At 54.5% G+C, this 922746-nt stretch carries 777 protein-coding genes, 13 tRNA genes, 7 rRNA genes, 1 other RNA gene, 5 pseudogenes and 7 riboswitches (2 of these 810 running past the window's edge); of the genes and pseudogenes, 434 read left to right on the forward strand and 369 right to left on the reverse strand.

Features of this window, described 5'->3' with window-relative positions; translation table 11 throughout:
- A protein-coding gene (locus HMPREF0733_RS03285; protein WP_013397961.1) for a polysaccharide pyruvyl transferase family protein crosses the window boundary here: on the forward strand, positions 1 to 837 show its 3' portion. It extends 702 nt beyond the left edge of the window; only the last 837 of its 1539 coding nucleotides appear in the window; its start codon lies off the left edge, out of view; the stop codon is at positions 835 to 837.
- A 149-nt stretch (positions 838 to 986) separates the two neighbouring features.
- On the forward strand, positions 987 to 2249 hold the full coding sequence (locus HMPREF0733_RS03290) for an FUSC family protein (RefSeq protein WP_013397962.1): 1263 nt from the start codon (positions 987 to 989) through the stop codon (positions 2247 to 2249).
- A 167-nt stretch (positions 2250 to 2416) separates the two neighbouring features.
- On the opposite strand, the gene HMPREF0733_RS03295 is transcribed toward HMPREF0733_RS03290, so the two are convergent.
- Complete coding sequence (locus tag HMPREF0733_RS03295) at positions 2417 to 3061, reverse strand: TetR/AcrR family transcriptional regulator (protein ID WP_013397963.1); 645 nt, start codon at positions 3059 to 3061, stop codon at positions 2417 to 2419.
- A 70-nt stretch (positions 3062 to 3131) separates the two neighbouring features.
- On the opposite strand from HMPREF0733_RS03295, the gene HMPREF0733_RS03300 reads away from it, so the two are divergent.
- Positions 3132 to 4529, forward strand: a complete 1398-nt coding sequence (locus HMPREF0733_RS03300; RefSeq protein WP_013397964.1) for a DHA2 family efflux MFS transporter permease subunit — start codon at positions 3132 to 3134, stop codon at positions 4527 to 4529.
- A 106-nt stretch (positions 4530 to 4635) separates the two neighbouring features.
- Here the strand turns inward: HMPREF0733_RS03300 and radA are convergent, their stop codons facing one another.
- Positions 4636 to 6063, reverse strand: coding sequence for a DNA repair protein RadA (gene radA, locus HMPREF0733_RS03305; protein WP_013397965.1), 1428 nt, complete (start codon positions 6061 to 6063; stop codon positions 4636 to 4638).
- A gap of 125 nt (positions 6064 to 6188) precedes the next feature.
- Between radA and disA the strand changes: the two genes are divergently transcribed.
- Positions 6189 to 7253, forward strand: a complete 1065-nt coding sequence (gene disA, locus HMPREF0733_RS03310; protein WP_004005745.1) for a DNA integrity scanning diadenylate cyclase DisA — start codon at positions 6189 to 6191, stop codon at positions 7251 to 7253.
- 143 nt (positions 7254 to 7396) lie between these two features.
- Here disA and HMPREF0733_RS03315 read toward each other — a convergent pair whose 3' ends face one another.
- Positions 7397 to 8176: a hypothetical protein gene (locus tag HMPREF0733_RS03315; protein ID WP_013397966.1), complete on the reverse strand. Its 780-nt coding sequence runs from the start codon at positions 8174 to 8176 to the stop codon at positions 7397 to 7399.
- A 134-nt stretch (positions 8177 to 8310) separates the two neighbouring features.
- Here HMPREF0733_RS03315 and HMPREF0733_RS03320 point away from each other — a divergent pair, with 134 nt between their 5' ends.
- Together HMPREF0733_RS03320 and HMPREF0733_RS03325 are read left to right on the forward strand one after the other, a co-directional pair.
- Positions 8311 to 9246 (forward strand): HhH-GPD family protein, encoded by a 936-nt coding sequence (locus tag HMPREF0733_RS03320; protein WP_013397967.1) that lies wholly within the window; start codon positions 8311 to 8313, stop codon positions 9244 to 9246.
- A 128-nt stretch (positions 9247 to 9374) separates the two neighbouring features.
- Complete coding sequence (locus HMPREF0733_RS03325) at positions 9375 to 10142, forward strand: SDR family oxidoreductase (RefSeq protein WP_004005748.1); 768 nt, start codon at positions 9375 to 9377, stop codon at positions 10140 to 10142.
- 76 nt (positions 10143 to 10218) lie between these two features.
- On the opposite strand, the gene HMPREF0733_RS03330 is transcribed toward HMPREF0733_RS03325, so the two are convergent.
- The 13 genes from HMPREF0733_RS03330 to folP all read right to left on the reverse strand — a co-directional run bounded on the left by HMPREF0733_RS03330 (position 10219) and on the right by folP (position 23452).
- Entirely contained in the window at positions 10219 to 10725 is a 507-nt protein-coding gene (locus tag HMPREF0733_RS03330; RefSeq protein ID WP_013397969.1) for a MarR family winged helix-turn-helix transcriptional regulator, read from the reverse strand.
- A gap of 222 nt (positions 10726 to 10947) precedes the next feature.
- Positions 10948 to 13500 (reverse strand): ATP-dependent Clp protease ATP-binding subunit, encoded by a 2553-nt coding sequence (locus tag HMPREF0733_RS03335; RefSeq protein WP_013397971.1) that lies wholly within the window; start codon positions 13498 to 13500, stop codon positions 10948 to 10950.
- 547 nt (positions 13501 to 14047) lie between these two features.
- A complete protein-coding gene (locus tag HMPREF0733_RS03340) occupies positions 14048 to 14407 on the reverse strand; it encodes a histone-like nucleoid-structuring protein Lsr2 (protein WP_004005751.1) in 360 nt (119 codons plus the stop codon).
- 173 nt (positions 14408 to 14580) lie between these two features.
- A complete protein-coding gene (locus tag HMPREF0733_RS03345; RefSeq protein WP_004005752.1) occupies positions 14581 to 14796 on the reverse strand; it encodes a hypothetical protein in 216 nt (71 codons plus the stop codon).
- 148 nt (positions 14797 to 14944) lie between these two features.
- Positions 14945 to 16477 (reverse strand): lysine--tRNA ligase, encoded by a 1533-nt coding sequence (lysS, locus tag HMPREF0733_RS03350; protein WP_238382396.1) that lies wholly within the window; start codon positions 16475 to 16477, stop codon positions 14945 to 14947.
- Positions 16478 to 16572: 95 nt separating this feature from the next.
- The gene (gene panC / locus HMPREF0733_RS03355) at positions 16573 to 17520 is read right to left on the reverse strand and encodes a pantoate--beta-alanine ligase (RefSeq protein WP_013397973.1); all 948 of its coding nucleotides are present in this window, start codon (positions 17518 to 17520) and stop codon (positions 16573 to 16575) included.
- Positions 17517 to 18473 carry a Rossmann-like and DUF2520 domain-containing protein gene (locus HMPREF0733_RS03360; protein ID WP_041321877.1) on the reverse strand — a complete coding sequence of 319 codons (957 nt, stop codon included), beginning with the start codon at positions 18471 to 18473 and terminating at the stop codon, positions 17517 to 17519. The genes panC and HMPREF0733_RS03360 overlap by 4 nt, the downstream gene beginning before the upstream one ends.
- Before the next feature lie 89 nt (positions 18474 to 18562).
- Positions 18563 to 20275 carry a PH domain-containing protein gene (locus tag HMPREF0733_RS03365; protein WP_013397975.1) on the reverse strand — a complete coding sequence of 571 codons (1713 nt, stop codon included), beginning with the start codon at positions 20273 to 20275 and terminating at the stop codon, positions 18563 to 18565.
- Positions 20275 to 20850 carry a PH domain-containing protein gene (locus HMPREF0733_RS03370; RefSeq protein WP_013397976.1) on the reverse strand — a complete coding sequence of 192 codons (576 nt, stop codon included), beginning with the start codon at positions 20848 to 20850 and terminating at the stop codon, positions 20275 to 20277. The genes HMPREF0733_RS03365 and HMPREF0733_RS03370 overlap by 1 nt, the downstream gene beginning before the upstream one ends.
- Before the next feature lie 9 nt (positions 20851 to 20859).
- Positions 20860 to 21393, reverse strand: coding sequence for a DUF3180 domain-containing protein (locus HMPREF0733_RS03375; protein ID WP_013397977.1), 534 nt, complete (start codon positions 21391 to 21393; stop codon positions 20860 to 20862).
- The gene (gene folK / locus HMPREF0733_RS03380; protein WP_013397978.1) at positions 21390 to 21992 is read right to left on the reverse strand and encodes a 2-amino-4-hydroxy-6-hydroxymethyldihydropteridine diphosphokinase; all 603 of its coding nucleotides are present in this window, start codon (positions 21990 to 21992) and stop codon (positions 21390 to 21392) included. Before folK ends, HMPREF0733_RS03375 begins: the two co-directional genes overlap by 4 nt.
- 37 nt (positions 21993 to 22029) lie before the next feature.
- Positions 22030 to 22464 carry a dihydroneopterin aldolase gene (gene folB / locus HMPREF0733_RS03385; RefSeq protein WP_037231372.1) on the reverse strand — a complete coding sequence of 145 codons (435 nt, stop codon included), beginning with the start codon at positions 22462 to 22464 and terminating at the stop codon, positions 22030 to 22032.
- A gap of 37 nt (positions 22465 to 22501) precedes the next feature.
- The gene (folP, locus tag HMPREF0733_RS03390; RefSeq protein WP_013397980.1) at positions 22502 to 23452 is read right to left on the reverse strand and encodes a dihydropteroate synthase; all 951 of its coding nucleotides are present in this window, start codon (positions 23450 to 23452) and stop codon (positions 22502 to 22504) included.
- 259 nt (positions 23453 to 23711) lie between these two features.
- Between folP and HMPREF0733_RS03395 the strand changes: the two genes are divergently transcribed.
- Positions 23712 to 23915 (forward strand): hypothetical protein, encoded by a 204-nt coding sequence (locus HMPREF0733_RS03395; RefSeq protein ID WP_013397981.1) that lies wholly within the window; start codon positions 23712 to 23714, stop codon positions 23913 to 23915.
- Between the two features lie 38 nt (positions 23916 to 23953).
- Positions 23954 to 24550, forward strand: a complete 597-nt coding sequence (locus HMPREF0733_RS03400) for a GNAT family N-acetyltransferase (protein WP_013397982.1) — start codon at positions 23954 to 23956, stop codon at positions 24548 to 24550.
- 82 nt (positions 24551 to 24632) lie between these two features.
- Here the strand turns inward: HMPREF0733_RS03400 and folE are convergent, their stop codons facing one another.
- The 10 genes from folE to ppa all read right to left on the reverse strand — a co-directional run bounded on the left by folE (position 24633) and on the right by ppa (position 34714).
- A complete protein-coding gene (gene folE / locus HMPREF0733_RS03405) occupies positions 24633 to 25220 on the reverse strand; it encodes a GTP cyclohydrolase I FolE (RefSeq protein WP_041321610.1) in 588 nt (195 codons plus the stop codon).
- Positions 25207 to 27504, reverse strand: a complete 2298-nt coding sequence (gene ftsH, locus HMPREF0733_RS03410) for an ATP-dependent zinc metalloprotease FtsH (RefSeq protein ID WP_013397984.1) — start codon at positions 27502 to 27504, stop codon at positions 25207 to 25209. Before ftsH ends, folE begins: the two co-directional genes overlap by 14 nt.
- Positions 27505 to 27685: 181 nt before the next feature.
- The gene (locus tag HMPREF0733_RS03415; protein ID WP_013397985.1) at positions 27686 to 27892 is read right to left on the reverse strand and encodes a type II toxin-antitoxin system HicB family antitoxin; all 207 of its coding nucleotides are present in this window, start codon (positions 27890 to 27892) and stop codon (positions 27686 to 27688) included.
- Positions 27893 to 28069: 177 nt separating this feature from the next.
- The gene (hpt, locus tag HMPREF0733_RS03420; protein WP_004005768.1) at positions 28070 to 28621 is read right to left on the reverse strand and encodes a hypoxanthine phosphoribosyltransferase; all 552 of its coding nucleotides are present in this window, start codon (positions 28619 to 28621) and stop codon (positions 28070 to 28072) included.
- Between the two features lie 177 nt (positions 28622 to 28798).
- Positions 28799 to 29035, reverse strand: a complete 237-nt coding sequence (locus HMPREF0733_RS03425) for a hypothetical protein (RefSeq protein WP_013397986.1) — start codon at positions 29033 to 29035, stop codon at positions 28799 to 28801.
- 141 nt (positions 29036 to 29176) lie between these two features.
- Complete coding sequence (tilS, locus tag HMPREF0733_RS03430) at positions 29177 to 30373, reverse strand: tRNA lysidine(34) synthetase TilS (protein ID WP_013397987.1); 1197 nt, start codon at positions 30371 to 30373, stop codon at positions 29177 to 29179.
- Between the two features lie 363 nt (positions 30374 to 30736).
- Entirely contained in the window at positions 30737 to 31864 is a 1128-nt protein-coding gene (locus tag HMPREF0733_RS03435) for a zinc-dependent metalloprotease (RefSeq protein ID WP_013397988.1), read from the reverse strand.
- A gap of 161 nt (positions 31865 to 32025) precedes the next feature.
- The gene (locus HMPREF0733_RS03440) at positions 32026 to 32658 is read right to left on the reverse strand and encodes a hypothetical protein (RefSeq protein ID WP_049775424.1); all 633 of its coding nucleotides are present in this window, start codon (positions 32656 to 32658) and stop codon (positions 32026 to 32028) included.
- Between the two features lie 41 nt (positions 32659 to 32699).
- Positions 32700 to 33416 (reverse strand): hypothetical protein, encoded by a 717-nt coding sequence (locus HMPREF0733_RS11365; RefSeq protein WP_244864825.1) that lies wholly within the window; start codon positions 33414 to 33416, stop codon positions 32700 to 32702.
- 812 nt (positions 33417 to 34228) lie between these two features.
- The gene (gene ppa, locus HMPREF0733_RS03450) at positions 34229 to 34714 is read right to left on the reverse strand and encodes an inorganic diphosphatase (protein WP_004005776.1); all 486 of its coding nucleotides are present in this window, start codon (positions 34712 to 34714) and stop codon (positions 34229 to 34231) included.
- A gap of 185 nt (positions 34715 to 34899) precedes the next feature.
- Between ppa and dacB the strand changes: the two genes are divergently transcribed.
- The 3 genes from dacB to HMPREF0733_RS03465 all read left to right on the forward strand — a co-directional run bounded on the left by dacB (position 34900) and on the right by HMPREF0733_RS03465 (position 40235).
- Complete coding sequence (dacB, locus tag HMPREF0733_RS03455) at positions 34900 to 36582, forward strand: D-alanyl-D-alanine carboxypeptidase/D-alanyl-D-alanine endopeptidase (RefSeq protein WP_013397991.1); 1683 nt, start codon at positions 34900 to 34902, stop codon at positions 36580 to 36582.
- A gap of 133 nt (positions 36583 to 36715) precedes the next feature.
- Complete coding sequence (locus HMPREF0733_RS03460; protein ID WP_013397992.1) at positions 36716 to 39439, forward strand: DEAD/DEAH box helicase; 2724 nt, start codon at positions 36716 to 36718, stop codon at positions 39437 to 39439.
- A 178-nt stretch (positions 39440 to 39617) separates the two neighbouring features.
- Positions 39618 to 40235 (forward strand): hypothetical protein, encoded by a 618-nt coding sequence (locus tag HMPREF0733_RS03465; protein ID WP_041321882.1) that lies wholly within the window; start codon positions 39618 to 39620, stop codon positions 40233 to 40235.
- 72 nt (positions 40236 to 40307) lie between these two features.
- Here the strand turns inward: HMPREF0733_RS03465 and HMPREF0733_RS03470 are convergent, their stop codons facing one another.
- From HMPREF0733_RS03470 to HMPREF0733_RS03480, 3 genes are all read right to left on the reverse strand, one after another.
- Positions 40308 to 40532 carry a hypothetical protein gene (locus HMPREF0733_RS03470; protein ID WP_013397994.1) on the reverse strand — a complete coding sequence of 75 codons (225 nt, stop codon included), beginning with the start codon at positions 40530 to 40532 and terminating at the stop codon, positions 40308 to 40310.
- A gap of 31 nt (positions 40533 to 40563) precedes the next feature.
- Positions 40564 to 41130, reverse strand: a complete 567-nt coding sequence (locus tag HMPREF0733_RS03475; RefSeq protein ID WP_141744400.1) for a hypothetical protein — start codon at positions 41128 to 41130, stop codon at positions 40564 to 40566.
- Positions 41131 to 41246: 116 nt separating this feature from the next.
- A complete protein-coding gene (locus HMPREF0733_RS03480) occupies positions 41247 to 41645 on the reverse strand; it encodes a thiol-disulfide oxidoreductase DCC family protein (protein WP_013397996.1) in 399 nt (132 codons plus the stop codon).
- A 147-nt stretch (positions 41646 to 41792) separates the two neighbouring features.
- Here HMPREF0733_RS03480 and HMPREF0733_RS03485 point away from each other — a divergent pair, with 147 nt between their 5' ends.
- Positions 41793 to 42509, forward strand: coding sequence for a metal-dependent transcriptional regulator (locus tag HMPREF0733_RS03485; RefSeq protein WP_013397997.1), 717 nt, complete (start codon positions 41793 to 41795; stop codon positions 42507 to 42509).
- 120 nt (positions 42510 to 42629) lie between these two features.
- On the opposite strand, the gene HMPREF0733_RS03490 is transcribed toward HMPREF0733_RS03485, so the two are convergent.
- The 13 genes from HMPREF0733_RS03490 to HMPREF0733_RS03545 all read right to left on the reverse strand — a co-directional run bounded on the left by HMPREF0733_RS03490 (position 42630) and on the right by HMPREF0733_RS03545 (position 55692).
- Positions 42630 to 43499, reverse strand: coding sequence for a metal ABC transporter permease (locus tag HMPREF0733_RS03490; protein ID WP_013397998.1), 870 nt, complete (start codon positions 43497 to 43499; stop codon positions 42630 to 42632).
- A gap of 1 nt (position 43500) precedes the next feature.
- Positions 43501 to 44277 (reverse strand): metal ABC transporter ATP-binding protein, encoded by a 777-nt coding sequence (locus HMPREF0733_RS03495; protein WP_013397999.1) that lies wholly within the window; start codon positions 44275 to 44277, stop codon positions 43501 to 43503.
- 131 nt (positions 44278 to 44408) lie between these two features.
- Positions 44409 to 45305 carry a metal ABC transporter substrate-binding protein gene (locus tag HMPREF0733_RS03500; RefSeq protein WP_041321883.1) on the reverse strand — a complete coding sequence of 299 codons (897 nt, stop codon included), beginning with the start codon at positions 45303 to 45305 and terminating at the stop codon, positions 44409 to 44411.
- A gap of 410 nt (positions 45306 to 45715) precedes the next feature.
- On the reverse strand, positions 45716 to 45922 hold the full coding sequence (locus HMPREF0733_RS03505; protein WP_004005790.1) for a hypothetical protein: 207 nt from the start codon (positions 45920 to 45922) through the stop codon (positions 45716 to 45718).
- The gene (locus HMPREF0733_RS03510; RefSeq protein WP_013398001.1) at positions 45922 to 46341 is read right to left on the reverse strand and encodes a hypothetical protein; all 420 of its coding nucleotides are present in this window, start codon (positions 46339 to 46341) and stop codon (positions 45922 to 45924) included. The genes HMPREF0733_RS03505 and HMPREF0733_RS03510 overlap by 1 nt, the downstream gene beginning before the upstream one ends.
- 137 nt (positions 46342 to 46478) lie before the next feature.
- Complete coding sequence (locus HMPREF0733_RS03515; RefSeq protein WP_013398002.1) at positions 46479 to 47354, reverse strand: alpha/beta fold hydrolase; 876 nt, start codon at positions 47352 to 47354, stop codon at positions 46479 to 46481.
- A gap of 29 nt (positions 47355 to 47383) precedes the next feature.
- The gene (locus HMPREF0733_RS03520; RefSeq protein ID WP_037236646.1) at positions 47384 to 48187 is read right to left on the reverse strand and encodes an exodeoxyribonuclease III; all 804 of its coding nucleotides are present in this window, start codon (positions 48185 to 48187) and stop codon (positions 47384 to 47386) included.
- Positions 48188 to 48474: 287 nt separating this feature from the next.
- Positions 48475 to 49461, reverse strand: a complete 987-nt coding sequence (locus tag HMPREF0733_RS03525) for a bile acid:sodium symporter family protein (protein WP_013398004.1) — start codon at positions 49459 to 49461, stop codon at positions 48475 to 48477.
- 98 nt (positions 49462 to 49559) lie between these two features.
- A complete protein-coding gene (locus HMPREF0733_RS03530) occupies positions 49560 to 51167 on the reverse strand; it encodes a M48 family metallopeptidase (RefSeq protein ID WP_013398005.1) in 1608 nt (535 codons plus the stop codon).
- A gap of 311 nt (positions 51168 to 51478) precedes the next feature.
- Positions 51479 to 51661, reverse strand: coding sequence for a transposase (locus HMPREF0733_RS10915; protein ID WP_013398006.1), 183 nt, complete (start codon positions 51659 to 51661; stop codon positions 51479 to 51481).
- 164 nt (positions 51662 to 51825) lie between these two features.
- On the reverse strand, positions 51826 to 52062 hold the full coding sequence (locus tag HMPREF0733_RS03535; RefSeq protein ID WP_013398007.1) for a hypothetical protein: 237 nt from the start codon (positions 52060 to 52062) through the stop codon (positions 51826 to 51828).
- A 1267-nt stretch (positions 52063 to 53329) separates the two neighbouring features.
- Positions 53330 to 54463 carry an acetate/propionate family kinase gene (locus HMPREF0733_RS03540; RefSeq protein ID WP_041321884.1) on the reverse strand — a complete coding sequence of 378 codons (1134 nt, stop codon included), beginning with the start codon at positions 54461 to 54463 and terminating at the stop codon, positions 53330 to 53332.
- A 137-nt stretch (positions 54464 to 54600) separates the two neighbouring features.
- Positions 54601 to 55692 carry a diacylglycerol/lipid kinase family protein gene (locus HMPREF0733_RS03545; protein WP_013398010.1) on the reverse strand — a complete coding sequence of 364 codons (1092 nt, stop codon included), beginning with the start codon at positions 55690 to 55692 and terminating at the stop codon, positions 54601 to 54603.
- A 190-nt stretch (positions 55693 to 55882) separates the two neighbouring features.
- Between HMPREF0733_RS03545 and HMPREF0733_RS10920 the strand changes: the two genes are divergently transcribed.
- Entirely contained in the window at positions 55883 to 56011 is a 129-nt protein-coding gene (locus HMPREF0733_RS10920; RefSeq protein WP_013398012.1) for a hypothetical protein, read from the forward strand.
- A gap of 157 nt (positions 56012 to 56168) precedes the next feature.
- On the opposite strand, the gene HMPREF0733_RS03550 is transcribed toward HMPREF0733_RS10920, so the two are convergent.
- Together HMPREF0733_RS03550 and HMPREF0733_RS03555 are read right to left on the reverse strand one after the other, a co-directional pair.
- Positions 56169 to 56951 carry an ABC transporter permease gene (locus tag HMPREF0733_RS03550; RefSeq protein WP_013398013.1) on the reverse strand — a complete coding sequence of 261 codons (783 nt, stop codon included), beginning with the start codon at positions 56949 to 56951 and terminating at the stop codon, positions 56169 to 56171.
- On the reverse strand, positions 56941 to 57882 hold the full coding sequence (locus tag HMPREF0733_RS03555) for an ABC transporter ATP-binding protein (RefSeq protein ID WP_013398014.1): 942 nt from the start codon (positions 57880 to 57882) through the stop codon (positions 56941 to 56943). Before HMPREF0733_RS03555 ends, HMPREF0733_RS03550 begins: the two co-directional genes overlap by 11 nt.
- Positions 57883 to 58643: 761 nt before the next feature.
- Between HMPREF0733_RS03555 and HMPREF0733_RS10930 the strand changes: the two genes are divergently transcribed.
- On the forward strand, positions 58644 to 58772 hold the full coding sequence (locus tag HMPREF0733_RS10930; protein WP_013398016.1) for a hypothetical protein: 129 nt from the start codon (positions 58644 to 58646) through the stop codon (positions 58770 to 58772).
- Between the two features lie 416 nt (positions 58773 to 59188).
- On the opposite strand, the gene serS is transcribed toward HMPREF0733_RS10930, so the two are convergent.
- Both serS and pheA read right to left on the reverse strand, forming a co-directional pair.
- On the reverse strand, positions 59189 to 60493 hold the full coding sequence (gene serS / locus HMPREF0733_RS03560) for a serine--tRNA ligase (protein WP_013398017.1): 1305 nt from the start codon (positions 60491 to 60493) through the stop codon (positions 59189 to 59191).
- A 115-nt stretch (positions 60494 to 60608) separates the two neighbouring features.
- Positions 60609 to 61574, reverse strand: a complete 966-nt coding sequence (gene pheA, locus HMPREF0733_RS03565) for a prephenate dehydratase (protein ID WP_041321885.1) — start codon at positions 61572 to 61574, stop codon at positions 60609 to 60611.
- Between the two features lie 140 nt (positions 61575 to 61714).
- Between pheA and HMPREF0733_RS03570 the strand changes: the two genes are divergently transcribed.
- Positions 61715 to 62644: a hypothetical protein gene (locus HMPREF0733_RS03570; RefSeq protein ID WP_013398019.1), complete on the forward strand. Its 930-nt coding sequence runs from the start codon at positions 61715 to 61717 to the stop codon at positions 62642 to 62644.
- A gap of 137 nt (positions 62645 to 62781) precedes the next feature.
- Here the strand turns inward: HMPREF0733_RS03570 and HMPREF0733_RS03575 are convergent, their stop codons facing one another.
- Together HMPREF0733_RS03575 and HMPREF0733_RS03580 are read right to left on the reverse strand one after the other, a co-directional pair.
- The gene (locus HMPREF0733_RS03575; protein WP_013398020.1) at positions 62782 to 63645 is read right to left on the reverse strand and encodes a spermidine synthase; all 864 of its coding nucleotides are present in this window, start codon (positions 63643 to 63645) and stop codon (positions 62782 to 62784) included.
- A 274-nt stretch (positions 63646 to 63919) separates the two neighbouring features.
- On the reverse strand, positions 63920 to 64240 hold the full coding sequence (locus HMPREF0733_RS03580) for a thiamine-binding protein (protein ID WP_013398021.1): 321 nt from the start codon (positions 64238 to 64240) through the stop codon (positions 63920 to 63922).
- Between the two features lie 396 nt (positions 64241 to 64636).
- Between HMPREF0733_RS03580 and pta the strand changes: the two genes are divergently transcribed.
- Positions 64637 to 66730 (forward strand): phosphate acetyltransferase, encoded by a 2094-nt coding sequence (pta, locus tag HMPREF0733_RS03585; protein WP_004005808.1) that lies wholly within the window; start codon positions 64637 to 64639, stop codon positions 66728 to 66730.
- Between the two features lie 104 nt (positions 66731 to 66834).
- Here the strand turns inward: pta and HMPREF0733_RS03590 are convergent, their stop codons facing one another.
- Positions 66835 to 67188 carry a HepT-like ribonuclease domain-containing protein gene (locus tag HMPREF0733_RS03590; RefSeq protein WP_013398022.1) on the reverse strand — a complete coding sequence of 118 codons (354 nt, stop codon included), beginning with the start codon at positions 67186 to 67188 and terminating at the stop codon, positions 66835 to 66837.
- Positions 67185 to 67487: a nucleotidyltransferase family protein gene (locus HMPREF0733_RS03595; protein ID WP_013398023.1), complete on the reverse strand. Its 303-nt coding sequence runs from the start codon at positions 67485 to 67487 to the stop codon at positions 67185 to 67187. Before HMPREF0733_RS03595 ends, HMPREF0733_RS03590 begins: the two co-directional genes overlap by 4 nt.
- Positions 67488 to 67555: 68 nt before the next feature.
- On the opposite strand from HMPREF0733_RS03595, the gene HMPREF0733_RS03600 reads away from it, so the two are divergent.
- From HMPREF0733_RS03600 to HMPREF0733_RS03630, 7 genes are all read left to right on the forward strand, one after another.
- Positions 67556 to 67879, forward strand: coding sequence for a metal-sensitive transcriptional regulator (locus HMPREF0733_RS03600; protein WP_013398024.1), 324 nt, complete (start codon positions 67556 to 67558; stop codon positions 67877 to 67879).
- A gap of 57 nt (positions 67880 to 67936) precedes the next feature.
- Positions 67937 to 68152: a heavy-metal-associated domain-containing protein gene (locus HMPREF0733_RS03605; RefSeq protein ID WP_004005811.1), complete on the forward strand. Its 216-nt coding sequence runs from the start codon at positions 67937 to 67939 to the stop codon at positions 68150 to 68152.
- Positions 68153 to 68154: 2 nt separating this feature from the next.
- The gene (locus tag HMPREF0733_RS03610) at positions 68155 to 68592 is read left to right on the forward strand and encodes a hypothetical protein (RefSeq protein ID WP_013398025.1); all 438 of its coding nucleotides are present in this window, start codon (positions 68155 to 68157) and stop codon (positions 68590 to 68592) included.
- Between the two features lie 74 nt (positions 68593 to 68666).
- On the forward strand, positions 68667 to 71066 hold the full coding sequence (locus HMPREF0733_RS03615) for a heavy metal translocating P-type ATPase (protein ID WP_013398026.1): 2400 nt from the start codon (positions 68667 to 68669) through the stop codon (positions 71064 to 71066).
- A gap of 171 nt (positions 71067 to 71237) precedes the next feature.
- Positions 71238 to 71930 carry an O-methyltransferase gene (locus HMPREF0733_RS03620; protein WP_013398027.1) on the forward strand — a complete coding sequence of 231 codons (693 nt, stop codon included), beginning with the start codon at positions 71238 to 71240 and terminating at the stop codon, positions 71928 to 71930.
- A gap of 72 nt (positions 71931 to 72002) precedes the next feature.
- Positions 72003 to 72431 carry a DUF2703 domain-containing protein gene (locus tag HMPREF0733_RS03625; RefSeq protein ID WP_013398028.1) on the forward strand — a complete coding sequence of 143 codons (429 nt, stop codon included), beginning with the start codon at positions 72003 to 72005 and terminating at the stop codon, positions 72429 to 72431.
- Positions 72432 to 72563: 132 nt separating this feature from the next.
- On the forward strand, positions 72564 to 73223 hold the full coding sequence (locus HMPREF0733_RS03630; protein WP_013398029.1) for an NAD(P)H-dependent oxidoreductase: 660 nt from the start codon (positions 72564 to 72566) through the stop codon (positions 73221 to 73223).
- 283 nt (positions 73224 to 73506) lie between these two features.
- On the opposite strand, the gene HMPREF0733_RS03635 is transcribed toward HMPREF0733_RS03630, so the two are convergent.
- Positions 73507 to 73767 carry a hypothetical protein gene (locus HMPREF0733_RS03635; protein ID WP_013398030.1) on the reverse strand — a complete coding sequence of 87 codons (261 nt, stop codon included), beginning with the start codon at positions 73765 to 73767 and terminating at the stop codon, positions 73507 to 73509.
- Positions 73768 to 73961: 194 nt separating this feature from the next.
- On the opposite strand from HMPREF0733_RS03635, the gene HMPREF0733_RS03640 reads away from it, so the two are divergent.
- The 4 genes from HMPREF0733_RS03640 (at position 73962) to HMPREF0733_RS03655 (ending at position 76051) form a co-directional block, all read left to right on the forward strand.
- The gene (locus HMPREF0733_RS03640; protein WP_013398032.1) at positions 73962 to 74690 is read left to right on the forward strand and encodes a nitroreductase family protein; all 729 of its coding nucleotides are present in this window, start codon (positions 73962 to 73964) and stop codon (positions 74688 to 74690) included.
- Between the two features lie 32 nt (positions 74691 to 74722).
- Positions 74723 to 75295: a DJ-1/PfpI family protein gene (locus HMPREF0733_RS03645; protein WP_013398033.1), complete on the forward strand. Its 573-nt coding sequence runs from the start codon at positions 74723 to 74725 to the stop codon at positions 75293 to 75295.
- A 54-nt stretch (positions 75296 to 75349) separates the two neighbouring features.
- Positions 75350 to 75499: a hypothetical protein gene (locus HMPREF0733_RS03650; protein ID WP_013398034.1), complete on the forward strand. Its 150-nt coding sequence runs from the start codon at positions 75350 to 75352 to the stop codon at positions 75497 to 75499.
- A gap of 117 nt (positions 75500 to 75616) precedes the next feature.
- Positions 75617 to 76051, forward strand: a complete 435-nt coding sequence (locus HMPREF0733_RS03655; protein ID WP_013398035.1) for a hypothetical protein — start codon at positions 75617 to 75619, stop codon at positions 76049 to 76051.
- A 198-nt stretch (positions 76052 to 76249) separates the two neighbouring features.
- On the opposite strand, the gene HMPREF0733_RS03660 is transcribed toward HMPREF0733_RS03655, so the two are convergent.
- Positions 76250 to 76588, reverse strand: a complete 339-nt coding sequence (locus HMPREF0733_RS03660; RefSeq protein ID WP_041321618.1) for a hypothetical protein — start codon at positions 76586 to 76588, stop codon at positions 76250 to 76252.
- Between the two features lie 749 nt (positions 76589 to 77337).
- On the opposite strand from HMPREF0733_RS03660, the gene HMPREF0733_RS03665 reads away from it, so the two are divergent.
- The 9 genes from HMPREF0733_RS03665 to HMPREF0733_RS03705 all read left to right on the forward strand — a co-directional run bounded on the left by HMPREF0733_RS03665 (position 77338) and on the right by HMPREF0733_RS03705 (position 81773).
- Positions 77338 to 77595 carry a GlsB/YeaQ/YmgE family stress response membrane protein gene (locus HMPREF0733_RS03665; protein WP_041321620.1) on the forward strand — a complete coding sequence of 86 codons (258 nt, stop codon included), beginning with the start codon at positions 77338 to 77340 and terminating at the stop codon, positions 77593 to 77595.
- 367 nt (positions 77596 to 77962) lie between these two features.
- Positions 77963 to 78445, forward strand: a complete 483-nt coding sequence (locus HMPREF0733_RS03670; protein ID WP_004005822.1) for an Asp23/Gls24 family envelope stress response protein — start codon at positions 77963 to 77965, stop codon at positions 78443 to 78445.
- Between the two features lie 28 nt (positions 78446 to 78473).
- Positions 78474 to 78650, forward strand: a complete 177-nt coding sequence (locus tag HMPREF0733_RS11235) for a hypothetical protein (RefSeq protein WP_004005823.1) — start codon at positions 78474 to 78476, stop codon at positions 78648 to 78650.
- Positions 78650 to 79069, forward strand: coding sequence for an Asp23/Gls24 family envelope stress response protein (locus tag HMPREF0733_RS03680; RefSeq protein WP_041321622.1), 420 nt, complete (start codon positions 78650 to 78652; stop codon positions 79067 to 79069). The genes HMPREF0733_RS11235 and HMPREF0733_RS03680 overlap by 1 nt, the downstream gene beginning before the upstream one ends.
- Positions 79066 to 79614 carry a DUF6286 domain-containing protein gene (locus HMPREF0733_RS03685; RefSeq protein WP_013398039.1) on the forward strand — a complete coding sequence of 183 codons (549 nt, stop codon included), beginning with the start codon at positions 79066 to 79068 and terminating at the stop codon, positions 79612 to 79614. The genes HMPREF0733_RS03680 and HMPREF0733_RS03685 overlap by 4 nt, the downstream gene beginning before the upstream one ends.
- 13 nt (positions 79615 to 79627) lie before the next feature.
- A complete protein-coding gene (locus HMPREF0733_RS03690) occupies positions 79628 to 80278 on the forward strand; it encodes a hypothetical protein (RefSeq protein WP_013398040.1) in 651 nt (216 codons plus the stop codon).
- Complete coding sequence (locus tag HMPREF0733_RS03695; protein WP_013398041.1) at positions 80268 to 80915, forward strand: RNA polymerase sigma factor; 648 nt, start codon at positions 80268 to 80270, stop codon at positions 80913 to 80915. Before HMPREF0733_RS03690 ends, HMPREF0733_RS03695 begins: the two co-directional genes overlap by 11 nt.
- Complete coding sequence (locus HMPREF0733_RS03700) at positions 80912 to 81448, forward strand: Asp23/Gls24 family envelope stress response protein (protein ID WP_013398042.1); 537 nt, start codon at positions 80912 to 80914, stop codon at positions 81446 to 81448. Before HMPREF0733_RS03695 ends, HMPREF0733_RS03700 begins: the two co-directional genes overlap by 4 nt.
- Positions 81438 to 81773, forward strand: a complete 336-nt coding sequence (locus HMPREF0733_RS03705; protein ID WP_013398043.1) for a hypothetical protein — start codon at positions 81438 to 81440, stop codon at positions 81771 to 81773. Before HMPREF0733_RS03700 ends, HMPREF0733_RS03705 begins: the two co-directional genes overlap by 11 nt.
- Positions 81774 to 81949: 176 nt before the next feature.
- On the opposite strand, the gene HMPREF0733_RS03710 is transcribed toward HMPREF0733_RS03705, so the two are convergent.
- From HMPREF0733_RS03710 to HMPREF0733_RS03720, 3 genes are all read right to left on the reverse strand, one after another.
- Entirely contained in the window at positions 81950 to 83452 is a 1503-nt protein-coding gene (locus HMPREF0733_RS03710) for an MATE family efflux transporter (RefSeq protein WP_013398044.1), read from the reverse strand.
- Positions 83453 to 83643: 191 nt separating this feature from the next.
- On the reverse strand, positions 83644 to 84033 hold the full coding sequence (locus tag HMPREF0733_RS03715) for an RNA-binding S4 domain-containing protein (protein ID WP_006888382.1): 390 nt from the start codon (positions 84031 to 84033) through the stop codon (positions 83644 to 83646).
- A gap of 83 nt (positions 84034 to 84116) precedes the next feature.
- Positions 84117 to 85322, reverse strand: coding sequence for an ABC transporter permease (locus HMPREF0733_RS03720; protein WP_013398046.1), 1206 nt, complete (start codon positions 85320 to 85322; stop codon positions 84117 to 84119).
- Positions 85323 to 85490: 168 nt separating this feature from the next.
- Here HMPREF0733_RS03720 and HMPREF0733_RS03725 point away from each other — a divergent pair, with 168 nt between their 5' ends.
- Entirely contained in the window at positions 85491 to 86087 is a 597-nt protein-coding gene (locus tag HMPREF0733_RS03725; protein WP_013398047.1) for a TetR/AcrR family transcriptional regulator, read from the forward strand.
- Between the two features lie 124 nt (positions 86088 to 86211).
- Here HMPREF0733_RS03725 and HMPREF0733_RS03730 read toward each other — a convergent pair whose 3' ends face one another.
- The 3 genes from HMPREF0733_RS03730 to HMPREF0733_RS03740 form a co-directional block, all read right to left on the reverse strand.
- The gene (locus HMPREF0733_RS03730) at positions 86212 to 86961 is read right to left on the reverse strand and encodes a DUF6891 domain-containing protein (protein ID WP_013398048.1); all 750 of its coding nucleotides are present in this window, start codon (positions 86959 to 86961) and stop codon (positions 86212 to 86214) included.
- A 180-nt stretch (positions 86962 to 87141) separates the two neighbouring features.
- Complete coding sequence (locus tag HMPREF0733_RS03735; protein ID WP_013398049.1) at positions 87142 to 88803, reverse strand: glycerophosphodiester phosphodiesterase; 1662 nt, start codon at positions 88801 to 88803, stop codon at positions 87142 to 87144.
- A 401-nt stretch (positions 88804 to 89204) separates the two neighbouring features.
- Complete coding sequence (locus tag HMPREF0733_RS03740; protein WP_041321625.1) at positions 89205 to 89717, reverse strand: PTS sugar transporter subunit IIA; 513 nt, start codon at positions 89715 to 89717, stop codon at positions 89205 to 89207.
- 349 nt (positions 89718 to 90066) lie between these two features.
- Between HMPREF0733_RS03740 and HMPREF0733_RS03745 the strand changes: the two genes are divergently transcribed.
- The gene (locus tag HMPREF0733_RS03745) at positions 90067 to 90669 is read left to right on the forward strand and encodes an arsenic metallochaperone ArsD family protein (protein ID WP_013398052.1); all 603 of its coding nucleotides are present in this window, start codon (positions 90067 to 90069) and stop codon (positions 90667 to 90669) included.
- Between the two features lie 111 nt (positions 90670 to 90780).
- Here the strand turns inward: HMPREF0733_RS03745 and HMPREF0733_RS03750 are convergent, their stop codons facing one another.
- The 4 genes from HMPREF0733_RS03750 to fbaA form a co-directional block, all read right to left on the reverse strand.
- Positions 90781 to 91437: a hypothetical protein gene (locus HMPREF0733_RS03750; RefSeq protein WP_244864829.1), complete on the reverse strand. Its 657-nt coding sequence runs from the start codon at positions 91435 to 91437 to the stop codon at positions 90781 to 90783.
- Positions 91438 to 91473: 36 nt separating this feature from the next.
- A complete protein-coding gene (locus tag HMPREF0733_RS03755; RefSeq protein ID WP_041321627.1) occupies positions 91474 to 92280 on the reverse strand; it encodes a hypothetical protein in 807 nt (268 codons plus the stop codon).
- Between the two features lie 274 nt (positions 92281 to 92554).
- A complete protein-coding gene (locus HMPREF0733_RS03760; protein ID WP_013398056.1) occupies positions 92555 to 93304 on the reverse strand; it encodes a hypothetical protein in 750 nt (249 codons plus the stop codon).
- A 174-nt stretch (positions 93305 to 93478) separates the two neighbouring features.
- Positions 93479 to 94504 (reverse strand): class II fructose-bisphosphate aldolase, encoded by a 1026-nt coding sequence (gene fbaA, locus HMPREF0733_RS03765; RefSeq protein ID WP_041321628.1) that lies wholly within the window; start codon positions 94502 to 94504, stop codon positions 93479 to 93481.
- Positions 94505 to 94711: 207 nt separating this feature from the next.
- Between fbaA and HMPREF0733_RS03770 the strand changes: the two genes are divergently transcribed.
- The 3 genes from HMPREF0733_RS03770 to HMPREF0733_RS03780 all read left to right on the forward strand — a co-directional run bounded on the left by HMPREF0733_RS03770 (position 94712) and on the right by HMPREF0733_RS03780 (position 98190).
- The gene (locus HMPREF0733_RS03770) at positions 94712 to 95017 is read left to right on the forward strand and encodes a hypothetical protein (RefSeq protein ID WP_013398058.1); all 306 of its coding nucleotides are present in this window, start codon (positions 94712 to 94714) and stop codon (positions 95015 to 95017) included.
- A 372-nt stretch (positions 95018 to 95389) separates the two neighbouring features.
- Positions 95390 to 96973, forward strand: a complete 1584-nt coding sequence (locus tag HMPREF0733_RS03775; protein WP_013398060.1) for an amino acid permease — start codon at positions 95390 to 95392, stop codon at positions 96971 to 96973.
- A gap of 176 nt (positions 96974 to 97149) precedes the next feature.
- Entirely contained in the window at positions 97150 to 98190 is a 1041-nt protein-coding gene (locus tag HMPREF0733_RS03780; protein ID WP_013398061.1) for an ornithine cyclodeaminase, read from the forward strand.
- A 106-nt stretch (positions 98191 to 98296) separates the two neighbouring features.
- Here the strand turns inward: HMPREF0733_RS03780 and HMPREF0733_RS03785 are convergent, their stop codons facing one another.
- The 6 genes from HMPREF0733_RS03785 to HMPREF0733_RS03810 all read right to left on the reverse strand — a co-directional run bounded on the left by HMPREF0733_RS03785 (position 98297) and on the right by HMPREF0733_RS03810 (position 103609).
- Positions 98297 to 99037 (reverse strand): TrmH family RNA methyltransferase, encoded by a 741-nt coding sequence (locus HMPREF0733_RS03785; protein WP_013398062.1) that lies wholly within the window; start codon positions 99035 to 99037, stop codon positions 98297 to 98299.
- Between the two features lie 123 nt (positions 99038 to 99160).
- Positions 99161 to 99742, reverse strand: a complete 582-nt coding sequence (gene pyrE, locus HMPREF0733_RS03790; RefSeq protein ID WP_013398063.1) for an orotate phosphoribosyltransferase — start codon at positions 99740 to 99742, stop codon at positions 99161 to 99163.
- Between the two features lie 161 nt (positions 99743 to 99903).
- Entirely contained in the window at positions 99904 to 100614 is a 711-nt protein-coding gene (locus tag HMPREF0733_RS03795) for a hypothetical protein (RefSeq protein ID WP_013398064.1), read from the reverse strand.
- Between the two features lie 197 nt (positions 100615 to 100811).
- Positions 100812 to 101603, reverse strand: coding sequence for an HAD-IIB family hydrolase (locus tag HMPREF0733_RS03800; RefSeq protein WP_013398065.1), 792 nt, complete (start codon positions 101601 to 101603; stop codon positions 100812 to 100814).
- Positions 101600 to 103099: an anthranilate synthase component I family protein gene (locus HMPREF0733_RS03805; protein WP_013398066.1), complete on the reverse strand. Its 1500-nt coding sequence runs from the start codon at positions 103097 to 103099 to the stop codon at positions 101600 to 101602. Before HMPREF0733_RS03805 ends, HMPREF0733_RS03800 begins: the two co-directional genes overlap by 4 nt.
- A 177-nt stretch (positions 103100 to 103276) precedes the next feature.
- Positions 103277 to 103609: a rhodanese-like domain-containing protein gene (locus HMPREF0733_RS03810; protein WP_013398067.1), complete on the reverse strand. Its 333-nt coding sequence runs from the start codon at positions 103607 to 103609 to the stop codon at positions 103277 to 103279.
- 244 nt (positions 103610 to 103853) lie between these two features.
- On the opposite strand from HMPREF0733_RS03810, the gene HMPREF0733_RS03815 reads away from it, so the two are divergent.
- A complete protein-coding gene (locus HMPREF0733_RS03815) occupies positions 103854 to 105308 on the forward strand; it encodes a peptide MFS transporter (protein ID WP_013398068.1) in 1455 nt (484 codons plus the stop codon).
- A gap of 143 nt (positions 105309 to 105451) precedes the next feature.
- Here HMPREF0733_RS03815 and HMPREF0733_RS03820 read toward each other — a convergent pair whose 3' ends face one another.
- Positions 105452 to 106648, reverse strand: coding sequence for a Fic family protein (locus HMPREF0733_RS03820; protein ID WP_041321629.1), 1197 nt, complete (start codon positions 106646 to 106648; stop codon positions 105452 to 105454).
- A 579-nt stretch (positions 106649 to 107227) separates the two neighbouring features.
- On the opposite strand from HMPREF0733_RS03820, the gene HMPREF0733_RS03830 reads away from it, so the two are divergent.
- The 3 genes from HMPREF0733_RS03830 to HMPREF0733_RS03840 all read left to right on the forward strand — a co-directional run bounded on the left by HMPREF0733_RS03830 (position 107228) and on the right by HMPREF0733_RS03840 (position 110357).
- A complete protein-coding gene (locus HMPREF0733_RS03830; protein ID WP_041321630.1) occupies positions 107228 to 107752 on the forward strand; it encodes a DUF4242 domain-containing protein in 525 nt (174 codons plus the stop codon).
- A 35-nt stretch (positions 107753 to 107787) separates the two neighbouring features.
- Positions 107788 to 108870 carry an acyl-CoA dehydrogenase family protein gene (locus tag HMPREF0733_RS03835; RefSeq protein ID WP_013398072.1) on the forward strand — a complete coding sequence of 361 codons (1083 nt, stop codon included), beginning with the start codon at positions 107788 to 107790 and terminating at the stop codon, positions 108868 to 108870.
- A 152-nt stretch (positions 108871 to 109022) separates the two neighbouring features.
- Positions 109023 to 110357, forward strand: a complete 1335-nt coding sequence (locus HMPREF0733_RS03840) for a uracil-xanthine permease family protein (RefSeq protein ID WP_013398073.1) — start codon at positions 109023 to 109025, stop codon at positions 110355 to 110357.
- Between the two features lie 113 nt (positions 110358 to 110470).
- On the opposite strand, the gene HMPREF0733_RS03845 is transcribed toward HMPREF0733_RS03840, so the two are convergent.
- Positions 110471 to 110926, reverse strand: a complete 456-nt coding sequence (locus HMPREF0733_RS03845; protein ID WP_013398074.1) for an RES family NAD+ phosphorylase — start codon at positions 110924 to 110926, stop codon at positions 110471 to 110473.
- A 194-nt stretch (positions 110927 to 111120) separates the two neighbouring features.
- Positions 111121 to 111663 (reverse strand): hypothetical protein, encoded by a 543-nt coding sequence (locus tag HMPREF0733_RS03850; RefSeq protein ID WP_013398075.1) that lies wholly within the window; start codon positions 111661 to 111663, stop codon positions 111121 to 111123.
- Positions 111664 to 111767: 104 nt separating this feature from the next.
- On the opposite strand from HMPREF0733_RS03850, the gene HMPREF0733_RS03855 reads away from it, so the two are divergent.
- Complete coding sequence (locus HMPREF0733_RS03855; RefSeq protein ID WP_013398076.1) at positions 111768 to 111962, forward strand: hypothetical protein; 195 nt, start codon at positions 111768 to 111770, stop codon at positions 111960 to 111962.
- A 77-nt stretch (positions 111963 to 112039) separates the two neighbouring features.
- Here HMPREF0733_RS03855 and HMPREF0733_RS03860 read toward each other — a convergent pair whose 3' ends face one another.
- The 4 genes from HMPREF0733_RS03860 to HMPREF0733_RS03875 all read right to left on the reverse strand — a co-directional run bounded on the left by HMPREF0733_RS03860 (position 112040) and on the right by HMPREF0733_RS03875 (position 114962).
- The gene (locus HMPREF0733_RS03860) at positions 112040 to 112354 is read right to left on the reverse strand and encodes a helix-turn-helix domain-containing protein (protein WP_013398077.1); all 315 of its coding nucleotides are present in this window, start codon (positions 112352 to 112354) and stop codon (positions 112040 to 112042) included.
- Between the two features lie 213 nt (positions 112355 to 112567).
- On the reverse strand, positions 112568 to 113401 hold the full coding sequence (locus HMPREF0733_RS03865; protein ID WP_013398078.1) for an HAD-IIB family hydrolase: 834 nt from the start codon (positions 113399 to 113401) through the stop codon (positions 112568 to 112570).
- 14 nt (positions 113402 to 113415) lie between these two features.
- On the reverse strand, positions 113416 to 113994 hold the full coding sequence (locus HMPREF0733_RS03870) for a YbhB/YbcL family Raf kinase inhibitor-like protein (RefSeq protein ID WP_013398079.1): 579 nt from the start codon (positions 113992 to 113994) through the stop codon (positions 113416 to 113418).
- A 32-nt stretch (positions 113995 to 114026) separates the two neighbouring features.
- On the reverse strand, positions 114027 to 114962 hold the full coding sequence (locus tag HMPREF0733_RS03875; RefSeq protein ID WP_013398080.1) for a carbohydrate kinase family protein: 936 nt from the start codon (positions 114960 to 114962) through the stop codon (positions 114027 to 114029).
- 290 nt (positions 114963 to 115252) lie between these two features.
- On the opposite strand from HMPREF0733_RS03875, the gene HMPREF0733_RS03880 reads away from it, so the two are divergent.
- Positions 115253 to 116695 (forward strand): glyceraldehyde-3-phosphate dehydrogenase, encoded by a 1443-nt coding sequence (locus tag HMPREF0733_RS03880; RefSeq protein ID WP_013398081.1) that lies wholly within the window; start codon positions 115253 to 115255, stop codon positions 116693 to 116695.
- A gap of 162 nt (positions 116696 to 116857) precedes the next feature.
- Here HMPREF0733_RS03880 and HMPREF0733_RS03885 read toward each other — a convergent pair whose 3' ends face one another.
- The 9 genes from HMPREF0733_RS03885 to HMPREF0733_RS03925 form a co-directional block, all read right to left on the reverse strand.
- On the reverse strand, positions 116858 to 117646 hold the full coding sequence (locus HMPREF0733_RS03885; RefSeq protein ID WP_041321887.1) for a carboxymuconolactone decarboxylase family protein: 789 nt from the start codon (positions 117644 to 117646) through the stop codon (positions 116858 to 116860).
- A 126-nt stretch (positions 117647 to 117772) separates the two neighbouring features.
- The gene (locus HMPREF0733_RS03890; RefSeq protein WP_013398083.1) at positions 117773 to 118357 is read right to left on the reverse strand and encodes an NAD(P)H-dependent oxidoreductase; all 585 of its coding nucleotides are present in this window, start codon (positions 118355 to 118357) and stop codon (positions 117773 to 117775) included.
- 222 nt (positions 118358 to 118579) lie between these two features.
- Positions 118580 to 119797, reverse strand: a complete 1218-nt coding sequence (locus tag HMPREF0733_RS03895) for a putative glycoside hydrolase (protein WP_013398084.1) — start codon at positions 119795 to 119797, stop codon at positions 118580 to 118582.
- Positions 119794 to 121482, reverse strand: a complete 1689-nt coding sequence (gene pelF / locus HMPREF0733_RS03900) for a GT4 family glycosyltransferase PelF (RefSeq protein ID WP_013398085.1) — start codon at positions 121480 to 121482, stop codon at positions 119794 to 119796. Before pelF ends, HMPREF0733_RS03895 begins: the two co-directional genes overlap by 4 nt.
- 32 nt (positions 121483 to 121514) lie before the next feature.
- The gene (locus tag HMPREF0733_RS03905) at positions 121515 to 122873 is read right to left on the reverse strand and encodes a hypothetical protein (protein WP_244864831.1); all 1359 of its coding nucleotides are present in this window, start codon (positions 122871 to 122873) and stop codon (positions 121515 to 121517) included.
- Positions 122874 to 123377: 504 nt separating this feature from the next.
- Positions 123378 to 128255: an NAD-glutamate dehydrogenase gene (locus tag HMPREF0733_RS03910; RefSeq protein WP_244864833.1), complete on the reverse strand. Its 4878-nt coding sequence runs from the start codon at positions 128253 to 128255 to the stop codon at positions 123378 to 123380.
- 432 nt (positions 128256 to 128687) lie between these two features.
- Positions 128688 to 129668: a quinone oxidoreductase family protein gene (locus HMPREF0733_RS03915; RefSeq protein WP_013398089.1), complete on the reverse strand. Its 981-nt coding sequence runs from the start codon at positions 129666 to 129668 to the stop codon at positions 128688 to 128690.
- Between the two features lie 243 nt (positions 129669 to 129911).
- Entirely contained in the window at positions 129912 to 130313 is a 402-nt protein-coding gene (locus HMPREF0733_RS03920) for an ImmA/IrrE family metallo-endopeptidase (RefSeq protein WP_013398090.1), read from the reverse strand.
- Positions 130306 to 130812: a helix-turn-helix domain-containing protein gene (locus tag HMPREF0733_RS03925; protein WP_013398091.1), complete on the reverse strand. Its 507-nt coding sequence runs from the start codon at positions 130810 to 130812 to the stop codon at positions 130306 to 130308. Before HMPREF0733_RS03925 ends, HMPREF0733_RS03920 begins: the two co-directional genes overlap by 8 nt.
- 226 nt (positions 130813 to 131038) lie before the next feature.
- On the opposite strand from HMPREF0733_RS03925, the gene HMPREF0733_RS03930 reads away from it, so the two are divergent.
- The 5 genes from HMPREF0733_RS03930 (at position 131039) to HMPREF0733_RS03950 (ending at position 136174) form a co-directional block, all read left to right on the forward strand.
- Entirely contained in the window at positions 131039 to 131290 is a 252-nt protein-coding gene (locus tag HMPREF0733_RS03930; protein WP_013398092.1) for a hypothetical protein, read from the forward strand.
- 257 nt (positions 131291 to 131547) lie between these two features.
- A complete protein-coding gene (locus tag HMPREF0733_RS03935) occupies positions 131548 to 132534 on the forward strand; it encodes a glycosyltransferase family 2 protein (RefSeq protein WP_013398093.1) in 987 nt (328 codons plus the stop codon).
- Positions 132535 to 132560: 26 nt separating this feature from the next.
- Positions 132561 to 133544, forward strand: coding sequence for a glycosyltransferase family 2 protein (locus HMPREF0733_RS03940; protein WP_013398094.1), 984 nt, complete (start codon positions 132561 to 132563; stop codon positions 133542 to 133544).
- 68 nt (positions 133545 to 133612) lie between these two features.
- Positions 133613 to 134707: an acyltransferase gene (locus tag HMPREF0733_RS03945; protein WP_013398095.1), complete on the forward strand. Its 1095-nt coding sequence runs from the start codon at positions 133613 to 133615 to the stop codon at positions 134705 to 134707.
- A gap of 237 nt (positions 134708 to 134944) precedes the next feature.
- Positions 134945 to 136174 carry an acyltransferase family protein gene (locus HMPREF0733_RS03950; RefSeq protein WP_244864835.1) on the forward strand — a complete coding sequence of 410 codons (1230 nt, stop codon included), beginning with the start codon at positions 134945 to 134947 and terminating at the stop codon, positions 136172 to 136174.
- 46 nt (positions 136175 to 136220) lie between these two features.
- On the opposite strand, the gene HMPREF0733_RS03955 is transcribed toward HMPREF0733_RS03950, so the two are convergent.
- The 5 genes from HMPREF0733_RS03955 to HMPREF0733_RS03975 form a co-directional block, all read right to left on the reverse strand.
- A complete protein-coding gene (locus HMPREF0733_RS03955) occupies positions 136221 to 137630 on the reverse strand; it encodes a hypothetical protein (protein ID WP_013398097.1) in 1410 nt (469 codons plus the stop codon).
- Between the two features lie 6 nt (positions 137631 to 137636).
- Entirely contained in the window at positions 137637 to 138512 is an 876-nt protein-coding gene (locus HMPREF0733_RS03960; RefSeq protein WP_004005879.1) for a glycosyltransferase family 2 protein, read from the reverse strand.
- Positions 138502 to 138921: a DUF2304 domain-containing protein gene (locus HMPREF0733_RS03965; RefSeq protein ID WP_004005880.1), complete on the reverse strand. Its 420-nt coding sequence runs from the start codon at positions 138919 to 138921 to the stop codon at positions 138502 to 138504. Before HMPREF0733_RS03965 ends, HMPREF0733_RS03960 begins: the two co-directional genes overlap by 11 nt.
- The gene (locus HMPREF0733_RS03970; RefSeq protein WP_013398098.1) at positions 138911 to 139657 is read right to left on the reverse strand and encodes a glycosyltransferase family 2 protein; all 747 of its coding nucleotides are present in this window, start codon (positions 139655 to 139657) and stop codon (positions 138911 to 138913) included. Before HMPREF0733_RS03970 ends, HMPREF0733_RS03965 begins: the two co-directional genes overlap by 11 nt.
- A 148-nt stretch (positions 139658 to 139805) precedes the next feature.
- The gene (locus tag HMPREF0733_RS03975) at positions 139806 to 141716 is read right to left on the reverse strand and encodes a DUF6541 family protein (protein WP_244864836.1); all 1911 of its coding nucleotides are present in this window, start codon (positions 141714 to 141716) and stop codon (positions 139806 to 139808) included.
- A 493-nt stretch (positions 141717 to 142209) separates the two neighbouring features.
- Here HMPREF0733_RS03975 and HMPREF0733_RS03980 point away from each other — a divergent pair, with 493 nt between their 5' ends.
- A complete protein-coding gene (locus tag HMPREF0733_RS03980; RefSeq protein WP_004005883.1) occupies positions 142210 to 142734 on the forward strand; it encodes a flavin reductase family protein in 525 nt (174 codons plus the stop codon).
- A gap of 208 nt (positions 142735 to 142942) precedes the next feature.
- Positions 142943 to 144217: an acetylornithine deacetylase gene (argE, locus tag HMPREF0733_RS03985; protein ID WP_115333526.1), complete on the forward strand. Its 1275-nt coding sequence runs from the start codon at positions 142943 to 142945 to the stop codon at positions 144215 to 144217.
- Positions 144218 to 144294: 77 nt separating this feature from the next.
- On the opposite strand, the gene HMPREF0733_RS03990 is transcribed toward argE, so the two are convergent.
- Both HMPREF0733_RS03990 and HMPREF0733_RS03995 read right to left on the reverse strand, forming a co-directional pair.
- Positions 144295 to 145527: an MFS transporter gene (locus HMPREF0733_RS03990; RefSeq protein WP_244864837.1), complete on the reverse strand. Its 1233-nt coding sequence runs from the start codon at positions 145525 to 145527 to the stop codon at positions 144295 to 144297.
- A gap of 180 nt (positions 145528 to 145707) precedes the next feature.
- On the reverse strand, positions 145708 to 145962 hold the full coding sequence (locus tag HMPREF0733_RS03995) for a hexameric tyrosine-coordinated heme protein (RefSeq protein WP_172884782.1): 255 nt from the start codon (positions 145960 to 145962) through the stop codon (positions 145708 to 145710).
- 350 nt (positions 145963 to 146312) lie between these two features.
- Between HMPREF0733_RS03995 and HMPREF0733_RS04000 the strand changes: the two genes are divergently transcribed.
- Complete coding sequence (locus HMPREF0733_RS04000; RefSeq protein WP_013398103.1) at positions 146313 to 147281, forward strand: MIP/aquaporin family protein; 969 nt, start codon at positions 146313 to 146315, stop codon at positions 147279 to 147281.
- A 155-nt stretch (positions 147282 to 147436) separates the two neighbouring features.
- Here the strand turns inward: HMPREF0733_RS04000 and HMPREF0733_RS04005 are convergent, their stop codons facing one another.
- The 5 genes from HMPREF0733_RS04005 to HMPREF0733_RS04025 form a co-directional block, all read right to left on the reverse strand.
- A complete protein-coding gene (locus HMPREF0733_RS04005; RefSeq protein ID WP_244864838.1) occupies positions 147437 to 148060 on the reverse strand; it encodes a VanZ family protein in 624 nt (207 codons plus the stop codon).
- A gap of 390 nt (positions 148061 to 148450) precedes the next feature.
- Positions 148451 to 149221, reverse strand: coding sequence for an SDR family NAD(P)-dependent oxidoreductase (locus HMPREF0733_RS04010; RefSeq protein ID WP_041321633.1), 771 nt, complete (start codon positions 149219 to 149221; stop codon positions 148451 to 148453).
- A gap of 143 nt (positions 149222 to 149364) precedes the next feature.
- Positions 149365 to 149889 carry a histidine phosphatase family protein gene (locus HMPREF0733_RS04015; RefSeq protein ID WP_013398105.1) on the reverse strand — a complete coding sequence of 175 codons (525 nt, stop codon included), beginning with the start codon at positions 149887 to 149889 and terminating at the stop codon, positions 149365 to 149367.
- A 15-nt stretch (positions 149890 to 149904) separates the two neighbouring features.
- A complete protein-coding gene (locus HMPREF0733_RS04020; RefSeq protein ID WP_013398106.1) occupies positions 149905 to 150801 on the reverse strand; it encodes an AvrD family protein in 897 nt (298 codons plus the stop codon).
- Positions 150802 to 150921: 120 nt separating this feature from the next.
- Complete coding sequence (locus tag HMPREF0733_RS04025; protein WP_041321635.1) at positions 150922 to 152376, reverse strand: FAD-dependent monooxygenase; 1455 nt, start codon at positions 152374 to 152376, stop codon at positions 150922 to 150924.
- Positions 152377 to 152711: 335 nt separating this feature from the next.
- Here HMPREF0733_RS04025 and HMPREF0733_RS10730 point away from each other — a divergent pair, with 335 nt between their 5' ends.
- Positions 152712 to 153425 (forward strand): thioesterase II family protein, encoded by a 714-nt coding sequence (locus tag HMPREF0733_RS10730; protein ID WP_168160884.1) that lies wholly within the window; start codon positions 152712 to 152714, stop codon positions 153423 to 153425.
- A 20-nt stretch (positions 153426 to 153445) separates the two neighbouring features.
- Here HMPREF0733_RS10730 and HMPREF0733_RS04035 read toward each other — a convergent pair whose 3' ends face one another.
- The 17 genes from HMPREF0733_RS04035 to HMPREF0733_RS04115 form a co-directional block, all read right to left on the reverse strand.
- Positions 153446 to 154069, reverse strand: coding sequence for a 4'-phosphopantetheinyl transferase family protein (locus HMPREF0733_RS04035; RefSeq protein WP_013398109.1), 624 nt, complete (start codon positions 154067 to 154069; stop codon positions 153446 to 153448).
- A gap of 150 nt (positions 154070 to 154219) precedes the next feature.
- On the reverse strand, positions 154220 to 157150 hold the full coding sequence (locus tag HMPREF0733_RS04040; RefSeq protein ID WP_080556860.1) for a type I polyketide synthase: 2931 nt from the start codon (positions 157148 to 157150) through the stop codon (positions 154220 to 154222).
- A complete protein-coding gene (locus tag HMPREF0733_RS04045) occupies positions 157143 to 157406 on the reverse strand; it encodes an acyl carrier protein (protein WP_013398111.1) in 264 nt (87 codons plus the stop codon). The genes HMPREF0733_RS04040 and HMPREF0733_RS04045 overlap by 8 nt, the downstream gene beginning before the upstream one ends.
- Before the next feature lie 9 nt (positions 157407 to 157415).
- Entirely contained in the window at positions 157416 to 159128 is a 1713-nt protein-coding gene (locus tag HMPREF0733_RS04050) for an acyl-CoA dehydrogenase family protein (RefSeq protein ID WP_013398112.1), read from the reverse strand.
- An 11-nt stretch (positions 159129 to 159139) separates the two neighbouring features.
- Positions 159140 to 160855, reverse strand: coding sequence for an acyl-CoA dehydrogenase family protein (locus HMPREF0733_RS04055; RefSeq protein WP_013398113.1), 1716 nt, complete (start codon positions 160853 to 160855; stop codon positions 159140 to 159142).
- Entirely contained in the window at positions 160852 to 162576 is a 1725-nt protein-coding gene (locus tag HMPREF0733_RS04060; protein ID WP_013398114.1) for a fatty acyl-AMP ligase, read from the reverse strand. The genes HMPREF0733_RS04055 and HMPREF0733_RS04060 overlap by 4 nt, the downstream gene beginning before the upstream one ends.
- 1137 nt (positions 162577 to 163713) lie before the next feature.
- Positions 163714 to 164163 carry a fluoride efflux transporter FluC gene (locus HMPREF0733_RS04065; protein ID WP_013398115.1) on the reverse strand — a complete coding sequence of 150 codons (450 nt, stop codon included), beginning with the start codon at positions 164161 to 164163 and terminating at the stop codon, positions 163714 to 163716.
- A complete protein-coding gene (locus HMPREF0733_RS10735) occupies positions 164151 to 164714 on the reverse strand; it encodes a fluoride efflux transporter FluC (RefSeq protein ID WP_013398116.1) in 564 nt (187 codons plus the stop codon). Before HMPREF0733_RS10735 ends, HMPREF0733_RS04065 begins: the two co-directional genes overlap by 13 nt.
- 129 nt (positions 164715 to 164843) lie before the next feature.
- The gene (locus HMPREF0733_RS11370) at positions 164844 to 166139 is read right to left on the reverse strand and encodes an MMPL family transporter (RefSeq protein ID WP_244864839.1); all 1296 of its coding nucleotides are present in this window, start codon (positions 166137 to 166139) and stop codon (positions 164844 to 164846) included.
- On the reverse strand, positions 166024 to 167520 hold the full coding sequence (locus HMPREF0733_RS11375; protein WP_013398118.1) for an MMPL family transporter: 1497 nt from the start codon (positions 167518 to 167520) through the stop codon (positions 166024 to 166026). The genes HMPREF0733_RS11370 and HMPREF0733_RS11375 overlap by 116 nt, the downstream gene beginning before the upstream one ends.
- On the reverse strand, positions 167513 to 168214 hold the full coding sequence (locus HMPREF0733_RS04085) for a TetR/AcrR family transcriptional regulator (protein WP_013398119.1): 702 nt from the start codon (positions 168212 to 168214) through the stop codon (positions 167513 to 167515). The genes HMPREF0733_RS11375 and HMPREF0733_RS04085 overlap by 8 nt, the downstream gene beginning before the upstream one ends.
- 128 nt (positions 168215 to 168342) lie before the next feature.
- Complete coding sequence (locus tag HMPREF0733_RS04090) at positions 168343 to 169908, reverse strand: sensor histidine kinase (protein ID WP_013398120.1); 1566 nt, start codon at positions 169906 to 169908, stop codon at positions 168343 to 168345.
- An 85-nt stretch (positions 169909 to 169993) separates the two neighbouring features.
- Positions 169994 to 170737, reverse strand: a complete 744-nt coding sequence (locus HMPREF0733_RS04095; RefSeq protein WP_004005894.1) for a response regulator transcription factor — start codon at positions 170735 to 170737, stop codon at positions 169994 to 169996.
- Between the two features lie 183 nt (positions 170738 to 170920).
- On the reverse strand, positions 170921 to 171784 hold the full coding sequence (locus tag HMPREF0733_RS04100) for a hypothetical protein (RefSeq protein WP_013398122.1): 864 nt from the start codon (positions 171782 to 171784) through the stop codon (positions 170921 to 170923).
- A 350-nt stretch (positions 171785 to 172134) separates the two neighbouring features.
- Positions 172135 to 173604 (reverse strand): hypothetical protein, encoded by a 1470-nt coding sequence (locus tag HMPREF0733_RS04105; RefSeq protein WP_013398123.1) that lies wholly within the window; start codon positions 173602 to 173604, stop codon positions 172135 to 172137.
- Positions 173605 to 173615: 11 nt separating this feature from the next.
- Complete coding sequence (locus HMPREF0733_RS04110; RefSeq protein ID WP_041321639.1) at positions 173616 to 175007, reverse strand: hypothetical protein; 1392 nt, start codon at positions 175005 to 175007, stop codon at positions 173616 to 173618.
- 252 nt (positions 175008 to 175259) lie between these two features.
- The gene (locus HMPREF0733_RS04115) at positions 175260 to 176033 is read right to left on the reverse strand and encodes a hypothetical protein (RefSeq protein ID WP_013398125.1); all 774 of its coding nucleotides are present in this window, start codon (positions 176031 to 176033) and stop codon (positions 175260 to 175262) included.
- Between the two features lie 251 nt (positions 176034 to 176284).
- Between HMPREF0733_RS04115 and HMPREF0733_RS04120 the strand changes: the two genes are divergently transcribed.
- From HMPREF0733_RS04120 to HMPREF0733_RS04145, 6 genes are all read left to right on the forward strand, one after another.
- Positions 176285 to 177139 (forward strand): PRD domain-containing protein, encoded by an 855-nt coding sequence (locus HMPREF0733_RS04120; protein ID WP_013398126.1) that lies wholly within the window; start codon positions 176285 to 176287, stop codon positions 177137 to 177139.
- A 440-nt stretch (positions 177140 to 177579) separates the two neighbouring features.
- On the forward strand, positions 177580 to 178569 hold the full coding sequence (locus HMPREF0733_RS04125; protein ID WP_013398127.1) for a mannose/fructose/sorbose PTS transporter subunit IIA: 990 nt from the start codon (positions 177580 to 177582) through the stop codon (positions 178567 to 178569).
- Positions 178566 to 179438, forward strand: a complete 873-nt coding sequence (locus tag HMPREF0733_RS04130; protein WP_013398128.1) for a PTS mannose/fructose/sorbose transporter subunit IIC — start codon at positions 178566 to 178568, stop codon at positions 179436 to 179438. Before HMPREF0733_RS04125 ends, HMPREF0733_RS04130 begins: the two co-directional genes overlap by 4 nt.
- 9 nt (positions 179439 to 179447) lie before the next feature.
- Entirely contained in the window at positions 179448 to 180311 is an 864-nt protein-coding gene (locus HMPREF0733_RS04135; protein ID WP_013398129.1) for a PTS system mannose/fructose/sorbose family transporter subunit IID, read from the forward strand.
- Between the two features lie 104 nt (positions 180312 to 180415).
- Positions 180416 to 181183: an HAD family hydrolase gene (locus HMPREF0733_RS04140; RefSeq protein ID WP_013398130.1), complete on the forward strand. Its 768-nt coding sequence runs from the start codon at positions 180416 to 180418 to the stop codon at positions 181181 to 181183.
- Between the two features lie 70 nt (positions 181184 to 181253).
- A complete protein-coding gene (locus HMPREF0733_RS04145) occupies positions 181254 to 181682 on the forward strand; it encodes a hypothetical protein (protein WP_013398131.1) in 429 nt (142 codons plus the stop codon).
- A 295-nt stretch (positions 181683 to 181977) separates the two neighbouring features.
- Here HMPREF0733_RS04145 and HMPREF0733_RS04150 read toward each other — a convergent pair whose 3' ends face one another.
- The 4 genes from HMPREF0733_RS04150 to HMPREF0733_RS04165 form a co-directional block, all read right to left on the reverse strand.
- Positions 181978 to 182346 (reverse strand): hypothetical protein, encoded by a 369-nt coding sequence (locus tag HMPREF0733_RS04150; protein ID WP_013398132.1) that lies wholly within the window; start codon positions 182344 to 182346, stop codon positions 181978 to 181980.
- Between the two features lie 9 nt (positions 182347 to 182355).
- Entirely contained in the window at positions 182356 to 182787 is a 432-nt protein-coding gene (locus HMPREF0733_RS04155) for a hypothetical protein (protein ID WP_013398133.1), read from the reverse strand.
- A 172-nt stretch (positions 182788 to 182959) separates the two neighbouring features.
- Entirely contained in the window at positions 182960 to 184702 is a 1743-nt protein-coding gene (locus tag HMPREF0733_RS04160) for a cation:proton antiporter (protein ID WP_013398134.1), read from the reverse strand.
- 253 nt (positions 184703 to 184955) lie between these two features.
- Positions 184956 to 185846 carry a hypothetical protein gene (locus HMPREF0733_RS04165; protein ID WP_013398135.1) on the reverse strand — a complete coding sequence of 297 codons (891 nt, stop codon included), beginning with the start codon at positions 185844 to 185846 and terminating at the stop codon, positions 184956 to 184958.
- 160 nt (positions 185847 to 186006) lie between these two features.
- Here HMPREF0733_RS04165 and HMPREF0733_RS11485 point away from each other — a divergent pair, with 160 nt between their 5' ends.
- From HMPREF0733_RS11485 to HMPREF0733_RS04190, 5 genes are all read left to right on the forward strand, one after another.
- Entirely contained in the window at positions 186007 to 186501 is a 495-nt protein-coding gene (locus tag HMPREF0733_RS11485; protein WP_013398136.1) for a TetR/AcrR family transcriptional regulator, read from the forward strand.
- 220 nt (positions 186502 to 186721) lie between these two features.
- Complete coding sequence (locus tag HMPREF0733_RS04175) at positions 186722 to 188113, forward strand: galactokinase (RefSeq protein ID WP_013398137.1); 1392 nt, start codon at positions 186722 to 186724, stop codon at positions 188111 to 188113.
- A gap of 101 nt (positions 188114 to 188214) precedes the next feature.
- Positions 188215 to 188379: a hypothetical protein gene (locus tag HMPREF0733_RS04180; RefSeq protein ID WP_013398138.1), complete on the forward strand. Its 165-nt coding sequence runs from the start codon at positions 188215 to 188217 to the stop codon at positions 188377 to 188379.
- Positions 188380 to 188610: 231 nt separating this feature from the next.
- A complete protein-coding gene (locus HMPREF0733_RS04185) occupies positions 188611 to 188916 on the forward strand; it encodes a glutaredoxin domain-containing protein (protein ID WP_013398139.1) in 306 nt (101 codons plus the stop codon).
- A 19-nt stretch (positions 188917 to 188935) separates the two neighbouring features.
- The gene (locus HMPREF0733_RS04190; RefSeq protein WP_013398140.1) at positions 188936 to 189754 is read left to right on the forward strand and encodes a shikimate 5-dehydrogenase; all 819 of its coding nucleotides are present in this window, start codon (positions 188936 to 188938) and stop codon (positions 189752 to 189754) included.
- A gap of 362 nt (positions 189755 to 190116) precedes the next feature.
- Here HMPREF0733_RS04190 and HMPREF0733_RS04195 read toward each other — a convergent pair whose 3' ends face one another.
- Together HMPREF0733_RS04195 and HMPREF0733_RS04200 are read right to left on the reverse strand one after the other, a co-directional pair.
- Positions 190117 to 190902: a rhomboid family intramembrane serine protease gene (locus HMPREF0733_RS04195; RefSeq protein ID WP_013398142.1), complete on the reverse strand. Its 786-nt coding sequence runs from the start codon at positions 190900 to 190902 to the stop codon at positions 190117 to 190119.
- A 128-nt stretch (positions 190903 to 191030) separates the two neighbouring features.
- Positions 191031 to 191558 carry a peptidylprolyl isomerase gene (locus tag HMPREF0733_RS04200; RefSeq protein ID WP_004005916.1) on the reverse strand — a complete coding sequence of 176 codons (528 nt, stop codon included), beginning with the start codon at positions 191556 to 191558 and terminating at the stop codon, positions 191031 to 191033.
- Positions 191559 to 191776: 218 nt separating this feature from the next.
- On the opposite strand from HMPREF0733_RS04200, the gene HMPREF0733_RS04205 reads away from it, so the two are divergent.
- Positions 191777 to 192118 (forward strand): hypothetical protein, encoded by a 342-nt coding sequence (locus tag HMPREF0733_RS04205; protein ID WP_013398143.1) that lies wholly within the window; start codon positions 191777 to 191779, stop codon positions 192116 to 192118.
- Between the two features lie 857 nt (positions 192119 to 192975).
- Here HMPREF0733_RS04205 and rrf (HMPREF0733_RS04215) read toward each other — a convergent pair.
- The 17 genes from rrf (HMPREF0733_RS04215) to dnaA all read right to left on the reverse strand — a co-directional run bounded on the left by rrf (HMPREF0733_RS04215) (position 192976) and on the right by dnaA (position 208602).
- Positions 192976 to 193092 (reverse strand): 5S ribosomal RNA (gene rrf / locus HMPREF0733_RS04215).
- Between the two features lie 3 nt (positions 193093 to 193095).
- Positions 193096 to 193168, reverse strand: a tRNA-Ala gene (locus HMPREF0733_RS04220).
- A gap of 83 nt (positions 193169 to 193251) precedes the next feature.
- Complete coding sequence (locus HMPREF0733_RS04225) at positions 193252 to 194295, reverse strand: hypothetical protein (RefSeq protein ID WP_004005919.1); 1044 nt, start codon at positions 194293 to 194295, stop codon at positions 193252 to 193254.
- A gap of 217 nt (positions 194296 to 194512) precedes the next feature.
- Positions 194513 to 194998, reverse strand: coding sequence for a DUF3349 domain-containing protein (locus tag HMPREF0733_RS04230; RefSeq protein ID WP_004005920.1), 486 nt, complete (start codon positions 194996 to 194998; stop codon positions 194513 to 194515).
- 47 nt (positions 194999 to 195045) lie between these two features.
- Positions 195046 to 195348 (reverse strand): hypothetical protein, encoded by a 303-nt coding sequence (locus tag HMPREF0733_RS04235; RefSeq protein WP_004005921.1) that lies wholly within the window; start codon positions 195346 to 195348, stop codon positions 195046 to 195048.
- Positions 195348 to 196613 (reverse strand): inorganic phosphate transporter, encoded by a 1266-nt coding sequence (locus tag HMPREF0733_RS04240; protein WP_013398145.1) that lies wholly within the window; start codon positions 196611 to 196613, stop codon positions 195348 to 195350. The genes HMPREF0733_RS04235 and HMPREF0733_RS04240 overlap by 1 nt, the downstream gene beginning before the upstream one ends.
- A gap of 412 nt (positions 196614 to 197025) precedes the next feature.
- Positions 197026 to 197142 (reverse strand): 5S ribosomal RNA (rrf, locus tag HMPREF0733_RS04245).
- A gap of 3 nt (positions 197143 to 197145) precedes the next feature.
- A tRNA-Ala gene (locus HMPREF0733_RS04250) sits at positions 197146 to 197218 on the reverse strand.
- Positions 197219 to 197245: 27 nt separating this feature from the next.
- The gene (locus HMPREF0733_RS11130; RefSeq protein WP_115333524.1) at positions 197246 to 197359 is read right to left on the reverse strand and encodes a DUF2648 domain-containing protein; all 114 of its coding nucleotides are present in this window, start codon (positions 197357 to 197359) and stop codon (positions 197246 to 197248) included.
- A gap of 22 nt (positions 197360 to 197381) precedes the next feature.
- A tRNA-Ile gene (locus HMPREF0733_RS04255) sits at positions 197382 to 197455 on the reverse strand.
- 195 nt (positions 197456 to 197650) lie between these two features.
- Positions 197651 to 198232 carry a DUF3566 domain-containing protein gene (locus HMPREF0733_RS04260; protein WP_013398146.1) on the reverse strand — a complete coding sequence of 194 codons (582 nt, stop codon included), beginning with the start codon at positions 198230 to 198232 and terminating at the stop codon, positions 197651 to 197653.
- The gene (gyrA, locus tag HMPREF0733_RS04265; RefSeq protein ID WP_013398147.1) at positions 198232 to 200871 is read right to left on the reverse strand and encodes a DNA gyrase subunit A; all 2640 of its coding nucleotides are present in this window, start codon (positions 200869 to 200871) and stop codon (positions 198232 to 198234) included. Before gyrA ends, HMPREF0733_RS04260 begins: the two co-directional genes overlap by 1 nt.
- Before the next feature lie 78 nt (positions 200872 to 200949).
- The gene (gyrB, locus tag HMPREF0733_RS04270; RefSeq protein ID WP_218564872.1) at positions 200950 to 203010 is read right to left on the reverse strand and encodes a DNA topoisomerase (ATP-hydrolyzing) subunit B; all 2061 of its coding nucleotides are present in this window, start codon (positions 203008 to 203010) and stop codon (positions 200950 to 200952) included.
- 247 nt (positions 203011 to 203257) lie between these two features.
- Positions 203258 to 203923 carry a DciA family protein gene (locus tag HMPREF0733_RS04275; RefSeq protein WP_013398149.1) on the reverse strand — a complete coding sequence of 222 codons (666 nt, stop codon included), beginning with the start codon at positions 203921 to 203923 and terminating at the stop codon, positions 203258 to 203260.
- Positions 203920 to 205131 (reverse strand): DNA replication/repair protein RecF, encoded by a 1212-nt coding sequence (gene recF, locus HMPREF0733_RS04280; RefSeq protein WP_013398150.1) that lies wholly within the window; start codon positions 205129 to 205131, stop codon positions 203920 to 203922. The genes HMPREF0733_RS04275 and recF overlap by 4 nt, the downstream gene beginning before the upstream one ends.
- A 66-nt stretch (positions 205132 to 205197) precedes the next feature.
- Positions 205198 to 206325 (reverse strand): DNA polymerase III subunit beta, encoded by a 1128-nt coding sequence (dnaN, locus tag HMPREF0733_RS04285; RefSeq protein WP_013398151.1) that lies wholly within the window; start codon positions 206323 to 206325, stop codon positions 205198 to 205200.
- 615 nt (positions 206326 to 206940) lie between these two features.
- On the reverse strand, positions 206941 to 208602 hold the full coding sequence (gene dnaA, locus HMPREF0733_RS04290; protein WP_013398152.1) for a chromosomal replication initiator protein DnaA: 1662 nt from the start codon (positions 208600 to 208602) through the stop codon (positions 206941 to 206943).
- Positions 208603 to 209046: 444 nt separating this feature from the next.
- On the opposite strand from dnaA, the gene rpmH reads away from it, so the two are divergent.
- The 8 genes from rpmH to HMPREF0733_RS04330 all read left to right on the forward strand — a co-directional run bounded on the left by rpmH (position 209047) and on the right by HMPREF0733_RS04330 (position 215405).
- Positions 209047 to 209184 (forward strand): 50S ribosomal protein L34, encoded by a 138-nt coding sequence (gene rpmH, locus HMPREF0733_RS04295; protein WP_004005930.1) that lies wholly within the window; start codon positions 209047 to 209049, stop codon positions 209182 to 209184.
- A gap of 85 nt (positions 209185 to 209269) precedes the next feature.
- Entirely contained in the window at positions 209270 to 209653 is a 384-nt protein-coding gene (rnpA, locus tag HMPREF0733_RS04300) for a ribonuclease P protein component (protein WP_244864881.1), read from the forward strand.
- Complete coding sequence (gene yidD, locus HMPREF0733_RS04305) at positions 209634 to 210080, forward strand: membrane protein insertion efficiency factor YidD (RefSeq protein ID WP_013398155.1); 447 nt, start codon at positions 209634 to 209636, stop codon at positions 210078 to 210080. The genes rnpA and yidD overlap by 20 nt, the downstream gene beginning before the upstream one ends.
- A 54-nt stretch (positions 210081 to 210134) precedes the next feature.
- Positions 210135 to 211163 (forward strand): membrane protein insertase YidC, encoded by a 1029-nt coding sequence (gene yidC, locus HMPREF0733_RS04310; protein ID WP_013398156.1) that lies wholly within the window; start codon positions 210135 to 210137, stop codon positions 211161 to 211163.
- A gap of 29 nt (positions 211164 to 211192) precedes the next feature.
- The gene (locus HMPREF0733_RS04315; protein ID WP_013398157.1) at positions 211193 to 211747 is read left to right on the forward strand and encodes a Jag family protein; all 555 of its coding nucleotides are present in this window, start codon (positions 211193 to 211195) and stop codon (positions 211745 to 211747) included.
- Positions 211748 to 212380 (forward strand): 16S rRNA (guanine(527)-N(7))-methyltransferase RsmG, encoded by a 633-nt coding sequence (gene rsmG / locus HMPREF0733_RS04320; RefSeq protein ID WP_013398158.1) that lies wholly within the window; start codon positions 211748 to 211750, stop codon positions 212378 to 212380.
- Between the two features lie 505 nt (positions 212381 to 212885).
- Positions 212886 to 213722, forward strand: coding sequence for a ParA family protein (locus HMPREF0733_RS04325; protein ID WP_004005936.1), 837 nt, complete (start codon positions 212886 to 212888; stop codon positions 213720 to 213722).
- 210 nt (positions 213723 to 213932) lie between these two features.
- Entirely contained in the window at positions 213933 to 215405 is a 1473-nt protein-coding gene (locus HMPREF0733_RS04330; RefSeq protein WP_013398159.1) for a ParB/RepB/Spo0J family partition protein, read from the forward strand.
- Between the two features lie 598 nt (positions 215406 to 216003).
- On the opposite strand, the gene trxA is transcribed toward HMPREF0733_RS04330, so the two are convergent.
- The 5 genes from trxA to HMPREF0733_RS04355 form a co-directional block, all read right to left on the reverse strand.
- Positions 216004 to 216330, reverse strand: a complete 327-nt coding sequence (trxA, locus tag HMPREF0733_RS04335; RefSeq protein ID WP_004005938.1) for a thioredoxin — start codon at positions 216328 to 216330, stop codon at positions 216004 to 216006.
- A 15-nt stretch (positions 216331 to 216345) separates the two neighbouring features.
- A complete protein-coding gene (gene trxB, locus HMPREF0733_RS04340) occupies positions 216346 to 217389 on the reverse strand; it encodes a thioredoxin-disulfide reductase (protein WP_013398160.1) in 1044 nt (347 codons plus the stop codon).
- A 256-nt stretch (positions 217390 to 217645) separates the two neighbouring features.
- Complete coding sequence (locus HMPREF0733_RS04345; protein ID WP_013398161.1) at positions 217646 to 218881, reverse strand: hypothetical protein; 1236 nt, start codon at positions 218879 to 218881, stop codon at positions 217646 to 217648.
- Between the two features lie 90 nt (positions 218882 to 218971).
- On the reverse strand, positions 218972 to 220657 hold the full coding sequence (gene murJ, locus HMPREF0733_RS04350) for a murein biosynthesis integral membrane protein MurJ (RefSeq protein WP_013398162.1): 1686 nt from the start codon (positions 220655 to 220657) through the stop codon (positions 218972 to 218974).
- Between the two features lie 21 nt (positions 220658 to 220678).
- Positions 220679 to 221179: an NUDIX hydrolase gene (locus tag HMPREF0733_RS04355; protein ID WP_004005942.1), complete on the reverse strand. Its 501-nt coding sequence runs from the start codon at positions 221177 to 221179 to the stop codon at positions 220679 to 220681.
- Between the two features lie 102 nt (positions 221180 to 221281).
- Between HMPREF0733_RS04355 and HMPREF0733_RS04360 the strand changes: the two genes are divergently transcribed.
- The 7 genes from HMPREF0733_RS04360 (at position 221282) to rplI (ending at position 225886) form a co-directional block, all read left to right on the forward strand.
- Positions 221282 to 222706, forward strand: coding sequence for a CCA tRNA nucleotidyltransferase (locus HMPREF0733_RS04360; protein WP_013398163.1), 1425 nt, complete (start codon positions 221282 to 221284; stop codon positions 222704 to 222706).
- Between the two features lie 161 nt (positions 222707 to 222867).
- Positions 222868 to 223236: a TM2 domain-containing protein gene (locus HMPREF0733_RS04365; RefSeq protein ID WP_115333523.1), complete on the forward strand. Its 369-nt coding sequence runs from the start codon at positions 222868 to 222870 to the stop codon at positions 223234 to 223236.
- Between the two features lie 222 nt (positions 223237 to 223458).
- Positions 223459 to 223821, forward strand: coding sequence for a TM2 domain-containing protein (locus HMPREF0733_RS04370; protein WP_013398165.1), 363 nt, complete (start codon positions 223459 to 223461; stop codon positions 223819 to 223821).
- Between the two features lie 224 nt (positions 223822 to 224045).
- On the forward strand, positions 224046 to 224348 hold the full coding sequence (rpsF, locus tag HMPREF0733_RS04375; RefSeq protein WP_004005946.1) for a 30S ribosomal protein S6: 303 nt from the start codon (positions 224046 to 224048) through the stop codon (positions 224346 to 224348).
- A gap of 86 nt (positions 224349 to 224434) precedes the next feature.
- Positions 224435 to 225085 carry a single-stranded DNA-binding protein gene (locus HMPREF0733_RS04380; protein WP_004005947.1) on the forward strand — a complete coding sequence of 217 codons (651 nt, stop codon included), beginning with the start codon at positions 224435 to 224437 and terminating at the stop codon, positions 225083 to 225085.
- An 88-nt stretch (positions 225086 to 225173) separates the two neighbouring features.
- Complete coding sequence (gene rpsR / locus HMPREF0733_RS04385) at positions 225174 to 225410, forward strand: 30S ribosomal protein S18 (protein ID WP_004005948.1); 237 nt, start codon at positions 225174 to 225176, stop codon at positions 225408 to 225410.
- A gap of 23 nt (positions 225411 to 225433) precedes the next feature.
- On the forward strand, positions 225434 to 225886 hold the full coding sequence (gene rplI, locus HMPREF0733_RS04390; protein WP_004005949.1) for a 50S ribosomal protein L9: 453 nt from the start codon (positions 225434 to 225436) through the stop codon (positions 225884 to 225886).
- Positions 225887 to 226025: 139 nt separating this feature from the next.
- Here rplI and HMPREF0733_RS04395 read toward each other — a convergent pair whose 3' ends face one another.
- Entirely contained in the window at positions 226026 to 227018 is a 993-nt protein-coding gene (locus HMPREF0733_RS04395) for an alpha/beta fold hydrolase (protein WP_013398168.1), read from the reverse strand.
- A gap of 326 nt (positions 227019 to 227344) precedes the next feature.
- Here HMPREF0733_RS04395 and HMPREF0733_RS04400 point away from each other — a divergent pair, with 326 nt between their 5' ends.
- The 13 genes from HMPREF0733_RS04400 to HMPREF0733_RS11280 all read left to right on the forward strand — a co-directional run bounded on the left by HMPREF0733_RS04400 (position 227345) and on the right by HMPREF0733_RS11280 (position 242829).
- Positions 227345 to 228385, forward strand: coding sequence for an ABC transporter ATP-binding protein (locus HMPREF0733_RS04400; protein WP_013398169.1), 1041 nt, complete (start codon positions 227345 to 227347; stop codon positions 228383 to 228385).
- Positions 228386 to 229273, forward strand: coding sequence for an ABC transporter permease subunit (locus HMPREF0733_RS04405; protein ID WP_013398170.1), 888 nt, complete (start codon positions 228386 to 228388; stop codon positions 229271 to 229273).
- A gap of 119 nt (positions 229274 to 229392) precedes the next feature.
- A complete protein-coding gene (locus HMPREF0733_RS04410; RefSeq protein ID WP_013398171.1) occupies positions 229393 to 229710 on the forward strand; it encodes a hypothetical protein in 318 nt (105 codons plus the stop codon).
- A 713-nt stretch (positions 229711 to 230423) separates the two neighbouring features.
- Entirely contained in the window at positions 230424 to 231224 is an 801-nt protein-coding gene (locus tag HMPREF0733_RS04415; RefSeq protein WP_013398172.1) for a class I SAM-dependent methyltransferase, read from the forward strand.
- Between the two features lie 141 nt (positions 231225 to 231365).
- A complete protein-coding gene (locus HMPREF0733_RS04420; RefSeq protein WP_041321647.1) occupies positions 231366 to 232571 on the forward strand; it encodes a nucleotide disphospho-sugar-binding domain-containing protein in 1206 nt (401 codons plus the stop codon).
- A 43-nt stretch (positions 232572 to 232614) separates the two neighbouring features.
- Positions 232615 to 233259 (forward strand): NAD(P)H-binding protein, encoded by a 645-nt coding sequence (locus HMPREF0733_RS04425; RefSeq protein WP_013398174.1) that lies wholly within the window; start codon positions 232615 to 232617, stop codon positions 233257 to 233259.
- Entirely contained in the window at positions 233193 to 233477 is a 285-nt protein-coding gene (locus HMPREF0733_RS11385; protein WP_013398175.1) for a hypothetical protein, read from the forward strand. The genes HMPREF0733_RS04425 and HMPREF0733_RS11385 overlap by 67 nt, the downstream gene beginning before the upstream one ends.
- A 111-nt stretch (positions 233478 to 233588) precedes the next feature.
- Positions 233589 to 234947, forward strand: a complete 1359-nt coding sequence (gene dnaB, locus HMPREF0733_RS04430) for a replicative DNA helicase (protein ID WP_013398176.1) — start codon at positions 233589 to 233591, stop codon at positions 234945 to 234947.
- 855 nt (positions 234948 to 235802) lie between these two features.
- Positions 235803 to 237329: ribosomal RNA gene (locus HMPREF0733_RS04435) — 16S ribosomal RNA — on the forward strand.
- A gap of 341 nt (positions 237330 to 237670) precedes the next feature.
- A 23S ribosomal RNA gene (locus tag HMPREF0733_RS04440) occupies positions 237671 to 240772 on the forward strand.
- A gap of 284 nt (positions 240773 to 241056) precedes the next feature.
- The gene (locus HMPREF0733_RS04445; protein WP_013398178.1) at positions 241057 to 241494 is read left to right on the forward strand and encodes a putative immunity protein; all 438 of its coding nucleotides are present in this window, start codon (positions 241057 to 241059) and stop codon (positions 241492 to 241494) included.
- A 186-nt stretch (positions 241495 to 241680) separates the two neighbouring features.
- Positions 241681 to 242241, forward strand: a complete 561-nt coding sequence (locus HMPREF0733_RS04450; RefSeq protein WP_013398179.1) for a hypothetical protein — start codon at positions 241681 to 241683, stop codon at positions 242239 to 242241.
- A gap of 219 nt (positions 242242 to 242460) precedes the next feature.
- A complete protein-coding gene (locus tag HMPREF0733_RS11280) occupies positions 242461 to 242829 on the forward strand; it encodes a hypothetical protein (protein ID WP_174258203.1) in 369 nt (122 codons plus the stop codon).
- Between the two features lie 19 nt (positions 242830 to 242848).
- On the opposite strand, the gene HMPREF0733_RS04460 is transcribed toward HMPREF0733_RS11280, so the two are convergent.
- A complete protein-coding gene (locus HMPREF0733_RS04460; RefSeq protein WP_013398181.1) occupies positions 242849 to 243169 on the reverse strand; it encodes a hypothetical protein in 321 nt (106 codons plus the stop codon).
- Between the two features lie 189 nt (positions 243170 to 243358).
- Between HMPREF0733_RS04460 and HMPREF0733_RS04465 the strand changes: the two genes are divergently transcribed.
- On the forward strand, positions 243359 to 244276 hold the full coding sequence (locus HMPREF0733_RS04465; protein WP_013398182.1) for a LysR family transcriptional regulator ArgP: 918 nt from the start codon (positions 243359 to 243361) through the stop codon (positions 244274 to 244276).
- Positions 244273 to 245352, forward strand: coding sequence for a hypothetical protein (locus tag HMPREF0733_RS04470; RefSeq protein ID WP_013398183.1), 1080 nt, complete (start codon positions 244273 to 244275; stop codon positions 245350 to 245352). The genes HMPREF0733_RS04465 and HMPREF0733_RS04470 overlap by 4 nt, the downstream gene beginning before the upstream one ends.
- Positions 245353 to 245427: 75 nt before the next feature.
- Here HMPREF0733_RS04470 and HMPREF0733_RS04475 read toward each other — a convergent pair whose 3' ends face one another.
- Complete coding sequence (locus tag HMPREF0733_RS04475) at positions 245428 to 245637, reverse strand: hypothetical protein (protein ID WP_004006311.1); 210 nt, start codon at positions 245635 to 245637, stop codon at positions 245428 to 245430.
- Between the two features lie 9 nt (positions 245638 to 245646).
- The gene (locus HMPREF0733_RS04480) at positions 245647 to 245988 is read right to left on the reverse strand and encodes a cell division protein CrgA (RefSeq protein WP_013398184.1); all 342 of its coding nucleotides are present in this window, start codon (positions 245986 to 245988) and stop codon (positions 245647 to 245649) included.
- A gap of 157 nt (positions 245989 to 246145) precedes the next feature.
- Here HMPREF0733_RS04480 and HMPREF0733_RS04485 point away from each other — a divergent pair, with 157 nt between their 5' ends.
- The 3 genes from HMPREF0733_RS04485 to HMPREF0733_RS04495 are packed head-to-tail and all read left to right on the forward strand — an operon-like array spanning position 246146 to position 247732.
- Entirely contained in the window at positions 246146 to 246898 is a 753-nt protein-coding gene (locus HMPREF0733_RS04485; RefSeq protein ID WP_013398185.1) for a class E sortase, read from the forward strand.
- 16 nt (positions 246899 to 246914) lie between these two features.
- Positions 246915 to 247076 carry a hypothetical protein gene (locus tag HMPREF0733_RS11240; RefSeq protein ID WP_004006314.1) on the forward strand — a complete coding sequence of 54 codons (162 nt, stop codon included), beginning with the start codon at positions 246915 to 246917 and terminating at the stop codon, positions 247074 to 247076.
- Positions 247077 to 247099: 23 nt separating this feature from the next.
- On the forward strand, positions 247100 to 247732 hold the full coding sequence (locus HMPREF0733_RS04495) for an aminodeoxychorismate/anthranilate synthase component II (RefSeq protein ID WP_013398186.1): 633 nt from the start codon (positions 247100 to 247102) through the stop codon (positions 247730 to 247732).
- A gap of 158 nt (positions 247733 to 247890) precedes the next feature.
- Here HMPREF0733_RS04495 and pknB read toward each other — a convergent pair whose 3' ends face one another.
- The 14 genes from pknB to HMPREF0733_RS04565 all read right to left on the reverse strand — a co-directional run bounded on the left by pknB (position 247891) and on the right by HMPREF0733_RS04565 (position 267042).
- Positions 247891 to 250068 (reverse strand): Stk1 family PASTA domain-containing Ser/Thr kinase, encoded by a 2178-nt coding sequence (pknB, locus tag HMPREF0733_RS04500; protein ID WP_013398187.1) that lies wholly within the window; start codon positions 250066 to 250068, stop codon positions 247891 to 247893.
- Between the two features lie 48 nt (positions 250069 to 250116).
- The gene (locus HMPREF0733_RS04505; protein WP_013398188.1) at positions 250117 to 251841 is read right to left on the reverse strand and encodes a protein kinase domain-containing protein; all 1725 of its coding nucleotides are present in this window, start codon (positions 251839 to 251841) and stop codon (positions 250117 to 250119) included.
- Positions 251838 to 253277 (reverse strand): peptidoglycan D,D-transpeptidase FtsI family protein, encoded by a 1440-nt coding sequence (locus tag HMPREF0733_RS04510; RefSeq protein ID WP_004006318.1) that lies wholly within the window; start codon positions 253275 to 253277, stop codon positions 251838 to 251840. Before HMPREF0733_RS04510 ends, HMPREF0733_RS04505 begins: the two co-directional genes overlap by 4 nt.
- A complete protein-coding gene (locus HMPREF0733_RS04515) occupies positions 253270 to 254742 on the reverse strand; it encodes an FtsW/RodA/SpoVE family cell cycle protein (RefSeq protein ID WP_013398189.1) in 1473 nt (490 codons plus the stop codon). The genes HMPREF0733_RS04510 and HMPREF0733_RS04515 overlap by 8 nt, the downstream gene beginning before the upstream one ends.
- Positions 254726 to 256312 (reverse strand): PP2C family protein-serine/threonine phosphatase, encoded by a 1587-nt coding sequence (locus HMPREF0733_RS04520; protein WP_004006320.1) that lies wholly within the window; start codon positions 256310 to 256312, stop codon positions 254726 to 254728. Before HMPREF0733_RS04520 ends, HMPREF0733_RS04515 begins: the two co-directional genes overlap by 17 nt.
- 3 nt (positions 256313 to 256315) lie before the next feature.
- A complete protein-coding gene (locus tag HMPREF0733_RS04525) occupies positions 256316 to 256792 on the reverse strand; it encodes an FHA domain-containing protein FhaB/FipA (protein ID WP_004006321.1) in 477 nt (158 codons plus the stop codon).
- Positions 256792 to 257703, reverse strand: coding sequence for an FhaA domain-containing protein (locus tag HMPREF0733_RS04530; protein ID WP_013398190.1), 912 nt, complete (start codon positions 257701 to 257703; stop codon positions 256792 to 256794). The genes HMPREF0733_RS04525 and HMPREF0733_RS04530 overlap by 1 nt, the downstream gene beginning before the upstream one ends.
- A gap of 253 nt (positions 257704 to 257956) precedes the next feature.
- Positions 257957 to 258043 (reverse strand) — tRNA-Leu (locus tag HMPREF0733_RS04535).
- A 121-nt stretch (positions 258044 to 258164) separates the two neighbouring features.
- Complete coding sequence (locus HMPREF0733_RS04540; RefSeq protein ID WP_013398191.1) at positions 258165 to 258515, reverse strand: PLD nuclease N-terminal domain-containing protein; 351 nt, start codon at positions 258513 to 258515, stop codon at positions 258165 to 258167.
- A gap of 48 nt (positions 258516 to 258563) precedes the next feature.
- Entirely contained in the window at positions 258564 to 260117 is a 1554-nt protein-coding gene (locus HMPREF0733_RS04545; RefSeq protein ID WP_013398192.1) for an alanine/glycine:cation symporter family protein, read from the reverse strand.
- Positions 260118 to 260458: 341 nt separating this feature from the next.
- Positions 260459 to 263761, reverse strand: coding sequence for a bifunctional lysylphosphatidylglycerol synthetase/lysine--tRNA ligase LysX (lysX, locus tag HMPREF0733_RS04550; RefSeq protein ID WP_244864840.1), 3303 nt, complete (start codon positions 263759 to 263761; stop codon positions 260459 to 260461).
- Between the two features lie 396 nt (positions 263762 to 264157).
- Positions 264158 to 265513: a Na+/H+ antiporter NhaA gene (gene nhaA, locus HMPREF0733_RS04555; protein WP_013398194.1), complete on the reverse strand. Its 1356-nt coding sequence runs from the start codon at positions 265511 to 265513 to the stop codon at positions 264158 to 264160.
- A 238-nt stretch (positions 265514 to 265751) separates the two neighbouring features.
- Positions 265752 to 266276 carry a ferritin gene (locus HMPREF0733_RS04560; RefSeq protein ID WP_013398195.1) on the reverse strand — a complete coding sequence of 175 codons (525 nt, stop codon included), beginning with the start codon at positions 266274 to 266276 and terminating at the stop codon, positions 265752 to 265754.
- A 223-nt stretch (positions 266277 to 266499) separates the two neighbouring features.
- Positions 266500 to 267042, reverse strand: a complete 543-nt coding sequence (locus HMPREF0733_RS04565; protein WP_004006328.1) for a MarR family winged helix-turn-helix transcriptional regulator — start codon at positions 267040 to 267042, stop codon at positions 266500 to 266502.
- A 1682-nt stretch (positions 267043 to 268724) separates the two neighbouring features.
- Between HMPREF0733_RS04565 and HMPREF0733_RS04570 the strand changes: the two genes are divergently transcribed.
- A complete protein-coding gene (locus tag HMPREF0733_RS04570) occupies positions 268725 to 269354 on the forward strand; it encodes a superoxide dismutase (protein WP_006886979.1) in 630 nt (209 codons plus the stop codon).
- 121 nt (positions 269355 to 269475) lie between these two features.
- On the opposite strand, the gene HMPREF0733_RS04575 is transcribed toward HMPREF0733_RS04570, so the two are convergent.
- Together HMPREF0733_RS04575 and HMPREF0733_RS04580 are read right to left on the reverse strand one after the other, a co-directional pair.
- Entirely contained in the window at positions 269476 to 270930 is a 1455-nt protein-coding gene (locus HMPREF0733_RS04575) for an RNA-binding domain-containing protein (protein ID WP_244864841.1), read from the reverse strand.
- 316 nt (positions 270931 to 271246) lie between these two features.
- Positions 271247 to 272104, reverse strand: a complete 858-nt coding sequence (locus HMPREF0733_RS04580; protein ID WP_013398199.1) for a bifunctional transcriptional activator/DNA repair enzyme AdaA — start codon at positions 272102 to 272104, stop codon at positions 271247 to 271249.
- A 193-nt stretch (positions 272105 to 272297) separates the two neighbouring features.
- On the opposite strand from HMPREF0733_RS04580, the gene HMPREF0733_RS04585 reads away from it, so the two are divergent.
- The gene (locus HMPREF0733_RS04585; RefSeq protein WP_013398200.1) at positions 272298 to 275144 is read left to right on the forward strand and encodes a class I SAM-dependent DNA methyltransferase; all 2847 of its coding nucleotides are present in this window, start codon (positions 272298 to 272300) and stop codon (positions 275142 to 275144) included.
- Between the two features lie 147 nt (positions 275145 to 275291).
- Here the strand turns inward: HMPREF0733_RS04585 and HMPREF0733_RS04590 are convergent, their stop codons facing one another.
- The 8 genes from HMPREF0733_RS04590 to HMPREF0733_RS04625 all read right to left on the reverse strand — a co-directional run bounded on the left by HMPREF0733_RS04590 (position 275292) and on the right by HMPREF0733_RS04625 (position 284708).
- The gene (locus HMPREF0733_RS04590) at positions 275292 to 277031 is read right to left on the reverse strand and encodes an ABC transporter ATP-binding protein (RefSeq protein ID WP_013398201.1); all 1740 of its coding nucleotides are present in this window, start codon (positions 277029 to 277031) and stop codon (positions 275292 to 275294) included.
- Positions 277025 to 278884: an ABC transporter ATP-binding protein gene (locus HMPREF0733_RS04595; RefSeq protein WP_041321651.1), complete on the reverse strand. Its 1860-nt coding sequence runs from the start codon at positions 278882 to 278884 to the stop codon at positions 277025 to 277027. Before HMPREF0733_RS04595 ends, HMPREF0733_RS04590 begins: the two co-directional genes overlap by 7 nt.
- Entirely contained in the window at positions 278878 to 280656 is a 1779-nt protein-coding gene (locus HMPREF0733_RS04600; protein WP_013398203.1) for an ABC-F family ATP-binding cassette domain-containing protein, read from the reverse strand. The genes HMPREF0733_RS04595 and HMPREF0733_RS04600 overlap by 7 nt, the downstream gene beginning before the upstream one ends.
- A 310-nt stretch (positions 280657 to 280966) precedes the next feature.
- On the reverse strand, positions 280967 to 281569 hold the full coding sequence (locus tag HMPREF0733_RS04605; protein ID WP_244864843.1) for a class I SAM-dependent methyltransferase: 603 nt from the start codon (positions 281567 to 281569) through the stop codon (positions 280967 to 280969).
- A 238-nt stretch (positions 281570 to 281807) separates the two neighbouring features.
- Entirely contained in the window at positions 281808 to 282287 is a 480-nt protein-coding gene (locus HMPREF0733_RS04610) for a hypothetical protein (RefSeq protein ID WP_013398205.1), read from the reverse strand.
- Positions 282288 to 282386: 99 nt separating this feature from the next.
- A complete protein-coding gene (locus HMPREF0733_RS04615; protein WP_244864845.1) occupies positions 282387 to 282959 on the reverse strand; it encodes an MmpS family transport accessory protein in 573 nt (190 codons plus the stop codon).
- A gap of 492 nt (positions 282960 to 283451) precedes the next feature.
- On the reverse strand, positions 283452 to 284255 hold the full coding sequence (locus HMPREF0733_RS04620) for an NUDIX hydrolase (RefSeq protein WP_004006338.1): 804 nt from the start codon (positions 284253 to 284255) through the stop codon (positions 283452 to 283454).
- A 129-nt stretch (positions 284256 to 284384) separates the two neighbouring features.
- The gene (locus HMPREF0733_RS04625) at positions 284385 to 284708 is read right to left on the reverse strand and encodes a putative quinol monooxygenase (RefSeq protein ID WP_013398207.1); all 324 of its coding nucleotides are present in this window, start codon (positions 284706 to 284708) and stop codon (positions 284385 to 284387) included.
- 186 nt (positions 284709 to 284894) lie between these two features.
- Between HMPREF0733_RS04625 and HMPREF0733_RS04630 the strand changes: the two genes are divergently transcribed.
- Positions 284895 to 285380, forward strand: coding sequence for an SRPBCC family protein (locus tag HMPREF0733_RS04630; RefSeq protein ID WP_013398208.1), 486 nt, complete (start codon positions 284895 to 284897; stop codon positions 285378 to 285380).
- Between the two features lie 120 nt (positions 285381 to 285500).
- Here HMPREF0733_RS04630 and HMPREF0733_RS04635 read toward each other — a convergent pair whose 3' ends face one another.
- On the reverse strand, positions 285501 to 286091 hold the full coding sequence (locus HMPREF0733_RS04635) for a TetR/AcrR family transcriptional regulator (protein WP_041321906.1): 591 nt from the start codon (positions 286089 to 286091) through the stop codon (positions 285501 to 285503).
- A 193-nt stretch (positions 286092 to 286284) separates the two neighbouring features.
- Between HMPREF0733_RS04635 and HMPREF0733_RS04640 the strand changes: the two genes are divergently transcribed.
- From HMPREF0733_RS04640 to HMPREF0733_RS04710, 15 genes are all read left to right on the forward strand, one after another.
- Complete coding sequence (locus HMPREF0733_RS04640) at positions 286285 to 287850, forward strand: MFS transporter (protein WP_049775456.1); 1566 nt, start codon at positions 286285 to 286287, stop codon at positions 287848 to 287850.
- 319 nt (positions 287851 to 288169) lie between these two features.
- Complete coding sequence (locus HMPREF0733_RS04645) at positions 288170 to 289564, forward strand: CoA-disulfide reductase (protein ID WP_244864847.1); 1395 nt, start codon at positions 288170 to 288172, stop codon at positions 289562 to 289564.
- Between the two features lie 170 nt (positions 289565 to 289734).
- A complete protein-coding gene (locus HMPREF0733_RS04650; RefSeq protein WP_013398212.1) occupies positions 289735 to 290424 on the forward strand; it encodes a hypothetical protein in 690 nt (229 codons plus the stop codon).
- On the forward strand, positions 290421 to 291179 hold the full coding sequence (locus HMPREF0733_RS04655; protein WP_013398213.1) for a uracil phosphoribosyltransferase: 759 nt from the start codon (positions 290421 to 290423) through the stop codon (positions 291177 to 291179). The genes HMPREF0733_RS04650 and HMPREF0733_RS04655 overlap by 4 nt, the downstream gene beginning before the upstream one ends.
- Positions 291180 to 291340: 161 nt before the next feature.
- Entirely contained in the window at positions 291341 to 291853 is a 513-nt protein-coding gene (locus HMPREF0733_RS04660) for an LURP-one-related/scramblase family protein (protein ID WP_013398214.1), read from the forward strand.
- 625 nt (positions 291854 to 292478) lie between these two features.
- Entirely contained in the window at positions 292479 to 293003 is a 525-nt protein-coding gene (locus HMPREF0733_RS04665; RefSeq protein WP_013398216.1) for a peptidoglycan-binding domain-containing protein, read from the forward strand.
- Positions 293004 to 293089: 86 nt separating this feature from the next.
- Positions 293090 to 293644: a hypothetical protein gene (locus HMPREF0733_RS04670; protein ID WP_041321653.1), complete on the forward strand. Its 555-nt coding sequence runs from the start codon at positions 293090 to 293092 to the stop codon at positions 293642 to 293644.
- A 132-nt stretch (positions 293645 to 293776) separates the two neighbouring features.
- Positions 293777 to 294283, forward strand: coding sequence for a peptidoglycan-binding domain-containing protein (locus HMPREF0733_RS04675; RefSeq protein WP_041321654.1), 507 nt, complete (start codon positions 293777 to 293779; stop codon positions 294281 to 294283).
- Between the two features lie 82 nt (positions 294284 to 294365).
- Positions 294366 to 294899 (forward strand): hypothetical protein, encoded by a 534-nt coding sequence (locus tag HMPREF0733_RS04680; RefSeq protein WP_041321908.1) that lies wholly within the window; start codon positions 294366 to 294368, stop codon positions 294897 to 294899.
- A 63-nt stretch (positions 294900 to 294962) separates the two neighbouring features.
- On the forward strand, positions 294963 to 295319 hold the full coding sequence (locus HMPREF0733_RS04685; RefSeq protein WP_041321655.1) for a hypothetical protein: 357 nt from the start codon (positions 294963 to 294965) through the stop codon (positions 295317 to 295319).
- 110 nt (positions 295320 to 295429) lie between these two features.
- Positions 295430 to 295900: a lysozyme family protein gene (locus tag HMPREF0733_RS04690; RefSeq protein ID WP_013398221.1), complete on the forward strand. Its 471-nt coding sequence runs from the start codon at positions 295430 to 295432 to the stop codon at positions 295898 to 295900.
- Positions 295901 to 295971: 71 nt separating this feature from the next.
- Positions 295972 to 296487, forward strand: coding sequence for a hypothetical protein (locus tag HMPREF0733_RS04695; RefSeq protein WP_013398222.1), 516 nt, complete (start codon positions 295972 to 295974; stop codon positions 296485 to 296487).
- Positions 296488 to 296590: 103 nt separating this feature from the next.
- Positions 296591 to 297115, forward strand: a complete 525-nt coding sequence (locus HMPREF0733_RS04700) for a hypothetical protein (RefSeq protein WP_013398223.1) — start codon at positions 296591 to 296593, stop codon at positions 297113 to 297115.
- Between the two features lie 105 nt (positions 297116 to 297220).
- Positions 297221 to 297601: a hypothetical protein gene (locus HMPREF0733_RS04705; RefSeq protein WP_013398224.1), complete on the forward strand. Its 381-nt coding sequence runs from the start codon at positions 297221 to 297223 to the stop codon at positions 297599 to 297601.
- A 289-nt stretch (positions 297602 to 297890) separates the two neighbouring features.
- On the forward strand, positions 297891 to 298472 hold the full coding sequence (locus HMPREF0733_RS04710; RefSeq protein WP_013398225.1) for a hypothetical protein: 582 nt from the start codon (positions 297891 to 297893) through the stop codon (positions 298470 to 298472).
- Between the two features lie 210 nt (positions 298473 to 298682).
- Here HMPREF0733_RS04710 and HMPREF0733_RS04715 read toward each other — a convergent pair whose 3' ends face one another.
- From HMPREF0733_RS04715 to HMPREF0733_RS04725, 3 genes are all read right to left on the reverse strand, one after another.
- Positions 298683 to 299747: a zinc-dependent alcohol dehydrogenase family protein gene (locus tag HMPREF0733_RS04715; RefSeq protein ID WP_004006357.1), complete on the reverse strand. Its 1065-nt coding sequence runs from the start codon at positions 299745 to 299747 to the stop codon at positions 298683 to 298685.
- A 576-nt stretch (positions 299748 to 300323) separates the two neighbouring features.
- Positions 300324 to 301895: a SulP family inorganic anion transporter gene (locus HMPREF0733_RS04720; RefSeq protein WP_013398228.1), complete on the reverse strand. Its 1572-nt coding sequence runs from the start codon at positions 301893 to 301895 to the stop codon at positions 300324 to 300326.
- A gap of 117 nt (positions 301896 to 302012) precedes the next feature.
- Positions 302013 to 302687, reverse strand: a complete 675-nt coding sequence (locus HMPREF0733_RS04725) for a carbonic anhydrase (RefSeq protein ID WP_013398229.1) — start codon at positions 302685 to 302687, stop codon at positions 302013 to 302015.
- A 511-nt stretch (positions 302688 to 303198) separates the two neighbouring features.
- Here HMPREF0733_RS04725 and HMPREF0733_RS04730 point away from each other — a divergent pair.
- Entirely contained in the window at positions 303199 to 303876 is a 678-nt protein-coding gene (locus tag HMPREF0733_RS04730) for a hypothetical protein (RefSeq protein ID WP_115333521.1), read from the forward strand.
- A 39-nt stretch (positions 303877 to 303915) separates the two neighbouring features.
- Here HMPREF0733_RS04730 and HMPREF0733_RS04735 read toward each other — a convergent pair whose 3' ends face one another.
- The 5 genes from HMPREF0733_RS04735 to HMPREF0733_RS04755 form a co-directional block, all read right to left on the reverse strand.
- Positions 303916 to 304788, reverse strand: coding sequence for an anchored repeat-type ABC transporter permease subunit (locus tag HMPREF0733_RS04735; RefSeq protein ID WP_004006360.1), 873 nt, complete (start codon positions 304786 to 304788; stop codon positions 303916 to 303918).
- Positions 304785 to 305705, reverse strand: coding sequence for an anchored repeat-type ABC transporter ATP-binding subunit (locus HMPREF0733_RS04740; RefSeq protein ID WP_013398231.1), 921 nt, complete (start codon positions 305703 to 305705; stop codon positions 304785 to 304787). Before HMPREF0733_RS04740 ends, HMPREF0733_RS04735 begins: the two co-directional genes overlap by 4 nt.
- The gene (locus HMPREF0733_RS04745) at positions 305698 to 306741 is read right to left on the reverse strand and encodes a choice-of-anchor M domain-containing protein (protein WP_013398232.1); all 1044 of its coding nucleotides are present in this window, start codon (positions 306739 to 306741) and stop codon (positions 305698 to 305700) included. Before HMPREF0733_RS04745 ends, HMPREF0733_RS04740 begins: the two co-directional genes overlap by 8 nt.
- 65 nt (positions 306742 to 306806) lie before the next feature.
- Positions 306807 to 308483 (reverse strand): anchored repeat ABC transporter, substrate-binding protein, encoded by a 1677-nt coding sequence (locus HMPREF0733_RS04750; RefSeq protein ID WP_013398234.1) that lies wholly within the window; start codon positions 308481 to 308483, stop codon positions 306807 to 306809.
- On the reverse strand, positions 308473 to 310740 hold the full coding sequence (locus HMPREF0733_RS04755; RefSeq protein ID WP_013398235.1) for a TIGR03773 family transporter-associated surface protein: 2268 nt from the start codon (positions 310738 to 310740) through the stop codon (positions 308473 to 308475). Before HMPREF0733_RS04755 ends, HMPREF0733_RS04750 begins: the two co-directional genes overlap by 11 nt.
- A 145-nt stretch (positions 310741 to 310885) precedes the next feature.
- Between HMPREF0733_RS04755 and HMPREF0733_RS04760 the strand changes: the two genes are divergently transcribed.
- From HMPREF0733_RS04760 to HMPREF0733_RS04780, 5 genes are all read left to right on the forward strand, one after another.
- Positions 310886 to 313774, forward strand: a complete 2889-nt coding sequence (locus tag HMPREF0733_RS04760) for a choice-of-anchor M domain-containing protein (RefSeq protein ID WP_244864849.1) — start codon at positions 310886 to 310888, stop codon at positions 313772 to 313774.
- A gap of 251 nt (positions 313775 to 314025) precedes the next feature.
- Positions 314026 to 315978: a serine/threonine-protein kinase gene (locus HMPREF0733_RS04765; RefSeq protein ID WP_013398237.1), complete on the forward strand. Its 1953-nt coding sequence runs from the start codon at positions 314026 to 314028 to the stop codon at positions 315976 to 315978.
- Between the two features lie 170 nt (positions 315979 to 316148).
- Entirely contained in the window at positions 316149 to 319328 is a 3180-nt protein-coding gene (locus HMPREF0733_RS04770) for a bifunctional endo-1,4-beta-xylanase xylA precursor (RefSeq protein WP_013398238.1), read from the forward strand.
- 1 nt (position 319329) lies between these two features.
- Positions 319330 to 320685: an ABC transporter substrate-binding protein gene (locus HMPREF0733_RS04775; protein WP_013398239.1), complete on the forward strand. Its 1356-nt coding sequence runs from the start codon at positions 319330 to 319332 to the stop codon at positions 320683 to 320685.
- A gap of 79 nt (positions 320686 to 320764) precedes the next feature.
- Positions 320765 to 325096, forward strand: a complete 4332-nt coding sequence (locus HMPREF0733_RS04780; protein ID WP_013398240.1) for an FtsK/SpoIIIE domain-containing protein — start codon at positions 320765 to 320767, stop codon at positions 325094 to 325096.
- A gap of 79 nt (positions 325097 to 325175) precedes the next feature.
- Here the strand turns inward: HMPREF0733_RS04780 and HMPREF0733_RS04785 are convergent, their stop codons facing one another.
- From HMPREF0733_RS04785 to HMPREF0733_RS04835, 11 genes are all read right to left on the reverse strand, one after another.
- Complete coding sequence (locus tag HMPREF0733_RS04785) at positions 325176 to 325847, reverse strand: hypothetical protein (protein WP_041321656.1); 672 nt, start codon at positions 325845 to 325847, stop codon at positions 325176 to 325178.
- A 134-nt stretch (positions 325848 to 325981) separates the two neighbouring features.
- Positions 325982 to 333445 carry a DUF6531 domain-containing protein gene (locus tag HMPREF0733_RS04790; protein WP_244864851.1) on the reverse strand — a complete coding sequence of 2488 codons (7464 nt, stop codon included), beginning with the start codon at positions 333443 to 333445 and terminating at the stop codon, positions 325982 to 325984.
- 211 nt (positions 333446 to 333656) lie between these two features.
- A complete protein-coding gene (locus HMPREF0733_RS04795; protein ID WP_004006372.1) occupies positions 333657 to 333941 on the reverse strand; it encodes a hypothetical protein in 285 nt (94 codons plus the stop codon).
- 564 nt (positions 333942 to 334505) lie between these two features.
- Positions 334506 to 334973 (reverse strand): hypothetical protein, encoded by a 468-nt coding sequence (locus HMPREF0733_RS11140; RefSeq protein ID WP_013398243.1) that lies wholly within the window; start codon positions 334971 to 334973, stop codon positions 334506 to 334508.
- 287 nt (positions 334974 to 335260) lie between these two features.
- On the reverse strand, positions 335261 to 335515 hold the full coding sequence (locus tag HMPREF0733_RS04805; protein WP_013398244.1) for a hypothetical protein: 255 nt from the start codon (positions 335513 to 335515) through the stop codon (positions 335261 to 335263).
- A gap of 174 nt (positions 335516 to 335689) precedes the next feature.
- Positions 335690 to 336373 (reverse strand): hypothetical protein, encoded by a 684-nt coding sequence (locus HMPREF0733_RS04810; RefSeq protein WP_013398245.1) that lies wholly within the window; start codon positions 336371 to 336373, stop codon positions 335690 to 335692.
- Positions 336374 to 336500: 127 nt separating this feature from the next.
- On the reverse strand, positions 336501 to 336788 hold the full coding sequence (locus HMPREF0733_RS11390) for a hypothetical protein (protein ID WP_244864853.1): 288 nt from the start codon (positions 336786 to 336788) through the stop codon (positions 336501 to 336503).
- A 368-nt stretch (positions 336789 to 337156) separates the two neighbouring features.
- Positions 337157 to 337468 (reverse strand): hypothetical protein, encoded by a 312-nt coding sequence (locus tag HMPREF0733_RS04820; protein ID WP_244864854.1) that lies wholly within the window; start codon positions 337466 to 337468, stop codon positions 337157 to 337159.
- Between the two features lie 208 nt (positions 337469 to 337676).
- On the reverse strand, positions 337677 to 337949 hold the full coding sequence (locus tag HMPREF0733_RS04825) for a hypothetical protein (RefSeq protein WP_013398248.1): 273 nt from the start codon (positions 337947 to 337949) through the stop codon (positions 337677 to 337679).
- Positions 337950 to 338067: 118 nt separating this feature from the next.
- Complete coding sequence (locus HMPREF0733_RS11395; RefSeq protein WP_244864855.1) at positions 338068 to 338223, reverse strand: hypothetical protein; 156 nt, start codon at positions 338221 to 338223, stop codon at positions 338068 to 338070.
- A gap of 372 nt (positions 338224 to 338595) precedes the next feature.
- Positions 338596 to 338868, reverse strand: coding sequence for a hypothetical protein (locus HMPREF0733_RS04835; RefSeq protein ID WP_115333518.1), 273 nt, complete (start codon positions 338866 to 338868; stop codon positions 338596 to 338598).
- Between the two features lie 407 nt (positions 338869 to 339275).
- On the opposite strand from HMPREF0733_RS04835, the gene HMPREF0733_RS04840 reads away from it, so the two are divergent.
- The 3 genes from HMPREF0733_RS04840 to HMPREF0733_RS04850 all read left to right on the forward strand — a co-directional run bounded on the left by HMPREF0733_RS04840 (position 339276) and on the right by HMPREF0733_RS04850 (position 346364).
- Positions 339276 to 339560: a hypothetical protein gene (locus HMPREF0733_RS04840; protein WP_004006372.1), complete on the forward strand. Its 285-nt coding sequence runs from the start codon at positions 339276 to 339278 to the stop codon at positions 339558 to 339560.
- A 210-nt stretch (positions 339561 to 339770) separates the two neighbouring features.
- The gene (locus tag HMPREF0733_RS04845) at positions 339771 to 345944 is read left to right on the forward strand and encodes a DUF6531 domain-containing protein (RefSeq protein WP_013398251.1); all 6174 of its coding nucleotides are present in this window, start codon (positions 339771 to 339773) and stop codon (positions 345942 to 345944) included.
- Positions 345945 to 345962: 18 nt separating this feature from the next.
- A complete protein-coding gene (locus HMPREF0733_RS04850) occupies positions 345963 to 346364 on the forward strand; it encodes a hypothetical protein (protein ID WP_013398252.1) in 402 nt (133 codons plus the stop codon).
- Between the two features lie 98 nt (positions 346365 to 346462).
- Here HMPREF0733_RS04850 and HMPREF0733_RS11535 read toward each other — a convergent pair whose 3' ends face one another.
- Positions 346463 to 346753 carry a transposase family protein gene (locus HMPREF0733_RS11535; RefSeq protein WP_169310257.1) on the reverse strand — a complete coding sequence of 97 codons (291 nt, stop codon included), beginning with the start codon at positions 346751 to 346753 and terminating at the stop codon, positions 346463 to 346465.
- Between the two features lie 959 nt (positions 346754 to 347712).
- On the opposite strand from HMPREF0733_RS11535, the gene HMPREF0733_RS11490 reads away from it, so the two are divergent.
- The 5 genes from HMPREF0733_RS11490 to HMPREF0733_RS04885 all read left to right on the forward strand — a co-directional run bounded on the left by HMPREF0733_RS11490 (position 347713) and on the right by HMPREF0733_RS04885 (position 350435).
- Positions 347713 to 347838, forward strand: coding sequence for a hypothetical protein (locus HMPREF0733_RS11490; RefSeq protein ID WP_013398255.1), 126 nt, complete (start codon positions 347713 to 347715; stop codon positions 347836 to 347838).
- Positions 347839 to 348206: 368 nt separating this feature from the next.
- Positions 348207 to 348494: a hypothetical protein gene (locus tag HMPREF0733_RS11400; RefSeq protein ID WP_244864853.1), complete on the forward strand. Its 288-nt coding sequence runs from the start codon at positions 348207 to 348209 to the stop codon at positions 348492 to 348494.
- A gap of 36 nt (positions 348495 to 348530) precedes the next feature.
- Complete coding sequence (locus HMPREF0733_RS04875) at positions 348531 to 348785, forward strand: hypothetical protein (RefSeq protein ID WP_013398256.1); 255 nt, start codon at positions 348531 to 348533, stop codon at positions 348783 to 348785.
- A gap of 420 nt (positions 348786 to 349205) precedes the next feature.
- A complete protein-coding gene (locus HMPREF0733_RS11405; protein ID WP_244864856.1) occupies positions 349206 to 349595 on the forward strand; it encodes a hypothetical protein in 390 nt (129 codons plus the stop codon).
- Between the two features lie 129 nt (positions 349596 to 349724).
- Positions 349725 to 350435, forward strand: a complete 711-nt coding sequence (locus tag HMPREF0733_RS04885; RefSeq protein WP_013398258.1) for a DUF6318 family protein — start codon at positions 349725 to 349727, stop codon at positions 350433 to 350435.
- Between the two features lie 165 nt (positions 350436 to 350600).
- On the opposite strand, the gene adhP is transcribed toward HMPREF0733_RS04885, so the two are convergent.
- A complete protein-coding gene (gene adhP / locus HMPREF0733_RS04890; RefSeq protein ID WP_013398259.1) occupies positions 350601 to 351629 on the reverse strand; it encodes an alcohol dehydrogenase AdhP in 1029 nt (342 codons plus the stop codon).
- A gap of 382 nt (positions 351630 to 352011) precedes the next feature.
- Here adhP and HMPREF0733_RS04895 point away from each other — a divergent pair, with 382 nt between their 5' ends.
- The 3 genes from HMPREF0733_RS04895 to HMPREF0733_RS04905 all read left to right on the forward strand — a co-directional run bounded on the left by HMPREF0733_RS04895 (position 352012) and on the right by HMPREF0733_RS04905 (position 354589).
- Positions 352012 to 352776 (forward strand): DUF6318 family protein, encoded by a 765-nt coding sequence (locus HMPREF0733_RS04895; protein WP_244864858.1) that lies wholly within the window; start codon positions 352012 to 352014, stop codon positions 352774 to 352776.
- Positions 352777 to 352871: 95 nt separating this feature from the next.
- Positions 352872 to 353573 (forward strand): DUF6318 family protein, encoded by a 702-nt coding sequence (locus HMPREF0733_RS04900; protein ID WP_041321659.1) that lies wholly within the window; start codon positions 352872 to 352874, stop codon positions 353571 to 353573.
- 293 nt (positions 353574 to 353866) lie between these two features.
- On the forward strand, positions 353867 to 354589 hold the full coding sequence (locus HMPREF0733_RS04905; protein WP_013398262.1) for a DUF6318 family protein: 723 nt from the start codon (positions 353867 to 353869) through the stop codon (positions 354587 to 354589).
- A gap of 212 nt (positions 354590 to 354801) precedes the next feature.
- Here the strand turns inward: HMPREF0733_RS04905 and HMPREF0733_RS04910 are convergent, their stop codons facing one another.
- The 7 genes from HMPREF0733_RS04910 to HMPREF0733_RS04940 all read right to left on the reverse strand — a co-directional run bounded on the left by HMPREF0733_RS04910 (position 354802) and on the right by HMPREF0733_RS04940 (position 360320).
- Positions 354802 to 355383 carry a TerD family protein gene (locus HMPREF0733_RS04910; protein WP_013398263.1) on the reverse strand — a complete coding sequence of 194 codons (582 nt, stop codon included), beginning with the start codon at positions 355381 to 355383 and terminating at the stop codon, positions 354802 to 354804.
- A gap of 131 nt (positions 355384 to 355514) precedes the next feature.
- Complete coding sequence (locus tag HMPREF0733_RS04915; protein WP_013398264.1) at positions 355515 to 356612, reverse strand: DUF475 domain-containing protein; 1098 nt, start codon at positions 356610 to 356612, stop codon at positions 355515 to 355517.
- Positions 356613 to 356655: 43 nt separating this feature from the next.
- Positions 356656 to 357234, reverse strand: coding sequence for a TerD family protein (locus HMPREF0733_RS04920; RefSeq protein ID WP_004006392.1), 579 nt, complete (start codon positions 357232 to 357234; stop codon positions 356656 to 356658).
- A 13-nt stretch (positions 357235 to 357247) separates the two neighbouring features.
- Positions 357248 to 358030 (reverse strand): hypothetical protein, encoded by a 783-nt coding sequence (locus tag HMPREF0733_RS04925; protein WP_013398265.1) that lies wholly within the window; start codon positions 358028 to 358030, stop codon positions 357248 to 357250.
- The gene (locus tag HMPREF0733_RS04930; protein WP_013398266.1) at positions 358027 to 358557 is read right to left on the reverse strand and encodes a TerD family protein; all 531 of its coding nucleotides are present in this window, start codon (positions 358555 to 358557) and stop codon (positions 358027 to 358029) included. The genes HMPREF0733_RS04925 and HMPREF0733_RS04930 overlap by 4 nt, the downstream gene beginning before the upstream one ends.
- Entirely contained in the window at positions 358558 to 359073 is a 516-nt protein-coding gene (locus tag HMPREF0733_RS04935) for a hypothetical protein (RefSeq protein ID WP_013398267.1), read from the reverse strand.
- 8 nt (positions 359074 to 359081) lie between these two features.
- Positions 359082 to 360320, reverse strand: a complete 1239-nt coding sequence (locus HMPREF0733_RS04940; protein WP_013398268.1) for a toxic anion resistance protein — start codon at positions 360318 to 360320, stop codon at positions 359082 to 359084.
- 359 nt (positions 360321 to 360679) lie between these two features.
- On the opposite strand from HMPREF0733_RS04940, the gene HMPREF0733_RS04945 reads away from it, so the two are divergent.
- From HMPREF0733_RS04945 to HMPREF0733_RS04990, 10 genes are all read left to right on the forward strand, one after another.
- Entirely contained in the window at positions 360680 to 361333 is a 654-nt protein-coding gene (locus HMPREF0733_RS04945; RefSeq protein ID WP_244864860.1) for a DUF6318 family protein, read from the forward strand.
- A 195-nt stretch (positions 361334 to 361528) separates the two neighbouring features.
- Positions 361529 to 362281, forward strand: a complete 753-nt coding sequence (locus tag HMPREF0733_RS04950; protein WP_013398270.1) for a DUF6318 family protein — start codon at positions 361529 to 361531, stop codon at positions 362279 to 362281.
- A 53-nt stretch (positions 362282 to 362334) separates the two neighbouring features.
- The gene (locus HMPREF0733_RS04955; protein ID WP_041321660.1) at positions 362335 to 363021 is read left to right on the forward strand and encodes a DUF6318 family protein; all 687 of its coding nucleotides are present in this window, start codon (positions 362335 to 362337) and stop codon (positions 363019 to 363021) included.
- A gap of 124 nt (positions 363022 to 363145) precedes the next feature.
- Positions 363146 to 363946, forward strand: coding sequence for a DUF6318 family protein (locus HMPREF0733_RS04960; protein WP_013398272.1), 801 nt, complete (start codon positions 363146 to 363148; stop codon positions 363944 to 363946).
- Between the two features lie 226 nt (positions 363947 to 364172).
- The gene (locus tag HMPREF0733_RS04965) at positions 364173 to 364940 is read left to right on the forward strand and encodes a DUF6318 family protein (protein WP_049775430.1); all 768 of its coding nucleotides are present in this window, start codon (positions 364173 to 364175) and stop codon (positions 364938 to 364940) included.
- A gap of 225 nt (positions 364941 to 365165) precedes the next feature.
- Positions 365166 to 365885, forward strand: coding sequence for a DUF6318 family protein (locus HMPREF0733_RS04970; RefSeq protein WP_013398274.1), 720 nt, complete (start codon positions 365166 to 365168; stop codon positions 365883 to 365885).
- A gap of 38 nt (positions 365886 to 365923) precedes the next feature.
- Complete coding sequence (locus HMPREF0733_RS04975; protein WP_013398275.1) at positions 365924 to 366646, forward strand: DUF6318 family protein; 723 nt, start codon at positions 365924 to 365926, stop codon at positions 366644 to 366646.
- 244 nt (positions 366647 to 366890) lie between these two features.
- Positions 366891 to 367583, forward strand: a complete 693-nt coding sequence (locus HMPREF0733_RS04980) for a DUF6318 family protein (protein ID WP_013398276.1) — start codon at positions 366891 to 366893, stop codon at positions 367581 to 367583.
- 80 nt (positions 367584 to 367663) lie between these two features.
- Complete coding sequence (locus HMPREF0733_RS04985) at positions 367664 to 368362, forward strand: DUF6318 family protein (protein WP_013398277.1); 699 nt, start codon at positions 367664 to 367666, stop codon at positions 368360 to 368362.
- 29 nt (positions 368363 to 368391) lie between these two features.
- On the forward strand, positions 368392 to 369606 hold the full coding sequence (locus tag HMPREF0733_RS04990; RefSeq protein WP_244864862.1) for an MFS transporter: 1215 nt from the start codon (positions 368392 to 368394) through the stop codon (positions 369604 to 369606).
- A 79-nt stretch (positions 369607 to 369685) separates the two neighbouring features.
- Here HMPREF0733_RS04990 and HMPREF0733_RS04995 read toward each other — a convergent pair whose 3' ends face one another.
- The 3 genes from HMPREF0733_RS04995 to HMPREF0733_RS05005 form a co-directional block, all read right to left on the reverse strand.
- Positions 369686 to 371677, reverse strand: a complete 1992-nt coding sequence (locus tag HMPREF0733_RS04995) for a M13 family metallopeptidase (RefSeq protein WP_013398279.1) — start codon at positions 371675 to 371677, stop codon at positions 369686 to 369688.
- Positions 371678 to 371936: 259 nt separating this feature from the next.
- A complete protein-coding gene (gene metE, locus HMPREF0733_RS05000; protein ID WP_013398280.1) occupies positions 371937 to 374258 on the reverse strand; it encodes a 5-methyltetrahydropteroyltriglutamate--homocysteine S-methyltransferase in 2322 nt (773 codons plus the stop codon).
- 42 nt (positions 374259 to 374300) lie between these two features.
- The gene (locus tag HMPREF0733_RS05005) at positions 374301 to 375212 is read right to left on the reverse strand and encodes a methylenetetrahydrofolate reductase (protein WP_041321661.1); all 912 of its coding nucleotides are present in this window, start codon (positions 375210 to 375212) and stop codon (positions 374301 to 374303) included.
- A gap of 77 nt (positions 375213 to 375289) precedes the next feature.
- A riboswitch (SAM riboswitch) is annotated at positions 375290 to 375398 on the reverse strand.
- Between the two features lie 467 nt (positions 375399 to 375865).
- On the opposite strand from HMPREF0733_RS05005, the gene HMPREF0733_RS05010 reads away from it, so the two are divergent.
- Entirely contained in the window at positions 375866 to 376867 is a 1002-nt protein-coding gene (locus HMPREF0733_RS05010) for an aldo/keto reductase (protein ID WP_013398283.1), read from the forward strand.
- A gap of 120 nt (positions 376868 to 376987) precedes the next feature.
- Entirely contained in the window at positions 376988 to 378469 is a 1482-nt protein-coding gene (locus tag HMPREF0733_RS05015) for a sugar porter family MFS transporter (RefSeq protein WP_013398284.1), read from the forward strand.
- Positions 378470 to 378534: 65 nt separating this feature from the next.
- Here the strand turns inward: HMPREF0733_RS05015 and HMPREF0733_RS05020 are convergent, their stop codons facing one another.
- Both HMPREF0733_RS05020 and HMPREF0733_RS05025 read right to left on the reverse strand, forming a co-directional pair.
- Positions 378535 to 378690 carry a hypothetical protein gene (locus HMPREF0733_RS05020; protein WP_013398285.1) on the reverse strand — a complete coding sequence of 52 codons (156 nt, stop codon included), beginning with the start codon at positions 378688 to 378690 and terminating at the stop codon, positions 378535 to 378537.
- Between the two features lie 130 nt (positions 378691 to 378820).
- Positions 378821 to 378985 carry a hypothetical protein gene (locus tag HMPREF0733_RS05025; protein ID WP_013398286.1) on the reverse strand — a complete coding sequence of 55 codons (165 nt, stop codon included), beginning with the start codon at positions 378983 to 378985 and terminating at the stop codon, positions 378821 to 378823.
- A 330-nt stretch (positions 378986 to 379315) separates the two neighbouring features.
- Between HMPREF0733_RS05025 and HMPREF0733_RS05030 the strand changes: the two genes are divergently transcribed.
- From HMPREF0733_RS05030 to HMPREF0733_RS05070, 14 genes are all read left to right on the forward strand, one after another.
- Entirely contained in the window at positions 379316 to 380512 is a 1197-nt protein-coding gene (locus HMPREF0733_RS05030) for a cytochrome P450 (protein WP_041321662.1), read from the forward strand.
- A gap of 916 nt (positions 380513 to 381428) precedes the next feature.
- Positions 381429 to 381590, forward strand: coding sequence for a cypemycin family RiPP (locus tag HMPREF0733_RS11540; RefSeq protein WP_013398288.1), 162 nt, complete (start codon positions 381429 to 381431; stop codon positions 381588 to 381590).
- A 225-nt stretch (positions 381591 to 381815) separates the two neighbouring features.
- Complete coding sequence (locus HMPREF0733_RS05035) at positions 381816 to 382445, forward strand: hypothetical protein (protein ID WP_141744384.1); 630 nt, start codon at positions 381816 to 381818, stop codon at positions 382443 to 382445.
- The gene (locus tag HMPREF0733_RS05040) at positions 382438 to 383358 is read left to right on the forward strand and encodes an alpha/beta hydrolase (RefSeq protein ID WP_013398290.1); all 921 of its coding nucleotides are present in this window, start codon (positions 382438 to 382440) and stop codon (positions 383356 to 383358) included. Before HMPREF0733_RS05035 ends, HMPREF0733_RS05040 begins: the two co-directional genes overlap by 8 nt.
- Complete coding sequence (locus HMPREF0733_RS11150) at positions 383348 to 383887, forward strand: hypothetical protein (protein ID WP_141744383.1); 540 nt, start codon at positions 383348 to 383350, stop codon at positions 383885 to 383887. Before HMPREF0733_RS05040 ends, HMPREF0733_RS11150 begins: the two co-directional genes overlap by 11 nt.
- Entirely contained in the window at positions 383887 to 384459 is a 573-nt protein-coding gene (locus HMPREF0733_RS10945) for a flavoprotein (RefSeq protein WP_013398291.1), read from the forward strand. Before HMPREF0733_RS11150 ends, HMPREF0733_RS10945 begins: the two co-directional genes overlap by 1 nt.
- A gap of 1270 nt (positions 384460 to 385729) precedes the next feature.
- Positions 385730 to 387139, forward strand: coding sequence for a phytoene desaturase family protein (locus HMPREF0733_RS05045; protein WP_013398292.1), 1410 nt, complete (start codon positions 385730 to 385732; stop codon positions 387137 to 387139).
- Positions 387140 to 388143: 1004 nt separating this feature from the next.
- A complete protein-coding gene (locus HMPREF0733_RS11495) occupies positions 388144 to 388269 on the forward strand; it encodes a hypothetical protein (RefSeq protein ID WP_256388022.1) in 126 nt (41 codons plus the stop codon).
- 56 nt (positions 388270 to 388325) lie between these two features.
- Entirely contained in the window at positions 388326 to 388481 is a 156-nt protein-coding gene (locus HMPREF0733_RS11545) for a plantaricin C family lantibiotic (protein ID WP_080556864.1), read from the forward strand.
- A gap of 353 nt (positions 388482 to 388834) precedes the next feature.
- On the forward strand, positions 388835 to 391618 hold the full coding sequence (gene lanM, locus HMPREF0733_RS05050) for a type 2 lanthipeptide synthetase LanM (protein WP_244864864.1): 2784 nt from the start codon (positions 388835 to 388837) through the stop codon (positions 391616 to 391618).
- Positions 391619 to 391629: 11 nt separating this feature from the next.
- Positions 391630 to 393795: a peptidase domain-containing ABC transporter gene (locus HMPREF0733_RS05055; protein ID WP_013398295.1), complete on the forward strand. Its 2166-nt coding sequence runs from the start codon at positions 391630 to 391632 to the stop codon at positions 393793 to 393795.
- 1004 nt (positions 393796 to 394799) lie between these two features.
- The gene (locus HMPREF0733_RS05060) at positions 394800 to 395000 is read left to right on the forward strand and encodes a hypothetical protein (RefSeq protein WP_013398297.1); all 201 of its coding nucleotides are present in this window, start codon (positions 394800 to 394802) and stop codon (positions 394998 to 395000) included.
- A 41-nt stretch (positions 395001 to 395041) separates the two neighbouring features.
- The gene (lanM, locus tag HMPREF0733_RS05065) at positions 395042 to 398083 is read left to right on the forward strand and encodes a type 2 lanthipeptide synthetase LanM (RefSeq protein ID WP_041321664.1); all 3042 of its coding nucleotides are present in this window, start codon (positions 395042 to 395044) and stop codon (positions 398081 to 398083) included.
- A 1-nt stretch (position 398084) separates the two neighbouring features.
- A complete protein-coding gene (locus tag HMPREF0733_RS05070) occupies positions 398085 to 400298 on the forward strand; it encodes a peptidase domain-containing ABC transporter (RefSeq protein ID WP_013398299.1) in 2214 nt (737 codons plus the stop codon).
- 97 nt (positions 400299 to 400395) lie between these two features.
- On the opposite strand, the gene HMPREF0733_RS05075 is transcribed toward HMPREF0733_RS05070, so the two are convergent.
- Both HMPREF0733_RS05075 and HMPREF0733_RS05080 read right to left on the reverse strand, forming a co-directional pair.
- Positions 400396 to 400905 carry an LURP-one-related/scramblase family protein gene (locus HMPREF0733_RS05075; protein WP_013398300.1) on the reverse strand — a complete coding sequence of 170 codons (510 nt, stop codon included), beginning with the start codon at positions 400903 to 400905 and terminating at the stop codon, positions 400396 to 400398.
- Positions 400906 to 400929: 24 nt separating this feature from the next.
- On the reverse strand, positions 400930 to 401172 hold the full coding sequence (locus HMPREF0733_RS05080) for a hypothetical protein (RefSeq protein ID WP_041321665.1): 243 nt from the start codon (positions 401170 to 401172) through the stop codon (positions 400930 to 400932).
- 274 nt (positions 401173 to 401446) lie between these two features.
- Between HMPREF0733_RS05080 and HMPREF0733_RS05085 the strand changes: the two genes are divergently transcribed.
- Complete coding sequence (locus tag HMPREF0733_RS05085; protein ID WP_244864866.1) at positions 401447 to 402676, forward strand: hypothetical protein; 1230 nt, start codon at positions 401447 to 401449, stop codon at positions 402674 to 402676.
- 135 nt (positions 402677 to 402811) lie between these two features.
- On the forward strand, positions 402812 to 403162 hold the full coding sequence (locus HMPREF0733_RS05090; RefSeq protein ID WP_041321918.1) for a VOC family protein: 351 nt from the start codon (positions 402812 to 402814) through the stop codon (positions 403160 to 403162).
- 74 nt (positions 403163 to 403236) lie between these two features.
- Here HMPREF0733_RS05090 and HMPREF0733_RS05095 read toward each other — a convergent pair whose 3' ends face one another.
- From HMPREF0733_RS05095 to HMPREF0733_RS11500, 3 genes are all read right to left on the reverse strand, one after another.
- Complete coding sequence (locus HMPREF0733_RS05095) at positions 403237 to 403977, reverse strand: lytic transglycosylase domain-containing protein (protein WP_013398304.1); 741 nt, start codon at positions 403975 to 403977, stop codon at positions 403237 to 403239.
- A gap of 146 nt (positions 403978 to 404123) precedes the next feature.
- On the reverse strand, positions 404124 to 404867 hold the full coding sequence (locus tag HMPREF0733_RS05100) for a hypothetical protein (RefSeq protein ID WP_013398305.1): 744 nt from the start codon (positions 404865 to 404867) through the stop codon (positions 404124 to 404126).
- Between the two features lie 198 nt (positions 404868 to 405065).
- Complete coding sequence (locus HMPREF0733_RS11500; protein ID WP_013398306.1) at positions 405066 to 405194, reverse strand: cupredoxin domain-containing protein; 129 nt, start codon at positions 405192 to 405194, stop codon at positions 405066 to 405068.
- A gap of 384 nt (positions 405195 to 405578) precedes the next feature.
- Between HMPREF0733_RS11500 and HMPREF0733_RS11505 the strand changes: the two genes are divergently transcribed.
- A complete protein-coding gene (locus tag HMPREF0733_RS11505; RefSeq protein ID WP_013398307.1) occupies positions 405579 to 405701 on the forward strand; it encodes a hypothetical protein in 123 nt (40 codons plus the stop codon).
- 321 nt (positions 405702 to 406022) lie between these two features.
- Here HMPREF0733_RS11505 and HMPREF0733_RS05105 read toward each other — a convergent pair whose 3' ends face one another.
- The 3 genes from HMPREF0733_RS05105 to HMPREF0733_RS11155 form a co-directional block, all read right to left on the reverse strand.
- Positions 406023 to 408074, reverse strand: a complete 2052-nt coding sequence (locus HMPREF0733_RS05105; RefSeq protein ID WP_244864867.1) for a peptidase domain-containing ABC transporter — start codon at positions 408072 to 408074, stop codon at positions 406023 to 406025.
- A 56-nt stretch (positions 408075 to 408130) separates the two neighbouring features.
- On the reverse strand, positions 408131 to 411034 hold the full coding sequence (gene lanM, locus HMPREF0733_RS05110) for a type 2 lanthipeptide synthetase LanM (RefSeq protein WP_041321666.1): 2904 nt from the start codon (positions 411032 to 411034) through the stop codon (positions 408131 to 408133).
- 88 nt (positions 411035 to 411122) lie between these two features.
- Complete coding sequence (locus tag HMPREF0733_RS11155) at positions 411123 to 411281, reverse strand: hypothetical protein (RefSeq protein ID WP_013398310.1); 159 nt, start codon at positions 411279 to 411281, stop codon at positions 411123 to 411125.
- A 607-nt stretch (positions 411282 to 411888) separates the two neighbouring features.
- Between HMPREF0733_RS11155 and HMPREF0733_RS05115 the strand changes: the two genes are divergently transcribed.
- Both HMPREF0733_RS05115 and HMPREF0733_RS05120 read left to right on the forward strand, forming a co-directional pair.
- Entirely contained in the window at positions 411889 to 412647 is a 759-nt protein-coding gene (locus HMPREF0733_RS05115; RefSeq protein ID WP_013398312.1) for an ABC transporter ATP-binding protein, read from the forward strand.
- Positions 412648 to 412683: 36 nt separating this feature from the next.
- Positions 412684 to 415443 carry an ABC transporter permease gene (locus HMPREF0733_RS05120; RefSeq protein ID WP_080556865.1) on the forward strand — a complete coding sequence of 920 codons (2760 nt, stop codon included), beginning with the start codon at positions 412684 to 412686 and terminating at the stop codon, positions 415441 to 415443.
- Between the two features lie 134 nt (positions 415444 to 415577).
- On the opposite strand, the gene HMPREF0733_RS05125 is transcribed toward HMPREF0733_RS05120, so the two are convergent.
- Positions 415578 to 418532 (reverse strand): multicopper oxidase domain-containing protein, encoded by a 2955-nt coding sequence (locus tag HMPREF0733_RS05125; protein WP_013398314.1) that lies wholly within the window; start codon positions 418530 to 418532, stop codon positions 415578 to 415580.
- Between the two features lie 133 nt (positions 418533 to 418665).
- Here HMPREF0733_RS05125 and HMPREF0733_RS05130 point away from each other — a divergent pair, with 133 nt between their 5' ends.
- Both HMPREF0733_RS05130 and HMPREF0733_RS05135 read left to right on the forward strand, forming a co-directional pair.
- The gene (locus HMPREF0733_RS05130) at positions 418666 to 419298 is read left to right on the forward strand and encodes a hypothetical protein (RefSeq protein WP_013398315.1); all 633 of its coding nucleotides are present in this window, start codon (positions 418666 to 418668) and stop codon (positions 419296 to 419298) included.
- Between the two features lie 258 nt (positions 419299 to 419556).
- Positions 419557 to 420867, forward strand: a complete 1311-nt coding sequence (locus HMPREF0733_RS05135; RefSeq protein WP_013398316.1) for a glycosyltransferase 87 family protein — start codon at positions 419557 to 419559, stop codon at positions 420865 to 420867.
- Positions 420868 to 420957: 90 nt separating this feature from the next.
- Here the strand turns inward: HMPREF0733_RS05135 and HMPREF0733_RS05140 are convergent, their stop codons facing one another.
- The gene (locus HMPREF0733_RS05140) at positions 420958 to 424347 is read right to left on the reverse strand and encodes a hypothetical protein (RefSeq protein WP_013398317.1); all 3390 of its coding nucleotides are present in this window, start codon (positions 424345 to 424347) and stop codon (positions 420958 to 420960) included.
- 217 nt (positions 424348 to 424564) lie between these two features.
- Between HMPREF0733_RS05140 and HMPREF0733_RS05145 the strand changes: the two genes are divergently transcribed.
- Both HMPREF0733_RS05145 and HMPREF0733_RS05150 read left to right on the forward strand, forming a co-directional pair.
- Entirely contained in the window at positions 424565 to 427018 is a 2454-nt protein-coding gene (locus HMPREF0733_RS05145; RefSeq protein WP_244864871.1) for a CPBP family glutamic-type intramembrane protease, read from the forward strand.
- A 9-nt stretch (positions 427019 to 427027) separates the two neighbouring features.
- Positions 427028 to 428341, forward strand: coding sequence for a M18 family aminopeptidase (locus tag HMPREF0733_RS05150; protein WP_013398319.1), 1314 nt, complete (start codon positions 427028 to 427030; stop codon positions 428339 to 428341).
- Positions 428342 to 428468: 127 nt separating this feature from the next.
- Here the strand turns inward: HMPREF0733_RS05150 and HMPREF0733_RS05155 are convergent, their stop codons facing one another.
- Positions 428469 to 429227 (reverse strand): ABC transporter permease, encoded by a 759-nt coding sequence (locus HMPREF0733_RS05155; RefSeq protein WP_013398320.1) that lies wholly within the window; start codon positions 429225 to 429227, stop codon positions 428469 to 428471.
- Positions 429220 to 430245, reverse strand: coding sequence for an ABC transporter ATP-binding protein (locus tag HMPREF0733_RS05160; RefSeq protein WP_013398321.1), 1026 nt, complete (start codon positions 430243 to 430245; stop codon positions 429220 to 429222). Before HMPREF0733_RS05160 ends, HMPREF0733_RS05155 begins: the two co-directional genes overlap by 8 nt.
- 253 nt (positions 430246 to 430498) lie before the next feature.
- Between HMPREF0733_RS05160 and HMPREF0733_RS05165 the strand changes: the two genes are divergently transcribed.
- From HMPREF0733_RS05165 to HMPREF0733_RS05180, 5 genes are all read left to right on the forward strand, one after another.
- The gene (locus HMPREF0733_RS05165; protein ID WP_041321667.1) at positions 430499 to 431818 is read left to right on the forward strand and encodes a sensor histidine kinase; all 1320 of its coding nucleotides are present in this window, start codon (positions 430499 to 430501) and stop codon (positions 431816 to 431818) included.
- A gap of 2 nt (positions 431819 to 431820) precedes the next feature.
- Entirely contained in the window at positions 431821 to 432447 is a 627-nt protein-coding gene (locus HMPREF0733_RS05170) for a response regulator transcription factor (RefSeq protein WP_013398323.1), read from the forward strand.
- Positions 432448 to 432616: 169 nt separating this feature from the next.
- Positions 432617 to 434284 carry an ATP-binding cassette domain-containing protein gene (locus tag HMPREF0733_RS05175; protein WP_013398324.1) on the forward strand — a complete coding sequence of 556 codons (1668 nt, stop codon included), beginning with the start codon at positions 432617 to 432619 and terminating at the stop codon, positions 434282 to 434284.
- 150 nt (positions 434285 to 434434) lie between these two features.
- Positions 434435 to 434563: a hypothetical protein gene (locus HMPREF0733_RS10955; RefSeq protein ID WP_013398325.1), complete on the forward strand. Its 129-nt coding sequence runs from the start codon at positions 434435 to 434437 to the stop codon at positions 434561 to 434563.
- A 372-nt stretch (positions 434564 to 434935) separates the two neighbouring features.
- Positions 434936 to 436111, forward strand: coding sequence for an ATP-binding protein (locus HMPREF0733_RS05180; protein WP_013398326.1), 1176 nt, complete (start codon positions 434936 to 434938; stop codon positions 436109 to 436111).
- A gap of 175 nt (positions 436112 to 436286) precedes the next feature.
- On the opposite strand, the gene pdxT is transcribed toward HMPREF0733_RS05180, so the two are convergent.
- Positions 436287 to 436913: a pyridoxal 5'-phosphate synthase glutaminase subunit PdxT gene (gene pdxT / locus HMPREF0733_RS05185; RefSeq protein WP_041321668.1), complete on the reverse strand. Its 627-nt coding sequence runs from the start codon at positions 436911 to 436913 to the stop codon at positions 436287 to 436289.
- Positions 436914 to 437130: 217 nt separating this feature from the next.
- A complete protein-coding gene (gene pdxS / locus HMPREF0733_RS05190) occupies positions 437131 to 438042 on the reverse strand; it encodes a pyridoxal 5'-phosphate synthase lyase subunit PdxS (RefSeq protein ID WP_004006448.1) in 912 nt (303 codons plus the stop codon).
- A 369-nt stretch (positions 438043 to 438411) separates the two neighbouring features.
- Here pdxS and HMPREF0733_RS05195 point away from each other — a divergent pair, with 369 nt between their 5' ends.
- From HMPREF0733_RS05195 to HMPREF0733_RS05205, 3 genes are all read left to right on the forward strand, one after another.
- Positions 438412 to 440052, forward strand: coding sequence for a Na+/H+ antiporter (locus HMPREF0733_RS05195; RefSeq protein ID WP_013398328.1), 1641 nt, complete (start codon positions 438412 to 438414; stop codon positions 440050 to 440052).
- Between the two features lie 121 nt (positions 440053 to 440173).
- Positions 440174 to 440776 carry a hypothetical protein gene (locus HMPREF0733_RS05200; protein ID WP_244864872.1) on the forward strand — a complete coding sequence of 201 codons (603 nt, stop codon included), beginning with the start codon at positions 440174 to 440176 and terminating at the stop codon, positions 440774 to 440776.
- Between the two features lie 77 nt (positions 440777 to 440853).
- Complete coding sequence (locus HMPREF0733_RS05205) at positions 440854 to 441258, forward strand: hypothetical protein (RefSeq protein ID WP_013398330.1); 405 nt, start codon at positions 440854 to 440856, stop codon at positions 441256 to 441258.
- 172 nt (positions 441259 to 441430) lie between these two features.
- Here HMPREF0733_RS05205 and HMPREF0733_RS05210 read toward each other — a convergent pair whose 3' ends face one another.
- Positions 441431 to 442312, reverse strand: coding sequence for an EamA family transporter (locus HMPREF0733_RS05210; RefSeq protein WP_013398331.1), 882 nt, complete (start codon positions 442310 to 442312; stop codon positions 441431 to 441433).
- Positions 442313 to 442415: 103 nt separating this feature from the next.
- Between HMPREF0733_RS05210 and HMPREF0733_RS05215 the strand changes: the two genes are divergently transcribed.
- The 6 genes from HMPREF0733_RS05215 (at position 442416) to HMPREF0733_RS05245 (ending at position 449431) form a co-directional block, all read left to right on the forward strand.
- Positions 442416 to 442943 (forward strand): MarR family winged helix-turn-helix transcriptional regulator, encoded by a 528-nt coding sequence (locus HMPREF0733_RS05215; RefSeq protein WP_013398332.1) that lies wholly within the window; start codon positions 442416 to 442418, stop codon positions 442941 to 442943.
- Positions 442944 to 443080: 137 nt separating this feature from the next.
- Positions 443081 to 443497, forward strand: a complete 417-nt coding sequence (locus tag HMPREF0733_RS05220) for an SRPBCC family protein (protein ID WP_013398333.1) — start codon at positions 443081 to 443083, stop codon at positions 443495 to 443497.
- A complete protein-coding gene (locus tag HMPREF0733_RS05225) occupies positions 443494 to 443928 on the forward strand; it encodes a MarR family winged helix-turn-helix transcriptional regulator (RefSeq protein WP_013398334.1) in 435 nt (144 codons plus the stop codon). Before HMPREF0733_RS05220 ends, HMPREF0733_RS05225 begins: the two co-directional genes overlap by 4 nt.
- 679 nt (positions 443929 to 444607) lie before the next feature.
- Complete coding sequence (locus HMPREF0733_RS05230) at positions 444608 to 445228, forward strand: FMN-dependent NADH-azoreductase (RefSeq protein ID WP_013398336.1); 621 nt, start codon at positions 444608 to 444610, stop codon at positions 445226 to 445228.
- Between the two features lie 653 nt (positions 445229 to 445881).
- Positions 445882 to 447483, forward strand: a complete 1602-nt coding sequence (locus tag HMPREF0733_RS05240) for an MATE family efflux transporter (RefSeq protein WP_013398339.1) — start codon at positions 445882 to 445884, stop codon at positions 447481 to 447483.
- A 487-nt stretch (positions 447484 to 447970) separates the two neighbouring features.
- On the forward strand, positions 447971 to 449431 hold the full coding sequence (locus HMPREF0733_RS05245; protein ID WP_013398341.1) for an MATE family efflux transporter: 1461 nt from the start codon (positions 447971 to 447973) through the stop codon (positions 449429 to 449431).
- Positions 449432 to 449476: 45 nt separating this feature from the next.
- Here the strand turns inward: HMPREF0733_RS05245 and nadE are convergent, their stop codons facing one another.
- A complete protein-coding gene (gene nadE, locus HMPREF0733_RS05250) occupies positions 449477 to 450307 on the reverse strand; it encodes an ammonia-dependent NAD(+) synthetase (RefSeq protein ID WP_013398342.1) in 831 nt (276 codons plus the stop codon).
- A gap of 250 nt (positions 450308 to 450557) precedes the next feature.
- Between nadE and HMPREF0733_RS05255 the strand changes: the two genes are divergently transcribed.
- Positions 450558 to 451028, forward strand: coding sequence for a DUF4870 domain-containing protein (locus HMPREF0733_RS05255; protein WP_013398343.1), 471 nt, complete (start codon positions 450558 to 450560; stop codon positions 451026 to 451028).
- A gap of 338 nt (positions 451029 to 451366) precedes the next feature.
- Here the strand turns inward: HMPREF0733_RS05255 and HMPREF0733_RS05260 are convergent, their stop codons facing one another.
- Together HMPREF0733_RS05260 and HMPREF0733_RS05265 are read right to left on the reverse strand one after the other, a co-directional pair.
- Positions 451367 to 454978, reverse strand: a complete 3612-nt coding sequence (locus HMPREF0733_RS05260; protein WP_013398345.1) for a S8 family peptidase — start codon at positions 454976 to 454978, stop codon at positions 451367 to 451369.
- A 158-nt stretch (positions 454979 to 455136) separates the two neighbouring features.
- Positions 455137 to 459078, reverse strand: coding sequence for a S8 family serine peptidase (locus HMPREF0733_RS05265; RefSeq protein WP_013398346.1), 3942 nt, complete (start codon positions 459076 to 459078; stop codon positions 455137 to 455139).
- Positions 459079 to 459505: 427 nt separating this feature from the next.
- Here HMPREF0733_RS05265 and HMPREF0733_RS05270 point away from each other — a divergent pair, with 427 nt between their 5' ends.
- The 7 genes from HMPREF0733_RS05270 (at position 459506) to HMPREF0733_RS05300 (ending at position 467492) form a co-directional block, all read left to right on the forward strand.
- Positions 459506 to 460039: a DUF4870 domain-containing protein gene (locus HMPREF0733_RS05270; protein WP_041321922.1), complete on the forward strand. Its 534-nt coding sequence runs from the start codon at positions 459506 to 459508 to the stop codon at positions 460037 to 460039.
- Positions 460040 to 460163: 124 nt separating this feature from the next.
- On the forward strand, positions 460164 to 460721 hold the full coding sequence (locus tag HMPREF0733_RS05275; RefSeq protein ID WP_013398348.1) for a DUF4870 domain-containing protein: 558 nt from the start codon (positions 460164 to 460166) through the stop codon (positions 460719 to 460721).
- Between the two features lie 56 nt (positions 460722 to 460777).
- Positions 460778 to 461266, forward strand: a complete 489-nt coding sequence (locus HMPREF0733_RS05280) for a DUF4870 domain-containing protein (protein ID WP_013398349.1) — start codon at positions 460778 to 460780, stop codon at positions 461264 to 461266.
- Between the two features lie 290 nt (positions 461267 to 461556).
- Entirely contained in the window at positions 461557 to 462843 is a 1287-nt protein-coding gene (locus tag HMPREF0733_RS05285; protein WP_013398350.1) for an adenylosuccinate synthase, read from the forward strand.
- A 111-nt stretch (positions 462844 to 462954) separates the two neighbouring features.
- Positions 462955 to 463446, forward strand: coding sequence for a DUF2087 domain-containing protein (locus tag HMPREF0733_RS05290; protein ID WP_013398351.1), 492 nt, complete (start codon positions 462955 to 462957; stop codon positions 463444 to 463446).
- 110 nt (positions 463447 to 463556) lie between these two features.
- Positions 463557 to 464591 (forward strand): magnesium and cobalt transport protein CorA, encoded by a 1035-nt coding sequence (locus tag HMPREF0733_RS05295; RefSeq protein WP_013398352.1) that lies wholly within the window; start codon positions 463557 to 463559, stop codon positions 464589 to 464591.
- 261 nt (positions 464592 to 464852) lie between these two features.
- On the forward strand, positions 464853 to 467492 hold the full coding sequence (locus tag HMPREF0733_RS05300) for an HtaA domain-containing protein (protein WP_013398353.1): 2640 nt from the start codon (positions 464853 to 464855) through the stop codon (positions 467490 to 467492).
- Between the two features lie 71 nt (positions 467493 to 467563).
- On the opposite strand, the gene HMPREF0733_RS05305 is transcribed toward HMPREF0733_RS05300, so the two are convergent.
- From HMPREF0733_RS05305 to HMPREF0733_RS05315, 3 genes are all read right to left on the reverse strand, one after another.
- Positions 467564 to 468226 carry a hypothetical protein gene (locus HMPREF0733_RS05305; RefSeq protein WP_013398354.1) on the reverse strand — a complete coding sequence of 221 codons (663 nt, stop codon included), beginning with the start codon at positions 468224 to 468226 and terminating at the stop codon, positions 467564 to 467566.
- Positions 468227 to 468597: 371 nt separating this feature from the next.
- The gene (locus HMPREF0733_RS05310) at positions 468598 to 469680 is read right to left on the reverse strand and encodes a FecCD family ABC transporter permease (protein ID WP_013398355.1); all 1083 of its coding nucleotides are present in this window, start codon (positions 469678 to 469680) and stop codon (positions 468598 to 468600) included.
- On the reverse strand, positions 469677 to 470882 hold the full coding sequence (locus tag HMPREF0733_RS05315; RefSeq protein ID WP_080556866.1) for a FecCD family ABC transporter permease: 1206 nt from the start codon (positions 470880 to 470882) through the stop codon (positions 469677 to 469679). Before HMPREF0733_RS05315 ends, HMPREF0733_RS05310 begins: the two co-directional genes overlap by 4 nt.
- 177 nt (positions 470883 to 471059) lie before the next feature.
- On the opposite strand from HMPREF0733_RS05315, the gene HMPREF0733_RS05325 reads away from it, so the two are divergent.
- The 6 genes from HMPREF0733_RS05325 (at position 471060) to HMPREF0733_RS05350 (ending at position 477108) form a co-directional block, all read left to right on the forward strand.
- Positions 471060 to 472115 carry an ABC transporter substrate-binding protein gene (locus tag HMPREF0733_RS05325; RefSeq protein WP_049775432.1) on the forward strand — a complete coding sequence of 352 codons (1056 nt, stop codon included), beginning with the start codon at positions 471060 to 471062 and terminating at the stop codon, positions 472113 to 472115.
- 194 nt (positions 472116 to 472309) lie between these two features.
- Positions 472310 to 473146, forward strand: coding sequence for a YwqG family protein (locus HMPREF0733_RS05330; protein ID WP_013398359.1), 837 nt, complete (start codon positions 472310 to 472312; stop codon positions 473144 to 473146).
- Positions 473147 to 473373: 227 nt separating this feature from the next.
- Positions 473374 to 474264 (forward strand): YwqG family protein, encoded by an 891-nt coding sequence (locus HMPREF0733_RS05335; RefSeq protein ID WP_013398360.1) that lies wholly within the window; start codon positions 473374 to 473376, stop codon positions 474262 to 474264.
- 187 nt (positions 474265 to 474451) lie between these two features.
- Positions 474452 to 475930 carry an O-acetylhomoserine aminocarboxypropyltransferase/cysteine synthase family protein gene (locus tag HMPREF0733_RS05340; protein WP_013398361.1) on the forward strand — a complete coding sequence of 493 codons (1479 nt, stop codon included), beginning with the start codon at positions 474452 to 474454 and terminating at the stop codon, positions 475928 to 475930.
- On the forward strand, positions 475930 to 476433 hold the full coding sequence (locus tag HMPREF0733_RS05345; RefSeq protein ID WP_013398362.1) for a CoA-binding protein: 504 nt from the start codon (positions 475930 to 475932) through the stop codon (positions 476431 to 476433). Before HMPREF0733_RS05340 ends, HMPREF0733_RS05345 begins: the two co-directional genes overlap by 1 nt.
- A gap of 240 nt (positions 476434 to 476673) precedes the next feature.
- Positions 476674 to 477108 (forward strand): SRPBCC domain-containing protein, encoded by a 435-nt coding sequence (locus HMPREF0733_RS05350; protein ID WP_013398364.1) that lies wholly within the window; start codon positions 476674 to 476676, stop codon positions 477106 to 477108.
- Positions 477109 to 477372: 264 nt separating this feature from the next.
- Here the strand turns inward: HMPREF0733_RS05350 and HMPREF0733_RS05355 are convergent, their stop codons facing one another.
- On the reverse strand, positions 477373 to 478173 hold the full coding sequence (locus HMPREF0733_RS05355; protein ID WP_004006482.1) for a trimeric intracellular cation channel family protein: 801 nt from the start codon (positions 478171 to 478173) through the stop codon (positions 477373 to 477375).
- A 187-nt stretch (positions 478174 to 478360) separates the two neighbouring features.
- Between HMPREF0733_RS05355 and HMPREF0733_RS05360 the strand changes: the two genes are divergently transcribed.
- The gene (locus HMPREF0733_RS05360) at positions 478361 to 478978 is read left to right on the forward strand and encodes a hypothetical protein (RefSeq protein ID WP_013398365.1); all 618 of its coding nucleotides are present in this window, start codon (positions 478361 to 478363) and stop codon (positions 478976 to 478978) included.
- A 278-nt stretch (positions 478979 to 479256) separates the two neighbouring features.
- Positions 479257 to 480492 carry a multidrug effflux MFS transporter gene (locus HMPREF0733_RS05365; RefSeq protein ID WP_013398366.1) on the forward strand — a complete coding sequence of 412 codons (1236 nt, stop codon included), beginning with the start codon at positions 479257 to 479259 and terminating at the stop codon, positions 480490 to 480492.
- A 41-nt stretch (positions 480493 to 480533) separates the two neighbouring features.
- On the opposite strand, the gene HMPREF0733_RS11160 is transcribed toward HMPREF0733_RS05365, so the two are convergent.
- The 4 genes from HMPREF0733_RS11160 to HMPREF0733_RS05380 all read right to left on the reverse strand — a co-directional run bounded on the left by HMPREF0733_RS11160 (position 480534) and on the right by HMPREF0733_RS05380 (position 482398).
- Positions 480534 to 480683, reverse strand: coding sequence for a hypothetical protein (locus HMPREF0733_RS11160; protein ID WP_013398367.1), 150 nt, complete (start codon positions 480681 to 480683; stop codon positions 480534 to 480536).
- Positions 480684 to 480723: 40 nt separating this feature from the next.
- Complete coding sequence (locus HMPREF0733_RS05370) at positions 480724 to 481167, reverse strand: GNAT family N-acetyltransferase (protein WP_013398368.1); 444 nt, start codon at positions 481165 to 481167, stop codon at positions 480724 to 480726.
- 119 nt (positions 481168 to 481286) lie between these two features.
- Positions 481287 to 481817: an alkylhydroperoxidase, AhpD family gene (ahpD, locus tag HMPREF0733_RS05375; RefSeq protein WP_013398369.1), complete on the reverse strand. Its 531-nt coding sequence runs from the start codon at positions 481815 to 481817 to the stop codon at positions 481287 to 481289.
- On the reverse strand, positions 481817 to 482398 hold the full coding sequence (locus HMPREF0733_RS05380) for a peroxiredoxin (RefSeq protein WP_004006488.1): 582 nt from the start codon (positions 482396 to 482398) through the stop codon (positions 481817 to 481819). The genes ahpD and HMPREF0733_RS05380 overlap by 1 nt, the downstream gene beginning before the upstream one ends.
- Positions 482399 to 482642: 244 nt before the next feature.
- Here HMPREF0733_RS05380 and HMPREF0733_RS05385 point away from each other — a divergent pair, with 244 nt between their 5' ends.
- A complete protein-coding gene (locus tag HMPREF0733_RS05385; protein WP_013398371.1) occupies positions 482643 to 483227 on the forward strand; it encodes a GNAT family N-acetyltransferase in 585 nt (194 codons plus the stop codon).
- A 117-nt stretch (positions 483228 to 483344) separates the two neighbouring features.
- On the opposite strand, the gene HMPREF0733_RS05390 is transcribed toward HMPREF0733_RS05385, so the two are convergent.
- The 3 genes from HMPREF0733_RS05390 to HMPREF0733_RS05400 form a co-directional block, all read right to left on the reverse strand.
- Positions 483345 to 484682: a glycosyltransferase 87 family protein gene (locus tag HMPREF0733_RS05390; protein WP_013398372.1), complete on the reverse strand. Its 1338-nt coding sequence runs from the start codon at positions 484680 to 484682 to the stop codon at positions 483345 to 483347.
- A 183-nt stretch (positions 484683 to 484865) separates the two neighbouring features.
- Positions 484866 to 485183 (reverse strand): acylphosphatase, encoded by a 318-nt coding sequence (locus HMPREF0733_RS05395; RefSeq protein ID WP_041321926.1) that lies wholly within the window; start codon positions 485181 to 485183, stop codon positions 484866 to 484868.
- 290 nt (positions 485184 to 485473) lie between these two features.
- Positions 485474 to 486166, reverse strand: a complete 693-nt coding sequence (locus HMPREF0733_RS05400; RefSeq protein WP_041321670.1) for an SDR family oxidoreductase — start codon at positions 486164 to 486166, stop codon at positions 485474 to 485476.
- 236 nt (positions 486167 to 486402) lie between these two features.
- Here HMPREF0733_RS05400 and HMPREF0733_RS05405 point away from each other — a divergent pair, with 236 nt between their 5' ends.
- Positions 486403 to 488154: an MFS transporter gene (locus HMPREF0733_RS05405; RefSeq protein ID WP_013398375.1), complete on the forward strand. Its 1752-nt coding sequence runs from the start codon at positions 486403 to 486405 to the stop codon at positions 488152 to 488154.
- Between the two features lie 176 nt (positions 488155 to 488330).
- Here the strand turns inward: HMPREF0733_RS05405 and HMPREF0733_RS05410 are convergent, their stop codons facing one another.
- Positions 488331 to 490475, reverse strand: a complete 2145-nt coding sequence (locus tag HMPREF0733_RS05410) for an AMP-binding protein (protein WP_041321929.1) — start codon at positions 490473 to 490475, stop codon at positions 488331 to 488333.
- Positions 490476 to 490480: 5 nt separating this feature from the next.
- Positions 490481 to 490597: riboswitch (SAM riboswitch) on the reverse strand.
- Between the two features lie 285 nt (positions 490598 to 490882).
- Positions 490883 to 491986: a hypothetical protein gene (locus tag HMPREF0733_RS05415; RefSeq protein ID WP_013398378.1), complete on the reverse strand. Its 1104-nt coding sequence runs from the start codon at positions 491984 to 491986 to the stop codon at positions 490883 to 490885.
- A gap of 584 nt (positions 491987 to 492570) precedes the next feature.
- Between HMPREF0733_RS05415 and HMPREF0733_RS05420 the strand changes: the two genes are divergently transcribed.
- On the forward strand, positions 492571 to 493764 hold the full coding sequence (locus HMPREF0733_RS05420; RefSeq protein ID WP_013398379.1) for a C4-dicarboxylate ABC transporter substrate-binding protein: 1194 nt from the start codon (positions 492571 to 492573) through the stop codon (positions 493762 to 493764).
- A 334-nt stretch (positions 493765 to 494098) separates the two neighbouring features.
- Positions 494099 to 495316 carry a zinc-dependent metalloprotease family protein gene (locus HMPREF0733_RS05425; protein ID WP_013398381.1) on the forward strand — a complete coding sequence of 406 codons (1218 nt, stop codon included), beginning with the start codon at positions 494099 to 494101 and terminating at the stop codon, positions 495314 to 495316.
- Positions 495317 to 495438: 122 nt separating this feature from the next.
- Here the strand turns inward: HMPREF0733_RS05425 and HMPREF0733_RS05430 are convergent, their stop codons facing one another.
- The 3 genes from HMPREF0733_RS05430 to HMPREF0733_RS05440 form a co-directional block, all read right to left on the reverse strand.
- On the reverse strand, positions 495439 to 496392 hold the full coding sequence (locus HMPREF0733_RS05430; RefSeq protein ID WP_013398382.1) for an ABC transporter permease: 954 nt from the start codon (positions 496390 to 496392) through the stop codon (positions 495439 to 495441).
- The gene (locus tag HMPREF0733_RS05435; RefSeq protein ID WP_041321671.1) at positions 496392 to 497444 is read right to left on the reverse strand and encodes an aliphatic sulfonate ABC transporter substrate-binding protein; all 1053 of its coding nucleotides are present in this window, start codon (positions 497442 to 497444) and stop codon (positions 496392 to 496394) included. Before HMPREF0733_RS05435 ends, HMPREF0733_RS05430 begins: the two co-directional genes overlap by 1 nt.
- Before the next feature lie 177 nt (positions 497445 to 497621).
- A complete protein-coding gene (locus tag HMPREF0733_RS05440) occupies positions 497622 to 498434 on the reverse strand; it encodes an ABC transporter ATP-binding protein (RefSeq protein WP_013398384.1) in 813 nt (270 codons plus the stop codon).
- Positions 498435 to 498438: 4 nt separating this feature from the next.
- A riboswitch (SAM riboswitch) is annotated at positions 498439 to 498522 on the reverse strand.
- A 167-nt stretch (positions 498523 to 498689) separates the two neighbouring features.
- Positions 498690 to 498799, forward strand: a riboswitch (SAM riboswitch).
- A 103-nt stretch (positions 498800 to 498902) separates the two neighbouring features.
- On the opposite strand from HMPREF0733_RS05440, the gene HMPREF0733_RS05445 reads away from it, so the two are divergent.
- The 4 genes from HMPREF0733_RS05445 to HMPREF0733_RS05460 all read left to right on the forward strand — a co-directional run bounded on the left by HMPREF0733_RS05445 (position 498903) and on the right by HMPREF0733_RS05460 (position 502230).
- Positions 498903 to 500330, forward strand: coding sequence for an LLM class flavin-dependent oxidoreductase (locus HMPREF0733_RS05445; RefSeq protein ID WP_013398385.1), 1428 nt, complete (start codon positions 498903 to 498905; stop codon positions 500328 to 500330).
- A gap of 129 nt (positions 500331 to 500459) precedes the next feature.
- Positions 500460 to 500897 carry a YchJ family protein gene (locus HMPREF0733_RS05450; protein WP_013398386.1) on the forward strand — a complete coding sequence of 146 codons (438 nt, stop codon included), beginning with the start codon at positions 500460 to 500462 and terminating at the stop codon, positions 500895 to 500897.
- Positions 500898 to 500917: 20 nt separating this feature from the next.
- A complete protein-coding gene (locus HMPREF0733_RS05455) occupies positions 500918 to 501595 on the forward strand; it encodes a hypothetical protein (RefSeq protein ID WP_013398387.1) in 678 nt (225 codons plus the stop codon).
- A 113-nt stretch (positions 501596 to 501708) separates the two neighbouring features.
- Positions 501709 to 502230 carry a hypothetical protein gene (locus HMPREF0733_RS05460; RefSeq protein ID WP_013398388.1) on the forward strand — a complete coding sequence of 174 codons (522 nt, stop codon included), beginning with the start codon at positions 501709 to 501711 and terminating at the stop codon, positions 502228 to 502230.
- Positions 502231 to 502546: 316 nt separating this feature from the next.
- Here HMPREF0733_RS05460 and HMPREF0733_RS05465 read toward each other — a convergent pair whose 3' ends face one another.
- On the reverse strand, positions 502547 to 504016 hold the full coding sequence (locus HMPREF0733_RS05465) for an NCS2 family permease (RefSeq protein WP_004006503.1): 1470 nt from the start codon (positions 504014 to 504016) through the stop codon (positions 502547 to 502549).
- Positions 504017 to 504299: 283 nt separating this feature from the next.
- Positions 504300 to 505763, reverse strand: coding sequence for an NCS2 family permease (locus tag HMPREF0733_RS05470; RefSeq protein ID WP_013398389.1), 1464 nt, complete (start codon positions 505761 to 505763; stop codon positions 504300 to 504302).
- A 322-nt stretch (positions 505764 to 506085) separates the two neighbouring features.
- On the opposite strand from HMPREF0733_RS05470, the gene HMPREF0733_RS05475 reads away from it, so the two are divergent.
- The 6 genes from HMPREF0733_RS05475 to HMPREF0733_RS05500 all read left to right on the forward strand — a co-directional run bounded on the left by HMPREF0733_RS05475 (position 506086) and on the right by HMPREF0733_RS05500 (position 509844).
- The gene (locus HMPREF0733_RS05475) at positions 506086 to 506421 is read left to right on the forward strand and encodes a DUF2218 domain-containing protein (protein ID WP_102035337.1); all 336 of its coding nucleotides are present in this window, start codon (positions 506086 to 506088) and stop codon (positions 506419 to 506421) included.
- 306 nt (positions 506422 to 506727) lie between these two features.
- On the forward strand, positions 506728 to 507327 hold the full coding sequence (locus HMPREF0733_RS05480; protein ID WP_013398390.1) for a YagU family protein: 600 nt from the start codon (positions 506728 to 506730) through the stop codon (positions 507325 to 507327).
- A 343-nt stretch (positions 507328 to 507670) separates the two neighbouring features.
- Positions 507671 to 509074 carry an FAD-dependent oxidoreductase gene (locus HMPREF0733_RS05485; protein WP_013398392.1) on the forward strand — a complete coding sequence of 468 codons (1404 nt, stop codon included), beginning with the start codon at positions 507671 to 507673 and terminating at the stop codon, positions 509072 to 509074.
- 410 nt (positions 509075 to 509484) lie between these two features.
- Positions 509485 to 509557: transfer RNA gene (locus tag HMPREF0733_RS05490), tRNA-Glu, on the forward strand.
- Between the two features lie 67 nt (positions 509558 to 509624).
- A tRNA-Asp gene (locus HMPREF0733_RS05495) sits at positions 509625 to 509698 on the forward strand.
- A gap of 73 nt (positions 509699 to 509771) precedes the next feature.
- Positions 509772 to 509844, forward strand: a tRNA-Phe gene (locus HMPREF0733_RS05500).
- A 231-nt stretch (positions 509845 to 510075) separates the two neighbouring features.
- On the opposite strand, the pseudogene HMPREF0733_RS05505 reads toward HMPREF0733_RS05500, so the two are convergent.
- A pseudogene (locus HMPREF0733_RS05505) lies at positions 510076 to 510728 on the reverse strand (transposase); the annotation flags it as partial.
- Positions 510729 to 511309: 581 nt separating this feature from the next.
- Between HMPREF0733_RS05505 and HMPREF0733_RS11290 the strand changes: the two are divergent.
- From HMPREF0733_RS11290 to HMPREF0733_RS05545, 7 genes are all read left to right on the forward strand, one after another.
- Entirely contained in the window at positions 511310 to 512875 is a 1566-nt protein-coding gene (locus HMPREF0733_RS11290; RefSeq protein ID WP_218564871.1) for a hypothetical protein, read from the forward strand.
- Between the two features lie 8 nt (positions 512876 to 512883).
- A complete protein-coding gene (locus HMPREF0733_RS05520; RefSeq protein ID WP_004190956.1) occupies positions 512884 to 513375 on the forward strand; it encodes an Imm6 family immunity protein in 492 nt (163 codons plus the stop codon).
- A 14-nt stretch (positions 513376 to 513389) separates the two neighbouring features.
- Positions 513390 to 513848 (forward strand): hypothetical protein, encoded by a 459-nt coding sequence (locus tag HMPREF0733_RS05525; protein WP_223314003.1) that lies wholly within the window; start codon positions 513390 to 513392, stop codon positions 513846 to 513848.
- Positions 513849 to 513908: 60 nt separating this feature from the next.
- Positions 513909 to 514595, forward strand: coding sequence for a hypothetical protein (locus tag HMPREF0733_RS05530; protein WP_013398398.1), 687 nt, complete (start codon positions 513909 to 513911; stop codon positions 514593 to 514595).
- 404 nt (positions 514596 to 514999) lie between these two features.
- Positions 515000 to 515659, forward strand: a complete 660-nt coding sequence (locus tag HMPREF0733_RS05535) for a hypothetical protein (RefSeq protein ID WP_013398399.1) — start codon at positions 515000 to 515002, stop codon at positions 515657 to 515659.
- On the forward strand, positions 515652 to 516092 hold the full coding sequence (locus tag HMPREF0733_RS05540; RefSeq protein ID WP_041321673.1) for an NADAR family protein: 441 nt from the start codon (positions 515652 to 515654) through the stop codon (positions 516090 to 516092). The genes HMPREF0733_RS05535 and HMPREF0733_RS05540 overlap by 8 nt, the downstream gene beginning before the upstream one ends.
- Positions 516092 to 516562 carry a hypothetical protein gene (locus HMPREF0733_RS05545; protein ID WP_013398401.1) on the forward strand — a complete coding sequence of 157 codons (471 nt, stop codon included), beginning with the start codon at positions 516092 to 516094 and terminating at the stop codon, positions 516560 to 516562. Before HMPREF0733_RS05540 ends, HMPREF0733_RS05545 begins: the two co-directional genes overlap by 1 nt.
- A gap of 118 nt (positions 516563 to 516680) precedes the next feature.
- Here the strand turns inward: HMPREF0733_RS05545 and HMPREF0733_RS05550 are convergent.
- Positions 516681 to 517403 (reverse strand): annotated as a pseudogene (locus HMPREF0733_RS05550) (ISL3 family transposase); the annotation flags it as partial.
- Between the two features lie 269 nt (positions 517404 to 517672).
- Between HMPREF0733_RS05550 and HMPREF0733_RS05555 the strand changes: the two are divergent.
- Together HMPREF0733_RS05555 and HMPREF0733_RS11550 are read left to right on the forward strand one after the other, a co-directional pair.
- The gene (locus HMPREF0733_RS05555; protein WP_013398007.1) at positions 517673 to 517909 is read left to right on the forward strand and encodes a hypothetical protein; all 237 of its coding nucleotides are present in this window, start codon (positions 517673 to 517675) and stop codon (positions 517907 to 517909) included.
- Positions 517910 to 518232: 323 nt separating this feature from the next.
- Entirely contained in the window at positions 518233 to 518529 is a 297-nt protein-coding gene (locus HMPREF0733_RS11550; RefSeq protein ID WP_080556867.1) for a transposase family protein, read from the forward strand.
- A 198-nt stretch (positions 518530 to 518727) separates the two neighbouring features.
- On the opposite strand, the gene HMPREF0733_RS11255 is transcribed toward HMPREF0733_RS11550, so the two are convergent.
- Positions 518728 to 518898: a hypothetical protein gene (locus HMPREF0733_RS11255; RefSeq protein ID WP_169310258.1), complete on the reverse strand. Its 171-nt coding sequence runs from the start codon at positions 518896 to 518898 to the stop codon at positions 518728 to 518730.
- A 93-nt stretch (positions 518899 to 518991) separates the two neighbouring features.
- On the opposite strand from HMPREF0733_RS11255, the gene HMPREF0733_RS05560 reads away from it, so the two are divergent.
- The 4 genes from HMPREF0733_RS05560 (at position 518992) to HMPREF0733_RS05575 (ending at position 522338) form a co-directional block, all read left to right on the forward strand.
- Entirely contained in the window at positions 518992 to 519897 is a 906-nt protein-coding gene (locus tag HMPREF0733_RS05560) for an ABC transporter ATP-binding protein (protein WP_013398404.1), read from the forward strand.
- Position 519898: 1 nt separating this feature from the next.
- Entirely contained in the window at positions 519899 to 520591 is a 693-nt protein-coding gene (locus HMPREF0733_RS05565) for an ABC transporter permease (RefSeq protein ID WP_013398405.1), read from the forward strand.
- A complete protein-coding gene (locus HMPREF0733_RS05570; protein ID WP_013398406.1) occupies positions 520588 to 521334 on the forward strand; it encodes an ABC transporter permease in 747 nt (248 codons plus the stop codon). Before HMPREF0733_RS05565 ends, HMPREF0733_RS05570 begins: the two co-directional genes overlap by 4 nt.
- An 83-nt stretch (positions 521335 to 521417) precedes the next feature.
- Positions 521418 to 522338 carry an ABC transporter substrate-binding protein gene (locus HMPREF0733_RS05575; protein WP_179943731.1) on the forward strand — a complete coding sequence of 307 codons (921 nt, stop codon included), beginning with the start codon at positions 521418 to 521420 and terminating at the stop codon, positions 522336 to 522338.
- Positions 522339 to 522388: 50 nt separating this feature from the next.
- On the opposite strand, the gene HMPREF0733_RS05580 is transcribed toward HMPREF0733_RS05575, so the two are convergent.
- Positions 522389 to 522910, reverse strand: a complete 522-nt coding sequence (locus tag HMPREF0733_RS05580) for a hypothetical protein (protein ID WP_013398408.1) — start codon at positions 522908 to 522910, stop codon at positions 522389 to 522391.
- A 165-nt stretch (positions 522911 to 523075) separates the two neighbouring features.
- Positions 523076 to 524938 carry an alpha,alpha-phosphotrehalase gene (locus tag HMPREF0733_RS05585; RefSeq protein WP_013398409.1) on the reverse strand — a complete coding sequence of 621 codons (1863 nt, stop codon included), beginning with the start codon at positions 524936 to 524938 and terminating at the stop codon, positions 523076 to 523078.
- A gap of 378 nt (positions 524939 to 525316) precedes the next feature.
- Between HMPREF0733_RS05585 and ilvD the strand changes: the two genes are divergently transcribed.
- Complete coding sequence (ilvD, locus tag HMPREF0733_RS05590) at positions 525317 to 527161, forward strand: dihydroxy-acid dehydratase (protein WP_013398410.1); 1845 nt, start codon at positions 525317 to 525319, stop codon at positions 527159 to 527161.
- 110 nt (positions 527162 to 527271) lie between these two features.
- On the opposite strand, the gene HMPREF0733_RS05595 is transcribed toward ilvD, so the two are convergent.
- Positions 527272 to 527568: a putative quinol monooxygenase gene (locus HMPREF0733_RS05595; RefSeq protein ID WP_013398411.1), complete on the reverse strand. Its 297-nt coding sequence runs from the start codon at positions 527566 to 527568 to the stop codon at positions 527272 to 527274.
- A 270-nt stretch (positions 527569 to 527838) separates the two neighbouring features.
- Here HMPREF0733_RS05595 and HMPREF0733_RS05600 point away from each other — a divergent pair, with 270 nt between their 5' ends.
- Positions 527839 to 529035 (forward strand): RNase H family protein, encoded by a 1197-nt coding sequence (locus HMPREF0733_RS05600; protein WP_041321674.1) that lies wholly within the window; start codon positions 527839 to 527841, stop codon positions 529033 to 529035.
- Between the two features lie 256 nt (positions 529036 to 529291).
- On the opposite strand, the gene cls is transcribed toward HMPREF0733_RS05600, so the two are convergent.
- Positions 529292 to 530770, reverse strand: a complete 1479-nt coding sequence (gene cls, locus HMPREF0733_RS05605; RefSeq protein ID WP_013398413.1) for a cardiolipin synthase — start codon at positions 530768 to 530770, stop codon at positions 529292 to 529294.
- 67 nt (positions 530771 to 530837) lie between these two features.
- Between cls and HMPREF0733_RS05610 the strand changes: the two genes are divergently transcribed.
- The 9 genes from HMPREF0733_RS05610 to HMPREF0733_RS05650 all read left to right on the forward strand — a co-directional run bounded on the left by HMPREF0733_RS05610 (position 530838) and on the right by HMPREF0733_RS05650 (position 545272).
- Positions 530838 to 531551 (forward strand): TetR/AcrR family transcriptional regulator, encoded by a 714-nt coding sequence (locus HMPREF0733_RS05610; protein WP_013398414.1) that lies wholly within the window; start codon positions 530838 to 530840, stop codon positions 531549 to 531551.
- Positions 531552 to 531553: 2 nt separating this feature from the next.
- Positions 531554 to 533320, forward strand: coding sequence for an MDR family MFS transporter (locus HMPREF0733_RS05615; protein WP_013398415.1), 1767 nt, complete (start codon positions 531554 to 531556; stop codon positions 533318 to 533320).
- 138 nt (positions 533321 to 533458) lie between these two features.
- Complete coding sequence (locus tag HMPREF0733_RS05620; RefSeq protein ID WP_013398416.1) at positions 533459 to 534412, forward strand: phosphoglycerate dehydrogenase; 954 nt, start codon at positions 533459 to 533461, stop codon at positions 534410 to 534412.
- A 526-nt stretch (positions 534413 to 534938) separates the two neighbouring features.
- Positions 534939 to 535934 (forward strand): ABC transporter permease, encoded by a 996-nt coding sequence (locus HMPREF0733_RS05625; RefSeq protein WP_013398417.1) that lies wholly within the window; start codon positions 534939 to 534941, stop codon positions 535932 to 535934.
- Positions 535931 to 537004, forward strand: a complete 1074-nt coding sequence (locus HMPREF0733_RS05630; RefSeq protein ID WP_013398418.1) for an ABC transporter permease — start codon at positions 535931 to 535933, stop codon at positions 537002 to 537004. Before HMPREF0733_RS05625 ends, HMPREF0733_RS05630 begins: the two co-directional genes overlap by 4 nt.
- A 5-nt stretch (positions 537005 to 537009) precedes the next feature.
- Positions 537010 to 539124: an ABC transporter ATP-binding protein gene (locus HMPREF0733_RS05635; RefSeq protein WP_013398419.1), complete on the forward strand. Its 2115-nt coding sequence runs from the start codon at positions 537010 to 537012 to the stop codon at positions 539122 to 539124.
- 241 nt (positions 539125 to 539365) lie between these two features.
- Positions 539366 to 541081: an ABC transporter family substrate-binding protein gene (locus HMPREF0733_RS05640; protein WP_041321675.1), complete on the forward strand. Its 1716-nt coding sequence runs from the start codon at positions 539366 to 539368 to the stop codon at positions 541079 to 541081.
- Between the two features lie 383 nt (positions 541082 to 541464).
- Entirely contained in the window at positions 541465 to 543183 is a 1719-nt protein-coding gene (locus HMPREF0733_RS05645) for an ABC transporter family substrate-binding protein (RefSeq protein ID WP_013398421.1), read from the forward strand.
- A 370-nt stretch (positions 543184 to 543553) separates the two neighbouring features.
- Positions 543554 to 545272 carry an ABC transporter family substrate-binding protein gene (locus tag HMPREF0733_RS05650; protein ID WP_013398422.1) on the forward strand — a complete coding sequence of 573 codons (1719 nt, stop codon included), beginning with the start codon at positions 543554 to 543556 and terminating at the stop codon, positions 545270 to 545272.
- Positions 545273 to 545361: 89 nt separating this feature from the next.
- On the opposite strand, the gene HMPREF0733_RS05655 is transcribed toward HMPREF0733_RS05650, so the two are convergent.
- Positions 545362 to 546468, reverse strand: coding sequence for a hypothetical protein (locus HMPREF0733_RS05655; RefSeq protein ID WP_013398423.1), 1107 nt, complete (start codon positions 546466 to 546468; stop codon positions 545362 to 545364).
- A 251-nt stretch (positions 546469 to 546719) separates the two neighbouring features.
- Here HMPREF0733_RS05655 and HMPREF0733_RS11165 point away from each other — a divergent pair, with 251 nt between their 5' ends.
- Positions 546720 to 546968 carry a hypothetical protein gene (locus tag HMPREF0733_RS11165; RefSeq protein WP_013398424.1) on the forward strand — a complete coding sequence of 83 codons (249 nt, stop codon included), beginning with the start codon at positions 546720 to 546722 and terminating at the stop codon, positions 546966 to 546968.
- Positions 546969 to 547284: 316 nt separating this feature from the next.
- The gene (locus tag HMPREF0733_RS05660) at positions 547285 to 548991 is read left to right on the forward strand and encodes an ABC transporter family substrate-binding protein (RefSeq protein WP_013398425.1); all 1707 of its coding nucleotides are present in this window, start codon (positions 547285 to 547287) and stop codon (positions 548989 to 548991) included.
- Positions 548992 to 549099: 108 nt separating this feature from the next.
- On the opposite strand, the gene HMPREF0733_RS05665 is transcribed toward HMPREF0733_RS05660, so the two are convergent.
- From HMPREF0733_RS05665 to HMPREF0733_RS11510, 6 genes are all read right to left on the reverse strand, one after another.
- On the reverse strand, positions 549100 to 551175 hold the full coding sequence (locus HMPREF0733_RS05665; RefSeq protein WP_041321676.1) for a glucose PTS transporter subunit IIA: 2076 nt from the start codon (positions 551173 to 551175) through the stop codon (positions 549100 to 549102).
- A 465-nt stretch (positions 551176 to 551640) separates the two neighbouring features.
- Positions 551641 to 554202, reverse strand: coding sequence for an HAD-IC family P-type ATPase (locus tag HMPREF0733_RS05670; RefSeq protein WP_013398427.1), 2562 nt, complete (start codon positions 554200 to 554202; stop codon positions 551641 to 551643).
- A 246-nt stretch (positions 554203 to 554448) separates the two neighbouring features.
- Positions 554449 to 555210 (reverse strand): heme ABC transporter ATP-binding protein, encoded by a 762-nt coding sequence (locus HMPREF0733_RS05675; RefSeq protein WP_013398428.1) that lies wholly within the window; start codon positions 555208 to 555210, stop codon positions 554449 to 554451.
- Positions 555210 to 556295, reverse strand: a complete 1086-nt coding sequence (locus tag HMPREF0733_RS05680; protein ID WP_013398429.1) for a FecCD family ABC transporter permease — start codon at positions 556293 to 556295, stop codon at positions 555210 to 555212. The genes HMPREF0733_RS05675 and HMPREF0733_RS05680 overlap by 1 nt, the downstream gene beginning before the upstream one ends.
- Before the next feature lie 12 nt (positions 556296 to 556307).
- Positions 556308 to 557492, reverse strand: coding sequence for a heme/hemin ABC transporter substrate-binding protein (locus tag HMPREF0733_RS05685; protein WP_013398430.1), 1185 nt, complete (start codon positions 557490 to 557492; stop codon positions 556308 to 556310).
- 200 nt (positions 557493 to 557692) lie between these two features.
- A complete protein-coding gene (locus HMPREF0733_RS11510; protein ID WP_041321677.1) occupies positions 557693 to 560305 on the reverse strand; it encodes an HtaA domain-containing protein in 2613 nt (870 codons plus the stop codon).
- 203 nt (positions 560306 to 560508) lie between these two features.
- Here HMPREF0733_RS11510 and HMPREF0733_RS05695 point away from each other — a divergent pair, with 203 nt between their 5' ends.
- Entirely contained in the window at positions 560509 to 561216 is a 708-nt protein-coding gene (locus tag HMPREF0733_RS05695; protein ID WP_013398432.1) for a biliverdin-producing heme oxygenase, read from the forward strand.
- 288 nt (positions 561217 to 561504) lie between these two features.
- Here the strand turns inward: HMPREF0733_RS05695 and HMPREF0733_RS05700 are convergent, their stop codons facing one another.
- From HMPREF0733_RS05700 to ffs, 9 genes are all read right to left on the reverse strand, one after another.
- Positions 561505 to 562830: a glycosyltransferase 87 family protein gene (locus HMPREF0733_RS05700; RefSeq protein WP_244864652.1), complete on the reverse strand. Its 1326-nt coding sequence runs from the start codon at positions 562828 to 562830 to the stop codon at positions 561505 to 561507.
- 228 nt (positions 562831 to 563058) lie between these two features.
- Positions 563059 to 565377, reverse strand: a complete 2319-nt coding sequence (gene purL / locus HMPREF0733_RS05705) for a phosphoribosylformylglycinamidine synthase subunit PurL (protein ID WP_013398435.1) — start codon at positions 565375 to 565377, stop codon at positions 563059 to 563061.
- Between the two features lie 29 nt (positions 565378 to 565406).
- Positions 565407 to 566219, reverse strand: coding sequence for a phosphoribosylformylglycinamidine synthase subunit PurQ (purQ, locus tag HMPREF0733_RS05710; RefSeq protein ID WP_013398436.1), 813 nt, complete (start codon positions 566217 to 566219; stop codon positions 565407 to 565409).
- A gap of 4 nt (positions 566220 to 566223) precedes the next feature.
- Positions 566224 to 566475 (reverse strand): phosphoribosylformylglycinamidine synthase subunit PurS, encoded by a 252-nt coding sequence (gene purS, locus HMPREF0733_RS05715; RefSeq protein WP_004006543.1) that lies wholly within the window; start codon positions 566473 to 566475, stop codon positions 566224 to 566226.
- A 1013-nt stretch (positions 566476 to 567488) separates the two neighbouring features.
- The gene (locus HMPREF0733_RS05720) at positions 567489 to 568442 is read right to left on the reverse strand and encodes a hypothetical protein (protein ID WP_013398437.1); all 954 of its coding nucleotides are present in this window, start codon (positions 568440 to 568442) and stop codon (positions 567489 to 567491) included.
- Positions 568443 to 568451: 9 nt separating this feature from the next.
- Complete coding sequence (locus HMPREF0733_RS05725) at positions 568452 to 569747, reverse strand: aspartate kinase (RefSeq protein WP_013398438.1); 1296 nt, start codon at positions 569745 to 569747, stop codon at positions 568452 to 568454.
- Positions 569748 to 569938: 191 nt separating this feature from the next.
- Positions 569939 to 571078 carry a recombination mediator RecR gene (recR, locus tag HMPREF0733_RS11515; RefSeq protein WP_013398439.1) on the reverse strand — a complete coding sequence of 380 codons (1140 nt, stop codon included), beginning with the start codon at positions 571076 to 571078 and terminating at the stop codon, positions 569939 to 569941.
- A 42-nt stretch (positions 571079 to 571120) separates the two neighbouring features.
- Positions 571121 to 573994: a DNA polymerase III subunit gamma and tau gene (locus HMPREF0733_RS05735; RefSeq protein ID WP_013398440.1), complete on the reverse strand. Its 2874-nt coding sequence runs from the start codon at positions 573992 to 573994 to the stop codon at positions 571121 to 571123.
- Between the two features lie 563 nt (positions 573995 to 574557).
- An RNA gene (gene ffs / locus HMPREF0733_RS10675) (signal recognition particle sRNA small type) lies at positions 574558 to 574654 on the reverse strand.
- A 150-nt stretch (positions 574655 to 574804) separates the two neighbouring features.
- On the opposite strand from ffs, the gene HMPREF0733_RS05740 reads away from it, so the two are divergent.
- Together HMPREF0733_RS05740 and HMPREF0733_RS05745 are read left to right on the forward strand one after the other, a co-directional pair.
- Positions 574805 to 574889: transfer RNA gene (locus HMPREF0733_RS05740), tRNA-Ser, on the forward strand.
- Between the two features lie 136 nt (positions 574890 to 575025).
- Positions 575026 to 575334, forward strand: a complete 309-nt coding sequence (locus HMPREF0733_RS05745; protein WP_004006550.1) for a type II toxin-antitoxin system VapB family antitoxin — start codon at positions 575026 to 575028, stop codon at positions 575332 to 575334.
- Positions 575335 to 575456: 122 nt separating this feature from the next.
- On the opposite strand, the gene HMPREF0733_RS05750 is transcribed toward HMPREF0733_RS05745, so the two are convergent.
- Positions 575457 to 576143 carry a TetR/AcrR family transcriptional regulator gene (locus tag HMPREF0733_RS05750; RefSeq protein WP_013398441.1) on the reverse strand — a complete coding sequence of 229 codons (687 nt, stop codon included), beginning with the start codon at positions 576141 to 576143 and terminating at the stop codon, positions 575457 to 575459.
- 141 nt (positions 576144 to 576284) lie between these two features.
- Positions 576285 to 577178 carry an alpha/beta hydrolase gene (locus tag HMPREF0733_RS05755; RefSeq protein WP_013398442.1) on the reverse strand — a complete coding sequence of 298 codons (894 nt, stop codon included), beginning with the start codon at positions 577176 to 577178 and terminating at the stop codon, positions 576285 to 576287.
- 199 nt (positions 577179 to 577377) lie between these two features.
- Between HMPREF0733_RS05755 and HMPREF0733_RS05760 the strand changes: the two genes are divergently transcribed.
- The 8 genes from HMPREF0733_RS05760 (at position 577378) to HMPREF0733_RS05795 (ending at position 587314) form a co-directional block, all read left to right on the forward strand.
- Positions 577378 to 578103: a queuosine precursor transporter gene (locus HMPREF0733_RS05760; protein ID WP_013398444.1), complete on the forward strand. Its 726-nt coding sequence runs from the start codon at positions 577378 to 577380 to the stop codon at positions 578101 to 578103.
- 366 nt (positions 578104 to 578469) lie between these two features.
- Positions 578470 to 579924 (forward strand): amino acid permease, encoded by a 1455-nt coding sequence (locus HMPREF0733_RS05765; protein ID WP_041321678.1) that lies wholly within the window; start codon positions 578470 to 578472, stop codon positions 579922 to 579924.
- 177 nt (positions 579925 to 580101) lie between these two features.
- Positions 580102 to 581646: an amino acid permease gene (locus HMPREF0733_RS05770; RefSeq protein ID WP_013398446.1), complete on the forward strand. Its 1545-nt coding sequence runs from the start codon at positions 580102 to 580104 to the stop codon at positions 581644 to 581646.
- 495 nt (positions 581647 to 582141) lie between these two features.
- Positions 582142 to 582642, forward strand: coding sequence for an acyl-CoA thioesterase (locus HMPREF0733_RS05775; protein WP_013398447.1), 501 nt, complete (start codon positions 582142 to 582144; stop codon positions 582640 to 582642).
- Positions 582643 to 582901: 259 nt separating this feature from the next.
- Positions 582902 to 584095 carry an MFS transporter gene (locus HMPREF0733_RS05780; protein ID WP_013398448.1) on the forward strand — a complete coding sequence of 398 codons (1194 nt, stop codon included), beginning with the start codon at positions 582902 to 582904 and terminating at the stop codon, positions 584093 to 584095.
- Positions 584096 to 584268: 173 nt separating this feature from the next.
- The gene (locus HMPREF0733_RS05785; protein WP_244864653.1) at positions 584269 to 585066 is read left to right on the forward strand and encodes a DUF6318 family protein; all 798 of its coding nucleotides are present in this window, start codon (positions 584269 to 584271) and stop codon (positions 585064 to 585066) included.
- 414 nt (positions 585067 to 585480) lie between these two features.
- Positions 585481 to 586317 carry a hypothetical protein gene (locus HMPREF0733_RS05790; RefSeq protein ID WP_013398451.1) on the forward strand — a complete coding sequence of 279 codons (837 nt, stop codon included), beginning with the start codon at positions 585481 to 585483 and terminating at the stop codon, positions 586315 to 586317.
- A gap of 286 nt (positions 586318 to 586603) precedes the next feature.
- Positions 586604 to 587314 (forward strand): hypothetical protein, encoded by a 711-nt coding sequence (locus HMPREF0733_RS05795; protein ID WP_013398452.1) that lies wholly within the window; start codon positions 586604 to 586606, stop codon positions 587312 to 587314.
- A 147-nt stretch (positions 587315 to 587461) separates the two neighbouring features.
- On the opposite strand, the gene HMPREF0733_RS05800 is transcribed toward HMPREF0733_RS05795, so the two are convergent.
- From HMPREF0733_RS05800 to HMPREF0733_RS05815, 4 genes are all read right to left on the reverse strand, one after another.
- A complete protein-coding gene (locus tag HMPREF0733_RS05800; RefSeq protein ID WP_013398453.1) occupies positions 587462 to 587962 on the reverse strand; it encodes an SRPBCC family protein in 501 nt (166 codons plus the stop codon).
- Positions 587963 to 587987: 25 nt separating this feature from the next.
- Positions 587988 to 589289 carry a tRNA guanosine(34) transglycosylase Tgt gene (gene tgt / locus HMPREF0733_RS05805; RefSeq protein ID WP_013398454.1) on the reverse strand — a complete coding sequence of 434 codons (1302 nt, stop codon included), beginning with the start codon at positions 589287 to 589289 and terminating at the stop codon, positions 587988 to 587990.
- Between the two features lie 186 nt (positions 589290 to 589475).
- The gene (locus HMPREF0733_RS05810; RefSeq protein ID WP_013398455.1) at positions 589476 to 590738 is read right to left on the reverse strand and encodes a glycoside hydrolase family 76 protein; all 1263 of its coding nucleotides are present in this window, start codon (positions 590736 to 590738) and stop codon (positions 589476 to 589478) included.
- A 73-nt stretch (positions 590739 to 590811) separates the two neighbouring features.
- A complete protein-coding gene (locus HMPREF0733_RS05815; protein ID WP_013398456.1) occupies positions 590812 to 591909 on the reverse strand; it encodes a pseudouridine synthase in 1098 nt (365 codons plus the stop codon).
- 367 nt (positions 591910 to 592276) lie between these two features.
- Between HMPREF0733_RS05815 and HMPREF0733_RS05820 the strand changes: the two genes are divergently transcribed.
- Positions 592277 to 592903 (forward strand): TetR/AcrR family transcriptional regulator, encoded by a 627-nt coding sequence (locus HMPREF0733_RS05820; protein WP_004006565.1) that lies wholly within the window; start codon positions 592277 to 592279, stop codon positions 592901 to 592903.
- A 155-nt stretch (positions 592904 to 593058) separates the two neighbouring features.
- Here the strand turns inward: HMPREF0733_RS05820 and HMPREF0733_RS05825 are convergent, their stop codons facing one another.
- A complete protein-coding gene (locus tag HMPREF0733_RS05825; RefSeq protein ID WP_013398457.1) occupies positions 593059 to 593997 on the reverse strand; it encodes a Dyp-type peroxidase in 939 nt (312 codons plus the stop codon).
- A 187-nt stretch (positions 593998 to 594184) separates the two neighbouring features.
- Positions 594185 to 599791, reverse strand: coding sequence for an Lhr family helicase (locus HMPREF0733_RS05830; protein WP_041321679.1), 5607 nt, complete (start codon positions 599789 to 599791; stop codon positions 594185 to 594187).
- Between the two features lie 190 nt (positions 599792 to 599981).
- Here HMPREF0733_RS05830 and HMPREF0733_RS05835 point away from each other — a divergent pair, with 190 nt between their 5' ends.
- From HMPREF0733_RS05835 to HMPREF0733_RS05845, 3 genes are all read left to right on the forward strand, one after another.
- Positions 599982 to 600566: a malonic semialdehyde reductase gene (locus tag HMPREF0733_RS05835; protein ID WP_013398459.1), complete on the forward strand. Its 585-nt coding sequence runs from the start codon at positions 599982 to 599984 to the stop codon at positions 600564 to 600566.
- Between the two features lie 321 nt (positions 600567 to 600887).
- Entirely contained in the window at positions 600888 to 601472 is a 585-nt protein-coding gene (locus HMPREF0733_RS05840) for a malonic semialdehyde reductase (protein WP_013398460.1), read from the forward strand.
- 183 nt (positions 601473 to 601655) lie between these two features.
- Positions 601656 to 602312, forward strand: a complete 657-nt coding sequence (locus HMPREF0733_RS05845) for a malonic semialdehyde reductase (RefSeq protein ID WP_244864654.1) — start codon at positions 601656 to 601658, stop codon at positions 602310 to 602312.
- A gap of 291 nt (positions 602313 to 602603) precedes the next feature.
- Here HMPREF0733_RS05845 and HMPREF0733_RS05850 read toward each other — a convergent pair whose 3' ends face one another.
- The 6 genes from HMPREF0733_RS05850 to HMPREF0733_RS05875 form a co-directional block, all read right to left on the reverse strand.
- Positions 602604 to 603485 (reverse strand): DUF4232 domain-containing protein, encoded by an 882-nt coding sequence (locus HMPREF0733_RS05850; protein WP_013398462.1) that lies wholly within the window; start codon positions 603483 to 603485, stop codon positions 602604 to 602606.
- Position 603486: 1 nt separating this feature from the next.
- Complete coding sequence (locus HMPREF0733_RS05855; RefSeq protein WP_004006570.1) at positions 603487 to 603807, reverse strand: 2Fe-2S iron-sulfur cluster-binding protein; 321 nt, start codon at positions 603805 to 603807, stop codon at positions 603487 to 603489.
- Positions 603808 to 604024: 217 nt separating this feature from the next.
- Positions 604025 to 605209 (reverse strand): hypothetical protein, encoded by a 1185-nt coding sequence (locus HMPREF0733_RS05860; RefSeq protein WP_013398463.1) that lies wholly within the window; start codon positions 605207 to 605209, stop codon positions 604025 to 604027.
- Positions 605210 to 605230: 21 nt separating this feature from the next.
- A complete protein-coding gene (locus HMPREF0733_RS05865) occupies positions 605231 to 605806 on the reverse strand; it encodes a hypothetical protein (RefSeq protein WP_013398464.1) in 576 nt (191 codons plus the stop codon).
- Positions 605807 to 605875: 69 nt separating this feature from the next.
- Entirely contained in the window at positions 605876 to 606565 is a 690-nt protein-coding gene (locus tag HMPREF0733_RS05870) for a hypothetical protein (protein ID WP_013398465.1), read from the reverse strand.
- Between the two features lie 507 nt (positions 606566 to 607072).
- Positions 607073 to 607145: transfer RNA gene (locus tag HMPREF0733_RS05875), tRNA-Arg, on the reverse strand.
- Positions 607146 to 607626: 481 nt separating this feature from the next.
- On the opposite strand from HMPREF0733_RS05875, the gene HMPREF0733_RS05880 reads away from it, so the two are divergent.
- The 3 genes from HMPREF0733_RS05880 to HMPREF0733_RS05890 all read left to right on the forward strand — a co-directional run bounded on the left by HMPREF0733_RS05880 (position 607627) and on the right by HMPREF0733_RS05890 (position 612023).
- The gene (locus tag HMPREF0733_RS05880) at positions 607627 to 609477 is read left to right on the forward strand and encodes a phosphoenolpyruvate carboxykinase (GTP) (RefSeq protein WP_013398467.1); all 1851 of its coding nucleotides are present in this window, start codon (positions 607627 to 607629) and stop codon (positions 609475 to 609477) included.
- A gap of 360 nt (positions 609478 to 609837) precedes the next feature.
- Positions 609838 to 610350: an RrF2 family transcriptional regulator gene (locus HMPREF0733_RS05885; protein WP_004006574.1), complete on the forward strand. Its 513-nt coding sequence runs from the start codon at positions 609838 to 609840 to the stop codon at positions 610348 to 610350.
- Between the two features lie 503 nt (positions 610351 to 610853).
- On the forward strand, positions 610854 to 612023 hold the full coding sequence (locus HMPREF0733_RS05890) for an FAD-binding oxidoreductase (RefSeq protein WP_013398468.1): 1170 nt from the start codon (positions 610854 to 610856) through the stop codon (positions 612021 to 612023).
- A 624-nt stretch (positions 612024 to 612647) separates the two neighbouring features.
- On the opposite strand, the gene HMPREF0733_RS05895 is transcribed toward HMPREF0733_RS05890, so the two are convergent.
- On the reverse strand, positions 612648 to 614051 hold the full coding sequence (locus tag HMPREF0733_RS05895; protein ID WP_013398469.1) for a phosphomannomutase/phosphoglucomutase: 1404 nt from the start codon (positions 614049 to 614051) through the stop codon (positions 612648 to 612650).
- A 150-nt stretch (positions 614052 to 614201) separates the two neighbouring features.
- On the opposite strand from HMPREF0733_RS05895, the gene manA reads away from it, so the two are divergent.
- From manA to HMPREF0733_RS05925, 6 genes are all read left to right on the forward strand, one after another.
- Positions 614202 to 615383 carry a mannose-6-phosphate isomerase, class I gene (manA, locus tag HMPREF0733_RS05900; protein WP_013398470.1) on the forward strand — a complete coding sequence of 394 codons (1182 nt, stop codon included), beginning with the start codon at positions 614202 to 614204 and terminating at the stop codon, positions 615381 to 615383.
- An 82-nt stretch (positions 615384 to 615465) separates the two neighbouring features.
- Entirely contained in the window at positions 615466 to 615756 is a 291-nt protein-coding gene (locus tag HMPREF0733_RS05905) for a nucleotidyltransferase family protein (RefSeq protein ID WP_013398471.1), read from the forward strand.
- Positions 615756 to 616091, forward strand: coding sequence for a HepT-like ribonuclease domain-containing protein (locus HMPREF0733_RS05910; protein WP_013398472.1), 336 nt, complete (start codon positions 615756 to 615758; stop codon positions 616089 to 616091). Before HMPREF0733_RS05905 ends, HMPREF0733_RS05910 begins: the two co-directional genes overlap by 1 nt.
- Positions 616092 to 616261: 170 nt before the next feature.
- Positions 616262 to 618721 (forward strand): RNA ligase, encoded by a 2460-nt coding sequence (locus HMPREF0733_RS05915; protein WP_013398473.1) that lies wholly within the window; start codon positions 616262 to 616264, stop codon positions 618719 to 618721.
- A 152-nt stretch (positions 618722 to 618873) separates the two neighbouring features.
- Positions 618874 to 619143 carry an ACT domain-containing protein gene (locus HMPREF0733_RS05920; RefSeq protein WP_004006581.1) on the forward strand — a complete coding sequence of 90 codons (270 nt, stop codon included), beginning with the start codon at positions 618874 to 618876 and terminating at the stop codon, positions 619141 to 619143.
- A 17-nt stretch (positions 619144 to 619160) separates the two neighbouring features.
- Positions 619161 to 620516 carry a PFL family protein gene (locus HMPREF0733_RS05925; protein WP_013398474.1) on the forward strand — a complete coding sequence of 452 codons (1356 nt, stop codon included), beginning with the start codon at positions 619161 to 619163 and terminating at the stop codon, positions 620514 to 620516.
- A gap of 120 nt (positions 620517 to 620636) precedes the next feature.
- Here the strand turns inward: HMPREF0733_RS05925 and HMPREF0733_RS05930 are convergent, their stop codons facing one another.
- Both HMPREF0733_RS05930 and tmk read right to left on the reverse strand, forming a co-directional pair.
- Positions 620637 to 621776, reverse strand: coding sequence for a DNA polymerase III subunit delta' (locus tag HMPREF0733_RS05930; protein ID WP_013398475.1), 1140 nt, complete (start codon positions 621774 to 621776; stop codon positions 620637 to 620639).
- Positions 621773 to 622534 carry a dTMP kinase gene (gene tmk / locus HMPREF0733_RS05935; RefSeq protein ID WP_244864655.1) on the reverse strand — a complete coding sequence of 254 codons (762 nt, stop codon included), beginning with the start codon at positions 622532 to 622534 and terminating at the stop codon, positions 621773 to 621775. The genes HMPREF0733_RS05930 and tmk overlap by 4 nt, the downstream gene beginning before the upstream one ends.
- Before the next feature lie 132 nt (positions 622535 to 622666).
- Between tmk and HMPREF0733_RS05940 the strand changes: the two genes are divergently transcribed.
- The 5 genes from HMPREF0733_RS05940 to HMPREF0733_RS05960 all read left to right on the forward strand — a co-directional run bounded on the left by HMPREF0733_RS05940 (position 622667) and on the right by HMPREF0733_RS05960 (position 627193).
- Positions 622667 to 623860: a trans-sulfuration enzyme family protein gene (locus HMPREF0733_RS05940; protein WP_041321681.1), complete on the forward strand. Its 1194-nt coding sequence runs from the start codon at positions 622667 to 622669 to the stop codon at positions 623858 to 623860.
- Between the two features lie 7 nt (positions 623861 to 623867).
- A complete protein-coding gene (locus tag HMPREF0733_RS05945; protein ID WP_004006586.1) occupies positions 623868 to 624203 on the forward strand; it encodes a DUF2516 family protein in 336 nt (111 codons plus the stop codon).
- A gap of 196 nt (positions 624204 to 624399) precedes the next feature.
- Positions 624400 to 625137: a phosphoglyceromutase gene (locus HMPREF0733_RS05950; RefSeq protein WP_004006587.1), complete on the forward strand. Its 738-nt coding sequence runs from the start codon at positions 624400 to 624402 to the stop codon at positions 625135 to 625137.
- A gap of 170 nt (positions 625138 to 625307) precedes the next feature.
- The gene (locus HMPREF0733_RS05955; RefSeq protein WP_013398479.1) at positions 625308 to 626465 is read left to right on the forward strand and encodes a sensor histidine kinase; all 1158 of its coding nucleotides are present in this window, start codon (positions 625308 to 625310) and stop codon (positions 626463 to 626465) included.
- Positions 626466 to 626506: 41 nt separating this feature from the next.
- The gene (locus HMPREF0733_RS05960) at positions 626507 to 627193 is read left to right on the forward strand and encodes a response regulator transcription factor (protein WP_004006589.1); all 687 of its coding nucleotides are present in this window, start codon (positions 626507 to 626509) and stop codon (positions 627191 to 627193) included.
- Positions 627194 to 627283: 90 nt separating this feature from the next.
- Here the strand turns inward: HMPREF0733_RS05960 and HMPREF0733_RS05965 are convergent, their stop codons facing one another.
- Entirely contained in the window at positions 627284 to 627988 is a 705-nt protein-coding gene (locus tag HMPREF0733_RS05965; RefSeq protein WP_013398480.1) for a hypothetical protein, read from the reverse strand.
- Positions 627989 to 628274: 286 nt separating this feature from the next.
- Here HMPREF0733_RS05965 and ispD point away from each other — a divergent pair, with 286 nt between their 5' ends.
- The 10 genes from ispD (at position 628275) to HMPREF0733_RS06015 (ending at position 643198) form a co-directional block, all read left to right on the forward strand.
- A complete protein-coding gene (gene ispD, locus HMPREF0733_RS05970) occupies positions 628275 to 629045 on the forward strand; it encodes a 2-C-methyl-D-erythritol 4-phosphate cytidylyltransferase (RefSeq protein WP_013398481.1) in 771 nt (256 codons plus the stop codon).
- 34 nt (positions 629046 to 629079) lie between these two features.
- On the forward strand, positions 629080 to 629604 hold the full coding sequence (gene ispF, locus HMPREF0733_RS05975; RefSeq protein ID WP_013398482.1) for a 2-C-methyl-D-erythritol 2,4-cyclodiphosphate synthase: 525 nt from the start codon (positions 629080 to 629082) through the stop codon (positions 629602 to 629604).
- 79 nt (positions 629605 to 629683) lie between these two features.
- A complete protein-coding gene (gene cysS / locus HMPREF0733_RS05980; RefSeq protein WP_041321682.1) occupies positions 629684 to 631114 on the forward strand; it encodes a cysteine--tRNA ligase in 1431 nt (476 codons plus the stop codon).
- A 61-nt stretch (positions 631115 to 631175) separates the two neighbouring features.
- Positions 631176 to 632162: a 23S rRNA (guanosine(2251)-2'-O)-methyltransferase RlmB gene (gene rlmB / locus HMPREF0733_RS05985; protein WP_013398484.1), complete on the forward strand. Its 987-nt coding sequence runs from the start codon at positions 631176 to 631178 to the stop codon at positions 632160 to 632162.
- 676 nt (positions 632163 to 632838) lie between these two features.
- Positions 632839 to 634365: ribosomal RNA gene (locus HMPREF0733_RS05990) — 16S ribosomal RNA — on the forward strand.
- A gap of 343 nt (positions 634366 to 634708) precedes the next feature.
- Positions 634709 to 637810, forward strand: a 23S ribosomal RNA gene (locus HMPREF0733_RS05995).
- 93 nt (positions 637811 to 637903) lie between these two features.
- Positions 637904 to 638022, forward strand: a 5S ribosomal RNA gene (rrf, locus tag HMPREF0733_RS06000).
- A 1583-nt stretch (positions 638023 to 639605) separates the two neighbouring features.
- Positions 639606 to 640499, forward strand: a complete 894-nt coding sequence (locus tag HMPREF0733_RS06005) for a DsbA family protein (RefSeq protein WP_013398485.1) — start codon at positions 639606 to 639608, stop codon at positions 640497 to 640499.
- A 322-nt stretch (positions 640500 to 640821) separates the two neighbouring features.
- Positions 640822 to 640898 (forward strand) — tRNA-Thr (locus HMPREF0733_RS06010).
- A gap of 143 nt (positions 640899 to 641041) precedes the next feature.
- On the forward strand, positions 641042 to 643198 hold the full coding sequence (locus HMPREF0733_RS06015; RefSeq protein ID WP_041321961.1) for an acyltransferase family protein: 2157 nt from the start codon (positions 641042 to 641044) through the stop codon (positions 643196 to 643198).
- Here the strand turns inward: HMPREF0733_RS06015 and HMPREF0733_RS11520 are convergent.
- Positions 643195 to 643326, reverse strand: coding sequence for a hypothetical protein (locus HMPREF0733_RS11520; RefSeq protein WP_013398487.1), 132 nt, complete (start codon positions 643324 to 643326; stop codon positions 643195 to 643197). The two genes, HMPREF0733_RS06015 and HMPREF0733_RS11520, sit on opposite strands and share 4 nt — an antisense overlap.
- Positions 643327 to 643394: 68 nt before the next feature.
- On the opposite strand from HMPREF0733_RS11520, the gene HMPREF0733_RS06020 reads away from it, so the two are divergent.
- The 17 genes from HMPREF0733_RS06020 to HMPREF0733_RS06110 all read left to right on the forward strand — a co-directional run bounded on the left by HMPREF0733_RS06020 (position 643395) and on the right by HMPREF0733_RS06110 (position 659701).
- Positions 643395 to 644231 carry an ABC transporter ATP-binding protein gene (locus HMPREF0733_RS06020; protein ID WP_013398488.1) on the forward strand — a complete coding sequence of 279 codons (837 nt, stop codon included), beginning with the start codon at positions 643395 to 643397 and terminating at the stop codon, positions 644229 to 644231.
- A 194-nt stretch (positions 644232 to 644425) separates the two neighbouring features.
- The gene (locus HMPREF0733_RS06025; protein ID WP_013398489.1) at positions 644426 to 645256 is read left to right on the forward strand and encodes an SGNH/GDSL hydrolase family protein; all 831 of its coding nucleotides are present in this window, start codon (positions 644426 to 644428) and stop codon (positions 645254 to 645256) included.
- Between the two features lie 535 nt (positions 645257 to 645791).
- Positions 645792 to 646028 carry a 50S ribosomal protein L28 gene (gene rpmB / locus HMPREF0733_RS06030; RefSeq protein WP_004005966.1) on the forward strand — a complete coding sequence of 79 codons (237 nt, stop codon included), beginning with the start codon at positions 645792 to 645794 and terminating at the stop codon, positions 646026 to 646028.
- A 3-nt stretch (positions 646029 to 646031) separates the two neighbouring features.
- Positions 646032 to 646202, forward strand: coding sequence for a 50S ribosomal protein L33 (rpmG, locus tag HMPREF0733_RS06035; protein ID WP_004005967.1), 171 nt, complete (start codon positions 646032 to 646034; stop codon positions 646200 to 646202).
- 2 nt (positions 646203 to 646204) lie between these two features.
- Entirely contained in the window at positions 646205 to 646510 is a 306-nt protein-coding gene (gene rpsN, locus HMPREF0733_RS06040; RefSeq protein WP_004005968.1) for a 30S ribosomal protein S14, read from the forward strand.
- A 95-nt stretch (positions 646511 to 646605) separates the two neighbouring features.
- A complete protein-coding gene (locus HMPREF0733_RS06045; RefSeq protein WP_004005969.1) occupies positions 646606 to 646926 on the forward strand; it encodes an HU family DNA-binding protein in 321 nt (106 codons plus the stop codon).
- A gap of 328 nt (positions 646927 to 647254) precedes the next feature.
- Positions 647255 to 647935, forward strand: coding sequence for a hypothetical protein (locus HMPREF0733_RS06050; protein ID WP_147285887.1), 681 nt, complete (start codon positions 647255 to 647257; stop codon positions 647933 to 647935).
- Between the two features lie 648 nt (positions 647936 to 648583).
- The gene (locus HMPREF0733_RS10740) at positions 648584 to 649426 is read left to right on the forward strand and encodes a hypothetical protein (protein WP_115333513.1); all 843 of its coding nucleotides are present in this window, start codon (positions 648584 to 648586) and stop codon (positions 649424 to 649426) included.
- A gap of 39 nt (positions 649427 to 649465) precedes the next feature.
- Positions 649466 to 649978, forward strand: a complete 513-nt coding sequence (locus HMPREF0733_RS06070) for a hypothetical protein (protein ID WP_041321685.1) — start codon at positions 649466 to 649468, stop codon at positions 649976 to 649978.
- 350 nt (positions 649979 to 650328) lie between these two features.
- The gene (locus tag HMPREF0733_RS06075) at positions 650329 to 650970 is read left to right on the forward strand and encodes a hypothetical protein (RefSeq protein ID WP_013398495.1); all 642 of its coding nucleotides are present in this window, start codon (positions 650329 to 650331) and stop codon (positions 650968 to 650970) included.
- 463 nt (positions 650971 to 651433) lie between these two features.
- A complete protein-coding gene (locus HMPREF0733_RS06080; RefSeq protein WP_013398496.1) occupies positions 651434 to 652312 on the forward strand; it encodes a hypothetical protein in 879 nt (292 codons plus the stop codon).
- A gap of 304 nt (positions 652313 to 652616) precedes the next feature.
- On the forward strand, positions 652617 to 653105 hold the full coding sequence (locus tag HMPREF0733_RS10745; protein WP_013398497.1) for a hypothetical protein: 489 nt from the start codon (positions 652617 to 652619) through the stop codon (positions 653103 to 653105).
- A 249-nt stretch (positions 653106 to 653354) separates the two neighbouring features.
- Complete coding sequence (locus HMPREF0733_RS06090; protein WP_013398498.1) at positions 653355 to 654134, forward strand: hypothetical protein; 780 nt, start codon at positions 653355 to 653357, stop codon at positions 654132 to 654134.
- 132 nt (positions 654135 to 654266) lie between these two features.
- Entirely contained in the window at positions 654267 to 654833 is a 567-nt protein-coding gene (locus HMPREF0733_RS06095; RefSeq protein ID WP_041321967.1) for a copper resistance CopC family protein, read from the forward strand.
- Between the two features lie 203 nt (positions 654834 to 655036).
- Positions 655037 to 655840, forward strand: coding sequence for a copper chaperone PCu(A)C (locus tag HMPREF0733_RS06100; RefSeq protein WP_013398500.1), 804 nt, complete (start codon positions 655037 to 655039; stop codon positions 655838 to 655840).
- A gap of 170 nt (positions 655841 to 656010) precedes the next feature.
- Positions 656011 to 657468, forward strand: a complete 1458-nt coding sequence (locus HMPREF0733_RS06105; RefSeq protein WP_013398501.1) for a Dyp-type peroxidase — start codon at positions 656011 to 656013, stop codon at positions 657466 to 657468.
- Positions 657469 to 657532: 64 nt separating this feature from the next.
- Positions 657533 to 659701 carry a bifunctional copper resistance protein CopD/cytochrome c oxidase assembly protein gene (locus HMPREF0733_RS06110; protein ID WP_013398502.1) on the forward strand — a complete coding sequence of 723 codons (2169 nt, stop codon included), beginning with the start codon at positions 657533 to 657535 and terminating at the stop codon, positions 659699 to 659701.
- 227 nt (positions 659702 to 659928) lie between these two features.
- On the opposite strand, the gene HMPREF0733_RS06115 is transcribed toward HMPREF0733_RS06110, so the two are convergent.
- Positions 659929 to 660612 carry a TetR/AcrR family transcriptional regulator gene (locus HMPREF0733_RS06115; RefSeq protein ID WP_004005982.1) on the reverse strand — a complete coding sequence of 228 codons (684 nt, stop codon included), beginning with the start codon at positions 660610 to 660612 and terminating at the stop codon, positions 659929 to 659931.
- Positions 660613 to 661023: 411 nt separating this feature from the next.
- Here HMPREF0733_RS06115 and HMPREF0733_RS06120 point away from each other — a divergent pair, with 411 nt between their 5' ends.
- Both HMPREF0733_RS06120 and HMPREF0733_RS06125 read left to right on the forward strand, forming a co-directional pair.
- The gene (locus tag HMPREF0733_RS06120) at positions 661024 to 662262 is read left to right on the forward strand and encodes an alpha-hydroxy acid oxidase (protein WP_013398503.1); all 1239 of its coding nucleotides are present in this window, start codon (positions 661024 to 661026) and stop codon (positions 662260 to 662262) included.
- Between the two features lie 293 nt (positions 662263 to 662555).
- The gene (locus HMPREF0733_RS06125; protein WP_013398504.1) at positions 662556 to 664559 is read left to right on the forward strand and encodes an NHL domain-containing thioredoxin family protein; all 2004 of its coding nucleotides are present in this window, start codon (positions 662556 to 662558) and stop codon (positions 664557 to 664559) included.
- A gap of 16 nt (positions 664560 to 664575) precedes the next feature.
- Here the strand turns inward: HMPREF0733_RS06125 and HMPREF0733_RS06130 are convergent, their stop codons facing one another.
- Positions 664576 to 665556 (reverse strand): zinc ribbon domain-containing protein, encoded by a 981-nt coding sequence (locus HMPREF0733_RS06130; protein WP_013398505.1) that lies wholly within the window; start codon positions 665554 to 665556, stop codon positions 664576 to 664578.
- 132 nt (positions 665557 to 665688) lie between these two features.
- On the opposite strand from HMPREF0733_RS06130, the gene HMPREF0733_RS06135 reads away from it, so the two are divergent.
- Positions 665689 to 666390: a hypothetical protein gene (locus HMPREF0733_RS06135; RefSeq protein WP_013398506.1), complete on the forward strand. Its 702-nt coding sequence runs from the start codon at positions 665689 to 665691 to the stop codon at positions 666388 to 666390.
- 123 nt (positions 666391 to 666513) lie between these two features.
- Here HMPREF0733_RS06135 and HMPREF0733_RS06140 read toward each other — a convergent pair whose 3' ends face one another.
- Positions 666514 to 667164 (reverse strand): class I SAM-dependent methyltransferase, encoded by a 651-nt coding sequence (locus HMPREF0733_RS06140; RefSeq protein WP_013398507.1) that lies wholly within the window; start codon positions 667162 to 667164, stop codon positions 666514 to 666516.
- Positions 667165 to 667286: 122 nt separating this feature from the next.
- A complete protein-coding gene (locus tag HMPREF0733_RS06145; protein ID WP_013398508.1) occupies positions 667287 to 668357 on the reverse strand; it encodes a TlpA family protein disulfide reductase in 1071 nt (356 codons plus the stop codon).
- A gap of 260 nt (positions 668358 to 668617) precedes the next feature.
- Here HMPREF0733_RS06145 and HMPREF0733_RS06150 point away from each other — a divergent pair, with 260 nt between their 5' ends.
- The gene (locus HMPREF0733_RS06150; protein ID WP_004005989.1) at positions 668618 to 669247 is read left to right on the forward strand and encodes a DUF4097 family beta strand repeat-containing protein; all 630 of its coding nucleotides are present in this window, start codon (positions 668618 to 668620) and stop codon (positions 669245 to 669247) included.
- 137 nt (positions 669248 to 669384) lie between these two features.
- On the opposite strand, the gene HMPREF0733_RS06155 is transcribed toward HMPREF0733_RS06150, so the two are convergent.
- A complete protein-coding gene (locus tag HMPREF0733_RS06155) occupies positions 669385 to 670587 on the reverse strand; it encodes an MFS transporter (protein WP_013398509.1) in 1203 nt (400 codons plus the stop codon).
- A 174-nt stretch (positions 670588 to 670761) separates the two neighbouring features.
- Between HMPREF0733_RS06155 and HMPREF0733_RS06160 the strand changes: the two genes are divergently transcribed.
- The gene (locus tag HMPREF0733_RS06160) at positions 670762 to 671370 is read left to right on the forward strand and encodes a TetR/AcrR family transcriptional regulator (protein ID WP_013398510.1); all 609 of its coding nucleotides are present in this window, start codon (positions 670762 to 670764) and stop codon (positions 671368 to 671370) included.
- A 128-nt stretch (positions 671371 to 671498) separates the two neighbouring features.
- Here HMPREF0733_RS06160 and HMPREF0733_RS06165 read toward each other — a convergent pair whose 3' ends face one another.
- Entirely contained in the window at positions 671499 to 671987 is a 489-nt protein-coding gene (locus HMPREF0733_RS06165) for a chemotaxis protein CheA (protein ID WP_013398511.1), read from the reverse strand.
- Between the two features lie 320 nt (positions 671988 to 672307).
- Between HMPREF0733_RS06165 and HMPREF0733_RS06170 the strand changes: the two genes are divergently transcribed.
- Positions 672308 to 673327 carry a zinc-dependent alcohol dehydrogenase gene (locus tag HMPREF0733_RS06170; RefSeq protein ID WP_013398512.1) on the forward strand — a complete coding sequence of 340 codons (1020 nt, stop codon included), beginning with the start codon at positions 672308 to 672310 and terminating at the stop codon, positions 673325 to 673327.
- Between the two features lie 130 nt (positions 673328 to 673457).
- Here the strand turns inward: HMPREF0733_RS06170 and HMPREF0733_RS06175 are convergent, their stop codons facing one another.
- The 7 genes from HMPREF0733_RS06175 to HMPREF0733_RS06205 form a co-directional block, all read right to left on the reverse strand.
- Entirely contained in the window at positions 673458 to 673943 is a 486-nt protein-coding gene (locus HMPREF0733_RS06175; protein WP_013398513.1) for a hypothetical protein, read from the reverse strand.
- A 221-nt stretch (positions 673944 to 674164) separates the two neighbouring features.
- Positions 674165 to 675220 carry a ThiF family adenylyltransferase gene (locus HMPREF0733_RS06180; RefSeq protein WP_013398514.1) on the reverse strand — a complete coding sequence of 352 codons (1056 nt, stop codon included), beginning with the start codon at positions 675218 to 675220 and terminating at the stop codon, positions 674165 to 674167.
- Positions 675211 to 675966 (reverse strand): thiazole synthase, encoded by a 756-nt coding sequence (locus HMPREF0733_RS06185; RefSeq protein WP_013398515.1) that lies wholly within the window; start codon positions 675964 to 675966, stop codon positions 675211 to 675213. Before HMPREF0733_RS06185 ends, HMPREF0733_RS06180 begins: the two co-directional genes overlap by 10 nt.
- Before the next feature lie 5 nt (positions 675967 to 675971).
- Entirely contained in the window at positions 675972 to 676169 is a 198-nt protein-coding gene (thiS, locus tag HMPREF0733_RS06190; RefSeq protein WP_006888800.1) for a sulfur carrier protein ThiS, read from the reverse strand.
- Between the two features lie 58 nt (positions 676170 to 676227).
- Positions 676228 to 677283 (reverse strand): glycine oxidase ThiO, encoded by a 1056-nt coding sequence (gene thiO / locus HMPREF0733_RS06195; RefSeq protein ID WP_013398516.1) that lies wholly within the window; start codon positions 677281 to 677283, stop codon positions 676228 to 676230.
- 2 nt (positions 677284 to 677285) lie between these two features.
- Positions 677286 to 677900, reverse strand: a complete 615-nt coding sequence (locus HMPREF0733_RS06200) for a thiamine phosphate synthase (RefSeq protein ID WP_013398517.1) — start codon at positions 677898 to 677900, stop codon at positions 677286 to 677288.
- 403 nt (positions 677901 to 678303) lie between these two features.
- A tRNA-Gly gene (locus HMPREF0733_RS06205) sits at positions 678304 to 678377 on the reverse strand.
- A 141-nt stretch (positions 678378 to 678518) separates the two neighbouring features.
- Between HMPREF0733_RS06205 and dcd the strand changes: the two genes are divergently transcribed.
- Positions 678519 to 679115, forward strand: coding sequence for a dCTP deaminase (gene dcd / locus HMPREF0733_RS06210; RefSeq protein ID WP_004005998.1), 597 nt, complete (start codon positions 678519 to 678521; stop codon positions 679113 to 679115).
- Positions 679116 to 679148: 33 nt separating this feature from the next.
- Positions 679149 to 680378 (forward strand): hypothetical protein, encoded by a 1230-nt coding sequence (locus tag HMPREF0733_RS06215; RefSeq protein ID WP_244864658.1) that lies wholly within the window; start codon positions 679149 to 679151, stop codon positions 680376 to 680378.
- 85 nt (positions 680379 to 680463) lie between these two features.
- Here HMPREF0733_RS06215 and HMPREF0733_RS06220 read toward each other — a convergent pair whose 3' ends face one another.
- Together HMPREF0733_RS06220 and HMPREF0733_RS06225 are read right to left on the reverse strand one after the other, a co-directional pair.
- Positions 680464 to 681858 (reverse strand): MFS transporter, encoded by a 1395-nt coding sequence (locus HMPREF0733_RS06220; protein ID WP_013398519.1) that lies wholly within the window; start codon positions 681856 to 681858, stop codon positions 680464 to 680466.
- A 225-nt stretch (positions 681859 to 682083) separates the two neighbouring features.
- Positions 682084 to 682317 carry a DUF4235 domain-containing protein gene (locus HMPREF0733_RS06225; RefSeq protein ID WP_004006001.1) on the reverse strand — a complete coding sequence of 78 codons (234 nt, stop codon included), beginning with the start codon at positions 682315 to 682317 and terminating at the stop codon, positions 682084 to 682086.
- 299 nt (positions 682318 to 682616) lie between these two features.
- Positions 682617 to 682719, forward strand: a riboswitch (TPP riboswitch).
- Positions 682720 to 682775: 56 nt separating this feature from the next.
- Between HMPREF0733_RS06225 and HMPREF0733_RS06230 the strand changes: the two genes are divergently transcribed.
- The 3 genes from HMPREF0733_RS06230 (at position 682776) to HMPREF0733_RS06240 (ending at position 685927) form a co-directional block, all read left to right on the forward strand.
- Positions 682776 to 683375, forward strand: a complete 600-nt coding sequence (locus HMPREF0733_RS06230) for an ECF transporter S component (protein WP_041321689.1) — start codon at positions 682776 to 682778, stop codon at positions 683373 to 683375.
- 89 nt (positions 683376 to 683464) lie between these two features.
- Entirely contained in the window at positions 683465 to 685123 is a 1659-nt protein-coding gene (locus HMPREF0733_RS06235; protein WP_013398522.1) for an ABC transporter ATP-binding protein, read from the forward strand.
- Positions 685124 to 685126: 3 nt separating this feature from the next.
- Entirely contained in the window at positions 685127 to 685927 is an 801-nt protein-coding gene (locus HMPREF0733_RS06240) for an energy-coupling factor transporter transmembrane component T family protein (protein WP_013398523.1), read from the forward strand.
- A gap of 90 nt (positions 685928 to 686017) precedes the next feature.
- On the opposite strand, the gene HMPREF0733_RS06245 is transcribed toward HMPREF0733_RS06240, so the two are convergent.
- The 8 genes from HMPREF0733_RS06245 to HMPREF0733_RS11425 form a co-directional block, all read right to left on the reverse strand.
- Positions 686018 to 686917 (reverse strand): aminotransferase class IV, encoded by a 900-nt coding sequence (locus tag HMPREF0733_RS06245; protein ID WP_041321690.1) that lies wholly within the window; start codon positions 686915 to 686917, stop codon positions 686018 to 686020.
- Positions 686918 to 686934: 17 nt separating this feature from the next.
- Complete coding sequence (locus HMPREF0733_RS06250; protein ID WP_013398525.1) at positions 686935 to 687360, reverse strand: hypothetical protein; 426 nt, start codon at positions 687358 to 687360, stop codon at positions 686935 to 686937.
- 162 nt (positions 687361 to 687522) lie between these two features.
- Positions 687523 to 688794: a multidrug effflux MFS transporter gene (locus HMPREF0733_RS06255; RefSeq protein ID WP_013398526.1), complete on the reverse strand. Its 1272-nt coding sequence runs from the start codon at positions 688792 to 688794 to the stop codon at positions 687523 to 687525.
- Positions 688795 to 689051: 257 nt separating this feature from the next.
- Entirely contained in the window at positions 689052 to 689699 is a 648-nt protein-coding gene (locus HMPREF0733_RS06260) for a nucleoside/nucleotide kinase family protein (protein ID WP_013398527.1), read from the reverse strand.
- Between the two features lie 3 nt (positions 689700 to 689702).
- Positions 689703 to 690182 (reverse strand): low molecular weight protein-tyrosine-phosphatase, encoded by a 480-nt coding sequence (locus HMPREF0733_RS06265; RefSeq protein WP_238382403.1) that lies wholly within the window; start codon positions 690180 to 690182, stop codon positions 689703 to 689705.
- A 165-nt stretch (positions 690183 to 690347) separates the two neighbouring features.
- Positions 690348 to 690878 carry a DUF2247 family protein gene (locus HMPREF0733_RS06270; RefSeq protein ID WP_013398529.1) on the reverse strand — a complete coding sequence of 177 codons (531 nt, stop codon included), beginning with the start codon at positions 690876 to 690878 and terminating at the stop codon, positions 690348 to 690350.
- Positions 690879 to 691007: 129 nt separating this feature from the next.
- Entirely contained in the window at positions 691008 to 693086 is a 2079-nt protein-coding gene (locus HMPREF0733_RS10750) for a pentapeptide repeat-containing protein (RefSeq protein WP_013398530.1), read from the reverse strand.
- A 20-nt stretch (positions 693087 to 693106) separates the two neighbouring features.
- The gene (locus tag HMPREF0733_RS11425; RefSeq protein ID WP_244864660.1) at positions 693107 to 695314 is read right to left on the reverse strand and encodes a pentapeptide repeat-containing protein; all 2208 of its coding nucleotides are present in this window, start codon (positions 695312 to 695314) and stop codon (positions 693107 to 693109) included.
- 446 nt (positions 695315 to 695760) lie between these two features.
- Between HMPREF0733_RS11425 and dnaK the strand changes: the two genes are divergently transcribed.
- The 4 genes from dnaK (at position 695761) to HMPREF0733_RS06300 (ending at position 699884) form a co-directional block, all read left to right on the forward strand.
- Positions 695761 to 697611, forward strand: coding sequence for a molecular chaperone DnaK (gene dnaK, locus HMPREF0733_RS06285; RefSeq protein WP_004006017.1), 1851 nt, complete (start codon positions 695761 to 695763; stop codon positions 697609 to 697611).
- A gap of 2 nt (positions 697612 to 697613) precedes the next feature.
- Entirely contained in the window at positions 697614 to 698186 is a 573-nt protein-coding gene (locus tag HMPREF0733_RS06290) for a nucleotide exchange factor GrpE (protein WP_013398532.1), read from the forward strand.
- A 198-nt stretch (positions 698187 to 698384) separates the two neighbouring features.
- On the forward strand, positions 698385 to 699425 hold the full coding sequence (locus tag HMPREF0733_RS06295; RefSeq protein WP_013398533.1) for a DnaJ domain-containing protein: 1041 nt from the start codon (positions 698385 to 698387) through the stop codon (positions 699423 to 699425).
- Between the two features lie 3 nt (positions 699426 to 699428).
- On the forward strand, positions 699429 to 699884 hold the full coding sequence (locus tag HMPREF0733_RS06300) for a heat shock protein transcriptional repressor HspR (RefSeq protein WP_004006020.1): 456 nt from the start codon (positions 699429 to 699431) through the stop codon (positions 699882 to 699884).
- A 161-nt stretch (positions 699885 to 700045) separates the two neighbouring features.
- Here HMPREF0733_RS06300 and trmB read toward each other — a convergent pair whose 3' ends face one another.
- Both trmB and HMPREF0733_RS06310 read right to left on the reverse strand, forming a co-directional pair.
- A complete protein-coding gene (gene trmB, locus HMPREF0733_RS06305; protein ID WP_049775460.1) occupies positions 700046 to 700864 on the reverse strand; it encodes a tRNA (guanosine(46)-N7)-methyltransferase TrmB in 819 nt (272 codons plus the stop codon).
- Positions 700865 to 701005: 141 nt separating this feature from the next.
- A complete protein-coding gene (locus HMPREF0733_RS06310; protein WP_013398535.1) occupies positions 701006 to 701410 on the reverse strand; it encodes a hypothetical protein in 405 nt (134 codons plus the stop codon).
- A gap of 405 nt (positions 701411 to 701815) precedes the next feature.
- Between HMPREF0733_RS06310 and HMPREF0733_RS06315 the strand changes: the two genes are divergently transcribed.
- Together HMPREF0733_RS06315 and HMPREF0733_RS06320 are read left to right on the forward strand one after the other, a co-directional pair.
- A complete protein-coding gene (locus tag HMPREF0733_RS06315) occupies positions 701816 to 703279 on the forward strand; it encodes an amino acid permease (protein WP_041321692.1) in 1464 nt (487 codons plus the stop codon).
- 504 nt (positions 703280 to 703783) lie between these two features.
- A complete protein-coding gene (locus HMPREF0733_RS06320) occupies positions 703784 to 705256 on the forward strand; it encodes an amino acid permease (RefSeq protein ID WP_004006024.1) in 1473 nt (490 codons plus the stop codon).
- Between the two features lie 145 nt (positions 705257 to 705401).
- Here HMPREF0733_RS06320 and HMPREF0733_RS06325 read toward each other — a convergent pair whose 3' ends face one another.
- Together HMPREF0733_RS06325 and HMPREF0733_RS06330 are read right to left on the reverse strand one after the other, a co-directional pair.
- Entirely contained in the window at positions 705402 to 706592 is a 1191-nt protein-coding gene (locus HMPREF0733_RS06325) for a TY-Chap domain-containing protein (RefSeq protein ID WP_013398537.1), read from the reverse strand.
- Between the two features lie 8 nt (positions 706593 to 706600).
- Positions 706601 to 706795, reverse strand: coding sequence for a hypothetical protein (locus HMPREF0733_RS06330; RefSeq protein ID WP_013398538.1), 195 nt, complete (start codon positions 706793 to 706795; stop codon positions 706601 to 706603).
- A 253-nt stretch (positions 706796 to 707048) separates the two neighbouring features.
- Here HMPREF0733_RS06330 and HMPREF0733_RS06335 point away from each other — a divergent pair, with 253 nt between their 5' ends.
- Positions 707049 to 709484, forward strand: a complete 2436-nt coding sequence (locus tag HMPREF0733_RS06335) for a Tex family protein (protein WP_013398539.1) — start codon at positions 707049 to 707051, stop codon at positions 709482 to 709484.
- Positions 709485 to 709756: 272 nt separating this feature from the next.
- Here the strand turns inward: HMPREF0733_RS06335 and HMPREF0733_RS06340 are convergent, their stop codons facing one another.
- From HMPREF0733_RS06340 to HMPREF0733_RS06360, 5 genes are all read right to left on the reverse strand, one after another.
- A complete protein-coding gene (locus tag HMPREF0733_RS06340) occupies positions 709757 to 710584 on the reverse strand; it encodes an aldo/keto reductase (protein ID WP_013398540.1) in 828 nt (275 codons plus the stop codon).
- 196 nt (positions 710585 to 710780) lie between these two features.
- A complete protein-coding gene (locus HMPREF0733_RS06345) occupies positions 710781 to 714740 on the reverse strand; it encodes a DEAD/DEAH box helicase (protein ID WP_013398541.1) in 3960 nt (1319 codons plus the stop codon).
- A 44-nt stretch (positions 714741 to 714784) separates the two neighbouring features.
- Positions 714785 to 715072, reverse strand: coding sequence for a hypothetical protein (locus tag HMPREF0733_RS06350; protein ID WP_013398542.1), 288 nt, complete (start codon positions 715070 to 715072; stop codon positions 714785 to 714787).
- Positions 715073 to 715095: 23 nt separating this feature from the next.
- Entirely contained in the window at positions 715096 to 715422 is a 327-nt protein-coding gene (locus HMPREF0733_RS06355) for a hypothetical protein (protein ID WP_013398543.1), read from the reverse strand.
- A gap of 22 nt (positions 715423 to 715444) precedes the next feature.
- Positions 715445 to 715774 carry a hypothetical protein gene (locus HMPREF0733_RS06360; RefSeq protein ID WP_041321694.1) on the reverse strand — a complete coding sequence of 110 codons (330 nt, stop codon included), beginning with the start codon at positions 715772 to 715774 and terminating at the stop codon, positions 715445 to 715447.
- A 264-nt stretch (positions 715775 to 716038) separates the two neighbouring features.
- A riboswitch (SAM riboswitch) is annotated at positions 716039 to 716167 on the forward strand.
- Between HMPREF0733_RS06360 and HMPREF0733_RS06365 the strand changes: the two genes are divergently transcribed.
- From HMPREF0733_RS06365 to HMPREF0733_RS06375, 3 genes are all read left to right on the forward strand, one after another.
- Complete coding sequence (locus tag HMPREF0733_RS06365) at positions 716146 to 716424, forward strand: nuclease PIN (RefSeq protein WP_238382392.1); 279 nt, start codon at positions 716146 to 716148, stop codon at positions 716422 to 716424. It overlaps the preceding riboswitch by 22 nt.
- 4 nt (positions 716425 to 716428) lie before the next feature.
- Positions 716429 to 716863 carry a PIN domain-containing protein gene (locus HMPREF0733_RS06370; RefSeq protein ID WP_013398546.1) on the forward strand — a complete coding sequence of 145 codons (435 nt, stop codon included), beginning with the start codon at positions 716429 to 716431 and terminating at the stop codon, positions 716861 to 716863.
- A 251-nt stretch (positions 716864 to 717114) separates the two neighbouring features.
- Positions 717115 to 719229: a cell division protein PerM gene (locus HMPREF0733_RS06375; RefSeq protein ID WP_013398547.1), complete on the forward strand. Its 2115-nt coding sequence runs from the start codon at positions 717115 to 717117 to the stop codon at positions 719227 to 719229.
- A 134-nt stretch (positions 719230 to 719363) separates the two neighbouring features.
- Here the strand turns inward: HMPREF0733_RS06375 and HMPREF0733_RS06380 are convergent, their stop codons facing one another.
- Positions 719364 to 719846, reverse strand: a complete 483-nt coding sequence (locus HMPREF0733_RS06380) for a hypothetical protein (RefSeq protein ID WP_244864661.1) — start codon at positions 719844 to 719846, stop codon at positions 719364 to 719366.
- 198 nt (positions 719847 to 720044) lie between these two features.
- Between HMPREF0733_RS06380 and purN the strand changes: the two genes are divergently transcribed.
- The 5 genes from purN to HMPREF0733_RS06405 all read left to right on the forward strand — a co-directional run bounded on the left by purN (position 720045) and on the right by HMPREF0733_RS06405 (position 725545).
- Positions 720045 to 720608, forward strand: coding sequence for a phosphoribosylglycinamide formyltransferase (gene purN, locus HMPREF0733_RS06385; protein ID WP_013398549.1), 564 nt, complete (start codon positions 720045 to 720047; stop codon positions 720606 to 720608).
- Between the two features lie 110 nt (positions 720609 to 720718).
- On the forward strand, positions 720719 to 722323 hold the full coding sequence (gene purH, locus HMPREF0733_RS06390) for a bifunctional phosphoribosylaminoimidazolecarboxamide formyltransferase/IMP cyclohydrolase (protein WP_013398550.1): 1605 nt from the start codon (positions 720719 to 720721) through the stop codon (positions 722321 to 722323).
- Positions 722324 to 722470: 147 nt separating this feature from the next.
- A complete protein-coding gene (locus tag HMPREF0733_RS06395) occupies positions 722471 to 723040 on the forward strand; it encodes a TetR/AcrR family transcriptional regulator (RefSeq protein ID WP_013398551.1) in 570 nt (189 codons plus the stop codon).
- Between the two features lie 230 nt (positions 723041 to 723270).
- Positions 723271 to 724551, forward strand: coding sequence for a serine hydroxymethyltransferase (gene glyA / locus HMPREF0733_RS06400; protein ID WP_041321696.1), 1281 nt, complete (start codon positions 723271 to 723273; stop codon positions 724549 to 724551).
- 109 nt (positions 724552 to 724660) lie between these two features.
- Positions 724661 to 725545: a bifunctional methylenetetrahydrofolate dehydrogenase/methenyltetrahydrofolate cyclohydrolase gene (locus tag HMPREF0733_RS06405; protein ID WP_013398553.1), complete on the forward strand. Its 885-nt coding sequence runs from the start codon at positions 724661 to 724663 to the stop codon at positions 725543 to 725545.
- Positions 725546 to 725705: 160 nt separating this feature from the next.
- Here the strand turns inward: HMPREF0733_RS06405 and HMPREF0733_RS06410 are convergent, their stop codons facing one another.
- A complete protein-coding gene (locus HMPREF0733_RS06410; protein WP_238382446.1) occupies positions 725706 to 726542 on the reverse strand; it encodes a GntR family transcriptional regulator in 837 nt (278 codons plus the stop codon).
- An 82-nt stretch (positions 726543 to 726624) separates the two neighbouring features.
- Here HMPREF0733_RS06410 and HMPREF0733_RS06415 point away from each other — a divergent pair, with 82 nt between their 5' ends.
- From HMPREF0733_RS06415 to HMPREF0733_RS06430, 4 genes are all read left to right on the forward strand, one after another.
- Positions 726625 to 727083 (forward strand): hypothetical protein, encoded by a 459-nt coding sequence (locus HMPREF0733_RS06415; protein ID WP_013398555.1) that lies wholly within the window; start codon positions 726625 to 726627, stop codon positions 727081 to 727083.
- Positions 727080 to 727928, forward strand: a complete 849-nt coding sequence (locus tag HMPREF0733_RS06420; protein ID WP_013398556.1) for an exodeoxyribonuclease III — start codon at positions 727080 to 727082, stop codon at positions 727926 to 727928. Before HMPREF0733_RS06415 ends, HMPREF0733_RS06420 begins: the two co-directional genes overlap by 4 nt.
- Positions 727929 to 728008: 80 nt before the next feature.
- Complete coding sequence (trpS, locus tag HMPREF0733_RS06425) at positions 728009 to 729073, forward strand: tryptophan--tRNA ligase (protein ID WP_013398557.1); 1065 nt, start codon at positions 728009 to 728011, stop codon at positions 729071 to 729073.
- A 17-nt stretch (positions 729074 to 729090) separates the two neighbouring features.
- Positions 729091 to 729675, forward strand: a complete 585-nt coding sequence (locus HMPREF0733_RS06430; RefSeq protein WP_013398558.1) for a 2'-5' RNA ligase family protein — start codon at positions 729091 to 729093, stop codon at positions 729673 to 729675.
- An 87-nt stretch (positions 729676 to 729762) separates the two neighbouring features.
- Here the strand turns inward: HMPREF0733_RS06430 and HMPREF0733_RS06435 are convergent, their stop codons facing one another.
- Both HMPREF0733_RS06435 and HMPREF0733_RS06440 read right to left on the reverse strand, forming a co-directional pair.
- The gene (locus tag HMPREF0733_RS06435; RefSeq protein WP_244864662.1) at positions 729763 to 731079 is read right to left on the reverse strand and encodes a hypothetical protein; all 1317 of its coding nucleotides are present in this window, start codon (positions 731077 to 731079) and stop codon (positions 729763 to 729765) included.
- A gap of 185 nt (positions 731080 to 731264) precedes the next feature.
- Positions 731265 to 732374: a mannose-1-phosphate guanylyltransferase gene (locus HMPREF0733_RS06440; protein WP_013398560.1), complete on the reverse strand. Its 1110-nt coding sequence runs from the start codon at positions 732372 to 732374 to the stop codon at positions 731265 to 731267.
- A 333-nt stretch (positions 732375 to 732707) separates the two neighbouring features.
- Between HMPREF0733_RS06440 and sdhC the strand changes: the two genes are divergently transcribed.
- The 14 genes and pseudogenes from sdhC (at position 732708) to HMPREF0733_RS06510 (ending at position 751792) form a co-directional block, all read left to right on the forward strand.
- Positions 732708 to 733166: a succinate dehydrogenase, cytochrome b556 subunit gene (gene sdhC / locus HMPREF0733_RS06445; protein WP_037231971.1), complete on the forward strand. Its 459-nt coding sequence runs from the start codon at positions 732708 to 732710 to the stop codon at positions 733164 to 733166.
- A gap of 3 nt (positions 733167 to 733169) precedes the next feature.
- A complete protein-coding gene (locus HMPREF0733_RS06450) occupies positions 733170 to 733655 on the forward strand; it encodes a succinate dehydrogenase hydrophobic membrane anchor subunit (RefSeq protein ID WP_013398562.1) in 486 nt (161 codons plus the stop codon).
- Positions 733656 to 733697: 42 nt separating this feature from the next.
- A complete protein-coding gene (gene sdhA / locus HMPREF0733_RS06455; RefSeq protein WP_013398563.1) occupies positions 733698 to 735461 on the forward strand; it encodes a succinate dehydrogenase flavoprotein subunit in 1764 nt (587 codons plus the stop codon).
- A 1-nt stretch (position 735462) separates the two neighbouring features.
- Positions 735463 to 736251 (forward strand): succinate dehydrogenase iron-sulfur subunit, encoded by a 789-nt coding sequence (locus HMPREF0733_RS06460; protein WP_013398564.1) that lies wholly within the window; start codon positions 735463 to 735465, stop codon positions 736249 to 736251.
- 284 nt (positions 736252 to 736535) lie between these two features.
- A complete protein-coding gene (locus tag HMPREF0733_RS06465) occupies positions 736536 to 737786 on the forward strand; it encodes an amidohydrolase (protein WP_041321697.1) in 1251 nt (416 codons plus the stop codon).
- 313 nt (positions 737787 to 738099) lie between these two features.
- The gene (locus HMPREF0733_RS06470) at positions 738100 to 741675 is read left to right on the forward strand and encodes a hypothetical protein (RefSeq protein ID WP_013398567.1); all 3576 of its coding nucleotides are present in this window, start codon (positions 738100 to 738102) and stop codon (positions 741673 to 741675) included.
- A gap of 13 nt (positions 741676 to 741688) precedes the next feature.
- Entirely contained in the window at positions 741689 to 742393 is a 705-nt protein-coding gene (locus tag HMPREF0733_RS06475) for a nucleoside triphosphate pyrophosphohydrolase (RefSeq protein WP_013398568.1), read from the forward strand.
- A 462-nt stretch (positions 742394 to 742855) separates the two neighbouring features.
- Entirely contained in the window at positions 742856 to 744139 is a 1284-nt protein-coding gene (eno, locus tag HMPREF0733_RS06480; protein ID WP_004006066.1) for a phosphopyruvate hydratase, read from the forward strand.
- 325 nt (positions 744140 to 744464) lie between these two features.
- A complete protein-coding gene (locus tag HMPREF0733_RS10995) occupies positions 744465 to 745391 on the forward strand; it encodes an FtsB family cell division protein (protein WP_244864663.1) in 927 nt (308 codons plus the stop codon).
- Between the two features lie 72 nt (positions 745392 to 745463).
- A pseudogene (locus HMPREF0733_RS06490) lies at positions 745464 to 746052 on the forward strand (DUF501 domain-containing protein).
- 141 nt (positions 746053 to 746193) lie between these two features.
- Entirely contained in the window at positions 746194 to 747150 is a 957-nt protein-coding gene (locus HMPREF0733_RS06495; RefSeq protein WP_013398572.1) for a Ppx/GppA phosphatase family protein, read from the forward strand.
- Positions 747151 to 747190: 40 nt separating this feature from the next.
- On the forward strand, positions 747191 to 749812 hold the full coding sequence (locus tag HMPREF0733_RS06500; RefSeq protein ID WP_013398573.1) for a S8 family serine peptidase: 2622 nt from the start codon (positions 747191 to 747193) through the stop codon (positions 749810 to 749812).
- Between the two features lie 453 nt (positions 749813 to 750265).
- Positions 750266 to 751648, forward strand: a complete 1383-nt coding sequence (locus tag HMPREF0733_RS06505) for an NAD(P)/FAD-dependent oxidoreductase (protein ID WP_013398574.1) — start codon at positions 750266 to 750268, stop codon at positions 751646 to 751648.
- A gap of 70 nt (positions 751649 to 751718) precedes the next feature.
- Positions 751719 to 751792 (forward strand) — tRNA-Leu (locus HMPREF0733_RS06510).
- A gap of 219 nt (positions 751793 to 752011) precedes the next feature.
- Here the strand turns inward: HMPREF0733_RS06510 and HMPREF0733_RS06515 are convergent.
- Both HMPREF0733_RS06515 and HMPREF0733_RS06520 read right to left on the reverse strand, forming a co-directional pair.
- Entirely contained in the window at positions 752012 to 752434 is a 423-nt protein-coding gene (locus HMPREF0733_RS06515; RefSeq protein WP_013398575.1) for a DoxX family protein, read from the reverse strand.
- A 233-nt stretch (positions 752435 to 752667) separates the two neighbouring features.
- Positions 752668 to 753870 (reverse strand): GmrSD restriction endonuclease domain-containing protein, encoded by a 1203-nt coding sequence (locus tag HMPREF0733_RS06520; RefSeq protein WP_013398576.1) that lies wholly within the window; start codon positions 753868 to 753870, stop codon positions 752668 to 752670.
- A gap of 227 nt (positions 753871 to 754097) precedes the next feature.
- On the opposite strand from HMPREF0733_RS06520, the gene HMPREF0733_RS06525 reads away from it, so the two are divergent.
- Positions 754098 to 755000: a Cof-type HAD-IIB family hydrolase gene (locus HMPREF0733_RS06525; protein WP_013398577.1), complete on the forward strand. Its 903-nt coding sequence runs from the start codon at positions 754098 to 754100 to the stop codon at positions 754998 to 755000.
- A gap of 22 nt (positions 755001 to 755022) precedes the next feature.
- Here HMPREF0733_RS06525 and HMPREF0733_RS06530 read toward each other — a convergent pair whose 3' ends face one another.
- Positions 755023 to 755631 carry a TetR/AcrR family transcriptional regulator gene (locus HMPREF0733_RS06530; protein ID WP_013398578.1) on the reverse strand — a complete coding sequence of 203 codons (609 nt, stop codon included), beginning with the start codon at positions 755629 to 755631 and terminating at the stop codon, positions 755023 to 755025.
- 101 nt (positions 755632 to 755732) lie between these two features.
- On the opposite strand from HMPREF0733_RS06530, the gene HMPREF0733_RS06535 reads away from it, so the two are divergent.
- From HMPREF0733_RS06535 to ilvA, 4 genes are all read left to right on the forward strand, one after another.
- Positions 755733 to 756950: an MFS transporter gene (locus tag HMPREF0733_RS06535; RefSeq protein WP_115333583.1), complete on the forward strand. Its 1218-nt coding sequence runs from the start codon at positions 755733 to 755735 to the stop codon at positions 756948 to 756950.
- A 192-nt stretch (positions 756951 to 757142) separates the two neighbouring features.
- Positions 757143 to 758105 carry a Bax inhibitor-1/YccA family protein gene (locus HMPREF0733_RS06540; protein WP_004006077.1) on the forward strand — a complete coding sequence of 321 codons (963 nt, stop codon included), beginning with the start codon at positions 757143 to 757145 and terminating at the stop codon, positions 758103 to 758105.
- A 148-nt stretch (positions 758106 to 758253) separates the two neighbouring features.
- Positions 758254 to 759600, forward strand: a complete 1347-nt coding sequence (locus HMPREF0733_RS06545; protein ID WP_013398581.1) for an AI-2E family transporter — start codon at positions 758254 to 758256, stop codon at positions 759598 to 759600.
- A 128-nt stretch (positions 759601 to 759728) separates the two neighbouring features.
- Entirely contained in the window at positions 759729 to 760982 is a 1254-nt protein-coding gene (gene ilvA, locus HMPREF0733_RS06550) for a threonine ammonia-lyase (RefSeq protein ID WP_013398582.1), read from the forward strand.
- An 84-nt stretch (positions 760983 to 761066) separates the two neighbouring features.
- Here ilvA and greA read toward each other — a convergent pair whose 3' ends face one another.
- Positions 761067 to 761564 carry a transcription elongation factor GreA gene (gene greA / locus HMPREF0733_RS06555; protein WP_004006080.1) on the reverse strand — a complete coding sequence of 166 codons (498 nt, stop codon included), beginning with the start codon at positions 761562 to 761564 and terminating at the stop codon, positions 761067 to 761069.
- 169 nt (positions 761565 to 761733) lie between these two features.
- The gene (locus HMPREF0733_RS06560) at positions 761734 to 762195 is read right to left on the reverse strand and encodes a DUF4307 domain-containing protein (RefSeq protein WP_013398583.1); all 462 of its coding nucleotides are present in this window, start codon (positions 762193 to 762195) and stop codon (positions 761734 to 761736) included.
- Positions 762196 to 762392: 197 nt separating this feature from the next.
- Between HMPREF0733_RS06560 and mca the strand changes: the two genes are divergently transcribed.
- The 6 genes from mca (at position 762393) to HMPREF0733_RS10760 (ending at position 768324) form a co-directional block, all read left to right on the forward strand.
- Entirely contained in the window at positions 762393 to 763355 is a 963-nt protein-coding gene (gene mca, locus HMPREF0733_RS06565; protein ID WP_013398584.1) for a mycothiol conjugate amidase Mca, read from the forward strand.
- A gap of 216 nt (positions 763356 to 763571) precedes the next feature.
- On the forward strand, positions 763572 to 763883 hold the full coding sequence (locus HMPREF0733_RS06570) for a hypothetical protein (RefSeq protein WP_244864667.1): 312 nt from the start codon (positions 763572 to 763574) through the stop codon (positions 763881 to 763883).
- On the forward strand, positions 763870 to 764688 hold the full coding sequence (gene uppS / locus HMPREF0733_RS06575; protein ID WP_013398586.1) for a polyprenyl diphosphate synthase: 819 nt from the start codon (positions 763870 to 763872) through the stop codon (positions 764686 to 764688). Before HMPREF0733_RS06570 ends, uppS begins: the two co-directional genes overlap by 14 nt.
- Positions 764689 to 764694: 6 nt before the next feature.
- Positions 764695 to 765228 carry a prepilin peptidase gene (locus tag HMPREF0733_RS06580; protein WP_013398587.1) on the forward strand — a complete coding sequence of 178 codons (534 nt, stop codon included), beginning with the start codon at positions 764695 to 764697 and terminating at the stop codon, positions 765226 to 765228.
- A 41-nt stretch (positions 765229 to 765269) separates the two neighbouring features.
- Positions 765270 to 765791, forward strand: coding sequence for an NUDIX hydrolase (locus tag HMPREF0733_RS06585; protein ID WP_013398588.1), 522 nt, complete (start codon positions 765270 to 765272; stop codon positions 765789 to 765791).
- A 553-nt stretch (positions 765792 to 766344) separates the two neighbouring features.
- Positions 766345 to 768324 (forward strand): S-layer homology domain-containing protein, encoded by a 1980-nt coding sequence (locus HMPREF0733_RS10760; RefSeq protein ID WP_013398589.1) that lies wholly within the window; start codon positions 766345 to 766347, stop codon positions 768322 to 768324.
- 147 nt (positions 768325 to 768471) lie between these two features.
- Here the strand turns inward: HMPREF0733_RS10760 and HMPREF0733_RS06595 are convergent, their stop codons facing one another.
- From HMPREF0733_RS06595 to HMPREF0733_RS06605, 3 genes are all read right to left on the reverse strand, one after another.
- Entirely contained in the window at positions 768472 to 769878 is a 1407-nt protein-coding gene (locus HMPREF0733_RS06595) for a class II fumarate hydratase (protein WP_013398590.1), read from the reverse strand.
- A 231-nt stretch (positions 769879 to 770109) separates the two neighbouring features.
- The gene (locus HMPREF0733_RS06600; RefSeq protein WP_013398591.1) at positions 770110 to 770748 is read right to left on the reverse strand and encodes a carbonic anhydrase; all 639 of its coding nucleotides are present in this window, start codon (positions 770746 to 770748) and stop codon (positions 770110 to 770112) included.
- 75 nt (positions 770749 to 770823) lie between these two features.
- A complete protein-coding gene (locus HMPREF0733_RS06605; RefSeq protein ID WP_013398592.1) occupies positions 770824 to 771552 on the reverse strand; it encodes a DUF4245 domain-containing protein in 729 nt (242 codons plus the stop codon).
- A gap of 206 nt (positions 771553 to 771758) precedes the next feature.
- Here HMPREF0733_RS06605 and glpX point away from each other — a divergent pair, with 206 nt between their 5' ends.
- Entirely contained in the window at positions 771759 to 772751 is a 993-nt protein-coding gene (gene glpX, locus HMPREF0733_RS06610) for a class II fructose-bisphosphatase (RefSeq protein WP_004006091.1), read from the forward strand.
- 105 nt (positions 772752 to 772856) lie between these two features.
- On the opposite strand, the gene HMPREF0733_RS06615 is transcribed toward glpX, so the two are convergent.
- From HMPREF0733_RS06615 to HMPREF0733_RS06625, 3 genes are all read right to left on the reverse strand, one after another.
- Positions 772857 to 773879, reverse strand: a complete 1023-nt coding sequence (locus HMPREF0733_RS06615) for a lipid II:glycine glycyltransferase FemX (protein ID WP_013398593.1) — start codon at positions 773877 to 773879, stop codon at positions 772857 to 772859.
- Between the two features lie 121 nt (positions 773880 to 774000).
- On the reverse strand, positions 774001 to 774645 hold the full coding sequence (gene purE / locus HMPREF0733_RS06620) for a 5-(carboxyamino)imidazole ribonucleotide mutase (protein ID WP_013398594.1): 645 nt from the start codon (positions 774643 to 774645) through the stop codon (positions 774001 to 774003).
- 59 nt (positions 774646 to 774704) lie between these two features.
- Positions 774705 to 775895 (reverse strand): 5-(carboxyamino)imidazole ribonucleotide synthase, encoded by a 1191-nt coding sequence (locus HMPREF0733_RS06625; protein ID WP_013398595.1) that lies wholly within the window; start codon positions 775893 to 775895, stop codon positions 774705 to 774707.
- Between the two features lie 198 nt (positions 775896 to 776093).
- Between HMPREF0733_RS06625 and HMPREF0733_RS06630 the strand changes: the two genes are divergently transcribed.
- Complete coding sequence (locus tag HMPREF0733_RS06630; protein ID WP_041321997.1) at positions 776094 to 776729, forward strand: GtrA family protein; 636 nt, start codon at positions 776094 to 776096, stop codon at positions 776727 to 776729.
- A gap of 91 nt (positions 776730 to 776820) precedes the next feature.
- On the opposite strand, the gene HMPREF0733_RS06635 is transcribed toward HMPREF0733_RS06630, so the two are convergent.
- Entirely contained in the window at positions 776821 to 777630 is an 810-nt protein-coding gene (locus tag HMPREF0733_RS06635; protein ID WP_013398597.1) for a TIGR03089 family protein, read from the reverse strand.
- Between the two features lie 657 nt (positions 777631 to 778287).
- Between HMPREF0733_RS06635 and HMPREF0733_RS11430 the strand changes: the two genes are divergently transcribed.
- The 3 genes from HMPREF0733_RS11430 (at position 778288) to HMPREF0733_RS06645 (ending at position 780510) form a co-directional block, all read left to right on the forward strand.
- Complete coding sequence (locus HMPREF0733_RS11430) at positions 778288 to 778773, forward strand: WhiB family transcriptional regulator (protein WP_013398598.1); 486 nt, start codon at positions 778288 to 778290, stop codon at positions 778771 to 778773.
- A gap of 26 nt (positions 778774 to 778799) precedes the next feature.
- Positions 778800 to 779018, forward strand: coding sequence for a DUF3499 family protein (locus tag HMPREF0733_RS11000; RefSeq protein ID WP_080513867.1), 219 nt, complete (start codon positions 778800 to 778802; stop codon positions 779016 to 779018).
- Positions 779019 to 779136: 118 nt separating this feature from the next.
- Positions 779137 to 780510, forward strand: coding sequence for a TIGR01906 family membrane protein (locus HMPREF0733_RS06645; RefSeq protein WP_013398600.1), 1374 nt, complete (start codon positions 779137 to 779139; stop codon positions 780508 to 780510).
- A gap of 137 nt (positions 780511 to 780647) precedes the next feature.
- Here HMPREF0733_RS06645 and HMPREF0733_RS06650 read toward each other — a convergent pair whose 3' ends face one another.
- Entirely contained in the window at positions 780648 to 782252 is a 1605-nt protein-coding gene (locus tag HMPREF0733_RS06650) for a dolichyl-phosphate-mannose--protein mannosyltransferase (RefSeq protein WP_013398601.1), read from the reverse strand.
- Positions 782253 to 782491: 239 nt separating this feature from the next.
- Here HMPREF0733_RS06650 and rsmI point away from each other — a divergent pair, with 239 nt between their 5' ends.
- From rsmI to HMPREF0733_RS06680, 6 genes are all read left to right on the forward strand, one after another.
- A complete protein-coding gene (gene rsmI / locus HMPREF0733_RS06655) occupies positions 782492 to 783364 on the forward strand; it encodes a 16S rRNA (cytidine(1402)-2'-O)-methyltransferase (protein WP_041321999.1) in 873 nt (290 codons plus the stop codon).
- A 32-nt stretch (positions 783365 to 783396) separates the two neighbouring features.
- Positions 783397 to 784503 carry a TatD family hydrolase gene (locus tag HMPREF0733_RS06660; protein ID WP_013398603.1) on the forward strand — a complete coding sequence of 369 codons (1107 nt, stop codon included), beginning with the start codon at positions 783397 to 783399 and terminating at the stop codon, positions 784501 to 784503.
- 233 nt (positions 784504 to 784736) lie between these two features.
- Positions 784737 to 785639 (forward strand): capsular polysaccharide synthesis protein, encoded by a 903-nt coding sequence (locus HMPREF0733_RS06665; protein WP_041321698.1) that lies wholly within the window; start codon positions 784737 to 784739, stop codon positions 785637 to 785639.
- Positions 785640 to 785670: 31 nt separating this feature from the next.
- Positions 785671 to 786495, forward strand: a complete 825-nt coding sequence (locus HMPREF0733_RS06670; RefSeq protein WP_013398605.1) for a glycosyltransferase family 25 protein — start codon at positions 785671 to 785673, stop codon at positions 786493 to 786495.
- A gap of 76 nt (positions 786496 to 786571) precedes the next feature.
- Positions 786572 to 787447: a 16S rRNA (adenine(1518)-N(6)/adenine(1519)-N(6))-dimethyltransferase RsmA gene (gene rsmA / locus HMPREF0733_RS06675; protein ID WP_041322000.1), complete on the forward strand. Its 876-nt coding sequence runs from the start codon at positions 786572 to 786574 to the stop codon at positions 787445 to 787447.
- A gap of 28 nt (positions 787448 to 787475) precedes the next feature.
- Entirely contained in the window at positions 787476 to 788480 is a 1005-nt protein-coding gene (locus HMPREF0733_RS06680) for a GHMP family kinase ATP-binding protein (protein WP_041321699.1), read from the forward strand.
- Between the two features lie 18 nt (positions 788481 to 788498).
- Here HMPREF0733_RS06680 and HMPREF0733_RS06685 read toward each other — a convergent pair whose 3' ends face one another.
- Together HMPREF0733_RS06685 and HMPREF0733_RS10770 are read right to left on the reverse strand one after the other, a co-directional pair.
- Complete coding sequence (locus tag HMPREF0733_RS06685) at positions 788499 to 789458, reverse strand: glycosyltransferase family 2 protein (RefSeq protein WP_013398608.1); 960 nt, start codon at positions 789456 to 789458, stop codon at positions 788499 to 788501.
- The gene (locus tag HMPREF0733_RS10770) at positions 789455 to 789985 is read right to left on the reverse strand and encodes an acyltransferase (RefSeq protein ID WP_013398609.1); all 531 of its coding nucleotides are present in this window, start codon (positions 789983 to 789985) and stop codon (positions 789455 to 789457) included. The genes HMPREF0733_RS06685 and HMPREF0733_RS10770 overlap by 4 nt, the downstream gene beginning before the upstream one ends.
- A gap of 395 nt (positions 789986 to 790380) precedes the next feature.
- Here HMPREF0733_RS10770 and HMPREF0733_RS06695 point away from each other — a divergent pair, with 395 nt between their 5' ends.
- Positions 790381 to 791409: a glycosyltransferase gene (locus tag HMPREF0733_RS06695; protein ID WP_013398610.1), complete on the forward strand. Its 1029-nt coding sequence runs from the start codon at positions 790381 to 790383 to the stop codon at positions 791407 to 791409.
- Between the two features lie 77 nt (positions 791410 to 791486).
- Here the strand turns inward: HMPREF0733_RS06695 and HMPREF0733_RS06700 are convergent, their stop codons facing one another.
- Positions 791487 to 793355, reverse strand: coding sequence for an ABC-F family ATP-binding cassette domain-containing protein (locus HMPREF0733_RS06700; RefSeq protein WP_041321700.1), 1869 nt, complete (start codon positions 793353 to 793355; stop codon positions 791487 to 791489).
- A gap of 238 nt (positions 793356 to 793593) precedes the next feature.
- Between HMPREF0733_RS06700 and HMPREF0733_RS06705 the strand changes: the two genes are divergently transcribed.
- The 3 genes from HMPREF0733_RS06705 to HMPREF0733_RS06715 all read left to right on the forward strand — a co-directional run bounded on the left by HMPREF0733_RS06705 (position 793594) and on the right by HMPREF0733_RS06715 (position 796191).
- A tRNA-Gln gene (locus HMPREF0733_RS06705) sits at positions 793594 to 793664 on the forward strand.
- Positions 793665 to 793722: 58 nt separating this feature from the next.
- On the forward strand, positions 793723 to 795165 hold the full coding sequence (gene glmU / locus HMPREF0733_RS06710) for a bifunctional UDP-N-acetylglucosamine diphosphorylase/glucosamine-1-phosphate N-acetyltransferase GlmU (RefSeq protein WP_013398612.1): 1443 nt from the start codon (positions 793723 to 793725) through the stop codon (positions 795163 to 795165).
- Positions 795166 to 795204: 39 nt separating this feature from the next.
- The gene (locus HMPREF0733_RS06715) at positions 795205 to 796191 is read left to right on the forward strand and encodes a ribose-phosphate diphosphokinase (protein ID WP_013398613.1); all 987 of its coding nucleotides are present in this window, start codon (positions 795205 to 795207) and stop codon (positions 796189 to 796191) included.
- Positions 796192 to 796345: 154 nt separating this feature from the next.
- On the opposite strand, the gene HMPREF0733_RS10775 is transcribed toward HMPREF0733_RS06715, so the two are convergent.
- Positions 796346 to 799090 carry an arsenate reductase/protein-tyrosine-phosphatase family protein gene (locus HMPREF0733_RS10775; protein WP_013398614.1) on the reverse strand — a complete coding sequence of 915 codons (2745 nt, stop codon included), beginning with the start codon at positions 799088 to 799090 and terminating at the stop codon, positions 796346 to 796348.
- 343 nt (positions 799091 to 799433) lie between these two features.
- Between HMPREF0733_RS10775 and HMPREF0733_RS06725 the strand changes: the two genes are divergently transcribed.
- The 3 genes from HMPREF0733_RS06725 to HMPREF0733_RS06735 are packed head-to-tail and all read left to right on the forward strand — an operon-like array spanning position 799434 to position 803380.
- Positions 799434 to 800432, forward strand: coding sequence for a glycosyltransferase family 2 protein (locus tag HMPREF0733_RS06725; protein ID WP_013398615.1), 999 nt, complete (start codon positions 799434 to 799436; stop codon positions 800430 to 800432).
- Complete coding sequence (locus tag HMPREF0733_RS06730) at positions 800429 to 801556, forward strand: acyltransferase family protein (protein ID WP_013398616.1); 1128 nt, start codon at positions 800429 to 800431, stop codon at positions 801554 to 801556. Before HMPREF0733_RS06725 ends, HMPREF0733_RS06730 begins: the two co-directional genes overlap by 4 nt.
- Before the next feature lie 6 nt (positions 801557 to 801562).
- The gene (locus HMPREF0733_RS06735) at positions 801563 to 803380 is read left to right on the forward strand and encodes an ABC transporter ATP-binding protein (protein WP_013398617.1); all 1818 of its coding nucleotides are present in this window, start codon (positions 801563 to 801565) and stop codon (positions 803378 to 803380) included.
- 87 nt (positions 803381 to 803467) lie between these two features.
- Here the strand turns inward: HMPREF0733_RS06735 and HMPREF0733_RS06740 are convergent, their stop codons facing one another.
- Both HMPREF0733_RS06740 and HMPREF0733_RS06745 read right to left on the reverse strand, forming a co-directional pair.
- A complete protein-coding gene (locus tag HMPREF0733_RS06740; RefSeq protein ID WP_013398618.1) occupies positions 803468 to 804547 on the reverse strand; it encodes a glycosyltransferase family 2 protein in 1080 nt (359 codons plus the stop codon).
- Positions 804548 to 804604: 57 nt separating this feature from the next.
- Entirely contained in the window at positions 804605 to 805585 is a 981-nt protein-coding gene (locus tag HMPREF0733_RS06745; RefSeq protein ID WP_041321703.1) for an alpha-1,2-fucosyltransferase, read from the reverse strand.
- 236 nt (positions 805586 to 805821) lie between these two features.
- Here HMPREF0733_RS06745 and HMPREF0733_RS06750 point away from each other — a divergent pair, with 236 nt between their 5' ends.
- The 11 genes from HMPREF0733_RS06750 to HMPREF0733_RS06800 all read left to right on the forward strand — a co-directional run bounded on the left by HMPREF0733_RS06750 (position 805822) and on the right by HMPREF0733_RS06800 (position 818878).
- On the forward strand, positions 805822 to 806745 hold the full coding sequence (locus tag HMPREF0733_RS06750; protein WP_041321705.1) for a glycosyltransferase family 2 protein: 924 nt from the start codon (positions 805822 to 805824) through the stop codon (positions 806743 to 806745).
- A 76-nt stretch (positions 806746 to 806821) separates the two neighbouring features.
- Positions 806822 to 807820: a CgeB family protein gene (locus tag HMPREF0733_RS06755; RefSeq protein ID WP_013398621.1), complete on the forward strand. Its 999-nt coding sequence runs from the start codon at positions 806822 to 806824 to the stop codon at positions 807818 to 807820.
- Positions 807811 to 808899, forward strand: coding sequence for a hypothetical protein (locus HMPREF0733_RS06760; RefSeq protein WP_013398622.1), 1089 nt, complete (start codon positions 807811 to 807813; stop codon positions 808897 to 808899). Before HMPREF0733_RS06755 ends, HMPREF0733_RS06760 begins: the two co-directional genes overlap by 10 nt.
- On the forward strand, positions 808899 to 809639 hold the full coding sequence (locus HMPREF0733_RS06765) for an acylneuraminate cytidylyltransferase family protein (protein WP_013398623.1): 741 nt from the start codon (positions 808899 to 808901) through the stop codon (positions 809637 to 809639). The genes HMPREF0733_RS06760 and HMPREF0733_RS06765 overlap by 1 nt, the downstream gene beginning before the upstream one ends.
- Positions 809640 to 809710: 71 nt before the next feature.
- Positions 809711 to 811954 carry an N-acetylneuraminate synthase family protein gene (locus HMPREF0733_RS06770; protein ID WP_013398624.1) on the forward strand — a complete coding sequence of 748 codons (2244 nt, stop codon included), beginning with the start codon at positions 809711 to 809713 and terminating at the stop codon, positions 811952 to 811954.
- Positions 811955 to 811963: 9 nt separating this feature from the next.
- On the forward strand, positions 811964 to 813055 hold the full coding sequence (locus tag HMPREF0733_RS06775) for an acyltransferase family protein (protein WP_013398625.1): 1092 nt from the start codon (positions 811964 to 811966) through the stop codon (positions 813053 to 813055).
- Positions 813052 to 814185, forward strand: coding sequence for a glycosyltransferase (locus HMPREF0733_RS06780; RefSeq protein ID WP_013398626.1), 1134 nt, complete (start codon positions 813052 to 813054; stop codon positions 814183 to 814185). The genes HMPREF0733_RS06775 and HMPREF0733_RS06780 overlap by 4 nt, the downstream gene beginning before the upstream one ends.
- Positions 814182 to 815507, forward strand: coding sequence for an O-antigen ligase family protein (locus tag HMPREF0733_RS06785; protein WP_013398627.1), 1326 nt, complete (start codon positions 814182 to 814184; stop codon positions 815505 to 815507). The genes HMPREF0733_RS06780 and HMPREF0733_RS06785 overlap by 4 nt, the downstream gene beginning before the upstream one ends.
- Before the next feature lie 78 nt (positions 815508 to 815585).
- Positions 815586 to 816629 (forward strand): glycosyltransferase family 4 protein, encoded by a 1044-nt coding sequence (locus HMPREF0733_RS06790; RefSeq protein ID WP_013398628.1) that lies wholly within the window; start codon positions 815586 to 815588, stop codon positions 816627 to 816629.
- 63 nt (positions 816630 to 816692) lie between these two features.
- Positions 816693 to 817631, forward strand: a complete 939-nt coding sequence (locus HMPREF0733_RS06795) for a glycosyltransferase family 2 protein (protein ID WP_013398629.1) — start codon at positions 816693 to 816695, stop codon at positions 817629 to 817631.
- Positions 817631 to 818878 (forward strand): glycosyltransferase, encoded by a 1248-nt coding sequence (locus HMPREF0733_RS06800; RefSeq protein ID WP_013398630.1) that lies wholly within the window; start codon positions 817631 to 817633, stop codon positions 818876 to 818878. Before HMPREF0733_RS06795 ends, HMPREF0733_RS06800 begins: the two co-directional genes overlap by 1 nt.
- Positions 818879 to 818963: 85 nt before the next feature.
- Here HMPREF0733_RS06800 and HMPREF0733_RS06805 read toward each other — a convergent pair whose 3' ends face one another.
- From HMPREF0733_RS06805 to rfbA, 4 genes are all read right to left on the reverse strand, one after another.
- The gene (locus HMPREF0733_RS06805) at positions 818964 to 819266 is read right to left on the reverse strand and encodes a PqqD family protein (protein ID WP_013398631.1); all 303 of its coding nucleotides are present in this window, start codon (positions 819264 to 819266) and stop codon (positions 818964 to 818966) included.
- Positions 819266 to 820108 (reverse strand): nucleotidyltransferase family protein, encoded by an 843-nt coding sequence (locus HMPREF0733_RS06810; protein ID WP_041321707.1) that lies wholly within the window; start codon positions 820106 to 820108, stop codon positions 819266 to 819268. The genes HMPREF0733_RS06805 and HMPREF0733_RS06810 overlap by 1 nt, the downstream gene beginning before the upstream one ends.
- A gap of 101 nt (positions 820109 to 820209) precedes the next feature.
- Positions 820210 to 821718: a tyrosine-protein kinase domain-containing protein gene (locus tag HMPREF0733_RS06815; RefSeq protein WP_013398633.1), complete on the reverse strand. Its 1509-nt coding sequence runs from the start codon at positions 821716 to 821718 to the stop codon at positions 820210 to 820212.
- A 68-nt stretch (positions 821719 to 821786) separates the two neighbouring features.
- On the reverse strand, positions 821787 to 822647 hold the full coding sequence (rfbA, locus tag HMPREF0733_RS06820; RefSeq protein WP_013398634.1) for a glucose-1-phosphate thymidylyltransferase RfbA: 861 nt from the start codon (positions 822645 to 822647) through the stop codon (positions 821787 to 821789).
- Positions 822648 to 822720: 73 nt separating this feature from the next.
- Between rfbA and rfbB the strand changes: the two genes are divergently transcribed.
- The 4 genes from rfbB to HMPREF0733_RS11555 are packed head-to-tail and all read left to right on the forward strand — an operon-like array spanning position 822721 to position 827492.
- Entirely contained in the window at positions 822721 to 823719 is a 999-nt protein-coding gene (rfbB, locus tag HMPREF0733_RS06825) for a dTDP-glucose 4,6-dehydratase (RefSeq protein WP_013398635.1), read from the forward strand.
- On the forward strand, positions 823720 to 825156 hold the full coding sequence (rfbD, locus tag HMPREF0733_RS06830) for a dTDP-4-dehydrorhamnose reductase (protein WP_013398636.1): 1437 nt from the start codon (positions 823720 to 823722) through the stop codon (positions 825154 to 825156). It abuts the gene before it with no gap.
- A complete protein-coding gene (locus tag HMPREF0733_RS06835) occupies positions 825146 to 827302 on the forward strand; it encodes a Tat (twin-arginine translocation) pathway signal sequence (RefSeq protein ID WP_013398637.1) in 2157 nt (718 codons plus the stop codon). The genes rfbD and HMPREF0733_RS06835 overlap by 11 nt, the downstream gene beginning before the upstream one ends.
- Before the next feature lie 40 nt (positions 827303 to 827342).
- On the forward strand, positions 827343 to 827492 hold the full coding sequence (locus HMPREF0733_RS11555) for a hypothetical protein (protein ID WP_420865355.1): 150 nt from the start codon (positions 827343 to 827345) through the stop codon (positions 827490 to 827492).
- 228 nt (positions 827493 to 827720) lie between these two features.
- Here HMPREF0733_RS11555 and HMPREF0733_RS06840 read toward each other — a convergent pair whose 3' ends face one another.
- Complete coding sequence (locus HMPREF0733_RS06840) at positions 827721 to 829196, reverse strand: aldehyde dehydrogenase family protein (protein WP_013398638.1); 1476 nt, start codon at positions 829194 to 829196, stop codon at positions 827721 to 827723.
- A 487-nt stretch (positions 829197 to 829683) separates the two neighbouring features.
- Here HMPREF0733_RS06840 and HMPREF0733_RS06845 point away from each other — a divergent pair, with 487 nt between their 5' ends.
- The 26 genes and pseudogenes from HMPREF0733_RS06845 (at position 829684) to HMPREF0733_RS06950 (ending at position 854968) form a co-directional block, all read left to right on the forward strand.
- Positions 829684 to 829968, forward strand: coding sequence for a 50S ribosomal protein L25 (locus HMPREF0733_RS06845; RefSeq protein WP_041321708.1), 285 nt, complete (start codon positions 829684 to 829686; stop codon positions 829966 to 829968).
- 287 nt (positions 829969 to 830255) lie between these two features.
- Positions 830256 to 830840 carry an aminoacyl-tRNA hydrolase gene (gene pth, locus HMPREF0733_RS06850; protein WP_013398642.1) on the forward strand — a complete coding sequence of 195 codons (585 nt, stop codon included), beginning with the start codon at positions 830256 to 830258 and terminating at the stop codon, positions 830838 to 830840.
- 300 nt (positions 830841 to 831140) lie between these two features.
- Complete coding sequence (locus tag HMPREF0733_RS06855; RefSeq protein WP_013398643.1) at positions 831141 to 832439, forward strand: aminotransferase class V-fold PLP-dependent enzyme; 1299 nt, start codon at positions 831141 to 831143, stop codon at positions 832437 to 832439.
- Positions 832440 to 832476: 37 nt separating this feature from the next.
- Positions 832477 to 832944, forward strand: coding sequence for a Fe-S cluster assembly sulfur transfer protein SufU (gene sufU, locus HMPREF0733_RS06860; RefSeq protein WP_013398644.1), 468 nt, complete (start codon positions 832477 to 832479; stop codon positions 832942 to 832944).
- A 930-nt stretch (positions 832945 to 833874) separates the two neighbouring features.
- Complete coding sequence (locus HMPREF0733_RS06865; protein WP_169310260.1) at positions 833875 to 840702, forward strand: DUF6531 domain-containing protein; 6828 nt, start codon at positions 833875 to 833877, stop codon at positions 840700 to 840702.
- Positions 840703 to 840737: 35 nt separating this feature from the next.
- The gene (locus HMPREF0733_RS06870; protein WP_013398646.1) at positions 840738 to 841403 is read left to right on the forward strand and encodes a hypothetical protein; all 666 of its coding nucleotides are present in this window, start codon (positions 840738 to 840740) and stop codon (positions 841401 to 841403) included.
- 43 nt (positions 841404 to 841446) lie between these two features.
- Positions 841447 to 842115, forward strand: a complete 669-nt coding sequence (locus tag HMPREF0733_RS06875) for a hypothetical protein (protein WP_013398647.1) — start codon at positions 841447 to 841449, stop codon at positions 842113 to 842115.
- A 43-nt stretch (positions 842116 to 842158) separates the two neighbouring features.
- A pseudogene (locus tag HMPREF0733_RS06880) lies at positions 842159 to 842808 on the forward strand (hypothetical protein).
- A gap of 650 nt (positions 842809 to 843458) precedes the next feature.
- Positions 843459 to 844121 (forward strand): hypothetical protein, encoded by a 663-nt coding sequence (locus HMPREF0733_RS06885; protein ID WP_013398650.1) that lies wholly within the window; start codon positions 843459 to 843461, stop codon positions 844119 to 844121.
- A gap of 40 nt (positions 844122 to 844161) precedes the next feature.
- Positions 844162 to 844811: pseudogene (locus HMPREF0733_RS06890) on the forward strand (hypothetical protein).
- A gap of 190 nt (positions 844812 to 845001) precedes the next feature.
- Positions 845002 to 845577: a hypothetical protein gene (locus tag HMPREF0733_RS06895; protein WP_013398653.1), complete on the forward strand. Its 576-nt coding sequence runs from the start codon at positions 845002 to 845004 to the stop codon at positions 845575 to 845577.
- A 138-nt stretch (positions 845578 to 845715) separates the two neighbouring features.
- Positions 845716 to 846036 (forward strand): hypothetical protein, encoded by a 321-nt coding sequence (locus tag HMPREF0733_RS11435; protein ID WP_013398654.1) that lies wholly within the window; start codon positions 845716 to 845718, stop codon positions 846034 to 846036.
- Positions 846037 to 846073: 37 nt separating this feature from the next.
- Positions 846074 to 846364: a hypothetical protein gene (locus HMPREF0733_RS11440; protein ID WP_013398655.1), complete on the forward strand. Its 291-nt coding sequence runs from the start codon at positions 846074 to 846076 to the stop codon at positions 846362 to 846364.
- 54 nt (positions 846365 to 846418) lie between these two features.
- The gene (locus HMPREF0733_RS06905; RefSeq protein ID WP_013397664.1) at positions 846419 to 847027 is read left to right on the forward strand and encodes a hypothetical protein; all 609 of its coding nucleotides are present in this window, start codon (positions 846419 to 846421) and stop codon (positions 847025 to 847027) included.
- 211 nt (positions 847028 to 847238) lie between these two features.
- The gene (locus HMPREF0733_RS11015) at positions 847239 to 847454 is read left to right on the forward strand and encodes a ribonuclease domain-containing protein (protein WP_080556855.1); all 216 of its coding nucleotides are present in this window, start codon (positions 847239 to 847241) and stop codon (positions 847452 to 847454) included.
- 18 nt (positions 847455 to 847472) lie between these two features.
- Entirely contained in the window at positions 847473 to 848147 is a 675-nt protein-coding gene (locus HMPREF0733_RS06910) for a hypothetical protein (RefSeq protein ID WP_013397665.1), read from the forward strand.
- Between the two features lie 105 nt (positions 848148 to 848252).
- A complete protein-coding gene (locus HMPREF0733_RS06915; RefSeq protein WP_013398656.1) occupies positions 848253 to 848951 on the forward strand; it encodes a hypothetical protein in 699 nt (232 codons plus the stop codon).
- A gap of 5 nt (positions 848952 to 848956) precedes the next feature.
- Positions 848957 to 849265 carry a hypothetical protein gene (locus HMPREF0733_RS06920; RefSeq protein WP_013397668.1) on the forward strand — a complete coding sequence of 103 codons (309 nt, stop codon included), beginning with the start codon at positions 848957 to 848959 and terminating at the stop codon, positions 849263 to 849265.
- A gap of 200 nt (positions 849266 to 849465) precedes the next feature.
- Positions 849466 to 850221: a hypothetical protein gene (locus HMPREF0733_RS06925; protein ID WP_013398657.1), complete on the forward strand. Its 756-nt coding sequence runs from the start codon at positions 849466 to 849468 to the stop codon at positions 850219 to 850221.
- Positions 850222 to 850347: 126 nt separating this feature from the next.
- Positions 850348 to 850521: a hypothetical protein gene (locus HMPREF0733_RS11445; RefSeq protein ID WP_013398658.1), complete on the forward strand. Its 174-nt coding sequence runs from the start codon at positions 850348 to 850350 to the stop codon at positions 850519 to 850521.
- An 83-nt stretch (positions 850522 to 850604) separates the two neighbouring features.
- The gene (locus HMPREF0733_RS11450; RefSeq protein WP_013398659.1) at positions 850605 to 850841 is read left to right on the forward strand and encodes a hypothetical protein; all 237 of its coding nucleotides are present in this window, start codon (positions 850605 to 850607) and stop codon (positions 850839 to 850841) included.
- 158 nt (positions 850842 to 850999) lie between these two features.
- Complete coding sequence (locus tag HMPREF0733_RS11260; RefSeq protein WP_004006156.1) at positions 851000 to 851167, forward strand: hypothetical protein; 168 nt, start codon at positions 851000 to 851002, stop codon at positions 851165 to 851167.
- Between the two features lie 23 nt (positions 851168 to 851190).
- On the forward strand, positions 851191 to 852507 hold the full coding sequence (locus HMPREF0733_RS06935; RefSeq protein ID WP_013398661.1) for a hypothetical protein: 1317 nt from the start codon (positions 851191 to 851193) through the stop codon (positions 852505 to 852507).
- 106 nt (positions 852508 to 852613) lie between these two features.
- A complete protein-coding gene (locus HMPREF0733_RS06940; protein ID WP_013398662.1) occupies positions 852614 to 852943 on the forward strand; it encodes a hypothetical protein in 330 nt (109 codons plus the stop codon).
- A gap of 36 nt (positions 852944 to 852979) precedes the next feature.
- Positions 852980 to 854218: a hypothetical protein gene (locus HMPREF0733_RS06945; protein ID WP_013398663.1), complete on the forward strand. Its 1239-nt coding sequence runs from the start codon at positions 852980 to 852982 to the stop codon at positions 854216 to 854218.
- Between the two features lie 210 nt (positions 854219 to 854428).
- A complete protein-coding gene (locus HMPREF0733_RS06950) occupies positions 854429 to 854968 on the forward strand; it encodes an FAD synthase family protein (RefSeq protein ID WP_013398664.1) in 540 nt (179 codons plus the stop codon).
- A gap of 122 nt (positions 854969 to 855090) precedes the next feature.
- Here HMPREF0733_RS06950 and HMPREF0733_RS06955 read toward each other — a convergent pair whose 3' ends face one another.
- The 9 genes from HMPREF0733_RS06955 to HMPREF0733_RS07000 form a co-directional block, all read right to left on the reverse strand.
- Positions 855091 to 855594, reverse strand: a complete 504-nt coding sequence (locus tag HMPREF0733_RS06955; RefSeq protein WP_004006161.1) for a DUF2505 domain-containing protein — start codon at positions 855592 to 855594, stop codon at positions 855091 to 855093.
- Positions 855595 to 855831: 237 nt separating this feature from the next.
- On the reverse strand, positions 855832 to 856542 hold the full coding sequence (locus HMPREF0733_RS06960; RefSeq protein ID WP_013398666.1) for a glycosyltransferase: 711 nt from the start codon (positions 856540 to 856542) through the stop codon (positions 855832 to 855834).
- A 276-nt stretch (positions 856543 to 856818) separates the two neighbouring features.
- The gene (gene pssD, locus HMPREF0733_RS06965; protein WP_013398667.1) at positions 856819 to 857292 is read right to left on the reverse strand and encodes a PssD/Cps14F family polysaccharide biosynthesis glycosyltransferase; all 474 of its coding nucleotides are present in this window, start codon (positions 857290 to 857292) and stop codon (positions 856819 to 856821) included.
- 3 nt (positions 857293 to 857295) lie between these two features.
- Positions 857296 to 860934, reverse strand: coding sequence for an oligosaccharide flippase family protein (locus tag HMPREF0733_RS10780; protein ID WP_049775439.1), 3639 nt, complete (start codon positions 860932 to 860934; stop codon positions 857296 to 857298).
- Positions 860934 to 862247: an O-antigen ligase family protein gene (locus HMPREF0733_RS06980; RefSeq protein WP_013398669.1), complete on the reverse strand. Its 1314-nt coding sequence runs from the start codon at positions 862245 to 862247 to the stop codon at positions 860934 to 860936. Before HMPREF0733_RS06980 ends, HMPREF0733_RS10780 begins: the two co-directional genes overlap by 1 nt.
- Complete coding sequence (locus HMPREF0733_RS06985) at positions 862247 to 863179, reverse strand: glycosyltransferase family 2 protein (RefSeq protein ID WP_013398670.1); 933 nt, start codon at positions 863177 to 863179, stop codon at positions 862247 to 862249. The genes HMPREF0733_RS06980 and HMPREF0733_RS06985 overlap by 1 nt, the downstream gene beginning before the upstream one ends.
- 2 nt (positions 863180 to 863181) lie before the next feature.
- Positions 863182 to 863976, reverse strand: a complete 795-nt coding sequence (locus HMPREF0733_RS06990) for a CDP-alcohol phosphatidyltransferase family protein (protein WP_013398671.1) — start codon at positions 863974 to 863976, stop codon at positions 863182 to 863184.
- A gap of 300 nt (positions 863977 to 864276) precedes the next feature.
- Positions 864277 to 867942, reverse strand: coding sequence for a fibrinogen-like YCDxxxxGGGW domain-containing protein (locus tag HMPREF0733_RS06995; protein WP_013398672.1), 3666 nt, complete (start codon positions 867940 to 867942; stop codon positions 864277 to 864279).
- 117 nt (positions 867943 to 868059) lie between these two features.
- Positions 868060 to 868830, reverse strand: a complete 771-nt coding sequence (locus HMPREF0733_RS07000; RefSeq protein WP_049775440.1) for a hypothetical protein — start codon at positions 868828 to 868830, stop codon at positions 868060 to 868062.
- A gap of 927 nt (positions 868831 to 869757) precedes the next feature.
- Here HMPREF0733_RS07000 and mfd point away from each other — a divergent pair.
- Positions 869758 to 873447, forward strand: a complete 3690-nt coding sequence (gene mfd / locus HMPREF0733_RS07005) for a transcription-repair coupling factor (RefSeq protein WP_013398674.1) — start codon at positions 869758 to 869760, stop codon at positions 873445 to 873447.
- Positions 873444 to 873725: a hypothetical protein gene (locus HMPREF0733_RS07010; protein WP_013398675.1), complete on the forward strand. Its 282-nt coding sequence runs from the start codon at positions 873444 to 873446 to the stop codon at positions 873723 to 873725. Before mfd ends, HMPREF0733_RS07010 begins: the two co-directional genes overlap by 4 nt.
- 94 nt (positions 873726 to 873819) lie before the next feature.
- Here the strand turns inward: HMPREF0733_RS07010 and HMPREF0733_RS07015 are convergent, their stop codons facing one another.
- Positions 873820 to 874068: a hypothetical protein gene (locus HMPREF0733_RS07015; RefSeq protein ID WP_013398676.1), complete on the reverse strand. Its 249-nt coding sequence runs from the start codon at positions 874066 to 874068 to the stop codon at positions 873820 to 873822.
- A 352-nt stretch (positions 874069 to 874420) separates the two neighbouring features.
- Between HMPREF0733_RS07015 and HMPREF0733_RS07020 the strand changes: the two genes are divergently transcribed.
- Positions 874421 to 875830 carry an NAD(P)H-quinone dehydrogenase gene (locus HMPREF0733_RS07020; RefSeq protein WP_013398677.1) on the forward strand — a complete coding sequence of 470 codons (1410 nt, stop codon included), beginning with the start codon at positions 874421 to 874423 and terminating at the stop codon, positions 875828 to 875830.
- 80 nt (positions 875831 to 875910) lie between these two features.
- On the opposite strand, the gene HMPREF0733_RS07025 is transcribed toward HMPREF0733_RS07020, so the two are convergent.
- The 4 genes from HMPREF0733_RS07025 to HMPREF0733_RS07040 form a co-directional block, all read right to left on the reverse strand.
- Positions 875911 to 877311: an MFS transporter gene (locus tag HMPREF0733_RS07025; protein ID WP_013398678.1), complete on the reverse strand. Its 1401-nt coding sequence runs from the start codon at positions 877309 to 877311 to the stop codon at positions 875911 to 875913.
- Between the two features lie 240 nt (positions 877312 to 877551).
- Entirely contained in the window at positions 877552 to 879375 is a 1824-nt protein-coding gene (locus HMPREF0733_RS07030) for an acetyl/propionyl/methylcrotonyl-CoA carboxylase subunit alpha (protein ID WP_013398679.1), read from the reverse strand.
- A gap of 129 nt (positions 879376 to 879504) precedes the next feature.
- Entirely contained in the window at positions 879505 to 880239 is a 735-nt protein-coding gene (locus HMPREF0733_RS07035) for a Maf family protein (RefSeq protein WP_013398680.1), read from the reverse strand.
- A 102-nt stretch (positions 880240 to 880341) separates the two neighbouring features.
- The gene (locus HMPREF0733_RS07040; RefSeq protein ID WP_013398681.1) at positions 880342 to 881766 is read right to left on the reverse strand and encodes a dicarboxylate/amino acid:cation symporter; all 1425 of its coding nucleotides are present in this window, start codon (positions 881764 to 881766) and stop codon (positions 880342 to 880344) included.
- A gap of 220 nt (positions 881767 to 881986) precedes the next feature.
- Here HMPREF0733_RS07040 and HMPREF0733_RS07045 point away from each other — a divergent pair, with 220 nt between their 5' ends.
- Together HMPREF0733_RS07045 and HMPREF0733_RS07050 are read left to right on the forward strand one after the other, a co-directional pair.
- On the forward strand, positions 881987 to 882754 hold the full coding sequence (locus tag HMPREF0733_RS07045; protein ID WP_013398682.1) for a hypothetical protein: 768 nt from the start codon (positions 881987 to 881989) through the stop codon (positions 882752 to 882754).
- A 153-nt stretch (positions 882755 to 882907) separates the two neighbouring features.
- The gene (locus HMPREF0733_RS07050; RefSeq protein WP_013398683.1) at positions 882908 to 884161 is read left to right on the forward strand and encodes a glutathionylspermidine synthase family protein; all 1254 of its coding nucleotides are present in this window, start codon (positions 882908 to 882910) and stop codon (positions 884159 to 884161) included.
- A 142-nt stretch (positions 884162 to 884303) separates the two neighbouring features.
- On the opposite strand, the gene HMPREF0733_RS07055 is transcribed toward HMPREF0733_RS07050, so the two are convergent.
- The 6 genes from HMPREF0733_RS07055 to HMPREF0733_RS07080 form a co-directional block, all read right to left on the reverse strand.
- The gene (locus HMPREF0733_RS07055) at positions 884304 to 886055 is read right to left on the reverse strand and encodes a DUF885 domain-containing protein (RefSeq protein WP_041321711.1); all 1752 of its coding nucleotides are present in this window, start codon (positions 886053 to 886055) and stop codon (positions 884304 to 884306) included.
- 159 nt (positions 886056 to 886214) lie between these two features.
- The gene (locus tag HMPREF0733_RS07060; RefSeq protein ID WP_115333579.1) at positions 886215 to 888644 is read right to left on the reverse strand and encodes a restriction endonuclease; all 2430 of its coding nucleotides are present in this window, start codon (positions 888642 to 888644) and stop codon (positions 886215 to 886217) included.
- Positions 888645 to 888807: 163 nt separating this feature from the next.
- Positions 888808 to 889851: a restriction endonuclease gene (locus tag HMPREF0733_RS07065; protein WP_013398686.1), complete on the reverse strand. Its 1044-nt coding sequence runs from the start codon at positions 889849 to 889851 to the stop codon at positions 888808 to 888810.
- Positions 889852 to 890016: 165 nt separating this feature from the next.
- A complete protein-coding gene (locus HMPREF0733_RS07070; protein ID WP_013398687.1) occupies positions 890017 to 890400 on the reverse strand; it encodes an acyl-CoA carboxylase subunit epsilon in 384 nt (127 codons plus the stop codon).
- A 95-nt stretch (positions 890401 to 890495) separates the two neighbouring features.
- Positions 890496 to 892094 carry an acyl-CoA carboxylase subunit beta gene (locus HMPREF0733_RS07075; RefSeq protein WP_041321712.1) on the reverse strand — a complete coding sequence of 533 codons (1599 nt, stop codon included), beginning with the start codon at positions 892092 to 892094 and terminating at the stop codon, positions 890496 to 890498.
- Between the two features lie 262 nt (positions 892095 to 892356).
- On the reverse strand, positions 892357 to 892641 hold the full coding sequence (locus tag HMPREF0733_RS07080; protein WP_004006185.1) for a YciI family protein: 285 nt from the start codon (positions 892639 to 892641) through the stop codon (positions 892357 to 892359).
- Positions 892642 to 892799: 158 nt separating this feature from the next.
- On the opposite strand from HMPREF0733_RS07080, the gene HMPREF0733_RS07085 reads away from it, so the two are divergent.
- From HMPREF0733_RS07085 to HMPREF0733_RS07130, 10 genes are all read left to right on the forward strand, one after another.
- Entirely contained in the window at positions 892800 to 893786 is a 987-nt protein-coding gene (locus HMPREF0733_RS07085) for a biotin--[acetyl-CoA-carboxylase] ligase (RefSeq protein ID WP_041321713.1), read from the forward strand.
- A gap of 2 nt (positions 893787 to 893788) precedes the next feature.
- Positions 893789 to 894280 (forward strand): PH domain-containing protein, encoded by a 492-nt coding sequence (locus tag HMPREF0733_RS07090; RefSeq protein WP_013398691.1) that lies wholly within the window; start codon positions 893789 to 893791, stop codon positions 894278 to 894280.
- A 165-nt stretch (positions 894281 to 894445) separates the two neighbouring features.
- Complete coding sequence (locus HMPREF0733_RS07095) at positions 894446 to 895615, forward strand: adenylate/guanylate cyclase domain-containing protein (RefSeq protein ID WP_013398692.1); 1170 nt, start codon at positions 894446 to 894448, stop codon at positions 895613 to 895615.
- Positions 895600 to 896520 carry a PP2C family protein-serine/threonine phosphatase gene (locus HMPREF0733_RS07100; RefSeq protein ID WP_013398693.1) on the forward strand — a complete coding sequence of 307 codons (921 nt, stop codon included), beginning with the start codon at positions 895600 to 895602 and terminating at the stop codon, positions 896518 to 896520. The genes HMPREF0733_RS07095 and HMPREF0733_RS07100 overlap by 16 nt, the downstream gene beginning before the upstream one ends.
- 129 nt (positions 896521 to 896649) lie before the next feature.
- A complete protein-coding gene (ligA, locus tag HMPREF0733_RS07105; protein WP_244864886.1) occupies positions 896650 to 898800 on the forward strand; it encodes an NAD-dependent DNA ligase LigA in 2151 nt (716 codons plus the stop codon).
- 807 nt (positions 898801 to 899607) lie between these two features.
- The gene (locus HMPREF0733_RS07110) at positions 899608 to 900303 is read left to right on the forward strand and encodes a transglycosylase family protein (protein ID WP_172461385.1); all 696 of its coding nucleotides are present in this window, start codon (positions 899608 to 899610) and stop codon (positions 900301 to 900303) included.
- A gap of 259 nt (positions 900304 to 900562) precedes the next feature.
- On the forward strand, positions 900563 to 900859 hold the full coding sequence (gene gatC, locus HMPREF0733_RS07115; protein ID WP_004006192.1) for an Asp-tRNA(Asn)/Glu-tRNA(Gln) amidotransferase subunit GatC: 297 nt from the start codon (positions 900563 to 900565) through the stop codon (positions 900857 to 900859).
- 9 nt (positions 900860 to 900868) lie between these two features.
- Entirely contained in the window at positions 900869 to 902464 is a 1596-nt protein-coding gene (gene gatA / locus HMPREF0733_RS07120) for an Asp-tRNA(Asn)/Glu-tRNA(Gln) amidotransferase subunit GatA (RefSeq protein WP_013398695.1), read from the forward strand.
- On the forward strand, positions 902464 to 903969 hold the full coding sequence (gene gatB / locus HMPREF0733_RS07125) for an Asp-tRNA(Asn)/Glu-tRNA(Gln) amidotransferase subunit GatB (protein ID WP_013398696.1): 1506 nt from the start codon (positions 902464 to 902466) through the stop codon (positions 903967 to 903969). Before gatA ends, gatB begins: the two co-directional genes overlap by 1 nt.
- A 240-nt stretch (positions 903970 to 904209) precedes the next feature.
- Positions 904210 to 905844, forward strand: a complete 1635-nt coding sequence (locus HMPREF0733_RS07130) for an ATP-binding cassette domain-containing protein (RefSeq protein WP_244864673.1) — start codon at positions 904210 to 904212, stop codon at positions 905842 to 905844.
- 226 nt (positions 905845 to 906070) lie between these two features.
- Here HMPREF0733_RS07130 and HMPREF0733_RS07135 read toward each other — a convergent pair whose 3' ends face one another.
- Entirely contained in the window at positions 906071 to 908272 is a 2202-nt protein-coding gene (locus HMPREF0733_RS07135) for a S9 family peptidase (protein ID WP_013398698.1), read from the reverse strand.
- A gap of 279 nt (positions 908273 to 908551) precedes the next feature.
- Here HMPREF0733_RS07135 and HMPREF0733_RS07140 point away from each other — a divergent pair, with 279 nt between their 5' ends.
- The 3 genes from HMPREF0733_RS07140 (at position 908552) to HMPREF0733_RS07150 (ending at position 911103) form a co-directional block, all read left to right on the forward strand.
- Positions 908552 to 909448: an Abi family protein gene (locus HMPREF0733_RS07140; RefSeq protein WP_080556870.1), complete on the forward strand. Its 897-nt coding sequence runs from the start codon at positions 908552 to 908554 to the stop codon at positions 909446 to 909448.
- A 351-nt stretch (positions 909449 to 909799) separates the two neighbouring features.
- Complete coding sequence (locus HMPREF0733_RS07145) at positions 909800 to 910546, forward strand: SDR family NAD(P)-dependent oxidoreductase (RefSeq protein ID WP_041321715.1); 747 nt, start codon at positions 909800 to 909802, stop codon at positions 910544 to 910546.
- Between the two features lie 128 nt (positions 910547 to 910674).
- On the forward strand, positions 910675 to 911103 hold the full coding sequence (locus HMPREF0733_RS07150; RefSeq protein ID WP_041321717.1) for a hypothetical protein: 429 nt from the start codon (positions 910675 to 910677) through the stop codon (positions 911101 to 911103).
- A 135-nt stretch (positions 911104 to 911238) separates the two neighbouring features.
- On the opposite strand, the gene HMPREF0733_RS07155 is transcribed toward HMPREF0733_RS07150, so the two are convergent.
- The 5 genes from HMPREF0733_RS07155 to HMPREF0733_RS07175 all read right to left on the reverse strand — a co-directional run bounded on the left by HMPREF0733_RS07155 (position 911239) and on the right by HMPREF0733_RS07175 (position 914742).
- Complete coding sequence (locus tag HMPREF0733_RS07155; protein WP_013398702.1) at positions 911239 to 911709, reverse strand: SRPBCC domain-containing protein; 471 nt, start codon at positions 911707 to 911709, stop codon at positions 911239 to 911241.
- On the reverse strand, positions 911706 to 912026 hold the full coding sequence (locus HMPREF0733_RS07160) for an ArsR/SmtB family transcription factor (RefSeq protein WP_013398703.1): 321 nt from the start codon (positions 912024 to 912026) through the stop codon (positions 911706 to 911708). Before HMPREF0733_RS07160 ends, HMPREF0733_RS07155 begins: the two co-directional genes overlap by 4 nt.
- A 143-nt stretch (positions 912027 to 912169) precedes the next feature.
- On the reverse strand, positions 912170 to 912964 hold the full coding sequence (locus tag HMPREF0733_RS07165) for a hypothetical protein (RefSeq protein ID WP_013398704.1): 795 nt from the start codon (positions 912962 to 912964) through the stop codon (positions 912170 to 912172).
- A 9-nt stretch (positions 912965 to 912973) separates the two neighbouring features.
- Positions 912974 to 913744 (reverse strand): hypothetical protein, encoded by a 771-nt coding sequence (locus HMPREF0733_RS07170; protein WP_013398705.1) that lies wholly within the window; start codon positions 913742 to 913744, stop codon positions 912974 to 912976.
- Positions 913741 to 914742 carry an ABC transporter ATP-binding protein gene (locus tag HMPREF0733_RS07175; protein WP_013398706.1) on the reverse strand — a complete coding sequence of 334 codons (1002 nt, stop codon included), beginning with the start codon at positions 914740 to 914742 and terminating at the stop codon, positions 913741 to 913743. The genes HMPREF0733_RS07170 and HMPREF0733_RS07175 overlap by 4 nt, the downstream gene beginning before the upstream one ends.
- A 580-nt stretch (positions 914743 to 915322) precedes the next feature.
- Positions 915323 to 915436: riboswitch (SAM riboswitch) on the forward strand.
- A 109-nt stretch (positions 915437 to 915545) separates the two neighbouring features.
- Between HMPREF0733_RS07175 and HMPREF0733_RS07180 the strand changes: the two genes are divergently transcribed.
- Both HMPREF0733_RS07180 and metX read left to right on the forward strand, forming a co-directional pair.
- Positions 915546 to 916892, forward strand: a complete 1347-nt coding sequence (locus tag HMPREF0733_RS07180) for a bifunctional o-acetylhomoserine/o-acetylserine sulfhydrylase (protein ID WP_013398707.1) — start codon at positions 915546 to 915548, stop codon at positions 916890 to 916892.
- 95 nt (positions 916893 to 916987) lie between these two features.
- A complete protein-coding gene (gene metX / locus HMPREF0733_RS07185; RefSeq protein WP_013398708.1) occupies positions 916988 to 918271 on the forward strand; it encodes a homoserine O-acetyltransferase MetX in 1284 nt (427 codons plus the stop codon).
- Between the two features lie 124 nt (positions 918272 to 918395).
- On the opposite strand, the gene HMPREF0733_RS07190 is transcribed toward metX, so the two are convergent.
- Positions 918396 to 919211 (reverse strand): MerR family transcriptional regulator, encoded by an 816-nt coding sequence (locus HMPREF0733_RS07190; RefSeq protein WP_013398709.1) that lies wholly within the window; start codon positions 919209 to 919211, stop codon positions 918396 to 918398.
- A gap of 95 nt (positions 919212 to 919306) precedes the next feature.
- Between HMPREF0733_RS07190 and HMPREF0733_RS07195 the strand changes: the two genes are divergently transcribed.
- The gene (locus tag HMPREF0733_RS07195) at positions 919307 to 920071 is read left to right on the forward strand and encodes an alpha/beta hydrolase (protein ID WP_013398710.1); all 765 of its coding nucleotides are present in this window, start codon (positions 919307 to 919309) and stop codon (positions 920069 to 920071) included.
- A gap of 100 nt (positions 920072 to 920171) precedes the next feature.
- Here HMPREF0733_RS07195 and HMPREF0733_RS07200 read toward each other — a convergent pair whose 3' ends face one another.
- The gene (locus tag HMPREF0733_RS07200) at positions 920172 to 920414 is read right to left on the reverse strand and encodes an RNA-binding S4 domain-containing protein (protein ID WP_013398711.1); all 243 of its coding nucleotides are present in this window, start codon (positions 920412 to 920414) and stop codon (positions 920172 to 920174) included.
- A gap of 213 nt (positions 920415 to 920627) precedes the next feature.
- Here HMPREF0733_RS07200 and HMPREF0733_RS07205 point away from each other — a divergent pair, with 213 nt between their 5' ends.
- Together HMPREF0733_RS07205 and HMPREF0733_RS07210 are read left to right on the forward strand one after the other, a co-directional pair.
- Complete coding sequence (locus HMPREF0733_RS07205; RefSeq protein WP_013398712.1) at positions 920628 to 922007, forward strand: glycine--tRNA ligase; 1380 nt, start codon at positions 920628 to 920630, stop codon at positions 922005 to 922007.
- 80 nt (positions 922008 to 922087) lie between these two features.
- Positions 922088 to 922746 carry the 5' portion of a GNAT family N-acetyltransferase gene (locus HMPREF0733_RS07210; RefSeq protein WP_013398713.1) on the forward strand. The gene runs 406 nt beyond the window's last position, so only the first 659 of its 1065 coding nucleotides appear in the window; it begins with the start codon at positions 922088 to 922090; the stop codon falls past the right edge of the window.

Below are 922746 nucleotides of genomic sequence, written 5' to 3' on the forward strand. Positions count from 1 at the left end.
ACGGTGCACGAGGTTTCGGGGAACAAAATACATGAACTAGCCGCTTTATTAGACAAGATTTACTCCGAGTATGGGCTGGCGGCGGTCTTCCTGGGGCATATGGGCGACCCGGCGTCGGAGGGCGGGCGCACCGGTGACTATAAGGCGCATGAACTGGTTGCCGCATCCATGACATCCCCTGCGACGGTGATACCGATTCTGCACGCGGATGCGACGGTGCGCATCCATCAGGGTGCCGCGTTGAATATTACCGACCGTTACCATCCCGCGGTTTTTAGCCTTAGTGCCGGTATTCCAGCGGTTGCGCTGGTGCCCGATGCGTTTACTGAGATGCGGATTTGCGGGGTTATGGGGCATTACGGGATGCAGAATTTTATGACTCCGCTTCATATGCTCGGCACCGACATTCCCGAGAAGCTCATTGCGTCTGCGCTCTCGCTCAGCAGGGGGCAACGCCAAGAGCTGCGGGCGCGGCATGAGGTGGTGACCGCGCTGCTTCACGCGTGGCGGAAGTATCTTGCGGCCTCTGTGCGCGGGGAGAAGCAGGCGCATATGCCGGAGAGTATTTCTGCAGCTGCGGCGATTCCCGCCTTAGAGCCGTCCCTAGAGGCGATTAACAATGCGGTGCGCGAGCTTTTGCTGAAGACTTCCCTGGCCGAGGGTACCGAGTGGGCGCTTTCAGATCGCATGCACTCGTGGGAGGCGCATATGCGGGGTGAGTTTGAGCGTGCCGAGGATGAGCTGCAGGCGTTGAAGCGTTCGCGGATGGTGCGGGCGGCGCATCGTACCAGTCGGCAGGTGCAGGCGATGCGGCATATCGGTAGCCGGTTCCGGTAGCCTTACCGCCCCTAACCTCTTTTAAAAAAGAGCCTTGCCAAACATCAGAGATCCCGCTTTGTTTCGAATGAGGAGCCTTTTGATGCATATCATCCAAGGGCGCAAAAGACCCGCGGCGGCACAATTTCAGGGCGGGTAGACTAGACACTATGGCACACGCATCCATGAAGGAACAATTCTTAAACTATGTCCGCGCCGGGGCTCACCGCGTTCGGGCGGGATTTTTTCAGTCTATTCAGATCACGATCGCCTCGATGGGGGCGTATCTTTTTGCGGAGCGGGTGCTGGGGCATGAGGAACCTATTTTCGCGGCGGTCGCGGCGCTGGTGTCACTCGGATACGTGAGCGGCTCTACCCATTCGCGGCGCATCCTAGAGGTTTCGTTCGGGGTGAGCCTGGGTATTCTGATTGGCGATCTGTTTTTGCAGATGCTCGGGCGCGGCATCTGGCAGGCCACACTTGCCCTGTTTATTTCGGTACTTCTGGCCAGGTTCTTGGATAACGGCATTATTTTTACGATTCAGCTCAGTTTTCAGGCCTGCCTGGTGATTCTGCTGCCGCCGACCTCGGATCTGCCGTTTACCCGCAGCCTTGACGGCGTGATCGGTGGTGTTGCGGCGTTTCTCATGATGTTTTTGATGCCTAAAGATCCGCGAAATGGGTCACGTCAGCGTGCCGAGGCTCTTATGAGCGCTTTCTCGGATGTCTTCTTTCTGGCTGCGAAGGCGATTCGCCGGTACAACTACGATCAGGCGTATCAGAGCCTGCAGGATTCGCGTAAACTTCAGCCACTGTATGAGGCGAGTAAGAACGATTTGGTGACGGCGCGCGGTATGGCGCAGCTTTCGTGGGCGGGCAAGAAGACTCGAATCGAACTTGATCGACTGGCGCAGACTCTCGGGGCTATCGATTTGGCGATTCGTAATACCCGCGTGTTTAACCGGCGCATGGCATCCACGATTGCGCATGTGCAGCTGCGCCCGAAAGCTCTTGAAACGCTTTCGGCGGCGCTCGAAGAACTGGCGCTTGCCACCCAGAGTACGGGACTGGGCATGTATTCCAGTACCGAGCATGAGCGTGAACACTATATGGAAGTTGCCCGCGAGCGCCTGATTTCTCTCGCCGAGACCCTGGAGCCGAAGCATCTGGGGGTAGAGACCTTCGAGGGCGAGTCGTTGGTGCTTATGCTGAGGCTTATAACCGTGGATATGTTAGAGGCTACTGGTATGGATCATGAGGATGCAGTCGCCACGCTGGTACCGCTGGGCGAGGCCGTGACGGAGCATGCGCCGCGTACCTCCGAGATTCCGATTGTGCAGGCTGATGTTGCGGGGGCTCAGGAAGAGGATTTGCGCACCCGCACCGTTAATATCATGCTGCGCGATGAAGACCTCGAAGAGGAGCTGGGGTAGGTCTTTCCTGTTCGTATCGTGTGGCTGATGGTGTGCACCTAATCCCTGTGGAATCCGCCCGTAAGACCCTACCGTAGGACCCGTGAGCAGATAGTATTTCGGCGAGCAGATAACGAATTGCTATCTGCTCGCCGAAATACTATCTGCTCACGCATATGAGACACGTTTTATGATGATGTGCGTCCCCGTGCCGCAGGAGGCAGCGGTTCATACCCGGAAATTAGATCCGCTACGATGTGGGCTTCATCCGCAAAGGTACAGGACAGCAGTTCTTCCACGTCCGGGTCGGTATCTATGACGTCTGTGAGTCGCATGCCCAAAATCGCGTTAATGAGCATGCCCCTGGCTAGAATCTTCTCGGTTTTCTGTGCCGTAAGCCCCAGTTCATGATGCAGAACCCGGTAGATACGCGCGAACTCTTCGCGGGCAAGTTTTCCGAAGCGTTCATGATGCCCCATCGTGAAGAGATGCATCATAGTCAACAGAATGCCCCGGTCAGCGACAAGTTCCACATAGGCGTGCCCAAGATGCCTGGGCAGGGTTGTGAGGTCATCGTTGTCTCGCGCCGCGGCCCGAAAAACCTCAATAGTCTTATCGACCGAACGGGTTGCGGCTTCTACGAAGAGACTCTCTTTTGAGCCAAAGGTGCGCACAATATACGCTTGGCTAACCCCGGCTTCCTTGGCGATGGCATCCGTGGTAGTTCCGGCGTAGCCGCGCTCACCGAAGACGATGCTGGCGGCGCTTAGCATCTGTTCACGACGCTCGGCAGCAGGGAGCCGTTTGGGGGTGGAGGATTCTTGATCAACCATATTGACATGTTATCACCTGATAACTTACGTTTAAGTAATCAGTTGATTACAATTCATATCGGAGCTCCACATGGACCAAACTTCACAACGCCGTCCCGCGTGGCTGGTTATTCTGGCACTTTCTTTCCCTATGTTCATGGCTTCCCTCGATAATCTCGTGGTGACCAATGCACTTCCCGTGATCGGGGCAGATCTGCACGCATCTATTGAGCAGCTCACCTGGACGGTAAACGCTTACACGCTGACCTTTGCGTCTTGCATTCTCATGTCTTCGGCGCTGGCCGACCGATTTGGGCGCCGTCGTATTTTCCTGAGCGGGATCTTTATTTTTACCGCAGCATCCGCATGGTGCGGGGTCAGTAGCGATATCAACACCCTCATTATCGCCCGCGCTATCCAAGGGTTTGGCGCATCCGCTATCGTACCCCTCTCGTTGGCGCTTATTAGCACATCCGTTCCCGAGAGGATGCGCGCCGCCGCCATTGGTATCTGGGGCGGAGTCTCGGGGCTAGGTATCGCCGTCGGCCCCCTCATCGGCGGCGCCGTAGTTGAAGGCATGAACTGGCACTCCATCTTCTGGCTCAACGTACCTATCAGCGTCATCTGCATGGCACTCATTTGGTACACCATTGACGAGTCATACGGTCGCCCCCAGCCACTCGATTTTCTCGGTCTTATTCTGGCGGGCGTGGGTCTTTTCGGTTTAACCTACAGCATTGTGCGCGGGAATGATGCCGGATGGACAAGCGCAGAGGTCCTGACCGGTCTTATCGGGGGCGTTGCTCTTATAGCAATCTTCATCTGGTGGGAATCACGCGCCGCCGCGCCTCTGCTTCCGCTGCGCCTCTTCAGGAACCGTAGTTTCAGTGCAGCGAACGTGGTTGGTGTCATCTTCTGCTTCGGTATTTTCGGTGTTATCTTCCTGCTGATTCAGTTCTTGCAGGTAGTTCAAGGAGCAAGTCCGCTCGAAGCCGGACTGATGACCATGCCGTGGACTCTCGCGCCTCTTGTTATCTCGCCCATCACCGGTATCTTTACCCCCAAAATCGGTACACGCCCTATTATCGTGACAGGTCTTATCCTCACAGGTCTTGGGCTTTTCTGGGTTGGCACCTTGCTCAACCCCGATACCCCCTACATACAGCTTGTAGCGCCGTTCTTGGTGTCCGGCATCGGTAATGGCATCGTTTTCGCTCCCTTGGCAACGGCAACTCTGCAGGGTATGGCCGCTGAGGATCAGGCGACCGCCTCAGGGACAAACGCCACTGCGCGTCAGATCGGGGTGGCTCTCGGGGTTGCAACGCTCACAGCGATCTTCACCTCGCTTGGCGGTACCCTCACCCCCTCGGGGTTCTCAGATGCCGCTACCCCGACCACTTTTGTCGGCGCGGCGGCTCTAGTGGCGGCGGTTATTGCCGGGCTCTTCCTCCCCAAACATGTACGTACGGAGGAGAAAGTGCAAAGCTAACCTCCTAGCCTGCGCGAGCAGATAGTATTTCGGCGAGCAGATAGCATTCCGTTATCTGCTCGCCGAAATACTATCTGCTCACGGTTTACGTCACGATGTGCGGCAGTTATTTATCCTGCGGGAAGAGCAGGTTCAGCGCCTCGCCTAAGGTGGCGACCTCGCGCACGGTCACCCCATCGGGCACCTGCCCCACACCCGTTGGGGATGCGGGCACCAGCACATGCGTGAACCCCAGCCTGCCGACCTCGGCGATACGCTGGCGAATACCCGGCACGGCACGCACCTCCCCCGCCAGACCGACCTCGCCAAACACCGCGAGTTTACGCGGCAGCGGCTTATTCTGCGCGGCCGATGCCAGCGCCATCACACACGCCAAATCGGCGGCAGGCTCAGAGATTTTGGCACCTCCCACCGTGGAAACATAGCAGTCGAGCTTGCCCACGTTCAGCCCGGCACGGCGCTGCAAAACCGCCAAAAGCATCTGGATGCGCGCCGAATCCAACCCCGCCACCGTGCGCCTCGGCGCGGGTGCCACCGCTTGATCCAAGAGCGCCTGGACTTCGGCCAAAAGCGGGCGGCGCCCCTCCATCGTCACGGTCACGCAGGTTCCCGCCACCGGATGCGGTGTGCGCGAAACGAACATGCCGGACGGGTCGAGCACGGGCGCGATCCCGTCCTCGTGCATATCGAAGCAGCCGACCTCATCGGTGGGCCCGTATCGGTTTTTGATAGCGCGCAGCATGCGAATATTGGAGTGTTTATCGCCCTCGAACTGGCACACCACATCGACCAGGTGTTCCAGCAGGCGGGGCCCGGCGATCGTGCCTTCCTTGGTCACATGCCCCACCAGCAGGGTACACATGTTGCGCGCTTTCGCGGCGGCAATCAGTGATGCGGCAACCTCGCGTACCTGCGTAACACCTCCGGCGCTGCCCTCAACATCCGCGGAAGCAAGGGTCTGCACCGAGTCGATCACCAGCATCGCCGGGTCTACCTGCTCAATATGCGCCAGCGCGGTCCCCAGGTCGGTTTCGCTCGTCAAGTACAGGGTATCGGCGACGGCGTGGATGCGGTCCGCACGCAGCTTAACCTGCGCGGCGGATTCCTCACCGGTCACATACAGCACGTCGCGGGTTTTCGCGCGGGCACGCTCAGCGGCGGGGGTTCGCGGGGTGTAGCCGCGCGCGAAGGTGGCGGCAACATCCAGCAGCAGGGTAGATTTGCCCACACCGGGTTCGCCAGCCATCAGAATCACGGCACCGGGCACCAGTCCCCCACCGAGCACCCGGTCGAATTCGGGGTTTCCGGTGCTCATATAGGCGGCGACGGTCGAGTCTACCTCGCCGATCACCTGCGCCGGTTTCTGCACGCTGGATGCGGCACGGGTGCGCGCCACGGTACCCCCGGCGGCTTCCTCGACAGAGCCCCAGGTTTGGCATTCACCGCATCGGCCCACCCATTTGGCAGTGGTCCAGCCGCATTCGGTACAGCGGTAGGCGGGGGTTCCTTTAGTGGTTTTTGTGCGTGCAGCCATGGTTTTTATTGTACGGGCGGCCCTGACGTTTTAAACACCTAGGTCGTCAAAAGCCGAAGAAGAGAATATCGGGGCGGGGTACGCAAAAAGGCGGTGACACAGGCTAAAACGATACAATATATTCCGTGCAGACAGATTACAGTGAACTCCTCCTGAAGACCATTGCGCAGATCGCCCCCGGCACCGAGCTGCGTGAAGGGTTAGAACGCATCCTCCGCGGGCGCACAGGCGCACTCATCGTGCTCGGTTCAGACCGTACCGTCACGGGACTCTCCTCCGGTGGGTTCACCATCGACACCGAATTTTCTGCCACCCGCCTGCGTGAGCTCGCCAAAATGGACGGCGCGATCATCTGTGACCGCGACGCCACCCGCCTGCTCATGGCGGCGGTACAGCTCATGCCGGATGCAACCATCGACACCAACGAATCCGGAACCCGCCACCGCACCGCCGAACGCATGGCAATCCAGACGGGTTTCCCGGTAATCTCGGTTAGCGCATCCATGTCCGTCATTTCGGTGTATGTGGACGGCACCCGGTACACGGTCGAAGACACCCAATACCTGATGGCGCGCGCCAACCAGGCAATCCAGACCCTTGAAAGCTATAAGAAGCGCCTCAACAAGGTGCTTTCCACGCTGTCCGCACTCGAAATCGAATCACACGTTACGCTCAGCGATGTCGCTATCACTCTGCAGCGCATGGAGATGGTGCGGCGCATTATCTCTGAAGTCAGTCACTATGTGCTTGAACTCGGTGTGAACGGTCGCCTGGTGGCGCTTCAGCTCGAAGAGCTCCGCAGCCCCGATATGGCGGGTATCGACGTTATTCTGCATGACTATCTGCCGCGGCCCACCGCGCAAAGCATCTCCATAGCAACTCGGGCTCTGCGCGACCTTACCGACATGGATATTGTGGACCTCACTATGATCGCCCAGGCCGCAGGGTTCGGCGATTACGAGCTCGACACTCCCCTGCAGCCGCGCGGCTACCGCCTGCTTGACGGCATCGCCACTATTCCGAACACAATTGCCGAACGCCTCGTTGAACGGTTCGGCACTTTGCAGGCGCTCATGGCCGCATCCCTGGAAGATCTGCGTGATGTTGATGGTATAGGCGAGCATCGTGCCCGCACCGTGCGCGAATCGCTCTCCCGTATGGCGGAAAGCAGCCTCGAAAAATACCTCTAACATTAGCCGGGTACGGTCCGAAGAACACCAGCTACCCAATAGAAAGAGCCTTTATTTCAATAAAGCATTAAAACCCTCTTTATTGAAATAAAGGCTCTTTTTATACGTCTTTTATATATTCCCACAGGGAAATACCGTGGGCGCTATTTCAACAGGAAGTTCACTCGCTGCGAGGTCACCCCATTCACGGTAGCCGTCACCCAGTATGTACCCTTCGCCGTATTCTTCAGCGCATTACATCCGGAGGTATTGAGCTTACGATCCCACGCAACATCGCTGGCGGCTTCCTTACCCGCAGGAATCTCGGTCCTCTTCGTAGGAGTGGGTGTGCACTTCGCAGACGAATACACCTGGGTGTCGCCCGATGTAATGTTGATCTCCACGCCCTCGGCAACCTTCTCGCCGCCAATAAAGCAGGGCTTACCCGAAGAATTCGTGTACACCACGTGGAACGACGGCATTTCACCGGGCGCATACTGCTTCTTTGAAGGCTCGACCGTCACCTTCAGATCCTTGGCATTGCACAGAGCCACGGCTGGCGTTGCGGATGCGCTCGCCGATCCAGACGGAGTTGCACTGTCGGATACTGCGGGAGTCCCAGAAACGGACGGGGTTGCCGATGCATTCGGGCTGCCGGATGCTGAACCGCTCACCGACCCCGAAGGCGCAACCGTAGAAGGTGTGGGGCGCGCGCTGAAATTCTGGAAAGGTTCGCCGGTGGCTGTCGCCTCTGCGGCGGCATCGTCTTGAGGCCCCTTATTAATCTGGTTCACTAGGGTGGTAATACCAACAATGCCAACCAGCAAAACAAGAATAAGCACTACCACGGCAACGATACGACGGCGGCGGTATACTTCGGGGGGTAATTCGGGACCAAGTTCAGACATACCGTTAAGAATAACGGTTTTTTGGGTGTCGTGCATGCAAAACCATATATATAAGCTACATGGAATAGATAAAAATACGTTGCCTGTATATTGTGGGTCAATTGGCACCCGATACCCAATATCACCTACTCTAGAAACAGTAATACATTACAACGCAAGCAATTATTGCCATGTTCAATTTAAAAAACTCACACGAACTACACCACCGCATAAATACTTGGTACCAGCACCATGCCCGCGACCTGCCCTGGCGCCGCGCCGACTGCACGGCCTGGGGTGTGATGGTGAGCGAATTCATGCTGCAGCAGACCCCCGTGAACCGCGTGCTTCCCGTTTGGGAAGAGTGGATGCGCCGCTGGCCCACGCCCGCATCCCTCGCAGCCGAAGACAGTGCGGAGGCAGTGCGCGCCTGGGGTCGTCTGGGCTACCCGCGCCGCGCCCAACGCCTGCACGGTGCGGCTGTCGCTATTACGAAGCATCATGACGGCGAGGTTCCGGCGGATTATGACGAACTTCTTGAGCTTCCCGGCGTGGGGGCATACACCGCGGCAGCGATTACGGTCTTCGCCTTCGGCAGACGCGCCACCGTTATCGACACCAATATTCGTCGGGTGCACGCCCGCGCCGTCATGGGCAAGGCGCTGCCCCATAAGCATTTGAACGTCGCCGAAACGACCCTTGCCGAAGAGCTGATGCCGCAGAATACTGCCGTCTCCTGCGTGTGGAACGCCTCTGTTATGGAGCTGGGCGCGCTCGTGTGCGTCGCCAAGAATCCACGCTGCGAGCAGTGCCCCCTTGAGGATATCTGCGCGTGGGTGAAGGCGGGAAAGCCACAGGCCGAGTATACGCCTACGGGGCAGAGCTGGCACGGCACCGACCGGCAGTTGCGCGGTGCCATGATGGCGGTTCTGCGCGCCGCGCACGCACCGGTGCCGCGGGAACTTCTAACGGACTTCTCCACCGATATTACTGTTCCCGATGCCCTGAAGGTTCCGGTGCAGGATTTACGCAAACTCGACTCATCCCAAGAACAAATCGACCGATGCTACAGCGGGCTTCTCAAAGATAAACTCGCGAAAGAGCGTAAGGACAGAGTTTCGCTCTAGATTCTGACCTTTTATGCACTATTCCCCAACTCACGATAAACCTCGAAAAAATATTGTTTTCACCTGAAATCTTTGGAAAAATGGAGAAAACATGCTGGAAAGCTCATTTCTTCGTGAAGGAGGACTCCATGAAAATAGCGGTCATAGGGGCAACCGGCACCATCGGCTCGAAAATTGCCGCCGAACTGGAAAAACGCGGTCACGAGGTAGTGCCGATCAGCCGCTCACACGGGGTAGATGTTTCATCGCTCGCAGATTTAAGCGCGGCGCTGACCGGAGTGGATGTTGTGATCGATGCGATTAACAACATGATCATGAGCAGCAAAAAGGCGCAGACAGCCTTTATCAGCACCTCCAGCAATATCGCGCAGGCGGCGGCTGATAACGATGTGAAGCGCATCGTCTGCGTCTCGATCGCCGGAGTAGAAAACCCGGCGGTTAGCCGCGGATACGGTTACTATGCGGGCAAGGCGGCACAGGAGAAAACCTATCAGGATTCCGCCGTAGACACCGTTATTATTCGTTCGACGCAGTGGTTTGAACTTCTTGACCCCATTGTTCAGCAGGTTACGGTGGGGCCCGTCTCGGTGCTGCCGACCATGAAAATGGCGCCTATTCCCGCAGATGCGGCAGCACAGCTGGTATGCGATGTTGCCGACGGCTCCGAGAAGGTACCGGGTACGGGCATCGTCTCGATTCGCGGCGAAGAAGAAGGAACAACGGCGGAGTTCGTGAAGCGCCTTCTCACAGCACGCGGCGAGGTCGGCGGCAAAACGCCGAAAGTGGTGCGGCAGCTGCCGTATTTCGGTTCCGCTATTGCCAAGGGCGGGTTGATTCCCGATCCCGCAGATCACACCGTCTCCACTACGCTTGAGGAGTGGCTGGCAAGCCTGTAGAGGTTTCGATACTGCGCGAACCGATGCGGTCTTCGTATGCACGAAGACCGCATCATCGCGTTAAGCGCTCGTATGCCTATGCGCCCTTATGCTCAAGAAAACCGATAAGCCTGTCGAGCAGGTCTTGCAGCTGTTCACGTTCCTGTGAGGTGAATTCGGCGCTCATGGCACGCTCGACGGCGCGAACCTTCTCGTCGGCCTGAACAACCAGCTCTTCGCCCGCATCGGTGAGGGTCACGATATTCACGCGGCTGTGAATTTCGGAGGGCACACGGGTAATCAGGCTTTTCGCATCCAGACGGGCAAGAATAGTGGCCATCGTCTGCGGGGTTACCGCTGCGGCACGCGCCAATTGCGCCGCAGACTGCCCGGGCACATAGTAGAGCGAAGTCATGGCTGCATATTGTGCGACGCTCAGATCATACTCGCGCAGAACCTTAGATTTGACCGCCATCATCGCCTGCTCGGCGCGTTTAATCGACGACCCTATGCGCGACCGGGTTTCGGCAAGATAGGCTTCTTGCCCCTGTCCCGGCTGCGGAGGGTTTACAGACTGCTGTGATTTTTCCGATGATGCGGGCATGTACTAAGCATACTATCCCCCAGCGCCGTCTCGCTTTGTTATTCACCGACATACACACTTATCAGAAGCGCAGTGATATTGCCGGGGGTACAGCAATAATTATTCAGAAGCGCGGCAAAAACACCCTGAACAACTAAGGCTTGTCCCCGAATCCTTCGCGTGAGGATTCGGGGACAAGCCTTAATTAGTGCCTTCCGCAGGATCGCCTACAGGGGAAAGCCGCTAGTCAGATGCCCCTCCGGTAATCTGCTCGGCTTCTTCCACGGCAGACTCCGCCATCTTATTGACAGTCTCCAGGGGTAAATCCCGCATCTGCTGCGAGGAGAAGACGAACTTCGCATCGTCGCCTTCACCCTCGACACCCACGGTAATCTTCTCGCCGGGCTTGATTTCGCCGAAGAGGATCTTCTCGGAGAGAGCATCCTCAATATTACGCTGCATTTCGCGGCGCAGCGGGCGGGCGCCCATCGCCGGGTCGTAACCCTTCGAGGCCATGAGAACCTTTGCGGCATCCGTAAGCTCGATCGACATTTCCTGATCTGCCAAGCGCTTTGCCAACCGGCCCACAAAGAGATCCACGATCTGCAGAATCTCGTTCTCGGAGAGCTGCGGGAACACGATAATATCGTCCACGCGGTTCAGGAACTCGGGGCGGAAGTGCTCCTTGAGGTTCTCCATCACGCGGGCCTGCATGCGCTCGTAATCGGCATCGCCGTGATCCATCGCCTGAAAGCCCACGGGAACGCGACGGTTCACATCGCGCGAGCCGAGGTTCGTGGTCATAATGATCACGGTGTTCTTGAAGTCCACCACGCGACCCTGTGAGTCGGTCAGGCGGCCGTCTTCAAGAATCTGCAGCAGCGAGTTGAAGAGATCGGTGTGAGCCTTCTCGACCTCATCGAAGAGCACCACCGAGAACGGCTTGCGGCGCACCTTCTCGGTCAGCTGACCGCCCTCGTCGTAACCCACGTACCCGGGAGGCGCACCGAAGAGTCGAGACACAGTGTGCTTCTCCTGGTATTCGGACATATCCAGGGTAATCAGGGCGTCTTCATCGCCGAAGAGGAATTCCGCCAAAGCTTTCGCAAGCTCGGTCTTACCAACACCGGTTGGACCAGCGAAGATAAACGAGCCACCGGGGCGGCGCGGATCCTTCAGACCGGCACGGGTGCGGCGAATCGCACGGGAGAGAGCCTTGATAGCGTTGTCTTGACCGATCACGCGCTTGTGCAGCTCGTCCTCCATCTTGATCAGACGCGAGGACTCTTCCTCGGTGATCTTGTACACCGGAACACCCGTTGAGGATGCGAGCACCTCAGAGATAACCTCGGGGGTCACCTCGCCGAAAGCATCGCCGTTTTCGCGCCAAGCCTTCTCAGCCTCGGCCTTTTCGGCGAGTACCTTTTGCTCTTGATCGCGCAGCGCGGCGGCCTTCTCGTAATCCTGGCCCTTGATAGCGTCTTCCTTCTGCGTGCGCAGCTTCGACGCCTTCTCGTCAAGAATCTTAATCTCGGGCGGGGCGGTCATCCGCTTGATGCGCAGGCGAGCGCCCGCCTCATCAATCAGGTCAACGGCCTTATCCGGCAAGAATCGGTCGGAAATATAGCGTGCCGCCAAGTTCACGGCAGCCTCGATCGACTCGTCGGTAATGGTTACGCGGTGGTGAGCCTCGTACTTATCACGCACACCCTTAAGAATCTGCACGGCGAGCTCTTGAGAAGGCTCGTCCACCTGAATTGGCTGGAAGCGGCGTTCCAGTGCGGCGTCCTTCTCAATGTGCTTGCGATACTCGTCCAAGGTGGTGGCACCGATGGTCTGCAACTCGCCGCGAGCCAGCATCGGCTTCAGGATGGAGGCGGCGTCGATAGCGCCCTCTGCGGCACCGGCACCGACGAGAGTGTGAATCTCGTCAATGAACAGGATAATGTCGCCGCGGGTGCGAATCTCCTTGAGCACCTTCTTGAGGCGTTCCTCAAAGTCACCGCGGTACCGAGAGCCCGCGACCAAGGATCCCAAATCCAGGGTGTACAGGTGCTTATCTTTGAGAGTTTCGGGAACATCGCCGTGTACGATGGCCTGCGCCAAGCCCTCAACAACGGCGGTTTTACCGACACCGGGTTCGCCGATAAGCACGGGGTTGTTCTTGGTGCGGCGTGAGAGAACCTGCATTACGCGTTCCATCTCGTGGTGACGACCAATCACCGGGTCAAGCTGACCTTCGCGTGCGGCGGCGGTGAGGTTACGCCCGAACTGATCGAGAATTGTCGAGCCCGCCGGGGTGCCCTCACGGGAGTTGCCTGCGCCCACACCGGCGGTTTCCTTATTCTCGTTGTTGCCGGGGTATCCGGAAATAAGATCCATCACGGCCTGGCGAACCTCGGCGCCCTGCACGCCTACTTTGGAGAGAACCTGGTTTGCCACGCCCTCGGAGGCGCGCACCATGCCCAGCAGGATATGTTCGGTGCCGATATAACCGTGGTTAAGCTGAATGGCCTCACGCATGGAAAGTTCGAGGACCTTCTTGGCGCGCGGGGTGAAGGGAATGTGACCGCTTGGCGCCTGGGGGCTGGGGCCCACAATGCTCTGCACCTGTTCGCGCACGGCATTCAGGGTAACCCCGAGGGACTCAAGAGCACGGGCACCGATGCCCTCGCCCTCGTGAATCAGCCCGAGCAGCAGATGCTCGGTGCCGATGTAATTGTGGTTGAGCATGCGTGCTTCTTCTTGGGCAAGCACCACAACGCGCCGAGCTCGGTCGGTAAAGCGTTCAAACATTGCGCACTCCTTGGAAATTTTGCTTGATACTAGATTACGTGGAAAAGCGCGGCTACGGTGCACTGTTCGCCATCAAGAGAACGTCTGTGTCGCTATTTTTCGAGGAGCCTTTTACCGAGCCAAAACCAGGATGCGCATCGGGCGTTTCTCGACGGTCATAAACATTTTCATGAAACTTTTATCGGGCTCTATCAGAAGACCTAATATCGCTTTAGCTTATAGCAATACTAATGTACCTCCGCGCCCTTTACTAAAACGTTATAATTCTGCTTCGGTATTTAGATTCTTAGGAGACATTCTTGAGGATTGCTCTCATAAGATAACGGGGATTCCATAAACACCAAGAAAAGGCCCGGGGCGATACCCGCCACGTGATTACCTAAATACATATCACGGGGCTAATAAAAAAGCCGGAAGATGATAGCTCTTCTCATGAAGGACTTTTTCTAAAACCTCGTTATACAGAAGGCGGGATAACACTTGATGTGTCATCCCGCCGTCGGCAGATGAAATACCATCACAGAATTAGCGATGGTATCAATACTATTTACTTACCTTCTGCCTTCATAGCTGCGTAGTAAGCATCCTGAATTTCCTGATGGATGCGGCCGCGGTCAGAAACTTCGTGACCGTTTTCGCGTGCCCACTTACGAATTGCAGCAGTTTCAGGGTTACGCTTCACCGGAGCGGAAGAGCCACGACCACCGCGGGAACCGCGCTGGGAGGCGCCTACCTGAACGCGACGACCCTTAGATGCGAACGGACGAATTGCGTCACGAAGACGAGCGGCATTAGCACTGGATAGGTCAATCTCGTAATGAGCTCCGTCGAGGCCGAATCGTACAGTCTCTTCTGCGGGACCACCATCGAGGTCGTCCTCAAGAATAATGCGCACCTTCTGTGCCATAGGGGTTTTCTCCTTAGTTTGGTTTATTGCTCCAACTATGAGTTTTTACACTGCACGTTGTCACACTCTCTAATTTATCTCCTTCATAATAACAGAAATAAATGACTAATGACTACCAACATAGAGAATTCTAAGGAATGACACAGAATAGTGTTGTCATTTAACGGTTATATTTATTGACGCTCCGTTTTATTACCCGTTTTATCAGTACCAAAAGGATTTACCGTTCCTTGTGAACCCTTTACCTTCTCGTACCACTGTTGAGCGTCTTTTTCGACATCACGCTGTGCTGAACGTTCGGCGCGATCTGCCCGGTTAATCCAACGCAAAATGAAATATAACGCAATCCCGGCAAAAATAGGAGGCAGCAGCGCAATCAAAATCTCCATGAAAATCCCTCACAACCTTTCGTGCTGATGACAGCATACCCGATAGCGCAAAATGCCGCCCGATAACGCATACACGTTACGAACGGCATCTACGGTTTAACGCGGTTTGCAGACCTTTACGAAAGAAAAGCCTTGATCAAGCCCGAAATTACGACTCCGGTTTCATCAGCGGGAACAAAATAGTTTCACGAATACCTGGCTGACGCACCACGGTTCCAGGGCGTTCAGGGTCCTGTTCACCCGCCAAAAGCATAATCAGACGGTCAACGCCCAGCCCGAGACCGCCCATCGGCGGTGCACCGTGCTCTAGGGCGCGTAAGAAGTCCTCATCAAGTTCCATCGCCTCGTCATCGCCCGCAGCGGCCTTATGGGACTGCTCAGTCAAACGCTCGCGCTGAATCACAGGGTCGATCAGCTCAGAGAACGCGGTACCGCGCTCCATACCGCCAATAATCAGATCCCACGCCTCAATCGTGCGGGAACCATCGCGGTTTGGCCGCGCCAGAGGCTGGGCGCTTGGCGGGTAGTTATATACAAAGGTCGGGTTCAGCAGAGTTGGCTCCACGATTTCGCCGAAAAGCTCAATCACAAGTTTCTCAGCATCCCAGGCGGGATCCACCTCAACCTCATGCTTGGCAGCGATCTCGCGCAGCGTCTCAGCGGGGGTGTCCGGGGTTATTTCAACGCCCACGGCCTCAGACAGTCCGGGGTAGACGCTCAGCCACGCCCACTCACCGCCCAGGTCGATCGTGCCGTCCTCAGTCTCAATCGCGGTAACCCCGAGCTCCTGTGCGCACGCAACAATAATCTCCTGCATGCGCTCGGCCATCACATACTGATCGGCGTAGGCTTCGTAGCATTCCAGGGTTGTAAATTCGGGGCTGTGCGTCGAATCCACGCCCTCGTTGCGGAATACGCGACCAATTTCGTAGACGCGCTCAATGCCGCCCACCACGGCACGCTTAAGCGGAAGTTCGGTGGCGATGCGCATCGTCATAGGCTGGTCGAAGGCATTCAGATGAGTGCGGAACGGGCGAGCCGTCGCGCCGCCGTGCACCAGCTGCAGCACCGGGGTTTCCAGCTCAATATAGCCGTGATCTTCCAGCACGCGGCGCACAGTGCGGGTAATCAGAGCGCGCTTTTTCACCAGGTCACGCGCCTCAGGGCGAACCATCAAGTCCAGGTAGCGACGGCGCACCCGAGTTTCCTCGTTCAAATCCTTGTGCAGCACAGGCATGGGGCGAATCGACTTCGCGGCCATCCTCCACTCACGCACCATAATCGACAGTTCGCCGCGGCGAGAGACCACCACGCGGCCGGTCACATACACGTGATCGCCCAAATCCACCAGGGATTTCCAGTCGGCAAGCGACTGTTCACCAACCTCATTGAGCGAGAGCATCGCCTGAATGCGGTCGCCATTCGTACCCGCTTGCAGGGATGCAAAGCAGAGTTTACCGGTATTGCGCACGAACACAACACGGCCCGGCACATGCACCACATGGTCGGTTTCATCCCCGGCGGTGAGCTCGCCGGACTCTAATTTCGGGTCGTATTGAGCGCGAATATCGGCGATATGATCCGGTTCGATGCGCTTACCTTCGGCATCCAGAAGCCCAACGGGATACGCTTCACCCGCGGTCTCCAGGAACTTAGCGCGCTTCTCCAAGCGAATCTTCATCTGCTCGGACATATCTGCAATGGCCGGTGTGGCGCTCTGCTCGTTGCTCAAAAGATACCTATCTCGTGTTTTAGGAGGTCAAATGTGACGGTTTGCTACAGCAAATCCATGTTGTCGATCAAGCGTGTGGAACCCACATATGCCGCAACTAGTGCGAGCACCCGCTCGGAATCAGCGGTCGGCGGCTGGAAATTGCTCGGATCCACAAGCTCCAGGTAGTCCAGGCGCACACCCTCGGTTGAGTTAATACGTGCCCGTGCACTCTCTAGATCAATGCTCTCAAACCCGCGGTTCAGCGAGTTTTCGCGCATCAATGCAAGGGTTCGGGAAATCACCAGCGCAGCCTCGCGTTCCTGTTCGCTGAGGAATTCGTTCCGTGATGAGAGAGCCAAGCCGTCGTCGTCACGCACAATAGCGATAGGACGCAGGGTAATGTCGTGGTTGAAGTCGTGAATCATGCGCTGCACGAGCAAAACCTGCTGGGCATCCTTCTGCCCAAAGTAAGCGTTCACCTCGTGCGAGCCCGCGGCGGGGCGCACAATATTGAAGAGCTTGTTCACGACGGTGAGCACGCCGTCGAAGTGGCCGGGGCGGGTGATTCCCTCAAATTTGTTGCCCAGTTCGCCGCTGGAAATGCGAATAAGCGGCTCGCCTTCGGGATACATTTCATCCACGGAGGGCGCGAAGATAATATCAACGCCCGCATCGGCGGCGACCTGCGCATCCGTTTCCAGGGCGCGCGGGTATTTGTCATAGTCTTCGTTGGGGCCGAATTGAAGCGGGTTAACAAAGATCGACGCCACCACAACATCGTTCTGTTCACTTGCGCGGCGCAAAAGCGTGGCGTGCCCTGCATGCAGAGCACCCATCGTAGGTACGTACCCGAGCGTAGCGCTGCGGTACTGCACCTCGCCTTCCTGTTCGGCGGCTTCGGCACGGGCGCGCTCATTCAGCCGTTCCTGGGCGGCAGCAAGCGCCTCCGCAATAGCGGAGCGAAGCTCGGTAATAGTCGTGACGATGCGGGGCATCGAGGTCTCAGTCATGACGAGAACTCCTTATCGTCAGGCATCGCACCGGATTGACGCGTGCCCGTGGTGTGGGTTCGCAGGGTAGATTCAATCCGAGCCTTCTGGTCGTCGTTTAATAAGTTTCTATTATGCGCCCTAGATGCGGTTGCGCGCACCATGGCGGCATATGAGTCAGCGATATCCTGTGTATTTTCGTGGTCGGTGTACTCTATCAGCGCATTAAGATGCGCATCCAGGGTACCTGCATCGCCGCGTGCCACGGGACCGGTCAGCGCGCCTTCGCCACTCGCAAGCGCGTTATCGACGGTCGCACGAACCAGCGGACCGAGGTAACGCGCCGGGTCTTCAATACCGATACTAGCAAGCATCTGCTGGGACTGTCCCAAAAGTGTGACGAGATGGTTCGAGGCATGCGCCAGTGCGGCGTGATAAAGCGCACGATCGGCTTCGGCAACGTGGACGGGCTCACCGCCCATTTCAACGACGAGCGCCTGAGCTATAGGGATAAAAGGCGCAGGCCCGGTCACGGCAAAGCTCGTACCGGTGAGTCGTTGTAAATCCAGGGACAAACCGGTGAAAGTCATGGCGGGGTGAATCGCCAAGCCGATAGCGCCCAATGTGGTTGCGGGAGCGAAAATATCGGTGCCGTGCCGCCCGGAGGTGTGCACAAGCAACTGCCCACTGGTTAAGGACCCGGAAGATGCCAAATACTCGATCAGACCAGCCAATTCATCGTCGGGGACAGCCAACAGCAGCAGCTCGCTGCGTTCGGCAATCTGTTCCACCTCAAGGAGCGGTACGCCGGGTAAGAGCACATCCGCCCGTTCTTGAGAAGCTTCAGAAACCGCATGCACGCCCACCAGGGAATGCCCGGCAGCGCGCAGGGCGGCACCGAGCACAGCGCCGACTTTACCGGCGCTGATAACGCCGATGCCGAGGCGTGCGGGTTTCAGATGATTCGTGGTCACACCCTTAAGTATATTAGGTACCGCAAAATCCGCGTGTTTTTCAGCGTTCACCAGGTGCGTCGAAGATCATGGCAGGCTTGAGCAAGGAATTATGCCGAAGGCGATGTGTAATAAGGCCGGGTGCCGTCAGTACGGGCGATGATCTCGGCGGCAATGCGTTCGGCATCGTGAACCTCTAGGTTCTGGACGGCGGGTTTAACCGGTCCCGGAACGCTGCCTAAACTTATGCACGCGGTTTTGAGGATGCGATTGAGCGGCCCCTGCGACCACTGCACCGCGAGCACCTGCCGCTCGGGGACTACCGAGAGGAACCGCAGCAGGCAGCCGCCACGCAGCAAGAGAAGATCCCGGGTGGGGGCGTGTCCCGAATGGTGCAGGTCGGCCTCAGCTTCCACTCGTTCGGTATTCACCCGCGCGAAGCCGTCACGCCGGAAGGTGAGCGGGTTAAGCCAGCGTGTCCGGTGCGGTGCCTTCACTACGCCTAACTCACTGCTGTCGGCGGGGTTGTACCTTGATGATTCCATAACCGCCTGCACGGTTTCGAGGCTGTGCGGTGACGCACTCGGCAGCAGCAGGTGAAGAAGCCGCTGCATTTCGCGGGCGGTGCCCACGGGCAGGGCGGTGTTGCGGGTAAATAAGTCGTCAGATGAGCCCTCTGTATTTACCGCCACGCCCGCAATATTGACCACCACCCGGTACCACCCGAAGGGCTTCCACAGCAGGGGCTGCTCAATCTTGAGGGCTTGAATACGCTGCGGGAACAGGGTTTGCGTATGCGTTCCCGTGAATCCGTAGGTGATGCGCAGGCTGTCGCCGCGCGCATCCGAAGTATTCTGGCGGATGCGCTCTACCGTGAAATTTGCGCCCTGATCGAAGCTGCTCCACAGCTGCCAGAGAAAACCGAGAATTGGAATCAGGGACGGAAAAATAAACTGCGATATCTGCCCCAGGTCCTTTTGGGGGTTCACCAGCCACCCCACGATCGTACCGCCCACCCAGATAATCGCTACCGGGAGTGCCCACAACAATGCGCTGAGCACGATCGCGGCAAGAACCCGCAGATTGGGGACTTTGAAGAGCAACCGTTCCGGCTTGTGGCCTTCCTCTGCCTGCTGCTCTCCTGCGAGGGTCACTTCGTGATCCTTCTCAGGCGGAACACTCACAGAACCAGCGGATTCTGGCGTATTGGCGGCACGCAGGGTACTCACCCGCTGCAGCAGGCGTTCCTGCAAATCCTGCGCCTTCGCATGCGAGAGGTATTTGATATGCAGGGCTTCTTCGGCGCCGTCCGCAGCCTCAAGCCGAAGCTCGGACAGCCCCAAAATACGGGCGACGAGTGGGCGTGAAATATCGACGCTTTGCACGCTTTCCAGGCGAATCTGCCGCTGTTTCTTGAAAAAAATTCCGCTGTGGCGGTATACCGAATGCGCGCTCACGCTGTAGCGGGTAAACGCCCACGAAAGAACACTTCCGCCAAAAATAAGGACCGCCGCAGCACCGTAGCCATACAGCATTACCGGGTTATGTCCAACGTGGTTCAGCAGATATTCGGGCAGCTGCCGAAGAATATTCCAGTAATCATTCTCGGCATTATTGTTGAAGGAATTCTTAATATAATCCCACGCGAGATAAATAATAAACGCGACGAAAACCCATATGTTCATGATGAACGTGCGCACATCGGTACGCCACCACGTGAGGGTCTCCGCAGCTTCACTCGGGGTTATCTGATGTTCAAGAGTGTTAGAGGACTCGACAGACCGCACTCCCTGGTTATTCGAGTTTTGGGGTTCCTGTGTCATTACAGCGCCGCCATGCGTTCATCGGCGCGGCGTATCAAAAGCTCGCGCAGCTGCTGCCCACGTTCAGCGGGAATACCGTACAGCGTCACCTTAGAAGCGGTCACCCCAGCGGTGCGGATCGTCAGACGCACCAGGTGATGAGCACGTTCCAAAGGACCGGAATCTACATCTACATACTGAATGCGTCCATACGGAATGGACGTCACATGCCGAAACAGCACACCCTGGCGCGCCATCAGATGGTTAGGGCGCAGACTATAACCCAGCGCTCGGGTGCGGCGCGGCAGCAGCGCCATCCACCAGATACCCCACACCACCAGGACAGCGGCGATCGCCCCGGTAAGCACGGGCAGCCACGTGGTTTTGGGCAGGACGCCGGAGGAACGCATCATCTCAAACATCACGGTCAGCGCCGCAAAAACGCCTACCAACGTGGCGAAAAACCCTACGACCTGTATCAGCCGAATCTTGGTATACGAAGGATGCGCGCGCACCCACTCACCCTCGGTCGCGGTCACCGAGCTCTCACCCTCGTGCAAGAAAGAAGCATCCTCAGCATGTGAAAGTTGTGACATACCTACCCTCTATCGACGATCGCTCGTGCGGGAATATCCGTCAGCGGCGAGCTTACCCGAATTCGAGCCGCCCGACGACGAATTACCGTCCGGGTCATCCGGCGGAATACGGCATAGATGCTGCGCCCACAGCCCGCCTGCCAGCAGCAGCACGGCACCGATCAGATTCACCACAGTAGACCAGAAAAACCCAGGAATACCGCGAGCGCTCGCCAACGCCACATCGTAGACGATAAGCCCGAGCATCCAGCCCGCCAGCAGCGCCCCGGTCAAAATTGCACCCTGCGCACACGCCAAAGTACGCGCAGCCATGAGAGAGTTCATGGATTTCGCTTTGCGCCGAGTCTCAACATTGCGAAAACGCGCCACCTGAAACGCAAACCAGAGCGTAATACCCGCTATTACCACGCAGATCAGTGCCACCACAGGCGACATTGCGAGTTCACCGCCGCCTGCGTTTACCACCAGGTTATTCAGGATCGTTGCAGCAACAAGCCCCAGCGCCACGGCACACGCAATAACGGATATTCGGATGGGCTTCATACGCCCTCGCTTTCAGCACCACTATCAAATAGGTTCTTGGGCAAATTCATGTCTCGCATAAATCGTACCGCGTTAACCCCTGCGCGTTCATCGGCTGCGCGTACCCTGCGAGCTAAATCGGCGACGAGATGCCGCGTCTGTTCGCCCGTAGCGGCATCACGAGACGGTATTACCGCCTGCGGGTTTGCCTGTTTCCACGGAACCAGTACGAAAGCACGCTCATGCGCACGCGGATGCGGCAGCGTCAGAACCGGGTCGTCGCTGACGAGGTCGTCATAGGTAATAACGTCAATATCGAGAGTGCGCGGGCCCCATCGCACAAGCCGCACCCGGTGATGATGCGCCTCCACCTGCTGGCACAGCGCTAACAGCGCGTAGGGGTCAAGGCTCGTGCGCACTTCAAGGACGGCGTTGATATAGTCCGGCTGGTCGGCTGGGCCGCCTACTGGTTCCGTCACGTACAGCCCGGAGGCGCGCACTAGCCGCACTGCACCCCCGCTAAGATGCACGAGGTCGGCGGCGGCCTGCTCTAGGGTGGTTTCGCTCTCGCCTAGGTTTGACCCCAGGGCCAGCACCGCCGTATGCGCTAACGCGTCCATGCCGGGCGCGGGGTGCGATTGGTTCGCGTTCGGCACATTACCCACGCGCGCATGCACCCTTTCCGCCCTGAATCTGCGTGCCTTCACGCTCCCGGAATACGGTCACTGCCACGTTCCCGAAGGTCACCTCAATCGGGGCCTTCGGTTTATTGACGGTCACCTCAAGCGCATGCACATACGCGCATTCGTCCAGAATGTTCTGGGCGATCCGCACGGCAAGAGTCTCGATCAAATCGAGGGACTCCCCCACAATATGCGTGCGGATAATCTCGGCAACTTCCGCATAGTTCGTGGTTTGGGCGAGGTCGTCGGTCGCAGCAGCCTGCGTGAAGTCGGTGTATAAAACCGTATCTACCACGAAGGGCTGACCTTCACGTTTCTCAAAATCAAGCGCTCCGTGAAAACCCACGGCGGCAACACCGGTCAGGGTAATGCGGTCGCAGGAGGCGTAGGCGTGCGCTGGGTTCGGCATGGTGTTCCTTAGCTGATGTGAATACTGGTACATAATTTTAGGTCTGTTTGGTGCGGGTAATAGTGCGTAAAGTATTCGCTACGGTCACGGCATCCACCGTGGGGGGCACATTGTGCACGCGGACCCCCCACACTCCCTGGGCCGCCACGAGCGCAGAGAGAGCGGCGGATGCGGCATCACGGTCTTCGGGGGCGCGTGCTGGCGGCATTTGGTCGGGCACGGCGTTCGCGCTCGCGGCGGGATTCTGGGTTTTGGTGCGCGCCGCATCCGCAGCTTTCAGCGCATTCGCCAGAAAACGCTTACGCGAACCGGCGATTAGTACCCGATGCCCCAGCGTGTGCAGCTGCCCAAGGGCGGCGAGCAGCTCCCAATCCTGCATGCCGCCCTTCGCAAACCCCAGCCCGGGGTCAAGGATAATGTTCTCGGCATGAACCCCGGCGGCAACCAGGCGATCACGCAGGGCGGCGAGCTCGTCCAGCACCTCGGCGACGGTGCCGCTCGGGTAGGCGGCGAGCGCATCCATCGTGGTTGAGGTACCGCGCGCGTGCATCAAAATATAGGGTACGCCCAGCTCGGCTACGGTCTGTATCATCTCATCGCTCACGCTCATGCCCGAAACGTCGTTAATGATGTGCGCCCCGGCGGCTACGGCGGCGCGGGCGGTCGCTGCGTTCATGGTGTCTACGCTGATGGTGATACCGGTTTCGGCAAGCCCCTCGATCACGGGCAGAATGCGCCGAAGTTCCTCATCAACACTGATGCGAACCGCACCGGGCCGGGTGGATTCGCCGCCCACATCAATAATGTCTGCACCCTGCGCGATCATGCGCTGCGCGTGGGCGAGAGCGTCGTTCGCGGTGTAGTGTTCGCCGCCGTCGCTGAAGGAATCGGGGGTGACGTTCAGGATTCCCATCACCAGGGTTCGCTCTGCGGCTGCGGCGTCGCAGGGCAGATGTGTGGGGGGCTGCGGGCTCATCATTGCGTGCATGATTTAATCCTAACGGATGCGCGCTTAACCCATTCGTGCCGTGAGCAGGTGGTTTCTGGTACGAGCAGGTCGGAAAATCCTACCTTGTCGGCGAAAAACAACCTTCTCGCAACCGGGTTTAATATTGCATGGTTTATGCGCATTTTTTCATGCAGGGCGTAGCGGGGGTATGCTGGATTTATGACTATAGAGTTCTGTACGGCTACGGTGCCGGGCGGAATGTAACGCATCGTAGAGACTGACGGTTTTGGAGGTTCAGATGAATCTGAAAGTTGGCGCCTGGATTCTTGGCTTTATCGCTCTTGCAGCGTTTATCACGGTTGTTCTGGCGAATGGACTTACCGCCGTGCGCTGGGTCGCGTTCGGTGTCGCAACCTGCGCAGGGTTCCTCTCCCTGGGTATGGTCGTAACCCTAGCCCTCGGCTGGGATGACCCCACGGGAACGAAAACCGAATCTCACTAGTTTGATCTCGTGCAGAGGCGTTCCGCTAGGATTAAACCATGCCGGATGCCCTCACGATTCGACCCGCCACCCCCAACGATGCGCAGTCAATAGCGCGCATCCGTGTTCAGGGGTGGCGGTTTGCATATCAGGGCTTAATATCTCAGGACTACCTCGATTCGCTCAGCGTCGCCGAAGACACCGAGCGGATGCGCGGGTACCTCAGCCAGTTTCCCCGGAACTCGCCACCCAGCAGGTCAGCGTCCGTGCAGGGTTCGGGCGACGGTGAAAAACGGTCGTTTATGCTCGCTGCACGCGGCGATGCGGTGCTGGGGTTCTGCGGTTTCAGCGCCGTACCCGACAAGGCTTACCGCCCCGAAAGGGCTGTTCCGGCCGGGACGATGGTCGGGAGACTCCACTCACTCTATATAGACCCGGATTCTCTCGGGCAGAGTATTGGGCACACCCTCATGAACCATGCGCTCAGCACTTTTGCCGCATGGGGATGTGAGCACGCGACTCTCTGGGTTTTGGAGGGAAATTCCCGCGCCATCAGCTTCTACGAACGGCAAGGCTGGCGGTGTACGGGCGCTACAAAGGTAGACCAGTCCTTTGGACCGTGTCTGGTTGAGCACGAAATGACGGTGCAGCTTTAACGCGAGCAGGTGGTTTTCGACCGAAAAGATAGGATTTTCCTACCTGCTCGGGTCAAAAACCACCTGCTCGCGGAATAAGAAGCTAGTGCTTCGAGAAAATTAGGCTCATCGCCTCGGCACGAGTTGCCGCATTCTTGAGCTGCCCGCGCACCGCACTCGTGACGGTTTTTGCGCCGGGTTTGCGCACACCGCGCATCGACATGCACATATGCTCGGCCTCAATCACAACGATTGCGCCGCGCGGATTCAGGTGCTCCTCCAGCGCCTCCACCACCTGCGTAGTCAGCCGCTCCTGCACCTGGGGGCGGCGCGCATACACCTCAAGCACCCGCGCCAGCTTGCTCAGCCCCGTCACCTTGCCGTCAGCCCCGGGAATATACCCAACATGCGCCACCCCGTGGAAAGGCACCAGGTGATGCTCGCACGTGGAATAGAACGGGATATCCTTCACCAGCACCATCTCGGAATGGGCAATATCGAAGGTCGTGCCCAGCACATCGGCCGGATCAGCGTGCAGACCCGAGAAAAACTCCTCGTAGGCGCGAGCCACTCTCGCCGGGGTGTTCTGTAAACCATCACGGTCAGGGTCTTCACCGATTGCCAACAGGATTTCCCGCACCGCCGCCTCAATGCGCGGCTTATCTACCCCCGAGCCGTTATCCTCGCTCATCCGACCCTCCATAGGGGTTCTGGTTCGGGTTGTTATATGGGTACGGGTTCTGCTGCTGCTCATTCTGCTGACCCGGATACTGCTGCTCAGGATACTGACCGGGGAACTGCCGCTGCTCAGGATATTGCTGTGGAGGCATCGCCACGGTCGGGTCGGTATCCTCAATATCCTGCGTGCCCGGATGCGGCATCTGCTGAGGCTGACCGCCCTGACCGGGCAGGTTCTGGCCCGGCGCCGTGTGCTCGGGCGCAGTCGGCATAGATGCAGTCGTAGGAGCCTTCATCGCCACGGTCGGATCGGAATCGCCCTCCAGACCATTCTTCTCTGCAGCAAGTTCGCTCGGGGCCTTCACCGGCGGAATGTCGGTGCGTTCGCGGCCTTCCTTGGAGTACCAGTGCTCGCGTTCGGGGCGCTTACGAACATCCTTGAAGATCTCAGCGATCTCGTTCTCCAGCAGAGTCTCTTTCTCCAGCAGGGCGAACGCCAAGCGGTCAAGCACATCGCGGTTCTCCACGAGAATCTGGAAAGCCTCATCATGAGCTTCTTCCAGAAGTTTACGCACCTCGATATCGATCTTGTAGGCGGTCTTGTCAGAGTAGTTACGTGCCGCCGAAGGATCGCCGCCCATGAACGGTTCGGTGTCGTCGCTGCCAAGCTTCACCGAACCCAGCAGGGCGCTCATACCGTAGTCGGCTACCATTTTGCGCGCGGTATCGCTCGCCTTCTGAATATCGTTCGCGGCACCCGTAGAGGGATCGTGGAACACGATTTCCTCAGCCGCGCGGCCGCCCATCGCATAGGCCATCTGGTCCAGCAGCTCGTGGCGCGTGGTCGAGTACTTATCGTCCTGCGGCATTACCATCGTGTAACCCAGTGCACGGCCACGCGGCAGAATCGTAATCTTGGTAACCGGCGCGGAGTTGCGCAGGGCGGCAGCCACGAGAGCGTGACCGCCCTCATGGTACGCGGTTACCTTCCGCTCATGCTCACTCATGATGCGCGAAGCACGCTGCGGGCCCGCCATTACACGGTCGATAGCCTCATCGATAGCGCGGTCATCAATCACGTTGCCGTTATCGCGGGCGGTCAGCAGGGCTGCCTCGTTCATCACGTTCGCCAGGTCTGCACCCGTGAAACCGGGGGTACGCTTAGCGACCTGCCCCAAATCGACGCGACGGTCGATCGGCTTACCGGCGGCGTGCACCTCAAGGATGCGCTGGCGACCCTTCATATCGGGCGCATCCACACCGATCTGGCGGTCGAAACGACCCGGACGCAGCAGGGCGGGGTCGAGCACATCCGGGCGGTTGGTTGCAGCAATCACGATCACGTTGGAGTTGCCGTCGAAGCCGTCCATTTCGACAAGCAGCTGGTTAAGGGTCTGCTCGCGCTCGTCGTTACCGCCGCCCATACCGACGCCGCGGCGACGACCGACCGCATCGATCTCGTCCACGAAGACGATCGCGGCGGGGTTAGACTTTGCTTCCTTGAACAGATCACGCACGCGGGATGCGCCCACACCCACGAACATCTCAACAAAGTCAGAACCGGAAATCGAGTAGAAAGGCGCGCCAGCCTCGCCAGCAACAGCTTTCGCAAGCAGGGTCTTACCGGTACCGGGAGGGCCGTACAGCAGCACGCCCTTAGGAATCTTAGCGCCTAGTCGGGTGAACTTTTCGGGCTCTGCAAGGAACTCGCGCACCTCTTCAAGCTCAGCCAGTGCCTCATCAACACCGGCGACATCGGAGAAACGCACGGTCGGGTTGTCTTTGTTGAACTTCTTCGCGCGCGACTTCGCGAAGCTCATGACCGAGGAGTTACCGCCCATGCGGCCCATAAGCAGCCAGAAGATTGCACCAAAAAGAAGCACCGGCAGCAACAGAGAGATCAGGGATCCCAAGAAGCTGTTTTCCACCGGCTGATCGGTGTAGCTCTCCAGCTGGGCACCGTTCATGGCCCGCACGACTTCTTCGGCACGCGGCTGCACATAGTAGAACTTCACGGAGGAACCGTAGTTGTTGCTGCCCTGCTTATAGTCTTCCTTCAGCTGCAGCTCAACACGCTGGTCGCCATCATAGATTTTCGCGCTCTTCACCTGGTGGTCGTTGAGCAGCTGCAAACCAACGTTGGTATCTACCTGGCGTGCGCCCTGCGCAAAAAGCGAGCTCAGCGAGAACGCCACGACAACAATTGCAATAACGATAGCCCACAGCCAGCGACCATTGATCAGCCTGCCTAAAAAGTTATCGGGGCCGTTCGGCGAGTTATTGGATTTTTGCGCCAATGCTTAATTCCTTACGTTTACGACGGCTACACGCCGGGTACGCGCCGCAGCGTGCCGGAGCACTCCGTGACGATAGAAAGATGCAACTTTAAATGTACCCTAACCCCGCCGGATTACGCCTGCATCGGCGGCATTTCACCTCAAGGCTAAAAGGAATCAGTGCGGGTGTGCAGAGGTATGTCTAAGCGGTCGATCCCCAACTCTGTTCCCTGCATACTTCCAAAAAGGTTTGCAGGCTTGCTGTGCCTTCCCGGTGCAGGTCAGCAACGTTATCTGCATAAAAATCTGCGCCACCATTCAAACCAATGAATTCGCCACGTAGCATCTCTGTTTCCGGTTCGTATTGAATGACAGCCTTATGGCCATCAATAATCATCACATTATTCATAGATTTCACTCTGCAGCTCGTCAAGGGAAGCCTTTACCCCTGGCTGCGGATTGGCTAGGGATAGCGCACGGTTTCGAGAAGCTCTGTGTGCAGGCATAAGTGTGCCCGCGCATCCTGATAAAAATTCTGGATGCGTGGGCACCAAAATCTTGCGCGCACGCTGCGCACAACCGAGTTTTAGGAGTATACGTGCGGGTGCAGAGTCGCCACGCAGTCGAGGTTGCGGTACTTCTCAGCGAAATCGAGCCCGTAACCCACCACGAACTCAGGTTCGATATCCCAGCCCACGTATTTGACCTGAACGTCGGTCTTGACGACCTTCGGCTTACGCAGCAGGGTGCATATTTCCACAGATTCCGCGCCGCGCGATTTGAGGTTCTGCTGCAGCCACGCAAGAGTCAGCCCGGAATCAATAATGTCTTCAACGATCAACACATTACGACCGGTCAGATCGGTATCAAGGTCCTTGAGAATACGAACCACACCCGAGGATTTCGTGCCGGATCCGTACGAAGAAACCGCCATCCAGTCCATCGTGTAATGCCCCTTGAGCGCGCGGGACAGGTCTGCCATCACCATAATGGCGCCCTTGAGAACCCCCACGAGGAGCACGTCTTTGCCTTCGTAATCTTCGTCGATGCGCGCCGCCAGCTCGGCAACTTTCGCATTAATCTCTTCCTTGGTGAAGAGTACGTTCTTCAGATCGTCCTGCACGTCTTGAGCCTGCACGGATTCTTCTTTCTCGCCGGGGCGTCTTCACGCCGAACCCGCCCGAACGTTCCGCCGGGTCGGGTATATTTTCTTGGTCCGTTTTAAGTATGACTTAAATTCTGATGCGCGGCTTACGTTTCACGGGTGTCTGCTGAGATGCTGTGGAAGAATGACCCCGAAAACACGAATAAACCGCTACCACGCCGCCTTCGCAGTCTGCTCGGCTAAGTAGGTTGCGGTTTTCAGATCAAGATTCAGCTCTGTGCGGCGCAGCTCGCGAATCAGCTGAACCTCATCTTTCGCAGGGTCAAGACCCGCCTTATCCGCTACGGAACGAGCCCAATCGATGGCGGCTTCCATCGGTTCGTCTTCCTTCGCGAAGAGAACGGAAAGTTCCGCCCTCGGGTTCTTATCGCTGCCAAAAAGTCCCATGCTTTTTCCTTCCGTATACCACCGAATCCTTGTGATATATCGAGACTCAAGGGTTTTCAGTACCTTGCTATCTTAACACGGCACTATAGCCACTTTGAGAGATGCAACACAATAACTGGCTTATGAAGTCGAAGGCTTCTCTTACCGCTGGGAAATAAGTACCAGCGCATCCACGCGGGTGCCGGTGCGGGGGTCTTGTACCCTACGGCGGCGGTAGGCACTCACATGCCCGGGCAGCTGTACCGGCCCGGCGGTGGCGTACTCGGCAACAAACTCATCAAGCGCCTGCAGCCGCTCAAAACCGGGGTTCTCGCCCTGCGCGGCGCGGGTCGCCAGGGCGAGCACGCGCATCCGAAGGGCAGGGTGCAGCGCTGCCGTTTCTGCGCGGTTCAGGGCAATAACTGTGGGAGTAGGTTTCTCTAGCGCGACTTCCGTGGAGTGGTCGCCGGGCACCGCATCAGCCTCGGGAATGTCCGGCAGATGAACCCCGGCGGGCAGCTTCAGGCGGGTGTACTCGGCGGTGGCGAGCGCATCCAAATATTCGGCATCAGGCCCGGCGACTGCGGCGGTTCGCGCCAGAGAGAGTGCCACATCCCCGCCAAGATGCTCTTGCAGGAACGGTAGGATGGTGTGCCGAATGCGCGCGCGCATGAGCGTCTGATCGGTGTTGGTGGGGTCGTTCCAGGGGGTGGCACCTTCGGCTTCGCAGATATTCAGCATGTCGGCGCGGCGCAGCGCGAGGAAGGGTCGCAGGTAGGTGACTCCGTTTTCGATGCGCGCGGGCGGCATTCCGGCGAGGGAGCGTGTGCCCGAGCCGCGCCCAAGCCCCAGGAGCACGGTTTCCGCCTGGTCGTCAAGGGTGTGACCCAGCAGAACAGCCCGTGCGCCGGTATTATGCACCGCACATTCAAAGGCGCTGTAACGGGCGGTTCGCGCCGCCATTTCGGGGCCCATGCTGCCCTGCGGAACCTGCACGCACTCCGTGCGCACGGGGTATAGCCCCAGATTCGTGAGGGTTTCTGCGGTGGACGCGGCAACCTCAGCGGAATCGGCTTGCAATCCGTGATCGACCACGACGGCGCCCACACGCACATCGGAACGACGCGCAAAATGCGCGGCAATGCAGGCGAGCGCGAGCGAATCTGGCCCGCCGCTGCACGCAACCAGCACGAGGGGCTTCTCGGTTTCTGCGCCCTGCTGCGATACGACCGATTCTCGCCGCGCACGCCCGGTTCCCTTGATGGTGCCTTCACCCAGCAGGTTCGTCAGCGCGCGCGCCAGTTCCCGGCGAGCCGTCCCTACCGCCGGATGCAGCCGCCCCTGCCGTCCATGTTGCATGTGTTGTCCTTCTCTGTTGTATATGCCGCTGTGACAAAATCTATTCACAAATTCCTTTGAGCCCCGTGGCAGACGCAGCAACGAATTACGCATTATCAAGCACGCCGGTATATTGAGATATCGCGCGGTTTTGTCACATAAAGTGTCACGTAAAAGGGTTTTACATGACAAAATGTCATGTAAATCTAGAGTTTTGTCACGTAATTTTGTCATATAAACACAAGACTCACAGCGATTAGTCCCGCTTTATACCGGGGATTTACGGGCATATATACCATATAAACACCCCCGTGTTTCGTGACATTTTATGTGACAAAAAATTGTCACGAAACACGCGGTTTTGTCATATAACCCGTTCTGGGATTACGCGGTATTCTCTTCGTCCCTACCACCAGCCACGGCCACCTTGGCGTCCTCGTCCAGCACTCGCTTGATCCAGGCATCCGGGTTGTGAATCTCCCGCTCGGTCGGCAGGTTCTCGGGTCGAGCCCAAACGACGTTGAAGCGTTCCATGCCGACCGCATCCACAACATGCTGCACGAACTTCTGCCCATCGCGGTACTGGGCCATCTTTTTGTTCATGCCCAGCAGACGGTAAATGAGCTTCGTGAGGAACTTCTGGGTTGAGCTGCGGCGGTTGAACCTGCGGCGAATCGTCTTGACGGTCGGCACAATCTGGGCGTCCACGGCATCCATCACCACGTTTGCGTGCCCCTCAAGCAGGCTCATAATAGCTGTCAGCTCGCTCGCAATTTTGCGTGCATTTGCGGTAGCTTCTTTCACAGGATGCGCCCGCCCCTCCCCGGGTTCTTCGGCGCGGGCCTGGGCTGCGGCACGGAAAGCATCTTTGAGGTCGAAGGTGCTGGCGGCGCTATCACCCAGCTCCGTAATCTTGGCGAGAAAATAGTCGCGCAGCCAGGGCGCGGCGGCAAACTGCACCCGATGCGTCTGCTCATGCAGGCACACCCACAGGCGAAAATCTTCGGGTTCAACGTTGAGTTCACGCTCGACGGAGACCACGTTCGGGGCGAGCAGCATCAGACGCCCACCCGGCTGCCCGTACCCGGCCAGCGCCGCATAGGGTTCATATTGCCCAAGCACTTTGGTGGAGAGGAACGAGAGCACGGCACCGACCTCGAAGGCCAACCCTTCTTTGAGTTTGTCCAGGTCAGCATGCGGTTTTTTCTGCTGGATCTTCTCGAATGCGGGCTTGACGAAGGGCACGAGCATGATAGAGAACGCCTGCGCGTTCGCCTTCGCCCAGGTACTCCGATCAACCACCAAAACCTCGGAGTCGCGCAGGTCTTGTGCCGCATCAAGCCCGGTAATGCGGTGCACATGGTCTACGGATTCTTCCGCCGCTTTGCGCAAGGATGCGACCACGCCAGCCATCTCCTGGGGCTTCATGCGCGGCCCGGCGGGCGCCAGGCTGCCCACGATTTTGGCGATGCGCTCAACATTTAGCAGGTTCTGTGTGTTGTTCTCGCTCATATGCACAGTGTATCGAACTGTGCTGAGGTGAAGCCTCATACTCAGGGGGTAAAAGTGGGAGCGGTTTCTTTATTTGGGAGCACTTAAGGTGCTCCCAAATAAAGAAACCACTCCCGGAACACACAGATACACAAGCGGGAGCGGTGCAAGAAATAAGCGAGCTAGGAACGCCTCTCGTTATGATCAAGGGGCATACGGTAGCGATTATCCGGCAGGAACAGATCCTTGACCGCAGGGTCATCAACCTCAGCATTCTTCTGCATCGTCTCAGCACGCTCCTGCGCAGCCTCACCAAACATCTCACGAGTCATCTGCTTAGTCTGCTCAATCTTGCTACGCACCTCTGTCCGAGTGAAACGAGGCTTCCAGGGCTTAAACCATGCCGCGTAGGCCAGATAGAAAACTAAGGCACAGACCCCCACCACGACTGCTCGCCCTATATCTTGAGTTACTGCCAGTGCCACAACCAAGTACACCGGTGGAGGCACTAAGATTTCGTATGCAGCAAACAGCTTCCCTCCTGGAGAGGGGTGCTGTGCACGCACCACCAACGGACGCTGCGCCAATGCGAGTACTAGCGGAAAGATAAGGTAAGAAATCAGTACGGTCTTAGTCGCCTGATACAAAGAGAGGGACAGGGCAGAAAGCCCCAAGGCGGAGACAACAGCCCCAGCACCAAGAATCAGCAGAAATACGCAAAATACTTCGAGCAGACGCCATATAAAACTACCCATCAACGCAGCGCTCAGCGTTACATACTCTGGGTGATCCGGCGTATACTGACTGCTCTTCATATACGTATCCCTTCCCGCATTCTCAACGTTTTGGAGTATTTTCACCGCGTATACGGAAGCGCTCCTCGTTTTTCATAATCGAGGGGCATACGGTAGCGATTACCCGGCAGAAATAGGTTCTTAATAGCTGGGTTATCAACATCAGCGTACTTCTGCATAATCTCAGCACGCTCCTGCATCATCCCGGCGTACTCCTGCGCGATATCGCTCACCAGTTCACGGGTCATCCGTTTAGTCTCTTGAATTTTGTGACGCACTTGGGTACGGGTTAAACCAGGCTTCCAGGGCTTAAGCCATGCCGCGTAGGCCAGATAGAAAACTAAGGCACAGGAACCTACTGTTGCCGCCTTGCCTACCTCCTGAAACATCCCTAGTGTTACCACCAGATACACCAGCGGCGGCACGAAGATATCGTATGCAGCGAATAGCAGCCCTCCCGGAGAGGGATGCTGTGCACGCACCACCAACGGACGCTGCACCAATACGAGTACTAGCGGAAAGATGAGGTAGGAATTCCACACGATGCCAGCGATCTGCAGCCGCGGAAGAGACAGCGCAGAAAGCTTTGAAGCTGGCCCAACGACCCGAGCACAGAGAATCACCAGAAAGACACAGACCGCTTCTAAAAAACCACTGAAGTAACCACCCTTCAGTGCACTCGTCAGCGCTACATACTCTGGATGATCCGGCGTATACTGACGCTCCTTCGTGCGCCCTCCACACAACATAGAGACGCTGCCCCAGACGAGCGATGCCATATAAAGTTGCGAAGATAGCCTCTGGAAGACAGGCTGAGGTAACTCCTTCAAGGGTGAGTATTGCTTCCCAGGGATTTGCGGCGCCTTCACCGACCTCATTGACAAGGTCCTCTGACGGATAGCGTTCCCCAGACCAGACGCGCTATTCCAAAGCCGTTTCGTTTTTCGGCTCCGCCCCATGGCTTTACTATATTCCGTTATTGTGTCGGTCAGAGCTGACACGCGCGTTCGCAGGGCGACAACGGGCTTAGTTTTACCGGTAGTGCCGTGCGACGTATTACTTACATTTTTGATATCAAGAACCTTGCGCATTACGTTCGGGGCAGTAGCCCGCGCAGCAACATCAGCACCCGCGCAAATCACAGAAACCCCTGCTGTGGCAGTTAAACGAATGGCATTTCGACAATCACATACCAAGCCTTTCATTTATACTCCTCACCACGACATATCCATTTCAAGGACGTCATATGCTGCAAATTTCCTGGTGCACAACAAACTCTTAATTAAGAAATACGTAATGCTATATCGCGTACAGATACCCAGATTATGGGCTAATTATCCGTCTCTGTATGTATAGAAGATTTAATGAACAGCGTATTATTTCCCACACTATACGTTCACGCATCGCAGTGCAACGACAATAAAATTAATTTTTAATAAAGCTCCTCGGGAAAACTGCGGCTCCATAATAGCAACCGCGAGAACCACTCTCGCCCCTAATACAAACGGGAGCGGTTTCTTCATGCGGGAGCAAATAAAGTGCTCCCGCATAAAGAAACCGCTCCCGATATTAACAGGAACGCGAGTAAGACCTAGTGGCCTTCAGCAGCGAAGCGGTCAATCGCCTCCTGAACCATCTTCTCTGCCGCAGCGATGTCGTCCCAGCCTTCGCCCTTCACCCATTTGCCGGGTTCCAGATCCTTGTAACGCTCGAAGAAGTGCTGAATCTCAGCCTTGAGCTGCTCGGGCACGTCCGCCAGCGACTTGATGTGATCGTAGCGCTTATCGGTGGGCACGCACAGTACCTTCGCATCGCCACCAGCCTCGTCAGTCATGTTAAATACAGCAACCGGGCGAGCCTCCACGATCACACCGGGAACAATATCAACGTCTAGAACCAGCATGGCATCCAGCGGATCGCCGTCCTCGCCGAGTGTGTTCTCAAAGTAGCCGTATGCGGTGGGGTACTGCATTGAGGTGAACAGCACGCGATCTAGATACAGACGACCGGTTTCGTGGTCTATCTCGTACTTCACCCGGGAGCCGCGGGGGATTTCAATCGTGACGTCGAGTTCCATGGGAACCTCTTTCTATGAATGTAAGCCTCTGCACCGCGCATCAAGGCGGCGAACAACTCCCCCATTGTACCCCCTGAACGCGTGCACGACACCCATTCAATGCCACAAAAATCGTGCTTTCGAATACGTTGCCGCGAACATCATCACGCTATCTCCAGGCGAGCTGGTAGCCTGTAGTCCTCGCGATGCGCGTAACCGGCTCGGTATTTCGCGGCGGAATTCGTTATGCTCTTAAGATGCGTTCACCCCAACCGATAAACACCCCGTTCACTCGCCGCGCCCTGCTCGGTGCAGCACCCGCGCTATTCCTTGCCGCATGCTCAAACCCAAGCGGCGGACAGTCGCAGAGCGGCACCGCATCCGTAACCCCGTCGGTCACACCCACGCCGAGCCCCACTCCGGTACTGAATACTCAGCAGCTTCAAGACCTGAAAATCCAGCTTGATAAGCTCTTTCAGGAGCGCCCCTACCCCGCCCATTCCATGCTTGTGACCGCCCTCGACGGCACACGTGAGCTCTATGCGGATGCCCCGGATACCCCGCGCCTGCCTGCCTCAAATATGAAGATTCTGACCTATTTTGCGCTCGTGCAGACCGCGCCGGAACGCACTTTCACAACCTCGGTGGTGCAGGGTAAAAATGGGCTGTTTCTGGTGGCAGGCGGCGACACTCTGCTCGTGGAAGGAGCCACGGAACCGGCCACCGCGGATTCGCCGACGATGCGCGCCGGGCTGAGCACGCTCGCTGCGGATACCGTACAGCAGATGAACGAACGCAAGGTCGCGCACGGCACCTTCCCCGTCTACCTCGACACCACGATTTACACGGGTTCCGCGACAAACCCCGGCTGGGAGCCCGGCGACCTCGAATCCGGGCAGATCACCCCGATTAACCCGATCGCGCTGGCCTCGCACACCGTGCCCGGGCAGTCCACCCCCGACAAACCGGCACGCCCGCAAGACGCCGGAATCGCCGCCCTAGAAGCGTTCGTGAAGGTGCTCAATAAGGCGAGTGAAGAGCATGCAGAGGTCAAAGCAGGGTACGTATTTACGGTTGCCGACCGCCGCCCCCGTGAGGCCGATGCTGAGCAGATCGCTCAGGTTCAGTCGGCATCCGCGCTCGATCAGGCCTTTGTGATGATGTTAGAGTCCGATAATGTGCTCGCCGAGGTGCTGGGGCGCAATATGGCGATCGCCGCGGGGCGTGAGGGCAGCGCATCCGAGGCGCAGAAACTTGTGCGCGAGAAACTGCAGGAGGCGAAGATTTCGGTTACCGGGTTGGTGCAGGCGGATGTGAGCGGTATGTCCCTGCAGAACCGGGTGACGGCACGCACCCTGGCGCAGACCTTGGGGGCGTTAGCGGCGCATCCGAAGCATGACGAGCTTGAGCGCAGATTCCCGGTTGCGGGTGTTTCGGGTACGCTCAAGGATCGTTTTAGCGGGGAAGCGAATAAGTATGCGCGCGGGCATGTGGCGGCAAAAACCGGCACGCTGTTCACAGCCATTTCGTTATCGGGGTATGCGACCCGCCCAGACGGCACACGCCTGATTTTCGTGAGTCTGCTCAACGATGTCGGCGGTGCGGAAGCTCTGCCCGGCGCGAAGGATACGGTCGATAGCGCCGCTGCGATCGTGGCGGTACGTACCGAACCTCCCGCGAACCCCACGGGAACACCCGCACCTTCGGGCTCGCAGGTACCGGGCTCATCCTCGGCTCCCGATGCTACAGATTCGGGTTCCGCCCCGAATTCCTCGCAGGCCCCGGATGGTTCGTCTTCCGCTTCGCCCGCCGGTGGCAGCGCGCCGCAGGAGGATGCGCCCTCCCAGGCAGTGGGTCAAAATCCAGCCGAGGTTCCCAGCTCGCAGTAGAGCACGAATATGCAAAGTATTGTATATTTATCTGAATGCCGGGTACGTACGCGGGTATACGGCAGCCGCGCATCGCGAGCGCCCCTGCGGTTATCCGTGCATATTTACTCACCCCGTTCCAAAGGATAGTTTCGTGTCTTCACCCTCTGCCGCATCCGCACCCGGCGATCTGCCGAGAGTCGCCGTCGCGGAGCTTTTGCGTGTTCACCGCTGCGAGACGGCGCTCTACGCCGATTTTTCGCGGCATACGGCAGGCACCCGGGAGGACGAATACGACACCACCGCGAACGAGCTCTCTCATGTTGTGCATAGTGATAGCGGCGCACCCCAGCTAATCCCAGAAGTCGTGGCGCTGCTGGAGGCGGCACAGGCTTCATGTGGTACGGGGAATTCGGCGGCTGCCGAGGTGGAAGTACGCACCGCGCAGGGTATGGAACGCTACCCGCTCGCGCGGCTGATCCCGGTGTTGGAAACCCTCACGGAACGCTACGAATTTTTGCGCGCATCGTGGCGGGAGGGTGTGGCACTCGCCGATATTCCCGGCCTGCTGAGCTGCGGTGACTGCCCGGCGTGCGCGGCACGCGCGGAGGCCGAAGTCGGCGCATCCGAAACGCTTGACGAACCCGAGCTCGTCCCTCATAGCAGCGATGATTCAGACGAAGAATCCTGGGAGGATTCCAGCGATTCCCCGGCGGAATCGACGTTTGAGGGCATTCCCGCGAAGGCACAGCATCCGTACCGGGTGCGTCCTGCCGCCCCTGCCGACGATGATGAAGAATACGCTCAGCTTGAGCGCCTGCGGGAACGCCTTGCCGAGCTTGAAAAGCAAAACCAGAAAAATCGGGGTCTATCTTCCGAAAATACCCGGTTGGCAATGCTCCTCTCCGGAGTCGATTTCTACCGCCGTGAAAAGGCGCCGTTCTGGCGGGATCATCTGCGCCGCCTGCACGAACCCTACGAGAATTGGGCTAATACGCGCAATTGTGTGATTTTCGAAAGTGTTGAGACCGCAACCGATTGGGAGCGCGTGCGCGGGGCGAAAATGCGTACTCTGCGTGCGGTCGCCACCTTGGCGGATTCGCACACTCTCAAGGCCGACGATACCGGGCATTATCTGCTTTATAGTGCCGACGATGCGCCCGCGAAGGCATACGAAAGCATCGATTCCCAGGTGGAGGCGTTTCGCGCGACCAACCCGCAGGCTCGCGTACCAGATACACTGCATAGACTCGGTTTTTTCGGGGCGAAAATTATGTCTCTCGAACCGTATGAGGAACCGGGCGAACCCGCAGAGGACGCTACTTTGGCGACAGGCGGCGGGCAGCGTGTTGTGATGGTAGTTGCCGAGCGCATCCGCGTGAACGATGAAGAACATGCGGCTTTCCCGCTGGGGCTCACCCCGGGCGCACCCGTGACAACGAAGCAGCTAGAGGCGTCGCTTGTGCGCGTAGCGGTCGAGGCTGAAGACTCGATCCCCAACGTTGCCGCGACCGGGACGCTTGACCTTATCGAACGCCGCCCGCCGCGGCTCAAAACCCGCGAGAGCCTGCCCCAAGAGACGGAGTTTTCTCACGCCGAGCTGCCCACTGTTGAGGCGGTACTCGCGGCGGTTCGTGACCTTGACCGTTCCTATGTGGCGGTTCAAGGTCCGCCCGGGTCAGGTAAGACCTTCTTGGGGTCGCAGGTGATCGCCAGGTTGGTTGCGGCGGGCGCAAAAGTGGGCGTGGTGGCGCAGTCTCACGCCGTCGTAGAGAATATGCTGACCGCGTGCCTGGAACGTAACCTGTTTCCCGCAGACCGGGTGATGCGCGCCAAGGGCAAATCTCAGCTCCCCGATTACCCCTGGGTTGAGGTCAGTGATAAAGATCTGACCGCTTTATTAGACAAATCCAGTGGTCTTAGTAGCGAAAAATCCGGCACCGGAACTTCGCCCGGCGTTCTTTTTGGCGGGACCGCCTGGGATTTTGCGAACCCGAACCGGATTCCTGAGGGCTCGCTCGACCTACTCGTTATTGACGAAGCCGGGCAGTTCTCGCTCGCCAACACCCTGGCGGTTGGAAGGGCCGCACGGAACCTACTTCTGCTGGGTGATCCCCAGCAGCTGCCGCAGGTGGCGGTGGGTGAGCATCCGTACCCGCTGGATACCTCGGCGCTGGGTTGGCTGTCCGGCGGGCAATCGGTACTGCCCGCTGCATTCGGTTATTTTCTGCAAGTCACCTGGCGTATGCATCCGCAGCTGTGCGCGCCGGTTTCCACACTATCCTACGGCGGGAAGCTGCACTCGGCAGCGGCGGCGAGCGAGCGCATCCTCAAAGTTCCTGAGCGTGAAGAATCCGTTCTGCCCGCCGATCCCGGGCTGTATATGTACGGCGTTCACCACGAGCACTGCACCGTACGTTCCGAAGTAGAAGCGGCAGCCGTCGCGCGCCTAGCGTGCGAGTTCGTGGGTGCTTCCTGGACTCCCGGGGCGAATCAGCCCGCACGCGAGCTCACCGGCGAGGATATTGTGGTGGTCGCCGCCTATAACGCGCAGGTCGATACCATTGCGGAGCATCTGCGCCGCGCCGGGCTTCTGGATGCGGACGGTCACGGCGTGCGCGTGGGAACCGTTGATAAGTTTCAGGGTCAGCAGGCACCGGTGACGATCGTGTCAATGGCGTCCTCAAATGCCGGAGTGTCGGGGCGAGGCGCAGAATTTCTGCTCTCCCCTAACCGCCTGAACGTGGCGCTCTCACGCGGGCAGTGGTGTTCCGTACTGGTCGCATCCGACAGCCTGCACCGGTTCGTGCCGCAGAGCATCCCCGAACTCTTGGCGTTGGGCGGATACCTGGGTTTGGTACGCTCCGCCGCCCCCTGAGGCGCACCCACATTCGAGGGCTGACAAGGCATATTAGACAGTTTTATGCGGCGCGCCCGGTCATCGGCGCCAAATCCGGCGCGATTGTGAGAAACGGCATCGCCCGGGTGTGCTTGCCCATGGCAACCCGTGCCGCGAAACCCTATCAAAACCCGAGGTGCTCAGGCATAATGGAGGGGTGTTCGTGTTAACCTTCATCCAACGTTCCCCACAGGTTTCATTGCCTGCGCTTCTCGACAAGCTCTCCAAGCTCAACCCCCGAGTTGAATTCGCACAAACCTATCCAGACGAAATTCAGGGTGCTTTCGAGAGTTCCGCAGACGCCCTGCAGGCGGCCCTGTATGCTTCGCGCGAGCAGGGATTCTGGGTTGGCATCGGAGTTGGCGAGCTGCGCATTCCCCGATTCGCCGGGGCACTGGGAACGGTCAGCACGAACGATTGCACCGGCGACGCCCTCGAATTCTCGCGGCTTGCCGTGGAGGCGGCACGCACCGGCGCCCCCGCCCGCGGTATTGCGGTATCGGCACACGATCGCGCGGTCGCAGACATGGCTTCGGGGCTCACACGCCTGCTGTATCGGGTATGTTCCGACCGTACCGAGGCCGAATGGCGCGTGGTCGATCTGCTGGTTCCCGGGGTCCGCGGGCAGCAGCGGGCAGTCGCGCAGGCGCTCGGCATTACCACCCAAGCAGTCAGCCGCACGCTCATGCGCTCACTCTGGCACGAAGAACAGGCGGCACGCCCGGCGGTACTCGACCTGCTCAACCGGTTGGATTCTGCCAGCCCGACAAAATAAAACGATGAGGTCATCCAGATTATCTGGATGACCTCACTAAGTTATGCAGGTATAAACCTCAATATTGATAATCTACCGATTAAAAATATTACGAATCGGATTCACCACCACTGTCCACCAAGGCTGTGGAGAATCTTGAAACTTGCTTTGCTGACGTTCTTTGACCTGCTGAGAAATGCTTCGCCGTAGCTCACCAACTTCGGTATCTACGACCTTCTTATAATCAGAACGTAAACGTGCAGGTTTTCCGTTGCGCATAACGGAGTTATATAGTCCTTCAGCAGTGTGAGTACTCATAGCACGTTCCCTTCCCTCACCATTAGTTATCTCAGTTTACCGTGTTCGGCTCACTGTTGGAAGTAGCCTCATCGTTCTCATCAGATACCTCATTTTGTTCAGTATCCTCTGAAATATCAGTACTTTCTTCAATTAAAGCCTGAAGTCTAACAGCTAATTCTTTATCCTCATCCGAAAGAAGAGTTGGAGGAAGTTTTGCATACCGCTCAACCAGCATTAATGCATACACAAACTGATAAGGTGTTACATCCTCACCTAAATGATCTGCTGCCCACTGCATTTGATCCCGGAAATCTGCGCTAGCAGCTTCCTTAGCCCGTGTTGTATTTGTCTTCAAAGCTACCGTCACAGTTGCGATGGCAGCGATTAGAGCAGCCCAACCAGCTGTATTTCTCAGAATGTTTCCCCATCCCTCCCAGTCAGGAGCAGTCACCCACTTAAAAATGCTCTGGCATGCCTCAAAAGGTGAAATAAACCCGAAAATAACGGCAAGGATCCACCAGGCAAATGTAATCATGCCAAGAGCAACAATTCCTACAAAAAGAATGGCGCAGCCAGTTGCAACTTTGGATGGTCTAGAATTATCAAATTCTGCCACAGGTCCCCCCGTCTCATCAGAAACAAACAGTACTTACACTATCAAGAGAACCTGGAAGTAATAGCTGCGTATAGCTTCTTAAAATATGACGAGAACGCTGCGAATATGTTCTGCAATCAGGTCGGTTTTACCGCGCACGAAGAGGTGCACCCCAAGCGAGAGGTAAGGCGAGAAATCTCCGCCCGATGCCCCGCCACCAACCGGTACGCTCGGTGCGCGACGGGGCGCATCGGCGGGTTCAACAAGAGAACCCCAGCGGCACGCAGGAACTTGCCGCGCAGCGTCGCATCCGAGAACGTGCGCAGGGTCAGGGCGATCGCATCCGAACCGTAGATGATCTGCCCAGAATCGTTAATGAACGGCAAGGCGTGGGCGAAACGGCGCGCATCCACGCGGTACTGCACAAGATTTTCGGGCGTTCCAGGCAAGATACGCGCACCCGGCCCGAGGCGACGCAGCAGATTCGCGCTCGCGGTGCAGAAACCGCAGTCGGGGTCGTACAGAAGAACGCTCATGACCCCATCCTAACCGAGTACCCATCCACCCGCGAGCAGATAGTATTTCGAAGAGCAGATAGCAATTCGTTATCTTTTCGTCGAAATACTATCTGCTCGCGGTAAGAAAAGGCACACCCGAACCCGAACTTCGGTAAACTTATCCTTATGCCCTTGTCAGAACTATCTGTGAGCACCCAGAACTACCTCAAAGCCATCTGGTCACTTGAAGAGTGGACGGAAGCTCCCGCGACAGCATCCGCCCTAGCCGAACGCATGGGGCTGCGGGTTTCTTCGGTCTCAGACGGGCTTAAACGACTTGCGGCGGCCGATCTGATCGACCATCAGCGCTACGGCGCCATCGAACTCACCCCGCTGGGGCGTACCTATGCGGTCGCCATGATTCGCCGCCACCGCCTGATCGAAACTTTCCTGGTGGAAACTCTGGGTTACACCTGGGACCGCGTGCATGACGAAGCCGAGGTGCTCGAACATGCGGTATCGGATTTCATGATTGAGCGTATTGACGCGATTCTGGACCATCCTACGCGCGATCCGCACGGCGATCCTATTCCGGATGCGTCCGGGCGTATCTCATTCCCGCAGACCGTTCCGCTCACCCAGTGCGAGCCCGGCGAGCGCGTGATTTTGGAGCGGATCAACGATTCCGACCCGAAGCTGCTGCGCTATCTGCAGGATCACGGTTTTGTTCCCGGCGCGCGTTTACTTCTTGAAGAGGGCGCCCCCTTTTCGGAGGCGGTTAACGTGCGGGTTCTCGCGCACGCCAATAATTCCGATGCTCCTGCCGCTCAAAACCCGAATTCGAGCGCTATACCCTTAGGAACCGCCGCGGCGGCTGGGCTTTTCGTCTCTCGCTCATCATAGCTTTGCCTCGGTAATTTTGCCTCGAGGCTCGGATACCTTATACGCATCGTGGGCGGCTTGCGCCCGGTGAGAGCCTAGCCGCCGGGTGAACTCATGATCCCGTGAGAATCTGCCGCAAACCTAGGCTTCTACCGGTTCTGCCGGGCGGCGTGCCGCGCGTATCCGCCCCAGAATTCCGTAGCGCGGGGCGAATATATACACGGCCAAGAAAATAATGCCTTGGGTAACGACCACGGCACCGCCGGGGGAAATATCCAGGTGGTAGCTACTATAAAGCCCCACGAGTGTACCCAGCGTTGAGACCCCGACCGAGACCGCGAGCATTGGCGTGAAACGGTCGGTGAGCAGACGCGCGGTCGATCCAGGAATCACAAGCATGGCGACTACGAGCACAACTCCCACGATCTGCAGCGCCACCACGCTCGTGAGCGCCAGCATCACCAGAAGCAGCGCACCAAGAACCCTGGGGCGCAGCCCGATAGCGTGCGCGAACCCGCGGTCGAAGGCGTACAGAATAAAATCGCGGCGTTTAATCAGCAGGACACCCGCCACGATGACGGCGAGAATAGCTACCTGCCAGACATCGGGCCAGGATACGCCCAGCACGTTCCCGAAAAGAATATGGTTCAGGTCGGTGCTTGAGGGCGTCACCGAAACCAGTACGAGCCCGAGCGCGAAAAGAGTTGTGAAGACAATGCCGATAGCGGCGTCCTCGCGCACGCGCCCGCTGCGCTGTACCGCGCCGATCAGGGTGACGGCCACGAGTGCAGCGATCACCGCCCCCACGGCAAAGGGGATGCCCGCAATATAGGCGAGCACTACGCCGGGCAGTACCGCGTGCGAGATCGCATCGCCCATGAGCGACCAGCCGAGCATCACGAGCCAGCAGGAAAGCAGCGCGCAGACCACGGCGGCGATCACGGTAACAACCATGGCGCGCGTCATGAAGGGAAGGGTGAACGGTTCCACCAGGTAATCCAGAATGCTCATGCTATTCTCCCTTCTCACGCCGGGTCTGCTCGTCGGATGCGCCGCTATCGGCGCCCGCCTGAACCTGCATGCCGAACGCCTGCACCAAATTTTCAGGGGCTAACACCGCCTGCGGGGTGTCGTGCATCAAAATCGTTTGACGTAGCAACAGCGCATCGTCGGCAAAAGCGCGTAAGGATGCCAAATCATGGGTTGAAACCAGAACGGTGGAACCCTCGCTGCGCATCTGCTTCAACACCTGAATGAGCATGGATTCTGACCTTTTATCCACTCCGGCGAAGGGCTCATCAAGTAATAGAAGCCGTGCACCCTGCGCTATCGCCCGCGCCACGAATGCCCGCTTGCGCTGTCCGCCCGAAAGTGCCCCGATTTGACGATGCGCAAGCTCGGTCAGCTCCACGCGCTCTAGGGCGTGCTCGACCGCCTGCTTATCGGTGGCACGCAGCCGACGGGTGATGCCCAGCCCGCGGTACCGCCCCATCGCCACGACCTCACGCACCGAGACGGGAAAGCTCCAATCTATTTCCTCGCTCTGCGGCACATAACTGACAATGCCGTTTTTACGCGCAAGGTATGGTTCTTTGCCCGCGATCTCCACGGTTCCGGTATGCGCGGGAATAACACCCATAATGGCTTTGAAGAGGGTCGATTTTCCCGAACCGTTCATGCCGATCAGCCCGCAGATACTCCCGGTACCAAGCTCGAAAGTAGTCTCATACAGGGCGCGCACGGTTCCATAATGGACGCCCAAGTTTTCGACTCTCAGCAGTGTTTCCATAGGTTTTATACCCGACAAATTTCGTTCTCGTACTTCTTCTGAGCCCCGCTCGTCGTCCGTGACGGGGGGGGGCGTCCTCACTACACACCGGCGGGGCGCGGTATGCGGCAGCCTACTCCCCCGCCGACCGGCTAAGATTGCTTACCCGTCAGCCCCGCAACAATGGTGCGCGCATCGTGACGAATCATATCAAGATAGGTAGGGACTGGACCATTCGCCTCAGAGAGGGAATCTACATAAAGCACGCCGCCGAATTTGGCACCGGTCGCATCCACGACCTGGCGCATGGGGTCATCCGAGACGGTAGACTCACAGAATACGGCGGGCACCTGGTTCTCGCGCACAAAATCAATGGTCGAGCTTAGCTGCGAGGGGGTTGCCTGCTGTTCAGAGTTCACCGCCCAAATGTATTTTTCCTTGAGACTGGCATCCGCCGCCAAGTACGAGAAAGCACCTTCGCAGGTTACGAGCGCCCGCTGATTCTCGGGCAGAACGCTAACATCGCGCACCAGCTCATCCTGAACCTGCTGCAGCTGTTTCTTATAGTTTTCCCCATTGGTGCGGTAATCATCGGCATGGGCGGGGTCAAGCTTACTGAATTCGCGCACCATATTATCCACGTAAATCTGCACGTTCTTGGGGCTCATCCACGAATGCGGGTTGGGTTTGCCTGCATAAGCGTCCTCGGCAATATTGATCGGCTGTACCCCCTCGCTCACGGTGGCGTGCGGGGCGTTAGAATCCTGCACAAACTTGGTAAACCAGCTTTCCAGGTTCAGCCCGTTGTCGAGCACCAAATCAGCATCATGCGCCTTCTTAATATCGCTGGGAGTAGGTTCATACTCGTGAATCTCGGTGCCGGGCTTGGTCAGCGATTCGACATTCAGGTGATCACCCGCAACGTTTTTAGCGATGTCCGCCAGCACGGTGAAGGTGGTGAGCACAGTCTTCTTTTCGTCTTGCTTCCCCGCCGAAGTGCAGGCGCTGAGCAGAAGCACAAGGATACTGGCCAGAGCTATCCCCAGCATGAGAAAACGGCGCGGATGTGCGGTACTTACAGTGTTAGCGTTCGCACCGTGACGGTGCGCAGTGAATACGGTTGTCATGATTTCGCTTTCTTATGCTGCGGATGCATTACCCTGCTGACCTGTAGGAATCGCCTCCGACTCATTGAGGCTTCGTACCTAGGTGTCGATCATCCTCGATAAACCGGTGCGAAACAGGATAATTTAACAATAGTTCGCCATGCCGAACTTTTCAACTGAGGTTACACGTGTTTAATCACACGCCCCGGCGAACCTTAGCTGAAGTATGGGGATTCAGGCTATGATTTAGCGAGCCAAGATGCGAGGTTACTGCCTGAATCTAGTGTATAAAAATACCCGCACGATGCGCCCTTGAGCGGGCAATCGTGCGGGTCTACGTGTTCGGGATTCCGCTAAATATGGAATTTCTGGTAGAACCAGCGGCGTATTGGGTTCATCGCCTGAATGCGCTCTAACTCGGCAATACGAGCCTTCATACCTGCAATGGCTTCTTTGGCTTCATTAATCGTGTGCTGCTTCTTATCCAGGTAATCCTGGTGCTCCTCGGGAGTAAACGACTTAACGTCGCGGCGCTCACCACGATAAAAAACGGTCGTCATTATTCCTCCCCTTCTTCTTGAACGTCCAGTGTATTCTCATTATCCAGATGAGTTACCCTGTTTTCAAGGTGCGCAGGGGTTTCAGCTCTGGACGGCTCTTCATTTCCTTGCTCTAATCTCAAAAATTCTTCAGCAACTACAGTGGCTATTTTGAGGTCATCAATTTCAAGCTCCGAGTCGCTGTAGTATTTCAAAATAACTTGCTGTGCCAGTGTGCGTTCAAGTTCCTTATCACTATCCACATGCTCAACTGCCCATTGAATACGGTCGCGAAAATGGGTGCGCACCGCCTCCCGAGCACGTGCCTGGTTGGTTCTATAGGCAACCCTAATCGTAAAATATGCGGCACACACCGCGAGTAATCCTGAGGTATTACGGGCTACATCGCCCAGCACACCCCACGTTTCAGGACTTATCATTGTCACTCCCTAAACATCATTGCCTTCACCATAGCAGGGAGCGGTCGATGCATGTCGGCCTCTTCGTCACGGCCTCACAGGGGCATACGGTTCGCCCGTCAAAAAGTCTCGGTGCAGAATCGGGGGGTGGGTACGGATTACCCCGCCAGTTCTTCCCGTAGGGCGTTCGCCACAAATTTGGGCTGATCCAGCTGGCTGAATGCGTAGCTTTCCGGCACGGGAACCACGCGCGCATCTGGCATGCGGGAGGCTAAACGACGTGCATTCTTGATCGGGAACAGCCTCGTGGTATCGGCCCACAAAAACAGGGTTGGATGCTCAAACCGCTCCAAATCCCGCGCGGACTGCACCGTATATTTCGTAGAAATACCCTTCAGCACTTTCGCCAAATCGCGGCGGACTCCGGCATCTTTCAGCGGCGCAATAATGCTACTCCACTCGGCGGCGTCAAGCTCGCGTTTCACTAGCCACCCGAAGGCAATCGGCAGGCGGCGCACCCACTCCAGATGCAGGGCTGCTCGGAGTGCCTGCATGGTTCCCGGAATGTACGCCACATACTGTAGGTAGCGTAACGGCAGGGGCAAGAAGTTCTTCTCGGTATCGCACGAGAGCAGCACCAGGCGCTTGAGTCCTGCGGGTTCCTGCACCGCCGCCAGCTGAGAAACTACCCCGCCGGTATCGCTGCCAATGAGGGTAAACCCGTGTGGGCATAGCTGTTCTGCCGCTTCGTTCACGGCCTGCGCCAGCGCGGCAACGGTGAGGGCTGCATCTTCTCGGGCGGGAATAGTGTGACTCCCCAAGGGAATATCGAGGGTTATGCACCGAAAATCTTGGGAGAGGTTCTGCACCACTTCGCCCCAGACATCTGAATTCGTCAACAGCCCATGCACAAACAGCAGGGTCTTACCGCCTGCGGCTTCACGGGGACCACCGTATTCACGCCAGCGAAGCTGACCGATTCGGGTTTCTACGATGCCCGTCGCCACTGGTTCAGGGGTAAGGTTCCGACTCATACTGTCTCCTCACATCACATGTTTAGCCTCTAGTCAGCAAGCTCAATTACCACGGGGGTATGGTCGCTCGCGCCGTCCCCTTCGCGCTCTTCCCTATCGATCCAGGCGTTTTCCACACGGGCGGCGAGCGCCGGGGAGCACAGCTGAAAGTCGATGCGCATCCCCTCATTCTTCGAGAACCGCCCAGCCTGGTAGTCCCAGTAGGTGTATTCGCCCTGAGTGTAAGGGCGCACCGGATCGACGAGCCCTTCATCATTGAGCAGGGCATAGAACGCCTCGCGTTCGGGGGCTGACACATGTGTGAGGTCGTTCTCCCGGAAAAAGTCGATATCCCACACGTCGGTATCTTCGGGTGCCACATTCCAGTCGCCGACGAGCGCAAACTGTGCGGCGGGGTCGGCGTGCAGCCAGCCGTTGACGTTGGTGCGCAGCTGGCGCATCCACTCCATTTTGTATGCCATGTGCGGGTCGGTGAGTCCACGCCCGTTCGGCACGTATAGGCTCCAGATGCGCACGCCGTTGCAGGTGGCACCGATGGCTCGCGCCTCAATTTCGGCGGGGTCGCCAGGTTTTCCGAAGGCGGGCTGATTCGGGAAGGTGCGTTCGACGCTGTCGAGCCCCACGCGGGATGCGATTGCTACCCCATTCCACTGGTTCAGCCCGTAATGTGCCACCTCGTACCCCAGGAATTCAAAGAGCTCAAAGGGGAAGGTTTCGTCCTTGGTTTTGGTTTCCTGTAGGGCGAGCACATCGACCTCGGTTTTATCGAGCCAGTCCTCAATGCGGTCGGCGCGGGCGCGAATGGAGTTCACGTTCCAGGTAGCAATCTTCATGTACTCCAGCTTACCGTGTGCGCCCTGCCAGGCAACGGTGAAAGTGTCGCCGGTAAATGACTCGGATCTGACGAGCCGCGCACCGCCCTTCCGAAGCGGGAGCGGAGAGCACTCTTTACACAGCATATTGGAAGAAACGGCCATTTCTTCCAATATGCCCCTGTGCAAAGGCCTGTAAATGGAAAAATCCGCTACTTTTTCCATTTACCTCAAATACGCATAACCTAAGGAACGCAGCTTCTTAAAGTATCGACTCTTTCCCCGAACGAGTAACCGGGGGCAGATTCTTATGGCTGTTCTACGCTCGCCTTCCCCACCACATCCAAGGCGGCGTAGCGGGCGGAGAGCCACGTGCACATCATGAGCTGCACCTGGTGGAATACCATGAGCGGCAGCATCAGCAGCCCGAGCGAACCCGACCCGAAAATAATGATCGCCATGGGAAGGCCCGCCGCCAGCGACTTTTTCGACCCGCAGAACTGAATTGTGATGCGGTCCGCCCTGTTGAACTTCAGCCGCGCCGCCAGCCAGTCGGTCAGCCACAGCATCAGAGCCACCATCAGAATTGTCACCACAATCAGCAACACGATCTGCCACCAGGCAACGCGAGTCCAAATCCCCTGCACCACGGAGGCCGAAAACGCCGAGTACACAATCATCATGACCGAGAACTTATCGAGCCATTTCGTGGTGGGTTTCTTCGCAAACTCGCCCACCCAACGGCGCGTGAGCTGCCCCAGCACGAACGGCAAAAACAGCTGAATCGCAATGTCGAGAAAGACGCTGCCCGAAATTTCAATGTGGTCGCTGTGCATTAGGAGCATCGCCAACAGCGGGGTAGCCACCACCCCCACAATGCTTGACAGCGATGCGCTCACAATAGCGCCCGCCACGTTGCCGCCCGCGATAGAGGTAAACGCAATGGACGCCTGAACGGTAGAGGGCACGAGCGTGAGGAAAAGAATCCCCAGGTACAACCCGTCGCCGAGCACAAACCTTAGGGGGAAAAGCGCCAGCCCAAAGAGCGGAAAAATCACGAAAGTACAGGTCAGGATGAGGGCGTGCAGCCGCCAGTGTTTAAGCCCTGCGATCGCTTCGGATGTGGAAAGGCGCGCACCATAGAGGTAGAACAGAAGCGCAACCGCGAACTTGGTGCCGGTGCTAAACCAGTCGGCGAAGGTACCGCGGGCCGGGATGAGGATCGCAAAAATGACCGCGCAGATGAGCATGACAATCAGCGCGTCGGGTCGTTTTTTCGTGAGTTTGGAGAGCACGTTCTTAATTAAAACGCGAGAAGCGGATTTTTGCCGAAAAGGTGAGAAAATACAACCTTTTCGGTAAAAATCCGCTTCTCGCGGGTTAAGGTCAGAGGCTAGTCAGAGGTGTCATTCCCCTGCTGGTCCTGCTGTTCAGACCGTTTTTGCTCGGGATGCTGGTCATCAGCGGGTTTTATCGGTTGGTTCAGTGCCACGCCAGGTTCCGTTGCGTCCTTAGGAGGCTCGGTGTGCCCCTGCTGCTCAGGCTGCGGGGGTTGAGGCTGTCCCTGATTCGCTTGATCGGGTGCGGGCTGGTCAGCTTCAAATTGCCCCGAACCGGACTGCCACGGCGGCGGCTGGTTCGGCATCGGCTGCCCGTATCCCGGCTGACCGGGCGCTGGCTGCATCGGATAACCGTACCCTGGCACATATCCCGGCACACCCTGGCTGGCGGCATACTGTTCCCAACGGGCGGCGTAGGCGGCACGGGCCGCGCGAGCCTGCGCATCCTCCCATCCTGCGAAGAGCGTTCCCTGAATCTTGGGTGCACCCTGCGGAGCCGGATATGTCTTAACGGTGTTAAGGTTGTAATCCTCCCACGCCGGCTTCTGCTCGTCCATGAACCCGGTTGCCTGAATCGGGTCAGGCCACTGAGCTGGCGGTTCTTGCGAAGGTATCAGGGAAGGAGGCGCACTCGGCGGGTTAAACTGCGGCCGCCAGAACAGACGCCCCGGTTCGTGTCGGTTGCGCAGTGCATGGGCGCGCCACGTCAGTACCGGGTGGGTAGAGATAAGGTTGATAAGCCAAATCGCGAAGCCCTGGTCGTTCACGGCACGGTCGGCAAATTCATCGAAATTCACCTGCTGATTCAGGTATTTACCGGCTGTGAGAACCTTGATCGCGCCGGGTCCGCCTTCGGGGCAGTATCGGTACCCAAAGTTATCGGCGGTGTATTCCTGTGCGCGTGAAAGAGCCTGCCCCACCACGGGAATCCGCATGAAGGTTTGCGTGAAGAGAAGGCGGAAATACCCCACGTGACCGGCAGCGATATGCCCGACCTCATGCCCAATAATAAAGCGAAGCGCCTGAGGGTCACGGCTCTGACCGCCGACCTCGAAAAGGTCAGAGTTGATGGCAATAAACCGACGGAAACCGTGCCCGGATGCGAAGGCGTTCAGCACACCATTACCGCTCACCACATAGGCATCGGGAACACGGCGCAAACCCGCCGCATAGGCGGCCTCGGCAACCATGGCATAAGCCTCAGGAAACTGCGTCGGCGAAATACGAATGCCGCGCACGCGCTGCTGTGCGTAGAAGAGGGCACGGGCGATCAGGATAACCAGGGGTGCCAGGATCAGTAGCGTAATCGCTTGTTCCGCATAGTCGTTAAAGACGCGCTCCGCGTAGCTCATCGTCGAGTATCGAGACGATGACGTCCATTCCAGGTCGTTATATCGGTCACGGCTTACGATCGTCTCAATAAAGAAGATGAGCAGCCCCAAGTACACGGCAAGGGTTACCGCATAGGCCGCCACCAACCAGGGAATCTCGCCGGGGTGGCGCAGGGCGTTGAGCATCTTATGGGGTATTAACGATTGGTATCCCCAAAATTTCGGTTGGGGAAGCGGGCTCTGCGGGGTCTGCCGCTTATCCTCGGGCAGCCACCCCTGGCTCACGTCATTCGGCAGTGGAGGTTCAGCACCGGGCGTATGCTGACTCATGCGGTCTCCAAATCTCTCTAAGTACGTACTAGTTCAACTCTACCGCGTATGCCCTTTGATGCGGTGAATACACGCATACTAAATCCGGGAGCGGAAATTTGCAGCGGGAGCGTGTTCCCCGCTCCCGCTGCAACTTATCACTCCCGGAATCCTCTGTGGTGTTTCTCAAGGGGAATCCAAGCAACTATTTCGTGAGGGTTATTCATTTGGGTGGTTTTGTATCCAGAAAAACAGTGCCCGCACCACCGAGAACACTCTCCGGTACGAGGTGAGGAATCTGCGGAAGATACTAGGATACTAGAGAGTACCCGTCAACACTTGAAGTGTGCGATCACGCGTTCGATGACGACCCGATGGTGATTGATGTGCCGGTTCAGGTGTTTCTCGTCTTCGGTGAGTTCTCCACCGGGTAGTTTCTTCACCGGGGTGATCAGGTCTAGTCCTTGGTAGCCCTTATCGGCCAGAGTATCGTGCGGGTCTAAGAATCTGTCCAATCCGTACCACCGGTACGCAAACGTGTCGTGGTGTGCCCCGGGTACGGGGTCGGTTTTGGTATTTCACCATCATACGTGGACAAGAGGTGAGGGTCCGTTGTTTTTCTGTGTGGTGAAGAGTGGTTAGGCGGTTGGAGTGTTACACCCCTAATGAATAACCCTCCTTAATCCTCCTTTGACCTATTGGCGTTACGTATAGTCTCGTGCGCTCGTGAGCTATCGGAGTTTTTATTGAAGAGAGCCCAGATAAGCGAAATGAGGCCGATTACTGCGAATACGAGACCGACTTTCGCGGGGTCTACTACACCCCATGAAATATTCTGCATGGTTAGCCAGGCTACTCCGCCTACGAGAATTGAGATGATGCTCCAGAAAATTTCTTTCGATTTTTCGGTTTTCATGATGCCTACCTTCCTTATGAAAAAGCTTTCATTCTTAAATATAAATATAGGGGTAAGGAAAACATTTGTATATTGTCCGTTTGTAGGAACGTCTACATCCGAACGGAGGAGCTGACCATTCCTATCTCAGAGATAACCTCTTCAGCTAGGGGCTGAATTGCGTTTTGCCGTTCAACCACGTTTGCTGTAGTGGGCAGGTCTCCCCGTAGTGGATGTGAACTAGCATGCCCAGCAACCCACCACTTTTTGAATCCGTTAGCTCGTTTGGTCTGGGAGTCGACTGGAATCTTTTGATCACTACCCTTAACACCGATTGGGCAGGTGAACGGAAGTCCTGGATTTCCGACGAAGGCTCCGTGTATGTCCCTCCCCTAGAATTTACACCTCGTATTCCTTACACAAAATCCTGATAATGTTTTCGCTATAAATAATTTACATACTTTAGGCGAATAAAATATATTTATTGCTGCACCTAGCAAGTATTTACCTTTCCACTATTTTTATCATAAAGAAAAAGGATGCCGCCATGAAAAATCATGACGGCATCCAAACTATACACATAAAACACCCTATACACATGTGTACAGTTCTAGCACGGATTTAGAAGGCACCAATCCCTATAAGATACCTTCGTGTGCAACGAGTCCCTTCAGAGAACCTGAAGGCTTACAGAAAGCTCAAACCCCTGTTATTCCGCGGAATTATACTCATGAAACGTACAAGGTTTCATGGGAGGAACATACCGCGAGGGTTTTTCACACCGGAGGCCGCGAACATACATGCCCAAAGTCCTGCGACCCCAATTTTCTGCACCTCGTTGTATATGTCATCTAAGTGAGTGATAGATGTGATATACCTGTGCCAGTTTTGATACAAAGAATGCCAGCATTTCCCCACACAACCACGAATAGAGAATGCACACTATTCTTTGTATCTATTAGTTCATCTGCACAAAGCATTCTGAACCAAAACAACTATAGCAAATTTTATGCCGTTAAGTAATTTAAATAATTACTAAAATAATGTGTCAAATATTATTTAGATATAAAGTTCAACATTCCCTCGCCTTACGCTTATTCTTGATGCCCTGACCCTAGAGTTTTTGTCACCCAAAGCCGCGTATACGCTTTCGTGCCAGCCTTGTGCCCGGCGCTCTGCCGCCCATGCTAGAAAGGCTCTTGAACGCGAATAAAGCACAGAAAATCTCGCTTATTCACGATCAAGAGCCTTTAGCAGCATCCCCGAAGGGAAGAAGTAGAAGATACTGCTACGCGACGAGCTCCTCGGTAGCCTCAGCGATCGCTTTCTCCTCGTTGGTGGGGATGACGAACACGGCGATGCTCGAATCCTCGGTCGAGATCAAGCGCGGTTCGGGGGAACGCTTCATGTTCTCTTCCTCGTTGTAGCGAATGCCCAACGGCGCCAGGCGGTCCAGCACCAGTTTGCGGAAGTCGCCGGAATTTTCGCCAATACCCGCGGTGAAAATAAGCGCCTGCGCGCCACCAACCACCAGGTTGTAGCCGCCGATGTACTTCATCAGGCGGTATGCGGTCATGTCCAGAGCCAACTGTGCGCGTTCGTCGCCCGACTGCGCAGACTCCACCACCTTACGCATATCGTTGGAACCCGCCAGCGCCAGCAAACCAGATTCCTTGTTGAGAATGGTATCCAGGCGTTCCGCATCGATCTCGGGGTCGCGGGTGAGAATCGTGGTCAGCGCAGAGGGGTCAATATCGCCCGAACGGGTACCCATCACCAGACCAGCCAGCGGGGTATAGCCCATCGACGTATCCACGGACTTTCCACCCTTCACAGCGGTCACGGATGCACCATTGCCCAGGTGCGCCACCACACCGTTAAATTCGTCGCGGGCAATACCGAGCATATCTGCGGCAACATGAGAGACGTATTCATGGCTGGTACCGTGGAAGCCGTAGCGGCGAATACTGTACTTATCAGCCAGGTCATAAGGAATAGCGTAACGCCAAGCATGCTCGGGCATGGTCGAGTGGAACGCGGTATCGAACACGGCAACCTGCGGCAGGTCTGGCCACGTGTGGAAAGCAGCACGCATACCCTTTACGTGCGCGGGGTTGTGCAGAGGCGCAAGCGGTGAGAGCGCATCGATCTCGTCGATAACCTGCTCGTTGAGCAGCACGGGGTGGGTAAACTTCTCGGCTCCCTGCACCACGCGGTGGCCGATAGCCTGCAGCTGACGGCCGTGCAGCACGCCTTCGAGTTTCTCAGCCATCATGTGCAGAGCGACTTCGTGGTCGGGAACGTCAGTGCCGATATTTTCGATGAGCCCTGAGGTAATCATTTGCTCGGATTCAGGCGCAGAGGTGTCGCGCACCTGGTATTTGAGGGATGAGGAACCCGCGTTCACAACGAGGATAAGCATGAACTTCTCTTCTTTCTTGAAACAAACTTTCATCTCATTCTCGCACTAAAAAGGTGTTTAAAGCGAGATAACCGGTGAAGACACCACATCAAAGAAGGTTAAGCCACATAAACACGGCGCTCGGGCGGGTCGAGGTTCTAGGTTGTCAGCGCATCCGGGTGCACATTCACGCTGAGGGCACTCGGCACGATGCGCGCCTGCAGCCTGATCGCCGAGGGTACTAAATCGCCGTCGACTTCAATAGGCTGTGCGCCCGAAAGCATGTCCAGTGAGACCCGATGTCCCACATAATGGCGCATGACCGGCAGAGAGATACGCGATGAACCGGGCAGGGCGCGGCGAACCACTTTGGCAGCCAGCTGCCCCCATTCCAGGACGGTACGCGGCGATATGATGATCACTTCGAGGTTGCCGTCATTAACCTCGGTAATATCGGTCAGCTGCAGTCCGCCCTGCAGCCGCCCGCAATTGGCGATGAGTACCGAACGCGCACGTGCTTCGAAAGGTTCATCGTCGTCGAGCTGTATTCTGACCTTGTGGGAGTGCCCGAAGATATGGTTCAGCCCGCTGTGCACATAGGCTAACCAGCCGATACGCGCTTTAAGGTCTTCATTGGCGTCGTTCATGACGAGCGCATCGAATCCTGCGCCGCTCATCACGTAGAACATGTGGTTGGTAACGTCACCTTCCGCTGATTCGGCGCTCATGTCGATAGCATCGACCATCTGGCGTGTTCCGTTGAGCGCAATGTTAATGCAGGCGGCTATGTCGGTGATAGGTAGGCGCAGGTTGCGTGCCAGCAGGTTGCCTGTCCCTAACGGAATAATACCGAGCGTGACGTCTTTGCCCCGACTCCTGGCTTCTTGAATGGCGGCGGCGACCGCGCGCACGGTTCCGTCCCCGCCGACCGCGAGCAGGGTATCTACGCCCCGGTCGATCAGATCGCGAGCAGCCTGGGTGCCGGGTTCGTCGATACGAGTGGTACTCGCGAGGGCCGGTTTCCAACCGTTGGCAACCACGGTACGTTCCAGAATATTAACTACCGCGTGGGTGCTCGACTTGCTGGGGTTATACACAATACCGATGTGCCGCTCTTGAGCGACGGGCAGGGTACTCCAGATTCCGAGGGGCGTAACGATGCGCTGCGCATGCTTGCGAACACGCCGAGCAACCGCCGTGAGAGTCGCTGCCGCGGCGGATGCACCAACAAGGTTCCGAAAAAGGGACATATCTTTAGAGTACCGGGTGCAGCGATATTGGGTTCGCCAACACTGACGAAAAGCGCAGGTTTTAGAGAATCACCCAAATATTTGTTGGGTAAAGGTAATACTGCCCTCTTCCCGGGGTACGCCACGGCTTAACCATAATGCAGAAATCCCCGTGCGTTGACTCCTGAGGCAGGAAGGCGGTGGGAAGTTCATGACGTTCTTCGAACTCACGGAAACAGCCCAAGCGATCCTGGTAAGTCTTATCCTTACCGATGGATCAGCTCAGGCTGTTTCATACACCGTTGATGCGCTTAAGGTTATCATTCGTAACCTGAAGTAACATCACCCCACGGAGGGAACCTAGTCGTGACTGCGTCTAGGTTCCCTCACTTTCGTGAGGATCCTCAACTGTGTTTACCATAATGCAGTTACTGATATGCTAGCACACCGTATTTTCGTCGTTTGTGGGTTCCCCTGCACGATTGAGAGGTCAGAGGCTAGACCCTGTGCGTATCCTTACTCAAGCACCAAGCCGCACCCGCCACAAAAATCACCAGCCACGCCACCAGGTTCACCAAAGCCCAAGGATCCCATTCCACCCCCACAGGCAAACGAGCCAAAACACCTAACCCGTACGACGGCAACCAATGCACAATATCCTGAAGCGCCTGAGGAAAATGGGACAACGGAAGAAACAACCCACCAAATACAGAGAACACAGAGATAATAAGATTAATAAGCGTTTGCGCACTATCAGCAGACATAAAATAGCCCACAAAAATACCAAACGCAGCAAAAGCAGAACTGCCAGCAATAATAATGAGTGACGACTGCGCCGCCTGCCACGCATCCAAAGGCATACCCGTCACAAGCCCCAGAACCATCATCACCACAACAGCGATAGCCCCCAGCAACATAGACGAGAGCACCTTCGTAATAACGTACCCCAAAGGCCGAAACGGCGTCAGCGCAAGAGCACGCGACCACCCCTGGACACGCTCAATCGGAATAGCAGCACCGACAGCCGAACTAGAAACAATAGCAGCATAGGCACTGATCCCGATCATATAGTAGGTCCCGGTATTCACCGACCCTTCCAAGCTGTCCCGCTGCGGATAAGCGATCATAAAGAAGAACATAACAGGAAGCAAAATAGCCAGGAGAAAGATCCGCAAGTTACGGAACTTCCTGCGCAACTCCAGCAGAACAACAGTGCTATTAATCCACACAGGACGCACTTGAGGAAGACTCGCCGCCTGGGCACTAGTGTTATTTGGCATTCTTGTGCTCTCCTTCGGAATCGGTCTCGGTCAGTAACACAAACGCATCATCTAAGGAAGACGATGCGATCTCCAGGTTCTTAGCGAACCCATCAGCAAGCAGATGCGAAGCAACAGCGTCCGCATCAGCAGCAGAGATTTCCAAGCGAATACCGTGCAACGATACTGCACTCACACCGTCAAGAGCACGAAGCTCCGCAAGACGCTCCTCAATTTGCTCAGACGTCCACGCATCATTGACCGTCGCACGCAAAGTAGAACCCCGCGCATACGACCTGATCTCAGCAGGAGTCCCATCCGCTACCACATGCCCCTGATTAATGACCACCACACGATCAGCAAACTCATCAACCTCAGCCAAATAATGAGTCGCAAACAAAACAGCACGCTGATGATCCCCCGACTGAGTCACCGACGCCCAAAAATCACGGCGACCCTGCACATCCATACCAGCCGTGGGCTCATCAAGAATCAAAAAATCCGGATCAGTCAACAACGCAATAGCAAAACGAAGACGCTGCTTCTGCCCACCAGAACATTTCTGCACAAGCGTCTTAGCATTACCCTCAAGCCCGGCCTGAGCCAGAACAGCAGAAACATTCTTAAGCTTGCCGTACAAAGACGCCATATATTGCACGGTTTCTTTAACCGTCAAATCAGGAAGTAAACCACCATCCTGCTGCACGGCAGCAACATGCCCTGCTTTAACAGCATGCTGCGGAGTCGTTCCAAAAACCTCAACCGACCCAGCATACGGTTTAGTCAAACCCAAAATAATATCAACCGCAGTACTTTTCCCCGCACCATTCGGCCCTAAAAGAGCAACAATCTCACCAGGATTAACCGTCAGATCAAGACCATGCAAAACAGTAGTACTACCAAACTTCTGAACAACATCACGCATCACCACCGGAGGCGAAGAATACATCATCAGCAGTTCCTTTCAAGAGCTATAAAGGCTGAATACATCTGTGTCATCACATATGAATACACACAAAGGTAGTTACACCCATAAAAGAATAGTTTTATTACTTTTACTGCTGAAGAGGTGAATGAACAGAAATAGAAATAATGTGTAGAAGTCTCAGATGCGTACTTAAACACATATCAACAATACACCCAATATCATTCCATATGAACCCTGTTAAGTGAATGTGTAGACCGTGTTTTCGAGCTTCTGCTTATATTTGTTAGGTAAAGTTAATACTGCCCTCTTCCCGGGGTACGCACGCGCCACGCATATCAAAGTGAAATCCCTGCGCGTTGATTCTTGGGGCAGAGAGGTGGTGTGGTTAGGATGTCTTTCTATGAATTCATAGAAACGACCCAGGCAATCCTCGTGAGCTTCATCCTCACGGACGGATCATCCTGGGTCGTGTCAGCCATCTATGATTACGTCAAGAACCTACTGGAAATCTTGAAGTAATCCCCACCTGGGGCTCGGAAGTTCTCGCTTCTGAGCCCCTTCTTCGTGTGCGAAAAGATGACTTTGCATATCAAAGTAATATCATCATGCTATCACACCACCATAGCTGTTTTATCAGCCTCTTACACCCACCGATTTAGGCGAAATCCACCACATACTTTTTAGGTAAAGTTAATACTGCCCTCTTCCCGGGGTGCGCCGCAGCACATCCATTTCAGTAAATCCCTGCGGTCGACTCTTGGGGCAGAGGGGAGGTGAGTAGAGCCATGATGTTCTTTGAACTCATGGAAACAGCCCAAGCAATCCTGGTAAGTCTCATCCTTACCGATGGATCAGCTCAGGCTGTTTTGCATGCTCTTGATGCTCTCAAGGTTGTTATCCGCAACCTGAAGTAGTATCAACTCGCAAGGAGAGGTTCGGTCGTTGCAAGCCGCCGAGCCTCTCCGCTACATACATAAAGTATGTAGCTTTCCATTTCAGTAATATCTTCATGCTAGCACACCGTACTTCCGCCGTTGGCGGGGTTTCCCATGCGGTGAAGCGGCAGGCTTAGCGACTCGGCGAAGCACCCGTTTTACACCGCAGGAATAACCTCAGCACCGCCCATGATGGATGAGGGAACTGGGTGCGAGCGCGCGAGCACTTAAGAAGTTTCCGAATCAGGCGAGGTAACGAGCCTGGTGCCTCAGGAATACGTACCGAGCCGCCCGAATGCTGAGGGGACGGAGGGCCGCACCTTCCGAGCGCGCGAGGGAACCAAGGTGCGCCCGGAGTGGAGACCCACTCCAACACCCCTCAAACTATCTCAAATCTACGACGCGACCGGAATAACCTCAGCACCGCCCATATACGGGCGCAGTGCTTCAGGGATACGCACCGAACCGTCGGGCTGCTGGTGTGTCTCCAGAATCGCCACAACCCAACGGGTAGTCGCCAAGGTGCCGTTGAGGGTTGCGACCGCGCGGGTGCGGCCCTTGCGTACATTGCCCACATCGTCCACGGTGTCTGCGGTGCGTTCGCGTATGTTCAGGCGGCGTGCCTGGTAGGTGGTGCAGTTCGAGGTCGAGGTCAGCTCGCGGTAGGTGCCCTGGGTGGGAACCCATGCCTCACAGTCGAATTTGCGTGCGGCAGAGGTGCCCAGGTCCCCTGCGGCGGTATCAATCACGCGATACGCAAGGCCGCATTTTTGCAGCATTTCTTCTTCGAGGGCGCGCATCTGCTCGTGTATTTCTTCCGCCTGTTCCACCTGGCAGTAGACGAACATTTCGGCCTTGTTGAACTGGTGCACGCGAATGATACCGCGGGTGTCTTTACCTGCGGCACCGGCTTCGCGGCGATAGCAGGATGACCATCCCAGGTATTTTTTGGGTCCGTCGCTAAGGTCGAGTATTTCGTCCATATGGTAGCCCGCAAGCGCCACCTCCGAGGTGCCGACCAGGTACAGGTCATCACGTTCGAGGCGGTATATTTCGTCGTCGTGCTTGACGTTGAACCCGGTTCCGTTCATAATTTCGGGGCGCACGAGGGTGGGGGTTGTCATCATGGTGAAGCCGTTGGCTGTTGCCAGATCGAGCGCCATCCACATGAGCGCCTGCTCCAGGCGGGCAACCTGCCCTTTGAGGAAGTAAAAGCGCGAGCCGGAGACCTTGGCGCCACGTGCCATATCGATGCCGCCGATGAGTTCGCCTATTTCCAGGTGGTCGCGCGGTTCAAAACCTTCTGCGGCGAAATCGCGGGGGGTGCCGACTTCTTTGAGCACCACAAAGTCGTCTTCGCCGCCGGTGGGTACGCCGTCGATAATCAGGTTTTCGATGGAGCTTAGCAGCTCTTCATATTCGGCGGTTTTCGCCTCAGATGCCGCTTTCGCATTTGCCACGTGGGCGGCGAGTTCTTTCGCCTGCGCTACGAGAGCGGGTTTCTCTTCCTTGGGTGCCTTCGCCACCTGTTTACCGAAGGCGTTCTGTTCGGCGCGCAGGTTCTCGTAGGTGCCGATCGAGGCGCGGCGTGCGGCATCCGCCTCAAGAATACGGTCTACGTGGGCTTCGTCTTTGCCGCGTGCTCGCTGGGAGGCGCGGAAAATCTCGGGGTTTTCGCGGAGGAGGTTAATATCAATCACATATCAATAGTACCCAGTCGCCCCCAGCCGTAAAAAGAGCCTTTATGCGAATAAAGCGGGATTCCCAACGCTTTATTCGCATAAAGGCTCTTTTTATACGGTCGCGGGGGGCGGTTTAGCGTTTCAGATGCGCCGGTCGCCCACCCGGGAAGAGCGATTCCACCCATGCGTGGGCAGCATCGAACGAATTCTCGGAGTGGATGCGCGGCGCAACGGTGGGCTGCCGGTCGGCACGCGGGTACGATCCCAGGTATTTAATGCCGGGTGCTATGCGGTGCAGGCCACGCAGGGCGTCGCGCATTCGAGCCTCATAAATATGCCCGTCTGCGTCCACACTGAACATATAGGATCCCATTTGCCTGCCGGTGGGGCGCGATTCGATGCGTGAGAGGTTAACGCCGCGCGAAGCAAACTGTTCGAGCAGTTCCAGGAGCGCACCCGAACGGTTTTCGGGAGTGCCCTCTCGATTTTCGGGCAGAGGGATCGTGAGCGTCGTCTTATCGGCGCCGGTAGGCTCTGGAATATCCGCGGTACTGCTGATAAGCACAAACCGGGTGACGGCGTTTTTGTTATCGCCGATGTCCTCGGCAAGCACATGCAGGTCGGGGTGAGTTGCCAAAAGCGCGGGCGAACAAATCGCGGCATCATAAGCACAGGAAGGATCAAGCAAACCCACGGCTGCTGCCGCGGTGGAGGAACCGGGCAGGTACTCGGCGGTGGGGATAGTCTCATCTACCCATTGCCGCACCTGGGCCCAGGCATGCGAGTGGGTTGAAACGGTTTTAATATCTTCCAAAGCGAGCGGACGCGCCGCGACCAGCACGAACCTGATAGGTACCAAAACTTCGCGGATAATGCGCATTCCCTCGGAAGCCGCGATCGCATCAAGAGTGGCGCTCACCCCGCCTTCGACCGAGTTCTCAATGGGCACCATAGCTGCATCCACATCGCCACTGCGAAGACGTTCGAGCGCGTTAGGCACGCTGGTGGCGGGAATGCGTTCGGCACCGACCACGCCGGGCACGGAAAGCAGGGCGGATTCGGTGAAAGTGCCTGAGGGTCCAAGGTAGGTGTATCGCATGGGTTCAATCTTAGCGCGAGGTGGGTTCGGCACCGCCACAAGCTCGCAGGATGAGACGTTATTTAACACAAGGTTGAGCTCTATGACGCATATCGTCTTCGTGCGCTGAGTGGTGTTCATGTCGTGCCATACTTGAGGATATGTCACCCAACTTCACGCTTCTTGATCAGCTTTATACCCAGGAAAGGCTGCTTAATTCCGGGTATACCCGCACCACGATGCGGCGTAAACTACGCACAAAAGAGCTGATCAGCGTGCTTCAAGGGGTGTATATTGCCGCATCGGTCTGGGATTCTTTTACGCCTTCTCTTCAGGTTTTGGCGCGCCACACCGCGCTGGCGCTGCGTGACTCTACCTGCGTGTTTTGCCTATCTTCGGCGGCGTTTTTGTACGGTCTGCCTCTTCTGCATGTGCCGCAGAATTTGCATGTGCTCGCCGGATATTCGGTGCGAGGGGCGGCATCGGACGGCGTTCTGGAGCATACAAGCAATGAAGCCTCAGTACAGGTGACGGTCTTACGCCCGAATTTTCGGGTTACTGAGCTCTCGCAGACCCTCCTGGATTGTGCCCGCACACTTCCCGTTCTTGAAGGATGCGCTCTCGTTGATGCCGCGCTGCACCGCCGAATGCTTGCACCCGAAGAGATTTTGCCGCGTTTGCAGGCGAGCCAAAATTCGGCGGCCACCCATATTGCCACGCATGCGGATGCGCGCAGCAGCTCACTTCTGGAAAGCGTTGCGCGTCTGCAGCTGGTTGAGATGGGTCTTCCCGCGCCCGTGCATCGGCTGGATTTTGAGGCATATCTGTTGAGAGCTTCGGATGCACATGCCCCGAACCGAGCCTCGGACTATGTGGGTGTGTACCGCATGTTACGCACCCGGCAGGCGAGTTTCGTGTGGCTCGAACAGCGGGTGGGTCTTGCAATGGTGGCTTCCGACGCCGTGCTTCCTCACGCGGATGCACCCACCCCCGAAGGTTGGCATATGGTTCAGGTTCGGTGGGAAGATTTTTATCCTTCGTCGCGAGTGCTTCGTGAGAAACTGCACCCCTATTTTCCACAACTTAGGTAAGTGCTTTTTGGGCACATAAAATATATTCCGATATAGGAATATAAGGTATTTGACTAGTATAAATAAAAATTTATGCCGATATATGCCATATTCCCGATCAGGCATATAGCAGGTGCTAGGGGCTAAGTAAACACGGTTTATGCACCCTTCCGGGCGAAGGCCCGAACCTTCTCAGTATCCCAATACTGGGCAGGTACTCCCCCACCCATGAGGACACGAGAAATAGACGCCGCCTCGGCGCTTCCAAGCTGCGGAAGCGGAACATGTGAACCCGCCAGAATAATATTTCCGCGCCGCCTTCCTTTGAGCATTGCGGAATCGGCCACAATACTCACGTATTCAAATACCTCAAGCAAGGCGGCGGCTTCGGCGCGGGCGGCATTAAGCGTGCGGTCATCGCCGCAGTTGAGAATATACAGCCCACCGGGCCCCAGAGAGTTATCAACCGTCCGCACGAAATCCACACCCGTAAGTTCCGCCGGAGTTTTATCTACCGCGAATACATCGCGAATAACCACATCGCGCGATGCCGGTGCAAACGAACGAGTGACGGTGCCTGCATCACCCACCCGAATTTTTACGCGCGGCGACTTAGGAATATCAAACCAGTCACGCACATGTTCGGCCAGCTTGGCATCAAGCTCCACAACGGTATTGCGTGAATTTGGGTATACGTCCGCGCAATAGCGCGCTAGAGAACACGCCCCGCCGCCTAGATGGGTGATACGCAGTTTTTCGGGATTAAGATGAGTCTGAATATGCGAGTCGAGAACCGCAACAATCCAGCGCATGTACTCAAAATCGAGCATGCGCGGCTGCCCCACTATTACATGCGACGACTGCACACCGTTGATGAGCAGAAGCCAACCATCAGAGTGGTAACCATCGGGCACAAGCTCAGCCTCACCGGTCGAAATGGGGTACACACCGGCAACCGCACCTGTTTTGTTCGGATGCTCGGCGCGGCGCGAGGCAGCGCTGCGGTTTTTCTTTTTCGCCATGCACATAAGCCTACGCTAGGTTCGGGCAGCAGGCAGGAATTCGAGTCCTAAACTATGAACCTGCCTGTCGCTGCCCGAGCTACCGGGTCAGCCGTATATGCCGCATCTGGAATACAGTTGAGTGTTCCTGCGGCGCAAGCATTTCAACGGCTAGGAGTACCTTCACAAGGACTGTAAGCACCGCCCGTTACGCACGCATAGAGCATCGCCACGATAGCCGTTAATTCTATATGCCGCATACAACATATAGCCTTGTCAAGCCAGTATTCCGAGCTTATTTACCAGATTCCATCTGATCTATAGCCGCATTGAGACGCTGCACCTTACCCTCAATTTCGCCATGATCGTGACCGGGGCGAATATCGGCCTTGACCACCAGTGAGACGCGCGGGGCACGTTTCGTCACCGCCTCGGTAGCGCGTTTAATAACATCCATGCACTCGTCCCAGTCGCCTTCAATCGTGGTGAACATGGGTCCGGTTTGATGCGGCAGACCGGAAGAACGAACGATAGATACGGCCTCGGCAACCGCATCGTGAACAGAACCGTCGGCGGAACCCCCGCCCGTAGGAGCTACAGAAAATGCAAACAACATATTTCAATCGTAGGTTCTCACACGAAAAATCTACAGAGGGCCGATACGCGCCCCGGGGACTTTCGCTGAAAGTACAAGAATTTTGCATGAAAGCGACGTTTGATAGGGCGAGATATTTGATTGTGTGTTTAGTGCATGAAAACATGCTTTTCGCCACAAAATATTTCTCAAACCCCACCTAAAACCATATTAACTGCGAAAATACGCACCAAAAACACACCATGATGCAGTCTTCAATCCCCCTTGCACCGCGACAAAAGGTTTGCCCGACTCTCAACCCCGATAAGATAGAAAGGACAAGACAAACTCGACGAGAGTCGCCGCATCCGGCGCATCCAACGTACGTACCGGATTGTTAGCGCGCCCCCGCCGAACGTTCAACGCCAAAGGAGCACTATGACCACCGGCATTTATCTCTCGGCGATGACCCAGGACTCAGGCAAATCCCTGATCGCCTTGGGCCTCGCAGATTCCCTTGTGAAGCGCGCCGATCGAGTAGGCTTTTTCCGCCCCATTTTCAAGGGCGAAACTGCCAGCGATGACCCCATGATCCGCCTGATGAAAGAGCACTTTAACCTCTCTGACGAGCAGGTGGGCGGCGCAGTATCGCTCACCGAGGCACTAGAGTTCATTGCGGAGGGCAACACCGAAGAAATTTCGGCCCGCGCGGTTTCCGCCTATGAAGAAATTGCCGCCCACAGCGATGTTGTGATCGTGGACGGCATATACCTGACCGCCCAGAACGCACTCGCCGTCGAGTTCGATCTCAACGCCCAGGTATCCCGCGATTTAGGTCTGCCCGTGATCGCTATCGTGGGTGCGAACGAGGCATCCCTCGAAGAGGCAACCAACGCCGTAGAGGTTGCACGTTCCGAACTTAAGGCAGCCAAGGTCGATCTGTTCTCGATTATCGTCAACCGTGCCGACCCCGAGCTGCGGGAGAGCATTGAGAAGAACGTTAAGCTGGGCGAGCATAAGTTCCCCGTCTACGTTCTGCCCGAAATCGCAGACTTGGGTAAGCCTACCATCGCGGAGGTCGTCTCCGCCCTCAAACTCGACGGTTCGCACCTGTCGCAGGAAGATCTTGGCCGTGACATTAACGAGATCAAGATTGCCGCAATGACCGTCTCAAACTTCCTCAACCAGTTTGCCGACGGCGACTTCGTGATCGTTCCCGGCGACCGCGCCGATGTTGTGGCCGCGACCCTCGCATCCGCGCTTTCGCCCACGTTCCCGGCACCTTCGGGCATGCTGCTCACAGGCGGACTCAACAACCTGCCCGGCAATAACACCGCTGTGGGCAGCCTGCTTGAAAGCGCGCCTTTCCCAGTACTATCGACCGACCGTGACACCTTTAAGTCGGCGCGCGCTGTTTCCCGCGTGCACGGCAGCGTGATTAACGGCCAGGCCCGCAAGCTTGCGAGCGCATTCGGCGGCTGGGATGAATACGTGAACCAGGAAGAGCTGCTTTCACGCCTTGAGCTTGAGCGCCCGGCTTCGATGACCCCGCTGCGATTCCTGCACAACCTGATTGAGACCGCTCGTGCGAACCGCCGTTCCGTGGTTCTGCCTGAGGGCTATGATGTGCGTATTCTGCGTGCAGCCGAGATGATTGCACGCCGCGATTTCTGTGACCTGATTCTGCTGGGCAACCCGGATAAGATTTCGGAAATCTGCCAGGCTGAGGGTATTAACTTGCCTGCCTCGATTCGTATTATCGACATTGCGAATAACGAATACAGTGAGGATTTTGCGGCGACTTATGCTGAGCTGCGCGCGCACAAGGGCATGACTATTGAGGGCGCGCGTGAACGCATGAGCGATCCCTCGTATTTCGGTACGATGCTGGTTTACAAGGGTCTTGCGGATGGCATGGTCTCGGGCGCTATCAACACGACCGCGAACACGATTCGCCCCTCGCTGGAGTTCATTAAGACCCGCCCGGGCACCAAGATTGTGTCTTCGGTGTTCCTGATGCTCATGGAAGACCGCGTGCTGGTGTACGGCGACTGTGCCGTGAACCCGAACCCGAATGCTGAGCAGCTGGCGGATATTGCGAAGGCTTCCGCCGAGACTGCGCGCCAGTTCGGGGTTGATCCGAAGGTGGCTATGCTGTCGTACTCGACCGGTACCTCCGGTTCCGGTGCGGATGTGGATGTGGTGCGCGAGGCCACCGAGATTGTGCGCGCCTCTAACCCGGATTTCGCGGTGGAGGGTCCGATTCAGTACGACGCGGCCTCGAACATGTCGATTGCTTCAACCAAGATGCCCGACAGCCAGGTGGCGGGTCAGGCGACCGTGTTCATCTTCCCCGACCTGAACACCGGCAACAACACCTACAAGGCTGTGCAGCAGTCTTCGGGTGCACCCGCCGTTGGCCCCGTGCTGCAGGGTCTGCGCAAGCCCGTGAACGACCTTTCACGCGGTACCACCGTTGAGGACATCATCAACACGGTGGCGATCACCGCTATCCAGGCGCAGGGGATGTAAGCCGCGGTTAAACACCACGAACGCTTCAGCAAAAACCAGATAAAACCCCGGAGTGCAGCAGTGTTTCTGCGCCCCGGGGTTTTTCTGTTTCAGCCTACGACGGGTTACAGGTCGGGAAGAGATGATGCCTGCAAAGTCTCCAACTCTTGCATCACACCTGATAGGTGCTGTGAAGCTATGCGCCACACAATATTGAGGTCGATATCGCCGTAACCATGAGAGATAACATTACGCAATCCGATCAGGCGGTGCCAGCTCTCACTATGGTGAGCCTGGTAATAATCAGGAAACTGCTGACGAATTTTAGACAGATTCTCGCCCATTTCCTGCAGCCGCATACAAATAGCATCTTGTATAAGCTCTGATTCAAAAAATGCTTCTGCAGACTCTGGGGTGTAACGCTGCACGCGTCTGCCTGCATCAAGCGCCATGATGATGTAAGGGTCTGGAACTTTCACAACGGCAGCTCCGTCAAGTCGGGTTCGATGTAAGGGCGAAAAACAGGCTTAATAGAGGTCAGTACGTCGACCGGGTACCCTGTAATCTGCTCAAGCTCCTCAGATAACCGCAACAATACGCCGTAATCTGGGGAGTCTTTCATCTCTATCAAAAAATCAAGATCACTGGCGGGGGTAAGCTCGCCGCGTGCCGCGCTACCGAATAGGTGTGCTTTAACCACCCCATACTTCCGCAGGGTATTGAGCACCGTTTGCTCGTGCGGAAGCGTATAGACCGATTGAGGGTGTGGTGCACGCATAAAGCCAATATATCAAATCACTTTCACCACCTCTTGATATATACCCCCCTAGGGTATACACTGGATCTATGACAAACCGTGATTCCTCAGCACAGCCACACGGGTACACCCCAAACAAGGAGGCGCATTTGAAGCGCCTGCGCCGCATCGAAGGGCAAGTGCGCGGTATCGCCCGCATGGTCGAGGAAGACAAGTACTGTATTGATGTGCTTACTCAGGTCGCGGCGGTTTCCAAAGCGCTTCACGCAGTCTCACTCAACCTGCTCGAAGAACATATGGGGCATTGCGTCACCAACGCCGCAATTGAATCCGAACGTACAGGTGATGCGACAATAGTTGATGAGAAAATAAAAGAGGCAACCGCCGCCATATCCCGCATGATGCGCAGCTGACATGCGGGCGGCGCATCCACAAGTTTTGTAATTCCAAAAATTCTGGAAGGAAACATCATGGCAATCACCACCGTCAAAGCAACCGGCCTCACCTGCAACCACTGCGCCATGAGCGTGAGTGAAGAAGTCGGCGAAGTTCCGGGCGTCACCGGCGTGAACGTAGACGTGGTCAAAGACGGCGTTTCGACCGTCACCATCGAGCACGAAGGCACCCTCAATACGCAAGCCGTAGCGGACGCCATCGTCGAAGCTGGCTTCACTCCCGCCGTCTAATCATGGCGTATTCTCCGCAGTACCAGGCAATGGCGGTCGGGGCAGTGCGCGCACTCGTAGGCACCGAGAACATTCACCTGACCGAGGCGATTTCCCGCGTGGCACGGCAGATGGGGCTCGACTCCGATCTGCTGGATGCGTGGGTGCGCGACTCCACCCCCTACACGGCGCGCGAGGATCAGCGCGGGCTGAAGCGACGGGGCGCATCGCGAATATATTCCTCACAGGATCATGCGGCGAATACCCCCGCAGACGGCACCGGCGATAATCTGCATCCCGGTGTGCACGGCACCGCATACGACGCCCTCGCTCAACGCCGCACATTCAGGCGTGCTGCCCTCACGCGGGTTCGCGGGGTGAACGATCGAGGCTCGAAACTAACCGGGCAGCGACCGCGCAGCAACCGTGCCGATGGACTGCCGGACGAAGGCGAAGTATAGATCAGGGCGGACTGCAGCAGGCAAAGCCCGAAGACAGCACAGCATCGTGAGCATTGAGAACCGAGGCGAAGAACATGGGTAACTCAACTCAAACAGCATCCACCACAGCTGAGAACGACCATTCTCTTTTCGATTCCTCGGCTAATGGCGGGCAGACGCGCATTATCCACCTGGATGTTCAGGGCATGACGTGCGCATCCTGCGTGGGTCGCGTGGAACGTAAACTCCGCAAAATTCCGGGGGTTGATCCCGCCGTGAACCTGCCGCTGGAGTCTGCGCGCGTGATCGTTCCCGCCGATATTACCGATGAGCAGATCATTGAAACGGTCAATAACGCCGGGTATACGGCATCGCTCAAAACCGAGGTTCGCGATGCAGAGTCCGAAGAGACGACCAACGCGCGCAGTGGGGGCTTGGGGTGGCGCATCGTTGTGGCGTTATTGCTGGGTGTGCCGATTTTCTTGATTTCGATGTTCCCCACGTTCCAGTTCCCGCACTGGGGCTGGGTGCTTGCGCTTATCACGCTGCCGGTTGCGGTCTATAGCGCCGAGCCGTTTCACCGCGCCGCTCTCACGAACGCACGCCACTTCAGCAGCACGATGGACACGCTGGTTTCTCTCGGGGTGATTGTCGCCTACCTGTATTCACTCGCACAGCTGTTCATGAACCCCGGGCTGACCGAGCATGTTCACCCCATGCAGGGGGGCATTCTCGGCATGTTCTTGAGCGGTAACCATGCGCCACTGTATTTTGATTCGGCGTCGATGGTGACTTTATTCCTGCTGATCGGGCGGGCAGTTGAGCACCGTACACGAACCCGCTCTTCCGAGGCTCTGCGCACCCTGCTGAGCCTGGGAGCACGCACCGCGACCCTGCTTCGCACCGACAAGCGGGGAACCACGCGCGAGGTGCAGATTCCGGTCGAGGATCTGTTGCCGGGAGACGAATTCTTGGTGCGCCCGGGTGAAAAAATCGCTACCGACGGCACGGTTATTGCAGGGTCTTCCGCCGTGGATGCCTCCCTGCTGACCGGCGAATCGGTGCCTGTCGAGGTTTCGGTGGGCGATGCGGTCACCGGCGCAACCCTGAACACCTCCGGGTCGCTGACGGTGCGCGCCACCCGCGTGGGCTCTGAGACGACGCTCGCAAAAATGGGTGAGCTGGTTGCCGCCGCCCAGGAAACGAAGGCACCCATCGCGCGCCTTGCCGACCGTGTTTCTGCGATTTTCGTGCCAACAATTCTGGTGATTTCACTCCTGACTCTCATCGGGTGGCTGGCTGTATCGCACGATGTGCCGCGTGCGTTCAACGCGGCGGTTTCGGTGCTGGTGATCGCCTGTCCGTGCGCACTCGGTCTGGCTACCCCCACGGCGCTGCTGGCGGGCACCGGGCGCGGCTCGCAGCTGGGCATACTGATTCGCAACGCGCAGGTGCTGGAAACTACGTATGCGGTGAACCGCATCGTGCTGGATAAAACCGGGACCGTCACCGAAGGTACAATGCGCGTGGCACGCTTTGGAACCTTCGACGATTTCACCGAAGTCACAGACGACAACGCCTCTTCAAAGAGCGAACGTTCTGTATCTATTCTGAGCGATGCCGCAGCCGTGGAGGCACTGAGCGAGCATCCAATAGCCCATGCTATTGCGCGTTTTGCGACAGAAAATTATGGAGCATTTCTCGGTACCGTTGAGAACTTTGAGGGCGTGCCCGGAGGCGTGCGCGGCGAGCTCGTGCGCACTCGGGGCGAGGGGGAGTCCCGCCGCCTGGTGCTGGTGGGCACCCCCGAATACCTGCTGCAGGCGGGCGTTCCCCTCACTGAGAAGCAGCATCAGATGCTTGAGCAAACGCGTTCGGAAGGGCTGACCACCGTGGCTGTGGCTCGCGCGATCGGCACAAAGGACCCCTTGCCTGTCGGGCTCATCGCACTGGCAGACTCCCCCAAACCCGAGTCGGCGCAGGCTATCGCCGAGCTTCACGAACTGGGCTTAGAACCCACGCTGCTGACTGGTGACGCCCCCGAAGTTGCCCAGGCTATCGCATCCAGCGTGGGGATTAATCCTGAAAACGTCTTTGCGGGGGTCACGCCCGAACGTAAATCTGAGGTTATCGCGAAGCTTCAAGATGAAGGCTACCGGGTGGCGATGGTTGGCGACGGCGTGAACGATGCGCCTGCCCTGGCCCGCGCAGACCTGGGCATGGCGATGGGCTCGGGTACGGATGTTGCGGTGCAGGCTTCGGATATTGTGCTGATGCGCTCGGATATGCGCGCGATCCCCACGTCGCTGCGGCTTTCGCGGGCGACTTTGCACACCATCAAGTCGAATCTGTTCTGGGCGTTCGCATACAACACTATCGCGGTGCCGGTCGCAGCGGCAGGGTTGCTGAACCCGATGATTGCGGGCGCGGCCATGGCGTTCAGTTCGGTGTTTGTGGTGCTCAATTCGATGCGCCTCACCCGATTTGAGCGTTAGCCCGGTTTGGGACGGGGGGCTTCGTCTTTTGTGCGTCTTTGCGCAAATCCCTTGTACTCCCCTGCTGACGCTGGCATGATAAGAGGAATCATATGACCGCACTATTTTCAGGGGTATGACTCTGAAATTTGTGGTGCAGGTAATACGTGCCGAAGCATCCGGGAGATTCACATGCCCAAATTAACCCCGCAAATGTTCACATTCCTCAACGACCCACCGGTCGAAGACACACTCTATGACCTCTACGACGCCACGCTCAAGCAGGGCAAGCGCATGTTCATACATTTTCTGCCGAAAATCCACCAGATTTTAGGCAGGGGGATTGATTGGGAGACCGAGAACGAAGATTTTTATACCGATAAATACATCCCCATAACCCCGCAGCAGGGAGAGTTTCTGTATATGCAGGCGCTGGCGAGCGGCGCGCGGAATATCGTTGAGTTTGGTACGTCCTACGGCATCTCGACGCTGTATCTTGCCGCCGCCGCAAAACGCAATGGCGGGCGCGTAATCACCTGCGAATATGTGCCTCATAAGGCTGAGGCCGCGCGGAAAAATTTTGAGCGGGCGGGGCTTGCGGACTATATCGAGCTGCGCGAAGGCGATGCGCTGAAGACCCTGCAAGACCTGGATTTCAGCCCCGATTTTGTACTTCTCGACGGGTGGCCTGACCTGGTGCTTCCCGTCTTTCAGCTGTTGGAGCCGCATCTTGCCGACCGCGCCGTGATTGCCGTAGACGATGTTGAAGGATTTGGTCCGTCTATGGAAGATTACCTCGACTATGTGCGCACCCCCGCCAACGGATACGTCTCAGTAACCATGCACCCGAGCAAAGCCCTGGAATACACCGTAAAAGTGGCGTAAACACTGGCGTGCCCACGCCCCATCTCATCACAACCAAATAGATTATAGTTTCAAAAGGAAAGGTAGTCCCTGATGAAAACTTTACCTATTATCTGGCAGCACCTTGTCAATGCCGAAAAACAAACCTGCTCACGGTGCGGTACAACAGGTGAGGAGCTGCGCAAGGCTTTACAGGTATTGGAAGCTGAGCTCTTGCCTCAGGGTATTCAGCCTCATCTGGAAATCCGTACAATGAGTGAAGAAGAATTCTTGACTCATCCTGAGGAATCCAATCGTATCTGGATTATGGGTGTACCCCTGGAAGATCTAGTGGGTGGGATACAGGGAAGCAGCACCTGCGACGATGTGTGCCACGGTGAACAGTGCCGAACCGTCGAGTCCCAGGGGAAAACATATGATGCAGTTCCAGCCTCTCTGATTGTGCAGGCCGCTCACCGGGCTCTTTCACTCGAAAAACCAGCTGAAGATCGGCGGCAGTTTGTCCAAACGATATGTTGTTAGCCGTAGGAGCACATCTAAAGCACGCTTTGGGCAACGCAGTCAATCACGCTGTGCGAAAAAACCGGCGGGAGGCGCATCCCTGCTCGATATACTAAATTCCGTCATAGAAACCCAGCACAGAAAAGGAAAACCATGATTCTCACTCGTGAACAAGCAATTGAAATTTTCAAGCGTCGCGTTTCTACCCGCTCCTACGACCCCGCCCGTACAATCAGCGACAAAGACTTTAACACAATCCTTGAGTTCGGCCGCCTCTCCCCCAGCTCGGTTGGTTCCGAGCCGTGGAAATTTCTGGTGATACAGAATAAAGAGCTACGTGAGAAGCTCAAGCCTATCGCCTGGGGTATGGCAAACACGCTCGATGACGCCAGCCATGTGGTGATTATTGTGGCGAAGAAGAACGCCCGCTATGATTCCGATTTCCTGCTGCAAGCGCTAGCGAAGCGCAATCTTCCCGAAGACCAGATGCAGATGGCGCTGGATATGTACAAAAACTTCCAGGTGCACGATATGAAGATCGCCGACGACGAGCGTGCCCTTTTCGAGTGGACTAGGAAGAACACTTATATTGCGCTAGGGAATATGCTCACGGGCGCAGCAATGCTCGGCATCGATTCCTGCCCCGTTGAAGGCATGGACTACGATGCGGTCACCCAGCTCCTCACCGAGGAAGGGCTTCTCGACCCTGAGGATTACGGCGTATCCGTTGCCGCAACCTTCGGCTACCGCTCGCGCGAGATCGACCCGAAGCCACGCAAGCCGCTTGATGAGCTCGTTGTGTGGGCCAAGTAGTCTGCTCTCCCTGAGTTCCCGCGCGGGACTCTTATCTGGGGGTCGGGTTCAGGTACTTAGCAGCCTGCCCGGTCCCCTAATTTACCCGGTTTCTGCACTCACTGGGCGTACCTATGCGCTGGCGCTTCACTAGTGGAATGAGTCGGTGCTACGTTCCGTGTCGCTGGTGCGTGAACACGGATTTTCCCCACTAACCCCGCTCCTGGGACATTTCGATGCGCACACGGTCACCGAAAACTGGTTCACCGGGTAGCTTCCCGCCCGGTCTCTTCGTACCGGCCAGCTATTCTTTGCGGTGTTCCCGGTATTTATCGTGTGCCGTGCGACCAAGTTTCTTTCCGGTTTTTGTGGCGATTTTGCGTTCCGCTTTATGGGCGGCGCGTTGGGAGGTATCGCCCGAATCCCGCATAATACCCTTGAGAATAACGGCACCGATAGCCACGAACGCGATAACAACAACTGCAAGCACAACGGGGAGTATCCAGCCGGGCGCATCAGCCTGTTCGTTGAGGGTATCGTGGGCGAGAATGTTCAGAAGTATCACGGAGCCTCCTCGTTCTTATACTGCGCCTGCTTCTTTCCACTATAAAACCTGTGCTCACAAGGCGCTTTATACGGCATCGCGTTCGCTTAAATATCCAAAATTATGCGTGAATTCCGCACCCGTAAACGATAGTCTTAAAGGTGAGGGTTAGTTTTATATGCCTTCGGAACGCCGCTGTGGAAAGGAGTCGCATAATGTCCCTGCTAGATTTGCTGAACCGCCGCCGTTCGGTGCGCCATTACGACGAAAACCAGCCCATTGATGCCGATGTTGTCAAAGAGTGTTTGCGGGCGGCTCAGCTGGCGCCCACAAGTTCGAATATGCAGCTGTACGAGCTCTACCACGTAACTGATCCCGCCACCCTGAATAAACTCGCCGCAGCGTGCATGCACCAACAGGCCGCCAAGACCGCGCAGCAGATGGTGGTGTTCGTAACCCGCCAGGATTTGTACCGCCGCCGTGCGAAAGCCGCACTGGAATTTGAACGCGGCAATGTTGAGCGTAACAGCCCGGCTGAGAAGCAGAAAGACCGCATCAAGAATTGGGAAATGTACTACACCAAGGCTATGCCGCTCCTGTACGCGCGCTGCTTTGGTCTGCTGGGCGCATCCCGCGCAGCAATGGCGAATTGTGCGGGTTTGTTCGTTCCGATGATGCGTGAGGTTTCGGAGCACGATTATCGCGTGGTTGTGCACAAGAGCTGCGGCCTGGTGGCGCAGACGTTTATGCTCGCGATGACCGAGGCGGGGTACGATACCTGCCCGATGGAAGGCTTCGACAGTCACCGCGTGAAGAAACTCCTCAACCTGCCGCGCAATGTCGAGATTAACATGGTGGTTGCCTGCGGTATTCGCAAACCCGGCCACGGCATCTGGGGCGAGCGCTTCCGCCTGCCCTTCGACGAGGTTTACCGTAGGGTTTAGAGACAAGTGAGCTGAGGTTACAAGGAGTTCCCATGAAAACACTTGCTGTCGTCATTCTGGATAAATTCGCCGACTGGGAACCTGCCCTGCTTGCCGCCGGGCTGCAGAGCATCATCGGCGGGTACACAGTGCGGTGGGCGTCCGTCAATCGAGAAGTGAAAACCTCTATGGGCGGGTTGCGTGTGGAACCCGATATGACAATTCCCGAGATTCCCTCAACTGCGGATGCGGTCATCGTCATCGGCGCGGAGGGCTCATGGCGCGCCCTGCCCGCCGAAGATTCCCAGAAGCTCGCCTCAATTCTGCGTAGTTTCAAGGATGCGGGCAAACCGGTCGGCGGTATCTGCGACGGCGCATATTTCTTGGCTTCTGCTGGCCTGCTCGACGGGCGCAGGCACACGGCTAACAGCTTTGAGGACATCAAGGATTTGCCCGCCTACACGAACCCGCATCAGTACGTAAACACCACGCGCGAGGCGGTGCGCGATAAGAACCTGGTGACCGCCAGCGGGCTGGGATTCGTTGATTTCACCTTTGAGATGCTGCATGCTCTCGGTGATATTCCTGACGCCGCCATTGAGCAGTTTAACCAGATGCTGCGATAACTGCCGGGTTCATCTCAACTAGTATATTCACTCCATACAGAATACGGAGGGCGCATGAAACATTCACACGATTCCGCCCCTGACGACTGGTCTTGGCTTGATGAGTTGGGGGAGCTGGACCCGAGTTTTATTGAGGCGATCCAGCAGCTACATGCCGCTCCAATCTACTATCAGATCCCGGAACGAGCACACGGTGACATATAGCGGTTCCGATTATTTGCACATCCTTCATTCAGTAAATAATGCGCCTTTGGGTATATTACGTATGTTTCGAGGGTACTTTATAAGGATTTTCATTATCCCTCATGAAAGGTGAAGAATATGGATTTTCAGTTTGAGGTCCCGCCCCAGCTGGAGCTCGGACAGCCTATCGGTTACTACCACGAGCGATTCAATAAAGACCTTTACGATTCATCATTTCATGGAAGTGAGCGTTTCATGGGTCGCGTTACTCTGGGCAACGCCGAACGCCTGGTAGATCTTGGGTTGGCTGAGGGGAAGGTTGTTCTGTTCTCCCTGCAGATCCTGGATGGTGACACCCTCAACGGCGTGAGTCTGGGGCTTTCACCGCATGAATTTCACGAAAAAATGCGCATAGAGGGCCATGACAGTTCTATATTTTCCGAGCGCCTGATTTTCTTCGAGGATTTCCTCACCCTCGGATGCGAAGGTAAAAACATCGAATTTATCGAATGGTGGGATCGCGGATATTGGGATGACTATTCTTTCCTCGAAGAAGCATATCCGAATACATAATCTTCAGAATTATAAAATATTTAAACTGTGTCGGCATGAACCGCCATAAAATGATCGGTATATATCATCAAGAAAATATTTTTACATTAAATCCTAGAGTCAAAAAACATTCTAAAATTTAAAATAATTCAGCATCAGTGCGGCCTGCGGCAGATACAATAATTTGCCGCAGACCGCATCTGGATATCAATCTTGCCGCTATCCTCGCGGGGAAGCAGTAATAGCCGGATGATATTCCTCGCCAGCGACCGCCACCTGCGTATGGTTTGATACCAGGTGTTTTGTCACCGTTTCGTTCCCGCACGCCGTTACGGTTTCATACCGGGGCTCCTGGTAGTTAATGGGAGTGTAAAACACATAGATAACACTGTGGCACCACCAGCTAGACCCCGGCCCGTGGACCGTGGCATCAATCTCAGTTCGCGGCGGAACGAGACTTGACGTGCTGGATGCAGCATTCGCCGGAATAGCGGCACCGGCCGCAAGAACCGCGCCTGCAACCCCGGCCACCAGGGTTCGTTTGAATGACTTTTTCATAGCGTATCGCCTCATTTCTTTCTTAATCCTGACAGTTTTGAGTATTTTTTATCCACGATTCATTAAGGTATGTGCACCACCTCCTCGCATTTAATAATGCAGAAAACCTTAAAAAATAGATATGTAAGATACTTCCTCATGATCACTTATCCGTGAATTCATGAGGTATTTTTAATGTAATTCCAGAACATTCGTCAAAACAACCTTTTTTAGATTTTTGTCAGCCTACTCTCATTCAATTCTGAGGAATTTCCCCGGATTTATTAATAAAACCCCTTCACTCCCATAATGTATTTAAAAATTTACAACAGCATTCACGAATTTATTATTAAAGCGGATGCTCAAGAATAAGATTTTTTATTTATGTACTACACCGGTCAAGTCCATACCGACCAAAAGCCCATCTGCCAGCGCCCCACCCTCCCTGCCCCACGGCACCAGGAGGCAAGAAGCAGAACAGAAGGACGTAAGAGCACCCTTCACACTAAAGGTGATGTAAAACACTTATAGAACGCGTGAGGATCTGCGCACTCATGGCGTCTTCATATCAGCGCCGTAGGCTTGAGAGACGACGGCAGGCGATAACAGCCCCGTCGAATCACGCAATATGTGACAGGAAAGGCAGCTGAAATCCCGGCTGCTTCTGAACTTTCAGGCAGAACCTCACCGATCTGCGCTTTTAAGACCCCATATCATCACCGTTCAGGCGCGCACGCGCTATGGCGGATACTCACAAAGGAAGAACCATTATGCTTGGACTCATCGGAATGATCATTGCCGGCGCTATCATCGGCGCTCTGGCACGCCTCATCATGCGAGGTCACCAGAACATCTCGGCACTGTGGACCGTTATCTTGGGTGCTGTTGGCGCATTCGTTGGCGGAGGGATCGCGAGCTTCTTCGGCGTTGCAGATACTGCTGGTATCGACTGGATTCGCTGGATCCTCTCCATTATCGCCGCTATTGTAGCAATCTCCATATACCTAAGCGTAACCAAAAAGAACTAATAGCCTATATTCTCGCGTCGCTTCAGCATCGCAGGAACAAAGCCAAGCGGGGTATGCAGAAACTATTCCCAGCTTCCGCATAGCCCGCTTTGGCGTATATGAGGACTACCCGCACGATAGGCAGCTGAGCCGAGCAAACATGGGCAACAGTCGTTTTTGTACACGCTCATCAAAGCAAAGTGTTATATATCACCATTTTGATTCGTGAGGAATTCAGCGCCTCAAGCGTCTTTATAGTAGCGTCACCATCGACCGCAAGGACGGACAAAGGGCGTGGGTAGCGCCTGAACTCCCCAGCCGTCGATGCGTGCCGCACATATCAAACATCATAATCCGCGCAGCGGAAAACACATGAAATGAGGCTCCCATGAGCGATAACTCCATTCCCCAAACCGGTCAGCAGCGCGAGCGCGAAAACAACAAGGAAACCCAGCAGGATAAGACTCCTCGCGGTCCCCTACAGACTTCGCACGGTGTAACCACCATTGAAGAGAACGTTGTTGCCAAAATCGCTGGCATGGCAACCCGCGAAGTTCCCGGTGTGTACGATATGGGCAATGCCGTACGCCGTGCCTTCAGCGCCGTGACCGACCGCATCCCCAACGCCCAGACCAATGTTGCTGGCGGTATTAGCGTCCAGAAGGGCGAGACCCAGGCAGCCGTAGATGTTACCGTCGTGGTCGAATATGGAGTCTCCATTGTGGAAGTAGCCAATGCTATCCGCCGCAACATTATCGAGCAGATTGAGGGGACCACGGGGCTGGAGGTAGTAGAGGTCAATATCGACGTCACCGATGTTCATCTGCCCGACGACGATTCCACTTCCGCTGACTCTGCCGATCTCAAGTAATTCAACGCCCCCGATCTGAGGATCTTTTATGAAGACAACACACCTGGCCCTTTTGGTGGGCCTATTCCTGGGAACAATTCTTGCTTTCGGTTCCTTCGCCGACTTCATCCTGGTGGCACTGTGCGGCCTGGTTGGAACGGTGGTGGGTCTTTACCTGGAGGGCCGGGTCGATGTCCAAAGCATCCTTAATCGATGGAGGAAGTAATGACGGAGACCAATACACAGCCCGCTGCTGTCAGTGTCGAGGACTCTCAGACAGAGAGCCCCTGGCAGGAGCAGCGCGGCGTCACCGTCATTCCCGCCCAGGTTGTTGCGCAGATCGCGGCTCAAGCTGCCTACGAGAGCGCAAATGTGGGCTCGAACGCTGGGGGGCTGCTCGGGATCGGGGCACGTCGAAATTTCCATTCACGCCCCGAGGCAAAGTGTGATCTCTACGGTCAGGTTGCTGTCCTTCACTTAGATCTCGGCCTTACCTTCCCTACAGCACTGGTTTCAACTCTTCAACAGGTGCGTGAGCATGTGAGCCAGCGCGTCGAGTATTTCACTGGGCTGAGGGTTGAGAAGATCAACATTGAGATCTCCTGGCTCAATCCGAACAACCAGGTAAGGAGGGCTCTGCGATGAAAGCTCCCGTACAAAATCTCATCCGGCGCCCATCGCGGAGTTTGCCCGTCATTATCCTGGCGTTACTATTCCTCATCGTAGGAGGGCTGGGAATCTGGGCGCTGGGAAACCGTCTCCTGAACGGAGCGTGGCCGAATGGAACATCCTCAGCAGTCAGCGGGCTCGGCTCCACGATTATAGGGTCGCCAGCGGTACTCGCGGCAGCCTGCTTTGTGATCGTATGCAGTCTGTTCATGATTCTCCTGGCTCTGTGGCCGGGAGCTCCTGAACGCACTGAAGTTCTTGCAGATAACATACCCGGTCAGACAGCTATTTCACGCCGTGACCTAGCAAGGCTGGTACAAGCCCATGTCGAGCGGGTCGATGGTGTTCACAGCGCTAGGGTTCGAGTCCGTCGAACGCGCGTGAATGTGACCGTGTTCAGCGTTCTGGATGACCTCGAACCTGTGCGTCAGGCCGCACAGAAGGCAGCTGAACAGGCTATACAGACCTTGAAACCCGTCGGAACCGCACACAGCCGAGTGCGTATCCAGCACACGAGCTGAAAGAGAGAAAACCATGCGTTCGGTATCTGGAATTCTCAATAGGATAGTCCTTGCGGTAAGCGGTTTGCTCATCGCGGTGATAGCCCTTTGGCTTATAGCTTCCGGCATGGGTGTGGGTCAGTCATGGCCCGCCCTTAACTCGGTTCTCGCCAAAGCTGATACCCGGGTCGATACCTGGGTCGGACCCCAGGCACACTGGCTGTTGCCAGCCGCCGTTATTGGGTCGGTTCTTCTTCTCGCGATTGGCTTAGTCCTGCTCATTAAGCAGGTGCCCCGTAAAGCTGCCGCATCCCCCTTACGTCTGACAGGCTCCGATGGCACACTTCTGGCCACACTCAGCCCCGATGTCATATCCCAAGCGCTTTCTGAGCGAGCCGAAGACGTTCCTGGGGTTCAGCGGTGCTCAGTATGGGTCACTGGTTCACCCAGCAACCTGTGGGTGCAGGCAACCGTCACCGTAGCAGAGAACAGCGAGGTTGCATGGACCGTGAGCGAGCTCAGGAACCGACTTGACCACGACGTTAGTTCCTCTCTGGGAAAGCATGCTCGCCAGATCGACGTACTGCTGCGCCTAGAACAAGCCAGCAAACCCCAGAGTGCAGCCCACACTGTGGCAGGACAACACTCATTAGAGAGCGGCGGTTCTGATAACCATGACCGATGAACAGCGCAGCAATGCAGGGCAGTCCACCGGTCCGCCCACCGAGCATGTGCCTCATCCGAACGCTGCGTCTCAGGGCAAAGACAGGTACCTGGTGCTGCGAGCTCAGGACGGTGACATTGACGCCTTCGGAAAGCTCGTCGAACGTTATCAGGGACGCCTGTTTCGCACTGCCTACATGATCGTGCGTAACCGCCACGACAGTGAGGACATCGTCCAAGAGACCCTTGTCCAGGCGTGGCGGAGTCTTCATCTGCTTCGGGATCCTGATGCCTTCCGGGGTTGGCTCATGCGCATCTGCACTAATAAGGCCACCAGCACTATTCGTCAACTTCAGCGCCGAGCCACTGACCCTTACGATTCAGAGGGTCTTGAGAGCGCGAGCGTCCTCCCTAACACGACGTCGACAGCGACCGACGATCCGGCACAGTCCAGTGAGGTCAACGCCCAGATAGAAGCATTAGCCAAGCTGTTGGCATCCGCTCCTGAAGAGCTGCGTATCGTCTGGGTGCTTCGAGAGGTTGATGACATGTCCTACGAGGAGATATCCCAAACCCTGAACCTAACCGAATCCACAGTCCGGGGGAGGCTGGCACGCGCCCGTTCCCTCGTCATGCGCCATATGAAGGAGTGGGAATGAGTTCCACCACCCGCATCCCACACGCAGAACCGCGGCACACCAAGTCAGCTCAGTCTTATGAGCTTGACGAAGCCTCCACACGGGAGTACCTGCGTCTAATCGCTTCACTCCACAAAACCTGGGACACATTGGAAGCACAGTCGAGCACATCGGTGATGCCTCAGCGCCATATGATGGATGCGGTACTCGCCGAAACGCGCCACGGTGCCCAGGTAGAGATGCCGCCGACCGACTTAGGTCCATATAGTATGTCCGAATTCTCCCTACGCGCCCTAGTGCGACGCAGTGTAGACTCCGTACCCGGAGCTCGCGCACTCAAGTCTTCCTTCAAACATGCCCCAGCCCCCGAAGGTCAGCGAGAGCTGGGGATACCGGATACGATCTTCTGCCGTATCTCTGCGCACGTTACAACCAGTAGCCTCCCCCAACTTGCTCAACAGGTTCGTGATGCTGTGCGCCAGGCGTGTTTTGAGAACCTAGAATTATCCCCAACCGTCAATATCCACATTGAGGATCTGCACGATGACGATTAACCTCTCAGCAGCCGAATTGACTCATGTAGTCACGGCCGTTCCCGGTGTGCGCGGCATTGAACCGGGGATCGGATCCACGCTGAAAGCCATCGGCAACCGTATGAGCGGCGATCCTGCGACCGCCCGATTCGGGATCATCATCGAGTCGGGCGCGCAGAAAGTCATTATCGAGATTGGAATCGACGACTCTCGTACGGTCAAAGAAATTGTCCGTGATGTTCAAGAGGCGGTTCTGCGCTCACTGTCGCAAGCAAGTCGAGAGGGCGGCGCTTCGGGGTCAGGTTCCAAGCCTCAGGTGAGGGTGCGAATACAGTCCCTTCTCTGAACACTGCGTATCGCATAACCGTCCCTGTTTCAGGGAACACATACCGCTAAGGGTATAGTCCGTTCGCCATAGATGCCGTGGGGGGCACCAGTCGATGCCTCAACGCTATGCGTAAGCTAAAAGACCGTGAAATCACTTGTCCTCAGCACCTGAATTCTGCGTAAACCCCGGAAAAATTACGCTTTAATCCACACGTCCGAGGCGGCGCGGCGGCCGAAGATAAACGCCCGCACGCCCTGGTACCACAGGATGTACGCCGCCCACAGCCCCAGGTACCCCACCGTGGCACTCAGCAGACCACCGGAAACCGCCCAGTGAATCCCGAAAATAACGGGCGCATAAACAACCAGCATCACAAATGAGCCAATTGCCAGGTATTTCACGTCCTGAGCACCCATGAGGATACCATCAAGAACGAATACATATGCGGCTATCGGCTGCCCCACGCCAATCACGAGGGTAGCCCACGCGAAGAGGGTGGCGACGGGCGCATCCTGCGTGAAAATCCAGTTCCCGAAGAAACCGATCACGGGCGCAACAACGCCGGTAACGACCCCGTACACCAGGCTCATACGCACCAGGCGATTCTTGAGTTCACGCACTTTCGCACGCCCGGATTCAGCCGTCAGGTCGCGTTCCCCAAGTTCCTTGCCCAGCAGTGCCTGCGCCGCAATTGCAAGAGAATCCAGGGCGAAGAGCAACAGGTTGAACACGCTCATACCCAGTTGATATGCCGCCGTCTGCTCGTCACCCAGGCGAGCCACCACAAATACGGTAGACAGCAGCGCTAGGCGCATCGAGAGGGTGCGCAGCATCAGCCAGGAGCCGAGGGATAGCACGCCGCGCATCCCCGCAATATCGGGACGCCACGTCACGCCCTGCGGGCGCATCTTAAGATGAATAAATATACCGAGTGCGAGCGCCATGCCCCACTGCGTGAGCGATGTGCCCGTCGCCGAACCGGCCACGCCCCAGCCGACCGGGTATATCAGCACCCAGTTCAGCGCCACATTCACCACGGTGCCCACACCCGCAACTTTGAGCGGGGTCACGGTATCTTGCAGCCCGCGCAGGGTGCCCATGAGCGCCAGAATCATCATCATGGGCGGAATGCCCCACAGCGAATGGTGCAGGTAGTCGCGCGCATAGCCGATGGTTGCGTCGTTCGCGCCCATGCCGCGCAGCGCAGGGTCGGCAAAGATATAACCCACACCCATAATGAGCAGACCGAGTCCAAGCGCAACCCACACGCCGTCCACGCCGATGCGGTAGGCGTGCGCCAGCCGATGCGCCCCGAACGCGCGCGCAACCGCCGGGGTCACCGAGTATGCGAGGAAGTTCATGAGCCCCACCACGGTTGTGATGAGGGTTGCCGCAATGCTCATGCCCGCCAGGGTTTCGGTGCCCAGCTGCCCCACGAGTGCGGAATCGGCGAGCACGAACAGCGGCTCGGCAATCAGTGCGCCGAAGGCGGGTACGGCGAGCGCCAGAATACGCCTGTTGAGCGATTTTTCGGGTTGGGTTTTCCCAGAGTCCGCGCCGCCTTCCCCCAGGTGAAGGGGGATGCTGCCGGTGCGCGGGGTCGCATCCAGCAGGTTTTGGGGTTCGTGCGTGCTGGCGGTGCCGTCGGATGTGTTCGCGGCGCCTGATGTGTTGGGTTCTGAGGCCTTGTTGCTCATAGGTACAGCCTACTCCCGCAAAGATGGCACGTCAGCGATGTGTTTATCTGTCTCACGCTATGACCGCTTCTTATTCCGCGAGCAGGTGGTTTTTGGTTTGAGCAGGTAGGAAAAACTCACCTGTTCGGCAAAATCCTACCTGCTCGCGGTTCTTAACGACGATCGCGGGGTGAGAGAAAGCGGAACTGGGTTTAGCCTTTTCGCCCCCGCAGCTCGTCTAGGGCACGGCGTTCTTTCTTGGTGGGTCGCCCGGTGCCGCGTTCACGTTTGGCGACTGGCGGCATCGACAGGTGCGCGGGGCGCGGCCCCGAGAGGTCTTCGTAACAGGTGACGGCGATCGGCGCGCCCACCCGTTTGGTGATGAGTTTTTCGACCTTAAACACCCGCTCCCAGCCGGGGTAGCGCACCCGCACAATGTCGCCTCGTTTGAGTTTTTGTGAGGGTTTTGCGGATGCATCGTTCACGCGCACGTGCCCGCCTTTGCATTCGTCGGCTGCGAGTGCGCGGGTTTTGAAGATGCGCACCGACCACAGCCAGACGTCGATGCGGGCGCTGGTGATCTCTTCGCTCATACTTCCCATTCTAGGAATCTCCCCCATGCGACGCGAGCAGATAGTATTTTGAAAATACTATCTGCTCGCGGATCTACTCGCAGGCGGTGTCGCTATGTGTTTGCCGTTTTCCAGGGAATCTCAACGTTGTCCGGCACATCTGCGTTCGCCTCGGTTTTCGCGCCAACGCTCGCGGTATCATCCTCTGCGCTCATGTGAGTTGCTCGGCGTTCTTTCCACGCCCAGCCGATCGCCCCGGCGAGAAGGCCAAACCCTGCCCAGCCCAACAGCACAGCCCATTGCAGGGAGTTTGAAGCATTCGGAAAATAGGCGATATTCCGCAGCAACGTGTTGGATGCACCCGGCACCATCAGCTGCCCGAAGGCACCCCAGGGTGCGGGGATGAACTGCCACGGCATGTTTGCCCCGGAGAGCGGGTTGCCGATGAACATGGAGATCACGGCGCCAAGACCGATACCGACGGCGTCTGCAAACAGCGCGGACATTCCGATCATGAAGGAGGCCGTCGCGAAAACGGTCATGCCGAAGGTCGCCCAAAGTGCCCCGAAATCGCCGGGAACAAACCCGAACCAGGTTCCTAGAATAAGGGTCATGAAGAGTCCGCCAAGAATCCCGTAGAGTCCTGCAGTCGCGAAGCGTCGCACGGTTCCTTTGACAAGAGAGATACTGAGAACCCCGCCGATTATGCCGCCCATAACAAGCGGGAATGCGGCAACCGCCAGACCCATACCGTTGGGGTCACCGTCGCCGAGTGGTACGACTGCGGTGGTTTTGACCTGCGCCTGCTGCAGTTTTTCCTGCTCGGTTTTCAGCTGTTCGAGCTGCTGGGTGGCGATAGCGCCCTGCTGCCCGCCCGCCTGGGCGGCCTGCTGCAGTGCCTGAGTTTTAGCTGCGGTAGCTTGCTGCTGTACCTGAGCGTTCATCTGCTGGGCTACGCCAGTGAGCATCTGGTTTGCGGATGCGTTTGCGGCGGGCGCGGTCATGACCTCGGGCGCCGCACCTTCGGTGAAGACGATCGCGCCGTAGGTTTCACGTTCTTTGATCTGCCGTTCGGCGTCTTCGCGCGAGGATGCCTGTTTGAACTCGAAGGTTTCGATTCCTCGCTCTTTGAGTCCTTGCTCGAATTGGCTGACGGCTGCTTCCGGTCCCGCGATGGAGACGGGTAGGTTCGTCTCCATGGCTTTAGTGGGCCACGTGAAGGCGAGAATCACGATGCTGACGATGACGGATGCCAGCGTGGCGATGGCGATAACTTTACGCCAGGATGAGGGCGTAATCGCCTCCGGTGTGCGTGCCATGAAACTCTCCAAACAAAATAGATGTTTTGTTTATTAACACCTAAGACTCTACTCTGCATAAAGACCAGACGCAAACACAATAATCATTTTGTTTATAATTTCACAACAGAGAATAAACATTCTATTTTTATCTAGCGCAAACTCCTCGGAAAGGTATAGTCTTAAGGCATGCCACGTCTGACCGAAGCCACTAAACAGGCACGTCGACGCCAAATTATCGACGCCGCCTTCACGTGTTTTACCGCCAAGGGGTACACCCATACCTCCATGACGGACATCATCAGAGAATCCGGACTTTCCTCGGGTTCCATTTACTCGCACTTCAGCGGCAAAGGCGACATTCTTTACGCCACTGTTCAACAGCGTATCGATATGATCGCCGCAGCTTACGGGGAACTCAAAGACCCCTCCCCACGCGACATTATGCGCATGATCTTCGCCACCTCAACCGTCGAAGCGAACTTCACCTCGATGCTGCGCATCCGTCTGGAATCGTTTACCGTTCCCGAGGTGCAAGAATCCACCAACACGCTTTTTACCACTCTGCACGATATCGTTGCCCAATCGCTCATCCCCTGGGGCCAGCGGTATCTTGAGGCAGAGAATAAACGCAAACCTTCTGCCGACGAACTTCAAGCCTTCGTCAGCGACACAGCGGATGCGCTCATCCTCACTTTCCAGGGGTTCATGGTGCGCTCAACCCTGTCCCCCTCGACCGACCGTGAGCACCTTTTCCAGATTGCGCTGAGCCTGCTGCCCGAATAACCTCCCCGCGAGCACCGGTAAGAAAATACAAAAAGCTAGAGGGGCGCATCCCGTATAACATACAGGATGCGCCCCTCAACTCACGCGCGACTCCTCCGGCGGACCGCACGCACGGTTTTATAGCTTACGGAATCTCGTAGACCTCAACGTTATCGAGGCGCGGGCGGGTATCGTAGCTACCGTTCCAGGTCACCTTAATGCCGTAGCGTTCCAGCGTCGGAATCACGGTATCAAGCATCAACGCGAGTGATAGTTCCTCATGTTTGCGGGTGACGGCCGCGCGCTGCTCATCACTGAGTTTCTTCCACGCCTCTTCATCAGAGGGGTACGCCTCAAACGAGCCGAAGCCAATGTAGGTGCTCCCGCTTTCCGCCAGATTCTCGGCATCCTGCTGGTGATAGTAGATATAGCCCTTCCATCGGTCAGAGCCCTCACGCTCATCCCAGATTTCGGCGCTGGCGCAGGTTCCGCAGCACGAAAATTTACCGCGCGCAAGCACGCCGTGCGCCTCCAAATCAGCGAAAGCCGCAGCCAAGTTGCCAGAATCACCCGTAACACCCAAACGCTCGGCGAGCGCACGGCGCTCCCTCACGACTTTCTGCGCGTATTGTTCAATATCGTGGTAGAAGTCGCCTTTGACCTGCGATTCGCCTAGAAATTCTTCTAGGCAGTCGTTGAGGTAATCCGCATATTCGCTGGCGTCCTCGCCGGTGAGGAGCAGGAGCATGATTGCATCTTCAAAGTCTTCTCGTGCTTCTTCGGGCAGTTCCCAGGACGTGGGAACGGGTGGAGTGAGTTGCCATTTAAACCATGCGTCCCGAGCTTCGGGGCTCACAGTCGTTACAGCTTTTTTATCGGTGAATGAAGTTGTCATGCCCCTAGAGTAGCACCTAGATCAGCATCGCCTTAACCCCGCCCGAATTGCTACGGTAACCTGTACCTGACGTCAAACAGTTTTTGTGCACTGCCCAACTTCTTCTTGGCGAACCCGCGGCGGCTTATCCACACAATTTTCTCGGGTGGATAAGCCGCCCTGGCAGCCTGGTTCAAAGGCTTATGCCCATGACTCACGGGCAAGTGCGCGGGTGAGCACGAGCGGACCGCCGGTTGCATTGCCGTGATAGCGGCCGAAATGCACGTAGGGACCGCGGTAGGCGGCATCATGAATCTGCGCGGAATACTGGCCGTTAATCACAAAGTAGAAGTACTTGCCCTTCACCACAATTTTGCCTTCGATACTCTCGTTGGGCTTGATAGGCTTTTTCAAGTTCATGGTGTGCAGAACCTTACCTTCGCGAGACGCACCCGGCCCGCCGTCAAGACGAATCAGCTGTGCAAGATCGCCCGTCCGGTATTTGCCGTGCTCGTCCCGAACCTTCGCGCCGGGGCGAAGAGCGAGCACATAGCAGCCGTCCTCGGATGCACCCCGGAACTTCCCGGCGATACCGAGCGGACCGTCGTGGCTGCGACCGAACGCCATGTACCCGTAATTCCAGGTGGTTGTGGGCAGTTTCTTATCCCAGTGCATAGCGAATTCGAGGGTGTACTGTTCCCTGTCAGTGGCAGCAGCGAGCGGCCCCAACAGCAAGGATTCGTCGTAATTCTGTTGGTGCATGATTGCCCCGCGGGTGAAGTCGGGGTAATCCTGGGCGTTGGTGATGCTGGAGGGCAGCATGCCGTGCTCCCGACGGCCGCTTTCAACGTTGATCGTGGCCTGTTTTTTCCACCCGCACACCCAGGACGGGTCGGGGCTCATAAACCCGCGCACGCCCAGGCTCTTGTAGTGTTCGTAGGTGCTTCGGCGGTGCACCTCCCAAACAATCACGGGCTTGCCGAAGCCGACAATGGCACGCACCTTATCATCCGCCATGGAACCGTACCCGGGGCCGCGCACGGATTCAAAGTAGGGCACGCCGAGCGCATCCACGTTGTTGGATCCCGCCAGCTGACGGATTCCTTCAAGGCTGTCGTTGGCGTCGAAGTAGCACCAGGTCTGGCAGCCCGCGGCTTTCGCTTGGGCCAGATACTTTGAGTTGGGGTTGAAACCGCCGTGGCCGTCGCGGTACATCTTGATCACCACACGATGCGCCAGCCCGCGTTCTTTGATAGCTTTCAACAGATGGCCCTGTGCGCGCCAGTCTTTCGCTTCGATGAAGAGGGGAAGGCGCTTGCCGGTGGGGGCGTTGTTAATCGCATCCACGGCCTCTTCAAAGGTGGGAATCTGCTCCAGCGGTGTACCTTCACCGAGGGTCTTGCGCATATTGACGTAAACGCCGCGCAGTTTTTGCAGGGTAAGATCACGTACTTTGCGATTAAGTCCAGTAACGCGCATCAGCGATTCATCATGAATGCAAACGGGAATATTATCAGCCGTGGTTCGTAAAGAAATTTCGATAGCATCGGCATTTCTTGCAGTTTGAGTATATGCGTATGCGGTGTGTTCGGGATTAATATCGCCCGAACCACGATGTGCTACAAAGAATTCTTTTTGTCTAAGAAAGGTCCAGGCCGCATGTTCCGGGTCAAATTCAATATCTTCGTCGAGGATAGGCTGCTGTTCATCATTGACAGGCTGTTCCTTCTCGCCGGGAAGACTTCCTTGAATTCTCGCCTCTGCTGCGGATGCGCCCACCACGGGCATCATAGCGGCGGCAGCGCCAAGCGTGGTGGCGCCAAGAACGGTACGTCGGTTGAGTTTCTGCGAAGAAAGGCTCATGGGTATGAACTCCCAAATACTATATGTTGCTGAGTGAATGAATAGGCGGACACATCAAAAAATATTTTCTTGACGCGTCACATAAATAGCATAACTATTTTTTACCTGTAAATCACTTTTGCTTGAGCGAGAAAATTTATCTTTGTCAAGTATTTTCCCACGCCTATTTCTTCGAGACAATATCTTTTGCCCGTTAAAAAGTTTTTGTTAAAAAATATGGTTCCACCGAAAATCGGTGAAACCATATGAGAAAGCCTCTTTCGTAAGGTCTGTGCGTCGGCACCTGCGGCACAAGACCTCACATAAAGCGAGGCTGTGTAAAGCCAAAGCATCGTGCCAGACAGAGCGAGAAAACCAGCACCTTCCGCCCTGTCGAAGCATCACAAGGCTCTACGCGTCTTCTACTTCTTGGTCGCTTCCGCCACGTGATCGCCCGCGTTGACGGTGCGGCGTTCTTCGGAGTCCTTCACAATATTGAACTTGGGGGTGTTAGTAACCATCACCATCGTCTCCTTGGAGGGAATACGATCCTTAATAGCCTCCCAATCAACCTCAATAATGGGAGCACCCGCCTCAACCTTATCGCCCACCTTAGCGTGCGAGGTAAAGCCTTCGCCATTGAGATCTACAGTATCGATACCGATATGCACCAGCACCTCGCCGCCGTTATCGGTGCGCAGCATAAAGGCATGCATGGTGTCTTGGATCAAGGCGATCGTACCTGCCGCAGGGGCAACGATCATATTCGATGTAGGGTTAACGGCGTAGCCATCCCCCATGACACCCTGCGAAAATACGGGGTCAGAAACTTCAGACAGCGGAAGGTACTCCCCCGTCACCGGTGCCACATAAATATCAGCGGTTGCGGTCGATTCCGTCGGTGCCGCTGCTTTTTTCTTCCCGAAACCAAACATAAGATCTCCTTTGATGTAGTAAACACCCGAAAGATGTCGTTTGTGTAACGACACAGGCAAATACATGTATTTGCCCTTTAGAATACCGTACTCGTCAGGTTTTTGTTACTGTGTCCACCATAGGTCGAGGGATTTTGAAAAAATATTCCCAGCCTGCATAATATGCCGAATTTCCAGAGTATATTTCATGATGCAGTCGCTCAATCAGGCGGCAGACACAGCACTAGAGCTCCGGAGGATTTCGCTGATCGCTCAGTATTTTTGTAAGCCCTCCCTGCATCGGGTAAACACGAGTACACTTAGAGCATATTGAAGGCTTGAACCCCTAACAACGAGAAAGTGTTCCCGCATGAGTGAGCATACCGAAGAACTAACCGGCACCATCCTTGAGGTTTTCATTCCGGGTCCGGGCGAGAACCCTGAGGACCCTAACGATATGGAACGAACCCTCTTTTTGGGCGCTGCGCAGGAAGCACTCGATTCGGGGGTCGATATTGAGGTTTACTCAACCGATAGTTACCCTTCAGCATTCGAAGAATGCGAACCCGTCGCCGAGCAGATTGCGATGAGCGGTGCCGACGTTCTACCGATTATGCTCGTCAACGGCGAGGTCAAAGTTTCGTTTATGTACCCGACCGCCGAGCAGATTACGCGCTTCTCTAAGGCGCACAAGATCAAAAAGCCGAAGGCGAATGCGGCTGCAGCGGCATGCGGTCCGAGCGGTTCCTCCGGCTTCACTCCCATTCCCGATTTGGCACCCGGTGCTCTGCGCGAACCCGCCGGTTTCGCGGCTACCCTCGCCGGTAAAAAGCCCCAGGTGGTAGGTGGTCCCGATATTGGTAACCGCGTGAACCTCATGGGCGGCGACACCGGTGACGGCATTCCCTCTGAGGGTTCAGTCGCCACCAAATCCGGCGGATGCGGATGTGGTGGCTGCGGGTGCGGCGGCTAAAGCGCGCATCCCTGCACGAGTAGTTCCCTCCCCGAATGTTTATATGCGAGTGCCCCGGACTTCTTGATAAAGAGTCTGGGGCACTCATATGTTTTCACAGCTGGCTACCGGCTACATTAAAGACTCCGCTCCCTGAGTCCAAACCGTTTTGTTCTTCCGGCGGCGAGAATATTCACGAACCGTCACGAAGATAAAGAATATGCACAGGGCTACATCTATGAAATCTAGAGCCCAACTGAGGTACCCCAAGCCATAGGTGTACTGAAGGGAGCCACCCGCAAAGACGATGCTGAACAGTTGAATGAGCGATGCTGCCTCTACACCTTGAAGGAACAAACCAATAATATTGATGCCCAGAATAAATCCCAGCGATTTAGACCTGAGATAGAAGGTACCGGCGAGTATCTGAAGCCCGTAATATACCGGATATGCACACGCCAATGCTATGCGCTGAAAATCTTCTGCATCCCAATAGTCGAATCCATGCTTAACGGTAAGCTCCACATAGTCATATAGACCCCACACGGACATTCCCAGGCTCACTATCATGAATGCGATACGCACCCCATACAGCCAACGGAACGGAAATTTGGGGTCTGCCGTCGTCACGGCTATGGACGCCTCCGTTTGGTTCGCAGCTCCCGGGTGCGCATACTGCCCCGGTACCGTCGAAGCCCGTTCGTCGGAAGGCTGCGACGCCGCCCAAGGTTTTACCGCATCCTGCGGATTCTGTTCGGCAAAGTTTTCTCTCGATGATTGCTCGCTCATAAATTCAAAACTATCACGCATATCGTTCACATCTCGCTATTTTTCTGCCTCTTCGTCACTGAGACTGTTGTTTGAACTTTCCTTACTATCGAGGTCTGCGATATTTAGGGGCCGGGCAGCAGGTTTAGTTTTTGCCGTCCCTGAACCCATCATTTTCACGAAAACAATGCTCACCCCAAGGTCAAAAAGAACCATTAGACACCCAAAGGGGTTATCGTATGCGACGGTAATCATGGTCATCACGAAAGAGAATACAAGACCATAGTTATTCACCTTTTTAACCCAGGGATAGTCTTTGCGCCGTATAAATTTTGCGCAGGCGCGGGTCTGTACGGCCGTAATATATACTGCATAAGGAATCATCAGAAACCCAAGAATTGCTATATGGGATAATGGCCGTTCAACCGATAACAGATTTACAGAAGTTTCTTCGCGATATGAAGTTGAATACCGCGCCATAGAGTTTATCCACGAATAAGCTATAACTACTATCGGAATATACGCCAGAGCTATACGAAGAACATAGAATATCTTGAGATTCTCAAGCCCTAGGGGTTTTGCCGCAGAGACTTCCACTGAATCGTGCGCCTTCTCTAGCGATTTTACGGGACTTCCTGAACTTGTGGGATTTTCCGGCTTTTCGGCATCATTTTCCGGCTCTCCACTAGGGCGGATCACGAGTTCCTCATCCCCCAGCTGGCCGTAAAGTGCCGTATACGCAGGAAGTTCATTATCTGCCGAGGCGCTATCGACCATACCCGACCAAGGAACCTTACGGCTGCTTTGAGCGGCAGGCGCATCGCGAGCAGAATTATGGGGCGAAAAGTCATGGTCAGTACTCATATTTTCACCCTAGGATTACACCCTGGATATTCTATGAAAACCCCCTGAACATTCTCAATGAATATACTCCTTACATATTTCCTCATACTAAAAAGGCTCTTTACGTCAATAAAGCATTGGAAAAACCGCTCCAATGACATAAGCAGATGCGGCAGCTAAAGCGCGCATTTCCACACGGGTAGCGTTCGTTCCCGAATGTTTATATGAGAGCGCCCCGGACCCCTTGAAAAAGTCCGGGGCACTCATGTATTTCACAACTTGAAGAGTATCGAGACTACATTAAGGGCTGCTCCGGCGGGTTCTGAGGCTGTGCATGCTGAGATTGTGCGGTTTGTGCTTGTGCTGGCACATCAGGGGTTTGCGGCACATAAGTATGTGGAGCCGCCGCGTAAACAGGCTGAGTCTGAGTCGTCTTCATTTTCTGGCGGCGAGAATATTCGCGAATCACAATGATGATAAAGAATATACACAGAACCAGATTAATAATGTACAGTCCCCAGTCTAAGTACGTTGAAGCTTTGGCATATTCAAAGAAAATATCTAAGCGCAGAAGATTCTCAATCAGTTTAGGCAGCGAGGGCAACTGGACGATTAAACCTAGGATATTCACGCCCAGAATATAGCCAAGCCCTTTGGACCGTAGGTATAGTATTGCCGCGATAATCTGCATGATTTCGTAGACCGGATATCCAATAACCTGGGGTGCTTCGATAATTTCTGCGAGGGCGAGCGACACATAACCATCAAGAATCGTGGTAACAAGTTTGTAGAGAATCCGCACGCTGAGCCATAAACTCACCGCCGTGACCACGATGCGCACCCCATACAGCCAACGGAACGGGAATTTAGGGTATGCCGTCGTCACGGCTATGGGCGCTTCCGTTGGGTTCGCGGCACCCAGGTATGCATCCTGCCCCGGTACCGTCGAAGCCTGATCGTCGGAAGGCTGCGACGCCGTCCCAGGTTTTACCGCATCCTGCGGATTCTGTTCGACAAAGTTTTCTCTCGATGATTGCTCACTCATAAATTTAAAACTACCATGTACACCGTTCACGACGGCGACTATTTTCGCCGGATTCGCCCGGCAGACCTCTCACACACATACTAAAAAGGCTCTTTATTCCAATAAAGCGGTGGAAAACCCGCTTTATTGGAATAAAGAGCCTTCTGATGCCGGGGCAAACCGGCTAAGCATTACCTACTTGTTCAGCGAGGTGCCTGCCGAGCCGAGCTGCTGGCAAGCCTCAACCACGCGAGCTGCCATGCCCTCTTCAGCCTTAGCGCCCCACACGCGGGGGTCGTATGCCTTCTTGTTGCCGACCTCGCCGTCAACCTTGAGCACGCCGTCGTAGTTGGTGAACATGTGACCGGCGACCGGGCGGGTGAAGGCGTACTGGGTATCGGTATCAATGTTCATCTTGATCACACCGTAGGAAACCGCATCCGCGATCTCCTGAGCGGTCGAACCGGAACCACCGTGGAACACCAGCGAGAACGGCTTCTCCTTACCGTACTTAGCGCCGATCTCGTCCTGAATCTGCTTGAGCAGTTCGGGGCGCAGGTGCACGTTACCGGGCTTGTACACACCGTGCACGTTACCGAAGGTCAGCGCCGCAATGTAGCGGCCCTTCTCGCCCAGACCCAGAGCCTCAACGGTCTTCACCGCGTCATCAACGGTGGTGTACAGGGAGTCGTCAATAGCGCCTTCAACGCCGTCTTCCTCGCCGCCGACGGCACCAATCTCAACCTCAAGCACAATCTTTGCCTTGTTGGTGCGCTCCAGAAGCTCAGCCGCAATCTTGAGGTTCTCATCTAGATCAATAGCGGAACCATCCCACATATGAGAGTTAAAGATGGGGTCTTCGCCGCGCGCCACAGCCTTTTCAGACTCGGCGAGCAGGGGAAGAACAAAGCCATCCAGCTTGTCCTTGGGGCAGTGGTCAGTGTGCAGCGCGATGTTCACGTCGTACTGTTTGGCGATCTCACGAGCGTATGCCGCGAATGCCAGGGAACCAGCGACCATATCCTTCTTCGATGCTCCCGACCAGTACGCTGCGCCACCAGTGGATGCCTGAACAATACCGTCAGAACCAGCCTCAGCGAAACCGCGAAGAGCGGCGTTGAGGGTCTGCGAGGAGGTGACGTTTACTGCCGGGTAGGCGAAGCCTTTTGCTTTCGCATTCTCCAGCATCTCTGCGTAGACTTCGGGGGTTGCAATAGCCATGCTGACTCCTTGACTAGGGTGCGGGAAAACGTAAATTCCCGTGGTTTTGTTGGCGCGTCTGAACGCCATCTACAGAGACTATTTTACCAAGGGGGTTAGGGTTTTCTGTAGACTGAAAGCGCCGGTTTTTCGGCTTATTTCGGGCTTTGATGAGGCATTTTAGCCCGTATTTGAGAGTCATTGTCATCATAATGAGGGGAACGCCGAATGGGTGAAAATAACCCTAAGAATGCACGGCTGGCACGCCTGCAAGAACGCCGCGCAGCGATTCAAGCCCGCATGGATGCGCACGTCATTGGAGGCGGCCCCGTCGCCAAATCCCTCGCCCTCATTGAACGGATGCGCGCCGAAGGTGCCACCGATCTTGAGATCGACACCACCCTCGCCAAGAAGAAGCTCCCCTCCGTCATCGAGGTGGGGCGCAAATCCGCGCTTCACGTACCCGGCTGGTGGCTGCTGACCCGCCGCAAGAAGCGCCTCGACCGAAAGATTCACGCACTAGGCGGCAGCTAAACCCACGACAAGCGAGCGCCGTCTCCTCGCATCCTGTACACCCTACCTGTATAAATACACACATATTTTTCTGTGAGCCAGGGATAATTTTATGTTCCCTGCTATAGCAAGGAATAAACTGTATTTATTAAATTTCAATAACAATTTTCGGAATATTCCCGGCATCACAGTAGTACGTGCATTATGCATTGACGCGCATATTATCGGGGTGTGCTCCCCGTAACATTCTTATACTTGGTCTGCTATAGTCTTAAAAAACTCCATGCGGCTTCCGGAATTTACTATATATCCGCGTGGAACAACACCGTATTGTGGCGCTCTGAGAAGGTACACCATCGTTCCCACTGGGCGCTGCAGGTCATAAGGAAAAATATGAGTCTCGATTCACCTAAAAAACCTATGACGCGACCAGACCACGAAGACGCCTTCGCTCATGAGCAGGAAGGTCTGCACAAGGGGCTAGGCGCTCGACAACTTCAAATGATTGCGATCGGTTCCGCTATCGGTACCGGTCTATTCTTGGGGACAGGCGGGCGCCTCGAAAAGGCCGGCCCCATGCTTGCGATCATTTTCGCCGTCTGCGGGTTCTTCGGCTACCTGATCCTGCGCGCACTGGGCGAGCTGATCCTGCACCGCCCCTCCTCTGGCTCGTTCGTCTCATACACCCGCGAATTCTACGGCGAAAAGGCGGCGTTCGTCTCCGGCTGGCTGTACTGGCTCAACTGGGCTATGACGGCGGTGGCGGATGCGACCGCAATTGCTATCTACATCTCCTGGTTTGGGCGATATAACCAATTCTTTGCCGACCTACCGCAATGGCTCACCGCCTTCATTGTGGTGATTGTGACCGTGTCCCTGAACCTGGTCTCGGTTAAGCTCTTCGGCGAGCTGGAGTTCTGGTTTGCACTCATCAAGATTCTGGCACTGCTGACCTTCATGGCGGTTGGTATTTGGTACCTCATCTTCGGACAGCCCATCAACGGCGTGCAACCCGGTATTCCGCTGATTATGTCGCATGAAGGGCTCTTCCCGCAGGGTGTTCTTCCGGCGTTAATTGTTGTGCAGGGCGTTGTGTTCGCATACGCCGGTATCGAACTGGTGGGCACCACCTCCGGCGAAACAAAGGACGTCAAGAAGATTATTCCGCGCGCTATCAACGCTGTGGTGTGGCGCATTGCCATCTTCTACGTGGGCGCCGTAGTGCTGCTGTGCCTGCTCATGCCGTACACCGTCTACAGCGATGACGAGTCGCCCTTCGTGACCTTCTTCGACAATATTGGCGTGACCGCAAGTGCCCCAATCATGCAGCTGGTCGTGATTACCGCCGCCGCATCGTCGCTGAACGCGGGCCTGTATTCGACCGGTCGCATTCTGCACTCAATGGGTGTTGCCGGGTCTGCGCCGAAGTTCGCAACTAAGGTTTCTAAGTCCGGCGTTCCGGTGGCGGGTATTCTGTTGACCGGCGTGGTGGGGCTTTTCGGTGTGGTTCTGAATTTCATTGTTCCCGAACAGGCGTTTGAGGTCGTGCTCAATATTGCGGCCTTCGGTACGATGGCATCCTGGGTTGCTATTTCGCTCTCGCATCAGAAGTTCCTCAAGCTGGCCAAGGAAGGAAAGTACACACGCCCCGAGTACCGTGCCCCCGGCGGGCGCTTTGCCGACTGGTCGGTTCTGACCTTCATGGCTATTGTTATTGTGCTGATGGCACTCGACTACCCCGTGGGCACATGGACTCTCATCTCGCTTCTTTTCGTGATTCCGCTGCTCATTATTGGTTGGTTTGTGGTACGCGATCGAGTGAATGAGGTTGCGCGTGTTCGTGAGGGCTTCACGGGCGCTGTTCCGGTGATTGCGGCTCCTCCGATGGCGCGTAAGCTCTCGAATGAGGGCGTTTACAAGAATTACTTCACGGAACTTGCCGAACACGACGATGATTCGGATGAGGATCGGAAGTAGCTTTTTACACACATTATTTTCCGGATATTGCACACACTACGCTGACATAATGTCATGCATATTGTCAGCGTATTCCGGGGAATATTATATACATCACAGTAATAATCTATACATTTGACCGCTGATATACTGGTCCAGTATTTCATGTCAGCCTCTCACGACTAAGGAGATTTATCGTGACCGACCACAGGGTTGAATTTGTTGATGTTGCATCCATGGCACAGTGGATTCAGCGTGACGGCGTTGGGAATATTATTGCCGGTATGGTGAATTTCTTGGAAGAAGATTTCAAGAAATGGCAGAGCTTCGATAAGATTCCGCGCGTAGCATCCCACACCCCCTTCGGCGTGATTGAGTTAATGCCCACCTCAGATAACATCACCTATTCCTTCAAGTACGTGAACGGGCATCCCTCGAACCCTGCACGTGGATACCAGACCGTGACCGCGTTCGGTCTGCTGGCTGATGTGGATAACGGCTACCCCGTCTTCCTCGCGGAGATGACCCTGCTGACCGCCCTTCGTACCGCCGCTGTTTCTGCCATGGTGGCTAAGCATCTGGCACGCAAGGACTCGCGGAAGATAGCGATGATCGGCGCCGGTTCGCAGTCCGAGTTCCAAGCCCTTGGGATGCGCGCCGTCCTCGGCATCGAAGACCTTGCGGTGTACGATGTTGATCCCGCCGCTATCGAGAAGTTCCGCCGTAATCTGGAGCCGCTGGGGTTCAGGATTCATGCCGCATCCAGCGTGGACGAGGCCGTTGCAGACGCCGATATTATTACCACCTGCACCGCCGATAAACAGCAGGCAAAGGTGCTTCTAAATTCGCAGGTGAAACCCGGCGTGCATCTGAATGCTATTGGAGGCGACTGCCCCGGCAAAACCGAGCTGGAGAGCGAGATTTTAGATCGTTCGACCGTGTTCGTGGAGTTCCCGCCGCAGACCCGCATCGAGGGTGAAATTCAGCAGAAGGATCCGGATTTCCCCGTGGTGGAGTTCTGGAAGGTTCTGACCGGCGAGGAGCCCGGGCGTACCTCGGATGAACAGATTACTCTCTTCGATTCGGTGGGCTTTGCGATCGCCGACTTCTCGGGTCTGCGCTATGCACGCGAGGCAACCCGGGGCACCGATCTGCAGCAGTTCATTGACCTGGTGGCAAACCCGGACGATCCGAAGGATCTTTTCTCGCTCGTGAACGTGAACGTTCCGGTGGGCTAGGGGTTCACTCCCCTACACAACACCGCGAGCAGGTGGTTTTTGATCCGAGCAGGTAGGATTTTCCTACCTTTTCGGCAAAATCCTACCTGCTCGCGGTGTATTTGCTTTAAGGCTTCTGCCCGAAAACGTGGCGGCGCACCCAGGCGTGCATCGCGATCCCAGCGGCGGTTGCCGCATTCATCGACCGGGTTGAGCCGAATTGTTCGATCGAGAGCGTATCGCGCGCGGCGGCGTGAATTTCCTCCGACAACCCTGGGCCTTCCTGTCCAAAGACCAGCACACAGTTCTTCGGCAGATCATAGGTTTCAAGCGGCACAGAATCCGGAAAAATATCGATACCGATAATGTCCAGCCCCTCGCCCTGCGCCCACGCCACAAAATCCTCAATCGTGGGATGATGCCGCACATGCTGATACCGGTCGGTCACCATCGCACCGCGTCGGTTCCAGCGTTTCTTACCAATAATATGCACTTCTTTCGCCAAAAAGGCGTTCGCGGTGCGCACCACGGTACCGATATTCAGATCGTGCTGCCAGTTCTCGATCGCGACGTGAAAATCATGGCGGCGCGTGTCAAGGTCGGCGATAATCGCCTCCATGCTCCAGTAACGGTACTTATCCACCACATTGCGGCGGTCGCCTTCACGCAGAAGCTGTTCATCCCAATGCTCGCCCTCAGGCCACTCGCCCTCCCAGGGGCCGACGCCAACCTCAAACCGGGGCGTTCCGAAAGCCTCGCTTTCGGGGTACTCCTGCGGTGTATTCTGCGGCTCTGCAGGCTCGTTCACGCGGGAATCCTGCCCGTAATCTGAGGGGTCAAGGGGTGTCTGATGGCTTGGGGAACTCATGGTTTCTTTCTGATGGCGCGTACATATAGTGCCGGATGCGCGGCGAAGGAGTCTGGGGTGGGCGGTGCGGCAATGCCCGCACGCCGCTAACTACCGGCACGCGCGGGCATCTATGAAGCTCCCTTAGTCGAGCCCTAAATCATCCTTGGAGTAGGCGTAGAAGCAGGGGACCCCGGCAACCTCTTCGATATGTTCTTTCGCCCCGGTTGCACGGTCTACAATGACGGCGACGGCGACGACCTCGGCGCCCGCTGTGCGCAGCGCATCCACTGCGGTTAAAGCGGACCCGCCGGTGGTGGAAGTATCTTCAACGGCGACCACGCGGCGACCCTCAACGCTGGGCCCCTCAACCTGGCGACCCATGCCGTAGGACTTTTGTGCCTTACGCACCACAAACGAATCGATAGCGCGGTCCTGATCGCCCGCCGCGCGCATAATTGCGGAACCAACGGGGTCGGCACCCATCGTTAGACCACCGGCGGCCTCGAACTCGATACCGTTGCGGTCGAGCAGATCGAGCATCACCTGACCGACCAAACGCGACGCTTCGTGATGCAGGGTGATACGGCGCAAGTCGACGTAGTAGTCGGCTTCTTTCCCGGAGGCAAGAGTCACTTTACCGCGCACCACGGCAAGCTCGGAGATGAGCTGGCGCAAACGTTCGCGGGCTTCTTCGATGGGCAGGGTTTCGGAAAGTTTAGTCATATTTCAAGTTTAGCGGGTTACCCCGGGCACGGGCTGGCGGTGGGTGTCCAGGGCTATGCCTTAGGTGCCTTAGGGGTGCGTCCCGGCTCTCTGCCGCGTAAAAAAGGCTCTTTATTCACATAAAGAGCCTTTTTAGCACCTACTGCCCCTAAATATGCAGGTTAGTTCTGGTACGGCGCCTGGGGTTGAACGGGCTGCGCCTGTACGACTGTGGGCTGGGCCATCGGATTCTGTGCCAGACGGTACGCCTTGGAGTCACGCATAAACCTGTTGGTCCCGGGCAGCCACAAGAAAACAATCAGGGCAACGTTAGCAATAAACAACACCACGTAGATCACAATGAGCGTGGAAAGGGAAGACGTAAAACCGGGCGCGAGCGATGACCTCTCTTCATTCATGCCGCTCAAAGCCGCCGATGTGATAAACGTGTGCAAAACAATACCGGCAAGAGCCAAAACAGCGATAACGGTCATGACGATACGCGACCAGTTGTATCCTCGGTAGATGAAAACACCGAACAGGATGTACAGAATAATGCTGAGGAACAGCGGAAGAGAAATAAAGGACACAAACGATTCTAGAGTATTGTAGTTTCTGAGTGACTGCCCGCCATTCATCGCAGCCACAGTCTGCAGAGAGCTCATGGCAGACCTCATGGTACCGAACTCAACGAGGCGTAAGAGCGCGCACGCCAGACTGACTATAAAAGCGGTCATAGCCAACGCCGTAATTTTGGGGCGAGTGGCTGGTATTGAAGCTGCAGAGGCGTAAGCTGTCGGTGCGGGCTGCATCATAGGCTGCTGAGAAGAAGTTTGCTGAACAGACGGGGAATTCTGCGGTTTTTCTTGACCGGACGTAATGTTCTCACTCATCGGTGATGCTCCTTCAAATATTGTGTGCGGAAAGCTGGTTTTGTGAAACCACCTCTAGAGCATAGCCGAAATTAGGATGGAATAGGGGTATTCTGCGATGGTTCGTCGGATTTCAGATGCACCAAACATGCCGCATCAAAAGAGCCTTGATAGTGAATAAAGCGTTAAAAACTGCTTGATATAAATAAAGAGCCTTTTTACAAGGCGGACGAGGAAGCGAGGGCGCGAATGGCGGCGGCGACCGCATCCGGATGCGGGTCCACCGTCAGATCTGCGAGCGGCAGCAAGGATTCATGCGAGCCCACCGCGACCGCATACCGAGCACCTTCAAGCAGCCCTGCATCGTTCACATCGTTGCCAAACGCGATATAAGGATCGGGTTTTTCGCCCGAACGCGCGCCAAGCGCCTGCGGAAGAGCCGAAACTTTATGCACTCCCCTGGGTGCCAAGTCAATACTCGTGGTGGCATCCTGGTGCTTAGTCACATGCAGGTTTAGGCTCGCAATAGTCTCTTCAAGCTCGGCGTAAAGATGCGGATTATTGATGTCAAGCAGAATTATTTTGACAGGATTCTCCAGGTCTTTCAAAGAAAATAGGCGGTCTGTTCCCTCGGGGTTTAGCCGCTCCACGAGCACATGCGCATCGGGCAAATCAAAGGCGTAAGAGTCCAGGGAATCCGCAATATAGTGCAGTCCATGACGTTCGATAAGGTCCCGAATTTTCGCATAACTATGCGCATCTAGGTGTTCCCGCGCCCGCAGCTGCCCGTCCCGGTACAGCAGCGAACCGTTCGCGCCGATCAGCGCCAACCCGCTATGCGTGCGCACATCCTCAGAGAGCATGGGCAGAATATCGCGCACCGGTCGGGCGGAGGCAAAAACTATGCGGTGTCCCGCCCGCAGCAGCGCATAGATTTCACGCTCAATGGCGGGCTCAATTACCATGCCGTTAAAGCTGGTGGTGCCGTCAATATCGAAGACAAAATTCATAATATTCCTGGGCTTTCCCGGTCGGTCGCGGCGACGCTCTGCTTACTCACACCCTTTTCAACGATGTGCCCCACACTCGGTGGAAGCGCCGCACGTAGTTTCGTCAGCATTTCTTCGTACTCGGCGTTCGGGTCTGAATCGGCGACAATCGCGCCGCCGGCGGCGAGGGTTATAAGCCCATTATCGTGCGCAACCAAGGTGCGTATGACAATAGAGAGATTGGCGCCGCCATCCGCCGAGAAAAATCCGAGAGCACCCGAGTATACGCCGCGGGGGCGCGCCTCTAGATCCTCAATAATATTCATTGTTGAGGGCTTGGGTGCGCCGGTCATAGATCCGCCAGGGAAGCACGCCGCACTGGCATGCACCGCGGAAATTTCGGGTTTAAGACGCGCAGTGACGGTAGAAACAAGCTGATGCACCGTTGCATAACTTTCCACGCTCATGAGTACAGGAACCTGCACGCTCGCGGGGTCACTCACCGTCGAGAGGTCGTTGCGCAAAAGATCGACGATCATCAGGTTCTCGGCACGGGTTTTCGCATCGTGTTGCAGCCAGTGAGCCGCAGCGGCGTCATCCTGAGGATTCGCACCGCGCGGGCATGTCCCTTTAATCGGCTTCGTTTCGGCGTTTCCGTGTGTATCAACCATCAGAAAACGCTCGGGAGACGAAGAAAGCACAGAGAAATCGCCGCACCGCAAATAGGCGGCATAGGGCGCGGGATTGTGCTTACGCTGAGTGCGGTACAGCTCAAAAAGCTGATCGGGCGTGAGAGGATGTTCTACCCGCGCGGTACTTTCGGCGCTCAGGCACACCTCATAACTATTCCCCTCGTAAATATGCCATTGTGCGCGCTCAATATCTGCGCAATAGCTTTCGCAATCCGGGGCTTCAAAAAGCAGATGCTCCACGTGCTGACTCAATGGTTTATCGCCGTCATGTGCGTTATCACCCGGTATCTCACGCCAAGAATCCCGCGCCAATTCGCGCAAACGCGGCTCAATTTTCTCAAGCCAGGGTTCATCGCCAAGCAGCCACGCGCGGCGAGTTTCATGTTCATAGACCAGGTACCGCACGGCGGGCATCCAGAGAGAATCCGGGGTTTGTGCCGTGTGCCGGGGTGTGTATCCGATGCGCCCGGGGTGCAGGGCGGCGCGCGCCTCATACCCGAAATAACCCACGTAACCACCGCGCAAACCTTCGGGCAGCTCGGCAATGTCATCGGGTTCAGGCATACTGGCAAGCGCAGTATCGAGGGCATCCCAAGGAGTCGTGTTTGTTGCCTCACGTGCGTTTTCGATGCGCAGCACAGCCGCCCAATGCGGGACGACGCCCACATACGAGACGCGAGACATAGGCGATTCTTCTCGTGCGGAATCAAGCCAATAGGCGTACCGAGCACCCGCAGCGATCACGGGGTATGCAGCCTCGGGCATGATCTCAAAGTCGAGGGCGCGCACGTGCAGCGTTGGGTATTGATTGGGCTGAAGAATCACGTTTCCTATTGTAGAGTGCGTTGCCGTCGGTCTTGAGCGGCGTGGCTTCGACCCGAATACAAAGGATGCGGCACCAGCAGCCATTTCGGGGGCTGGAGTGCCGCATCTTTATATGTCGTTTTGGCTATATACACTATTCAAAATGGATATATTCCAAATTTTTAGGGTATAGCGTCATTAGTGAACGACGGCAGGTTCCTGCCCGTTTTCGCTTTCCATGGGCAGCTTTGCGGTGAACCAAGCACTTGTTCCGCCAGCAATATTTTTCGCCTGGTATCCGTTCTGGCGCAGGTATTCAGCCGCACGGTTTGAACGCCCGCCGCCGTGGCAGATCACATAGAATTCTTCATCTTTGCTGGGTAGTTCTGAAAGTCGCTCGGTCAGCGTTCCTAGGGTGATGTGCTGGGCACCAGCAACGTGGCCGGCTTCCCATTCGTAGTCTTCGCGCACATCAATAATCTTGGCACCGGCAGGAACATCGGCAGGGGTTACCTGGGGTACGTTATTCATGGATTCTCCTCTGTAGTCTCGTGAGATACATTATCAACTCTACAAAATTTTGAGGTCATAAGGCACGCGCGCGTGCACGCAATACACCCCAGCCCCACCATTAGACATGAGATTTCATGCAGAGTAAATACGGAATTTATGCCTAATTTCTGCACAAACATCTGTATACATATGCATTTTACAGGTATACACTGAGGAAATATAACCTAGAACACTTCCGGTTTGTGTATTCTTGGGAGGCTTTATGGTAGCCACGCAACCAGCGGCGCAGAAGCCGCGAACATTTTTTGGGCATCCAAAGATGCTCGCCAATCTTTTCACCGTGGAAATGTGGGAACGGTTCTCATTCTATGGGATGCAAGCTCTTGCCCTCTATTACCTGTACTACGCTATTGAAGACGGCGGATTAGGGATCCCCAAAGAAGCAGCCACCGGCGCTATGGGAGCGTATGGTGCAACCGTTTACCTCATGGCGATCCTCGGCGGTATTTTGGGCGACCGCGTCCTAGGCCCCGAACGCACCCTCTTTTATTCCGCTATCGGTATTATGGCGGGGCACATTGTCCTTGCGGTCATGCCCGGCGCAGCTGGCGTGATCACCGGTCTGCTTCTGGTCGCGATCGGTTCAGGGTGTCTCAAAAGCAGCGCATCGGTTCTGGTCGGTTCGCTCTACAGCAAAGACGACTCCAAACGCGAAGCGGGGTTCACGCTTTTCTATATCGGCATCAACATCGGCGCGCTTTTAGGTCCGGCGCTAACCGGCTGGGGATGGGGTTGGCTAGGCTTCCATTTCGGCTTCGGAATCGCGGCTATCGGCATGGCGGCCGGGCTTATTCAGTATGTGCTCACTCGCAAGAACCTGCCCGAGTCGGTGCACGAGGTAACCGTTCCTTTCACCCCACGCCAGAACGGTATTTTAGCCGGTGTTCTGGCAGGGATAGCTCTCATAACATTTCTGCTGGTGATGATGGGCTGGATGACTACAGGCAACCTCGCCACGTGGGTGGTAAGTGCCGTCGGCATCGGGGCCATAGCTCTCTTTATTCAGTTGCTCACCGCCAAGAACGTAACCAACACCGAACGCTCGCGGGTGTGGGCGTTTATTCCCCTCTGGATTGCCAACGCTATTTTCTGGGCGCTCTACCAGCAGCAGTTCACGGTCATTCCCATCTATTCTGATGAGCGACTCGACTGGCATATTCTGGGCATGGATCTTCCTCCGACCCTCGTCAATTCCCTTGCCCCTATTTTCGTGATTCTTCTGGGGGCGGGGTTCGCCGCCATGTGGACGAAATTGGGCGATCGGCAGCCGCGCACAACCACCAAGTTCTCACTCGCGCTCGTGATTATCGGCCCGGCATACTGGGTTTTCCTCACGCAGGTGGGTGTCTCTCGCGTGGCGGTCTACTGGATGGTTATCATCATGTTTATCTTCACTGTTGCCGAGCTTACGATTTCGCCCACGGGCATGGCGCTGACCACCAGGCTCGCACCCGAAGCGTATAAGGTGAACATGATGGCGCTTTACTGGACCTCGCTGGCGATGGGTACCGCATTCGCGGGTTGGTGCGCACAGTTCTACAGCCAAGACACTGAGGCTTCCTACTTTATGTGGGTGGGTGCCGTCTCGGTTATTGCTGGTATCGTCCTCTTCCTCTGCCGTGCGCCCATCCAGAAACTTATGCGCGATGTGAAGTAGTATTCCGTTTTAGGCATATATAGCGGTGGGTGCATCTTCAACACTTGAAGATGCACCCACCGATTTTAATTTCTGTGGTTTGACTTGGGTATATGCCGCCTACGTTATATTCCAGGAAGGGTATAGAGCCTCTCACAACATGATTATTCAGCCTGGATGCGCCGCCCAGCACGCGCCGCAAATGCGTCAAGCGCATCGTTAAGGTGAGGAACCGTCCATACGCGCTGACCTGCAACAAAGGTTTTCTCACGGCGTATCACACCCGCTTTCTCAAGGGTTGCGATGATGCGATATATCGTTGCCGGTGCCACAGACGTATTCTGCTCCACCATCTGTACCGTAAAAGCCGGTTCGGTGCAGCAAAAATCGGCGACCGCCTTCAAAGCGGATGTTGTTCGACGTGCTGTTCCCAGAATTTTATCGCGCAATCCGGAGATGTCCTCTGCCAAGATACGAGCGTTCTTGACGGCAGCATTTGAAGCTTGAATAAAGCACCGGATCATAGGCTCTATATCTCCAGCGCGGTATGCGGTAAGCGCCGCAATATAGTCTGCGACGTCATGCAGAAGCCCCGAAGAAATTGGCAGCACAACATGTTCGGTGACTCCACGTGCCATGAGCAAAGCCGAAATAAGCGCCCGACCGGTACGCCCATTCCCATCAGTAAAAGGGTGAATAGTCTCAAATTGTGCATGAGCGATGGCAGCCTGCACCAGCGGGTCAAGATCACGACGCGCCATAAATTCAACGAGGTCATTCATGGCGGCGGGTACTAGCTTCCAGTGCGGTGCTACATAATCTGCTGTTACAGGCGACTGCCCGCCAACCCACACCCACTGTTGGCGGAACTTCCCGGCGTCATCTAGGGTGCCAGCTGTCAGTTCATGGTGCATATGCACGATAGATTCAATGGTCAGGCTCTCTGCCACCCCTAAAGCTGCCTGCATGGCGCGAACATTGCGTGCCACCAACTCGGCATTATGCCCCACAGTGGAACCGGAAGCGCCCACCACCGCCAACGATAACCTACGTGCTGAAACCGTCAGGTTTTCAATCTGCGAACTTGATGCCGATTCACCCCGCAAAAGCACCGCCGCAAATGGCACGCCACCTAACGCCGCATGCTGCTCGTCGAAGCGAGTAATCGTGCGCGTGCAATCCTGCACCAGAGTATGTAGCTGCGGGGAAAGCTGAGGTGCTTGCTCGGCGATGCGCGGTGTAACGGCACTTTTAAACTCGCCAGTGTTCCGCTGACGAGCACGACGGGATGCGAGTGGGTCACGATGCTGCCACAGAGGCTGCTGTTCCCAATCGAGAGAAGCCCATGAGATGGCTGGCATACCCCACGCTCCTTTCTGCTGCATGATAGGGAATGCCCTAAAAAATGAGAGGGTACAGGCAGTTAATGAGAATTTGGAGCTCTATTTTCTCATTAAGAATACTATTGAGAAAATAGAGTTCTCATTTCTCGCTAGGGTAAGCTACTGCACGCTATTCAGCCAGCAGGGGCATGAGGGCAGAATAAGCCCCTCGTCAGCAGATCTGACAAAACACGTATTTTCACTAGTCAGATAGTAAATAGAGGCATTCTGCGCTACCAAAAGTCAGCCAGTTACGCTACCAAAAGTCAGGTGTTTACGCTACCAAAAGTCAGGTTTTGCTCGCTGCGCGTCATCTCCTGTGACTTCTGAAACCCACCTCGAACATTAGACGCCGTATAAATATTCCCGTCACCGCTGTAACATGACGTTTTGTGTCTCCGCATTACTTCATGTGACGGGTGAAGGGTTCTTAAATCTTCGTTTTAGGACTCATAGCGAAAAACATTATGCGCCGCGCCCGCGACCGGTTTAGGGTATATGCCAGACCCGCCGTACAGGCAGGTAAAAGACAACGTCCTATCTAAGGAGAAAACAGACATGGCACTGTACCTGATCGAGCTGACCCCAGCAACCGCATCCAAGGACGAGGCAACCGCGCTCATCGAAACCGTTTCCAGCTCCCTGAGCGAAGGCGCGGAGCTCATCGAAACCCAGGTTTCCGCCGATCACAAGCTGATCTTCGCCATCATTGAGTCAGAAAACACCGCGTTCGCACCCGCCCTCACTGCGGCTATTGGCGAGCGCGCATCCGTGGTTGGCCCCGACGAGGTTCGCCTAGTGGGCGCAGAACTCGACGACATCAAGAAGCTCAAGAAAGATGCAGACTACTTGGTCGAGTGGGATATTCCCGCCGAAATCACGATGGAGCAGTACCTGACTCGCAAGAAGGCGAACGCACCCAAGTATGCCGAGGTGCCCGAGGTTTCCTTCCTGCGCACCTACGTGCGCGAGGATACCGCCAAGTGCCTGTGCTTCTATGACGCACCCGATGAGGATGCGGTACTTCGCGCCCGCAAAGCCGTGAGCACCCCCATCGACCGCCTCTTCAAGCTACACGCATAAGCACACCTGCACATTGCATATAGGAGCTCTCTACCATGTCTGAATTCACTCTTGAACCCCTTGAGGATTATCCTCAGCGCGAGCGAGTGCTTGCGCTTGCCGCCGAACACGCAGATGCCGTCGATGCCGGTGAGCGTTCCCCGTTTGAGAATCTGCGCGAGATTGCGAAGGATGGTCTGCTGACTCTGGGGCGCACCGGGTCTTTGCTTCCGCAGGTTTCGGTTGCTTTTGACCTTGCTTCGCAGGATGCGACAACCGGGTTCTCGCTGTGGGCTCATCGTTCTACGATTGCGTTCTTTGATGCGGTGAACCGTGAGCTGCCCGAGGGCTTGGCTGAGGCCACGACGAGCGGTACAAGCGCGATGGCGGCGGCATATAAGGAGGCTTCGGGGCTTGCGCCGATCAAGGTTTTGGGCACTTTGGTAGAGGGCGGTGTGAAGCTCAACGGCACGGTGTCGTGGGCTTCTAACCTGTACCCGGGCGGCGTGATTGTGCTGCCGGTAGCAGTGCAGAATGCGCAGGAGGGGCATCCGAACCGGTATATTGTGACGGTTCGCCAGGATGTTCCGGGGGTGAAGGTTGTATATCACCGTAACCTGCTGGCGCTCAACGGAACCGAGTCTGGCACGATCATTTTTGAGGATGTTTTTGTGCCGACCGAGGATATTTTGACCGATAATTTTGAGGGTTTCCTCAACGATGTGACCGCGCCGTTCTTGCTGGTGCAGTCCGCGTTCTGCTTGGGTCTTTCCGCCGGTGCGCTGGTGGAGGCTTCGAAGCATCTTGAGGCTTCGCAGGGTATTTTCAGTTCTGAGTTCCCGCTGATTGTGGGCGAGTACGAGAGCTTGCGCGATGAGCTGGTGCGTTTGGCGCGTGAGCCGCAGCGTGCCGAGCGTCGCGATTTGTTGAGCCTGCGTCTGGGTGTTTCGCATCTGGCGACGATTGCTACGCATTTTGAACTGCAGGTTGTTGGAGGCGCCGGTTACGTTGCTTCCTCGCCGACTGCGCGGCGTTTGCGTGAGGCTTCGTTCCTGCCGGTGCAGTCGCCGACTGAAGGGCATCTGCGTTTCGAGCTCTCAAAGTACGACCACTTAGAGGATTTGCAGGCGGCACTGTAGCGGTCCCCCTGTTAAATAGGCTCTTGGTGTGAATAAAGCGGTGAAAATCCGTTTATTCACACCAAGAGCCTTTTTACAATGCGCGTGCAGGAGCCAACAGGTGTAGAATTACTGGGAATTTTGTCCTCACTTTCACCTGGAGATCGCATCCCATGAGCACACAGAAATCCGGTTTTGGCTGGCGTCTGCACGGCGACGGCAGAAGCATTAAACCCGGCTCGGTCGTGGCGCCGAGCGAACGCCTCGCCTGGCCTATTACGATCGGCATCGGCGCCCAGCATGTGGTGGCGATGTTCGGCGCAACTTTCCTGGTGCCGCTGCTGACCGGGTTCCCGCCCGCAACCACACTGTTCTTCTCGGGCCTGGGCACAGTTTTGTTCCTGCTCATCACACGCGGGCGTGTGCCTTCTTATCTGGGCTCTTCCTTTGCGTTTATCGCACCTCTGGCGGCGGCGACAAACCAGCACGGTCCGGCGGGTGCGCTCGGCGGCATCGTCATGGCGGGTCTGTCGCTCTTCCTGGTGGGCGTTATTGTGCAGTTTGCGGGCACCGGCTGGCTGACGAAACTCATGCCGCCCGTGGTAACCGGCGCGATCGTGGCACTTATCGGCTTTAACTTGGCACCGAGTGCGAAAGCGAACTTCATGAAGGCGCCCATCACCGCGCTCGTAACCCTTATCTCGATTATCCTGATTTCGGTGCTGTTCAAGGGTATTATTGGCCGCCTCTCGATTCTGTTGGGCGTGATCATCGGGTATGTGACTGCGGTTGTGCGCGGCGAGGTAGACTTCTCGAACATCGAAAAGACCGTGCAGCAGCAGGGCATTATCGGTCTGCCGCATTTTCAGAACCCCGAGTTCCACTGGGAGCTTGCCGGGCTGTTTATCCCCGTAATTCTGGTGCTGGTTGCCGAGAACATTGGGCACGTGAAGTCGGTGGCGCTCATGACGGGCGAGAACCTGGATGAGTACTCGGGTCGCGCGCTCATGGCAGACGGTTTAGCGACCACAGTCGCCGGTTTTGGCGGCGGTTCCGGTACGACCACCTACGCCGAGAATATCGGTGTTATGGCGGCAACCAAGGTGTATTCGACGGCGGCATACTGGGTGGCCGCGATTTTCGCGATCGCTCTCTCGCTTTTCCCGGCGTTCGGCGCGGCGATTGCGACCGTCCCGGCGGGTGTTCTTGGAGGTGCCGCAACCGTGCTGTACGGCATGATCGGGATGCTCGGCGTGCGCATTTGGAGCGAGAACCGCGTGGATTTCTCAAACCAGATTAACCTGACGACCGCCGCTGTGGCGCTGATTGTGGGCATCGCGGATTACACCTGGGAGTTCTCGGGCTTGTCGTTCGCGGGTATTGCACTCGGCACGGCGGCGACCTTGATTGTGTTCCACCTGATGACGTTCATCGCCAAACGTACGAAAGCGGCGGGCGACCCGCTGGAACCCTTCACTGACAGGGACCACGACGAGCTGGGGCACTAGACCGGCAAAAGTTTCCTTCCGAGGACGCCAAAATGCCTTGGTGCACATAACACGCTATGTGCGCCAAGGCATTTTTAGATGTCATATGAGTATGAAGATACAGCCCGTACTCATTACTCGAATTCGAACTCTTCCTCTTCAACACTCACGATCTCAGGGAAGAAGGGTATAGCGCGCGCTACGCTGAGTGCTGTCTCTTCGCCGCCAATGCTGCCAAACTCCCGGTTTTCGCCGCTAGTTCCAAAAAGGTATAGAGCACTTCCACTGCTGAACCTCGAACGTGCAATAATCCCCTCTAACCCTGCTTCCCGAACCGCTTCTGCCCACTGTTGAGTAACAGAATAGCCCTCAGCGTGAAACAACGCAGAAGAAATATCCCCGGGCGCAAAGCCACCAAATGCTTGACGAAAATCAGCAACCTTAAATACGCGTGGGAGCTGAACACGAGCCACATAAACGCCGTCGAACCTGTTCATGGGAAGCGCTATAAGACCAATAAGTCGAGGACCTAAGCGTTCTCGAAGTGCAGCCTCAGGAGTACTTGCAAGATTAAGCGTCCCGTTGGGCATATTAAGATCGAATCTGCCCCGTTTGGGAGAAAAATATCGACAATCTCGTTTAGTATCGCCTACATATTTTTGATACGACCGGTACCATGTGCCAGGTTCTTCACCCCCGTACCCTACTGAAATTGCAGGAATCCCAGAGAGATCTAAGGGGCGGTTCGGTGGGAGTAGGGTTGATTCATGACGTTCTGTTGGCATCAGTAGTTTGCCCTCCGGTCAGCAGCATCCTGAACTGCACATGCCAGCACAAATTTGAAGTTCTCTTCGGAATCCTTCATGTACTCAGCTGCGGGGCGGCCATCAAAGAAATTCGACGGCATAGCGAGCCAAAAAGCAACTTCCCACTCAGTCAGTTTTCCGTCTAATAGGGTTTTAATAACCTGCCGAACCTGCGGATCCACTGCCCCGTCTTTGAACTGAAAAACCGGATATCCGTTACGTCCCGCCTTGTTTTTGAGGCGCAGAATATTGTTCTTGCGCACCCTATCGTTGAGGGCCTGCAGACTGATGCCGCCAAGGTATTCGCGGGTGCTGCGGCTATCCTTCACCTTGCCAATATACTTCCCAGATCCCCGCGCGCCCTTGCGCACCTCAACCGTATGCGAGAGCGCGTTCGAGAGCTCCTGCATAGACTCGGCAGTGGGAGTGATTTCACCCCGATCGATCTGTTCACGGATGCGCCGCTCAGTATCGTGTAGAACACCTGTGATGAACTCTTCGGTCGCTAAACTCTTAGGCATGATGCACTCCTTCCCTTGTACACACCACCCTATCAGCTTTATATGGCTTTATAAAGCTGATAGGTGCAAGAATTCTTGCACTCGGCAATGTTAGAGTGGGAAAGATGAAGACGAAATCGAACTACCTCATGGTCTTTCTGATTATCACCTTCGGTGTGGACGTGCTAGATCGGCACATGAAAATCGAATATATAACGGTTCCAATAATCCTCATCATCATGCTGATCGTTTTTGTTCAAATTATTTACTATTCCTTCTTTAAAAGGAATGATGCGGAAGATAATCAGCAGAACCGCTAATGCGACGAGTCAGTCTTGACTCTAGATAAATACGCAACAGCACTATAAATTCAGTTAATCAGCTGCTTCACCCATAGTTACCAGCCCATTTCACTTTTGGGGATGCGCACCGATTTGGGGAGTTTTTCGCTGGCGCGCAGGCGGCCGACATCCGTGAGGTACGGGTCGGTGGCGGTGACGACCGCATCCAGCATGCCGAGCACCCGCAGCACACGAAAAAGTACGTCGGTACGCACCGATTCGCCCTGCTCAATGCGCCGCAGGGTCACGGTCGTAATGTCTGCACGTTCCGCAACCATCTGGGCGGTCAGACCCATCAGTTTGCGTTGGATGCGCAGCTGCTCACCTATCGTCCGCGCGGCTCGGCGCACTTTGGTGGGAATATACACCATAATCTTTATACCCTCATATAGAAAGAACTATTTCTAGTATAAGCGATAATAGAAAGAATTACTTCTATATAGACGACCGTTTTATGCCCAGTACGTACTTTCGACGGCTCCCTCATCCAAAAAATACGCCTCTCATCCAAAAATTTTTAGATGAGAGGCAAAAATTTAGATGAAGATTTGGGTGAGGCTGCACGGTACGCAGCCGCGCGGAGTCTACATCGCTCGGTACTGTGCCTCGCCGCGACCCTGAAGCATCGCCTCGATCACCTGCGCCACGCCGTCTTCCCCAAAGGGCGGGCAGGTGCGCCCTACCTTCTTAATCAGCGCAGGCTCGCCGGATGCCATCGCATACCCACGACCCGCCCAGCACAGCATCTCAGCATCGTTCGGCATATCGCCGAAGGCCATCACCTCGTGCGCCTCAATACCGTGTCTTGCGGCAAATTGGGCGAGAGTGCGCCCCTTATTCACGGTCTTCGAACCCATCTCGATCAGCGGCTCGCCCACAACCCCGCGCGTGACCGACACCAGCTCACCCACGGTCTGCGCCACACGCACATGCAGAATATCGGGGTCCATACCGGGCACCCGAACCAGGTATTTAATGATCGGAGTATCACCAAGCGCCACGAATGCCTCCGCCATAGAGGATTCAACCACGCGAGCGCCCTCAAGCACGTCTCCCCCGTCGTGCGGCCCCTGAATGTAGACGGTATCCACGGTTTCGAGGGTGTAGGTGACCTCGGGGAATATCGGCTCAAGCCGAGTGTGGGCACGCTCGATCACGGCGGGTTCGGCACCGTTAACCGTCTCTACTTCGTTGGCGCCCAGATGATACACCACGGCGCCGTTCGAGCAAATGGCGTAAGAGTCAAAATCGGTTTGTTCCCGCAGCGGGGTAAGCCAACGGCTCGGGCGCCCGGTTACGAACACGATGTCGATGCCCGCCGCACGCGCCGCCTCTAGGGCGTGCAGAGTGCGAGGGCGAAAACGAAAATCAGGCCCGATGAGCGTGCCGTCCAGATCGCTGGCGATGAGCTTAATCATGCGAGAATAAGCGCCTACTCCGCCGGTTCTGCGTAGGTGACGGTCAAAAAAGTGCGCGCGATGCCGTGGAAGAAGAGGTTGAAGTTCACGACGGCAGGTGAGGTATTCTCGTCTACCTCAAGTTCGGGTACGTCCACGGCAGTCACGCAGAATATGTAACGGTGCGGCCCATGCCCCGCTGGGGGTACAGCACCCACGAATCCGGGGGTTCCGGCGTCGTTGCGATGCGCTATCGCCCCGGCGGGAAGCGCCGCGCCGCCCTGGCCGCCGACGATAGCGCCCGCGTTGGTCTCAAGCGCGGTAACCGATGCGGGGATGTTTGATACGGTCCAGTGCCAGAAGCCGCTGGGGGTGGGCGCATCCGGGTCGTAGCAGGTGACAACGAAGGATTTGGTCTCTTCGGGGAATCCCGACCAGCTCAGCTGCGGAGACTGATCCTGCCCGCCGGGCACGCCGAAGAGCGCCGAGAGCATGGCGGTGGGCGCGGTGGCACCGTTTTCAATGTCGGTGGAGGTCAGGTTGAAGAGCGGCAGGTCGGGCAGCCCGGCGTAGGGTTCACGCGGCAGGGGTGCGGTGCCGAGGTTGTTAGTCACGGTAGTCCTCCTCGTTTGGTCGGGTGGCTGACTTAGCCGTTGAGCACGGCGTTAAGTTCTTCGCGGGTGGGCGGGTTCGCTCCGGAACGCGAGACGGTAATTCCCGCCGCCGTTGCGGAGAATCGTAGCAGATTTTGAATATCTTCGCGGGTGAGTGCGGCAAGTTTGCTGCGTGCTTGGGCACCGCTGATACCTCTGTCGAGGAGTGCGGCGATCAGCGCCGCCATGAGCGAATCGCCCGCGCCTACGGTATCTGCAACCTCTACGCGATAGGCTGGTTCTTCAATTCCATTGGTGTAGGCACGGGTGTAGGCGATCGGCCCGCCTTCACCGCGGGTTATCACCATCAGCTCTACGCCGAGGTCGAGCCAGGCATGCGCGGTTTCTGCAAGGGAACGGTCAGGATATAGCCACGTCAGATCTTCGTCGCTTGCTTTCACCACCGAGGCGAGCGCAGCAAATTTTTCTGCCCAGCTCTGGGCGAGGGCACGGTCGCTAATAATGGTGGGGCGGCAGTTTGGGTCGTAGCTGATAAGTGCGCTTTCACGTGCCGCCGTGAGTGCTTGAGCGACCACGTGGGCGCCCGGTTCGAGCATCGCCCCGATAGAGCCGGTGTGCAGCGCTTCGCAGCTGGGGGCTAAGGCCAGAATGTCGTCGGCGTAGCTGTCGAGGCTCCAGTCGATATCGAATTCGTAGCGTGCCGCGCCGTCTTCCCCGATATACGCCTGCGCGGTTGAGGTTCGTGCGGCGCGCGGTTCGAAGGGTACCTGCACTTTGGATGCGCTCAGGTGCGCGGCGATGCTGGCGCCGTGTTCGTCGGTTCCGTAGTGGCCGATAAACCGGGTCTTGTGCCCTAGCCGCGCGGCGCCGACGGCGACGTTGAGGGGAGATCCGCCGGGGTAGGCGTGCATGGGGGCGTCGTTGCTGTGGACGACATCTACGAGTGCTTCACCGATGACAGTTAACATGTCTCAATTCTACTCAAGGTTGCCGCGCGACGGGTGTGTTTCTGTGTGTTATTCCCGTTGTTTTCGCTTCTTGTGTGAGGGGTTGTGTGGGCTTTATTGGCTTCGGGCGTAGCGCATCGTGCAAAGCGTGCTAGATTTCACAGATTCGGCGGCGTGAGGGAATAAAACCGTTCGCCACAGCGGTTAGACTTAAAGCAGAGTCGGTTGCGTGCGACCCGATGAATTGGGCATGCGCATCGGCGCGAACAACAAATTCCGACGAAGACGTCCATTGAGGAAGAAGGTCAAGAGTGACGACTCCCGAAAACACTCACGAGCAGTGGATTGCCCGCGAAACCCAGGCCGAAGAGATGATTCCCCTCATCGGTAAGCTAAACCGCGAGAACGGTGTAGTTCTTAATATTCACGGTCGCAGCCTGGTCAATAAGTCCGTTATTCAGCTGTTGCGCCTGCATGATGGTGCCGCGAAGGTTGATGGAACCCCGCTGAACCCCGAGCATACGCTAGAGCTGGTTCAGGCACTTTTTGACCTTAACCTTGGTCCCTGCTCGATCAACATTGCGGCTCTGCATCGCCAGCATGTTGATGCGGGTTCCCCCGACTTCTCCATGTGGCTGCCCGAGCAGGTTGGTGCATCGGTTGGCAAGAAGGGCGAGACCGTCAAGCAGCAGGATGTGGTGCTCTACGGTTTCGGGCGCATTGGTCGTCTGTTGGCGCGTATTCTGCTGGAGCGTTCCTCATCGCTGGGTGCAAACCTGCGCCTGCGTGCGGTGGTGGTGCGTAAGAACACCGAGAACGATCTTGAGAAGCGGGCTTCTTTGTTGGCACGCGATTCGGTGCACGGTCCGTTCAAGGGCACTATTAAGGTAGATGCTGAGAACGACACCATTATTGCTAACGGTCTGCCGGTGCGTTTCATCTACTCGTCAGATCCGACCACTGTGGATTACACCGAGTACGGTATTGAGGATGCGCTTCTGGTCGATAACACCGGTCGCTGGCGCGATGTTCCGGGGCTGACCCAGCACCTTGAGCGCCCCGGTATTTCCCGCGTTCTGCTGACCGCTCCCGGTAAGGGCGATATGAAAAATATTGTCTTCGGCGTGAACGATAGCATCATTACCGACGACGATAAGATTCTTTCGGCGGCATCCTGCACGACCAACGCGATTACCCCCGCGCTGAAGGTTCTTGATGATGTGTACGGTGTGGAACGCGGTCACGTGGAGACCGTGCACGCTTTCACGAATGATCAGAACCTGATCGATAACTTCCACAAGGGTGATCGTCGCGGCCGTTCGGCAGTGCTGAACATGGTGATTACCGAAACCGGCGCGGCGCGTGCCGTTTCTAAGGCACTCCCCCAGTTGGAGGGCAAGCTGACCGGTAACGCTATTCGCGTTCCCACCCCGGATGTTTCGATGGCTATTCTGAACGTGAAGCTGGCTAAGCCCGCCGGTTCTAAGGATGAACTGAACGAGGTCTTCCGTCAGGTTGCCCTCAACGGTGAACTTCGCCGTCAGATTGGTTACTCCGATTCGCATGAGGCCGTCTCCACCGACTTTGTGGGTTCGCGCAACGCGGGTGTGGTGGATGCGCTTGCCACCGTCGTCAGCGACGACTCGGCAATCCTGTACGTCTGGTACGACAACGAGTTCGGTTACTCCTGCCAGGTGGTGCGCGTGTTGGAACGTATGGCTGGCGAAGAGGCACCTTCATACCCCACAAAATAAAGTTTGAGTAGTATATATAGCCGAACAGCTATATAACTTGATAAGAATATACGGGTGGTTCCCTGACATATTTTCAGGGAATCACCCGTATATTTTTATGTACTGCCCTGCAAACAGAGCCGCCTTTAAAATCTTGGTTTCACCACTTCGTGCGCATCGTAATTATGCCTTATTCTCTGCTAATACTTTCCGCAAACTGGCGATAGCATTTAGGGCGGCGGGGAATCCTGCATAGACCGCTATCTGAATCATCAGCTCCACAAGTTCCTCTTGAGTGCCGCCTACGTTCAAGAAGCCGTTGATATGAACATGCAGCTGAGGCACGCACGTTCCTAAAGCGCTGCACGCAGATACAGAGACCAGTTCACGCTCCCATAGGCTCAGCCCGGGCCGAGAATAAACATCGCCAAATGAGTACTCGACAATGTAGCGGCCTAAATCCGGCGCAATATCCTGAAGCGATTCAACCACAGCTTCCCCGCCAGCCCCATCTACACGCTCAAGATACGAAGAGCCTACCTCGAAACGCTTGGCGGGCTCGGTACTATGCGTATCTAAGTTCACGTCAATACCGCGTTCGGTGAAAACCTTACGGGCAACAGAGACAGCATTTAATGCAGCAGGGAAACCAGCGTATATGGTCACATGGATAAAAGTCTCGATAATCTGCTCAGGAGAACAGCCCACATTGAGGGCACCATTAATGTGGAATTCCAGCTGCGGAGCTGCATTCCCAAGTGCGGCCAAAGCAGATATGGTAATGAGCTGGCGAGACTGATCGGATAAACCTTCCCGATCAAAAACATCCGCATACCCAAACTCCACGACGAACCGTTCTAAATCAGGCGAAAAAGAAGCTAAGCTATCAAGAATAGATCCGTGAGGGTTCTGCTCTACCCGAGCAAGTACCTCTTTCCCACGCAGATAACGTTCATTGTTCTCAGCAGCCATAATCTTAACTACCTTCCTGGTGATGACATGATGCGATGGAGAAATCTGCATCCGATTCTATGCGGTCAGCTTTCACGTGAGGCCGTCTCCTCAGGCATGCTTATGAGGGTATGCAGGTTTAAGCCCTTACGCCCGACCGAAGACCTCGTTGAGGTGGGCAGTATAGTCGGCGATATACTGTTCGACCTGTGGATTTTTAATCACATCATTGCAAATAAAGGTGGGTAATTGGGTAGTTCCCAAGAACTCATTAGCTTTATGAAAGTGCATGTAGAGGGCATCTACCCCGACTCCCTCGAAGAAGTCGCCCTCCCGGATAAAAGCTTCGCGAGGCGCGTTCCACGTCAGCGACAGCATATGCCGCCGCCCCTGAAGAAGACCGCCCGTGCCGTATCCTTCAGTGGGGTTGGCACTGCTGCGGCCATCATTAGCGTACAGGGTGCCCGCGCCGGTGGTAAACACCTCGTCCATATATTTTTTCACGGTCCACGGCTCATGCATCCACCAACCGGGCATCTGCCAGATGACCGCATCCATCCACTGGAATTTTTCTACTTCCTGGTGAATATCGTACCCGTCGTCAATCACAGTTTCTCGCACATGATGACCGAGCGCCGATAACGTATCACGGGCGGTTTGATGCAGGGTGTGGTTCAGGCGACCCGCCGAGTGGCCGAATGCTTTACCGCCGTCGATCAAAAGAATATTCACTGTAATTCACTCCTTAAACTCAGCACCACGAGAATAGTTGGTCGTATTCCAACCGCTTGTTCCACAGTACAGGGATGCTGCGCTGTGAATCAGCCCGTTTCTTGACATGAAACGGACTTCATTCCGGTCTGTTGCCACTACCCTTAACAGATAGGCGGTATTCCCACCCCGGGCAGGGTACAGAATACCGCCGTATATACGCTATAGCAAGAGACCTTAAAATTACCGCTTACGGTAAATAACCCCGCGGTGGCCTTCTAGGGTGAGGGTGGCGGGTGCCGCGTTGTTTTGCGCATCTACGAGCCCCTGATCCTGCGGCACGCGCACCATCGTGGTGCGGTCGCTCGTATTCAGAGCCGCCCAGCCGTGCGTGAAAGCACGGGTCTGCACGCTGTCCTGAGCCTCAATCTCACCGGATGCAGCCCCCAAGTCAAAGGACAGCTCGGGCGCGTTCGGAGTACCGTCATAGGCATCGTGCTGAGTTGCGTTGATACCGGTAAAGCGACCGCCTCCAAAAACCCAGAACCCAGCCAGACCATACAGCAGATTCTCATCCGTGCCGCTAATCGGCGATGTCGAGTACCCGTGCGGGGTGCGCAAAATCGTGACCTTAGGAAGGGACTGCTGGGTATTCACAGCGCCGTAGGCATCGCCCGAGCGGTCCTGCACCGCATTCAGCGTTACCAAGCCTTCGGCGCCGCGCCCAATATGGTTTCCCTGCATGGTGGCGTAGGCGCCGCTGAGGAATTCTTGTGCGCCCCAGCCGAGCCACACTTCCTCGAACCCGCCGCCGTAGGCACTGTGGCTTTCCCATTTGCCCCAGCGCAGGCGCGATTCGGCAATATTAGGCACCAGGATTTTGCCGATCTTATTCAGCTCAATACCGGCGAAGGAGATCAAGAAATCGAGATGCTGCCGAATCGTGGTGATGCTTTCAACGCCCTGAATCGGCAGGTTTAGTCCGTAATAATCATTCTCTACGTCGTTATCAGCCATCACGCCGTCAAAGGGCGAGTTACGCAGTTCTTCCACCACGGAGTGCACCCACTGCCAGCGGTAGTCGGCACTCCACACCGCCATCTGGTAGTGCTGCCAGTACCCCGACCACTCAATCAGAGAGCCGTCTAGGCGGCGGGCGAACAAATCCTTACCGGTTGTGTTCAGAAGATCCTGCGCATATTTATAAGAGACACCCGAAGAGTAAATGGGGCCTGGTTCATAGGCGCGACTGGAAGAAAGGCACTTATAGGCGAGCACCACCATATTAGGTGACTGCTCTTTGAGGTAGCGTGCCGCATCCAGCTCCCAGGGCTGCAGAATAGCTACCGCGTAGTTCTGCGCCGCAAAGGCCAGCTGCTCTTCCGATATAGGGTCGCCGCCGTATCGAATCCAGGCACCAAATTTTCCCGGAGTGCCGGCTCGTAGAGAATTATCGCTCATTCTTCAATCTGCTCCGTAACTCGCTGAGGTATTTTACCTAGCTTACGGTATATCTGGTCATAACGGTCCATAACCAGGCGAAGTTGGAAGAACTTTACAACTCGGTTGTAAGCGTTAACACAGTACCGCTCATAGATGCTGGGTTCCTCCATCATGGTGCGAAGCGCCTGCGTGAAGCCTTCAACATCGCCCGGAATGGTTAGAATACCGCAGTTACCTATTTCACTGCCATCCGAGGTGACCAGCACATCATCGATCAGCTGCGACATACCGCCCACGTCGGTACTCACCAGCGGAATGGATGCTGCCATCGCTTCCAGCGCCACAATGGGCTGACCTTCGTTGTAGCTGGGCATGAGCAGAACATCGAAGCGGTCCAGCATTTCGCGCACCTTCACGGTGCCGTGGAAGGTAATGAAGTCGCCCATATTGAGCTCTTCGATCGTGCGCACGCACAGCTCATAGTATTCGGGCATGTGGTTCTTCGGCCCGAGCACATCCAGGTGGAAGTTGTCGAGCCCGGCATCACGCAGCAGCGCAAGCGACTTCACAAGGTCTGTGAGCCCCTTAATGGGCACCACACGCGCAATAAACACGAAACGCCACATGTGACCGCGCCCCTCCGCCAGGATGCGCGCCCGAGCAGTCTGGCGCCCCACATACGCCGGGTACACGCTCTCGATAAGCATACCGTTCGGCAGCACGACCGCGCGGTCTTCTTCACCCTCGTTGTACTGGTCGATGGGCGCACCAATACCGCGTGCCTCTTCAATCGCCTTGGGGTACAGATAGGTCACCATATCGGCGCTGGGGTAGCAGAAACGTCCCATTTCCAGGAACCAGACGCACCACGCAGTCTCTTCGAGCGTGACGGGACCCAGCTCGGGTTTATCGCGCGGCTCCTTCAGGAAGGCGTAATCCGTGGTGACGGGCTTGGCCATATTGCGTTCCAGCTTGGTATTGATAGTATCGCGCACATACAGGTTGTGTTCGGTCAACAGGAAGCTGGTGCCGTAATCGCGCGCACCCGCAGCGCCCAAAAGTGAGGCGTAGCCGGTGGTATGGGCGTGGTACACGCGGGCATAGGGCAGGCGCTCATGCAGCAGGGCGTACACGATAGAGACGAAGTTACGGATCTCCCAGAAGAGTTCGCCGAACGGAATCTGCGCGAGGAAGCCCCAGTTACCGACTGCCTCCATAAACTCGCGGGTGCCGGTGAGAGCGAAGAGTGAGTAGGTGCGGGTGCGGGGGTTAATTCCTTCATCGTAGAACGACCAGAGCGGGTTTACATCGCCGTGAATAAGAGCATCGAAAGCGCTCATAAGTCTCGCCACCAGTTTCTTGCGTTGGCGACGATTCATCTTGAGGTTTTTCGGATTACATTCTTGGGCGAATTCTTCCTTATGCTCCTCTAGGCTCAGGTAGATCACCTTCACCCATTTGACGTTTTCGGGCATACCGTACAGGTCTTTAAGTTCCTGTTTACTATCCCAGGAAATATGAATAATTCCGAAGCTGATGCTCGGGTTTTCCACGATAATATCGTGAACCACTGCGGAAACCCCGCCCTTAAGGTAGGGGTAGGTCGATTCCATCACCAGCGCAACATCGACCTCAGGATAATCAGGGTCGGGTGTTCGGGGTCCCGGCGCGGGCAATTGCAGCGGGGCATAGTGGTTACGCATTGCGGTGTTTATCAATGTATATGACCTCTCATCTACCAGGCTAGGGCACGACGCCAGAAGAGTGAGTATTCGGGATTAGCCCAGGCACGACGGTAGAGTATCCACGTGACGAGGGCGAGAATTGCTTCGCCGATAATGATGGGCAGATAACCGCCATCGTTCGGGATGATTGAAAAGGCGACAGTGACGATCAGCAGGTGTACCGCACCGATAATGTGCACAGTCTTAAACATGGTCATGTATTCCAGCTGATAGATGAAGAGCGCCATAGCCAGGAACAACCATGCCACCGTCAGTCCCGCATAGGCGAGCGGGAAGGTGTTCGGTACGAAGATATACATCAGAATGCCCGTAATGACCGAGCAGATAACTGAGACAATCAACGTGTTGCGCACGGAGGCGTGAGAAATACGCACTACAGCGTGCGCCTCCGGCTCAATTTCATTGAAGGGAAGTTTATTGAAGAGGGTCCACAGACGCTGAATAGAGCCGTTCACGCGGTTAGACTCAACCACGAAGAAGTAGTTGTAGGCGATCACGCAGGGAACCAGGCTCATGTAGATGGCGATAACGTCGATCTTGCCGTTCGTCACCAAGAAGAGCACGTATTTATCAGCCCAGAGGATAGAACCGGTCAGCAGGCCGCGAATGACATCGCGGTAGGCGGCGCCTAGGGGAAGGCGGCTGAAATGGAACAACTGCTTAATTTCACGCCCGATACCGCTGAACAGAATGGCCGACCCCACCAGCGGCGGCAGGAACCACACGGTCGGCAAAGTCAGCAGAACAATCGTGTAGCCTACCCATGCAAAGAACCATAGCGGACGGTTTTTTGCCACGTTCGGCACAATAAGAAGCTGCGCATACGCAACGTTCAGCATACTCAAAAAGAGGAAGGATACCAGCGCCACCATATCCCAGTGCAGTACGAGCACCACGGGAATAGCGAAAAGGAACGCGATGGGCAGGCCCACCAGATAGAGGTAGCCCCAGTGGCGGCTAAACGCCCTCAGCTCGCTAATATGCTGATATTTCGGGTCGGTATCGAGAGTAGCAAGAAGTTCTTGCGCCTCTTTGGATTTGTGATCCCGTTTGAGAATCGCCGCTTCTTCCTGAACCTCGCGGCGCGCATCCTCAACTTTCAGATGTTCGGATTCGAGGGCGCGGTAAATAGGCATGCATACCGCCTGGCTTAACCAGGGAACCACGATGGATGCCGCCAGAATAATCTGGATAAGCGGCACCGACCCCACATAGTTCTTGCTGAGAATGGGGGTTACGAACGGGAATGCGACTGTTAGGAGTGCAACGGGAGATACATAGAGAAGAAAATTGTAGAGGAGTCTCCAGCTCCAGCGGTTTTTCGGGATGTCTGCATGGTGGGAAGACAAGACGGGAACTTCTTTCAGCGCTATTCTCACCTAATGCCTATATGTATATTGCCCCTGTACCTGTGGTTTAAGGGCAGGGATGGGCTACGCGCAGGAAAAACTGCGCTGAACGACTAGGTGATCGGTTTTCGGGATTTCAACCCCTTGTATTGTATACGTGTAAACTATTTTTGACACGCAGCCCGCAACTGGGATTTATGCCACATATTCCCCGCTTTTTAAGGCAGGGGAAGCCGCATACGTGCATCACAAGGTTTCACTACTACTTGAGTATAGCGGTACCGAACCAAGTTTGCGGGGTTTACCGTCAGATGTGCACAAAAATATCTCACGCGTCATGCGCTGAAATACTTAAAAATCCCTGATAAATAGCGGAATATCGGCTAAAAAATATTCTTCATTTTAATCAGCGTCACACCGCGACACGACGACAAAAAGCTGTTCCCTGCCCCACCCACACACGGGCGGAGAGGGAACAGCTTTTGTTATATCTTAAGAAGAGCTTTAGGATGCGCTCGACAGGGTACGCAGCGCCACCGAGATCACGGCTAGGCGCGGGTGCGATGCGCTGTCGGGCTCGGCATTGCGGACCTCATCAAAGATGCGGTCGATATTGCCCACACGGGTCGGGTGGTTCTTAATCCAGGAATCCAACGCCTGCAAAGCCCCCTCGGGGTTGCTTGGCGCGTGTCCTGCGTCCTCCTCAGCCACCGACGTTGCAAGCTCTGCGGCGGTCTCGTAGAGGCTGCCGCGCAGGGCCTGACGTGAGAGGGTCTCCCAACGGTCGTTACGGGGCAGCTCGCTAATGAGGCCGAGCAGCTCATCAACCTTGAAGCGGTCGTAGGTTGCGAAGTAAATCGGTGCCAGCTCAACCGCCTTGAAGTCGTTATCGCGGGCAGAGCGAATAACATCCAAGAGAGCGTAACCCTCGAAGCCGCGAATCCAGATAACAATGAGTTCTTCGGGAAGACCCCAAGCCTCGCCGGCATCGCGCTTGGAGCGAACTCGTGCACGGGAAACATCCGAGAGGTACGCGGGCAGGTTGTTGCGAAGCTCCACCACATCGCCAAAGCGTTCCAGCAGGGAGCTGATCGGATTGCCCGCAACCACACCGCGCTCGGCGATAAACCAACGCACCACACGGTCAAGAACGCGCTGATCATCATGCAGCACGGTGTTCCACGCATCCAGGGAAGTATGTGCGGGCAATTCGCGGTGCAGTTTCGCGGCTTTACCCAGCTCGAAGAGCTCGCGGGCGATGATGAAGGCGCGGGCGACCGCATCCACTCCAACGCTGGTTTCTTCGACCGCGCGGTAAGCGAAGGTAATACCGCCCAGGTTTACCATCTCGTTGGCAACGCGGGTGCAGATAATCTCTTTGCGCAGCGGATGCGAATCCAGGTACTCGCCGAAACGCTCCACCAGAGGCGCCGGGAAGTATTCGCGCAGCAGGCCCTCCAAATAGGGGTCGTCCGCGAAGTCGGTCTCTTCCAGGGCGTGTGTAAGGTAAATCTTCACGTAGGCGGCCAGCACGGAAAGCTCGGGGCGGGTCAGCATCTCGCCGGTGGTGTCAAACCGTGCCTGCAGTTCCTTATCCGTGGGCAGGAACTCGACGGTACGGTTCAGACCGGCGTGCTTTTCGAGGTCACGCATCAGGCGCTTATAGACGTCAATGCCCAACGTGCCGTAGTTGAATTCGCCCTGCAGCAGAACGTTCTGCTCAACGTTGGTTTCAAGCACCTTGGCGCCGACTTCGTCCCGCAGGGATTCGATGAACGATGCGCGCTCATCCGGGGCAAGCTCACCGCGTGCCACCAGACGATCCACCAGAATCTTGATGTTCACCTCGCGGTCACTGGTTTCCACACCTGCGGAGTTGTCGATGGCGTCGGTATTGATGATGACTCCGTTGCGTGCAGCCTCCACGCGGCCCAGCTGGGTGAAGCCAAGGTTGCCACCCTCGCCCACGATCTTGGCGCGCAGCTCGTTGCCGTTCACGCGCAGGGCGTCGTTTGCCTTATCGCCCACCTGCGCGTTGGTTTCGGTGGATGCCTTCACGTAGGTGCCGATACCACCGTTGTAGAGCAGATCAACCGGAGCCCTCAGGATCGCAGAAAGCAGCTCGGAGGGTGCCAGCTCGGTAACATCGTCCTCAAGACCCAGCACCTCGCGCACCTGCGGGGTGATCTCAATGGACTTCAAACCGCGCGAATACACGCCGCCGCCCTCAGAAATCAGCTCGCGGTTGTAATCCTGCCACGAAGAACGCGGCAGCTTGTACAGGCGCACGCGCTCCTCGAAAGAGACGGCGGGGTCCGGGTTCGGATCCAGGAAAATATCGCGATGATCGAAGGCGGCGACCAGGCGGGTTTTCTCAGAGCGCATCAGACCGTTGCCGAAGACATCGCCGGACATATCACCAATACCCACAGCGGTGAATTCTTCGCTCTGGCAGTCGTGGCCGAGCTCGGCAAAGTGACGTTTGACGGACTCCCACGCGCCACGGGCGGTAATGCCCATCGCCTTGTGGTCGTAGCCAACCGAGCCGCCGGATGCGAACGCATCGCCCAGCCAGAACCCATACTCGGCGCTAATAGCGTTTGCGGTATCCGAGAATGCGGCAGTCCCCTTATCGGCGGCAACCACCAGGTAGTAGTCGTCACCGTCGCGGGCGATCACGCCCTCGGGGCGGACTACGGTCTCGGTGCCGTCGGTGGCAACGGAGAGGTTATCGGTCACATCCAGCAGGGAGCGGATAAAGATCTTGTAGGATTCGCGACCCTCGGTAATCCAGGCGTCGCGGTCCACAGCGGGATCGGGCAGCTGCTTGGGGTAGAAACCGCCCTTGGCGCCGGTTGGAATAATAACGGCGTTCTTGACCATCTGCGCCTTGACCAGGCCCAACACCTCGGTGCGGAAGTCGTCGCGACGGTCTGACCAGCGCAGACCGCCACGCGCCACATTGCCGAAGCGCAGGTGCACGCCCTCCACGCGCGGGGAGTACACGAAAATCTCGAACTTGGGGTGCGGCAGAGGCGCAAAATCGATCTGCTCGGGCGCAATCTTGAACGCAAGCGCTTCTCGACCCAAGTATGCGTTGGTGCGCAGAATAGCCTTGAGAATTTTCAGGAGCGAGCGCAGGTAGCGATCGGCGTCCAGGGTTGGAATCTTGTTGAGTTCTTCGCGAATCTGCTCCAGGATTTCTTCGCGTTGAGCTTCGCGCTGCTCATCGGTGAGCCCGTTGTTCGGGTCGAAGCTGGTGTGGAAGAACTGGACGTAGAGCTTTGCGATCTGCGGGTACGCCATCAACGTATTTGACATGAACGACGGCGTGTAGCCTAGGCCCAGCTGAATCAGGTAGTGGTTGAAGGCGCGGAATAAGCGGACTTCTTTCCAGGTGAGCCCGTGGGCCAGAATAAGCCGGTCCAGGGTGTCGGAGTCGCGCTCTCCCAGCAGGTAGGCGTTGAGTGCATCCTCGTAGAGCGTTGCAACAGCGTGCGGGTCTACACCTTCGGGGAACTGCACACCAAAGTCGTACAGGTATCCGTAGTCCTGCCCATCTTCGGGCGCGAACTCGTAGGGCCTTTGGTCAACGACGACCAGTCCCATATTCTGCATCACCGGGAGCAGCTCGGTGAGGGTATGCGGTGCTGACAGGTAGGTCTTCAGACGGGTGGTAGCTAAGTCGCCGGTCTCAACTTTGATAGCGGCGGGCCTCTGGGTATCGCCCGAGAGAGATTCAAAAATCACAATATCCTCGATCGCGTTTTCTACTTCGTAGTCGGCGCGGTAGGTTGCTGGCGCGGCTTCCGCCCAGGCGGAGGCGAGCCGGCGTCCCTCTGCACCGGGTTTCCAGCCCTCAAGCGCGGCGGCGGTAGCCTCTCCCCAGGAGCGGGTAGCGGCTTGCAGGCGCTTCTCAAGGGCGCTTACATCAACATCCGGCACGACGTTCGGGTCGGCGAGCCGGATGCGGAAAAACACACGCGCCAACGACGATGCCGAGAGGTAAATCTGGTAGTCGATGGCGGTTAAATCAAATTCTTCGCGGAATACCTGCTGGATGCGGGTGCGCACAGAGGTGTTGTACCGATCGCGTGGCAGATACACCACCGCAGAGATAAACCGTGCGAACTGGTCGGGGCGCAAGAAGAGACGGGTCTTGCGCCGTTCCTCCAGACCCATGATGCCGCGGAAAGTTTCAGTGAGCGTATTCACCGTGGCGTGCATGAGTTCAAGGCGCGGGTAGTCTTCGATGAAGCCGATGAGCATCTTATCGGAGTAAGAGCCGGGGTGGAATCCAAGGCGACGGCGCACCATGGCGATACGTTCGCGAATGAGCGGGGTTTCTATGGCTGGCAGAGAGTATGCCTGGCGGGTAAACAGCCCCAGAATCACGTATTCGCCGACCACGCGCCCGCTCGCGTTGAAGCGGCGCACCCCAATGTAGTCGAGGTAGTCGGTGCTCTGAATGGTGGAGCGGGTGTTCGCCTTCGTAATGTAGAGTGGGCGCGGCCTGAGCGCGCGAGCGAGGGTATCGTTTTCCAGCCGGATGCGGTGCTGCCCTTCGGTGGACCGCAGGATACCCAACGCCGAGTGAGGGCGGTCTGCCAGTTCGAGAACCCCTGAAGAGCCATCGAGCAGGCGCTCTTTGATACCCATGAAAAGGAAGTTACCGCGGGCGAGCCAGCGCAAAAAGTCCTGTGCGATTTCGATGCGTGAGGAAGGTTCGTTACCGCCGGGATGCGCGGTGAAAGATTCTTCGCCTTCGCCGAGGGTTATGCCGCGCAGCGCATCCAGGGATTCGGCGATAGTGTTCACGCGCTCGGCCATGGCTTCGGCATCGGTTTCGCAGGCTTTAATATCGTCGAGGATTTTAAGTGCGGTAACGCGCAGGCGTTCGCTGTCTTCGTCGTTGAGCTTGCGGGTGAGGCGAATCGCGATCCAAGACTCGATCATGGGATGCGCCGTGAGCTTGCCGTCCTTCGCTGAGAGCACAGGCAGCCCGTAGGTTGCGGTATCGCCGCTGGCGAGGTTACTGGCGCGACCAGCGCCGCGTGCCGAGAGAAGTTTTCCGTTGGGGTCGCGATCCACGATGAAGATGGGGTGGAAGAGCGAGTAGACGCCGCCGAAGTCTGAGGCGATTTCAGCGGTGAGGGAACTGACGAGGTACCCCATATCGTCGGTGACGACGAGCAGCGTGGTGGAGTATTCGTCGTTATGCACGGTAACCGCAGGGGTATTGGGTTCGCGCGTCTCAGCGAGCGCACGGTGCGCTCGCGCTAACTCTTCTAGTTCTTCCGTTGAGAAGACTTCTCGGTCTTCAACGGGGCTGTTCTGGTAATACTGTTCAATCCACGCATCATCGCCAGACCAGCGTTTCATAGCGTTGTCATTCACTGACAAGGTATGCCTCCGAAGTTTGTATCACTTCTCTGTGACGTTCTGTCTGTGTTTTATACGGCGTTGTGTGTAATCTCTTCCTAGCTTATACCCTGTACACCGGTGCAGGCTTCCATTTTAGGGAAATCCGGCAGGAAAATATTTTTATTGCGGAGATAAATCACATATGCTTCCGCTCTGAGCAATATTTGAGGCTTTTCGTGTTGTTTTTGAGGCATTAAACCCGTATTCGTGGCATTTGTATACATTCCGGTGCCTGTCGTGTTTTTAGCCGGAAAGCTGCATGCGTTGAGGGGCTTTATTCCGAGCACGTGGCATGAACACAGTTCCGGGAGCGATGGTTTGCCTTGGGCATTCATCCTTCAAAGCCTTAACCATCGCCCCCGGAATTTTTATCTATCTTCCCGTTTGGGCTTATTCCCCGTATGGTTCGTGCTTGAAAACGAACTTTCCGATGGTTTTACCGGCGCGAAGCCGCCCTAAAGCCTGGGCGCCGTCGCGAATATCGACTTCCTCCTGAATTGGCACCGTCACCTCGCCGGATGCAACCAACGCCAAAGCGCGGCGCAGATAGGCAGTAGAAATATCGGGGTAGGCATTGGAGAGCAGCCCGATGTTGAAGCCCATCATGCTGATACCGTCGAACCAGAAGGTATTGGTGCCCACCGTCTGATCCCCGTCTTGAGCGGCGTTGCCCACCACGATCAGCCGCCCCTCGAAACGCAGAAGTTTAAGGAGTTCGGGGCGGTTGCGTCCAGAAACCGGGTCGATAATCACGTCGAATTGCCGCCCGCTCTTATCCGCAAGTTCATCGCGCAGCCACACCTCGTCGTAGCCGAGGTCAAGGGCGAGTCGGCGTTTTTCTTCGGTACTGACAATGCCGACCACCTTTCCGGCGCCCATAAGCTTGGCGACCTGCCCGAATTGCGTACCCAGACCACCCATAGCAGCCTGCACCAGCACGTGTTCGCCGGGCTGCAGACGCGCGGTGCGTTCGAGCGCCGCAAGGGCTGTAGGGGTATTAGCAGGAACGACCGCCGCCAATGCCGGGTTCATGCCTGCAGGCAGGGGTGCCACAAGGTTTGCCTGCGCCAGGCAGATTTGGCCGAAGCCGCCTCCTGCACCCAGCAGGGTCAGCGGAGCCGCAACCTTGTCTCCCACACGCAGGCCGGTTACTCCTTCACCGAGGGCGTGGATGCGCCCCGCGGCTTCGATACCTGGTGCCCAGGGAAGCGGAAGCTCTGCCATGCCTTCAGCGAGAAGCGCATCGACATACCCGACTCCCGCGTATTCTGCACGAATGGTAACCTGCCCGGGGCCTGGGGTGGGTTCGGGCACGTCCTGGTACTGCAGCCCGTCGATGCCGGTGTACTGCGTGATGTTGAGGGCTTTCATGAGATTATCCTTTCTATAGCAGACACCTTAATAGTAACAGCTATCTGTTATAGAAGATACAGAAACGCATCTCTCACACAAAGAATGGGTGCTGGCAGCAATACACTCGCCCGTAAAACGGGAGCATTTTCTTCATGCGGGAGCGGCTTAAGTGCTCCCAGATGAAGAAAATGCTCCCGAAATTTCTGCACCCCGAATACCCAAAATAGCGCTGCTTCTAGCGACAGCGAGCCCTCGCTAAAACTACGCCTGCGCCACGGTAAGCGGATGCGCATCCAGGTAAATCACCAAAAGCTCCTCGGTTACGTCAAGCTCATAGGCAAGCGCGGGCAGGTTATCCGGGTAGAAGGCGGCGGCGCGGCGCAGATCCCCCGGGTCGATCAGATTTTCTGCGGCGAGCAGGTCGCAGCTGCGTTCGCGGCGGGCGCTATAGGATGCATCCCAAGCATCGTGCTCGTCTCCGCGCACGGCATGCACGAGTTCGTGGGCGAGCACGGAGCGTTCTTGCCGGGTGCGCATTCCTTCGCGCAGGGTAATGGTGCGGCTGGCATGGTCGTAGCGACCGAGCATTCCGTGCCCGGGCGTTCCCCAGACTATATCGACCCCGAGCGCGTGTGCGTGAGTGTAGGGATCGTAGCTAGGCACCAAAGAATCCCTCCTCGCTGTCATAGATTTCGCCGCGCTTTGCGGCCAGGGCGTAGTCCTCTGCCGTGTATTTGCGATCCCCTTCGCCGGATGCACCGCTCGCGGCACCCGCGACTGCTCGCCCAGCTTGTGCGGGTGCGGCAGCAGGCACCTCCACGGGGGTGGCAGGGGGTACCGTGGCACGCATCGGCTGTTCCCGGGTTTGCACCGCCGTCATGCGGCGCAGCACCTCGCCCATTAAGTCTTCGTTGGAAACATCGCGAATAGACCCGCCCACCCGCAGGGATTTAGCGCGAGCGGTGGTGATAAGCCCGCTTTCGACCATGAGGTCGAGCAGGTCAAGCCCGAAGCGGTCGGCTATCTTAACGAGGGTTTCTACATCCATTACTCCAGCGCCCGAGAATCGCCGCTGAATAGCGTTAGGGTTCATGCCGAGTTCGGCGGCGAGCGCCCGCTGGGAGAGTCCTGTCTTGTATTTGATGTAGTCACCGATAGCCATGCCACCAGTCTAGCAGACTGATTTATTTTTCGGGTCATAAATATTACAAAATCATTCATTATGCCCGAAATTCCAGGGTTTTAATCGTGTTTTGCATTAATAATTCAATCAAAACGCATGACTTTCTCTTTCGTTTCGGGTATGCTGTCACAAGGTCCCACAGCATACCCCTCTAGATAGAACCTGCCGCCCGCCGCCGCATCTCAACCAGCAGAAAGGACGAACTATGACACGCACACAAAAACCGCGCCAGCAAAAACGACGAGCAGTTCAGCGGTTCAATTGGTTTAAGCATCTCAACGCGATCATTCCTGCGGTAGCCACTCTTCTGCAGGTGTACGGCCTGCTCAGCCAAGAGCAGGCGAGCGCCTGGGCTGCGCTGGCGCTAACCATCATCAGGTTGTGGTTAAACTGGTGCACAGAACGAACCTCGCACGCAGCTGAGAGCACCTCACATTCCGCGTCACAACGCAGGTAATACGTGCTCCCTCCAAAACCGGCAAAAAACGCCCCGGCATTCTGCCTCTGCTAGAGAAGATTGCACACCAGGAAGGCATCTAAAATCTATCCGAGATTTTAGACCATGAGCTTTCTCAAGATATAAGTTCCCGCAGATTCCCCGCGCCTATAGGGAGCCTGCGGGAGCTTTATCCGTCTTAAACATGCTTCCGATAGGTAAACTCTTATACTCGCGGTAGCATGAGTAGCAGACTACCCTACAAAGACGGAGATCCTATGCGTACCCCTCGTACCAGCATCATCATGCCGGTCTACAACACCGCCAACACCGTCATCAACGCCATACAATCCGTCCGAAACCAAACAGACCCCAACTTTGAACTGCTCATCATGATCGACGGATCCCCCGATGACTCCGCCGACATCATCACCGCATACCACAAGAAAAACCCCGACACCCGCATCCATATCTTCAACAACCCCGAAAATAAAGGCGTCTCCGCCGTACGCAACCAAGGACTCGACGCAGCCCGCGGCGACTGGATCACCTTCATCGACTCAGACGACGAATACCACCCCGAATTCCTCGAAAAACTTCACGAGGCGGCGCGCACTCACGATGCCGACATCGCCGTATGCGGGCATACCATCAGACACAGCGACGGTACCGAAGTGCACCGGGCAAAAGTTACCCCCGGAGTGCACGAAGGCGAAGATATTGCCATTGAGTTTTTGGAAGACCGCTACACCGGGTTCATGTGCGATAAAATCTTCCGTGCCCAACTATTTGATGGGGTGCGGTTCGCCGAAGACATTCATCGCGCAGAAGATGCCCTCGTCGTCTTTGCCTGCTGCATGAAGGCGAAGCGCCTGGTCGGCATCACCGATCACCTCTACACCTACAGGATGGAACAGGGCGGGCTGACCTGGGGGCGCATCACACCCGTTGAAGAGAGTATTCGCCACACTGACTATATGCGCCGCGTTGCCGGAGATTTACTGAAAACCCCGCGAGGCAAAAACGCTTTTGCCGCATCTACAAGCGTCACCTTTCTCAATAATGCGCAGCAGGCTCTTCTTGCCGGCGGTTCGGATGCATCCGGCGTTATCTCCGCATGCCGAAAACAGCTTTCGTGGGGTCAGGTTTTTGCGACTCTGCGTTCACGCCCACTCATGGGTGCTGCGGGTGCTCTCTTGAAGCTCTCGCCAAAGCTATACCGGGTGCTTTACGGCGCTTATGTCAAACGTAACTACGGCCTTTAACCCTATATCGATCCAGGAAAAATTTTATGCGTACCCCTCGTACCAGCATCATCATGCCGGTCTACAACACCGCCAACACCGTCATCAACGCCATACAATCCGTCCGAAACCAAACAGACCCCAACTTTGAACTCCTCATCATGATCGACGGATCCCCCGATGACTCCGCCGACATCATCACCGCATACCACAAGAAAAACCCCGACACCCGCATCCACATCTTCAACAACCCCGAAAACAAAGGCCTCTCTGCTATGCGTAATCAGGGGCTCGAACATGCACGAGGTGACTGGGTAGTTTTCCCCGATTCCGATGATGCCCTCGAACCTACCTTTTTGGAACGGCTACATCAGCAGGCTGAGCTTACCGGGGCAGACGTGGTGAATTGTGCTCATAACATGGTAGATACGCGGGGGCACAAGACTAAACGCCTCAAGGGTACACCGGGTATACGCACCGGTGAACAAGCAGCTTACGAGCTTCTGCAAGATGAACTTTCCCCCTACGCTTGGGATAAAATCATTCGCCGTTCTCTTTTCAACGATGTTCGTTACCCCGATATTGAGCGCGCCGAAGATGAATGCGCTCTCCTCAAGTGCTACTTGGCGGCACAGAGCGTATCAGTAATAGACGATCCTCTCTACAACTACTCCGTAACTCCAGACAGTCTGACATGGAGTCGCATTACCCCGGTAGAAGAAACACATCGCCTCATCGCATATTTTGAGGAAGCTCTCGGAGAGCACCGCAGCAAACCCGATGCGCAAAAAGCCCTAACCGTCGCGCGAGTTCTTGCGTTTCTTAACAACGCCCAGCAAGCATTAGTGGTCGGCGGTGACAGTGCGCGAGAGACACTACGTGAATGCCGCAAAGGTTTCACCTATACGCAAGCGCTCACAACACTTCGCACCAATCGAGTTTTTGGAGCAGCGGGAGTACTTCTTAAAACTTCCCCAAAACTCTACCGTGTTTTATACGGAATATATATAAAACGTACTTATAAAATGTAGAATATGAATTTTGGTACTGTCACGTATCTATAAGCATAAACAGCAGTCATAAAACACAAAGGGTTGGTATGGTAGGCTCCACACGCGATAATTCCCTTCACCTTAAGGGAACAAAATCCTCAAAGCAGCGCCGTGTGTACCTTGACCTCATCAATTCGGTGGCAATCATGTGGGTGGTACTCCTGCATGTGCGTTTTATTACCCCGGATAATCCTTCATCTTCGGCGTGGTGGGTTGAAAATATCCTATCTGGCTTCGGGGTTGCGGCAGTTCCTCTATTCTTTATGGCGACTGGCATTAATCTCTTGGATTTTACTCGCCGCGAGTCTATAGGAACGTTCTATCGCAAGCGTTTTACCAAAATTCTGATTCCCATGATCTTATGGGCGCAGGTCTATCTTTTCGTTCATATGTGGACGGGTTCTACTCCGTTTCCCGGAGTTCACGAAATTCTGCGAACATTAGTAGCCCCCAGCAGCGAGGCAGCCACCTTCTGGTATCTTGAGGCCTTAGTCGGCGTCTATCTAGTGCTTCCGATTTTCTCTTACGCCATACGTGGTGCTCAGACGGAACAAACTACCACGGCACGCACCGGATTCTTCTGGCTTATGGCGGCACTCGGACTTGTCTTACCGATTATCACCCAGGCAATCCACCTGATCTACCCTCACGTCCTACCCGAGTTTGTTGCACCCATCACCGGGTATCTTGGGTTCTGTCTTCTTGGGTATGCACTTGCCAATACCGAATTTTCTCGTGCGTGGCGCATCGCTATTTATCTGTTGGGCATCGTGGGATTAGGAGGATTTATCTTCGGCAGTGCTTATTTAATTGAGCATCGCCCAACATTCGTGCCTCTGGCACACGGATACCTTGCAGTTCCAGCAATTTTATGGGCAAGCGCGGTCTTGGTGTTCTGCAAGTATTCACGCATCGGCCAAGCATCGCCCACGGTGCAGAATATTCTAAAACGCCTTGCGGCTCTCACGTTCGGGGTTTATCTGGTACATCTTCTTATCATCCAAATTCTACAGGCGGTAAACTTCTCGCTGACTAAAGTGCAGTGGGAAGTTCCCTATGCACTCTTCGTGTGGGCTTTATCCGCCGCGATTGTGTGGATGCTGCGGCTCATTCCTCCGGTACGCCGCTGGATTCTGCCCTAATAAGTTTTACTCCGAGAAATCGTTGAGGGGTTTACCCACAGTATATTGACGCAACGCTGCGAAATTTGTGGAAGCATAAACTCGCCCTCAATATATAAGTGAGCTCACCGAGAAAGACTGTTAAATTTCTACCGTTAAATAATCTCATCTAAATCACACTGTTCAGGTAGAATTTAGATAGTTTGTGTCACTCACTGATGGTCACTGTAGATCATCTAATAACTCAGGAGCAACCGCGTGCTGCATAACAATATACAGAGATACCCTACGCTTTATGAAGGGGTATTTGAGCGTGCCAATTCACTCAATTTTTTAAGACTTATTCTCGCTTCTTGTGTGATTTTCTCCCATACACCCTACCTTGTCATGGGCGCCAAAGTAGACGAGCACCCTATTGTGCACAACTTTTATGTATTTGGTGACTACGCGGTTAATGCATTTTTCTGCATTTCAGGTTTTCTGATTGCGCATAGCGCCTACCGCAGCGGGGCAGGTTCTTATCTTGTGAAACGTGTGCTCCGTATTTTTCCCGGTTATTGGGTTTCTATTCTTTTTGTGGTTGCCCTTGGCGGCCCGATCTCGGTCATAACGGGGCACGCCGCAACGGGGTGGGACTGGGCAGATGCTCTTCACTACATTCGCAGCAATTACGATCTGATGGCGCTTCAGTATCCGCTCTTTGGCGGGCCCATTGACGTTCCTCTGGAATTTCCTTCATGGAATGGGTCTGTCTGGAGCCTAGAATATGAATTCTTCTGCTACCTCCTATTACTTCCGCTTTTTTACCTGCCCTTGATTCGCAAGAATCTGAAAATCTTTATTCCGCTGGCATACCTCATAAGCCTGAGCTACTACCTGTGTAACCAATATCTGGGGTACGACTTTATGAGCCAAGCCTTCGGGCTTCACCCGCGCGACCTCAACGCTTCGGCACGTATGTACCCGCTTTTCTTTGCGGGTTCCCTACTTTACCTATTCAGCCGCAAAATCAGGGTTTACCCGGTGCTGTCGGCTCTGTGCGTTGCAGCCGGGGTGTATTTCACATGGTTGGCGCCGTATGCGGATGTTTTGCAGTGGACCCAGCTTATTCTCGCTTACGGAATCATTGGTTTAGGATGTTCCATCAACGTTTCTTGGGCGCGCACCAATGACATTTCCTATGGCGTATATGTGTATGCGTGGCCAGTACAACAAATCCTGGTGATGCTCGGGTCGGTATCCCTGGGCTTAGCGGCCAATATTTTCTTGGATCTGATACTCACCTTCGGTATTGCCTGGCTTTCCTGGATGTTTATCGAAAAACCCGCGATGAACCTGGCACGGCATCCCATCGTGACGGGCAGCAAACGCAGGGAACCATCCCCACCACCCACGCACAGTACATCAGATACGCCCGCATCACAGGCGGATGAGCCCGCAGCGGCTCAGATACCGCGTCCTCTGGGGCATCCCATACAGTTCTCATAAAAGCATCAAGGGGCGGCTTATCGTAGCCGCCCCTTTTCTATACGTATTAGTGGGTTTCACCTCGTGAGGTATTCTCAACCAGCATCTCCCGTAAAGCCTCGCCCTCACTGAGCGCCTGCGTGGAACGGGCGTGAATCCTCATCGCCGCCAGATGCACCACGAACCCGCAGATAGGGCCCGCATAGAGCGCAACTAGGGCTCGCCCCACCACCGGAAGAGGAGTTAAAAACGCTACCGCGATAACTACCACAGCGGCGGTTGCCCACCCCGTTACATACGCACGATGGCGCCCAATCGCCAACACCATATTCCCCGACAGGGAAATTAACGCCAGCACGGCGGAGGCAAAAACCAATACCGCCATGACTGTACCGGTGATAACTTCGGCATAAGCATCATTCTGATTAGCTTCCGGCGGGTAAATCAGCCTAAAAAGCATAGGAGCTACCAGGTATGCGGCACCGGCGCCGAACGCCCCGAGCCCCAGCACCGCTACAGCAGGTTTTAGAAAAGCCGCTAACGGGCGATGCTGCTGCTTCAAGAACGCCGAAACAGCCACCCCCTGAAACGCCTGCAGGGGAATCATAATCGGCGAGCGCGTAATAGAAATCGCCAAAAAGAGCGCACCCATAACGAGTTTGGTGTGTTCACTCTGGTTCGGCTCGCTGCCGTCCAAAATATTGGGAAAGCCCATCATAATCACAGCAGCGGATGCCGAGGACAGGAACGACCAGATCAGGTTCATGCTGAGCTGTTTGACCTCAATATCGGCGCGTGCCGCCCAGGCTTTGCGCCCGCCGGGAAGAAAGAGGGCAAGAAGTATCCACAACGCCATAGGGGTTACGGTGGCGACTTCCAGACCCGTGAGCGTGGGAACCGCGAATGCTGCGGCGATCATCAGCACGAGACGACCCGCCGATTCTAGGGCGCCGATCCCGGCGAAGAGATACCAGCTGTCGCGCCCAGCACTGGCACCGCTCATGGTTGCCTGCAATGCGTAAAAGGCTACACCTGCGGCAATGGATCCTACCGCCCACGGGGTATTTGTAGGAATTTGATCGTGCGCCCACAGCGGGGAGGTGAGCACCACGAGAAGCCCCGCTAACAGACCGAAAGCACCGGCAACATATACCACGCGCACCCGGTATACGCCGTCACGCCGTGCTGCGCCAACCGCGCGGGTTACTTCCGGCTGAATGCCCGTAATAATACCGGTTACCGCGAAGAGCGCACCCCAGAACAGCAGAAACTCTTTCATCTGGATACCGCCGAGCGCATGATTAGCGATAACGGTAGTGCCTAAAGTCGCCAGCGCCGTCAACACCGAGGACGCTAAAAGCGCCATCGATTGATACCGGCTGATAGTCCCGCCGGCTGTGCCCTGCTGATCCGTATTCTCGGGGGTTATGTTCTCTGGGGCGGGGTCATCCTGGGGTGTGTTCTTCGCGCCAGCCATAGGACCTTACTTCACCACATGAACGGCAAGGTTCTTCACACCCTGCCATTTCTTCGCCAGGGCCGCCTTCGGAAGCAGCGTCAGCGCGTGAGCACGGGATGAGAAGCGGATGCGCGCCACCCGCGCTGCCTTCTTCCACCCGAGCTCGTCCATCTCGGCGGCCATCGTCTTGTAGTAGCCGCGTTCCTCTTCAAAGCGGGTGCCTTCCAGGGCACGCCATGACGAGTCGGAACCACCGTGACGCCGGTACATGAAGGCTACCTGCGGATCGTAGTAGAGGGCGCCGCCGCGCATCGTAATATCGAGGATAAGCGCCATATCTTGGATAACGTTAAGGCCTTCACGGAATCCGGTATCGACAATAGCCTCAGCACGCCAACCGAGCGAGGGGAAATAGAACCAGGCACCGCGCAGCAGAGAGACCGCGAGCTCTTCACCCTGAAGAACCGCCTCTGCCGCAGGACGGTAGTGTTCTTTCGTGCGCTCCACAAGGGTATTAGACAGCGCATTATTTTCGTCAATAACCACCACACCGGGCTGGAAAATACTGGCTTCTGGGTGGGCGGCGGCGGAATCTACCAGCCACTGCACATAGTTGGGGAGCATCACGTCATCCGCACCCATAACGGTTACAAGGTCGTTCTCTACAAAGGTCAGACACTTACGGTAGTTGGCGTTCGCGCCCAGGTTCGTTTCATTGCGCATATAAGTGATGCGCTCATCGTTCAGCGAGGCAAACCAGCCGGGAATAGACTCGTCCGGGTAGCCGTCATCCACTACAATCAGGCGCCAGTCGGGGTTGGTCTGCCGCACGATAGAAAGCACAGCCTGTTTCATCATTGAAACATCGCCGTAGTAGGGGAAGAGGATATCAACGGTCATCGTGTTCAGCTCCAGAGGTTGAGTCTTGGGGGTCTTGATCGGGATCTTGCGGGGTGCGATGCGCTGGCGCACCACCGGGCTGCTCGTGAAGCGCCCGCAAGATAGCCACTTCTTCGGCAAGGATGCGCGTCTTCTCCGAAAGCCTGGAGACCTCTAAGGTGAGGTGCAGGCATACGGACATCAACAGCACTATAGAGAGCAGGAAGAGCAGGTTAACCGGCAGCGTTAAACCCACAAATTCGGTAATACCGTCCAGCAGTCCGGGGAATATTCCCAGCACAATAATGGCGGCACCGACACCCAGCCACAGGGCCGCGTATTTTTCTTTCATCTTCAGGTTGCGCACCTGAATAATAACGAGCGTACAAATACACAGCGCAACGATAAGGAAGAATATACTAGCGCTCATGCTGATCCTTCCTATCAGTCTTTTTACGGTTCATCGAAATCCAGTAGGCAAAGAGTGAACGAACAAGATAAACCGCCGATTTCACCGGACCGGAGGAAGGTGTTCCGCCTTGACGCTCGCGCATTCTCACGGGGGTCTGCTTCACACGCAGACCCTGTCGAATAGCCATAGCGGTAACGTCGATGGTATCGCCTAAATACTCGGCGGGCAGGAATTTACAGTAGAACTTGATACCTCTGCGGTTGGCGATTTTGAAGCCGCTCGTCACATCGGTGAAAGGAGTTTTCGCGGCGCGGGTGAAAAGGTGTGAAAGCAGGCTCATCGCCCATTTTCGAGGGCCAGATACGTTGTATTCGCCCGAGCCCGCAAATCGGGAGCCAATAACAATATCCCAGTCCTGCGCGTGCGCAATCAAATCTGGAATGCACATAGGATCATGCTGACCGTCGGAATCCACCTGCATCGCATAATCGTAGTCAGCTCGGCGAGCATATTTATACCCGGTGCGCATTGCCGCTCCTACCCCCATGTTGTAGGGCAGATCGATCACAAAAGCACCGGCTCTGCGCGCGATTTCTGAGGTATGATCCGTGGAGCCGTCATTCACCACAACCAGATCTACCTCGGGAACCCTCTGTAAGAGCTCAGTGATGGTGTTACCGATAACCTCTTCCTCATTCCACGCAGGCATAATGACGAGTGTGCGCGGCATCGGCTGCGAACTCTCTGAACTCATGCGTAGGGGATTCCTCTCGGTGATACTGGAATACACGTGTTATGACTGTACTCAGTCTATCAGTCAGAACCATACGCTTTTTACCACTTATTGAGATTCTTACCCACACGCATGAGTTACCTTCAAGCACAAACCCTTATGAAGATGCTCAGGAGTCGCATGCAGAGATACGATATAGCCCCATCTCACCTGATGTATACACAGGAGTAAGAACACCATTTTCAACGGCATCAGACATACCATCGTAAAGATTCTGAGCATCTGGACCGAAATTGAGCGGGTTCTTGAAGTGGACGTACCAGTGCACGTTATTTTCATTAACCACTTTGCAGACTTCAGGATCAGTTTTAGCATCTTTCAGGTGCTTATAGATTGGGCGATACTTTTCGTCTGTCTTGAAATCGAAGTGGTATCCCGTCAAGTTACGATGCACCAGCGAATATATGTATGGGCTGCCATCCCACGGGTTATTAGCAATAATATCCCCTTGAGGCACGTAGTCTGGAATATGCTCAATAACGTTCATTTCATCAGAGGACACTATGACTGACGAAGGCTCTATCCGGTATTCCTTTGATACCGCAAGTGTGGCGTCATGTACCGCCTGAGTGCGTGAAGTAAAACCTGCCGCTACCAACACAATCACGGCGCTCGCAACAAGTAATACCTGCGTATAACGTGTATCGTTCACACGGGGCAAACGAGCCAAAACAAATTTAAGTACACTCTGAACAATAGCACCAAGGCCTATACCTGAAAGGATGACACCGGGAAGGACTACAAGAGTCGCCAACCGGAAGTGATCGGTATACCACGGGCTAACCATGAGCATACGGAATGGACCTCGTTCAACGCTTGCAGAAATTACCCATAAATACCCTACAAGTATCCAACTTGTGATAATCCATAAATTCCTGCGTTTATAGATAAGATATCCTGCCCCCCAGAGGGTCAAAAACGCCATAATGTAGCTAGGCTCAAACTTATCGCCTAACTGGTTTGCATTCTCCAGTCCAAAGAATAAGAACTGATAAACTGCCTCACCCTCAGACATCACGGAAGTCCAGGTATTACTAGCGAACTCACCGGGGCGAATCATATACCAAACTGCTACACAGGTAGCTAAAGCTGCAAGTATTATTCCGCCTGCAATAGCTGTTTGTCGGGATTTGCGGTAGGTACGCACAACCTTTCCAATCATGGCAAGCAAGAAAGGAACCACGAACACAGCAACACTCACAAGAGCGTTTGGATGCGCCAAAGCACAACCTATCAAACCTAAGAGTAGTGTAGGAATTAAAGTCCAGAGCTTCTGATACCGACCTTTAACAACAGCGCGCACGGTCAAAATTATGAGGGCAATTGCAGCAGGCATAACCGCATACCCAATAAGGTTTGGGTAAAGAACTCCCCAGCGCAGCAACAATCCAGGATACGCGAAAAAACCACACGTAACAGCCGGAATTGCTAATGCCTGAAGCTGCGATACCTTCGGAATGCTTAAAGCAAGTGCGATAAAAGAAAAGCTCCAGATAAACCCAACCGTAACCAAGATAGTCACAATAGTTGCTGTTGGAATACTTACCCCACAGGTGCTGTACACCAGGTATACAAGATCATGCCACCCAGCTGGGTAGAAAACAGGAGAATGATGAGTATCGGCTAAAGCACCAAGCGTCAGACTTGAAGCATCGCCATGATCCTCAATCCATTGAATAGCATTAAGATGGAATGAGTTGTCAAGGCTCTGGGAAAATGCCTCCGGGCCATACACCATATCTCGGGTAGTGTGTGACAACAGAGCTCCGCCTACTATAGCTCCTGCTAAGGGCCAGCCTAAAGATACACCTTTGAGGGAGAAGGGTTGCGGAACTTCTAATCGCTTTCCAAGTAAATAATATGCTCCCCATAAGATGCCCACCAGAACAACCATAAAGACGAGGAGAGGGATTACACCCCAATGTATACCAACTTTGCCCGTCACAATTGCGGCAAGGCTAATCACCGCTATAGAAAGAAGCGGAGCAAATCCAACGCGAAAACGTTGAGGTACTTTCAAAGCCCAACCCACCGCGTAGCCAGGCACAAATACGCAGGCAACAGCGAATAGTGTTGCCGGGATTAGACTAAACCAAGTCATATATTCTTCCCCATCGGTGTATTTCGGTGATATTTGATGCTTTTTATATAGCTCCAGCTTCTGCCATTCGCATCTTTCTCAATTCTAGTGGTAATACTGCTCAGAACAATTTCTTCCGGCGTATCTATCGGGCGAATCACACAATTTTAGGCTTCTGCAGGCTGTTTTGGCGGAACGAGACGGGGTATTAAAGCGCTTGAGCGCACAACCGGCGTGTTACGAATGAAAAGATTTAGGCACAGGAACCTGCCAAAATCCCAGGTTTTATTACGTAATGTTGCTTGGTGCCCGTCATAAAAGCCCTGTCAGAGAAATATTGAGCAATAAACGTGTGCTGGGGGCGGCGGCGTTTTACTCTAAAGATAGTTTGCCCCACATTCACTGGCGATGCAGCATGAGAAAGGTCTTAACTATGGCTGAGCCTCTAGAATCAGAAACATCAGAGCTTTTCAAGCAAGCATTCGGACATCATCCTGCCGGAGTTGCCGTTATTACCGCCACCGATGATGCTGGCGAACCTGCGGGTTTTACCGCATCCTCACTCACCTCGGTCGCCGCCGAACCCGCGATTGTAGCGTTCTCGCTCAAGGCAGACAGCGGATCTGCCGGTAAGATCGCGGCCGCTCCCTCATTCCTCATCCACATGCTCGACGCCGAGAATGTGCAGCTCGCCAAGAATTTTGCCACCCACGGCTACCCCCGTTTTGCGGATAAGTCTTCATGGGAGTTCCTCTCCAGCGGCGAGCCGCTCGTGCACGGGGTGCGGCGCGTGCTGCGTGCCACCCCGCTCAGCCGTGTAGAGGCTGGCCCCGCTCTCGTATTCACCGCCAGGGTTGAGGAGTTTATTCGTCACGATTTGGGCGGCACTCCCCTGGTTTATCATTCGCGTTCTTTCCATGCGCTTGGCAAGCATTCCAACGTAGACTACGCCATCTAGCCCGCCGCCGACCGCATCATATGGCTGCATTAAGGCTTTTGGGAGTGAATTAAAGCGCTAGAAAACCCGCTTTAATTCACTCCCAAGAGCCTTTTTACTATGCATGAAAGCCAATTCACAGGTCCATAGAGGCGACAGACGCGCTAAGGTATTAAGAGAACGTAAGCCACATAACCCCACACAGAGCCACAGCATCGAAGGAGAATCCGTGAGCACCGAGGACCCCGCCCAGAGCGCAGCGCACGCCGGCGGCACAACATCAGACATCCCCGTAGAGCCTCAGTCCTTGGAGTGGATGCGCCGCTTAGTTGCCATTCCCAGCATCTCGGGCACCTCGAATCTGGGCGTTATCGAGCTTATTGAGGCGGAATTCGCGCGCTACGGGTACACCGGTCAGCGCACCTATAACGCAGATCAGACCCGCGCGAACCTGTGGGTTACCGTGCCCGCAGCTGATGGCTCAACCGAGGGCGGCATCGTGATTTCCGGCCACACCGATGTGGTTCCGGTCGAAGGGCAAACTTGGGATTCCGATCCGTTCACGCTGCGGGTTGAGGGTTCGCGCGCCTACGGGCGTGGCGTATGCGATATGAAAGGCTTTCTGGGTGTGGCACTGTGGCTTTTGCCGCAGGTCGCGCGGGCGCAGCTGAGGGTTCCGCTGCATTTCGCGTTCTCCTACGACGAGGAAATCGGGTGCGTGGGTGCCCCCACCATGCTTGAAGATGTTGTGAACCGCAATATCAGACCTCAGTTCGCGATCGTGGGTGAGCCGTCAAGTATGCGCGTAATTTCTGCGCATAAGGGGGCGCATCGTGGTCGCGTGGAGATCACCGGCACGGCGAAGCACGCATCGTTGGCGCCGCACGGCGTGAGCGCGGTCAATGCCGCTGGCGAGTTCATTACTTTCTTCTCTCGTCTTGCCGACACGTGGCAGTCTGAGGGGCCTTTTGACGATGCATTCATGGTTCCCTATGCGACCGGCGGCGTGAATTTTGTGCGCGGCGGGCTGCAATACAATATTGTGGCCGAATACGCTGAGCTTGAGTACGATCTGCGCACGCTCCCCTCAATGACCACCGAGTCTGTGGTGGAGTTGATTGAGGATGAGCTTTTCGACAAGATCCTGCCGAATCTGAAGGCGCGTGCTCAGAAGGCAGAGGAGCTTTCCGGCGCACATTCGGGGGTTTTGCAGGAGCGTGTTCAGATCAAACATGAGCTTCTTGCCGCCGTGCCCGGTCTGGGAACGGCAGACGACGCCCCCATCATAGCCCTCATGAACGAGCTTTTGGGCACGAACGAGGCGCCCGAAAAGGTCACCTACGGTACGGAGGCGGGGCAATTCCAGCGCGCGGATATTGAGAGCGTGGTATGCGGCCCCGGCGATATCGCCCAAGCGCACTCCGCCAATGAATGGATTGAGCTGGAACAGGTTCGCGAATGCGAGCGCTTCTTTGAGGCAATTCTGAGGTGGGCCTCGCAGTAGAGCCCCCTCCTTTCCCGCTTTTCTACCTGGCGAGTTATTGTGCATTTCGCGGGTTATTTCGCCGCATGCGCAATAGCCTACGAAACGTGGGCTTCCGACATGTCAGCATCCTCATCTGCTTCCAAATAACGGTTAGCAATTGGAATCCAGGTGAGGGTTAGTGCCAGCAACACCCCGCCGATCGCCAGCACGGTGAGGCGCGTGCTCGTTTCCGCACCCAGACCTACGAGCGGGTTCACCACAATACCCACGAGGCTCCCGACAGAGCTTGCCACGTTCAGCACTGTGGCGCGGCGATGTGCAGGAATCAGTTTATTGGTTACAGCAGAGGTGATCGGCCCGCGCGCGTGAATACCCACCACCACGAGTAAGAACCCCGATACCACGGCAAGGACATGCGGCACCGCCATCAGGCAGAAGCCCGCGGCACCATACCCCATGGCCAGCAGAAGCGCGGTTTTGCGCCCTACCCGCTTCTCGATACGCCCCGCCGCATAGTTATACCCTGCCGCAAGAAGCTGACCGGCACCAGCAATCACGCCCCATGTTGCAATAGGCACATCTTGCGCGGCAAAAAGCGGCTGGTTCAGCGTGTACACCGCGTTGAAAAGTGCAAAGGATGCACTCGAACCTACCGCAACGTATAGCAGAAGCGGTGAGGTAAAAAGTAGTTTCACACCTATTTTTAGCGAAACCCACGAAGTTTCAGGGTGTTTATCGTGAGTTTTCGGATTCTGCTGCGGCAAAAACGCCACACAAACTGCCGCAACTACAGCCATTGCCGCCGATAACAGAGCAGGCAGTGAAATATCGACGGACCCCAACGCAGAACCCACCACGGAACCTGTTACCCCCGCGGTGAGCATCAGGGCACTAAGATGCCCCCACGCGCCAACCGCTTTCGCATCAGCATCATCACCAAGGGAATCATAAATATAGGCGTCTTGCACCCCCGTAAGCATGGCAATGCTCAGCCCACTCATCACAAACGAAAGAGCATAAATGGAGAAATTTGTGCCAGCTGCAAAAAGAATCTCAGCAATCGCGTTGAACACAAAACCGGCACATACAAGTCTCCGGCGGTCGAAACGGTCGCCAATAATCCCGGCAGGAATTTCAGCCACCAAAATACTAGCGACCAAAACACTTTCCAGCATGAAAATATCGGTAAGCGATAACCCACGGCTTTCCAAGAAGAACGCGCTGACCGGCACATAGAAATCAAATCCGGCGGCAATCATGGCGAGCGCCATGGGTATTAGGGATTTGCTCGACCAGACGATCCGACGTGCGGTATATGTGGTGCTCACCTGTTTCTCCTGATTTTTATAGCTAGTCAGGACGCGAATATGGAAGAGGGTTCCATGTGCCGTGCATCCTTATTTTCTATTCTCTAGCATCCCGCATAAAAAGTGCCTTTGTGTGAATAAAGCGTTAAAACCCGCTTTATTCACACAAAGGCACTTTTTATCGGTAAATCCAGGTGAGGGTTAGCGCCAGTAATTGTTGGCTGCCGCGATGGTCTGGAACTCGATGGCTACCACCTGCGCCGCAGCTGTCAGCGAGTCCGGGTCTACCGCGTATTCCGGGCGCCCCGCTTTGAGAGCATCCGGGTTAGGCTGAATCTGGTGGATGGTATGCCGCGCGATAAGCATCGCCAACTGCCGCCCTTCTTCGGGGGTTTCGGTGATGAGAGTACCGCCGGGAATGCCCTGTAGTTCTTCTGCCGGAAGTCGCTGACTCATGGTAAATACTCCAATCTGCATATACTCCTTCAACGCCACCGTAATGAACTGCCCCGGGCGCCCTCAAGCAAGTTTCCCCTGATGCTCGGGTTAAGCCACCCCTTATAACCAGCGCCGCATCGGCAAGCATATCCGCATCAACATCCGTGCCGCTTAAACACGCGTGATTCGCCTCCAAACCCTGGACTGTCACACGTGATGTACGCCCCACTTTTCCACATAAACCCACGAATACCGCTTATGTCTTTGGGTTACTTTATCCCAAAGTATTGCTATTTCGAGCTTCATCACGTCTTATAGAAACACATATAAAACCAAATATTCCAACATAAACACAAGCGGAGGGTTCCGTGCACACCATCAGCCCCTACCTCGCCGAATTCCTAGGTACACTCATCATGTGCACTATCGGATGCGGCGCCATCGCCACCGTCGAGCTGCGACGCTCCAAAGGGCACGGCGATAACTTCTTCACTATCGCCTTCGGCTGGGGTTTTGCCGTAGCCTTCGGTGTCTACGCCTCACACCCGTATTCCGGCGGGCATCTGAACCCCGCGGTCTCGGTAGGGTTGGCGGCTTTTGGCGAATTTGATTGGGCTAAGGTTCCCGGGTATGTGATCGCCCAGCTTCTTGGAGCCATGGCAGGCGCAGGGCTGGTGTACCTGAACTACCTGCCGCATTGGAAGGCCACCGCCGATCAGAAAATTAAGCTCGGCGTGTTCTCCACAGTTCCCGCCATTCACAACTACTTCACGAACGCGCTCTCTGAAATTATTGGCACGTTCATGCTCGTCTTCTCGGCGCTGTACACCGGCGTGAACTTCAAGCCCACGATTACCACCGGCGGTGTGGAACTCTCCCTGAACCTCAACGATGTGCTCAAACCCCTCGCCTTCGGCTTCATGGTGGCTGTGCTCGTGGTCGGGCTAGGCGGGCAGACCGGTTACGCCCTAAACCCAGCGCGCGATCTGGGGCCGCGCATTATGCACGCTCTGCTGCCCATTCACAATAAAGGAGCCTCACGCTGGTTCTATTCGTGGGTTCCCGTCTTTGCCCCGCTTGTGGGCGGTTTTATGGGAGGAGCATTCTTCAAACTCTATTACGAGAGTGAGTTCACTCTCTGGGTTGTCATCTCGTCGGCATGCGCCATCGCGCTTTTAGGGTTCGCGTATTGGGCAAATAGCCACCTGTACCGCGCACCCAGCGCCGAGGTGATTCCACAAGGCGAAGACACCCAGGCGACGGCGGCGAGGGCTGCGGCGACCTACACCGCGACCGGTTCCATCCCGATTATCGAGAAGCGAACCTATCAGCAGTAGGCTCAGACTAAGTTCGGGAGCGAAAAGTTGCAGCGGGAACGTGTCCTTCTGACTCGTTACCTCGTCAGCTTCGGAACGTTATTAGGTGCCTCGCACGCTCGGAATAACGTCCCTCAGCGACTGCAACTTTTCACTCCCAGATTCTCGATGTACCCTTACCCGATATGATCCGGCAGGTGGCGGTAGCGCATCCGACGGCGGATCCGACGCCACACAAGCACAAGGAGCGCACCGATCAGGGCGCCGACGGTGTTGTTGATAATATCGTCCACGTCGAAAGTGCGGTATGCGCAGGGCACCAAGCCCCAGTTGCCGCTCAGCTGGCTCAGTTCGATGAAGAGAGACAGCCCGAAACCTGCCAAGGCTGAGGCACGCAGACCCCAGCGCAGGCATCCGGCGGTAAACAGCCCTATAGGAATAAACAGGCCGATGTTAAAGAAGAGTTGGGCGAATGCCCGCGAGGTCGCGCCGCCGGTTCCCGGGGTTTGCAGCATCTGGAATGCTTGAATCCAGCTCCAGCCAGCATAGAGGCGTGGATAGTATAGCTCTGAGTGGCATTTTCCATCATCCACCCCGATGGGGGTGAGGGTCAGAACCAAAACCACCGCCAAGAATAGTGAAAATATGCCGGTGATGATATAGTGCCGGGCTGTCAGCGACGATCCCGCGCGGCGAGCGCGCGTTCTCATCAGAAGAAAACCGAGGGCAAAAAGAGCGAGGGTAGCGCAGATGATTTCAAGACTAACCGTCCCCATCTGCTCCGATAGTAGTTTCCTCATCCACATTCCTCGTCAATAATGTACAGCGTCTATAGGCAAGCCGTGAGTGGTAAAAACTCGCCTACCACCAGTGTAAAGCTATTGGGGCAACATCCAAGAACCGGAGCTTCACACGCCGCCGAATGCGCCCCTCACCTGTGCTGCACCCCACACTATTCAGTGCTCTCGTAAGCACATTAATTGTCTATCCTCTTCAAAGGTAAATCCCGTCACTCTTAGAACTGTTTAGTTCCAGAAGTAAATTAGCATCCTAATTTATAAAACCATAAACCTCTATAGTGAGTTTTATTCTAAAGTATTTTATCAACATGTATCGGGGGTACTTCACACTCGTTATGTGTGAAGTACCCCCGATACGTACAGCAGAGACGACTCTGCCCCAATTTCGCGCTAGCGACGGAAAATCCTTTCAACAGCTTCTAACATAATACGTGTGGGAATTACTCGTGTAACAACTCGTGCTACAAAAGCATTTTGTAGCCCATCCACAAAACTGGGCTTATTAGTCTTAAGGGCGCGCATCGTGTTATCAAGAACCTGTTTTGTGGATCGCAACTTGCCGACCTTACCGACGACAATACCGCCGTCAGGGCTCTCAAAAAATGAAGTATCTGTGGACCCGGGGCACACAGCAAGTACTCGGATACCATCATTTTTTGTTTCACGCCAGAGTGCCTCTGTGAAAGATAGTACAAAAGATTTCGTAGCACCATAGACTGCCATATGTGGCATAGGTTGAAAAGCAGCAGTTGAAGAAATATTGATAATAGTTCCATGGTGCCGTTCACGCATCGTCGATAGGTACCGTGCCGTGATCCCTACAACCGCTAAACAGTTCAAACGTACTTCTTTTTCCAAACGTTCAGGATCGTCATCCGCAACATCACATTGGGTACCAAATCCAGCGTTATTCACAAGTACATCAATTTCTAGGCCCGCCCTAGTAGTCTCATTCCACAAGCGTTCGGCAGCATCGAACTCAGAAAGATCAAGCGGGATGGTAGTTACCTCAATTTCGTGTTTGGTACGCATCTCATCCGCAAGAGCGTTGAGCTTATCTTTATTACGCGCCACCAGAACAAGATCATGCTTCTGAGCAGCATAACGACGAGTAAATTCCTCGCCAATACCTGAGGATGCACCAGTTATAAGAGTAGCCATAACTTTTCCCTTCCATAGTTTTTTGAACAATCTTAGACTGTACCGCATCTACAGCATGTCAGAATATAGGAATTACCTAAGAGTGAAATATACTACGACACTAGAGTTTTTTTATTTGCAGAGTTATAACCAAAGTAAACTTACTACTTCTCAAATTCATAAAATTCTGCGGTTCCTACAGACTGGTGAGACTTGTTGCTTACAGCCGCTGCTGCTTGCGTCCATGCACCATGCACCACAACAATGGAAGGTTCACCTTGCTGGTGGAGTTGTGCCAAGAAGCTCTTGGTACGAGGCATCATATCAGCGATAGATTCCCCTCCTTCCGGAGGCCGATAAGTAGCGGAAAATGGATCTACACCAGCTTGACGCACTAGATCCATGGCTTCATTTTGAGTCAAACCTTCATATTTTCCCAGGTTGCGTTCAGTAAGCCGTTCATCAACATGCACAGGAATATTAAGGATGCTCTCGATCAGTTCAGCAGTCTGCTGGGCACGAACTAACGGCGAAGTATAGATCCGTGCATATACCCCTTGCGGTATTTTTTTTGCAGACTCTATCACGGCGTCTTTCCCCTCAGAATCTAATGGAGGGTTACTTACGCCCTGCAAACGTTGCTCTCGGTTCAAATGCGTTTGGCCGTGACGGAAAAAAAGGATTTTCATGGTACTCCTTTGAGATTATTGATGCGGGAGAACATGCGCTATGGAATACTCGCAATCAACGTTGCATCCACTACCATGCCCGTTATAGATACTGAGTTTCTCCTCTTTCACAGGAAGTAACAGATGCTCGTCAGAGACCACATCCGCCTTCAAAAAAGAATCTTCCCCTAAACTTTCGCTGACCCAACCTTCATACTTACGCATCCAAAGTGTATTGCTCTTTTCTCTTGGGATTCCGTCTAACATTGCCATGAGAACCTGTCCAATCTGAGAACAAGCAATAATATTCGCAACAAGGAGTGATTCTCCTGGCAGAGAATTAATAGGTTCAGCTATTTCAACGGTGGCAGTAGCACGCCCCGCAGCTGGATCTATAACCACATCAGTAAGCCCAATCTTAGGCGTCGCTTCGGATATTATTGCCGCAGAGTTGGCGTGATTTTCACCGGCTTCAACTCGATAGTCGGCTATTGTGTACATGTTGCCAATCTGCACTCTAGCTTGGATTGCACGATCTTCGATCGCCAGCTCGCCAGAGACTGGCATATTGTTAAGATCCTCATCGGGTGCGGATCCCGCACGAACCATGACATGCGTAATGTTGATTATTTCTAGTTCAGAGCAGAAACCAGCTTGAAACGCCTCATCATAAAATTTTCTCCCAAGCTGAGCTAGCATGAGAACAGCATCAATAGTGCTCAAATGAGGTATACGTTGCTTACCCCGTCTTTCTCCCCAGGAAGTCACATAATGTACGCTTGCCTTACCAGAGATACCCCATGAGCCATCCCACCTTGGAGTAAATTGAACAGATATATCCTGCTGAGCGGTGCGATAAATCGCACCGAAAAAACGAGATGAAGATTCTCCAAGAACCTCGTCAATCGTTGCCGCCGTAGTTATATTCGTCATAACGGTATCTTTCTACTCTGGGAACCAAATCTAACTGACTGCATTTTCCAAGTAGACAGTTGAAGACAGAAAATAAATTGTGGCTTACTATGCTATAACAACGCAGATACAGCCTATTTTCTATCGCTTCCATCCCAGTTCAGTGAATGTATCAGCAGACAAATTACAAGGATCAAGACGAAGCTGGAGATGTTGATCTGGACGGACTATAAAGGCCTCACGGCCCTGCCCTATAATGCTGGTAAAACGCGGCTCTAAAGCAGTATCTGCAAGGTCAATAATCTGGAAGTAAGCGGGAGCAACTGAGCGAATGCGAGCTACTTCTTGACGCCATTGTTCAGCGGAATAAACAGCACCCGGTGTCAAAAGAACCGATGGAGCCGCAGGATCATATCCATCTCGATAACGCAAAACTGACTCGGGCAGCGGGGGAATACGAATACCATCTTCCCCATAGCAAACATCAAGCTGAGCCATCTGTCGTGGAGAGGGCATACCCATACCAGGAGCTTCCGCTTGAGCATTTTCATCGACTTGCGCTGTCTGAGCACGTGTCCAAGCAAGAACACCATCCACATGAGAGCGACGCTCTTTGTCATACTCGTCGAGGGAACTTTGATCAAGGTGTCCCAAAAGGATATGAGCTAAACGCCATCCCAAGGCGACAGCATCCTGGAACCCTGTATTCATACCCTGGCCCGATGCTGGAGTACTCAGATGTGCGGCATCACCCGCTAAGAGGACTCGTCCAGACCTATACGTAGAAGCTTGTTTCACAGATGCCTGAAATTGCGCTGCATACCGAACACGGTTAACTTGACCTGATATATTCATTTCTTCAAGCAAATCTTGTAGTGTTTCGGTCACAGAATCTACACTCTCAGGTGTAAATGCGCTAGTCGCAAACCGGAAAAGATCCGGACCAATGGGAGCTATCGCCAACCTCCCTCGCATCCCGAAATAATAGCCTGCCTCATTCGCCGGTAACCCACTCGCATAAGCGTCAACAAGAGTGAAAATAACTGGGACAACTTCACCGTTGAACGAGATATTAGACTTCTCACGAACCGTAGATGAGCTTCCGTCAGTGCCTATTACCCACGCAAATTGACGCTGATCGAGCGTACCATCTGAACGCCGAAGTGTTACCTCAACCGCATGATCTTTTTGTTCGAGATCAACAAGTTCTGTTCCTCGATCGACAAAAACACCAGACTGTCGCAGATGTTGTTCAATAGCCGTCTCCGTTACTGGTTGCGGCATAGTGAGAGCAAAAGGATACGGAGTGTCCACAAGGTCTGAGAAATTATATGATGCAATAACCTGGCCATCACGATGAAATTTACCCGCTTGCACCTGGCGTGCCTGTCTCGCCAAAATGTCAGTCAGACCAAGACGAGCAAGAAGTTCGAGAGAACGCGGCCAAATAACATTAGCTTTACTATGCCGAGTATATTTTTCTCGCCGATCAATGATCGTGGCTGTCACACCAGCTCTCGCCAGCTCGCTTGCTACCACAAGTCCTACTGGACCTGCTCCCACAATTAGTACATCAAAATTTTCTACGTCTTTCACATTGGCTCCTTTTAAGTATAGCAAGGGTCAAAATTTCATTAAAAAATTCTAGAAATTAATGAACACTCATTATTCTAGAATTTTTATTTATGTCATGTCAAGCATTTTTCAATAAAAATCAAAACCAAAAATAAGATATATATCACACTTGATTATGCGGCAAGTAACCAACACGTAGGTGCATAAACACTGCTAGTATTTTTATAGAGCTCATTTGACTCAACAAAACAGTCAAAAAAGTGAAAAATTAAATTTAACTAAACTATAAATCATAAATTAATTTGCAAGGTTGACTATCAAAGTAAATTGATGCACTAAGTATTGGGAGGGTCGCAGTGAATAACGTGAGAAGTAATCTAATTTGCTTGCACCACGCTGGCGGAAGTGGATCTACTTTTAATACATGGAAGCACATTGGGGAAATAAATGGTGTTAATGTTATAACTCCTTCAATGCCGGGAAGGGCAGAACTATACAAGGAAAAAATTATAAGATCTCCTAAAGAAGCAATTCAATGGATTTTGGAAGAAGTCTGGGGGAAAGTTAACGGAGATTTTCATCTTTTTGGCCACAGCCTTGGGGGGCAACTCGCTTTTCATGCTGTTTCCGCAGCGGTAGAATATGGCCTACCTCTCCCTACAACGGTTCACATTTCCGCTGCTCGACCGGGAATTAAGAATACTCACCGGCCAATAGATGCCCAAGCAGTTACAGATGAGGAAGCACTTCATCTCCTAAGTACTCTCGGAGGTGCTACCGAAAAACAACTTGCAAACCCCCTGTGGCTACAAAGAGCTCTCCCCTTATTGCGAGATGATCTCACGCTGAGCCGACGATTAACCGCCTGCCAGGGAAAGTATTTCCCCGGTCACTTGAACCTGTACGGTGGGACCGAGGATACCTTTGTACCTGTAGAGCTCCTTCGAGGTTGGGGTGAGATAGCAGACTCTATTCATTTAAAAACATATGATGGTGGGCATTTCTATCTGCATGAGACTCCTACAGCAGCCGAAGATATCATACGTACCATCACTCATACCAAGCCTTAAATTAGGCTTTGACAGAATACTTATCTACGCTCCGGAACAGTCCAACATAACCTATACATGTCTTGAGTTGAGTAAACTAATTCACGGATCCCAAGGCTATTGAGACAGTACTTATCGCGTATAAACTCACGAAAATCGGTGGCTAGACCCGTGCCCATGACTTTACTCATAGCTTCCTTCGCAAGCCACATATCGAGTAATTCATGACGTCGTGCCTCACCATGGAGCAATTCCACTGTCCTCTGCTCTGTCATCGAATAGCATCGCTGAACGATCCCATACCCTTCGAGATCCCGATTTTGAAGCTCTACATCAACCCCAATTGGACCTATACGACTTGCTGCCGCAACCATAAGTCCGGGGGTATGTGCAACGCTCACCCAAATATCTTTCGAGTTCAGTATCTCAGGTCGTTTATTAGGGCGAGATGGTGCAAGTTTCGCATCCTCAGCACCAATCTGGTTGAGAACTTCGTATAGAACTTGACGAGAGATAACGAATTGATGCTTGGCTTTTTCTGAGATAATCCCTAAATACCGTTCTCTATCTTCACAAAGCACACGATGTTCCACCCAGCTGGCAGGATCCTTCGCCTCATCTTCACACGCAACCACAATTTCTTCGGAAACATGCAGGATTTTCAACAGGTCTCACCACTTTCGGCAGCACACACAAGAAACCTCTTCCAGCCCTACGTTCATATCGTGTTTCGCCTTCTCAATGACCTTTTCAAGGGGTAAACCGGTTGACACGGGTATGCATTTTCCCATGCCAACCGATATTTTTCTTCCCCTCTATCTCGTCATGCTTGCTCTAAGTTCACCGTGATGTTCCCGAAGCAAATATGTAACGAGGTCTTGCGGAGTCTGTGCTTGGTCAACCAACAATCGAATATCGATCTCAATTCCAAATTCCGAATCTGCCATAGACACAAGCTGAACTACCATAATAGAGTCAAAGAAAAGATCCTCAGCGAGCCGGGAAGTTAGATGCACTTTTTCCGGAGGGTGACCGCTAATTTTAGCCACATTGGTGAGTATCCACTCTTTAAGGAAAGCAGGTTCTTGGCTCAAATCATCGTCTGAGATCTCAGAAAGTGTATCCGATGAGATCCCATGAGATGCTGTTATTCCTTCTTTCCCTTGCCGCTGGCCCACATACGAAGCAGTACGCCAATAATGCTTCGAGGTGTCAAAGACGTATCCGGGAACCTCGACTGAAGTTCTCTCATCGCTCCAGCCGACTTCTCCTGTCTCAACCATGACACGAGCCAAGACGCGGTATAAGTCATCAGCTCCCGCACTTTCCCGTCCAAGGGTAAGTACTGGAGTATCGCTCAAACGACCTGTACGGATCGAACTTGCCAAAACAGGACGGGGCGTAATTTCTACGATGAGATCCGATACTGGTGCTACCTCGGGGAGCTTATAGAACTGTACCGGTTCACGCAGATGACATATCCAGTAGGCAGCATCAAGACGGTCGTCAGCATCAAGAAAGCGTCCAAGACGAGACGAATAGAAAGGAACCTTGGGCGTTACCGAATCAAATTCTAAATCATCAATAGATTCCGCAAAATCTTGAAGAACGGGATCAACGTGCGAGGAGTGAAAAGCGCGCGTGCTATCAAGCTCAACGCTATGAATACCCGCTTCTTTCAGCCGTGCGGACAGCGCACGTAAAGATTCCCTCGGGCCCGAAAGAACACAGCGATCTTTACGATTACGAACAGCTAATTCAACATCTGGGAACTCCATCAGGTATTCTGAAGGATCACCCATAGCAACAGCGAGCATACCGCCATGTGAACTCATAGCGGCACATGCCTCTCCTCGTGCACGTACTAGGGATCCTGCAGTTTTGAGGTCCATGACCCCTGCGATAACTGCAGCTGAAATTTCGCCAAGACTATGTCCCGCAACCCAGGTAGGTTGGTGTCCCATATCTTTTAAAGCAAAGGACATCGCAAGCTCATGGGCAACAACCGCCGCTTGGGCATATAGAGGCTCATGAGTCCACGCATCGTCGTTTCCTTGCATAAGGTCTCGAAGACCCGGCAAGATATGACCACATATTTCGTCAAGACGAGCTGCGTAGGTAGGTGATGTCTCAGCAAGATGCTTTGTCATACCTGCGTACTCTGTTCCCTGCCCGGCGAAAACCCATCCAGATCTAAACTGCCCACGGTCCATTCTCTTCGAGGACCAGGCCACGGCTGGCGAGGTTTCCCCCTGTGCCACATTCGATAGCGCATCAATAAGTGAGGACCGTTCTTCTGCAACCACCGAAACTCGGTGAGCTCCCATCGACTGGGTGCGCCGTAATGATGCACAAACATCACGTATTGATGATGACGTTTCTTGAAGATAGTCAGTGATATGTGCTGCATTCCGGCGTAACGATTCATCATCCGGAGCACCGAGCAGGATGACAAGTGGTTCGTTTGTCTCATCATGATGCGGAGGCTTTGGCGCTGCCTCAAGAACCACATGTGCGTTAGCACCTCCCAGCCCAAAGCTACTTACACCAATACGCGGCTGTTGGTCTGTAAGAGGGGTAGGTTCTTTAAGAAGTTGGATCTGCTTATCGTGTAAGCGCAGTGCAGGATTTTCTTTCGTAGCATGGCGGCTAGGTGGCAGAATATTTTTTTCAAGACTCAGAACCGCCTTAGCAACTCCTGCAAGTCCTGCTGCGCCTTCAACATGCCCAATATTCCCCTTGACAGAACCAATATATAAGGGAGTATCGCGTTTGCCGGAAAATACATCTCCTAGAGCATTCGCTTCGATCATGTCGCCAAGAATTGTACCTGTTCCATGACATTCCACCGCAGAAATTGATTTCGCAGAAATTCCACCATCTTCAAGGGCTCGAGTTATTACCTGAGATTGAGCTTGACGGTTAGGAGATGTTAGACCATTACTGCGCCCATCATGGTCTACTGCACTACCTCGGATGATAGCGCGCATACGAGGTAATGCCTTTTTGCTACCATCGACCGGACACGGACGTAAATACGCAGCGACTACTGCCTCACCACGCACAATGCCGTTTGCTTCGCGGCTAAAGGGTTTACATTCACCATCAGCAGCCCCAATCCCTGCAATAGCGTAGAATCTGTGCATCGCCGGAGTCATAATAACGTTTACACCCACAACGATGGCTTCGTCACAGTCTCCTGCTTGAATCGCGCGGCGAGCACTGTGCAGCGCAAGCAGAGATGACGAACATGCAGAATCTACAGCCATACTAGGGCCAGTCACCCCAAGTACATAGGAAATTCGGTTGGCAATCATGCAGTATCCGTTGCCAGTACCAAGTTGGGGGGTCATACTACTAGGATCTGTAAGGGTAATCTGTCCCCACTCATTACCCATGACTCCTACGTAAACTCCAACCCTGCGACCAGCGAGAGTGTGTGGGTCTACCCCCGCATCCTCTACAGCTCTCCACGCTACCTCTAGCGAGATTCTCTGCTGAGGATCCATGGCTTCTGCCTCAGCAGGGCTGATTCCAAAGAAACTTGCATCGAAACAACTTGGATCTTTCATCAGTCCTGCTCTGTCTCGTGGAGTTTCAGAATCGATAGGTTCCCATCGCTGATCATCAACAGCTCGTATTGCAGAAGATCCGCCGAGAAGGCTCTGCCACAGCTCATCTAGAGAATCCGCACCAGGAAATCGTCCATCAAGGCCGGCTATTGCGATATCAACCGTTTTAGTCATGGTTTAACCTCTGAACTAGTTCTTCTGCGAGTGCTTCAATGGTTGGATGATCCCATGCGATAGTTGGATCTACCTCAAGTTGGAACGAATCCTCAATCTCACCGCAGAGGGCAAGTGCGTACACTGAATCGAGTCCTAGCTCAGCCAGAGGGCGAGTGGTGGAAATGTCCTCTTTCGGCCTATTACCATATGTGGCAACACGGTCGATAAGCCAAATTTCCACATCTTTTTGGGTGTACTGTGTCGAGTTTGTCATGATAGCTCCTTATGTGAGAGTAGTGTGTTCTTGCGGGAAAATGGGTTCGTTGCTCAACCGCATTGAGCGATGCTGTTCGAAATTCTTGATGAGGCGTTCGACAGCCGACTCCCGTATAGCTGCTGGGGGTTCTGGGGCACCAAGTCCAAGACGGTATGCGAGGCGTCTAATGCATAGTTCGAACCATACGAGGGATGCTGGCTCCTCGCGTGCTTCTGAGGTAGCCCACTGGCCGATGACAGCGCCTGTTGCCATGAGTAGGGTGGCTTCTCGCGCCATCTCGAATATGTCATTATTTGCTGTGACACTGAACGAGGTCAATGGTTGTTCTGTAATCTCACTACGCAGCTCGTTCCAGCGTTTCTCAAGAGAGGTGAGAACTTCTGCACAGTCGGGAGTTACACGAGCGATAGTTTCCTTAGTTGCTGAGTCAGATAACCAGGGTGTAAGGGGATCAGGTCCCCCCAGGCTGAGGCGCAACGTTTTGAAGTCAAGATCTCCACAGGCATTATCGTCAAAGAGGTCTCGATTCGTATCTGGAATTTTCCCTCGTGCCCAGCGTGGCAGTGCACCCAAAACAGCAAGAATGCATGATGTACCGCCTGCGTGTCCTATAGGAAGGACTCTCAGGTCCCGCACGAATTTCTCAATGATTCCATAGGGGGAGACTCGTCCGTAAAAGGTTGATCCGAAAAGTACAGACAAGGCAGAGAGCCCATCCTCTAAAACATCCGGAACTAATGCCTTGCATGCGGCAGACAAAAGACCGGATGCATTAGGGTCAACGTGCAGGGATCGCACAGCGGCATTTGCGAAAATATCTGCAATAACTAAATCTGCAAATGCAGATGCTATGAGGTCACGTGCATGTGGGAGGTCAAGGACTCGACCACCGTAGAGTTTACGATCGGAAGCATACTCAACCGCAAAGTATAAGGAGGCATCAAGTGTTCCCACAGCAAAAGCAGGTAAAACAGCGCGCGTCACCTGAAACGCTCGTAATGCGGTTTCAACAGCTTCACCACGGCGACCAATAATCGCTTCTTCTTTGACGTTCATGCCGTCTAAATGGATGCCATTCAAAAGTACTGTTCGCATGCCTGAAGTAGTATACCGATTTTGGAAGGTACCATTCTTATCTAGGTCATGCCGCTCTGTGAGAACGAGGGTATGAGAGCGAGCTCCGTCCAATTCGCTTGAGCGTGCCATAAATAGCACCTGCTCTGCACGCTCAATATTGTTAATAACTTCCTTACTGCCAACTAGCTGACTACCTACGTTATCACTAGTTTCAAGCCTAAATTCGTTATGTAAAAAGTCATTACCATGTGCAAGCTCATGGAATCCAATAGCAATCCGTCCCTTATTAAGAAGGGTTTTTGCAACCTTAGCTTTTTGCTCTGGAGAACCAGCAGTCCACACATTTACACCTGACATAAGGGATGTGAGGCCAAAGCTGAGGGCCAGGCTAGGGTCGCGACGGAACACAGGCATAAGCCGCTCAACTAACTCTCGGGTTGATCCCCAGCGTCCACCAAGAGAACGGGGCACAAACTCATCGTTTGCTCCCCAACTCATCAGTATCTCTTCTCCTTCTGGGTTGGGGTGCCCAGCGTTATCAAAGTTTAGAACGGTTTCATAGGAGAATGTTCCAGGTTGAGTAGGATTTCCTAGCACATGTTCCAAATTAAGAAGTCTGTTATCTGTAGATCGTGATGTCATGGAGTAACCTCCTAAGCATTGATGTGTGGTGTAAAAGCCGATATACAATATCCGGGAGAAAGCTGTCGCCATTGATCAAGAAGGCGATACGCGGATTCTCTTTCTCGCTTCGTCTTATTCCGATGCTTCCGAGGTAACGATGCACGTTGAGGATTGAGCATTTTAATGAGTCTTCTCAGGGCCATTGAGGCTATTCCTGGATCAGACCATAGGTTCTCGCTCTCGCAAGTAGCTACTTTTTCTAAAACTGCTGAAGCCGCCAAAAGCACGGTGAATTCATGTGCTAGACGGAATCCTTCTGGCTCAGGGTTTCGAACAGGACGCATTGCTTTTGCTTCTTCAGCTAGGGCTTCAGCTCGTTTAACTAAGATGACTGCCATGTCTCGCCCTGTCCCGTCTAAGGCGTCAGAAGCACGATTCGCGCTATCTGTGAGGGACGAGAACATCGTGGCTCCGCCTGTGGTCATTAACATAAGACGCTGATAATTAAGTGGAGTATTATTCTCAGCAGAGATCAAAGATTCAGGCGTTGCTTCGGGTAAAGGTGCCTTGTATCGTACAGCTCGTGGTAGCTGTTGCACAATGGAATGCAGGTTTACTACCGAATTACCATCAAAAATTGAGACGACTCGGTTGTCTCGTACGGTTTTCTGGACATGCCCAAGTTGCCCATCGGCTAGGACAGCACGAGCACCAATAAACCGAGTAATGCGCACCATAATATCGTCCACAATATGCGGAACGAGATACTTCACAGAGGGACTTATCACTGAGGCTTCAGACGGATTGAGTTGAAGATGACGCGCACCCATGACCGACATAAGTTCAGCGATCGCTAGGTCCACTGCGACATCGGCCAGCTGATCTTGGGCAGCGGGCAGATCTAGTAATATATGGCCCATAGTATTACGACCAGCTGCAAATTCAAGCGCCGCAGATAATCCTGAATCTGCCGCACCCAGCGAGAGAGCAGTGCAAAGAGGCCGTGTGACCTGTAAACATCTGAGCACGATCTCAAGACCGTCTCCCGGTGCTCCAATAAGTCTGCCTTGAGGTATCTTAGTATCGCGCAGGGTAATACCGCTGATGTCTGCACCTCTTATCCCATGTGTCTGGATTTTTGGAAGATACTCCCATGTCCCTTGAGCTTCTTCTTTATCCATGTAGAAAAGTGACAGAGAACGAGGCCCTGGTTCGTCACCAGTTCGCGCCAGAATCGTCAAAGCGCGACCCCGTGTAGCATTATTAATCATCCACTTCTCACCGTTCAGCGCCCATCCGCCGTCTGATGTTTTACGTGCCATCACGGATGTTGAGAGCAGATCGCTACCATGCCCACGTTCCGTCAATCCCCACGAGATACTTTCGCCTGCTAATGTATGCTCGGCGACTCTCGCGGCTGTCTCATCAGATGCCGAATCCCATGAGCAGACCGCTCCCAGAAAGGTCTTTCCGTGTCCTATAGCTGCTGTAAGATCTCGCCGAGCGACCGCTCGTACAGCCATCATTACGTCTGCAAAATCATCGGTTTTTCCGCCACGCGAAGTGGGTACATAACCCTTCTGAAGCCCTGCGGCAACAACTGCCTGAAATTCTTCATGCGGAAACAGGGATTCCTGGTCTAGAGCTACGCTACGGACAAATGAGATAGGAGCATCTACATCACGAGGGTTTCCCAAGGCATCTTCAATCTCACATGCAAAGCTTTGCTGTCGCTTTGTACTCATTTTTCTCCTCTATCTCCTGCTGCCATGGATTCGCGTACTTTCCCGCGCTGAACCTTGCCTGAACTTGTTTTGGGCAGAGACCCACGGCGACCAAATTTGATAGTTACGTTGCCAACGCCAAAACGATCCCGTAATACTTGGGCAAGTTCTTGGCGTAAAGGCTCTGTGTTCTCTCGCAGTTTTTCTGGAGTTAACTCGATAACAATTCCTATACCATCATCCAGTTCAAAAGCTGCAGCGGTACCAGATGCTCCTGAGCCGATAGCGTCTAAGGCACTTTGTTCTACGTCCTGTGGGAAGATATTGCGGCCACGCAGAATAATGACTTCCTTCGCACGACCCGTAACAAATAACCTGTCATCGATAAATGTCCCAAGATCACCTGTCCGCAGATAGTCTGCATCTATACCATCAATCCGTGCAGCGAAATCCTGTGTTGTACGCTCCCTGCCACGGTATCCTCGTGATACCCAAGGCCCTCGAACCAGAATTTCACCGACGGTACCCTCCGCAACTTCCTCCCCTGTATCGGAAGAAACTATACGCACATCCGCCTGTGAAGCAGGAACCCCGCAGGAAACAAGCGTAGTAGCATCATGCCCTGCTTCAGCAGGTCTAACCTGGCCTTCTGAAAGTTGATCGCGGTCTGCTTTAAGTATTCGCGGGTATCCATCAGGCTCGTCCCCTGTAATAAGGAGAGTAGTTTCTGCCATACCGTATGCAGGTCGGAATGATGCAAATCTGAAACCCAGCGGTGAAGCCAATTCATCAAAAACACACATTGATTCCCACCGTACGGGCTCAGATCCTGTAATAGCGATTTTTAACGAAGAGAGATCTAACCCCTTAACCTGTGCCGGATGTGTAAGCCGCGGGACAAAAGCATAAGCAAAGTCTGGTCCTACAGTCATCGTCGCACGACGTTCAGAAATCATCTTGAGCCAGAGATAAGGACGCCTGAGAAACTGTGCGGGTGAGGTGAAAACAAGAGAGCACCCCACAGTCAGGGGGTGGAGAAACATGCCGATGAGCCCCATATCATGATAATGAGGCAGCCACCCAACAGCTACATCTGATACATCTGCTTTAGTTATTTCGAGTATTGAAGCTTGATTTTCAAGGAGATTCCGTTGTGTAATCTCAACACCTTTTGGATTTCCAGTAGACCCTGAAGTGTATTGCAGAATTACAAGGTCATCTGGTTCCGTGTTGGGCATACGCCATGTATCTGCCGAAATTTTAGATATCGTATTGGGCTCAGGAAGACACCAAGCCACATTATCAACATTAGCCATTAAGCAGGTTTCCCATCCAGGTTTATCACAGAGAATAAATCCTCCTGGAGACTCTTCCAAAATGAGCTGCAGACGCCGTGCAGAGTGCTCATCATCGGCTACAACAAGCGGAATAGGCGCAATTGCTAAACCTGCATGCAGTGCTCCCAAAACTGCGCGAATAAAATTTATGCCTGGGCTAAAAGCTAATACTACCGTAGTGCCTGGACGATAGCCTTTTTCAGTTATCCAAACTGCGATGCGGCGAGCATCTTCTGATAGTTCTGCATAGTTCCACCGAATCTGTTCTGTTGGACCGTTCCAAAACTCTATCCAACTTTCGGTAGCTTGCTGATCAAGCTTTGCAAGAATATGCTGAGTGAACGTTCTAGAGGAGTAAATTTGGTTCTTCACATTGTCCTCAACGGGTAGGGTTAAAACACCCACGGTGTCCCCCTTTTGGTTATCGGCGTTATAAGATCGTAATCATCTGATACCAGAGGCTTGCAGCATGTACACAATTCAAAAATTGCGATTCACGCCCCGGGTGCGATGTACATACTAAGGAGGATACGGTTGGGGACGATTCTTAAACGCCCATACAAGGGAATTCTTTATCACAGAGTGTCCACTACTGGGTTGCGTAAATTTACGCAGGCGTAGGCTTTTCGCATCACAAATATGATCTAGTCTCTTATGGAAACAGGAAGAATGATTTTCAAAGTACGATATATATACGGCACATCTGTAGTATGGGACAAAATTTTCAAGCGGAACCCTTCTGCCACTATCACCGAAAAATGTTACCAACAAAATTAAATATCTACATGTAAACTTTTTATATGTAAAATTAATATCCGCTTCAGATCTAGAAACGTAAAAATAGAAATATATGAACACTGAAAAATCAATGTTCGATTTTATATTCAACTCACCTACCATAGAAGCATGGGGCTCCGAAAGCAAAATATTTCTAATATAACCTCTCACAGAAACCTCCTTGCACGCACTTAAAACTCAAACTTTGTAGACATTTATATAGAAAACCTCCATATATAAATGTTGCTTGAATCACTGATGGTTATTTTCAATACAAACTCTAGATCTCAATTAAGAGCATACCTTAAATAACTCACGAAGCAAGGGAACTTTAATATCCTGCAGTAAATTTTTTACACCAAGAGGATCCATAAAATATAACTAGTATCATCAAGCTTCAAAGATGTCTAGGGTATACATAGAACAAGTTTCTATAATAAAGAAAATAAATATTTTAAATATTTTATACGTAAAATTTATATTTTACCAAAATTGAACAATATGCAGGATAGGTATACTGAGCAAAATAGAGGATTATACATAAAGAAAGAGTTAGCTATTTATCTGGGGTATCTTTCTCATTAAAATAGCTCATGCACCACAGTATGTATCAGTTACTCTACTGGTTGACCTCTACCTATTTGTTTAGTGAGTTACTAAACCAAGAGTTTCTATGAGGTGGAACTTCTTCAGATATCTGGAGTCAGCCTGCACAGGAGTTTATAGCATGCTAAGTAGAAAGATTCTACTCAAAATTCTGATTCTCTAGAAGAAAATATCGATAGGGATGATGGGTGCTACGTCGTCCCCCAGCAGCAAAACGAAGCAGAGCGTGCCCGCGAGCGCCGCGAGAACTGCCCCGATAACCTGCACGAGCCAGAGCATCAGGAATTTGGCCCGTTTGCCTTCGCGGCGTGCCGTAAGCGCTTCGACCATCGCGGTGGAGAAGGTGGTGAACCCGCCGAGCAGGCCGGTGGTGACGGCGGTGCACCAGAAGATAACGGATCCAGAGGCACCGTAGTGAATATCGAGCGCGTTCGGGTTGGCGACCGGCATAATCAACAGTCCGTAGAGAAATGACCCCACCAGGTTAATCACGAATACGGGGCTGATGATGGAGCGCTCGGTGCGCAGACGAGGCGACATTTTGACGTCGAGAAAATACCTGGTCATTGCCCCTAAACCGCCGAGCAGAAAGACCGTTAGCGAGAACACGATGAGTCCTCCCGAGCGCTGGCATGGCGTGCCTCCCAGCGGGCGGCAATTTTTCCGCCCATGAAAAGACCCAACCCTGCGGCCGCTAAACCGCCGATAAAGAGCACGGCAAGACTGAGCAGAACGTACCACCCGTGCACCGTGTAATTAATAAATACCGCCTGCGAGGTAACCGCCGCGATGGACGAGTAGGTGGTGTATCCACCCATCATGCCAGCACCGAATAAGAAACGGAACGGGCGCACCGCATCCTCACCGTGTATGCGGGCGTGCGATGCCCACAGGGCAGTCAGAAGCCCCAGGGTGAAGGATCCGATCAGGTTCGCAGCAAGCACCCCGCCGGGTGTGTGGATGCGACAGAAGGCACCTATGCCTCCTCCTAAGAAAACCAGCAACGGCGCGGGTATGCGGTTCAAGTATGCGGCGAGCGTTCGTCTTTCTGCCATCGTGCGGTGCGCCCCTTCGATGCGCTCGGGGTGAGAACTCGTGTTCTCGCGGCGATCCCCTACTTTCACCTTAGACCACGGAAGTACAAAGACGTTAATGGGCACGTTTATGTAGCCTACCGCTCATCACCTAAAAAGCGCGAGCAGGTCTTTTTTTGCTCCGACAAGGTAGGATTTTCCTACCTGCTCGGCACAATACGACCTGCTCGCGCGGTATGCGGTATCAGCTAGCGGTTATTCAGTTTTCTTCTTCGCCCAGGGAGTCTCAATGTTTGATGCATCGATATCACTAGTTAAATCAGCAATACCGCTGGTTTTAGTCGAGTCTTTATGCTCCAGCTCTTCCAGAAGGGTTGCGCCTTCCACATCCATATTCGGAACGAGCTTATCGAGCCACTTCGGCATCCACCATGCCTTCTCTCCCAATAGAGACATAATCGCTGGTGTTATAGTCATGCGAACCACGAAGGCATCAACCAGCACACCGAAGGCAAGACCGAAGCCGATGGGGCGAATCATTGAAGATTCGGCGAAGATAAACCCGCCGAACACCGAGATCATGATGATCATCGCGGCAACCACCACACGTACCGCATGGTTGTACCCAGCGACGACGGCGGTCTTCGCGTCTTTACCGTGCACATATGCTTCACGCATGCCGGAGACCAGGAACACCTGGTAGTCCATCGCCAGGCCGAAGAGGATACCGATCATCAGGGTGGGCAGGAACGCCAGGATCGGGCCGGGATCGTGCACCCCGAAGAGAGACCCCATGAAGCCCATCTGGTAAACCGCAACCACGGCACCGAAGCTTGCCAGAATCGAGAAGAGGAACCCGATCGAAGCAACCAGCGGCACCAGAATCGAACGGAACACGAGAATCAGCACGATAAACGAAAGGCCCATGACGACTGCCAAATACAGCGGCAATTTTTGCGCCAGTGTATTGGAGATATCGATGTTGCCGCCAGTCAGTCCGGTCACGCCCAGACGCACATCGGTGCCCTGCACATTGACGTCCACCTGGCGCAGCTGCTCAACCAAGTTCACGGTTTCAACCGAGCTCGGCCCATGTTTGGGGATCACTTGGAATATCTGCAGGGTGTGATCATCAGTTTGCCCCATAGGAACTGCTGTCTTTACATTTTCAGGATCTTTCGCCTGAATTGCACGAGCAATATCAACCTGTGCCTGTTCAACCTGAGCATCTGTCATCCCAGCAGGAGTATGTGCCACTGCAACCACAGGACCACTCAGACCTTCACCAAATTTATCCTTAACAATCTGGTATGCCTGATACTCAGTGCTCTCAACCGGAGAACTTTCTGCTGAGGGAAGACCCATGCGCATCTGACCCATGGGAATAGCGATAGCCCCCAGTGCCGCCACACAGAGCAGAATGGTAACCACAGGTTTAGCGAGCACGATGCGCAGCCAACCGTGTGGAGTAGCCTCGCGCTTTTCCTTCTCGGCGTGATGTGCGGTGATCTTCTCGGGAGTATTGACGGATGCCCATGCCTTCTTCGACATGACCTTGCGACCGATCAGCGAGAGCATAGCGGGGGGTTAAGGTCACCGAAATCAACACGGCCACGAATACGCACAGTGCCGCAGCGTCGCCCATGTACCCTAGGAAGGGGATGCCGGTGACATTCAGAGCGAGCAGGGCGATAATCACGGTTGCGCCCGCAAATACCACCGCGTTACCGCTGGTGCCGTTAGCAATCGCAATAGATTTCCGCAGCGGCATGCCGTCCATCAGGTTAGACCGGTGCCTGTTGAGGATAAACAGCGAGTAGTCGATGCCCACCGCAAGACCAAGCATCATGCCCAGCATATAGGTGGTTGAGCTCATATCGACTAGGGTGGAGAATGAAAGGGTTCCCAGAATACCTATAATTACGCCCACCAGCGCCATGATGATAGGTAGCCCGGCGGCAATAAGAGTACCGAGCATAACGATAAGCGTAATGAGTGCCACTGCAATACCGATGATCTCACCAATACCCATACCAACATCGGGAGATTCAGCAATGCGTTGGTCAAAGTTAACGACAAGCCCCTTTAAATCCGCAGCACGGACCTTTTCCATCAGTTTATCTTTTTCAGCCTGGGGAATCTCCGAATTTTGCATTTTAAAGAAGACTCCGGCGGCTGCGGTAGACCCATCTTCAGAAACCATACGAGCGCCGCTCATTAAATCAAGGAGCGCAGACTTACGAGCAAATTCTTCTTGCTGATTAGGAAGGTTCTTTTCAGCTTCTGCTAGCTCAGAGGCTTTACCATCCAGCTCTTTTTGAGTTTCGTTTATCTGGGTCCGCTGCGCATCCAGCTGTCCCTGTTGTGAGCCCAGCTGCTCACGCATTGATTCCAAAGCGCCAGATGCTTGAGCTTGTTCACGTGCTTCATCGAGTTGTTTTTGTGCTCCTTCAAGTTGCGCCTTACCATCATCCAGTTGCTTCTGGCCGTCTTCAAGCTGTTTCTTACCGTCGGCAATTTGTTGTGGTGCTGCCTCCAGTTGAGGCTTACTCTCTTCAAGCTGTTTCTTACCATCAGCTATCTGCTGTTCAGTAGCAAAAGGATCAAGAACACCGTCAACAGCTGAAATATCTCCTTTAAGACTATTCAGCTCATCTACAAATGCCTGTTTCTGTTCCTCAGTAATAGCTGAACCATCACCAGTTTTAACGATAATCTGCCCGGTGCCACGGTTAGCATCAGGGAATCGCTGAGCAAGCTCGTCGGTAAGACGCTGGGTTTCGGTTCCGGGCATCGTAAGGGTGGTCTTCAGCTGCCCGTGGAATGCGCTATAGCTACCGGCAACACCGGCAATAACAAGCACCCAGATAGCAATAACCGCCCACGCCCTGCGTGCGGCAAAGCTACCTATGGAATATAGCCACTTAGCCACTATGGTTCTCCTCAAATGTCTCTGTATCGGTTGAGTAATGGTGTGCGTATTTGCCGTCGATTAGCTCTTCGACATAGTCAAGACAGTGTTTTATGTTTTTCCGCATTTTTTCGGCATTTTCGGGCGGCTGTGGGTTACCTTCGGCGTCGTAGAAGGAGGCCGCGATTCCCTCGCAGATGGCAGAGGCAATGAGGTTCCCGAAGATTGCGATGCGCATCCGCGGTATGTCCTGTCTCTCCTGCCACAGCTTGTCAATGACCATCTCAATGGAGTTCAAATAGGAGGTTGAGCTGTACTCATTGAACTTATTATCGAGAGCGTAGTCGTGAAGGGCGAACAGCAGCCGAGCGTGGGGTTCTACGTGCTCGGCAAGGCGTTCGGTGGTGAATGCGGCACGCACACCGTTGAGCATATCCCGCTCGGGATGCGCTCCTCTGGGGGTGCAAAAGTCGGGGATGACCTCAAAAATACGGCGCAGATACTCGTTCAGGCGTTCAACGACGACGGCTTCAACCGAGGAAAAATGGTTGAAGATGGTACGCCTGGATACACTGGATTCTTTGGCGAGCGCATCCGCCGTGAGTGCCTTAAGACCGCCTGCGAGCACAAGTTTTTCTGCCGCATCCATAATGGCGATGCGGTTCTCGGCTTTACGCACGGAGCGTTTATCTACAATCTTTTGGGCAATACACACAGTTATTACACTAAGTGCAATATTGCACCAAGTGCAACTATTTTTTGTGTGAACTCAGACATATTTCTGCACTCAGTGCATATTGTTTGAAAAGTCTCTGCTCGCCAGAAAGCCCCAAATCAAGCGGTCTATGAGACCGAAACCCCCTGCCGGATAAGCGGAAGACGTACCGAAAATTCGGTTCGTCCGGGGCGACTTCGCACAGAAATCAGCCCGCCGTGTACCTGCACGATCGCCTGCACGATTGCCAACCCAAGGCCAGTCGTCCCGTCAGAACCCGAACGCGCCTTGTCTGCCCGCGCGAACCGGTCAAAAATCTTGGGCGCAAACTCTGGGTCAATTCCGGGACCATTATCCACAATGGTCATAAGCGCTTCACGCCGATCCGCAGATACCCGCAGCCCGGCAATAACGGTCGTACCTTCATCCGTATGTTTGCGCGCATTAGAGAGCAGATTCAAAATAACCTGCTGAATCTGCGAGCGATCCGCGATCATCTCAACCGGTTCATCCGGCACATCCATGCGCCAGATATGGTCGCGTGCCGCCGCCTGCATATCCGAAACGCTCTCGACAAGCAGCTCGGTTAGGTCGATGTTCTCAAACTTCGGTTCACGCCCTTCATCCAGGCGCGCCAGCAACAGCAGGTCTTCCACAAGACGCGACATTCGTTCGGTCTGCGAATCGATGCGTGCAAGCGAGGACTGCCCGCCGTCGGCGAGAGGCTCCGTCCACCGCAGCATATCGGAATAGCCCTTAATGGCAGCCAGCGGGGTGCGCAGCTCATGGGATGCATCCGCAATGAAGGCACGTATCTGCTTTTCGGTACGTTCACGCACGTCAAGAGCCGAACTCACGTTATCAAGAAGCTGATTGAGCGCATACCCCACAGACCCCACTTCAGTGCGGGGGTTCGCATCCTTGGGGGTCACACGCACTTCGGGAGCAATAGTGTCAGATTCCAGATTGAGGCGCGCCACCTCAGTCGCCACACCGGAGACACGCTCTAAGGGCTTCATCGTTCTGCGAATTACGAACGAACCCAAAAAGCCGGTACCGATCATCACGGCAACCGACCCAATACCCATTGTGATAGAGAGCATGGTAAGGGTCTGATACATTGCCCCCAGCGGCACACCGGTGATAAGCGCGTCTGAAGAAGGCCCTGGTGAGGAAACCTTCACCATGTATTTACCAACGTCAAGGTCCACTTCGGTAAGCTGGCTATCTTGATTTGCAGTGCCTCGAAGAGCATTCAGAGTCGCGCGGTCTTTGTCACTGAGCTCCTTGATACTGCCGTCGGCACTCAAATACCCCGAGAATTTATATTCACCCTGTCGATCGACGCAAAGATTAATGGTTCCGGCACCCTGGCCCGGCGTATAAAGAGGGTTTTTCGGATTAGATTTATCGAGGCATTCAAAACCATGACCACTGGGAGAATTATTGGGATTGGCAGCGCGATTCGCAGTTTCTTTGAGGGTACTGCCAATTTGCGCCCGCAGAGAGTTCTGCAGTGTGGCATAGGTTGAGACACTGGTAATAAAACAGGCAATTCCTAGAGCCGAAACAAGAATAAGAATAAGCCGCCTGCGCAGATGCGGCATTGGGCGTATGGCGGTTTTATCCCGTTTTTTTCGACTACCCTGTGGGGGCTGTGTCTCGGGAACACTGGGAGCTTCCACAATGGTCACAGACTTCACCCCTTCCAGGATATATTACTAAATCGGAATATAAGAATATATACACCTTGACTAGGTGTTTTACATAATCAGAGGCTTAAACTGCCGGTCGAATTACATAGCCAGCACCGCGTACCGTATGGATCATAGGTTCACGACCCACATCAATTTTCTTCCGTAGATACGAAATATAAAGTTCCACAATATTCGCCTGACCACCAAAATCGTAATTCCAGACATTATCCAAAATCTGGCTTTTAGAGACCACGCGCTTCGCATTTTCCATCAGATACCGCAGCAGGTCGAATTGGGTTGCCGTGAGAGCGATAGGTTCACCTCCACGGGTAACTTCGCGGGTATCTTGGTTGAGCACCAAATCCCCCACAACGAGTTCAGCATCGTCAATAGCGGCAACACCCGAACGCTGCACCAGTCGGTGCAGACGAATCATAACCTCTTCCATCGAAAACGGCTTGGTCACATAGTCGTCGGCACCGGCGGCAAGTCCTTCGATGCGGTTATCCACCGAATCTTTCGCGGTCAAGAAAAGGCAAGGCACTTCGGGATAAAACTTCCGGATGCGGTCCAACAGTTCCAGGCCGTCGAAACCGGGCATCATAATATCAAGCACCAGCACATCGGGGCGCCAATCGCGGGCAATAGCTAAGGCTGCGGGTCCATCACCAGCCGACTGCACCTCCCACCCGATCATCTTCAGGCCCATGCTGACGAGTTCTTTGAGCATCTCCTCATCATCGACCACTAGGGCACGAATGGGGCTGCCGTCTGGATGTTCGAGGGTCGGCAGGTTTTTAGCGATTTCGGTTGCTTTGCTGCTCATAGTGTTAAGGGTAGCGGTATTTAAACGCCTGTGTAGGTTTAGCGGCTGCTTTTCGAGCAGAACATAAAATATACATGCCCCGCACACAGCCTGCACACAGTATTCCTAACCCGCCAGTACAAGGATGCCCACAAAAGTGGGTGACGCGCGTTAATCCACGTCACCCACATTATGAGGAATTATTTAGAGGCGAATACCGCTTGGTACTACTGTACGAGCCTGAAGCGGCACAACACCGCCGCCGCCGGGAGAGCCATATCCGTTAACACGGGATGGCGTGGCTGTTTGGGCATCCGAGAAGTCTTCATCCCGAATCTCTCCTCGATCAGTGATCTCGGTGAGTATTTCTTTATCCCGGTCGCCCACCCGTATCTCTTGGGGAAATATTTCAATCCATGAGCCGTTAGAGCAGGTCATGACTTTTACTTCCCGGTCTTTAATATACCGATAGGTGCCGTCCGCGTTAACGTATGTTTCTTGTCGGGTTCCATACCCGTAATTAGCTTCGGTGATTTCCTGCCAGGAACCGTCAGCATGCAGTTCTGCGCTGTGACTCTTTGTTTTCATGGTCCAGGTTCCATCAGCTTTGACTTCCCCATGTTCATCGCCGCGCTTATCGTAGATCCATGACCCATCGGATTCGTTGACAGTGGTCCATTTCTTATCTTTGCTGTCCACAGATTCGGTGGATCTGGGGCGGGGCTTACCTGCTTTGTTATCGTCAGTCAGTGCTATCTCTTTTTCGCTGATACTCTTTTTCTTGAGTGCTTCAAGGTCTGGGTTTTTGCCGGATTCGTGGCTCGGGCAGGTGATTGGAAACTTAACGTCCCGCATAAAATCAAGACCCCGTGCCTTTTCCGGGTGCTCCAAAAGTTCAGATACTTCAATCTGCTGCCCAGCAGACGAGGTGTTCGAGCCGGAGGATGATGCCGCAGCATGCGAGCTTTGGGGTGAGGAATTATTGAATGAAGATGCGGTTCCTGATGAACACGCACCCAGGGCAAAAACCAGAGCAGTGCCCAAAGAAAATAGAGAAAGTCTACGCATTAAAAGTCCTTATCGGTGACTATGAGGGAAGTTACAGAATTAAATATACCCCGCCTCAGGTCTTCGCCACCGAAGACACGCTTCTGCCGGTCATAGGAACCAAACGCAGGTACCCTTCTACGAACACCTTCTAGCGCCCATTATTTAACAGCCCGCAAACCATTATTTAACCCAATACCCATTTTTACCCTTATATTCCAGGGAATTTTTTGAAGGGTGCAGAATCATTATTTAACTCTCAGGCAAATATTATTTAACTCCGAGCCCTTGATGATGTGCGCAAAAGGGTGGCGCATCCAGCCATACAATCTGGATGCGCCACCCTCTACCTTCTTCACAAACATTTTCCGTTAAGACACAGCCTGCTGACCGGGCTGCAGAGGCTGACGCGGGGTCAACGGAATGACCCCTCCCCCGCCGGGACCATCACCTCCACCAATCAGTAAATCTGGTTGAGGAGGAACGTAAATATACCGTTCTTTATCTACCGAAGATACCTCGCTCTTACGTGATGACGATTCCCGATATACTTTGCCGTCCGGAGTGCTGTATACAGTTTCATAGGCGTTTTGAGTACGCCAGGTGCCATCAGATTTTACTTCTTCTGTTCGGTCCCGGTCTTTTCTCTGCCAACTTCCGTCAGGGTTTACGTGAATAATATCTTCCCCGTCGCTGCGTGTATTATTTTTGATTTCCCATGAACCGTCAGCATACAACACAGTAGTTTTATCATAATTACCGGAGTTATCAGAATCTTTCTGCGTCCACGTGCCGTCTGCTGCAACATGTATTGTCGTGTCACCATCGCGCGATTCCCAGCTCCACGAACCATCCGGATTGACCTTAGCCATACCGAAGAAGGGGTCTTTTTCTGAACGTGGTCGGGGTTTGCCCGCTTTGTTCTCATCCGTCAGGAGTATGCCCTCAAGTTCGGCGGTAGCATGCTTATACTCATCGGTTCCAGGAACAGCCTCTTTAACAGGCATTCCCAAAGGCAGAGCCGTACGCGGTTTCAGGGGAATAACACCATTTTGAGGAATATATAACCCCATATCGTACATACTATTCATGTATTCCCTAGGAGTTATAACCCCACTCTGCGCCCCATGTGTGATAGATTTTTCCTCCCCGGTTTCTGTATTCTTTTCCACGGCTGTACCGTCAGGGTTTCCTGTGATGACCTTATCCGAGTATCCGCTAGACTTCCACGTGCCATCGGCATGTGCCTCAACATTGTCTGGGGAAGATGAATCGCTCTTACGCTCGACACTCCACGTGCCGTCAGCATTAACGCGAGTTTTTGTCTGTGAAGAAGAAACTTTTTCAATCCTCTCCCAAGATCCATCTGCGTTAATCGTCATTTCGTGATATATGTCAGACCCCGTTCCACGCTTTACATGGAATGTACCATCGACATTAACTACAACTGATAATTTATCCTGGCCGCTGCCTTCTTCAACAGTCCACGAACCGTCGTCCTTGAGTTTTACATTCTTTCCTAACGAGCTCTGAGACTTCTGTTCAGCGCGCGGGCGGGGTTTACCAGCCTTATTATCGTCAGTAAGCCCCACAATCTGTTTCTCATGACTCTGTTCTTCATTCTTCTGTTTCTCCTCTGTTGGGTTCGTCGTGGGGGAAGCGGAAGAAGACTCGGGTGAGGCAGAAGATGATGCAGAGGAAGATATAGAGGAGACAGGGGAAGATCCCTCAGATTTACTCGGCTGAGCTCGTTCCACAGTCATACAGGCGCTGAGCGCGAGCATGAGGGCGCATCCAGTGGAAAGAGGAACGACGATGCGGGTGAACTTAGTGTTTTTCATCGAAAATTTCCTTAAGACACAGCTTGCTGACCGGGTTGAAGAGGTTTACGCGGTTTCAACGGAATAACGCCTCCGCCGCCGGGGCCGTCCTCTAAATAGGAGAGGCTCGGTTCATGGGGAACTTGAATATGGCTTACTTCATGTCCTCCCGAAGGGAGCTCGGTCTTTCGACCCGAACTCTCCCGAAAGACTTTACCGTCTGAGGTGCTGTACTTGGTGTCGTACTCAGTTTGGGTGCGCCACGTCCCGTCAGCTTTTACCTCTACCGTTCGGAAGGAATCCTTTGAAGTCCAACTACCATCGGGGTTCACGTGAACAAAGTTTTCTCCATCGCCCATTTTTATTTTAGATTCCCAGGAACCATCCGCGAACAACTGCGAACTTCCTTCACGGCCAGTTTCTGCGGAGTCCTTCTGATCCCACGTACCGTCTTCAGAAACACGTATGGCTGAACCTTTACTCAGCCAAGTCCATGCCCCATTCGGGCTGACGATAGCATCATCATCGATTTTCCTCTCTGAACGTGGTCGGGGTTTGCCCGCTTTGTTCTCATCCGTCAGGAGTATGCCCTCAAGTTCGGCGGTAGCATGCTTATACTCATCGGTTCCAGGAACAGCCTCTTTAACAGGCATTCCCAAGGGCAGAGACTTACGAGGCTTGAGCGGAATAACACCGTTTTCAGGGACGATCTCATCAAGTTTATAGGTATCGGCGATCGAGCCTTCATCATGATCTTTCGGGGTTGTGACCATCTTCCACTCTAGCGGCGTAAGAGGTTTCTCCTCCCCCAACTTCGTGTTCTTTTTGATTGCCGTACCGTCAGGTTTTCCCGTTATAACCGCGTTCGCCCTTTCGGTAGATTCCCAGCTGCCGTCGGAACGCATCTCAGCTTTTTCTGGGGATTCCTCACTCCCATATTTTTTCTCGATGGTCCACGTGCCGTCAGCATTAACGTGAGTTTTTTGTTCACTGGAAGAACCTTTTTCGATTTTCTCCCAGGACCCATCGGCGTTGAGGGTAAATTCTTCCGTAGAATCTTCCGAATTTTTATTCTTCACCTGGAATGTGCCATCGGCGTTAACCGAAACCGATTCCGTGCGTCCATTGTTATCTTCTTCGACAGTCCACGAACCGTCGTCCTTGAGCTTTACCTTCTTCGTTGAATCCAAAGGCTTCTGATCAGAGCGCGGGCGCGATGTACCGGCCTTATTATCGTCAGTAAGCCCCACGATCTGTTTCTCATGCGACGTTGCAGAAGCTGAAGAGGATGCGCCGGAACCGCCATGAGTAGAATCTTCCGAACCGATTCCTTGTACAGAGGTCGAGCAAGCACTGAGTGCCAGCATGAGGGCGCATCCGGCAGATAGGGGACCAAATACTCGAGTGTGATTATCATTCTTCATCGGAAGTTTCCTTACGGCTATGTAGTCTATGCGGTGTTTAAAAATACCTTTGCCCTCAGTCTATGGTTCTTGAACAGACCCGATACCGCTAACACCCCACGCTTTCTTCCAACACTCAGCGAATATAGAGTACGTTCCCATATTTCTTCCAGCAAAGCTCCAGGCAGAAGGGTGTTTTAGACACAAAAAAGGTGGCGCATCCAACCATACAATCTGGATGCGCCACCATAATCTACAGAGAGAAGTTCGGGGTTACTGAGCCTTCTCCCCTGGTTTAAGCGGGGTACGCGGTTTGAGAGGAACAACGCTATTGCCGCCTACGCCGCCTTCAGCATATGCAATCGGGTTTACAGGAACCGTCGTAGGGGTAAGCTCTTTCCCAACTTCGCGTTTCTCTTGGCCTGGTTTCTCTTGGTAGACCTTGCCGTCGGCAGTTCCGTAAAGGGTAGAGTACGAATCTACGCTGCGCCACGTTCCATCGGCCTTAACCTCCATGCCCCTAGCACCTTTAGTCAGATCCGTATCGCCGCTCTCGCGTACTCGAATCCAGCTGCCATCGGGGTTTACGTGAACTCGCTCGTTCCGTTGTGCGTCAAAACTTTCCCAGGTGCCGTCGGCATTCAGATTAGCTTTATCACCTTTATTATTAGTCCACTCCCAGGTGCCGTCGGCTTTGGTGGTCATGGTATAGCTCTCGCTCTTATACTCCCATGAACCGTCCTCATGCACTGTCGCTCCAGGGTAGGGGTCTCCGTATGTCGAGGTCGGCCGCGGCTTACCGGCCTTATTATCATCGGTCAAAGCTTTTGAGGTAGCGCTCGAACTTGCCGAAGCCGAGGCACTGGTGCTGCTGGAAGCTGACGCACTAGGCGATGCGGTTTCCGAGGCAGACGCGCTCGCACTCGACGAGCTGGCGGCGGAAGACGAAGGTGCCACACTGCTCACCGAGGAGGAGCAGGCGCTCAATGCGAGCACCGCCACAAGAGCGGCGGAAAGCGGCATCGCTAGACGACGAGGGTTATGCATAGAAGTCTCTTTCAACAGTGATTATTGCACGGTGTTTATAGCACCGACTTATTCATTCTATCGGCATCTCTCCATAAAATGCAGAATATATCCTTCATGTTTTAGAAAGACTGCAATCGTATTTTATGTTTATCGAGGTAAAAGGCGGCAAGCCTAGAGCGCATAGATTCGCTTTCTCACGGTAAATGGCGCGAGGGGGCTGTAAAATCTTGAGAAAGCATTCGATACCGCCCACACGGAAGGAGGGATGCATGCGCATCAGCCGCATCTATAACAATAATGTCGCCCTCACCCGTGATTCCTACGGGCAAGAGGCGGTAGTTATCGGGCGCGGACTTGCTTTTGGCAAACGCAAGGGCGATCTGGTCGATCCGAGTAAGGTCGAGCAGACGTTCATTCCCGAGCACGATATTTCCGCCGAACGGCTCAGTTGGTCACTCTCCGAGATCCCCCCGGAAATTCTTGCCATTGCCTCCGAACTTGAAACGAAGGTTCGCAATACCCCCGATATTAAAATCGCGAACTCCTTCATCATTCCTTTCGCAGACCACCTGCACTATGCTGTTGCGCGCGCTCGCGAAGGACTGCAGGTTGATTATCCTCTCGCACCAGAGGTAACCCTGCTGTATCCGCGTGAAGTTGAGTTCGGGCGCCAGGCACTTGATTTGGTACATGAGCGTTTGCATCTCACCCTAGATCCGCAGGAAGCCATTCCTTTGGCGTTACATCTCGTCAATGCCCAGTTTGCGACGGCCGATATGTCGCGGGCTTTCCGCATGACTGAGGTTTTTGCTCAGGTTTTTGATGTTATCGGAGCGACATATGGCAAGCCGATAGACACAAATTCCATGTCGGCGGCGCGGTTTATTACCCATCTGCGTTATCTCTTCGTACGTGCCGATCGAGAGAGCAATAAACAACAACGGCATATTACTCAGCCCGGTGTTTTGGCGGCACTTCGGACGGATGCGCCCCAAGCCTTCGCATGCGCGCAAAAGGTTCTTCTCCTATTAGAGATGCAGCTCAATCAGCCGTTACGCCAGGATGAGCTCACATATTTGACGATTCATATTGACCGTCTCGCCCAAGAGATGTGGGGTTCTTAGAATTTAAAATCATCACCTCTGCACAATAAAAAGTCTCTTGATCGTAAATAACGCAGAATTTTTAATGTTTTATTCACAATCACAAGAATTTTTAGTCAGAATGCATCTTACCCCCGACAAGCCCTTCCAAAACTCAATATATTCCTATATTGGAATATAAGAATATACGCTATTAATGCATCAAAATACAGCATATAACAGCTTTTTACCCCTGTCCGACTGATGACCTTTCACACTCTCCACCCTCTAGATCATGCCCTTAAGAACGACATAGTTTAGGTCACATATACTATATTTATGTGCCGAGAGGTTCTCATGTAGAAGTATTTTTTCCTATATTTTTCTCTATATTTAGAACCGCTACCGACCGTGATATTCTCAAAGGGTTTAGACCCTTAATACGGAAACAACACACATTCTGTAGTAACGAGAGGACCATCATGGTCACTATCATCGTGGCGGCACACGGGGAGTCAGCACCCGCGCTCTTAAAGACCGCCAGCATGATCCTCGGAAACCTCGATAACGTGTATCCGGTGACATTTCTTCCCGGGCAGGGTCCGGAAGATTTGATCGAAGAGTACACGCGCATCGTTGCGGAAACAGGATCCGAAGAAACCCTTATTCTCGTCGACCTCTTCGGCGGCAGTCCCTACAATGCGGGTGCTCGATTCGCGGCAGAACACGAAAATATTGATGTTGTTGCAGGCGTCAACGTGCCGATGCTCATCGAAGTTATCAGCGGCGCCGGTCGCAAAAATGCAACCCTCAAGAGCCTAGTTGCCAAAGCCCATAAGGCGGGCGTGAAGGGTATTCGCTCCTTCCAAGAAGCCAACCAACCGGTACAGGAAGAAAAGCCTTCTCAAGAGGCAAAACCCGCCGAAACACCGGCGGCACCGGAAATACCCGCAGAACAGCAGGTTGAAGGCGGGCATATGGATGCTATTTTCACGCGCATCGACTCCCGCCTTATTCACGGGCAGGTCGCGGGCACCTGGGTTCCTTATGTGGCACCGCAAACCTTTATTGCCGCATCGGATGCAGCCGCCCACGACAACCTCCGCAAGACCCTGCTGCTGCAGGTGGCGCCCGCCGGAGTCAAAACTAATGTGCTCGATATTGCTAAAGCGGGGCGCGTGTACAACAACCCCAAGTACACCGGCATGAAAACCATGTTTGTACTCGAATCCCCGGTCGATGTGGTGCGTCTAATAGACGAAGGCGTCGAAATTCCAGAGGTCAATGTTGGCGGAGTAACCTACAAAACCGGTATGACGCAGCTTTCTGAGGCAGTTTACGCATCTGAGGAAGACCTCGAAGCGTACCGTGAACTTCTCAAACGCGGCGTCAAGCTGTACGTACAGCAGCTTCCCAACCACAACCCCGTCGATCTGGCAAAAATTTTGAAAGAGAAAGGCCTCGACTCATGAGTCCCCTCGCATTTATTCTCGTCATTGTGGTGGCGTTCATTGCGGGTGTCGCATCCGTGGTGGACGAACGCCAGTTCCACCGCCCCCTGGTGGCATGTACCCTCATGGGTTTCGCCCTCGGCGACCCCACCACTGGCATTATCTTGGGCGGTATGCTCGAACTCATTGCCCTCGGGTGGATGAACGTCGGCGCGGCGATGGCACCCGATGCGGCGCTCGCATCATGTATCGCAACGGTCGTCGTTATTCATGGTCACCTTGATAAAGCGCAGGGTATCGCCGTTGCTATTCCGATTGCCGCAGCCGGGCAGGTGCTCACCATTTTCGTGCGAACTATTACCGTCTTCTTCCAGCATCAAGCCGACCGGTTCGCCCAAACGGCGAATTTCCGGGGTATTGAGCTCATGCATATCAGCGGCATGGTTCTGCAAGGTTTGCGTGTGGCTGTCCCAACCGCCGTGGTTGCCCTTATTAACTCCGAAACCCTGCAGAACTGGCTACAGGCTATTCCCGCTGAAGTAACGAACGGCCTGCGCATCGCTGGCGGCATGATTACGGTGGTCGGTTTCGCCATGGTCATTAACATGATGAAGTCCCGCGCCCTCATGCCGTTCTTCTTCCTCGGATTCATCGCGGCAGCCGCTATTCCGGCGTCCCAGGAAATCACGCTCAGCGGCGGCAACCATGATGCTATCGGCAACCTCGCCGCAACCCTGGCAGATCCCGCGCAGCTGAACCTAGTCGCGATCGGTATTGTCGGGGCGTGCCTGGGACTGCTGTACACCCAGCTGAATCCAATCTTCCATAAGAGTGAGGCGGCACCGACAGCCACACGCCCAGCCGACGACCTCGACAACGAGCTTGAGTAGGAGCGAATCATGATTGAGAACACTCAAGAAAAAGTAACCGCAGAGGTTCCCGACCTCACCAAGCGCGACAAGATTGATACCTACATCCGCTCCACCTTCCTGCTCGGCTCCTTCAACTTCGAGCGTATGCAAGCCATTGGTTTTGCGGTGTCGATGATCCCCGCGATTAAACGTTTCTACACCAAGAAGGAAGATCAGGCGGAAGCACTCACCCGTCACCTGGAGTTCTTCAACACCCAACCCTGGGTCGCATCCTCCATTATGGGTGTGACTGCCGCTATGGAGCGCGAAAAGGCAGCCGGTAAAGAAGGTATTGACGATGCCGCCATCACCAACGTGAAGGTTGGTCTGATGGGTCCGCTCGCAGGCGTGGGCGACCCGATTTACTGGGGTACTGCGCGCATCGTGCTGGCGGCGGTAGGTGCATCCTTCGCTATTGCGGGCAATATTCTGGGACCGCTGATTTTCTTCTTCGGCATGACCGCGATTCGGTGGGCCACCCGCTGGTACGGCTTCAAATATGGGTACGAAAAAGGTACCCAAATCGTGGGAGATGCGGGCGGCAACACCCTGCAGAAGATCACGCAGGGCGCCTCGGTGATGGGCCTGTTCGTGATGGGGTCGCTCGTGTACCGGTGGACGACCATCAACATTCCGCTCAAGCTCACGGAATACGAACAAAACGGTAAGAACGTTGAGGTCACCGTGCAGTCGATGATGGATCAGCTGCTGCCCGGGCTCGCCGCACTGGCCCTGTGTTTCCTGTGCATGTGGCTTCTGCGCAAGAGGGTTAACGCCATTTGGATTATTTTCGGTCTCTTTGCCGTGGGTATTGCAGGTTCCTACCTCGGGTTCCTGTCACTTCCCTCCTAGGTCTGAGCGACCGTTTGATAACCCTGCGGGATGCGCGCTCCGGTAGACTGGTACCGGGCACGCATCCCGTGATTTTTAGCCACCACACAGACCTGAGGAATCCCATGAAAAAACTGATGGCATTCGACTTGGATGGAACTCTGCTTTTTGACCGGACCATCGACCCCGCGAATGTACAGGCTATTCACCGCTGGCAGCAGGCCGGGAACCTTGCGGTGTGTGCGACGGGGAAAAGTATTTTTGCCACGAAACTTGCCCTCGATAAAACCGGCGTAATCTTCGATTACAACGTGCTGTACACCGGCGCGGTTGTGACCGACGCCGAGTACAACATCCTCCACGCGCAAACTCTGCCGGTGTCGGTGGTGCGCGCCTGCTATGAGCGGTTCAAAGAAGAGCCGGGAGTCGCGCTTTTTGCCACGACTTTAACCCATGACTATCGTCTGGCGGATAATGTGGGGTCTTCGACTAATATTCTGCCCGAGTTCCTGCCACTGGCAGAGTCCGAGATTGATACCCAAGATTATGTGGGTGTGCCCCTATGGATTCCCGAGGATGATGCTCGCGAGCGCGCCTACCGCTGGATTCTTGAGGAGTTCGGTGATTCAGGGGATTGTCACAAGAACCAGGATTTTCTGGATATTGTGCCCCCGCGGTGCACAAAGGCGACCGGGCTGGCGTGGCTTGTGGAGTATCTGAAACCGGTTGAGTATGAAACCTACACGATTGGGGATTCCTGGAACGATGTACCCATGCATGAGTGGGCGGATCATGCGGCGTCGTTCAGCTATTCCCCGGATGATGTGAAGGCGCGCACCGAGGTTTCGGTGGATCATGCGTGGGAGTTTATTGACTCTTCGTTGGGTGCATAGATTCTACGTTTCACGTGAAACTTTTTGCGAAAACAACGTCTATAGATTGTTAAAACGGGGTAGATAGCGAATGTCTTCAACAAATAAAGAGCGCAATCCCGAGAGTTTTGGCGATGCTTTTCGGCAGGCCGCCCGTGAGTCTTTGGTGAAGAACCAGCGGGAGCGTTCCAGCGATATTGTTTCTATTGCCCCGATTCAACTGGCGCTCGCCGCGTTGGCTATAGGTATTTACGCTCTGTGGAATAGTTGGTTGTGCCTGATCCCGCTGGGAGTGGTGCTGGTGCTCATGTGGGTGCGTTACACCATGCAGCGGCAGATTTCCCGCGATTTTGTGCAGCTGGATGCGGCGCGCACGGCCTGGCACAAAACCCGCGATAAGCAGTATTTAGAGTTTATGGCGGAAAATGCCGGGCACATCCTGAGGGAGAATAAGGCGCTGACCAAGGATGCGCGCAAGCGTGTGCAGGAGTACGCCGACTACGCCTCATCTCGGCTTTAATTCGCTGCCCCACTCCCCCGCACGCCGCTTTCGATGGAAGTATAAACTCGCAGTTCTACCTGGTATGTGCGCCTCAGTGTGTAGTTCTATGGTGAGATATAAGGGTGGGCGGACTATCAAAGTCCGCCCACTGTTATATTCTTATTTCGGAATATATGCATGCTGACCTGGCAATATTCCATTATTGACATGAGAAAAATGTAGGGGAGATTCAGTACAACAGTGCACCGAATCTCCCCTTGTTATCAGGTTTTCCGTGAGGGCGAATATACGCCACGCTTATTTTCTGAGGGTCTTATGTTCTTTTCACAGAAGCAGCATCTTTTACTATGTTCTGAGCAACCTCTGGAGCATCAGGAAGATCCTCCGGCAGAGGTTCCGCATCCATATCCACAGCCGGTTCAGCAACTTCTTCATCAAGACGCTGCACCACCGGTTCGCCGATCTCTAGTCCTGATTCATCGGGACGTTTGAGCTGAGCGCCAAGATGCGTCAGTTGATCGCGGTTAACCAAGACAACTAACACCAAAGCGTTCAGGAAAAGACCGACAATAAAGAAAATCCAGCCGATCAGCATAAACCTTCCTCCACTGAGCACAGCACCTACTATCAGCAGTGCCGCCGAGCATAGATATGCGGGTGAGAGAAGGAATTTTGTGTTCATAGCAGACCTTTAGCGAACGTTTGAGCGTGGGTGAGAGCCTCGTGAACCGTTGGGTTTTGAGGGAAGAACTCCAAGTTTACCGGTGTCAGACTCGCGGGTCGAAGACTGCGCGGCTTCATCCGATGCGGAGTTTTCTTCTTCACCATCATAAGCCCCGTCATCACCCTCAGGACTGTCATGACGCTCCGCATTTTTATCGCGCATAGCGCCCACAAGATTATTTTCCATCTCACTTAAGCTTGTCACTAAAGCGGGTGTAGGCTCTCCTTGAGCCTTGGAAATAGTGACCATATGTGCAAGAACGTTCAATCCCAGCGCGGCAAGAACTAGAATCCATCCGAGCCACAGCAGCCATGTCTGTGAGAGGCTAATCAGCAAGGCACCGACCACGATAAGAAGTAGGGAGGTGAGATAGGCGGGCGAAAGTTTTTTAGAATTCATGGGTTTTCACAGCTTTTCAATTATGAAGAAACGCATAAAATATTCGTACACATTATGCGTTTGAACGGCGTAAAATTCCTCTTAATCCAATTTTAGATGATATGAGGTCTCAAAGCATTTCATACCGTGAATTTCCTTAATTTTCCCAGGTTCACGGTGTGAAAATCATAGCTTAACGTTGTTCATCAAATATGGCATTAGAAACATATGGCGAAGAAGGGGCATCCTTCACGATGGGAATAGTCGAAGTTCCTAGATGACTGCGGAGCATGTTATACCTTTCAAGAGCTACGCTTCCGGCGGGCAACGAAGGCAGAATAAAGTTATTATTCGTGCGCACATTCTCAGCCTGGACCAGAATGTCCAGCTTACGAATTACTCGGGAAACATCGTGGGAATCGTAACGATCCTGAGCTGAAATTACCGCACGCTGTGCCGCCATCAGCGCCGCATCACGCAGACGAATATAGTCACTTCGCTTATCTTTGAGCTTTTCGATATGGGGCTTATATTCCTCGGGCAGGCTCTCGATAATCTCATCGCGGCGAGTAATAGCGGTGTACATATCCTTCACGCGGGCGTAAGTCTCTGGATCAACCGTTGCCTTTGCTTCTTCCTGCAGGGCTTCCAAAGCCGCATTCTGAGCCAGTTTGAGCAGTTCGGGAACGGCGGTATCTTCCTCATGGTTCACCTGCACCTTCAGGATCCTCACCACGAACGGCAGGGTCAGCCCGGGCACCACGAGGGTAAAGAACAGAATCGAAATCATCATCACGATAGCGTCTTCGCGCACCTGTTCCATACCGTCGATCATGGGAATAGAGAGCGCAAGAATCAGGGTCACTAGGCCGCGCATACCCGACCAGGTCATCACGATAACCTCGGCGAAGGATTCGGGAGCACCTTCATGCACCGGGCGGGCAGCTTTACCAATCAGCCAGACGATTGTGAACCACACAAGACGAATTATCATCGCGACCACAGCAATAACGGCGCCATCGACAAAGAGACCGGCAATACGCTCTGAGTTGGCTTTATAGATAATTTCGCTCGCCTGCAGACCGATCAACCCGAAAGCAATACCGGTCATGAGCAATTCAATAATCTGCCAGAAAGATGAGGTCGTTAGACGATCCTCAGCTTCTAAGGCCACCAAATACTTAGTGCTAGTGAATTGAATTGCGGCGATCACCACGGCAATAACGCCGGATGCGTGAATATTTTCTGCCACCAGGTAGGCAGCGAAGGGAATCACAAGAGTTACGGCATTTCTCGTCACCACATCGTGTGCGCGCAGACGCACATAACCACCGATCCAGCCAAACGCAAAACCGATAATAACCGCCAGAACCGATCCTAAGGCGAAGTCCCTCATAACTTCGAGTGGTTCAATGGCGTGGTGTTCCTCCATCGAATGAATAGCAGCATGAAAGAGCACAATCGATATAGCATCGTTGAAACTACCCTCAGTCTGAAGCGTGCCAATCAGACGTCGTGGAATACCGACCGGCTCGGCAACGGCCTCAACAGCAACGGGGTCAGGGGGTGAAACCGCGGCACCAAGTGCCAGAGCGACAGCGACCGTCATTCCGGGAACCCACCACAGGGCAACACCGGCAACGGCAAGCGCAGATGCCGTGGTGAGCAGCACCGAATAAAGGAGAACGGACTTCCATCGGCGCCGGAGTGTACCCCAAGAGAACTTCACACCGATAGCCCACAGCAGCGGCGGCAGGAAGATCGGCAGAATAATATCGCTGTCGATTTCAATATGAGGTCGATCGGGTGGTAGCAGCAGCGCTCCAACACCCAGGATGGTCATCATCACAGGCCAGGGAAGATTAAGGCGATCACCAACGCTCACCATAATGACTGTTGCAAGTAGAATCAGAACTATAACGGATAAGTAGAGCATTGTCTCTCGTATCAACCCCTTGTATTTTTAGATACACTCATACTCAACTTTACCGGAGAGTCACAGGTAACAGCCCGTCTCGCAGGAGAGTTCGGGTAATGTTCACCTACAAGACGAATAACCGTAAGGTAATACTATTCCAATTTTGGAATATATCGCTTTTTACCCCACAAACACAGGGAACCCCTTCACCAAAATCAACCTCTGCGATATTGGTGAAGGGGCAATTATGTTCCGTGAGGGAAGCTAGATACTATGCCGACCCACAGCCGCCGGAACCGCATCCGCACCCACCAGAAGCGGCGGGTTTCGGAGTCTCAACTGGCTGAGCGGAGTTGTGCCCGCCGCAGCATCCGCCTTCGGAATGCGCGTGCTGTTCTGTCGAGACGGAATCGGAACCGCATCCGCCCGAGCCACAGCCGCAGCCGCCCGAGGATGCGGCAGGCTCGCTTTCGTGTCCGCCGCAGCATCCGCCGCCATCAACGGAACCGCAGGCTGAGCCGCGTGCCTCACGGTGACCCATCAAATCAACGCCGAGCTCCGAAAGATACGCCAAGTACCCGGCGAGCGCATCGCGACTGCCCGAACCGGCGATCACAATCCCGCCGTGGCGGAGTGCCTTAAGGGTTTCATTCACGAGAGGCCAACGCTCAATATCATCGGTAATGGTAATAGCACTCACAATATGCATAGCCAGAGATGCCAGCGAACGCAGCGACTCTTCGTAGCCTTCGGGAAGGTGAATAACCTTATCGGGGGCAGCAAGCCGCAAGACAGAGAGGATGCGCATCAGCGTCATCGGAACCGCCTGCTGAGGTAGTTTTACGGTAATGCCGGTAGATTTCCCGGCTCCTAAAGCCACCATCCGGTCAGCGAGTTCATGAGAATCAATATCTTGGCTTATATCTAAAATTTCATAAGAATCAATAGAAATTGAACGTGTACCTAATGCTTCAGCTAATTCCTCATCTTCAGTATGAATTGCTATTACATTGCGAAATTCTTGGCGGCGAAGTGCGGATGCTGCTTCAATAAGCGCAAAATCTTGACCGTCTTCAGTGCTCAGAAGCGACTGCGCTTCATCGCGGGTCAGCGCCTCTCCCCCGCTAATGCGTGCCACAAGTTCGGAATATGCGTTACTCATACCATTTATTAAACACCTACGTAAGCCTCAATTTTTACAGTTATGCCACTAGCAATTTCTATAGTTTTCTACATAAATACAATTACTTCTTCATACTCTTTACGAGAATTTATAGGTGTTTTTCATGACAGCAGAGAGATTTCACCCGTAAAATAGACGTGTGGTACTTTCTCAAGCAAAAATTTTAGACACAGCATTTGATCTTCTGGTAACCAATGGTTTAGCGGATTTGTCGATGCGCCGTTTGGCAGCTGAACTTCAAGTTGCTCCCGGCGCCCTCTATTACCATGTCAAGAATAAACAGCACCTTTTGGTGCTTCTTGCGAACTATATCTTGGATAAGAAAGCTCCAAAGGAGCTTCTTATGCCCGCGGATTCTAAGGATCCAGAGGCAGTGAAAGAGTCCTTGATCGTGCGCGGACAGGTTCTTTTCGAGACTATTTATTCCATTCCAGAATTTCCTGAAGTTATTCGCCTAGCATTGGCAACTAATCCTGAGCGGCTCAAGCCCGTGGCGGCCATTGCCTATGACGCTCAAAATATGGGGTTTGAGCCTGGGGAGGCGCCGCGCCCGCATGCTCATTCACCTTGCCTTGAGCCTGGTGGAAGAGGCACAGGCTATTCCTGTATTGACTTCGCTGACTGCGGAAGCTGAAGAGAATCCCCTGCAGGAAATTCCTAAGCCGGTGTGTGAAGCATATACGGCTGATATTTCCACCGCGATTGATGGGCTCATGCTCTCCAAATAATTCCCGCATACAGATGCATATGCATCAGCCGGGGCTGCTGCCGTTGTGCAGTCGTGCCCCGGTACGCAGGCGTGCAGATGGTATGTTGAAGAGTACCGTTTTATCGCATTGCCTGAATGGAGTTCTATGACGACCACCGCAATCCCGCAGTGGGCTTCTCTGCCCGAACATCAGGATGAAATTCAGCGGGTACGCCAAGCGTTTCGACAGACCTATGGTAAAGAGCCTGATGGGGTGTGGTCCGCTCCCGGTCGTTTGAACCTCTTGGGTGAATACATCGACTTTCTGGGTGGTTCGTGCATGCCTATGCCGCTACCCTACCGTACCTACATTGCGGGGTCGCTGCGTCGGGACGGGGTGCTGCGCGCATCCTCTCTGCAGATGCCCGGAGACGAACGCACGATCGTGATTCGGGATATTCAACCCGGGCATATTAAGGGCTGGTTCACCTATGTTGCCGGTGTTGCGTGGGCGATGAATCATGAGGGTGGCCGCGATATTATGCTTCCCGGTCAGTTCGGGGCTGATTTGCTCATTAACTCGCGGGTTCCCGTGGGAGGGGGGCTTTCTTCGTCCGCCGCTTTAGAATGCTCCACAGCACTGGCGCTTCTTGACCTTTCCTGCCCGCTGCGCCCCGGTTGCCCGGATACCGATGCGGTTCCTTCCGACCGCTCCCCCGATAACGATGCACTCCGGGCTCGCTTAGCGCAGGTGTGCATCACCGCAGAGAACAAGGTTGCGGGTGCCCATACCGGCGGACTCGATCAGACGGCGTCACTGCGGTCGAAGTCAGGCCAGGCCTTGGTCGTCGATTTTCGTGATTTTTCGATAGACCCTATTCATCTGAACCTGCAGAAGCACGGGCTAAGTTTTCTTGTTGTTGATACGAATACCCCGCACGCGCTGGCGCATAATGGTTTTGCCGCCCGGCGTGCCGCCTCTGAATCGTGTGCGAAAGCTCTTGGTCTCACTTTTCTGCGTGATGCTCTCCCCGAAGATCTTGCGTGTGCACACCACGATGAGCGCGAGGCTAAAGAATGGCGTTTGGAACTGGTAGATTCTTCGGTTAATCGTTCTCTGACAGCGTTGGAGGAACGTGAGGGTCCGGCAACTTTCCCACGCGGCTGGGTCCGCCATGCGTTTCACGATATGACGCTGGTGGGGCGCGCCAGCTACCTGCTCAAACATGCGGATGAACTGGGGTATCGGGCTTTTGAAGAAGCCGGGCGCATCTTTACCGAGTCCTTTATTTCAATGCGCGATGAGCTTCGCGTCTCCCGCCCGGAGATCGACGCTGCGGTTGAAGCCTGCCTGGCACACGGGGCCCTAGGGGCGCGCATCGTTGGAGGCGGTTTCGGCGGCGCCGTGATGGCTCTTGTTAAAACATCCCGACTTGAGGAAACAGCTCAGGTGATCGCCCAAGCATACGCCGAACACGGGTACGCCGAGCCTCGTTTTCTGCCGATGGTTGCCGGTTTTCCTGCGGATTGTGATTGGCTCTCGGAGAACTTTAGATAAATTTCACCCTAACTCATGTCATGATATTTTGAGGGTTGTTTATACTCTGTACAACCTCTACACTGTGTTTCAACCAGTCACCCAAAATAAAGGAGAGTCTTATGGGTTTCGATCCGAAGAACATCGTCGAGCAGGGCATCGACAAGGCAAAGAACCTCGTTAACGACAAGGCAGGTAAGGACGTCGTCAACGACGAGCACACCTCGAAGGCTGAAGAGGTCGTCAATGAGAACGTCCAGAAGATTACCGATAAGTTCGGTAAGTAAGACTCTAGTCTTCAAGAATTCCCCGCACCATGAAAATGAATGCGGGGAATTTTTCTGTATTCGAAGGCCTTTACCAGCAGATTCATGATTCTTTCGCCTATGCTGGAATTATTGTCTCAAACGCTCTGTTTTTGTAGTGTTAGACAGCCCGCATGCAGCCTGTTGCTTTACCTCGATGGGTCACAGTAACCGCGGCGGGCTCCCTATTGTGTTATACCTTTGGAGATCAAAATGCTCGAACGTCAACAAGCAACCCAAGAAGACGCACGCAAAGTTCAGGAAGACGGCGGAGTCGTCATCTATTGGCGCCCTGGATGCCCCTTCTGCGAGCGCCTCGATTCGTCGTTAGGCGATCTGGGCAATCATGCAACCTGGGTCAATATTTGGGAGGATCCTCAGGCGGAGGCCCATGTGAAGAGCCTCAACGACGGCAACGCGGTTGTTCCCACGCTCGATACCGGCGATATGCATTTCGTGGTGGCTGACCGACAAACCCGCGAAAAAGCCGCAACTCTCATTCGCAACACTCTTTCCTAAACCACCGAAGGACTCCCCTATGCCGCGTCCACCGCTGAACCGTGATACGACCCTTTGCATTTCCCTGTCTGGACGACCGTCAAACCACGGCATCAAGTTCCACAATTATCTGTATGAGAAACACGGCCTTGATTACCTGTATAAGGCGATGACAACCACGGATATTGAGGGTGCTATCGCGGGTGTGCGCGCCCTGGGTATTCGCGGGTGCTCCGTTTCTATGCCCTTCAAACAGGCGGTTATTCCGCTCATGGACGAGGTCGATCATTCGGCGCAGGTCATTGGGGCGGTCAATACTATCGTCAATACGGACGGGCACCTGCACGCCTACAATACCGACGTGATTGCGGTAGCTTCCTTGCTGAAATCGCATGCTGTTGATCCTAATCTGCCGTTTCTTCTGCGCGGTTCGGGCGGCATGGCGGCGGCCGTTGCGGGTGCCTTCTACGATGCTGGATTCCGGGCGGGCACTATTATCGCTCGCAATGAGGATGCAGGCACGGCGCTCGCACACCGGTACGGGTATGCGTGGGTGCCTGAACCCGGCGATCTTACCGCTCCAGTGATTGTGAATGTTACCCCGATCGGTATGTCTGGCGGTGCCGAGAGCGAGCAGCTGGCATATCCGCAACCCACGATTGAGGCGGCGTCGGTGGTATTCGATGTTGTGGCGGTGCCTGTGGAAACCCCGCTGATTCGTGCTGCTCGCGCTGCTGGTCGTGAGGTTATCACGGGCGGCGAGGTGATTGCTCTGCAGGCGGCTGAACAATTCCGGCTGTATACGGGCGTCACGCTTAGCCCCGATGACATTGCTCAGGCTGAAGCGCAGGCGAACTAGTCCGTACAAGCGTTCCTCTGGGTGCAGTTCGTTGATCGAACTGCACCCGTTTTTTGTAATTACACATCCTGGGTTTTAAGTTTTCCACAGGTGGGGATAAACATGGGGAAAACCTTACATGCCTGTAATTTCGAGATGATAAAGCCTTCTATCCACAGGTACTTACGGGGTACTAACAAATGTGAAATTACATCACTGTAGTTATTCACAGTGTGGAAAACCCATGTGGATAATCAAAAAATACAGGTGTTTTTCTGTGTTTTAAAGCAATCGGTGGACCACCGTATCCCACCCAGTCCCCACGGGGAAACTTGGGATGCTGCGGCCCACCGAAAATTAGTTATCCACAGGTTTTTCGAGCGTTACCTTCGGATACTTCGTGTTCGCTGAATAATCTGAGGCGCTAAAAGCACCGCCGTAGCAAGAGCACCGATCACAAAACCACCCGCGTGAGCCTGCCAGGAAATCCCGGGAACGAGGAAGCCAAAGGCAACGTTCACAGCGATCATAATCATGAGGGCCCGTATATTATCCCGTTCGCGCAGAACCACCATAATCACCAGGTAGGCACCGATCAGCCCGAAAATACCGCCGGATGCGCCCACAACCTCCGCAGTTGGATCGTCCAGAAGAAGTACGCCGAAAGAACCGCCTACGATGGAGAGCAGGTATACGAGCAGGTACCGCCACCATCCCATCATCTGTTCAAGGGCAATACCAAAGATATAGAGGGAGAGCATATTCATCACAATATGTGAGTAATCGTTCTGTGAGTGTAAGAAACCACTGGTCAGCACACGATAGTACTCCCCCGTGAATTCGGTGTAATCCCATTTCAGGGCAAACATGGAATACACCCAATACTGCGGGATGATGAGCTGAAGCAGATATACCACTACGTTAATCCCGATCAGGGTGTAAGTTACGTAGGGAACGAACCTGCGCGGTGCGCGCGCCTGATATTGGCGTCCATATAGCTCTCGGTAGCAGTCAGGACAGATCATCCCGACATCCAGATTAATTTGGCATTCCCCGCAGGCGGGACGCATGCACCGTTTACACCGTGCATAGCTCACACGGTCGGAATGCCGCGGGCAGGTGGGCTCCGTCTGAGAGCTATTTTGCTGTGGATTAGATGAGTAGTCCACGTTTTTCCTTTCATACGCTCTTACTCAGTCCCTCGGTTCCCGTGGGCCGACCTATGGATACGCGAAGAACGCAGATACGGTGAAGGACCCGTCCCGGTTGCCCAGGCGGGTCCTTTCCCAACACGAAATTAGAGTTTCTTAATGTCGATTGAAGAGATCACAACGTCCTTTACCGGGCGATCCTGTGCACCGGTTTCAACGCTTTCAATAGCGTCTACAACCTTCTTTGAAGCTTCGTCGGCAACCTCACCGAAGATGGTGTGGCGACCGTTCAGCCAAGGAGTCTCTGCCGTGGTAATGAAGAACTGCGAGCCGTTGGTGCCGGGGCCTGCGTTCGCCATTGCGAGCAGGTAGGGCTTAGAGAAAGAAAGCTCGGGGTGAATCTCGTCCTTGAACTGGTAGCCGGGACCGCCAATACCCATGCCGAGAGGGTCACCGCCTTGAATCATGAAGTCCTTGATAATACGGTGGAACACCACATCTTTGTAGAGCGGAGTGTTCATAACCTCGCCGCTGCGGGGGTGCTTCCACTCTTTAGAACCGTCTGCCAGACCGATAAAGTTCTCAACGGTCAGCGGTGCATGGTTGCCAAAGAGATCAACGACGATATCACCGTAGTTGGTGTGAATAGTTGCTTGAGCTGTTGCATTAGTCATAGGTCTATTTTGTCATGTTGTCTCTATGATGCGCTAGAAGCCGCGCTATCACGGCGTCACGTTAAATTTAGCCTGCTGAGAAAACACGGGCGGTTTATCAGTATTTTTAGCTGAGGTGAGGGTTTCAACAAGCATTTTTCAGGGTAATTCCTTATGCTGAGAGGTGAACATTTACCCGCGTACGTGAGGTATTGCGGTATGACTAATGGAGGTTCACGATGTTCTGCAAAAAGCGCAAGGCTCGTAAAGCCGCGAAGAATTCGGCTGTCGTCGCCGCTATGGCCATGGCAGAGAAGGCCGATGACCTGAATATCCCCGGGCACGCAGATATGTTTGCTGAGAAGCTCACCGGCAAGAAAAAAGCCATGAAGAAGGCTCGCAAAACCGCCTCGAAAACCGCACGCAAGGCTCATAAAGAGCTGGCACGCATCGAGCGCAACGGCGGTAAGCGCCCCCGTAAGGGTCTAGCTCTGGTGGGTCTGGTTCTTGCGCTGGGGATTGGAGGCGTTGCCGCCTACAACGCGGCCCGCCCGGTTGAAGACCCCTGGAAGAGCGCCTAGTTACCCCTCTCCCCCATATCCGAAAAGCCATTTTCTTGATTCCCTTGTTCTACAGGGTGGATCGCGGAAGATGGCTTTTCTGTTTTTAAGGTTCCTCTACTGAGGTCATATAAGTCTGATGCCAGTACCAACGTGCAAACACGTAGTTCACTGTGTACGCCCACTGGGTTCTAGAAGCTTCAAGATGGCAATCGAGACAAAGAGAGCCGATACCAACCAAAGGAGATCTCCCCAGCCGAAAGGTCGAAAGAATGCGACGCCAAAGCCCGTGATCATCGCGGATGCTGCCGCTAAGATTACCGAAGTAATCAGCGGAACACGGCGCGGCAGAAAGAAGTGGGCAGTCCATAATAGGGCCATCAGGAAGAAAATGGCAGATAGTCCTCGCCACCACGGTTCCAACTTGGCGATCCCGGTATCGTCCGAGGTGACAACTGCGGCTACCCAGCCGATGATAAAACCAGTGCCACAACGGTCACGGCCATAAGACCTGAAGCCACGCGGGAAATGTCGTTATCCTTTTTCATCATATCGGTCATCAAGGTGCTCCCATCGCCCAGGCAGAGCTTCTATCCCACTGTTTATACCTATCACGGTTAGATCACAAAGGGCGGCGCCAAAAGCATCATTGGACGGATATTGGCTGAATATTCAGCGCCGCAGCAGATAGAGCCTGCTGAATTATCTGGTGAAGAAGACTATTTCGACAAGGATAAGTCATATGCACAGCAGAAGGCTAGTAGGTTCGGTATTGTGCAGACACGCATTCTGACCATTAGCCCGTTGTATATGCAGCAAGCAGGCAGATATAGCAAAGAGGCCTCAGACATAACGTCTGAGACCTCTTCAGAAAACTAGTCCGGCGACAACCTACTCTCCCACACCCATCAAAGTGCAGTACCATCAGCGCAAAGAGGCTTAGCTACTGGGTTCGGAATGGAACCAGGCGTTTCCCTCTCACTATAATCACCGAAACGTGGAGGCGAGGGGACTCGAACCCCTAACCCTCTGCTTGCAAAGCAGATGCGCTACCAATTGCGCCACGCCCCCGCGGTGCTCTACTACTATAAACTACTTTTTATAACGTAAGCAAATCCAGCAGAGCGTTTCTTATGAGAAGTACATCACAAGATTTACAGACCCCTAAAAATTGTTTCCTTCACACGAATGTGCATTTCTTTGAGCCCCTCCAGCGTGACCCTCTGTTCACGCATATACGTTTGAGCCACATCGACGAGGTCTTCGGGATTTCCATCAATAACAATAATCAGACTGTCCTTCTCCCCCGACTTACGGCTGCTGCTTTTTCCTGAGGTATCGTCTATCCAGCGTGCCGTGAAGCTCTTCAAGTTATTGAATTCCTGGGTCTCCATAGCATCCTGAAGCGCCATAGTTATCAGATTCAAACGCTCGGCACCCAAAACCTGAATTGAAATATCCGCGGTAGCACCCGAAGGAACCTGAAGTTTATTGCGCTGCACGGTATATTGCACTCGCATTCCCTGCGAGAACTGCGCGTTTTGCAGGGTTCGCAGATTTTCCTTGATCTTGTTCCATGCGCCCTTCGTGAGGCTTGCATCGACGTCAAGGGTATTCGAATCGTTGTCTTTTTGAATGCTCAACGCATCAACAGCATAGCGAGGTACTGAAACCCCTAGAATTGTTCCCCACTCAGCTTCGGATATTCCTTGTGGGGCAGGAATGGTCATAGCTGCTTCATTATCCGAGGGTTCAAGAGTAATGGACTCGGGGTGTCCATATTCCCACAAGGCCGAAAGAGCACGTGCGGTACCGGCAGAATCTTGTCGCCCACGACTCGTTATCGAGATACGCCCAATAAGTTCAAGATTATCCTCAGAGTTATCGTCCTTGTTCCGACCCTGAATCGTAAATTCTTCGACCTTGAGATAGGTTCCGTCAATATTCTCTCGAATATCGCGCTCCCATTTTTCAAGCTGTTTCCTCCGCGAAACAGTCGCCGCCGCCTCATCGCCTAATATTCCAGCACGGGCAAATTGGGGCATCATCGCAACAACGTCGGCAGCCACGATGCATCCCGCCGTCAGCAAAAGCGAGCGCCTGCTCAGAGAATTCACGCGCTGAGGAACATATTTCTTCCATCCGCTAGACTGAGCATCTTTGTGTGCAACATCGTTATTTTCCGCGTTCTGCGACATTACGATATTCCTTTCACCGGTGAGTGAGATTCTACGTTTTTATCTCTACTCCCAGAATACCCAATACCGTCGCAGAAGAACTCATCAGGACTGTCTCATCCGCTTCACATCACATGAGATTACGTTCAGGCAGATTAGTACGCGCGCCATAAACACTTAAAGCTGTGGGGCAAGAATTACTGCAATTCTTGCCCCACAGCTTTGTCTTCGGATTATCCTAGGCAGATTCAGCTTTTTGAGTTTCTTCTTCATGCTGCCCGGCATTGTTTTGTTCAAGTGCCTCGTTCTGGAGTGTCACATCGGCTGCCGCAAGTTCGGCAATACGGATTTCCCCGGTAGTGGGGTCATCATAGGTGACATATTCAGGATGCCCCTCGATCTCAGTACCGTCATTTACGTGAGTCTCCGATATTAAGAAACCGTGTGCACCTAAAATTTTGGCGACTCGGTCAATATCTTGAGGGGTTGGCGTATGGTCTACCACACGACGAATGTATTCGTTAATGCGTTGGTCACTTACATACGCCTCGCCGCGAGCGGCACGCGACTGCATAAGACGACGCACAACTTCTTGAAGCTGTTCATCAGTCAAACGCATTTTCAAAATTGCCATAACCGCTGCACGGTCTTGAACAGGAACGTCCTTCGGGTAACCGACACTGAGCCAGTCAACAACACGCGAGATGATGTTTTTATCCGGCATCGGATACCTCCTCTATACGTTCATCATATCTATCTTCAAGCATGTATTTAGTGACCTCCACCGGTCACACCAAAGATATTCCACCCAAAAGTATGGAAGATGAAATCTTTGGCGACCCACAGAATGCCAATAAACACAATTCCTATGATGATAGCAAATACAACGCTCGCGGCAATCTTTGAACCGCGACTAGGAGGCTGAATCTCGATGAGTTTACCGTCTGCCGTGTACTCGGTATCCCCCGCCAGCAAGCGCATTCCAAAGGCATAGAGTGCTGGCAAACCGGCACCTAAGAAAAGCCCAGCAAGAACAACAGGGACGATTTTTTCAAACAATTCGAAAAGAGACATTATGCACCCGCCTTTTCACGTGCCGGAGAGGGTAATTCAGTAATGTCTTGATCGTCGCTTCGACGACTCTCAAGAGTTTCGTCCTGAGTCTTCTCAGTCTCCCCATTCTTGCTGTCGTTCCAGTCGGCGGTTACGTTCGATGCATCCACAGCATCCTTCTGGGAATGGCGCCACATCCAGATACTAAAGGCCAGCAGGATCAAGAAGACAACCAATTCACCCACGTAATGAGTGTTCGTCAGGTTATTCAGTCCCGTACCAATCAGCCACGTAATAGCACCGATAGCGGCAGCGGCGGGAAGAGTAATAACCCAGGCGATCACCATACGCCCGGCAACACCCCAGCGTACTTCTGCGCCTTTACGACCCAAACCGGTACCCAGAATTGAGCCGGTAGCAACATGGGTGGTCGAAAGTGCCATGCCAAAGTGCGAAGAGGTCAGAATAATTGCTGCGGAGGCTCCGTCGGCGGCTACGCCCTGCGGGGTATCAACTTCCACAATGCCCTTGCCTAGGGTGCGGATAATGCGCCAGCCACCCAGGTAGGTACCCAAAGCAATGGCTATGGCACAGGATGCTTTGACCCAGAACGGGATAGCATCGTCGTCTTTTACGGTACCGGAAGCAACTAGGGCTAGGAAGATCACGCCCATAGTTTTCTGCGCATCGTTGGTGCCGTGCGCCAAGGACATAAGGGATGCGGTGCCCACCTGACCCCAACGGAATCCGTTGGTCTTCTTATCATCAGATACCGGCGAGGCGACGCGGTATACCAGCCATGTACCCACCGTAGAAACAAGAGCCGCTACAACCGGGGACATCACGGCGGGAATTACGATCTTGGAAACAACGCCTTCCCACTGCACACCATTGAGCCCCATAGCGGCAAGCGCGGAACCGATCAAACCACCAAAAAGAGCGTGGGAAGAACTGGAGGGAAGCCCAAAAAGCCAGGTCAGCACATTCCAGAGAATACCGCCTACAAGGCCGGTAAAGACGATCAACATGAGATCGGCGCCGTTGGTACTGATATCAATCCTGTCAAGGTTTACCAGCCCTTTACCGACGGTTTTAGCAACCTCAACGGATAGAAAGGCACCCACTAGGTTCAGCGATGCTGACAACGCCACCACTGTCTTAGGCTTAAGCGCACCGGTAGCGATGGAGGTCGCCATCGCGTTTCCGGTATCGTGAAAGCCGTTTGTGAAGTCGAAGGCCAGTGCCGTCAACACCACAATCACGAGGATGATAAGTTCAGTAGTCACATTTTGATTATGGAATGTCTCGCGTAAAATCTAAAGTATTCTTCCCCGAAACGAAATAACACTTAAAACAACATAAACCAACACAATGCCTGTGGGCTACAATGCCTCATCTTAACCTAAAAACCCGATAAATAAAGGATATACGGATAATAAATCCACCATATATCACGAGCCTTTTCCATGGTTTTCTGTGGTTTATAGCGTTTCCTAAGATTCTCCCCAACAGCAGGTCTCCTCATGTATAACACGTGTTCATCTACTGTTCATGTAGATGCGAGGATTTATGACGCAGCGCGATTATAAGGTTTGTAGTTCCATCTAGGAACACTACATATTTGAGAGAATTTAGCGGAATTTTGGTAATAAAACGAAGGACCCCGAGTTGCATACTCGGGGTCCTTTTCTAAAACTAGTCCGGCGACAACCTACTCTCCCACACCCATCAAAGTGCAGTACCATCAGCGCAAAGAGGCTTAGCTACTGGGTTCGGAATGGAACCAGGCGTTTCCCTCTCACTATAATCACCGAAACGTGGAGGCGAGGGGACTCGAACCCCTAACCCTCTGCTTGCAAAGCAGATGCGCTACCAATTGCGCCACGCCCCCGCATTAGCGGAAAATCGCTATGAAGTTCTAAATGGAATCTGTAGATTCCTGCCAGGCCTGACGGACCTGCTGCGACTGAACCTTTTTGAAGCCCAGAAATGCCACGATCGAGACAGCCGCAAGAACAAAGAGCTTTTTCATAGCAACCTTTCGTCATGGAGAGTGGGCGTACCAAGACTTGAACTTGGGACCTCTTCGTTATCAGCGAAGCGCTCTAACCGCCTGAGCTATACGCCCTCCCATTCCGGCGGAATTCTCCGCAAGAACGAAATATAACTATACAGATGTTTTACCCTGTTGCCAAATCTCTTAGATGTGCATTACAACACAGACAGAAGCCCCATAAAACCAGAAAACCGGGGGAGTATCACTCCGATACTCACCCCGGTCGATAACGCACAAAGACGGCGGTTTTAGATACTCAGGACTATCTTATGATTCGTCGCTGAGGGTCAGCGTAATACCACCCACGAGCTTAGCGGCCAAGTTATACAAAATTGCGCCGATCATACTCAAAAGCGTGAAGATAACGGTGTTAATGACCGACAGAATAGTCGTTGCCAAAGCCACCTGACCGATATTGACCATCTGGGTAATATCAATATTGGTGTTACCGGTACCCATGGAGGTTAAGATCTGGTTCACGCCAGTAAAAGCACCCGAGGCCTGCAAGAAAAGCCAGAGGATTACCGAAGCCACAATGGTCACAATGCCCAGAGCCATAGAGAGCAGGAAGACCATCTTCGCAACCGACCAGGTATCAATTCGCTGAACCACCAGACGAGCGCGGCGAATACGCGAACGCGGAACCGGGCGGATAGACTGGCGTCGTTGTCCCTTATTCTTAGGACGCGCGCCGTTGGCAGGACGCTTCGCAGAACGCTGCTGTGATGAACCACCAGGCTTAGATGCGTTATTTTGCCGGTTAGAAGCATTCGTACCGCCCGCAGGGGATCCCTGTGCTGCGGGTGCCGTTTGTTTTCCTGGAGCCGACCCCTGTGGGTTTGCGCTCATTAGTTACCTCCGTCTACATCGGTGGATGCGGTGGTTGGCGTATTTTCTTGCGTATCCACCACCTCGGAATTTATCACAGATTCTTCTGTGGCTTCCACCTCAGCGTCGTCTTCTTTCTGTTCATCTAGCTGGCGATCTTGGTTACGAGCAATACCAATAATGCTATCGCCCTTACCCGGCTTCGCAAAGATAACGCCCATAGTGTCGCGTCCCTTGGCAGGAACTTCGCTCACATTGGTGCGAACAACCTTACCGCTCTGCATCACCACGAGCACCTCATCGTTCTCAGATACGATCAGGCCACCCACAAGAGCGCCACGGCCTTCCACAAGCTTAGCAACCTTAATACCGAAACCGTTACGACCCTGAACGCGATATCCCTCAACATGAGTACGCTTGGCGTATCCGCCCTCGGTCACGACGAACACGAAGGACTCAGGGATAACAACCTGTGCCGAGATCAGTTCATCACCGTCACGGAACTTCATGCCGGTCACGCCCGAAGTCGAACGCCCCATAGGACGCAGAGACTCATTGTTAGCGTGGAAGCGCAACGACATACCATTGCGCGAAATCAGCAGAATATCATCTTCGGGGGAGACGAGGAACGCAGAGACCACTTCGTCATCGTCACGCAGGTTAATCGCGATTAGACCGGCGGTACGGTTCGTATCGTAGTCGCTCAGGCGAGATTTCTTGACCAATCCACCCTTCGTGGCAAGAACCAGGTACTCGGCATCCTCATAGGTCTTCAGGTCCATGACCTGGGCAATATGCTCATCCGGCTGGAATTCCAAGAGGTTCGCCAAATGTTGTCCCTTGGCATCACGCCCAGCCTCTTGCAGTTCATAGCCCTTGGTGCGATATACGCGCCCCAAATTGGTGAAGAACAGAATCCAGCTGTGTGTGGTGGTCACGAAGAAATGCTCCACAACATCGTCGCCACGCAGCTGAGCGCCTCGAATACCCTTACCGCCGCGATGCTGGCTGCGGTACTGGTCGCTGCGGGTACGTTTGATATATCCGCCGCGGGTAATCGTCACGACAACTTCTTCCTCAGGAATAAGGTCTTCCATCGACATATCGCCGTTGAAACCGCGCAGAATCTCGGTACGGCGGTCATCGCCGTAACGATTCACGATCTCGCCCAGTTCCTCGGAAATAATCTCGCGCTGGCGATCTTCAGAGGCAATAATCGCGTTGTATTCCGAAATGAGGCGCTGCAGCTCGTCGTGGCGATCCTGAATCTTCTGGCGTTCCAGAGCCGCCAGACGACGAAGCTGCATATTCAGAATTGCCTGAGCCTGCGCTTCATCAATATCCAGGAAGTCCATCAAGGCCGAACGAGCTTCATCGGCTGTGGGGGAGCGGCGGATAAGTGCAATAACCTCATCCAGAGCGTCCAGAGCCTTGAGCAGACCGCGCAGAATATGCGCTTCTTCCTCAGCCTGACGCAGACGGTACCGAGTACGACGCACAATCACGTCCATCTGGTGGTTTACCCAGTGGCGAATAAAGGCATCAAGCGAGAGAGTACGCGGAACGCCATCCACAATCGCCAGCATATTGGCAGAGAAGTTCTCCTGCAGCTGGGTGTGCTTATACAGGTTGTTGAGTACAACCTTGGGCACAGCATCGCGTTTGAGCACGATCACGAGGCGCTGGCCGGTACGGCCGGAGGTCTCATCACGCAGATCGGAAATTCCGGTGACTTTACCTTCCTTGATGAGATCGGCAATCTTAATCGCCAGGTTATCGGGGTTTGCTTGGTACGGCAGCTCGGTCACCACAAGGCAAGTGCGCCCGTGGATCTCTTCGACATTGACAACCGCGCGCATCGTAATGGAACCGCGGCCGGTGCGGTAAGCATCCTCAATACCCTTGGTACCCAAAATGGTGGCGCCAGTGGGGAAGTCCGGTCCCTTAATACGCTCCATGAGGGCACTCAGAAGCTCTTCATTCGTGGCATTCGGGTTCTTCAGGAACCATTCCACACCTGCGGCAACTTCACGCAGGTTATGCGGAGGAATATTGGTTGCCATACCCACGGCGATACCTGAGGAACCGTTCACCAGAAGGTTCGGGATTCGCGCCGGCAATACCGTAGGCTCAAGCGATTTACCGTCATAGTTAGGCTGAAAATCAACGGTATCTTCATTGATGTCACGCACCATTTCCAGGGCAATAGGCGCCATCTTCGTCTCGGTATAACGCGGAGCCGCAGCGCCGTCATTACCGGGGGACCCGAAGTTACCCTGACCGAGCGCCAGAGGATAGCGCATAATCCAGCTCTGGATTAGGCGTACAAGGGTATCGTAAATGGCGCTGTCGCCGTGGGGGTGGAATTGACCCATCACATCGCCCACCACGCGAGCGCACTTATTGAAGGCACGATCGGGTCGATACCCGCCGTCATACATCGCGTAGATTACACGACGATGCACAGGCTTGAGTCCATCACGCACATCGGGCAGGGCGCGACCGATAATAACCGCCATTGCATAGTCCAAGTAAGAACGCTGCATCTCGGTCTGCAGATCTACCTGTTCAATATGACCGTGGGGATCGTCAAGCACAATCTCACCACTATTTGTGGTGACCTCGATATCTGGGTTTTCGCTTTGGTTTTCTTCACTCATAGTTGTTCCGTTCCTCTGTGACTCTCTCGCTTATATTCCGTTTGGGAAATATAGCCAATTGGCTATATGCCAAACCCTTTAGATATCGAGGAATCGAATGTCCTTGGCGTTCTGCTGAATAAAGTCGCGGCGTGCTTCCACATCTTCACCCATCAGAACCGAGAAGATCTGATCGGCAGCAGCCGCATCCTCCATCTTCACCTGAAGCAGGGTACGGCGTTGAGGATCCATCGTGGTATCCCACAGCTCGGTATAGTCCATCTCGCCAAGACCCTTATAACGCTGAATGCCGTTGTCTTTGGGTAGACGCTGATTCTTTGCCTGACCGCGCGCTAGAGCCTCATCTCGCTCGGCATCCGAGAACACATAATCATGCGGAGCGTTCGACCACTTGATGCGATACAGCGGAGGCTGTGCCAAATAAACATATCCGGCTTCGATGAGCGGCCGCATAAAGCGGAAGAGCAGGGTCAGTAACAGGGTGGTGATATGCTGGCCGTCCACATCGGCATCGGCCATAAGAACGATCTTGTGGTAGCGAGCCTTCTCCAGGTCGAAATCGTCGCCGATACCGGTGCCGAAGGCCGTAATCATAGCCTGAATCTCAGCATTGGAAAGCGCTCGATCGAGGCGAGCACGCTCCACATTGAGGATCTTACCGCGCAGCGGCAAAATAGCTTGGCTATTTGGATCGCGCCCCTGCACTGCCGAACCGCCTGCGGAGTCACCCTCCACCAGATAAATTTCGGAGATCGACGGGTCCTTTGAAGCACAGTCCTTGAGTTTACCGGGCATGGAGCTGGTTTCCAGCAGACCCTTACGTCGAGTTGTCTCTCGCGCTTTACGTGCCGCCATACGTGCCTGTGCCGCCGTAATAGCACGGCGCACCACATCCTTGGCGACAGCGGGGTTACGATCGAACCAATCGGCCATATGATCGTTAATCTCGCGCTGGGTAAAGGATTTTGCTTCGGAGTTACCGAGCTTTGTCTTCGTCTGCCCTTCGAACTGCGGCTCGGAAATCTTAATCGAAATAACCGCAGTCAGACCCTCACGCACGTCTTCACCGGTGAGATTATCGTCTTTATCGCGCAGCAGTTTATTCTCGCGAGCATAACGATTCACCAGAGACGTCAGCGCAGCACGGAAACCCTCTTCATGAGTACCGCCTTCGTGAGTGTTGATCGTATTCGCATAGGAGTGCACCGATTCTTTATAAGAACCGGTCCACTGCATAGCCACCTCAAGCGCCATATGACGCACGGTGTCTTCAGCCTCAAAGTAGATAATATCTTCGTTAATAACGGTTTTTGAACCCGCGTTGAGGAAGTGCACGTAGTCGAAAAGACCATTATCGTAACGATAGGTGACTGTGCGGTGCCCTTCAGCGTTTGCACCTACACGGTTGAGGGGAAGAACTTTATCTTTTTCATCCTCTTCTTCGGCGACCTCGTCGCCCCCCTCAAACTGGTCACGCTCATCGGTGAGAGAAATTGTCAGTCCCTTGTTCAGGAACGCCATCTGCTGGAACCTGGCACGCAGAGTCTCAAAATCAAACTCAACGGTCTCAAAAATCTCGGGATCAGGGTAGAACGTCTGAATAGTACCGGTCTTTTGAGAGACTTTACCGCGGCGCAGGGGACCATCAGGAATACCACCGTTAGCAAAAGAAATGTGCCAGGAATAACCCTGACGGTGGACTTCGGTTATAACCTTTTTTGAGAGCGCATTAACGACAGAAATACCCACGCCGTGCAAACCACCGGAAACGGCATATCCGCCGCCGCCGAATTTACCGCCAGCGTGAAGAACAGTCATAACGACCTCGACCGTGGATTTATGCTCGGTTGGATGCTCATCCACGGGAATACCGCGGCCATCATCTTGAACGCGCACACCACCATCGGCCTGAATTGTAACTTCAATATGGCTTGCGTAGCCTGCGAGCGCCTCATCTACAGAGTTATCGACCACCTCGTAGACCAGATGGTGTAGACCACGTTCGGTTGTCGAGCCGATATACATACCGGGACGTTTACGAACCGCTTCCAGACCCTCCAAAACGGTAATGTCAGATGCGCCGTATTCATGGGGTTGTTCAGATGTCACGAGTGCGTAACTCCTTGGGGTAGATCTCATGCCCGGTGATGTATCACCGCTGCACCCCGACGAGCGCAGTATCGGCATATTCTCTACTATTCTACCGAATTTCACGACTTTACGCCCATATTTTGAAGGGTGTGGAACGGCTTATTTCGGATATACAGCCTTCTAAGGCTTTTCTGAGCATATTCACCCCGGTATGCGGTGGGGGATATATACCGTACCGTTATCTTCGTTTCCGGCGATTTAGGCCCTTATGACGCAAAAGTGTCAAATAAGCGGGTTATCCGTAAGTGTCTCGTACCCCTCGGCCTCCCGGTGCCCGTTTAGGACCGCGCGATGCCCAGCGCCCGTTATTCGGCCCGTAAATACGGATGTTCGTCACCACGCCTTCACCGAGTTCACGCGCGAACATTTGCACAATTTGATTACGCATGAGCCTAAGCTGCGTTGCCCACGCGGTCGAATCACACTGCACATCGACCACGGCATTCTCAAAGCGCGTGGGTTTAGCATGCGTGGCAAGTTCGGGCCCAACAAGTTCACTCCATCGCGCCATAACGCTGGAGACCGCCACAGGCTCTTTCCACCCACGAGAACGAATCAGGTACGAGATCACGCCATCAAGCGGTTTCGGATCGCGAGAATCTTCTCCAGAGGTGGTATAGCCACCCAGCGCGCGCATATCGACCCGCTGGGCACGAGTTTTTCGCTGTCCCGGTTCGGCGCTCATGGCAGAGCCAAATTCACGAAGAATCTTCTTTGCCGAGAATGCGTTGAGTCGCCCCTCACCGCGGGCTGCTGCGGCGGCGCGCATCCGTTCTACCATGGCGGCGGGGGCATCGACCTCATCACGATAGTATTCTTGCTCCGGATCAAGCGAAGATTCTTCATGATTCGACGCTTGCGTGCCTATTTCCTCACCGTCATCCCAGAGTTTCTCGCTCATGAGGGCAAATCCTCAGTCTGCGGTGCGTCTGTGGTTTCGGGCGCATATTCGGCGTGAGCGGCACTCACCCGCACTAAGCGGTACATCCCCAGTTCCTCAGGAATATCGCTCAGCACGGCGCTGGTGAGCAAAACCTGTTCTGCCTGGGCTACTAAAGCACCGAGACGGTGACGCCGTTCTGAATCTAGTTCGGCAAAAACATCGTCAAGAATAAGAATGGGGGAGGACCCGGGGGACTCGTCGTCGGCACGATGTACAAACCAGGAAGCCAACCGCAAAGAAAGCGCAACCGACCAGCTTTCCCCGTGAGAGGCAAATTGTTTAACAGCTAACCCGCCCAAAAGCAGCGTTATATCGTCCCGATGCGGTCCCACCAGAGTCACCCCGCGCTCCAGTTCGGCGGTACGGCGCTCGCGCAAGCGCTGCGCCATCGCATCTTTAATATCGTCGATGCTCATACGCGAAACATGTTCGAGCCCTCGCTCGGTGATTTCGGGAAAAACTGTCGAATCGTAGGTGAATGAAATATCTTTTGACCCGTCGGTCAGCCCGGCGTAGGCGCGCCGCAAGTGGGGAAGCAGAAGCCATAGAACGCGAAATCGTGCTGCGAGGAGCTGTGCCCCTAGCTGAGTCAATTGTTCCGACCATACATCAAGGGTGTGCATTGCGTTTTCATCGTCTACCGCTGAGGAACCGCGGCGCTGCAATGTTTTCAACAGCGAATTGCGCTGGCGCAAAATGCGTTCGTATTCCTGACGGTACCCGGAAACGACGGGTCGCAGCGAAACCGCTAAATCATCAATAAAACGGCGTCGTCCCGCGGGTTCACCCTTGACGAGCTGCAAATCTTCGGGGGAGAACAACACGGTGCGCGTAATCCCTAGGGCTTCACGGGCGCGCACGGGAGCGGCTCGATTAATGCGCACCCGATTGCTCGCCCCGGGTGCTATCTCGAATTCGGTGACCGTTTGTTGTGAACCACGCACCGTGCGCACACGAATATAGGCTCGGGATGCGCCCACCCGCACGAGCGGACCATCATGGCTTACGCGGTGCGAGGAAAGATTCGCGGTGTAGTCGATAGCCTCAATAATATTGGTTTTTCCAACACCGTTAGGCCCTAAAAAAACGGTAACTCCGGCGCTCAGCGGTAGGTTGAGAAGGGGGTAGGTGCGGTAATCAAGAAGCGAAAGATGATCAAGATACACAATACCCCCTTCTATAAAAACGAATGTTTATTCTAATTTTCTATGCCCCGGCGCCGGAATGCACAATTAGTTAGTGGGCAAGCGAATCGGCTGAACCAGGTACCGGTAGCTAAGATCTTCTTCACTCAGCGGTTCATCCTGACCGGAGAGCACAGCAGGTTTAGGAGCCTCAGTGAAGGAGAAACGTACAAAGTCGGTATCAAAGGCACCCAGTCCCTCCGAAAGGTACGTGGGGTTGTATGCCACTGTAATTTCGTGACCGTCCAGCTGTGCGGGCATCGATTCGGATGCGCGAGCCTCATCGCCACGCCCGGCATCGATCGATACCTGTCCGTCTTCGGTGAACTGAAGGCGCAGGGGAGTGTTACGTTCTGCCACGAGGGAAATACGACGCGCCGCCTCCGCCAAATCCGATGTACGGACAACAGCATGAACCGCAGTTTCGGTTGGGAAGAGAGCACGAAGATTCGGGTACTGACCGTCCATGAGAACACTCGTAGTTCGGCGAGAGCCTGCGGAGAAACCGATAAGATCGCCATTTTCAGGAAGTGCGATAGAAAGCTCTCCCGAGCTTGAGAGGGTACGCCCCACCTCGGTCATGGTTTTGGCCTTGAGCAGAACCGCAGCCTCAATTTCAGGGTTCTCAGGATTCCAGGTAATTTCGCGCATCGCTAGGCGATACCGGTCAGTAGCAAGAAGAGTCATGGTTGAACCGGAGATTTCCAGGCGAATACCGGTAAGCAACGGCAAAGTTTCGTCTTTGGAAACCGCAATCTGAACCTGGGAGACAGCCTTAGCGAATTCCGCGCCATCAACGGTACCGGAAATCTGCGGTAGTTCGGGAAGCTCCGGATAGTCCGCCACCGGCATACCCGCCAGCTGGAACTTTGCGGAACGACAGGTCATAAAAATTGTGGAGTCATTAGCCACGAACTCAACATCTGCGTTAGGCAGCGAGCGGCAAATTTCGGCAAGCATCTTACCCGGTACTAAACAGGTTCCTTCCTGCTCTACCGACGCCTCGATCGTTTGCTTAGCGCTAATTTCATGATCGAAGCTCGAAATAGAAACCTCACCACTTTCAGCTTTGATGAGAAGGCCGTTGAGCACGGGAGAGGTGGGACGAAGAGGTAGCGAGCGTGCGGTCCAACCAACCGCCTCGGCAAGTACGTCACGTTCAACGGTAAATTTCATCAAAGAGCCTTTCGGTGATGAAGCAAACGGGTTTGGAAAACAACGATGATGAGCTCATGGATGTGTATGGAATTGAGAACCCTACATCGTGCGTGTGTAGTTTATGCAAAACTGCATAATCCATCCTACCGGATACAGGTTCGTGAAGGAGAGGCTACAGGATAGTTCCGCTCAGAGGGTTTAGAAAATTTTGTAATTACATCTTTAGAAAGGCAGATCATGCAGGACAGCTTCAGAAAGTTATGGAAATTGTAATTACAAAAATCTGGTGCTGTTGTTTCGCTACCATAGTCAAAATAGTTGGATACTGCGTTCGATTGGACCTGCGGGGGTGCACTTCATGTTATGTGAGGGTGTTTTCTTTAAAGTACAGTAATGTTAATAACCCCTGTGGATATCGTGGAAAAACCAGAATTTCCCTGTAAAATCAAGGAAATCACCTGTGGATATTAAGTGGACAAAAATTAGCGTTTCTGAGGATGTATTGTGTATGGATATTTATACATCTATTTTCATCCACACATCATGAATAATCATGCACTTAATATCCACTTAACGCCCCGGTTTAACGCACACGTTATCCACAGGCTGTTTAAACCTTGAAATTCCGGGGAACTACCGACTTTCACGCTGATCCTGCTTGATTTTGTTCGTCAAATCGGTGACCTGGTTAAAGGTAGTGCGTCGTTCGGCCATTTGTGCCCCCACCTTTCGTACCGCGTGCATAACCGTTGTGTGGTCGCGGCCGCCTAATTCCTGCCCGATGCGCGGCAACGACATATCCGTAAGCTCCCGCAGTAAATACATGGCAATCTGACGTGCATTTGTGAGGGTTCGAGTGCGGGATTTTGATCGTAGATCCTCTAGAGTCACATCGAAATAGGAAGCCGTGGTCGCCAGCACTTGCCCCGAGGTAATTTCGGTGTCGCCCGCATCTGTAATGAGATCTTTGAGCACAACTTCGGCTAAAGCAACATCGACGGGCTGCTTATTGAGCGAGGCGAATGCCGTTACACGAATGAGCGCGCCCTCCAACTCGCGGATATTCGCCGTAATATGCGATGCAATATACTCCATCACATCATCAGGAACGTTGAGCGATTCACTCTGTGCCTTTTTACGCAAAATAGCGATACGAGTTTCCAGCTCGGGAGGCTGAACATCGGTAATCAGACCCCACTCGAAGCGTGAACGCATACGCTCGGCGAACCCGGTGAGCTGTTTTGGCGGCAAGTCGGAGGTAATCACAACCTGCTTTTGGTGATTATGCAGGGCATTGAAAGTATGGAAGAACTCTTCCTGTGTATGCTCTTTACCCGCCAAAAACTGGATATCGTCGATCAGAAGCATATCGACATTGCGATAAATCTGTTTGAAAGATGACCCCTCATCGTCACGAATTGAATTGATGAAATCGTTCGTGAATTCCTCAGAATTTACGTACCGCACGCGCAAGCTCGGGAAAAGATGCTTGGCATAGTGCCCGATCGCGTGCAGGAGGTGGGTTTTACCTAGCCCCGAATCGCCATAAATAAAGAGGGGATTATAGGCTTGGGCGGGGGACTCGGAAACAGCAAATGCTGCGGCGTGTGCAAAGCGGTTAGACTGCCCAATCACAAAAGTATCGAAGGTGTAATTTGGGTTCAGACGCGCCGAAGAATCCCAACCGGAATCCGAAGAAACAGCGGTATGAGTATCCGTAGCTGGGGAAGAAATGTCCTCAGTCTCTGCAGGAGAAGAAATCGACTGAGTGGGAACGGCAGAGTCCACATGATGCGGCGTGTGTACTTCGGAAAAATCGGTGGGGGAGGGGGAAGAACTCTGCGGGCGCTCGGCAAAAATGGCGGGATCAACCGGTGACGCTGTTGGTGCATCGGCAACGGGCACATCCGCAGTTTGATGAGGCGGTACAGGGGTGTGGAGCTCGGCCTCAACCTCATGAAGTGGGGGCATAGGAGAATCATCTTCGATCTGCGGTATCGAAGGCGAAACCGTCTGAGATGTTTGCGCAAGCGATTCATCAATCGTAAAAGCCTCTGATACACCGGGACCAAAAACGGTGGTCAGAGCCTGTTGGAAGGGTGCCTTGAGCTGAGACTGAAAAATATTGCGGGTTAGTTCACTGGGAACGGCAATCAGAAGAACGGTTCCCACGAAAGCCTGAGGCTGTGCAAGACTCACAAAACCACGCAGACGCTGAGAGACCTCAGGATTCGCTTGCAGAATGCTTATGACCTGTTCCCAGCGTTCCTGAAGCTGCGTGTGCTCAGCGTTCATCAGTGGTTCCCCTCGTAAAGATGACAAAGATATGTACCGATTCTACCGTAGGTTATATACATCATAAATAGCTTATCCACAGGAGTTATACACAATGTGGAAAAAATGTGTCTTTCCTGAGGATAACCGGTTGAAAAATTCTTGAATTTCGTTATTTTTCCTTGATATATCAAGGAAATTAAGTGTATATCAAGGATGTGGAAAACTGTGGATATGATGTTTTGAAGGCCCGTTGAGAACACCTGTGGATAGTCTAATCCCCACAACCTGGGGATAACCTGGGGTTATGTGTGGGGCGGATTAACTTGCTTTGCAGCATAGACTCTTCTAGAGTTGTTCTGTTGTATGTGTACCGCCTACCTCGAAGTGTCGAGGTACCATCGGGCACGAAAAAGCTTAGAAATCCTAGCCAGCGGGTAGGATTTTGTGTCCAAGGAGATAAGTATGAGTAAACGTACTTTCCAGCCGAATAACCGCCGTCGTGCGAAGAAACACGGTTTCCGTCTTCGTATGCGTACTCGTGCCGGTCGTTCTATCCTGTCGAACCGTCGTTCCAAGGGTCGTTCCAAGCTTTCGGCATAAAGAACTCAGCAAAACCCGCTAACGCATTTGTGTTAGCGGGTTTTCCACTACAGGGAAGGAAAACGTGCTGCCAATCCAGCACCGGATGCGCACCAGCTCCCAATTTTCCACGGCTTTTCGTTCCGGTACCCGCTCAGGGCGCCGGAACTTAGTTGTATATACGGCTCAAAAATCCGGAAATACAACTCGGATAGGTTTCATTGTGTCAAAAGCCGTCGGAAATGCTGTGACTCGTAACCGTGTTAAACGGCGTTTGCGTGAACTCGCTGCCGCAACCGTTAGCGCCTACCCGCAGGGACTGTATATTGCCGTGCGGGCGCTTCCCGCATCCGCTGGAGCGAACTGGGAAGAATTACGCGCAGACTATCGAGGTGCCCTAGAATCCTCCCTGAAAAAACTTGACCGTCAAGATCAGCGCTGCAATGTTGAAAACCGTGGGGGAGGGGACTATGAACCATCGTCGATGTGATGAGCGTTTTCACCCTCATCACAGCAGCACACACCATCCCCACACCCATCAGCTTGATCCCGATGACCGCCTCGCGCAAGCGCCCCATGAGTTTGTGCATCCGGTATCTTTTTTACATGCGGTCTACACCTTGCCGCAGAATATTCTGATTGGGCTTATTAAGGCTTACCGTAAAGTCGTATCCCCTCTCTATGGGGATGTATGCCGGTATTATCCGACCTGCTCCGCCTACGGGTTAGAAGCGGTCACCACTCACGGAGCCCTCAGCGGTCTCAGCCTGACCGTGTGGCGCATCCTGCGGTGTAATCCCTGGGCAACCGGCGGAATCGACCCCGTTCCGCCCGGAAAACGAACCTTTGCCTCCGGTCAGGAACCTAAAATTATGCTCCTGAACCATCCCCTAGAAACTCACTCGAACAACCACTAACGGTTGTCGAGATTCCTACAAAGACTTAGCCGAGTCATAAGGAGAAAAACTCCCGTGAACATTTTTGATATGATCCTTTGGCCCTTTAAATTGGCCGTGTCTGCGGTGCTGTGGTTCTTCCACACGATCTTTACCAGTATTGGTATGGATCCGTCCTCAGGCTTTACCTGGGTGCTGTGCATTATTTGCCTGACTCTCGTGATGCGTGCCGTAACCATTCCCCTATTTATGCGCCAAATTAAGTCGATGCGCGGTATGAACGCCATGCAGGGTGATATTGCAAAGCTGCAGGCCAAATACAAGGGTAAGAAAGATCAGCTTTCCCGCCAGGCTATGGCACAGGAACAGATGGCACTATTTAAGAAGCACGGCACCAGCCCCTTTTCATCCTGTATGCCGATTATCGCGCAGACGCCGATCTTCCTCGGTCTCTATCAGGTGCTCATGGGTGTTTCTGGTGCGGCTGCAAACAACGAAGATATTCTGCTGCTTCCTGCGGAACTGGTTAAACAATTCAACGAAGCCTATATCTTTGGGTCACCCATCTTCTCGACCATGATGAACCCCGGCAACGGCAATCATACCGCCACCGTTGCCCAGGCCATCATCATGATTCTGCTCATGAGCGGTACCCAGTTCTTCATTCAGAAACAGCTCAGTGCCAAGAACATTTCCGAGGCAGCTAAAAGCTCCCCGATGTTCCGTCAGCAGCAGATGATGATGTACGTTTTTCCTCTTATCTTCGCGGTTACAGGCGTTAACTTCCCCATTGGAGTGATGTACTACTGGACCGTCTCAAACTTCTGGGCTCTCGGGCAGCAGTGGTGGGTTATCCGCAATAACCCGAATCCCGGTTCTCAGGCTGAGAAGGAGCTCAACGAACGCCGTGCCGCTAAAGGTCTGCCCCCCGTTGGGAAAACCAAGGAACAGCACGAAAAAGAGCTTGAGGAGGCGCGTGAGCGTGCCGCTGCGGGTCAGCGTCAGCAGCCCATGAGTAAGAAACGCCAGAAACAGCAGCAGCGTAAAGGCGGCGGGCAGAACAAATCGAGCAATAAAAACTCGAATAAGCCGAAACTCAACTAAACACAGCATCGATAAATTCAAGGAAAACCATGACTGAAATATTTGAAGAAACCGCAGAATCGCCAAGCACCGCATCGGAAACTGAGGCTGTCGAAGAAATCGACGAAGTCAGCATGATTGAGGAAGAAGGGGATATCGCCGCTGACTACCTCGAAGAACTTCTCGATATCGTCGATCTTGACGGAGATATTGATATTGAGGTGCGCAACCAGCGCATCTACCTCTCGGTGGTCAATGATGAAGATGGGAACGAAGACCTGCGCCACCTTGTCGGTCGCCGCGGTGAGGTCTTAGACGCTCTGCAGGAACTCGTGCGCCTGTCGGTTCTGGCCGCCAGCGGCAACCGTTCGCGTCTTATTCTCGATATTGCGGGTTACCGTGCACAACGTCGAGAACAGCTTACCGAAATAGCCCTCGACGCCGTCGAGAAGGTACGTGCCTCCGGCGAAGATTTCCACCTGAAGCCATTGGGCGCCTATGAACGCAAGGTTGTACACGATGCGGTTGCTGAACAGGGGCTCTACAGCGAATCCGAAGGCGAAGGCACACGTCGCCATGTGGTGATTTCCCTTCCGGAGGCGTAAATGACGGTTCCTTGTGAAGGTCAAGACCTTATAGCCGCCACCGCAATTTTTGGCGATCGTCTGCCTCTAGCACAGCGCTATGTGGAACATTTGGCGACGACGGGGATTGAGCGCGGGCTCATTGGTCCGCGCGAGGTACCGCGCCTATGGGCTCGTCACGTGCTCAACTGTGCCGCCGTGCAGGAATATATCGCCGAAGGCGCATCCGTGGCGGATGTAGGCTCTGGAGCGGGTCTGCCGGGGCTTTGTCTGGCTATTGCCCGCCCCGACCTTGCGATCACGCTCATAGAGCCTCTGGAGCGCCGCGTGATATGGCTTCATGAAGTGGTTGAGGATCTAGGCCTTGAGAATGTAAAAATTCTGCGTTCCCGGGCCGAGCAGGCTATCGGGCAGGTCGATGCCGATGTGGTGACTGCTCGTGCCGTATCTGCGCTGGTGGGTCTTGTGGATATTACCCTGCCGATTCTGCGCGGTACCGGCGAACTTTTAGCACTCAAGGGGCGTTCTGCACGAGAGGAAATCAAGAAGGCTAAGAAGAAACTCAACCGTTACGGGGCTCGTGAGACCGAAATCCTGACGGCGGGGGAGGGGCTGCTGGATGAGCCCACAACCGTTGTGCGAGTTACACTCTAGCCTCGATAAACTCTGAAGCTGCGAGCTTCATAGGGGTTGAAGATACATTCTCAGATGTATCTTCAACCCCTTTTCTTATGGTCTTTATTTGATACCGAAGAAAATATTTATGGTACGTGAGAGATGAAGGGGAACTTTCGGCGGAGGCACCGTAGTTTTTCGTGAATGTGGAATATTAAAAATGAGTAATAGAACTTGTATAAATTTTCCTGGTTGAGAGGTTGATAATCGGTTCATGATGCTGTGCTGAGAGTGAATACTTGGGGATGAAATCATAAATTTTCGTGAAAAAATACGAATCCTAGACAACTTGTTGAGGGTGTACGTGGTATATCGCTGTTTTGACAGGTAATCTTAAAGAGAAACGCACAGACCGGAGACAGCATCGGTGTTTCACGTGAAACATCCTTGATGCTCTTTATTCAATGTTTCACGTGAAACATGGTGTGCGTATCTTTATCTGGCGAAAGACACATCAACCATCAGCATCAGGCGCGGAGGATATATGACGATCACCCCCGGTGGCTCGACGCCGCCTTTACTGCCCAAGCCCCCACATACACGCGTCTTTACCATCTCGAATCAGAAGGGTGGAGTCGGTAAAACGAGTACCGCCGTGAACATTGCGGCCGCCCTTGCAGAAGCGGGAATGAACGTTTTGGTCATTGATAATGACCCTCAGGGAAATGCTTCGACGGCTCTCGGTATTGAGCATGGTGTGGAGCTTCCCAGCACTTATAACACTTTGATTGACGATACTCCGCTTTCTGATATTGTGCAGGAGTGCCCTGACCTCGACAATCTGTGGTGCGCGCCCGCGAATATAGACCTTGCCGGGGCAGAGATTGAACTTGTTTCGGTCGTGGCACGCGAGAAACGCCTCAAAAATGCTCTGGAGGATTACACTGAGTGGCGTGCCCAGCAGGGGATGGGACGGCTTGACTACGTATTTATCGACTGCCCGCCGAGCTTGGGACTACTGACCGTTAATGCTTTCGTGGCGGCAGAGGAAATTCTGATTCCTATTCAGTGTGAATACTATGCCCTGGAAGGCTTGAGCCAGCTACTCAAGAATATCCAGATGATTCAGAAACATCTGAACTCCAATCTAGAGATTAGTACGATTCTGCTGACTATGTACGACGGTCGTACCAACCTTGCATATCAGGTAGCGGAAGAGGTGCGGGAACATTTCCCGAAGGAAACTCTCCAGACCAAGATTCCGCGTTCTGTACGCATTTCGGAAGCACCGAGCTACCAACAGACCGTTATTAGCTATGATCCAACGTCTACCGGTGCTCAGGCCTATCGTGAAGCGGCGCAGGAAATTGCGCGTCGCTAAGAGGAATACGGAGCATATAGATGCTCTGAAATATCGGCATATTAGGACTGATAATTACTCCGATATTATCCATAAATAAACTTTTTGAGATTTATATCTAGGGAAATACCGAATTTTCTGAGCGCAGATTTTACGGTGCTGCAAGGTTCATATGAAGTGTAATCGGCATGCATGAGAGCGGTAGAAAATTTGGTGTGAGGAAGGAAAAACATGGCAGAGAAGCGACGGGGTCTCGGAAGGGGACTGGGTGCTCTCATTCCCAATAATACGACGCCTGTTGTGACTGCTTCCGATGTTGCCGAGAAAGAGGCGGAAAAAAAGGTAGCGGCGACTCGCAAACCTCAGCAGGAGGAACAAGCCGCCGCATCCTCGGCAAAACGCCCGAAGACTCGCAACGTAAAGCCGGAGCCGCAGAAAAAATCTGCCCCGAAGAAGGAACCGTCTGCGACAACGAAACGGACAGAACAGCAAGAGAACCGCATCTCTTCGTCGCAAAAGGCTACGGATCCGAAACCTCAGGAATCTTCTGCTGAGACTCGGAAACCTTCTGGCTCATCGAAGCCGCAAAAGGCTTCTGCGGTTAAGATGCCTAGTCTTAAAGCCCCTGCCGTAAAAGCGGGGGAGAAAAAAGAAGAGAGTGTACACGTCTCATCTGCTTCTTTGTCCGCATCGCAGCCTGTGCAGAAATCAGATGTTTCACGTGAAACATTGTCTCAGCCTCGCGAAGTTCAGAAGAAGAAACCTCGTATGGATATGGGTGCGGCACTTCGCAATACGACGTTAACACGCCGCCCGGTAGATTTCTTCTTTGGTGAAGAAACGAAGGAAGCTGAGGAAGAGGGTAACAGCAACCTCGTACCCGTTCCTGGAGCTCAGTTTGCAGAAATCAAAGTTTCTGATATTCACCCAAACCGCAAACAGCCTCGCGTTGATTTTGATGAACAAGACATGGCTGAGCTCATCCATTCGGTTCGTGAGATTGGTGTTCTGCAGCCTATTGTGGTGCGCCCTTCACGCGAGAAAGGTGCCGAAAAATATGAGCTGGTGATGGGCGAGCGGCGTTGGCGCGCAACCCAGGCTGCGGGTCTAGAAACTATCCCCGCCATTATCCGTGACACGCAAGATATTGATCTGCTTCGAGACGCCCTGCTGGAAAACCTGCATCGTAGCCAGCTGAATCCCATCGAAGAGGCGGCCGCATATCAGCAGCTTATGGAAGAGTTCAGTACCACCCAGGAGCAGCTTGCAAAGCGTATTGGGCGTTCTCGTCCACAGATTTCGAATACGATTCGTTTGCTTAGGTTGCCTCCTCTCGTACAGCGCAGGGTAGCGGCAGGCGTTATCGCTGCCGGGCATGCGCGCGCCCTGCTGACTTTAACCGATCAGGCAAAGATAGAGACCATTGCTCAGAAGATCGTGAATGAAGGGCTTTCTGTGCGTGCTGTTGAGGAGCTTGTTGCCCATGCGAGCGAAGCTCCGGCAGAGAAAGAGCGGAAGACCCCGCAGCCACAGAAGCATCACGAGCGATTGGACTATATTGCGGATGCGTTTGCCGACAAACTGGATACATCGGTTAAGATTTCGCTCGGTGCTCGTAAGGGTAAGATGACTATTGAGTTTGCTAATGTCGAGGATCTCAACCGCATTATTCGGGTTCTAGATTCTGATTTCAAAGGTTCTTAGTCCATGCGGTAGCTTAGAATCCTTCCTCGCATAATCTACTGGGGGTGGTGATGTTTCACGTGAAACATCACCACCCCCAGCCTTGTATAAGGCGTGTATATCTGGTTTAGTGAGCATCGTGGCGGGTTATTTACCTTGTCCATCTGCCATTGTCTCCGGATAAGAAGAGCTCACAGAGGTCCGGAGCATGTGTGAAAACGGTAGGTATACGAGTCTTTGCGGACCCTACAGCGGTGTATATAGCAGAGCAGGGGAAGTGGGACGGGGAACAATAACACGAACTCCGACCTGAGGGTAATTGTAAGCCTGCGCATCCTTTTATGGATATTGAGGAGACTACAAGATATTTATCGAGACAGGCTAAAATCCTACGCTTTCGACACGGTGAAATGGTTACAGGAAGAACTATGCCGAAGTCATACAGAGATTCATGGATGTATCTTCATAAGATATTCTTATCTAAAATACAACCTCAAAAAGTATATAAAGTGTTTTTAGCTCTGTAAACGAAGTAGGTATAAAGATAGAAGGTGTGGATGTTTCACGTGAAACATCCACACCTTCTATGGGTTTTTGAGGATGAAGGCTTGAAGAAAACCTACTTGATGTATTCCTCAAAATCAGCAATGAGTGCCTGTTTGGGACGAGCGCCTACGCTCTTCTTTACAACCTGCCCATCTTTGAAAAGGTAGATCGCGGGGATAGAAGTAATGTCGTATTCCATAGCGGTGTCGCCGCTCTCTTCGACATTGACCTTCACGACATCGACCTTCTCGCCATATTCGGCGGCGATTTCATCGAGAACCGGGGCGACCATGCGGCAGGGACCGCACCACTCGGCCCAGAAGTCGACGATCACCGGCTTGGAATTATCCAGAACCTCAGCCTTAAAGGTGGCATCGGTTACTGCTTTTGCGTTGCTCATATCTGTTTCTCCTGACTAAAGGTTTTCGAGGTAGTGCTGTGCGTCGAGTGCTGCTACCGCACCCGAACCGGCGGCGATAATCGCCTGACGGTAGGTTGGATCAATGACGTCGCCTGCGGCGAAAACGCCGGGCAGAGAGGTTTTTGACGAGCGTCCCTGAACCGCAATCGTGTTTTGATCGGTAATCTCCAGCTGATCTTTAACCATCTCGATACGCGGATCAGAACCGATGGCAATGAACAGTCCGTCGAGCTTCATATCGCGGGTAGCGCCAGTAACGGTATCGGTCAGAACAACCTCTTCCAGCTTGGAATCGCCGTGAATCTCGCTCACCACGGAATTCCAGAGAACTTCAATCTTGGGGTTGTCGAAAACGCGCTGCTGCATAATATCGGATGCGCGCAAAGAATCACGGCGGTGGATCAGATAGACCTTGGATGCGTAGGTGGTGAGGAAGAGTGCTTCTTCCAGAGCAGAATCGCCGCCGCCTACCACCGCGATTTCCTTATCTTTGAAGAAGAATCCATCGCAGGTTGCGCACCACGAGACGCCATAGCCAGAGAGTGTATCCTCACCTTCAACACCCAGCTTGCGGTACTGCGAACCGGTCGAGAGAATAACGGTTTTTGCGAGGTGCACGGAACCGTCGGAGAGAATAACCTTCTTAATATCGCCGTCGAGCTCCAACTTTTCGACATCCTGGTAGCGAATATCCGTGCCGAAGCGCTCCGCCTGGGCACCGAAATTGGTCATGAGCTCAGGCCCCTGGATTCCCTGCACAAAACCGGGGAAATTCTCGACCTCGGTTGTGGTCATGAGAGCACCACCGGGGGAGAGGGAGCTCGCGAAGAGTACCGGCTCAAGGTTGGCACGCGCCGCGTAGACGGCGGCAGTGTACCCGGCGGGGCCGGAACCCACAATAATAACGTTGTGGACCTTCTGATCGCCCTCAGAGGCCGTTTCTTGGGCTTTTTCTTGGGGAGTGGAGGATGCGGCAAGGTTCAGACCGCCGAGAGCGGCGCCTCCGAACAGATTACCCAATGTATTTTCAGTGCTCATTCTTCTCTTCCTCGAATTTCTTCTGATAGTCGCTCAACGCAACAGTATCCCCAATTATTCCATTCTGGAAGCGGCTAAGCCATATTGAATGGGGTCGAAGCGAACATGATGGGTACCGAAGAGAAATGTGACGTTTTATGTTCAGGGCTGCACTCGACGGAGAATACTGGACGGGAAGCCTTGAAGGAGTGAGATCAAGGCAAAATAAATGGCGCATCCCCATGTATGAGGATGCGCCACTCGTTGAGGCTGTACGCTACTCGGCCTTAATCTCGCCAATGCGCAGACCGTAGCTGTACCCTGCGATAGGCTGCGAGAGCTTGGGTGCTTCATCGAAGACGATGATGATGTAGCCGCCCTTATCGGCAGACTGCTTGTCCTTATCCAGCTCAACCGTGACATCCTGCCCAGAGAAGCTTCCCTTGCCAACTTCGGTGGCACCGCTCATTGAGGCTTGGTTGTTGGTGTATACGGTGAAGGAACCACCGGAACCGCCTGTCTGCTGAATAGTTAGTTTGGAGACAACCGTGGGAGACTCTAGTTTAGCGGCAAGCCCGAATTCCTTGACGACACCACCGAAGGCGGGGCTGCCAAAACCATAGCTGGACCAGGTGCTTGAGGGGTTACCATCGGTCAGTGCGGGAAGACCGGAATCCATATCCGCCATAAAGTTAGGGTTGCTCGGCACCAGACGTGATACGGAGGTAACCTTTACTGGCGCATTGGAGGCGCTGGGCGATGCCGACGGGGAGGCTTCCTCAGATTCTGTAGACCCTGTCGTAGCGCTTGCGCTTGCCGAGGCGTTCTTACCTTTAACCGGATTCGATGCGTGATTCGACCCCAAACCGGTCAGCGTGGTGAGCACGCCACCGGCAACAATGACCAATAGAAGCACGGCAGCGAAAGCAATAGCCCAGGTTCCGCGGTTTGTACCCTCGTCTTCGTCGTCTTCATAGACGCCGTCATCGTTCGGTCCGGAGACCATAGGTGCAACGTTCATCGAGGGGATCTGTGAGACCTCCCAGGCCTTTACAGCGCTGATAGCGGAGGTTTCGGAACCCACCATTGGAATGTTCTCGTAGGTTTGCGGCGCGGCACCGGTAAGGCTGTCACCGAAGATTTCGGCCCCGAGCGCCTCATCAGGGTTGCCATCGGGAGAGACCGAGGGGTTATCGGTCAGTAGGGTGTCAAGCAAAACATCCGGGCGGCTGTATGAGGTCACCAGGTATTTATTGCCTTCGGGGGCGATTCCCATATCGAGAATCTGAATGTTGTAGCGGCTATTGACCGCCAGCGCCCGCGAATTCTTCTCCAAGAGGTGGCTGCGCACGGGAGAAGCCACCACCACCGAAACCTTACGGTTCAGAATCTGATCCTTACCTTCGAGGATCATATCTGATTCGGCGGTGATGATAATCTGTGCGGTGATTTCGTAACGGCCACCCAAAACGGTTCCGACCGGAATCTGCTGCGACAAGTTCTCTCCCGTCATGTATTTTCTCGCCTATAGTTTAGTAGGCTCTTCCAAAGATTTTACCCGGATTACGCGGGATACGGTGTTTTTAGCGGTTTGCGGGCTGGTTTAAGATTCGTTTGAGGCCCCTCGCCGTGCGAGTGCTTTTACCTTGCCCGCGATGGGTGCGAAGAGAGCATCTGCCTCACGCACGCGGAAAATCTTGAGCATCACCACATAGCTGAAGAGCATGGTGAGACCACAGATTATAAGGGTTATAACCGCTGAAATTTTTGATGCCCAGGCGAAGCCATCAAGATTGTATCCGCCCAATACCCACAATACGGCGGCGGCAATAACTCCCGCAAAACATGCCGCGAGGGTAGTACGAGCGTACATGTTGATAATACGCTTCTGCCCATAATACCCAAGTCTGCGGCGAATTTCGTAGTGGCTGATGGCGACCACGAAGAGGTTCTGCACCGGGAAAATCAGGGAGAGCGCATACACGGTGTAGCGCGGGTCAAGCAGGGAGGCAACCCCACTCATAACGACCATAACAATCGCGGCGTAGAACTGAATGAGGAAGGGGGTGCGCGCATTCTCTCGGGCATAGAGAACGCGCCCGTAGAGGAAGGATATGGTCAGTGCGGGGGTTCCCAATGCGGTAATAGCAATGAGGCGCCCAATGACGGTTGCCGCAACCGGGTCTCCGCCGCTAAAGAGCACCGCCACGGGACCGGCGAGGACGATAAGTGCGAGCGCACAGAAAACGGTGGCAATACCGGCGGTACGCATGCCGTGCGAAAGGGCGTGAATGACGCTGTCGCTATCGTCCGCGATGGCGGAGGAACTCATGCGGTTAAAGAGGACGGTAGCGATGGAAATGCCGATCACGCCGTGGGGGAGCGAGTAGAGCATTGAGGCGTAGTTCATTGCCTGCAGACCGGGAATCTGAATACCCATATCGGCATACTGGGCGCGGGCGCTCACCACGGATGCGGCAACCCGGGTCATGTACATATACGACAGGTTAGAGACGGCACCGGCGGCAAGGGTCCAAATCGCCAGACGAGATGCTTCCCGCAGTCCGATACCGCGCCAGCCGAAGTCCGGTTTGAGTCGCAGCCCCAGCCTCCTGAGCGGGATAAAGAGAACGATAGCCTGCAGTGCCACACCCAGAGTTGCCGATCCGGCGAGGAAGATCGTCTGCATCGACGTCCAGCTTTCGACCGAGTGGCGTGGAGGATTGATGGTTGTATCCTGCGCCCCGAAGGTGAAAATAAAGATGAAGAGCGCAGCGATAGCAACGACGTTATTGAGCACGGGCGCCCACATGAAAGCCCCGAAGGCCTCTTTCGCGTTGAGTACCTGCCCAATGACCGTATAAAGCCCGTAGAAGAAGATTTGCGGCAAACACCAGAACGAGAATATATACCCGAGTTCTTTCTGCTCTGGCGTCCATGTAGAGCCCATGACGTTGATAATAGGGATGGCGCACGCCAGCGTAATCGCTGTAATCAGACCGATGGCCGTCACCGTAATGGTTACGAGCTTGGAAATATACCGTTCGCCGCCGTCTTGGGCTTTAGCGGCTTTGATAATCTGCGGCACGAGCACGGCGTTGAACACACCACCGGCGACCAACACGTAGATGAGGTTGGGGAGCGTATTTGCGGTCTCGAAGACGTCACCTACGGTCGAGAGGGCACCCAGTGCCACCGTGAGAAGGATTGCCTTAAGGAACCCTAGAACACGGGATACGAGCGTTCCCGCCGCCATAATGGCGCTTGAGCGTGCATCGGTACGTGCCAACTTCTTCTCCTGGTTGTGACGTTAGAGCTGGGTATTAATATACTCTCGTGCAATATCTGCGATGCGCCGTTCATTAGCGAAAGAGAGTTTCTGGCTAAGCTCTGCCAGGGGTACCCACGCAACATCGACTGCTTCATGATCGGGGTCATGCTCAATGGTTAGGCGGCCGCCGGTAGCACAAAAAAGGTAGTGATGTACCGTTTTATGGATGCGCTGCCCACTAGACGTAAACCAGTAGTCGATATACCCGAGGGTAGCAACAATGTAACCGGTAATTCCGGTTTCTTCGGCTATTTCTCGTTGAGCTGTTTCTATCAGACTTTCATGACCTTCAACATGTCCCTTAGGTAGACACCATTCGAGCTGTCTGTTGCGGTTATAGCGCGCAATGATTGCCACCGGAAGGTCGGGACTATCAAAATTAATCATGAGCCCTCCCGAAGAGACCTCTTCAAGCGCAGGCACCGGAAGCTGGGGCGCGAAGGGGCGTATTTTGGGTGCGCGCGGTACGGGAAAACTCATAGTTCTACCTTATCCGATGCGGCGCTATTTTGGGCTATGGTGCGGCTGATAGGAGCCCGCTAATATGCTCTTGCCGCTAATATCTGGCAGGATTAAGAGACTATGTCGCAAAAACTTGATGTGCTCTCAAAATATCCGGATGCTGTTGAACTCGGCGAACTCTACCGCCAGGCGGGTTTTGATCTCTACCTAGTCGGTGGTCTGGTGCGTGATGAACTACGCAATGCCCCCGGCGAGTTCACTGATTTCGATATGACTACGAACGCCACTCCCGCCCAGAGCGAGCGGATTTTGAGCGCCTGGGGAGAGCATATCTGGGATATCGGCAAAGAATACGGCACCATCAGCGCCCGCAAAAACGGCGCTGTTTACGAGGTAACGACCTATCGCGCCGAAGTGTACGTCGCTGATTCCCGCAAACCCACGGTGGAATTCGGCACCGATTTGAAGGCTGACCTGATACGGCGCGACTTCACCATCAACGCCATGGCTGCTGCGCTGCCTTCGGGGGAAATTGTGGATCTTTTCCACGGCACTAAAGATTTAGCAGAGGGCGTTTTGCGAACCCCGCGCTCGCCTCAAGAATCCTTTTCCGAAGACCCGCTTCGTATGATGCGCGCGGCGCGGTTCGCTGCTCGGTTCAACCTCACTGTAGCGCCGGAAGTATTCGAAGCGATGCAGCAGATGGCATCGCGCATCGAGATTATTTCGGCGGAACGGGTGCGCGACGAGCTCATCAAACTCATCTGTGCAGATTACCCGCGCGTGGGCCTGAACTTGCTCGTAGAAACCGGGCTTGCGGACTATGTGCTCCCGGAGTTGCCCGCCCTGCGCATGGAAATGGACCCTTCACACCACCATAAAGACGTTTATGAGCACTCGCTCAAAGTCATGGAGCAGGCGATCGAAAAGGAAACCGCCGCTGACGGCCCCTGCCCCGCACCCGATTTCGTGCTGCGTTTCGCATCGCTTCTGCACGACATCGGCAAACCCAAAACCCGCAGATTCGAGAAAGACGGCTCGGTATCTTTTCTGCAGCACGATATGGTTGGCGCGCGCATGGTCAAAAAACGGATGCGCGCCCTACGCTTCGATAACGACACCATCAAGGCGGTGGCGCGCCTCGTGGAGCTTCATATGCGCTTCTACGGCTACCGTGAGGCCGGGTGGACCGACTCAGCGGTACGTCGATACGTGCGGGACGCAGGGGAGCAGCTGCAGCGTCTCCACAGGCTTTCTCGGTCGGATGTCACCACGCGCAATAAACGCATGGCGCGCTCGCTGGCGCAGGCATACGATGATTTGGAACGGCGTATTGATGAGCTTGCAGCCCAAGAAGAGCTGGATGCGATGCGCCCTGAACTGGATGGCGAACAGATTATGGAGGTGCTGGGCATCGATCCTGGGCCTCTTGTGGGGCAGGCGTATAAATTCCTGCTGAACCTGCGTTTGGATGAGGGTGAACTTGGTGAAGAAGAAGCGACCCGCCGCCTGCTCGTGTGGTGGCAGGAGCGCGGAGAGTCCTAAAACCCCATAATACGGCGGAATACTGCGGAAATAGAGTATGACGGAGACTACGGCGCATAAGGTTCACTAAATGCCTCTGTGAAGCTAAATTGACGTGTAGGATGGTACTCAGCGGCAGCGTTCGCCGCGCACGAATACACATTCACCGAAAGGGCATTACTATGTCTGATAACTCTGCCTTTAACCCGGCTTCTAAACCTGCATTTAACGGTTCCCAACCTCACGGACAGCCCGTACAACCTATCGCCGTAGCACCGGTCATGATGGTGCAGCAACCCAAATCCATGGCGGTGGCATATCTGCTGTGGTTTTTCCTAGGTTCCCCTGGTATTCACAAGTTTTATCTGAACCAAACGGGTCAAGGGATTCTATACCTGTGTTTATTCCTTACTGGCTGGGCAACTGTTTGGTTTCTTATCGGGATAATTCCTCTTGTAATTTTGGGCATCTTGCTCATCATTGATATTTTCCTGATACCTGGCCGGGTGAACCAACTCAACGGTGTAACCCCCGTTGTTGTGAAGCAGTAACAGCCCATTATCACGACCCCGCTGCGCATTGGCGAATCCCGCATCCTCACAGTCGAGGATGTGGGATTTTTTGTCTGAACGAAGGTTGGTGCGGTGGGGGAGGGGAGGGCAGATTCCCATCGAATACACACCCCGTTCCCAGGGTTTGCGCATGTGAACTGTCTAAACTTGCAGTGAGCGCGTTATATACAGCGCGCTGAAACACTCACGAAGGAAGGAAATATGTCGCAACAGGTTTATGAACCTAAACTTTTCGCCCATGGAACCGTTCCGGGCAGCCGTACTTATGTGAACTCCGAACATGAACAGTCGACCGTCGTTGTAGTTCGCCCCAAATCCGTGATTCTCACCTATGTGCTGTGGCTTTTCCTCGGATGGTTAGGCATCCACAAGTTTTATCTGCGTCAGCCAATTCAGGGGCTGCTTTATCTGGCACTCACCGGTATAACTAGCCTGCTGACGCCCATAGGTTTAGGTTGGATAACCGGTATTCCGCTAGGTCTTCTGCTCTTCAAAGACCTCTTCACGAATATCCTTCGAGTCGCCATCCTCAACCTTCGGGACTCTTCGGTTCGTTACTACTAAACTAGAATTTTTAGCGTTCAAGACTCTAGCTTCAGGATGCGCCCGTTACACCCATGCGGTGTGGCGGGCGCATCCTTCTCTTTGCTGGATTCTACCGCGTATTCTCGTGTAATATAGAAGAATCTGTGTGTGCATCCTGAACAAGAGGATGCTGCACCGGGTGCCACATGAATCTCCTGCTATGGAAATCCCATAGCCGTTTAGCCCAAAGGAGGGGTTTAATCATGCGTGCATACGAACTGATGGTTATCCTCAACCCCGAGGTTGAGGACCGAGCGGTAGAGCCGTCTCTGTCGAAGTTCCTGGAAATCGTCACCAACGCTGGCGGTACCATCGACAACCTTGACATCTGGGGTCGCCGCCGTCTGGCATACGAGATCCAGAAGAAGTCCGAAGGCATCTATGCGGTTGTTAACTTCACCGCGAGCCCTGAGACCGCCGCTGAGCTCGACCGTGTTCTGAACCTGAACGAGTCCGTTATGCGTACCAAGATCATCCGTCCGGAGGATCAGAAGGTCAACAAGTAAGACTCTAAAAACCGCGACCTGATTAAAATGTCAGGTTCCTATGGTTACCTAGAGTTATATACTTGAATCCATTCGAGGAGGCATCAATGGCAGGCGAAACCATTATCACTGTGGTCGGGAATCTCACCAGCGACCCTGAGCTGCGCTACACTCCCGCAGGTGCGGCGGTTGCAAACTTTACGATTGCATCTACCCCGCGTACCTACAACCGTCAAACCGGTCAGTGGGAAGACGGTGAGGCACTGTTCCTGCGTGCGTCTATTTGGCGCGACTACGCAGAGAACGTCGCAGAGACCCTGAAAAAGGGAACCCGTGTGATCGCCCAGGGCCGTTTGAAGTCTCGCTCGTATGAAACGAAGGAAGGCGAACGCCGTACCTCAATGGAGATCGAGCTCGATGAGATCGGTCCCGCTCTACGGTACGCTACCGCCCAGGTAACCCGTTCACAGCGCACCTCTGGAGGCAACTTCGGCGGTCAGCAGGGCGGAAACTTTGGCGGCAATAACTTCGGTAATAACCCCCAGCAGGGTGGTTTTAACAATTCCGCACCGCAGCAGGGCTTCGCTCAGCAGCAGGGCGGAAACGGTTACTCCAGTAATGCCGGATTCGGTGGGGGAGCCCAGCAGGCGCCCGCACAACCGGCACAGCAGCAGGCACCTGCGGCTGATCCGTGGACCTCACAGTCCGGCGGAAACTACGATTGGGGTACCGGTGCCGATGACGAACCTCCGTTCTAAAGAAACGTTCCGTCTTCCTCAAACCAAACCATATATCAATCCATCCCGCGGTTAACGCCGCGGGCTCCCAACCTAAAGGAGCACCACGATGGCTAAGGCTGAAATCCGTAAGCCCAAACCTAAGCAGAACCCCCTGAAAGCTGCTGACGTCACCGTTATCGATTACAAAGACGTCGCCTTGCTGCGCAAGTTCATCTCCGATCGCGGCAAAATCCGCGCTCGCCGCGTAACTGGCGTGACCGTTCAGGAACAGCGCAAGATCGCTCAGGCAATTAAGAATGCCCGTGAGGTTGCACTGCTTCCCTACTCCGGCGCTGGCCGCTAACGAGAAGGAGAGTAACAAGTACTATGGCTAAGATTATTCTGACTCAGGAAGTAACCGGTCTGGGTGCCGCTGGTGACATCGTCACCGTCAAGAACGGCTATGCACGTAACTACCTTCTTCCTCGCGGCTTTGCCGTTTCGTGGACCGTTGGCGGCGAGAAGCAGGTTGAATCTATCCGTGCGGCCCGTGCGGCGCGTGCGAAGGCCTCCCTGGAAGAAGCCCAGGAGACCGCAGCTAAGCTCTCTGCTCGCCCGATTGTAGTGGCACACAAGGCTGGTGCTGATGGTCGTCTCTTCGGCTCCGTTAAGGCAGATGCTATTGCTGACGCTATTGAAGAGGCAGGTCTCGGCACTATCGACAAGCGCACCATTCACCTCGGTTCCGCTATCAAGCGCACCGGTGAATACCAGGTGACCGCTCGTCTGCACGAGGATGTTGTTGCCAACGTTACTCTGGACGTTGTAGCAGCCGCATAAGCAGGGCGTATTTAGACGCTGTGAGGGCGTCGCATTCCGACTGGGATGCGACGCCCTTTTCATATGTGGAGCCAATTATCCGTTTTACCCGAGAAGTGCGGGGTAGGGGAGGGGTATGTTTCACGTGAAACATTGTGTGTTACAGAATACCGTCAATAAAATCTATGACCGCTTGGGTTACCTCTTCCGAATGCCCCTCGATCATATGACCACCCGTTTCGAAGATACACGTGGTGAGATTCGGGTATCGGTACATAGAACTCTGCACATGCCCTCGCGGCTGGGCAAAAGGCACCACTCGGTCATCTTGTGCGTGGATCAGAAAAACGGGTGGTTCCAAGCTCTCAATGGGGTATTCCTCAAGATGAACCGCCATATCCGGGTTCGTGATAGTTGTGTCGATCTTGGCTCCCATACGTCGTTCCCGTAGGGGGAGCATCCCGTATATGGTATTTGAGGGAAGCCCAAATAGAGGTTTGAAAAATGGAGACAGCAGCCACATGACGTAGTCATGGTTCAGAGCGGCAGGAGGCCCCATACGCGTGGGCAGCTTTCGTGGTTTTTCCTCCTGGGGCGGGGCAGAGCTGAGGAGAATAAGACCTGTTGTCCGTTCCGGATAATCCAGAGCAAAACGAAGAGCGAGGGTTCCTCCGGCAGAGGCGCCTAGCACATAGACCGTCTCGATATTGAGGATATCAAGGAGTGCCATCAGAGCCGCTGCCTGTTCTTTAGGAGTTCCTTCACCTGCAACCGAGCTTCCGGGGTACCCAAAACGCGATGGAGCAATAATCCTGTAGTGTTCCGAGAGATCCCTAACGTTCTCAAAGGCTTGGTCGTAGCCTCCATAGATACCGTGCAGAGACAGGATAACGGGAGGGTCGCTATATGCTGAGGATGACCCTGTGGGCATAATGTCGAGATATGTTATCTCTCCATAGCTGAGATGCACCGTTTTGGCCGGATACGACGCGAGTTTGTCCACAGCATCGTGGAGTGCCCGGCGGCATCGTATACCCTGAACACCCATGTAGGTTGTGGCAGCAAGCGCTGTACCACCAAGGAGGAACCAACCCCACCGGCCGTATCCTGCACGGTTTTTCTGTGGTTCCCGTGTACTGCTAGTCCCACGCATAGTTCCCTATTCCTTCGTATACGGTCTATTTTTAACTACACTAATTTCACAAACGTGGGCGCACAACCCTAGGGGACGGGTATTAGGACTATTCTTGGAGATACTTCGATATAGTAGTATTTCTATCTCTATACGTTGGATAACTATATTTCTATAGGAATTTTCTTATAGACAGCATTAATGTTTCACGTGAAACGGTGTGCGTAAAAGATTGAGAAATAATAAAAATATTGGGAGGACCTCAAAAATCCTATATTCTCCGAAGCGAGAACCGTAGACTGGACGTGACAGAATATCCTTAAATTTCTGCAGAAGGATAGGTATAGATGTTACAGGTTCAGAATCTTACCAAGAGGTATGGTGATAAAACCGCTGTTAACGATATGTCTTTTATCGTTCCCGACGGTAAAGTCACCGGTTTTTTGGGTCCCAATGGGGCAGGTAAATCGACCACGATGCGCATGCTGGTCGGACTCCATAAGCCCACCTCGGGCGAAGCCCTTGTGGACGGCAAAAATTATCAGTCCCTTAAATCTCCGCTCCATACGGTAGGAGCCCTCCTCGACGGGAAATCGGTACATCCGGGGCGCAGTGCACGCACGCACCTCATGTCTATTGCGCTTACCCACGGTATTTCGGCGAAACGTGTGGACGAAGTTATCGGCATGACCGGTCTAAGCCAAGTCGCTAAACGGAAGGTTGGCGGTTTTTCCCTCGGCATGAATCAGCGTTTAGGTATTGCCTCAGCAATTTTGGGCGATCCCCATAACGTTATTTTGGATGAGCCGGTTAATGGTCTTGATCCCGAAGGCGTGGTGTGGGTTCGTCAGTTGGCAAAGTATTTGGCATCCGAAGGTCGGGCGGTGCTGATTTCTTCGCACCTCATGAGCGAGATGGCACAGACCGCTGACGATCTCATTATTATTGGGCGCGGTCGCCTGCTGGAACACACGTCTATTGATGAACTTATCTCGCGAGTAGGCGGTCATAAAGTTCTGGTTCGTACCGATGAACGTGACCTTTTCGCTTCACTCCTTGCAGAACGGTCGCTTCCTTTCGAGGCGGTCGATACCGATGGTTTGTTGGTTTCGGCTGATGCTCGTGACCTGGGTGAACTCGCTTTGCGTGAGCAAATTTTGCTCTATGAGCTGGCACCTCATGAAGCGACTCTTGAGGATGTTTACCTTGAAATTACACGTTCAGAGGTTGAATATGTCTCTGACGAGCTTCCCGGTGCTGGTGCTGTAGTCGCAGGTTCTTCGGCACCGAATGCACCGGCAGCCGATCCTCAACTGCAACCGGTGGTTAGTTCTCCAGAGCACAGCTTTATCGATGAAACCCAGCAGGAGAATGGGAGGAACATATAAATGAGTACTCAAACCTACGCTACTAAAAATGCGCCTGCACCGGTTACTCATAACCTATCATTCCTGGGTGTGCTCCGCTCAGAATGGTTAAAGATGCGCTCCCTACGTTCTCAGCAGGTTCTCTTCATCATTACGGTAGTGCTGATTTTAGGACTCGCAATGCTGCTGGCTCCTGTTTTTAACGAACAATTGGCACAGTATGAGAAAGATGTGAGTACATCGCAGATTGTGAATGGGCAATCAGTCAACGGTTCCGAGATCATTGACCAGATGAAGAGCGCATCGTACTCTATCGGAGTTGTAGGCGCTTCATTGGGAGGCATTATTCTTTCTTCCATGGCGACGGTATTTATTGCATCTGAATATGCCACGGGTGCCATGCAAACAAGTCAGCTAGCAGTACCGCGTCGTTCTCTTTTATATTCTGCTAAAGCCCTTGTGGTGACGGTGGTAGCTTTTGTCGTAGGAACCTTGAGCGGTATCTTGGCATTCTTCTTAGGTCAGATGATACTCACGGAAAAGCTACGAGTCTCTTTCGATGGTGAAGTACTTCGAATCGCTCTTCTTCTTGGACTGTATCTTGTGGTACTTGCTTGGATGGGATTCGGGTTTGGTGCTCTCCTCCGTAATAGTGCCGGAGCTATTGTTCTTACAGTCGTTCTGCTTTTTGTGGTGACAATAGTTCTTAGTTTCTTCAGGTCTGCTGAGTGGGCAAGCGATGTTTCCAAGTATCTACCTGTCCATCTGGGCGAAAATATGTTGGTCTACGATACTGATAAGTTTAAAGATCCCAGCTACGAAGTCCGCTGTATCCTCTTCACCCTGTGGGGTTTTGTACCCTTGGTACTTGGCTGGATTCGCTTCAAATTCAACGATATGAAGTCTTAGATTTACGGCTCATCGGATAAGAGGAAGTGCCGCCTCCTGAACCCATACTGGCTGGGAGGCGGCACTCGCTGTTACATCAAGGATCATTGTTGTGGGCTACTCTCGGTTAGGCTAGATATATGGCGAAAAAATCTTTCAATCACCTTCCCCCCAGCACTCAGCTTTTGCGGGTCGGCATCATCTTCGAGGCAGTAAGTGTTGTACTTGTGATACTTGCCTTTATTCCTTTTCCCTCGCTCATGGTGAATGCCATCCTGTTTTATATCACGATAATCGTGGGTAGTTTTACCTCTGTGATCGCCTTTATCTGTGCCATAGTGGGGCTTATTCGGTTTGTGCGCCATCGCATCGCAAATATTGTATTGGCGGCGGTATCGGTGCTGATAAACCCGGTGACCGTGGTTTTGGCTGATGCTCTTCTGAACTCTAACGGCTAAATTACTGTCGCGTGGGGATTGCGCTCTTCCCAGTATTTCTTGCGGGGACTTTCAGGTGTTTTTCAGCCAAACCCCAAGGTTCCTCAAGGTAACTACGGTTAACTAGAGGTGTTGGTTCGAGAGGACTGCGATGTGAATGTGTGTGTTTCAGAGAGCGAATACGCTCTCGTGGAACTGAAAAGCGAGGCTACACAGTAGCCTCGCTTTTCAGTTTTAAAAATTTCGCCTTCTTTCGGGCGGCTATTACAACCTCATGCACGGCACCGGATACAGCGTGTAATTCTCTGCGATATATGCCCTGTAAGGAAGCTCTGACCCCTGGCCTTGTGTCTACAGCACACATGACTCCTCGTATTCACAGATATTCTCAAGGTTTAACTCACGAGGAATAAAGGTTGACGGGTCATAGTTATGTCAGGTAGTTCGAGAGGACTATCTGAAAGTTGGACTTTCCTTAGCGGAAGTGGCTCTGATTTTCGTATGTATGTGTGTGTGATTGAGGCTGAGATCGAATCTTCGGGTTCGGTCTCAGTTTCGTTTAATCCTTAGTCTGCATTCCGCACATAAAGCCACAGAAAACAACGGTTAGTGCCGGCGTGACAGGAGGTTTGCAAGATACAGCATAAGAAAAATGCGGCTACCTCATGATGGAGTGTAGAATTAGAGCATAAAAATCTTGCATATTAAATACGAATTATCACAGGAGAGTTATCGTGCCTAAAACCCCGAACGTTCCCGGTACCGATCGTCCCGCCGAAAAAGCCGCCGGACACTGGCTGCTCGCCCAACTCGGTAAGAAAGTTCTTCGCCCCGGTGGGCGCGAAACTACAAACTGGCTGCTCAGCCGCGCGCTTGGTGGGCAGATCGACGTGGTTGAGTTTGCACCTGGACTAGGCATTACGGCGCTCGAAATCGTCAAACGTAGCCCCAAGACCTACACCGGTGTAGACCTTGATCCAAAGGCGGCTGAAATCGTGCGCGGGCGCATCGGAGACAACCCCAGCTACACGGTCGTGAACGCCGGGGCGCAGGAGACCGGACTGCCTGATTCCAGCTATGACGTGGTGGTGGGCGAGGCTATGCTGACCATGCAGACCGACAAGCACAAGCTGGAAATTATGCGCGAAGCGGCGCGCATCCTACGGCCGGGCGGCTACTACGCCATTCACGAGCTATCGCTAACCCCCGACTACCTGCGCCCTGAGGTTCAAGAAGAAATTCAGAAGGACCTGGCACGAAGCATTCGCGTGAACGCACGCCCGCTTACGGTTGCCGAATGGACCCGCCTTGCCGAAGAAGCCGGGTTTGAGGTGTTAGACGTATATCAAACCGAGATGGCTCTTTTAGAACCCAAACGCATGATTGCCGATGAAGGGGTGGGCGGACTCGCCAAGATCATGTTCAACCTTGCACGCAAACCGCAGATTCGTGAGCGCGTGCTGGGTATGCGCAGTGTTTTCCGCCGTCACGCCGACCATATAGGCGCTATCGGTCTGGTTCTACGGAAGAAATAACTACGATTTGCGCGGTCAGAAAACGGAGCCTGAGTTTTCCCGATACAGTGGGAGGATTACTGAGGCTCCGTTTTACACTAGATATATATGAGGCGTAGATCCCACTCAAGCATGTGTACGCCCCCCTCGCTGGAGAAGACAATGAGCCGTATTCTTTTCTCTCCCGAAAGCTTTAATATGGGTGAAACCACGCGCGGCATCGAAATAGCGCGTGTTGCCCAAGACCGAGGGTACAAAGTCCTCTTCCATATATACTCGCCCAAATACCGTGGGTTGCTGGAAAGCGCGCGGCTTCCCGTGCATCTTCGTGAACCCATCATGACTGATGCCGAAGCGAAACAACTCATGGCGCTTGACCAAGGCAGGGGAGTGCGGCATCCCTTCACCACCGAGAAAGTACGCCAGAGGGTTACCGTAGAACTTGCGGCCATTCGTGACTTTAACGCAGATGCCGTGGTGATCGGCTCTAACCCAACTATGCTGATCTCCGCGCGCATCGCCGGTGTACCTATTTTCTATGCGCGCCCTTACGCATATTCAACGACCTATTTTTCTGCGAAACCTGCCGGTGAAGCCCCCGCAGCACCGGGATGGTTACGCGCACTGGCTCGGACAATATCTTATAAACCAGCCTCGTTCACTCGTGTAGCCCGCGAACATGGAATCAAACTCCCGCGCCGTACCGTCGATATGTTCAGCGCTGACGTAAACCTTATCTGTTCTCTTTTTACCGAGCTGCGCGGCGATTCGTTAACAGCTCCAGATATCAGCGTGGGACCTATCTACTACCGTGCTCCCGGTGAACTTCCGCAGATTGTTCGGGAACCTAAAAAGCGACCACTTATCTACGTGGGGATGGGCTCGTCCGGGTCTGCACGCATCTTGGCGGCGGCGCTGCGGCAACTTTCAACGGCACCGGTAGATGTTCTGGTCGGTGATGGGGTGCTGTTAGCGGATGCTGATGCGCGCTCGCTGGGCGACAATATTCACCGTGCGGGAACTGTTCCGGCTCATCTGCTTGCCGGGCACATTGATGCCTCAATCACGCACGGTGGTGAAGGAACCGTGCAGACAGCGTGTCTGGCGGGGGTACCGTTTGCGGGTATCGCCATGCAGGCTGAGCAACGCTGGAATATTGAGGAATGTGTGCGGTACGGCAACGCCCTGCGCTTCGCGAAACATGATGTGCACCGAGGTCAGATGCACGGCATTCTGGATCGTTTACTTTCAGATGAGATCATGCGTGCCAAGGCCCGGCAGCTCAGCAAGGCAATGCGTGGCATGGACGGTCCAACCCGCGCCGTCGATGTGATTGAGGGCTATCTCAAAGACTGTAATCCTGCCTAAAGGGTGCGAAACTTTGTTCACAGAACCACAGCGAGGTGAAACGATGAATATTTTGGTTGTTGGAGCATCGGGCTATGTGGGGCGTCATATTGTGGAGCAGGCGCATCGTCGCGGGCATCGGGTGCGTGCTGTGGTGCGCGATAAGGCTCGGGCTGAGAGTGCCGGGGCGTGGGGTGCACCATCGCTGGCGGATAGGGTAGATGAATGGGCGGTTGGTGATGTAACCGACCGTTCCTGGGCGGCAGGGGTGTGCGATGGCGTTGATGCGGTTATTTCGGCACTAGGGGTGACTCGGCAGAAGGCCGATCCCTGGGATATTGACTACCGTGCGAACCTAAATATATTGGAGTCTGCGCGCGCCCATGATGTCACACGTTTCTGCTATGTGAACGCCATACACGCCGAGTCGATTCGTTCGCAGCTCACGCGTGCGAAAACGGCTTTCGCGCAGGCATTGATCCAGTCGCCGCTGGCGCATCAGGTGGTGAGCCCGAGTGGATACTTCTCGGATATGAGCGCTATAGCGCAGATGGCACGCCGGGCCGGGTGTATCTTCTGCGACCGCAAGGGCGGCTTAACCCCATTCACGGGGCGGATGTTGCCGCATACTGTCTTGATAAGGTGGAATCTGCTCAAGAAGGATCCTACGATATTGGTGGTCCCGAGGTTCTCTCGTGGCGCGAGGTAGCACAGTACGCTTTTGAGGCGGTGGGACGCCCCGCGAAGATCACAGTTATCCCGCCCCGGTTAGCAGACGGTGTGATGAAGGTGATCGGCCTTATCAAACCGCGCGTGGCCGATACTTTATCGTTTATGCTGTGGGGCTTAACGCATGATTGTGTGGGGGAGCCGACGGGAACGAATAGTCTTCGAGAGTTCTACCGGGAACAGACACAGAATTTATAAGGCGGTGTACATTTCAACAAGCGTTCATGAGAAACTAGCATAGAAGTTCTGCAGAAATTGCTTCTGGAACGCCATAAACATCGGATAAAAACGCGATTTTGAGGAAAAAGCATGTCTGAAACTGCCATCGATTATGGTTCTCGCACCCTGCCGCACGATGATGTCGCGGAGCAGTCGGTGCTGGGCGGCATGATGCTCTCTAAAGACGCTATTGCCGATGTGGTAGAGACTCTGCATGCGGGAGATTTCTATAAGCCGCAGCATGAACTGATCTATGAGGCAATTATTTCTCTGTACGGTCACGGCAACCCCGCCGATGCGATTACGGTAGCGGATGAGCTCAAGGGCCGCGGTGAACTCACACGAGTTGGCGGGGCAACATATTTGCATACGCTCATCGCTTCGGTTCCAACCGCTGCGAATGCCCAGTATTATGCTGAGATCGTCAAGGAACACGCGGTTATGCGCCGTCTGGTAGAGGCTGGCACTAAGATCGCCCAGCTCGGTTACACGAGCGAGGGCGAGGTAGACTCGCTGGTTGATCAGGCACAATCTGAGATTTACGCAATTTCAGATGGCAACGCGAAAGAGGATTACGTTACCTTCTCAGATGCCTTAGAAGCCACGATGAACGAGATTGATGCGAACTCGAACCGTCCGGATGGCGTTTATGGCGTGCCCACGAGCTTTATTGAGTTTGATGAGCTCACCGGTGGTTTGCATCCGGGGCAGATGATTGTGGTTGCCGCGCGTCCCGGCGTGGGTAAATCGACTTTGGCACTGGATATCGCTCGTTCTGCCGCGATTCATCATGATATGACGACGGTCTTTTTCTCTTTGGAAATGGGTCGCACCGAGCTTGCAATGCGTGTGCTTTCGGCGGAGGGCCGCATTTCGATGGGCCGCCTCAAGAAGGGAGATCTTGACCAGGAGGGATGGACCAACCTGGCGACCCTGCAGGGGAAAATAACCGGTGCACCGCTTTTTATTGATGATTCGCCGAACATGACGCTCATGGAGATTCGTGCGAAATGCCGTCGTCTTAAGCAGCGCAATCAATTGCAGCTTGTGGTGCTGGACTACCTGCAGCTAATGAGCTCGGGTAAGAAAGTTGAGTCTCGTCAGCAAGAGGTCTCGGAGTTTTCCCGTAGTCTCAAACTTTTGGCGAAGGAACTTGAAGTTCCGGTCATTGCGCTCTCGCAGCTGAACCGTGGTTCGGAGCAGCGCACCGATAAGCGCCCGATGATCTCTGATCTGCGTGAATCCGGTTCGATTGAGCAGGATGCGGATATGGTGATTCTGCTGCATCGTGAGGATATGTACAATCCCGATAGCGATCGTGTGGGCGAGGCAGACATGATTATTGCGAAGCATCGTGGCGGCCCAACGAAGACTATTCCCTTGGCATTTAGCGGTAAGTACTCGCGGTTTAATAACATGGCTTCTGAGACTCCACCGCAGCAGTATTAGCGGAATCTAGCGCATTTGAACGTAAGAAAGGCGTTGCTTGACCGGTATTTTTACCGGGAGGGCAGAGCCTTGAGTCTTTAAGAATTTTCGGAGTATAAGGAGTTTTCGTGAATGAGGTTTTCATGGAAGTAAACACCCAAAATATTGTGTGACACACTACATATTATTCTGGTTTGCAAAGCACGGAAAGCCTCTGTATAGTTGTATGAGTCGCCGCGGCGAGCGGGGGTAAAAACCCCGAGATTATGCGGCAAAATCAACTATACACCGTATGACTTGAAGTTTATGTGTCACATTTGTGAGACGATTTCAAGAGTATGATGGCTTGAATGAATCTCAAGATTGTGTGATATAAAACACAAAGTTTTAGCTTGTGTTTCTTTCTGGAAGCGAGTATAGTTGTATAGGTTGTCACTCAAAATGGAGTGGCGATATCCCTGACCGACTGATGATGACTCTGATGGTGTGTTGTTGTTGGTGTGGTGTGTTGTTTGAGAACTCAAGAGTGTGCTTTGTTCAATACGTTTTAGACACAACTGTGTGTTGTGTTGTGATGATGTGTATTGGTGAAACGGGATGTTGTGACAGTGCACTGGTACCCCCTTTTTTTGGTGGGGTGTTGGTGTGCGGGGTTGATACCGTATATGTTTTTTGATCTTATTGAGGTCATGTTTTTTGGTGTGGTCTTGTAGTTCTGAAAATTTTGTTGTGGTGTCTGCTGGTTGGGACATTCGTGTGGGACAGGAAGCATGGGGTGCGTTGGTGTGCCTGGTGTTTTGTGTCCTTGTTTTTTGTTTTGTCAGTAGTTCATTGTTTTTTGAGAGTTATGGGATCATGCGTTTGCTTTTTGTTTTTGTAACGGAGAGTTTGATTCTGGCTCAGGACGAACGCTGGCGGCGTGCTTAACACATGCAAGTCGAACGATGAAGCCTAGCTTGCTAGGTGGATTAGTGGCGAACGGGTGAGTAATACGTGAGTGACCTACCTTTGACTCTGGGATAAGCCTGGGAAACTGGGTCTAATACCGGATACGACCAATCTCCGCATGGGGTGTTGGTGGAAAGCGTTATGGAGTGGTTTTAGATGGGCTCACGGCCTATCAGCTTGTTGGTGAGGTAATGGCTTACCAAGGCGACGACGGGTAGCCGGCCTGAGAGGGTGACCGGCCACACTGGGACTGAGACACGGCCCAGACTCCTACGGGAGGCAGCAGTGGGGAATATTGCACAATGGGCGCAAGCCTGATGCAGCGACGCCGCGTGAGGGATGACGGCCTTCGGGTTGTAAACCTCTGTTAGCATCGAAGAAGCGAAAGTGACGGTAGGTGCAGAGAAAGCGCCGGCTAACTACGTGCCAGCAGCCGCGGTAATACGTAGGGCGCGAGCGTTGTCCGGAATTATTGGGCGTAAAGAGCTTGTAGGCGGTTGGTCGCGTCTGCTGTGAAAGGCTGGGGCTTAACCCTGGTTTTGCAGTGGGTACGGGCTAACTAGAGTGCAGTAGGGGAGACTGGAATTCCTGGTGTAGCGGTGGAATGCGCAGATATCAGGAGGAACACCGATGGCGAAGGCAGGTCTCTGGGCTGTAACTGACGCTGAGAAGCGAAAGCATGGGGAGCGAACAGGATTAGATACCCTGGTAGTCCATGCCGTAAACGTTGGGCACTAGGTGTGGGGGACATTCCACGTTTTCCGCGCCGTAGCTAACGCATTAAGTGCCCCGCCTGGGGAGTACGGCCGCAAGGCTAAAACTCAAAGAAATTGACGGGGGCCCGCACAAGCGGCGGAGCATGCGGATTAATTCGATGCAACGCGAAGAACCTTACCAAGGCTTGACATATACTGGACTGCGTCAGAGATGGCGTTTCCCTTCGGGGCTGGTATACAGGTGGTGCATGGTTGTCGTCAGCTCGTGTCGTGAGATGTTGGGTTAAGTCCCGCAACGAGCGCAACCCTCGTTCTATGTTGCCAGCACGTGATGGTGGGGACTCATAGGAGACTGCCGGGGTCAACTCGGAGGAAGGTGGGGATGACGTCAAATCATCATGCCCCTTATGTCTTGGGCTTCACGCATGCTACAATGGCCGGTACAGAGGGTTGCGATACTGTGAGGTGGAGCTAATCCCTAAAAGCCGGTCTCAGTTCGGATTGGGGTCTGCAACTCGACCCCATGAAGTCGGAGTCGCTAGTAATCGCAGATCAGCAACGCTGCGGTGAATACGTTCCCGGGCCTTGTACACACCGCCCGTCAAGTCACGAAAGTTGGTAACACCCGAAGCCGGTGGCCTAACCCTGGTGGGGGGAGCCGTCGAAGGTGGGACTGGCGATTGGGACTAAGTCGTAACAAGGTAGCCGTACCGGAAGGTGCGGCTGGATCACCTCCTTTCTAAGGAGCTCAACTATTGTTTGGTTGGCCATGCTGCTCGCGAGTGTCGGGTGGGTGGTTTGCTCATGGGTGGAATGTCAGCCCCTTTTTTTTGTTGTTTGTTTTGTTTCACGGTGTTGTGTATACGTCATCATCTTTTCGTGTTGTTCGGGTGCGTTCTTGGGTTTTCGGGTTGCACGCTAGGTGTGGTCTGAGTTGGTGACTGGCTGGTGCTGGTGCTGGGTTTGTTCTCGGTGTTGGTGTTGGTGTGGTTTGTTGTTTGAGAACTATATAGTGGACGCGAGCATCTTCTGGGAACTGCACGGTTGTGTGGTTTCTTGATTCTTCTTTTTCTTGATTGTGTGTAAGTTGTTAAGGGCACACGGTGGATGCCTTGGCATCAGGAGCCGATGAAGGACGTGTGAATCTGCGATAAGCCTCGGGGAGCCGATAACTGGGCGTGGATCCGAGGATTTCCGAATGGGGAAACCTCGCTCATCGTTGTGGTGGGTGACCGCTGGTTGAATGTATAGGCCAGTTGGGGGGAACGCGGGGAAGTGAAACATCTCAGTACCCGCAGGAAGAGAAAATAATAATGATTCTGTTAGTAGTGGCGAGCGAACGCGGATGAGACTAAACCTGTGGTGTGTGATAGCGGTTAGGTGTTGCATCATGGGTGTTGTGGGAGTTGTTGTGGTGGTTCTAACTGGTCACCGGCGTAGTGCATGATGGTAGGCGAACTGGCTTGGAATGGTCGACCGTAGTGGGTGAGAGTCCCGTAGTTGAAAGTGTTGTGTGTGCGTTGACAATGTCCCGAGTAGCACGGGGCTCGTGGAATCTCGTGTGAATCTGCCAGGACCACCTGGTAAGTCTAAATACTTCCTGATGACCGATAGTGGATCAGTACCGTGAGGGAATGGTGAAAAGTACCCCGGGAGGGGAGTGAAATAGTACCTGAAACCGTGTGCTTACAAGCCGTTATAGCCCCCTTTTGTGTGGGGTGGTGGCGTGCCTTTTGAAGAATGAGCCTGCGAGTTAGTGTTTTGTCGCGAGGTTAACCCGTGTGGGGTAGTCGTAGCGAAAGCGAGTCTGAATAGGGCGTTGTAGTGGCAGGATCTAGACCCGAAGCGGAGTGATCTATCCATGGCCAGGTTGAAGCACGTGTAAGAGCGTGTGGAGGACCGAACCCACCTAGGTTGAAAACTGGGGGGATGAGCTGTGGATAGGGGTGAAAGGCCAATCAAACTCTGTGATAGCTGGTTCTCCCCGAAATGCATTTAGGTGCAGCGTTACATGTTTCTTGCTGGAGGTAGAGCTACTGGATGGCCGATGGGCCCGCGAGGGTTACTGACGTTAGCTAAACTCCGAATGCCGGTAAGTGAGAGTGTAGCAGTGAGACAGTGGGGGATAAGCTTCATTGTCGAGAGGGAAACAGCCCAGACCATCAACTAAGGCCCCTAAGCGTGTGCTAAGTGGGAAAGGATGTGGAGTTGCTGAGACAACCAGGAGGTTGGCTTAGAAGCAGCCATCCTTGAAAGAGTGCGTAATAGCTCACTGGTCAAGTGATTCTGCGCCGATAATGTAGCGGGGCTCAAGTACACCGCCGAAGTTGTGGCAATCAGTCTTTGTGGCTGGTTGGGTAGGGGAGCGTCCTGCACGAGGTGAAGCTGCCACGGGAGTGTGTGGTGGATTGTGTGGGAGTGAGAATGCAGGCATGAGTAGCGAATCACGGGTGAGAAACCCGTGCGCCGGATGATCAAGGGTTCCAGGGTCAAGTTAATCTGCCCTGGGTTAGTCGGGGCCTAAGGCGAGGCCGACAGGCGTAGTCGATGGAGAACGGGTTGATATTCCCGTACCAGTGAAGGACCGTCCATACTGATATTGTGATGCTAACCATGCCGATCACGGTGTCATGAAGTTTTTCTTTGTGGTGTTGTGGGGTGTGTGGGACCCAAGCTTTGGAGGTAAGCGTGTTAACAGGTGTGACGCAGGAAGGTAGCCAAGCCACGCGGTGGTTGTCGTGGTCTAAGCGTGTAGGATGACTGGTTGTTAAATGCGCCGGTTGTGTGTCTGAGACGTGATGGGACCCCTTGTTTGTGGGGGATTTGGTGATCCTATGCTGCCGAGAAAAGCATCGGCGTGAGGTTTTAGCTGCCCGTACCCGAAACCGACACAGGTGATCAGGTAGAGAATACTAAGGCGATCGAGAGAATCATGGTTAAGGAACTCGGCAAAATGCCCCCGTAACTTCGGGAGAAGGGGGGCCCTGAGCGTGATCTGCCCGTGCGGTGGGGAGCGTGTAGGGGTCGCAGAGACCAGGGGGAAGCGACTGTTTATCAAAAACACAGGTCCGTGCGAAGTCGTAAGACGAGGTATACGGACTGACTCCTGCCCGGTGCTGGAAGGTTAAGAGGATTGGTTAGCCCTGTGTGGGCGAAGCTGAGAATTTAAGCCCCAGTAAACGGCGGTGGTAACTATAACCATCCTAAGGTAGCGAAATTCCTTGTCGGGTAAGTTCCGACCTGCACGAATGGAGTAACGACTTCCCTACTGTCTCAACCATGAACTCGGTGAAATTGCAGTACGAGTAAAGATGCTCGTTTCGCGCAGCAGGACGGAAAGACCCCGTGACCTTTACTATAGTTTGGTATTGGTGTTTGGGTTGGCTTGTGTAGGATAGGTGGGAGACTGTGAAGCCGTCACGCTAGTGGTGGTGGAGTCGTTGTTGAAATACCACTCTGGTCAATCTGGATGTCTAACTTCGGGCCATGATCTGGTTCAGGGACAGTGCCTGATGGGTAGTTTAACTGGGGCGGTTGCCTCCTAAAGTGTAACGGAGGCGCCCAAAGGTTCCCTCAGCCTGGTTGGCAATCAGGTGTTGAGTGTAAGTGCACAAGGGAGCTTGACTGTGAGAGTGGCGACTCGAGCAGGGACGAAAGTCGGGACTAGTGATCCGGCAGTGGCTTGTGGAAGCGCTGTCGCTCAACGGATAAAAGGTACCTCGGGGATAACAGGCTGATCTTGCCCAAGAGTCCATATCGACGGCATGGTTTGGCACCTCGATGTCGGCTCGTCGCATCCTGGGGCTGGAGTCGGTCCCAAGGGTTGGGCTGTTCGCCCATTAAAGCGGTACGCGAGCTGGGTTCAGAACGTCGTGAGACAGTTCGGTCCCTATCCGCTGCGCGCGTTGGAGAATTGAGAAAGGCTGTCCTTAGTACGAGAGGACCGGGACGGACGAACCTCTGGTATGTCAGTTGTACCGCCAGGTGCATGGCTGATTGGCTACGTTCGGGAGGGATAACCGCTGAAGGCATCTAAGCGGGAAGCCTGTTTCGAGATGAGTTCTCCTGGCACCCCTTTGTGGTGTGTGAGGCTCCTTAGAGATGATGAGGTTGATAGGCCGGGTATGGAAGCGTTGTAAGGCGTGGAGTTGACTGGTACTAATAGGCCGAAGACTTATTCACACTATGTTGTTTGTGGTGTTTGCGTTCGCTGTATAGTTTTGAAACAACAAACCTGAGGGTTTGTTAGTTAATTACATATGTATGGAAGAGACCCCGTGAGGGGTCTCTTTTGTTTTAACCACTGATTTGCATTCTCCTTGAGAGCTATCGGCTCTGCTGTGTTCTCATGGCGCGCGTTGGTGAATACTCTAAAGGCTAAGAAGACCTTATGAAATATAATCATCGGCGCATCAGGGCGTTGAAAATCTGTGAGAGCGCGTATGCTTTCTTGTTATCTTAGGAGCATGGAGACTTTACAATCTGCCCCAGACCCGAAGGATTTGACGCTATCGATAGATGAGAGGCGTGAACTTATCGTCTGGGCGGCAGATTGTATGTATCGGATACTGCCTATTTTCGAGAAGCAGTATCCTGCTGATCCTCGGCTTCAGCAGGGGCTTGCTGCGGTCGCTGAGTTCAACCGCGGTGCATTATCTGTTGGAACTATGCGTCAGCACGCTTTGCTCTGCCATGCTACGGCTCGCGACTGTGAGACCCCGTCTGCGCAAGCCGTAGCTAGAGCCTGCGGACATGCGATTGCCATAGCCCATATGGGTGCCCATGCACGCAATATTGAACGATATACTCGCAAAGTGCTTTCAGAAAAGCTTTTGACCAAAGAGCTCGAATGGCAACAGGCACATATTCCTTATCGATTCTTCAGCTATGTTTTTGCGCGCTAAGCAGTGTTATATCCACCCACGTAGAATTTCGAAAGCCAGAGAAGTCCTATATACCGGTCTGTGATAGGTATGCCTGAGGCGTCATGACGGGAATACCAAGGCCTTGCACATACTTCTGAACGAGTTTATGGAACGTTTACTGCATCAAGTACCGACGAATACCTGTTCTCGCGTTAGAGTGAATGTATGGAGTATCCGCTTTTTTCAGACCGACAGCAGGAACCTTATCTAGGAGAGGACACCTCAAAATACCGGACGGTGGCGCTCACCGCCGAGGTTAAGCTGCCTTTAGCGGAACTATGGCTGGCGTGCACCGAGTATATCCATCTGTGGTGGCCGCGGGAGCTTTTGCGGGACGAAGAAAGCTATCTGGAGCTTACGGATACAGTTCTTACCGAGGAAGACTCGCAGGGGTATGTAACAACCCTTGCTGAGGTAATCTACTATGAGCCCGAGGACGTGCTGGGCTTTTTGCCTCTGCCCGATACTAAACTGCATCAGCTTCTGCGTGATGACAGCGGGTTTAGCCTACTTTTCGATGAAGACGGCGCAGAATCTTCGCTTATGGAAATCACCTCTGGTTTAGCGAAACCCCGTGAACTTGCGGCTGAATACGACGAGCTGGGTGTTTATACGATCCAACGCTATGGCGCAGAACTTATTTTGAAGGCGTGTGCACGATTCTTTGGCGCTGAACTTCAAGCAGAGTCTCTTGTATCGGGTATGCTTGACAGTTATGAGCGCTAGGTATGCCGTATCGGAACGAGGCACCGCAGACAGTACAGTACAGAGGCCGAACACGATATCACAGTTCACCGCTCTCTAACGGTTGGGCAGTGGCTGAACCTGCTGGCAATCCCGATTCTGGGGCAGCTGATTCAAACTGTTTTCTTCGTTCTGCTGGTGTTCGGTTTCTTCTCATGGTTTGCCTCTGTTGCTGTTACCGACCAAACCATTGAGCTGTGGGTGGGAACCAAACCCGAGCATCTGAAAATTTTAGGCCTTGAATTCAATTACAACGCGGTTGTGCTTAAGGTGACGATGATCGTTGCAGTATTCTCTGGATTGAGCTTCGCGGCAACGACCAGCAGCGACGACCGGCACGCACGCGACTTCCTGGAACCGATGGTGCTGAGGCTGCGAAAGATTCTGATGATTCGAGATATATACCTTTCCATCTTCAGGATGAGCGCGGAAGAGACGCTGGAGGGCTATGAACTGTGGTCCGCATCGGCGCAAGAAGATAGTACAGAGCCCGTTGCATCTACCGATAAGGAGACGGTGAAGGATAATGGTCTCGAAGAAGCCACTGAATCCGGGAGTACAGACTCATAGCCAGAGGTGAAGGTAGGCTTCACAGCGCCTCGATCACAATGCCGCCAAAACGGGCATTCTTTGCCTCGCAGGTTATTCCATCAACGTAGCAGGTTGAACTGGAGTAGGTTTCTTGCAGCCCGGTATTGGCGTAATATCCGTAAAATCCGCCAAGCAGCGTTACACCCGAGCTATTGGGAGTCGGCAGCACCTGTATATCGTAGAAAACGACCGGGCGGCCAGACCGGTCAGTCACCCGTGCAGAACATTCGGGACAGAGCGAGCGAGGATAACGTTCTAAAGTCTTCACGGGCTTGGAACAAACGGGGCATGCAATTTCCATGAATGGTGGCTTGACCATGGAGGATATCCTTCGGGTGGTTAGATGACAATGTAGACACGTTGGATAGGGATAGTCCCATTGCTTTTATCTTAGAGGTGTGCATCCAAGGTGAAAATGGTGTACGTCAAATAGAACATGGGCAGGGCGCAAAGGTCTGAAAACCCCGTAAACCTAGCTAAGTTATTTCAACGTACGTAAGATGTTCTTATGACACGTTTTACGACCGACCACCTCAAAACATTCGTCACGGTCATCGAATACGGCACCTTCGATGCTGCTGCCGACGTTCTTGGGGTTAGCCCCTCCGCAATATCACAGCGTGTAAAAACAATGGAACAGCTGGCCGGTAAAGTCCTGCTGCAGCGCACCAACCCGGTGACTCCAACGGCTTCTGGACAGAGCGTGTTACGCATTGCACGGCAAAGTGAATTCCTACAGCTTGAACTGGAACGAGAACTCATGGGCGAGGGCGGATTCCAGACAGTCTCTATAGCCCTGAACGCCGATTCTTTAGCAACGTGGTTTTTGGAGGCCATACGCACGCTCGCTCAGGAGGACGAAATTTTCTGCGACCTGCGGCGTGAAGGCGAATTTCATTCCTCAGCCCTTCTGCGTACCGGGGAAGTTATGGCCGCCATAACCTCACAGCCCGGGAAAATCCCCGGATGCTCGGTAGATTACCTGGGCGTGGCGCGTTACTGGTGTGTGGCATCGCCAGCGTATGTGGATCGTTACCTTCCGGGGTTCCCTGCGAAGACTACCCGTGAAGACCTGAACCGGGCACCCGTGGTGGAATATGATCGTAAAGACTTTGTGCAGGATGTTGCACGCGCTCTGATCGAGGAAGACCTAAAACTGCCCAGAGCCGAATTCGAGCAGAGCCCAACGCTCTATATTCCTTCGTCACCGGACTATGCGCAGGCGGTCTATGAGGGTATTGCGTGGGGTCTGCTGCCGGAGGCGCAGTGTAGCGAATATTTCGCCGCCCAAACACTTGTGAAACTCGCTCAGAAGCCCGTGGAGTTCCCACTGTACTGGCAGCACTGGAATATCAACTCGCCCGTTCTGGAAAAAGTTAGCCGTCGGGTTGCTGATGCGGCCCATCAGGGGCTTTTGGATTCATGACGGATAGCTGGGGTGAACGGCATCAAAGCGCCCTCTACCTCACCTCAATGGCGGTGGGCGTAGTACTCTCCCTGTTCTGCCCGCCTAAGGTGTCAGAGGTGAGCGATGCTCTGGTACCTTATGCCCTGGCGGTTCTGCTTTTTGCCAACTTTATGGGAGCTCCTTTCGGTCGGGGCCAGGAACGGGAACGAAACGGGGCACCCGCTGCCGCATCGCGCGGATTTACCCTATGGCTGATAACGCTCAACTTTATTGTGGTACCCCTGCTGGTCATGATTTTGCTTCCCACATTCTTAGGGGATAGTTCCGTGATCGCCCTGGCGGTAGCCCTCGTGGTGCTGGCACCATGCATTGATTATGTGGTGGTTTTTACCCGTTACGCCGGTGGCGACAGCACATTGCTGCTGCGTAAAACACCGCTTCTACTCGGTCTTCAGATTCTCATAATTCCCATTTGGACTAGTATATATATTTATATTGGAATATTTGCATATAAAGATCTTGGCAGTATCTTTCCACTCCCAGCCAGTGCATACGCAGCCCTGCTTGTGGTTATGATTCCAGCGCTCGCGGCGTACCTTGTACAACGTGCTCACTATACGCCGAAGATTGCGAAATACACGAAGACGATTTCAGATATCAGCGAGACATATATGGTGGGGATTATGTGCGTACTCCTAACGCTCATGTGCACTGCCTACGCACGCCGCATCGGCGAAGCACCCCAGCATCTTGTTCACTGGGTGCCGTTCTACTTCATCTTCGCACTCTGCGCGGGGATGCTCGGGTTCTTACTTCCGTATACGGCACGGTACGCGGTGAAAAACCGAAAACCGCTCACACTCAAAGAACGCAAAGCGATTATCTTCTCGGTCGTCACACGCAACGCTCTTGTTATGTTTCCAGTCATACTAGCGCTCTCGGAGCGGCTCAAAGAACAACGCGTGCCACAGGCCGACCTCATGCAGCCCGCAGTACTGACCCAGACAATGGTGGAGCTCATCGTCATGATCATACTCGTACGGATTCTGCAGCCCCTGCGCGAAGAACCAGTTGCAGAGCTTCAGAATGATTAAAAACAAAGAAAACGTGGCGGGCGTATCCCATACAGGACACGGCACCGCCACGCTCATACGCGAGACGATCGTAATCTAGCGGAAGAAAAGAGATGCCAACCAGAATAACGCCGCAGCGACGATAAACCCGATCAACGCCCAGCGGCGCAGCCTTGTCTCCACGCGGGCGGCACGAATATCCGCACGTTTTGAAATATCCTCGGTACTCCGCATGGGATCGGAGGTAGAGCCATGCGGGGCATCCTGAGATTCTTGAGGCGAAGGAGACCCATCTGATTCGGACATAGCCCTAACCTAACGCCACCGAGTCATCATGACCATACCCACCATCATGGCACCCACGCCAATAGTCACATTCCACATGCCAATACCGGGCACAGGAAGTCGACCCTCAAAAATGTAATACGCAATAATCCAGAGAATACCCAGCGCAACGAGCGAAAACATCACTACTCGATACCACAGGGGAGTACCCTCTCTCTGTGTTCCGCTCGTTTCCATCTCGCGAGCGACCTCCAACAGACGGAGCTCGCTCGCATCTTCTTCAACGGCCTTAGCCGATTTCTTGTCTTGTGACTTCTTTGACTTAGTATTGGCAGTCTTTTTCGACTTTTTCGCAGTCGACTTAGGGGACATATTTTCCTCCGCCTCAGATGTATGGGTAACCTTATGTAGTACGTTAAAAACTATCTTTGCAGACTCGCGGGATGATTTCACCTTTCACCGGCGTTGTCATTAAAGAAAGTGTAATGACTGGGACGGTAACATCCCGCTATGGAGGACACCCAAAACTATGGCGCATGCATCCGCGAAAGCGCATCAGGCAGTTCAGCCTCATAAATCTATTCTGCGGTGGACCATCCAAATCACGGGTGAGCTTCTGATCACCGTTGGCCTTGTGCTGCTGCTCTTTGTCGTGTGGCAGCTCTGGTGGACCAATATAGACGCAAACCGTTCACAGTCCCAAGCCGTCGATTCCCTGACGCACGAGTTCAGCTCCGCCGCGCCAGTCGAACAGTGGGATCCCCAAAATCCACCGGAGCCTGAAGCCGAACCCGAACACGGAAAAGGATTCGGGGTTGTCTACATTCCCCGGTTTGGTGCAGACTACCAGCGCCCCACCGCACAGGGTACCAGCGCAGACGTGATCGATACCCTCGGTTTGGGACACTACGACGGAACCGCCATGCCGGGTGGTGTGGGCAACTTCGCGCTCGCAGGGCACCGGCAGACACGCGGTGCAGTGCTCGACTATATCGATAAGCTGCAGGTGGGCGATCACATTTATGTGCGCACCAAAGACGGCTACTACACCTACACCGTGTATGAGCATGTGATTGTGCAGCCTGACAATATTGAGGTGATCGAGCCGGTTCCGAGCAAGCCCGGACAAGAGCCCACGGAGCGCATTATGACGCTCACGACCTGTCACCCGCGTTACGGTGACACAGAACGTTATATTGTGCACGCCCGTTTTGAATCCTGGCAGCCTAACTCTGCTGGCGCGCCTGCGGAAATTGCCCAAGCAGCCCAGAACCCCGCCTAACCCGAGAGGATATAACATGTACGGTTGGATTTTTCGCCATCTTCCCGGACCTCTATGGGTTCGCATCATCATTGCTATTCTGCTTATCGCCGTGATCGTATACGCCCTCATGGAATTCGTGTTTCCGAATTTTGCCGAGTACGGTCCGTTCAACTTTGACGTTACCATCAACCATTAGCGGCGCTTGCCAAAGGAGAAGCCATGACCCGCATCCTGGTTATCGATAATTACGATAGTTTCGTGTTCACCCTCGTCGGATATCTGCAGCAGCTCGGAGCCGAAACAACCGTAATCCGCAATGACGAGTACGACCTTGATACCGTTCTCACAATGGCTGCCGAGTACGACGGCCTGCTGATCTCTCCGGGGCCGGGTGCGCCTGCAGAAGCCGGGGTCATTATCGATACCATTCGCTGGGCTGCGCAGACCCATAAACCCCTGCTTGGCGTGTGTCTGGGGCATCAAGCTATCGCGGAGGCGTTTGGCGGCACCGTCACGCACGCCCCCGAGCTGATGCACGGCAAGACTTCAACCCTGGTTCACGAGAACGACTCGGTATTCAAAGGCGTACCGAGCCCCTTCACTGCGACTCGTTACCATTCGCTGGCGGTCGTCCCAGAGACTATGCCTGAGGTCCTAGAAACTACTTCGACGACTGAGAGCAGCATTATTATGGGGCTGCGGCACCGGGATGCGCCCATGCACGGCGTGCAGTTCCACCCGGAATCCGTGCTTACCGAGAGCGGTTATCTGATGCTGGGTAATTGGCTGGAAGAAACGGGGCTTGAGGGGGCCGCTGAGCGTGCTAAATCGTTGTCCCCACTAATTGCCTAGTGGCAGCGGTAAAGGCGCCTGACAGACCCAAGTAGGTCTGTCAGGCGCCTTCTCTATGTGTGGTACAGCCGAAGAAACATATGTGGGGCGTGCTTTAGATTTTGAATCTAAAGCACGCCCCACAACATATGACCAGGATTTACCTGAGCAAACCAGCCTTACCTTTCTTCTTTCTCCTCATTTTCCTTGCCGTTTTGTACGGCCTTGGATGAAGGAGCAGCGGCACTTGGCGTTGCAGAAGGTACAGGAGCGTTGCCCTGCTGGCCCTGTTGGCCTTGCTGCTGTTGATTCTGCTGCTGATTACCTTGCTGGCCCTGTTGGCCTTGCTGCTGTTGATTCTGCTGCTGATTGCCCTGCTGACGCTGGGTGTTGTTGTTATTATTCGTCGACGGGGTAGTCGCACGCGGTGAGGCAGATGCGGTCGCCGCCGGGGCAGCTGCCACACGAATAGTAACCGTGCTGTTCTGGGCCACCAGAGTACCCGCAGCGGAGCTCTGAGAAATCACCGTATTCGGTGCCGCAGAGCTTGTCTGAACGGTCTCAATATTGGTGTTGAGCAGAACATCGGACGCGGTCAGAGCCTCAATAGCCTGATCCTTCGTCAGACCCACGAGCGAAGGAACCTTGACCTTACCGGAGGACAGCACCAGGTTCACGTTGCTGCCAGCCTCGATCGTGGTCTTACCGTCGGCATCAGTTTCAGCCTTCTCAGGCTCCAGAGAAACCACCATACCGGCGGGAACGGATGCGCTCTCAACGGTGCTGACGCGACCATCCTTAAGGCCGAGCTCCTTCAGAGCGTTGCGCACATAGGCTTCGCTCTGACCCTGCAGGTTATCGGGCAGGGTTACGCGCTCGGGACCATTCGAGTAGGTTAGCGATACGGTAGAACCCTTAGCCACCTTCGTACCCTCGCCGGGGCTGACGCTAATAACATCGCCCTTCTTCACGTTCTCGGAGTATGCCCCGCGGCTCTCCACGGCAAAGCCAGCATTGCGCAGCTGGCTCTCAGCGTTGTCCTTCGATTGGTTCATCACGGTAGGAATAGCGACCTGCGGAACTTCATTGAGCTTACCCTGGTAGTACAGGAACGAGCCGATACCCAGCAGAAGCGAAGCCGCAATAGCAAGACCAACGAGGAAACGAACCCAGGTTCGCTTACGGGGCTGCTCGGCGGGAAGGAACTCTTCCTCTTCAACAAATTCTTCTCCGCCGTACTCATCGTCGTCGAAGAAACCGTTGAGGTTCGCATCTTCTACAGGAGTCGAAACCTGCGGCATGGTCGTGGTGTAGGCATCGAAATCAACCTCACCCGTACCGGTGCCTGCAGCACCTGCCGCGGGAGCCTCAAGAGGCGCAAAAGCGGTGGTCATGGAGTCATCGGGAACTTGTTGCGGCATACCGCCGCCAACCTGCAGACCCGCTCCCTGACGGATCGCCTGCGAAAACTCATCGGCGGTCTGGTAGCGATCATCCGGGTTCTTGGCAAGGCCCCGAAGAATAACTTCATCAAGCTCAGGGGGTACGCTCAGCGGACTAAAAGTACTCGGTGCGGCGGGAGTCTCGGTAAGATGCTTTGCCGCCAAGTCGACGTTAGTTTCCGCATCGAAGGGGGAACGTCCAGCGACCATTTCATACAGCACGCATGCTGCCGAATAAAGGTCGCTTCTCGCATCAACTTCTTTACCACTGACCTGCTCGGGAGACATGTAGCGTGCGCTACCCATCACCACGTTGGCCTTTGTCAGAGCCTCGCCAGCCTCTTCAATAGCTCGGGCGATGCCGAAGTCCATCACCTTAATCTGACCCGGCTGCCCCTTCGCGGCGTCTTCCTCGGTTCGGGGAAGCACCATAATATTCGCGGGCTTAATATCGCGGTGGATAATACCCATTGAATGACTGTATTTCAGAGCGCTCAAAAGCTGCTCTGCGTACCCCACCGCATCACGCACGGGAATGTACCCGCCCGACGAAAGGACACTGCGCAGCGTCCTGCCATCAACGTATTCCATAATGATGTATGGGATCTTAGCCTCGTCATCGTCAGCGGCATCATCAACACCGTATCCGCTGTTGGGATCTGACGGGGAATAAGCGCCCGTGTCGTATACCGCAACGATACCGGGGTTGTTCAGGGATGCGACAGCCTCCGCCTCACGCTTAAACCGTGAACGGAAGGTTTTGTCTTGGGCCTGCTCCGGGCGCAGGATCTTCATCGCGACCTTACGACCGAGACGAATATCCTCCGCCGCGTATACGGTAGCCATCGCACCGGTACCGATAACATCGAGTACCTTATAACGGCCATCTACCGTTTCAGGAACCAACAGGTCCATACGTTCTCCTGGGGTAAAAATAGTTTTTGATGTGAGTGGACTCAGACACTAACGCCCAGTACGAGGACTAGAAGAAGTCGACGCGCCTGAAGGCGTAGCTGCGGATGGCGACGAGTCAGAATCCGTCCTCGTACCTGAAGACTCATTAGCTACATACATCTCTACCTTACTAGGAACTGACACTTTAGTGCCAGAAGAAGGGCTGGTGCGCAGCACCGTACCGGGCTGTGCGGTGTCCGAATGCTCGAAGTGAAGGTTCACGTCAACACCAAGCGAGGTAATCGTCCGAGAAGCCTCTTCGTAGTTCTTCCCATCAACATTAGGTAGGGTCGCGCCCCTGGAACCGCTTGAATAACGCACGGTAATGGTGCTGCCTTCGTCTACCGAACCAGCCGGTGAAATCGACAGAACGGTGTTGGCTGGCTCTTCAGACTCAACACTTTCAGTCCTGGGCGAAAGGCCCAGGTTCTTCAGGTCATTGACAACATCCTGAAGGGGACGACCCTCGTAGCTGCGTGCCTGCAGGTTAATTTTCTGCTTCTGAGTACTGCTCGCAGCCGAGGACTCCTCGCTCGGGGTGGCTACCGTGACGGTACCTTCCGCAGAGCTGGGTGTTGCCGAGCTGGTGGTATTCGGAGTGGGGGTTGCACGGCTATTTGCCGCCCAGACAGCCCAGAGGATACCGAGAATAAGCACTAGTGCCGCAACGATAGCGGCGATCCATACCCAGCTGCGTTTCTTCGGCCCCTGTTGTGCCGTACGCGCGGCCGCAGCCTTCGACCCGGGCTCGGGGATCGGAGCCGTCGAAGGACCGGGTGTGAAGCGCGACCCAGATCCGAACTTCGGAGCGGCGGATGCCGAAATAGGCTCGGCGATCAAGGAGGTCTGGGCAGTATCCAGATTCTCCGGCAAGAACGCCTCAAGCGTGGGCACGGCCTTAATCGCGGCAGGAATATCGCGACGGCGAATAGCATCAATAGCGGATGCCAGCGCGGTAGCATCCTTAGGACGCTCCGCAGGATCCTTAGCAAGCAGGCACATAATCAAGGCGCGGGCAGGTGCCGGGATGCTCTCCGGCAGCGGTGGTGGCGGATCGTTCACCTGGGCTAGAGCAATCGCGATCTGTGATTCACCCGTGAACGGGCGGTGACCGACCAGGCATTCGTACCCGATAATACCCAGCGAGTACATATCGGAGGACGGGGTTGCAGGTTGACCGGTTGCCTGTTCGGGTGCCAAATACTGGGCTGTACCCATCACCTGACCGGTAGCGGTCAGCGGAACCTGGTTCGCAAGCCTAGCAATACCGAAGTCGGTAACCTTCACCCGATCATCCGGGGTGATCATCAGGTTACCGGGTTTCACATCGCGGTGCACGAGGCCCTGAGCGTGCGCAGCAGCCAACGCGCGAGCCGTCTGCGCAATAAAGTTCAGGATGCGATCCGGCGGCAGCGTGCCGTCGCGCTCGATGATGCTCGACAGCGGCTCGCCTGGAACCAACTCCATCACCAGGTATGCAGAGTTATCCTCTTCACCGTAATCGAACATATTGGCAACACCGGGGTGGTTCAAGAGCGCGGTATGGCGTGCCTCCGCACGGAAACGCTCCAAGAACCCGGGGTCACCCGTATACTCCTCTTTCAGGATTTTAACGGCGACGGTGCGTCCGAGAACCTTGTCGCGAGCTTTCCAGACCTCACCCATACCGCCGATAGCGATACGTTCGGTTAGGGTGTAGCGCCCGCCCAAGGTGATATCAGCCGAAGGCCTCACTTGTTCAACACCGCCTCAAAAAGTTGTTTACCTGCATTTGTCGAAAGCTGGGAACCGGTTGTTGCATCCATATCCTCATAGACCACCGCAATGGCGATCTGAGGATCATCGGCGGGTGCAAACCCGGTAAACCAAGAGTTATTCAAACCACCCGTAGTTTCTGCGGTACCGGTCTTACCAGCAACCTTATACCCGGGCACGCCTGCGTTACGGGCAATACCGTTATCCACAGAGTTCACCATCCATTGTTTCACCTGATCGGCGACTTTAGTAGAAGTTGAGGTGCGCAACTTCTCGGGTGAGAACTCGTAGAGCACGCTCAAGTTACTGGTTTTGACAGAACGAATCATATTGGGCTTCATCTGCACACCGCCGTTAGCGATCGCAGCAGAAGTCATCGCCACCTGCAGCGGGGTGGTGCGTACATCGTACTGACCCACGGATGCCTGCGCCAGCTGGCTCTGCGACATACCCTTCGGGAAGCTCGACTTAGCCACCGCCAACGGAATCTTCAAATCCTGACCATAACCAAAGTTTTCGGCAGTCCTAGAGATCCTATCTTCACCCAAATCCATTGCGATCTGCGCAAAAGGAGTGTTGCAGGACTGCGCCATAGCCCATTCAATCGTAGCCTTAGTGCGTCCTCCACACTGACCGCCCGCATAGTTCGGAAGCGACACATTGGTTCCCGGAAGGGGAAGCTGTGCGGGGTTATCAATTGTGGAGTTCGCATCATATTTGCCGGACTCCAGAGCCGCAACGGCATCAATAATCTTGAAGGTTGAGCCGGGCGAATAGGTGTTACCCGCAATAGCACGGTTGTAAAGCGGGTTATTCGGATTCGAGTTCAGTTCCTCATAGTTGCTGACTACCGTAGACCCATCGTGGGATGCGAGCGTATTCGGGTCATATGAGGGAGACGAGGCCATCGCCAAGATTTCGCCAGTCTTGGGGTTGATCGCCACAATAGAACCCTTACGGCCCTGCAGCAGGTTGTTAGCAAGCTCCTGAAGCTTGGAATCCACGGTGAGCTCGACGCTCGCACCGCGTGCCGAAGAACCCGAGAAGAGCTGAGCAACACGATCGTAGAACTGGCTGTCGGAAGTACCCGAAAGCTCCTTGTCCATAGCAGACTCGACACCGGTAGAACCGTACACTGACGAGAAATAACCCGTCAGCGCCGCATACTTTTCCGGCTCAGAGTACACGCGCTGATAGTTATACTCATCATCCGATTTCACCGACGAGGCGATTTCGGTTCCATCGACCACGATAGAGCCACGGTTAGCACCGTAGTTATCGTACAGAGAACGCGAGTTCCACGGGTTATCTTTGAGAGATTCGGTGTCGAAGAATTGGATATAGCTCAACGTACCCATGAGCAGGATAAAAACGCAACCTGCGGCCATCCACATGCGGCGAATTGCCCTATCCATTGCGGTCACCTCCTGCTTGTTGAGTTGAAATACGGGCGAGAACGCTGGTTGCGCCCTCAGATTCATAGCTGTAGTCTTCGTGGTCGATACTTTCGGGAACGTCGAACCCGACCACGACGTGAGGCGCTCGCGCGGTATGCGAAATCGAAAGCCACAACGCCACGATAATCCAGTTAGCCACCAGGGATGAACCACCAGCAGACATAAACGGTGTGGTCAAACCGGTCAGCGGAATTAACCGGGTTACACCGCCAACCACCACGAAGAGCTGAAGCACCATAACCGTGGAAAGGCCCGCCGCCAAGAGCTTGCCGAAACCGTCACGAGTGCCCAACGCCGCGCGGTAGCCACGCGAGATGAGGATGAGGAACATCATCAAAATAGCGCCCAGGCCGATCAGACCGAGTTCCTCACCGAGAGAAGTAATAATCATGTCCGAGTTAGCGAACGGCACCAAAGAGGTACGACCCTGGCCCCATCCACGGCCGAAGAGACCGCCGTAAGACAGACCGAAAATACCCTGAAGGATCTGACCGGAACCACCGCTGGAGGACATATAGACCTCGGGGTCAAAGGCATGCATCCAGCCATAGATACGGGCGTGCACGTGAGAAATGGAGTTGTAGGCGAAGTATCCGCCAACCACCACGCCGACACCGCCGACTACAAGCCAGGAAATCTTGCCGGTCGAGAGGTACAGCATCGCCATGAACAGCCCAAAGAACAGGATTGCAGAACCCAGATCCTTCTGGAAAACCAACACGCCGATGCTGACCATCCACGCCAAGAAAATTGGGGTCAAATCGCGCAGACGCGGCAGATTGATGGGTCCCAGACGCTTACCCGCTGTGAGAATCAAATCGCGGTGTGTGGACAGGTAGCCTGCAAAGAAGATTGCCAGGGTAATCTTGGCAATTTCGCCGGGCTGGAAGGTACGCCCGCCGAGCCTGATCCAAATCCGTGCGCCGTTGATTTCGGTACCAAGGCCGGGAATAAGCGGCATGATAAGCAGGATGAAGGAGAGCACCAGCGAAATATAGGTGATCTTACGCAGCACTCGGTGATCCCGCAGGAAGTACAGCACAACGGAGCAGAGGATCATTGAGAAGCCCGTCCAGAACAGTTGCGACTCGCCCACTGGGGCCTTCTGCATGGCGGGATCCTTGTCGATGCGGAAAATCATCGCCAGCCCGATCCCGTTGAGCGCCACAACAAGCGGCAGAATAAACGGATCGGCGTAACGCGCCCGGAATTGAAGCACCAGATGCGCGATGAGCGCGCACACACCCAACACCACGGTACCTTGAATCCACGGGTTTTTCCCCATATCCCACGCCGTTTCGGGGTCAATCAGGTACATGGAAAATGAACCGATGCCGACCGCAACCACGAGCAGAACAAGCTCAATCAGGCGACGCGAACGGGGTATGTGTGCATCACGCAATAGCCTAGCCACGATTACCACCTTCCGTTGCTGAAGTTTTTTGACCTGTCTGCGCGCCGGACGAAGCCGCACCGGAAGGCTGTGTATTCCGGTCATCCTGCAGATTCACCTGAGCCTGCATGCGGTTTACGATAACCCGTGCATCGTCAAGATTATCCGCGTGAATCGTATTCTTCAAAAGCGTGCGGGTATGTTCGGGCAGCTGTGAAGTTTCCACTTCGCTTTCCTCGACCACATGGGAGAGATGGATTGGCCCCAACGACTGCGGAACTCCGTTATAGACGGCGACCTTACCGTTATTTTCGCCAACGTAGTAGCGGCCCTCAACCCATTTCAGCCCGCTCCAACCCGCAATGAGCGCCAGCACAAGGATTACGGCTGCACTCACCAGCAGAATCGGGCGCCGACGGCGTCGAATTGGGTCCGCCAGAAGCTCTTCAAGCTCGTCCGGCAGCTTTGCGGGTTCCTCGGTGCTCATCGGTACGCGCTGCGCCAACGAGGCTCGATGCTCCAGGGTGCGGCTCGTCACCGCCGGAATACGCCCGGTCTCTGTTGCTACGGATGCGCTGCCCACCAGCTGATGTGGGCGAGAGCCAAGCTCGTGGCGCAAAATCGCGGCATTCGTGCGGGCAAAGTACACCGCATCCTGATCGCTCGCGTCGCCATCGTGAGGGAAGGAATCCGTGAGGTCACGGGCGCGGCGGAACTTCTTGAGCGCGCGGTCGTGATCGGACAGACCCTCTTCGGCGTTTACTTCCTCGGTGATTTCCTCAAGCTCAGAGGTTGTCAGTGAGGTATCGATCTCGCCGGTCTCTGGCAGGGCAGAAGGACCTACAGGTTCGTCGGCGGGAAGTTCTTCGCGGTCAATAACCTGTACAACCACGACCGTCACGTTATCGGGTGCGCCGCCGTCGAGAGTCATCTGGATAAGAACGTCCGCGATCTCACCCAGATCATCGGTGGAACGCATGACGGCTTCGATCTCTTCATCAGAGACCACTGCCTCTAAACCATCGGAAGCAAGCACCCAGCGCTCACCGGGAATGGCTTCTAACGTCTGCAGCTCAAGCTCGGGGGAGGCATCGACATCGCCAAGCACGCGCATAATCACGTTGCGGTGCGGGTGATTCTCCGCTTCTTCGGGAGTGATGCGGCCCTCGTTGAGAAGACGCTGCACGAAGGTGTGATCGGTCGAAATCTGCTCGAAACCGCCGTCTTCATCGGCGCGTAAACGATAGGCTCGCGAGTCGCCAATATGGGCCATCTCGATCTTTTCGCCGTCCACCAGCAGAGCGGTGCAGGTGGTACCCATGCCCGCAAGGCGCTGATCACTGGTTGCCAGATCATTGATAATGGCGTTGGCACTTTGGATTTCGTCGGCGAGGTATATGCCGCCGGTACCGTCAAAGTCGGGGTGGTCCAAAGGGGTCAGGTTCAAAACGGCGGTAGCGGAAGCGACGTCACCACCGACGTGCCCGCCCATGCCGTCAGCAACAACAGCAAGATAACGCCCACCGTACCCGGAGTCGTCATTCTTGCTGCGTTTCACGCCCGTATCGGAACGGGCTTCAAAGCGAAAGGCTATCTTCAACGATTACCCCCTCAGCTGCATAGTCGTTCCGCCCACACGGAAATCGACACCCGGCTCAATAGCAGTAGCGCGGGTCAGCTTTTGGTTGTTTACGAATGTGCCGTTGGTTGAGCCCAAATCCTCCAAGAACCAGCGAGAACCCTGTGGGAACAGACGGGCATGGCGACCGGAGGCGTAATCGTCCTGCAACGAAACCTCAATATCATTGGCGCGACCGATAGTAACCGGGGAGTCACCCAACTGCATCATAGCTCCCGCCTGCACTCCCTTGGTGATCACCAAGCGGGAAGGACGTGCAGGAGGAGCTGCAATATGCTGCGGTTGCGGCTGCGAGTCTGCGGCAGATTCTACGGGTACGGAGCGGAAGTTCTTACCCAGCCCCAAATCGCGGCGGGCGGCTGCCACCACGAAAAACACAAAGAACCAGAGCAACCCCAAAAACGCAAAGCGCAGTATGGTTACAGTTAGCTCGGATGCCATTAACGTATACCTCCAGAGGCAATTGAGCGGAAGAGAACTCGGGCTCCGCCCAACTGTAACACCGCTCCATCTTGGAGAACGGTAGGGGTTTTCAGCGGAAAACCATTCAGCCGGGTTCCATTGGTTGAGCCCAAGTCGGTGGCAACATAGTTGCCTCCCTGGCGGGAAATCTGTAGGTGGCGGCGCGAAATACCCTTGTCAGCCAGCCGCACGGACGCATCGGAACCGCGACCGATGACGAGAGGTGCCCCAGAAAGCTCATACCGTTGCCCGTTAATATCCACAAAAGCATGATGCGCCGCGGCACGTTGCTGCTGCTGCGGAGGATTCTGCGGGGAACGCGGTTTCGGTGCGGACGCGGCAGGTGCCTGCTGTTGCTGCTGAGGCTGTTCCGTGCGGCGCGGCGGATTAGCCCGCGGTTTTGTAATTCTGGTCGGCAGACCGGTATCACGAGCCGGGGCAACGGGGGCGTAGTCGGAGGCGCCGTGGGCGGCACCGGCGGGAGGAACATAGTTCGTCGCACCCGAGGGCGGAGCCTGGAACGCCTCAAAACTGGGCACAACCTCGAACTCGTCGGCTTCGAGATCGGCAATAGGGCTGAAGGTAATACGTACAGCCCCAATCAGTGAATACCCCTGCGCACGCGCATGCGAAATAGCAAGATTGCACAGCTCAACCGCGAATGGGTTGCCCCACTCCCGCACGCGCGAAAAATCGGCGCTCGAAAAGCGAACGTTGAAGATATTTGGTGCCATTGTGTGACCGCCCTGGTCCACATATGAGGCATCATCCATCGACGTGCGAATACGGTTAGCTACATCAGCCTTTGCGAAGGTGCCAAAGCCTTTAGAAAAGCCGACGGTACGACCGATGCCTTGCTCCAGTCGTTCCAACTTATCAAATAACTTCATTGCCTCCTCCTTTATGGCTCGGGCCGGATGTCACCCCTGGCATCCCGTGGTTGGGAACCCGAAGGGTTCAGTCTAGCTTTTGTAGCTGTGCATTTGCTGTGTCAGGTGTGAGTGCACACACCCAACTCTATTCTAGGGGATAGTGTGACCACCATGCCGATAATATACTTTTTACTCGTAAAATATAGACTCGAAAACCCCAAATGTTGCCGACACAACAAAAAATCCCCGGCTCATCAGAACCGGGGATTGCTGGTGCGCGAGGGGGGAGTTGAACCCCCACGCCCTCACGGGCACACGGACCTGAACCGTGCGCGTCTGCCTATTCCGCCACTCGCGCAAGTGTCATACGACCCAAAGAGCCGCAGGCAACATATAGAACTATACAGGCTCCGTAACAGACCGTCCACTTCGGTATTCGTGAACTTACTCACCGAAGGTTGAAATTGTCATAGGATATGTTATTTTCCTTCGTCGTGAGGGTTCGAGGTGGTATCGGTTTGGTCTGCGGCGGGCGCATCCTTTTTCTCGCGATGCACGCGCAAAAACCACGCCAGCGCACCAAAATAGGGGAGCACCAGAATGAACAGAAGCCATTTGAGCTTCTGAATCTCGTTGAAGTAGGGGCTGCGATGCACCGTAAAAATGCAGTACAGCACCGAAGCAATCCAGATAAAAATCAGGGCAAGCACTGTGTACTGGTAGATTGCCTGCGCCGTCGGATTCTGAAAAAGCACAAGAGGAAACACCGAAAAACCTAATGTCAGCACGTCTTTAGTATGCCAGAGGATACGCCAAGCGCCCGAGAACATAAAATTTATGTCCTCGGGCGCTGCGGGGAGAGTTATCTAGGTGAAACGTTATACATTCGCAGCCTTTTTGGCGCGTTTGGCCGCAGCTGCCGCATCACGCTCAGCCCAGAACTCGCGGGTGGTCACCTCATCGGTGCCGTCCCAAGCCGCAAGATTCTTAATCTCAGGCATGTCGGATGCTTTGAAAATAGGCTCCACACCGGATTTGCGCTGCCGCTCGTAGTTCTTGAGCACCGCAACGACCTTCGGCGAAAGCCACACCACCGCAATCAGGTTCACAATCACCATGCCCGCGTTGAGCATATCTGCCGTGGTCCACACCAGCTCCAGCGATGCAATTGCTCCGAAGAATACGAAGCCCAGCACCACCAGACGGAACGCCGTCAACGCCCCGGGCTTCTCAGTCACGAAGCGAATATTCGATTCGCCGTAATAGTAGTTGCCGATGACCGAGGAGAAGGCGAAGAGGAAAATCGCGATGGTTAGGAAGTGGGTGGCCCAGGTGCCGAGCTGGTGGGCAAGCGCATCCTGAGTCAGTCCAGCACCGCGGGTCTTATTGCCATAGGTTGGGTTCGACAAAAGCACGATAAACGCGGTGACCGAGCAGACCAGCATCGTATCGAAATACACGCCCAAAGCCTGTACATAGCCCTGCTTTGCGGGGTGCGAAATAGTTGCGGTTGCGCCCGCGTTCGGGGCGGTACCCATGCCGGCCTCGTTCGAGAGCAGACCGCGCTTCATGCCCCAAATAACGGCGCCCATCGTGCCGCCCACTACGAACTCGCGCAGACCGAAAGCACCCTGGAAAATCATGAGCAGAACGTTCGGGATTTCGCCCACATTGAGCGCAACCACGAACAGTCCCAGCAGCATGTACAGAACCGCCATGAACGGCACCATATACTCGGTGACCGTAGAAATGGTGCGGATACCGCCAAAGATAATCGCAGCCGTCAGTGCGGCAACGAAAAGGCCTACCACGATGCGGAAACCCATATTCTCGGTACCGGAAATACCGATATTCAGGGAGTTCGCACCAGCTTCCACGATCGCATTGGTTTGTACCGCGCAGAACACAAAACTATAGGTGAGCACGATAAAGCCCACGAAAATCAGGCCCAGCCAGCGTGCATTCAGGCCACGCTGCATATAGTAGGCAGGACCGCCAATATAGGAATCCTTGCCGCGTTCTTTATACAGCTGACCCAGCAGGGATTCGGCAAAAGCGGATGCGCCGCCCACGGCAGCAATGACCCACATCCAAAACACCGCGCCGGGACCACCCATTGCAATAGCGATCGCCACGCCCGCAATATTGCCGGTACCCACGCGGGATGCCGCCGAAACGGTGAACGCGCGGAACGAGGAAATGCTCTTGCTCCCATCGGCCTCGTGACCGGACGGGTCGGTGAGTACGCGCAGCATCTCGGGCAGGGAACGCCACTGCACGGCACGGGTGCGGATCGTCAAGAACAAGCCCACGACAATCAAGGCAACGAACAGAAAGTTTTCCCATATCCAGCTTTGAATGCTGTCAACCACGCTGGTCGCACCAGCGGTAGAGGCGTTAATGTCCTGAATAAAATTTACAAGTGAGTCCACAGGTTTTCTCTTTCGTCACGGCATAGAAGCGTAATAGGGATAGCAACTATGCGGGCATGAAGGCGCGAAGGTGCAAACCGGGTAGACCGCACGCCAGGGAAAGAAATTCCCTTTAGAAATTACAGGTACTTATTGTTCCGTTGATGAAGGGTGTACGGCAATCTCATTGGGGGTCTTGCTCAAATTTGTAACGAATAATTAATATAGCCGGAACACGGGTGACATTCCGTTTGACAAGCAAAAACATCAAAAAGTTATGGCTGAACCACAATTCATATCAAACATCGTTTAATAGACATAAAAACACTCTCCAGCGGAGAAAATGAATCTTTGACTACATGCTACTTCACGGGTTTAACAAACGGGAAAGAAAGCACCCCGCGAATCTGGGTCTGTGCCATGAGCATCGCCAAACGGTCAATGCCGATGCCCAACCCGCCCGTCGGGACAAGCCCGGTCTCAAGGGCGTACAGAAAATCCTCATCAATCTGCATGGCTTCCGGGTCTCCCGCCGCGGCCTTGAGAGACTGCTCGGTCAGGCGGCGGCGCTGTTCTAAAGCATCCGTCATCTCGGAATAGGCGGTTCCCATCTCCATACCGTTAATCACCAAATCCCAGCGTTCCACCAGATGCGGCTCGCTGCGATGCGCACCCGCCAGGGGAGAGGTCTCCACCGGAAAATCCGTATAAAACGTGGGGAACACGGTCTTCGCCTCAACCAGCTCGCCGTAAAGCTCCTCAAGAATGGCGCCCGCGCCCATGTCATCACGCACATGAATCTGATGCTCATGTGCCAGCTCAAGCAAAGTCTCAAAATCTGTTTCACTCGAAATATCGCGCCCCAGCGCACGCGAAAGGGCCTCGCATACCGAAACTGCCCGCCACTCACCCGAAACATCCGTGAGAGTACGCTCGGTACTGCCCTTCTCGCCCAGCGGAAGTACCTCAGAACCATAGACGGCCCGGGCGGCATTCTTGATGAGCGTTTCAGTAAGCTTGCGCATGACCGTGTAATCTGCGTAAGGCTTATAAGCCTCCAACACCGTGAACTCCGGGTTATGGGTGGCATCCGCGCCTTCGTTGCGAAAATCCCGCCCTAACTCATAAACCGCGCCCAAACCGCCAACCACCAGGCGCTTAAGATACAGCTCGGGCGCAATGCGAAGCGTCAAATCCGCACCATAGGCGTTGATAAAGGTTTTGAAGGGGCGCGCGCTCGCACCGCCATGAATAGTATTCAGAATCGGGGTCTCAACCTCGGTGAACCCTGCATCATCAAGCGTGCGGCGAATGGCAGTGATCAGTGAGGAGCGCATCCGAAGGTTTTCAAGCTGCTGCGGATGCACCAACAGGTCGGTCGAGCGTTTGCGGATGCGCGCCTCCGGATCATTCAACGCTCCGTACGGAATGGGGTGCAGACACTTCGCCGCCATCTGCCAGCTATGCACAATGACGGATGCGGTTCCGGTGCGGCTAGTCCCCGCCGTGCCGGTCACGAGCAGAATATCACCCGTATCGACAGCGGACTTGAGAAGCCGAAACTCGCGCTCACTCACAAGGCTGCGCTCGGCAATAATCTGTACCTGTTTGCCTTCCTCAGACAGGGTCAGGAAGATAACCCCGCCGTGGTTGCGAATAAACCGCACCCTGCCCGATAGGGTAAACTCCCTGCTCGGAAGCGTATGGCCGCTCAGCCCATCGTGCACCTGCACCGTCGAATACTCGCACGTGACTCCCAGCGGGTACGGGTTCATGCCGACATCACGAAGCATCTGCAGGTGACGAATACGGTGCTTGGTCTGATCGCTGAAGCGGTGTTCGGGGGCCTGCGCCTCACCCGGATGCATACGCTCGATCTCGTGCACTCGCGCGATCTGGTCTTCGGTCAGGCGGTGCACTTCATGGCGCTGTTTACGTGCCGAAAAATCAGGCAGGAAGCCCTCGGCAACCCCGGCCGCCGCCGCAACGTTCAGGAAAGCCAGCGTCGGTTCCGCAACCATATAGCGCGGCATCCACTCCGGGGCGAACTTGAGGTTGAAGCGGTACAGTCTCTCCAACTGAAGGAACCTGTCTAAAACCCCCAGTGACCGAGAGGCGAACCTGCTCCAGGCATTAGCGCCGAACTGATCTGCGTTCTCATACACATGGCGGAACATAGCAAAGTTCAGTGAAACACGCGTGATGCCGTAGTCGGGGGCATCCTCCATAAGCTGGGCAACCATATATTCCACGATGCCGTTGGGGCTGTCGGGGGAGCGGCGCATCACATCCAGCGATATGCCGGTGCGGCCCCACGGCACGAATGAGAGGAGGGCAACCATTGTGCCAGCAGAATCATGCGCCGAAACAAGCAGATTGCGACCGTCTGCGGGGTCTGAGAGCCTGTTGAGCGCCATCGAGAACCCGCGCTCAACCTTGCCGTGACGCCAAGCGTTCACGTTATTTTCCACCTCGTGCAGCTGCTCGGGTGAAAGCTCACGATGCCTGCAGATTTTCAGTGTGTAACCGGCCTTACGAACCCGCTGGTGGGCGTGGCGTACCTCCGTAAGCGAAGTATTGTTCAGGCTAAAACGTGAGACCTCTAGAATGGCTTCGTCCCCCATGCGGATTATGCCCAGTCCCCGGCGTGCGAAGGCTCTGGCGCCGTCTTCGCTCACGCTGATGGCGGCGGGAATCCACCCGTAGCGGCGCACCTGGTACATCCACCGGTCGATTGCGGAACCCCAGGACGCCGGATCGCCCACCGGGTCGCTGGACGCCAAACATACCGAACCCACTTGCCTGTAGGTGACAGCGGCACGCATATCCGCCGAGAAAATCACCTGTTTATCGCGGCGTGTTGCAAAGTACGAGAGTGAATCGTTCCCGCCATACTCCTGTAAAAGTTCGCGCAGGCGCAATTCCCGATCGGCGGTCCAGGTATTGGGGACACGGTACCCCCGCACCACCACATACACCGCGATCAGTGCAAAAATTCCGTAGAACACGGATGCTGCCCCCACCACCGTGGCGCCCGGGTTTGCACCCTTGAGCTCGGGAAAACTATCGAGCCCTAACCCCTGCTTGAGCAGGTGGGGAACCGTAACTCCCGGCACGTGATGCCCAAAATACCAGGCCAGCAGGGTTGTCACCGTTAGCCCGCCGAGGAAGACCACGGTTGCCAATACCCATGAAATTCGGCCTATATGCGCCGGGAAAGCAGAGCGTGCCAGGATGAGAAGCGGAATAAAGATAGCCGCCACGATAATAGCCACGGTGTCGAGCGTGGAGGAGAAAAATTCTTCGCTCGGCATCACGTTATCGGGGAAGAAGAGCAGAAGCGCGCTTCGTGTTCCGATGAGGATGCCGATGACTTGAAAGAAAATGACGGCGTAGAGGGCGGCCCGTTTACGGGTGATCAGGGCGGACGTCATGACCACCATGATGACTGCGCTCACCAGCGTATGACTTGATGGGATGTTGAGCAGGCTCGCGGTGATTTCCCACCAGGTGAACCCGTGGCCCCTGCGAAGCGGGGAAATAATCCAGGTGAAAAGCGTCAGAATTGTTGCGATTGAGTAGATACCGATAACCCAGCGGGCGATGATTTCCGCATAGCGTGATGTCGTGTGATGGGCTTCTGTGCCCTGTTTCTGATGTGCCATAAACCGTTCTCCACCAATCACTCGGTACATTTCATTCTACGGACATACCGTGTGTATGCGCAGAACCTGAGGACGTAAGACAGCGCACCTTTGGGGTGGAGGTCGAAAGCGCTGCCAGGGGTCGCCGTACAGGGGGTGCTTTGAGCGCCATATGGCATACGCGATAGACTTCCCGCCATCGATATATTCCAAAAATAGAATATATCTGAAAGGGCGCAGCATGGTTAGAGGTGTTGGGTTGGATGTTTAGAAGAAAGTTCTCAAACCTGCGAAATATCAACTATATTCCGGAATGAGAATATAAAAATCCGGTGGTGATTCTTAGGAGTGTCACCACCGGATTCTTAATAGTAGAGCAGGGTATTCACCGATCTCTCCCCACCGAAGACAGACCGTCTAGGATTGTGATTTACGCTGCTGGAACACGTCTGGAATGCCATCCATGTCGGCATCCACGCTCTCCTTTTCTGCCAATAAACGGTAGTGCTTATTGCGGCGGGAGAGAATCAGAGCACCCAGAATTGCGGCGGTCACTGAACCGAAGAGAATAGCGATTTTGGCGTCTTCACCGTGCGGCGATCCACCGGTGAATGACAGTTCTGCCACCAGAAGCGATACGGTAAAGCCGATACCGCCGGTAACCGCAAGGCCTATGACGTCAATCCACTGCACATCCGGGTCTAGGTTGGCGTGCCTGAACCTGGTAACCAGCCAGGTGGTTCCCGTAATACCGATGGTCTTGCCGAAAACGAGGGCGAGCATAATACCCAGGGAGACCGAGTCGGTGAGGGCCCGCTTAAGACCGTCAAAACCGCCCATAGCAACACCGGCGCTAAAGAAGGCGAAGACCGGCACGCAGATACCCGTGGAAAGCGGGCGGAAACGATGCTCGAAAACCTCGGCGAGGCCTGCATCCGCGCCCGCAGCTTCGGTACGTTTATTGAATTTAACTGGAACACAGAAACCAAGCACCACACCGGCAATAGTTGCGTGAATACCGGATTCAAGGAAAAGAGCCCACGTGATAAAGCCCAGGGGCAGAAGCAGAATCCACGCCGCGGCGGGCTTGAGGTGCAGCATTTTTTCACCGCGATAGGCGATAAAGGCGAATAGCGAGATAGGGATGATCGCAAGGAGCAGGTATTCGCCATGGAATGTGCCGGTGTAGAAGATTGCAATAATGCAGATAGCGATCAGGTCATCAACCACCGCTAGGGTAAGAAGGAAGATACGCATTGCCGAGGGCAGGAACGTTCCCACGCCCGCCAATACGGCAACCGCGAAGGCAATATCGGTTGCCGTGGGAATAGCCCAGCCATGTATAGCGGTGGGGCTGCTGAAGTTGATAGCGGTGTAGATGATGGCGGGGGTAATCACGCCGCCGAAAGCCGCCGCGATGGGAACAATTGCGGTTGCCGGTGATTTGAGGTCACCGATCGCGAACTCTTTTTTGAGTTCAAGACCGGTCAGGAAGAAGAATATTGCCAAGAGACCATCTGCCGCCCAGGTGCCTATCTTCATGTGAAGGTGGTGAAATCCTGGAACTTCGGGGCCTATAACGGTATCGCGCACCCCAAAATAAACATCTGCCAGTGGGGTATTGGCAAGAACTACCGCGAGGACGGTCGCCACCAGCAGGATGCTGCCGCCCACGGACTCCGTGCGCAAAATATCTGCAACTCGCTTAGAGTTGCTGTAGGATCCGCGGCTGAAAACTGTATTTTCTGAATTCGGTGTCTGTGATTGGGTCATATTCTCTGTAGTTATCCTCCGGATAGGAATAATTCTTACTATTCTAACGCTCCTACCTAGGAGATGGTATTTTTTGCTTCTAAAGGTATAAATATACTTAACCAATATATGCCATTTTGGGCATATATTCTATAACGTAAGCGAAATTTCAGGGTCAATATAAATATTCTCGCCCCTGCCGTAATATCGACTCGGAGCGAGAATATAAAAATTATGCAATTATGAGGTGTGAGGCACCTTAGGACCCTGCAACGGCAGGAGCGGAGCTGTCTTCGCCATGCGACTCATCGAGCTCACGAGCCACATAGTTTTCGATGTCGAAGAGGTTTCCGTTTGCACGCTTCACAATGGTGACGAGAGTTTCCATCGATGCAACTTCCTCAACCTGTTCCTTCAGGAACCAGAGGATGAACTGCTCACCCAGAGCATAGTTTTCGTTGCGTGCTGCGGAGAAAAGAGCCTCGATCTGACCAGTGACTTCCTTTTCCTGCGCCAGGGAAAGATCCACGATTTCCTGAACGTCCTTAAAATCATTCTTGACGCTCGGAACTGCGGGAATCTCAACCTTGTGGCCGCGATCCAGCTTGTACTGAACCATCATGAGGGCGTGCCCACGCTCCTCCAAAGACTGGCGGTAGAAGTAACGCGCCAACTGGGGAAGGTCCTCACCATCAAGCCAAATCGCCATTGAAAGGTATTGGTGGGATGCGGCAAACTCGTGACCGATCTGTTCGTTGAGCAGATCGTAGAAGGACTTAGACATAACTTTTCTCTCCTTGAAATTAGGGTGTGTGTTCTATTCGCGTAGGGTACAGTGCAACGCTGTCGAACCCATCATAGAGGGCCGAATCAGCACTGTATAGAGAGAAAAGGCTAATCTGGAGGCGTATTTAGGGGTTCCTGAGCTCGGTCTATCACACCACAACAGAACCGTTATGATGTGCTCGCAAGCCTCGGAAAATCCGGGTGTATTCGTTCGTGCAGGCTTAGGCGGGGTAACTTCCGCGCCGCAAACTCGACGATGAAATAAGTTTAGAAGGCTTATCGCCTAAGATGCTTTCGCCGATATTAGCTAAAGCACGCACCTGATCTTCCGTGAGGTGGTCGAAAATCTCGTGACGTACCTGTGCTACGTGACCGGGTGCCGCATCCTGAAGCTTCTGCAAACCCTGAGGAAGCAGATGGCAAATGCTGACGCGGCGGTCTTCGGCGCTGAGTGACCGGGACACGTACCCGTCTTTCTCCAGTCTGGCGACCACGCGCGAAAGACGCGCCGGCAGAGTGTTTGTGACCAGTGCCAGCTGCGTCATTGTTAACTCGTGATCCTCTGACTCTGAGAGTCCAACAAGTACCATGTACTCGACATAGCTCAAATCGGCATCCTGCTGAAGCTGATTATCGAGCTGCCGTGTGAGGTTGAAGATGATCGAGCTGATAAACAGCCATCCCTCACGTTCTTCTTCATTTAGCCATTTGGGCTCCGCCTTCTCTGGAAGATCGCCAGAGACGGTGGTTGCTTGTTTGGGCATGAGTGTTCCTCCTCGCACCTCCAGCTTTTAAACTGAGCGCATATATAAGGTGTGTAAAGTTCATTGTACTTGTTAAGACAGCAAACCCTCAGATATTGCTCAAAACTTGGTATGTCTTTCCTTAAAGTACACACTGACGGCACAAATTTGTCCGAAATACGTCACACCATTGTCGGCGTGTCTTCGACAATTTGCCCGGGAAATAGCGCTTCCCGAATGAAATCATTGTAATGATTACCTGTAAAAAATACTTGATAATTCAAGGTTTTACACGTAAAGAAGGTAAAATTTTGAGGCTACTTAGGTAGTACTCGCCAGGAATATTACAAAATGATTAAAAAAATTTGGGAAAAAATACCATTTGGGTTTGCACATGATAAATAAGCGTGTACACTGGTATGCATAACGGGGTCGAAAAAGAAGCCCGCGGGGCGAGACCGGAAGCTCAAACCGACAGGGTTCGACTCTCTATTTATCGGTGATTGTCGTCGGTGTGCAGGTAACCTGCATTTCTACCGGCGGTTGTGCGGTGCGGGTACTGTTCGTGGTTGGGCGGTCCCCGCGCCGTTCTTTTTAAGAATACCCTAAGCACCCCGCCCACACTAGCAAGAATGCCTCATAGGTGGGCAAGCGCACATCAAAAAGATTATGCGGTGTCTACCTCTCTAATCCCCCGATATTTCGGGGGTTTTCTATTAATTTTTCCCCCGACGGTCACGGTCTTGGGGGATTTTTCATACCTTTCTGCACGGCGTGGTGCATGGTGGCTTATACGGATTGTGGGCAGCACGCTAGACCCATACCTTAATATCCCGATCAAGCAGGATGCGCCCGGCGTGTCGCGTTCCTGCGCATTCTGACGTTCACAGGCGTGCATGACCTCTCTCGATACGTGGAACGACAGGGGCAGGCAGTGTAAGCGTGCTCTGGAGATGCGGCTGATATGACCCCCAATGAACTCTTCCCAAGGCTTTATCCACAGTACTTTTCCACAGTGTGGAGAACTTACACGACTGTTATTAGGGAATCTGGCTCACATACGCATCACGCCCACTGTGTCTTAGAACGCGCCCGCTAATCCGTGCAAATACGCAAAAATAACTCTGCTATGAAAATCTTCGGTAAGCGTATCCAGAATTTTGAGGATGTCGAGACAAGTTTTAAACAGATACTTTCCACACCTGTGGAAAACTTTGTGAACAATTTCCACCGGTCATTATCCACAGAATAGGTTGCGCACTATGAACACACTAAATTCTGCTTGTGAAAACTATATGCGGTACTAGCGTGTGAGTTTTTATGGGCGAAAAGACGCTAAAACACAGCGAACACGGTAAAAATTACACGTAACATAACGGCATGAATTTTCGGCTTTTGGCATCATAAATCGTTGCTATCTATGCGCGACAAAAAATATCATTATGAGTTATCCACAAAGTTTATCCACAGCGTGGATAACTTACATACCTGTTATTTGCGGGTCTGAACCCCGCAAAAATCCGGCAAATACTCCGAAATCGTGATGAATTTGAAATAAAATCCACGGGTTTATCCACTCCTGTGGAAAACTTTCTCCACCCTATGCACAGCATCCCCGCACAATGCCCAGAACCCACTGAACTCGCAGGCAAACGCTGGTACCCTTGTAACGACGCCATCTTCTGATTGAAAGGGCATACACCATGGCTGAAAAGTACACTCTTCCCGAGCTCCCCTACGACTACGCGGCGCTCGAACCCCACATCTCCGCAAAGATCATGGAGCTGCACCACGATAAGCACCATGCAGCCTATGTTGCAGGCGCAAACGCAGCCCTAGAGCAGCTTGAGGAAGCACGCGCAAACGGCTCCTACGGCAACGTTTCCAAGCTGTCCAAGGATCTCGCCTTCAACCTGGGTGGTCACACCAACCACTCCATCTTCTGGAAGAACCTTTCCCCCGAGGGCGGCGACAAGCCCACCGGCGAGCTCGCAGCGGCTATCGACGAGTTCTTCGGTTCCTTCGACAAGTTCCGTGAGCACTTCACCAACGTTGCCCTCACCATTCAGGGCTCCGGCTGGGCAATTCTCGCCTGGGACACCGTGGGCAAGCGCCTCATCATTGAGCAGCTGTACGACCAGCAGGGCAACATCTCGGTTGCACTGATTCCCGTTCTGCAGCTCGATATGTGGGAGCACGCCTTCTACCTGGACTACCAGAACGTGAAGGGCGACTACGTGAAGGCATTCTGGAACATCGTGAACTGGGCTGACGTCGCTGAGCGCTTCGCACGCGCAGTGTCGCAGACCAAGGGTCTGGTGCTTCCCGAGTAGTTCTCAAAGATTAACGATGCGCTCGCACTCAGGGCGTATCGTATACGGGCGGGTGCCCGGTGCCTCTTCTAATGAAGGCGCCGGGCACCCGCTTTGCGCTGTAGAACTCATGGGTTAGTGGCTACACGGTGATGAGATGGTATACAGAACCGCGATGCCCTGAGTGTGCTTGCTGTTCCGCTATACCTCGTTTGACCAATTTGGGCAGTGCATACCGAACCTGCCGTGCGGTTAACTGGGTATCTTCTACGAGATCGGCGACCGTAGCGGGCTTCTGCGCTAAGGCAGAATACACCTGTGATTCTGTGGCGGATAGTTCCTGTGGTACGTCAACATGCTGGGAAGACTGTGCCGCCCGTCGATCCCGTGTGGACTGTGCATCGTCCGTGGAGCGGTAAATGATAACGCGTACCTGAATGCCTTCATCAAGGATGCGCGCCTCGCGCAAACCAGCATTGCGTAAGGCCTGCTGTGCCGCCAAAATACCGCCGCCTTCTCCCTCAATGAGCCGACGACCGTCGCTGAGACGAATATTCTGGCAGATAGCGTACAGCGCCTCATTCACAGCCGCAGGGCGGTGCACAAGACCGACCTGACTAGGTAAGATACCCCAAAAACCACCGGGGCTGATGATCTCAACACGGCCACGCTTGATAAAAATCTGCACGAACTTGCCCGAAGCATCCTGCTCATAACTGCGGTGCACAAGGGCATTCGCCACGAATTCGCGCAGAGCCACCAGAGGAATTTCGGGCTCATCCACCAGACCCGCCCCGTCAGGGGTTGTTACGGTGCGGTTTTTGAGATTACGCACAAGCCAGGCAAGCGCATCTTCAAGCATGGCAGGAATAGGGCCTTCGCCCCGAAAACGGTCATCATTACGGGCTGTACCGCTCATAGACACTACGCCGATAATACTTGCCCCAGAATAAAACTGCTGCGGATAATCCCCCAGAGCACATAGTCCGGCCAAGGTTAAATTGTTCTGCGCGGCGGCGAGAACATTGCGTTTGTGCAGAATTTCCTGGTCAGAGTCATGCCGCAAACGTGCTGAGGAGAGTCGAACCTGACGCAAAAAGTCCTCAGTGTACGGCTCATCTAAATCTTTGATGGACGTGCCAGGAATATTTCGTAGGTCATTCTGTGGTTTATGGCGTTGGGCATACATAAGGCTTAGCGCGTAACTATCCATCGGGTAGTCACCGTCTCCGAGGCGTTGATACGCCACATTACCTTTAAAGCAGGGGCGTTCCTGTACCGGTAACCCTGGAACAGATACGATGAGCACCTGATGATCGCCCAGAACCATATCGGTGGTTTCTACCGCGATTTTTGGTTTGAGATTCTGCGCGGCGTCAATAATTTTTGCTCGTAAATCTTCAAGATCGTAAACGCCCACGGGGGCAAAATCTTGGGATTCGTCCACGCCGCATATGATGGTGCCACCGTCAGGAAGGTTGGCAAAGCTACAGATAGTCTCAGCAATGGACGATGGATAACCGTTATGCGCCGACTTCACCTCAACGGTCAGGCTATCCCGACCGAGGAGGCGTAGCTCATTCAGAGTTTGTGTCACTTCTTCAGGCGTATACATGTAAATATTGTAACTCTGAGAGTGACAATATGAGTGTCTGACCGGGGTGAAAGTTACAAATCTGGTGATTTTGGGTGACAAAATGTAACTTTCAGACGGGTTTTTGTCACTTTGGCATGAAAAACGCGAGTGAAGGTGACAAAAATGTAACTCTCGATGGCAATTGTGTAACTTTCACCGAGGAGTCAAACAGGTTCCCTTTGAATTTTGCGGACTTCCGAAGGGGCACACATACTCGTGGCATGCTCTCGAAAGCGTAAAAGCGGGAGCGGGTAAAACTGGGACGGGCCGATGCTCGCTAGGCCGCGCCGAGTTCTTGGGCGAGAAGCGCCATTTTGCGACCGCGACCCCAACGGTAATCCCCGATCACCCCGCTCTCACGAATCACTCGGTGGCAGGGAATAATCATGGCAACCGGATTGTGCCCCACAGCGGTTCCCACGGCACGGGCGGCACCGGGGCGGCCAATACTCTCAGCCACAGACCCATAACTTTGCACGGCACCCTGCGGAATATTCAAAAGCGCACGCCACACCTGCACCTGAAACGGCGTACCCTTCAAATGCAGGGCGATGCGCTCCCCGCCTCCACCGAAAATACTCAACGCCTGCTCGTGAAAAGGATGCTCGCCCTCATGCAGCTGCGCGTTCGGGTATTCGGCGCGCAGGTTCGTGAGAGCCGCATCCGGGTTATCGGCGAAGGCCATATGACATATGCCTTTATCCGTTGCGGCGATCAGCACTGTGCCGAAAGGGGATGCGGCGTAACGCCAGATGATGCGCAGGTTCGCCCCGCCGTTCTTGTACTCGCCGGGGGTCATGCCCTCAATGGTAACGAACGCATCGTGCAGGCGCCCCGTGCCGCTGAACCCGCTCGACCAGGCCGCATCGAGCGTTCTCTGCTGCCCAGCGAGCGCTGCCTTCGCCCGTTCAAGGCTGATATGCTGCAGCATTTTCTTGGGGCTCACCCCCGCCCACTGCTGGAACTGCCGCTGCAGGTATTCGGGGTTCACATGAACCGCCTGGGACACCTGCGCGAGCGTGGGCTGATCTGCGGCGTGGTCATACAGGTACTCGATAGCGGCGGCTATGCGTCCGAACTGGACGGTCTGCTCAATCGGGTCTGTGCTCGCTGCAGAATGGTCTGTGATGCTCAAGGATTCTCCTAGTTCAAGGTCTTAACACTAGAGAATACGGATGTTCCGGGCGGAAAACGACCCGATTCTTGACCTTGTGCGCGGGAGGCGTAGAAGTGGCTGCAGAGTCTAGATGACGAGGTACCTGCAAGGTTCAGGTAAAGACTATGTATGATAAAGATGTTTGTATATCACACTCACTGGTGGGAGCACCATGTCTTCTGTATTTAAGCGACCTGACTACTATGACCGGCAGAAAGCAATTGCCCATCTGCGAGACTTTGCAAGGTTCTGGACCCAAGAACGTATTCAGCAATGGCGCGATGACAATATTAAGAACCAAGAAAAGCAGTACGCACAGCAGTTTTGGTCAGATCTTCTCAGCAGCTTTGGGATTATTCCTGAACGAATTAGCTTGTTCGAACGCAACGCGGAGCGCACCAGCACTGGGCGAAATGGATATATCGATTTCTTCATGTCTGGTATCGCTATTGGCGAGGCAAAGAGCCTTGGTGAAAATCTTGACGCGGCAGAGGATCAGCTTTTCGACTATCTTGATTCCATTAGCCAGAATGAGTACCCGAAATATGGCATGGTTTCTGATTTTGAGCGTATTCGTATTATTCGCCTAGACGGTTCCGAGCCAAAAGTTGAGCTTCTTACTCGCGATATTGCAGACTATTACGACTCATTTGTTTTTCTAATTGGTAAGGAAAGCGTATCAAGGCAGGAGCAGGAAGAAGCTTCGATTGTTGCGGCTGATCTTATGGCGGAGCTCTATACCTCGTTTCTAGGCGATGACACCGATATACCGGTGGGAGAGGATGCTCCGAAGGACGCTGAAGAAGAAGATGAGCGTGTACAGCAGACGTCGATTCTGATGACTCGCTTGCTTTTCCTGCTCTACGGTGATGATGCGGGTTTGTGGCCTGCCGATCTTTTTTATCGCTGGGTAGAGCAGGAGACGACGTCATCATCACTAGGGCCACAGTTAAACCAGCTTTTTCAGGTGTTAAATACTCCGCCAGCTCGCCGTTCTCATCGCATGAGTGATTTAATGGCGCAGTTCCCATACGTTAATGGCGGTATTTTCAAAGATTCGTTGGATGCTGAGTTCTTCACAGAAGAGAGCCGTGAAGCTCTCTTGGATGCATGTCGTTTTCAATGGAACCGAATTTCGGTTGCTATCTTTGGCGCTATGTTTCAGCTGGTCAAATCTAAAGAAGCACGTCGTGCTGCGGGCGAGCATTACACCAGCGAGAAGAATATCCTAAAGACTCTTGAACCGCTGTTCTTGAGCGAGTTCCGTGAAGAGGCAGACCGTCTAATTCGTAACAAGTCCACATCGTTGAAGGATTTCGATAATTTCCTCAACAATCTTTCAACCCACGTGTTCTGCGACCCAGCCTGTGGAGGCGGTAACTTCCTGAACCTTACGTATGCGAAACTACGTGAGATTGAGACGGACGTGTTGGTTGAGAAGCGTAACCGTGGCGGTGAGTTTACAGCTTCACTGGATATTTCTATTGACCAGCGTCTTTCTATCAATCAGTTCTATGGTTTTGAGATTAACTGGTGGGCGGCAAAGATTGCTGAAACCGCAATGTTCTTGGTAGACCACCAAGCGAACCTGCGTCTTGCACAGGCCCTTGGGGACGCCCCAAATCGCCTGCCGATTGAGATTGCTGCCCATATTATTCACGACAACGCGCTTCGTCTGGATTGGAAGAAAGCGATTCCTGAGCCAAAGGGGAAGACCTATATCTTTGGTAACCCTCCTTTCTTAGGAGACCATACGCGAACCGCAGAGCAGCTTGCAGACCTCCAGCATGCCTGGGGCTCATCAGTCCAGCTCTCTCGGTTAGATTTTGTAACCGGATGGCATGCGAAAGCTCTGGATTATTATAAGAACCGCACAGGAGAGTTCGCTTACGTAACCACTAACTCTATTACGCAGGGAGACCAAACTTCTCGATTATTTGACCCAATCTTTAAAGCGGGGTGGGTGATCAAATTTGCCCATCGAACCTTTGAATGGGATTCGGAAGCTCCTGGAAAAGCTGCGGTGCACTGTGTAATTATCGGGTTTACCCGGAATCAACAGGTGAAACCCCGGCTATGGGACTACGAACATCCTAAGGGAAACGCCATAGAACGTAAGGTCAAGACTGGTATCAACGCTTATCTAGTTGATGGTGCTAACGTTTTGGTCCGTAAACAGGGTATGCCTATTTCTAAGAATTTGCCTCCTGTTCAGTATGGTTCAAAACCAACTGATGATGGCAACTTTATTATTAGCAAAGAAGAGTATGTAAATCTTCAAAATGATCCAATTATTTCGAAGTATCTTCGCCCATACATCGGTTCTGCCGAGTTACTTCGAGGAACCGAACGTTGGTGCCTATGGCTGGTCGAGCTAGATCCGGCAGATGTAGCAAAAAGCCCCGAGCTGAAATCACGCATAGACGCTGTTAAAAAGTTCCGTTCGGAATCTAAGGCAAAATCCACCCAGGAATATCCCTACCATCATCTATTCCGTCAATTTGGAATTCACGATCAGGGGCGATTTATTGGCATCCCCGAAGTCAGCTCTAGCCGAAGGAAGTACCTTCCTGTCGCGTACTTTGACGAAAAAGTTATCATTTCGAATAAGGTTTATGGTGCTCCCGACGACGGTGGGCTGTTGTTTGCGATCGCGAGTTCTTCCATGTTTATTACTTGGATGAAAACTGTAGGAGGGCGGTTAAAGTCTGATATTAGCTTTTCCAGTACTGTGACGTGGAACAATTTTCCCTTACCTCTGCTTAGAGATTCTGACCGCCAGAAAATTATTGCCGCTGGCCAAAAAGTCTTGGAAGCGCGAGCACTCCAACCTAATGTTTCTCTAGCTAGCCAGTACGATCCGCGCGCTATGAAGCGTGAACTTCATAATGCTCATAAAGAGCTCGATAAAGTGGTTGATGTGGCTGTATTTGGTGCAAAACAGAGGTGCACTACTGATAAGCAGCGTCTAGAGATTTTGTTCCGGCACTACCTAGAGTTAATGCAAAGGCAAGGATAGTGAGTTGCAGCGGGAACGTGCTCCCTCTGGCTCGTTACTTAGCCAGCTTCGGAATGTTATTGGGTTCCTCGCGTGCTCGGAATAACGTCCCTCAGCGTCTCAACCGCCCCTGCCGTTCCGGGAGCGGCGGTTGAGACGCCTGAGTAATCACCCCGTCTGTGAGGCGAAGAGCCGGGCGAAATAGGAGTCGCGCGCCATCAACTCGGTGTAAGTGCCGGATTCGACGATTGCGCCCGCATCCATCACATAAATACGATCGGCGTGGCGGAGGGTCCAGGCGCGATGCGAGACCAAAATCGTCATGTGTCCCGCCGAAACCTCATGCAGGGAGGCAAAAATATCCTCCTCCGTTTCGGCATCAATCGCGCTGGTAGGTTCGTCCAGAATCCACAGGTCGGTATTGCGCAGAATCAGACGTGCAAGCGCGAGCCGCTGCCATTGCCCGCCCGATAGCCCAACGCCGCCCCACTGCTCACCCAGCTGTGTGTCCAAACCTTCCGGCAGGGCACGCACAAACTCGGTGGCGCGGGCCTTTCCGAGTGCGTCCCACAGCTGCTCGTCGGTTACAGAGCGCCCGGAAATCCCCATGAGGAGGTTCTGCCGAACCGTCAGCTCGTAGCGTCCAAAATCCTGGGTGAGAATAGTCGCCAGTCGGTGCCGTTCGGCGGGATATAGAGCATTCACCGGGGTGTTGTCGAAAAGAACACGCCCCTCGTGAGCGGCAAGCATGCCCAGAATCCCATGTACTAGCGTGGTCTTGCCCACACCGTTTGCCCCTACGAGCGCGACTGTTTGGCCGCGCTCAATCTCGAAGGATACCCCGCGCACCGCGGGTTTTTCAGCGTTGGGGTAGGTGATGGACAGGTTCTCGATGCGCACGCGGCTAAGCGGCGCATCAAGGGTAGTGACCGCCTTGCGGAAAGGATTTTCGGAGCCCTCCAGGAACTCTCGATACCGTGTAATTCCGTTAGCCCCGGCGCCGAGCGAGCTCATATCGTGACTCACTGCAGTCAGCGACATCATGGCGGAAAGTGCGCCCACTATCGCACCAGAGATGATACCCGCGCTCGCCCCGGAGGACACCAGAAAACCTAGCACACCCACCAGGAATACCGCGCACATTACCCCCGATATTACCTGCAAACGCAGGGCATATGCGGTAAGTTTCACCTCTTCGTCAGCGGCCAGCCCGCGTTGCCGGTTAGCCCGTGCCGCAAAGAACCAGCCTGCTTTCAGGGTCGAAAGTTCTTCGGCGGTATTCGGGTAGGCTATTTGGTTGGTAGCGTACCAGGCCCGGTGGTTATGCGTATAAATGCTGTCCCAGGCATGCTCGTTGCGCCGCGTGTACAGCCCCGCCACGAACGCCACCGGAATCAGGCAGAGCAGAAGGCATACCGCTGCCGCAGAGCTGACGCGAGCCACCATGACGCAGAGCGAACCCACCATAAGAAACGTGAAGAGAAGTACGCCGGTGCTGGTTACTTGGGTGTGCAGGTGACCGTTGGCGACCGCATCCTGAGCGACACGCGAGCGCTGCGAAAATGAGCCGCGCGAAATCTGTTCGGGGGTGAGGGAGGCGAGCCTGCGGGCGATCGCCCGAATACCTGTTTGCGCCATACCCGCCCGCAGTGACATATCCAGCGAATTAGACACTTGCTGCAGGGCAAGGTTACCCGCCAGCACGCCCCCGATTACGCCCGCCCACGTGAGTGCAGTGTGCGTATCCCCGGTGCTGAGCGAGTCGGTGATTGCGGCTATGAGGAACATCTGTACGCTGGGCAGAAACGAGAGCACTGTGAGAAGAGTGAACGAGCTGAATACAAGAATAGGATGCGCCCGCAGCGCATACCGCAGGGCCCAGAGAGTTTGTCTAATCGTTTTTAACACGATGGTGTCCCTTCTTTCGTGAACTCGGTGTCGTCTGCGGATTCGGCGCCGTCAGCAACCGGCAAGTCCGACGACGTGTGTTCCGGCGCATCCTCTATCTGTGAGGCGAAAATTTCGGCGAACCGCCCGCCAGCGCCTAATAGTTCGGCGTAGGTTCCTGATTCGACGATGGTTCCGTGATCCACCACATGAATGACATCCGCGTGTTTGAGAGTCCAGGCTCGATGTGAGACCAGAATCGTCATATGATCCGCCGCAACTTTACGCAGGGCAGCGAAAATCTGCTCTTCGGCGTGGGCATCGATAGCGCTGGTTGGTTCGTCCAGAATCCACAGGGCAGTGTTACGCAGGATCAGACGCGCCAATGCTAAACGCTGCCATTGCCCGCCCGATAGCCCGACCCCGCCCCACTGTTCACCCAGCTGTGTGTCTAAACCGGCAGGTAGAGTCTGCACGAATTCGGCGGCGCGGGCCTTTTCGAGCGCATCCCAGAGACACTGATTGTTTGGCGGTTCCTGGCCCTGCGCATGAGTGCCCAACAGCAGGTTTTCCCGCACGGTCAGCTCGTACCGCCCGTAGTCCTGGCTGAGCAGGGTGGTGTGCTTAAAAACCTGCTGCACGCTTAGCGACTCGACCGGAGTATCGTCGAAGAGCACGCTGCCCGCGGTAGTGGGAGTCAGTCCGAGAAGTCCGCGCACCAGCGTAGTTTTCCCCGCGCCACTGGCACCGACCAAAGCCACCATCTGCCCGCGTTTTATATGCAGGTTCACGCGGTGCAACGTTGGTGCATCCGCCCCGGGATAGGTGACGCTCAAATTGCGTACAGTGATCTCGCTCAGAGAATCACCGGTTGCGGGCGGATTATGATGCGTTGTCTCTGAAGCAAGCACGTAGCGCGGATTATCCACAAACGCGCGATACTGGGCAATCGACATCGCCCCGTTCGAGACTTGCCCGAAGGCGTAGCCAACATCCTGGGTGGCCGCGATACAGGTGAGCGTGCCCACCAGCGCACCGGCAATCTCGCCCGCGCTCGCCCCAGAACCGATCAGGCAGTAGAGCGCACCCATCAGCAACACCGAGCAGATGAACCCGGCGAACCCCACCACGATGCTGCGCACCGCCTCCAGATGATATTCCCGCCCGGTGGCACGATCTCGTGCCCGCGCCACACCGTCGGCGAAGAAACCACCGGCCCCTAGGGTCGCGATCTCGCGGGCTGTGCTGGGGTGGGTGAGCGCATCCAGAAAATATGCCTCTTCACGGCGGTCCTCATACACCTGCCCGTAGATGCGGTAGTCACGCTTCGCCAGCAGAACCATCGCGGCGGACAGCGGAACCATGCACCCCGCCACAAAGAACGCAGCCGGAAGGCTCGTACCTGCAATTGTCGCGCACAGCAGCAGAACCATCGCCACGGCGGCACAGAGAGTCACCACGGAATTTGCCTGCGTGGGAATCTCCTGCTTCGTAAGAGATTCACGGGCTGCACGAAGATGCTTCTGCATCTCGGGTTCACTCATCACCCCGGGATTCACCCGCGCCAGGGTGGTATTGAGCTTCTGATGCGCGGCGGCATTCACGCGCGCCTTCGTCATGATGAAGAGCGACATGCTTGCCCGCTGCACCAGAAGGTACGCCGCCACGAGGACGCCGATTACCGCGGCCCAGGTGAGTGATGTTGCAGTATCGCCGGAGGCCACCGAACCCACCGCAGCATTCACCAGTACCACCTGCGCACTCGGCATGAACGTGAGAAGCAGGGTCGTACAAACCGCGGCAAGGAAGGGAACGGACGCCGTGTGAAGGGTCATGCGGAACGCCCACGGGATGGAACGAAGAATGTTTAGCACGGTGCCTCCCTGAGGGTTTTTGCCGAAAGGCTGAGTGTGCGGTCGAGGCGGATGCGCTCGCAAAAATCCTCGTCGTGGCTAACGACGATGAGCGCGCCGGTGTAGGCATCGAGCGCCTGCACCAGCCAATCCACCGACGAAATATCTAGGTTATTCGTGGGCTCATCCAACAGAAGAAGCTGCGGCACCGGGTCGGTGAGCAGAACCGTCGCCAGCGCGGCACGAAAACGCTCACCCCCGGAAAGCTCCCCAATATGCTGATGCACGCTCTCGCGCCTGAACAACAGCCGCGCCAGTTGGTCGCGAAGATGCTGTTCGCTTGCCCCCGGGTTCGCCCGCTGCACGGTTTCAAGGAGGGTGCGTTCAGGGTCAAGCGTGATGCGCTGCGGCAGATACGCGGCGTTGCCCAGGCGGTAGAGCACCCGGTAAGCGGGCGGCACGGGAGAGTGGTATCCGGGCTTGTTCGCGTGCGCTATCGCGTTGAGAAGCACGGTCTTGCCGCTGCCGTTTGCTCCCGTGATGCGCAAATGCTCGGGCCCGGTCAGGGTAAGAGCCTCGGGAAAGTCTTGGCTGCGGGACGAATAATCAACTCCATAAGGTTGTGTTTCATGTGAAACAGTATTTTGGGTGTGCGCATTCTTAAATTCGGCACTCTGTTGCGCAGACGCGCAAGAGTCTTTCCCCACCCGCTGTAATTCCAGTACCTTCCGCCCCGCCGGGAGTGCATCCTGAGCAAGTTCCAGGTAGATACGCTCCTGCATGCGCAGGTTCTCTTGGGCTTCACTAACTGCCGCACGCGCATCCGCCACCATGCTTTCATGTGCCGTGCGAAGTTTTCCAGCAGAGCGCTCTGAACTGTTCTTATCCAGGCCCATCGCCAGGCCAGGTTTCCGCTTCGACCGCTCAAAATCGCGGCCTCGCCGAACGTTGCGATCGAGCTTAATCTGGTTTTCGACGCGCTCGCGTTCAGCCTTGCGCGCCTCATTTTTCGCCTCATTCACGCGGCGATGCACGGCGCTCTCCTCGGCCTTCCGCACCGCCCGGTAGGTGTTGTAGTTGCCCTCATATGTGCGCAGATGCGCCCGCCCCTCACGGTCGGCGTGCAGCTCGGCGATCGCGTTCATATGCGCGAGCAGGTCTCGGTCGTGGCTGATGATGAGCGCCGGGCAGGTGAGGGTTTCAAGAGCCGTGAAAAGCCGATTCTTCGCGGCGGAATCCAGGTTATTTGTGGGCTCATCCAGCAGAATAAACTCGGGGTTCGAGCGCAGAAGCGCGGCGAGGGCGGCAGTGACCGTCTGGCCGCCCGAAAAAGTGCTAAGGGGGCGCATCAGAAGGTCGCGAATGGCGTGCGGGTCGGCGGCATCCGTGGTGCGCGCAGGACTAAAACCGTGCTCGGCAAGGGTCGCAAGGGTGCGTTCTTCAATATCCCAGGCGTCGCCGATGGTGTCATAAAGGCTGGGGGAGTAGTCGCCCGATTCCAGCGCATCAAGCGCTCGCAGAATTTTTGTAATTCCAAAAATATCGGCAAGATGCTGATGCTCGCTCAACCCCAAATCTTGCGGCAGGTACGCTATGCGCGGTGGGGTGCTAATTGTGCCATGACTAGGCTTTATCTCGCCAAGAATAAGCCTGAAGAGGGTAGTTTTTCCGGTGCCGTTATCGCCGATAAGCCCGGTGAGCGGCGCGGAAAATACGGCGGAGAGGTCGGTGAAAAGCGGGGGTTCACCCGGATGCGCATACGAAATATGGTCGAATGTAATGTAGCGTGGCATGGGCCGAGTCCCTTCGAGTAGGTGCTCGGGTCCCCGGCAGCGCAGCGCGCGTTAGGTGTGAGGGCATGAAAAAACCCGAGCACGGTGTTTAGATACACGTAAGCCCGGGTAGTGGGGTGGGCACATAAAAGCGCTCTGACCTGGTATTTTGATCCGGGCTATGCTCGGGAGCTGTTCATGTGCTGGTGCCTCCTCGTGTGCCGATGCGCTTCCGTGCGCCTCGGTGGAATAGATAGGAACAATCCGGAATGTGACCCGGATAACCTCTAGTGTAGGGAGTGGCGATAGCGCCTGTCAATCATGGGGCGCATTAATCTTTTGGCTTGCACGCCACTATCGCCAGGTGGTCGCGGTGCCTTCCGGTGCTGCGGGTGTGAACTTCTTTCACCGTAAACCCAGCCTTCTCGCACAGTGCGGAAAACTCTGGAACGCTCACATAATAGGCGGTTGTCACGGCGTGTGCGAAGGGCAAACCGTGTTCGCCCAGAAACATCCCCAGAAGAAGGCTTCCTCCCGGAATCAACAGCCGATAGAACTCGGTGAGTGTGCCGGTAAGGTGAGCTGGCGGCGTGTGAATGAGCGAATACCAGGCAAGAATTCCCGCAAAAGACCCGTCAGTATAAGGCGTGTGTGCCATATCCATGACCTCGAAGTTAAGATTTGGGGCGCTAGAGGCGGCGCGGGCATGGGCAATAAATTCGGGAGTTACATCTATGCCTGTGACGAGCCGGTCTGCGGAGGCGAGCAGGCGCGCCCAATGCCCGGGGCCGCATCCGGCATCAAGAATACTGCCTGGCACGGATGCGCCCCACGACTTGATCAAGGCAATATCAGTCGGTTCCATCTGATCGAGTGACCCCAGCGCCTCACAATATTCTGCCGCCCGCGCCCCATACCTGCTGCTGACTGTCATTAGGCGATCCCTTTCCATATTGAGGCTGCAGAACGCGTATATACGCAGATAGCTTTATATTTACATATCCGTGCCTGCTGGCGGGAGGCTGACTTTGGACAAAGTGCCTCGTAAGCTCTGCTCGAACTCTCATAAAAATCGAACTCCGGCACCTTCAAAGATGCCGGAGCTCTGTTCCATCATAAGCTACTGTTGCTTACTAATTAAGCTCCTGGTAGCTGGTTTCAGGTATTTTCGGTTACTTGTCTCCATACCCAAAATCGGCAGAGAGATTGCAATGTGCGCTGGAGTAGCCATCTCCTGTAGCTTTCTGCTCATCTTTAACTTCGCCGTTAACGATGATTTTGCATGTTACTTCTACGCCTTCATCGAAGGAGCTAACGTCAAGGCTATAACCATCTTTGCGCTTAGTCTCTGCTTCTTGTTTCCACTCGTTCTCGAAATCTGCGCTGCTGGTGGAGCTTGAGAGGGATGGTCCGTAGGTCACATGCCCTTTACCAGTGGAGGTTGCTACTAGCTCAACTTTGATATCTTCGTCTGCATGAGCTGACGCAGAACTAATGGAATCTGACGCAGATTTTGCGCCAGCAAAAACTAGCGCTGAGCATCCTGCGAAAATAAGAAGAATGATCAGGCAGCCGCCACCAAGAAACCAGGGCCATATAGGTTTTTTCTTGGGTGCGGGCACAAGGTATTGAGGTACTGGAGGTTGAGACATCAGTGTTTTCCTTTGTAAGTGATCTGAGTGATAACGGCACCGGCCATTGGTACCGCAGTAATTATAGATCTCTGCGTGATGAGTATGTTTATTTGGTTTTTACAGTGTAGAGCAAGAAGCGTGACCGTATTTACCGGTGGCACTTTTCTCTGATTTAACTTTGCCGTCAATCATGAGTTTGCATGTGACGACCTGTGAATCATCAGAATTGAAAATGTCTCCACTAACGGAAACGCTGTAATAATCTCTCTTGCCAATTTCTTCGGTGTATGACCACGAGTCTTCAAATTTTGCTGTATTGAAAGAACCTGAGGCTCCATAGGAAACCTGTCCCGAGCCTGACGCGGTTACTTCGATGGTCACACTACGTGTATTTTTCTTTGTGGTTGTGTGAGTGTCTTGTGGCGGTTCTTCTTTCTTTTGTTTAGTGGGAGGTTGCGCGGCGGTGCTGCCTGAGGCTGCTTCTTCGGGCATGTGAGAAGAAGCGACAGCGGTGGGGCTTGTCGATGTTGACTTGCTAGGAGACGATGCGCCAATGACAGCTAATACTCCAACAATGACAAGGACAAGTGCCAATAGTCCGGCACATCCCAGGCAGCCTATGAGTGCGTAGGTGCCTGTCTTGTTAGGTTTGTTGAGTGGAGGTTGGTTACTGTAATAACTACCTTCCATTGGTGTATTCCTGTTCTACGCAGAGAACAAAAATATAATACTCCATCTACGAAAATTATTCATCAAGAAAAATTTTTCATGTCTGATATGAGGATTTTATGTCTGAAAAAGCTGATATAACGCTGAACTTGTCTTGACACCGTGCTTTAGTAAGAAGCTCACATGAAAACTTTTCATGTCTGGCTCTGTTATTTATGTGTAGACATCAAAATTTAATGTCTGAGAGTTCTTCGCTATCAATCGCCGCAGGATTTGCCATAGTAGCAAGGGTCCTTAGTGCAGGATTTTCTGCTAACCGAGACGTAATGACGTGGAGAGTACAAAAAAGGGAGCGTTTTCTTCATGCGATAGCACTTTACTGCTCCCGTATGAAGAAAACACCCCCGGATTTAGAGTGTCTGAGTATTCCAAGTTTTTGAACGTGGCACCAGTACTCCACGCGATCAAAATAACGACTCCTGAGCGACGCAGCTTGCCGTTCCCGGAACTCGTCTAAGACTCGCGGCGCTCGCGGTACATGCCCAGCGGGCCGGCATCCGCATAAGCCTGCGCCGTGTTGTAACGGTATAGGCGCGGCGGGCGGTGGCGGGTACCTTCAATGCGCCGCCCGGTATCAATAATCGACTTTGAGGCTGCAATCTGGCGGCGGAAATTCGCGGGATCCAGCGGGCGACCGAGAATTGCCTCGTACACCTCACGCAGCTGTGCCAACGTGAACTCATCGCCCAAGAATGAGTGCGCAATACGCGAATATTCGACCTTATTCTGCAGGCGGTACAGGGCGTACTCCACAATCTCGTTGTGGTCGAAAGCCAGCTCGGGAAGCTCATCTACCGGGAACCAGCGAATATTTTCGTGCACGCGAGTCTGTGAAACCTCAGTCGCCGGGATCGAGGCCCAATAAACCACCGAAACCACGCGCTCATGATCCGCCCCAGGCGCCGGAACCGGCGTGCCGTTGATGCGCGCCGCACGTGCCTCCGGGGCACGCAAAACATCACCGAACGCATACAGCTGCTCAAGGTACCCAGGCTCAAGACCGGTCGCGCGCTTGAGCGTGTACCCCGCCGCCTGCTCTAGAGACTGCTGGGACTGCAAGGGACCGCCGGGAAGCGCCCACTGTCCCTTATAAGGTTCGCGCAAGCGGCGCACCAGCGGCAGCCAAAGACTTGGGCGCGCACTATTCTTTTTGTGGCGTAATGCAAGAATCACGGTAGAAACCGCTAACGAAACCGAACTGTGGTCGGCCTCGTGTTCTTCGGGGACCTCAGCTGCGTAATGTGGTGATGAGTTCATCCATGACTCCTGTACTTATTTTTGTGTGCCCTATAACCATTTTAAGGGTAAAAACGGCGTTACACGACTTACGGCGCGCGCATCCGGCGGATACACGCGCTGCATGGTTGGACTCTTGAGGTAAAGCGGCTAATTCTCGATGTTCAGCTCGCCCATAGCGTCCCAACCGTCACCGTCGATCTGGCGGGAGATAATCTTCGGAGTCTCGCGCAGAGCCGGGCGCATATCGGTTATGGCTTGGGCGAAATGCGCGGAGTTCACATGAGCCGCCGCGCCGTCGTCCTCGAACGCCTCTACCAGCACGAACTCGTTCGGATCCTCAACGCTGCGCGACCACTCAAACCACTTGTTGCCGGGTTCGGCACGGGTTGCCTCGGTGAAGTCGCGGGTTAAATCCAGCCATTTTTCGGCGTATTCGGGCTTGACGGGAAATTTCACAACAATAAAAATCATGACGACTCCTAATACGCAAGATACGGAACACTTCTATTCTTTCACAGGATGCGCTCGTGCGGTCAGAGGCTCTAACGTGAGAGTAGGTTGGATTCCGCCGACAAGGTAGATTTTCCAACCTGCTCGGGCTAAAAACCACCTGCTCGCGGCTAGTCGTGGGGTGTTCACGGGCGTAGGGTTAAAGGTATGACTACTGCGCAGATAAAGTTCCTTGAGACTGACCCCGCCATGATCTCCGCCGAAACTACTCTGCGGGCGGCGGCGAGTGATGTGTACGCCCTAATTGCCGACCCCGCCCGCCATACCGAGCTTGACGGCGGCGGTTCGGTGCGCGGACTGATATCCGGCGACACCCCCGAACTGCGCGAAGGCGATACCTTCACCGAAAAAATGTTCCTGGGCATCCCATACCGTATGTCTCCCACGGTCGTGCGCGCCGAGAAGAACCAGATCCTCTCTTGGCGCATGCCTGCCGACCACTACTGGACCTGGGAGATCGCAGATAACCACGACGGCACCGTGACCGTGCGTGAAACCTGGGATGCTTCCGAAGCGAAAATTTTTGGGTTTATCCCTGCTGTGCCCGTATTCCGTACGGTTGGTGCGTTCGCGCGTAACCGCCGTAATATTGCGCTGTCGCTGGCGAAACTGCATCGCACCTTCGAGGGGTAGAGGCTGTTTCTTGCCTGCTTCTTCCCTGCGAGCAGATAGTATTTCGACGAAAAGATAGCAATCCGTTATCTGCTCGTCGAAATATTATCTGCTCGCGGTGTTATACCGCCGATACGAACATTACTGCGCCGCGCGCCTGAGAATGTCGAGCGCATCCAGCAGAATATCCCGATCGACCTTGATACGTTTGCGCGCCGCCGGGTTCGCCATGCCTCCCGCAAACGCCGCGCTGTAATACATGCCGTCCCCCAGCAGAAGCACGGTGCGCGCCATCTTATCGTCCCCAATCTCCGCGCGAATCAGCTCATACCACTGCCCCTGAATCTCATCCATGAGTTCGCGTGCCGCTGGGTTCTTATCCTGCGCCAGCCGCGAGAGGGCAACCAGGCATATATCGAATGGGGTGCCCTGAAAGGTTGAGGTGTTGATGTAATAGGCGCTGGCCCCTTCGGGTGCGGCGCGCATCTTCTCAAGGTCTTCGTCTGCGTAGGTGCGGGTGCGGTCTAAAAGCGCTTGGAAGAGCGCCTTTTTCGAGCCGAAATGATAGAGCAGGCCGCCCTTAGAAACTTTCGCTTGGGCGGCGACCGCATCAAGGGTGGCGGCACGTTCACCGGCCTGTACCAGCAGATGTTCATAAGCGTCTAAGATCTGCTCGCGCGAGTTGTTGGCGCGGGTCGCACGGGGTTCGGATGCGCTGGCTGGGGTAGTCATAATCACCATTTTACGGATTAGAAACTTTACCGTCTAGTTGGTATAGTTAGTGTGTCCGTGGTTGCCTGCGCGGCCCATCCTTACTACCCCAAGCAAAGCCTCTAGCAGCAACCCCTCTGCGGACTATGAGCACTTGCCGCCCGGCGCATCTGCCGCAAGTGCCGAAAACTCCCAGATGCGTGTGAACACAACGATGAACAACTCATACCCCGTCACCGAGGCGCTGCCTATTCACGCGCCCGATCAGAAAATCAAACGGTGGATTGCCCTGACCGTGCTCATGCTGCCGGTGCTGCTTGTCTCGGTCGATAACACCGTGCTCGCATTCGCCGTACCCTCAATCGCGCAGGCGCTCGAACCATCCTCCAGCGAGCAACTCTGGATCGTAGACGCATACTCGCTCGTGCTCGCCGGGCTGCTCGTGCCTATGGGAAGCCTGGGGGATCGCATCGGGCGACGTAAGATCCTGCTGATCGGATCCGTCGGGTTTGCAGTTATCTCAGCACTCGCCGCATTCGCACCCACCGCTCTACTGCTTGTCATCGCCCGCGCCGTACTCGGATTCTTCGGCGCCATGCTCATGCCCGCCACGCTCTCACTCATTCGCAACATCTTCCGTGACCCGAAAGAACGCCGCACCGCAATCGCCGTGTGGGCGGCCGGCTTCTCCGCTGGTGCAGCGCTCGGCCCTATCGTGGGCGGATTCCTGCTGAGTCATTTCTGGTGGGGATCGGTGTTCCTTATGGCGGTACCCGTACTCGTACCGTTCCTCGTGCTCGCACCCATGACCGTGCCCGAATCGAAAGATCCAAACCCCGGCCCGCTCGATATGGCGAGCATCCTACTGATTATGATCGCCATGATCGGCATAACCTTCGGTCTCACCCATATTTCCGAAGCGGGCGTGGATGCACTCGCGCTCAGTACCGCCCTTATTGGTGCCGTATTCGGTTTATTCTTCGTGCGTCGTCAGCTACGCCGCGGGCGTGCGGGAACCACCCCCATGCTCGATGTTCGCCTCTTCAAAAACACCGTGTTTACCGGGGGGATTCTGGCGAACCTGTTCGCTATGTTCGTAGATGTTGGGTTCCTGCTCTTCGTCTCGCAGCATTTGCAGCTGGTTTCGGGGTACTCTCCCATGCAGGCTGGACTGTTCCTGATTCCTGGTCTGGCGTGCACCATTATTGCGGGTCTGTATGCCGCTAAGCTCGTTTCACGATTCCACCCGGCGGTGATTGTGTCTTCGGGGCTTGCCTTGGGTGCCCTCGGGTACCTGTTTGTGGTGTTCTTCGGTTCGCGCAACGACCTTCTGCTCATGCTTTCCTTCATGTTCTTAGGGCTGAGCGTGGGTGCGGCGCAGACCATCTCGAATGACCTAATTCTTTCCAGCGTTCCAGCGAATAAGGCGGGTGCTGCGTCGGCAATTTCTGAGACCGCCTATGAGTTCGGCACCGTGCTGGGTACCGTGGTGATCGGTGGCATGCTGACCGCAATTTACCGTGCACAGGTGATGGTTCCCGCCGGTCTTAATGCGGATGCGGCCCATGCGGCGGGCGAAACCCTCGGCGGCGCGACCGCAGTTGCCGGGCAGCTTCCCTCGGATCTAAGTGCCGAGCTGCTGCATTCGGCGCATGCCGCATTCGATTCGGGCGTGTTGGTGACCGCAACCTTTAGCGCCGTGCTTCTGGCGGTGCTGTCGGTCTTCACTTACCGGATGCTCCGCTCGGCACCCGCCGAACTGGAGAAAGCAGAGCACTAGAAAAACTCCGGTGCTAAAAAGAGCCTTTATGTAAATAAAGCGGTAAAAAATACTCTTTATTCACATAAAGGCTCTTTTTATCGCGGAGGTAGATGCCGGTAAGGCGGCAGAAAATGCATAATTCAGGGAAGGAAATTTTACATGGAAACCAAATGAACGCAGCAGGAAGAAGCTCAGATGTTACGGTAGAAGTACCAGCTTCAGCGAGTAGGTGCCGCGTCAGCTTACGCGTTCTTTGCCGCCGCATACGCGCATTCAGGCTACTAGGATGCGCACAAGGGCAGCCGCTACAGTCGCCGCGCGCCGGGAGGATAACCACGTGGATATTAAAGACTGGATGGCGCCTATGGTCACGCTCGCCATCGGCGCCAGTACCATTTTCATCTCCTATAAAAACTACCAATCACAAACCCAAGCCAAACCCTCGGAACTTGCCCGCCTAGAGCTGTGGAGCAAATTGCTTGCGGAAGCGGGAATCGACATTGGCGACCTGCCGCCCGAGGATGAACTTACCGCCGAACAGCGCGAGATCCTTGAAAATTACCGGGTTTTCCTCAAGCGTGCGTCACTCGAATCGAAGCTGCGTAAGGTCGGTATCGAGAATAACCGCCTATTCAACCTGTTGATGAAACGCGCGCATTCTCCCGTAAAGCCTACCCCCATCGGGTTTGGCGACTCCATTATTTACTATCGTCTTATTCTGTGGCTTTTTGCATTTATTTGGATTCCGATAGCCACCATTTTTCTGGGTATTCCGGTGCTGATCTCGTTCGGTGCGTATTTGTACCGCATGTTTGTAACCCGCAGTGCCGATAACTATGTGGACTATTCAATTCCGGTTGGCTCGCTCGTCATTATCATTATTGGGCTTCTCGCCGTTGGTGGACTCTGGTATCTGCAAAACAAGATTCGTTCGGCGATTATCGCCAATAACGTGTACTTCTATTTCTGGGACACCTACGGCGCCAAACGAGGCAGCCGTGATTCCGTGCAGTCGTACACCGAGCGGCTGACCGCAAAAACCTACTCTGACCTGCTCTTTATTGGGCAGCACGAGTTCGCGCAGCAGTTCCGCGAGAACATGTACATGGCGGGTATTCAAGAGATTGATGAGTACCCGCGCGTGCTCAGCGAGGTGGGCATGATTCCACGTAACCACCAGGTAGTTGAGGCGACCGCAGACTACAACTGGCTGGACCGCATTATCAACTGGATGCGCGCCAAAATCGGCATGGAACCGAAGCCTGCACGCGTTATCTACACTCTGGAACGTAAACCGCCGAAGGGTGCGGGGGCAACTGCGACATCCGGGCTTGACGTGCAGCTTCATGAACTCAAACCGGGCAAGAAAAAGCGTTTTAGGCGCAAGCGCAAGAAGGGTCGGGTGCTTATGCAGGCTGAACCGGCGACGGATGCGGTGCCCCTCTATACCGAGCACCCTGACGATGCGGCGAATGACGCCTCGGAGGCTGATTCCGCGTCAGCTTCGCAGCCTCAAGTGGTGAACGGCCCGACTCTGACTGACGAATTGGTTGAGGATCTCAGCACCGGGCAGATTCCGCTGGTTCAGGTTCGCAGAGAGCAGGGGCAGAAGTCACAGAAGAATGCGGGCACCGAGGATGCTGGCTCGGCAGAAACGTATGGCATAGACGGTGCCGCTGAAGGTGTACGTGCGGATTCTCCGAAATCGGCATCGGAAGGTTCACCTGAGTAATACGCATATCTCGGGGTGCGAAAAAGGCTCTTTATTTTAATAAAGCGTTAGAAATCTTGCTTTATGTAAATAAAGAGACTTTTATTATTAGATAAATTAAAAGTATTATTTTTTGAGAATATTCAGGGAGCTTTCACAGAATACCCAGGCTATAAGCTTAGGGTGAAGCCATGACTATTGATGAGAACCTTCCAAAACCTGAGCATGGAACGATCCAAGCTCAAGATGTTCATGAGATAGAGAAAGAATCTGAAACGGATTCGGCTGAGAAGCAGAATTTGTTTCCTCCTAGCCTTATAACTGTGCAGATTATCAGGACTGCTCTTGAGCTCATATTGGTAGTGCCGTTACTGCCATTGCTCTCTAATCCTCTAGGGATAATCCTTTTCTTGCCTTTTGGTTTGTATTTTGTTTTGCAGGCTGCGGCATGGTCACGGACAGAGAAAGAAACTCAGATCGCTTGGATTTTAGGAAGCAACATTTATAGCCTGATGATTGTTGCGCCTATTGGTGCTTTTTATACATGGTTCGTGATGGAGGTGACGGCTCCAAATGCCGATGTTCGACCATTATGGTGGTTTATAGGTGCCTGCGTTCTTGAAGCATTCATGAGCATTTTTATGATCGTTGCGATGAGTGTGATCAAGAGGAACTCTCCGGATGATTTTCAGGACAAGGGAGTCACTGTCTCTAAACCTCGAATATATGACGATGCTCTACACGGTTCTCAGGGAAGGGTACACGAGTTGGGTGATGAATCAGAATCCTTGAAGAAGCATCATGAAGATCCGATTGTAGAAATTCCTTGGCAGCACGTTAACGTTAGGTCGCAAAAGCAAGATCAGGGTGAACAGCAATGAGCACCGATAAGAATTTTTCAACCGCTGATAATAATGACCCGCAGCCTCCCGTGAAAAAGCAAAGTGTATCGGGGAATAATCCGGAGAATGCACGTCAAGAGCCCAAATATACACAGCTGTATGGTCTAGAAGGCACCGACGGTAAGATATCCTTGAATCCCCAGGCGTCCCCGGGGTTTCAGGGCGCTGAGGGAAAGGAAGAGCCTCATAAACGCATATCACAACAGTTTGATATAGATCCCAACACCCGTGAGCCTCTTCTCATAGCACAGGCTATCAAGAATATTCTAATTATTATTCCTGTGTTCATCATGCTGGTTGTTTTTGTCTGTGTATTCATTAACGTTTTGGTATCTGCGCCCAGTGGATATGATGATCTTATCTTGGCGGGTATGTTTATTATTGCCGTTATTGCACTTCCTTACATGATTCACGTTATCTTGCAGGTTGTCGCGTTTATGCGGTTTAGGAGATCAGTCAAGTTTCGGTGGATACGAGGCGCCAATATTTACGGCCTTATTGTTGCCCCGATCTCCGAGGTTACCTATGTGCCGTTTATGCTAGAGCGGATTCTTGATCCATCTTCATCTGCCGAGAGCTCTTTTACAATAGTGGGGGTTATGGTAGCCCTTTACGAGGTTATTTTGGGCATCTTAATGATTGTTGTCACGACAAATAGCATTAAGAAGACAGACAAATCTTCAGAACAAAAGCAGCATGAGGTATCCGAAGGGGTGCCTGATGAATCGCTCTAGAATCCCTTTGCCTTCGGTTGCACTTGGCGATTCCACGCCTAAAGTCTCATTCCCTCTGTTGGGGGCATACGTGTACGGTGAAGACAATCCGCTGTTGAGGATATACGCGGTGCTATGGTTGAGCTACCAACGACACCACCGAAACACATAGAGAGGAGAGCATGATGCGGCAGCTTTACGCGGCGCAGAAAATCTTCAAAATTACCGACCACTATGTCGTCACCGACGAAGGCGGGTACACGGTATATCAAGTTGATGAGAACTACCGGGTTCTCGGCAAAAATATGAATGTGACGAATGTTGAGACCGGCGTGCAGTTCACGCTGGAGCGGCAGCTTGGGCTCGGTACCGTTTTCAATGTTGGCTTTTCCACTGGCGACCAGCTGTATATGCGCAAACGGTTTAAACTCGCTGGGCTCAACATAGAGGCCTACCTCAACCAGACTCCGCTTCAGATCGGGGGTAGTTTCTGGGAAGGTAACTTTGAGATTGTTCTTGAAGGAGGTATCGTCGCCGCTATTCACAAGCCTAGGTTTAAGATGCGCGACAAATATCAGATCACTGTGTACGACCAGCGTTTTCAAGACCTTGCTATTGCAGTTCTCATCGTTGTTGATTATCTATCTGATCAGCGGCAGAAGAACAGGCCTAGAATTAGTTTTCACGGATCCTAAAGTCCCTATGCGTCAGGTTTGATGAGGCGCGAGTAGATAGTATTTTGGTGAGCAGATAATCGATTGTTATCTGCTCACCAAAATACTATCTACTCGCGGGGATTAAAGCGTGCTTATAGAGATTTACTTCTTAAAACACCTAAGAAAAAATATTTAAAGAATGAAGCATTTATAAAGACTTACGAACCATAACGTTATATTTTTATGTGACATGCCCGAATAAGAAATATGACATTTAAAAGTTTTGAACAATGACCACTCTGATATAGAGCATAAAATACATGAACTTCTGTCTTGCGCGATGTGGCAAAACAGCCTTAAAGGGTTGAAAACTCGCCTGTGTGGCTTCTACGGTAGGGGCAGAGGCGTTCAGGAAGGCGCTACGCAGTAAATGCATTATATGAGGTGACCAAACATCACTTTGAGATGTGTTGCTGGTATGTAGCTCTTGCAGATATATTCTGGGCACTCTAAATAAAATCCTCGCTTCGGAAGAGGAAATGTCATAACCCTGCGCCTTCTTTTATGAGGCGTTCACAGATAGTACGCAATCCACAATGCTTTTTGTAGTTCTACAGTGGCGAGTGCGCGTATCCAACCACCATGTGAAAGGAAGATAAGTAACATGACTCTCGAAAATCCCGGACTTTCTCGCCGTAAGTTGCTGCGTACTACCGCTATTGGCGTGCCTGCTGCTGGTCTACTCGCTGTCGGCTCGACCCTTGTGACCGCACCGAGCGCGCAGGCTTATCACGCGCTAGTTGGTGCTGATGGCTGGTGGGGGTCAAAAACTTCCAGTGGGCTCCAAACTTTCTTAAATATTACCCAGCATGCTCAGGTGAGCGTGGATGGTGTGATTAGTTCTCAGCCGTCAAGTCTGCAGGCTTCATGTCCCGGTCTTGCTGGTGGCTGGGAGTGGGTTGATGATGCTCAAGCATCTGGCTCCCAAACAATAGTTGCGATGCAAACTTGGCTAGGTGTTGGAGCTGACGGGATTTTTGGTTCTGAGACTATCAGTGCCCTGCAAACCCATTATGGACTGACAGCGGATGGAACACTAGATGGACCGTCGCCGACAATTCTGGCTCTGCAGAATGAAATTAACCATTACCTTCGCGCAGACAATGATGAGATAGCGAAGAATAATTAACGCTACTACCGGTGATGGTTTTATGGTGTGCTGAAATCTTCTCCAACTTCCTGCACCAGAAAAATACGCAAAGGAGGGTATTCCTGATGACTCTCGAAAATTCCGAACTTTCTCGCCGTAAGCTGTTGCGTACTACCGCTATTGGCGTGCCTGCTGCTGGTCTACTCGCTTTCGGCTCGACCTTGGTAACTGCAACGAGCGCGAATGCTGTTGAAGTTGACGGCTACTGGGGTTCGGAGACCTCGACAGGTTTTCAGAAATTTCTGAATGCCTTTCTGAGTGCTGGATTGGACGTTGATGGCATGATCAGCTCTCAGCCTTTGAGCATGGCTTCTTCCTGCTCCGGCATCGTTGGTGGTTGGGAGTGGGTAGAAGATTCTCAGGCCAAGGGATCTCCCACTATCGGGCTGATGTTTATGTGGCTGACTCATGATCCAGACGATACTCTTGAGGCAAAGACGCAAGAAGGGAGCGCGTCTTTGATTCAAGAAACGGGCGAACCTTTGTCCAATAACCAAATTTCGCCTACACACATCAAGCTCATGCAGGGCCATTATGGGCTTACCCGCGACGGCGTTCTGTCAGCTCCATCGCAGACCATTAAGGCCTTGCAAAAGGAGATCAACCAGTACGTTGGCTAATCCAATGTGACAGTTCTTCACGTGTCGGGAGGGTGGATCGGCCATCTAGTGGTATATCCATCATCCCGACAAGGAAGACATCTTCCAGCTCTAGCTTTCTGTACCTGAAAATACGCAAAGGAGGGTATCACTATGTCGAATGAACATTCTGGTATTTCGCGTCGTCGCTTGCTGCGCACCGCCTCCATAGGCATTCCCGCCGCAGGCGTTTTGGCGCTGGGGTTCAGCATCGTTAGCGTCCCAGCTGCTCAGTCGCTTGAGGCTGATGGTTATTGGGGTTCCGAGACAACCTCGCAGCTTCAAAAGTTTTTCTTCAATATATTTGCGCAGGAACTCGGTCAGCCTACATACGGGTATGAAGACGGTGTCGTGAAATATCAGCCTGTATCGCAGCAGTCCGCAAACCCCGGGCTGGGCAGCGGATGGCAATGGGAATCCGATGGGGGAGCGCAAGGCTACGACTTCACCATCTATTACCTGCAGCGTTGGCTGGGTGGCGTGGAGGCCGACGGCACGATTGGCCCCAATACCATCAAGGCTCTGCAAAATCATTACGGTCTCACGGCAGATGGTCGCCTAGATGGACCTTCAGAGACTATCAAGGCTTTGCAGAACGAGATTAGCCAGTACGTCGGTTAGCTCTGCGTGAGATTTGATGATGCGTGAAAAGCACGTTGGTGCTTCTCTGCGAACATATATTTTCATCCTGAAGGAGAATAAAATGACGAACGAACATTCTGGTATTTCTCGCCGCAGGCTGGTGCGTACCGCTGCTGTAGGCGTACCCGCCGCGAGTTTGCTGGCTTTCGGCTCCACTCTGGTGACCGCAACAAGTGCGAGTGCGGTTAGCGTTGATGGTTACTGGGGCGAGGAAACCTCTGCAGGGCTCCAACGCTTTATGAATGCCGTGCGTGGGGCCGGGTTGTCGGTGGATGGAGTTATTAGTTCTCAGCCATCAAGTATGGCTCCATCCTGCTCGGGTATCGTCAGCGGTTGGGAATGGGTCGATGATGCACAGGCCTCTGGTTCCCCAACCATGCTGGCCATGTATCAGTGGCTAGGATCCGGGACTCATGGGCAACATCTTTTCCTCAAAATTGAGGAATGGGGTGGGAATGTAACTGGCTACAGCATCACAGGCGTTCATATCAAGCTTTTACAAGAGCATTATGGCCTGACGGCGGATGGAACTTTAGATAGTCCATCACCGACTATTGAGGCTTTGCAGAATGAGATTAATCAATACGTCGGTTAAAACCCGGTGTTGCTCTTTCACCAGTTGGTGCACAGTCCTATTCGAACTAATTGAGGAGAAAAAATGATACTTCGTAAATTTGATCGTCCTCGTAAGTCGATGCGCGTAACCTCGCTCGTGACCCCCATTGTGGGTGCCCTGCTAGCGCTTGGCTTCGTAGCGGCTCCGGCGGCGAATGCAGGGATTGCCGATAACTCGACAGGCGCAATGCAGGCAGAATCTGAGCAGCTTCATCAAGAAGCCCGGGACGCTACAGATCTAGCAAATAAGTTTGACCAGGATAACATCGCGATTAATGATTCTGCCGCTGCGGATCTGCGTGATGCTGCGCAGAAGGCTGAAGCGATGGCTCAAGAACGAGACCAGGCAGTTCAGGCTGTTGAAGATGCTGATCGTGACGCCGCCAGCCTCTTTGAATAAATAATTCGCAACTAAGTTGTGTGAAGAAGTGATATTGGGGCTTGTGAGCTTTTGACTGGTGCCAAGATTGCTTCAAACCTTTTATGAGCCTTAGTTGAGGAAGGAGTATTATGACTCTCGAAAATACCGGACTTTCCCGTCGTAAGTTGTTGCGTACTACCGCCATTGGTGTTCCCGCTGCGGGTATGCTCGCTTTCGGCTCGACCTTGGTAACCGCGACGAGTGCGAATGCGCTTGAGGTTGATGGTTACTGGGGAAGTGAAACTACACGTATGTATCAGAGGCTCGCTGCGCTTGAGGTGGTAGATGGCATCGTCTCAAGTCAGCCTGCGTCTCAAGCGAGTGCTAACCCTGGGCTGACGAGTGGCTGGGATTGGGTTTCTGATGATGCCGCCTCCGGTTCAGAAACCATCAAAGATTTGCAGCGCTGGCTCAAAGTGACCCAGGATGGGCTCATGGGCTCGCAGACTATATCTGCACTTCAGGCGCGTTATCACCTCCCTCAGGACGGGGTATTGAGCGAAGAGTCTCCCACCATTAAGAAGCTTCAGTCAGAGCTTATCGCGGTTACCTATGACTAATTCAACATACTGAAAATACATCGGTTACCCGATTTTTCTCCGCAATTTCTATATATGTGAGGAGGATAAAAATGATGAACGAACATTCTGGTATTTCTCGCCGTAAGTTGCTGCGTACCACCGCTATTGGTGTGCCTGCTGCAGGTATGCTTGCCTTCGGCTCGACCCTTGTGACCGCCCCAGCAGCAAATGCAGATATTACCATTGACGGGTATTGGGGCCCGGAGACCAGCAAGGGTATCCAGAACTTCATGAACCTCGTGTACTTTAACGCAAACCTGGAGGTTGATGGTGTGATTAGCTCCCAGCCTTCAGGTATGAAGTCCTCCTGCCCTGGGATCACAGGCGGCTGGGAATGGGTTTCTGATGACCAGGCTCAGGGATCCCCTACCCTGTTCTACGTGTCCTACTGGTTAGGGGAAAAGACGGAATTTAAAAACATTCGGGGCGATCAGAAGATTACCCAGGATCTTATTAAAGCCCTGCAAAGCTATTACAAGCTTCCCGTGGATGGACGTTTGGAAGGGCCTTCCTCCGCTATTGAGGCGCTGCAGAAGGAAATCAATAGTGCTGTTGGGAACTACTAAATCCCCACATAACGTTCGGCCGGGCTGCTCTCTGAGGAGCTAGATGGCCCAGATCACGTACCAGGTAACTTTTATGTCTTGAAGAGGTAAGGAGAACGGAAATATGAACACTACAAGCTCTGGTCTTTCTCGCCGTACTTTGCTGCGCACCGCCGCCATTGGTGTGCCTGCCGCGGGTGCGGTTGCTTTAGGCGCAAACCTGGTGATGGCCCCAGCCGCGAATGCTATCGCAACCGACGGGTACTGGGGCGCAGAGACCACTAAGGCTCTTCAGAACATGCTCAATAAGCTATACCCAGAAGCTAACCTTGTCGTAGACGGTGTGGTCAATTCACAGCCGTCAAGTTTTCAGCCTCGCTGCCCTGGTATTACAGGCGGCTGGGAGTGGGTCGCTGATGATAAAGCGGAAGGCTCGCCAACAATGGAGAAGCTGAGCGGCTGGCTCTTTCTTCAGTCTGGTTTACCGACCGGGCCTACAAAGGTTCTCGCTGATACGGTTCTGTATTCCTTGTTTAGCCGGTACAACCTGAGTAAGGGAGGTGACGAGTACCGTCTGGACGCCCCCTCGGAAGCTATCCGGGGGCTGCAGAACGAAATTAACCTTACTCTGCGAGAGAAGCCTGCATAACAGTAGTAAAACCGTGAAACGTATCTTCTCCGAACCATAAGTTGGTGCGGAGACGAGACACAGTTTAACAGTCTGGTGAATCTGTTACCACAAAGGAGGGGTTGTATGACGCATGAACATTCCGATCTTTCTCGCCGTAAGCTGCTGCGCACTACCGCCATTGGCGTACCCGCTGCCGGTGTGGTTGCTTTGGGAGCGAACTTGGTGATGGCCCCAGCTGCGAATGCAGAGACTGACTTGGGTGCCAAGATGAAAGTAGAGTCTGAGAAGCTTCAGGAAAAAGCTCAGAGGGCTAAAGAACTAGCAGACAGCTTCGATCTTGATGCCGCAGCATTTGATGATCCTGCCCTTGAGGCTGCTGTCAAAGATATCAGCGGCCAGCTGCATGATGCTGCTCAAAAAGCCGAAACGTTAGCTCAGCAACGAGCCCAGGAAGCTCAGGCTGTTGAAGATGCTGATAGTGAAAATGCCAGCCGCTTTCAATAATTCGCAGCCAATTGTGTGAGGAAGCGAGATTGGGGCTCGTGGACTTCTAAGAAAAAAGAACGAGAAAGACGGCATGAGACAATGCAGCGGCACACAGTCTGTAACATGCCCGACAACACGGTAGTACATAATCGTACCCTGACTAAAAAACGTGTTCAGGTGAGTTACGGTTAAAAACTACCAACCGGTTTACCGGTTTCGCATCATGAGGTTGCGGCGTTGGCGCTTATCCTAATGGCGCTGACTCTGCACCTCATGGTGTTTTAACACCGCATAAATAGGAGGACATATGACTGAACTGGGTACTTCACGCCGCCGATTCCTGCGCGCAGCCGCTGTAGGCATTCCTGCTGCGGGCGCGCTCGCGGTTGGTTCGACCCTGACCGCTCCGGCTGCGAACGCTGCGCAGACTTCGTCAACCCCGTCGAATCAGAGCCAGAACCCCGAAGCTCAAGGTGCGGCCACTAACGCGCAGTACCTCAGCGAGAAGGCGAAGAACTTCCATATTCTGCTTGATATGTACAAACAGGCTGGCGACGCAGTAGACGCAACCCAGCTGACCCAGGAGGCGCAGCGCATTCGGGGTGCAGCGGACGAATCAAACAGCCCGTTCCCCAGCAGGCCCGTCTCGTGGGCTGGGGTTCAGCTGGAACGGGACAGGATGCAGCTTGCTGCCAAGATCAACTACGCCGCCATGCGTGCCGAACAGTTGGCTGATGAGCGTACCCGCGCTGGCGGGGGAGTGTCGCAAGGTCAGGATGCGGTGCGCCAGGCTGCACAGAGGCGCGTGATTTATCGTGTGCTCAGCAGCGCATCCCGAGACACCGATGCGCTGGTGACCAAGCTCGAAAACCTGGCGAAGGGTCGGTAAAGCAACGCTCATCGTGAGCAGATTCCTGCATAAAAAGGCTCTTTATTCCAATAAAGATGGGGAAAACCCGCTTTATTGGAATAAAGAGCCTTTTTACGATCCCGGACAGTACACCCCCAAACATGGCTGGCTCTGGGAAAGAGAGCGAAAGGAACCCCTCCGGGAAGGACGGTAAAGAACCCGGAGGGGTTAGCTTAGGGGGCTTACACCCTACTTCTTAATCGGTTCGCGAGAGATAACAACCTTCACCGCATTATGCTCGGCGGCATTTGCGAACAGGTCGTATGCCTCCTCGAACTGGTCGAAGGTGAAGTAGTGGGTTGCCATCGCCTTTGCGTTCAGGCGGCCCGAACGCACCATGTTCAGCAGGTTGCCCACGGTGTTGCAGTTCACCAGACCCATGTTGATGTTCACGTTCGAGATCCACATGGTGTTAATCGGCAGTTCGACCGGCTTGCCGTGCACACCCGCGTTCGCAATATTGCCGTAGGGGCGCACGATCTTGGTGCAGGTCTCGAAGGTCTGCGGCACGCCCACGGCCTCAATCGCCACATCCACGCCCAAACCATCGGGGGAGAGGGCCTTAATTTTCTCGATAAAGTCCGGATCGGCGGCGTTTACCTTATCGGTTGCGCCCAGTTCCAGCGCCTTGTTCATGCGGTTATCGTCCATATCGACGGTAATCACGCGCCCGGCACCGCACAGGTTCGCCGTCATAATTGCGCCCAGACCCACCGGACCTGCGCCGATAACAGCCACCGTATCGCCCGGCTTGGTGTTGCCGTTGAGAATACCCATCTCGAAACCGGTCGGAAGCGCATCCGTGAGGAAGAGAACGTCTTCGTCGGTCAGTCCCTCGGGAACCATGTGAACCGACGTCTCGGCGTAAGGAATGCGCACATACTCAGCCTGGGTGCCGTCAATCATGTACCCGAAAATCCAGCCGACACCGCCCACGGTCTGGCAGTGCGACGGCTTATTATCCTTACAGTATGAGCACTTGCCGCAGTTCGTGACCGCCGGAATAATGATGCGGTCGCCAACCTTCAAATCAGTGACCGCAGAGCCGACTTCAGTAATCGTGCCGATAGCCTCGTGGCCCAGGATGCGCCCTTCTTCAACTTCGGGAACGTCACCCTTGAGGATGTGCAGGTCGGTGCCGCAGATGGTGGTGGTATCAACGCGAGCAATGACGTCGGTGGGTTCAAGGATGGTGGCGTCTGGAACTTCTTCCCAAGCTCGCTTGCCTGGACCGTGGTAAACAACTGCCTTCATGGTGACTCCTAACTGAGATTTTATGAGGGGCTGTAGCTACAGCATCATCGCTTATAGTCTTAACCTATCAAGAGTTCTTTATAGGTTGTACCTTCATTAAACCGGAAAAATCCGTAACTTCCTAGATGTTACGTAGATTACATTTAAGGTTGTGGTGACTGTAAGAATGGCAGGCTCATGCGCGATGCGCTCTATATCGCGAGCAGGTGGTTTAGGTATGCCTTGAAAGTCGAAAACAGCCCTACGCTCATGGCCTCAGCCGTTGTTCCGGACTATATCTGTGCTGTATAGTTAGGGCAGTGAGGAACCCATACTGGCAGGTCTGGGTGCCTCACTGCGATGGCGTTCATCAACTAGATCTACCAGTTGATAACGTCTACTAGGTTAGCAATCGCCCGGATCACGCGTGCTAGTGCATTTAAGACACGCGCGATGTCACGGGCGATTTTGTGTTTAAACGTGAGCAGGTGGTTTTTGGTACGAGCAGGTAGGAAAATCTTACCCGCTCGGCCAAAAACCACCTGCTCGCGTGTGTGCACGAGGGGGGGCGATACCGCACGGGTACCGCCTCATAGCTTAGATACTTGCGCTATGGCCCACCTTCACGTGGCTGTGGCGATCACGTTCCGCATCGTGATAATCCGACTTGAAGCCCTTGAGCACCACCTCAATATCGTTTTCCTTCGCATAAACATTGGAGAAGTCCTCAATCAGCTCCAGCACATCGCTGGCAATATACGAAGAGTTCTCGGCGTTGATCGTGACCTTCGAACCGGGGCGAATATTCTTCAGCGTCTTCTTAATAGCCGCCTTGTTCAGGAACGACACCTCTTCCGCCAAATCCAGCGTGATTTCGTCGGCCTCCGCAAGCTCCTCACGGCTGAGGTAGTAGGCGCGCTTCATATTGCCCTGCAGCACGAAGAAGATACTGATCGCCAGACCAATACCCACGCCTTCCAGCAGGTCAAGGGCAACCACGGCCACCAGCGTGGCGGCAAACGGAATGAACTGGTACAGACCCTTACGCCAGAAGTGGAAGATAGTCTTCGGATTCGCCAGCTTATAACCCACCACCAGAAGCACAGCGGCAAGGGTCGCCAGCGGAATCAGGTTCAGCACGAACGGAATAGCCAGCACGCACACCAGCAGCAGAACGCCGTGAATAATGGCGGAAAGCTTATGGGTGGCACCCGCGCTCGCATTCGCGGACGAACGCACCACCACCGACGTCACAGGCAGCCCGCCAATAGCGGAGCACACCATGTTGCCAACGCCCTGTGCGCGAAGCTCGCGGTTGGTGTCGGTGATGCGGCGGTGCACATCCAGGCGATCGGCCGCCTCAATAGAAAGCAGGGTTTCAATCGACGCCACAATAGCGATCGTGATACCGGTAATCCACACGTGTGAATCTGTGAAGCCGGAGAAATTGGGGAAAGTAGCCAAAGAAGCCATATCGCCCCACGACTTCGGCACAGGAAGCTGAACGAGCTGATTATTCGGAATTGCCAGGCCGCTATTGGTGTTATTGAACATCCAGTTCATGAAAATACCCACGGCAACCGCTACGAGCGCGGCGGGCAAAAGTTTAAGGTTCTTCAAACCGGGGATTTTATCCCAAGAAATCAGGATGATGAGGGACACAACCGTCACCAGAATCGACCCGAGATGAAGGTCTGCGAACACGTCCAGACCGTCTTCTCGCAGCTTCAAATCGCTGCCGAACGCTAACGGAAGCTGGTTAATGATGATAATAACGCCAATGCCCGCCAACATACCCTCAATGACGGCAAGCGGAATGTATTCGGCGATACTGCCCACGCGCAGGAAACCTAGAGCAAGCTGTATGGCACCCGCGATGAGGCCCGCGCAGAGGAACAGCTCGAACGCGCCCAAGCTGGTAATCGACTCAAGAACGATTGCCGCCAGACCCGCTGCGGGACCGGAAACACTGATATTCGAGGTACTCAAGAATCCGATGACGATACCGCCAACAATACCCGAAATAACCCCTGAAAGCGGCGGCGCACCGGATGCCAGGGCGATACCCAAGCACAGCGGCAGTGCCACGAGAAAGACTACCAATCCCGAGGCGAAATTTGATTTAAAGAGAGCGCCTAAAGGCTGTTTTTCGATAGGTTGATTGACCAAAACCGATACTCCTTGATGTGTTGTCTGTATATTGTGGTGCGCCGCATGCCGGTGTGCTCGGGGCAAAAGCTCGCGCGAGCGGGTAGACTTTCACCCAGCATCGGGCGTTTGAGGGGGTTACGCAGACTGTTTGCGTGCGTTAACCACCCATTCGGAATCGGTCAGGTTATAAATGCTCTGGATATCAGCTAGAATATTCTCAAAATCGATATCCAAATCGATCAGACGGCCCGTGCGCATATCGAACACCCAGCCGTGCACGATCGGGTAACCGTCCAGCAGATAACGCTCCTGAACGCATGCCATCTTGATGATATTCAGGCACTGCTCCTGCACATTCAGCTCGACCAGGCGGTCGTACCGTGCGTCTTCGTCGGCGATCGCATCCAGCTCTTTACGGTGCAGACGGTATACATCACGAATATTGCGCAGCCACGGGTTCAGCGGGCCCATATCTTCGGGTACCATCGCAGCCTTAATGCCGCCGCAATTGTAGTGGCCGCACACGATAATATGCTTAACCTTCAGGTGTGAAACCGCATATTCGATAGCGGAACCGGCGTTTAAATCCAGCCCGTGCACCAGGTTAGCGACGTTGCGGTGAACAAACACTTCGCCCGGTTCCAGACCCATCAGCCCCTCTGCAACCACGCGGCTGTCGGAGCATCCAATGTACAGAAAATCGGGGTTCTGACCATCCGCGAGCTCAGTAAAATACTCAGGATGCTGTTGCTTTTTCGTCTCAAGCCATTGTTGATTATTCTCAAAAATGACTTCGTAGGATTTGCTCATGTCTCTTCCTTTCTTTGAATGTTGGTAGAGGATTTTTCGCGCAGAATCATGGCGGACAGTCAGAAGGAAGGGTTGGAAGGGCTGCCCGTCTGCGAAAAAATGGTGACAATCACGGAATATGCACAGAGTTCTCCCTCAAACAGAAGGAAAGTAGATGTGTCTAGAAGAAAATCTGTGAAAATATGCCTGCTAGAAATAAGGCATATTCCGGATTAAAAGATCGTGAGTGCCTTTATTCTGTTACTCAAAATCGTACGGGAGTTCAAAAACTACCCGACTATTCTATGAGGCCGCATGAGAAATCCGGCCGCCACCCTTAGTTATGTAATGACAAAAACTAAGTTCAGCCTATCCTAGCAGGTGAGCCGCCAATGCGCCACCGCGAAGGTACGCGAGGTGCCGCCGGTAAAAGCCCTCATGGGCGGCAGAAAAACACGACGATAAACGCATGGCCACACGCCTCGTAAATGGTAGGGTGGTTGCTAAAAATAGGCTGCATATGGGGGATAGCATGGCGGACAACTACACATACCGGGATATTGCCAGCGGTGAAGCATTCCGCGAGCACCTGGGCTCACTGGGCTGGTCGAAACCACGCAAAAATCAGCCCGTATTCACCCAAGAATACGGTGAAGACCTCATATTTCGGGTCGCTTTTCTCTACGCAACATTCAACCATATGCCGGGGAACTACAGCGGCATCCCGGCGTTTTATGTGATGTCTAAAAAATGGCGTAAAACCCTGCGAAAAATATCGGCACACCTTGATCAGCCTCTTAAATCTGTGCCCTCCCCGCATGACGGCGATATGTACTTTATAAGCGTTGGCCACCCCCGCTACCACGAATTTGTGGATCACGAAGCGAGAATGACTTACCTGAGGCCCGACGGGACACTCAATATAGAAGCATTCACTCGTTTCAGCACCGCCGCTCATCGGTTCATGGAAATCTTTGATCTGGCGGACTATGTGGCGCTCACCGAGCAGGAGCTGCAGCAGCAGCGCCTCGATACCGTGCTGCCGGATGTGCTCGGGTATTTGTCCGTAAACACGATGAACGACCTGCGCGATGAACTCTACCGGAACGTGCACGCACATCTTACCGACCGCGGCGCCACGCTCTTCGCGGATCAGCACGTGCTGCGACGCCGGTGGGATGTTATCGCAGACTATTTCTCACTGACCTGACAGGCGACGGTGAGAACCTTGTGACGGGCACGGCAAAGCCTAAACCGGCAGGGAATGGGCGGTCTCAGGAATGCGCCTGACTCGCTGGCGCATCCAGGTGAACACCCACACCAGCACGAAAGCGGCGACCATCGTCAGCACAATCGTGCCGCCAGTCGGCAGGTTAAACGCCCACGAGAAGTACAGCCCCGCCGTCGAACACAGCACGCCGAAAACCGGTGAGAACAGCATCATAGTGCCTAAACGGCGGCAGGTAAGCCGCGATGCGCTGGCCGGAACCACAATGAGCGCAAGCACCAGCACATTCCCGAGCGTCTGCAAAGAAATCACCACGGAAACCGTCACGAGCACATACAGCAAAATATCCAGCCACAGCACCGGCAAACCCAACGCGCGAGCACTTTCACGATCCAGGCTCACCGTCACCAGCTGCCGATGAAATAGCCACAGAAGCAGCAGAATCCCGGCGGACATAGCCGCCGCCTGGGCAATATCGCCGCGTGAAACCCCCACAATCGAACCGAACAAGAAATCCTGAATCGACCCCGAATACCCCGGTGCCAGAGAAATAATTACAATACCCAACGCGAACGAACCGGCAAAGAAAATACCGATCACCGAATCCTCACGCAGCTTCTGATTCTGGCTAAAAATAGCCACCAAAACCGCCGTAATAACGCCCGCGATCAGGCCCCCGAACACCAGGTTGCCGCCGATAACGAACGCAACCGCCAAGCCGGGAAACACCGAGTGGGCCACAGCATCGCCAATAAAAACCATGCCGCGCATCATCACATGGCACCCCACCACGCCCGTCACCAAAGAAGCCAGCGTCACTGCGGCCAGGGCGCGCGGCAGAAACGCCAGGGAAGGGTTAAAAAGGTCAAACAGAAAATCGAGGGGAGTAATCATGCCGCTGCCTCCTGCGGGGTTACACGATGATCGGCAGGATGCCCCTGCCGGGTGCCGCCGGTCGAGTCGCCGCCTGCGCCCGGAACGCCAATCTTAGGCGATGGGCTTGTGCCCGCGCTTCCGCCTTTACCTGTGTTTTCACCCTCGCCCTCAAGTTCGTGCCCGTGCACCCAGGCGTAAAGCTGCTGCGGCGAAAAATCCTCGGCTTTGCCGTCCAAACTCAAGGAACCGCGCACCCCGCACAGCCGCGAACAAGACTCCCGCGCCGCCACAATATCGTGGGTAGACATCAGAATCGTCACGCCCTCGCCCGCCAGCTGCCGATACAGCTTAGTGAGCGCGGACTGGGTGGGCGCATCCACCCCCGTGAAGGGCTCGTCAAGAAGCAAAAGCGCCGGTTCAACCGCGAGAGCACGCGCCAGAAGCACCCGCTGCCGCTGCCCGCCGGAAAGCTCTCCGATAGGACGGTTTTTCAGCTGCATTAAATCCGTGCGTTCTAGGGCGTGAAAAACCTTGACCCAATCCGCAGTTTTAGGGCGACGAAACCAGCCTATCTCGCGGGTTCGCCCGGTCATGACCGCATCCTTGACGGTGATCGGGAAATCCCACTGAAACTGGTGCTTCTGCGGCACATAGCCGATGCGCGCCCGCGCGGTGCGCGCAGTACTGCCCAGCACTCGAATGCTCCCCGAGGCAGGATGCAGCAGCCCCATAATGGCACGTAACAGCGTGGTTTTTCCGGCACCGTTCGCCCCGAGAAGACCCACAAATTCGCCGGGGTTCAGGGTGAGCGAAAAGTCCCGCAGCACCGCCCGCCGCCCGTACCCCGCATAGAGGTTTTGGATGCTCAGCGTCGGATTTTCACTCCCCGGCGCAGGGTCATTTTTGGAGCCTAGCACAGTGGTACCTTTATTCATCCCGCGTGTCCTTTCCACTCGCCATGATGCGCTCGGCCTGCGCCTGCGCGGTCTTATTGCGGCGCATCATGAAGAGCCCCGCTGCGGCAAGCACCGCTACAGCCCCCGCGCCGAGCGCCACCGGAAGGACAGGGAACCCACCAGATGAGGCCCCCGAACTATCGGAAGCAGCCGCAGAGTGCGCGCCCTCCGAATCGCCCGCCGGTGCCTGACCTGCGGCCTGCTGCGCCAGAGTGTACACCTCGTCCGCAGTCACCGAATCCCCGATGGCGAACTTCATATATCGGGTATCGGAAACAACCGAACCATCCGCAAGTTCCGCACGGGCCGTCACCTTCAGCAGATAGGCGCCGGGCTTGGTAAACACCCAATTGGCGTGGGTATGCGTGTTCTTCTCAACCCATATATCCTGCGGCTCGTGCTTGGACGAATCCCACAAAACCTGCGGCTTCGAGAAGTTCCCATTCTCCAGGTACAGCGTGAACTGCCCCGGTCCCTGAACCTGCTCTAGGGTGAGGGTGACCCCGCGCGGGGTTTTCTGCACAAGCCCCGGGTCCTGAGTGGTCCAGCCAGGCCAGACGACCCCCTTCGTCTCGGTCTGCGGAATCACATACACCTGCTCGCCGGGCTGCGCACCCACAAACGAATAACGGTCATCATCAGGAACCTGGCGCAGGGCCGCATCGGAGCCGCGGTACAGCACATCATCCACGCTGCGCCAGATGGGTGTAGCGGCATGATCGTCATGGATCATGAGCTGAAACTTACCGTCGGTAAAACGCGGACCCATATCAACATGCCCACTCGAAATTTCGGTGCGTCCCGTGCCCACCGGCTGCTCGGGCGAGAGCGTTTGCTGCAGAGCCTTCTGCTCTTTACTGAGGTTATCGCTCGTGGCTGCCGTGCTTGACGATGCACCCGGCGCGGGCGTGTGATCGGCATATGCCGGATTGGCTATAGAGGCTGTGAGAGCCGCGCATAAAGCGAGCGAAATAACCTTTTGACTAGTTTTTATTCCAAAAATAGAATATTTCATGTATGTCTTCTTCCTCAACGTTGATGGATGTATATGCATATGTGGCTATGGACGAGAATACGACTTCACCGCCCAACCGCTCGCTGGATAGCATGTGCGTTGGCACGCATCATATCCGCATAGTGGGGCGCCTCATCATCGAGCGAATCGGAATATAAGGTACCCACCTGAACCCCGTTTTCATGGGCGACCTCACGCAAAACTGGGCTTCGCGTGCGAGTATTCCGATCGAGGAATATAGCCGGTACACGCAAATCCCTGATAGCGCGCTGCAGCCGCTGCCGCTGTTGGATGCTCGGCTCACTGCCCGCCACAGGCGTCACAAACCCCGCCACCGTCAGCCCATAAGTACTTGCCAGGTATCGGTACCCGTCATGGGTGGTAATCAGGTTTTTTGAGGCTTCGGGCAAAGACGCATAGACGCCGCGAATCTCCCAGTCCAGCTCATCAAGCTCGCGCATAACACGCTCGGTATTCGCCGTGTACAGGCTGGTTCCGGGAGGGTCAGCCTCGGCGAGAGCATCACGCATGACCTGCGCGACCGCCTTCATATTTGGCACCGAATGCCATATATGCGGGTCTATCTCGCCGTGCACATGTTTGCCGAGCACCGCCTGCGCCAGCAAATACACCTGCCCCCGATGCTCGCGCGAAGAACCCCTCAAGAACCCGTATTGGCCGCCCACAGGAACCTCCTGCAGAGTGCGCGAAGGAACCGCAATGATCGTGCGAGCCAGGTCGTGTTCGGTGACTTTCCCGCCACTATCGGCACGAATCACAAGCCGGCCCGTATATACCTGAACGGCTATATCCGCATGTCCAGAGACTAAAACGGTCGTATTTGAACCCAGACGAGAGGCAGCCTCGGCAGGGTCCTCACCCACCACAACGTGCAGTGTCCCCTGCGCCTGCCGCACCCCCTCGGGTGCGTTGCGGGGCGTTGCCAGAACATCAAGTTCGTACACACCGGCATCCGCAAAAGCCCACGAAAGATGCGTATGCGCCTGCAACGGAAGCTCCAGCGATCCCATATCACCGGTACGCACCCTCACACCATCCTGTGTGGATTCCTGCGTGCCGCGCGCCTGAGAATCGCACATCATCTCGACCGCGCCGAAGGTCTGTGTAATAAACGCCGCAACCTGCCCGGGACCCTTCACACGGGTAACCGAAAACGCGACCGAAGCATCCGAATCTGAGGGCGACTCAGCGGAATGGCTGGCGGATGCGCCCGAGGACTCGGCGCCCTCAACGCGCAGCCCCAACCAGATAGAATCCAGTGAGGCATCCTCCACCACGGGTTCAAGCTTGCCGCCGTACTGCTCAATCCTCTCGGCAACCGCCACCTGCGCCGAACCCTGCGGCAGGTTAGAGCTCACCATCGCCACCATTTTGCGCTGTTCCAGCAGCAGACCGTTGGTGAACGCCAGCCGTGCGTAGGCGACATCGCGCACATCCCGCAGGCTCGGCTCATAGGAATGCGGGTCTGCTCCATTGGGAATGAGGGCGTGTACCCGAGCACGCTCGCCGCCAACAGCACGCGCCATATCCGCCAAAATCGGGGTTGTCGCCACCACCTGAAGACGCCCGTCGGCATCAAAACCTGAGGACGTATTCTGTGCGGTGCAGGCGCTTAACGCCGCGCAAACGGGCAGAAAACCCAGGAAAGCGCGGCGGCTGAGCGGAAGTTCGAGTGAGCGCTGCGGTGTACAAGACTGACGGCGTGAACCTCTAGAGCTCATGGCGGTGCCGACGGCGCACGGTGTATACGATCATGCCTCCCAGCGCGACGGCAAGCACAGAGGTGCTGACCATAAACGGATTAAATCCAGCCCCGGTGTTGGCGAGCTTCCCGGCGGCAGCGGCCTGCTGCGCATCCTTAAGCTCCTGGTTGGTGAGGGCGCAGTCCTTACCTGAGGCGGTCTTGCCGACAATGCGTACCTTCGTGCCGTCTGGCTTCGTCACAATACCGCTGGCCGCATCCACGGCGCCCCGCTGGGATTGCTGCTCGGTAGGTTTATGAGTGGTCGAGTTTTCGGCGTTCTCAGGGGCGTTCTTCTGGTGGGCGGGCGCGGGGTTCGCCGGATTATCGGCATTGCCCACCGTAAAGTTCAGGGTCGATGTGCTCTCGACGGTCTGCCCGTTCTTCAGATGCACCTGCCAACCGATCGTCACCCGGTAGCGACCCTCTGCGGTAAACACCCAGTTGCTGTGTTGGTGCGTATTCAGCGGAACCTGAAATGAGCCACCGCGGGAATCGAAGACTTTTTGCCCGGCGGATCCGAAGTTGCCCGAGAGGAACACCGACATTGAGCCGGGACCGTCGAATCCCTTCAAACTCATGGTGACCGGTCCATCGGCCTGTTTGAGAAGTTCGGGATCCTGGGTACTCCATCCCAGCCACGGCACGCCTGCCTGCTGGGTTGCCCCAATCATGTGCACGGTACTTCCCGCAGGGGCAATATCTTCCATGCCCGCCGGGAATTTCAGCTTCGCAGCATCGCCGAGGACGAATTCTAAAGAACCGGGTGACACATGTTTGGGCGGGCTGAACCGATCATCTTTCACAGCAGAACTCAACGTGGAACCGTTCAAGACAGGGCCAACGTCAAAATGCCCCTCTGTAGCGCGATCCGCTGCGGCATGATCCGCAGTTGTTACCATCGGCAGAGTACCTGGAATATTCGCCGGGCTTTGGGTTCTTCGTGACTGCACGGAATCCTTGACGACAACCTCGGTCGGAATGCACTTCTCGGATTCGGTTCCGGGATAAGAGCCGCCGCGAGAACCCGAAGACAGCGCGGTATTGCCCGAAGTCCCTGAACCGCCAGAACCCGCACCCCGGACGGTCGGCGCGGTAACATTTTGGGCATTTGACCCGTTAACCGTGCGGTTCGGTGTGCCGGCATTCTGATCGGCTTGCTGCGGTGCCGGGGCGGGTACATCGGGCGCGGGGGCATCACCCGTTGCAATCTGGGGGTTGGGTGTCGCATCCGCCGAAGATTCAGGATGAGCCGGGGCGGCTTCCACACTCGACGAATCCTGATGCGCGGGCTCGATCACCTGATGCTGCGCGTGAGAACTACCTGCGCCATGATCTCCCTCTGATGAGCGCTCATTCGGGGCAACATCTCGATGCGCCTGCTCACCGCCCTCCTCACGCTGCGGCGGAGCGGCAGCTGATTCGGCGGAGTCCTGCGGGTTTTGTGCCCGATGCCCCTGATCGAAAACATCCTGCGGAACTTCGCCCACCACAACGGTGTAGGTCGCCTCAGCGTGAACCTGCGTGCCGTCCGTGAGTTCGGCGCTCGTGCGGAAAGTGAACCGGTAGGTTCCGGCGGCGGTAAACGCCCACGCAGCATGCACATGAGAACCCGCCTCAAGCTCGTAGGGCGCTAACCGATCCGCCGTGCTGAACATGCGCGATGCCCCGGAGAGATTCTCCTGAAAAACCTCAGCGCGTGCACCTTCGGGAACCTCGCTTTTGACGAGTTCAACCGTGATCTTATTGTTTTTCAGAGCGCCCTGCGGAATGTTTTCGGCACTGAAGCCAGGGTAGAGAAGCCCATCGGTATGCTTCTGCGGAATGTACCAGATGGGGGTGCCTTCGGGGGCGATGAAATCATATCCGGCGGCTACGCGGGTTTGGGATTGATCGTTGGCGGGCAGGTTGAAAATGGTGGTGGAGGGGTTGAAAAGACCTTCACCATCCTGTGTTTCGGCCTTGGAGTTTAGTGTGAGTTTTCCGTCGTGAAGCTCGGCGTTGAGCAGTTCGGTATGCACGCCGCGCACGATGTAATTCCCGGTGTAACTGCGCGGTTCTGCCTGTGCTGCACCTGCGCCATGTTCTTCGTGTGCGAGCGCCGCCGGTGCCGTGTTGAAAGCGGGCAGAGTGGGGGAGAGGGCTAGTGTGCATCCCAGGGCGGTGGTTCCGATGATGGTAAATGTTTTGCGGCTGCGTTGTTCCCGCGGCGGGGTTTGCGGGGCGGATCTGCGCATAGTTTTCCTCCAACGACGGTGTGGTGTGTGAGTTCACGACGCATCGGTGCGTGTGATTATGAGAATCACTATACATATCTATTTTGATTATGACAATTATTCTCAATTAGTGATAGGCTGTGTATGCAAAATGAGAAAGGTTGTCATGTACACGAAATACACACATCGTCGTGCGCTGAGTGCATCCCTTGCTCGTATTTCCGCAGTAGCTCTGCTGGCTCTTGCTGGCGCATCGCCTATGCTCCCCGCGCATGCGGGACCCGACGACGGGCGCATTATTACTACTCAGGGCCATGTTGATGCCCCAAAAACCTACTGGGAAAACGGCGGTTTCGCACTCAAAAACGAAGCAAACCCCTATAAGACCGGTGCCGATCTTTATGACCTCGACAAAACCGTCAACTGGGTGGGGAAGGGGTGGGATGGCCGCAACGGTGCATCCCAATACACTCTGACCCTCACCGATTCACCTAATCTGCGTTTTCTGGGCGAACCCGGGCAGACCCTCTACATGGCGCCCACCCTGACTTGGGGCAATCACGATCCCATCTGGGCAGGGCTGGGTTCATCCGTCAAAATTCCTACCGAGAAATTCCGCGACGGCATTTACGCGACCGATATTCTCTCGGTCGAAGGTCCCGGACGCATGGAGCTTTTTCGCTACAACCCCGATGAAGGACCTGCGGATGTGAACCGCATCCTATCAAGCACGAGTACCGGGTGGCACTCCTGGCTGCTCAGCAAAGGAAGCCACACGCATAACACCACAACCTTCACACGACCCGGGCGTTATGTGGTGACCTATCGCACGGTAGCGCGCGGCACGGACGGATCAATCATTCAATCCCCGCCGCAAAAACTCGTGTGGCAGGTGGGCGGGCGTAAACCCGTTCTCGGTGACGGAACCCCGAACGCGGTACCGACCATTGAGCGCTACAATGCTGCACCCGTCGGGAATCTGGACTCCGCCAAATATGTGCTTTCCGTGGCACCCCACAAGCTCGATCCCGACCCCGCGAAGAACAAGGACGCCGACGATAAACTCAGCGACATCACCTTCACCGCAGCCGATAAAAACCTCAGCGGAACGCTCACCCTATACAACAACGGGTATTTCCTCACCGACCTTGAGGTAAAGAACGGCACCGCCACCTGGAGCGAAATGATGGGCGGCGAATCCTCGCATCTGCAGGCTGTCTTCACCCCAAGCGGGAACGAGGGCGCGCGCTGGATTTCGCATAAGCTCGCCTATGAACCCGGGCACGCCGAGAGCGTATACAGCGACGACGGCACCGGAAACTGGCCCGTTGAAGAGCCCGATGAGCGCAATACCGTGCTTCCCACAGCTCAATACACCCCCGCCAGCGGCGACTACACGGTGCGCACCGTGCCCTCCACGCAGGAAGGGTACCGCACGCTTGAGGTGACCTTCGCCGACCCTAATGTTCGCGGGTTTATCCGGGGCGGGTTCTACGCCCCCAACGACTACGAATACCCCAAATTCGATATAGAAACTACGATCGACAACGGGGTAGCGCGCTTCACCTACCGGGAAGACAGCTACTTTGAGAACAGCGAGCTTATCGTGAAAGTGCTGCCGCATCCCGATATGAATGCCCGCACCTCACAGGTGAAACTCACCCAGAATTATCAGCGCGGCGGCGATTACAGTGCCACGGGAACGCTGGGTGCGGATGCGCCCGCCGCAAACCCCCAGCCGGGCGACTCGCACACCCCGGACCCCCAGCCAAGCCCCTCCGCTGACCCGAACGGTCCCGACCCCAACAATAACGATGCGCCGCCCAGCGCATCCCCCGCCCCGGCGGCTCCCGAGCGGCCGAGCGCAAACCCGACTCCTTCGCGAGATGGGGATACACAACGCACGCAAAACCCCGCACCGAAGGCACCCGCCCCCATGCCAACCTGCGAGGCGGGCAAGATCGACGGCCGCTATAAAATCGGCGATGGACACCTAGACCTTCAAGCACAACTGCGTGATAACCGGCTGGAACTGGGTCTCAAAGACGATAGCGGACTCATAGATGCGGACTCGGTGGTACGCCCGTTGGATACCGTGGTGTGGACCGTCAGTGATCGTGCCCGCCGCAGCCGCAACGAGCACATGAACTCGCCCAAACTCGACTTTATTGGACCGGTCGGAACCGCGTTTTACGGGCTTCCACAAACCCAGATGCGCGGGTTGCCCTGGCCCGGGTACAGCACCCAGGATGTGGACTACAGCAGACTCGACGGCGGCGTAACCCTGCACGTTGTGCCCCGCAGCATGCCGAAGGGCGCGCGATTCGGCGTCTTCACCGAGTCGTTGACCGGCCCCGAGGTTCTGCTGGATTCGACCAAAAATCAACATAGTATATCGATCGACTACGCAACCCACGCGCACGCCAACTGGGTATTTACCGAGCCTGGGCATTACATGTTTGACATTCAGTACACCGCAAAACTCAAAGACGGTACTGAGATCACAAGTAAAGTCCAGCAGCTTGCCGTCGCCGTCGGGAATGAGGCAAGCAACGCATGCTCCTTTACCACAGCGTCAGAGTCGGGCAAAGGCACAAACGACGGTTCATCCTCCGACCAGAATGCCGGGCAAGACTCCTCGGCACGGGTGGGCACCCCTCAGGGCGCCGTGCGCGTTCCCAATGCCCCGGCGGATGCGGCGCATCCGCACAACCCGACTGAACCGCAGGATGCCTCGGCAGCCCCGCAGAACGGTACAGAGGGCACGAACCCGCAAGGTTCTGAGCAAGCGGCGAACTCGGGAACAGCCCAGAGGGCGGGTACCCAGGTTGGTGCAACTACAGAGAACGGCACGGTCACCGGATCGTCAGGGAACGGCGCATCGGGCGGTTCAGGTTCGGGCGCATCCGGCGTGGTTCAAGGGTCTGCAGGCGGTGCATCTGCGGGCTCGACCGCGCTGGCGCATACCGGATTTGCCGTGATTCCCGTGGTGATCGCGGGTGTTGCGCTTCTGGGTACTGGTGCCGTTTTGGTGATCCGTCGTCGGCAAAAGTAGCCGCGGCGTAAGACACCGAACACGCATCACGCCTTATGACCTCACCATTTTTGCGAAAACGGTGAGGTCATAACCGTTTAAGAGCGTGTTGAGCAGGGGTTTTGGCAGGTAGAGCACCGGGAGCGCCATCCGTTTTATACCCCCTTAAAATCCCCGCTGACCGTGAGCAAAAGGCTGAATCTTGCGGATGCGCCGGTTACACTAGGTATAGCCGTGAGACCTACCCGAGCACTAGAGCGTGAGGAGCAACCGTGGACGATGCAATAACCGGCATGCGCGAAGGAGCGCCGCTAGGATCTGCCTTCACGCTCATTCGTGCGGTAGGTTCCGGCACGGTCGGCACCGTCTGGGCGGTCTCACGTAAAGGCTCATGGGCGCTGTATGCTGCTAAATTCCTCAAGCCCGAGTACCACAAAGACAGCGAATTTCTTGAGCGGTTTGTGCGCGAACGCACCGTGCTCTCGCAGCTGCACCACCAGTACATCGTGCCGATCGAAGACATGGTGGTTGAGGGCGATAACCTGGCGATCGTCATGGAATACCAGCATGGCGGAAGCGTGCGCGAGTTTTTGCAGAAGCAGAAGAATCTGCTGCCCGGCGAGGCTTTCGGCATTGTCGAGCGCGTGCTTTTGGCGCTGGAATACGCGCATCGTTCCGGGGTTCTGCACCTAGATATTAAGCCCGATAACGTGCTTTTATCGGGGCATTACGGTGATGCCCTCGTGGAGCAGGTGCGGGTTGCCGACTTCGGTATCGCCACGCTCATGGGGCAGACGGAGAGCCAGGGTTTTTACGGTACGCCCGCCTACATGTCGCCCGAGCGTAAGGCCTATGGAAGCTCGGATTCCTCAGCCGATATTTATTCCGCCGGTGTTATGCTGCACGAGCTTCTGGTCGGCGCCGTTCCGCTGGTGGATGCGGATTCTGCCGTTCAGATCAGCGATCACCTTCCCGAGGATGTGCGCACCGTCCTTGAGAATCTTATGAGCCTATCGCCCAAGAACCGCCCGCAGGCCGCGCAGGCTGTGGCGCAGGTTCGGGCTCTGCGCAAGAAATACCAGGATGCTGACCGGTTCGAGTATGAGGAACGTGCCTCAGAAAATCAGAGCACCGGTGGTCGTCAGCGCACGGTTATTCGCGGCGGCGAGCAGGCACCCGCTCAAGCCGCGTCGGATAACTACAGCACCCAAGTACCCGAACTGGGTGAAGCCTCACATCAGACGATTATCCGCCCGGTGACTGAGGCGCCGGTTGTCGAAGAGGAAGAAATCGACGAAGAATTTGAGAATGAGCAGCCGAGAACGGTTGCCTCACAGCTCAAACGCCCGCTCGTGTGGGGGTCGATATTAGGTATTTTGGCGCTTATCTGCGCGTGTGTTTTCGTCTTTATTAACAGTTCCGGTGAGAAGAAGCAAGAGGGGCCAAAAGAGCATTGGACCGCATCCTCAGGCACGAATTCGCCCCTGCCGAGCGGCTTAGGCACCCGCCTGGAGGCCGACTATGACCCGTCGTCCCATACGGCAACCGTGAAATTTGAGTACTCGACGCAAAAATCCGGGCTGCACGGCGATATTCTGCAGGTCATTCCCGGGCTGAGCACCGATTCCTGCCCGCAAACCACGTGGAACCAGGCGAGTGAGGCCGAGGAGATCCGCAAAAACCAGGCCGCCATTACCGGGCTGGATACGAAATGCGCCTGGAATGTGAGTAACCTTAAGATTCCGGCGAACTCAGCCGTGACCATGAGCGCCAAGGTCGATATCGATATTCCCGATCAGAAGAGCCTCGAAAAATGGCTGGGCGAGATCACCAAGAAAACCCAGACCGCCATTAGCGACCCGGACGTGAAGTCGGCTTCATACCCCATTCAGCGCATCCAGAAGATTGAGGTGCAGGTGCCCAACCGTGTGGTTAACCAGTCGGCAGTACCGGTTACCCTGCTGCCGGTGTGGCCCAGCGGCAAGGACGACCTGAACCCGCTCATGAAGCTGCCGCAGACCGGCACACCCTCCCAGGCCATTACCTCGCTGGCGCCGGACACGGGCGATATCGCCTTCACAGACGGATGCTCCGGTCACCTATCAATTTCAGCGGATCAGAAAAATGTGACGGCCCTATCGGTTGCTCCCCAGTGCAAGCTCAACGTTCAGGTGGGTAACTTCACAAATCTGCAAAGTAACGCTTTCAGTATTACATCACGGTAATTGAACATCTGTTGATCGTGCGACAGAGCGTTAAGATTGGCATATTTCCCGCACATTCTACTCATGGCGCGGTAGAATACCTTTAAGTTGCCTCGAACGGTTTACTCAACGCCACACACATACGATGCAACATTACTGTCCATAAAATCAGCCACCTTCCGGAGTGCCATATGTCTACACGCTTTGACGCGTCAGAGTCACGGCTGACGTGGAAGAGCCGCTGTGTGCGGGTGCCTTTAACCATCGGGGTCATTGGCAGTTTGCTCCTTGCGGCATGCTCCTCGTCAGACCAGCAGAATAGTGATCCTACCTCGCCCGGGCAGACGACCCAGCAGAGCGAACAGCAGGTGCAAAACCCCACGCACGTGCTGCAGAACGTGAATCTTAAACTTGCGAGCAACGGTAACGTTTCTGCTATTGACACCAACAATATCTATGTCAATGAACAAGAGCACAAGAGCTCCAGCAAGACCATCAACTTCAAGGTCAAAGACGTTATTAACGACGTCCCGGTGCGCGTCAGCACCCAGTACCAGAGCTCCAAAGGCACCGGTACAAACCTGAAAGACCTGAACGGGTACTCCGGCGAGCTGACTATTAAGGTCACCGTCGAAAACCTTACGCTCAAGTCCCAAGAGGTAAGCTACGATGCGGGCGGCACCAAGCGCACCAACCAGGCGCTCGTCGGTGTTCCGTTTACGGTGGCAGGATCGGTTTCGCTCGATAACGTGAAATCCAACCAGATCATTACCTCCGGCGATAAGACGGACGACAGCGCAACCAACGGCGTGATCAGCACGACCGGGGACGGCAAAGCGAACGTGCAGTGGGGCGCGATCCTGGCGCCTCCGACCTCCGGGGCGAGCACATCGTTCACGCTGAAGGTGAATGCGCAGGACTTCAAAGCACCCGATTTCGATATTGCGGTTCAGCCGGGGTTCGCCTCTGACCTTTCGGGTGAGAGCGTGCTCAACAACAGTTTCAATAAGAACGACGCTAACCAGGTTGCGATGCTTCAGCGCACTATCGACTTGGTGAACAATGTCGATTCGACGATTACCAGCGCCAGCTCGCAGGTGAACGAACTGCGCTCCAGCCTGGACAACACCTCGGACACCCTGGGTCAGGATGCCGCGAAAAACCTGCAGGCTAACAGCGAGAGCCTGACCAAGCGTATGGCGGAGCTTGACGGGCAAATTCAGTCCCTCAAGGATGACCTTGCCAAGACTGCTGACGGCAACAAGAACCAGCTCATCAGCCAGCTGGAAAGCACCGTGAACACGATGGATACCCTGCTGGGTGATACCTCGCAGGTTCCGAATGTCTCGGTTTCGCATCAGAACGGGTCATGCACCGTCGATCGCGGTGCAGCCGGAGGCGGATCGAGCGTATACGGCAACCTCGTGCAGCTTTCCCAGATTCTCAACAACTATGCCGATGCCAGCGGCGACTGCCAGCATGCCCTCGCGGATTCGCTGCGCCAGACCATCGGGCCGGACAACCCCAGCCCCGAGGTCTGTCGTGATGGCTCTTCGGTCACCTGTTCCCTGTACGGTGCTTCGGTCACCTCGCAGGCAAGCCTGATTGGCCTCGTCGCTAATGGTGAGAAGCTTGTGAACGAGCTGCAGCCCGAGTACCTCAAGGGTGCCAACAAGAACTACCGTGCCCTGCGCGGCGAGATAGACAACCTGACGAAGTACCTGCAGAGTGATGAAGGCAAGAAAGCCATTCGAGACCACCAGCAGAACGGTGACGTCACGGAATCGCTCAAATCTAGCCGCCGGTCGGTAGATGAGCTCAAGAAAACCTCGGATGAGCTCACCAAGGCGCTCAACAGCCTGCACAGTAAGGCCGTGGCGGCGCGCAACGACGTGAGCGGAAACTCGAACTCTATAGACCAGCAGAACGAAGATATCGCTAACGAACTCTGCAAGCTCTCGGTAGAAAACGGCGGCAAGCTCTCGCAAGAAGAAGTAGACCGTCTGCGCTCCTACCTGACTTCTACGCCTTGCGGTGAGACCCCGAGAACCCCGCAGCGCGATCAGAATAACCAGAACCAAGGCGATCAGAACACCCCGAACAATAACCAAAACGGGAATAACGGTAACCAGAACAATCAAAACCAGGGTAATCAGGATAATAACCAGAACACCCCCAATAACAACCAGAATGGTCAGAACGATCAGAATGGCCAGGGCGGTGCGCAGGTAACCCCGCAGAACGACCCGACTGAGAATGGCCAGAACGATCAAAACGATCAAAACGGTCAGAACCAGAACACCCCGAACAATAACCAAAACGGGAACAACGCTAACCAGGGCGGCACCCCTGTAGTCCCGGCAGCACACCGATTTGCTGCCGACAAGCTCCAGGCACCCGAAGGTTACGGGCAGGCTATGGATGAGCGCCTGAACAACCAGGCACGTGCTTGGGACGAGGTTATTAAGGAAACCGACCTGCAGAACCCGACCACCCCTCTGGCGCAGAATGCCAAGGGATTCTCTGACCAGGTGAACTCCCTGGACTCCACGCTCAGCTCGGTTGAGAAGGCGTATGCGGGCGAAGGTGACGACCAGAACCGTGATCGTGATGATCGTCAGAACGACCCGAACTCCCTGGATGAAAAGCTCAAGTCGCTGACTAGCGCATCCGACGAATTGGGTAAGAACCTGGATGAACTTTCCAGCCAGCACTCCGAACTTTCGGAAGCTCTCAAGAATGCATTCAAGGACTCTGCTGACGAAACCAGCAAGAACATCAACAACCTGATTTCGCAGGAGATCCGCCAGGTATCGGCTCAGGGTTCGGCAGGTGCCGATTCCATTCAGAATTCCTTCACCAGCTCGATCTACGGTCTGGCGGAAGCCTCGAATGTAATCGTGCGCGATGCCGGTAACTCTCTGGAGGCGCAGCGCCGTGACATCGCCGGTAAGGTTGAGAACCTCAAGGCATCCTTGGACGGGGTCACCCAGAGCTCCCTGGAACAGCTGGATGCGCGCACCGGAAGCGCCAGCCGCGACCTGGCGGGTGCATCCGTGCTTCTTGCCGACGACCTCAACAAGGTTATCCTCGACCTGGGCGATAGCCGAGTCGATGGTTCGGGTCTGCTGGGCGCGTTGAAGACGAACGCCGCGAAAGCTGGCGCCGCCGACTTCCAGCTGGCGCTTGCTTCGCAGAACGCGCAGGGTTACACCAGCGTTCGTGCCGAGGACATTGCGGCCGTGCAGCTGCGGCAGGCACAGTTCAAGGCGTCCTTGGAGAAGCTCAAGTCACTGCCCTCCTTCCACCTGCCAGACGGTGGTAAGGCCGAAGTGAAGGTGGTTTACACCTTCCACATTGGGGACATGTAGCGTGACCCCAGAGCCTCAGCTTGAGGAAGAACAAACCTCCCGAAGGGTACCCCTGACCATCATTGGCTGGGGTGCCCTTCTGGGGGTCTTGTTGTTGGTTATCGTGGTGGCAGCTCATCTGCTGCGACCGGATATTCGGCCCTTGCGCGCACCCGGTGATACCGAGGCGATAGCCCCCGTTGTTCCACAGGAAATTACGCTGCCGAACAACAATAATCGAGACGCCAAGATCGGGATTATTATGACCTACGGCGAGGATGCGGAAGGCTCCGAATGGGTGCTCCCTGCCCAGGGTGCTGCGGTGGCTGCGCACCGTCTGGATCTTGGCAAAACCCCCGTTCAGCTGACAGTCGCTAACGATAAGGGAACTTCCGACGGGGCTCGTGATGCCGTCGAAAAACTCAAATCTGAGGGCGTTCAGGGGATTATTATTTCTTCCTCGGGTGAGCATATTAAAGGTGCGACGAGCGCGGCTCGTGAGAGCAGCATCCCGGTAATTGAGGTTTATGACAGCGTAGATACTGGGCGCGGAGTCTGGAGCCTGGCGCCCAACCCCGAGCAGCTTTCGCAGGCGTATGTGCAGGCTTCGCAGCCGAGTACCCAGAGCATCGTGATAGCTCCCAAGGATACTGAGGTGAAGATTCCACAGGTTGCCACCAAACATGCGTACGACCGCGATACCGATGTGCGCGAGCTTGCACAAGACGTCAAGAAAGAGTCCCAGAGCTACGGGGCTTCGGCGAATATCTTCGTTTCGGGCTCGGCAATTCGCCAGGCCAAAATCGTCAAAGAGCTGCAATACGCCGGGGTGACGGCTCAGATTCTTTTGAGCCCGCAAGCCGTATCGCCCATTTTCGCGCGAACCCTTGTGGCTGAGGGCGGCACGGTCTCGGCAAACCTGACGACCGTCGGGTACAACATGTCAGACTCTTTGGCTTTGCAGTCCGATGACCCCGGGCGGGGGCTCGCCGCCTTCCTCGAAGCGGTGCGTGTTATGGGTCAGGATTCATCCTACATGACCCTGCAGGATGACCAAGCCTTCAAATCCGCCGCTCCCTATGCGGATGCGCGCTCCCACAACGCGGTGCTGGCGTTTGCCTATGCGATCGATAAGGTGCACGAGCGCAAGCCGGAGGCGGTCACTCGCGTGCTGGAAAGCATGAGGCTCGATGCCGCTCAGGCGATTGCGGGCGACGCACTTGATTTCACTCATGAAAACCCGACGACTGCGCCCGTGCAGACACTCCATGCTACGGAGCAGAGCTTGGGGCTGCGACCCGAGCCGAGCAACGATCAGGAACCGCGCATCGTCTGGTTTGCAGAGCGTGGAACTCGAACGGAAACCTACAATGAATAGCAATTGACTAGTATATATTCCAAATAAAGAATATAAGATGCCGTCTTGTACAGGGCTGTGAGATCGTCAAAGGAACAGTATGCGAATCCAAATATCCCTCGAATCTTTTCAGAAAAGTATCGAACTCGATTCGTGGCAGGAGAACACCACGCTGCGGCAGATCGTCTACACGGCGGGCGGCCCAGAGATAGCCGCTGACGACCCGCTCTATGTAGACTCCCAGCCGGTCACCGGTGACACCACGATGGATACCGTCGTGCTGCTCGAAGGCAGCACCATCGGATACGCCCCCACGCCGGTTGCCGAACCCATTCACGGATGGTCTATCACCGTCGCGGGCGGGCTGCATGCGGGGCGCATCCTGCCCCTGCCAAGTGGTCGCGCCCTCGTGGCGGGGCGTTCCCCCCAAGCCGATGTTGTGCTGGAAACCGAGAGTGCATCCTGGGAACACTTCACCGTCACTCAGACCGATGACGGGGTACTCGTCAAAGACTCGGGATCCACCAACGGAACCTATGTGAACGGCGCAAAACTGGGCGAAGATGGGGTAGAAGTAGACGACGAAGCCGTTATCTACGCCGGGGGAGTGGCATTGCTTGTGCGCCCGCAGCTCACCGAAACCCTGGCACCGCGCGCAGGATCGCTTCCCAACCTGACCCCCAGCCGCACGGCACCCTTCAACCGTCCGCCGCGCGCGGCGCTCATGCCCGAATCGGATACCGTCAAAATACCGAAGCGGAAGAACGTTACTAAACCCTCAAAATTCAGTATCGCCACGGTACTTGCGCCACTGATTTTCGCCGGTGCCATGGTCGCCATGATGCGCGAAATCCGCTACGCGCTTTTCGCGCTGCTCAGCCCGGTAGCGGCCATTGGTATGTGGCTCGAGCAGAAAATGCGCTTCAAACGTGAGAAGCGAGAAGAAGAAAACCGGTTCGAGAAAGAACTCGACAAGGTTAAAACCAAGTTCGACGACATCTACGACTATGAGCGTCTGCGTCTGCAGGAACTCGCACCCGACCCCGCCAGCGTGGCGCGGCGCATCGAGCTTCCCAGCGTGGAAGTATGGCAGCGTCGCTTTAAAGCCTCTGACTTTATGACGCTGCATGTGGGGTACGGCAACTACGCCTGGATTCCCAAGAACGATTTGACCTCAAGCCAGGAACCCGAGAAAGAAATTAAAACTCTTCTCGACTCATCCAAGCTCATGGGAGCCCCCATGGTCGCCGACCTGACCGACGCCGGTGTTATCGGCATCGTGGGTGATAGGGAAGGCGCCCTCGCCCTAGCGCGCAGCCTCGTCATGCAGTCCGTGACTCACTGCGGACCCGCTGACCTCACCCTAGGCGTCTTTTTCGACCGCGGAAAAGAAGACGAATGGTCGTGGACCTCGTGGCTGCCGCATACCCGACAGAGCGGATCTTCCACGGGTGGCCGATGGATTTCGCAGGATTACGAGCACTCCAACGCTATGCTCAAAAACCTGCAGCAGAGCATCGATGGGCTGCTAACCCCCGGTCTGATGCTGGTGATCGACTCTGAGGTACTCACTGAAGGCCGTGATGCCCCAGCCCGTAAACTCTTAGGGTACGGTCGGGGTGAAAACCCGCACCTTCAGTCCAGCCGCGATAAAGTAGTGCATAAAGTGTTCGGCATTGTGATTGCCTCGTCCGAAGAGCAGCTTCCCGCTTCCTGTACCGTAGTTGTTACAGTGGACGAAGACGCCGCCGCAACCTTCTATGAACCCGAGAAACGCCGTACCGTCAACGACGTTATTATCGGCGGCATTGACCTTGACTACGTCACAAAACTGGCGCGGATGCTCGCAGAATTCGACGACCCCGAGCTCATCATCCCCGGTGCGGGTCTGCCCGGGCTGGTGCGTTTGCCCGAGCTCACCGGCATCGGCACGCCGCCTACCGCCCAAAAGATTATTAACACCTGGCAGAAATCCACCGGATACAGCACCGAAATCGGCGTTGGTGACCAAGGCGTGTACACCCTCGACCTCGTCAAAGACGGTCCGCACGGTCTCGTCGGCGGTACCACGGGCTCGGGCAAGAGTGAATTCCTGCGATCCCTCGTCGCTGGTCTGGCGGCCCATAACGACCCCACACGCCTCAACTTCATTCTGATCGACTTCAAGGGCGGCGCGGCGTTCAAAGCCTGTGAACGGCTGCCGCACACCATCGGCACCATCAGTAACCTCGACGAACAGCTCGCAAACCGTGCGCTGATCAGTCTCGAAGCTGAAATGGAGAGGCGACAGCGGCTCTTCGCCTCCGTGGGTGAAGGCGTCGACAACATCATCGAATACCACGCCACCAACCCGCCAGAACCCATGCCGCGCCTGCTCCTCGTTATCGACGAGTTCGCCATGCTCGCCAAGGATTTCCCCGATGTGCTCACCTCACTCGTGAGCATCGGTGCCGTGGGCCGTACCCTTGGCGTGCACATGATCCTGGCAACCCAGCGGCCCGCTGGCGTGGTGAACAACGATATCCTGGCGAACACCAACCTGCGTGTTGCGCTGCGCGTGCAGTCCAAAGAAGACTCCTCCAACGTGATTGAAGTGCCGGATGCCGCATCTATTGAGCGCTCGCAGATGGGCCGAGCCTACATCAAATTGGGACAAACCGACATCACCCCCATTCAGACCGCGCTGGTAACCGGGTACAGCGGCGTTGTCGAACGAGACCCCATCGAAATGCGTTCGACAAGCGTTTTCGGCATTCCCTCTGCACCGCGTGCCCTGCCGAAACCGAAGAAGACCGATGCGAACGACCTTGACAACCTGATCGACGCTATCGTCGAAGCCAACCACGAGCAGCACTATGCCCCGCCGCGCAAAGTCTGGCCCGAAGCGCTCGGCGATAACCTGCCGCTGAACGGATTCGATAAACCCCTCTACGGAATTGACGAACCCGCACCCGCAGATAGTGATACTCCGATCGTGGGAACCGTTCAGGGCAGTACCGTCTTCTTCGGTCTCGCCGATATTCCCGAAGATCAGGTTCAGGTACCCGCCGGATGGAATATCCAGGTAAGTAATATGCTCCTGGTCGGAACCCCCGGCAGCGGCACCAGCACCGGGCTAGCCTCCATGGCGTTCACCCTGTGCCTCAACACACCCCCGGATCAGCTCGACATGCTCATCCTTGACATGGGTGCAGGAACCTTAGCACCCCTGAAAGACCTGCCGCATGTGAGCGCCTATGTAGGCCCCGGCGAAGGCTCTAAAGAAAGGCAAACAAGGTTCCTGCGGCACCTCATGAACGAGATGGAACGCCGCCGATCCAACCCACGCGGCAACCGCGACCTCATCATCCTCGTAGACGGCTACGGCACCCTGCGCGACGAATTCATGGACTACACCGGAACCGACTACCTGGGTGCGTTCCACCGCGTTTACGCAGACGGCCCGGCGCTGGGCATGCACATTATCATGGCAACAAGCCGCCTTAAAGGCATTCCCTCCGCCGTTGATGATGTAACCCAGCAGCGCTGGCTCTTCCATCTCTCCGATACGTACGACTACTCCAACTACAAAATCAAGGGACCGGATATTCCCGCATCAGTCCCCGGACGATGCGTCGACAGCGTAAGCATCAGGCAGATCCAGGTTGCACACCCACAGATGAGCCTCGAAGATGCCGTTCAGCAAGTCGTCCAGCGTTGGGGCACGGTCGATAAACCCGATGTTATCGGCCAGCTGCCCTCTCTTGTGCGCCTATCACAGCTGGGCGTTGAACCCTCCATCGGCGGCGAAAACTGGATTATTCCGGTGGGTATTGCCGAGCACAACCTCAAGCCTGTTGCACTGGAACTCTACGAAGGTGAACACGCACTCATCGGCGGATCACCACGTTCCGGCAAATCGACCCTACTTCAGGCTATTGCTGACTCCGTCATAAAACAGCGCGACCGCGGCGAAACGAACGCCCAAGTGTGGGTTATGTGTACCAGGCGCTCGCCGCTGGCGCATCGTGATTTTGATCGGAAGGCAACCACCGCCCAGGATATTGCTTCGCTTGCTGCCGAACTGGAAATTATCGAGGAGCCGGTACTCTTGTTGATTGACGATGCGGAGCGCATTGAAGATGCTGAAGAGGGCATCGCCAATATTATCAAGGCGGAATCTCCGTATATACGCATTATTGCAGCGGGTAAGCCTGGTGATTTGCGCACCATGTATTCGCACTGGACGAAGGCGGTGCGTAAGTCGCGTACCGGTGTGCTTCTGCAGCCGCATATTGACTACGACGGCGATATGTTCTCGCTGAACCTGCCGCGGCGTTCCCCGGTGGCGCTTACCACGGGCCGCGGCTATGTGGCGGTGGGAGGTGCCCTTGCGCTGGCACAGACGGTATGCCCCGACGACCTTGAGATTCAGTCAAAGATGGCATCGTAGCGCAGAGCGTTTTCTCAGAAAAGATCCCTCACGATATGTGTTATCGTGAGGGATCTTTTCTGTATCGGTCAGCATGCACCTAGTTGAGTTTTGGTTCTATGTTTCCGGTGGCCATGCCGGTGATGCGGGGGTTTGCGGTGAGGAAGTCGATGACGCGGGGGTAGTGTTCGATAGCCCAGGTGATTTCTTGCATGTCGTGGGGGTTGTTGGGGTCTGCCCAGCGGTCTTGGGTGCAGCGGAAGTATAGGTGTGCGGGGATGGTGTATTCTTTCATGCCGCGTGGGGAGTAGGCGGCGATGGTGTAGCCTTTGTCGTTCCAGAGCCAGATGCTGTCGGGGTCGGTGCCGTCGTTGTCGGGACGGTTAGATTCTGGGGTGTATTGGTATTCGTTGATGGCGGTGATGGGGGTGGTGCGGAGTTTCCCGGTGAGTCCTCGGTAGGTGATGGTGTTATCGGGGTTGAACCTGAGGTATTTGGTTTCGTAGTAGTACATACCAATCAAACCGAAAAGGACGGCCCCAACAGAAAAAACCACAAGTATTGTTTGGAATTCTGCAAGATGGGTGAGCATGTATATACTCATTCCGGTGAACACTGGGATATAGATGCTCCAGACCCAGGGCTCTGAGCGGGGGAGTCTTTTGACGAGGGCTCCGCTGCGTTTATCGCGGGCGCGGCGTATCTCGTCCCGGGTGATGTAGAAGATGATAAAGAGGAAGGAGCAGATGAAATATATCAGGAATGCAGACATTATTCTTATCTTATAAGTACGGGGCGGTCACGAAGCATCACAACCACCTTAAGTTTTCGGTCTGTACACACCCACAATACAGGGTATATACAGACCGAAAACGTCATTCGTGGACTAACAACAAACCATCTGATTTATTTGTTAAGATCCGTATTGTAGCCGCCAGGTGCCCGGTGAGAAGTGGCTGGTCCTTTAGCCGGGCCTTCTTTACGATGCCTAGGACCCTCTACTCCTTTCTGATGCCGTGGAGTCTTTGAGGTTTCGGGATCTTTGAAACCCTCATTTGGCTCTGCACCATAATGCACTCCATAACGTCCGTGATCATTTTCAAGGTGTTTGAGTCCTGTTCCGGTTGCTATGTTGTCGATACCAGTACCCACGACCTTGTTATAGGCCCCAGTCCCGACGCTATTCAAGTAACTGTAATCCTTGCCGTTCTGGTCGTGGGCGACCGTCTTATCCTGAACCGGCTGCTCTAGTAAACTTGCTCCAGGCAGGCTTGATCCACGAGATACAGCTTCCTGCCTCAGGGAGTATTTCACCTTACCGGGTAAGGTTGTAGGAGTTTTCATCTCCGGCAGGGCAGAGTTGACTTTTTGCTCAATTCCGTGGGTAAGCACCCCAGAACCAAAGCCCGTTACCGCGTTTACAGTAGCCCCCGCCACAGTAGGGTGGTCAGCATCTTTAATATAGCCAAGAGTATTTGCGGCACTGTTTGTCACACCACTCGCAAAGGCTTCAGTGGCATACTTTTTACCGGTTTCAGAGGCAAGCTTAGTGGTAACACCTGAAACTGCTGGAAGTTTAGAACCGACATAGGTAGCTGCCTTACTCGTTCCATTACCAATCATGGTACCTACGCCCGTAGCGGTGACTGCTTTCCCAAGTCCAAAAGTGGTTGCTTGGATTGCTGCCTGCGTAACGCCTCCCTTAATCATTGAGCCTTTATCATACGTCCCGTCAGCGTTCATCTTGGTGCCATCACCTACGCCGTAAACACCTGCCCCTGCGATAGCAACATACGGGGCAGCGGGACCGCAAACAAGACTTACCGCCATAATGGTTGCACCAGCAATATGGTACAAAGTCTGTGTATTCTGTGTATCAACGTATTTTTTGAAATCCTCATGGCTTAATGGAGCTGTTCCCCAAGGGTCGATCATGCCTACAGGGTCATGTCCTAGGAATGAGTACGAGTCCGCGAACCAGCCTGCACCTACGATGGGCGGCAACGGGTCTTGGGAGAGGAACTTCTTCGACGATGGGTCAAACACTCGTGCGCCCATCAGCGCAAGCCCGCCCACCGCGAGTGTGCCGGAGCCGGTGAAGGACACACCTTCTGGCAGTCCCACGCTGGTAAGCAGCGCGGATGCACCCGAAATGCCAGGAGCGCCGAGCGCACTGGGCAGACCCGGGGCCTGCAACGCAGCAGCACCGGGGGCGCTCAGGGCACCAAAACCGACCATATTCCCGGTGTTGGGTACCCCGGGGACACTCCAGGGGTCAAACCCGCCCGGTACTGCCGCTTGGGAGAACCCGCCGTCAGCCCCTGCAGCCGGGATGCTTCCGGCCCCCAGCAGATGCGGGGCAGAAGAGGTCGGATCCCACAGCAGCGGCACCGTCACCCGATCGTTACCAGTGATCGCGGTGGCAACCCCGGTAGCGTCGGCGTGTATCCGAAGACGTGAGCACAGCCCTGGAACCTCGGCACCATGAACGTCGGTAGTTGTATCGCTGACGGTAGTCAGAGCACCGGTGATACCCCAGGTATAGGTGCGTTCTTGGATAACACCATCCGAGGTGACGCTCTTCTGCCCGGTGCGTTGTCCGGCTGCGTTATAGGTGTAGGACACTTCGGTACTCACCCACGCGGCAGAAACACCCTCACCCACTGTGTAAGGTCGTTCAATCGTGGTGCAGTGCAGCAGCTGGTTGAGCCCGTTATAGATGAACTGACGCTCACCAAGCAGAACCCTGCCCTGAGTGGTCTCGTCCTCGGTGGTGTCATGGTGGTAGAGGCGTTCGGCAACCATGAGTCCATCCTCATACACCCATGTGAGTTCATACCCGTCAGCGCGAGCACCGGTCAGCTGTCCGGCCTCGTCATAGGAGTACATCACCAGCCCGGTCGCAGTGGAATCAAGCCCGATAATCCGGCCGGTGTGGTCCCGGATCACCTGCACACCCTCAGCAGTGTTCTCATCGCCCTGCTCGCTGGTGTGTTCATAGGAGGACACCAACCCGTCCTGATCGAAATCCCAGGTCGAGATCGTTTCGCCGACCTGAGCACGTACCAGGTGCCCCATCACATCGTAGGAGAACTCCCCAATGACCGACTCGCGCTCACGCACACCAGGGTCAGCAATCGAGGCGGTGTTGATTGAGCGGATCGGGCGTCCGGCACCATCAAGCACCCACTGGGAAGACCCGTAGGGGGTAAGCATCATCGTGCGGAACCCATCGGCATCATACGCATAGGTGAGCGTATACGAACCTGTACTGGTGAACGTCTCCAGGGCCTCAGCCGTACCGGGATCGCTGGTATTCTCGATCCGATCGACCTGGCGGGTGTACTCGATCAGGTTCCCGGTGGCATCAAAGACACGCCGGTACGTCACCGGGGTATCCCCGGTGTGATCCTTCATCCACGTAATTGCTGATCCCGGTAGCGCGGGTTTACCCGTGCCGTACTCAGCAGCTAGGGAGCCGTCGATGAGCGTGCGGGTCAGATCACCCGTGCGGGCATCGTACTCGAAGGAGCGGGTACGAACCCCGTCATCTTCGGACAGCAGGCGCCCGGCGGCATCCCACGTATAGGTGGTGCGAATAGCCGGAGTCGTAACGGCGCTGTCCGGGTGAGGCTTTTTCGCAACCTCAAGGATGCGTCCGGCGGCATCGTACTCGTACTCGGTGATGGCCCCAGTCGGATCCGTCACTGAGGTCAGCAGCCCGTCCGCGTCGTAGGCGAAGAATGTCCTATTTCCCAAGCCGTCGGTAACCCGCACCAGGTGACCGAGCTCATTATAGGCGTAGCGGCGGGTACCAAAAGTGGAATCCTGCACCCGCACCAGCTGGTTGCACGCATCCCACGTATAGGTGGCAACGCGGCGACCTGCTTGAACCTTTATCAACCGCCCGGCGGCATCATAAGTCATCTTTTCCACAAGCCCGTCAGGGGTGTGTCGCTCGATCACCTGCGAGGCAGCATCATACACCAGCGTCGTTACAGCCCACCGGGTCGGTTCTTCCCACGAGGACGCCCCGGTGACGGGATCGGTCACCCGCACAGGCTCATTAAGCCCCACACGCTCAGAGGACAGCCTTCCGCAGGTGTCGTAGGTGTAATCGGTAAACCGGCCCGCAGCACTAATAATGCGGGTGACACGTCCAGCGGCATCACGTACATACCGTGTGAGCCCACCATTAGCGTCCAGGGCTTCAACGATATTCCCAGCAGCATCATACGTAAACATCTGCCGACCTGTTGGCTGTGAGGGGGCACCGGCAGTCTCAGCGGCTGCGATAGCCTCAGCAGAGGAGGATACTCCATGCGGGATACCCGTCCCGGCAACCCCCGCACCGGCAGCACCGGCGCCCATAGGCGCCTCAGAGGTACCGTTTGAGGAGGACGCAGATGTGGTGGAGGCACCATCCTGCTGGCCGATTTCGGTCACCCGCCCAAGAACATCCACCTTGCAGAACGCCGACGAGAAAAGACCCTCACCGGTACCAGCAACAGACTCAATACCCTCATGCCGGTCAATCGACCGGTGGGAAATAACCCCCGTCGCATCCGTGATTTGTGTGATTTCTCCAGCATGATCGTACTCGAACCGCGTGATGGCTCCAGTAGGATCAGTCAGGCTAATCAACTGGGACAAACCATCCCAAGAATACTCCCACACCCGGTTTCCGGCGGTGATCATCTTCACCAGGTTCCCGAAAGTATCGTACTCACGCCGGGTTATACCTCCGGCCGCATCTGTGACGGTCGCGATATCCCCACCTGCTGTATGAGTGAACTCAACAGTTGCCCCATCAGGGTTAATGACTGCGCTGGGCAATGTGCCAACTGCAGAATTACGGGTACGACCTTGTAACTGTTCGCGAGCCATGTAGGGGGTGCCATCACCAACAGGGGACTCGGGGTAAACAAATGACCACTTGGCACCCAGCGGATTTATCACGGCAGAAATTACACCTGCTTCGTTGTACTCAAGCGTGGTAGTGGCCCCTAGCGGGTTTGTGACAGAGGTTATCTGACCAGCGATATCTCGGGTAAATCGGGTAGTATTGCCAGCAACATCACCTAATGCAACAATATCGTGGTGCTCATCATACTCCAGGGTAATGTACACACCTGTTGGGTCGCTAATTTTCAGGATATCGCCTTCGGGGGAATACTCCCACGTGGTAGCTTCTCCGGCACCATCAAGAACAGCTACCGGGCTCGGATTCACCACTAGGGTACCTTCCTCGTACCGATACGAGTGCACCGGCATAGGCTCGCTGAGGTTTTTCACATCTCGGGCATCACGCACACTCACTGAGAGCAAACGATCTTGCTCATCCCACCTGTAGGTGTAATCGGCACCCTCGGGGGTACGCTCACGCTTAATATGACCACGCTCATCTGAGACACGCACAGTTCGTGACCCGTCACGCTCGGTAATGCTGATCCGGTTGCTGAACCGATCATAGCTCATCGACATGCGCGTACCGTCAGTCGCCGTAACGCTCAGCAAACGCCCTTTGGCATCAGAGACCCACAGGTTTGAATTATTGCCGGTATCAGCATCGGCAATAATGGTTGTGACATTTGGGGTGTACTGGTAGGAAATATCTCGCCCGTATTCGCTAATCTGCCCTATCACACGACCGGAATCATCATAGGTGTTCGTGACCTCAAGATCGCCGCGCACGCTAATCACCCGGTGAATCAAACCCCGCTCAGTATGCGTATACGTACGCGTTCCGATACCGGTTGTTACTCCGGTGAGCAAGCCAGATACCTGCACCGAGGCACTGGATTCAGCAGCTTCGGTATAGGAATAGACAACGTTCTGCACCGGTTCCCCGGCACGTTCACCAATGGTGTTGTATGTGAATGCCGCCGCTGGGCGCACGCCACCGGTTTCCTCAGCGGGCTCATAGTTCACATGAACACCGCGATGCGCCACCGGATGCACCAGATCCGTCACGGCACCATCCTCAGCCAGAATAAACACTGTCAGGCTGCTCAGGTGCCCCTGTCGGCGCGCCACCGGCGCACCAGAGGGCGCATAGAAATACGCTTCGTGCTGGTTATTGTGCACCATCCACACAAACGGGACCTCAGGAACCACAGCAGAACCACCCGTGACTGTAGCCTGCTCGTAGGCGTGCACCTGCGCATCGCGCACCCGGGTAAACAGTTCATCCGTGGCGGGAACCTTCGTCAGCCACCACGGCTCCCGGGCGGCGCGGGCGAACCCTTCGCCTTCCCGATCAAAGAGTACTTCACGCCCGTCAGGCATAAACCACGAGGCCTGCTCGTCCCCAAAGCTCAGGTGGGTATCCAAGGTCGAGAACCAGCCAAGCCCGAACACGCCCGAAGGAACCTCATCCGCATGGGTGACCGCCAGACTGTTATACATACGCGTCAACGACAACGTAGACTCACTCACCGTCCCGGTGAAGACCAGATCAGTTTCCGGTTCGATAAAGTTACCTGTCGCCACGTTCACCGGATCATTCGCAAACCCAGAGGTCGGTATTTCACCAGAAACCTGGGAAAGTGTGACATCAATATGATTAATAGAAACTTGTGGGCCTACCTGAGCGTCCAAAGTGCTGTCGGCAAGAGCCACTGGGTGTCCAGAACTTGCACCAGCGTCACGGAACGCTTGAGCAACTTTATGGAGCCAATCTGTGACGAGACCACTCTGCTCATTGAGAGTTTGCAGACCCATCATAGCTGGGGATATATCTAAAGTTCCGAAGGATGTGTCACGTGCTGCATTAAAAGCCGCAAAGGCGTCATTGATGGCCCTGTATTCCCTATCGTGTGTATTGGTGTCATCGTTGCAGCGAATAACATATACGTCCAAATTTTCTGGTATAGCTGAAGAAGTTCCTACCCCAGAGCTTGGCGCTGGAGCTGCGGGGGCAGCGATGCTTGAAGGCGCAACAGGTTTGGCGGGGGCACCTTCATAGCCAGGGCCTACATCGTCATTCCAAATGCTTTCTATGGAGTTGCCCCACCTTTCCCAAAACCAACGGTCGTCCCAATCACGAGCGCGTTGACGGTTCCGATTTTCGCGGGCCACACATTCCTTGAAATAGTCAACAAGGTCTGCCGCGTATAAGAGCATTGCAGCAACGTTGGTAGCGTTTGCTTTAAGTTGCTCATGCCTATCTTTAAATTCTTCTGAATATTTCCCAGTAAAATCTGCACAGCTTTCGGTGAATTGTTGATCTCGTCCGCCGGAAGAGCCACCCCCACCTGCCTGTCCGTAGGATTTCGTGAGATTATTGCCCGCAGTCCTAAGAGCTTGCCTTAAAGTGTCTGCGGCGGCATTACTAAACTTAACATTGTCTTGAGCTTTAGCTTCTTTTGAAAAATCAACGGATGAAGTGGCGTTGTTCGCGCCGGATACCCCCACAGTAGGAGCGTCACCACTATCGTTGCTGTAGGAACCAGGTTGAGCACATTGGTATGGCTGACCTGCAATAGTGTCCTCTGGAATATAAGTAGGCCAGTTATTCCACCCGTTATTACTGTCTTGGGCATGTCCTGGGGTTTTGTACAGCGGAGTAGGGGCCTGTCCTCCAGCAGCGCCTGCCGCAGTGGCGGCACCTATGGTGGCTCCAGCCCCATTGAAACCGGAAAGCGGGGCTGAACCGGAAGCGTCTCCGCTAGATTGGGGGTATCCCTCTGTTGAAGAGGAAGGTCCATCAAAGGAGCTTGAGGACCCGCTCCCTTGGAAATCTCCAGAATACCCTTGAGTGGACGAAGAATCGTCAAAGGAACTTGAAGACCCGCTTCCCTGAAATCCCCCAGAGTCGCCTCCAGCAGAGCTTGTGCTTCCTGTGGAGACGGGCGCACTAGCGGAACTCTGCGGCGAGGCGTTGCCCGATGTTTCCTCGATAGGGGTACCGCTGCCCCCATAAACGGCGTTGCTTGCGGTTGGTGGCGCGGCAGAGTCAGGGTGAGAACCTACGATAGGTGAAGACTGTGATGTCGTTCCACCAGAACCTTCGCTGGTTATAGGGCTGCTCGCTGTTGTTGATGCATCGGAGCCCTGCTGCGGGTTCGGAAAAGTATGCTGGGGCTGGTTTGCCCAGGGTTCTTGTTGCGCCAGATCTGGGCTGTGCTGGTCTGAAGGCGCGAAGGTATCTTGCTGCACGTTTCCGCTTGCAGACCCTCCGGCGGCATCACCGGAAATCGTGCCCGAGGCATGAGAATGTTGGTTTTGGAATGTATCACTGACTTTGTGGTGGTCTCCCACGATTGGTGATGACTGCGAGGTAGTGCCAGAGGAAGGGGTATGCGGGTCATCGGGCGATATCCAATAACTCGGTGAGCTTGAACTGGGTATCGGTGAGGGAATAGGCATGGCAAAAACCTCGTCTCGAAAGAATATTTTTGTATCGGTGAAGAGTGAGTGAGTTTAACAGTAGAAAAGAAATAAAGAATGTACTTATGCAGATTTTCTGCAAAGTTTCATGGGATATAAAGCTTCCCCCGGCTATGAGACGGGTGTAACGTCTGTACCAGGGGAAGCTTTGTGTATGTGGGTGTGTGAAAACTTGGTTGTTTTCTGTGTCTTATGCGCCGCCGCCTGCTTGGAAGATGTCGGTAGCGATCTTCTGCAGCTGCTTGTTCAGCTCAGTAAGATCCTGAGATGCTTTCTGCAGGGACTGGTGAGTGTGAGGCCAAGTCTCATTACGGAAGGTAGACGCTAGAGGACCATCCCAGTTATTGGGATCAGAAAGCTGCTGGCCTTCGTTATTGAGAGCGTTGATCTGCTCGGTGAGTCCACCGGTGATGATGCTCTGAATTTTCTGGATGGCATCTTTGGCGGCTTGGGAACTAAGGACGCGATCGCTCATGGGCGTTTCCTTTCACGTGGTTGGGTTCTGTCTTCGGTAACAGAACTACATGGTGTAGTTTATGTTTGCTTTTTAGTGAGGGTCAAGGATATTAAAGCCTTGTTATTAAAATGTTATTTAAATAAAGCTATGTTCAAATATATAGTTGAACATAGTTATTATCATGAATTACAAGATAAGAATCAGTGTTCATAATTTTTGGGTATTTCAAAACCTTTATATGCATAATTTTTCCCGCGTGTCGTAATATTACGGCGTTCTTGGTAATATACAAGTGTAAAATTTTCAAATATTATTTTATAATAAATTATATATATCTAATTATTATAAATATATAATATATTTTTATATAGGTTTACTATTATTGTCGGATGCACCAAATCGTCATGGTCTGCTACGACATTACGGTGATAGAGGCTGTACCAGCGTTGTACGTTGTGGCACCTGGCATAGGGGCACAGACGGACTCCTGCGATGTTGAATCATGGTGCGCTTGAGCGAAGTGCCTTCTTAGTAGCAAGACTAGCCAACAACCCCGGTAAGGCAGGACTCGCCATACTTAAGTTAACTTTTACCCTCGAAAGTCTGGTCGGACTCACGGGGGAATTCGAGGGGTTTGACCCAAGCATGATCCTGTAAAAACCGTACCCCCGGCCTACCAGAGAGGATTTGCTGGAATCGTTCATCCTCCCACACCTGCACCCAAACCCCAGTCTCCAGGCGGTACTGCAGTTGAGCATAAAGAATCGTCGCATCAAACTGATTCGTATCAAACCCCAACTTGATACGTTGAGGCAGTTGGGTACTTCTGATCTTCACCCACCCGTTCTTACTGGTTTGCTCATAGGTGACTTTGTAGATGCTGTGGTAGTCAAAGTACCGGACTTTGCGTCGCCAGTTACGCCAGCGGATCCCGGTTTCCGTGAAGCAGTGGTAATAGTTATGACAATGAGCCACAAAAATAAAACCAGGTATACCAAAACCAATAAGACTAAGAATATGAGCCTCTACATAAAAACGACCATATTTCATGTCGTAATATATATAGGGAAAGCTATAAAGGCGATGAAGAGTATCCCGTAGCTGATGATATAGGCAATCGGTGGGCGATGCTGTTCCACATTTAGGGTTTCTAGTCCTTTTTACGTTTGGTCCCGGGCATGATGTTCACCAGGAACCCACCGAGCAGGCCGTAGAACGCAGGACCCATAACCCAATACCCTTCATTACACTACACTTTTTGTCGCTGGCAGAAAGTAGCAGAGGATACACTCACGCAGAATTACATGACCATATCTCTAGCCAATATTAGATGCTGGTTATGATTCCTGATGATGCTCTACGTCAGTGATTTCTTGGTCTTCAGGTTCCTGCTCTTTTGGGCGGTTCCGGCCCGTATCCCAACCAATATAGAACACCCCGATGCTGATCAGCATACTCACAAACATCAACGCCCCCCAGCCTAGCTCTTGACTTATAAAGATATAGACTATGGTGCAAAGGAGAAATAATACCGTGAGTAGTGCCCCTCCGATCATGAGGCTGTATTTATAGATCCTGGTCTCAAGGTCCATCAGAGATACCTTTTAGGGGTAGAAGGTGCGCAATAGTTACACGTATCAGTATAGTTTCTGTGTGTAACTATCAGGTTTTCAGAAGAACAGTACTCTCACTTGGGTAAACGTAGGTTTCTATAGGTACTGAATGAAATCTGTGGGCACTCACCTCTGGACGGTATTCCTGGATGCTCAGGAAAACATAGCTTTGGGATGGTTGATGAGCCACTGTGCATAAATGCTGTCGTCCATAGCGTATATAACCTCTCGCAGGTCTTCCCGCGCGTTCATCACGGCCCACCTTCCATGAGTCTGACGGAAGATTATCTGGCTCATCAGATATGAAAAATCTTGACTGCCGATAGATAGTGTCACACTATTATTTTTGTGATATAAGGTTATTTTCTCTTTGGGTTCTTGAACGTAAGTGTATCCCAGTATTTCATCGTATTGTAAGTGGGTGCTCTTAAACGGTTTATCTCTGTAGGTGAACCCTTGCAGCCTGAAATGCGTATAGGGCCAGCCTCCAACTCGCATTCCTACAATACCGCATGCTATAAGGATGGGATACATGATTAATCCTGCTATATCTGTAGAGTCCAGGGTTTTATCTTCAAAATATAAGTAGATTGTAAATATAAATATTGCGAGAGAAAGCAAGGATAAACCTGCTCCCACTATAAATAAAATTAAGGAAGTTCGTCGTTTCTTGGGTATGATGGATTTTGCAAATTTTTCAATATTATCATCAGGAATATTTTCGATATTCTTTGCAATGGCAGAACGTTTACGCTTTTTACTGCTTGGGCTGGATATGATGTCGCCAATAAGGTCGGGTATTGCCGATAGTATATCTGTAAGGTCAATGAGACTCACTAAAACTCCCTGATTAGAATTTGAAATACAACTGTGACCGCACATAATCGCGACCAACCCCAGGGGCAAGGATTCCGCTTTCTTTGAGCTCTTCCCAAACGAAACGGGGTCATAGGCGCTAACTCAGTTAGTCTAGTTTGAGTTTTTTCTCATACGCCAACCGCTCAATACACCCAAACATCTTCTCATACGACCCAAACCCAGCCACCAACTCCTCAACCTGCTGCGCGTTCAGGTCCTGTGGCCATTCCTTATGCTCCACCCGAGACAAAACCATCGCAAACAGGATAGATACATCAAACTGCCACGGATCAAAACTCAGCCGTACCCTCTTGATATTGCGGCTGCGTACCCTCAGGTACCCGTTCTTCCCATTACTTTGCAACAGTACTTCGCTGATACTCTCATACGGCATATACCGGATCTTCCACCGCCAATTGCGCCAGTAGACCCCCGAGACGGTTTGCTGGATATAAAACGCATGACAATGATTCACCATAGAAAATACTAAAGGACCTGCCAGAACGGTTGTGATGATATAGAACGTTATATCAAAACCTTTTATTACCGAGTGATAGGTAGGTATGGCATATATTCCTATCAAACATGCATAGCTAATCATGAAAGCAAGCTTAGGTCGGTGTTGTTTGACCCCGAGCACGGGCTGACCCATCGTACGTTTCAGCGAGGGAACATTCCGAACGAAAAGACCCGCCAACAACCCAATCAACGCAGGAGGCACCACAACCTACCTTTCTCCTAGAACCCGGCAAACCTACCCCTTTATGAGGGACGCTCCGCTTTCTCTAACCGAGTCACCGATGTCAGCCCCGGAGAACCAAGCTGCACATTCTTCAAGTACACCTTGTAATACCCTCCCGGTTCAATGGAGGCCATATAATCATCCATTGATTGATCCTTATTCGGGGACTCTGAAAGCGCTAATTTCCCACACTCCCGAGTCTCAACCCACCCTACCCGGGTATAGTCGGTATTGCCTGAGAGATCACCGCCAGCACGGTATTCTGCCCAGGCTTTCTCGACCGTGCAATACTTATACTTCCCCTCACTATCATCACCAAAAATACGTGCCAAATATCCCGGAAGAAACAAAAGTAAAAGGATCGCAATGATCAATAAAACAGTGCTAACCATCCCTTTCCGCCTTTTAGTACGTTGGGTACCTTGCTGTGCCATGACAACTCCTAGAGCTTCTACCGCAGTATTGGGGGAGTAACCAACTGACTATAATCATAATTCTGCACCTTAATCGCCGCGATCTGCAGAGAATCAGAAACCAGGACTATTTCTCCTTCTGAGGCTTGAGAGCCTTATAACCGCTCAAAAACAGTAAAACAGCAAGCGCAGTGTTAAAAGCACCGACTCCTATCATGGAAAGACTACTGACCAAGTTATTCTTGGTATCCGCTATCAAAAGTACAATCCCTAAAAGGGCTGCCACACACGACGGTATTCCTAGCAGCAACCCAAACACAAGGTACTGACGTGCGCTAGAGCGATCCATGACGGAAGGGTCATTGATATTTTCATTGCTCGTATCATCAGAGTATTTCATATACCTCTCCTAACACCCTTAGGCATCTTTGGAACCGCTCTTTCGGCAATTTAGCTAACAACCCAATCAATGCAGGAGGCACCACAACCTACCTTCCCTCAAATCCCTGCTCCCTTTTTTATGAAGGTCGTTCTGCCTTTTCAAACCTTGTCACAGAAACAGTCTTAGCATCCGGCATCTGAACATTAAGAAGAGTCACCTTGTAATACCCACCAACCTCCAAAGACCCCACATAATCATCCATCGACCGACCAGGATCCGGGGAATCTGTCATATACAAATTCCCACACTCTTTTGTCTTAAAATCTGCTACACGCTTATAATCCGTATTCCCCGAGACCAGACCACCCCGATCGTGCACATCAACATGCTCGAGGGTGCAATACTTATAATTCCCCGCACTATCATCACGCGAGAAAAAATAATATAAAGACCACACAACACCAAAAACTACAGCAAAAAATAAGAACGATACTATAGTGTCTTTAATATCCTTTTTTCTCTTATCTCCCATTCCCAACTATTCCTTCCTGCAGACACCATTGGCCAATGAACCCAATTCATAAAACTCCATGCACGGCATCAGAAACATAGCTATTCCTTTGAAACCATAGATGCCCCCTCTAGGAATATTCGTGCTTAGTGTCTATCGCAGGATGGGAGGCGTATACAGGTTCCGTATCCCGGTCTGAATACCATCCTTAGCCTTCGTCATGGCAGCCTGCGTAGTCTGCACAGAATTAACCAAACGTGCGCGGTTAAGAGCGGCAGTAGACTCATCCATCTTAGTCCCACTTCTCAAACCAGACTTCACCATATCTTTACCGAACCCCGACAGCGCTTTCTCGCCCATATCGCTCGTTTTGAACTCCTTCTGGTACGCGACAGTCTCAGCAGTATATCTGGTAGCCTCACGCACGCTACCCCCAGCATCATTAACAAGAGGTGAAACGTTAGTAGTGCCCAACAGTGGGCGAAAAACGACCCGCCGTCTGCACATGCGATACGCGGTACTTATTTCGGCAGGTAACTATAAAAATTTTTGAAATGCTACTGTATAGAAATACTTTACAAGTGTAATATGTGACATATTTTAGATATTTTCATCACATTCAATTACCTAGAATTTTTGTGTGAATGACCTGTTCTCGCTATATAAACAGCGGGGTCTTGACCTATTTTGGCTCTGCAGGCGGCGCGACACGAAAAATAAAGATTTGATAAAGACATGATGGTGTCCTTGACCACCTGCAAAAAGTAAACCTAAACTACACCATGTAGTTCTGTTACCGAAGACAGAACCCAACCACGTGAAAGGAAACGCCCATGAGCGATCGCGTCCTTAGTTCCCAAGCCGCCAAAGATGCCATCCAGAAAATTCAGAGCATCATCACCGGTGGACTCACCGAGCAGATCAACGCTCTCAATAACGAAGGCCAGCAGCTTTCTGATCCCAATAACTGGGATGGTCCTCTAGCGTCTACCTTCCGTAATGAGACTTGGCCTCACACTCACCAGTCCCTGCAGAAAGCATCTCAGGATCTTACTGAGCTGAACAAGCAGCTGCAGAAGATCGCTACCGACATCTTCCAAGCAGGCGGCGGCGCATAAGACACAGAAAACAACCAAGTTTTCACATAAAAAGCTTCCCTCGGCCAAACACCAGGTGTTACTCATGGTGAAGCCCGAGGGAAGCTTTTTAGCTCCCTACAACCAGCTCTAGACACACTCGTGGTCGTACCCATATGGGCGTACACCATTTATTCAACGTTATCCCGGTAACCTAATACCCGTTTATTTCTTCCGAAGGAGTATCTTCCAATGGGTGACCAGCCAGATCGCAACAGCCCTCACTATGCCAACCGTAATGATGTAGAGTTTGATGATGCTACGTCAGATGCTCTCGCGAGTGCGTGCCGAAACGCCGCGCGCGACCTTCGGGATAAAGTGCCTGGTCAAAGAACCAAAGCAGATACAGCTATGGTCGAGTTCAAAGGGTACTTCTCAAAACTCTATGACAATAACATCAACACTGCCGTTGATAATGGTAAAGATATTGCCACTGTTCTTGACCAGCTTGCCAAAGTGGTAGACAACCTCAAAGAGGCCGCTCATAAAGAACAAAAAATTCGTGAAGACGCCCGGCATTATGAAGATGATTGGTTCGGACTTCGCAAAAGCTGGGATGATTTCTGGGGTTCCGCTCCAAAACTTCCAGACCCCTATATTCCAGACACCACGATTGATACTACCCAGGTTGGTCAACGTGAGCACCCCACCCCGGGCGCTCCCGGAGGTGGATCGGGTTCTACAAGTGGCACCTCTTCAGCAAAGCCATCAGATTTGCGAGAAAGCGCAAAAACCTCACATCAGCTGTTCGTGGATTTCCGTAATGTCCCCGGCGATATTCGTGCTAAAGCCGCTAATTTTAAAGAAAAATGTAAGTGGGGCACCATCGACTGCGAAAATCTTCTGACGACTTTCGACAAATGGAACAACGCCAATGACCAAGAAGATAAATGGGCAACCACAATCGCAGATGAGTTCGCTAAAGCAGGCAGTGAAAACACCGTTAACACGGTTTCTAACGCCGCGCTCCAGGCTGCCCTCGATAATAAATCCATCAAAAGCAGCCGCGAAGATCTCAAGGTTCCCGCGCCATCCGTCGTAGGTCAGCCTACCTCCAGCGGCTATGCGAATGACCCGGTCAACGTTGCGACCGGTAACTTTATCGAAGAGGAAATCGATATTGCGTTTAGCAACCTCGCTTCCTCGTGTGCCGTCACGCGCATGTACAACAGTTTGGCTGTGCACGGTAATGGCGATGATTTGCCACCGTTGGCTGGGGTTTTCGGTCCGGGCTGGTCTTCTAACCTTGATACGGTCCTGAATTTCTCTGATGAAGGCGCTACCTGGATTATGCCGGACGGCCGTCACCTGTTCTTTGCCCGCGCTGGTGAGGGTTTTGCGCGAGTTGAGACCGATCCCTACTGGCTTACTCGCACTGGTGCCAGCGAAATCGCCACCACACCTATGGGGCGTTTCATCCTGGAAACCTGTGCTCTGAGCACTGAAGCTGACCTGTATATCATCTCTGATAACCAAGGTCACCTGTGGTTCTTCACTCTCACCGGTGCATGGCTTGGCTCCACGGGTGGAGAAGGCACCACTTTGGCGGTCACGCGCGCTGCTGACGGGCTCATTTCCTCCCTGGTGCATGAGCTGAACCGTTCTATCATGTTTGACTATGTGGATGGGCTCGTCGCGGTAGCACGAACCTCGGCAGGGGAACGTGTCGAATACGCCTACGCCCCCGCAGGCAGTACCGCTGCCGGGCACCTGGTATCCATAACCAGCGGTGCAGGAACACGCACCTACGAACACGATGACAATGCGCTAATCCACCGCGTGATTGCTGCAGATGGCACCGTCGAGGTGACCAACACCTATGATGAGTCTGCCCGAATTGCACATCAGCATACCGAGTACGGTCGTGATGTGCGGTACTTGTACCTTGACGGCGGAGTGACCGAAGTTGCTGATGAAGACGGATCCCAAGCCAATGTGTGGATTAGCGATGACAGCGGCCGCCTAACCGCAATTATTGACGCTGACGGTGGGCGCACATCCTTCGGGTACGACCGGTTCAGCAACCGTATTCGGGTGATTGACCGTGATGGTTCTCGTACAACCCGCATCAGCGACAGCCGCGGACGTATTACCCGCGATGTTACCCCAGAGGGTCAAGATACCCGCTACGCTTACGATGAGTACGATCGCGTGACGGCGGTATCTATATCGGCGTTTGAAACGGACCCGAAGAAACGCTATGAAGCCACCCAGGCGCGCCGCAATGCAGCGGATGCTGAGGCTGATACCGGTGAGGTCACTCCGATCTCAACGGTTACTTACGAGTACGCTAACGCTTGGGATCACAATCCCTCCCGCGTTGTCGATGCGTTGGGCGGGGTCACCGAACTAAATTGGGAGGGTGGCTTGCTGACCTCCCTGACCGGCCCCGAAGGGGTCAGCATGACTCTGAATTATGACGAGTTTGGTAACCTGACCAGCTTTGCCGACCAAGAGGGCAACACAACCTCGTTCACCTATACCGCTGCCGGGCACCTCGCTCAGGTTACTACTCCGCTAGGGCTCACAACCTCGTTCACCCATGACGCGGCTGGCAATATTACCGGGCGGCAAGACCCTGACGGTTCCCGCTGGAAGTTCGAGTACACCGCTGGTCGTCGTTTGGTCGCAGTCATTGACCCCTCTGGTGCACGCACGAGTTATGAGTACGGACCCAGCGGTGATATGACTGCGGTTATCGATCCGCTCGGTCGCCGCACCGAACGCACCTTTGATGAAAACGGAAACGTCGCCACAGTAACCCTGCCCAATGGGGGCGTGTTCTCGTATGTGTGGGATGGACTCTCACGGCTTATTCGTACGGTTGATCCGGCCGGTGGTCACTGGGAGAACACCTATGACGCCGCCAGCGTGCTCACGAAGATGACAGATCCGACCGGGGTACGCGTGCATACTCAGGCAGATCGCAAGAGCGGCAGCGTTACCAGCTGGGACGGCACCGACGGCGTGCGGGTTAAGTTTGACCATCTTGGCCGCCCTGTTGCGCGTGAAGAAATTTTCTCCCCGACGGAGGCAGCCCAGGAAGCTCCTAAAGCACGGGCAGAAAAAACCGATACCCCCGAGTCCGCCGCCGAACTGGTGGTTTACGATCCGGCCGGTAACCCGGTAGAAATCCTGGATGCTGAAGGTGGTCTGACCCGGTACGAATACAACCTCGCCTCCCAGCTTGTGCGTCAGGTTTCGCCTGCGGGGCGTATTACCGCATACACGTATAACAGCTGTGGGCGTTTGGATTCTGTTACTGAGGGCGCTGAAACCGCCGAGGCCGTTACAACTCGGTATTCCTATGATGCCGACGGGCGCCTGACCGAGCGGAATCTGCCCGGTATGAGCGAGAAGATTACGTATGACGCAAACTCGCGGGTTATCTCGGTTATTGGCGGTTCTGGCGGGGACGTGTTCTACACGTATGATGCGTGTGGACGTGTGCGCAGCATTCGAGATGCCGCCTGGGGAACCCGCAAGTTTAGTTACGATGCCGCCGGGCAGGTTACCGAAGTCACCAATGGTCTTGGCGGTGTTACCCGGTATACCTACGATGAGGCTGGCAATGTCACGAAGGTGACGGATCCTGCTGGGCGTATCACCACCTATGAGTACGATGTGCTCGGGAACATGGTGAAGACGATGGATCCTGCCGGCGCTATAACCTTGTATGAGTACGATGCTGCTGGTCGTGTATTGCGTGTAGTTGATGCAGCCCAGAAGGTACATGCGTGGGGCTACGACAGCTCTGGTGCGGCATGTGCGTATTCGGTGGATGGTACCGAACAGCTGCGGGTAGATCGTGATAACCGTACCCGGTCGGTGACGGTGACTGACTATGCCGCCAGTATTCCTGCTGATGACCGTGACGGAAGCCTGCCGTGGGTGTCTCGGTACGAGTTGGATAGGCTCGGACGTATCACCGCGGTAGCACGCTCGTGGGGCGAGTCCCAGTCTGCCGCTTCCGGTAGTGGTGCGTATGAGCTGTCGTATGCGTATGATGCCGACGGTTACCGCACTGGGTTTACCAGTCCGTATGGCGCACTGGCCTACACGCGGAACGCGGTGGGGAATATTAGTGCTATCACGAATACTGATACGGGTGAGCAGTCTTCGCTCAGTTATGATGCCGCCGGTGCGCTCATCCGGGCGCAGGTAGCCGATACGGTGCGCTCGTGGACCTATGACGGTCACGGCGCGATAATGGGGTACTCCGAAACCGCTACGGATGCTGATAACTCTGCCGATGTGCGGGTTGAGGTTATTCGTGATGAAGCTGGCCGGATTGTGGGAGTAGATTCTGCCGCCGGGCTTATTACGTATTCCTATGATGGCGCCGGTCAGTTAGTATCTGCCCGTCGCGGGGATGAGCGGATGTCTTGGGTGTGGGATGCCGCTGGGTGCCTGATCCGTGAGGAATACACCCGAAACACTACTACTGGTGAAGACGCTACCGATGATGCTGCCTCTGAGGCTGCTGGTTGGGTGCGTGTGCTGGCGTATGATGATGCGGCACAGGTGCGTGCGATTGGTACTTACACCGCCGCTAATGTTGCAGATAATGCTGATTCTGATTCTGGTGCTGAGCAGGTGCGAGAGTTCCTCTCCGGTGGGAACGCTAGCGAGTTTACAGCCCAACTGCCTGAGCGTGTGGATCTGAATTTTGCCAGTGATGGGCGCACGGTCGAGGGGCTGCCGCTGACCTTGGTGCGGTTGTATTCCTATGATGCTGTTGGTCGTCGTGCGGGTGAGGTTGCCTCGGATGGGTCTTCGGTGACGATGGGGTATAGCTTGGCGGGTAGTATTGCCTCGGTGACCACAGCGGATAGTGGTTCGTGTGCTCGGGTGCAGGTGGCTGCCGGAGTGGCAGGTGAGGTTGCCGGTATTTCTTCTCTTGCTTCGGGGTGGATTCCGGTGGTAATGGACCCGACGGCGGAGGTGCCGACTGTGGTGGGTGTGGGCGAGATGCCTGTGCCGACCCCGGGTGTGAGCATGCTGGGTGCCTCTGCTTCTGGTGGTTCCGGTGTGCGTGGTACTTCGTCGTCGGTGCTTGCCGGTGGTGCTGGTGTTCTGGGTGGTTTCGCCTCGAATGCTGGGGTGTCTTCTGTGCCTGGGCTGGCTTCTTCGGCGGGGTTGTTGGATCCGTTCCAGTTACCGACCACGCCTCTGATGGGTTCTGATGCTGCCGTTGCTGGTGGTGTTCCGGGTGTGGGTGTTGATGTTTCTGGTGCGCTCACGGTTGGTGGGTTTGCGCTGATGGGCGCTCGGGTGGCTGACCCGGTGAGTAGGTCGTTTACGTCTCGGGATCCGCTTTTGCCGGTGCCTGGTGCTGGTTGGGTGGGTAATCCGTATTCGCTGGTGGGTAATAATCCGGTGGGGTTAGTGGACCCGTGGGGTTTGTCGCCGATTAGTGTGGAGGATTTGAACAAAATCCGAGAAGATCGCGCGAAGATGTGGCAGAATATCGGTGAATGGGCTGCTACGGTTGCGATGATTGGCGCTGGTGCTGTTCTTGGAGCTATGGCGACTGGACTAGGTCCTTTAGGCGGTGCTGCTTTTGGCGCGGCTTCGGGCGCTTTGATGGGTGCTGGTATGTATGCATTGGAGCAGAAGGTCTCAGGTAAGTCTATTGATTGGGGTAAGGCTGGTCAAGAGGCTATTAAGGGTGCTATTACTGGTGCTGTCACAGGTGCTATTGGTGGTGGTTTCACGAACCTGGCGAAGCTTAAAGAACTGGGGAAGCTGGGGAAGGTCGGCAACTTCGTTGCTGATAGTAAAATAACCCAAGATGTTATTCAAAACGCTGCTAGTGGTGGTGTCGGTAATACTGTGGAATATGTCAGTAAAGGCGGTCGGGATCCTTTAGAAGCGCTCGGAAAGTTCGGTTCTGGTGCTGGAAGTAGCGCTCTTGGCGCTGGTGTTGGCGGTAAGATGAAGACTAAGCTAGGTGTGCCGGGCTATGCTGACGGGTCAACGATGGGTAGGGTGCAGTCTGGTCTCCGTACCGTCGGCTCAGATGCGGTAGCTGGTGGTTCTCGGGAGTTATCGAAGTACACGATGGAAACAGCTCCTTCAGGTACTTTCAATTTTGGAGAAGCCGCCCAAAAGACTGTGACAGGTATGGCGAAAGATGCAGTAAAATCTACTGTCAAGACTGCTGTGAAGATGGATAAAGAAGATGCAGCATATTACCGGTCAACTGCTGCATTTGCGTTGAAGAATCCGCAACTTACGGCGCATAATGCGGTGCAGGGAATTCAGACAGCAGCTACGAAAGCTAGCGATTCTCTGCAGATCGCGGCGATTAAGGTGCAGAATTATGATTATAGTCAGTTGGTTACTCCCCCAATACTGCGGTAGAAGCTAGAAGGGTTATCAATGGTGCAACAAAGCGTTCGCAATGCCAAGGGATGGAAGGGAATGCTCGTTTCTATTCTTGTTCTTGTGGTTCCTGCTGTAGTTATTATGCTGGCAATACATATTTCTCGTGATGATAGTGAGGGGAAGTATAAGTATTGCACGGTCGAGAAAGCCTGGGCAGAATACCGTGCTGGCGGTGATACTGGAGGTAACAATGACTATACTCGAGTCGGTCGTATAGAGACTCGGGAGTGTGAAAAATTAGCGCTTTCAGAGTCCCCGAATAAGGATCAATCGATGGATGATTATATGGCCTCCATTGAACCGGGAGGGTATTACAAGGTGTATATGACAAATGTACAGTTGAACTCTCCGGGGCTGACATCGGTGACTCGGTTAGAGAAAGCGGAGCGTCCCTAAAAGAAACGAGGTTTTTATCTTTTAGAGAGAGGAGGGGTGTGTTCGTGTATTCTGCACGAGCACACCCCTTAGGCATATATTCTGAGAACTTATTTTCACTAGAAGAAACGGTGAGGGGGTCGCTTATATGGGTCCTGCATTTTACGGTCTGCTCGGCGTGTTCCTGGGGCGTGCCAGTTGTAGGTGGGGATTAGTGCCGTCCACGATGACGGTACCGGTGGCCTTCGACAAAGTATCAGCACGGATGGTACCGCTGGTGTTAAGAGATGCAGCAGCACTGTTTCAATCGTGGTGATGATCCGGCTGATGGTGGGTTGCCAGACTTCGAAGTCTTTGGTGAGGGTTTCTTCGGTGTGGTTGTGCCGCAGGTATCGTAGAGTGGATTTCACCCCCTGAGTGAGGGTGAGCTTATGGGGTTTGATGTTTAACCTGTTCCTGGTGAGGGTCGTGTTGAATATGTTCAGTGGGGTGGCGAATTATGCCGTTAAGCCCGTGGTACGGTGTGAAGGCAACGGTTCCTACCTGTACGCGTATGGGTGGTGGTTGGTCTTGATATTTCACCATCATACGTGGACACAGGGTCAAGGGCCGTTATTTTTATGTCTCGGGCAGGGTGCTTCTACAGTAATAAATAACGCTCATGGCACTATTTATAATAGAATAAAAAAATTTAAGAAGGTGATTACACAATGATAAAACTATTAAAGTCAAATCTTTCATGGTTCCGACAGAAATATATTATTGTGCTTGTGCCGTTGGGATTTTTATTATTTTTTGGTATATATTTTGGGGTTTCGGCTCACAATAAGAATAATCCAATCATTAAGGAATGCACTGTTACCAAAACCGAGGTCAAAAGACATGATTCGGTATCAGCCAACTCTCCAGAAACCACGTATAGTCTGCATATAGAGTCATCGGACTGCCCTCAGATGGTATGGTCCGATATCGGTGAGAAAGACGCAAACTATTATCATAATCTACTAAAGGAAGGGAAGAGCTATAAATTTGGGCTTCCCAGAATTGTCCTCTTTCCTGGTACTGAAAATAGTATTGTGAGGATCTATGTAAACAGGTCTTAGAGATTTATGAGATGTAAGAATATTAAAGAAACGTTGGTAACAAGTATTATTTTTGTCGTTGCTGTAAGTTTTATGCGTTTTTATATTTTCTTTCGCGTGATGATAGTGAGGGGAAGTATAAGTATTGCACGGTCGAGAAAGCCTGGGCAGAATACCGTGCTGGCGGTGATCTCTCAGGCAATACCGACTATACCCGGGTAGGGTGGGTTGAGACTCGGGAGTGTGGGAAATTAGCGCTTTCAGAGTCCCCGAATAAGGATCAATCAATGGATGATTATATGGCCTCCATTGAACCGGGAGGGTATTACAAGGTGTACTTGAAGAATGTGCAGCTTGGTTCTCCGGGGCTGACATCGGTGACTCGGTTAGAGAAAGCGGAGCGTCCCTCATAAAGGGGTAGGTTTGCCGGGTTCTAGGAGAAAGGTAGGTTGTGGTGCCTCCTGCGTTGATTGGGTTGTTGGCGGGTCTTTTCGTTCGGAATGTTCCCTCGCTGAAACGTACGATGGGTCAGCCCGTGCTCGGGGTCAAACAACACCGACCTAAGCTTGCTTTCATGATTAGCTATGCATGTTTGATAGGAATATATGCCATACCTACCTATCACTCGGTAATAAAAGGTTTTGATATAACGTTCTATATCATCACAACCGTTCTGGCAGGTCCTTTAGTATTTTCTATGGTGAATCATTGTCATGCGTTTTATATCCAGCAAACCGTCTCGGGGGTCTACTGGCGCAATTGGCGGTGGAAGATCCGGTATATGCCGTATGAGAGTATCAGCGAAGTACTGTTGCAAAGTAATGGGAAGAACGGGTACCTGAGGGTACGCAGCCGCAATATCAAGAGGGTACGGCTGAGTTTTGATCCGTGGCAGTTTGATGTATCTATCCTGTTTGCGATGGTTTTGTCTCGGGTGGAGCATAAGGAATGGCCACAGGACCTGAACGCGCAGCAGGTTGAGGAGTTGGTGGCTGGGTTTGGGTCGTATGAGAAGATGTTTGGGTGTATTGAGCGGTTGGCGTATGAGAAAAAACTCAAACTAGACTAGCCTGCGCTGTTTCGTTTTAAGATAAAGGTGACTTTAGTGGATCTCGATGTTCTTCTCTATAAATGGTTTCTTATGATTCTAGGGGGAATCCTTACCGTTGGAACCTTGATCGCTACAATATTTACTCTTGTTTTCGGTCCAGGAATAGGTTGGGCGGCTTTGATGCTGTTTTGTTCGCTGATAGGAGCAGTTACCTTCTATAGTGGCTGGGAGATAGGTCGAGGACGTCCGGAAGAGCAGGAACCTGAAGACCAAGAAACCTCTGATGCAGAGCATCGTCAGGAATTATAACCAGCATCTAATATTGGCTAGGGGTGTGTTCGTGTATTCTGCACGAAGCGCATCCCTCTTGCTCTATTTATGTCCTGGTGAGGCTAATAAGACTCTCTGAGAGTACGTGATGAGCATATAAGGAAAAGGTACAGCTGAAAAGACGTATCAGCAGATATGGCGGGCTAGAAAGAGCGCTATGAGATGGAAAACGGTATTTTAGGTGGTCTGCTTGGCGGCCTACTCGTCGGAGCTATGCCCGGCATCCAACGTAAAGGTTCACATGTCTCCGTCGGGGTGAGGCAACACCGCCCGCGCTTTGTCCTCTACCTCGGATGGGGAATATTACTTTTTATCCTAATACCCTTTCCTCTTTTTATAGATATTATGTTTGGGTTCGACCTTGGCATGCATATTTTTATATTTATATTAGGTGCCCCTATGGGGCTGGTAGTCATTATTAATTACTATGTGCTCTATATCCGGTTTGATGAGCACTCGGTCACTTGGCGTAACTCCCTCGGACGCACCTATACCGCACCGTATACCTCGATTGATAGGCTCACGTATCTAGATAACAACCGCAACGGGTGGATTCGTATTATTTTCCGGGATCAGGGCAAGCGTAAGCGGCTGAGTTTTGATCCGGGGCAGTTCGATGGCACGGTGATTTTTGGTCATATTTTGTATAAGGTGCGTACGGGGGAGTGGGCTTCTTCGGTGCAGCAGTTATCGGAGTCTGGGTTTTTAGAGGGTCGGGAGTCGTTTGAGGCGTTACGAGAGATCCGATTCGTACGCAACTTACAAGCCTCAGCACCTTATACCGCGTAATCCCCAGGTACATCAGCAAAACCTGCAAACTCCCCGCACCCGTGGGAACATAGTTTGCCCTAAATGGGTTCTTCCGGTGTATGCACTCTATAATAAATAGGCAATAATCACCGACTGAAAGATAACAACATGCTGACTACTTCTGTATCCCGCCGCGGTGCTCTAGGCGTCTTGGGTCTTGGTTCTGCCGCGTTCTTGGCGGCGTGCTCCTCCTCTAACTCGAACGGCAACGGTGGGGACTCCGGCACATCGGCTTCCTCGACGAGTACCCGCAGCGACTACAGCGGCGAGGCTAAAATCGACAAGTTCGATACCTCAGCTGGCACCTACGAGCCCGCAACTCGCGAGACTCCCGCTAAGAATGTTCCCAAGCCTATCAAGCCTGAGAATATGAACGAAAACTCCGTCGCGGGTCTGTACTCTTCGATCGCATTCATCGGCGCGGCTTTGCAGTACGCACTGCAGACCGGCGATGTATCTCTGATCAAAGAAAGCGCTATGAGTGATGAGGATAAAGAGCGCACACTGTCGGGTGCTCTTTTTGCGGACCTTCAGGGCGGGAAGAGCTGGCTTGCAGACCCTAAAATTGTGATGAACTTTGAGGATGCTCAGCCTAAGGAAGAGAACGGCACCTACACGTGGCCGGTAACCGTGAATGTAACTCAGGGGGAATACGGCGTACATGATGGTGAGGTTGTAGATTTTCCTGAAGAACACCAGAAGCAAACTCAGAAGATTAACTTCACGGCTAAATACGACAATAACAAATGGAGTGTTGGGGGTTTCTATGAAACTGGTGGATCCGACAGCTCCGCATCTCACGATACCCAGGACAGCTAATCACTAGTTCCGCATATAGAGCGGTGTCCCCCGGAATCTTCATACGTTCTAAGGGACACCGCTTTTTGCGTTAGGTTTTAGAACCCTATGTGCAGAAACGGGCGGCAACCCGTGCTACCGCAAAGATTCAGTACCTAGCGCACCCGTGTGAGAAGTCTTCTTGCCTTACCACAGGCTTGCGAAATCGAGCACCATACGCCCGTTGATCTTGCCTGCGTTCATCTCTTCGAAGACCTGCGGAGCCTCATCAACCTTGCGCAGCTGCACTACGGGAACCACCAGCCCGTCTGCGCCGAACTGGAACGCCTCAGCAAGATCCTGACGGGTGCCAACCAACGAGCCGAGCACGCGAATACCGTCAAGAACGACCTTCGCGATAGATAGCTCCATCTTCTCGGGCGGAAGACCCACAGCCACCACGCTGCCCCCGGCACGCACGCTCTCAACCGCCTGGTTAAAAGCGACCCTCGATACCGCGGTCACCACGGCAGCTTGCGCCCCGCCGTCAGTTACCTCACGAACCTTCGCCGGTACATCCTCAACCTCACGACCGTTAATCGTGACGTCGGCACCGGTTTCGGCGGCAAGCTTCAGCTTGTCATCGTTAATATCGACGGCAATAACCTTGGCACCGAAAACCTTCTTGGCGTACTGCACCGCCAAGTTGCCCAGCCCGCCAGCGCCGTAGGCGACCAGCCACTGACCGGGGCGTATCTGCGATTCCTTAATCGCCTTATAGGTGGTTACGCCCGCGCAGGTAATCGAGCTTGCCTGCGCCGCATCCAGACCTTCGGGAACCTTTACGGCATAGTCTGCCGCGACAAGGGCATACTCACTCATGGCACCGTCCACGGTGTAGCCCGCATTCTTGACGGTACGGCATAGGGTCTCCCTGCCGGAGGTGCAGTATTCGCAGTGCCCGCATCCCTGGAAGAACCATGCAATAGAGACACGGTCACCGGGCTTGAGCGATTCAACGCCTTCACCAACTTCGGTGACAATACCAATACCCTCATGCCCCAGGACGCGCCCCGGAACCTTACCGAAATCGCCAGCCGCAACGTGCAGGTCGGTGTGGCAGACGCCGGAGTACTCTAGCTTCACGAGCGCCTGACCGTGCCCCACCTCGGGCACGGGAACATCGGTGACATTTATCGAGCCATCAACAACGTCAGGGACAACTACAGCTTTCATGGGAACCTCCCGTGTACTAGCTCACTATCAATGTTCGTTTAATCGTAAAGCTCATATAGAGACTTTTCTACAGTCCGGTGATATATTCAACCGCTAATACGGAATGGTACTCATGAGCGATTTTATGCTGTGCCGCAGCGCCTCTCTAGGAAGTCCACATAGAGAGCAAATAGATAACGAAATGATGAAGACGTGTCCAGGAGCCCGGGGTTCAACAAAGCTCTAAGATACAATCGACGTAATGTCTCTGGTATGGAGCAACAAACTGAGAAGTTGAGGCTTATCTTCCGCCCCTGACTGCGCAGTTTTGGGCAAAAAGAGTGCTGGACCCGGAACCTCGCTCGTAACCGCATCCCTTGAGAGCACCGATGAAAGGGCAAACATGCCAACCCGTTTACCCCACCATATCTCCCGCCGCGCCGCCTTGGGTGTGCTGGGCGCAGGATCTGCCACCGTCGTTGTCGGATGCGCTCCCGCCGTCAAACCCGTGGATCTCGGGCAGGGGAGCTCGTCCTCCGCGAGCTCATCGTCGTCAAGCGCTTCATCCTCCAGCTCATCATCGAGTGCATCTACTCTGCCCGGCAACTCGAAAAACACGGGCGATGTAAAACTCGAAAAGTACGACACCTCTGCGGGTGAACACCAGCCCGCAACCCGTACCGAGAAGCCGAAGAACGTTCCCAAACCCCTGCTCTCTGATAAAGCCAAAGAGAAAACCATAGACGGACTTTACGAAAACATCGCCTATATCGCGGCTTCTATGCAGTACCTCTTCCAGACCGGCGATATGGAGCCTTTCGAGAAATGCGCTCTGGTGTCATCCGAAAAGTCGAGTCTGTCCAGTAACACTGATGCTTCAAAGATGCTCAAAATGATCAAAGAGGGCAATGCCTGGCTGGACAACCCGACCGTTGTGTTCTCCCTGAACACCTCAACCCCGAGCAGCAGCGGCAGCTTCTACTCCTGGGATGGCACGATGAAGATGAATATGGGTTCCTACGTCGTCGTGAACTCCATGAGTAAAGATGTGGAGTCCAGTAAACAACAGGTTGATACGGATATTACCTTCGAGGCCCTCTATTCGGGCAGCTCGTGGACTATTCGCAGCAGTGGGGGTGCTGCTGGAAGCGGCGGATTCTCCATCTAAAACATTGTTGTTTTAGCGGCTGGGGTTTCTTAGCCTCACTAGATTTGTGCCTTATTCGCTCTGAATGAGGCACATATGAAAGGAAAAAGAATACTATGTCATCGTTGATCGTGACTCGCCGTAACGCAGCGCTGGGCGTGCTGGGTGCTGGCACAGCGGCCGCGCTCGCAGCATGTTCTTCGTCGAACTCAAACTCCAGTGGCAGTTCGTCAAGCTCCAGTAAGTCGGAACCCACTATGGATTACGAGGATGAGGTCAAGTTCGACAGCTTCGATACCTCGGCAGGGGAGTACGTGCCCGCAACCCTCACCGAGCCCGCGAAGAACGTTCCTGTTCCGAAGCTGCCGGAGAACGCTAACGAAAAGTCCGTTGAGGCTTTCTACACGCATATCGGTTACTACGCTGCATGCATACAGTATCTTTTTGCTACGGGTGATGATACTCCCCTTCGTAAGGGGTCTTTTGGAGAGACTGAAATTCAGAAATTTTCTAAGAGTTCTGTCATGGAACAACTTATACCCATTATTAAAAGTGGGGAGAGGTGGTTCGGTAATCCTAAAGTAATTTACATTTTGGGAACTTCTCAGCCTGAAATCACTGTTGACAGTTATAAATGGCCTGTTCAGATGAAGATGGATCTAGGCGAATTTGTAGCATCTCCTAATGGCTACATTTACCTGCCCACTAACGATCGAGTCACCACAGAGAACGCTGACATTAGAGGTACCTACACCTACGCCGATAATAAGTGGGATATCGTTAGCACCGTCTGGTCGAATGTGGTAATATTGCATTGATGGTTTAAAGCCCCGCAAGATTCCTACAATCTTGCGGGGCTTTTGTAATCTCAACCACCGCTCCCGGAACTTGACCGATTCACAAATAGTCGGAAAGTAACCGGTGAAATTCTTTGGCGCATCGCGCGAAAAAACTACCGTATTCTAAGACCCTAGAACGGCAGATATGCGGGCTCCCGCAGCCCCGATACACTAGAGTAGAGAGAAACACCCATGGCGAGTTCATGCGCTCGCCACCCGTGCTTTCCGCAGCCGCCTGCCCGCGGCGTTACGGAAGCCCCGAAAGGAACACCATGCCACCTCATGATGTAACACGCCGTGCCGCCTTAGGCGTTGTCGGCGCTGGCTCTGTCATTGCTCTTGCCGGATGCGCCGCCTCCGTGAGACCCGTCGATGCCGCCGCTAGCGGCTCCTCAAGCTCTTCATCGTCAGCGTCGAGTTCGTCGTCCTCATCCTCTGCATCGGCATCACCCTCGGAGAGCATAAAAGACTACGGTACTACTATCAAAAACGATAAGTACGATACGTCGGCTGGCGCGTATGAACCCGCAACGCGTGAACATCCAGCAAAGAATATCCCTAAACCTGTTTTAGATGATAAAGCTAAAGAGAACTCAGCAGATGGCTTTTACGCTAATCTAGTCTTTATGGCAGGTGCATTGAAGTACCTTTTTGAGACGGGAAGCGACGAAATGATTAATAAGTCTGCATTGGCACAAAGCGAAAAGGATGGTTTCTTAAAAAATGATCAATTCTTTTTCGATAGGATCAAAGATGGTGAGATTTGGTTTGGTAACCCTCAAGTAACGTTTGCCATGCGCTCTCCCCGTCCCTCAAAAGCAAGCGGTGGCGGCTACAATTGGGGCGGTATGATGGTCATCGATTTAGGAGAGTTTCGTGCCTTCCCTGACGGAACTAGCGAGGACTACACCGATGAAAAACAACGTAAGACAGAAACTTCGGTGTATTTTCAGGGTAAGTATTCTGATGGTGCCTGGCAGATCAAAACATTCTAGGTGTTAGTAATTGAATGAATAGATGTGTTTTTCGGAGCATATAGCTGGTCCCGCACGCATCGTATTGATGCATGCGGGACCAGCTTTTGCTATTAGTACTATGCGCACAGAAGCATTCCAAAGACAGCTCTTACCGCCATAAAGAAGAATAAAACCGCCGCTATGTACACCTTACGTACCTCTATTGAACACGTGCACAGCACGCCAAATTTTTAGACAAGGTACCTTTTTACAGGGTCGATAACATCGCGCGGGGTGCGTGCCGCACCGGGCAGCGGGTCTCCAATAGCCCGAAGCTCCCAGCCGCGACCTACGCGTGCCAGCAGGGCTACCATGAGCCCCGTATGTGAGCCCTTTTCCGTCATCGAAAAACGTGCCATCTCCTGGCGGGTAGCAACGTTTTCAACGCGCACAAAGGCGTTGTCAATGTTGCTAAATTGGTCCCCGGAATATGAGGTAATCACCAGTGCCAAGAAAGCAACGCGCGCATCCATGCCTGGGAGGTTAATATCGATAACCTCGTCGTCTCCTTCACCTGCACCCGTCAGGTTATCTCCGTGGTGAATAATAGAGCCATTGACCGAGCGTAACGACCCGTAGAAAACGACCTCAAGCAGGTTACCGGCTGCATCATAGCCGATCACGGAAGCATCCAGATCGACCGCTTTCTCTTTGATACGCCCAAAGAGTCCCTTGGTTTTAATGGGATCCCAGCCTAAGCCCAAACGAACCTGGGTGAGCGAGCTGTCTTTCGAGAGATCTAGTTTCTGGCCTTTTGACAGGTTAATAGCCACAGTGCCTGTACCCTTCGTTAGTTATGTAGTTATGTGGTCATAGAAATGCGGTGGGCGGATGCGCGGCGCACGCTGCGTCCGCATCGTCGCCCACCGCGTTGCTTGAGGGCTATGTGCCCTTGATCCTGCGGTTATGTGCTCTGCACCGGAGCGTCAGGTTCTGCAGTCTTTTCCGCTAGTGCTGCCTCCGCATGGTTTGCCTTGCGGGAGGAGATAATCGACCCGGCGATAAAGACGATGCCGGAAAGGCCGATCACGTAGTCGGGAATATCCCACTTGAGGGTTGCCAGAAGCATAAGCGCGAGAACGCCGATAGCCCAGTGCGCGCCGTGGTCCAGGTAGCGCAGCTCTTGAAGGGTTCCCTTTTCGACCAGGTAAATGGTCATCGACCGCACGAAGAGCGCGCCCACGCCCAAACCGATAGCAATAATAATGGGGTCTGAGGTTACCGCGAATGCGCCGAGAACGCCATCGAAGCTGAAGGAGGCATCAAGAACTTCTAGGAAGATAAACATGGAGAATGCTGCTTTACCGGTAAGTACGGCAACATTCGCCAGGGATTCTTCTTGAGATTCGTTTCGGTCTTCCATAAAGGTTGCCAGGCCGTTGGTCGCCAAGAAGGTGAGCATACCCAGCAGCCCCGAGAGCAGAATGGCGTACTGCTCATGATGCTCGGCACCGAAAAGCTGAGAAGCCGTCACTAAGATAACCCCGGAAACCAATACAGGCATGGAATCAAAGTGCCCGGCTTTGGCGAGGGGTTTCTCGATCACGGATAGCCAGTGGACATCCTTACCAGCCTCGAAGAGGAAGGAAAGGAAGAGCATGAGCAGGAACATGCCGCCGAAGGAAGCGATGGTGTGGTGCGCGGATTCCAAAATGTACCCGTAGGTTCCGGGCGTATGCGGGTCGCCGCGTTCCATTGCAAGGTTCCAAGCTTCAACCGGACCTACGTTGCCTGCCAGGCAGACGATCAGGAAGGGGAAGATAAGACGCATACCAAAAACAGCGACCAGAACACCGACTGTCAAGAAGATATTGCGCCATGCATGCGACATTTTGTCTAGGTATTTTGCGTTCACACCCGCGTTGTCGAATGAGAACACGATCTCAAGGACAATCAGGATCGCGGCAGATACCATGCCGACAATACCACCATAAAAGGCGGCACCTATAAGTGCCGCAAGGGTAATCAAGAGATCGTATTTGAAGAATTTTAATAAAGCCATGAGGGCAGAAGGCTCTCCTTCGCGTTAGAGATAAGGCAGGTTGTTAAACGGTGAAACCGTAGGAGGTCAGCAGATGCGGCAGACCACCGGTGAATGGATCTTCTACGGCTTTGAAACGCCATTCGCCGTTGTGGCGGTACACCATCGCGAAGAGTACAGCGGGCGCTGCCGAGCAGTCTTCGGAAAGGTCGTAACGAGCGATTTCTTCGTTAGTGTCGTCGTTTATCAGACGTACATAAGCGTTACGTACTACACCGAAATTCTTACCGGTTTTTTCGCCTTCGTAGATAGAGGCGAGGATGTGAAGGCGCTGTACCTTTGGGTCTACTTTATCGAGGTTCACGATAATGGTCTCATCGTCACCTTCAGCATCGCCAGTGCGGTTGTCACCGGTGTGGACGACCGCGCCGTCAAGGCTGGTGGGATTGTTAAAGAAGACGAGGGATGCATCGTCAAAAAGGATCCTGTCATTTTCGTCGGTGATCATGACGGATGCGTCAAGGTCATAGGCTTCACCCGCGAGGGATAGGTCCCAGCCCAGGCCGATGGTGAGGTTTTTCAGGCCCGGTGCCTCTTTGGTGAGATTGATGGGGTTTCCTTTGGTGAGCTTAATAGCAGCCACTATATTTTCCTTTCTATTTATGGTGTTGATATTCGCTGAGAAGGGCGATGGCACAGGTAACGTAACCATCCTCACTTAATATTAGCGTACCCTCTCCTAAATCCCGGGTTATGTGCATATCGGGATTAGTGAGCTGAAGGTTCCTGCCGATCAGTTTTAAAGATCGTAGTAGCGTCAAAGATTTAGGGGGAATTGTCAAAACTGTGCCTGCTGCGTTGAGCGATATTCGGGTCATCCGAGAGGCGGCATCAGTTGGGGGAGCGGATGAACCCGACAGCATAACACTCTCACCATCCCAGTTCAGCAGGAATGCAGTCATATCGGTTCCGGTAATACGCAGTTCTCCTACGGCGGTTTGTACCGCATCGAGCATAAAGAGACGTTCGCTCGGGTGAGCGTCGGTGATATTGGGGATGTGACCCCACCAGTGCGGTTCACGCAGGTGTTCGGATGGAGGAGTTATGGTTTTTGCCGTGTCTGCGGGTTGAGAATGCTGCCAAGATTCAGACGATTCCGGGGTGTAGGTTGCCGTCCCGCGAGATTTGCTCATATTTGGGGGCTTAATCTGCCGGTGCTGCACCGGCTGCGCTGTCCCGGATGCGCCCATCGCTCGGTTCGCCTGGCGGCTTATACTCCGCTGAGTATGCTGCGCCCTCCGGTGCCCTTGCTGATCAGAGGGAATATCTGCAGACTGCGGCTCCCGGTTTGTTGCTGCGGCAGCAGAGGGGGATGCTTGAGGACGTGCTTTCGGCTCAGGATCTGCTATGTAGGCAGTGATAAAACTGTAGCGACTCATAACCCAAACCCTTGAAGCATGGCGGAAACACTATGCCATTCATCGCACACAGCCCGCACTTTCCATTCACCGCGGTGCCGGTACACCTGCATCAGCCGTACCGCCGCGCTGCGACCTACCTGCACGAGTGGGGCACGGAACATTGTTTTTCCGGTGGCGGGGTTTATCATGCGTGCTCGAATCCCACTGGCACGGTTGAGCCGCACGGTACTTTCCCCGTTTGTGAAGAGCACGATCTCCAGGGAATCTACGTCCTGGGGCACAGTGGGAAGGTGCAGATCGAACTGCATCTGATCGTCGCCCATGAGTTCGCGGCGGCGAACACTGCCCGCACGGTCTAAGACCTGGTGAGCAAATACAAAGTCTTGCCGCGAAACTAGTTTGCCGTTCGAGGTGAGAAGTACCCCTGCCTCCAGAGATTCACGTAAAAGCGGTTCGTCGGTGCGCCACCGCAGTCCTACCAGCACGTGGTCGAGATCGGGTGCTTCCTGGGTAAGATTGACGTTCTGACCAATGCTCAGTTCCATTTATACCGCCATTCTCTTGCGCATGAACAGGGTGTGCGTTTCAAGTTCAAGGCTGTTATCTGCCCGCACAAGGTTAAGCGCTGTGACGAATTCCTGATTTGCATCAGTAAGAGCCTGCACCAGCTCGGAGGTTTGCTCCGGGGTGGGGTTGTGCGTGCGGGTGTAGACAGTCAACAGATTCGGTACATAGGTGGTTAGTGCCGTCTGGAGCGTGTATTCCGTCGTTGAGGGCAGGGTTGCGCGGGTATCACTGCCCGTTTCTGCCGTTATTTTGCGGTAGGTTTCGACCATCTCGAAGGCGGGTACGAGTGCGCGCGGGGGTACAGACACGGCAAAATCCGCCAAATAATGCGAGGCATCATCTAGCACATGCTGGGACTGGCGCAGGTACGTGGGCTCCGGGGCAGAAGAATGAGCCGAGGCATACTCCTGCGCCGGGGCATCCGTGACGTTTTCTTGTTGGGAGCGGAACGGGGAATCGTCCGGCACACCGAAAAACCGTTTGATAACGCCCACGTGTGCCTCTAATTCTGGGTGAGCGCGCGGTTTGTGGGAGTTCCGCTGGCGTGTGCAGGGGATTCGGGGGCATTATTCCTTCGTGTAACGCGCTCAAGAGATTCTGCCGTCAGTTCGCGCAGCATCTGGTTCGACTGGGCGAATGCTTCTACCGCCCCCTGGCGGAATGCGGAAACTTCGTCGAGCGCTTGAAGTACTTTTCCATGTGCCTGCGCCAAAACCTGCGGGTCGATTGCGGGTTGGGACGCCATCTGCTGGATGCGCGTAGCCTGCGAAGACAGCATATCGGCATTGCGCATAATAGCGTTCTCGGTGGTCTGCTTCAGAGCGCCAAGCTGCTGCAGAACCGCTTCCTGCATGCCTAAGGAACGGGCGATATAGGCGGTCATTTTGTATGCCCATAAGGTGGTGTCTTCGGCGCGGCGGATACCGCGAATGAGCTCTTTGCCGTTGCTGGAGACAACATCGCTTGTCAGGTACGCCTGCCCGGCAATTTCAAGTTTAGTGAGCAGATCGCTGATGCGCTGTTCGGTCACATACAGAACCTTCTCGGTGTAGATGCGCGCGGTTTCTTCATCTCCTTCAAGACGAGTTTCTTCGGCGGCGGCACGCACCATATCGGAGAACTGTTGAAGAACTGCGATCTTCTCGTTCAAATCCGTCATGCCTTCCTGAAGTTTCTCGCGCAGTTTCACGAGCTCCGCCTGCTGCATGACGAGCGCATCGGTGGATTTTTTCAGTTTTTTGCTGATGCCTTCAATATTTCTGTTGACGCTGGCGTACTGGTAGAAGAATTTCTCGATTTTGCTTTTGCCGCGCCCTATCAGGCGTTTTGCGATGCCGCGTTTACCGGGGGTACCGTCAATCGCGCTGTAATCCAGCGAGTTGATTTGTGCACGCAGTTCCGCCAGATTTTGAGATGCTTTGGTTTGTGGGGAGTCCGGCGCAAGCTCAAGCTCCTGCATATTGAGCAGGCGCTGGGTAACCATGTCGATGCCGTTGAAGGTATCGGAACCGTAGCTTGAAATCGTATTTTCGAGGGTATCGAGAAGTGAAGGCGACTTCAGATCGGTGTTGTTGAGAGTGATAGCCAGTTCGTCTGCTTCATGACTGATAGTTGCAACCTCAGGGGCACGCGTTTCCCGTTTTACAAGGTCGATAGCTCCCGCTTGGTTAAGTTTAGGCGGTGCTTGAGTTACGACCGGCGGGGCACCAACTTGGGGTTCGGAAGTAGGGATTTCAGCCATGAGACATCCTCTCGTCATGTCGGAACATACTCTTCTATGGTACTCAGCGCAGTGTGCAGAAGAACGTCCTTTCGTTAGAAAGCAATAAAAGTTGCATAAAAAAGTACCGGTATGCCTGTGGATAACTTCTCCGGTTTCTTCGTTGCGGAGCGTAAAAACCTCGTTGTTTTATGGGTTTTTCTATGAAAATACGTGAAGGTCAAGATCGGTCTGCGAAGCACCACTCCCGCTTTATACTCTGGCAGAATCGAGCGAAATCTCACAGAGCGCATACCGCTGAAATCTGCTATAAACCTCTACTTAAGGTGGATAATGAAGGGACTTCCCGCATTTTGATGCCGCACGAAAGGGGATTCACGGTGGAATATGTGCTAACACGTCGTTCCGCGCTGGGTGCTGCGGGTGCCGGTGCGGTGCTTTTTACGGTTGCTTCATGCTCGAATGAACGCAGTGACTATGCCGGAGAAGTCAAACTCGAAAAATACGATAATTCTGCCGGTAGTTTTGAAGCCGCCACACGAGACACCCCGCCCAAGAACGTCCCCAAACCTATCAAACCTGAGAATGCAGATGAAAAGTCCGTTGCCGGGTTTTACGCGAGCCTAGCCTATATCGCCGCCGCTATGCAGTATATGTTCGCCACCGGTGACACCGGTCCCTACGATGACAGCGCGCTCACCGAGGACGAGAAACACTATGTTCATAATTCCTCAAATGAGCAAATACTGGCACGCATGAGGGAAGGGCAAAACTGGTATGAGAACCCGCGCGTCACTATCTCCCTGAATACTGCACAGCCCGCGATGGAAGGCGATACATATACGTGGGAAGGGAAGTTTTCTATGGAGTTCGGGAACTACCGTGTCGATCGTGGGCAGGTAAACGACCTAACGGAACGGCAAAAAAGTAATAGCGAAGACATGGTTTTCAAAGGAACATATACCAACGGGCGCTGGAGCATTGAAACTCGGTCAAAGACCGTAGCCTCACAGAGCTCTACAGCTACACCATAGCGTTGTACCGTGCTTGGAAGGGATGCGCTCGGCGATGGTTTTTGGGTGTGTGCAGGGAAGATGAGAAAAATATAACAGCTTATGATGACGTCATATAACGCATGTTCGCACGGGTTAACGGCACAATAGTAAGGTACCCAGCCACATCACAGGGGTCTTAATCGTTGAAGATTAAGACGCCGAAAGGAATGAAATATGTCAGAAAGATCCTATGATTTTTCGCGCCGAACCGCTCTTGCGGTAGCCGGTGCGGTGGGCTCTGCGATGGTGCTGAGCGCCTGCGCTCCGAAGGTGAGAGGAATCGCATCCGAGCAGCAGAGTGCGGGGGCAACCGCATCCAGCTCTAGTTCCAGCTCTCCATCTAGTTCCAGTTCAAGTTCTTCGTCCAGTTCCAGCAATTATGCAGGCGAGGTTCGCTTCACGAGTTTCGATACCTCGGCGGGCGCCTATGAGCCTGCCACGAAAGAGCATCCGTCAAAGAACGTGCCTAAACCGACGAAACCCTCAGATATAAGCGACAAGTCGGCGGCAGGATTTTATGCCGCGATTGGCTATACGACGGCAGCCATGCAGTACGCCATGGAAACACTGGACTTTAGCCTTGTGGCGGATGCGTTTCCACCAGAATACAAAGATGTCCTGGAATCTAAATTTAACCAGCTGAAACAACAAACCACGAGCAGTAAATCATGGTTTGGCGGCCCCAAATTTAAAGCGATTCTCAAGAGCCCGGAACCGACGATGAACGGTACGAGTGCCACCTGGGAGGGAACAATATCGTTTTCGCTGGGTACCTTTTACGGGCCGAGTGGAGTAAGCCGAGAGTCTGAGACAGAGACATCAGATACCCTCTACCGCGGAACCTACACGGAAGGGCGCTGGTGGGCTATCTACGGCAGCTCCTCGGGTTCGTCAGGATCTGGATCGTCTCAAGAATTTTCACTCTAGAAACACCACACAGATATTCGGGCTAAGAAGTCCGCACCATGAAAGGAAAAAGAATGTCCGCTCTACATGTCTCACGTCGTACCGCGTTTGGTTTGGCGGGTGCTGCCTCTGCGACCGTGGCGCTTGCTGCGTGCTCTGGAGGCGTTAACGGTGTCAGTTCCCAAAGCGAGCGCACCGACTTTAGCGGCGAGATCAAGTTCGATAGTTTTGACACTTCTGCGGGAGAATACAAGCCCGCAACCAAGGATCACCCCGCCGAAAATGTGCCGAAGCCGAAGAAGCCGGATAACGCTAACGAAAAGTCAGCGGCAGGTTTTTACTCGTCTATTGGCTACCTTTTTGCATCCTTCCAGTACTTCTTCGAGTCTTTTGACCTCGAACCCCTGATGGAGGTTATGGTAGACAACACCGGACAGAAGGTGCCTGCGCCGCAATTTGAGCAGCTTAAGCAGATGGGCACCGGGGGAGTCGTGTGGTTTTATGACATGAAAATTACCAGTAGCCTCAAGACCCCGCAGCCGAAGATGGACGGCGACACCTATACCTGGGATGGAAGCGTTACCATAAAAATCGGCGGTATGGGTGGTCGTGGGGGCATGGGCCGGGAACTGAACAAGGAACAGAGTCAAGACGTTACGTTCAAGGGAACCTATAAGGACGGTCAGTGGCGTATGACAGACCCAGAGCCCACTTCAACATCCGGAAGCTCATCGAGCTCCGGTTCGCTGTTTGGCATCTAGCGAAATTTTACGGTGAGAGTATTCATTTCTCGTTATCGTGATGGATAGCGGGTATATGCATATGCTGTACCTCCGATGATCGATACCACCCGAGTGTCAGGGCTTGGGTTCCGAAAGGACTAGCATGTCTTCATTGAATATCTCTCGCCGTTCCACGCTTGGGTTCCTTGGCGCCGGTTCTGCGGCGGTGGCTCTTGCTGCCTGTTCCGGGGCAAATAATGCCGGCGGGTCAGGCTCCTCCGCATCCGGTGGCCAAGACCAAAAGGACTACAGTGGCGAGGTGAAATTCGACAACTACGACACCTCTGCGGGTAAGTACGAGCCCGGCACCAAGGAACAGCCCCCGAAGAACTTCCCCAAGCCCCTCAAACCAGAGCAGATGGGTGAGAAATCCGTCGCTGGTTTCTATGCGGCTATCGGGTACATGGTTGCGGCATGGCAGTATTTTAATAACGCCAATGATCCTGCCCCATTTATGGAAGTTGCTCTCGATCCTCAGGGGAATAAGCTCCCTGCCGATCAGGTTCAGCAAGCTGTTGAAGAACGGAAAAAGCAAAAAACCTGGGCTGAGGACCATAAACTGACTGCCATTCTAGACTCCCCGCAACCCAAGACTGACGGTGACACCTATACTTGGAACGGAAAGATGAAGGCTACCAACGGCTCCTTTGTTGTGATAGGGGGTCAGGCTATAGATGTCCCTAAAGAGAAGATGACAGAAGAAGCGCCTGCGGTCTTCAAAGGAATCTATAAAGACGGTACCTGGTGGTTGTCCTATCCTCAGCAAAGCAGCGGAGGTTCTTCAGACGCTCAGGGTGGCTCCCAGAATCAGCAGCAGGGACAGAACCAGGAGCAAACCCCGCAGCAGCAGGCTCCGCAGGAAGGAGCCGGGGAAGGCGCATCTGGCAACGGCGGGGCACAGTAGCAATACCGCGCAATCGTCTAGGAGAACCGAGTGTAGGTTCCTACTTAAAGAAAACCCGCAGGAAGCATGGCGTTCTTGCGGGTTTTCCGCGCTCTTAGCTGAATCTTTGCTCAGGGAACACTTAAACCTCGCATGAATTTCTACATCATGTACATAATGGGAATATACCCAACCACAGTTTGCGCCTTGATGCACGGGTAAAAGGCGCTGAAAGGACACCATTTCGATGCCCTCCCACACCTCCCGTCGTTTTCCTCGCCGTTCCGCGCTCACATTGTTGGGCATAGGCTCAGCGGGATTTATCGCCTCCTGCCTATCAAGAAACCAAGGATCTGCCACAAACTCTGATGAAACCCGCACCGATTTCGCGGGTGAGGTTAAATTCGATACATATGATGAATCTGCAGGAGCCTTTAAACCCGCAACTCGTGATCATCCGGCTCAGAACGTGCCTGTGCCCATCAGACCCGAGCATATGAACGATAAATCTGTGCAGGGGCTTTACAATACGATCGCCTATATTTCCGCCGCCCTCCAATATATGAACGCCACCGGCAACACCCGGTTTTATGATGAAAGCGCCGCCGCAGAGCCGGGACATAGCGTCATGCGCGGCGAAAAAGACGAAAAAGCGTTCTCTTTAATGCGTGAAGGGCGCGTCTGGTTCGATAACCCCGCAGCCACAGTAACCCTCAAAACCTCCGAACCGACTATCAAGGGCGATACCTACACCTGGGAAGGAAAGACCACCCTCGATTACGGAACCTTTCAGGTGGGCGAGAAAGAGACCGTGAACCTTTCTCTCGCGAAACGGTACGAAGTTGCCCAGACCACCTTCACCGCGGTGCATCGTGACGGCCGCTGGTGGTGTAAGGTGAGCGTTCCTGAAAAGATTGTGGGAGCCCCCGAAAGAACTGATCTTTTCTCGCATTTTAGGATGCGTGTAGAAGACCTAACCCCTACGCCGGTGCCTACACCGGAGGCAAAGAAATAAGGCGCTGAGGGTTTTCGGTTATGGATGTGCGTACCAGCAAATAGTCAGCTGAATGGCCTCAACCTGGGAATATGCAGAAATACCTGCGGCAATCCCAAGCATAAATCATGGCGCATGGCAGGATAGTTAGAGGTAACCCAACCACAAGGAGCGCTCATGCTCTCTGCCCTAAACACGGATATCTTATTGTTATCCGGGCATAAGTAAGGCGCCGAAAGGAATACTATGAATATCCCAGCACATTATCTGACCCGCCGTTCCGCTCTTGGGGTGATCGGCGCCGGTTCTGCGGCGGTTGCTCTTGCCGCGTGCTCGACCAGTAATTCTAATGGCGGCGGCGGTTCTGATTCGTCGAAGCGTGACGATTACAGCGGCGAGGTGAAGTTCGAGAAGTTTGATACTTCGGCCGGGAACTATGAGCCTGCAACCCGTGAGCATCCGGCGAAGAATGTTCCGAAACCTATTAAGCCGGATAACCTGAATGATAAATCGGTGGAGGGCTTCTACGCCAACATTGGGTTCATCATGGCTGCAATCCAGTACTTGGGGGGAACATGGAACGTCGATCCGTTATTAGAAACCAACTTCGATTATAAGGACTCTCTCGCGCAGACTATAAAAACATATATAAAAGAGGATTACACTGAGAAAAACTGGACCGATGTCAAGTTCAAAATCTCTTTGGATACCCCTCAACCGACGATCGAGGGCGATAAATACAACTGGAATGGCAAAATAATTGTAGACCGCGGAAATTTTTATGTATATAGTCGCCAGGCGCATGATGTTCCCCAAGATCAGCGTATCAGTGAAGAGGCGGCGACATTTATTGGTACCTATCAGGATGGTAAGTGGAAAATCAGCATTGAGACAAGTAAATCCGCGTCCCCTGGCGCTGGCAGCGGGTCGTCCACTGGTTCCGGTCTGGGCGGATTCGGATTCTAACATCATAAAGCAGAAGGTCTGAACAGAAAGGAAATATTATGTCTGATCAGTACGTTATTTCTCGCCGTTCCGCTCTTGGGGTGATCGGCGCCGGTTCTGCGGCGGTTGCTCTTGCCGCGTGTTCGACCAGTAATTCTAATGGCGGCGGCGGTTCTGATTCGTCGAAGCGTGATGATTACAGCGGCGAGGTGAAGTATGACAAGTTTGATACTTCCGCCGGGAACTATGAGCCCGCAACTCGCGAGCATCCGGCGAAGAATGTTCCGAAACCTATTAAGCCGGATAACTTGAATGAGAAATCGGTGGAGGGCTTCTATCAGAATATCGCCTTTATTATTGCTAGTTTCCAGTATTTCTATATGACGGCAGATAGCAGTGCTCTTAAGGAAAGCAACCTTAAAGGCAAAGAACAACTCTCAAAGGCTGAAGAACAGATGAAATCTTCTGGGGCACCAGATAAGCTTTGGTCTGAGGACTTCACCGTCAAAGCTTCTCTTGATACTCCGCAGCCCAAGATTGAAGGCGACACCTATACATGGGAAGGAAAGGTATCGGCGAATCTGGGCAGCTTTACGGTTCAAAACGGTCAGGTGACGGATATTCCCGAGAAATCGCGGCGTCAGGAAGGACCGCAAACCTTTAAAGGCACCTACAAAGATGGCACTTGGGAAATTGACCTTGGAATGAGCAGCTCTGCATCCTCAGGTGCCAGCGGTGGCGCATCCACCGGTTCCGGCAGTGGCGGAGGACTCGGGTTCTAAACCTCTTTCTGGCTGAACCGCATCGGACGTAAATATGGGACAAGCCCGCAGAAACACGTGCGTTTCTGCGGGCTTAATCTATGTCTGCGGGGCTTGTTGCTGTGGCAGGAGTGTCATAATTACCTGTACTGCGGCTCTACTCCGGGATAATAGAGGATGTGCCCGTCACGGTAACATCACTCCCCGAACGAAAATACCGGTAACGACGCCGTATTTTCCGTTTCCATGAGAAAGGTACCCGCCCATGACTTCCTCGTTCATATCCCGCAGAGCCGCCCTCGGCGTGCTAGGTGCCGGTTCCGCGCTCGCCTTCGTCGGATGCGCCGCCCGCGTGCAGCCGCTCTCGGCGGACGCATCCACGAGTTACCGTGCCGACTATTCGGGTGAGGTCACGTTCAACAGCTACGACACCTCCGCAGGAGAATACGTGCGCGCAACCCGTACCCAACGCGCGAAGAACGTGCCCAAACCGGTGAAAACCGCCATGATGACCGAGAAAAGCTCCGCCGGGCTCTACTCCCTGTTTGGATTTCTTGGGGCAGCCTTCACCTACGGAATTATGACTAACGATTTCTCTCCCTTCAAAGAAATTACCTTTGTGGGAGGAATAAACGGAGCCGAAGCCTTTGAGGAAAGCAGTGTGAAAGAGCTTGAAAATATGTGGTTTGAAGACCCTAAAATGACGTTTACGCTCAAAGACCCGACTCCCACCCAGAACGGTGACGTCTACACATGGGCGGCAACGACCACATTCTCAACAGGTAATTTTGTAGTGTATGAGGGCACTGCGGTAGACATTCCCAGCGAGGCAAAGAAAGACGTTCACGACGGAGAGTTTAAGGCACGATATAACAACGGACGCTGGCTGCTGATCGATATTCCCACCAATACCGATTTGTCTTCTAGCTTTGGCTCAGCGGGCAATCTGAGTGCCTAATTCCAGGGGATAGTACTGGCCGGGAGTATCCGGGATAATAGTGTTAGAACAATAGTCGCTATCGATGAAAGGTCTTTCTTATGGCACAGTCGTTTGTATCCCGCAGAGCCGCCCTAGGTGTGCTGGGTGCAGGTTCCGCGCTCGCTTTTGTTGGATGCGCATCCAACGCTGGCAGCGTGAAACCGCTCCCGACGAATGCTACGGCAAGCTACCGCAGCGATTTCAGTGGCGAAGCGAAGATCGACGAATACGATACCTCGGCGGGGGAGTACCGTAAGGCGACCCGCACCGAACGCGCGAAGAACGTGCCCAAACCTATCAAGCCTAAGAACGCCGACGAAAACTCGGTGGCAGGGCTGTATTCCAGTATCGCGTTCTATACTGCGGCGACCCAGTACATGATGGAGAGCGGTGACGACAGCCTGATCGAGCAGACCGCGTTGAATGATACAGATAAAAGCTCCGTTAAGTCGTCCTCGTACCAGTTTTCAACGATCTGGTTTGAAGACCCCAAGGTGACGGCCAACCTTACCACGCCGAAGCCCAAGGAATCCGGCGGGGAATACACCTGGCCTTCCCGATTCACCATAGGGTTGGGCAGCTTTATCGCCACCTCAGGAAGGGATGCTGATGTCCCCTCAAGCTCCCGCAGCACCACGCTCGACGTCGATATAACAGGGAAGTATGAAAACGGGCACTGGGTTATTGGCGGGTTCGCCGCAGCCTTCCGTAGCCAGGTAGGTTCAGGCTCTAGCAGCAGTAGTGGATCGAGTATCTAGCCTTCTGCTCTGAGGTTTTGCGGAACGTGGTGAGGTACAGCAGAGCGTACTATCTTATCCCGGCGACGGCGCTTTCACGTATAGGCACCGTCGCCTACACCATTGTGGTGACCTGGTATATCAGCCAGCACGCCGGTCAGCAGATGGTTGGGGTGATGAATGCGTTGAGCGGCGCGGGCATATTCCTCGCCAGTATTCTTGGATTTGTTGTTATTGACAGGTTTAAGAAAAAATCCCTGCTGATTTTCTACGATATTTTTAATAGCCTCTGCTGCCTGTGCGCTCTTATTCTTTTATCGTCAGTACGCGGAGAATTTATCGTTTATATACTGATTATTCTTTCCGCTCTCATGTCTTTAGCCGCGACCGCATACAGCCCCACAAGCCGCGCTATTATTCCTGAAATTCTTGGACATCGAGAATTTGAAAAATACAATAGCACCTATTCGATGGTGGGAGAACTATCCCGTGCTGTGAGCCCCCTCGTAGGAACCATGATTCTCATCCAGAATTTTGCGAATGCTCTAGAGCTTTCAATTATCGTCAATCTGGTGTCATTTATTCTGTCTTTGGTACTCACTTTTATGGTGCCCGCTGGGTCTGTCGCTACCCGACGCTCAGAGGGCTCCGAAGTATTCCAAAAAACGCATATACTTCACGATTTAAGGCTTGGACTAGTATATATAGCCTCTAGTGCATATTTTAGACGCGAACTTATCTTCGCCGCCCTCCTCAATATGTGGGGTGCCTCAACCCTTTTCCTGCTTCTGGGGCGAATTGCTCACTTGGGGTTAGGGCAAGAGGTCTACGGTATTGGTATGTTTATGGGAACTATGGGCGCCGTGGCTGCATCTTTTATCCTCAACCGCATACCTGCGCTGAGGCGATGGGCGCATCCACAAATATTACTGCTGGTTATCAGTGGCGCGTATGTATTGGCACTTATACCTGGAATTATCAGCGTTATTACTGCACAAAGTATAGTGAGTGGAATTATTGTTATCTATACTATTGGTCTTTTCTCGGATTTGCAGAAGAAGAGCGACGCTGGGCATATTGGAAAAGTAATGTCTGTCTTTAGTTTAGCGGCAGCGCTTTTTACATCGCTGGGAAATTTGCTCTTCTCACATCTAAGTGCGCGGGTAGATACAGGAGCGTATGCGTTCGTATGTGCCACGTCCTTAGCCCTTACAACGGCGGTACTTTGGGCAATACGGCATCTTTTAACCCGCGCGAGCAGATAATATTTCGGCGAGCAGATAGCAATCCGTTATCTGCTCGCCAAAATATTATCTGCTCGCGCTATTGGGAACTGGCAGGAGGCTACCAGATACGCACGCGATCCTCAGGCGCCAGATACAGTTTGCTGCCCTCGGGAACATCGAACGCATCATAAAACTCGTCGATATTGCGCACCACGCCGTTCACCCGGAACTCGTCGGGGGAGTGCGGATCCACCGAAATCATCATCTCCGCATGCTGTGGGCGTGACTTAGTGCGCCATCCCTGTGCGGTGGACCAGAAGAGGCGCTGCGCGGCCGTCATGCCGTCGATGACCGGCGCATCCTCCAGCGAGGTGATGCCCTGCTCGGCAAGCGCAATCTCATAGGCCCTCAACGCAATCGACAGGCCCGAAAGGTCGCCGATATTCTCGCCCAGAGTTAGTTCGCCGTTCACCCGGAACTTTTGCGGGTCAAGGTTCGCCGGGGTGTAGGCGTTATACTGCTGAACCAGCGCGCTCGTGCGCTTGGTAAACTCGGCGAAATCCTCCTCGGTCCACCAGTTATTCAGCGCGCCGTCGCCGTCATAGAGCGCACCTTTATCGTCAAACCCGTGACCTATTTCGTGACCGATCACCATGCCGATACCGCCGTAGTTCGCTGCATCGTCGGCCTCAGGATCGAAGAAGGGCGGGCGCAGAATAGCCGCGGGGAACACAATCTCGTTAGCGGGCGGCATATAGTAGGCGTTCACAGTCTGCGGAGACATCAGCCACTCGTTCTTATCAACCGGGTCGCCAGCGCGATCGATCATGAAATCGCTGTTAAAGGCGGCGGCACGGCGCAGGTTCTCGAACAAGTCACCGGGCACCAGGGTCAGCTTCGAGTAGTCGCGCCACTCATCCGGGTAGCCGATCTTCGTGACAAACTTCGAAAGCTTTTCCAGCGCCTTCTCGCGGGTGGCCTCGGTCATCCAATCCAGGTTCGTGATGGAGCGGCGGTATGCTTCCAGCAGGTTATTGACCAGCTTGAGCATTTTCTCCTTATGCTCCGGCGGGAAATGCACCGCCACATATTCCTTGCCAAGCTCCTGATCGAGTGCGTTCTCCACAGCCGCAACGCCACGTTTCCAGCGTTCGCGCAGCTCTTCGGTGCCTGAGAGGGTGCGACCGTAGAAATTGAAGTTTTCCTGCACGAATGCATCCGGCAGGTAGGGTGCGCGGGAACGGATAGCGCACCACAGGGCCCAGAGTTTCCAGGTCATCAGCGGGGTGGACTGCCACATGCTCGCCACGCCCTCTAGGAAAGAAGGCTGAGAAACAATGACCGTGCCCAGCTCTTTGGGGTCTGCCCCCAGCGCAAGAAGCCACTGCTGGAGCGGGAAACCGGGGAACTTCTCGTCAAGTTCGGGGGCTTTGACGGGGTTGTATTTCGCCTCTGCATCACGGTTTTTCACGACATCCCAGTGATGCGCGGCGATCTCGGTCTCGTGCGAGAAAATGAGCTGTGCCGCCTCCATAGGGGTCAAGTTGAAGCTCTCGGCAAGGCCGGTCAGCTCGAACATGGTGGCGATATGCTCGATATACGCGGCGCATACCTGCTCGTACTTCTCTTCGCGGTAGTATGCCTCATCGGGCAGACCCAACCCGGCCTGGGTGAGGTAAAAGACGTAATGTTCGGGGTCTTTCTGATCGATACTGGTGTACCACCCGAGAAGCTGCGCCAGCCCAGCCCGTGAGAGGAGCGCTAGAGTGACGGCGAGCTGCTCGCTCGTGGCGGCGTTGAGAATCGGGGCGACCTCGCGCATAAGCGGCTCTAACCCGTCAGACTCGATCTTATCGGTGTCCATAAAAGAGTTGTAGAGCGCGCCGATGCGGGATTCAGGCTGTTCCTTAGCGATACGCTCAACAATCTCACGCACATGCTTTTCGGCATCATCGCGTAGGGTGTACAGCCCGCCGTCTTTGGAACGGTCGGCGGGAATTTCATAGGTATCGAGCCAGCGGCCGTTCACGTGGCGGAAGAAATCATCGCCCGGTTTAACCGCATTATCGACCCATTCGGTCGTAATTCCAGAGTTCTTTGCATTATCCATGACCCCATTCTAGGGGCTTTATGGCGCGAGAACCTTGAAGATAACACCTCTTCGGCATATTCCCTCAGAGGCGTAATTCGGTGAACGTTGGCACCCTTTGCCCCTTAAAGGCAGCCGCGAGCAGGTAGGATTTTGCCGACAAGGTAGGATTTTCCTACCTGCTCGTACCAAAAACCACCTGCTCGCGGAATTATTGTGATTGTTTAAGCCTGTAATTAAGGCACTTTATAGGGGTAGGGGAGAGGCTCCGCGCCAGAGACTACAGGCTTGCCCGAACCTTCTTCGTGGCGGCCACCACGTTCTCCAGCGTCTTCTTCGTCTCCTCGTAGTCGCGGGTCTTCAAACCACAATCCGGGTTAACCCACAGATCAGAGATGGTTCCGTACCCAATCGCGGCACGGATCAGCTCCTCAACCTCGGCCTGCGAAGGCACACGCGGCGAGTGAATATCCCACACGCCCGGGCCCAGCCCCGAAACATAGCTTTCGGGAATATCCGCCAGCAGCTCCATATGCGAGCGCGCCGCCTCAATACTGGTCACATCCGCATTCAGGGCATTAATCGAATCAATAATCTCGTTGAACTCCGAGTAGCACAGGTGGGTGTGAACCTGAGTTTTATCCTCGACCGCGCTCGTCGCCAGGCGGAACGCATTCACCGACCACTTCAGGTACGCAGGCTGCTCATCACGGCGCAGTGGCAGAAGCTCACGCAGTGCCGGTTCATCCACCTGAATGATGCGGATGCCCGCCTCTTCCAAATCGGCGATTTCGTCGGCGAGCGCCAACGCCACCTGATTCGCGGTTTCCTCGCGCGGCTGGTCATCACGCACGAACGACCAGGCCAGAATAGTCACCGGGCCGGTCAGCATGCCCTTGACGGGACGGTCGGTGAGCGACTGGGCGTACGAAATCCAGGGCACGGTTACGGCCTCGCCGCGCAGCCCTTCACCCGAGCGTTTCACATCGCCGAAAAGCACCGATGGGCGAGTGCAACGCGAACCGTAGGACTGCACCCAGCCGTGCTTGGTCGTGGCGAAACCATCGAAGTTTTCGGCGAAGTACTGCACCATGTCGTTACGTTCGGCCTCGCCGTGCACGAGCACATCCAGGCCCAAATCTTCCTGGAGTTTAATAACGGAGGCGATCTCTTCACGCAGGAACTCGTCAAGCTGCTGCTGCGTGATTTTACCGGCACGCGCCTCTGCACGGTGGCGGCGAATATCGCCGGTCTGCGGGAACGAACCAATGGTCGTGGTCGGCAGCTTCGGCAGATTCAGATCGGCTTGGGCATCCCGGCGGATTTTCAGTTCGGGGCGCTCAAAATCTTCCGGTTTCACGGATGCGGCACGCTCACGGATTGCGGCATTATGCTTACGCGGATCCGCCGTGAAACGTGCCAGCGCTTCGTCGGCGGTCTTCAACTCTGCCTCAACCGCAGACTCACCGTCGGCAAGACCGCGGGCAAGAGTCACGATCTCGGCGACTTTCTGGTCGGCAAAAGCCAGACCGTCTACGGGCACATCGGCGGGGTCTTCAAGGTCGAGATCGTGCGGCACATGCTGCAGCGAGGTTGAGGACGCGACCGCCACCTCGCCGCCATTAATGTTCTGGAGTGCGTGCAGAAGCGCTCGCAGATCGGCACGCCATATATTGCGTCCGTTAATGGCACCCGCCACCAGGGTTACGCCGGAGTCTTTGAAGGCGGTCAGCGCCTCGGCATCGTAGAGGGTGGAAACCAGGTCGAGATGCAGCGCCTCAATACCGGTGTCTAACAGCGCGGGCAGGTTCTCGCGCAGATTGCCGTAGGGGCTTGTCACCAGGATTGCGGGGCGGTTCGTTTCGGCCGCCAACGCGGTGTAAGTTTTACGCGCCAATTCGGCGATTTTGGCGTTGGGAATATCGCGGTCCACGGTCAGTCCGGGTTCGTCGAGCTGCACCCACTGCACGCCGCGCTCCGCCAGCTCGGCGAGCACCTGCTGGTAAGCTTTCACGAAATCGTCCAGGCGATCCAGCGGTGTGAACCCTTCGGGCGAACCCTGCTCGGCTTTCGCCCCGAGAAGCAGAGTGAGCGGGCCGACCAGCTGCGGGCGCACCGTCACCCCGTGCTCCTTGGCGACTTCAAGCTGCTCGTCAATAGCCTCAAGATTCAGCTTGATCTCGGTATCCGGGCCGATTTCGGGCACTAGGTAGTGGTAGTTCGTATCGAACCATTTCGTCATCTCCAGCGGAGGCAGCGTCTCGGTTCCGCGCGCTAGAGCAAAGTATCCGGGCAGATCGAGCAGGCCGCGCGCATCCTTGGCGTCGGCAAGACGCTTGGGTACGAGGGTGAAAAGGCGCACGGCGTCGAGCACCTGATCGTAGTACGAGAAAGTCGCCGGGATAGACGAATCGGTGGCGCTAAGACCGCGCTCGATCACACGGTCATAGTAGGTGCGCTGCACATCTGCGGCCGCCTGGCGCAGCTCATCCTGCGTGATTTTGCCTTTCCAGAACGCTTCCTGTGCCTTCTTCAGCTCGCGGAAACGGCCCACGCGGGGGTAACCGACGATGGTTGCTGCGGGGAATGGGGTGCGGGTCATCCTAGTTCCTTACTGTGGGAGGGTGTCAAATAAAAGGGGAGTTTAGAGGTATTGAAGATCGCTTAGGGGGAGTTTGAAACGGTTCGAGTAGCGCGGAACGTCGAGTTCTTCGAGGACGTCCAGCACAGCCTCATGCTCGTTAAATGTGAAGAAATGCAGGCCGGGGGCGCCAGCATCAAGCACCTTGCGACATTGGTTGAGTGCATGTTCCACGCCGATGCGGTGCAGCTCGCGCGGATTGCTCGCGGTTTCTAGGCGATGCGCCAGCTCGCGCGGCACTTCAAGCCCGGCAAGCTCGCACAGCTTCGTCAGCCGAGTCAGCGAGGTAACGGGCATAATACCGGGGATAATGGGCATCTCCACCCCGGCAAGGCGTGCCGCATCTACCAGCCCCGAATAGCGTTCGGTCTCAAAGAAAACCTGGGTGATGGCGAAATCCGCCCCAGCACGCTGTTTTGAAAGCAGAATCTCAATGTCTTGAAGAAGCGAGGAAGATTCGGGGTGCTTATGCGGGTATGCCGCAACCCCAATCGACACCTTCCCCGCAGCAAGATGCGCGAAATCCTCACGTTCCACCCTGCGAATCAGCTCCACCAGGTAGCGGGCAAAAGGCAGTTCAAGCGGGCGCGTGTTTTCGGGTGGAATATCGCCGCGCAGTGCCAAGAACCCGCGCACACCAAGCCCCAGAATCAGACGAACCGAGCGTTCCAAATCGGCCACGGAATGCCCCACGCAGATTAGATGCGCCAGCGGGTTCAGCGAGGTTTCATGCACTAGGTGATCGAGCAGAGCCAGCGTCTTTTGGCGGCGCTGCGCATCGCCCGAATAGGTGACGGAAACGTAATCCGGGTTGGTTTGCTCAAGCTCGGCAATGGTTTTGAGCAGGGAATCGCAGCTTGCGTGCGACCGTGGCGGATACAGCTCGTAAGAAAGAGCCGGGTGAACTGTCGTCATTTTCATTCCTCCGTGTTCACCCGATAGAAGCGTGCCCGAAGGTACGCCGAATCTTAGCAAGACGCGAAGGGAATTCACTTCTATCGGTTCTGGCGGGAGCACCTTGTCCGTCCACCCCATGGGTGGAGGCTGGCGAGGTTGCTGCGACGTCTAAGAGCCAGATCTCTCGGTCGCTCTGGATAGATAACGTTCCTATTCTAGGCAGGATGCGCGGTGCCAGCAAGAATATGTCGGCACATGTCGTCGAGCGGTCACAACCGCTTAATATTGCGGGATGCGGCGAAACAATACGTCATACGGGTTCGCGGCAGTTCGGATCGGCGGATTGAACCCTCCACCTGATTTGGCCGCAAGTTCAGCCGCGAGCAGATAGCGGAATGTTATCTGCTCGCGAAGATTACAGAGGGGGTGACGCGGCGAGAGGGAGAAGGCATTCTACAAGGAAAAACCGGGTACTGTTCTGAGAAAACATGTCGTGTAAACTGTATGCAAGAGTCCCCCGACCGCCTCTACCCGTGAATCTGCAGGTTCACAGGATATGCGCATATGTCGGGGCCCTTCTTTATCTGCTTCCGGTCTTACTCTAGGGAATTGCAGAGCGCCGTGAACGTCATGTTGCGACCATACACTGTCAAACACGGTAGAGTAAACGTATGGAACGCATCGAATCTCCCGCATATGCACGCCTGGGTAACTCCGGGCTGGTCGTGCCCTCCGTCGGTATCGGCTGCAACAATCTGGGACGCCCCGGCACCCCCACTCAAACTCAGGAAGGCACCAACGCCGTGATCGCCGCCGCAGTCGAGGCGGGCATCGGCTTCTTCGATATTGCCGACCTGTACGGCGCCGAACCCGGGCTGTCAGAAACCATGTTCGGTACCGCGATGCGCGAACTTAACCTCAACCGTGATGACCTGATCATCGTCACCAAATTCGGGCTTCCCACCGGTACCCTCAACGGCAACGACTGGGATGCGCGCGGCTCACGCCGATACATCATGCGTGCCGTCGAAGGTTCACTGCGCCGCCTGGGAACCGAGTACATTGACCTGTATTTCTACCACAGCCCCGACCCGAACACCCCGCTGGAAGAGACCCTATCTGCTCTCGATACGCTCGTGACCAGCGGAAAGGTTCGTTACCTGGGGCACTCCAACTTTGCGGGGTGGCAGCTTGCCCACGCCGAGCATCTCGCCCGCGAACTCGGCACTGAGCGGTTTATCGCCGCCGAAAACCACTACAACCTGCTTGACCGCCGTGCCGAACTCGAAATTCTTCCCGCCGCCCGCCACTTCGGGCTCGGGGTTCTCCCGTATTTCCCGCTTGCCAATGGGCTTTTGACCGGAAAATACCGCCGCGACAGTATCCCTGCAGGGTCACGTCTGTCGCATTCCAAAGCGCAGGTACTTGCGCAAGCCGACTGGGAACAACTCGATGCCTACCACGAATTTTGTGCCGATCTGGGGATCTCTGAGGTTCAAGCCTCCATCTCTTGGCTCAAACAGCAGAACCCCGTCGCTAGCGTGATTGCCGGGGCAACCACCCCCGAACAAGTACACGCAAACGCGCAGGCCGCAAGCGTGCGTTTCAACGATGACGAACTGGTGCGGCTCAACGAGATTTTTCCAGCGCCCGAAAGCATCGCGCTTTTCTAACAATCTCCTTCGCCACTGCAAATATAGCCAGCTGGAAATATAACTAATCGGGAATATACCCAAGCCAGCAAGCGTTTAAAGACTGTGCGGTCTCTCAACCTGTGCCGTACAAGACCCTTCATGAAAGACAAAAATACCCGCATGAGCATCACCACCGAGCCGCCGAACCGCGCCAGTGCACTACCCCCGCTCGGGCAGGGCGCGCACACCCGCCGCCTAGGCGTTATCGCGCTGGTGGCAACCTTCGGCGGGCTTCTCTTCGGGTACGACACCGGCGTTATCAACGGTGCCCTCGACCCCATGAGCCGCGAACTCGGCATGGACAACACCATTCAAGGCTGGGTCACAGGCTCCCTCGCCTTTGCTGCCGCCCTCGGAGCCATGATCACCGGGCGCATTTCAGATGCTCTCGGACGGCGCAGAACCATCATCGGACTCTCAATCCTCTTCATCGCGGGCGCGCTCGCATGCGTCTTCACCCCCAGCATTGCTGTACTGTTGATGGGCCGTACGATGCTTGGGCTCGCTGTGGGAGGCGCATCCGCGGTCGTGCCTGTATTCCTCGCCGAACTTGCACCCTACGAAATTCGCGGCTCACTCTCCGGGCGCAACGAACTCATGGTCGTCGGCGGGCAGCTCGCAGCGTTCATCGTGAATGCCATCATCGGCAACCTCTGGGGCGAACACGACAGCGTATGGCGGTGGATGTTCGCCGTCTGCGCCTTGCCTGCGCTCGCGCTTTTCATCGGTATGCTCCGCATGCCCGAATCCCCCCGCTGGCTTATCGCACAGGGGCGCACCGAGGATGCGCGCGCCATTATGCGGCGCATCCGCCCCGCCGAACGTGCCGATGCCGAAATTGCAGACATCGCGCGTTCACTTGAGGAAACGCGCACCCAAATCGGTGCGAAGGCTAGGAGCAGCACGGGTAAAATCCTGCGTGAAAAATGGTTTGTGCGGATTCTATTGGTCGGTATTTTGGTGGGTGCCGGGCAGCAGCTCACCGGCATCAACTCGATCATGTACTACGGCATTAAAGTGCTCAAAGAGGCCGGGTTTGACGAAGGTTCGGCTCTCATTGCGAATATTGCCCCGGGCGCTATCGCCGTGGTCGGCTCAATCTTTTCGCTGCGCATGATGGAGCGCGTGAACCGCCGCACTATGGTGATCGCTGGGTATTCGCTGACCGCTTTTTTCCACCTGCTGATCGGGGTAGCATCTATGCTCCTGCCGGAAGGCAGCCCCGCGCGTCCCTATATTATTCTGGCGCTTGTGGTCGGGTTCGTGGGGTCGATGCAGACCTGCCTGAATGTTTCGACATGGGTGCTGATGAGCGAGCTGTTCCCGCTTCGGGTACGCGCGGTTGGCATGGGTCTTTCCGCATTTTGCGGCTGGATGATGAACGGCCTGCTTTCCCTCGTATTTCCGGTCATTTTGGGGGCGCTGGGGCTGACCGGCTCCTTCTTCGGGTTCATGGTGGTGAACGTGCTGATCGCCGTGCTCATGTGGCGTAACCTGCCCGAGACCCGCGGCAAAACCCTGGAAGACGTGGAGGCGGGCGTTATCTCAGGCGCCGCCTATCCGTTTGCGGCTACTCGGTAGACGAGGCTTCGCTAGGACGCGAGCAGGTAGGATTTTCCGACCTGCTCGTACCAAAAACCACCTGCTCACGGAAGAATAAGACCCCTGGATGCGGTTTGCGGATTCTGTTTTAGAAAGTCTTCAAGAGAGATGCGATAACCATCATCTTCGGCACGGGCTTTACGCAGAGCCTCAATATCAAATAGCTCTTCGTATTCTTCTACGGGGTTCAGATCAGTCATATGTCCTATTCAGGGTGATGTTATTGATGGAGAATGCTTGTGTTAGTCTTAACATATCTTCGCAAAGTTACCTGCGTACAGCGGAAGACTCAGCAGCGGCAACTACTGAGCCTTCCTGGTAGGTAGAGCACTACTTCAGAAGCTTAATGAGGCTTGAAGCAAAGCTCATGATGTACGAGACGGCCTGAGCAGCTCCATCGGTAAGGGCAAAACTTACCAAGAGCGCTTGGGCCGTTTCTACGTAGTCGTAGAAAGACATCGTATCCCACCGCCTTTCCGCCCCGAGAATCTCCACAGGATATTCTTCGCAAAGTGGCTGTGGGATTACCCTGCAGAAAGAGCATTTCTAACTTTACTGTACGCATATGTTAAATCTGCAAACGTGCGGTATATGACCGTCTTACGGGAGTAAACCGGCGATAGTTCTAGGCTTTACAGACCCATTCAGCAAAGGCATTCCTATCCTGCGAGGGCGCGGGTTAAGTGATAGTGTCAAAGATGTTATAACTATCCTTCGGTTGTGGTGCCGTCGCGCGATATTCCCGCTGCCGACTCCACGGATAACGCACGGTCGCGCATACTTGACGGCACCCGCATACCTGTGACTTCTAGAAGGCAGAAAGTCGTGGCAGACAACGTAAAAAATGATTGGGATTTGCGCAGCGAGAAGGTTCAGAAGAACCAGGTGGCCGCTTATGACGAGATGCGCCGCCGCTGCCCCGTAGCGCACGACGAGTTCATGGGCTACTCCGTGTTCAAGAATGCCGATGTGCAGCATGTGCTCGATCATCCCGACATTTACTCGAATGTCGTCTCGACTAGGCACATCGCCGTGCCAAACGGTATGGATGCGCCTGAACACACAACGTTCCGTGCCGTGAACGACAAATACTTCACCTCCGAACGCCTGAGGGAGTTTGAGCCGAAAATCCGTGAGGTCGTCAAGAACCTGGTGGCTGATTTGCCGCGCGGCACCGAGGTTAATGTGATGGATGGGTTCGCGCAGGCTTATGCGATGCGTATTCAGAATGCGTTCATGGGCTGGCCCGCGAGCCTTGAGAAGCCGCTGATCGAGTGGATTGAGAAGAACCGCGAGGCTACGCTGCGCCGCGACCGCGAACAGATCGGCAAGGTCGCCCTTGAGTTTGACACCTATATTCGTGAGCTTCTGGATGCGCGCCGCGAGCAGGCTGCCGCCGGGAACCCGCAGGATGTGACCGCCGAGCTGCTGACCGACACCGTGCAGCTGCCCGATCAAGAGCCCCGCACTATGACCGATGAAGAGATTGTGAGCCTGATCCGCAACTGGACGGTGGGGGAGCTTTCGACCGTTTCGGCGTGCGCCGGGATTATCGTAAACTTTTTGGCGCGCAACCCGCAGGAGCAGGCTCGACTTCGTGAGTCACTAGGGGAGGGGCATGCGGAGATCGCCGCCGCAGTTGAGGAGATTATGCGTCTTGAAGACCCGCTGGTGACGAACCGCCGCGTGACTACCGAAGATACCGTGCTGGGCGGGCGTACCATTCCGGCGAATTCGCGGGTGACGATCAACTGGTCAAGTGCCAACCGTGATGAGGACGCGTTCGAGGATGCGCTCACCTATAACCCGCATCGTGACCAGTCCCGCAACCTGGTGTATGGCGACGGTATTCACGTCTGCCCGGGTGCGCCGCTGGCCCGCTTGGAGCTGCGCCTGCTCATGGAGGAGCTGCTGAAGGCAACCAAGAGTATTGTTCCTGGTGACGAGTCGGATGCACCCGCCACCGAGAACGCCACCTACCCGATCTCGGGCTACTCGACGGTCCGGGTGGTGTTTGGGTAGGGCTTTGTAGGAAGCTCTAGAAGATAGCGAGTGAGCAGAGTACAGGTAGTTTCATCCTTATATAGTTAGAACCTCGGACTAGGTGTGTGCGTTGGGAGTAGCTAGTAGCTCTATACCCCTGTTTTACATTCTGTGGTTGGATTTTTGCTCACTGGGCTTCTGCGTTTTATGAATTTTGTGCATTAAGTGAGGGTGATTTATGAGTGGATACCCCGATATAAAAAACAACGAATCTTACCTCCTCAGACCCACCGTGAATAAAGCCTCCAAGCCTACTCTACTATACTTGCACCAGAATCATGCCGAGAAAGACTTCGGAACGCCCCAATTTACCATCATACACACATTAGTGAGGCTCAAGACAGCACCCTTGAAGATTCTGCAACCAACCGTGTCTTCCCATTAATCCTTCTTAGGACCATCACTGTAGACGGCACCTATATACAACCTATCACTAGCGCACCGCCAAATGCGTTTGTGTGGCAGTAAACACCACTAGAGCGACATGAACCACCAAATTATCTAACACCGCTGGTGATCAGCAACCCGATGTCGGACTCATCATGACGCTTTCGCGCACCGATATCACGAGCTGGATTATTGGTTCTCCAAAACCTGAGAACATGCTACGCTCCAAGGCTACTGAGAGTTAGAGCTGACTTGATCACAGTGGATAAGAAACAACTGGTGGGAAGTAACGCAGACTGATCTTCTGACTCAGAGACAACAATAGAAGAACACCCATTACTTTCTAAATAAAATTTTTAGTATTAAAGGCACATTATATTTTGTAAAATATAAGGTTGAAATTTATCCATAGGAGTCGTTAGAGTTAACAAAGAGCCAGTTCTTCTGTCTCTGTAAGAAGTTTCAGAATCGTTATGATTCTGGAATAAGTTCAAACAAAGGAATGATGATGAACGTTTCGGATCTCGCGAATTCAATTGAAATTGACACTACCCCGGGTGCTGCTGATTACGCAATGAATAGTGCTCAGCCGTCAATGACCACTCCTGCTGGGGTATATGCTGTAGCAGAAATGGCCGTTGCTGGCAGCACCATCTGCTTGGTTTGCTAAGAGAATAATTTATAGAAAGGAAATCGTATGGGCATCTTCCCCCTCAGGACAAAAGGTAACTATGTTTACCGCTCTTTGGCTCCTGTTGCTGTGAGCCAAGTTTTAAATAGTTTGGAGACTCTGACTAACAGGAGTATATATCAGGATGATAGTTATCTGAGGGGGAATTTGCACCTTAAACTAAGTCGATCGAGGAAAGATTCCATACTGCACAAAGTAGTAGAAATGATCGATTCCCCCAAAACTGTCTCATATTGTTCTTTCATTAATATAGCTGGATGTGTTCTAATACTGTCTGGACAAGATAAGAAATTGCTTCAGGCATTAGGGTCTGGACTTGTTCTGGGTAATAACAAGTTACTTTCCATCAGGAACCATTATGGGCGGGATGGTGCAGATCAAATGGGAGCATTAATACTTAGCTATCGATTTGTTACATCTTTTATCAAAGATGATGATAAGGCAAATGATCTTTTTCTGAAATCTGTAAATGCACAAACTTGTCTATCTTATTTGGTACCTGGAATCGCAAAAGCAGTATCAAGCAAGTGGTTACGTGGAACTGCCCTTGAGGAAATTCTTAGTACACAGGCGTATGGTTCTTCTCCAATCGCAGTAAGGCTTAAGAAATACCCGACTGTTATGAAATATCTGACATGGGGGACTATTCTCTGGGAATCGGCCTTCCCTCTTATATATATATTTCCTGAAAAATATGTTCCAATCCTGTTACATGCGGTAAAAGGGTTTCATTTCGGAGTTGCCTTAACTATGGGTCTTCCAAGGTTCTTTTGGGGGTTTATGGGTGCCCACGCTGCGGTTGAGTATATCATCAAGGGTAAGAATAATGAATAATCTAAATAAGTCAGTAATTAAGCTAACTTCAGCAGTTCTGTCCGTTTCGATAGCTTCTACTGTTAATAGGTACAGGAATGAGTATAAGCGAAGGACTGGTCTGAATGGGAATGAGTTCCTAAAGGATAATGACGGTAATACCATTGAATATAACCTTGACTTAAATGAAAACTCAAATATTTTAATAGTCTTTGAAAATGGCTTGGGAACCCCTTTAGAGTCATGGGATTATGTAAAACTATTTCTGAAGGGCAGTTATAATTTATTATTTTATAATAGGCCTAAACACGGTTTTACATCAACAAACTTGTCGAATTGTGGAGCCCTTGAAAAAATTGTTAAGGAGAAAGTTGGCAATGATATCAGGATTATTTTTGTTTGTCACTCTATAGGAGCGTTGGCAGGATGTACTGCTGTGGAAAATAGTCCGTATATTAAGAGTAGGACAGAGAAAATAATTCTTGTTGATGGGACTGAGCCGGATCTTTTTGAAGCATATCGTAATGATTCTGAACAAAAGGGAGAATTTATGCAGATGTGTTTTCAGAAAGCAATGGCTGGATTTTTTGGATTCCAGTGGTGGGGAATCGATAAATATGCTCGAAGGACAAGCTATCGCCCGGACATTCAGGAATCAGTAAGGCTTTTTGAAGCTAACCCTAAAGAAATATTTATTACTTTAAGTGAATATTTTAATATTAGGGTAGATTCTTTAAAATCTATTCTCATGCAACAACAGGTAGCTGTTTCAATTATTAGTTCCTTTGAACGAAGGACACAACAAAAGAAATTAGCGGAAGATTTTGGTATTCCGTTTAGTTTAATTGATAAGAGCACACATTACTCTATTATCGGGCATCCTGAATTTGCCTGGGAATTAGCGCGTGAAGTTAGGAACGTTCTTGAAAAGTAATTTTTTTGATTCTCTAATTTATGGGGTTTTGGTCCACCATATAACACTTACTGTATTTCAAAACACGCCAGATACCTTGGTTCCCCCTATAAATCATTTTTCGCCAGGTTGGGATATACCGCAGTGGAGGTTTTTTGCACCTACCCCAGGAACTTCAAATCATCATATCTTATACAGGACTAGGACAAAACAGAATGATGAGGGTCAATGGGGTACATGGGAAGAGATGATATCTTCTAATGATTCTACCTTATTATCTACCATCTGGAATCCAAATAGTAGGTATGTAAAAGCGAATTTTGATTTAGCAAGTTCGATTGTAAATATGGTATCGTACGGTGCAACTTTTGATTTTATAAAGAGTAGTGAGAGTTATTTAATGGTGTCTTCTATTCTTAATTCTCGGTTGCAAAATACGGATTCAATAAACTACCAGTTTCTTATTGCGACTTCAACTCGTGATAAACAGGATAGTAGTAGCTTTTCTTTTGAACCAAAATTTTTTTCTGAGGTTCATGAGGTGCGATAATGGACGAAAAAATATCTCTAGATTTTCATAGGATACATCTCCACATTACCGGTTCGGTTAATGCTGCTTTGGTACCATATTGGATTAATTGGTCTAGGAGGATTTATCATGATTTGATTGTTACTGCTTCAGTGACAGAATCAGCATGTAGGTTTGTATCTATTGATGCGCTAAAATCTTTAACGGATGGTAAGGCATGGATAGACTCTTGGGGTAGCGATTATCCTATTCAGGTGCATGAAGGTCTTGAGAAATATACGGATGTGGTAGCGATATTTCCTGCGTCGATTAATACAATTATGCAATTGGCCTCTGGATTTACAAATACACCTATGCAGATGGCTATTCAACTGACTAGGTTACCTGTTTCAATAGCTCGCGCATTTCCTGGAGATAATAATATTATTGAGGATAAATTAAATAATTTAATATCAAAACGAGATAATATTGTTATATCTAAAGAAATGCCTGCGTATTCTTTGTCTAAAAAATCTTGGGGAGGTAGTACTGGTTTCTACTATCCGTTTGTGCTTCAATCACTTCAAGATTTAATATCTGATTTAAATATTTAATTTATATTATTTTTGTGTAAATTCTATAAATAGTTGGTGTTGTGGGATCGGGATTGAAAAGATGAATGATAAGTATTTCGATTTTTGGTAGGATTGTTGGATAAAGTTTATTGAATCTAGCGTATCCCCCGCTGTGGTATACAATGTTTTCATAACTTTGAATATATGAGACTGTATTATTATATTTTTCTGTTGCGCATGCTACAGATATTTTATCGAATCTCAGAATGTAGGGTTTAGAAATTTGTCGATATAGCTAGCTCAAAGAAACTTTTTGTATATGAATTTATATCTGACGATTTACAAAAGGTCGGTGATTATTCATGAGCATTCTAAGCCAGAAGATTAGCCACGTTCCGCCGAGAAAACTCTTTGATAATGAGGTTAGGTTCGGTACTTTTGTGAGTGAATTTGCGGGCAGACGACCCTTTCCATTACTGATCAGCGGTTAGTGCTCTGCCAATGGAGATCTTTCTCGGTCTTAGTAGAGCTGCTCTCCGAGTGTTTCTCCCAAGTGTAGTAATGGGCTCTAATCCCTAATGGAATTAGCTATCTCATATCTTTATCTGGATTCTAGGAATTTGTCCAGCTTGTGATATCGATAGGCGGAGGCATCTTGACACGCACTCGGCACCAATCGGTCATCACCTGTAACATCTTCTAAGGCGTAAATAACCTGATGATTGGTTGGATCCCTAGGGTGGTGTTTATTGTTGTACAGACATATCTGGCGATGCTCTAGGTGCCCTATCTACGGTGGGCGTGGTTTCACAGGTCTTTAGTAAATCGTGTGGATGGGAAGGTGTGGTAGTTTATAGAATAGTTGATAGTTTTTGTCAAGTTTAACTAATGTGTGGCCGATGGTTTGTGGGGATACCCTGAAATCTTCCCCTAAGACTTCTTCGGTATGACTCTTGTGAAGGTATAACAGGTTTTTGAGGATAGGACTGTGGAGGGGTAAATGCTGATATGGTGAGATAGGTGATAATCTCTATCTACAGATGTTATCGGTGTTTGTTTGTTCCGTCGTAAATCTACACAGGTAGAAGAGCCAGTTTTACTATATACCTCGGGGGAGGGGTCCTGTATGAACTACCCTCATGGTTGACCTTTAAAATATTACGAAAGCATAATTAGGACTTGTTCACTCTCAGCGGCTTAAACGCTTGGTCTGGGAGCTTTTTATTAATCTATTCTTTTCATTTAGCTTTTTGTAAGACATGTCTGTAGGGCAGCGTGTATAAGAGATAAATCTTGGAAGTAAGGTGACATGGAAGCAGCAATAGTCGGTAGTGGTCCAAATGGGTTAGCTGCCGCGATTACATTGGCTCAACAAGGTGTCAAGGCACATGTGTTTGAGGCATCTAGTACTCCAGGTGGCGGTATGCGTAGCCATGAGCAATTACGTTCAGGGGTTATTCATGACATGTGCTCTGCAGTCCACCCTTTTACATCAGTTAGCCCGTTCTTCACCAATGTTGACTTGCGCCGTTATGGGCTTCGTTTCGCGTTGCCTGAGGTGGATTTAGCCCATCCTGTAGATGAGGATCGTATCGGTGTGTTGTACCGCGACATTGATCGTACTGCGGCAGGTTTGAGACGTGATGGGAAGATCTGGAAAGCAACATTTGGTCCTTTAGCACGCAACTTTAACAAGATAGCGCAGGATCTTCTGGGACCCGTCTTGAATATTCCCAAACATCCTTTAGTGACTCTTTCGTTTGGTATTAATGCGGTTCTTCCTGCTCAATTATCGGCATATCGTTGGCGTGAACCTGCTACCCGCGCCCTTTTTGGTGGCATAGCTGCGCATGCAATCACGCGGCTTGATACTCCCATGAGTTCTGCAGTAGGGATGATGCTTACAGCTGCTGCTCATGCTACCGGTTGGCCTGTTGCCGTTGGAGGCAGTGGAGCGATAGCTGATGCGATGGTAGCTGAGCTGTCTTCATATGGTGGAGAAATTACCTGCAATACCCGTATTACCTCAATAGAACAACTTACAGGATTCGATATCATTATGCTGGATACCTCACCACATGCTGCAGCGGAGATTTTGAAGGATCGGTTACCGAAGAGGCAGCGTCGTGCGTATCAGGCATACCGTTTTGGGCCGGGGGCGTTTAAGGTAGATTTTGTGATTAGGGGCCATATCCCGTGGACTCATAAAGCTGCCCGTCAGGCAGGCACGGTGCATTTGGGCGGTACGCTTTCGCAGATTGCTGCTACAGAAAAGCAGGCGGTGAAAGGGAACCTATATGAGTGTCCTTTTGTGCTTGTCGGGCAACAGTATTTGGCGGATCCTAGCCGCTCTGATGGTGAGCACCATCCTGTGTGGGCTTATGCGCATGTTCCTCAAGGATACCCATATGATGTTACTGAACATATTGTGCGGCAGATTGAGCGTTATGCGCCGGGATTTCGTGACATTATTGTCGATTCAGTCTCGTATTCTACTGAGACGCTGGAGGGTTATAACGAAAATTATGTAGGTGGTGACATTATTGGTGGTGCCACAGATATGCGTCAGTTACTAGCGCGCCCAATATTTTCCGCAGATCCCTATGCGACGGGGGTTTCGGGCGTGTATCTTTGTTCGGCGTCTACGCCTCCTGGAGCTGGGGTTCATGGTATGTGTGGGCTGCAAGCGGCTCGTCGCGCCTTGAAGTTATTGGTATAAACACAACGTTGAAACAGTTATTTATTTGAGTTGTTTCTAGTCAAAATATTTACGGATTACTACCCCAAACATGCTAAGGGGACGTAGAATAATGTGGAGGTTTGAAGGTGAAGAAACTCTACCCTGCCCAAGACACGGAGAATAAAGGCTCTTTACCTGCCTGTAAAGGTGGATTCTAAAACCATACCCCACCGTACAAACCTTCACTTGTATAGTGGCAGAGGTAACCACTAGATCATCCGCACCCTCAAGGGATACTCTCTGATAGTCCCGACTAGGAAATCACCTAGTGGGGAGCTTGTCAAGAGTGATAAGCAGCTCAATCGTTAAATTAACCGCTACTGTGTCGTCATCGAACGTATAGTCCTCAGATCAAGTGCTGGTGAGTACTCTCCGAGGCGTTCCGCAAATCTCTGGGCTTATGTCACCGGGTATTCTCCATCGCGCGAGGCTTATTTTTGCTTCGATGACACTCAAGTAAATTAATACTCTCATATAAAATAAACTTAATTTAGTTCACTGACTTAAATAAATTTAGAATAAATGTATAAATTTAGGCCTGTAGGTTGTGTAGGAAAATTTTTTAAAAATATTTGTATCCCCTTACCCTGTGCATCGTGTTCAATTCTAGGTGTATAAATAACGACATTAAATTTTGAAAGTTTCCTTTTGAATTTACAGTTCTGCCTTGGTATGCCAAGCTGAATAGAAGTTTTGATTGGCGACTGGTATATTTTACCCAAAAAATAGATTTAAAATAATTATTTATTTATATAATCTTAAATTACTTTAAGTGGTTGTTATTCTTGACTGTGTGCTTCCGGGTTTGTTAGGTTTAAATTGTCAGTAAGCTTTGGAGCTGTGTGAAGCTTCTAGAGTGGATTGGCAAGCTAGGAGGGCTGTATAAATGTTGTTCACGTGTACCTAGTTTTGTAAAATTAATGATGCTTACATGTGAAGGACATATTGCCCTAAAAATTTTAAGGAATTCTGGAGGAGTTTTTATGGATAAGGATACTGTTCTTTTGGAGGAGCTTGCTGGGCAGGAGATTGCTCAGATTAGTGGTGGTGTGGATAATATAGATTTCGGTTTCTGGCACGCATTGGAGAGCATATATCGCGTTTTTTAGTTAGTTTGTGAAATGTGAATCATAGCTATTTTTGACGAAAGAAAGGAAGATTTACAATGCCTCAGGATATAACTCTGTTGGAAGAAATATCTGAACAGGATCTCTCTCAGGTAAATGGTGGTACTGCTTTCCCTGGATGGTATAGCAAGGTAATCGGTAATCGAGGTCGCGTATGTACTGTCACAGTGGAGTGCATGTCCGTGTGTCAGTAATGTAACTTTGTGCAAGTTGTTGTCATTGTTGCTGTTTATTTTTATATAGTTTTTACTATATATAGTTATAAGAAAAGCGTCATACTTTGGTGAGCATCTTAAGCGAAGTCGGTGGGTAAAGGAGAATATGGGTGTTAGTCAGGAAATTTCTTCCTGAGCTGGATGATAATCAATTTCAGCAATTAGTATCAAATATATTGAATACTTCCCTATTGGAGGAATTGGAGACTACCTCAAGGCCTGAGCCTATCGTACTGTTACCGACTCCAGCGTCTATGACGCTGGGGTCGGTTTCTGAGTCTTTTATGTTCCATGCCCTATTCATGAACTTGATGGCGCATGAGGACGAGCATATGTGTCAGATCGTTCAAAAATTTGCCTATGCTAACGCAAAACACATCGATGGTCTCACTGAACAGCTTATGGGTGCTCTCAGGGGGCGACTGCTCAATTTCTATCTACGCCCACTGGTAGCTCATGTCAAAAAAATCTCTGCGCAAGGACTTTTACACGGAGAAACCCCTGAAGAACGGTATGAAGACTATTGTCGTCGCTGGTATGAAGATTTTCAGGACGACTTTTATGCCATTTATCCGCTCCTTCAGCATGTTCATACGACGATCGTAGATCAGTTTTACATAGCAGTGTCGGAGATTTTTGAGCGGGTCCAAACTCATGAGAGTGATATACGAAAACTTCTCGGTGTCACAGATGATGACCCTCTGAAGCTAGAGTCTCTTGTGCTAGCTGGCGACCATCATAATGGTGGGCGTACCGGCTGCGTGCTGGTATTCCAGCAAGGAACTGTAGTGTATAAGCCCCGCAGTATCGAAGGTGAGCAAGCATATTACAACATCATCCAGAAGCTCGCTGAGTATGGTGCCCCCGCTATGCGTGCCGCCCGGGTAGCGGTCGGTAATGGGTACGGGTTCATGGAATTTATCGAACGGGAAGAAGTCGATTTCTCATCAGAGGATTTCCTGGAGTCTTCCGGTCGACTTGCGGCCTTACTGTATGCGCTTCAGACTAAGGACATGCATGAAGAGAACCTTGTCCCTCTATCAGAGGGACCTGTTCCTGTTGATCTTGAAACTATGCTTCATCCAATTCATACAGCAGCTGACGACGATCCAGTTATTCCTGCTGATAGCGCTTTTTTGTATAAACTTCGGGGGATATCAACTAGCGCATTACTTCCTACTCGCCTCATGCGAAGTGATCCCTCCCAAGGGTATGTAGATATCGGTTTTATTCAAGGTGAACAGGGCGTTAACCCGTTTGCTGGGATGAGTGTTGAACGCCCTTTTAGAGATGATGCTGTGGTTCGATTTGTACGGGAATCAGTCCCTGAAGATACTGGTAACACGAGTGAAGCGGGATCTGATGAGCTAGAGCAGCAACGTAATTTACACGCAGCTCGAGCTTATTTCTTTGCCCGCGGATTTGCTCAGATGTATCGGTGGATTTGTGAAAACCGCTATACCGTCTTGGAAGCTGTCCGCGCCGAATGCACAGGAATAATACTTCGTGCCGTCCTGCAGCCAACCATGTATTACAGTCAGCTGGTACGGATGTTGGGCAGCCCCGAGGCGCTTGCTTCTCAGGATGTTTTCAAAACCATTATATTCCGAACTGCTGCTTTTGCCCCCAACCGCCCGTTGAAAATCATTATCGCTGAGGCTGAGTCGCTCTCGCGGTTAGACGTTCCTTTCTTCACACACCGGACAGACTTGTCTGATATCCTCTCTCCTCATGAAACTGCTGCAACTGGAGTGAGTGTTCAAAAAAATGCTCTTGAAGAGACCCTGAGTCACATTACCGATATGAATGAGGCGGATTTAGAGGACCAGCTGAATCAAATTTGGAATGCTTTCGTGTCCCCATATCCGGCTAATACTCTAGTTTCACAACCTGCGGATGCGTGGCGGGGGCGGGACAATTTACAAAGTGAGCGAGATTTTAGTTCCACGGTCGCCGATTATTTGGCAATTCGTTTGTATCCTGGGCTTGCTGAAGAAAGCCCTTGGACATGGGCAGCGCCTGTTCCGGGTACTCAGCAGCAACATACCGGAGCCTGGGATACTGCTGTATTGGGGCTGGATCTTTATAGCGGTTCCATTGGTCCTGCATTATCCTTGGCGCAAGCAGCACATACTCTAGAAAATGAGGAATATGCTCAAGCAGCGTATCGTGTGTTCGATCCGATAGCAGACGTTGTCTTCTCGGAAGATATGTCGTTTGAACTGCCTGACGAGATGCGTGATACAGCCTTCATGGGCGAACCCGGTATTGCTTTTGCGCTTGCCGGTGCTGCCGAGTGTTTGAATGATCCCCGCTTGAAGGAAGCCGCTGCTGTGTTGGGGAACCGGATTGCTGAGCGTTTGGCGCAGGCAGAGCATCCGAGTCCGGATTATCTCACCGGGCAGGTAGGTGCGGCAGCCTTGCTGCTGGGATACGACCTCGCGGATGACCGGGAAGCGCTGCTGGGCGTACTGGATCGGCACGCCCAAGACATCATCGCGGGTCGTGTCGAGGAGGAATGGTGGTCTCATAGCGGGTTCGCCCACGGTATCAGCGCCTCCATCTTCGCGTTGAGCCGGTGGAATAGGCAGATGCCTTCCTCGGAACGTGCCCAGCACGCGGTCAATATTCTACTGGAGCGCCTGCGCGAATTCGATAACGGGGAAAGCTGGGAATCACAGATCTCCGGGCAGGGTAGTCGGAACGGTGTGTGGTGCCATGGTACCGCCGGTATTTCCCTAGCCTTGGCGGCGGTACAGGTGTGGATGCCCGGGCTTTCCACCCGCGCTGATCTTGAGCGTGCTGTACACCATGCCCTGCATGAGGGGACCGGTCGTAACCTCACCTATTGCCACGGTGATTTAGGTACTCTGGATATTCTCGAATGGGTCGTCAATCATGTTCCCGATCTGCCTGATGCCGAAAAAATCCGGGACATCCTAACCAACGGGTACAGTACCTCTCTGCTACAGGAAACCCTAGAGGATAAGTCCGTGCGCTACTCTTTGACCCCATCGTACATGGTGGGTACCTCCGGTGTGCTGTCTTGGCTGTCTCGCCGTATCGGTGGCACCCGGTTGTATACTCCGATTATTCCCGATTCCACTGAAGCATAGGGCATCAAGTCATGGCTTTTCCTGCTGTTTTGCAGACCGCCCAGACCGAGTGCGGTCTGGGCGTGAGTGCTTCCATTCTGCAGCATTATGGGCGCTATCAGACGGTCTCAGACTTGCGTCTGTCTATGGAACCTGGCCGTGAAGGGCTGAACCTCCTGCAGGTGAGCAACCTTCTCACGGACGAGGGTATGGAGGTCGGCGCCTATCGGGCAAGCTCGTTGGAGCAACTTCGGGATATCGGCAAGCCGGTGATTCTGCACTGGAATAATTCGCATTATGTGGTGCTGGTGCGGATGCGTCATGACCGGGTGCAGATTATGGATCCTGGGCAGGGTTTGCGAACGATTAGTCTTGAGGAGGCTGAGAGTTCCTTCTCCGGCAGCGTGCTGGTGCCGACTCCACGGGATGATTTCGAGAAAAAATCCCGGAACGTTTTCAAAGACTGGCAGTTCCATACGTTCTTTACGAAGCAGATGTTCGGTCAGTATGCGCTTTTCATCTTGTTACTTGCGATCACCTATAGCGTGACCTTTGCGGTGCCGATGGTGATTCAGCATGTGGTGGATGCTCAGCTGAAGGGCGAAGAGAATGTTGTGGTTGGCATCACTGCCGGTGTCATTGCTGGTATTGCAGGGTATTACCTGGTATCGATTGCGCGTGCCGCAACGTTGGCGAGTATCGTCTCGTCTATCGGGTATAAGCTTCTGGGGGATCTTTTTGCCAGACTTCTCAAGTTGCCGCTGACGTATTTTGCGCTCCGCTCGCCGGGGGATATTCTCTACCGGTTGGCAAGCGTGAATATTCTGCGCGATTTCCTGTCGTCAAACCTGACCGAGTTCGTTATCAATATCGGCACGATGATCGTGATTCTTATCTTTATCGCCCAGCAGTCCGGCGTGGTTTTGCTCATTACCTGCGGGGTTCTGTCCGTGCTGGCGGTGATTTGGATTGTAACGGCGCGTCCCACCTCTCAGGCGCTTGATGCGGAATATTCGCATGCTTCTGAAACTCAGGTGATTGAGCTAGATGCCATTAACACCGTGGCGACGATGAAGATGACCGGTTCGGCGACTTCGACCTTTGGTAAGTGGCGTGAGACGTATCTGCGGTCGTTGGCGTCGATGCGCCGTCGCATGGTGCTGCAGCAAGGTGTGTTGGGTTCTGCCGCAGCCGTGGTGCAGCTGGGTGGCCCGCTGATTCTATTGCTGTCTTCGTTGCCGCTGGTCAATAACGGAACGTTGACCCTGGGACAGGCTATTGCGACCGAGGGCATTTCCGCGCTGTTGTTTTCCTCGATCTCTTCGGTGATGTTCGGCATTATGAATATCGCGGCGGTGGATCGTGCCGTTGCTCGTATTACCGATATTCAGCGATATGAACCCGAACAGGATGAGGGAACCGTTACGGATGTGATTGACAGTGATATCGAGCTAGAGGATGTCGGTTTCACGTATCCGGGTGGTATGGCCCCGGTCCTCTCGGAGGTGTCTCTAACGGTGCCGGAGGAGCAGGACATCGCGATCGTCGGTTCCTCCGGGTCTGGTAAGAGCACGCTTGCTATGTTGCTGTGCTCGCTGTACACCCCGGTTTCGGGTGCTATTCGTGTGGGCGGAATCGATATTCGTGATTACTCGCTGGATGCTCTGCGCTCCCACATTGGGTATGTGCCTCAGCAGCTGCAAACCAGGACGGGCAGCCTGTACGATAACCTCACGGCGGGTCTGGACGACGGGCGCAGCCGTGAGGAGATCGAAGCCAATATCTACGCTATGGGCATCCTGGATTTTGTGAAGGATCTACCGCTGGGGTTCGACACGATTATGGCCAACGGGGGCGAAAATTTCTCGGGTGGTCAACGTCAACGCATCGCGATTGCTACCGCCCTGCTGCGGTATCCACGGATTTTAGTGCTGGATGAGGCGACCAGTGCGCTCGATACTGCGACTGAGCGGCAGGTGACGGAACTCATCGCACAGTATCAGTGCACGAAGGTCGTGGTGGCGCACAGGCTTTCGACAATTCGCAATGCCCAGCAGATCGTGGTGATGGAACACGGATGCGTGGTGCAGGTCGGTTCCCATGCGGAGTTGATCTCGGTGGAAGGTCGGTACCGGGATTTGTACTACCAAGAAGAAAAAAGCAGCCACAAGGAGTACACCTCACCAATAGCCGCATAGACGATTCCTTATAGTCGACCCTGGGGTTTGGGAAAGTCGCTATGGATATGCGCAGCGGCGCGCACGAGTAAATAACCTGAGCCGTATCGTAACCGAAAAACGTGGATGCTGTCGTACAGGCGTGCTGCCTGGGCGACAGCATCCAAATTTTTTGGTGCTTCTTCAAAAACCAGCGCGGCAAGTTCTCTACAAACCGCATAATATTTCACCCATAAAGTTTAAATTTCTAAGCAACAATACTCAGATTTCTCGGGAATTTTTAATGGTTTTGTTATCTTAAAAATGATACCAAACCGTTACAAAAACTTTTTCAAAATTATTTTTCTAATATAAAAACAAAAGTTACTGTAAATAATAAAATACTTTCCAGGTGCTTTATTTTCTGAGTAAACCAACCCGATCCCTTGAAATTACAGCTCAAACTCGTAATGATTATTGTTTTGAATAAAGTTTAAAATGCTTGACATCAATATTATTTACCATTTTAAAGAGTGCACGATAAATTTTTGACCCCTAGACTACATCTTGAAACACGTTTATCAAGTTGTTACTGTAGAGTCACCGATTTCAATAGAGAGAAAACCGACTCTGATAAGGACTTTTGTTCCATGACCTTGCCGCATGATGAGAATAGAAGATATATCTCACCACCCCTATATGTCGCAGCCCGCGACGAAAGTTCATAGTCAATGGAGATGTGAGGCTTTTGTTGCTTGGCACCTGTAGCACACGCGGCATCCCCACATAATTCAGATGACATAGCTCTGGCAGCCTGTGTCTCATGGCTATGTTTGTAGTGCTACAGAAAATAAGTAACAAATTTTACAAACTTCCTTTCCTTGAGGCGTTAGTGCGTCGTAAGGAAGGGTAGTGGGTTCCAGGTGAATACTGTGGAAAAGCAAACACCTGGAACCCAGTCAGAGAATAGTTTGATGTCTTCAGCATCAAACTAAACACCGATAATATTATTCCTGAACGGATCAGGAATATTAAGGAGGATAACCATGGCTAAGGATATCACGCTCCTGGAAGAGATCTCGGACCTCGACCTGGACCAGGTTAACGGCAGCGGTCACGGTGGCGGCGGCTACAGCGCTGGCGGCGGCTACAGCGGTGGCGGCAACGGCGGCGGCGGCAACTACTGCGGTAACGGCTGCGGCAACTACAACTTCGGCTTTGGCTTCTGGGGCGGCAGCTCTTCCTAAGTCCGGGGAATAAGTAAATACGATAGATAAGGAGATACCAGGTGTTAATCAGGGAACTTCTTCCTGAACTGGATGATGAGCAATTCCGACGCCTAGAAACATACGTATCTAGCACTTCGTTGTTAGAACGTTTGGGTACCGCATCCAATACTCCCGACTCCGAGTCTATCGTACGGTTGTCGGCTCCGGTGCTCAAAGCACTGGGGCCGACGGCCGAACCCTCCATGTTTCACGCGCTCATTGCCCAGCTTGCCGAGGGTGAGCGTGACAATGTTGAACGTGCTGTTGCCGCATCGGGTTACGCCGCACCGTCGCGGCTTTCCCTCCTAGTTAGTCAGTTTTTGGAGAACCTGACCGCGCGTTTGACTAATTTCTACCTCAGACCGCTGGTTGCGCACATCAAAAAGATCTCTTCGCAGGGGCTTCTGCACGGGAGTACACCCGAAGAACGGTATGAAGACTACTGCCGACGTTGGGGCGAAGAATTTAGTGACGACTTTTATGCAAGCTACCCGCTTCTGCCCGGCGTTCACGGCAGGACTATTGAGCAGTTTCATGCGATGATTGCCGAAATTTTTGAGCGCGTGAGCGCTCGTGAAGATGATATTCGCGAGCTTCTTAACGTCAAAGATGACGAACCTCTCAAACTCGAATCCTTCGGTCTGCCCAGAACCCGTTACGGCGGCGGACGCGCCGGTTGCCTTCTCGAATTTACCCAGGGCATGGTGGTCTACAAATCCCGCAATGTTGAAGGCGAATGGGTCTTCTGGAAAATCGTTCAAGACCTTGCCGCGCAGGGGGCTCCTTCGATGCGTGCAGCCCGTGTGATTCGGGGTGAGGGCTATGGCTTCATGGAGTTTATTAAACGTGAAGACGCAGACTTTTATGCCGAAGATTTCCTTGGAGCTTGCGGACGGCTGGCGGCTTTGCTCTACACCCTGCAGGCCAAAGACCTGCACGCCAAGAATTTGATACCCCTGCGCACGGAACCCGTTCCGATTGACCTTGAAACGATCCTCCACCCCGTGCATATTTTGACGGAGGATATTCAGAGTCCCCCCGAGGGCAGCGTTTACCTGCGCTGGCTGCGCGGAATCGCATGCAGCGCATTTCTGCCTACCCGCCGCACACGCCGCGATATCTCGCTAGGGTTCCGCGACGTAGGCTTCCTGCACGGGGAACAGGGGACGAATCCCTTCCACGAGGTAACCGTCGCAAATCCCTTCCGTGACGATGCTGTGGCACGCATCAACCGCGAACCCAGCCCAGAGAACCCGACTACGGAAGACACAGATCGCGCCGAAGAAGCTAACGCTAGCACCCCGGAGGAGCGGCGTATTTCTGAGGCAGCCCGCGCCCGCGCCTTCGAACGCGGATTCACGCAGATGTACCGGTGGGTCTGCGAGCACCGCGAAATCATGACCGAAATAGTTCGCACAAATTGCTCCGGGCTGACGCTGCGTGCCCTGCTGCAATCCACCAGGTACTACACCCGAATCCTCAAAATGCTCAGCAGCCCCGAAGCGCTGGCCTCCGAAAAAGTCTTCGCCACGATCGCGCTGCGTGCCGCAACGCTGAGCAATAACCGTCCCCTTGAGATGATCGGGGCCGAAGTAGAAGCCCTCTGGCGGTTCGACATTCCCTTCTTCATGCATCGCACAGATGGCTCCGAGATCATATCTTTCGACGGGCACGCCGTAGGACTGACCATCGACAGCAGCGCGCTCGATGAAACCCTGGAGCATATTGCCGCCCTCGACGAAGCAAACCTTGAAGAGCAGATGCAACAGATCTGGTCAGCCTTCGTATCACCCTACCCGCCGGATCGCATACTCGCGGCCGCATCGGCAAAGCTACTATCAAACAGGCAGAGCGTGCAGCATGAACGAGAACTCTGCGAGAGTATTGCCGACCGGCTAACAGCGACGAACCATCCGGGTGGCAGAGAGGAAGACGCCTGGACCTGGCTGGCGCCCACCCCCGGACTATGGCAGCAGCACCTTAGCCTGTGGAACACCGAAGTACTCGGCATAGACTTCTACACAGGCTCAACCGGGGCTGCACTCGCCCTCACCCAGGCCGCACGGACGCTCGGAAAACCGGAATACACGCAGACGGCCCGCCGGGTACTAGACCCCATCGCGCAAGACGTCTTCGCTGACAGGCTTTTCAGCATTCCCCCCGAAACCTGCGACGGCATATCTTGCGGCGAAACAGGCATCGCCTTCGTGCTCGCCGCTGCCGCAGAAAACCTTCGGGATACCCGTTTTGCTGAGGCAGCCGTCAAGGTTGGCGACCGCACCGCCGCGCGCCTGGCACAGGTTGAGCATCCTATGCCCGGGTACCTGGATCACCAGGTAGGGGCTGCCGCCCTGCTCTTAGGCTATAACCTCGCCACCGACCGCGCGGCCCTGCTGGCAGTATTAGACAGGCACGCCCAAGACATTATCGCCGGCATGGTAGAAGAAAACTGGTGGCACCGCAGCGGATTCGCCTACGGAATCAGCGGATCAATCTTCGCGCTGGCCCGGTGGAACCGCCAGATGCCCTCACCCGAACGCGCTCGCGAAGCCGTCGAAATTCTTCTGCGCCGCCTCAACGACTTCAACACCGGGGACGAATGGCGGGCCCAGCTCACCGAGCATGACAGCGGCGAAGAGCATGCCAGCGGCACCTGGTGCTCCGGTAGCGCGGGTATTGCCCTCGCGTTCGCGGCACTGCACCTGTGGATGCCCGAACTCGCCAGCCGCACCGACCTCGACCGCGCGGTACAGCATGCGTTCCGCACCGGCACCCGAAGCAACCTCACCCTATGCCACGGCGACTTCGGCACCCTGGATGCGCTCGCCTGGATAGCCGACCGAATCCCCGACGTACCGTGTGCAGAGGCTATCCGGGATGCCATCGAGAACGGTTACAGCGCATCGGATATTCGGGCAGTCCTCGACGATAAATCCGTGCGCTACTCGCTGACTCCCTCGTTCATGGTCGGTACCTCCGGCGTGCTGTCCTGGCTGACTCGCCGGGCAGATAATGCTCGCCCGTACAGCCCTCTTATCCCCGAGCCGTTCGAGGTTCGATAGTATGGGTTTTCCTGCTGTTCTTCAGGCGGCGAAGACCGAGTGCGGGCTGGGCGTGGGGGCGTCCGTCCTGCAGCACTACGGGCGCTATCAGACTATTTCAGACCTTCGCCTGATTGCCGAGCCCGGTCGTGAAGGTCTCTCGATGCGCCAAGTGCGCGACCTTCTCGTCGAGGAAGGTATGGAGGTCAAAGCCTTCAGGGCACCCTCTCTCGAACACCTTCGAGATATCGGCAAGCCGGTTATCTTGCACTGGAACAATTCCCATTACGTGGTTTTGGTGCGCATCCGTAAGGATCGCGTGCATATTATGGACCCCTCCACGGGAATGCGGGTTATGGATCTTCAGGAGGCTGAAGAGTCTTTTTCCGGCAGTATTCTGGTGCCGTCTCCGCGGAAAGATTTCAAAAAGAAATCCCGCAGTGTCTTTCAAGATTGGCAGTTGGGCACCTTCTTCACGAAGAAAATGTTCGGCCAGTACGCGCTGTTCCTGCTGCTTCTCATCATCACCTACAGCGTTACCTTTGCCGTGCCCATGGTGATCCAAACCGTGGTGGATGCGCAGCTCAGGGGTGCAAGAAACACCGTCGTGGAAACAACGGTCGGTGTGGTAGTCGGTGTTATTGGCTACTACCTGGTTTCCATTGCGCGCGCCGCAACGCTGGCGAGTATCGTCTCGTCCATCGGATATAAGCTCTTGGGCAATATGTTCGATAGGCTGTTGAGGCTGCCGTTGACCTATTTCGCGCTGCGTTCTCCGGGCGATATTCTCTACCGCCTCTCAAGCGTGAACACGCTGCGCAACTTCTTGTCTACAAGCCTGACCGAGTTCGTGATTAACATCGGCACGATGATTGTGATTCTCATCTTTATCGCCCAGCAATCGAGCCAGGTTTTGATAATCACCTTCGTGGTTCTTGCCGTGCTGATGCTGATCTGGTTCGTTACGGCGCGCCCCACCTCCCAGGCGCTCGACGCCGAGTATGCGCACGCCTCCGAAGCGCAGGTGGTTGAGCTTGACGCTATTAACACCATCGCAGCCATGAAGATGACGGGTTCCTCAACGCCCACCTATAACACCTGGCGCGAAGCCTATATGCAGTCGCTGGCGTCGATGCGCCGCCGCATGGTGCTGCAGCAGGGTGTGCTCGGGTCTGCCGCATCCGTGGTGCAGTTGGGTGGTCCTCTGATTCTGTTGTTGGCGTCGATACCGCTGGTGAATGATGGAACGCTCACGCTCGGTCAGGCTATTGCGACCGAGGGTATTTCTGCGCTGCTGTTTTCGTCAGTCGCTTCGACGATGTTCGGCATTATGAGCATTATCGCTGTGGATCGCGCGGTTGCGCGTATCGTGGATATTCAGCGTTATGAACCGGAGAAGAGCACGGGATCTGTCACCGATATTGCTGATGGTGACCTTGACCTTGAGAACGTGAATTTTACGTATCCGGGTGGTAATAAACCTGTGCTGACGGATATCTCGCTGCGCGTGCCGGAGGGCCACGATGTTGCTCTCGTGGGTTCGTCAGGTTCGGGCAAGAGTACCTTGGCTAAGCTGTTGTGTTCGTTGTACAGCCCGGTTTCTGGCACGATTCGTGTGGGCGGAATCGATGTTAAAGATTATTCTTTGGACGAGCTGCGTTCCCATATTGGGTATGTGCCGCAGCAGCTGCAAACCAGGTCGGGAAGTCTGTACGATAACCTCACGGCAGGTCTGGATGACGGGCGCAGCCGTGAAGAAATCGAGGAGAGTATTCTCGCGATGGGCATCCTGGATTTTGTGAAGGATTTGCCGATGGGCTTCGATACGATCATGGCGAGCGGTGGCGAGAACTTCTCGGGCGGTCAGCGCCAGCGCATCGCGATTGTTACGGCTCTGCTGCGGTATCCACGGATTTTGGTTTTGGATGAGGCGACCAGCGCGCTCGATACCGCGACCGAACGGCAGGTGACGGAGCTGATTGCGCAGTATCAGTGTACGAAGGTTGTGGTGGCGCACAGGCTTTCGACGGTGCGCAATGCCGAGAATATCGTGGTCATGGAGGATGGGCACATTATTCAGAGCGGACGCCATGATGACCTGATGATGGTTGAGGGCCGTTATCGGGAGCTTTATTCTCAAGAAGAGCAGAGCAGCCAGGCGGGGTACATTTGGGCGCAGTGGCCCCCCACGAAGGTTTCTCGCCACGGCTTTGGCTTGGGAATGTTTACCTCGTAGCGGATGCGCGGTGCACGCGGGGGTTCTGTGCGAGTGTTTCAACGGCACATCTTCCATTGCAAACTATCGTTCCCACTTGGTTGATTTGGAGGGTGAATTATCCGACGACAGGAACCGCGTAGCTGCGCCTGCCGCCGATGTAGTGGGAGAGTACTATGAATGATCCGAGCGTGACATCGTGTAATGCTTCGTCCATGATGTCAATAATATAACCGTATTTAACTCCGAGTCCGGGGCGGGTTATCTTCGCTACCACCTGATTTTCTCGGTGAATCTCGAACCCTTTGACCCATGCGCTTCCATCCATGATGAACTCCGCATCGGAGGTTTTAACACTGAATTTTGGGCGGAAGGGCTTCCAATCCGTGTATTTCACGGTAGCTGCGGTGCTACCGTCTGTGGACTCGATGGTGTAGGTGTGTTTTATGTCGGGTTCGCGGTGTACCGTGATGACTTTTTCCTCGGTATCTGCCTTAGTGAAGACGACGCTTTTCCCACCGAGTCGAAGCCTGCCATCGGTTTCATAGACTGGTTTGAAATCAGTGTTGAGGATGTTGTACCGGTATTCGGGGTATGCCATCTTTGATTTGGCGTAGAAAGTAGTCATGGGTTGTGTCTTTCCGTAGAAAAATTAGTGGTCGTGGAGTTTATTTTTCTGTGTGGAAGATTTCTTGTGTTCACGGTACATTATCCAGAACCCGCAGACGATAAGAACCGCGCCGATAATAAAAGAAGTTGTGAGATCGAGCGGCAATATACGACCGTCACCAATACGGGGTAGCGCTAAAACGAAAGTTGCTAGGGCAAAGACCCAGAGCGAAGACGGCATTTCTTTACGTTTTGGCTGTTTATCTTGGTGATCGTTGTGCGCCATGTTCGCTCCTCTCACAGGTTGCCGACTAGGGGCTATGACATGTTGAGAGAATACGCTCACTAAAACATTATACTGTTCAAATTTATAGAAAACAAGCAATTTATGCACCATTTATGTTCATTATTGTGCATAAAATATGTTCATTTATCGACTGTTTATAAAGATATATAGTAGGGTTTACGCAGCATATTCGTGATGTTATTGTGAGTCAAATAGATATAAAAACCTTTTATTAGATTCTTGTACGTTTATGAATAAGCACAGGTGGTTTTTCGTGAAGGCAGCTTATCCGGGTGCAAGGTTTGCCGTCCTTGGGGTGCTGCTCGCATTATGTCTTACAACGTGTGGCACACCGAAGGCACAAGAGTCTAAGAGTCCGGAAGAGTCGTTGAAGAATAGCGCCCTAGCGGTCTCCGTTGCTGGTGACTACCGGGAAAGCAAGGACCCTGGAGGGGGTGTGGGCTTCTATGATCCGCACACCAACTCGTGGACTAAGCTATCAAACGAAGGCTCTCAGACCTCAGAAATTGACTACTATAACAACAAGCTATATTTCGGGGATAAAAAGAAGGATTATATTTTAGGAAACTCACTGCAAGGTTATGACAGGAACTACGAGTCTGTTTATAACGAGGAGGTGTGGGGACTGGATAATGGTGGATTTATCGCAACCAAAAATATTGGCTATACCGAAGATAAAACCTCCTATATTTATAAAATAGTCACCCATGATGGGCAGAATACCGAAGTTCACACCTCGAATCGTAGTATTGAGAATCCTGCACGGTGCGGTAATGGCAGTGTATGGACTGTCAATAATGAATCACACAATTCTCTGGGGCAGAAGCAGAAAGAGAACCAAGGCGATACAAAAGATAAAAACGAACCGACTAAGCTGATTCGCCTATACCCTAATTTTTCCGATGATCCTGTAACCGAGCATACGTTTTCTCTTCCGAATAGGGGAATCGATGGCATCACGTGTGTTGGGAATAAAGTCGTTATCATAAGGGATACCTACCCTCCCGGCAGTGACCCGCAGAGGAGCAGCTCAAAAAATGTTACGGGGTCGGTTCTTGAGGTATTTGATACAGATACCGGTCAGGCACATGAAGTTCCTATAAGCGGCGACCATGCAGTGCGCGTGAACAATGACATGTGGCAGTCGAAGGAGGGGCATTACCATGCAATCGGCCACGAAATATGGTGGCAGTCGGGCGATGGGACTATTATTTCTACAGATGTAGAAACCGGAAAAAATACCCGCCATTTCACCCTTAAAGACTATAAGAGGTCGAAAGATCAGGGTCTCTTTTATTGGTCCGATAAGTATCTCTACAACATAAACTCAACGGATAATAAGGATACTCTGCGCATATACAGCCTTCACGAGAATAAGCTGATTAAAGAAAAAGAACTCCCCGACATGAAATCCATCTTGTCAAAGCATCAATTTACGTATGCCATGGTGGTCACAAACGAGGAAGAGCTTCTCAAGCTATAAAAATAAGAAGGCTTATCCATAGGGTCTATAAGCCCAGAAACCCTGCCTTCACCCCTCAGCTTGCATCTTTGATAGGCTTCAGAGTAAGTGCCGTGAAGATTTTGCCAGGGTAAAACACTCATGGAAGGGCTGCTTATGGCTGTTAAGCGTATCGTTACTAACCTTGCCGCTGATAAACCCGAGTCTGCCGCTACTTTTTATCGGGATGTCCTGGGTCTGGAGCTGCTCATGGACCACGGATGGATACAGACTTACGGCAATGCGGAAACTACGACTGTGCAAGTCAGCATAGCCAGTGAAGGGGGTTCAGGTACACCGGTTCCTGATTTATCGATTGAAGTAGATAATCTTGATGAAATCCTCGCTCGCATTCATGCGGCAGGTATTGCGCTTGAATATGGCGTTGCTGAAGAACCCTGGGGAGTGCGGAGGCTTTTCGTTCGCGATCCGCTGGGGAACCTTGTGAATATTTTGCAGCATGTATAGAGGATTCGTCATCAAAATTATCGCCAGAAAATGGGTTATCAAATTGTTGGAAGAGCGGCTAAAACCTCATAAACTTAGCTTTCCTTAGACCCGGTGCGCGAAGACGGCACTACGGCATGCATAGAGTCTGCGGCGACCGCATCCGGAGCGGTGGAGTCTTGCGTGGAAGCCTGAGCTTCAATACGCACAATCTGCGACTGCTTAAACCGGTGATCCGGCGTGCAGGTCAGCTTATATTTTGTCTCGGAAAGATCGCGAATCTTCTGCACATAGTTCTGCGTCTCGGGGAAGGGCGGAATGCCCTTGTACTTCTCGACCGCACCGGGGCCAGCGTTGTACCCGGCAAGCGCCAGATCGAGCGCCTCGTCGTCGTTATGGGCGTATTTGCCCAGCCGTTTCTTGAGCGATTCCAGGTAGCGGCCCTGCGCATCAATTGAATTGTGCGGATCGAGGATATCGCCGCCGTTACCCCAATCCTTCCAAGCCTCATCGGTGAACTGGGCTACGCCTCGGGCACCCGCGCTCGAAGCAGCATTGATGCGCCAGTGGCTCTCAGTTTCAAGCTGCGCCGCGATCACACCCGGGCGGATATTCGCCGTCTGACCGGCCTTGCGGAGATCCTCGTGCACCTCTTCCGGTGCGTAGGTCAAGTCGGTCATACCGCAGTAGTCGTCGTAGGTGGCGGCGAGCCCCACCACACCCGTACCCAGGAGCAGCGCAGAGGCAATAATCTGCCAATGCGCCAGCGCCCCGGCGGTCACTTTCGTGAAGATATTCTTGCCGGATGCGGTCTTGAGTGAGCTCTTCTTCGCCATTCCTCTAGCCTAGCACCCCAGTAAGCCCGACTGGCGCGGTTTTCACGGACCGGAATGTAAAATTCCCGTCTCCACTCAGCTCCTTTATTTGAGCGCTGGTATCCGCGCAGGAACGAAGAGTCAGGCAAGAACCGACAGCCCCGAACCTACCGAGCCTCAATACCGTCAGGGAGGTCATCGCTGGTGAGATAGTAACCGTTGGGCCAGATAACGCTCCAGGTGACGGCCCCGCTGCCGCCTTGATCCCCCGAAGAACGCGCGACCGCGCGAACAACAAATACGCTCTGTGGCTTATCCATACCCGGAATCTTGACCTTAGCCTCGCGGTAATCCCGCACCTGAATATAGGTGCCGGGTTCGGGATAGAGCCATTTACGTGCGTACTGCTCCGCCTCCTGCATGGTCTTCAGGCGCACCTTGGAATAGTCGAATGTGCAGTCAACCTCTCCATCTGCCACCTGCTGGTAGGAGACGTCCTCCGGGCATGTAGGTTCTTTCCCCGGGGATGCGCTGGCAGACCCACTGGCACTGGGGGTGGCGCTTGTCGCATCGGCTTTATGCTGTTCCTGCCCAGCGTCAGATGAAGTACTCGGAGACGGTTTGGCGGTATTCGTCGCGGATGGTGAAGCAGATTCCGAGGGTGAATCCTGCGCCCCCTGCGACTGCTGCGGCTGTTCCGGCGCGGGTGCCGCCTGCGCGCTCTGCTCAGAAACCTGCGGGGTTTGTACCGGGGCGCTTGATACCGGCGCGGAACTTGTGGATACGCTGGGCGTCGCCGTTCTGCCGGGTGTCGCCTCGTTCCGCTGCGTGCCTTTATAGAGCAGGAACATCAGGGTCAAGAACGCCACAATCGCTAGTGCTATGAGAGCGTATTTACGGATTTTTGCCACGGAGTCTACCTCGCCATCGGTGTAAGCACTGAGGGTTTTTCTTTAATGGTATCCGTGGAAACTATAAATATGTAGGGGTTTTCCCTTCCTGAAAACGTAAAAATGCTTTTGATAGTGAAGAAAGCGTAGTCGCTAATATTTTATTACATCAAGAGCCTTTTTTTGGGCACGGGGAACCGAGTCAGGGAAGCGGAATGACTACTTATCCGTCACCTTATTCTTGCCCATCGCGCCGCGTTCCATCTCGGCAAACTGGTGGTTCACGAACGTGTACGTGCCGGATGCTGGGAACTTCATCTCAACGAACCCGCCCTGCGCTGGATCCAAATCGAGGGCCTGTGAGTGACCGCCGCTTTCCCCGTATGGGTCTCTGCCGTCCCGCAGTAGGTAGCCAGATGTGCCGCCCTGCTCATTTCCCGACCGCCCGGAAGACTAGAAGTATCGGAAAGAATAGAGGAAGCTAATATTCGTAAGGTATAGCCCGTTTACCATTCAGCCCTGTGCCGCCGAAACGCTTCAGCTCAAACAATGCATGCCCGCGTGAAAACTCGCTACGCACAACTTGCAAGTTGCATTTGAAGGTGAAGGTTTTGCTATGAAGGATCAATATGTATATCACAACGAGGCATCACGAAGGCGGAGCATGTATCTATCTCTTGCATTTGAAGTGCACCGTGGCGTAGCGCGAAAATCGTGAGAAGCTACCCCACGGTGAATCTGTACGTTTTCGGGTTGGTTCTGTGCAGCATCGACTGGGAAGGAAGCGATACAGATGTGTCGGTGGACGCCCTGCTGGGTGCGACTCTTCTAGATATGGGGGAGGGAGAGATTTAGCACAGATTCCCAGGGTGTGAGTGCAGGCTCTGCCCCTCCTACAGACCTATCTGCTACATTCTGTGATTCAATGTGCGCGCTGAAGCACAGCTGATGTAAGGATAAGCCAAAATTGTTTTCTTGACTATATTGGAGCATATTCGACAGGCTACCTGTGACACATGCTCTTACGTAGAATATATTATCGTCAGCGATTTTTATATTCAGGTTAATATATCATCGAGTCCTAAGGCTAATTTTATGGGTTACCTCACGATTTTACTAACACTTTGTTGTATCCCCAGTGAATGATCCCCACAATGACTAGAGCTCTAGAATAAATTAATAACCTTGCTCTTTATACAGCTCAGCATAAAGTTCACACTCACGCAAAAGCATATTATGATCTCCTGAGGCTATGATCTTGCCTTTATCCATGACAAAAATGCGGTCTGCTGACCGTATGGTATCCAGGCGATGAGCAATTGTTATTCGTGTCTGGCACATTCCTTCGAGAGATTTTAGAACCCGTTGTTCTGAAGCACGATCCAATCCGCTTGTTGCTTCGTCAAGAACGAGGACCTTGGGGTCTCCAAACAATGCTCGAGCTAAAGCAATGCGTTGGCGCTGTCCGCCTGAGATATTATCTCCGCCATTGGTTAAGAATGTATCGTACCCCATAGGCATACCTTCAATATCATCATTTATTGAAGCTTTCATAGCAGCATCTCGCACATCATTAAATGATACGTTTGACCTACCAAGTGCAATATTATCCCAAATTGTAGCGTTCAGAAGCTGAGAATCTTGCTCAACGTATGCAACTTGTGCACGAAATGAAGCTTCTTCATGGTAGCGAAGTGGCATCCCGTTAAAAAGTATCTGGCCATGTGTAGGGCTATATAAACCAACAATTAGTTTGGCGAGAGAGGATTTTCCGGAGCCTGAAGGCCCCACAAAAGCGACATGTTCTCCCGGTTTAATCTCAAAGTTTATTCCAGTAATTGCTAGTGGTGACAAATTAGTATACGCAAAATCAACATTCTGTAATTTAACTCGTCCTGAAAGCTCAATAGGCTTATTCCCATAAAATATTTTATCCTTACTATGCGATAGAATATCATCGATTCGCCTAGCTGAAGATATTGCAGTTCCCCACCGTGCCGCAAGTTGTGAAATTACTGTTAGCTGACTAAAAAACACTCCGCTGAGCATCTGTAGTCCTAATGCACCTCCTAAATTCATGGACTGTCCAATAGTTCCACTCAGTGCAGCTACCGTGAATACCAACGGAGAAAGCGTCTGTACGAAAGTGGCTGCAGTCTGTACCAAGCCCTCCAGAAATTCCCGTTTTTTCCTCCAACGGACCCCATTATCAAAAGGGTTTATCCACTCGTGAAAGGTTGATTCCTTAAGACCTCCTGTTTTGATGAGAGAGACTGCTGTGATTGAATCAACCTGCACCGCATTGGCTAAGGACTCGAAATGCATCTCTGCATCAGCCCATTGAGTTGTCTTTCGCCTAGCTACAACTAAGAGGAGCCACATTCCACTGAAAACTAAAATAGCGAGGCACCCGATCGGTGGAGATAACCAGAGTAAACCAATAGCAGCTGCAGTTACAGTGAGCGCTGAGCCTACCGACCGTGCGACTTCGTCAGTAAGAAAACTTTCAATCTGGTTCGTGGCATGAATACGATATAGAATCTCTCCTCGGTTTCGTAATGCGAAGTACTTGAATGGCAAATCCAGTAGAGAAGAAAACACTTTAGCTGCTAAATCACGGCCAATAGCAACTGCAGCTGAGACAGCAATTAGTACATTTATCACATTGATTAACAGTAAGGTAGCCATTACTCCTAAAAAGAGTACTAAAGCCATCATTGAGGGAGTCGATTGGTTTTCCATTAAGGAGCTAACAGCTCCAGAAACTGCAAGTGGTGACGCAAGCGTTGTCACAACAGTTGCCATCGCGAGTAGCATAAGCATAGCGATGCGACCTCGGTTAGCTCGAGCTACGGGCAAAATGCTCAACCAAGGGCTCGGCTCAGCCTTAGCTTTTTCTCGGATAAACGGAGGAGAACCAACAATAAGTATGCCGGAGAATCCACTTGAAAAGTCAGTAGCTGAGAGTTTTCTACGTCCTACGGCTGGATCCAGAATAGTAAAAGAAGAACCTACACTTTCGACCATGACGAAGTGTGATTTTTTCCAGTAGGCAATTGCAGGTGTAGGAATATCAAATATTGCTGAGTCTGGAACCTTTAAAACTCGCGGAGCAAGCCCCTGGTTGGTCAGCAAATCGCGGATCTGGCGGATGGTGAGACCATCACGGCCCACTTCGTACTTCTCCCTCGCTTCACGCAGGGTAATTGGACTACCCAGAGCCTTCATGAGCATCACACAGGCAACAAGACCGCACTCAGTCTGTGTTACCTGATGGAGCGGCTTTATGCGCCGAACCATAACGGTGACCTAAGTTCATGACGTTGAAGTTTTCCGAGGAAAGCGAGTGGGGAACCTGTTCCTACCATAAGTGACTGAGTAATGGTATGACGATTTACATCTTTAAGAGCTACCGGAAGGATGCGTTCCACGTAGTCTGCTGCTGCTTTCTTAGTCAGAGCACCAATTTCTGGATAATTTAATAACCGTGAGGCATCCAGAAGAACCCAGAAGTTCCCAATATCACCATGACAAAGACTGATATTCCCACCAAAGCATGTGTTGCGAATGCGCTCGGACTCGACTTGCAAATCAGCGTCCGTGAAGGGAGATAAATCTGTCGCATAGTGGTGTAAGATTGCATGAGCTAGATGATGCCCTGGTAACCCATGGCACCAACCCTTAGCTTCTGGTGTTCCTTCGTCACCGAATCGATAACCCCCGTCAGCAGTCTTAAACTTTGTCTCGAACGTAAGCAGTTTTTTAATGAGGCTATCTGTAGCTTCATTCTCTATTTCGAGGCCTTTAGTACGTGCCAATGCAGCGTATAATCCACATACTCCATGCGCAAATCCCGAATATTGGAGTGATGCTACGTCTAGAGCCTGCGCGCCCTGTACCAATGAGTTAACGGAGAAAGCCACCAGATCAGCAAGTGTCCCAGTTGAATCTGAATCGATGTGGGGTGAGAAAGCTAACACGATACCTGCGTATCCACTCGATACGTCCAGATCATAAAGTGTTGACTTACTTAGGCATTGTGCCAACACACGTACAGCTTTCTGATGCCCTTGTTTATCTCCAAGAAGTTCGAACACCTCCATAGCTGCCCACAGGAAAGATTCCACACCGGATTGAGCACCGTGGTGAATGTTTTCCCAATCTGTACCATTCGCTAAGTTCGCAAGAGTCTTCTGGAAGAATGATTCCCCCGCTGAAACCCATGCGGGTTCCTCAAAAATAACTCCTGAGCGTACAAGGTTGAGAGCGACACCAACGCTCCCGGAAAAGAGCTCCAAAGATAACTTGTCAACACGCCAGTACTGGAAAGCAGTATCGGATGTGCGCCCTCCAATCCAGGTCGGAGGATGCTCACCATGACCCTCCACACGGGTCTGCATAAGAGGATGTGCGAGTTCTTGAACCATCTGGTTTACATTTATATCTGATTTACTAGCTTTCACAGCTGATTCAGAAAATAGATAGTCCGTGTGTGCTGCACTTTGTGATATCTTGGCTGCGAATGACAACTGGATTAGCCATAAGTTAAGCTTGAGTTCATCCTCATTTAAGTTCTGGACGCCCTTTAATACATGTGATAACGGTGTAGATTCAAGAACGTCCTTTACAAGAACCTGCGAATCAAAAAAAATGTCAGTGCAATCGCTCAAAAAGTGGAAACAAGGAATATCGCCCTTGATTAATTGCTCATGCTCAGATACTAAAACTTGTTCCGGAACCTGGTGACGGAATAAAGCTGTCCGCCAGAGAGCCATGGAGTGTAATTTTGGATCCTTGTGTAGATCAGGGTGGGTAGCCAGCCTCAGTGTCTCTGAATAACGTTGCGTCTGTTCAGCCACAAACCTAATATTAACCCCTTTGAACTCTTGCCTAATAACATTGCTAAGCTCCGTTTTATGTGCCATCGCCCAGACCATAAAGCTCTGGTACCCACATTGAACTAGAGCTATTTCTTCACGGGGGTCAAGAGATGGCAGGAGGGCTGGATCAGTCCTATCAAGGAATTCAAGAGAGAAATGCATCTCATCGGTTAGTGGTCGGTGAAGTACAAGAGTGGAGAAAGGAGACTTCTGTCCAGGAGTGTAGCCCAACGCACCAACATCTGTTGAGCTTTTGTCCGCTTTCTGTCCTGGTGAGTGCAGTGCACTAGGTAATAGACCTACAAATGTTGCAGTTTGGCTCAATACATACGAACTAGCAGAACTCTTCTTGGCTCCCTGTGGTGGAACTGCTGCCAGAAGGGTCTCTAAGTCAATAGGAAACGGTATATTGTTATGTAATACTATATTTTCAAAATGCATGTCAGTGGCACGGAGAAGATGTAGAAGCCCGAGTAATTCGCCCATTTTACGATATGCGTATTTTGGCGAATTCCCCTGGCGGCTCCTGATAAATTCCATCCACCCATATTCTCCCCGTTCAAGAACTCGGGCAGAGCCAAAATACAGATCTCCCTCAGAATTATTGATGTATTCCACTAGTTTGTGATATGCATACTCTTGCCGTAAAGACCGCGGTTTGTACACAACTGTGTTGTTGTCGTCAAAATGGATCATGGCAACGGCACGGCCCATATGTCGATCCCCAGACGATATATCAATATCTGTAATTCGCTGAGAAGTTACCAATCCAAGTGTCGAAAGTTTATTTGTGTCGCTTGCGTACCGTTTTAGAATTTCATTTATCTCATCGGCAAAATTACGCGCCGCTGACTGTGCCGCAACAACTGACTGAGGAAATACCTCCCTGTACTTTGCGTCTCCTTCTGGTGTGCTTAACCACTGTGCGAACTCGTGATACCTATCTTCGGATGAACTGGCGGTGAGATAATGCCTTTTGCTGCGCATAAACTCAGTTTGACTGCGAAGTACCCGAGGCTGAATAGACATAAGACAACGGTAAATCAATGAGCGTAGAAGGCTGTCCTGATTTGCTATGTAGTCACTTTTTACGACTGTCTGTTCTATGTCAATAAGCTCTTCCGAGATTAGTCGCATAGAGGCATCTCGAAATGGTATGACTGCGTCAGACATAAGTTTCATTAACTTGACCGAAGGGTGACCCGAAGGATGAGGAGAAGCTGTAGAACCGGCATATAAAGCACTCAAATCCTGGATACGCTTCCACTCAGTATCATCGGCTTCTGGGAACAATATTTGTTTTTCCATGAAACCTCCATTACTCATTTGTGTGAACTATATAGGTAAGGTGTTCGAATAACATCTTAAGATGTTATTCGAACACCTTACCGGTTACCTACTTACCGCAGATAAAACCGGAGCACTCCCAAGAGATAGTGCAGAAGTGACCGACGGTAGTGGTCCCGGGAACGGTGAAGAGGCCACCTGCCTGATCACCTACGGTCCCTGCTAACTCCTGGTCGCTGACTTCAGCAATAAGGCTAATGGAATCCATTACCTTCTCCTTTCTGCTAGTATCGAAATCTACTGATATCGGAGGGGACTCGCAAATATGATTGCAAATCCTTCCGATGTTTCGACTCTATCTTACATATGTACAACCTGACAAGGGGGTTTGTGGCTTTCGGTTAACTCGTTATTGGGGTGCGAGAATCGTGCGCTGTGTCAGACTAGAATAGGGCAGGGGGGGTATGGCTCGCCATTGACCTATTGCTGTGACTGCTTGATCATGCTGTTTTTGATCTCTTCCACCTCATAGTACATCCATGAGATGTGACACACTTTTACTGACGTAAGCATAGAGCATAGATACGAATAGTGCTTATTCCTGTCCCAGTATGCATGCAAGTGTCTATTCGAGATCTCAGGGGTTTGAGCAACCGGCCCGAGATCTATGTTGGTTCTGGTATTGCTAGAGCGCGGCGATAAAATGAAATTATAAGCTTCATATATATTACGAAAGAGCATGTTTGTGTGTGTCGTCACTTTTATCTCCGTCAGCCCTCTGCTAGATGCAATTAGCATACATATTTTTTAAAAAACTAAACTTAAGGTATAAAATAGTAGGGGTTTTGCGGTAGGCATCTGCAACAATTAAGGGCATGACTACTACAGAAGCCAGCACTGAAACTCCAGCGGTGTCCACCAAAAACCTGTTCAAAACCTACGGTCGGGGTGAGGCAACTGTACACGCCCTGAATAATGTCACTATTGATTTTGAGCGGGGTAAGTTCACCGCGATTATGGGTCCTTCGGGCTCGGGTAAATCAACGCTGATGCAAACCCTCGCCACGCTGGATACTCCCGATCATATTCCAGAGACCAGCATCCGTATTGGTACCACCGAACTGTATGGGCAGAGGGATAACCAGCTGACCGAGTTCCGGCGTGAGCACGTGGGTTTTATCTTCCAGGCGTTTAACCTGGTGCCTACCCTGACCGCTGGGCAGAATATTGATTTGCCGCTGGGGTTGGCGGGTAAGAAGCCGGACCCGGCCTGGCGTGAATATCTGGTCAAGACTCTCGGTCTGTCGGATCGGTTGGGTCATCGTCCCGAGCAGCTTTCAGGTGGTCAGCAGCAGCGTGTTGCTATTGTACGTGCGCTGCTGTCGCGTCCGGAGGTGGTGTTTGCTGATGAGCCCACCGGTAACCTCGACTCAAATTCGGGTGCCGAGGTGCTCAGGCTATTGCGGGATGCCGCCACTGAGCAGAAGCAGACGATTCTGATGGTCACCCATGATGCGCATGCTGCTTCGTATGCTGATCGTGTGGTGTTTTTAAAGGACGGTGCGATTGCTGGGGAGATGCTGAATCCTACGCATGATGCTGTGCTGCAGGCGATGGGGCAGCTGGAAGGGTAAAGCACTCGCACGTCTAACAGGAGGGGAAATAGCCGCATGTCTACTATGTCTAAACGAACTAATACATCTCTGAATACGGTGGCGCGCTCTAACCTGCGCGCTTCTAAAGGTAAATACGTTCTGACCGGCATCGGCATAGCGGTTGCCTCATTCTTTATTGCCGCCATTATTGTGCTCCTCGGCTCGCTACAGGGAACTATGGATGCCGCGATAGGAGATGCGTTCTCAGAGGACGATAACGTGGTCCTCTCGGCTGGAACTAACAACCCAAATAATTACACGGCGAACCATTACCTCACGCCCGAAAATCTCGACACGATCACCAACGACCCGTCGGTTCAGCGCACCTGGGTCATATATGACGGGCAGGGTAAACTCGGCACCGGAGAGAACTCAGCAAAGGTGCGGTATACACCGGCTCCCACCGACACCGAGCTCTTCCCCTTCCCCATTGACGGCAAACTGCCGGGCACAGACACCGAGCTGTTGATCTCAAAAGAATTTGCCGAAAAACACAACCTGCACCTTGGCTCAACGGTGACCTCACCGGACGCTGTGGCAGCTATTACCGACCCTAACACCGGTGCTACCAAGGAATACACCATTGCTGGCATTTTCGACACCGGATTCTCCGGCTCATTCTCAAACGATAACGTTTATATTGGTGGTACCTCCTACCAGAACGCGGCAGATGAGGCGCTCAAACAGCTTGACCCGAAATCTATGGAGGCAGCACAGCTACCGCACCCCAGCATGACGTTCGTCCAGTTCAAAGGTGACGATGACGCCCACGCACGCACCGAGCTGCAGAAAAAGCTAGCTACCGGTGATCAGAATACCGAACCCGTGGTGAAGTCAGGCGGGGAATACCTGCAGGATCTCAAAGAAGAAACCTCACAATTCTTTGCCTTTATCGGTGTGATTCTGGGGGCGTTCGCGGCGCTCGCCCTGCTGGTCTCATCTTTCGTTATCTCGAATACGTTCGCAGTGCTGGTCGGTCAACGCATCCGCGAGTTGGCGCTACTGCGTACTCTGGGCGCGCACGGGAAATCCCTGGTGCGCATGCTCTTAGTTGAGGCGCTCGTGGTGGGGGTTATTTTCTCCGCTATCGGCGCTGCGCTCGTCTACCCGGTCGCAGCGCTCGTCGGTGTGCTGTTTAAAGATTTCATGGTCTCGTATGACCCGCTGGCGCTCGTGGTGGGTGTGGTGGTCTGCACACTCGTAACGGTTGTTGCATCGCTTGCTCCGGCACGTAACGCCCTGAATATTTCGCCCATCAGTGCCTTGGGGGAGGGTACCGCCCAAGCCGTGAAGAAGCCGGGCATTATGGGTCTGATTCTAGGTATAATCGCCGCCGCGGTAGGGGCGGCAGCAGTGTGGCAGTCGCTGAGTCTGACCGGCACACCGGATGCAGGTGTGCAGCAAAACAGCGCTGGGGTGCTGTTGGTCATGGTTGCGGCGTTGCTTTTGGGCGTTGCCGTGTTCTTACTTCTGCCGTGGTTGTTGCCGCCGCTGATTCGCGTGTTTGGTTCGGTGATCCGCTCTCAGACCGGGAACCTAGCAGTCGCTAACGCGCTACGTTCGCCCAAGCGCACGGTTTCAACCGGGCGTGCCGTGTTGGTGGGTGCGCTCGTGGTGTCTGCAGTACTGAGTGGGTACTCCATTATGACCGCATCTACGGCGAAATCTATGGACCGTGCCTATCCCGTCTCGGCGACGGCAACCTACGGGACCGGTGGCGGCACGGGAGCTGAGAGCCTTGCCAAGGCGCACTCGGTTGCCGATAAAGTGCAGGGGATTAAGAATGTCGAAAGCGTTGCGGTGGCTCCAGCTGCCGGTGCCCTAGAGTACACCCTCACGTCGAAAGACGGTAGCCAGTCAATGAGTAGCACCGCGAGTATGGTGGCGCTCAGCCAGGAAGACTTCGCCAAGGTTATTCCGGCTGAGGGCAAGTACCCGACTGAAGATAACACGGTGCTCGTGCCCGAATCGCTGTATAAAGATGCGGGCTTTGACGATTCCACCCGTCTGAAGGCACGCGGACCCTTAGGAGAGATCGAACTCAAGCCTATTAAATCGACCAGTAAGATCGTGAATCTGTACGTGGTGAACCCAGCCACCGGTGCTAAACTGCAGAACCCGGATGACCCACAGCCCTTGACCCCGCAGCAGCCCGGAGAAGCTGGGGAACAGCCTCAAGGCTCAGCCTCGCAGTCAGGGGGAATGAATCCTTCAGCCGGGGCGGAGACTATGGTGCTGGTACACGCTAAATCCCCGTTGACCGCTACTGAGAATTCCACGCTACAGGATCAGCTTAATAAGGCTAATGACGGCAACGAGTTCACCGGCGGTCTACAACAGCGCAGTCAGCTCGATCAGATTCTGACGATCATGCTGGGGATTACCCTGGGTCTTCTCGCCCTCGCCGTGGTGATCTCGGTGATTGGCGTGGCAAATACGATGACTCTCTCGGTCAATGAACGCCGCCGCGAGAATGCGATGCTGCGTGCATTGGGGCTCTCCCGCAAGCAGCTGCGCCGCATGATTTCGGCGGAGGCAGTACTGATCACCCTCGGTGCGGTGGCGTTGGGCATCCTCGGGGGCGTCTTTATCGGTAGCGTGAGCGCGAAGGTAGTGCTTGCTGCAACAGACCAAAAGGTGGAATTCGTGCCGGATCTGCCGTATCTGGGTCTGGCGCTGATACTGCTGGTAGGTCTTGCATCAGCATTGGTTGCATCCGCTCTGCCGGCAGCACGCTCGGCTCGGATGTCGCCGGTGGAAGGACTCGGCAGTTAGCTAGCCTACGCTGAGCTCAGACTTTTGTCATGGTTGTGCTTTGAAAAGGACCACAACCATGACAAAAGTCTGGGAAGACAGTAGGGATAAGCGGGGAGGCGACAGCGGTAATCCCGCCGCCCCGACTGCCCGGACTACTTATCCGTCACCTTGATGTGCCCCATAGCGCCGCGTTCCATCTCGGCAAACCGGTGGTTCACGAACGTGTACGTGCCGGGTTCGCGGAACTGCATCTCAACGAACCCGCCCTGCGCCGAGTCCAGATCGAGGGCCTGCGAGTGACCGCCGATTTCCCCATACGGATCTCTGCCGTCCCGCAGCAGGTAGCCGCCTTCCTTATAAACGGTGTCAAATTGTGAGCCGACCACGTGGAAACTCATGCCCTTCGACGGTCCCGCAGCCAGCAGCCAGATGCGCACGCGCTCGCCGGTTTTCACCTCCAAAGGCTGATTCACGTACTGGGTGGCATGCCCGTTGAACATGGTGAGCGAAGGAGTGCCCGCCGCAATACCGTCAGAGGAAACTTCGGCGAGCTTATTGCCGTCAGCCGCGGTCTGCCCCGTATCGGTCAGGTATGTTTCATTCTGAACCATCACATACTCTCGATCTACCGGTTCCAGATCCGGCGGGTCGATAATCACGGCACCGTACATGCCCGCCGCCATATGCAGACTCATGGGTGCGGTCGAGCAGTGGTACAGCCAAATACCAGATCCGGTAGCCTCAAAACGGTAGGTCAGCTTCTCGCCCGGGGCAATGGTTTTCATTGTGTTATCGGGCGAAACCATGCCCGCGTGGAAGTCGAGCGAATGCCCCATCGAACCGTTGTTCTCCAGGGTAATCTCGAAGACATCGCCCAGCTTACCGTGCAGCACCGGACCCATATACGAACCGTTGAATGTCCACGCCTTCACATCAAGCCCAGGTGCAATTTCACGGTCGAGCTCCTGCACATCCATGGTCATCTTGTGCACGGTCTTACCGTCACGTTTCTCGCCCGCAGGCACGGGACGCAGCACCGGGTCACGGCGCTCATGGTCCTTGCCGGGGGAGGCGTGCATATCAATATTCGCGTTCTGCGCGGTCAGCAGGTTCGTGTTTGTGCCCGAGCCATTTGACCCGTTATTACCGCCGGATGCGCCCCCGTGATGTCCGTTCGCCTGCAGGTTATTGCCGGTGGTTTTCACGTGAAATACCATTCCCTGCTGGCGGTGCCCGGCCACCGAGCACCAGCCCTCAAGGTCGGAGGTCACCACGCCAACATCCACGCTCTTCGTCTCACCGGGGTTCAGCGTTCCGGTCTTCGCCCCGTTGGCGAAGGTGAGGTCGTGGGTCATACCCTGATCGTCGTTCGTCACCTCAATCACCAGGCGGTTACCCACCGGAACCTGCGCGGTATCGGGCGTAAACCGGTAATTCGAGGTTGCCTTGACCTTCAGCGTTGTGGTCTGCCCCGTGCCGGTCGCCGTAGAACCGCCTATAAAGTTGAATCCTACTGAGCTGGGGTCGGCTGCAATACCTAAGGTCAGCGCCAGAATCACCGCAAGCGCACCGAAAAGGGTCTGCCGGGTATGATTCACAGGTTCCTGTTTGACCTCCGTGACAGGGGCAGGCTTCTCGCCGCGCGCCCGCGCCGCCATCATCTCTTTACGGGTATTGACCGAGGCTTTAACGCCGCGCACCATAAACGGTAGGAACGAAGCCAGACCGAGCGCACCTACGGCAGAGACCGCGACCTTCACCCAAGAGCCGGTAAGCGCATTGGGTAGCATGAAAATAATGAGGCTTAAGTTCACAACCGTCACGCGCCCGGCGGCAAGCCTACTGAACTCCTTATTGGATGCGCGCACCACGGCGGGACCGCCGCCCATACGCTGGGGGAGCAGGTAACTCATAGCACCCAGAAGCACCTGAAGCAGGAAGCCCGCCACGAAAATGGGGGTAACCTCGCTCATGCGAAGCTCCTCAAACGGGGTGGTGAACACCAAGCCAGCAGTCCACACCACGCCGATAATAAGCCAGATAAAACCTGCACCCACCGACATTGGCGGGAACTCGGTAGGGCGCTTCGTACGAAGGGTTCGCACCATCACCCACGCCACGATCAGCAGCCCCAGCAGGTAAACGAGCAGGCCCGCGCCCGCGAGGGGGCGCATCCCGAAGAGTGAAGCGAGTGTGGTAACCCCAACGCCCACGCACATCAGTATGAGGGCGCGCACGCTGGTTCCCAGGGCGTTTTCGACCATCTTGGTGCGCAGCATCGTAGGCCAGAAGGTAATCAGGGTACCAACCACCGTAATCCCCACGAACCCGAGAACATTCACGGCCTCATGCGCAAGCATAAACTGCGAATGTAGCGTGCCCCGCAAACCAGGCAGGGCTGTCATCGCGCCCAGCACGGCACCGACGGGAAGCAGGAACGCGGCGGCGATATAGAAACGAATCGTAGCGCCAAACCGCGAGGGAAGCGCCTGTTTGACCTGGCGAAGAAGAGCATAGCCATGCCAGGCGACCATAGCGCCCACTGCCAGCGCGCCGACAACCGTCAGGAGATAGAACTGCGGCATGAGATCCTGCAGAATCATGCCCGCCATCAGCAGCACAATGCCGCCGTTAAGCGCAAAAATACGTGTGACCTGAATACCGCGAGCCGAATCAGGGATCTTAATTTTCATGAGCGCTTCGGTGAAGTGCTGACTCCAGATCAGAATCGAATTCGTAATCAGCCCCAGAGTCACCATATGCACAATCAGCCAACCGCCCTTGGGGATAAAGCGATGCACCAGAATCGCGATAATAACGCCAAACATCCAGTACGATACCGGCTTCGATGCGCGGCGATGCCAACTGCCCCGACCGGAGGCGCGCTTAGCAATCTCCTCGGGCGTTAGCGAGGCACCGGGGAGTTCGGTGGGGCGCATCCCAATCGTGAGTCCATCGTTGCCGGAACCCGAAACATCGGCCCCGGACCGTGCAGAACTTTGCGCCGCGCTCGGCTTTGAGGATGCGCCGCCACGACCGGTATCGCGGCCGGTTGATCCTTCTGAGTCAGAACCCGAGGGAGTGGGGTTATGGGGATTCTCGCTCACGGTGTTGTCTTTCGATCGCTTTTAGTCACAGTGCATATAGTTCCATTATATTGCCCGATTCATGCGAATTTTAGCTTTGCGTGAGCCGTCATACAGTACGGTGTCGGTAAGTGGTAAACGCTAGAATAGCCCTATGAAGTATCTGACTCTTGCCCCTCTCGCCGCCGTTGCCGCCGTAATGCAAGCGCTCGCTATTTACGCTTACGACCAAGATGGAATGGCGGTGGCGGGGCAGATCTTCTTTCCCGTTCTCTTTACGCTGATGGCGTTGTACCTGATGATGAGGAATCCGGGCGGGTCTGCCAAACAGCTTGTGGTGGTTGTCCTTGAGCTGGCAGTTTTCGCCGTCACGATGGTGGGGGTAAATCAGAAAAATCCTTATCTATACCCCTCGATTATCGTCTACTATGCGTCGTTCGCGGTGCTTGCCTTAGAGGTTGCGGTGCGCATCGCCGAGATGCCCAAGAAGGCGAAGGTTCAGGACGATAGCGAAACCTCCGAATCTTCCGATCAGGATGCGCCCGCCGAGGGCAGCGATGATACCGCCTCCGTAAAAACCGATGAAAAACCCGCGGCGAAATCTTCGGCGGCAGCAAAATCGGCAGGTCATGGACTGCGGCGCCCCCGAACTCAACGCGGTACGCACTTAGTAGCGAAGGTGAAGCCGCGTGAAGGCGCCGAGTCTTCCGGGCAGAGTTCTCAGGGTAAGACTCACGACAACACAAAACCTGAGTCCGAAAAACCTTCGGAAAAGACTTCTGACTAGTATATATTTTGTATTTGGAATATAACGTGGATGGCTTGTTCACATAGGGTGAGGAACCGCATTCGCTGCACATCAGCGATTGGTGCGTGCCTCTTGCGCCCCAAGCAATGTACTTAACGTAAGCATATGTCGCCCCAGAAAGACAGGCTCTCATCTGGGTATATGCCTGAAGAGGAATATAATCTTTCGGCGAACAGAATATCCACGCTACACTAAAGGGCGAGAACTTCAGCTCAGTAAGACAGGTACTAATACGCCATGACTGAATCCCGCGCCCAGACTCCGGTTCTGGGCAAACTTGCAGTAGTGGCGCTCATCCTCATGGTGGTGGGCGGCTATATTTTTGAAGCCTTCGTGAACACCTACGGCGGTCTGGATTTTTCGATCTACCGCATGGGTGCCATGACCATTTTCGATAATGAAGGCTTCGATAAAGAACTTTATGGGCGCGCTATGGTGAGCATCGGCGTGCTGGATTTGCCGTTCACCTACCCGCCCTTTGCGGCGCTAGTCTTTCTGCCGTTCGCCTTCATACCGCTCAAGGTGGGTATGGCGATTATGGTGCTTATTACGACCGCCGCCGCCTGGTGGCTCTCCAGCATCATGTACTCTTATGCCAATGCACATGGCCGACCCTTACCGCTTCAAGATAGGCTCGGGCGTTATGGCACGATCGCCGCACTCACCATAGTGGTGATGCTCTGCGGACCTTGGCGGCGTACCTTTGACCTTATGCAGATTAACCCCATCATTATGGTGCTGATTCTTGCCGATTTTCTGCGCCCGGCAACCCGTGTGCCGCGCGGAGTACTTATCGGTATCGCTGGTGGTTTGAAACTGACTCCGCTCGTGTTCGGGCTTATTCTGCTGGTGCGCCGCGACTGGAAGGGCATTATCACCCTCGGCGCAACCTTCCTCGCCACCATTGCCCTCGGCTTTGTGCTGCTGCCGAAGGAGGCCCCGCAGTACTGGTTCCACGCGGTTTCAGATCCTTCGCGTGTGGGCGATATTAACTTCGTCGATAATATTTCGATTCAGGGCTGGCTCATGCACTATGGGCTGAACGGAACCGCCGCCAAGCTCGGGTTCTATCTGCTGGCGGCGCTCTCCGTTGTGCTCACCGCCGCTATTCTCTATCAGCTCGAACGCCGCAACAAGGTTCTCGCCCAGGTTGCGGTGACCGGGTTCCTGATGGTCAGTCTGTCGCCGATCAGCTGGTCGCATCATAACGTGCTTCTGCCGCTTCTGGTCCTCGTGCTTATTGTGGATGCATTTGGCGAGTTCTTCACATACCTGCCGCCAGCCGTGGTGACTGTGGCGCGCATCCTGACCTGGGTGGGCGTTGTGGGGCTCTATATTTCCCCGCGTGTACTCGGTGGCATGACCCAGTGGAATATGAACGGGCTCGAATTCTTGGCGGCGCCGGGTGTTGCGCTGGGCGGCACGCCGATCGTGTGCCTCTTTATCGTGACCGTTCTGCTGTGGGGGTGGGCGGCCCTCACCCCGAAAGCACGCAGCGCTTCGGTCAAACCCGCCGCAGATTCAGCAAACGCCCCGAACTCGGCATAGCCTTGCGAACCGCGCAGAAGACCCCCGCATCGTTGATCACGATGCGGGGGTCTTCTCTATCTCGGTTTAGACCAAGAAGTTATCGGCTACCTAGCGAATACCGACATTCCAGGTGCCCTGGAATGAATCAATCGCCAAGTAAACATCTTCGGAGGCGTCAAACTTCGCGGTGCCCTGGAACTCCGAGGTGCTGGATTCCAAGATAACATCGTTCGAGCGTGCCGCATTCTTTACACGCAGGTCCATCACCGGCCTATGATCGTAGCTAGCCTCCAAGGTGCCCGAGCCACCCGAGTAGATCACGGCGTAGGAATTAAACGCGGCGCTGATCTTCTCGCCCTTAGAAATCTTCGGTGCGGAGGAAGCATCGTAGACGCGAATGAGCCACTCGCCCTCACTATCGACATTCACCTTGCGGGTGGGGCTGGAAGTATTCAAGTCCATCCACAGGGTGCCCGAGATTTTATCTTTGGTCAGTGCGGAGGTGTACAGAGCGAAGCTGGAAGTTTTATCGTCCCCCGTGCGTCCCTCCAAGGAGTGGCGCGAATTGGATTCTTTGGAGGGGGTGAACTCGTAGTAGACGATAGCCTTCGAATCGTTGCCCTTGGGCTTCTCGATATCGATGGTCTGCTTATCCTTGCCCTTGTACTCCTTGAAGTCGCCGCTGGGCAGTTTCGCCTCAACATTCTTCAGCTCGGCGGGTGAAGAATTTGCTGAGCTCTCTGACGATGCCGAGGCTGCCGACGATGACTCGGCGGGGCTTTCCGATGCTGCTGCATTGGAAGATCCACGCGGCAGGGTGAAAATCAGCACCAGAATGATAATAATCAACAGCGCCACAGCACCGGCAATTACGCTCCACCCGGCGGGAGTCGCAAAGAACGGGCGCTTCGGCTTCTCGGGCTGGTTGAAGGGGGTCTGACCGTTTGCATACGGCGAATCGCTGAACCCGGATGCTGCCGCCGCAGTGAACCCGTTGAGCGCATCCGAGGTGTTTGACTCGGAGTATTGCTGATTCTGGTTCGACTGGTTCTGATTGTACGAACCCTGAGCAAAACCGCTGTTCTGAACGTTATTATTCTGAGCACCGTTCTGCTGCTGGAACTGCTGCGATTGACCGGCCTGGTACTGACCCTGCTGAGGCTGGTTCTGCTGCGACTGCGAGCCCTGGAATTGGCTGGGCTGACCTTGCCCCTGGAACTGGTTACCCTGCTGGTTCGAAGCATTCTGCACCGAGTGCTGCTGATTCTGCCCCGACTGAGAGCCCTGATCCTGTTGAGCGCTCTGACCCTGCACGCCCTGGCTCTGAGAACCCTGCTGCTGAGCCGAAGCGCCGGATGCGCCCGCCCCGGAGGAGGCCGCTGCACCCGCGCCCGCTGCGGCGCCTGCGACAGCACCAGCGGCGGCACCCGCACCAAAGCCCGAGCGTGACCGATCCTGCCCCTGCTGAGGCTGACCGGACTGAGAATATCCTGGCTGGGATTGTCCGGGCCGCACCTGGCCGGATTGCTGCTGCTGAGACTGCGACTGGGCGAATCCCTGCTGGCTCTGCTGCTCTCGATTCTGGGACTGCTGCGCCTGCGAACCCTGGTTCGGGGCACTCTGACCCTGGGTATCTCGGTTCTGAGCGCCTTGGCTTTGGGTGCCCTGGCTTCGCGGATCCTGGCTCTGAACGTTTCGCTCCTGAGCGTTCTGCCCTGCAAATCCCTGCTGCTCGGAGCCCTGGTCCTGCTGCGCAAAACCTTGACGCTGCTCGGAGCCCTGCTGTTGCTGGTTGAAGTTCTGCTGGTGCTGCGTAGAATCCTGTTGCTGACGCTGTGTAGAATCCTGCTGCTGGCGCTGGGCAAATTCTTGCCGACGCTGAGCCTCGTAAGACTGCGGCTGCTGCCCCTGCTGAGACTGTGCGGGCTGCTGCGGCTGAGCCTGATTCTGTTCACGGGACTGGCTGAACTGCTGCTGACCGGGCTGATTCTGCCAAGGCTGAGGGGCCTGACCCTCAAACCCGCGAGGCCGCTGCTGGTTCTGAGAACCCTGCGCTTGAGGCGCCCGATTCTGCTGAGCCTGACCGCCAAAGCCCTGCTGTGACTGTGCGCCCTGCTGAGACTGAGCACCAAAATTCTGCTGGGAATTCTGCGATGCAAATCCCTGCTGCTGAGAGCCACTTCCCGGTGTCTGAGACTGCGAAACGTTTGAACTCGACTGACGCTGCGCAAAATCCTGCTGAGGCTGATCAGAGCCAGAGCCCTGCTGCTGGTTGAAGCTCTGCTGACGCTGTGTAGAATCCTGTTGCTGACGCTGGGCAAATTCTTGCTGGCGCTGGGCCTCGTAAGACTGCGGCTGCTGAGATTGCCCGGGCTGTTGGGTCTGAGTAACGCGTTGAGACTGTGCGGGCTGCTGAGGCTGAGCCTGCTGACCCCGGTTCTGAGCGTTCTGCTCCTGAGAACTCTGCGCGGCAAAGCCCGACTGCTGCTGATTCACGGGAGCCTGAGACTGCCCCTCAAAACGCTGCTGCGTGGGAGGAACCTGGGAAGTGCCGCGCGGGGGAGTAGCCGGTCGGGAAGATGCCTGAGCCTCGGTACCACGCGAATCAGCTGAATCGCGCGCATCGGACTGGGGGCGCGCATCCGTAGGCTGCTCACCCTGAGACTGACCCGAAGACTGCTCGGGGCGCGACTCGCGTGAAGGAACCTGCTGCTGTGCGGACGCTGAAGATACAGGCTCCTGTCGTGCAGCCTCGGGCCGTTCGGCACCTGCTGTTGCGGAGGCAGAACCAGCGGACCTCTGAGAATCTTGTGCGTCGCTGAGGGGCTCTCGCGCATCGTAAGAAACACCAGAACCCTGCGCGACTCCCGGCTGCTGTGCGCTTGCCTCCGGCGCGGACGGGGCATTGTGGGCATCACGAGCGGGCTCGCGAGTAGGCTCCGAAACCTGAGGCTTTGAAGCCTCGGCGGCGCCGCTTTGGCGGTTCACGGGAGTCTCAGAAACGCTTTGCTCGGAACGCACCTGCGACTCGGCCGAAGAGCCTGCCGCTGCGCCCGAACCGGATGCGCCCGCACGCTCACCCGCGGCATCGCGCGGCTCGGAACTCCCGGACGCCGCATCCTGAGCGTGGGCAGACTCCGCCTGAGTCTTCTGCTCAGGGGTCTGCTGATGGGAAGTTTTCTGCTCGGCAAACTGTTCGGAAATGGTCGGCGCGGTACGCTGCTTCGGGGCGGAAGCCTGCGCAGACTCACCGCTCTGCTCAGAGCTTGACGATGGCGAGGGCTTCGCGCTGGAAGAACCCTCAGAAGAGCCCGATGCGGCAGATGAAGACTCCGCCGTCGAGGGCGCCTGCTCATTCTTAGGCTCGGGCTCCTCAATCCACAGCTGCCAACCTTCGGGAACAGGACCCCATGCGGGATCGGGCCGCCACGTCGGGGTAGGAGACCACCCGGCAGGCGGTTTGGGCCAATTTGGGGGCGGATTGAAGACGAGAGCCATCTGAACCTTCCTTCACTACTGGCGCCAAAAACACCCGGAAGCGTAGGCACGAGTAGCCTCAAATTTTAAACTACGGTAACCCTCAAATTATGGCATATTTCCCATAAAATATAAGCCCGAAAAGTTCATAGGCAGGTAAATTATTACACCGTAAGGCAACCCGCACAGGTGGCCCCGGTGTGACATTCGGGGGAGGGTCCCCTCTATTATGGATACTATGAGCACTAATCACCAGCAGGAACCCGGACATCACGGTTCTGAGTTCATTCCAACAAACCAACCACCTGGCGCAGTCACCAATACCCAAAATATGCCCACGATGCTGAGTCCGCATCAGGCAGAAAGTTACGGGTACGGCGCTGAGTCTACCTTCGCCTCCGCTGAGTATTACAGGAGTAACCGCCTTACCCGTAAGGAACTTCTGGAACGCGCCAGCGAGCTGCCCTATCACCGGTTATCGCATGTGAACCCGCGTGCGCGTTGGTTCACCCCGGTTCTTGAGGGCTTGCTGATTGCCGGCATCTATTTTGTGCTCCTGCTGATTGTGAGTTTTGCGCTGCTGGCATTCGCCGTGATGCTGCGCGTCCCTTACGATTACCTGACCGATCTGCAGCGTATTTACGCGAACGTTTTTAAGACCCCGCTTGTTTTTATTGCGCTCCTTATTACCATCATTCCGGTGATTCCGGCGATTTTCATTGCGCGCCTGATTACCAACTTCAAACCCTTAGGGCTGATTCACTCCATTGCGGGCCGCATGCGGTGGTCCTATTTAGGTGTTTTCCTAGGCTTTGGTTTCCTCATTTTCGGTCTTTACTATGTAGGGTTCGCGACTCTGGATGGTTCTTTGACCACGCATAACAGCGTGCATCCGCTGAATTCCGGCATGTTCTGGCTGTACATTGTGCTTATTCTGTTGATAGTTCCGTTCCAGTGCTACGCCGAGGAACTGCTCTTCCGCGGTTATCTCATGCAGACCGTGGGTCGGTGGCTGAAGAACCCCGCATGGGCAATTATTATTCCAGCGCCTATCTTTATGGTGCTGCATGGTTACGGACTGTGGGGTCTGCTTTCTGTGCTGACGATGGCTCTGATCGCCGGGTTCTTGTGCTGGTACACCGGCGGCCTTGAAGCCGGTATCGGTCTGCATATTGCGAATAATGTTTCGATTTTTATCTTTGGGCTGCTGGGTTTGGAGGATCCCTTTGGTGCGGTTCGTGAGGAACAGCCGCTTGACTTTGTGCAGGCCCTTATTCTGCAGCTTGCCTTCGCCGGGCTCGTGTGCATGTACACCTACCGACAAAAGAGGAAAGCCGCTCTGAACCAGGGGCAGGATGCGGCTGCCGCCTCCTCGGCTGAGGGTGCGTCAATGGGCGTGGAAGCGCCCGCTTCTTCCTCGGATGCGCCTGCCACCGCAGCATCGGCTTCGGGTGCTGCGCATGCGGCTGCACAGCCCGGTATGTCCGTGAAAAATGCTGCTGCTTCACCTGCTGCTGATACTTCTGTGCAGCAAGGCTCGCAGGCGCCGGTACAATCACAACCTGTACAACCTGCTGCCTCTGTGGCGGGGAACGCCAAGCCCGCACAGGATAATGCTTCGGTAAAATCGGCGTCTTCGGCTGCCCCCGCCAGCCCGCAAACGGCTGAAGAGCATCGTGCACCCGAGCGGAATATCACGGAGAAACCGGCTGCTCAGGCACCCGCCGCGAAGCCTGTGGAAGGCGCTCGTAAGAGCGAGCAGAATGATACGTCGGTCAAGGCTTCTGCCCCCGTACAGCCCGAACGTTCGGCACCGGCTCACGGTTCGGCGTCGGCTAATAAGCCTGCGCCAGCCAAGGAATCTGCGCCGATTCATGAGTCAGCCCAGTCCCAGAAACCGGCGCAAACTACTCAATCGGCACAGACTCATGAATCGTCTCAGCCCCAAAAGCCGGTACACACTAACGAATCAGCACAGGCTGAGCGTCCGACGAGCGCGAATACCGCAGCCCGCGCGACCGGGAAAGAAGCGCAGATCGCCGATAAGCCCGCGCAGTCTGCACAGGCGAGGACTATCGCCGATGAGCTCAAGCCTGCCGTGGTTGCCCCCGCAGCATCGGAAAAGGCTCCGTCAGGCATAGACCTGGATGCGGCGCAGAAAGCTGCGCGCGCCTCCGCGCAGAAGGCTCAGCAGGGCTCGAATCAGGCCGGTTCTTCGGTGCGTGCCTCCGGGGCACAGGGGTCTGCGTCGACTGCAGCCGCGCCGCAGAAGGGAACCACTAGCGCATCCGCCGCGCAGGCAGACGATACGAAGAGCCCTTCCTCGAAGAACTACGCGCCAGATACATCCACGATGAGCATTCCCGTGCAAAATGCCTTGTCAGCCTATGAGCGTGCCAAGGCTCAGGCCCTAGCTCAGCAGAAAGAAACTACTCAGCAGAAAGAAGCCGCCCGGCAGAAGGAAAGCGGGCAGGGCACATCCGCTAAGAATGCGGCTGCGGACGGTTCGGCTGCAGCCTCGCAAACCTCGCGGGCTCAACAGGAGGCATCCCAGAACACCTCAGAGGTTCCCTGGGCTACCGCTCCGATTCCGAAAATCTCGCCGGAAGCCGCACAATCGCATAAGCAGGGATCAACCGACGCTTCACCGTGGACCTCAGCGTTCCCCGTCATTCCCAAACCCAAGAAGTAGGCGCATAGTATGACCGTTGATGCCGTCAAAAATATCGAAGATCTCGCCCAGTTCGTCTGCGATTCGCCCGTCTCATATCTGGCGGCGCGAACCGTGGCGCGGCGCCTGCAGGCGGCGGGGTTTACCGAGCTGAACGAAACCGAGCCGTGGCAGAATGAGGCTGCCGTCGGCAGGCATTTCGTGATGCGTGACGGCGCGATCATCGCTTGGGCTGGCGGTCGGCGGGCGCAGAAAGCGAGCGGTTACCGGGTGCTGGGTGCGCATACGGATTCGCCGTCGCTTAAGCTCAAGCCGAGTTCGTCGGTGACAGCGGCAGGATGGCATCAGATGGGCGTCGAAAATTACGGTGGCGCACTGCTTAATTCCTTTTTGGATCGTGAGCTGCGCGCCGCCGGGCGCCTGACGGTACTTCGGGAAGACGGCACCCTTCAGGATCGCTATGTGGTGACTGGGCCGTTGGCGCGTGTGCCGCAGCTTGCCCCTCATCTGGACCATAAACGTAATGAGCTGACCCTCGATAAACAGTTCAATATGTACCCCATTTGGGGTGTGGATGATACCGAGAACGATGTGCTCGCCTATTTGGCGCAGCAGACCATCGACGAGGGCGGTTCGGTTGATCCGGAACAGATCGTTGGTTACGATGTGCTCTTTGCGGATGCGCAGGAACCCCGCCGTTTCGGGCGAGACGGAGAGTTTTTCGCCTCGGGCAGGTTGGATAATCTCTCGTCGGTTCATGCCGGATTGTGCGCCTTGGAGCGCTATGTGGCCGAGAATGCTGACGAAGACTCGGCGCATACCGTGATGCTTGCGGGATTCGATCACGAAGAGATTGGTTCTGAAACCCGTAGCGGTGCCGCCGGTCCGTTCTTAGAGGATGTGCTGGTGCGGCTCTCGCAGGCTCGCGGGGAGAGCCAGGATGAGTACCGCCGCTCGCTCGCCGATTCGGTGTGCCTTTCGGCGGATGCCGGGCATTTGGTGAACCCGAACTACCAGGGGCATCACGATCCGACGGTGCGCCCGCTTCCCGGTGCTGGCCCGCTGCTGAAGATCAACGCGAATCAGCGGTATGCAACCGATGCGGTAGGTGCCGGTATTTTCGCGGCGGCGTGCAAAGCGGCGGGCGTTCCCTATCAAGAGTTCGTGTCGAATAACAATATGCCCTGCGGTTCCACGATCGGGCCTATCACCGCCACCCGGCTGGGGATGCGCACCATCGATGTGGGGATCGGACTACTGTCGATGCACTCGATGCGCGAAATGTGCCACGTTCACGATATGGCATACCTGACCCGCGCGGTGGAAGGCTTCTACCGGTTGTAGACGCTGCATCCTTTCACCCCTTCCGTGGGGTGATAATAAAAAGAGCCTTGATCGTGATTACAGAGGATATTTCCAATGCTTTATTCACGATCAAGGCTCTTTTTATACAGGTGAGACCCTGAAAGGTCTAGTCCCTGCGGGCAAGGGCCCATAGTGCGGATGCGCATCCTAGAAGACCCCAAAAACCGACGACTATTACGTCCAGGATTTGTATCTGGCCGATGTCGAAGAGGGCGGCTCGCACAAGGTTTGCCGCAGGCACGAACGGCAGGAATTGCTGAACGTGCACGTACCAGTCGGGCAGCCGCTCGGGCGGGTAGTTAATCGGCGCAAACAGCAAAACCATGAAGGTAATAGACTGCGTCACGATAGTCAGAAGTGACGCTGGAACCCAGTACGCAAGCATAAACCCTAACACCGCCATAACAACTTGAAGCGCGAATACAACGGCAATAGCGCCGATATTCAGGTTCACATCAAAATCAAATTTGAGCTTCGCGGCTACACCGCCCGCAATAATGCCGGGAAGAGCGAGAACCGCCCAAACGAGTACATCCGCCGCCAGAATCGCCAGGCGCGGCACCGGAAGGGACCGCTGATAGTCGAACATGCCGTTCGTCTTAGCGGTAGCGATAAACTGTGGAGCTATTACACACCCCATAGAAATGAAGTTCACCGTCACCGCGCCGGACGCCAGATATTCTGCAGAATTCCGGTCAAGATGCGGCATGAAGACCGAGATGCCGTAAAGAAGTGCAAAGGCTAAAAGGACCTGCACCACCGCAAAAAGCGGCGCGTTGATGGCGTTACGAATTAGCGACCAGCGGATTAGCTCGACCGTGGCGCGTACCGTCGAAATTCGTGAGGACACGAGGGCGCTAGTCATGGTTAATCATCTCCTCGTAGTTATCGGCCAAAGATGCCGAGCCTATGCGGTAGCTTTCGACGCATCCCGCACGAATTCCTGAAAGCACATGGGGTAAGGCTAGCTCAAGCGCATCGGTACTCAGGGTGACGGTAAACTCCCGAGGGATGGAGGAGTCGCCTTCTATGCGCTTTTCGATATATTCCGTATTTGGCATATTTACTAGTGGAGATGATGTTTCTACATCTAGCACGCTGCGAAGTTCTTGAAGGAATTCCGGGGTTGCCGTGATTGAGAGTGTACTTTTTGCTTCTGCCATACCCAGCGCGCTTGTCGGTTCATCACGAACTAGCCGCCCCTTATTAAACAGCAGGTACCTATCGGCATGGCGCTCTACTTCTAGGAGGTTGTGGGTCACGATCAGCACCGTGGCACCCTGCTCGGCTCGCCTTCGCAGCATCGTCCACAGCAGTTCACGGCGCACCGGATCGACATCGTTTGTGGGCTCGTCGAAGAGATAGATGGGGGCGGGCGCGGTGACCGCCATACCGAATGAGGTCAGGCGCTTAATCCCACCCGAGAGCTTATGCCCCGGCCTGTCCGCCCAATCCCCTAAATCGAGAGTATCGAGAGTTTTCTGAACCGCCCGTTGTGCCTGCTTCGACTTCAACCCGCGAATGCGAACGGCCGTAGCGATCGCCTGGCGTGGGGTTACTCCCTCCAGGGACGATGCGACCTGCGGCATGATCGCACATACCTGCCGGGCTTGCTCCGGGTGGGCAATGAGGTCGGTGCCGTCGTACATGATGCTGCCCGCATCCGGCTTTGTTAGCCCCACAATTTGGTTAAGAAACGTCGTTTTCCCAGCACCGTTGTGACCGATCAGCGCCGTTACCTCCCCGGGTATAAGCCGCACACTAATATCGTCATTCGCACGGGTTTTGCCGAATGACTTGCATAACCCCGTGACGATAAGACCGCCCTGCGCTTTCGCGGTGGATACACCCCCGGGTAAGGCGGAACCAGAGATACCTGCCATAGGTGCTTCAACCTGCCTTATGCTCTTGTCGTGAACACCGAATATGCAAAGCGTATCCCCGTTTTTTCGGCGTACCCGTGACATTCGTCAGGGGTGCAGGCTAGGGCATCCTCGCGCCAAAAAATCGACCTTGAAACCGGTTCGGCAATCCATGACATTTAACATAGGCGCCGTCCGCTCGCCGGTGTATGCTCAAAGAGCCCCATTTATGATAGGGATACATTATTCGGCAGCGAGTACCGACGGAGCGAGCATGACAACGACGCGCACACCGCATGTCTCTCAGCGTGATGCGGATACGCCGGAGAACCGCCGCCTTCAGCCAGGTAGCGCAGATGCCCCATTCTTCGATAAATCGGGTATTGTGCGGAGCCTCGTCTGGGGGAGCTGTCTCAACATTTCCTCCAGCGGTTTTATTATTATTGGTCTTAGCGGATCAGCTGAAGCTGAACTCGTCAAAAACAACATGGACCTGTGCACACTGTTGTATCAGACATGTGCAGCGCTGTTCTTCGTGGCGCATACGATGCCTTCGCTTATACCCGTGAAAAACACGATACTACGTACTGCGCTGTGGTGCGTGCTAGTGACGGCGCCTATTGGCTTCATCGCCACCTTTCTATACCCGCAGGGCAGTGCGGGGATTTTCTATAGCATGTCCCCCATGTGGGTGGCGCTGTGGCTGATGAATGTGCACGTACCCTTCAAACTGGGGGTAAAAACAGCTGTTGGTATTGCGGTAGTCTTCACCGCTAACTACTTTGTTGGTGTGGTGGGGCAGGGGTATCTCGACGATTCGCCAACCATCCCGTTCCCCGCTCTAGCGGGGGATAAAGCCCTTAACGGGTTCTTTCTCTTCGATATTTGTACCACGTTCTACGTTGTCGCTTACTTCGTGGGGCGCAGCATGCACAAGAGCCGGGAACACAAGGCGATTGAAAAAGAACTCGGTATCCTCAGCGAACGTGAACGCATCGCCCGCGATGTGCACGATGTTCTGGGGCATTCCCTCACGATCGTGAACCTCAAGGCCGAGCTGGCCGCAAAACTCGTGGAAACCAACGCCCCCGCCGCGCAGGAGCAGATGCGGCAGGTCGCCCAGCTCTCCCGCCAAGCCCTTGCGGAGGTGCATTCTACCGTCACCCGTTTGCGCGTTCCCGACCTTGAAGGTGAGATTCTGGCATCTTCACGCGCCCTGGAAACCGCCGGAATACAGGCGAACCTGCCCGATGCGACAACCGCTGCGAACATTGCGGGCATGAACTCTTCCCTGTTCAGTTGGGCGCTGCGCGAGACCGTTACCAATATTGTGAGGCACTCTCACGCCACCTACGCCACCGTGCGGCTGAACTCCACCGGGTTGGAGGTTATCGACAACGGCATAGGAATTGGTGATGCCCCGTGTAAGAGTGGGCTCACCGGTTTGTGCACCCGCATCGAAGACGCAGGCGGCATCCTCACGCTCGGGAACGCACCCGAACACTGGCTGCAGCAGGCTCCTGTGTCAGGTGTGGGGGATGGGTGCCGCATCCGCATCAGCATGGACGAGAAGACCGACGAGATTATGGGGTAGCCGTGCCGCTGAGAATACTTCTTGCCGACGATCAGCAGATGATTCGTGAAGCGCTTGCCATGATTCTCGATCTTGAAATTGATCTTGAGGTGGTCAAGCAGGTGGGCCGCGGTGATGAGGTGCTGCCTGCCGTGCGTGAAACCCGCCCGGATGTGGCGCTTCTTGATATTGAAATGCCCGGCGCCACCGGGATTGAGGCGGCCGCCGAACTTGCCCGTTCGGGCCTGACATCGCAGACGGGCACGCCGGTTCGTTCGCTTATTCTGACAACTTTTCGCCGTCCTGGGTATTTACGCCGCGCCCTTGAGGCAGGGGCGAGCGGGTTTGTGGTGAAAGATGGCACGGCATCGCAGCTAGCGCAGGCGGTTCGCCGTACCGCGGCGGGGCTGCGTGTGGTCGATTCGGTGCTGGCTGAGGAAGCAAAATGGCAGGGTTCTTCGCCGCTGACCGGGCGTGAGACCGAGGTGCTTCGCGCCGCCGAGACCGCTGGGAGCGTCAAAGAAATTGCGGGGATGCTCGGACTGTCTTCGGGAACGGTACGCAACCACCTCTCGGCGGCCATGGCGAAGATAGACGCCATTAACCGGCATGAGGCGGTGCGCATCGCCCGCGACAACGGGTGGCTTTAGCCTAGCCTCTATCGCCCATAAGTCGTACATTTTCCTGCATATCGTACGTTTTAACCCTCCGAATATGCAGGAAAGTGTACGATATATACCGTTATACCGTGCCTAGGTGCACACATACCGACAACACATTCTCCCGCCGCATCGAGCAGCGGGAGAGAAAGAGAACTCGGTGAAATACCTCAAACCATATTTTGTATTTTGCGCTCGCGTCACGACTTTAGCCTGGCGAGTCTCACCTCCGAAAAACCTTAGCGTACTAGCCGCCGTCATGATCTCTGCGCTCGCTCTGATCGCCTGCCCCATTCTGCTGGGTTATGGTGTTCAGCGCACCCTTGAAAACCCCGATGTTTGGCGTCAAAACCTTGCCGTCCTCGTGATTCTTTACAGTATTCTGTGGCTAATCGGGCAGAGCTTTCGGTATCTTTTCTACCCTGCCTACGGGTTCATCGAGCAGAAAATGCAATCGCGCCATATGGCGGATGCGCTCGTCACCAGCATCGGCGCCGACCCGCGCGCCCGCGCCGCGCTAGGCGCCTCCGAAATTGCGTATGCCGTCGATGCGCAGGCCGCATCCATTCGCGAAACCCTCGCCACCTTGTACCTCTCAATTCTGCCCGCCGGGGTTGGTTGTATCGCCGGTGCTGTCTCGATTCTGGTGATGGGTGGCGTGCCGGAACTAGGCATATTTTGCGGGTTTGTGGCGCTCTATCTGGTTGGAAGTATGCCGCTGATCGCGCGTCATCAGAAGTTTCAAGGCGAATTCTTTGACGGCTCAATGCGCAGTTTCGGCACCCTGGAAAACACGCTCCGCCTGTGGCGTGAAAGCAGAATCTTTGGGGCAGCTCCCTTTCTGCGTGACCGATACGCCCAAGGCCGCCTGCCTGTAGAAGCAAAAGCTCTCAAAAGTTACCGTTACACCATGTTGTTACACACCTGGCAGGGCGCGATGCTGGCTCTATGTCTGCTCGCAATAGTGCTCAAAACCGTATTATTCGGTGAAGGTTCTCCGGCACAGATTACGGGTACTGCGGTGGCACTCATCGGAGTGTGCGCGGCGGCAATTGGCCCGCTCCAAGCCGTCGGCTTTGGGGTATCGACCATCGCGGTCTCGGCGGAGCGTTACCGGCAGGCGCACCATAAAATAGCCACTCCTGCCGCTGAGAATTCGGCGTATCTCATCGACTATGTCGTAACCACCGTAACCACAGGTGAGCTTTCCCTCCGCGTGGATGCACGCAACCTGAGTGAAACATCCTATGGTGTGCATACGGTGAAGCTGGGACGCCCATGTTGGGTGCGTGGCGCATCCGGCGCGGGAAAAAGTTTGCTTTTAGAACGGCTTCTTGGGGTGCGTGCGACAACTACCCCCGCTTATGTGTCGATGAGCGCACCGCAAGGCACTCTTCGGTTCGTCTACCTGCCGCAGGAAGCTGGGCTGCTGGTTGGTACCGCGCATGAGAATGTGGCGTTTGGGCGCGACATTCCGGTGCATATATGCGACCGGTACCTGCAGGCGGTGGGGCTAAGCGAATTTACCTCTAGTGGTGCTCGATGTCATGACACCGTCGCGGGTGAGAGCGGCAGCGTGTCCGGGGGAGAGGGCAGGCGTATCGCCTTGGCGCGTACTTTGGCGGCGGCCGAAACCTTGAATGAGCAGAAAGCCCTGAGCCCCGCGACCGTCATGGTTCTCGATGAGCCGACCGCCGGATTGGATGCGCCTACCCGTGCCCGTGTCTGGGAACTGATTGAGCGAGCGGCTCATACCGCAATCGTGCTGGTGAGTACCCACGATGAGGATGCGCCTGCCCGGCAGGACGATACCGTAATTGAACTCTAACGCGGCGCGAAGTCTAGGAATGAGAGAGTTTTACCTGTAAAACATGCGGTAAAGTTGAATCAACCCTTTTCACCGGGGTAAGAGCACACGGCACGCATTATGAAATTTACCCCCGTGATGACTCTTAGGGTGGAGAGGGGGTGAGTAGGAATGCTGTTCTACGAGATAGTAGAAACGGCTCAAGCGATCCTCATCAACTACATTCTGATTGATGGATCAGCTCAAACCGTTTCTTACATCGTAGGCGTTATCTCAACCTGGATTAAGAATCTGAGGTAACGACCCTGCTCACTGGAAGGGCTTGGTAGCGGCAACTATTGAGCCCTTCCGTTCATGAGCTTTGCATCATGAAATATGCTTTTAGTCTAGCACACCGCCTACTGGCTGCCGAGGGCTGTTCTTCCGCAAGAGAACCTTAGATACAGCCTTTGCCTGGAAAGCGCAACAGCTTCTGCAACCGCCTCGGAAAATACGGCTGCGCGGTACGTTATTCCAACTTATCCCTAGAAATCCCTTAAAGGGGATAACCGGGGATAACTAGTTTTCGCACTTATCTCAACCTATCGGGACTTATCTTAAAAATCCCGATAACCCCCGATAGGTTCCGATAACTTCCTGTAGACTAAAAATCTAAGGAGGCTTCCGCAGATCATGACTCTTAACCCATTCCGCCCGGGCGCCGGGCATACTCCGCCCGAATTTGCGGGTAGGCAAGAACCGCTTAATACGTTTACTAACATCCTGCGTCGTACTGAGATAGGGGCTATTAGCCGCGGCATGATGCTTTACGGGCTGCGTGGGATGGGTAAAACCGTGCTTTTGCGCCGTCTGCAGGAAGACGCAAAACGTGCCGGATGGGTAACGATCTCTCTAGAAAGCGGAATGGGGAAGAATGCATATACTCAAGTTCGCACCCGCCTGGGTAAAGAACTTGCCCTAGCTGTTCGAGGCTACCAACAGCAAAGTCACTGGAAGAAACTCTTATCGAATATTGCTTCTCTATCAGCGACGCTTGGTTTTGCCGGAGCCTCCGTCGTGCTTAAAGCTGATACGCACCCCTCCGATACAACGGGTCTTCTAGACTTTGATCTTCCAGAAACACTACTGTCTATGGCTCGGGAGCTCAAAGACCAAACGCCTAGTACTGGTGTGGGTATTTTCATTGATGAGATTCAAGATCTTGATAACGAGATGCTCGATATTCTGCTGACAACCCAACATGAAGCCGGGCAAAAAGAGCTTCCATTCTATATTTTTGGAGCTGGACTGCCTTCAGTTCCCACGAAACTGGGCGAGATTAAGACTTACGCCGAAAGGCTCTTTAGCTACCATCCTTTAGAGCGTCTCAATGATGATCAGACCAGGCTGGCTTATGCTGATCCTATTGCTAAAAATGGCGGTAGTATCACGCAGGATGCGCTTGCAGAACTTGTGGATCAATCTCACGGATACCCTTATTTCATTCAGCAGTTTGGGCGGGATGCCTGGGACTGTGCCAGCGCGGGCAATATCACTCAGGATGATGTTCGTGTGGGCGTTACTTTGGGCTGGGAAGAACTAAACCGTGGGTTCTATATGACGCGGTGGAACAGGGCAACAGAATCTGAGAAACACTACTTGGTGGCGGTTGCCGATCTTATGTCTGAGGAAGAAGGAGATTCTGTGCCGGTCTCAGAGGTATCCAGCCGGATGAAATCTATTACAACGTCTTTGAGTGCCCGCCGCGCATCCTTAATTGAGAAAGGTGTACTGTACAGCCCTGCATATGGTCGGATCGCTTTTACGGTTCCGGGGATGGATCGTTTCATTAAGCGGTCGGCACAGTAGCTGCACAAAGTTATCTCAATCTATCGGGACTTATCTTAAAAATCCCGATAACCCCCGATAGGTTCTGATAACTTTTGCCCCCATAAAAAGAGCCTTTATGTGAATAAAGCGGTGAAAAATACTCTTTATTCACATAAAGGCTCTTTTTTATACCAGGGGAGAGGCAGAAAAATACCTACCGAATTAGCGAGAGCAGTTCCTCGTGCACGGTGGTATCGCCCGTGACCTCCGGGTGGAAAGAAATGCCGATAATGTTCCCGGCGCGCACACCCACAATCTTGCCCTCATGATGCGCCACCACCTGCACGCCTTCACCGGCGCGGGTCACAATCGGCGCGCGAATAAACGCCGTATCGATCACGACTTCCTCGCCCGAGGGTGTAAGCCACGGCAGATGAACCTGCGCCGAATCGACCTGCGAGCCGAAGGCGTTACGCCCAACCGAAACATCCAACACACCGAGCGACTGCTGCCCCGGAGCCGGATCGTCAATCACGGTCGAGAGCATAATCAGCCCGGCGCAGGTTCCCAGGATCGGCAAGCCCCCCGAAATCGCCTCAATCAACGGCTGGCGCAGCCCAAAAATCCGGGTCAGCCTGTCAATTGTGGAAGATTCGCCGCCGGGCAGAACCAGCGCATCCAGGTTCGCCAGCTGCTCGGCACTTTTGACGAGCACCACCTGCGCCCCCAGGGATTCGAGCATGCGCGCGTGTTCGGCAACACCGCCCTGCAGCGCCAAAACACCCACGGTTTTGCCCGCACCGGGCAGGGCAGCCGGGGGAAGAATCTCAGTCTCGCTCATGAGCCTATCTTTCTGCAACACGAGGTTGCGCACAGTGTAGAACGTTGAGCTTCGGGTTTGAAAGAGTCAAACTCACCCGAGCGGATAACGCATCTGAACAGAGTCGGGGGCGAAGCCCGCACCGAGCTTCACCCCCCTGCACGCCTTGACCGGGCGCCCTCACCTGAACCGAATATATCGATCGGCGAGTGCGCATCCGCCACGTGGCGGCCTGTACTTACCAGCCGCGCTCCGCCAGACGATGCGGCGCGGGTAGATCGGCAACGTTGATGCCGACCATGGCCTCGCCCAAACCGCGCGATGCATCCGCCAGTTTTTCGGGGTCGTTGTAGAACGCGGTTGCCTTCACGATGGCCTTAGCGCGTGCCTCGGGGTTGCCGGATTTGAAGATACCGGAACCGACGAATACGCCGTCCGCGCCCAGTTGCATCATCATGGCTGCGTCGGCGGGGGTTGCCACGCCACCGGCGGTAAACATGACCACGGGCAGCTTACCGGTCTTCGCAACTTCGAGCACCAGGTCGTAGGGGGCGGCAAGTTCTTTCGCCTTCACGTACAGCTCGTCGGGCATGGTGTTGTACAGGCCCTGCAGCTCGGCGATCTGGCGCTTAATGGTGCGGATATGCTTGGTCGCCTCCGAGACGTCACCGGTGCCAGCCTCACCCTTCGAGCGGATCATAGCGGCACCCTCGGCGATACGGCGCAGCGCCTCGCCCAGGTTGGTGGCGCCGCATACGAACGGTACCGTGAACTGGTGCTTGTCAATGTGGTTCACGTAATCGGCGGGGGAGAGCACCTCTGACTCATCAATGTAATCCACCTTGAGGCTTTCAAGAATCTGCGCCTCAACAAAATGCCCGATGCGCGCCTTCGCCATCACGGGAATCGAGACGGCGTTAATGATGCCCTCAATCATATCGGGGTCGGACATACGGGCCACACCGCCCTGAGCACGAATATCGGCGGGTACGCGCTCAAGCGCCATGACGGCGACGGCGCCAGCATCTTCGGCGATCTTGGCTTGTTCGGGGGTGACGACGTCCATAATGACGCCGCCCTTGAGCATGTCGGCAAGCCCGCGCTTCACGAGCGGGGAGCCGGTTACTGGGGAATTAGTCTGTTCAGTCATGCCCCCATTTTCTCACGTTTGGTGCATGTACGCTCGCCCCGTGACGGATTTTCTGCCGCAGGGCGTGCATCTTTGTGCCTGCATGACACGAATCGTCATATTTCGTGAGGTTTGCGGCGCTATAAAGCCTCGTAAGCCGACTCCTATAGAACAGATAACTAGACCGCTCGGTGTGCACCCCTGCACGGGGTATCTTACATTCGCGCGTCTTTTGCGTTTAGAACCACAGTACCGCGAAGAGAGTACAGCTCAGTATTAAAGCCCCGTATTTTTACCCCGTGATATGTTGGAATATGCGCGCCTTCACAGGTGTTATTCTGGCGCTGTTTATTCCTCTTCAACCTCCAACACACATCAAGGAACGTCACCGTGCTTGAAGTCATTATTGCCCTGTCGCTGGCAATTCTTCTGGGTAATATCCTCGCCCATAAAATACGAATAACCCCCGCCATTATGCTCATTTTCATGGGGCTTGTGCTGGCGCTCATCCCCGTTCACGCCATGCACGAGGTGCGCGAGGCCGGGCTGCCCCCGCACGTGATTCTCGAAATCTTCCTGCCCGTGATGCTGTTCTGGGAGACCCGAAATACCTCTTGGCGTGAGGTGCGCGCCCGTCTGCGCGGCATTCTGCTCTCGGGCACGGTGCTCGTAATTTTCACGGCGTTCGTTATCGCCTGGGTGCTTCACACATTTATGGGCATCTACATGTGGCATGTGGCGTTAATTATCGGTGTGGCTCTCGCTCCCACCGATGCCGTGGCTGTGGCAACGCTCAACGGCAAACTCCCCAAATCCTCCATTACCACCCTTAAAGCGGAAGCGCTCATTAACGACGGCACCACTCTAGTTCTTTTCGCGCTCGCACTGCAGCTTGCGGGCGGTCATGAGCTGACCCTGGGGAACGCATCCGGAATGTTCTTCTTCTCGTTCCTGATTGGAACTCTCGCTGGCCTGGCCGTTGGGTGGGGTGCAAATAAGCTGCGTGCGTATATGGGCAGCCCCATGAACTTCAGTGTGTTCATGTTTACCATACCGTTTATTGCTTTCTTCCTGTCTGAAGAGATCGAGCCTTTTGAAGGCATGAAAGGTTCCGGAGTGGTAGCCGTGGTGGTCGCAGCGTTCTACCTGACCTATCGTGGACCGGATACCATCAAACCCCAAAACCGTTTCTATGGTCTGCCCATCTGGTCTTTTGTCTCTTATATCATGAACGGCGCGCTCTTCGTGCTCGTGGGTGTTCAGCTGCCTAGCGCCACCGAGCATATGGAAGGCGTTATCCACGAGTACAACTATGCGTGGGTTTCTGCGCTCGTCGTGATTGTGGTGGCATGGCTCGTTTCCATTGCGGCGCGTTTTATTTTCCTGCACGTCACGATCGGTATTATTCGTGCCCTTGACCGCTCAGAAAAGCAGAGGCTGCTGCGCACAACCTTCCGCGGCCGTGTGGTTTCAACCTTCGCCGGACTCCGTGGCGGCGTTTCTCTCGCAGTAGCGCTCTCTGTGCCGAACGATGTTGTGGGACGCGACTTCATTATCTTCATTGTTGCCGGTGTGGTTCTGCTGTCGATGGTGGTTCAGGGTATGCTTCTGCCGCTCGTTATTAGGTGGGCTAACTTCCCGGTTGACACCTCCGAAGAGGATGAAATCAACGAGGCAATACGCACGATAATTGCCGAGTCCTTCGACTCTGTGGCTGAGGTCGGTCAGGAGATTGGTGCGTCGCAGGAGATTATCGACCGCGTTGCTGAAGAACAGATGTACAACGCGAGTATGTACCGCAACCTGCACACCATTCGTAAGCACGGTGCGAACGCGCCGGAAGAAGCCCGCCGCATTATTGAGGCGGGCGACCTTGAGAAAGAGCTGCGGCTGCGGCATTTAGAGAAGCAACGCAGCGTGCTTAAACGCTTGCGTAATGAGCGCACCATCGATATGAACGTGCTCCACGCGATTCAGGAGATCCTGGATATTGAGGAGATACGCGTGCTCGGTCCGGTTGAGTTGGAGTAGCCCCGAACGGCTCCAGAAGTGCTAAACCCCGGGTGTATTCTATATTCCGTATATGGAATATTAAGGACGCTCCCGGGGTTTTATGCGGAATTTTAGGGGGCTGCACGGTATTCTGGTACACGTGAGCACGAAACCCTCGGCATCGACCCCGCCCCCGAGCGGGAAAGTTCCGCGCGCTGCTGGTACCGCGCAAGGGCGCGCATCGTTAATGCTGCACGCGCTGATATACCTTATCTTTGGGATTATCACCGTTTTTGTGCAGACCCCTGATAATGTCTTCACCAAAATACTTTTGGGCCTCTGGATGCTCGCGCTCGGCACCTCACACGCGCTCACGGCCCGCGGGATGCACTACGGACCCGCGACAAGCGCATCGCTCAGCTCGGCGGCGCTCGTGCAGGCGGCATCTGGGGCTTTACTCGTGATAATGCCGGATACCCTTGCTCTTATTATTCTGGCGGTATGCGCCGGTTCGGGTCTGCCGGGGCTGATTAAGCTGCTTTTGGGTATGCGCTACCGTAGCGCGGTGGCTGTGTGGCGTGACTGGGTTCTGGAAGGGGGCGTGCTTCTTGCGGTTGCTTTAATTCTGCCGTTTGTAGGGGAGATCGGGGCGAAAGCGACCCTGGGAGTTCCCGGCGGCGGGGCGCTAATTATCGGCGTTTTTCTGCTGGTAGGTTCTCTGGGACCGAGCGAGAAAGCGGGCGCTGACCGAACAAAACCTTAGTTCATATAGCACCCAGGTTTTAGAGGTGTATTGCAACGGCGCGTACACTGGTTAGACACACACAAGAGGAGGAACGAGTGGCTGAAGAACGCCCCCGCGGATTTAAAGCGCAGGTGAAAGGTCCCCTGCTGGTTGCCGCTGCTCTGGCTGTAGCGGCTTTCTTCGCCGTATTTATTTTTGCAACCGGCGGCACCCGCAACCACCCCAACCTTGTGTTGGCCTTAGGTGTGGCGGGCGCGGTTTTTGTGGTCACCCTCGTAGTGTGTGCAACCCTGATCTTAGCGGAACGCCCGAACGATCCGTCCCTAGGGCAGGGTACGGGTATCAACAAATCCTCGGCAAAGCTTTACGAACAGGCGAAGGCCAAGCGTGAGGCGGCGGAGCGTGAAAAAGCCCGGGAACAGGAGAACTCGCAGGCGGCTGAAACCAAAGAGGAAACAGCCAAGAATGACGCTGAGCCCCCTAAGCCGACTGACAGCTAATCGGCGCGCTGGGGCGGTATGCTAAGCTGGTTCTATCTTTATGAGTAAAGGCAAGAGGAATCGGCAGTTCCAACTGCCGACCCCTCTCTACGGGTAGAACAATTACCTTAGGCTCTTGGTGCTTTATGCGCATCAAGAGCCTTTTTATGTCGTGTGTGGGGCGGCGGGAAAACTATTTTGTGTGAGAAAGAGCCGTTTTTCGAGCGCCCATCATGGCGCGCTGTACCCCCACTATTGAGGCCAGTACCAGCACGAAGCCAAGCATCGACAGCGGCGTCATGCTTTGCCCCAAGAAAATCCAGCCAAGGATAAATGCGGTGACTGGGCTGAGCGGGCCTAAGGATGCGACCACGGCGGGCGGCAGCTTCGAGAGCCCATGAAAATACACGCAGTAGGCGAGCGCTGTGCCCACTAGGCAGAGGAAGGCGTATCCGCCGATATTTGCAGCGGTGAGCTGCGGTAGCGGTTCCTCGGTCAGCAGGGCAATCGGCAGCAGGAATATTCCGCCCACGAGCAGCTGCCATCCCGTCATGGCGAGAGTCGAGAGAGACGATGTTCCTGAGGCGGTGAAGAAAATACCGCACGCCATGGCGACAGCCCCGGTGAGTGCCGCAAGAATGCCGATCACATCGAAGGTGGTGCTGGGGGATGCGACCAACAGAATAATGCCGATAATGCCTATAAGTGCGGCAAGCCACGCCGATGCGGGAGTCGCTTTCTTGTCGACCGTTCGGGTGAGGACGAGGACGAAAATAGTTTGTGTTGAGCTGAGAATCGCCGCCAGTCCGCCGGGCAGGCGGTATGCAGAGACGAACAGCATCGCCTGGAATAGACCGATATTGAGGATGCCGAGAAGAATAATTCGGCCCAACTCGTTCTTGCGCGGGAACTCTCGGGTGATGAGCAATAGCAGCAACCCTGCTGGCAGCACACGGATCAGTGCGGCAGTGAAGGGACGGTTGGGCGGCAGAAACTCGGAGGTGATGAGGTAGGTTGATCCCCAAACCATGGGGACGAACGCCGTAATGATCAGCAAAGGCAGACGGTTTTTCATAGTTCTTCGCAGTCGGATAGATGCCTTGAGTTCAAGATAAATCCTAATCACTTTTTGTCTTGAAAGCAAGATAAAATAGTAGTGAGTCGATTTTAGGAGGAATATGTCGAGCGCCCGTTCCCGCAGTATCCACCCAGATGCCGTGGACGTCATTATTGATCAGTGGAAACGTGAACTCCCCGAGTTGGCTTCTGAAAATATGGCCCTGATTGGTCGTCTTAGGCGATGCTCCATTCTGCTCGCGCCGCGCCTTGACGAGGTTTTTGCTGCCTATGATCTTAGTAATGGCGCCTTTGACGTTTTGGCGACGTTACGCCGCGCGGGTGCGCCCTATATTCTGACCCCGACCGAGCTTTTTGCCTCGCTTATGGTTACTTCGGGCACTATGACAACCCGCCTGCAGAAGGTGCAGAAGCGCGGGCTTATTGAGCGCATCCCCAACCCGGACGATGCCCGCAGTATGCTCGTGAAGCTGACGGGCGCTGGGCGTGAATTGGTGGAAAAAGTTGTCTTCGAACACGTGGAAAATGAGCGGCGTATTCTGGAAAAGCTGCCCGCTGAGACGCGCCGTCAGTTGGATGCGGGCCTCGCCGAACTGATGCGGGTGCTGGAGGATGCGAAGAAGGATTAGGGTAGTGGTGCGTTAGGCTACGTGCTTTATGGTTTCTCTGGGAGGTGCTTTTTGATATATTAGTAAATGCATTGATAATCAATATATTTACTAATATACGCAATGGAACATAACACTCTCGTAGAAGGGAATACACGATGTGGAGCACCCAGCATTCTCAGATTACTGATGTCAGCATACCTGCTTTGTGGCGCACCTTTATTGCGGTGCACAGCGGAGAACTTACCCTGCCCGGCGGCGACCATTTTGAACCTGAACGGGAACTCGCAGTGGGTACACGCATCGCAATGACTCCTGCCGGTCAGGAACAGGTCATCTCAACGGTCACCGAGTTCGTGCCTGAAAAGCGCTACGCCGACGAGACCCCGTTTAACGGTCTAATCCTGACCTTCCGTCACGAGTTTGAGCCCGTCAAGGAAGGCACACGCATTACTCACACCCTAGAAATCACAGGGGAAGAGGTAGATACCATAGGTGCACACATAGGGCCTGGTATAAGCTCTGATTTTCCCGCCCAGATGAACGAGCTTATTAAGGCGGCGCGTGCATCATGAGTGTTAGCAAGTTTGCCAATCCTGGTGCCGACAGCCCGGGGTTTGTGCTGTGGAAACTAACCCAGCGATGGCAGCGAGCGGTGGCAGATGCCCTGGAACCGCTGGGTGTTACGCAGACTCAGTTCGTGATTCTCGCCTGCGCCTACTGGCTAACTCAAAAGACCGAATCTGTACAACAGATCGATATTGCTAAAGCAGCTGGTATGGATGCACAAATGGTCTCTGACGTACTGCGGCGCCTAGAGAAAAGCGAGCTTGTGCAGCGTGTTTCAAACCCCACGGATGGGCGGTCAAAGAATGTTCTTCTCACGGACGCGGGGCAGGATATTGCGATTCGGGCGATTCCCGCTGTCGAGCAGGTAGATGCACAATTCTTCGGTACAATGCGCTCGACAACTCTGGCGGACCTGCGGGCGGCGCTTGAGAGGTAAATGGGGGCATTTCTCTCCGGGAGGAGAGTGCCTTCATGGTCTTTTGGCAGTGTGCTAGGCTGGAACCATATTTGCAAACTGGATGCCTGTTATAGGCAAGAGGAGCCGGTAGCGCTAACTGCCAGCCCCTCTCTGTGAGTAGGGTATTACCTCAGGCTCTTAAGCCAAGCTGAGATAAAGCCTACAATATGTGAAACGGCTTGAGCCGATCCATCAATCAGAATGTAGTTGATGAGGATCGCTTGAGCCGTTTCTACTATCTCGTAGAACAGCATTCCTACTGCGCTTGCGCGCCTTCCGCACGCAGATTTGGTGCCTCGCGCGCTCGGAATCTACGGTGCTCCAGCTCATCCGCCCCGAAAGTCATCACTGAATGTAAATTTGCAAACTGTACCGGTGACTCATTCCGGGAAGAAGGCACTCATAACTTTACCGCATGCTTTACGAGGAAATTTCGTGTGATTCTGGAGAATGCTTAAAAATGTGATTCTTCTATTTTTAAATTCTTTTCACGCGCACTAGGGATATTCCTAGAAGAAATATTGCGTCATAAAGCGTTATTCCATAACTTTGCCTGTACTCAGCGTTGATACCAGCGTTACACCCAATCTACGATAGAAATATCCATCCCGGATTTTTGTAAATTCTGCAATATCTTATTCAATCACCAGGAGACCCCATGCAGACCCTTATTATTAACGCCCACCCGGATCCCCAGAATAAAACTGCGTATTGCACCAACCGCCTCGTTGATTGCCTGACCAAGAAACTGCCGGATGCAACCGTGCTGAACCTCTACAATGAGGATATTCCCGAACTTACTGCCGAAACCCTGCCGCTTTACGGGTCGGTATATGATGAAAAATCGTCCCTGAGTAAGCGGGAACAGCAGATTCTTGCGCGCCGTGCTGAACTCATTGAACAGTTTAAAGCGGCTGATCGGCTGATTATCGCTATGCCCATGCACAATTTCACGGTGACTTCACGCCTGAAAGACTACCTGGATAACATTATTATGGGAGGGCAGACTTTCCAGTTTAGCGAGAATGGTCCGCAGGGTCTCATGGGCGGGCATAAGGCGCTGCTCGTGCAGTCAAGCGGCTCCGTGTACAGCACCGGTCCGCTGGCACCGTGGGAGCAATCGTACCCCTTCCTGCGGACCGCATTTGGGATGCTCGGGTTCGATTCGACCGATATTGTGCGTGCCGAAGGCACCATGGATCCAAATATTGGCCCAGACGTCGCTGTTGAGCGTGCCTGCGCCGAGCTTGAACAAAAACTGCCCGAGTTCCTTGCCTAGGCATCCAAGAATTGCTGGATGGGGAGAAATACCACAAAGTTCTAAGGTCTTGAAGCGGTGTGCTAAGCTGGAACCATATTTCATAGGATACACTCATGGCGGAGGAGCCCAGTAAGTTGGAATTACTAAGCTCCTCCTTGTGAGCAGGTTGTTACCTCAGGCTCTTACTCCAAGCTGAGATAAAGCCTACAATATGTGAAACGGCTTGAGCCGATCCATCAATCAGAATGTAACTGATGAGGATCGCTTGAGCCGTTTCTACTATCTCGTAGAACAGCATTCCTACTCACCCCCTCTCCACCCTAAGAGTCATCACGGGGGTATATTTCATAGGATGTTCCGTGTGCTCTACCCCGGCGAAAAGGGTTATTTCAACTTTACTGTATATTTTTTGAAGAAAGTATTTTTCTTAAATACTTGTGGTCAAAAAGGGTCTTTATTCAAATAAAGAGCCTTTTTGCGTGGGAGGTTAGAGGGGGAAACAGGGGAGAGGACCGGGAGGAAAAGCAGCGGGAGGAAGGGCTTACTTCTCAACAGGAAACGGGTACAATAGAGTCCCCTGCCCGCATCCGGCATGTAGCGCTGACCGATATTACCTTGAGCCATGCCGCCCCAGAGACGGGCGCACTCCACAGACCGAGAAACGCATCTTCATGATACATAAACCTACACACGCCCTGCCCGAAAATACCGGCGCGGCAGACAAACCTAACGCAGCAGCAAAACTTGGCACAGTAGCGCCGTCCGAGGCGAACCCGCCCGTCACCGGTGCAGTTCCGGCGGTGATAGGTACCGTGCCCTCCACCACTGGTGCCATCCCGGCTGTGCCCGCACCTGATGCAGGCCCTGGGATGCCCAATATGGACGATCCCAAAAACATCTACCTGCTCAAAGATGCTCCCGTTTTCAAGGCGCTTCTTTCCCTGGGTATCCCTATGGCAGCGGGTCTGGCGATCACCAGCATTTACAACGTCATTAACTCCTACTTCGTGGGGCACTACGGCACCGTCGAAGAGCTCGCCGCCACCGGATACGGCGTACCCGTCTTCGGTATTATCATGGCGATTGCGGGTGTGTTCGGTCTGGGCTCATCAACCCTGGCTTCGCGTCTGCTGGGTGAAGGCAATAAGGCACGTATTCGCAACGTAACCTCATTCGCCCTGTACTCTGCGCTTGCCTGTGGCGTGGTGGTCGCCATTGCTGGGTTCCTGTTCGCAGACCCGATTACCGGCCTGATGGGCGCTTCCGGGTCATCCTTTGAACCGACCAAAACCTTCGTGCACCTGCTCTTTTTGGGTGCGCCGTTTTCGGTCGGCCTGTTTACCCTGGAACAGCTGGTGCGTTCTGAAGGTTACGCCAAACAGTCCATGTACGGCATTATCTGGGGCGTCGTCATCAACTCAATTTTCGATGTTCTGCTGATTGCGGTCCTCGGCTGGGGTATCGCCGGTGCCGGTTGGGCGATGCTCGCCGCAAACGCCGCATCCATGGTGTACTACCTACAGTTCCTTATCCGCAAGAGCCCCAACTTTTCGTGGAAACCCAGCGATTTCGTGATCGCCGGTGACATTATTAAACCCGTGTTCGCCGTGGGTGCCGCCGAACTGATTCAGAGTGCAAACCTAACCGTTTCTGCGCTGGTGCTCAACAATATTGCGGCAGGATACGGTGACGACTCCGTGGCCGCTTTTGGGCTGGCGATGCGCCTGAACATGGTACCCGAAATGCTGTGTATGGGTATTTGCATGGGCGGTATTCCGCTCTTCGCCTACGCCTACGGTGCCCGCAATCGAGACCGCGTGCGTTCGGCGCTGAAAACCGCCGCAATGGTATCGGTGGCAACCTCCATTATCTTCACCACCCCCGTTTTAATATTCCGTCGTCAGCTTCTTGAGCTCGTGGGTGACTCCTCGCTGGTCGCCACCGGCGAGAAAGTACTGGTCGCACTCATGCTTGCCGCCGTGTTTAATGCCGTGAGCATAGTATTCGTCTCGTGGTTCCAGGCCGCCGGTAAAGGCTTGCCCGCCACGCTCATGACCCTGGGCATTGCCCTGCTTTTCTTCCCCGCAGTCATCTTCGGCAATATGTGGTTCGGCTTCGACGGCCTCACCTGGGCATTCCCTTTCACCCAGATTTCGGCGTGCGTACTGGGCGTGATTCTCTTCTTCGCAACCGGCGGTACCAAGGTGAAGGATGCGCCCGCATCGGGCACCCCCGAGCACGGCGTGACCGAGATTAAGGTTGAGTCTGAGTAGCGTGGTCTGCACTTTCTTCATTCGCACCCGTGAAAATACTCTGACCTGAGTGTATGCCCGAAGCGTTATATAGCGGTGACTCCTGGAAACAGAGTTTCACCACTGTATAACACTTTTGGTATATATCGGGCAAAGCAGCTTGAAATAATATGCTCAAAACCGCATATAAGGTTCTGCCGTGCAGCGCAGTATCAGAAGTTATTCCGTCATGGAACGACCTGCATATGCCCCACACGGGCACAGCCGTGTATGATAAGCGAGGCGGCAGCCCCACATTCAGGGTAGAGCCAACCGGTTATATGCGTTTACCGGCATATAAGGAAAAACTTTCGGTATCGGTGCCATGTGAGGTTATTGCATGGCACATACATATGCCGCAGGATTATTCCAGACTGGGTATATACCCTTGTCAGGATTATATGCCTATACTCCATGCGTTCGCACGCCGCCTACGTTCACCGACCATTACCCTATAAGGAGGTACACCGTGCCCCAGGCCGAGCATCTCGGTGTACCCGAAACACAGGTTGCCGGGGAGGCCGCATCGACAGCGAGTGCAGACGAGCTTTCCCGCGAAGTTCTTCATCAAAACAACCTGAGTGAAGACTCCCGAAATATCTACTTCCTCAAAGACGCCCCGGTGATGCGCGCCCTGCTTGCCCTGGGTATCCCCATGGCAACCGGGCTGGCGATTACCGCCATTTACAATGTGGTGAATTCCTATTTTGTGGGGCACTTTGGCACGGTTGAAGATCTTGCCGCGCTTATCTTCGGGTTCCCGGTGGTGGGCGTCATTACCGCGCTGGCGGGGCTTTTCGGGGTGGGCGCATCCACCCTCACGGCACGATTGCTGGGTGAAGGCAACACCGCCCGCATTCCTGCCGTTACCTCTTTCGCTGTTTATGCTTCTCTAATCTTCGGCGTAGGGCTGGCGGTAGCGGGGATTTTCTTCGTCGATCCGCTCACCCGGCTGATGGGTGCTGGTGGTGCCACCTATGAACCGACTCGCTGGTTCGTGACCGTGCTGTTCCTCGGCGCCCCGCCCTGGATGTGCATGTTTACCCTGGAACAACTGGTGCGCGCCGAAGGTTATGCCAAACAATCCATGTACGGCCTGCTGTGGGGAGTACTCGCCAACCTCGTGCTGGATGTGCTGCTCATCGGCGTTTTTCGTATGGGCGCGGCGGGCTCCGGTTGGGCTCTCATGGGAACAAACGTCGCCTGCATTATCTATTACATGCTGTTTTTGACCGCGAAGAGCAAGAATTTTTCGTGGTCTCTCAAGGATTTCACACTCTCTGCCGACGTGCTTAAACCCGTGCTCTCGGTAGGGTCCTCGCAAATGGTATCAAGTCTTTTTCTCGTTGTCTCGGCCCTGGTGCTCAATAACCTGGCGGTTAAATACGGCGATGCGGCGGTCGCCTCATTCGGCGTTTCGATCCGTCTGATCATGGTTCCACAAACCCTGTGTACGGGTATCTGCATGGGCAGCATTCCACTTTTTGCATATACCTACGGTGCGGGGAATCGGGATCGTCTGCGCGCCGCACTCAAGGTTGCGGTGCTGCTCTCGGTCGGAACCTCGGCGGTATTCTCGATTCCGGTTTGGGCGTTCCGTGATTGGGCGCTCTATCTTGCGGGTGGTCCCAGCATCATCACGACGGGGGACCAGGTACTCACCGCCCTGCTTTTCTCGACCGTTTTCTATGCGCTAGTGATGCTGCTTGTCGCCTGGTTTCAGGCCTGCGGTAAAGGCGTGGCGGCGGTAGTTTTGACCGCGAGCGTGGGTGTTTTCTTTTTCGTCACGGTATTCGCTGGCGATACACTTTTCGGATTTACCGGCCTCACCTGGGCGTTCCCTGTCACGCAGATGGGATCGTGCGCGCTCGGGGTGGCGCTGTTTTGGGCGAGCGGGCGCACGCGCATCCGGCAGCGTGAAAAAGTGTAAACGCAGGGTAAGCTGCCGAGCGGAGATCCTCACCCAAGGATTACGCTATTTCCACCACGTATCGGTGATACCCACCGGAACCGTGCGTTTATGTCGACTACGCAGGTAGATGCTCTCTAGCTTCTCGGCAACAACGGGGTCAATCTCTTTACCCTCCAGGTAGTCGTCGATCTGCGGGTAGGTGATGCCGAGTTCGTCCTCATCGGTGCGCCCGGGGATACCGTCAAGCAGGTCGGCTGTCGGCGGCTTAGCCCACAGCCGCTCGGATGCGCCCAGAACCCTCAGAAGCAGCTGATTCTGCCGTTTGTTCAGTCCGGAGAGCGGCAGTATATCCGCCCCTCCGTCGCCGAACTTCGTGAAGAAACCGGTCACGGATTCCGCCGCGTGGTCGGTGCCGACGACCAGCAGGGAAGGGTCGCCAGCGAGCGCATACTGGGCGATCATGCGGGCACGCGCCTTAATATTTCCCTTGTTGAAGTCGCTGATAGGCGTACCCACGGCAGCCGTGTAGGCGGTGTCGAAGCCATCGACCGCATCCGCAATATTGAAGGTGACGGTGCGGTCGGGGGCGATGAATTCGAGGGCTTTTTGTGCGTCTTCTTCGTCTACCTGCGTTTTATAGGGCAGGCGTACCGCCATGAACTGCGCTCGGTATCCTTCGGCGTTGAGTTTTTCGCTGGCGAGTTGGCAGAGCCTGCCCGCCAGCGTGGAATCGATGCCGCCGCTAATGCCGAGCACGAATCCGTGGGTGCCGGTCGCTTTCGCGTAGTCGTAGAGGAATTGTACGCGCCGCTGTACTTCCTCACGCGCTTGCTCTTCGGTCATATTGGGACGAACACCCATCTGTGCCACGATTTTTTCCTGAAGTTCACGCATATTTCTAGTGTACGCGGGCGCTGTCTTGCTGAGGGCACGAAAGATAATGCAACTAATCTAAGAGATTAACCGAATATTTTGCTCTAAAGACCTAATTTACCGTTGTTTTTAATCCAGAAATACTACAAAGTGTCGCGATGTATAAAACAGGCGGAACTATTTGCATTTTTGTTAGCCTTGGATAGGTTCACCGAATATTCGGTGAACCTCACACATCGCACCGATAGACATCGAATGAAAGTACACTATCATGAGCCAACAGAACTTTGACCCTAATCAATATGGCCAGCAGCCCGCACAGGGTATGCCTCAGCCGGTCTCGGGACAGGCGCCAGATGCGCAGGGCAAGGCAACGCTCGCACATATATCCGTTTTTCTCACCTGGATCGTCACGCTTATTATGTGGTCGATCTATAAGGATAAGCCCGGATACGAGGTTGTTAAACGTGCCGCAGCGCGTGCCTTCAACGTCTCGATTACTATTTCGATTGCAACGATTGTGGGTCTGATTATTCCCATTATTTTGGTAGCAGTTGCTGTAGCTGGGGACAACCGTGGGCTCGCGGTTGTAGCCCTTATTCTCATGGTGGTTGTGGCAATCGTTGTTGGTATATGGGGGATCGCTGGTGTCGTATGCCACATTATTGGCGCGGTGAAGGCCAATGCGGGAGAGACGGATTATAAGTACCCGCTGCCCGCCTTGAAGATCTTGAAAGATTAGTAAGACCTAGAGCTCAGATTCTTAGGGTCGATAACAATACCCCCGTTGTAAAAAGCTCCAAATTTATCGAAGGAGCTTTTTACAGTGGGGGTATTGCTTCATCATTTGGGATAACCTATCGAGTGAAACTGGCGTGCGGGATACCCGCCAAAACTTCACGCATAGGCACGGACAAGGCTTTATACCAGTATCGGAATATAAGAATATGCTCTCGATTCCCTCACAGCCGGAGGAACCGAGAGCATATTCGTGATCGGTTATATACCGTGTGGACTATATACCGGAATCGGTATACAGCCAGGTCAGCGTGCTAACACATAGTTGGCGTATTCCGCACGCTATTTCGGCAAAGACGTATCTGTCTTTGGAGATTCCGTGGGCTCTGAGGGGCCCGGCAGTGAGCTATCCTTCGGAGACTCCGTGGGCTCTGAGGGGCCCGGTAGCGAGCTATCCTTCGGAGACTCCGTAGGTTCTGACGGACTCGGCAGACTGCTCTGCTGCTGCTCGCTCAGCGGAACCACCTGGGCGCGTTCACCGGCAGCTCCGTTCTGACCGCTCAAATCGCCGGTACCGTTGTGCAGGTGCAGGAAGAGCGCCGAAGGCTTCTCGCCCTCAACGCGGTGCACCTTTACCTCGCCGCCGTTACGGTCAGCAAAGAGACCCGGAACACCCGCGCTCTCACCCTCGAACCATACCTTCGGTGCGAACGGATTGAAAGAGATCTTCTCGGTGGCATCAACATAGTCGCCGCCAGCCTTCGCATTGCTCCACGTGTTCGTCGAAACCGCATAGTCAATGCTTGAAGCCGTGTCAGCTGTCAAGCCCAGATCCTTGAGCGGCACACCAAGCACCATCACGTTTGTATCCATGATGTTCGTGTCGGTATCGCCCCAAGCGCCATTAAGCGGGTACCGATTGGTTATTTCCCAGGTATCCCCATTCGCCTTCCACACCTTCACGAGCGGGTAATCCAGACCCTTTTCGGGCCCCACCTCAAGGTTGTAGTCGGGCTTACCGTCACGGTTGGTATCGAGCGTTACCTGAAGCTGACGTCCCGGGTGCATGGAATCCCAAATACCCCAGGTTGAAATACCGAAGTAGATCTTACCGTCGTTCGGATTCTGCCCGGCTGCCTTGAGCGCCGGAGCGTCCGAAGCAGCACCTACATACTGCAGATCCATGCTCTGGCTTGAGGGAAGATCCAAATTCTCGGTGGGGATGCGCGGGCTCGCAGCCCCCAGCTCGAAGGCTCCCATCATGGACCGGTAGCCGCCCTGGTTCACATCCTGCCCGGCGAGTTTGACGGTGGTTTCGGTGGCTTTACCATTCTCAAACTGAATCTCGGAGCCTTGAACCTTCATCGTAGAGATAGGCTTCGGTGCCGCATGAACGGGCAGGCGTATAAGCTCCTCCCCGTCGTCCTGGTTCGCATCCTCAAAGATTATGCGGCCGGAGACGCTTGCAATATACTGACGTTTGCCCGAGATAATAGGCTGGTACTGCCCATTAACATAGGCCATGGCAGTTTGCTCTTTCTCCAGGGCGGGATCAATGGTCTTTTCCAGGAAGGGGGTGTAGGTCGAGAAGGTGATAGGAACTTTTACGGTCTCGCCCGGTTCGACGGTCACCAAAGGCGGTACCTCGGGACGTGATCCAGGGATTTCGGGACCATACTGGTACGAAAGCTCGTAGGTGTGGGCCACCGAATCCATATTCCGCACGACGATATTGCGGGTTACGGTATGGCCTTCACCGTCGAGGGGATATTCGAGAACGCCGAATGATAGGGAAACCCGCTCGGGATTTTCCTCATCGTAGACCAAAACCTTCGCGTTGACCGCCTTCTTAGCGTTCACGAAGCCAGACCCCATACGATCAACAGCGTATTTAGACCCTGCATTGTTGGTGAGATTGGTGTCTGCGCTGTTCATGATCGCAGCCTTCACCATTGCCGGGGTATAGTCTGGATGCGCCTGCATCACCTGTGCAGCAATGCCGGAGACATGCGGTGCCGCCATTGAGGTTCCGGTGTTGTAAACCCCTTCGGTGCCCTGGCCGACTGATGCCGAAAAAATATCGACTCCCGGTGCAGCAACATCGGGTTTGATGAATCCTTCGGTGCCGTGCTGGCCGCGAGAACTCATAGAATTGAGGCCGAAGTCGAGCCTAGTAGGAATATGCGTTGCCTTCTTATAAGCCTCATTCGCTTCAACCTTGAAAGTTCCGGCCTCCACGTAGGGTTTTATGTCTGCGGCGAAGGCGGTGTTAATGCGGAACCCGGGGATCGTGGCGTTACCGCCAAATCCTTGCTGGGCAGGATAGTCCTTGAGGACGAGCAGCACGCCCGTGCCACCCGCCTGGGCAACATGATCGAAACGTTCGGCGGAAGTGCACTCGACCTTGTAGCTGTAGTCTACCTCCCAGTCGAGCATCACCCATTTACCCTTGATCTTTTCAGCTTCTTCAGGGGTGAAGGGCTTACAGCCGTCACGGTTGCGTTCGGGCGCGAGGGTTACATAGCCGGTGAGCTTATCGGCAGGTGCCTTATCGAGGGGGAAATTGAGCGAATAGTCACCATCAATAAACTTAAAGTCCCTAAAGGTGCCGTCAATAAAATCAAGGGGAATTCCGTTTTCGGGGCTGACAATTTTGAGCTGATCGGACACGCTCATAGCGCCGTTGGCGTTCGCAACCGAAATGCTGGATGCGGCGTTGGCGGGGCTGCCCGAATCCGAGTAGGTATCGCCCACGCCGTTGAACTCATTAGCGTTACCCGCCGCCGTGACGGTGAGAATACCTTGCTGCGCGAGGGCATCCACCATAGCGGAGTCAGGGTCATCAGCCGGAGAAAATTCGCTGCCAAGGGACAGGTTGATGATATTAGCGCGATCCGAGAAGTCGCCGTCCTCATTGGGATCTAGAGCGCGGTCGAGCCCCTGCATCACCACGTTTGAGCTGCCCTGGCACCCGAACACGCGGATGCTCAGCAGCTGCGCCTCGGGGGCGGAACCGGGACCGATCTTCATGTTCTTGAGATCGTTTTCGGTGAGTTTGGAGTAGTCGCCACGGAAGGTACTGCCATCGGCATTCACCCCGTACCCCGCCGCGGTACCCGCCACGTGGGTGCCGTGCCCGCCGGTTCCATACCCTTCAGGACGGCAGTCGAGCGGATTACTATCGGGCTTAGGGGTCGAACCCGCGTCGAGAGCATTGTAGCCATCACCCACAAGGTCGATGCCGCCAACCACCTTGGACCGGTCGATAAGCCCGGAGCCAGCATCGGGCAGGTCCGTCAGAGTTTTGGCCTTTTCGTAAGCCTCTTTCGTGCCGGGACCGCCAAAGTCGGTGTGGGTGTAGTCAATCCCGGAATCGACCACCGCGATCTTAACGCCCTTACCGGTGTACCCGGTGCTTTCGGCCCAAGCCTGCACAGCCTTAGAATCTATATCGCTATACGCATTCATGCTCTTTTTCGCCACAATGGGGGTGATGCGCTCGACATCATCCCGCCCGGCAAGAGAACGGATTTTCTCAGCATCGCCGTGCAGAGCCGCGCCGCGCATCGTATTGTGCACGGTATAACGTATTTCTGCACCGGAATCCTGAGCCGCTTGGCGAGCCTGATTCTCGACCTGATCCTTGATAGAGGTGGCTTCACCCTGCTTCTTAACGGGTTCCTGTTTATTGTGCAGAACCTCGTTGGGCTGGGTCTGCTCGTAGGCACCCTGACCCTTGAACTTGACGAAGACGAGCACATCTCCCTCCGCCTTTTTCATGGTGGGGGAGAGCGCATCTGAATTCTGCGGTGCGGGGTTTGCGACATACTGCCCGTTTTCGTTGGTACCGCCCGGGTTTATGTCTGCGCTGGCAGGTGTGCCAAGCGCTAACAGAATACTTGTCGCGGCGGCAAGGCACCCTAAGGCGCCTCGTCTGCGATGATTCGGAGGCATATCATACTCCTTGATCCTTTGAAGGTAACAATGTACAGATGATGCGGAGTGAATATGTGTTAACCCTCGTAAGAAGCGGGGATACGCCCGAAAAGGTAGGATTTTCCCACCTTTTCGGGCGAAAATCCGCTGCTTGCGGGGTGGATTAGGGGAAGGGACTAGCCCTCAGCCTTGAGCACGCCCTGGTTGTAGCGGTACAGGAATGCCGCCATAGCATCGCGATGGATAGGTTCCAGCGGGCGGTAGGTCTGATCCGGCCACCCGGTCGTCACCTTCTGCGCGGCAAGCCACTCGATCTCGCGGTAGAACATGCTGTTCGGGGCAACATCCTTAAACGTGGGCTTATCCGGTGCCGTGAAGGCCGGGCTACCCGCATACCGGTAGAAGAACGCCGCCATAGCATCGCGGTTAACCGCATCCTGCGGGCGGAAGGTACCATCCGCATACCCCGTCGTCAGCCGCTGCGCCGCAAACCACTCAATCTCCTTGTAGAACTGGTCGCCGGGAGCCACATCCTTGAACGTGGGCGTGCTCGGCGCGGTGAACTGCGGCGAACCCGCCAGGCGGTAGAAGTACGCCGCCATGGCGGCACGGCTCGTATTCTCGGCGGGGCGGAACGAACCATCCGGATAGCCGGTCGTGATACGCCGCTGCGCCAGCCAGGCGATCTCGGTGTAGAACATATCGCCCTCCTTCACATCCATGAAGCGTGGGGCAGAAGGGGACTCCGTGCTCTGCTCGCTCACCGGAAGCACCTGGGCGCGCTCGCCGCTCGCACCCTGAGAACCCGAAAGGTCTCCGGTGCCGTTGTGCAGGTGCAGGAAGAGAGCCTTAGCCGAGCCCGCATCCGAGGCACGGTGCAGCGTCAGCTCGGTGGCGGGTGCATCCGCGAAAAGCCCGGGGATGCTCGACTCGGTACCGCTGAACCACACCTTCGGGGCGAAGGGACTGTAGGTAATCCAGTCGGTCTGGCTGACGTTCTCCCACTCGTACTGGGTGATGGACTCAACGCTGTAGCGAATCTGCGGGGCGTTCTCAGCCGTCAACCCCAGATCCTTCAGGGGTACGCTCATGATGAGTGTGTTTGTGTCCATCATGTTCGTATCGGTATCGCCCCAGGCACCGTTGAGCGGATAATAGGCGAGCTGTTCCAAAGACCCGTTCTTGTAGCCCAGCAGGCGCACGATCGGGAAGTCCAACCCTGCGGAACGGTCGGTTTTGAGCACATAATCGGCGCGGTTATTGCCGTCCGTATCGATATTGACCGTGAAGGTGTTTTCCTCAGAGATCACATCCCAATTCCTCCACGTGCTGATGCCGAAGGAAAGCGTGCCCTCGTTCGGGTCTTTACCCGCATCCTTGAGCGCGGGCGCGTTCGAGGCCGCACCCACATGCTGCAGGTTCGCCTTCATATCGCTGCTGACCCACAGGTTGCTCGGGTTAACACGATTCACCGATGCGCCCCACTCGAAGGCCCCCAGCAGGGAGCGGTATCCGCCCTGGTTCAGCTCGGTACCCTCTAATGTGACTCGCGTCTGGGAGGAGCCAGCGGGAACCTGAACGTTGTTGCCCGCAACCTTCATGGTCGAAACCGGTTTGGGGGCCGCATGCAGGGGAACGCGCAGGGTTTGGTCGCCTTCGGTCAGCTTAATACGCCCGGATTCGGAGGCGATAAACTGCCGTGCCTGTTCGGGAACCACAGTCTTACCCGTATTCACGTCGACGGACGACTGGGTCTTTTCCATCGCCGGGTCCATAGTCTTCTCCAAGCGTGCAGGGTCAATCGTGACCTTCACCTGGAAATTCTTCTTCTCACCCGGCTGCACCGTAATGCTGGAAGGCATCGAGAATTCAACACCGGGCATATCGGTGCTTCCCGCATAGGAAATCGAGTAGGTGTGCGCCTTGGAATCGAAATTCTCGACCGTCATCTCGCGGGCGAGCGACTGCTGGCCTGCGTCTGCCGCATATTCCAGCACACCGAAAGTCTGCGAGACCTGCTCGGGACGGTCCGCGTTGTACAGAAGCACGCGGGTATCGACGGCAGCCTTCGCATCAATGCGCCCCGAACCCACGCGATCTACCGCATAGGTATGCCCGTCGGCATCGTGCAGGTCATGGTCTGCGCTGTTCATCATCGCCGCCTTGATCTGAATCGGCGAATAATCCTGATGCGCCTGCAACACCTGCGCCGCCACACCGGAGGCAAAGGGCGCAGACATCGACGTGCCCGTGTACTGAATCGAGCCCGTTCCGGTACCCACGGCGGCAGAGGAAATATTGTTCCCCGGCGCAGCGAGATCGGGCTTTGTGTATCCGTACGAGCCGTGGAACCCGCGTGCGCTTGAGGTTGTCAGCTCATCGAATTTACCGCTCTGAACGCGCAGACCACCTTTGAGGTCTTCGCCCAGGCGAATCTCTAGGGTGCCAGCCTGTGCGGCCTCGCGAACCTTATCGGATGCGCTCTTCGCCACCCTGAAGCCCGGAAGAGTTTCGTTCCCGGCTATCCCCAGTTCGGCACGTTCCTCCTGGGAGGAAAGGACGACGCCCTTAGCGCCAGCTTTCTCCGCATTGTCGAAACGGACTTTCGAGCCGCACGAGATAGTGCCGTCTTCGTTTGCCCACTCGATAAAGACCCACCGATCCTTGATTTTGGCGGCGTCTTCGGCGCTGAACGCTTCACACCCGAACTTATTCGATGCGGACGCCGCAACGACTTGACCCCGCAGGGTTTCTTCGGAGGCTTTCGAGTAGTTGTAGTCCACCGAATAGTCGCCCGGAATCTTCCCGGCAATCTGGCTGGGTGCAAGAATCTGCGCCGCATCCATGGCGTAGGTTGAACCCACCGAGTTCGCCACCGTCAGCGCCGAAATGGCATTCGCGGGCTGGCCAGAGTCCGAGTAGGTATCGCCTACACCGTTGTATCCAGTCGCGTTACCCGCCGAGACAACGGCGAGCACACCCTGGCGGAACAGCGTTTCGACGGCGTAGGATTCCGGGTCATCTTCGGGCGAGAACTCGCCGCCAAGAGACATGTTTACCACCTGCGCGCGGTCTGAGAAATCGCCGTCGCCGTTGGGGTCGAGCACCTTATCGAGAGCCTGACCCACCAGGTTGGTGGCACCGCTGCACCCGAAGACGCGGAAACTGTACAGCTGAGCATCCGGTGCAGAACCGGGACCGATCTTCATCTCGCCCAGTTTCTCAGGTGTCAGCGTGGAATAGTCACCGCGGAAGGTCTTGCCTTGCGCATCCACGCCCCAACCTGCCGCAGTACCCGCCACGTGGGTGCCGTGACCGCCGCTGATGCAGTCGATCGGGTTGTTATCGGGCACTGCCGTGTTCAGACCGTTATAGTCGTCACCGGCAAGATCGTACCCGCCTAAGAACTTCGCGGGGTCGTAGAGACCGGACGATGCTTCCGGCATATTGGTGAGTTTCGTGGCCTCATCAAAGGCTTCTTTCGTACCGGGTCCGCCAAAGTCGGCGTGCGTATAATCAATCCCCGAATCGATCACCGCAATCTTGATGCCCTTGCCGGTATACCCGGTGTTTTGCCGCGCCCAATTCTCGGCGGCCCCGGTATCGACGACAGAACCCGCATTTTGACGGTATTTCGGCACGATCGGGCTAATGCGCTCAACATCCGGGCGGGATGCGAGATCACGAATCGCCTGGGCATCACCCATGAGCGCCACGCCCGGCATTACGTTATGGGTGGTGTATAGAACTTTTGCGTGCGATTCTCCCGCTACGGACTGCGCCTGTGACTCTACACGGGTCTTGATCGCCTGCACCTGTGCCTGAGCGTTCACGGGTGCCTGCCTGTTCTGCAGAACCGCCCGCGGCTGGGTCTGCTCATAGGCACCTTGACCCTTGAACTTGACGTAGACCGGTATGGTGCCTTGCGCCTTTAGCATGCTGGGGGAGAGTACCTGCTGCTGCGTGTGCTGTTGTGAGGTTCTCAGGTCTGGGTCTTGCCCTCTCAACGGTGTCTCTGCTGCGTTGAGTGGTACCGCCGTGGAGGCGATAAGACCGAGCCCCAGAACCGCCGATAACCCGATGCGGGTGCACGCCCGCCAGGTGTTGGTGGATGCCATGATGCTCCTTGTGTTTGATAGTGTCGAACCCGAGTCAGCACTTTTGGTAACTATGGTTCGGTGTGATATGCAAGCGCATCGCGTTTTTAAAAAACGATGTGTCTTGCACTATCAATTCTAAGAAGTTTTACTCTAGAGTTTTATCAAGGACACTAAAAATATTTATAAAATTTATACATAAATGTAAATTCTTTACTTCTATAGTTTATATATTCCCTCAAAACACCCGGTATTTGTGCCACAAAAATCTACCGTATAAATATGGTGCGCGCTATGATAAAAAGACCAAAAACACCGAATAAAAAACCTTGTCGAAGCTGAGTTGCTCGTATCGTCGAGCACGGTAAGGATGCTGTGCCCGGCTCGCATGGAAGTCTGCATCAGACCCGACGGGGTGGGGCAGCAGCCTCAAGAATGGAATATTGTCATGAGTCAGCCAAATTTTGATCCCAACCACAACCCTTATCAGCAGAACCCGCAACCTAACCAGGGACAGTACCAACAGCCGTACCCATCGGGGCAGCCTATATATGTGACTCAACAAACCAACGATGTCAGTACGGTTGCCATGTGGGGGCATCTATCCGGGCTTTTAGGTGGGTTTATTATTCCACTCGTTATCTGGGCTATCTACAAAGATAAGCCCGGGTACGAACTGGCACGCCGCGCCGCCGCGCGGGCCTTCAATTTTGGGCTGACGGGATACCTTATTGTTCTTATCACCCTGCTGAGCGGGTTTGTCTATATTTTTACGATGGTCGTACCCGGTATGGCATCGACTAACGATCCGAGCACCGCTGTTTCCAGTGCCATGGGGATGTTCGCACCGATAACCCTCATGGTTCTGATAAGCTGCGTTGTTCAGATTATGATGATTATTTTCCAGATTATCGCTGCGGTTAAATCAAACTCTGGTGAAGACTATAAGTACCCTCTGCCCACTCTGCCTATCCTGCGATAGCACCGAGGCGGCGGGCGCATCGGGCAGGGGTCTACCTCAATCCTTACCGAAGACAGAGGCGAGGTAAAACTCGTACACGAAACCACGAAACACAGAGACGACAACACACAGAACGGGTGAAAACATGAGCCAGTCAAACTTTGATCCCAACCAAGACCCCTACCAACAGAATCCGCAGCCTAACCAGGGCCAGCAGCCATACCCGCCGGGATACGGTCCACAGCAGCCGAGCCAAGGCTACCCACAACCGGGTTACGGGCAGCCGGTCTACGTGATACAGCAGCCCACCGACGTTAACAACATGGCGATGCTCGCGCATCTTTCCGGGATTGCAGGATTCTTAATTCCGCTGATCTTCTGGGCGGTTTACAAAGACAAGCCCGGCTATGAGCGAGTACGCCGCGCCGCCGCACGAGCCTTCAACCTGGGCGTGACCATGGTTATCACTATTTTCAGTTCATTCCTGCTGCTGGTTCTGCTGATGGTAATATCCCTCATCATAGGGGCGCAAAGCCAATCCGGCGAACCATTTATGCTGTTCTTTACAATGTTTCCCATACTGTGGCTTCTGATCGCGGGCTTGGGCGTTACCGCTGTCGTGTTCCACATTATCGGGGCGGTTAAAGCAAATTCCGGTGAGGACTACAAATATCCTCTCCCCACGATTCCCATGTTGCATTAAGGTAGGCGGCATATACTGTAAAACACAGCCCAACACGCTGCATTGAGGAGGTTCTTATGACCTACGACCCTAACTACAACAACGGACAACCGAACTACCAGAATCAGCCCGGTTATAACCAACAGCCGGGTTCGGGGTACAGCCAGCAACGGCCAGAATATAACCACCAAGGTATTACCCCGGACGCAAAAAACATGGCGATATTCGCGCACCTCTCATCGCTTCTCGCCATGCTGCTGTCGCTGAACACGCTGAGCTTCATAGCCCCGCTCATCTTCTGGCTCATCTACAAAGACAAGCCCGGCTACGAATTCACCAAAGAATCATCGCGCCGCGCCTTCAATTTCAACTTCTCCATGTGGGTTATTAACACCGCCGCATTCCTCCTGATGGTTATCACCTTCTTCATCCTGTCTCCGATATGGTTTTTGGTGGTATCGGTCACCGGCATACTCATGATTATCTTCCACATCATAGGCGCTATCGCGGCTAATCGCGGTGAAATGTACGACTACCCCATGACCTTCATCAAGATTCTCAAATAAGAAGGTTCATGCGGTACCTGGGGCATATACCCGGGCATAATTCATTGATGCGCGCTCGCGGCAGGTTGCCCCGGGCGCGCATCCTGTATGTTGGCCCTCCAAAGTGGCTTTTACCGCCGAATCACGAGGTTTACGCCGCAGAGACTCACGGAAAAGATGTGTTGCAATCGCTAAATAATAGATGCACCATCACAGGGTCGCGTTATGATTAACAAATGTGTGCCTAAGAGGGTTGAAGAACCCGCGCACGGCCGCCGAAACGGCGGGGAGTACATCCTAGAGGAGCAAGAATGTCAGCTGTTGTGATCGTGGGCGCCCAGTGGGGCGATGAAGGTAAAGGTAAGGCAACCGACCTGCTCGGACCCCGCGCGGACTACGTGGTCAAGCCGAACGGCGGCAACAACGCTGGGCATACCGTGGTGGTGAACGGCCAAAAATTTGAGCTTAAGCTGCTTCCCGCTGGCATTCTGAGCGAGAACGCAACCCCCGTGATCGGCAACGGCGTGGTGGTGAACCCGGAGGCACTTTTCTCTGAGATTGAGGGTCTGCAGGCACGCGGCGCCGACACCTCTAAACTCAAAATCTCGGCAAATGCTCACCTGGTGGCACCGTACCATCAGACGATGGATAAGGTCACTGAACGCTTCTTGGGTAAGCGCGCGATCGGCACGACCGGGCGCGGTATTGGGCCTGCCTATATGGATAAGGTAGGGCGCTTAGGTATTCGCATGCAGGATATTTTGGATGAGTCGATTCTGCGGCAGAAGGTTGAAGGCGCGCTGCGGCAGAAAAACCAGCTGCTCGTGAAGGTCTATAACCGCCGCCATGTTGAGGTAGACGAAATCGTGGACTATTTCATGTCTTACGCCGAGCGGCTCAAACCCATGATCGTTGATACTACTCAGCTGCTCAATAAGGCACTTGATGAGGGTAAAACCCTGCTCATGGAGGGCGGCCAGGCGACCTTCCTCGACGTCGATCACGGTACCTACCCGTTCGTGACCTCCTCAAACCCGACCGCCGGGGGCGCCTGCGTGGGGTCGGGTGTTGGCCCCACCCGTATTTCTCGCGTGATCGGTATTCAGAAGGCATACACCACCCGCGTGGGTGCTGGCCCGTTCCCCACAGAACTCTTCGATAAGATGGGTGATTTTCTGCGCACAACCGGCGGCGAGTTCGGCGTGAACACGGGGCGTCCGCGCCGATGCGGCTGGTACGATGCGGTGCTTGCGCGCCAGGCGGTGCGCATCAACGGGTTTACCGACCTGTTTATTACCAAGCTGGATGTGCTCACCGGACTTGAGAAGGTTCCCGTATGCGTGGCGTATGAGGTGGACGGCGTGCGCTTTGACGAAATACCGATGACGCAGACCGATTTTCACCACGCGAAGCCGATTTACGAGTACTTCGACGGCTGGAACGAGAGCATTTCGGATGCGAAAACCCTGGACGAGCTGCCCGAGAACGCCCGCAAATATGTGCATAAGCTTGAAGAACTTTCTGGCTGCCGCATCTCGGCGATCGGCGTAGGCCCCGACCGCGACCAGACTATTGTGGTCCGCGACTTGATGGATTAGGCTCTTTCCCGCTACCTCCCAAAAAAGGCTCTTTATTCCAATAAAGCGGCGTTTTTAATGCTTTATTGGAATAAAGAGCCTTTTTACGTTGTAGGAATGATGCAGAATTAAATGATGGATAATGTGCAAAACATTTTGCCGGTGATAGCTGCACTGGCGAATGGTGAATCCCGAGAAATGTATGCCAAGGTTATCGTGCAGGATGTGCCGAAAACGCCTAACTATCGTGATCGTAAACTGTTGGCGCGTCTTGAAGCAGTCAGGCTCATTGAGAAGTCAGAGGATGGGCTTTGGCAGGTTACCGAGGTATTCTCCGACTACTTGAGTCTTTTGAAATCCGCGAAAAACCAGGTAACAGATGATGTTGAGCGGTTTTTAGTCAAGGGACGAGTGCATACCTGGCCCTCACGTGCGCAGGATAAGAATGCTCTTTTGCGTTGGATTCTTCAAAAGAGTATTCCTGCCTCCGAGCAGTTTTCGGAGCGTGAGGTGAACGAGCGCATCAGGCGGTACACGGATGACCCTGCCTTGGTGCGTCGCTACGGCGTGGATCACGGAATACTTGAGCGGGACCCCGCAACTCAGATCTACCGGCGCATTTGATAAATCCCCTGCATAAAAAGAGCCTTTATTTGAATAAAGCGGCGAAAAATACTCTTTATTCGAATAAAGTCTCTTTTTAGCACCTGGGGGCCTACCCCTACACTTAACCTATGTCGTATGTAACCGGTGCTATTTATCCGCAGCAGGACCGCATCCGTATGGGGGTTACCCAGTCCGAGGCGCTTGATGCTTACCGTGAGGGCGGCGCAAGCGTGGCGCTCGGCTACATGACCCCGAACGCGCGGGAGCTGCGCGAGCTTCAGCAAACCTTTAACCTGCACGAACTTGCGCTCGAAGACGCCTCGCACGGGCATCAGCGTGCCAAACTTGAAAGCTACGAAGGCTCCCTGTTTGCGGTGGTACGCCCCGCCATCTACCTGGATGCCGAAGAAGAGGTGCGCCTGGGCGAGATGCACATGTTCTTGGGGCATGACTACCTGTTGAGCATCGTGAACGACCAGATACATCCGCAGCAGGCAGTGTACGAACGCTTCAACCTGATCTACGCCACTCCGGATGGCTCGCCCATACGCCTGCTGCACCGCATCATCGACCAGACGGTAGACGGTTACATGCCGGTGCTCGAAGGGCTCGAAAACGACGGCGATGAAATTGAGAATGCGCTCTTCCAAGAAACCGGCGCTGGCGACCGCACACTGTCACGCCGCACCTACGAACTGCTCAACCAGGTTGCCGATTTTCAGCGTGCCTGCAAACCGCTCGATATGATGCTCGCGCGCATCATGCAGCAGATTCGTGACGGCGTACTTGACGTCAGCCCCTATACGGGTGCTACCGCAACCGAAATCGCGCAGGAGAAGGATGAGCTGCAGCGGCAGTTCCGCAATATTCAGGATCACGTGGTGCAGGTTAAGGAGCGCCTAGAGGATCTGCGCACGTCCCTGCAGAACACGCTTACGGTGCACGATACGATTGTGGCGCAGCAGCAAAACGAAGATATGAAACGTATTTCGGCGGGTGCCGCAATCCTGGTGGTGCCCACGATCATTGGGTCTATCTACGGTATGAACTTTGAGGATATGCCCGAGCTAAAGTGGACTTACGGATACCCGGCGTCGCTCGTGCTCATGGTGGTGGCGTGTGTGGTGGTGTATCTCTTCTTTAAGAAGCGTGGCTGGTTCTAGCCGTAATATTAAGCATTTTAGAAGAGTATATTAAAAATATTCTCACGGTATTTAGTATTAGAAATATCGAATAAAATCTAGAGTTTTCGGTGGTCTGCATGTTGTCGTTAGCGCTCTATTGCAGCGAAGTGAGGGCATTGTAGTGTATGAACACTTTGTAGCGACAACTCGTCACAGAGTGGCGTTAAGCTCTTTTGTATTAAGGGTAGGGTGTTGCTACATTAAGGGTGTCCTAACTCAATAGATCAACGAGGATTACACATGTCTTTCACGTTTGCATCACGCCAGCGCACCCTCAGACGCATCTGCGCACTCACTCTCGCAGGCGCCATGCTCTTGCCCGCAACTCCGCTTTTGGCTGTGAACGCTCACGCCGATTCCGGTGTAGCGGTAGCCGCCGAACAGAACCAGAGCACCGGAAATATCACCTGGGGTATCAAAACCTCATTCCGCAACTACATCGGCGAACCGTACAAGGTCAGCGAAGGTGCAAGCTACAACTCCACCGACCTGTTCACCTTCCCCAACCAAGAAGCCAAAGTTTCCGAGGATGGTAACCAAGTTTCACTTCAGGGCTCCGGCAAAGTTCAATATATCTCGCACTGCGCCGACCGCAATAAACCCGAAGAATGCTCGTTGAACCTAACGCTCTCAAACCCGCGCATCGAGATGGATGCGGCACAGGGCACCGGTACGCTCTACATGGTTGTGCGCACCAAAAATTACACCTCCGGGCAGTGGGAAGGACCCCACGAAATCCCGATGGCGAAGCTCTCGCTCAAAACCGCTCAGCAGAGTGAAAAAGACGGCGTTGTCACCTGGAGCAATGTTGCGGCTAATCTCACCGCCGAAGGTAATCACGCATTCTCGAACTTCTACGAAGACGGCGTGGGGCTGGACGCTCTCACCTTCTCGTATTCCGGTACTCAGGCGAAAGATGCCCAAAACAGCGGCTATAAACTGGGTGAGAGCCTGAACTCGGGTACCGATATTAATAATCCGCAAAATACCGTGCGCGCGGGCTCTTATCTTTTCTACGCGGCAGGTAAAAGCTTCGGCGGCGGGGCGGATGCACGCTACGCGGTCATCGACCCAAAGACTTTGCAGCAGACAGAGTCTGCAACCCTGCCGATGGGTTCCAGCGCGCACTTTGCCGCCAACCCCGCCACCGGCGATATCGTGTTTGTGAACGCGAATACTCGCGCCTTGGAACGCTACCGGGTAGATGAATCCGGCAAGCTTGTATCTCAGGGTGCTTTCGCGGGTGTCACCTTCAGCGAATCCGAAAATATTCTGGCGCTCGGTTACAACGAAGCGACCAACAGCTGGGCTGTGCTCACCGCCGATAGCAGCGGGCAGGCGCGGTACGTCAACGTCGCCTCCGATGGCACGGTGAAAGCGCAAACCGTCAAATCTCCGCTGGACTTTGACCCCTCGGTGGCACACGCCGATGACCTGAGCGAATATTATGGCGACGTTTTCACCGGAAGCACCCGCACGCTTGCGCCGCTGCCCGACGGCTCGTTCCTATACAGCCCCAATAAATCTGTGTACAACGAAGAGGGCAATAAGATTCAGAACGGTCAGCTGCTTCACCTGAGCGCTCAGGGTATTTCGGTGGTTGAGCAAACCCAGCCCAAGGATGCGGAAGAGGCAGCCAGCCTCAACGGCCTGCTCACCACTCCAGACGGATATGTCTACCGGTGGAATAACTACGCCGCAAGCGCCAGTGCCGTGCAGGTTCTCAAGTACGATGGTTCTTCCTTCACAACGGTGCGCGAAAGCTCCACCGCGCCGCACGGTATGGGGGCGATCGCCTCTTTCTTCACCGCTGGCGACAAGATTGTGGCGGTCGATTCCGCAAATGGCCGCCTGGTCTGGATGTCAAAGACCCTTGAATTTGATCACGATGTGCCGCTCTCTGACTTGCGTTCGACCGATAAGAGCGGGTCGTACAACGCGCTTGAGCTGCCGAATGGGGATATTATCTTCCCCACGATGGTTGAGAAGAATGACGGTCTGGAATCTAACCTGTGGCTCAACCGCCTGGTGAATACCGCTAAGACACCGGCACCCCCCGAACAGCCGAAACCTGCTGATCCGACCCCGGAACCAACCCCTGAACCGACGCAACCCGCGCCCGAGCCCAGCAAACCGGCTGAAACACCGACTCCCGAGCCATCGGAAAGCTCCGAGGCACCAGCGCCTGAGCCCAGCAAACCTGCTGACCCTGCTCCAACCCCTGAACCGAGTAAATCAGCTGACCCGGCCCCGACGGTCCCCGCACCGGAACCGTCGAAGCCTACCGAGCCGGAGCCCAGTAAGCCTGCCGAACCTGAGCCGAGTAAACCGGCAGAGCCCGCTCAGTCGTTCTCGGATGTGCACGAAGGCGATATGTTCTACCGCGAGATTACCTGGCTTGCCGGGCAGAACATCACAACCGGCTGGGTCGATGGCACGTTCCGCCCGCACGAAAGCATCGAACGTGAGGCTATTGCGGCGTTCTTCTATCGTATGTCCGGATCGCCCGAGGTACAGCTGCCGAAGGATTCCCCCTTTACCGACGTGAAGGAAGGCGACCCCTTCTACAAGGAAATCATCTGGTTCCAGCAGCAAGGTATTACAACCGGCTGGCCTGATAAGACCTTCCGCCCGCACGACCCCGTCAGCCGCGAGGCTATGGCCGCATTCTTCTACCGTTACTCTGGGAAACCACCGGTTGAGGTGCAGAATGCGCCTTTCAAGGATGTTCCCGAACAGAACATGTTCTACCGTGAAATTGCCTGGCTGCATGACAGCAAGATTACGACCGGTTGGGATGATGGAACGTTCCGTCCCCACGAGAGCATCAGTCGTGAGGCTATGGCGGCGTTCCTGTACCGTTACGCACACCGCGGCTAATCCGTAACTGTGCTGGCTCCCCGCGCACCGCATCGCTCGGTGGGTGGGGAGCTTTGCTCTGCCCGAAAACCCTAAGCGGTCATACCGTAATCTTCGCGGATGCGGCGGCGCACATCCCGGCGTTCCCGTTTGAATTTGGTGCAGGCGTCCTTGGGGTTTTCGCACTCCCACAGGTCCCATTCACTCACGTCAAGCCCCATCATGGCGACTTCCAGCAGACCCAGCATATTGAGGAACTGCGCGGTATTAATCCTAAAATCACCGGAACCCGGGCGGCTCTCGGTGGCAAAAGCATACCCTTCTAAGGGCAGCACCCGCGGCGCCCAATGCTTATACCAGGCATCGCCGTAACGGGGGCTGCAATACATATGCGTCAGCGCCAGTTTGGTGCCCTGAATCCGCTCGAAACGAAGACCAATCTCAAGCTGATCGTGCGGGAAAACCATTAGGATAGCGTTCTGCCCCGCCTGGCGTAATTCGTGAAGATTTTGCTGGAATCCGGCCTCGCCATAACGATGCTGAGCGAGCATCCGGGCGCAGGAATTTGACGCCGGGGCGACCTGTAGACAAACACGCTCGGCAATGAGCTGTTCTAGATCGCGGCGAATGGCCTCTATATTGAAGGTTTCGTGGTGTACGAGCGTTCCCGTGGACATGAGGAATTGATGATCGGAGCTAACAATATCCTCGGCGGTTGCAACGATGCGGGATGCGCTCAGGGGGTGCTGTGCCATAGGTGCTGATCCTCTCTCGGTGGGTGCCGCCCCGTGAAAGTGCGGGGTGTTTTTCTGATACCTCGACGGTACCTAGGCACCCTGACACTTTAACCGTGCCGAGCCGCCAAGAGAGGTTTTATACAGCATATATTCCAGATAGGGAATGTGGAATATATGCTCTGACAAGTTTATATATCGTTTTTGGAATATAGCTATGTGGGTTGATTTTGTAGCACGAAAATTATCGAATATCTGAAGTGCACAGGATTTAAAGCGCCTAGGGATGTCAGGCGAGTGAGGTACGAACGAGTCTGACAGGGTCCCTGTAAAGCGACTAAATCCTGCACCTCTGCGGCATGGATACCTCCGCACATTTTTAGAAACCCAAGCTACTTACTCCGGCGCAGAAGCCACAGCATATAGGCACCGCCCAGAGCACCGGTCATCAGTCCGACCGGAATCTGGAAGGGTGAAAGAATCCGTGATGCCGCATAGTCAGCCGTTACCAACAGGGCTGAACCCAGAAGCGCTGAGTGCCACATCGCCGCACCCGGGGTATTCCACAGCCGCCGCGCAATCTGCGGGGCAACGAGCGCCAAGAAACCTATGGGCCCTGACATTGAGATAGCGACCGCCACCAAGAGTACTGCTGCTGCTACCAAAATATTGATCGTGCGCCGTACCGGTAAGCCCAAGCCCGCCGCCAGGTCTTCGCCCAGTTCTAGGGTGCGCAGGTAGCGGGTGAGCATCAGCACCAGTGGAATCGTAATCGCAAGCGCTATCGCTGGTGCTGTCACCTGGGCCCAAGAAATCGCATTGAGCGAGCCGTGCTGCCAGGTCTTGGCTGCCTCCGCCTTTTCCAGATCGGAGCGTGTGATCAGGTAATCATTGACCGATGCGAGCATAGCGCTGACCGCAATACCGATCAGTACCATGCGCTGCCCCATAGAAGCGCCGCCGCGTATACCCGCAAGTAGCATCACCACGGTGGCGGTGAGGAAGCCGCCGATAAGTGCACCCATGCCGATACTCACGCCGGAATTGTCGAAGGAGCCGACCAGAATAATGGAGAGCGCACCGGTTGCCGAACCGACTGTGAAGCCGATGATGTCCGGCGAGCCGAGGGAGTTGCGGGAAACCGATTGGAAGATAGCCCCGGAAAGCCCCAGTGCCGCACCCACCACGGCTGCCGCCACGATTCTTGGCAGATATTGATCCAGAATAAAATACCGGTCAATATCGCTGCCGCCGCCCTGAAAAAGTACGTTCAGCACGTTGGTGGGGGAAATATCGTAGGTGCCATACATGAGCGTCATGCAGGCGGCCACTACCATGATCGCAATTACCAAAAGTGTGCGCGGCAGGGGAGTGCGGTACCGCCCAGGAATAGTCGGTCGTTTACCAGACTTTCTGCGGGGATTCGGGGGTGTGCTCGCCGCATTGAACTTATTTGTGTGCGTCGTTTGGCTCACCGGGAACCTCCCGCAGTTTGCGGAGCCGCCCCTGCCTGTTCGTGCTGTGCCGCCTTCACACCCAGGATGCTGCGCTTGCTACCTTTCGCCCCGGAACTAAGCCGAAGTACCAGGACCATGAGCACGGGCGCGCCGATGAACGCGGTCACGATACCGACCTCAAGTTCCCCGGGCGGAACGATCATGCGCCCGGCAATATCGGCGGTCAGAACCAGCACCGGTCCGTAGACGAGCGAAAGTGGCAAAACCCGCGCAATATCGGTACCCACCAGCAAGCGCACCGCATGCGGAACCACCAACCCCACAAATCCGGTGGGTCCGGCTACCGCAGTCGCCGCGCCGCATAGAGCCATAATCGCCACGATACAGGCACCGCGCACGAGGGTGACCGGCACGCCCAAGCCGGATGCCGCATCCTCACCTAGCGCTAGAGCACGCAGGGGGCCGATCAGAATGAACGATAGAACCAGCCCCAACACCACGAGGGGAAGCGCCGTAAAAACCTGCTCGTAGGTGCGGTTTTCTAGGGAACCGACCACCCAGAACCGGTGTGAGTCGAAAGCCCGGGAATTGAACATAGTAATAATACCGGTGAGCGTTCCCAAACAGGCATTCACCGCAACGCCTGTAAGCACAAGGCGGGCAGTAGAATCCAGGTTTGGCTTGGAATCAATAAGGCCCAGCAGGAATACCGTGCCCGCCGCGAAACCGGAACCAGCGAGCGCTAACCACAGCTGCACGAAGGGGGAAGATACCCCGAAAATGCCAACGCCCACAACGACCGCAACAGCCGCCCCGGAGTTCACGCCCAGCAGCCCCGGTTCGGCGAGAGGGTTGCGTGAGAGCGCCTGCATGATAACGCCCGCAACCGCCAATGCCGCGCCCACCATAATAGCGGCGAGTGTGCGGGGCATCCTCTTGAACCAAATCAGTTTTGATTCGATTGTGGCGGCATCCGGGTGCAGAAAGCCGTCGAGTGCCTTCTCGAAGGAAAACATGCGCGAGCCAACTGCCCCGGAGAGCACGATAAGAACCGCTAAAAGAGCCAACCCTATCAGAAGTGCCAGACCCCAACGTGATAGCGAAGGCTTTGGCGTGCTTGACCGTTCGGCTGGCGCCGCAGTCGTGCTCTGGGCGGATGCGCCCGCCCCGTCAGACCTGGAAGCGACGGGCTGTTTACCCCGGCGGGGCGATGAACTCATAGGCGTACTCTATCTTGTGGTGATCGGGAGGTTATGTGTGGTGGGGTCTCATGCCGGTTTGCTGCCCGAAATTCAGGGTAGTAGCCGCATAATATTTAGGACATATTTATGTGATTTATCCTACGTCAATATGGGGCTGATATGGCATTATCTATTTTATAAGGGTATCCTCAGTCTATGGCTAATACTAGTTCACCCCAACACAGGGACTCTCACCGTTCATTGACCAGACGATCCTTCGGCGTGCTTGCTCTGGGCTCCTTCAGCGCCCTCGCCCTTGCCGCCTGCGGGTCTTCCAATTCTTCTGATTCCAACGCATCCGCATCCTCTGCATCGACGAGCGCAAAGCCCGCTCCTTCAGCCCTTCCTTCCGGCATGGGTTCGGCTGCGGGTGATGGCGAATTCCCGCGTACGGTCAAGCATTTCCGCGGCGAAACCAAGATTGAATCTGCCCCCAAGAACGTGGTTATCCTTTCGACCGGGCAGCTTGACGATGTTCTCGCTCTGGGCCTGGTACCCATCGGTGCAGCAACCGCTAACGATGCCGCCCTTGTACCCGAATACCTCAAGACCAAGTTCTCCGATAAGTCGGCCGAACTCGATAAGATAGCCAAGGTGGGCAAGCGCACCGAACCCAGGCTTGGTGCTATCGCAAATCTGCACCCCGACCTCATCCTGATTAACAACACCAATAAAAAGGAAGAAGTTTACAACTCACTCTCAAAGATCGCCCCAACTGTGGTGACCGAAGGTACCGGACATAACTGGAAGCAGGACTTTCTGATGGTTGCCTCTGCACTGGGCAGCCTCTCTAAAGCTGAGGAGATGCTCAAGGATTACGAGGATAAAGCCAAGAAACTGGGCGAGAAGGCCGGTAAAGAGAAGACCTTCTCGTTCCTCTACGCTGCTGGGGACCGTACCCGCGTATACGCGAAGCCTTCGTTCGTGGGCTCCATTTGTGAGGATGCTTCCCTCACTCACCCCGCCGTGCAGCAGGAAGGCAAGACCTCGATTGACCTGAGTTCCGAAAATCTCGACCAGGCGGACGGCGACTACCTCTTCTACGGTGTGCAGGGCGGCGACGAATCCAAGCTCACCTCTGAGACGCTGTGGGATAGCCTGAAGGCGGTCAAGGAGAAGCATGCTCATAAGGTAGATTCCGATATGTTCTACCTGAACGCGGGAATTACCGCGGCTCTGGGCGTAATTGAGGAAATCGACAAGCACATCTAATATGCGCAGCACGGCGACCACACCCCTGCCTGAATCCTTCATGGGTTCCGGGTGGGGGGCTGTTGTTACTGGTTCACATTGTGTAGTATGCGGATGCGTTCGTTTTTCACCCCACAACGATATTCAAGGCATACTATAAAAAAGTGTGTTCTCATGGTTAATACATGCCATTAACCACGCCTTGGAGGATGTCCATGAGCACTCTAGAAGAAAAAGCGCAGCATGTTGCCGATGCGCTCAATAAAGACCACGTCAAGCAGGCGGTACGCATCACGGCAACCGCCTCTAAGACCCCGCTGCCAAAGACCGCCTCAAAATTTGGGGGCATTCCTTATGTACCTATGGGTGCTTCGGCGCCGACAAACTCCAGTGGTCAGCCCTTGGGGATGATCGCGCAGATTAACTGTGCAGAGCTGCCGCCTAATGATATCTATCCAAAAACTGGCATGGTGCAATTCTGGATAGACCCTAAGGACGAGGCGTGGGGGTTCGATGCCGCGAAGCCTGCATCCCAGGAGAACTGGCGGGTTATCTACTACAAGAACGTGGGCAGGCCAGACCCGAACACGACTCTTCCTGCCGTGGAGCCCAAGGACAACTGGCCCGTTGAACCCACGCAGGCCGAGTTTGCGCTTTCGTTCGAGGTCATCGAGCAGGGTATTACCGGCGCCGCCAACTACTACTATGAAGATTTCGCGCGCGTGTGGAATAAGATGTACCCCGAATCGCAGCTTGAGAGCTACCAGGAGGCGCAGGGTGCCGCCCTCACGATCGAGGAAAACGACGAATTCTCGAAGATCGGCGGGTACCCCTACTTTGTGCAGAGCGACCCCCGATTCTTCAACGAGGCTCTGCAGGGGCATACCGTGAACCTGTTGACCATTGTTTCTGAGGTGGACTGGGCCGAGCCTCATGACGGTTCGCCTAAGCTCATGTGGTGCGGCGGAGGTGCGGCAAACTGGCTGATAACGCCCGAACAGCTGGCGGCGGGTGACTTCTCGAACGTAATTTTTGAGTGGTCGAGCAGCTAACCGACCCGTTTTGATTTTTATTCAGGGGGTGTGGTGTACTCAAGATACTTGATACGCCACACCCCCTGAATCTTTGGGATACCTAGAGTCATGCTCCGAATCATGCAGCGTACGGCCTCCTAAAAAATACACCGTTGAATGAGCGCACGAGTGACGAAGTTCTGCGCGCGGCACCGCAAAATGTGTTCTGATGGTTGTAGCACTGAACCAACCACCCGGAGGAACATATGAATACCACCGAGCAGAACGCAGCTAAAAACACCGAAGCGCAGGTGCGTCGAGTCCTTGACGTTATGAATAAGGGAAAACTCAAGCAGGCTATCAGGATTACGGCAACCCCATCGCAGCAGCCGTTGCCGAAGACCGCCTCCAAGTTCGGGGGAGTGCCGTACCTGCCTGCGGGAGAATCCGCGCCGACGAACGCATCCGGCCAGCCCTTGGGCATGATCGCGCAGATTAACTGTGCGCAGTTGCCGCAAAATAATATTTACCCGAAGAGCGGTATGCTTCAATTTTGGATTGACCCTCACGACGCCGTGTGGGGGTATGACTATAACAAGCCTGCGGTTCAAGAGAACTGGCGGGTGATCTACTATGAGAGCGTGGGTGAGCCGAACCCGGATGCGCCGCTGCCGGTTATTGACTGGGACACGATCGGTTGGCCTATCGAACCGGAGAGCGTGGAATTTGCGCTTTCGTTCAGCGTGGTCGAGCAGGGAGTTACCGGTACTGCGCACTACTATTATCCCGATTTTGCGCGAGTGTGGGATGAGCTGTATCCCGAGGATAAATTGCCCACGGGAGACGACGAGCAGGCGAGGATTCAGCGGGCAAACGCCGTTGAGGAGCTTACTCTCCCGTATGAGGAGAGTGATGAGTACTCTCGGATTGGCGGCTACCCCTATTTTATTCAGAATGACCCGCGGGATTTCGACGAGAACCTGCAGGGGCATACGGTGAACCTGCTGACCATTGTTTCTGAGGCGGACTGGGAGTCAGAGGAAGAAACCCCGGAACTCCTCTGGGGTGATGCGGGCTCCGCGAACTGGCTGATAACGCCCGAACAGCTGGCGGCGGGCGACTTCTCGAACGTGATCTTTGAGTGGTCGAGCTGCTAACCACGAAACATATATGCTGGTGACGCAATTGCTTGCATGTTCTAATTCCCGTCATAATCCGACACAAACGACATAATGCTACGCGCACTTGGCGCATCCGGGGACCGTGGCACAGTATAGGGTTGAGTACCCTGTTCCTCGACCTTGGCGCATCATTCGGCTGCGCTAAGCCAACCAGGAGTCATGCATGGCTGAACATACTTTCGGATTCCGCACCCGCGCACTGCACGCGGGCGGCACCCCGGACGCTGAACACGGCGCCCGCGCGGTCCCTATCTACCAGACCACCTCGTTCGTTTTTAAAGACACCGACGATGCGGCCAACCTCTTCTCCCTGCAGAAATACGGCAACGTTTACTCGCGCCTATCGAACCCGACCGTTGCCGCGCTGGAAGAGCGCATCGCGTCCCTAGAGGGCGGTATTGGGGCGGTGGCGACCGCATCCGGCATGGCTGCCGAGTTCATCACCTTCGCCGCGCTCTGCCAGGCGGGTGACCACATTGTGGCGTCCTCCCAGCTGTACGGCGGAACAGTCACCCAGCTTGATGTCTCCCTGCGCCGATTCGGCATCGAAACCACTTTCGTGGAAGGCACCGACCCCGCAGACTACAAGGCGGCACTGACTGAGAACACCAAGGCAATCTACACGGAGGTTGTCGCCAACCCCTCCGGCGAGATCGCAGACCTTGAAGGGCTCGCCGCTGTAGCCCATGAGGCGGGAGTCCCCCTCGTCGTAGACGCTACCATCTCAACCCCGTACCTGATTCGCCCGCTGGAACACGGGGCTGACATCGTGATTCACTCCGCCACCAAATTCCTGGGCGGGCACGGAACCACCCTCGGCGGCGTGGTTGTTGAGAGCGGACGGTTCAATTGGGCGAACGGCAACTTCCCGCTCATGACCGAGCCGGTGCCTTCGTACAATAACGTTTCGTGGTGGGGAAACTTCGGCGAATACGGGTTCCTCACAAAACTGCGTTCCGAGCAGCTGCGCGACTTCGGCCCCGCACTCTCACCGCAGGCTGCGTTCAATCTGCTTCAGGGCGTCGAAACCCTCCCGCAGCGCATGGATGCGCACCTGGCCAACGCGAAAAAGGTCGTGGGCTGGCTGGTTGAGGATGCGCGCATCGCCTACGTAAACTACGCAGGCTTGCCGGGGCACGCGCACTACGAACGCGCGAAAAAACTGTTGCCGCTGGGCGTTGGGTCTGTGTTCTCCTTCGGGGTGAAGGGCACCGAGAAGGCGAGCGGCCGCGTGGTTGGCAGCGAGTTCATCAGCGCACTCGTGTTGGCATCGCATCTGGCGAATATTGGTGACTCGCGCACCCTGGTGCTGCATCCGGGTTCGACCACGCATCAGCAGCTTTCCAGCGAGCAGCTTGCCGCGGCGGGCGTGGGTGAAGACCTGATTCGTATTTCGGTTGGGCTTGAAGATGTTGAAGACATTATTTGGGACCTTGACCAGGCACTCACCCACGCGACTGGCCTGAACCACGCGGGTGAACGTGTGGGCGAATCCAGTGCTGATAAGCTCGTTGCGGCGCAAGAGGCTCTCGCCGCTGAAGAGGCTGACCCGCAGCAGGGTGCCGCCTGCGCGCTGCCGAAGAGCACCGCAGCTTCGGGCGCCTCAGAGCCCAAGGATGCACTCGCGAAGGAGGGCAACTAATGACTGAGAAACGTACCTGGGTAGGCCCGAGTGCCCCCGAGCGGCTGAACATTCTGCGCAATACCCGCACTATTGCGATTGTGGGGATGAGCGATAAGATTTCGCGCGCCTCAAACTTTGTGGCAACCTACCTGCTGTCTTCGTCGCCGTATACAGTGTATTTTGTGAACCCGATTCTTGCGGCGAAAGGCAAGACTGTGCTGGGACAGCCGGTGTACGCCTCGCTTCAGGACCTACCGGAAGTGCCCGATCTTGTCGAGATTTTCCGCCGCAATGAAGACCTCCCGGGTGTGGTTCAGGAGGCGGTTGATCTGGGTGCGAAGACCGTGTGGATGCAGCTGGGCTCGTGGAATGAGGAAGCTGCCGCTATCGGTGAGGCAGCTGGGCTGAATGTGGTCATGGATCGATGCGTGAAGATTGAGCATGCGCGATTCCACGGCGGCCTGCACCTTGCGGGCTTCAACACCGGTGTGATTTCCTCGAAACGCCAGGTCACGGCGTAGCGTATTTCGGGTCTGCGGCTGAAAGCTGAGTTCCGGGAGCGTTTTCTTCATTCGGGAGCAGTTTAACTGCTCCCGAATGAAGAAAACGCTCCCGGTTTTTGATAGTGTGAGCTTCCTGCTCCATAAGAGGCAGCAAAGGTGTGTATCTTCCCTCTGTCGTGAATGTCTGATGCCCTTGCAGCTCATCGTATACACTGGAATACATAGTAAACAGAATGTTTATTGTGTATAGGAGTGTTGATGATGAGCCGCAGCATCCGTGCCGAAATTACTATCCAGGCGGAACCACAACGTGTTTGGGATATCCTGACCCGGTTTGAAGAGTATCCCGCATGGAACCCCTTTATTATTCGGGCGCAAGGTGTGCCGCGTACTGGAGAACGCCTTACACTCACGATGAAACCGGGCAAGCGCCCTATGACCTTCCGCCCTACCGTGCTGGAAGCATCCGAAAATCAGACTCTTGAGTGGCTGGGGCGCCTTGGAATCCCGGGAATTTTTGACGGTCAGCACCGCTTTGAACTGAACCCTTTGCCCGGCGGCGGTACTCACCTGATACAGTCCGAAATCTTCAGTGGTCTGCTTGTGCCCCTCATGCCTAAACTTCTTGACAATACCCAAGAAAGTTTTCGCCGTCTGAATGAGGCGCTTGCGCATCGAGTCGAAGAAAATTAATCGTCAGAAACACAAAATTATATATTTATATTGTTTCCACCCGAAAATCTAAATCGGGTTAACCACTTGACAGCTTAAAACCCTACCCTTAGGGATAGGTTTACGGGTATGCTAATACGAGTGCCTTGCGACAGGGGGCTTTCGCGGCGGTCGCAGGGTACTTTTGTGGCGGTGGGGTGCTTGGCACACATGAGCATCCCGCCGCCTTTATCGTTTCTTTCCGAACAGCGTTGAGGAACCTCTCAGGGCGAAGTAGCAGACCCGTTACTTACCGCGTTGCTCCCGTTCACGATGCAGCTGATCGCGGTACGCCTGAATCTGGTCCTCTGTAATCACATCCAGCTGATTTGTGAGCGGCGTGCCCGGTGCCCAGCCTTCGTTCTCAAGATGTTCGTGGTCGCGACGGAATACATCCAGCAGGCGCGGGCGCTGAACCTTCAGCGTGGTGGGCATCGGCAGTCGCCAGTCGCGCCACCGCGCCACAATACCCAACACCGTGCAGGTGAGCACAGACATAGCGATCGCCACATGAGGGCGTTCCAGCATCCTGAAACAAATTGCCGTTTCGGCGGCGCCCACGAACGCCACCGTGGCGTAGAGCGAGTTCCCGCCGAAGATAGCGGGGATGCGGTTCACCATAATATCGCGGATCACCCCGCCGCCAACCGCCGTTGTCACCCCCAGCGCGATTGCTGGGAGCCAGTGCAGCCCCAGGGTAAGAGATTTGATGGTGCCGGTAGCCGCCCAACAGCCCATGCCCAGAAAGTCTACGACCACAAGGGCGCGGGTGGCCCAGTTTGAGCTCAGATCCAGCACATACGCCAACGCCGCCGAGGTAATAGCGCCTACCCAGTACCAGCCGTCGGTAAGCGCTATTGGAAGCCCCACATTCAGCAGGATGTCACGAATCATGCCGCCGCCCATGCTGCAGACGACCGCCAGTAGCAAGAAGCCCACCATGTCGAACCGCAGGGCGCGCGCCACTGCTCCGCCGAGCAGGCCATTAGCCACTACGGCTGCAATATCTACGATTCGGAACAGCGTCTCGGGCTCGATATTGAACACGGTCGGCCTCCTTTCGACGGCTCAGGAGTAGAGGAGTGCGGCCCGCAGTTTTAGGCGCAACGTCTGCTATCTTACCGCGTGTGCTGCCGCTACGATACCCGCAGGTTTGTGGCGTGCCGCATACGCCATATCTGTGCGAGACAATGGAAGAAAGTAAACGCAGGTTGAAAGTGCTGAGAGGAACGCAATGGCGGTTTCACGTGAGCAGGTTTTTGAGGTTCTTCAGCGGGTGCATCAGGCACTAGAGCATGGTCTGCCTGGCTGGTCGGTGCGCCCAAATATTACGGGAACCGGCGCGGTGGGGCTGTATCTTGACGGCCCCGAGCTGCCGCTGATGGGCGTGAATCTGGCGGGCGAGCCCGTGGCACGGCATCTGTGCGGAACGGTTCAGAGTGCCGACCGTGGGCTTCCCGGCAAGCTGGATCAGGTGCGGTATCAGTATATTTTGGGTGTGAGCGTGACCGAGCGTGACGAGGAATATCCCGAATTACCCGACCTGCCCAAGACGGGGGAGCCCAGCTGGGTTGATGCTCTGCGGGTGTTGGATCAGCAGGTTCTCGCTGAACGCCGGGATGAATTTTTCATTAGCCGCGGTGGTTATGTGCCTGGTCGTCGGGCTTTGGGGAAACGCCGGGTGGCGCTGCGGCGCGAGTTCTTTCCCGGCAAATCCTGGCTGGGTCTGGGCACGATTGACTGGTGCGCGGGCCTGCGTTCCACTCCTGTCTACGCCGGTGAGCTGGATGCGCTCGCCGCCGCCGCGGTGCGCCTCGCCTCCACCTGGGATGCGGCGCTCCGGTCGGTCTAAAATTCAACTGACATGAGGTTTTATGCGTGACGTGCTCACGTTATACATAAGATTCACGAGTTAGGCATATTACCTGCAGAAGGGGCAGTGGGCGAGTCATCAGCGCTCGGTGCCCACAGTTTTCACCTGTGCGGATAAACCCCCCAAAGCGCCCTTAGATCCTCGGGAAGAGGGGAGTAGAATCAAAGAGGTGCCTCTCACAGGTTCTTTCTCGATGTTCAGGGGATCTCTGACAGCAAGCAAACATCACACAGACACAACCAAGAATTCAGGTTTTCGTGACAACGCATTCACAGGGTGCGGTGGAGAATCCGCGCCGCATGCTTTTTCTCTACACAACACTCAGCGCCCTCATGGCCTGCTCGGCTATCTCGACCGACCTTTACCTGCCGGGCCTGCCGAGCATCGAATCGCAGATGGGCGGCAATATCGAGCTGACGATTACGGGATTCCTCATCGGATTTGCGATTGCGCAGCTGATTTGGGGGCCTGTCAGCGACCGCATCGGGCGCAAAATTCCGCTGATGCTGGGCATGGCAATCTTTGCCGTCGGTTCTGCCGGATGCGCGCTCGCCTCAACCACAACCGAACTGGTTCTGTGGCGCCTGGTGCAGGCGGTCGGTGCGTGTGTGGGTCCTATGCTAGCGCGCGCTATCGTGCGTGACAGGTACCAGGGCGTGCGTGCGGCACAGGTACTTTCTACTCTTGTGCTTATTATGGCGATTGCGCCGATTGCCGGGCCGCTTCTTGGTGGGTTCCTGGTGGTTTCCGGCGGGTGGCGGCTGACTTTCTGGGCTATTGTGACCATCAGCGCCATTATTCTGCTTTTGGTCTTTTTCCTGCCCGAGAGTCTGCCTGAGAATAAGCGTGAAAGCAGTACGGTACTTGCGGCGTTTAGAAGTTATCCGCTTCTGCTGCGCCGCCGCACTTTTATGAGGTACGTGCTGTGCGTGTGTTTCTTTTACGTGGCGATTTACGCTTTTATCACAGCATCGTCGAGCGTGTATATCACGAGGTTCGGGGTTGATCCGCGCTATTACGGTCTGCTTTTCGGCGTGAATATTATCGGGGTGATGGTGCTCAGCAGTTTCAATCGACGATTTGTGCAGCGCTATAGTCTAGATTTTCTGCTGCGTATTTCGACTGCGGTTGCCGGGGCGGCTTCTATACTCGCCGTGATAACTGTTGCTGCGGATGTGGGCGGCCTGTGGGGCGTGGCGATTCCGGTGTTCCTGGTGTTCAGTATGAACGGCATTGTTGCCGCCTGCACGAACGCCGCCGCCCTAAATTCTGTGGAACCTGCCATCGCCGGTTCCGCTGCGGCACTCCTAGGGTCGTTCCAATATGGAAGCGGTATTATTTCCTCGCTCCTGCTCGCGGTAATTCCGGGGGAGAGGACGATTCTGATGGTCTCTATTATCTGTGCGTTCGTCCTGCTCTCGGCGGTGATGGGCTTCCCGAAAACGCCCGAAGAAAAGCCCAAGGAACAGCCTCAGAGGCAGGAAGTGGCTTAGAATTTATTGTCCTAGTTCGAGCCGTGAATCATTCTAACGAGTTAATGTGTTCCCGTTGCCGCTTTGAGCATTGCCAAAGCAGACTGCCGAGCTTCTTCCCCGGTGAGTAGAGTGTTAGGAGCAGGAGTAAATTCTCCCCTTTCGGCTGCCTCCGCCATTTCTTCAAAATATTTGTCGTTGTATGCAGTCATAGGTCTCAGCCCCTTCCCGTTCTATGGTGTGTTCCAGTGTCTAAAATACATACTTCGCGAGGGTTACGCATCCGTTATCCTGCACCGGAGTGAAGCCGAAGCGCCGATAGAGCTCGATGACGGGTGTGTCCACAATATCTGTAGTGATGAACCTCTGGCGAATGCTCTCCCGGTCAAAATCGGCGAGGATCTTTCCCAGTAGAGCCGAGCCGATGCCGTGGTGCTGAGCCTGCGGGTGCACCAGTAGATCCTGGATATACGCAATGGTTTGTCCATCACCCACCGCACGTACCAGGCCGATAAGCCGCTCGGCTCCTTCCGCCGTGTTCTCACGCGCTACATAGAGGTACCGCGACCCAGCCAGCATAGGGGCCAATCGCTCGGGCGTGCGAGTGTAGGCGCTCCAGCCCACCGCATCATACAGTTCAACGAGTTCTTCGGTGCTTGGTAGGGAATTCTTGGCGTTCAAAATACTGTACTGCATACCCGTATTATCCTATGCCCCATACGAAGAAGAGCCTGATAGTGAAAAGCGGAATTTCCAACGCTTATTCACTATCAGGCTCTTCTTGCGCGAGATTACGCGGGGGCGAGGCTGTGTGCTTAGCCCAGTGCTTCAGCCAGCTGAATACCCTGTGCCACGCCGCCCATGGTTGCCGCAATGCGGATCAGGTCATTAACCTGCTCCTTGGAAGCACCCTCCTCGCGGATGGTGTGCTCGTGGGCAGCCACGCAGTGCGAACAACCGTTCACGGCAGAAACTGCGAGCGCCAGCATCTCAAAGTCGAGCTTGTCGATACCGCCGTTTTTGCCGATGATCTGCATGCGTAGGTTTGCGCGCTGATCGTCGTAGGCGCCGTCGAGGAAGCCGCGGGTGCGGTAGAAGATGTTGTTCATCCCCATGATGGTTGCCGCGCCGAGTGCCGCATCGAAGGCGGTTTCGCTCAGGTGCTCTTTCGCTTCTGCTGCGATCTCAACGATAACGGAATCAACCTTGGTTGCCGCCGCAGTGGCCAGGATTGCGCCCCAGAGCTGCTGCTCGGTGAGCGAGGTGATGCGCGGCAGCGAAGACAGATTCAGGTTCATGTCCTTCGCGTAGGAAGGCAGCGCGTTACGCAGGTTCTCAATGCTCATTACTTCATCTCCTTGAAGGCGTCGATGGTTTCTGCACCCTTCTTCCAGTTGCAAGCGCACAGTTCGTCGGACTGGAGCGCATCCAGCTGGCGGAGCACTTCGTCGGTGTTGCGGCCGACTGAATCTGCGGTAATAGATACCGACTGGATGGTGTTGTGCGGGTCGATGATGAAGGTTGCGCGGTCTGCCACGCCGTCCTTGTTGAGGACGCCCAGGGCGCTGGTGAGCTCGCGCTTGAGGTCGGATGCCATGACGATGGGCAGATCTACGAGCTCTTCGTGGGAGCGGCGCCATGCGTAGTGGGTGTATTCGTTATCCACGGATACGCCGATAACCTGGCAGTCGCGTGCCTCGAATTCGTCAGCGAGCTTGCCGAATGCGGCGATTTCGGTGGGGCAGACGAAGGTGAAGTCCTTGGGCCAGAAGAATACGACGCGCCAGGTGTCTTCGTCCAGACCCTCGGAGGAAACGGTGGTGAAGTAATCTTCGGGCTTGTTTGCCTCAATCTCGGCGAGCTTGCCGGGAACAACGCCGGTCAGCTCGTAGGCGGGGAACTGGTCGCCAATAGTTAGCACAGCCATAGTGTTCTTCTTTCCTGATCTAGGTGGGTGCCTCAAGGCTGGCTCGTGTGTGACTTCAGCGGCCTTGAGGCATTCTTCTGTTCTCCTCACAAGAGGAATCCTATCCATTTTAATATGAGTAATTCATAATAATCAACCGTCCGTCGGTATGTTACAAGTGTTTTGAGACACACAATATGGCGATTGGGGAATTGCAGGCACAGCACGCCTCACAAAACAGCGCAGAAACTGGTAATGTCATGTCATGAGAATTCCGGAACTCATCACCGAAAAGTTTACCCTCAGGTCACTGCGCGAATCCGACCTTGACGAACTGGTTCATATCTGCACAGACCCCGAAACCGTGCGATGGACCACTATCCCCCTGAACTATACGCGCGACGATGCGCGAACCTTCCTCAACTTCACCCAGCGTGCCGCAGCAGCCGGGCGTGAACTCACCTGGGTCATTGACTACAGCGGGGTGCTCGCAGGGGTTGTTACCCTGCGCCTGCCCGGAGGCTCCGCAAACGCGCCCGGAACACACGCAGACTTAGGGTTTTATACGGCTCCCCAGATGCGCGGGCGCGGCATCATGACGGATGCTGTACGCACAGTCCTCGGCTTTGGCTTTGACCCGCTCGGGTTTGCCCTAGACACCATCGGATGGACGGCGTTGGCGGGGAACACGGCATCCGAACGGGTGGCGGTGAAGGCCGGATTCACGAATATTATCAACGGGATTAGCACCAGCGCGGCCCGTCCCGATAAGTACGGCAATCGGGTGGCTGTCGCCGTGCGGCAGGCGATGATGACACGCGCCCAATTTGCCGAGATCTGGCGTGATTAAGGCGTTTGCGTGTGCATCCTGGCTTCTCGCTTTTGCGCCGCTCTCGCCGCGTAAAAAGGCTCTTGATGTGAATAAAGCGTTGGAAATCCCGCTTTATTCGCATTAAGAGCCTTCTGATTACTGCATATTTTCAGCAGGGCGGTGTAGGAGTGCCGCCCACAGCACAACCAGTACCACGAGCGCCAACGCCGGAATTGAGGTCACAAATATAACCGGCTGCTCATCCGCCGCCCGCAGAAGCAGGGTATGCGCATCCACCCCTGGATACCTTCCGGTAAACGGGTAAAAATCGACACGCCGCCAGAAGCGCACCACGAGCTTTCCCCAGTCCAGAAGCGTATTAACCAGCATGAGAGAACTCAGCGCATAGCACAGATAACACAGGATGCGCCCCGCACGAGAACGCCACCGTGCCACCAGCGGCAAGAAATCGACCGCCGCGCACACCATAAAAATCGGCAGAATCACGGCGTGATGGAACCAGCTGATCGGCGAGATAAACACCGGCACAAGAACCGCCAACGAGATCTGCGATAGATAGAGGTTGTGCTGCTCCATCTTCCACAAGGCGTACCCTATCACCGCAATGAGCGCGATTGCCGTGATCCCGTACAGACCCTTCAGCACGGTACCATCCTGAAAGGTCATGCGCCCTAAAATACCCTGAATCGCCACGCTATTGCTCGATATTGGGTTGCCCACGCGTGACGGATCCCAGATGACGCTGCCCCAATAGGTGAGAGACTGCTGCGGAAGCACAGCAAATCCCGCTGCAATGGTTCCCGCAAACGAAACTCCCAGTGCAATAATGGATTTCCACTCTTTACGCACTAGAAAAAGAATTCCTATGGCGAGCGGAGTAAGTTTAATGCCCGCAGCAATACCGATAAAAACGCCGCGCGGAATCCTGGTACCTGGCCGTAGAAGATCGTAGAGAATAAGCGCCAATAGATACGGATTTATTTGACCGTACAAGACATTATTGCGCCACGGTGCCGAAAGTAATATAAGCGCAGCACACAAAACAATAAAGGAAAAAGGCGAAAGATATTTCTCAAAAAGAAGCCGAGAATTGCGCTTTACCAGATAATCACGCAGAACCTTGGCGCAATAGAAGGCAATGGGCACGAAAAATGCCAGATGAAGACCGATTGCTACCCGCAGGGGCAAAAACGATGCGGGAATAAAGAGGAGCGAGGCAAACGGCGGGTACGTAAACGCAAGCCACAGGTCGCTGTCGCCGAAAATATATCTAAAGTTTTCTGCCCGCACAGTTTCACGAAGAATGTCGAGATCATAGAGGCTGCTGGGGTAATCAAGAAACCAGTTAACGCTTTTACCCCCGGCATAATAGACCAGATAATCATATGCCAAAAATTCGCGCAGGTTATAAACAATAACTCCGGCTAAGAAAAGGATGCAGGCACCGGTTATGCCCCAGCGATAGCGTGTCATCAAAGACCTTCATGAAATACGTGAATGATATGAGTGAGTAAACTATTATTCCACGTTACCGGGCATTTGGGGCATACTCGGGGTGCATCGGGATCATAAAAAGACTCTTTATGTGAATAAAGAGGCGTTTCAGACGCTTTATTCACATAAAGAGCCTTTTTAGCAGGGCGGCAGGGGAGTGTGCTACCGGGTCCCGAACCCTTTGAACGTGCCCTGCGGTTCGGTGAAAGACGCATCCACAAAGTCCACATGCCCGGCGGTATCACCCGAATTAAGGGTCTCCAGCAGGCGCTCGCAGGATGCGCGGCTTCCCTGCGCGATCACCTTCACTCGACCGTCATCCAGGTTTTCGGCGTATCCGCTCAACTCCAGCGGCTTGGCGGCCCCGGCACACCACCATCGGAACCCCACACCCTGAACCCTGCCTTGAACGTAGGCGGTAAGCTGCGCCTCGGCGGGCTCTTCCGGGGTTTTGTCGGCGAAGAGATCGAAGAATCCCACGGGAACCTCCTGCAGTTGCTCTAAAAATACCTGGTATTTTAGGATACCGAGCGATGCGGCACCAACGGAATAGCCGCCCCGGAACTCGTCGCGAGATAATACCCGCACGCTGCGAGGGCAAACCTGACATGACAAGAGCGCGACCGCGCGCAGGAACGGGGACAAGTACCAGACATCCCGCACCCCGGTGCGCGAACCAACCTTGCGCGAAAGAAAAACACGCCCCGAACCCGTGAAGAGGCTCGGGGCGCATCCGTAATCTCAGCCGGGGCGGGTGCATCCGGCAAACCCTAGCGCAGCTGTGAACTTGACGGTGCCTGAGCGAGAGCCTGCCGAATCTCGGTATCGCCGCCGGTGAAGGGGATGCCCTTGCCGATCGTGCTGGAATCATCGACTACCTCAGTGAGCACCCGCGCCACGGTGGCACGCGGGGTATGGGAGCTCAAATCGGAATGATACACCGGATCGACCCCTACGCTAATACCGCCCTCATCCTCGGTCGTGAGCATGCCGGGACCTAGAATCGTGTACTCCAACCGGGTGCCGCGAAGATGCTGGTCGGCCTCCGCCTTAGCCTCCGCATATGCGAAGAACGGGTTATCTGCGGGTACCCCGTGCTCGGTTCCGGCCCCCAAATACGAGACCATAATGTACCGTCGAAGACCTGCCTGCTGTGCCGCCTCCATAGAGCGAATCGCGGCGTCACGGTCAATCGCATAGGTGCGTTCAGGGCCACCTACACCGCCCGCACCTGCAGACCACACCAGCACTTCTGTATGTAAATCCTTGAAGAGCTGCGCCATCTCCTCGGTGCTCAGGGCGGTAATATCGGCAACCACAGGGTTAGCGCCGGTCGCCATAATATCTGCCGACTGATCTTCACTACGAATAATAGCGTTCACCGTATGTCCGCGTTCACGAAGCATCGGTTCTGCCAGAAGAGCAACCTTGCCGTGCCCGCCAATGATCGTAACGTTAGCCATCGTATCCTCCTGTGTGTTGAAAAATACTTGTATATCCAGGCTAGGCTTGCTGTGCCGCAATGTCTATGGTTTTTCTGTGCTTCCTGAGAACATCAGGAACCCGCGTTCCCTGTGCTGATACGCTCTAACAGCACCGCATGATGAGAATTCTCGTGCGGGGCTCAAGACGGCGTTATGATGAAGTGCTAGGTTTTTATTGCCCGGCGGTACCGCCGAGAAGACAAGGCAGGGAATTTATGGCAGAGCCAGCCGCATCAAAGACGCACCGCAGCGCACCATCAATGGAGCAAACCGCCGAGAAGCCGTGGGTTGCCATGTGGTCACTCGTGATCGGGTTCTTTATGATCCTGCTCGATACCACTATCGTCACCGTGGCGCTGCCCCATATGCAGCATGAGCTCAACGCCTCGCTCTCCGCCGTGATCTGGGTGACCAGCGCCTACCTGCTCTCCTATGCGGTGCCGCTGCTGATTACCGGTCGCCTGGGCGATAGGTTTGGGCAGAAGCAGATGTACCTGCTCGGTATGGTAGTCTTTACCCTCTCTTCGCTGTGGTGCGGTCTTTCGCCCAATGTGGAGATGCTGATCGTTGCGCGCGTGGTGCAGGGGATAGGCGCCTCGATTATGACCCCGCAAACCATGTCCATTATTACGCTCATGTTCCCGCCGCATAAACGCGGGGTGGCAATGAGCGTGTGGGGCGCGGCGGCCGGTATCGCATCGCTCGTGGGCCCTATCGCTGGCGGTCTGCTCGTGGATGGTCCAGGCTGGACGTGGATCTTCTTCATCAATATCCCTATCGGCGTGATCGGCACCTATCTGGCGGTACGGAATATCCCGCATTTCCCCTCCAAACAGCACAACTTCGACTGGCTGGGCGTGGCTCTCTCCGCTATCGGCCTGTTCCTGATGGTCTTCGGTATTCAGGAGGGATCCACCTACGACTGGGGTACTATCACCGATTCACTGTGGGGAACCGGAATCCCGGTAAGCGTATGGGGCATGATTATCGCGGGCATCATCGTGTTCACCCTCTTTATCGTGTGGCAGGCCGTTAACCGCAAAGAACCGTTGGTGCCGCTGGGGCTGTTTAAAGACCGCAACTTCTCGGTATCGAATATTGCTATCGCCGCAATGGGTGCACACACCCTCACAATGGCATTCCCCACCACCATCTATTTCCAGCAGGTGCGCGGTATGAGCCCCACCCAGGCAGCACTCATGACCGCCCCGCTCGCCCTGTTCTCGGGTGCGCTCTCTCCGGTCATTGGTAAGCGTTTAGGCACGTCAAACCCCAAATGGTATGCGGTCTCGGGGTTTGCCCTGCTGGTAGTCGGATTTGTTGTTCTGCGGGCTCTGATGACGGCGGATCAACCCCTCGCGCTTCTGCTCATACCCTTTGCGATCTTGGGTATCGGCAACTCTATGATTTGGGGTCCGCTAGCGGTGACCGCAACCCGCAACCTGCCGCCTCGTTTAGCCGGTGCCGGGTCGGGCGTGTATAACGAAACTCGTCAGGTTGCCGGTGTGCTCGGTTCGGCGGGTATCGCCACTCTCATGGGCGGTCTGATCGCCGACCAGATTGCGCAGACCATGCAGCGGATGCGCCCCTCAGGTGCCGGCGCAGGCGGAAGCGCCATGAACGCCCCCGCCGTCGGCGGCGAAGGAATGTCCGGCGGTCAGGTTCCCGACTTCCTGCGTGAACCTATCGCCACCGCGATGAACGATTCACTGATGCTGGCACTGGTTCTGGCAATCGTGGGTATGGTCGCGTGTCTCTTCTTCGCCAAGCCGGTGGATAAAGGTGCGTGGGCATCCGGGCAGAATGCCGCTGAGCCACAAACGGAAGTTGACTCGACACGGGACGGCTCACACTCTTCCGATGTCGATCCTGATGCGAAGGTGACCGCTTCCACCGACGCACGCCCCGCAGACGAGACGCAACCGATTTCTTCGGAAAAGGACGCAAAAAATCCTTCTAAGCCATAATTCCATTTGAGGAATATACTACTTGACTAGTGTATATAGCCAGTGCGGCATATAACCAGCAGGTTATATGCCGCACTGTAGTTTTAAGGATATTGGGGGCTACTTCCGTACAACGTTCGCGCTCGCAGGGAACCTTTCTATCAGATTCGGCGCGATACTGCTGCCGAGCGTAACCCTTATGCCGCCTGATCCTCGGTGAACGCATCTGGGTCTACTCGCCCGGTGTCTACGAGCACCTGTGCGATAGCGCCGAGCGCCTCCTCATTCTGAAGCGAAGAAATATCGCCCAGCTTATGCCCCTGGTAGAGCTCGCCCAGCAGACGGCGGGTAATCTTCCCTGAACGAGTCTTAGGAATATCGGCGACCGCGACCACATCCTTGGGCTTAGCGATAGGGCCAATATGTTCGCGCACATGCTGGGTGAGCACAGTTTTCAGCTCGTCTTCGGTGAGTGCCTGACCTTTGTCGGTGAGCGTCACATAGGCGACTGCCTGGTGGCCGGTTAGCTCGTCCTCCACGGGGCACACGCCAGCCTCCACCACGGCCGGGTGCGTCACGAGCGCAGACTCAATTTCGATGGTCGAAAGGCGGTGCCCGGAAATGTTGATCACATCGTCGATGCGCCCCAGGATGTACACGTTGCCCTCATCATCGACCTTCGCACCGTCACCGGCGAGGAACCAGCCGCGCGTACCGTAGTGCTTCCAATAGGAATTCAGGTAGCGTTGCGGGTCGCCCCAGACGGTGCGTGCCATGGAGGGGCCGATCTTATCGACCACAATGAAACCCTGTTTGCCGGGCTCAACGAGGTCACCGTGCTCGTCCACCACGCGCACCGAGACGCCCGGGACTTCGCGGGTGGCGCATCCGGGAAGGGGAGTGCAGTGCGGGGTGCCCTCGGGGAAGGTCCCCTCGGGCGCGAAGGCGGGGTCATGTGGTCGTGGGGAGCAGATGGTTGAGCCGGTTTCGGACTGCCACCATGTATCGATAAACGATGCGGTACCCCCACCCACGTGCTTGCGCAGCCACTTCCAGGCCTGAGGGTTAATGGACTCGCCCACAGATCCGAGCAGACGCACGGAAGAGAAATCGTATTTTCCGGGTTCGGGGCCGTCAGGGAACGCCCCCATGAGGGAACGAATCAGGGTGGGAGCGGTGTAATAATTGGTGACGCCGTAGCGTTCGATAACCTCGAAATGACGGCCGTAATGCGGAGTATTGGGGGTGCCCTCGAAAATAACCTCGGTAACCCCATTCACGAGTGGACCATAGATTTCGTAGGTGTGCGCGGTCACCCACGCGAGATCGGCGGTACACCAGTGCACAGTCGATTCAACCTTCGCCGGGTCGTTCACGGCAGACAGCTCATCGGGGCGCAGCACCCCGTCTTCATCCACATAGTCCGGCAGCAGATCGTACAGCAGCGCGTGGGTGTATGCGGTCTGCACTAAATACCCCGCCATTGTGTGCACCAGGCCCTTGGGTTTGCCCGTGGTGCCAGAGGTATAAATGATAAACAGCGGGTCCTCGGCATCGTGCAGCTCGTACTCATGGGTATCGGGCTGATCGTCTACCAGGTCGTGGTACCAAATATCGCGCCCGGTCGTCCAAGGAACCTGCGCGTGCGCCACGGGGTCTGCGGCGCTTGTACGGTCCACCACGATCACATGCTCGATATTATTCTCACCCGAGCAGGCTTCATCGGCGTTCACCTTCACGGGCACGACCTTGCCGCGGCGGTTCTGCCCGTCGGTGGTGATCAGAACTTTCGCGCCGGTGTCTTCCACCCGGAATTTCAGAGCCTCCGCCGAGAATCCACCAAATACGAGTGAGTGAATTGCGCCGATGCGCGCGCACGCAAGCGTGAAGATAATGGTTTCGGGAATAACCGGCAGGTAGATTACTACACGGTCGCCTTTACGCACGCCGAGTTTGAGCAGGCCGTTGGCGGCGCGGGCGATGCGTCGCTGCAGTTCAGCGTAGGTGATAGCTTCACGGTCGCCGGGTTCGCCCTCGAAATAGAGGGCTACTTTGTCGCCGCGGCCCGCATCCACGTGGCGGTCCACGCAGTTGTAGGCGACGTTGAGTTTGCCGCCCTCGAACCACTTAATCTCGGGTACGGAGTATTCTTCGATGCCCTCAGCATCGGTTCCGATGACCTGCGGTTTCTGGAAGGTATGCGCGTTGTCCCAAGTCTTGCCCCAGGTTAGGCGCTCGGCTTGTTTTTCCCAGAACGCTACCCGCGCCTCGTCAGATTCGTGCGCGGGGTTGGGGGTGGGTGCTAGAGGATTCGTGAATGAAAAAGGGGAGGGAAGTCCCACAGTATCTCCCATCGGTTGCTGGCGTTAGCACCTTCGGCGTTATGAAGGCGCATGATGCGCCACCGCAGGCGAGGTTGCTGCGACGTCGTCGAGCCAGGTCTCTCGGTCGCTCTAGATGGATTACCAATCTAGTAAACCTTGTAGCTGGCGCAGGTGCAAAGACACCCCGTCATATTGCGCGTGTATGCGCCACGTTCGTAACATTCCGCAACATTGTGCCCTCCATCCACCCCACGCCCCAATACCGCGAGCAGGTAGGATTTTGCCGACAAGGTAGGATTTTCCTACCTGCTCGGGTCAAAAACCACCTGCTCGCGAACAGTGCAAGAAAAACACTCCCACCGGGATGCGCCTCGTTAAGAGGATTTACCCGGTGGGAGTGCCGTTTACTCACCCAAAATTACCGATTAGTTCTGTTTTTGTGCGTTGGTTGAGCCTTTCGAGGCTCCGTTAGGGTTTTTCTGCCCGGATAACCAGTCGTTAGGATCGATCTGAATGTCGTTACGGACGGTGAAGTCGCTCTCTTGATCCTTGTTTTTCTGGTCACCCGTTGATCCCGTCGAGTTGGACTTTGACTTGTCGCTGGGGGTGCTGGGAGTGCTCGGATCTGGATTCTCAGGTTCGCCAACATGATCGATGGAGGCCACAGCCTGCTGACCGGTCAGGTCAATATCACTCTTGGGGGCACCGTTCTCGGGCTCATAGCGCAGAGTACCGTTGAGGATCGTCAGGGTGGTGGTCAGTCCGTAGTGTTCGAGATGGATATCTTCAAAATGTGTACCGAACTGGCTGGCCAAGATCTGGTTGTAAACCTGAGTTCCGCCGCCATTGTGGCTGGAAGCTACAACATCCTGCTCAAGCTTGATATCAACGTAACCTATCAGCTCGTTACCGTTAGATGTCATTTCGCTGAAGGTACCGTACATAGCACCACCGTTGAAGGCGACGAGCTTAGGGTTATCGCCGTTTTCTGACGTGGGGTTAACGGTGAGAGAAGCCGCAAAATCTTCAGTGTTTTTGTCCCAGGGCGAAGGCTCAATGCCGTCGGCCTCAAACGAGGTGGGGAAAACGAAACGGTACTCCAAACGTAGGCGCGCACCGGCGAGCAGGGTAGTGGTGCCCGAGTAGTACGTCTGCTTACCGTCTTTAGTGGTTGCCTTGGGTGCTGAGAACCAGAAACCAGCGCCACCCCATTTTGCCTTGCCGATGCTGCCGCCGGGGGTAAACTTACCGCCGCCAGCCGAGTAGAGACCACTGGAACCTGCCGGAACATTGGCCTGCTCGTTCGCAACTGGGCCGCTAAATGAATCTAGCCCCAGGAAGTTGTCATAGGCTTGTTCCTGGTGGGTGACGAACGCCTGAGTAAAAATACCGTAGTCAGGGCGTGTGTCATCATACGAAGCCGCATAAGCCGGAACTACAGCGGAAGAAACAATAATTGGGGTTGTCCATGCGGCGCCCGCCAGAACACGACGGCGCGTTAGACCTCCCCGCGTAGATGCGTGGGTCACAATGACTCCTATGAGTGGTTGGGTGAATAAGTGGCGCTCGGATTACACGCCATTAATGATTTTACGGGATATACCCCAAAAATCCTAAACAATGTAAGATACACATGAAATCTTTACGATAAAACGCTCACTCACCCCGATCTGAGCATCCTCAAATTATGCGGAAGATATGACGTGAGATAAGCCCTGAACCTTCACCAGAGATTGAGATTAATCTCATAACGGCTGATGATGCACGAGAGCAAGGTCTTATTCGCTAGCCTTGTATGCTGCCAGCGTGCGGGAACGGGTTATGTTGCCGGAAACCTTTACTTATTCCTGTGATAGGGTCCGCTCCCAAAACTTGTTTTATGTCACAGATTTATAAAATTTTACGGTGCTAGGATGCAGGTGAAATCTTATCTATCGGTTATTCATATACAACCGTTCATATACCACTCTCTTGCTCAAACGGCACCACAATGCCACTAATGCGCATTGTCGCATGTGGGAATCTGCCACACCATAGGTTCCCTACCATGAATACCGCTCACTCATAGAAAGATTTCCTCTCGCTCAACACAACGACACAAGGAATATCTCTCATGAAACTACGTACTATAGCGCGCCTGATGCTGGCATTCGTCAGCCTGGTGTTTCTCGTCCCTCTGAATTCCCTGCCCGCCTCGGCAGACACGTTGCCAGTCGCCCCTGGTAACCCGGGTGTCGCCCCGAAGGTGACTTCACCTGATACTGACGGTGACGGGCTTTCCGACAGTGTGGAAATCAACGGATACGATGCTGATGGTGATGGTAGACCTGAAGTCGATTACAAGAAAATGGGTGCAAATCCCTACCACAAGGATGTATTCGTTGAGATGGACTATATGCCTGGTGAGCTTGCCAGTGAGGAAGAGCTGGACCGCATCGTGCAGTCTTTTGCTGACTTGAATGTTACTAACCCTGACGGCAGGGCAGGCGTTAATCTTCACCTAGATGCAGGTTCTGCCCGGAGTGCCAAGTATAACTTGGGAGGCGGCAACGAGGTTCCGCACCAAATGCTCACCAACAATATGAAGTCTTCTGGGGAATTGGCAAATATCAGGGCTCGTAATTTTGATTCTGCCCGCTACAACAGCGGTTTCGACTACATGATCTGGGGCGATTACTATGTGGATAATAAAACCGGAAATCGAAACTCATCAGGAGTAGGGCTTGTAGGCTCTCCCGGTTTCATGGTGACCGTTGGGAAAACCTATTGGGAAGGAGCCAACAGCGATATTCGCGTGGGCACTTTTATCCACGAGCTGGGGCATAACCTCAACCTGAAGCACGGCGGTACTGACGATTTCAACGGCAAGCCTCAGTACTACAGCGTGATGAATTACAACTATCAGCTCACTGGCATTCCCAAGGCGGACGGAACCCGATACTTCGGATACCTGCAGCAGGATATGCCAACCCTTAACGAATGGGCACTGAACGAGCGCGACGGCTTTGGCCCCCAAGCGGGCGAATACCTGTATACGCACAAAGATAAAAATGGGAAAGACGGTACTCAGCCCGCAAATCAACCCATCGATTTCAACCGGAACGGCGTTATTGATAATTCTCCGGTCTCGGTAGATCTCAATGGCGATGGGATACTAAATGAGCTAACTGCTCTCAGTGATCTGAAGAAGCTCAACTTTGATATGACGCCTACTCAGGCTGGAGCTGGCGGTCCTGTGGCTCAGCCTGAAGCGGAAGAAAACCCGGTCACTGCGGATGACGCCCGCAACCTGGGCCTTATTCCCTAAATCATTCGGCGTTCTTCCTAAAACGGGGGCGAAGAGGTGTAGCTGCTGAGGGATGTTATTCCGAGCGTGCGAGGACATACATAACATTCCGAAGCTGGCGAGGCAATGAGTCAGATGAAACACGCTCTCGCTGCACCTCTTCGCTCCCGGGCTTTACCCCGCACAACCGTTCATATACCACTTTCTTGCTCAAACGGCATCGTGATGCCGCCCAAGATGTATTCGCATTCGAGAACCCGCAACACCCGCAGGCTCTCGCCGATGAATACCACTCACTTCACTCTCTATGTAAGATTTCCTCTCGCTCAACACAACGACATAAGGAATATCTCTCATGAAATTACGTACTATAGTGCGCCTGATGCTGGCGTTTGTCAGCCTGGTGCTTGTTGCTCCTCTGAATTCTCTGCCCGTTTCTGCGGTGGAGGCGAAGCCCGCTCAGCCTGCGCACGCGCAGAACCAGAATATAGATCCCGTTCAGAGCCCCAACTCGGGTGATCGCGACGGCGATCATATTCCCGACGAGCTGGAAAGAGACGGGTACGATATCAACAACGATGGCATACCAGAGATCGATTTCCCTAAGATGGGCGCGGATCCCAACCATAAAGACATTTTTGTCGAGATGGATTATATGCCCGGTGAGCTTGCCAGTGAGGAAGAACTGGATCGAATCGTGCAATCTTTCGCGGATATAAATATCAGCAATCCCGACGGCAGAACGGGTATTAATCTGCACTTGGATGCCGGTGCCGCCCGGGGACCTAAGTACAACTTGGGAGGAGGCGAACAGGTCAAGTGGCAAGTGCTCAGCGACGATATAGGTAACAACCCTGGGAACTGGGCCAGGTTTAAAGCTTCTCATTTTAATCAGCGTCGTGATGGACTCTTTCATTATATGGTTTGGGGCGACTACTACGTGCAACAACAAAATGGGGAGAGCGGTTCATCAGGATTGGGACAATTGGGAGGTCGTGATTTCATGGTGACTGTGGGGAAGACACACTGGAATAACAATAAAGGTAATATGAGCGATATTCGCGTGGGTACTTTTATTCACGAGCTGGGACACAACCTCGGCCTGCAGCACGGCGGTGATGCCGATGAGAAAGGCGAAAAAGGTAAACCACAGTACTTCAGCGTGATGAATTATAACTATCAGCTCACTGGCATTCCCAAGGCTGATGGAACCAAATATTTCGGATACCTGCAGCAGGATATGCCGACCCTTAACGAATGGGTCTTGGACGAACGCAAAGGCTTTGGTCCCCAAGCTCGTGGGTACCTGTATCGGCCCAATCCAGAGGCTGTACCGAGGCCAGCGGATGGACCGGTTGATCTCAACGGTAATGGCGAAATCGACCATGGAATCTACGCTCTTGATCTTAACCGTGACGGAATGAAAGGCTGGCTGACGGCACCAAGCGACCTGAAAAAATTGAGCTTTGGAGCTGTGTTTGGACGAGGTGCTGACGAGACTATCCCTGAGCCCAAGGTGGAAATAAACCCCATCACTGCGGATGACGCCCGCGAAATGGATCTCATTTCCTAAATAAATCGGCGTTCTTCATAAAACGGGAGCGAAGAATTGCAGCGGGAGCGTTAAACACACTCCCGCTGCAAACTATTGCTCCCGGAACCTAGCCCCCGTGAAGTGCATCCGCCCTCACAGATTTAGTGAGTAGGATACTTCGCCTTCACCCAGCGTTCAAAAACGCCGATGAGCGCATCCGTGAGCTTGCCCAAGATAGCGAGCAGCACAATTGAAAGCAACAGCCGGTCGGTGCGCCCATTATTCTGCGAATCCGTCAGCAGATACCCCAGACCCATAGAGGCGCCCAGCAGCTCCGCCGCAACCAGGAACAGCCAGGCCTGAGCGAGCGCCAGCCGAAGCCCGGAAACCACCGACGGGAGCACGGCAGGCAGCTGAACCGTCGTGAAGAGGCGAATACCCTTGAGCCCGAAGGCGCGTGCCGCCTCCACGAGTTTCACATCAACGTGCGCCAACGCAGCCGAAACGGTGGTGTACACGGGGAAGAAAGCGCCAATAGCAACCAGCGTTACCTTAGAGTTTTCGCCGATCCCCACCCACAGCAGCAGAAGCGGAACCCACGCCAGCGAAGGCACGGCGCGCAGGGCCCCAATCGTGGGTGCGGCTACAAGCCGCGCGGGTACCGAAATCCCAATCAACGCACCCAAAACCAAGCCCAATACGGCGCCGATCAAGAATCCCAGCAGGACGCGCTGCGTCGAAATCGCTACGTGAGTCAGAAGGTCACCGCGCTGCGCTAGCTCAAAACCGGCGGCAATCACCTTCGTGGGCGAGGGCAGCTGAACCGCCGTAAACACCCCGGCGGTGCTCAGGCCATACCAGAGAGCAATCAGCGCAACCGGCAGCAGCAGACCCACCAGCTTCTTCGGTGAAAAACGCTTTACCGACGTATTCACACGGGGTTCACGTGATTTTTTGCGGGTGCGCGTATCCGAATTTTCCGGATGCACCCCCGCCGGTGCCGCCGCTCCTTCGGCGACCGCGTCCAGCACTTGAACCTTCTGGTCTGAACTCTCCTGAACCGCTGACTCCCGTATCGAAGCCTGCCCGCCAGAACGTTTAAGAGTCACACTCATTACTTGCTCACCGCCTTCTGAACTTTCTCGACTGCGGCACGATCAGCCTTCTTCGCAAAGCTGTTATCCACAATGCTGACCAGCGCCTGGTCCACATCGGATTGGCTGGGAACGTCGCCGGATTCCACCAGAATCGGGCCAACACCCTTGAGCACCTGCACCTGTTTATCCCACGGAACCGGGTCAATATCCAGGTGGGTACGCTCCATCACGAGCTTGGCGGTATCGGGTTTAATACCGGATTCTTCTTCAACAATGGTGGTGGCTTCTTCCGTGTTCGCCAGTGCCCACTGCCGGGCGTATTCGTAGACGTTCACGATCGCCTGCGCCGCATCCGGGTTGTCTTTGAGGAAAGATTCGGTGGCATTGAGGAACCCGTACGTGTTGAAGTCCAGGTTGCGGTAGAAGAGCACGTCCTGGTTTTCGACCTCGGCGCTCGCCATGATCGGGTCAAGTCCGCTCCACGCGTTCACCTGTCCCTTATCCAGTGCGGTGCGCCCGTCGGCATGCTGGAGATTTTGAATCGTCACCTCTTTGGCGGAAATACCCTCTTGTTTGAGCGCCTGCAGGAGCAGGAAGTAGGGGTCGGTACCCTTGGTAACCGCCACCGATTTGCCCTTCAAATCGCTGACTTTCGTGATGCCGGAATCCTTCGTTGTGACGAGCGCCGACCATTCGGGCTGCGAATACAGGTCAATAACCTTGATGGGCGAACCGTTCGCCCGTGCTAGCAGGGCGGCGGATCCGGCGGTTGAGCCGACGTCGATATTCCCGGAACGCAGCGCCTCGTTGGCTTTATTAGACCCTGCTGACTTAACCCATTCGACTTTCTTGTTCTGCTCTGAGAGCACGGTCTCTAGCCAGCCCTTTTTCCTGATAATCAGCGAGAGCGGGTTATAGGTTGCGTAGTCAATGGTGACTGTGTCTTTGCTCTTGGGTGCACCTGCACCGGGTGTTCCGGCGCCTTCACCGGCGCATCCGGCAAGAACGGTGGTGAGAGCGGTAAACGCGAAGAATCCTTTGAGGGCTTCGGCGCGGGTGATGGGTTTCATGGGGGTTCCTTGGGGTAGCGTTGCGACTGAATATAGAGCGATCATTCGCTCGGTAAGTGTGTAAAATCCACGAAAATTCACGGGAGGAGAGAGGCTAAGCACGCCGGATTTACCGAAATTACTCGGGCAACCGCCAGCTTGCGTCTATAACAACGATGCGCGTGCGGCCCGCAAGACCTAGCGTTCGTTCACGCCCAGCTCGGCAAGAAGCTCGGCGCGCAGGCTTGTGAGCTTACTATCGGCGCGATCACGCGGTCGCGGCGTATCTATCGTGACGATGCGCTGGATCGTGGCGGGCGCATCGGCTGAACTCTTGCCGAGTACGATCACCCGGTCCGAGAGGTACAGCGCTTCTTCTACATCGTGCGTGACGAGCAGAATCGTGGTCGGGTCTTGCCGGTGAATGTCGAGCAGTAAATCCTGCATGTTGATGCGGGTCAGCGCATCGAGTGCACCGAACGGCTCATCGAGCAGCAGCACCCCGGGGTTGCGAGCCAGCGCCCGCGCCAGGGAAACACGCTGTGCCATGCCGCCGGAAATCTCGCGCGGATGGTGGGTTCCGTACTCGCTTAGCCCCACAAGATTCAGCAGGCGCTGCACATCTCTTGTGCCTTGATTTTTCGGGGTTCCCGGCGGCAGCCCGAGCGCCACATTATCGGCGACGGTGCGCCAGGGCAGCAGGCGCGGTTCCTGAAAACCGATCGCCACGCGGTCATCAAGCCCCTTCACCTCGCGTTCGCCAATGCGCACTCGCCCGCTCGTGATGCGGTTCAGTCCGGCGGCGGCACGCAGCAGCGTTGATTTGCCGCATCCTGACGAACCGATCACCGAGATAATCTCGCCTTCTGCGGCGGTAAACGATACGTCACGCAGAACCTCGTGCGTGCCTTTGCCCGGCTGTGGGAAAGACTGGCCTACGGACTCGAAGGCGATAGGTTGTGCCGTGGTGTTCTGTGCCGCAGTGAGTACGGCTGCATGTGTTTGCGTCATCTCACGTCCATCGTTCCTGGCGTTAGCACCCGCACTCGGGTTGCTGCGATGTCGTGGAGCCAGGTCTCTCAATCGCTCTGGATGGGTAATACCCTTCAACGGTAGGGCAGAGCGCCCGCGGTGCGCCAAGAATATGTCGCAAGATGTCTTTACGTTGCGTTTGTGGTGCGTAACATTACGGGCGACAGTCACAAACATTAATATTCGTCATAATATCGCACCAACCACGGCACCCCTTATACACTCAAAATCAAGGATTATGAGTCCCGGCGTAAAGCTCTGGCTAGCCGGGCGGCAACCCTCTCCCGTAGCGGGGTGCCCCAGATGATGATCTGGCTTCAAGGGATACGAAGCAAGTACGGCGCGAATGCGCCACCTGCACAACTTGGACTACCAAGAAGGTCACCACCTATAAGGAGGCGGCGCGCGGGGTGCAGGAACACCCGAACATTCGCGAAAGGAACGTAGATGGCTGAGCAGAAGAAGCGCATCGCAGTTAACGCATTCGACATGACCTGTGTGGGTCACCAGAGCTTCGACCTCTGGCGCCACCCCCGCTCCCGGGCTACCGAGTACAACACCATCAAATACTGGACTGACCTAGCACAGATCCTTGAGAAGGGCTTCTTTGACGGCGTATTCTTAGCCGATGTTGTAGGCATCTACGATATTTACAAGAACTCCGCCGCACCCGCTATTGAAGGCGGTGCGCAGGTGCCCGTGAACGATCCGTTTATGCAGATCTCCGCAATGGCCGCCGTGACCGAGCACCTAGGCTTTGGCGTGACCTCAGCCGTCACCTACGAGCAGCCTTACACGCTCGCACGCAAGTACGCTTCTCTCGACCACCTCACTAACGGGCGTGTGGGCTTTAACGTGGTGACCTCATACCTGCCTTCTGCTGCCGAATGTCAGGGCCTCGAAACCCAGATTGAGCATGATACCCGATACGAACTCGCCGAAGAGTTCTTGGATGTCTGCTACAAACTCTGGGAAGGCTCCTGGGAAGACGGCGCCGTTGTCAAAGACCGAGAGAAAGGCATCTACGCCGACCCCGCCAAGGTGCACCCGATTCAGCACAAGGGCAAGTACTTCAGCGTGCCTGGCGCGGGTCTGACCGAACCCAGCCCCCAGCGTACCCCCGTGATTTTCCAGGCGGGCGCATCCAGCCGCGGGCAGAAGTTCTCGGGCAAGCACGCAGAGGTTGTGTTTATCGGTGCGCTGCGCCCCGATCTGACCCGCATTATTACCGACCGCATTCGTGACCGCGCCGAAGAGAACGGCCGCGGCCGCGACGAAATCAAGGTTTTCGCGATGCTCTCCATCATTGTGGACGAAACCGAAGAGAAGGCGAAGGCAAAGTACGAAGAGTACCGCAAGTACGTGAACCTGGAATCTTCGCAGGCCATTATCGGTGGCTGGTCCGGTGTGGATCTTTCCCAGTTCGACGAAGACGAGGTACTCAACTATGTGAAGACCGAGTCGATTCAGTCCTTCCTCACCCCCTTCACCCTGCAGGCCAAGGATAAGCAGTGGACGCGTAAGGATATTGCCGAGCACTGCACTATTGGCGGTATGGGCGAGGTTATTGTGGGCGACCCGCAGCAGGTGGCCGACGAGCTCGAACGCTGGATTGATGAAGGCGGACTGGACGGTATTAACCTGGCATACCACGTTTCGCCCGGCTCATTCGAGGACTTCATCGAGTTCGTGGTTCCTGAGCTGCAAAAGCGTGGGCGCTACCGCACCTCCTATGAGGGTGAGACCCTGCGCGAAAGCCTGTTCGGCAAGGGCCAGACTAAGGTCGCAGACTCCCACCCGGCCGCGAGGTACCGCGGTGCCTACGTGGGTAAGCCCTCCACGGCAGACACCCCGGCACGCGCTATCGCGAACTAACCAACTCTGCCTCAGAGTTTCCTCCGCAATATATTGAAAACAGTGCAGAACCCGCCCCTCTCCGGTTTGACCGCCGGGATGGGCGGGTTCTCGCATGCCCGAACCTGGTAGCCCTTTAGAATGGGGTGCATGAGCGAAACAACCCTGTATGATCCTCAAACCCGCTGCCCCTGCACAAGCGGCGAGGTATACGGTGCCTGCTGCGGGCGGTACCTGGGCGAATTTGCCGCATCCGGAACCCTGAACGCGCCCACGCCGCTGGCTCTGATGCGCTCGCGGTTCACCGCCTTCGCCCTGCACGATGCTCCCTACCTGCTGGCAAGCTGGCACCCGCATACGCGCCCCACCGAGTTAACGCTGGACGAAACGCTGCGCTGGTACCGGCTGGATATCCTGGGCTCTTCGGGCGGTCCCTTCGATGCGGCGGGCACGGTCGAGTTCGCGGCGTACTACCGCTCAGTTCCCGGCACGCCCGCCGAAGAACGGGTGAAAGGCACCATGCACGAAAAATCCCGCTTCGAGAAAGTAAACGGCACCTGGTACTACCTGGACGGTGAGGTCAGCTAAGTTCCTCCCGATCGGGTAGCATGGCAGAAATATTCCTCTTATGGTATGTTTTTGCCATGATGTCGGTCGCGGAATATGCCCAGCACGCCGGGGTGAGCCCCCGAAGCGTGCGTGCACGCCTTGAACGAGGATCTTTGAGTGGACAAAAAATTGCCGGGCGGTGGATGGTTTCAGATAACCCGCACGAGCATCACTCCGCACATGGGCGCAAAATCTCGATGTCATCCTTCAATCAACTTGCCGCCTATCTTGACGGTAACAGTGCATCCCTTACCCCCGATGCACGCCGCCGTGCCAAAGAACGTGCACATAACCTCTCCGAACGTGGGGTAGAAGCTCTTAGGCAGTATGCAGTGCGTGCAGATGCGAAACTTCAATTCTATGCTGTGCCTTCTGTTGACCTGCATGACTTGATGGACGAACGAACATTAGCGCTTACGGGTGTCAGCCACGAATATTCGGAAATTTACGGGGCTACCGTAGAAGCATATGTGACTCCCCACAATCTCGAATCCCTGAAATTTATCTACGCACTGCGTGAAGTTCCGGCACAGGATGCCAACGTTATTCTTCGCGCAGTCAAAGAGTTACCTAAGATTCGCCCCCTGCACGTTGCGGTCGATCTCCTAGTCTCTACAGACCCGAGAAGCGAGCGGGAAGCGGAACGCCTGGTGAAAGGACTCATAAGTCGTGCCTGATCAGAAAACGGTGAAAATCCCAGCCCAGGGCGCAGAGCTTGAATCCTGACTACATTGTGAGCTTCCTTGATGAAAGTCTCAAAAACTAGTCCTGCGTTTGCTATGTTTATGCCATGAGTGACGTTATCTCGCAGGAATCTTTCGATGAGCTCGCCCTCTATTTCAACGGGGGAGGGCACCTGCTTACCCCGGATGCGCGCCGCAGCGCCGCCGAACGCGCCCGCATCCTCTGCGCTCACGGGCTCGATGCGCTCCGGCAGTACACGCACCGCACCGGGATGACTGCGCACTACTACGTGGCACCCTACGATACGAGCGACTTGCTGCGAACGGGTGCGGATGCGCTCGCGCTCACCGGGGTTCGGCACGAACTTTCGGGGATGAAAACCCCTCTAATAGACGCCTACATTCTGCCCAGTGACCTCACAAAATTTGCCCCGAATTGGATCCTGGAACCTGCCCCACCCGAGCGGGCGAACGTGATTTTGCGCGAGGTTTTTACCCTTCCGCGCGTGCTGCGCCTGCACGTGGCGGCAGACCTGCTGCACGCATGCGATATTGGCGTGGTGGATGAGCGTGCACAAGAGAGGGCCGAGCGCATCATGAAAGAATTATGCCGCCCAAGCGACCGATAGAATTCTTGGTTTAACCTGAGCCAGCCCGCGCCGTCTCTGAGCAAGAGGGCGGGGCTGGTTCGCATTCAAACGCGTTGTCTGCGTGTATAGGTGCGTTGAATTGGGTCTACCTGAAAGTAAACCTATGCGAAGAATACCAGGAAAAACGGGTGAAATTGTATACCTGCAGCCGTGAAATTTCTGACGTTTTCGAGTGCATATCCACACCCCCCATAGGTGTATAAAAGGCTCTTTTTGAATAAAGCGTAGTTTTCCGCCGCTTCTCTTCAAAAAGAGCCTTTTTACACCCGATATACACCCGGGATTTCAGCCAACGCTAGTGCGTGAGACCGTTGATAATACCCATGCCGAAGTAGATAACGAACACCGCCGAAACTACGTACATGAGCCAGTGCACCTCGCGCCCGCGACCCTGAACCAGGCGGATAAAGGCGTAGGAGACGAACCCTGCACCAATACCGTTAGCGATCGAGTACGACAGCGGCATGAAAATAATGGTCATGAACGCCGGGATGCCTAGACCCCAGTCTTGCCAGTCGATATGCACGGCCTGGCGCACCATCAGGAACCCAACAACTACCAGAGCGGGGGCGACGGCCTCAAAGGGAACGATCGTCACCAGCGGCGAGGCGATAATCGCCACCAGGAACAGCACACCGGTTACGATATTTGCTAGACCTGTGCGGGCACCCTCACCAATACCGGTTGCCGACTCCACAAAAATCTGGTTTGCAGAGCCGGATGCGCCGCCACCGACCACGGAACCGACCGCATCCACGAGCAGCACCTCGTTAATGTTCTCGACCTTGCCGTCCTTATCGATGGTGCCCGCTTCGGTTGCTAAGCCTACCGAAACGCCCATGGCGTCAAAGAAGACCGAGAGCAGAATAGCGAACACCAGCAGGGATGCGCCCAGCACGCCGATAGCGCCGAACGCACCGAATCGTGCAGACCCGATAAGCGAGAAATCGGGGGCTGAGAAGGAAAAATTATTGAGCGCGGGAACGTTGAGCGACCAGCCGGTCGGGTTTCCCTTGCCGCTGCCTATATGGAAAACAGCCTCTAGGATGATAGACAGCGCGGTAGAAGCCACCACGCCAATGAGGATAGCGCCGCGCACATTGCGAATAAACAGGGCGATTGTGAGGAAAAGACCGAAAATAAACACGAGAGTAGGCCAGCCAAGTAGGTGACCACCCACGCCGAACGAGACGGGAACGGTGGTTCCTGCGGCATCCGGCATGCGGCGGATAATCCCGGAATCAACCAGTCCGATAAAGGCAATAAAGAAGCCGATTCCCGCCACGATCGCGGTTTTGAGGCTCTCGGGGACCGCCTCGAATACGGCGGTGCGGAAGCCGGTGAGCACCAGCACGGTCATAATAAGACCGGCGATAATCACCAAGCCCATAATATCTGCCCACGTCAGCCCGGGGGTGGTTGCGATCGTGGACGCCAGCAGCGCGTTGACGCCCAGTCCCGCCGCCATCGCGAAAGGCTGTTTAGCAATAACACCCATGAGGATAGTCATCACGCCGGCGACGAGCGCGGTAACTGCGGCGACCTGCGGCACGCCAAGGGTATTTCCCGCCGAGTCTGCGCCGGTGCCGATCACCAGGGGGTTGAGGACGACGATGTAACTCATAGCGAAGAACGCGGCGAGACCGCCACGAATCTCGGCTGAAATAGATGAGCCTCGTTCAGTGATTTTGAAGTAACGGTCCAGTGCGCCGCCCGATGCGTTGGGCTTGTGTGCCTGGGGAGCCGCGGTGTTCTCAGAAGACATTCGTGAAAATCCGTAGATACTCTCGTAGGATGCGCGCGCGGGTTTGCGCCGCAATAAGAAAAGCGTCCAACCCTTATGGCGGGTGTGACGCTTTTGTTACCACATTATTCTATGACGTTTAACCCTCAATGCGCTACTGACAGGAAATTCCCAGGTCTTTAGCGGGTGTGGGGACGTATATCCGCCTTAAGGGGTAAAAGTGGGTGATAAAAAGAGCCTTGATCGTGACTGAAGTTTTCACGATCAAGGCTCTTTTTACGATGGGAGGGGGGAGAAAGATGCTCTAGCGCATCCACCCCTCAATCAGGCCCATTCCGAAATGCACCGCAAACACTGCCGAAACTACGTACATGAGCCAGTGCACCTCACGTCCGCGACCGGTCGCCACACGGATAACCGTGTACGAAATAAACCCGGCACCAATACCGTGCGCAATCGAATACGACAGCGGCATAATGACGATCGTCAAGAACGCCGAAATTCCCAGGGCAAGATCGTTCCAATCAACATTAACCGCCTGGCGCACCATCAGGAACCCGACGAACACCATTGCGGGGGCGACCGCCTCAAAGGGGACAATCGTCACCAGGGGAGAGAGGAAAATAGCGCCCAGGAAGAGCACACCCGTCACCACATTTGCCAGACCTGTGCGGGCACCTGTGCCAATACCGGTTGCCGACTCCACGAATACCTGGTTGGTTGAGGTTGAGGTGCCGCCACCGGCGACCGCGCCCAGCGCATCTACCAGAAGCAGACGGTCAATGTCTTCGATCTTGCCGTCTTCATCGATAGAACCGGCTTCGACCGCCATACCCATGATAGAGCCCATCACATCGAAAAACGCCGAAATAAGGATGGTAAACACCAGCAAAATTGAGGCCATTGCACCCAAAGAACTGAAGGCACCGAAAAGATCTGCGGAGAACAGAAGCGAGAAATCAGGCAGACCAAAACCGCTGCCGTCCCAGGTGGGCACGTTAAGCGACCAGCCAAGCGGGTTAGCCTGCACGCTGCCGGAGGGGGCGATCGCCTCCAGAATAAGCGAAAGCGCCGTGGATGCGAACATGCCATAGAGAATAGCACCGCGCACCTGACGAACATACAGAATAATGGTCAGGAACAACCCCACAATGAACACGAGAGTGGGCCAGCCAAGCAGATGCCCGTGAACACCGAACACAACAGGGGTTGAGCCGGTCTCTGCACGGCGAATAATTCCGGCGTTCACCAGCCCAACAAAGGCGATAAAGAGCCCGATACCCACCACGATCGCGGTTTTCAGGCTCTCGGGCACGGCATCGAAAACGGCGGTGCGGAAACCGGTCAGCACGAGGGCGGTCATGAGCACACCCGCCCACACGACCAACCCCATAATCTGCGGCCAGGTGAGGTTAGGAGTCGTGGCTATCGTAGTCGCCAACAGTGCGTTCACACCCAGCCCCGCCGCCATCGCGAAGGGATGTTTGGCGTAAACGCCCAGAAGAATGGTCATCACGCCTGCAACAAGCGCGGTCATGGCGGCAACTTGCGGCACGCCGAGGGAACGTCCGGACGAATCGGGCGTGAGGCCGAGAATAAGCGGGTTGAGCACCACAATATAACTCATGGCGAAGAAGGTCGCTAAACCGCCGCGAATTTCGGTGCTGATAGTTGAGCCACGCTCGGTAATGTTGAAGTAACGGTCCAGTGCGCCGCCCGAACTGCTGGGTTTAGGCGTCTGGGGAGCCGCGGTGTTCTCAGAAGACATTCGTGAAAATCCGTAGATACTCTCGTAGGGCGCGCATCCGCCGGTTGGGAATGCGCATAAGAAAAGCGCCAGCCGTGGGGCGTGACGCTCTTGTTACTACAACATTCTAGGGGGAATAACCCGTAAAAGGCTACTTCTTTGCGTCTGCGAATGATGGTCGCTTTTAGGCGATCAGTTTTCCGCGAGGGTACCACCCGCGCTGTAGGCGAAACCCCATCGGCACACGCTCGCAACACTGCTAAGATAAGGGTTACCTAAGGATGATATGTGCCGCCTGGGAATTGGCGCTGGGCGCGCATCCTGAAGCATGAAGAAGGTTGTTATGAGTGAGTATCCAGCCGCAGAATCTCTGCCCGTTCGTCAGCGTTCCACAGTCAGTACCGACCGCCCGGCGCGCTATATTAAACAGCTTGGCTCACATATGGGCCGCAAAATTAGCACCGAGGAAATTCCTGGCGGATTGCGCTTAATCTTTAATCGCGACGGTATCTTTCGCGGGTATGGCGACCTGGTGGCCGATGATGCGAACCATGCGCTCATCATGGAGGTTCGTGCCGAAGACGACGAGAAAGCACAGAACCTTGCAGGCGTGCTGGAACGTCACCTTGTACGTTTTGGTGAGCGCGAAGAATTAGTCGTGGAGTTTCACGCAGTCTAACCCCTATATTCATTCCGCGAGCAGGTAGGATTTCGCCGAAAAGGTAGGATTTTCCTACCTGTTCGTGCCAAAAGCCACCTGCTCGCGGGCTAATAAAACTCACCGAGACTGTATCGGTGGGTTTTATTGCGTTTTATGACGGAAAAATATTTTGAGAAACTTTACCTTGCAAATATGCAGGTCAGGAGAAAATAACTATTAGGGTTTTTGTGGCTTTATGTGGTGTTCTATAGACTTTCGGGTTGCGCTCCCATACAGTAGACGGCGGACAACACACTCTATAACGCGCAAGCTATAGGAGACATCATGAACGCCCTTAACTCGGCGAAAGAAAAGATCAGAGTATCTTTCAAAACCGTGACCGATCCGGTACGCCGCCGCCTCGGAACCGCCGCCTTCGTAGGCGTTCTCGCCGGTATCTTCGGTGGTATCGTCAAATTTGGTTGGGAAGTTCCCTTCCCGCCGCGCACCCCCGAACGCAATGCAACAAACCCGCCCCAAGCGCTTCTGGAGATGTTTGGGTTCTCGCCAGAAATCACGCATCAAACCTACTCATATCTGGGTAACGATCTGCCATATATGAGCTTTATTGTGCACTTCGCCTTCTCAATCTTCTTTGGCGTGCTCTATAGCGTGGTGGCGGAATACTGGCCGAAAATCAAACTCTGGCATGGTGTCGCCTTCGGTATTGTGCTCGATATTCTCTTCCACGTCATTATCATGCCCGCAATGGGTGTTGTGCCCGTTCCCTGGGAGCAACCTTTGGGGGAGCATCTCTCTGAGTTCTTCGGTCATATCGTCTGGTTGTGGTCCATCGAGCTGGTGCGTCGCGATCTGCGCAACCGCCTCACTGGCGAACCGGATGCGGAATACCCCGTCGAGAGTCGTAAAGTCGCTGCTGCCTAGCTGATGACCGTTATAAAGTTCAGGATGCTCATGCTTCGCTTGACAAGGGGTCCCTCATCGCCTGGGAGGCGATGCACCCTTAGGTGCTCGCTATGAGCATCCTGAACTTTTAGTGTGTTCTCGTAACGCAGGCGACGAATTTTGTGCTCGCACACATATTCCGAAGTCATGACAGGAATATTAATGATGGAGCCTTCAAAATCCTTGGGATAAAAACATGAAAAATGTGTCTTTTGAGTGGTTCAGCTCATGTTTCCTGCGTTTGCTCAGGCATGACCGCTAAAATAAGCAAGGATGTTAAGGCTAAGCTCGCCCTATGGGTGAACTTTGAAAGGAAAAATACGTGTCTGAAGCTGCACGCCCGTTGCGCGTTGCCGTTATCGGTGCGGGTCCTGCGGGTATCTATGCCGCCGATCTGCTCACCAAATCTGAGGAAGTACGCTCTGGAGCCGTTGAGGTTTCTATCGACATTTTTGATCGTTACCCCGCGCCCTTTGGGCTCATTCGCTACGGTGTGGCGCCCGATCACCCGCGCATCAAGGGCATTATCACCGCCCTGCACAAGGTACTTGACCGCGGTGATATTCGATTCTTTGGCAATGTCGAATACGGTAAGGATTTGAACCTTGTCGATCTGCGCGAGCATTATGACGCCATTATTTTTGCGACCGGTGCTATTTACGATGCGCCCCTGCCTATTGAGGGTATCGACCTGGATGGTTCCTATGGCGCCGCCGATTTCGTCTCGTGGTATGACGGTCACCCCGATTACCCGCGCACCTGGCCGCTGAACGCGAAGGAAATCGCGGTGCTTGGTAACGGCAACGTGGCGCTGGATATTGCGCGTGTGCTCTCCAAGCATGCCGATGATCTGCTCGTCACCGAAATTCCCGAGAACGTGTACGAGGGGCTGAAATCTTCGCCCGTGACCGATGTGCACGTCTTTGGCCGCCGCGGCCCCGCGCAGATCAAGTTCACCCCCTTGGAGCTGCGCGAGCTCTCTCATTCCCGCGATGTCGATATTGTGCTCTACGAAGAGGACTTCGAGTTCGACGAGGCTTCGGATGAGGCTATTCAGACGAATAACCAGGTTAAGACCATGATGAAGACCCTCACCACCTGGCTTACCGACCAGGAGGAGGGCGAGCAGACCGCTTCGCGCCGCCTGCACCTGCACTTCCTGCAGTCCCCGCACGAGATTCTGGGCGAGGACGGCAAGGTTGTGGGCATCCGCATGGAACGCAATAAGCTTGACGGTAAGGGCGGTATCGAGGGCACCGGCGAGTTCGTGGACTACCCCGTGCAGGCCGTGTACCGCGCGATCGGTTACTTCGGATCTGAGCTGCCCGAGGTTGGCTATGACGCTGATAAGGGCGTGATTACTAACGTTGAGGGCCGTGTGGTCGATGAAAATGGCGAGCACGTGCCCGGCCTGTACGCTACCGGGTGGATTAAGCGCGGACCGGTGGGTCTGATTGGCTCCACAAAGGGCGATGCACTTGAAACCATCACCCACCTGTTGGAGGACCGCGAGAACCTGTACACCGCTCCCGAACCGGATGCTGACACCTTCAGCGATTACCTGGATTCTAAGGGCATTCGCTATACCACCTGGGAAGGCTGGCACCGTCTGGACGATCACGAAAAGGCGCTCGGTGCAGCATCACAGGATGCGAAGGGCGAGCCACGTGAGCGTGTGAAGGTTGTTGACCGTGATGAGATGATTCGTATTTCGCGCGGCGAGTAATAGCTGTACGCAACGATTTTCTGCGGTACATGAGCCGCAATGAAGAATCCCCGCCGGGTCTTCGGCACAGCCCGAAACCGGCGGGGATTTCTTGTATCAAAATCATGGTGTGCGCGTGCGCGCGGCATATTCTACGCCTTTTTGCTGAACCTGTGTAGGGGATGCGCGGCGCTTACCCGGTCATTTCGTGCTGTTTGCGGGGGTTATTCAGAAAAATTTTGAGAAATTTCTGGTGACTATAAAATACCTTCTGACTAGTAACTATGTAGGTGAGCAGGGTATCTTAGAAGGGGGAGTGCGGCGGGTATGAAGAAGTTTTTGAAGAATCCGGCTTGCACGGCTTAAAAATCTGTCATAGACTAGTTGAGGTTCGAACGACGGGATGAAAAGAACCCGTTCGCATCGACTGGGCCCCCATCGTCTAGCGGCCTAGGACGCCGCCCTTTCACGGCGGTAGCACGGGTTCAAATCCCGTTGGGGGTACTTGCAAATCCTCAGATTTGCAAAGCCATGTTGAAGAAGCAGATTATACCCCTGCCGAATCCAACAAGGCCCCGTAGCGCAGTTGGTTAGCGCGCCGCCCTGTCACGGCGGAGGTCGCGGGTTCAAGTCCCGTCGGGGTCGCTCTGGCCGCGTGATTCAGGTGAAGAAATTCATCACGAAGACGCGGTCGTTGCGTATCTGCTTCGATGCGCAAGGCTCTGTAGCTCAGTTGGTAGAGCGTGCGACTGAAAATCGTAAGGTCACCGGATCGACGCCGGTCGGAGCCACAATCCGCCCTCCAGGCTTCTACAGTGGGGGCGGATTTTTTCTTTAACCGCGCCCTGCTCTCAAGCCTGCGTATTCTATGAGGGTTATTCATTAGGGGCGTGACGCCCCAACCGCCTAACCACTTTTCACCACACAGAAAAACAACGACCCCTCACCTCGTACCGGAGAGTGTTCTCGGTGGTGCGGGCACTGTTTTTCTGGATACAAAACCACCCAAATAAATAACCCTCATCGTAGTAGGGACTAAACATGTCCATGGTAATGACTTTCACGCGACTTCTTACCTGTCTAGAATACCGAAGGAAATGATTGCGAATAGTTGCTTGAGTCCGTCCATCTAGGATAGCTAGGATCTTTCTTGTATCGTAGTCCTGTGCAATAAAGCTCATCTTTCCTTTCTTGAAGCTATATTCATCCCAACTCATGTGTTCTGGAAGGTTGTTAAGATCAGTCTTAAATTTGAATTTATGTAACTGACGAATGACTGTCGAAGTGGAGACAGATAAACTTTCGGAGATAGCTGTCATAGGGACTTTCTCAATCAATTTTTGAGTGATTTTCTGTTTGACGATGGTTGCGATCTGGTGATTCTTCTTGACTAAGGAAGTCTCTGCGACAGCTATTTTCCACAGTCTTTACAGCGGAAACGGCGTTTTCTCAATCGAATGAGAGTCTTGTAGCCAGCACATTCGAGGTAGGGGATTTTGGATTCTTTTTGAAAGTCATATTTAGCCATTTGTCCTTGACAGTTGTGACATTTAGAGGCAGGATAATCGAGCTTAGCAATGACTTCTTTATGCGTTCCAGCATCAAGATAATCTAAGATAATAATATTTTTGTCATTCATTCCAAGTATGTTTGTGATAAAATTTAATTGTTCCATAAGATTCTTTCTAATGAGGGTTTGGTCACTTTTTCATTATAGGTCTTATGGGGTTTTTTCTACAACAAAATAGACTCCATAATTCCTACAGTGGTTTTACCCACTACAGAAATTATAGAGCCTAAAAAAGACGCTCCACTTACTCATAAGTGGGGCGATTTTTCTCTTTACGCCGTTTGGCTTCTCATTCCAGTTTTGCCCAATTAGTTCACATACTTACACCACCACGGAGCACTACAGTATTTCAGATATTGTCAATAGCGACAAGACCCCGATACCCGCCGCCAAGGAACTCTACGATGCCAAACTCAAGCTGGCAAAAGAAGGCTTGGCGAAGATTGAGAAAGAAGATCATGAGAAGTACGAAAAGCTCAAGGGTTTGAGCGACCAACAACTCATGGAAGCTATGTTTCCGACGCAAGTCGGCGAGTATGAGCGGGCGCGCTCGACTTGGAAGGAGAACAACAAGGGCTGGTTGCAGTGGGTTGAAATTGATAGCAGTGGGTGCCATTATCGCGGGGAGTGTCCTGAGCGGAGGAACACTCGCTCCTATCCTTATCGGAGCAGGGACAGCTTACCTGGTGGCAGATAGCGGTTATCAGGCGGTTAGCGGGGAGACCATTTCGGGGAAACGGTTGACTGACGGGGAGCGCATCTGGGCAGGTGTGGACCCAGTCTTGACGGCAGCGACCGGTGGCTTTGCGACCTATGCCAGCGTGCTTGCCAAGACAGGGAAAGCCGCAACGACGACGGTACAGACGGTCGGCAAGGTTGTCAATTATGCCGATGATGCCAATGACATCGCTCATACGGTGACCGCGATGCAGGATGACCCCTTGGGCGCAGCACTCCAATTTGGAATAGGGCGTGCGATTGGTTATGGCTCGAATGTCTTAGGCAATAAAGCCCGAGCAAGATTTGGCAAGGGTGGCAGTGGAGCTGATGTGGACTTGCCAAGTAGTGGGAAAGGTGTGGATCTGCCAGCAGGCAATGCAGGCTTGAAGACCCATGCGGACACAGATGTGGATCCGTCTACGCTTGGTACAGGCAAGAAGCCAAAACCAGAGATTCAGACGCCTCAACATCAAGAAATACCAAGCCCAAGCAAGAAGCCAGAGCTTGATGTGACGAAGACAAGCAAGCCTGAGATTGACCGTGCAAGCAGTCCAGAGATAACTGGTCCAAGTAAGAAGCCAGAAATTGATACCACTAAAACGGCGAAACCCGAGATTGACAATCCAAGCCGTCCAGCGGTGGATAAGACCAACAGCAAGCCGAGCGAGATTGATACAGGCAAGACGGTGAAACCGGAGGTCAGCCAAGCTCGTCCGAGCGAGGTGGCGTCACCAAACAGTCGTCCAAAAGAAGTGGATGTGACCAAGAAGCCAGACATTGAAGTCAGTCGCCCAGCCGAAGTCAATCCGACCAAGATTAAGCCAGAAATGGAAACCAAGGTCAAACCGGACATTGACGCTGCGGCAGCTAGTGCTAGTGCCGTTCCGAAGGTCAAGGCGCAAGAGCCCGACCTCCCCAAAGCGGGACAACCCGAAGTCACCCCTGACGCTGGCAAGAAAGTGCAGAAGCCAGAAGAGGTGGATACCGAAGCCACTAAGGCTGGGAAGGTTGAGGAGGAAGATACAAATTGGGGCCCAGATGAAATTTCGCGTTTACGAGAGGATTGGGGAGTTCCAGAAACTGACACACTTGCTGTTGCAAAAACAGATATAGAAGGTCTAGAAGACATAGTATTTAAAGGAGGCTCTCCAAGAGTTAGAAAAGAAGCTGGTCTAGATGATTTAGATGTGTTAAAACCAGATAGAGCGATTAAAAGTTCTGGTAAAATTGCGTCTGCGACTCGTCATGCCGAGGAAGATGTGGCAAATGAGTTCGTTGAAGCTGTGGAAAAAGCAGGTTTATCAAACGAAGAAGTTAAGGGAGTCTTACACTTGTATCAATCAAATCCAAGTGGAGTATATCCTACTTGTTTAAGTGGTTTAGGTAATCCCGATAAGGCATCTGGAGTAATAAAACAACTAAGTGAAAGATACCCAAATTTAAAGATAAAAGTATCTTCCAATCAAGTTGAAGGTGTCCGAGTGACAGGAAGATCAAACTTTACTGTTCAAAACGGGAAATATGTTGATTGAGGTGAAAAATGGAAAATTATAAATTAGCAAACTTCATGCAAATCTTGACGGAGTGTTTACCGTCATATTTGAAGAAAAAGGAAGATATTGTTTTTGTCAAAAAGACGCTTGAGATGACGCAAGATTTTCTTTTGGATAAAGAAACGGTGTCTCCTGACGCTTTATATGACCGCTTGGAAAATATAAACGAGGAAGATATTCTTACTTATTTTGACCTTGACAAAGAAAGTGCTCCGTCAGTCTGGGTCTGCATAGCAGACTTTGTGGCTTATATCTGTAAATTAAGCTACGACGAAAGTGGCGAAAAGTATCTACCCGAGACGATTGAAGCGGTGGATGAAGCGACCTTAACAGAGTTTTTTACTCAGTACAAGGAAAATCTTTCTCTGTTTTCAGATTTGTCAGTGGCGGCTACGACTGCTTTGCAGGAGAAAGAAGTTGATTTGACAGACGAAGCTGTTCATACCTATTATGTACAGTTGTTTGGAGATGATAAATAATCATGGAGTTAAATTTGATTGTTAAACAAGTTCTGCTTGATATTGACTTCATCAACCGCTATGAGGCCTTATCAAAAGAATATAGTCCGGAGAAATTAAGAAATAAAACACCGTTAAAATATCTTGACGGTGAGTTAGTTATGGATATGATTTCAGAGGCTGGCTATATTCCCGGTTTTGACCCCAAAGAGAAATTTTTTAAATTTTATGAAAAGATAGAAGATTATCGGTTCGGTCTGCATATTGTACTTTATAATGGAACAGTAGAGCTCATTTGGGCTGTTAAAGATAAAGAAAAATCAATTGCAGGCATGCCGTGGGGAATTTATTCCAGATTGATGATTGATCCAGACTATCGTATCAAAATGCCCAATTTCAGTGACTACGACGAATTGGAAGATATTTTAAAAACAGCTTTTACGATTTATGAGGATTTCAAACAAGTCTTTTTAGAAGTCGCAGAAGTAAAATAGAGGTCAAAAGAGGGCAATCGTCCTCTTTTTTGCTATACTGGTATCAGCGGGGTGGAGTAGATGATAGATAAAATAGATTTTTTAAACGAATATAGTTTATCTAGTTCAAGTGTAGAAATTGTGACGGATGAAAGCCAAATTGTAGAGACTCCAATTCCAAATTTTTGGAAAGAAGCACTTTTGTCAGATAGTTTGGAAGAAAGAAAAGAAAAAATTCTTTCAGTGTGGAAAGAATATTCTTCTTCTGATTTGCGAAACACAATTTCTTATTTAGGCGATTATTTAAAAAATATAGACTTGATTTGTTTAGACGGCGAATATTCGCTTTTGTATACGATTTTGACTTACCAAACAGGAGAAGAAATCTATTATGAAGGGAAGCAACCCGTTACAGCTGAGGTGCTGAAACAAAAGTTTGGAGAAAACGCACCAACTATAAAACAATCAATAGCAGATTTCTATACTCATATCCACAACGGTTTTTATGATTATACAAGTAAAAGCATGGGGATTGATAACCTTAAAAATGTGAACTCTATGGCAGATTATGACTGGGAATATTTGCAACAGTTAGACATAGATTTAATCCCACTTTATAATTTTTTCAGTAACGGTATGGGGGAATACGTTGTTTTAGACATCGAAAATGGAAACACCTATTTATGGTCGTCAAGAGAACTTCCTAAAAGGCAGTCTGACTTTTGGGCTTTGGTAGACGAATGGATTATAATTGGATTAGATTTTTAAAACAGAGAGTATAATTTGTTGGTACCCTAAATGTTAATCAAGAAAAGTATAACATTTGGGGTATTTTTGTTATTCAATACAATTTACCTTGACATCTTTTCATCTTATGCTATACTAATTTTATTACTTACTGTCTTTATCTGATGATATAAAAAAGGACATGGATAAAGTAAATACCATGCTTACAGCAGGTGATTTTTCGGTTGAGGAAGACCCCAAATATTTAGAACGGGTAAAGTTGATTTTTGATGAATAGTGTAATAGCAATAAGTTCTAAAAAATTAAAAGAAAAAATTGAAAGAGCTAAGGGGGATGTAGCGAATGCCCAGAGAGACGGGGAAGTCTTAATCAAGGGTGCCATTCCACCAGAGTATTTTCATTTTATCGAATAGAAGGATAAACTAATGAACGAACAAGAAATTCATCATTTACTTTACGACATTCCAGAGAATGTTGATTATACGGATATTCCGCAGGAGCTGGATTTAGAAGATGTTCCTAAAGAAAGAGTTGATAAATTACGAGATTTACTCCATTCAGATGATTTGGCAGTGCGTTTTGATGCTGCATTGCTATTGACAAATTGGGGGGTGGAAGACGGTCTGAATACTTTGATAGACTTGTTTGAGAAAGGAGAAACGAAGGGATTTATCCCTCATCATCTACATCCTTATGATGACACCAACAAACATATTTTAGATGCGTTAATTGGCTATTGGGCGAGTCAAACTGATTTACATAAAGAACAAGAAGCTCGTAAAAGGATATATCCTACGATTATTTCAATCATTAAGCAAGCAGTACATTCATCTTATAGTATTGCGCAAATTGGTTTTTTAATAAAAAAAGATTTAGATATTCATAAAGAAGTTTATACAGAATATATCCCAGTTTTAGAGGACTTTTTGACAGCTATTATTGACGATAAAGAGAGGAACTATTGGCGCATTCATGACGCTCTTAAGTTGCTTTTAGAGGTTGATGAACCTTTTGTTCAGAAAATCTTGACTGAAAAAGGCAAAACATTGGCTGATTTTGGCTTAGATGGAGAAGAAAATGACTGAAATTAAATTTTATCGGGTAAATGATGCTTATGGCTATCTGTCGAATTTCGCTCCCTACCCTTTTGAGATAAATGGACTAATCTGGTCAACTTCGGAGCATTATTTTCAAGCTCAAAAGTTTTTGGACAAAGCTATTCAAGAAAAAATTCGCCGCTTGAAGTCACCAATGGACGCTGCTTTAGAGGGGCGCAATCGAGAAAATCCCTTGCGTTCGGACTGGGAAGTGGTAAAGGATGACATCATGAGGTTAGCTGTTTTTGAAAAATTCCGCCAGAATCCTGCAATTAGGAGAGAGCTATTAGCGACTGGGCATGCTACTTTGATTGAACATACGAAAAATGATAACTACTGGGCGGATAATGGTGACGGGACTGGTAAAAATATGCTGGGAATTATTCTCATGGAAACGAGAAAAAGGCTGAAAGCAGAATAATGGAAATAGATCCACAAGTCAAGCAGGCTCTGCTTAATATTGACTTTATCAAACGCTATGAGGCTTTATCGAAAGAGTATGATTTAGAAAGATTGGGTGATAAAACTCGATTGAAATATCTTGACGGTGAGTTAGTTATGGATATGATTTCAGAGGCTGGCTATATTCCCGTTTTTGACCCCAAAGAGAAATTTTTTAAATTTTATCAAGAAATAGGCGATTATACTTTTGGTTTACATTTCATCCTCTACAATGGAACGGTTGATTTTATTTGGGCAGTAACTAAGGGCAAACAAGTGCTTGCGGGAGCCCCTTGGGGTGTTTATTCTAAGCGACTAATTGACCCTAGTTATCGTATCAAAAAGCCGATTTTCAGTGACTACGACGAATTGGAAGATATTTTAAAAACAGCTTTTAAGATTTATGAGGATTTCAAACAAGTCTTTTTAGAAATTGCTGAACAAAAATAGATGTCGAAAGAGGGCAATCGCCCTCTTTTTTGCTATACTGGTATCAGCGGGGTGGAGTAGATGATAGATAAAATTGATTTTTTAGGCTCTTTGTCAACTGTAGTGGGTTGATAAAAAGTTACAACCTGGAGAGGACCAAATTGGTTCTCTCCTTTTTGATATTCAAAGCAATGAGAATTCTCGTTTTAAAATTTTCAAAGTTCCGGAAGCCAAAAGCATTTCGCTTAATGACTTTGATGAGGTTATTTGTGGCCTCAAGTTTTGCGTTTGAGTAGGGAAGTTCAAGTGCATTAATGATCTTATCCTGATCCCTCAAAAAGGTCCTAAAAATGGTCTGGAAGATAGGATTCACAGAAGAAATGGACTCTGTGATCAATTCAAAGAAATAGTCAGCGTGCTTCTCTTGAAAATGAAAGAGTAAAAGCTGATAGAGTTCATAGTGATCTCTAAGATCTTGAGAGTAAGAGAGAAGTTTTTCGAGAATCTCTTTATTGGTTAAATGCGCCTCAAATGTTGGATGATAAAATCGTTTACTGCTCAGCGTATAGTTATCCTGTTGAATGAGTTTCCAGTAACGTTTCAGTGCTTTATATTCGTGCGATCTCCTGTCAAACTGATTCATAATTTTGATGCGTACGCGATTCATTGCTCGACTGAGATGCTGGACAATATGAAAGCGATCGAGAACGATTTTAGCATTTGGAAAAAATTTTCTAGCAATATCGTAGTAGGGACTAAACATGTCCATGGTAATGACTTTCACGCGACTTCTTACCTGTCTAGAATACCGAAGGAAATGATTGCGAATAGTTGCTTGAGTCCGTCCATCTATGAGGGTTATTCATTAGGGGTGTAACACCCCAACCGCCTAACCACTCTTCACCACACGGAAAAACAACGACCCCTCACCTCGTACCGGAGAGTGTTCTCGGTGGTACGGGCACTGTTTTTCTGGATACAAAACTACCCAAATAAATAACCCTCAATGAGATAGGAATGGTCAGCTCCTCCGTTCGGATGTAGACGTTCCTACAAACGGACAATATACAAATGTTTTCCTTACCCCTATATTTAAGGAATGAAAGCTTTTTCATAAGGAAGGTAGGCATCATGAAAACCGAAAAATCGAAAGAAATTTTCTGGAGCATCATCTCAATTCTCGTAGGCGGAGTAGCCTGGCTAACCATGCAGAATATTTCATGGGGTGTAGTAGACCCCGCGAAAGTCGGTCTCGTATTCGCAGTAATCGGCCTCATTTCGCTTATCTGGGCTCTCTTCAATAAAAACTCCGATAGCTCACGAGCGCACGAGACTATACGTAACGCCAATAGGTCAAAGGAGGATTAAGAAATGACAAACCGGTGGAGCACTCTCAGAATCGATGAAGCCTCTGTCATGCACCTCGGAGTCATAGATACCCCTACTCTAGGTCGCCTGCCGATGCCCTAGCTTCTCGTCGTCCAAGCCCTCAGGAGCTATTCCAACGCTGGGATACGCAACAGTGGAAAATTGCTGACATCGAATTAGAAAAGGACATCCTGGATTTTCATACAAGGGTTCCGAAACGTCTTCGTGAAGAGCTGGAACGCCTTCAAGAGCTATCAATCTGATGGAAAAGCGCTGGTGAAGGTTCTGAAATAGCGCTTACTCAGTTGCAACAAGCACGAGATATGCCAGGTTCACTGGTTGTTGACGGAACTCTAATTCCAACCTGGAACTGGCAATCACTCGGAATAATAAACTTCTCATGCAAACACAAATGTGCTGGTTTCAACCACCAAATCATCTGCACCTTAGACGGGAAATTTTTAGCTATCACCGACCCAGTACGGGGAGCTAGATACGACGTTTATGCTTACCGGTTTCACCAGCTAGAAATATTCCTTGATGAGTACGCTCTGGCAGATAAAGGGTACATCGGGTCAGGGTTACTGATTCCGACTAAACGAAAAGCATTAGTGAGGTGAGAGCAGAGCTGCGGTGAAAGAGAATAAGAGTCGGGTCAATCGGCTGAGGTCGGTGGTTGAGCGGGTCATTGCTCAGGTGAAGACTTGGCGAGTGTTACATACAGGGTTTCGGTATCCGCTGAGCTCCTACGGGATGGTGTTTTTGGTGGCGCGGGCGTTGATTTTCTTTGCGGCTGGGTACCCCTTATGAATAACTTTTTATGTCTTGCGCATTATCTTTTGTACGCCCGCAGCCTTTTTTTCTGCTAAAAGAGCCTTAATTTCAATAAAGAGTATTTTTCGCCGCTTTCTTGAAATCAAGGCTCTTTTTACACCAGGGAAGAGGAGAGCAGCAGCTGGCAGACCGGTAAACACGCCGGTTCGTTTCAATTTCCTGGAATTTCCGTTAGGGTGGAGACGTTGTGTTATTTGCACAACGTCTGTACACACGGCGGCAAAACCGGCGCATACGGAAGAGATCGAATGCCAGCATCCACTCCCCAAGAAACCATACCGTCGAACTCCGCGCAGGCAACACGCACTGCGGGAATCGAATTCTCCCAGGTCACCAAACGCTACGGCGCTAACACCGTGGTCAATAACCTGACTCTGAGCATCCCCGCCGGTGAAACCACCGTTTTCGTCGGTTCCTCAGGATGCGGTAAAACCACCACCCTGCGCATGATCAACCGCATGGTCGAGCCGCAGGAAGGCACGATCACTATTGGCGGTCAAAATATCGCAGACCAAGACCCATACAAGCTGCGCCGATCCATCGGGTACGTCATGCAAAGCGGCGGGCTGCTGCCGCATCGTACCGTGCTTGAGAACGTTATGACCGTGCCCCTGTTGAACGGCACCCCCAAACAGCAGGCGAAAGAACGCGCTCTTGACCTTCTGGACACCGTGGGTTTGGATGCGTCCTTAGCGCAGCGCTACCCGGCTCAGCTTTCCGGCGGGCAGGCACAGCGCGTGGGAGTCGCGCGGGCGCTCGCGGCGGATGCCTCTATTTTGCTCATGGACGAGCCTTTTTCTGCGGTCGATCCGATCGTGCGCACCGAACTGCAGGAAGAACTTTTGCGCCTGCAGGGCGAGCTGCATAAGACCATTGTTTTCGTAACCCACGATATTGATGAGGCTCTATTCCTCGGCGATAATATTGCGGTCTTCGCCCCCGGCGGCAAGCTCGCCCAATATGGCGCCCCCGAAGAGATCCTGACGAATCCCGCTAATGATTTTGTGGAATCTTTCGTTAGCCAGTCCGTGGGTGCCTTGCTGCCTGCCGATGTGATGCGCCAGGTGCGGTATATTCGCCGCGAACGCTACCGCCGCACACGCGAAGCCGCAGTATCGGGCGAGGGCGCCGCATCGACCTCTGGGCGGGGATAGTATGGACCTGTTGTTGGCAGATTCGATGCACTGGGACTGGTTGGGAAATAACATCCAGCGCGTCCTTGATTTGACCCTCAATCACCTGTACCAGGGCATTATTCCGGTACTTGTGGGAACCGCTCTGTCGATTCCGGTGGCGCGGTATGCGAGCCGACGCCGCGCGCGGGAAGACGGCGCGAAAACCTACCGGAGTGGTGCGCACGCCCTGGTGCACGGCTTCGGGCTGCTCTACACAATCCCGTCGATCGCGTTCTTCGTACTCATGCCGCTGATTCTGGGGACCAGCATTATTTCGCCGGTGAACGTGCTTGTGGCGCTTACGATCTACACGATGGCGCTGATGGTGCGTTCCGGGGTAGATGCTTTTAATGCGGTTCCCGAGCATGTGGTGGAGTCATCGCGCGCCCTGGGATACACCCCGGCTCGTGCGTTTTTCACGGTGGAATTACCACTCGCTTTACCCGTGCTTTTTGCCGGTATCCGCGTGGCGACGGTGGCAAATATTGCGATGGTATCCGTGGGTGCGGTTATTGGTGTTTCTTCGCTCGGCACGCTTTTTACCGACGGACTGGCGCGTAGTATACCCGCCGAACTTATCACGGGCGTGGTGCTCAGCGCCGTCCTCGCCTACCTCGCCGATGCGCTTCTTGCCCTCACGGCACGGCGCCTGACCGCCTGGAGGACCGCATGAATGTTATAGAACGTACCTTCGCTTTTCTGGGTGATGGCGTCAACTGGCAAGGGTCTCAGGGCATTTTGGCGCGCACCGTCGAGCATCTGGGCATCACCATGTTTGCGGTTGCGATTGCCCTGGTGATTGCCGTGCCTTTGGGGCTGTGGGCTGGGCATACACGCCGCGGCGGGCACGCTCTGCTGGGGTTTACCGCCGCTTTGCGCGCTCTGCCCGCCCTGGGTTTGCTGACCCTGCTTGCTCTCTGGTTTGGTGTTAACGCGATTCCACCGCTCGCAGTGCTCGTGATTATCGCGGTGGCGCCCCTGCTGGCGCATACCCTCGAAGCCGTGACCGGGATTGATCCGGATGTGGTGGATGCGGCACGCGCTCAAGGCATGACCGAAGGGCAGATTCTTTGCCGGGTTGAGATTCCTCTGGGTCTTCCGGTGTTTATGGGTGGTCTGCGCAGCGCGGTGCTGCAGGTGATCGCGACGGCGACTATTGCCGCCTACATTAATGGGAATAACCTGGGTCGGTACCTTTTTGATGGGCTCGCGGTGCGGGACTATCCGCGTATGCTCGTGGCAACCCTGCTGGTAGCTGTGCTCGCCTTCGTGGTGGATGCGATTATGGCCCTAGCGCAGCGGGCCGTGACCCCCGTTCCATTGCGGGGTGGAGGCGCATCCAAACGTCATGGGCAACCGAAACACGAGAGCGCACTGGATGCGGCAAACTCGCACACGGAAGGGGCACACGCATGAGCCTGGTGCATCGCCGAAACACGAATGATCGTTCTTTTCTTTCCGGAAAGAGCGCGAAAAGCCGCGGAACGGCCGAGACTGGAATGGCACGCGGCGTTACCAGGCGGCGGGCATTGGGTGTCGTTGGCGCCCTTGGGACGTTAGGAGCGTTGAGCGCCTGCGGGCTGAGCGGCGAAAACGTTTTCGGCGGTGAACACGACGGTATTATCGTGGGGTCAGCAGCGTTCGCAGAGTCGCAGATTCTCGCCGAAATATACTCCCAAGCGCTAAATAAAAACGGGTTTAAATCGAGCACCCAGCTGGGGATTGGCGCGCGTGAAGCCTACCTGGGGGCGCTTACCTCCGGGGCTATCGACGTGGTTCCCGAATACTCGGGCAACCTGCTGTTGTATCTTGACGAGAATTCCAAGGCGCAGACTAAACAAGAGATTCTGCAGGCGCTCGGTGGGGTGCTGGATAAAAACCTCAAGGCTCTGGACGCCTCGCAGGCGGAAAATAAAGATACCCTAGTCGTTACCCAGCAGACCGCCCAAAAATACAATCTGCACACCCTGGATGATATGGCGAAGGTCTGTACCGAACTGAAGATTGGTGCCGCTCCCGAATTTGCCGAACGCGCCTACGGAATTCCGGGGCTCAAAGATAAGTACGGGTGCGTTCCGGCGGAATTCGTCTCGCTTGCGGATGGGGGAGGGGCACTCACCGTCAAAGCCCTGCAGGATAACACCGTGCAGGTTGTAGATTTGTACTCGACCACCCCGGCAATTACACAGAACAATTTTGTGATGCTCGAAGACCCGAAAAACATGATTCCGGCGCAGCAGGTACTCCCCATTATCAACACCAAACGGGTTCCCGAGGATGCGCAGGCGGTACTGAACCGCATCAGTGCGGTGCTGACGACCGACGATTTACGCTCGCTCAATGACGAGGTATCCGGCGATAAGAAACTGGACCCGTCCACGGCAGCGGCAAACTGGCTCAAGGGTAAGGGGCTGTTGTAGCCTTTCTTCCTTTTCTGCGCGGGGTGCTGGATACCGCTAGGTTCTGGTGCTCAGAGAATATCCGGTTGGGGAGATGAACGGAGAGAACTATAAACGACCGGGAGTTCCGTGAGGGAGAGGCCCACCCGCAGGTCACCGAGCGCATCCGTCAGGTATTCGATGCCAGCCTCTAGGGAATCCAGCACATCCTCGCCCGCGCTAGAGACCACCACCGACGTCACGATGCGCCAGCCCGCCTTACCGTTCGATGGCACGCTGAACCTGCCTAACCCAACAGCCTGTGCTCCCTCATGGATCCCGGCGAGCGCCACCTTGCCCCGCCCGGATGCGGGCACCACGCCCACCGTAAACCCGCCCGCATAGTAGGGGCGCGCAAACCCCAGAACCGGGTCAATCGCGTGCCCATCGGCGGAATCGTCATGAGTGAGGGACCCCAAGAAGGTGCGTACTGCATCCAAAATCTGCCGTTGGGATGCGCCGCCCGGCACCCGCGCCACATCAATCCGCACGCTCAGAAGCAAGTCAAGGTCGGCACGTTGGAAGGTTTCGGAGGGCATGTAATCAAAACTCATGCTCCCACTTTAACTGCGTTTTAAACCGCGAGCAGGTCATTTTTTGCCGAAAAGGTAGGATTTTCCTACCTGCTCGGACCAAAAAACCACCTGCTCGCGCATGTAACCATACCTGTAAATTCCCGTGTAACCGCGCGTGGGTAACCGAGCAATTAATCTGGCGAGCTAAGAAGAAACGATGGGCTCTTCCACGATCAAAGTCAACGATTCGTAGGGGCGCAGTGTAACCTCAACCTCGCGGGGATCGGAGCCGGAAACACCGCTAACCTGACTGAGCGGATTCTTGTAATTACACAAAAGCACCCGTGCAGACTGCACTTCCGCTGGAACTCGTGAGCCTTCACTGCCAGCGACTGCGTCCAGAACCTCGCCCGGCATGAACTCGGCAGGAACACGCACCGCCGTCTCGTCCCCAAAGAAATTATTGAGCACCAACAGCCGCGTGCGCGTGCCTTTAGCGATATGTTCACGCAGGTACCCGAAGACCCGCTCATGGTCGAGCGTATAGGGCGCGTAACTGCCTTCAGAAATCACCGGGTACTGCCCGCGCAGGCGAATCAGCTCGCGATAGTACGGCAAAATAACGCCGTCACGTTCCTCATCCGCCACCGAAATACCTGCGCCGGTTGCCGCATCCACACTGGGCGCGGGTGCCAGCCAGGGGGCGGCGGTACCAAAACCAACCGCGCCGCGTTCCCCACCAGAACCAGACTCCCACTGCATGGGAACACGCGAATTATCCCGCGCCTTGGCGCGCACAACCTCAAGCGCCTCGCCCTCCGAGAGTCCCCGCGCACGCAGGGTCTTAAAAGCGTTATGAGCCTCAACATCCACGTAGTCGTCAATCGAAGAATACACCGGGTCAATCATGCCGATCTCTTCGCCCTGATAAATATAGGGAGTGCCGCGCAGCAGGTGAATCACGGTCGCCAGCATGGTCGCAGATTCCGCCCGATACCGCTGAACGTCACCAAAACGGTTGAGTGCGCGCGGCTGATCATGATTATTCCAAAACAGCGCATTCCACCCGCCGCCCGCCTGCATGCCCAGCGCCCAATCGTTGAGCAGACCCTTCAGCTCAGCAAAGCGGAACGGCACCTTCGACCACTTCTCGCCGTCCTCATAATCCACCTTCAGATGGTGAAAACTAAACACCATATCGAGCTCGCGATTCTCAGGGTTGGAGTAGCCCACGCAGTTCTCGATGCTCGTCGAAGACATTTCACCCACGGTCACGGTATCCCCATACCGCCCGAAAGATGCGCGGTTCAGCTCCCGCAGACGCGTGTGCACGATGGGCGTGTCGGTATACAGGGTCTTATCGATAACCCCGGCGGGCGCATCCTCAAGCTCTTCGGATTTGCCGATCACGTTAATGACGTCGAAGCGGAACCCGCGAACACTCTTGTCATACCAGAAATTGACGACCTTATAGAGTTCCTCACGCACGGCGGGGTTGTACCAGTTCAGATCAGCCTGTGTGACGTCGTAAAGGTGCAGATAGTACAGCGGCACCCCCGATTTGTCCCGATAAACCTTACCCGCCGTATCGGTAAAAGGCGCCCAGGCCGAACCGCCAAATTTTGACTCCCAGTTCGTGGGCGGAACCACCGTGCCGTCAGACTGAACCCGCCCTGGGCGAAGATAGAAATAATCCCAGTACTCGCGCTCGCCCGCCTGCGCCCGCCTAAACCACTCGTGTTCAGTCGAAACATGGTTGAGCACCATATCGAACATGACCCCGATGCCGTGCTCCCCGAAAGCGGCGATCATCTCCTCGACGTCCTCCATCGTGCCCAGCTCGGGGTTAATGGCGTAGTAGTCGGAAATATCGTAGCCGTTATCGTGCTGGGGCGAGGCGAAGAACGGGTTGAACCACACCATGCCCACCCCCAGCGATGCCACATAGGGCACCTTCTCGATAATGCCGCGAATATCGCCGGTTGGCCGACCGTGCGCGGAATAGAATGACTTCGGGTAGATCTGGTAGATCACGGTGCTGCGGAACTGTGCGGGGGAGCGAGACATAGAAGATACACCCAATGGAGAAGATAAAGGGGGCTGCCGTACGAGTCTTCGTGCGTTTGCGTAGCGTTTGTTCGCTAGCTGGCGCAAATCACGCGGCGGGAGTTCTTACCCCACCAGCATAGGGGGCATAATAGACTCATTCCACGCTGCACGGGGATATATTCTCAAGGGGGCAAATCTGCCGCAGATCCGGCATCCTTGCCCGCCCCGCGGCATAAGGTGCGCGCCGCATCCACACTCACCCTTCGGCGCGCCACAGGCACAGCTCATGACCAAGCATCACGGCATGCCAATATATGAAACCAAAGTAACCCTTCGATGATTGGGCGCACGCCTGCGCGTAGAATCTATAGATGCATCACAACGGAAGGTAAAGACATGCCCGAATTACGCTCACGCACCTCAACTCACGGTCGCAATATGGCGGGTGCCCGCGCTCTATGGCGCGCAACCGGCATGGGTGATGATGATTTCGGCAAACCGATTATTGCGATTGCCAACTCTTACACCCAGTTCGTACCCGGTCACGTGCACCTGAAAAATATGGGCGACTTGGTGGCTGGCGCTATTCGTGAGGCTGGCGGCGTGGCGAAAGAATTCAACACCATTGCGGTTGATGACGGCATTGCGATGGGCCACGACGGCATGCTCTATTCCCTGCCCTCACGCGACCTCATTGCCGACTCGGTCGAATACATGGTGAACGCTCACCGCGCGGATGCGCTCGTATGTATCTCGAACTGCGACAAGATCACCCCCGGTATGCTCTTGGCGGCGATGCGCCTGAATATCCCCACAATTTTCGTTTCGGGCGGCCCTATGGAATCCGGCGAGGGCGTTGAAGGCGTTGTGGAGCACCGCCTGGATCTGGTGGATGCGATGGTCATGGCGGTGGACGATTCCGTGAGCGATACCGCGCTCGCCCAGATTGAGAAGAACGCCTGCCCCACGTGTGGTTCATGCGCGGGCATGTTTACCGCAAACTCCATGAACTGCCTGAACGAGGCGATCGGTCTGGCACTGCCCGGCAACGGTACCACGCTTGCGACCCAGATCGCGCGTAAAGAGCTGTTTTTGCAGGCGGGTAAGCGCATTGTTGGCCTGGCGAAGCGCTACTACGAGCAGGATGACGAGTCCGTTCTGCCCCGTTCAATCGCCACCAAGGAAGCCTTCGAGAACGCTATGGCGCTGGATGTGGCCATGGGCGGTTCCACCAATACCGTGCTGCACTCCCTGGCTATTGCGCATGAGGCCGGCGCTGACTTCACGCTGGACGATATCGACCGTATTTCGCGTAAGGTGCCCTGTCTGGCGAAGGTTGCACCGAACTCTACGAAGTATCACATTGAGCATGTGCACCGTGCGGGCGGTATCCCCGCGCTGCTGGGCGAGCTGAACCGTGCCGGGCTGCTGCACAAGAACGTTCATTCTGTTCATGCGGATTCGCTGGATGAATGGCTTGCCGAATGGGATATCCGTTCCGGTACCGCGAGCGAGCAGGCTCAAGAACTGTTTCTTGCCGCACCCGGCGGGGTGCGTACCACGCAGGCGTTCTCGACCGCGAACAAGTACGAGTCACATGAGACGGACGCCGAAAACGGGTGCATTCGCGCTGTGGAGCATGCTTACACGAAAGACGGCGGTCTGGCGGTTTTGCGCGGCAATATCGCCCAGAACGGTGCGATCATCAAGTCCGCCGGTATTGATGAAGAACTTTTCCACTTCGTGGGTAAGGCATTTGTGGTTGAGTCGCAGGATGAAGCCGTGTTTGAGATTCTGTCGAAGCACGTGAAACCCGGCGATATTGTGGTGATTCAGTATGAGGGCCCGAAGGGCGGCCCCGGCATGCAGGAGATGCTGTACCCCACCTCATACCTGAAAGGCCTGGGTCTGGGCAAAAGCTGCGCGCTCATTACCGACGGGCGTTTCTCGGGCGGTACCTCAGGCATTTCGATTGGCCACGTTTCGCCGGAGGCTGCCGCCGGTGGCGCTATCGGCCTGCTGGAAACCGGCGACGAGATCGAGATTGACGTGCACAACCGCATCCTGCGGGCGAATGTGCCGGACGAGGTTTTGGAGGCGCGGCGCAAGGCGAAGGGCGCCCTCCCGTGGAAGCCCACTAAGCCGCGCGAACGTCAGGTCTCGAACGCGCTGAAGGTTTATGGGATGCTGGCCGCCTCTGCCGATAAGGGCGGGGTGCGCATCCTCCCGGAGGGAATCTAGTCGCCTATTGACCGAACATAAAAAGAGCCTTTATTTGAATAAAGCGGCGAAAAACCCTCTTTATTCAAATAAAGGCTCTTTTTAGCAGAGGAGAACAGGGAGAGCAGGCGCTACATCTCGAAGATGCGCACGTCCAGCTCTGCGGCGAGCAGCGGCTCCCAGGTTTTCACAGCGGTGCCGAAATGCTCAGTCGCCATATGCGCTTCGAGTGCCTGTTGTGATTCCCAACGCTCAATGAATGCGAAGGCGCGCGGTTCACCCGCAGGGGTCTCACCGGTGGCGGGGCCGAAATCGTAGCTGATATTGCCCGCATCCTTGCGCGATGCCTCGACGAGGGCGGGGACGGATGCCAGGAATTCTTCAACGTGCTCGGGCTTGACCGAAACACCTGCATAAACACCAATCATGGGGCGCTCCTTACTCAAGGTTAGATATACCGGATAACTCCAACCCTACACCGTCGCACAGATGCGCGCCAGAGCGGGGCAGAACCTCTCATTCACCGCGCATAATTCCCGCCAAGAAACGGTTTTAGCTCCCCTTTTTAAGGTTCTTCGCTGACTGTAAAATAACCTGTTCAACGTTTGCGCACAGACACCGGCGGGCATATAAAAGATAGTGGAACAATTCCTCACTACACGAAAGAAGGAGACTATGCGGCAAGGGGGTGTACACACGTGGGATTCTCACCGGCTCATATTAAACGGTGCACCCTAACCTGGGAGGCGCCTGACTACAGCACCTCATACCCGGCGGGCTATACAACTCGGGGCGTGGCTGTGATTGCAGTTGCCGAATACACCCGTAAGACCAAGGGGTACTGTTACAGCACCCTCACGGCTCTTGTCTATATTTCGCGTGAAAACGGTGAGCGCATCGTCATCAACCAGGAGCCGGTGGTTGAATCGTGTATGCATTCGCTTCTTGACCCGTGCGATGTGGTGCACCCGAAGACTTTGGGGCGTATTGTGCTTAATGCCTGGGATGTTATTCCTTCGGACTATACGCACCATCTGGTGACGGTTGCCGCCGACCGGCACGATTTAAAGCTTCTTTTTCGTAATTGTGAGCAGCTTAAGAAGGCGATGGAGTACCGGGCGTTTGAGAAGGTGCTTGACCCGTACGATAACCATTCGCTGGGTGAGGTTCATGTGCGTCTTGCCGGTACGGATGCCGCCGAGACGATGCGCTATTTTCAGGATCGTGCCGAGCAGCTGACCGAACAGATGATCGCTGATACGCTGGCAGAGGTTCCCGAAAATCAGCTCGTGGACTATAACGTGTTCACCGATTGTTCCTTTCGCGCCACCCACAATAAGAAGTATTTGCGCGGTGGGCGCATGGGCATTGCCGGGGTGAGCGAGGACGGCTTCTATTTTCACACCCATTATGATGCCGTGAATATTATGACCGGTGAGCTTTCGGCGATGCTCGCGGCGTTTCACGTGTTTTATCATGGCGGTCGCCGCCTGATTATTAACACTGATTCCTTGGGCGCGCTGACCTTTCTTCTGCGGCTGGCGCACAGCCGTTGGGCTTTCGATTATTGGGTGCGTGAGGGCGTGCAGGATGCCCGGGTTATCGCCGAGATGGAGCAGCTGACCGCGGCTATTCGGGCGCATCGGGTGATTGTGAAGCATGTGCCGGGCCATACCGGGCACGGTCTGCAGGAGAGCAGCGATTCGGTGTCGAAGATGCACCGCCATTTTCCGGGGCAGATCGTGGATAAGCGGCATACGGTTGAGTTCAACCGCCGGTGCGAGTCGATTATCACGGCTCTGTCGGGGTGCAAGAAGGCCGTGCGGCTGCCCAGTCCGGAGTGGCTGCAGATTAAACCCTCGGCGATACACACGGGAAATCGCATGTGGCGATAGGCTATATACTATATTTTTGGGTAGAAATGGACGACGCGCGATGCGTCCGCGACGGGTGCGGGCGATCGTGCGTTTTCTGCATTCGCGGGGAAAACATCGCGGATATGGCGAATCGGTATAAAACCCCATGTCAGCTGGTCTTTCAGAGGTGGCAGAAGGTGCACTTGCACACGGTCATCACCACAGCCGCAGGTACCGCTTCGAGAGTGCGGTCATGCCGAACTCCCTCATGTTACGGGCGTTTCCAGACCACGTTTTACAGGAGCGATGACCAGAGTCGGCAGATATTTTCGGTGACTTTAATGCGCTGCGGGCGTGAGGACCACGGGCCATAACGCAGCTCCGTGCAGATACTTTCGTAGGTTCGCGCAACGTCGGCGAGCGCATCCACCATAGCGGGGTCTGCGATAAAGGTTGATACTTCGAGGTTGAGCGAGAACGAGCGGGGGTCCATATTTGATGAGCCGATAAACGCCATTTCGTCGTCCACGTACATGAACTTGGAATGCAGCACTGTGGGGCTGGGGTATTGCAGAATGCGCACCCCGGACTGCAGCAGCGTCTCGTAGTAGGAGCGCTGCGCCATATTAGGGAGGAACTGGTCGCCTTTCTCGCAGACGATCACGGTGGTTTCGATGCCCGAGAACGCTGCGTTGGTGAGTGCCTGCAGCAGGGTTTCGTCGGGTACAAAGTAGGGTGAGCAGATGGTGATGCGTTTTTCTGCGTTGTAGATCATGTAGTTGATTAGACGCAGGTTGTTTTCCGTCTCAAACCCGGGGCCGGAGGGAACTACTTGGGCGCGCATCGAGCCTGGAACGTAGGGGATTTTCGCCTCAATTTCTTCGAGGATCAGCTGGTTTGTTTCGGAGTACCAGTCGGAGACGAACACGGCGTTGAGTTCTTCGACGATGGGACCGGTGCACGAGAAGGTGAGGTCTTTCCATTCCAGACCTTTACGCACGTTTTCTTTGAGGTCGTAAGAGCGGTGGATGGCGTTTTGCGAGCCCGAGAACGCCACTGCGCCGTCGATCACGAGGACTTTACGGTGATTGCGCAGGTCGGGGCGCTGCCATTGTAGTCGCCAGGGTTTGATGGGCAGCATCAGGCGCCATTCGATACCCGATTCGTTGAGCATTTTTGTCAGCTGCCGGTATGAGGGGTATTTGCGCGAGCCGATATGGTCGATGAGCACGCGCACCCGCACGCCACGTTTTTGGGCGGCGAAGAGAGCATCCCAGAGCACTTTGGAGGCTTCGTCGTATGCGGTGATGTAGAACTCGAAGTGAACGTACCGCTGGGCTTTGTTGACTTCCTGCGCCATGATGCGCATGGCTTCGTGGTTGTCGTTGTGCAGGGTGAAGGAGTTCCCGCCGACGAGGGGGAGCGAACCGAGCTTGTAGTTGAGCTGGCTGGCGACCAGGGTTGCTTCGTTGAGCCCGTCGGAGTCGGTGAGCTGCGGGGTGCCGCCGGTGGTCTCGCGGATCAGGTCGTTCATGGCGTGTTGCCGGGCGCGCCGATATTGCGGAAGGTGAGAGGACCCGAAAATCAGGAAGGCTAGGAACCCGATGAACGGGATGAAGAAGATAGCCATGAGCCAGCCGAGTGCGACCACGGGCTTGCGGTTGTAGGGCAGCCAGAATAGGGACAGCACACGGATGCTCAGGTCTGCGAAGAACAGAATAATCCTGAGCCAATCGGGTAGGAAGTCGAGGTATCCGGGTGAAAAAAAGTTCACCCTATTATTATGCCTAGCATCTTGTCTTCTGTGGGGGAGGGGCAGGACACGCCGCGTTGCCCATGTAATGCAGTTGTGCAAAAAATGCAGAAATGCAATAATTGCAGTTATGCAAAAACCTGAGCCGAGTCGCACCGAGACAAGCCTGCGTGAACGCCGCCGCGAACGCACCTGGGTGAACATTCACGAAACCGCCCTGCGCCTCGCCCGCCAGCACGGCATGCGCGGCAGTACCGTCGAAGATATCGCTGCGGAAGCTGGAATCTCGCCCCGCACCTTCTTCAACTACTTCGGAACTAAGGAGGATGCGGTGCTCGGCCTGCGCGCCCCCGCCATCACCGACGAGCTGCTCGCCAGCGATCGGGCGCACGAGAACGACAATCTCATCGTGCGTATCACCCATCTGCTGTTGTACATCGTGCGGCACAGCTTCAACTTTGCCGATCACGCGAAATTCCGGGAGCGCATCGACGAATTCCCCGAATTCAGGCACCGGCTGAAGGTACACCATATCAACTGTGAACAAGTGCTCATCGACTACCTCAACACCGTCGATTGGGATGCCTTTAACGCCGCAGGAAGGCGCGGCCCTTTGATAACCCGCCCCGAAAATATGCCGCTGACAGAAACTGCCGAAGAACGCACCCGTGCCACGGTTCAGCTCGCATCCGCGGTGCTGCGGCAGCTGCACTTCGCCAAGGATATTGCCGACGAAGACGAGGTCGAGCGGCGCATCCACAACACCGTCAAAACTTTTCAAGCCCTGCTGAAGGAAAACTAGGAATGACGTCGCACTCAGACAAACCCGCTGAAGCCACCACGGCTGAAGCTAAAAAACATCAAATAGCGCTCATGTTCTCCGGCTTGGTCATCGTGATGCTCATGTCGGCGCTGAACCAAACCATCCTCGCACCCTCACTGCCGACCATTGTGGGCGAACTGCATGGCGTGGAGCATATGAGCTGGGTAATTGCCACCTTCATCTTGCTATCCACCATCACCATGCCGGTGTACGGCAAACTCTCCGACCAGTTCGGGCGTAAACCCTTCCTGATTTTTGCCATCCTCTCCTTCATGACGGGATCTATCATCGGCGCGCTCGCTCCCGATATGACCTGGCTGATCGTCGCCCGCGCGCTCCAGGGAGTCGGCGGTGGCGGCCTCATGATTCTCTCCCAATCCGTGGTCGCAGATGTGATCCCTGCCCGCGAACGCGGTAAATATATGGGTATTATCGGCGGCGTCTTCGCCTTCTCCTCGGTCGCCGGGCCGCTCATCGGCGGGTGGATCACTGAGGGTCCCGGCTGGCGTTGGGCATTCTGGCTCAACCTGCCGCTTGCCGTACTCGCAATCTTCGCCGTCATTTTCCTGCTCCCACACACCGCGCTCAAAGACCGCGAAAAGCGGCAGATCGACTATCTGGGCAGTATTATTCTCATGGCTGGAACCAGCGCGCTCGTGCTCGCCACCATCTGGGGCGGCAATCAGTACGCCTGGAACTCCCCGCAGATTATTGGGCTTCTCATCGCATCCGTCGTCGCGGCCCTGATCTTCATTCCGGTTGAAAACCGCGCCGCAGAGCCGATCATGCCCATGTACCTCTTCACCAACCGCAACTTCCTGCTCACCCTGGGCGCATCTCTCTCCCTCGGTGTTGCCATGTTCGGTGCCGTCGAGTACATCCCCACCTACCTGCAAATGTCCCTGGGCGTGAGCGCAACCGTGGCGGGTCTGCTCATGATTCCCCTCATGGGCGCCCTGCTTGTGGTCTCCATTATTACCGGGCGGCTGGTTTCCGCACGCGGCAAATACAAGGCATATGTGGTCACCGGTACCGCACTCGTGGCGCTTGGGCTCTACCTAATCTCAACCATCACCCCGAGCACCCCCACCTGGATCTTCTGCAGCTACATGGCGGTCATGGGCGCGGGCCTAGGCATGTCGATGCAGTTCCTCACCCTCATCGTGCAAAACGCCTTCCCCGTCACCGTCGTAGGAACCGCTACCGCGGCAAACAACTTCTTCCGCCAGGTCGGCTCAACCGTGGGTGCATCACTCGTGGGCGGCCTGTTTACCTCACGCCTGAGCAGCCTACTCAGTGAACGCATGCCCGCGCAAGCAGTAGCCTCGGCGGGGGAACACGGAACCTCCTCCCTGACTCCCGAGCTCGTCAGCCGGATTCCCGAGCCGATTCACGGCATTATCGTGAACGCCTACAATGATGCCCTGATTCCACTTTTCCTCTACCTGGCACCACTCGGGCTAATCTCCGCGCTTCTGCTTCTCTTCATTCGTGAGGATGCGCTCGCCACCACCATCGAAACGCACACTACTACCGATGTGGCGCGTTCGGCAACCGGTGCCATTGAGGTCATCACGCCCGAAATGGCGGCGAAAGATGCCGAATGCCTGAAGAAAATGCAGGGTGAATCGCATACCGTGATCGACCCGGAACTTGCCAATAGTGCATCCGAAGAAACGGCTGAAACCGAGCATCAAGCTCAGGATCTAGAGGACACCGGCGAACCTTCGCGCGGCACCAAGCCCTAACGGTTTCTTAGGTAACCCTATACAGTTATTCCCCTCTCACGCTATGCTGGAGGGGAATAACTGTTAACCCCCTCACACGGGTGCGGGTTGCCTTCGTTGCTGAACACCAGCCCGCATGCGCCATCTACAGGAGGACCTATGAAGATTCTGATTCCTACTTCAATTACGCTCGACGAAGAGAAACTAGGGCTTGAACCCGGCGATACCGTGCGGCACTATAACCCCACAGAACCTATCGCCGAGGAAGATACCGATGCCGAGGTTCTGATTGCTTGGGCAAATACTGCCGATCAGCTCGCGGATTCCGCCTGCCGCATGAAAAATGTGGGGCTTATTCAGGCGCTTCTTGCGGGGCCGGATGCGGTGCGCGCGGCAGGCTTCACCCCCGATGCCGCCATCTGTGCAGGTGTGGGTCTGCACTCAAAAACCGTTGCGGAACATGCGCTCGCGCTGACCCTGAACTTCGTGCGTTTCTTGCCGACGCTGGCGCAGGCAACGACCGATCATCGTTGGGCTGAGGAGCTAGGCGGCGCGCAGGAACTTCACCCGAAAGACCAGGTCACAACCCTGCTTGATGCCAATGTGCTCGTGTGGGGCTTCGGATCGATCGGGCAGGAGACCGCGCGGCTCTTCAAAGCTTTCGGCGCGAACGTAACCGGCGTTGCACAGAGCGCGGGGGAGCGTAACGGTTTCCCGGTGATTGCGACCGAACAAATCGATGAATACCTGCCAACTACGGATATTCTCGTGATGGTGCTTCCCACCAGCGATTCGACCTTCAAAGCGCTCGATGCCCATAAGCTGCAGCTGCTGCCCAAGCGCGCCTACCTGATTAACGTCGGGCGCGGTACCACTGTTGATGAGGACGCGCTCATCGCCGCCCTAAACTCCGGCTCGATTGCGGGCGCTGCGCTGGACGTGACGGCAACCGAACCGCTCCCCTCCGAGTCGCCCCTGTGGGATGCGAAGAATATCGTGATCACCCCGCATGCTGCCGGTGGTCGCCCCGTAAATCCGGAGGAACTGATCGCCCACAATATTCGTGCCTTCCGCACCGGTGCTGCTGAGAGCGAGTACCGTAACCGGTTCTAGAATTATCACGAACGTAGAAAGTTACGTGTAAAAGAGATGCATTCTCACCCCGTATTCTATGATGCCATTCATAAATCACAGGATACGGGGTGCTTTTGGTATGAGATTCATAAAATTTTTTGCCCTAAATCCCGAAAATATAAGTTAGGACCTACTTATTTTAGATGTTGGTTTTGCTCCTGTTTACATGGTTTTTCGTGGATTTTTTGGGGTCTGGAGAGGGTTTGAGGCGTTCTGAAAAAATATGACGCCACAAATCTTCCGCGTGTGTAAATCTTTCGTAACTTTTTGCCGAACCTTATTTTGATAGCGATACCGGGGATGCCGCCTCTAAACTCCCCGCAGTACCCCGCAAAATGGTGCTTGTCGGCTGATTTTAAGGCGATGTGGGTTTGGTGGATACCCGAATGTAAATATAAGATAAAGGGACTACGCTTCTAGTGACTGTAGTCACTGGATTATCCGATGACGGAAGCTGTAACACACATGCCTACGAAACCAGAATATCTAGGAGGGGAACCGCCCCATGTTTAGGTACATCCTCCGGAGGTCGCTCACTTACCTCGTGATGGTTTTCTTAACCACGACTATGGGTTATTTTGCGGCTGTTACCACGCTAAAACCTGCCCTTTTGGAGCAGGAAAAGGTGCCGCGCCCTTCGCCTGAACAGGTGAACCGCACCCTCGCATCCCTCGGGCTAGACCCCGAAATGAGTGCGTGGGACAGATACATTCAATGGCTGACGAATGTTGTCACCAAATTTGATTGGGGACGCAGCCCAAACAGCGGATATATCAATCAGGAATTCGGTCAGCGCCTATGGGTTTCTACCAGATTGATGCTCGCGGCGACTATTTTGACCATTATCATCGGTGTGGCGCTGGGTGTTTACTCGGCAGCGCGTCAGTACAAGTTTTCCGACCGAGTTATTACCGGCTATTCCTATCTCGTCTATATTATTCCCGCCCCCGTGGCATACTTCGTGGTGCAGCAGGGAGCGACCGCCATTAACAACATCGTGGTTGAAAACGGTGGCGAAAAGATTTTCTATGTGACCGGTATTTCGACGCCCGGTGTAACAGGCTTCTGGGATACCACCATAGACATGGCGGCGCACTATGTGGTGCCGACCTTCTGTATGACGATTTTCGGATGGGCCAGCTATCAGATTGCTCAGCGGCAGTACCTGCTCGATAACGTGAACGCAGACTTCGTGCGTACCGCTCGCGCGAAAGGACTCACTCGTAACCAGGCGATTACCCGCCACGCCCTGCGTGTGTCCTTCATCCCGGTGGCACAGTCGATTGCGTACACCATTCCCACCATCTTTGCGGGTGCCTTCTTCGCGGAGTCCGTGTTTGCATGGCCCGGCATCGGTAAATGGTCTATTGATGCGATTGGTCAACAGGATGTGAACGCTGCGACCGCTACTCTCGCCTACGGTTCCGTGCTGTTCGCCATCGGTGCCATTATCGCCGATATCGCGACCACGATCGTCGACCCCCGAGTGAGGATCTCATGAGCCAGGTAACTGAAACAAGCACGGTACCTGTCGTGCAGAATGGTGACTTTAAAGTTCTCAACAAGAATGTGATTATCCTCCGCCGCTTCTTGCGCAACAAGGCTGCGGTGTTCGGGCTTATCGTCTTTATCTGTGTGGGGCTTTTCGGGTACTTCGGCAAATATGTTTCCAAGTACTCCGCAACCGAATCTGACTTTATGACCCTTGGCGGTGAAGGCCCCTCCGCAGAGCACTGGTTTGGCACCACCGTGGGCGGTAACGATCTCTTCGCCATGATGAGCGAAGCCGTGTGGACCTCAATGGAAATCGGTCTAGTCGTGGGCATCGCTACCGTCATTATCTCCGCGATTTACGGTTGCGTGATGGCGTACTTTGGCGGCTGGATCGACAGGGTTATGCTCTTCCTCTTGGAAACCATGATTATGGTTCCCTCGCTGCTGATTCTGGCGATTTTCATCAACGGTCAGATTGGTAAGCAGATTCAGAAGACCGTTCCCACGTGGATTGTGCTCTCCTCTGTGCTGATTGTATTCGGCTGGATGGGACCTGCCCGTGTGATTCGTGCGATGGCGCAATCCCTGATTGGGCGCGATTACGTGAAGGCAGCACGTTACATGGGCGTACATCCCTTCAAGATCGTGCTGCGGCACCTCGTACCGAATATCGGCTCGATGCTCGTTCTGAACTTCACGACCGGCATCATGATCGCTGTGCTCTCTGAGGTTGCGTACTCCTTTATCGGCATTGGTATTACCTATCCAAACTACTCACTGGGGTCGTTGATTTCCGATGCCGCACAACAGCTTAATACCCTGCCGCATATGTTCTGGTTCCCCGTTATCTTCTTCTTCCTGCTGGTGGGGCCGCTCTCGCTCATGAATGATGGCCTGCGCGACGCCTTCGACCCGACTTCCATGTCGGTCGGTAAGATCAAGAAGTCAAAGAAAGCTAAGAGCCAGAAATCGGCATCTAAGGTCGAAGACGCGGAGGCTCAGGAAGCCGACGCTGCAGCACCATCAACCGACCCCAATCCCGATGCTCAGGCATCCACCCAGAATGAGGAGGCATAAAACTCATGAGCACTTCTCCCGTTTTGAGTGTTAAAGACCTGCACGTTAGCTTCAATACCGAAAACGGTGTTGTACATGCGGTGCGCGGTGTCGATTTTGACCTTTACGCTGGTAAAACCCTGGGTATCGTTGGCGAATCCGGTTCGGGCAAATCCGTGGCATCTATGGCGATTATGGGGCTGCACCCCACGACCGCCGATATTACCGGGTCTATCACATACAACGGCACCGAACTGCTGGGTCTGAGCGATAAGGAAATGTGCCAGTACCGCGGCAAGCACATCTCCATGATCTTCCAGGATCCGCTGTCTTCGCTGACTCCGGTGTACACTATCGGGGATCAGATTGCCGAAGTCCTCAAAATCCACAATAAGGGTATGAGCAAGCAGGCGATTAAGGATCGCTCTATTGAACTCATGCGCTTAGTGGGTATTCCTTCCCCAGCCGACCGTCTGCGTTCTTTTCCGCATGAGTTCTCCGGCGGTATGCGCCAGCGCATCATGATCGCAATGGCAATTGCCAACGATCCGCGCGTGCTTATTGCGGATGAGCCTACCACTGCACTTGACGTCACCATTCAGGCGCAGGTGCTTGAGGTTATGGATAAGGCGCAGGACGAAACCGGTGCGGCGACTATCATGATTACCCACGACTTGGGTGTTGTCGCCGGTATGGCCGATGACATTCTGGTGATGTACGCGGGTAAACCGGTAGAAATTGCTAAGGCTGAAGACCTTTATAAGTACCCCAGCCACCCCTACACGATTGGCTTATTGGGTGCGGTTCCCCGCGTGGACCGTTCGCAGAAAACCTCTTTGGTGCCCATTGAGGGTACTCCGCCGAATCTGCTGTACCCGGTGGAGCACTGCTCGTTCCGTGAGCGTTGCCCCGTCGCCAAAAACGGCGGTCAATGCTGCAAGGACGATGCTGGTGAGCCCGAGCTCGCTCCGCTCAAGGGCGCTGGTGAGGGGCACTACTCCTCCTGCACTATCTCGCAGGACCTCATCAGTAAGACGGCCGAAGAACTCTATACCGTTCCTGAAACTCCTGTCTCGAAGTTCGAAAGCATTCCGCGCGAAGATCGCGCGCCGGTGCTTGAAGTGCGCAACGTGAAGAAGCATTTCCCGCTCATGAAGGGCTCTCTCATGAAGCGCCGCGTGGGTACCGTGAAGGCCGTGGACGGCGTATCTTTCGATATTCGTGAGGGTGAATGCTTCTCGATCGTGGGCGAATCCGGGTGTGGTAAAACCACCACGCTGCTGGAAATTATGGAGTTCAGCAAGAAAACCGATGGCGAGATTCTGATTAACGGAGTCTCTACGCAGGATCATAAATCTGTTAGCGAGATTCTTGAACTGCGCAAGAACCAGCAGATGGTTTTCCAAGACCCCACGGGCGCCCTCGACCCGCGCTTTACCGTCTACGAGATTCTTGCTGAACCCCTGGAAAACCAGGGCATGAAGCGTCCAGATATTAAAAAGCGCGTGGTTGAGCTGATGAAGATCGTGGGTCTGCAGCCCGATCACGTGAACCGCTTCCCGAACCAGTTCTCGGGCGGTCAGCGCCAGCGTATCGGTATTGCCCGTGCGCTTGCCGTAAACCCGAAACTTGTGGTGCTGGACGAGCCCGTCTCGGCGTTGGACGTTTCCGTTCAGGCAGGCGTGATTAACCTGCTTGAGGAACTCCGCGCGAGCCTGGGCCTGAGTTACCTGATGGTGGCGCACGACCTCGCCGTGATTCGCCACGCTTCTGACCGGGTTGCGGTTATGTACCTGGGGCGCATCGTCGAAATTGGTCACGTGGATCAGGTCTTTGATAACCCGATTCACCCGTACACCAAGGCTTTGCTTTCGGCTATTCCCGTGCCAGACCCGGAGGTTGAGGCTAAGCGCCAGCGCATCATGCTGGATGGCGACCTGCCCACTCCGGTCAATGCCCCGGTAGGATGCGGCTTCTCCAGCAGGTGCCCCATCTTCAAGCTGCTTCCTGAGGATAAGCAGAAGCGGTGCTTGGAGGAAAAGCCCGAGGTTATCACGCTTGACGGCGAAGACCACGGTTACGCTTGCTACTACCCGGATGGTGCAGACCTTCCCGATGTAGCGCTAGAGTCGGTTTCGTAGAACCGCATGTGTGTTGCGGGGGTGATTCTCATAGGAGAATCATCCCCGCAACGTTTTAAAGAGATAAAAATTTATAGTATGCGATAAAGCGAAATAGTGATATGAATTACCAGTATTTGAGATTGCAGGAAATAAATTCTCGCTCTGCAATTCCATGAATACAATTAAGATGTATCAAACGCCGCTACCACGGGCGGTAGCGCTAGACTGTGCGTTTGTCGGTGATAGAAAGAATACGCTCGTGAAAGCTCACTCCACTCTGAACCGCCGCACCCTGTTCGCAGGTGGTGCTGCACTGGGCACCGCTGGTATGCTTGCGGCTTGTTCCGGCAAGAACGGTGGTTCCGGCTCTACTCAGGCTGCAGCAACGGCAGGTGCGAATATCGCAGACCTCGTAAAAATTAATAAGCAGGATATTTCTGCCCTCAAATCCGGCGGAAAGCTGCGTCTAGCGGTTACCAGTTTGGGACCAAATTTCAATCCTTTGCATACTCAGGGTGCCGTTGGCGATAATGCTCGTGCTATTTCTTCGTATAATTCTTTGCTCACGAGTGGTCTGTGGCAGCAAGATTACGAAGGTAAAACTTCACCTAATCCCGACTTCTGTACCGAGTTCACCTCCGCAATGGAGAACGGCAAACAGGTTTTGCATATCACGTTGAATGAGAAAGCAAAATTCAACGATGGTACCCCGCTCGATATTGAAGCTCTGAGAGCGACTCATAAAGTTCTTTCAGACAACAAGACTTATCAGATTCAGAGCACTGGTTTGTACCCAAATATTGAGTCTATTGAAGAAGACGGCAGCGCAACCCGCGTGAAGGTCACGATGTCGAAGCCTTCATACCCGATTGCCAGCCTCTTCAGCTATGTGGTGCATCCGAAAATGACGGATACCGATTTCTTTGCCAATGGTCTAGTGGATAAGCCGAATTCCGATTATGCGGCAGGGCCGTTTAAGGTTGCCGAAGGCGGCTGGAACTCAACCGAGAAAACGCTGACCGTCACACGAAATGACAAATGGTGGGGCGAAAAACCGGTTCTCGAATCCATCACGTTCCGCCTGCTCGATACCCCCGCGCAGCGTTCTGCCTTTGCCAATGGCGAGCTTGACGCCGTAAACGCTAACGTTGTGAGCGTATACAAGGAACTCGAAAATGTTAAGAATGCCGAGTTCCGCCAGGGCCAGCGCCTCTTTGCAGGCGGTGTGGTGATGAACCCCGTCAAAGTCGATACTCCGCTTCGCCGCGCCATTATGGTGGGCTTGGATCGTAAGGCGCTTTCCGATACTCGCTTTAAGGGTTTGCCGTTCAACGAGGCCCTGCCCGGATCGAGGATCCATATGCCGTTCTCAGAGTACTATGCCGATAGTATGCCGCAGGCAGCCGATCGGAAGGCTGCGGCTGCTAAGATTCTGGAAGAGGCCGGATACGCTAAAAACGGCGATTTCTATGAAAAGGATGGCAAACGCGCGAAAGTAGTGGTGAACAACTTTAGCGAGGATAACACCATAAAATCTCTGGCGCGTTTCCTCTCTCAGCAGCTTCGTGATCTGGGTATTGAGAGTGATGTTGATCAGCAGCCTGTTAGTAACTTGGGCAAGGTGATGTCTGCCAAGGAGCACGAACTGAGCTTCATTGGGTACAGCGTAAACAGCGACGATGGCACTGAGGGCACCAAGCAGTTCTACTCCCGCGAAGACAACGATGGGGCTGGTTCCGAAGAGATTGACGCCATGATTGAGGAGCTCTTCTCCATTGAGGATGCTAAAGAACGTAACCTCAAGTGCAACGAGATCGAGAAGAAGCATATGGAGGAATTTGCTACGAGCAGCGTCTTCTACAACGGTCCGCAGATCGTATGCTGCCAGAAGAACCTGGCGAACTACGGTGCGTTTCTCTTTGATGATCCGCAGTACAACCCTTCGGCGTGGTCGCGTATTGGGTTCACTGGCTAGTTGGACGGGCTATACCCCTAGAAAGTAGGTAAGCCGTTTTACAAATATGTATAAGGCGCATCCTACATTCCCTCGCGGGGGAGTGGGGATGCGCCTTGTCTGTACCCTCATAGCCACACATGATATTCAGTAAATATTCTAGATTATCGTAAGTTATGCTCATTATTTCCTGAAAGATACGGAAATACATGCTCAAATTCTGCGTAAATATGCATAAAAATATGTAATCTACAACACATTATTGCTGTTTTTCTTAACTTTCGCATGAAGTTCGGTGTATGGTTCTGGGTATGGATAATTTATGCATAATGCTGCATAAGTTATCTCAAAGCCTTTGAAACACCAAGCCCATCGCAGGGCGCATACACGTAAGGAAACACATCATGAGCATCAGCAAAACCCCAGCAGCGTTCATTCCTCATGCACTGACTCGCCGGTCTCTGCTGGGCGTAGCTGCGGCAGCTGGAACCGTCGGTGTGCTTTCCGCATGTGGCGGCGGCGCGAAGGACGGAAAAACTACCGCTCCCGGGCAGGGCGCAAACCTTAAAGACCTCTACGACATCAATGCTCACGAGGTTTCTGAGCTGAAACAGGGCGGAACCCTGCGGCTGCCGGTCGGGTCGATGGGGCCAGATTTCAACCCCCGGACTACGTCGGGCAATATGACCGATACCCAGACCATCATGAGTACTATTCATGATGCAGGCTTGTGGACCCTAGACTTTGACGGTACTACGACCCTCAGGAAAGAATATGCTCAGTCTTTTACCCCCGGCAAAGAGGGTGAGAAGGTTATCGTCAAGATCGTGCTGAATCCCCAGGCCAAGTTCAACGACGGAACGCCTATTGATGTGAAAGCCCTGCAGACCACCTGGAAAACTCAGCAAAAGGCTGACGGGGAATACAATATTGTGGCCTCGGATATTTATGGATATGTTGAAAGCGTGGAAGCCGAAGAAGATAACTTCCACGTAAAGGTGACATTCTCGAAGCCTTTCTACCCCTTGAACGCCCTGTTCACCTTTATTCTGCATCCGGCGCTGGAAGATCCTAAGGTCTATAATGAGGGCTTTGTGGATAATCTGCATCCCGAGTGGGGCTGTGGACCCTTCACGATCAAAGACGGCGGCTTTAACTCCTCCGAGAAGACCATTACGGTGGTGCCGAACGATAAGTGGTGGGGCGATAAGCCCGTGCTGGAGAAGATTATTTTCCGGCAGATGGATGAACCAGCGAAGAAAGCGGCTTTCAAGAATGATGAAATCGATGCTGCGGCTGCAGGGACTGCCTCTGCCTACTCCGAGTTTAAGGCGGTGGCAGGCACGGAACTCCACAAGGGAGTGCGCCTGCATGTTTCCGGTATCGATGTGAACCCCCGGCGGGTCAAGGATGCCGCCGTGCGGAAGGCTATTTTCTATGGGCTTGATCGGGAAGCCCTCGCCAAGATTCGGTACCAGGGCTTGCCCTATGAAGAAGAGATACCCGGATCAATGCTCCACATGCCTTTCTCGGAGTACTATCAGGATGCATTCCCCAAGGTAGAGGGTAGTCCCAAAGATGCCATCAAGAAGGTGCTTGAGGACGCTGGATACACTAAAGACGGCGATTTCTACGCGAAAGATGGGCAGCAGATTCACTACAAGATCGTGATCTTTGGCGACGATCCTGTTGATAAGGGTATGGCTCAGACCTTTACGCGGAATATGAAAGAAGCCGGGCTCAATATTGAGGTCGATCAGCATCCCGAAGGCGATTTCGGTCGGGTCTTGGGCAACTGGGAGTACGACATTACGTTTGCGGGGTACGAGGCGAACAACCCCGATGCTACGGTCGCCACTCAACAGTTCTTCCACTCGTCCAATAGCGACGGCATCGGCAGCCCCGAGATCGACGCCATGATCGAGGAAATGCTTCTGATTGAGGACGATAAAGAACGGAACCTCAAATGCGACGAGATCGAGAAGAAGCATACCGCCGAACTTGCCTTCTTAGGATGCGCCGCTAACGGTCCTAACTACGTCTTCACGAAGAAGGGTCTCGCTAACTATGGCGCGTTCCTGTTCAAGACCATCGACTGGACTAAGGTTGGTTGGGTGAAGTAGTTTTACTCGCTCTCTGACGGATGGGGTGGGTGTTATGCCCATTTGCACTCACCCTAACCCGGCGAGCAGAGAATATTTTGTCGAGCAGACAACAATCCGCTATCTGCTCGACAAAATATTATCTGCTCGCGTTTTATCGCATTTGCGGATAAAAATTAGTTTTATTCTAAAAAAGCGAATATATGACGGGGGAGAATCTACAGGTTTACACGGTTTTACACGGTAGAAATTCCGTAGATTGGTAAGGCGCGAAAACTATTTGCGGTGGGGTAGGGGGTTCTGTACTATAAAAGCAACATTGTTGTATGTGCCTTGAATCATAGGTGATGTGTCACATCGTATAGACTCGAGGCAGTAAAGGAGAATCCTCATGAACGTTCAGAGAACCTTCAACCGCCGCACCCTGCTGACGGGCACTGTCGCCCTGGGAACTGTTGGCTTACTGGCTGCGTGTGGCGGTTCAAAAGATGACAAGCTAAGCGGCAAAGCAGCTTCTAGCGCGGAAGAAGTTGTCAAGAATCTGCAGATTAACAAGCAAGACTACTCTTCACTGAAGAAGGGTGGCGAACTGAAACTTTCCGTAAGTGCTTTGGGCCCGGACTTCAACACCATGACTCAGAGCGGCTATACCACAGAGAACCTAGCAGCTTTTGGAGGCCCTTGTAACATACCAGCCGTTGTTGGTTTTTATAATACGGACCCTGCAGGCGAACGCTCTATCAACAAAGATTTCTGTTTGGAACACAAGATGGAGACTAAAGATGGAGTTCAGACCGTAGAATTCAAGATTAACCCCAAGGCTGTCTTTAATGACGGTACTCCTATTGACGTTGAAGCAGTCAAAGCATACTGGGAGATCTATAAGGGTGGCGGAGACTCAGGCTACAACATCATCCCCAACCCTTCATGGGAGCAGATGGAAAGTATTGAAGCTGTCGATGGTGACAAGTTCCATGTGAAGATTACTCTCTCAACTCCATACTATCTATCGGATGACCTGGGTACGTTTGCTACACATCCTGCTCTTGTTGATAAGAAGCTGTTCAACGATGGTTTTGTCGATAAGCCTATGGATCAATACTGGGCCGGTCCTTTTAAGGTAAGTAACTGGAACTCTTCTGAGAAGGTTATTACTTTGGCTCCAAATGATAAATGGTGGGGCGAGAAGAAGCCATTGCTGGAAAAGATTATCTGGCGTCAGATGGGTATCGATTCTCTTCGGGCTGCGTTTAAGAACGGTGAACTGGATGCCGCAGGATTTACCGATGCTGCAACTTATAGCGCGGTTAAGGGGCAGAACGGTACTGAAATTCGTTCAGGTCAGAATACTGGTGTGCAGAACTTGCAGTTTAATGCTACTCGCGTTACAGATCTGGCGGTTCGCCGTGCTGCTTTTGCGGCGGTTGATCGTTCTCAACTAGCAGATGTTACCTTTAAGCAGGTTGGCTGGGAAGAACCAATGCCCGGGTCTATGCTCGCTATGCCTTTCCAGAAGGGATATGAGGATAACGTTCCGAAGGATTCGGGAGCAGATGCTGCCAAGAAGATTCTGGAAGAAGCAGGGTACACCAAGAGCGGTGACTTTTACCAGAAGGACGGTAAGACTGCAGGATTCTCGATTACTACTTTCGGCAGTGATACCGTCACCCAAGCAAAATTCCAGCGAATAGAGCAACAGCTTAAACAAGCCGGTATTAAAGTAACCAACGATAATCAGCCAGAGTCGAATTTTAACTCTGTCGTGGGTACGAAGAGTTACGATTGTACGCTTTCCGGTTGGGCTGTAGGCGCGAATATGGCAGATAGCCCCCAGTACTTCTATACCAAGGACATTAACAACGGCGTGGGAGACGACGAAATTGATAAATTGGTTGCTAAGATTTCGGCAACTGAATCTAAAGATGAGCAGATTAAGCTTGCCAACCAGGTAGAAAAGCTCCACATGGAAAAGGTTGCTATTTACTTGCCTTTCGCTAATGGTCCGAGCTACTCGGCTGTGAAGAGTAAGCTGGCAAACTATGGTCCTCGCTTGTTCCAGACAAGTTATACAGATGCTAATCTATGGGTCAATGTAGGCTGGCAGGAGTAGTCAATCTTGCAGCACTGTTGAGCCGAAGTGCCCCTGACCGATATGCGGTTGGGGGCACTTGCTTTTGCTAGGCTGTTTTCTGAAAGATACTAGTAGTCGCCGAGATGAAGCCCTTGAGAGTCTGTGCTGGTCCTATGCAATTCCAACCAGTGAAGGCGGTATATACCTCCGCCGCCGACGGCCACCGGCAACATCAGTGTGGCGAAGATTAAAAGAGTGAAGGGTGTTGCGAAGGCGAAGAGCAGGGCATCATCGTGAATAGTGTGGGCGTAGGTCATACCCACCAGAAACGCCACATAGATGGTATTGCCCAAGATGAGCCCCCACCCTGTGCGAGTCGCCAAGTAGATAAAGGCAATGGCAATACTCCAGAATATCCCGAAAAAACGGCTAAAAGAATCGTAACGCAGCCAGGGGAGGGTACCCGCCACGCATGTGATAGTCAGAATCGCCCATAGATGCAGCCGTAGCTTGATAAGCACGTTTTCAAGGTACACAGTTAGGAATAACCCTGTCAGGGTGAGTGTGCACCATGTGTAGAGGGGCAGTGCGCCGTCTGCTGAATGCTGCACACTCAGCCACCCCTCATACACATTGGCGGTGAGGTGGGGAGGCAGGGCATAGCGATCCATGAGAATTCCCGGCGCAATGGCCCCAAAGCATGCAAAGGTTGCGAATATGAGGGCTAGGAATCCTCGAAAATTACTGGGCTTTCGCAGCCCGAAACCGACGCCCTTAAGGCTCAGCATGCGATGAGCGATGTATATCAGAACCACACCGAGCCCAAAATACGCGATACTCACCCAGTGCTCGGGAATACCGTGAGCGGTTTTTGAATCTAAGTCCGCGTAGACACCGGCGGGTAGTAGAAGAAACGGGCGGTGACCCTCAAGATCTCCAAAAAGATACTGCCAGAAGACGTAGAAGTACAGGATGATCGTCCAGGTGAAGACAAAGATATAACGCTTCAGGGAAGAAGCACTGACCGATGAAGCGGCGTCTTCTGAACTCGCCGAGTGTACAGGTTGCGGCTGGGGATCTGGGCGATGCGCATTGGTGTGAGGCGTTTCGACCGTCGTGGCGCGAGGGCGTGTACTCCCTCGACCCTCCCGGTGAGAGATCTCGGCAAGAGTCGCCTCAACGTTGGTTCCGTTGCGTGATTTGCGGTTTTTGAAGATAGGAGCGGCTCCTGACATTGTGACTGCGTAAACCTAGGTCCTGCGTATCTTTACACTCTATATGGTGATGTGCATCATGTAAACCATGAAGAACTAGAGGCAAAAACTTTACATTTTAAGTGTATGAAAAATTCATCTATTACTTGATATTTATTTGCATTAATATGTAGACTGTGTATCTACGGCATATGCTAAATGCTGTAGATCCTGAAAGCTAGATACTGAGGCTTAGTATCATATTCTGTACTAGTACTAAGGAGGGGGATCCCGTGAAGAAAAAGCTGACTACGTTAGGTATTTCGACTGTGTTGGCGGTTACTTCTATCGCCTTTACCGCTCCGGCAGGTCACGCTGTGAATGAAGAGAGTGAAATTGATTCTTTTATCCAGTCAATATTTCATCCTCCTGCTTGGAAGGGACCTGCGGGTAACCTGGGGGCTTTTGGTGCAGGCTCTTCATATCTTGGAGGAGGTCCAGGAGGTCCAGGAAGGCCCCAAGGTCCGCCTATGAGTTTTTAATATGTGAATTTAGAAGGATCCGCACACCATTTATGGTGTGCGGATCCTTCTAAATGAATTGCTAAGTTAACCAAATATCTAATTGGTGACTTCCAGAGTGTTATTTTTTCGTTCGAACTCCCACATGTCTCCTGATATATTCAGCTTATAAATGTGTTTTCCTCATATGAAACAGCGTGAAATAAGCTCAAAAGACAGGATATCCGGGATATAATTAAGCAGGGATGTTTCACTGTTGTGCATCCGGTATGTTTTACCCATCCATGGCGAACTAGCTCACCCGGCACAGATTCTCCCCGGAACCTCAGGAGCTTCGATGAAGAACGTATCTGTCACCCGCAGAACCCTGCTCACTGGTACTCTTGCGCTCTCAGGAATCGGCGTGCTCACCGCCTGCCAGGCCGGAACGAATGCTTCAGAACTGCCCGGCTCGGGCTGGGGAACAGACTCTCAAGAAGCAACAGCAACCAACCCGCGCGATAGAGCCGAGTTGCGCGAAGGCGGCAGCCTCAACCTGTCATATCCCGCTATCGGACCAAACTTCAACATTACCTCTGAATCCGGGTATGGAATCTCAATGCTCACTATTCACGCGGCCGTGAACTCGGCGGCCGCCACCGGAGGATGGATAAGCGACTACGCCGGAAACCTCACTACCAACCCCGACTACGTTACCGAGTTCAAAGCCGAAACCGCGCACGGTACACAAACCATCAGCATCAAGCTCAACCCAAAAGCCACGTTCAACGATGGAACCCCTATCGACATTGAGGCACTGCGCACCACCTGGGAGATCCTGCGCGGCAAAGACGACGGCGGCAACGACTACCGAATACACGACGGGGGAGCCTGGAAACAGATAGCCTCCATCGAAGAAGCAGGCGACAAACACACCATCAGCATTACCATGAAAACCCCGTGGTACCCAGCCGATGGAAGCCTCTGCATCTTCCTGCACCCAGCGCTGAAAGACCCGGAGCTCTTCAACAACGGCTTTGATAAACCCCTTGATAAATACTGGGCGGGACCCTACAAAGTTCAAGAGTGGAATACCGCCGAAAGATACCTGAGGGTCGAACGAAACCCAGCATGGTGGGGCACACAGCCCCTTCTCGATACCATCACCTGGTACGAGATAGAAGACAGCGCCGAGGAACGCGCATCCTTCAAAACCGGAGAACTCGATGTTGTCAACGTGAGCACCGTGAGCGCCTACAACGACATCACGAGTGTTGCAGACATCGAAATTCGCCGTGGAATGGCGCTCTACGCGGGCGTTTTACAGCTCAACCCCCGCAAAGTTCCGCTGCCCATACGCCAGGCCGTGGTCGCCGGAATCGACCGCAAACAGATTCAGCACATACGTTTCGGACAGCTTGGCTGGAAAGAAACCCTGCCCGGCTCGCTCTGCTTCCTACCGCTCCAAAACGGGTACCGCAACAACTATCCCAGCAGATCAAGCATCGAAAACGCCGTCAAAATCCTTGAGAAAGCCGGATACACTCGCGCAGGTATTTACACCAAAGGCGAAGAAAAAGCCGCCCTGACCATCACCAACTTCACGACCGAGCCGACGGTAGCTTCCATGAGCAACTTCATGATGGAACAACTCAAGCGCATGGGGATTGACGCCAAGGTTGAAACCCGCCCAGCCAACGAATACAGCACTGCGCTCGCCGCTGGCGACTACGATGCGGTTTTCACTGGGTACAGCATCACCCCAACCCCCGTGGAGGCGGTCAACTACCTGTACGCTTCCGCCACGGAAGGCTGGAGCACCGAAGAAATCCGTAGCATGGCGGCGCAGATGCTGGGAACCGAGGATACACACCAGCAGTTAGAACGCGTCAACGCCATTGAACAGAAGCATCAGCAGGATGTTGCCACCTATATTCCGCTGTACAATGGGCCCAACTATCTTGCGGTGCGCAAAAAACTCGCCAACTACGGCCCCGCGCTCTTCGCAGCGCCCTACTACGACCCCAATGTGTGGATTAACGTGGGGTGGGAGAAAAAATCGTAGTAGGAACCGAGGCTTAAGAGGCTCCGCCGCCATGACTAAACAACGGAATATCACAAAAGCCCCACGTGCAGCTGAACTGCACGTGGGGCTTTTGCCGCATCGAAAAACCTACTTGGTGGTCACCTTCAAAACGGTGGATGCGTTATTTGCATTACCCACAACGCCCTCAACCGAGGCGAACTTGCGGGTATTGGTCACAATCACCGGAGTGATGAGCGGGTAACCGGCCTTCTTAATAACCGCCGGATCGAACTCGATCAGCGTATCGCCAGCGGCAACCTGCTCGCCTTTCTTTACCTTGACGGTAAAGCCTTCACCGTCGAGGTTCACGGTATCCAAACCGACGTGCACCAAAAGTTCCACGCCGTTATCCAGCTTGAGGCCCACTGCGTGACCGGAGGGGTAAGTAGCTGCGACTTTACCCGCTGCGGGTGCAACCACGGTGGTGCCGGTCGGCTCAACCGCAACACCCTCGCCGAGCTTACCGGCAGCGAAAATCGGGTCTGGAACCTCGGAAAGCGCCACAGCCTTACCCTCTAGGGGAGAAGCCACCTCAAGAACGGTACCTGCCTCTAGTGTGGGCGCTGCAGCGGTTGCAGCTGCGGATGCTGACCCGGCCTGATCGGCGGAGTCTTTCTTCGCCGATGCGCTTGCCGCCGCATCCCGTGCGGAATCTGCAGGAGTATCGGCAGTCTTTGCTGCGTTCCTGGACTCATACCCGAAGAGCAGAACACCCGTCATTGCACCACCGAACGCAATTGACAAGCCCAGAGCGTACAGGGCGGAAGGCTGCATTGCGGGGATCGACAGGAGCGAGGTGAAGGCGAAAGCGTGCGACTTGACCCCCAGTAGTGAGATGGTGGCACCACCGGCCACAGCCGGTACAAGGATGAGGGGAATAACTCGCTTGTAGCGTAGAACCACACCGTAGAGAGAAGGCTCCGAAATACCACCGAGCAGGCCGGACATAGAAGCACCCACCGCAGTCTGGCGAAGCTCCTTATTCCGTGAAGCCCTAATAGCAACACCGGTTACCGCGCCGAAGACGGCGAAGTTATAAGCACCCATGGGGGACTGGATGAAGTCGGTGCCCAGGGTCTGCAGGTTGTTAATCATTACGGCGTTCAGCGGCCAGTGCAGGCCCAACGGAACCATGAACAGGTACAGACCCGCGATTAGCGCACCCACAGCTCCCGGAGCTACATCGTTAACATTCTTCAGGAAGTCGGAGATACCCATAGCCACGCCAATACCGATGGGACCCACCACGAAGGCGGTTACAGGTACCAGAATAATAACGGACAGCATGGGGACGAAGACCATCTGCAGCATATTCGGAATGATCTTCTTCAGCAGGCGCTCCAGAGGTGCCAAGAGGGCAACCGCCAGCAGGGGCGGGAATACCTGACCGGTGTAATCGTAGGCGTACAGCGGTAGGTGCAGACCCATAATGGATACGTCAAGCATCTTAGTAGCCGGGTCAGCAAGTTTAGTGAGGCTCTGGAAGGTGCTGGTCATCAGCGCCGCCGGAATAGCCGCACCAACCCACATATTCGCGCCCAAACGCTTTGCGGCGGTTGCGCCAAGCATAATGGGCATGAAGTTCAGCACCGACAGAGCGGCGGCCTTAAGGATGTACCAGAAAGCGAACTGCTTCATCCATTCGGCTTCGAGCGCCTTACCGGCGGCTTCATCGGAAAGTCGCGGCCCGTTCACAATATCGATGTTCACGCTCTGGCCGGTCAGGTCAGTGTATTGACCGAAGAAACCGAACTGCTGCAAGAACACGATCAGGGTCAGGATCATGGAGGTGCCCAACAGCGCCCACAGCAGAGGACGGAAGGAATCGGAGAGCACATCGAAGATATTGGTGAGCCAGCCAGCCTTCTTGCCCCCGGAAGCCTTCTTGGACCCAGAATTATCTTCGCCAAGGTTCGCCATGCCGGGCAGGGTCTGCATCTCGTTGTAGACCCCCTCAACACGGTCGCCGAGCACGACCTGAGTCTGGCCGGACTGCTCAATGACCGAGAGCACTCCGGGGATGCTCTTAATCTGGTCCGTATTAACCTTGCTCCTGTCGGCGGGAGTTACGCGCAAACGGGTTGCGCAGTGCGTAAAGTGGGCGATATTCTCGGAACCGCCAAGTCCCGTCAGAATCTTCTCGCCAAGTTCGTGGTTTTTCACGTTGTTATCCTTGCACGGTGAATGGTGTGTTAGGGATGTTACCGGCGGCATCTTCAGAGCAAAACGCCCTGAGGGAAACAAAAAAGACCCGAGCTGCATGCCGCCGTACCGTGATGCATTAAAGCATCGTGGGTATAACGATGAACCCTAGGGAATCTATTCCCTCAAGGTATTCAGCAACTCAGGTCTTGCCTGCCTTACCAGTAACAACCCTGTGTTCTATGGTTATGTGATTCTAAGAATCACAATATCTGCATGTAACTTTAGGCTTAAACCTGCGCGAGCGCAAGATGAGGTTTTGAAAGTTCAGAAAGTGTAAATTATGCCGTTCAGGTCTGCGGTGGGTTTCACGTTATGGCGGGCCAGAGCAGCCGAAAGAGGTTAAACGCCGAACCGGTGCTGTTTATTAGATGTTACGGCACCGATTCTTAGACGAGATTACTGAGGGGAAGATGCGATCTTGAGCTATTTCGTCGCGGAAGGGAAGAAGCTCAGCGAAGCCACCTCAAGCTCGGGGTAGCTGCGTTTCTGCCAGCGGCGACTACGATGCGCGTTCACCTCAATCAGTACGGCACCCAGTACTCCGGCGCCGATAGAGAGCATAAGAAGTTCCGTTGACGGCATCTCAAACTGGTGATACTTGACGAGAAGCGGTACCAGAAGGGCTGCGAAGAAGATACTCAGAAGCGCTCCGAAGAGAAGCATCCGTGCGGTATTGAGTGGGCGTGCTACCGCTGCCAGGTTCCATAGACCCATAATCACCAGGGTGATAAACGATGCCGTTTGAACCTGTCGTATATCGCCTTCCGGGCGGAAGATAAACAGCGCCGCCAGGTTTACCAGAACCAGCATCGCCACCACGATAATAGAGTTCGGAATCGTGTAATTCAGCACGCGGCGCAAGAATCCGGGCACATACCGGCGTGAGTTTGGCAGCAACGCTAGCGCGAAAGAGGATGCGCCCACAATCAGGAAATCTGCAGTCGAGTATTGGCGGGGCAGGAACGGGAAGATCAGCCCCATCAGGCCGAAGACCACACCCAGCAGGATCGCAAAGCCGGTCTTCGTCAGGAATAGGTTTGCCACCATTTCGATATTCGCAATCACCTGGCGGCCCTGCTCCAAGGCGGCGGGAAGCGAAGAGAACTTGCCGTCCAGAAGCACCAGGCGCGAGACGGCTTTTGTTGCGGGTGCCGCGTTGCCCATCGCAATGCCGAGGTTGGCGTGTTTGAGGGCGAGCGCATCGTTAATGCCGTCGCCGGTCATTGCCACGACGTGCCCTTGCTCTTTGAGCGAGATCACCATGTTCTTCTTCTGCTCGGGCGAAACACGACCGAAAATATTGTGGGTTGCGGCGGCCTCGGCGAGTTCGGGGCCGTCTTCCGGCAGGGTAGAGGCATCAATCGCGCCCGCAGAAATATCCATACCGGCGGTCTTCGCAGCTGCCTGCACGGTGTAAGGGTTATCGCCTGAGAACACCTTGAGGGTTACGCCCTGGCGATTGAAGTAGTCCACGATTTCGGGGGCATCGGAACGCACATTTTCGCGGAAAATCACGAAGAGCACGGGGGTATGGTCGGCGGGGATGTGCTGCACCGGGTCTCCGTCATCGTTGCGAACCACGGCGGATGCATGCGCGAGCACCATCGTGCGCAGACCCAATGATGCGAGTTCACGGGCCCGCTCACGCTCCTCGGTGCCCTGGTTCAGCAGAGCCTCGGGAGCGCCGAGAAGCCAGGCTCCCGAAGACTTAAACTCGATAGCACTAAAGCGTAACGCCGATGAGAACGGCACAATGCCGCTGACCTGCTCGGTGGGTGCCTGCTCGAACCCGCCGGTGAGTGCTGCTGCGGTCGGGTTCGCGTTTTCATCATGACCGAACCACGCCAACGCCTGGTCCCAGCCCTGCGGCAGGGATGCGCGCCACGCCTGATTTTCATCGGGTGCTTTTGCTTCGGCCGGAGTCGTCAGTGAGCGTACCGAATCGAAAATCACGCCGCCCTCGGTCAGGGTGCCCGTCTTATCGAAGCACACCGTATCTACGCGGGCGAGCACCTCAACGGCGGGCTGTTCCTGCACCAAAATATTGTGTTTACGTCCCAGCGCCACAGCCGCCGCCGCGAACGCCAAGGTTGTCATGAGCGCCAAACCCTGCGGAATCATTGATGCTACTGACGAAACTACCGCGATAGCGACGTTCTCCCAGAGACCGTCACGATTGACAACCTCAAGGCCGCCCGCCGCGCGCACCTGGCCCCACAGCACAATCGGGATAATGATGGCAAGGCCGAAGGTAATCCACCGCACCACGCGGTCGAGCGCATCGCGAAGCTCAGATTGGATGCGCGAGAACTGACGGGCCTCATCGGAAATTTTACTTGCACGGGACTCGGAGCCCACCGCCGAGAGCAGTACGCGCCCGGTGCCGCCGAGCACGCTCGATGCCGAAAGCACCATATCGCCCGGACGTTTCGGAATCGGGTCATTCTCGCCGGTCAGCAGGGATTCATCCAGCTCTAGCGAGTCGGAGGTAAGGACCACCGCATCCGCAGGAACCTGATCGCCGCGTTTGAGCACTACCACATCGCCCTCAACCAGGGACTCCATAGGAACCTCGATCATAGCGCCATCGCGCACCGCCGTGATCGGGGATCGGTCAAGCAGAGAGATACGGTCGAGCTCAAGTTTAGCCTTGTACTCTTGTACAAAACCGATAATCACATTCGCTACCACAGCGAACAGAAAGAGCAAATCAGCCCAACGCTGGTATAGAATCACAACCAGACCGCACAGCCCAAGCACCAGGTTAAATACCGTAAATAGGTGTGCCCGCATAATGCTCCACAAGGTGCGGGAAGACTTATTATTCTGAGCGTTGACCTTACCGGCGGCGGTGAGCTTGGCAACCTCATCGCTGCTGAGCCCGTGAACAGCAAGCTCTTGGGAACCGCTGTGTGCCTGAGCAGAATATTCGGGAACATAACCGGAGGCTTCAGACAGCATTGTCTTGTGCTGGTCAGAACTCATGGATGGGGTACTCTCCTTCGTGGGGTAGGGGAAGAGTAATACATACGGTTTGGGCTGCACCCGGGCGAGTTCAGACTTCTTATCACGAGAAATAACCCTGCGCCGGGCATTACTTTATTCTAACAAGTAACCATGGTGCAGGGCTTATATGCCGAACTGGGAATATACTGAGAATCCGTCGGATACCGGCATGAAATATTCGGGGTAGCAGCCCAGAAAAAGGACGACTCAAAGCACAGTGCCGCTCTATCGCCGTGGCAGAACCAGAGTCCGCTTCGTCACCGGATGCTCCAAAACCTCAATTGGATGCTGATACACACGGCTTAGCCGCTCCTCAGTACACACCTGAGTGGGGGTACCGCTGGCAGCCACACGACCCTTATCCAGCAGTACGATCCTATCCGAATACGCCGCCGCTACATCTAAATCATGCAGAACCGCCAAAACCGCCGTACCCTCGGCGGCAAGCTCCCGGCTCATCTGCAGGGTCTGTTCCTGATGCTTAATATCCAGCGCCGCCGTGGGCTCATCCAAGAGCACTAGGGGAGTCTGTTGCGCAAAAATACGAGCCAAATGCACGCGCCCGCTTTCGCCGCCCGAAAGGGTTGTCACATCGCGATTTGCCATCATCTCTGTATGCGTGCGCGCCATCATTTGCTCGATCACGGCGTCGTCCTCATGCGCACGCTTGGTACCGCGCCACGGGGTGCGTCCCATCGCCACTACCTCGTGTGCCAGGTACGAAAACGCCACCTGAGTTTTCTGCAGCAGCAGGGCACGCAGACGCGCAAGCTCAAGATACGAATACTCGCCCACCGGCTTATCCTTGAGCAGTACCGCGCCGGAATCGGGCTTAGTATCGCCCGCAATAACCCCCAAAATCGTGGACTTACCGGCACCATTGGGACCGATGAGCGACACAACCTCGCCCGCCCGAACCTCAAAAGAGACATCCTCTAAGATGCGCCGCCCGCCCACCGACAGCGACACCCCATCGACAGTAAGCATTAAAGACCTCCCTTCCCCATCGAACGGCGCAGCAGGAAGAAGAACGTAGGGCCACCCACGAGCGCTGTAAAAATACCGATCGGCAGGTCAGAGACCGGAATGAGCGTGCGCGCCCCCAAATCGGAAAGCGCAATTAACAGCGCCCCGCCCAGTGCCGAAGCAGGCAGCAGCAAACGGTTAGACGGCCCCAAAATAAGCCGAAGCAGATGCGGAATAATAAGCCCCACAAAGGCAATAATGCCCGCATGAGCCACCGCCGCACCCGTCAAAAGCGCCGTAGCAGCAATCGCAACACCGCGCAGACGCTCAACGTTCACCCCGGAATGCTGCGCTGCGCGCTCGCCCAGCGCCAACAGGTCAAGTTTGCGTGAAATCATCAAGCACATGATCAACCCCGCCACGATCACGAACCACACGCTGGCAAGAGCCTTCCACGTAGACCCGTTGAGCGATCCCATCTGCCAGAAGACGATGCGGTCGCGGCTGACATTATCGGCCAAGTACAGGCAGAACGCGATTGCGGCATTTGCCACCGCCGTTACCGCAATACCCGTCAAAATCATGGAGAGAACTTTCGCCCGACCTGAGGAACGCGAGAGAAAATAAACCAGCGCTGTTGCCGCGAGGGCACCGCCAAAGGCAAAAGCTGGAACCGTGTAAATATCGAAGAATTCGAGATTGAAAACAACCGCTACACATGCTCCCACCGCGGCGCCCGAAGACACACCGATAACCCCGGGCTCGGCCAGCGGGTTGCCGAAAACCGCCTGCATGACCGCGCCCGAGCATCCCAGGGCAGCGCCCACGAGCAGCCCTAAAAGCACACGCGGAAAACGAATATTCCACAGGGTGCTGTCTTCAAGATAGGCGGTCGGATCCTTGGGAACCATACCCAAGCGGCGCCCCAGCGAAGCCACCACATGATCGGTCGGAATATTGTACTGACCCAACCCCGCAGACACCACGGTTATGACGATCAGGGCAATACTCAGAAAGCCAAAAGTTGCGAGAATACGGATGCGGCGTTTGCTTCGATAATCCGCGCTGCCGGGAGTCGCCGCATCAGTGCGGTTGGACGAATTCACAGGTGAAGCCTCTTAACGCTGGGGTGCATAGATAGCGCGAGCTAGGGAAAGCAGAACGGCGGGGGTATTCGGACCGTAGGATAGAATCTGCCCGTCGTTCATATCAACCACGCGCCTGCTCTTTCCCGCGTTCGTTTCGGCAACCCCCGGGCGTGCCAAGAATCCATCCAAGCCGCCGGTGGATTCCACGCCGTGAGTCATGGTCAAAATGACATCCGGGTTCACCTTAACCAGCGCCTCGCTATTCGCGGGAACAATGTTGCGTGCGCCCTGCTCGGAAGCCACATCCCTGCCCTCAAGCGCGGCAATCAGATCATCCGCACCGGAACCCTTGCCGAGAATGAAGAACACCCCGGCATTACCACGCACGTACAGGAACGCCATCGACAGTTTCTTATCGCCTTCAGGGGCAACTTCTTTGATGGTATTCAGGGCATAATCAAGGTCTTTCTGCACGCGCTCGGCAACCTTATCGCCCGCCTCCTGCACACCTAAAGCCTGTGCCACAGCCTTGAGCTGGGGAATGATTTTATCCATGCGCCTCTCATGGTCGAACACCACCACAGTCACGCCCGCATCGCGCAGTTGTTCAACAACTTCTTCGGGGCCATTGCTCTTATCCCAGAGCACAAGGTCGGGGTTGGTCGCGAGAATCGCATCCGCGTTCAGATCGTGGCCGTTCTGAGTGACGAGCGGCAGCTTCGCTAACGAAGACTCGGTTGAAGACGTCACACGGCCGACCAGACGATCACCCAAACCCAGCGAGATAACCTCTTGCGCGAGAGTGCCATACAGGTCAAGAGCCAGGATGCGATTCGCCGACTTAACAGTCACCTCATCGCCCTTGAAATCCTTGAAAGTCACGGGAAGCTGCGGGGTTGGAGTCTCAACCATCGGCTGAACTTCGGGGGTGTTCTTCGCGCTGCTGGGACCCGTCAGCGATTTCGGGTCGGAAGAAACATTGCTCTTGAGCTCCTGCGCAAGGTTCTCAAGCTCAGACTTGGTGGTCTGTTCATCAACCACAGAATGCGAGGATGCGCTCGTGCTGCCCGGATTTTGGGTGCCGATGCCGCATCCGGAGATAAAAAACATAGATGCCGCTAATAGTGCGGCGGTAACCTTCTGCGATGCGCTCGTTCTGCCGTGCCGGTGTTTGGAGCGTGTTGTTGCGCCGGGGTGTGAGAGACGAAAAGCCATATGAAGAGTTCCTATCGGCTAAAACTGTGAGTGTATGTATTCGCGATGAGAGCGTGTGCTTAGGGTGAGGGTGCGGGCAGTCGATACTACCCGCACCCTAGCGCATCCGGTGAGTTATGAGGTGCGGATGCTGCACCGAGGAATAAACCCGAGCCTAAGAACCGCCGCATATGCCGGTGGTTGATAGGCCGATCTTAGGTTTATTCGGAGCGCTCAGACATCCTGGAGGACTTGCGACGGCGCGTGTACAGCACGGCACCAATACCGGCGACCAGAGAGGCCAGACCACTAGCAACCCCAACCTCTACACCACTGGCACCGGTATGCGCCAGACGACCATGAGAGCCGCGTGCGTTGAGGGATTCGCATCCCTGACCCTGATATACGGTTTCGGTCACAGTCTGGGTGGCCTGGGTCTTGGTGGTGTTGCCCGCGGGCTGTGCGCCCGAAAGCGATGCCGAGAAGCTCAGCGGAGCCATATCCTTACCCGCCTCGTAGAAACCTGCAAACGCTTTGGCACCCTCAGCGGTAATGGTGGTGCCCGCACCGCTGATGGAAATCTTATCGCCAGAGACCTGCAAGCCGCTTACATTAACGTTGAGCAGAGCAACTTCACCGTAATTATGCGATTTGCCGTCCATATCGTTGCCGACCATCGTTGCGTAGAGAACGGCGGTCTTGCCGTTGATCTCCAGACGCGGGTTTGAGATGGTGGTGTCCAGAATTCCGTGGTGTCCGGTGAAATGCACCGAGCCGGTGAAGGAAATCGAGCCCTTACCATCCTTGAAGGAACCCGTGCCCTTCGCCCACTGGAAGGCGTTATTGGAATAGGTGGTGCCGTTCAGATCCCAGCTGCCGTTAGCGATGCCGCCGCGAATGTAGTTGCGGAAGGAATCGCGCACGCCCCACCCGAGGTCTGCGCTGGCAACCTTACCATCTGCGGATGCGGCCGGTGCTTTGTTCGCTGCCTTAACGGGAACCTGCTTGGTCACGGTCACCGGGGTGCAGACGGGCTGGGCGGGGTTCTTTGAGACGCTGCTGAAGGAACCGTTCTTACCGCCGTTGGGGTGTGTTGCCGGGGTGGAGCCGTTATGGGAATGGGAGGAACTGCCGCCGCCATTGTTCACGGAACCGCCAAAGTTCGTGCCGCCAATACCCGCATTCGCGTTATTACCTAGGTTCGCCGAACCGCTGCCGGTGTTAGAACCCTTAACCGTGGTGTCGGTAACCTTATTTTCCACCAGCTGAGAACCGAGTTTTGCGCTGAAGGAGAGCGGAGCCATAGCGCGCTTGTCGGCGTCATTGTACTGCCCGGCGAAGATTGCCTCGGACCCCTCGACGGTAACGGTAACGGCTGCATTCTTAGCCGAGAGCACGTTATTCTCTAAGGTTGCACCGCTCAGATCGACCTCGGCGAGTACAAGATCTTTGAAGGTACGATTTTCGCCCTGCATGTTGAGCGCTTCGGCGTCGACAACCAGGTAGCCCTTGCCCTCTTTGATGACTAGGCGGGTGTTCTCGAAGCTGCTGTTGAGCTGGCCGTGATGCCCGCTAATATGCACCTTGCCTGCGAAGTTGATCTGACCGGTCTTCGTTGCCTCATCGTACGAGCCGGATGCGCTGGTAAAGTCCAGCCCGCCCGCCGCGTTCTTCGACAGACCCTCGACGGTGATGTTACCGCGCGCAATGGTGTTGAGGTAGTGCAGGAAGGAAGCACGAATATTCCAGGTCAGGTTGCCGGATTCAATAATGTGCCCTTGACCTTTCGGCACGTCGGTTCTCGGCGCTGCATCGGTAGCCGGAGGCTGAGCCGGTGCGGGCTTAGCAGCTTCCTTGCTTTGTGAGGGCTGCGGTGCCGGTTGAGAGCTGGGTGCTTCGCTGGGCTTTGAAGGGGTTGAGGCAGGTGCCTCAGAAGTCTGAGAGGGCTGTGGTGCCGGAGCCTCGGAACTCTGTGAAGGCTGCGGAGCCGGTGTTTCAGCAGGTTTACTCTGCTCTGGCGCAGGCTGAGATGGCTCAGGAGTAGGATCGGCAGGCTTCTCCGGTGCTGGTGCAGGCTGCTCGGGTTGAGTCGGCTCAGGTGCAGGTTGAGTCGGCTCCGGGGTCGGATCGGCAGGCTTCTCCGGTGCCGGTGCCTGCTTGGTAACGAGCTTCGCGGAGAATGCCAGCGCATCCAGCTCTTGACCTGCCTGGTAGAACCCAGCAAACACCGAGGTTGCTTCTGCACTGAGTTTTACCTTGGTTGCATCAGATGCTGCCAAGGTCAGCTGCCCGCCCTCGTTTTTCAGGGAGGAAGCATCGAAAGTACCAATCAGCGTGTGATCGTGCTGTACGGGCGGGTTCGGGGTGGTGTTGCCGTTATAGGGGCGTTCGCTGATATTTGCGTATAGGCTGCCTTGCCCGTCTTTGATGACAAGTTCCAAGTCGCTGATAGTTACTTCGAGCACGCCGTGGTGCCCGGTGTACTTCACTCTGGAACCGGTGAATTTAACGTGGTACGAACCGTCTGCCTCGACGGTACCCTCAGCGGCGGTGAAGTGATAAGAACCATCCGCATTGGAGGTAGCACCGGTTAGTTCCTGCGAACCACCGGCGACAGGACCGGTGATGTATTTGCGGAATGAGGATTTGACGCCCCAATCTACGGATGCATCCTGCAGGCTTTGTGATGCGGCAGCTGGCGCCTGCTCAGAGACGATCTGCGCGGTCGGTGCGGGTTGGTTCGCTAGGGCGGGAGTGGCGGCGATGCCACTGAGGCCAACGGCGGCAGACGCTAGAAACGCCCATGAGCGCTTCGCGTTATGCGACATAGACATGTGTGTCCTCTATTCGTGGTTTTAGTAATGAGCAGTCTTAGTCTAGACCTATTAGCTAAGACTTGTGTAGCTTAATTGTAGTACTTTGCTTAATGATGAGGTTCCCCTTAATAAAATTTTTTGGCAGCGGTGTTGCAAAACCAAAAATTTAGTGACACTATGTCATTTATTGATTTGGTGACACTGTGTCATCAAAAATATTCATGACTCTCAACTCAATCAGGAGGCGTTCCGTGACCGCCATTATTACCCCCGAAACCACCTCTCCCGATGCTGTCGAACAGCGGTTTTCGGCCCGGCTAAAAGCTAGCACCAAGCGTGTGCATGATAATGCTGAGCACTCTACCTTTATGGAAGATTTGATGGGCGGGAAACTCGATACTTCCGCGTATTTACGCCTCATCAACCAGTACACCTATATCTATGAGGCTTTGGAGGAAATCTCTCAGAATCTGCGTGAATCCGGTAACCCACTGACCGATCCTTTCACGCTGGAAGGGTTGGATCGTACCGCCGCGATTCACCATGATATTCGTGCTCTAGGGCAGACCGAGATTGACGTCCCGTTGCCAGCGACTATCGAATATGTGGCGCGTATTAAGGCGACCGCGCAGGCTCCCGAGCGGTTCTTGGCGCATCATTATTTGCGCTATCTAGGAGATCTCTCGGGTGGGCAGGCGGTGGCGGCTCTAGTGGCGCGCCATTACGGCATTGCACGGGATGCGCTGACCATGTACTCGTTCCCGCAGCTTCCTAAGCCAAAGGTCTTCAAGGATGAATATAGGGAGCTTCTTGATCGCGCTCCTTTGAGCGAAGAGCAGCGTGAAGCCCTGATTGACGAGGCTATGGAAGGATTCCGTATTAATGCCGCGCTTTTTGCTCAATTAGGCGAGCAGAGTGGCCGTCTGTAAGCATCTCGATAGATGTTCAAAGTTCGCGTTTGAGGTATATCGCGAGCATTTGTGACAGATTGTTACACTTGTGTAGACAGCGCCTCAGAGTGTTTATTATCACTGAAAAATATACGTAAATAACCGTTATATGACACTTATAGGGCAGATTTAGACACGCGCTTAGGCATTCATCCTGTGACGCGGACATATAAGGGTGCGGTGGTTCCCCAGAGAGGGGGAACCACCGCATCCTTTGTTACCACCGTATGCGCGTTGCAACTCAACTGCACATGACACTACCTGCTGCTACGCGGCCTGAGGCTCGGGTTTGGGACCCGCCGTGACCGCGCGATCGCGATTCTGCGCTATGCGTACGGCCGGGGTGAGCGCCGAACCTGCCCAAAGAGCCATGACCGCATAGAGACACAGGATCGGCACGGTCGAAAACAACAAGGCATACTGCGCAAGATGGTTGAGGCTGTTGAATCCGCCACCGATGGCGGCACCCAGCCACATTGGCGAAATATATAGACCGATAAACGCCACCCACGTCAAAACACGTGCGGTACCGGATAACCAGGCGGGCAGGTGTGTGAAAAACAGAGGGAAAGCATCAAGAACAAGCGTCATGATAATCAGCGGGAACATGACGTTATGATGCGACCAGCTGATGGGGGAGATGCTCACCATCAAAAACCCGCCGACCGCCACCTGAGATAGCACAAGATTACGGCGAATAAGCTGGCGCAGAAGCACCGCACAGAGACCGATCGTAGCAAGAACAAGGGCGTAATATACGGGCCTCAGGGTAGGCTCACGCAGACCCAGGTGCATCAACCAGCCTTGAATCGAAATATTATCGGCGAAGTTAATACCTCCAACGCGGCCGGAATCCGAAACGGCGCTCGTCCAGAACGTAACTGCCTGCTGCGGAAGGAAGATAAACCCAAGAAGAATGGTAGTGCCGAAAGAAGCGCCTAGGGTAAGGATGCCGCGCCAGTCTTTGCGCATGAGTAGAATAAGGCCGAAGGCAAGCGGGGTGAGCTTAATACCGCCCGCGATGCCGATAAGCGCACCCCGGGGAATGCGGGTTGCCGGTCGTATAAAATCGGCAAGCACCAGCGTAAGAATGATGGGGTTGATTTGTATCAGCGAGAGCCCGCGCCGCCATGGCCCGGTCATAATAATGATGAACGTGAGGGCAGCAATGACGCCGTATGTGCCGAGTCTTTCCTGGAAAGGGATGCTGTAGCCGCGGTCGGTGGCATAGTTATAGATAAGGGTTGCCAGCCACCATGCAACACCGATGCTGATCGCATACATGATGGCGATGCCCACCCACGCGGGCAGAAAAGCGAACGGTAAGAACACGAGCGCGGCAAAAGGCGGGTAGGTGAAGGGCAACCTAAAGTCGCCGTACTCCAGGAGATTGCGGGCGTAGAGATCTTTGTGCATGCCGTCGTTATCGAAGATGGTCATGGCACCGAAACGGTAGACATTGAAGTCTAGTCCGCCCGTGAATTCGATATAGATAAGCCAACCGATAACAAAGAGAGCGAATGCCGCGAGCGTTATTCTGCCCGCCTTAGGTATGTCTGGCGCAAAGACCTGCACGGATGGTGCTGCGGTCATGGTGATCTTTCTGTTGTGTCTGTGCATTTTTTGGGATGCGGTTCGGCGGGGCGAATGTGTTATCGGTGTGAACGGTTTATGTAACCTATCCTCCAGTCTAGCGTGTGAAAGCGCAGGTGGGGAGTGCCTTGAAGCAGAAAAAGCTCTTGATGTGAGGAAAGCAGTGGAAACTCTGCTTTAGTCACACCAAGAGCCTTTGTACGGGAAAGGCAGTGCCGATAGGGGAACTTAGCCCTGCGCCACCTCACCAAAGTGAGCTGCCATGGTGCCTTCGTGAGCGGCACGCAGGTCATCAAGGTTGATGGAAACCTCGTCTTGGAAGTCCAGCGCGTTCGAGAGTGCATCCACTACGCCGATGCGCGCGAACGGGAACTGCCGGGCGGTGCACATATCTTTGAAACGCACCTCCTCAGAACGCGGTACGGAAACCACCACGCGGCCTAAAGATTCCGAGAACAGCAGGGTGAACAGGTCGAGCCCGTCGCGTTCGGCAACTTCGCCTAGCCCGATGCGCGCCCCGGTGTTGAAACGCAGGCAGGCTTCCGCGAGTGCTGCGGCAAGGCCACCGGCGGCAACGTCGTGTGCCGCATCGATCATGCCGTCACGCGACATATTTACGAGCATATCGCCAAGCTGACGTTCGACCGCCAGATCAACCTTCGGAGGCAGACCACCCAAGTGCCCCTTGAAACGCGCCCATTCTGAACCGTCCAGCTCGTCACGCGTGGTACCCAGCAGGTAGATGGCCTGACCGTCGTGTTCCGGTGCCCAACCCGAGGGGGTGCGCCGGGTAACGTCGTCCATTACGCCCATCATCGCGACCACGGGGGTCGGATTAATGGCCTTACCGCCGGTCTGGTTGTACAGCGAAACATTGCCGCCGGTGACCGGAACACCCAGCTCCATGCAGCCGTCGGCAAGACCGCGCACGGCTTCGGCAAATTGCCACATGACGTCCGGATCTTCGGGGGAACCGAAATTCAAGCAGTCCGAAACCGCGACCGGGCGGGCACCCACGGTTGCCACGTTGCGGTAGGCCTCCGCCAGGGATGCCCGCGCGCCCTCATACGGGTCAAGGTAGGTAAAACGTGGTGATGCGTCAGTCGCCAGCGCGACCCCCAGGTTGGTGTTCTCATCCACACGCACCACGCCCGAATCGTCCGGCATAGAGAGGGCTGTGTTGCCCTGCACGTAGCGGTCGTATTGATTGGTGATCCAGGACTTGGAGCACATATTCGGAGATGCCATGAAAGCCTTGATAACCTCGCCCAGCTGTTCGCCACGCGGGCGCGCATCGTCGGCAGTGGAGCCTGTGAAATGGTCTGCCTGGAGTGCATCCTGACCAGCCGGGCGCGCATAGGGACGCTCATAGGTGGGGCCGTCGTGCGCCACGGTACGCGGGTCTACATCGACGATCACCTGACCGTCCCATTCAATGGTTAGGCGACCGGTATCGGTCACCTCGCCCAAGAAGGAGTACTCCACGCCCCACTTCTTCATAATCGCCTCAAAACGCTCGACGTTCTCAGGCGAAACGACCGCCATCATGCGTTCCTGCGATTCCGACATCAGAATTTCGCCGGGGGTTAAGGTGGGGTCTCGCAAGAGTACTTTGGTAAGGTCTACGTGCATGCCGCCCTCGCCGTTGGAGGCGAGCTCACTAGTCGCACAGGAGATACCGGCAGCGCCGAGATCTTGAATACCTTCGACCACGGAACCCTTGAAGAGCTCCAGGCAGCATTCGATCAGAACCTTCTCGGCGAAGGGGTCGCCTACCTGCACTGCGGGTCGCTTGGAGGGCTTGGTATCGTCAAAGGACTCTGAAGCCAGTACGGATGCGCCGCCAATACCGTCGCCGCCGGTGCGTGCCCCGAAGAGCACTACCTGATTGCCCACACCGGATGCGTTTGCCAGACGAATATCTTCGTGGCGCATAATACCGACCGCCAAGGCATTGACGAGGGGGTTTGCCTGGTAGCAGGCGTCAAATTCGGTCTCGCCGCCAATATTGGGCAGACCCAGAGAGTTGCCGTAGCCGCCGATACCCGCGACCACACCGCCGACTACGCGAGCGGTATCCGGGTGGTCGATAGCGCCAAAGCGCAGCGGGTCCATAACCGCGATCGGGCGTGCACCCATCGAAATAATATCGCGCACAATACCGCCCACGCCGGTTGCCGCACCCTGGTAAGGCTCAACATAGGAGGGGTGGTTATGTGACTCGATCTTGAAGGTCACCGCCCAGCCGTCGCCGATATCGGTCACGCCAGCGTTCTCGCCGATGCCGACCATCAGGTCTTTTTTCATCTCATCGGTGACCTTGGCGCCGAATTGCTTCAGGTGTACTTTCGAGGATTTGTAGGAGCAATGCTCGGACCACATGACCGAGTACATGGCCAGCTCGGCCGCGGTCGGGCGGCGGCCCAGAATCTTCTTGATGTCTTCGAACTCGTTTTCCTTTAACCCCAGCTCTGCCCAGGGGAGTTCAGTATCGGGGGTTTCCGCCGCATGCTCGACGGTATCGAGGTTAAACTGCTTCTCGCTCATCGCTTGTGTCTATCCTTGTCGTCGTGCGTCTAGCGGGCGTTGATCAGGTTGGAAAGAACGGAGGTGAAGACGCCCAAGCCGTCGGCACCGCCTCGTAGTGAAACATCACCGAACCCGGAGGATGAGGGACCAAAACCGGGCTCAACCGCGTGTTCTGGGTGGGGCATCAGACCGACGACGTTTCCGCGTTCGTTGCTGATACCGGCAATATCGTGGCGTGAACCGTTCGGGTTGAAACCCACGTATCGGAACACCACGCGATTCTCGGCTTCGAGCGCCTCTAAAGTTTTGGCGTCCGCCACGTATTGACCGTCCTGGTTTTTAAGCGGAACAACAATCTCTTGCCCAGGTTCGTAAGATCCGGTCCACGAGGTAGCGTTATTTTCGATGCGCAGGGTTTGGTCACGGCAAATGAACTTGCGGTGATCGTTCTTAATCATGGATCCGGGGAGCAGATGCGACTCAGTGAGAATCTGAAAACCATTGCAGATGCCCAGCACCGGCAGAGGAGCAGAGCCCGATGTTCCCGCTGCATTTGCTGCTGCGATGACCGAATGCATGACGGGTGCTTTCGCCGCGATAGCGCCCGCACGCAGATAGTCGCCGTAGGAGAAACCGCCGGGAATGATGACGGCATCAACGTTTTTGAGGTCTTCCTCGTCGTGCCAAAGTTCGACGACGGTTCCGCCCGCTAACCGTACTGCACGCGCCGCATCGCGGTCATCGAGGGTGCCGGGGAAAGTAATAACGCCGATGCGCGCATCAGCAAAGTCGGGGTTGGGTGCCGAGACGCTGAAGTCGCCAACAAGGGGAACTTCGTGTGCTGCGAGTGATTCTGCCATGCTCTTAGTCCTCCAGAACCGAGACGTTCACAACGTCTTCGATGACGGGATTTGAGAGTAGCTCTTCTGCCGCTTGGCGTGCCTGCGCAAGATGTTCTTCGGTAGCTTCGCCTTCGACGGTCAACTCAAAACGTTTGCCTTGGCGAACGTCGGTGAAGGAATTCAGGCCGATACGGGGCAGCTCGTGAGCGATAGCTTTACCCTGCGGGTCAAGAATTTCGGGCTTGAGCATAACATCAACAACAATACGGGCCATGTGCGGGCACTCCTTGGGTGCGTGAGTTCTGATTGAGCCGTCTTAATGTTACCGCAAGCACGCTTCTTGACGCCCGTTCGGCGAGCGAATTTTGACCGCAGTATTCAGTGAAAGAGCGGCGGGTAAGGGAACGTGAAACTAGATGTACAGAAATATGAAGATACCCATGGTGAGCTATGCCTTACCAAGAAGAAAGTGTGGAATCAAAACTCCTTGTAGGAAAGCGTAATAATTCTTCTCAAAAATCGTTCTCTGTGAGCGAACATCGGAATTTTGAAGTCTCTAGCAGGTGATGTTTCAGAATTGCGGATTAAAGAATAATTTTGGAGATTATGCATATCAGGATGCGCGCCTCAGCTAGTTTTCAAGCGTCGTGTCAATGTTTAAAGTATGCTTGAGCAGTAAACTAATCTCAAAGTTGCTGATTTCACATAAACTATTTACATGTAAATTATAAAAACCAATCTCGCATGCTGTATAGTATATTTCCGTTGTAAACTTTTGCTCCATAAAAGTGACATCAACGATTCATTTTGCTCACATTTTGTTTAAAGTGATTATGTTCACAGAGAATATATGATTACAAATTCTCTAAGAACGTGTATGATGTCGCGCCAGTTTTCAAGCGGCGCCTCATCGCACTCCTGTCATCACCACTGGCAGAAAACAAAACGGGCAAACCCTGACTGCATCAACCGCGTAACCACCGTGGCTTGAAGAGGCATAGCGCGCGGCTATGTTAATTCACTCCGTTCCACCGAGCGGAATGAGCCATCATTTCCGGGGTGGGCGGTGATGCACCGCGCTGAGTCACCGCACAAGCCGTGCAGGACAATCACCACTAAGTAAATAACGATCGCTGAAAATATTCACCGAATACATACGGGCTTGAGGAGTGTGGCACTTCAGAAAAGCTCGAAGATGCTCCTCGGGATGAAAAAGACAGGCTATCGCGATAGATAAACTCAACCACAAGTATTTCTCCCTCGTTTTCCGGCGGGGGAGAAATTAGTTTAAGCCATGATGGCGCGATCGAGAGCGCCCTCAATCTGACTCAAGACGCGACGGCGCAGCGTTACCGAACGCTCCGAAAGCTCGCGTTGATACCGCACATACTCGGCTTTACCCTCGGGGGTCTCTACCTTAATAGGCTCATAGCCCCAATCGAGAAGGTCGTACGGTGCGGCGCGCATATCGAGTTCGCGCGCATCCCAAGCAAGCTCAAAACAGTCCATCACGAGCGCCGAATCAATGAGTGGAATCAGCTTATATGCCCACTTATAGACGTCCATATTGGCGTGCAGGCAGGCAGGTTGCTCCATGGTGCGCTGCGCTTCACGGGTGGGCTGTAGCTCGTTCATGGGCGCCGCCTGAGGCATGAAAAAACGGAATGCATCGAAATGCGAGCAGCGGATGCGGTGCGACTCAACCACCCGGTCAGTACCCTCAGCACCCAAACGCAAATCCAGGTAGTCGTGACGAATATTGTTCTGAACTGATTTATACGCCATAGCCCATTCGTGCATACCAAAGCATCCAAAAAACGCTTTTTTATCGGCTGTATTTGACAGAATTTCGCGGGTGAACGTGAGGGCGGTGCCGCGTTTGTCTACGAATTGGGATACGTCCACAAGAACTGCGTCGCCGCGTTCGGCATGGGCGTGCGCATCCTCGGGGGAGAGCCCAGCTGAAAGGAGCTCGTCTTCGGTTGCCGCACGGTAGAATTTCCAGCTGGTGCGTTCGGCGGCATCCAGCAGAATGACACCAGCTCCCGGATGCCAGCGCTTGAACTGACCGGGCTTGAGCGTGTAGTACGTAAACAGAAAATCCTCAACCGGATGCGCCTGTCCCCGCTCGCGTCGCCGCACAAACGGGTCAGCAAAACGACCCGCCCGGCGCTCATGCTCCTTCGCATAAGCACGCCAGAGCGAGCCGTCAAGTACTGTCACAGAGTGACTTATCTGCATTCTCCGAAGCTAGCGGCCTGTTCCGCCGTATACGGTGGCCTCGCCTTCGGCGTCGAGCTCGAAGGCGGTGTGTACCGCGCGGACCGCTTCATCAAGTTTTGAAAGCTCGGTGATAACCGAGATACGAATCTCGGATGTCGAAATCATCTCGACGTTCACGCCCGCATTGCTCAGCGCCTCAAAGAAGGTAAACGAAACACCCGGGTTGGTCTTCATGCCCGCACCCACAAGCGAAAGCTTACCCACCGCCTCGTTGTAAATAACCTCTTCAAAACCGATCTCGGACTGGGTCTTCTCAAGTACCTGCAGCGCCTGCGGACCCTGCGCCTGGTTGAGCGTAAAGGAAATATCGGTCACGTTCGGGCGGTCGGTCGAGACGTTCTGCACGATCATATCGATATTAACCTTGGCCTCATTGAGCAGACCAAAAACCTTAGCGGCAGAACCGGGGATATCGGGCACGCCCACCACGGTAATTTTTGCCTGTCCACGGTCGTGTGCAACGCCAGAAATCAGGGGCTGTTCCAAGGGAATCTCCTTCACATGGGTGGGGGTTAGTTCCGCGGAATTTTCCGGGATAACAAGAGTGCCTTCAAGATTCGAGAATGACGAACGCACATGCAGTTTCAGATTGAAACGGCGGGCGTACTCCACGCTGCGCAGATGCAGAATCTTTGCGCCATTCGCCGCCATCTCAAGCATTTCTTCACTCGTGACAGTATTGAGCTTATGCGCGGTTGATACGATGCGCGGGTCGGCCGTGAACACGCCGTCCACATCCGAATAAATCTCGCACACATCCGCATGAAGCGCCGCCGCAAGAGCGACCGCCGTAGTATCTGAACCGCCGCGACCGAGGGTCGTAATGTCACCGCTCTGGCGGTTAACACCCTGGAAACCCGCCACAATCGCAATATTTCCGGCCTCAACAGAGCGGCGAATACGGTCTGGATTGACCTCCACAAGCCGCGCCGCGCCATGCACGCCGTCGGTAATCATGCCCGCCTGGGAACCCGTGAAAGACTGCGCCTTCGCGCCTAGATCGTTGACCGCCATCGACAGAATAGCCGTCGAGATGCGCTCGCCCGCAGTCAGGAGCATATCGAGCTCGCGCGAGGGGGTAACGGTAGCGGTTACTTCAGCGGCAAGGTCGAGTAGTTCATCGGTGGTGTCGCCCATCGCGGAGACAACCACGACCACATCATTGCCCGCTTTTTGGGTGTCCACGATGCGCTGGGCGACGCGTTTGATACCCTCGGCATCCGCGACGGAAGAACCGCCGAACTTTTGGACGATCAGGCTCATTGAATTCTCCAGGTCAGTATTGAGTATGCCACCGGCTAGTTTACCGGCTCTTTACATAGTAGGCGGGTGCGGCGCGCGGTGGGAATTGTGCACGTATGTGTATTAGAACGTGAAATATGAAGAACTGTTACGGATGGGGATCTATGGAACTAGACGGTGCACATCCCACTTCTGCGAAAAGCCAAAGCTTGTTAGCTCCACGGGTTAACGTATTTGGCACCGGGCAGAGGCGGAACCTCCGGGGTGGGAGTGCGTAAAGGCTCCTCCTGGATTTTGCGGATGCGCGCCTCATAATCCTCCGACCGGTGCGCGTGGATGCGGTAGGCATCAGCGCGCGTAATATCCACCGGAATCTGCTCAGCCTGAGCCGCCGATTTATGGGACTCGGGCTGGGCTTCTTTCGGGGAATCTGGCGAGTCTTTAGAACCTGGGGCGTCTGCATGGGCAGAATCATCGAGTGCCTGCTCGATAAGCGCCTCATCAACGGTAGTCTGCGTGCCAGGTGAGGGGGAACTATCCGCACGAGAATTATCGTTCTCCGCGTCGTGCGGATTATCAGAGGGAGAGTCCTCGGGCTCACCCTGGGAGGAATCATCAAGGTCGTCGAACATGCTCCCGCTCCAGCGTTTACGCGGCGCCTTTGGCTTAGCATCAGCGCGCTCACGTTCCGTCTGCTCTTCGTCAACCACCTGCTCAAAATCTTCGGCGGCATTCCCCTGAGCGATACCCGCGCCTTCGCTGATCACGCGGCGCCCCTCAAGCGCGCGCCCGAGCGTAATTTCGTCTGCATATTCCAGGTCGCCGCCGACGGGCAGACCGGATGCCAGCCGTGAGAGGCGAATGCCCAGCGGAACCAGCATTCGCGAAAGATAAGTTGCGGTCGCTTCACCCTCAAGGTTAGGATCCATCGCCAGAATAATCTCTTGAATACGCTCATCTGCCAGGCGCGAGACCAGCTCACGAATGCGCAGCTGCTCGGGGCCAAGCCCCGCCAGCGGGTTAATAGCCCCGCCCAGCACATGGTAACGCCCGGTGAAGGAACGGGTGCGCTCAATCGCCACCACATCCTTGGACTCCTCAACCACGCAAATCAGGCCTGGGTCACGCCGATCATCACGGCAGATAACGCACTGCTTCGTCTCCGAAACGTTGCCGCATATTTCGCAAAAGCTCACACTCGATTTGACCTTCGAAATCGCGTTGGTCAGGCGTGCCATGTCTGAGGCGTCAGAGTTGAGAATATAGAAGGCGATGCGCTGCGCCGACTTGGGGCCCACCCCCGGCAGGCGACCAAGTTCATCGATGAGATTTTGGACTGCGCCCTCGTACATGCTTCTCCTCGTCTGTGTGTGCTGTGAGCGCGTTGTGCCGCGCTAAATCTGATGGAGTGGCCGTTCGTCGATCACCTTGCCGCCAATAACCTTTTCGATGGCGCGCAAACCGATATGAACGCTATTCTCAATTCTCTCGTCGTCATCAGAAACGACGTCTTCTTCATCGCTCTGCTCCTGCTGCCCGCGTTGTCCGCGTGCCGGGGCAGTCTCCTGCTCGGGTTCGGCGGGCGGTTCTTCGGGTTTTGTTGCCGCTGAATCCGGTCGCTGAGCCAGGGGTGGTAAAGGTGAGACCGGGGCGGATGCGGCAGCCTCCCGAGCCGAATTATTCCCCGCAGCTAGCGGTGCGGATGCGCTCGGCGCCGGAATATTGCTGAACTCGGCGTTCTCGGCGGTATCTACAGACTCAAGGGAAACTGAGGGGGAAGAGCCTTCACCCTGCGTCTGACCCGGATCCGGCGCGGAATCGTCCGCCGGTTCATCATGGCTACCGGCATCCTGGGGATCTGTATTACCGTTATCCCCGCCCTGCTCGTGCGAGCTCGGAGAACCCTGCTGCGGAATCCCGCTGCCCGAGGCCGCGAAGGAATCGCGCTCGCCAAAACCGCCCTTGGGAACCCGCGTATTCCCGCTATCTTCGGGTATTTCAGGGGGTACAGGCTCTGTTTCGGGAGGCAAGTTCGCTTGCGCCTCCGATGATGTGCTGGGGCGAGACGGGGAATCTTGAGGCGCTGTATCTTGCGGGGAAGAACCGGGCTGTGATGCTGCGGCGGGCTGGCCCTCAGCCGCATCATCCGGATAGGAATCCTCGGAATCTTGCGGGATAGGCGCGACCTCCCAGGCCGTAATGGGCGCATCCACGTTGGTTGTACCCTGTGATGCCGCCTCTTGCCCGGACGAGACGGGCTGCCCGTGACGGTTCCACGCATCCACGCCGCCACGCGGGCCGTCAGCAATCGGCGCGGGATCAGAAGACTTCTGGTTCGCGGCGGGTGCCTGGGCAGGGCGCGCATCTGGCTGGGTTTGGGGACGCGCAACCTCGGCACGCACACGCACCTGCTTGCGGAGAAAATCGCTTACGCGCGCGCTCAACTCCGGCACAAAAGAAGCAACCGCCTTGAGCGTAGGCATATCTGCCCGCACATACAGTTCGCCGCTAATCAGACGCACGGGCTCAACCTGCAACAGTTTTTCGGATGCGCCCGGCGCACTCACCCGCGCGATCACGGCACGCCAGTTGGCACGCACCGAGGCAAGCGGGTCTTCTGCATCCGCGACTGTAACGCGCTTGACGGGAGTTTCCTGCGCGGCCGATGGTTCTGAGGGAACCGAACGGGACGGTTTGGGCTCCGAAGGGGCACCATCGGACGAACCTGTACCTTCTGCGGCAGAGGCCAATGGCGCGGAATTCTGAGGCGCGGAACCCTGAGACTTCTGAGTCTGGGGCGTCTCTTTTTGCTCGCCTTCAGTTTCAGACTTAGGCACCTGCTGATTCGTGTTCTGCCCTAAAACGGGGCCGCGATGCTGTGCCGATGCGTTCGTAGCCTCGGCACCAGCCGCCTTCTTTGACGCTCCGCCGCCTGCCGCCAACGGGGGAGCGGCATGCTGCGCGGGAGGTTGACGTTCGGCGGAACCGCCAGCGCTGGGCGATACGCTATTCTGCACGGCGGAAGGCACCCCCTGCCCCGCTGCGGGATTCCCCAAGCGTCCCCCACGTTGAGGCGCACCCGCACCACCGGCGGCAAGACGACGTTCGAGCGCATCCAGCCGCGAGGTCAAGGCTGTAAGATCGCCGCCAGCACCGCCCGGGCTATCCGCAGGAACCAGCAGCCGCGCGCATAGCAGTTCAAGCTGCAGCTGCGGGTTGGTGGCACCGGTCATAGAATTAAGCACTTCGTTAACGGTGCTCGCCGCGCCGGTCAGCTGGGCCGTGGTGAAGGTTTGCGCCTGCGTTTTGAGGCGTTCTATCTGGTCGGCGGGAACGCCTTGCAGAATCTGCGCGGCATTCTGTGGTACCGCCTGCACCACAATCAAATCGCGCAGGCGTTCGAGCAGGTCTTCGACGAAACGGCGGGGGTCTTGCCCGGTCGCCACCACCCGCGAGACCGCCTCGAAGAGGGAAGGCGCATCCTGGGCGGAAAACGCATCAATCACGTTGTCGAGAAGCTGGGCGTGCGTATATCCAAGCAGGGCGACCGCGCGGTCGTAGCTAATGCCGGATTCGGTGTTGGCACCGGCGATAAGCTGGTCAAGAATGGAGAGCGAGTCGCGCACGGAGCCGCCGCCAGCACGGATGACGAGTTGAAGCACACCGGATTCGACGGGTACGTTCTCTTCGCCGCAGAGCTTTTCGAGGTAGGGCAGAAGAACTTCGGGCGGTACCAGCCGGAACGGGTAGTGGTGGGTGCGTGAGCGGATGGTTCCGAGAACCTTATTTGGCTCTGTGGTGGCGAAGATGAATTTGATATGCTCGGGCGGTTCTTCCACGATTTTGAGCAGGGCGTTGAACCCTTCGCGGGTGACCATATGCGCTTCGTCGATGATGAAGATTTTGTAGCGGTCGCGCACGGGTGCGAGGGTTGCACGTTCACGCAGGTCGCGGGCATGGTCTACGCCGCCGTGGGATGCCGCATCCATTTCGATGACGTCGAGGGAGCCGCCGCCGTCGCGGGAGAGTTCGCGGCAGGAGTCGCATACGCCGCAGGGGGTGGGGGTTGGTCCTTGGGCACAGTTGAGGCAGCGCGCCAGGATTCGTGCGGAGGTGGTTTTGCCGCATCCGCGCGGACCTGAGAAGAGGTAGGCGTGATTGACGCGGTTGTTGGTGAGTGCGGTAATGAGCGGTTCGGTGACGTGTTCTTGCCCGATGACTTCGGCGAAGGTCTCGGGGCGGTAACGGCGGTAGAGTGCTGTGCTCACGGGTGACCTTCTGGTTGACGACGCGGGGTTCTACACTATTTTAGTTCACGGATGCGCGCTTGGGGTTTGGTTTCGTTACTGGCGTGGGATGGTTTATGCCTAAATTCTCGCCTGTGAGAAATGGCAGGCAGGTTATCTCAGATAAGTCTCTTGAAGAAAACGCTCCCGAAGTCTAGAAGAACCTAGAATCCACCTTCGACGCTGAAACGGAAAACATCATTTTGCCAAAAAACACTAGAAACCCAGAGACACTTGCCCCTCCCGCCCCAAGGGAAACGAGATGCAGGTGCATCATGGCTACAGGATTTCTAAGCGCCTAGGGATGTCAGCAAGCGAGGAACGAGCGTAGCTGACAGGGTCCCTGTAAAGCTGGGAAATCCTGTCAGCCTGATGCACTGTGTAATGCATCCGAAGTTTAACGATAAAACCTCTTACGCAACCGCTGAAGCCTCAGATTCCGAGCGCGCGAGGAAATAAATCTGAGGTTGAAGCCGCGAAGCGTGAGCGGCGCGGGCGCGTGAGCGCACTATGACGGTGTGTTTCTGCTGCGAATGTTTTTGGATATAAAAAACCTCTTACGCACCCGTCATAGCTCGAATACCCTTGCTACCTTCCGGTCCTGGGGGAGTTTTCCAAGATAACGCCACGTAAGAGGCACGTACCAGTCTACCTGATTTTGTGGTGGTTGTGAACTTGGTGCCGGGGCCTTGGGGTACCTAGTGGCATTGGGCACTTTCGTTGGGGCAGAATTGCCTTAGTGTTGGGTTCCCTGTATAGTTTTATCCGTTCGCCCTTTTTGGGTGTTTTGTTGGAGGATTCGCCTAGCGGCCTATGGCGCACGCCTGGAACGCGTGTTGGGTTCACGCCCTCGGGGGTTCAAATCCCCCATCCTCCGCTCTTTCCCCGGCTTCGAGTTTTCGAGGTCGGGGATTTTTGTTTTTGGTGTGCTGACCGGGTTTTATTGTGGCTTTGTGCCGTGTGTTGTGGGCGTGGCTTTTCGGCCTGGGGGACCGGCATTTTAGAATGTAGATATGATTTTCAAGAAGGTTGGTTCTTCGCGCCCGTATCCTGAGCATCATTTGTCGCATGCTGATTGGGGTAATGTGCCTCCGCAGCAGGTGCGTCTTGATGCGCTGATTACGACGCAGAAGACGCTTGACCTTGAGACGCTGCTTGCGGAGGATTCCACGTTTTATGGGGATTTGTTTCCGCATGTGGTGAAGTGGCGTGATGATTTGTACCTGGAGGATGGGGTGCATCGGGCGTTGCGTAATGCTTTGCATCGGCGTGCGGTGATGTATGCGCGGGTGCTTGATTTGGATCAGGTTCCGGGTTTTTAGCCGGATGCGCACTCGCTCCTCGTAGCCAGCTTGTGGAGATGAAGAAAGCCCCTGACGTAGCAGTCGGGGGCTTTCGCGTTTAATACTGGTTCGTTTTCTGCCGGACGGGGGGGCGAGTGTCTTTAGGATGCGACGGTTAGGTTGGTCGTTTTCTCGCTTTTGTTTGCTTGAGTTTCTTCGATTTTGAGGGGGTTCCCGTCTGCATCAAACCGGGCGCCCAGCCCCATCTGGATGAACCTGATGGTACTTTGAATCTGGCGTTCGCGGGTTTGTACGTCGGGGGCGTCTTCGGTGCGTCCGGCGCTTGAGGAGAGCGAACCGTGCACGAGCATTGCAAGTTCGCGAATGTCGTTTTCGGGTATGTATTTTTCGGTGATGGCGTCGGAGAGGATGTTTGCCAAAACCATTTGCAGTTCGCTTACGTGTTTGCCGAGGCGCGCGTATGATTCGGGTGAGAGCATGGAGCGCATGGCGGGCCCGGGGGGAAGGTGCCTGCGGGCGAGGTCTTCGATCTGCAAGCGAATATAGACGGCGAGCTGATCGATGGGGTTGGTGACTCCGGCGATCCCTTCATCAAGTTCGTGCAGGAACCGTTCGGTTTCGTCAAGGGCGTAGGCAACCAGGAGTTCGCCCATGTCAGCGAAGTAATTGTAGACTGCTGTGCGACCAATACCGGCGTTTTTGGCGACGTCGGTCATGGTGAGTCCGGGGAGTCCTCGGGAGTAGAGGAGCTTCCCGAAAGATTCGAGGATGGCACGTTTGGTGTTTTCGCGCTGAGCGGCGTTTGTTGCGGCAGAAATACGAGGCATAGTGACACTTTACCGCAGAACGTCAATAAATTGCGACTGTGGCACAAAAAATTACCGAAAAACTTGAGATATTTCTCAACGAGCGCATCACGCCCTGACTAGGAGTAAAAATGCTGTGCCCGAAAATTTAGGAGCCCCGGCTTAGAGGTAGCCCAGTCGTGTGGCGGCACGCAAATCGTCCCGAATCAAAGAGGTCAGCGGATACCCACGATGTCCCTGCTTTGGCAAAATATGCAGCATAGTGCGTGCCTGCCGTCCCCGGTAAAATTCTTCACCCTCATGAGCTGCACGCTGCGCTGACCAGATCTGGCCCGCAGAAGCCGGTGCTTTGCCGTCGCGGTCTCCCACATGCCAGCTGAGCAGCATCCCGTTTAGGGAGCGGCTGGGCCCACGGAAACGCTGCGGAATACCGTCGGAACCGCCTCCGCCGATCATGGAAGCGCCCCCGCCCAGCAGCCAGTCGTTGGAATGCGACAGCAGTTCGTAGGTAATAAATTCCGCTCCGCCCGAATACCCGGCAAGCCAGATGCGCGTGCGATCGTATCCGTAGCGTTCGGCGAGGTCGGCGGCAAGGGCACGAAAAACACGGCCGTTCCTGCGGGCGCGCACCCACCAGGTGGTTGTGGGGTCATTGAAAACGGGTGCTTCGAGGGTCCCTGGTGCCAGCACGGGCACGCACAGCATACGGTGTTCGCGGGCAATATCGGCGAGGTCGCGGCGCAAACTGGAGGCGCGGCTGAGCAGCCTGCTGTTGGAACGAAGCAGGTAATCGCCGTCGAAGAAGAAAAGAATTCCGGGCGGTTCGGCCTGGGATGCTTCAAGATAGTGTGCGTTATCGACCCGATAGTGCAGGGTTCGTCCGTAGGCACGATAGGGGAGGTACCCGATGAGTTCGCTGGAGGAAACGAGCAGGGGTTCCAGAACTGAACCGGCGCGGCGGGCACCGCGCATCGCCGCCGAAATGCTTCGGGGCAAACGCGGGATGTGCGCGGTTGTGCGGCGCACGGATGAGCGAGCAGGTTCTTGGTGACCCATATTTCTAGTTTAAGAGGCGGCAGCCTGCACCGTAAAAAGGCTCGTGATGCGAATAAAGCGGCGAAACTACGCTTTATCACCTCAAGAGCCTTTTTAGGTTCTCACTCAAACGGAGTTACTGGGTAAGATAGTGAGTGCTCGGGTGGCAGACGAGCATAATCTCAAAACAACATTCACATCAAACCTTTCAGGGAGAACTATGTCTACACCCGCTAAGGCACCGCAGGATATTACGACCCCGCCGTGGGCGAAGCGCCGCAGCTATTTTGATCTGCTGCTGGGCGCATCCTGCGTGATTCTGATTATTTCGAATATTGCGGCTACGAAAGGTATCGAATTCGGGCCGCTCCCATTTGAGCTTCCGCCGTTCACGAACGGCAACTTTATTCCCAGTGATGGTGGTTTCTTCTTGTACCCGCTGGCCTATGTACTCGGCGATGTGCTCTCTGAGGTGTACGGGTTTAAGCGCGCTCGCCGGGCTATTATCGCCTCGTTTGTGGCGGCGGCGTTCGCTGCCGGATGCTTCCTGCTGACTGTTGCCCTGCCGCCCGCCAGCTACTATGAGAATCAAGAGGCGTTCGCCATTATTCTCGGTCCCGTATGGCAGATTTTTGCCGGGTCGCTGCTGGGGTATTTGACAGGTCAGCTTCTGAACGCATGGGTGATGGTTGCCATGAAGAAGGCCACCTCCGGGCGGTTTATGTGGGCGCGTATGATCGCTTCAACCCTCGTGGGCGAGCTGGCGGATACCATTATTTTCTGCGCGATTGCTTCGCCTATTCTGGGGATTACCAGCTTGGATCAATTCATCAGCTACACCCTGGTCGGGTATGTGTATAAGTGCCTGGTTGAGATTGTGCTCATGCCTATCAGTTACCCAGTGATTGGCTGGTTCAAACGGCACGAGATCGAGTACGACGGTTAGGCTGATGCCGCACACCGCCGTGAAAAATTGATGATGTGGCGAGAAGCGGATGGGTTGTCCGCTTCTCGCCATTAATATTTGTGGCGCTGTATCCTTGTGCGGTGGTTGGCGCATCTTATGCACAAATTTGCATTACATCGTGGAACACCCAAAAATAACCAAACTCTGAGAATCATAGGGAAAATCTGTTTCGCCACGCACAAACCCATGCAAAAAGTTGCATAGATGATGCTCGACGCGGGATAGTTATTCGATACGCCTTTGCCACATTTGCTGCAGACCGGGTACCGAGCCGCGCTCGGTTTCGACGCGACATACGAGGGCAGGCGCCCAACCGATGAACGAAAAAATGGAAAGCACCACCTGATGAGTAAAGCACAGGACGCCTCAGCACCTAAGACGGCACCGGCAGAAAACGGCGAACTGAAACGTTCCCTCTCGCACGGTCAAATGACTATGATTGCGATGGGTCTCGCCCTGGGGACCGGCCTCTTTCTGGGCTCTGGTTCCGCCATCAAAATTGCGGGACCCGGTGCTATCATCGCCTACGCTGTTGGGTCCATGATCGCCGCTATTATCGCGGCATGCGCGGGCGAAATGGCGGTTCGCCACCCCGTTCCCGGCGGGTTCGGCACTATCGCAACCAGATACCTCAGCCCCTACGCCGGGTATATTGGCCGTTGGGCGTATTGGGCAACTACCGTGCCGCTGACCGGCGCCGAACTCGTGGCGGTTGGCAAATATTTCTCGTATTGGTTCCCCGCAATTCCGCTGTGGGTGACGGTGGCAGCCTCCGGCATCCTGATTCTCATCCTGAACCTGGTGAGCGTTAAATCCTTCGGCGCCCTCGAATTTTTCCTCTCTTCCATTAAAGTAATTGCGGTTATCGTCTTTATTGTGCTGGGGCTGCTTCTTGTGTTCGTTGGCCTGCCCGGACACACTGCGGCGGGCACCGCAAACCTCGTGAACGACGGTGGGCTGCTTCCTAACGGACTCGGCGCCGTCTGGGTTTCGATGGCAATTGTGATGTTCTCTTTCGGCGGTGTTGAGATGCTTTCCATCTCCGCCGCAGAGGCGCAGAACCCGGCGCGTTCGGTGCGTACCAGTGTCAAGGCCATGATCTGGCGGCTCTCCAGTTTCTACGTGCTCTCGATGTTGATTATTCTGTGCCTGATGCCCTGGCAGCAGGCGGCGCAGACCGGCAAAGACCTCAGCCAATCGCCCTTCGTGATGGTGTTCTCTGAACTGGGCATTCCTTATGCGGCAGATATTACCAACTTCGTGATTCTGATCGCCGCGCTTTCGGGCGCGAACGCCTCGCTGTATGCGGCAACCCGCCTGCTCCACGCGCTTGCGGGCGATAAAATGGCACCCACGTTTGCGGGCACCACGAACCATAACGGCGTGCCCGTCACCGCGCTTATGCTCTCTTTCCTGGGTGTGGTGATCGCATCCGTTATGGCGGTGGCAGAAATCAGCAATATTTTCGAGCTGCTGATGGCCCTGGTCACCCTATGCGTCCTGGTGGTGTGGATTATGATTCTGCTGACCTATCAGGCATACAAGAAGCACCAGGGGAACTCCTCAGGATTCACTGTCTGGGGTGGGCGCATTACGGCGGGCGTGGGGCTTGCCGGGGTGCTTGCCACACTGGTCGCTCTTTTCATGCTTCCCGATTCGAGCGCCGTAGTATCCGTGCAGGTGGGCGTGGTGTTCTTCGCCATTATCTCCGTTTTCTACGTGGTGTTGGCGAAAAAACGCGGCGGTTTCCCGCGTGCCGATCTTGACGCGCTTGCCGAACAACAGAAGGAAGACGCATAGCCTGTTGCTATACCACGAGCAGATAGTATTTTGACGAGAAGATAGCGCTATCTTCTCGTCAAAATACTATCTGCTCGCGGTTAATACGGGCGATGTACTACCCTAGAAACACACTCATTCTTTGACATTTTCACAACATCACAGTCCAGGCACTCAGAACCCGAAGAAGGCTTAAACATGACCGACGGCCACACCCCTCAACCTGCTAAGAGGCATAGAAGCGGCGCTGCGCATCCAGCTGGCGGAGCACCACGCAATAAATCCGCCCGCGCCGAACTCAAGCGTTCCCTCTCGCACGGACAGATGACCATGATCGTTATGGGCTCGGCGCTTGGCACCGGCCTATTCCTGGGGTCCGGGCGGGCAATCGCTATGGCCGGACCAGCCGTTATTCTTGCGTATGCTATCGGCTCGGCGCTCGCCTCCGTCATAGGCGCGGCCACTGGCGAGATGGCGGTGCGTTATCCGGTGCGAGGCGGTTTCGGCGCTATCGCCACCAGGTACCTTGGTCCCTATGCCGGGTTTCTCACACGCTTAGCCTATTGGACCGCAACCGTGGTCATCACCGGCGTGGAACTGGTCTCTGTGGCTACCTACCTGAATTACTGGTGGCCGCAGCTGCCTCTGTGGGCGGGCATCGCAGTATTCGGTGTCGCAATTATTATCCTGAATATCACGAGCGTGAAATCCTTTGGGGCGCTCGAATTTTTCCTGTCGTCCATCAAAGTTATTTCGGTGATCGCCTTTATTCTGGTGGGTCTGTGCCTGGTATTCTTCGGACTGCCCTCACATGCGGCGGTCGGCACTGCTAATCTTGTCAATGATGGCGGGTTCATGCCTCACGGGTTCGGCTCGGTCTGGCTTTCACTGGCGGTCGTGATGTTCTCATTCGGCGGTATTGAGATGATCTCTATCTCCGCCGCAGAAGCCAAGGATCCTGCCCGATCTGTGCGTTCCAGTGCGAAGGCTATGATGATTCGTTTGGCAACGTTCTATGTGCTGGCGCTGTTTATTGTGGTGTCGATTATTCCGTGGCGTTCGGCGGGCGAGCTGGGCGAGAAGGTCGAAACCTCCCCGTTCGTTCTGGTTTTCGATCAGTTGGGCATTACGGGCGCGGCGCATTTCGTGAACTTTGTGGTGCTCATTGCGGCACTGTCCTCGGCAAATGCTAACCTGTATGCCGGTGCCCGCCTGATGCACTCGCTGGCGACCGACCGTATGGCGCCTCGCGCATTGGCAGCGGTGAACGCCTCCGGGGTGCCTTCGCGTGCCGTATGGGTTTCCACCAGCGGCGTTGTTATCGCTATTCTGCTGGCGCTGTTCAGCCCGCAAGAAGCATTCCTCTCCATGATCTTCCTGATTATGGTGTGTGCGCTCACCGTGTGGGTGCTGATTCTGCTCGCGTACATTGTGTACCGGCGGGTTGAGGGCAAAAGCTCGGCATTCCGTCTGTGGGGCGGGCGCGTTACGGCGGGCGTGGGCATCATGGTGCTTTTCGCCGTGTGGGTTGCCCTGTTTATGGTGCGCGGTTCGCTCATTCCCGCGATTGTGGGCGTGGGGTACTTCCTGGTTCTGACGATTGTGTACTTTGCGCGTGTGAAACACACACTCACGGTTGATGAGGATGCGTTTGCCGAAGCACAGCAGGCTTCCGCCGAGCACGCCACAGCCTTAGAGGAGGAAGAGGAAGCGTTGAAGACCGCCTCCAAATTCGGCCGCTAGAGCGCTTTGCTGATGCGGCGCATGCTGGGTTTCGTCGCTGAAGTGCGGGGTGATGGGTGCTCTGCCGCAGCCATCACCATAATAATTTGCAGGGGAAACCTCAAGTAATGATGATTTTATCTATCATGTAGTACTTGAAGGTTTTGTGGGTATTCCCGAAAGGCCGCGAAATTCACAAAAAGTTTTTCTGTAACAAACCCGCAATAATGCATCATAGGCTTACAAGAGGGTCTATAGTTATTGGTGAACCGTATGATCTTGTATGCGTTCAAATGTCTGTGTGTTGGGTGTTCCCCGGAGGCGGTGATGCTTCCGGGGAACATCATTTTTAAGGCTATTTAAGATGTTTTGGTATCAGCAGATGACGATCTAGCGAGAATTTCTTATAGCGTGCTGCATAGGCCCAATAGTAGTGCAAGTTAGGGGAAGTACGACTGTAAAACTTTACCCATATACGTATTTATGCATAAAAATGCACAAGGTAGAGTTAAGAGTATGAACGCACATCAATCCACTGCGAACCCAGCAACTTCGATGACCGGCGAATCCGGTCTGACCGTGCAGGTACCGCCGCGCTGGGGTGATATGGATGCCTACGGACACGTCAATAACGTTGCAATACTGAGCCTTCTCGAAGAGGCACGCATCGCCGTCTTCGGGCCGCCACCGTCTTCGGGGCAGAAACCGCAGAATTTGCCCGCGCCGCCCATCCCGCTTTTTGAAACCATGCCCGATGGAGTGCAGGCCCTTATCGCCGAACACGGGGTGCGTTATCTGGGGCAGCTTCCCTATACGGGCGAGCCATTAGAGGTAAACGTGCGTATCGAAAAGGTGAGCGCCGCCTCGGTGCGAGTGGGCTATAGTATCTATTCCCCGGTGGATCATGCTGAGTGCGTGCGTGCCTTCACTGTGTTGGCTTTTTGGGATGCACCTGCCGCCCGCCTCGCGCGCCTCACCCCCGAGCAGCGGGAGCTTTTGGCGCAGTATATGCCGTAGCACTTTGACCGCGAGCAGATAGTATTTTGACGAAAAGATAACCGAGCGCTATCTGCTCGTGGTATGTGCGGTTAGGGGTGAGTGAAGTCCGGTAGTCTGGTCGCCCTATTGTATACAATGTGATGCAGAAAACATGCCCGGCGGTTTATCCGCAAGGGTGCAAGGCAAAATACCACGTGAGGAGGTGTGTATCATGCAGCAGATGATATTCGGCGGCGCAGAGGCATAGGCCACTATCCCTCTGAACCGAAACGAAAGCATGAAAAAACTAACTCAATACTTCAAAACTCCCCTTCTGCTCATCACCCTGATCGATGGATTCGCGGACGCATCCTTCGGGTTGATCCTCATTGTTTATATCTCGCGCATTGCCGAACCCTGGTGGCTCACCGTCATGGCCGTCGGCGGGTTCTTCACCGGCATACTCTTCGGTCCTTTCACAGGCTGGGTTGCCGATCGTTTTTCGGGTCGAGCCTGCTGGTCTGGCTCCCTGGCCGTCTCCGCACTCTGCGCGGCAGTCATCGCGTTTTTCCCGCATCCGGTCACCATCATTGCCATGAGCGTGCTCAATGGAGCCGCCGGAAATCTCACTAACGCCGCCGAATTCAAACTACTGCCGAAGGCGCCGGGTATGACCCCGTTGAGCGCATCCGCCTCTATTGTGGGAATCGGTTCATTCTGCTCGATCGTAGCCCCGCCTGTGGGCGCCTTCTTCGCCACCTGGAACATGACCGCCACTATAGTAGGCTCTTCGGCGCTCTTGCTGATTGCAGCAGTCATCGCCTGGTTTAACGTGCCAGCACGGCGCGGTCATGAACTTTCCGATGCGATTAAACGCGATAGTTTGAAAGATATTTTCCTAGGATTCTCGGCTATTTCCAGCGCTCGCGCCCTCGTGATTTTCTTACCCGTGATGGCGGTCGTGGTCGCTTCCACCACGATGGAAGGCATCGCCGGGGTGTTCTACCTGCAATCCATCACGAACACTGCCTTCGAGTATTCGCTCGTGTTGGCGATGTGGGCTGTCGGGGCGCTCATCGCCAGCGTTTTCTACGGGCGCGGATGGTACAAGCCGCAGCTGGTGAACGCGATTTTGTGGGGTGGATTCTTTATTGGCGCCGCGATTCTGCTGGAAGGGCTGGTGGCGAATCCTTGGATTGTGGGAGCTGGGTTTCTGGTAGGCGGGTTCTTCAACTCGATCCACAATATGGGTATTCGTGACATGGTGTATATGCAGGTGCCCGAGCATCGTCAGGGGCAGTGCTGGGCTCTTATCGGCTCGCTGTTTAGTTCGATGGTGCTTGTGGGTGACCTACTCGGTACGCCGGGAATACTGGGGGATGCGCGCACTATTGTCATGATCGGCGGCGCGACGGCAACCGGTGCGGCGGTGGTGAACCTGCTGCTGTATGTGCTGGCGCGTAACCGCACGGGGCACATCCATCGCGCTTAGATGCGGCTAGAAGAGGAGTCGGTAGGCAGAGAGCGTTTAGGGTGAGGGTAAGCATAAGGAGTAGTTAAGGTCACAGTGCAGAGTCTGAGGCAATCCGACCAGATATATGTGACCTATGATACTTTACATATGTCTAGTTTCTCACTGAATACACCCTAGAGAGGGGTTAAGCAATGTTATCTTTAGCTGTTAATCGTCGTACCGCGCTCCTGTTCCTTGGTTCTGGTGCTGGGGCTGTCTTGATGAGTGCATGTGGTGGGAATGCGTCAAATACCGAAAGCTCTGCTTCGCCTCTCGCAAGCTCTTCATCCGCGAGTTCCACGTCTTCTTCGTCGTCATCAGAAAATTCATCAAGCGCTTCGCCCAGTGCCAGTCCAAGCAGGCGGAATAGCTTCCAGCGAGGATTCGATGTGGAGCTTAATAATGCGGATATGGAGTATACGGGCGAGGGTTATATGTATTCCACGCGCGAAAAGCAGGGATATGGGTGGCCGCATCCTAAAAGGCCTCAAGAAATGAGTGAGAACTCTGAACTTGGGCTGTACTATAGCTGGGCATATGCATCGGCTGGAATAAGTTATGCCATGAAAACGGGTGACGATACGTATATTAAGCAGTCTGGAATGACTGAGGGCGATCAGAAGCTTTTTAAAAGTATTGCTCTTTTGGAAGAAACGCGTGAGGGTAAGTATTGGGAGGAGTCAGGTAACTTCGTGTATAGGTTAGAATCCGATCGCCCCGAGAAAAAGGGTGAAGAATATTCTTGGCCTTATCAATTACAAATGTTTCATGGAGACTTCTACGTGCGTAACGGAGAAGTGCATGAAATTCCTGAGAATACTGATGGTTGGGGGCAGACTGTCTACTCCACTGGGACCCTTAAGGCGAGGTATCTTGATGGTGCCTGGCAGATGGAAGGGTTCTTTGAAGGTATCGCTACCGATGTTGTTGGAAAACCCTTTGATAAATAGTCGGTTATTTATTTGAGAAAAATGCTGTCTCACGCAGTAGCTTTTCTCTGGCTTGAGACCGCAGAAAAAGGTTCTTGGTGTGAACACAACGCTAGATATCCGGCGTTGTTCACGCTAAGAACCTTTTTAGTGTATATGAATAATATTTTATAGTTTTCTCAAAGTTTAAAAGGATAGCAGGGTATGTAAATTTTGAGAATAGTATATGGCTTAGTGCGAACGCTAGAATATCCAGAAAGCACTTAGAGAACCATGTGTACGGCTCGTGAAAGAAAATAATACTAATTATATTTCATATCACTATAAAAACTTTGATGATAGTGTTCCTCGTATGCACTCTGTATCAAAAGACGGAAAGCATCATATTAATCACACACTATGAAAAACTATCGTTATAAAAATTGAGGAGTACTTATGTCTACGAAAAAGATGCGTACTGCAGCCCTAACTGCGCTCGCAGTTCCCGCCCTGATTGGCTCGGTTATGGCAGCCCCCGCCCAGGCAGAGGTGCAATCGGGAACTAACCTGACCTATACCTCACCCCAAAATGTGAGTTCGCAGTACCACGTTTACGCCGATAATATCGACTGGTCACAGCCCGTGGGCGTGGTGTTTTACTTCGATGGTGACTATAACCGGGACGACGTAGATAGTTCTTTCTTCTACAACCCTAAAGGTGACACCATGCAAGGTATGGCGAATGCAGCTCAGAAACACAACAAGGTCTTTGTCTCCGTAGATACGCCCGATGAATTCGACCCAAATAAAGCAAATGATTACGCCACTTGGTGGGAAAACGCTGATGGGAATGGCGACTACTTCCGCAGTTTTGCCCAGGAGTTTATCGCCGATTCAGATATAGATGAGTCGCAAGTGTGGCTTATGGGATACTCTGGCGGCGCCGAATTTATCACCTATGAGCTTGATGCCGATCAGCAGGGAACCTGGCGTTCCGGCGGTGGTTCCATCATGGTTGGCGGTGGCGGTGGAAAGAATGGGCGCATGGAGACTCAGGCACCGCAGAACATTAAATCGCAGCCTATGTTCTGGTGGGTGAACGAAAAAGATACTCTAGGCGCTACTACACCGGAATGGTGGGATGCTCTCAACACGGCTACAGCCGGTCACGACTGGTATACACGAGAAGGGTTTAACACCCAGCCGATGAAAATCGACAAGAAAGAGACGACCTTTAATAACGCTCATACAGATTATGACCTTCCGGGCATCCTCGATCAGCTGTTGTCATAGTCAGAGGGATAACTCTCCGAACCTCTCTGGATAATTGCTCGGGGTACGCCATTAAAAGGCTCTTGATACGAATGGAGCGGGATTTTCAACGCTTTATTCGCATCAAGAGCCTTTTTACGTGGAATAAATCATGATGCTGATGCAGAAGGCATGAAGCCGAAGGATGGAACGGCAAGCGAGGCATAGCAGGGTCGCCGCAGGGAAGTGGCGCAACCTTCATGAAGATCTTGAGAATTCCTGCACGGTTGTACAATGAAACTATGTCCCCACTGTTGAGGAGATCTCTATGAAAACTCGTTCTTTCGTGACTCTTGGTGCCGCCTGCCTGCTGGCGCTGACCGCCTGCTCGGGCGGCGGCGATACGAACGCGCAGAACACTGCCAGCGCCTCCTCCCCGCATCAAAGCAGCTCTGCGAGCCGCAGCGCATCGGCAACCCCGAGTACAAGCGTGAAACCTGTTATGCCTGAGCGCACTCCGGTGGTCAATGATGACTCCACCATGCAGCCTTCCGCAAGCTCAAGCAGCGCACCGAACCCCTCGAATTCCGCCCAGGTGTGGACTTCTCCGGGAGCGGTCAAGACGGGTACGGTCACCACCGCATCGGCTGACCCAAACGCGGGTAATCCCACGAACGTGCGCCGTGCAGGGGAGACTTGCGGATCCATTAGCCAGCAGGGTCACCTGAGGGGCAGCAACGCACAGTTACGTGTGGTTGATGGCGTGGTGGATTGCGATTACGCCATGTCGATCATGACCCAGTACATCAACAGCACCCCCACGCCCGATAACCAGACCCAGCACTGGGTTATGCGCATTCAGGATGCTACCTGCTACTGGCGTCCGTTCTTGGACTATACCCCCGATCGCGGTGCACCCGAATGCGTTGTGGAAGGGCATAATATCAAGATCACGGCGCGTCTGGACGACCCAGAGGCTGCCATGCGTGCCTATAACGAACTCGACCCGGAGAACCCGGAATATCAGTCCGAAGATTAATGCTTCGCTAATGTTCATAAAATACGGGTGGGGAGCGGACAGTTTCTTGTAACAGAGCTGTCCGCTCCCCACCCGTATTGTGCGAGGTCATTTGACGGCCGGTTACGGTGTTTTTTCCTGCTGCAAAAGTCTCAAGACCGCTTGAGCCTATGCCGTATCCTCTTTGAGTAGAGCATCCAGCCGCGCGAAGGTAGACCGCCAGCTGGCGCGTACCTCCTCGTGTACCGAGACTGGCATGGGGCCGATCTCCACGGTGATGCGCGTACCTTCGCCCACGCCCTCGGGGGTAATAACCGTCTCGGGGAAAAAGCGGAATCGCTGATAGATGACCACGCCTCCGGGGTTCCCTAAATGGTCCGGAAGCTGTTCAGCGTATTCGAGCTCCTTGAGCGGATCAATAGCGAGAAACCGACTCTGCAGAACGCATGATACCGAGGCATCAAGCTCGTTAATCATCGATAGCCGCTGCATGCCGCCGACATAAGGTTCCAGCACAATATCTTCGGCACGGGTACGCCACCCCGTCGGCCCATACCAGCGATGCAGCAGATTCGGGTTCAGAAACGCCCCGAAAACCTGCTCGACGGGGGCGGCAATCTCATGGTCGAAGATGAGAAGTTCTTCGTCGGGAACCTTAGTGATGCTCATCGTACACTCCGTGACGGTCGTTGATTTAGGGCTTCTTACCAGAGTAATAGTTACCGAGGAATTCGTCACGGTACTCAAAGTAGGTGCCGTCGGCGATCGCGGCGCGCGCATCATCGACCATGCGCACAATAAACCGCTCATTGTGAATGGAGGCGAGGGTTGCTGCCAGCCGCTCATCCGCTTTGAACAGGTGCCGCAGATAGGCGCGCGTATAGTGTGCGCACGTATAGCAGTCACACCCCTCATAGATGGGCGAGAAATCTGCCTTGAACCGGGCATTCGTCACGTTAAAACGCCCGGTGGGGGAGTAGAGCGCCGCGTTACGCGCCACGCGGGTGGGCGAGACGCAGTCGAAGGTGTCCACACCGTTTTCCAGCCCCACAAAAATATCGTCCGGTTCCGAAATACCCAGCAGGTGGCGGGGCTTAGCCTCCGGGAGTTCTTCGGCGCACCAGCGCACAATGATGCCCAGGTTCTCCTTTTCGAGGGCGCCCCCGATACCGAACCCGTCGAACGGCATATCGCCTAAATCGCGGCAGGCTTTGCGGCGTAAATCCTCATACTGCGCGCCCTGAATCACCCCAAAAAGTGCTTGGTAGGGGTTGCCCGTGCGCTCATCCGTGAGCCGTTCATGTTCCGCAATGCAGCGCAGCGCCCACAGACGGGTGCGTTCCAGCGCCTCTTCCTGGTATCCGCGGGAATTGTACAGAGTGGTCAGCTCGTCGAAGGCAAACATGATATCTGCCCCGATCTGATGCTGCACCTGCATTGAAACTTCGGGGGTGAAACGGTGAATAGACCCGTTGATATGGGACTTAAAATTCACGCCGTCATCATCAATATGCGCCAAGCGCTCCTTGCCGTGAGCCACATCGTCGTCACCAATCGGGCGCCCGTCGGCACCCTTCGCATCGGCAACGGTTCCCATGTCAATCACCTTTTTGAACCCCGAACCCAGGCTCATCACCTGGAATCCGCCGGAGTCGGTGAAGGTTGGCCCGTCCCAGTTCATAAACCGCCCCAGCCCGCCGGCGGCATCTAGAATCTCGGGTCCGGGCTGCAGATACAGGTGGTAGGCGTTCGCCAAAAGCGCCTGCGCCCCGAGTTCCTTCATCGCTTCGGGAAGCACCGCCTTCACGGTCGCCTTCGTACCCACGGGCGTGAAGGCGGGAGTCTCAATATTGCCGTGCGGGGTGCGGATCACGCCCGTGCGCCCCAAAAACTGCCCGCCATTAGCCTCAACACGCTCGGCAGACGGAGATGCGGTCTCGGCAAGGCGGCTCGTGACGGTAAAACCGAAGTCGGGGTTGGGGAACTCGTTGTTCATCTGTGCCTTTGAAATATACGGGTACGACTAGGGGGAAATGCGCTTACTCCGGGGAGGATGCGCACGGCTATTATACAGGCGCAGCACGTCAGAGCATCTGCAGACCCGCGCCGTCTCACCTCGTGTTAGGGCTATGACGGGACGGGTCTGATAAGCGGCGCACCCCACCAAGACCTGGAAAAGACCTTAGTCTTCCGCGCTCAGGCGGGCGGCGGCCTCCAGAGTCATCCACGCCTGAAGCTGACCGGATAGTTCCACGGGCTTACCTGCGGCGAGCGCATCGCGTGCGGATACGGTGAACTTCGGCGAGAAAATAGCGATCGCCCGGTCACGAATTTCGTTCGGATCAATACCCGGTTCATTCAGCGGCAGAGTGGGGTCGAATTCGCGGCGCCCCTCCCACACAGCGCGAGCGCTGCCGTATACAAGGGCGCTCGCCAGGGATCGTGCCTCCGGGCTGAGCATGGTGGACATTGCCGCTTGCGCTAGGTAGCGCACCAGAATACCGGTGAAGAGCGCACCATCGCCGTTGTCACCGGAGTGGAGTACGAGGTGGTGTGAACCGTCTGAGAACTCGAAATCTTCGCTGAGGTTTTTGACGATTCCGACGATCAGGCGTTCGGCGCGCAGCAGGTATTCTTCACGGCGGTCGTCTGAAATCTCCGAGGATTCCGCAAGCGCCAGAAGCACCGCTAGGGTTGTGCCCTGATTGTAGGTGTAGATATTGCGTTCTACGTCGAGGGGAACATCGCGGCGGCCGGTAATGTCATCAACCATCACATCCTGCGGGCGCAGGTTAGCGCCGTCGAAGTAGAGCATACGGTCGCCGTCCCAGAGAACGTCATTGAGCCAGGACATAAGATTCTGCGCGGTTTTTATCTGCCCGATGCGCGCAAAAGCAAGAGCCGTGGGAGCGGTTGCCGGGGTATTGCAGAAGTCTCGTTTGCCTTTGGACCAGCTCATGCCGCCGCAGGAATGAAGGCCGGTGTTAAGCCTTTCAAAGAGTACCGATCCGGCATCCTGCGCCGTAACGTCCGAGGCGCCGGTTATTGTTTTACTAAGCCTATTGAGCCGCCCCACGGCGAGCGCCAACCATGCCATATCGTCATAGAAGTCGTTTGCAAATCCCAGGTTGCGGGTATGGATGCCGCGTACCACGCTCCTGGCGGTGGCGAGCATGTTCTGGGCTTGTACGGTGTCGCCTTCACGGACGGCACGTTCGCCCGCATCTATAATGCAGTCGAGTAAGTGCGCCTGCCACCAGTAATGCCATTCGGCAAACCGTGCTCCTAGGCCACGCGATTCGGGCATCTGTACTGCCCCGAGTAGGGTTCCGGGTACGCCAAAAACGCGGCGGGTGTATCGACTGAGGATAGAGTCGGCGGCACGCGAGGCGCGTTGTGCATGCTCGGTGCTGGGGACTGTTTCAGAAGGGTGGTTGGAGGTCACGTTCTTTCTTCCTTGCTTATGAAAGCTACCTACGATACTGCCACGAGAGGCGAGGTGCTACCACATTATCGCATTATTGGTGCTTGGGTCGTGCCACATTTCGCGGTGCGAGAGAAAGCGTGCGTGCGCTGTACAGGGTGAGCGGTTTGTTCGTGAAGGGGTGTACACAGTCAAGACGATGCGCTAGAAGCTGCAGCGGCACAGACGCATCGTTTGGTGCTGTTGGCAGAACCTGCGGGTAGAGAACGTCGCCGAAGATCGGGGTTCCGAGCAGGTTCAAGTGCGCCCGCAGCTGGTGCATTTTGCCGGTGTGCGGAGTGAGTTCGTAGAGGGCGAGTTCTTCGCCGGGCGCCGGATAGGGCAGATACGGGTTTTGTGCGCCAGATTTGAGAGGAACACTTTGCGGTGCTTGATAGATTTCTCGGATGCGTACCAGAGTTTCCGCGTTTACGCTAAGACCCGCGCGCTCGCATTCGCGGGCCGAGTATTGCCGCACCTGTAGAATATTCCGATCCTTGTCGATGTGGCTGCGCACCTGTACGCCTTCGCCTAGCATGCTTTCGCGCAGGTCCTCGCTTGGCGCCGGGGCGATAGCAAGGTAGGTTTTGGTGACCTGCCGGTTCTGAAACATCGTTTGGAAGGGGCCGCGTGCGTCTCGGGTTTTGGCGAAGAGTAAAATCCCCGCGGTGGGGCGGTCAAGCCGGTGAACGGGCGTGAGCAGAGGATTATTCTTGCGTACCCGCAGTTTGGTGAGCGCGGTCTGTGCGATATAGGCGCCGCGCGGGGTAACGGGAAGATAGTGTGGCTTATCTACGGCGAGCAGATGCTCGTCTTCATAGAGAACCGGAAGGTCATCCGGCAGCGGCGGTTCTTCGGGAAGTGGGCGGTAGTACCAGATTCTCAGACCGGGCAGATACGGGGATTGGTCGGTGAGGATCGTGCCGTCATCGGTGCGCACCTCGTGCCGAGCGAAACAGTCGAGGATTGTTGCGGGGTCTTCGGGCGAGAACCGGGTAATGAGGTATTGAGCCACCGTGCTGGGGTGCGCATCCGCCCCCTGGGTCGTCTCATGCAGCGCTGGATGCGCGGGCAGAGTCAGCGATACGGGGTCTATGCCCGCGCGCTGGGGCAGGGGTGGTGTGAAGAGGTGGCGATTGACTCGTCGTGGCATAGGTTGATTGTAGCGTGCTTTGTGAGTTGGCCTCTTCGGAGGAAACCTCTAGCCTCCTGCGTGAAAGTATAAGGACCGCGCCTTGAGGACAGCACATACTTCGGCCATCATGGCACGCCCCTCTCATGTTTTGGGTGGTAGGTGAACAGTGTGAAGTTAATGCGAAATATTCCTCACAAAAGTGTCTAATAAATAAATAAAATCATAAAATTTGTTTCACTACCATGAAGCATGGAACGGCTTAATAACGCGGCAAAATAGGCGTATAAGCATTAAACTTCATATTAAGTTTTATAGGTAGCGGCTTAGGGTTAGCGCGGTACTATTAAAAAAAGAGGTTCGAGAAATCGAACGATTAGAGGGATATATGGAACACAACGCACGCAACGAAGCTAAGCACACCGAACCCGTACAAAAAGCCTCTGAAAAAGCAGCTAAGAAGACGCGGCAGAGCGGTCAGCGTCTGACTCCGGCGCAACGGGAAGAACAAATCCTGCAGGTCGCGGCGGCTCATTTTGCGCAGCACGGTGTTGTGGCAGCCTGTATGAGCAGCATCGCTCGTGAGGCCGGTATTACTCGGGCACTGCTATACCATTACTTCCCCGGCAAAGAGTCTTTGGCGGCGGCGGTAACCCGGCGCGAAGCACGGGCTGTTCTTGAAGCGCTCAGCGAGCACCACCCTAACCCGGTGGAGGCTCTTCGTGTTGAGCTGCGCTCCTACTTCGCTCATGTTGCTGAAGGTGGCAGTGAAAGCGATGCTCCCAGTACTCCTGACGAATACTTGGAATGGATGCTCGAACGCACCGAAATGCCCGTTAACGACCGCACCCGCATGATTTTAGGCGGATGGCTGCATCTAGTCGATTACTTCGCCCGGCATGTGGTGCAGGGCAGCCCGCGCGGTAACACTCCGGCGGGTGCACGCGCCATGCGCGTTGACGAAGCTATTGACATATGCGTTGGCGTGGCAGATACCATGACCGGCGGGTACTAAGCTAGAGCTTCTCAATGAGACCCCACATCGGGAGTTACCGAAAATATTTCGGTTCCCCTCGATGCAGGGCTTTATGCGCTTAAAGACCCCGGCATTTTAGGGGGAGCGGCGCATCCGCAGACCGCGCGGGTTATCCGCCGTGTTTGAGGTGTGTCTTACCCCGAAAAATCCCCCAGCATATCCATGGTTGGTACGAAGAAGAGCGTGCCGGTTGTGGCGGTGCTGAAATCTAAAAGCCTGTCGTAGTTGCCTTCTGGAACGCCGATAAACATATTTTTGAGCATCTTCTCCACGGTTGAGAATGTGCTGGCATAACAGTTGAAGTAGGTGCCCATTTCGTTGTTACCCACGGTACCGAAGGGCATATTATCGCGAATAACCTTGAAATCATCGCCAACATTAGACAGCGCGGAATGCGAGTTGCTGGGTTTAACGTCGTCGGGCATCTCAATATCGTCCTGTTTGGAGCGCCCGATGACTTTTTCCTGCTCGGATACGGGCAGATTATTCCACGCCGTCATATCGTGAATATACTTCTGCACGAACTGGTAGCTGCCGCCTCGATACTCCGGGTCTTCGTCACCGACCACGCCGAAGTATTCACGGGATGCGGGAGTCTGCGGATTTTCCGTACCGTCCACAAAGCCGATGATGGCACGCCCATCCCAGTAGCGGAAACCGTGCACTTCTACAATACTTTCGGCAATATCACGCAGAGCATCGGTGATGATTGCAGCAATATCGTAGGCGACGCTGCGTTGAGTTGCCCGCACATGAAAGTGCAGATCTCCCGGAGTTGAAACTGCGGTATGCTTAGCTCCCTGAATCGGCTGAAACTCCACGAGTTCTTTCGGTAGTGGCTTCGGCAGATCTAGCTTTAACCAGGCGCTGTGGCTGATACCCATCACCAAGTTCGCCTTTTCGGGGGAGTACCGGTTGGCGGCGGTGTGGTTCACGTTAATGACCAGCGCGCAGAGACTCTGAAAACCCTCAAGCAACGCTTGCTGAGAAATATCGTTCTTGAATTTCCACACCATAAAAACGGTGTTGGTGTTCGGGTCTGCGGTTACCTGTTGTGATTCTGGTGGAAGCATAAAGCCACCCTACAGTTTGCATATATCCGCTGCAATGAACCCATCCCTATACACTGGTTAAGCCTTCCCTGCTCGGCAGGTGTTTTCGGCGTGTTTAGCTCTATGTCACCCGTTGATGCGCAGCACCCCAGTGCCCAAGCATTATGAAAAGTGTATTGCTGAGGTGGCGTGAGTTCTGAGGGTACGTTTAGGGGGAGCGGCGCATCCGTAGACCGCGCGGGGTTGTGTAAAAGCCCTGCGCAAGCAGTGCGCGCCGTAACGCCACCACCGGATGCTCAGGCAGCCGGTTAGAATCGGCCTTGGAGGCTCCCCGATGAGTCGGCGGTTCCGGGGTCGCCAGAATATCACAATCGTTGAGTTTTTCCACCACGATCTTCTCAGCGATACCCGCCTGCACGATGCGCGCCAGCAGCGGTGCCGCAGCCTCAAGTTTGAGCGGTTCAGCCGTGAAAGACAGCAGGGTTTTGCCGCCGCGTTCCAGATAGAGGACCGCTTCACCATCGAGCAGGATGAGGCAGGCACCCGCCTTACGCCCCGGACGATGCCGCACGGACTGGGCGGTCTCTGTGCCTTCGCGCTCGGTTTCTTCCGTACCGCCGGGTGCAGAAGAGGCCGAGAGTAAGCTGGGCACGGAAGGCCATGTGAGTGCCGCACCATAGGGATTCGCCGGATCTGTAGCCGCCAGCAGAACACCCTCAAATAAACCGAATACTTCCTCGTTTTTTATTCGTTTTACTCCGGTATTCTGCGGATTATCAGCGCCAATATTAGCGTAGGAACGCACCGCATCCACCGTTGCCGGGGAGGCAAACTGAGCCGCACCCAGCCCCTCGATAAAGTATCCGCGCCGCACCAGGGCACGTTCCTCTGCAGCCGCATAGACGCGGTACAGGGCCGCAAAGCCGCCGGGAACATCCTCAGAGGCGAGCGCGCCGCGCGTGAGCACACCGTACCTGTCTAAGAGAAGTTCCGCGCGCGCATAGGCGGTAACGGTGGCATCTGCCTCTTGTGGGGACTCGGTGCCCGCAGCATGAGGACGGCTCTGGGGAAGGCTAATATGACTGAACCGCCCGGAATCCCGGGCCGAAACCTGCGGGTTAGAAGAGCCGGCACGGGCGCCGCCCAAGCCGCTATACCTGCGCGGATAAGCACCCGCAGAAGTACGCGCCGCCGACAGTCGTGCGGCACCGCGCCTGCGCACCGGGCGCGCCAGGGGAGCGGCGGGCCGCACCGGATGCGCGCTCGACCCGCCCGCCAGCATGGCACGTACCGGGGCGAAAGTATCGTTCGTGACCAACCCAGCCCACACCAGACGCCATAGCGCGGCGGATACCTCCGAAGCCTCCGGAAAATGCACAACCTCGCCCGAGGCTGCGCGAGAGGCCAAGATTTCGTGCACGCGCTCACGAAGCGGCATAAAGAACAGCCCGCCGCCGGAAAGCGCCTCAAAGACAGCGTGCTCCACCGGACCCAGCTCATCCAAGGCCTGCGTGCGGGAAGAACCGGGCAGGGTCAGTTCGGCGGATTCGGCAAGATGCAGGCTCACCCAGCCGTCATTGCCGGAGATTTCGCCCTCACCGCGCCAAAGCACCTCTCCGCTGGCCAACAGACTATCTAAGAGCTGCGGCGAATAATCACGCACCCGTGCTGGCAAGACGAGGGTCTCCAAAGCGGAGGCGGGCATACGCACCCCGGCCAGCTGATCGATGACCGTCAGTAAGCCTTCGCGACCCTCTAATGCCTCGGCGGATGAATTTTTGCTCTCGGTGAGAACCTGAACCGTGCGTTCGGGCTCGTAATACGCACCGTATTCGGTGGTTTCCGCGAGCCTGCGTGAAACCTTGACCGTCTGCGTGCGCACTCCCTGCCAGGCGGGCAGGAACGCGCCATAGGCACGCTGCGGTACCGGCTCAATCTCGCGGCGCAGCGCCGCCAAAGACCGGGCACGAAGCAGGCGAAGCACCTCGGCATCCACCCATTCCAGGCTTGCCGTGGGCGCGGGGGAGAGCGGTATCGTATCGGCTGCCTCCGCGCGAGGTACACGCAGTTCCTCGGGCAGGTATTCGCCCGAGAACAGCCGATTTTGCGTCTCTAAAGCGCGTAAAACCGGCAGAATAGCACCCGAACCCGTCGGCGTGATGCGGCTGAAGTGGGCGCTCGCCTCGGCTGCGGTAAAGGGGATGTGCGTGCGCGCATACCGCGAGATTAGGTCTTCAAGCGGCGCGGCGACCGGCGTGAGGTATGCCTGAGCAATTCCGACCGGAAGCGGCAGCCCTAGCCCGTCGCGCAGCCGGGCGGCGTCTTCTACGACGGCATAGATCGGTTCCACGTTGTCCGCCGTATTTGAGCGCGGATTGATAACGAACGCTCTGCGGGATTCGACCAGCTCTTCGGCAAGCGTGCGCGCCTCTTCGGCGGTGGCGTGCGGGGTAGTTTCAAGGTCTTCTTCCGGCAGACCCTCGTCGGCATTTTCGGCTGAATCCCCAGTCTCATGTGAAATATCAGCCTTATTAGATCGACTTTCGCTGTCTTTTGGAGTGCTCTGAGAGACCTCGGGCGCGGACTCAACCCCGGACCCCTCATTCCCGCGCAGCCGCAGCGCCAGCTCCCTTGCCGTGAGCGGACCGAGCTGGCGCAGAAGATCCGCCACGCCCTCAACCCCGCGTGCCCGATACTTCGCCCCGGTGCGCTGAAGACGCTCCTGAACCTCAAGAATCACCTGCGGATCCAGCAGATCGCGCAGCTGAGCGGTACCCAGCAGCTCCGCCAAAAGTGCCGGATCTAGTGCCAAGGCGGCAGCGCGGCGTTCGGCGGCGGGCGCATCCGTATCGTAAATATGTTCCGCCACGTACTCGAAAAGCATGGTGCGGGCAAAAGGAGAAGGCCCCTCGGTCTGCACCTGTGACAGGCTGATGCGCCGCGCGGCAATATCCCGATGCAGCTGAAGAAGCGCAGGAACATCATATACATCCTGCAAGCATTCGCGGGCGGTTTCCAGCAGAATTGGGAACTCGGGGTATTTGCGCGCAACATCCAGTAGCTGCGCCGAACGCTGGCGCTGCTGCCATAGGGGAGTGCGCCTGCCCGGATCGCGGCGCGGCAGAAGCAGGGCACGGGCGGCGCTCTCTCGAAAACGAGACGCAAAAAGCGCCGATTCACCCACACGATCCTTGACAATCTCCTCTAGCTCATCGGGCTCGAAGAGAAAAAGCTCGGCACCCGGCGGGGTATCTTCCACCGCAGGAATACGCAGCACAATACCATCATCCGCCGCAAGCGCGCTGGCGTCGATACCGTACCGTTCCTGCACGCGGGCGCCCACCGCCAAAGCCCAAGGTGCGTGCACCGGATACCCGTACGGCGAATGCAAAATAACACGCCAATCTCCCAGTTCATCGCGGCAACGCTCCACCACAAACCGCGTATCGGTGGGGACCACACCGGTAGCCTCGCGCTGTTCCCGAATATAAGCGAGCAGATTATCGCTCGCCCAAGGATCCAGCCCTAACCGGGTCAGCTCGGCTCGTATCGCAACCGTCGCTGAGGCGTCTTCGCTCCCGCCGGACTCAGCGCCCGCAGACTTCGCTAACTCGCGGGTAAACTGCCCCAGACGACGGCCCAACGCTACCGGGCGACCCACCCGCTCACCATGCCAAAACGGCAGACGTGAAGGCTCACCGGGCGCGGGGCTTACGCGCACCGCATCGTGCGAGATGTCCTCGATGCGCCAACTGCTCGCGCCCAAGGCGATAACATCGCCCGCCCGCGATTCGTAGACCATCTCCTCGTCCAGTTCGCCCACCCGTTTAGGTGCCTTGGAATCCTCAGAACCGGCCAGGTAGACAGGAAAAAGCCCACGATCGGGAATCGTCCCGCCCGAAGTCACTGCAAGCCGCTGCGCACCGGGCCGCCCCTCAATCGTGCCGCTTGGCGCATCGGCAGTGGCGGCGCGATCCCAAATAATACGCGGACGAAGCTCCGCAAACTCATCGGAAGGGTACCTGCCCGCCAGCATCTCTAAAGTACTGTCAAAGAGCGCGCGCGAAAGGTTCGCGAAAGGAGCGGTGCGGCGCAGCGCCTCGTACCAGGCATCCACCCCGATAGGTCCCAGAGCGCAGGCGGCGACGGTCTGCTGAGCAAGCACATCCAGCGGGTTCGCGGGAACGGTAAGCGGTTCTAAAGACCCGGCGAGCATACCGGAGAGAGCCACGGCAGAGCCCAACAAATCCCCGCGATGCTTCGGGTAAAAAAGCCCACGCGAAACCTCGCCCACGCGGTGCCCGGCACGGCCCACCCGCTGCAGACCGGAAGCCACCGACGGCGGGGACGCCACCTGAATAACCGCATCAACATGCCCCATATCGATGCCGAGCTCCAGTGAACTTGTGGCGACCACACACCGCAGCGAACCATTCTTGAGGGACTCTTCGATAAGCGTGCGCTGATCCTTCGCCACCGAACCGTGATGCGCCCGTGCCAGTGGCGCAATGTCTGGCTCCTCACCAATATCAGGCAGAGGCTCACCCGCAAGCTCGCGCCGTGAGAGCTCGCGGCGCACATGAATATCGTTGAGAGCCGCGGTAAGTTTTTCGGCAAGCCCACGCGAGTTCACGAACACGATCGTAGAACGATTATTCTCGATATCGTCCACGATGCGTTCCTGAACATAAGGCCAAATCGAGGCACGATACCCGGATGCGCGCTCGCCCTCACTGTCTGGCTTCCGTGCCCCTGCACTCGCCGTTGCGCTCGCAGCACCATCTTGTTCGGCAGAGCTGTTCGGCAGCTCAAGAGATAATCCTTCTTCGCCGGGGAAGGTGCCGATAGCATCCGCAAGAGTATAGAGTGGCGCATCATCGGCTGCCTGAACCTGCAAATCCGGGGCGTCCGGGGCTGGACTGGGCGAGTCCTGTCCGCGCGGTGCCCGCTGCTCCTCGGGGGCATAGCTGCCCTGTCCGTAATCGTTTGCCCCGCCGAGCGCCGCCATATCCGGCACGGGCACCGAGAGCCGCAGATCCCAACGTTTGGGCACCTGCCGCGCCACGATCGTTACCGGGTGAACCCCGCCTAAAAATGTGGCGACGGCTTCGGGTGGGTTCACGGTTGCCGACAGCCCAATGCGCTGCACCGGTCGCTCCACCAGCTGGTCAAGCCTCTCCAGGGACACCGCCAGATGCGCCCCGCGCTTGGTTCCCGCTAGGGCGTGCACTTCGTCCACAATTACAGTTGTCACGCCGGTGAGTGTCGAACGTGCCGCAGAGGTCAGCATAAGGTAGAGCGATTCGGGGGTGGTCAGCAGAATATCGGGCGGGTTGCTGATAAGCTGCCGCCTCTCGCGCGCCGGGGTGTCACCGCTTCGAATACCCACGGTAATATCGGGTGGGGTTTGCCCGGATTCCTTCGCCGTATGCGCAATCCCCGCAAGCGGCGCGCGCAGGTTGCGCTCCACATCCGCCCCAAGTGCTTTCAGGGGCGAAACATACAGGATGCGCGTACCGCCCGCGCGCTGTTTCTGAGTCTTTCGTGTTTCCCCAGCGTCCCCGTTTTTCCGCCCCTGAGCCGATATTGTAAGCTCGCGCTGATCCGGTTCTGTGCTTTTGTCGCGGTAGAGCGCATCGAGCGCCCACAGGAAAGCGGCAAGGGTTTTACCGGAGCCCGTGGGGGCGATAATAAGCGCGTTTTCGCCCTTGCTGATACTCTCCCAGGCGCCTTCCTGCGCGGCGGTCGGAGTGCCAAAAGCGTTGCGGAACCATTGCTGAGTGGCGGGTGAGAAAGGTTCTAGAGCGTCGGGCATGGTCCCATTATCTCGTATGTGCCCCGGATTCTCCTTGAAAGTTTTTTGAGCGTGGCACATATTACAGGGGCAATTGTGCGCGAACACAAGACTTTTCCGTGTAATGGGGCCATAATAATTGAATATGTACATTACGTACATCATAAAATTTTACATGTAAAGTAATTTATTTCACTGAAAGGACACAGGTATGACCCGCTTGACCGAAGACCAGATCACCGCTCTCTTTCGCGAACCTCGCACCGTGAGTGCATTCACCGATCAGCCCGTCACCGATGAGCAGCTGCAGAAGATCCATGAGATCGCCTACCTGGGGCCTACGGCCTTCAACAGCCAGCCCCTGCGCATCACCTGGGTAAAGAGCCCCGAAGCTCGCGAGCGCCTGGTCAAGCACATGATGGACGGGAATAAGGAGAAGACCCTCAAGGCTCCTGTAACCGCTGTACTGGCCTTCGATAAGAACTGGCAGAAGCGCTTTGGGGAATTCGCACCCCAGGCCGCTGCCTTTGAATCCTACTACGAGGCTGAAGAGGCACGTATTCCCGCGGGCGCGCTGAGCTCTGCACTTCAGGCTGGCTACTTCCTGACCGCCGTGCGCGCTCTTGGCCTGGATGCGGGCCCCATGACTGGCGCGGATTTCGACGGTATCGCCGCTGAATTCTTCGAAGGCACCGACCAGCAGCCCTTCCTCGTCGTAAACCTGGGTTATGGTGTGGCTCCCGAGTATCCGCGCGGTACCCGTTTTGAGTTTGATGATGTAACCCGCAGCATCTAAAAGCTGTGCTTCGCTCTTGCTGAGGTGCCGAGGTGCGCCTTCGGTCCCCAGCGGGAATAAACCGCAGGAATCCGGCATATATACATGTACTCAGAGACCTGCGAATATGTGATGTACCGGTGGCTGCCGTATCTGATGATGCGGCAGCCACCGGTTTTTGCTGGGCTCTGAGGGAATGGGGAACTGCCGCGGCGTGAATTCTGGGGGTAGCTTTATGGTGCGAACCGGTGCATGATGGAAAGAACGGCGCGGTAGCCTTACGGGGGACGAATAGATTCACCATGTCGAGAGAACCTGAGGTTATAGGAAAGGATATGAGAGATGACCCGTTTATCTGAGGACCAAATCACCGCTCTTTTCCGTGAGCCCCGAACTATGCGTAAATTTACCGATCGGCCCGTCACTGATGATCAGCTTCGGGAGATTCAGGAGCTTACCTATCTGGGACCTACGGCCTTCAATAGTCAGCCTTTGCGTATCACATGGATCAAGAGCCCCGAGGCACGTGAGCGCCTTGTCAAGCACCTGATCGAGGCTAATCAAGAAAAGGCTCGTCAGGCACCTGTCAATGCCATACTCTCATACGATAAGGCGTGGATAGGCCGTGCAGATGTGTTTAACCCCCGCGCGGCAGAGACTATCAGGAACTATTGCACGACCGAGGAAATTGTTACCTTTGCCGCTCAGCAGAGCGCCAACCTGCAGGCCGGTTACTTTATGACCGCTGTGCGTGCCCTTGGTCTAGACGCCGGTCCCTTATGGGCCGATTTTGAGGGGCTGTACGAAGAATTTTTTGCGGGGACCGACGAGCATCCCATTCTTGTGGTGAATTTAGGGTACGGCGTTCCAACCCAGTACCCGCGCGATACCCGGTTCGGATTCGATGATGTAACCCGCAGCCTCTAGCGGCTCGTGCATCTGCACTAGGATGCACCGCCTACCGGTTTTGTGACGAAGTTTGACGGAATCTATCGGGAAAACCCCTGTGGCTATGCGTTGAAGCTGAGGCGGGTGCACTATGGAAAAGGGGAGTGGTGCGTAACGTGCCTCTTGCTCCATATGCCGCATACTCGCCGAAAGGGAAAGAACGTGAGCTCACGCAGTGCTGCCGACCGGGGCATCGAACCGGAACCCTATCTCGCGAATCCGAGCCGCCAGTCACGCCTGTCCCGTGAACAGCGTGAGGCGCTATATGAACTGCCCCGCACCTCGTATCAGTTCAGCGATGATCCGGTGACTGAAGAGCAGCTTCATGAGATTTATCGGCTTACCGCGCTCGGGCCTACCGCCTACAACAATCAGCCTTTGCGCATTACGTGGGTGCGGTCGAAGAGTGCGAAAGAACGCCTTTTGGGATATCTTCACGAAAGTAATCGCGATGCTGCCGCCAGCGCGCCCGTGAATGCGGTTCTTGGGTACGACAAGAATTGGCAGAAACGGTTCGCCGAGTTCGCTCCGCACGCCGTGGCAGCGCAGGAGTTCTTCGAGGCTGAAGAAGAGCGCATTCCGCTGGGCAGGCTAAACGCACAGGTACAGGCGGGGTACTTTATTACCGTGGTGCGTGCGCTAGGTTTAGATGCCGGGCCTATCACCGGCGTAGATTTTGAGGCTCTTGCCGCCGACCCCGTTCTGCTCGGCGGTGCAGATCAACAGCCTTTCCTCGTGGTGAATCTCGGCTATGGTTTGGGCCCCTATCGGGCACGCGGGCTGCGCTTTGACTTTGAGGATGTCACGCGCACTGTTTAATTTCCGTGCTTCGCGTCCCGCCACGAGATTTTCCTGCGCTTACGGCAGCCCTGAAACGTGGCGGCGTATACCACGTGCGAGCGAGTTCCTAGCGTTTTCCTTTCATCTGGTGGTCTATCTCATAGATAGGTAAGAAATATTTCCGTATCAGAGTGATGAGGTGGAAAACTTAGGTAAACCTCGTGTATAAATAAAACATTGTGTAGATGCTGAAGAGGCGGTTCCTGTATGAGGAACCGCCTCTTGCTGTTATCGCTTCTTCTCGAAGCGCATCATTCGTGTGCTGATTGGTTACGAACCGAACTGTCCCACGGACAGCTGCTGAACCTTGCCGGTGCACGCCTCAGAAGAAGCAGAGACCGTCGTCCAGTTGCCGTCACCGGGAACCTGAACTAAGAATCCGTGCGCCATCGTCGGTGAACAGTTCTTACCCAGCGGACCAGCGTTGACCGAGGTCACTGGGGCGTTTGTAGATTCACCTGTGTGCAGAAGCGTGCCGGTGGGGTTCGTCGAACCTGCCGCTGGGCGTGCTGGTGAGCCAATCTGACTGAAATTAGAATCCGCGTAGACAACCGTCGGGTTACCCTTGAGCACACAGGGCTCCTCAGAAACGTTCGTGAACGTCAGAATGAATTTCCGGGCTCCGGGTGTGCCCTTATCTTCGGAAACAGAAACCGAAAGATCGGTGATCTGGCAGGCTGACGCTAGGAGTGAACCTGAAGAACCGGTTGCTGAACGCCCTGGCTGTTTAGCTTCTGGGCTGGACGATTCTTCAGTGCCGTTATCTCCATCGTTATTCGATGAAGAGCCATCCGCATCTTTGCTTTCCTCGCCGGATGAACTCTTTTTATCGTGAGAATCCTTAGAATTGGAGTCTTTTTTCTTAGCCCCATCCTCGGAATGTTCATCGTTTGAGTGAGAGTCGTTATTATCTGTGGGGTTATCCTCAGGGCTTTGAGAACTATCCCCGCCCGCGGTACTGATAGAACCGGGGGACACAGAATGCGCCGGGTCGGAAGCACGGGTAATTTTACCCTGAGCAACGCTGGCGGATGCGCTCGGTGAAGCGTCAGTCTGCGCAGAATGATCGGCATCGGAAACGCCGCAACCTGCCAGCGTAAGGGCGCAAAGAAGTGCGGTTGCGGAGTAGAGTATCTTAGCCGAACTCGTCATATTACATCGCCGCCTGCAATTGTATAGAGGCGCCATCCATGCCGGGTGCGTATTCCACCTGGCAGCAGAGGCGCGAGTATTCGTTAGCTACGTCGTCTACCATGTCGAGGAGATCCTCCTCAGCGTCGGTACGATCGCCTGAAGCCGCGTAGTGTTCTGGATCAATAAAGGTATGGCACGTGGCACAAGATGCGTTGCCACCGCATGTTGCGAGCACGGGGAACCCGTTCGCTTGTACAGCTTCTAATAGAGTCTGGTGATCCTCCCATTCGATCTCTCGACTGTCACCGTCTTCTCCGGTTACATTGATCTTCACGCTCACGCGCGTGTCCTCCTCACATTGTGTAGATGCACCTCTATTGTAAACTCAGAGCTTACCCCGTAAAACTTTGCGACGGGGGTATGACAGAGGTGTACCCGCGAGAAGGGTACCAAGGTTAACCCTATGATGCAGTGGTGCCGTGCACAGCATATCCGTGACCCGTGCGCCCTAGGGAACGAGTCGAAAATGGTGAATGAGAGTGCCTTTGTTCTGGAGGTTATTCCTCGAAATCTTCCTCTGTTTCCAGGGCATGCACGATACCGCGGCAGGTATCTTTGGGATTGGCGTATCGCAGATCCACACCAAAAATCTCGCGGATCTGACGGGCCGAATTTAGATGCCAACGTTGGCTGTCGGAGGGGGTCACAGATGTGGTAGCTTTCATACCCGGCGCCAATTTTTCGTGACGAATATCGTAGTGCTTGCCACCCATCGTAATCGTAAAACCGTGACTTTCCAGAAGATTCTTAAAAGCGTGAATATCGTGCGGAATCTTAACGCCGCGCTGCGACTTGGTGCCGCGCATCCTGGGCTGCGATTCGAAGGGGTTGCGTGTTTTCACCACACCCTTGCGCACGCTGACAATCTTATGGTTGGTGTTTGAGAACTCTACCGAATAGCCGTGCAGGGAGTATACGGTACGGTTTGTACCCGGGATTGGGCGGCGATCATTCGCCTCTTCGAGAATGCGCTCCACAAGTTCTGCTGTGAGTCCCAGGGCGCTCAGCTGTTTTTCGGCATCAGGGGTGAGTTCGTAGTGTCCGCTGGGGGCGCTGAGCGTAGAGCCATCAAAAGGATGTACCGAGATAACCTCGGAGGTATTCGCGTTCAGAACGGCGGTGTACCCGAGGCGCCGGTTTGAATAATGCTGAACCTCACGTCCGAAACGGTTTTCCTGAGCGGATTCGTCGCGGCGTTCGCTGTCTTGGGCCGTAATGAGCTCAAGGACGAGTGCGTACCCCAGGTTGTTGCGCATCATATGATCGATGACACCCGGCAGTACCGGGTAGATGCGGTCGCCCGGCGGAACATCGCCATAGAAATCATTCTCAATCTGTTCGGCAATGCGTTGGTTCTCGTGCGGAACCTCAAGCAGGGGAATAAGCTGCTGACCTGAGGGTTTAATCGTGGGCTTGACCGCCGCAGGCTTGGGGGCGTTGCGATAGGCGGTCACCAGCGCCTCGTTTTGGGCAATAAATTCTGAGGCAAGAAGCGGCATGATGGTGAAGTAAAGCTCCGCAGCCTCCGGGGAGATTGTGCGCCGTGCATCCAGCAGGCTTTCACCCTCTGGGTTCTGTATAGTCCAGGTGCCCTCCTGCTCGGTGTATTCGTATCGCGCTAGGTGGGAGAGCTCCTGCAGGCGGGCATAAAGCTCGACGGGAATGTCTATTTTCTTGTTCATAAGGTGCTTTCCTCCTAACCCCTATGAGACTGTGGCGTTTGATTCTAGAGAATTTTCCGGGGTATCTTCAGCACCGTTAGCGTCGGTATCTGTGGTGGATTGTCGAATACTCATGACGATGCGGTTATCGGGCGATATCGTAACCTGTATACCGCTTCCGTGATATTCGCGCGTCCAATCGAGGTTTACCCTTACCTTTTCGGGGGAGCTGATGGCGGAGACCATCGCATCGAAGGCTTCGCCGCCGTGGGTTTTAAGATAATTCTGCGCGCCGGAGGTGAAATCGCAGGCGGTGATATCGGGGACGCCAAGAAGCTCGCGAGCGGCTTCGGGGCTGTATTCTGTGCCGCTTCGTCCATCAAAATCATCAAACTCGTCAAGGGCGGTGATAACGGTCATAGACGCGGTATTGACATCGACTCGGTAATCGTTGTGGCGGAACCGAATAATCCAACCGTTAATGCGTTCGGCGCGGCCCAGTGTGATAACTTCGCGGATAGTCACCAGATCGATATTGTCTTTTTTGAAGGTGTCCAACCGTCCCGGATCTACACGATAGTTGGCGGTGCGTTCGGCCTTGGTGATGGGATCATTCAAAGAAGGCAGCGCGGTCTTCTGCGTGTGTCCGTATACCTGTGCGGGATGCTGCGCATCGGATGCTGAAGTCTATGAACCCGCTGGCTTTGGTGTTTGTGATGAAGCCGTCTCGGGCTGCGGGGTTGTATTTTCCGCTGAGGACTGTGCTGCTTGGTTCGTGCGCAGCTGTTGCAGGTATTCTTCAATGCGCGGAGGAGTATAGGTGAGTGTGCTCTTCTTCTTGAACATCGCTGGAGAAGGCATGCGGGCGATGCCGGGCGTGGGAACTTGCGGATGTTCATGGGAAGGTACCGGCTGGGCCTGCTCTAGGGGAGTGGGCACCGTAGGGACGGGTATGGGGCCAGTTTGCGTTGTATCTGCGCTATCATCACTCGCAGGTGCCTCCATCATGTCGGCGGGAGCATCCACCGCGGCGCTAATCGTGGTTTCGGGAACTAGCGGCAGAGAACCGGTGACAACCTCGTCGGCCTGAGATGCACTAACATCTTCGTGCTCTTGAGTCGAGAAAGAAACAATATCGTCAGCGTTTTCAATACGGTGTCGAAAATTCTTATACAGTATCTCGGATGCGGCGCTGAACAGCTTCTCGACGGATGCAGATTCGGCGGGTGCACAAGGACACAGAAGCTCGGTCTGATCTTCGCTATAGACTGCCCAGTGGGCGCATCGGTGATTTGCCGGATAGTATGTAATATCTTTTAGCTGAGCAATATCTATGAGAGAACCCACTAGGGATTGCGGTATTGTGAGCTGAACCATGATGTTGACGCTCCTTCGCTGTTGAAATACTTTCCCTGGAAAATTGGGGTGTATCCAGATTACCGGTATTTTTGAAGCCTGTCTTGGGATGACGGTGTTTTTAATCCCCTAGCAGATAAAAGCGGTGCTAGAGCTTGTGGCACACCGGAAACTGAGGGGCAGACCAAAGTATTTACGCGATGCGTCTGGTTGCACTGATCGTATGGATAGCCGAAATTTCATAGGCTGGTTTTGTGTTGAGACCCCCGATAGTCACCGCTTCTGAAGGCATGGGTATAGTGCCTGAGGTGAAGCTGTTTGTAGATGTGAATGCCTGCATGTTGTGACTCAGAAGGATCGGATCGTGGTTCTCTATACTCGTCAATTATACACTATTCAATAGTTGTTTTAGGGTATAGAAACGGCGAAATCCCCGGCGATTACTCGCCGAGGACTTTCAAACTGCCACGTCTGCAGGCTTTGATAGACAGCAAAAAAGCCCTTCCTTGACAGGAAAGGCTTCGTTCGTACGCCTGAAGGGATTCGAACCCCCAACCTTCTGATCCGTAGTCAGACGCTCTATCCGTTGAGCTACAGGCGCATGCTCCTCGCGACCGGGCTTATAACCACCCGTCGCAGCAACAAACAATACTATACGGGCACCCTTGATAGCGCGCAAGTCGAAAAAGAGTGTTAGTTCTAACAAAAACCCTCAACTATTACTCACAAAGTTCCTAAAAACGGCATAAAAACCGCGTAATTTCAATGTTTTTGCGGGGTGGGAAAATTTTTCAAAAAATTTTGGAATTCGTGGGAACGCTCGGGATTATTCGGTGAAGCTATGCCGCATCCACAGGTAAACCAACTTAAGAACAAGAGTGCTGTAGGGGGTCGAATATAAAATACTCGACTCATCAGCTAAATGCGCTATTCTAGATGAACACGAGGATGTGGAAAATTCCACGGGCGTGTATTTAAGGAAGCTACACGCCCTCGTTAGTTTAAAACATCCTCACAACACACTGCCTGCCGTGCCAGTGAGGTGCCCGGCAATTCTCAAGACTCAAAGGGGAAATAGGTCAATGACTGACATCTCAACCGGTACTCTTTCTGCAGAACTTGAAAAGAGCCTGCAGAACGCTCCCACAACCCACCCCGAGCTCTTAGCCTGGGTGCGCGATGTTGCAGCACTCACCGAGCCCGACCATATCTACTGGGTTGATGGTTCCGAAGAGGAATACAACCGACTCGCCCAAGAACTGGTCGATGCAGGTACCTTCGTACGGCTAAGCGATCATGAGTTCCCCAACTCGTATGCAGCGTTCTCTGACCCCGACGACGTGGCACGTGTGGAAGAGCGCACCTTTATCTGCTCACAGACCGAAGAAGGTGCTGGCCCCACCAACAACTGGCGTGACCCCGTGGAGATGAAGCAGACTCTCACCGGCCTTTTCAAAGGTTCGATGCGCGGGCGCACCATGTACATCATTCCCTTCGTCATGGGCTCTTTGAAAGCAAAGAACCCCAAGATGGCGGTCGAAATTACCGACTCCGCCTATGTGGTGTGCTCAATGCGCATTATGGCAACTATCGGCAAGGATGTGCTCGCGAAACTGGACGAAACCCAGGGCTTCTTCGTGAAGGCGCTTCACTCCGTAGGCGCCCCGCTTGAGCCCGGGCAGGCAGATGTGCCCTGGCCCTGCAACCCCGAGAAGTACATTGTGCAGTTCCCCGAGACCCGCGAAATCTGGTCCTTCGGGTCGGGCTATGGCGGCAACGCGCTGCTGGGCAAGAAATGCTATGCACTGCGTATCGCCTCGGTTATCGGTCATGATGAGGGCTGGATGGCTGAGCACATGCTCATCCTCAAGGTCACCAACCCTGAGGGCATTACCCGCTACATCTCCGCCGCATTCCCCTCTGCCTGCGGTAAAACCAACTTTGCGATGATGGATCCCACCATTGATGGGTGGAAGGCCGAAATGGTCGGCGACGATATCGCGTGGATCGAATTTGACGAGAACCACCAGGCTCGCGTCGTTAACCCCGAGGCGGGTCTTTTCGGCGTGGCGCCCGGCACCGGTTACTCCACTAACCCCAACGCCATGAAGGCAATCTCTAAGGGCAATACTATCTTCACCAACGTGGCGCTCACTGATGACGGCTCCGTATGGTGGGAAGGTAAGACCGACGAGGCACCCGCGCACCTGACCGACTGGACCGGCAAGGACTGGACTCCTGAATCGGGGCGTCCCGCAGCGCACCCCAACTCGCGCTTCTGCACCCCCGCATCCCAGGTGGATATGCTCGCTCCCGAGTACTACGATCCCGAGGGCGTGCCGCTGAGCGCCATCGTGCTGGGTGGTCGCCGCAAGACTACCGTGCCGTTGGTCTCCGAATCCGATAGCTGGGAACAAGGTGTCTTCCGTGCGGTCACCCTCTCCTCTGAGACCACAGCAGCTGCAAAGGGCGCCGTCGGCGTGGTTCGCCGCGATCCCATGGCAATGCTTCCCTTCATCGGGTACAACGCGGGCGACTACTTCCAGCACTGGATTGACTTGGGTAAGAAGCACGGTGCTGAGAACATGCCGAAGGTCTACTACGTGAACTGGTTCCGCCGCACCCCCGACGGTGGCTTCGCATGGCCCGGCTTTGGTGAAAACTCCCGCGTGGTCAAGTGGATCTTCGACCGCCTCGACGGCAAGGGCGGCGGCACGCAGACTTTCCTGGGCACCGTACCCACGAAGGAAGATCTCGACCTAACCGGTCTGAGCATCAGCGATGAAGAACTTAACGCAGCACTCGCCGTTTCAAAGGATGAATGGGTGGCCGAGCTGCCCGGCATTGACGAATGGTTAGCGAAGTTCGGCGATAAGCTCCCCGCAGAGGTCAAAGCTGAGCGTGACGCCTTGGCAAAGTCTCTTGAAGACTAAGGAACATTCGACAATATGACATCACGGTGGGGTGGGATGCGCTGACAATGCGTATCCCACCCCACCGTTTGTGGAAGCCTGCTCTTACATTGTTGTAAAGCACATCCCACCGATCGGGTGTGCAGCGCGTACAGTATGATATGGCATACTCAGGCGTGTGGGATGGTGCACACTTTATGCAGAAAAGGTGTAAATATCCACCAATGCCTTAAAATATTGCTATACAGACTCCGCATTTTGTGTGCAGTAAAGCCATACCTAATTTTCGTGCGGGTGGTACGAAGACTAGAATTTTCCGGTAGAACGGACAAGCCCTATATTATTTAGCCCTCAATAAACTGTTGAAAGGAGATACGAAGCATGCGCCTGACGGCTTTTTCAGACGTATCACTACGTATTATGATGCTTCTTTCTTCCTTGCAGGAAGGGGAAAAACTCTCGACTCAGAGGATCTCGGAGGGAGTCGGAACCCCTTATAATCACGTCGCAAAATCTGTGGCGTTTCTCGTCAATCAAGGGTTGCTTGAATCTACCCGTGGGCGATCCGGTGGCGTCCTGCTGTCGGAGACGGGGCGCAAAGCGACCGTGGGGCAGGTACTTCGTAGTACCGAGGGTGATATTCCTATGATTGAATGCGAAGATGAAAATGGCAACTGTCCCCTAGATAGTTTTTGTCGTCTGCGAACGGTTTTAGCCCGCGCTCGTGAAGCTTTCTATGCTTCTGTTGATGATGTTGTTATCTCTGAACTTCCCGCCGGAGCGCGGCCTGCTGGGCCCGTTTTTGTGGAGCTGGGGTTGGGGCCGCTCGTGCACGAGCCTACGGAGCGAGAGCTGCCGCCCGTACCTCCCCGGCCTGCAGTAGCATCGCATTAAAGATTAAAGTCTCAGGGTGACAAATGTTTGTTGCTCAGAGAGTAGATGCACTATGCGAGAGAAAGTAGCGGATAAACCGTGAAAGCGTGGAGTTTTCTCTTTTGATAGCTTGCCTCTGTCAAGGGTTGGCACCGTAAGAATATACATTGACCGTATGTGCCCGGTGTCCGTTTAAGAAGGCAGGTATGTGACCTGAGTCTGCCTCCGTAAGAGGGGCAGGTGACTGGTGTGCCAGTTTATACGTTGTAGAACAACACTGCTGTTCACCCTGCGTGAAACCTAGCGTCAGAGTACAAAATTATTTTTATTCACATCACGGTATATCGCGGTGAAAATAATCACATAAACACTACTGTACAAAACACACTATCTGATACAAAGGCATTTTAAATATTTCACGCCGCAAGAAAACACCATCTTAGCGAACAATAAAAGGTGATAACCTAAAAAGGTTTACAAACAAAATATCACTAAAATCTAAGAAAGAAAGGCGCACATCCCTCATGCTTTCCGAAAAATCACGCCCGGTTATCGAGGCAACCCTGCCGATTATTGCAGAGCGTATTGGGCACATTACACCAGACTTCTACGAGCGTATGTTCGCCGCCCGGCCCGACCTGATGGATGGGCTCTTCTCCCGGTCGTCTCAGCTTGAAGGCACCCAGCCGAAAGCGCTTGCTGGGTCCATCGCGGTCTTCGCCTCCTACATTATGGAGCATCCCGATTCCTACCCTGACGAGGTGCTTTCCCGTGTGGCGCATAAGCACGCGTCCTTAGGGCTTCAAGAGAATGAATACCCGACCGTCTACAAGTATCTTTTTGAGGCGATTGCCGCAGACCTGGGCGAAGCAGCAACTGAAGAGGTCGTGGATGCCTGGAGTGAAGTGTACTGGCTCATGGCGAACGCCCTGATCAAGATCGAAAAGGGACTCTATGCATCCCAGGCAAATAATGTTACCCACGCGCCCTTCAAAGTTGTTGATCGTCAAGAAACCGGCGATAACGTGGTCGTGCTGACCTTTGAACCTGCCGATGACACCCCCATGACTGAGGCGAAAGCAGGCCAGTACATTTCCATTATTACGAAGGCACGTGATGGTCTGCGCCAGCCCCGCCAATACACCCTGCTTCCGTCCGATAAAAACCAGCGCCGTATCGGCGTGAAGCTCGATCCGAACGGCGAAATGACTTCGATCATTCACGGGCTCAAGATTGGCGATGTCGTCGAGATTTCCAACCCTTATGGTGACCTCACCTTGGAGGGCTTCGGCTCTGCGGATGCACCCCTCTACCTTTTCTCAGCGGGTATCGGCGTAACCCCTATGATTAGCTTCCTCAATGAGCTGATTGAGTCCGGTTCTCAACGTCAGGTAACCGTGGTTCACGCTGACCGTCGCCTTGATACATGGCCGCTGCGTGAGGAAATGACCGAGCTGATCGAAAAACTTCCTCACGGCAAGCTCATCTCGTTCATAGAAGACGAAGAAACTGGCGATTACCGTGGCCGTGTGGACATCGCAAAGCTGGGCGTACCTGCAGAGGCGAACGTATACCTGTGCGGTCCGCTGCCGTTCATGAAGGGCATGCGGTCCGCTCTCGTAGATGCAGGTGTACCGGCGCAGAATATCAATTATGAGATCTTTGGACCGGACCAGTGGATGCTGCGCTCGTAAAGGCTACTTTGGAGAACATACTGAAGCCGCTTGGGAGACCCGTCTGACGCTGCACCGAATATCCCATATTCAGGAGGAGAGATAAATAATATTGGGGGCGTTGAGCCCCCAATATTTTTATTTAAGTATTTCTAAATGTCCAAAGGTAAACTAAAGAAGCCCCCGTCGCGGCTACACCCCACGGAACACTTCTGACCTAATCAGCCGTGGAGGGTCGTAGTTCCGAAAGGGGGTGAGACGGAATGCCGAAAAAAGGTAAAAGCAAAATCGCTTTGGCGGCTGCGCGAATTATCAAAGCCCTCGCGCAACTCGTCAAAGCGATTGCTGACCTAATCGACGTCATCGGCTAAGCCGGTGTGACGTTTCAGCGGGTTCCCCTAGCTTCGCGGTTTAGGGGTGCCCGCTATCTAACATTATACCTAAATATCAGTGGGTATATCCCTGTTAAAACTACAAAGCCCTCGCGCTGGCGTTCACGCCCGGCACGCCTACCGGGGCGAAGCGGCTCAAATGCGCTCGTGCCAGGGCTGTAATGCGATTGTATAACCCAGCACCAATAATGCTTAGAAGAAGGGCGGATACCGATAATAATCGGCATCCGCCCAAAATAAGGAGTTCAAAGAACTACTGGCGCACCAGAGCCAGAATCTCGTCGCGCACGCGCTCCATTGTGGGAGTATCCGGTGCTTCAAGGTTCAGACGCAGGAACGGCTCAGTATTGGAAGGCCGCAGATTTGCCCACCAGCCTTCTTCGGTGTTGGTGAAGGTGGTACCGTCTGAGTCTTCGACCTCTACAGGCGCGCCAGTGTAGTGCGCGCGCACACGGTCCACAGCGGCTGCCTTGTCCTCAATCTCGGAGTTGATCTCACCGGATGCGACATAGGGGGAGTAGCTGGCGCTGATCTCGGAGAGCGCCTGGTTACCGCCGCCGAGGGCCGCGAGCACGTGCATCGCGGCGAGCATGCCGGTGTCTGCGTTGAAGAAGTCCTTGAAATAGTAGTGCGCGGAGTGCTCACCGCCGAAAATACCGGATTCTTCAGCCATGACTGCCTTGATGAAGGAGTGCCCCACACGGGTTTTCACGGCGCGTCCACCGAGCTTTTCGACGAGCTCGGGTACGGCCTTGGACGTGATGAGGTTATAGATAATAACCGGCTGCTCATTGCCTTCCGCCTTAGCGCGCGCGATTTCACGTTCTGCCACGAGCGCGGTGATGGCGGAGGGGGTGACCGCGTCACCCTTCTCATCTATCACGAAGCAACGGTCGGCATCGCCGTCAAAGGCAAGGCCGATGTCTGCGCCGTGCTCAACAACCGCTTTCTGCAGATCAACAAGGTTGGCGGGTTCAAGCGGGTTAGCCGGGTGGTTCGGGAAGGTGCCGTCAAGCTCAAAGTAAAGGGGCACAATCTCAAGTGGAAGCGCGGGCAGAAGAGCATCTCCCAAGACGGCGGGTGTGGTCTTACCGCCCATGCCGTTACCTGCATCCACAACAACCTTGAGGGGGCGAATATTGGAGAGGTCTACGAGCTTACGCAAGTACTCGGCGTAGGCTTTGAGAACGTCCTTTTCGGTGACGACGCCGGGATTCTCAACGGTAGGAATAGAGCCTTCGTCAAGGTACTTCTGGGCAAGATCACGAATATCGAAAAGACCGGTTTCGGAGGATACAGGAACCGCCCCGGCCTTAGCCATTTTCATGCCATTGTATTCGGCGGGGTTGTGGCTTGCGGTGAAAGTAACGCCTGCCGCATTCTCAATACCGCATGCAAAGTAGAGCACATCGGTTGAAATGAGACCGATTTTTTGGACGTTTGCGCCGCGTGCGGTGGCACCTTCAGCGAATGCATCCATGAATTCGGGGGAGGAGGGGCGCATGTCACCGCCCACCAAAACGGTCTGACCAGCCAGACCGAGCACATCAACAAAAGCGGCGCCGGTTGCACGCACAGTTTCGTGGGTAATAGTTTCGCCGACGATACCGCGAACGTCGTACGCCTTAAATGAGTCTTTGAGGTTAATAGTAGTCACTCGTTTATTTTAGCGGGTATATCTTTGAAATGTACCTCTATAATTGGTGGGAGTATCCAGAGAATTCCCTGAATTTTATGGGTTTTATATCACGTATGCCGTAGTTTTGGTGATGTTGCGTGTAAAAGTTCCTAGAAAGGCCAAGGCAACATGGGCGAAATTTTTCCGTTGAAGAATAAGATTCAGAATTATGCGTGGGGTTCGCACGAAGTTCTGGGTCGCATGCGCGGTGTGCCCGTACCCACAGAAAAGCCGGAGGCTGAGGTTTGGGTGGGGGCGCATCCTGCGGCTCCGTCTGAGGCCACAGTTGATGGGTCTGTGTCGCCGTTGAACGAGCTGGTGGCGGCGCATCCGGACCGTTTTTTGCGCCCTGACCGCGCGAGCGATTGGTTCCCGTTCCTGTTTAAGATTTTGGCTATTGATGCTCCGCTGTCGATTCAGGTTCACCCTACACCGCAGCAGGCCCTCGCCGGGTTCGAGGATGAGCAGGCGCGCGGGATTCCGGCTGATGCGCCGCATCGTAACTATAAAGACCGGTACTCTAAACCTGAGAACGTAATTGCCTTAACCCCCATGAAGGTACTGACGGGCGTGCGTCCGCAAGGTGAGCTGCGGGAGCTGGCTGAAGCTTTTGGCGCCGATTGGCTGAGTTCTCGTGTGCAGCTAAGCCCGAAGCAATTGCTGACCGAGATTATTCGTCTTCCGCAGGATGCTGCTGACCGCGCCATAGCGAGTTTGGTAACTGCGGCGCAAAAGCTGATGACACAGGACGGTGTCTCTGCAACGGTGTCGGATGCCGCTGACCTGGTGAACCTGGTGGCGCAGAAGTATCCGGGTGATAAGGGGCTACTCGTCGCGTTTGTGATGAACCTGATGAACCTTGCGCCGGGGGACTCTGCTTTTACCCCGGATGGTCAGGTGCATGCATATGTTTCTGGTACGGCGATTGAGCTCATGAATCCCTCGGATAATGTGCTGCGCGCAGGTCTTACCCCAAAGCATATTGATGCGGAAGAACTTATTAAGGTGCTCGGTGAGCGTCAGGATGCGCCGGTAGTACAGCGCCCGGCGGCGAACGGATCGGGCGTGGAACAATACGCCATGTGGGATGAACGCATGAGCGTGCAGCATATACGGGTGCTCGCTGGCAAACCAGTTGAATACACCTTTGAAGGCACTTCTGCCGCGCTGGTGGTGGACGGTTCGGTCACGATTTCTACGGGTGAGCAGAACATAACGCTGCGCGGCACCGAGTCGGTCCTGCACGCTGGGGATGCCACCTCCGCCACCATCACGGGGGAGGGCGAACTGTATATCGCCCGGTATGTGTAGCGTGTTTATTGTGTGGGGAATATTGAGAGCAAGTTTGTGAGTATTTACTATAAGACTTGTATCTTAAGAAAGGAGTAGCGCTATGCGGCCTTCGTTAGCTTTTGAAACACATCGGCGTGCTATACGCGAGATTGTGAAAAAATATCCTACAGTAAATCCCCGTGTTTTTGGCTCTGTTCTACATGGTACCGATCATGAGGAGAGCGATCTTGATGTCCTCGTGGATGCTCTGCCTGGAGCTACTCTTCTAGATCTCGGAGATCTGGAAGCAGATTTGGTGCAGGCACTTGGAACCCGAGTAGAAGTTCTCACTCCCCAAGATTTGCCCCATAAATTCCGTGAACGCGTACTTGCTGAGGCTCAGCCGGTGTAATGATGAGCAAAAATCGTCTTTCTGATTACATAGAGCACATACAACAGGCAGCCGGTGATGCATATTCTTTTACGGAAAATATGACTCATCAAGAGTTTTTAAAAGATAAAAAGACTCAACAGGCAGTTATCCTAAATCTTATTATTATCGGCGAAGCTGCAACAAAAATCATGGATAATTACGAAGACTATACTCGTACGACTCCTGAGGTTCCGTGGCGCAGCATGCGAAATATGAGGAACCGGTTGGCTCATGGGTACTTTGATATAAACCTCGATATCGTGTGGGATACTGTAAAAAATTGGTTACCTTCTCTGCTGGAACAAGAGTTTTAGCTTCATGGAACTAAAATATTAAGAATATAATTTTTAGATATATTCTTTTGTGTCTCGGTGCACCTTCAGATGTAACATGTAAATATTTCAGAGATGCCGGAATGGAATATCCGGCAAAACCCTGACATAAATTACCCGACCACAACCTCCGACGACGAAAGACAGCACCGATGGCACGTAAAATCTTCCTCTTAGCCGGTGCGGCGGGTGCCGGTAAGAGCACCTGGATCGCCGCGCATCCCGAACTTGCAGACCTGACGCATTCTTGGGATGCCGAGCGCCGCAAATGCGGATACATCACCTACACGCTCGATAATCAACCCGCATTAGCCCTATCACAAAACACCAGCGCCGAATCGAAGGCTATCCGCCGGGTGAACGACTGCGTGGAAGAAAATATGCGGCACGGCAACACCGTATTTATCGACAATATGAACGTGCTGCTGCGCAACATGAAAACCTTCCTCGAATTTGCGCGCAAATACTGCTACACCGCATACCTGGTCGATTTTCAGGGCGAACTCACCCTCGACGAGCTGTATGCGCGCAACAGAACCCGCGAATACACCAAGCGCGTACCCGAAGAGGTTATCGAGACCGCCTACAACAACCACCGTGAGCTGCGCGAGAACTGGCGCAGCATCCTCAAGAACTACCGAGATGTGGTCGCCGGGTACATCGCCCCCAACCAGGTTTTTACCGAGCTCTTCACCCCGGTGCGTGCGCTCGATAACTACCATAAAGTAGTCGTAGTCGGCGATATTCAGGGCATGGGCGGTGAACTCGAAAAACTCATCGACACTCTCTCACCCGAAACCGGGCTGAGCGATGAAAACATCTGCTGGATATTCGCCGGTGACCTCTTCGATCGCGGGCAAAACCCCGAAAAAGTCTTTGACATTCTTGAACCCGCCCTTGGCACCCTGCCCAATGTGCACCTCGTGATGGGCAACCATGAACGCTCCATCATGCACACTATTAGGGGCGTGCGCCGCTACCGTGATGCCCGCGAAACCCTGGATGCGCTCGCCGCCCACGGCGTGTACAACAGCCGGGTGATCACCATGCTCAACACCGCCGTGAATATGATGCCCTTTACTCTCGGGCAGGAGCGTTATTTCGTGACCCACGCCGGGGTTGCGCCGCAGCTCTTTGCGGATTCCCATCGCACGCTGGAAGGGGTGGGGGAGGGGTACCTCACGGGGCTGTATGCAGATGAAACGTTCTATTTGGGTTCTAATCCGTACTCGCAGGCGCGGGCGGGTAAAACCCAGTACGCAGGCTACGAAGAGACGCTCAATGACCTGAACCGGGTCGCCGGTATCACCCAAATTTACGGTCACCGCCCGGCGGCACTCGGTTCGGAAGGATACAGTAATCTCATTCCGTTAGAAAGCAGCGTCGAATTTACCGGCGGCGAGCTGAGCGCCGTGGTGTTCAGCCGCGAGGACAGCGCATCCGGTGCACCCGAGAAAGCCTTATGGAAGCGCGAAATCGTGAAAATTCCATCGAGCTCCCTCATCCCCGATCCTTACGCCTCGGGGAGTAGAACGGCGGGCGCCTCAAAAAACGCTGCAAACGGTGCCGCAGAACCCCTCAACGACGGGCATCGCCTGCTAGAGGAGATGCGCGCTAACCCCAACGTGAACGTGCGCGCCACCGAACCTGCGGGAGTACTCGCGTGCAATTTCACGCGCAAAGCCTTCTACAAAGGCGCCTGGGATAAGACCACCGCCAAAGCGCGCGGGCTCTTTATCCACGCCGAAACCGGCAAAATTGTGGGGCGCGGATACGAAAAATTCTTCAATATGGACGAGCCCGGGCATGAGAGCGAGGCACAAGTTCGCAAACGCCTCGCCTACCCGGCCATTGCACGCGCCAAAGAAAACGGATACCTAGCGATTATCACGGTTTTCGACGGCATGCTCGCCGTCTACAGCAAGAGCGGGGTAACCGCCTACAGCCGCCACGCCGAAAGTATCCTGCACGCCGCCCTCACCCAGGAAGAACGCGCCCGGCTCACCGAAGCGCTCACCCGTATGGATTCATCACTAACAGTTGAGGTGGTCGATCCGTTCCGCGACCCGCACATCGTGCCCTACGAACACGTCACGCTCTATCTGCTCGATCTGATTGCGAACACCGCGCAGTTCAGGGTGAAACCGGCCCGCTTTGAAGACCTGTGGCTCTCGCCGAAAGCCTTCGCGCAGCCGCGCCCCACCGAGGAGCACGGCCCCGTGCGTATTTCTACGGTCGAAGAAATTCCCCTCAAAGACGACGCCGATTTCACCCGCCTGCTCCAGGAAGCGCGTACAAGCAACGCTGAGGGCTGGGTTATCCGTGACTCTACGGGCTATATGGTCAAAATCAAGGCGCCCGGGTACTCTGCCACGAAACGCGCCCGCGCGATTCCCGCGCTGGTGGACTACCTGCGCGAGCCATCCGAACAGCGCAGGGGTACCCAAGCCGACCGTGAGAAGCTGGAACGCAACGCCGAACGCCTGGGGCTGAACCTCAGCGACTATATTGTCTCCACCATCAGCAGGCACTATACATGGGATTTACCGCGGTTGGCACCGCATCTAAAAGACCTGCTGCACGGCGTCAACACGCACGGACGGCTGGACTAGCCCACAAGCTGAGGCGGTGCCCGTGAGAACGTGAGCGCCGCCTCAAGCATGTTGCACGGGTCTGCATAGCTATACGTGCGTTACAATTCCTAAACAAGCATTCGTGCCAGCAAACGTGCGAATACCGGGTTTACACGAGTAAAGGAATCACCGTGAAAATTATTCTGACCGTAACCGGAATCGACCACGAAGGCATTATCGCCGCCGTCACCACCAAGCTCACGGAACGCCACGTGAACGTGCTTGACGTTTCTCAAACCATTATGGGCGAGTACTTCACCATGATTATGCACTGCTCCTTTGACGACACCGAACAGAACCTCATCGACCTACAGGAGTCTATGACCGCCGTCGAACACGCACAAAAGGTGCAAATCCGTATTCAAGCGGAAACCATCTTCAAAGCGATGCACAGCATCTAAGGCGCGGGATAACCTTTATGATGAACGACCAAATACTCGAAACCATCCGCATGATCGAGGAAGAAAAACTCGATATCCGCACCGTTACCATGGGCATCTCGCTCCTGGACTGCGCCGACTCTGACGGCGATGTGGCACGCAGCAAAATCTACGACAAAATCACCTCTCGCGCTAAAAACCTGGTGAGCGTATGTGAAGGTATCGAAGTTGAGCTGGGCATACCGATCGTAAATAAGCGCATTGCCGTAACCCCAATTTCCGTGGTCGCGGCGGCCAGCGGAGAAAGCGAATATCTTGAGTATGCTCGTACACTCGACGCCGCAGCAAAAGCCGTGGGCGTGAACTTTATCGGCGGATTCAGCGCGCTGATCGACAAAGGTGCTACCCCTTCCGATAACGTGCTCATGGATTCTATTCCCGCCGCGCTCGCTGAGACCGATGTCGTGTGTTCGTCGGTGAATATTGGTTCGTCCCGCGCCGGTATTAACATGAGCGGCGTTAAACGCATGGGTGAAATCATTCGTGAAACGGCTGACCTCACCGCAGATACCAACGGCTTCGGATGCGCCAAACTTGTGGTCTTCGCCAACGCCGTGAGCGACAACCCCTTCATGGCGGGTGCTTTCCACGGAGTACAGGAGGCAGACACCACGATTTCGGTGGGCGTTTCCGGCCCCGGTGTGGTGCAGCGTGCCCTGCAGCAGGTGCGTGGCGAGCGTTTTGATGCGTGCGCCGAGGCTATCAAACGCGCCGCTTTTAAGATTACTCGCGTGGGTCAGCTGGTCGGTCATTTAGCCGCCGAACGCCTGGGTGTGTACTTCAATATTGTGGATCTTTCGCTGGCGCCTACCGCTGAGATCGGCGATTCGGTCGCGCATATTCTTGAAGAAATGGGTTTGGAAACTGTGGGAACTCACGGTACCGTGGCGGCGCTTGCTCTGCTCAACGATGCGGTCAAGAAGGGCGGTCTCATGGCCTGCTCGCATGTGGGCGGGCTCTCCGGTTCGTTCATTCCGATATCCGAGGATGCTGGCATGATCGATTCTGCCGCCGCCGGGCATATTACACTCGATAAGTTGGAGGCGATGACCGCGATCTGCTCGGTCGGGCTGGATATGGTTGCGGTGCCGGGCGATACCTCCGCCGCGACGCTTGCCGCCATGATTGCCGATGAGGCTGCGATCGGTGTGATGAACCACAAGACCACCGCCGTGCGCGTGATTCCAGCCGTCGGTCTGGGCGTGGGCGATACTGTCGAGTTCGGCGGGTTGCTGGGGCGCGCCCCGATTATGCCGGTGCATACCCCATCTTCGGAGGCGTTCATTGCTCGCTGCGGCAGGATACCCTCGCCGGTGCATGGGTTCAGGAACTAAGAGGTGCCAGCGGCTTCCGTTCTTTCCGGTGCTAAAAAAGAGCCTTGATGTGAATAAAGCGTTAGAAAATTCGCTTTTTCACGCCAAGGCTCTTGTTATGAAGGGACGGGACGCGGCTAGTTAGTGCACAAACCTACCCATAAACCCTTCAATGAGCAGGCGTGCATTCGCGTTGGTACGCAGCCTGCCGTGCACAACCTCAAGCGCCTGCACATGCTCTAGGGTCTGCGCGGCACTCGTGCGTGCGGCGAATTCGGCGAGCGCATCCCGGGCGTGCTCATTCATGAGGGCAGACCCGGAGTTTAGCTGCAGGGTGAGCACATCGCGCAGCACCGTCTGAATCTCCGTCATCGACCGCAGCAGTGTATCCGATTGGATGCGCTTCGCACGCCGTTTCTGCTCGTCTTCCAGTCGCCGAACTTGCGAGCGCAGGCTGGGGGAGATGCGTGCCCCTTCCTTGATGCCCAGGATCGCCAATAGTTCGGTGCGTTCCTTCTCGTCGCGCGCTGCGGCGGCTTCGGCTGCGTCCTGTTCCGCGAGCGTGATAAGCCTGTCCGCTGCCGCATACGCAGAAGAAATAGAACGAATGTTCATGATGAGAAGCGGCAGGGTTTCGCGCCGCTGCAGGGCTGTGGGGTCATGTGCCAGGCGGGCGGCGACCTCGGCATCACCCTGCGCGAGTGTTGCCGCGTGGCGTGCCAGCGCATCCTCAACCCCGTCGGCAACGAGCTTGGCGGCAACATCGGCGATGGCAGGAACCGGCAGCTGTACGGGGCGGCAGCGTGACCGAATCGTCACGAGCACATCGGTAGGGGAGGGAGCCGTCAGCAGCCAAATCGTGTGCGGCGGCGGTTCCTCGATAGCCTTCAAGAGCACATTAGAGGTGCGCTCGGGCATGCGTTCGGTGTCTTCCATAAGGATCACGCGCCACCGCCCAACCGACGGCCTATCCTGCGCCTTCATCACAAGGTCGCGGGCATCGTCAATGCTAATGCTGACCGCCTCGGTGCGAAAATGCGTAAAGTCCGAGTGCGAACCGTTCAGCACGGTCACACAGCCCTTGCAGGTGCCGCATCCGCGATCGGCAGGATCGGGCTGTTCACACAGCAGCGCCGCCGCAAAAATAAGGGCAGCTCGCCGATGCGGTGCCCCCGCCGCCCCGGTAAAAAGCCAGGCGTGCGTGGGGCGTTCGGCGGATGCGTCGCGGCGCAGCTGGTCGAGCGTGCCCGCGGGCAGAATCAGCTCATCCCATAGGCTCATCGGGCGTCCTCCCCGAAACCACCGGAGGTAAAATTCGTGTTCGTATCGCCGTTATCGCGGGCTAACTCTCGGGACTCCAGGAGTGGGCGAACAACCTCAAGCACCCGTTCGTGCACCGCATCCACGCTTCCACAACCATCCACTACATAATGCGCACCGTCAGCGTTCTGCCGCGCAATATCAGCGAAAGCGGTGTGCACGCGGGCTTTGAAATCAGCGCCTTCCGCCTCAATCCGGTCTACGGTGCCGCGGTCGCTCATGCGCTGGGACTCATCGGTGAGGGGAACATCCAGCAGAATTGTGGCGTGCGGTATCAGATCTTCGGTTGCCCAGCGGCTTAAATCCGTGATGGTATCTTTGCCCAGATTACGCCCAATGCCCTGGTAGGCTGCGGAAGAATCGAGATAACGGTCGCTGAGTACTACCGCCCCGGCAGCGAGCGCGGGACGAATCTTCTGCGCCGCATGCGCCGCACGGGATGCAGCAAAAATCAGCGCTTCGGCACGGGCATCGACCTCACTGGAACCATGTTTAAGCACGAGTTCCCGCAGGGCCTCGCCAAGGGGTGTTCCGCCCGGTTCTCGGGTAGCAATTACGGTGTAGCCTTGAGCCTCTAGAGCGGCTTGAAGCCGGGCAAGCTGGGTAGTTTTGCCCGCACCGTCACCGCCCTCGAAGACGATAAAAAGCCCGCGGCGATCGGGCGCTGAACCCGGCTGCGCGGGCGTACTCTGTGGCGTGTAGTGCAGGGAATCGTTCACCCTACTAAGGGTACCGTGCCTGCCGAACACGATAAAGGAAGGTGAACGTTTTCACGGCGTTGCCGAGCCAGAACATGACTTTCTGCGGTGTTCGGCGTGCATGTGAGCCTTAGCTGTGCCACTCTTAAAAGCATGAGTGAAGAGAAGATGTCAGCAGAGACCTATGTGGTGAACGGTGGTCGTCCCGCGCATGAGCATGATGCGCCGGTGAACCCGCCGATTATTTTGTCCTCAACCTACCGTGGAGCCGGTACCGTTGATACCGTCTCCGATAAAGTGTATGCGCGGTTCGCCAACCCCACCTGGGAGGCTATGGAAGAGGTCGTCGCCGGGTTGGAAGGTGGCACACACGGTCTCTTATTCCCTTCGGGCATGGCAGCGATTGCCTCGATTCTGGATTTGGTACCGGTCGGGTCGGTTATTCTCATTCCTAAACATGCCTACATGGCCTCTATTACTATGAGCAAGGATTTGCAGAAACGCGGTATTGCCGAGGTCGTGCGCATTGATCTGGAAGATACCGCTTCGGTGATTGCAGCCTTCGAAGATGCTGTTGCCCGCACCGGTGTCACCCCGGAAACCGTGGATTATGCGGCCCCGAAGGTACTCGCCTGGCTGGAGAGCCCCACGAACCCCATGCTTGAGGTCGCCGACCTGCCCGCTATTTGCGCGGCGGCAAAACGTTTGGGTGTGGTGACTGCGGTCGATAACACCTTCGCCACCCCAATTTTGCAGAAGCCTCTCTCCTTCGGTGCTGACGTGGTGGTTCACTCTGCGACCAAGTTCTTAGCGGGGCATTCGGATGTGCTTCTGGGCGTTACGGTCACCTCGAACGAGGATCTATATCAGGCAATGCTGCACCATCGCATCACCAACGGGGCTATTCCCGGACCCGTGGAGGCGTGGCTCGGCTTACGCGGTCTGCGAACCCTGGCGCTTCGCGTAGAGCGTTCGGTGCACAACGCGCAGAGGCTGGCTGAGCGCTTGAGTGAGCATCCGGCGGTAGAAGAGGTACGGTACCCCGGTTTGCCCGGCAGTAATGGGCATGAGTTGGCCAAGAAGCAGATGCACGGCGGGTTCGGTGCGGTGCTATGCGTGGTCTTGCGTGCCAGCGATGAACAAACGCAGCGTGTGGTAGAGGCTTTGCGCGTGTGGACTCCTGCAACGAGCCTGGGTGGTGTAGAATCCCTGATTGAACGCCGTCGTCGGCATGGGAGCGAACCCGACTCCATTCCGCCGTCGCTGCTGCGTCTATCGGTCGGCATTGAGAATGTCGATGATCTCTACCAGGATTTGGTGACCGCCATCGAGCAGGTCATCCAGTAAGGAAAATATGACTGCTCCTCAGCTTTTGTTTTATGCCACCCTGATTATTGACGGGTTACTTGCCCTCGTGGTGGCGTGGATTTGCATTCTCGCCTTTGTGCGGTCCGTCATGGCACCCGCGAATATGTACACGTTCAACGGCAAACGCTCCAAGAATTTCTGGATGGCTATGACCGGCGGTTCCGCCGCGGTTGGTCTGCTGGGGGTTTGGAGCGCCTTGAGCTTCACTTACAATCCTAGCGCTACGAGCAGCGTGGTGCTTTTCCAGCTGGTCGCCGCTACCATTTCGAGTGTTTTCCTGGCAGGAGTCTGGCCTGCCGTGGGCGGTAACCGCCGCTACTAGGCGCTCGTCAAGGCGTGCAGCCCGTATCTTTCGCCCGAGTATAGGGTGACTTTGACCTTTTCGGCGCGTGGCGCATCTATGCAGGGGTGTGCCGCGTGCCGATTCGTCTTCTGCCGCGAGATGTAGGGCAAGATGGCGGTGTGGTGTTGCTGGCATAAGCATGACAAACCGCCGCCCGCATGAAAAAATAGAAGCTATGACATACAAATTAGTACTCCTGCGTCACGGCCAGTCGGAGTGGAACGAGAAGAACCTGTTCACCGGCTGGGTCGATGTTAATCTGACTGATAAGGGTCGTGCTGAGGCTCAGCGCGGCGGCGAACTACTGAAAGAACGCGGCATCCTTCCCGATATTGTGCACACCTCATTGCAGCGCCGCGCTATCAACACCGCAAATATTGCCCTGGATGCGGCCGACCGCCTCTGGATTCCGGTCAAGCGTACCTGGCGTCTGAACGAACGTCACTACGGCGCTCTGCAGGGTAAGAACAAGTCTGAGATCCGTGAAGAATACGGTGACGAGAAGTTCATGACTTGGCGTCGTTCCTACGATGTGCCACCTCCGCCGCTGGACGATAGCGACCCCTACTCGCAGGCAAACGATCCCCGCTACGCGGATGTTGAGAACGCACCCCGCACCGAGTGCCTCAAGGACGTTCTCGGTCGTATGCTTCCGTACTGGGAATCCGATATTAAGCCCGACCTTGCCGACGGTAAGACTGTGCTGGTCGCGGCGCACGGTAACTCCCTGCGCTCGCTTGTGAAGCATTTGGAGAACATCTCCGATGAGGATATCGCTGGGTTGAACATTCCGACCGGCATTCCGCTGTACTACGAGCTGGACGAGAACTTTAAGCCTCTCAAGCCGGGCGAGTACCTTGACCCTGAAGCTGCGAAGGATGCTATCGCGGCTGTTGCAAACCAGGGTAAGTAATTATTTAACGCGCATGGTAAGAGAACCCATCGTTCCGGTAGTGTTGAACTGACCGGGGCGGTGGGTTCTCACCGTTTTCAGAGCACCTCGGCACTGCGGCGGTCAGGTTTTCGCTTCAGATACAATGCACACCGCACATCAGATAAGCACTTTTAGGAAGGAATCGCCCGTTGAACGCAGGTCTTATCGCTTTTTCCTCCGGCGTTCTCGGACTGGCTCTGGGTCTTTTGAGCATGGGTATTCTGAGGCGGTTCGAGCGTGAACGACATCGCACGACCGTCGCCGAACCCGCCTTGAGCGACGGAGCGGCGCAGGTGCTTGCGGTTATTGGGCGTGCCTATGTGGTGGTAGACGAGGTCGGAGGCGTCGTGCAGGCTTCGCCGGGCGCCTACGCCATGGGGCTGGTGCGCGGGCACACCGTGCTGTCTATTGAGCTTGCCGAGATGATCCGCACCGTGCGGCACCGCGGTATTTTCGTGGAAAAAGAACTTGAGATTGCCCGAGGTGAGGACGAATCCCTGGTGATCGACTTGCGCGTGGCTCCTGTGGGAAACGAATATATTTTGGTGCTCGCCGATGACCGCACCGAAATCTCGCGTGTGCAGCGGGTACGCAACGACTTCGTGGCGAACGTTTCGCATGAGCTGAAAACTCCGGTGGGGGCAATTAGCCTGCTTGCAGAGGCCATTGAGGAAGCCCGTGATGACCCGGAATCTATCGACTATTTCACGAGTCGTCTGCACAAAGAAACAAAGCGTCTGACCGCGCTTGTCCGCGATATTATCGAACTTTCCCGCCTGCAGTCCGCCGATGTGATCGGCAGCGGAAAATTGGTGTCTATCAATAACCTGGTGGCGGAGGCGGTGGACCGTTCCAAGCTCGCCGCCGAAGCCAAGAACATCACCATCCATACGGATGCCCACGCCGACCGTGAGGTTTATGCAGACCCCGAGCTGCTTGGGATCGCGGTGCACAACCTCATTGAGAACGCGGTGCGGTATTCTCCCGAAGATACCCGCGTTGATGTCACGGTCGAAACCTCGCACGAGAACCTGTTGATTTCGGTGACAGATCAGGGCGCCGGAATCTCTGAGGAAGACCAGAAACGTATTTTTGAGCGTTTTTATCGTGTAGACCCGGCCCGTTCACGGCAAACCGGCGGTACCGGTCTGGGTCTGAGCATCGTCAAGCACGTGATGGCGCAGCACGGTGGCATGGTCACCGTGGATTCGACCCTGGGGGAGGGCTCCACATTTACGCTGAGTCTGCCGCTTGCCGAGGCAGATCACTCGACCCCTGAAATCCTGGAATCCGCCGATAACTCGTGAGCTGAGCTACACTAGCTACAGGACTTAAAACAGAGGTAACGATGACGAAAATTCTGCTTGTTGAGGATGAAGAGGCGCTCTATGACCCGCTGTCCTTCCTGCTTGGGCGCGAAGGTTTCACGCCCGTTGTAGTCGATAACGGTCTGGATGCGGTGCCTGCCTTTGAGAGAGAAGACCCAGACTTAGTGCTCCTTGACGTGATGCTTCCCGGAATGTCCGGCATGGAGGTGTGCAAGAAAATTCGCGCATCCTCCTCGGTTCCGATCATCATGCTGACCGCTAAGGATTCCGAGATTGACAAGGTGCTCGGGCTTGAACTTGGGGCTGATGACTATGTGACCAAGCCGTACTCTTCGCGGGAGCTGATGGCGCGCATCCGGGCGGTGCTGCGGAGGCAGAGCCCCGACCACGGCGATGAGCAGGATCAGAAAGCCTTGGCGGCTGGTCCGGTGCGTATGGATGTGGAGCGTCACGTCGTCACCGTGGACGGTGAGGAAGTTTCCATGCCCCTGAAAGAGTTTGAACTTTTAGAGATCTTGCTTCGCAACACCGGTCGCGTAATGACGCGCGCCCAGCTGATTGAGCGGGTCTGGGGCGCGGATTATGTGGGCGATACGAAGACATTAGATGTGCACATTAAACGCCTGCGCTCTAAGATCGAGCCGAAGGCATCCTCACCTCGCTATGTGATTACGGTGCGCGGGCTGGGCTATAAATTTGAGGCGTAGAGACTCGCCCATCTCCATACAGAAAAAGGCTCTTTATGTCATATAAAGAGCCTTTTTCTGTACCTTGAGAGGGTGAAACCCTCACCAGAGCTACTGCACGTTCTCGTAGACGGGCACGCTCGCCGTAGGAGCCGGGGCGGGGACTTCCTCAGATTCGTCGTATGAAGGAGTCTCTGCCGGTTCAGGAGCCGTAGGCACAGCGGTCGCCGTATTCGTGGGAACGGCAGTTGCCGATGTGCTCGGCGTTGGGGTTTTCGCAGGCGTGCTGGCACTGGGAGTTGCCGCATGAGAGGACTGCGAGGATGCACGCGAGCTCGCCGCATTCGGCATATAGGAAGCGTACTCCTTGAGGGTTCCATCTAAGATCGGAATATTCAGGTTTGTGGACTGATCGTTCGAAGAAACCTGAGTATTCGCCAGAGTCTCACCGGGAGTCTGCGAAATCTTCGGCACGATCACCTGAGAATCATTGCTTTCTAAACGTACCTGCTGGCCCTTGGCAACCTTGACGGATTTCTCGCCGCTGGGGAACGCGAAGGTAACAGTAATATCGTGGTCGCTCTTATTCAAGATAGTGCCGAGCAGACGACCATCCGCACCTTTGCCGGATGAAACCATCATGATATTGCGAAGCTCAACGCCGTTAAGATCGGCCTTAACCCCGTCGGATGCAGCATACTGCAGGGTTGTCGGCTGGGTATAGATATAACCGCAGCCGGTTGCTGATATGAGCGCGGCTGCAATAGCCACACCCGCACCGGCGCGCTTAAGAGAGTGGGAAACGGCGAACTTCACGGCGCGTCCTCCTAGATTCTGGTGAGCCCTGCGACTCTGTGTGCGTGCATATAAAGCCGCCTTGCACGCGCAGTCCTTCGAGCGCACAGAAGCGACACAAGATTTGACTCTCGCACTCTAGTTTAGCAATGTGATGACAAATCGTCAGTATGAGACCTGCACATGACGCCGGTTTTATGCCGTCCTCGGGAAATCACCGTGGAACTTTGCGAGTCTCGCTCAGCGTCATAAACCTGCGCAAACATCTCAAAACCTCAGAAGCACACTATCGGGTACCCTCTTAGATGTGACTGAAAACTATCCAGAGGCTCTATCCACGAATGCTTCCCTAGTAGCCCGCACCGCCATCGTCGTGCTCGGCGCGGGTTCCGGCACCCGTCTCAAAGAAAAGATGCCTAAAGCTGCCGTCGATGTACACGGAAAAACCCTGCTGTACTGGGCACTTGAGCGCGCGCGTGCCTCGGGTATTGCGGAACGTCTCGTCGTAACGGTTCCACCTGACTGCGCGCACCGGTGCCCGCAATTACTGACCGATGCCGCCGAATTTGATGCTCTCGTTACGGAAGGCGGCAACACCCGCACCGCATCGGTCATCGCCGCCCTCGATGCGCTCGCCGCCGAAAATCCGTCCATCGAGCGGGTGCTTATTCACGATTGCGCCCGCGCGTTTACACCTCCCCAGGTTTTCCGCACGGTCGCCCAAGCGCTGACTGTTGGGTATCGGGCCGTTATCCCCGTCGTTCCCGTGATCGACACCATTAAAACCGTGGATGCGCACGGCACCGTCACCGGCACGCCCTCCCGTGCACTTATGCGTGCCGTACAAACCCCGCAAGGCTTCAGGATCGACACCCTGCGTGCCGCACATGAGCACAGCCGCACGCTTGAGGCTTCAGTCGCCGAGCAAATTACTGATGATGCAATGGCGGTCGAAGCATACGGAGAACAGGTGCATACCGTGACTGGGCATGCCGATGCCTTCAAAATTACAACCCCGCTCGATTTGCGCATAGCGCGCGCACTTTACCCAACCGCCCCGGAATCCGTCTGCTCCTAAAGGCTAAACACAAAACCGTGATGAAAGGCATGCCATGACAGATACAACCAGCACACAGAACCGCCCCACCCCTCAGGTCCCCCTTATACCCCGCGTAGGAACCGGCGTAGACGTGCATGCCTTTGGGGAGGAAAACACCGAGCTATGGATCGCGGGGCTGTACTGGCCGGGCGAGCGCGGGCTCAGCGGGCATTCCGACGGCGACGTCGTTGCGCACGCGGCCGCCGATGCGCTCTTTGCCGCCTCCGGTACCGGAGATTTGGGCAGTAACTTCGGGGTGGATCGCCCAGATATGGCGGGCGCATCCGGGGTGCGTATTCTCTCGGAGGCGGCGGCAATCGTGCGAGCGGCAGGTTTCGAGATCGGCAACATCAGCGTGCAGCTGATCGGTAACCGCCCCAAATTTTCGCCGCGCCGCGCAGAAGCCAATCGTGTTCTGAGTGAAGCGGCTGGGGCTTCGGTGACCGTTACCGCGACCACGACCGACGGCTTAGGCCTGACCGGACGCGGCGAAGGCGTTGCAGCCGTTGCCACCGCACTCCTTTACCCGGTGGTGTAGTCCCCCCCCGACGGAAGATTATTAAAGAGAATCCGGCGGTACCCACCGCTCGGGTGCTATAACCCGTAAACTAGGTACTGTGACTATGCGTTTTTATGATTCAGCAACATCAAGCATCCGCGATTTTGAACCGGTAGTCCCCGGTGAGGCACGCATCTACTACTGCGGTGCCACCGTGCAGGGCGAACCGCATGTGGGGCATATCCGCTCCGCCCTGGTCTTCGACCAGCTTGCGCGGTGGATGCGCTACCGCGGGTTCAAAGTCACCACCGTGCGCAATGTTACGGATATTGACGATAAAATTTTGGCGAAGTCCGTTGAATCTGCACAGCCCACCTACACCGGGGAGCACCCCAACGAGCAGTGGTGGGCGCTCGCGTATCGATACGAGAAAGTTTTTGCGCGCGCATATGCGACGTTGGGTATTGACCCGCCAACCTATGAGCCGCGTGCGACCGGTCACATTCCTGAGATGTTTGAACTTATTCAGCGTCTCATCGACCGCGGGCATGCATACCCGGCGCTTGACGATTCCGGGGATGTCTATTTCGATGTGCGTTCTTGGGAACAGTATGGCGCGCTCACCCGCCAGAGCGTGGACGATATGCAGGATTCCGCCGACGCAGACCCGCGCGGCAAGCGTGATCCCCGCGATTTTGCCCTGTGGAAGGGGTATAAGGAAGGTGAACCGCTGACCGCAGCGTGGGATTCGCCGTGGGGCCGCGGTCGTCCCGGCTGGCATCTGGAATGCTCGGCGATGGCGGGTAAATACCTGGGGAAGCGGTTCGATATTCACGGCGGCGGGCTGGATCTGCGTTTTCCGCATCACGAGAATGAACTGGCGCAGTCCACGGCTGCGGGCGATGATTTCGCTAATTTCTGGATGCACAACGGCATGGTCACCTACGAGGGCGAGAAAATGTCGAAATCGATCGGCAACACCATTTCTCCCGTGCAAATGCTGCAGCAGGCTCGCCCGCTGGTAGTGCGCTATTATTTGGGTTCGGCACATTATCGTTCGGTGTTGGATTACCGCCCCACTTCATTAGAAGAGGCACGGGTTGCTATCGAGCGTGTGGAGGCATTCCTCGCCGCTACCTCGGAGCTTATGGCCCCGGACCCACAGGAACGTCGCGTACCGCAGGACTTTGCGGATGCGCTTGACGACGATATGAATATTCCGCGCGCACTTGCGGTGCTTCACGAGCAGACTCGCGCCGGTAACGCCGCGCTTGCCGCCGGTGCGGATGCCTCCGAATTCGCAAATGCGGTGTGGGCTATGGCAAATGTGCTTGGGCTGACTTCGCTCATGAATCTTGACGGTTCGGGGGCTTCCGGTGCGGAACATCAGGCATTAGATGCGCTCATTCATACTATTTTGGAACAGCGCGCGAGTGCCCGCGCCGAGAAGGATTGGGCGACCGCCGACAGGATGCGCGATGTGCTCGCCGCCGCAGGTATTACGGTCAAGGACGGCGCGCAGGGCTCTACATGGAGCCTTAACGCATAACACATTCCCCGAAACTCGCCCCGAAGCGGGCACGACAGACGTTGAACTAAAGGATACAGATATGGCTAAGGCAGGTTCGCGCCCCGGCGCTACCGCAAAGAAAAAGGGTGCGACGAAGGGCACCGGCGGTCACGGTCGGCGTGCGCTGGAAGGTAAAGGACCCACCCCGAAGGCTGAGGACCGCGTTTACCACAAGGCGTATAAGATGAAGCGCGCGGCGGAGCGTCGTGCGGCTACCGGCACGAACCGCAAGTTCCAGACTCGTCTGGGCGGCAAGCGCATGAGCGATGAACTTGTTACCGGTCGCAACGCGGTTCTGGAGGCACTTCGCACCAATATTCCAGCGAAGCACCTGTACGTGATGAGCCGTATCGAGGTCGATGACCGCGTGCGCGACATTATGACGACGGCGAATAAGAAAAACCTGCCCATGCTGGAGATCCCCCGCAGCGAGCTGGATCGCCTGACGGATGGTGCCGTGCATCAGGGGATTGCAATGCAGATTCCGCCTTATCAGTACCCGGATGCGACCGATTTGGTACTGGACGTTATGGAGCGCTGGCATGCTGGCAAACTTAAGTCGCCTCCGCTTTTCGTGGCTTTGGATGGTATTACCGATCCTCGAAATTTGGGTGCAATTATTCGCAGCGTTTCGGCATTTAGCGGCGATGGGGTCATCATTCCTGAGCGTCGCTCTGCTGCAGTGACTGCGGGCGCCTGGAAAACGAGTGCGGGGGCGGCGGCCCGTATTCCGGTGGCGATGGCAACGAACCTGACGCGCGTGCTGCAGCAGGCAAAAGAGCAGGGTATTTTTGTGATTGGTTTGGACGGCGGGGGAGACATAGACCTGCCGAATCTACAGCTCGCTTCTGAGCCTCTGTGCGTGGTGGTTGGTTCCGAGGGTAAGGGCCTTTCGCGTTTGGTGACGGAGACCTGCGATCAGATCGTGTCGATCCCTATTGATTCGGCTATGGAGTCTCTCAACGCCGCAATGGCAGTGGGCATTACTCTCTATGACGTATCCCGCCATCGCGCTGAGTCTCACTAACGCTCTTATCCGATGCGCGTGTGAAGCCTGATGTTCAGGTTCCACACGCGCTCGTGTATTGACGATGCAATGGGGTTGCAGCGGCAGAGCCCGAATACATACCGTGCTTGACGGCTTGTTTTGCTAGTGGTGTAAAACACTCACCCGTTGGGTTGCGGTGGTGGGTGTGGGTGTGTATAGTTGTATGAGTCGCCGCGGCGAGGACTTCATTTCTGGTTGTGATCCGGGTGGGGTTGGTTGCGGTGATTTATCATGTGATGACCGGCTGATGATGACTCTGATGGTGTGTTGTTGTTGGTGTGGTGTGTTGTTTGAGAACTCAAGAGTGTGCTTTGTTCAATACGTTTTAGACACAACTGTGTGTTGTGTTGTGATGATGTGTATTGGTGAAACGGGATGTTGTGACAGTGCACTGGTACCCCCTTTTTTTTGGTGGGGTGTTGGTGTGCGGGGTTGATACCGTATATGTTTTTTGATCTTATTGAGGTCATGTTTTTTGGTGTGGTCTTGTAGTTCTGAAAATTTTGTTGTGGTGTCTGCTGGTTGGGACATTCGTGTGGGACAGGAAGCATGGGGTGCGTTGGTGTGCCTGGTGTTTTGTGTCCTTGTTTTTTGTTTTGTCAGTAGTTCATTGTTTTTTGAGAGTTATGGGATCATGCGTTTGCTTTTTGTTTTTGTAACGGAGAGTTTGATTCTGGCTCAGGACGAACGCTGGCGGCGTGCTTAACACATGCAAGTCGAACGATGAAGCCTAGCTTGCTAGGTGGATTAGTGGCGAACGGGTGAGTAATACGTGAGTGACCTACCTTTGACTCTGGGATAAGCCTGGGAAACTGGGTCTAATACCGGATACGACCAATCTCCGCATGGGGTGTTGGTGGAAAGCGTTATGGAGTGGTTTTAGATGGGCTCACGGCCTATCAGCTTGTTGGTGAGGTAATGGCTTACCAAGGCGACGACGGGTAGCCGGCCTGAGAGGGTGACCGGCCACACTGGGACTGAGACACGGCCCAGACTCCTACGGGAGGCAGCAGTGGGGAATATTGCACAATGGGCGCAAGCCTGATGCAGCGACGCCGCGTGAGGGATGACGGCCTTCGGGTTGTAAACCTCTGTTAGCATCGAAGAAGCGAAAGTGACGGTAGGTGCAGAGAAAGCGCCGGCTAACTACGTGCCAGCAGCCGCGGTAATACGTAGGGCGCGAGCGTTGTCCGGAATTATTGGGCGTAAAGAGCTTGTAGGCGGTTGGTCGCGTCTGCTGTGAAAGGCTGGGGCTTAACCCTGGTTTTGCAGTGGGTACGGGCTAACTAGAGTGCAGTAGGGGAGACTGGAATTCCTGGTGTAGCGGTGGAATGCGCAGATATCAGGAGGAACACCGATGGCGAAGGCAGGTCTCTGGGCTGTAACTGACGCTGAGAAGCGAAAGCATGGGGAGCGAACAGGATTAGATACCCTGGTAGTCCATGCCGTAAACGTTGGGCACTAGGTGTGGGGGACATTCCACGTTTTCCGCGCCGTAGCTAACGCATTAAGTGCCCCGCCTGGGGAGTACGGCCGCAAGGCTAAAACTCAAAGAAATTGACGGGGGCCCGCACAAGCGGCGGAGCATGCGGATTAATTCGATGCAACGCGAAGAACCTTACCAAGGCTTGACATATACTGGACTGCGTCAGAGATGGCGTTTCCCTTCGGGGCTGGTATACAGGTGGTGCATGGTTGTCGTCAGCTCGTGTCGTGAGATGTTGGGTTAAGTCCCGCAACGAGCGCAACCCTCGTTCTATGTTGCCAGCACGTGATGGTGGGGACTCATAGGAGACTGCCGGGGTCAACTCGGAGGAAGGTGGGGATGACGTCAAATCATCATGCCCCTTATGTCTTGGGCTTCACGCATGCTACAATGGCCGGTACAGAGGGTTGCGATACTGTGAGGTGGAGCTAATCCCTAAAAGCCGGTCTCAGTTCGGATTGGGGTCTGCAACTCGACCCCATGAAGTCGGAGTCGCTAGTAATCGCAGATCAGCAACGCTGCGGTGAATACGTTCCCGGGCCTTGTACACACCGCCCGTCAAGTCACGAAAGTTGGTAACACCCGAAGCCGGTGGCCTAACCCTGGTGGGGGGAGCCGTCGAAGGTGGGACTGGCGATTGGGACTAAGTCGTAACAAGGTAGCCGTACCGGAAGGTGCGGCTGGATCACCTCCTTTCTAAGGAGCTCAACTATTGTTTGGTTGGCCATGCTGCTCGCGAGTGTCGGGTGGGTGGTTTGCTCATGGGTGGAATGTCAGTCCCCTTTTTTTTTGTTGTTTGTTTTGTTTCACGGTGTTGTGTATACGTCATCATCTTTTCGTGTTGTTCGGGTGCGTTCTTGGGTTTTCGGGTTGCACGCTAGGTGTGGTCTGAGTTGGTGACTGGCTGGTGCTGGTGCTGGGTTTGTTCTCGGTGTTGGTGTTGGTGTGGTTTGTTGTTTGAGAACTATATAGTGGACGCGAGCATCTTCTGGGAACTGCACGGTTGTGTGGTTTCTTGATTCTTCTTTTTCTTGATTGTGTGTAAGTTGTTAAGGGCACACGGTGGATGCCTTGGCATCAGGAGCCGATGAAGGACGTGTGAATCTGCGATAAGCCTCGGGGAGCCGATAACTGGGCGTGGATCCGAGGATTTCCGAATGGGGAAACCTCGCTCATCGTTGTGGTGGGTGACCGCTGGTTGAATGTATAGGCCAGTTGGGGGGAACGCGGGGAAGTGAAACATCTCAGTACCCGCAGGAAGAGAAAATAATAATGATTCTGTTAGTAGTGGCGAGCGAACGCGGATGAGACTAAACCTGTGGTGTGTGATAGCGGTTAGGTGTTGCATCATGGGTGTTGTGGGAGTTGTTGTGGTGGTTCTAACTGGTCACCGGCGTAGTGCATGATGGTAGGCGAACTGGCTTGGAATGGTCGACCGTAGTGGGTGAGAGTCCCGTAGTTGAAAGTGTTGTGTGTGCGTTGACAATGTCCCGAGTAGCACGGGGCTCGTGGAATCTCGTGTGAATCTGCCAGGACCACCTGGTAAGTCTAAATACTTCCTGATGACCGATAGTGGATCAGTACCGTGAGGGAATGGTGAAAAGTACCCCGGGAGGGGAGTGAAATAGTACCTGAAACCGTGTGCTTACAAGCCGTTATAGCCCCCTTTTGTGTGGGGTGGTGGCGTGCCTTTTGAAGAATGAGCCTGCGAGTTAGTGTTTTGTCGCGAGGTTAACCCGTGTGGGGTAGTCGTAGCGAAAGCGAGTCTGAATAGGGCGTTGTAGTGGCAGGATCTAGACCCGAAGCGGAGTGATCTATCCATGGCCAGGTTGAAGCACGTGTAAGAGCGTGTGGAGGACCGAACCCACCTAGGTTGAAAACTGGGGGGATGAGCTGTGGATAGGGGTGAAAGGCCAATCAAACTCTGTGATAGCTGGTTCTCCCCGAAATGCATTTAGGTGCAGCGTTACATGTTTCTTGCTGGAGGTAGAGCTACTGGATGGCCGATGGGCCCGCGAGGGTTACTGACGTTAGCTAAACTCCGAATGCCGGTAAGTGAGAGTGTAGCAGTGAGACAGTGGGGGATAAGCTTCATTGTCGAGAGGGAAACAGCCCAGACCATCAACTAAGGCCCCTAAGCGTGTGCTAAGTGGGAAAGGATGTGGAGTTGCTGAGACAACCAGGAGGTTGGCTTAGAAGCAGCCATCCTTGAAAGAGTGCGTAATAGCTCACTGGTCAAGTGATTCTGCGCCGATAATGTAGCGGGGCTCAAGTACACCGCCGAAGTTGTGGCAATCAGTCTTTGTGGCTGGTTGGGTAGGGGAGCGTCCTGCACGAGGTGAAGCTGCCACGGGAGTGTGTGGTGGATTGTGTGGGAGTGAGAATGCAGGCATGAGTAGCGAATCACGGGTGAGAAACCCGTGCGCCGGATGATCAAGGGTTCCAGGGTCAAGTTAATCTGCCCTGGGTTAGTCGGGGCCTAAGGCGAGGCCGACAGGCGTAGTCGATGGAGAACGGGTTGATATTCCCGTACCAGTGAAGGACCGTCCATACTGATATTGTGATGCTAACCATGCCGATCACGGTGTCATGAAGTTTTTCTTTGTGGTGTTGTGGGGTGTGTGGGACCCAAGCTTTGGAGGTAAGCGTGTTAACAGGTGTGACGCAGGAAGGTAGCCAAGCCACGCGGTGGTTGTCGTGGTCTAAGCGTGTAGGATGACTGGTTGTTAAATGCGCCGGTTGTGTGTCTGAGACGTGATGGGACCCCTTGTTTGTGGGGGATTTGGTGATCCTATGCTGCCGAGAAAAGCATCGGCGTGAGGTTTTAGCTGCCCGTACCCGAAACCGACACAGGTGATCAGGTAGAGAATACTAAGGCGATCGAGAGAATCATGGTTAAGGAACTCGGCAAAATGCCCCCGTAACTTCGGGAGAAGGGGGGCCCTGAGCGTGATCTGCCCGTGCGGTGGGGAGCGTGTAGGGGTCGCAGAGACCAGGGGGAAGCGACTGTTTATCAAAAACACAGGTCCGTGCGAAGTCGTAAGACGAGGTATACGGACTGACTCCTGCCCGGTGCTGGAAGGTTAAGAGGATTGGTTAGCCCTGTGTGGGCGAAGCTGAGAATTTAAGCCCCAGTAAACGGCGGTGGTAACTATAACCATCCTAAGGTAGCGAAATTCCTTGTCGGGTAAGTTCCGACCTGCACGAATGGAGTAACGACTTCCCTACTGTCTCAACCATGAACTCGGTGAAATTGCAGTACGAGTAAAGATGCTCGTTTCGCGCAGCAGGACGGAAAGACCCCGTGACCTTTACTATAGTTTGGTATTGGTGTTTGGGTTGGCTTGTGTAGGATAGGTGGGAGACTGTGAAGCCGTCACGCTAGTGGTGGTGGAGTCGTTGTTGAAATACCACTCTGGTCAATCTGGATGTCTAACTTCGGGCCATGATCTGGTTCAGGGACAGTGCCTGATGGGTAGTTTAACTGGGGCGGTTGCCTCCTAAAGTGTAACGGAGGCGCCCAAAGGTTCCCTCAGCCTGGTTGGCAATCAGGTGTTGAGTGTAAGTGCACAAGGGAGCTTGACTGTGAGAGTGGCGACTCGAGCAGGGACGAAAGTCGGGACTAGTGATCCGGCAGTGGCTTGTGGAAGCGCTGTCGCTCAACGGATAAAAGGTACCTCGGGGATAACAGGCTGATCTTGCCCAAGAGTCCATATCGACGGCATGGTTTGGCACCTCGATGTCGGCTCGTCGCATCCTGGGGCTGGAGTCGGTCCCAAGGGTTGGGCTGTTCGCCCATTAAAGCGGTACGCGAGCTGGGTTCAGAACGTCGTGAGACAGTTCGGTCCCTATCCGCTGCGCGCGTTGGAGAATTGAGAAAGGCTGTCCTTAGTACGAGAGGACCGGGACGGACGAACCTCTGGTATGTCAGTTGTACCGCCAGGTGCATGGCTGATTGGCTACGTTCGGGAGGGATAACCGCTGAAGGCATCTAAGCGGGAAGCCTGTTTCGAGATGAGTTCTCCTGGCACCCCTTTGTGGTGTGTGAGGCTCCTTAGAGATGATGAGGTTGATAGGCCGGGTATGGAAGCGTTGTAAGGCGTGGAGTTGACTGGTACTAATAGGCCGAAGACTTATTCACACTATGTTGTTTGTGGTGTTTGCGTTCGCTGTATAGTTTTGAAACAACAAGCTGGGCCCCGTTTTTGTGGGGTGGGTTGTTGTTTGGTGGTTTTGCGGTGGTGATAGCTTGGGGGAAACGCCCAGTATCCTTTTCGAACCTGGTGAGCTAAGCCCTGTGGTGTTGATGGTACTGCATCTTGGTGGGTGTGGGAGAGTAGATGGCTGCCGCAATAAATATTTTGTTTAGAGGTAAGTATGGGTGGGGGTTTCCTGTGAGGGGGAGCTTTCGCTCATGCTTTTTGTGTTTAACGGTGGTTTTTACTCAACAACCCCAACCCGGTAGCAGCATCCCCTTGACCATGAGTGCGGTTGGGGTATTGGTAAGCTATGCCGGGGGAGGGTCGGCTGCCCTCTTCTAATGTGTTCTGGCTGAATGGGTTTTCTTAGAACACACAAAAAGGTAACGGAGTATAAGACATATTGTGTCTGCCCTGAACCATCTCGTCCTGTCATGACAGCGAACCATCCTATCTAGGGTACGGAGCAAAGGCTTATAGGTAAAATTGTGTGCCTGCTACCGGGCACTTTACCCTGTCACCACAACGGATATAGCCTCGAATAACCACTCAATTAGTGGTTAACTCCGGTACAACACCCAAGAATGGGCCTCAAAACCTCCGCTACCGATGCCCTACCTCTGACGGACCTCTGAAGAAAAACGGTACCACCAGCGCAGGAAAACCCGATAACGATGCATCAACTGCGGGGTCTCAACAACCATTATCGTTCTTATATCGTCTGTGCAGACAGGAAATTGGGTTATGGAATAGAATGTGTGTCTGTTCTAATGTTCCTAACCTGAATTGTGGGTGGGGCTAAGCCGTATTCTGAAGCTCTTACACCGTATCCCTTACCCGCTAAAACCCTAAGCAAGACGGAAGTGTAGAGCATGATTACTCGAACAGCTATAGCGGTTCTGGAGGTTTTGACGGTGCCGATACTCTGCTAGAAGCTCGCTGAGGAACACTGCTTGCGGCGTGTGTAGCCATGAAGTACTGCGAGGCTTGTCCACTAGTACTGTCCACTAGCAGGGTACTCATGAAGAAGAACGGCTGGATCACAACGTAGATAACCGCTAAGTGCACGGGGGAGTGATTACAGGATAAAGGGATAGGTGATGTCCCAAGGCGCCCGTGATAAGGCTCGTCAAATTGTGGCTAAGCAAGTAAGATACTGTCAGCATGAGACATTGACATCGCCGATGAAACTAAGCTGATTGTAGCAGAGCCATCGCATGCTAGTATCCCCTGGAATCTTAGGGTGAAACTAATTGGTTAAAAGCTGTTTTAGTAAATATGGGGTTTATTGCTAGCCTCGACTTCTGACTCGGTCTGCGGTCGAAGCTGTCCTACGATCTTTCCTTGGTAACGCAGTCTTGCAGTATGAGGGTCTTATCCGTGGAACTTATGAGCTATAAACGGGGGTCTCTGGAAAGGTATGGTTCATACATACATGTCACCCAGAGAATAGGGGAACGAGGCAACTTATAAGACACCGAGTCTCTTTTGCTCATACTGCTAGGTTTATCCTGAGATGCTATCCCGCAGAATAACGAGTCTTATAATGGTACGCGCGGCTTATAGCCAGCGCAGGTGACTGTGGTTGCCCCGTAAAATAAGCTGTGAGCGTGAGAAAGCGACACAAAGTGTAGAAAACCCGGCTATGACTGGCAGCTACCAACAACCTTCGGTAGGCTAGAACGGGTTAGCGGTAGGCGCATCCACCGCGTCGATCACAAGATAAAGGAGCAGGCAATGTCCCAGGACGCCCGCGAGAAGGCCCGCCAAATTGCGGCTAAACAATCAAAGCGCGGCAATGTCGCGACGAACCGTCGATGGATACAACTTACCGTACTCGGCGTAGTCGTTGTTATTGTTTTCGTTATTGGCTTTGTTTATATCAATGGTCAGAACAATAAAGTACCCGAATCGGGTCCTGTGCCTGCGAGTTCGAATGAGTACGGCGGAATTGTGCTGACTAAGGACGGAATCGTCCAAAACTCCTCAACACGAGACACCCGTAACTATAAGGAACTAGGGGACTCTAACGCCTCCTACACTCCCTCGGTGAATGGTACCCCGCAGGCGGGCAAGAAGCTGCCACTCGGCGTTCAGTCGGCAGATGAAGCCTCTAAGAACGGTAAACCGGTGCGCGTGACGATCTTCCAAGACTACAATTGCGTGCACTGCCATGAGTTTGAGGATCAGTACGGCGAGGAACTGAAGAAACAGGTTCAAGAGGGCAACATCGAACTCGAAATCCGTAACCTGACCTTCCTCGATCAGAATTCGCCCACCCAGTACTCGGCACGTACCGCTAATGCCGCATACGCCGTTGCTAACCAGGTGAGTGCAGATAAATTCTTGGACTTCCAGAAAGAACTGTTTAGCCACCAGGGAACCGGCGACCTGAACAACCAGCAGATCGCCGATATAGCATCTAAATACGGTGCAAATATCGGTTCGGATATGAACGATAACAAGTGGCGTTCTCTTGTGGATGTTGTGACCGCAGAATCCTCGAAGAATGACATTGGGGGCACCCCGACCGTTTTTGTGGATGGTGAACAATACACCAGCAATGACTTCACTGGCTTCCTGCAGGGGAAGATCGACGCCAAGAAGAATAACAATAACCCGCAGCAGTAATATAAATGGATTCGCCCGCAAGCGCTAAGCCTGCGGGCGAATCCTTTCTATGTGCTTTAGCCTCAAAGGATACTGACACAATAGTCTAAGATTCCAATGCATGATTCTGCATGAGAGGGAATCTCTGTTAAGGCTTATCAACCGTCTAACATTTTCTGAGCCGTATGAACATAGTTCGAAATCTAAAAGACTCAAAAAGTATAGTGATACGGAAAAACAGCGTTTAAGCAGACACATATAAAAACAGTGAACACGATAAACTTTCATAACATCCACTTTTGAATTAGCATCCCTGTGCGTTTGCTGTACACTAGAAGACGTTGCCTCCTTAGCTCAGCTGGCCAGAGCATCGGTCTTGTAAACCGAGGGTCACCGGTTCGAATCCGGTAGGGGGCTCCACGAAAGTCCTGATTCATGCGTTACGCAGCTGATGCGTTGAATCGGGACTTTCCCCTTACAGGTCGTTAGCATTATATGAGACCACACACCGATTTACAGAGCAGCACAGGACACGCGATATTATGGCAGCAGGTCAACCCGCAATGCATCAGCAAGCGGCGCAAACCCCGACTGTATCATCACCCTCAAACTCTTACCCCCTCGAAAACTTTATTGAAACTCGGGGATTCCGCCCCGAAATTCAGGGTCTGCGTGCATTCGCAGTACTCCTGGTAGTGCTATACCATGTCTGGTTTGGTAGGGTATCCGGCGGCGTGGACGTCTTTCTATTCATCTCGGCGTTCCTGCTTTCACTCTCGAATATGCGCAAAATCAACGAGGGCAGGCCGCTTAACCTCTTCACATACTGGCTACACGTGTTCCAACGCTTGCTTCCGGTAGCGACCGTAACCATTGCGGGAACGACCATCGCATCATTTTTTATCCTACCGCCAAGCCGCTGGGCCGATATGCTCGCGGATGCGAAGGGGTCCCTCTTTTACTACCAGAACTGGCATCTTGCTTTTAACTCGGTAGATTACTATGCGCAAAACGCAGCATCGAAAACCCCGTTCCAGCACTTCTGGTCGCTGTCTATTCAGGGACAGATTTTTATTCTGTGGCCGTTGCTCTTCGCGCTGGTCGCATACCTTGTGCATCGTTTCCGCTGGAATCTGTTCACGACAACCATTTTGGTTTTCGATACGGTCTTTGTGGCATCTTTGACATTTTCGATTATTGAAACCGAGACAAACCAGGGGTTCGCATACTTCGATACCCGCACCCGTCTCTGGGAATTTGCTGTCGGGACGCTGCTCGCCATGGTAACCCTCAAATGGAAGGCCCCTGAGAAGGCGCGCGTCATCATGGGGTGGATCGGCGTTTTTGGGCTTGTGACCTGTGGCGCCTTCCTGCCCGTGCAGCGCTCCTTTCCCGGATTCTTAGCGCTGTATCCAGTAGTTTCAGGTGCTCTCGTCATTATGGCGGGCCGTACCAACAGTCGGTGGGGTGTAGACCGCTGGCTGGTCTCTAAACCTCTGCAGAGTCTTGGCAATATCTCCTACGCCCTATACCTAGTGCACTGGCCCATCCTGATCTTGTACAGCACCGCTGTGGAGAAACCCCACGTGAACTTTCTCGAAGGAACCGCCATTATTGCGGTATCTATTGGCTTAGCCTGGGTTCTGATCCAGTTCGTGGAGAAACCGCTGCGTTACCGTAAAGACCCTTTCATTCCCTGGCTGATGAAAATACTGCGGTTTAAGAGGGTTTTCGCGGTCAAAACGTGGGCCGATCAGCTTGCCTTCCTGGCCGCAACCTTTTTACTGGCAGGAATACCTCTTGCCGGTGCGCAGGCGTGGGTAAACTACTCCAATACTCAGGCGAGTATTCAGGCAGAAACACAGACCCAGACTGCAACCGATAATCACTTAGGTGCTCGCGCCATCGGCACAGATCAGGCACTCATGCACGACGACCCTATCCCCAATGGTGATTTGAAGAATCAATACGAGATGTTGAGCGACGGCAAATGCGAAGGCAATTTTGCCCTCTCTCATGACTCACTCAAGAAGTACTGCTCTTCGCAGAAGAACGGAACAGATGATTCGCCGCTTATGATGGTCGTCGGCAACTCCCACGCGGAACAGGCAATGGCCATGTTCAAACCCGTTGCCGAGCAGTCCAAAGTTAATATGCAGTCGATCCTCTTAGGCGGATGCCAGTATCCGCAGCAGGATGCATCATCCTCGAACGAGTGCGCCGAGTTTAACCGGGACGTCACCGAAGAAATTCTGCAGCGTAAGCCGCAGACCGTGGTGATTATCGCAACCATCGCGGAGGCACGGTCTAATGAGGAGCGCATCGACCCGGCCTTGGAGGAAACGGTCAAGAAATTCACGGACGCCGGAATACAGGTGGTCGGTGTGCGCGATAACCCGCGGTACGACTACAACGTATACGAATGCGCACAGAAGGCGGGAGACGACCTGGAATCCTGCGCGCGCCCGGTCTCTGAGAAATTGGCTGAAAAGAACCCCGCCCAAGAGGTCTTTGACAAATACAAGGATAAGGGCGCGGTGCTGGTAGATATGACTGACCTGTACTGCCCGGAAGGAATGTGCCAACCGGTTGTCGGGAACGTCTACGTGTACATAGACGAGAACCATGTGAGCAAGGCATACGGGCGTACTATGGCGAAAACTATGCTTGAACGCGCCGCCAAGGGTGGTTGGATACCCACTGGCATGCTCTCGCTCTAAACACGTGCCAAGAATATACGATGCCGTGTCTTCTTACCGGAAGGCACGGCATCGGTACGTCCGGAGTCTTGAGCCTCGGTGAACGGCAGCCGCAAACCTATTCCGGCATATAAAATTTCTGTAGGCATTTTTATGGCGTCTTCAGTACCCTCATACTTATCTAGTTGCTCGTGCAGAACCGAAAGGAAGGTAAATCATGAAAACCGTAACTGAGCGTACTCTGCGCGTAGACAACGTGAGCCTAGGATACGGCGCACAGCCTATCGTCAAAGACCTGAGCTTAGAATTCCCGCAGGGCAAGGTCACCGCCATTATCGGCCCCAACGGATGCGGTAAATCCACGCTTCTGCGGGGTGTTTCGCGACTCTTGCATCCCCTTGACGGCGAGTTTTTGCTCGATGGTAAGCCTACGCATCAGTACTCCATGAAGGGGTTCGCACGCATGGTCGGGCTTATGCCGCAGCATCCTATTGCGCCTGAAGGTATTACTGTTGCCGATTTGGTTTCGCGGGGACGCTATCCCTATCAAGGGCTTTTCAAACGTAATAGTGCCGAAGATGATGAGGCGGTAGCCTGGGCCCTAGAGGCCACCGATACGATGTCGCTCGCCGAACGTCAGGTAACCGAGCTTTCCGGCGGGCAGCGCCAGCGCGTGTGGATTGCGATGGCGCTTGCGCAGGAGACCGATATTCTGCTGTTGGATGAGCCGACCACCTACCTTGACCTGGCGCATCAGGTGGAGCTGCTGGATTTACTAGCGGACCTGAACGAAGAACGCGGCACCACCATGATTATGGTGCTGCACGAGCTGAATCTCGCCGCTCGCGTTGCAGACTATCTGATCGCCATGAAGGACGGGCAGATCGTCAGTCGCGGATCTGCTCACGAGGTGCTGACCTCCAGAAATCTTAACGATATTTTTGGGCTCAAGGCCGAGGTTGCTGATCCGTTTAGTGACGGGAGCGTGGTGGTGGTGCCGCTTCATCGGTCTGCGCACGCTTCGCAGAAGATACTGGACGACGTAAACCCCTGAAATAAGGCTTATAAAACAGGCAGCAAGAAACCCGAACAAAACGCGGTTACGGTATGTTTGAGTTTACTGCACGGATTGGTTTGCCCTGCCTGAAACCGCACGCAGCTGGATGTCTGCGGTCGATACCTAAGACAGACATATTATTCATGGGATACTGGCGGGTAGATAAAACCAAAAGTTAGGAAGTACCTACCATGCTCAAACTCGATAAAAATGCCAGACTGCACGGCGAACCTGTGCGTTATGTGGCGATGGGCGACTCGTTTACCGAAGGCGTGGGTGATGTCGATACCGACCGCCCCAACCAGGTGCGTGGCTGGGCAGATCGCGTTGCGGAAGCTATCGGCTCAGTCGATGCTCAGGCGCAGTACGCTAACTTGGCGATCCGCGGGCTTTTGATGCACCAGATTGTCGATCAGCAACTGGAGGCAGCCTTAGAACTGAGACCGAACCTTGTTAGCTTCTACGGCGGCGGCAATGACATTATTAGCCTAAACGTGAATATAGATGAGATTATCTCGCACGCAGAGCGAGCCTTTGCGGCTCTGCGCGCGGAAGGAATCGAGGTTCTGACGATTACGGGCCTAGACGTGAAGGGAGAGGGACCCTTTGCTCGGACCCGTCCGCGTACCGCCCTGTATAACGAGCTTCTGCGCACGGTGTCGGATGATTATGGTGTGCACATTATCGATTACTGGCGTATGGACGATTTTCTGGACTGGCGGCTGTGGGCTGACGACCGCCTGCATATGAATGAGTTGGGGCATCAGCGCTTTGCATACCATGTGCTGACGCAGTTTGGGCTGGGGCATCTGGCGCAGGATGTGAACCTTATCGCCGGTGAAGAAGAGCCTCCGCCGCTGCGTGAGAGAGTTGCCGAGAGTGCGTATTGGGTAAGAACGCATGCTCTGCCTTGGATGGGTCGGCAGCTGACTGGGCGCAGCTTGGGGGATGGACTAAGCGCGAGGTACCCGAATTTGGTTCCTGCCGCTGGTCTTGGCGAGCCGGTAGAACTCGAAGAATAACCTGCCGTATGCCGTAAAATACGGGTTTCTACAAGTTAAGATGTTAATCTCACATTTAAAATTTCACCGATGTAATTAGACGTTTGTCACATGGATATCGACAAGGGATGAAAACTTCGTCATGAACTACCTTAAACTCCCTTGTGACTTGAGGAAACAGCGAGAACTGGTAGAATAAGCGGGTAACTCTATCGCGACCTTTCGGCGTGCCCGGAAGAAGTCTGTATCAAATGGTTACCCCTCAAAATCCAAAAAATCCTTGGTTTTTAAGGGGAGTTTCTGGCGTGCAGGCTTGCGTGAGTTGCTGGATTTACCTAGAATTTAACGCTGTTCGTAGTGGTGGAAACGCCTCTCGACACTAAATTATGCTTCACCGTTTTTCCCGCGGCGGGGATTGACATCTGGATCTCACCCAGATGCCGGTCTCAAACACTCTAGCCCGGAGAATAACCCGGTGCTTCTACATTGGTGACGGGACGTACGAGTAACATCGACTGCGTATCCGTCAGAAAAGTCAATCAATAAGGAGTGAAACATGGCAGCAGTCTGCCAGGTGACCGGAGCTGTTCCCGGCTTTGGACACAGCATTTCGCACTCGCATCGCCGCAATAAGCGTCGATTCGATCCGAACGTTCAGAAGAAGACCTATTGGGTTCCTTCGCTTCGCCGTAAGGTGACCCTGAACGTGTCCGCTAAGGGCATTAAGGTTATCGATGCTCGTGGCATTGATGCCGTGGTCGCAGAAATCATCGCACGCGGGGAGAAGATCTAGTACATGGCATCCAAGGCTAAGGACCTGCGTCCTATTATCAAACTCAAGTCCACTGCAGGCACCGGGTACACCTATGTAACCCGTAAGAATCGCCGCAATAATCCTGACCGTATGGTGCTAAAGAAGTACGATCCCGTGGTTCGCAAGCACGTTGACTTCCGAGAGGAGCGCTAAGAATGGCTAAGAAGTCAAAGATCGCTCGTAACGAGCAGCGCAAGGTCATCGTAGCTCGCTACGACGAGAAGCGTCGAGAACTGAAGAAGACGCTGGTGAACGAGAACGCTACCCCCGAGGAGCGCGAAGCAGCACGTGTAGCTTTGCAGAAGCTACCCCGCAACGCATCTCCCGTCCGCGTTCGCAACCGTGACCAGATCGACGGTCGTCCGCGCGGTACCTTCCAGAAGTTTGGTATCTCCCGCGTACGCTTCCGCGAGATGGCACACCGTGGCGAATTGCCCGGTATTACTAAGTCAAGCTGGTAATTTCTGGTATTTTGTACCTAGGCGAGTTATTTTTCCTCGTGAAAAGCAGCTCGACTTAGTCTGAAAAAGATAAGTCTCAGGAAGGGGCACCCCAAATGGCTAAGAACCGTACCGAACTTGTTGCAGAGGTAGCAGAGAAGTCTGGCAAGAGCCAGGCAACCGTGAACGCAGTGCTCGACGCAGTGTTCCAGGCTTTCGAGACCTCCGTCTCTAAGGGCGAGAAGATCACCATCCCCGGCTGGTTGGCTATCGAGCGTACCGACCGTGCAGCTCGTACCGGTCGCAATCCGCAGACCGGTGAAACCATCCAGATTCCCGCTGGTCACGGTGTGAAGCTGACCGCAGGCTCCAAGCTGAAGGCAGCAGTCGCTACCAAGAAGAAGGCCACCAAGGCCACCTCCAAGAAGAAGAAGTAACTTCTTGAGACTTCTAGGACCTGATAGGGGCTCCCACCACACGGTGGGAGCCCCTATGTTTATGGTTTGTTTTCTCTGTCTGAGAGCTTCTGCCTTGTGATAACGCCCGATACCAAACTCCGTTTGAAAAGGTTGTCAGGACGGGATAAACTACCGGGGACGGAATCTTATTCTTCTAAGAACTTCACGTCGATCTTACGCATCGCAACATTACGCTGTAATGCCTTTCGCCCCAAGAAAAGCGGGCAACACCTTGTCACCTAAAAGTCTCAATCAGGTTAGCTAAAATAGTAGTAAGTAATGTTGCAGCCTGAAAATATATCCTGTTATGACACAGAAACACTCAGAAAGACATACCGTGACCATCGTACCGAGAAAGTATAGCGCTCTTCCGTTAGCCCTTGCAGGGCTTGGTCTGTTGAGCGCGTGTGCATCCTCCGAACCTCAGGATCCGGTGACTCCCGCCGTGGTGACAGTGACCGCATCCCCCTCAACACATGGTACGGCTGCGGAACCTTCACCTTCGGCAACCTCTAACTCTTCGGCAGATCCCGCCCATGCCCCCGCCGCGACCCAGGGTAATGGGGGAGAAGGAAATACTGCTGGCGGCTCGGTGAATGGTGATACTAATCAGAATCAGCCCGGACCCGGAGGGAACAATACACCCGCGCAACGTAACAACGGTGGATCTCCAACCGAACCCAAGGTGAATGTGAATGGTTCCTGGACCCACACGAACTCCGAAGGCGATAAAATCACCGTTGAGACGAGCGGCGCGTGGGAAGTTATCAAGAGCGACGGCGAGGTCATTAGAGTGAGCGCAAGCGGCGCATGGACCCAGACCGACCATGACGGCGAGGTTATTACGGTTAATGCCGACGGCTCGTGGTCAGTCTCCGAGAATGGCATTGTTGAGGATGAAGAAGACCGGCCTGAAATCCCTGCAATTCCTGGAAAACCCAATAATCCGGAGGCGGCAACTCCGGTAACCCCTGCAGCTCCGCGTTAAGACGCGGTTCTGTGCGGAAAACTGGTATACACAACATATAACTATGAACGATATAAATGTATAAGTATTATTAAATACTTTATATATAAACTTTATAAGTGTTTCACCCTGTTCTCAAAATATCTATAAATCAAACAGTTCTTGCAGAAAGATCTCTGCGGTCGGTTGCTCGGGTGATACTCTACTAAGCTGAGCTTTCTTGTGTTTCGGCATTTCTTGTTGTTGGGTGTATGCCTCTTGGTGTGCGAATGAAGTTTTTCCTTGTGGGGCAGGGGTTTGCGTGTCGGGAGGATAGAGATCTTCACATAGAACTCTCGTAAGTGTAAAGAAAATATATATAAAAATGCTGATTAAATTTAATCAGTAGTTTCACGTCCGAGATTTTGAAGTGTTTCCCAAGATATTCTTGAGGGTACCCGCAGAAATTAACGTGATATTTTTCAAGAAACGTGTTAATGGATAGCTTCAAGAAGCGGAACACCTTTAGAATAGATGTATCCCTCCTTCCGGAAGGACTATTTATCCCGCAACGACGCTCTTCAGTAGGGATCGCTATAACACCATATTCTTCGGTGCTGTGGTGCGCTCATGCTGAACGTCTGGGTGGTCGCAACGGGACATCATCGCCGGTTTATAGAAAGAAATGCAATGAGCATGAAGAGAACCTACGCCGTTGTATCGGTGGCTGTGGCGAGTATTCTTGCCCTGAGCGCCTGCGGCTCCTCAAATGAGGCGTCTTCCTCCGTAACGTTATCGCCCAACAGCAGCTCCTCAAGCTCAAAATCTTCCCCCACGAAATCTAAGTCTCCAAGTCCCAGTTCCTCGGCGAGTTCATCCCCTTCCGCGACGGCAACTGAAACCGCAACCCCCGAACCTGCGGATGCTACTCCCTCTTCAACCGCCGAAAGTAATACTACAGGTGAAGCCGTGAATGCTCCCACGCTCACAGATGCGGCAACAGCCCCCGAATCTCCGGCTACTAATTCTCCTGAGGAAAGCGCAGCAGCTGGGGGAGCAGATGCGAATAAGGATGTCGATGAAGCGGCGAAGCCAGCTGACGGTTCTGGTGGAAGTAACTCCGGGCAGCAGGGAAATTCTGGAGGTCAGGGAGGGGCAGGATCCGCAAATAAAAATGGCGGTTCGCAAGGGTCTACCGGCAACAAGGGAAATGGCGGTGCTTCTAGTATCAAGGTGAACCGCGATGGTTCGTGGTCTCAGACCGCTGCGGATGGAAGCACTATCAAAGTTGATTCCGATGGCTCGTGGAAACGCAAGAATGCCGATGGAACCCGAATTCGTGTGTACGACGACGGATCGTGGGTGCAAAAGTATCCGAATGGAAGCGAATTCGGCGTCACCGATAACGGCGAATGGTACTCCTCTAATGGATGGCGAATCTCGTCCTACACGCCCCCAGCGCCCACGTATCCTGGACGGGGGACGGCTCGTCCAGCACAGCCTAAGCGCGCTGTTTGGCAGGGGCGCGGGTAATAAAAACGGCTGACTTTCTGCCCTGAGATGGGAAAACACGTGAAAACTGTAAAAATTATAGCGAGTCTTGCTCTGGCATTTGCTTCTGCTCTGACGCTAAGCGCTTGCGTTGCTCATAGCTCCAGCGGTTCGGCCGCCTCTCCATCGGTGTCGAAAACCCCTAAGCCTTTTCCGTCCGTAACGGTACGCAGTATGGAGGAACAAACCACACAGGTTTCCTCGGATGGTTCATGGTCTTATGTGTCCAATGATGGTTTGCAGGTGAAAGTCAATGCTGACGGTTCTTGGACTAAAACCGGGATTATGGGCGAGGAAACTGCGGTGTCGGCAGATGGGTCATGGACCCATAAAGCTCGAATCGAGATTGCAGAGCAGGGAACAGTGCAAGGCTCCCAGGCTAAGGTACAGGCGGATGGCGGCTACACGACTGTGAAGAAAGGCGGGCAGCCCGGAACTACGAAACCTACGGTTCCTCAGATGCCTGAAAAACCTGCAAACCCTCAGGCGGTAACGCCTAAGACCCCGGTTGAGCCCTCGTATGCTCTGCAATAGTTTGTGACTGCGACCTCTGTCGTGAGGACTTTCAGGAACCGAAGCGCCGCATCCACAAGGCTAGGATGCGGCGCTTCGGCTTTTCATCTGCCTGCGATAAGAGCCTGTGGTACGGGGGTATACCCCACCCCTTTACTTCCGCGGGAATTTGGGGGCCTGAAATAGGTATAAAAAACCTTAAGATAATTTTTAAGTTTCTTAGGTTAAACACAGGTTTACATAGGCTCAACATAGCTAGAACCAGTAGAATAAAGGTATTCCCGGGCAGGGTATAGCTCCTGTAATTTCAGTCTTGTGACGCGAAATTTTCGGGTACTGAACAGTAATTCATCATTAGAAAGACTACGCACATGATCACCAAGAAAACTTCCGCCCTTCTTTCTCTAGCTGTAGCAGGCGTTGTAGCTCTCAGCGCATGCGGCGCCAATAACTCCAATAATGCTTCGAGCTCTTCATCGGCATCCGCCTCTGCATCTGAGACTCCCAAGGTCTCCGTCTCCGATGGTTCGGTCACTGTGAATAATGGTGATACCTCTGTCACCGCTGGGGCTGACGGTAATATGCAGATGAAGAACGGCGATTCCACGGTATCTGCTGGTACTAACGGCGGAATGCAAGCGGATAACGGCTCGGGGTCGAGCGCATCCGCATCTACTAGCAATAATGGCGGCGGGGCCGGTTCGCATACTGTTGTATCTGATGGGTCGTGGACTTACACTGAGGCTGATGGTGATAGTGTCGTTGTGGCTTCCGACGGCTCATGGGTTCGCACCGAGACTGATGGCGATATTACCACTGTGAGTTCCGATGGCTCATGGACTGTTATAGATGGTCGTGATGTAACAGCTGTAAACGCTGATGGCAGCTACACCGTTCAGGAGGATGGCAAGCCGTCCACTAAGAAGCCAAGCCTTCCGGATCTGCCCAATAAGCCAAGCGACTCTAAAGCTGTAACTCCTAAGTCCCCGGTTCAGCCAACCACTGCCGGCTAGATTATTCTAGATAGAGAGTCGATATGCCGTGCGTTGCCTCTGACGCGCTACGGTAACTACTGGTCTAGAAGGCTCCACCCGGACGTAGCATCACGGTATACGGCGCGATAATTCAAGCGGTGCGCATCCTTACGATAAGGATGCGTACCGCTTTGTTGTGTGTGGATAAAGGGCGGCAAAATAAAAACCCCGAAACCATAAGATGCGCTTGTATAAGTGCAAGGTATGATCTAAGTTTTCTGAGATCTACGAGAAAGGTAAATATTTTAAAATATTAATTAATTTTAATAACACAAGGAAATACAGTTAATTGTTTAGGGTAGAAATGAGTATGCGTTAAAGGGTCTATTTATTGCTCTTAGCATAAAAAGAGCCACAGGGAGGGGAAAATTCCTGAAAAATGCCGTCAGTGTGTGAGAGAGTTGAAAACCAGTCAATAATCACCGGCAGAAAGGATAGGCGTATGATCGCCAAGAAGACTTCCGCTTTTGTATCCCTGGCTGTTGCGAGCATGGTGGCGCTGAGCGCCTGTGGCTCGGACAATTCTAACGGCTCCTCCTCAAGCTCTTCCGCAGGAAGCGGGGCGTCCGGTTCCGCATCGGCAAACTCTTCCGCTTCCGGCGGCTCAGACTCCTCGAACGCTAGCGGTGGCGCCAGCGGCGATGCTTCGGCAAACTCCAGTGCCGGTTCTGATGCTAGCGGCGGTGCAGACTCAGAGAAGGGGTCTGGTAGCGGATCTAGCGACGGCACAGGATCGGATAATAAATCTGATTCTGGTTCCGATTCTGGCTCACAATCAGGCAGCGAGGGCGGCTCCGGTGGAGGCTCAGGTGCTGAAGGCGGTGGTGGCGCTCAGGGTGGCGCACAATCGGGCAGCGGTGACGGATCAGGCGGCGGAGCGAACGGTTCTGGTGCTGAGGGTGGCGGCGGTGCCCAGGGTGGCACCGCTCCTAACTCTGGAGGCGGTGCTGACGGTAGCGGCGCACAGGGTGGTGGCGCCAATGGCGCTCCCGGATCTGAGGGATACGTTCTGGTCTCGGAAGACGGCTCTTGGACTGCTACTGAACCCGACGGCGATACGGTTACGGTCTACTACGATGGCTCTTGGACTAGGACCGACGCTTCCGATGGTCACACCGATCTGGTGGGCATCGACGGCTCCTGGGTTAAGAACGAAGGCAATACGGTGACGGCTGTGCAGTACAACGGCGCCTACAACGTGATGGTTAACGGTCAGGCTACGTCCGAAAAACCCACCGACCTGCCGGATCTTCCCGTGGTTCCCAATACTCCGGGAGCGGCAACTCCTAAAACGCCTCTCAACCCGACCACTGCGGGCTAGCACCTGCGGATGGCCGTGAAGCGGCTGTGTAATCTGGCGCGCATCCTTAGTTTTTGAGGATGCGCGCCTTATTTTTGCTAAAAATACGGAAGATATAAATATGATGGGGAAATTTAACCGTTGGATATGCAATTAAACTACATAATTTTATGCATGCCATTTCGAAAATATTTATGGAAATGCAATGTATTTACGGCTCATAGCATAAAAACGTTCCGCACCTGGGATAAATCCCTGAAAAATACTTTAGGTGTGTGAGAGGGTGGGTTTTGAACCAACAATTACCGGCAGAAAGGATAGGCGTATGATCGCCAAGAAGACTTCTGTTTTTGTGTCCCTGGCTGTTGCTGGCGTGGTGGCGCTGAGCGCATGTGGCTCTGGCAGCTCTGGTGGTGACTCCTCCTCAAGCTCATCCTCAGCATCTACATCGTCAAGTTCATCAGCCTCGCAGGGATCCGTGACCACGGACAACGGCGGCACATCAGGCGACTCCGGTTCAGGCGGTGGCGCTGGCGGCGGCTCGGGCGCAGAAAATAATTCTGGCGGCGGCTCACAGATGGAGAATGGCGGCGGATCCGGCGGCGGCACTGGTTCAGAGCCTTCAGCGGGCGGTAACATGCAGACTGGTGAGAGCGGAACCGGTGGGCACATGCAGACGAAGCCCGGCAGTGAAGGTGGAGCCCGTATGGATAACCCGCCGGAGGAACAACAGCAACAACAGCCCCAGCAAGGGCAGCAACAGCAGCAGCCTCAGCAGGGACAACAGCAGCCTCAGCAACAGCAAAAGCAGTAACCTGAGGCATTCGCCCCTCTGCGGCGGTATTCTGCCGCCGAAACAGGCGAGTTTCGGCGTATCTGTGCTTATGGCGCGCATCCTTGAACGTGAGGATGCGCGCCATTGCGGCGTTCAAAACGTTACTTAGCCGAACATGTCACATCTTCGCCGTGAAATACCTGGTCAGCTGACAAACCGGTAGAATGTGGGATATTGACAGGTTGCGGGTACACCCGCATATGACGACTACGAGCGAGGGGGCGGAACATGCACACACGCGCAAAGACGCGCCCTCATACCCGCCTTTTCGCCGTCAAAGACTGTGCCGAGCGGGAATCATCGTTGCGTGAGGTACAGTCAGCAACCGCTGCCGCCCGAGGTGCCCGTGTGATGCGTGCTTGGCTTATCTCGGCATCTGCGGTTCTGCTGGGCTCAGCGGGGCATACTCTCGCCGGAGGCGGCGCCGCGCATCCGATGATTCTTGCACTTTGTACCGCGTTAGGGGCGCTCGCTGCTCTGGGACTTCTAGCGCTTCTCGAACGTATAACGCGCTCACGGCAGCGAGCCCTCTACCTGGGCACCGCAGCAGGCGCCCTCACGGTACAAACCCTGCTCCACGGTGTTTTCAACCTATCCCATGGATCCGCTCAGGCAGCGCATCGTGTGGCGGCATTGCAAGGAAACCACGCGCACGGTCATGCACATGCGCCCGGAACACCCCTCGCCCTTGAACACGGGAATGGGTTCAGTCACGCCGTCGCCCAGCACGCTACCGGCACTATGATCGGGGTGCACGCTCTTGCAGCCCTGCTAAGCCTTATACTTTTGCACCGTGGTGAACGCGCCCTCGCGCAGGCATTATGGGCTCTGCACTGTTATCTGAATACACGTTTGCAGTCCGCTCTGCGGGTTCTGGTTCTGGCGCCGCTTCCTGTCTTCCCCCGTATATACGGACGTTTTGTCATATCCGTTTATCTTCGTCGGCTGATGCTGGCGTTCTCCCGCGTGGAGCGAGGACCGCCTGCAGTCTTGGGAAACCCCGCGTAACCCCAACCATCGCCCGTGCTACGAGTCTGCCCACCGGCTGGCTCGCGTGAGCGTATACACCTTCCTTGACTGAAACCGAGCGTGAAGGTGCATGCGGCACGGGCATTCGATGCAGATAAAGGATTTACACATATGCGCACCATGATGCGTACCCTGGCGGCGGTTTTGCTCGCTAGCCTGATGCTTTTCGGCGGTGCCGCAGCGCAGGCGCATGACGAACTGGTCTCTTCCGACCCCGCCGCGAACGCAACTTTGACGCAGGCACCTGCCGAGCTGAACCTGACCTACAGCGCGAACCTCATGAATATTGAGGGCGGAAACCGCGTGCGCGTAGTCGATTCGACTGGCGCATCCGTAGCTGAAGGCGAGCCACAGGTAAAGGGAACGACCGTCACCCAGCCGCTCAAGATCAAGGATGCGAGCGCCGACGAGACTTATACCGTCACCTGGCGCGTAGTCTCCTCGGACGGGCACCCTATTCAGGGAACCTATACGTTCAGCGTTGGCGCAGGTAAAGCCGCAGCACCCTCGCAGGATGCGGGCACTGGCGAATCTTCGCAGGCCGCGGCTGATACCCAGAACTCCACTAAGTCAGATTCCGATTCCGGAGTGAATTGGTGGCTGATTGGCGGCGGTGTAGGTGCCTTCGTCGTGCTGGCTGTGGGGATTCTCGCCCTGCTCAAAAAACGTTCCGCATAATACCTTGTACACCCGTGACGTTACCGGGCAGCTTCCGGACGTCACGCCCATTGGCAGGCGCCGCATTGGGATCTTCCCGCAGACCGCGGCACGTGCGATTAAAAGTCGCAGAATAATCGAACGTCGCGAACTGTCGCATGTGCCTGCCGAAGAATTATTCGCACACACAGGCGGGTTTTACCGCCAGAAAAGAGTAAAAGATCATGAAGAAATTTCAGGCTCACCACAAGCTGATGGCTTTGAGCTCCGTAGCTCTCGCTGGGATTCTTACCCTGAACGCTTGTGGCTCTACCAACACGAACTCTGATTCGAGTGCATCCGCAACGAGCTCTTCCAGCGCAGCAGCAAGCGGTTCGGCACAGTCGTCTTCAGGCCCGATCAAGATTGAGAACACCTGGGCTAAGGCAACCGACGGTGGTATGACCGGCGTTTTCGGCAAGATTACCAATACCAGCGATCACGATGTGAAGGTCGTCTCGGCAACCTCGACTGCGACCGATGAAGTGCAGCTGCACACCACGGTCAAGGACTCCAACGGAAGCACCAAGATGCAGCAGGTGCAGGAATTTATGGTGAAAGCGGGGGAGACCCTGGAGCTGAAGCCCGGAGGCAACCACATTATGCTGATGGGTCTGAACTGCTCGCTCTCGGCGGGTGCCAGCACCACGGTAACCCTCAAGACTGAGGACGGCGCAACCCTGGAGTTCAAGCCTGAGGCACGTGACTACTCTGGCGCTAAGGAAGAATACCAGGGCGATGCACAGTCCACCGGCTCGGCTTCGGCGGACGCATCCGCATCGGCCTCAGGTGACTCTCATGACGGCCACGAGCACAGCCACGAGCATGGTCACGGGGATGGCGAGCACTCTGATCATGAGCATAGTCATGGGGATGGTGAACACTCCGATCATGAACATGGTACGCATGAACACGGTGAGCACAGCGACCACGACCATATGAGCGGCGAAGCCTCGGGGAGCGCATCCGCAAAACCGCAGTGTAAGTAGCCGCAGCGTTCGACAACGGGTGTTTTAACACATCCACCGAGCCTATGCAGGATGCGCGGCGCACGAAACCGTAACATTTGGGGGACTGGCACCGCGCATCCTGCCCCACTCAACTGAAGCGCCGATAGCGCGCATGAGAGATAGCCGCAGGCATAGAGGAATGAAATATTATGACGGCGGAGAATGACAAGATGGGTACCCCGCAGCCTCCGCATGAGCCTTCTTCGACGGGGGCCAACGAGCCGCAGGAGGGTACCGCCGGGATGGCTGAAGGATCGGCAGCTGAGGACTCTTTGCGACATCATGACACCCGGTCTGCGGAATCCCCAGGGGTGCGTCGCCGTACCGCGCTCGCCGGTGCTTTCCTGGGGGTGGGTGCCGGTGTTGCCGTTGGGGCTGGCGCGCGCGGCCTGATAGCGCCGGGGCATGAAACGGGTGCGCACGAGACTGTACCCGCGCAGCAGGCGCTGACCACTCAAACCGTAAATTTTTATGGCGATAAGCAGGCTGGGATTATGACCCCGCCACAGGCTCATGCGCGTTTTATTGCCCTTGACCTGAACGATGGGCTGGATGCTTCCGGGGTGCAGCGTCTGTTGAGGATTCTGACCTCCGATGCGGCCGCCCTGACTGCAGGGCAGACTCCGCTGACGGATCAGGAACCTGAGCTTGTGCAGGCTCCCGCACATTTGACTATCACATTCGGGTTCGGCGAAAAGATTTTTGATATTGTGGCACCCGCCAAAAAACCGGCGTGGCTTAAACCTCTCCCAGCGTTCCCGAAGATCGACCAACTGCAGCAGAAGTGGAACGGCGGTGATCTGCTTCTGCAGATTTGCGGGGATAATCCGCTGACGGTCTCGCATGCCCAGCGGATGCTCACCAAAGACACCCGCTCCTTCGGGCGTATCCGCTGGGTGCAAGAGGGCTTTCTGAGCGCCTTCGGTACCGGTCAGGGCACTCCACGTAATCTCTTCGGCCAGGTAGACGGCACCGTGAACCCGGTCGAAGACCCTCACGAGACACCCGGGCGCGGCGGCGGGTCGGCACACGAGATCGTGTGGGGTGAGGGGAACGCTGAGCAGAACTTCCCCCAGGCCTGGGAACCGGGCGGTACCTCCGTGGTGATTAGGCGCATCCACATGAACCTGGATACCTGGGATGAGGTCGATACCCCCGCTCGCGAAGACGCTATCGGGCGTAAGCTCTCTAATGGTGCCCCCTTGACTGGCAATGATGAATTTGATGACCCCGACTTTGATAAGCTCGATAACCTGGGCTTTGAAGTCATCGCCCCGTATGCGCATATCCGCCGGGCGCACGGCACCGAGCTTGAGAAGAAGCCGTGGGAACGTATCCTGCGGCGCGGCTATAACTATGATGAACCGGTCTTCAACGCCTCCGGGTTCTCAGAACACGGGCAGATCAGCGGCGGCATTTCGGATGCGGGGCTGATTTTCGTGGCCTACCAGGCAGACCCGGTGGCGCAGTTTGTGCCTATTCAGAAACGGCTTGAACAACTGGATATGCTTAACACATGGACGGTTCCGGTGGGATCAGCCGTGTTCGCAATTCCTGCCGGGGTACGTGAGGAAGGCGGGTATATCGGCGAAAGCCTCTTCACTTAGCCGCCCAAGATTTACGCGCATACTTAATATGCACCATCGCACGCACCACAGATGAAAAAGAACTATGGCTACTACGTCTTCACAACCGCAGAAAACCGAGGCTGACCCTCAGCGCGCCTCCGTGCGCCCCGGGCTGTCCGCGCCCTGGATTACCGCCTATGTAGGGGTCGGTCTGCTAACTCTGCTGGTCTCGTTAAGGCTAACCCTAGCGAACTCGGCGACCGAGCTTGCCGATGCTGGTGGTTTTGTACGCTGGGCGCTGCCTATTTCCGAGGTTATTCATAATTTCTCGATGGCGACGACCATGGGTGCGCTGATCTTCGCGATGGGCATTATTCCCCGCTATGCAGCCGATGCCGCCGGAACACACCGAGGCAAACGCACCACGAAAAACGCCGTCGATAAAGAGTACAAGCCATTCGCCGACGTGCTGAACCTTGCCGCCGCCTCCGCCGTGCTGTGGACTCTCGCGGCGCTTGCCGTCTTGATTCTTTCCTATGCCGATATTTCGGGGCGACCCATTGGCTCTGGCACCGATTACGCTAGTGAGCTCATCAGTTATATCACCACCTTAGATGCTGGCAAAGAAAAAGGCATGACCGTCGTGGTCGCCGCCGTAGTCGCCACCGCCTGTTTCGGGGTGCGCTCGCTCATGGGACTGTTTTTCATCTTCATGATCTCGCTCGTCGGTATCGCGGATATGGCGCTTTCGGGGCATTCCTCGGGCGGGCAGGACCATATGGGCGCCGTCAACTCCCTGGGGTTGCACCTGCTGGGGGTGAGCATCTGGTGCGGTGGACTGATCGCGCTGGCGTTTATCTCGCGCGGTATTTCGGGTAAGGACGCGGGCACCGGCACCATCGTCGAGGCACACCGCGGCGAACACACGGCGGCATCTCGTCGCGTGCCGATGGCCCAGGCGGTACTGCGCCGCTACTCGCTGCTTGCCCTCATCGGGTTCATTCTCGTGCTGCTCTCGGGTATTACGAACGCCGGGGTGCGCATGTCGTCGTGGCGGGATTTAGGCACCGACTACGGCAAGATTGTGCTGCTTAAACTGGGGTTAACGCTTCTGCTCGGGGTAATCGGGGCAGCGCATCGGCTTTATCTGATTCCCGCGCTCTCTGCTGGTAAGATGAGCGGCACGCGTGCCCTGTGGAGCGCCATCTCTGCTGAGCTCGTGATCATGGGGGCAGCCTCCGGACTGGGGGCTTCGCTCTCACGTACACCGCCGCCGGTTCCGGAAACTCTCGCGCCGGATGCCACGCCGGTGCGCATTATCACCTGGTACGATATGCCGCCCGAACCGCATTTTCAGCGTTGGTTCACCGAGTGGCGCTGGGACTGGTTCTGGGTTGCTGTGCTGGGGTATCTGGCGATTGTATATCTGTGGGCGTTCGTGAAAGTACGTCGTGCGGGTGACTCTTGGCCCGTGATGCGCGCTGTCTCCTGGATGTTAGGGCTGCTCGTGCTGAACTACATCACCTCCGGTCCACCCGCTGTATATTCGCGTGTGCTGTTTTCGGTGCATATGTTTGAGCATATGGTGCTCACGATGGTCGTGCCGATTCTGCTCGTATTGGGCGCGCCCGTAACGCTGCTGCTTAAGGCGCTGGAACCCCGCCAAGACGGTACGCGAGGTCCTCGTGAGTGGATTGTGCGCATCGTGCATTCGGGGTGGTCGAAAGTTGTTACACACCCCATTTTTGCCGCCATAAACTTTGCGGGATCGATTATTATCGTCTATTTCACGCCGCTTTTCGGGGTGATGCTGCGGTATCATATCGGGCACGAATTCATGATGATTCACTTTACGCTCACGGGCTATATCTTCATGCTGGTGCTTATCGGCATTGACCCGATTCCGCACCGCCCCGAGTACCCGATGCGTCTGATTATGCTGATCGCAACCCTGGGGTACCACGCCTTCGTCGGCATCTCGATCATGAACTCCAAGGCGCTCCTGGAAGCTTCTTGGTTCGGCAATCTGGGGCGCACTTGGGGTTTGTCGGCGCTGGACGACCAGAAGATGGGCGGCGCGCTCATGTGGGGTATCGGTGAAATCCCGACCATGATCGTGGCGATCGCGGTGGGTTTCCAATGGTCTATGGCAGATAAGAAACTTGCCGCACGCATTGACCGGCAGGCCGACCGTGATGGGGATGCCGAACTGAATGCCTACAACGAGATGTTTGAGCGCCTGCATGAAGAGGATGCGCGCCACGGCTCCTAAAGGACTTTCATTCATTCGCTCTTCCAAGCCCCTCGCGAACGCGGTCAAGCTACCTTCGTAGTTAAGCTTTGCCACCGGTGACCGCGTGTGGTGTACCCGCAGCAAAGCCTTTGAATCCAGCCGTTACCGAACGAACATACTTATGGTTTAAAAATAAAGGGCGTAGGGGATCCCCAGAGGGGTGCCCCTACGCCACATAAGACGGTATAGGCAGATGAAGCGGTTCGTTATGACTTGAGCGAGTATTCGATGCCGTCGAGCAGAATGGTCATTTTATGCCGCAGCCACTCTAAGGGATCCGAGGTCACCGAATCCCGCAGAATAGTCCGAATCTCTTGACGCTCGGCGGAAGCACCTGGGTCTTGGAAAGACTGCAGGTCGGTTGAGGTGCGCTGCATCTGGTGCTGAATTTCTTCACGTCCAGCGCCGGTTTCAGCAATAAACGCATCGCTGTGTTCAACGCTTCGTCTGCTGTCGATAACCATATCCAGCAGCATATCGCAGGTGAGAACGGCCTTCTTTGCCGAAAAACCTTGTTTGATGAGAATTACACAAAGCTCTTCGAAAAAGTATGTAGCAATGGGGGGAACGATGCCGCGTGCCACTTCGGTTGCCGCGCCCGGGTATTTCTCAAGGCTGTGCCAGGTATTGAGGGCGTGTGCAGTCAGAACCTCACGCCAGGGACCTTCAAAGGAAGGAACCTCAATACCGGAATAGGCATATTCGAGCCCCATACGTACCAGTTCGTCGCGGTCCGGTGCATAGCGGTATAGGGTGGTTTCCCCTACCCCTAGACGGTCACGAACGGCGGCAAACGTGAGATTGGCAAAGCCTACGTCTAAAACGGTTTTGGCAATCTGCTCACGGGTTAGGCTTGGGGGACGTCCACGGCGGGCTTTGGGTTGGGTCATGGTTGGTTTCCTTGCACGGTGATTGCATATTCATATCTGATAATAGGTCTTTACGAGGCGGAATAAAAATAGCAGTTTGCCCCGGTATCTCAGGGTGAGACAAGAATGAAAATTCTTGTCACCTGATCAAAAAGTCACAGATGTACTTGCCTCACAGCGTCGCAAGAGCAAGGTTTGCGGGTCCTTCCCCCGAAAAACCGCCTCAAAAACGGTGTGTAGCACTCAGCGCTGGTTAATAAGTCAAGCCTTGCCTTATTTATTAGTATGGGTTAGCTTAAGATTACGGGCATTGTGTGGTCCGACCATAACTGTGAATGAACACACACCATACTTTTGCGTTATATCGCGGTATATGACGCTTTGAACCTCGTATAGCAACGAAGCGGCAACCCCGCAGAAAGAAGGCGCCCCATGGTACAACGTCAGTTCCCCAAGCCCAGCGAACTCAAAGAATTTATGACGTTCAAGAAGCCCAGCCTGGACTTCGCCGGGAACCGCCTCGAAAAAGCCCTCACCATCTATGACCTGCGCAAGATTGCCAAACGCCGCACCCCAGCTGCCGCTTTTGACTATACCGATGGCGCTGCCGAAGGCGAGTTCTCCATGAACCGCGCACGCCAAGCCTTCGAGGATATCGAGTTTCACCCCGGCGTGCTCACTGATGTTTCGACCGTAGACACCACTACCGAGGTTCTAGGCGGTACCTCCGCCATGCCTTTCGGTATCGCTCCCACCGGCTTCACCCGCCTCATGCAGACCGAGGGTGAGATTGCTGGCGCCGGTGCAGCAGGTGCCGCGGGCATCCCCTTCACCCTGTCTACTCTGGGTACCACCAGCATTGAGGATGTGCGCGCCGCAGACCCCGATGGCCGCCTCTGGTTCCAGCTGTATGTCATGCGCGAGCGCGAAATCTCCTACGGGTTGGTAGAACGCGCCGCCAAAGCAGGATTCGATACGCTCTTCTTCACCGTGGATACACCCGTTGCTGGCTCTCGTTTGCGTGATAAGCGCAACGGTTTTTCCATTCCTCCGCACCTGACGATGAAGACCCTGCTGAACGCGATTCCGCGCCCCTGGTGGTGGTTCGACTTCCTGACCACACCCAAGCTGGAATTCGCCTCGCTTTCTTCGACCGGCGGCACCGTGGGCGAGCTTCTGGATAATGCGATGGATCCCTCCATCAACTATGAGGATCTGAAGATTATCCGCGAAATGTGGCCCGGTAAGATCGTGATTAAGGGCGTGCAGAACCTCGAAGATTCTAAGAAGCTCGCCGATCTGGGCGTGGACGGTATTCTGCTCTCGAACCACGGCGGTCGTCAGCTGGACCGTGCGCCCGTACCCTTCCACCTGCTCCCAAAGGTTGTGCGCGAGGTCGGTAACGACGTTGAGGTGATGGTCGATACCGGCATTATGAACGGTGCCGATATTGTCGCCTCTATGGCTCTGGGTGCAAAGTTCACCCTGATCGGGCGCGCCTACCTGTACGGGCTTATGGCCGGTGGTCGCCGCGGTGTGGACCGTACCATCGAGATCCTTTCCGACGAGGTACGCCGCACCATGAAGCTGCTCCAGGTGCACAACATTGCCGAACTTGAGCCTAAGCACGTAACGCAGCTGCGCCGCCTGCAGCCGATCCCAAAGGCGTAAGCTCTAAACCTGCATAACCTCCCTTTCGCTAGGGGATGATAAAAGGCTCTTGAGGTGAATACGACGGAGTTTCTAACGCTTCGTTCACCTCAAGGGCTTTTTAGTGTGTGCATGGGGTAAAACCTAGGGTGATGTCTTCGCTTCTATGACAGAATATGACGGCGTATTGCGGGGCGAGTTCATAAACTTTTGTCGCCCGGTGAACACGCCCGCACCGCTGGCATAATAGGGTGGAAACGAGCGCACCCTGTTACTAAGCGGGGTCTGGGCGCGAAACCACAGGGGAGAGAATCGTGAGCGAAACCAGCAACCAGTATTCCGGGCAAGATCATACCGGGCAGAAAACCGTGCGCGTGCGCGCCAGCGAACTAACCGGACGATCCTGGCTCAACACCGGCGAGAAGAGCCTAGACCTGCAGACTCTTCGCGGCAAAATCGTGATTCTCGATTTCTGGACCCTGTGCTGCATTAACTGCCTGCACGTGCTCGACGAGCTGCGCCCCCTCGAAGAAGAATTCTCGGATGTGCTCGTCACCGTGGGCGTGCACAGCCCCAAATTTGAGCATGAGGCAGACCCGGTAGCGCTTGCCGCAGCCGTAGACCGCTACGACATCAAACACCCCGTACTCGACGACCCTGAACTCACCACCTGGCAGGCCTACACCGCCCGCGCTTGGCCCACACTCGTGGTCATCGACCCCGAAGGATATATTGTGGCGCATCTATCCGGGGAGGGGCACGTGCAGGGGCTTACCTCACTCGTGCGTGAGCTCGTTGCCGAACACGAAGCAAAAGGTACCCTGCATCGAGGCGACGGTCCCTATGTGCCCCGGCCCAAAACCGAGGGAACATTCGCTTTCCCGGGGAAAGCTATCGAACTTCCCACAGAGTTCGGGCCCAAAAACCTGTTTGGCACCGGCGCACGCACCTACCTGGTGTCCGATACCGCTAGGCACCGCATCCTGCAGGTTGCCGAGGACCTCAACACGGTACTGGCAACCTACGGCGGGGGAGAGGACGGCGAAAAAGGCTACGCTGATGGGACCGGAACCACTGCACGCTTTAACGAACCGCAAGGGCTTGCCCTGGTACCCGCCGAACTTCGTGAAAAACTCGGGTACGATGTACTGATCACCGACACCGTGAATCACCGGCTGCGCTCGCTGAACCTGCGCACGGGCGAGGTTCGTACCCTTGCGGGCAACGGCGTGCAGCGCGTGATTGATGGAGACAACGCCGTCACGGGCAACGCGAACCATATCCCCGCGGATGCGCCCGCCACCGCTGTAGCCCTCTCATCCCCGTGGGATGCGGTCTACTCGCGTGCAGCCGGGCAGTTTGTGATCGCGATGGCTGGTACCCACCAACTCTTCGGCTACGACCCCGTCTCTGAAACCGTCAGTATTTTTGCGGGCGCCGGGGTTGAAGGGCTGCAGGACGGTACCGCCGAGGACGCATGGTTTGCCCAGCCCTCCGGCATTATCGAGGCGCGTGACGGCAGCCTGTGGGTCGTCTGCTCGGAAACCAGCGGGCTGCGCCACGTAACCTTTACGCGGGATGATCACGGACGCCAGAGCGTACAGGTGACCTCTGCTGTAGGGCTGGGTCTGTTCGATTTCGGGTTTGTGGACGGTGACTCGCAGACATCCCGCATGCAGCATCCGCTGGGGCTCGCGGAGCTTCCCGACGGCTCTATTGCGGTGGCAGACACCTATAACGGTGCGATTCGCCGCTGGGATCCTGCCGCGAAGGAACTGAGCACCTTGCAGCGTGGACTCGCCGAACCTGCCGACCTCCTGGTGGAGCATATTCCGGGTGAGGATCCCCGCCTGATAATTGTGGAAACCAATGCGCATCAGTTGGTGCGTGCCGCCATTCCGGCGCAGGCGCAGAAAGTGGACGAAGGGGCGATTACAACCGCCCGGCCCGCCACGAAGCTTACCGGCGGAACCCTCGAATTTACCTCGCGGTTTACCGTGCCGACCGGGCAGAAACTCGATACCCGCTGGGGAGACCCGACCCAGCTGAAAATCTCATCCACCCCCGAAAATTTCCTGCTGGACGGTGCCGGTACCTCCCAGGGACTCAGTCGTACCCTCGTGCTCAACCCCGAAATTCAGGAGGCGGTGCTGCACATTACCGCCCGCGCCGCTGCCTGCGACGGCACCCCCGACGGCGATATTCCCGAGCACGCCGCATGCCACCTATACCAGCAGGACTGGGGTATTCCGGTCATCGTCACCGGTAATGCCGCGGATGAGAGCGAACTCGTGCTGGATTTGCGAGGGATTAACTAAGCCAGGGTAAAAGCTTTCAGAAGCTTACGTGCACCGCCGTGCCGTTGCTGACGTTCACTGTCGGTTTGATGGTAAACGGAACTTCCTTCTCAAAGGGCTGTCGCTCGCCCGTGTACAGGTCAAGCTGCGTGAAGGATACCTTGACCTTGCCCTGCGCCTGGTCAGCGTTCCATTCGCCATTCGCGGTGACCGTCACGTGTGGATGCGGATACTCCGTGACCGACCAGGTCACCTCGCCATCCACACGCCCGGGGAAAGTGTACTCGAAGGGGCAGCCGCTCGGGTAGAGAGTCTTTTGCTCGGTGCAGGAATTTACGTAATTCTCCACCTGATGCTGTACGGATTCCCGGGCCTGATCGCTCGCCTTCAAATCGAGCGTAACCTGCGAATTTGCGTCCGCTGAGAGTACCTTTTGCGAGTACGGCTGCGCGGTATACACCGTCGAATCATAAGAAATGGAATAGTTTCCGGGGTAGAGCACCGGGAACGTCGCCTCACCGTCATCAACCGCAACCTTGCGGGTGTTCACGGTCGCCGCCTGTACGCCCTTAATAGAAACCTTCAGCTCGGGCAGCTCGCCGGGTTCAATCTCCCACCGCGGGAAAAGACCCCAGTGATCGCCCACATGACGCAGTCTGAAATCGGTGTGTTCCTGGGCGCCGTCCAAGGTGTAGGAGGCTCGCACCGTCGCATGCTCGCCGTCACCGCTGCTTTCCACTACCTCATAGGTAATATTAGACAGCCCCGAAACCGACTTCTTCAGAACCTCACCATCGAGAAGAGAACCGTCACCCTCAGGTACCCGCGCCCCCAAAATACCGAGCGCATGCGAACCATTACCGTCCTGCAGCGCTCTAAAATACTCCTGAACTTGACCCGTGGGGGTGTACACCAGCCGATTCAGAGCAAAGAGCGCACCAAAAGCAAGGGTTACCGACACGAAAACGCCGATAACCCAGGTAGCTAGAACCCGTTCCACGGGAGAAAATTTGTGCATGATTACAGCGTACCGCACCGCGCGGGCGCACCTGACACCGGGCAGATTTATGTACCCGCACGAACCCTCAGGTTTGACACTGCGGGGCGAAAATCTTAGCGTCGGGCAGGTGCGCCCGCTAAAGTGGTGTGTATGGCAGAACGCGCACACGAAATTCCCGCCAAATATGGCGATGTTCTAGAACTCTTCCACCCCCGCATGCGATCCTACGGCAGGCGCATCGAGGCGGCGCTCCCGGGAACCATCACCCTCGTCGCCGCGATCGCATTCTTAGCGTATAAACGCCCCGCCCTGCCGTACCTGGTGCTGGTGCTTATCATCTGTTTTTTCGCGGGTCTAAGCCTGTATTCGGTGCTTAAACCCACGATCGTGGCAATCACCAAAACCCATGTGCTTCGCGCCCGAATCTTTGGCTGGCATGCGGTAGAACGCAAAGACATGGACCACACGGTCTTCGTCGAAAAGCTCTACGGCAAGAAAGCACACGGCCAAGACCTCAGCAACGTTGTAGCCAAGCTCAAGTACCGCAGCTTCCCGAGCATGTGGGCGCTGGATAAGCAGGGAAAGTCTCTTCTTCGCCTCGACGGTCGCGTGTGGGATGCCAAGACTATGTCTACGGTGGCCTCGAAACTTTCCGACCAGACCACGGTCTATAAAAAAGCGAACGTTCTCGATATTGACCGGCTGCATCACGGTCTGATTACCTTCACCGAACTGCACCCTGGCTGGAAATCCGCCACTATGGCGATTCTCGCAGTACTTATCGTGGCTATATTGGGCGGCGCCGCAATCCTGCCCGAAGACATGGCACGTTCAATCCACCTGATCCCCTAGAGGCTACGATTCCCGCGTTCTGTACGGGGCGGAGAGAGAAAAATGCGGTGGTGCGCATCCTGCACAAAACCAGGATGCGCGCCACCGCTTTTATCGGCCATAAAGCGTGCCGCCTAGCGCCGTCTACCGCGAAAGAACCGCCACAATAAACTCGGACCCCTCGGCAAACGGACGCAAATCCCAGGAACTAAACGTCGAATCGACATTCAGGCCGACCTCGCGCGCATCCTCAAGGAACTGAGCAAACGCATAGTCACGACCGGGACCGGAACCATACCCAATTACGGCACGCCCACCCGGAGCCAGCACCTTCCGAAAATTCTCTAACACCGGCTTACGGGTTGAACGCGCAAGAAAACCCATCACATTCCCGGCACACACGATCAGTTCAAAACCATCCTCACCGGCATCGGACTCGAACCCGAGAGCCTGCGGCAAATCTACCAAATCAGCCGTAACCCAGGTGGCCTCCGGGCATACGCGGCGCGCCTCATCAATAAGCTCAGGGTCAATATCAACGCCGGTCACCCGATGCCCCAGCGCATGCAGCTGCTTACCCACGCGGCCCGGGCCGGAACCAGCATCCAGAATCTTCGCCCCGCGCGAGGCCAAAGCATTCACCAGGCGAGACTCACCCGCCATATCCTTACCCTCAGCCTCCATAGCCTTAAAACGGTCGATATACCATTGCGAATGTGCCGGATCGTTCTCTTTCTTGATGAGCCAGAGCGACTTTTCGCGCTCGCCGGGGGCGTTAAAACTCAATGCTGACACCGTATTCTCCTCGGTGGTAGATGAATAGATAGCGTGTGTGCAAACGTAGGGGTATCGTACCGCATACGGGTAAGAACGCGCCTCATGGAACGTCACATGCGGTTATGGATTGAAAACCGCTCTTAGGAAATTTGCCCAGTGGTATTCTGCTCGCTGTGTTCATCCGAGCTTTCGGCGCCGGTGAATTCCTCAATCAACTGGTCCATAACATCGGATACATCGGATGCGCCCCGCACCGGCCCGCCTGCCAACAGGCCGTCAGAACCCAGCACTACCGCCAGCGGGGTGCCTCGGCCGAAAGCGTGCATAGCCGCAAATTTTGGGTCTATCAGCGGAGTAATGCTCTCGGGCACAGACGCTGTCTTTGCGTTGCTCACACTGCTGAAAACAGGATGCAGCTCAAGCTGCGGCAGTTTTTGCGCCCAGCCCGCCAGCTTGTCGAAAATCGACAGGCAAGCGCCGCATGTGGGGGAGACGAAGAACAGCACCCGCGCCTTGAGCTCGGCGAGCTCGCGGATCGAAAAATTCTTGCCGTCGAGCGTATGCAGGGTTGCGTACGGAATGGGCATGCGCACGTATTCTTCGCCGTCGCCGCGATCCTCATAGACGGGAAGCAGAAGATGGTTATCGTCGCTTTCGCCGAAATCTGGCTCAGCCAATGCCTCGCCGCGCTGTACCGCCCACATGGTGAGGGCGATCAGGGCGGCGCCGAGCACCCAGCCCCAATCAGCAGAGTTGAGGTTGTACAGCTCGTAGATAAGTGCTCGACCTGAGCCCAAAGACGCGGCAAAAACCGTAGCTGCGGCTACGGTCAACGCGATATTGCGGATGAGCGTATAGCGGCTCACGGGTGCGGCAGATTTTGAACCGAAACAATTGCACCCCGCAGTGCGGCCTGTGGCAAGCGCCCGCGCAATAACGATCAGGTAGAACAACATGAGCATCAGAGAGATGCCCGATACTGCGGTGAAGAGAATGCCCGGCGCTGCGAGCATCCCTAATGCCAGAAGCAGTTCGGCCCAGGGGAGTGTGCGCGCGGTGAGCTTCAGCGGAGCAATTTTTTCAAGCCCCAGGTTGAGAATACCCGTGACAGTGCTGGAAGGGTCCTTAGCCTTGGCGAACCCGCTCACCGCCAGGGTGATGGCGATCAGCGCCGTACAGAGAAGAAAAGATACATTCGGAAAAGCAGACATGATTCCTTGAAAATTTGAGTGAGTTTGTGTCTACCACAGATTTTACGCCTGGTGAGGGTCTGCACGGCGGATATGGGGGCGCATCCGGCGGCATAAATTTTGGGAAGGGAAGCACGTTCTATCGTGTTCGGAGTCGGAATAATACCGGGGTAGAATAGCTCATGAAGGTGTTAGGTGACTGGCAGAGTCAGTGCCGGATGCCCAGGCCGTGCGCCGGGTCGCGCCTTCGTCACCGTGATAAAAAATAGGGAGTTAAGTGTATGCCTATCGCGTTGCCTGAGCCCGTGTCTTTAGCTGTTGAAGCACTCGACCTTGAGGTCGCTATTACCGCAGCAGAAACCCAGGATGCGACTGCAGAGTTACCGCATGAAGAACTTTTTGACGTAAGCACCGAAGATGGTGTGATCCAGATTGTTCAGCGGGAACGCTACTGGAAATCCAAGTTTGCCAAGCGCACCTCGTTTTTATCCTTTGGGGGACCTAAGATCGTTATCAGCCTTCCACACGATTCTTTTCTTGACGTTCTGCGGGTTCAGACAAACTCAACATGCCGCCTAGAGGGGGTGCGCACCACGCACGCAGATTTGGCGGCGACTACGGGCACTATTCGCTGTTTGAACGCATCGTTTACGCATGCGAAGGTGACCGCGAAATCTTCGTCCGTGAAGATGGTAGACAGTACGGTTGCTGAGGATGCGACTCTCACGGTCACGGGCGGCTCGGTGACGACGACCGGAACTTTTACTGAAATGCCGGGGTACCGTATCGAGGATGTTTCGGGCAAGGTGCAGATTTTGGATCAGCCGTGCGAACCGGGCGACTCACACAATGCAAAGGGGCAGCCCAGCGTGTTTATCAACTGCATCGGCGGGTCCGTGACTCTGGCGTAGGCGCTGTACGCTTCTTTGCCGGATCTCTTTCTGATCGCATAAAAAGGCTCTTTAGTCCACTAAAGCGGGTTTTCCGCCGTTTTGTAGGAATAAAGAGCCTTTTTAGCATGCTGGGGAAGCCCTTAAAGACACCGTATTTACATGGCGGAGCGACGCATTTCATAGAGGTGGGTTATCCAGAGAAGGCAAATCGCTGCACATGCCAAAAAGGCCCCAAGCAACGGTAGAATGCCGAGCCCGAATCCTAAGGAAAGCGCCACCGAACCGAGCCATGCCCCTGCCGCATTAGCCATTTGGAACCCGGCAATATTGACCGTTGTGGCAAGGTTTGGTGCACTACTAGCCGCACCAATGAGTTTCGAGGCAAGGGGCGGAATAATGGAGAAACCTGCGGCTCCTACGACGAACATCCACGGGCCTGCGAACCAGGCATGATTGCCCATAAAGAATAAGGCAAGTAGCGCTAGGGCAAGAGAGCTGAGAGCGATATATAGTGTTGCGTTCATATTCCGGTCTGCACAATGCCCGCCGAGCATATTCCCCAGAATCGACCCCACACCAAAGACGAAGAGCAACACAGTAACGGCACCGGAATCAAAGCCGGAATACTGTTCCAGATACGGCGAAATATAGGTAAACAGGACGAAGAGACCGGCTTGACTGAGCATTGTGAGAGCTAATGCTTTTAGTACCTCGCCCCGACCAAAAACCTTCACTTCAGATGCGATACTGCTGCCTGGGCGTTTGGGTGCGCGACGAGTCGTGAGCACCAATGCAACGACTACTAGTGCTTGGAAAATTGCAATAATAACGAACGAAGAACGCCAGCCGAAGTGGTTTCCCGCCAGGGTGCCCAACGGTACCCCAAGAACGGTTGCAAGATTGAGTCCGAGCGTAATCCTTGAGATCATGCGCCCTTGAAAATCGGGCTCAACCAGAGTGGTTGCGAGGATGAGGCATACGGCGAAAAAGGTTGCATGCGGCAGTGCGGTTAATATCCTGGCAACAACAAGGACAGGAAAAACCGGGGCTACGGCGGTGAGAATATTACCCACAATAAAGAGGATCATAAGTCCGACAATGAGCGGGGTCCTGGCAACACGTGAGGTGATAACGGTCAGAAAAGGTCCGCCCACAACGACTGTCAGCGCATACACCGTGATAAGAAGCCCAGCGTTTGCTTCCGTAACCGCCATATCCCGGGAGATTCGCGGCAGTACACCCGCAACCAGGTACTCGATAGTTCCCACACCGAATACCCCGAGGAGCATCCACAACGTGGCAAGGCCAATGTTGATGGGTGCTTTTGTGGGTGTTGATGATTCAAGAGGTGAACTCATAGTTTTCCTGCTCGACATTGTGGTAGAACATGCATCGTGTACATATGTTGTGTTGTCGAGGTTACCTCATTCATGGAACGATCACAACAGGAATGACAGTGTAACGGTACGCCTAACGAGAATAAACTTGTATCGGTGCGCCTTTACAACACATGATGACGGGGGAGGTCTCTAATGGTTGGAGTACGTGGCCAAGGCAGGAAATTTGATACCCAAGATGCGTTGCGCCAAGCTATGAACGTTTTTTGGCGCAACGGTTATGAGGGCACATCTATTGCGGAGCTTACCGCTGCTATGGGCATTACCTCGTCAAGCCTTTATGCAGCTTTCCAAGGCAAGAAGCACCTCTTTGACAAGGTGGTTGAATACTATCTGGCTCATCAGGGGCGTTTTGTGGGTATTGCTTTTGATGAAGAATCTAATACTCTTCCGTTGGTTCGACGACTATTGTTTGAGGCGGCTGAGGCGTATTCAGATCAGGGTGGGCCTGGAGGATGTCTGATCGTGAGTGCGGCAACCTGCGTGACAGACGCTAACCGGGACGTTGAGAAAAAGCTAGAGAGCCACCGCAGGGCAAATATTGAACGACTTGAAAACGTTATACATGTTGATATGCAACGGGGTGCTGTTTCGCCGGATGTTGATGCCACATCTTTAGCTGAGTTTGTGGGAACCGTCTTGCAGGGTATGGCATTGCGCGGTAAAGATGGAGCCTCGGCTCGTAGTCTGCGGGCAACCGCTGAGATGGCGTACTCCCAGGTTGAGAAAGTTGTTTTGCCATAGGTTTATGTATGCATAAAAGCCGGTGGGCGGGTATTACCCATCTTGGTATAAGTGGGTAATACCCGCCCACCAGGCGCACTATAACCTCTCTGAGAGGGACGTCTCAGAAAGTGTTAATCAGTCGGAGGTTAACCGACGTACTGGTTGATTTCGTTCTGGAGGGCCATGATGGTCTGGGAGGGACCGTCGAGACGATCATCTGGGGAGATTCCATAGTGCTGTTGAAGAGTTCGAATAGTCTTACCATTCATCGTTGAAGTGGCTCCAGAGCCACGACGGAGCTTTAACCAGGTTTGCATTGCCAAAATAGTGGGTGACCCATGGTAATCTTCTACCCATTCCCATCCGCCCACAATTCCTGGACAACGAGCAGCTTCACGAGCGGGTTGTGAACTAATCACTCCATCAACGACAAGACCAGCACCCCTGACAGCATTCATGAACCGCTGTAGCCCTGCGCTGGTTTCTTCGCCCCACCAGCCGTCGGCGGAGATGGCGTTGGCGGAGGTTGCAGTCACGAGGGTGGAGCCGAAGGCGAGCACGCCTGCGGCGGGAACTCCTATGGCACCTGCTTTGAGCAGCTTGCGGCGGGAAAAGCTAGTGCTTTCGAGGGACATAAAAATATCCTTTCATCGGTGATGCAGGTTATTCCTGCATTTTCACTGTAAAAGGATTCATCTACAAATATCAATCCTAAATTTATTCTTCTATAAAGTTAAATAAAAACTTTTTAAACTTTTTCTGGGTATATTCATGAGCAAAATATTATTATATACGAATAAAATTTTTAAGCATTTTAAAGAATTGTAGAATATGTTTATTTAATGAATGATGTACGAAAAATAAAATATTATGCCCCAGTGGTGTTATGGTCCTTGAACTCGTCTATTGCGGATAGATAGTCTAAAGAGACCGTATTAGAACGCAGGGAGAGATAATGATGAAAGCCAGTATTATCACCGGAATCCGAAGCGCCGAAATGCGCGAGATCGAAGATGCGCAGCCCCAACAACCCGATGAAGCTCTCATTCGAGTTGCCTATGTGGGCATCTGTGGAACCGACCTTGAACTGTACGACGGCACCTCAAACTACCTGCGGCGCGGTCTGACCGAGTATCCGCATCATTATGGACATGAGTGGGTAGGTGTGATCGAAACCCCGCCGCAGACCGCTCATGACAGTCGATTAAAACCCGGTGCCGTAGTCACCGGAAGCACCATGATTCCCTGCCTGACCTGCGATTTCTGCCAGCGCGGGCGGCGTAACCTCTGCACGAACCTGCGCGAAGTCGGTCTCTATGAGCATGGTGGCGCGGCGACACAAAAGCTTGTAATGCCAGCGCACGTGTTGACCGTTATTGACGACGGTTCGGGTGCAGAGCCGCATCCCGAATATATTCTGATCGAGCCCCTCGTGACGGTTTTGGAGGGTCTAGCGAAAGCCGTCCCAGAACCCGGCAATAGGGTGCTTGTGCTGGGCGGTGGCACGATCGGCACCCTCGCGGCGCTGGTGCTGGAGCAGTACCCCATTGAGGTTGCGGTTGTTGATCCCTCGCAGCCCGTGCACCTTGCCGAGCTTGGGATTCAAGCCTATAAGACCGTGGATGGACTTCCTGCCGGAGATTGGGATGCCGTATGGGAATGTTCCGGATCTGCGGCGGCACTGCAAGCTACACCGTCCCTGCTGAGGAATGGGGGCGCGGCGGTGTTGATTGGCTTCCCGCCTGCGCAGACCGGCCTTGATGCTTCAGAGCTTGCCCTGCGGGGGCAGTATCTGGTGGGCGTCCGTCACGGCATCGACCACTATGCGGCTGCCGCGCAGTTCGTGCGGGAGCACCGGGACGAGCTGGGCACACTCATCGATCGCAGTTACAGCCTCGACGATGCGCAGGCCGCCTTCGAGCGATTGGAAGCAGGGGAGCGGGAACACCCCAAGGTTATGCTGAGTATCGATTAGAATAATTTCCTCATTTTGCGGGCTAAAAGGCTCTTTATTCCACTAAAACATGAAAATCCGCTTTAGTGGAATAAAGAGCCTTTTTGGGTACTGAACCTGACAGCCGATGCCTGGTACGGCTAGAGATCGGTTAGCCGACGTACTGGTTGATTTCGTTTTGTAGAGCCATGATGGTCTGGGACGGACCGTCGAGCGAGCCATCTACGGAGACACCATAGTGCTTCTGAAGCGCAGCAATGTCAGTCGGAGAAAACTTGCCGTCTGTAGCTTTGTTACCCAGCCATTTATGCATGCAGGTTATAGTGGGTGAACCCGTGGCCTGGTAGTAGGGAACCCATTCCCAACCACCGACGATTCCGGGGCACCAGGTCTGCATAACTGCATCCTGACCACTGATGACCCCATCAACCTCAAGGCTGGTTCCCGTGACAGCAATCATAAACCGTTGGAAACCTGCAGTCGTTTCTTCGCCCCACCAGCCGTCGGCGGAGATGGCGTTTGCGGAGGTTGCAGTCACGAGGGTGGAGCCGAAGGCGAGTACGCCTGCTGCGGGAACTCCTATGGCGCCTGCCTTGAGCAGCTTACGGCGAGAAAGATTGGTGTTTTCGAGTGACATAATGCATCCTTTCGTCTGCACTGCGGATAATTCCTGCACTCTCACCCTAAAATTAATTATCGAAGGATTGCAACCATAGTTTTATTCCAATAAAGCATGCATGAAAGATATATATAATTTATTCAATATTGTTATATATTTAAAATATTCTTGATGGTAAATAAAATAGATTTGCTGATTATTCACTATCAAGATCCTTTTAGTAATATAAAATATAAACGCTAAATTCCAACCAACGTTATACTGTATTCTTCCGCAACCGCATCCCAATTCTTTATAAACTTCGCTGCGCGTGCCCCGGACTTACAAAACACGCCCACGCATTCTCCGGCGAGCGGCTTCAACATGGCGCGCACCGCATCCTCGGTAGTCGCAGACAGCGGAAGGTGCAAAGAATCCGGGTACTTCACCTGGGTTTCGCGTTCGTCCTGTTCGCGCACATCCAGCAGAATCTTCGGCAGTTCATAGGCGCTCAAATCCGTCACGGGTGCCCGCTCAGGATCGGGGGAGAGCGCAAAATTCTGGAAGGTGCCGCTCAGCGCCTCGTATGTGAGCAGCTGCCCCTCAAGCGTGGGCAGCCCCGCCAGGAACTTGAGCGTTTCCGTCGCCATGAGTGAGCCAATCACCGCAGTGGTAGCGCCCAGCACCCCGGCCTCTGCGCAGGATTCCAGAGTCGCGGGAGTTGTAGGGAACAGGTCGCGCAGATGTGTTGACCCTGTGCGGAAGACGCTCACGCTGCCCTGATAACGCAGCACCGACCCCCACACCAGCGGAATACCGGTTATCTCGGCGGCATCGGCAATCAAATATTTAGTCGCAAACGTATCGGTACAATCGACAATCACCGCCGGGTTCTCCTCGGCGAGCAGGTCAAGAATCCAGGATGCCTCCAGGTATCGCCTATACACCGTCACCGTGAGCGCCGGGGCAATCTCACGGGCACGATGCGCGGCAACCTCAGCCTTCGCCCTGCCGCAATCGGCGATCCCGAACAACAGCTGGCGCTGCAGATTCGACAGTTCAATCACATCGTGATCAACGAGCGCAATCGACCCGACCCCGGCGGCGGCGAGCGCCTGCACCACGGGGCAGCCCAGGCCGCCCACACCGATAACGAGCACATGCGCATTGGCGACCGCCTGTTGGTCGAAACCGGGCAGACGATCCTGCCGCAATACGCGCTCAGCTTCGAGAGCCTGCGCCTGCGCGGGGTCCTTTGGCGCTAGAATCTGCGGTACGTCAGGCACCGAAGGGCGATCATGTGAGGTCACATCCATGACACCAGACCCTCCGCTGGGGAGGAAGCCTTCGCGTGCTCGCGCTGGGGAATCCTGCCTGCGTCTCGCGCCAGATAGCCTGCCTCAACAGCGGCTTTCATAGCTTGCGCCATCGCCACCGGATCCTGCGCACGGTTGACCGCCGAGGCCAGCAGCACGCCCGAGCAGCCGAGTTCCATAGCAAACGCGGCGTCCGAGGCGGTGCCAACCCCCGCATCCAGCAGCACCGGAACCGTGGCGCGGGAGCAAATCAGCTCAATATTGTGCGGGTTCAAAATGCCCAGCCCCGTGCCGATGGGTGAGCCGAGCGGCATGACCGCCGCGACTCCCACATCCTCTAAACGTTTGGCGATCACCGGGTCATCAGAGGTGTACGCCATGACCGTGAACCCTTCCGCCACCAGCGTTTCGCAGGCGGTCACGGTTTCGCACACATCCGGCAGCAGGGTATCTTCATCGCTAATCACCTCAACCTTAATCCACTGAGTCCCCAGGGCTTCGCGTGCGAGCCTAGCGGTGATAACGGTATCGCGCGCGGTGCGGCACCCCGCCGTATTAGGTAGAGGCGCAATATTTAGCCTGGTCAGAAGCGGAAAAATAGGGGTACCCGAGGCGTGCCTGCGCATCGCGACCGTGGTCATCTCGGTACCGGATGCGACCAAAGCTTTTTCGAGCAGGTCCATGCTGGTGGCGCCCCCGGAACCCATAATGAGCCGGGATGAGAACTCTTTCTCAGCAATAATCATGGCCTCTACCCGCCCTGAACTGCGGTCAGCGCATCGACCCTAGCGCCCTCGGGTACTTCGGTACTCGCCCACCGTGAACGCGGCACCACAGCACCATCGAGTGCGACAGCGACACCCTGATCGGTGCCCGCCTGCTGAAGAATCAGCGCCTCAAGATTCGGGGTAGAAATGTCTAATAGTTCGCCGTTATAGGTTATTTTCATGGATTATTCCTCTCGTTGTTAGTGCACAAACTGGCGGTATGTACTAGCAAATCGCGTATCAGTGCTCAAACCTCTTCGGTGAGCAGGGCGCGAACTCCGGCGGAATATCCTCGCCCAAAAACACCTCCGCACCGGCTTTCCCAGCGAGTGCCGCCAGTAAAATTCCGTGCCGAAAATACCCGTTTGAGATCAGCTGCCGCCGCCCGGTCGCCGTTATGCGATAGCCAAAGATCGGCAGATCATCCGGGGTTCCGGGTCGCACCCCCACATTCGACTCGATAAGCTCGCATTCCTCCACCGCAGGAACCACCCGAATCGCATCTTTGAGCAGCTGATACACGCCGTCCACACTGGGGCGTGTGCGCGTGTCCTCGCGGCTTGTCGCACCGATACACACCTCACCGCCAGGCCGTGGAATCACATAAACGGGCCGCCCGTTCACGAACCCGCGCACCACATGCTCCACCAGCGGATGCGGGGCCTGCAAACGCAGAATATCACCGTAAACCGGTCGCAGTGGATATTGCCCCGCCGCGCCCAAACCGGTGCACACAATATCCCCAAAATCCGGATCCGTCACACGCTCACGCACAAACTCGACCCCGCGCGCCCTCAACGCCTTCACGAGAGCCTGCAAAAACAGCCGAGGCGCCAGCTGATGATCGCCCTCAATCAACGCCGCACCCGCCAAATCCGGGGTAAGTGCAGGTTCCAGGGCGCGCGCCCGGCTCACGGGAATGGCCTCGGCACTGCGGTTGAGCGAATGGTAATACTCAGAAACATCGCGTAGATGCGCCGCGTCCGCACGGTCACCCGCCACCACCAACGTGCCGGTCGTATCGTAGCCGGTGGGCGCATCCGTTACCGCGGCGAGCCTGCGCATGAGCGAAGGGTACGCATTCGCGCTGGCGGTCATTAGTGGGAAAAGCGCATCCTGCTGAAACTGCACTTCGGCAATGGGCGCGAGCATCCCGCCCGCAAAATAGCTGGCACCCGTGCCGCGCTCGCCGGGGGTTGGGTCATAGACGCGCACCCGCTGGCCGTGTTCGGTAAGCTCAAAGGCGGTGGTCAGCCCAATAATTCCGCCGCCCACCACGGTAATAACTTCTGCCATGATTATGCTTGCAATTCCGGGTTTTCCACGAAGGCGCGTGCCATTGCAACCCCGGCAACCCCTGTTTCGCGGATGCTCGGGCAGTCCTGCGGCCAAATATCACCGATGGCGACTACCGGAACCTTCGAAAGCTCGGCAAGTTCACGCAGCCCTTCAACACCCAGTGGCGGGCGGTTTGAGGCTTTGGTCGGGGAGGGGCGGAACGGCCCAGCACCAATGTAATCGATCAGGTGCGCAACGGTGTTAGCGCGCTCAACAAGCTCGCGAGTGCCGGTCGTGAGCCCAATAATGGCGTGCTCACCCAGCAGACGGCGGGCATCGGCGACGGGCAGATCGTCTTGACCTATATGTACCCCGTCGATGCGCACCCCGCGAGCGCGCAGGGCAAGGGCAACATCCACCCGGTCATCGATCAGTATCTTCTGGTGGGGGAGTGCGATGCGCGCAATCTCTTCGGCAAGGGCATACAGGTCGTGGGCGCTGATGGGCTTGGAACGCACCTGTATGCAGGTAGCATGCCGTGCCCGCCGCACCGTTTCGACGGGGTTTTCGCCGGTGACCAGATACAGTGAAAGGTCTAAGGGTGTGGCGGTTTCGGCGGCGCTGTTGGTTGTCATGGGACCACGATTCGACTGTGAAAGTAGTGTTTCCTGCGTGCTCACGCGGGTGTTGCGGTGATTTTGCGACGATGCGGCACACGCAGATGTTTCCCACTCAGGCTAGCACACAACCTTTATCGTGGTTCTTGGCGGCGTTTTTATTGCTTTGACATGCTGCCTGAATCCGCGAGCAGGTAGTTTTTGACCGAAAAGGTAGGAAAATACTACCTGCTCGGGTCAAAAACTACCTGCTCGCGGGGCTAGCTGAGGAAAATAAAAAAGCCCTGGCAAATACCAGAGCATTTAAGAGCGGCTGACGGGCTGGAGGTAAAAAATCGTCCCTGATGGGGCGATTTTTTAGCGTAAGCGATTCCCGGAAGCCTAAAAAAGAGGTCTCCAGCCGTTAGGCTGGAGACACAAGTGGAGCGGCTGACGGGAATCGAACCCGCGTATCAGGCTTGGGAAGCGTGCGCTCTACCATTGAGCTACAGCCGCGCATCCGTGAACGGACTTAACCTAGTGTAGCGTGTGCTGCCTCGGTTCGCACACTTTGCCGCAGATTTTTATTTTTGACTTGTCGGCTGTTCTTTTTGAGCAATGGTGAAGTATGGAGTCTGGAGTCGGTATCCTTAGAGTGTGCTTATTTCAGACCGCGATATTCGACGAGAAATTGCTGACGGCCGTATCGTACTTGAGCCGTTTGACGATTCGATGATTCAGCCGGCGAGCGTCGATGTGCGCATCGACCGCTTTTTCCGTCTGTTTGACAACCATAAGTACCCGCATATTGACCCGTCGCAGGAGCAGGAGGAACTAACTCGTCTGGTGGAAGTTGCCCCCGACGAGCCTTTTATTCTGCATCCTGGCGAGTTCGTGCTCGGGTCCACCTACGAACAGGTGACCCTGCCTGCGGATGTGGCGGCTCGCCTGGAAGGTAAGTCTTCACTCGGGCGTTTGGGGCTTTTGACCCACTCAACCGCAGGGTTCATTGACCCCGGTTTTTCAGGGCACGTGACCCTGGAACTGTCTAATATGGCGACCCTGCCGGTCATGCTGTGGCCCGGGTCTAAGGTCGGTCAGCTGTGTTTCTTCCGGCTCACAAGCGAGACTGAGCATCCGTATGGTTCCGGCGCATACGGAAACCGCTACCAGGGGCAGCGCGGGCCGACCGCATCGCGCAGCTACCTGAACTTTCACCGTACAGAGATCCCCGTTGAGAAATCTGGCGACTAGTCGCCGTCCGCATGATTTTTTCAAGGAGATACCTTGTCGTTCAAGACAATGGCTTTGAGCCCTGCCGGTGCCGATCTGAAGGTTATTTTTGGTCCCGGTGTTCCCGATGCGCTGCGCGAGCAGATCGTACAGACCTGGGGGAGTCTATCCCCGCGCCTCTTCGATAGTGTGCATGATGCCCTTGAGGCAACCCAGTCTGTGGCGCACGCTATTGTGCTCACGGACGGGAGTGTGAATCTGTTTGACGAGCACCCCGACCTGGTGAACCCGTTCGGGATTCTGCAGATTCTTAATATTCAGAACGAGAAGCAGGCGTTGGAGACTCTGACGTCTAATCTGACGGTTGCTATGATTCAGCAGTTGGCGGGTAAGCGCACCATGCTGCACGCTGCCGCCATTGGCGACCCCGCTACGAAGCGCGCGCTGGTGCTGGTGGGTGCTTCGGGGCGGGGGAAGACGACTGCCGCGCAGTATCTGGGGAAGAAGTTCACCTATCTGACGGACGAAACCACGATCGTGGGCGCCGACCGTGAGATTTACCCCTACCCGAAGCCGCTGTCGCTGGTAGTCTCTGATGACGAGCCGAAGGAACAGCGCAACCCTGTGGATCTGGGTCTGAACGCGGCGGACTGTGAGGATACGAGCTATACAGCCGCTCGCGTCGTCATGGTGGGGCGCACCGATGAGCCCACGAAACCCTATCTTGAGCGTGTGAGCCTGGGGGATGCGCTCATGTCGATTGCCGAGCAGACCTCTGGCGTGGCGCTCAACCCCGAGGGTGTGCTCTCGATTATTCGCCTGTTTGAGCAGTGCGGCGGCGTATGGCGGCTGGTGTATTCCGAGGTTGAAGATATTGAGCCGCTCGTGCGTGAACTTCTCGCCGGGGATGCTGTGCTCCCGAACTCCGAGAGAGTGGACGAGTACGAGACCTTTGAGGTGCCCGACCGCTTGCCGAACGTATACCCTAACGGTACGCAGGTTCTTCAGCGCATGTTCGGTACCGTCGGGTACCTGGTGGATGGAGAAAGATTCCTGCTGCATCACGGAGATTCACTGGATGAGCTTTCCGCCTTCGCAGCAGAGTGCTGGATTAACGCCGCTCACGAGCTGACGGTGCGGGAGCACTACGAAGTCATGCGTGAGTTGTTTGAGGGGCTGCCCGAGGATGCGCATCGCCAGGTTGTTGAGCAGCTATCCGAAAGCGGCATACTCACAATGCGCACCGTAGATGATCCGCTGTATACCGAAGAAGACTCGAACTAAACAAACCCAATAAATACGCGAGCAGATAGCGGATTGCTATCTGCTCGCGGGTTAAGACTCGTAGGTCAAGGGGGCGAGTAAAGAACTACCGCTGCGCCGCCTTGGCCGCTTTCTTTTCGGCGCGGCGTGCCTTGCGCAGGTGAAGCGCTTGTGGCGATTCTAACGGCAGGGTCATGAGCAGGCCCGCCAACACCACGATCATAATGCCGACAATACCCCACACCTGGGCGTTGAAAATCGTGACAAACAGCCCGAACAGCATGGGTGCCAAGAAGCTGGTTGCACGCCCGGTCGTCGAATACAGCCCGAAGAGCTCACCTTCCGTACCGGGATCGGCGATGCGCGCCAAGAAGGTACGCGACGAGGACTGCGCGGGCCCCACGAAGAGGGCGAGAATGAGTGCGCAAATCCAGAAGGTCATGGGGTAGGGGAACAAGAGTAGGGGTACGGCTGCGATCAGGATGGCCACCAGCGAGAAAATAATAATCTTTTTGGGCCCCAGATAGTCATCCAGGTACCCGCCCAGCACCGCGCCTACGGCGGCAACACCGTTGGCGGCAACACCGAAAATAATGACATCCGAGGTGCTGAACCCGAAGGAACCAGCCGCCAGCACGCCGCCGAAGGTGAAGATACCGGCTAAACCATCGCGGAAGATAGCGCTGGCACACAGGAAATAAAGGGTTTGCGGTGCCGTGGTGCGCAGCCGCATAATGGTGCGCCACAGCTCCTTGTAGGCTGCAAAAAGACCGCCTTGGCGTGCCGGAGAAAGCCTGGCTAGGCCGCGTTCTAAGAACCTGAGTTCACCTGTGGGAAGGACCTCCGGAAGCACCCGTTCGCGGCGGCGCATCCGAATTAGCAAAGGCGTGCAGAAGATCAGGCACCACAGGGCGGAGAACAGTGCCACTGCGCGAATATTGAAGGCGTTATCGGTGCTCAGGTGCAGCCCGTTAGGCTCAAGTACGAAGCCCCACAACACGATAATTAGGGCCACTAGGCCGCCCACATACCCCGCCGACCAACCGATCCCCGAGATTTTACCGATATTATTCGGGGTTGAAATGCGTGGAAGTATAGCGTTGTAATTCACGACCGCAAATTCGCTGAATACGCTCGCCGCAGATACGAGAATCACGCCCAGCCACAGATGCGCTTCATCGGGAAATACGAAAAAACACAGTCCAGAGAACGCCACCAGAGAAAGCGTATTAACACCTAACCAGAAAATACCTTTACCGGATTTATCGGCGCGCTGGCCCGAAACCGGAGCGAAAAAGGCAATACAGAACCCGGCAATGGTCAATCCCAGTGACAGTGCCGCCGATGCATCCTCGGTTGAGCCGAAGTAAGAGCTGGTGAGGTAGACCGTAAAAATGAAGGTCATCATGATGGTGTCGAAGCTCGACGAGCCGACATCCCACAGCACCCAAGATGCAACCGAACGGCGGCTGGTACTGTGGTCGGGAATGCGTCTAGTCATAACGGATGTGTTCACTTTCGTGTAAGACGCAGCTAGGCGCCCTCAATCTGGTGCTGGTCTTGTAGCTTACCCCGGCGGCACTGCCGTAGGCATCGCCTCCCAGCGTGCCGAGTGCCTTATTCTCTTCTGAACAGGCAGACTATTCAGCACATCGGAAAGGATGCGCACACCGCTGCAGCGTGAAGGCTGCGGGGGCGGCGCATCCACCCAAAATACACCGTGAAATTATGAGAAGAAACGGCGCTGTGCGCGGGCAATACCGACGCTTACCAGAGCACCCACCACGGAGGTGATGACGGTCCACACAATAACATTGCGCAGAGTGTCTTCGGATTCGGGGCCGATGGTAGGAGGTTCGTTACCGGTCACACGTTTCCACGCTGCGCCAAGACCTTTGCTTGTCAGGGCGGCGGCGGCCATATTGGCACCGGTGATAGCAATCTTTGCTACGGGGTTCATATCTTCTCCTCAAAAATCAGAAGTGACTATCCCTAGCCTATCGGCTTTGCGGCTCAGATGCAGAGAACATGACCTGTTTTAACGCGCGCATACACGAAAAATCGGGGTAAAAACTCTAGAACGTGAGAAAAAGCACAGTATTGCGGGTCTGAAAGGCGTATACCAGCGGCAAATCAAGGAATCATATTACCGACCTGCCACACGTTCTTGTCATAAACCGATTCAAAAACTCAACGAACTCACAGAAAACGACTCATACAGCATAGAATGTAAACGTTTATAGGCTTCGAGCTCTCGAAGCAACACGACAGGGGAGCGCCGCAGACGGGCGCTGAGAGTGCAACGCAGACCCTCGAACCTGATCCGGTTAGTACCGGCGTAGGGAGTCGAAATATGTTTTCTCAACACCCCACCCGCAACGGGTGTGGATGTTCCCCTTCCAATCATGGGAGGAAAATATGTCTCAAAAATCTCGCCTCAGCTGGCGGGTCAATGAAATCGTCATCGTCTCTGTGGTCGCCGCCGCCTGCGCGGTAATCTTCTGGATCTGGGATATTGCCGTAGACCCCGCCACTAAAACGCTCTTCGCGGCGGTTCCCGAATACCGACCCATCGTCGCCGGTATGTGGCTGCTCGCCGGTGTGCTCGGCGGGTACCTTATCCGCAAACCCGGCGCCGCGCTCTACTGCGAAATCGTCGCCGCCGTCATCTCCGTATTCCTCACCGGAGGCGCCTGGAGCCAATCAATCCTCATCGCCGGATTCTTCCAGGGAATTGGCGCCGAGATCGCCTTCGCCGTACTCGGGTACCGCGTCTGGAACCTCAGCACAGCAGCCTTCGCGGGCGCACTGAGCGGGCTCTTCATGGGCGTCAACGAAATCATCATCTACTACCCAGACATGGAAATCTTCAAAGCCGTCATCTACGTGGTATGCGCGGTCGTCTCAGGAATTGTGCTCGCCGGGGTACTCTCCTGGGGACTCACGAAAGCGCTCGCTAAAACCGGGGTACTCGCCTCGCTAGCCTCCGGCGTGCAGGCACGTACCGCACGCGGATAACGGGCAGGCGGCGTATGTCACAGCCTATCTCAACGCTCAAACCCTCAAACACGGAACATCCTGAACCATCCGCAACCCAGGGTGCAACCATGACCGAACCCCACAGTACCGCCCCCGATGCGCCCGCCCGCGGTGCCGCAATCGACCTTCACAACTTCGGTTGGCACCACCCCGGGCGCGAAAAACCAGCGTTCTCGAACGTGAACCTGCGCATCGAACCCGGGCAGAAAGTACTGCTGCTGGGGCCCTCCGGCGCAGGAAAATCAACGCTCCTGCACGCTATCGCCGGGGTGCTGCACGATCACGACGGGCAGAGCCAAAGCGGCAGCGCGCGCATCGACGGCGTAGACCCCGAAGACGCACGCGGACTCATCGGGCTCATGCAGCAAGACCCAGAATCATCGGTCGTACTCGCCCGCGTGGGCGATGACGTAGCCTTCGGCCCCGAAAACCTCGCGGTCGCACGCGAAGAAATCTGGGCGCGCGTTGATGATGCGCTCGCCGCCGTCGGGCTCGACTACCTGCCGCATGAGCATCCCACGAATGCGCTTTCGGGAGGGCAGAAACAACGCCTGGGGCTCGCCGGAATCCTGGCGATGCACCCGCGCGCCATTCTGCTTGACGAACCCACCGCGAACCTCGACCCCGAGGGCGTTCAACAGGTGCGCGATGCCGTGGTGCAGGCGGTCACGGCAACCGGTGCCACCCTGATCGTCGTCGAACACCGGGTGGGCGTGTGGGCGCAGCATATGGACCGCGTTATCGTGCTCGGTGCCGATGGAGGCATCACCCACGACGGCGCGCCCGAAACCGTGCTCGCCCAAGCCCGCGAAACCCTCATCGCCAACGGTGTGTGGGTGCCCGGGTATGTTCCCGAACCCGCCGCCGCTGCGGCACCGAGCGGGCGCATACTCCTAAGCGCCGAAAACCTTGCGATTACGCGGGAATTTCCGAGCAAAAAACAGTTACGGGCACGCCGGCGACAGCTCAAAACCATGCCGGAACCCGCATCCGTACCCCTGGATATTCCCGCCCTGCGCGGGGGCATTAACCTGAGCATTCGAGAAGGCGAGCACCTGAGCATTCTCGGCCCCAACGGCGCCGGAAAATCAACCCTCGCACTCACTCTCGCCGGGCTCCTCTACGCCCCCAACGGAACCCTGCACGCGCACGAAGCACTGCGCGAGTTCGACCAAAACCCAACGGCAGAAAGCTCCCTCACCCGCGAGAAAACAGCCGCCAGCTGGGATATTCCCTCCTGGAGTCCCGCCCAGCTGCTGGGGCGCATCGGCTACGTTTTCCAAGAACCCGAATACCAATTCGTGCGCGGCAGCGTGCGCGAAGAACTCGAACTCGGGCCACGCCGCCTCGCCGCCCTGCGCCGCGAAAAAATTGATGATGATGCGCTCGCCGTCGCCACCGCATCCCTCGCCGAACGCTTGCGTTTAGAAGGGCTTTTAGATGCCAACCCGTTCACGCTTTCGGGCGGGCAAAAACGCCGGCTGTCGGTTGCATCCGCTTTGGCGACGGCGCCGCGCGTGCTGATTCTTGACGAACCGACTTTCGGACAGGATGCGAGCACCTGGGGCGAACTGGTGCGCCTGATTCGTGGGCTTCTTGCTGAGGGGGTTGCGGTGATCTCGGTGACTCACGATCTCGAATTTACGGCGGCTTTGGGCGGGCGGAGCATCACGCTTGAAAGCTTGCCGCATGAGCCCGCAGACCGGAGTCTTCAGGAAGGGAAGTAGCGCATGAATACCGATTTTTTCGGGCCGAGTGCCGAGCGCAACAGCTGGTTTGGCGGGCTTAACGCGGGCGTCAAATTAGTGGTTGCGGGCGTGCTGGTTCTTGCGGCAATCCTCATTCAAGACCCGGTAACTGCAGCTATCATCTTTGGGCTGGAGCTGCTGGGGTTTATTGCGGTCGGGTTTCGGCCGGTAAACCTGCTGGCGCGCAGCTGGCCTATCCTGATCGCGGTGCTGAGCACCGGCTGGAGTGTGGCGATTCTGGTCAATAAAACCGGTGCCGTCCTGCTCGATTTTGGGCTGAATACCATCACGGAAGGGTCGCTCGCGGCGGCGTTTTCGATGATGATTCGTTCCCTGGCGATGATTCTGCCGACCTTCGCGTTTGTACTCTCAACAGACCCAACCGACCTGGGTGATTCGCTTGCCCAAACTTTCCGCCTGCCCGCCCGTTTCGTGCTTGCCGCGTTGGCGGCGTTACGCCTTGTCGGCATCCTATTTGGGGAGTGGAATACGCTGGGGCAGGCACGGCGTGCACGTGGGCTGGGCGCGGGTCAGGGCCCGCTCGGGCGCATCAAAACCGGTGCCGGGCAGGCCTTCGCGCTCATGGTACAGGCAATTCGCCGTGGTTCGCGCCTTGCGGTCACAATGGAGGCGCGCGGTTTCGGCACCGGCAAACGCTCCTGGGCACGCGTGCCCGCCTATTCCCGGCGTGATGCGTATGTTGCGGTTGCCGCCGCCGTGATCGTTGCGTGCGCTTACGGGGTTTCGCTGGGACTAGGAACCTTGCGTTTCTTGTGGCAGTAGCCGCACCGAAGCTGCCGCCAGGTACTCGGGTCTGAAAACCGGGGTAAAGGCGCGGCGCAAGTATCAGCCTTGCGCTGTTAACCCTGTACCTTAGCCCTGTGCCAGGTATTCCAAGAACCGGTGCGTGAGCTGCGCATCGTGCGCTAACGCCGTACCGTTCAGATGCGTGACGGGGGCGAGCAGACGCACCGAGGAGGCGAGCCAAACCCCATCTGACTCGAAAAGATCCTGCGGGTATAGCGGACCGTAACCCAGTTCCCAGCCGTCGCGCCGCGCCGCCTCAAAAATAGCGCCCTGCGTGGTACCGGGCAGGATTCCGTGGTTCGGTTCGGGGGTGTACAGCGTCTTTACACCGTTTTCGATACGCGCCATCAACACCGACGAGGTTGCCCCCTCCAGAATGCGGCGGTTGTCGGTCATAAAAATCGCGTCATCCGCACCCCGGCTGTGCACATACCGCAAAACCGCCATATTGACCGCATATGAGAGGGTTTTCGCGCCCGCCAACAGCCACGGGTATGCGGTGTTGTCGGCGGGGTCGTGCCCGCGTGGCAACAGCATGGCCTTCACGCCGTTCTGCCGCTGATTCACGGTAGTTTCGGGTACCGGGGATGCGATGAGCAGGGTGTATGGTCCGGCGGGCATTCCCGCAGAGGCACGTGGCAGCCCGCGCGAGATAATGATTTTGACAATATGCTCTTCGCCAAGTTCCGTGTGAGCGCCGGGTACGGCCTGGGCGAGAAGGTTTGCCAGCGCATCCCGAAGCTGGCGTAGGTCGGGTTCGGGCAGGTCGAGCATACGCGCCGAAGATTCGAGTCGGGCGAGATGCATATCAAGTTTTCGCACACGCCGATCGACGGCGAGCATGGTCTCAAAAACGCCGTCGCCACGGGTAAATCCTTGGTCTTCCACGCCGATAAGCGGTTGGGTGGGGTCTACGAAAACGCCTTGCGGGTTCTCTGAATTTAGGAGCATTACGGAACTAGTCATGTTTCCAGTGTAGTGGCTCACGTGCCCTCACAGCAGTGCACGCCGAGCGGGCCCAGCTCCCAGGTGGCGCTTTCGGCGATAAAGTATATGTCTGCCTCGGCGATGTCCTCGAAGGTTTCGGGGTTGTCGTTGTCCCCCTCGATGTCGAGCCCGATTTTGCCGTCCCGTTCGAGAACATGAACTCCGCTGCATATGCTGATGAACGGGCCTTGCACCCGGTAGTCCGAAATATCTTCCAGGGTTACGGTGACGTACCGCCAGACGTCGTCGGTAGCGGCCTTCTCCCAGCCGCCGTCTACATGGTTCCGGTCCACCGCGCAGAATCGCAGACGAACAGCTGTTCCCTTTGCATAGGTTATGGTGATCGAATCCAGCCAGCAGTCGTAGAAGTGGTTGAACCGTTTGATGATCTCTGCACTTGTGAGGTTTTCGTTAGTGCTCACGGTCAGCCTCCTTAAAATCTTAGGATTTATCAGGATACCAGCAGCTAGGGTGATTACGAGGAGAAGCGGATTTTCGCTCGAAAAGGTGATATTTTCTCATCTTCTCGGCAAAACCCGCTTCTCACGCATCAGCGTGTTAACACGTGCAATGTAAGGAGAGGGCTAGTGCCCGCCCGCGCCGCCGTCTGCCGCGTAGTCGGAGTCTTTGCGCGGGGTTGAAAAGAGTGTGATCCCGGTCAGTACCGCAAACCCCAGAATTGAGAACGCCATCGGCAGGTAGGCGCCCTCACCGCCGAGGGACACCAGAGGGGCTGCAACCCCGCCCAGAAGCGCCTGAATAGTGCCCATGACGGCGGATGCGCTGCCCGCCATGTGGCGTGCCTCGTTCAGTGCCAGGGCCGAGGCGTTACCGAAGATCAGGCCCACCGAGCAGGTGAGGCAGAACAGCAGAACCAGGGTGGGCCACAGCGAAATCCCGATGAGGAACGAACCGGTGAGCAGCACCGAAACAACCAGCAGAGCGCTCACACCAACATTCACGATGGTGCGCTGGGCGACCTTCCCCACCAGGGCGGTCGCCAGCGAGCTCATGGCCACAATGCCCAGGGAGTTCACGCCGAACGCGAGAGTGTACTGCCCGGCGTCAAGCCCCAGGATTTTCTGCAGCACAAAGGTTGAGCCCGAAATGTACGAGAAGAGCGCCCCGAACGCGAAGCACATGGTCAGTGAGAACCCCATGTACCGGCGGATCCTGAACACTTTCGGAATCTCGGAGTACACGCTCAGCGCGGTGCCTTGGTAGCGTTTTTCGGCGGGCAGGGTTTCACGCAGAATAAAGATGACGGCGAGCATAAGGGCACCGGTAATAACAGTCAGCACGTTAAACACTGAACGCCACGTACCCCATGAGAGCACCCACCCGCCGAAGAGCGGCGCCAGCACGGGGGCGAACCCGTTAATCATCATCATGATGCCCATGAGCTTGGCGGTGGTCAGCCCCTTCGTGGTGTCGGCGACGATGGAGCGGGCCAGCACCGCGCCAACTGAGCCGCTGAAGCCCATCAGAAAACGTGCCGCGATGAACACCTCAATGGTGGGGGAGAAGGCGCATAGTGCCGTGGCGGCGAAGCACACGGCTGAGCCGATCAGCAGCGGGGTGCGGCGCCCGGTTTTGTCGGAGAGCGGGCCGATTATAAGCTGCCCGAGCGCCATGCCTATCATGAAGGCGCTGAGGGTCATAGATGCGGCGGCATCGGTGGTGTTGAGCTCGCGGGCAACCGTAGGCAGCGAGGCCAGGTACATGTCGATACCCAGCGGAGCGATAGCGGTCAGCGCGGCAAGGGTGACGATAACGGGGGCAGGAATGCCGAAGGAAACTTTAACGTGATCAGGGTGCTCATGACCCTGCTGAGAGGTAGTCTGTGACGAAGACACGGGTAGAGTGCTTTCTAGGTTTATGAACGCGTAACGGCGCCGAATACACCCGGCTGGAAACGCAACTTTTCTAGTCTAGCGGATGCGCGCATCCGGCGTAAGTGGCGTGGGTGCTAAACTTTTTTGCCGCCGCTGGGCACATAAAACGAGCCTTGATTGCGAGTAAAGCGGGATTTATAACTCTTCATTCACGAACAAGGTTCTTTATATCGGGGGAGGGTAAACACGGGTACAGCAAACGGCAGGGTAGAGGGCTACTACGCCGTGCGGTAGATGATGTCCGCCTGCGCATACGTGGCGGAGTAGGTGGCGAAGAGGGCTTCTTCCTGCGCCGCCCAGCGTTCCCAGTGCGGGCGGTAGGTCTCACCGTCGCGGTCTATTGCCCGCCTGTAGCGCAGTTCGTCGGGTGCCTTCACCACGATGCGAACATCGCAGGTACCGGCGATCGCCCCCACGCCCTCACAAATGATGACGGTCTCCTGGGCGGGGTCTATCGTGCGTTCGGGGCCGGGCGCATCCGCGTGCCAGTCCCATTCCCGGTAGCTGGCGGGCTTGCCTTTGCGCAAGTTCCGCGAGATTTTCCGCCAGGTTTTGGTGCCTTCTTCCAGCCCACCCCAGCCGGGGTAGATGGAGTCGAGGTTGAGCACGCGCACACCAATTCCTTCGGCAGATAAGGACTGCTCTAGGAGCTCGGAGAGCCTGGTTTTACCGCTTCCGCTGCGCCCGTCGATACCGATGATCATCGGTAATGCGGCGTCGTTGAGGGCGTTGGTATCGAGTGGCATTCTGTCTTCGTCGGTGAGCGGCAGGGTGAGTTCGCGGTATGTTTTTAGGCAGAATTCTAAGATTTCCGCAACGTCGTTGGTTTCGTAGCTGTTGCCGAAACCTATGCTCCATACACCCATGCGCTAGTTTTCCTGCGGGGTCGCGCTTAGCTCGGCGATCAGCGCCCGCGCCGCAGTGTCGATAAGCTCGGTCGTGTACTCGAAGTCGCGCATCTGCCCATACCAGGGGTCGTAGATGCCCAGCTCGTCCAGGTTTTTGCCCGCCATTGCGGGGTCGAAGGAGCGCATCATACGGATTTTGGCTTTGTCGTCTTCGGTGCGCGCAAGCTGTTTGAGGTGCAGGTAGTGCGGGGTGTCCATCGCCAGAATCAGGTCGTAGCGGTCGAAGTCTTCGGCAACGAATCTGGATGCGCGGTGCCCGCTGGGGTCGATGCCGCGCGCGGTGAGTATGCGCCCGGCGCGGGTGTCGATGGGGTTGCCGATCTCGTAGTCCGTGATGGCGGAGGAGGCGACCTCAACCTCAAGCCCCGCCTGGCGCGCGTGCTCACGAATCAGGTACTCGCCCACGGGGGAGCGGCAAATATTTCCGGTGCAGACAGTCATGATGCGGTACATGGTTTTAAGTGTATGCCAGCGGCACCGGAAAGGCAGCGGTATTAGGGCTGCCTGCCGAAGAGTCGTTTCTATTCAGAAGAGTTTTTGCATTCAGAAGAGCTTACCGCTTCTGAATGCAAAAACTCTTCCAGATAGGCAGGCAAGTTTTGGCTGTTACCCCTCAAAGCGGGTTTTAGCCTCGCGCAAGTACGCCTCCCACAGAGCATAGAGTCTGTCGATGTTCTCTTGGTGAGTGTACGTTGAAGGGTCATAGTCGGTCGGGGGCATGTATCGCACGAATGGGGTCACGTCCTCGGGGTAGCCAAAATCGGCGTGAAGAATTTCTACCTCGCCCAGCGGGTCGTCAAAGTTCTTGCGGTGCTCATACACATGTTTGAGCAGCAGGTACAGCCAGAGCGCGTGGCGGGGGTCGGTGCTTCCGGGGTCGGGGTTGGTGAGTTCAGGGGGGCCTTCGTGCCGCGCGAGTTCGGCCAGAATACCATCAACCCGGTAAGTGTGGTCGGGTTTGCACTGGTAGAGCTCGTATTCCAGGTCGCTGGAGTCTTCCTTCAGCCGGTCGGAGGCATACCGCAGAATATCTGCGCGGCTGATGTACCCCTGCGCGAGCCCCCAGCGTAGCCCCTGCCAGGTGAGGGCACTCTTCCTGATGCCTTCATAGCCTATGTAATACGTGCCCAGCAGCATAGCGATTGTATCCTATCTCCATAGCCCCGCGAATAACGCAGCTTGGGGCGTATTGTGTGCTCCTTGGGGATAGGTGATACGACTTAATCTGCATTATTCAAGGTAGTTTTACTCGTCGGCAAGATCCTCTTAGTTAGAAGGATCGTCAGGGTCGAAGAGTTCTGTGTCTTTAGGAATAATGAACTTAATGCCGTTATGCTCTTGTTCTTCGGTTTCGATTTTATAAGGACTTTCTGGGTCAGCCTCGAAATTGTAGTCTGTTGGATTAACCCTGCAGGAGAACTTCGCCTCATAGGTTTCATAGTCGCAATCATCTGCTAGGAAAGTAAATGCGAATATTGGATCGCCATGGAAGGTGGTTCCGGAGAAGCTGGCGCCCCGGGTGAAAATGGCCTCAGTGAAGTCAACGCGCTCAGCGAAGGTCGCACAGGAGAAGAAAACGTACCCATCAAAGATGGATTCAGAGAAATCAAAGGTCGCCATGGAGAGCTCAGTGTACACGGTTCCGCATAAGTCATCATTATTCACGGTGAAACTAGCCTTGGAGAAGTCAGTGTTCCCGATGAATTGCGCCTCGGAGAAATCAGCGCCCTGGATGAAGGTAGCTCCAGAGAAATCAAAGGTCGCCCCGGAGAAGTCAAATTCTGCCCCGGTGAAATCAGCGTTCCCGGTGAAGATCGCGTTGGAGAAGTTAGCGCCTTGAGTAAAGGTAGCCCCGACGAAGATAGCGTGTTGGATGAATTTAACCTCGGAGAAGTTAAAGTCTGCCTCGGTGAAATCAGCGTTCCCGGTGAAGATCGCGTTGGAGAAGTTAGCGCCTTGAGTAAAGGTAGCCCCGACGAAGATAGCGTGTTGGATGAATTTAACCTCGGAGAAGTCAAAGGGCGTTTTGGGAAAGTTATAGAATGTTTTGGGGAAGTCAGCGCTTTGAGTAAAGGTAGCCCCAAGAAAGATAGCATTCCTGGTGAATTTCGCCTCGGTGAAGTCAGCACCCTGAGTGAAGGTGGCCTCAGTAAAGTTGGCGCGTTCGGCGAAGGTCGCCCTGGAGAAACCAACCCCGGTGAAATTCGCCTCGGTGAAGTCAGCACCCTGAGTGAAGGTGGCCTCAGTAAAGTTGGCGCGTTCGGCGAAGGTCGCCCTGGAGAAACCAACCCCGGTGAAATTCGCCTTGGAGAAATCAGTATCCCGGGTGAAATTCGCCTTGGAGAAGTTAGCAATCTGGGCGAAATTTGTTCCGCAGAACTCGGCGTACCCGGAGAAAGTTGCCCCAGAGAATTGTAATGAAGCACCAAAATAACTGTAGGTAAAATCAATAGGATAGAAGAAATGGGCGTTTGAGAAATCGTAGTCAAATTTTGACCAAGGATCTTGTGTGCCGATTCCTTGTAGTCGTTCGCGTATTTCTTTGATGATGCTTTGTCGTATCTGACGTTCTTCTTCTAATGCAGCTTTATCTCGGGAAAAAGCTATTTTATTGGCATCGAACTTTTCTTTATCTCCGCCAAAATCTTTTTGTAGGTCTTTTGCGTAGGGTTTATCTAGTTGCTCAGCGCGTTCTGTAAGAAGGAAAGGTGAGCGGATATAGGCGCACAGGTTGTTAATAATGACTTGACCTTCTTTGCGACGTTCCTCAATATCGGGGATGGTCTTTTCATCTGCTAGCCATTCATCAACTAACCCTACGAGAGTATAGACACCGCCAAGGCGGATAGAAGCTTTATCGTTGGAAAGCTGTTCAATCGCTGTTGCGTATCGACTACGCCGTTCGGCATGTACCTGTCGTATATAATCCTGCTCACTTTTGGCTTTATCAGCCTCGATTTTTTCGCGTTCTTTTGCAATGTTTTCGGTAAATTGACGAGCTTGTTCGTCGAGCATCTTTGCCTGGTGACTTTGTGATGCCTGATAGTTCTGAATATCGGCGTCCGCTTTTATTCTGTCTGTTGTGTTTTTACGGTGTGTTTCCACGAGCCCCAGAACAGCAATAGTGCCACCGGTGACATAGAGGATATGAAGGCGAAGATTCGCGTCGGTTTCACCAGTTAAACCTGTAACGTAGAGTAACCAAGGTCCAAAAATTGCCAGAGCACCACCACTAACTGCGAGCCAAACTAATAATCGTACAAAATGCTTACTAACAAATTTCTCAGTTTTACCAATAGGATTAGTGGCGTTGGTTTCTTCGTGTTCTCTTGGTTTTTCTATCATGATTTCCCTCCGAAATATTTCTAATTGTCGATATTAAGAGGATCACAGAGGATCGCATTATCGGGTATTGTAAGTTTTATATTTCCACATGGTTTTTTATCTGTTTTTATTTTGTAAAGACTTGTATTATCTACATTGAAGCAGTGAGAATTAGTATTATATGGGTAAAAATTTTGACGGTAATAAAATACTGAATTTTGAAAATTTGGCTTGCATATAAAGATTGTGTCACTAAAATCCGTATTCCCCCTAAAATTTGCCACTTCAAAACAACTATTTCTGTTAAATATTGCCGAATTAAAATATACATCCCTAATAAAATATGTATTTTTTAAATTGACATTTTTATTAAATGTTGTATTAACAAAGTAAGAATCTTCGTTGAAGGTAACCTCAGTAAAATCGGCTTCTTCATTGAAAATTGCTCCGGAGAAGTCTGAGAACCCACCGAAGTAACTATAATTAAAGATGGTAGGATAAAAGAATATGCTATCTGAGAAATCATAATTAAATAATGACCATGTCCCTGGTTTTCTAGAGTTTCTGAGGCGGTCACATACCTCTTTAATAATATTTTCACGGATTTGACGTTCTTCGTTTAGTGCCGCTTTGCTTTGTATAAAAGCCTGCCTATCTGTGTTGAACTTTTCTTTATCTCCACCAAAATCTTTATGTAAATCTTTTGTATAGGGATTATCTAGCTGTTTTGCGCGTTCTGCGAGAGGAAAAGGTGATCGAATATAGGTACATAGGTTATTAATGATAGCCTGACCTTCACTACGGCGATCTTCTATATTGGGGGTAGTCTTATCGTCTACTAACCACTCGTCTATCAGTTTGACGAGTGTATAAATACCGCCAAGGCGTACAGATGTTTTGTTGTCAGCAAGCTGTTCAATAGCTTTGGTATACCGGCTGCGTCGTTCAGCGTGAACCTGATGCTCGTGGTCTTGGTCGTTCTTGCGGCGGGTTTCACCAAGAGTGATAATTGCCAGAAGTCCACCAGTTGCTAATAAAATCGAGTTCCTGAGTCCGCCCACTCCTGAAGTTGTACTTTTAACTGCCACAGGAAGAAGAATGGCGAGGATACCTCCCATAATTCCGGCGGTTAGAATTCGGAAGAGAAAGTAATGGTGCTCTTTTGGAGAGCCTAGGGTTGGCAGGATAAGGAGCTTAGGGAACCATAATATTAGGGTACCTGCAATAACTAGTATAGCTAGAGCTAAGATAAGACTAGAACTATTCTCTGGTTTGTATAGATTCTCTATCCCTTGTCCAAGACCTATTCCGATATCAGCAGAATAACCAAGAATATTTACCGGCCATAAAATTTGAACTTCAATATAGATAAAAAGTAGCCAAAATAACAATCTCCCAAATTTCCAGAAAGTTAATTTTAGATAATCTAATTCACGAGATGAATACAGGAATAAAAGCCTAAGAACTAATATTATGACTAATGTTAGTATAAACAAAGGAAAATTAGGAGAATTGTTAAAGGAAAATATATTTTTTAAATCTCTCCAATAATTTTCACTGTTATTTTTTAAATGGTCAATAAAGCTTATTGGACGTAATGCCCAGCTTGCCACGAGAAGGGCTATAAACCAGGTTGCACAGTGGTAATATGCATTTTTGTTGTGTGGAGATGAGAATAATCCAGGGATGGAATTTGCGACTATAGGTGGGGTAAGCGTAATAATTGTAAAAAACGAGAGATAAATAATGTTATCGGTTCTGTATAGATTATCTAATATTTTCCAAAAATCTAGTAAAGTTGAGGCGTTGGCCGAGTAACTAGGAATAAGTATCCAAAAGGATAAAATAGTGATTTCAATAAGCGTGAAAACGCCCCATAAAAACCTGGATTTTTTATATCTATATTTCTCTGCATCTTTAGTTTCCTGTCGTGCACGGTCTTGATCGTTCTTGGCCTTTTCGAGACTATTCTTGCGGTGATATTCACCTAAGACAATAAGGCCTAAGAACCCACCGGTTGTACAGAGAAATATCCGACGCAGCGCTGCACCGTCACCGTTCTTACTGAAATCAGTATTAATGGCTAATGGGAAGAGGAAAGCCCAAGCTCCACCAAGAACAGCAAGTACACTAACCCAAATGTAGAACGATCTTACTTTTTTGAGCCCAAACCATCTAAATATCAGGCAAAGAACAGCAATTACCGTAATAGCTCCCAGGATAGAAGCAGGTAAAAGTTGGATGGTCACTATAATCAACTCTTCCGATGGTCTGAAGTAAATGTTCACCTTCCATCATAGGGCGAGGGTGACCGTATGCGTCGGATTTTCCGTTGTTAACCTCATATATTTCGCTGCGTAGAGATAAAAAACCCGCATCCAGGCAAGTTATCGCCCAAATAACCCCTAATTTCCGCCTATTTCCGCACCAAAATCGCCAACACATCGCCCCTTGCCACCGCACCATAACTCCCACTCACTTCAAAAAGTTGAGTCTTTTTCACTCAAGTCTGTTGACATCCACCCAAACATGTGTAAAACTTGAGTACATGAGGCTCAAGGGGGCACTCACCGGGCAGCATCCCAGCACATCTTCACCGTGCATGCGCTCGGTCTAAAACCCCTTACGCCCCGAAGATTTAACCAAGGAACCCGCCTCGCCAAGAAGCGGGGCATAACACTAAGGAGTACAAAACATGGCACGTGCAGTTGGTATTGACCTCGGCACCACTAACTCGGTCGTATCCACCCTTGAAGGTGGCGAACCTGAAGTTATCCCTAACGCTGAAGGCGCCCGCACCACCCCCTCCGTGGTCGCATTCTCCAAGGATGGCGACGTTCTGGTGGGCAGCGTAGCAAAGCGCCAGGCGGTTACTAACGTTGATCGCACCATCTCGTCCGTCAAGCGCCACATGGGCACCGACTGGACGACTGAAATTGACGGCAAGAAATACACCCCGCAGGAAATTTCTGCACGTATTCTGCAGAAGCTCAAGAACGATGCTGAAGCATACCTGAATGACAAGGTGACCGATGCGGTTATCACCGTTCCCGCATACTTCAACGACGCTGAGCGCCAGGCCACCAAGGAAGCTGGCGAAATCGCGGGTCTGAACGTTCTGCGTATCGTGAACGAGCCGACCGCAGCTGCACTGGCTTACGGTCTGGACAAGGGTAAAGAAGACGAACTGATTCTGGTCTTCGACCTTGGCGGCGGTACCTTCGACGTCTCCCTGCTTGAAGTTGGCAAGGATGAAGATGGCTTCTCCACCATTCAGGTGCGCGCAACCAGCGGCGACAACCGTCTGGGTGGCGACGACTGGGATCAGCGCATTGTGAACTGGCTGCTTGAGCAGGTCAAGTCCAAGACCGGCGCAGACCTCTCCAAAGACAAGATCGCTCTGCAGCGTCTGCAGGAGGCAGCTGAGCAGGCTAAGAAGGAGCTCTCCAGCGCATCCAGCACCAACATTTCGCTGCAGTACCTCTCGGTAACCCCCGAAGGCCCGATTCACCTGGACGAGAAGCTCTCTCGCGCAAAGTTTGAGGACCTCACCAGCGACCTGCTCGAACGCACCAAGAAGCCCTTCCAAGACGTTATTAAGGAAGCAGGCATCAAGGTTTCGGATATTTCCGAGGTCGTGCTCGTGGGTGGTTCCACCCGTATGCCCGCCGTGGCTAACCTGGTGAAGGAACTCACCGGTCGTGAGCCCAACAAGGGTGTTAACCCCGATGAGGTTGTGGCAATGGGTGCAGCCCTGCAGGCAGGCGTGCTCAAGGGCGACCGCAAGGACGTTCTGCTGATCGACGTGACCCCGCTGTCCCTCGGTATCGAAACTAAGGGTGGCGTGATGACCAAGCTGATCGAGCGCAACACCGCTATCCCGACCAAGCGTTCTGAGACCTTCACGACCGCTGAAGACAACCAGCCTTCTGTGTCGATTCAGGTGTTCCAGGGTGAGCGCGAATTCACCCGCGACAACAAGAACCTGGGTACCTTCGAGCTGACCGGTATCGCCCCCGCACCGCGTGGCGTACCCCAGATTGAGGTCACCTTCGATATTGACGCCAACGGCATTGTGCACGTCTCCGCAAAGGACAAAGGCACCGGTGCTGAGCAGTCCATGACCATCACCGGCGGTACCTCCCTCTCGAAGGAAGACATTGACCGCATGGTCAAGGATGCTGAGGCTCACGCAGAGCAGGATAAGGCACGCCGCGAGGCAGCCGACACCCGCAACGCGGCAGAGTCCGTGGCATACTCCGTCGATAAGTTGCTGAAGGAGAACGGCGAGAAGCTGCCCGAAGACGTCAAGACTGAGGTTCAGGGCGATGTCGACGAGCTCAAGAAGGCTCTTGAAGGCGATGATGACGATGCCGTGAAGTCCGCTCTTGAGAAGCTGCAGGCATCCCAGACCAAGCTGGGCGAGGCTCTGTACGCTTCCGCGCAGGCAGAGGCTAACGCAGACTCCGCTTCTTCCTCCAAGGAAGATGACGAAGATGTGGTAGACGCCGAAGTTATCGACGAGGACGAAGACGAGAAGAAGTAATCATGGCTGAACACGAGAACACTGCGGGCGACCCACTGGAGGAGGCATTCAACGCCCCCGCCGCCGAGGGTCACCCCGAGGCTGAGGAAGCCCCTGCCGTAGCCGATGCTGCGGCGGGGGAAACCCCCGAGCCGAGTGAGGAAGCACCCTCAGAGGATGCGAAACTCGCGGCAGAACGCCTGGACAGCCTGCTTCGCCTGCAGGCGGAGTTCACGAACTTCAAGAACCGTGCCGCCCGCGAGAAGGAGCAGCTTCGGGAGTTCGTGGCGAGCGATATTGTGAGCCTGCTTCTGCCGGTGCTCGACGATATTGACGCCGCACGCAAGCACGGCGACCTACAGGAAGGTCCTTTCGCTGCGATCGCCACCAAGCTTGAGGAAACTCTTGGCAAGCAGGGCGTGGAACGCTTCGGTGAGGTGGGCGAGCCCTTCGACCCGAATATTCACGAAGCGGTTATGCAGCAGCCAACCGGCGAGGTAGAACCGGACCATATTTCGATGGTTCTGCGATACGGGTACCGCGTGAAAGAGCGCGTGGTGCGCACCGCCCAGGTTGCGGTGGCTGTCGCCGAGTAAACGCTCCGTAGAGCACATAACGGGCGGGTTCTTGAGGAATTGAGAGCCCGCCCGTTTGCCGTATATTTCCGCGGATTTTCTGGGATTTCTCTTCCAAAATTGAGTCTAGTAGACTAAACTTTATATAGGATTAAAAACTAAGGTTGCGCCCTCTTAGGGGCAGTTACAAGAACCCCGGACGACGGGAAAGGAGAACACATGGCAAGCGAAAACTGGTTGTCAGAAGACTTTTACAAAACGCTCGGCGTGAAAGAAGACGCCTCTGAATCTGATATTAAAAAGGCTTACCGCAAGCTCTCACGCAAGTACCACCCCGACCTAAACCCCGGGAACGAGACAGCGGAGAAGAAATTCAAGGAAGTCTCCGAAGCCTACGATGTGCTTTCGGATAAGAAGCAGCGCGAAGAATACGACCAGATTCGTAAATACGGTGCCGCAGGGTTCGCTAACGGCGGCTTCGGAGGCGGCGCTGGCGGATTTGGCGGTGCCGGTGGTTTCGGCGGATTTAACGGCCAAAACGTGCACTTCACAACCAGCGGCGGCGCCGAAGGTATCAACATTGAGGATCTGCTCGGCGGACTCTTCGGTGGTGGCGCTGGCGGCGCGGGTGGTTCACGCCGTACCGCCGGGTTCACGAGCGCCGACTTTGGTGATGCCACCGGGTTCGGGGGCGCTCAAGGTTTCGGCGGCGGGCGCCAGCATACCCCGCAGGACAACAACCTTTCCACCAGCACACGTATTACCCTGCCGCAGTCGTACACGGGCACCAAGGCGACCGTGTTCCTGCCGGACGGTACGAGTACTGAGGCGCGCATCCCGGCGGGTGTGAAGGACGGGCAGAAAGTGCGTGTGCGTGGTAAGGGACGCCCCGGCACCGGCGGCGATCTGATGGTGACCGTGCGCGTTTCAGATGACCCGCACTACAGCCGCGAGGGAAACAACCTGGTGCTGCGCGCCCCCGTCACCCTGGATGAGGCAGTCAACGGTGGCGTGCTGGAAGTACCCGTACCCGGCGGTAAAACCGTCAAACTGCGGCTGACCCCCGGCAGCGTGGGCCGTAAACTGCGTGCGAAAGGACGCGGGTTCACAACCAAGTCGGGCACTGGCGACCTGCTGGTGATCCCCGAGGTACACCTGCCGCAGAACCTAAGCGATGAGGCGAAGGAAGCCTTCGAGAAATTCATTGCTCTGGCACCGCAGGAGAACCCCCGTGAGGACCTTTTGAAGAAAGTTAGGTAGCTTATGAGTGCCCATAACAAGCAGTCGTCGGCATCTGCCTACAGCGCCGACCGGCCGGTTTTTGTGATTTCGGTAGCGGCGGAGCTGGCGGGGATGCACCCGCAGACACTCCGCCAATACGATCGCCTGGGGTTGGTGCAGCCTTCGCGTGCGCCGGGTAAGGCCAGGCGCTATTCGCAGCGCGATGTGGATTTACTTCAGCGTATTCAGCAGCTCTCGCAGGAAGGCGTTTCGCTTGAGGGAATCCGCCGGATTATTGAGCTTGAAGAGATGGTTGAGGAACACCGGGATCATATTGCCCGCCTGCAGGCTCAGCTTGAGGATGCGCACGCCAAGTTGGGGCTGGCGGAACGAGTGTTCGCGGCCAGCACCCGCGGGGATGTGGTGAACATCCAGCGGGGGCAGCGCCCGGCACCGCGCAAACGCTCCTCGGCGGTAGTGCTGTACCGGCAGAAATAGGGGCGGACAGCCAGTGTGGTACGGTTGATATAGCTCATCAGCCAAGATGCTGAAAGAGCATCTGGAACCGTTTGCTAGGCAAGCGGTTCTTGCTTTATCTCCCTAGCTTTATTCGATGGCGTCGCCGGAAGGTATCGTTACCCCCTTCCCTAGCAGATAACTTATTTACGCCTATAGGTCAGGTCGTGGGCACGGCGGCCCGCCTCGCGAGCCTTCCTCTCAAAGCTGGTCAGGATACGCCCCTCCCAGCGCGGCGCCCAACCACCCACGGGGTCGTCCTCGGTAGCGCCTTCACCGGCATGCAGATTCTCGAAGTCGGGGTGTGCCTCCATGACATCGCGCATCACGTGAGCGTATTCTTCCCAGTCGGTAGCAAGGCGCCAGATTCCGCCGGGTTTGAGCACGCGCGCAACCTTGTCGGCAAAAGCGGGGGAGACCAGGCGGCGTTTGTGGTGGCGTGACTTGTGCCAAGGGTCGGGGAAGAAAACCCAGAGCTCATCAACCGAATTTTCTTCCAGCATGTTATCGAGCAGTTCGGGGGCGTTAGCCTGAGCGACGCGCACATTCTCAACCCCGGCCTGCCCCATCTTGAGCAGCAGATCCGCAATGCCGGGGGTATAGACCTCAACGGCAAGGAAGTTTGCCTCGGGCATTTCACAGGCGCGGTGCACGATTGCTTCACCCAGCCCGGAACCGATTTCGACCACCTGGTAGGCTTCGCGCCCGTAGATTGTGACCGGGTCGAAGGCGGCTTCGGGGGCTACAGAGGTATCTGCCCGCAGCCGGGGTATGTCGAGCACATGGGTTTGGGAGTACGTGTCCCACGCTTTTTGGCGGCGCGAGGTCAGGCGGTCGCCGCGGCGCACGAAGGAGTAGGGCTGGCGGAAGAACTCGGGCGGTACCGTTTTCTTCTCGGGCGTCTGGGGTGCATCGGCGTTGGCTGATGCGGTGGTCTGCGCGTTCTGCTCTTGAGATGACATACCTATCAGGATAACGTAGCGGCGCGCGGAGAGAGGCACTGTTAAAAATTCTGGGGAGTTAAAAATTTCGGGAGCAGTTTTTCATTGTACTGAAGAAACTGCCCCCGTTTGGTCTTTGCGACCGCGAAGTCGCCGTGCAGGCTACTTCTTCTTGTCGGAGAACAGCAACGCCAGACCCGCGCCGAGAATCACGATGTTGTTGGCGAGCTGCTGCCCATCCTGGGTGGGGCGGAATGCGCCATCGTGCATGTCGGGGTTGCGGAAGTACATGGTCATGAGGTTCGCGCCGAAGGCTGTCAGCCCTGCACCCGCGAGGCGGGCAGGAATAAAGGGGGTCAGCAGGGTGGCGCCGAGCACGGTTTCCGAGTAGGAAATAAGTTTACCGAAGGTTTTGGGGTCGAGCTTGGCGACGGCGGGCACACCGGATGCCGCCATCTGCTGCAGATATGCGTAGGTACCTTCGTCGGCGCCGAGTTTCTTGACTCCCGCATCGAGCACAAGCGCGCCAGCGGTGAGACGCAGTGCAGCATTTGATAGTTTACCCATGAGTGAGTGTCCTCCTGATGTTTTGTGATGAGATGAGTGATGCGGTATTTCCACATCGGGCATTGCAATTGTAGCGGCAAACCTCAGGAAAGTTTATTTAATCGTAAAGTTTTAACATAATTTTTGCGGTAAGCATTATTTTTCAGCGTTTTAGCGGGGGAGAGTGCTGGCTGAGAGAAGCATCGTCGGCGTGTCGCCACCCCCAGATAGCATAGGCTTAGCCAAGGTTTATGCGAGGTATGCATCTTTTGCGGGTAGAATTCTGTGTAGTCATGGCGTAACGATGCGATTTTCCGTGAGCCGTGCTCGTGCGAAAATCTGAACTGCATCGTGATGCCCCGAAGGTCGGGGCTTCCTGTTGAGGTTGTAGCCCGCAGGGCAGAGCACACACAGAAAAGAGGAATAGTGACACAGCGGCCTTCCAAGCATACAGTTACCGAGAATGAGAGTTCCACGGGTGAAGAGAGCCTGCAGCGTGGATTAAGTTACAGGCACATCCAGCTCATCGCTATCGGCGGTGCAATTGGTACGGGGTTATTTTTAGGATCGGCGAAGACTATTTCGCTGACGGGCCCTTCCATCGTATTTGTCTATGCGATTATTGGCATCATTATCTATTTTGTGCTGCGTGCGATGGGCGAGATTCTGCTGTCGAACCCTAAGTACAAGTCATTTACCGATTTCGTATCTGATATTTTGGGTACTCGCGCGGGCTTTTTCGTCGGCTGGTCGTACTGGTTCTTCTGGGTGACCACGGGTATTGCGGATGTGCTGGCGATTACGGATTACACGCATTACTGGTTCCCCGAGCTGCCCTCATTTATTCCCGCGCTTATCGTAATCGGGGCGCTGTTGGCACTGAACCTGCCGTCGGTGAAAAACTTCGGTGAGATCGAGTTCTGGTTCTCCATGGTTAAGATCGTGTCGATTCTGGCGCTTATTGCCGTGGGTGCCGTGATGGTCGTGTTCGGGTTTACGAGCCCGGATGGAACGGTCGCCTCCATCACGCACCTGTGGGATCGTCCGGGACCTTCGGGCAACGGGGTGTTTATTCACGGTTTAACGGGTTTCTTGGGCTCGTTCCAGATTGCGTTGTTCGCGTTCGTGGGCGCTGAGCTGGTGGGTACCGCCGTGGCAGAGACGAAGAACCCCGAACGTACCCTGCCGCGTGCGATTAACGCTGTGCCTTTCCGCATGGTGCTGTTCTATGTGCTGCCGCTGTCGGCGATTCTTGCGGTGACTCCCTGGGATAAACTCGACCTTAATATGAGTCCTTTCGTGGGGATGTTCTCACTGGCGGGTGTGTCAATTGCCGCCTCGCTCATTAACTTTGTGGTGCTGACGTCGGCAACGTCTTCGGCGAACTCAGGTATTTTTTCGACCTCGCGCATGGTGTATGGGCTGGCGGAGGATGGGAATGCGCCTTCCTTCCTGAAGAAGCTCTCGAAGAACGGCGTGCCCACGAACGCCCTGTACCTAACGACGGTTCTTCTGCTTTTCAGTCTGGTGATGCTGGCGTTTGGGCGTGAGCTTCTGGAAGCGTTTACTGTCGTGACTTCGGTGGCCTCAATTATGGGTATTTTCACGTGGTCGATGATTCTGGTGTCGTACCTGGTATACCGCAAGAAGTTCCCTAAACGGCATGAAGCCTCGCAGTATAAGATGCCGTTCGGTCGCACGATGAGCTGGGTTGGTTTAGTGTTCTTCGCTTTGATGATCTACGCCCTGAGTTTGCAGCCAGAAACCGGGTTGGCTCTGGCGCTCAGCCCTATCTGGTTTATCGGGGTTGAGCTTGGGTACGAGATTATGGTGCGCCGTCACGCGCGTAAGCGCCTTCTTGCGGAGTCGGCACGGGTGGAATCTGAGTAGCGAGTTTATTTCTTCCTCATGAGCGGGCGGGATGCAGCACGTAGAGAAAACGTGCGGTATCCCGCCCGCTGTGTCTTATGAGGCGATGGCATACGGCATGTACCAGAACAGACCCCAATATGTATAGATATTCTTAAATTTGTATAGAAATCATATATGATGAGAATTTTTCTTTTGAAGATGTGGCGAGTTAGGCAGTAAAGGGATGTACCTCACGTGCGCCGTGTTTTCCGAAAGTAAGGCTTATTGTCAAGGGTTTTTCACAGATTCCTTCCGAAATTTTTTGAATTTCGATATAAAGATTTTATTGTTCGTGACGCATGCTATAGATACGCGACACACTTCCTGGAGATAATTACACAATACCGTCCCTGTTATGTAGAATATATATTCAAAAGTTGTGATAGCTCACCGTATCTTACGGGCTGAGTGCTGCACTTGCCGCCCCGAAAGCCGGGGCTGTCCCGCTCGGCTGCGGGACCCAACCACGAAAGAGGAACTGTCATGCAGCAACCTCACGATAATGCCGCATCGGCGGCAGACACGACAGATAATGCTGAAGAACTGCACCGCGGGCTGAGCAACCGACACATCCAGCTCATTGCTATCGGCGGTGCTATTGGTACCGGGCTTTTCATGGGTTCCGGTAAGGCAATTTCTAAAGCTGGTCCATCTATCCTCTTGGTCTACATGGTTATCGGCGCCGCTATCTTCTTGGTGCTGCGTGCGATGGGTGAGATCCTTCTATCAAACCTGAAATATAAGTCATTCTCAGACTTTGCTACCGACCTGATCGGGCGCCCCGCAGGGTTTTTCCTTGGATGGTCGTACTGGTTCATGTGGGTGGTCACCGCGGTCGCAGATATTATCGCAATCGTGGGCTATACCGAGCTGTGGTGGCCCGATTTACCGAAGGCGGTTCCAGCACTCGTCGTGATTATTGCGCTGCTGGCGCTGAATCTGCCCTCGGTGAAGAACTTCGGTGAGATCGAGTTCTGGTTCGCCATGATTAAGATTGTTGCCATCTGCGCCCTCATTATCGTGGGTGCCATTATGGTTGCTACGAGCTTCACGACACCCAGCGGTGCTCACGCTCAGGTAGCCAACCTGTGGAACGACGGTGGGTTCTTCCCCAACGGTGCCACCGGATTCTTAGGCGCCTTCCAGATCGCGGTCTTCGCCTTTATGGGGTCCGAGCTGGTAGGTACTACCGCCGCCGAAACCCAGAACCCCATGGTGACTCTGCCGAAGGCTATTAACTCAGTGCCGGTTCGTATTCTCATTTTCTATGTGGGTGCCCTGATCGTTATTCTGATGGTAAACCCCTGGCGTGAAATTAATCCGGCCAAGAGCCCCTTCGTGACCATGTTTACCCTCGCCGGTATTGCCATTGCGGCGCATATCGTGAACGTTGTGGTGCTGACTTCGGCAACATCATCGGCGAACTCGGGTATCTTCTCGACTTCGCGCATGGTGTACGGTCTCTCGCAGGAAGGTTACGCCCCGAAGTTCCTCGGTAACCTTTCCGGGAGCGGTGTGCCCCGCAATGCGCTGTTCCTCACCTCGATTCTGCTGCTCTCCAGCATCGCCCTGCTCTATGCTGGCGACTCGATTATTGAGGCGTTCACGCTGGTCACCACGATGGCGGCGGTACTTGTGATCTTCGTATGGTCGATGATCCTCGTCAGCTACCTGTGTTACCGCGCGAAGCGCCCCAACCTGCACCGGGAGACCACCTATCCCATGCCCGGCGGCGTGGTAGCATGCTGGATCGTGCTTGCGTTCTTTGCTTTCATCATCGGGATTCTTGCTACCGATAAAGACACTCTCACCGGTCTGATGCTCATGCCCATCTGGTTCATCCTGCTGACTATCGGGTGGTTCGTGAAGAACAGCATCAACCCCGAAATCCCGGAGACCAGCATTACGCAGTCGCATCCGGTGGTGGATATGAAGGCACCGAAGAATAATAAGTAAGGACACTTTGGCGGTTATCTGTTCCGCATTACTTCCGGTATAAAAAGGCTCTTGATGTGAATAGGGCGGCGTTACTAGCGCTTTTTCACATCAAGAGCCTTTTAGCGTGATAGGGGAGGAGAAACGGAAGAATCCGCGCCCCGGATTAACCGGCCTCGGTGCCCGAGGTATCCTCGGCATCCAGCACCAGGTCATCCGTGCGGTAGTAGTCCCAGCGGGAACAGCCCATACCCCAGCGCATCGCCTGTACTACATCCTGCGCGGCCTCATGAGGGTCAAAAACATTCCGGTTCCACATAGGCTGCATGGGGGTCGGTGCCGCCCACCCGCGCGAACGCAGATAGTCGGTGCTGAACTTGGGCAAAACCTCAGCCTCCATCGCAATTTCGCACAGGAACCCGGCGGGGGAGCGGTAGATACACACAAGCGGCATTGCGTTAGCATGCGCGGCACCCGTGAGCACATAATAGGTGCGCAGATGCCTGCTCCAAGGCAGACTCGCCAAACGCTGACCGAGTGAGTTCGTCACCTCATCCCAACGGTCGCGGGCAGAAACCGTCTGCTCAGACTTCACAACCCCAATACCCTGCACCGCAAGCTGCTCGGGCGAAATACTGGGCGGATGTGGCGGCACCCGCACCGGCGCGACCTCACTCTTCGTCATCTGCAGGGCGTCGGTCACCATTGTGCGGCCCACTTGCAAGGCGGTATGCCACGATCCATATTTCGCGCGCACCGCCGCTAGAAACGGCACCCGGCCCAGATTACTGCGCATGGTAGACCAGGTTCCGTAGGCAAGCACCGTCGGCTGCCGATCATACCGAATACAGTAACTCATGAAGCTGCCCAGTTGGTTGCGGAACTCCATATCCGTGAGCGAAGTGCCGCTCAGCTGCCAGTTGTACTCCGCATAATCGGGCGGACACACACCGGTGCGCAGCATGGCGGTTGACCATCCGCCATCGCCCAGCTGATCACGAATGCTCTCGCAGGAGGGCGGCCATACAAACGAACCGTGCGCCACGTCTTGAGACTCAGCCGGAAGATGCTGGCACACATCGCGGTAGGTAAGCTCATCAAGCTGCGTATATGGATGCAGCGCCAAGTACTTGAGTCCAGCACCCACCTTCCCTAGAATCAGGGCGATATTCTGCGGTGAAACCCGTGCGCTCTCCAATAAGCGCAGCATATCCGCCATGACCGTTGCATCCAGAGTTGTTGCGGCATAGGAACCATCAGGTGCCAAACCGTAAGCCTCTGCTACCGCATACCAGACGGCGGTCGCCAGCAAAACATGGGTGGGAGTCTGCTCGCCGTGTGAACCAAACTCCCACATGCCAGAATCTAAAGCAAAATCAAGATGTTCCCGGTTAACTTGCGGAAAAGAACACGAATACGCCGGTGCGTTTCGCTCGGAGTCCAGCCCTGCGCAGCCAAGGCGGTAATCAGCGTGCCAAATTGCTGATGAAATTCGGCGTACCCCGGCGGCAAAGATGAACGTGAAGGCGCCTGTGCGCGATCGTCAGCACGACCATACATGCGAAACCTTCTTTCGGGCGGCTATTCCAGCCAGTCCACCGTGAACCGGCTACCGTCATGTCATCTTCTATGCCCCGGTGCATAACTTCTGCACAATCGCCGGACTATCTGAAAAATAGCGATGTGATGTTATTACCTATTCTAGATGCGGGACCATAGCTGTAAAATTTATTACGCTCCGATGCGCAACATACCCCGCGCCGCACGCCCCGCAAGACTGGCACAGCACACCCGAGAATGCGAAACTGAGAGAATGAGCGAAAAACACGAGCGCACCGAAGCTACGAACACCCGCATCCTGACGATGCTCTCTAACGAACTAGACCTCAAACCCACGCGTGTTCGTGCCGCCGTAAACCTGCTCGACTCCGGGTCTTCGGTTCCGTTTATCGCTCGATACCGCAAAGAAGCTACGGGCGCGCTCACCGACACCCACCTGCGTGCTATCAGCACCCGGCTCGATGCCCTGCGTGCGCTCGAAACTCGCCGCGAGAATATTCTCAGCTCGCTTGCTCAACGCCGCGAAGACGGGCTGATCGATCCGCTTACCTACGAACAGCTCATCACGGGGGTGGGGGCGGCATCCAGTAAACAAGACCTCGAAGCGCTCTACGCGCCCTACCGGAGTGAGCGCATCACCAAGGCGCAGCGTGCCCGCGCGGCAGGTCTGGAGGCGCTCGTTGAAGACCTGCTCGAAGTTCCCCTTGCCGGGGTCTACGATATTGCCGCAGCCTATGTGGACGAACCGGATGAAACCGACGATAAACATGCGGCAGATGCCGGAAAATCCGAAGACGCCGGAATTACAACGGTGGAAGAAGCCCTCGACGGCGCCCGCGCTATCCTGATCGACCGGGCGCTGACCGACCCAACGCTCGCCGAACGCCTTCACGAAAGAATGGTTGCCACCGGAATGATCTCTAGTCGAGTTATCGCCGGGAGAGAAGCCGAAGGGGCAAAATTTGCCGACTATTTCGACTTCTCCGATAGTATCAGGCGTATCCGCCCGCACCGGGTTCTCGCCCTGCTTCGCGCCAAAGAAGCCGGAATCGTGCGGCTCAGTATTGACGGTGCCACACCAGCTCCGCCCCTGAGCAAACTCCGCGGAGAAGCGCGCGCCGCCGCGCTTGCCCTCGCCGAAAATTACGAGAACGTTCGTTCGGGATACGAGCGTGAAGTCGCCGCCGCGCTGCGCATACCCGTGCAGGTTCTCAACACCGTCGACAGCGAAGACCGTGTGCTCGGCTGGCTCGCCGCAACCGTGCGCACCGCATGGCGCAAACGGCTACACCCCTGCCTGGCAGACCGCATACGCAATGCCCTCTTCGAGATGGCAGAACGCGAAGCCATCACCGTTTTCGCCTCGAACCTGCGCGACCTTCTGCTTGCCGCGCCCGCCGGGCAAAAAGTCACCCTCGGGCTTGACCCGGGGCTGCGTAACGGCGTGAAATGCGCGGTTATTGACGGCACCGGGCACGTGCTGAAAACCTTCACGGTGTACCCGCACGCGCCTCGATACGACCGTGCCGGTGCGCTCGCTGCCCTCGAGGATGCGGTGCTCACCCACGGCGTGGAACTTATTGCCATTGGCAACGGCACCGCCTCACGTGAGACAGATAAACTCGCCGCCGAACTGCTGGCGAAGCTGCGTTCTCAAGGGTATAAGGCGGCACAAAAGGTTACCGTATCAGAGGCGGGGGCATCCGTATATTCGGCTTCTGAGCTCGCCAGCGAAGAGCTGCCCGATCTTGATGTAACGGTACGCGGGGCGGTCTCGATCGCTCGGCGGCTGCAAGACCCGCTCGCCGAACTCGTCAAAATTGATCCCCAGTCTTTAGGCGTAGGGCAGTACCAGCATGACGTCAGTGTGACCGCTTTAAGACGCGCCCTCGATAATACGGTTGAGGACTGCGTAAACGCGGTGGGGGTTCACCTGAACAGCGCATCCGCCGCACTGCTTGCGCGTGTTGCCGGTTTTAACCGCACGATTGCCGAAAATATCGTGGCGTACCGGGACGAACATGGGGCTTTCACCACCCGGGAAGAGCTTCTGAACGTTCCTCGGTTAGGGGCTAAGGCCTATGAACAGGCGGCGGGATTCGTGCGGATTCTGCACGGTACCGAACCGCTGGATGCCTCTGCCGTGCACCCCGAATCGTACCCTGTGGCGCGGCGTATTATCGCCGATGCGCAGCGGAATCACGGGGCGCTCTGGCAATCCGGGCGGCTTATCGGCAGTGACGGGGAAGACCCGCTCACCGCGCTCGACCCCGCCGACTACGTGAACAGGAGCATCGGCGAATACACCGTGCACGATATTTTTGAGGAATTGCGCCGCCCCGGGCGTGACCCGCGCCCCGAATTTCGTACCGCACACTTCTCTGAGGATATCTCTCGCTTTGAGGACGTAACCGTTGGGATGGTGCTTGAGGGAACCGTCTCGAATGTGGCGGCCTTCGGTGCCTTCGTCGATATCGGGGTGCACCAAGATGGGCTGATTCATATCTCGCAGATGAGCCGCGAGTATGTTGCGAACCCGCACGATATTGTGCGAAGCGGCGATATCGTGACTGTGAGAGTTGTTGAGGTGGATGCGTCTCGCCGCCGTATTTCGCTCTCGCTGCTGGTAGATGCGGGTGAGCCGGGGCGCTCGGATGCGGTGCATAAGAAAACGAATAAACGTTCTTGATAGGGTTGAACCCCGAATGCGCGTCGCAGGAACGGGCATCCGGTAGCGCGTATGACTAAGAGAGTATTTCGGACGCGGCACCCGACGACACCTTAGCGCATGTCCGTCCTTCGGTCGTAGGGCCTTTTAATGCGCTTTCGGTGCGTCTAGAACCACATCCATCTTCTTAGAGTCTCGTGTACTTACCCGGCGCGAGTTGTTGCGGATGTGCCCGTTCATTCCTCACTGCGCTTCCGCAACAACTCACGGCAGAGCTTCGCGGTACGTTGCGCCTAGAATTTAGGATTCTCAGGGTCCGGACCTATGCGACCATCCTTCCGCGTAAGCCCATCAATCGCCGCAATATCTGCTGTATCCAGGGTGACATTAGCGGCTGCAAAGTTCTCGGCAATGCGCGCAGGAGTAACCGACTTCGGAATCGCCACGATCCCCTTCGCCAGATGCCAGGCGAGCACAGCCTGCGCCGGAGAGATACCGTGCTTACCCGCAATCTCAACGATCACCGGGTCCTTCAGAATCTCGCCACCCTGACCGAGCGGCGACCAAGCCTCAGTCACAATACCAAACTCACTGTGCACCGCGCGCATATCTTCCTGCGAGAAATACGGGTGCAGCTCAATCTGGTGAATCGCCGGGGTCACGCTGGTATCGGCGATAATTTCGCGCAGCTGAGCCTGCGGAAAGTTAGAGACACCAATCGAACGCACCTTACCCTGCTTTTTCAACTCAATGAGCGCCCGCCACGACTCCAGATAGGTACCCTGCTGCGGCATAGCCCAGTGAATCAGATACAGATCCACGTAATCGGTGCCGAGCCGCTCTAGCGATGCATCAAGCGCGGCAATAGCCTTCTCAAAACCCTGATCCGAGTTCCACAGCTTGGTGGTGAGAAAAATATCCTCACGCGGCACGGAGCTGGCGGCAATACCACGACCTACCCCAACCTCGTTCCCATAAATGGATGCGGTATCGATGTGGCGGTACCCTGCTTCGAGAGCCGTACCGACAGCATCGGCGGCACCATTATCCTCAATCTGCCACACGCCATACCCAAGCTGAGGGATGCTGTTGCCGTCATTGAACGTGATGTTTTTGACCATTACTTCTCCTGAAAGTTGATGGGGACTGACGTTTTCAACGGTACCCCTGGATGCGCTCGCACGCTAGGGTGACGGGCGCATCCAGCCCAGCGCGAAACCAGTAAGCCCCTCCCAGACGCATAAAAAGAGCCTTTATTTATATAAAGCGTGAAAAATCCCGCTTTATTCGCCATCAAGAGCCTTCTTAGCAGGGGAGTTAGGAATCAGTCGGGGTGAAAAGCTCACGAATCTGTTCCGCATCCACCCGGGACGAGGCGAAGGAACCGTCGTTGACGACCGCATCAAACAGTGCAGCTTTCGAGGCCTTCAAATCCATGACCTTCTCTTCAATGGTGCCCTCAGCCACCAGTCGGTACACGTGCACATCGCGTTCCTGCCCCAGCCTATGGATGCGGTCCACCGCCTGCTGTTCAGCCGCCGGGTTCCACCACGGGTCCATAATGAAACAGTGATCTGCCTCCGTCAGGTTCAGTCCGAACCCGCCCGCCTTGAGCGAAATCAGGAACACCGGTGCCGCACCCTCGGCGAAATCTTTCAAAACCTGCGGGCGGTTGCGGGTTGTGCCGTCCAAGTACAGGTAGTCGATGCCTTCAGCCTGCAGCCGTTCAGCAATTGTGCGCAGATACCCCGTGAACTGGCTGAACACCAGCACCCGGTGCCCGTCGCCTAAGAGCGAGGGCAGATGCTCCACCAAATATTCGAGCTTGGCGGAAGCCACCCCGGCGTATTCGTCCGGGTCGATAAGCGTGGCATCAAGCGCCAGCCGCCGCAGAAGCGTGAGCGACTGGAAAATCGTGAACCGGTTCTTATCCATATCATCTAAAAGCCCGAGCACCTTCTGCCGCTCGCGCTGCAGATGCATATCGTAAATATGCCGATGCGCCGTCGTGAGCGGCACGTTTACCCGCACATCGTTCTTTTCGGGAAGATCGGCGGCGACCACATCCTTCGTGCGGCGCAGCATCAGAGGGCGAACCCGGCGGCGTAACTTCTCAATAACCTGCGGGTCTTCACCGGACTCGGCGGGGCGCGCATATAGGTCGCGGAACATTCGCGCCGAGGGGAACAGCCCATCCGCCACAATCGCCAAGAGTGCCCAAAGCTCCATGAGGTTGTTCTCCATCGGGGTGCCCGTGATGGCGAGTTTCACCTGCGCGTTTAGGGCACGCGCCACCTTCCACGCGCGAGTTTTCGTGTTCTTCACGAACTGCGCCTCATCCAAAATTAACGCACCCCACCCTGCATGCGGGGAAGTGCTCTTCTCTGCGTTTTCGGGAACGTGGTTACCGAATTCGGTGTATCCATCTTCGTCGAGGCGGAACAGCGCATAGCTCGTGAGCACCAGATGCGCACCCTGCACTAGCTCGGCGATGCTCTTGCCGCTTTTGCTCGTAGACTCGGTGATAGTCACCACCTTCGCACCCGGCACGAATCGTGCAGCCTCTTGCGCCCAGTTACCCACCACGGATGTTGGCGCAACCACGAGGAAAGGTGCAAACTCGGTGTGATCGGCGCGTTGCTCATGCTCGGCGATCGCTTGGGCAAGCAGAGCGAGCACCTGCACGGTTTTGCCCAAGCCCATATCGTCGGCAAGAATCCCGCCCAGCCGGTGCTGCCTCAAGAACGCGAGCCAGCGGAAACCCTCAAGCTGATAAGGTCGCAGGACTGCCGTAAGACCCGGGGGAGAGGGCAGGTGATTCGCTGAAAATACGCCGGAAGAAACAGATAAAGAATCGGAATGTTCGTTCTCTAAAACTTCTTCGGAATCGGCGGTCTCACCCGCACGGTCGGCGGCCTCCACAAGGGCGAGAAGACTCTTGACCTGCGCATCCCAAGAAGCCACGGTTTCCACACTCGAAGCGAGCGATTCCAGCTCAGAGAATAGTCCCGCCTGATGCCGGTTAATACGCAGCTCACCGCCGGTTTCGTTGAGCGTGCGAGCCTCCTCAATGAGGGTTCTCAGCGCCGAAAACTCCGGGCGATTGAGTGAAAAATAGGTGCCGTTACCCAGCAAAATACGATCCTGATTCCGATCGAGCGCCTCAAAAACCTGGGCGAAAGGCACAGTCCAGTTATTGACCTTAATAGCGATACCCAGCCCGAACCAGTCACGCGAATTACCCTCGGTCACCTTGATCTCAATCATGGCGTCGGTTGCCTCGGTAAACTCAGGCACGGAACCGAGCAGCCGCACGCGAACCCCGGGAATACGCCGCAGGGCGGGCAGCACATGAGCGAGAATATCGCGGGTTTCCCATCCCTGAGAACGGCGTTCCCCAAACCCGCCTGCCAACACCGGGTTAGATGCGGTCGCCGACCGTACCGCGCGCAGCACCCGCGCCTCAAAACGCTCGTCGCGTTCTGTGCCCAAGCCCAGCGCCGGCAGGCGGCGAACCCCCGAGTCTGTGCCTTCTTCATCGAGTGGGTTCTTCGGGTACTCCCAATACCAATTCAGGAGCGCATCGTGCGAAATCTCATCATCAAAATGCGCCTCAAACACCAAATAGGGCGAACGAACCTTCGGCAGAGCCAAAGTCGGGTCTGGGGTAAGGAACGGGACGGCCCGCGTGAGGGTAGGCAAGAACTCGCGGTGAAAAGCCTCGCGCTCGCCCGCCGGAATACGCATTTCGCCGCGAGATACCAACGATTCTGCGGCTGCGTCCAAAGGCTCGGCAAGCGGAATAAACGCCAGATTAAGACCCTCCGGCAGATCCGGAATAGTCGGCGTCGCAGCGTTCTCGGACGAAAGTTCGGGAATGAGCCCGCCCGCCTGCGTTTCAGAATTTTCGTTTTCGCCCGAGCTCTTCTCCGCCTGCTCTTGTGAAGATTGAGCCTGAAAAACATCGCGATGCGGCGCGTCTAAGGCGCCTTTGCGCGTGCTCTTCCAATGCACCCGATGCGCCTGTTCCTCGTAAATACGCTGCACAAGAGAACCGAGCGCGAAAAATCCTGAGCGTGGCGAGCCGATGGGGTGGCAGTGCGCGGCATCAAACCAGAGCTGCCGCACCCGGTTATCTTCGCGGGTTTCCCATCCCAAGGCGGCATGAAGAGCCAGGTCAGGAGCGGAATCTTCACTCACGGCAGCCTCTGCGTTCTGTCGGGATTCGACCTCAACGGCTCCGGCGTGTACCCTCACCTGGGCGGGCGGCAGAACCGCCGTAGTCACCTCAAACCCTTCGAGAAGAATCGGCAGGCCAATCTGCTCTGTGCGCGCTAGAACATCCCACAGTAGCGTAGAGTTCGTGGCGGTGAGCGAAATCCAGTCCCGATGCGAAGAGTACATATTCTGCCACGGGCGTGCGATAGCGTATATCTCGGCGAAGAATCGTTCGTGCTCGGGGTACACTTCGTGACGACCGACCGGCCCACCAACGCTGGAGGCGAAGGTCTCCCAGCTGAGCCCGCCCTTGATCCAGCGCCCGGTTTTGGACTGCATCAGCGGTCGCGCCAGCAAATTGATAGGCGGGGTTGCACCGGGAATATTGCGCCCGCGCGCATACGAACCCGAAATGCTGAAGGAAAGGTCGAGCGCCCCCGGAACCCGTGCCGAATCAATACCGGATGCTTCACCCCGGGCAGCGAGAACCTGCGCCATATCGCGCCGCCACACCGAAATTTTCGAGGGCGAAGAATGCGTATTCTCGTGGTCGTTCAGGGAGAGAGATTCTGGTTCGGTGGTGAGCGAGCTTGCCGAACGAATAGCCCCGGATGCGCGCAACGCCGCCAGGGGATCGTCGGCTGCCTCCGCAACCTGTCGCACGGTATCTTCTGGGCTCTCCGGGTTCATAGACTGGCGGATGCGGTCGCCGGGCGCATTGTCGAGGGCTTTCCGCGCGGTCTTGGCGCGGTCGAGTGCGGTGAGCATGAGGGCGACGGCATGTTTGCAGTCGGCGGCGACCGGGCATGTGCATCGTGCGTTGAAAAGATTGGAATCGGCGTCAGAACCCAGGAAGAAGCGAATATCTACCTCATAGGGAATAGGGGTACTCCCGTTCACCAGACCTTCCAGCGTGTTTTCGTCTTCGTCGTAGGTGTAGCGCACCACTTCACGCTGACGGGCATAAGCAAGCCCGCGCTGGTATGCCTTATGCCCCGCCTGCCGAATAATCTGCGCAACGGTGACGGGGATATCGGGGAAGGGATTTGGCGTGCTCACCGTTCCATTATCTCAAGGGTGTCAAAGAATCGCGCGGTAATTCGTTATGAGGTATGTCCAAGATGCGCTGAGCGTTTTTTACGTACATTTTTGATGACTATTGTGAAGAACATAATAAAAGTGATGATGGTGGTCAGGAAGCCAACGCATAAGACGCTCACGGCAAGGGTAGCGGCTGCCTGTGTGAGAGGACTCGACCCCTTGGGCTGAACGCCCCTCCACTCGAAGGCATGGTACTCAACGACTGCTCCCCAGCCTGCCAGGGTGAACAATCCAATACCGAGAATGAGGAATAGTGCAGCTATTGCCCCGACCATACGTGCAGTTTTCATGCTTTCCCCTTGAGTAACTGACTTTATGAATTCATCTGTTCCCGGTCTTCTGCCGAGGGTGTTTTATTCTGCTCAGCATGCTTATTTTGTGCCTTGCGTGCCTTCTTGGTCGCCGTTGTGAAGAGCAGAATTAAGGCGATAATGCCGGTGAGGAAGCCGGTGCCTAGGAACCATAGGCTCAGATTATTAGTCGCCATGACGAGGGGACTTGCTCCTGCGGGATCGATGCCCTTCCACTCGAAGGCGTGGTATTCCACGAGTGAACCCCAGCCGGCTAGGATGAGCAATCCAAACCCGATAACCAGAAGTACTGCGGCTACTGCTCCAACGGTGTATATAGCTTTTTTCATGGGCGCTCCTTAGATGCTGACTCTATGAATCAACCTGGTTATGGTCGCCTTCTACCAAGGGGTTTTTATTCTGCTCACTGTGCTTATTTTGTGCCTTGCGTGTCTTCTTGGTCGTCGTTGTGAAGCGCAGAATAAAGGTGAAGAGCCCGGCGAGAAAACCGGTGCCTAAGAACCAGTAGCTGAGGTTGGCGGTTGCTCGCGTTAGGGGACTTGCTCCTTTATGCTGCACGCCCCTCCATTCGAGGGCATGATACTCTACAAGTGAGCCCCAACCGGCCAGGATGAACAAGCCAAACCCAATGATCAGAAAAATTGCGGCCACTATCCCCATGATCTGTACAGTCTTTTTCACAGTTATCACTCTTTCTTTCCGGAAGCGTAAAGTGGGCGTGACATGGTGATATATCAGAGGCAAGATAAATTTCTGTACATTACCCAGTGTGCCGTGATTTTTCTCGAATGTGTAGACCTGCTCTGAAGGCCCAAAACTTCACACTACGCCGCCATGAGGCAGCTATATACAGGTATGCATTCATAATCGCGTTATGTAAATCACAAGAATTTGACGGGTTCGCACGTTTACAGATTCCTGAAAGCTGTTGTAACCTGGATTCAGCTTCAAGAGTTTCGACTGATAAGCTCCGACTATGGTCGAACGCCAACCCCATGTTCACGGGTGGCTCGGATGACGAAGCGGTTTGTATTCGCCGCCTCAGGTGGCACTTGGTACAGGCAAGAGCAACGCGAAAGGAACGCGCATTCGGCGCATGGTTGTCAATGTACAACAGCTCTTCATCTCCAGCATCCCCCCTTACTCCTGCACGCTCTTATCAGGAAAATCTGCGTGCCGCATCCGTGCCCGCACGCGGCGGTTACCAGGCAGTAAGCATTCAGGATTACGCACGTATTTCTTCTAAGCGCGACGAATTCCTCAATTTTCTGCTTCTTCCCAACCCCGAGGGTATTCCCGCCGTCGAATATGCCGGTCTGCGCGTAGCATAGGGGTATGAGCGCCTCAGGACTGCTTCTCGACTCGGATGTACTCGCCGAGATCCGCAAAGCCACGCCAGATCCCAAAGTTGTTGCCTTTCTGCGCCGCCGCGCCTATAAACACCTCTACATTTCGGTGCTGAGCGTAGGCGAGCTCAAAGGACTCTACCCCTACCCAGAGACCGACCGCTGGATTGCCGAACTTCTCGACAGATTCGCCGACCACATCATCAACGTGGATGCGCGCGTAAGCCTCGAATGGGCGGGACGCAGCGCTCCGCGCGGCACTCACAGTCACGGACGTAAAGATGCCGAGCCCCTGCCCACCGCCGCCCTCGAAGGTCTGATGGCGGCGAGCGCCCAAGCTCACGACCTCGAAATCGTTTCTTCAAAAGCTGAGGTGTACCGGTCCTGGGGCGTACCCGCGGTGAATCCGTGGATTGAAGACTAAATCTTCCGCACAATATTTCACCGTAAGCGCCGGGGGAGTACCTGCGTGTTTGAGAAGGTCGTGAGAAATGCTCGGCACAGTTAGCTGTATGCGTTGCCGCGGCGGTGAGAGCGCATCGGTAACGTTCGTGTAACCCCTCTGTTCACGGTGAGCGGTTAACGAAGGTTAGCCGCCAATTAACCGGAACTATTTCCCCGAAAGCCCAGCAGGCTCACACGCGCTGGCAGGTTTCATGGCATGATGGAAGAACGATGAAAAGTAGCTCTTCTACATCCCGGTATTCTGCCCCTATGCCACTCTGGCTGCAGGGCATCGTTGAATTAGTTTTTACCGCCGCGCTTTCTTTCGGGCTTGTGCTCGTTCTGCTCATGGCGGTGTGGTTTACCAACGGTTTTAACCGTATGGATTTTCCCGCGCTCGCAACTCTTGCCTCCCACCTGTGGCTGCTCATGCACGGTGTGCCGCTGAATATTCCGAATGCTTTCGGTATTATCTTGCCGCACGGCATGCTCACACTGGTGCCCATGGGGCTGAGCATTATTCCGGTGCTCTTATGCTTTAGGTCTGGGCGGAAACTGGCGCGCGCATCCTATGAGGGGGAATTCTTCAAACCCGTACTATTAGGGTGCGCCGCCTACGGTATTTTTGCTGCCGTCGCCTTTGCATGGGCGAGCACCGAACGGCATCTGCTGGGTATTGTTGGTGCGGCGTTGATTCCACAGATCGTGGTGCTGGTCGGGCTGATCTGGGGCGGCTACTATGAATCGCGTTCGCTCGCCCGTATGGTGGGCGTGAACACCGCTGAACAGATTTCGCAGATGAGCCAGTACTCGCGGTGGGCGAGCTCCTATGTGTGGTCGATTGTGCGTGCCTCCATGGTGGCGATTTTCTCGCTCATTATGGGCGGTGCTCTGGTGCTGGTGGTTGCCATGATGATGCGCTGGTCGCAGATCGCAACAATCTACCAGGAACTTCACGCCGGGCCGGTGGGGGCGCTCGCGGTGACCCTGCTGCAGCTGGGTTACCTTCCGAACTTGGTGATCTACGCGATGTCGTGGACTACCGGCGCCGGGTTTGCGTTCGGCGTGGATACGCATGTGGGCTGGTCGCAGACGACGATGGGCGATCTTCCGCTCTTTCCGGTGCTGGGTGCTATCCCTGAGAGCCTGGGCTGGATCGGGTATGCGGGTCTGGCGGTTTCGCTGGGCGCCGGAGCCGTTGCCGGTTGGTGGTTCTTGCGTGAAGGTGAAGACCACGTGGATGAGTGGATCACCATGAAGGTACGTTACCGAGTGATTGCGTTGCCGCTTTCTTCGCTCGTGTTGGGTTCGCTGGTGGGCGTGCTCTGTGGCGTGTGGGCTTATATTTTGGGTTGGATTTCCAGCGGATCGTTGGGTGTGGGGCGTTTTACTGAGGTAGGCGCATCGCCCGCAGCTTTTGCCGTGGCGACCGCAATAACCCTGGGTGCGGGTACTGCGTTGGGTAACCTGCTGTGCCATGTGCTTCTGCCCGACAGCAGTCGTGAGCTGCCGCGTTTTGCCGATGAACGTCCCAATCTGGGCAGTCGCATGAGCGAGATGCTGCAGCAGCGCCGCGCGGCGCGGGCGGAGCGTGAACAGCTCAGGAATGATGAGCAGGAACGCGAGGCACAAGAACGTGAAGAGCAGGCGCGTGAGCGGGCTCAGCAGCGGCGTGAACGCGTCAAACAGGTGCATGCCCGCCGTGCAGAACTCAATAAATTTGCCGAGCAGGAAGAGGCGCAGCGAGCGCATAGTTTAGGTATCAAAACGGAGCAAGAATCCTTGCGTGAAGATGGTTCCGCTGAAGCTGCAGACTCGAAGGCTGCGGCATCTGACGAACAAACCATCGAGCTGGCGGGAGCGGATGAACCCACCGTAGAGCTTGATACCTCTGAGAAATCCGGTGGGGGTACCGAGGATGCGCCGCGCACGGTCAAGCCCGGCAAGCGTGAGAAAGCCCCGGGGAAGCCGGTCTTTAACCGCGTTCCGCGCCCCGAAACCTCCGGTAATGGCGGTGATACTAAGGGCGATCGGGAGACACGAGAGCAGAGCGCTCGTACAGGGGAGTCTGGGTCGCAGAAGGCCTCCTCGTCAGCGGAGTTCCACGAGCCCGGGTATAAGCGTTTTGCCGTGCCGCGCCCGGTTGCCGCATCGCCCGCATCCGATCAGGAGAATACGGAAGATTCGGCGCAGTCGCACGAGACTACCATTCAGGAAAAGCGTCAGCTCACGCCCACTCAGGCGATGGCTGTTATCTTCGGAACCCCTGAGTCGACCGAGGATGAATCTTCGGAGGAAGAGCCCACCACGGGTCAGAAATCCTCACAGAAGAAGAGGAAGAAATAACTTTCGCGCCCGAGTATGGCGATATATCGGGAACACCTAGAGGGCTGGGAGTACAGCGGAATATAGCAATTGTGCCGAGTGAATCATAAGAATTCACTCGGCACAATTATTTGAAAATCTCCCCCAAGAAGGGCTTATGGAGCAGGTTGACCGATCGAAACAGAAGTATTGGCGCGCACTGCATGGTCGAAGGATTCTTGACATTGCTTCATATCTGTATCCGTCAGTGCGTGGGAGTAACACTGCCGATAGTTTTGCGCATCCGGGTTCAACGCCATGACAAGCCCCGAAAGAAGCGTCCACCCCGCAAAAAGAAGGCTTAGCCCCGCGGCAACGTAGAGAATCCACGGCCCCCGCCCTTGGGCATTGCGCACTATCGCCATAATGGTCAGCCCAATCCCCAGAAATACCAAGACAAAAAGCAGAAGAAACAGGGGGAAGGGGCTCAGCAAGAAGGGGGTTCCCGATAGGGTCAGCATAGAACCCGCAAGCAATAGCCATAAACTGCGCATCAGCTTGCGGCGGCGTTCTTCGGGAGTGAGCTGCGGACGCTTCGGCGCAGGCGGCATCGGTTGCTGCGGCGGCACTTGGGGGTACGACGGGGGCATATTTGACATAGGTTAAGGGTACCTCCCTGCGGTGGTCTGCGGTCACGAGAATCACCGTGAAACCCTGAAAATCTGGACTGGGGGAGGGCCGCCAGCTTATCGTTTCGGAATTGGCTTAACTACAGAATTTCTGGTGCGGTGCCCGTGGTATAGGTGCTACCCAGCCGCTATGTGATGCGCTAAACTATTGCTGTGCGAATTGTGATAATGGTCTCTGGATCCGGTACTAACCTGCAAGCTATTCTCGATGCCGTAAAGGCTGACGAGCTAAACGCAGAGATCGCCGCCGTAGGCGCAGATAAGCCCTGCACCGGCCTTGACCGAGCCGCCGCAGCCGGGGTTGAAACCTTTCTGATCGAACCGACAGACTATGCTGACCGCGATCAATGGAACCGCGCTCTCGAAGAGAAAATCGCCTCCTACACCCCCGATTACGTTGTATTCGCCGGGTTCATGCGCATTGTGGATGCGCAGCTGGTCGCCCGCTTCGAGAACCGGATTATCAACACTCACCCCGCGTTGCTGCCCTCATTCCCCGGGGCACACGGTGTGCGGGATGCGCTCGCCCACGGTGTTAAAATCACCGGGCTGACGGTTCATTTCGTGGATTCCGGGGTCGATACCGGCACGATTATCGCCCAGGCTGCGGTGCCCGTCGAGGACGGTGACACCGAAGAAAGCCTGCATGAGCGCATCAAGGTGCAAGAACGTCAGCTCTTGGTGCGGATCCTTGCAGAATTCGCTGCCCTCCCCAAAACTCAAAACCCCTAGAACTTCCTGCCCGCACTGCGCCGCATCCCGGTGCATGCGGGCAGTATTAAAACCCCGCCACGGGGTACCACCCATTCACCGAGCAAGAAGCAACGGAGTAATTAGTGTCTATGAAGAAGCTCGATCGTCTGCCCCTGCGCCGCGCCCTCATTTCCGTGTACGACAAGACTAATCTGGCGGAGTTCGCCCGCGGTCTGCACGAGGCAGGCGTGAAGCTGGTGTCTACCGGTTCAACCGCATCCACGATCGCCGCCGCGGGTGTGCCCGTCACCGAAGTTACCGAGGTTACCGAGTTCCCCGAGTGCCTGGAGGGCCGCGTGAAGACCCTGCACCCGCGCATCCACGCCGGTATTTTGGCCGACCGCCGCAAGCAGGAGCATATCGACACCCTTAACGAGCTCGACGTTGAGCCCTTCGACCTGGTGGTCGTGAACCTGTATCCTTTCGCAGAGACTGTGGCATCCGGCGCCGACCAAGACGCTATTATCGAAAAAATCGATATCGGCGGCCCCTCAATGGTGCGTGCCGCCGCGAAGAATCACGATGCGGTTGCCGTCGTGGTAGACCCCAAAGACTATGAACGTACCGTGACCGCCGCTCGGGATGGCGGGTTTTCCCTGGAGGAGCGTCGCCGTCTGGCCGCCGGTGCCTTCGCCCATACAGCCGCTTACGATACCGCCGTCGCTACCTGGACCGCCGCGCAGTTCCAGCAGGATGAAGACGCTAACTTCTGGCCCCCATACGCTGGTTTGGGCTTTGAACGCAGCGAGACCCTGCGCTACGGCGAGAACCCGCATCAGCGCGCGGCTCTGTATGTAGACCCCGCAGCAGTCCCCGGTATCGCCCAGGCTGAGCAGATTCACGGCAAGGCAATGAGCTACAACAACTATGTGGACGCCGATGCCGCCCTGCGCGCAGCCTACGATTTTGATGAGCCTGCGGTCGCCGTCATCAAGCACAACAACCCCTGCGGTATTGCAATTGCAAGCCCTAACGCCGCAGACCCGATTGCCGATGCGTACGCTAAGGCTCATGCCTGCGATCCGCTGTCCGCCTATGGCGGCGTGATTGCCGCGAACCGCCCGGTTACCAAGGATATGGCGCAGGCCGTTAAAGATATTTTCACCGAGGTTATGGTGGCGCCCGGATACGAGCCGGAAGCCCTCGAAATCCTGGAAACCAAGAAAAACCTGCGGCTGCTGGTACTTCCCGAAGGATTTGGGCGTGAGACTATCGAGTACCGCTCGATTTCCGGCGGTGCGCTCTTCCAGGAAGCCGACCGCCTTAACGCCGAGGGTGATAACCCGCAGAATTGGAAGTTGGTCGCCGGTGAACCTGCCGACGAAGCCACTCTGCGTGACCTTGAATTCGCGTGGCGTGCCCTTCGCGCTCCCAAGTCCAATGCGATCATGCTCGCCGATAACGGTGCCGCCGTGGGTATCGGTATGGGACAGGTAAACCGTGTGGATTCGTGCAAACTCTCGGTCGAGCGTGCCAATACACTCAGCGGAGAAGACCAGGAGCGTGCCCGCGGTGCGGTTGCTGCATCCGATGCTTTCTTCCCCTTTGCGGACGGCCTGCAGGTTCTTCTCGATGCCGGTATCCGTGCGGTCGTGCACCCCGGCGGCTCGATCCGTGATGACGAAGTTATTCAGGCCGCGAAGGATGCGGGCGTCACCATGTACCTGACTGGAACCCGCCACTTCTTCCACTAAATTTCGGCATTGTCTCAACAATCGAATGCGCCAGCCAGGTAGGCTGATGCACGGTGAATATTGCCAACCCAATCCGTCTGCAAAAGTTATGGTGTGCACGGGTTGGGTTGACACGCATACGGGGTAAATATTCGATAGGATTAAGACGTGCCTAAAGTCAGTGAAGAATACAAAAAGAACAGGCGTATACAGATTGTCGAGGTCGCCCGTGAATGCTTTATTAAAGGCGGGTATCAAAAGACCTCGATGAACGAGATTATTGCCGCCACCGGGCTCTCCGCAGGAGCTATCTACAACCACTTTTCCTCGAAAGAAGAGATCATGGTAGAGGCCGCACGCCTTGATATGGCTCCCTTCGAGAAAGTGCGTGCGGATTCTCCGTGGGATTATGTTCTGGGGTTCTTGAAGATTCTTGATACGGCAAAAACCCGCCGATTTCTGCTCGCCACCTGGGGCGAGGCCGTCTCAATGCCCGCTATCAACGCCGTAGTGGGGGAGCAGATGGATCAGCTGCGCGCCATGGCGATGGAACGCTACCGTGCCTGGGGCGAACATGAACTCGATGTAACCACTGAGGAACTTGAGCAGTGGCTCAACGTCATGGGTGCAGCGGTGCTTTCGGTGCTTAGCGGGTATGTGGTGCAGACTCAGCTTCTCGGGAAAGAAAACCGTGAAGCCTATTTCGCGTATGCAACCGCTATTTTGACCCAGGAATAACCCGGTGTAGATGCGCCGCCTGCGCGTGTCTGCATCTTTCGGGGCAATACTCACGGTTCGGCATGGAAAACTCGCTGCAAGGATCGCCGCGAACATGCCAAAGAGCCCTTGGTATGGCGTCTCATACGGTGGGCGTCATATCTGTGCAGGCGCTAACCTATACGGTAAGATGAGAGTCACATCATAAGCTCTCATCACATTTTATGCAGATTCACACTTTGAGGAGTGGTATGACCGAGCAGACTCGAACCGTGCTTGAGGCTCCCCTCGCGGAGCTTGACCCCGAGGTCGCCGAAGCACTCGATCTGGAACGTAAGCGCCAACAAAACACCCTGGAAATGATCGCCTCCGAAAACTTCGTGCCGCGTGCCGTACTCCAGGGGCAGGGGTCAGTGCTGACCAATAAATATGCGGAAGGCTACCCGGGCCGCCGCTACTATGGTGGCTGCGAATTCGTCGATATTGTCGAAGAGTTGGCTATTAAACGGGTCAAGGAACTCTTCGGTGCCGAACACGCCAACGTACAGCCTCACTCCGGTGCCCAGGCGAATAACGCCGTCATGCACGCCCTGCTGACCCCCGGTGAGAAGATCATGGGTCTTTCGCTGGCTCACGGTGGGCACCTCTCGCACGGTATGAAGCTGAACGTCTCGGGTAAGCTCTACGAGGTTGTTGCCTACGAGGTAGGCGAAGACGGTCGGATCGATATGGAACAGGTTCGGCAGCTCGCACTTGCGGAGCGTCCCAAGGTTATTATTGCTGGATGGTCGGCGTACCCCCGTCAACTGGATTTCGCGAAATTCCGTGAGATTGCCGATGAAGTTGGTGCCTACCTGTGGGTTGATATGGCCCATTTTGCCGGTCTGGTGGCGGCGGGTTTGCACCCCAATCCGGTGCCGCACGCCCACGTGGTTTCCTCGACCGTGCATAAGACCTTAGGTGGACCCCGCTCCGGGTTTATCCTGTGCACCGAAGAGCTCAAGAAAAAGATCGACTCGGCTGTATTCCCTGGGCAGCAGGGTGGGCCGCTCATGCACGTGATTGCCGCGAAAGCGACCGCGTTCAAGGTTGCCGCGACCGAGGAATTCAAAGACCGTCAGAAACGCACGATTGAGGGAGCGCGCATCCTGGCAGAGCGCCTAACCCACCAGGATATGCGCGATGCGGGTGTTTCCATCGCCACCGATGGTACCGACGTTCACCTGGTACTGGTCGATCTGCGCCACCACGAGCTCACCGGTAAAGAGGCTGAAGACCTGCTGCACGATGCGGGTATTACCGTTAACCGCAACGCGGTGCCGAACGATCCCCGCCCGCCGATGGTGACCTCCGGGCTGCGCATCGGTACCTCGGCCCTGGCAACCCGCGGTTTCGACGCCGAAGGCTTTACCGAGGTCGCCGATATTATCGCTTCGGTACTGTTGCCGCAGCACGATATCGCCGCCTTGCGTGAGCGCGTGAATAAGCTCTGCGGTAAGTACCCGCTCTATGTGGGAAGTGAGAGCTGGTAAAACTTATGAAGACCCCGTTGTACGCTTTATGAAGCGTCTGCGGGGTCTTTTGCCCAGTGTAAACCTCTCACGGATGAATCCGTGACATGAACAGAAAGGAAAAACTGCTATGCCGCAGATTCTTGATGGTAAGGCAACCGCAGCCGCCATTAAATCCGAGCTGACTGAGCGCGTTGAGGCGCTCAAGGCACGGGGCATTACCCCCGGTTTGGGAACGGTACTCGTGGGAGATGATCCCGCCTCACACTCCTATGTAGGCGCTAAACACCGCGACTGCGCGGAGATTGGCATTAACTCGATCCGTGTGGATCTGCCTGCCGATATTACCCAGGAAGAGCTTGAAGCTGAGATTGATAAGCTCAATCACGACCCTGCCTGCACGAGCTATATTGTGCAGCTTCCCTTGCCCAAGCACCTTGATACTAACCGTATTTTGGAGAAGATCGCGCCTGAGAAGGACGCTGACGGTTTGCACCCCACTAACCTTGGCAAGCTGGTGCTGAACGTTTCGGAGCCTTTGGATTCACCCCTGCCGTGCACCCCGAACGGCGTGATTGAGCTGGTGAAACGCCACGGCATCGACTGGAACGGTAAGAATGTGGTGGTGCTCGGTCGCGGTATTACTGTGGGTCGTCCTCTAGGGCTGCTGTTGACCCGCCGTGAGATCAACGCAACCGCGACCTTGGCGCATACCGGTACCCAGAACCTTGACGAGGTTCTGCGCCAGGCGGATGTGATTGTCGCCGCCGTGGGTGTGCCGCATGTGCTCAAGGCGGATCAGGTGAAGGATGGCGCAATTCTGCTGGACGTGGGCGTCTCCCGTGCCGAAGACCCCGAAACCGGTAAGAAGAAACTCTTCGGCGATGTTTCTCCTGAGGCGGCCGCGAAGGCATCTTGGGTGTCCCCGAACCCCGGCGGTGTGGGCCCCATGACCCGCGCGGAGCTGCTGGTTAACGTTGTGGAGACCGCAGAACGTCAGGCAGCGAAGAACTAGCCTGGCCGTCAGCTCAACGTTCCGTGCCGCAGCACGTGAGAAGGCTCTGAGGATAACCGCGCGCCATTATGAAACACTCTAGGTACGACAATGCCCGGGTGCATATTGTTGTCGCACTCGGGCACTGTTATCGCACGTCTTATGCCTGTTGTGGAGTTTTTTACAGCAGCATCTCGTAAAAATAGGCATCCCCTTTATAGAGCGTCACGCTGTGCTCAACGGGTGAACCCTGCGAGGTATAGCTGGTGGTGGTCACCTTGAACGCGGCGGCACCCACGGTTGGCAGATGATTGAAGGCTTCCGCATCCGCCTCGGTCATCAGGGTTGCTTCCATGCGCATCATGCCGTGTTCGATTGTGTACTCGCAATGGTCGTGAGGATCTTTGCGTGAACCGCCAGAGGCCATCGTTTCAAGCAGGCATGTTGCAACCTCAGGCGCCAAATAGGCGAGCTCAAAACCGATAGGCTCACCCTCAGCCAAGCGCAGACGCTTAACCAAAAGCACCGAAGAATCTATGGTGACACTCAAATAACGTGAAATTTCTTCTGTCACCTCAACCCACTGGGTTGAAAGCATTCTGGTCGAAGCCTGCAGCCCGCGCCGCTCCATATCTTCGGCGAACGAGCATACCCGCGGAATGTAGCTTCCCTGAGAACGATCGGCAACGTACGTTCCAGAACCCTGAACGTTATAGATAAGTCCGCGTTCCAGTAGAGCCTTGATAGCATTGCGCACCGTCTGGCGGCTTACCTTGAACTTCTCCTGAATAGCGCGCTCAGTCGGGAGTTTATCTCCGGGAGAACCCGGGATTACATATTTTTGTTCTAGGTAGCGAATAACTTGCTCATATTTAGGGCCAGGAACCGGCGGGAGCATGGTGGGATCGTCGTGAAGTTCCTCAGCGTTCTCCATCATAGAACCACGTGCAGAAGCCTCGGGTGCCTCGTGGGAACCCGAGTTAGAGACAGAACCTGAAAAGTTGAGTGAATGAGTCATCACAGATAGTTTACGCCTATCCGGCCCTAAAAGCGTTGCACTACGTGTATGTCGAGGCATTTATCCTGGCATAATTGATGTTATGCACACACGCGAGCAAAATTCTGTGACCACCGCCGACTCCGATAACGCCTCCGTGCGTAAAGCCATCGTTGGGTCCTGCATCGGCGTTGGGCTCCTTGTACTTCTTCTCGTTCTAGCAATTTTCAACGCCAACAGCGTGCTCGGTTGGATCCTGGCCGGCCTTATTCTTGGATGGCTGGCGCTCGCCGTCTACTTAGTGCGTATCGTGCTGGTATCCATCAAACAGGATCGTGCCGAATTTAGCCGCATCCACCGCGAAGAATCGGATGCGATGCTCGCCGATAAACTTGCCCACAGCTTTCAGATCGTGCTTGTGCAGTCACGCGAAATTGCCAACTACCTCACGGACGACAGCGAAGAATCTCGCGCCATGATAGAACGGGCTTTAGATACTATTAACACCACAGCGTCCAATGGGATGGGAATGGTCAACGACGAAATGAGGGGTGAAGAATGAGCCGCGCCGCTAAAACTCTGCGCGTCGCCAGCGTGAACGTCAACGGTATTCGTGCCGCCTACAGGAAAGATATGGCCACGTGGCTCGCTGGCCGCGACGTTGATATTCTCTGTCTGCAGGAGGTTCGTGCCCCCGATAAGATCGTGCGCGAACTTCTCAACGAAGACGACTGGAATATTCTGCACGCCGAAGCCGCCGCCAAAGGACGCGCCGGGGTATTGGTGGCAACCCGCAAGCACCCCAATGCGAACGGTGAACTGCTGAAAAACCAGCCTGTTGCCACCCGCTCCACGATCGGTGAAGACTATTTCGCGGACGCTGGCCGTTGGGTTGAGGCGGACTACACCCTGCCCACCGGCGAAACCCTGACCGTCGTAAGCGCCTACGTGCACTCCGGCGAGGTTGGTACGCCCCGCCAGGATGACAAGTACCGCTTTCTCGACCGCATGCTCGTGCGCCTACCCGAACTCGCTCAGCACTCGGATCACGTGCTCATTGTGGGAGACCTCAACGTGGGGCACACCGAGCTCGACATTAAAAACTGGAAGGCAAACCAGAAACGCGCCGGTTTCCTGCCCGAAGAACGCGCATACTTCGATAAATTCTTTGGCGAAATCGGCTATGAAGACGTGGCGCGTAAACTCGCGGGTGAAGTGCCCGGACCCTATACCTGGTGGTCCTACCGCGGCAAAGCTTTCGATAACGACGCCGGGTGGCGCATCGACTACCATATGGCTACCCCAGCGCTCGCCGCGAAAGCCGTGGAAGCAACGGTCGATCGTGCCGCCTCCTATGATGAACGGTTCAGCGATCACGCGCCGCTCGTCGTCGATTATCAGTTCTAGAATTCACCCGCCGATAAGATGCCGGATGCGCTGGCTAACCGGCCGTCCGCATCGTGCGCCCCTTGAAGAAAGTATCTATCATGTCTGACGAAAAGAAACAGGATAAATCACTCATTCCCAATGCGTCTTTGGATCGTGTGCGTGTCTACTCCGGTGCGCAGCCTTCCGCAGATTCGATGCATTTGGGCAACTATATTGGCGCGGTGAACAACTGGGTTGCCTTGCAGGAGGACCCCGCCAACGAGTGCCTGTTCTTTATTCCCGATATGCACGCTATCACCGTGCCCCAAGACCCACAGTCCCTGCGCGAACGCACCCGTCTGACCGCTGCCCAGTATATTGCCGCCGGTATTGACCCTGCGCGTTCCCCGTTCTTTGTGCAGTCGCAGGTGCCTGAGCACGCGCAGCTTGCTTGGGTACTGAACTGTTTCACGGGTTTTGGTGAGGCATCTCGCATGACCCAGTTCAAGGACAAATCGCAGAAGCAGGGTGCTGATAACGCCTCGGTGGGGTTATTCACCTACCCGGTGCTGATGGCGGCGGATATTCTGCTGTACCAGGTCGATGGCGTACCGGTGGGAGAGGATCAACGCCAGCACCTAGAGCTTACCCGCAACCTGGCGCAACGGTTCAACTCGCGCTTTGGCGAAACCTTCGTGGTGCCCGAACCTATTATTGTGAAGGAAACCGCCAAGATCTATGATTTGCAGGAGCCGACCTCGAAGATGTCGAAATCTGCCGCCTCCGATAAGGGGCTTATCAAACTTTTGGATGAGCCGAAGGCGACTGTGAAGAAGATTAAGTCTGCCGTGACCGACGACGGCTCCGTTATTGCTTATGATCGTGAGGCGAAACCTGGCGTCTCTAATCTGCTCTCGATCTATTCCGCGATGACTGGCGAGAGTATCGACTCTCTCGTCAAACGTTATGAGGGTAAGATGTACGGTCATCTCAAGGTTGATTTGGCAGATGTTGTGGTCGAGAAACTTTCGCCCCTGCGTGAGCGTACCCTGGAGCTTATGGCGGACCCCGCCGAGCTTGACCGCTTGCTGGCACTGGGCGCTCAGAAAGCTCGTGAAATAGCGACTGTTACTATCGAGAATGTCTACGATAAAGTGGGTTTTTTGCCCGCACAGCGCGGCTAGACCGAAGGAGGTACGCTGTGACTGTTAAGAACACCTGCGAGAATCTATCACACACTGAGGCATCGCCCACTCTTCACCCCGGGCAGCGTTATTTGAGTCTGATCGCCCACGTGAACGGACCGTTGGGGCAGCGTCTTGTGGACTGGAAGAAGAGAACCGGCATGACTCTTCCCACTGATTTGAGTAATCATGTGACTGTGTATGTTAGCGAGCTGACCGAGCAGAATGAGAACGACTGGCGTTCGGATGCACTGGCGCATTCACTCGCCGCAATTGGTACGGTGCAGGCGCGCGCTGGGGGAGTGTGCACCTTCCGCCCAAACTCTGAGGTGGAGTATCTGGACATTATCTTAGGCGCCGATACTTTTGCCGAACTTCATGGCGCGTGCGTGCAGGAGTTAGGGCAGTGGGCATCGCCTTTTCCTTACGTTCCGCATATTACCTTGGGGCGTTCTTTGACGCCGGATCAGGTGCGGCAAGCGCATCGGATTTTCGACGATTTACCAGAACAAGAACGCTCGTTCACGGTAGATACTCTGCACGTGTATGCTTATGATGGCGCTGATTGGGAACCTCTGGGAGCACTATCTCTTAAGTCTTAGCTGCGCCCCACAATCTTAATATATATACCTACAGAGCAAGCCCCGATACCGGTTCAGGTATCGGGGCTTGGACTCTCTAACTTCTTCCTAGTGGGATTCCGCAGGTACGGGCGCCGCATTCGCGGAAGAGACACCGCTGAGTTCATTAGGAACCTGCGGCAGATCAATGCTCATGAGGGTCTTTGGATGAGAAGCATCCGAGAGTGATACCGCGTGAAGCTTCTTCGTCTCAGGGTCGGTTACGTAGGCGGTTTTACCGTCTACCCACAATGCCGGGCGAGGATCCTGCCAAGTTTCTGACTCGGTCCACGTATTCATTAGCTGTACAGACCCAAGCTCGGTGCCGTTCGCTGGGTCGTAGATACGCAGCTTACCATCTGTGGTAAGCAACAGAGCCTCGCCGTTAGGTCCGCGGCCCATGGAACGGAAGGTGTAGCTGACTCCTTTGGGGAGCGAATATACCTCTCGCGTGCGGTTGACCGTATCAATGATGGCAAACTTCTCAGGGCGCTCAAGTTTGGTGTCCTTATCCGTCTTATAATCCGCCAGAACGTAAGGGGAGTCCGCCGTTCCTGCCTGGTTGCCCGAGCGTGAATAGGGATCTTGAGGGTTTGTCACCTTTGTGAAAGTGCCGTCCCGGTAGATGAGTACGCCGTCGGTGCATCCGATCGTGAAGGTATTATCCCGCGCGATAGCTTCGCCGTGTACACCGGGGCATTCCTTGTTCTCCGTTATGGTCTTACCGTTAGCGTCTACCACGGCTGCGCCCGTGCGGGTTTTGGAATCCCCGACTGCTACGAGGTACTGGTCATTCGGCAGGGGGATAGCGAATCCGTGGTGAGGATTGGGGAGCTTAACCTGCTTGGTTTCAAGGTTAGTTGCCGTGCGTTTATTGGATACCAGGTTTGCGGGGTCGTATACGTCAAAGGTACCGGTACCGTCTGCGAATGCCGCAACCTTACCGTTATCGGCAATAACATGCCCGGTGTGGTCGGCCTGAAGCGACAGTGTCGAGAGGCTGGGAGCGGTGGTGTAGTAGTGTGAGTGGTCACCATGCGCTACCGACCATGTGCCGGTGTCGAGGAAGGTGTAGCTGGATCCATCGGCTACGATCAGATGGCGGTTATCACCCGCATCGTTCAGGCGCAGGAAACCATCTTTGTGAATATCCTGCAGAAGCTTCATATCTTTACCGTCGTACACCATCACGCCGCCGTCATAAGTGATGGCCAGGCGGGTTGACGCGCCTTTGCCTTCAACGATGGGAGATTGAGAGGCGCTTGCGTTTGAATCCCCTGAGGATGCTCCCGCCGAAGACTCTGAGGAGCCTGCAGAGGATGCACCGCCCGCGCATCCTGCAAGGAGCAGGGAGGATACGAGACCGAGTGAACTTAGTGACGTCAAAAATGATTTTCGTGTGTTGGACATACACAGAGACTATCACACATGAGAATCATTATTGAATAAGTAAGAGCCGGGATATAAATAATGGGTGGATCAGCGCGAATATCATGCCGATCCACCCGATGAGTGAGTGTTGAGAATGTTATAAACGCCATACGGCGTGGTTATTTAAGCGATGGCCGCTTTTAGAGAAGATCAGCCAAGCCGCGATCTTTGAGCTCGGCAACTGTGTCTTTCACGGCCTGAGCCTGCTCACGCGGTGCGACGAGGAGCGCATCGGGGGTATCAACCACCACGATATCTTCAAGGCCAATCACCGAGATTTTGCGGTTGCTGTTCGCGACAACAATACCGCTGCAGCCTTGATTGATCACATTGTCTTCGTCACCGAGAATTGTGAGACCTTCACCATGCTTCTCTTGGTTAAGACGGGCAACGGCATCAAAGTCTCCCACGTCGTCCCAGCTGAAGGAGCCGGGGACCATCGCAACATCGCCAGCAGCAGCGGCAGGCTCAGCAACGGCGTAGTCAATTGCGGTCTTGGGGAGAGTGCCCCAAGTCTGTTCCATAATGCTCTCACGCTCGGGAGTATCCCAAGCCTTGGCGATCTTCATAACCCCGGCGTAAAGCTCGGGCTCGTTCTTTTCAAGATGCTGCAGCATCAGGGATACGGGTGCCACAAACATACCTGCGTTCCAGGTGTAGTCCCCGGAATCTAGGTATTTTTGTGCGGTTTCGCTATCGGGTTTTTCAACAAAAGACTCGACCGCAAGGGCGTTCGGTGCGTGAGCAAGCCCCAGTGGAGTGCACGCTCTGATATATCCGAACGCGCTCGACGGCTCGGTGGGGGTAATGCCGATAGTGACAATCTTTCCTGAAGCTGCCGTGATAACCGCCTCGGTCACCACGCGTTGAAATTCATCAACGGGGTTGATGACGTGATCAGCGGCAAAGGAGCCAATAATCGCATCCGGTTCACGCTCGTGAATAATAGCGCACGCTAAACCAATAGCGGCTGCAGAATCCTTCGGGGAGGGCTCCAAGACGAGGTCAGAGGCTCGTAATTCGGGAATCTGCTGGGTTACAGCGTTGGCATGAGAAGTGCCGGTCACGACCATGACGGAGCCGTTGCTCAAATCAATGAGACGGTCGTAAGTATCACGCAAGAGCGATTTACCTGAGTCTGTGAGGTCGAGAAGGAACTTCGGCGCCTGAGCACGCGAAAGCGGCCACAAACGCGAACCAACACCGCCAGCTGGAATAAGCGGGCGGAAACGGGTTAATGCAGTATTCATCAGTTCCAGAATACCGGGGGCTTTTGTAATATGCCGAATTCTTAGAGTGATTTCCAGGAAAGTCTCAGATAAAAAATATCAAGAGATGCATCACATTAGGTAAAGGTTAGTTCCGCATGAACTCAGCTCACGGAGGGGTATCGCAAAATAACTATTTCGTAATTAACCTTGTAGTTTCCTGCGAAATAGAGCGACGAGGTGTCAATAAGTCTGTGAATTACCTGGTATCTTGAAACTAACAATATGAAATCACAGGAGTTGCTGAGCGCGCTTCCCGCCGAGGTTAAACACACAGACCCCGACGTCGTCTCAGCGGCGACAGGAGGTTATTCAGTGCTGAATAGTTCAAAGGGGACCCTGTACCGCGGCCGATGGGGCATGTGGTCTTGGGTTGCTCATCGTGTGACAGGTATCGCTATATTCTTCTTCCTACTGGTTCACGTACTTGATACCGCCGTTGTCCGTATCTCTCCCGAGGCATACAATAGCGTTCTCGGTCTCTACAAAAACCCCGTGATGGGTCTGGGAGAGACCGCGCTCGTGGCAGCCATTGTGTACCACGCCTTCAACGGTATTCGCATTATTCTCATCGACTTCTGGGGAACAGCTACTAACGCCAAAGTCGAGCACGTGATGAGCAAAGGCAAAGACGGTTCCCCCGAAATCAACCAGAAGGCTACCTACCCGCACATCAAGATTCTGTGGGTTGTTCTGTTCCTGTGGGCAATTACCGTTGCAGGATTCGCGGCTCGTCACCTGCCGATCGTATTCTCACACCTTGGAGGTCACTAAGCCATGTCTACTCCACTCAAATCACGCGTTTCGGTTCCTCGCCTGCGCGATAACAAGATTGATGGTGTGAAATATAACCGCTCCTCCAGCAAGCGCAACAACTTTGAAATGTTCGCCTGGCTGGGGATGCGCCTCTCCGGCGTCGTGTTGGTTGTCCTGATTTTCGGGCACCTCTTTGTGAACCTCATGGTGGGGGACGGCATTCACGCGATCGACTTCGGCTTCGTGGGCGGTAAATGGGCAAACCCCTTCTGGCAAATCTGGGATCTGCTGCTGCTGTGGCTGGCTATGCTCCACGGCACCAACGGCATCCGCGTGGTCATTGACGACTACGCCGAAAAGGATCGTGTGCGTGTGTGGCTGAAGATCATTCTCTTCGCAGCATCCGCTTTTGTGCTGCTGGTTGGAACCCTCACGATCTTTGCTTTTGATCCCTGCCCCTCGGGCGCGGCGGCTAATCTGCTGCCTAGCTTCTGCCCGGCCCACTAAGGGTAAAACACTAAAGATTTTTGACATACGAGAGAGAGCATCATGCAGGTACATAAGTACGATGTAGTGATTGTTGGCGCTGGCGGCGCAGGTATGCGTGCCGCTATTGAGGCGGGGCAGCGCGTACGAACCGCGGTGCTGACGAAGCTATACCCCACCCGCTCGCACACCGGTGCGGCACAGGGCGGTATGTGCGCCGCTTTGGCCAACGTTGAGGAAGACAACTGGGAATGGCATACCTTTGACACCGTCAAAGGCGGCGACTACCTTGTCGATCAGGATGCGGCAGAGATTATGGCGAAAGAAGCCATTGACGCCGTGCTCGACCTTGAAAAAATGGGTCTTCCCTTCAACCGTACCCCCGAGGGGCGCATTGATCAGCGTCGTTTTGGCGGGCATACCCGCGATCACGGTAAAGCCGCCGTGCGTCGCGCATGTTACGCTGCCGACCGCACGGGTCATATGATTCTGCAGACCCTCTACCAGAACTGCGTGCGTCACAATGTCGAGTTCTACAACGAGTTCTACGTGCTCGACCTCATTATGTCAGAAGACGAAAACGGCAACCCCCGACCTGCAGGTGTTGTCTCCTACGACCTGGCAACCGGCGAAGTACACGTTTTCCAATCGAAATCCGTGATTTTCGCATCTGGCGGATGCGGCAAGATCTTCAAGACCACCTCAAACGCGCACACCCTCACCGGCGACGGCATGGCAATCGCCCTGCGCGCAGGTCTTCCCCTAGAGGATATGGAATTTGTACAGTTCCACCCGACCGGCCTTGCGGGCCTGGGTATTCTTGTGACCGAGGGTGCCCGTGGTGAAGGCGGTATTCTGCGTAACTCCGAGGGTGAGCGTTTCATGGAACGATACGCACCGACCATTAAGGACCTAGCTCCCCGCGATATCGTGGCTCGTGCAATGGCGAACGAGGTGCGTGAAGGTCGCGGCTGTGGACCGCATAAAGACTATGTGCTTCTAGACCTCACTCACCTAGAACCAGCGCATATCGACGAGAAACTGCCGGATATTACCGAATTCGCGCGTACCTATCTGGCAGTTGAGCCGCACCACCAGCCTATTCCGGTGTTCCCCACTGCGCACTATGCGATGGGCGGTATTCCAACGAACAACGATACCGAGGTGTACCGCAACAGCGAAGAGACTATTCCAGGACTATACGCAGCCGGTGAGGTTGCCTGCGTGTCGGTGCACGGTGCAAACCGTTTAGGAACCAACTCGCTGCTGGATATTAACGTGTTCGGTAAGCGTGCTGGCCGCCGCGCCGCAGAATACGCCGCATCCGCAGAATTCGTGCCCGTTCCGGACGATGCTGCCGATCGCACTCTCGCGATGCTCAACGGTATTCGTGACGGGCAGGGCACTGAAAAGGTTGGCGCTATCCGCACCGAGCTGCAGCGTGTGATGGAAGCCGATATGCAGGTTTTCCGTACCGAAGAAACCATTCGTAAGGCACTCGCCGCCATTGACGAACTCGAAAAGCGCTACGCAAATATCTCGATTCAGGATAAAGGCAAGCGCTTCAACCTTGACCTGTTGGAGGCCGTTGAGCTCGGCTTCCTGCTACAGCTCGCCAAGGTGATGTCGGTGGGCGCACTGCACCGCCAGGAATCCCGAGGCGGTCACTACCGTGAGGACTTCCCGAAGCGCGACGACGTGAACTTCATGAAGCACTCGATGGTTTATCTAGATCCCGAGTCTGAGTTTGAGGGTGTGCAGGGTCTGCGTTTTGATACCAAGCCCGTTGTCTACACTCGTTACGAGCCCAAGGAGCGTAAGTACTAAAATGGCTGAACACGAAACTCCCGAACCGGAATCGGTCAAGCTCTTTGAAGGTATGTCCGGTTCAGACTCCGGGAACATCCCCACCTATGACGTGACGATTCGCGTGCGCCGTTACAACCCCGAAGTATCGGATAAAGCATACTGGGATGACTTCAATCTGACCATGTACCGCACCGACCGCGTGCTGGATGCATTGCACAAGATCAAGTGGGAACTCGACGGCTCGGTCTCATTCCGTCGTTCCTGCGCGCACGGTATTTGCGGGTCGGATGCGATGCGCATCAACGGACGTAACCGCCTAGCGTGCAAGACCCTGCTCAAGGATTTGGACATTACCAAGCCCATTATCGTTGAGCCGATTAAGGGTCTTCCCTGCGAAAAGGACCTGATTGTCGATATGGAGCCTTTCTTCCAGGCGTACCGCGAGATCATGCCCTTCTTCATCAATGACTCGAATGAACCGGAACGTGAGCGTCTGCAGTCTGCGGAAGAACGCGCCCGATTCGACGACACCACAAAGTGTATTCTGTGCGCGGCTTGTACCTCCTCTTGCCCCGTTTTCTGGACGGACGGTCAGTACTTCGGTCCTTCTGCCATCGTGAATGCGCATCGTTTTATCTTCGATTCGCGTGATGACGCTGGGGATCTGCGCTTGGAAATCCTCAACGATAAAGAAGGCGTGTGGCGCTGCCGCACAACCTTCAACTGCACCGAGGCTTGCCCGCGTGGCATTCAGATCACTAAGGCTATTGCCGAGGTCAAGCAGGCTATTTTGGCGCGAGCCCTCTAAGCCTAGCGGCTGGAGAACTCGTAGAGACACAAAATATGCGGTGTGGGTGCAAGGTTGGTGACGCCCACACCGCATTTTTGTTTGCGATATTAGGACGAACTGATGCTCGCTAGATAATTTCCGCGTCTGCAGGCGGCGGTTTCAGTCTCGTCACAATCCGTCACAATGTCATAAACCGGCCACACAACGCGATGATTCGTCACGTCACGTACAAAAACTTCAACGAACGTAAGAGGGCCGCCGGAAGGTGTGTACTGGCTGCGGATTCGCGCTATTCTCGAACTATGGTTTTTGCAAACTCACGTTACGATCTTTCGACCCCTGTCTTCGACGACTGGGTGGCTCGCATGATGCCTACCCTTGTGGAATTCCGCCGCGAGGTGCACCGTACCCCGGAGCTCTCATTCCGCGAGGTGAAAACGACTGAACGCATTATGACGACGCTGCGTGAGGCAGGGCTGAACCCTATCGCCTGCGAAGGCACCGGCTGCTACGTTGATATCGGAAACGGACCGTTTGCTTTAGCTCTTCGCGCCGATATTGATGCGCTTCCCATCGTCGAACAGACGGATCTGCCTTATTCATCGACCATACCCGGGGTGATGCACGCCTGCGGGCACGATATTCACCAGACCGTCATGCTCGGGGTTGCTCTGGCGCTTCACGAGCTGAACGAAAAGACTCCGCTGGGGCGCAGCGTGCGGATCCTGTTCCAGCCCGCCGAGGAACAGTTGCCGGGCGGGGCTGTGCAGATGATTGAGCAAGGTCTTTTACGCAATATCCCGCGCGCTTTTGCCCTGCATTGCGATCCGAAGGTTGAACTGGGGAAAATCGGCACGCGCATCGGGGCGATTACGAGTGCTTCAGACACGATTAAGATTCACCTGAGCGGTCATGGCGGTCATACCTCTCGACCGCATCTGACCGAGGACCTTATCTACGCGATGAGTCAGATTGCCGTGCAGGTTCCTTCCGTGCTCACACGCCGTACCGATGTGCGTTCCGGCGTGCTGGTCGCGTGGGGGCAGGTGAGCGCCGGGGTTGCCCCGAACGCTATTCCCGCTGAAGGCTATTTGGCGGGCACTATGAGATGTCTGGATGTTGAGGTGTGGCGTCAGGCGGGTAACCTGCTGGACGAGGTAATTGAGCAAGTCGCGGTCCCCTTTGGCGTGCAGGCGAGGGTTGAGCATATTCGCGGCGTACCCCCGGTTGTCAATACCGATGCGGAAACCACCATGTTGGAAAACGCGGCGCGCGCCGAATTAGGCGAAGAGTCCATCGTGCTGGTTGAGCAATCAATGGGTGGAGAAGACTTCGCATGGATTCTGCAGGAGGTTCCAGGCTCGATGTTCCGCCTAGGCACTCGCGCCCCGGAAGATCCTGTCTACGATTTACATCAGGGTGACTACGCTCCTAATGAGCAGGCGATTGGCGTGGGTGTGCGCGTGATGGCGGCGACCGCGTTGCGTGCCGTGCGTTTTGAGCTCGCGAAGGCTGCGAAGGCCGCGAACCCGGTGCGGGATGAGGCGCGTTAATATTACGGACAACCTGTAATAGAGGATATTCCGGGCACTGGCGCCGAAGCACGCAGCACCGAGAAATATTTATGGGGCTCTCCGCCAAATCTTTACGAAAACTTTATGAAAGAACGGGTTTCGTCACAGGAGGAATACGTCAAGTGCGGGTGCATCGCCGAAATAGCGGGCATCTGCCGGGGGAGTGGGATTGCGCCTGAAAAACCAAAATAGTGATGTCTACCCTAGAAAAAACGGTGTTAAGCCGCGCATGAACGTCAAAACCTGCGTCATACCCACTCACGAATAACATTTGCAGGATAAACTATAGGGGATGACCGAACCGCGCCGCATCATTGCGGGGCGCCGAACAGCTGACGAGTGGGAGAACTCTGTGGGATTCTTTGGAATCGGTAAGAAGAAGTGGGAAGAGCAGGCGAAAGCCGCCCAGGCTGAGGCAGAAGCACAGGCTGACGACGTAAAATCCGCCCTCCCTAACTCCGATGCAGAGGCATCGGATCGTACCCTCGCGGAACGTGTGAATGAACAGCAGCGCTGGGAGAATTCCCTACGCCGGTTTGTGCAGGCTGAGAGCACTCGCATGCAACAGGAAGAGCAGAAGAGCAAAGATACTTCTGACCTTAACGTCGATGCTTTGAAACAGTCTGCACAGCACAGCGGCTCTTCTGCTGAGCCTTCGGCATCCACAGCAGGCGAAGCTAGGACTTCCGGGTCAGCAGAAAGCAAGAAAACCGTGGGTGCCTCCTCACAGGCTGCGAACGCAGATGCCGCTCAGACGGGTTCTTTCACACAAGAATCAGTCCAGACATCCGACGCTTCTACCCCGAAGCGTGCACCCCAGATTTCTGAGTACCGCGCAACGAGTATGCCTGCGGATGCCTTTGAGACTAACTCTTCCGCCACTGCGGTTCCTTCATCAGATGCGGCATCTGTTTCGGGTACCGCATCGGTACAGAGCGAAGCAGGCTCCCAGAAACAAAACGTGCAGGACGCACATAAAGAATTTAACGAGACGAAATACGGCACCGAGCACGAGGGGAATACCTCCTCAGTATCCTCACACGCCGATGCGGCTGCTTCCCCGTCTTCTTCTGCAGAGAAAGAATCTGCGGACATCAAGACCCCGAACGTTGAGGATCGTGAGCGGGAGAAACTTGCCGCAGGAGTCGTGTCTACCGATGCCGAAGAGAAGCCTGCTTTCGTTCCCGCGCCCGGTGTTGAGTCTAAGAACTCAAACGATAAGAAGACAGCGAACGCCGACTCGAAGTCTACGCTTGAGTCCACACCCCAAGAATCCGAATCTGCTTCGGACGTAAAAGCCTCTGCACACGAGAAAAAGTCACCTAGCCCTGAGGCTCAGGCGACGAGCGGGGTGGAGTCTTCGGGCACCCCGTCAGCATCGAAGAAGTCCGACAAGATCGAGTTTGTCGGTTCGGGAGCCACGGGTTCCGCCAAACATCTTGATGACCGTAACGACCCTGAGACCTTGGCTCCCGGGAAGAATCGCAGCGTCGAAACTTCGGCTGAGAAGACCTCTGCCGAGAAGATGGCTGTACAGCACGAGAAGACCGTGGCAGATGAGGTCTCAGCCCACTCTTCCACAGATAAAGACTCCAAAAAACAGGACATTGAAAAAACTGCGCGCGATGAAAAAGCCTCTCAGAACGGCGCCGCAGTCGCATCATCACATGCAGCAGCATCCGTTGAAGGGAACGAAAAAGCGGAGGTTCTCACCCCCGAGAATCCGCTGCACGACCTTGTGACTGCGATGCGCGGCTACGGCTCCGGGAAGGTGTCATACGAACTGCGCCAGCTGGGCGACGATATGCACTACCGGATTTTCCATCGCGGCAGCGAAGTCGAACAGGGTGTTGTGGTTCCGACCGATGCGTGGTTCTCATCGATTGCCTCGCTCTACGTGCGAGCCCAGGACGCGGGCAGGGTGTGGAACCGTGCCCTTGTGGTAGCAAACCCCAGCGAGAACGGGCTGGTAGAGGTGCAGGCTTCGTACACGAACACCGCCGATGCATCGAGCTACACCACGGATTACGTTCTCGAAACGAGCGAGAAAGACTCGGCTTCACAGAAAGACTCATCAGCGAAAAGCGCCGAATCGGCAAAGTCCTCCGCCGACCAGAGCACTGCATCCACCGATGCTGCAGATCAGAAAACGTCGACCGCGAAGACCTCAGCGCTGGCTGATTCCTCCGATGATACCTCTTCGCAGAAGGAATCTGAGGTAAAGCTCGCTCAGGATAAGAGCGATGAACAAGCTAAGACCGCTGAGTCTCAGAAGGCGAAAGATTTTGACAACCACACCCAGAACGTCAAGTCTGCTGATGCCGACAAAGCCAATACTCAAGATTCACAGAAGTCTGAGAAATCCGAACATACCGTAGATTCCGAGAAGAAGCCCTCTGGCGCTCACGAAAAGGAGCAGGAAGTTTCGGCGAAGGCTCAGGCAGATACTGCAAAGTCTGATTCTGCTACAGCAGAATCGACCAAGAGCAGTTCAAGTGCGCTCGCTGCAGGTACCCTTGGCGCCGCAGGCGTGACAGCCGCCGGGATCGCGGCATCGTCGAAGAGCGACCGCGAGGATTCGCGCTACGAATACGATTATGATGCGGATCCGCAGAATGTCACCGGTCGTCACGATGCTCAAGCTGCTGAGCAGAGCAAGACCGAGATTGACAGTGCTAAAGCTGGTGCTGTCTCCGAGAAATCCGAGAAATCGGCGGTTTCTGGCGCATCTGCAGCCAAGGACTCTTCCGACTTCTCCACCCCCGAAGCTGAGGTAGAGAAAACCAAGGTTGAGAAATCTTCTGAAGACGAGGAAGAACTCAACAGCATGCAGGCGGCTTTGGCGACTATCGTGGCATCCTCCGAAGCAAAGAAGACTGCATCGAACGCGAAGGAAGACGCTGCGGATACTTCCGCTGCGGTGAAGACCTCGGGCACCGACTTGAAGTCCGCTGCTGATAAGACGAGCGAGGACTCACAGAAGGCGGCTGATTCCGAAAGCACCGTCAAGGCTGAGAGTGATGCCAAGACTGCTGCGGGTTACACCTCGGAGAATCAGAGCGCGAATGTAACTCAGGCTGCGGTGAAGGAATCCCAGGCTGGCACCACCAGTACCGACAGCTCCTCTGCACTGCCCAAGCATGTGGATGACCTCGCTCTCGTCCCCGAAGTCGAGAAGGACTCGCTGACAGGCTCGACCGACACGAAGCCTCAGGAATCGGCGTCGAATAAGCAGGATGCGCCTGCCGCGCAGACCGCATCCGCTGTTGCTGCTCAGTCCGGAGAATCAACTGTAAACGGTAAGACCGTGCAGCACGAATCTGCAGATCTGCCTCCCGCAGAGGCCGAGCCGGATACACCCGCGCATCAGGCACATTCCTCCGTGCTTGCTGGCGATGCGCTTGCCGAGGGTAACCTAGTACTTACCGATGCTAAGGTGATCGAGCATCTGGCACCGGTAACCGAAGCTCTCTTCGGCGAGAATGGCAGCGCCAAGGATGCAACGACCGTGTTGATCCGGGTGCGTTCGGTGGGCTCTTACTACGATGTGCTCACCCACGTGCGCCGCAACGGATTCTGGGAGCAAGTACGAACCTTCGAGTTAGTTTCGGAAGAAGATTTGGGTATTCCTACGCTCAAGGCCGATTCCTACAGCGAAGGTGAAGGGTCGCCACTCGCCATGAGCCTGACCTTCACCCCGGGCGTGCCCGTGCAGTCTGCATTCGACTACTCGAATGAGCAGGCTTTCGTACGGTACCCCCGCCAGCTTGAGGCCGATCGCTACGTAGAGGAACTGCGCATGTTCCCGCGTCTGGGGGCTAAGATTCCGGCGCATATGGCGAATGCTCTGACTCACTGGAGCATGTAGGAGAAGCCCGCCCGTGAATGAAGATAGAGCTTCTGAGAAAACGGTAGCTGAGGTTGCCGCACGCGCAGGGAAAGCCTTCGAGCGTCTGGTGCAGACGATGGCAACCCTGCGCGCCCCCGGCGGGTGCCCCTGGGATGCCGAACAGACTCATCAGTCCCTCATTCGATACCTCATTGAGGAATCCTATGAGGTCGTGGAGGCTGTCGAGGCACCCGAGGGTACAAACCTGCAGCTTCTACGCGAAGAGTTGGGCGATGTTCTGCTTCAGGTTCTCTTCCACGCCGATATTGCGGCGGCAGAACCGGGCGGCTTTACGATCGAGCAGGTTATCGAGGGTCTGGACGCAAAGCTTCACGATCGGCACCCGAATGTTTTCAGTGATTCTTCGGACGAGTCCCAGATGACCGCCGCCGAACAGCAGGTTTTCTGGGATGAGCTTAAGAAGACGGAGAAATCCGATCGAGGCCCACTTGACGGCATTCCCCCTCATCTTCCTGCGCTGGCCCTAGCGGAGAAGACGATTGCTAAGGCTCGCAAGGCCGACATTGTGCTGCCGCCGGAGCCTGTCTCCTTGGACGATGATCTTCCTTTTACCTATAGTGAGGAAGAATTCGGTGAGCTACTTTTTTCGCTTGTGTGCCGCGCGCGGCAGAATGGGCTGGATGCGGAACGTGCCCTGCGCACCTATACCCGTAAGTTTATTGAGTACAACCAATAGCCTCGTGACCGCAGAAGTGGGAGAGAGTATTTATCAGACACCTTTGGATGCGACAAGTCTTTCGCATCTAAAGGTGTCTGTTTTATGCCCTGAACATAGAGCTCCACTGGTTACATGAGTGGGTGGGGCATAAAGCACTGCACACCTGTGTTGCGTGATGTAGGAACCGGCTCTAAAGATGTTCAATCGTTTTAGTAGAGTGTGATAAAGAACTTTGTCGTTATCGGTTGGGGTTCGAATTGGTGCCTGCGGTGCGAGGACATGCTGCGTCCACAGGGGGAATGACTTTTGAGAGGCGAGTTTACAAGGGACTAAAGGTGTTGGATACCCTCAGGAATCGCAAAAAATCCCGTGGTAACTAGTGTGTTTGTGTGGGAGTTTTGGTAAAATTTAGGGCAACGGGACTCGCCCAACATCACAGGAGCGAGCCGTCATATCCTGTACTCTCTAAGGAGCAATTTCATGGCTGTTATTACCGCAGTTCACGCCCGTCAGATTTTGGATTCCCGCGGCAACCCGACCGTTGAGGTTGAGGTTCTGCTCGAAGATGGTGCTTTCGCACGTGCCGCTGTGCCTTCGGGCGCATCCACCGGCGAGTGGGAGGCAGTCGAGCGTCGCGATGGCGACAAGTCCGTATACCTAGGCAAAGGCGTTCTGGGTGCCGTCAAATCTGTTATTGAAGAGATTTCGGAAGAAATTATCGGTATCGACGCCGCTGATCAGCGTACTGTTGATGCAACCATGATTGCTCTGGACGGCACCAACAACAAGGGTAAACTCGGCGCTAACGCAATTCTGGGTGTTTCTCTGGCCGTCGCTAAGGCAGCCGCAGAGTCCGCAGACCTTCCCCTCTACAAGTACCTGGGTGGTCCCAACGCCCACGTGCTTCCCGTTCCCATGATGAACATCCTCAACGGTGGTTCTCACGCAGACTCCAACGTTGATATTCAGGAGTTCATGATTGCTCCCATCGGTTTCGAGAACTACTCGGATGCTCTGCGCGCTGGTGTTGAGGTCTACCACTCGCTCAAGTCCGTGCTGCACGACCGTGGCCTTTCCACCGGCCTGGGCGATGAGGGCGGCTTCGCACCGAACCTTGAATCCAACGCTGCGGCTCTTGACCTCATTATTGAGGCAATCGAGAAGGCTGGCTACAAGCCCGGTGAACAGGTTGCTCTCGCACTGGATGTTGCATCATCCGAGTTCTACAACGACGGTGCCTACGACTTCGAGGGTCAGAAGAAGTCTGCCGAAGAGATGAGCGCATACTACGCTGATCTTGTGGCGAAGTACCCGCTGGTTTCCATTGAGGATCCGCTGGACGAGAACGACTGGGCAGGCTACAAGACCCTGACCGAGCAGATTGGTGACAAGGTTCAGATCGTCGGTGACGACCTATTCGTGACCAACCCCGAGCGCCTTGAGAAGGGCATTAACGAGGGTGCGGCGAACGCTCTGCTGGTGAAGGTCAACCAGATCGGTTCGCTCACCGAGACCCTGGACGCTATGGAACTGGCACAGCGCAACGAATACCGCTGCATGGTTTCTCACCGTTCCGGCGAAACCGAGGACGTCACCATTGCCGACCTCGCTGTGGCGACTAACGCGGGTCAGATCAAGACCGGTGCACCCGCACGTTCCGAGCGCGTGGCAAAGTACAACCAGCTGCTGCGCATTGAGGAAGAACTGGGCGATGCCGCTGTTTACGCTGGCAAGTCAGCATTCCCCCGATTCAAGAAGGCGTAACGCGATAATATACGGACGGCTAGAACCGTATACATCATAATCTGGTGCTCTCGATTGGTACATTACCTGCGAGAGCACCAGATTTTTATCTTCTGTTTTTCTTCGTAGACTTCTCTCTAGAAGGGCGCATACGACGATGGCGCGCTTTATGGTTCTTGAACATGTATCCCTCCGAATCTAACAGCTCAGTTTTTTCCTAGGTGTTAGGGGAATGCACCCGCAATAGTTCGGGTATATCACTTTTTCGGGGGATAACTCCGTCTGAACGTTTACGGTAGCTTAGAATGGTAATCAGAGACTTAGGGGCAGGGAAGGAAAGCACTACATGATGGCTCAGCGCGACGGACGTGAACGACGCAAAAGCCCGGCGGGGCAGGAACCACGTCGAGGTCGCACCTCACGCGGCAGCCAGTCCGCTGCCGCGCGCGAAAGCCTCTCCGATGCGTCAGCATCCACCCGTAAATCCCGTGCTCGCAAGCAGAAGGCGCATAAACCCGGTTCATCCCGCACGACCAACACCGCAGATAAGCGGGCTCAGCAGAAGCCAACTGCGCGGCGCTCGAAGGCCACCCTGCCGCCCCCGCAGCCAGCGCATCGTGAATCGCACAATCAACAGGTTAAGTCCGCGAGCGTCAAATCTTCTGCACCTGCGGCGAAGGAACCCCACAGCACCGCAACCCATCGAACCGTTGAAGAACGCTCGTATTTGCAGCGCCCCGCCTGGATGCGCGCCGCTAACAGCTTCTTCGGTGCCCGTACCCGGGCACATCGCACCGATAGGGAACGCGATGCACGTGAACGCCGCATTCACCGCGAACACGATGAGGATGAGAATTACGAGACTCCCGTCGCGGCGCATCGCTTTAGCGGAAAATTTTTGGGCATTCTTATTATGATCGCAGTGCTCCTGCTGGGTACCGCATACCCGCTGACTAACTATGTTGATCAGCAGCGGGAAATTAACACTACCCGCGCCCGCATTGCTGAACTCAAACAGGAAAACGTGCAGCTTCAAGCCGAGAAAACCTGGTGGCAAGACGACGACTATGTGCGCCAGCAGGCGCGCAGCCGCCTATTCTATGTGGCGCCGGGCGATACCCCGTACACAGTCACCGGTATAGATTCGGATGACGGCCGGGCTGACAGCACCTCTGCCTCCGGGAAAAATGCTCCCGAAGATTCGTGGACGAACAAACTTTGGGGGTCCCTGAATGATGGTAAGGCTCCTTCGCCTAAACCTGCTGATAAGTAACGCCGGTACGGCTGTACACGTGAACTGTACTGTACGATAAAACCTGACGTACCGATTCTTCAAGAAAGATCTATGAGCACTGTAGAAGACCTCAAAAACCGCACCCCGCAGGGTTTCGGCGTTACCGTAGAAACCTTGACGCCCACCGACCAAGATATCCGAGTGCTCTCAGCACAGTTGGGCCGTACCGTGCGGGATGTTATTGAGATTCCCGCACGCTGCGTATGCGGTAACCCGCTTGTTGCCGCCACAGCGCCGAGGCTATCGAACGGAAGCCCGTTCCCAACCGTGTTTTACTTGGCGCATCCGGCGATTACTGCGGCCGCATCCCGCCTGGAAGCGGGGGGGCCTCATGTACGAGATGACCGATGCGCTCGCGGACGATACCGAACTTGCGAGCCGGTACACCCTAGCACACGAAAACTACCTAGCCGAGCGTGAGCGCATACGTCTGATCAGCGGAACCGATGAGGTGCCCGAAATTGAGAATATTTCGGCGGGCGGGATGCCCACGCGCGTCAAATGCCTGCATGCCGTGATTGGTCACACCCTGGCGGTGGGCCGCGGCATTAACCCTATGGGGGACTGGGGTCTGGATGAAATCACCGATTGGTGGACCCCGCAGGTTTGCGCATGTGAACCATCATGGCGGGATGCCTAATTTCAGCCATTTTTAATAACTTTGCCCGTGCCGTTCCCTGTAACCGGTACGGGCACCTAATATGTAAGTAGCTCGACGCATTAATCTGCGGCAGGCTAGATAACTTTAGAACCTCACGCCTTGCGTGGATTGGAGCCCATTATGCGTGTTGGCGCAATTGACTGCGGTACCAACTCTATCCGTCTTCTGATCGCTGACGCCAGCACCGAAACCGTTAACGGTCGCACGGTAACCCGTCTCAACGACGTGGTGCGGCAGATGCGTATCGTCCGCCTGGGGCAGGGGGTTGATGCCACTGGATGGCTTGCTCAAGAGGCCTTGGACCGCACTTTTGAGGCAACGCGGGAATACGCAAAACTTTTGCGTAAACACAAGGTCAAGAAGCTTCGTTTCGTGGCGACGAGTGCCACCCGCGATGCCGGAAACCGTCAGGTTTTTATGGATGGTATTCGTGACATTCTGGGCATTGAGCCCGAGGTGATTACCGGCGACGAAGAGGCGGAACTGTCGTTTGCGGGCGCTGTACTGGCGGTCGGTGCCGATGAGTCTAAGACCGTAGTTTTTGACCTGGGCGGTGGGTCTACCGAATTCGTGCTTGGGACCGAAGACGGTGTGCAGGCGGCAAGAAGCGTGAATATCGGATGCGTGCGCCTGACCGAACGGCATATGGCATCTGCTCCCGCAACCTCGGATCAGATTCAACGTGTTGAAGCTGACACCGATGCGGCAATCGACACCGTATTGCAGAGCGTTCCTCTCGAAAAGGCTACCCGGGCCGTTGCCGTTGCCGGTACTGCAACCACGATCGCTGCCGCGGCATTGGGGCTAAAGACCTATGATTCCGAGGCTATTAACGGTTCTTCCATCTCTGTAGATACGGTGCAGAAAACGGCAGAGATGCTGCGCTCTATGACCCGCGATGAGCGCGCCGCGCTGGGGTATATGCACCCCGGTCGAGTTGATGTTATTGGCGCCGGGGCTACCATTTATGCCCGTATCATGACTCGTCTGCGTGAGATCACCGAAGGAAACATCGATTCTGTGACGGTGAGCGAACATGACATTCTGGACGGCATAGCACTATCCCAGGTACGTTAAGCATGTACAACTAACACCCAACGACGGTAGGTACACAGGTATGACGCGTTCCAACCACATCGCCATGATGACGCGCACAAGCATACGTCGGGTCGTAGCGCTTCTCGGATGCGGGGCGCTTGCGACTAGCTTAGCCCTGTCCGGAGCTCCTGCATCTGCCGCTCCGACAGCCTCACCAACCCCTATAACGCTCACTCCCGCTGAAGCTGCCGTTCTAGGTAAGGACGACGTTCGTCAGCACGAATATTGGCTCACCGACTACAGGATTGTGGATGCGTGGAAACAATCGACGGGATCGGGCGTGACGGTTGCCGTCATTGACACCGGCGTCGACGGCACCCACCCGGATCTCGTAGATAACGTGCTGGAGGGTTATGACGCCTCCGGCGAGGGCTCTCCTAACGGTTGGCAGGGGCTGGGCGTAGAACCCATGCACGGCACCGAAGTTGCATCCCTGATTGCCGGTCACGGTCATAATGTTTCCGGTATTCCTAAGATTGCTGGTCAGCCCGGTAAACCTGCGGGCGTTATCGGCGTGGCACCGGACGCCAAGATTCTGCCTATCTCCCTTAACATGGTCTCGAATGCTGAGAAAAGTATTGATGAGCAGATTCCCGCCGCTGTACGTTATGCGGTAGATCATGGCGCGCAGGTAATCAATCTTTCTATCGGCTCGAATAAGACAACCTGGCCCAAGAGCTGGGACGATGCTTTTGCCTACGCCGAAGAGAAGGGCGTGGTCGTCGTAGCATCCGCCGGTAACCGTGGCAGCGGTATCACGCAGGTGGGTGCCCCGGCGACTATTCCGGGGGTACTGACGGTTGGCGGCGTGGACCGTCAGCGTGAGGCTTCCAAGGGATCTTCGACTCAGGGTATTTCTATTGGCGTGACGGCACCGAGCAACGATATGATTGCTGCCGTGCCGGGGAATAAGTACATGATATGGTCGGGGTCTTCGGCATCCGCACCGCTGGTTTCTGGTCTTGCGGCGTTGATTAAGTCTAAGTACCCCAATCTGAGTGCGGCTCAAATTATTCAGCGTATTACCGAAAGCGCCGACGACACCGGTGCTGCCGGGCGTGACCCGGTGTACGGGTTTGGCATCATAAATCCGCTGATGGCCCTGGACCCTTCAACCCCGCAGGATGCTACGGAGAATCCGCTGGGGTCGTTGAAGGCTTGGATCGCCGTACACCGCCGCCAAGAAGTACCTGCTCCGACTCCCGCCGATGCTTCGGCCACTCCGGTGCATGAAGAAGGCGAGACTATCGTTAAGGCGAAGATTCCAGAGCCCAGCCGACCGGTTGAGGATCGCGGATTTTTACCGTTTATCATCGTGGGCGCTCTCTTCGTCATTTTGGGGCTGCTCACGGTGCGCAGCGTTCGTCGTCTGCATCGCCTGCACGTTAATGTGCGCGATGTAGTGCCGCATCCTCATCTGCACCACGGTGAGCGAGAGAAAGCTTCACACTCTAAGCCTTCCGCAGTTTCGGTTGCTGCTCCGGAGGCTTCCGCACCGGTCGCTCCCGTTATTCAGCCGCCCGCTGCCAGCGCACCCCAGAGCCCCGAACCTGAGGTTGCTGTGCCTAATGCGCAGGCACAAACGCAGATTGCACCTGCACCTGTTTCCTCCTCGGCACCGGATGCCGCAGCCGCGGTACCGTCAGCACCCTCCGCTTCCGGGCTTCAACCTGAGGCAGATCAGAACTTACACAAACAGCAGGATGTGGCTGCAGTCCAGAAGAGCGTAGCCGCAGCGGGTACCGAGCAGAGCGCCGTGCCCACGCAACCTCCTGCCACCGTGCAGAACGCGGGTAATGTGGGTTCTGTACAGAATGCGGATACGGTACAGAACGTCGGCTCGACACAAAGCCTCGACACAGCGCAGCCAGCAGCATCAGGCTCGGTTGAACAGGCCCCGGTGTATCCAGAACAGCCATTACCGCAGACGCAGAAACCGGCAGAGCCTCAGCAGCCCGCCCAGCACAATACGGTAGCGCAGACTCCTGCCGCACCCGCGAAAGCGACTCAACCGGCAGACCAGGGGAATACGCCTGCGCCCGAGCAAAAACCCGTCGCACCTGAACCTCAGGAATCAGAAAAACCTGCCCTGGCTCAGACTGTAGCTCAGAGCGAGGGCGTATCTCGCACCCCGCAGATTCCCGCCGCCGAGCCGGTTAAGGACTCGACCGTAGGGCAGGAATCCTCCGATCCTGAAGCGTCACAGGTATCGGCAGATACGATCGGGAAAGCTTCGCACCGGCCCGCTCAGAAGACCGGTGCGGCACAGCATCGAGCCCACCGTTTAAGTAGGGGTCCGTTACCTCCGCATCGGAAACCTCGTCTGCCTCATATTTCCGGGATTAAGCGCCAAGTTCCGCAAACAGGTGTTCCAGATGTTCCTGACGAGGCAGCGAGTTCAGCATCCGTACAGAATCCTACGGGGCAGGACGGTCGCCCGGCCTCAGCACCGCGAAAGGTCGCTTCCGCCCAGAAGAAACACAGTACTCGCACGCCGCGCAAGAAGACGGCTAACTCGTCGTGCCTTCGTTTGCAGGGTGCCGCTTCGGGGCGTTCCTCAATACCCGCCGCGCCGGAATCCGGCGTTCCAGAGCCTTCATCGGCTCACGAACCTGAGCCACAGAACCCTAGCTCCTCATAGTGTGGTGAAAAGCACGCAGTTAATAAACAACTCAGATAAAAATGTGGAAGAAAACTTCGTGACTCCTAACACCCGGTCTGTGGGTAGAGCAAAGGTTTAAAACACCCTAAGGACGCGCTACATGATGCGGAACGCAACCCCACCGACGGAGCAGAACTTCGGCGCATAAACGCGAAGCGTTATCATTCATGAGCAGTTTTCCTTACTTCGCATGCCTACATAAATGTGTTTTCCTCGAGATAAACGCGTAAAATAGTGGTATACAACATGCAGGAAAAATAGTGTTTTCGCGTTTGCGGCACCGAGTGTCGAGGCTTGCGGAGAAAGCTTAAGAATTTCTGTTCGTTCACATGTCCATGTATCCTGCACCCCCGGGAAGCGCATGTGAACGTATCATTGAGTGCTCGCGCGCTAAAGCGTGGCGGGTAAACAAAATCTAGGAAGTAGCAATATATGTCGTTTCATAAGGCACAGGATCGTCCCCGTATTCTTATTGTCGGTGGTGGCTACGTAGGCTTTACCGTCGCCAAGAAAATTCAGAAGGCTATCAAGCAGACCGGTGGTGTGGTAACCATCGTAGAGCCTAACCCCTATATGACTTACCAGCCGTTCCTGCCCGAAGTCGCTGCGGGTTCGATGGAAGGCCGTAACGCTACCGTTCCGCTCCGCCAGCATCTGCGCGATACCGAGTTGATTCCTGGGCATGTTGTCTCCGTTAACCATGCAGAGCGTACCGCTACGGTCGAGCCTATCGACAATGGCGAACCCTTCGAGCTGAAATACGATGAGATCGTTCTTGGTGCTGGTGCCGTGACTCGTGCATTCCCAATCCCCGGTCTTGCCGAAGTTGCTATCGGCATGAAGACTGTCGAAGAAGCCGTCTCTGTGCGTAACTGGGTGCTGGAGCGTATTGAGGTTGCATCCGTACTTGATGACCCCGATGCACGCCGCCGTGCCCTGACCGTCGTCGTCGTCGGCGGCGGTTTCGCCGGTGTTGAGACCATCTCCGAACTGGAAGACATGGCTCGCGAAGCCGTTAATCGTAACGACCGTTTGAGCGTATCCGATCTGCGCTTCGTGATGATCGAAGCTGCGCCGCGCATCATGCCGGAGGTTCCCGAAGACCGCGCCGAGAAGGTTGTGGCTGAGCTTCGCGCTCGCGGCATTGAGGTTCTGCTCAATACCTCCCTCTCAGACGCTACCGACGGTCACCTGCAGCTCATCAACATGGCGGATAAGTCGCCCGCCGGTGAGATGGATACCGATACCCTCATTTGGACTGCTGGTGTTGCTGCATCGCCGATGCTCAAGAATACCGACTTCCCGATCGACGAGCGCGGACGCGTTCGCGTGAACGCAGATCTGCGTGTGGCTGGCGATAATGGCGTGGTCGAGGGCGCTTGGGCTGCTGGCGATAATGCTGCCGTTCCCGACCTTTCTGGAGGCGGCGTGGGCGGCTTCTGCGTACCGAACGCACAGCACGCATCCCGCCAGGCTTTGGTTCTCGCCAAGAATATTCTGGCATCACGCCGTGGCGAGCCTCTGACCGACTACTACCATGAGACCATCGGTGTGGTTGCCGGTCTAGGTCTGTGGAAGGGTGTTGCAAACTTCAAAGGCAAGACCTTTGCAGGTCCGCTCGCGTGGATCATGCACCGCGGCTACCACGGTTCTGCAATTCCCACGACCGAGCGTACTGTGCGCGTTATGACGACCTGGGCACTCAACCAGCTCTTTGGCCGTGACACCACGACGATTCGCCACCAACGTTCCCCGCGTCTCGCTTTCCAAGAGGCCACCGGAACGGCACCGGCGAAGACTAAGGCAAAGCTCTAAACGAGCCTAATAGCGTCGAAACCCGCAAACTAATGCTATTCTTAGTAGTGGTCTTGCGGGTTTAGACTTTGCCCCTATAGCCCAATTGGCAGAGGCAGCGGACTTAAAATCCGTCCAGTGTGGGTTCGAGTCCCACTGGGGGCACACTATAATAGCCCGTCGCATCCAATGTGTATTCGGATGTGACGGGCTATTTGTATGCCTTGGGAGACGAATGTGTCTCTACCTTATGAGAAGCATGGGATCGCCGGGTAGGGGAAGAGAAGCCACGGTATATAAAGAAGGCACCGCCAGCGATGACGGTGCCTTCAGGATGGGTAGATGAATGAGTGATAGATACGTTCTAGAAGAACGCTCAGGCGGTTAAGCCTTATTGCGGCTGAAGAACGAATCTAGTGAGTACCTGCCTCCACCGGTCAGAATGAACATGATGGCTGCCATACCCAAGACGAAAACGTACTCGAAACCTGCGCCGGTCTTCTGGTCGGTGATGAATGGGTCGTTGATGTGAACAAAAATAAAAGCACCTGCCATAGCGATTGCGATGGCAGCTGCGGCAAAACGAGTTCCTAAACCAAGGATTAAGAGAGTTCCGCCAATAAGCTCGGCACCAATGGTAAAGTACGCCGAAAGCTCGGGCGCAGGAATACCCATTTTGGCGAACGCTGCACCTTCTGCTGCGGGACCGATCAGGAATGCCTTCTGGAAACCGTGCATGACAAAGGTGAAGCCCAACGCTACACGGAAAATCAGGGTGCCAATAGATTTAGTTATTTCATTCTCCATGACTACAAGGTTGTCACGTAAAGTTTTATCAAGTAAAGGTAAACATCTATAAATCTTTTTTACACAGGTTCTACACAGCTTAAACACAGGTTCGGCGTGATGCTGCACTCTTAAAGCACCTGTATGGGTTTCAAGATGAAGAATTGTGACAGTAGACCCCCGTCCTTACTGCTTGTCAAGGCGGGGGTATATGTATCTGTAGGGGAGTGCAGACGGAGGTAAGGCTTAGAGACTTAGCGTGACTCGCATGCTATGCCGTCACCGTCACGATCAAGATGCTCGGAATATCCCGGTGCGCCTCGGTGCATATTACGATACCCCGCAGCACGGGCATCATCGCAGGTTTGGAAAGTTAGGGCCGGGGCGGGGTTCTGCTCCTGCGGCGAATCTGCCTGGGGCACAGGAGCGGGGGCATCAGGCACAGGCTTCGGAGCGGGTGCTTCTGCGGCTCCTGCGCAGGGTGTAAGAACGTTGATCATAGCCTCTTTTTCGGCTGGTTTGACCCACAGGTGGTACTTAGCTTTCACCCGAATCTGACGTGCCACATAAGAGCAGCGGAACGATGCGTTTGCTGGCAGCCAGGTGGCGGCATCCGAATCGCTTTTCTGTTGATTCGCAGGGCCATCAACTGCCAGAAGGTTTTCGGGATCATTGGCGAGTTGTAAGCGTTCTTGAGCCGAAATCTCCTGAGCGCCCGACTGCCAGGCATCAGAAAGCGCCACCACGTGGTCGATCTGAACCTGCTCCGAGGTATCTTTCCCGCGCATGAAATTAATGACCTTCCCGGTGTAAGGATCGTTAAGAATGCCCGAGATCACCACGCATCCGCGAGAGTTTTTGTGCTGTTTTGCGGTGAGATCCCGGTTGAGAATGTCATTGCGGGTATCGCATCCGTTATGGTCGATATCGCTCCAGGCATCTCCGAACTGGGCACGGGAGTACCCGGTCTTAGGGGCGCGGCCTTTAACGGGAAGGGTATTGAGGATGCGCAGGGCCTCACTAGCCTCGTCAGATCCTATAGGCGCCGTTCCCTGAGGCTTGATGGAGCTGGTATCAGGATTGACTATAGTGACGGTTCCGGGGCGAACTTGGGAACCCTGATGAGCCGTCGAAGTATCGGCATTATTCTCTTCAGGTGATTCGCCTACCTCGGTCACGGTGGGTGTTTGCTCCGAATCCTGCGCGGAAACCGTGGGTTGCTGTGAGGCCTCCGCGCTTTGTGAAGAAGCAGAAGAATGTTCAGCTGAGGAGGTGCTGGACGCAGAGACGGTAGACTCAGAAATTGTGATAGTTTCAGAGGAGCATCCGCTCAGTGCAAGTCCTAGGGCTAGAAAAGCTGCGGAAAATCTTGTGCCGAGTTTCAAGGAACGCCCTTGATCTGATGCAGAGGACCAAAAAGCATGCGCATTGGAGCGCGATGACAGTATTTTTAACATCAATGATTCCTAGAGATTGTATGTGTGCATAGAGTGAATGCTTTTCACAGTATAGAAAGAAAACGTCTGTAAAGGGGGAATTTTGGTGATGTCACGCGATTTATGTATATAAAGAAACTAAAATTAATGGAAAAATGTGCGGAGCAGAACGATATTCTCTCTCGCATACAGTCAGCTTGTGTTTATAAACGTAGCCTTTGTACATGCCGATTATTAGAGGAACCCCGATGCCCACACAGCAGGAAAACCGCAGCAACAAGCCCGTGCGTATGGTTGCCGTAGATATGGATGGTACTTTCCTGAATGATGATAAGACGTTCGATGTTGAGCGTTTTGAGAGAATCCTAACCTGCTTGTCTCGGCATGGAATTTATTTTGTGGTAGCAAGCGGAAATACCTACACGAAATTACGCCAGTATATGCATGGTTTTGAACATCGAGACATTATTTATATCGCAGAAAATGGTGCCTATGTAGCGGATGATTCCGGGGAACTTGCGGTGCATCATTTTGCTACTGAGGACTTGCCGCGTGTGTACGAGATACTGAACGGTATGCCTCAGTTTGGGATCGTTGTGTGTACGGCAGAGAGCAGCTTTATACTGGAAAACCGCGAAAAAACGGTTATGAACATTATCCGGGACTATTTTGAGGTGCAGGGTAAGCCGTTGCCGCAGAATATCGATCCCTTCGCTTTTGCCAGTATGTTTTATCCCGGAACCGAGCGTATTAGCTCTTATGAGCAGGTGCGTGGTGTTCCCATCAAATTTTCTCTGCAAGTAACGCATCGGGATCTGCCGGATGCTACAGCACAGTTACGGCGCACCTTGCCGAAGACGGTAACCCCGCTCGTTAGTGGTTTCGGTGCCATTGACCTGGTGCGTGCTGGTGTGAATAAAGCAACGGGGCTGAAAGATCTGTGTGAGCGTTTGCGGATAACCCCTGCTCAGATAGTGGCCTTCGGTGATAGCGATAACGATCTTGAGATGCTCTCGTTCGCCGGTACCGGTGTGGCAATGGCCCACGCTTCAGACGAGCTCAAGACCGTGTCTCAGCGGGTGATTGGCTCGAATAATGACGGTGCGGTGCTCGACTATTTAGAGAGCATGCTCGACGAATTAGACGGGTAAGCCCCCGTACCAATAAAGGAGTTTAGCTCTTATCCGACTTGCAATGTGGGTTCCCTAGCCTCCGCGCTGCCTCCACCACGGCGGCGCGACGTTTGCAGTGCTCCTCTTCGGTGGGCTCGCCGCAGAGCATGCGAGATACCTGCGGCATGGCCGACCACCACCCCACGATAGCGAGAATAAAAAGTACAAGATAGGTGGCGTCTATATCGTCCGTGACGGAACCTGCCTCTTGCCCAGCGCGCACCGCATTCGCTTTGAAGGTGTAGTGACCGCGCCTGTATTTCTCATGGGGGACTTCACCATCAATTGTGAGGGATTCCCAGCGCAGCAGACGCAACAGATCGGGATGTTCACGGTGATAGTCGTACATGCGTCCGGCGTAATCACCAATATCTTCGGTGGCAAGCGACGTAAGACCGACGACTTCGGCAACTTGGTCTAGTTCTTCGTGCAGAATAGCCTTGAAGAGTTCTTGTTTGTTCCCAAAGTAGTTGTAGATACGCTCCTTATTGACCTTCGCCCTCTTGGCGATACGCTCCACGGTCGTCCCATCGGGGCCGTGCGCGGTAAATTCGGCGAGAGCCGCATCTTTGATCTTTTGTTTCGTACTTTCGGTATCCCAAGCCATCATCTGTAATACTCGCTTTCGACACTTCCAACGTTATGGTTGCAATTTACGCCTTAATGGTACTAGGGTTAATTCCAACGCTTTCGTTGGATTGGAGTTTACTCATGTATCACCATGCAGAGAACACGACAACAAGGACCACTACATCGGCCTCTTCAACCTCCGAAGAATATCCTGCTACACGAACTGCGGTGGTAATTCTGGTATCCACGGCACTGTTCGTCTTAGCACAGTTATATGCTTCTATACCGCTGCTCGCCCCGGTCTCGTCTGCCTTTCGAGCTAACGCAACGTTCGCCCTGTCGCTGTGCTTCAGCCTTGCTTACGCCGTGGGATTTCTTATATGGGGACCGGTTTCGGATCGTTACGGACGAAAAAAGGTTGTGGTTCTCTCCCTGAGTGTGCTTACCCTCACTACCCTTGGATGCGCCTTCGCCCCTACGCTCGGCGTGCTCACTATTCTGCGGGCCTGCCAGGGGATGGCTGCCGCCGGATTTGCACCCGTTGCCCTAGCATATCTCACGGAATCTGTACTGCCTGCCGGGCGAGCACGACCTATCGGTGCAATGTCCACTGCGTTCTTGGCGGCTGGAATTTTTGGGCAAGTATTCGCCTCTATTATTGCCCTAAGCCTTGGCTGGCGATGGTTCTTCGGGGTGTGCGGTCTTATCTTTATCGGAACCGTTTCTCTGGTTCTGTGTACGATGCTTGAGCGCCCCCGCACTGGACAAACGACATCGTTGTGGAAACAATATGTGACTCTCGGTTCCCTCTCTATCAAGCCTATTTTCCTCTTGTACGGTCTTGCCCATATAACCCTTCTTCTCGTCTTCGTAGCCTTGTATACGGGGCTGGGGCGGCATCTTGAAACCCTAGGCGTTGCGGCATCCGGCATTGTTTGGGTGCGTCTTGCTGCCTTTCCGGCAATGCTGATAAGCCTTTATGCGGGTTCTTATGCGAAAAAATATGGGGTACTTCGCGTGGCGCAGCTTGGATACGTTTTATCTGTTCTTGGGCTGCTGGGTGGGGTACTGTGCGCGCAGGTACTTGCTGGCATCGTCGTATGCAGCCTTATCTATGTTGCGGGTGTTGCTTTAGCGATTCCCTCGATGATTACTCTCTACGGCGATGCGGCGGCACCGCATCGTGCCAGCGGTATGGCGCTTAACGGTTTTGTTCTGTTCGTGGGAGCAAGCCTGGGCCCTGTTATCGGCGCGTTACCCTTAGCGTTCACCACTCTCATACTTTTGCTGGTGGGTTTCCTAATTCTGGCTCTGCTTTCACTCGCGGCTGCTTCGCGAATCAACAACCGGCTAGTTTGAGGAGGATCATGATTTTGAGACCCTGCAGAAGTCTTAAACTGTGGGGGAGTACAGCTTAGGGTGAAAAAGACATGATGGCACCTCAAAATTACCCTGGAATATGAGCTTTTATGGAGGAATAATCCCCGGAATTTCTCAGAATTCGATAGAATATTGAGAAACTCTTTGTAAATCTCACCGAAGGAGAGAATGATGGCGGGTAACCCGTTTATTAATTCAATCGCCAAGCAAAATAGGCAAGGCGATCCCCGTTTCGGGCGTTTTGGTGCGGGTGGTTCCTCGTCGCAGGGTCAGTATCAGGCACAGCCGAACTACTCCAGTGAACCGCAGCAGTACGGTCAGCAGACCTACGGGTATGGTCAGCCGCAGCCGAACCAGTATGCTCAGTACGAGCAGCCTTATGCTCAGCCGCAGCAGGCGAACTATGACCAGTACCAGCAGGCGCAGTACGATCCGTATGCACAGCCCGGCTATGCTCCCGTTGCCGAGGGCGACCGCCTCACCATGAACGATGTGATCATGAAGACCGGTCTGAACCTGGCTCTTGTGGTGCTCGGTGCCGCAGTTTCCTGGTATCTGCCCTACCTCATGTTCGTGGGACTTATCGCAGGTCTGATCCTGGGTATCGTTAACGCCGTCAAGCGTAAGGTTTCCCCGGCTCTGGTTATGCTGTACTCCGTGTCCGAGGGCCTGCTTTTGGGTGGTATATCCGGTCTGCTCAATAAGAGCTACCCGGGCATCGCTATTCAGGCTTTGCTGGCAAGCGTGATTGTCGCCGGTCTTACCTTGGCTCTCTTCGCAAACGGTAAGATCCGTGCTACTCCGAAGATGACCAAGATCTTCATGATCGGTATGTTCGCTTACCTGATCTACGGCATTGTTTCCTGGCTTGGTGCGGGTCTGTTTGGTTCGCCCCTGGGCAGCCTGAGCATCGGCGGTATTCCGCTGGGTCTGATTGTGGGGCTGTTTACTGTTGCTATGGCAACCTACTCGCTTCTGCTGGACTTCACCAACACTGCCGAGGCGGTGGAAGCAGGTCTTCCCGAGCGCGAGTCATGGCGTTTGGCATTCGGCCTGACCGCATCGCTGGTCTGGCTGTACATTGAGATTCTGCGTATTCTCATGTACATCAACGAGATGGTCAACAGGGACTAACAGCATTGAGGATACGGCGGTACTCACAACCGGTGGGTGCCGCCGATTCTTTGTTTTGAGCCTGCTAGACTTGCGGAATAACTATATGCCGCAGCAACGGCATGGGCGAGAGACGATTTCTATAGCACCGACTTTTCAGGAGATTTGAGTGAGCGAATCCGTAGCCGGACAGAGCACCGGCAGCACGCATCAAAACCTAACGGCAGGGGAGAGTGAACAGGATGTGCGGGCACAGAAATTAGCCCGTACCGGCGTACCCTACGCTCTTAATACTGCGGCGGCCTGGTCGTGGCGTCTGATCGTAGTGGTCGGTGCCGTGTGGCTTGTATGGCAGGGGCTTTCAAAGGTATCTCTGCTGATTATTTCGGCGATGGTGGCTGCGCTTTTGGCTGCGCTTCTAAGCCCCGCCGTGTACGCTATGCGTAAGCACGGTATTCGTGCTGGTGGCGCGACCGCTATTGCCGAACTCGGCATGATTTTAGGAATTGCCGCTTTACTGGCCCTTACCGGGCAGCAGCTTGTGCGGGGGTTTGTCTCGCTTACCAACAACGCCATTCAAGGGTATCAGCAGCTCGTGGACTGGCTTAAGGGCATGGGGTATGAGCTGGGCGCTGATCAGCTTAACCAGATTCTTAATCAGATAGAACAGGCGGTGAGCAATAACCCCTCAACCGTTTTGCGGAGCGTATCAGAGGTTGGTTCTACCGCTGCAGAGTTTGCCACCGGCGTGCTTATTACTCTTTTTACCCTCGTCTTCTTCCTGATGGAGGGAGAGCGCATCTGGCTGTTTATCGTCAAGCTCTTCCCACAACAGGCACGCGATGCGGTGAACGGCGCGGGCCGTGCAGGGTGGAAGTCCTTGGGCGCTTATGTGCGGGTGCAGATCTTGGTGGCCGCTATTGACGCTGTGGGCATTGGTGTTGGCGCCGCCATTTTGGGGGTTCCGCTGGCGATTCCGCTGGGCGTTCTGGTTTTCTTAGGGTCTTTTATCCCGGTTATTGGTGCTCTTATTTCTGGGGCGGTCGCCGTTCTGCTGGCACTGGTAGCTTTGGGGCCGGTTCAGGCGCTCATTATGATCGGCATTGTGCTGTTGGTGCAGCAGCTCGAATCGCATATTCTGCAGCCGCTCATCATGGGTAAAGCGGTCTCGCTGCATCCGCTCGCCGTGATTTTTGCGGTGGCAGGCGGGTCCATGATTTTCGGTGCAGCGGGTGCACTATTTGCGGTTCCCGTGCTCGCCGTTGTGAACTCGGTTGTGCGCTACTTGGCTGCACGGCAGTGGGAGAATGACCCGGAGTTGCGCCGTGAAGAGTTCCTCTTCCCGTATGAGGTTGAGCGCCGTGAGAAATCAAAAAAGCGTGAAGAAAAAGCACAGAAGGTTGTTGCGCAGGCGCGGGAAGCGATTCGTGGTGAAGACGATTCCGAAGGCACCGTACCTGAGACTAGCTCTACACAGGCGACTAAAACCGTCTCGCCTTCCAAGGACGATACGTAATTGTGCAGTTCCCCTCCAGAAAAGCCCGCGTGAGATGAACAACGCGGGCTTTTCTGTTCTGTATTAGGCTTCTTCATCGCCTAAAATAGAGGGCAGAAGCTGATGAGAGCGTAAAGAACGGATCCGATGTGAACGCACCCCTAACCGATCTACCCGTAACCCTGGAGAATATCGAGACAGCAGCGTCGCTCCTCGACGGGGTTATCGAGCGAACCCCTGTGGCGCATTCTCGTGCCCTGAGCCTCAAACTGGGGTCGGAAGTTTTCTTCAAATGTGAGAATTTGCAGCGTGCGGGCTCCTTCAAAGTGCGTGGCGCCTATGTGCGCATGGCAAAACTCAGCGATGCAGAAAAGAAGCGCGGCGTGGTGGCCGCATCTGCGGGTAACCATGCACAGGGTGTTGCTCTCGCAGCGGCGAAACTGGGTATCAAGGCGCGTATTTACATGCCCCTAGGTGCAGCCCTTCCGAAGGTGACCGCAACCCGCGACCACGGCGCCGAGGTCGAACTGCACGGTACGACCGTGGACGAGGCGCTGGCTGAAGCAAAACGCTATGCCGAAGAGACCGGCGCGGTGTTTGTGCATCCCTTCGATAACGAAGATATTATTGCGGGTCAGGGAACGATCGGATTAGAAATCCTGGAACAGGTGCCTGAGGTCGATACCATCATTGTGGGCGTTGGCGGAGGTGGCCTGCTTGCTGGTCTTTCGGCGGCGGTCCGTGCGAAGGAAGAACAGTTGGGTAAAAAGATCCGCATCATTGGTGTGCAGGCTGAGCATGCGGCGGCATATCCGCTTTCCTTGGCTGCGGATGCGCTTGTCCCGTTGAAGAAGGTCTCGACGATTGCAGATGGCATTGCGGTGGGACGCCCCGGTCAGTTGCCGTTTTCCATTATCAAGAAGCTTGTCGACGATGTAGCGACGGTGAGTGAAGACGATATCGCCCGGGCCCTTATCTTCTTGATGGAGCGCAATAAGCTGGTGGTTGAACCCGCCGGATCGGTTCCGGTGGCGGCGCTTATGAACGGCAAACTCAAGGAAACATACGGCGATCTGGGAACTGTCGTATGTGTGCTCTCGGGCGGCAATATTGACCCGATGCTCATGCTGAAGGTGATTCAGCGTGGTCTTTCGGCGGCGGGTCGGTATATGACGATTAAGATGATGCTCTCAGACCGTCCGGGTGAGCTGGCGACGATCTCGCGCATCATTTCGGAGAATGACGCGAATGTTACTGGCGTGGATCACACGCGCGTAGGCGGTTCTCTGTCGATGGGCGATGTCTCCATTACGATCGATATGGAAACCAAAGGCGTGGAACACTGCCGTCAGGTTATCTCGGCTTTGGAGGAAGAAGGCTTCAAACCCATCGTGGTGTACTAATTTTGAGAGGTCATCTGCGCAGGATATAAAGGTGGGGTTCGGTCATATAACCGAACCCCACCGTGCGTTTAAAGCTTCGTGATTCTAACCCTGGAAAGGCTTGACTGAAACAATCTTCGCGGTCAATTCCTTACCGTTAGGGGCAAGATAGGTGACCTCATCACCTTCTTTTGCCCCCAGAATCGCCGCACCCATCGGAGACTTTTCCGAGAAGACCTTCAAATCAGAGTTGGCGGGCAGAGTCTCCTCGATTTCGCGAGAGCCCAGCAGGAACTTCATAGAACGGGAAGCTACTTCGGCCTCAATAACCATGCCGAGGGCAACCACACCGTCATCGCTGGGGGCGTCTCCTACCTGGGCGTTTTCCAGAAGATGCTTAAGCTGGTTGATGCGAGCTTCGTTTTTACCCTGTTCATCGCGTGCCGCATGGTATCCGCCGTTCTCACGCAAGTCTCCCTCGTCGCGAGCGGCGGCGATGCGGTCAACGATTTCTTGACGATACGGACCTGAGAGATATTCAAGCTCCTGAGTCAGCCGATCGTATGCGTCCTGAGTGAGCCATGCGCCGTTGCTTTCAGCCATGCTTCTCCTTTGGTTATGCTCCGGTATAAAACCGGCGCGTTGGTCTGGGGGTTCTCCCCTGGAAAGTATCACCCTATTCTAGGGCAGAAAGTACACATGCCCTAAATATCTGAGTGTTAGGGCGTGTATCATTTCGCTGAGCGCTCACCGAATCGTGGGTGTGATACGGCTATTTAAGCCGACAGGAATCCACGGTAACCGTGGTTGCCTCCGAGAGTATGCGCAGGTTCGCGCTGTGTTGTGTGACTCGGGTGTTGCCCTGCTCTGCGCTGTTAGGACCAATTTCGACGTCGGCCCATCCCACCGCAACACGGGAAGAATTAAGCGCCTTAAGCGAACAAACCGCGGTGTCTTGTGGGTTTTTAGAGAGTTCAAAACGCCCCTGTGCCTCGTCATTGCTGATGAGGGTAAACCCGGTATCGCGTGCACTTGGGCGGGATTGAGAATCCATCTGTACCCACACCACAAAAGCGCCCGCCACAACCGTAACACAGGCAGCAAGAAGCACCCACATTCGCGTGGAGAGGGCACGCTGCCGAACAGGTTTGGCGCCATAGCGCTGCGCTAGGGTATCGGCATGAGAACCGGTAGCTGCCGTTTCGCTCGCCTGCGTGTGTGAAGGATCTGTCATAGCTTTCTTCTCGTGGTGTCTAGTGGACGATGCGGTACAGAAGATGGTCTGCACCACGATACTTTACACCGTCATAATGCTTCATTTAGGGTGGTTTTCTTGCGCTATTTCTGTATGATTACACTTTTAGGAGATGCTCTTAATCTCTACCATTTTAAACCCCACAGTATAAGCCCTTTGTCATCATAAGGATTAACGTGAGCGACGCGCTAGAAAAAATCAAAGCAATTCTGCCTGAACATCCCGCAGTGCAGGATCTTAAACCTCTTGATGAGGAATACGCAGGGCTGCGTATCCTAGCCGTCCACGCTCACCCGGACGACGAATCCTCTAAAGGTTCCGCGACTGCTGCCGCTTATACCTCCCGCGGCGCCCGCTATATGGTTGCCACTATGACAGGCGGTGAACGCGGGGACATCCTCAACGAAGAAATTCGTAACGCTCCCAGAGCACACCGTGACCTGCCCGGATTACGCCGCACCGAAATGGCTCGTGCTGCTGAGATTTTAGGCATCGAACATCGATGGATAGGGTTCATGGACTCCGGTCTGCCCGAAGGCGACCCTCTTCCCCCACTTTCTTTCGGCAGCTTCGGTACACTGCCTCTCGAACAGGCCGCCGCACCGTTGGTAAGACTCGTACGCGAGTACAGGCCTCATATTATTCTCAGCTATGACGAGGTGGGGGGATACCCGCATCCCGACCACATCATGACCCATAAGGTTGCCGTCGAGGCCTACGAAAAGGCTGGTAACCCCGAAGCATACGTGGGGGAAGGCGAGCCCTGGAAACCCCTAAAGCTTTATTATGATCGTGCCTTCAACCCCGAACGCACCGTCGCTCTGCACGAGTACCTGCTCGATCAGCGGGGCGAGAGCGTCTTTGAAGGTTTCATCGAACATATGGCGCACCGCTTCAATGATGCACAAGACGGCACCAGGCACGAAACCACCACGCGAATTCTCTGCAGTGACTACTTCATCCATCGCGATCAGGCGCTTTTATCGCACTCCTCACAGGTGGATCCGCAAGGTATTTTCTTTGCGATCTCTACCGATGAGCAGAAGCATATTTGGCCCTGGGAGGACTATACACTTATCGACTCGCGGGTGCCGGTAACCCTGCCGGAGCATTCCCTGAGTGACGGTATATTTTTCTAGCCTATAGCCTCCGTAAGCGATCATGCGGTGCCCCTTGGCGATGCAGAGGCTTGCGGGCCTTGAGTACTGTGAACATAGCTAAACTCTTGGCGCATTCCCAGCTGAAACATGAACCTCAGGCGGGAATATACAAGATGTCACGCGGTAGAATGAAGACTTAGACAATCACACATGACCGGCTTACCGCTAGAAACCGGAATGTTCAGAAGGATAGTCATGAGCCACCTCATTCTTGATACGCTCGCCACAGTCCCCGACCTTGTGGCATTTGCCGCTCACGGTGTTGCGCTTGCAGCAGATAACACCCCAGCCGCCAACCCCGATGGGTCTGTTGCAGGTTCGCCCGGTATTGGCGGTTTCTTTGCAACTGCGGCGCTATCCCTCCTTGTCATTATTCTTGGCATCGACATGACCAGGCGCACTCGCCGTCTACGATACCGCGCACAATACGCTGCTGCTCAAGAAGCTGAGCAAGCTCAAGCCCAGCAGGATGCAGAGTCCGAGGACGATCAGCATGACGCCCGCTGATACTCTGGCGCTGCCCGTTATTACCGTGCATGGGGTTCCCTCTGAACCGGGAACCTCCCCGGAACCGAGCGTCTATGAACGCTCTATGGCAACTTCTTTAACCCCGCAGATGCTTCCTACACACATCGGTGTGCTGGTGGACGGCAACCGGCGTTGGGCCGCACAGCGGGGGCTGAGCACCCGTGAGGGGCACGCGGCAGGAGCCGAGCGCATCATTGACTTTCTGGGCTGGTGCGCCGACTTGGGCATACCGCAGGTCACGTTGTATATGCTCTCAACCGAAAATCTCAAGCGACCCGCCGATGAACTTACCGGGCTTATTGCCGTTATCGACGAATTTTTGCAGCGGCTGCATACCGCGCAGCAGGGGCCCGTGCACGCGGTTGGTAATGTTTCCCTTATTCCCCACGAGCTTCGCAACACCCTGGAGCGGGTTATAGAAGAGACCGCGCCCTTGCCTGGGGTGCGCGTGAATATCGCGGTTGGCTATGGCGGACGTCAAGAAATTGTGGATGCGGTGCGTGAACTTATTCTTGACGCTGAGGCTCAGGGCCGCTCGATGCGAGACCTGGCAGATACCCTGAACGTTGAGGATATTTCGCGTCGCTTGTACACCCGCGATATGCCCGATCCTGACTTGCTGATTCGTACCTCTGGTGAGCAGCGCCTTTCGGGCTTTCTGACCTGGCAAAGCGCCTACTCGGAATTCTATTTCTGTCAGGCTCTCTGGCCTGATTTTACGCGGGTAGATTTCTTGCGTGCCCTGCGGGATTATGCGGGTCGCACCCGCCGCTTTGGATCTTAGCCACTCATGCTTCAAGAACTCTCGAAACTCTTTACACAGGGAGTATCCGGCTGGATCGCCGGTATTCTGCTGATTCTTTACCTGCTGTACGCAGCTGGGTGTACGGTAAAACTATGGGGCTGGGATCTGCGAAAACACAGGCTACCAAACCGCATCGTATTTCCTTTCGTGTTTGCCACCCACACCGCTTTGCCGGTTATTGCTGCTCTGAGCGGTCAGTGGGGAACTATCCTGCGTGTATGGGGGAGTGGTCTTGTACTTTGGGCCTTCTACGTCCTGATGAGGATGCTCTCCTTCGGGGCGCTGGGCCGAGGGGACGTGAAACTTGCTCTCGCGCTTGGCGGGCTCATTGGCTACTTCTCGTGGGCTAACCTATTGTGGGCGACGTTGGTTACCTTTGTTGTGGGCGGATTATGCGCCGTGGTCTTGGTACTGAGCAGGTCCGTTACACGGCGCACCCGCATAGCCTTCGGACCGTTTATGCTGATAGGAATGATAGCGGCGGTTTTGGTGCCAAGCTACTCATTCCTATCGTTCTAAAGGCCTCGGGCCAAAACCACCGATCGACGAAAGGATCTTTGATGCCTACCCCCGAGTACATCGTGAATTTACGCAAGAAAATTGGTCACGAATATTTATGGCTTTCGGGCGCTACCGCAGTGATCCGTCGCGATGAGGATGGCAAGGTACTGCTGGTTAAACGCAGCGATAACGGCAGGTGGACTCCCGTGACGGGTATTGTCGATCCTGGCGAGAACCCGGCGCTTACCTGCATACGTGAAGCCTATGAGGAGGCGGGCGTGCGTATTGAGGTTCTAGAGCTTGCTCAGGTCAAGGCTGACCCCGCGATGCGCTTTAGCAACGGGGATCGCTGCCAGTTTTTAGATCACACGTTTTTGTGCCGGTGGGTATCCGGGCAGGCACGAGTGAATGACGAGGAATCTTCCCAGGTGCGATGGGTAGATGTGACGGATCCTCAGGAGCGTTCTATGCTCTCTGAGCGGATGCTTGACCGCATTGATGCGGCGCTGAACTATGACGGACATTGCCGTTTTGACTATGTATCTCACGCTCCCAAAGATGAACCTGAATCCTCTCGGTAACCGTCAATACTCCCTCTAATACACCCTTAAGCCGATAGCCGCGCGCCCGCATAATACCTGTTTGCTATGCGTTGAAGACCATGTGTACTCCCAAGGTTGTATCTGAGTATTTTTCTCGTACTTACCGTTGTTCATATCTGAGAAAAATAAAAATGGGGGTTTTATGCATTAATTTCGGTTTCTTGTAAAAATCTAAAATCTATAAATTATAGAAGGTTACCACCGAAAATATCTATAAATTTTTCAGATGTAGCACACCGTTAAAAAATAAGCCTATGCGTAATATTGTGATAATGAACATGTGGTGTATTTATGAAAAGTATATGTTGCTTTATGGGGTAGATATTGTTGATATATCAGCGAAGTAGGTTGTGTGATGGGGTAATATTTATAGCGTGTACATTGCTGGGATAAGAATTAAATTATGTTCCAAAAGAAATTTTTAAATGGGAAAACCCTGTATTTTGAGTTAAAGGTTTGATAAGGTGAATATGAGTGTTGAGAGATTTAACTCGCTCACTCCCAACCACATCTATACAAATGGAGAATAATAATGTCTCTTATCTACCCTACAAACAATTCACCTAACGAATCGCCCGGAAGAGCCAGAAATGCTCTCGGACGTAGCGCCTGTGCCCTCGTGGTGGCAGGCGCTTTAGTGCTTCCGCTGACCCCAGCGGGAGCTGTCACCGATCCTGGTGCTTCAACCCCTGCATCCTCCGCTACGGTGACCCCGCAGGTTGTGGCCGATCAGGAACCTCAAGCAACTCCGCAGCTCGTGGTCGAAACCCCCGATGAAGTCAACCCCTACTACGGGAAGACGCTCAAAATCAAAGGAACCGGTTTCTACGGTGTGGCGGCAGATCAGCAGGTCAGCCTCAAAGTTACCCCTTCAGATACACCAGCTAATTCCCCATATTTCACTACGGAATACGGCGTATATAACCTGGGGTATGTGAATGTTCCCGCATCGCAGATTCATGACGGAACCTTTGAGGTCTATTTGAATACCCAGCCGCTGCCGCTGAATGATTTCCATCCGGAACTCGATTATGTCGTCACCAGTACCCTGACCTCGACAACGCAGCAGGCGCAAGGATATGAAATCTTGCCCACCACAGCATACAACACCCAGGCACCGGTGCTGATCGCACGCCAGAACACCAATCTGGAAGTCGAGGGTAAGCCTAACTCGTTGGTGGAAGACTCCGTGAAGGTGCGCGGTACCGGCTATGACCCAAAGTTTATTCCTCAAGGCGGATACTTGCAGGTTTCTCTTATTGAGGGTGATTGGCCCAGAGGTCAGGTTGTTACTCAGGAAAGAACCGTGTCATCGGTGAAAGTTTCTGCCGAGGAGCTCTCGCAGAGCGGCCTCTTTGAAACTGCGCTTCCCTATCCGGCAGGTCTGGATGCACGCCGCAGCTACCGCATCGGAACCCAGGTCATTAATCCCGACGGAACGTTGGCAAACAACGCTCTGACCGAATACCTGGATGTTGAGTTTTCCTCGGAGAGTAAAGCACCGCAGCTGAACGTGAGCGTTCCCGCCGTGACCCCGACTGCCGATACCGAGATCACCGTGACCGGTACCGGGTATTACGGTTCTGGGAACGCCGAGATACAGGGGCAAAGTATGAACCTCGTTATTAACGAGATAGACCCGAAGACTGGCAAACCAACGGGCGCAGTTCTCACTCATCCAGTGGATTATACCTACCGGGTGGAAGAGAAAGACCTCTACGATGGCTTTACCGACGGTACCTTCCAGACCACCTTCACCATTCCCGCGAATACCCTCAAAACCGGGCACGTATACGAGCTTAGTACGGGGGTATATCCAAAGGACCTGAAGGACGATGTTATCTTCGAAGCCCACCAAAAACTCCCGTTAACGACTGCGGATCAACCGGTTCCAAATCCCAAACCGGCAGAGCCCCAGCCGGGCCCCGAACCCGCGCCAAACCCCAAGCCCGCACCCGGTGAGAAACCTACACCCGAATCGGATTTCAAAGATGTGCACGATCGTACCGCACACCGCGATGCGATTCTTTGGGCTTCGCAGCGACAGCTCGTCGATAGCGCGGACGGCTATTACCGCCCCTACGACGCTATAACCCGCGAACAGGCAGTTGTGACCCTCTACCGCCTGGCAGGAAGCCCTCAGGTTACTCTTCCGCAGGAGTCTCCCTATGTGGATGTTACCCCGGAACACCCGCACTACCGGGAGATTATTTGGGCACGCGAACGTGGTATCAGCTTCGGTTGGAGTGACGGTCATTTCCGCCCCGAGGCGGCTGCATCTCACGCCAGTATGGCTGCGTTTTTGTACCGTTACGCTGGGGAACCTGGCGTGAACCTACCGGAACAATCCCTATATGCCGATATGACGGCTGATTCCCCGTTCTACCGAGAGAGTACCTGGTTGAAGAAGAAGGGTCTTGTTTTCTGGTCTGAAAGCTGGTTCCAGCCCGATGGTGCCGTTACTCGCGCCGATTTTGCGGAACTTATCTATCAGTACGAACAAGGCAAATAGACCGAGCAAAATTCTGAGATAGAGATTTATCTATCCGTCCGCACCGCGGGCCTTAGCTCAAACGTTGAGGGGTTTCTACACATCGTGTAGAGGCCCCTCAACTATGTTCTAGGAGTGTTTGTTCGCGTGAAAACGATTATGCTCGGACTAGAAATTGCCCAGCATCTTGGTGACGTCTAGGGCTTCGTCGAGCTGAGCCTCAGTGACTTCGCCGCGTTCAACGTAGCCTAAAGCTACCACGGCATCGCGCACAGTGACCTTGTTTGCTACGGAATACTTGGCGATCTTCGCGGCGGCCTCGTACCCGATGAGCTTATTCAGCGGGGTTACGGTCGAGGGCGATGCCTCCGCTAGGAAGCGGCAGCGCTCTACGTTGGCGCTCAGGCCGTCGATCATCTTCTCTGCCGCCACGCGAGAAACATTGGCGAGCAGGCGGATGGACTGGAGCAGGTTAGCCGCCATCACCGGAATGCCCACGTTCAGCTCGAAGGCTCCGTTGGTGGAGGAAAGCGCGATGGTCGCATCATTACCAATTACCTGCGCCGCAACCTGAATAGTAGCCTCACAAATCACCGGGTTTACCTTGCCAGGCATGATGGACGAGCCGGGCTGCAGATCGGGGATGTGCAGCTCGCCTAAACCGGTGTTCGGGCCTGAACCCATCCAACGAATATCGTTGCTGATTTTCATCAGACCGTATGCGAGGGTGCGCAGCTGACCGGAAACCTCAACCAGACCGTCGCGGTTTGCCTGCGCCTCAAAGTGGTTACGTGCCTCGGTCAGGGGCAGGCCGGTTTCTTCAGCAAGCAGCTCAATCACGCGTGCCGAAAAGCCTGCCGGGGTATTGATACCGGTACCCACGGCGGTGCCGCCCAGGGGAACCTCAGCCACGCGGGGCAGGGATGCGTTCACTCGCTCAATGCCGTAACGCACGGTAGCGGCGTAGCCCGAGAATTCCTGGCCCAGGGTAATGGGGGTTGCATCCATCAGGTGGGTGCGTCCGGACTTGACGACGTCCTTGAACTCTGCGGACTTCTTTTCCAGCGAAGCAGCGAGAACTTCAAGGGAAGGGATCAGCTCTTTGACCAGTGCCTCGGTCACGGCAACGTGCACGGAGGTGGGGAAAACATCGTTGGAAGATTGGGAGGCGTTCACATGGTCATTGGGGTGAACTTCAATGCCCCGTGATTCCAGGGAACGGGTTGCCAAAGTTGCCAGAACCTCGTTGGTGTTCATATTCGACGAGGTGCCCGAACCGGTCTGGAAGACGTCAATGGGGAAATGCTCGTCGTACTCACCGGTTGCTACCAGATCCGCCGCCTCGCGGATAGCCTGGGCGCGCTCAGCATCGAGCACCTGAAGTTCCTCATTGGCGGTCGCGGCTGCCTTCTTAACGAGGGCAAGAGCGCGAATATGGGCTGATTCGAGGGTCTGCCCCGAAATCGGGAAGTTATCGACCGCGCGCTGGGTCTGTGCACGGTAGAGTGCGTTGGCGGGCACGCGAACTTCGCCCATGGTGTCATGTTCAATGCGGTATTCAATATTTTCAGCCATAACTCTAGTTTAGGGCTCAAAATGGCGGGTTTTCATACCCTTCGTGTAAAAATCGGAACATTTGGGGAATACCGTGCATGATGATACTCACCACGCTGTGGGGTTGTGTGGCGGTACCGTATGAAATCAAGTAAAGCCTGTTGGAACTTCTGGGGTTATGTTGGTTTTCTCGGGTAGATAACACGAAGGAGGCGGTGGTCACCGCCTCCTCGTATATAAAACGCGTGGGAACTACTTCACCTCGCGCGAGTCAAAGACAATATCGACCGCGCCAGAATCCAAATGATAGAAGCAGCCCACCACAATGGTCTCGCCGCGAGTAACTGCATCGGCAATAATGCGCGATTCCTGAAGCAGACGGGAAGCCGTCGCAGACGTATGAGCCCGTACCATCTCGTTCACATGCTGGCTTGGCTTCTCGCCGTGGGGAAGTTCTTGGGCCAGCACCGTAGGCTGAATAGTCTCAACTACTCGTGTAATAAAGCCGCCCGGAAGCTGCCCCGATTCCACCGACGAGCAGGTAGCCTGAACAGCCCCGCAAGACTGATGTCCCATAATGATCAGTACCGGCGTCTTGAACTGGGTGATGGAATATTCCAGCGAACCAAGGGCACCGTCATCAAGAACCTGCCCCGCGGTGCGTACCACAAAAGCATCGCCAAGACCCAGGTCAAAGATATGTTCCGGTGGTGTACGCGAATCCGCACACCCAAAAATCGTAGTGAAAGGAAACTGCCCACCCGTGAGTTCGTCGCGACGTGCCACATCCTGGTGCGGATGCGAAAGCTCGCCCCGTACAAAGCGTGCGTTACCCTCCTGCAGGCGTTCCAAAACGTACTCAGCGGTGGGTTGAACCGGACGAGAACCCATGAGCAGGCTCCTTAAAGTGAGAGGTATCTTCCCTCTATTTTACCGAAAACAGACCGTACATTTTGCTAGAGAAGATCACGAAATATTAGAAGTATTGGATGCACCCGGGGAGGCCGTCATCGTCGGCGCTTTCATATAGGTGACTGTCGCATCCGCCAACTGGGCAAACTCCGCCGGGTCTGCCGTGCCGGTGAGTATCACGGTTGTCGTCTCACCGTTGCCGTGAGGCACCTGCGCCACATAGGAATACACTTTTTCACTGTTCTTCTTAGAGGTGGCTGAACGTACTTCCCACTCCACACCGCCAATAGACTCGGTGCCCTGTTTCGCGGCGTTATCGACCTGTTGAGCCACCCAGGTAGGGTTTGTATCCTTCGCTTGGATCAACTCAATAAAATGATTTTTACTGGTCACCTGTCCGCTCTTAAAGTACGGGATATTATCGGGAGTATTACCCGTCCACCGCGCGTAGTTATAGTGCCAACCCTCAAGCTGCGGTACCGCCACCGGAAAACCCGCCTGCTGGGTAGATTCAGCCGCTACCTGCGATAAATTCACCTGCGGGCGGTACGGATTCTTATCCGGCTGCGGCATGAGCCAGAGCACCGGAATGAGAATAGCCACCATCGCCAGCATCGAAATAATCATATTGCGCGCCGGAGCATTAATGCGTTTCGCCTGTTTTTGTGTAATTTGTGGCACAACAGATGAATCGGCAGAAGCATCTGCGTGAGCCTTCGGCGCATGAGCGTTCTGACCATCGCTCTCAGCCGGTGTATGCGCGTGATTCTGAGAGTTTTCCACTCACACATTCTCTCATACGCTCTAAGACATACCGTTTCCCACACCCACCTGGGCGGATGTTCACCACGGTACATGCGCCCACGCAAACCCGTTCAATACACGCGAACATTCCGCCGGGCGCGTTATGCTAGTAAACAGGAGGTGCCGGTTCAAAGCGCTGGAACGAACCAGCCAGCCGGCCATGACAACGACCTCGAAGGTGAGCAATGACTGAAAACAATAACCACGCCGACCGCAACCTAGCTATGGAATTGGTGCGCGCCACCGAAGCCGCAGCCATCGCATCCGGTCCCTGGGTGGGCGCAGGCGATAAGAACCGCGCGGACGGTGCCGCCGTGGACGCGATGCGCTACCGTCTCTCGACCGTGCACTTCAACGGAACCGTTGTGATCGGCGAGGGCGAAAAAGATAAGGCTCCCATGCTATTCAACGGCGAAGTTGTTGGCGATGGTATCGGCCCCAACCTCGATATTGCGGTAGATCCCATCGACGGAACTCGTCTGACCGCATTGGGCATGGACAACGCCCTCTCCGTAATCGCGGTGGCAGACGGTGGTTCTATGTTCGACCCCTCCGCCGTGTTTTACATGGAAAAACTGGTGACTGGGCCCGAAGCCGCAGAGTTCGTAGATCTTCGCCTGCCCGTCAAACAGAACCTTCACTTGGTCGCTAAGGCACAGGGTAAGAACGTAAGCGAACTGACCGTGTGCGTTCTGGATCGTCCGCGTCACGCTAAGCTCATTGAAGAGATTCGTAATGCCGGTGCACGTACCCGCATTATCCTTGACGGCGATGTTGCGGGAGCTATTGCGGCCTGCCGTGAAGGAACCGGTGTTGACGTAATGCTCGGTACCGGCGGAACCCCCGAAGGCATCGTTGCCGCCTGCGCCATCAAGGCTACCGGAGGCGTTATCCAGGGCCGTCTGGCACCCACCGACGATGCCGAGCGTGAGAAGGCGCTCGCTGCGGGGCACGATCTTGACCGCATCCTCACAACTGACGATCTGGTCACCAGCGATAACTGCTTCTTCGCTGCAACCGGTATTACCGACGGCAAGCTGCTGCGCGGGGTGCGCTACGGCAAGAATATTGTGACCACCCAGTCGCTCGTTATGCGTTCCTCCTCGGGAACCGTGCGCATTGTGGAGGCTGAGCATCGCCTTTCTCGCCTGCGCGAGATTCTGTCGCATACAAAGTAACGTCTTGATATAAAGCCTGTGCCGCGCTCTCAATCATTGAGAGCGCGGCACAGGCCTTATCGTGTGAGCGTGGGCTGCCTGGAAACCTAGGCTGCCGAAGTGTCGTTATTTCTTCAGGCGTGCGCGAACCTTAGCTACTGTAGATTTCGCGGTTTCCTGAGCGATTCCCAGTGCTTTCTTGAGTGCGGGACGCGCGCGGTATGCGTAGCCGTAGGCGCGGTAGCCTAGCACGTTTACCGGAATGTCCCAGGTGCCGGGGTACTCAACCGAACGCCCGCCGAAAGACTTCTTAAATTTGGTGAACCCCGCCCATTCGTGATCAGGCTGATCTTCGGGTGCAATGCCGAAAAGATCCACATATTTCAGACCCTTTGCTTTAGCGTCCAAGATGAAATTGGTCACTACCGGAATGCCTGCCGAGAGCTTACGATGCGCAAAAGAGGCCGCCGCGTGAGCATAGGTGCGCGTATCATCAGAATCGTAGACAAATGCCGCCGCGATAGGCTCCTTGGAACCATCCTCGCCGGTCAGCTGAGCAATATAGAGGGACGCGGCATCGGCAGGCATGAGGGTCTTTGCCACCTGCATCAGATAGTCGTCCTGCTGACGGTTGAACCCGTTGCGGTCGGCGGTCTCAGAGAGGAACGTGAAGAGCACCTTCATATCCTCGGGGTTCTGAGACACCTCAATGCTGACACCTTTTTTGTGGATATTACGGTGCAGATTGCGGTTATTGGACTTCATATCCTTCAAAATTGCAGCTTCGTCGCCGGAAAGATCAATAATCTGCGTGTGTGAAGGCTGAACCTGGCGCGGTGCCAACGCAGCGCCGCGTGCCTTCAGGAACTCTGCCGCATCCTGCGAACCCCAGATAGCGGAGTCAATTGGTTCGATGCGCACAAACAGGCACCCGTGAGCCTTTGCTTCTTCTTTCAGCGAGTCGAGCGCGACATCGAAAGCCTGCGCACTCTGTGCCACCGGGCCGTAGGGGCTGTAAAGATACTTGCCGGTGCGCCCGCCCTCAACGGTAGCGAGATAGGACCAGCCTTCGCCCTCGTGGCGAATGACGGTATGACCAAGAGACTGTTGAAAACGTGCCCAAATATCGGATTGAAGAATATTGCTCATTCAACTATTTTAGCCTCAACCGCAGGTTACGCTGAGCGAAGGCGACCTTGGGAGCAGATAAAATACGAGCCGTTCCGTGAAGATACGGAACGGCTCGATAACACCGAGAAACGACCATACATTAGGGCACGTAAGCCTGCGGTTCGTCCCCTTCATCACGTGTAGAGTCGGCGGTCGGGGCGGGTTTGGGAGCCGCCGGTGCCTGTACTTTTTCTTCTTCGGCAACCTGGGCGCGATGCTCGGCGAGCTTAGCGCGCAGAGCCGTTCCCTTATCTACCGCGCTCTGGCGCAGATCCTTCGAGAAATCGAGAAGATCGGAGTGCACCTGCTGCGCGAAGTTGTCGGTGGCGCATCCTAGGATGCGCAGCGCCAGAAGTCCCGCATTGCGTGCGCCGTTGATAGACACGGTCGCCACCGGAACCCCCGCGGGCATCTGCACGATAGAAAGCAGGGAATCCATGCCTTCGAGATTCTTCAGACGCACCGGGACACCAATAACGGGCAACGCGGTAACCGAGGCGAGCATGCCGGGAAGATGCGCGGCCCCGCCGGCACCGGCGATGATTACGCGAATACCGCGCTGATGAGCCTGCTGGCCGTAGGCGATCATATCTTCAGGCATGCGGTGTGCTGAGACGACATCCGCTTCATAGGGGATACCGAATTCTTCAAGAACCGTAGCGGCTTCTTCCATGATGGACCAGTCGGAATCTGACCCCATCACAACGCCAACAACGGGCTTATCTGAATCGTACGGGGAGCTCATGAACAATCCTTCCTGTGAGCTAATAAGACACTACGGACACGAAATATACCGGCAAACTCTTAGAGCGGGCGGCCGTCACGCACAATAGATGCCACATTCGCGGCGGCATCGCGTAGCGCCCGAGTCTCAGCTGCCCGACCGGTAATATTCACATGACCAATTTTACGTCCTGGGCGGGTTTCTTTACCGTAAAAATGAATTTTGGCGCGTGGCTCGGCACTGAGCGCAAGCGGGTACACACCGAAAATATCTTCATTCTCGCCGCCTAGGTAATTCTTCATAATGGCAACTTCGTCGCGCATAGTAGTTGCGCCCAACGGCATATCGAGTACCGCACGCAGATGCTGCTCAAACTGACTGGTTACCGAACCTTCCTGGGTCCAGTGTCCGGTATTGTGCGGGCGCATCGCGAGTTCATTAATGTAGAAGCCTGCTGAAGATCCCGGAACCTCGAAGAGTTCCGCCGCCATTACGCCGGTAACCCCAAGTTCGGTGGCTAGGGTAACGGCTGCATCGGATGCCGCCTGGGCAATTGCGGGGGAGAGGTTCGGCGCGGGTGCAATCACTTCATCACAGACCGAATTCACCTGAATTGTCTCTACGACAGGCCAGGGGAGAACCTGCCCACTCTCACGGCGCGCCACGAGAGCGGAAAGCTCGCGGGTGAACGGAACCTTTTCCTCTGCCAAAAGCGCCGAAAAATCGGTGCGGTGAGGAAGCTCATCAAACCAGGCAGCAGCCTGCTCACGGGCGTGCTGAAGAGAATCCAGCACCATCACGCCCTTGCCGTCATAGCCCCCGCGCGGGGTCTTCAAAACCACGGGCCAGCCGATCTCATCGCCAAAGGCGAGAAGCTCATCCAAAGTTTCAACGCGTGCCCAGCGCGGGTTCGGTAGTCCAAGATCTTCTACAGCCTGGCGCATCATGAGCTTATCCTGGGCATATTGCAGCGCATCCGGATGCGGCTGCACATTCACCCCCTCGGCAATAAGCGCCTGCAAAAATTCGGTGGGAACATGCTCGTGATCGAAGGTAATAACATCTTTGCCACGAGCGAACTCCCGCAAAGTCTCTAAATCCTTATAATCTCCCACGGGCGCGCTGCGCACCGCTGCCACGGCGCCCACCGTAGGGCTTTCAGCGAGAATATGAAGGTCAAATCCAAGGTTCGTTGCTGCGGGCGCCATCATGCGTGCCAGCTGGCCGCCTCCGATAACACCAAGTACAGGTCCAGTTACAGGGTAAGTCACATCACTCAAGTGTACTCTTATGCCCCCAAATACCGGTAGTATTCCGCGCCGCAGACTTGAAAATAACCTGGGAAGTGCATGATAAAACTCAATAAAATAAGGTAAAACGGGATCGGCTGTACTAGTATTTTAGGGATGCTATCAAAATTTAACTCACAGACGCCCAGGTCATCTTAATGGGCAGAAAAGATGGAGAATATGGCTTCAGACTCTCGCTCTACACTGGGTGATCGTCTTAAATCACTGTGGAATACCTACGGTCTAGAGGTACTTAAATTCGGTACCGTTGGCGGTGCCGCATTCTTGGTAAACGCTGCCGTGGTGTGGGCGCTGATGCTTGGTCCTTTCGAGAACGCACATACCAAGGCAAAAGTAATTGCCAGCGTTGTGGCTACCATCTTTGCATGGATTATGAACCGCCTGTGGACCTTCCGCGAAGACCGATCCGAGAACTGGAAACGTGAGGGCATCGAATTTGCCTTTGTGAATATTCTTGGCATTTTGGTTGAGGCCGGATGCGTGTTCTTCACTAACTACGTGTTGGGGCTGCGTTCGCCGGAAGCATCGTTTATCTCCGGTACGATTATCGGCACCGCGCTGGGAACGATTCTGCGGTACTTCCTCTACCGTTTCTGGGTTTACGGCAAGCACCGTAAACAGGTGGATGAAGGGGACGCTACCGAACACGAAGAATTGGGGTACATTTTGAACCAGGCGACGGGCGTGTTGACCGGCTCGGTTCCCGTGGTAGATCCTGCGGCACAGGCCCAGCGTTCGCAACAGAATGTTGAAATTACCGATATTGATAAGCCCTCTACCGGTAAACGTTCATAAATAAATAGACTGTTTGTATACTGCGGCGGATTCTTTTTCTGAGGTTCCGTCGCAGTCTTTTTACCCTCTGAGCGAACTACGCTGCCGTTTTCTAGGAGTGTCCCAAGGTGAGATCTAGAGCTCGCTCAGAACGCAGGAGCGGGTCTAACTCGGTAGCGGTAAAGTCAGCTAGCGGATCGGGTAGGAATACGGCATAACCCGCGATGAGGCAGGCAAGCGCCTCTGTCACGATCGTGAGGGCTGAGGGTGCCGAGTCGAACTCTGAGGGAAGGTGAAGACGAAGCGCTAATGCTCGTTCCCCTGAAGGAAGACGGTAATCGTGACCAGCATGTTCATGTGCCCGAGAGAGCACTCGTGCCGTTAGCTCTGCCGATGTTAAGTTATCGCCCACGGGTGATGAGGTCGAAGCTGGTAAGCCGATGAACTGGTCAGCCTCGCTGCGCACGAGCGCGCAGAAGTCGATAACTTCGGCATCAATCATTGACTTGGCCTCGTGAAAATTGCCAAGGTAGCGCATCGAGAGAGGCCCGCGATCAACGAGAAGAAGATAGTCGGGGTTATTGAGGTTCTGAGCGTGCTCGGTGGTATCTGAGGCGCCTACAAGCGGTTCTTCATCGTCGAAGTAGCCGCCAGCGTAGAGAGTCGCGCAGGCGAGAACCAGAAAACGCCAGTGCAGGGGACCCGTAATCTGCACCCCAGATTCCTCGGTAACTTCGCACTCATTCACCAGAAGATTTGCGCTCTTTGCTACCCAATTCATGAAGACGCGACCGGAGAGCTCGATGCGTTCACCCCCGCGAGCATGCCAGATAAGGGCGGGGGTCTGCACACGCGCGAGAGCATCGAAAATACGCGTGAATGAGCGGGCATTTGCCACGGTCGAGAGTAAATTTTCAGCCATAGAATAACTTTACCGTGTGTAAACTCCCAAAAATTTCGATGCATGATATTACTTTCGGCAGTACACGCGACCACATCATGAGATATTTTTCCTGACGTCATAACAGTTGAAGAAGAAAGTATTTGTAGTCATAAATTTGCGTGCGATGCAAATATACTCTTAAGGATGTTGAAGTTATATTACGGGCGCATTACGGGTGTGAAGTTCATAAAATATCTTGCAGGTGGGTTATTAAAATGTAATAAGTGACACGATTAGGTTTTGAATAGGATATAAAAAACCTGTTTTGACTAGGTGCTTAGGAGTTTGATAGAGCTTCGTTCGAGGCGTAATCTCGGGGGTTTTGGAGGGGGTATGGAGGAACAGATATATACAGAAGATAACGCCCAAAACTTTCATGATGAAGTAATTATTTTGTGGTCTAACACCGTATAAACATTGAAATATTTGACGGTGATCTGCACATACACGGATAAAAGTTATAAGTCCAGTTTGACGAATGGGCGTGTCGCCCTTCTAATAGTTATGTAGGTTTATTTGCGGAAACATCTTTCATGCCCAAAAAACTATAAATCTACAGAGCCAAAAAAGATTCGTTTGCACACCAACGAATCACCGCAGACTCATCTAGCCAATGAGAACACGGAAGGAAAAACTATGGGTTCATACACCTGTGCTGGGTATTCACGCCTGAGCACCGGTATTGCCGGTGAACGCACAGGCGGAACCCGCCAACATACTATGCAAACCGCGCAATCCCTAGAAGAACAAGCAAATATGTTCCTGAGCGTTGCTGACGCAACCACTGAGGAAGGCAGCTTTGCGGCTTCCACAGTTGAGGTAGGCAACATGTTTACCTGCGTCGAAGGCCTCGATATGTGGGCCGCCGCTGCAGGCATGTACGGAACTGAAGGTGATGACGGAGAGCTCGCCTGGCAAACTGATGCGCTGTGTGCCCAAACCGACCCAGAAGCCTTTTTCCCTGAAAAAGGAGGGTCTACTCGTGACGCTAAACGCGTCTGCGAATCGTGCCCCGTTCGTGAAGAGTGTCTAAAATATGCAATGGACAATGATGAGCGCTTCGGAATATGGGGCGGTCTCTCAGAACGCGAGCGTCGCCGGCTACGTAAGCAGGCAAGCTAAGGCGCTAGGAAGGCACAACAGTACCCATGCAGAAAGTTAGACACTGCTCCCGGCAGACCTGTCAACATGAAGCCACGGTGACCCTCAGCTACTCATACGCTGACTCTACGGCGACGATTGGCCCGCTGTCCGAGTACCGCGAGCCACACGCTTACGATCTTTGCGATTACCATGCGGCACGATTAACCGCACCGCAAGGATGGCGAGTCGTCTACACGGTGGAGCTTAAAGCTGAACGATCCTGAGGTACTGCCAGCCTCTCACAACCTTCATAGGAACCTTCCGCCGCTCAGCGGAAGGTTCTTCTCCTATGAAAATAGGACAAACACCCTATCTATACCACTCTATTCAGAAAAGACACCTATGGCACAGGAAAGTCACAGCGGTACCGCATCCTCAGGGCAGAGAGCCTGGGATGCGCTACGCTCCGCGATCGGCACCGAAACCGTTGAAGAAGCGGCGGCGCGTGCTTCCGCCCCCGCAACACAAAGAACACCCGAATCACTGCTGGGAGCATCGGCACAGATGTACACCGAAGCTCCGGATTTTGCAGACAACCCCGATATTCCCAGCGATCTAGCATCCGGCGCACATGACACGAGGCAGCAGGAAGGGGAAAGCGTAGGGCAGCGGGTACGTACTTACACCAGCGTCTCGACCGGGTTTGTTCCTCTTATCCGCGAGGCAAAGGGATCTCCGAAGCACCCCACGCTCAGTACTTTAGTGCAGAAGTTTGACGAGAAAAAGAACGAAGACGCGGCTCCGGCTGAAAAGGCAGCTGCGCCGGATACACCCGCCTCAGAACCCAGTCAAGATGCCGATAACAAAACCCAAAAATCCACCCTGGTGACCGTGGAGAAGGGAACAAAAATCTCAACCGGCTCGCTGAGTTCACGCCCTAAATACCGCACGCAAACAACCCGTACCGTCGAAACTTCAAATGCATGGGAAGAAGATGCGGCACAAGAAGCCGCCGCCGAACGCCCACGCCTGCTCAAGCTCCGTGCCGCCCTCATCACGGCAGCGGTACCGCTCCTCTCGTTTATGATCGCTATTCGGGCCGTCGCGTCCGCACCATTCCTCTGGCTGGAATACCGCAGGCCCGGATTCCCCGAAGACAGCTACGGATTCGACCTCGCCGAACGTATGCGGTTAGGCTCCTATGGGCTGGACTACGTGACCAACCTAGCCCCCGAAGACTACCTGGCGAAAGCCACCACCGGACCGGCAAACACCCCGGCATTCCTCCAGAGTGAAATCCAGCATATGCACGACGTCAAACGAGTCTTGCTCTTCGCAACCATCGCCGTGGCGGTATTCTGCGTGCTGGCCTTAATCGGCAGTATTTCGCTGAAGGAGCGCGCCCCCGGCACTATTCGCCGCAGCCTGTACACCGGCGCTTGGGCTACCGTTATTATGCTTGTGGTGCTAGGTATCATAGGCGCTACCAGCTGGGAATGGCTCTTTACCACCTTCCATACGACCTTCTTCCCGCAAGGCAACTGGCAGTTCCGCATGAGTGATACGCTCATTCGCCTATACCCGCCGCAATTCTGGATCGACGCGGCACTCGCTATCGTGGTGATAACCCTGCTGATAATCGGTGTGCTGCTGGCGTTCACCTGGCCCACGCGCTACCGCCTCGTGAAGGAAAATCGGTATTACAAGGAGCGCTACCAGATTCGCCAGAAAATCAAGGCGATGCGCGCCGAACGTGACGGTGATACCGGAGCTTAGCGGGTACCCGGCACACGTTCCCTCCAGCATAAAAAGGCTCTTGTGGCGAATAAATTGGTGTTTCTAACACCTTATTCACCTCAAGAGCCTTTTTCGTGCAGCATCCTGTTGGTTCCGGGTATTGGGGAACGCCGCCGCTAAATCCAGGTTGGAATCCACATATGCCCGTACCACTGCTCGTAAGGAATAACCTGCCCAGTCCACAGAGGCCAGAAGTATGCGCTCACCAGCAGAACTGCCGTCAGGTATATGCCCACGCACAAAACGCCCACGCGCACGCGTCTGACGGAACTGGTACGGTTCCCCAAAAGCACGCCCAAACAACCCGCTAAGAGGATGAGGAGGAAAGGCTCAAAGGAGAGAGCGTAGAAGAAGAACATGGTGCGGTTCGGGTAGAGGAACCACGGCAGATAGCCTGCGGCGAAAACCAGCAAAAGAGCTCCAAAACGCCAGTCGCGCTTCAGGATAAAAATGACTAGGGCGAGAATTATCGCCGGAATAAATACCCACCAGATCAGCGGGTTACCAATATTGAGGATCGCTTGCGAACAGTTGAGTGCCGTGCATCCTTTTTCACCAAACTTCGGCGCCTCATAGTAGTACGACGTCGGGTGCCCCAGAATAAGCCACTGCCACGCCTGCGACGCGTAGCGATGCTCACTGCTGAGCCCTGAATGGAACTTAAATGCGGATGTATGATATTCCCAGAGTAGGCGCAAATCCTCGGGAAGCCACTTCACAGCACCCGAGTCGGGGAACTGGTTACTCCAGTGGCGGTAGAAAGCGTTTGACGACTTGAACCAGCCAATCCAGGTGGTCAGATAGACGATAAGACCCACGCCAATCATCTGAATAAACGCAGGAATACCCTCTCGAATCAGAGCGACAATACCCCAATTTTTCAACCCTAGGATGCGCCGCGCATTCATATCCCAAAACACCGTCAGCACACCCATTGCAGCAATGAAGAACAGTGAGTTCCACTTCACCGCTACAGCGGCACCGGCACAAATACCGGCGGCAAGACGCCACAGATGCAAACCCGAGCCGGGGCCGAAAACAATCTTCTGCAAGCCCGACTCGCCGTGCGCATCCACAATCTTCATGACATTCGCCGCGAGCCTTCTGCGCGCCGCCTGTCGGTCAAGAAGCAGACAGACAAAAGTCGCTAAAATCCAGAACATCTGGAAAATATCGAGAAGCGCCAGACGGGATTCCACAAACATCAAACCATCAACGGCACCCAGCAGCGCAGCAATAGAGGCAACCGTGACCGAACGGAACATGAGCCACCCGGCAACCGCCAGAAGTGCCACCGAGAGCGTACCAATAATCGCGGCACTCACGCGCCAGCCGAAGGCGTTCTCGCCAAAAATCGCCATTCCCCAGGCAATCATCCATTTACCCAAGGGCGGATGCACCACATACTCGGGGCTGTTCGGTAAGATACCGCTAAAATCCCCCGAAGCGAATGCGTGATCCACGCCGCTTGACCACGAAACTTCATATCCGTAGTGCAGGTACGAATAGGCGTCCTTGGCATAGTAGGTTTCGTCAAAGACAATCGCATTCGGGTGTGCCAGGTTATAAAAACGCAGCACACCCGCTAAGAGTACAATCAGGGTCGGTGCAAGCCAGCCCCAACGGGGTAGCGAAACACGGGCGACGCCCAGAGCCTCGAAAAGATTCGACAGAGAGTACTGCACTCTGGACTTCGTAAAAGAAAGACTAGCGGTTAACATCACCTATCAATCCTATAGGGTGTAAGCCTCCACGTCTTCTTGAAAATACCTGAAACCACAAAAATCTGGCTCACACCATATATAAAATCTATAAAACTACCCCGACATCATGAGGAACTGAGTGCTATAGCGGCACAGCGCATCTCCGAGATGAAAAGCACACACGATACACTGGGGGAGTGAGCGAAAACGAAATGTATGAGCGCGATACACAAAGTACCACCTCCGCCGATACAACAATGCAGCCCCTAGCGTCTGATGAGCGTGAGGAAGGTATTCTCATTCTCGGCGGAACCCCTATCGGCAACCTCTCAGATGCCAGCGACCGGTTACGGCAGGCGCTCGCTACCGCTGATGTGATCGCCGTCGAAGATACTCGCAAGCTCCGCACCCTCACCTCCGGGTTGGGAGTGCACACTACGGGACGAATTATCGTAAATCACGATCATAACGAGGCGGAACGCAGCGCCCAGCTCGTGCAGGCGGTCAGCGACGGGAACACGGTTCTGCTGCTCTCGGATGCCGGTATGCCAACCATCTCAGACCCCGGCTATGTTGCCGCATCCGCCGTTGCCGACGCCGACCTGCCGGCGACCGTGATCCCCGGTCCCTCGGCGGCATTGACTGCGCTCGCGCTCTCGGGACTGCCCACCGGACGATTCACTTTTGAGGGGTTCTTGGCGCGTAAAGGCTCAGAACGTACAAGAAGGCTGAACTCCCTGGCGGCGGAAGAGCGCACCATGATTTTCTATGAATCGCCGCATCGTGTAGCCGCCACGCTCACAGATTTTGCCCGGGTCTTCGGGGGCGAACGGCGTGCCGTCGTATGCCGCGAACTCACCAAATTGCACGAAGAAACCCTGCGCGGCACCCTGAACGAACTCGCTGACTGGGCGCACAAAACCCAGGTACGCGGCGAAATCGTGATTGTGGTTGCTGGCGCCGAGCCTCCCGAAACTCCGCAGGCGCAAGATATCGTGAGCCTCGTCCTCGAACGGGTGGATGCGGGGGAACGCCTCAAAAATGCGTGCGCCGCAGTCGCCGCCGAAACGGGTGCCTCCAAACGAGAACTCTATGAAGCCACCCTCGCCGCTCGAAATGCCAACGTCTAAACACACCTCAACACAGCCCACAGGAGAATACCGTGTGCCATAGCCACTCCGAGCAAACCGAAATCACGCAGGAGTATTTAGACTCCCTTGCAGCCTTGGCACACTATAAGATGCCAAGCGAAGAAGAACTGACGGCGAGCGTGCTTCCGCATGGCTGGCAGATCGAAGAAGGGCAAACTCCCGCGCCCTACCGCGCCGAGCTTTATCGTGACGAGACCGGGGGAGGGATAGCGCAGGAACCTTCGGGCGAAGGCACCCGCCGCCGCTCCACGAAGGGCGGTGACGGACGGTCCCGCAACCTTGTGTTCCCGCCTGCACCCGAGCCCCTGCCTTACGCCATCGTCGATAACCACACCCATATGGATCTGCTTGATGGCGAAGTAGAGATTACTGCCCGGGACGCCCTCGACACCGGGGAAAAACTCGGCATAGGTGCCATTGTGCAGGTTGGCTGCGATATTCCCTCCTCGCTGTATGCGGTTGCCGCCGCCCGCGCCGACCGGCGGGTTTTGGCGGCGGTTGCCGTTCACCCCAACACCGCCCCCGAACTGGAATCCGCCGGTACCCTCGATGAGGCTCTGGAGACCTTGGATGCGCTTGCCGCCGAACCGCGTGTGCGAGCTATCGGCGAGACCGGGCTCGACTATTTTCGCACCGCGGAGGAAGGTGTTGAAGCTCAGCAGCGCAGCTTTCGCGAGCATATTCGCCTAGCGAAGAAGCACGATCTGGCGCTTCAGATTCATGACCGGCAGGCGCACGATGATGTAGTGCGCATCCTCCTTGAGGAGGGCGCCCCCGAGCGTACTGTATTTCACTGCTACTCGGGCGGTGTTGAGCTGGCGCGCATCTGTAATAAGCAGGGCTGGTACATGAGCTTCGCCGGAACCGTGACCTTCAAAAACTCGAAGGATATTCAGGAGTCGTTGCGTGTGGCACGCCCTGAGCTGATTCTTGCCGAGACGGATGCGCCTTTTTTGACCCCGCACCCGTTTAGGGGTCGCCCGAATGCCTCTTACATGACGAACTATACGGTGCGGTTCATGGCGGCGCACCGCGAGCAGAGCCTAGAGGATCTGTGCCGAATTATCCGCGCGAACTCGAAGCGTGTGTACGGCAGCTGGGGAATTGAGGGGTTCTAGACGATGGTAACGAGTGCATAAGGTATAAGTATTTTTTGTGCCACCTTTGTCGAAGCCTGCATGAACTATCACGCGTATATGCTATTATGGTAGATGCTATATCTCACCTTAAGGCTTTACCTCATAATTTCTGGAGCAAATTCTGTCTTTGTGTGATATGGCATCCCGATAAATAGCTTTCTATCCCGTAACGTATCAATAGCATGTTAATGTGAGAGAACTAGGGTAAAGCTGTGTCAATCATTTCTTTTTCAAAAAGAATAAAACATTATATATGGATTAATTATGTCAAAGATGGCGCAGGGATAGATAAGATACGTAGTTGGTACTCGCAGAAAAACCCATATTCTTATGACCTTGAGAAATACACTCATCGTATTGGTGATGTTGTTGTGCCAAACTCTAGTACCTTCTCTGTTAATCACTTATTCTACGATTCCCAACTTCCTAAAGATAATCTTCGAGATGCCCCTAACCAGATATTTGTAGTGTGGACAGGAGATAACGAAATAACGCCTGCCCGTCGGAAATCACTTAATCTTATTCGCTCCACTAACCCTGAGAGTAAAGTTATTCTGGTGACTCCAGATAATCTGGATGACTATATAGTTCCTGGGTATCCTTTACACCCTTCATACGTGAAGTTGAGCTACATTCAGCGTTCCGACTATATGCGTGCCTACCTGATGCACCATCACGGTGGTGTCTATATGGATATAAAACCTATGGATAAGCCCTGGTTACCTCTTCTTGAGGAGCTTAATGCTACCCCAGATATGTGGGTGATCGCGCCGCATGAAAAAAATTCCCGGAATTCGTCACCAGCAAGTGGGGTATTGGGGAAAGACCAGCGTAACTACTATAGGTCGATTGTGAATATGTCTGCTTATGCGTGCAAACCATACAGCAGGTTTACCGATGAGTGGATTTCTGAAATACATCGCCGTATGGATTACTTTTCAACCCTTTTAGAGGGGCGTTATAACTCTCAAGCATTTGAATATATGCCAGAGTATCCTGTCCCCTGGTCTGATTTATCAGGGAATATTGTGAGTCCATTAAGCTTGAAGTATAAAGATAATATAAAAACTATTGCAGGTATGCAATTTGAAATATATTCCGGTGGATACCGGTAAATCATTGTCACATCAAATATAAAGAGGGAAAATGAAAAAATATGTTGTTGCTCTTAAAGACGAAAATCGTCTTGAGTATTTCTTCAGTGCTCCAGGGGGCGCTGGTTTTGATATATTTTGGGGAGTAGATGGGCGTGCTTTACCTATTCCTGGGGAAAGCCCTGAATTTGATAACATCTATTTTGAGAAGAGAGCAGGCCGTCTAGCCCGTCCCGGGGAAGTAGGATGCGCCTTGAGTCATACTTATGTGTGGCGTGATTTTCTAGAAAGCGGGGAAGAATGGGCGCTTGTTGCTGAGGACGATGCATTGATACACGCCTCCATTGATGAAATTGTTTCTCGGGTTATTGAAAAATCTCTCAGTATTGGCGTGGTGAATTTTGCGGATGGCTGGTCCACCCAGATGGGTCGTATGAATGCCCGTACCCCTTACCCCCGGTTGTCATTGTTTTCTCCGTTTATTTGGGGTCGTCACCGTTTAGGGTACTGCGCTAACGACTGGACTGCCTGTACGGGGCTGTATCTGATCTCTCGGTCGGCGGCGCAGAAAATTATTGAGCAGATTGATGCGCGCGGTTCACAATACTGGCTGGCGGATGATTGGCCCCTTTTTGCCGCTGATTTTGGGGTGGATATTAAGGTTGTGCAGCCAGGACTGTGCGGTTGGACAGGAAATAGTCTTATCGAGGAAGACGGGACGCATTTTGTGTACCATAAAGCAAACCAGACAAAAAAACAGCCGCTCCTCAATAAGCTGCGTATTTATGCCGCGCCCAAGGCCCGGCTGAAGAATGCCCAAAACATCGTCAAATCGACTTTCTGGCAGGTACGGAAGAAACGCAGAGTTCTCAAGTAAATTACTCACACCAATGAGTGACGTCCTTCGACCTAGACCTGCAACCTTTCGTAGAATAGATAGGGTGAGAGAAAATCTGAACGATAAACCCCTGCTGGGTCCCCAAGAAATCCGTGACCTTGCCGCGCAGCTGGGCATCCGCCCCACGAAGACCCTGGGGCAGAACTTCGTGATTGACCCGAATACTATTCGCCGCATCGTTACCGCAGCGGATATTACCGACGACGAAACCGTGCTCGAAATCGGTCCCGGACTAGGCTCTCTCACCCTGGGGTTGGCAGATGCCGCGCGTCACGTTGTCGCGGTTGAAATCGATCCGCCGTTAGCGCAGCAGCTACCGCATACTATCGCCAAATTCCGCCCCGATAAGGCACAAAACGTTAATGTGGTGCTTATGGACGCTCTCAAGGTGACTGAGCTTCCCCACACGCCGGATGCGCTGGTCGCTAACCTGCCCTATAACGTGGCGGTTCCGGTGCTTCTGCACCTTTTCGCGCAATTTCCGAGCATTTGCCACGCCTTGGTGATGGTGCAGGATGAGGTTGCCGATCGTCTGGCGGCGAAACCCGGATCCAAGATTTACGGGGTTCCTTCGGTGAAGGCAAGCTGGTATGCTGAGGTCTTTAAAGCGGGGGTTATCGGTAAAAACGTATTCTGGCCCGCCCCGAAGATTAACTCCGGGCTTGTGGGTTTCAGTATGCGCCCGCAACCGCTCGCCGATATTGACCGCGACGAAGTCTTTACCGTGATTGATGCTGCCTTTGCCCAACGGCGGAAGACCCTGCGGGCCGCGCTTGCCTCGTGGGCTGGTTCTGGTGCTCGTGCCGAGGCGATCCTGACCGAGGCGGGTATTACCCCCACTGAACGTGGTGAAAAGTTAGATATTCACGGGTACATTCGGATTGCCCAGGCGGCGCATCGGGTGCCAGCTTTAGTGGCGGATGAAAGTTAAGACCGGAAAACCGGAAGATGGAAAAAGAATGCATGTTCTAGAAACTCGGGCAAAAGCGCCCGGCAAAGTAAATCTCTATCTTGCCGTGGGTAACCCCCGCGAGGACGGCTACCATCCGCTCGCCACGCTCTTTTCTTCGGTCAATATCTACGAAACCGTAACCGCACGCGATGGTCAGAAACCGGGAATTACCCTGAGTCTGGATATTGTGCCCGGCTCCCTGGTCGATCAGCAGCACCTTGCCGGAGAGTTTGATCTAGCCGAGGTGCCGTTGGACGAGTCGAACCTGGCGCATCGTGCAGCCGTCTCTATGGTGCAGGCGCACGGGCTCACCGTGAACGATCTGAACCTGCACCTGCATATCGATAAGGCCGTTCCCGTGGCCGGGGGCATGGCGGGTGGCTCGGCAGATGCCGCCGCCGCGCTTCTTGCCGTCGATCAGTATCTCTATGAGAAGCGGCTTTCCGAACGTACCCTCGGACTCGAAGAGCTGCTTGCCCTAGCTGCGCCTTTGGGTGCTGACGTACCTTTCGTGGTGCGTGCCGCGTTCCCGCTGGGCGGGTTGGCCGTGGGGGAGGGGACCGGAACCGAGCTGCGCATTGTGGAGCTGCCTGAAGACATGATTCCGCTCGATATTGTGCTGGTCGCCGCCTCAGAAGGACTCTCGACCCCGCAGGTGTTTAGCGAGCTTGATGAGGGACGCGCCGCCGGGCGTTACCCCGAAGCTGGCGAGCTACAGGTTCCTTCGGGGCTGCTGCACGCGCTAACCCAGACGGAGGCGCCGATTGCGCGCATCCACGAAATTGGCAGGCAGCTTCGCAACGATTTGCAGGGACCAGCCGTGACCCTAGCACCCGATCTTGAAACTATTTTGACCATGGATAATGAGAGCATGGTTGAGGCGTTTGTCTCTGGGTCAGGGCCTACCGTGGCTATTCTTGCGGAGGATGCGACCGCAGCTGATGAACTCGCCGCAGCACTTCGCCGCCGAGGCCGTCACGCGATAGCCACACAAACCCCCGCGATGCTCTAATTCCTTGGGAATAGTCCCTTATTCCTCTGTAATAGGCGCAGTATCCAGCCGCAGCGGCTTCGGAATACGCTTGAGAATGCGGTACTGAAGAATACCCTCCAGCGCCCCAAGATTGCCGCCCGCCAAATATGCCGCCCGAAAACGAGTCGTAGGGTTTATAAGCTTAGGGGCCTGCCGCAGAATCTCCAGGATAGATGCCTTCGTGCTGGGGCCGCGCATTCCATGCTGCCGATAGTGCACCCACAGCAGTACCTTGTATTTTTGGTAGGCGCGCTGCTGATGAAAAATGCGTTTAGGTTTATCCCGCAGAATATAGTGCAGAAGCGGCCCATGCGTAAGCGCCGCCGGAACGCCTGCAAGCTGCACACGCCAGGCAAAATCGGTCTCTTCGGAACTCTTATATGAAGAATCCATACCCCCGGCTTCAAGATATACGCGGCGAGGAATCGAAAAATTACCCCCGGCAACCGTCGGCAGAAAACCAGCATAGGGGGCGAGCTCATCGTCGTAGAAAATCCTGGTGCGTGTGCTCAGAGTTTTCTGATCATCGCCGGGTTCAAGACCGTAAGCCCGCAGAACTTCAGGAGTATTAACCCGATCATGAAGCAGAGACCCGCTTGCTATGACAGGGGAATATAGGTTTTGCACGTGCAGATGCGAAACCACCCAGTCGGGTTCTACAAGATCATCGCCATCGCAGAAGATGAGGACATCACCCGCGGCTTGTACCGCCCCCATATTGCGGGCGTGGCTGGCTCCGGCACGCTGGGATGCATCTACTACCCGCAGGGGATAGGGGGCATTGTAGCCTTCGACCACAGCGCGAGTGCCGTCGGTACTGCCGTTATCACAAATGAGCACCTCAAAACTGGGGTTGCCGGTTTGGGCTGCGAGGGCATCAAGCTGCTGCGTAATATAGTTGGCGCCGTTATACACCGGAATAATGACGGATGCTGCAATGGGCTTGGGGCGAGTCACGACCGGTCTCCCTTCACCTGCTCGGCTACCGGGTACGAGCTCCCTTCGGCATCAAGGTCACGGATGCGCCGCGCCGGAACGCCCGCATACACACCATGAGGCGCACAATCGTGCACCACCACGGCACCGGCGGCAATCACGCATCCTTCGCCGATCGTAACCCCGGCGGTAATGACAGCGTTTTGCCCCACCCACGTGCCGTTTTTGATGTGTACGGGACGAGTAATATTTGTTCCCGCGCGCTGAGCGGCAGAACCAATTTCATGGGTATCGGCAAAAATGGTGACGCGCGGCCCCAGAAAAACATTATTTCCCAGAGTCGTATGCGCGCCCACCAAAGTTTCTTTATTGACAAAACAATTCGTGCCCATTACGACCTTAGGCATAATAGTGGAACTAGGATCGCAATATGTTCCGGTACCAAAAACAATGCCATTTTTGGTGAGTTCACGTCGTTTTTGCGCATTCGTGCGTTCTCGCCGCATAAGATGCAGGCGGTATTTCAAATCTTTGAGTTTCTGAATCATGAGAATTCGTGTGAGTGAGTGTGACCTATGCGGCTATACCACCGTGGCAAGCCTGTCTGAAGATATTGTAGCCTACCTGCAGGCGGCGGTCAGCGGAGTGTTTTTTGGTAGGGAGTAACGCGAGAGTGTTTTCTTTATACGGGATCAGTTTATGGCACCCGCATGAAGAAAACACTCCTGGAATTTATGATGCACTGAGTATTGCCTCCGTGTCTCTCAATAGTCTGTGATATAAAACCCACTCCGTCATGGTGATTACCAAGTATCCCGGACGATACCTAAAACGTATATACTAAGTGGTATATCGCGCGGTGTGATGACGCACATTTTGCATAGTTCAGGTCAAAATTACGCGCGACCTATTCCCGCTCGAACTCGCACGAAATGAATACCCCATGCCCCACGACGTAGATATTATCGTAGGCGTTCCCGAAGGCGCCGGGTGGGCGCCCATCCATGAGATGGCGCGCCTGATGGCATCGTACTTGGACGCGCGCATCGTCACCCCTGACCCGAGCGCATCGCTTACACCCGCTACCAAAATTTTGGGGCGCCTGCCGCGTATTCCCGGCGGAGGACGTACCGCCCTTGTTATCGCCAGTGACCCCGGACAGCTTTACGCTATCGCGCAGCCGCGCCTCGCTGCACGACGCTATGCTGGGGTTTACGGGTGGGTTATCGATAGTTTCTGGGATGACCGCATTCCCGCCATCGCCACCAACGGAACCTATAACACCGTTTTTGTGGCGGACCGCGACGACGTGCACGATTGGCGCAGTGCCGGGGTCAAAAATGTGCGGGTGCTTCCCTGGGGTGCAGACGTGTGGAGTAAATTCGATGAGCATCTGGAGCATCCGAAAACCACCGATGTACTTCGTGTGGGGCGCCAACCCCCCGCCTATGACGACGATGAACACACTGCAGAACTTGCCCGGCAAGCTGGAATAACCTTCGCTGGGCGGCCGCCGTTCGGCGTAACCGATCGTGAATCCGTCGAGTCTTTGCAGAGAGCACTCGCGGACGCCAAGTTTGTACTGGCTTTTAGTACTTTGGTGAGCCCCGCATCGTACACGCACCCAAACAAGGAGTACATTACCGGGCGCTGGACGGACGCGCTCGCCCACGGGGTGACCGTGGTGGGGCAGGTGCCTAAAACCGAAAGTACGCGCGAGATACTGTGGGATGGAGCGACCGTCGATATTGACCCGCAGGATGCTCGCGCCGGGCTGAATGCGGTGGCGCAGCTTGTGAGCGAATGGACACCTGAGCAGAGTCGAAACCAGGTGCGTATGGCGCTGCAAAGACTGGATTGGCGGCACCGTTTCACCGAGCTATTTCAGGCTGCGGGTTTGCGCAGCCCCCGGCTGGATGCGGACCTAAAGGCTATGGCTGCGGAACTTGCGGATGCTTCCCCGAGTTTATAAAAAGAGCCTTGATAGTGAATGCAACGTTGAGGAACCCGTTTGATTCGCTATCAAGACTCTTTTAGCAGGGGAGCGGGCTATCCGAGGAGTTCCGAGAGTTCCAGCCAGCGCATCTCTAGCTCGTCGATCTCATCCTGAAGCGCCTGCTGTTTTTGCCCCAGGTCGGCAAGCCCGGCGTAATCGGCGGGGTCGTGTATGCTCATCTGCTCGGAGAGCTTGCTCTGTTCCTCGCCCAATTTTCCGAGGCGACGCTCAATCGCGGCGGATTCCTTCTGTGCCGCGCGTGCCTGTGCCCCCGATACTTTCGGCGTGCTCTTAGGGCCAGAGTCCGTTGGTTCAGCTTGGCCACCAGAAACCGAAGAATCGTTCTTTTTCGTTGGGGCGGATGCACCGCCCGTAACACCAGCGGCAGAACCGCCCCGACCCGCTGCGGAAAGTGCCAAATATTCGTCCACCCCACCGGGCAGATGCCGGAAGGAACCGTCAATCACCGCATACTGCTGATCGGTCACACGCTCCATGAGGTAACGGTCGTGAGAAACTACCAGCAGAGTACCGGGCCAGGTATCGAGCAGATCCTCCATCGCCGCCAGCATATCGGTATCCAGGTCGTTTGAAGGCTCGTCCAGAATCAGTACATTCGGCTCGTCCAAGAGAATGAGCATGAGCTGTAGTCGTCGTTTCTGCCCACCCGAAAGATCTTTCACCGGGGTAGAAAGCTGTGCGCTCGTAAAACCTAGTCGTTCCAACATCTGCGAGGGCGACATCTCTTTGCCGTCGGCTATATAGCTGCGCTTCTTGCGACCGATCACATCAGATACGCGGTCGTTCTCAACCTCTTTCAGCTCATCCAGCTGCTGGGTGAGGGTGGCAACCTTGACGGTCTTACCACGTTTCACGCGCCCCTCGGTTGGTTCCAGAGAACCGGTGACCAAGGCAAGCAGGGTAGATTTTCCGGCACCGTTCACGCCCAAAATACCGGTGCGCTCACCCGGCGCAATCCTCCAAGTTACGCGACGCAGCACCTCACGTTTGCCGTCGGGCAGCGAAGAATCCTCAAAGGTGACCGAGACGTTCTCAAGATCCACCACGTCCTTACCCAAACGGGAAACCGCCATCTGCTTGAGTTCCACGGTATTACGTACCGGCGGCACATCGGCAATCAGCGCATTCGCCGCATCAATACGGAACTTCGGCTTCGAGGTGCGCGCCGGGGCACCGCGACGCAGCCACGCCAGCTCTTTGCGCATCAGGTTCTGGCGCTTTGCCTCCGCGGCGGCCGCCTGCCGATCGCGCTCCACACGCTGCAGAACGTAAGCCGCATACCCGCCTTCAAAAGGTTCCACGATATTATCGTGAACCTCCCAGGTGTCGGTACTGACTTCATCAAGAAACCAGCGGTCGTGAGTGACCACCAGCAGACCGCCCGCGTTCTTGCTCCAGCGGCTTTTCAGATGATGCGCAAGCCATGTAATCGCCTGCACGTCCAGGTGGTTAGTGGGCTCGTCCAGCATGAGCACATCCCATTCCTGTATCAGCAGAGCCGCCAGAGCCACGCGGCGACGCTGCCCACCCGAGAGTGAAGAAACCGGCGCATCCCAGGGCAGGTCAGACACCAAACCCGCAATAACATCACGAATACGCGGCTGCGAGGCCCACTCATACTCCGGAGTATCGCCCACCAGAGCATAACCGACCGTATGGGAAGCGTTGAGAACGTCGGACTGATCCAGATACCCGATGCGCGTGCCACCGCGCGCCGTCACGCGCCCGGAGTCCGGTTCAAGACGCCCCGCCAGAATCTTCATGAGTGTGGATTTACCGTCACCGTTGCGACCCACAATGCCGATGCGGTCGCCCTCATTAATGCCGACGGTCACCCCCTCGAAAATAGTGCGGGTAGGGAACTGAAGGTGCAGCGCTTCGCCGCCAAGTAAATGTGCCACATATCCAGGGTAACGCCTGACTCCCACACGCCTGGAAGCCTTCGTATAAATCCGGCGAAAACCACGCCGGTGAGAGATAAATCCCAGGGTATCTGAGGCACCACAGGCACCGCATGAACACAAAAATTAGGGCTTCCCAAGGGCACAGAGTGGCGTGTGTGAGAACGCTGCTATTTTTGCTACACTATGGAGTATCCGTTTCTTTGTCCGTCAATCCGACGGGTGTTCATGCGGATAATCCGCCATGGTGTAATGGCAGCACAGCGGCCTTTGAAGCCGTTTGTCTAGGTTCGAATCCTGGTGGCGGAGCGAATAGTTCGGGGGTAGACTTCCGGCTATATCCCACACCTAACAAGGAGACATCTAGGTGAACGCAGAAAATCGGAAGGCACCTTCGGCTGTTATTGTTTTGGCTGCGGGAGCTGGCACTCGTATGAAATCTGCTACCCCCAAAGTTATGCACGCGATAGGCGGCCGTTCCATGGTGGAACACGCCGTAGCTGCCGCCCGAGACCTAGACCCCCAGCGTCTAGCCGTTGTAGTGCGGCACCAGCGTGATAAGGTAGCCCAGCATATTCTTGACTTTGATGCCCAGGTCACTATTGTCGATCAGGACGATATTCCCGGCACCGGTCGAGCCGTCGAAGTCGGTCTTAATGCCCTCGATAATTCCGATCTCGTTGATGGTACCGTGTTGGTCACCTACGGCGACGTACCCCTGCTTCGCGCCGAAACTCTGCGCGAACTGATGGACTTCCACGAAGAGGGACGCAACGCCGTTACCGTGCTCACCACCAATATCGAAGAGCCCGGTGCCTACGGGCGCATCGTGCGCGACCAAGCGGGCGAAGTTACCGCCATTGTGGAGGCCAAAGACGCAACCCCCCAAGAGCTGGCGATTACCGAAATCAACTCGGGTATCTACGCTTTCGACGCCAAGGTTCTGCGCGAAGCCCTGCTAGAGGTCACGACCGACAACGCACAGGGCGAAAAATATATTACCGATGTGCTGGCTATAGCCCGCGATAAAGGGCACCGAACCGCCGCCCTCGCTATTGAGGATCGCTGGGAGGTTGAAGGCGCGAACGACCGCGTACAGCTCGCGCAGCTTGGGCGTAAACTCAACGAACGCATCCTGGAAAAACATATGCGTAACGGTGTAACTATCGTGGACCCCCACAACACCTGGATCGACGTAACCGTTACCCTTGAAAACGATACAACTCTGCTGCCCGGCGTGCAGCTGCACGGGACAACATCGGTCGCCACCGGTGCAACTATTGGTCCGGACACAACCCTGACCGATATGACTATCGAAACCGGCGCAACCGTCATTCGCAGCCACGGTTTCGGCGCGACCATCGGCGAAAACGCCACCGTGGGTCCCTTCTCATACCTGCGCCCCGGTACCGTTCTGGGCGCGAACTCAAAACTCGGTGCCTTCTGCGAAGCCAAGAACTCACAGATCGGCCAGGACGCCAAGGTACCCCACCTCACCTACGTAGGGGATGCCGAAATCGGCGAAGGCGCCAATATTGGTGCGGGATCCATCTTCGCTAACTACAACGGGGTTACTAAAAACCGAACCGTTATCGGCGCGCATACCCGCATGGGGTCGGGCGGCATCTACGTGGCACCTGTCACCGTTGGAGACGGCGCATATTCTGGTGCGGGAGCCCTGATCCGCAAGGATGTTCCGGCGGGCGCGCTCGCTATTTCTGAGACTTCCCAGCGCAATATTGATGACTGGGTTCTAAAAAATCGTGAAGGAACCGAGTCTGCACAGGCTGCTGAGGCCGCGCAGGAGTAGTTTTCACACACCGAGTTCACAAGGAAAGCGAACACAATCATGTCTAGCGAGATTACCAATCCTGGGATGCGTAAAATGGCAGTGGTGTCCGGGCGGGCGCATCCGGAACTAGCCGAAGAAATCGCTGCTGAACTGGGGCATGACCTGCTGCCGACCTCTGCGTATACCTTCGCCAACGGTGAGACCTATGTGCGCTTCGAGGAATCTGTGCGCGGCGCCGATGCTTTCGTGATTCAGTCGCACCCGGCACCCATCAACGAATGGCTGATGGAACAGATGATTATGATCGATGCGCTCAAACGTGCCTCCGCCCGCTCGATTACCGTAGTTTCGCCTTTCTACCCTTATGCCCGCCAGGATAAGAAGCATAAGGGACGTGAGCCTATTTCGGCTCGTCTGATTGCCGATCTGTACAAGACCGCTGGCGCGGACCGTCTGATGTGCGTCGATCTGCATACTTCGCAGATTCAGGGTTTCTTTGATGGTCCGCTCGACCACCTCTTCGCTATTCCAGTTCTAGCGAATTATATTCGCGGGCGCGTTGAGAACCCCGAGAACGTGACCGTCGTTTCCCCGGATACCGGTCGTGTACGCGTGGCTGAGCATTGGGCTGCTCTGCTCGGCGGTGCCCCTTTGGCCTTCGTGCATAAGACACGCGATATTAACGTGCCGAATCACGCCGTCTCGAAAACCGTCGTGGGCGACGTTGAAGGGCGTTCCTGCGTACTGATCGACGATATGATCGATACCGGCGGAACCATTGCTGGCGCGGTTAAGGTTCTGAAGGATAAGGGCGCGAAAGAAGTCATTATCGCGGCAACCCACCCCGTATTTTCCGGTGAAGCCGTCGATATCCTTTCCGGATGCGGTGCCTCCGAAGTGGTTGTCACTAACACGCTGCCCGTGCCTGCCGAGAAGTCTTTCGATAATCTGACGGTTCTATCGATTGCTCCGCTGATAGCACGTGCTATCCGTGAGGTTTTCGACGAAGGATCCGTGACCAACATATTCAACGATCACGCCTAAATCGTATATATCGCATTAACCCCGTGGCCGAGCTTCGACAGTTCGGACACGGGGTGATGTTATTGGGCCCAGAAAAATGTCCCCGTCTGAGAACGCTAGCGCTCAGACGGGGACATTAACTACTTAGAGGCTATGCACCTCATAATCTGCTGTTTTAGTTCTGCACCTGTGCCTGCGAGAGCCACGGCAGAATCTCGAAGAGCGAGTTTTCAATCTCATCGACCGCAATGCGTGCCGCCTCTTTACCCTGACGGTACGGATCACCAATGTTATCGCTTGAGCGCGGTGCTTGATTATGGCTGTACAGGTATGAGATCGGTTCTGCCTCGGAACCGACTTCTTGCTTCAGGTTAGCTACCTGCTTGATGAGATGAACCTTATGGTGGTACTGCGGCCATTCGCGGATAATCCAATCGGCGTGTTCCGCCTCCGCCACCAGGATCAGGGTAGCGCGTTCCACCATGTCTTCAGTGAGCTGCTTGGCGCGGTACCCGGAAATATCGTAGCCGCGCTCGTCAAGCTGTTTACCCACGTGACGGTATACGCGCGAGCCCGAAAGTGCCGAAGTTCCGGCGCTGGTGAAAATCCAGTCATCGGTCAGACCGTATTCTTCGGAGAGCTGGCTTGCAATAATCTCTGCCGCCGCACTGCGCGCTACGTTCCCGGTACACACGAAGACCGCTTCCATAGGCCCCTGGAGCCGGGGAGCGAGCCTGCGCCTGCGCACCACGCCCGAGCGAACTTCGCCCGGCGCGAGCTTAAACGGAGAAGCATGGGATGCTGCGCGTTTTACGGGACGCACGGAAGCTGTCGGATGCACAGATGCCTGAGCAGGAGCCGAACGGAAACCCGTCGGCTGGGCTGCTGACTGGGCACTCTGCGTATCCGTATCCTGCGCATCCTGGGCGGAAGTGGAGAGCGCGTTGTTTGCGCCATCACGCACCTTCAAGGTCTGGTGAGTGGGCCGCGAGAGCTCTGTGCGGGTGTTCTCGTTAGAAGTGGAACGAGCATTATCACGCTGAGCAAGTTTTCGCGCCAGCTGAGCCTGATTCTGCTCGCGCTGCTCTCGTTCAGACTGAGTCTGCTCGTTCTGCTGCCCGGCATTGGATTCTTCAGCGCGCGTGCGTTGAGCCTGTTCCTCTCGGCGACGGCGAGCCTCTAGACGTTGACGGTGAACTTCCGCGCGTTCACGTTCGCGCCGGGCCGCTTCATCTTCCTGGCGCTGCGTTTCCTCTGTCTGAGACTGCTGATTTTCTCCACTGTGAAGATTCAGTTCTTCCTGCGCGCGGCGAATGGCGATTGCCTCTTTACGGGTCTGCGGCTTATACCCAGGCTGCAGAAGCTTCTCCATATCGAAGCCCGCGAACTCGGGCTTGTTCGCAAGTTTCTCGCTGATAGAGGGTTCGCTCTGCTTTTGCCTCGTTGGAATATCCTCCGGGGTCTGCTTGGATGTTGCCGGAAGGCTATTCCACGGATTAGCGGCAGCAGACTTTTTCTGGGGTGTGGGAATGCTGTTCCACGGGTTATGGGTTGCTGCTGTAGATGCCGTTGCCGTGCTCTGCTGTTGAGTCTGTTGCTGGGGAGTTTCAGGCTTTTTATGAGTCTGAGCATCTTGGCGTGCGCGAGCCTGCGCCGCAGCAACAATTTTGGCGGGGGAGTAGCCAGGGTCGGACTGCGCAAGATGCGACTGAACCGGCTTAGACTGCACAGAGGAACGCGAAGCTACTTCAGCGGGCCTTGGCTGTTGGTGGATCCTTCGCTGCGGTTGATGTGCCTGGGCGCGCTGCTGGGTGGGCTGGCTCTGGTTCTGCTGCGCCGATGAAGGACTCTGCTGGCGCTGCGCCATTTGCTCATTTGCTTGACGCGCAAGGTTGGTGCGCACCGTATTCTTCAAGGCAGCATTCCGAGCTGCAGGGTTCTTGGCAATCGAATTCTTGGGGCGTACCTTTTTTGCGCCGGTTGTTTTTGCGGATGCGGTGCGCGCCTGAGCTGACCTCTGCGGCGCTGTGCCAGACTTGGGGCGCTTGTTCTGCGCCGCAGCTGCGCCGGGTGCTTGTGAACGAGACGAGGTGGAACGCTGGGTTATGGGTATCCGCGCGGTCTTCGGGCGCGGAGAATTCGTGCGCGCAGCAGTATTTTCCACGCGAGGAGTCTGCTGCTGAGATTTATGCTGTTTTGCGTAACGCTGTGCCGCAGCCTGCACATCGTTGGTATCCATGAGAACCGTTTGATCCAGCTCTGCGCTGTTCGTGGTCGGCTTGGTAATCTGCTGCTCTGGCTTCTTTTTATGCTTTGAAATCTTGCCGTGGAATTCGCCGATGTTAATCGACCTAGTTTTCCGAACCATCGGGCTTGACTGCGTCTGCGGTGCCGCCTGAGAATTTTTACGGTTGCCGCCCACGGAACGCTGTGCCCCCGTAGCGGAAGAAAGTATGCTCGCGGCACGGCGGCGAGCATCGGCTGCCTGCTGCGCCCGCCTCTCTGCGGCCTGTTTTTCAGCTGCAGCACGTTCTGCAGCACGCCGTTCTTCTGCTTCGGCGACCGCAATATCGCGTGCCGCGCGTATGTTAATGCTGGATGTTACCGGCCCAGTGTGATGCAAACCCTGGGAGCGAGATTCGTCCTCTCGCGCTTTCCTCTTTTGAGCTGCGAGCGAGCGTACTTCTTGTGGAAGATCCTGTGACCTACGGGAAGCGCTGCGTGCGGAACGTTGGGGCAGGTCATGTCGCGCGCTCAAACGTGCGACCCCGTCCTGAAGGGAAGACCTTGAGGATTCCCCTGCTCGGCGGCGTCCGGAAGCGGTATCGGCGGAGGGGGACTCACGGTTATCCTGCCCGGCAGGTACACCAGAGTCAGACAGATATTTGTCCCTGAGGGACTGAATATTAAAAATTCCCATGGATACCTTTCAGAGTCTCGGACGCTCCAGAAGCGCATTGCATTGCCTCCAGGGCAGGGCTACTCACCTATTATTTTACCTGTAGAACACAATTTGTCAGTCTTTGGAGGGTTCCTAGCGTGTATCTCGATGTTGTGTTAGGCACGAGCAGAGTACACGACGGTAGTGTTTACTCGGATAAATTTTCGCGAAAAAACTATGTATCATAATACGTCTTATACGCCGCAAAGATTAAGTAGAAATATGCATAATCTGAAAATAATCCTGATCTGCATGCTAAAATCTACATACGTATTTTACGTGTATTTTTATAGGCGCCTGCCGTTTCACGAAAGCACAATTCATGAAATTCCTCACCGCACTGCGGACTGAACTGGGGCAGCTAAGCTATTCACTCAAAGCTCGTAAAACCCCTCAACAATGGCGAGATCAATACGCCGCAATTCGTGGTATCCGCATTTTTAACACGCCATCTATACACTATCGAGGCCTCCGTACAGAAGTATGGGGTATTGCGATGGTTAAAGATGAAATAGATATTTTGCCTTCTGTTATTGACCATATGTTTCAACAGGGAGTACATCGGCTGCTTATTGCGGATAATCTTTCGCATGATGGTACCCGGGAATATATTCGTGAAAGATCAACTCACGACTCTAGAATTATCTATGCTGAAGATAATTACATTCCGTATGTACAATCCGAGAAAATGACGTGGTTAGCGCATCTGGCCTGGCGATACGGTGCGCGATGGGTTATTCCTTTCGATGCAGACGAATTTTGGTATGCGCCTTCAGATACGCTCGCAAAATTTTTACAGACCTGCCAAAGCTCGGTAATTTATGCCGGATTCCATCATTCGGTACCTGTCACGGAGAACCCGAGTGATGTTATCAACACGGAACTTGTGATGGATACGGCAGATTCCTTCCCCGGGAAGGTGGCCTTTCGTGCCCATCCTTTTGCTGTTGTGGTACGTGGTAACCACGAAGTATGCCGTTTAGGCGCTCATGAACGTTCCTTTGAGATCGTGCATGTGCAGTATCGGGGGGCTGCTCAGATTACGCGAAAAGTTCGGCAAGGGGCCGCTAGTGCTGTGAGCACAGGCCGAGACGCCACAGTGGTTACTCCGCATTGGCTTGCTGGCAGTAAGCTCAGCGATAGCGAGATTCAAGAGGTATGGACCAATATCTCTCACGGTCTGCCGGATGATCGCATCCAGTTCAAAGCTGAAGGTCCTATGGCGCGCGGAAAATTTTTGCGGTGGAAAAGCTGGAACGAAGACGGTTCCTTGAACAAATTCTCTTCTGATGCCTCAGGTAATGCTGGGGGCTCATCATGAGTAAAGAATCTGCACCCGTTATGGCAGGAGTACCCAGTACTAGGTACGTTATGCTGGATAGCCTGACAATTTTGCGGGGTCCGGCTGCGCTATTCGTCTTTTTCTACCATACGAGGTGGGCGCATGTGGTTCCTAGCGCATCCGTGGGATATGTAGGAGTCGCATTGTTCTTCGTGCTTTCGGGCTTTGTGCTGACCTGGTCGTATAAGCCCGCCGACGGAGCCAAGAAATTCTACCTGCGTCGATTTGCGCGTGTATACCCGCTGCACCTTTTCTTCTTTGCACTTGCCTTGGCAATTCTCGTCCTGACTCAGGAAGCCCCATCTGCGGGTGCTACATTAAGCAACCTGATTCTGCTCCACACCTGGGTGCCGAATTGGGACTATATTTTTTCGGTCAATGGGGTGAGCTGGTCTTTAGGCTGCGAGGCTTTTTTCTATGCCTGTACTCCGCTCGTGTTGGGGTGGCTCAGCCGCCGCTCCCCGAAGGCGGGATATCCCGTTTTGGCGGGTTGGTTCCTGCTGACGGCGGCGGTGGCGAGCGCTATAGCACTTACCTCTAATTACGCCGATGTTGTGGTGTACGCTAACCCGTTGCTTCGTTCGGGTGAGTTCGCCTTAGGCATGCTCTTAGGGCTGCTGGCGCTTAAAGTTCGTGACGGCGATTTAGCGATGCCACGGATACGTACCTGGCAACTGTGTGCGGTAACAGCACTTGCTTTAGCCGGGATTTCTGGTGTTTCTAAAGTTAGTTTGCCGCAGACCATCAACGGGTTTGTTCTTGACCCGGTATGGTTCTTGCTGATTGGGATGTTTGCGCTTCACGATATACAGCGCGCGCAATCGCATCATCAGGTTGGTGCGCCGGTGCCGGGGAATTGGATACGCCGCTCTCTCGTGTATTTCGGTGAGGTGAGTTTTGCCTTCTATCTGGTCCATGAAATTGTTATTTTCCGATTCATCAAGACCTCTTTAGGTCGCGATATGATTCGCGTGGATGCACGGGGAATCTTGATGATGCTCATAATCTTGGTGATTTCTATACTTGCAGCGATTATTGCGCATCATGCGATCGAACGTCCCGCACGTATTATGATTCTCAAGGCTTCCACCCGTACCCTGTGAGGTTTGATGAAAAATATTTATCGTAAACTGAGGATTTTTTTCCCAGGGCGAAAGTTCTCTATTCTGGTTCTGAATATTCTGGGGCTTTTCGTGGTGTCTCTTTTCGAGATGCTGGGTGTGGCGGCTATTCTTCCTATCGTTAACCTGGCGATGGGCGCCCCTATTACCGGGTATTTGCAGTCCGTCGCTGATCTTTTTGGTAATCCCAATCGCACACAGCTTATCGTGATTTTTGGTGTTGCGCTGGTTCTTGCCTTTGTCTTTAAGGGCGTACTTTCGCTGGTTATTAAACGCTGGAGCCTAGGTTTTATCGCTACTCAGCAGAGCGCGACTTCGGTGAATCTGCTTAACCGCTATATGCGTGAGCCTTATCTGGTTCACCGTAAGCGCGGTACAGCGGCGGTGCTGAACTCGGTTACTGATATTGTTGGGCAGGCATACAGCGCTTTCGTGAATGGCGTGATGAGCTTTATTGGGGATTTGCTCTCTATCGTGGTGCTCATGGTGATGCTGCTGGTTCTTATGCCGCTTCCTGCGCTTTTCGCATTCGCCTATTTTGGTGTGACTGCCTTTGTGCTTCAATACGTTTTGCGGAGGAAAAATACGGAGCAGGGCGAGATTATCCTGGAAGCTACGCGCGGCTCGATGAATGCAGCGCTTGATGCTGTGATTGGGTTCCGCGAGATTCGTATGCACGGTGTGACCGAACGGTACCTACACCGATATCAGAGCAAGCGCATGGACTCGGTAAATGCGAATATGCGGAACGTTTTCCTCCAAGAACTTCCAAAGTATACCCTTGAAATTATTTTTATCCTCGGAATCGCCGCACTTCTAGCGATCATGAGCATGACTCAGGGCGCCGACAGTGCACCCTATCTGCTCCTATTCGCTGGTGCCTGCATCCGTATTCTGCCGAACTACACGCGCATTGTGGCGTCTTTAGGTAATATTCGTTCCGGTGAGAAACCCAGCGATGAGCTTGTCCGTGAAATTGGGATGCTTGATGAACAGGGGAAGAAGCTCGATCTTCCGCCTGCTCCCGACTCTGATATTCAGGCAGAGTACGTAAACCGTGAGATTGAGCCCATCACTATTATGGTGGAGAACCTTTCCTTTACCTACCCCGACGGTGATCAGCCAGTGCTGAAGAACATTAACCTGCAGATTCCTATGGGGACGTCGATGGCCTTCGTGGGCGGTTCCGGGTCGGGAAAGACCACTCTGGTTGATTTGATTTTGGGGCTTTTTAGTACCGAGCAGGGGCGCGTTTTGTGCAATGGGGTGCCGATCGAGCAGGATCTGCCCGCGTGGTTTCAGCGCATCGGGTATGTGCCTCAGGATGTCTTCATCGCCGATTCTACGGTGCTGGAGGCGGTTGCTTTCGGGCTTGAACCGCATGAGATTGATGAGGCGCGGGTGCGTGAATGCTTGGCTGTCGCTGAGCTTACCGAGGTTGTGGACTCCCTGGAGAACGGGCTGATGACGATGATTGGGCACAATGCGGTTCGGCTTTCGGGCGGTCAGCGCCAGCGTCTAGGAATTGCACGCGCGCTCTACCGCAACCCCAGCGTGCTCATAATGGACGAGGCCACCAGCGCCCTGGATAACGAGACCGAGCATAAGATTACCCAGGCGATCGAGCGTATCTCGCGGGATATTACCGTGATCATCGTGGCGCATCGCCTCTCGACGGTGCGCAATGTAGATCAGCTAATTTACCTTTCGCAGGGCGAAATCGCCGCGCAGGGAACCTTCACGCAGGTGCAGCAGCAGAACGAAGAGTTCGCCAATCTGGTGCGTTTAGGGCAGCTTCCCGAGTAGTCGAGCGAATCGATCTGAAAAACAGTAAGACTGTGCCCGCCTCCTCAAGATTGGGGAGGCGGGCACAGGTCTATGCTGATGCTAGTTTTAGGCGGTCTCTGGCCGGGCTTCAAGGAACGGTTTAAGGCTGTGCGCATCCTGCGGTATATCGCTGCCTAGTGGGTAGAGGCTTCCGCGCGGCTGCCACGCAAGATTTACGGGAATGGGCCTGCCCGCGATAAGATCCAACCAAATATCGGCAAGCTGTTTCTCGCTCAGCTCGCCATTTTTACGCCAGTGATACCCCAAATCTTCCGGCAAATCGGTGAGCTCAAGCGCCTTTGCCCCCTGCATGAGCTTGCGCTGCAGCTGCTGCCGCGAACGCCAAGGCAAATGTAAGATAACCACCCGATCGGTGCCCTGCGCCCCAGGCCGAAGCACCCGATGATTACCCATAGTGACGACCGATGACCGCCAAGATTTAAAGCACACCTTTGGGTCAAAATGAGCGGTTGTATCGAGCACCAGGTCTCCCGAAGCCGTAGGAAATAGGTTGTAGAGCTGCGAGATTTCTACGGTATTTTTGCTGGTGGACAGAACCTCGGCGAGAGTACCTTCAACGCCGAACCAGAACTCGTCCGCATCGAAAGGTACTACCCAGGTGGCACCGGCTCGCTGGGCACGATGGGTCAGATAGGTCATTTTCTCGGACTGATAGTAGGCGGGCTCCCGATCATGCCCAACACTCAGCGGAAGCTCGCGGCTAAGCCGCTGAAGAAGCTCAAAGGTGCCGTCACTCGAATCGTTATCGACTACCAGGATGCGCGCCACCCCCTGGGCATGCAGGTGCCGTAGGGAACGTTCGAGCACATCCGCCTCATTCTTGACCATCGCGACCGCCCACACGCCCTTGGTCGTGGGCAGGGGAGGGAGTTCGAAGGTCTTCTCTAACGCCCGATAACGGTTCTTAAAATCCCCCGAGCTCAGCAGGGCACGTGCCTCACGCCGGGTACGCAGATCGCGCTGCGCCAGAAAAAGCCGATGTTTTCCAGTGCGAAGCCCGCGAACTGTCGGGTCTAGAAAACGGGGTTTAAAGCGCGAGTTTTCAAGGCGTCCAGAGAAAAAACTACGGGAGTTAGATACGATTCGCTGCGAAAATTTAAACGGCGCGAGAAATTTGATGTTCATGGGTTATCTTCCGTGCTTGAGTATGAGTGAGTTGTGAAAGAGTGAAGTTATAGGGTTTTATGCGATATCGCCTTCTTCAGGCAGAAGCCAGGTTCCCCCGTGCGGCGGTTTAACCGCATGCCAGCGGGAGAAATGCGGATGGGGACGCACAGTTCCGGGCACCACAATAGGCTGGCGGGTTTTCGCATCGTACTCGTGGGCATTCGGTACGTACACCTCAACGGGGTGATCCGCCTGCGCCATATAAGCGCCCCAGTACCCGAACGTGGTGTTTGTAAGAATGAGCCAGCGTGCCTTCGCAAGAACCGCTAAATCCGCGAACATACCCTCGCCGGTCTTATCGTAGAGCACCGGGGCAATATCTTCGAGAAAACTCAGGTTTTCGCGGCACCACTGCGGGTCATCACTCGTGACCACGAAATTGCTGGGGCTCATACGCTTAAGCACCTGATCCAGGGCCTCACGTACATAGGCTACGGTATCAATACCGTAACGCTGCCGAATTGCGGGAACAGAATAATAATCACCGCGCCGAATACTGAGCACCACCGTGTTACTTCCTACAATATTGCCTACTGTAAGAATGCGCTGCCTAAAATGCTCAGAAGAAAGTAATCGTTCACGGGCAAAAATTTCAAGAGAACCGGGCGCAAAACTATCTTCTACATTGGTATCAAGACCAGAATAACGCCGGTGTAAAAACTTAAAATCTTTCGGATCCATCATGAGTTCCTGCAAAGCAGGAAATTCTGTAAGCCAAGGTTCTAAACCGGCAGTATTGAGCATATATGAAAAATCCCCGGCATCGGCGCGACGGTCAGCATCAACGGCCGCCAACAGATAAAGCCAATTACCGCCGCGAGAAAAAGGAGGGGCAATATACACTTTCTCGCGAGAGTGGCGAACTGTATCCAAAACCCGTGCAATACCGGGGCGTAAAAACCCCATCACACGAAAATAAGCTTCAACATGCGGTGGGCGCATACCCTCAAGTTCTGTTAACCGGGTTTTATCTTCAGACTCAGAACGACGATTCACACATAACTCCCTGGGATTTACACACGCAATACCTTTATTATGGGGCAAAATACGCTGTGTAGTCACCTGATATGTCGATACTATATTAGAATTATAAAGTAACACTCACTCACGAGGATATGACGGCAACAACTATGTGCAGTATGCCGAGAGTTTCCTCACGAATAAACACATACGTTTACAGACAATGTTTGATGACCGGAACATAGATGTAAACCGCAACAGAAAGCATTTTTGTGACTTCGTCAGCAGAAACTATCTCCGCCATTATTCCCTTTTATGGCGAACCTGCTCCCGTGCTGAATTTAATTGCCAGCCTGCGCGCGCAGCGGGGAATAACCCCCGAAAATCTTGAGATTATCGTTTCTGATGACCGCTCACCCATACCCTTTCCCGACACCGAAGGCGTGAGCATCGTGCGCCGCGAGCGCAACGGTGGGTTCGGCAGCGCCGTAAACTCAGGGGCTGCACGCGCACGTGGAGACTGGCTGATAATCCTCAACAGCGACCTTGAACTCGGCGAAAACTTCATCAGCTCAATGCTCACGGCGCTCGCCGCCTATCCGCAGGTGCTCGCCAGCCCCCAAGTAGTCGGTCACGACGGAAAACACCAGTGGGTAGCCCGCAAATTCCCCACCGTGGGGCATATCGCGTGGGAATGGTTCACACCCCTGGCACGCTTCAAGCCTACACGCCTGTGGCATCGCGGGGCAGGGCACGATATAAGTGCCTGCACCGCCGTGAGGCCCCACGGAACAGACTGGGTTATGGGCGCTTGCATGATGGTACCCCGCACGGTATACGAACGGGTACAAGGGATGGACGAGCGCTTCTACATGAACAGCGAAGAAGTAGACTTCCAACGCCGCCTAGCCGAGATTGGGGTGCCGCGCATCCTAGTGCCCGAGGTGACGGTCACCCACGAAGGAGGCGCATCCAGCCCCTCAGCCCGGCGCCGCCAATGGCTTACCACCGCACGGTTTATCTACGCCGAAAAATGGGGTTTCGAGAAGAACCTGCGCCGCGCCCTAACCCTCACCAGCTACGCTAACTACGGTTTCAACCTGGTGCGGTCCCTGCGAAACCACCGAGTGAACCCGCGCGAGATTCTGAACCACGAACTAGAGCTGATCCGGCGGGGAACGCGGCACGAAAACTAGTCGGGTAACCGCGCCGAACCTGACTTTTCCGCACGAAGGATCACAGGACAGAGAAGAACCACAAAGGATACACGAGATGAGAGCCCCCACGATTCTGCTGGTTTCGCCAGCGTTCCACGGGTATTGGAAGGCTATTGAGGCTTCGCTAAATGTTGCCGGATACGAGGTTCGCACCCATATTTACGATGCTCCCGGCACAGTTGCCGACCGTATCCGCAATAAACTCGCGCACGAACTGCCCGAAAAATATCGGCCCGCATCCGCCGCAGCCCAGGCGACCGCTCGTGCTATCGCCGCGTTTGATGAGTATCGCCCCGATATTGTGCTCGTCATCAAAGGGGACCTGCTGGGGGATACCTGGTGGCAAAAACTTGAAGAATCCGGGGTGCGCTACGGAACCTGGCTCTACGACGAGCTGCGCCGCATGTCATACACTCTGGAAGATTTACCGCGCCTTGGAGCGCTCGCAAGCTATAGCCCGCAGGATGCCGAATACCTGCGCTCCCTAGGGTACGCCGTCTTGGATATGCCCAACGCCTATGATTCGCACTGCACGATTGCGCCGGTTACCGAAGACGCCATTAGTTTCGTCGGGGCGAATTACCCCAACCGTGAGCATACGCTGCGTGCCCTGCACGAGGCGGGGATACCCGTGCGCGCTTACGGGCGAGACTGGTCGCGCCACCCCTGGGATATAGCCCGAACCCGCAGATTCAAGGGCGCCGGAATTCCCGCACACCGCGATATTGACCGATCCGCCGCCTACGGGGTCATGGCATCATCACCGGCGACCCTGAATATCCACCACAACCAAGACGGCTTCACGATGCGCACCTTCGAAGCCCCCGGCGTAGGCGCACTTCACCTGATCGACCGGGCCGATGTGGCGCGCTACTACGAACCCGGGCGCGAAGTACTGGTCTACGAGAGTACCGAAGAGCTTATTGACCTGTGCGCCCGCATCTTCCGTGAACCCCGCTGGGCGCATACAATCCGTGAGGCCGGGCAGCGACGCACCCTCGCCGAGCATACCTTCGATGATCGCGTCAAAATTTTGGAGAAACTATGGGCCTAAACTATCCCGTCGATCTCGAAGCCTGGCATGTCTGGCAGCAGCGCCAAAACACCCTGCGCTGGGTGAAAGGACGCGCCCAGAACATGGTGCGCGCCCGCAGAGGTGACCAACAGGACATGGTCTCCGGCATGCTCTATACGCGCGGGGCAATACCGCGGGTACTGATTGTGCTCGACTCGTTCTCACCCACAAGCCGCAACGCCCTGCTGGAACCGCTCAAACACCTCGAAGGGGTGGGGGTCGCGCTCTGGTGCCCAAGCGAGGCTTCAGAATATCTCAACGGACAATACGCCAGCACACGCTATAGCCGCAAAGACTGGACCGCAACCCCGATACGCGCCGATGAGCTCGCCGAAAAACTGCCCGGCGTGCGCCTCGTGCTGTCCTTAGGACACTACCTGCCGCGCGGCCACGCGGCCTACCGATTCGCCCGCGAACGCGGCATAGCCTACTGGGTGGTACAGCACGGGCTGCTGGTTCCGCACGCCCCGCCGCTGCCCATCGGTTCAACTCTGCTCGCCTTCAGCGACGAGGACGCCCAATTTTGGGCTTCCGGACGCCGCGACGTGCAGACGCATACCGTCGGCTCACAGCTGCTCTACCGCGCTATCCAAAATACGCACGGCGAAACCACCAAATCCCTGGGCAAAATCCTGTTTCTGGGGCAGATGCACGGCGCGGAATTACCGCGCGCATCCTTCGCCCGCGCCGCGCACAGCTTTTTGAAACGTCACGACGGCATCTACCGGCCGCATCCGAGCGAAACCGATAAACTCTCCCGTGCCACCCATGCGCTCTGGGAGATAGAAGGCATCGCCATAGATCGCTCTTCCACGCCCCTGAACGAGGTGCCGAACCCGGTGGTCTCAGTCTTTTCAACCGGCGTGCTTGAGGCCGCAATCCGCGGTATTCCGGCGTGGGTATACCACCCGAACCCGCCCGCTTGGCTCGAAGAATTCTGGGCACGCTACGGCATGAACCGCTGGGGCGAAGACCCCACGCCAGCGCCCGAACAACCCGCAGTCGAGCCCGCCCACACTATCGCTCAGCTCATCATCGACTACCTGGAGGCATACTAATGCGCATTCTCTGCGTTATTCCCGTGCGCGGCGGTTCCAAAGGCATACCGCGTAAAAACCTGCGCGAGATCGCAGGAAAACCCCTGGTGGCGTGGACTATTTTGCAGGCGCTCGCCGCCCGCGACGAACTAGCGGGGGAGCACGAGGTGCGGGTCGCGGTCTCAACCGAAGACCAAGAACTCGCCTCCATCGCACGCTACTACGGCGCCGAGGTTCCGTTCATGCGCCCCGCGCGTCTTGCCGAAGATACCACAGCCACCGAACCGGTGATCGAGCACGCCATCGACTTCTACACGGGCGAGGGCTGGGCGCCGGATGCGGTCATGCTGCTGCAGGCCACCAGCCCGGTACGCTTGCCCGGCACTCTGGCTCGCGCGGTGCGTCAATTCGCCGAGAACGGCAAGGATTCATTGGTTGGGGTTATCCCGATTGGCCCGTTTATTTGGCGGTGGCATCCGGATGCCGAACCTACCGCAGAGTTCGAGATTATGGCGCGCCCGCGCCGCCAGGAACTTACACAGGAGACCTTACGATACCGGGAAAACGGTTCGCTCTACCTCACCAAAACTCACGTGTACACCGAGCACCACAACCGTCTGGCGGGGTATCCTGGAGGAACCATTGATCTTTTCACGCTTCATGAGGTCGAGGGCGTCGATATTGATGCCCCTATTGATTTTGCGGCTGCCGAGCATCAGCTCAAGCAAATTCTTGAGGGACACCCCGGCGTAAGAAGCTAAGCCTCAGCGTCAAAAGATCCAACACTCACTCTCACTAAACACAAGTTTTCTTGAAGAAAGCATCATAAACCGTGATTATCCAACGTAATATCGCGCCCTATGTGGTCTTCGCCGAAGACCCGATTCTGACTGCGCTTCACAAAATTTCTGCCAACGGTCAGCGCATCATCTTTTTAGTCAATGAATCCGGCATTTTACGCGGTTCGCTCTCGGACGGGGACTTCAGACGCTGGCTGATCGCCAACCCCACCGCATCCCTAGAGACCAGCGCACTGGCGGCGGCGAATACGAACCCGCAGACCGCCCCCGCCGATAGCGACCCCGAATCTTTGCGCGACTATTTCGCGCGCGGTATCGAGCACATTCCGCTCATTGACGAACGCGGCCATCTGGTGGCGTTGGCAATGGACGAACAGAACGTGCTGCGCATCGGAAAGCACACCATCAGCGAGGATGCGCCCGCCTTCATCATCGCCGAGATCGGTAATAACCACCAGGGGAGCGTGGACTTCGCGAAAGAGCTGGTGGACCTCGCGGTGGAATCCGGTGCGGACGCCGTGAAATTCCAGCTGCGCGATCTGGATGCGCTCTACCGCCAGCGCGGCGGCGCCACTGCGGGCGAAGACTTGGGCGTGCAGTACACCCTGGATCTGCTCTCACGGTTCTCGCTGAGTGTTGAGCAGATGTACGAGGTATTCGACCACGTCAAGGAGCACGGTCTGGATATTTTGTGCACCCCCTGGGATGCGCCTTCCGTGCAGGCGCTCGTCGATTACGGTATAGCGGGCATGAAGATTGCCTCCGCAGACCTGACGAACCACGAACTGCTGCGCGATGTTGCATCGCGCGGGCTGCCCATGCTGGTATCCACCGGTATGAGTCGCGAAGAAGAAATCTTGGACTCGGTGAACCTGCTGCGCAAGGCGGGCGCATCCTATGCCCTGCTGCAATGCCAATCCACCTACCCGGCACCCTTCAAAGACGTGAATCTGGCGTATATGGACCGCCTCGCCGAGATTGGCCAATGCCTGGTTGGCTATTCCGGGCATGAACGCGGTTACCATGTGCCCGTGGCCGCTGTTGCGCGCGGTGCGAAGATTATCGAGAAGCATTTCACGACCGATAAAACCCTTGAAGGCAACGATCACACCGTATCGCTGCTGCCCGAAGAGTTCGCGGCGATGGTGCGGCAGATTCGTGACATTGAGGAATCCATCGGCACGGCCGCGCCCCGCGAGGTCTCCACCGGTGAACTGATGAACCGCGTGAACCTGGCCAAATCACTGGTTGCGACCCGCGGCATAGCCAAAGGTGAGGTAATCACCGAGGCGGATGTGACCGTCAAGTCGCCCGGCCGCGGCCTGCAGCCAAACTACCTGCCGCAGCTGCTCGGGCGTACCATCCAACGCGACGTTGAAGAAGGATCGTTCTTTTTTGAGGGCGACCTGAAGGACGACCTCGTAACCCGTCGCGACTTCACCTTCGAACGTCCCTGGGGCCTGCCGGTACGGTACCACGACTACAAACCTCTGATTGAAGAGGCAACACCGGATTTCCTCGAATTCCACTTCTCTTACAAAGACCTTGATATCAATATTGACGAGGTCTTTGAGAAGAAACTGCCCATGAGCTTCACGACCCACTTGCCCGACCTCTTCGCCGGGGACTTTCTGGTTGATCTGGCCTCCCGCGACCCCGAAGTCTGGGAACGCTCCATCGCCGAGGTGCAGCGCACCATCGACATTACCCGCGATTTGACCCGCTACTTCACGGTGGACGAAGACCCCGTTATGGTCGTCACGATGGGCGGCTTCACCAAAGATAAGCACATCCCGGCGAGCGCCCGTACCGCAAAGTACGAGCGCATCGGCGAAGCCCTGGGACGGCTGGATACCGCCGGGGTGCGCCTAGCGGCACAGACTCTGCCGCCCTACCCCTGGCTGATGGGCGGGCAGCAGTACCACAACCTCTTCCTTGACCCGCAGGACACCGCCGAATTCGCGCGCGCCTACGACAGCGCTCTCTGCCTGGACATTTCACACACCATGCTCGCATGCAACTTCCTCAAAATTCCTCTGTCGGAGGCGGTAGCACAGCTGGCACCGCACTCCATCCACCTGCACTTGGTCGACGGTATCGGCGTAGACGGCGAAGGCGTGCAGGTGGGCGAAGGCGATGTCGATTGGGCTGCACTGGGCAAGCAGCTGCGCGAGCTGGCGCCGAAAGCATCGTTTATCCCCGAAATCTGGCAGGGGCATATCAACAACGGCGAAGGCTTCTTTACCGCCCTAGACCGCCTCGAAAAGTGGCTGTAGGTCGGTTTCGTGACACCACCAAGAACCGTTCAACACACCCGAAAACCCAGCGAAGTACTCGATAACAGCTTCATCACCCCCGGGCGATTTAGCGAACTCGACGGGCTGCGCGGAATAGCGGCACTGGCCGTTGTTGCCTACCATTTCGGGTACCCCGCCGTGCAAAACTACCCGCGCATCGCCCCCGAACCGTACTCTATTCCGCTCGGAGAACTAGGGGTGCAGCTTTTCTTCATCATCTCGGGGTACGTGATTTTGTTGAGCGCTATCAAAAGCGGTTCCGCCCTAAAATTTGGTATTTCGCGTTTCGCCCGTCTGTACCCAACCTACTGGTTAGCGCTTGCGGTTGCTGCGGCTGTGTATTTTCTCTACGGTAATCCCGGCAGGGATATTACGGTGGCGCAAACCCTGGTTAATGCGACAATGATGCAGCGTTTTATGCTGGTCGATAATGTCGATCAGGTGTATTGGACGCTCGCCATCGAGTTACAGTTCTATCTGCTCATGGGGCTCTATCTGGCTGTGCGGCGTGGAAGAATATATCGCCGCGAGATCACGATCGGTATTTTTTGCTGGACAACCTTAGGGCTGCTCATCTGCTGCATATTCCACCCGGAGACGTCCCTGACGGGTGCCCCCAAAATGCTGGTGTGGGGCGTAGTTGCCGAGCATGCGGCTCTGTTTAGTCTGGGCATGGTGTTCTTTATGTACAGCCACGACCGCAGGTTTACCTGGCTGATGCCGTATTGCGCTGCGGCGGCCTCTATCAATGCCTTCCTGATGCACGATAGCGCCCACGGGGTGGGAGTCGCCATCATATGTGCGGTATTTTTCGCCGTTATCTATGTGCGCCACGTGCCGTTTTTGGCGCGCGGACCCTTGCACGCGCTCGGCACAATATCGTACCCCCTGTATCTGGGGCACGCGATGCTTGGCTATATGCTGATCGATATGTTCTACCCCTGGGCGGGGGCGTGGGGCGCACGCATATTGGCTCTCGCGCTGGTTCTACTCTGGGCGTGGTGCGTGCATAGTACGGTTGAGACACGAGTTTCTGCCGCCCTGCGTAACTTTCTGACACGAAAGCTGGTGAGGGCATGAGTACAGCCGCAACTTTGACCGCGCTCTGGGTCGTTCCGGTTCCCGACTTCGGGGGAGTGGCGCGACATGTTCTTGACGTCGCCCGAACCGGTATTCCCGGGTATCGCCTGGTTGTCTGCGCACCCGAGGGAAAACTCACCGAGCGCCTCCGCGAGCTTAATATTCCCGTTCACGCCGTACCCTTCGGACCGAGCCGCGGTTTTAGAACCTCGTTCGCCTCGCTCACACACGTTATTGAACAAGAGAAGCCCGCTATCGTGCACAGTCACCTTGCCTATGCGGATGTTATCGCCGCCGCCGTCGTCAACTCCCTCAAGATGCGGCGGCTTGCCAACCGGTCACTGACCGTTCCCACGCTCATCACTACCGAGCACGGAATCGCGGGGGATGATGCCGTCTACCACGGCACCTCCTGGCGTTCTAAACTCATGGAACAGGTGCACCGGGTGCGTCTGTGGGGCACCAATGCGGCTATTGCCGTCTCGCGCTCTACCGCCGAGCAGATGCGCCGTAAATGGGGCGCTCGCAGAGTGAGCATCATCTATAACGGGGTGGATGCACCCCGGCTGCGCGCCGCCGTACACAAGCATCGCGCGCCGACCGAACCGGATGCGCCGCGCATCCTCTCGCTCTCACGGCTCTCGCCCGAAAAAGGTATTGACGTGCTGATAGAAGCATTCGCCCAGCTGCGCACCGTGTACCCCAAGGCGCACCTTGAAATCGCGGGGGAAGGTGATCTTGCCGATACCCTGGCGCAGCAGGTGCGGGAGCTGCATATCAGCGATGCCGTAACCTTCAGCGGGTTCGTCGATCCCCTAGAAGCGATGGGCCGCAGCGATATGGTGGTTCAGCTATCCCTCTGGGAGAACTGTTCTTATACGCTCTTGGACGCTAAAGCCGCCGGATTAAAAACCGTGGCAACCAACGTGGGCGGAAACCCCGAAATTCTTGACCCCAACGAGCTTGTTGACCGCCGCCAGAACGCATTCTGTGATAGCGTTTTAGAAGCTCTTATGCGGAACTGTGAAGCCTCGGCCCCTTCAGCATGGACGTGGGTAACCAACGCCGAGATGACGGCGCAGATCGCAGAACTCTACACTCAAACACAAAAGCATCAAGGACTAGCATGAGCATTCACCTGGGAACATCGCTATCGCCTAGCTCGCAGCACCGGAACGATAGCGCGAACCTCTCTGCGCGCGTTAGTCACGGGCTCAAAAAGAGCGGTGACTATGTGCGGGACAACAGCAATCAGCTGCGCATACCCGAATTCGTAATTTTCGGTGCCATGGTGTTCGCTACCGTGCTGCCGGTCATTAACCAGCCCCTCAGCCAGATTGCCGTGGTTATCGGCGCACTCTACGGGCTTACCAAACCTGCACAGTACGAACTTGGCAGGTTTAAATCTCTGAAAACTATTATGTGGCTGGGCTTGGTCTACATGATGTTCGTATCGCTTTTGCACACCGCCAGTGCTGATGCTTTCGACTGGCGACAACGCTTAGTTCGCATGATCTTCACCACCATTCTGATGTGGAATCTTGCCGAGGGGCGGCTGCATTTTAGGTCCGCTATCGCAGGATACCTCACGGCGCTTCTGATCAACGTTCCCGCCTTCTATCTGGGAATCACCGAGCGCTCGGACGGCAACGTTCTGGTGGGTTTCCTTCACGATAAAAACTATGCGGGCCTGGCGTACGCTATCTTTGGTGTACTCGCTTTCGCTATTATGCGCACTATGCCCGAGCGTATTTTCGCCTTCGTGCTGGGAACTTCGGTGGTGTGGCTGACGAACTCGCGTACCTCCATCACGGCGTACCTGGTAGGCGTGCTGTGGGTACTGCTCGCTTCCAGATTCAACTTTATGGTGAGGATGCTCCTGTTGGGCGGGGTCTGGGCGCTTGTGCAGACGCTCGCCACGGACTATGCCCAGGTAGGGCAGTTCGCCTCGCGTGTGGGCTCCGATATGCTCCGTGAACGTATTGACGCGGTGGCACAAGAAAAAGCCGAAACTGCGGGGTTCTTTGGAAGCGGACTTGGAGAAGCCTACGCGCCCCTGCAGGATAGGAACTGGGTGTATCACAACTCCTACCTAGTGCTTCGTACCGAGGGCGGCTGGGTCTGGACAGTCTTCGTCATCGCTATCACGATTATCGTGGGGATGCGCATCTTCGTCTCAAAAACCTCCTGGACCGTCGAAGAACGAGTGGGACAGGGCGCAGCGATAGCCCTGCTCGTGTGTGGTTTGAGTCTGGGTGAGGTTTTCTACACCTTTACCTGGGCAATTGTCATGGCCTATGCGGTTCGCGCGGGCGCCATCGCCCGGAACAGAGAACTTGGCATGCCGGGGTATGAGGCGGAAAACTTCGTGGGGGTAGACCGGCGTATCGAAATGCCAAAATCACCCGAAAAAATCACCGCCTATATCGCGAACCGGATCAAAAACTCCTAGAACCATCGCCAAATATTTGACTATTCACTTATGATAATTGGCATATCGGTACCGAAAACCTAGAAAGATACACCCGAGATGAGTAAAGAACTCTACCTAGCCACCAATAACGGCGATATAGGCGGGGGCGAAGTCATGCTCCTGAATATCGCTCGGGCGGCGCGAGGGCTCGGTTACCAGGTTGTCATCATCGGTCCGGCAAACCCGCCGGATCTCATTGAAGCGGCCGCCGACGAAGGGTTCACACGCATCGTACTGCCCGCCAAAACGCGCATGCAGTATATGGTCCAGCTGCGGCTCTGGCACCGGGCGCACCGGGATGCGCTCCTGTGGTGTAACGGGCTGGTTCCTGCCGCCGCTACCGGGGGACGGGCAGGGCGCATCGTGCACCTACATCAGCTGCCGACGGGTACCAACGCTAAATTAGTACCGTTCGCTCGCAAAAAGGCCCTTCAAACCCTCGTTCCCAGCGAGTATGTTGCGGCATCCGTACCCGGTGCGACCGTCTTCCCCAATTGGGTGCAGGAAGTCCCCCTCTCGCTGGCGAAGTCCACCGTCCCCGGGGTGGTGCGCATCGGCTACCTCGGCAGACTCACACCTTCCAAAGGGGTTGGTGTCCTCTGCCGGGCGATCGAGCGCCTCAACAGTACTGTTACCGTCCCCGAGTACCGCCTCGTGGTTGCCGGAGCGCCCGTCTTTGCCTCTGCCGAGGAAGAGCGTGAAGTATCCCGTGCCCTTGAAAACATTGAACGCTACACCGATCGTCTCGGCTGGAGCACCCCGCAAAAGCTCTTCGACACGGTCGATATGCTGGTAGTGCCCTCGCAAGCCCCGGAATCCTTTGGGCTGGTCGCTGCGGAAGCGATGAGTGCTCGCGTGCCGGTGATCGTCAGCGATGCGGGTGCCCTTCCCGAAGTCGTGGGGGAGGACTACCCGTATATTTACCCTGCCCAGGATCCCTCGGCCCTCGTTGAAAAGATTCGACATTTAACTCAGGCTTTCTATCAAGAATCTGATATTCTTAATGACATTGTTTCTGCGGCATTTTGGCGTTGGCAGGAATTATATTCACCCGACTCAGGCAGAGAACGAGTTCGCCACCTTTTAGAGAAATATCTCTAGTGCATTCGCTATGCTCACGCTTGTTCCCGCCAATTACTCACTCTCACAACTACAGGACAGTTTATGGCTCACTATCAAGCAGCCGTCATCATCCCGTCGCGGGGCGGAGCAGGGGCTTTACACTACCCCTTAGACGCGCTTTCTGCTCAGACGGAACGAGACTTTCAAGTTATCGTTGTCCTCGATGGTGACATCGACCAGAGCGAAAAAGTTGTTGACGACTATATCGCCCGCGGAACCTTAAACCTCACTAAGATTGTTTTCCCCGAAAATCTTGGGCGTGTGGCGGCTCTCAACGCCGGGCATAATGCGGCGGATGCGGATATTTTGATTCGCTGCGACGACGACCTGGAACCCGGTCCCGACTATGTGGCGAACCATCTTCGCTTGCACCGCGACTATGATGGGGTGATCGGCACCCTGAACAATATTTTCCCCAAGACTGCTTACTCTCAGGTGTACGGAACCTACCGTGATGCAAAGTTTAAGGAAGCGGCGTTGCGCACCCCCGAATCCGAGTGTTGGCACTATTGGAATGGAAACTCGTCCGTCTCTGCAGAGCTGTACCGAACTATCGGCGGCTTCGATCCCGCCTATCGTCTTTACGGCTGGGAAGACGTTGATCTGGGGAAGATGATCGCTGATGCCGGCGGGAAAATCATCATTTCCGATGCGGTTGAAACGAAGCATTATGCTGAGGCGACCACGACCGCCGTGCGAGCTCTCCGTGCCCTGCACGCGGGTAGTGCGCGCACCATTTTCGTGCGTAAACACGGCGAAGATGCGCATGTGGCTCCCAACCCTGCCGGGCTCTGGGGCGCTGCGGTGAAGGCTCTCGCGGTGGTCAGTACCGAGGTAAATATCCGGCGGATAGGCAATACTCTCGATGCGGTACTCCTGAAACTTCCCGCGAAGATCGCCGAGAAGCTGGTGGCGCTGCAGGTGGAAGCGGCATCCTACGCTGGCGTGAAGTACCCGCAGCGCGCACGGAAGGTGTTCTAATGCTGAATCGAGTAGCACAATCCTGGCGCGGCGCATCCGCTCACATTCGTTCTTTGGCCTCGAAAAAATTCCCGAAATCGGCGGAATCTCAGCCTGCGGTTTCGGCAGATACGGGTTCTGTCAGCGTCCCTCGGCTCGCTATCGCTCACGACTATTTGACGCAGCGCGGTGGGGCGGAGCGGGTTGTTCTGGCCCTGCACCGGGCGTTCCCTGAGGCCCCTATCTACACGACCCTCTACAATCCTGAAGGTACTTTTCCCGAGTTTGAGAATGCGACTATCATCACCAGTCCGCTCAATCGGGTGGGCTTGCTGCGGCGCTACCACCGGCTGGCGCTGCCGCTGCTGCCGCTGACCGCATCCTGCCTGAAAGTTCCGGCGCACGTTGCGGTGGTTTCGACCACGGGATGGGCGCACGGGTTCAAATTCACCGGCGAGAAACTGGTGTACTGCCATTCCCCGGCGCGTTGGCTGTACCTGCGCGACCAATACCTGGGCGACGAGAAAAAGAACAGTGTTATTGGGATAGGGTTACGGGTGATAAACCCGCTGCTGCGGTTCTGGGATCAGCGCGCGGCGGCGCGGTCGGAACATTACGTGGCGAACTCGACCGCCATTCAGGAACGTATTTCGCGGGTGTACGGCAAAGACGTACCCATTATTTTCCCGCCTTACTCCGGGGGTGCAACCCGTGTGGAAGAACCGATCGCGGGTCTGCAGGAATTCACGGCTGCGGGAGACTACTTTCTGCTGGTGTCGCGCCTGATGTCCTATAAGAACGTGGATGAGGCGATTAAGGCGTGCAATCGAGCGGGTAAGAAGCTGCTGATTATCGGGCATGGACCCGAAAAAGATAAGCTCCTCAAACTCTCGGGGCCCAATGTGCGCATTATTTCCGGGATTTCCGATGAGCAGCTGTGTTCTGCCTACCGGCATTGTCTAGCACTTCTCGCGGTATCTCATGAAGACTTCGGGATTACTCCGCTAGAAGCCGGGGCAAGCGGAAAACCGGTGATTGCATACCGCGCAGGCGGGTACCTCGATACCATCCGCGAAGGCCTCAACGGCGTGTTTATTGAACAGCCGACCTCGGAACAGATTGAGGCGGCGATACGGAAGTTCAACCCCGAAGAGTGGGATAAGCAGGCAATTAAGAACTACATCGCGCGTTTTAGCGAGGAACGTTTTATCGACGAAATACGCCAGGCGGTTGATGAGCTTACCGCGTCTTCGTCCTCGGGCGCGTAGACTCGGTTCGCCGGGACTATGCGAAGAGCCTTGAGAGTAAAGATCTTTACTCTCAAGGCTCTTCGCATAGTGGGGCAGGGCGGGTTTAGACGGCTTCCAGCAGTTCGTCTTCGACGAGCTGATGCACAAAATCCTCAACCTCCCCGCGAATATCCTCGGGGTTCTGCTCGGTAAGCTCGGCGATCAGCTCAAGGGCCTCAGGCAGGGAAAACGGCTCCTCAAAAATACCCCAAATAATAGATGCTGACCCCTCCAACACCGAAACCTGTGCGGTCCGTGTGTCGGCAAGATACGTCGTGACGGAAGCGTATTCGGAGATCTCTTCAGCGTGTACGAAGGCAACATACTCTGGGATGCGGTACCTCACCGGTGCGGTAGTAGTACTCATTAGGAGCCGCCTCCCAACCCAAAACGCTCAAAGAACCTAGTGCGAATTTCGGCGCGCGTGGGTTTATGCCCCAGTTCCATCGCCAAATGATCCTGATTGACCATAAGAATATTCTTGAGCGTGCGCATTTTCTCGGCGAATCCACGTGCCGACCGCAGCCTGCCCACCCATTGAATATAGCTCGGCACCTGCGTGGAAACCGACTTCCACAGCAGGTAGTCGCGTTCGTGACGGTACGCCTCTAAGCCACCCATTGCGGCGGCGTAGGCGAGAGAAGAATCTAATTCGGCGGCGCGGGCGCGCAGTTTAGCCCAGTCGTAGGAGTCGAGAATATCGCGCAGATACTCAAGATCCGGGTTATAGGCGGAACTCGCCCTAGCGCGGTGCAGCACCACAATCAGCCGGGAATCGAGTACTGAAGGCACGGCACAGGAACGGTGCGCTATCTCGCGTTGCATGTGTGCCGCCCAGAGCTGCTGAAAAACACGTTCGGGATCTTTTCCGAGCCCCGGAAAGAAACGGTGAATATCGGTGAGACCCCAGGATTCGTGATAAAGCGTCATTGCATGTTCAAAAACGGATCCGGTGTCAAAATGCGCCTGAATACTCCAGCCGTCAGCTAAAAGTATGTGAACAAAAGTATCTACATGAGAAGGCCGTACTAAAAGATCTGCATCGGTGCTATGTCTATCAGGTTTAAAAATTTCGGAATTAAACGCATATCCTTTGATATGTAAAATATCTATTCCGTGAAGATTCGCGAGCCTTTGAAAGTAGGCGTGCGCCAGCATAATACGCGCCTTGAGCGGCGTACCAGGTTTGTGCTGTGGCGTAGTGTGCACGATATCCTTTCACACAACGAAAATCTTTGACTATAAGGGCGGGAAAAATAGTCCACCTATTTTCCCGCCCTTATACTCAAGAATCTGATTCAGAAATTTTCTTAAGCTCCGTGCGCGCCGGAAGAAACTTTCTTTTTACCATCCTTGGAGTAACCGTAGTAGCTGGCGTAACCTACATAACTATTGGCATAACCAAATCCATAGTAGGAATTGCCCAAGCCCTTACGCGGGGCCTTATTGAGTACTACACCGAAGAGGTGTGAATTCACACGCTCCAGCACGGCAACAGCCTCGGTCATCTGCTCACGGTGGCTCTTGCCCACGGTACCGACCATAATCACACCGTCCACGGCGTGGGAGAGCAGCGATGCGTCGGTCACCGGCAGCAGCGGGGGAGCATCCACGATGACCAGGAATTCCTTGGAGAGCTCTTCGATAAGCTGGCGCATCTTGTCGGAACCCAACAATTCGGAAGGGTTCGGGGGAATACGCCCGGCGGGAAGCACAAAGAGCTTGGAATCCTCTACCTGGTGCACAGCCTCAGCAATATCAACCTGACCGGCAAGAACCTGCGTCAAACCGATTTTGGCGTTAATGTGCAGTTTCTTCGCGACGGTGGGACGGCGCAGGTCGGCGTCGATCAGGATGACCGGCTGCCCCGAGCTTGCCATAGAGCGCGCCACCGCCAGCGAGACCGTAGACTTACCCTCGCCAGGAACTGCGGAGGTCACAATGAAGGAGCTCGGCGGGTTATCGATATTCACGAAGCGCAGATTCGTGCGCAGCTGACGGATAGATTCGTGGGCAATATGGTCATCGTTGCTGGCATGCACGATGTTTTCTTCCGCCAGATCATCGCTGACGGGCAGCACACCCAGAATATTGCTGTTTGTCGCTTTAATGGCGTCGTCACGAGTGCGGATGCGCTGGTCCACGGAACGGCGCAGGAAGATCGCCAGGTACACGAGCACCAGCCCGGCACCGGCACCGATGAGGCCGTTCTGCATGTAGTTGGGCGATACGAGAGGCGGGTTCACGCTGGCGTTATCCAGCGGGATCACACGAATCAGGGTATTGGTGGTATCGGACGGGTTGGTTGAAGAAACCTTGTTCTGAGCGCTTTCTTGGTTTTCTTCCCCAGCAGGCGTGGGGGTAGCGGTACTGTTGTTCCCCGAGCCGTTCTTCTCAATATTTTCGATGTACTGAGCGGTGGCGTGAAGCGCCGAATTCGCCAAAACCCGTGCCTGCTCAGGGCTGGAAGCGGTCGCCCGCACCTTAATGAGTGAGCTGTTTTCTTCGGTAGTTGCGCTCAGGCTGCCGCGAATCGTCCCGATGCTTAGGTCAGAGTTCTGTTCCTGAATGATCTTGGCGACGGCTTCTGATGAGACGATTGCCGAGTATGAGCGGGCACGTTCTTTTGCGGCGTTTGAGCCGGATAGTACGTCAATAGTGCCACTCTGACCGACGGTCACGTACCCGGAGGCGCTGGCGGCATAAACTTTAGGCTGCAACAGGGAATAGCTGAGCCCTGCGATGGCACCGATCACGATGCCAGCAATGAGCAACAAGAGATTGGCTCTTGTGGTGCGCACAAAATCTAAAATTGTCATTTCTGAATTTGCTCCAGAGTGTTGAGTTTGAGTGGTGAACCCCGTGCGGGGCAGTGAGTTTTTTGTGACTATTTGAGCAGGTGCATCAGATAGTCCCCATAACCGCTTTTGGCGAATTTGGTGGCGATACTGTGAAGATCATCATTGCTTAACCAACCTGCGCGCCATGCAATTTCTTCAGGGCATCCAATAGAAAGTCCCTGACGTTTTTGGACGGTGCGAATAAAGTTGCTGGCATCTGCGAGTGAATCGAAGGTGCCGGTATCAAGCCATGCTGTACCTCGTGGCAGTACCTCAACCTTTAGTTTACCCTGTTTTAGATATACACGATTGAGGTCGGTAATTTCTAGTTCACCACGCTGAGAAGGTTTAATGTTTTGCGCATATTCCACAACATGTTTGTCATAGAAATATAGTCCCGGAATAGCGTAATCGCTTTTCGGTACCTGCGGTTTTTCTTCAATGGAGACGGCGTGAAAATTCTCGTCGAACTCCACTACCCCGTAGGCGCGCGGGTCTGCAACTTGGTAAGCAAAAACGGTTGCACCGTCTTTTTGCTCATATTTTCCAAGCTGGGTTCCTAAACCGGGACCATAGAAAATATTATCACCTAGAACGAGTGCAACGGGATTATCGCCTATGAAATCTGCACCTAAAATAAATGCTTGAGCTAAACCATCAGGTGAAGGTTGCACTTTATAGTCGAAATGTACACCAAAACGAGCTCCATCCCCTAAAAGACGTCTAAATTGTTCTTGATCTTCGGGGGTTGTGATAATAAGAATGTCACGAATTCCCGCCAGCATAAGAGTGGAAAGCGGATAATAAATCATTGGTTTATCGTAAACCGGAGTGAGTTGTTTACTAATACCCTGAGTGATGGGGTGTAAACGACTGCCGGTACCACCGGCAAGAATAATTCCCTTCATAATATCTATTGTGTCATGTTTCTCTCGTAACCCGTGTATAAATTACTCGGTTTTGACCGCTAAAATCTAAAGTATGTCTCACTTACTCGTTACCGGCGGTGCCGGATTCATTGGCTCTAACTTTGTTCATTATCTATTGGATAATACTGAACACACTGTTACAGTACTCGATAAAATGACCTATGCCGCCAATAAAACCTCGCTTAATGGTCTTGACGGCACCAGATTTAACCTTATGGTTGGCGATATTGCAGACCGTGAACTCACTGACGAGCTCGTAGCGCAGGCAGATGCAGTCATCCATTACGCCGCAGAATCCCATAACGATAACTCCCTGGCGAACCCAGAACCTTTTATTCACACCAACTTAGTCGGCACGTTTACCCTGCTGGAGGCGGTACGCAGACACGGAACCCGCTATCACCACATCTCGACCGATGAAGTCTTCGGTGATTTGGCGCTGGAGGACCCCGCAAAGTTCACCGAAACTACGCCCTATAACCCGTCATCCCCGTATTCTTCCACCAAGGCAGGTTCGGATCTGCTGGTGCGCGCCTGGGTGCGTTCTTTCGGGATTGAGGCGACCATCTCGAACTGCTCGAATAACTACGGGCCGTATCAGCACATCGAAAAATTTATTCCCCGGCAGATTACGAATATCCTCTCGGGGCTGACCCCTAAGCTCTACGGCGAGGGCCTGAACGTGCGCGACTGGATTCACGCATCCGATCATTCTTCGGCGGTGCTGCGCATCCTTGAATCCGGGAAAATTGGCGAGACCTACCTCATCGGTGCAGACGGCGAGGAGAATAACATTACCGTGCTGCGTACTATTCTTCGCCTCATGGGTAAAGACGAGAACGACTTTGAACATGTGATAGACCGTCCCGGGCACGATATGCGGTATGCCATTGACGGCACCCGTCTGCGCGAAGAACTCGGGTGGGAACCGCAGTTCACCGACTTTGAGGCGGGTCTTGCCGATACCATCGCGTGGTATACCGATAACCGTTCCTGGTGGGAACCGCTCAAAGCAGAAGTTGAGGCTAAATACGCGAAGGCGGGGCAGTAAATGACGAAAGAACTGAACGTAAGGGCAACCGATATACCGGGGCTGCTCGTCATCGATCTGCCCGTGCACGGCGATAATCGCGGCTGGTTTAAGGAAAACTGGCAGCGTGAGAAAATGCGTGCCGCCGGTCTGCCCGATTTTGACCCGGTGCAGAATAATATTTCTTTTAACACCTCGGTGGGTACCACACGCGGTATTCACGCCGAACCCTGGGACAAATACGTTTCGGTGGCGAGCGGCCGAATTTTCGGTGCCTGGGTAGACTTGCGTGCGGGGGAGAGCTTCGGACGGGTCGTGACCGTTGAACTCGGCCCCGACACCGCTATCTTCGTTCCGCGCGGGGTTGGCAACGCCTTCCAAACCCTGGAGGAGAACACCGCCTACACCTACCTGGTGAACGATCACTGGTCGGCAGATGCTCTCACCGCCTACAGCTTCCTGAACCTCGCGGACGAAAGCACCGCCATCGACTGGCCTATCGACCTGGCGCAGGCTGAGCTTTCCGAGAAAGATCGCAAACACCCGCGCTTACATGAGATCACCCCGCTTACCCCCGACCCTCTTCTGATTGTTGGTGCAAGCGGGCAGCTCGGGCGTGAACTCGTTCGCCAGCTGACCGCGCAGAACATCCCTTTTGAGGCGGTGGACCGTGATCGGCTCGACCTTGGAACCCCCGAAAAATGGCGAAACACTTTCCGCTGGCGGTCATACCGCGCGGTCATCAATGCCGCCGCCTACACCGCAGTGGATAACGCCGAAACCCCCGAGGGGCGCCGCGAAGCCTGGGCCGCCAACGCTCACGGAGTCGCCGCCCTAGCGAGCGTCTGCGAAGAAGCGAATCTTCCTCTCGTGCACGTTTCCACCGACTACGTCTTCGACGGAAATCTGCCGGTAGGGCAGGAATACTCGGTGGAGCATCCCATCGCCCCGCTGAGCGTATATGGCGCCTCCAAGGCGGCGGGGGAGAGCGCCGCGACCGCGTGGCGCAAACACTACCTGCTGCGCACCAGCTGGGTAGTTGGCGAGGGCAAAAATTTTGTGGCGACTATGGCATCGCTGGCCGAACGCGGTGTGGATCCTGCCGTCGTGGCGGATCAGTGGGGGCGCCCCACCTTTACCCAAGACTTGGCGGGTGCAGCACTGCATCTGCTGTTTACCGGCGCACCCTACGGCACCTACCATGTGTCAAATAGCGGCGAGGTTATCACCTGGGCAGATCTTGCCCGCGCCGTATACACCGGCACCGGTCACGATGCTGCCCGAGTAAGCAACACCACCACTGAGGAATACTTCGCCAACGCCCAGGTCTTCGCCCCGCGCCCCGCCAACTCTGCCCTGGATCTTTCAAAACTTATTGCTGCCGGATTCACCCCTCGCGATCACCGCGATGCGCTCGCCGAGTATCTGCACCAGCTAGGCGGGACACGTGAAGACTAAAATCCGTGGCCTTCTCGCGCGCCAGGGCATACAGGTTGCACTCCTTGTAATCGCGCTTGAGGTCATTACCTACTGGTCATACTTCATGCATCTGACGGTGGTTAACGGCGATGCGAATGCCCACTACCTCTCAGATTCTTACTATTGGTGGAATAACGGCGGGATTTTCAACCCACCCGATTGGGTTGCCTACACATGGATGGGTCGCCCCGCCGGGAGCAATATTCAGGGTGGATCGTATGTGCTGCCGCAGGGCATCGCAAACGGTATTTCGCCGTGGAGCCCTACGGTATCGTCTATCACGTCGGCGGTGCTCGCGGGTCTTGGCGCGGTGGGCATGTACCTGTTGGTCCGTCAGCTGACCGGGCGCCACCTTGTTTCGCTGATCGCCCTCGTGGGGCAATTCTTCGCCCCGGCAATCTTTGCAAACGCCCAATTCCTGGATTTTCACCGTGCCGCCGCCTACTGGCCCTGGGTCCTGCTCGTCATTTCCCCGTTATGGGCGTGGCATAAACGCTACGGGATTCCGCTTGCGGTCTTAATCCTGTGGCAGAGTTTCGTCGGTATATACCCGGGGCAGCTTATCGCCGCCGCCGTATGCATTGGTGGGTGGGGTATCGGGTGGATAATCGTCTCTCGAAGCCGCGCCTGGATATGGCGTGTCATCGTCAGCATCCTCATTGCGGTACCGTTGAGCGTCGTCAAATATGTTCCGGCGCTACTGTCGGGAACCGGGCAGCGCGACTGGAGCCCGCAGCGCATTCACCTGACTTTCCCGAACCTGGCCTCACTCATTTACCCGTACGACAACCCGGCCATGAGCTCGGATATTGCGATGCGCCCCTTCTTTATCGTGATTCCGCTTCTGCTCGCTCTCACCTTCGTGCCGTGGCGTTCACGGCGTAACCTGCCGCTCTATCTGCTGGGCGGGCTGTCAATTCTGCTGTTAGGGCTGGCGACCTTCGCACCTAAGCTTCTGTGGAATATTCCGGGTATGAGCCTGAGCCGTTTCTGGATTAACGATTTCAAAAACTTCGTTCCGCTCACCATGATTATTTTGGGCAGCCTGGGGCTTAAACGGCTTTTTGAGGGCAACGTGTCGCGCCGTCGCACCCTGGCGGGATGCTCGATTGTTGCTGCCGCCATCGTGATTTTCGGCCTATCGCTGTCGTGGAATCTAAGCGTTCCTCGCCTTGTGCTGATGCTCGTGCCGGTGATACTTTTTGCTCTAACAGCGGTTGCTGTAACGAACTATACACACGGTTTATGGCGGTTTGCACGGCAGAGCTCAGCCCGAACCTTGGGCATCCTGCTGCTTTGTTTGTCGGTAGCCTCCGGGCTAAATTTCGCCTACTCGGTGACAAGCACGTGGGCCTCGGCGCGTGAACGGCTTGAGGTCGGGCACTACGGGGCTGAGATTTCGCAGCTTATGCACCAAAACCAGGCGTGCGAGCAGAACTACACGCGTCGCCCTGAACGTCGTGTTTCTGATCAGCCCGTCAAAAACTGGGACCACGATAATATTGCCCTGGGAGGCGCCTTCACCTGCACCGATTCCCTGAGCGGATACGCCAATGTTCAAGGAAGCTCGGCACTGCGCGAACAGCATGAAGCGTTCAAAGGCGAAAAGGGCAATGACTTTATTCGGTTCTATGCCGCTGCCGGTGCCGTGGTGCCGCTTTCGGGCGGATCTTTCGCGGATCTTTCCGATGCATGTCTCAAGGAAGGCCGCTGCGCAGGGTTAGAGTACACCCCACTCTCGTACAGCAGGTTCGGCAAGATATCGTACCGGGTTGAGGTTGAGCATCAAACCGAAGTCGCCCTGAACGAATCGTATTACACCGGCTGGACGGGCAAACTTTGCGACGCTGAAAACACCCAGAAATGCCACGCGATGGCGCTGTCTGCCGGACCGGGGCGATACATCAAGACGGTTCTGCCCGCAGGAACATATGAGGTGAATTTGACCTATGATGCACCCTATAAGAATCAGCTGCAGGTTATGTTCTGGGTTTGTGTGCTTTTGATGCTCGCCTCGGCGGCGCTACCGGTAAAGCGGCGCGCGGCAAGCGCAGAGGAGCAAAAGCGAAATCCTTGGGAATCCTTGCGCACCCACCTCAAATCTGGAAAATCTGTAAGAATATAGTGTTGGCCAAAGCGATGGCAAACTGTATCTCTCACCGGTAGTGGACCTGTTCAACCGCGAAATTGTCGCCTACGTCGTGAGCCGCAGGGCCAACAGCGACATGGTGGAGAAAATGCTGCACAAAGCCTGCCGACAAAGGAACGATGCTGCACTCCGATCAAGGCGTACTATATCGTACGCCAGGGTATAGGAACTTACGTGCGGCCATTTCATGGTTCAAAGCATGTAGCGCAGGGGGATTGCGGGAGCGACGCAGCTTGAAATTGAAAAAGCTGGGTTCTGTTGCGTACAGAACCCAGCTTATGCAGAGCACCTGAAGAGGTTTTTATGAGTGTCTAAGAATGGAGAGGGGCAGTTCAACCCGACTCCGGATTTTCAGACAGCCTTTTCTCTACGTCAATCAACGTTCAGCAGGCAATTAATATAACCCTTCGCGCTCTTCGCGGGTGGAAATGTAGATGTTTTTCACCTGCGTGTAGGCGGCGAGCATCATCTTGTGGGTTTCGCGGCCGATGCCTGAAGTTTTGTAGCCGCCGAACGGTGCGCCTGCGGGCAGACGGTTGTAGCAGTTCACCCAGACACGACCGGTTTCCAGCGCGTTGGAGACGCGCAGGCAGCGGTTGATGTCTTTGCTCCAAACTGCGCCGCCCAAGCCGTATTCGCTGTCGTTGGCCATTTTGACGACTTCTTCTTCGGTTTTGAATTTAATCACGGTAGCAACCGGTCCGAAGATTTCTTCTTGGGCAACGCGGGCGTTGTTGTTGTCAGCCTCGATCAAGGTCGGCTCGACAAATTCGCCTTTGCCCAATTCGCCTTCGAGTTTTTTGCCGCCGGTGATAATGCGGCAGCCTTCCTGCTCACCGATTTTGACATATTTCAAAATGGTTTCAAGCTGGCCGGCGTTGACTTGCGAACCCATTTGGGTATCGTCTTCCCAAGGCAGTCCGACTTTGATTTTTTTGAACTCTTCCGCCAAGGCGTTGACGAATTTGTCGTAAATGCCTTCTTGTACGAAGATGCGCGAACCGGCGGAGCACACTTGGCCTTGGTTGAACAAAATGCCTTTTTGTGCGCCTTCGAGGGCTTTGTCGAACGGCATGTCGTCAAAGAAGATGTTGGCGGATTTGCCGCCCAGCTCCAAGGTAGAGGGAATGAGCATTTCGGCGGCAGCGATGCCGATGCGGCGGCCGATTTCGGTTGAGCCGGTGAAGGCGAGTTTGTTGAAGCCTTTGTGGTGCAGCATGTATTCGCCGGATTTCGAACCGCGTCCGGTGATGATGTTCAGCACGCCTTTAGGCAGTAGGTGGTTAATTTTTTGGGCGAGCGACAACAGGCTCAGCGAAGTGCTGGAGGACGGGTGAATGACGATGGTGCAGCCTGCGGCAAGTGCGGGTGCGATTTTCCAAGCCGCCATCAGGAAGGGGAAGTTCCACGGAATAATCTGACCGACGACGCCGATAGGTTCGCGCAGTACGATGGACAGGTCTTCGGAGTCAAGTTGGGTTGCGGTGCCTTCTTCGCCGCGGATGACGCTGGCGAAATAACGGAAATGGTCGGAAGCCAGCGGGATGTCTGCGGCGCGGGTTTCGCGGATGGGTTTGCCGTTGTCCAGCGTTTCCTGCAAGGCGAACAATTCCAAGTTTTCGTCAATCACATCGGCGATTTTGTTGAGTATGGCGGCGCGTTCGGTTGTGGTGGTCTTGCGCCATGTTTTGAACGCTTCCTGCGCGGCGGCGACGGCGGCATCGACATCGGCGTCGGACGCGTCGGTAAATTTTGCCAGTGTTTCACCGTTGGCGGGATTGTAAGAATCCAAAAGCGTGCCGGGGCTCGTCCACGCGCCGTTAATCAAAAGACCGTACTCTTTATCGAACACATTCAAATCTTTTGCCATGATGCTGTCTCCTTAAGTTGTCTTTATTGGGTTTTAGTTGTTTTTATTGGGTTTTAAGTCGTTTATTCAACGTCATTTGAAAACAGGGTAGTATTTTTTCTGTTTCGATTCAAGCGCTAAAAATGAAAGCATTCTCGAAATTCCAAATATGTAATTTTGCAAAACGGAAAACGCAGTCAAGTCACATCTTGATGATGTATGGGGGCGAGGGCGGTTTGTTAATATATTTTAAGTTTTCAGACGACCTTGCGATCACCGCGATGCGCTCGCCGAGCATCTGGGGACCCTCAGCAGTACTTGGTGCTGGGGTGCGAGCCTGGACCTAGGAAAAACTATCCTTGCTCGTATCTGGAAAATCTGTAAGAATATAGTGTTAGCCAAGGCGAGGGCAGGTTCTGCCGTTATCGACGAGGTGGCGCATGGAATCCCATGATTTGCGCCATTATTCTCTTGGCGCATTACCCATGATTAAAGAATGGAGATTACCATGTCTGAAATTAAAATTACTGCCGAGCCCCGCACCGATTTCGGTAAGGGCTATGCACGCCGCATCCGCGCTGTTGGTGATATCCCCGCCGTTATCTACGGCAATGGTAAAGAGCCTAAGCACGTGATCCTCCCCGGCCACGCGACCACTATGGCTGTTCGTAACAAGGACGTTGTTCTGGTGATCGAGGTTGATGGTGAGCAGTTCAAGACTCGCGTGCAGGATATTCAGCGTCACCCGATCCGCCCCGAACTGCAGCACATCGACCTGTTGTTCGTCGACTAAGGTTAGGTAGACGAAGGAGCGCGCGGCGCATCAACGTTTACGCCGGAACCTGTTTTAGAGGTTTTTCGGCAACGGTACGGCTCGTATCTGCTTCTGGCGGGTGCGAGCCGCTTCCATATTTCCCGCCAACTTACGGCGTACACCCATCTTTACCGTTTGGCTCAGATGCGAGATAGCCGACCAGTAACCGCCTAATCCGCCCATAGTTTTATCCGGTTTACCGAGTAATCTCTACCGAGCATTTTTTTATTTCTCACCCTATAACCCGCAGGAAGGTACACGAGAACATGTCTGATGCGTGGCTCATCGTAGGCCTGGGCAACCCCGGACCGCAATACGCGAAAACCCGCCATAACATCGGGCAGATGGTGCTCGATAAAATCGCCCGTGAAATGGGCAGCACCTTTAAGAAGCATTCCAAAGCATCCGCCGTAGTTGTCGAAGGCCGCTTAGGCATGGGCGGTCCCAAGGTCGTACTCATGAAATCCCTCGGATACATGAATACCTCGGGCGGGCCCGTATCTGCGGTCGCAAAATTCTACGGCATCGACCCCGATCACATAATCGTGGTGCACGACGAGCTTGATATTCCCTTCGATACCATCAAACTCAAAATCGGTGGGGGAGAAGGCGGTCATAACGGCCTGCGCGATATTACCAAGGCGCTGGGCACCAAAGACTATTACCGTGTGCGCGCTGGCATTGGTCGTCCACCCGGGCGCATGAACACCGCCGACTACGTGCTCAAACCCTTCACGGCAGCCGAAGTCAAAGATCTGCCGTTCCTGATCGACAACTCCGTTGACGCGGTCGCCATGCTTATCACCGACGGGCTGACGGCGGCGCAGCAGCGCTTTCACAGCGCATCCTAAATATGCGCAGGGCACGGGCACTCGACAAACCGCATAATTCGGTGCCTCTACATCTGTCGGGTGCGCCTAGCAGCAAACATGACGCCCCGTTACGCCCGTAGCTATGGTTAGGCAGATTTCCTAGGCTGTTGCACACACCTAACTAGGTTTTGCCCGCGCCAAGGAATAAGCTAGAAAAGCATGACGTTATAGCCCCACAGACACTAAGCCCGGGCGTACAGCCCCGACCTAACGTGCCAGCAGCAGGGGTCTCGACGCCATGCGGCGTGCCTGAAACCGGTCAAGAGAAAAGGAACAACCGTGGCAGAATACTCAGTCCCCGCCAACACGCCGCTCAACGATGACACCGTGCGAGCGTTGCGCGCAGACTTCCCTATTCTCAACACCGTCGTCAATGGCAACCCGCTCGTTTACCTCGATTCCGGCGCCACCAGCCAAAAACCACTCCAAGTTCTTGATGCTGAACGCAACTTCTACCTGCACGCCAACTCTGCGGTACACCGCGGCGCGCACACCCTTGCCGTCGAAGCCACCGAACTCTTCGAGCAAGCCCGCACCACCGTTGCCGCCTTCGTAGGAGCCCGCGACGAAAACATCGTCTGGACTTCCAACGCTACAGAAGCGCTCAACCTTGTCGCCTACTCAATAGGCAACGCCTCCCAAGGACTCGGCGGTGAAAAAGCCCAACGTTTTGCCCTGAAACCCGGCGACGAAATTCTCACCACTGAAATCGAACACCACGCCAACCTCATACCCTGGCAGATCCTAGCCCAACGCACCGGCGCAACCCTCAAACACATCCCCGCCACCGACGACGGACAGATCGACTACGAAGCCGCAGCCAAACTCGTCACCGAGAAAACCCGCATCCTCGCTTTCAGCCACGTCTCCAATGTCACCGGCGCCATTGCGGATGTGCCGCGCTTCGTCGCACTCGCCCAAAAAGTCGGTGCCCTCACTGTCCTGGACGCCTGCCAATCCGTACCCCACATGCCAGTAGACTTCCCCGCACTCGGTGTCGATTTCGCCGCATTCTCCGGGCACAAAATGCTTGCCCCCACCGGCATCGGCGCACTCTACGGCCGCACCGAACTCCTCGACGCCCTGCCCCCATTCCTCACCGGCGGCTCCATGATCACCCGCGTCGAACTCCAAGACGCCGACTATATGCCCGCCCCCATCAAATTTGAGGCGGGAACCCAGCGCGTCTCCCAAGCAGTTGCCTTTGCTGAGGCAGTACGCTACCTGCAGCACCTCGGCATGGACAACGTACACGCCTGGGAACAAGAACTCGGCGCGAGGCTCGTGGCCGGAGTGCAGAACATCGAGGGCGTGCGCCTGCTAGGACCCACCGACCCGAACAAACGCGCCGGGCTCGTCTCCCTCGGCATCGACGGGGTACACCCGCATGACGCTGGGCAGCTGCTCGATACGAAAGGTATCGCCGTGCGCGTAGGTCACCACTGCGCCCAGCCGCTGCACCGCGGCGCCGGACTGACGGCCTCGACCCGCGCCTCCGCATACCTCTACAACACCACCGAAGACATAGATGCGTTCCTTGCCGCGCTCGCCGAGGTGCGCCCCTACTTCGGGCTGTAAAGAAGCCGTTACTCATATACACAGGATTGGATAATTCATGTCGCTAGAATCGCTCTACCAAGACATTATTCTGGAACACTCAAAGCAGCGCACCGGCGAACATCTGGTGGAGGTACCCGCCGGGCACGCCAGCGCCGACAACCACCAGTACAACCCCACCTGCGGAGACGAAATCAACCTGCGCCTCGTGCTATCTGATGAGCAGAAAAACGGTGAAAAGGTTGTCGAATCGGTCTCGTGGGAAGGCGACGGCTGTTCCATTTCGATGGCGGCGGCATCGGTGCTCTCCGAGATGGCACCGGGTATGACCGTGGGGGAGCTGCAGAACCATGTAGATGCGTTCCGCGAGATGTTGCGCTCGCGCGGTCAGATTACTCTGGATGAGGAAGAATACGGCGATATGGCGGCATTTTCCGGGGTTTCAAAGTTTATGGCCCGCGTCAAATGTGCGATGCTCTCGTGGGTGGCAGTCGAAGAGGCGGCTCGCGTGGCAAGCACGAAATAGACGCACCTATGGTTGGCTGCTGCGCTGACCCTAAAACATAGCTTCACCCATCGAGCGGCTCTCCGGTCACCATGACCGAAGGGCCGCTCTTCTATGTGCATGCACATATGGCATATAGGGTTTTGAACTCCAGAGAAGGAGGACTTCAAGAATATGAAATCGTAGTACAAAAATTTTTGAACATTTTTATAACTCTCTACCGAAAGTACAGATTATTTTCAAGAACCCTTGTAAGATGAAGAGTAACTCTAGCTATACCTAACTTCCGGAGAGACCTACGAAGCCATGCCTTCTATCCTTTTTCACTCTAACACCCAGCCCATTGAGTACAGTTTTACTGATGCTGCCGCGCTTGCAAATACATTTGACAGCGCTGCCTCCAAACTTCAGGAGTACCACGGAAGAATTCGTTTAGAAGGTATACGGGCGGCCGAGGAATTTCGGGGGCGGTACGCAAACCTCTTCGTACAGAACTACAAACAGTGCATAGATGATGCGCATCGACTAGAGGATGCGTGCCGTCGAGCAGCTCATGCAGTGAGGCAGATTTCCCGGAATGCTGAAATAGAACAAGATAACCGTAGGAAAGCCCGAGAAGCAGAAGAAGAGTATAACAGAAAACTCAACGAAAATAATCTGTTTAATGTGTTATCTGGATTGTCTGTATCCAAGCAGATCAAAAGGAATTTTCTGAATGGTCCAGCATATGTTCCTTCTGAGGAACCTAACGTTAGAATCGATACTTATGACCTAGAACGGGGAATGTGCAAAGCGCCTGAAGGTGGTTCCTCCGAATTTGTTTCGTCTCTTTCTCGTTCTGATAGCGAGAAATATGCTGACAGCCTTGCCTCTTCTGGCGGTGTCTCGTCCGCTGTGCCTGAAGCTTTGGAGAGATATGCAAAGTTTCTCTCGCAAGTTGTCTATGAAGACATGACCTATTACTTCACCTCTATTAATACAGCGTATGAGCGGTATTTAAGCTCATGTAAGTGGGGTGTTCTTGATATTACCGGTCTTTTAAAAGCAACTGTTGAGTGGATTAATGATAATAACCACGATGCAGCCTGGATTGATGCTGTTGCTTATGCATTTCGGATTGCTGGTAGTAATGGGCAGTATGTTATTGCGGATGCGACGCTTACGGCTTTCTTAAACGATAATGGTCTTAACCCTGGGCGTAAAAACCTTGTAATTCCTGACGTTTCAATTTATGGAACTATGCCTACGAGTGGCTATGCGAATGATCCGGTGAATGTGGCGACGGGGAATTTCATTGAGGAAGAGCGGGATCTTTCTGTCGGGTCTGTGTCGTTGGTGCGGATGTATAACAGTATCGCTGCTGCTGGGGCGGCGTCTACGCATGAGGGGTATACGGCTCCGGTAGGCGCGTTTGGGCCTGGGTGGTCTTCTACAGTGGATACGCATTTGGGGTTTACGGCTTCTGGTGTGGTGTGGGCTGATGTTGATGGGCGGCAGGTCTTCTTTGCTCGTGCTGGGGCTGGGTTTACTCGGGCTGCTGGGGAGGCGTGGTGGCTGCATCGATATACGGTGAACCCAGCGGATTCGTCTGCGTCTCAGGCTTCTGACTCTGAGAATGGTGCTGCTCATGATGAGGCTAACGGTGATGTGCGTGCGCAGGCTGCGCGTGCTGGGTTTGCTGCTGTGATTTCTTTGGCCGCTGAGCATTCTGACCAAGTGGTCTCTGGCGGTGAGTTTTATGCGGTGTCGAATAATGCCGGGCAGTACCATTACTATACGCGGGGCGGTGCCTGGCTGGGCTCTTGGGGTTCGGAACCTGGTTCTGCGGTTGCCGCTATCTATGAGGATGCTTCCAATGGTGGTTCTTCCTCTCGTGTGCGGGCTATGGTGGGTGCTTTCGGTAAGGCTATCCGCCTCTCGTATGATGATGTTTCTGGGCGTGCGGTGGCTGTTACTGGGGCTGGATCTCGGGTGGAGTATGCCTATAGTGAGACGGGACATCTGGCAGAGGCGACAACCTACGCCCTAGCCTCGCAGACAACATCCGATCCCGTGGATGAGCCTGAGAGTGCTGTCAAGGGTGGTACTGCTGCGGCTTGCGGCGTTGTGGTTGCCTCGCGCGTGTATACGCATACCGAGGATGGTTTGGTGCAGACGGTCACGGGCACTGGTGGCGTGCGTGAGGTGACTAATGTGTATGGGGATCCGGATAATCCGGGGCGTGTTACCCAGCAGGTCAGTGAGCATGGTCGTGTGATTGACTATACGTATTTGCCGGGTGGGATTACGCAGATTACCACCGGTACCCATGAGAACACTCTAGCGGCTGACTCTGATGGCTCTGATGCTGCGGACACTGCTGAACGGGCGCTGCATCCGAATACGTGGGTGTCTGATAGTAAAGGGCGTTTAGTCTCGGTTACGTCGGCAGAAGGGTCTACGGCTCGGTTTATTTATGACGCGTTTGGGAACCGGATTCAGGTGACCGATCTTGAAGGGTCGCGGACGGTGCGGTCTGCGAATACTCGTGGGCTTGTGGTGAAGGAGCTTGCTTCTACAGGTTCGATGAGTATTACCGAGTATGACGACTTGGACCGACCGGTTCACAAGCGGACATATGGCTCGAAGGATGAGTGGATTCGTAAAGATGCTCCGGTAAAGGTTGTTTCATATGAGTATGCTGAGGAGGGTTTTTCGCGTCAGCCGGTTGCGGTGACGACTGATGGTGCCACCAGCCGGTATACCTATACATCGACGGGACAGATGTCGTCAGTGACAGATCCGACAGGGGTCGTGACGCGGCTTTCCTACGATGCTCGGGGGAATCTGACCGGAGTGCTTAATGCTGTGGGCGACATGCTCAAGGTTGAGTATGATGCCCAGGATCGACCGGTGGCGGTGATCTCTCCATCGGGGGCAACTATGCGTGTGGAGTATGACGCTGCCTCGCGTCCTGTTCGGGTAATTGACCCGGTGGGGAACGCAACTGTGTATACATATACTCCTGCGGGTAAAGTCGCCAGTATCACGGATGCGGTTGGGGGTGTGCGCCGGTTTGAGTACAACGCCGCTGGGGAACTGGTTGCGCAGGTGGCACCTGATGGTGCCCGTACCGTGCGTGAGATCAACGAGCTGGGATACACGGTTGCTGAGACTGATCCGCTGGGGCATGTGACGAAGTTTGTCCATGATGGTATGGGCAGGGTTACAGAAAAGATTGACCCAGCCGGGAATGTGTGGGCGAGCAGGTATAACGCTGCTGATACTTTGGTGGAGCATACCGATCCGACGGGTGTGCTCACACGGGTAAGTCGAGATAGTGCTGCCGGTGAGATCACGCATCAGGACGGTGTTGGGAACACCGCGACGGTGGGATTTGACGCGCTGGGCCGGGTGATGAGCAGTATTGACCCGTCCGGGGCAGTCACGTCGTGGGCGTATCAGTTTTTGACTAACACTACGACTGCCTCCTCGGGTGAAGGGGATCGGGGTGCCGCGCATCATCAGGGTACTTCAGAGCCTGTTCGCGTGCAGGATCCGACCGAGAATCTGGTGAGGGTCCCCGGTGCCCATGCGTTGCGGACGTGTACTGATGCTGCTGGTCAGGTTTCGGGTGAGGTGTGTGATGCTGCTGGGCGGTTACTCAGGCAGGTGAGTGCCTCGGGGGCTGTGACGGAGTATTCGTATGATGCGTGTGGTCGGGTTGCCTCAGTGACAGATGCTGATGGGGTGATGACTGAGTACCGGTATGATGCGGATTCGCGTTTGGTGGCGAAGACTCGTGCTGGCGTGGTAGTGGAGTCTTTTGTGTATGATCTGTGTGGGCGTGTGTTGGAGCGTCGTGCTGGGACTAAGCTGGTGGGCAGGTATGCCTATGATGCGTGTGGGCGTGTGGTGCGGTGTGTGGATGCTGCTTGGGGCACCCGGTCGTTCTCCTATGATGCGTGTGGGCGTGTGGTTAAAGCTGTTTCCGGCGTGGGTGGAACATGCTTTTTTGATTATGACGGTGCGGGGCGTTTGCTAGCGCGTCGGGTAGCTACGTCTGAGGGCTTTGCGACAACCTCGTATGCCTATGATGCGGTAGGGAATGTGATGTCGGTGACGGACCCATTCGGGGCGGTGACCAAGTATGCGTATGATGGCGCGCACCGGTGCACTGAAGTCATGAACCCAGATGGTTCGCGGGTGTCGTATGCATACGATGGTGCCGGCGAGGTGGCGAGTATGCATGTGGCTAAGCCAGGTGAGCGCTTGGGTCGGTTGGCGTGTGCGTGGGTGCGGGATCGAGCCGGTCGGTGCCTGACGGTGAAGGATTATCTGGCGGGGGAGAATCTGGCACGGCTGGGCGCTCAACGGTCTGCAGCTGCTACGGTCGCTACAGCAACAACCACCGTTGGTTCTGCTAACGCGAGTGCAACAACGGCTGCTGGTAGGTCTTCTATCGGTGTCTCGGATGGCGCGGAATCCGAAGCTGATGTGTATGTTCAGACGACCTATGTCTCAGATGCTTTGGGACGTTTGGTGAGGGTGGATTCTGCCCCGAAACTCGGGGATGAGGTTTCTGATATGGCGTTCTTTGCATCGGGTAATCGAGTATGTGCTGCCGGGGATGCTTCTGCGGCTGAGGTGTTTGCATCTACGGGTGCGTGGAGCCTAGCGTACTCCTATGATGCTGATGGGAATGTGGTTCAGCGTACTACTCCGTATGGTTCTACCGTATATGGGTATTCTCCGGGCGGGCGTATTAGGTCTACACAGCAGGTCCCTGCCGGTATCGGGGTAGAGGACTCATCGAGTGCTGGTGATAAGCCTGGGGTGGCTGAGTTTGCTTATGATGCGCTGGGGTATTTGGAACGTGTTCAGGTTGGGGAGTGTGTCTCTTCGTGGGTGCGTGATACGTCCGGAGCCGTTATGGGGTACACTGAGGAAGTTCTCGGTGAGGCCGACGAGCCTAGTGGTTCATCGTCGGGTATGGTGCAGGGTGTGCGGGTACGCCGGAATCCTGCGGGGAAGATTACTCGAGTGGAAGATACCGTTAAGGGTTCCTGGTGTGAGTACGCCTATGATGCTTCCGGCAGGTTGATTCGTGCGGTGAGCTCGGATGATGTGTTGGTGGCGTGGGTGTATGATCCGGTCGGGTTGCTTATGAGGGAAGAAACCCATCAGGAAGGTGCCCTGGTTCGGGTGCGTGCGTTTTCCTATGCGGGGGAGCGGGTACAGACGGTACGCCTGTATGAGGCACTAGAGGATGGTGGTTCTTCCGCTGCACCTGTTGCGGGTGTGGTGGAGGATCTAACCGGGTTAGATACGTCATCTTTGGTGTGTACGGGGTCGGTTCAGTATTCCTATGATGTGCGGGGTTTCCGTACGGGGGCGGCTGATCATACTGGTGCTGCTGTGACGTGGGGCTGGGATGCTCTGGGTTCTTTAGAGCGGGTGGAGCGTATCAACCACAGCTCCGAGTCTTTGCTGGGCAGGCATGTGGCTACTGGTGGTGAGGATTCTCTGATGGGTAACTCGACGGTGTGGTTTGCGACATCGTCGGTTCGGAATATGCCGGTAGCTGTTGGGAGTCAGCAGGATAGGCAGGATCCTGTTGTCTCGCCGCTGGTGTGGGATACGACAGTACCTGATGCTGCTTCGTTGGTGGGTGTTGGTGTTACCGAGGCGGTTTCGGCGGGGTCTGTGCTTGGTGGACGCGATAGTATCCTCACCGGCACAGGTATGGGGGCGTATGGTTTTGGCACGGATATCTTCGGTGCCGCGTCTCCGGTGACTTGGGGAAGCAACACCACTGCAGCTGCTGGTAATGGGTTGCCGGGTTTGCCTGCTGATGTGGGTTTGACAGTTCAGGGTGCGTTAGCAACCGTTGGCGGTGAGTTGATGGGTGCGCGCTTGTATGATCCTGTGACGGCTGGGTTTTTGTCGCCGGACCCTGTGGAGCCTGTGGCCGGGTCGGGGTATATGGGTGCGTCGTATCTGTTTGCGTCGGGTGATCCGGTGAACCTGCACGACCCCACAGGTTTACAACCATTATCTATTGATGCTATCCGTCAGTATAGGGATTTCTTTGGGTTTGAGCTGACAGTTCAGGATAAATTTATCCGCTACTGGCTATCTGCTGCAGCGGATTTTGACAATTTTAATCGTGAGTTTTGGAATGATCCATCTGGATGGATAGCTTCGCATCCTGACGAGGTGGATGTTGTCCTTACTTATGGACTCGCTGGTCTTATTGCTCTAGTTGGAGGCCCCGCTGGATGGTTCATTGGTGGAGGCATGTTTCTTTCAATGAATACTTCCATAGTCGTTCAGCGCTGGGAGACAGGGCATGTTGATCCTCGTGAAGTAACGCGTGAGGGGCTCATCAGTCTTTTGCTTGATGTGGCCACATTGGGCTTGGGGAAGATTTTCAAAATTGCTGCTAAGCCTGCTGTTGATTATTTGCTCGCTCGCTGGGGCATTCGCTGGGGAAGTTATGAGGTCCGTCATCTTCCTGTAATGAGACCAAGTGCAGCTTCAGGCGATGCTGTAAGTGTTCGCGCTCAGACAGAGATGCTACGTAAAAATGCTATAACGATCAAATATCCTGTGCTTTTCCGCAAGAGTGCTCAAGAAGGTGCTGAAAAAGCGGCTTCTAAAGAAAGTTTAGAGGCAGTTTCTTATCAGGGGCGTTATGGCAATCTCTTCGACCGTTCGCACCTGAATACCACAGGATATGGTTTTGCTGCTCCGCGAGTTGCGGCTCCTGAAGCAGGAGCACACACCCCGCTGCCCTATAGTACCCGTGGGGTAGCCCAAGAGTCTTCAGTGCCGCTCAAGCCTGTGGAGGCTCCGCAGGTGGGCGAGGTTCCTCCTGCTTCGGGTGCTGGGTCCGGTGCTGTTGGTATGCAGGCTGTTAAGCCTGGTGGTGTGGCTGATGATGCTGTGGTGGCTCGTGGTTCTGCTGGTGTGCGTGAGCCTGAGGTGCAGCTGAAACCTGTTGAGGAACCGAAGGTTGAGAACCTGCCTCCGGCAAAGGGGGCTGGTGCCGCTGAGGGGCCGACGGTTTCGATGCGTGATGTGCAGACTCATCTGGACGAGAAGTTGGAGGGTGTACGTCGTAAAGAGTGGAGGGGGAAGGATAAGAAAGGACGCTCACGCACTGATTATTACGATTACGAAAAGTTTAAAGAGGCTGAGAAAAACTACTTTGACGACAGGGCTAATTTACAGGAATACGAGGCTCGTAAGAAGCAGGCTGAGCTTGAGGGCAGAGAATTTACCGAGGCACCTCCAAAAGATCCGGGGCCTCGTCCTCAGCATGCGTTATGGAAAGACGCCGAGGAGCGATTTGCGCCAGATTTGCAGACTGCAATGCAGCTTGATGAGGAGGGTTTGAAGCACCACCGGGTGGTGAAGAGTGAGGACTATCAGGGTCAGATTCCTCAAGAAACTGCTGAGCATCTCCAGCAGGCTACGCAGAAGATCATAAAGGATGGAGCTCCTCCGCACTATCCTGGCGCTAATGAGGGTCGGGTCTTTAATAATGAACCTTGGAAGGGAGAAGGAAAAGGAAAAATCCTACCCACTACCGATGTTGAGGGGAATCCTATTACGTATACGGAAATGGATTTCATGGCGCCTAAACCTAAGATCGGTGAAAACGGTAAAGTTGAGTTGAAGCCTAACGGGAAACCTGATACGACTCGTGGTGATGACAGGTTGATAGTGGGTAGTAATGGCAGTATCTATTACAGCCCGGATCATTATCACACGTTTATCCTGATAGTAGAGTAAATGGAGTAAACAGAGTAAGACGAATAGAGAGAAAGATGAGTTACACGCTTAACGGAACTGTAGAGTTCATTGCCCCTTTGTTTATTCGTGAGGGTGGGTACTGGGAGAACCATATGCTGCCTTATCTGGAGGCGGAGGGGTGGAAGGTTATTGTTGTTGACTGTGCTGGGGTAAAAACCACGTTGGATTTTGCCTATCGTCTGGTTGAGAGTATTGAGAGTGTTTATGCTATTCCGGATGATTTTAACCTGCGCTGGGCTTCAGAAGATGCTTGTCTGATTGACTGGTTTGATATGCGTCAAGGACTTTTTGTGTTGTACAAGAATTTTGATGACCTCTTCGTGATGGATGACGAGGACGTGAGCCTATGCGTAAATATTATTGAACAGATGGACACACGTTATACAGTACGTCCGATCCATGGTAGTGGTCTTTATCAGGTTCTTTTTGGGTGGGGATTCGAAATCTCGCAGGAGAGTGTGCCGCGTGTAGAAGAGTTTTTCGAGGGCAAGGTTGTGTTCGCCATGGACGGGGTCGAATATCCTTGGTCACGTGTGGAAAGGTTTAAGAAAGTGTTTTTTCCTCAGGGTTTTCCTGATCCGTTGTATGAGGATGGTACGGAGTGGATTGATGATCCTGATGAGTACCCCGAGAGCACTTCCTATACTGGTGATCGTAAGGGAGAAAGTTCATCTGAGTAAACATAGTTAGACTCCTTTGTCTGTCTGCATTTTAGAGAGAAACATGCCTTATCAACAAGAACGGTCTGCCGTAGAATTTACAGCTCCTTTGTTTATCCGTGAGGATGGATACTGGGAGAACCATATGCTGCCCTATCTGGAAGCGGAGGGGTGGGCTGTCATTACTGTTGATTGTGCTGGAGTGGTATCGTACATGGACTTCGCCAGGCGATTAGTTAAAACTATCGACCCTAACTACAGTTTTCCCGAAGGTTTCAATATGCGCTGGGCATCCGAAGAAGCATGTTCAATTAGGGATAGGGATATGCAGCAGGGGCTTTTCGTTTTGTATAAGAATTTCGAGCAGCTTTTTACTATGGCTGATGATGATATAAGCGCATGTGTAAATATCCTTGAGATCATGGAAGTAAATTATGCTGGTCGTCCACTACATGGCAGTGGTCTGTACGAAGTTCTAGTTGGGTACGGTTTTGACATTTCACAAGAAAGCTTGCCGCGGGTGAAAGAGTTTTTCGAAGGCAAGGTTGTGTTCGCCATGGACGGGGCCAAGTATCCTTGGTCACGGGTGGAAAGGTTTAAGAAACTGTTTTTCCCAGATGGTTTTCCTGACCCGTTGTATGAGGATGGTACGGATTGGATTAATGATCCTGATGAGTACCCTGAGAGCACTTCCTATACCGGCGGTCGTGAGGGAGAAAGTTCATCTGAGTAAACATAGTTAGGCTCCTTTGCCTGTCTGCATTTCAGAGAGAAATATGCCTTATCAACAAGAACGGTCTGCCGTAGAATTTACCGCTCCTTTGTTTATCCGTGAGGATGGGTACTGGGAGAGTCATATGCTGCCTTATCTAGAATCGGAGGGGTGGGCTGTCATCACTATTGATTGTGCTGGGGTGGTATCGTATATGGACTTCGCCAGGCGGTTAGTTAAAACTATCGACCCTACCTACAGTTTTCCCGAAGGTTTTAATATGCGTTGGGCTGCTGAAGAGGCATGTTTGATTAGGGATAGGGATATGCGTCAGGGGCTTTTCGTTTTGTATAAGAATTTTGAGCAGCTTTTTACTATGGCTGATGATGATATAAGCGCATGTGTGAATATCCTTGAGATCATGGAGGTAAATTATGCTGGTCGTCCACTACATGGTAGTGGATCATATCAAGTACTTGTGGGTACGGTTTTGATATTTCACAAGAGAACGTGTCCCAGATGGAAGAGTTCTTTGAAAATCGAGTAGTCATCGCGGCAGACGAGGCAGAGTACCCTTGGACTGAAGTGGAAAAGAGCAAGAAGTTTTTCTTTCCGAATGGTTTTCCTGACCCGTTGTATGAGGATGGTACGGAGTGGATTAATGATCCTGATGAGTACCCCGAGAGCACCACCTATACCGGCGGGAACAGCTAACAAGACACTGATAGCCAAGGAGTAACCAATTATGAGCTACTACGACGACGGGTACGGCAATAGCTTCTTCCCAGTTGTGTATGTGAAGAATAAGGATGAGGTTTTGGAGAGCTGGAAATATGAGAGTAAATAATACCAGGGGTTCTCATTTTTTGGCTCTTTAACCAGATTTTACAATATTTATTCACGTGGAGTTCTCTTCAGGTAAATTAGTGGAGATAGTCTCATATAAAAACTACTGGTTCCTGCGGTTTTGCTTTGTTGCAGGGGTCAGTGTTTTTGTATTTTAAATTTATTAGTCGTGTTTAAGGGTTGAGTATTTATGTGTTGTTTTTTACCTCAATGTTGAGGGTGATCCTATTGTTAGTGCTAATGAGGGCAGGAATTTTGACAATATTCCAGAGGAGGGTGAAGGTATAGGAAATATTTTACCGACAGCTGATGTTAAAGGAGGCAATATAACCTACACCGAAATGGATTTTATACCTCGACGACCCAGAATAGATAAAGATGGTAAAGTAATTCTCAAGGCTGATGGGGAGCCTGAAATGACACGAGGTACTGAACGCCTGTTAATAGGTAGCAATGGAAGTATTTACCTTACTTTAGATCATTATCATACATTTATTCTACTAATAGACTAGCGAGAAATGATGAGTTATACGACAAAATACCCTGGCCTCTTTAAAGCTCCTCTCTTTATTCGTGAGAGTGGATATTGGCAGAATCATATGGCACCTTATCTTGAGGTAGAAGGTTGGGCTGTTATTGTTGTTGATTGTGCAGGTGTGACTTCTATACAAGATTTTGCTTATCGTCTTGTGGAAAGTATTGACAGCGGTTATTCGTATCCTGAAGGGTTTAATCTGCGTTGGGCTTCCGAAGAAGCATGCCTCATCAGGAACAGGGATATGCGTCAAGGGCTTTTCGTTTTGTATAAAAACTTTGAGGATCTTCTGATACTCGATCATAGGAAGTTAACTGCATGTGTCAACATTATAGAAACTATGGATGAATATTATAGTGTTCGCCCATCATTTGGTAACGGTCTATACCAGGTTCTCTTTGGATATGGGTTTGAAATTTCACAAGAGAGTCTACCTCAAGTGAAAGAATTTTTTGCAGATAATATTGTTGTTGCTGCGAGTGATGTTAAATATCCGTGGGATGGTGCAGAGAAATTTAAAAAAACATTCTTTCCCAATGGTTTCCCTGATCCTCGTTATGAGGATGGATCATGGGTTATGGATCCTGATGAGTACCCGGAAAGTACTTCCTACGTTGAAGATAATGAAGAAGACTCGTCTAAGTAAAACTTTATATATCTTCCCCTAAAAATTCGAAGAGAAAAAGATGAGTTACACGCTTAACGGAACTGTAGAATTTACTGCTCCTTTGTTTATCCGTGAGGATGGGTACTGGGAGAACCATATGCTGCCTTATCTGGAGGCGGAGGGGGGAAGGTTATTGTTGTTGACTGTGCTGGGGTAAAAACCACGTTGGATTTTGCGTATCGTCTGGTTGAGAGTATTGAGAGTGTTTATGCTATTCCGGATGATTTTAACCTGCGTTGGGCTTCTGAGGATGCCTGTCTGATTAACTGGTTTGATATGCGTCAAGGACTTTTTGTGTTGTACAAGAATTTTGAGGACCTTTTCGTGATGGATGATAAGGCTGTTACAGCGTGCGTAAATATTCTGGAAGAAATGGAAGTATATTACGCCACTCGCCAATTACACGGCAGCGGGCTATATCAAGTCATGGTTGGTTATGGTTTTGATATTTCACAGGAAAGCTTGCCGCGTGTGAAAGAGTTTTTCAACGATAGCATCGTGGTCGCTGCTGACGGGGCCAAGTATCCTTGGTCACGGGTGGAGAGGTTTAAGAAACTGTTTTTCCCGAATGGTTTTCCTGACCCGTTGTATGAGGATGGTACGGATTGGATTAATGATCCTGATGAGTACCCTGAGAGCACTTCCTATACCGGCGGCAGTAATGGGTAAAGTACATCCGAACAAACCTCAGTATTCAATATTATAAGCTTGATGTTCGTGATTCTGGATACATTATCCGCAATGAACCAAGGATTAGAGGAAGACGAGACACAGAACGTTTAGTCGTTGGGAGTAATGGAGATATTTATTATACTCCTGATCATTACAGGACTTTTGTTCTTCTGAAAGGACTATAAATATGACTATTGATTTTAAAATGGATGAAAGATATCCTATAACACCAAATATTTATCTAAAAGGAGAGCCTATTCACCATAATAGGATAGATTCATTAGTTTCTTCTGGGTGGGAAATTATTGAAATTAGAGGAAATGTTATTATCGATTTTGATACCATGACATCTGAAATACTTCGTGCTATTAAATGTCCCTGGGATATTCCGGATTATGGTTCGCAATGGACATTAGATTATATTGAGGATATTGATCAATGGCTGGATATATCGCATGGTTTTTTTGTGTATATATCTAATTTTGATGATATTATTCTCAAGAATTCTCGAATAGCAAGTTATCTTTGCCAGCATCTCCACCGGTTGCAAACCAGGTACCGTTGGGAGCTTTTGGAGGAAGGAGAAGCGAACCTTAAATTTACCTACGGTTTTGAATGTTCTGAGAAGAATCTTTCGCTGGTGCGGGATTTTTTCCAGGGATATGTGGTAGTTGTGGATAGGTTTGAACCTGAGCATCCTGAGCTTGAGAGTGCGGAGGCCCTGGGTCCTTTCGTGGATGAGTATCTGCATTTGCCAGAGTAGCGGAATAGAATCAATGAACCTATATATAAGAAAAGGCAGGGTTGTCTATGATCGATTGGTGTCGCTTGTGGGCAGCCCTGATGTTCTATATGCCGAACCATGATGAAACGTTTATTTTGATTAAGGAATAAAAATATTATGAATTATTACGAACCTATGGGTTTTTATACTGATGAGTGGGATGACGTCTTTTTCCCGGTTGTTTATGTGCGGGAGGATGGTGTTTTAGAGCGACAATTAGAGCTGTTGCGGCAGGCTGGGTGGAAGATTATTGAGCTTTCCTGTGAAAAGTTATTGGAGTCTTCGGGGTCTGCGGAAGCTTCTGTGATGGTTTTTGAGGCTATTGAGTTTCCTGAGGAGATTCCTGATATGCCAGATGATTGGATTCATGAGTATCTTGAGGATTTGCATTGGCTGGATTTGAGTCAGGGGTTCTTTTTTTGCTCTGAAGAATTATGATGCACTATTCCAGAGCCCTCATGATCCTCATTATTATATGGCGAAGTGGGCTGCACAGCTGTTGCAGACTGTGGATACTGAGTTGAGGTACCGGTATTCGGAGGATGAGGATGGGGAGTATGATCCTGCGAATATTCTTTATGGTATGGAGGTGTCTCAAGAGCATCTTGATCAGGTGTTGGAGTTTTTTGAGGGTCGGGCGATCGTGATTCCTGATTTCGATGAAAATGACCCTGGGGCTGAGTATCCAGTGTATGTTAGAAATAAGGAAGATACTATTAGGAGTTGGCGAGGGATGACGGTTGACCCAGAGGATACTGAGGGTTAGAAGTCGTCCGCGCGCACGGAGAAATCTTCACGCCCATTGAGAAGTAGAAATATTATGGTTTTTTATACTGATGAGTGGGATGACGTCTTTTTCCCGGTTATTTATGTTCGGGAGGATGGTGTTTTAGAGCGACAATTAGAGCTGTTGCGGCAGGCTGGGTGGAAGATTATTGAGCTTTCCTGTGAAAAGTTATTGGAGTCTTCGGGGTCTGCGGAAGCTTCTGTGATGGTTTTTGAGGCTATTGAGTTTCCTGAGGAGATTCCTGATATGCCAGATGATTGGATTCATGAGTATCTTGAGGATTTGCATTGGCTGGATTTGAGTCAGGGGTTCTTTTTTGCTCTGAAGAATTATGATGCACTATTCCAGAGCCCTCATGATCCTCATTATTATATGGCGAAGTGGGCTGCACAGCTGTTGCAGACTGTGGATACTGAGTTGAGGTACCGGTATTCGGAGGATGAGGATGGGGAGTATGATCCTGCGAATATTCTTTATGGTATGGAGGTGTCTCAAGAGCATCTTGATCAGGTGTTGGAGTTTTTTGAGGGTCGGGCGATCGTGATTCCTGATTTCGATGAAAATGACCCTGGGGCGGAGCATCCTTTGTATGTGAAGAATAAGGATGAGGTTTTGGAGAACTGGAAATATGAGAGTAAGTAATACCAGGGGTTCTCATTTTTGGCTCTTTAACCGGATTTTACAATATTTATTCACGTGGAGTTCTCTTCAGGTAAATTAGTGGAGATAGTCTCATATAAAAACTATTGGTTCCTGCGGTTTTGCTTTGTTGCAGGGGCCAGTGTTTTTGTGTTTTAAATTTATTAGTCGTGTTTAAGGGTTGAGCAGTTCTAAAGTTTTCGAGAATAGGCCTATGGGCAGTAAAGATGGTAGCATACTCCCAACAAAAGATAAGGATGGTAATCTTATTACATATACTGAATATGATGCAAAACCGCCAGAGTATATCATCAAAGAAAATGGTAAACCAAGACTTAATCGGGGAACACATCGTATCGTAGTAGGAAGCAATGGAAGTATTTACTATTCGCCAGATCACTATTTAACTTTTGTCCGCCTTGTTGATTAATTTGGAAAGGAAACGAATATGCCTTATGAGGCTTTATATTCTAAACCGTTTAATATCCCTGTTTTTATACGAGATAATAATTATTGGGAAAACTATATGCTTCCTTCTCTGCGTCAGGAGGGGTGGCATGTTGTTATAGTTGATTGCGCAGGGGTTGTGGATGCCTATGATTTTGCTATTCGTTTTATGAATGCTATCAGTTTTGATTGGAGTTCATTCCCGCATAAATTTGATTTGAAATGGGCTGAAGAATATGCAGAGGATATCGATTGGCTTGATATGCGTCAAGGATTGTTTGTCTACTATAAAAACTTTGAAGATGTTCTATCTATGGCTGACGGTTTAAACATGGAGGGTTATGTTAGGTATAGTGTGGATATCCTTTACATTATGAATGCTTATTACCCACGGCGTCCTATGTGGCGTGATGACGAATACGAGGTTCTTTTTGGGTATGGGCTTGAGGTGTCGAAAGATTCCCTTCCTCGCGTTGAGGAGTATTTTGGAGGTCACGAAATAATCTGTGCTGGTCCTGATACTGAATACCCTTGGTCTCAACAGGAAGAGCGGAAGAAGAAATACTTCCCTAATGGTTTTCCCGATCCTCGGTATGATGAGAATGGTACGGAGTGGATTAATGATCCTGATGAGTACCCCGAGAGCACATCCTACACTGGCAGTAAGGACTCATAGTATCAAGGCATCTGGTGGTTAGCTAGATGACGTATATGGGTTACACCTCAGGTCGTGCTCTATATCTTTATTTGCCTCGTGAGTTAATTTTGGGAAAGAAACAGTATGCCATATCAACATAATCTTTCAAAACCCTTCATCGCCCCGATCTTCATTGAGGAAGATGGGTATTGGCAGAATTGTATGAAGCCCTATCTTGAGCGTGAAGGGTGGTATATCGCAGAGGTTGATTGTGCTGGGGTGGTAGATGCCCGGGACTTTGGGCGTCGTCTTTTAACAGCCCTGGATTTCGACTGGGACTCTTTCTTGCATGAGTTCGATACAGAGTGGGCTTATGAATACGCTACTGCAGTCGATTGGCTTGATCTGCGTCAGGGGTTGTTTGTGTACTATAAAAACTTTGAGGACGTTCTGTCGATGGCGGACCGTTTAGGGAACGATAGTTACGCTATTTATGCCGTGCATATGGTTGATTATATGCGTCTGGTCTATCCTATGCGTCCTAGCCCACGTCCTCGGTCTGGGGATGATTATGAGGTGACTTTAGGGTACGGGTTCGGGGTGAGTCGGGCTTCTTTGCCGCGTGTGGAGCAGTTCTTTGCAGGAAATAATGAGATTCTGATTGCTGGCCCGGAGGTGGTGGAGTATCCGTGGACTTGGCATGAGGAGCGGAAGAAAAAATATTTTCCTCAGGGGTTCCCGGCTCCTCGGTGTGATGAGAGGGGGGAGTGGATTTTTGATCCTGAAAGGTATCCGGAGAGTCCCGCGTTTACGGGTGATGCAGGATATCCTGTGGATGAATAGTCGTCTTGAGGTTCAGCCTGTATCCGCATAATTCAACCGGTACTGGGTTCGAGAATCAATCTATAGATCAGGCATGGGTGCAGGCTTATGAGTTCGATATGGTCAAGGCCGTTCAAACTTTTACAGATTGGTCGCTTGAGAATTTTATGCTGACCCTGACTGCGAGTAAAGAACCTAGCCTGCAGCAGTACCGGTTTAGTTCTTATGCTGAGTCGCGGTTGTTATCGGCTGCGTTGTGTTCGGTGATGGATTCGGTGGATAAGGCTGGTATAACCGAGATCGTGCGCTCGAGTATAACCTATTTGGCGGATTAATAGTCAGAATAATGAAGTCAACTAGCTTGCCGAATAGAGTTTCTGTGTACCCTAGATGGCCCGAGGCTTATAGAAATGGGATAAACATGATAGTATTTGAGGTTGAAATTTTGGAATGTTGCTTAAGGGTTTATTCATAAGGGACTTAGGTAGGTTCTTTATGAATCCCCCTGTGTGGGATTTCTTAAGGAAATAACTATATGGTTTATGAAAAAGAATATAAGGATGAGTTCGTTGTTCCGGTGTTCACTCGGGAGAGTGGGTATTGGGAGAAAGTGATGAAGCCTCGTTTGCAGCAGCAGGGTTGGTATATCGCTGAAGTGGATTGTGCTGGTGTGGATACCTCGCACGAACTTGGGTGCAGGCTTTTACGAGCGCTTGGGTTTAATATTGCTCCGGATCAGTGGGTGAATGGGTTTTGGGTTAAAGATGCTGTTGAGGAAGCTGATTGGAATGATATGCGTCAGGGTCTTTTTGTATTCTATAAGAACTTTGAAGTTCTCTTTAGCGTACGGGAAGAGTGTTCGCCTTTTTATGCTCCGGAGTATGCGCTTCAATTAGCTGAACGTATGAGCTACTACTATTCTGATCTTCGTGGGTATATCTATGAGGAATATCCTGTGGTGGTGGGGTATGGTGTTGGTCTTCCCATCTCGTATATTCCGCAGTTTGAGGAGCTGATGGGTGCTGAGAACGTGATGGTTGCTGGTAAGGGTACGCGGTATCCGTGGTCTGATTTCGAAGAAGAACAGCGAAGGAATTTCCCGAATGGTGCCCCGGACCCTCTATACGATAAGACAGGTCAGCTCTTTGGTGGGGTTATAAACCATGATCCGCAGGCTACGGGTATCTATGTTGCTGATCCTCGGTATTATCCTGAACCACCATTTTATGACCCTGCTCTTGCCTCCAAGGTGCACCTAGTGCATAGTGAAGATGTTGATGATACAGAATAGTATATAAGCACGTTCGTATATATTGAGGGTTATTCATGATTGGGGTACTGCCGCTTCATGGATGACCCTCAAATTTTTTTATTTCCGCATCATGATGAGACGTTTATTGTGATTAAGGAGTAGAAAATGGGCTTTTACGCAGATAAGTCGAATAAGACTTTTTTCCCGGTTGTTTATGTGCGGGAGGATGGTGTTTTAGAGTGGCAGTTGGAGTTGTTGCGGCAGTCTGGATGGGCGATCATTGAGATTCCCTGCAAAAAATTCAGAATTCCTCAGGGTCGGAAGAAGCATCCGTCATAGTTTTTGAGGCTATTGAGTTTCCGTATGAGATTCCTCGGCTTCCGGATGATTGGATTCATGAGTATCTTGAGGATTTGCATTGGTTGGATTTGAGTCAGGGTGTTTTTGTTGTGCTGCGCGATTATGATGTCATGTTCCATGATCCTAAAGATCCTCATTATTATATGGCTGAATGGGCTGCAGAGCTGTTGCAGTCTGTGGACGGTGATTTGAGGTTTTATCGTACCTGGAATGAAGATGGGGAGTATGATCCAACACCTGTGCTTTATGCTATGGACGTTTCTCGGGATACGCTTGATACTGTATTAGAGTTTTTTTGAGGGTCGGGCGATCGTTGTGCCTGATTTTGATGAAGAGGATCCTGGGGCGGAGCATCCTTTGTATGTGAAGACTAAAGAAGACGCTATCAGTAATTTGAAAGGTATAACGGTCGATCCAGCAGATACTGAGGGTTAGTTGTATCTTCTGAAGAGATGATGTGACGAATCGTCCAGATCTTCAATTTACTAAAGATGGTAAACGGTACTATGTTGAATGGGATCGTACTACTTCTGGACGTGAAATTGGGCATGCCGAACGTATTGCGGCTAACGATCCCGCACATGGTGGCATTGAGCTACGTATTGTTGATCCGTATAAAAAATAACTATGTTTGAAAGGGTAACCCCTATGGTTGAGGATGTTAACCGTTATCGTCTAGCTGGTGGTCGGTATGAGCCTACTACGTATAATTTGGTATTTTTTAGGGGCGATTACCGTCGAGTTGCTACGTATTACCAAGACTGGGCAAAGAATATAATATTTCCACAGTTTCTGACTAATACTGAAGAAAATCTTGCTGGGGAAGCAATATTTGATGCCTTAAATCCTTTAACACGTGCAGAGTCAAAGATTATATTTGCTCAATGTCGTAATGGTTGGACCGTTATGTTAACTAATAGTCCTAAGCCGGTAGATTATACAACGATAATGTGGAATATGAAAAAGAAATATTTATTGGATAGTGTTTTTATACGTTATGTACCTAATATATACCCGCCAAAAAATTATAAAGAACTCGAAAAATATCGAGAGTCTTATGGAAGTATTCGGCTTACATATTATAATGGCTCTGGACAGAAAATCTGTGGTAATAACCGTGGTCGTTCACTGCACCTGGGGCGTGAAGGTGTAAGGAAATGGTTTTTTCAAAGTAGTGGTAATCCTTTTGAATTTGAGGATACAAATGTTTACAGTAAACATAAAGTAACTGACCGATTCTCTCCAGAAATATTGCTCCATTATGCACGGCAGCTGGGGATTGACCCATATAATCTGAGTTTCTACACTGGTCCTGCACTTGTATGCAATGTAGATGCACCTTGGATGCATGAAAACCCTGAGTCTTTGCGGCCTTTGAGCTTTGCCCAAGCGCGCAAAGAATATAAACTTGATCATCTTTACGATAGCTATGGTGATGATGAAGACTCATCGAAACCATATCTTGATGATGTCCAGAAGAATGAACCTGAAAAATCTGATGAATTCGAGCCTTTAGATGAATATCAGGCTGATTCTCTACGTCTGAGTGAGCTGCAGGCATTGTTGCCATTACCGGTTGAACAGGTTAGCGTGGGAGATTTGAATTTCTCTTTCACATGTAATAAAGATAATTCTTCCTTTAAGCTCTATGTGGATTGTGACTGGCGTATCGCTCCAGCACTAGAGAAAAATCGCCTAGAGGAGTTTCCGAAGAATCAGCAAGAGCCTATTAAAGCTCTCCAAGGCGGCATGATAATTGCCGTTGAAGCGGATACACCAGATGCCTATGATCCGCTTATTACCGTTCGCGATATTCATGGTGAGGACTGGGTAATTCACATCCTGAGCGAAGATGAAAATGCTCCGTGGGGTGTCATACAAAATCGGGAACAGATTATCGAAGGCCCCAGTTGGCAGGCTCACGAAGCATGGAAAGAAGCACGCTGCCAGGAGACCGGAAGGTAAAAGCCTAAATATTGGTGACGAAAACTCGTACACCTGCAAACTCTATCCGATACTATCGCTAATGTAGATCATTACATCCCCCGCCCCATGACGAAGGAATAAATACATGGCACTCATAAGCCCCGTTACCAGTCAGAACGACGACTTACAGCGCACCATCGAGCAATTACATTATCAGGGCGCTGAGGATATTCTTGTTAATGCCCCTCAGCAGAGTGCTTACGGCTACCAAGTAGGGTATAACCATCCCGAGTTGCAGTACACGCTTGATGGTAAACGGTACTATGTCCTCTGGCTGACTGAAGAGAGCAAGCTCGCGCAGTATAAGGCACAGCGTATAGCTGCTAATGACCCAGAACATGGAGGGATAGAAATACGTACTGTGCGGGAATACGATGATCCTGCAACGAAGACCTTTACCCGTTCCGCATCCTAAATTCTTACGTAGCGATAACAGACAGAATAGAGTGTTATGAATCCCCACTATACGTTAGCTAACGGTGCATATGAGCCCACTACCTACGAACTTGGCTATATTTATGCGGACCTGCAGGATATCGCCCAGGCATATATCGACTGGCAGCAAAAGCTGGGCTACCGCATGCAGTATGAGGTTGTTGAATCAGGCGGGTTAGCTGCGGCGATATCGTACCTTGAGCCGCTGCGTCGTATCAGTGATGCTGTTGTGTTTACTGAGTGTGAAAATTATTGGGTTTCGGTTTTGACAAATCGTGTGCCGAGTAACGATGTAGATTCTATTGTGCACACAACCTCTCGACTATTGAATACTACCGGCGTGCTGATCTCAAATGTTCCGAATCGGTACCCCATAGCTTCTCATGCTGATTCTCAGGTGAATGTGCGAGGTCGTCGCCGGTTTGAGGTTCTTTTTCAGCCTGATAATCCCGGCGATATTCACACGGAACGGGCTCGACGATGTGTTGAGGTTAAACGTGAGATGGGCTCTCGGTGGCGTTTCGTTCATGAGGGGCTCCCAATTAACTTTGAGAAGGAAGAAGCATATAAGGTTGCGCGTATTCCTGACCGCCTCAGTGCGGATATGCTGATCGATTATGCGCACGCTATGCGAATTGACCCGTATGATGAGAACTTCTACACGGGTCGTAGCGTGGCGGTGTATCGGTACAAACCAGAGTTTGAGGTAGAAGAGAATAAGAAATTTATTGTGCCTCATAGTTTTGCCGAGGCACGCCACTATTTTGGGTATGTTCCTTCTGATGGCACAGCCCCGTTGGAACCATCGGATGAGACACCTGCGGGGTGGGATACCCGTTCAGTACTTGAACGTATGCGTTCACACCTCCCGCTAACCGTTGATGCAGTGGAGATCATGGGCGAGAACGCCTGCGCAGTTTTATCTGGGAAAGATTGGGCACTTCAAGTTAACTGTAGCGGTGTTCTTACCGCAGCAGAGGGCTCTGTTCCCAAGGGACCCCAGCCCCAGGATAATCATTTTCCGGATAGTCTGGGGCAAGTTCAGGGAACGGTAATCACTGAGGTTTCCGGTTCAGAAGACGGGTATAACCCCGTGATAACACTGCGTGCTTCTGATGGTTCCCCGTGGACTTTAACCCTGCAAGCGGGCGCGGTGAACGATCCATGGGAGCTATTTGCTCATGGCGAGCGTATTGCTGGCTTTTCGTGGCAGGATCACCAGGCTTGGCAAGCAGGAGATCTTACCCAAGGGTAGCTCATATAGAAGGTGACTTCTCGACATAGCCATCGGGAAGTCACCTTTTTGCCGTCCCTATCATGTTCCTGCGGTTATCCAGACGGAAGCTGAACAGCGTTCCGGCTGGTAAACTGATGGTGCTATACGTGCGGTATAAAACCGCGCAGTCACCGTGTGAATGTGCCCCAGGCGTCTGCCGTAAGCACGTACCCTAAGAGAGGGTTTCTTATGATTATTGGATACGCCGCCGGCGCCTACGACCTGTTCCATTACGGGCACCTCGAAATCCTGCGCAAGGCGAAGGAAAACTGCGACTACCTTATCGCCGGTGTCGTGCACGACGACGTTCTTGAACAAACCAAGGGGCGCCGTCCCGTTATCCCCATTGATGAACGTGCCGCAATCGTCAGTCATATCGACTATGTGGACGAAGTCTATATCGAAACCACCCCCGATAAGATCGAAACATGGCACCAGAAGCCCTTTAACGTCTTTTTCAAAGGCGATGACTGGAAGGGAACCCCGCAGGGCCTCGCCCTTGAAAAACGTTTCGCAGAGGTCGGTGTGAGCGTCCATTACTTCCCCTATACGGAGCACACCTCAAGCACCAAGCTCCGCAAAGTTGTTGACCTGCTAGAAGCTGAGCACGACCTGCGTGTTGAGATGCGTCGCTTCGCCGAACTTCTTGGTGACCGTGCCTATCATGAGGCGGTAGTCGCCGCTAAAGCAGAGGACCCCGTAGAAGGGGCAGAAGCTGAAGCATCCTAAGCCCATCGGTCGCTAGCATTCAGCACCCAACAGAAAAAGGCTCTTTATTCGAATAAAGCGGGTTTTCCGCCGCTTCATTCACATAAAGAGCCTTTTTAGCAGGTAGACTAGCAGGTCAGTAATTAACCCTGCTGAGCGGTCCACTTCTCAGCCGAGGTACCAAGAACCTTGAGCACGCGACCAACCTGAGGTTCGGCAGCGGCAGCAATCTTCTTGCCCACCAGCGGAATCGAGCAGGAGACCTCACCATTGACGTCCACACGTGCCTGGCTGTCGCTCACAGGAGTGAGGGTCTGGGTAGCCTGTGCGCTTACAGGCATACCGCTAACCTTAACCTCGGTGTTTACGGTGCGGGTGCCGTCGGCAGCGGGCGCGCTCACCTTATCGGTCTGGGTCATACCCACACCGTTAGAGACGAACTTCTTCGCAATATCCGGCACGCGGTCTGCGGGGATGGTGCGCTCGGTGGTAATGGTGTACTCACCGGCGGGGTCACCGTCAAGGTTGAAGCTGACGAAATTAACACCAACCTCATTGCATACAAAGCGTGCGAAATCTTCGCTGGCGTATGCTGCAGCGATCTGCTCAACTGATACGTTGACGTCGTTGGACTCTTGAACTGCCATATTTTCTCTTTTCCTTCCATGGCGCGTGCGAAGCCCCGGGCATCCTATCCGGAAGATAAGCGCTCCGAGGCTTTCGTACCTAACAGGTAACAGCCTTCGTGGCTGCACAACTTGAGTGGAACACCCGCGTATATGTGCAGTCCTCTGCCTCATATAGCGGCGGATGCTCCGGTGTAGCCTTACGTCTGAAAACTCGGCGGATACATGTGCACTATATCGCCGATAGCTACTTAGATTCTACTCGCTGGGTGTAATAGCGTTAATTCGAGCCATTTCTTGCTTACCCGCAGCGTGGGCACGTGCTGCCTGCTTGAAACGGGCTATGTATCCCTCAGCACGGCGAGTCTTCCCCGAAAGCAGGTTATCGAGCCCCTGCGCCAGCTGTTCTGCTGCGATACTTGGGTTCGCCACATAGGGCTTTGCCGCATGAAAAAGTGAGGGATTTTCAAAGGCTAGAGTAAGCTTGTCGAACAGGTCTGCGCGGCTCTCAACGATAACGGCGCCGCCCTGCTTCTCCATCATGGTAACGAAAGGGACCTGGTGGTTATCGACAACTTCATCAAACTCAACGCGGCGCGGTACAACGAGGGGGATAGCACCGGTGGCACGCGCATCCTGAATAGACCCCGGGCCGCCCTGAACCAGTACAACCTGCGCCTTGGCATATAGGTGTTTGAGGGTGCCTGCGGGCAGAAGTTTAACGTTGTCTGCTCCTTCAACGGGGGAAGTATGGCCGTGTTGAATGAGGCATCGTACCTGAGGATTCTCCGCCAAATAAGCCTTGACCCACCGTAGCAGCCGATCAAAGGTGTGATAGTCGGTTCCGAGAGAAACCACAAGATCATAAGTATCCGCCGGAAGACGTGAGGGAGCCTGGGCGAGAGTGAAGCTCGCCGGATCGAGAATAATGCTATGCCCCGCAGTATGGGGCACGTTCTGAATAGACATATATGTCTGATCCTAACTCTAATCGGTGAGTGCGGAATCGGTCAGCCTAAAGAGTGGAAGTAGGCCAGCTAACCCCGAGTGGTTGGTAAATCGGAAGAGTTTCTGCGATTGACTCCGGTGGTTAGTCGAAGGTAATGCTCGCCCGCAGATGTTGTTATCAGTTTGTTATGTATTAAGTATATACGCGCAGACGCAGGATTAAAGTAAAACTTCACGGTCATGAAAGCGGTGAAAATTATTAATCCCACGCCCGCGCATATAATGCGGTGCTGCGCCCTAGAAAATCGGGTGCAGAATCGTCGAATCCGGAAAATTCTTCTGCTGTTCCTCATTCTGAACGTTAAAGCTATCGGCCAGAATATAGAGCATTTTTCCCGTCATCGTCGGCAGCGTCGGGCGATCATAGCACTCAATGTACATGGTCTTGACCCGAAACAGCTTCGCCGCTACGAAGAACGGAACCGCAACCCCGGCCCCCGCAGAAACTACGGCCTGCGGTTTCTCCTGAGGAATAACCTTCAGAGCCAAGAAGAAATTCCGAATAGCGTTCTTAATATTGCGGGTCGTAGGGTAGTAGGCCCAATGCACACGCTCGTTCTCAAGCGCCGCCTGAACATCGGGCTGTTTGAAACTCACCCACACCCGCTCGTAGTTTTCCCATGCAGAAGCGGTCTCGGTCAGATGCTTCAAATGCCCGCCGCTGCTAGAGACGAGAAGTAACTTTGCGGACTTATCCGACGAATTAGCCATCGTTTATCCCTCTTTCTGCGGTTCCATAAATACTGCGATGCTCACGGTATTTTCAAGAGTCTGCAGGTACGAGAAGAGCTCGCGCAGCTTTGCCCGGTTAGTATCTTTGTTCACCGGAATCAGGCACAGACGAGTAGCACTGCTGAAGCGCACAACCTGCGGAAGCGTAGCGGAGTTCCCCAAATCAACCACAACGGGAATGGAATTACCCGCAACATACTTCTCGGGGTTCTGCAGCGAGTGACTGTCTTTGAGCGACTTGTAGTCGATAAAACGCACCTGATCGCTTGGCAGCGCGGTGTAGAGAGCCTGGTACATACGGTAAGCGAGTTTGCCGGATGCAGAACTGAGGGTAATACCGGCATAACCGGCCTTCTTGAGGTCACCATCCGTAGCGCCTACACGGTGCAGCAGCAAAAGCGCTCCTTCGGTGTCGTTCGGCTTGAGCTCATGCGAATCGATACCCATTTCCTTGAGACGACCAGCGTAACCTAAGGTACGCATCGAACGGTCATAAATGTATGCTGCAGCAATACCCACCAGCAGACCGAAGGCACCGCCAACGACCATCAGAACCATGGGGGAGAGACCCTTCTGGCTCTTTGGAACCTGAGCCGAGGATACAACACGACCGCCCTCCTGAGAAATCAGCTCAAGCTGAGAAAGGCGTTCACGAAGCTGAGTAAGTTCGGAAGCTGGGATGGTATTGCTATTTTGTGCTTCGTCAATCTTCTCATTGAGCTTCTTGCGCCGGTCCTCCACATTAGCCTTGAGGCCTTCACTGCGCACCTCCAGATAGGCTTCAGCCACGGCATTTGCGTAGTCAGCCGCTTGCTGGGCGTTAGGCAGAGTCACCTCAATATCCAAAACGGCCGACTGCGAAGTACCCGTTACCTTTGTGGCAGCCATGAGCTTATCAACGTCCATCGCCTGGTAGTTGGGCCCCTCTTGGTTAGCCTGAGCCTTGGTAATGGCACGCCCGGCAACCTGGCGGGAACTTGCCGCACGGGACTCGGTGTTAATATCGACCTTCAAGGAGTTCGCGCTGCCGGTTCCAGAAAGGTCGTTCACGAGCGGATAAACCACCACAGTTGATTTCGCGGCGTATGATGCAGGCGAAATCACACCGTAGGTGCCCGCAAGAATCGCCATCACCACGATCGGAATAAGAACAATGAGCTTATGGCGCCATACTCGCTGAACCTGCTCAAGCAAAGATGCCGAAGGCTGTTTCTCGGAAGTGCTCGAATTTTCCATGGTGTTCTCTTTCTGAACGATAATCCTGGGTCGTTCGTGGTTCGTGATCGGTGTTGTGTTGTGAGAGTCCGTCGTATCTTCGGAAGACTTCGCCGGGGCTTCGGCGTCTGTGCTTTCCGTTGGTGTCGCCTGAGTCTTAGCGGCGGGCTGCGCGGGTATCATGCCCGTGGGCGTATCCGGGGCACCATTTGCGGTAGCCTGTGCAATCGCAGGAAGCCTCGGCTTCTTTACGGCTTGCACGGGCTGAGCTGGCTCGGGAGATTTATCGGCTTCAGGCTGTGCAGAATCCTGCGGCAGAGCATTTCTGAGGGTACCAACCGCAGAATCGGGTGAACCCGGCTCGTCACCAGCCGCCGCACCCAGGAATATTGGCACGGTTGGCGATTTTTCGATATGCGGTGTTTTCCCCGTCCGGGGGTTGCTGTGATCCTGCGACGATGCGTTAGCCTGCGGCGCAGACTCTTGTTCTCTCCCCATGTGCGGAGTTTGTCCCTTCTCGTGAAGTTGTTCGTGGTGAACCGCCGTTCCCTCGGCGGGAGGCGTAGCTGACAGATGTGTCTCAGCTGCGGTATGTTGCTGAGAGGGCGCATCCGAAGACTGCGCCGGTGGTGTTTTTGAAAGCGCCGCAGTAACGGCGGAAGCAATGCTGGAGGAGCGCTGAGGATGCTGCGGGGAAACCCCGACGAGCTGAACCATCGTTGCTCCGTGGGCAAGCGCATCATTCAAGCGCTGTGCATCGGCACCGGAATCGGTATACTGCGGGAACGCCTCACGCCGCCCCTGAGCAATAGCGGCACGCACCGCCGAAAACTTGCTGGGGGAGCGAACGATCGCCATCACCGTGGTAGGCGCGTTTTCCGGGGTCTGGGCTGCAACAACTTCTTCCGCGGTTGCGGGCTTCTTGCGTGCCGAGAGGAAACGTTCAACGCCCAACGGCTTGCGGAAGCGCTTCAGCAGGTAGCCGTAGCTTGGAACCAGAAGAACCAGGTACAGTACCAGAGCTACTAGGCTTTGCCCCAGAACCGCAAGCGGAATAAGGGCGCATACGGTCGGTACCGCACCGCCAAGGATGAGCGCCGGAGCCATTTCCTTGACGGTAGCGCGAATACCCACCAGCTTGAAGACCTGGTAGCTTGCCAAGAACGTATCAATCAGCAGCGCCGCCGCCCAAGCGGTGACGGCACCATAGAGCCCCCATAACGGAACCAAGGTAAGGTTCAAGATAATCGCCAGAACCAGAGCCGAGAGCTTATTGAGAAGCTGCCAACGGCTTTTACCGCTCATGAGCAGAACTGACTGCACGCCGCCCGCACTCATCGCGAGCATCGCCGCCGGGCAGATAACCCAGAGAATACCGGCGCCAGACTCGAAACCTTTACCAAAGAAACGCAGCAAAACCGGGCCGAAGAAAGCAAGTGAAAGGTAGAAAGGCCAAGCTAGGGCGGTGAGCACGCGGGTGGTCGCAAGGAAGATTTCACGGGCACGAACCAAGTTTTGGGTTGCCAAAGCCGCGCTGATCGATGGTCCGGTCACGATGCGCCCGGTGTGTTCGACCATAGTGCCAACACGCACACACCGGTTTACCGCGCCGTATACACCGCCTGCGGCCGGTCCGAGGAATGCTGCGATAACCAGCACATCAATCCATTCGAGTGCGGTCTCGACAATGGCGGCAACACCGCGGGCAGATGAGAACATCCAAAAAGAACGCAGCGTTTCTTCTGGGGCGTCCTGATGCTCGTTCGTGGTGGGCGGCTTATCCTGGCTCATTTCTTCGGGAAGAGGGCGGTTGAGCAGGTATGCGGTGACCGCCGTGGTGATAATCACCGGAATAGTCCATGCCCACACTAAGCCCATCAGAGAACCCGCGAGAATCACCGCAAGAGCTACGCCAGCTAGGCGAAGAGTCGGGAGCACCACGTTCTGCAGGAGGGTGAATGTCACTACCTGGTTTAGACCGCGTAATGCGCCGAACCCCACCGTCATGGCGGCGGCAATTATCAGGAACGGAGCGCTCACCCGTAGAGCGGTGGCGTATTCGTCGCTTCCCGGCATGATTAAGCTGTACACCAGCGCTGCGAGGGCTACAACAACGGCAAGGAGTACCGAGGGGAAAAGAGCGAAGCGGATAAGCTGGGGGAGCGCAGAGTATCGTCCTAGGGCACGCTGTGCGGACATCGTACGTACAAGCCCGGTATCCGCGCCGAAGACTGAGAGCGAGGTCCCGATCGCAAAGAGTGCCATTAGACGGAAGAATTCACCGGCACCGGCGGCGCCGATTCCGTTTGAGACCACGAGGGTTGTAACGAACGCAATACCGGCACCGTACATCACACAGAGAGAAGCCAGCGATCCGCTGCGTGCTAAAGAAGCATGACGTGCCATTAAAGCTCCTCTCTGTAATATTGCGCACGAATGCAGGCCATAGCGCTGAGCAGAAGAACGCTCAGCTGTGCCACGTCGAAGCTGTAGAAAATAATGACAACACAGCTGCAGACCGGAATGGAATGTAGCCAGAATCCGGCGGGGGTGCGCACCTTCAACCCTTCCCCCAAAATACTGAGAATAAAGAGGGCATATATAGCAAGACCCACAAATCCGAAACAGAACATTAGAGTCCATAGATACCCCTGAGTACCCATCGAAACACCCACGCTCAATTCCATGCGGGGAGTTCCATACCCCACAATGGGAGACTCTAAGGACGCTGCCCAGGTTGAGCGGTACAGCGCCGCGCGACCGCCGGTCGAGTCAGAATACTGCTGACGACCCAAAATAGCTGCCACCGTGCCGGAGGCAATTAACGCGGTCACCACCCCGACAACCATCACCCCGGCCGCTGTTACCAAGCCCCAGTAGCGACCAATAATCAGGCGAATAATGACGTATGCAGTCGCAAAACCCAGACCAATGAACATACCGCGGTTACTGGTCGCCACGAGCGGCACGACCGACGCTCCGAGGACGATCGCCAAAAAGATGCGCAGAAGCCACGAGCGTGTGCGAGCAAAGAATGCGAACATCACGGGCGTAAGCACGGTAAAGGCAAGACCCCAGCTATTGGCGTAGGGGAAAGGCGCGGCGGGGCGCACGTAGGGTTCGGGTGCTCCCCAGGGGTTTTGAACCTCCGCGAAGGGTGGGAGCATATAGTCTTTCACCAAAGAGTTCGACATGAAACTCTGTGGCACGACGTAGCTCATTGGTGTTTGAACGCGCACTTCCGGGAAGAGCACGCCGCCCCATCCGAGTACGACAACCGTAACCCACAGGGCGGTTAAGCTTCCCAAGAGCTGATTGATCGAGATGCTTTCTTTAGCGTTGAAATAGTAAAGCGCATACACGCCCGCGTTGAGAATATTGACGAAGCGCAGCGTCCAGGCGATATAGTCTGTCACATCTTCTAACGAGACGGTACAGACAATCACCCAGAAGATGAACGCAGCCCATATCCAGAGCGAGCGGGGCACTCGCACGCCGCCGCGGATAGTCAAGTAAATGACCATCGTAACCGAAAGCACCAGCGGCACGATCTGAAGCAGCCCCAACGCCCAGAATGCCGGGAACCCATAGAACAGGGTGAGAAGAGGCCACGCAGGAAGACGTTTACGGGGTGCCTGTGCGGATGCACTGCCCGCCGCGGGTGTGGACGCGAGCTTCCTTGAAGCACCGAGGGTTGGAAGAGCTAGAGCAGTAGACATTACAGACCTCTTCCTGTCTTCTGAACGAGATCAAGAAGCAGCTGAGGTTTCACAATCCCCAGTGCTACCACGTATGCCGCCCAGGCACGTAATTGCTTTTTATCGCGTTTAAGGGCCGAGCGGGCGTAGGAACGAGCAAGATCACGGTGACCGAGCGCCGCATGCACAAAAGCTATCTGCCCGGCAATACGTGCCAGTCCACGCGGACTACGCTCAAATTCGGGGAATTTTTGCAGTATATAGGTAAGCCCGTCCGCCATAGCCTGCCACTTGCCGGCAAAAAATGAGGGACGATCCCACAGCACCAGAATAAGTGGTTTCTGCACCGAAAAAACGTCGCCGTAGCGGGTTGCTCGTAAGAGTAAATCATAGTCTTCGCCGTAGGAAGCTGGCAGCTCCTCATCGACTAAACCGAGATGGTCGGTCACAAGGTCTTGCCTCGCATAGAGCATAGCGGAAGGATGAATTTCCGTAATGCGTGAGAGCAGAAAGTCATCGAAGGATGCACGCTTAGGCGCCAGCCGCTCAATATCACGCCCACCCGAGCGAACGGTGATACCCGAAGAAACCGCGACTGCCTCCGGATGAGTATTCCACAGCGCGAGTTGTTCGGTCACCTTGGTGGGCATCCAATAATCGTCGTCGTCACAGAAACCAATAATTTCTCCAGTGGCGGCAAGAATCCCGCTGTTACGACCACCCGCAAGACCGCCCGTGCGTGTGTTTACTATCGTAATGAGCTTCCGATTTTCCGGAACCTGTATGTCTTCCAGCAAATCGGGCTCTACCCGGTCATACACCACGACAACCTCAATAAACCCCGCATAATCTTGATCGAGAATAGAGCGTACCGCAGTGCGCAGAGTTTCGGGACGTTTACCGTTAGTTGCGATCACGGCGCTTACGGCGGGAACTGAAGATTCAAACTTCACGGTTATGCCTCCTGCGAGGGGGACGATGCGGGGGTTGCGAGCGTGACATATTTACGGCGCATAGACATCAGAACGGTCGCCGCATTTGCCAGGAAAAGAAGCGCGTAGACGAAGACGAAGATCACGCCAAAACCCCAAAAAATATAGATCCAGCAGAGCGTACCGGCGTCCATATGCAGATTGATGAAGGAACGGAGGTTACCCCCGGTCGAAGGTGCCGCAGTTTTACGATTTTTGCGCAGCTGCTCAGCGAGAATCTGACTCATAAAATGTCCGGCGGTGAGTACTGTGAACGCCATGGGCAGTGCCCAAAGAACCCAGCCACCGGGAAAACCATCGGCGGTATGTGATACAGAGAAGTACTCGGGAAAACGGATAAAACCTACCAGCGTCGCTAGGTGTACGGTGGGCACTCGCATGGAATCTACTACATGGTCAAGCCATTCTCCTGCGGGTGAGGATGCGCCGGTCACGCGGGCTACCTGCCCGTCCGCTGAATCAAGCCCGTAACCGAGGGCAAACAGAAACGCAACGATAACGCCTGTCAGGATTGTTGGGGGAGCGGTTAGAAGAACGATAACACCTGCCGCTGAGATAGCTGCGCTGACCGCCGTAACGCCGTTGGGCGTAATACCAAGAGAGACAGCGGCAGCAGCGAAATAGCGTGCAATCCTGCGGTTTACCCATCGGGTGTATGCGGGAACTCCAATACCTGGTTTTTGCGCCTGCTCAAGCGCTCTCAGAGTATCCGAAAAGCCGGGGCGTTTTGCTGTGCTTGGCGTAGTGATATGACCCATGTGAAGAATCCTAATCGGTGATCAAAGTTTGAGGTGGTGCCGCGGGTGATGACGACGTTTGCTGTTACCTAAGCCCGCCGGAAGACATGCGATCTAAAACCGAGTGTCCGAGCAAAAAGTAAGTCATAAAGATTATAGAAATAAAATGCTCTAAAAAGTAGGACTTTGCCAGGCGCGCCTTATTTTGCTGACTCTTAGTCAAACATTGAAGACGGTATCGCGCTGAAAAACGCCCCCGTAGCCGAATACTAAATCCAGCTACAGGAGCGTTTATGCAGTCCCTACAAAGGGGCTAGGTGATTACCAACCGAATCCGTAGTCGTAGAATGCACGACCGAAGAATCCGTGGGCATAACCGAAGCCACCCATGTAACCAAAACCACGGTGATCGTAGTTATAGGCTACGCGTTGGTTACGACGACCGTAGTAGTCACCGTTACCATAGTTGCCGTAGTACTCCGGGTAGTACCAGTACCAGACCTGAGGGCGGTGCTGCTGACCGTTATCCTCCTGATTCTGTACTTCAGGAAGGGGATTCTGGTGCTGAGCGGTGGAAATAACCTGCATATCGAAGCTGATGTTGTTGCTCCAGTGCGAGTTAGCGTGAACCTCAACGGCGATTGCGTTGCGACCTTCGCGCAGGTACTCAGCAGGAACGTCAACTGAGAACAGCTGAGCGTTCTGGCTTTCCGGACGCTGGGTTGCGGGGGTATTAGCCGAGATACGACCCTGCGGCATGTTCTTACGAGCAACTTCCTTGCCGTTGACATAAACCACAGTACCGTCATCTGCGTAGGTGGTGAGCTTCAGATACTGCTGAGCCTGTTCCTTCGTGAGGGTAACGTCCTTACGGGCGTAGATGCTCATCGGAGTACCAAAGAAGGTATTCACCTCGGTCTCAACGTTCACCGAGCCAGCACCCAGGGGAGCCTTGCCGCGAGACCATGCGCCGCCGAGCCATGAACGAGTTTTCCATTCGCTTTCGGCGCGGTCGCTGCCTACGCGGTAGACCCATGAAGAACCGCTATCGACGAGAACCTGATCGCCCTGGGGCTTCTGCTCCTGCTTCGGATCCTCTTGTTTGGGCTGCTCTTGCTTGGGGTTGTCCTGTTTAGGATCTTCCTGCTTGGGCTGCTCCTGCTTCGGGTTCTCCTGCTGCTTAGGCTCGTTCGGCTTCAGATCATCGTTGGGATCAGCGGGCTGAACCTGGTCGTCTGTCGCAGGGTTTTCCGGCTGAGGCTGTTCATCCTGTTTAGGATCTTCCTGCTTCGGCGGGTTGTCCTGCTTGGGCTGTTCCTGTTTAGGATCGTCCTGGATGGGGTTTTCCGGCTGAGGCTTGACGATATTCTTATTGTCATCCTGCTTGGGGTCATCCTGTTTAGGCTGCTCTTGTTTAGGATCTTCCTGCTTGGGGTTGTCCTGTTTAGGATCGTCCTGCTTGGGCTGTTCCTGCTTCGGGTTCTCCTGCTTAGGCTGCTCTTGCTTGGGCTGTTCCTGCTTGGGGTCCTCTTGCTTAGGATCTTCCTGCTTAGGGTTTTCCGGCTGAGGCTGCGGATTCTCCTGCTTGGGGTTCTCCTGCTTAGGCTGCTCAGCCTTCTTGCCAGATACAGCAACCGAAGTAGAAGCAGAGTAGTTACCGTTTGCATCAGCCGCACGCACGAAGTAACGAGCGTTGTCGGTGTGCTTTACCCTGTAGCTGGTGCCGTTCACAGTAGCAATCACGCGATCGTTACGGAGCACATGGTAACGTGCACCCGCCTCGCCAGATGCGCTCCAGTTCAGCTGATCGTTATCACCGGATTGAGTAACAGTCAGGTTACTCGGAGCAGGCGGGGGAGTAACATCGCGTGGTGCGTAGCGTACGAAGCCAACAGATTCCTGCTGTACACCATTTTCACCTAGGGAGCGGTTCAAATCGCCGCCAACCCACAGTACACCATTGGAGTCCACGAAGGATTCCCAGATGCCGTGACCACTCTTACCCTTAAGAGTAGGAGCGAACTCGGGGAGAGTTTTACCGCTGTCCTTATCGAACGCAGCAACCAAACGGATGCTGTCGGTCACGGTAGAACCACGCCATGCGTAGTCGTGGGTGCCGCTGCCCTGGTACAGGAAGTCACCACAGTGGCAGGCGCCGTAGATGTTATTACCGTTGAGATGCAGATCCTGGAAATCACCGCCGTTGCGGGTAATACTCGAGCTCAAACGGGTCATTGGTTCGTTCTTAGTGTACTGAGAAATCATGTGCTCAGTACCGCCAAGCCATACGGAGCTGCCAGCATCCTGAACGTCAAAGTGGAAGCCCCACACCCTTTTCTCGCGGGTTTGCGCATCCGGAAGGTATGAGGGAGTGACCTCCCATGTGCCGACCTTCTTGGCGGAATCGAGGATACGTGCCACACGGAATGCGCGTTGGTCATTCATCTCGGTGAAGTAACCGGCGGCAAATACCTCGGAGTTATCTGCCGATGCACTCATACCATTTACTGTTCCGTTGAAACGCGGGGTCCACGTGCGATCAACCTGGTTGGTGGAGATCTTCACGCGAGCAGCGTTACGGGAGTAAACCTTATTGGGGGTTCCTGAGCTCTTGAGATGGGTAAACGTACCGCCCAAGTACAGGTAATCTCCCTGAGCTTGCAGAGTCTTCACAGAAAGAGCTGAACCGGAAACGTTGTTTTCAACCTGCAGGTTCAGTTCGCGGTCAAGCTGTCCGGTTGCGGGGTCAAGCACCGCAAAACCGGGCACCTTTTCGCCGTTAACCTCGGTGAATTCGCCGCCAACGGCCAACTTGTTGTTCGGCAGAGCCTCAAGAGACTTAATCTGACCATTGAACTTCGGCTTGAAGGTCTGTACCAGTTCACCAGTATTGACGTTGAAACCAGCAAGATAAGACTGATCCACATGAGCACCGGCTGCAGACTCCAGGTATGCAAAGTCACCGCCGGTGAAGACAGTGTCGCCTACCTGAGTAATAGCCTGAACGTAGGTGTTCATTTCGTTGACGTTACCGGTTCCGGACTTATCGCTTGTGCGCCACTTCCATGGCATAGAACCGCTCTTGGGCAGTGCGCGGCGGTTACTTGCCGCAGTACCGTTATCGCCAATAGCCTGTGCACCCATGTTCTGCTGGGTCAGCTTCGGGCGCAGGTACACCTGAGTGAAAGCGAAGGGAGTAGCGTTGGAACCGCTCGGGCGGTACAGATATGAGTTGCTTGCGCTCTCATTGCGATTTCCGTTAGCACGAACATCACGGCTGTAGCTAAAACCGAGCTTCCATCCCTGCTCACGCTGCTCATCAAAGTTCAGCACCGAGTAGGTGCCATTTTGCTGAATATGGCCCTCAGTCTTGTCGAAGTGGGTACGGTCCCTCTGCATGTACTGGGGGTTATCCGCGCTGACGTCAATATTGGACCAGATATTGTTGCTTCGCAGAGCCCAGGTCCAACGCTCGGTCTGATCACGATGCGCCGTGATGTTCTGCCATTCCGTGCCGTCAGTATTCAGGGCGCGGCGGAAGCGCACGCCATCTTCAAGATCCTGCGGCTTCTGACCGTTCAGCAGCTCATCAACAGTGGTAGAGGGCAGCTGTACCGGAGTCATTGCGTCGTCACCCTCAGGGCTGGTGTACAGTTTAGACGCAGCACCTCGACCGTGGTAGTTCTCGGTCCAGCCGTCACGACCGCGACCAATCAGAACCCAACCGCCGCCGTCAGTCTCCTGGTCGCAGTAGAACTGCTGTGGAGCCGACATCGAAGGGGTGTACAGCCAGTACTTACCGGATTTTGCATCCTTGTTGACTTGTTTAGCTTCATAGCAGGAAGCGGCTGCTTTGTCGCTGGAGGAGCCGTCGTGAACGGACGCATCCTCAGCAGCGTAGGCTACGGGACCTACCGGGGCTAGCCCGGAAAGTCCAAGCGTCAGGGCAAGCCCTACCGCCGTAGTCGCTTTTCTAGCAAATTTCATGGTTTTATTGCACCTCCGTTGAATGCTGAATACGTATTGAAGGAGTGGAATAAACACGGGCAGACACCGAAGGATAAAACGGCCTTATGATGCCTGTAGGTACGACGTACCATGTGCTTAGCAATCGGGATTGTTAGGGAAGTCGTGTTGGGCTATTTTCCACGTGCCGTCAGATTCGACCAGCGTATATATATTGAGAGTCCGTTTGCCTCCGCTCTGGAGTTCCCGACCCGCGCTGTCTTTGGTCTTGACTTGGGAGGAATCCAGGCATACCTCGACGAATCGTGCACGCTTGCCCTGGTAGGTTCCTTCGGCAACTTTGGGGCTGCCGACGACCGTGCTGGTACCCTCGTAATGCCAACCGTTCTGGGCATACTCGGCAGCGGATGCCGCGTATTCTTCGGCGGCGTTGTCTACAGCTACCTTGTTGATGGAGTTCATGGTTGCCTCATCAACAAGCTGCCGGGGTTGACCGGAATCTGATGAAGTAGTATCTGCTGAGCCTTCAGGCGCGCTTGGAACAGAAGACATGGTCTGCTCATAGGAGTTTACGAGACCGTTGACTTCTTTAACCTCGGCGGCGTCAGTCGAGACAGTTTTAGCGTCTTTGAGTTGCTCTGCCTGGGGATAATTTTCGTCCTGCGCAGGAACTTCAGCCTGCGCAGATTCAGAGGAAGTAGCATTCTCAGAAGAAGAAGGGGCGGAAGAAGCGCTAGATGCGCTGGAAGTAGAAGATGACGAGCTGGCTGAAGCTGAGCTGTCAGGGCTCGCAGTCTGTTGATCTGATGACTGAGAGCATGCTGCAAGGGGGACTATCAGAGACAAGCTCAGAAGTAAGCCCGTTGCTGCCCGTCGCTGTTTCGGAAGTGAAGAAAACGTACGAAGCACGATCTTTCTCGTTCAGTTGTAAGGTGGTTGGTTATCGGTAAAGTGAAGGCACTTCTGCCAACAATAACGACAACCCACCCTTTGTGTAATTGTAGAAGTGAGTGAATTGCTATTGCCGACGGGAGTACCCGTTGGTTTTTATGATTTTCCATGGGGCTACACCGCGCCATGAAGGCACAGAACTTTCCGTGGATACCTATAGGCTAGCACAGCGAACGAGAGTTGTGACCGCGGTGAGGTCATAATACTCACGGATAGTCCGAGGGGTGGACAAATACTATAAGAAAACCTAATAAATATTTTATGAACCCTTATCAAAAGAAAGGTGTAAATGGTTGTCTCGATACAAAGTTGATAGTTGTTCTCGCATATAGAAATTTACCCATAAAATACCTATAAAACTTCTCAGGGGGTGGGTGGATTTGAGGCTCGCCAACTGAGTCTACTTGAAAGATATCTAAAGCTCTTATGTTTATAAATATGCACTCAATATACGTTCTGAGACTTGGCACATACTTTACCTATCAAATAAAAAATAATAGTATATACCCCCAGAAAACGGGTTCCCTGTGATAACAAGGGAGAAGGGAGGTAGGCGAGCCTTACTATAAATTTCCTAGCTCCAGCCTTAAAACCAGGATTTACAAGGGGATATACCTTAAGGACACTCTCATGAACAGTTAAAAATATGCATTTCGCATGCCATCCTCAAAAATATGAGCAGATAGGAACCGACGAACAATAGATTTTATCGTGAAGGTCCACCCCACCGGCTGTAGTTGAGGAGATAGACAAAAAGCCTGAGCGAGATACCCCTACGGTATAAGATAGACGGGTACCCAAACGCATCAACGTGGCAATATAGAGCGCACGCGTTATTGGGAGGCGCCGCCTTGATAGCCACCGCATCCGGTAGAAGGAGTATCCGTGAAACTAACTGGACTGAGCCGTCTTCTGGCAGAACAGCCCTCCTACCGTCATATTCTTGAAGCCTGCGATGTTCCCGCTGCGGAACGTCCTGTCCAAACCCTGATTGGCGCCGTTGCCGGTGTACAGGCACCCCTTATAGCTGATCTTGCCGTTGCAGTACGGCGCCAGTCCAGAACCGGAAAAACTCCGCTGACGCTCATTATTACACCAACAGAGCGACAGGCTGAGGATACAGCGCATGCCCTGCACTCATATTTGCCCGATCACCATATCGAGAGCTTTCCCGCGTGGGAAACTCTGCCGCATGAACGGCTTTCGCCACGCAGCGATACCGTGGGAAAACGTCTGAATGTTCTGCGCTCTATAACTCATCTTGAAACGCCGACTCCACAGGTTGTTATAGCCCCGGTGCGCGCGGTCATTCAGCCCCTCGTGGCTGGTATTGAGAACCTGGAACCGGTAAGCCTGGCACGCGGTGAAGAATACTCTTTCAAAGACGTTATTAAAGGTCTAACAGATGCCGCATACTCGCGTGTAGATCTCGTAGCAAAGCGTGGTGAATATGCGGTTCGAGGCGGTATTATCGACGTCTTTGCACCTACCGCACAGCATCCGGTTCGCTTGGAATTCTTCGGTGACGAACTTGACGAAATACGTTACTTCTCAACGGCAGACCAGCGCACTCTAGGGCAAGAAGCAGACCACCCAACGCACGTTACTTTACTCCCATGCCGTGAGCTTCTCATTACCCCGGAAGTTATGGGACGTGCTGCCCGACTCAAAACGGACTATCCGGCGGCATCAAGCATGCTTGAGAAAATCGCGGGAGGTATCTATGTCGAAGGCATGGAATCTCTAACCCCGCTTCTTGTCGATAAAATGCAGACTCTTGTGTCTCTGCTCCCCGAAGAATCACTCATTATTTCTCTGGAACCTGAGCGGGTGCGTGCCCGTGCCGAAGACCTTGTGGCAACCAACGAGGAGTTTTTAGCGGCCGCTTGGGATGCTTCCGCTGATGCGGGCTCGCGTGCGCCTATAGACTTGGGACAGCTTCGGGTCAGCGACAGCGGGTTCCACACGATTGCCGCGACCCAGCAGGAATCTTTGGACCGTAACCTATCCTGGTGGGAAATCACCGAGCTTGTCGATAGTGTAGATCTTCTCAACAATGCTCTCGATGACGACATCCCAACTATGACGGTCGCGGCACAGGCTCCAGCATCCTTCACCGGTTCGGTAGAACAAATGCTTCACGAGGTTGGTTCGCTGGTTCGTGACGGCTGGACGGTACTGGCGCTTACCAATGGGCGAGGATCCACCGACCGCCTCATCGAACTTTTCCGCGAGAGTATCTCAGGAGAAGACCCAATTCCGGCCATACGCCGGGAAACCCTCGACGGGGGAACGGAAGGCGCTCTACAGCCCGGAGTCGTCGAAGTTTGTGAGACCCCAGCCTCTGCCGGATTTTTAATTCCTGAGGCGCGCCTTGCTGTCTTGACTGAAGGTGAAATTTTGGGCAGGCGCGGCACCTACGCGCCACGTGGCGCGAGCGGTAAAAAACTCAAACCCCGTAAACGACGCAACGCCGTCGATCCTCTGGCGTTAACCCCTGGCGATTATGTGGTTCACGAACGCCACGGTATCGGTAAATTCATTGAAATGGCCTCGCGCCCAGTCGCTGGAGTGTCCTCAAAACATGGGGAAACCCCTTTGAAAGAATACCTGGTGATCGAGTATGCGCCTTCCAAACGCGGGGGAGCCCCTGACCGCCTCTTTGTGCCCTCCGATCAGCTGGATCTCATTTCGCACTATGTGGGAAGCGAAACCCCGACCCTCTCTAAAATGGGCGGGAGCGACTGGGCTAAGACAAAGAGTCGCGCACGTAAAGCGGTTAAAGAAATCGCCGCTGACTTGGTTAAACTCTACTCGGCGCGGCAAGCTTCGCGCGGTCATGCATTCTCAGAAGATACTCCCTGGCAACGGGAACTTGAGGAATCTTTTCCTTATAATGAGACTCCCGACCAGCTCACCGCTATTCACGAGGTTAAGGCGGATATGGAGAAGGAAATCCCCATGGATCGCCTGATCTCCGGGGACGTCGGCTTTGGCAAAACGGAGGTCGCTATTCGGGCGGCCTTCAAAGCCGTGCAGGATGGTAAACAGGTTGCCGTACTCGTACCCACAACCCTGCTGGCGCAGCAGCATTTTGAGACTTTTACCGAGCGTTTCTCGGGATTCCCCATCAAAATTAAGGTGCTATCGCGCTTCCAAAAAGCTAAAGAAACCCGCGCTATCGTGGAGGATATTGCCTCCGGGAGTATAGATGTGGTGATTGGTACCCACCGCATCCTCTCGGAAAACGTGAAGTTCAAGGATCTTGGACTCGTCGTTATTGATGAGGAACAGCGCTTTGGTGTGGAGCATAAGGAAAAGCTCAAGCAGATGCGCACTAATGTGGATGTGCTTGCCATGAGCGCCACCCCAATTCCGCGCACGCTTGAAATGTCGCTTACCGGTATTCGGGAGACCTCAACATTGGCGACTGCGCCGGAAGAGAGGCATCCCGTGCTGACCTTTGTGGGGCCGCGTACCGATGCCCAGATTACTGCCGCTATTCGACGCGAACTTATGCGGGAAGGGCAGGTATTCTTCGTCCATAACAGGGTGGCGAATATTGATACTGTCGCCGCCGAAATCGGTAAGCTCGTGCCGGAGGCGCGCATCGCCACGGCGCACGGGCGCATGAGCGAATCTCGGCTTGAGCAGATTATCGTGGACTTCTGGGAGCGACGCTTCGATGTTCTGGTGTGTACAACCATCGTGGAAACCGGGTTGGATATTTCAAACGCCAATACCCTGATTGTCGATAACGCCCAGAATTATGGTCTGAGTCAGCTGCACCAGCTGCGCGGGCGTGTGGGCCGCGGGCGTGAACGGGCTTATGCCTACTTCCTGTACCCGACGGATAAGAGCCTGGGTGAGGTCGCGCATAAACGCCTCAAAGCTGTAGCTACCCATAACGAGCTGGGTGCCGGTCTGCAGCTGGCGATGAAAGACCTTGAAATTCGTGGCGCCGGAAACCTGCTCGGCGGCGAACAGTCCGGGCATATCGCGGGTGTCGGCTTTGATCTGTATCTGCGTCTCGTGGGAGAAGCTGTAGCCAACTTCCGCGGCGAACAGGAGAACACCGAGGCCGAGGTTAAGGTTGATCTTCCTGTCAACGCCCATATTCCGCATGATTATATTGATGCGGAACGTCTACGCCTGCAGGCATACCGCCAGATAGCCTCCGCAGACACCGAACAGAAAATCGCGGAGGCACGCGAAGAGCTTCATGACCGTTACGGTGCCTTACCCGAGCCCGTGGAGAATCTGCTTCAGGTGGCGGTGCTGCGCCGCGAAGCACGGGAAGCAGGCATCCACGAGATTACTGCGCCGGGACCGAAACTGCGCGTGGTCAGCGGTGAACCGCTGCCGGAATCACGGCAGATGCGCCTCAAACGTGTGTATCCCGGCTCAACTCACACCCAACCGAAGGGTCTGAGCACGTGGCTGACTCTGGTTCCGCGTCCTAAGACTCTGCCGGTCGGTGGCGTGGACCTTATTGACGGTCCTATGTTGGAATGGTGCTCGAAGTTCATTAACTCTATCTACTCGGCAGACCCGAAAGCATTGGAGGAGTCATGATGTCATCGGCACCTACCCCGCGCACCCCAAAAGGCTGGATGCGACTTCTGCTGAGTATCGTGGGATGGGCTGCGCTAGGTTTTGTCGCCTTGGGAACGATTGTCTGGGTATTTTTCAGCTCGTACGGGTTAACGATGTACTTCATTGTAGTGGCGTACCTGCTGATCGCGGTTGCTTGCGGTGCACCTGCCCTCCTGTTTTATGTCGCCCATCGAGCTAAGGTTCGCAGCGGAGAATTTGGCACGAGCGGACCGGTAAGGTTTGGCAGCAAGGAATAGCGTGGGAGCAACATACTGCCGGATGGTGCCACATTTCTTATAGATTGTGACACCATCCGGCAGATAAGAAAAACTATAAAATGGGGTGCTTCAGTTACTTCTGTACCTTGTTCTGATCCGTAATCTTACGGGTTGTCTTCGAGGGCAGCAGATGGAACACAACACCAAAGAAAATTCCAAACGCAACGAGGGAACCGGCATACAGAACCGGACCGCCTTCGGGGTAGGTGCCCAGCAGGTAGAGGGATAGAAGCAAAAATACGAAGCAGCCGATGAACAACACTGCGTTCTCAAGATGCCTGCCCTGCCCGGAGTAGGCGGGAGGTTTCGTCGTTTTAGCCATAATTTTCCTTCATCTGTAGCGACCTGCATTGGGTCGATGATGTGTGTGCTTCACCCCGGTTTCAGTGCCCTATAAACATTTGTAAACCGAGAAATCCTTTCTCAAGTATAGTGTTTTTACCCGCACGAATGCACACTTATGACGCAGCGCAACTTCAAAATATGGTTCATGACGTTACCCAGCAAATATAAGACTCTCGTAGGCAGCAAGATGTATCCGTAGCGTTCTCGACGACTCTGTCGCTCCTGCAGGCATCACGGTACCTACTCGGCACCAAAAATCGGCATTTAATATCCTAGAGACGACGGCGGTTTCGGTTGAGTATTTCAGTGTGATAGCACACAATGAAAGTGTGACTTCAACAGTGAACTATGCATCCCAACGAATCGTGATACTAGGCGCTGGGCCCGGCGGCTATGAGGCCGCGCTTGTGGCAGCATCATCGAACGCTGATGTAACAATCATCGAACGTAATGCTCTAGGCGGCTCCGCAGTCCTAACCGATGTAGTACCTTCGAAAACGCTTATCGCTACTGCAGATATGATGACTCGTTTCTCTGATGCTGGGCGATTGGGGATCGAAAATACAAAGGGCAAAGCGCCGCAGCTGCAAGTAGATATGAACCGGGTGAATAGCCGTGTTTTGGATCTAGCGCATCAACAATCTGCCGATATCAAACGGGCCCTTGCCTCCGCCGGGGTCAAAATTATCAGCGGCACCGGTAAGCTTACCGGTCCACACACCGTCGCGGTTACCGATAATACCGGGCTGGAATATGACCTGCATGCAGACTTTATTCTGCTTTCGGTCGGGACGCACCCACGTGAGATGGCGACCGGGCAGCCTGATGGGGAACGGATTCTCACCTGGACACAGCTCTATAATCTGCGTGAGGTCCCCCGCGAACTCATCGTAATCGGTTCGGGTGTTACCGGTGCCGAATTTGCCTCTGCCTATAACGGGCTTGGCTCCCAGGTGACCCTAATTTCTTCGCGAGATCGTGTGCTTCCGGGCGAAGACGAAGACGCCGCGCGTGTGCTGGAAGACGTCTTTGAGCGCCGTGGTGTTCGGGTAATGCCGCGGTCGCGTGCGAGCGCCGTGGAACGCACCGACGACGGCGTGGTAGTGACTCTCTCCGATGGACGCAAGGTTTCCGGCACGCATTGCTTGGTCGCAATTGGTTCTATTCCCAACACTGAAGGACTGGGTCTTGAGACCGCTGGTGTAGAGACCAACGAGTCGGGATATGTGGTTGTCGATGCTGTTTCACGTACGTCAGTACCGCATATTTACGCTGCTGGAGACTGCACGGGTGTGTACCCGTTGGCTTCCGTAGCCGCTATGCAAGGGCGCATCGCGATGGCGCATCTTTTGGGCGATACGGTGCATCCGCTTCGCACCGATCGAGTGGCAGCGAATATTTTCACCACCCCAGAGATTGCGACCGTGGGTATTAGTGAGAAAGACCTTGCCGCCGGGGTTTACCGAGGCGAGGCTGTCATGCTTCCGTTGACTACGAATCCGCGCGCCAAAATGATGGCGTTCCAAGACGGCTTTGTGAAGATTTTTGCCCGTAAGCACTCCGGTACTGTGATTGGCGGGGTTGTGGTCGGTCCGCGTGCATCCGAACTTATCTATCCTATTGCGCTGGCTATAGAGAAGAAGCTGACGGTGGATGATTTAGCCGCTACCTTTGCTGTATACCCGTCTCTATCTGAGGCGATTTCTACGGCATCGCGGCAGCTTCACACCCGTGTTTAGTTTTCACTACAGCTCTTGATATAGGTTGAGGGGCGTGACTCATATAGAGTCACGCCCCTCAAATGCATACAGTATTCAGGTTATTTAGTGCTGACTGCGTTCATATCGACGTCGCGGGTTTCATGGGTGAGCAGGATGAAGAGAACACTCAGCAAGGATGCACCTGCTAGGTAGTATCCGACGGCCCCAACACCAAACTTTGTATTCAGCCATACCGCTACGAACGGGGTCAAGGCTGCACCCAGAATAGATGCCATATTGTAGGCGATACCGCTCGCGGTGTACCGCACATTAGTGGGGTATAGCTCGGGCAGGTAGGCGCTCATGGACCCGAAAGAAAGCCCCATCAGGCACATTCCGATGAACATGAAGATGGTAATAATAACGAGATTAGCGTCTTTACCAGTTCCCACGACGGAGGGAGCAATGACCAAAGCGAAAGTACCGCCAAAGACAGCCATAGCGATAGTGGTCCACAACTGCTGTTTGCGGCGACCGTATTTGTCGGCTAACCATCCCGAGACTGGAATAAAGAGCGCAAAACCAATGATAGAGATGAGCTGAATCTCCAAGAACTTGTGGTAGGCGATTCCTAACCCGCCGTTTTTAACATCAGCTTTACCGTAGGAGAGAATCCACGTCGTCATTAGGTAGAACAGCACATAGCATGCCACCATAATGAAAGTGCCCTGAATCATGGGCCACCAGGCAACTTTGAACGCCTCAACCAGTGGGGTCTTAACCTTCTCATCATTCTTGACAGCTTTGGCAAAGACAGGGGTTTCTTCGAGCTTGAAACGCACATACAGACCCACGGCAACCATGACAATGGAAAGCAGGAACGGAATACGCCAGCCCCAGACGAGGAAGGGGTGATCGAGGTTCTTACCGTCTGTGGCGGAGTTGAAAGTGATCCACCCGGTTAGAAGCAACATAAGTCCATTGGCAAGAAAGAACCCGATAGGCGCGCCCAACTGAGGCCACATAGCGGAACGTGCACGTTTGCCTTCTTCTGCATATTCGCTGGCGAGCAGAGCCGCACCCGACCATTCGCCACCCAGACCTAGACCCTGGCAGAAACGCATAATGGTCAGAATGACCGGTGCCCACAGACCAATCTGATAGTAGGTGGGCAACAAGCCGATGAGGAAGGTCGCTAACCCCATAGTGAGCAGAGCGCCCACGAGTGTTGCTTTACGGCCGATCTTATCGCCGAAATGACCGAAAACGATAGAACCCAAGGGGCGGGCGATAAAGGCGACCCCGAAGGAAGCGAAAGAAGCTAATAAAGCCGTAGTGTCATCTTTGGACGCGAAGAACAGAACCGGGAAAACCGCTACCGCTGCGGTGGCGTAAATATAGAAGTCGTAGAATTCGATGGTGGTGCCCACCAGAGAGGCGATAATAACTCTGCTCTTGGGGGTCGTATTCTCAACCTGCGTGCTGTGCCCGGCGGAAACGTCGGGCGCGTGTGTGCTCATCGTGAACAGCTCCTGAAAAGGGATAGTAGCGACTACGCTCGATGCTGTGAGTGTAGATTTTCAACTTTTATATTCTACGCCTCGCGATGCGGTGCCAACATCCTGTATTCATCATCTGGACCATTCAGCTGTATTTCAGTGTTCGAGGATGAAAAATTAGGAACACACGAACAACAAACCGCCGGATGCGTATGAGAGAACGCATCCGGCGGGCTATAGACATAGAGTCCCGTTAGAAGGCTATTTGATGGTGGCTAGAACGGCACCTGCGGTGACGGTATCGCCCGCCTTCAAGGACAGCCCGGAAATCTTACCGGCCTTATGCGCGTTGATAGGCTGTTCCATCTTCATAGCCTCTAGCACCAGGATCAGATCGCCTTCGGCGACTGTGTCTCCATCGGCAACGGAGACCTTCACGATCGTACCCTGCATGGGGCTTGTCAGATCGTCGCCGCTGACCGCATTTGAACCGCCGCGAGCACGGGACTTACGGGTTTTCGATGCGGGCTTTGAACTGCTCTTGGCAGGAGTACCGCCCAGCTCGGGCATAACAACCTCAAGACGCTTACCATTAACCTCAACGACCACGGTTTGACGTTCGGCATCGTCATCATCCACGCTGCCGGGAGCACCGGAGTAGGGCGAAATGGTGTTCTTGTAATCGGTTTCGATCCACCGGGTGTGAACCTTGAAATCTGCTCCTGCAGCGGGGGCGAAATCGGGTTCGTCCAGAACTGCGCGGTGGAAGGGAACCACTGTCGGAAGGCCGTCGAGTGTGAGCTCGTCTAGGGCTCGGCGAGCGCGTTCGATCGCCTGCTCGCGGGTAGCACCGGTCACGATGAGCTTGGCGAGCATTGAGTCGAAGTTGCCGCTGATAGCATCGCCTTCTACGAAGCCGGAATCCCAGCGTACACCGGGGCCGGAAGGAACACGAAGTTTTTCGATGGTACCCGGTGCTGGCATGAAGGAACGCCCTGCATCTTCGCCGTTGATGCGGAACTCGAAGGAATGACCGCGCAGCTGGGGGCTCTGCGGATCGATTTTCTCGCCGCGGGCAATGCGGAACTGTTCGCGCACCAGATCAATACCCGATACTTCCTCGGAAACCGGGTGCTCAACCTGCAAGCGGGTGTTTACCTCCAGGAAGGAAATCGCTCCGTCGGGGGCAAGCAGGAACTCGCAGGTACCCGCACCCTGGTATCCGGCTTCCTGCAGAATCTTACGGGATGCTTCATAGAGCCGGTCGCTTTGTTCTTCTGTAATGTATGGGGCGGGGGCTTCCTCTACGAGCTTTTGGTTACGGCGTTGAAGAGAACAATCACGGGTCGAAACGACTTGCACATTGCCGTGAGCATCGGCCAGGCACTGGGTTTCGATATGGCGCGGGGAATCTAGGAAGCGCTCAATAAAACATTCTCCGCGGCCGTAGGCTGCGACCGCTTCACGCACGGCGGATTCGTAGAGCTCGATAATATCGCTGCGGTTGCGCACAACCTTGATGCCGCGACCGCCGCCACCGAACGCTGCCTTGATCGCGATGGGCAAACCGTGCTCGTCGGCAAAGGCGAGCACTTCATCGGCAGACTCTACGGGATCCTTGGTCCCCGGTACCAAGGGGGCACCCACTTTCTGGGCGATATGGCGCGCGGCGACTTTATCGCCCAACTGGGTAATAGATTCAGGGGAGGGGCCAATCCAGGTTAACCCGGCATCAATGACTTTTTGGGCGAATTCGGCGTTTTCTGAAAGGAAACCGTAGCCGGGATGCACCGCATCCGCGCCGGAACGAATAGCTACCTCAATGAGCTTGTCCATCACCAGATATGACTGGGGCGCGGTCGCCCCTCCTAGCGCGTAAGCCTCGTCCGCGAGTTTAACGTGCTGGGCATCGCGATCCGGTTCTGCATAAACGGCGACGGTCTCTAAACCTTCGTCACGGGCCGCGCGAATAATACGTACCGCGATCTCGCCGCGGTTAGCAATAAGAATTTTACTGACCGGACCGGTATGGTGTCCGGGAACAGCTGTAAAGTTTTTGATGGCTTTTGCCGGGTTGTGAGTCACTGAGGCTCTCCTTTTTATCCTGCCGAAAGCATAGCGAGAAAAGCTGAGAATGGCGAATATATAGCGCCGAATGACGCGAAAAATATAAGAAAAGTGAGGATGCTTATACCGGGTTTGGCTTAGCGCTCGTTAGTCTGATGAGGACTTCCAGAACATGTTTATCGATATCCCATATTGTGAGAGCATTTCCTTGAGTGCATTCACCGATAGCCCAATCACCGTATGTGATTCCCCGCGGATGCCTTGAATAAAGGCAGCACCATATCCGTCGAGGGTAAAGGAACCCGCTACATGAAGTGGCTCACCCGTGGCAACATAAGCATCAACCTCTGCGGCGCTCATCGGCGCAAAGTTTACGGTAGCGCTGCGTACCTGCTGAATAGCGGGAAGCTGTTTATCCTCGGTCTCACCGATCCCATCACGTAAATCTATGAGGCAATGTCCGGTGTGAAGCACCCCGCTTCGACCGCTCATCGCAGTGATGCGCTCGCGTGCTTTCTCAGGGGTGTGCGGTTTGCCGTAGGCTACCGATTCAAACTCAAAGACCGAATCGCATCCGAGTACAAAGGCGTTTACTATACCCTGGGCGGCAAGAGAATCAGCAACCGCGCGTGCCTTCGCCTCCGCAAGAATGCCGGAGACCTCCGCCGGGGTTAGGTCAGTGCGGCCCTCTTCGCGGGCACGCTGGGCAGCACTGGCGAGCACCGCATCCTCATCGACATCGGAGACGTGAATATCAAACATAATGCCGGAGTCTTCAAGGAGCTTTTTACGCGCGGGTGATGCGGAAGCCAGAATCAGGCGCGGTGCGGGCTTTGATGCCGAATGCGACGCACCGGATGGAACAGAAGATTGGGAAGTCATATCTTTATTTTAGAACGAGTATCAAGATTGGTCTTCATGCGAGAGAACGACCTCCGTACCATACCGATGCGCTGCATACCCTATGCCGTAGCCAAGAACCGCCTAGGACGCAGCGGTAACCTTGGCAGAACTAGGCGAGGTATCCTCGCCACGAATCAGCTTCGACTGGGCGGCTTCCACAAGATCCTGCGGCACAAACCCGTTAGCGCTGCGCGGTGCATTGTAGATCTCGGCGCTGAGGATACCCTCGCGCTTAGAGACAATCGTGGGAACCAAAGCTTGCCCGGCAACGTTCAAGGCGGTACGTCCCATATCAATAATCGGGTCAATCGCCAATAGAAGACCCACTCCATCAAGGGGAAGACCCACAGTCGAAAGGGTCAGAGTGAGCATCACGATAGCGCCCGTTGTACCTGCCGTAGCGGCAGAACCCAACACCGACACCAGAATAATCAGCAGATACTGCGAAATATCCAGGTGTACTCCGTAGAATTGCGCCACAAAAATAGCTGCCAGCGCGGGGTAGACGGAGGCGCATCCATCCATTTTGGTCGTAGAACCCAGCGGCACTGCAAAGGATGCGTATGCACGCGGCACGCCGAGATTACGTTCGGTAACGGCCTCAGTCATGGGCATAGTGCCCATCGAGGATCGTGATACGAAACCAAGCTGCAATGCGGGCCATACGCCCGAGAAGTACTGTTTCACAGAGAGCCCGTTGAGCTTCACGATCAGGGGATACACCACCAGGAACACGAGGAGCAGACCCGCATACAGTGCCGCAATGAACTTCACCAGCGAGCCCATAGATGTCCACCCGTAGGCATAGACGGCATGCCCGATCAGCCCGATCGTGCCCAGCGGAGCGAGGCGAATAATCCACCACAGTACCTTCTGAATAATGGCGAGCGCGCTCTTGACGATATCAATAAAGGGCTTAGCCGCATCGCCTACCTTCAGGGCCGCAATACCGATAGCCCCCGAAATCACGAGCATTTGGAGCACGTTAAAGGAGACCGAAGAGGTTATACCGGAGTCGGTGGTTTTCGTGGTGACCTCAAGCCCTAAGAAATTGGAGGGGATAATCCCGGTCAGAAATGCTGTCCATGATCCCCGGGTGCTGGTGCTGCCCGAGGCGCTTACCTCGGCACCCACACCAGGCTGAACGAGCAGCCCCAGTACGATACCGATGGAGACCGCAAAAAATGCTGTAATAGCGAACCAGATAAGAGTCTTAACCGCTAAACGCGCCGCATTCGTCACCTGCGAGAGATTCGAGATTGAGGCAACGACGGCGGTAAACACCAGCGGGATCACCGCGGCCTTAAGGAGAGTCACATAGGACGTGCCGACAGCGTCTAGAGTGGCCATGAGCCAGTTGGGGTTATTTTTTGCATCGCCGCCGAGGGTGAGTGCAACGTACCCGAGCGCGATGCCCAGAATAAGGGAAGCTATAATTTGATGTCCGAAAGAAGTAGCCCAGCTGGGAAATCTAGATTTTTGCGGTGTTTCATGTGTAGTAGGCATGGCGTTACTGTAGACCCGTAAGAGAGAACAGCGGTAATTAGTGTGACGAACTATGACTGTATGACATAGCGTGACCGTGCAAGCGCCACCGAAAAAGACCCGAGGCACGTATTATTGCTAATTTTTATCGGCTAAGAAAAGCCTTTGTGCGAGGTGTGCTTGGTATCCTGAAAAGAGCCTGTTATCACCGAGACAGGATAGTGTGAAGGAGAAATGACCCGTGAGCGGGGCCGAACATCAAACCGCAGATGTCGCAGACGTAGAGCATCCGGAGAACGTACAGGACAGTCAAGACCTCAAGTCTCCTCCTGCACGCGGTACCGGTAAGAAAGCGCTCGCAGTGTTCGGCGCCGGTGCCCTTTTGGCAGGCGGCGGCATATTCGCCTATAACTCTTTGCATCAGAGCGAGGAAGCCTTTAGCGCGGACGGTGAAGAATACGCTCAGGTTTGTCAAGACTCCAACACCGGGCTGCGCGTTGAGGATGAGCAATGTGAGAGGGCAGAGAAAGAGGCTGGGAATACTTCTTCGGATTCCAGCTCTGGTTCTTCGGGCGATTCTCATTCCGGAACTCAGAATTCCGGTAATTCGGGCACGACACACCATTCCGGTACAACCAATGCGTTCCTGTGGTACTACCTAGGGCGCCGCAGCGCCGGTACCACATCCATCCCCGCCGTGGGATCATCTCTGAGCGGCGGCAGCACCACACGCCCCAATTCGGGAACGGTATACAGCGGTCTTTCCCGCAGCGGCGGCGGATTTGAATCCTCCTATAAGAGTGCTAAAAAGACTTCCACCTATTCCTCGGGCAAGGTGACGGAATCGCGCAGCGGCGGCAAGACTACGACCTCTAAGGGAACGGGGCTGACAGGGAATAACTCGGGCGGTAAGGGTGGAAGCAGCTCGAATAATAAAGGTGGCGGCTCCGGGAGTAAAGGCGGCTTCGGCGGAGGCTCGAAGTCCGGAGGCGGTACCTCCGGCGGATAGCCCGCCTCGCGTATTTTCTCAAGGGATACAAACACCCGGCCGACGTATCTATACCTGCGCCGGTTGCTCTATACGCCCCGCAGATGAGAATTCTCTACAAGTTCCTATACTGCACATCGTACTCAGCGGCGGTGTCTTATCACGAAAGATAATATGAAACGCGAAGAATTTCCGGTGGGACGCCCCGGCTGGGAACAAACCATTATTGACGAAGGCCTGACCTATAGCGTCGATGGTCCACACGATCTGCAGCACTATTGGAATGAGTATGCGGCCTATGTTTTTACACCCGCAGAAATGACCAATCTGCGGGACCAGGCGCGTGAGGTTCATCAAATGTGCCTGCACGCTATTGAGCGTATGGCATCTGGTGCCTACGGAACGCTCGGTCTTCCCGAAGCCGCCTTTAACCTGGCTAAAGAATCGTGGAACCGCCACGAACCGGATTTTTACGGTCGCTTCGATTTCATCTACTCCGGGGTGCCCGGCGATCCTCTCAAACTCCTGGAATACAACGCCGATACCCCAACTGGCATCGTTGAGGCCGCTATCAGCCAAAAGACTTGGGCGAGCGATCAACGCCTCGATACCCGCGGTTACGTGCACTGGGGTGAAATTGGTGAGGCTTTTACCGAACGCTGGCGGCAAATGTTTGCGTACGATCTCTCTCATGGGCGTTCGCCACGACTGCACTTAGCGAGTGTAACCGAAGAAATCGATGTTAACGATGAAGACTATAACAACCTCTGGCTTATAGCCCATGCCGCCAATCGTGCGGGCCTGACCACGAAGCTTATCCGTATCGACGAGGTTATTTTCGATGAGACCCTAAAAATCTGGAAAGACCCTGAGGGAGAACGCATCGAGAACCTTTTTAAGCTTTATCCCTGGGAAGATATGGTGACCGATAGCGAAAGCGGTTACGATAAGCTGCTCTTCGCCTACCACGATATGATGAACCGTTGGATTGAGCCCGCATGGAAGATGTTCCTGTCGAATAAGATTCTGCTCGCCGCTCTATGGGATTTATATCCCAACCATCCCAACCTCTTAGAAACCCATGTAGGCACGCGAGGCGGTCTGAAGAACTGGGTGCGTAAACCGATATTTGGCCGCGAAGGCGATGGTATTGAGATCAATGCTCCCGATTATGATGTCTTTGTGCGTGATGAGGACGATGACCACTTTATCAACGTACCTGAAAGCGAATTTGTATATCAGGATTTTGTTGCCCCGCCGGTGTACTCGGGGATTATTAACCGCACTAACCTGCCGATGCTGGGCATCTGGATGGTCAATGGCGAGGCGGTCGGTATGGGTATTCGCGAATCGGACAGGCCTATCACCGACTACGAATGTCGTTTCGCCCCGCATCTTGTACAGGTCAAACCGAACCTTATTCCCTAGCTGATGCGCCGCGTTTAACCACACTAAAACCCGTACACTTTGCTGTATGTTCATAGGTTTATGTACGATACGCAGCACAATATACGGGTTTTAGCGCCAGCTCTCTAGGGTTTAGCTTTATTCCCCGGTAAAGCGCAGGGGTTTAATCATCGTCGTCGTCATCCTCATCATCGCTATGGGGCATGACCTCATCGGTGAGGGCGCGTCGTAGCGTATCGAGCCCTACTGAACCGAGCATAAGAGCCTTCGTGTGGAACTCACGTAAAGACAACCCATCACGAAGCGCATCGTCTCGAAGTTGAAGCCACAAACGTTCACCCACCTTATAGCTGGGCGCCTGCCCGGGCCACCCTAGATACCGCAAAAACTCAAAACGGATAACGCTCTCGGTACCCTCTAGATTGAGTTTCAAGAACTCGTACCCCAGCTCAGGAGTCCACAAGGTACCTGGTGCAACCCCCAGCGGTTCAGCCCAAGCATCGGGGATCGGAAGCTCACAGTGCACGCCAATGTCGAAAACCACGCGGGCGGCGCGCATCCGCTGACCATCCAACATGCCCATACGGTCTCCAGGATCGGTCAAGAACCCGAATTCTTCCATCAGGCGCTCAGCGTAGAGCGCCCAGCCTTCACCGTGCCCGGAAACCCAGATCAGCTGCGAGCGCCATTTATTCATGCTCTCACTCATGACCAGCGCAATAGCAGTTTGCAGATGATGCCCCGGAACGCCTTCGTGGTACACCGTCGAAGTCTCGCGCCACGTGCCAAATGTATCGTCGCCCTTAGGAACAGACCACCACATGCGCCCGGGGCGCGAAAAATCGGGGGAGGGGCCGGTGTAATAGATGCCGCCCTCATGGGTAGGGGCGATGCGGCATTCCAGACGCAGCATTGGACCGTCAAGATCAAACTGGGTACCTGCGAGCTCGTGCACCGCGCGGTCCGAGAGCGACTGCATCCACTCGCGGAGCGCATCGGTTCCGTGCAGAGTGCGTGACGGGTCGGCATCCAGGATCTCTTTGGCACGTTCAATCGATGCTCCGGGTTCGATCTCTTCGGCAACCTGCCGCTGTTGAGCGATAATGCGGTCAAGCTCCTGCACACCCCATGCATAGGTTTCATCAAGATCGACAGAAGCCCCCAAGGATGCCCGAGAATGCAGGGCATAGAGTTTGCGGCCGACCGCATCCTGCTGGGGAGCTGCCGGGAGCAGCACCTCGTGCAAGTACGTCCTGAGCGTGGCGTACCCATCTTTTGCCGCTTTAGCACCCCGCCGCGCCTGCTCGGCAAGATCCGGTACCGCCTGAGTAATCTCGGCGGCAAGCTCATCGAAGAAACCGTCCTCGGCGATATACGCGGCGATCTGCTCGATAACAATCTCTATCTGTCGACGCGGTGAGACATAGCCGGCAACCCGAGCCGTATGCAGAGTCTGAACAAACCCGGTGATCGCCTGCGGAACGTTGAACAGACGCCCGGCAATATTAGCCCAATCCTGCTCGGTATTTCGCGCCATCAGATCGAACCCGCCGCGAATCTCTTGAGGAACCGAAACAATGTTGTTTAACTGCCAGCCGCCCAGTCCGGCACGGTGGCTCTCAAGACTAAGCCCCAGACGCTCCTGCATGGCATCAAGAGTCACAAGATCAACATCGTCTATGGGAATGACCTGATCAAGTTTCTTGAGGGTTGCTCGCACTAACTGTATGTAGGCTTCCTCCCCGGCGGGGGAATAGTCGCGAAACTGAGTCGCGACACCCGTGCGCCCCTGCTCCGTTGCAATGACGGGATCTAAATCTAAAACCGCTTCGTAGAATTCGTTGGCGATGTGATCGACGTCGGTCAGCGCTCGCTTTACGTGGTAAATCTCCGGAATTTCGTGGTGAATGCTCATACTTTTCATACTAACGTAGCGTGGCATACAGCACGGCATTATTGCGCTGTATGTCCAGTACGTGAAGCGCCGAAACTTACGTACACCGCATACGCCGCGACGGCGGCTGAGCAATCCTGAGATTATCAGCCACCGTCGCGTGAGGGGTACTTAAGATAATTACGATGCAGCGGAGTCAGAACCGCCGAAATACGCATCATCGAGCTCTATCGTCCCGGGCACCCGACCGTCACGAATACCCAAACGATGGGCAATTAGACGGTTCATGAGCTCGTCGCCCGCGATAAGATCCACCAGAATATGCGGGTACTTGGTGGAGCATCGAATGTACTCATCGTATGCATCATCACCGAAAGTTCCATCCGTGATAAATGCACCCAGTTGACCGCCCAATTGCTCTAGAGAGAGGTACAGGTTGGTAATATCCTGTACGCTGACCGCACCGTCGGCTGAACGCTGAGCCCGCACATAGAATGCACGGTCGCGTTGCCCACCAGAGGGGTAAGCAATAACCTGAACACCCTGTGAAGCATCCGCACGTTCAGCCGTATATCCGCGTACTGAGAACAAGTCTGCCGCAATATCGGTGAAACGGTCCTTCGTCACTGCCTGCAGCTGGGGCTGAAGAAGAGCACGTTTGAAGACATCGCGGTAGCGCCTCTGCGCATCCTGCACAGCATTCCTTGCGGCTTCGACGGCGCTGAGAGCGTCCGAAGGCGCATCCGACGACTGCTCTACACCGGGTGTCTGAGACGGTACCGGCGCAGGTGTCTGGTAGGCGGGGGCAGGCTGGGTGAAGGACTGCGAAGCGTAAGCTGCCGAAGAAACACCCGAACCGCCCTGTGCCTGGGCAATGTTCTGCGGGGTCGCCTGAACGGGAGCACCATAGCCCGAGCGGGAACCTGACCCGTAATGCCCGCGCGAATTCTGGTAGGAATAGGAATCCTGAGGATGTTCTCGCTTCTCATACGGTTTACGGCCAGTATTGAGCGCAGCCGCGATATCCTCGGGAAGTTTGTGTCGAAGTGCCTGCTTCTGAAGCGGTACGATACGCGCGGCAACAGTCTCCGGAATACCGTTGGGGAAGCGCTCCAAAAGCTCTATGGCGCTCTGCGTGAGTGTATACCGTTCGGGATCCTTACGAGAAAGCCTACCGCTCTGCCCACCATGAACTTGCAGATAGCCTTCCTGTTTCAAAACCTGAACCGCAACCGCGTACCGGTTGCGCACGCGAGGAGTCGTATTGGAGCGATGCGGCGCTAAACGAGCCTGCAGATACGGCAAATCCAGCGTGTCCTCAACCTTCGCGAACAGGTCGTAGAAATTGATATCCGGGTTGTCACGCACCAAGGTCAGAATATCGAAAAGCATATGATGCGGATGCGGAATCTGTTCCGCCGCCGCGGGATCGAGGAACGCACGGCGCATCAACTCGTCAATCGAGCCGTCCTCTACGCTATTAAGAGCATCGGCGTAGGCAGACCCCACCATGAAGACCTCTTGCTCATCTTCATCTCCCTCTTCAAGGTAACGGTGCGCCAACAGCACGTCATAAACATGCTCGCGTCCCTGCAAATACTCAGGAGAGTCTTCGTCTGCAAGCTGCTGAATCTCAGCATCCTGGGCAATAGCATGATCCACATCGGCCAGGGGCAGCTTTGCGTTCTCGCCTTTGGCGAGTACCGCATCCATGATGACGTGCCCCATACGAATGAGAAGTTTCTCATGGTGTTTAAGCTGATCCACCGTGAGCAGGGAGACGGGAGCATCATCGAAAATATCGCTGAGTGCTTGGGCAGGTACCCCGTGCGGGAAACTGTACCGCAGATTCTTACCCTCGGTCGTGAGCGCATATGCGATCTTATCGTGGTGCTCCTTAGGGCGCAGGTAGCCTGCATCAAGAAGCCCACGCACAGATTCGGCGCATGATGTCTCAAAAAGCTGCTGTTCCAGTTGGGTGAGACCGTACCATCCCTGCACAAAGCCACATTCGCGCATCACAAGCTCACGAAGTTTACTCTCTGTAACGCTCAGATGCAGCGGAATAACCGATAGGGCAATAGGAGCAATATTGCGCACATTAATTTGAGCCAGCAGTCGCGGATAGTAATCCTGCATATAGAACAAATGCGTGCCAATAATGGGATAGAAAAGATCCTCTAGAATTTCACGCTGTTCGTCCTCAGAGCGTTGAAGAAAATCAAGCCCACGTTCGCTCAAAGAATAGAGCAAATTTCCCGGATGCAGATTACTGAGCGATACATCAAGATAATCATGATTTACGAATGCGACAATAATTTTGTCAATCGCATCACGAAATAACACGGATTTACCCACCGCAATATAGCGCTGGGTCATGGTGAAACCTATTTCAACCCCAACTGGAGTGTAAAGTTCGGGAAAAAGCAGTTTCTGTCCGTGCTCATGTGCTCGTTCAAATTGGCGCAAAAGCGCTAATGCCGCTCGAACCGCAATATCACGGCAATCATCGCGGTACTCCTCTGGAATATCATCCCAGGAAAGCGCTTTAAGAATGTTATCTACCGGTGTTTTCTCATGCCGAAGCATGTTCGTATTTACGATGGTCACAAGTACCCCTGTTGATATCTATATTTACTGTTCTACTAGTATAAACGGGAAAAAGGAATAAGTGTATTCATCCAAAAGGATGAATTATGACAGGAAGGTGCGCAGAACTGCTGATCTAGCTTTGCGGTCTATTTATACAGGATTCTGCTGCCCTTCGAAGGTGTCACTCATGAGAATCCTGCGGAATTCCGCGGGAGAAGTACTCTTCATCAATTCTGTAGGTGCATTCTCCCGGAGCATGAATGACCCCCACACGGTGTCGAATCATCAGTGAAACTAAACGGTCACGGTCAACCAGAGCAATGCGGTTGCCCCCGGGAAGAGCTTCCATTTGTTGCGGAACCTGCGCAGCAAATTCTCCACAGGTAACAAAAACACCCTGTAACCCATTGTGTAAAAGAACTGCTCCAGCAAATTTTTGAATATCGCTGAGGGTTACTTTTGATGATCCGCAATAATGTTTTGCTTGAACATAGATAGGCGGAAAACAAAGTTCTTTAGGATAATGTACAAGAACATCAATCCCGTGATCGTTAGGGCCGCCTATAACTGCTGCATGAAAAGTCCCTAAAGAATTAAAGACATCTGCCACAATATATTCAAAATATGTTGGTGAAACAGCATAAATACGTTCGATAAGATCACCGGCAAAATCTGCCGCATATGCCGCCTGAGCCAAAATAAGATCGGGATGCGCATCCCGCAAAGACGCACCGGGACTCAATGGGGTGGTCATCGGGGTATACGAACTATGTTCGTGTTTATCTTGGGATGGGGTATCGTGGGAATCCAGCGTGTCTGGGTCCTTAGGAGCGCTTGCGTAAAGCGGAGTAAACAGTTTTTGGAGCTCATATCGAGCGCTTTGGGGAATGACGCTGCCGCGGCGCCGAATCTGCGCCGTTAGAATGTCGGCACCGGAATCGCTGAGCAGATAGCGAGTTTTCGAGGTTGTGGTTTTGGGAACGACCAGCACATAGCCCAGGCGAGCCATCGCCTGGAGAGTCGCCTTGACCTGGTGTATAAAAGCACCGGATTTGAGATCCTGAAGTTCTTCTTTGGTGCCTAAAGCGTGTGTTTGTTCAGAGAGGGACTGCGATATATCCGCCACGGTGCGGGGGATTGCACGACTAAGCCGCCGCAGAGCCGGCAGAAAAAGAATCTCAACGGCCTCAAGCGGCACAGCATAATTTTTGTATTCTTTAGACATATCTGAACCACCTTTCGGGCATTTTAGTGTGGTTCGCTATATATACCTAGTATATAGGGCATCTAAATATCTTCCAGAGAAGCCATACATATTTCTCTTCATATACGTCGAGCCTCGTACGTTATAGCGCACGAGACTCGATATTTTGCCGCAGCGACAGCAAGGTTACATCGGGCGAGCCCTACGCCACGATCCCGGGCCGGGACGCAGCGAAGCCCCCAGCCGCTGACGCCGGTTAAGCAAACGAGAAGCCGCCGTCAGAATCGAATTGTGCTCCTGCTGAGCCTGCGAACTCTGATATGAAGCTACCAATACGGTGAGTGCGGCAATCTCCTCAACCGTCGGATTACCCTTGATAACACGCAGCAGAGGCTGCTCGGAAGATTGTGAATCCTCCTGAATGTCCGCAGGATCCACGGTATCAGCGTGCGGGGCAGCCTCCGAGGTACCGTCCTGTGGTAAAACCTGATCAGCGGACTCTTTGGGAGTCGTATGAGCATCCTTCTTCTTCCCGAAAGAGAAATAATTCAGCGGATTGTAGCCTGCCACAGGCGCCTCCTGACAATAAATAACCGATAATGCAGTATCTTGGTGCGAACCCCGGTCAGTACTGCATCACAACGTGAACTAAGAGCGGTCAAGAACTACAGCGGAATATTTCCGTGCTTTTTCGCAGGCATAGCGGCACGTTTATCATGCAGAGCGCGAAGAGAAGAGATAATACGCACACGGGTCTCATGGGGGGCGATAACCTCATCCACATACCCCAACTCGGCGGCCTGGTACGGGTTCAGAATCTCTTCCTCATACTGCTCAATCAGCTCAGAACGGCGTCCCTCAACATCTTCGCCAGCCTCCGCAGCTGCGGCAAGATCACGACGATAAAGAATATTGACCGCCCCCTGACCATTAAGCACACCTACCTGGGCGGTAGGCCACGCCATGTTAATATCGGCTCCCAGCGTTTTTGACCCCATCGCAATATATGCGCCACCAAAAGCCTTGCGAGTAATGATTGTAATGAGCGGTACAGTCGCCTCCGCATAGGCGTAGAGCAGCTTAGCACCGCGGCGAATAATACCGTTGAACTCCTGATCCGTACCTGGCAAGAATCCGGGAACGTCCACAAACGTCAAAATCGGAATATTGAAAGCATCGCAATTACGCACAAAACGCGCAGCCTTCTCAGCGGCGGCAATATCGAGACATCCCGCAAACTGTGTAGGTTGATTTGCCACAATACCCACTGTGCGACCCTCCACACGGGCATAACCAATCATGACATTCGGGGCGAATAACGCCTGAAGCTCGAAGAAATGCCCATCATCAACCACGGACTCGATCACATCGCGCATATCATAAGGCTGATTCGCAGAATCGGGGATGAGAGTATCAAGATCCAGATCATCCACCACGACCTCAAACTCCTGGTCATGATCCAACGGCAGCGACTCTGACAGGTTATTGGAGGGCAAGAATTCCAAAAGCTCCCGCACGAAATCGAAAGCGTCTTCTTCATCTTCGGCAAGGTAAGCACTCGTGCCGGTTATTGCATTATGCTGACGGGCGCCGCCCAAGGTTTCCATGTCAACCTGCTCACCGGTGACCGCCTTAATAACGTCCGGACCCGTGATAAACATATGCGAGGTTTTATCGACCATCACAATAAAATCAGTGAGCGCGGGGGAGTATGCGGCACCACCTGCGCAGGGACCCATAATAATTGAAATCTGTGGAATAACACCCGAAGAACGCACATTCATCCGGAAAATATCGGCAAACAGCGCCAGAGAGGCCACCCCCTCCTGGATGCGAGCCCCGCCGCCATCGTTAATGCCGATCACCGGGCAGCCATTCTTGAGGGCAAACTTCTGCACCTTCACGATCTTCTCGCCGTTCACCTGCGAGAGCGAACCCCCGTACACCGTAAAATCTTGAGAATAGATAGCGACAAGACGCCCATCAATGGTGCCGTAGCCCGAAACTAAGCCGTCACCGAGCGGTTTTTTCTTGTCCATACCGAAAGCCGTGGTACGGTGGCGAGCTAAGGCGTCAAACTCTACAAAAGAACCCTCATCGAGAATCATGTCGATGCGCTCGCGCGCCGTATTCTTACCGCGTGCATGCTGTTTATCTACAGCTGCCTGCCCGCCGGGGGCAAGGGTCTGCTCGCGACGAGCATAAAAATCGGCGAGTTTACCGGCGGTCGTACTCAAGTCGTATTCCTGAGCGTTCTCAGACATGTATTCCTCGATTCGTGCGGCACGCATCATGGGTAGAGGGTGTTTATGACGTGCGGTGTCGATACAGATAGTAGGTTTTCTCAGGCTAGAAAAGCTACCCTATCAACTATAGTGTGCGGGGCGGTCATGGTGCCAGGTACCCGCGTATTTTCGTTATACGTGTTGCCGGTCAGATTCCTATGCCCCATCGTGATAAACCCGCCGGTTCGTTGCCTGGTGAGGGCACAAAGCGGCGGGTCGAAAACGGTACTGAGGGGTAAAACTAGCGGATGCTGCCCAGAACCGGGTTCCATTCGCCGATAGTGTAGGACTCGACGGCACCGCCAATTTTCATGGGGTCGTTCTTGACGATGGTCTCGGCGGCATCAAAAGAATCAACTTGAGCGATTAGGAGAGCACCTACGGACACCGAGTCTTTCAGAAGCGGACCGGAAACTACGATCGTACCTTCCTGAACGCGTGTAGAGAGGTATTCACGGTGCGCCGGACGATGTGCATCCTGAAGGGCTGGGTCTCCGTAGACGTAAGAAATGACATAGTATGCCATGGCGGGTTCCTTTCCTGTGGTATTTACCGGTGGTTATCTGTCTCCAAGGGTACGCGCAGGGCGTAGACCCCAGTTACTCTACTATCTCACACCCGTACGAGAGCTCAGCATCACGAAGTACAGAGTGTACAAGGCTCCGAGCCACTATGATGGTACATATGTCGCTACCAGACCAGAGGCCTGCAATCCTTGATCCGTCCCGTATTCTCCCCGAAGCACGTGAGGCAGGGTACAGCTTCGTGCGCGTTTACGATGTTGTCGATACGACAAACACCGAAATTGTTCGGCGCCTTACACGCGGGGAACCGTGCGAACGTACCGAATTGGGGGAATTGTCGGTTTTTACCACCCTTTATATGACTGCCGGAAAAGGACGTATGGACCGCGCGTGGACAGCTCCTGCGGGTACTTGCTTAGCCACCAGCATTGTGGTGCGCCCCCATGCGGGTATTGGGCAACAACTGCCACCCACAAGCTACCATTGGCTGACTATGCTTGCCGGGCTGAGCGTGCTTGATGTCTGGCGTGAGTTGGGGCTTGATGCCGCCTTGAAATGGCCCAATGATCTGGTCATTCAAGGTCGTAAGGCATGCGGTATTCTCGCCCTGCTTCTGAGCGAACCGGCTCAAGCGCCGGGGAGGAAAGAGCGCCTGAGCATTGTCGTGGGGATTGGGCAGAACCTGAATATGCGTGAAGACCAGGTGCCTGTACCGACCGCCACGAGCGCTCTTATCCAACGCGGTGAACCCGTTGATAATCATGTGGTTTTGAACCGTATGCTGACCATTTTTGCCCGTCGCTATCGTGAGTTTGTAAGCGTTGGGGGAGACCCCCAAAAAACTTTGCTGTGCGGACGGTCTCTGCTTGATCAGGCACGTGCCGCCACGGTGACGCTGGGAGCCGAGGTATCGGTGCACCTTCCTGATGGACGCATCGTCACCGGAGTCGCAACCGATCTTGATGCTCAAGGGCGCATCCTAATTCGTGATACAACCGGTGCCGTGCAGGCCTATTCCGTAGGAGACATTGAACATTTGCGTCCGGCGGATGGAAGCTACGGTAATTTTTATCCTGCCCTTAGACAGGAAGATTCTCCAACGCTAACACCGTCTGAGATAACCCCTAATACTTCTGCAAAGGCATAAGCATGAAACTGCGTGGCAAACTCTACCCCGGCGAACAGACCATTATCTTGACGAGGGCTCATCCCGGCGCTCTTGTGGGAGCCTTCGTCTACCTGCTGGTGGCCTTTACCTCAGCAAGTTTTGCCTCGACCGCACGATCATCGGGGCTGCTCTTCTGGGCGGGCAGTGTGGTAGCTGCGGTTACCGCTCTGGTGGCTCTTCGTAAGATATGGCGCTGGTCTGTCACACGATACGCTATCACCACGCATCGCATCATGATTATTAAGGGTCTGATGCGCCGTAATGCTGACATATCCTTGCTGCTTGACGGCATGGGAAATCGTTGGGTTTCGCAGAGTAGCCTGGGTGCTTGGATGGGGTACGGATCTTTCCATGTTGATTATGCAGGAGGGTTTCGGCACCAGCTTATGCACCTTCCAAACCCCGAACGGTTCCGGAATATTGTCGAGCATGCCTGGCAGGACTACTATCCGTTACGTGTTAGTTATGTTTAGGGTCTAGCGGGCGAGATTTTTGCCTGGTAAGGGTAGAATAATGTGGGCAAGCATACTTTTTATGTCTGCCCGGAAGAGCACACGGGTATTCTTAATGTGAAATATTGCACCCGAATACAGTGTGCTGCATATATCCAGGGGACAAGGAAGGAGAACTCAACGCCTATGACTCATGAGAGCCTATCTGGCGATAGCGTTGAGGCTACCCCGTATAAGAATCCCCGAACGTTGGGCCCCGAAACCCAGATGTTGAATCTGCGTATTCTGCAGAACCTGGCGCAAAACAATATTTACCGTGACGAAACCTCAAAAGAAGGCGTGCGCGTGCTTGAACGCGCCCTGCTGGGAGAGGGCCGCCGATATAAACCCCGAGAAGCCGCTGCTGCCGCGCAGATGAGCCTTGAAGATGCTCGCCGGATCTGGCGCAATATGGGTTTTCCTGATATTCACGCTGCCGATCCTCATTTCACGGAACTCGACGTCAGTATGCTCGAAGACCTGGAGAATCTCAACCGAACGAATCTTGTTGCGGAAGAGAGCATTGTCTCTTTGACACGGTCCGTAGGGCAGCTGACCGATCGCATTGTGGCGTGGCAGATTGAAACGCTGGTGCACGACATTATGGATCGTGATGGTGTAGACGATGCGCAGGCACGCCGTCAGCTTCTTTTCCGTCTTGCAGATCTCATGCCGGTTCTCGAAGAACTCGCTCTCTATGCTTATCGTCGTCAAATGTATACGGGTGTTCTTCGTCTCGCTCTGCGCGAGAATAAAAAGCTGGGGCCGGAGCCAGCTCAGCTTCCCCTCGTGCGGGGTGTAGGTTTCGTTGATTTGGTGTCGTATACCTCCCTGGTTCGTAACCTGAGTGCCCCCGAATTAGCGCGTCTTATCAACCGTTTTGAGCAAAGCTGCCTCGACATTATTGCTCCGAGCGGCGGGCGCATCATTAAGACTCTAGGCGATGAAGTTTTCTTCCTCACGGAGGCTCCCGAGGCTATCGCCGAGATCAGTCTGAAACTGGCGGAGCAAATCGGAAAAGACCCTGAACTGCCAGAAGTGCGTGTAGCATTTATTTGGGGCGAGGTCCTGGCGAATCGTGGAGATGTTTATGGTTCGAGCGTAAACCTTGCTTCACGGCTGGTATCTCTCGCGGAACCTGGTTCTGTGCTGACCGACAGCGAGACCGCCGAAACGCTCAAAGAGTATGGCGACCGCTTTACTCTGACGTACCAAGGCACACGCAACGTGCGTAGCTTTGGTAATGTAGACCCTGTGGCGGTTACGCCCGGCGCTAGTTACATAACGGAGAACGATACATCATGGCAACTCCCTTGAACCTGACCCTGCGCACCGGTGGTGCGACTCATCGTGGGGCTCATCGTGACAACAACGAGGACTCGATGGCTGTAGCGGGGTCTCTATGCGTGGTGGCCGACGGTATGGGCGGTCACGAAGCGGGAGAGGTCGCATCGCGGTTGTGTGTACGTCAGCTGGCGTATTCGCATTTTTTTACTCGACCCGGCGGTATGAGCGAAGAAGAACAAGAAAACTACCGCCAGCGTGTCGAAAAGATTAAACAGGACTACCAAGATAAAAATTCAAAGCAACGTCATCGTCGTTTAACAAATGAACTGAACCATGAAATTGTGCGTGCCCTTGATCGCACACGTGAGATTTTGGGTGAAACGAACGACAGTATTAAAGATGCGCTCTCGCGTTCAGGCGGTACCACCGTAACCGGCGCGTGGCTTACCAATATAGGTCAGCAGTACCTGTGGGTTGTCTTTAATATTGGCGATTCTCGTACATACCGGTTGATGCGTGAAGACGATGGTATTCACCATGCTGAAATGGAACGCCTGCCGGGCAACGAGGGCAATGTATCTCTTGAGCAGGTCACTACTGATCACTCTGAGGTTCAATATTTGGTGGATGAAGGGCAGATTACTCAGCTTGAAGCCCTAACGCACCCGCGCAGAAATGTGATTACCCGTGCACTAGGTACAGGTAATTTTTGGGAACCCGATTTTTGGGTGCTTCCCGCACGAGTGGGCGACCGTCTGATGCTCTGCTCGGACGGTCTTTCTGGCGAGCTTTCCCATGAATATATGGCGCGTGTTCTTACCTCTATACGTCACCCGCAAGATGCCGCCGATGTGCTACAGCATGAGGCGTTGCGCTCGGGTGGTCGCGATAATATTACCGTGATTGTTGCTGACGCCATAGAAGCGCAAGACTAGTCTTTCCCCGTGACATTAACCGGCGCATCGGGGAGAGCGAACGGTTAGACTAGTGGGGTGACTGAAAATCTTGCTGAAACTCCCGCATCCCTTGACCGTGCCCTCAAGGCGCTAGATTCGAGCGCTGAGCTGACTGATACTATTCGCGCCGAATATGCCGAGCTGACCGATACTATTCGCACCGCCCGGCATGACTACTATCAGGAAGATGCCCCGACTCTCTCAGATGCCGAATACGATAGGCTCTACCGCAGGCTTGAGCAGATTGAGGCACAATATCCCGCGTTGATTGCTAACGATTCGCCTACCCAAGAGGTAGGTGGAGAAGTCAGCGAGGCTTTTTCGCCGGTAACCCATCTGGTACGCATGTACTCCCTTGAGGATGTTTTTTCTCTTGAGGAGCTTCGGGCATGGCTAACAAAGGCCGAGGAAAATACCCGTCTTCTCACCGGCACCGCACCGCAGTGGCTTACGGAGCTGAAGATTGATGGTCTTGCGGTCAATCTGCTGTATCGTAACGGTGTGTTGGTGCGTGCGGCTACTCGTGGTGACGGTACTACGGGTGAGGATGTAACCCATAATGTGCGCACTATAGCCTCAATCCCACAGAAATTAGCGGGGGAGAACCACCCGGCGGAGCTTGAAGTACGCGGCGAGGTTTTCATTTCATCGGCAGACTTCAAGAAACTCAACGAAAAAATGGTGTCTGAGGGGAAGAACCCGTTCGCCAACCCCCGAAACGCCGCGGCAGGATCCCTGCGTCAGAAAGACTCTGCCGTGACCGCTGAACGCCCTCTGAGTATGTATGTTCATGGCGTGGGCTCGCGGACCGGGTTAGATGTGAATTCCCAGTACCAAACCTACGAGCAATTGGCCGCTTGGGGGCTTCCCACCAGTCCATACAGCAAACTTTTTACTTCAGTCGATGATATTCTTCGGTATATTGCCGAGTACGGTGAAAAGCGCCATTCTCTGGTGCACGAGATCGACGGCATTGTCATCAAGGTCAATGACTTTGTAGCGCAGACTCAACTGGGGTACACCTCGCGAGTGCCGCGCTGGGCTGTAGCGTACAAATACCCGCCCGAAGAGGTTAACACCAAGCTTCTCGATATTCGCGTGGATGTTGGGCGTACCGGTCGCGTGACCCCCTATGGTGTGATGGAACCCGTGCTTGTCTCGGGCTCTACCGTTGAACGCGCAACCTTACATAATCAGGATGTGGTGAAGGCTAAGGGTGTGCTTATCGGAGACACCGTGGTTCTTCGTAAGGCTGGCGACGTGATTCCCGAGATCGTGGGGCCTGTTGTTGCTCTTCGTAACGGTCATGAACGCGAGTTCGTTATGCCCACCGAGTGTCCTTCCTGCGGTACGACGTTGGCTCCCGGTAAAGAGGGCGACGTCGATATGCGCTGCCCCAATTACCGTTCCTGCCCGGCGCAGCTGACCGAGCGCATCTACTACGCCGCGTCGCGGGGTGCTTTCGATATTGAAGCACTCGGCTTTGAGGCGGCTAAGGCGTTGACAGCTCCCGCCGAGCCTGAGCAGCCTCCGCTCACGAGTGAGGCGTTCCTCTTCGATCTCACCGCCGAAGATCTACGCGATGTGAAAATTCGCCGCGAGAAGAAGGTCAAGGGGGTGGGTACCGGCAAGTTTGAGCTTGTTCCATACTTCTATACGAAGCCCACGAAAGCAAAGCCAGACCCTGTTCCTACGAAGAACACACAAAATCTCTTCGTAGAGCTTGAGAAAGCAAAATCGCAGCCTCTCTGGCGCGTGCTTGTGGCCTTATCGATTCGCCATGTGGGGCCAACCGCGGCGCGAGCCCTTGCCACCGAATTTGGCTCTATGGATGCGATCGCCCAGGCTGACCGGGACAGGTTAGCGGCTGTTGATGGTGTGGGCGGCGTTATCGCCGATTCGATTATCGAATGGTTTGCAACGGATTGGCATCGCGAAGTTCTTGCCCGTTGGGCGGATGCCGGTGTGCGTATGGAAGATGAGCGTGACGCGTCAATAGAACGCACGCTCGAAGGCGTAACCGTGGTTGTGACCGGAACCCTTGTGAACTATAGCCGTGACAGCGCGAAGGAAGCGATTATCGTGCGGGGCGGGCGTGCCTCCGGGTCTGTGTCTAAGAAGACCCATTTTGTGGTTGCCGGAGCCTCTGCGGGGTCAAAACTCGATAAGGCCGAGGCCCTGGGAATTCCGGTTCTTGATGAAGACGGGTTTACGAAACTTTTGGCCCACGGGCCCGATGCGCTAGCACCGGGGGAGTAGGACTCTTACTCCGAGTTATCTACCAAATAACGGCGAAAGGTTACGCTGTAGCTGGTATTTGGTGTGGGGTAGCGCAGCTGCATGATGTACTGCGATGAAGGTCCTGAAACCCGGTAATAGAGTTGTTAACGCCCGAAAATAGCTCTATATGGGGTGACATAAGCACATAATCTCCCAAAGACCGTGCATATATGCTAAGGCGCGCCAGCGCGCCGCAGAGCTGTTAAGCGGGTTGGGCTCATGTCGTCATGAACCCTTAAAACACGCCGCAAGCGAAAAATTTTTAAAAATTTTTAAATGGGTGCAGGGTCACTATTACGAAATGATAAAGCCCACCCCCAGAAACAGAATATAGAAGAGTCGTTCTTGTATGCTTCCTTGGTATGGCAATGGATGAGTAGGAATCGAGGTTTTAAAAGTTTGAACTTAGCCTACCCTGAGTTAATTTACCTGGGAGTTCCCTGTGAGAACTCAGAACGCTTGCTGGGAGCATAGAAGAGGTTGGAATCTTGAGTTTTCTCAGCTATCTTTATCTGCAGAACGATTCCTTTATTGGGAGTCAATCAGAAATTTAGTTTTGGGACCGGAAACCCCAAAACGATGCCCGGTTCTACCGCACGTCCCCACGTGAGGATGCGCCTCTGCCGTCTACCCCGCAATACGCGACTATGGTGGAAGCGCGAATCACGTGGATAGCCGCTCACATGGTAGAGCCTCGACAAGTAATCAATTTGTTAAAACGGGTGAGCGGTAACGCTATGAAGCTCCGGGGACGGAGTGAGCGTGGATGGCCTTATTTGGAGCATTATGAAGAACACTTCCGCAATCCGCCGTACTGTTGCTGCTCTCGCTATTGGTGGTGCAGCTGCAGCCGCTGCCGCGCCTGCTGCAAACGCAGCACCGGCATCCACCTGGGATGCTTTGGCACAGTGTGAGTCCGGTGGTAACTGGGCAACCAACACTGGCAACGGTTTCTACGGTGGTCTGCAGTTCACCCAGCAGTCCTGGAACGGTGTCGGCATGTCCGGTTCCCCCATGAACGCTTCCCGTGAACAGCAGATTGAGGCAGCAGAGCGTCTGCTTGCACAGCAGGGCTGGGGCGCATGGCCCGCATGCTCCTCGAAGCTCGGTCTGTCCGGTAACGCAACCCCCTCCTACACCGATCCCGGTGCAGCTCAGCAGGAGGTAGCACCTCAGGCACAGGCTCAGCAGTCCTACTCCGAGCCCGTTCAGGAAGCAGCACCTGCTGCTCCCGCACCTACGACTCAGGCTCCTGCTCAGGAAGCTCCCGCAGCACCTGTTCAGGAAGCAGCACCTGCAGCTCAGGCACCCGCAGCAACCGCTGCTGGCACCTACACCGTGCAGTCCGGTGATACCCTCTCCGGTATCGCTGCTCAGCTCGGCGTTGCTGGTGGTTACCAGGCAATCGCAGCTGCTAACACCGACGTTGTCTACAACGTTGACCTGATCTTCCCCGGTCAGGTTCTGAACATCCCCGCATAATTTAGGGAGTTCACCTTAACGTAGACATATGAGCCCCACCTTCCTTCGGGAAGGTGGGGCTCATATACGTCTAGGCACGATACTGCCCTTTACACTTCAGACTTATGAATGCCAGAGCGAAAATCTATTCTGTGCAGGCTATAGGTTTGGAGCCCCTGCAAATCTAAAAACTCTCTCGCTAGATCACCGATACGTCAGCATACCTGCGAGCCGGCGGGTACACTAGATAGAGAATTGAAAGTATACCTAACGGAGAATCATGTCTGCCATCACCACCGAGCAGGTTAAGCACCTTGCCGAACTGGCACGCATCGAGATGACCGAGGACGAGCTCAATGCTATGGCGGCAGAGCTCGATATTATTGTCAGCTCGATGGAGCATCTGTCTGAAACCGTCACCCCAGACATACCCCCGACCAGCCATCCGATTTCGCTTCAGAACGTCTTGCGTGAAGATGTTGTGGGGCAGACCCTCACCCAGGAAGAGGCGCTTTCAGGTGCCCCCGATGCGCAGGATGGCAAATTCCGCGTGCCCGCAATTCTCGACGAAGACTAAGGGGAAGACGTGAACGAACTTATTGTGCTCACTGCGGCTGAAGCCGCTCAAAAACTTGCAGCCGGTGAGATTTCTGCCGTTGAGCTTACCCGGGCGCATATAGATCGCATTGAAGCAACCGATGGCACCCCACTCAGCGAGAGCCGCGCTGACGGTAAAAGTGGTCTGAACGCTTTCCTGCACATCAACCGTGAGGAAGCCCTGGAGACCGCGCAGGCTGTTGATGCTGACCGTGCGGCAGGTCAAGAGCTGCCCGCGCTCGCTGGTGTACCCATCGCCGTTAAAGACTTGATCGTCACAAAGGGACAGCCCACCACCGCCGGATCGCGCATGCTTGAAGGATGGATGAGCCCCTATGACGGTACCGTAACTCGCAAGGTGCGTGCAGCACGCATGCCAATCTTGGGGAAGACTAACCTCGACGAGTTTGCTATGGGTTCCTCGAATGAGCACTCGGCATTCGGCGTAGTTCGTAACCCATGGGCGCTTGATCGTGCCCCCGGCGGCTCTGGCGGCGGATCTGCCAGCGCTGTTGCGGCTTTCCAGGCTCCCTTAGCTCTTGGAACTGATACAGGCGGATCTATTCGCCAGCCTGCTTCCCTCACCGGTTCTGTAGGCGTAAAACCGACCTACGGTTCGGTATCCCGCTACGGCGTAATTGCTATGGCATCTTCGCTTGACCAAGTAGGTCCCTGCGCTCGTACCGTGCTCGATACCGCGATGCTTCACGAAGCTATCGCCGGTCACGACCCCATGGACTCTACCTCTTTGAATGAACCAGTCGGTTCTTTTGCAGCTCAGGCTCTTGAGGGTGCCAACCCTGAATCCCTCAAAGGGATGCGCATCGGCGTTATTAAAGAACTCGGTGGCGGTTCCGGCAGTGGCTTCCAACAGGGCGTTCTTGACCGTTTCCACGACGCACTAAAGCTGCTGGAGAAGGCTGGGGCTGAGGTTGTAGAAGTTTCCCTTCCCTCGGTAAAGGAAGCGATTAGCGCCTACTACATGATTATGTCCTCCGAGGTATCTTCAAACCTGGCAAAATACGACGGTGTGCGGTACGGCCTGCGCGTTATACCCGAAGACGGCCCGGTGACCATTGAGCGCGTCATGGCAGCTACCCGCGAAGCTGGTTTTGGCGACGAGACTAAGCGCCGCATCATTTTGGGTACCTATGCACTATCAGCGGGTAACTACGATGCCCACTACGGTGCGGCATTGCGCGTGCGTACTCTTATTCAGCGTGATTACACCGCGGCTTTTGAGAAGTGCGATGTGCTGGTTTCTCCGACTTCGCCAACGACCGCCTTCAAACTGGGTGAGAAAACTAAAGGTGACCCCATGGCGATGTACTTGGGCGATGTGGCAACCGTGCCGGTAAACCTTGCAGGGGTTCCTGCGATTTCGCTTCCGGCAGGCGTTGCTGACGAAGACGGATTGCCAGTGGGCATACAGTTCACCGCCCCCGCACGCGAAGATGCACGCCTGTACCGAGTGGGTGCCGGTTTGGAAGCGCTTCTGAACGATACCTGGGGTGCGCCGTTCTACACCCGCATTCCCAACACCGAAAATCTGATTAGCGACTTTGACTTTGGGGGTACCAAGTAATGAGTGAAGAAGTCCTCAGCTTCGAAGAAGCCATCGAGAAATATGATCCGGTGCTTGGTTTTGAGGTGCACGTAGAGCTCAATACAAACACCAAAATGTTCGATGCCGCTCCGAACGTTTTCGGGGATGAACCGAACACCAATATCACCCCGGTCTCGCTTGGGCTGCCCGGTGTGCTTCCCGTGGTGAACAAGGTTGCAGTTGAATCAGCTATTAAGCTGGGTCTTGCCCTGGGATGCGATATCGCACCTATCTCGTATTTTGCGCGTAAAAACTACTTCTACCCGGACTCCCCGAAGAACTTCCAGACCTCGCAGCATCACGGTCCTATAGCTGAGAACGGCAAGCTGGATGTAGAACTCGAAGACGGAACCGTCTTTACCGTTGAGATTGAGCGCGCGCATATGGAGGAAGACGCCGGTAAGCTCACCCACGTGGGCGGCGCCGACGGGCGCATCCAGGGCGCGGCATTCTCGCTGGTGGATTACAACCGCGCCGGTGTGCCGCTAATCGAGATTGTGACCCGCCCGATTGTGGGCGCTGGCGAGCGTGCACCCGAACTGGCACGCGCCTATGTTGCGGCGATTCGTGAGATTGTCAAAGGCTTGGGTATCTCGGATGCTCGCATGGAGCGCGGTAACGTGCGATGTGACGCAAACGTTTCGCTCATGCCCAAGGGGAGCGAGAAATTCGGTACTCGTTCGGAGACGAAGAACGTTAACTCCCTGCGCTCGGTGGAACGTGCGGTACGCTATGAAATTCGCCGTCACGCTGCTATTTTGGAGCGTGGCGAGAAAATTCAGCAGGAAACCCGCCACTGGCATGAGGATACCCGCGAGACTTCATCAGGGCGCCCCAAATCTGATGCCGATGATTACCGCTACTTCCCGGAACCCGACCTGGTGCCCGTGGTACCCGAGACGGCGTGGGTTGAAGAGCTGCGTGCAAGCCTGCCCGAGCCTCCTGCGGAACGTCGCCGCCGGTTGAAGGCGGAGTGGGGATACTCAGATGAAGAGTTCCGTGACGTGGTCAATGCCGGTGCTCTTGATGTTGTTGAGCAGACTATTGCCGCTGGGGCTAGCGCATCCGCTGCCCGCAAGTGGTGGATGGGCGAGATTGCGCGCCAGGCCAAGCAGGCCGAGGTTGAGCTGACCGCGCTGGGTATTGAACCTGTAACCGTGGTGGAGCTTGAGACCCTGATCGCCGAGGGCAAGATTAACGACAAGATTGCGCGTAAGGTACTGGAGTATGTGCTCGCTGGCGAAGGTAAGCCTGCCGAGATCGTTGAGGCTCGCGGCCTTGCCGTGGTTTCTGATGACGGTGCGCTCACTGCCGCCGTTGAGGAGGCTTTGGCGGCCATGCCGGATGTTGCCGATAAGATTCGTGCCGGTAAGGTTCAGGCGGCCGGTGCGATCGTTGGCCAGGTGATGAAAGCTACCCGGGGCCAGGCGGATGCGGCTCGCGTGCGTGAGCTTATTCTGCAGGCCTGCGGCGTGGAAGGCTAAAACCGATCCAACCCAGATAAGGCTCTCTGTTTGAGGGCTAAAAGGCTCTTTATGTGAATCAAGCGTTTGAAACTCCGCTGTATTCACATAAAGAGCCTTTTTACGTTGCAGCATGGGACAGGCAATAGCAGACATGCGGTGCGTTTAACCCTACGGTAAAGTAGTGATGAACAACATAGTGGGTGAGAGAGAGGAACACCAATGAAGGTTATGCGCAGCCTAAGACCCAGAACCCTTGTCATGCTTACAGCGTTGACCCTTATCTTGTCGGCCAGTTCGGTTCTTGAGAGCGTCATCATCAAATACTTGACTGATGCGGTCACATCTTATGACCACATCCTCTTTGCGTGGATGCTTGCGGCTGTGCCCACATATCTTGTCGTTGACGCGTTTCTCCATTATGTACGCCAGTATCGTGCCGCTCTCGCTGGGGTGCAGATTCAGAATAATCTGCGTGCAGAACTGTTCCGCCGCATCGGGCTTTCTCCCGTAGCGCGGCTGACGGGCAGGAGCTCCGAATACTATTTTTCGCAGTTCACGAGTCAGCTTGAAAGCATTAAAACCAACTATATTGACGTTATTTTCTGGGGCGGATACCTCACCGCGCAGCTTATCTTCGCCATTGTGGCTGCTTTTATTCTGAACCCGTTCATGGCGTGCGCCGTTCTTGCGCTGAGCCTGCCGGTGGGTTTGATGCCGATGCTGACTCGAAAACGTATTGGTACCGTGACGAAAGTTTATGCTTCGCGGACCGACGCATTGAACGAGGTTAGCGGTGATGCTCTCCGCAGCGCTTTGGGGTGGAAGATTCTGGGCGCATACTCATTCGTGGCTAAACGCTTTTCTGAAGAATTGAGTGAATGGTACGTGGCGGCGCAGAGCTATCAGCGCACGCAGGAACGTGTAGACGCCGTCAATAGTATGTTCACGAAACTTCTGTATTTGGGAACGTGGCTTGCCGGTGGGGCGTTGGTGCTCTTGGGGCTATCGAGCGTGGGCGAGGTGGTCGCTTTTGCCCAGTTGACCGGTATGATTTGCATGCCGCTGTTTATGTCTACAGGTTTGCTGACCCAGTATTATGCAGGTCGTGAGATTATTCGCAAGATTAATACGGAAGTACCCGCTGTGGAAGATTACCGATCGGGCGAGCCTCTCACACTGGACGCGATTACCTATCGTGACGTCAAGCCGTTGGGTGAAAAGTCGGCGGGCTATGGCGTGAGTTTCATATTTGAGACGGGTAAAAAGTATCTGGTGATTGGCGCATCCGGCTCGGGCAAATCTACGCTTTTCAAACCTCTTTTTGGAAATCACCCCGAATACAGTGGAACTATTGAGGTACACGAAGATGGGCAGACGCGCGATCTGCGTGAGATTGCTGAACAGGATATGCATGCTTCCCTAGGGCTGCTTGCGCAGGACAGTCATCTGCTGCACGATAGCCTGCGCGAAAATGTTCGCCTGTATGATCCGTCGGTGCCGGATGTGCAGATTCTCTGGGCTTGTGAGCGCGCAGGTCTGGGCGAGTGGGTTTCCGCTAAGGGCCTTGATTATATGCTGAGCGACGATTTGAGATCGCTTTCTGGCGGAGAGAAACAGCGTATCTTGCTCGCACGTATGCTCTTGCACGAACGCTCTTTCTATATTGTGGATGAGCTCACCACTGGGTTGGACCACGCTACGGCGGGACGGGTTGAGCGTGCTCTTTTCGAGAGCATGGAAGGGTTTGTTTACATTACGCACCGTACGGTTCCCGAGGTTTTGGAGGCGGTCGATGAGGTACTTGTCATGGAAGACGGCGAGCTTGTAGCCTCCGGAACCTGGGATGATGTGCACGCGGCCGCCCTAGAACGCGGGCTTGTGGGACATCCCTGATAACCTGCTAAAAAGGCTCTTTATTCCAATAAAGCGTATTATTCGCCGCTTTATTGGAATAAAGAGCCTTTTTGCGTCCCCAGGAAAGGGTATACCCGCTTATTTGGTAATCCCTAGGTGTGTGAGGATGAAGGCGTAGTCCCACGCGATCTCATGCCAGCGGGCTGGAGCATGCAGATTCCGAGCGCGCGAGGTACCAAATCTGCGTGCGGAAGGGTGTACCCGCTTATTTGGTAATCCCTAGGTGTGTGAGGATGAAGGCGTAGTCCCACGCGATCTCACGCCAGCGGGTATACCGCCCGGAGCCCCCTCCATGTCCGCCGGTCATATCGATCTTCAACAGCGGGGTGGGGGATGACGGGTCGATGGTTTCGCGCAGTTTTGCAATCCATTTGGCGGGTTCCACATAGAACACGCGCGTATCGTGCAGGCTGGTCACCGCCGCGATAGCGGGGTAGCGCACGGGGCGAATGTTCTCGTAGGGGGTGTAGGACTTCATGTACTCGTACACTTCCTTATCTTCAATGGGGTTGCCCCATTCTTCCCATTCCAAAGCAGAAAGCGGCAGGTCAGGGTCAAGGATGGTGGTGAGCGCATCCACGAAGGGAACCTGGGCAATTGAGACTGCATATTTCTCAGGAGCCAGGTTCAGCACGGCACCCATGAGCAACCCGCCCGCAGAACCACCGTAGCAGGCGATACGCGCAGGATCCGCCCATGGCTTGGTCGCCAGGTAATCGGTGACATCCACAAAATCAGTGAATGAGTTCTTCTTGTGAAGCTTCTTGCCGTTGAGGTACCAGGTGCGCCCCATCTCGCCACCACCGCGAATATGCGCAATCACGTACACCACTCCGCGGTCCAAAATAGACAACGTGGGGATGGAGAACATGGGGTCCATCGAAATTTCATAGGAGCCGTAAGCGTACTGAAGCACCGGATGCGGCTGTGTCAGGTCAAGATCGGCACGGTGAATCACCGAGATGGGGATGAGGGTTCCATCGGCGGCGGGTGCCCAGTCACGGTAGGCACGATAATCCTCACGCTGATAACCGCCAAGCACCGGGGTCTCGCGGCGCAGAAGCAGGGTCTGCGACATGGGGAAGTAATCGTATACGCGGCGTGGAGTTAGGAATGAGGTGTAGGCAATGCGGATAACCGGGGAATAGTTCTCGGCACGCAGCACGCCAGCGGTGTACAGTTCCTCATCGAACCCGGCAGGCTCCATGAACGTGATGCCTGCGGGCTTCTTGCGGCGCCACTGCACGGGCAGCTGCTCCCGCGGGGCAAGGAACAGGCGTGTGGTTGTATCCGCGCGGGCGGTCACCACCAGGTGGGTCGCAGAGAGCGTGAACCCTTCGAGGCGAACGTTTTCGCTGTGGCGAATCACCGGAACCCAACGCTTCGAATATTCCTCTAAAGATTCGCCTTCTTTCGGCATATCGGCGAGCACCAGCTCTGAGTTCAGCGCCTTATAGTCGTGCTGAATCAGCAGATGGGTTTCACCGGCAATCGTGATCGGCTCCGCCTGGTACTCAATGCGTGCATCCCTCGGAATGATCACGCGCGGCGTGCTCTTCGGGTCGGCAATAGGCACCAGGCTAACCTCGGTAAACTCGGAGTTACCGCTTGAGAGCACGATGGACGAACGGTCGGCGCTCATTGCTGAACCCAGCCACATGGTGGGGTCAGTTTCCTCGTAGATCAGGTGGTCTTCGGTGCCCGCCCCAATATCGTGCACATACACGCGGTAGGGACGCCACGAATCGTCCGGCACCGTGTACACGAGCTGCTGTGCATGGTTGATGAAGAACGACCCGCCGCTAATATTCGGGATGGTATCGGGCAGGAACTCGCCCGTTTCCAGGTTGAGGAAGCGCTGCTCGTAACGTTCGTCGCCTTTCTCATCAACCGAAATGCTCAGGAGTTTACCGTTACGCGAAGGCTGGAACACACCGAGTGCGAAGAACTCCATGTCTTTGGCATACTCATTGCAGTCAAGCACCACCGATTCGCCTTCCAGCGGCTCGCCGGGCTTAATAACCGGGGGAGTGTAGCGCACCACCTCGTCGCCCTCATGCAGGGCAGGGTAACGGTAGAAAATCGGGTACTGACCGCCGGGAACCATGCGGCTGTAATACCACCAATCGCCGATGCGATTCGGAACCGTCAAATCTGTGAGCAGGGTGCGGGACTTGATCTCTTCAAAGATGCGCTCGCGTAGAGGCTGCTGATCCGCTGTGACGGCGGCAGTGTAGTCTGCCTCCGCGTTCAGGTAGTCGAGGACTTCCTGGTCTTCTTTATCGCGCATCCACTCGTAATGGTCGATAAAAGTATCGCCGTGATACTCACGAATATGTTCAACCTTTTTAGGGACGGGAACGAGGGGAACTTCTTCTGCCGGTGTGGTGTTCGATGCGTCGCTCATGGGGCTCCTTGATTCGGGCTCGACTAGTTGGCGAATGCTTTGTTAGCTTGTTCTCTAGTGTAGCGACTTGAGAGGTAAATTACTGCCCTAGCACGGTTTTTGGGGTGATATTGGGATCAAGAACGTGTAGAATGGAGGCAATCGTTCAGCCCGCCTCGATTTACGTTGAGAGTGGGCTGGATCTCTTTTTGTATATCAAAGGCGGATACATTGGGAACAATACCTCTAAAGCCACCAACGACGCTTGAGCAGCAGATTGAGCGGTTACGTAAGCGGGGGATGAGCATCGAAGATGATATAGCTCAGCAGTGGCTAAGTAATATCTCTTATTACCGTTTGTCAGCGTATTGGTATCCGAATCGAATTATAACTAAAAATTCTGATGGACAAATATGTAGAGGTGACCTGTTTATGCCCAGAACCTCGTTTGAAGATGTTATAGCTCTTTACGAGGCTGATCGTAAGCTTCGTACGCTTATTCATGATGGTATCGAACGTATTGAAGTAGCTTTACGAGCTCGTATTGGTGAGTTGTTAGTTTCTGAAGGATCACTAAGTTATCGTAATAAGATTATATTTCGGCCTAATTTTAAACATGAAGAATGGCTAGAAACTGCTGATAAACGCGTTTCTCGTGCTATGCGACGTAATGAATCTATTAAGCATTATGCAGATCAATATGGTGGTCAATACCCTTTTTGGGTTCTTGCTGATGTCCTTGATTTTTCTGATATTTCAAAGCTTTATGAAGGGTTGAAAACAACTGATCAATATAAATTGGCGGAAGATTTAGGCGTGAATATTGACCTAAATCTGCTGTCCGCAAACCTGCGGAGGAAAACACTTCGCAGTCATCCACTTGTACGCTGGTTTGAGCAGCTATCCATTGTGAGGAATACATGTGCTCATCATGGAAGACTCTGGAATAAGTCTTTTACCCCTGCCTCTACCAATGCTTTGCGTACGGTACATGGGCTTTCTACTTTACCTGACGGGCAAAGTGGACGGATCTATGGAACTCTTGTCCTTATGGCATTTTTGTTGCGAACTATATCCCCTAATTCATCGTGGCAAGGAAAAATTGTTAATCTTCTTGAGGATAAATTTATACCGAATCCAATAGTATCCATGAAAAGCATGGGTTTGCCGAATAGTTGGTCCGGCTCCCTTTTATAGGCCTAATAAGAATTGTTATTCTTTTTAATAACTTGCCCTTCGGAGTTATTTGCAGTGCTAAAACTGTGCTATCAACTAGTTTGAGACAGATATATCCCGCAATAACGATGGTAAACCAGAAGGTTTTTACCAGGGGGTAAGTACTTCGTCAAAGAATGCCGGAACCAGCAGGCGAGCCCCACGGAGCCAATGCCTGCGCTGGACATAGAAATCTGCAGCGGTGTATCTGTCGACGCCATATCTAGGGATGTACGCAGTGACCCTTGATAGACAGCTCAACTTCCATTTCACTATGCTTGAAAGATGATGTTGAGTTTTCAGCGTCTTTCACAGCTCATGCAAGGAGGAAAAATGGCACAGATTGCTCTCGTCACCGGCGCAAGCCGCGGTATTGGTAAGGCGACCGCAGTTCGGGTGGTGAAGCTGGGGTATCACGTGATTGCGCAGCACCGTGCGGGAAACCCGGACTTTAGCGAGGTAGAGGCTGCCGCATCCGAGCGCGGGGTAAAAGTAACACCCGTACAGGCTGATTTCTCAGACCCGCAGTCCGTTTCTGCCCTCTTAACTCACGTGAAGGATGCGCTGGGTGGGGATACCCTCGACGTTGCTGTGCTCAACGCAGGTGTTGGTACGCAGGGAACCTTCCAGGAGCTCAACGGAGAGGCTCTGCGCAGTCTGCTGCAGATCAATACGGTTGCCCCCTACGAACTTGCTGCCGGGCTGGTGCCGCTTATGAGCGCACCGGGCGGGCGTTATATTTTCACCGGGTCGGTGCTGACTCGCTACGCGTTCCCTGCCATGACGGGCTACGGCATGAGTAAGATTGCACTGGAGTACCTGGTGCGTAATATGGCGGTTGAGCTTGGACCTCAGGGGATTACGGTGAACCTTGTGGCGCCCGGCGTGGTCGATACTGACATTAACGCCGCCTGGCTGCGCGATAATGCGGAGGCAGCCGAATTCGTGAAATCCGGCAACGCGATGAAGAAGGTTACCCAGCCTGAGGACGTAGCAGAAGTAATTGGTCTGCTGACTCAGAACGCATCGCAAACAATTACCGGGCAGATTATTGACGTCTCGATGGGCGATAAGCTCTAAATCCTGACGTCCGCGAGCAGGTAGGATTTGACCGAGTGAGTAGAAAAATCCTACCTGTTCCGGACAAAAACCACCTGCTCGCGGCGAAACTTTATGGTGTGAGAGGCACACATCTTGAGGAGTCACACATGTACGACTTTAAACGCGAGGGTTTTCCCGGTTTTCCTCTAGGGCAGAAGATTGAATTCTATGAGCGGAAACTCCCGGAGCCGAGGATGGTAGTTACCGATCTGCCGGGCACAGACAGGAGCATCCGTACACTTCATAGTCGCCTCGCTCTTGAAGGCTCAGAACATAGTAGTATCGCATGCCAACTCGGAGAAGACGACCTTATTTCTCTGATTGAAATCTCATGGGTTGATGGCGATGAATTCTCTTTTGAGGGGCTGCCTCTGGCTGAGCTTTCCGCCGAAGAACTCGTGGCTCAGCTGAGAGAACGGGGCATAGTTGCAGAGGTTGGTTCCGTGACGGTGGAACTGCCGGAACTTAATATTTCTTTCTTCTTTTTCGAGGATGTTCCCCGTACGGTCTCCTGGCAGACGCCTGAGGCTTTCTAGCATCTCTCAGTACTTTTGCGTATTCAGTTGTGCGCGGTGTCTATACCCTCCCGAGCAGGTGGTTTTTGGCTGAGTGGATAGAATTTTCCTACCTGCTCTGGACAAAAACCACCTGCTCGCAGGAGGCGTGGGGTTTTATTCGCCAGTTTCCAGAACTCGTTTGAGGCCCGCCAGCACAAACGACCAGCCCCGGGGCGAGGCCACATTCTGCGCCGTAACGGGAGAGTCTTCTAGGCGGTCGTGGGTGACCGTGAGTTTCGTGGCACCATCCGTCCACGGCTCAAGCTGCCAGGTAACGCGGCTTGCCGGTTCGTGTGCCGCATCGGGAAGATAAAGCGAGCGCCACTCTACGACGAGAAGCCGCGGTGGGTCAGACTCCAGAATCGCGCCGTCTCCCCAAACTTCCTTCCCATCTGGGGAAAGGTAGCGCAGGCGACCCGGCTCGTTCTTGGTGATTTCAACTCGTGAGCCAAAGAAATACTGGGAAGTGAATTCGGGCTGGGTAATTGCTTCCCACACGCGCTGCGGCGGGGTGTTTTGAATAATTACCGAGCTGATAATCCTCTGGGGACGTGGGGGAGTGTTTGGGTTATCGGCGGTGCTCATGATTCTTCCTCCTCTAAATTCTTCTGCAGGTCAAGAAGTGCTGAACTTTGGTGGGCGGTGTATTTATCGATCCAACGGTCGTGGATGCGGCGAATCGGCACAGCGTTGAGGTAGTGGAGCTTTTGGCGGCCTGAGCGCTGTGTGATCACAAGGTTTGCTTCTTCGAGGATGCTCAGATGCTTGGCCACTCCGAAGCGAGTCATTCCCAAACCTTCTTCAAGCTGTCCCTGAGTGAGGCCGCCGGTAGTGTAGAGCTTATCGAGCAGCTTTCTGCGGGTGGGGTCTGCGAGAGCTTTGAAAACTGCATCATCATCCATAACACGAGAATATGTGACTATATAGTCACATGTCAAGGGTGGGAGGTTATTTTGGGTACACACAAGCAGCAGATTTTTGGTCGAGAAGGTGATTTTCTCACCTTCTCGACCAAAAATCCGCTGCTCGCGGGAGACATAAGACCTCAGAGCAGGTTCGTGCGTGCACCGGAGCGGATGCGTCGCGCAGCGGCATGCACTAGGACAAGCCCCGCGAGTGCCCAAAGTACGCAGACTAACACCTCAGTCACGACTGTTGAATCCACCAACCCAGAGGAGCCACTCACCAAAGCAATCGTTCGTCCGCCGGGAACCAACGTACACAATGCCGCCAGCCACGCCGGGTATGCATCTATCGGCACGATCACGCCCGCGCTGATAGGCAGAAGCGCTCCTAAGATAGTTCCTCCCAGGTATGGGTCGGAGAGATAAAGCCCCAGCCCAGCGGCGAAAACACCCAGACATACGCCCGCCATAAGAGCCAGAGGTAAGAGTGTCACAGAACGCACAAGCATGGACAGGCTGCCTTCAAGGGAACCACCGAAACCGGCATAGGCAGTGGCAACACCCAGGTTCGTGATGCCAGTGATCAGAGCTAAAAGCGCGGGCATTGCAGAGACTCCCAGCCAATAAGCCGCATCAAACCGTCGAGCGGTGCACACCTGCTCGAACACTCCTAGCCAGCGGTCGGTCGCCGCGCGTGCCACAACGCCGGCCGCCACTCCGAGTACCACGCTTGCCAGGGCAGAGGCACATGCGATCCGCACAGGATCAGGTGCGGAAAGATCGCGTCCTAGTAGAACGCTGAACAGCACGCTCATCCCCGGTACGACCACGAGGGTGCTGAGTGCCGTGCCAACTGTGGCGAAGGTAATGGATGAAGACCATCCAACTTTGGCGGTACTGTTCAGGCGATAGAGAAAGTTCGTTCGTTTAAACATCGCAGCCTCCTAGATTGCGCCCAGAGTGCCATGCGCCGTTGCCGCGCGCAGGGCTCGCCTACCCAACAGATATGCCGCAAGCATCCAGAGGGCTGTGACCGCACAGGTTTGCAGTACAACGCTCAGAAAATCACCGAATGAGTTCATAGGCATTTGCCCAAGCAGAACCTTCACGGGTGCCTGAATCGGAATCAGCGTGCCGAGCTCATCAAGCCATGCAGGCGCGGAACTCTCGGTAAAAAGCACCCCGGCAGCCACGAAAACCGGCACGAGCAGCAGCTCCTCATAGGCGATAGCGTTCGGGGTTGCCACAAAGAACCCTGCAATCACGAAGGTCACCGCCAGACACGAGATCCACAGCAGCGGAAGGCCCACCAGATAGCGTGCACCCACCTGAGTAAAGTCCGTGAAATTTACCGAGAAGGTGCACAGCGCCCAGAAAGCCCAGGCCAATGGCAGGGCGGCAAGTCCAAAAATGGAGGCAGTTGAGACCACCGCTGCGAGCGCACGCAGCGGGTTCACGGCACCATTGAGCAGATACACGAACGTTCCCCGGTAGCGCTCGAAGTTGAGGATTCCGGCGGCAACAATGCACATGTTCCAGGTACCGATAATACCTGCGCGAGTCCAGGCGAGGGTCGCATCTACTGGCCAGGCACCGGCGGCGAGTGCTTGCAGGGCCGTTGCTCCAAAGGTGCTCAGCAGCAGTAACTGCAGGAAGTAGGGAACCGTGAGGAATTGGCGCAGGGAAAAGGACATTAGGCGAAGCTGCCGGTTCATCGTTTCAATCCTTCCGCCATAGCCAGATATGCCTCTTCGAGGGTGGCTGGGCGAGTATACAGCGGTGTGAGCATCTGAACCTCACGCTCAGTGAGAATACGGGTCAGCAGAGCCTCGGCGCGTTCGTTACTGAAGGGGTGCGGCTCTTCCGAAACAGAACGTTCATTCCAGTACACGGTGATCTCCCACTCGCTACCGTGCGGGGTTAGCAACAGTGTTCCCGCATCGCTCAAAGATCGGGCAAGTTCTTGAAGCACCGCCCCGGCATTCGCACCCACACGCCCGACAGTGCTAGCGGAGATTCCGGCGTGCGTAGTAATATCCGCTACCGTGCCCGAAACCGCCATGCGACCGGCACCGATGACCGTGACCCGATGCGCTAACTCCTCAATCTCGCCCAGCAGATGGCTCGTGAGTAAAATGGCGGTGCCGTCGTCAGCGAGGGAGCGAATTAGCTGGCGTATTGTCAGCGAAATATCTGGGTCAAGCCCGTTCGTCGGCTCATCCAAAAGCAGCAGTTTTGGCTCGCCCAGCAGTGCCCGCGCGATGTGCAGACGTTGTTTCATGCCGCGGGAAAACTCTTGTACTTTCTTCGCGGCGACATCTGCAAGATCGACCCGTTCCAAAGCGCTCGCCACCTGGGTGCGGCGTTTGCGCGCGCTAACCCCGGCAAGGTCGGCGAAGAAGAGAAGATTATCGCGGGCGGATGCTCGCGGATAGAACCCGGTATCCCCGCCGAGCGCAAGTCCCAGGGATGCACGCGCACGCTGGGGGTGTGCAAGCGCATCCACCCCGTCGATGCGAACGGTACCGCTTGTGGGAGTCAACAGTGTTGCGCACATCTGTACAATTGTTGTTTTCCCAGCTCCGTTGGGACCGAGCAGAGCATGAATTTCGCCGGAGCTTATACTGAGCGAAACATTATCGACAGCGGTGAAAACGTGTTCACCTTTGCCAAAGGTGCGGCATAGCTGTGCCGCGTCAAGAATTGTAGACATTGTGATAAAATCTTGCGGTGCTTAGTCACCCGAAGCCTCTTGAGCACGGTGTTCGCACGCCTGCAATATGTGGGACGGGTGAGATGAATAGTCGTGAGAGAGGCACTTCGTAGTGCCTGAATAATCCCAAGTCACCGACTGCAGATGCGGAAGGTATAACAATGAAACCCTCAGAACTTTGGTGTTCAAGGTGCTCACTATGCGCTCCTGGAATGTATCGAACCAAAGCAGGGTTATTTCTGAAATTTTTAAAGCCCACCATCTGGGCGGGCATTCCGCGAGCCGGTGCGACTTTAGCGGGAGGTCATACCTCATCACTCCTAGATTCAAGGTTTCCATCAGTGTAGCATGGCTCACGGTTGTCTACACTGATGGTAATTTAGCGGCGGCTAACTGCAGATCACATGGCTTTAGCGGTTAGGGTATAACATACGTACAGTCACAAGCGCATAAGTATTGGTGCTTCTCCCAAACAATAGGCTGTCGCGAAAACAGTTCATAAAACGTCATCTTTGCAACAATGCGCCGAAAACACGCATCCCGCTTGACCATGTGCGCTTCCTATGAAACTCTAGATGCAGGTCATGAGAGCCAGTGATAAGCCCCAGCTAGCTGGCCGGCAACCCTCCTCCGCGGTGGGGTGCCCTGGGTGAGGACCAGGCGTTGAACACAAAGTACAACGCAAGCGCGGGACCGATGTGCCCGATTCTGGTACATCGTTTTTTCGTTTGCAGAGAAGAAAACCCAAGAACTCTGTACCGAAATCGGCATGCGGCCCCCTGAACTATCACAAGGAGCTTCGCATGAGCAACACTACAGTCCCGACTCCCGCCAACCCCGCCGGTTGGAAATTTGAAACCCGCCAGATTCACGCGGGGCAGGCACCGGATGCCGCAACGGGAGCTCGGGCGTTACCTATCTACCAGACCACCTCGTTCGTTTTCGAGAACGCAGAACAGGCCGCTAACCGTTTCGCTCTAGCTGAGCTTGGGCCTATCTATACCCGTTTGAACAACCCCACCCAAGAGGTTATTGAAAACCGCATCGCATCCCTTGAAGGGGGAGTAGGGGCGCTTTTGCTGGCCTCAGGCCAAGCGGCTATTACCTATGCGATTCTCAACATTGCGGGTGCGGGCGACCATATCGTGGCTTCCCCATCGATTTATGGGGGAACCTACAACCTACTTAAATACACGCTTGCCGACCTCGGCGTTGAAACTACGTTTGTTGAAAACCCGGACGACCTGCAGCAATGGCGCGATGCGGTTCGCCCCAACACGAAACTCTTCTACGGAGAAACCGTACCTAACCCCCGGAACGATGTGCTCGACATCGAGCCTATCGCCCAGATCGCCCACGACAATGGCGTTCCCCTAATCGTCGATAACACTGTTCCCACTCCTTACCTTGTGCGCCCCATCGAATTTGGTGCGGATGTGGTAATCCATTCCGCCACGAAATATCTGGGTGGGCACGGCACCTCAATCGGCGGCGTTATCGTGGACTCCGGGAATTTTGACTACGGAGCCAATCCCGAAAAGTTCCCCAAGTTCAACGAGCCAGCACCTGGCTACCATGGTCTAGTTTATGCCCGTGACTTGGGCAAAGACTCCGCCTTCGGTGCGAACCTTTCCTATATTCTCAAGGCGCGAGTTTCGCTTCTGCGCGACACCGGGGCGGCGATCTCTCCAACCAACGCCTTCAACATTGGTATCGGTCTAGAGACCCTTTCGTTGCGCATCGAACGCCATATCGAGAACGCTACTAAAGTCGCAAACTGGCTGGAGGAGCACCCGCTGGTCGATCAGGTGATCTGGGCCGGTCTGCCTTCCTCGCCCTGGTACGAGCGAGCCCAGAAGTACCTGCCGAAGGGGCCGGGCGCTGTTGTGGGATTCACCCTCAAAGACGCCGACTTGGAACAGACCCGCACCTTTGTGGACGCCCTGCAGCTGCACTCCAATGTAGCGAATATCGGCGATGTACGCTCGCTCGTGATTCATCCCGCATCCACCACTCACTCGCAGCTTTCTGAAGAAGAGCTAGAGGCAATCGGTGTGAGCAAAAACTTTGTGCGCCTCTCGGTAGGTATCGAAAATATTGACGACATTATCGCAGACCTTGAATTGGGCTTTGCAACTCTGAACGCCTAACCTGCACCGCCGCGACCGGGCTGCACAGTAAATGCCCGGTCGCGGTATCGGTTTCTCGCCTGCCATTACCAACTACTGGTTATCGAGGAGAAAACATGACGGAAAATATCGTACACGCCACCTATCTGTCGCAACTGCAGTATCCCAGCGCTCAGGGGTACCTGCGGCAGATGGCGATCGGTGATTTCACCCTCGAAAACGGTACCGTGCTTCCACAGGTAAACATTGGGTACGAAACGTGGGGAACTCTTAATGAAGCTGGGGACAACGCGATTCTTATTCTGCACGCCCTCACCGGCGACACCCATGTTTCGCGCGGGATTCCCACATCGGATATGCCTGCACCCAGTATTCGCGCAGTCGAAAGTGATGGTTGGTGGGAAGGTATTGTGGGGCCGGGCGCGGTGGTCGATACTACCAAGTATTTTGTGATAGCTCCCAATATCTTGGGCGGATGCTACGGTTCGACTGGTCCGGCAAGCATCGTACCCGAGGGGTACCCGGGCGCCGGAAAACCCTGGGGATCACGCTTCCCTTACGTCACTATTCGCGACTCGGTACGAGCCGAAGCCGAACTTATCGCCCGGTTGGGGATTAAGAGTTTTCACCACGTAATCGGCGGATCGCTCGGCGGGGCACGCGCTATCGAATGGGCGGCAACCTTCCCCGAGCTGGTACGCGGATGCGCAGTTATTGCCGCCGGTCCCGCTGCTACCGCCGAACAGATTTCCTGGGCGCACACCCAGAACCTCGCCATCCGTGCTGATGCCAATTTTGCTTCCGGCGATTATTATGGGGGAGCGGCGCCCACGGCCGGGCTCGCGCTGGCGCGGCGCATAGCCCACACCACCTACCGCAGCCCAGCAGAGTTGGAGCACCGCTTTGGGCGGCAGGCAAACCGCGGAGAATCCACCGACGGCGGGTCCATCGGTGAGAACCGCGGACGATATGCGGTCGAAAGCTACCTAGACCACCACGGCGATAAGCTCGTTGAGCGTTTTGACGCCAATAGCTACCTTGCCGTGAATGAGGCGCTAATTTCACATGATGTTGCACGCGGGCGCGGCAGCCTCTCGCATGCGCTTGCGCTCAGCGACTGCAAGTGGACTATCGCCGCCGTAAGCACCGATCGCCTGTTTTTTCCGCACGAATCGTACCGTCTGGCGGAGGCGCTGCCGGTTCCCGTGAAAGTCGATATTATCGAATCCGACCACGGTCATGACGGTTTCTTAGTCGAATCCCGCCAGTTGGAGGCGATTCTCGCTAAGGCTCTCGGAGTCCCGGTTCCCGAGCGAGAGCGCGCTGTCGATGAAGAAAAATCCTTTCAAGATATAGCTGCTCTTTTCGGTTCGCCTCTTGAAACACAAAAACAGAACTAGCTTTCGTTTTTATATATCCGAACATAGAAACCGTACATAAAAGCCTTGTGAGGACTATATTTCGGCGTGAAATAAGTCCCCACAAGGCTTTTTGTACGGTACCGATAATTGTGAATGGACGAGGTTAGCACCAGGTCACATTCTCGGGGTCAAGGCCGTGGGCGCGGGCATTCTCGTAGATGATGTCCCGTAACCAGACAGCCAGTCCCGCAGCGAGCTTCTCGTAGTGCTCGTTGAAACGGGCGTCCTCAACATAACCGCGTGCCAGAATTGCGTGCTTGGCGGGGGTTACCTCGAAGAAGAAAAGTGAGGCGCGGTGCCGCTCGGCAAGCGCATTCGCTTCCTCACTGCCCGGCTGCACGCCACGAGTGAAAGCCTCGACGAGGGCTTGCTCAACTGCGTCAAGCTCCTGCTTGCCCTTCACCCAGTCGGTGCGGCTCATGGCCGCAGTACGGCGTTGGTATTCAGCCCAATCGTCGGTGTGCCCGTAACGTTCCTGCGCTTCTTGCTCACGTGCGGGGCTGAACCCGTCTCCCATAATTTCTGCTTTTTCTGCAGCGGTGAGCTGTTCGTTCTTAGGTGCCATTGCATCCTCCAAAAGTTGATCTAGTGTTGTTAGCATGCGCTCATAGGCGGCCATTTTGCGCTGGAGCATATCTCGCTGGGCGAGTAGATGCTCGGTGCTGTTTGCTTCGTCCTGCAGTACGCTGCGAATGGCTTTAAGGCTCATGCCAATGGCGCGATACCCCATAATGACGGTGATGCGCTCAAGATCGGCATCACTGTAGTAGCGGTATCCGTTGAGCTCATCGTGCGCGGGGCTGATCAGACCCCGCTGTTCCCAGTGGTGAAGCGTGCGCACGGTCAGCCCGTGCAGGGATGCGGCCTCTCCCACGGTGTACTCGTGCTGCCCGCCATCTGGTGTAGTGTTCGCGTCCATGTTTTTACTGTAGATCCTGACGTTGGGTGAGGGTCAAGCCTTGAGCGGAAATCTATTTCGGTTGTTTATGGCAGGCTCCTCGGTAAGATGAAGATATGAGTGAAAATACGTACATTGTCGAATATTCCCGACCCGAGGATGAACGCGCCGGAACCCACTTGGTGCTTCTGCTGCACGGGTACGGTTCGCACGAGAAAGACCTGCTGTCGCTGGCTGAACATCTGCCGCAGGAGGGTGTCACCTATGCTGGGATGCGCGCCCCGCAGCCGGTAGGCACCCAGTTTTCGGCGGACACAACCGGTGCCCACATTCCCGCCGAGGCCATAGGCTACCAGTGGTACCCGCTTGATCAGCAGCTCAACGCGGATGTGCGGACCATAGAACAGGCCAGCGACTACGTGCTGGAGTGGGTCGAACAGCAAGAATCACACTACGCTTCGGTCGCGCTGGTGGGGTTCTCACAAGGCATGGCGGTGGCAACTTCTATGGTGCGGCATCGCCCAGGAAAATTTGCTGCACTGGTGGGGCTCTCCGGGTACGCGGTCGAATCGGACTCTCCTTATTTCAAGGACGACGAGCTCAAAGCCACCGAGCTGCCCGTTTTCTTCGGCAGGGACCAGGAAGACCCTATTATTCCGCAGCCCTTTGTGGATTACACCTACGAGTGGATTCGCGCGTACACCGACGGCATCAAAGTTCTGTATGCGGGTGCCGGGCACGGGGTAAGCGCCCTGGAAATACGGCACGTAGGCGAGTTCATCGACGTGAAGGTGCTGGGAAACGCGCCGCGCATCCGTGACGAGAAGGTTGCGGATGCAGCGGGTAACGCTGGGGTGTCAGATCAAGGGTCAGCCGACTAAAAGGACCTGAATAAAGCATTTTGGGTTGTATAACGCACCGCAGGAAGGCGCGTTATACAACCCAAAATGCGTTATTGCGGGAAGGGAAAGGACAGAAAACCTAGTCCTGAGCCACCTGCACACTTACCCCGTTGAAGCTCACCGTATCGCCCGGATGCAGCTGTTTGCCCCGCGCCTCCTCAATCTGCCCATTGACCTTTACCAGCCCATGCTGGATTACTTCGCGTGCCTGCGCACCGTCTTCGACCAGATTAGCCAGCTTCAAAAACTGTCCCAGACGAATCATTTCGTCACGAATATAGATTTTCTCCATGTCACCAGTGTATCGGCGGGAGGGCGCCATGTGCGGCAGTCATACTAACCCGCCACGTGTTCCTCATCTACACGCTCTAACTAAACACTGTCTACCGTTGCCCAGAAACTACACGGTAACGCAGGCATGCAATGATACCCTAGTATCTTGTACTTGTGACCGTATATCCCGGCGCTTACCGCGCGCGGAAGAACACTGAACTCACGCACGCCACAGCCGGTGGCGGGGCATAAAGGAGTAAACATGGCAGAAAAGTCCACTCTCGATAACGTTATTGCGCTCGCTAAGCGCCGCGGCTTCGTCTTCCAGGCGGGTGAAATCTACGGCGGTTCCCGCTCCGCATGGGATTACGGTCCCCTCGGCGTGGAGCTGAAAGAAAATATCCGTCAGCAGTGGTGGCAGCGTTTCGTGCGTTCACGCGCGGATATGGTTGGGCTGGACTCTTCGGTAATCCTGCCTCGTCCGGTGTGGGAAGCATCCGGGCACGTGGCAACCTTTATGGATCCGCTGGTGGAATGCCTCTCGTGCCACAGGCGCCAGCGCCAAGACCACCTGATTGAGGCTTTCGAAGCTAAAAAGGGGCGTGCACCTGAAAATATGGGTGAGGTTGTCTGCCCGAACTGCGGCACCCGCGGCGAATGGACCGAGCCGCAGAACTTTTCGGGCCTGTTGAAAACCTACCTGGGTCCTGTCGATAACGAGGAAGGGCTGCACTTTCTGCGCCCCGAAACCGCGCAGGGCATCTTCGTAAACTTCAACAACGTGGTAACCGCGGCCCGTAAACGTCCGCCCTTCGGTATCGGGCAGATCGGTAAGGCGTTCCGTAACGAGATCACCCCCGGCAACTTCATCTTCCGCACCCGCGAATTCGAGCAGATGGAAATCGAATACTTCGTTCACCCCGATGAAGCAGATAAGCACTTCAACGCATGGGTTGAAGACTGCTGGAATTGGTTTGTCGACCTGGGTATTAACCCCGAGAACATGCGCCGGTTCGATGTTCCTGAGGACGACCGTGCGCACTACTCGGCGGGCACCATCGACATTGAGTACCGTTTTGGTTTCCAAGGCGGCGAATGGGGCGAACTCATGGGTGTGGCAAACCGCACCGATTATGACCTGGGCGTGCACAATGAACACTCGAACGCGAAGCTTGAATACTTTGACCAGGCCAGCGGCGAACGTTACGTGCCCTACGTTATCGAGCCTTCCTTTGGCCTGACACGCTCCATGATGGCGTTCCTCGTCGATGCTTACGTTGAGGATGAAGCCCCGAACACTAAGGGTGGCGTTGATAAGCGCGTGGTTCTTAAACTCGATCCGCGCCTGGCGCCTGTGAAGGCTGCCGTTCTGCCCCTGTCGAAGAAGCCCGAGCTCTCCGAGCCCGCCCACAAGTTGGCAGCCGATCTGTGCGGTGCCTGGAATATCGACTATGACGAGGCGGGGGCTATCGGTCGCCGTTATCGCCGCCAAGACGAAATCGGCACCCCGTTCTGCATTACCGTAGACTTCGATACTTTGGAGGATCAGGCGGTCACCATCCGTGAGCGTGACACCATGAGCCAGGAGCGCGTGGCACTCGATCAGGTGAAGGCATACTTGGCGGCGCGTCTGGCTATATAGATTCTTTTCAATATGTACATGGGTGGGGTTCTCTGCAACGGAGGGCCCCGCCAGTATTTTCAGGCAGTTACTAGGATCTGGTGCAGAACCTAGCCGATACGTACAATAGTGAGAACCCTATCCTCGCGGTGAAACCCGCGCACCCTGTGGAAGAAAGGCATCCCATGAACACCTACGAATTTCGTCCATGGCGCGAAGGCGACGATTTAGAACTTCTGCAGGTGTGGGGAGATCCGCGAAGCGAGCAGGAGGCGCAGCAGCGCGCATCGTTCGGAGAGGCCTCGGACGCACCTTTTAGCCGGACCCTTGTGGTCACCGACTCGGGTGTGCCTATCGCCGCTGGTGTGGTGACCGCGTCACTTCTGCATCCACAACGCCTGTGGACCTATCTTGAGGTTGCCGAAGGGCACCGCCGCGCCGGGTTAGGTACCGAGCTTTTAGACCGGCTGCGTGAGATCGCCGCCGAAAACGGGCAGGTTCCGAACCTCCGCGTGAAGCTGGCACCATTTAGCACCGGCGAGGAATTTGCGCAGGCAAAGGGCATGAAAATGATTCAGCGCTCGCGTTTGGTTCATATTGATGCAGGCGCGATTCCGCCGGTGCCCCTGCGTGAGGATGAGAACGGCAAACCCACCCAGGCAATTGAGGATTTGGCGACCGGCTCGGTTGAGTTGACCTCAAAACTCTGGGAGTTCTACCGCGATTCACACGATTGGGATGTTCCCGCCGAGGTCGGGTT

Source organism: Rothia dentocariosa ATCC 17931, assembly GCF_000164695.2.
Taxonomy (GTDB): Bacteria; Actinomycetota; Actinomycetes; order Actinomycetales; family Micrococcaceae; genus Rothia; species Rothia dentocariosa.

Coding starts and splice junctions, on each gene's coding strand:
- HMPREF0733_RS05095 (WP_013398304.1), bottom strand. CDS start 403,977: ATGGCGAAGAAGAGCTCACTCAAGACCGCATCCGGCAAGAATATCTTC.
- gatB (WP_013398696.1), top strand. CDS start 902,464: ATGAGTGAAGAAGTCCTCAGCTTCGAAGAAGCCATCGAGAAATATGAT.
- HMPREF0733_RS06245 (WP_041321690.1), bottom strand. CDS start 686,917: ATGACTAGTTCCGTAATGCTCCTAAATTCAGAGAACCCGCAAGGCGTT.
- HMPREF0733_RS11435 (WP_013398654.1), top strand. CDS start 845,716: ATGAATTATTACGAACCTATGGGTTTTTATACTGATGAGTGGGATGAC.
- HMPREF0733_RS03935 (WP_013398093.1), top strand. CDS start 131,548: ATGCGTACCCCTCGTACCAGCATCATCATGCCGGTCTACAACACCGCC.
- HMPREF0733_RS03550 (WP_013398013.1), bottom strand. CDS start 56,951: ATGCCAAATAACACTAGTGCCCAGGCGGCGAGTCTTCCTCAAGTGCGT.
- HMPREF0733_RS05790 (WP_013398451.1), top strand. CDS start 585,481: ATGTCTACGAAAAAGATGCGTACTGCAGCCCTAACTGCGCTCGCAGTT.
- HMPREF0733_RS06895 (WP_013398653.1), top strand. CDS start 845,002: ATGACTATTGATTTTAAAATGGATGAAAGATATCCTATAACACCAAAT.
- HMPREF0733_RS07025 (WP_013398678.1), bottom strand. CDS start 877,311: ATGAGCACACACGCGCCCGACGTTTCCGCCGGGCACAGCACGCAGGTT.
- HMPREF0733_RS04275 (WP_013398149.1), bottom strand. CDS start 203,923: ATGAGCGAGAAACTCTGGGATGACGGTGAGGAAATAGGCACGCAAGCG.
- HMPREF0733_RS04675 (WP_041321654.1), top strand. CDS start 293,777: ATGTCGAATGAACATTCTGGTATTTCGCGTCGTCGCTTGCTGCGCACC.
- HMPREF0733_RS05215 (WP_013398332.1), top strand. CDS start 442,416: ATGTCGAGCGCCCGTTCCCGCAGTATCCACCCAGATGCCGTGGACGTC.
- HMPREF0733_RS07110 (WP_172461385.1), top strand. CDS start 899,608: ATGAAGAACACTTCCGCAATCCGCCGTACTGTTGCTGCTCTCGCTATT.
- HMPREF0733_RS05045 (WP_013398292.1), top strand. CDS start 385,730: ATGGAAGCAGCAATAGTCGGTAGTGGTCCAAATGGGTTAGCTGCCGCG.
- HMPREF0733_RS06795 (WP_013398629.1), top strand. CDS start 816,693: ATGGCTCACTATCAAGCAGCCGTCATCATCCCGTCGCGGGGCGGAGCA.
- HMPREF0733_RS05770 (WP_013398446.1), top strand. CDS start 580,102: ATGACCGACGGCCACACCCCTCAACCTGCTAAGAGGCATAGAAGCGGC.
- HMPREF0733_RS03860 (WP_013398077.1), bottom strand. CDS start 112,354: ATGGTGTATATTCCCACCAAAGTGCGCCGAGCCGCGCGGACGATAGGT.
- HMPREF0733_RS06270 (WP_013398529.1), bottom strand. CDS start 690,878: ATGCTGCTGGGCACGTATTACATAGGCTATGAAGGCATCAGGAAGAGT.
- rlmB (WP_013398484.1), top strand. CDS start 631,176: ATGGCTAAGGCAGGTTCGCGCCCCGGCGCTACCGCAAAGAAAAAGGGT.
- HMPREF0733_RS04750 (WP_013398234.1), bottom strand. CDS start 308,483: ATGAGCTCTAGAGGTTCACGCCGTCAGTCTTGTACACCGCAGCGCTCA.
- folB (WP_037231372.1), bottom strand. CDS start 22,464: ATGCCGAACCCAGCGCACGCCTACGCCTCCTGCGACCGCATTACCCTG.
- HMPREF0733_RS07015 (WP_013398676.1), bottom strand. CDS start 874,068: ATGGCTAAAACGACGAAACCTCCCGCCTACTCCGGGCAGGGCAGGCAT.
- HMPREF0733_RS06460 (WP_013398564.1), top strand. CDS start 735,463: ATGGCTGAACACGAAACTCCCGAACCGGAATCGGTCAAGCTCTTTGAA.
- HMPREF0733_RS06310 (WP_013398535.1), bottom strand. CDS start 701,410: ATGGGTAAACTATCAAATGCTGCACTGCGTCTCACCGCTGGCGCGCTT.
- HMPREF0733_RS05105 (WP_244864867.1), bottom strand. CDS start 408,074: ATGAAGGCTCTGGGTAGTCCAATTACCCTGCGTGAAGCGAGGGAGAAG.
- HMPREF0733_RS04165 (WP_013398135.1), bottom strand. CDS start 185,846: ATGAGTAACGCATATTCCGAACTTGTGGCACGCATTAGCGGGGGAGAG.
- HMPREF0733_RS03735 (WP_013398049.1), bottom strand. CDS start 88,803: ATGAGCCTTTCTTCGCAGAAACTCAACCGACGTACCGTTCTTGGCGCC.
- HMPREF0733_RS05360 (WP_013398365.1), top strand. CDS start 478,361: ATGGCGGTTTCACGTGAGCAGGTTTTTGAGGTTCTTCAGCGGGTGCAT.
- HMPREF0733_RS05765 (WP_041321678.1), top strand. CDS start 578,470: ATGAGTAAAGCACAGGACGCCTCAGCACCTAAGACGGCACCGGCAGAA.
- HMPREF0733_RS05325 (WP_049775432.1), top strand. CDS start 471,060: ATGGCTAATACTAGTTCACCCCAACACAGGGACTCTCACCGTTCATTG.
- HMPREF0733_RS03615 (WP_013398026.1), top strand. CDS start 68,667: ATGGGTAACTCAACTCAAACAGCATCCACCACAGCTGAGAACGACCAT.
- HMPREF0733_RS04705 (WP_013398224.1), top strand. CDS start 297,221: ATGACGCATGAACATTCCGATCTTTCTCGCCGTAAGCTGCTGCGCACT.
- rsmG (WP_013398158.1), top strand. CDS start 211,748: ATGACGGTTCCTTGTGAAGGTCAAGACCTTATAGCCGCCACCGCAATT.
- HMPREF0733_RS06560 (WP_013398583.1), bottom strand. CDS start 762,195: ATGACAGATCCTTCACACACGCAGGCGAGCGAAACGGCAGCTACCGGT.
- HMPREF0733_RS05400 (WP_041321670.1), bottom strand. CDS start 486,166: ATGGCTAACGTTACGATCATTGGCGGGCACGGCAAGGTTGCTCTTCTG.
- HMPREF0733_RS05630 (WP_013398418.1), top strand. CDS start 535,931: ATGAGCCAGGTAACTGAAACAAGCACGGTACCTGTCGTGCAGAATGGT.
- HMPREF0733_RS06725 (WP_013398615.1), top strand. CDS start 799,434: ATGAAATTCCTCACCGCACTGCGGACTGAACTGGGGCAGCTAAGCTAT.
- HMPREF0733_RS06715 (WP_013398613.1), top strand. CDS start 795,205: ATGTCTAGCGAGATTACCAATCCTGGGATGCGTAAAATGGCAGTGGTG.
- HMPREF0733_RS04975 (WP_013398275.1), top strand. CDS start 365,924: ATGTCTGATCAGTACGTTATTTCTCGCCGTTCCGCTCTTGGGGTGATC.
- HMPREF0733_RS03495 (WP_013397999.1), bottom strand. CDS start 44,277: ATGGAAACACTGCTGAGAGTCGAAAACTTGGGCGTCCATTATGGAACC.
- HMPREF0733_RS06995 (WP_013398672.1), bottom strand. CDS start 867,942: ATGAAATTTGCTAGAAAAGCGACTACGGCGGTAGGGCTTGCCCTGACG.
- HMPREF0733_RS04795 (WP_004006372.1), bottom strand. CDS start 333,941: ATGAGCGATCGCGTCCTTAGTTCCCAAGCCGCCAAAGATGCCATCCAG.
- HMPREF0733_RS05755 (WP_013398442.1), bottom strand. CDS start 577,178: ATGGGTCACCAAGAACCTGCTCGCTCATCCGTGCGCCGCACAACCGCG.
- HMPREF0733_RS04740 (WP_013398231.1), bottom strand. CDS start 305,705: ATGAATAAAGGTACCACTGTGCTAGGCTCCAAAAATGACCCTGCGCCG.
- metX (WP_013398708.1), top strand. CDS start 916,988: ATGACGGAAAATATCGTACACGCCACCTATCTGTCGCAACTGCAGTAT.
- HMPREF0733_RS06170 (WP_013398512.1), top strand. CDS start 672,308: ATGATGAAAGCCAGTATTATCACCGGAATCCGAAGCGCCGAAATGCGC.
- HMPREF0733_RS03415 (WP_013397985.1), bottom strand. CDS start 27,892: ATGAATAATGTGATGATTATTGATGGCCATAAGGCTGTCATTCAATAC.
- HMPREF0733_RS03840 (WP_013398073.1), top strand. CDS start 109,023: ATGAGCACACAGAAATCCGGTTTTGGCTGGCGTCTGCACGGCGACGGC.
- tgt (WP_013398454.1), bottom strand. CDS start 589,289: ATGAACAACGAGTTCCCCAACCCCGACTTCGGTTTTACCGTCACGAGC.
- HMPREF0733_RS04530 (WP_013398190.1), bottom strand. CDS start 257,703: ATGAAGTTATTTGATAAGTTGGAACGACTGGAGCAAGGCATCGGTCGT.
- HMPREF0733_RS06025 (WP_013398489.1), top strand. CDS start 644,426: ATGCTCAAACTCGATAAAAATGCCAGACTGCACGGCGAACCTGTGCGT.
- HMPREF0733_RS06050 (WP_147285887.1), top strand. CDS start 647,255: ATGACACAGAAACACTCAGAAAGACATACCGTGACCATCGTACCGAGA.
- HMPREF0733_RS06120 (WP_013398503.1), top strand. CDS start 661,024: ATGGTACAACGTCAGTTCCCCAAGCCCAGCGAACTCAAAGAATTTATG.
- ilvD (WP_013398410.1), top strand. CDS start 525,317: ATGCCCGAATTACGCTCACGCACCTCAACTCACGGTCGCAATATGGCG.
- HMPREF0733_RS06630 (WP_041321997.1), top strand. CDS start 776,094: ATGGCTTCAGACTCTCGCTCTACACTGGGTGATCGTCTTAAATCACTG.
- HMPREF0733_RS04960 (WP_013398272.1), top strand. CDS start 363,146: ATGTCTTCATTGAATATCTCTCGCCGTTCCACGCTTGGGTTCCTTGGC.
- HMPREF0733_RS06815 (WP_013398633.1), bottom strand. CDS start 821,718: ATGACAATTTTAGATTTTGTGCGCACCACAAGAGCCAATCTCTTGTTG.
- HMPREF0733_RS06535 (WP_115333583.1), top strand. CDS start 755,733: ATGTATCACCATGCAGAGAACACGACAACAAGGACCACTACATCGGCC.
- HMPREF0733_RS10945 (WP_013398291.1), top strand. CDS start 383,887: ATGGACGAAAAAATATCTCTAGATTTTCATAGGATACATCTCCACATT.
- glyA (WP_041321696.1), top strand. CDS start 723,271: ATGACCGAGCAGACTCGAACCGTGCTTGAGGCTCCCCTCGCGGAGCTT.
- HMPREF0733_RS03730 (WP_013398048.1), bottom strand. CDS start 86,961: ATGACAACTTCATTCACCGATAAAAAAGCTGTAACGACTGTGAGCCCC.
- HMPREF0733_RS05860 (WP_013398463.1), bottom strand. CDS start 605,209: ATGAACAAGAAAATAGACATTCCCGTCGAGCTTTATGCCCGCCTGCAG.
- uppS (WP_013398586.1), top strand. CDS start 763,870: ATGACGCCCGCTGATACTCTGGCGCTGCCCGTTATTACCGTGCATGGG.
- HMPREF0733_RS03625 (WP_013398028.1), top strand. CDS start 72,003: ATGAAAACTTTACCTATTATCTGGCAGCACCTTGTCAATGCCGAAAAA.
- HMPREF0733_RS03725 (WP_013398047.1), top strand. CDS start 85,491: ATGCCACGTCTGACCGAAGCCACTAAACAGGCACGTCGACGCCAAATT.
- HMPREF0733_RS05800 (WP_013398453.1), bottom strand. CDS start 587,962: ATGAGCATCACTAAGGTTCCCGACGAAGAACTTCTCATCTTCGACCAT.
- HMPREF0733_RS04725 (WP_013398229.1), bottom strand. CDS start 302,687: ATGAGCAAATCCTACGAAGTCATTTTTGAGAATAATCAACAATGGCTT.
- HMPREF0733_RS05885 (WP_004006574.1), top strand. CDS start 609,838: ATGCGCCTGACGGCTTTTTCAGACGTATCACTACGTATTATGATGCTT.
- HMPREF0733_RS03770 (WP_013398058.1), top strand. CDS start 94,712: ATGGGTGAAAATAACCCTAAGAATGCACGGCTGGCACGCCTGCAAGAA.
- HMPREF0733_RS05155 (WP_013398320.1), bottom strand. CDS start 429,227: ATGACTAGCGCCCTCGTGTCCTCACGAATTTCGACGGTACGCGCCACG.
- HMPREF0733_RS06450 (WP_013398562.1), top strand. CDS start 733,170: ATGTCTACTCCACTCAAATCACGCGTTTCGGTTCCTCGCCTGCGCGAT.
- HMPREF0733_RS04915 (WP_013398264.1), bottom strand. CDS start 356,612: ATGGCTTTATTAAAATTCTTCAAATACGATCTCTTGATTACCCTTGCG.
- HMPREF0733_RS04690 (WP_013398221.1), top strand. CDS start 295,430: ATGACTCTCGAAAATACCGGACTTTCCCGTCGTAAGTTGTTGCGTACT.
- HMPREF0733_RS06540 (WP_004006077.1), top strand. CDS start 757,143: ATGGCGGGTAACCCGTTTATTAATTCAATCGCCAAGCAAAATAGGCAA.
- HMPREF0733_RS03835 (WP_013398072.1), top strand. CDS start 107,788: ATGTCTGAATTCACTCTTGAACCCCTTGAGGATTATCCTCAGCGCGAG.
- HMPREF0733_RS03745 (WP_013398052.1), top strand. CDS start 90,067: ATGAGTGAGCATACCGAAGAACTAACCGGCACCATCCTTGAGGTTTTC.
- HMPREF0733_RS11495 (WP_256388022.1), top strand. CDS start 388,144: ATGGATAAGGATACTGTTCTTTTGGAGGAGCTTGCTGGGCAGGAGATT.
- HMPREF0733_RS07200 (WP_013398711.1), bottom strand. CDS start 920,414: ATGGCGCCCTCCCGCCGATACACTGGTGACATGGAGAAAATCTATATT.
- HMPREF0733_RS03510 (WP_013398001.1), bottom strand. CDS start 46,341: ATGATAAGTCCTGAAACGTGGGGTGTGCTGGGCGATGTAGCCCGTAAT.
- HMPREF0733_RS06790 (WP_013398628.1), top strand. CDS start 815,586: ATGAGTAAAGAACTCTACCTAGCCACCAATAACGGCGATATAGGCGGG.
- HMPREF0733_RS04205 (WP_013398143.1), top strand. CDS start 191,777: ATGTTCTGCAAAAAGCGCAAGGCTCGTAAAGCCGCGAAGAATTCGGCT.
- HMPREF0733_RS05145 (WP_244864871.1), top strand. CDS start 424,565: ATGAGCACTAATCACCAGCAGGAACCCGGACATCACGGTTCTGAGTTC.
- HMPREF0733_RS04315 (WP_013398157.1), top strand. CDS start 211,193: ATGACTGAAATATTTGAAGAAACCGCAGAATCGCCAAGCACCGCATCG.
- HMPREF0733_RS03650 (WP_013398034.1), top strand. CDS start 75,350: ATGAAACATTCACACGATTCCGCCCCTGACGACTGGTCTTGGCTTGAT.
- gyrB (WP_218564872.1), bottom strand. CDS start 203,010: ATGAGATCTACCCCAAGGAGTTACGCACTCGTGACATCTGAACAACCC.
- HMPREF0733_RS04900 (WP_041321659.1), top strand. CDS start 352,872: ATGTCATCGTTGATCGTGACTCGCCGTAACGCAGCGCTGGGCGTGCTG.
- rpmH (WP_004005930.1), top strand. CDS start 209,047: ATGAGTAAACGTACTTTCCAGCCGAATAACCGCCGTCGTGCGAAGAAA.
- HMPREF0733_RS05625 (WP_013398417.1), top strand. CDS start 534,939: ATGTTTAGGTACATCCTCCGGAGGTCGCTCACTTACCTCGTGATGGTT.
- radA (WP_013397965.1), bottom strand. CDS start 6,063: ATGGCTGCACGCACAAAAACCACTAAAGGAACCCCCGCCTACCGCTGT.
- HMPREF0733_RS03785 (WP_013398062.1), bottom strand. CDS start 99,037: ATGAGTTCCCCAAGCCATCAGACACCCCTTGACCCCTCAGATTACGGG.
- HMPREF0733_RS03365 (WP_013397975.1), bottom strand. CDS start 20,275: ATGACACAGGAACCCCAAAACTCGAATAACCAGGGAGTGCGGTCTGTC.
- HMPREF0733_RS04190 (WP_013398140.1), top strand. CDS start 188,936: ATGCCGCGTCCACCGCTGAACCGTGATACGACCCTTTGCATTTCCCTG.
- HMPREF0733_RS06470 (WP_013398567.1), top strand. CDS start 738,100: ATGACCGAACCGCGCCGCATCATTGCGGGGCGCCGAACAGCTGACGAG.
- HMPREF0733_RS06095 (WP_041321967.1), top strand. CDS start 654,267: ATGCGCACCATGATGCGTACCCTGGCGGCGGTTTTGCTCGCTAGCCTG.
- rfbA (WP_013398634.1), bottom strand. CDS start 822,647: ATGAAGGGAATTATTCTTGCCGGTGGTACCGGCAGTCGTTTACACCCC.
- HMPREF0733_RS06910 (WP_013397665.1), top strand. CDS start 847,473: ATGCCTTATGAGGCTTTATATTCTAAACCGTTTAATATCCCTGTTTTT.
- HMPREF0733_RS04710 (WP_013398225.1), top strand. CDS start 297,891: ATGACTGAACTGGGTACTTCACGCCGCCGATTCCTGCGCGCAGCCGCT.
- HMPREF0733_RS05020 (WP_013398285.1), bottom strand. CDS start 378,690: ATGACTGATCTGAACCCCGTAGAAGAATACGAAGAGCTATTTGATATT.
- HMPREF0733_RS05530 (WP_013398398.1), top strand. CDS start 513,909: ATGATAGATAAAATAGATTTTTTAAACGAATATAGTTTATCTAGTTCA.
- HMPREF0733_RS05635 (WP_013398419.1), top strand. CDS start 537,010: ATGAGCACTTCTCCCGTTTTGAGTGTTAAAGACCTGCACGTTAGCTTC.
- HMPREF0733_RS06375 (WP_013398547.1), top strand. CDS start 717,115: ATGAAAAGTAGCTCTTCTACATCCCGGTATTCTGCCCCTATGCCACTC.
- HMPREF0733_RS04755 (WP_013398235.1), bottom strand. CDS start 310,740: ATGCGCAGATCCGCCCCGCAAACCCCGCCGCGGGAACAACGCAGCCGC.
- HMPREF0733_RS04100 (WP_013398122.1), bottom strand. CDS start 171,784: ATGCGTAGACTTTCTCTATTTTCTTTGGGCACTGCTCTGGTTTTTGCC.
- HMPREF0733_RS06645 (WP_013398600.1), top strand. CDS start 779,137: ATGGCACAGGAAAGTCACAGCGGTACCGCATCCTCAGGGCAGAGAGCC.
- HMPREF0733_RS04395 (WP_013398168.1), bottom strand. CDS start 227,018: ATGCGTGGGACTAGCAGTACACGGGAACCACAGAAAAACCGTGCAGGA.
- HMPREF0733_RS04015 (WP_013398105.1), bottom strand. CDS start 149,889: ATGAAAATCCTTTTTTTCCGTCACGGCCAAACGCATTTGAACCGAGAG.
- nadE (WP_013398342.1), bottom strand. CDS start 450,307: ATGCGTGAACTTCAGGAAAAAATCGTGGCACAGATGGGTGTTCGTCCC.
- HMPREF0733_RS03855 (WP_013398076.1), top strand. CDS start 111,768: ATGAAGACGAAATCGAACTACCTCATGGTCTTTCTGATTATCACCTTC.
- HMPREF0733_RS06180 (WP_013398514.1), bottom strand. CDS start 675,220: ATGGATGTGACCTCACATGATCGCCCTTCGGTGCCTGACGTACCGCAG.
- HMPREF0733_RS06005 (WP_013398485.1), top strand. CDS start 639,606: ATGTCCCAGGACGCCCGCGAGAAGGCCCGCCAAATTGCGGCTAAACAA.
- HMPREF0733_RS06915 (WP_013398656.1), top strand. CDS start 848,253: ATGCCATATCAACATAATCTTTCAAAACCCTTCATCGCCCCGATCTTC.
- HMPREF0733_RS03320 (WP_013397967.1), top strand. CDS start 8,311: ATGTTCAATTTAAAAAACTCACACGAACTACACCACCGCATAAATACT.
- HMPREF0733_RS05120 (WP_080556865.1), top strand. CDS start 412,684: ATGTCTACTATGTCTAAACGAACTAATACATCTCTGAATACGGTGGCG.
- HMPREF0733_RS06865 (WP_169310260.1), top strand. CDS start 833,875: ATGACCTATTACTTCACCTCTATTAATACAGCGTATGAGCGGTATTTA.
- HMPREF0733_RS06115 (WP_004005982.1), bottom strand. CDS start 660,612: ATGACCCAACCCAAAGCCCGCCGTGGACGTCCCCCAAGCCTAACCCGT.
- HMPREF0733_RS03705 (WP_013398043.1), top strand. CDS start 81,438: ATGACGATTAACCTCTCAGCAGCCGAATTGACTCATGTAGTCACGGCC.
- HMPREF0733_RS05435 (WP_041321671.1), bottom strand. CDS start 497,444: ATGAAACCCATCACCCGCGCCGAAGCCCTCAAAGGATTCTTCGCGTTT.
- HMPREF0733_RS06320 (WP_004006024.1), top strand. CDS start 703,784: ATGCAGCAACCTCACGATAATGCCGCATCGGCGGCAGACACGACAGAT.
- HMPREF0733_RS03620 (WP_013398027.1), top strand. CDS start 71,238: ATGCCCAAATTAACCCCGCAAATGTTCACATTCCTCAACGACCCACCG.
- HMPREF0733_RS04560 (WP_013398195.1), bottom strand. CDS start 266,276: ATGTCTAAGTCCTTCTACGATCTGCTCAACGAACAGATCGGTCACGAG.
- HMPREF0733_RS03925 (WP_013398091.1), bottom strand. CDS start 130,812: ATGGCTATCGGTGACTACATCAAATACAAGACAGGACTCTCCCAGCGG.
- HMPREF0733_RS03655 (WP_013398035.1), top strand. CDS start 75,617: ATGGATTTTCAGTTTGAGGTCCCGCCCCAGCTGGAGCTCGGACAGCCT.
- HMPREF0733_RS05870 (WP_013398465.1), bottom strand. CDS start 606,565: ATGGTTCAGCTCACAATACCGCAATCCCTAGTGGGTTCTCTCATAGAT.
- HMPREF0733_RS05070 (WP_013398299.1), top strand. CDS start 398,085: ATGGGTTTTCCTGCTGTTCTTCAGGCGGCGAAGACCGAGTGCGGGCTG.
- purS (WP_004006543.1), bottom strand. CDS start 566,475: ATGGCCCGTATTGTTGTTGATGTTATGCTCAAGCCCGAAATTCTTGAC.
- HMPREF0733_RS04790 (WP_244864851.1), bottom strand. CDS start 333,445: ATGCCTATTCCCTCACCGATACCCAGTTCAAGCTCACCGAGTTATTGG.
- HMPREF0733_RS03690 (WP_013398040.1), top strand. CDS start 79,628: ATGCGTTCGGTATCTGGAATTCTCAATAGGATAGTCCTTGCGGTAAGC.
- HMPREF0733_RS06155 (WP_013398509.1), bottom strand. CDS start 670,587: ATGAGTTCACCTCTTGAATCATCAACACCCACAAAAGCACCCATCAAC.
- HMPREF0733_RS05905 (WP_013398471.1), top strand. CDS start 615,466: ATGCGGCCTTCGTTAGCTTTTGAAACACATCGGCGTGCTATACGCGAG.
- HMPREF0733_RS05915 (WP_013398473.1), top strand. CDS start 616,262: ATGGCACGTAAAATCTTCCTCTTAGCCGGTGCGGCGGGTGCCGGTAAG.
- HMPREF0733_RS05340 (WP_013398361.1), top strand. CDS start 474,452: ATGGCTGAACATACTTTCGGATTCCGCACCCGCGCACTGCACGCGGGC.
- HMPREF0733_RS05015 (WP_013398284.1), top strand. CDS start 376,988: ATGAAAGACAAAAATACCCGCATGAGCATCACCACCGAGCCGCCGAAC.
- HMPREF0733_RS04095 (WP_004005894.1), bottom strand. CDS start 170,737: ATGAGCAGCAAAGCAACCGAAATCGCTAAAAACCTGCCGACCCTCGAA.
- HMPREF0733_RS05950 (WP_004006587.1), top strand. CDS start 624,400: ATGACATACAAATTAGTACTCCTGCGTCACGGCCAGTCGGAGTGGAAC.
- HMPREF0733_RS03930 (WP_013398092.1), top strand. CDS start 131,039: ATGACACGCACACAAAAACCGCGCCAGCAAAAACGACGAGCAGTTCAG.
- HMPREF0733_RS05295 (WP_013398352.1), top strand. CDS start 463,557: ATGTCGTATGTAACCGGTGCTATTTATCCGCAGCAGGACCGCATCCGT.
- HMPREF0733_RS04040 (WP_080556860.1), bottom strand. CDS start 157,150: ATGACTAAAACGGTTGATATCGCAATAGCCGGCCTTGATGGACGATTT.
- HMPREF0733_RS07065 (WP_013398686.1), bottom strand. CDS start 889,851: ATGTCTAAAGAATACAAAAATTATGCTGTGCCGCTTGAGGCCGTTGAG.
- HMPREF0733_RS06800 (WP_013398630.1), top strand. CDS start 817,631: ATGCTGAATCGAGTAGCACAATCCTGGCGCGGCGCATCCGCTCACATT.
- HMPREF0733_RS05345 (WP_013398362.1), top strand. CDS start 475,930: ATGACTGAGAAACGTACCTGGGTAGGCCCGAGTGCCCCCGAGCGGCTG.
- HMPREF0733_RS03750 (WP_244864829.1), bottom strand. CDS start 91,437: ATGAGCGAGCAATCATCGAGAGAAAACTTTGCCGAACAGAATCCGCAG.
- HMPREF0733_RS06415 (WP_013398555.1), top strand. CDS start 726,625: ATGCACACACGCGAGCAAAATTCTGTGACCACCGCCGACTCCGATAAC.
- HMPREF0733_RS06600 (WP_013398591.1), bottom strand. CDS start 770,748: ATGGGTTCTCGTCCGGTTCAACCCACCGCTGAGTACGTTTTGGAACGC.
- gatC (WP_004006192.1), top strand. CDS start 900,563: ATGTCTGCCATCACCACCGAGCAGGTTAAGCACCTTGCCGAACTGGCA.
- HMPREF0733_RS05775 (WP_013398447.1), top strand. CDS start 582,142: ATGAACGCACATCAATCCACTGCGAACCCAGCAACTTCGATGACCGGC.
- HMPREF0733_RS06015 (WP_041321961.1), top strand. CDS start 641,042: ATGCATCAGCAAGCGGCGCAAACCCCGACTGTATCATCACCCTCAAAC.
- purN (WP_013398549.1), top strand. CDS start 720,045: ATGGTCTCTGGATCCGGTACTAACCTGCAAGCTATTCTCGATGCCGTA.
- thiS (WP_006888800.1), bottom strand. CDS start 676,169: ATGAAAATAACCTATAACGGCGAACTATTAGACATTTCTACCCCGAAT.
- HMPREF0733_RS03640 (WP_013398032.1), top strand. CDS start 73,962: ATGTCCCTGCTAGATTTGCTGAACCGCCGCCGTTCGGTGCGCCATTAC.
- HMPREF0733_RS04185 (WP_013398139.1), top strand. CDS start 188,611: ATGCTCGAACGTCAACAAGCAACCCAAGAAGACGCACGCAAAGTTCAG.
- HMPREF0733_RS04760 (WP_244864849.1), top strand. CDS start 310,886: ATGTACACGAAATACACACATCGTCGTGCGCTGAGTGCATCCCTTGCT.
- HMPREF0733_RS04160 (WP_013398134.1), bottom strand. CDS start 184,702: ATGCTCTACTTATCCGTTATAGTTCTGATTCTACTTGCAACAGTCATT.
- HMPREF0733_RS03340 (WP_004005751.1), bottom strand. CDS start 14,407: ATGGCACAGAAGGTGCGCATTATTCTTGAGGACGACCTCGATGGTGGT.
- HMPREF0733_RS03330 (WP_013397969.1), bottom strand. CDS start 10,725: ATGCCCGCATCATCGGAAAAATCACAGCAGTCTGTAAACCCTCCGCAG.
- HMPREF0733_RS04715 (WP_004006357.1), bottom strand. CDS start 299,747: ATGAAGGCAGTTGTTTACCACGGTCCAGGCAAGCGAGCTTGGGAAGAA.
- HMPREF0733_RS04735 (WP_004006360.1), bottom strand. CDS start 304,788: ATGATTACTCCCCTCGATTTTCTGTTTGACCTTTTTAACCCTTCCCTG.
- lanM (WP_244864864.1), top strand. CDS start 388,835: ATGTGTCAGATCGTTCAAAAATTTGCCTATGCTAACGCAAAACACATC.
- HMPREF0733_RS05075 (WP_013398300.1), bottom strand. CDS start 400,905: ATGACTACTTTCTACGCCAAATCAAAGATGGCATACCCCGAATACCGG.
- HMPREF0733_RS06905 (WP_013397664.1), top strand. CDS start 846,419: ATGGTTTTTTATACTGATGAGTGGGATGACGTCTTTTTCCCGGTTATT.
- HMPREF0733_RS04360 (WP_013398163.1), top strand. CDS start 221,282: ATGTCGCAAAAACTTGATGTGCTCTCAAAATATCCGGATGCTGTTGAA.
- HMPREF0733_RS10930 (WP_013398016.1), top strand. CDS start 58,644: ATGATGTTCTTTGAACTCATGGAAACAGCCCAAGCAATCCTGGTAAGT.
- HMPREF0733_RS07035 (WP_013398680.1), bottom strand. CDS start 880,239: ATGACTTCCCAATCTTCTGTTCCATCCGGTGCGTCGCATTCGGCATCA.
- HMPREF0733_RS03645 (WP_013398033.1), top strand. CDS start 74,723: ATGAAAACACTTGCTGTCGTCATTCTGGATAAATTCGCCGACTGGGAA.
- HMPREF0733_RS04055 (WP_013398113.1), bottom strand. CDS start 160,855: ATGAGTACAAAGCGACAGCAAAGCTTTGCATGTGAGATTGAAGATGCC.
- HMPREF0733_RS05830 (WP_041321679.1), bottom strand. CDS start 599,791: ATGCCCGACGCTCTAGAACCTTTCTCACCCGCCACTCAGCAATGGTTC.
- HMPREF0733_RS04670 (WP_041321653.1), top strand. CDS start 293,090: ATGACTCTCGAAAATTCCGAACTTTCTCGCCGTAAGCTGTTGCGTACT.
- HMPREF0733_RS07165 (WP_013398704.1), bottom strand. CDS start 912,964: ATGTTTAAACGAACGAACTTTCTCTATCGCCTGAACAGTACCGCCAAA.
- HMPREF0733_RS07180 (WP_013398707.1), top strand. CDS start 915,546: ATGAGCAACACTACAGTCCCGACTCCCGCCAACCCCGCCGGTTGGAAA.
- HMPREF0733_RS03425 (WP_013397986.1), bottom strand. CDS start 29,035: ATGGGACTTTTTGGCAGCGATAAGAACCCGAGGGCGGAACTTTCCGTT.
- HMPREF0733_RS06075 (WP_013398495.1), top strand. CDS start 650,329: ATGATCACCAAGAAAACTTCCGCCCTTCTTTCTCTAGCTGTAGCAGGC.
- HMPREF0733_RS06845 (WP_041321708.1), top strand. CDS start 829,684: ATGTCTGAAATTAAAATTACTGCCGAGCCCCGCACCGATTTCGGTAAG.
- HMPREF0733_RS03755 (WP_041321627.1), bottom strand. CDS start 92,280: ATGAGTACTGACCATGACTTTTCGCCCCATAATTCTGCTCGCGATGCG.
- yidD (WP_013398155.1), top strand. CDS start 209,634: ATGAACCATCGTCGATGTGATGAGCGTTTTCACCCTCATCACAGCAGC.
- HMPREF0733_RS11390 (WP_244864853.1), bottom strand. CDS start 336,788: ATGCCGTATGAGAGTATCAGCGAAGTACTGTTGCAAAGTAATGGGAAG.
- HMPREF0733_RS04685 (WP_041321655.1), top strand. CDS start 294,963: ATGATACTTCGTAAATTTGATCGTCCTCGTAAGTCGATGCGCGTAACC.
- HMPREF0733_RS06635 (WP_013398597.1), bottom strand. CDS start 777,630: ATGGCTGAAAATTTACTCTCGACCGTGGCAAATGCCCGCTCATTCACG.
- HMPREF0733_RS04145 (WP_013398131.1), top strand. CDS start 181,254: ATGTCTTCAACAAATAAAGAGCGCAATCCCGAGAGTTTTGGCGATGCT.
- HMPREF0733_RS04120 (WP_013398126.1), top strand. CDS start 176,285: ATGCGCATCAGCCGCATCTATAACAATAATGTCGCCCTCACCCGTGAT.
- HMPREF0733_RS05130 (WP_013398315.1), top strand. CDS start 418,666: ATGAAGTATCTGACTCTTGCCCCTCTCGCCGCCGTTGCCGCCGTAATG.
- HMPREF0733_RS04895 (WP_244864858.1), top strand. CDS start 352,012: ATGCCAACCCGTTTACCCCACCATATCTCCCGCCGCGCCGCCTTGGGT.
- HMPREF0733_RS06875 (WP_013398647.1), top strand. CDS start 841,447: ATGCCTTATCAACAAGAACGGTCTGCCGTAGAATTTACAGCTCCTTTG.
- HMPREF0733_RS06160 (WP_013398510.1), top strand. CDS start 670,762: ATGGTTGGAGTACGTGGCCAAGGCAGGAAATTTGATACCCAAGATGCG.
- HMPREF0733_RS05480 (WP_013398390.1), top strand. CDS start 506,728: ATGAACGCCCTTAACTCGGCGAAAGAAAAGATCAGAGTATCTTTCAAA.
- HMPREF0733_RS06145 (WP_013398508.1), bottom strand. CDS start 668,357: ATGTCTGCTTTTCCGAATGTATCTTTTCTTCTCTGTACGGCGCTGATC.
- pyrE (WP_013398063.1), bottom strand. CDS start 99,742: ATGACTAAACTTTCCGAAACCCTGCCCATCGAAGAAGCCCGCGAACGT.
- HMPREF0733_RS05440 (WP_013398384.1), bottom strand. CDS start 498,434: ATGACGCAAACACATGCAGCCGTACTCACTGCGGCACAGAACACCACG.
- HMPREF0733_RS04600 (WP_013398203.1), bottom strand. CDS start 280,656: ATGCCACGCTACATTACATTCGACCATATTTCGTATGCGCATCCGGGT.
- HMPREF0733_RS04365 (WP_115333523.1), top strand. CDS start 222,868: ATGTCTGATAACTCTGCCTTTAACCCGGCTTCTAAACCTGCATTTAAC.
- sufU (WP_013398644.1), top strand. CDS start 832,477: ATGTCGCTAGAATCGCTCTACCAAGACATTATTCTGGAACACTCAAAG.
- HMPREF0733_RS05645 (WP_013398421.1), top strand. CDS start 541,465: ATGAGCATCAGCAAAACCCCAGCAGCGTTCATTCCTCATGCACTGACT.
- HMPREF0733_RS04445 (WP_013398178.1), top strand. CDS start 241,057: ATGGAGACTTTACAATCTGCCCCAGACCCGAAGGATTTGACGCTATCG.
- HMPREF0733_RS03485 (WP_013397997.1), top strand. CDS start 41,793: ATGCCCTTGTCAGAACTATCTGTGAGCACCCAGAACTACCTCAAAGCC.
- purQ (WP_013398436.1), bottom strand. CDS start 566,219: ATGGCAGAATCACTCGCAGCACACGAAGTTCCCCTTGTTGGCGACTTC.
- HMPREF0733_RS03845 (WP_013398074.1), bottom strand. CDS start 110,926: ATGCCCAACGGGACGCTTAATCTTGCAAGTACTCCTGAGGCTGCACTT.
- HMPREF0733_RS06840 (WP_013398638.1), bottom strand. CDS start 829,196: ATGGCAAAAGATTTGAATGTGTTCGATAAAGAGTACGGTCTTTTGATT.
- HMPREF0733_RS04630 (WP_013398208.1), top strand. CDS start 284,895: ATGACTACTGCGCAGATAAAGTTCCTTGAGACTGACCCCGCCATGATC.
- HMPREF0733_RS10750 (WP_013398530.1), bottom strand. CDS start 693,086: ATGATAGAAAAACCAAGAGAACACGAAGAAACCAACGCCACTAATCCT.
- trpS (WP_013398557.1), top strand. CDS start 728,009: ATGTCTGACGAAAAGAAACAGGATAAATCACTCATTCCCAATGCGTCT.
- HMPREF0733_RS04980 (WP_013398276.1), top strand. CDS start 366,891: ATGACTTCCTCGTTCATATCCCGCAGAGCCGCCCTCGGCGTGCTAGGT.
- HMPREF0733_RS05675 (WP_013398428.1), bottom strand. CDS start 555,210: ATGCTTACTGTCGATGGGGTGTCGCTGTCGGTGGGCGGGCGGCGCATC.
- HMPREF0733_RS03980 (WP_004005883.1), top strand. CDS start 142,210: ATGGCTGAGCCTCTAGAATCAGAAACATCAGAGCTTTTCAAGCAAGCA.
- HMPREF0733_RS05010 (WP_013398283.1), top strand. CDS start 375,866: ATGGAACGCATCGAATCTCCCGCATATGCACGCCTGGGTAACTCCGGG.
- HMPREF0733_RS05140 (WP_013398317.1), bottom strand. CDS start 424,347: ATGGCTCTCGTCTTCAATCCGCCCCCAAATTGGCCCAAACCGCCTGCC.
- HMPREF0733_RS03970 (WP_013398098.1), bottom strand. CDS start 139,657: ATGAGTTCAGAGAGTTCGCAGCCGATGCCGCGCACACTCGTCATTATG.
- HMPREF0733_RS05455 (WP_013398387.1), top strand. CDS start 500,918: ATGGCAGAAATATTCCTCTTATGGTATGTTTTTGCCATGATGTCGGTC.
- HMPREF0733_RS04260 (WP_013398146.1), bottom strand. CDS start 198,232: ATGAGCGCAAACCCACAGGGGTCGGCTCCAGGAAAACAAACGGCACCC.
- HMPREF0733_RS06805 (WP_013398631.1), bottom strand. CDS start 819,266: ATGAGTACTACTACCGCACCGGTGAGGTACCGCATCCCAGAGTATGTT.
- HMPREF0733_RS04110 (WP_041321639.1), bottom strand. CDS start 175,007: ATGAAGAATGATAATCACACTCGAGTATTTGGTCCCCTATCTGCCGGA.
- pta (WP_004005808.1), top strand. CDS start 64,637: ATGACCACCGGCATTTATCTCTCGGCGATGACCCAGGACTCAGGCAAA.
- HMPREF0733_RS06520 (WP_013398576.1), bottom strand. CDS start 753,870: ATGTTAAAAATACTGTCATCGCGCTCCAATGCGCATGCTTTTTGGTCC.
- HMPREF0733_RS11365 (WP_244864825.1), bottom strand. CDS start 33,416: ATGGCATCGCTCGTCTGGGGCAGCGTCTCTATGTTGTGTGGAGGGCGC.
- HMPREF0733_RS11405 (WP_244864856.1), top strand. CDS start 349,206: ATGGGGCTGGTAGTCATTATTAATTACTATGTGCTCTATATCCGGTTT.
- HMPREF0733_RS06950 (WP_013398664.1), top strand. CDS start 854,429: ATGATTATTGGATACGCCGCCGGCGCCTACGACCTGTTCCATTACGGG.
- HMPREF0733_RS03570 (WP_013398019.1), top strand. CDS start 61,715: ATGTCACCCAACTTCACGCTTCTTGATCAGCTTTATACCCAGGAAAGG.
- HMPREF0733_RS07145 (WP_041321715.1), top strand. CDS start 909,800: ATGGCACAGATTGCTCTCGTCACCGGCGCAAGCCGCGGTATTGGTAAG.
- HMPREF0733_RS05655 (WP_013398423.1), bottom strand. CDS start 546,468: ATGTCAGGAGCCGCTCCTATCTTCAAAAACCGCAAATCACGCAACGGA.
- HMPREF0733_RS06680 (WP_041321699.1), top strand. CDS start 787,476: ATGCATGTTCTAGAAACTCGGGCAAAAGCGCCCGGCAAAGTAAATCTC.
- HMPREF0733_RS04770 (WP_013398238.1), top strand. CDS start 316,149: ATGTCTACACGCTTTGACGCGTCAGAGTCACGGCTGACGTGGAAGAGC.
- HMPREF0733_RS06130 (WP_013398505.1), bottom strand. CDS start 665,556: ATGCACAAATTTTCTCCCGTGGAACGGGTTCTAGCTACCTGGGTTATC.
- HMPREF0733_RS04640 (WP_049775456.1), top strand. CDS start 286,285: ATGAACAACTCATACCCCGTCACCGAGGCGCTGCCTATTCACGCGCCC.
- HMPREF0733_RS06135 (WP_013398506.1), top strand. CDS start 665,689: ATGGCAGAACGCGCACACGAAATTCCCGCCAAATATGGCGATGTTCTA.
- HMPREF0733_RS05930 (WP_013398475.1), bottom strand. CDS start 621,776: ATGAGCCTATGGGATGAGCTGATTCTGCCCGCGGGCACGCTCGACCAG.
- HMPREF0733_RS06350 (WP_013398542.1), bottom strand. CDS start 715,072: ATGAAAACTGCACGTATGGTCGGGGCAATAGCTGCACTATTCCTCATT.
- HMPREF0733_RS05060 (WP_013398297.1), top strand. CDS start 394,800: ATGGCTAAGGATATCACGCTCCTGGAAGAGATCTCGGACCTCGACCTG.
- glpX (WP_004006091.1), top strand. CDS start 771,759: ATGACTGAAAACAATAACCACGCCGACCGCAACCTAGCTATGGAATTG.
- HMPREF0733_RS03345 (WP_004005752.1), bottom strand. CDS start 14,796: ATGGAGATTTTGATTGCGCTGCTGCCTCCTATTTTTGCCGGGATTGCG.
- HMPREF0733_RS10770 (WP_013398609.1), bottom strand. CDS start 789,985: ATGATTCAGAAACTCAAAGATTTGAAATACCGCCTGCATCTTATGCGG.
- HMPREF0733_RS05330 (WP_013398359.1), top strand. CDS start 472,310: ATGAGCACTCTAGAAGAAAAAGCGCAGCATGTTGCCGATGCGCTCAAT.
- HMPREF0733_RS03800 (WP_013398065.1), bottom strand. CDS start 101,603: ATGAATTTTGTCTTCGATATTGACGGCACCACCAGCTTTAACGGCATG.
- HMPREF0733_RS05160 (WP_013398321.1), bottom strand. CDS start 430,245: ATGGCAGGTATCTCTGGTTCCGCCTTACCCGGGGGTGTATCCACCGCG.
- rsmI (WP_041321999.1), top strand. CDS start 782,492: ATGCAGCCCCTAGCGTCTGATGAGCGTGAGGAAGGTATTCTCATTCTC.
- HMPREF0733_RS06670 (WP_013398605.1), top strand. CDS start 785,671: ATGAAAAAATATGTTGTTGCTCTTAAAGACGAAAATCGTCTTGAGTAT.
- HMPREF0733_RS06585 (WP_013398588.1), top strand. CDS start 765,270: ATGCCTACCCCCGAGTACATCGTGAATTTACGCAAGAAAATTGGTCAC.
- HMPREF0733_RS04115 (WP_013398125.1), bottom strand. CDS start 176,033: ATGCATAACCCTCGTCGTCTAGCGATGCCGCTTTCCGCCGCTCTTGTG.
- HMPREF0733_RS06870 (WP_013398646.1), top strand. CDS start 840,738: ATGAGTTACACGCTTAACGGAACTGTAGAGTTCATTGCCCCTTTGTTT.
- HMPREF0733_RS04050 (WP_013398112.1), bottom strand. CDS start 159,128: ATGACATCACGATCTACAGATAACAGACTTCTTAATTTGGAACATGTG.
- HMPREF0733_RS05380 (WP_004006488.1), bottom strand. CDS start 482,398: ATGGCTGTGCTAACTATTGGCGACCAGTTCCCCGCCTACGAGCTGACC.
- HMPREF0733_RS05270 (WP_041321922.1), top strand. CDS start 459,506: ATGAGTCAGCCAAATTTTGATCCCAACCACAACCCTTATCAGCAGAAC.
- rpsN (WP_004005968.1), top strand. CDS start 646,205: ATGGCTAAGAAGTCAAAGATCGCTCGTAACGAGCAGCGCAAGGTCATC.
- HMPREF0733_RS05750 (WP_013398441.1), bottom strand. CDS start 576,143: ATGCCTCGTATTTCTGCCGCAACAAACGCCGCTCAGCGCGAAAACACC.
- HMPREF0733_RS05390 (WP_013398372.1), bottom strand. CDS start 484,682: ATGACACGCTATCGCTGGGGCATAACCGGTGCCTGCATCCTTTTCTTA.
- HMPREF0733_RS03815 (WP_013398068.1), top strand. CDS start 103,854: ATGGTAGCCACGCAACCAGCGGCGCAGAAGCCGCGAACATTTTTTGGG.
- HMPREF0733_RS05910 (WP_013398472.1), top strand. CDS start 615,756: ATGATGAGCAAAAATCGTCTTTCTGATTACATAGAGCACATACAACAG.
- HMPREF0733_RS06945 (WP_013398663.1), top strand. CDS start 852,980: ATGAATCCCCACTATACGTTAGCTAACGGTGCATATGAGCCCACTACC.
- HMPREF0733_RS06940 (WP_013398662.1), top strand. CDS start 852,614: ATGGCACTCATAAGCCCCGTTACCAGTCAGAACGACGACTTACAGCGC.
- HMPREF0733_RS03875 (WP_013398080.1), bottom strand. CDS start 114,962: ATGTTAACTGTCATCGGTGAAGCACTCGTAGATGTCGTCCACAGCAAC.
- HMPREF0733_RS06080 (WP_013398496.1), top strand. CDS start 651,434: ATGATCGCCAAGAAGACTTCCGCTTTTGTATCCCTGGCTGTTGCGAGC.
- HMPREF0733_RS06410 (WP_238382446.1), bottom strand. CDS start 726,542: ATGACTCATTCACTCAACTTTTCAGGTTCTGTCTCTAACTCGGGTTCC.
- HMPREF0733_RS05890 (WP_013398468.1), top strand. CDS start 610,854: ATGCTTTCCGAAAAATCACGCCCGGTTATCGAGGCAACCCTGCCGATT.
- HMPREF0733_RS03580 (WP_013398021.1), bottom strand. CDS start 64,240: ATGTTGTTTGCATTTTCTGTAGCTCCTACGGGCGGGGGTTCCGCCGAC.
- HMPREF0733_RS06295 (WP_013398533.1), top strand. CDS start 698,385: ATGGCAAGCGAAAACTGGTTGTCAGAAGACTTTTACAAAACGCTCGGC.
- HMPREF0733_RS11400 (WP_244864853.1), top strand. CDS start 348,207: ATGCCGTATGAGAGTATCAGCGAAGTACTGTTGCAAAGTAATGGGAAG.
- trxB (WP_013398160.1), bottom strand. CDS start 217,389: ATGAGCACTGAAAATACATTGGGTAATCTGTTCGGAGGCGCCGCTCTC.
- pheA (WP_041321885.1), bottom strand. CDS start 61,574: ATGCGATACACCTACCTTGGACCCTCAGGCACTTTCACCGAATCCGCC.
- HMPREF0733_RS06955 (WP_004006161.1), bottom strand. CDS start 855,594: ATGGCAGTTCAAGAGTCCAACGACGTCAACGTATCAGTTGAGCAGATC.
- HMPREF0733_RS04140 (WP_013398130.1), top strand. CDS start 180,416: ATGAAAAAACTGATGGCATTCGACTTGGATGGAACTCTGCTTTTTGAC.
- HMPREF0733_RS05650 (WP_013398422.1), top strand. CDS start 543,554: ATGAACGTTCAGAGAACCTTCAACCGCCGCACCCTGCTGACGGGCACT.
- HMPREF0733_RS06150 (WP_004005989.1), top strand. CDS start 668,618: ATGCCTATCGCGTTGCCTGAGCCCGTGTCTTTAGCTGTTGAAGCACTC.
- HMPREF0733_RS03395 (WP_013397981.1), top strand. CDS start 23,712: ATGAATCTGAAAGTTGGCGCCTGGATTCTTGGCTTTATCGCTCTTGCA.
- HMPREF0733_RS05565 (WP_013398405.1), top strand. CDS start 519,899: ATGGACCTGTTGTTGGCAGATTCGATGCACTGGGACTGGTTGGGAAAT.
- HMPREF0733_RS04885 (WP_013398258.1), top strand. CDS start 349,725: ATGCTGACTACTTCTGTATCCCGCCGCGGTGCTCTAGGCGTCTTGGGT.
- HMPREF0733_RS06045 (WP_004005969.1), top strand. CDS start 646,606: ATGGCTAAGAACCGTACCGAACTTGTTGCAGAGGTAGCAGAGAAGTCT.
- HMPREF0733_RS03545 (WP_013398010.1), bottom strand. CDS start 55,692: ATGTCCCTTTTTCGGAACCTTGTTGGTGCATCCGCCGCGGCAGCGACT.
- HMPREF0733_RS04200 (WP_004005916.1), bottom strand. CDS start 191,558: ATGACTAATGCAACAGCTCAAGCAACTATTCACACCAACTACGGTGAT.
- HMPREF0733_RS05315 (WP_080556866.1), bottom strand. CDS start 470,882: ATGAGTTCATCGCCCCGCCGGGGTAAACAGCCCGTCGCTTCCAGGTCT.
- HMPREF0733_RS03820 (WP_041321629.1), bottom strand. CDS start 106,648: ATGCCAGCCATCTCATGGGCTTCTCTCGATTGGGAACAGCAGCCTCTG.
- HMPREF0733_RS05580 (WP_013398408.1), bottom strand. CDS start 522,910: ATGAGTTTTGATTACATGCCCTCCGAAACCTTCCAACGTGCCGACCTT.
- HMPREF0733_RS03830 (WP_041321630.1), top strand. CDS start 107,228: ATGGCACTGTACCTGATCGAGCTGACCCCAGCAACCGCATCCAAGGAC.
- HMPREF0733_RS07190 (WP_013398709.1), bottom strand. CDS start 919,211: ATGGACGCGAACACTACACCAGATGGCGGGCAGCACGAGTACACCGTG.
- HMPREF0733_RS06090 (WP_013398498.1), top strand. CDS start 653,355: ATGCACACACGCGCAAAGACGCGCCCTCATACCCGCCTTTTCGCCGTC.
- HMPREF0733_RS03665 (WP_041321620.1), top strand. CDS start 77,338: ATGCTTGGACTCATCGGAATGATCATTGCCGGCGCTATCATCGGCGCT.
- HMPREF0733_RS06570 (WP_244864667.1), top strand. CDS start 763,572: ATGAGCCACCTCATTCTTGATACGCTCGCCACAGTCCCCGACCTTGTG.
- HMPREF0733_RS04700 (WP_013398223.1), top strand. CDS start 296,591: ATGAACACTACAAGCTCTGGTCTTTCTCGCCGTACTTTGCTGCGCACC.
- HMPREF0733_RS07135 (WP_013398698.1), bottom strand. CDS start 908,272: ATGAGCGACGCATCGAACACCACACCGGCAGAAGAAGTTCCCCTCGTT.
- HMPREF0733_RS03490 (WP_013397998.1), bottom strand. CDS start 43,499: ATGAGCATTCTGGATTACCTGGTGGAACCGTTCACCCTTCCCTTCATG.
- HMPREF0733_RS05575 (WP_179943731.1), top strand. CDS start 521,418: ATGGCACGCGGCGTTACCAGGCGGCGGGCATTGGGTGTCGTTGGCGCC.
- HMPREF0733_RS03575 (WP_013398020.1), bottom strand. CDS start 63,645: ATGGCGAAAAAGAAAAACCGCAGCGCTGCCTCGCGCCGCGCCGAGCAT.
- HMPREF0733_RS06405 (WP_013398553.1), top strand. CDS start 724,661: ATGCCGCAGATTCTTGATGGTAAGGCAACCGCAGCCGCCATTAAATCC.
- HMPREF0733_RS04635 (WP_041321906.1), bottom strand. CDS start 286,091: ATGACTACCCCAGCCAGCGCATCCGAACCCCGTGCGACCCGCGCCAAC.
- recR (WP_013398439.1), bottom strand. CDS start 571,078: ATGTACGAGGGCGCAGTCCAAAATCTCATCGATGAACTTGGTCGCCTG.
- HMPREF0733_RS05760 (WP_013398444.1), top strand. CDS start 577,378: ATGTCTACACCCGCTAAGGCACCGCAGGATATTACGACCCCGCCGTGG.
- HMPREF0733_RS04730 (WP_115333521.1), top strand. CDS start 303,199: ATGGCGGACAACTACACATACCGGGATATTGCCAGCGGTGAAGCATTC.
- HMPREF0733_RS06290 (WP_013398532.1), top strand. CDS start 697,614: ATGGCTGAACACGAGAACACTGCGGGCGACCCACTGGAGGAGGCATTC.
- HMPREF0733_RS04045 (WP_013398111.1), bottom strand. CDS start 157,406: ATGACAAACTCGACACAGTACACCCAAAAAGATGTGGAAATTTGGCTT.
- HMPREF0733_RS06185 (WP_013398515.1), bottom strand. CDS start 675,966: ATGATTATTGCTGAGAAAGAGTTCTCATCCCGGCTCATTATGGGTTCC.
- pelF (WP_013398085.1), bottom strand. CDS start 121,482: ATGCGTAACCACTATGCCCCGCTGCAATTGCCCGCGCCGGGACCCCGA.
- HMPREF0733_RS04485 (WP_013398185.1), top strand. CDS start 246,146: ATGGCGCATGCATCCGCGAAAGCGCATCAGGCAGTTCAGCCTCATAAA.
- HMPREF0733_RS06740 (WP_013398618.1), bottom strand. CDS start 804,547: ATGAACATCAAATTTCTCGCGCCGTTTAAATTTTCGCAGCGAATCGTA.
- HMPREF0733_RS04955 (WP_041321660.1), top strand. CDS start 362,335: ATGTCCGCTCTACATGTCTCACGTCGTACCGCGTTTGGTTTGGCGGGT.
- HMPREF0733_RS05925 (WP_013398474.1), top strand. CDS start 619,161: ATGATGAACGACCAAATACTCGAAACCATCCGCATGATCGAGGAAGAA.
- tilS (WP_013397987.1), bottom strand. CDS start 30,373: ATGCAACATGGACGGCAGGGGCGGCTGCATCCGGCGGTAGGGACGGCT.
- HMPREF0733_RS04620 (WP_004006338.1), bottom strand. CDS start 284,255: ATGAACTCATCACCACATTACGCAGCTGAGGTCCCCGAAGAACACGAG.
- HMPREF0733_RS05385 (WP_013398371.1), top strand. CDS start 482,643: ATGAGAATTCCGGAACTCATCACCGAAAAGTTTACCCTCAGGTCACTG.
- HMPREF0733_RS04425 (WP_013398174.1), top strand. CDS start 232,615: ATGAATATTTTGGTTGTTGGAGCATCGGGCTATGTGGGGCGTCATATT.
- HMPREF0733_RS07205 (WP_013398712.1), top strand. CDS start 920,628: ATGGCAGAAAAGTCCACTCTCGATAACGTTATTGCGCTCGCTAAGCGC.
- rplI (WP_004005949.1), top strand. CDS start 225,434: ATGGCTAAGATTATTCTGACTCAGGAAGTAACCGGTCTGGGTGCCGCT.
- HMPREF0733_RS06420 (WP_013398556.1), top strand. CDS start 727,080: ATGAGCCGCGCCGCTAAAACTCTGCGCGTCGCCAGCGTGAACGTCAAC.
- HMPREF0733_RS04400 (WP_013398169.1), top strand. CDS start 227,345: ATGTTACAGGTTCAGAATCTTACCAAGAGGTATGGTGATAAAACCGCT.
- HMPREF0733_RS11015 (WP_080556855.1), top strand. CDS start 847,239: ATGGGCAGTAAAGATGGTAGCATACTCCCAACAAAAGATAAGGATGGT.
- HMPREF0733_RS06980 (WP_013398669.1), bottom strand. CDS start 862,247: ATGTCTACTGCTCTAGCTCTTCCAACCCTCGGTGCTTCAAGGAAGCTC.
- HMPREF0733_RS04150 (WP_013398132.1), bottom strand. CDS start 182,346: ATGAACACAAAATTCCTTCTCTCACCCGCATATCTATGCTCGGCGGCA.
- HMPREF0733_RS05230 (WP_013398336.1), top strand. CDS start 444,608: ATGCAGACCCTTATTATTAACGCCCACCCGGATCCCCAGAATAAAACT.
- HMPREF0733_RS04845 (WP_013398251.1), top strand. CDS start 339,771: ATGGGTGACCAGCCAGATCGCAACAGCCCTCACTATGCCAACCGTAAT.
- HMPREF0733_RS04585 (WP_013398200.1), top strand. CDS start 272,298: ATGTCTTCTGTATTTAAGCGACCTGACTACTATGACCGGCAGAAAGCA.
- HMPREF0733_RS03965 (WP_004005880.1), bottom strand. CDS start 138,921: ATGAGCGCTAGTATATTCTTCCTTATCGTTGCGCTGTGTATTTGTACG.
- rnpA (WP_244864881.1), top strand. CDS start 209,270: ATGCGCACCAGCTCCCAATTTTCCACGGCTTTTCGTTCCGGTACCCGC.
- HMPREF0733_RS03370 (WP_013397976.1), bottom strand. CDS start 20,850: ATGTCACAACTTTCACATGCTGAGGATGCTTCTTTCTTGCACGAGGGT.
- HMPREF0733_RS05135 (WP_013398316.1), top strand. CDS start 419,557: ATGACTGAATCCCGCGCCCAGACTCCGGTTCTGGGCAAACTTGCAGTA.
- HMPREF0733_RS05555 (WP_013398007.1), top strand. CDS start 517,673: ATGAAAACCGAAAAATCGAAAGAAATTTTCTGGAGCATCATCTCAATT.
- HMPREF0733_RS05585 (WP_013398409.1), bottom strand. CDS start 524,938: ATGTCTCGCTCCCCCGCACAGTTCCGCAGCACCGTGATCTACCAGATC.
- HMPREF0733_RS05670 (WP_013398427.1), bottom strand. CDS start 554,202: ATGAGTTCTGACCAGCACAAGACAATGCTGTCTGAAGCCTCCGGTTAT.
- HMPREF0733_RS11440 (WP_013398655.1), top strand. CDS start 846,074: ATGGCGAAGTGGGCTGCACAGCTGTTGCAGACTGTGGATACTGAGTTG.
- HMPREF0733_RS06020 (WP_013398488.1), top strand. CDS start 643,395: ATGAAAACCGTAACTGAGCGTACTCTGCGCGTAGACAACGTGAGCCTA.
- HMPREF0733_RS06760 (WP_013398622.1), top strand. CDS start 807,811: ATGGGCCTAAACTATCCCGTCGATCTCGAAGCCTGGCATGTCTGGCAG.
- HMPREF0733_RS05940 (WP_041321681.1), top strand. CDS start 622,667: ATGAGTGAAGAGAAGATGTCAGCAGAGACCTATGTGGTGAACGGTGGT.
- HMPREF0733_RS06235 (WP_013398522.1), top strand. CDS start 683,465: ATGACCGAACCCCACAGTACCGCCCCCGATGCGCCCGCCCGCGGTGCC.
- HMPREF0733_RS11510 (WP_041321677.1), bottom strand. CDS start 560,305: ATGTCTATGTCGCATAACGCGAAGCGCTCATGGGCGTTTCTAGCGTCT.
- HMPREF0733_RS04010 (WP_041321633.1), bottom strand. CDS start 149,221: ATGGCTACTCTTATAACTGGTGCATCCTCAGGTATTGGCGAGGAATTT.
- HMPREF0733_RS03910 (WP_244864833.1), bottom strand. CDS start 128,255: ATGAAACGCTGGTCTGGCGATGATGCGTGGATTGAACAGTATTACCAG.
- HMPREF0733_RS05465 (WP_004006503.1), bottom strand. CDS start 504,016: ATGTCTTCTGAGAACACCGCGGCTCCCCAGGCACACAAGCCCAACGCA.
- HMPREF0733_RS04130 (WP_013398128.1), top strand. CDS start 178,566: ATGAGTCCCCTCGCATTTATTCTCGTCATTGTGGTGGCGTTCATTGCG.
- HMPREF0733_RS11545 (WP_080556864.1), top strand. CDS start 388,326: ATGCCTCAGGATATAACTCTGTTGGAAGAAATATCTGAACAGGATCTC.
- HMPREF0733_RS05285 (WP_013398350.1), top strand. CDS start 461,557: ATGTCAGCTGTTGTGATCGTGGGCGCCCAGTGGGGCGATGAAGGTAAA.
- HMPREF0733_RS10995 (WP_244864663.1), top strand. CDS start 744,465: ATGATGGCTCAGCGCGACGGACGTGAACGACGCAAAAGCCCGGCGGGG.
- HMPREF0733_RS11490 (WP_013398255.1), top strand. CDS start 347,713: ATGGATGATTATATGGCCTCCATTGAACCGGGAGGGTATTACAAGGTG.
- HMPREF0733_RS06100 (WP_013398500.1), top strand. CDS start 655,037: ATGAAGAAATTTCAGGCTCACCACAAGCTGATGGCTTTGAGCTCCGTA.
- dnaN (WP_013398151.1), bottom strand. CDS start 206,325: ATGAAATTTACCGTTGAACGTGACGTACTTGCCGAGGCGGTTGGTTGG.
- HMPREF0733_RS04465 (WP_013398182.1), top strand. CDS start 243,359: ATGACACGTTTTACGACCGACCACCTCAAAACATTCGTCACGGTCATC.
- HMPREF0733_RS05815 (WP_013398456.1), bottom strand. CDS start 591,909: ATGCCACGACGAGTCAATCGCCACCTCTTCACACCACCCCTGCCCCAG.
- HMPREF0733_RS06695 (WP_013398610.1), top strand. CDS start 790,381: ATGCCCCACGACGTAGATATTATCGTAGGCGTTCCCGAAGGCGCCGGG.
- HMPREF0733_RS05425 (WP_013398381.1), top strand. CDS start 494,099: ATGAAATTACGTACTATAGTGCGCCTGATGCTGGCGTTTGTCAGCCTG.
- HMPREF0733_RS06440 (WP_013398560.1), bottom strand. CDS start 732,374: ATGAATACTGCATTAACCCGTTTCCGCCCGCTTATTCCAGCTGGCGGT.
- rpsR (WP_004005948.1), top strand. CDS start 225,174: ATGGCTAAGGCTGAAATCCGTAAGCCCAAACCTAAGCAGAACCCCCTG.
- HMPREF0733_RS07175 (WP_013398706.1), bottom strand. CDS start 914,742: ATGTCTACAATTCTTGACGCGGCACAGCTATGCCGCACCTTTGGCAAA.
- HMPREF0733_RS05090 (WP_041321918.1), top strand. CDS start 402,812: ATGGCTGTTAAGCGTATCGTTACTAACCTTGCCGCTGATAAACCCGAG.
- HMPREF0733_RS10740 (WP_115333513.1), top strand. CDS start 648,584: ATGAGCATGAAGAGAACCTACGCCGTTGTATCGGTGGCTGTGGCGAGT.
- HMPREF0733_RS07050 (WP_013398683.1), top strand. CDS start 882,908: ATGAAACGCGAAGAATTTCCGGTGGGACGCCCCGGCTGGGAACAAACC.
- metE (WP_013398280.1), bottom strand. CDS start 374,258: ATGACCCGCACCCCATTCCCCGCAGCAACCATCGTCGGTTACCCCCGC.
- trmB (WP_049775460.1), bottom strand. CDS start 700,864: ATGTCATCTCAAGAGCAGAACGCGCAGACCACCGCATCAGCCAACGCC.
- HMPREF0733_RS03995 (WP_172884782.1), bottom strand. CDS start 145,962: ATGAGTCAGCGACTTCCGGCAGAAGAACTACAGGGCATTCCCGGCGGT.
- HMPREF0733_RS03480 (WP_013397996.1), bottom strand. CDS start 41,645: ATGAGCGTTCTTCTGTACGACCCCGACTGCGGTTTCTGCACCGCGAGC.
- HMPREF0733_RS04780 (WP_013398240.1), top strand. CDS start 320,765: ATGCGAATCCAAATATCCCTCGAATCTTTTCAGAAAAGTATCGAACTC.
- folE (WP_041321610.1), bottom strand. CDS start 25,220: ATGAGCGAGGATAACGGCTCGGGGGTAGATAAGCCGCGCATTGAGGCG.
- HMPREF0733_RS06465 (WP_041321697.1), top strand. CDS start 736,536: ATGGTTTTTGCAAACTCACGTTACGATCTTTCGACCCCTGTCTTCGAC.
- HMPREF0733_RS03660 (WP_041321618.1), bottom strand. CDS start 76,588: ATGAAAAAGTCATTCAAACGAACCCTGGTGGCCGGGGTTGCAGGCGCG.
- HMPREF0733_RS06220 (WP_013398519.1), bottom strand. CDS start 681,858: ATGACTAGACGCATTCCCGACCACAGTACCAGCCGCCGTTCGGTTGCA.
- HMPREF0733_RS05430 (WP_013398382.1), bottom strand. CDS start 496,392: ATGAGTGTGACTCTTAAACGTTCTGGCGGGCAGGCTTCGATACGGGAG.
- dnaK (WP_004006017.1), top strand. CDS start 695,761: ATGGCACGTGCAGTTGGTATTGACCTCGGCACCACTAACTCGGTCGTA.
- HMPREF0733_RS05840 (WP_013398460.1), top strand. CDS start 600,888: ATGACCCGTTTATCTGAGGACCAAATCACCGCTCTTTTCCGTGAGCCC.
- eno (WP_004006066.1), top strand. CDS start 742,856: ATGGCTGTTATTACCGCAGTTCACGCCCGTCAGATTTTGGATTCCCGC.
- HMPREF0733_RS04510 (WP_004006318.1), bottom strand. CDS start 253,277: ATGGATAGGGCAATTCGCCGCATGTGGATGGCCGCAGGTTGCGTTTTT.
- HMPREF0733_RS06580 (WP_013398587.1), top strand. CDS start 764,695: ATGCTTCAAGAACTCTCGAAACTCTTTACACAGGGAGTATCCGGCTGG.
- adhP (WP_013398259.1), bottom strand. CDS start 351,629: ATGAAAGCTGTAGTTGTCCCTGACGTTGTTGATGGCTCGATAAATGTC.
- panC (WP_013397973.1), bottom strand. CDS start 17,520: ATGACTGAGACCTCGATGCCCCGCATCGTCACGACTATTACCGAGCTT.
- HMPREF0733_RS05615 (WP_013398415.1), top strand. CDS start 531,554: ATGACGTCGCACTCAGACAAACCCGCTGAAGCCACCACGGCTGAAGCT.
- HMPREF0733_RS06340 (WP_013398540.1), bottom strand. CDS start 710,584: ATGGTCAAAAACATCACGTTCAATGACGGCAACAGCATCCCTCAGCTT.
- HMPREF0733_RS03960 (WP_004005879.1), bottom strand. CDS start 138,512: ATGACCGTTGATATCCTCTTCCCCTACTACGGCGATGTTTCAATGATG.
- HMPREF0733_RS11395 (WP_244864855.1), bottom strand. CDS start 338,223: ATGACAGATTCCCCGGATCCTGGTCGGTCGATGGATGATTATGTGGGG.
- HMPREF0733_RS05520 (WP_004190956.1), top strand. CDS start 512,884: ATGGAAAATTATAAATTAGCAAACTTCATGCAAATCTTGACGGAGTGT.
- HMPREF0733_RS05080 (WP_041321665.1), bottom strand. CDS start 401,172: ATGGCGCACAACGATCACCAAGATAAACAGCCAAAACGTAAAGAAATG.
- purH (WP_013398550.1), top strand. CDS start 720,719: ATGAAGAAGCTCGATCGTCTGCCCCTGCGCCGCGCCCTCATTTCCGTG.
- HMPREF0733_RS05370 (WP_013398368.1), bottom strand. CDS start 481,167: ATGCAGTACAGTATTTTGAACGCCAAGAATTCCCTACCAAGCACCGAA.
- HMPREF0733_RS06110 (WP_013398502.1), top strand. CDS start 657,533: ATGGCTACTACGTCTTCACAACCGCAGAAAACCGAGGCTGACCCTCAG.
- HMPREF0733_RS07075 (WP_041321712.1), bottom strand. CDS start 892,094: ATGTCTGAGAACGCTCAGGAATACGACTTGAGTACGACCGCCGGTAAA.
- HMPREF0733_RS04745 (WP_013398232.1), bottom strand. CDS start 306,741: ATGAAATATTCTATTTTTGGAATAAAAACTAGTCAAAAGGTTATTTCG.
- HMPREF0733_RS03600 (WP_013398024.1), top strand. CDS start 67,556: ATGACAAACCGTGATTCCTCAGCACAGCCACACGGGTACACCCCAAAC.
- dnaA (WP_013398152.1), bottom strand. CDS start 208,602: ATGAACGCTGAGCACACGCAGCTTCAGGAACGCTGGGAACAGGTCATA.
- HMPREF0733_RS06175 (WP_013398513.1), bottom strand. CDS start 673,943: ATGTCACTCGAAAACACCAATCTTTCTCGCCGTAAGCTGCTCAAGGCA.
- HMPREF0733_RS04970 (WP_013398274.1), top strand. CDS start 365,166: ATGAATATCCCAGCACATTATCTGACCCGCCGTTCCGCTCTTGGGGTG.
- HMPREF0733_RS05165 (WP_041321667.1), top strand. CDS start 430,499: ATGACAACGACGCGCACACCGCATGTCTCTCAGCGTGATGCGGATACG.
- dnaB (WP_013398176.1), top strand. CDS start 233,589: ATGTCTGAAACTGCCATCGATTATGGTTCTCGCACCCTGCCGCACGAT.
- HMPREF0733_RS04420 (WP_041321647.1), top strand. CDS start 231,366: ATGAGCCGTATTCTTTTCTCTCCCGAAAGCTTTAATATGGGTGAAACC.
- HMPREF0733_RS03955 (WP_013398097.1), bottom strand. CDS start 137,630: ATGGCTGGCGCGAAGAACACACCCCAGGATGACCCCGCCCCAGAGAAC.
- HMPREF0733_RS07170 (WP_013398705.1), bottom strand. CDS start 913,744: ATGAACCGGCAGCTTCGCCTAATGTCCTTTTCCCTGCGCCAATTCCTC.
- pth (WP_013398642.1), top strand. CDS start 830,256: ATGTCTGATGCGTGGCTCATCGTAGGCCTGGGCAACCCCGGACCGCAA.
- HMPREF0733_RS04805 (WP_013398244.1), bottom strand. CDS start 335,515: ATGGACCTTGAGACCAGGATCTATAAATACAGCCTCATGATCGGAGGG.
- HMPREF0733_RS07130 (WP_244864673.1), top strand. CDS start 904,210: ATGCTTACAGCGTTGACCCTTATCTTGTCGGCCAGTTCGGTTCTTGAG.
- HMPREF0733_RS07100 (WP_013398693.1), top strand. CDS start 895,600: ATGGCAACTCCCTTGAACCTGACCCTGCGCACCGGTGGTGCGACTCAT.
- HMPREF0733_RS05695 (WP_013398432.1), top strand. CDS start 560,509: ATGACTCTCAACTCAATCAGGAGGCGTTCCGTGACCGCCATTATTACC.
- HMPREF0733_RS06380 (WP_244864661.1), bottom strand. CDS start 719,846: ATGTCAAATATGCCCCCGTCGTACCCCCAAGTGCCGCCGCAGCAACCG.
- HMPREF0733_RS11155 (WP_013398310.1), bottom strand. CDS start 411,281: ATGGATTCCATTAGCCTTATTGCTGAAGTCAGCGACCAGGAGTTAGCA.
- HMPREF0733_RS04135 (WP_013398129.1), top strand. CDS start 179,448: ATGATTGAGAACACTCAAGAAAAAGTAACCGCAGAGGTTCCCGACCTC.
- HMPREF0733_RS10780 (WP_049775439.1), bottom strand. CDS start 860,934: ATGGCACGTCATGCTTCTTTAGCACGCAGCGGATCGCTGGCTTCTCTC.
- HMPREF0733_RS06500 (WP_013398573.1), top strand. CDS start 747,191: ATGACGCGTTCCAACCACATCGCCATGATGACGCGCACAAGCATACGT.
- HMPREF0733_RS06105 (WP_013398501.1), top strand. CDS start 656,011: ATGACGGCGGAGAATGACAAGATGGGTACCCCGCAGCCTCCGCATGAG.
- HMPREF0733_RS11235 (WP_004005823.1), top strand. CDS start 78,474: ATGAAGACAACACACCTGGCCCTTTTGGTGGGCCTATTCCTGGGAACA.
- HMPREF0733_RS06990 (WP_013398671.1), bottom strand. CDS start 863,976: ATGGGTCATATCACTACGCCAAGCACAGCAAAACGCCCCGGCTTTTCG.
- HMPREF0733_RS07055 (WP_041321711.1), bottom strand. CDS start 886,055: ATGAGCATTCACCACGAAATTCCGGAGATTTACCACGTAAAGCGAGCG.
- HMPREF0733_RS04605 (WP_244864843.1), bottom strand. CDS start 281,569: ATGACAGTCAGCAGCAGGTATGGGGCGCGGGCGGCAGAATATTGTGAG.
- pknB (WP_013398187.1), bottom strand. CDS start 250,068: ATGGACCTGTTGGTTCCTGAAACGGTAGATGGCCGTTATAAGGTACTC.
- HMPREF0733_RS06330 (WP_013398538.1), bottom strand. CDS start 706,795: ATGTATGGTCGTGCTGACGATCGCGCACAGGCGCCTTCACGTTCATCT.
- HMPREF0733_RS03435 (WP_013397988.1), bottom strand. CDS start 31,864: ATGAGCGAGAACAACACACAGAACCTGCTAAATGTTGAGCGCATCGCC.
- HMPREF0733_RS06495 (WP_013398572.1), top strand. CDS start 746,194: ATGCGTGTTGGCGCAATTGACTGCGGTACCAACTCTATCCGTCTTCTG.
- rpsF (WP_004005946.1), top strand. CDS start 224,046: ATGCGTGCATACGAACTGATGGTTATCCTCAACCCCGAGGTTGAGGAC.
- HMPREF0733_RS05035 (WP_141744384.1), top strand. CDS start 381,816: ATGATCGATTCCCCCAAAACTGTCTCATATTGTTCTTTCATTAATATA.
- folK (WP_013397978.1), bottom strand. CDS start 21,992: ATGGACGCGTTAGCGCATACGGCGGTGCTGGCCCTGGGGTCAAACCTA.
- HMPREF0733_RS03810 (WP_013398067.1), bottom strand. CDS start 103,609: ATGAATAACGTACCCCAGGTAACCCCTGCCGATGTTCCTGCCGGTGCC.
- HMPREF0733_RS05225 (WP_013398334.1), top strand. CDS start 443,494: ATGAGTGTTAGCAAGTTTGCCAATCCTGGTGCCGACAGCCCGGGGTTT.
- HMPREF0733_RS03740 (WP_041321625.1), bottom strand. CDS start 89,717: ATGTTTGGTTTCGGGAAGAAAAAAGCAGCGGCACCGACGGAATCGACC.
- HMPREF0733_RS07095 (WP_013398692.1), top strand. CDS start 894,446: ATGACTCATGAGAGCCTATCTGGCGATAGCGTTGAGGCTACCCCGTAT.
- HMPREF0733_RS04525 (WP_004006321.1), bottom strand. CDS start 256,792: ATGGCATCCGAGCTAACTGTAACCATACTGCGCTTTGCGTTTTTGGGG.
- HMPREF0733_RS06785 (WP_013398627.1), top strand. CDS start 814,182: ATGAGCATTCACCTGGGAACATCGCTATCGCCTAGCTCGCAGCACCGG.
- trxA (WP_004005938.1), bottom strand. CDS start 216,330: ATGAGCAACGCAAAAGCAGTAACCGATGCCACCTTTAAGGCTGAGGTT.
- HMPREF0733_RS06355 (WP_013398543.1), bottom strand. CDS start 715,422: ATGAAAAAAGCTATATACACCGTTGGAGCAGTAGCCGCAGTACTTCTG.
- HMPREF0733_RS06265 (WP_238382403.1), bottom strand. CDS start 690,182: ATGACTGTCTGCACCGGAAATATTTGCCGCTCCCCCGTGGGCGAGTAC.
- manA (WP_013398470.1), top strand. CDS start 614,202: ATGGGCGAAATTTTTCCGTTGAAGAATAAGATTCAGAATTATGCGTGG.
- HMPREF0733_RS05685 (WP_013398430.1), bottom strand. CDS start 557,492: ATGGCTTTTCGTCTCTCACACCCCGGCGCAACAACACGCTCCAAACAC.
- HMPREF0733_RS06615 (WP_013398593.1), bottom strand. CDS start 773,879: ATGAGCAATATTCTTCAATCCGATATTTGGGCACGTTTTCAACAGTCT.
- HMPREF0733_RS04995 (WP_013398279.1), bottom strand. CDS start 371,677: ATGGATAATGCAAAGAACTCTGGAATTACGACCGAATGGGTCGATAAT.
- HMPREF0733_RS03470 (WP_013397994.1), bottom strand. CDS start 40,532: ATGAGTACTCACACTGCTGAAGGACTATATAACTCCGTTATGCGCAAC.
- HMPREF0733_RS04125 (WP_013398127.1), top strand. CDS start 177,580: ATGGTCACTATCATCGTGGCGGCACACGGGGAGTCAGCACCCGCGCTC.
- HMPREF0733_RS04155 (WP_013398133.1), bottom strand. CDS start 182,787: ATGAATTCTAAAAAACTTTCGCCCGCCTATCTCACCTCCCTACTTCTT.
- HMPREF0733_RS07195 (WP_013398710.1), top strand. CDS start 919,307: ATGAGTGAAAATACGTACATTGTCGAATATTCCCGACCCGAGGATGAA.
- HMPREF0733_RS04925 (WP_013398265.1), bottom strand. CDS start 358,030: ATGAGTCGCTACAGTTTTATCACTGCCTACATAGCAGATCCTGAGCCG.
- HMPREF0733_RS06165 (WP_013398511.1), bottom strand. CDS start 671,987: ATGTCCCTCGAAAGCACTAGCTTTTCCCGCCGCAAGCTGCTCAAAGCA.
- HMPREF0733_RS04470 (WP_013398183.1), top strand. CDS start 244,273: ATGACGGATAGCTGGGGTGAACGGCATCAAAGCGCCCTCTACCTCACC.
- rfbD (WP_013398636.1), top strand. CDS start 823,720: ATGACGAAAGAACTGAACGTAAGGGCAACCGATATACCGGGGCTGCTC.
- HMPREF0733_RS06730 (WP_013398616.1), top strand. CDS start 800,429: ATGAGTAAAGAATCTGCACCCGTTATGGCAGGAGTACCCAGTACTAGG.
- HMPREF0733_RS04380 (WP_004005947.1), top strand. CDS start 224,435: ATGGCAGGCGAAACCATTATCACTGTGGTCGGGAATCTCACCAGCGAC.
- HMPREF0733_RS05040 (WP_013398290.1), top strand. CDS start 382,438: ATGAATAATCTAAATAAGTCAGTAATTAAGCTAACTTCAGCAGTTCTG.
- HMPREF0733_RS04450 (WP_013398179.1), top strand. CDS start 241,681: ATGGAGTATCCGCTTTTTTCAGACCGACAGCAGGAACCTTATCTAGGA.
- HMPREF0733_RS03685 (WP_013398039.1), top strand. CDS start 79,066: ATGAAAGCTCCCGTACAAAATCTCATCCGGCGCCCATCGCGGAGTTTG.
- HMPREF0733_RS03700 (WP_013398042.1), top strand. CDS start 80,912: ATGAGTTCCACCACCCGCATCCCACACGCAGAACCGCGGCACACCAAG.
- HMPREF0733_RS04610 (WP_013398205.1), bottom strand. CDS start 282,287: ATGTCTCAACCTCCAGTACCTCAATACCTTGTGCCCGCACCCAAGAAA.
- HMPREF0733_RS05850 (WP_013398462.1), bottom strand. CDS start 603,485: ATGACGAGTTCGGCTAAGATACTCTACTCCGCAACCGCACTTCTTTGC.
- HMPREF0733_RS11550 (WP_080556867.1), top strand. CDS start 518,233: ATGCCAGGTTCACTGGTTGTTGACGGAACTCTAATTCCAACCTGGAAC.
- HMPREF0733_RS03695 (WP_013398041.1), top strand. CDS start 80,268: ATGACCGATGAACAGCGCAGCAATGCAGGGCAGTCCACCGGTCCGCCC.
- HMPREF0733_RS03515 (WP_013398002.1), bottom strand. CDS start 47,354: ATGAGTCGGAACCTTACCCCTGAACCAGTGGCGACGGGCATCGTAGAA.
- HMPREF0733_RS05290 (WP_013398351.1), top strand. CDS start 462,955: ATGATGGATAATGTGCAAAACATTTTGCCGGTGATAGCTGCACTGGCG.
- HMPREF0733_RS10955 (WP_013398325.1), top strand. CDS start 434,435: ATGCTGTTCTACGAGATAGTAGAAACGGCTCAAGCGATCCTCATCAAC.
- HMPREF0733_RS05535 (WP_013398399.1), top strand. CDS start 515,000: ATGAACGAACAAGAAATTCATCATTTACTTTACGACATTCCAGAGAAT.
- HMPREF0733_RS05660 (WP_013398425.1), top strand. CDS start 547,285: ATGAAGAACGTATCTGTCACCCGCAGAACCCTGCTCACTGGTACTCTT.
- HMPREF0733_RS06885 (WP_013398650.1), top strand. CDS start 843,459: ATGATGAGTTATACGACAAAATACCCTGGCCTCTTTAAAGCTCCTCTC.
- HMPREF0733_RS05460 (WP_013398388.1), top strand. CDS start 501,709: ATGAGTGACGTTATCTCGCAGGAATCTTTCGATGAGCTCGCCCTCTAT.
- HMPREF0733_RS04005 (WP_244864838.1), bottom strand. CDS start 148,060: ATGAGGAAACTACTATCGGAGCAGATGGGGACGGTTAGTCTTGAAATC.
- HMPREF0733_RS03300 (WP_013397964.1), top strand. CDS start 3,132: ATGGACCAAACTTCACAACGCCGTCCCGCGTGGCTGGTTATTCTGGCA.
- HMPREF0733_RS05610 (WP_013398414.1), top strand. CDS start 530,838: ATGCAGTTGTGCAAAAAATGCAGAAATGCAATAATTGCAGTTATGCAA.
- HMPREF0733_RS04495 (WP_013398186.1), top strand. CDS start 247,100: ATGACCCGCATCCTGGTTATCGATAATTACGATAGTTTCGTGTTCACC.
- HMPREF0733_RS04680 (WP_041321908.1), top strand. CDS start 294,366: ATGACGAACGAACATTCTGGTATTTCTCGCCGCAGGCTGGTGCGTACC.
- HMPREF0733_RS03710 (WP_013398044.1), bottom strand. CDS start 83,452: ATGAGCAACAAGGCCTCAGAACCCAACACATCAGGCGCCGCGAACACA.
- HMPREF0733_RS05220 (WP_013398333.1), top strand. CDS start 443,081: ATGTGGAGCACCCAGCATTCTCAGATTACTGATGTCAGCATACCTGCT.
- HMPREF0733_RS04325 (WP_004005936.1), top strand. CDS start 212,886: ATGACGATCACCCCCGGTGGCTCGACGCCGCCTTTACTGCCCAAGCCC.
- HMPREF0733_RS07080 (WP_004006185.1), bottom strand. CDS start 892,641: ATGGCATACTATGTCATTTCTTACGTCTACGGAGACCCAGCCCTTCAG.
- HMPREF0733_RS07160 (WP_013398703.1), bottom strand. CDS start 912,026: ATGGATGATGATGCAGTTTTCAAAGCTCTCGCAGACCCCACCCGCAGA.
- HMPREF0733_RS04410 (WP_013398171.1), top strand. CDS start 229,393: ATGGCGAAAAAATCTTTCAATCACCTTCCCCCCAGCACTCAGCTTTTG.
- HMPREF0733_RS07090 (WP_013398691.1), top strand. CDS start 893,789: ATGAAACTGCGTGGCAAACTCTACCCCGGCGAACAGACCATTATCTTG.
- HMPREF0733_RS04345 (WP_013398161.1), bottom strand. CDS start 218,881: ATGACGGGAGAGAACTTGTCGCAGCAGATTCCGGTCGGAACCGTTTTG.
- HMPREF0733_RS05475 (WP_102035337.1), top strand. CDS start 506,086: ATGAGTGAGTATCCAGCCGCAGAATCTCTGCCCGTTCGTCAGCGTTCC.
- HMPREF0733_RS05405 (WP_013398375.1), top strand. CDS start 486,403: ATGGCAGAGCCAGCCGCATCAAAGACGCACCGCAGCGCACCATCAATG.
- HMPREF0733_RS03775 (WP_013398060.1), top strand. CDS start 95,390: ATGAGTCTCGATTCACCTAAAAAACCTATGACGCGACCAGACCACGAA.
- HMPREF0733_RS04850 (WP_013398252.1), top strand. CDS start 345,963: ATGGTGCAACAAAGCGTTCGCAATGCCAAGGGATGGAAGGGAATGCTC.
- HMPREF0733_RS04965 (WP_049775430.1), top strand. CDS start 364,173: ATGCCCTCCCACACCTCCCGTCGTTTTCCTCGCCGTTCCGCGCTCACA.
- HMPREF0733_RS04565 (WP_004006328.1), bottom strand. CDS start 267,042: ATGCCCAAACAAGCAACCACCGTCTCTGGCGATCTTCCAGAGAAGGCG.
- HMPREF0733_RS04930 (WP_013398266.1), bottom strand. CDS start 358,557: ATGGAACTGAGCATTGGTCAGAACGTCAATCTTACCCAGGAAGCACCC.
- HMPREF0733_RS05260 (WP_013398345.1), bottom strand. CDS start 454,978: ATGCCTCCGAATCATCGCAGACGAGGCGCCTTAGGGTGCCTTGCCGCC.
- pdxS (WP_004006448.1), bottom strand. CDS start 438,042: ATGACTGAACAGACTAATTCCCCAGTAACCGGCTCCCCGCTCGTGAAG.
- HMPREF0733_RS05540 (WP_041321673.1), top strand. CDS start 515,652: ATGACTGAAATTAAATTTTATCGGGTAAATGATGCTTATGGCTATCTG.
- HMPREF0733_RS06650 (WP_013398601.1), bottom strand. CDS start 782,252: ATGTTAACCGCTAGTCTTTCTTTTACGAAGTCCAGAGTGCAGTACTCT.
- greA (WP_004006080.1), bottom strand. CDS start 761,564: ATGGCTGAAAGCAACGGCGCATGGCTCACTCAGGACGCATACGATCGG.
- HMPREF0733_RS03595 (WP_013398023.1), bottom strand. CDS start 67,487: ATGCGTGCACCACACCCTCAATCGGTCTATACGCTTCCGCACGAGCAA.
- HMPREF0733_RS03885 (WP_041321887.1), bottom strand. CDS start 117,646: ATGGCTGCTGAGAACAATGAACGTTATCTGCGTGGGAAAGAGGTACTT.
- ppa (WP_004005776.1), bottom strand. CDS start 34,714: ATGGAACTCGACGTCACGATTGAAATCCCCCGCGGCTCCCGGGTGAAG.
- HMPREF0733_RS05795 (WP_013398452.1), top strand. CDS start 586,604: ATGAAAACTCGTTCTTTCGTGACTCTTGGTGCCGCCTGCCTGCTGGCG.
- HMPREF0733_RS11540 (WP_013398288.1), top strand. CDS start 381,429: ATGAACGTTTCGGATCTCGCGAATTCAATTGAAATTGACACTACCCCG.
- HMPREF0733_RS05470 (WP_013398389.1), bottom strand. CDS start 505,763: ATGTCTTCTGAGAACACCGCGGCTCCCCAGACGCCTAAACCCAGCAGT.
- HMPREF0733_RS05005 (WP_041321661.1), bottom strand. CDS start 375,212: ATGACGACAGTTCACCCGGCTCTTTCTTACGAGCTGTATCCGCCACGG.
- HMPREF0733_RS03295 (WP_013397963.1), bottom strand. CDS start 3,061: ATGGTTGATCAAGAATCCTCCACCCCCAAACGGCTCCCTGCTGCCGAG.
- HMPREF0733_RS04660 (WP_013398214.1), top strand. CDS start 291,341: ATGATGCGGCAGCTTTACGCGGCGCAGAAAATCTTCAAAATTACCGAC.
- HMPREF0733_RS05725 (WP_013398438.1), bottom strand. CDS start 569,747: ATGAGCCTGATCGTCCAAAAGTTCGGCGGTTCTTCCGTCGCGGATGCC.
- HMPREF0733_RS05945 (WP_004006586.1), top strand. CDS start 623,868: ATGACTGCTCCTCAGCTTTTGTTTTATGCCACCCTGATTATTGACGGG.
- HMPREF0733_RS03895 (WP_013398084.1), bottom strand. CDS start 119,797: ATGAGCGATAATTCTCTACGAGCCGGCACTCCGGGAAAATTTGGTGCC.
- HMPREF0733_RS11140 (WP_013398243.1), bottom strand. CDS start 334,973: ATGAAATATGGTCGTTTTTATGTAGAGGCTCATATTCTTAGTCTTATT.
- HMPREF0733_RS10775 (WP_013398614.1), bottom strand. CDS start 799,090: ATGGGAATTTTTAATATTCAGTCCCTCAGGGACAAATATCTGTCTGAC.
- HMPREF0733_RS06230 (WP_041321689.1), top strand. CDS start 682,776: ATGTCTCAAAAATCTCGCCTCAGCTGGCGGGTCAATGAAATCGTCATC.
- HMPREF0733_RS05570 (WP_013398406.1), top strand. CDS start 520,588: ATGAATGTTATAGAACGTACCTTCGCTTTTCTGGGTGATGGCGTCAAC.
- HMPREF0733_RS03315 (WP_013397966.1), bottom strand. CDS start 8,176: ATGCACGACACCCAAAAAACCGTTATTCTTAACGGTATGTCTGAACTT.
- HMPREF0733_RS11240 (WP_004006314.1), top strand. CDS start 246,915: ATGTACGGTTGGATTTTTCGCCATCTTCCCGGACCTCTATGGGTTCGC.
- HMPREF0733_RS04615 (WP_244864845.1), bottom strand. CDS start 282,959: ATGGAAGGTAGTTATTACAGTAACCAACCTCCACTCAACAAACCTAAC.
- HMPREF0733_RS11430 (WP_013398598.1), top strand. CDS start 778,288: ATGGGTTCATACACCTGTGCTGGGTATTCACGCCTGAGCACCGGTATT.
- HMPREF0733_RS04905 (WP_013398262.1), top strand. CDS start 353,867: ATGCCACCTCATGATGTAACACGCCGTGCCGCCTTAGGCGTTGTCGGC.
- HMPREF0733_RS04625 (WP_013398207.1), bottom strand. CDS start 284,708: ATGATTTTTATTGTTGTGAAATTTCCCGTCAAGCCCGAATACGCCGAA.
- HMPREF0733_RS03610 (WP_013398025.1), top strand. CDS start 68,155: ATGGCGTATTCTCCGCAGTACCAGGCAATGGCGGTCGGGGCAGTGCGC.
- HMPREF0733_RS05820 (WP_004006565.1), top strand. CDS start 592,277: ATGGAACACAACGCACGCAACGAAGCTAAGCACACCGAACCCGTACAA.
- rpmB (WP_004005966.1), top strand. CDS start 645,792: ATGGCAGCAGTCTGCCAGGTGACCGGAGCTGTTCCCGGCTTTGGACAC.
- HMPREF0733_RS06765 (WP_013398623.1), top strand. CDS start 808,899: ATGCGCATTCTCTGCGTTATTCCCGTGCGCGGCGGTTCCAAAGGCATA.
- HMPREF0733_RS06505 (WP_013398574.1), top strand. CDS start 750,266: ATGTCGTTTCATAAGGCACAGGATCGTCCCCGTATTCTTATTGTCGGT.
- HMPREF0733_RS05150 (WP_013398319.1), top strand. CDS start 427,028: ATGACCGTTGATGCCGTCAAAAATATCGAAGATCTCGCCCAGTTCGTC.
- HMPREF0733_RS04570 (WP_006886979.1), top strand. CDS start 268,725: ATGGCTGAAAAGTACACTCTTCCCGAGCTCCCCTACGACTACGCGGCG.
- HMPREF0733_RS06260 (WP_013398527.1), bottom strand. CDS start 689,699: ATGGGTGTATGGAGCATAGGTTTCGGCAACAGCTACGAAACCAACGAC.
- HMPREF0733_RS05210 (WP_013398331.1), bottom strand. CDS start 442,312: ATGAAAAACCGTCTGCCTTTGCTGATCATTACGGCGTTCGTCCCCATG.
- pdxT (WP_041321668.1), bottom strand. CDS start 436,913: ATGAGCGAGACTGAGATTCTTCCCCCGGCTGCCCTGCCCGGTGCGGGC.
- HMPREF0733_RS07150 (WP_041321717.1), top strand. CDS start 910,675: ATGTACGACTTTAAACGCGAGGGTTTTCCCGGTTTTCCTCTAGGGCAG.
- HMPREF0733_RS07085 (WP_041321713.1), top strand. CDS start 892,800: ATGTCGCTACCAGACCAGAGGCCTGCAATCCTTGATCCGTCCCGTATT.
- HMPREF0733_RS06735 (WP_013398617.1), top strand. CDS start 801,563: ATGAAAAATATTTATCGTAAACTGAGGATTTTTTTCCCAGGGCGAAAG.
- HMPREF0733_RS03290 (WP_013397962.1), top strand. CDS start 987: ATGGCACACGCATCCATGAAGGAACAATTCTTAAACTATGTCCGCGCC.
- HMPREF0733_RS05180 (WP_013398326.1), top strand. CDS start 434,936: ATGACTCTTAACCCATTCCGCCCGGGCGCCGGGCATACTCCGCCCGAA.
- HMPREF0733_RS03680 (WP_041321622.1), top strand. CDS start 78,650: ATGACGGAGACCAATACACAGCCCGCTGCTGTCAGTGTCGAGGACTCT.
- HMPREF0733_RS05240 (WP_013398339.1), top strand. CDS start 445,882: ATGATACATAAACCTACACACGCCCTGCCCGAAAATACCGGCGCGGCA.
- HMPREF0733_RS05115 (WP_013398312.1), top strand. CDS start 411,889: ATGACTACTACAGAAGCCAGCACTGAAACTCCAGCGGTGTCCACCAAA.
- HMPREF0733_RS05055 (WP_013398295.1), top strand. CDS start 391,630: ATGGCTTTTCCTGCTGTTTTGCAGACCGCCCAGACCGAGTGCGGTCTG.
- HMPREF0733_RS04650 (WP_013398212.1), top strand. CDS start 289,735: ATGACTATTGATGAGAACCTTCCAAAACCTGAGCATGGAACGATCCAA.
- HMPREF0733_RS04950 (WP_013398270.1), top strand. CDS start 361,529: ATGTCAGAAAGATCCTATGATTTTTCGCGCCGAACCGCTCTTGCGGTA.
- HMPREF0733_RS03720 (WP_013398046.1), bottom strand. CDS start 85,322: ATGGCACGCACACCGGAGGCGATTACGCCCTCATCCTGGCGTAAAGTT.
- HMPREF0733_RS06935 (WP_013398661.1), top strand. CDS start 851,191: ATGGTTGAGGATGTTAACCGTTATCGTCTAGCTGGTGGTCGGTATGAG.
- HMPREF0733_RS04785 (WP_041321656.1), bottom strand. CDS start 325,847: ATGTCTGCATTCCTGATATATTTCATCTGCTCCTTCCTCTTTATCATC.
- HMPREF0733_RS03400 (WP_013397982.1), top strand. CDS start 23,954: ATGCCGGATGCCCTCACGATTCGACCCGCCACCCCCAACGATGCGCAG.
- HMPREF0733_RS03520 (WP_037236646.1), bottom strand. CDS start 48,187: ATGAAGATTGCTACCTGGAACGTGAACTCCATTCGCGCCCGCGCCGAC.
- HMPREF0733_RS07155 (WP_013398702.1), bottom strand. CDS start 911,709: ATGAGCACCGCCGATAACCCAAACACTCCCCCACGTCCCCAGAGGATT.
- HMPREF0733_RS11160 (WP_013398367.1), bottom strand. CDS start 480,683: ATGACTGCATACAACGACAAATATTTTGAAGAAATGGCGGAGGCAGCC.
- HMPREF0733_RS05350 (WP_013398364.1), top strand. CDS start 476,674: ATGATGAGCCGCAGCATCCGTGCCGAAATTACTATCCAGGCGGAACCA.
- fbaA (WP_041321628.1), bottom strand. CDS start 94,504: ATGGCTATTGCAACCCCCGAAGTCTACGCAGAGATGCTGGAGAATGCG.
- purL (WP_013398435.1), bottom strand. CDS start 565,377: ATGAGCGAGAAGCAGTTTAACCTCGATACCGTCGAGCATGCGGCGGAA.
- pssD (WP_013398667.1), bottom strand. CDS start 857,292: ATGGCTAATTCGTCGGATAAGTCCGCAAAGTTACTTCTCGTCTCTAGC.
- HMPREF0733_RS03715 (WP_006888382.1), bottom strand. CDS start 84,033: ATGGGAAGTATGAGCGAAGAGATCACCAGCGCCCGCATCGACGTCTGG.
- lysX (WP_244864840.1), bottom strand. CDS start 263,761: ATGGCACATCAGAAACAGGGCACAGAAGCCCATCACACGACATCACGC.
- HMPREF0733_RS05275 (WP_013398348.1), top strand. CDS start 460,164: ATGAGCCAGTCAAACTTTGATCCCAACCAAGACCCCTACCAACAGAAT.
- folP (WP_013397980.1), bottom strand. CDS start 23,452: ATGCACGCAATGATGAGCCCGCAGCCCCCCACACATCTGCCCTGCGAC.
- HMPREF0733_RS05780 (WP_013398448.1), top strand. CDS start 582,902: ATGAAAAAACTAACTCAATACTTCAAAACTCCCCTTCTGCTCATCACC.
- HMPREF0733_RS04330 (WP_013398159.1), top strand. CDS start 213,933: ATGGCAGAGAAGCGACGGGGTCTCGGAAGGGGACTGGGTGCTCTCATT.
- HMPREF0733_RS06515 (WP_013398575.1), bottom strand. CDS start 752,434: ATGGAGAATGAAATAACTAAATCTATTGGCACCCTGATTTTCCGTGTA.
- HMPREF0733_RS11000 (WP_080513867.1), top strand. CDS start 778,800: ATGCAGAAAGTTAGACACTGCTCCCGGCAGACCTGTCAACATGAAGCC.
- HMPREF0733_RS05255 (WP_013398343.1), top strand. CDS start 450,558: ATGAGCCAACAGAACTTTGACCCTAATCAATATGGCCAGCAGCCCGCA.
- ahpD (WP_013398369.1), bottom strand. CDS start 481,817: ATGAGCATTGAGAACCTGCGTAACGCGCTGCCTTCCTACGCGAAGGAC.
- HMPREF0733_RS06925 (WP_013398657.1), top strand. CDS start 849,466: ATGGTTTATGAAAAAGAATATAAGGATGAGTTCGTTGTTCCGGTGTTC.
- HMPREF0733_RS06370 (WP_013398546.1), top strand. CDS start 716,429: ATGAGCGCCTCAGGACTGCTTCTCGACTCGGATGTACTCGCCGAGATC.
- HMPREF0733_RS04655 (WP_013398213.1), top strand. CDS start 290,421: ATGAGCACCGATAAGAATTTTTCAACCGCTGATAATAATGACCCGCAG.
- HMPREF0733_RS10920 (WP_013398012.1), top strand. CDS start 55,883: ATGACGTTCTTCGAACTCACGGAAACAGCCCAAGCGATCCTGGTAAGT.
- HMPREF0733_RS04180 (WP_013398138.1), top strand. CDS start 188,215: ATGGGTTTCGATCCGAAGAACATCGTCGAGCAGGGCATCGACAAGGCA.
- rpmG (WP_004005967.1), top strand. CDS start 646,032: ATGGCATCCAAGGCTAAGGACCTGCGTCCTATTATCAAACTCAAGTCC.
- HMPREF0733_RS04540 (WP_013398191.1), bottom strand. CDS start 258,515: ATGTTCTCGGGCGCTTGGCGTATCCTCTGGCATACTAAAGACGTGCTG.
- HMPREF0733_RS04480 (WP_013398184.1), bottom strand. CDS start 245,988: ATGTCCCCTAAGTCGACTGCGAAAAAGTCGAAAAAGACTGCCAATACT.
- lanM (WP_041321666.1), bottom strand. CDS start 411,034: ATGGAAAAACAAATATTGTTCCCAGAAGCCGATGATACTGAGTGGAAG.
- ispF (WP_013398482.1), top strand. CDS start 629,080: ATGACAGATACAACCAGCACACAGAACCGCCCCACCCCTCAGGTCCCC.
- sdhA (WP_013398563.1), top strand. CDS start 733,698: ATGCAGGTACATAAGTACGATGTAGTGATTGTTGGCGCTGGCGGCGCA.
- HMPREF0733_RS03540 (WP_041321884.1), bottom strand. CDS start 54,463: ATGCTTATCCTCGTTGTGAACGCGGGTTCCTCATCCCTCAAATACCAG.
- HMPREF0733_RS05825 (WP_013398457.1), bottom strand. CDS start 593,997: ATGCTTCCACCAGAATCACAACAGGTAACCGCAGACCCGAACACCAAC.
- HMPREF0733_RS06525 (WP_013398577.1), top strand. CDS start 754,098: ATGCCCACACAGCAGGAAAACCGCAGCAACAAGCCCGTGCGTATGGTT.
- HMPREF0733_RS05560 (WP_013398404.1), top strand. CDS start 518,992: ATGCCAGCATCCACTCCCCAAGAAACCATACCGTCGAACTCCGCGCAG.
- HMPREF0733_RS06960 (WP_013398666.1), bottom strand. CDS start 856,542: ATGTCTATTCAGAACGTGCCCCATACTGCGGGGCATAGCATTATTCTC.
- HMPREF0733_RS06780 (WP_013398626.1), top strand. CDS start 813,052: ATGAGTACAGCCGCAACTTTGACCGCGCTCTGGGTCGTTCCGGTTCCC.
- HMPREF0733_RS06755 (WP_013398621.1), top strand. CDS start 806,822: ATGAGAGCCCCCACGATTCTGCTGGTTTCGCCAGCGTTCCACGGGTAT.
- HMPREF0733_RS06325 (WP_013398537.1), bottom strand. CDS start 706,592: ATGTGGGAGTTTGGTTCACACGGCGAGCAGACTCCCACCCATGTTTTG.
- HMPREF0733_RS03500 (WP_041321883.1), bottom strand. CDS start 45,305: ATGCTGGGGATAGCTCTGGCCAGTATCCTTGTGCTTCTGCTCAGCGCC.
- HMPREF0733_RS11520 (WP_013398487.1), bottom strand. CDS start 643,326: ATGCCTACAGAAATTTTATATGCCGGAATAGGTTTGCGGCTGCCGTTC.
- HMPREF0733_RS06200 (WP_013398517.1), bottom strand. CDS start 677,900: ATGACAACCAACAGCGCCGCCGAAACCGCCACACCCTTAGACCTTTCA.
- HMPREF0733_RS05620 (WP_013398416.1), top strand. CDS start 533,459: ATGAAGATTCTGATTCCTACTTCAATTACGCTCGACGAAGAGAAACTA.
- HMPREF0733_RS05880 (WP_013398467.1), top strand. CDS start 607,627: ATGACTGACATCTCAACCGGTACTCTTTCTGCAGAACTTGAAAAGAGC.
- HMPREF0733_RS05445 (WP_013398385.1), top strand. CDS start 498,903: ATGGCTGAGCAGAAGAAGCGCATCGCAGTTAACGCATTCGACATGACC.
- HMPREF0733_RS03850 (WP_013398075.1), bottom strand. CDS start 111,663: ATGCCTAAGAGTTTAGCGACCGAAGAGTTCATCACAGGTGTTCTACAC.
- HMPREF0733_RS06595 (WP_013398590.1), bottom strand. CDS start 769,878: ATGGCTGAAAATATTGAATACCGCATTGAACATGACACCATGGGCGAA.
- HMPREF0733_RS10760 (WP_013398589.1), top strand. CDS start 766,345: ATGTCTCTTATCTACCCTACAAACAATTCACCTAACGAATCGCCCGGA.
- HMPREF0733_RS06530 (WP_013398578.1), bottom strand. CDS start 755,631: ATGATGGCTTGGGATACCGAAAGTACGAAACAAAAGATCAAAGATGCG.
- HMPREF0733_RS05785 (WP_244864653.1), top strand. CDS start 584,269: ATGTTATCTTTAGCTGTTAATCGTCGTACCGCGCTCCTGTTCCTTGGT.
- HMPREF0733_RS03375 (WP_013397977.1), bottom strand. CDS start 21,393: ATGAAGCCCATCCGAATATCCGTTATTGCGTGTGCCGTGGCGCTGGGG.
- HMPREF0733_RS04175 (WP_013398137.1), top strand. CDS start 186,722: ATGACGACCACCGCAATCCCGCAGTGGGCTTCTCTGCCCGAACATCAG.
- HMPREF0733_RS05835 (WP_013398459.1), top strand. CDS start 599,982: ATGACCCGCTTGACCGAAGACCAGATCACCGCTCTCTTTCGCGAACCT.
- HMPREF0733_RS04840 (WP_004006372.1), top strand. CDS start 339,276: ATGAGCGATCGCGTCCTTAGTTCCCAAGCCGCCAAAGATGCCATCCAG.
- HMPREF0733_RS04695 (WP_013398222.1), top strand. CDS start 295,972: ATGATGAACGAACATTCTGGTATTTCTCGCCGTAAGTTGCTGCGTACC.
- HMPREF0733_RS05335 (WP_013398360.1), top strand. CDS start 473,374: ATGAATACCACCGAGCAGAACGCAGCTAAAAACACCGAAGCGCAGGTG.
- HMPREF0733_RS05700 (WP_244864652.1), bottom strand. CDS start 562,830: ATGACCGCAGCACCATCCGTGCAGGTCTTTGCGCCAGACATACCTAAG.
- HMPREF0733_RS05305 (WP_013398354.1), bottom strand. CDS start 468,226: ATGGCACAGCACCCCCTGAGCGCATCCCGCATCGTTGCAACCGCCGAG.
- HMPREF0733_RS03335 (WP_013397971.1), bottom strand. CDS start 13,500: ATGTTTGAACGCTTTACCGACCGAGCTCGGCGCGTTGTGGTGCTTGCC.
- HMPREF0733_RS04405 (WP_013398170.1), top strand. CDS start 228,386: ATGAGTACTCAAACCTACGCTACTAAAAATGCGCCTGCACCGGTTACT.
- HMPREF0733_RS07140 (WP_080556870.1), top strand. CDS start 908,552: ATGAGCATCGAAGATGATATAGCTCAGCAGTGGCTAAGTAATATCTCT.
- HMPREF0733_RS04985 (WP_013398277.1), top strand. CDS start 367,664: ATGGCACAGTCGTTTGTATCCCGCAGAGCCGCCCTAGGTGTGCTGGGT.
- HMPREF0733_RS04475 (WP_004006311.1), bottom strand. CDS start 245,637: ATGTCCGAATCAGATGGGTCTCCTTCGCCTCAAGAATCTCAGGATGCC.
- HMPREF0733_RS04230 (WP_004005920.1), bottom strand. CDS start 194,998: ATGCCGGATAAAAACATCATCTCGCGTGTTGTTGACTGGCTCAGTGTC.
- HMPREF0733_RS03535 (WP_013398007.1), bottom strand. CDS start 52,062: ATGAAAACCGAAAAATCGAAAGAAATTTTCTGGAGCATCATCTCAATT.
- HMPREF0733_RS04665 (WP_013398216.1), top strand. CDS start 292,479: ATGACTCTCGAAAATCCCGGACTTTCTCGCCGTAAGTTGCTGCGTACT.
- HMPREF0733_RS11445 (WP_013398658.1), top strand. CDS start 850,348: ATGGGCTTTTACGCAGATAAGTCGAATAAGACTTTTTTCCCGGTTGTT.
- HMPREF0733_RS04370 (WP_013398165.1), top strand. CDS start 223,459: ATGTCGCAACAGGTTTATGAACCTAAACTTTTCGCCCATGGAACCGTT.
- HMPREF0733_RS07010 (WP_013398675.1), top strand. CDS start 873,444: ATGATGTCATCGGCACCTACCCCGCGCACCCCAAAAGGCTGGATGCGA.
- HMPREF0733_RS03440 (WP_049775424.1), bottom strand. CDS start 32,658: ATGAAGAGCAGTCAGTATACGCCGGATCACCCAGAGTATGTAACGCTG.
- HMPREF0733_RS04105 (WP_013398123.1), bottom strand. CDS start 173,604: ATGAAAAACACTAAGTTCACCCGCATCGTCGTTCCTCTTTCCACTGGA.
- HMPREF0733_RS03945 (WP_013398095.1), top strand. CDS start 133,613: ATGGTAGGCTCCACACGCGATAATTCCCTTCACCTTAAGGGAACAAAA.
- HMPREF0733_RS03505 (WP_004005790.1), bottom strand. CDS start 45,922: ATGACGACCGTTTTTTATCGTGGTGAGCGCCGCGACGTTAAGTCGTTT.
- HMPREF0733_RS04460 (WP_013398181.1), bottom strand. CDS start 243,169: ATGGTCAAGCCACCATTCATGGAAATTGCATGCCCCGTTTGTTCCAAG.
- HMPREF0733_RS03865 (WP_013398078.1), bottom strand. CDS start 113,401: ATGATTAAGCTCATCGCCAGCGATCTGGACGGCACGCTCATCGGGCCT.
- HMPREF0733_RS11130 (WP_115333524.1), bottom strand. CDS start 197,359: ATGAAAAAGCTCTTTGTTCTTGCGGCTGTCTCGATCGTGGCATTTCTG.
- HMPREF0733_RS03630 (WP_013398029.1), top strand. CDS start 72,564: ATGATTCTCACTCGTGAACAAGCAATTGAAATTTTCAAGCGTCGCGTT.
- HMPREF0733_RS05300 (WP_013398353.1), top strand. CDS start 464,853: ATGTCTTTCACGTTTGCATCACGCCAGCGCACCCTCAGACGCATCTGC.
- gyrA (WP_013398147.1), bottom strand. CDS start 200,871: ATGAGTGAAGAAAACCAAAGCGAAAACCCAGATATCGAGGTCACCACA.
- HMPREF0733_RS05265 (WP_013398346.1), bottom strand. CDS start 459,078: ATGGCATCCACCAACACCTGGCGGGCGTGCACCCGCATCGGGTTATCG.
- HMPREF0733_RS03940 (WP_013398094.1), top strand. CDS start 132,561: ATGCGTACCCCTCGTACCAGCATCATCATGCCGGTCTACAACACCGCC.
- HMPREF0733_RS03325 (WP_004005748.1), top strand. CDS start 9,375: ATGAAAATAGCGGTCATAGGGGCAACCGGCACCATCGGCTCGAAAATT.
- HMPREF0733_RS03760 (WP_013398056.1), bottom strand. CDS start 93,304: ATGAGTGAGCAATCATCGAGAGAAAACTTTGTCGAACAGAATCCGCAG.
- HMPREF0733_RS06240 (WP_013398523.1), top strand. CDS start 685,127: ATGAATACCGATTTTTTCGGGCCGAGTGCCGAGCGCAACAGCTGGTTT.
- HMPREF0733_RS05545 (WP_013398401.1), top strand. CDS start 516,092: ATGGAAATAGATCCACAAGTCAAGCAGGCTCTGCTTAATATTGACTTT.
- rfbB (WP_013398635.1), top strand. CDS start 822,721: ATGTCTCACTTACTCGTTACCGGCGGTGCCGGATTCATTGGCTCTAAC.
- nhaA (WP_013398194.1), bottom strand. CDS start 265,513: ATGACCCAATCACAGACACCGAATTCAGAAAATACAGTTTTCAGCCGC.
- purE (WP_013398594.1), bottom strand. CDS start 774,645: ATGAGCTCCCCGTACGATTCAGATAAGCCCGTTGTTGGCGTTGTGATG.
- HMPREF0733_RS10745 (WP_013398497.1), top strand. CDS start 652,617: ATGATCGCCAAGAAGACTTCTGTTTTTGTGTCCCTGGCTGTTGCTGGC.
- HMPREF0733_RS06300 (WP_004006020.1), top strand. CDS start 699,429: ATGAGTGCCCATAACAAGCAGTCGTCGGCATCTGCCTACAGCGCCGAC.
- HMPREF0733_RS03530 (WP_013398005.1), bottom strand. CDS start 51,167: ATGAGTCAGCATACGCCCGGTGCTGAACCTCCACTGCCGAATGACGTG.
- HMPREF0733_RS03605 (WP_004005811.1), top strand. CDS start 67,937: ATGGCAATCACCACCGTCAAAGCAACCGGCCTCACCTGCAACCACTGC.
- HMPREF0733_RS04020 (WP_013398106.1), bottom strand. CDS start 150,801: ATGACGAATATAACTACGGCGGCAACGATTGACGAGGTTCTTGGAGAA.
- HMPREF0733_RS04940 (WP_013398268.1), bottom strand. CDS start 360,320: ATGGCTGAAATCCCTACTTCCGAACCCCAAGTTGGTGCCCCGCCGGTC.
- HMPREF0733_RS03915 (WP_013398089.1), bottom strand. CDS start 129,668: ATGAAAGCCCTCAACATCACGCAGTACACCGGCATCGACGGGCTGCAG.
- thiO (WP_013398516.1), bottom strand. CDS start 677,283: ATGGCAGAAGTTATTACCGTGGTGGGCGGCGGAATTATTGGGCTGACC.
- HMPREF0733_RS05595 (WP_013398411.1), bottom strand. CDS start 527,568: ATGATTGGTGTTTATGCAGGTGTTTCGGTCAAGCCCGAGCACGTTGAA.
- HMPREF0733_RS04825 (WP_013398248.1), bottom strand. CDS start 337,949: ATGAAATACTCTGATGATACGAGCAATGAAAATATCAATGACCCTTCC.
- HMPREF0733_RS05720 (WP_013398437.1), bottom strand. CDS start 568,442: ATGCAGATAAGTCACTCTGTGACAGTACTTGACGGCTCGCTCTGGCGT.
- HMPREF0733_RS03555 (WP_013398014.1), bottom strand. CDS start 57,882: ATGATGTATTCTTCGCCTCCGGTGGTGATGCGTGATGTTGTTCAGAAG.
- HMPREF0733_RS06335 (WP_013398539.1), top strand. CDS start 707,049: ATGAGCGAAAAACACGAGCGCACCGAAGCTACGAACACCCGCATCCTG.
- HMPREF0733_RS05450 (WP_013398386.1), top strand. CDS start 500,460: ATGAGCGAAACAACCCTGTATGATCCTCAAACCCGCTGCCCCTGCACA.
- HMPREF0733_RS03670 (WP_004005822.1), top strand. CDS start 77,963: ATGAGCGATAACTCCATTCCCCAAACCGGTCAGCAGCGCGAGCGCGAA.
- HMPREF0733_RS05745 (WP_004006550.1), top strand. CDS start 575,026: ATGATTTTCAAGAAGGTTGGTTCTTCGCGCCCGTATCCTGAGCATCAT.
- HMPREF0733_RS04225 (WP_004005919.1), bottom strand. CDS start 194,295: ATGTCGCAGAACGCGGAAAATAACGATGTTGCACACAAAGATGCTCAG.
- HMPREF0733_RS11370 (WP_244864839.1), bottom strand. CDS start 166,139: ATGTCGAAGAAGGCATGGGCATCCGTCAATACTCCCGAGAAGATCACC.
- HMPREF0733_RS04355 (WP_004005942.1), bottom strand. CDS start 221,179: ATGAGTTTTCCCGTACCGCGCGCACCCAAAATACGCCCCTTCGCGCCC.
- HMPREF0733_RS03795 (WP_013398064.1), bottom strand. CDS start 100,614: ATGAGTGAGAACATTACGTCCGGTCAAGAAAAACCGCAGAATTCCCCG.
- HMPREF0733_RS04235 (WP_004005921.1), bottom strand. CDS start 195,348: ATGTCTCTTTTCGAATTGTTTGAAAAAATCGTCCCTGTTGTTCTTGCT.
- HMPREF0733_RS07040 (WP_013398681.1), bottom strand. CDS start 881,766: ATGCCTACTACACATGAAACACCGCAAAAATCTAGATTTCCCAGCTGG.
- HMPREF0733_RS05280 (WP_013398349.1), top strand. CDS start 460,778: ATGACCTACGACCCTAACTACAACAACGGACAACCGAACTACCAGAAT.
- HMPREF0733_RS05420 (WP_013398379.1), top strand. CDS start 492,571: ATGAAACTACGTACTATAGCGCGCCTGATGCTGGCATTCGTCAGCCTG.
- lysS (WP_238382396.1), bottom strand. CDS start 16,477: ATGAAGATTCGCTTGGAGAAGCGCGCTAAGTTCCTGGAGACCGCGGGT.
- HMPREF0733_RS05960 (WP_004006589.1), top strand. CDS start 626,507: ATGACGAAAATTCTGCTTGTTGAGGATGAAGAGGCGCTCTATGACCCG.
- HMPREF0733_RS06225 (WP_004006001.1), bottom strand. CDS start 682,317: ATGAACCCCGTAGCAAAGATTGCTATCACCGGTGCCAATATGGCCGCC.
- dacB (WP_013397991.1), top strand. CDS start 34,900: ATGCGCGTAACCGGCTCGGTATTTCGCGGCGGAATTCGTTATGCTCTT.